At 54.8% G+C, this 783,192-nt stretch carries 670 protein-coding genes, 10 tRNA genes, 2 rRNA genes, 1 other RNA gene, 4 pseudogenes, 6 riboswitches and 1 other annotated feature; of the genes and pseudogenes, 495 read left to right on the forward strand and 192 right to left on the reverse strand.

Features of this window, described 5'->3' with window-relative positions; genetic code table 11:
• The 27 genes from KI379_RS20880 to trxB form a co-directional block, all read left to right on the forward strand.
• Positions 1-127, forward strand: a 23S ribosomal RNA gene (locus KI379_RS20880); the annotation flags it as partial.
• Positions 128-236: 109 nt separating this feature from the next.
• Positions 237-328: transfer RNA gene (locus KI379_RS20885), tRNA-Ser, on the forward strand.
• 30 nt (positions 329-358) lie between these two features.
• Positions 359-435 (forward strand) — tRNA-Met (locus KI379_RS20890).
• 9 nt (positions 436-444) lie between these two features.
• Positions 445-520, forward strand: a tRNA-Val gene (locus tag KI379_RS20895).
• Between the two features lie 6 nt (positions 521-526).
• Positions 527-602: transfer RNA gene (locus tag KI379_RS20900), tRNA-Thr, on the forward strand.
• A gap of 11 nt (positions 603-613) precedes the next feature.
• A tRNA-Asp gene (locus KI379_RS20905) sits at positions 614-690 on the forward strand.
• Positions 691-805: 115 nt separating this feature from the next.
• Positions 806-878: transfer RNA gene (locus KI379_RS20910), tRNA-Phe, on the forward strand.
• Between the two features lie 8 nt (positions 879-886).
• Positions 887-972, forward strand: a tRNA-Tyr gene (locus tag KI379_RS20915).
• A gap of 7 nt (positions 973-979) precedes the next feature.
• A tRNA-Lys gene (locus tag KI379_RS20920) sits at positions 980-1,052 on the forward strand.
• 156 nt (positions 1,053-1,208) lie between these two features.
• Positions 1,209-2,351 (forward strand): PucR family transcriptional regulator, encoded by a 1,143-nt coding sequence (locus tag KI379_RS20925; protein ID WP_244879392.1) that lies wholly within the window; start codon positions 1,209-1,211, stop codon positions 2,349-2,351.
• A gap of 105 nt (positions 2,352-2,456) precedes the next feature.
• The gene (locus KI379_RS20930) at positions 2,457-3,581 is read left to right on the forward strand and encodes an ABC transporter ATP-binding protein (RefSeq protein WP_076173198.1); all 1,125 of its coding nucleotides are present in this window, start codon (positions 2,457-2,459) and stop codon (positions 3,579-3,581) included.
• 187 nt (positions 3,582-3,768) lie between these two features.
• A complete protein-coding gene (hprK, locus tag KI379_RS20935) occupies positions 3,769-4,710 on the forward strand; it encodes an HPr(Ser) kinase/phosphatase (protein ID WP_212984812.1) in 942 nt (313 codons plus the stop codon).
• 12 nt (positions 4,711-4,722) lie between these two features.
• The gene (gene lgt / locus KI379_RS20940) at positions 4,723-5,754 is read left to right on the forward strand and encodes a prolipoprotein diacylglyceryl transferase (RefSeq protein WP_089549417.1); all 1,032 of its coding nucleotides are present in this window, start codon (positions 4,723-4,725) and stop codon (positions 5,752-5,754) included.
• Positions 5,755-5,761: 7 nt separating this feature from the next.
• On the forward strand, positions 5,762-6,403 hold the full coding sequence (gene ppaX, locus KI379_RS20945) for a pyrophosphatase PpaX (protein WP_212984813.1): 642 nt from the start codon (positions 5,762-5,764) through the stop codon (positions 6,401-6,403).
• 7 nt (positions 6,404-6,410) lie between these two features.
• Positions 6,411-6,950, forward strand: coding sequence for an acyltransferase (locus tag KI379_RS20950; RefSeq protein WP_212984814.1), 540 nt, complete (start codon positions 6,411-6,413; stop codon positions 6,948-6,950).
• A 205-nt stretch (positions 6,951-7,155) separates the two neighbouring features.
• Positions 7,156-8,349 carry an ATP phosphoribosyltransferase regulatory subunit gene (locus KI379_RS20955; protein WP_212984815.1) on the forward strand — a complete coding sequence of 398 codons (1,194 nt, stop codon included), beginning with the start codon at positions 7,156-7,158 and terminating at the stop codon, positions 8,347-8,349.
• A 77-nt stretch (positions 8,350-8,426) separates the two neighbouring features.
• Complete coding sequence (gene hisG, locus KI379_RS20960; RefSeq protein ID WP_076173192.1) at positions 8,427-9,059, forward strand: ATP phosphoribosyltransferase; 633 nt, start codon at positions 8,427-8,429, stop codon at positions 9,057-9,059.
• Between the two features lie 40 nt (positions 9,060-9,099).
• The gene (hisD, locus tag KI379_RS20965; RefSeq protein WP_212984816.1) at positions 9,100-10,395 is read left to right on the forward strand and encodes a histidinol dehydrogenase; all 1,296 of its coding nucleotides are present in this window, start codon (positions 9,100-9,102) and stop codon (positions 10,393-10,395) included.
• A 3-nt stretch (positions 10,396-10,398) separates the two neighbouring features.
• On the forward strand, positions 10,399-11,001 hold the full coding sequence (gene hisB, locus KI379_RS20970; RefSeq protein ID WP_076173190.1) for an imidazoleglycerol-phosphate dehydratase HisB: 603 nt from the start codon (positions 10,399-10,401) through the stop codon (positions 10,999-11,001).
• 2 nt (positions 11,002-11,003) lie between these two features.
• Entirely contained in the window at positions 11,004-11,624 is a 621-nt protein-coding gene (gene hisH / locus KI379_RS20975) for an imidazole glycerol phosphate synthase subunit HisH (protein WP_145139247.1), read from the forward strand.
• A 44-nt stretch (positions 11,625-11,668) separates the two neighbouring features.
• Positions 11,669-12,409 (forward strand): 1-(5-phosphoribosyl)-5-[(5-phosphoribosylamino)methylideneamino]imidazole-4-carboxamide isomerase, encoded by a 741-nt coding sequence (gene hisA / locus KI379_RS20980; RefSeq protein WP_076173188.1) that lies wholly within the window; start codon positions 11,669-11,671, stop codon positions 12,407-12,409.
• 100 nt (positions 12,410-12,509) lie between these two features.
• A complete protein-coding gene (hisF, locus tag KI379_RS20985; protein ID WP_116233108.1) occupies positions 12,510-13,268 on the forward strand; it encodes an imidazole glycerol phosphate synthase subunit HisF in 759 nt (252 codons plus the stop codon).
• A complete protein-coding gene (hisIE, locus tag KI379_RS20990; RefSeq protein ID WP_212984817.1) occupies positions 13,265-13,966 on the forward strand; it encodes a bifunctional phosphoribosyl-AMP cyclohydrolase/phosphoribosyl-ATP diphosphatase HisIE in 702 nt (233 codons plus the stop codon). Before hisF ends, hisIE begins: the two co-directional genes overlap by 4 nt.
• Before the next feature lie 12 nt (positions 13,967-13,978).
• Positions 13,979-14,803, forward strand: coding sequence for a histidinol-phosphatase HisJ (hisJ, locus tag KI379_RS20995; protein ID WP_212984818.1), 825 nt, complete (start codon positions 13,979-13,981; stop codon positions 14,801-14,803).
• Between the two features lie 165 nt (positions 14,804-14,968).
• The gene (locus KI379_RS21000) at positions 14,969-15,916 is read left to right on the forward strand and encodes a ribose-phosphate diphosphokinase (RefSeq protein WP_076173184.1); all 948 of its coding nucleotides are present in this window, start codon (positions 14,969-14,971) and stop codon (positions 15,914-15,916) included.
• A 465-nt stretch (positions 15,917-16,381) separates the two neighbouring features.
• Positions 16,382-18,109 (forward strand): tetratricopeptide repeat protein, encoded by a 1,728-nt coding sequence (locus tag KI379_RS21005; protein ID WP_212984819.1) that lies wholly within the window; start codon positions 16,382-16,384, stop codon positions 18,107-18,109.
• Between the two features lie 40 nt (positions 18,110-18,149).
• Complete coding sequence (trxB, locus tag KI379_RS21010; RefSeq protein WP_076173182.1) at positions 18,150-19,097, forward strand: thioredoxin-disulfide reductase; 948 nt, start codon at positions 18,150-18,152, stop codon at positions 19,095-19,097.
• Positions 19,098-19,258: 161 nt separating this feature from the next.
• Here trxB and KI379_RS21015 read toward each other — a convergent pair whose 3' ends face one another.
• The gene (locus tag KI379_RS21015) at positions 19,259-19,843 is read right to left on the reverse strand and encodes a LysE family transporter (protein ID WP_212984820.1); all 585 of its coding nucleotides are present in this window, start codon (positions 19,841-19,843) and stop codon (positions 19,259-19,261) included.
• Between the two features lie 119 nt (positions 19,844-19,962).
• On the opposite strand from KI379_RS21015, the gene KI379_RS21020 reads away from it, so the two are divergent.
• Positions 19,963-20,517, forward strand: coding sequence for a helix-turn-helix domain-containing protein (locus KI379_RS21020; protein WP_076173180.1), 555 nt, complete (start codon positions 19,963-19,965; stop codon positions 20,515-20,517).
• A gap of 139 nt (positions 20,518-20,656) precedes the next feature.
• Here the strand turns inward: KI379_RS21020 and KI379_RS21025 are convergent, their stop codons facing one another.
• From KI379_RS21025 to KI379_RS21040, 4 genes are read right to left on the reverse strand one after another with little or no spacing between them, the layout of a single operon-like run.
• Positions 20,657-21,259, reverse strand: a complete 603-nt coding sequence (locus KI379_RS21025) for a response regulator transcription factor (protein WP_076173179.1) — start codon at positions 21,257-21,259, stop codon at positions 20,657-20,659.
• Complete coding sequence (locus KI379_RS21030) at positions 21,256-22,392, reverse strand: sensor histidine kinase (protein ID WP_212984821.1); 1,137 nt, start codon at positions 22,390-22,392, stop codon at positions 21,256-21,258. The genes KI379_RS21025 and KI379_RS21030 overlap by 4 nt, the downstream gene beginning before the upstream one ends.
• On the reverse strand, positions 22,392-23,129 hold the full coding sequence (locus tag KI379_RS21035; RefSeq protein ID WP_212984822.1) for an ABC transporter permease: 738 nt from the start codon (positions 23,127-23,129) through the stop codon (positions 22,392-22,394). The genes KI379_RS21030 and KI379_RS21035 overlap by 1 nt, the downstream gene beginning before the upstream one ends.
• On the reverse strand, positions 23,129-24,082 hold the full coding sequence (locus KI379_RS21040; RefSeq protein ID WP_212984823.1) for an ABC transporter ATP-binding protein: 954 nt from the start codon (positions 24,080-24,082) through the stop codon (positions 23,129-23,131). Before KI379_RS21040 ends, KI379_RS21035 begins: the two co-directional genes overlap by 1 nt.
• Positions 24,083-24,370: 288 nt before the next feature.
• On the opposite strand from KI379_RS21040, the gene KI379_RS21045 reads away from it, so the two are divergent.
• The 12 genes from KI379_RS21045 (at position 24,371) to KI379_RS21100 (ending at position 36,883) form a co-directional block, all read left to right on the forward strand.
• A complete protein-coding gene (locus KI379_RS21045; protein WP_212969506.1) occupies positions 24,371-25,321 on the forward strand; it encodes an ROK family glucokinase in 951 nt (316 codons plus the stop codon).
• Positions 25,322-25,416: 95 nt separating this feature from the next.
• Positions 25,417-26,316, forward strand: coding sequence for an RNase adapter RapZ (gene rapZ, locus KI379_RS21050; RefSeq protein WP_076173174.1), 900 nt, complete (start codon positions 25,417-25,419; stop codon positions 26,314-26,316).
• A 14-nt stretch (positions 26,317-26,330) separates the two neighbouring features.
• On the forward strand, positions 26,331-27,317 hold the full coding sequence (locus KI379_RS21055; RefSeq protein WP_076173173.1) for a gluconeogenesis factor YvcK family protein: 987 nt from the start codon (positions 26,331-26,333) through the stop codon (positions 27,315-27,317).
• Between the two features lie 5 nt (positions 27,318-27,322).
• Positions 27,323-28,252 (forward strand): DNA-binding protein WhiA, encoded by a 930-nt coding sequence (whiA, locus tag KI379_RS21060; protein ID WP_076173172.1) that lies wholly within the window; start codon positions 27,323-27,325, stop codon positions 28,250-28,252.
• Between the two features lie 100 nt (positions 28,253-28,352).
• A complete protein-coding gene (locus KI379_RS21065) occupies positions 28,353-28,622 on the forward strand; it encodes an HPr family phosphocarrier protein (protein ID WP_076173171.1) in 270 nt (89 codons plus the stop codon).
• A 242-nt stretch (positions 28,623-28,864) separates the two neighbouring features.
• Entirely contained in the window at positions 28,865-30,403 is a 1,539-nt protein-coding gene (locus KI379_RS21070) for a methyl-accepting chemotaxis protein (protein ID WP_212984824.1), read from the forward strand.
• A gap of 186 nt (positions 30,404-30,589) precedes the next feature.
• On the forward strand, positions 30,590-31,345 hold the full coding sequence (locus tag KI379_RS21075) for an SIMPL domain-containing protein (protein WP_212984825.1): 756 nt from the start codon (positions 30,590-30,592) through the stop codon (positions 31,343-31,345).
• Between the two features lie 284 nt (positions 31,346-31,629).
• On the forward strand, positions 31,630-32,604 hold the full coding sequence (locus tag KI379_RS21080; RefSeq protein WP_279628491.1) for an ABC transporter ATP-binding protein: 975 nt from the start codon (positions 31,630-31,632) through the stop codon (positions 32,602-32,604).
• Positions 32,601-33,452 (forward strand): ABC transporter permease, encoded by an 852-nt coding sequence (locus tag KI379_RS21085; RefSeq protein WP_212984826.1) that lies wholly within the window; start codon positions 32,601-32,603, stop codon positions 33,450-33,452. The genes KI379_RS21080 and KI379_RS21085 overlap by 4 nt, the downstream gene beginning before the upstream one ends.
• Entirely contained in the window at positions 33,449-34,255 is an 807-nt protein-coding gene (locus tag KI379_RS21090) for an ABC transporter permease (protein WP_076173166.1), read from the forward strand. The genes KI379_RS21085 and KI379_RS21090 overlap by 4 nt, the downstream gene beginning before the upstream one ends.
• A 98-nt stretch (positions 34,256-34,353) precedes the next feature.
• Entirely contained in the window at positions 34,354-35,406 is a 1,053-nt protein-coding gene (locus tag KI379_RS21095; protein ID WP_116233094.1) for an ABC transporter substrate-binding protein, read from the forward strand.
• Between the two features lie 373 nt (positions 35,407-35,779).
• Positions 35,780-36,883, forward strand: coding sequence for a PdaC/SigV domain-containing protein (locus tag KI379_RS21100; protein WP_212984827.1), 1,104 nt, complete (start codon positions 35,780-35,782; stop codon positions 36,881-36,883).
• A gap of 160 nt (positions 36,884-37,043) precedes the next feature.
• Here KI379_RS21100 and KI379_RS21105 read toward each other — a convergent pair whose 3' ends face one another.
• The 6 genes from KI379_RS21105 to KI379_RS21130 all read right to left on the reverse strand — a co-directional run bounded on the left by KI379_RS21105 (position 37,044) and on the right by KI379_RS21130 (position 43,528).
• A complete protein-coding gene (locus KI379_RS21105; RefSeq protein ID WP_212984828.1) occupies positions 37,044-38,486 on the reverse strand; it encodes an MFS transporter in 1,443 nt (480 codons plus the stop codon).
• 269 nt (positions 38,487-38,755) lie between these two features.
• Entirely contained in the window at positions 38,756-39,712 is a 957-nt protein-coding gene (gene nrdF / locus KI379_RS21110; RefSeq protein ID WP_089549396.1) for a class 1b ribonucleoside-diphosphate reductase subunit beta, read from the reverse strand.
• Between the two features lie 78 nt (positions 39,713-39,790).
• Positions 39,791-41,875, reverse strand: a complete 2,085-nt coding sequence (nrdE, locus tag KI379_RS21115; RefSeq protein ID WP_244879393.1) for a class 1b ribonucleoside-diphosphate reductase subunit alpha — start codon at positions 41,873-41,875, stop codon at positions 39,791-39,793.
• Positions 41,862-42,221 carry a class Ib ribonucleoside-diphosphate reductase assembly flavoprotein NrdI gene (gene nrdI / locus KI379_RS21120; protein WP_212984830.1) on the reverse strand — a complete coding sequence of 120 codons (360 nt, stop codon included), beginning with the start codon at positions 42,219-42,221 and terminating at the stop codon, positions 41,862-41,864. The genes nrdE and nrdI overlap by 14 nt, the downstream gene beginning before the upstream one ends.
• Positions 42,222-42,648: 427 nt before the next feature.
• Positions 42,649-43,245, reverse strand: a complete 597-nt coding sequence (gene clpP / locus KI379_RS21125) for an ATP-dependent Clp endopeptidase proteolytic subunit ClpP (RefSeq protein ID WP_076173158.1) — start codon at positions 43,243-43,245, stop codon at positions 42,649-42,651.
• 208 nt (positions 43,246-43,453) lie between these two features.
• Positions 43,454-43,528 (reverse strand) — tRNA-Arg (locus KI379_RS21130).
• Positions 43,529-43,768: 240 nt separating this feature from the next.
• Between KI379_RS21130 and KI379_RS21135 the strand changes: the two genes are divergently transcribed.
• The 10 genes from KI379_RS21135 to ssrA all read left to right on the forward strand — a co-directional run bounded on the left by KI379_RS21135 (position 43,769) and on the right by ssrA (position 55,851).
• Positions 43,769-44,806, forward strand: coding sequence for a sugar-binding transcriptional regulator (locus KI379_RS21135; RefSeq protein ID WP_116233090.1), 1,038 nt, complete (start codon positions 43,769-43,771; stop codon positions 44,804-44,806).
• Between the two features lie 79 nt (positions 44,807-44,885).
• Positions 44,886-45,896: a type I glyceraldehyde-3-phosphate dehydrogenase gene (gene gap, locus KI379_RS21140; protein ID WP_076173156.1), complete on the forward strand. Its 1,011-nt coding sequence runs from the start codon at positions 44,886-44,888 to the stop codon at positions 45,894-45,896.
• Between the two features lie 197 nt (positions 45,897-46,093).
• Positions 46,094-47,275 (forward strand): phosphoglycerate kinase, encoded by a 1,182-nt coding sequence (locus tag KI379_RS21145; protein ID WP_212969512.1) that lies wholly within the window; start codon positions 46,094-46,096, stop codon positions 47,273-47,275.
• A gap of 63 nt (positions 47,276-47,338) precedes the next feature.
• On the forward strand, positions 47,339-48,091 hold the full coding sequence (tpiA, locus tag KI379_RS21150; protein WP_212984831.1) for a triose-phosphate isomerase: 753 nt from the start codon (positions 47,339-47,341) through the stop codon (positions 48,089-48,091).
• A 1-nt stretch (position 48,092) separates the two neighbouring features.
• Positions 48,093-49,637 (forward strand): 2,3-bisphosphoglycerate-independent phosphoglycerate mutase, encoded by a 1,545-nt coding sequence (gene gpmI, locus KI379_RS21155; protein WP_076173154.1) that lies wholly within the window; start codon positions 48,093-48,095, stop codon positions 49,635-49,637.
• Positions 49,638-49,839: 202 nt separating this feature from the next.
• A complete protein-coding gene (gene eno / locus KI379_RS21160; protein WP_076173153.1) occupies positions 49,840-51,126 on the forward strand; it encodes a phosphopyruvate hydratase in 1,287 nt (428 codons plus the stop codon).
• A gap of 348 nt (positions 51,127-51,474) precedes the next feature.
• A complete protein-coding gene (secG, locus tag KI379_RS21165) occupies positions 51,475-51,708 on the forward strand; it encodes a preprotein translocase subunit SecG (protein WP_076173152.1) in 234 nt (77 codons plus the stop codon).
• A 210-nt stretch (positions 51,709-51,918) separates the two neighbouring features.
• A complete protein-coding gene (rnr, locus tag KI379_RS21170; RefSeq protein ID WP_212984832.1) occupies positions 51,919-54,534 on the forward strand; it encodes a ribonuclease R in 2,616 nt (871 codons plus the stop codon).
• 234 nt (positions 54,535-54,768) lie between these two features.
• Positions 54,769-55,251, forward strand: a complete 483-nt coding sequence (smpB, locus tag KI379_RS21175; protein WP_076173150.1) for an SsrA-binding protein SmpB — start codon at positions 54,769-54,771, stop codon at positions 55,249-55,251.
• 233 nt (positions 55,252-55,484) lie between these two features.
• Positions 55,485-55,851, forward strand: a transfer-messenger RNA (tmRNA) gene (gene ssrA, locus KI379_RS21180).
• A gap of 155 nt (positions 55,852-56,006) precedes the next feature.
• On the opposite strand, the gene KI379_RS21185 is transcribed toward ssrA, so the two are convergent.
• Positions 56,007-56,924 (reverse strand): restriction endonuclease, encoded by a 918-nt coding sequence (locus KI379_RS21185; protein ID WP_212984833.1) that lies wholly within the window; start codon positions 56,922-56,924, stop codon positions 56,007-56,009.
• A 233-nt stretch (positions 56,925-57,157) separates the two neighbouring features.
• Between KI379_RS21185 and KI379_RS21190 the strand changes: the two genes are divergently transcribed.
• The 7 genes from KI379_RS21190 (at position 57,158) to KI379_RS21220 (ending at position 63,920) form a co-directional block, all read left to right on the forward strand.
• A complete protein-coding gene (locus tag KI379_RS21190; protein WP_212984834.1) occupies positions 57,158-59,116 on the forward strand; it encodes a KAP family P-loop NTPase fold protein in 1,959 nt (652 codons plus the stop codon).
• A 6-nt stretch (positions 59,117-59,122) separates the two neighbouring features.
• Positions 59,123-59,848 carry a hypothetical protein gene (locus KI379_RS21195; RefSeq protein WP_212984835.1) on the forward strand — a complete coding sequence of 242 codons (726 nt, stop codon included), beginning with the start codon at positions 59,123-59,125 and terminating at the stop codon, positions 59,846-59,848.
• 2 nt (positions 59,849-59,850) lie between these two features.
• Complete coding sequence (qatC, locus tag KI379_RS21200; protein ID WP_212984836.1) at positions 59,851-61,194, forward strand: Qat anti-phage system QueC-like protein QatC; 1,344 nt, start codon at positions 59,851-59,853, stop codon at positions 61,192-61,194.
• 14 nt (positions 61,195-61,208) lie between these two features.
• Complete coding sequence (qatD, locus tag KI379_RS21205) at positions 61,209-61,958, forward strand: Qat anti-phage system TatD family nuclease QatD (RefSeq protein ID WP_212984837.1); 750 nt, start codon at positions 61,209-61,211, stop codon at positions 61,956-61,958.
• Positions 61,959-61,994: 36 nt separating this feature from the next.
• Positions 61,995-62,636, forward strand: coding sequence for a hypothetical protein (locus KI379_RS21210; protein WP_212984838.1), 642 nt, complete (start codon positions 61,995-61,997; stop codon positions 62,634-62,636).
• 791 nt (positions 62,637-63,427) lie between these two features.
• Positions 63,428-63,628 (forward strand): cold-shock protein, encoded by a 201-nt coding sequence (locus KI379_RS21215; protein ID WP_076173149.1) that lies wholly within the window; start codon positions 63,428-63,430, stop codon positions 63,626-63,628.
• 28 nt (positions 63,629-63,656) lie between these two features.
• A complete protein-coding gene (locus KI379_RS21220) occupies positions 63,657-63,920 on the forward strand; it encodes a cold-shock protein (RefSeq protein WP_373309600.1) in 264 nt (87 codons plus the stop codon).
• A gap of 154 nt (positions 63,921-64,074) precedes the next feature.
• On the opposite strand, the gene KI379_RS21225 is transcribed toward KI379_RS21220, so the two are convergent.
• Positions 64,075-64,818 carry an NADPH-dependent oxidoreductase gene (locus KI379_RS21225; protein WP_212984839.1) on the reverse strand — a complete coding sequence of 248 codons (744 nt, stop codon included), beginning with the start codon at positions 64,816-64,818 and terminating at the stop codon, positions 64,075-64,077.
• Positions 64,819-64,987: 169 nt separating this feature from the next.
• On the opposite strand from KI379_RS21225, the gene KI379_RS21230 reads away from it, so the two are divergent.
• Complete coding sequence (locus tag KI379_RS21230; protein ID WP_212984840.1) at positions 64,988-65,476, forward strand: MarR family transcriptional regulator; 489 nt, start codon at positions 64,988-64,990, stop codon at positions 65,474-65,476.
• 178 nt (positions 65,477-65,654) lie between these two features.
• Here KI379_RS21230 and KI379_RS21235 read toward each other — a convergent pair whose 3' ends face one another.
• Positions 65,655-66,422: an AraC family transcriptional regulator gene (locus KI379_RS21235; RefSeq protein WP_244879418.1), complete on the reverse strand. Its 768-nt coding sequence runs from the start codon at positions 66,420-66,422 to the stop codon at positions 65,655-65,657.
• Between the two features lie 423 nt (positions 66,423-66,845).
• Between KI379_RS21235 and KI379_RS21240 the strand changes: the two genes are divergently transcribed.
• Positions 66,846-69,029, forward strand: a complete 2,184-nt coding sequence (locus KI379_RS21240) for an alpha-galactosidase (RefSeq protein WP_212984841.1) — start codon at positions 66,846-66,848, stop codon at positions 69,027-69,029.
• A 253-nt stretch (positions 69,030-69,282) separates the two neighbouring features.
• On the opposite strand, the gene KI379_RS34125 is transcribed toward KI379_RS21240, so the two are convergent.
• Entirely contained in the window at positions 69,283-69,519 is a 237-nt protein-coding gene (locus KI379_RS34125; protein WP_244879394.1) for a hypothetical protein, read from the reverse strand.
• 364 nt (positions 69,520-69,883) lie between these two features.
• Positions 69,884-70,003: a YjcZ family sporulation protein gene (locus KI379_RS21245; protein WP_208629353.1), complete on the reverse strand. Its 120-nt coding sequence runs from the start codon at positions 70,001-70,003 to the stop codon at positions 69,884-69,886.
• Positions 70,004-70,453: 450 nt separating this feature from the next.
• On the opposite strand from KI379_RS21245, the gene KI379_RS21250 reads away from it, so the two are divergent.
• Positions 70,454-71,344 (forward strand): cation diffusion facilitator family transporter, encoded by an 891-nt coding sequence (locus KI379_RS21250; RefSeq protein WP_212984842.1) that lies wholly within the window; start codon positions 70,454-70,456, stop codon positions 71,342-71,344.
• A 22-nt stretch (positions 71,345-71,366) separates the two neighbouring features.
• Here KI379_RS21250 and KI379_RS21255 read toward each other — a convergent pair whose 3' ends face one another.
• Positions 71,367-72,212 carry a WYL domain-containing protein gene (locus KI379_RS21255; RefSeq protein ID WP_212984843.1) on the reverse strand — a complete coding sequence of 282 codons (846 nt, stop codon included), beginning with the start codon at positions 72,210-72,212 and terminating at the stop codon, positions 71,367-71,369.
• Complete coding sequence (locus KI379_RS21260) at positions 72,199-73,506, reverse strand: helix-turn-helix transcriptional regulator (RefSeq protein WP_212984844.1); 1,308 nt, start codon at positions 73,504-73,506, stop codon at positions 72,199-72,201. The genes KI379_RS21255 and KI379_RS21260 overlap by 14 nt, the downstream gene beginning before the upstream one ends.
• 232 nt (positions 73,507-73,738) lie before the next feature.
• On the opposite strand from KI379_RS21260, the gene KI379_RS21265 reads away from it, so the two are divergent.
• Together KI379_RS21265 and KI379_RS21270 are read left to right on the forward strand one after the other, a co-directional pair.
• Positions 73,739-75,004 (forward strand): class I SAM-dependent methyltransferase, encoded by a 1,266-nt coding sequence (locus tag KI379_RS21265; RefSeq protein ID WP_212984845.1) that lies wholly within the window; start codon positions 73,739-73,741, stop codon positions 75,002-75,004.
• Between the two features lie 5 nt (positions 75,005-75,009).
• Entirely contained in the window at positions 75,010-77,595 is a 2,586-nt protein-coding gene (locus KI379_RS21270; protein ID WP_212984846.1) for a metallophosphoesterase, read from the forward strand.
• A gap of 66 nt (positions 77,596-77,661) precedes the next feature.
• Here the strand turns inward: KI379_RS21270 and KI379_RS21275 are convergent, their stop codons facing one another.
• Positions 77,662-77,991 carry an ArsR/SmtB family transcription factor gene (locus KI379_RS21275; protein ID WP_105445150.1) on the reverse strand — a complete coding sequence of 110 codons (330 nt, stop codon included), beginning with the start codon at positions 77,989-77,991 and terminating at the stop codon, positions 77,662-77,664.
• A 254-nt stretch (positions 77,992-78,245) separates the two neighbouring features.
• Between KI379_RS21275 and KI379_RS21280 the strand changes: the two genes are divergently transcribed.
• The 3 genes from KI379_RS21280 (at position 78,246) to KI379_RS21290 (ending at position 81,289) form a co-directional block, all read left to right on the forward strand.
• Positions 78,246-78,875, forward strand: coding sequence for an HD domain-containing protein (locus KI379_RS21280; protein ID WP_212984847.1), 630 nt, complete (start codon positions 78,246-78,248; stop codon positions 78,873-78,875).
• A gap of 289 nt (positions 78,876-79,164) precedes the next feature.
• Positions 79,165-80,181, forward strand: coding sequence for a phosphodiester glycosidase family protein (locus KI379_RS21285; protein WP_212984848.1), 1,017 nt, complete (start codon positions 79,165-79,167; stop codon positions 80,179-80,181).
• Positions 80,182-80,212: 31 nt separating this feature from the next.
• Positions 80,213-81,289 carry a bifunctional glycosyltransferase family 2/GtrA family protein gene (locus KI379_RS21290; protein WP_212984849.1) on the forward strand — a complete coding sequence of 359 codons (1,077 nt, stop codon included), beginning with the start codon at positions 80,213-80,215 and terminating at the stop codon, positions 81,287-81,289.
• 129 nt (positions 81,290-81,418) lie between these two features.
• Here KI379_RS21290 and KI379_RS21295 read toward each other — a convergent pair whose 3' ends face one another.
• Entirely contained in the window at positions 81,419-82,111 is a 693-nt protein-coding gene (locus KI379_RS21295) for a hypothetical protein (RefSeq protein ID WP_212984850.1), read from the reverse strand.
• Between the two features lie 291 nt (positions 82,112-82,402).
• Between KI379_RS21295 and KI379_RS21300 the strand changes: the two genes are divergently transcribed.
• Positions 82,403-83,188 carry a hypothetical protein gene (locus KI379_RS21300; protein WP_212984851.1) on the forward strand — a complete coding sequence of 262 codons (786 nt, stop codon included), beginning with the start codon at positions 82,403-82,405 and terminating at the stop codon, positions 83,186-83,188.
• A 79-nt stretch (positions 83,189-83,267) separates the two neighbouring features.
• On the opposite strand, the gene KI379_RS21305 is transcribed toward KI379_RS21300, so the two are convergent.
• On the reverse strand, positions 83,268-87,296 hold the full coding sequence (locus KI379_RS21305; protein ID WP_212984852.1) for an endo-1,4-beta-xylanase: 4,029 nt from the start codon (positions 87,294-87,296) through the stop codon (positions 83,268-83,270).
• Between the two features lie 386 nt (positions 87,297-87,682).
• On the opposite strand from KI379_RS21305, the gene KI379_RS21310 reads away from it, so the two are divergent.
• Positions 87,683-88,570: an ADP-ribosylglycohydrolase family protein gene (locus KI379_RS21310; protein ID WP_212984853.1), complete on the forward strand. Its 888-nt coding sequence runs from the start codon at positions 87,683-87,685 to the stop codon at positions 88,568-88,570.
• A 72-nt stretch (positions 88,571-88,642) separates the two neighbouring features.
• On the opposite strand, the gene KI379_RS21315 is transcribed toward KI379_RS21310, so the two are convergent.
• Positions 88,643-89,821, reverse strand: coding sequence for an epoxide hydrolase family protein (locus tag KI379_RS21315; protein WP_212984854.1), 1,179 nt, complete (start codon positions 89,819-89,821; stop codon positions 88,643-88,645).
• A gap of 148 nt (positions 89,822-89,969) precedes the next feature.
• Here KI379_RS21315 and KI379_RS21320 point away from each other — a divergent pair, with 148 nt between their 5' ends.
• From KI379_RS21320 to KI379_RS21340, 5 genes are all read left to right on the forward strand, one after another.
• A complete protein-coding gene (locus tag KI379_RS21320) occupies positions 89,970-90,914 on the forward strand; it encodes a helix-turn-helix transcriptional regulator (protein ID WP_212984855.1) in 945 nt (314 codons plus the stop codon).
• A 362-nt stretch (positions 90,915-91,276) separates the two neighbouring features.
• Positions 91,277-92,530, forward strand: a complete 1,254-nt coding sequence (locus KI379_RS21325) for an MFS transporter (protein WP_212984856.1) — start codon at positions 91,277-91,279, stop codon at positions 92,528-92,530.
• A 189-nt stretch (positions 92,531-92,719) separates the two neighbouring features.
• Positions 92,720-93,166, forward strand: a complete 447-nt coding sequence (locus tag KI379_RS21330; protein ID WP_089549362.1) for an Hsp20/alpha crystallin family protein — start codon at positions 92,720-92,722, stop codon at positions 93,164-93,166.
• Positions 93,167-93,471: 305 nt separating this feature from the next.
• Positions 93,472-94,860 (forward strand): FAD-dependent oxidoreductase, encoded by a 1,389-nt coding sequence (locus tag KI379_RS21335; RefSeq protein WP_212984857.1) that lies wholly within the window; start codon positions 93,472-93,474, stop codon positions 94,858-94,860.
• Positions 94,861-95,221: 361 nt separating this feature from the next.
• Positions 95,222-95,692, forward strand: a complete 471-nt coding sequence (locus tag KI379_RS21340) for an SgcJ/EcaC family oxidoreductase (protein ID WP_306433691.1) — start codon at positions 95,222-95,224, stop codon at positions 95,690-95,692.
• A gap of 200 nt (positions 95,693-95,892) precedes the next feature.
• On the opposite strand, the gene KI379_RS21345 is transcribed toward KI379_RS21340, so the two are convergent.
• The 3 genes from KI379_RS21345 to KI379_RS21355 are packed head-to-tail and all read right to left on the reverse strand — an operon-like array spanning position 95,893 to position 99,033.
• The gene (locus KI379_RS21345) at positions 95,893-97,197 is read right to left on the reverse strand and encodes an MFS transporter (protein ID WP_212984858.1); all 1,305 of its coding nucleotides are present in this window, start codon (positions 97,195-97,197) and stop codon (positions 95,893-95,895) included.
• A gap of 55 nt (positions 97,198-97,252) precedes the next feature.
• A complete protein-coding gene (locus KI379_RS21350; RefSeq protein ID WP_076173117.1) occupies positions 97,253-98,398 on the reverse strand; it encodes a cysteine desulfurase family protein in 1,146 nt (381 codons plus the stop codon).
• The gene (locus tag KI379_RS21355; RefSeq protein WP_212969553.1) at positions 98,371-99,033 is read right to left on the reverse strand and encodes an ArsR/SmtB family transcription factor; all 663 of its coding nucleotides are present in this window, start codon (positions 99,031-99,033) and stop codon (positions 98,371-98,373) included. The genes KI379_RS21350 and KI379_RS21355 overlap by 28 nt, the downstream gene beginning before the upstream one ends.
• Before the next feature lie 375 nt (positions 99,034-99,408).
• Here KI379_RS21355 and KI379_RS21360 point away from each other — a divergent pair, with 375 nt between their 5' ends.
• The 11 genes from KI379_RS21360 to KI379_RS21410 all read left to right on the forward strand — a co-directional run bounded on the left by KI379_RS21360 (position 99,409) and on the right by KI379_RS21410 (position 110,162).
• Positions 99,409-100,860 (forward strand): amino acid ABC transporter substrate-binding protein/permease, encoded by a 1,452-nt coding sequence (locus KI379_RS21360; RefSeq protein ID WP_212969554.1) that lies wholly within the window; start codon positions 99,409-99,411, stop codon positions 100,858-100,860.
• Entirely contained in the window at positions 100,853-101,581 is a 729-nt protein-coding gene (locus KI379_RS21365; RefSeq protein WP_076173114.1) for an amino acid ABC transporter ATP-binding protein, read from the forward strand. The genes KI379_RS21360 and KI379_RS21365 overlap by 8 nt, the downstream gene beginning before the upstream one ends.
• 245 nt (positions 101,582-101,826) lie before the next feature.
• A complete protein-coding gene (locus tag KI379_RS21370) occupies positions 101,827-102,936 on the forward strand; it encodes a hypothetical protein (protein WP_212984859.1) in 1,110 nt (369 codons plus the stop codon).
• A gap of 282 nt (positions 102,937-103,218) precedes the next feature.
• Entirely contained in the window at positions 103,219-103,548 is a 330-nt protein-coding gene (locus tag KI379_RS21375) for a PadR family transcriptional regulator (protein WP_076173111.1), read from the forward strand.
• Positions 103,548-104,843 carry an FtsW/RodA/SpoVE family cell cycle protein gene (locus KI379_RS21380; RefSeq protein ID WP_212984860.1) on the forward strand — a complete coding sequence of 432 codons (1,296 nt, stop codon included), beginning with the start codon at positions 103,548-103,550 and terminating at the stop codon, positions 104,841-104,843. Before KI379_RS21375 ends, KI379_RS21380 begins: the two co-directional genes overlap by 1 nt.
• Positions 104,844-104,974: 131 nt before the next feature.
• Positions 104,975-105,313, forward strand: coding sequence for a PadR family transcriptional regulator (locus KI379_RS21385; RefSeq protein WP_076173109.1), 339 nt, complete (start codon positions 104,975-104,977; stop codon positions 105,311-105,313).
• Positions 105,300-105,914: a DUF2812 domain-containing protein gene (locus tag KI379_RS21390; protein WP_212984861.1), complete on the forward strand. Its 615-nt coding sequence runs from the start codon at positions 105,300-105,302 to the stop codon at positions 105,912-105,914. Before KI379_RS21385 ends, KI379_RS21390 begins: the two co-directional genes overlap by 14 nt.
• Positions 105,915-106,197: 283 nt before the next feature.
• Positions 106,198-107,259 carry a D-alanine--D-serine ligase VanG gene (gene vanG, locus KI379_RS21395; RefSeq protein WP_076173106.1) on the forward strand — a complete coding sequence of 354 codons (1,062 nt, stop codon included), beginning with the start codon at positions 106,198-106,200 and terminating at the stop codon, positions 107,257-107,259.
• Complete coding sequence (locus KI379_RS21400) at positions 107,256-108,080, forward strand: D-alanyl-D-alanine carboxypeptidase family protein (protein WP_244867434.1); 825 nt, start codon at positions 107,256-107,258, stop codon at positions 108,078-108,080. The genes vanG and KI379_RS21400 overlap by 4 nt, the downstream gene beginning before the upstream one ends.
• On the forward strand, positions 108,077-109,288 hold the full coding sequence (gene vanT, locus KI379_RS21405) for a serine racemase VanT catalytic subunit (protein ID WP_244879395.1): 1,212 nt from the start codon (positions 108,077-108,079) through the stop codon (positions 109,286-109,288). The genes KI379_RS21400 and vanT overlap by 4 nt, the downstream gene beginning before the upstream one ends.
• A gap of 139 nt (positions 109,289-109,427) precedes the next feature.
• On the forward strand, positions 109,428-110,162 hold the full coding sequence (locus tag KI379_RS21410) for a WD40/YVTN/BNR-like repeat-containing protein (protein WP_212984862.1): 735 nt from the start codon (positions 109,428-109,430) through the stop codon (positions 110,160-110,162).
• 95 nt (positions 110,163-110,257) lie between these two features.
• Here KI379_RS21410 and KI379_RS21415 read toward each other — a convergent pair whose 3' ends face one another.
• A complete protein-coding gene (locus KI379_RS21415) occupies positions 110,258-110,632 on the reverse strand; it encodes a hypothetical protein (RefSeq protein ID WP_212984863.1) in 375 nt (124 codons plus the stop codon).
• 467 nt (positions 110,633-111,099) lie between these two features.
• On the opposite strand from KI379_RS21415, the gene KI379_RS21420 reads away from it, so the two are divergent.
• Positions 111,100-112,491: an MATE family efflux transporter gene (locus tag KI379_RS21420; RefSeq protein WP_089549346.1), complete on the forward strand. Its 1,392-nt coding sequence runs from the start codon at positions 111,100-111,102 to the stop codon at positions 112,489-112,491.
• Between the two features lie 105 nt (positions 112,492-112,596).
• On the opposite strand, the gene KI379_RS21425 is transcribed toward KI379_RS21420, so the two are convergent.
• From KI379_RS21425 to KI379_RS21435, 3 genes are all read right to left on the reverse strand, one after another.
• The gene (locus tag KI379_RS21425; RefSeq protein ID WP_212984864.1) at positions 112,597-113,361 is read right to left on the reverse strand and encodes a DeoR/GlpR family DNA-binding transcription regulator; all 765 of its coding nucleotides are present in this window, start codon (positions 113,359-113,361) and stop codon (positions 112,597-112,599) included.
• Between the two features lie 186 nt (positions 113,362-113,547).
• The gene (locus tag KI379_RS21430) at positions 113,548-114,486 is read right to left on the reverse strand and encodes an NADP-dependent oxidoreductase (protein WP_089549344.1); all 939 of its coding nucleotides are present in this window, start codon (positions 114,484-114,486) and stop codon (positions 113,548-113,550) included.
• A 19-nt stretch (positions 114,487-114,505) separates the two neighbouring features.
• A complete protein-coding gene (locus KI379_RS21435) occupies positions 114,506-115,888 on the reverse strand; it encodes an MFS transporter (protein ID WP_089549343.1) in 1,383 nt (460 codons plus the stop codon).
• A 159-nt stretch (positions 115,889-116,047) separates the two neighbouring features.
• Between KI379_RS21435 and KI379_RS21440 the strand changes: the two genes are divergently transcribed.
• The 11 genes from KI379_RS21440 to KI379_RS21490 all read left to right on the forward strand — a co-directional run bounded on the left by KI379_RS21440 (position 116,048) and on the right by KI379_RS21490 (position 126,050).
• A complete protein-coding gene (locus KI379_RS21440; protein WP_212984865.1) occupies positions 116,048-116,941 on the forward strand; it encodes a LysR family transcriptional regulator in 894 nt (297 codons plus the stop codon).
• A 215-nt stretch (positions 116,942-117,156) separates the two neighbouring features.
• Positions 117,157-117,906 carry an ABC transporter ATP-binding protein gene (locus KI379_RS21445; protein WP_212985133.1) on the forward strand — a complete coding sequence of 250 codons (750 nt, stop codon included), beginning with the start codon at positions 117,157-117,159 and terminating at the stop codon, positions 117,904-117,906.
• Entirely contained in the window at positions 117,899-119,518 is a 1,620-nt protein-coding gene (locus tag KI379_RS21450) for an ABC transporter permease subunit (protein WP_212984866.1), read from the forward strand. Before KI379_RS21445 ends, KI379_RS21450 begins: the two co-directional genes overlap by 8 nt.
• A gap of 297 nt (positions 119,519-119,815) precedes the next feature.
• Positions 119,816-120,814: an extracellular solute-binding protein gene (locus KI379_RS21455; protein ID WP_089549340.1), complete on the forward strand. Its 999-nt coding sequence runs from the start codon at positions 119,816-119,818 to the stop codon at positions 120,812-120,814.
• 54 nt (positions 120,815-120,868) lie between these two features.
• Complete coding sequence (gene phnW / locus KI379_RS21460) at positions 120,869-121,966, forward strand: 2-aminoethylphosphonate--pyruvate transaminase (RefSeq protein WP_212984867.1); 1,098 nt, start codon at positions 120,869-120,871, stop codon at positions 121,964-121,966.
• Positions 121,963-122,802 carry a phosphonoacetaldehyde hydrolase gene (gene phnX, locus KI379_RS21465; protein WP_212969567.1) on the forward strand — a complete coding sequence of 280 codons (840 nt, stop codon included), beginning with the start codon at positions 121,963-121,965 and terminating at the stop codon, positions 122,800-122,802. The genes phnW and phnX overlap by 4 nt, the downstream gene beginning before the upstream one ends.
• 131 nt (positions 122,803-122,933) lie before the next feature.
• Positions 122,934-123,212, forward strand: coding sequence for an ArsR/SmtB family transcription factor (locus tag KI379_RS21470; RefSeq protein ID WP_076173094.1), 279 nt, complete (start codon positions 122,934-122,936; stop codon positions 123,210-123,212).
• Positions 123,213-123,270: 58 nt separating this feature from the next.
• On the forward strand, positions 123,271-123,654 hold the full coding sequence (locus KI379_RS21475) for a VOC family protein (RefSeq protein ID WP_212984868.1): 384 nt from the start codon (positions 123,271-123,273) through the stop codon (positions 123,652-123,654).
• A 101-nt stretch (positions 123,655-123,755) separates the two neighbouring features.
• Complete coding sequence (locus KI379_RS21480) at positions 123,756-124,352, forward strand: LysE family translocator (RefSeq protein WP_076173092.1); 597 nt, start codon at positions 123,756-123,758, stop codon at positions 124,350-124,352.
• Positions 124,353-124,359: 7 nt separating this feature from the next.
• Positions 124,360-125,145 (forward strand): AraC family transcriptional regulator, encoded by a 786-nt coding sequence (locus tag KI379_RS21485; protein WP_076173091.1) that lies wholly within the window; start codon positions 124,360-124,362, stop codon positions 125,143-125,145.
• Positions 125,146-125,456: 311 nt separating this feature from the next.
• Positions 125,457-126,050, forward strand: coding sequence for a YdhK family protein (locus KI379_RS21490; protein WP_163880037.1), 594 nt, complete (start codon positions 125,457-125,459; stop codon positions 126,048-126,050).
• Between the two features lie 210 nt (positions 126,051-126,260).
• Here KI379_RS21490 and KI379_RS21495 read toward each other — a convergent pair whose 3' ends face one another.
• Entirely contained in the window at positions 126,261-127,337 is a 1,077-nt protein-coding gene (locus tag KI379_RS21495) for an LCP family protein (protein WP_244879396.1), read from the reverse strand.
• A 263-nt stretch (positions 127,338-127,600) separates the two neighbouring features.
• Between KI379_RS21495 and KI379_RS21500 the strand changes: the two genes are divergently transcribed.
• The 4 genes from KI379_RS21500 to KI379_RS21515 all read left to right on the forward strand — a co-directional run bounded on the left by KI379_RS21500 (position 127,601) and on the right by KI379_RS21515 (position 130,358).
• Positions 127,601-127,939 (forward strand): antibiotic biosynthesis monooxygenase family protein, encoded by a 339-nt coding sequence (locus KI379_RS21500; protein WP_212984869.1) that lies wholly within the window; start codon positions 127,601-127,603, stop codon positions 127,937-127,939.
• 165 nt (positions 127,940-128,104) lie between these two features.
• Positions 128,105-128,680, forward strand: coding sequence for an NADPH-dependent FMN reductase (locus KI379_RS21505; RefSeq protein ID WP_076173088.1), 576 nt, complete (start codon positions 128,105-128,107; stop codon positions 128,678-128,680).
• A 205-nt stretch (positions 128,681-128,885) separates the two neighbouring features.
• On the forward strand, positions 128,886-129,464 hold the full coding sequence (locus KI379_RS21510; protein ID WP_076173087.1) for a TetR/AcrR family transcriptional regulator: 579 nt from the start codon (positions 128,886-128,888) through the stop codon (positions 129,462-129,464).
• Positions 129,465-129,539: 75 nt separating this feature from the next.
• A complete protein-coding gene (locus KI379_RS21515; protein ID WP_212984870.1) occupies positions 129,540-130,358 on the forward strand; it encodes an SDR family oxidoreductase in 819 nt (272 codons plus the stop codon).
• Positions 130,359-130,548: 190 nt separating this feature from the next.
• On the opposite strand, the gene KI379_RS21520 is transcribed toward KI379_RS21515, so the two are convergent.
• Positions 130,549-130,866 carry a winged helix-turn-helix transcriptional regulator gene (locus tag KI379_RS21520; protein WP_076173085.1) on the reverse strand — a complete coding sequence of 106 codons (318 nt, stop codon included), beginning with the start codon at positions 130,864-130,866 and terminating at the stop codon, positions 130,549-130,551.
• Positions 130,867-131,166: 300 nt separating this feature from the next.
• On the opposite strand from KI379_RS21520, the gene zwf reads away from it, so the two are divergent.
• The 6 genes from zwf to KI379_RS21550 all read left to right on the forward strand — a co-directional run bounded on the left by zwf (position 131,167) and on the right by KI379_RS21550 (position 139,968).
• Entirely contained in the window at positions 131,167-132,669 is a 1,503-nt protein-coding gene (gene zwf, locus KI379_RS21525; protein WP_212984871.1) for a glucose-6-phosphate dehydrogenase, read from the forward strand.
• A 76-nt stretch (positions 132,670-132,745) separates the two neighbouring features.
• Positions 132,746-133,639, forward strand: a complete 894-nt coding sequence (gene gnd, locus KI379_RS21530; RefSeq protein WP_076173084.1) for a phosphogluconate dehydrogenase (NAD(+)-dependent, decarboxylating) — start codon at positions 132,746-132,748, stop codon at positions 133,637-133,639.
• Positions 133,640-133,871: 232 nt separating this feature from the next.
• A complete protein-coding gene (gene fsa / locus KI379_RS21535) occupies positions 133,872-134,537 on the forward strand; it encodes a fructose-6-phosphate aldolase (RefSeq protein WP_076173083.1) in 666 nt (221 codons plus the stop codon).
• Positions 134,538-134,864: 327 nt separating this feature from the next.
• Positions 134,865-137,159 (forward strand): ABC transporter ATP-binding protein, encoded by a 2,295-nt coding sequence (locus tag KI379_RS21540; protein ID WP_212984872.1) that lies wholly within the window; start codon positions 134,865-134,867, stop codon positions 137,157-137,159.
• The gene (locus KI379_RS21545; protein ID WP_212984873.1) at positions 137,156-137,719 is read left to right on the forward strand and encodes a DUF1854 domain-containing protein; all 564 of its coding nucleotides are present in this window, start codon (positions 137,156-137,158) and stop codon (positions 137,717-137,719) included. The genes KI379_RS21540 and KI379_RS21545 overlap by 4 nt, the downstream gene beginning before the upstream one ends.
• 41 nt (positions 137,720-137,760) lie before the next feature.
• A complete protein-coding gene (locus tag KI379_RS21550) occupies positions 137,761-139,968 on the forward strand; it encodes an ABC transporter ATP-binding protein (protein ID WP_212984874.1) in 2,208 nt (735 codons plus the stop codon).
• Between the two features lie 62 nt (positions 139,969-140,030).
• On the opposite strand, the gene KI379_RS21555 is transcribed toward KI379_RS21550, so the two are convergent.
• Positions 140,031-140,285, reverse strand: coding sequence for a hypothetical protein (locus KI379_RS21555; protein ID WP_212984875.1), 255 nt, complete (start codon positions 140,283-140,285; stop codon positions 140,031-140,033).
• Between the two features lie 245 nt (positions 140,286-140,530).
• Between KI379_RS21555 and KI379_RS21560 the strand changes: the two genes are divergently transcribed.
• Together KI379_RS21560 and KI379_RS21565 are read left to right on the forward strand one after the other, a co-directional pair.
• Positions 140,531-141,853 (forward strand): MFS transporter, encoded by a 1,323-nt coding sequence (locus KI379_RS21560; protein WP_076173079.1) that lies wholly within the window; start codon positions 140,531-140,533, stop codon positions 141,851-141,853.
• Positions 141,825-142,739, forward strand: a complete 915-nt coding sequence (locus KI379_RS21565) for a polysaccharide deacetylase family protein (RefSeq protein ID WP_076173078.1) — start codon at positions 141,825-141,827, stop codon at positions 142,737-142,739. The genes KI379_RS21560 and KI379_RS21565 overlap by 29 nt, the downstream gene beginning before the upstream one ends.
• A 193-nt stretch (positions 142,740-142,932) precedes the next feature.
• Here the strand turns inward: KI379_RS21565 and udk are convergent, their stop codons facing one another.
• The gene (gene udk / locus KI379_RS21570; protein ID WP_076173077.1) at positions 142,933-143,568 is read right to left on the reverse strand and encodes a uridine kinase; all 636 of its coding nucleotides are present in this window, start codon (positions 143,566-143,568) and stop codon (positions 142,933-142,935) included.
• A 290-nt stretch (positions 143,569-143,858) separates the two neighbouring features.
• On the opposite strand from udk, the gene KI379_RS21575 reads away from it, so the two are divergent.
• Both KI379_RS21575 and KI379_RS21580 read left to right on the forward strand, forming a co-directional pair.
• Positions 143,859-144,830, forward strand: coding sequence for an acetylxylan esterase (locus tag KI379_RS21575; RefSeq protein WP_212984876.1), 972 nt, complete (start codon positions 143,859-143,861; stop codon positions 144,828-144,830).
• A gap of 466 nt (positions 144,831-145,296) precedes the next feature.
• Positions 145,297-148,560, forward strand: coding sequence for an S-layer homology domain-containing protein (locus tag KI379_RS21580; RefSeq protein ID WP_212984877.1), 3,264 nt, complete (start codon positions 145,297-145,299; stop codon positions 148,558-148,560).
• 77 nt (positions 148,561-148,637) lie between these two features.
• Here KI379_RS21580 and KI379_RS21585 read toward each other — a convergent pair whose 3' ends face one another.
• A complete protein-coding gene (locus KI379_RS21585) occupies positions 148,638-149,381 on the reverse strand; it encodes an MBL fold metallo-hydrolase (RefSeq protein ID WP_212984878.1) in 744 nt (247 codons plus the stop codon).
• Between the two features lie 208 nt (positions 149,382-149,589).
• Complete coding sequence (locus KI379_RS21590; RefSeq protein ID WP_212984879.1) at positions 149,590-150,558, reverse strand: hypothetical protein; 969 nt, start codon at positions 150,556-150,558, stop codon at positions 149,590-149,592.
• Positions 150,559-150,795: 237 nt separating this feature from the next.
• Here KI379_RS21590 and KI379_RS21595 point away from each other — a divergent pair, with 237 nt between their 5' ends.
• The 3 genes from KI379_RS21595 to KI379_RS21605 all read left to right on the forward strand — a co-directional run bounded on the left by KI379_RS21595 (position 150,796) and on the right by KI379_RS21605 (position 153,662).
• Positions 150,796-151,854, forward strand: coding sequence for a fatty acid desaturase (locus KI379_RS21595; RefSeq protein WP_212984880.1), 1,059 nt, complete (start codon positions 150,796-150,798; stop codon positions 151,852-151,854).
• Positions 151,855-151,923: 69 nt separating this feature from the next.
• Positions 151,924-153,066: a sensor histidine kinase gene (locus tag KI379_RS21600; RefSeq protein ID WP_244879397.1), complete on the forward strand. Its 1,143-nt coding sequence runs from the start codon at positions 151,924-151,926 to the stop codon at positions 153,064-153,066.
• On the forward strand, positions 153,063-153,662 hold the full coding sequence (locus KI379_RS21605) for a response regulator transcription factor (RefSeq protein WP_212984882.1): 600 nt from the start codon (positions 153,063-153,065) through the stop codon (positions 153,660-153,662). Before KI379_RS21600 ends, KI379_RS21605 begins: the two co-directional genes overlap by 4 nt.
• Positions 153,663-153,703: 41 nt before the next feature.
• Here the strand turns inward: KI379_RS21605 and KI379_RS21610 are convergent, their stop codons facing one another.
• On the reverse strand, positions 153,704-155,113 hold the full coding sequence (locus KI379_RS21610) for a sensor histidine kinase (RefSeq protein WP_212984883.1): 1,410 nt from the start codon (positions 155,111-155,113) through the stop codon (positions 153,704-153,706).
• Positions 155,091-155,828, reverse strand: coding sequence for a response regulator transcription factor (locus KI379_RS21615; RefSeq protein WP_212984884.1), 738 nt, complete (start codon positions 155,826-155,828; stop codon positions 155,091-155,093). The genes KI379_RS21610 and KI379_RS21615 overlap by 23 nt, the downstream gene beginning before the upstream one ends.
• A 164-nt stretch (positions 155,829-155,992) precedes the next feature.
• Between KI379_RS21615 and KI379_RS21620 the strand changes: the two genes are divergently transcribed.
• The 5 genes from KI379_RS21620 to KI379_RS21640 all read left to right on the forward strand — a co-directional run bounded on the left by KI379_RS21620 (position 155,993) and on the right by KI379_RS21640 (position 161,077).
• Positions 155,993-156,895, forward strand: coding sequence for a hypothetical protein (locus tag KI379_RS21620; protein WP_212984885.1), 903 nt, complete (start codon positions 155,993-155,995; stop codon positions 156,893-156,895).
• Positions 156,896-157,133: 238 nt separating this feature from the next.
• Positions 157,134-158,234 (forward strand): threonine aldolase family protein, encoded by a 1,101-nt coding sequence (locus KI379_RS21625; protein WP_212984886.1) that lies wholly within the window; start codon positions 157,134-157,136, stop codon positions 158,232-158,234.
• Between the two features lie 139 nt (positions 158,235-158,373).
• Positions 158,374-158,880, forward strand: a complete 507-nt coding sequence (locus KI379_RS21630; RefSeq protein WP_076173067.1) for a DedA family protein — start codon at positions 158,374-158,376, stop codon at positions 158,878-158,880.
• Between the two features lie 21 nt (positions 158,881-158,901).
• The gene (locus tag KI379_RS21635) at positions 158,902-159,573 is read left to right on the forward strand and encodes a peptide-methionine (S)-S-oxide reductase MsrA (RefSeq protein ID WP_244879398.1); all 672 of its coding nucleotides are present in this window, start codon (positions 158,902-158,904) and stop codon (positions 159,571-159,573) included.
• A 325-nt stretch (positions 159,574-159,898) separates the two neighbouring features.
• Positions 159,899-161,077, forward strand: a complete 1,179-nt coding sequence (locus tag KI379_RS21640; protein ID WP_306433692.1) for an MFS transporter — start codon at positions 159,899-159,901, stop codon at positions 161,075-161,077.
• A gap of 157 nt (positions 161,078-161,234) precedes the next feature.
• Here KI379_RS21640 and KI379_RS21645 read toward each other — a convergent pair whose 3' ends face one another.
• Positions 161,235-161,525 carry a transporter gene (locus KI379_RS21645; RefSeq protein ID WP_076173066.1) on the reverse strand — a complete coding sequence of 97 codons (291 nt, stop codon included), beginning with the start codon at positions 161,523-161,525 and terminating at the stop codon, positions 161,235-161,237.
• Between the two features lie 46 nt (positions 161,526-161,571).
• Complete coding sequence (locus KI379_RS21650) at positions 161,572-161,889, reverse strand: hypothetical protein (protein WP_076173065.1); 318 nt, start codon at positions 161,887-161,889, stop codon at positions 161,572-161,574.
• A 352-nt stretch (positions 161,890-162,241) separates the two neighbouring features.
• Here KI379_RS21650 and KI379_RS21655 point away from each other — a divergent pair, with 352 nt between their 5' ends.
• The 4 genes from KI379_RS21655 to KI379_RS21670 all read left to right on the forward strand — a co-directional run bounded on the left by KI379_RS21655 (position 162,242) and on the right by KI379_RS21670 (position 166,399).
• The gene (locus tag KI379_RS21655; protein WP_212984888.1) at positions 162,242-163,360 is read left to right on the forward strand and encodes a serine hydrolase domain-containing protein; all 1,119 of its coding nucleotides are present in this window, start codon (positions 162,242-162,244) and stop codon (positions 163,358-163,360) included.
• A gap of 70 nt (positions 163,361-163,430) precedes the next feature.
• Entirely contained in the window at positions 163,431-164,279 is an 849-nt protein-coding gene (locus KI379_RS21660; RefSeq protein ID WP_076173063.1) for a MurR/RpiR family transcriptional regulator, read from the forward strand.
• A 196-nt stretch (positions 164,280-164,475) separates the two neighbouring features.
• Complete coding sequence (locus tag KI379_RS21665; protein WP_212984889.1) at positions 164,476-166,074, forward strand: ATP-binding protein; 1,599 nt, start codon at positions 164,476-164,478, stop codon at positions 166,072-166,074.
• 49 nt (positions 166,075-166,123) lie between these two features.
• On the forward strand, positions 166,124-166,399 hold the full coding sequence (locus tag KI379_RS21670) for a hypothetical protein (protein ID WP_212984890.1): 276 nt from the start codon (positions 166,124-166,126) through the stop codon (positions 166,397-166,399).
• A 14-nt stretch (positions 166,400-166,413) separates the two neighbouring features.
• Here the strand turns inward: KI379_RS21670 and KI379_RS21675 are convergent, their stop codons facing one another.
• Positions 166,414-166,965 (reverse strand): GNAT family N-acetyltransferase, encoded by a 552-nt coding sequence (locus KI379_RS21675; protein ID WP_212984891.1) that lies wholly within the window; start codon positions 166,963-166,965, stop codon positions 166,414-166,416.
• Between the two features lie 153 nt (positions 166,966-167,118).
• Entirely contained in the window at positions 167,119-167,553 is a 435-nt protein-coding gene (locus tag KI379_RS21680) for an Lrp/AsnC family transcriptional regulator (protein WP_212984892.1), read from the reverse strand.
• Positions 167,554-167,718: 165 nt separating this feature from the next.
• On the opposite strand from KI379_RS21680, the gene KI379_RS21685 reads away from it, so the two are divergent.
• The 8 genes from KI379_RS21685 to KI379_RS21720 all read left to right on the forward strand — a co-directional run bounded on the left by KI379_RS21685 (position 167,719) and on the right by KI379_RS21720 (position 176,974).
• Positions 167,719-168,171 carry a VOC family protein gene (locus tag KI379_RS21685; protein WP_076173058.1) on the forward strand — a complete coding sequence of 151 codons (453 nt, stop codon included), beginning with the start codon at positions 167,719-167,721 and terminating at the stop codon, positions 168,169-168,171.
• 175 nt (positions 168,172-168,346) lie between these two features.
• Entirely contained in the window at positions 168,347-170,677 is a 2,331-nt protein-coding gene (locus tag KI379_RS21690) for a helix-turn-helix domain-containing protein (RefSeq protein ID WP_212984893.1), read from the forward strand.
• A 222-nt stretch (positions 170,678-170,899) separates the two neighbouring features.
• Positions 170,900-171,862, forward strand: a complete 963-nt coding sequence (locus tag KI379_RS21695; protein ID WP_084204012.1) for an ABC transporter permease — start codon at positions 170,900-170,902, stop codon at positions 171,860-171,862.
• Between the two features lie 12 nt (positions 171,863-171,874).
• A complete protein-coding gene (locus KI379_RS21700) occupies positions 171,875-172,774 on the forward strand; it encodes a carbohydrate ABC transporter permease (RefSeq protein WP_089549307.1) in 900 nt (299 codons plus the stop codon).
• 13 nt (positions 172,775-172,787) lie between these two features.
• Positions 172,788-174,461 (forward strand): ABC transporter substrate-binding protein, encoded by a 1,674-nt coding sequence (locus KI379_RS21705; RefSeq protein ID WP_212984894.1) that lies wholly within the window; start codon positions 172,788-172,790, stop codon positions 174,459-174,461.
• Between the two features lie 16 nt (positions 174,462-174,477).
• Positions 174,478-175,851: an alpha-L-fucosidase gene (locus KI379_RS21710; RefSeq protein WP_212984895.1), complete on the forward strand. Its 1,374-nt coding sequence runs from the start codon at positions 174,478-174,480 to the stop codon at positions 175,849-175,851.
• Positions 175,852-176,061: 210 nt separating this feature from the next.
• Positions 176,062-176,376 (forward strand): ArsR/SmtB family transcription factor, encoded by a 315-nt coding sequence (locus KI379_RS21715; protein ID WP_089549304.1) that lies wholly within the window; start codon positions 176,062-176,064, stop codon positions 176,374-176,376.
• 103 nt (positions 176,377-176,479) lie between these two features.
• Positions 176,480-176,974, forward strand: coding sequence for an SRPBCC family protein (locus tag KI379_RS21720; protein WP_240913324.1), 495 nt, complete (start codon positions 176,480-176,482; stop codon positions 176,972-176,974).
• Positions 176,975-177,068: 94 nt separating this feature from the next.
• On the opposite strand, the gene KI379_RS21725 is transcribed toward KI379_RS21720, so the two are convergent.
• Positions 177,069-177,914 (reverse strand): AraC family transcriptional regulator, encoded by an 846-nt coding sequence (locus tag KI379_RS21725; protein WP_084204011.1) that lies wholly within the window; start codon positions 177,912-177,914, stop codon positions 177,069-177,071.
• A 375-nt stretch (positions 177,915-178,289) separates the two neighbouring features.
• On the opposite strand from KI379_RS21725, the gene KI379_RS21730 reads away from it, so the two are divergent.
• Positions 178,290-179,588 carry an alpha-glucosidase/alpha-galactosidase gene (locus KI379_RS21730; protein WP_212984896.1) on the forward strand — a complete coding sequence of 433 codons (1,299 nt, stop codon included), beginning with the start codon at positions 178,290-178,292 and terminating at the stop codon, positions 179,586-179,588.
• Between the two features lie 144 nt (positions 179,589-179,732).
• Here the strand turns inward: KI379_RS21730 and KI379_RS21735 are convergent, their stop codons facing one another.
• Entirely contained in the window at positions 179,733-179,900 is a 168-nt protein-coding gene (locus tag KI379_RS21735) for a hypothetical protein (RefSeq protein WP_163880096.1), read from the reverse strand.
• Positions 179,901-180,208: 308 nt separating this feature from the next.
• Here KI379_RS21735 and KI379_RS21740 point away from each other — a divergent pair, with 308 nt between their 5' ends.
• The 5 genes from KI379_RS21740 (at position 180,209) to KI379_RS21760 (ending at position 188,527) form a co-directional block, all read left to right on the forward strand.
• Positions 180,209-180,571 (forward strand): RsiV family protein, encoded by a 363-nt coding sequence (locus tag KI379_RS21740; RefSeq protein ID WP_212984897.1) that lies wholly within the window; start codon positions 180,209-180,211, stop codon positions 180,569-180,571.
• Positions 180,572-180,746: 175 nt separating this feature from the next.
• Positions 180,747-182,705 carry an acyltransferase family protein gene (locus KI379_RS21745; RefSeq protein ID WP_373309602.1) on the forward strand — a complete coding sequence of 653 codons (1,959 nt, stop codon included), beginning with the start codon at positions 180,747-180,749 and terminating at the stop codon, positions 182,703-182,705.
• A 119-nt stretch (positions 182,706-182,824) separates the two neighbouring features.
• The gene (locus KI379_RS21750) at positions 182,825-183,331 is read left to right on the forward strand and encodes an RNA polymerase sigma factor (protein ID WP_373309603.1); all 507 of its coding nucleotides are present in this window, start codon (positions 182,825-182,827) and stop codon (positions 183,329-183,331) included.
• Between the two features lies 1 nt (position 183,332).
• Complete coding sequence (locus KI379_RS21755) at positions 183,333-184,223, forward strand: DUF3298 domain-containing protein (protein WP_212984898.1); 891 nt, start codon at positions 183,333-183,335, stop codon at positions 184,221-184,223.
• A 458-nt stretch (positions 184,224-184,681) separates the two neighbouring features.
• Positions 184,682-188,527, forward strand: coding sequence for a discoidin domain-containing protein (locus KI379_RS21760; RefSeq protein WP_244879399.1), 3,846 nt, complete (start codon positions 184,682-184,684; stop codon positions 188,525-188,527).
• Between the two features lie 318 nt (positions 188,528-188,845).
• Here KI379_RS21760 and KI379_RS21765 read toward each other — a convergent pair.
• Positions 188,846-190,086 (reverse strand): annotated as a pseudogene (locus KI379_RS21765) (MFS transporter).
• Between the two features lie 116 nt (positions 190,087-190,202).
• Between KI379_RS21765 and KI379_RS21770 the strand changes: the two are divergent.
• The 5 genes from KI379_RS21770 (at position 190,203) to KI379_RS21790 (ending at position 195,289) form a co-directional block, all read left to right on the forward strand.
• On the forward strand, positions 190,203-191,012 hold the full coding sequence (locus KI379_RS21770) for an AraC family transcriptional regulator (protein ID WP_212984899.1): 810 nt from the start codon (positions 190,203-190,205) through the stop codon (positions 191,010-191,012).
• Positions 191,013-191,180: 168 nt separating this feature from the next.
• On the forward strand, positions 191,181-191,963 hold the full coding sequence (locus KI379_RS21775) for a TrmB family transcriptional regulator (RefSeq protein ID WP_089549297.1): 783 nt from the start codon (positions 191,181-191,183) through the stop codon (positions 191,961-191,963).
• A gap of 91 nt (positions 191,964-192,054) precedes the next feature.
• Positions 192,055-192,855 (forward strand): inositol monophosphatase family protein, encoded by an 801-nt coding sequence (locus KI379_RS21780; protein ID WP_212984900.1) that lies wholly within the window; start codon positions 192,055-192,057, stop codon positions 192,853-192,855.
• Positions 192,856-192,948: 93 nt separating this feature from the next.
• Positions 192,949-193,857 (forward strand): phosphotransferase family protein, encoded by a 909-nt coding sequence (locus KI379_RS21785; protein WP_212984901.1) that lies wholly within the window; start codon positions 192,949-192,951, stop codon positions 193,855-193,857.
• A gap of 202 nt (positions 193,858-194,059) precedes the next feature.
• Positions 194,060-195,289, forward strand: a complete 1,230-nt coding sequence (locus KI379_RS21790; protein WP_076173043.1) for a glycosyl hydrolase family 8 — start codon at positions 194,060-194,062, stop codon at positions 195,287-195,289.
• 93 nt (positions 195,290-195,382) lie between these two features.
• Here KI379_RS21790 and KI379_RS21795 read toward each other — a convergent pair whose 3' ends face one another.
• On the reverse strand, positions 195,383-197,188 hold the full coding sequence (locus tag KI379_RS21795) for an ABC transporter ATP-binding protein (RefSeq protein ID WP_212984902.1): 1,806 nt from the start codon (positions 197,186-197,188) through the stop codon (positions 195,383-195,385).
• Entirely contained in the window at positions 197,185-198,930 is a 1,746-nt protein-coding gene (locus KI379_RS21800) for an ABC transporter ATP-binding protein (RefSeq protein ID WP_212969606.1), read from the reverse strand. Before KI379_RS21800 ends, KI379_RS21795 begins: the two co-directional genes overlap by 4 nt.
• Positions 198,931-199,375: 445 nt before the next feature.
• Between KI379_RS21800 and KI379_RS21805 the strand changes: the two genes are divergently transcribed.
• The 4 genes from KI379_RS21805 to KI379_RS21820 all read left to right on the forward strand — a co-directional run bounded on the left by KI379_RS21805 (position 199,376) and on the right by KI379_RS21820 (position 203,274).
• On the forward strand, positions 199,376-200,344 hold the full coding sequence (locus KI379_RS21805; RefSeq protein ID WP_145161773.1) for an ABC transporter ATP-binding protein: 969 nt from the start codon (positions 199,376-199,378) through the stop codon (positions 200,342-200,344).
• Positions 200,345-201,142 carry an ABC transporter permease gene (locus tag KI379_RS21810; RefSeq protein ID WP_089549290.1) on the forward strand — a complete coding sequence of 266 codons (798 nt, stop codon included), beginning with the start codon at positions 200,345-200,347 and terminating at the stop codon, positions 201,140-201,142.
• 111 nt (positions 201,143-201,253) lie between these two features.
• Positions 201,254-201,928: a response regulator transcription factor gene (locus tag KI379_RS21815; protein WP_076173037.1), complete on the forward strand. Its 675-nt coding sequence runs from the start codon at positions 201,254-201,256 to the stop codon at positions 201,926-201,928.
• The gene (locus KI379_RS21820) at positions 201,925-203,274 is read left to right on the forward strand and encodes a sensor histidine kinase (RefSeq protein WP_306433695.1); all 1,350 of its coding nucleotides are present in this window, start codon (positions 201,925-201,927) and stop codon (positions 203,272-203,274) included. Before KI379_RS21815 ends, KI379_RS21820 begins: the two co-directional genes overlap by 4 nt.
• Here the strand turns inward: KI379_RS21820 and KI379_RS21825 are convergent.
• From KI379_RS21825 to KI379_RS34130, 4 genes are all read right to left on the reverse strand, one after another.
• The gene (locus KI379_RS21825; RefSeq protein WP_212984903.1) at positions 203,243-205,882 is read right to left on the reverse strand and encodes a LuxR C-terminal-related transcriptional regulator; all 2,640 of its coding nucleotides are present in this window, start codon (positions 205,880-205,882) and stop codon (positions 203,243-203,245) included. The genes KI379_RS21820 and KI379_RS21825 overlap by 32 nt on opposite strands.
• Positions 205,883-206,219: 337 nt before the next feature.
• Positions 206,220-206,882 carry a DUF2642 domain-containing protein gene (locus KI379_RS21830; protein ID WP_105445215.1) on the reverse strand — a complete coding sequence of 221 codons (663 nt, stop codon included), beginning with the start codon at positions 206,880-206,882 and terminating at the stop codon, positions 206,220-206,222.
• A gap of 13 nt (positions 206,883-206,895) precedes the next feature.
• Positions 206,896-208,239, reverse strand: coding sequence for an arsenic transporter (locus tag KI379_RS21835; protein WP_212984904.1), 1,344 nt, complete (start codon positions 208,237-208,239; stop codon positions 206,896-206,898).
• A gap of 205 nt (positions 208,240-208,444) precedes the next feature.
• Complete coding sequence (locus KI379_RS34130) at positions 208,445-209,281, reverse strand: hypothetical protein (RefSeq protein WP_244879400.1); 837 nt, start codon at positions 209,279-209,281, stop codon at positions 208,445-208,447.
• A gap of 324 nt (positions 209,282-209,605) precedes the next feature.
• Between KI379_RS34130 and KI379_RS21845 the strand changes: the two genes are divergently transcribed.
• Positions 209,606-210,655 (forward strand): CotH kinase family protein, encoded by a 1,050-nt coding sequence (locus KI379_RS21845; RefSeq protein ID WP_212984906.1) that lies wholly within the window; start codon positions 209,606-209,608, stop codon positions 210,653-210,655.
• Between the two features lie 87 nt (positions 210,656-210,742).
• Here the strand turns inward: KI379_RS21845 and KI379_RS21850 are convergent, their stop codons facing one another.
• From KI379_RS21850 to KI379_RS21865, 4 genes are all read right to left on the reverse strand, one after another.
• Positions 210,743-212,677 carry an ABC transporter permease gene (locus KI379_RS21850; RefSeq protein ID WP_212984907.1) on the reverse strand — a complete coding sequence of 645 codons (1,935 nt, stop codon included), beginning with the start codon at positions 212,675-212,677 and terminating at the stop codon, positions 210,743-210,745.
• Positions 212,652-213,425 (reverse strand): ABC transporter ATP-binding protein, encoded by a 774-nt coding sequence (locus tag KI379_RS21855; protein WP_076173030.1) that lies wholly within the window; start codon positions 213,423-213,425, stop codon positions 212,652-212,654. Before KI379_RS21855 ends, KI379_RS21850 begins: the two co-directional genes overlap by 26 nt.
• 268 nt (positions 213,426-213,693) lie before the next feature.
• Entirely contained in the window at positions 213,694-214,698 is a 1,005-nt protein-coding gene (locus KI379_RS21860; protein WP_212985140.1) for a sensor histidine kinase, read from the reverse strand.
• Between the two features lie 2 nt (positions 214,699-214,700).
• Positions 214,701-215,396: a response regulator transcription factor gene (locus KI379_RS21865; protein WP_076173028.1), complete on the reverse strand. Its 696-nt coding sequence runs from the start codon at positions 215,394-215,396 to the stop codon at positions 214,701-214,703.
• A gap of 251 nt (positions 215,397-215,647) precedes the next feature.
• Between KI379_RS21865 and KI379_RS21870 the strand changes: the two genes are divergently transcribed.
• From KI379_RS21870 to KI379_RS21920, 11 genes are all read left to right on the forward strand, one after another.
• Positions 215,648-219,253, forward strand: coding sequence for a copper amine oxidase N-terminal domain-containing protein (locus KI379_RS21870; protein ID WP_212984908.1), 3,606 nt, complete (start codon positions 215,648-215,650; stop codon positions 219,251-219,253).
• A 284-nt stretch (positions 219,254-219,537) separates the two neighbouring features.
• A complete protein-coding gene (locus tag KI379_RS21875; protein ID WP_212985141.1) occupies positions 219,538-222,144 on the forward strand; it encodes a glycoside hydrolase in 2,607 nt (868 codons plus the stop codon).
• 303 nt (positions 222,145-222,447) lie between these two features.
• The gene (locus KI379_RS21880; protein ID WP_212984909.1) at positions 222,448-223,413 is read left to right on the forward strand and encodes a LacI family DNA-binding transcriptional regulator; all 966 of its coding nucleotides are present in this window, start codon (positions 222,448-222,450) and stop codon (positions 223,411-223,413) included.
• A 91-nt stretch (positions 223,414-223,504) separates the two neighbouring features.
• Positions 223,505-223,918 (forward strand): YugN-like family protein, encoded by a 414-nt coding sequence (locus KI379_RS21885; protein WP_076173024.1) that lies wholly within the window; start codon positions 223,505-223,507, stop codon positions 223,916-223,918.
• 197 nt (positions 223,919-224,115) lie between these two features.
• Positions 224,116-224,577, forward strand: a complete 462-nt coding sequence (locus KI379_RS21890; protein WP_089550429.1) for a pyridoxamine 5'-phosphate oxidase family protein — start codon at positions 224,116-224,118, stop codon at positions 224,575-224,577.
• Between the two features lie 343 nt (positions 224,578-224,920).
• Positions 224,921-226,606, forward strand: a complete 1,686-nt coding sequence (locus KI379_RS21895) for a sensor histidine kinase (RefSeq protein ID WP_306433696.1) — start codon at positions 224,921-224,923, stop codon at positions 226,604-226,606.
• Entirely contained in the window at positions 226,584-227,402 is an 819-nt protein-coding gene (locus KI379_RS21900; protein ID WP_076173022.1) for a response regulator transcription factor, read from the forward strand. The genes KI379_RS21895 and KI379_RS21900 overlap by 23 nt, the downstream gene beginning before the upstream one ends.
• A 148-nt stretch (positions 227,403-227,550) precedes the next feature.
• Positions 227,551-228,885, forward strand: coding sequence for an ABC transporter substrate-binding protein (locus KI379_RS21905; protein WP_212984910.1), 1,335 nt, complete (start codon positions 227,551-227,553; stop codon positions 228,883-228,885).
• A gap of 194 nt (positions 228,886-229,079) precedes the next feature.
• Complete coding sequence (locus KI379_RS21910) at positions 229,080-229,958, forward strand: carbohydrate ABC transporter permease (RefSeq protein ID WP_076173203.1); 879 nt, start codon at positions 229,080-229,082, stop codon at positions 229,956-229,958.
• A 26-nt stretch (positions 229,959-229,984) separates the two neighbouring features.
• Positions 229,985-230,818 (forward strand): carbohydrate ABC transporter permease, encoded by an 834-nt coding sequence (locus tag KI379_RS21915; protein WP_076173020.1) that lies wholly within the window; start codon positions 229,985-229,987, stop codon positions 230,816-230,818.
• A gap of 499 nt (positions 230,819-231,317) precedes the next feature.
• Positions 231,318-232,517, forward strand: coding sequence for a multidrug effflux MFS transporter (locus tag KI379_RS21920; protein ID WP_244879419.1), 1,200 nt, complete (start codon positions 231,318-231,320; stop codon positions 232,515-232,517).
• A gap of 238 nt (positions 232,518-232,755) precedes the next feature.
• Here the strand turns inward: KI379_RS21920 and KI379_RS21925 are convergent, their stop codons facing one another.
• The 6 genes from KI379_RS21925 to KI379_RS21950 all read right to left on the reverse strand — a co-directional run bounded on the left by KI379_RS21925 (position 232,756) and on the right by KI379_RS21950 (position 239,762).
• On the reverse strand, positions 232,756-234,081 hold the full coding sequence (locus KI379_RS21925; RefSeq protein WP_076173018.1) for a 6-phospho-beta-glucosidase: 1,326 nt from the start codon (positions 234,079-234,081) through the stop codon (positions 232,756-232,758).
• Positions 234,082-234,093: 12 nt separating this feature from the next.
• Complete coding sequence (locus tag KI379_RS21930; RefSeq protein WP_212984912.1) at positions 234,094-235,083, reverse strand: N-acetylglucosamine kinase; 990 nt, start codon at positions 235,081-235,083, stop codon at positions 234,094-234,096.
• 70 nt (positions 235,084-235,153) lie between these two features.
• A complete protein-coding gene (locus tag KI379_RS21935; protein WP_212984913.1) occupies positions 235,154-236,152 on the reverse strand; it encodes a LacI family DNA-binding transcriptional regulator in 999 nt (332 codons plus the stop codon).
• 269 nt (positions 236,153-236,421) lie between these two features.
• Complete coding sequence (locus tag KI379_RS21940; protein ID WP_076173015.1) at positions 236,422-237,807, reverse strand: ABC transporter substrate-binding protein; 1,386 nt, start codon at positions 237,805-237,807, stop codon at positions 236,422-236,424.
• Between the two features lie 179 nt (positions 237,808-237,986).
• Entirely contained in the window at positions 237,987-238,871 is an 885-nt protein-coding gene (locus KI379_RS21945; protein ID WP_089549270.1) for a carbohydrate ABC transporter permease, read from the reverse strand.
• Positions 238,872-239,762 carry a carbohydrate ABC transporter permease gene (locus KI379_RS21950; RefSeq protein WP_240913327.1) on the reverse strand — a complete coding sequence of 297 codons (891 nt, stop codon included), beginning with the start codon at positions 239,760-239,762 and terminating at the stop codon, positions 238,872-238,874.
• Positions 239,763-240,319: 557 nt separating this feature from the next.
• Between KI379_RS21950 and KI379_RS21955 the strand changes: the two genes are divergently transcribed.
• The 3 genes from KI379_RS21955 (at position 240,320) to KI379_RS21965 (ending at position 243,741) form a co-directional block, all read left to right on the forward strand.
• Positions 240,320-241,267, forward strand: a complete 948-nt coding sequence (locus tag KI379_RS21955; RefSeq protein WP_076173012.1) for a helix-turn-helix transcriptional regulator — start codon at positions 240,320-240,322, stop codon at positions 241,265-241,267.
• A gap of 149 nt (positions 241,268-241,416) precedes the next feature.
• Positions 241,417-242,826: an MATE family efflux transporter gene (locus tag KI379_RS21960; protein WP_089549268.1), complete on the forward strand. Its 1,410-nt coding sequence runs from the start codon at positions 241,417-241,419 to the stop codon at positions 242,824-242,826.
• Positions 242,827-243,015: 189 nt separating this feature from the next.
• Positions 243,016-243,741, forward strand: coding sequence for a DsbA family oxidoreductase (locus KI379_RS21965; protein WP_089549267.1), 726 nt, complete (start codon positions 243,016-243,018; stop codon positions 243,739-243,741).
• 153 nt (positions 243,742-243,894) lie between these two features.
• On the opposite strand, the gene KI379_RS21970 is transcribed toward KI379_RS21965, so the two are convergent.
• Complete coding sequence (locus tag KI379_RS21970; RefSeq protein WP_212984914.1) at positions 243,895-244,950, reverse strand: serine hydrolase domain-containing protein; 1,056 nt, start codon at positions 244,948-244,950, stop codon at positions 243,895-243,897.
• Between the two features lie 251 nt (positions 244,951-245,201).
• Here KI379_RS21970 and KI379_RS21975 point away from each other — a divergent pair, with 251 nt between their 5' ends.
• Positions 245,202-247,586 (forward strand): Ig-like domain-containing protein, encoded by a 2,385-nt coding sequence (locus KI379_RS21975; RefSeq protein WP_244879401.1) that lies wholly within the window; start codon positions 245,202-245,204, stop codon positions 247,584-247,586.
• Between the two features lie 115 nt (positions 247,587-247,701).
• On the opposite strand, the gene uvrA is transcribed toward KI379_RS21975, so the two are convergent.
• The 4 genes from uvrA to KI379_RS21995 all read right to left on the reverse strand — a co-directional run bounded on the left by uvrA (position 247,702) and on the right by KI379_RS21995 (position 253,348).
• Positions 247,702-250,245 (reverse strand): excinuclease ABC subunit UvrA, encoded by a 2,544-nt coding sequence (gene uvrA, locus KI379_RS21980; protein ID WP_212984915.1) that lies wholly within the window; start codon positions 250,243-250,245, stop codon positions 247,702-247,704.
• A 219-nt stretch (positions 250,246-250,464) separates the two neighbouring features.
• Complete coding sequence (locus KI379_RS21985; protein ID WP_212984916.1) at positions 250,465-252,255, reverse strand: hypothetical protein; 1,791 nt, start codon at positions 252,253-252,255, stop codon at positions 250,465-250,467.
• A gap of 15 nt (positions 252,256-252,270) precedes the next feature.
• On the reverse strand, positions 252,271-253,206 hold the full coding sequence (locus KI379_RS21990; RefSeq protein ID WP_212984917.1) for a hypothetical protein: 936 nt from the start codon (positions 253,204-253,206) through the stop codon (positions 252,271-252,273).
• A complete protein-coding gene (locus KI379_RS21995) occupies positions 253,199-253,348 on the reverse strand; it encodes a hypothetical protein (RefSeq protein ID WP_163880163.1) in 150 nt (49 codons plus the stop codon). Before KI379_RS21995 ends, KI379_RS21990 begins: the two co-directional genes overlap by 8 nt.
• A gap of 342 nt (positions 253,349-253,690) precedes the next feature.
• On the opposite strand from KI379_RS21995, the gene KI379_RS22000 reads away from it, so the two are divergent.
• The 7 genes from KI379_RS22000 (at position 253,691) to KI379_RS22030 (ending at position 269,115) form a co-directional block, all read left to right on the forward strand.
• Positions 253,691-255,475 (forward strand): vWA domain-containing protein, encoded by a 1,785-nt coding sequence (locus tag KI379_RS22000; RefSeq protein WP_212984918.1) that lies wholly within the window; start codon positions 253,691-253,693, stop codon positions 255,473-255,475.
• A gap of 42 nt (positions 255,476-255,517) precedes the next feature.
• The gene (locus tag KI379_RS22005; protein WP_212984919.1) at positions 255,518-258,907 is read left to right on the forward strand and encodes a tubulin-like doman-containing protein; all 3,390 of its coding nucleotides are present in this window, start codon (positions 255,518-255,520) and stop codon (positions 258,905-258,907) included.
• A gap of 3 nt (positions 258,908-258,910) precedes the next feature.
• Positions 258,911-261,397, forward strand: coding sequence for a transcription initiation factor TFIID (locus KI379_RS22010; protein ID WP_212984920.1), 2,487 nt, complete (start codon positions 258,911-258,913; stop codon positions 261,395-261,397).
• A 37-nt stretch (positions 261,398-261,434) separates the two neighbouring features.
• Positions 261,435-262,715, forward strand: a complete 1,281-nt coding sequence (locus KI379_RS22015; RefSeq protein ID WP_076173001.1) for a vWA domain-containing protein — start codon at positions 261,435-261,437, stop codon at positions 262,713-262,715.
• Between the two features lie 19 nt (positions 262,716-262,734).
• A complete protein-coding gene (locus KI379_RS22020; RefSeq protein WP_212984921.1) occupies positions 262,735-263,397 on the forward strand; it encodes a beta-mannanase in 663 nt (220 codons plus the stop codon).
• Positions 263,398-264,592: 1,195 nt separating this feature from the next.
• Positions 264,593-265,852, forward strand: a complete 1,260-nt coding sequence (locus tag KI379_RS22025; RefSeq protein ID WP_076172999.1) for a hypothetical protein — start codon at positions 264,593-264,595, stop codon at positions 265,850-265,852.
• On the forward strand, positions 265,852-269,115 hold the full coding sequence (locus KI379_RS22030; protein ID WP_212984922.1) for a GAP1-N2 domain-containing protein: 3,264 nt from the start codon (positions 265,852-265,854) through the stop codon (positions 269,113-269,115). The genes KI379_RS22025 and KI379_RS22030 overlap by 1 nt, the downstream gene beginning before the upstream one ends.
• A gap of 103 nt (positions 269,116-269,218) precedes the next feature.
• Here the strand turns inward: KI379_RS22030 and KI379_RS22035 are convergent, their stop codons facing one another.
• Positions 269,219-269,626, reverse strand: coding sequence for a VOC family protein (locus KI379_RS22035; protein ID WP_076172997.1), 408 nt, complete (start codon positions 269,624-269,626; stop codon positions 269,219-269,221).
• Between the two features lie 255 nt (positions 269,627-269,881).
• A riboswitch (purine riboswitch) is annotated at positions 269,882-269,981 on the forward strand.
• A 55-nt stretch (positions 269,982-270,036) separates the two neighbouring features.
• On the opposite strand from KI379_RS22035, the gene KI379_RS22040 reads away from it, so the two are divergent.
• The 21 genes from KI379_RS22040 to KI379_RS22140 all read left to right on the forward strand — a co-directional run bounded on the left by KI379_RS22040 (position 270,037) and on the right by KI379_RS22140 (position 299,656).
• Positions 270,037-271,473, forward strand: a complete 1,437-nt coding sequence (locus KI379_RS22040) for an NAD(P)/FAD-dependent oxidoreductase (protein ID WP_212985143.1) — start codon at positions 270,037-270,039, stop codon at positions 271,471-271,473.
• Positions 271,474-271,679: 206 nt separating this feature from the next.
• The gene (locus KI379_RS22045; RefSeq protein ID WP_212984923.1) at positions 271,680-273,203 is read left to right on the forward strand and encodes a copper amine oxidase; all 1,524 of its coding nucleotides are present in this window, start codon (positions 271,680-271,682) and stop codon (positions 273,201-273,203) included.
• Between the two features lie 21 nt (positions 273,204-273,224).
• Positions 273,225-275,594 (forward strand): FecR domain-containing protein, encoded by a 2,370-nt coding sequence (locus KI379_RS22050; RefSeq protein WP_212984924.1) that lies wholly within the window; start codon positions 273,225-273,227, stop codon positions 275,592-275,594.
• A 263-nt stretch (positions 275,595-275,857) separates the two neighbouring features.
• Positions 275,858-277,543: a response regulator gene (locus KI379_RS22055; RefSeq protein WP_244879420.1), complete on the forward strand. Its 1,686-nt coding sequence runs from the start codon at positions 275,858-275,860 to the stop codon at positions 277,541-277,543.
• The gene (locus KI379_RS22060) at positions 277,540-279,336 is read left to right on the forward strand and encodes a sensor histidine kinase (protein ID WP_212984926.1); all 1,797 of its coding nucleotides are present in this window, start codon (positions 277,540-277,542) and stop codon (positions 279,334-279,336) included. Before KI379_RS22055 ends, KI379_RS22060 begins: the two co-directional genes overlap by 4 nt.
• Positions 279,337-279,430: 94 nt before the next feature.
• The gene (locus KI379_RS22065) at positions 279,431-280,846 is read left to right on the forward strand and encodes an ABC transporter substrate-binding protein (protein ID WP_076172991.1); all 1,416 of its coding nucleotides are present in this window, start codon (positions 279,431-279,433) and stop codon (positions 280,844-280,846) included.
• A gap of 16 nt (positions 280,847-280,862) precedes the next feature.
• Positions 280,863-281,810 (forward strand): carbohydrate ABC transporter permease, encoded by a 948-nt coding sequence (locus KI379_RS22070; protein ID WP_373309604.1) that lies wholly within the window; start codon positions 280,863-280,865, stop codon positions 281,808-281,810.
• Positions 281,807-282,637, forward strand: coding sequence for a carbohydrate ABC transporter permease (locus KI379_RS22075; protein ID WP_212984927.1), 831 nt, complete (start codon positions 281,807-281,809; stop codon positions 282,635-282,637). The genes KI379_RS22070 and KI379_RS22075 overlap by 4 nt, the downstream gene beginning before the upstream one ends.
• 37 nt (positions 282,638-282,674) lie before the next feature.
• A complete protein-coding gene (locus tag KI379_RS22080; RefSeq protein ID WP_212984928.1) occupies positions 282,675-284,507 on the forward strand; it encodes a glycoside hydrolase family 127 protein in 1,833 nt (610 codons plus the stop codon).
• Positions 284,508-284,861: 354 nt separating this feature from the next.
• The gene (locus KI379_RS22085) at positions 284,862-285,485 is read left to right on the forward strand and encodes a flavin reductase family protein (RefSeq protein WP_076172988.1); all 624 of its coding nucleotides are present in this window, start codon (positions 284,862-284,864) and stop codon (positions 285,483-285,485) included.
• Positions 285,486-285,921: 436 nt separating this feature from the next.
• Complete coding sequence (locus tag KI379_RS22090; RefSeq protein ID WP_234489547.1) at positions 285,922-287,280, forward strand: FAD-dependent oxidoreductase; 1,359 nt, start codon at positions 285,922-285,924, stop codon at positions 287,278-287,280.
• A gap of 66 nt (positions 287,281-287,346) precedes the next feature.
• On the forward strand, positions 287,347-288,639 hold the full coding sequence (locus tag KI379_RS22095; RefSeq protein WP_244879402.1) for a citrate transporter: 1,293 nt from the start codon (positions 287,347-287,349) through the stop codon (positions 288,637-288,639).
• Between the two features lie 90 nt (positions 288,640-288,729).
• The gene (locus KI379_RS22100) at positions 288,730-290,877 is read left to right on the forward strand and encodes a hydantoinase/oxoprolinase family protein (RefSeq protein WP_212984929.1); all 2,148 of its coding nucleotides are present in this window, start codon (positions 288,730-288,732) and stop codon (positions 290,875-290,877) included.
• A 60-nt stretch (positions 290,878-290,937) separates the two neighbouring features.
• On the forward strand, positions 290,938-291,729 hold the full coding sequence (locus KI379_RS22105; protein ID WP_212984930.1) for a hypothetical protein: 792 nt from the start codon (positions 290,938-290,940) through the stop codon (positions 291,727-291,729).
• A gap of 101 nt (positions 291,730-291,830) precedes the next feature.
• Positions 291,831-292,691: a MurR/RpiR family transcriptional regulator gene (locus tag KI379_RS22110; RefSeq protein ID WP_145138815.1), complete on the forward strand. Its 861-nt coding sequence runs from the start codon at positions 291,831-291,833 to the stop codon at positions 292,689-292,691.
• Positions 292,692-292,913: 222 nt separating this feature from the next.
• Positions 292,914-293,939 (forward strand): Gfo/Idh/MocA family protein, encoded by a 1,026-nt coding sequence (locus KI379_RS22115; protein ID WP_076172984.1) that lies wholly within the window; start codon positions 292,914-292,916, stop codon positions 293,937-293,939.
• 19 nt (positions 293,940-293,958) lie between these two features.
• Positions 293,959-294,897, forward strand: a complete 939-nt coding sequence (locus KI379_RS22120) for a Gfo/Idh/MocA family protein (RefSeq protein WP_212984931.1) — start codon at positions 293,959-293,961, stop codon at positions 294,895-294,897.
• 212 nt (positions 294,898-295,109) lie between these two features.
• Positions 295,110-296,000, forward strand: a complete 891-nt coding sequence (locus KI379_RS22125; RefSeq protein WP_212984932.1) for a sugar phosphate isomerase/epimerase family protein — start codon at positions 295,110-295,112, stop codon at positions 295,998-296,000.
• A gap of 38 nt (positions 296,001-296,038) precedes the next feature.
• Positions 296,039-296,812, forward strand: coding sequence for a glucosamine-6-phosphate deaminase (locus KI379_RS22130; protein ID WP_089549246.1), 774 nt, complete (start codon positions 296,039-296,041; stop codon positions 296,810-296,812).
• 10 nt (positions 296,813-296,822) lie between these two features.
• Positions 296,823-298,070 carry an N-acetylglucosamine-6-phosphate deacetylase gene (locus tag KI379_RS22135; RefSeq protein ID WP_244879403.1) on the forward strand — a complete coding sequence of 416 codons (1,248 nt, stop codon included), beginning with the start codon at positions 296,823-296,825 and terminating at the stop codon, positions 298,068-298,070.
• A gap of 1,397 nt (positions 298,071-299,467) precedes the next feature.
• Positions 299,468-299,656, forward strand: coding sequence for a hypothetical protein (locus tag KI379_RS22140; RefSeq protein ID WP_212984933.1), 189 nt, complete (start codon positions 299,468-299,470; stop codon positions 299,654-299,656).
• Positions 299,657-299,738: 82 nt separating this feature from the next.
• Here KI379_RS22140 and KI379_RS22145 read toward each other — a convergent pair whose 3' ends face one another.
• Positions 299,739-302,003 carry a helix-turn-helix transcriptional regulator gene (locus KI379_RS22145; protein ID WP_212984934.1) on the reverse strand — a complete coding sequence of 755 codons (2,265 nt, stop codon included), beginning with the start codon at positions 302,001-302,003 and terminating at the stop codon, positions 299,739-299,741.
• A 403-nt stretch (positions 302,004-302,406) separates the two neighbouring features.
• Between KI379_RS22145 and KI379_RS22150 the strand changes: the two genes are divergently transcribed.
• From KI379_RS22150 to KI379_RS22205, 12 genes are all read left to right on the forward strand, one after another.
• Positions 302,407-303,321, forward strand: a complete 915-nt coding sequence (locus KI379_RS22150; RefSeq protein ID WP_089550423.1) for an ABC transporter permease — start codon at positions 302,407-302,409, stop codon at positions 303,319-303,321.
• Positions 303,315-304,205 carry a carbohydrate ABC transporter permease gene (locus tag KI379_RS22155; protein ID WP_076172615.1) on the forward strand — a complete coding sequence of 297 codons (891 nt, stop codon included), beginning with the start codon at positions 303,315-303,317 and terminating at the stop codon, positions 304,203-304,205. The genes KI379_RS22150 and KI379_RS22155 overlap by 7 nt, the downstream gene beginning before the upstream one ends.
• Before the next feature lie 37 nt (positions 304,206-304,242).
• Positions 304,243-305,793 carry an extracellular solute-binding protein gene (locus KI379_RS22160; RefSeq protein WP_076172618.1) on the forward strand — a complete coding sequence of 517 codons (1,551 nt, stop codon included), beginning with the start codon at positions 304,243-304,245 and terminating at the stop codon, positions 305,791-305,793.
• A gap of 240 nt (positions 305,794-306,033) precedes the next feature.
• Positions 306,034-306,378 (forward strand): GIY-YIG nuclease family protein, encoded by a 345-nt coding sequence (locus KI379_RS22165; RefSeq protein WP_076172621.1) that lies wholly within the window; start codon positions 306,034-306,036, stop codon positions 306,376-306,378.
• 2 nt (positions 306,379-306,380) lie between these two features.
• A complete protein-coding gene (locus KI379_RS22170; protein WP_076172624.1) occupies positions 306,381-306,860 on the forward strand; it encodes a DUF6530 family protein in 480 nt (159 codons plus the stop codon).
• Between the two features lie 155 nt (positions 306,861-307,015).
• On the forward strand, positions 307,016-308,344 hold the full coding sequence (locus KI379_RS22175; RefSeq protein ID WP_244867494.1) for an MATE family efflux transporter: 1,329 nt from the start codon (positions 307,016-307,018) through the stop codon (positions 308,342-308,344).
• Positions 308,345-308,395: 51 nt separating this feature from the next.
• Entirely contained in the window at positions 308,396-308,779 is a 384-nt protein-coding gene (locus tag KI379_RS22180) for a hypothetical protein (protein WP_212984935.1), read from the forward strand.
• Between the two features lie 187 nt (positions 308,780-308,966).
• On the forward strand, positions 308,967-309,362 hold the full coding sequence (locus tag KI379_RS22185) for a VOC family protein (protein WP_212985146.1): 396 nt from the start codon (positions 308,967-308,969) through the stop codon (positions 309,360-309,362).
• A 346-nt stretch (positions 309,363-309,708) separates the two neighbouring features.
• Complete coding sequence (locus KI379_RS22190) at positions 309,709-311,085, forward strand: FAD-dependent oxidoreductase (RefSeq protein ID WP_089550422.1); 1,377 nt, start codon at positions 309,709-309,711, stop codon at positions 311,083-311,085.
• Between the two features lie 91 nt (positions 311,086-311,176).
• Positions 311,177-312,214: a zinc-binding alcohol dehydrogenase family protein gene (locus KI379_RS22195; protein WP_244879404.1), complete on the forward strand. Its 1,038-nt coding sequence runs from the start codon at positions 311,177-311,179 to the stop codon at positions 312,212-312,214.
• 105 nt (positions 312,215-312,319) lie between these two features.
• Positions 312,320-312,763 carry a winged helix-turn-helix transcriptional regulator gene (locus tag KI379_RS22200; protein ID WP_076172945.1) on the forward strand — a complete coding sequence of 148 codons (444 nt, stop codon included), beginning with the start codon at positions 312,320-312,322 and terminating at the stop codon, positions 312,761-312,763.
• An 81-nt stretch (positions 312,764-312,844) separates the two neighbouring features.
• Complete coding sequence (locus KI379_RS22205; protein WP_212984936.1) at positions 312,845-313,291, forward strand: Dps family protein; 447 nt, start codon at positions 312,845-312,847, stop codon at positions 313,289-313,291.
• 18 nt (positions 313,292-313,309) lie between these two features.
• On the opposite strand, the gene KI379_RS22210 is transcribed toward KI379_RS22205, so the two are convergent.
• Both KI379_RS22210 and KI379_RS22215 read right to left on the reverse strand, forming a co-directional pair.
• Complete coding sequence (locus tag KI379_RS22210) at positions 313,310-315,379, reverse strand: HelD family protein (RefSeq protein ID WP_212984937.1); 2,070 nt, start codon at positions 315,377-315,379, stop codon at positions 313,310-313,312.
• 170 nt (positions 315,380-315,549) lie between these two features.
• Complete coding sequence (locus KI379_RS22215) at positions 315,550-316,557, reverse strand: helix-turn-helix transcriptional regulator (protein ID WP_212984938.1); 1,008 nt, start codon at positions 316,555-316,557, stop codon at positions 315,550-315,552.
• A 130-nt stretch (positions 316,558-316,687) separates the two neighbouring features.
• On the opposite strand from KI379_RS22215, the gene KI379_RS22220 reads away from it, so the two are divergent.
• On the forward strand, positions 316,688-317,095 hold the full coding sequence (locus tag KI379_RS22220) for a nuclear transport factor 2 family protein (RefSeq protein WP_244169320.1): 408 nt from the start codon (positions 316,688-316,690) through the stop codon (positions 317,093-317,095).
• An 82-nt stretch (positions 317,096-317,177) separates the two neighbouring features.
• On the opposite strand, the gene KI379_RS22225 is transcribed toward KI379_RS22220, so the two are convergent.
• The gene (locus KI379_RS22225; protein WP_212984939.1) at positions 317,178-317,777 is read right to left on the reverse strand and encodes a TetR/AcrR family transcriptional regulator; all 600 of its coding nucleotides are present in this window, start codon (positions 317,775-317,777) and stop codon (positions 317,178-317,180) included.
• 164 nt (positions 317,778-317,941) lie between these two features.
• On the opposite strand from KI379_RS22225, the gene KI379_RS22230 reads away from it, so the two are divergent.
• Positions 317,942-319,606 (forward strand): MFS transporter, encoded by a 1,665-nt coding sequence (locus tag KI379_RS22230; RefSeq protein WP_212984940.1) that lies wholly within the window; start codon positions 317,942-317,944, stop codon positions 319,604-319,606.
• 189 nt (positions 319,607-319,795) lie between these two features.
• On the opposite strand, the gene KI379_RS22235 is transcribed toward KI379_RS22230, so the two are convergent.
• Positions 319,796-321,049, reverse strand: a complete 1,254-nt coding sequence (locus KI379_RS22235; RefSeq protein ID WP_212984941.1) for a peptidase — start codon at positions 321,047-321,049, stop codon at positions 319,796-319,798.
• Between the two features lie 223 nt (positions 321,050-321,272).
• On the opposite strand from KI379_RS22235, the gene KI379_RS22240 reads away from it, so the two are divergent.
• Positions 321,273-321,737: a GlcG/HbpS family heme-binding protein gene (locus KI379_RS22240; RefSeq protein ID WP_089549234.1), complete on the forward strand. Its 465-nt coding sequence runs from the start codon at positions 321,273-321,275 to the stop codon at positions 321,735-321,737.
• Between the two features lie 100 nt (positions 321,738-321,837).
• Here KI379_RS22240 and KI379_RS22245 read toward each other — a convergent pair whose 3' ends face one another.
• Entirely contained in the window at positions 321,838-323,067 is a 1,230-nt protein-coding gene (locus KI379_RS22245) for an aminopeptidase (RefSeq protein WP_212984942.1), read from the reverse strand.
• A 206-nt stretch (positions 323,068-323,273) separates the two neighbouring features.
• Here KI379_RS22245 and KI379_RS22250 point away from each other — a divergent pair, with 206 nt between their 5' ends.
• The 5 genes from KI379_RS22250 (at position 323,274) to KI379_RS22270 (ending at position 331,111) form a co-directional block, all read left to right on the forward strand.
• On the forward strand, positions 323,274-324,194 hold the full coding sequence (locus KI379_RS22250) for a DoxX-like family protein (RefSeq protein ID WP_076172654.1): 921 nt from the start codon (positions 323,274-323,276) through the stop codon (positions 324,192-324,194).
• On the forward strand, positions 324,191-324,835 hold the full coding sequence (locus KI379_RS22255) for a DUF4166 domain-containing protein (RefSeq protein ID WP_212984943.1): 645 nt from the start codon (positions 324,191-324,193) through the stop codon (positions 324,833-324,835). The genes KI379_RS22250 and KI379_RS22255 overlap by 4 nt, the downstream gene beginning before the upstream one ends.
• Positions 324,825-326,453 (forward strand): YndJ family protein, encoded by a 1,629-nt coding sequence (locus KI379_RS22260; RefSeq protein WP_212984944.1) that lies wholly within the window; start codon positions 324,825-324,827, stop codon positions 326,451-326,453. Before KI379_RS22255 ends, KI379_RS22260 begins: the two co-directional genes overlap by 11 nt.
• A gap of 96 nt (positions 326,454-326,549) precedes the next feature.
• Positions 326,550-327,674 (forward strand): GntR family transcriptional regulator, encoded by a 1,125-nt coding sequence (locus tag KI379_RS22265; protein WP_116232931.1) that lies wholly within the window; start codon positions 326,550-326,552, stop codon positions 327,672-327,674.
• Between the two features lie 212 nt (positions 327,675-327,886).
• On the forward strand, positions 327,887-331,111 hold the full coding sequence (locus KI379_RS22270; protein ID WP_212984945.1) for an alpha-mannosidase: 3,225 nt from the start codon (positions 327,887-327,889) through the stop codon (positions 331,109-331,111).
• Between the two features lie 109 nt (positions 331,112-331,220).
• Here KI379_RS22270 and KI379_RS22275 read toward each other — a convergent pair whose 3' ends face one another.
• From KI379_RS22275 to KI379_RS22290, 4 genes are all read right to left on the reverse strand, one after another.
• Positions 331,221-331,871 (reverse strand): amino acid ABC transporter permease, encoded by a 651-nt coding sequence (locus tag KI379_RS22275; RefSeq protein WP_076172665.1) that lies wholly within the window; start codon positions 331,869-331,871, stop codon positions 331,221-331,223.
• Positions 331,872-331,907: 36 nt separating this feature from the next.
• Complete coding sequence (locus tag KI379_RS22280; protein WP_212984946.1) at positions 331,908-332,573, reverse strand: amino acid ABC transporter permease; 666 nt, start codon at positions 332,571-332,573, stop codon at positions 331,908-331,910.
• Between the two features lie 72 nt (positions 332,574-332,645).
• Entirely contained in the window at positions 332,646-333,527 is an 882-nt protein-coding gene (locus tag KI379_RS22285; protein ID WP_089549228.1) for an ABC transporter substrate-binding protein, read from the reverse strand.
• A gap of 38 nt (positions 333,528-333,565) precedes the next feature.
• Positions 333,566-334,294 (reverse strand): amino acid ABC transporter ATP-binding protein, encoded by a 729-nt coding sequence (locus KI379_RS22290; RefSeq protein ID WP_076172673.1) that lies wholly within the window; start codon positions 334,292-334,294, stop codon positions 333,566-333,568.
• 558 nt (positions 334,295-334,852) lie between these two features.
• Between KI379_RS22290 and KI379_RS22295 the strand changes: the two genes are divergently transcribed.
• On the forward strand, positions 334,853-335,053 hold the full coding sequence (locus KI379_RS22295) for a cold-shock protein (protein ID WP_076172675.1): 201 nt from the start codon (positions 334,853-334,855) through the stop codon (positions 335,051-335,053).
• A gap of 156 nt (positions 335,054-335,209) precedes the next feature.
• Positions 335,210-335,443 carry a cold-shock protein gene (locus KI379_RS22300; protein WP_076172678.1) on the forward strand — a complete coding sequence of 78 codons (234 nt, stop codon included), beginning with the start codon at positions 335,210-335,212 and terminating at the stop codon, positions 335,441-335,443.
• A 191-nt stretch (positions 335,444-335,634) separates the two neighbouring features.
• On the opposite strand, the gene KI379_RS22305 is transcribed toward KI379_RS22300, so the two are convergent.
• From KI379_RS22305 to KI379_RS22315, 3 genes are all read right to left on the reverse strand, one after another.
• Entirely contained in the window at positions 335,635-336,678 is a 1,044-nt protein-coding gene (locus tag KI379_RS22305; RefSeq protein ID WP_076172681.1) for an NAD(P)/FAD-dependent oxidoreductase, read from the reverse strand.
• 76 nt (positions 336,679-336,754) lie between these two features.
• Positions 336,755-337,792, reverse strand: coding sequence for a FecCD family ABC transporter permease (locus KI379_RS22310; protein ID WP_076172683.1), 1,038 nt, complete (start codon positions 337,790-337,792; stop codon positions 336,755-336,757).
• The gene (locus KI379_RS22315) at positions 337,792-338,841 is read right to left on the reverse strand and encodes a FecCD family ABC transporter permease (protein WP_076172685.1); all 1,050 of its coding nucleotides are present in this window, start codon (positions 338,839-338,841) and stop codon (positions 337,792-337,794) included. Before KI379_RS22315 ends, KI379_RS22310 begins: the two co-directional genes overlap by 1 nt.
• Positions 338,842-339,170: 329 nt before the next feature.
• On the opposite strand from KI379_RS22315, the gene KI379_RS22320 reads away from it, so the two are divergent.
• Positions 339,171-340,187: an ABC transporter substrate-binding protein gene (locus tag KI379_RS22320; RefSeq protein ID WP_212984947.1), complete on the forward strand. Its 1,017-nt coding sequence runs from the start codon at positions 339,171-339,173 to the stop codon at positions 340,185-340,187.
• A gap of 159 nt (positions 340,188-340,346) precedes the next feature.
• On the opposite strand, the gene KI379_RS22325 is transcribed toward KI379_RS22320, so the two are convergent.
• Positions 340,347-341,048 carry a YcnI family copper-binding membrane protein gene (locus KI379_RS22325; RefSeq protein WP_089549226.1) on the reverse strand — a complete coding sequence of 234 codons (702 nt, stop codon included), beginning with the start codon at positions 341,046-341,048 and terminating at the stop codon, positions 340,347-340,349.
• Positions 341,049-341,107: 59 nt separating this feature from the next.
• The gene (locus KI379_RS22330) at positions 341,108-342,775 is read right to left on the reverse strand and encodes a copper resistance CopC/CopD family protein (RefSeq protein WP_212969662.1); all 1,668 of its coding nucleotides are present in this window, start codon (positions 342,773-342,775) and stop codon (positions 341,108-341,110) included.
• Positions 342,776-343,190: 415 nt separating this feature from the next.
• Between KI379_RS22330 and KI379_RS22335 the strand changes: the two genes are divergently transcribed.
• Positions 343,191-343,361, forward strand: a complete 171-nt coding sequence (locus tag KI379_RS22335) for a hypothetical protein (RefSeq protein ID WP_163880247.1) — start codon at positions 343,191-343,193, stop codon at positions 343,359-343,361.
• Between the two features lie 153 nt (positions 343,362-343,514).
• Here KI379_RS22335 and KI379_RS22340 read toward each other — a convergent pair whose 3' ends face one another.
• Positions 343,515-345,398 (reverse strand): bifunctional diguanylate cyclase/phosphohydrolase, encoded by a 1,884-nt coding sequence (locus KI379_RS22340; protein ID WP_212984948.1) that lies wholly within the window; start codon positions 345,396-345,398, stop codon positions 343,515-343,517.
• Positions 345,399-345,616: 218 nt separating this feature from the next.
• Here KI379_RS22340 and KI379_RS22345 point away from each other — a divergent pair, with 218 nt between their 5' ends.
• The 3 genes from KI379_RS22345 to KI379_RS22355 all read left to right on the forward strand — a co-directional run bounded on the left by KI379_RS22345 (position 345,617) and on the right by KI379_RS22355 (position 348,832).
• On the forward strand, positions 345,617-345,958 hold the full coding sequence (locus KI379_RS22345; protein WP_116233140.1) for a metal-sensitive transcriptional regulator: 342 nt from the start codon (positions 345,617-345,619) through the stop codon (positions 345,956-345,958).
• Between the two features lie 47 nt (positions 345,959-346,005).
• Positions 346,006-346,206, forward strand: coding sequence for a copper ion binding protein (locus tag KI379_RS22350; RefSeq protein ID WP_076172696.1), 201 nt, complete (start codon positions 346,006-346,008; stop codon positions 346,204-346,206).
• A 187-nt stretch (positions 346,207-346,393) separates the two neighbouring features.
• Entirely contained in the window at positions 346,394-348,832 is a 2,439-nt protein-coding gene (locus tag KI379_RS22355) for a heavy metal translocating P-type ATPase (protein ID WP_212984949.1), read from the forward strand.
• Between the two features lie 188 nt (positions 348,833-349,020).
• Here KI379_RS22355 and KI379_RS22360 read toward each other — a convergent pair whose 3' ends face one another.
• Complete coding sequence (locus tag KI379_RS22360) at positions 349,021-349,404, reverse strand: MerR family transcriptional regulator (protein ID WP_212984950.1); 384 nt, start codon at positions 349,402-349,404, stop codon at positions 349,021-349,023.
• Between the two features lie 325 nt (positions 349,405-349,729).
• On the opposite strand from KI379_RS22360, the gene KI379_RS22365 reads away from it, so the two are divergent.
• Complete coding sequence (locus tag KI379_RS22365) at positions 349,730-350,770, forward strand: NAD(P)-dependent alcohol dehydrogenase (protein ID WP_212984951.1); 1,041 nt, start codon at positions 349,730-349,732, stop codon at positions 350,768-350,770.
• A gap of 127 nt (positions 350,771-350,897) precedes the next feature.
• Here the strand turns inward: KI379_RS22365 and KI379_RS22370 are convergent, their stop codons facing one another.
• On the reverse strand, positions 350,898-351,560 hold the full coding sequence (locus KI379_RS22370) for a histidine phosphatase family protein (protein WP_244879405.1): 663 nt from the start codon (positions 351,558-351,560) through the stop codon (positions 350,898-350,900).
• A 249-nt stretch (positions 351,561-351,809) separates the two neighbouring features.
• Here KI379_RS22370 and nfsA point away from each other — a divergent pair, with 249 nt between their 5' ends.
• Both nfsA and KI379_RS22380 read left to right on the forward strand, forming a co-directional pair.
• Positions 351,810-352,553, forward strand: coding sequence for an oxygen-insensitive NADPH nitroreductase (gene nfsA / locus KI379_RS22375; protein ID WP_089549219.1), 744 nt, complete (start codon positions 351,810-351,812; stop codon positions 352,551-352,553).
• Between the two features lie 257 nt (positions 352,554-352,810).
• A complete protein-coding gene (locus tag KI379_RS22380) occupies positions 352,811-353,626 on the forward strand; it encodes a hypothetical protein (protein ID WP_212984952.1) in 816 nt (271 codons plus the stop codon).
• A 133-nt stretch (positions 353,627-353,759) separates the two neighbouring features.
• Here KI379_RS22380 and KI379_RS22385 read toward each other — a convergent pair whose 3' ends face one another.
• On the reverse strand, positions 353,760-354,209 hold the full coding sequence (locus tag KI379_RS22385) for a nuclear transport factor 2 family protein (protein ID WP_212984953.1): 450 nt from the start codon (positions 354,207-354,209) through the stop codon (positions 353,760-353,762).
• 55 nt (positions 354,210-354,264) lie between these two features.
• On the reverse strand, positions 354,265-354,891 hold the full coding sequence (locus KI379_RS22390) for a VOC family protein (protein ID WP_212984954.1): 627 nt from the start codon (positions 354,889-354,891) through the stop codon (positions 354,265-354,267).
• Between the two features lie 172 nt (positions 354,892-355,063).
• On the opposite strand from KI379_RS22390, the gene KI379_RS22395 reads away from it, so the two are divergent.
• The gene (locus tag KI379_RS22395; protein ID WP_244879406.1) at positions 355,064-355,519 is read left to right on the forward strand and encodes an SRPBCC domain-containing protein; all 456 of its coding nucleotides are present in this window, start codon (positions 355,064-355,066) and stop codon (positions 355,517-355,519) included.
• Positions 355,520-355,597: 78 nt separating this feature from the next.
• On the opposite strand, the gene KI379_RS22400 is transcribed toward KI379_RS22395, so the two are convergent.
• From KI379_RS22400 to KI379_RS22440, 9 genes are all read right to left on the reverse strand, one after another.
• Positions 355,598-356,497: a TatD family hydrolase gene (locus KI379_RS22400; RefSeq protein WP_212984956.1), complete on the reverse strand. Its 900-nt coding sequence runs from the start codon at positions 356,495-356,497 to the stop codon at positions 355,598-355,600.
• Complete coding sequence (locus tag KI379_RS22405) at positions 356,494-357,306, reverse strand: ABC transporter ATP-binding protein (RefSeq protein WP_076172704.1); 813 nt, start codon at positions 357,304-357,306, stop codon at positions 356,494-356,496. The genes KI379_RS22400 and KI379_RS22405 overlap by 4 nt, the downstream gene beginning before the upstream one ends.
• 30 nt (positions 357,307-357,336) lie before the next feature.
• Complete coding sequence (locus tag KI379_RS22410; protein WP_076172705.1) at positions 357,337-358,095, reverse strand: ABC transporter permease; 759 nt, start codon at positions 358,093-358,095, stop codon at positions 357,337-357,339.
• Positions 358,092-358,385 carry a thiamine-binding protein gene (locus KI379_RS22415; RefSeq protein ID WP_076172706.1) on the reverse strand — a complete coding sequence of 98 codons (294 nt, stop codon included), beginning with the start codon at positions 358,383-358,385 and terminating at the stop codon, positions 358,092-358,094. The genes KI379_RS22410 and KI379_RS22415 overlap by 4 nt, the downstream gene beginning before the upstream one ends.
• A gap of 54 nt (positions 358,386-358,439) precedes the next feature.
• Positions 358,440-359,489, reverse strand: coding sequence for an ABC transporter substrate-binding protein (locus KI379_RS22420; RefSeq protein WP_076172707.1), 1,050 nt, complete (start codon positions 359,487-359,489; stop codon positions 358,440-358,442).
• 217 nt (positions 359,490-359,706) lie between these two features.
• A riboswitch (TPP riboswitch) is annotated at positions 359,707-359,819 on the reverse strand.
• 74 nt (positions 359,820-359,893) lie between these two features.
• A complete protein-coding gene (locus tag KI379_RS22425) occupies positions 359,894-360,280 on the reverse strand; it encodes a VOC family protein (RefSeq protein WP_089549216.1) in 387 nt (128 codons plus the stop codon).
• A 526-nt stretch (positions 360,281-360,806) separates the two neighbouring features.
• Positions 360,807-361,406 (reverse strand): CGNR zinc finger domain-containing protein, encoded by a 600-nt coding sequence (locus KI379_RS22430; RefSeq protein ID WP_212984957.1) that lies wholly within the window; start codon positions 361,404-361,406, stop codon positions 360,807-360,809.
• Between the two features lie 13 nt (positions 361,407-361,419).
• Entirely contained in the window at positions 361,420-362,160 is a 741-nt protein-coding gene (locus KI379_RS22435; RefSeq protein ID WP_212984958.1) for an MBL fold metallo-hydrolase, read from the reverse strand.
• 150 nt (positions 362,161-362,310) lie between these two features.
• Positions 362,311-363,540, reverse strand: a complete 1,230-nt coding sequence (locus tag KI379_RS22440) for an MFS transporter (RefSeq protein ID WP_076172712.1) — start codon at positions 363,538-363,540, stop codon at positions 362,311-362,313.
• A 173-nt stretch (positions 363,541-363,713) separates the two neighbouring features.
• Between KI379_RS22440 and KI379_RS22445 the strand changes: the two genes are divergently transcribed.
• Together KI379_RS22445 and KI379_RS22450 are read left to right on the forward strand one after the other, a co-directional pair.
• A complete protein-coding gene (locus tag KI379_RS22445) occupies positions 363,714-364,172 on the forward strand; it encodes a pyridoxamine 5'-phosphate oxidase family protein (RefSeq protein ID WP_244169323.1) in 459 nt (152 codons plus the stop codon).
• A 241-nt stretch (positions 364,173-364,413) separates the two neighbouring features.
• The gene (locus KI379_RS22450; RefSeq protein WP_212984959.1) at positions 364,414-366,678 is read left to right on the forward strand and encodes a bifunctional 2',3'-cyclic-nucleotide 2'-phosphodiesterase/3'-nucleotidase; all 2,265 of its coding nucleotides are present in this window, start codon (positions 364,414-364,416) and stop codon (positions 366,676-366,678) included.
• Positions 366,679-366,855: 177 nt separating this feature from the next.
• Here the strand turns inward: KI379_RS22450 and KI379_RS22455 are convergent, their stop codons facing one another.
• From KI379_RS22455 to KI379_RS22475, 5 genes are all read right to left on the reverse strand, one after another.
• Positions 366,856-368,247, reverse strand: a complete 1,392-nt coding sequence (locus tag KI379_RS22455; RefSeq protein WP_212984960.1) for an MFS transporter — start codon at positions 368,245-368,247, stop codon at positions 366,856-366,858.
• A gap of 261 nt (positions 368,248-368,508) precedes the next feature.
• On the reverse strand, positions 368,509-369,099 hold the full coding sequence (locus KI379_RS22460) for a TetR/AcrR family transcriptional regulator (RefSeq protein ID WP_076172716.1): 591 nt from the start codon (positions 369,097-369,099) through the stop codon (positions 368,509-368,511).
• 252 nt (positions 369,100-369,351) lie between these two features.
• Positions 369,352-371,685, reverse strand: coding sequence for a glycoside hydrolase family 65 protein (locus tag KI379_RS22465; protein ID WP_212984961.1), 2,334 nt, complete (start codon positions 371,683-371,685; stop codon positions 369,352-369,354).
• Between the two features lie 144 nt (positions 371,686-371,829).
• A complete protein-coding gene (gene pgmB / locus KI379_RS22470) occupies positions 371,830-372,501 on the reverse strand; it encodes a beta-phosphoglucomutase (protein WP_212984962.1) in 672 nt (223 codons plus the stop codon).
• Between the two features lie 92 nt (positions 372,502-372,593).
• The gene (locus KI379_RS22475; protein ID WP_089549206.1) at positions 372,594-373,631 is read right to left on the reverse strand and encodes a LacI family DNA-binding transcriptional regulator; all 1,038 of its coding nucleotides are present in this window, start codon (positions 373,629-373,631) and stop codon (positions 372,594-372,596) included.
• Positions 373,632-374,090: 459 nt separating this feature from the next.
• Here KI379_RS22475 and KI379_RS22480 point away from each other — a divergent pair, with 459 nt between their 5' ends.
• The 26 genes from KI379_RS22480 (at position 374,091) to KI379_RS22605 (ending at position 399,182) form a co-directional block, all read left to right on the forward strand.
• Entirely contained in the window at positions 374,091-375,848 is a 1,758-nt protein-coding gene (locus tag KI379_RS22480; protein ID WP_244879407.1) for an alpha-amylase family glycosyl hydrolase, read from the forward strand.
• Between the two features lie 522 nt (positions 375,849-376,370).
• Positions 376,371-377,693: a sugar ABC transporter substrate-binding protein gene (locus KI379_RS22485; RefSeq protein WP_212984963.1), complete on the forward strand. Its 1,323-nt coding sequence runs from the start codon at positions 376,371-376,373 to the stop codon at positions 377,691-377,693.
• Positions 377,694-377,923: 230 nt separating this feature from the next.
• Positions 377,924-379,225 (forward strand): sugar ABC transporter permease, encoded by a 1,302-nt coding sequence (locus KI379_RS22490; protein ID WP_212984964.1) that lies wholly within the window; start codon positions 377,924-377,926, stop codon positions 379,223-379,225.
• Complete coding sequence (locus KI379_RS22495; protein ID WP_076172723.1) at positions 379,222-380,067, forward strand: sugar ABC transporter permease; 846 nt, start codon at positions 379,222-379,224, stop codon at positions 380,065-380,067. Before KI379_RS22490 ends, KI379_RS22495 begins: the two co-directional genes overlap by 4 nt.
• Positions 380,068-380,347: 280 nt before the next feature.
• Complete coding sequence (locus tag KI379_RS22500; protein ID WP_076172724.1) at positions 380,348-380,554, forward strand: hypothetical protein; 207 nt, start codon at positions 380,348-380,350, stop codon at positions 380,552-380,554.
• Positions 380,555-380,825: 271 nt separating this feature from the next.
• The gene (locus tag KI379_RS22505) at positions 380,826-381,455 is read left to right on the forward strand and encodes a hypothetical protein (protein ID WP_084203976.1); all 630 of its coding nucleotides are present in this window, start codon (positions 380,826-380,828) and stop codon (positions 381,453-381,455) included.
• Entirely contained in the window at positions 381,445-381,993 is a 549-nt protein-coding gene (locus tag KI379_RS22510; protein ID WP_244879408.1) for an accessory gene regulator ArgB-like protein, read from the forward strand. The genes KI379_RS22505 and KI379_RS22510 overlap by 11 nt, the downstream gene beginning before the upstream one ends.
• Positions 381,971-382,111, forward strand: a complete 141-nt coding sequence (locus KI379_RS22515) for an AgrD family cyclic lactone autoinducer peptide (RefSeq protein WP_076172725.1) — start codon at positions 381,971-381,973, stop codon at positions 382,109-382,111. Before KI379_RS22510 ends, KI379_RS22515 begins: the two co-directional genes overlap by 23 nt.
• Positions 382,112-382,130: 19 nt before the next feature.
• On the forward strand, positions 382,131-382,508 hold the full coding sequence (locus KI379_RS22520) for a LytTR family transcriptional regulator (RefSeq protein ID WP_163880297.1): 378 nt from the start codon (positions 382,131-382,133) through the stop codon (positions 382,506-382,508).
• A gap of 156 nt (positions 382,509-382,664) precedes the next feature.
• Positions 382,665-383,309 carry a TetR/AcrR family transcriptional regulator gene (locus tag KI379_RS22525; protein WP_089549201.1) on the forward strand — a complete coding sequence of 215 codons (645 nt, stop codon included), beginning with the start codon at positions 382,665-382,667 and terminating at the stop codon, positions 383,307-383,309.
• Positions 383,310-383,342: 33 nt separating this feature from the next.
• Positions 383,343-384,206 (forward strand): transporter substrate-binding domain-containing protein, encoded by an 864-nt coding sequence (locus KI379_RS22530; protein ID WP_089549200.1) that lies wholly within the window; start codon positions 383,343-383,345, stop codon positions 384,204-384,206.
• Positions 384,207-384,241: 35 nt separating this feature from the next.
• Positions 384,242-384,886 carry an amino acid ABC transporter permease gene (locus KI379_RS22535; RefSeq protein WP_076172728.1) on the forward strand — a complete coding sequence of 215 codons (645 nt, stop codon included), beginning with the start codon at positions 384,242-384,244 and terminating at the stop codon, positions 384,884-384,886.
• A 13-nt stretch (positions 384,887-384,899) separates the two neighbouring features.
• The gene (locus KI379_RS22540) at positions 384,900-385,652 is read left to right on the forward strand and encodes an amino acid ABC transporter ATP-binding protein (RefSeq protein ID WP_163880299.1); all 753 of its coding nucleotides are present in this window, start codon (positions 384,900-384,902) and stop codon (positions 385,650-385,652) included.
• A gap of 86 nt (positions 385,653-385,738) precedes the next feature.
• Entirely contained in the window at positions 385,739-386,953 is a 1,215-nt protein-coding gene (locus KI379_RS22545; protein WP_212984965.1) for a M24 family metallopeptidase, read from the forward strand.
• Positions 386,954-387,184: 231 nt separating this feature from the next.
• Positions 387,185-387,391 (forward strand): sporulation histidine kinase inhibitor Sda, encoded by a 207-nt coding sequence (sda, locus tag KI379_RS22550; protein ID WP_089549197.1) that lies wholly within the window; start codon positions 387,185-387,187, stop codon positions 387,389-387,391.
• 321 nt (positions 387,392-387,712) lie between these two features.
• On the forward strand, positions 387,713-388,414 hold the full coding sequence (locus KI379_RS22555) for a response regulator transcription factor (protein ID WP_076172731.1): 702 nt from the start codon (positions 387,713-387,715) through the stop codon (positions 388,412-388,414).
• Complete coding sequence (locus KI379_RS22560) at positions 388,411-389,400, forward strand: sensor histidine kinase (RefSeq protein ID WP_212969693.1); 990 nt, start codon at positions 388,411-388,413, stop codon at positions 389,398-389,400. The genes KI379_RS22555 and KI379_RS22560 overlap by 4 nt, the downstream gene beginning before the upstream one ends.
• 90 nt (positions 389,401-389,490) lie before the next feature.
• Positions 389,491-390,261 (forward strand): ABC transporter ATP-binding protein, encoded by a 771-nt coding sequence (locus tag KI379_RS22565; RefSeq protein WP_212984966.1) that lies wholly within the window; start codon positions 389,491-389,493, stop codon positions 390,259-390,261.
• Positions 390,236-392,185 carry an ABC transporter permease gene (locus tag KI379_RS22570; RefSeq protein ID WP_212984967.1) on the forward strand — a complete coding sequence of 650 codons (1,950 nt, stop codon included), beginning with the start codon at positions 390,236-390,238 and terminating at the stop codon, positions 392,183-392,185. The genes KI379_RS22565 and KI379_RS22570 overlap by 26 nt, the downstream gene beginning before the upstream one ends.
• Positions 392,186-392,223: 38 nt before the next feature.
• Positions 392,224-392,844 carry a DedA family protein gene (locus KI379_RS22575; protein WP_212984968.1) on the forward strand — a complete coding sequence of 207 codons (621 nt, stop codon included), beginning with the start codon at positions 392,224-392,226 and terminating at the stop codon, positions 392,842-392,844.
• Positions 392,845-392,875: 31 nt separating this feature from the next.
• On the forward strand, positions 392,876-393,703 hold the full coding sequence (locus tag KI379_RS22580; protein ID WP_212985151.1) for an undecaprenyl-diphosphate phosphatase: 828 nt from the start codon (positions 392,876-392,878) through the stop codon (positions 393,701-393,703).
• Positions 393,704-393,808: 105 nt separating this feature from the next.
• On the forward strand, positions 393,809-394,630 hold the full coding sequence (locus KI379_RS22585) for a response regulator transcription factor (RefSeq protein ID WP_212984969.1): 822 nt from the start codon (positions 393,809-393,811) through the stop codon (positions 394,628-394,630).
• 12 nt (positions 394,631-394,642) lie between these two features.
• Complete coding sequence (locus KI379_RS22590) at positions 394,643-395,749, forward strand: sensor histidine kinase (RefSeq protein WP_212984970.1); 1,107 nt, start codon at positions 394,643-394,645, stop codon at positions 395,747-395,749.
• Between the two features lie 188 nt (positions 395,750-395,937).
• Entirely contained in the window at positions 395,938-396,873 is a 936-nt protein-coding gene (locus tag KI379_RS22595) for an ABC transporter ATP-binding protein (RefSeq protein ID WP_089549190.1), read from the forward strand.
• 28 nt (positions 396,874-396,901) lie between these two features.
• On the forward strand, positions 396,902-398,029 hold the full coding sequence (locus KI379_RS22600; RefSeq protein ID WP_212984971.1) for an ABC transporter permease: 1,128 nt from the start codon (positions 396,902-396,904) through the stop codon (positions 398,027-398,029).
• Position 398,030: 1 nt separating this feature from the next.
• Positions 398,031-399,182, forward strand: coding sequence for an ABC transporter permease (locus KI379_RS22605; RefSeq protein WP_212984972.1), 1,152 nt, complete (start codon positions 398,031-398,033; stop codon positions 399,180-399,182).
• A 60-nt stretch (positions 399,183-399,242) separates the two neighbouring features.
• Here the strand turns inward: KI379_RS22605 and KI379_RS22610 are convergent, their stop codons facing one another.
• Positions 399,243-400,988: an alpha-glycosidase gene (locus tag KI379_RS22610; protein WP_212984973.1), complete on the reverse strand. Its 1,746-nt coding sequence runs from the start codon at positions 400,986-400,988 to the stop codon at positions 399,243-399,245.
• A 291-nt stretch (positions 400,989-401,279) separates the two neighbouring features.
• Here KI379_RS22610 and KI379_RS22615 point away from each other — a divergent pair, with 291 nt between their 5' ends.
• On the forward strand, positions 401,280-401,954 hold the full coding sequence (locus tag KI379_RS22615) for a response regulator transcription factor (RefSeq protein ID WP_076172743.1): 675 nt from the start codon (positions 401,280-401,282) through the stop codon (positions 401,952-401,954).
• The gene (locus tag KI379_RS22620; RefSeq protein WP_212984974.1) at positions 401,951-403,381 is read left to right on the forward strand and encodes a HAMP domain-containing sensor histidine kinase; all 1,431 of its coding nucleotides are present in this window, start codon (positions 401,951-401,953) and stop codon (positions 403,379-403,381) included. The genes KI379_RS22615 and KI379_RS22620 overlap by 4 nt, the downstream gene beginning before the upstream one ends.
• A 110-nt stretch (positions 403,382-403,491) precedes the next feature.
• Here KI379_RS22620 and KI379_RS22625 read toward each other — a convergent pair whose 3' ends face one another.
• A complete protein-coding gene (locus tag KI379_RS22625) occupies positions 403,492-403,941 on the reverse strand; it encodes a GNAT family N-acetyltransferase (RefSeq protein ID WP_179232077.1) in 450 nt (149 codons plus the stop codon).
• Between the two features lie 148 nt (positions 403,942-404,089).
• On the opposite strand from KI379_RS22625, the gene KI379_RS22630 reads away from it, so the two are divergent.
• The 28 genes and pseudogenes from KI379_RS22630 (at position 404,090) to KI379_RS22765 (ending at position 438,952) form a co-directional block, all read left to right on the forward strand.
• Entirely contained in the window at positions 404,090-405,010 is a 921-nt protein-coding gene (locus tag KI379_RS22630) for an ABC transporter ATP-binding protein (RefSeq protein WP_285855349.1), read from the forward strand.
• Complete coding sequence (locus KI379_RS22635) at positions 405,010-405,729, forward strand: ABC transporter permease (RefSeq protein ID WP_212985152.1); 720 nt, start codon at positions 405,010-405,012, stop codon at positions 405,727-405,729. The genes KI379_RS22630 and KI379_RS22635 overlap by 1 nt, the downstream gene beginning before the upstream one ends.
• 2 nt (positions 405,730-405,731) lie before the next feature.
• A pseudogene (locus KI379_RS22640) lies at positions 405,732-406,456 on the forward strand (ABC transporter permease).
• A gap of 218 nt (positions 406,457-406,674) precedes the next feature.
• Positions 406,675-407,856 (forward strand): GntR family transcriptional regulator, encoded by a 1,182-nt coding sequence (locus tag KI379_RS22645; RefSeq protein WP_244879409.1) that lies wholly within the window; start codon positions 406,675-406,677, stop codon positions 407,854-407,856.
• Between the two features lie 253 nt (positions 407,857-408,109).
• Complete coding sequence (locus tag KI379_RS22650; RefSeq protein WP_244879421.1) at positions 408,110-409,351, forward strand: glycoside hydrolase family 125 protein; 1,242 nt, start codon at positions 408,110-408,112, stop codon at positions 409,349-409,351.
• 274 nt (positions 409,352-409,625) lie between these two features.
• Positions 409,626-411,335: a response regulator transcription factor gene (locus tag KI379_RS22655; RefSeq protein WP_076172748.1), complete on the forward strand. Its 1,710-nt coding sequence runs from the start codon at positions 409,626-409,628 to the stop codon at positions 411,333-411,335.
• Positions 411,336-411,350: 15 nt separating this feature from the next.
• Positions 411,351-413,156 carry a cache domain-containing sensor histidine kinase gene (locus KI379_RS22660; RefSeq protein WP_212984976.1) on the forward strand — a complete coding sequence of 602 codons (1,806 nt, stop codon included), beginning with the start codon at positions 411,351-411,353 and terminating at the stop codon, positions 413,154-413,156.
• A 63-nt stretch (positions 413,157-413,219) separates the two neighbouring features.
• Positions 413,220-414,632, forward strand: a complete 1,413-nt coding sequence (locus KI379_RS22665; RefSeq protein WP_212984977.1) for an ABC transporter substrate-binding protein — start codon at positions 413,220-413,222, stop codon at positions 414,630-414,632.
• A gap of 397 nt (positions 414,633-415,029) precedes the next feature.
• Positions 415,030-416,448: an ABC transporter substrate-binding protein gene (locus tag KI379_RS22670; protein WP_212984978.1), complete on the forward strand. Its 1,419-nt coding sequence runs from the start codon at positions 415,030-415,032 to the stop codon at positions 416,446-416,448.
• A gap of 122 nt (positions 416,449-416,570) precedes the next feature.
• Complete coding sequence (locus KI379_RS22675) at positions 416,571-419,543, forward strand: extracellular solute-binding protein (protein ID WP_212984979.1); 2,973 nt, start codon at positions 416,571-416,573, stop codon at positions 419,541-419,543.
• 21 nt (positions 419,544-419,564) lie between these two features.
• Complete coding sequence (locus tag KI379_RS22680; protein ID WP_212984980.1) at positions 419,565-420,515, forward strand: carbohydrate ABC transporter permease; 951 nt, start codon at positions 419,565-419,567, stop codon at positions 420,513-420,515.
• Between the two features lie 20 nt (positions 420,516-420,535).
• Positions 420,536-421,393 carry a carbohydrate ABC transporter permease gene (locus KI379_RS22685; RefSeq protein ID WP_089550416.1) on the forward strand — a complete coding sequence of 286 codons (858 nt, stop codon included), beginning with the start codon at positions 420,536-420,538 and terminating at the stop codon, positions 421,391-421,393.
• Positions 421,394-421,402: 9 nt separating this feature from the next.
• Positions 421,403-422,827 carry an NHL repeat-containing protein gene (locus tag KI379_RS22690; RefSeq protein ID WP_212984981.1) on the forward strand — a complete coding sequence of 475 codons (1,425 nt, stop codon included), beginning with the start codon at positions 421,403-421,405 and terminating at the stop codon, positions 422,825-422,827.
• On the forward strand, positions 422,824-423,471 hold the full coding sequence (locus tag KI379_RS22695; RefSeq protein WP_076172755.1) for a Yip1 family protein: 648 nt from the start codon (positions 422,824-422,826) through the stop codon (positions 423,469-423,471). Before KI379_RS22690 ends, KI379_RS22695 begins: the two co-directional genes overlap by 4 nt.
• A 10-nt stretch (positions 423,472-423,481) precedes the next feature.
• On the forward strand, positions 423,482-425,731 hold the full coding sequence (locus KI379_RS22700) for a DUF5696 domain-containing protein (protein ID WP_212984982.1): 2,250 nt from the start codon (positions 423,482-423,484) through the stop codon (positions 425,729-425,731).
• On the forward strand, positions 425,728-426,597 hold the full coding sequence (locus KI379_RS22705) for a carbohydrate ABC transporter permease (RefSeq protein ID WP_076172757.1): 870 nt from the start codon (positions 425,728-425,730) through the stop codon (positions 426,595-426,597). Before KI379_RS22700 ends, KI379_RS22705 begins: the two co-directional genes overlap by 4 nt.
• Before the next feature lie 27 nt (positions 426,598-426,624).
• The gene (locus tag KI379_RS22710) at positions 426,625-427,611 is read left to right on the forward strand and encodes a carbohydrate ABC transporter permease (protein WP_089549174.1); all 987 of its coding nucleotides are present in this window, start codon (positions 426,625-426,627) and stop codon (positions 427,609-427,611) included.
• Between the two features lie 53 nt (positions 427,612-427,664).
• Positions 427,665-428,720: a glycoside hydrolase family 76 protein gene (locus tag KI379_RS22715; protein WP_212984983.1), complete on the forward strand. Its 1,056-nt coding sequence runs from the start codon at positions 427,665-427,667 to the stop codon at positions 428,718-428,720.
• Positions 428,721-428,912: 192 nt separating this feature from the next.
• Positions 428,913-429,932 carry a LacI family DNA-binding transcriptional regulator gene (locus KI379_RS22720; protein WP_076172759.1) on the forward strand — a complete coding sequence of 340 codons (1,020 nt, stop codon included), beginning with the start codon at positions 428,913-428,915 and terminating at the stop codon, positions 429,930-429,932.
• Between the two features lie 127 nt (positions 429,933-430,059).
• Entirely contained in the window at positions 430,060-431,049 is a 990-nt protein-coding gene (locus KI379_RS22725) for an ABC transporter permease (RefSeq protein ID WP_212984984.1), read from the forward strand.
• Positions 431,050-431,072: 23 nt separating this feature from the next.
• On the forward strand, positions 431,073-431,957 hold the full coding sequence (locus tag KI379_RS22730) for a carbohydrate ABC transporter permease (protein WP_089549172.1): 885 nt from the start codon (positions 431,073-431,075) through the stop codon (positions 431,955-431,957).
• A 72-nt stretch (positions 431,958-432,029) separates the two neighbouring features.
• The gene (locus tag KI379_RS22735; RefSeq protein ID WP_076172761.1) at positions 432,030-433,676 is read left to right on the forward strand and encodes a sugar ABC transporter substrate-binding protein; all 1,647 of its coding nucleotides are present in this window, start codon (positions 432,030-432,032) and stop codon (positions 433,674-433,676) included.
• A gap of 46 nt (positions 433,677-433,722) precedes the next feature.
• Complete coding sequence (locus KI379_RS22740) at positions 433,723-435,066, forward strand: glycoside hydrolase family 30 protein (protein ID WP_089549170.1); 1,344 nt, start codon at positions 433,723-433,725, stop codon at positions 435,064-435,066.
• 284 nt (positions 435,067-435,350) lie between these two features.
• The gene (locus KI379_RS22745; protein ID WP_076172763.1) at positions 435,351-436,328 is read left to right on the forward strand and encodes an ABC transporter ATP-binding protein; all 978 of its coding nucleotides are present in this window, start codon (positions 435,351-435,353) and stop codon (positions 436,326-436,328) included.
• Positions 436,321-437,076, forward strand: a complete 756-nt coding sequence (locus tag KI379_RS22750) for an ABC transporter permease (protein WP_076172764.1) — start codon at positions 436,321-436,323, stop codon at positions 437,074-437,076. Before KI379_RS22745 ends, KI379_RS22750 begins: the two co-directional genes overlap by 8 nt.
• 43 nt (positions 437,077-437,119) lie before the next feature.
• Positions 437,120-437,536 carry a GntR family transcriptional regulator gene (locus KI379_RS22755; protein WP_076172765.1) on the forward strand — a complete coding sequence of 139 codons (417 nt, stop codon included), beginning with the start codon at positions 437,120-437,122 and terminating at the stop codon, positions 437,534-437,536.
• A complete protein-coding gene (locus KI379_RS22760; RefSeq protein ID WP_152399435.1) occupies positions 437,514-438,212 on the forward strand; it encodes an ABC transporter ATP-binding protein in 699 nt (232 codons plus the stop codon). The genes KI379_RS22755 and KI379_RS22760 overlap by 23 nt, the downstream gene beginning before the upstream one ends.
• Positions 438,209-438,952: a hypothetical protein gene (locus KI379_RS22765; protein ID WP_212984985.1), complete on the forward strand. Its 744-nt coding sequence runs from the start codon at positions 438,209-438,211 to the stop codon at positions 438,950-438,952. The genes KI379_RS22760 and KI379_RS22765 overlap by 4 nt, the downstream gene beginning before the upstream one ends.
• 532 nt (positions 438,953-439,484) lie before the next feature.
• Here the strand turns inward: KI379_RS22765 and KI379_RS22770 are convergent.
• The gene (locus KI379_RS22770; RefSeq protein WP_212984986.1) at positions 439,485-440,009 is read right to left on the reverse strand and encodes a YbhB/YbcL family Raf kinase inhibitor-like protein; all 525 of its coding nucleotides are present in this window, start codon (positions 440,007-440,009) and stop codon (positions 439,485-439,487) included.
• A gap of 171 nt (positions 440,010-440,180) precedes the next feature.
• Here KI379_RS22770 and KI379_RS22775 point away from each other — a divergent pair, with 171 nt between their 5' ends.
• The 9 genes and pseudogenes from KI379_RS22775 to KI379_RS22815 form a co-directional block, all read left to right on the forward strand.
• Entirely contained in the window at positions 440,181-440,846 is a 666-nt protein-coding gene (locus KI379_RS22775; protein ID WP_212984987.1) for a GntR family transcriptional regulator, read from the forward strand.
• 380 nt (positions 440,847-441,226) lie between these two features.
• Complete coding sequence (locus KI379_RS22780) at positions 441,227-442,084, forward strand: MurR/RpiR family transcriptional regulator (protein ID WP_116232856.1); 858 nt, start codon at positions 441,227-441,229, stop codon at positions 442,082-442,084.
• 473 nt (positions 442,085-442,557) lie between these two features.
• Positions 442,558-442,773 (forward strand): hypothetical protein, encoded by a 216-nt coding sequence (locus KI379_RS22785; RefSeq protein WP_076172771.1) that lies wholly within the window; start codon positions 442,558-442,560, stop codon positions 442,771-442,773.
• 29 nt (positions 442,774-442,802) lie between these two features.
• On the forward strand, positions 442,803-443,498 hold the full coding sequence (locus tag KI379_RS22790; RefSeq protein ID WP_076172772.1) for a hypothetical protein: 696 nt from the start codon (positions 442,803-442,805) through the stop codon (positions 443,496-443,498).
• The gene (locus tag KI379_RS22795; protein ID WP_212984988.1) at positions 443,495-444,688 is read left to right on the forward strand and encodes a glutathionylspermidine synthase family protein; all 1,194 of its coding nucleotides are present in this window, start codon (positions 443,495-443,497) and stop codon (positions 444,686-444,688) included. The genes KI379_RS22790 and KI379_RS22795 overlap by 4 nt, the downstream gene beginning before the upstream one ends.
• The gene (locus tag KI379_RS22800) at positions 444,689-445,318 is read left to right on the forward strand and encodes a hypothetical protein (RefSeq protein ID WP_089549164.1); all 630 of its coding nucleotides are present in this window, start codon (positions 444,689-444,691) and stop codon (positions 445,316-445,318) included.
• Positions 445,318-445,707 carry a DUF350 domain-containing protein gene (locus KI379_RS22805; protein WP_076172775.1) on the forward strand — a complete coding sequence of 130 codons (390 nt, stop codon included), beginning with the start codon at positions 445,318-445,320 and terminating at the stop codon, positions 445,705-445,707. Before KI379_RS22800 ends, KI379_RS22805 begins: the two co-directional genes overlap by 1 nt.
• 81 nt (positions 445,708-445,788) lie before the next feature.
• Positions 445,789-446,766, forward strand: coding sequence for a potassium channel family protein (locus KI379_RS22810; protein WP_373309608.1), 978 nt, complete (start codon positions 445,789-445,791; stop codon positions 446,764-446,766).
• 104 nt (positions 446,767-446,870) lie between these two features.
• Positions 446,871-447,098, forward strand: a pseudogene (locus KI379_RS22815) (GNAT family N-acetyltransferase); the annotation flags it as partial.
• On the opposite strand, the gene KI379_RS22820 reads toward KI379_RS22815, so the two are convergent.
• Positions 447,095-447,589: a hypothetical protein gene (locus KI379_RS22820; protein WP_212984989.1), complete on the reverse strand. Its 495-nt coding sequence runs from the start codon at positions 447,587-447,589 to the stop codon at positions 447,095-447,097. The pseudogene KI379_RS22815 and the gene KI379_RS22820 sit on opposite strands and share 4 nt — an antisense overlap.
• Positions 447,590-447,735: 146 nt before the next feature.
• On the opposite strand from KI379_RS22820, the gene KI379_RS22825 reads away from it, so the two are divergent.
• The gene (locus KI379_RS22825) at positions 447,736-448,248 is read left to right on the forward strand and encodes an NUDIX domain-containing protein (protein ID WP_244879410.1); all 513 of its coding nucleotides are present in this window, start codon (positions 447,736-447,738) and stop codon (positions 448,246-448,248) included.
• An 88-nt stretch (positions 448,249-448,336) separates the two neighbouring features.
• Here the strand turns inward: KI379_RS22825 and KI379_RS22830 are convergent, their stop codons facing one another.
• Positions 448,337-448,753, reverse strand: coding sequence for a GNAT family N-acetyltransferase (locus tag KI379_RS22830; protein WP_306433699.1), 417 nt, complete (start codon positions 448,751-448,753; stop codon positions 448,337-448,339).
• 65 nt (positions 448,754-448,818) lie between these two features.
• On the opposite strand from KI379_RS22830, the gene KI379_RS22835 reads away from it, so the two are divergent.
• Both KI379_RS22835 and KI379_RS22840 read left to right on the forward strand, forming a co-directional pair.
• Positions 448,819-449,238, forward strand: a complete 420-nt coding sequence (locus KI379_RS22835) for a VOC family protein (protein WP_212984990.1) — start codon at positions 448,819-448,821, stop codon at positions 449,236-449,238.
• Positions 449,239-449,335: 97 nt separating this feature from the next.
• The gene (locus tag KI379_RS22840; RefSeq protein WP_212984991.1) at positions 449,336-450,823 is read left to right on the forward strand and encodes an amidase family protein; all 1,488 of its coding nucleotides are present in this window, start codon (positions 449,336-449,338) and stop codon (positions 450,821-450,823) included.
• A 20-nt stretch (positions 450,824-450,843) separates the two neighbouring features.
• Here KI379_RS22840 and KI379_RS22845 read toward each other — a convergent pair whose 3' ends face one another.
• Positions 450,844-451,119, reverse strand: a complete 276-nt coding sequence (locus tag KI379_RS22845; protein ID WP_152399426.1) for a hypothetical protein — start codon at positions 451,117-451,119, stop codon at positions 450,844-450,846.
• 92 nt (positions 451,120-451,211) lie between these two features.
• On the opposite strand from KI379_RS22845, the gene KI379_RS22850 reads away from it, so the two are divergent.
• Positions 451,212-451,664, forward strand: a complete 453-nt coding sequence (locus KI379_RS22850; RefSeq protein ID WP_212984992.1) for a hypothetical protein — start codon at positions 451,212-451,214, stop codon at positions 451,662-451,664.
• Between the two features lie 4 nt (positions 451,665-451,668).
• Here the strand turns inward: KI379_RS22850 and KI379_RS22855 are convergent, their stop codons facing one another.
• Together KI379_RS22855 and KI379_RS22860 are read right to left on the reverse strand one after the other, a co-directional pair.
• Positions 451,669-452,505: an L-lactate dehydrogenase gene (locus tag KI379_RS22855; RefSeq protein ID WP_212984993.1), complete on the reverse strand. Its 837-nt coding sequence runs from the start codon at positions 452,503-452,505 to the stop codon at positions 451,669-451,671.
• Positions 452,506-452,549: 44 nt separating this feature from the next.
• On the reverse strand, positions 452,550-452,822 hold the full coding sequence (locus tag KI379_RS22860; protein WP_076172785.1) for a hypothetical protein: 273 nt from the start codon (positions 452,820-452,822) through the stop codon (positions 452,550-452,552).
• Positions 452,823-453,087: 265 nt separating this feature from the next.
• On the opposite strand from KI379_RS22860, the gene KI379_RS22865 reads away from it, so the two are divergent.
• Entirely contained in the window at positions 453,088-455,049 is a 1,962-nt protein-coding gene (locus KI379_RS22865; protein WP_212984994.1) for an FUSC family protein, read from the forward strand.
• Between the two features lie 96 nt (positions 455,050-455,145).
• On the opposite strand, the gene KI379_RS22870 is transcribed toward KI379_RS22865, so the two are convergent.
• The 5 genes from KI379_RS22870 to KI379_RS22890 form a co-directional block, all read right to left on the reverse strand.
• Positions 455,146-456,324: an NAD(P)/FAD-dependent oxidoreductase gene (locus KI379_RS22870; protein ID WP_076172787.1), complete on the reverse strand. Its 1,179-nt coding sequence runs from the start codon at positions 456,322-456,324 to the stop codon at positions 455,146-455,148.
• 39 nt (positions 456,325-456,363) lie between these two features.
• On the reverse strand, positions 456,364-456,795 hold the full coding sequence (locus KI379_RS22875; protein ID WP_076172788.1) for a DUF1641 domain-containing protein: 432 nt from the start codon (positions 456,793-456,795) through the stop codon (positions 456,364-456,366).
• Between the two features lie 449 nt (positions 456,796-457,244).
• Positions 457,245-457,763 (reverse strand): CcdC family protein, encoded by a 519-nt coding sequence (locus KI379_RS22880; RefSeq protein ID WP_089549154.1) that lies wholly within the window; start codon positions 457,761-457,763, stop codon positions 457,245-457,247.
• 124 nt (positions 457,764-457,887) lie between these two features.
• The gene (locus tag KI379_RS22885) at positions 457,888-458,454 is read right to left on the reverse strand and encodes a TetR/AcrR family transcriptional regulator (protein WP_212984995.1); all 567 of its coding nucleotides are present in this window, start codon (positions 458,452-458,454) and stop codon (positions 457,888-457,890) included.
• The gene (locus KI379_RS22890) at positions 458,454-459,179 is read right to left on the reverse strand and encodes an MBL fold metallo-hydrolase (RefSeq protein ID WP_212984996.1); all 726 of its coding nucleotides are present in this window, start codon (positions 459,177-459,179) and stop codon (positions 458,454-458,456) included. The genes KI379_RS22885 and KI379_RS22890 overlap by 1 nt, the downstream gene beginning before the upstream one ends.
• A gap of 590 nt (positions 459,180-459,769) precedes the next feature.
• Here KI379_RS22890 and KI379_RS22895 point away from each other — a divergent pair.
• Together KI379_RS22895 and KI379_RS22900 are read left to right on the forward strand one after the other, a co-directional pair.
• Positions 459,770-460,366, forward strand: coding sequence for an RNA polymerase sigma factor (locus KI379_RS22895; protein WP_212984997.1), 597 nt, complete (start codon positions 459,770-459,772; stop codon positions 460,364-460,366).
• Positions 460,323-461,954 carry a DUF4179 domain-containing protein gene (locus KI379_RS22900; RefSeq protein WP_212984998.1) on the forward strand — a complete coding sequence of 544 codons (1,632 nt, stop codon included), beginning with the start codon at positions 460,323-460,325 and terminating at the stop codon, positions 461,952-461,954. Before KI379_RS22895 ends, KI379_RS22900 begins: the two co-directional genes overlap by 44 nt.
• Before the next feature lie 101 nt (positions 461,955-462,055).
• On the opposite strand, the gene KI379_RS22905 is transcribed toward KI379_RS22900, so the two are convergent.
• Positions 462,056-463,024, reverse strand: coding sequence for a putative RNA methyltransferase (locus tag KI379_RS22905; protein ID WP_212984999.1), 969 nt, complete (start codon positions 463,022-463,024; stop codon positions 462,056-462,058).
• Positions 463,025-463,470: 446 nt separating this feature from the next.
• Between KI379_RS22905 and KI379_RS22910 the strand changes: the two genes are divergently transcribed.
• The 3 genes from KI379_RS22910 to KI379_RS22920 all read left to right on the forward strand — a co-directional run bounded on the left by KI379_RS22910 (position 463,471) and on the right by KI379_RS22920 (position 465,266).
• Positions 463,471-463,908 (forward strand): RrF2 family transcriptional regulator, encoded by a 438-nt coding sequence (locus tag KI379_RS22910; protein ID WP_076172795.1) that lies wholly within the window; start codon positions 463,471-463,473, stop codon positions 463,906-463,908.
• A 165-nt stretch (positions 463,909-464,073) separates the two neighbouring features.
• Complete coding sequence (locus KI379_RS22915; protein WP_212985000.1) at positions 464,074-464,871, forward strand: N-acyl homoserine lactonase family protein; 798 nt, start codon at positions 464,074-464,076, stop codon at positions 464,869-464,871.
• Positions 464,872-464,987: 116 nt separating this feature from the next.
• Positions 464,988-465,266, forward strand: a complete 279-nt coding sequence (locus KI379_RS22920) for a DUF2277 domain-containing protein (protein ID WP_076172796.1) — start codon at positions 464,988-464,990, stop codon at positions 465,264-465,266.
• Positions 465,267-465,541: 275 nt separating this feature from the next.
• On the opposite strand, the gene KI379_RS22925 is transcribed toward KI379_RS22920, so the two are convergent.
• The gene (locus KI379_RS22925; RefSeq protein WP_076172797.1) at positions 465,542-466,576 is read right to left on the reverse strand and encodes an anthranilate phosphoribosyltransferase; all 1,035 of its coding nucleotides are present in this window, start codon (positions 466,574-466,576) and stop codon (positions 465,542-465,544) included.
• Positions 466,573-467,196, reverse strand: coding sequence for an ANTAR domain-containing response regulator (locus tag KI379_RS22930; protein ID WP_212985001.1), 624 nt, complete (start codon positions 467,194-467,196; stop codon positions 466,573-466,575). The genes KI379_RS22925 and KI379_RS22930 overlap by 4 nt, the downstream gene beginning before the upstream one ends.
• A 344-nt stretch (positions 467,197-467,540) precedes the next feature.
• Between KI379_RS22930 and nirB the strand changes: the two genes are divergently transcribed.
• The 11 genes from nirB to KI379_RS22985 all read left to right on the forward strand — a co-directional run bounded on the left by nirB (position 467,541) and on the right by KI379_RS22985 (position 477,821).
• Positions 467,541-469,976, forward strand: coding sequence for a nitrite reductase large subunit NirB (gene nirB / locus KI379_RS22935; RefSeq protein WP_212985002.1), 2,436 nt, complete (start codon positions 467,541-467,543; stop codon positions 469,974-469,976).
• A gap of 12 nt (positions 469,977-469,988) precedes the next feature.
• A complete protein-coding gene (gene nirD, locus KI379_RS22940) occupies positions 469,989-470,306 on the forward strand; it encodes a nitrite reductase small subunit NirD (RefSeq protein WP_076172800.1) in 318 nt (105 codons plus the stop codon).
• Positions 470,307-470,329: 23 nt separating this feature from the next.
• On the forward strand, positions 470,330-471,199 hold the full coding sequence (locus KI379_RS22945; protein WP_076172801.1) for a formate/nitrite transporter family protein: 870 nt from the start codon (positions 470,330-470,332) through the stop codon (positions 471,197-471,199).
• Entirely contained in the window at positions 471,196-471,963 is a 768-nt protein-coding gene (gene cobA / locus KI379_RS22950) for a uroporphyrinogen-III C-methyltransferase (RefSeq protein WP_152399412.1), read from the forward strand. Before KI379_RS22945 ends, cobA begins: the two co-directional genes overlap by 4 nt.
• 299 nt (positions 471,964-472,262) lie before the next feature.
• Positions 472,263-472,673, forward strand: a complete 411-nt coding sequence (locus tag KI379_RS22955) for a DUF4395 domain-containing protein (protein WP_076172803.1) — start codon at positions 472,263-472,265, stop codon at positions 472,671-472,673.
• Between the two features lie 215 nt (positions 472,674-472,888).
• Positions 472,889-473,947, forward strand: a complete 1,059-nt coding sequence (locus tag KI379_RS22960; protein ID WP_306433700.1) for a lactonase family protein — start codon at positions 472,889-472,891, stop codon at positions 473,945-473,947.
• 128 nt (positions 473,948-474,075) lie between these two features.
• Positions 474,076-474,264, forward strand: coding sequence for a hypothetical protein (locus KI379_RS22965; protein ID WP_076172805.1), 189 nt, complete (start codon positions 474,076-474,078; stop codon positions 474,262-474,264).
• 278 nt (positions 474,265-474,542) lie between these two features.
• Positions 474,543-475,667 carry a sulfate ABC transporter substrate-binding protein gene (locus KI379_RS22970; RefSeq protein ID WP_089549137.1) on the forward strand — a complete coding sequence of 375 codons (1,125 nt, stop codon included), beginning with the start codon at positions 474,543-474,545 and terminating at the stop codon, positions 475,665-475,667.
• Between the two features lie 41 nt (positions 475,668-475,708).
• On the forward strand, positions 475,709-476,542 hold the full coding sequence (cysT, locus tag KI379_RS22975; RefSeq protein ID WP_076172807.1) for a sulfate ABC transporter permease subunit CysT: 834 nt from the start codon (positions 475,709-475,711) through the stop codon (positions 476,540-476,542).
• Between the two features lie 74 nt (positions 476,543-476,616).
• Entirely contained in the window at positions 476,617-477,477 is an 861-nt protein-coding gene (gene cysW, locus KI379_RS22980; protein WP_212985003.1) for a sulfate ABC transporter permease subunit CysW, read from the forward strand.
• Between the two features lie 125 nt (positions 477,478-477,602).
• Positions 477,603-477,821, forward strand: coding sequence for a YezD family protein (locus KI379_RS22985; protein WP_076172809.1), 219 nt, complete (start codon positions 477,603-477,605; stop codon positions 477,819-477,821).
• Positions 477,822-478,057: 236 nt separating this feature from the next.
• Here KI379_RS22985 and KI379_RS22990 read toward each other — a convergent pair whose 3' ends face one another.
• Complete coding sequence (locus tag KI379_RS22990; protein WP_076172810.1) at positions 478,058-478,921, reverse strand: hypothetical protein; 864 nt, start codon at positions 478,919-478,921, stop codon at positions 478,058-478,060.
• Between the two features lie 302 nt (positions 478,922-479,223).
• Positions 479,224-479,874 (reverse strand): MgtC/SapB family protein, encoded by a 651-nt coding sequence (locus KI379_RS22995; protein ID WP_076172811.1) that lies wholly within the window; start codon positions 479,872-479,874, stop codon positions 479,224-479,226.
• A 173-nt stretch (positions 479,875-480,047) separates the two neighbouring features.
• On the opposite strand from KI379_RS22995, the gene KI379_RS23000 reads away from it, so the two are divergent.
• The 3 genes from KI379_RS23000 to KI379_RS23010 all read left to right on the forward strand — a co-directional run bounded on the left by KI379_RS23000 (position 480,048) and on the right by KI379_RS23010 (position 483,271).
• On the forward strand, positions 480,048-480,770 hold the full coding sequence (locus tag KI379_RS23000; RefSeq protein ID WP_089549134.1) for a DUF421 domain-containing protein: 723 nt from the start codon (positions 480,048-480,050) through the stop codon (positions 480,768-480,770).
• A gap of 79 nt (positions 480,771-480,849) precedes the next feature.
• The gene (locus tag KI379_RS23005) at positions 480,850-481,482 is read left to right on the forward strand and encodes an NAD(P)-dependent oxidoreductase (RefSeq protein ID WP_145139295.1); all 633 of its coding nucleotides are present in this window, start codon (positions 480,850-480,852) and stop codon (positions 481,480-481,482) included.
• 160 nt (positions 481,483-481,642) lie between these two features.
• Positions 481,643-483,271 carry an NAD(P)H-hydrate dehydratase gene (locus tag KI379_RS23010; protein WP_212985004.1) on the forward strand — a complete coding sequence of 543 codons (1,629 nt, stop codon included), beginning with the start codon at positions 481,643-481,645 and terminating at the stop codon, positions 483,269-483,271.
• A 25-nt stretch (positions 483,272-483,296) separates the two neighbouring features.
• Here the strand turns inward: KI379_RS23010 and KI379_RS23015 are convergent, their stop codons facing one another.
• Positions 483,297-483,767, reverse strand: coding sequence for a hypothetical protein (locus tag KI379_RS23015; RefSeq protein ID WP_212985005.1), 471 nt, complete (start codon positions 483,765-483,767; stop codon positions 483,297-483,299).
• A 362-nt stretch (positions 483,768-484,129) separates the two neighbouring features.
• On the opposite strand from KI379_RS23015, the gene KI379_RS23020 reads away from it, so the two are divergent.
• The 8 genes from KI379_RS23020 (at position 484,130) to KI379_RS23055 (ending at position 497,120) form a co-directional block, all read left to right on the forward strand.
• Positions 484,130-485,065 carry a carbohydrate ABC transporter permease gene (locus KI379_RS23020; RefSeq protein WP_212985158.1) on the forward strand — a complete coding sequence of 312 codons (936 nt, stop codon included), beginning with the start codon at positions 484,130-484,132 and terminating at the stop codon, positions 485,063-485,065.
• A 21-nt stretch (positions 485,066-485,086) separates the two neighbouring features.
• Positions 485,087-485,926, forward strand: a complete 840-nt coding sequence (locus tag KI379_RS23025; protein ID WP_089549131.1) for a carbohydrate ABC transporter permease — start codon at positions 485,087-485,089, stop codon at positions 485,924-485,926.
• 273 nt (positions 485,927-486,199) lie between these two features.
• Entirely contained in the window at positions 486,200-487,591 is a 1,392-nt protein-coding gene (locus KI379_RS23030; RefSeq protein ID WP_076172816.1) for an ABC transporter substrate-binding protein, read from the forward strand.
• Positions 487,592-487,662: 71 nt separating this feature from the next.
• Complete coding sequence (locus tag KI379_RS23035) at positions 487,663-489,468, forward strand: sensor histidine kinase (protein ID WP_212985006.1); 1,806 nt, start codon at positions 487,663-487,665, stop codon at positions 489,466-489,468.
• Positions 489,461-491,104: a response regulator transcription factor gene (locus KI379_RS23040; RefSeq protein WP_212985007.1), complete on the forward strand. Its 1,644-nt coding sequence runs from the start codon at positions 489,461-489,463 to the stop codon at positions 491,102-491,104. The genes KI379_RS23035 and KI379_RS23040 overlap by 8 nt, the downstream gene beginning before the upstream one ends.
• A 33-nt stretch (positions 491,105-491,137) precedes the next feature.
• Positions 491,138-492,997, forward strand: coding sequence for a heparinase II/III family protein (locus tag KI379_RS23045; protein ID WP_244879411.1), 1,860 nt, complete (start codon positions 491,138-491,140; stop codon positions 492,995-492,997).
• Between the two features lie 2 nt (positions 492,998-492,999).
• Positions 493,000-494,139: a glycoside hydrolase family 88 protein gene (locus tag KI379_RS23050; RefSeq protein WP_089549127.1), complete on the forward strand. Its 1,140-nt coding sequence runs from the start codon at positions 493,000-493,002 to the stop codon at positions 494,137-494,139.
• Between the two features lie 440 nt (positions 494,140-494,579).
• On the forward strand, positions 494,580-497,120 hold the full coding sequence (locus tag KI379_RS23055) for a LamG-like jellyroll fold domain-containing protein (RefSeq protein WP_212985008.1): 2,541 nt from the start codon (positions 494,580-494,582) through the stop codon (positions 497,118-497,120).
• A gap of 206 nt (positions 497,121-497,326) precedes the next feature.
• Here KI379_RS23055 and KI379_RS23060 read toward each other — a convergent pair whose 3' ends face one another.
• Together KI379_RS23060 and serS are read right to left on the reverse strand one after the other, a co-directional pair.
• On the reverse strand, positions 497,327-497,833 hold the full coding sequence (locus KI379_RS23060) for a DUF1572 family protein (protein ID WP_089549125.1): 507 nt from the start codon (positions 497,831-497,833) through the stop codon (positions 497,327-497,329).
• Between the two features lie 166 nt (positions 497,834-497,999).
• Positions 498,000-499,295: a serine--tRNA ligase gene (serS, locus tag KI379_RS23065; protein ID WP_212985009.1), complete on the reverse strand. Its 1,296-nt coding sequence runs from the start codon at positions 499,293-499,295 to the stop codon at positions 498,000-498,002.
• Between serS and KI379_RS23070 the strand changes: the two genes are divergently transcribed.
• Complete coding sequence (locus KI379_RS23070; RefSeq protein WP_212985010.1) at positions 499,285-499,461, forward strand: hypothetical protein; 177 nt, start codon at positions 499,285-499,287, stop codon at positions 499,459-499,461. The two genes, serS and KI379_RS23070, sit on opposite strands and share 11 nt — an antisense overlap.
• A 174-nt stretch (positions 499,462-499,635) precedes the next feature.
• Here KI379_RS23070 and KI379_RS23075 read toward each other — a convergent pair whose 3' ends face one another.
• Positions 499,636-500,106, reverse strand: coding sequence for a MarR family winged helix-turn-helix transcriptional regulator (locus KI379_RS23075; RefSeq protein ID WP_212985011.1), 471 nt, complete (start codon positions 500,104-500,106; stop codon positions 499,636-499,638).
• Positions 500,107-500,260: 154 nt separating this feature from the next.
• Here KI379_RS23075 and KI379_RS23080 point away from each other — a divergent pair, with 154 nt between their 5' ends.
• Positions 500,261-500,425, forward strand: a complete 165-nt coding sequence (locus KI379_RS23080) for a DUF1328 domain-containing protein (RefSeq protein WP_076172824.1) — start codon at positions 500,261-500,263, stop codon at positions 500,423-500,425.
• A gap of 123 nt (positions 500,426-500,548) precedes the next feature.
• On the opposite strand, the gene KI379_RS23085 is transcribed toward KI379_RS23080, so the two are convergent.
• From KI379_RS23085 to KI379_RS23095, 3 genes are all read right to left on the reverse strand, one after another.
• On the reverse strand, positions 500,549-501,247 hold the full coding sequence (locus KI379_RS23085; RefSeq protein WP_076172968.1) for a M50 family metallopeptidase: 699 nt from the start codon (positions 501,245-501,247) through the stop codon (positions 500,549-500,551).
• Between the two features lie 143 nt (positions 501,248-501,390).
• The gene (locus tag KI379_RS23090) at positions 501,391-502,422 is read right to left on the reverse strand and encodes a ribonucleotide-diphosphate reductase subunit beta (RefSeq protein ID WP_212985012.1); all 1,032 of its coding nucleotides are present in this window, start codon (positions 502,420-502,422) and stop codon (positions 501,391-501,393) included.
• A gap of 511 nt (positions 502,423-502,933) precedes the next feature.
• Positions 502,934-505,267 carry a ribonucleoside-diphosphate reductase subunit alpha gene (locus KI379_RS23095; protein WP_212985013.1) on the reverse strand — a complete coding sequence of 778 codons (2,334 nt, stop codon included), beginning with the start codon at positions 505,265-505,267 and terminating at the stop codon, positions 502,934-502,936.
• Between the two features lie 234 nt (positions 505,268-505,501).
• Positions 505,502-505,724: riboswitch (cobalamin riboswitch) on the reverse strand.
• A 287-nt stretch (positions 505,725-506,011) separates the two neighbouring features.
• Between KI379_RS23095 and KI379_RS23100 the strand changes: the two genes are divergently transcribed.
• From KI379_RS23100 to KI379_RS23145, 11 genes and pseudogenes are all read left to right on the forward strand, one after another.
• Entirely contained in the window at positions 506,012-506,314 is a 303-nt protein-coding gene (locus tag KI379_RS23100; protein WP_212985014.1) for an MTH1187 family thiamine-binding protein, read from the forward strand.
• An 81-nt stretch (positions 506,315-506,395) separates the two neighbouring features.
• A tRNA-Thr gene (locus KI379_RS23105) sits at positions 506,396-506,467 on the forward strand.
• 438 nt (positions 506,468-506,905) lie between these two features.
• A complete protein-coding gene (locus tag KI379_RS23110; RefSeq protein ID WP_208837126.1) occupies positions 506,906-507,022 on the forward strand; it encodes a YjcZ family sporulation protein in 117 nt (38 codons plus the stop codon).
• A 262-nt stretch (positions 507,023-507,284) separates the two neighbouring features.
• Positions 507,285-507,395 (forward strand): sporulation protein YjcZ, encoded by a 111-nt coding sequence (locus tag KI379_RS23115; RefSeq protein ID WP_105445680.1) that lies wholly within the window; start codon positions 507,285-507,287, stop codon positions 507,393-507,395.
• A 100-nt stretch (positions 507,396-507,495) separates the two neighbouring features.
• Positions 507,496-507,645 (forward strand): annotated as a pseudogene (locus KI379_RS34135) (manganese catalase family protein); the annotation flags it as partial.
• Between the two features lie 107 nt (positions 507,646-507,752).
• Entirely contained in the window at positions 507,753-508,175 is a 423-nt protein-coding gene (locus KI379_RS23120; RefSeq protein WP_076172830.1) for a CBS domain-containing protein, read from the forward strand.
• 137 nt (positions 508,176-508,312) lie between these two features.
• Positions 508,313-508,373, forward strand: a riboswitch (Fluoride riboswitch).
• 134 nt (positions 508,374-508,507) lie between these two features.
• Positions 508,508-509,839, forward strand: a complete 1,332-nt coding sequence (locus KI379_RS23125; protein WP_212985160.1) for a voltage-gated chloride channel family protein — start codon at positions 508,508-508,510, stop codon at positions 509,837-509,839.
• 131 nt (positions 509,840-509,970) lie between these two features.
• Positions 509,971-510,417: a spore coat protein gene (locus tag KI379_RS23130; protein WP_076172970.1), complete on the forward strand. Its 447-nt coding sequence runs from the start codon at positions 509,971-509,973 to the stop codon at positions 510,415-510,417.
• 199 nt (positions 510,418-510,616) lie between these two features.
• Positions 510,617-511,087 carry a DUF523 domain-containing protein gene (locus KI379_RS23135; RefSeq protein ID WP_076172831.1) on the forward strand — a complete coding sequence of 157 codons (471 nt, stop codon included), beginning with the start codon at positions 510,617-510,619 and terminating at the stop codon, positions 511,085-511,087.
• Between the two features lie 87 nt (positions 511,088-511,174).
• Positions 511,175-511,402 carry a phage holin gene (locus KI379_RS23140; protein WP_094599702.1) on the forward strand — a complete coding sequence of 76 codons (228 nt, stop codon included), beginning with the start codon at positions 511,175-511,177 and terminating at the stop codon, positions 511,400-511,402.
• A gap of 210 nt (positions 511,403-511,612) precedes the next feature.
• On the forward strand, positions 511,613-512,260 hold the full coding sequence (locus KI379_RS23145; protein ID WP_212985015.1) for a pyroglutamyl-peptidase I: 648 nt from the start codon (positions 511,613-511,615) through the stop codon (positions 512,258-512,260).
• 71 nt (positions 512,261-512,331) lie between these two features.
• Here KI379_RS23145 and KI379_RS23150 read toward each other — a convergent pair whose 3' ends face one another.
• Positions 512,332-513,003 (reverse strand): DUF6022 family protein, encoded by a 672-nt coding sequence (locus tag KI379_RS23150; RefSeq protein WP_212985016.1) that lies wholly within the window; start codon positions 513,001-513,003, stop codon positions 512,332-512,334.
• Positions 513,004-513,157: 154 nt separating this feature from the next.
• Here KI379_RS23150 and KI379_RS23155 point away from each other — a divergent pair, with 154 nt between their 5' ends.
• On the forward strand, positions 513,158-513,868 hold the full coding sequence (locus KI379_RS23155; RefSeq protein WP_089549118.1) for a TetR/AcrR family transcriptional regulator: 711 nt from the start codon (positions 513,158-513,160) through the stop codon (positions 513,866-513,868).
• A gap of 28 nt (positions 513,869-513,896) precedes the next feature.
• Here the strand turns inward: KI379_RS23155 and KI379_RS23160 are convergent, their stop codons facing one another.
• A complete protein-coding gene (locus KI379_RS23160) occupies positions 513,897-514,586 on the reverse strand; it encodes a class I SAM-dependent methyltransferase (protein ID WP_212985017.1) in 690 nt (229 codons plus the stop codon).
• Positions 514,587-514,870: 284 nt separating this feature from the next.
• Between KI379_RS23160 and KI379_RS23165 the strand changes: the two genes are divergently transcribed.
• Together KI379_RS23165 and KI379_RS23170 are read left to right on the forward strand one after the other, a co-directional pair.
• Positions 514,871-514,963, forward strand: coding sequence for a sporulation protein YjcZ (locus KI379_RS23165; protein ID WP_084203986.1), 93 nt, complete (start codon positions 514,871-514,873; stop codon positions 514,961-514,963).
• Positions 514,964-515,307: 344 nt separating this feature from the next.
• Positions 515,308-516,762, forward strand: coding sequence for a SulP family inorganic anion transporter (locus KI379_RS23170; RefSeq protein WP_212985018.1), 1,455 nt, complete (start codon positions 515,308-515,310; stop codon positions 516,760-516,762).
• A 96-nt stretch (positions 516,763-516,858) separates the two neighbouring features.
• On the opposite strand, the gene KI379_RS23175 is transcribed toward KI379_RS23170, so the two are convergent.
• Positions 516,859-517,410, reverse strand: a complete 552-nt coding sequence (locus tag KI379_RS23175; protein ID WP_145026811.1) for a GNAT family N-acetyltransferase — start codon at positions 517,408-517,410, stop codon at positions 516,859-516,861.
• Positions 517,411-517,602: 192 nt separating this feature from the next.
• Between KI379_RS23175 and KI379_RS23180 the strand changes: the two genes are divergently transcribed.
• Positions 517,603-518,319 (forward strand): glycoside hydrolase family 73 protein, encoded by a 717-nt coding sequence (locus tag KI379_RS23180; protein ID WP_212985019.1) that lies wholly within the window; start codon positions 517,603-517,605, stop codon positions 518,317-518,319.
• Positions 518,320-518,334: 15 nt separating this feature from the next.
• Here the strand turns inward: KI379_RS23180 and KI379_RS23185 are convergent, their stop codons facing one another.
• Positions 518,335-518,673, reverse strand: coding sequence for a L,D-transpeptidase (locus KI379_RS23185; protein WP_076172839.1), 339 nt, complete (start codon positions 518,671-518,673; stop codon positions 518,335-518,337).
• Between the two features lie 92 nt (positions 518,674-518,765).
• Here KI379_RS23185 and KI379_RS23190 point away from each other — a divergent pair, with 92 nt between their 5' ends.
• The gene (locus tag KI379_RS23190; RefSeq protein WP_076172840.1) at positions 518,766-519,758 is read left to right on the forward strand and encodes a polysaccharide deacetylase family protein; all 993 of its coding nucleotides are present in this window, start codon (positions 518,766-518,768) and stop codon (positions 519,756-519,758) included.
• A 594-nt stretch (positions 519,759-520,352) separates the two neighbouring features.
• Positions 520,353-521,897, forward strand: a complete 1,545-nt coding sequence (locus KI379_RS23195; RefSeq protein WP_212985020.1) for an HD-GYP domain-containing protein — start codon at positions 520,353-520,355, stop codon at positions 521,895-521,897.
• Positions 521,898-521,994: 97 nt separating this feature from the next.
• Here KI379_RS23195 and KI379_RS23200 read toward each other — a convergent pair whose 3' ends face one another.
• The 5 genes from KI379_RS23200 to KI379_RS23220 form a co-directional block, all read right to left on the reverse strand.
• Positions 521,995-523,140 (reverse strand): ABC transporter permease, encoded by a 1,146-nt coding sequence (locus KI379_RS23200; RefSeq protein WP_089549111.1) that lies wholly within the window; start codon positions 523,138-523,140, stop codon positions 521,995-521,997.
• 95 nt (positions 523,141-523,235) lie between these two features.
• A complete protein-coding gene (locus tag KI379_RS23205) occupies positions 523,236-524,210 on the reverse strand; it encodes an ABC transporter ATP-binding protein (protein ID WP_244879412.1) in 975 nt (324 codons plus the stop codon).
• Between the two features lie 216 nt (positions 524,211-524,426).
• On the reverse strand, positions 524,427-525,197 hold the full coding sequence (locus KI379_RS23210) for an ABC transporter permease subunit (protein ID WP_089549110.1): 771 nt from the start codon (positions 525,195-525,197) through the stop codon (positions 524,427-524,429).
• Positions 525,197-525,910 carry an ABC transporter ATP-binding protein gene (locus KI379_RS23215; RefSeq protein ID WP_089549109.1) on the reverse strand — a complete coding sequence of 238 codons (714 nt, stop codon included), beginning with the start codon at positions 525,908-525,910 and terminating at the stop codon, positions 525,197-525,199. The genes KI379_RS23210 and KI379_RS23215 overlap by 1 nt, the downstream gene beginning before the upstream one ends.
• The gene (locus KI379_RS23220; RefSeq protein WP_076172845.1) at positions 525,907-526,314 is read right to left on the reverse strand and encodes a GntR family transcriptional regulator; all 408 of its coding nucleotides are present in this window, start codon (positions 526,312-526,314) and stop codon (positions 525,907-525,909) included. The genes KI379_RS23215 and KI379_RS23220 overlap by 4 nt, the downstream gene beginning before the upstream one ends.
• Positions 526,315-526,614: 300 nt before the next feature.
• Between KI379_RS23220 and KI379_RS23225 the strand changes: the two genes are divergently transcribed.
• The 3 genes from KI379_RS23225 (at position 526,615) to KI379_RS23235 (ending at position 529,251) form a co-directional block, all read left to right on the forward strand.
• Positions 526,615-526,818: a CsbD family protein gene (locus KI379_RS23225; RefSeq protein ID WP_076172846.1), complete on the forward strand. Its 204-nt coding sequence runs from the start codon at positions 526,615-526,617 to the stop codon at positions 526,816-526,818.
• A 366-nt stretch (positions 526,819-527,184) separates the two neighbouring features.
• Positions 527,185-528,690, forward strand: a complete 1,506-nt coding sequence (locus tag KI379_RS23230) for a sensor histidine kinase (RefSeq protein ID WP_212985021.1) — start codon at positions 527,185-527,187, stop codon at positions 528,688-528,690.
• A gap of 180 nt (positions 528,691-528,870) precedes the next feature.
• Entirely contained in the window at positions 528,871-529,251 is a 381-nt protein-coding gene (locus tag KI379_RS23235) for a RidA family protein (RefSeq protein WP_076172848.1), read from the forward strand.
• A 218-nt stretch (positions 529,252-529,469) separates the two neighbouring features.
• Here KI379_RS23235 and KI379_RS23240 read toward each other — a convergent pair whose 3' ends face one another.
• Positions 529,470-530,231, reverse strand: coding sequence for a tryptophan-rich sensory protein (locus KI379_RS23240; RefSeq protein WP_076172849.1), 762 nt, complete (start codon positions 530,229-530,231; stop codon positions 529,470-529,472).
• A gap of 161 nt (positions 530,232-530,392) precedes the next feature.
• On the opposite strand from KI379_RS23240, the gene KI379_RS23245 reads away from it, so the two are divergent.
• From KI379_RS23245 to KI379_RS23255, 3 genes are all read left to right on the forward strand, one after another.
• Positions 530,393-531,274 carry a carbohydrate ABC transporter permease gene (locus KI379_RS23245; protein WP_163880472.1) on the forward strand — a complete coding sequence of 294 codons (882 nt, stop codon included), beginning with the start codon at positions 530,393-530,395 and terminating at the stop codon, positions 531,272-531,274.
• Between the two features lie 92 nt (positions 531,275-531,366).
• Positions 531,367-532,170, forward strand: a complete 804-nt coding sequence (locus tag KI379_RS23250) for a carbohydrate ABC transporter permease (protein WP_212985161.1) — start codon at positions 531,367-531,369, stop codon at positions 532,168-532,170.
• Between the two features lie 57 nt (positions 532,171-532,227).
• Positions 532,228-533,499 (forward strand): ABC transporter substrate-binding protein, encoded by a 1,272-nt coding sequence (locus tag KI379_RS23255; RefSeq protein ID WP_212985022.1) that lies wholly within the window; start codon positions 532,228-532,230, stop codon positions 533,497-533,499.
• Positions 533,500-533,511: 12 nt separating this feature from the next.
• Here KI379_RS23255 and KI379_RS23260 read toward each other — a convergent pair whose 3' ends face one another.
• Positions 533,512-535,140: a response regulator gene (locus tag KI379_RS23260; RefSeq protein WP_212985023.1), complete on the reverse strand. Its 1,629-nt coding sequence runs from the start codon at positions 535,138-535,140 to the stop codon at positions 533,512-533,514.
• A gap of 5 nt (positions 535,141-535,145) precedes the next feature.
• The gene (locus tag KI379_RS23265; protein ID WP_212985024.1) at positions 535,146-537,026 is read right to left on the reverse strand and encodes a cache domain-containing sensor histidine kinase; all 1,881 of its coding nucleotides are present in this window, start codon (positions 537,024-537,026) and stop codon (positions 535,146-535,148) included.
• A gap of 140 nt (positions 537,027-537,166) precedes the next feature.
• On the opposite strand from KI379_RS23265, the gene KI379_RS23270 reads away from it, so the two are divergent.
• The 7 genes from KI379_RS23270 (at position 537,167) to KI379_RS23300 (ending at position 548,071) form a co-directional block, all read left to right on the forward strand.
• The gene (locus tag KI379_RS23270; RefSeq protein ID WP_076172854.1) at positions 537,167-538,048 is read left to right on the forward strand and encodes a carbohydrate ABC transporter permease; all 882 of its coding nucleotides are present in this window, start codon (positions 537,167-537,169) and stop codon (positions 538,046-538,048) included.
• Positions 538,048-538,884 (forward strand): carbohydrate ABC transporter permease, encoded by an 837-nt coding sequence (locus KI379_RS23275; RefSeq protein ID WP_076172855.1) that lies wholly within the window; start codon positions 538,048-538,050, stop codon positions 538,882-538,884. The genes KI379_RS23270 and KI379_RS23275 overlap by 1 nt, the downstream gene beginning before the upstream one ends.
• 171 nt (positions 538,885-539,055) lie before the next feature.
• Positions 539,056-540,342: an ABC transporter substrate-binding protein gene (locus KI379_RS23280; protein WP_076172856.1), complete on the forward strand. Its 1,287-nt coding sequence runs from the start codon at positions 539,056-539,058 to the stop codon at positions 540,340-540,342.
• An 87-nt stretch (positions 540,343-540,429) separates the two neighbouring features.
• The gene (locus KI379_RS23285; RefSeq protein WP_212985025.1) at positions 540,430-542,880 is read left to right on the forward strand and encodes a glycoside hydrolase family 31 protein; all 2,451 of its coding nucleotides are present in this window, start codon (positions 540,430-540,432) and stop codon (positions 542,878-542,880) included.
• A 375-nt stretch (positions 542,881-543,255) separates the two neighbouring features.
• Entirely contained in the window at positions 543,256-546,348 is a 3,093-nt protein-coding gene (locus KI379_RS23290; RefSeq protein WP_212985026.1) for a DEAD/DEAH box helicase, read from the forward strand.
• Between the two features lie 101 nt (positions 546,349-546,449).
• Entirely contained in the window at positions 546,450-547,232 is a 783-nt protein-coding gene (locus tag KI379_RS23295) for a hypothetical protein (protein ID WP_212985027.1), read from the forward strand.
• Positions 547,229-548,071 carry a M15 family metallopeptidase gene (locus KI379_RS23300; protein ID WP_212985028.1) on the forward strand — a complete coding sequence of 281 codons (843 nt, stop codon included), beginning with the start codon at positions 547,229-547,231 and terminating at the stop codon, positions 548,069-548,071. Before KI379_RS23295 ends, KI379_RS23300 begins: the two co-directional genes overlap by 4 nt.
• 146 nt (positions 548,072-548,217) lie before the next feature.
• On the opposite strand, the gene KI379_RS23305 is transcribed toward KI379_RS23300, so the two are convergent.
• The 3 genes from KI379_RS23305 to KI379_RS23315 form a co-directional block, all read right to left on the reverse strand.
• Complete coding sequence (locus tag KI379_RS23305; RefSeq protein WP_076172861.1) at positions 548,218-548,958, reverse strand: GTP pyrophosphokinase; 741 nt, start codon at positions 548,956-548,958, stop codon at positions 548,218-548,220.
• A 245-nt stretch (positions 548,959-549,203) separates the two neighbouring features.
• Positions 549,204-549,572, reverse strand: a complete 369-nt coding sequence (locus KI379_RS23310; RefSeq protein WP_212985029.1) for a hypothetical protein — start codon at positions 549,570-549,572, stop codon at positions 549,204-549,206.
• A gap of 134 nt (positions 549,573-549,706) precedes the next feature.
• Entirely contained in the window at positions 549,707-551,833 is a 2,127-nt protein-coding gene (locus KI379_RS23315; protein WP_212985030.1) for an ATP-dependent helicase, read from the reverse strand.
• 303 nt (positions 551,834-552,136) lie between these two features.
• Here KI379_RS23315 and KI379_RS23320 point away from each other — a divergent pair, with 303 nt between their 5' ends.
• Both KI379_RS23320 and KI379_RS23325 read left to right on the forward strand, forming a co-directional pair.
• The gene (locus tag KI379_RS23320) at positions 552,137-552,937 is read left to right on the forward strand and encodes a zinc ribbon domain-containing protein (RefSeq protein WP_076172864.1); all 801 of its coding nucleotides are present in this window, start codon (positions 552,137-552,139) and stop codon (positions 552,935-552,937) included.
• Between the two features lie 86 nt (positions 552,938-553,023).
• A complete protein-coding gene (locus KI379_RS23325; protein ID WP_212985031.1) occupies positions 553,024-553,884 on the forward strand; it encodes a TrmB family transcriptional regulator in 861 nt (286 codons plus the stop codon).
• 138 nt (positions 553,885-554,022) lie between these two features.
• Here the strand turns inward: KI379_RS23325 and KI379_RS23330 are convergent, their stop codons facing one another.
• Entirely contained in the window at positions 554,023-554,658 is a 636-nt protein-coding gene (locus KI379_RS23330; protein WP_212985032.1) for an NUDIX hydrolase, read from the reverse strand.
• 133 nt (positions 554,659-554,791) lie between these two features.
• On the opposite strand from KI379_RS23330, the gene KI379_RS23335 reads away from it, so the two are divergent.
• Positions 554,792-555,097: a hypothetical protein gene (locus tag KI379_RS23335; RefSeq protein WP_076172867.1), complete on the forward strand. Its 306-nt coding sequence runs from the start codon at positions 554,792-554,794 to the stop codon at positions 555,095-555,097.
• A 129-nt stretch (positions 555,098-555,226) separates the two neighbouring features.
• Here KI379_RS23335 and mscL read toward each other — a convergent pair whose 3' ends face one another.
• Entirely contained in the window at positions 555,227-555,718 is a 492-nt protein-coding gene (gene mscL / locus KI379_RS23340; RefSeq protein ID WP_212985033.1) for a large conductance mechanosensitive channel protein MscL, read from the reverse strand.
• 170 nt (positions 555,719-555,888) lie between these two features.
• Positions 555,889-555,988: riboswitch (purine riboswitch) on the forward strand.
• Between the two features lie 127 nt (positions 555,989-556,115).
• Here mscL and KI379_RS23345 point away from each other — a divergent pair.
• Positions 556,116-556,694, forward strand: coding sequence for a xanthine phosphoribosyltransferase (locus tag KI379_RS23345; protein ID WP_076172869.1), 579 nt, complete (start codon positions 556,116-556,118; stop codon positions 556,692-556,694).
• A 38-nt stretch (positions 556,695-556,732) separates the two neighbouring features.
• Positions 556,733-558,091 carry a nucleobase:cation symporter-2 family protein gene (locus tag KI379_RS23350; protein ID WP_212985034.1) on the forward strand — a complete coding sequence of 453 codons (1,359 nt, stop codon included), beginning with the start codon at positions 556,733-556,735 and terminating at the stop codon, positions 558,089-558,091.
• Positions 558,092-558,181: 90 nt separating this feature from the next.
• Here the strand turns inward: KI379_RS23350 and KI379_RS23355 are convergent, their stop codons facing one another.
• The 4 genes from KI379_RS23355 to KI379_RS23370 all read right to left on the reverse strand — a co-directional run bounded on the left by KI379_RS23355 (position 558,182) and on the right by KI379_RS23370 (position 561,149).
• Positions 558,182-559,090 carry a diacylglycerol/lipid kinase family protein gene (locus tag KI379_RS23355; RefSeq protein WP_089549093.1) on the reverse strand — a complete coding sequence of 303 codons (909 nt, stop codon included), beginning with the start codon at positions 559,088-559,090 and terminating at the stop codon, positions 558,182-558,184.
• Between the two features lie 141 nt (positions 559,091-559,231).
• Positions 559,232-559,570, reverse strand: a complete 339-nt coding sequence (locus KI379_RS23360; RefSeq protein WP_076172872.1) for a DUF4870 domain-containing protein — start codon at positions 559,568-559,570, stop codon at positions 559,232-559,234.
• A gap of 171 nt (positions 559,571-559,741) precedes the next feature.
• Positions 559,742-560,035: a transposase gene (locus KI379_RS23365; RefSeq protein WP_076172873.1), complete on the reverse strand. Its 294-nt coding sequence runs from the start codon at positions 560,033-560,035 to the stop codon at positions 559,742-559,744.
• A gap of 94 nt (positions 560,036-560,129) precedes the next feature.
• Entirely contained in the window at positions 560,130-561,149 is a 1,020-nt protein-coding gene (locus tag KI379_RS23370; protein WP_089549092.1) for a serine hydrolase domain-containing protein, read from the reverse strand.
• 381 nt (positions 561,150-561,530) lie between these two features.
• Between KI379_RS23370 and KI379_RS23375 the strand changes: the two genes are divergently transcribed.
• From KI379_RS23375 to KI379_RS23450, 16 genes are all read left to right on the forward strand, one after another.
• Complete coding sequence (locus KI379_RS23375; RefSeq protein WP_036651115.1) at positions 561,531-561,719, forward strand: hypothetical protein; 189 nt, start codon at positions 561,531-561,533, stop codon at positions 561,717-561,719.
• A gap of 222 nt (positions 561,720-561,941) precedes the next feature.
• Complete coding sequence (gene map / locus KI379_RS23380; RefSeq protein WP_089550406.1) at positions 561,942-562,694, forward strand: type I methionyl aminopeptidase; 753 nt, start codon at positions 561,942-561,944, stop codon at positions 562,692-562,694.
• A gap of 414 nt (positions 562,695-563,108) precedes the next feature.
• On the forward strand, positions 563,109-564,152 hold the full coding sequence (coxB, locus tag KI379_RS23385; protein ID WP_076172876.1) for a cytochrome c oxidase subunit II: 1,044 nt from the start codon (positions 563,109-563,111) through the stop codon (positions 564,150-564,152).
• 73 nt (positions 564,153-564,225) lie between these two features.
• Complete coding sequence (gene ctaD / locus KI379_RS23390) at positions 564,226-566,076, forward strand: cytochrome c oxidase subunit I (protein ID WP_076172975.1); 1,851 nt, start codon at positions 564,226-564,228, stop codon at positions 566,074-566,076.
• The gene (locus KI379_RS23395) at positions 566,073-566,699 is read left to right on the forward strand and encodes a cytochrome (ubi)quinol oxidase subunit III (RefSeq protein ID WP_116232721.1); all 627 of its coding nucleotides are present in this window, start codon (positions 566,073-566,075) and stop codon (positions 566,697-566,699) included. The genes ctaD and KI379_RS23395 overlap by 4 nt, the downstream gene beginning before the upstream one ends.
• A 4-nt stretch (positions 566,700-566,703) precedes the next feature.
• Positions 566,704-567,024 (forward strand): cytochrome C oxidase subunit IV family protein, encoded by a 321-nt coding sequence (locus tag KI379_RS23400; RefSeq protein WP_076172878.1) that lies wholly within the window; start codon positions 566,704-566,706, stop codon positions 567,022-567,024.
• A 98-nt stretch (positions 567,025-567,122) separates the two neighbouring features.
• Positions 567,123-568,037, forward strand: coding sequence for a cytochrome c oxidase assembly factor CtaG (gene ctaG / locus KI379_RS23405; RefSeq protein ID WP_212985035.1), 915 nt, complete (start codon positions 567,123-567,125; stop codon positions 568,035-568,037).
• A 28-nt stretch (positions 568,038-568,065) separates the two neighbouring features.
• Positions 568,066-568,530 (forward strand): DUF420 domain-containing protein, encoded by a 465-nt coding sequence (locus KI379_RS23410; protein ID WP_116232719.1) that lies wholly within the window; start codon positions 568,066-568,068, stop codon positions 568,528-568,530.
• Between the two features lie 403 nt (positions 568,531-568,933).
• A complete protein-coding gene (locus KI379_RS23415) occupies positions 568,934-569,878 on the forward strand; it encodes a DUF4850 domain-containing protein (protein WP_167372892.1) in 945 nt (314 codons plus the stop codon).
• Between the two features lie 207 nt (positions 569,879-570,085).
• Positions 570,086-570,802, forward strand: a complete 717-nt coding sequence (locus KI379_RS23420; RefSeq protein ID WP_179232069.1) for a hypothetical protein — start codon at positions 570,086-570,088, stop codon at positions 570,800-570,802.
• Positions 570,803-570,854: 52 nt separating this feature from the next.
• Positions 570,855-571,265, forward strand: coding sequence for a GntR family transcriptional regulator (locus tag KI379_RS23425; protein WP_116232716.1), 411 nt, complete (start codon positions 570,855-570,857; stop codon positions 571,263-571,265).
• On the forward strand, positions 571,266-572,204 hold the full coding sequence (locus KI379_RS23430) for an ABC transporter ATP-binding protein (protein WP_212985036.1): 939 nt from the start codon (positions 571,266-571,268) through the stop codon (positions 572,202-572,204).
• Entirely contained in the window at positions 572,182-573,084 is a 903-nt protein-coding gene (locus tag KI379_RS23435; RefSeq protein WP_212985037.1) for an ABC transporter ATP-binding protein, read from the forward strand. The genes KI379_RS23430 and KI379_RS23435 overlap by 23 nt, the downstream gene beginning before the upstream one ends.
• The gene (locus KI379_RS23440) at positions 573,077-574,366 is read left to right on the forward strand and encodes an ABC transporter permease (RefSeq protein ID WP_212985038.1); all 1,290 of its coding nucleotides are present in this window, start codon (positions 573,077-573,079) and stop codon (positions 574,364-574,366) included. The genes KI379_RS23435 and KI379_RS23440 overlap by 8 nt, the downstream gene beginning before the upstream one ends.
• Positions 574,367-574,400: 34 nt before the next feature.
• Positions 574,401-574,583: a hypothetical protein gene (locus KI379_RS23445; protein WP_076172887.1), complete on the forward strand. Its 183-nt coding sequence runs from the start codon at positions 574,401-574,403 to the stop codon at positions 574,581-574,583.
• A 38-nt stretch (positions 574,584-574,621) separates the two neighbouring features.
• A complete protein-coding gene (locus KI379_RS23450) occupies positions 574,622-575,827 on the forward strand; it encodes a TraB/GumN family protein (RefSeq protein WP_212985039.1) in 1,206 nt (401 codons plus the stop codon).
• A 127-nt stretch (positions 575,828-575,954) separates the two neighbouring features.
• Here the strand turns inward: KI379_RS23450 and KI379_RS23455 are convergent, their stop codons facing one another.
• The 4 genes from KI379_RS23455 to KI379_RS23470 form a co-directional block, all read right to left on the reverse strand.
• Positions 575,955-577,049 carry a sensor histidine kinase gene (locus tag KI379_RS23455; RefSeq protein WP_212985040.1) on the reverse strand — a complete coding sequence of 365 codons (1,095 nt, stop codon included), beginning with the start codon at positions 577,047-577,049 and terminating at the stop codon, positions 575,955-575,957.
• Positions 577,042-577,722: a response regulator transcription factor gene (locus KI379_RS23460; RefSeq protein WP_212985041.1), complete on the reverse strand. Its 681-nt coding sequence runs from the start codon at positions 577,720-577,722 to the stop codon at positions 577,042-577,044. The genes KI379_RS23455 and KI379_RS23460 overlap by 8 nt, the downstream gene beginning before the upstream one ends.
• Before the next feature lie 124 nt (positions 577,723-577,846).
• Positions 577,847-578,413, reverse strand: coding sequence for a class I SAM-dependent methyltransferase (locus tag KI379_RS23465; RefSeq protein ID WP_212985042.1), 567 nt, complete (start codon positions 578,411-578,413; stop codon positions 577,847-577,849).
• A gap of 852 nt (positions 578,414-579,265) precedes the next feature.
• The gene (locus KI379_RS23470) at positions 579,266-580,189 is read right to left on the reverse strand and encodes a WD40/YVTN/BNR-like repeat-containing protein (protein ID WP_212985043.1); all 924 of its coding nucleotides are present in this window, start codon (positions 580,187-580,189) and stop codon (positions 579,266-579,268) included.
• Between the two features lie 173 nt (positions 580,190-580,362).
• On the opposite strand from KI379_RS23470, the gene KI379_RS23475 reads away from it, so the two are divergent.
• The gene (locus KI379_RS23475) at positions 580,363-581,853 is read left to right on the forward strand and encodes a glycoside hydrolase family 43 protein (RefSeq protein WP_212985044.1); all 1,491 of its coding nucleotides are present in this window, start codon (positions 580,363-580,365) and stop codon (positions 581,851-581,853) included.
• An 89-nt stretch (positions 581,854-581,942) separates the two neighbouring features.
• On the opposite strand, the gene KI379_RS23480 is transcribed toward KI379_RS23475, so the two are convergent.
• Complete coding sequence (locus KI379_RS23480) at positions 581,943-583,082, reverse strand: GntR family transcriptional regulator (protein ID WP_212985045.1); 1,140 nt, start codon at positions 583,080-583,082, stop codon at positions 581,943-581,945.
• 434 nt (positions 583,083-583,516) lie between these two features.
• Between KI379_RS23480 and KI379_RS23485 the strand changes: the two genes are divergently transcribed.
• The 21 genes from KI379_RS23485 to KI379_RS23585 all read left to right on the forward strand — a co-directional run bounded on the left by KI379_RS23485 (position 583,517) and on the right by KI379_RS23585 (position 620,011).
• A complete protein-coding gene (locus KI379_RS23485; RefSeq protein ID WP_212985046.1) occupies positions 583,517-584,902 on the forward strand; it encodes an ABC transporter substrate-binding protein in 1,386 nt (461 codons plus the stop codon).
• A gap of 88 nt (positions 584,903-584,990) precedes the next feature.
• Positions 584,991-585,884 carry a carbohydrate ABC transporter permease gene (locus tag KI379_RS23490; RefSeq protein WP_076172897.1) on the forward strand — a complete coding sequence of 298 codons (894 nt, stop codon included), beginning with the start codon at positions 584,991-584,993 and terminating at the stop codon, positions 585,882-585,884.
• Between the two features lie 13 nt (positions 585,885-585,897).
• Positions 585,898-586,716 carry a carbohydrate ABC transporter permease gene (locus tag KI379_RS23495; protein WP_076172898.1) on the forward strand — a complete coding sequence of 273 codons (819 nt, stop codon included), beginning with the start codon at positions 585,898-585,900 and terminating at the stop codon, positions 586,714-586,716.
• A gap of 65 nt (positions 586,717-586,781) precedes the next feature.
• The gene (locus KI379_RS23500; protein WP_212985047.1) at positions 586,782-589,538 is read left to right on the forward strand and encodes an alpha-mannosidase; all 2,757 of its coding nucleotides are present in this window, start codon (positions 586,782-586,784) and stop codon (positions 589,536-589,538) included.
• Between the two features lie 30 nt (positions 589,539-589,568).
• The gene (locus tag KI379_RS23505; protein ID WP_212985048.1) at positions 589,569-590,780 is read left to right on the forward strand and encodes an enolase C-terminal domain-like protein; all 1,212 of its coding nucleotides are present in this window, start codon (positions 589,569-589,571) and stop codon (positions 590,778-590,780) included.
• Positions 590,781-590,806: 26 nt separating this feature from the next.
• Entirely contained in the window at positions 590,807-591,667 is an 861-nt protein-coding gene (locus KI379_RS23510) for an NAD-dependent epimerase/dehydratase family protein (RefSeq protein WP_076172901.1), read from the forward strand.
• Positions 591,668-591,877: 210 nt separating this feature from the next.
• Positions 591,878-597,466 carry a glycosyl hydrolase family 28-related protein gene (locus tag KI379_RS23515; RefSeq protein WP_144025462.1) on the forward strand — a complete coding sequence of 1,863 codons (5,589 nt, stop codon included), beginning with the start codon at positions 591,878-591,880 and terminating at the stop codon, positions 597,464-597,466.
• 373 nt (positions 597,467-597,839) lie between these two features.
• The gene (locus tag KI379_RS23520; protein ID WP_084203994.1) at positions 597,840-599,522 is read left to right on the forward strand and encodes a carbohydrate-binding protein; all 1,683 of its coding nucleotides are present in this window, start codon (positions 597,840-597,842) and stop codon (positions 599,520-599,522) included.
• Between the two features lie 254 nt (positions 599,523-599,776).
• Entirely contained in the window at positions 599,777-600,895 is a 1,119-nt protein-coding gene (locus tag KI379_RS23525; RefSeq protein WP_212985049.1) for an ABC transporter ATP-binding protein, read from the forward strand.
• Positions 600,892-603,846 carry an extracellular solute-binding protein gene (locus KI379_RS23530; protein WP_212985050.1) on the forward strand — a complete coding sequence of 985 codons (2,955 nt, stop codon included), beginning with the start codon at positions 600,892-600,894 and terminating at the stop codon, positions 603,844-603,846. The genes KI379_RS23525 and KI379_RS23530 overlap by 4 nt, the downstream gene beginning before the upstream one ends.
• Entirely contained in the window at positions 603,843-604,814 is a 972-nt protein-coding gene (locus KI379_RS23535) for a carbohydrate ABC transporter permease (protein ID WP_244879413.1), read from the forward strand. Before KI379_RS23530 ends, KI379_RS23535 begins: the two co-directional genes overlap by 4 nt.
• A gap of 4 nt (positions 604,815-604,818) precedes the next feature.
• A complete protein-coding gene (locus tag KI379_RS23540) occupies positions 604,819-605,685 on the forward strand; it encodes a carbohydrate ABC transporter permease (protein ID WP_212969787.1) in 867 nt (288 codons plus the stop codon).
• A 26-nt stretch (positions 605,686-605,711) separates the two neighbouring features.
• Complete coding sequence (locus KI379_RS23545) at positions 605,712-607,727, forward strand: YIP1 family protein (protein ID WP_212985051.1); 2,016 nt, start codon at positions 605,712-605,714, stop codon at positions 607,725-607,727.
• A gap of 64 nt (positions 607,728-607,791) precedes the next feature.
• The gene (locus tag KI379_RS23550) at positions 607,792-609,945 is read left to right on the forward strand and encodes a DUF5696 domain-containing protein (RefSeq protein ID WP_212985052.1); all 2,154 of its coding nucleotides are present in this window, start codon (positions 607,792-607,794) and stop codon (positions 609,943-609,945) included.
• The gene (locus KI379_RS23555) at positions 609,942-610,838 is read left to right on the forward strand and encodes a carbohydrate ABC transporter permease (protein WP_143811899.1); all 897 of its coding nucleotides are present in this window, start codon (positions 609,942-609,944) and stop codon (positions 610,836-610,838) included. Before KI379_RS23550 ends, KI379_RS23555 begins: the two co-directional genes overlap by 4 nt.
• Positions 610,835-611,812, forward strand: a complete 978-nt coding sequence (locus tag KI379_RS23560) for a carbohydrate ABC transporter permease (protein WP_212985053.1) — start codon at positions 610,835-610,837, stop codon at positions 611,810-611,812. The genes KI379_RS23555 and KI379_RS23560 overlap by 4 nt, the downstream gene beginning before the upstream one ends.
• 120 nt (positions 611,813-611,932) lie before the next feature.
• Complete coding sequence (locus KI379_RS23565; protein WP_076172910.1) at positions 611,933-613,300, forward strand: ABC transporter substrate-binding protein; 1,368 nt, start codon at positions 611,933-611,935, stop codon at positions 613,298-613,300.
• 264 nt (positions 613,301-613,564) lie between these two features.
• Complete coding sequence (locus KI379_RS23570; protein WP_212985054.1) at positions 613,565-615,118, forward strand: extracellular solute-binding protein; 1,554 nt, start codon at positions 613,565-613,567, stop codon at positions 615,116-615,118.
• Positions 615,119-615,136: 18 nt separating this feature from the next.
• On the forward strand, positions 615,137-616,774 hold the full coding sequence (locus tag KI379_RS23575) for a response regulator transcription factor (protein ID WP_212985055.1): 1,638 nt from the start codon (positions 615,137-615,139) through the stop codon (positions 616,772-616,774).
• The gene (locus KI379_RS23580) at positions 616,767-618,584 is read left to right on the forward strand and encodes a cache domain-containing sensor histidine kinase (protein WP_076172913.1); all 1,818 of its coding nucleotides are present in this window, start codon (positions 616,767-616,769) and stop codon (positions 618,582-618,584) included. The genes KI379_RS23575 and KI379_RS23580 overlap by 8 nt, the downstream gene beginning before the upstream one ends.
• Before the next feature lie 107 nt (positions 618,585-618,691).
• On the forward strand, positions 618,692-620,011 hold the full coding sequence (locus KI379_RS23585) for a family 43 glycosylhydrolase (RefSeq protein WP_212985056.1): 1,320 nt from the start codon (positions 618,692-618,694) through the stop codon (positions 620,009-620,011).
• A gap of 131 nt (positions 620,012-620,142) precedes the next feature.
• On the opposite strand, the gene KI379_RS23590 is transcribed toward KI379_RS23585, so the two are convergent.
• Positions 620,143-621,258: a substrate-binding domain-containing protein gene (locus KI379_RS23590; RefSeq protein ID WP_212985057.1), complete on the reverse strand. Its 1,116-nt coding sequence runs from the start codon at positions 621,256-621,258 to the stop codon at positions 620,143-620,145.
• Between the two features lie 90 nt (positions 621,259-621,348).
• The gene (locus KI379_RS23595; RefSeq protein ID WP_212985058.1) at positions 621,349-622,227 is read right to left on the reverse strand and encodes an AraC family transcriptional regulator; all 879 of its coding nucleotides are present in this window, start codon (positions 622,225-622,227) and stop codon (positions 621,349-621,351) included.
• Between the two features lie 141 nt (positions 622,228-622,368).
• On the opposite strand from KI379_RS23595, the gene KI379_RS23600 reads away from it, so the two are divergent.
• Positions 622,369-623,340, forward strand: a complete 972-nt coding sequence (locus KI379_RS23600; RefSeq protein WP_212985059.1) for an alpha-L-fucosidase — start codon at positions 622,369-622,371, stop codon at positions 623,338-623,340.
• A 24-nt stretch (positions 623,341-623,364) separates the two neighbouring features.
• Here KI379_RS23600 and KI379_RS23605 read toward each other — a convergent pair whose 3' ends face one another.
• Positions 623,365-624,195, reverse strand: a complete 831-nt coding sequence (locus KI379_RS23605) for a helix-turn-helix transcriptional regulator (RefSeq protein WP_212985060.1) — start codon at positions 624,193-624,195, stop codon at positions 623,365-623,367.
• A gap of 155 nt (positions 624,196-624,350) precedes the next feature.
• Between KI379_RS23605 and KI379_RS23610 the strand changes: the two genes are divergently transcribed.
• Together KI379_RS23610 and KI379_RS23615 are read left to right on the forward strand one after the other, a co-directional pair.
• Positions 624,351-625,106 (forward strand): sugar phosphate isomerase/epimerase family protein, encoded by a 756-nt coding sequence (locus tag KI379_RS23610; RefSeq protein ID WP_212985061.1) that lies wholly within the window; start codon positions 624,351-624,353, stop codon positions 625,104-625,106.
• Between the two features lie 18 nt (positions 625,107-625,124).
• Positions 625,125-626,255 carry a Gfo/Idh/MocA family protein gene (locus tag KI379_RS23615; RefSeq protein WP_212985062.1) on the forward strand — a complete coding sequence of 377 codons (1,131 nt, stop codon included), beginning with the start codon at positions 625,125-625,127 and terminating at the stop codon, positions 626,253-626,255.
• Between the two features lie 195 nt (positions 626,256-626,450).
• On the opposite strand, the gene KI379_RS23620 is transcribed toward KI379_RS23615, so the two are convergent.
• Positions 626,451-627,977, reverse strand: coding sequence for an FAD-dependent monooxygenase (locus KI379_RS23620; protein WP_212985063.1), 1,527 nt, complete (start codon positions 627,975-627,977; stop codon positions 626,451-626,453).
• A 325-nt stretch (positions 627,978-628,302) separates the two neighbouring features.
• On the opposite strand from KI379_RS23620, the gene KI379_RS34250 reads away from it, so the two are divergent.
• Positions 628,303-628,434 (forward strand): hypothetical protein, encoded by a 132-nt coding sequence (locus tag KI379_RS34250; RefSeq protein ID WP_256993005.1) that lies wholly within the window; start codon positions 628,303-628,305, stop codon positions 628,432-628,434.
• Between the two features lie 708 nt (positions 628,435-629,142).
• Here KI379_RS34250 and KI379_RS23625 read toward each other — a convergent pair.
• The 11 genes from KI379_RS23625 to KI379_RS23675 form a co-directional block, all read right to left on the reverse strand.
• Positions 629,143-630,216 carry a phage baseplate protein gene (locus KI379_RS23625; RefSeq protein WP_212985064.1) on the reverse strand — a complete coding sequence of 358 codons (1,074 nt, stop codon included), beginning with the start codon at positions 630,214-630,216 and terminating at the stop codon, positions 629,143-629,145.
• A gap of 43 nt (positions 630,217-630,259) precedes the next feature.
• Complete coding sequence (locus KI379_RS23630) at positions 630,260-631,048, reverse strand: glycerophosphodiester phosphodiesterase family protein (RefSeq protein WP_212985065.1); 789 nt, start codon at positions 631,046-631,048, stop codon at positions 630,260-630,262.
• Between the two features lie 42 nt (positions 631,049-631,090).
• The gene (locus KI379_RS23635) at positions 631,091-632,425 is read right to left on the reverse strand and encodes an ABC transporter substrate-binding protein (RefSeq protein WP_244879414.1); all 1,335 of its coding nucleotides are present in this window, start codon (positions 632,423-632,425) and stop codon (positions 631,091-631,093) included.
• A gap of 46 nt (positions 632,426-632,471) precedes the next feature.
• Positions 632,472-633,212: a carbohydrate ABC transporter permease gene (locus KI379_RS23640; protein WP_084204006.1), complete on the reverse strand. Its 741-nt coding sequence runs from the start codon at positions 633,210-633,212 to the stop codon at positions 632,472-632,474.
• Positions 633,213-633,399: 187 nt separating this feature from the next.
• Positions 633,400-634,278 carry a carbohydrate ABC transporter permease gene (locus tag KI379_RS23645; protein ID WP_212985066.1) on the reverse strand — a complete coding sequence of 293 codons (879 nt, stop codon included), beginning with the start codon at positions 634,276-634,278 and terminating at the stop codon, positions 633,400-633,402.
• Positions 634,275-635,324 carry an ABC transporter ATP-binding protein gene (locus KI379_RS23650; protein ID WP_089549056.1) on the reverse strand — a complete coding sequence of 350 codons (1,050 nt, stop codon included), beginning with the start codon at positions 635,322-635,324 and terminating at the stop codon, positions 634,275-634,277. The genes KI379_RS23645 and KI379_RS23650 overlap by 4 nt, the downstream gene beginning before the upstream one ends.
• 166 nt (positions 635,325-635,490) lie before the next feature.
• Entirely contained in the window at positions 635,491-636,579 is a 1,089-nt protein-coding gene (locus KI379_RS23655) for an alcohol dehydrogenase catalytic domain-containing protein (RefSeq protein ID WP_244879415.1), read from the reverse strand.
• Between the two features lie 111 nt (positions 636,580-636,690).
• The gene (locus KI379_RS23660) at positions 636,691-637,452 is read right to left on the reverse strand and encodes a DeoR/GlpR family DNA-binding transcription regulator (RefSeq protein WP_076172929.1); all 762 of its coding nucleotides are present in this window, start codon (positions 637,450-637,452) and stop codon (positions 636,691-636,693) included.
• Positions 637,453-637,538: 86 nt separating this feature from the next.
• On the reverse strand, positions 637,539-638,267 hold the full coding sequence (locus KI379_RS23665; protein ID WP_076172979.1) for an MgtC/SapB family protein: 729 nt from the start codon (positions 638,265-638,267) through the stop codon (positions 637,539-637,541).
• Between the two features lie 356 nt (positions 638,268-638,623).
• The gene (locus KI379_RS23670; RefSeq protein WP_212985068.1) at positions 638,624-639,124 is read right to left on the reverse strand and encodes a hypothetical protein; all 501 of its coding nucleotides are present in this window, start codon (positions 639,122-639,124) and stop codon (positions 638,624-638,626) included.
• Between the two features lie 5 nt (positions 639,125-639,129).
• The gene (locus KI379_RS23675; protein WP_212985069.1) at positions 639,130-639,816 is read right to left on the reverse strand and encodes a TetR/AcrR family transcriptional regulator; all 687 of its coding nucleotides are present in this window, start codon (positions 639,814-639,816) and stop codon (positions 639,130-639,132) included.
• Between the two features lie 106 nt (positions 639,817-639,922).
• Here KI379_RS23675 and KI379_RS23680 point away from each other — a divergent pair, with 106 nt between their 5' ends.
• From KI379_RS23680 to KI379_RS23775, 20 genes are all read left to right on the forward strand, one after another.
• Positions 639,923-640,219, forward strand: coding sequence for a hypothetical protein (locus tag KI379_RS23680; RefSeq protein ID WP_076172932.1), 297 nt, complete (start codon positions 639,923-639,925; stop codon positions 640,217-640,219).
• Between the two features lie 319 nt (positions 640,220-640,538).
• Complete coding sequence (locus tag KI379_RS23685; protein WP_076172933.1) at positions 640,539-641,150, forward strand: VC0807 family protein; 612 nt, start codon at positions 640,539-640,541, stop codon at positions 641,148-641,150.
• 68 nt (positions 641,151-641,218) lie between these two features.
• Complete coding sequence (locus KI379_RS23690) at positions 641,219-641,815, forward strand: TetR/AcrR family transcriptional regulator (protein ID WP_244169329.1); 597 nt, start codon at positions 641,219-641,221, stop codon at positions 641,813-641,815.
• 159 nt (positions 641,816-641,974) lie between these two features.
• Positions 641,975-643,450: a spore germination protein gene (locus tag KI379_RS23695; protein ID WP_212985070.1), complete on the forward strand. Its 1,476-nt coding sequence runs from the start codon at positions 641,975-641,977 to the stop codon at positions 643,448-643,450.
• A complete protein-coding gene (locus KI379_RS23700; RefSeq protein WP_212985071.1) occupies positions 643,443-644,525 on the forward strand; it encodes a Ger(x)C family spore germination protein in 1,083 nt (360 codons plus the stop codon). The genes KI379_RS23695 and KI379_RS23700 overlap by 8 nt, the downstream gene beginning before the upstream one ends.
• Before the next feature lie 19 nt (positions 644,526-644,544).
• The gene (locus KI379_RS23705) at positions 644,545-645,657 is read left to right on the forward strand and encodes a GerAB/ArcD/ProY family transporter (protein ID WP_179232065.1); all 1,113 of its coding nucleotides are present in this window, start codon (positions 644,545-644,547) and stop codon (positions 645,655-645,657) included.
• A gap of 155 nt (positions 645,658-645,812) precedes the next feature.
• Positions 645,813-646,262 (forward strand): Dps family protein, encoded by a 450-nt coding sequence (locus tag KI379_RS23710; RefSeq protein WP_212985164.1) that lies wholly within the window; start codon positions 645,813-645,815, stop codon positions 646,260-646,262.
• Positions 646,263-646,338: 76 nt separating this feature from the next.
• The gene (locus tag KI379_RS23715) at positions 646,339-646,758 is read left to right on the forward strand and encodes a pyridoxamine 5'-phosphate oxidase family protein (protein ID WP_076172938.1); all 420 of its coding nucleotides are present in this window, start codon (positions 646,339-646,341) and stop codon (positions 646,756-646,758) included.
• A gap of 193 nt (positions 646,759-646,951) precedes the next feature.
• On the forward strand, positions 646,952-647,989 hold the full coding sequence (locus KI379_RS23720; RefSeq protein WP_212985072.1) for a helix-turn-helix domain-containing protein: 1,038 nt from the start codon (positions 646,952-646,954) through the stop codon (positions 647,987-647,989).
• 1,217 nt (positions 647,990-649,206) lie between these two features.
• The gene (locus KI379_RS23725) at positions 649,207-650,130 is read left to right on the forward strand and encodes an ABC transporter permease (protein ID WP_244879424.1); all 924 of its coding nucleotides are present in this window, start codon (positions 649,207-649,209) and stop codon (positions 650,128-650,130) included.
• A gap of 15 nt (positions 650,131-650,145) precedes the next feature.
• Positions 650,146-651,054, forward strand: coding sequence for a carbohydrate ABC transporter permease (locus KI379_RS23730; RefSeq protein WP_076173532.1), 909 nt, complete (start codon positions 650,146-650,148; stop codon positions 651,052-651,054).
• A 41-nt stretch (positions 651,055-651,095) separates the two neighbouring features.
• Positions 651,096-652,715 (forward strand): extracellular solute-binding protein, encoded by a 1,620-nt coding sequence (locus KI379_RS23735; protein WP_076175986.1) that lies wholly within the window; start codon positions 651,096-651,098, stop codon positions 652,713-652,715.
• Positions 652,716-652,996: 281 nt separating this feature from the next.
• Positions 652,997-655,297, forward strand: coding sequence for a glycoside hydrolase family 3 N-terminal domain-containing protein (locus KI379_RS23740; RefSeq protein ID WP_373309609.1), 2,301 nt, complete (start codon positions 652,997-652,999; stop codon positions 655,295-655,297).
• Positions 655,298-655,320: 23 nt separating this feature from the next.
• Positions 655,321-655,488: a hypothetical protein gene (locus tag KI379_RS23745; RefSeq protein ID WP_212985073.1), complete on the forward strand. Its 168-nt coding sequence runs from the start codon at positions 655,321-655,323 to the stop codon at positions 655,486-655,488.
• Between the two features lie 210 nt (positions 655,489-655,698).
• Positions 655,699-656,331, forward strand: coding sequence for a TetR/AcrR family transcriptional regulator (locus KI379_RS34255; protein WP_181152982.1), 633 nt, complete (start codon positions 655,699-655,701; stop codon positions 656,329-656,331).
• Between the two features lie 47 nt (positions 656,332-656,378).
• Positions 656,379-657,860, forward strand: coding sequence for a DHA2 family efflux MFS transporter permease subunit (locus KI379_RS23755; RefSeq protein ID WP_212985074.1), 1,482 nt, complete (start codon positions 656,379-656,381; stop codon positions 657,858-657,860).
• A gap of 199 nt (positions 657,861-658,059) precedes the next feature.
• Positions 658,060-658,623: an NADPH-dependent FMN reductase gene (locus KI379_RS23760; RefSeq protein ID WP_076175978.1), complete on the forward strand. Its 564-nt coding sequence runs from the start codon at positions 658,060-658,062 to the stop codon at positions 658,621-658,623.
• Between the two features lie 476 nt (positions 658,624-659,099).
• Positions 659,100-660,410: a hemolysin family protein gene (locus KI379_RS23765; protein ID WP_212985075.1), complete on the forward strand. Its 1,311-nt coding sequence runs from the start codon at positions 659,100-659,102 to the stop codon at positions 660,408-660,410.
• 2 nt (positions 660,411-660,412) lie between these two features.
• Positions 660,413-661,588: an AI-2E family transporter gene (locus KI379_RS23770; RefSeq protein WP_212985076.1), complete on the forward strand. Its 1,176-nt coding sequence runs from the start codon at positions 660,413-660,415 to the stop codon at positions 661,586-661,588.
• 259 nt (positions 661,589-661,847) lie between these two features.
• Entirely contained in the window at positions 661,848-663,803 is a 1,956-nt protein-coding gene (locus KI379_RS23775) for an ATP-dependent DNA helicase (RefSeq protein WP_212985077.1), read from the forward strand.
• Positions 663,804-663,959: 156 nt separating this feature from the next.
• On the opposite strand, the gene KI379_RS23780 is transcribed toward KI379_RS23775, so the two are convergent.
• Complete coding sequence (locus KI379_RS23780; RefSeq protein ID WP_212985078.1) at positions 663,960-665,231, reverse strand: serpin family protein; 1,272 nt, start codon at positions 665,229-665,231, stop codon at positions 663,960-663,962.
• Between the two features lie 243 nt (positions 665,232-665,474).
• On the opposite strand from KI379_RS23780, the gene KI379_RS23785 reads away from it, so the two are divergent.
• Entirely contained in the window at positions 665,475-665,948 is a 474-nt protein-coding gene (locus tag KI379_RS23785; RefSeq protein WP_212985079.1) for a MarR family winged helix-turn-helix transcriptional regulator, read from the forward strand.
• Positions 665,949-666,094: 146 nt separating this feature from the next.
• On the opposite strand, the gene KI379_RS23790 is transcribed toward KI379_RS23785, so the two are convergent.
• Together KI379_RS23790 and KI379_RS23795 are read right to left on the reverse strand one after the other, a co-directional pair.
• Positions 666,095-666,829: a ZIP family metal transporter gene (locus tag KI379_RS23790; protein ID WP_212985080.1), complete on the reverse strand. Its 735-nt coding sequence runs from the start codon at positions 666,827-666,829 to the stop codon at positions 666,095-666,097.
• 240 nt (positions 666,830-667,069) lie between these two features.
• On the reverse strand, positions 667,070-667,825 hold the full coding sequence (locus KI379_RS23795) for a peptidylprolyl isomerase (protein ID WP_076175953.1): 756 nt from the start codon (positions 667,823-667,825) through the stop codon (positions 667,070-667,072).
• Positions 667,826-668,015: 190 nt separating this feature from the next.
• Here KI379_RS23795 and KI379_RS23800 point away from each other — a divergent pair, with 190 nt between their 5' ends.
• Entirely contained in the window at positions 668,016-668,945 is a 930-nt protein-coding gene (locus tag KI379_RS23800) for a hypothetical protein (protein ID WP_212985081.1), read from the forward strand.
• 238 nt (positions 668,946-669,183) lie between these two features.
• On the opposite strand, the gene KI379_RS23805 is transcribed toward KI379_RS23800, so the two are convergent.
• The gene (locus tag KI379_RS23805; protein ID WP_076175948.1) at positions 669,184-669,471 is read right to left on the reverse strand and encodes a hypothetical protein; all 288 of its coding nucleotides are present in this window, start codon (positions 669,469-669,471) and stop codon (positions 669,184-669,186) included.
• A 130-nt stretch (positions 669,472-669,601) separates the two neighbouring features.
• Positions 669,602-670,924, reverse strand: coding sequence for an ArsB/NhaD family transporter (locus KI379_RS23810; protein ID WP_076175945.1), 1,323 nt, complete (start codon positions 670,922-670,924; stop codon positions 669,602-669,604).
• A gap of 346 nt (positions 670,925-671,270) precedes the next feature.
• Between KI379_RS23810 and KI379_RS23815 the strand changes: the two genes are divergently transcribed.
• From KI379_RS23815 to KI379_RS23825, 3 genes are all read left to right on the forward strand, one after another.
• On the forward strand, positions 671,271-672,968 hold the full coding sequence (locus KI379_RS23815; protein WP_212985082.1) for a glycoside hydrolase family 13 protein: 1,698 nt from the start codon (positions 671,271-671,273) through the stop codon (positions 672,966-672,968).
• Between the two features lie 488 nt (positions 672,969-673,456).
• Positions 673,457-675,451, forward strand: a complete 1,995-nt coding sequence (locus tag KI379_RS23820) for an endonuclease MutS2 (protein ID WP_076175939.1) — start codon at positions 673,457-673,459, stop codon at positions 675,449-675,451.
• Between the two features lie 173 nt (positions 675,452-675,624).
• Positions 675,625-676,044 (forward strand): TipAS antibiotic-recognition domain-containing protein, encoded by a 420-nt coding sequence (locus KI379_RS23825; protein ID WP_076175937.1) that lies wholly within the window; start codon positions 675,625-675,627, stop codon positions 676,042-676,044.
• Positions 676,045-676,175: 131 nt separating this feature from the next.
• Here KI379_RS23825 and KI379_RS23830 read toward each other — a convergent pair whose 3' ends face one another.
• The 3 genes from KI379_RS23830 to KI379_RS23840 form a co-directional block, all read right to left on the reverse strand.
• Positions 676,176-677,843 carry a DUF4179 domain-containing protein gene (locus KI379_RS23830; protein ID WP_212985083.1) on the reverse strand — a complete coding sequence of 556 codons (1,668 nt, stop codon included), beginning with the start codon at positions 677,841-677,843 and terminating at the stop codon, positions 676,176-676,178.
• Positions 677,791-678,357, reverse strand: a complete 567-nt coding sequence (locus KI379_RS23835) for an RNA polymerase sigma factor (protein ID WP_089549039.1) — start codon at positions 678,355-678,357, stop codon at positions 677,791-677,793. Before KI379_RS23835 ends, KI379_RS23830 begins: the two co-directional genes overlap by 53 nt.
• Before the next feature lie 179 nt (positions 678,358-678,536).
• Positions 678,537-679,016 carry a GAF domain-containing protein gene (locus tag KI379_RS23840; RefSeq protein WP_212985084.1) on the reverse strand — a complete coding sequence of 160 codons (480 nt, stop codon included), beginning with the start codon at positions 679,014-679,016 and terminating at the stop codon, positions 678,537-678,539.
• Positions 679,017-679,263: 247 nt separating this feature from the next.
• Between KI379_RS23840 and KI379_RS23845 the strand changes: the two genes are divergently transcribed.
• Both KI379_RS23845 and KI379_RS23850 read left to right on the forward strand, forming a co-directional pair.
• Complete coding sequence (locus tag KI379_RS23845) at positions 679,264-679,572, forward strand: hypothetical protein (protein ID WP_076175925.1); 309 nt, start codon at positions 679,264-679,266, stop codon at positions 679,570-679,572.
• Between the two features lie 71 nt (positions 679,573-679,643).
• Positions 679,644-680,126, forward strand: coding sequence for a hypothetical protein (locus KI379_RS23850; RefSeq protein ID WP_212985085.1), 483 nt, complete (start codon positions 679,644-679,646; stop codon positions 680,124-680,126).
• Positions 680,127-680,242: 116 nt separating this feature from the next.
• Here KI379_RS23850 and KI379_RS23855 read toward each other — a convergent pair whose 3' ends face one another.
• Positions 680,243-681,247 carry an alpha/beta hydrolase gene (locus KI379_RS23855; protein WP_212985086.1) on the reverse strand — a complete coding sequence of 335 codons (1,005 nt, stop codon included), beginning with the start codon at positions 681,245-681,247 and terminating at the stop codon, positions 680,243-680,245.
• A gap of 303 nt (positions 681,248-681,550) precedes the next feature.
• Between KI379_RS23855 and KI379_RS23860 the strand changes: the two genes are divergently transcribed.
• From KI379_RS23860 to KI379_RS23905, 10 genes are all read left to right on the forward strand, one after another.
• On the forward strand, positions 681,551-682,273 hold the full coding sequence (locus tag KI379_RS23860) for a thioredoxin domain-containing protein (RefSeq protein ID WP_240913486.1): 723 nt from the start codon (positions 681,551-681,553) through the stop codon (positions 682,271-682,273).
• Positions 682,274-682,285: 12 nt separating this feature from the next.
• Positions 682,286-682,723 carry a disulfide oxidoreductase gene (locus tag KI379_RS23865; protein WP_076175915.1) on the forward strand — a complete coding sequence of 146 codons (438 nt, stop codon included), beginning with the start codon at positions 682,286-682,288 and terminating at the stop codon, positions 682,721-682,723.
• 181 nt (positions 682,724-682,904) lie between these two features.
• Entirely contained in the window at positions 682,905-683,483 is a 579-nt protein-coding gene (locus KI379_RS23870) for a GNAT family N-acetyltransferase (protein WP_212985087.1), read from the forward strand.
• A 22-nt stretch (positions 683,484-683,505) separates the two neighbouring features.
• A complete protein-coding gene (locus KI379_RS23875) occupies positions 683,506-684,279 on the forward strand; it encodes an energy-coupling factor transporter transmembrane component T family protein (RefSeq protein WP_212985088.1) in 774 nt (257 codons plus the stop codon).
• 134 nt (positions 684,280-684,413) lie between these two features.
• Entirely contained in the window at positions 684,414-685,031 is a 618-nt protein-coding gene (locus KI379_RS23880) for an ECF transporter S component (RefSeq protein ID WP_212969818.1), read from the forward strand.
• Positions 685,012-686,607, forward strand: a complete 1,596-nt coding sequence (locus KI379_RS23885) for an ABC transporter ATP-binding protein (protein ID WP_212985089.1) — start codon at positions 685,012-685,014, stop codon at positions 686,605-686,607. Before KI379_RS23880 ends, KI379_RS23885 begins: the two co-directional genes overlap by 20 nt.
• 194 nt (positions 686,608-686,801) lie before the next feature.
• Positions 686,802-688,343, forward strand: a complete 1,542-nt coding sequence (locus KI379_RS23890; protein ID WP_244879416.1) for an MDR family MFS transporter — start codon at positions 686,802-686,804, stop codon at positions 688,341-688,343.
• Positions 688,344-688,500: 157 nt separating this feature from the next.
• A complete protein-coding gene (locus tag KI379_RS23895; RefSeq protein ID WP_212985091.1) occupies positions 688,501-689,514 on the forward strand; it encodes a S66 family peptidase in 1,014 nt (337 codons plus the stop codon).
• Positions 689,515-689,694: 180 nt separating this feature from the next.
• The gene (locus KI379_RS23900; RefSeq protein ID WP_212985092.1) at positions 689,695-690,405 is read left to right on the forward strand and encodes an ABC transporter ATP-binding protein; all 711 of its coding nucleotides are present in this window, start codon (positions 689,695-689,697) and stop codon (positions 690,403-690,405) included.
• A gap of 94 nt (positions 690,406-690,499) precedes the next feature.
• Positions 690,500-691,765 (forward strand): ABC transporter permease, encoded by a 1,266-nt coding sequence (locus tag KI379_RS23905; protein WP_212985093.1) that lies wholly within the window; start codon positions 690,500-690,502, stop codon positions 691,763-691,765.
• A gap of 128 nt (positions 691,766-691,893) precedes the next feature.
• Here the strand turns inward: KI379_RS23905 and KI379_RS23910 are convergent, their stop codons facing one another.
• Together KI379_RS23910 and KI379_RS23915 are read right to left on the reverse strand one after the other, a co-directional pair.
• The gene (locus KI379_RS23910; protein ID WP_212985167.1) at positions 691,894-692,973 is read right to left on the reverse strand and encodes an NAD(P)H-dependent flavin oxidoreductase; all 1,080 of its coding nucleotides are present in this window, start codon (positions 692,971-692,973) and stop codon (positions 691,894-691,896) included.
• Between the two features lie 24 nt (positions 692,974-692,997).
• Positions 692,998-694,260, reverse strand: coding sequence for an NAD(P)/FAD-dependent oxidoreductase (locus tag KI379_RS23915; protein WP_212985094.1), 1,263 nt, complete (start codon positions 694,258-694,260; stop codon positions 692,998-693,000).
• 393 nt (positions 694,261-694,653) lie between these two features.
• Here KI379_RS23915 and KI379_RS23920 point away from each other — a divergent pair, with 393 nt between their 5' ends.
• The 12 genes from KI379_RS23920 to KI379_RS23975 all read left to right on the forward strand — a co-directional run bounded on the left by KI379_RS23920 (position 694,654) and on the right by KI379_RS23975 (position 707,635).
• On the forward strand, positions 694,654-696,249 hold the full coding sequence (locus tag KI379_RS23920; protein WP_244169441.1) for an ATP-binding protein: 1,596 nt from the start codon (positions 694,654-694,656) through the stop codon (positions 696,247-696,249).
• 121 nt (positions 696,250-696,370) lie between these two features.
• Positions 696,371-696,805, forward strand: coding sequence for a BrxA/BrxB family bacilliredoxin (locus tag KI379_RS23925; RefSeq protein WP_076175886.1), 435 nt, complete (start codon positions 696,371-696,373; stop codon positions 696,803-696,805).
• Positions 696,806-696,921: 116 nt separating this feature from the next.
• Complete coding sequence (gene nadE, locus KI379_RS23930) at positions 696,922-697,731, forward strand: ammonia-dependent NAD(+) synthetase (protein WP_212985095.1); 810 nt, start codon at positions 696,922-696,924, stop codon at positions 697,729-697,731.
• Between the two features lie 373 nt (positions 697,732-698,104).
• On the forward strand, positions 698,105-699,856 hold the full coding sequence (locus KI379_RS23935; RefSeq protein ID WP_212985096.1) for a sensor histidine kinase: 1,752 nt from the start codon (positions 698,105-698,107) through the stop codon (positions 699,854-699,856).
• Between the two features lie 13 nt (positions 699,857-699,869).
• Complete coding sequence (locus KI379_RS23940) at positions 699,870-701,510, forward strand: response regulator (RefSeq protein ID WP_212985097.1); 1,641 nt, start codon at positions 699,870-699,872, stop codon at positions 701,508-701,510.
• Positions 701,511-701,616: 106 nt separating this feature from the next.
• Positions 701,617-703,308 (forward strand): extracellular solute-binding protein, encoded by a 1,692-nt coding sequence (locus KI379_RS23945; protein WP_212985098.1) that lies wholly within the window; start codon positions 701,617-701,619, stop codon positions 703,306-703,308.
• Positions 703,309-703,537: 229 nt separating this feature from the next.
• Positions 703,538-703,609, forward strand: a complete 72-nt coding sequence (gene pqqA, locus KI379_RS34360) for a pyrroloquinoline quinone precursor peptide PqqA (RefSeq protein WP_354499730.1) — start codon at positions 703,538-703,540, stop codon at positions 703,607-703,609.
• Between the two features lie 51 nt (positions 703,610-703,660).
• Positions 703,661-704,584, forward strand: a complete 924-nt coding sequence (gene pqqB, locus KI379_RS23955; protein ID WP_212985099.1) for a pyrroloquinoline quinone biosynthesis protein PqqB — start codon at positions 703,661-703,663, stop codon at positions 704,582-704,584.
• Position 704,585: 1 nt separating this feature from the next.
• Positions 704,586-705,296, forward strand: a complete 711-nt coding sequence (gene pqqC / locus KI379_RS23960; protein WP_076175870.1) for a pyrroloquinoline-quinone synthase PqqC — start codon at positions 704,586-704,588, stop codon at positions 705,294-705,296.
• Positions 705,293-705,571: a pyrroloquinoline quinone biosynthesis peptide chaperone PqqD gene (gene pqqD, locus KI379_RS23965; RefSeq protein WP_076175868.1), complete on the forward strand. Its 279-nt coding sequence runs from the start codon at positions 705,293-705,295 to the stop codon at positions 705,569-705,571. The genes pqqC and pqqD overlap by 4 nt, the downstream gene beginning before the upstream one ends.
• On the forward strand, positions 705,562-706,707 hold the full coding sequence (gene pqqE, locus KI379_RS23970; RefSeq protein ID WP_212985100.1) for a pyrroloquinoline quinone biosynthesis protein PqqE: 1,146 nt from the start codon (positions 705,562-705,564) through the stop codon (positions 706,705-706,707). The genes pqqD and pqqE overlap by 10 nt, the downstream gene beginning before the upstream one ends.
• On the forward strand, positions 706,694-707,635 hold the full coding sequence (locus KI379_RS23975) for a dipeptidase (RefSeq protein ID WP_212985101.1): 942 nt from the start codon (positions 706,694-706,696) through the stop codon (positions 707,633-707,635). The genes pqqE and KI379_RS23975 overlap by 14 nt, the downstream gene beginning before the upstream one ends.
• Before the next feature lie 85 nt (positions 707,636-707,720).
• Here the strand turns inward: KI379_RS23975 and KI379_RS23980 are convergent, their stop codons facing one another.
• Positions 707,721-708,119: a cupredoxin domain-containing protein gene (locus tag KI379_RS23980; protein ID WP_076175861.1), complete on the reverse strand. Its 399-nt coding sequence runs from the start codon at positions 708,117-708,119 to the stop codon at positions 707,721-707,723.
• 223 nt (positions 708,120-708,342) lie between these two features.
• Between KI379_RS23980 and KI379_RS23985 the strand changes: the two genes are divergently transcribed.
• Together KI379_RS23985 and KI379_RS23990 are read left to right on the forward strand one after the other, a co-directional pair.
• Entirely contained in the window at positions 708,343-710,079 is a 1,737-nt protein-coding gene (locus KI379_RS23985) for a pyrroloquinoline quinone-dependent dehydrogenase (RefSeq protein ID WP_212985102.1), read from the forward strand.
• A 76-nt stretch (positions 710,080-710,155) separates the two neighbouring features.
• Entirely contained in the window at positions 710,156-711,310 is a 1,155-nt protein-coding gene (locus KI379_RS23990) for a carboxypeptidase-like regulatory domain-containing protein (protein WP_212985103.1), read from the forward strand.
• A gap of 139 nt (positions 711,311-711,449) precedes the next feature.
• Here the strand turns inward: KI379_RS23990 and KI379_RS23995 are convergent, their stop codons facing one another.
• Positions 711,450-711,908, reverse strand: a complete 459-nt coding sequence (locus KI379_RS23995; RefSeq protein ID WP_084204206.1) for a WGxxGxxG family protein — start codon at positions 711,906-711,908, stop codon at positions 711,450-711,452.
• A gap of 226 nt (positions 711,909-712,134) precedes the next feature.
• On the opposite strand from KI379_RS23995, the gene KI379_RS24000 reads away from it, so the two are divergent.
• From KI379_RS24000 to mutY, 7 genes are all read left to right on the forward strand, one after another.
• Positions 712,135-712,389 carry a hypothetical protein gene (locus KI379_RS24000; RefSeq protein ID WP_212985104.1) on the forward strand — a complete coding sequence of 85 codons (255 nt, stop codon included), beginning with the start codon at positions 712,135-712,137 and terminating at the stop codon, positions 712,387-712,389.
• Between the two features lie 332 nt (positions 712,390-712,721).
• The gene (locus tag KI379_RS24005; RefSeq protein WP_212985105.1) at positions 712,722-713,618 is read left to right on the forward strand and encodes an ABC transporter permease; all 897 of its coding nucleotides are present in this window, start codon (positions 712,722-712,724) and stop codon (positions 713,616-713,618) included.
• 18 nt (positions 713,619-713,636) lie between these two features.
• The gene (locus tag KI379_RS24010; RefSeq protein WP_076175851.1) at positions 713,637-714,515 is read left to right on the forward strand and encodes a carbohydrate ABC transporter permease; all 879 of its coding nucleotides are present in this window, start codon (positions 713,637-713,639) and stop codon (positions 714,513-714,515) included.
• A gap of 10 nt (positions 714,516-714,525) precedes the next feature.
• Positions 714,526-715,572, forward strand: coding sequence for a glycoside hydrolase family 53 protein (locus tag KI379_RS24015; protein ID WP_212985106.1), 1,047 nt, complete (start codon positions 714,526-714,528; stop codon positions 715,570-715,572).
• A 22-nt stretch (positions 715,573-715,594) separates the two neighbouring features.
• On the forward strand, positions 715,595-717,661 hold the full coding sequence (locus KI379_RS24020) for a beta-galactosidase (RefSeq protein WP_212985107.1): 2,067 nt from the start codon (positions 715,595-715,597) through the stop codon (positions 717,659-717,661).
• Positions 717,662-717,858: 197 nt separating this feature from the next.
• Positions 717,859-718,254 (forward strand): holo-ACP synthase, encoded by a 396-nt coding sequence (acpS, locus tag KI379_RS24025; RefSeq protein WP_076175844.1) that lies wholly within the window; start codon positions 717,859-717,861, stop codon positions 718,252-718,254.
• Between the two features lie 43 nt (positions 718,255-718,297).
• Positions 718,298-719,467 carry an A/G-specific adenine glycosylase gene (mutY, locus tag KI379_RS24030; protein WP_179232062.1) on the forward strand — a complete coding sequence of 390 codons (1,170 nt, stop codon included), beginning with the start codon at positions 718,298-718,300 and terminating at the stop codon, positions 719,465-719,467.
• Positions 719,468-719,604: 137 nt separating this feature from the next.
• Here mutY and KI379_RS24035 read toward each other — a convergent pair whose 3' ends face one another.
• Positions 719,605-720,222: a superoxide dismutase gene (locus KI379_RS24035; RefSeq protein ID WP_076175842.1), complete on the reverse strand. Its 618-nt coding sequence runs from the start codon at positions 720,220-720,222 to the stop codon at positions 719,605-719,607.
• Between the two features lie 612 nt (positions 720,223-720,834).
• On the opposite strand from KI379_RS24035, the gene KI379_RS24040 reads away from it, so the two are divergent.
• From KI379_RS24040 to folE, 6 genes are all read left to right on the forward strand, one after another.
• A complete protein-coding gene (locus KI379_RS24040; protein WP_076175840.1) occupies positions 720,835-721,260 on the forward strand; it encodes a GNAT family N-acetyltransferase in 426 nt (141 codons plus the stop codon).
• Positions 721,261-721,415: 155 nt separating this feature from the next.
• Positions 721,416-722,021, forward strand: a complete 606-nt coding sequence (lepB, locus tag KI379_RS24045; protein WP_076175838.1) for a signal peptidase I — start codon at positions 721,416-721,418, stop codon at positions 722,019-722,021.
• Between the two features lie 45 nt (positions 722,022-722,066).
• Positions 722,067-723,842: a tRNA epoxyqueuosine(34) reductase QueG gene (gene queG / locus KI379_RS34260; protein ID WP_212985108.1), complete on the forward strand. Its 1,776-nt coding sequence runs from the start codon at positions 722,067-722,069 to the stop codon at positions 723,840-723,842.
• A gap of 22 nt (positions 723,843-723,864) precedes the next feature.
• Complete coding sequence (locus KI379_RS24055) at positions 723,865-724,899, forward strand: HD-GYP domain-containing protein (protein WP_212985109.1); 1,035 nt, start codon at positions 723,865-723,867, stop codon at positions 724,897-724,899.
• Positions 724,900-724,995: 96 nt separating this feature from the next.
• Positions 724,996-725,244: a YneF family protein gene (locus KI379_RS24060; RefSeq protein ID WP_076175831.1), complete on the forward strand. Its 249-nt coding sequence runs from the start codon at positions 724,996-724,998 to the stop codon at positions 725,242-725,244.
• 57 nt (positions 725,245-725,301) lie between these two features.
• Positions 725,302-725,895: a GTP cyclohydrolase I FolE gene (gene folE, locus KI379_RS24065; protein WP_076175829.1), complete on the forward strand. Its 594-nt coding sequence runs from the start codon at positions 725,302-725,304 to the stop codon at positions 725,893-725,895.
• A 367-nt stretch (positions 725,896-726,262) separates the two neighbouring features.
• Here the strand turns inward: folE and KI379_RS24070 are convergent, their stop codons facing one another.
• Positions 726,263-727,327, reverse strand: a complete 1,065-nt coding sequence (locus KI379_RS24070; protein ID WP_076175826.1) for an alpha/beta hydrolase — start codon at positions 727,325-727,327, stop codon at positions 726,263-726,265.
• A gap of 411 nt (positions 727,328-727,738) precedes the next feature.
• Between KI379_RS24070 and KI379_RS24075 the strand changes: the two genes are divergently transcribed.
• Entirely contained in the window at positions 727,739-728,482 is a 744-nt protein-coding gene (locus KI379_RS24075; RefSeq protein ID WP_089549014.1) for an IclR family transcriptional regulator, read from the forward strand.
• A 171-nt stretch (positions 728,483-728,653) separates the two neighbouring features.
• Here KI379_RS24075 and KI379_RS24080 read toward each other — a convergent pair whose 3' ends face one another.
• The 4 genes from KI379_RS24080 to KI379_RS24095 form a co-directional block, all read right to left on the reverse strand.
• A complete protein-coding gene (locus tag KI379_RS24080; protein WP_212985110.1) occupies positions 728,654-730,669 on the reverse strand; it encodes an alpha/beta hydrolase family protein in 2,016 nt (671 codons plus the stop codon).
• A 322-nt stretch (positions 730,670-730,991) separates the two neighbouring features.
• Positions 730,992-732,617 carry an alpha/beta hydrolase family protein gene (locus tag KI379_RS24085; RefSeq protein WP_212985111.1) on the reverse strand — a complete coding sequence of 542 codons (1,626 nt, stop codon included), beginning with the start codon at positions 732,615-732,617 and terminating at the stop codon, positions 730,992-730,994.
• A gap of 61 nt (positions 732,618-732,678) precedes the next feature.
• Positions 732,679-733,782, reverse strand: a complete 1,104-nt coding sequence (locus KI379_RS24090) for a DUF1648 domain-containing protein (RefSeq protein WP_212985112.1) — start codon at positions 733,780-733,782, stop codon at positions 732,679-732,681.
• Positions 733,782-734,180, reverse strand: coding sequence for a GntR family transcriptional regulator (locus KI379_RS24095; RefSeq protein ID WP_076175816.1), 399 nt, complete (start codon positions 734,178-734,180; stop codon positions 733,782-733,784). Before KI379_RS24095 ends, KI379_RS24090 begins: the two co-directional genes overlap by 1 nt.
• A gap of 359 nt (positions 734,181-734,539) precedes the next feature.
• Here KI379_RS24095 and KI379_RS24100 point away from each other — a divergent pair, with 359 nt between their 5' ends.
• Positions 734,540-734,884, forward strand: a complete 345-nt coding sequence (locus KI379_RS24100; RefSeq protein WP_076175814.1) for a PadR family transcriptional regulator — start codon at positions 734,540-734,542, stop codon at positions 734,882-734,884.
• Positions 734,881-735,444 (forward strand): DUF1700 domain-containing protein, encoded by a 564-nt coding sequence (locus tag KI379_RS24105; protein WP_084204204.1) that lies wholly within the window; start codon positions 734,881-734,883, stop codon positions 735,442-735,444. Before KI379_RS24100 ends, KI379_RS24105 begins: the two co-directional genes overlap by 4 nt.
• A 132-nt stretch (positions 735,445-735,576) precedes the next feature.
• On the opposite strand, the gene KI379_RS24110 is transcribed toward KI379_RS24105, so the two are convergent.
• Positions 735,577-735,717 carry a hypothetical protein gene (locus tag KI379_RS24110; protein ID WP_167372933.1) on the reverse strand — a complete coding sequence of 47 codons (141 nt, stop codon included), beginning with the start codon at positions 735,715-735,717 and terminating at the stop codon, positions 735,577-735,579.
• Between the two features lie 226 nt (positions 735,718-735,943).
• On the opposite strand from KI379_RS24110, the gene KI379_RS24115 reads away from it, so the two are divergent.
• Complete coding sequence (locus tag KI379_RS24115; RefSeq protein ID WP_212985113.1) at positions 735,944-736,501, forward strand: hypothetical protein; 558 nt, start codon at positions 735,944-735,946, stop codon at positions 736,499-736,501.
• Positions 736,502-736,569: 68 nt separating this feature from the next.
• On the opposite strand, the gene acnA is transcribed toward KI379_RS24115, so the two are convergent.
• Complete coding sequence (gene acnA, locus KI379_RS24120) at positions 736,570-739,284, reverse strand: aconitate hydratase AcnA (protein WP_076175809.1); 2,715 nt, start codon at positions 739,282-739,284, stop codon at positions 736,570-736,572.
• 452 nt (positions 739,285-739,736) lie between these two features.
• Between acnA and KI379_RS24125 the strand changes: the two genes are divergently transcribed.
• From KI379_RS24125 to KI379_RS24190, 14 genes are all read left to right on the forward strand, one after another.
• Positions 739,737-740,747 (forward strand): amidase domain-containing protein, encoded by a 1,011-nt coding sequence (locus tag KI379_RS24125; protein WP_373309610.1) that lies wholly within the window; start codon positions 739,737-739,739, stop codon positions 740,745-740,747.
• A gap of 69 nt (positions 740,748-740,816) precedes the next feature.
• Positions 740,817-741,911 (forward strand): D-alanine--D-alanine ligase, encoded by a 1,095-nt coding sequence (locus tag KI379_RS24130; RefSeq protein WP_076175805.1) that lies wholly within the window; start codon positions 740,817-740,819, stop codon positions 741,909-741,911.
• A 140-nt stretch (positions 741,912-742,051) separates the two neighbouring features.
• A complete protein-coding gene (locus tag KI379_RS24135) occupies positions 742,052-742,372 on the forward strand; it encodes a hypothetical protein (RefSeq protein ID WP_076175803.1) in 321 nt (106 codons plus the stop codon).
• Between the two features lie 36 nt (positions 742,373-742,408).
• Positions 742,409-743,410, forward strand: a complete 1,002-nt coding sequence (gene uvsE / locus KI379_RS24140; RefSeq protein WP_212985168.1) for a UV DNA damage repair endonuclease UvsE — start codon at positions 742,409-742,411, stop codon at positions 743,408-743,410.
• 241 nt (positions 743,411-743,651) lie between these two features.
• Positions 743,652-744,512 carry an inositol monophosphatase family protein gene (locus KI379_RS24145; RefSeq protein ID WP_076175801.1) on the forward strand — a complete coding sequence of 287 codons (861 nt, stop codon included), beginning with the start codon at positions 743,652-743,654 and terminating at the stop codon, positions 744,510-744,512.
• A gap of 135 nt (positions 744,513-744,647) precedes the next feature.
• On the forward strand, positions 744,648-744,920 hold the full coding sequence (locus KI379_RS24150; RefSeq protein ID WP_212985114.1) for a hypothetical protein: 273 nt from the start codon (positions 744,648-744,650) through the stop codon (positions 744,918-744,920).
• A 277-nt stretch (positions 744,921-745,197) separates the two neighbouring features.
• Positions 745,198-746,544 (forward strand): ABC transporter substrate-binding protein, encoded by a 1,347-nt coding sequence (locus KI379_RS24155; protein WP_076175796.1) that lies wholly within the window; start codon positions 745,198-745,200, stop codon positions 746,542-746,544.
• Between the two features lie 117 nt (positions 746,545-746,661).
• Positions 746,662-747,615, forward strand: a complete 954-nt coding sequence (locus KI379_RS24160) for a carbohydrate ABC transporter permease (protein ID WP_089549008.1) — start codon at positions 746,662-746,664, stop codon at positions 747,613-747,615.
• Positions 747,612-748,478, forward strand: a complete 867-nt coding sequence (locus KI379_RS24165) for a carbohydrate ABC transporter permease (RefSeq protein WP_212985115.1) — start codon at positions 747,612-747,614, stop codon at positions 748,476-748,478. The genes KI379_RS24160 and KI379_RS24165 overlap by 4 nt, the downstream gene beginning before the upstream one ends.
• A gap of 99 nt (positions 748,479-748,577) precedes the next feature.
• Complete coding sequence (locus tag KI379_RS24170; RefSeq protein ID WP_089549006.1) at positions 748,578-750,302, forward strand: sensor histidine kinase; 1,725 nt, start codon at positions 748,578-748,580, stop codon at positions 750,300-750,302.
• Between the two features lie 30 nt (positions 750,303-750,332).
• Positions 750,333-751,685, forward strand: coding sequence for an ABC transporter substrate-binding protein (locus KI379_RS24175; protein WP_212985116.1), 1,353 nt, complete (start codon positions 750,333-750,335; stop codon positions 751,683-751,685).
• A 15-nt stretch (positions 751,686-751,700) separates the two neighbouring features.
• Positions 751,701-753,308, forward strand: coding sequence for a response regulator (locus KI379_RS24180; RefSeq protein WP_212985117.1), 1,608 nt, complete (start codon positions 751,701-751,703; stop codon positions 753,306-753,308).
• Positions 753,309-753,402: 94 nt separating this feature from the next.
• Positions 753,403-754,665 carry a stalk domain-containing protein gene (locus tag KI379_RS24185; protein WP_212985118.1) on the forward strand — a complete coding sequence of 421 codons (1,263 nt, stop codon included), beginning with the start codon at positions 753,403-753,405 and terminating at the stop codon, positions 754,663-754,665.
• Positions 754,666-755,014: 349 nt separating this feature from the next.
• A complete protein-coding gene (locus KI379_RS24190; protein WP_212985119.1) occupies positions 755,015-755,188 on the forward strand; it encodes a hypothetical protein in 174 nt (57 codons plus the stop codon).
• 251 nt (positions 755,189-755,439) lie between these two features.
• On the opposite strand, the gene KI379_RS24195 is transcribed toward KI379_RS24190, so the two are convergent.
• Positions 755,440-756,354, reverse strand: coding sequence for an NADP-dependent oxidoreductase (locus KI379_RS24195; RefSeq protein ID WP_212985169.1), 915 nt, complete (start codon positions 756,352-756,354; stop codon positions 755,440-755,442).
• Positions 756,355-756,559: 205 nt separating this feature from the next.
• Here KI379_RS24195 and KI379_RS24200 point away from each other — a divergent pair, with 205 nt between their 5' ends.
• Complete coding sequence (locus KI379_RS24200; protein WP_089549002.1) at positions 756,560-757,426, forward strand: LysR family transcriptional regulator; 867 nt, start codon at positions 756,560-756,562, stop codon at positions 757,424-757,426.
• 127 nt (positions 757,427-757,553) lie between these two features.
• Here KI379_RS24200 and trpS read toward each other — a convergent pair whose 3' ends face one another.
• Positions 757,554-758,567, reverse strand: a complete 1,014-nt coding sequence (trpS, locus tag KI379_RS24205; RefSeq protein ID WP_212985120.1) for a tryptophan--tRNA ligase — start codon at positions 758,565-758,567, stop codon at positions 757,554-757,556.
• 241 nt (positions 758,568-758,808) lie between these two features.
• Positions 758,809-759,119 (reverse strand) — a binding site (T-box leader).
• A gap of 335 nt (positions 759,120-759,454) precedes the next feature.
• On the opposite strand from trpS, the gene KI379_RS24210 reads away from it, so the two are divergent.
• From KI379_RS24210 to KI379_RS24230, 5 genes are all read left to right on the forward strand, one after another.
• A complete protein-coding gene (locus tag KI379_RS24210; protein ID WP_212985121.1) occupies positions 759,455-761,263 on the forward strand; it encodes a sensor histidine kinase in 1,809 nt (602 codons plus the stop codon).
• Between the two features lie 51 nt (positions 761,264-761,314).
• Positions 761,315-762,640, forward strand: a complete 1,326-nt coding sequence (locus KI379_RS24215) for a response regulator transcription factor (RefSeq protein WP_212985122.1) — start codon at positions 761,315-761,317, stop codon at positions 762,638-762,640.
• A 116-nt stretch (positions 762,641-762,756) separates the two neighbouring features.
• A complete protein-coding gene (locus KI379_RS24220) occupies positions 762,757-763,659 on the forward strand; it encodes a carbohydrate ABC transporter permease (protein WP_240913475.1) in 903 nt (300 codons plus the stop codon).
• The gene (locus tag KI379_RS24225; protein ID WP_076175770.1) at positions 763,660-764,532 is read left to right on the forward strand and encodes a carbohydrate ABC transporter permease; all 873 of its coding nucleotides are present in this window, start codon (positions 763,660-763,662) and stop codon (positions 764,530-764,532) included.
• Positions 764,533-764,648: 116 nt separating this feature from the next.
• Positions 764,649-766,109, forward strand: coding sequence for an ABC transporter substrate-binding protein (locus KI379_RS24230; RefSeq protein ID WP_212985123.1), 1,461 nt, complete (start codon positions 764,649-764,651; stop codon positions 766,107-766,109).
• Between the two features lie 147 nt (positions 766,110-766,256).
• On the opposite strand, the gene KI379_RS24235 is transcribed toward KI379_RS24230, so the two are convergent.
• Positions 766,257-767,567, reverse strand: a complete 1,311-nt coding sequence (locus KI379_RS24235) for a glutamate-1-semialdehyde 2,1-aminomutase (RefSeq protein WP_145161065.1) — start codon at positions 767,565-767,567, stop codon at positions 766,257-766,259.
• 42 nt (positions 767,568-767,609) lie between these two features.
• Positions 767,610-768,668 carry an LCP family protein gene (locus KI379_RS24240; protein WP_212985124.1) on the reverse strand — a complete coding sequence of 353 codons (1,059 nt, stop codon included), beginning with the start codon at positions 768,666-768,668 and terminating at the stop codon, positions 767,610-767,612.
• A 211-nt stretch (positions 768,669-768,879) separates the two neighbouring features.
• Here KI379_RS24240 and bcp point away from each other — a divergent pair, with 211 nt between their 5' ends.
• The 3 genes from bcp to KI379_RS24255 all read left to right on the forward strand — a co-directional run bounded on the left by bcp (position 768,880) and on the right by KI379_RS24255 (position 771,602).
• Positions 768,880-769,338: a thioredoxin-dependent thiol peroxidase gene (bcp, locus tag KI379_RS24245; RefSeq protein WP_212985125.1), complete on the forward strand. Its 459-nt coding sequence runs from the start codon at positions 768,880-768,882 to the stop codon at positions 769,336-769,338.
• A 304-nt stretch (positions 769,339-769,642) separates the two neighbouring features.
• Positions 769,643-770,098, forward strand: a complete 456-nt coding sequence (locus KI379_RS24250; RefSeq protein WP_212985126.1) for a MarR family winged helix-turn-helix transcriptional regulator — start codon at positions 769,643-769,645, stop codon at positions 770,096-770,098.
• Positions 770,091-771,602 carry a DHA2 family efflux MFS transporter permease subunit gene (locus tag KI379_RS24255; protein ID WP_076175756.1) on the forward strand — a complete coding sequence of 504 codons (1,512 nt, stop codon included), beginning with the start codon at positions 770,091-770,093 and terminating at the stop codon, positions 771,600-771,602. The genes KI379_RS24250 and KI379_RS24255 overlap by 8 nt, the downstream gene beginning before the upstream one ends.
• A gap of 148 nt (positions 771,603-771,750) precedes the next feature.
• Here KI379_RS24255 and KI379_RS24260 read toward each other — a convergent pair whose 3' ends face one another.
• Positions 771,751-772,377 carry a DedA family protein gene (locus tag KI379_RS24260; protein ID WP_076175754.1) on the reverse strand — a complete coding sequence of 209 codons (627 nt, stop codon included), beginning with the start codon at positions 772,375-772,377 and terminating at the stop codon, positions 771,751-771,753.
• 207 nt (positions 772,378-772,584) lie between these two features.
• On the opposite strand from KI379_RS24260, the gene KI379_RS24265 reads away from it, so the two are divergent.
• The 7 genes from KI379_RS24265 to KI379_RS24295 form a co-directional block, all read left to right on the forward strand.
• Positions 772,585-773,922, forward strand: coding sequence for a polysaccharide deacetylase (locus tag KI379_RS24265; protein ID WP_244879417.1), 1,338 nt, complete (start codon positions 772,585-772,587; stop codon positions 773,920-773,922).
• Between the two features lie 168 nt (positions 773,923-774,090).
• Complete coding sequence (locus tag KI379_RS24270) at positions 774,091-775,074, forward strand: AAA family ATPase (protein ID WP_212985127.1); 984 nt, start codon at positions 774,091-774,093, stop codon at positions 775,072-775,074.
• Entirely contained in the window at positions 775,071-776,384 is a 1,314-nt protein-coding gene (locus tag KI379_RS24275; protein WP_212985128.1) for a DUF58 domain-containing protein, read from the forward strand. The genes KI379_RS24270 and KI379_RS24275 overlap by 4 nt, the downstream gene beginning before the upstream one ends.
• Positions 776,385-778,601 carry a transglutaminase-like domain-containing protein gene (locus KI379_RS24280; RefSeq protein ID WP_212985129.1) on the forward strand — a complete coding sequence of 739 codons (2,217 nt, stop codon included), beginning with the start codon at positions 776,385-776,387 and terminating at the stop codon, positions 778,599-778,601.
• A 78-nt stretch (positions 778,602-778,679) separates the two neighbouring features.
• Entirely contained in the window at positions 778,680-780,218 is a 1,539-nt protein-coding gene (gene guaA, locus KI379_RS24285) for a glutamine-hydrolyzing GMP synthase (RefSeq protein WP_076175744.1), read from the forward strand.
• A 341-nt stretch (positions 780,219-780,559) separates the two neighbouring features.
• Positions 780,560-780,659, forward strand: a riboswitch (purine riboswitch).
• Between the two features lie 156 nt (positions 780,660-780,815).
• Complete coding sequence (locus tag KI379_RS24290) at positions 780,816-782,186, forward strand: NCS2 family permease (protein ID WP_076175742.1); 1,371 nt, start codon at positions 780,816-780,818, stop codon at positions 782,184-782,186.
• A 675-nt stretch (positions 782,187-782,861) separates the two neighbouring features.
• Positions 782,862-783,192: ribosomal RNA gene (locus KI379_RS24295) — 16S ribosomal RNA — on the forward strand; the annotation flags it as partial.

Raw genomic sequence — 783,192 nt, forward strand, 5'->3', positions numbered from 1 at the left:
AGCCCCCCTCAAGATGAGATTTCCCAGTATGTAAGACCCCTTGTAGACGACGAGGTAGATAGGTTGGAGGTGGAAGTGCAGCAATGCATGGAGCTGACCAATACTAATCGGTCGAGGGCTTATCCAATAAATATAAAGCGCAGATTCGTTTCGTATCTAGTTTTCAGGGAGTCAAATTCCTGAATGTGTTTTGAAATTACTCTTGGCTATACGTTTTGTATACCGAGGTTATGCTTGGAGAGATACCCAAGTGGCTATAAGGGGACCCTCTGCTAAGGGGTTAGACTGCGTAAGCGGTGCGAGGGTTCGAATCCCTCTCTCTCCGCCATTTGAATCACATCTTAGCAAGTTTTAGTATGGCGGCGTAGCTCAGCTGGCTAGAGCGTACGGTTCATACCCGTGAGGTCGGGGGTTCGATCCCCTCCGCCGCTACCATACATACCTGGAGGCTTAGCTCAGCTGGGAGAGCATCTGCCTTACAAGCAGAGGGTCGGGGGTTCGATCCCCTCAGCCTCCACCATCATATGCCGGTGTAGCTCAATTGGTAGAGCAACTGACTTGTAATCAGTAGGTTGGGGGTTCAAGTCCTCTCGCCGGCACCATCTAATAATGCGGGACCGTGGTGTAGAGGCCTAACATGCCTGCCTGTCACGCAGGAGACCGCGGGTTCGAATCCCGTCGGTCCCGCCATTATTATTTACTTCATCTATATGCTTGATATAGATTGAAGATGATGTATTGCATAGTGAATTTCCACAGCGTAAAGTGGGAAGATTAAGATCACCCGCTTTATTTTTGCATGTATGGCTCGGTAGCTCAGTCGGTAGAGCAGAGGACTGAAAATCCTCGTGTCGGCGGTTCGATTCCGTCCCGAGCCACCTTATATGGAGGCTTAGCGAAGTGGCCAAACGCAGCAGACTGTAAATCTGTTCTCGTACGAGTTCGGTGGTTCGAATCCATCAGCCTCCACCAGTTGTAAGAGCCATTAGCTCAGTTGGTAGAGCACCTGACTTTTAATCAGGGTGTCGAAGGTTCGAGTCCTTCATGGCTCATCACAAAGACCATTAACCTTTCGGTTGATGGTCTTTTTGTTTTCTTTTTGGCTGACGATCTGATGTGCATAAGAAGTGTGGTTTTCGATTTTATATAGGAATATGGTAAGATGATTAATAAAAATGGCAAAGTGGTGGATGACATCAATGGTGGAGATGGAAACATTACGAAGCAAGCTGGAGCAGGTCGTAGGCGGAACGTTACATATCAAGGAGCTGAGCAAACAGCAGTCGGAGGCGGTTTATTTACCCGTTTCGGTATCCAGCAAGGCTTCTTCGAAGAAAGGGAAGCAGACCGAGCATAGAAGTCTCCAGGATGTGGTGATGGTGGAGGACAAGGTTTGGTTCCCGCTGTTTATCAAGAACGGGCGGGTACACGTAATTGAAGCCGGTTCTGAGCTGGTCAATGATGAAGTATCCCGCTTGATCGGTGTACTGCTGTCTGCGGTAAGAGAGCAAACGGGTGATGCTGTGGAAGCCCAGGGCGATGAGGAACGGGATCTCCTGAGACTCAGTCAATGGATTCAAGAGCAGCTCGACCTGGGACACGACGATGCCGAATTGCCTGACGATTTGGAACTAAAACGTCTGCTTTCCGCAGAGATGACTCCCTTTTTGCTGACTTGTGAGAGTATCCATGCCTCCGATGTAAAGGGGAGCCAGCTTAAAAAGCTGCTGCGCAGCTACTTCGATGGAGAGGTGGTGCTTGCTGCTCTCCGCGACAACGAATGGCTCATCTTGGCCAGAAAAGAACTGGTGGCCGGCAGTAATGACGAGAAAGAAGAGGATAACGGCGAATCGGAAACAGACATGCTCTCCGCGTTCTGTATGGGGCTCTATGAGCTGATTGCAAGCGAATGGGTTGGTGCTTTTCATCTATCCGCCGCGCCTTCGTTCATCCCCTTGAAGTCACTGCCAGGCACGGTAGGCATGCTTCGGGAAACCATTTTCTTGGGACGGACGTTTCATGTGTCGGAGCATGTTCACTTCCCATGGGAGCTGCTGCTGGAGCGTTTAATCTACAGCATCCCGATGGAGCAGCGCCGCCGCTTTCTCGAACAAGCAGGGGACCACGGCGTATTGTTCAGCGACAACGAGACCTTGTCGACGTTGGAGACTTTCTTTCAGCTCGACTGTAATGTCAGCGAGACGGCGAAGCGACTATATATTCACCGAAACACCCTTTTATACCGGCTCGATAAGATCAAACAAGAGACCAATCTGGACGTTAGAAGCTTTGGGGACGCGGTTTTGGTGAAGCTGACGATGCTATTGTATAAAGTGACGAAAAGAAAATAGGTTTTTTGTGCAGATTGTGTATAGCCAGTCTGCGAGATGTTGGGTAATATATAACTATCATAATGTATTCGATTTCATAACTATACACTAAGGGGGCAAATTCACATGGCAGGTGTACGTTTAGAGCATATTTTCAAAAAGTATCCGGGTTCTGACAAAGCAACAGTTATGGATATCAACCTTGATATCAAGGATAAGGAGTTTCTGGTGTTGGTAGGTCCTTCCGGTTGCGGTAAATCTACGACGCTTCGTATGATCGCCGGTCTGGAAGAAATCTCTGACGGTAAACTTTACATTGGCGACCGCGTCGTGAACGATGTAGCTCCTAAAGACCGCGATATCGCGATGGTGTTCCAGTCTTACGCTTTGTATCCACACATGAACGTATACCAAAACATGGCCTTTGGTCTGAAGCTGCGTAAAGTGAAAAAGGATGAAATTGATAAACGTGTACGTGAAGCTGCGAAAATCCTCGATATCGAGCATTTGCTGGATCGTAAGCCAAAAGCTCTTTCCGGTGGTCAACGTCAGCGTGTTGCCTTGGGTCGTGCGATCGTGCGTGATCCTCAAGTCTTCCTGATGGACGAACCGCTTTCCAACTTGGACGCTAAACTTCGTGGTCAGATGCGTGCGGAAATCACGAAACTGGTGAAACGCCTTGAAACCACTTGTATCTACGTAACACATGACCAGACGGAAGCCATGACGATGGGTGACCGTATCGTGGTTATGCAGGACGGCATTATTCAACAAGCCGCTTCTCCGGAAGAGCTGTACAACAATCCAAACAACCTTTTTGTTGCCGGCTTTATCGGATCGCCTACCATGAACTTTATTAACGGAACACTCAGCGAGTCCAACGGTTCTGTACGCTTCAAATCCCAAGGACTTGACGTAGAAGTTCCAGGCGGTAAAGCGCAAATCCTCAAGAGCAAAGGCTACATCGGCAAAGAAGTGATCATGGGCGTTCGTCCGGAAGATATTCATGAAGAGCCTGTATTCCTGGAAGCATCTCCGAATACGATCTTCACGGCCCATGTAGACGTAACAGAAAACCTTGGTCACGAAATGCTCCTCTACCTGAGCGGATTGGGTAACGACACCGTTATCGCCCGTGTAGACGGACGTTCTACGACTCGTGAAGGCAACAGCGCTCGTTTGGCTGTCGACATGAACAAAATTCATATCTTCGACAAAGAGTCTGAGCTGAACGTATTGTTGGCTGACTAATTCCAGGCGGAATGCCTGAAGATGAAGAGCCGCCCTTTCGGGCGGCTCTTTTGTATTTGGAGCGAATAGGCGGCTGACATTGCATTCATGGGAAATATCATTTACGATGGGTACATTAGAAAATTCATGGTTTGACCGGCGGCAGTCGGCTGACAGAAGAGCCAGCTGATAGAAAGGGAGACGTGAAATGGCTAAGAAAGTAAGAGTATCTGAATTGGTCCAGCAATTTCAGCTGGAGGTCATTTCAGGGGAACACGGCCTAAGACGGGCCATCACGACAGACGATTTAAACAGACCGGGTCTGGAAATGGCAGGTTATTTTGAATATCATCCTGAGGAACGGGTGCAGCTGCTGGGACGAACGGAGCTGGCCTTTTTTGCCATGCTTACGGCAGAAGAACGGAAAGAACGGATGGAGCGCCTGTGCAGCAGCGAGGAGACGCCTTGTATTGTTGTCACGAGAGGGCTGGATGTGCCCGAGGAATTGATCCATTTTAGCCAGGAAAAGAACCTGCCCATCCTGCGGAGCAATATGGCGACGACCATCCTGTCCAGCCGGATTACCGGCTTTCTGGAGAGAAAGCTGGCGCCGACCACTACCATTCATGGCGTATTGTGCGACGTCTATGGGGTAGGCATGCTGATTACCGGCAGCAGCGGCATCGGCAAGAGTGAAACCGCACTGGAATTGGTCAAACGGGGCCACCGGCTGATCGCTGATGATGCGGTGGAAATCCGGCAGACCTCGGACTTTCAGCTGCACGGATCGGCTCCTGAGCTGATTCGCCATCTGCTGGAGATCCGTGGCGTCGGGATCATCAACGTCATGACCTTGTTCGGAGCCGGAGCAATCCGGAACAACAAACGAATTACGCTTGTCGTCAAGCTTGAGGCCTGGCAGCAGGATAAACAGTACGACCGGCTCGGACTGGATGAAGAAACGACCAAAATCATCGATACCGACATTCCTCTCGTGACTATTCCGGTACGTCCGGGACGTAACCTTGCGGTCATCATCGAAGTGGCGGCCATGAATTACCGGCTGAAGCAAATGGGTCTGAATGCGGCCCTGCAGTTTACGAATAAGCTCACAGCCACCATTGCAGAAGATATGGACGATATGGACTAGGAGAGTGGATACATGGCTACATTGCTAATTAATCCGATCGCTTTCTCGATTGGATCCCTGTCGGTTCACTGGTACGGTCTGATCCTGGGCTTGGGGGCGCTGGTTGGCCTCCTCCTGGCCATCCGGGAAGGCAGAAGATTCGGCATTATGCCTGAATTTTTCATGGACTTGCTGCTGCTGGGAGTACCGTCGGCTATTATCGGGGCACGGATCTATTTCGTGGCCTTCATGTGGGACGATTACAAGAACAACCTGCTGGACATTTTTAAAATATGGAACGGCGGGATTGCCATTTACGGTGCGCTGATCGGAGCGATCATTTGCGCCATCATCTATTTCCGTTACAGAGGGTACAACTTCTGGCGCATTGCCGACATTTGTGCACCCAGCCTGCTTACGGGGCAAATGATCGGTCGCTGGGGCAACTATGTGAACCAGGAAGCGTACGGCGGTCCGGTGAATGAGTTTTTCCTGCGGAACAATCTGCATTTGCCTGCTTTTATCGTAGACCAAATGAACGTCGAGGGCGTATACCACCATCCGACCTTCCTGTACGAATCGTTATGGAGCTTGGTGGGCATCATCATTTTGTTTATTCTCCGTCGTCAAAAGTTTTTGCGCGCGGCTGAATTGTTCCTTTCTTATTTTATTTGGTACTCGATCGGGCGGTTCTTTATCGAAGGACTGCGGACGGACAGCCTTGCTTTTAAGGGTCCGGAATGGCTGGCATCGATGGTTAACGGTTTGTGGAAACCGATGGAGTGGATGGGATTCGAGCACGGTGCGCTTGACCCGAACTACGGAAATGTCCGCATTTCCCAGCTCCTGGCCATCCTGATTATCGTCGTCGCCATTGTATTGATCATTGTGCGCCGTACAACCGGTCAGGCGAAGGAGCATTATCTGGATCCGATCGTCTCGACGAAAGCGCCGAAAGATACGGTGCCGGAAGCAACCGCGCTGGATCATGATGCTAAAGTAGAACCCGTTGCTACCCCTGAGCACCGCGAGGAGAACGCCGTAGTGGAGGACAAAAAGGAGTAACGACAGCATGATAGATACCGTACTGTTTGATTTGGACGGAACGATTATTGATACGAATGAATTGATTATCAGCTCGTTTATGCATGTACTGGAGAAGCATGTGCCGACTCCCCTGACCCGGGAAGTGATCATTCCAAAAATGGGGATGACGCTGGAGCAGCAGCTCCAGTTTTTCTCGGGGAGCGAGGATGTGACCCATTTTCACCAGGCTTACAGAACGTATAACGACGCTCATCACGACGAGATGGTACAGCCTTTTCCGCATGTGCTGGAGGTAATCAAGGAACTGGACCGGCGCGGCATTACGATGGGGGTTGTGACCACCAAAAACAAGCCAGGGACGTTCCGGGTGCTGGAGATGTTTGGGCTGGACAAGTATATGAAGGCGATTGTAACGGTGATGGACGTCGAGCATCCCAAACCGCATCCGGAGCCTGTGCTGATGGCCATCAGCCAGCTTGGAGCGGATCCGGCAGCAACGTTGATGGTCGGGGACAGCCCGGTGGATATTCAATCCGCCAAGGCGGCAGGCGCCCTGTCTGCAGGGGTCGCTTGGTCGCTGAAAGGCGAGAAGGTGCTCCGCGAGTATAATCCGGATTACATACTGCATGATATGACCGATTTATATTCCTTGGTGGAACAGGAGTAAGGCGATTGTGAGCAGAAACGTGACCCGTTACCCGGTCGAAGGCCCGAACGCGCTGTGGCAAATCTATAGAACGGTCAGCCCTTGGAAAGGGGTTAAAAATTTCATATGTATACAGGCGGCCCGGTACTGCCCGATTCTTCCGCTAAAGAATTGGATCTACCGTCACCTGCTGGGGATGAAGGTGGGAGAGCATGCCGCCTTCGGTCTGATGGTCATGGTGGACGTGTTTTTTCCGGAGAACATTACGATCGGGGACAATTCGGTGATCGGGTACAACACGACGATTCTCGCCCACGAATATCTGATTAAGGAATACCGGCTGGGACAAGTCCTGATCGGCAGCAATGTGCTGATCGGAGCAAATACGACCATTTTGCCGGGAGTCACGATTGGGGACGGCGCTGTCATTGCCGCCGGGTCCGTCGTGCACAAGAGCGTGCCGGCGGGTGCCTTTGTCGGCGGAAACCCGCTGCGCGAGCTGAGACGTTCGGATTCGAAAACGGAGGAGGAGGCGCATTCCTCGCCCGTGCCGGCATCGGATGAATAAAGGCAGCGCCGCACATACGAAAACATTCAAAAGCTTGGATTTTGAATGTTTTTTTTGTATCAAGCCGAGGCAAGTGCACGGAAGTGAAACGTATGGCAATTGACGAATCTGCCTTTTCATGTTAATATAGCCATTATTCTTTACTTTGGTAGTATGGTAGCACTTTAACGCGATGAAGAAATATAACTGTTCGAGGTGATGGAACGTGACCAAGCCGAAAGGTTTTGAAAAGCCTTCAGGCGTCCGCGATTATGTGCCTTATGCGGTCTCCAAGCTGCGCCGGATCGAGCGCGACGTGCTTGACTGCATGAGCCGCTGGGGTTACCGGCAAATCATGACGCCGACGATGGAATATTACGATACGGTAGGCGTGGCAAGCTCCACGTCGGACCGCAAGCTGTTTAAATTGTTGAATAACCGGGGCACCACACTGGTGCTTCGTTCGGATATGACGGCTCCGATCGCCCGGGTGGTCTCGTCGCTGCTGAAGGAAGAGCCTCTGCCCATTCGGCTGTCTTACCACGCGAACGTGTTCCGGGCCATTGAGGAAGAAGCCGGACGGGAAGCGGAATTTTTTCAGACCGGCGTCGAGCTCGTCGGTGACGATTCACCCGAAGCGGATGCCGAGGTCGTGGCGCTGGCCATCGAATCTTTGAAGGCGGCAGGAGTGTCCTCTTTTAAAATTGCCATGGGCCACGTCGGGTTTCTCAACGGGTTGTTTGATGAAATCCTCCCGGGATCAACCGAAGCTCAGCAATCACTTAAAGAGGGCCTGCTCAGCCGCGACTTCGTCGGTTTCCGTAAAACGATCAGCGAGCTGGGTGTAACGGATGAACAGCGGAATTGGCTAGAAGGGCTTCTCCGTCTGCGCGGAGGCCAGGAAATTTGCGATCAGGCGCTGGAGCTGAGCGGTCATCCGCTCGCAAGAGCATCCATCAGCCATTTGTGCAAAGTATGGGAGGTGCTGGAGGCGTACGGCGTGTCGGAGCACGTGCTTATCGATCTGACGATGATCGGAGACTTTTCCTACTATACAGGAATGACGTTTGAAGGCTATGCCTCCGAGCTTGGCTTCCCGGTCTGCAGCGGCGGACGGTACAACAATCTGCTGAAGCAGTTTGGACGGGATGTTCCGGCGACGGGATTCGCGCTGAAAACGAACCGTATTCTGGATGGCGTCAACGGCGAGCAGGAAGCGGCTGTGCTGCCTGTTCTCGTTCGTTATGACGCAGCTCATCGCAAGGAAGGCCTGGCGGAGGCGGCGAGGCTTCGTGCGCAGGGACAATCGGTTGTTACGCTGTTGATCGACGGGGATCATACCGGCCCGGATGCGGCGCAACCAGGGGCGACCAGCCAAGCTTATGGAGAGGTTATCACTTTTGGCGGGAGTTTGGGGTAAAGGGAACCTGGGGCAGGTTTAGAGAAACATAAACAGCGAATTGAGATAGATGAACATGAGAAGCAGGAGGGAGAACGTTGGCAGAAACTTTAAAAGTGGCGATGCCGAAAGGGCGGATCTATAAAAAAGCGTCGGCATTGTTCCGTGAAGCCGGTCTTCCGATCCCGGAAGAGGTCGATGAGTCGCGCAAACTGGTCATTCCGCTGCCGGAGCTGGACATGGAATTCATTCTGGCCAAACCGGTGGATGTGCCGACCTTCGTGGAATACGGCGCCGCGGACATCGGCATCGTCGGCAAGGATGTACTGATGGAAGAAAACCGCGATGTCTACGAGCTGCTGGACTTAGGTATCGCCAGATGCCGGATGTCCGTGATCGGTCTGCCCGACTGGAAGCCGGGCATTCAGCAGCGCGTAGCAACGAAGTACCCGAACGTGGCGTCGCAGTATTTCCGCGAGCAGGGGCAGCAGGTCGAGGTGATCAAGCTGAACGGTTCCATCGAGCTTGCGCCGTTGATCGGGCTTTCCGACCGGATCGTCGATATGGTGGAAACCGGTCAGACTCTCCGGGAAAACGGTTTGGTGGAAATGAACAGCATCTTTGAAATAACGAGCCGTCTGGTGGCCAACCGGGTGAGCTACCGGATGAAGAACGGGCAAATCCAGTCGCTCTGCGACCGGCTTCAGAAAGTGATTTCCGCTTCGGAATAGTTCGGGAGATGGCGAAGAGATAGCAGAGGGGGAGAATGGGATGAAAATCGTACCGGTTGAGGATTTTGATCTGCGGCGGGAGGTCGAGTACGGCACGCCGGAGCAAAATGCAGCCGCCAAACGGATCGTGCAGGACGTAAAGCAGGAGGGCGATGCAGCGCTGCTCCGGTACACGGAAGAGCTCGACCGCACGAAGCTGACGGCATCGGGCCTGCGCGTGACCGAAGAGGAGCTGAAGGCGGCCTACACAAAGGTTGAGCCATCGTTCGTCGAAGCGATTTCGGCTGCGGCGCGCAACATTCGCGCGTTCCACGAGAGAGAGAAAAGAAACTCCTGGATGGATCTGCAGCCTGACGGCAGCATCTTGGGGCAAATCATCCGTCCGCTGAAGCGGGTCGGCGTCTATGTGCCGGGCGGGAAAGCGGCCTATCCGTCGTCCGTGCTGATGAATGTCATTCCGGCCCAGGTGGCGGGCGTTCCGGAGATCGTCATGGTGACACCGCCGGCGACGGGCGGAAAAGAGGGCATCAACCCGTACATTCTGGTGGCGGCCGCGGAAGCCGGCGTCCATGAAATTTACCGGGTTGGCGGCGCCCAGGCCATCGCGGCACTGGCGTACGGCACGGAGACGATCGCGCCGGTGGATAAGATCTGCGGGCCGGGCAATATTTATGTCGCGCTGGCCAAGCGGGAAGTGTACGGTGCGGTCGACATCGACAGCATCGCCGGGCCGAGCGAAATCGTCGTGCTGGCCGACGAGCAGGCCGACCCCGAATTCGTGGCGGCCGACCTGTTGTCCCAGGCCGAGCATGACGAGATGGCGTCCGCGATTCTGGTGACGCCTTCGCGGCAGCTGGCGGACGCGGTCGCTGCCGAGGTGAAGCGGCAGCTGGAGAGCCTGCCCCGCCGGGATATCGCCGCGGCTTCGGTGGAGGGCTACGGAGCCATCATCGTGGTGGAGACGCTGAAGGAGGGCATATCGGTCGTCAACCGGCTGGCGCCGGAGCACCTGGAGCTGATGGTCCAGGATCCGATGGCGATTGTCGGGCTGATCGAGAATGCCGGGGCAATTTTTCTCGGAGCATACAGCTCCGAGCCGGTAGGGGACTATTTTGCCGGGCCCAACCACATCATTCCGACAAACGGCACGGCCCGGTTTTCTTCGCCGGTCGATGTCGATGATTTTATTAAAAAGTCCAGCATGATCTACTACAGCAAGGAAGCGCTCCTGAAAAACGGCGAAGCGATTATGGAGCTGGCGCGCGGCGAGGGGCTGGAAGCGCATGCCCGGGCCATTGAGGTCCGGCTGAAACGCGAAATCGAAAGGAGAGACTAGAACATGACTAATCAAAGCAGCGAACGCCGTGCAAGCATCAGCCGCAAAACGAACGAGACCGACATTCAGCTGACGTTTGGCGTAGATGGCACCGGGGTATCCGAACTGGAAACGGATGTGCCTTTTCTGAACCATATGCTGGACCTGTTTACGAAGCACGGCCAGTTTGATTTGAAAGTGAAGGCCAAAGGCGATATCGAAATTGACGACCACCATACGGTGGAGGACATCGGCATCTGCCTCGGCCATACATTAAGGGAAGCGCTCGGCGATAAAAAGGGCATCAAGCGCTACGCGAACGTGTTTATTCCAATGGATGAGGCGCTAGCTCAGGTCGTGATCGACGTGAGCAATCGTCCCCATTTTGAATACCGGGCGGAGTATCCTTCCAGCCAAGTCGGAAGCTTCTCCACCGAAATGGTGCATGAGTTTCTGTGGAAGCTGGCGCTGGAGGCACGCATCACGCTGCATGTCATCGTTCATTACGGCCAGAACACGCACCATATGATCGAAGCGGTGTTCAAGGCGCTGGGGCGTGCGCTGGATGAGGCGACCAGTATCGATCCACGGGTTACGGGGGTTCCATCAACGAAGGGAGTGCTGTAACCGTGACGATCGCCATTGTGGATTACGGCATGGGCAACCTGCACAGCGTCAGCAAGGCCGTCGAACGTCTTGGCACCGAGGCGCTTGTGACGGGCGACCGCGAAGCCATTCTTGGGGCTGACGGCGTCATCCTGCCCGGCGTTGGCGCGTTTGGCGACGCGATGGAGCACCTGCGCGAAACCGGGCTTGACCGGGTAGTTCGGGAGGCCGCTGAGGGCGGCAAGCCGCTGCTCGGCATCTGCCTCGGCATGCAGCTGCTGTTTGGCAGCAGCGAGGAGCATGGCCATCACGAAGGGCTCAACATCTTGCCGGGTCGGGTGGTCCGCTTCCCGGACGGGGAGCTGAAGGTGCCGCACATGGGCTGGAACCGGCTGGAGTTTGTGCAAAAGGAAAGCCCGCTCTTCAGCGGCCTTACGGAGGGCCATGTGTACTTCGTCCACTCGTACCATGTGCTGCCGGACGAACCCGCCGATTTGCTGGCGGTAACGGATTACGGCCGTCCGGTGACCGCGATCGTGGGCCGGGGGTCGGTGTATGGCATGCAGTTTCATCCGGAGAAAAGCGGTGAGCTGGGCGTGCAGCTGCTGCGCAGCTTTTTGCGGCTGACGGGAGCGAAGGTCTAACGCCTTCTTGACCGGCGTTGAATAACAGGAAAGCGGGGAAAACGATGTCTTCATTTATCATTTATCCGGCCATCGATATTCGCGGAGGCAAGTGCGTACGGCTGGTTCAAGGGGATTACAATCAGGAAACGGTATATAACGACAGCCCGCTCGAGGCCGCCAAGGCTTGGGAAGCACAGGGCGGTGCCTATATTCATTTGGTGGATCTGGACGGCGCCAAGGCAGGACGCCCGGTGAACGACGAGGTCATTGGAGCCATTGCCAAAGGCGTTCAGGTCCCCGTTCAAGTGGGGGGCGGACTGCGCACCCTGGATGACGTGAAGCGCCTGCTGGGCCTTGGCGTGAGCCGTGTCATTATCGGCACGGCGGCGATCGAGGACCGCGCCTTTACTGAGGCGGTGCTCGGCACTTATGGAGACCGCGTGGCAATCGGAATCGATGCGCGGAACGGCTATGTGGCGACCCGCGGCTGGCTGGAGACATCGGAGGTTAAGGCAGAGGAACTGGCTAAAGAGCTGGCGGCCAAAGGAGCGGAAACGTTCATCTTCACCGATATCTCCCGCGACGGCATGATGCAGGGGCCGAACATCGAGGCTATCGTGTCGCTGGCCAAAGCCAGCGGACGCACCGTGATCGCTTCGGGCGGCGTGACGGTCACCGAGGACCTGCTGAACCTCAGCGGACACCGCGGCGACGGCGTGGGCGGAGCTATCGTCGGAAAGGCGTTGTACACGGGCAGCATTCAGCTTGCGGATGCGCTGCGGCGAATCGCTGAACAAGCATAAGTGTGAGGATAGAGAGAGCGGAAGCTCTCTTTTGCAGATATAAAGGGGTAAACGGTAGTCAGACTACCATGTGAGCACGAAATGAGAGGGAGCGAGGCCCATGCTGGCAAAACGAATCATTCCCTGCCTGGACGTTAAGGACGGCCGTGTGGTGAAGGGTGTTAATTTTGAAAATTTGCGGGACGCGGGCGATCCGGTGGAACTCGCGGCGCTGTACGACAAGGAAGGCGCGGATGAGCTGGTATTCCTGGACATTTCGGCGTCGGTGGAAGGACGCGCCACCATGGTGGAGGTCGTGCGGCAAACCGCAGGGGAAATCGCGATTCCGTTCACGGTAGGCGGCGGTATTTCCCATGTCGATGACATGAAGCGGATTCTGCGCGCAGGCGCGGACAAAATCGGCATCAACACGGCGGCCGTCCTGAATCCCCAGCTCGTATCTGAAGGGGCGCGCCGGTTCGGCTCACAGTGTATCGTCGTGGCTGTAGACGCCAAGTATAACGAGGCTTGGGGCGAGTGGGAGGTCTACACGCACGGCGGACGGAAAGCCACGGGCATCCGGGCGCTGAACTGGGTGAAGGAAGCGGAAGCCCTCGGAGCGGGAGAGATTTTGCTGACGAGCATGGACGCTGACGGCACGAAGGACGGCTTTGACCTTCCTCTCACCGCGGCGGTCGCGGACGCTGTCCGGATTCCGGTGATCGCTTCAGGCGGAGCGGGGACGAAGGAGCATTTTGCCGAAGTCTTCACGCAGGGGAAGGCGGATGCGGGCTTGGCAGCTACCATTTTTCACTATAAGGAAATATCGATACCGGAATTAAAGCAGGACTTAAAGCAAAAAGGGGTTGAAATCCGATGAGCAGCAACATACAGCAATTCTCCCTGGAGCAGGTGCAGGGGCAAATCCGTTATGACGAGGCCGGCCTCGTACCCGCTATTATTCAGGACGCCACGACGCGTAATGTGCTGATGATGGCTTATATGAACGAAGAATCGCTCAAGCGGTCGATCGAAACCGGGGAGACCTGGTTCTGGAGCCGCTCGCGGCAGGAGCTGTGGAACAAGGGAGCGACATCGGGCAACACTCAGCGCATTGTGTCCGCCAGCTATGACTGCGACGGGGATACGCTGCTGTTCCTGGTCCATCCGAAGGGTCCGGCATGCCATACCGGCGAGGAAACGTGCTTTTATCGCGGCATTGCCGTTCCGGGACAGGAGCAATCGGCCGAAGGGGTCGGTGCGGCGGGCGAAGGAAGACACCGCTTTGCGGTGCTGGAGGAGCTCGAGCAGGTGATCGCGGAACGCGAGAAGGAGCGTCCGGAAGGCGCGTATACGACCTATCTTTTTGACAAAGGCGTCGATAAAATTCTGAAAAAGGTCGGCGAGGAGACCGCCGAGACGATCATCGCGGCCAAAAACAAGGACAACGACGAGCTGCGCCTTGAGGTCAGCGACCTGATCTATCACCTTCTGGTGCTGCTGCAGGAACGCAAGCTGCCCCTGGATGATATCATGGCCGAGCTGGACCGCCGCCACGAGCGTCCCCGCCGGGATTAGGGGGAAACCGCTATGTACATCGATTACCATACCCACCATGTCCGGTGCGGCCACGCCGTAGGCGAGCTTGAGGAATATGTGCGCCGCGCGGTTGACATCGGGCTGGGACAGATCGGTTTGTCCGACCATATGCCGCTGCTTCATGTGGACCCGGCTTCGTATTACCCGGAGATGGCGATGCCGATGGAGGAGCTTCCGCGATATGTGGAGGAGTGCCTGTCGTTGAAGGAGCGCTACCGCGGCCAAATCGACATTCGGGTCGGCCTGGAGGGCGACTACATCGAGGGCTATGAGGCGGAAATTGAGAAGATCGTAAACGCATACCCTTGGGATTACATTATTGGCTCGGTACACTTTTTGGGCGAATGGGACATTACGGACCACCGTCAGGTGCAAGGCTGGGAAGGCAAGGATGTCCTGAAGGTATACGAAACGTATTATGATGCGGTGAAAAAGGCGGCTGCCACCGGCTTTTACGACATTATGGGCCATCTGGACGTGATCAAGCGGTTCGGGTACCAGCCAGGCCCCGAGGCTGCGAGCGAAGTAGAAGCGCTGGAAAACGCCGCCCTTGCCGCTGTCGCGGCCAGCGGGGTAGCAATGGAGCTGAATGCGTCGGGATTGTCCAAGCCCTGCGCGGAAATGTTCCCGTCTCGGCGCATGCTGGAGGAGGCATACCGGCTGGGCATTCCGCTCACGGTGGGCTCAGACGCTCATGATCCGCTCAAGCTGGGCGAGAATTTGGAAGCCGCCCGGAACATGCTCTGGGAGGTTGGCTTCCGCGAACTCGTTGTTTTCGAAGGGCGGAAGAGCAGCCGGATTCCGCTGGAGGTATAAGCAGGCTTGTAAGTGTACGGTTTGCTGCAGGCTCAGGGCCGTCTGAAGTGGCGCCGATGACAAGGACGGAAACATTTTTTCCGCCGGACTCATCGGCGCGATTTCATTCCGGGAGCGAACCGATGTATAATCTAAGTATAGAAGACGGGTTATCAGGAGGGTCGTATGCAACATAAGCTGCGTATTTTTTCCGGATCATCGAATCCTGTTCTAACTGAAAAAATTTGCGACATGCTGGGTGCGGAGCTGGGCAGCGTTAAGCTTTCCCGTTTCAAAAGCGGGGAAATCTATGTGAACTATGAGGAAAGCATCCGCAACTGCGACGTCTTCCTCGTTCAGTCCCTGTCTCACCCCATTAATGAACTGTTCGTCGAGCTGCTGGTCATGATTGACGCGGCCAAGCGGGCTTCGGCCCGTACGGTGAACATTATCGTTCCTTATTACGGGTATGCCCGCCAGGAACGCAAGTCCGCACCGCGTGAACCGATTACGGCCAAAATGGTGGCGGACGTGCTGACGACGGCCGGGGCGAACCGGGTCATTACTGTTGATTTGCATGCACCTGCTATTCAGGGTTTTTTTAATATTCCCGTCGACCATCTCACGGCGCTGGACCTCATCAGCGCTCATTTGAAATCGCTTCAAATCGACCGGCCGGTCATCGTGTCGCCGGACGCCGGAAGGGCGTCCACCGCGGAGAAGCTGGCGAATCACCTCGATTCTCCGTTTGCGATCATGATCAAGAAGAGACCTGCGCATAACGAGTCTGTCATTACGCATGTCATCGGCGATGTGAAGGGACGGACGCCGATCATCATCGAGGACTTGATCGATACGGGATCGACGATCGTCAATGTGGTCGAGGGCCTGAAGGAGCGCGGGGCGTCCGAGGCGATTGTATGCGCCACGCACGGCCTGTTCTCGGGCGACGCGCTGCAGCGGCTCGATCATCCCCATATCCGGGAGATCGTGGTGACGGATTCGATCGCCATCCCGGAAGCGCGGCCGGAGAAGCTGCACATCTTGACGATTGCGCCGATGCTGGCGCGGGCTACACGGATTATTATCGAGGGCGGGTCGATCGCCACTTTATTCAAGGACGCCGGGGTATAGCTGCCCCGGGGTCTTTTTGCGCTTACGCGGGAGATGGACGCGGTCTGTCTTCAATGAATTTACGTCGATGTACATTTTTCTTTAGATATAAGAAAGGATTAGCTACGAAGAAACGGGCTCCCTTATATCGCAAGAGAAATTTCCGCTAAACGCGGTCTGGCTTCCTTGAATAAAGCTCGATTGTAGATTTCTCTTTAGATATAAGAAAGTTTAAGCTTCAAAGATGCTGGCCCCCTTATATCGCAAGAAAAACTACCGCTAAACGTGGTCTGGCTCCTGAGAATTACGTCGATGGGTGTTTTTAGTTATAGTAGATTATGGCTTAGATGCCCCTTGCATCTTATGGTATACTGTTCTGGATAGATTGAACTTAAAGTTCGGCGTATGTACTCTCTGATTCCAGAGGGGCGAAGCGGTGGCTTCAGTTCGTTCTATCCAGCAATCAAGGAGGTGCCTTGCTTAGGAATGAACGATTATCATCTGCGGGCGGAGGACCTACACCAAAAAGTAATACCCATTCAAATGGATGCCAATTTCTTTTTTGAACGAGCGGTTCGGTCTCTGGACCGGCACCGATACGATAAGGCATTAAAATATTTTCGCAAAGCTGTTGAATATGAACCGGAAAATCCGGTGAATCATTGCAATATGGCGGGTATATTATCAGAGATGGGCGATTATGAAGGATCAAACGCCGTTCTTGCGCACATTTTGGAGCATGTGGATGCGACCATGACAGAGTGTTACTTCTATATGGCCAACAATTACGCCAACATGGAGAACTTTGAGGAAGCGGAACGCGCACTGGTCACGTATTTGGAGGAGGACCCGGCCGGGCAATTTTTGGACGAAGCGGAAGAAATGATGGAGCTGCTTCAGTATGAGCTGAAGCGGCCGACCAAGCTGAGCCGGATCAAGAGCCGCGGGGGCATCGTGGAGCACGAGCGCGCGCGGTCCCTGATGGAAGAAGGGAAGTTTGGGCAGGCGGCCGAGCTGCTGGAAGGCATCGTGAAGGAAGACCCCGACTTTCTTGCGGCGCGCAACAACCTGTCCCTTGCTTATTATTACATGGGCTTGTTCCGCAAAGCCAAGGAGACCATCGGCGAAGTACTGTCCCTGGAGCCGGGTAATTTGCACGGACTGTGCAACCTGGCGGTTTTTTACCAGCATGAAGGGGATACTGAAGCTTTAGATGGCATGATGAAGATGCTGGAGGTTACGGTTCCCTTTCATCAGGAACATGTATTCAAGCTTGCGACGACGATGGGGATTCTGGGCCGGCATGAAGCGGCCTACGGTCATTTCCGCCGACTGTTGAAGGATGACGAGCTCAACGATGATCCGAGCCTCTACCATTACACAGCGGTCGCCGCTTATAACAGCGGCAGAAGCAAGGAGGCGGCCCGTTACTGGAGCACGGCCATGAAGCTGGATCCGGAATCGGGAATTCCCCGGTTTTATTTGGACCAGCTGAAGGAAGGCTTCGGCGGTAGCGTCAAGCTCAGCTATCAATATCATCTGCCCTTTGAAGAGCAGCTGAAGCGGTGGGAGAAGGACGGGGAAGGCATGTCCGAGGAGATCAAGAACAACCCGCTGATTCGGTCTTCCTTCTCCTGGGCGCTCCGGTACGGAGATTCCGGTACCAAGCTCCAGGTCATCCGGGCTTTGGCCTGGATTGCCGATGACGAAGTCAAGGAGACGCTGATGACCTTCCTCGAAGACCCGGACGTGCTGAGCGAGCTCAAAGCTGAAGCGCGCCGGGTGCTTCGGGATCTCGGGGTTGAGAGCTCCGAACTTCCTGGCACGGCCGTCGGGGCAGCGGCATACCGTGAAGTGGCTGCGGGTCTGCCCAAGTGGACCGGGACGCTGCAGTCCGTCGTCGACAAGGCTCTGAAGAGCATGGAGACGGTGGCCGACCGCGCACAGAAAAACCATGTGCAGCAATTATGGCACCAGTTTATCAATAAGCTGTATCCCGAGACACCTCTCATCAGGCAGGCGGAGGGCTGGTCGGCGGCTCTGGAATACTTGACGGCCAAGAAGCACGGACGCGCCCTGACTTACCAGGAGGTGGCCCAGCGCTATGGCGTTTCGGTCTCCACGGTGAGCCGCAACGTCAAGCGGATCGACAGCGTATGTTCACTGGATGAAGAAAGCGATGATATTTTCCGGCCATTTACGGAGAATATCTAAATAGACCCATTCATTTCCGTTCGAAAAGGAGGCAATTCTCATGTACAAATCCATCGTTATCGGAACAGGACCTGCCGGCCTGACGGCCGCAATTTATCTGGCACGTGCCAACATGAAGCCGCTGGTTATCGAAGGTATGCAGCCCGGCGGACAGCTGACCACCACGACTGAGGTGGAGAACTTTCCGGGGTTCCCTGAGGGCATTATGGGCCCTGAGCTCATGGACAACATGCGCAAGCAGGCGGAACGCTTCGGCGCTGAGTTTAAAACCGGCTGGGTCAACAAAGTCGATTTCTCCAAACGCCCGTTCAAGCTATCCGTGGAAGGCATGGGAGAGATTGAGGCGGAATCCGTAATTATTTCCACAGGCGCCTCGGCCAAATACCTGGGCATACCGGGCGAGCAGGAAAACGTCGGACGCGGAGTCAGCACATGTGCGACCTGCGACGGATTTTTCTTCCGCGGCAAAAAGATCGTCGTGATCGGCGGCGGGGACTCCGCGATGGAGGAAGCCAGCTTCCTGACCCGTTTCGGTTCCAGCGTTACACTGGTTCACCGGAGAGAAGAGTTGAGAGCGTCCAAAATTATGCAGGACCGCGCCCGCGAGAACGAAAAGATCATTTGGTCGCTTAACCGTACGCCGCTTGAAATCGTGGCCGGTGAGCACGGCGTGAAGGGACTGAAGGTCCGCAACAATGAAACGAACGAAGAAGAGCTGATCGAAGCAGACGGCGTCTTCGTGGCGATCGGCCATACGCCGAACACCAAGTTCCTCGACGGTCAGATTACGACCGACGAAATCGGCTACATTCAGGTGAAGCCGGGAACGACCGAAACGAACATTCCAGGCGTATTCGCCTGCGGCGATGTGCAGGACGTGCGTTACCGCCAAGCGATTTCCGCTGCCGGTACCGGATGCATGGCCGCCATGGACTGCGAGAAGTTCCTGGAAGGCAGCATGGTGCATGACTGGAGCGAAACGCTGTAAAGCGGATCCATACGAACATAGAAAAGGAGCCGGGGACGGCTCCTTTTTACATAAGAATGGGGGAACGGGCCGCTACCTGATCCTGCAAGAGAAAAGGTGCCCGCTGTATGCGTGCTAATTTCTGTGAATGATCTGCAGGCAGGCGCTCGCCGGCTCCACATTTATTCGACCAGGATGGAAACGGCGCTGTATGCGAGAAGCAGGCCCATCGCGACGTTAAACGGGGTCTGGTATGCTGACAGCCATCGCTGAAATATGGAGCCGAACATGCTCCAACAGAAGGTGCTTATCACGCTCAAGAGTGCCAGAAACAAAGAGAAGCCGATCAAGGCCAGATGGGAAGAATGGTACGGGAGAATAAAGGTGGATACGGCCGTTATGGCGTACAAAATGCCTTTGGGATTGATAAACTGCAGCAGCGCCGCCGTCAGAAAGCGGTTGTTTTTGTCCTCCCTGCTGCTCGCTGCCTTTTTGCGGTGGAACATGATTTTAACGGCGAGATACAGCATGTAGGCCGCTCCAAGAATCGTCATCCACCACCGGATGCCGGGAATGAGATTTTTGAGCAGCAGATTGCAGTAACTGCACAGCAGTGCAACGATAAAAAAGCCGGCGCCAACGCCCAGACAAAATCGGATCGTTCGTCGAAAACCGTACCGGTGAGCAAACAGCATCGCCATAAAGTTGTTGGGGCCTGGGGTAAAGGTGCTTACTACAATATAGACAAGAAACGAAAATACAGGCATCTTGGGTCTCCTTCATTTGTATGTTATAATGTCCGAAAATTACGCTATAACGTATTTATACTTCATATTGTACATTGTGATCGTTATATTGTACATAATCGATTGAAAGAGGTGTGCCCATGGAAGAAATCAATCTGATTATCGCGCGGAATTTGAAGAGCATCCGTGACAATAAAAAGCTCAGTCTGGAAAAAGTAGCCGAGCTCACCGGGGTCAGCAAGACGATGATCGGCCAAATCGAGAGGGGCGAATCGAGCCCGACAATCACAACCATTTGGAAAATCGCCAACGGTCTCAAAATTTCGTTCACGTCGCTGATTAACCAGCCCCAGCCTGACACCAAAGTGATTCAGAAAAGTGAGGTCCAGCAGCTATCTGAAGACAACGGCAAATACCGGGTCTATCCTTATTTCCCGTTTGATGAAGAGCGGCGTTTCGAGATGTATGCGGTCGAGATCGATAAAGGGGGATTTCTCGCTTCGGAATCGCATGGTGAGGGAACGGAGGAGTACATTACGGTGTACGAGGGGGAATTGACCATCCGCGTGAACAACAGTGAGCATACCATCGGGAGCGGTGACTCGATTCGGTTCAAGGCCGACCGGCCGCATACGTACCATAATTCCGGCGGCTCGCTGACGAGATTAAGCATGGTCATCTATTATCCGGCTTGAAGCTGGAGGAAGGTGACGCGGGCGCAAATCACTCGGTTCCGAAAAGAAGAACTCAAGCTTACACCTACGGCAAAAAGACCGGCTGCATGAGCCGGTCCCCGTTCGTCTTTTTATAAATAATGAGGCCTTTCAGTCCTTCCTAGAGCCAACCCTTCTGTTCGGCGATCCCGATCGCTTCGATCCGGTTCTTGGCCGACAATTTGTTCAGCGTTTCGGAAATGTAGTTCCGAACGGTGCCGTGCGACAGGTGCAGGGTTGCCGCAATTTCGTTCGCTGTCCTGCCTTCCGCAATCAGCCGTAAAATGTCGCGCTCCCGCGCGGTGAGCGGGTTTTCCTGGCGGAACGAGCCAAAGACGAGCTCGGGTGAGACCTCGCGGTGGCCGGCCATGACCCGCCGGATGGCTTCGGCCAGCTTCTCGCTCGGCTCATCCTTCAGCAAATATCCGCAGGCGCCTGCTTTCACGGCCCGTTCAAAATATCCCGGCCGGGCAAACGTCGTTAATATGATGATTTTGCAAGCCGCCATCTGCGCCTTGAGCCTCTCGGCGACCTCAAGCCCGGTAATAACGGGCATTTCAATGTCCAATAGGCAGACGTCCGGCTGTAATGACAGGATCTGGTCCAAGGCTTCCTGGCCGTCGCCGGCTTGGCCCACCACTTCCATATCCTCCTCCATATCGAGCAGCGAAGCGAGAGCGCCTCGCAGCAGACGCTGGTCTTCAGCGATCAGAATACGGATCATGCCGTAACACTCTCCTTCCCTTTAATAATAATCGGTACGGTAATGATGAGCTCGGTCCCGCCGGAAGAGGCCAGCTTCAGCGTTCCGTCGATCAGCGCCAGCCGCTCGGACATGCCTTTCAGCCCATTGCCCTGGCTTGTAGACAGCCCGCTGTCCTCCAGACCGACGCCGTTGTCCCGAATGACCATCCGGACGTCGGAAGTTCCCTTCCGAATAGTAATGGCGCATGCCGTGGCCCGGCTGTGCTTGATGATATTGGTCACTGCTTCTTTCAGGCACATGCTGAGGATGTTTTGCGTCAGATCGGGAATTCCGGTCAGTCGCGTATCCCCCTCGGATTCCAAGGTGATGTCAGCGCTGTGCAAAATCGAGCGCACTTCTTCGATCTCTTCCGCCACCGTCAAGGTCCTCATATCGGAAACCAGCTCACGCACCTGTCTTAAGGCCGCCCGGGAGGTCTCTTCCATTTCACGAGCTTCCAGCCGTGCCTTCTCCGGATCCTTGTCCGTCAGCCGCTGGACCAGCTGACTTTTTAAGGTGAGCAAGGACAGCGTATGTCCCAGCGTATCATGAAGGTCACGGGCAATACGCAGCCGCTCCTCCTTTTTGACCAAAATTTCAATCTGCTCCCGGGCTTCGTTCAGCTGCAGCTCCAGCTGCTTTCGCAGATTCATGGAACGCATGCCGAAGGGGGTCATCAACATAATCATAATAAAGGGAATGATCGTTAAGTAATCCGATACGGTCAGATGACGAATGTTTCCCAGGATCGGGAGCAGGATGGACGCCACGAAGGCGGCGAAGGCGATCCTGAATTTCCGGTCATCCTGATAATTGCCGATAAAGTTGGCGGTAAAAAAGCCCATAAACGAATAAAAAGGGAGGTAGAGCAAAGACAGCGTCACAATAATAATCATCTGAACGGCAAGCCAGAAGGCTGTTAACCTTTCGGAGAAAAAGAGCTGACGATACGACACGATAAAGATCGCAATCATGGCGTAGCCAAGCACCATTTTGATGCCGCGCTCATAGGCCATATTAAACAGCGGAATGACCATATACACGAGCCATACATAGGGGGAAAACCCGAGTGCTCTTGGGAAAATTTCTGTTTTTCGACGTGCCAATGGCATTACACCGCTTCCTGTTTCTTTCGTATATAGGTGGATAATACCATAAACAAGATGAGATATCCCAGCAAAATCAATACCGGCTGCCAGCTGGGGGAATGACCCGCGGCTATATCCCAGGCTCCGCTTCCGAAGTTATAGGAAGGCAGCCACTTGCCGATGCTCTGCAGGAAGGCCGGGAAGCTGTCGATCGGAAACCACATGCCGCCCACGATCGCCAGAATCATATACACCATGTTGCTGACACCACTGGCAGTGTCGACCCTTTTCATCGTCCCGACCAGTGTGCCGAGGGCCAGGAAGGGAATGGAGGCGAGCCATATCCACAGTCCGCTGCCGACCCACTGGCCAGCTGACAAATGGACGCCGTTCATAAGAAAGCCTGCAGCAAAAATAACAATGATGGAGAACATCTGCATGACCATCTGGCCAAACATTTTTCCAAAGAAATAAATGCTGGAGGGCAGCGGGGTAATCCGCATAAAGACCGACCACCCGTGCGTGCGCTCCTGGACCATGCGGATGCCCAGCGTCATGATCGCCGAACCCATCACGCTGAAGGAAGTCATCGACATCAGGTAACGTGCCTGCCATTCGGAGGCGCCTTCAATGCCGGCATTCACGAGGCGGGTAAAAATGAAATAGAACACGATCGGCATCAGCAAGGACCAGAAGACGTAGTACGGATTCCGGATAATCCGCAGCATTTCGGCCCGGCACTGCATGAATAACATGTGCATTAGGAAACAGCCCCCTGTGTGTCGTCATTATGAATCATGATTTCAAAAGCGTCGTCAAGCCGGCCCTGCTGGGTCCGGATATCGTGAACCGGAAGTTGGTATCGGAAAATTGCGGCCAGCACCGTATCGGTATTGTCCGCCGTGACAGTCCAGCGTCCTTCCTGGCAGGTGCAGTCGTGGACGCCGGGAACCGGGAGCAGGCGCTCGCGGATGTGCTGTTCGGTATCGGCACTCATCAGAGCGTGGCCCTCGAGCGACCTTGTATCGGTCGTGAAGGTCACGGAGCGGCTTGTCAGCTGGGCCGTGATCGCCTGCGGCGTGCCGTCGGCGGCAATTTTGCCGCGATTGAACAGGATCACGCGGTCCGCGGCGTCCTCGGCCTCCTGCAGGTAGTGCGTGGAGAAGAGGATGGTCTTGCCCCGGTCTGAGAGCGCTCGGACCTGTTCCCAAAAGGAGCGGCGCGCGGGTGTATCCAGACCGACGGTCGGCTCGTCGAAGAACAGCAGATCGGGATTCCCCGCCAGCGCGAGCGCGAACCCGAGCCTCCGTTTCTGGCCGCCGGACAGCTTCTCCGCCCGTTTGCCCAGGTCTTCCTCGGTGAACCCGGCCAGGGCAGCCAGCTCCTCCAGCCTCATCGGCCGGGGGTAATAGCTGCGGATCAAGGCCAGCACCTCGCGCACCTTCAGGCCGTCGATCACGCTGACATCCTGGAGCATCGCCCCGATGCGCTGCTTGACCTGCGGCTGCTTCGGGGTTTGCCCGAACAGCCGGACAGAGCCGCTCGTCGGCTCGAGAAGCCCCAGCATCATCGAGATCGTCGTCGTTTTCCCGGCTCCGTTGGGCCCCAGGACGGCCACGATGGATCCTTTATCAATCGTGAATGAAACGTCATCGACCGCGGCTTTGCTTCCAAAACGTTTCGTGACATGCTGCAGTTCGGCAATATGTTCCATTTTGTCATTTCCTCCTATTGATCAGGTGAATCCGTATTTGATTGATCTATCGTTATCATAGACGAGGGGGCATCTCTTCGTTAGTGGACTCTGTCATGGAATGGAGGTGACAATTGTCATGCTTTTTGGCAGGGTTTTCATATACGGGGTAGGTCCGTCAAGCCTTCTGACAGAAGCGCTGGACCCACTTTCAGGTAAGGCCCGCTTCTCTTGACCGGAGAGAGGGCTTCAATTATAGTTGGTACAGTAGGAGCAAACTATTATTGAGGAAAAAAGGTGGCTTGTAACATGTCTGAGCAAATCTACGTCGGTGTCGACTTGGGCGGAACGACCATTAAAGTGGGCATCTGCAATCAAGCGGGACAGCTGATTCAAACGTATGAAGGTCCCACGGAAACAGATAAAGGCGTCGATACGGTTATCAACAATATTGAGAAATATGTGCGCCATATCGTGGAGCAGTCCCCTTACAGCTGGGATCAGCTGGCGGGCGTCGGGGCCGGGGTTGCCGGATTTACGAACGTCCGTGAAGGGATCATCATCCTCGCGCCGAACGTAGGTTTCCGGGATGTACCGATTCGTTCCATTCTGGAGCAGAAGATTGGCAAGCCGATCAAAATAGATAATGATGCGAACGTGGCGGCCCTGGGCGAGGCTTGGAGCGGCGCCGGACGCGGCATCGACAACTGCGTATGCTATACGCTCGGAACCGGCGTTGGCGGCGGTATCATCATTAACGGCCGAATCTATCAAGGCTTCTCCGGACTTGCCGGCGAGCTGGGACATATCTCCGTCGTGCCGGATCTGGAAGCCATTCAATGCGGATGCGGCAAAATGGGCTGTGTGGAGACCGTATCTTCCGCAACGGGCATTATCCGTATGGCCGAAGATGCCGTGGAGCGCGGGGACCGCACTTCCCTGTCGATGGTTGAGAACATCGCGGCGAAGGAAGTCTTTGATGCAGCCAAAGCCGGCGACGAAGTGGCGCTGCGGATCGTGAACCGCGCAGCCTTCTACCTGGGCAAGTCCATGGCTGCGGTTGCGGCGATTCTGAATCCGGAAGTATTCATTATTGGCGGCGGCGTATCGAAGGCTGGAGACATCCTGTTTAACGAAGTCCGGGAAGTTTATGCGAAGCTGACGCCGGAACCGCTGCAGCGCGGGGTATCGATCCTTCCTGCCGAGCTCGGCAACGATGCGGGTATCGTCGGTGCGGCCGGTTTGCTGCTCCGTTCGTAAGGAATCCTGCGAGGTCACCCATGGGTTAAAATGAGGGGTGACCTGGGTATACCAAGTATTAACGGGCCCATATTCCATAAGGGAGGGGAAAGCTGATGCTGGAGGAGAATAATACTGCGTCGGCCATGGCCACCCTGATTATTATTACAGGCATGTCGGGGGCGGGTAAATCCTTGGCCGTACGAAGCTTGGAGGATTTGGGATTTTTCTGTGTGGATAATTTACCGCCGGTGCTCATTCCCAAATTTGCGGAACTGATTGAACAATCGAAGGGGAAAATCGCCAAGGTGGCGCTGGTCATTGACCTGCGCGGCCGGGAGTTCTTTACGGCCTTATCCGAATCATTGAATTATATTAAGGACCATTTCACGATTCATTGCGAAATTCTGTTCCTGGAGGCGACCGATTCGGTCCTCGTGCAGCGTTACAAGGAGACCCGCCGGCGGCATCCGCTTGCGCCGGAGGGCATGCCGCTGGACGGCATCCGGCTGGAGCGCAAAATGCTGGAGGAGCTTAAGAGCTCAGCCACGGTGGTGCTCGACACGAGCAATATGAAGCCGGGACAATTGAAGGACAAAATTATCTCGAGATTTTCCCACTTGGAAAGCAATACCCTTTCGGTCAACGTAACCTCATTCGGATTTAAGTACGGTATTCCGATCGATGCCGATCTGATCTTTGACGTCCGCTTTCTTCCGAATCCCCACTATGTGGATAGCCTGCGTCCACACACCGGTCAGGACAGCGATGTGTATGACTATGTCATGAAGTGGCCCGAAACCCAGGCTTTTCTGACGAAGCTGCTGGATATGCTGCATTTCTTGATTCCCCAGTACCGTAAGGAAGGCAAGAGCCAGGTGATCATCGGTATCGGCTGTACCGGCGGGAAGCACCGCTCGGTGGCGATTGCCGAGTACCTGGGCAAAATGCTGGGAGCCAGCGAGACCGAGACGGTCTCCGTCAGCCATCGGGATTCCGAACGTGATCGGCATTAAAGAGAGTGGAAGTGATGACAGTGGCAGAACAAAGAAGTGACCGTCCGCGGATCGTCGTGATGGGCGGGGGCACCGGACTGTCGGTCATGCTCCGGGGACTGAAGGAAATGCCGCTAGACATCACGGCTGTCGTCACCGTAGCAGACGATGGAGGGAGTTCGGGCATCCTTCGCAGCGAGCTGCAGATGCCCCCTCCCGGGGACATCCGGAACGTCCTGACGGCACTGGCCGACGTGGAGCCGCTGCTGTCGGAAATGCTGAGATACCGGTTCTCCAGCGGCTCGGGCCTGGCCGGGCACAGCCTGGGGAACCTGATTTTGGCGGCCATGACCGACATCAGCGGCGATTTTGTAACGGCTGTGCGCGAGCTCAGCCGCGTTTTTGCCGTGCGGGGGCGGGTGCTTCCGGCGGCGGGCGAAGCCGTGATCCTGAACGCGGAGATGGAGGACGGCACCATTGTGACCGGTGAGTCGAAGATTCCGGAGGCCGGCGGTCGGATCAAGCGGGTGTTTCTGGAGCCGGCCCATGTCGAGCCGCTTCCGGAAGCAACCGAGGCCATCCGGGAGGCGGACGCCATCCTGATCGGCCCGGGAAGCCTATATACGAGCATTCTGCCGAATCTGCTCGTTCCGAAGCTGGCCGAAGCGGTCATGTCGTCGGACGCGATCAAGATTTTCGTGTGCAACGTCATGACACAGCCCGGGGAGACGGACGGCTACACCGTAAGCGACCATCTTCAGGCGGTATATGACCATGTCGGCAAGCATTTGTTCGATTATGTCATCGTGAACAGCGGCGAAATTCCGCCCCAGGTGCAGGACAAATATGCCGAGAAGGGCGCGAAGCCGGTGGAGCTCGATTACGACGAGGTCACCAGTCTTGGCTATAAGGTCATCGCCGATACGCTGGTCCTGTTCCGGACCTATCTGCGCCATGACGCCGACAAGCTGAGCCGGCATATTTACCAGCTGGTTCAAAATTGGATTAAACGAAAGAGGTGAGTCCCGTGTCGTTTGCGGCGCTGACTAAAAAAGAACTGACCATGATCGAAGCAGAGCCCTGCTGCGAAAAGGCTGAATTGTCGGCACTGATCCGGATGAACGGGGCCGTCCAGCTTTCCAATAAAAAGGTGATTCTGGATATATCGACAGAGAACGCAGCTATCGCCAGACGCATTTACACATTGATCAAAAAGCATTTCCAAGCGCATACCGAGCTTCTTGTGCGTAAAAAAATGCGTTTGAAGAAAAATAATGTGTACATCGTACGTATTCCTGCACAGGTTCAGGAAATACTGAAGGAGCTGAAGATTGTCTCCGAGGGATTCCTGTTCACCTCGGATATCCATCCGGATCTGGTCCGCAAACCATGCTGCAAAGGGGCGTATTTACGCGGTGCCTTTATGGCAGGGGGCTCCGTGAACAATCCGGAAGGGTCGTCATACCATCTTGAAATCGCCTCGATGTATGAGGAGCACTGCCAGGCCCTTGTAGACCTCGCCAATGAATTTCATCTGAACGCCCGTTGTATAGAGCGCAAGAAGGGGTTCATACTGTATATTAAGGAAGGCGAGAAAATCATTGAATTTTTAAGCCTGATTGGGGCCCATCAGGCCTTGTTCAAATTCGAGGACGTGCGGATCATGCGGGATATGCGGAATTCGGTCAACCGGATCGTGAACTGTGAAACCGCGAATTTGAACAAGACAATCGGGGCCGCCGTCCGGCAAATCGATAACATCAAGCTGCTCCAGAAGGAAGTGGGCCTTGATAATCTGCCGGACAAACTTCGGGAAGTGGCCGAAGTGAGATTGGCCCATCCCGATATGAACCTGAAGGAAGTCGGTGAACTGCTGAAGGGCACCGTCAGCAAATCCGGTGTGAACCACCGGCTGCGCAAGATCGACGAAATGGCCGAGAAGATTCGTGGCGGCTGAGCCTTTTTTCTTCTAGTTTCCTTCATGGTATAATGGTATAATGTTATAAAATGTGTTGTGTGTGAGCTATACAGATTGATCTAATAGGGGGTAAGTTTCCATGACAAAGCACCCGGTAGTTGTCCGTTTGAAAACGGGTCTCCATGCCAGACCGGCAGCATTGTTCGTCCAAGAAGCGAATAAGTACTCGTCTGAAATTTTCGTGGAAAAAGATGATAAAAAGGTGAATGCCAAGAGTATCATGGGAATTATGAGCCTTGCCATTAGCTCGGGTACGGAAGTAAACATCAGTGCTGAAGGTGCGGACGCAGAACAGGCTGTAACCGCTTTAGTCAACTTGGTGGGCAAAGAAGAGCTTGAAAACCAATAATAAACAATTATAGAATGGGCCCTGCGGCTGCGAATGATGCGGCGCTGAGGCCATTTTCTGCACAAAACAGTCCGTTTCTCCTTGGGGAGGGCGGGCTGTTTTTTGCTGTCTGGCGGGGTCTGGGACGATTTGGCTCTTATAAAAATAAATCTGCGATCCGATATCATAGCTATAGCCGTTCATGTAAGCGGCGGCAGCGGGGAAGCCCGGATGCATTTATTTTGATAAAGAGGGGTCAACGTATGGGGAAATGGAACAGTACCACAACCAACACAGATGATGCTGAAGGATCGGGGAAACGACGGAGACTGACGATCGTAGAGCGGGACGTGATGGGCAGAAACCGGATTCTGCTGATCGCGATTCTGATCTCCACGCTGATGGCCGTGTCCACGGTCAAGCTGGGAAGCTTCGATAATCTGACGAGTCTCAACAACTTAAGCTTCTTGATTGATTTAGTGGTCCTGCTGGTGATGGTGTACAGCCAAGTCCGGCGTAAGCTGATTCATCAAGCGGCCGTTATTGCCATTACAGGGGTGGCGCTGACAGTCCTCATTCAGGCGTTGGATTCCACCAGCCCGAGCAGCTTGTTTTCCATATACTATTTGCTCGTGTTGGCGCTGATCACCTTGCGTATTATATTAACCTCGATCACGATGCTGTACGGCTTGGGGTTGATGCTCTACCTGTGCCTGCAAAAGGCTGATGAGGTTCAGCTCGGAACCGGTTCGAAGGACGGACCTTTAACGGTCATCATTATGTATGCGCTTGTATGCGTCATGGTGTTCCTGCTGCTGCGGGTGACCCGGTCCTTGATGAACAATATGAAAGCGGCAAGCGATCAGACCGAGCGGCTGCTGGCCGAGCAGAAGGAACAAAAGGAACACGTGCTGGGGAGCGTGGCTGCGGTGACCGGCAGCATCGACGACCTGACGCAGGCGGTCGAGGATAACACCGCCTCTTTCCAGCAGATGAACGTCGCCTTTCAGGAAATATCGGGCGGGGCATCATCCCAGGTGGATTCCACCTATGCCATTAACGAGTCCATTAAGCGGATGAACGAGATGATCAAGCAGATGTCCAGCTCGACGGAAACGCTGCTGAGCCAGACAGGTACGGCGAACCGGCTGTCGGAATCCGGCAAGGACAAAGTGGAGCAGCTGAACGAAGCGATTATCGAATTCAAGGAAGAAATCGGCGCCATGTCGCAGGATATCCAGAGCTTGACCGGAAAGGTTCATGAAACGACGCAGTTCAGCCAGACCATTCAGGAGATTGCGAACCAGACCAACCTGCTGTCGCTGAACGCCAGCATTGAGGCGGCACGGGCAGGTGAGCATGGCCAAGGTTTTGCCGTGGTCGCCAGGGAAATCCGCAAGCTGGCGGAGAATGCCTCGGACTCGACGGAGAAAATTTCGCTCCAGCTTCACAGCTTCTCCGAGCTGATGAGCGACACCCTGATGCGAATGGATCAGGTTGCGGAGCGGATGCAGAAGAGCAGCGAGATGACGCATGAGACGTACGAAGCCTTTGAATCCATTAAACAATCGGTGGCCGGACTGCTGCAGATTTCCGACGGGTACCGTGGATTGCTTCACGAAGTGGAGACGTTCTCGGGTTCCATTGATGAGTCGACTTCGCATCTCGCGTCGGTGAACGAGCAAACGTCGGCTACGCTGCAGGAGCTGTCGGCCACATTGCAGTCCCTCCTCGGCAACAATGAGCAGAGCCTGGCCGGCATTAAGGAAGCGCAGAGCCACTTGAAATCGATCGTCAGCTGACCGTTTCATAGGCAGAAGATTATTTTTCTAACATGTGCAACATTTAACAGTCCCCTACGTCTAGTAGACAAATACAGTTGGAAGGTGAGGGCGGCAGCGCAGGCGGTTTGACCTACAGGCTGCGTCCGTGCTTGCGCTTTCGGCTATATGGATACACTGGAAGTATATAAAGGGAGGCTAAAGGTAATGAAAACATGGCTGAAACCGGTAGGTTCCGTGCTGATCGCAGGAGCGCTCTTGGCTGGAGGCGCGGGCGTCACCGGACTGGGTGGCTCGACCACCGTCTATGCGGACCAGGATGTACAGCGCAATGTCATCAATGTTGTGGGCAAAGGTGAGATTTCGGTCAAGCCGGATATCGCATACTTGTCGATCGGTGTGGACTCGCAGGCGGCAACGGCACAAAGCGCGCAAAAGGCAACGGCAGACAAAATCCAAAAGATCACCGCGCTGCTGAAGACGACGTGGAAAATCGAAGACAAAGATATCAAGAGCACCACGTTCTATGTGCAGCCGAACTACACCTACAACGAGAAGGACGGACAAAAAGTGACGGGCTATACAGCCCACCATACGCTGCAGGTATCGTACCGCGACCTGTCCAAGGTGGGACAGCTGCTTGACGCCGCTTCCGGTGCGGGCGCCAACAACATCGAGAGCGTCCAGTTTTCCGTCGAGAACCGTGACCAATATGAGGCACAAGTGATTGAGAAGGCGATGGCTAACGCTGATCTGAAAGCAGGCGCGATTGCCAAGGCCGCCAAGCGCCAGCTGGGAGTGGTTCTGGCCGTGAGCCAGGGCGATGCGCAGAACCCGATCATCTATGCCGAATCTTCCATGGCCAAAATGGCTGCGGACAGCAACGCCGGCAACGCAACGTCGGTGGAGCCTGGCGAAGTGAAAGTATCGACGCAGCTGAGTGTGCAGTACGAAATGAAATAAACACGGGCTGATTTGGTCCGAGCCAAGCCGCCGTTTCGGGGACAGACGTCCCTTGAAGCGGCGGCTTTTTGCGCAGATGTGAGTCCCGATCCCCCCTTTTCCAGCGGGAAAACACAGAAAGGTATTGTACCAAGGGTCAAAAAACGTTATAGTGAATATGCGAAAATTTGTACATGCAGCAACAGTTTAAACAACTTCCGTTGAATCGTAACGGGGAAAAATAATTTACCGAAAAAGCCATACCCATGGATATGGCTTTTTTCTTAGTAATGGATAAGGGGTTGATGCATATGATTGAACTTGTCCAGATTGAGAAGCAATTTGAAGGACAAGTTGTCGTGCATCCGCTGTCACTGAACATTGAAGAAGGGGAATTCCTGACTCTGCTCGGGCCTAGCGGCTGCGGTAAGACGACCATACTACGCATGATTGCCGGATTCGAACAGCCGACTCACGGTGAGATTATTCTGGAAGGGCAGAACGTCACGAAGCTTCCGCCTAACCAGCGGGATCTGAACCTGGTGTTCCAGCACTACGCGCTGTTCCCGCATATGACCGTCGGAGACAATATCGCCTTCGGTTTGAAAATGAAAAAGCTGCCCCAGGCAGAGCAAAAAGCACGGGTTGCTGAAGCCGTCCAGATGACGCAGCTAACCGCGCTTACTTCGCGTTATCCGCATCAGCTGTCCGGCGGACAGCAGCAGCGGGTGGCCATCGCGAGAGCGATCGCGAACAAGCCCAAAGTGCTCCTCCTCGACGAGCCGCTGGGCGCGCTCGACCTGCAGCTGCGCAAGAGCCTGCAGTCTGAGCTGAAGCATCTGCAGCGCTCGCTGGGCATTACCTTTGTGTATGTCACGCACGACCAGGAGGAAGCAATGATGCTGTCCGACCGGATCGTGATCATGAACAGCGGCAAAGTCGAGCAGATCGGCACGCCGAAGGACATCTATGCCGCGCCGAAGACGCTTTTCGCCGCGACTTTCGTCGGGGAGAACAACATTTTCAGTTCCGGTTCGGAGCTGTTTGCCGTACGGCCGGAGAAGCTGCGTCCAAAACGGGAAACCGAAGGGGTCCGCAAGACGGGAGTCATTCAGGATGTGCTGTATCTTGGCAACGTTCATAAGCTAACCGTCCAGCTCGATGGCGAACCGATGATGGTAACGATCGCTCTGGACTTCGAAGATGAGATCGTTTGGAAGGTTGGGCAGCGGATCGGGGTGGACTGGAATCAGCGGGATGAGGTGGTCATCGGGGCATGAGACGATCCAAGCTGCTGATTACGCCGGTTCTGCTGTGGCTGGCACTGTTTCTGCTCGTCCCGATGGTGATCGTCGTGGTCATGTCATTGATGAGCCGCGACACACTGGGCAATGTTGTCTTTCATTTCTCGCTGAACGGGTATAAAACCTTTTTCGACTCTTTGTATCTCGGCATCTATTGGGATACGTTAGTGCTGTCGGTGGTGACGACCGTCGTATGCTTGTTGGTCAGCTACCCGCTCGCTTATTTTATCGCCAATGCCTCTCCCAAGGTGCAGACCTGGGGACTGGTGCTGATCACGATTCCGTTCTGGATCAACTTCCTGATCCGGACGTACGCCTGGGTGCTGCTGCTGCGCACGCAGGGCGTGGTGAATACGCTGCTGATCCATTTTGGATGGATTCAGGAGCCGCTGCAGATGCTGTATACCAAAGGCGCGGTGCTGCTTGGCATGGTCTACAACTTCATTCCGTTCATGGTGCTGCCGATTTACGTCGCGCTGGAACAGATGGACAAGCGGCTGCTGGATGCGGCCAGCGACCTGGGGGCTACCCGCTGGAAAGCGTTCCGGCACATCACGCTGCCGCAGAGCAAGTCCGGGATCATGACCGGCTGCGTCTTGGTCTATGTCTCCACGACGGGGATGTTTGTCGTCACGGATATTCTTGGCGGTGCCAAGTCGACGATGATCAGCAACATTATCCAGCAGCAGTATCTGGGGGCGCGCAACTGGCCGTTCGGCTCGGCGCTGTCCGTGATTTTCGTCATCACATCCCTTATTCTGATCCTGCTGTTTAACCGGGCGATGCAGTCCCGGGCGGACCGAGCGAAGGAGGGGAGAGCATGAAGAGAAAAAGTCATCCCCTGCTGGGGATTCACTCCGTGCTGATGATGATCTTTATTTATGTGCCGATTCTGCTGATTATTATTTATTCATTTAATAACACGAGGCTCAGCGGGGACTGGGAAGGATTTACGTTCGACTGGTACGCCTCGCTGATGACCGATGACCATGTGCTTGAAGCGCTCATGAACAGCTTGACCGTCGGGATCGTATCCACGATCGTAGCGACGCTGCTTGGAACCGTGGGCGCCTTGTCCCTGCGGGGGCTTGGCCGGCGATGGAAGGGCAGCATGAACGGGCTCATGTACCTGCCCGTCATTATTCCCGACATCATCATGGGGCTGTCGCTGCTGGTGCTGTTCAACCAGATGCATGTCCCGCTGGGTAAAGCGACGGTCATCATCGCCCATATCACGTTCAGCATGTCGTACGTCTATGTCGTCGTGACGGCCCGCCTTGCGGGAATGGGCAAGCAGCTGGAGGAGGCGGCCGCCGACCTTGGCGCCACCCCTTGGCAGACGTTCCGCCATGTAACGTGGCCGCAAATTTTCCCGGGCGTCATCTCGGGGGCGCTGATCGCGTTTACGATGTCGCTGGACGACTTTATGGTCAGCTTCTTCGTAGCCGGGCCTAGCTCGACTACGCTGCCGATTTATATTTACGGCCAGGTGAAGCGGGGAATCTCGCCGGAAATTAACGCACTCTGTACGCTGCTGATCGTGGTGAGCGTCGTGCTGATTTTGCTGGCGCAGTTTTTCCTCAACCGCGGCAAGGGCCAGAAGAAACATAAAATGCTGCCGATTTAACGCAGCTGCAAGATATTGAACTATTTGATGGAACTATTGATTGAGCTACAAGGATATGGACTACACGCTATAAGGAGAAAGAGAGGAGATATGTTACTGTGAAAAGAAAGGGTATCGCCGGTCTCGTACTGGCTGGGGCACTCGCCCTCGTGTCGGTTGCATCCCTGGGAGGATGCTCATCTTCCAAGGAGACGCTTCATATTTACAGCTGGGCTGACAATTTTGACGAGCAGGTGCTCAAGGACTTCGAGAGTAAATTCAACGTCAAGGTTACGTATGACAACTATGCGAACAACGAGGATTTGCTGGCCAAAATCAAGGCGGGCGGCGGCGGATACGATCTGATCCAGCCTTCGGACTACATGGTGCGGACGATGATCGAGAACAATCTGCTGGAACCACTGGACAAGAACAACATTCCGAACTTCGCGAACATTCAGGAATCGCTGAAGAACCCTGATTTTGACCCGGGCAATAAATACTCGATCGTATACACTTCCGGCGTAACGGGTATTGCGTATAACAAAAAGTACGTGAAGGACACCATCGACAGCTGGGAGGATCTGTGGGACCCGAAATACAAGGGCAAGGTCCTTCTGCTGGACGATAACCGCGAAGTGATTGGCATGGCCTTGAAGAAGCAGGGGCACTCGAACAGCTCCCAGGATGAAGGCGAGATCAAGTCGGCCGTGGACGACCTGAAGAAGCTGCTGCCGAGCGTTCTTGCTTTCGACACGGATACCATCAAGCAGAAAATGATTCAGGAGGAAGGCTGGATCGGAACGGTATGGTCCGGCGACGCGGCTTTTATCGCGAAGGACAATCCGGATGTGGAATATGTCGTGCCAAAAGAGGGCGGGACGATCTTCTCTGATAACTATGCGATCCCGAAAGGGGCCGAGCATAAAGAGCTTGCCGAGAAGTTTATCAACTACATGCTCGATCCGCAGGTCAGCGCAAAGAACTATGAGTCGATCGGATACAGCGATCCGAACGCCAAAGCGATGGAGTTCCACAGCGAGGAATACCGGAACAACCATATGATCAACCTCTCCGAAGAAGAGCTGGGCCGGACGGAATGGCTCGGTGACGTAAAGGATACCCTGCAGCTCTATGACCGTTACTGGACGGAGCTGAAGAGCGGACGGTAGTAAGCAGAGGCCTTACAACGACCGTTAATATCGTTTAAGAATAATTGCCCTGTTTCGGGATCCATGCTTAAGCTGGCTTCCGGAACGGGGCATTATTTTTATTTCGTGAGCTTTTTAAGTCCTGGCGCGGTGCTGGTGTCCTATGAAGGGGGACTTCATGATCGCAAGGCCCGTGACCGATCGGATGAAGAAACACAAAGTTAACGTAAAGGTTAAGAGAGTTATACTTTTGGCTGGCGTAAACGACAATACTGTAACCCCGGTTGTAAACAAATCGGCGGAGCTCTTTTTTATAATAGGGAAGTGGTGAATTTGGGTAATAAATCATATGACTAGCACAAGCAGCAATGTTTGGAGAGGAGATTTGATAGGGATGAACAAGGGAATGAAATGGGGAGCCGCGGTGCTGGCCGCAGGCGTATTGATCGGAAATGCCGGCGTGTTTGGGGGATCGCAGGTGTCGGCTGCAGCCTCAAAGCCGGTCGTGAAGCCGGCTGCGCAGCCGGGAGTGGCGTTAAAATATAACGGCAAGGTGCTATCGCTGCAGGGGAAATTGGTTGACGGGGTCACCATGATTCCGGTGTCCATTTTGCGTGATGCCGCCGGTATGCCGCTGTCTTATAATCCGGGTATCAAGACGTGCACTGTCGGATCCGGGGTAACGAAGCTGAACCTGGAGGTTTCCGACTACGGGGTCAGCGCTTACATCAACGGAAGCTATGTCGGGGACAATTCGAACAGCTACGATGGAAAATTGATCGACGGCAAGCTGTACGTTCCTTTCAAGCTGCTGAACGACTATATGGGCTTCCAGGGCGTGTATACTGCGTCTTCCAAGACGTTGAGCCTGTCCAAGCGTCAGATGAACCAGGTGACAATCTCCACCGAACTCATCAAGGCGAGCGACGCCAATGCAACGATTCTGATCCGTTATCCTCAGTTAAGCGGGCTGGCTAACGCGGACGCCCAGGAGGCGATCAACAAAGTATTTAAAGACAAGGCGGAAGCGTTCGCCACAGAAGCCAAGGCCAAGGCGAAAAAGCGCGACGCGAAGGTGGAGCACCCGTATGAGTTCGACGGAACGTTCCTGGTTACTTATAACCGCCAAGGCGTCCTGAGCATCGTGACGGATTCTTATGAATACACAGGCGGAGCTCACGGGATGACGGCCCGCGAAGGGTTTACGTTCTCGTTGAAGGACGGCAAACAGCTGACGCTGGACAGCCTGCTCCACAATTCGGCCGACGCCAAGACCAAGCTGGACAAACTGCTGAAGCAAAAAGCGACCAAAGACGGCTTCACAGACGGCTTCAACGGGCTGAAAAAGGACGCGGACTTCTATGTGAAGGAAAGCGGATTGACGATCTTCTTCCAACAGTATGAAATCGGGCCGTATGCCGCCGGCTTCCCGACGTATACGTTCAACTTCAGCGACCTGCTGCCGAAGGGAACGGACCCGTTCGAAGCAGCGAAATAATGGAGCCGATGCAGCCGAGATGATGTAAGCGAGTCTGATGATAGAACATTTATCCCAACGAGCGTCGGTCAACGATCCTCAAGCGGATACTTTAAGCAGCCAAACCCCCGTTAAACCTATAACGGGGGTTTGGCTGTTTTTGCTGCGTGGCGACAGCCGGTCATACTTTTCGTTTGCGGGGCAAAAACAAGGCGACAAGCGCGCCGAGGAGAATGCCGAGCGCCGCCAGATAAATGGCTGTCCGATTACCCCCAGCCAATGCTTGGCGAAAAGCTTCACCCGTCAGTTGATGCGTACCCGAGTTCGCGATGGCGATCAAGATGGCAAGCCCGATGGCATTGCCGATGTTTAAGGTGGTCGAGGCCATCCCGGACGCGACGCCTTGATCCTCCGGGGCTACGCCGTCTGAAGCTGTGATCCACATGGCGGTCCAGGTGATGCCCTGGCCGATCCCAGAGATAACGAGGCCCGGAACGATCATCAGATAGCTGCTATCCGTGTATGCACCTAATGGAATCAGTATGGTCCCAACAATTCCGATGATCATGCCGATAAGCAGCGTGCTTCGCGCCTCCAAACGGGTCGCCAGCCGTTCGCCGAGCTGGGTGCCTGCAGCGATCGCCAAGGAAGGGATAATGAAGGCAAGCCCGGTTTGCAGAGCACTGTATCCGTGCACATTTTGAAATAAGGTTGTCAGGAAGTAAGGTAAGGCACCAAACGTCCCCATGTAGATGAATGTAATGACCATGCTGGCAGCCAAGCTGCGGTTACGGAAAAGATGGATCGACATTAAAGGAGCGGTACTGCGTATTTCGATCAGGGCAAAGATCGACAAGAGGATCAGGGAAAGGGCAGCACAGATGATCATTTCCGTGGAGGCCCAGCCCAATTCGGGTCCCTGGACAAGAACATATACCAGGAGAGTAGCACCTGCGGTTACCGTGGCGGCGCCAGGAATATCGAAATAGCGCTTTTGCTTCCGCCGTTTATCGCGTGGAATGACGAACAGCGCGGCTAGTGCAACGATTCCTGCTAATGGAACATTCACCAAAAAGACCGCTTCCCAACCGAATGCATTGGTCAATACCCCACCCAGGATCGAGCCAATCGTCAGGCCGCTGGCTCCGGCCCCGCCCCATACGGCAAGAGCGCGGTTTCGGCGCGGACCTTCCTCAAACAATCGGTTGATCAGCGATAACGTGGCCGGAAACAGGAACGCCGCTCCGATACCCTGGATGGCACGGGCTATAATGATGACGAGCGGGTCCCAAGCCAAGCCTCCCAATAGCGAAGAAAGGGCGTAAAGGACCAACGCAAAAATAAACATTCGCTTTTGTCCCAGCATATCGGCAGCACGTCCTCCAAGAAGCAGGAAGCCCCCGCAGAAAACCGTGTAAGCACTGACCACCCATTGCAGGGACTGTTCCGAGAAGCCAAGGCCATGTCCGATCTCAGGCAAAGCGACGAAAACGATATTGATGTCGAGCCCGTAAATCAGCTGTGCTAGAGCAAGCAGTGCCAAACTCCATCCCATGCCCCGCTGCTTGACGGAAGCCATTTCGGATTTAGAGCCGCTTAGCCGAGTTTGTTGATCGGTAGACATTCGTAGTTCACCCCTATAATTCAAATTATTTTGAAATGATTGGATCGGGAACATTATATTTCAAAATAATTTGAAATGTCAACAAGGATTTACGCCGCGAAGGTAATCGAGTATTCTGAAACGAATAGAAGGGGAGACCAATACGTACGGCAGTACGACAATCCCAGAAAAAATCCCCTCTGAGCAAACGGCAGTGCGCTTTCCTGCACTTGTCTGCTCAAAGGGGATTTTGTTATGGAGCGGAGCTCCTTCTGTTTACTTGCCTGAACTTATACGTCAAACACGAAGTCGTCGTCGGACAGCGGCTCGATGTTGATCGCGCGGACGTAACCGTTGCCTTTTTTCGAGAAGAAATCATGCTGCTTGGTGTGGGTGCTGATGCCATTGAAGACGATCGGGTTGATCGGCTCTTCCGGGAAATGCGGCTCGAAGCCGAGATTCATCAGCGCTTTGTTGGCGTTATAGCGGACATAGGTTTTGACTTCCTCCTGCAGTCCGATCGGGCTGTACAGGTCATCCGTATATTTCACCTCGTTCTGATACAGCGTCTCAAGCAGCTCGTACAGCTCCCGGCGCAGCTCCTCCTGCTCTTCGAAGGAGAACTCCTGGAACAGCTCCTGGGCCAGCGTGCCGACGTACAGGCCGTGGATGCTCTCGTCGCGGATGATCAGGTCGATGATTTCGCCGCTGCTGGTCATTTTGCCCTGGCCGGCCAGGTAAAGCGGATAGAAGAAGCCGCTGTAGAACAGATAGCTTTCCAGGAAGACGGAAGCGGCCATCGCCTTGTAGAGATCGCGCTTAGTTTGAATGTTTGCGTACCAGGATTCGATGCTCTTCGCTTTGAACTGCAGCTGCTCGTTGTCCTCCACCCAGCGGAAAATGGCGTCGATCTCTTCCGTCGAGGCGAGCGTGGTGAAAATGCTGCTGTACGATTTGGCGTGAATTTGCTCCATCATCGACATGAAGCCGAGCACGGCTTTGCGCTGCAGGCCTTCCACATGCTCCAAAATTTTCGGCATGCCGACGCCGCCCTGCAGCGTATCCAGCAGCGTCAGTCCGCCAAGCACATGCTTGTAGGCGGTGCGCTCCTCGTCAGTCATTTTGATCCAGTCCATTTTATCGTCGGACAAAGGGATTTCGTCGTCGGTCCAAAACTGCATGATGTTCTGCTGCCAGAACATGAGCGTAAAATCGTCATCGGGCCGGTTCCAGTTTACTGCTTTCATCAGACCATTGCTCCTTTTATAGAAGAAGGCGACAGGGGCTGTTCAAGCCCCCGCCGTCGCCTTGCGTAATATTCGAATTTAGACGGCGCAGCTGGTGCACTCTTCGATGGACAATTTTTTCGTCCGGGTGTAGTACAGCGATTTCAGCCCTTTCTGGGCGGCGTAAATATAGAAACGGGACAATTCCCGGGTCGATACGGTGCTGTTGACGTGCAGCACGGTGGAAATGCCTTGGTCCACATGCTGCTGGATTTCCGCGATCATGTCGATCAGGCGGAACTGGTCGATATTGTAAGCCGATTTATAATACCACTGCGTTTCCGCGCTGAGGAACGGCATCGGGTAATATGTCGTCGAGTTCGCGTAGGTACGCGTTTCGATATGCTCGACGATTGGCATGACGCTGGACGTCGCGTTCTGGATGTACGAGATGCTCTGCGTCGGCGCGATCGCCAGACGGTAGGCATGGTACAGTCCGTGCTTCTGAACAAGCGCCTTGAGCTGCGCCCAGTCCTCAGGGGACGGGATCTCGATGCCTTCAAACAGCTGCTTCACGCGTTCCGATTGCGGCCGGAAGTCCTTTTCGAGGTAGCGGTCAAAATAGGTACCCTTCGCGTACTCGGACTTGTCGAAGTCCCGGAACGTTTCGCCGCGATCGCGCGCGATTTCCATGCTTTGCTCCAGCGAGTAGTAGTTCATCATCATGAAAAAGGTGCTCGCAAACTCGCGCGCTTCCGCGCTCTCGTATGCGATTTTGTTTTTGGCCAGGTAACCGTTCAGGTTCATGGCTCCGAGGCCGACGGAGTGCAGCTCCTTGTTGGCGAGGCTCACGCCCGGCGCGTTCTCTACGCGGGAGTGATCGCTGACGACGGTAAGAGCCTCGATGCCTACACGGACCGATTCTTTGATTTTTCCCTGCTCCATTACGTTCACGATGTTCAGCGAGGCCAGGTTGCAGCTGATGTCCCGGCGGATTACGTCGTCGATACCGTAGTCGTTAATTTCCGAGGTCTCCTGCAGCTGGAAAATTTCTGTGCACAGGTTGGACATTTTGATCTGGCCGACATCCTTCAGAGCATGCACCTTGTTGGCGTTCGATTTGTTCACGATGTACGGATAACCGGACTCGAGCTGGATCGAAGCGATTTTCGTCAGCATGTCACGGGCGCTCATGACGGTTTTTTTCGTTACCTGGTCATTGGCGAGCAGCTCGTCGTACATTTCGTCCATGTCCAGGTCGTCCAGATGCTTGCCGTAGGCTTTGTACACCGAGTAAGGGCCAAAGACCACAAGCGGCTTGTTTTGGGCGGCGAGCTCGTAAAATTTATTCGGCACAATCAGCCCGATCGACAGCGTCTTGATGCGCAGCTTCTCGTCGGCGTTGATTTTCTTCGAATCAAGGAACTCGATGACATCCCAGCCGAAAATGTTATAGTATCCGGCACCCGAGCCTTTACGCTGGCCCATTTGGTCGGCATAGGAGAACGCGTCCTCCATCAGCTTCAGCACCGGCATGATGCCTTTGGCCGCTCCGGCCACGCCTTTGATCGGTTCGCCGCGCCCACGCAGCTTGGACAAATTGACGGCAACGCCGCCGCCGATTTTGGACAGCTGCATGCAGGTGCCGAGCACGTAGTTGATCGAATTGAGTGAATCGTCCATTTCCAGCAGGAAGCAGGAGACCAGCTCACCGCGGCGGCTTTTGCCGGCGTTGAGGAAGGTCGGGGTAGCTGGCTGCAGCCGCTGCTCGATCATTGCTTCGGCGATACGGAGCGCTTTACCGATATTCCCTTCGCCCAAGTACAACGCCACGATGGCGACGCGGTCCGGATACTGCTCCAGGTACTGCTTCTTGTCGTTGGTTCTCATCGCATAGTCCTTGTAGAACTTCGAGATCGCCATGTAGGACTGGAATTGGAAGTCGCTGCTCCCCGTCAGGTTGAACACGGACTCGACTTCGTCGTAGGTATAATGCTCAAACACGTTCTCGTAGTAGTCGTTGCTGATCAGGTAATCCAGCTTCTCGCGCAGGGAGCCGAACTTCATCGTATCGCGCTCCACTTCCTCCATAAAGGCGGCAACCGCCTCCCGGTCCTTTTCCAATTGAAAGTAACCGTCCGATCCGCGCTGCATAATTTCGTTGTTGAGTTCAATATGCTTCAATGCTCCGCACCCTCTCTTTGAAAATCTCCGTATCCCGCATCGTTCCCGAAAGCTCAAACTTGGTGATGATCGGCACATGGTACATCTCCGATATCGTATCCGCGCTTTTGGCGAAACGAGGCCCCCAGTTCCGGTTGCCGCTGGCCGACACGCCGCGAAGCATGCGGTTGTTCTTCGACAGGAAGTTGGACACTTTCTCGGGCACCTGCCCAAAACCTGTTGTATACGTTACGAGCACGTAAGGCTCATTCACCTGCTCCTGCTCTTCGATCGGAATGGCTCTCATGTTCAGCTTGTTGACAAAGCGTCTGACATTGCCGGTCTTGGAATCATAGACGATTAGCATGATCCTTCACTCCTGAATAATGTTCTCTGCCGTGGTCACGGGCGCAAAAAAAACGTCTATTGACGTCATTGTAGATAACCACACCACATATCGTGGTCGTTATTCTTGTGATCACAGAATGGTTCAGCTTCGCTGAACATGAAATCCCTTAATCCTAGAACTACACTGAATAGACTGGGATAGAGGGAAAATATGTTATATATACTATGCCGATGGAAATCAATATGTAGATGATATTTGGCATGTAGTAAGAATAATACATCAATATATTGATGTGGTCAAGCCTATGAGAATCATGTTCATGGGTGCGCTTGCAGCCTGCTTGACGCCTTGAAAAACAAAAAAAACAGGGAGCCTCCCGGCGATCCGTAAGCGGATCGATTCGGAGAGATTCCCTGTTTTTCTTCGGTTCCAAAGCCGCGAATATTTACACGCCTTGGATTGGAGTGCTTTCCAGAACTTTATCGATCAGTCCGTATTCCTGCGCTTCAGCTGCGCTCATGAAGTAGTCACGGTCGGTGTCTTTCTCGATGCGCTCCAGCGGCTGTCCGGTACGTTCGGACAGGATGCGGTTCAAGGTGTCGCGCATTTTCAGAATGCGGCGGGCGCGGATTTCGATATCCGTAGCCTGGCCTTGCGCACCCCCGAGTGGCTGGTGGATCATGATCTCACTGTTCGGCAGGCCGAAGCGTTTGCCCTTGGCGCCGGCGTTCAGCAGGAACGCGCCCATGGAAGCGGCCAAGCCTACGCAGATGGTAGATACGTCCGGTTTGATGAACTGCATGGTATCGAATATCGCCATACCGGCCGTAATGGATCCGCCGGGGCTGTTAATGTACAAATGGATGTCTTTCTCCGGATCTTCGGCTGCGAGGAACAGCAGCTGGGCGATGATAGAATTGGCGACCACGTCATTGACTTCGGTGCCCAGGAAAATGATGCGGTCTTTCAGCAAACGGGAATAGATGTCGTAAGCCCGTTCACCGCGGTTGCTTTGTTCGACGACCATAGGAATATAACTCACGTGGAAAACCTCCCTTAATTGGCTCAAAATAGGTCATTCTATACATACTGTTACCGTATTAACCACATGATAAACAATTTCAAACAAAAAGTCAAAGAAAGTCAAACTCGAGGTAAAAAAAATAGCCATCTGATTGGCTGTGGTACGTTTGGTTAAAAACATAACGTAGAACGGTTGCCGTTCTGCGTTCTCTTCTATTGAAGAAAAATGGCGCGCCCGCGAGGAATTGAACCTCGATCTCAGGCTTCGGAGGCCTACGTCATATCCATTGGACCACGGGCGCAAAATTCAATAGCAAGAGTTATTATATGATAGCTTGCCTCAAAATGCAAGGGTTAAGTTATTAATTTTTTTGGATCAGGAAAATGCTGTATAGGAGGAAAGGCTGATGTGAATTATAGTCAGTGGACTACTTGCAACCAGCGCCATTATTGAGTAGAATAGTGGTGGGACTTAAAACGTTGACCCGGGACATTTTAGGGCCAGGGGAGAGAGGGAAGCGGAGTTGCAGGAGTGGAAAGAAATGCGGGATATATTAGAGATACAAAAGCAGCTTCTGCCTGATCTCGTGGACGTTCTCAAGACCAGATATACCATTCTTCATCAGATCATGCTGTCGGAGCTGATCGGCCGGAGAACGCTCGCTGCATCCCTGCATATGACCGAGCGGGTGCTGCGGGCCGAGACGGATCTTCTCAAGTCCCAGGGCCTGATTGAGATCGAGAGCTCTGGGATGAGGGTCAGTGAGGCGGGAAGCAAGCTGCTCGAACAGATGGAGCCGATGGTGAAAGTGCTGTTCGGCCTCAATGATCTTGGCGAGAAGATCCGCCAGACGTACGGCTTGCGCAAAGTCGTGGTCGTGCCCGGGGATTGCGAATCGTCGCCGCTCACGAAGCGTGACTTGGGACGCGCGGGTGCCAAAGCGCTGCTTGGCGTCATGAACCAAGGGGACACCGTAGCGGTGACTGGAGGCTCAACGCTCGCCGAAGTGGCGGAGCAGCTAACGCCGCAGGCGGCCGTACCGATGAAGAACAGCTGGTTCGTGCCAGCTAGGGGCGGACTTGGCGAAAGCGTGGAGTTTCAGGCGAACACGATCGCATCCACCATGGCCAAGCGCGTCGGCGCGCAGTACCGGCTGCTGCATGTGCCGGACCTCCTGAGCGATGAAGCGTATCAGTCGCTGGTGCAGGACCGCAACATCCAGGAGATCGTGCAGGCGATCAGGCACTGCCGCATCATCATGCACGGCATCGGGGACGCGATGGAGATGACCCGCCGCAGAAGGCTGGATCCCGCCGCCGTGGAGGAGATCCGGTCGGAAGGAGCCGTAGCCGAATCCTTTGGCTACTATTTCAATGAACAAGGCGTTGTCGTTCATAAAATGATGACTTTGGGGCTGCGGCTGGAGGACATTATGCGGACCGAGACCGTCATCGGTATTGCAGGCGGCCGAAGCAAGGCCAAAGCGATCCATGCGGTGCTTAAGTTCGGCCATGAGGACATTCTGGTGGTTGACGAAGCGGCCGCAATCGAGATCTGCCGGGAAATTGGCAGCGAGTAAACAACATTCCTTTTGATGTCATGACAGGTATTTACCTGTTTTGAATAAATAAAATACGAACTTTTGGGAGGACTATTCAATGAGTGTAAAAGTAGGCATTAACGGTTTTGGACGTATCGGACGACTCGCTTTCCGCCGTATTCAAAATGTGGAAGGCATCGAAGTTGTAGCCATCAACGACCTTACTGACGCTAAGATGTTGGCCCATCTGCTCAAATATGATACAACGCAAGGCACTTTCAATGGAGACATCGAAGTTCACGACGGCTTCTTCAAAGTGAACGGCAAAGAAGTTAAGGTTCTGGCGAACCGTAACCCTGAAGAACTTCCTTGGGGCGATCTTGGCGTAGACATCGTTCTCGAGTGCACAGGCTTCTTCACAACGAAAGAAGCTGCTGAGAAACACCTGAAAGGCGGCGCTAAGAAAGTTGTAATCTCCGCTCCGGCTACAGGCGACATGAAGACGATCGTATACAACGTTAACCATGAGACACTGGACGGAACTGAGACAGTAATCTCCGGCGCATCTTGCACAACGAACTGCCTGGCTCCTATGGCCAAAACGCTGAACGACAAGTTCGGTATCGTTCAAGGCTTGATGACAACGATCCACGCTTACACTGGCGACCAAAACACCTTGGACGCTCCGCATCCAAAAGGTGATTTCCGTCGTGCGCGTGCAGCTGCAGAAAACATCATTCCTAACTCCACTGGCGCTGCAAAAGCGATTGGTCTGGTTCTTCCAGAACTGCAAGGCAAACTGGACGGTGCCGCTCAACGCGTACCTGTACCAACAGGTTCCCTGACTGAGCTCGTTACAGTTCTGAACACCAAAGTAACGGCTGACGAAGTGAACGCAGCAATGAAAGAAGCTTCCGATCCAGAAACTTACGGCTACACTGAAGACGAAATCGTATCTTCCGACATCAAAGGCATCACGTTCGGTTCGCTCTTCGACGCTACTCAAACGAAAGTGTTGACTGTTGGCGACCAACAGCTGGTTAAAACCGTTGCTTGGTACGACAACGAAATGTCTTACACTTCCCAATTGGTTCGCACATTGGCATACTTCGCTAAGATCGCTAAGTAATAGCGGCCATCCCATAGCGAAAACATCCCGAGCGGAAACAGGCATCCTATGTTTCCGCTCTTTAAAATATAGAATGCATAAATTTTCAGCGGGGCTGAGCCATTCTATAATTGCAAGATAAATGTCCTAACATGCTGAACCACGGGGCTGAGGAAGACTGTCCTGTTAAAAATATGGGTGCGGAGGGAAACAATACGATGAACAAGAAGTCTGTACGTGATGTAGAAGTAAACGGCAAGCGCGTATTCGTGCGCGTTGATTTTAACGTGCCATTGGAAGACGGCAAAATTACTGACGATACACGGATCCGTGAAACGTTGCCAACGATCAACTACCTGATCGAGCATGGCGCGAAAGTGATTCTGGCCAGCCACATGGGACGCCCGAAAGGCGAAGTGGTAGAATCCATGCGTCTGACACCTGCGGCAGAGCGCCTGTCCGAGCTGCTCGGCAAATCGGTTGCCAAGGCTGACGAAGCAGTTGGCGACGCGGTCAAAGCGCAAGTGGAGAAGCTGAACAACGGCGACGTGCTGCTGCTTGAAAATGTCCGCTTTTACCCTGGCGAAGAGAAAAACGATCCGGAACTTGCGAAGCAGTTTGCTGAGCTGGCTGACCTGTTCGTAAACGACGCGTTTGGCGCCGCTCACCGTGCGCATGCTTCGACCGAAGGTATCGCTCATTACCTGCCGGCTGTTTCCGGCCTGCTGATGGAGAAGGAGCTTTCCGTACTCGGTAAAGCACTGTCCAATCCGGAGCGTCCTTTCACAGCGATCATCGGCGGTTCCAAGGTTAAGGATAAAATCGACGTTATCGACAACCTGCTGAACATCGCGGATAACGTACTGATCGGCGGCGGCCTGTCCTATACGTTCATGAAGGCACAGGGCTATGAGATCGGTCTGTCTTTGTGCGATAATGAAAAACTGGATGTCGCGCTCGGATTTATCCAAAAAGCGAAGGATCTCGGCAAAAACTTCCTGCTTCCGGTTGACATCGTCATCGCGGACGATTTCAGCGCCAATGCGAACGTGGACATCGTAGAAGTCGGCAACATCCCAGAGAAATGGGAAGGCGTGGACATCGGGCCGAAAACCCGTGCCAAATATGCGGAGATCATCAAGAACTCCAAACTCGTGGTATGGAACGGACCGATGGGCGTATTTGAAATCGATCCCTTCTCCAACGGTACACGTGAAGTGGCAGAAGCCTGCGCCCAAACCGAAGGCTACACCATCATCGGCGGCGGCGATTCGGCGGCAGCGGCAGAGAAATTCCATCTGGCTGACAAAATGGATCACATCTCCACTGGCGGCGGCGCATCCCTCGAATTCATGGAAGGCAAGGCTCTCCCTGGCGTCGTGGCACTGAACGACAAGTAAGCAAGAAGCGCCGAAAGAGCGCGGAACGTACGGACCCGTAAGGACAAAAAAGGAGTGAAAAGTGTGAGAACACCTATCATCGCCGGCAACTGGAAAATGTTCAAAACCGTTCCGGAAGCCAAAACGTTTATCGAAGAAGTCAAAGGCAAAGCTGAAGTTGAAGGCGTGGAGAGCGTCATCTGCGCTCCGTTCACGAACCTTCCCGCTTTGGTGGAAGCCGTGAAAGGCACATCGATCAAAATCGGTGCGCAAAACCTGCATTTTGAAGATAACGGTGCGTTCACCGGGGAAATCAGCGGCATGATGCTGAAAGACCTCGGCGTAGACTACGTCATTATCGGGCACTCTGAGCGCCGGCAATATTTTGCCGAAACCGACGAGACCGTGAACAAAAAGGTTCAAGCGGCATTCCGTCATGACCTGACTCCAATCGTGTGCGTCGGCGAGAAGCTGGAAGAGCGCGAAGCCGGCCAAACGAAAGACGTCTGCAAAGTGCAGACGGAAGCAGCGTTCCAAGGCTTGTCCGCAGAACAGGCGGCTCAAGTCGTTATCGCTTACGAGCCAATCTGGGCCATCGGAACCGGCAAGTCCTCGACAGCACAGGACGCTAACGAAGTGATCTCTTATATCCGCAGCCTGGTTGAAGGCCTGTATGGCAAAGAGGTAGCGGATCAGGTCCGTATCCAATACGGCGGCAGCGTGAAGCCGGAAAACGTTAAAGAATACATGGGCCAAAGCGACATCGACGGCGCGCTTGTTGGCGGTGCCAGCCTGCAGCCGGCTTCGTTCATCCAGCTCGTTGAGGGGGCGAAGTAAGATGACCGCACCTAGACCCGTAGCACTGATCATCATGGACGGATTCGGGCTGCGCAGCACGGACGAAGGTAACGCAGTAGCGCAGGCCAAGAAACCGAACTACGACCGATTGATGGCGAAGTATCCGAACACGACGCTGACCGCTTCCGGCGAAGCGGTAGGTCTGCCGGAAGGGCAAATGGGCAACTCCGAAGTCGGCCATTTGAACATCGGCGCAGGCCGCATCGTGTACCAGGATTTGACCCGGATTTCGAAATCGATTCGCGAAGGGGAGTTTTTCAACAATCCGACGCTGGTCGAAGCGGTGCAAGCTGCAAAGAATAACAACAAGAAGCTCCATCTGTACGGCCTCTTGTCCGACGGCGGGGTACATAGCCATATCGAGCATATGTTTGCTATGCTGGACCTTGCGAAAAAAGAAGGACTGGATGAGGTTTACATCCATGCCTTCCTGGACGGACGCGACGTGGCTCCGGATTCCGGCAAGAAGTTCATCCAGGATCTGCAAGCCAAGATCAAGGAAGTTGGCATCGGCAAAATCGCCACGGTACAAGGCCGTTACTATGCGATGGACCGCGATAAGCGCTGGGAACGCGTAGAGAAGTCCTACCGTGCTATCGTATACGGGGATGGACCGAAATACACTGATCCGCTGGTTGCCGTAACGGAATCCTACAACAAGTCGGTATTCGACGAGTTTGTGGAGCCGACCGTCATTGTTGACGAGCAGGGCAATCCGGTATCGCTGGTGGAAAGCGGAGACTCCGTTGTCTTCCTGAACTTCCGCCCGGACCGTGCGATCCAGCTGTCCCAGGTGTTCACGAACAAGGACTTCCGCGGATTCGACCGCGGGCCGAAGTTCCCGGAAAACCTCCATTTCGTCTGCCTGACGCTGTTCAGCGAAACGGTGGAAGGCTACGTAGCCTACGAGCCGAAGAACCTGGACAACACGCTGGGCGAAGTGCTGGTGCAGAATAACAAGAAGCAGCTGCGCATTGCCGAAACGGAAAAATATCCGCACGTTACCTTCTTCTTCAGCGGCGGACGCGACGTCGAGCTGCCTGGAGAAACGCGCATTCTGATCAATTCGCCGAAGGTCGCCACTTATGACCTGAAGCCGGAAATGAGCGCTTATGAAGTGGCGGACGCCTGCGTGAAGGAAATCGAAGCCGAGAAGCATGATGCGATCATTCTGAACTTTGCCAACCCGGATATGGTCGGACACTCCGGTATGCTGGAACCGACGATCAAAGCGGTTGAAGTCACCGACGAGTGCATGGGCAAAGTAGTGGACGCCGTTATTGCAAAAGGCGGGGTAGCGATTATTATCGCTGACCACGGAAACGCCGACATGGTATTTGACGAAGCAGGACGCCCATTCACTGCTCATACGACGAACCCGGTGCCGTTTATTTTGACCGATGAGAACGTAACGCTGCGCGAAGGCGGCATTCTGGCCGACGTGGCGCCGACGATTCTTGATCTGATGCAGCTTCCGAAGCCTGCCGAAATGACCGGCGAATCGATGATCGCAACCCGTAAATAAGCGGAAAATTCGATTCCGGTGATCCGATACGTTATAATGGCTGTAGAAGCTGACAAGCAATATAGAATGAACTCAAGAAGTTCGTGTTGCAGGGCTTGGATAAGGCCGTTACAACAGGGTTCTCCATTCGAGACTTGAGTTCAATCTATATCATGTGGTCTGAATAACCAATTACGAATGTGGAAAAGGAGATTAGCACAAAATGACTATTATTTCTGACGTGTACGCACGCGAAGTCCTCGACTCCCGCGGTAACCCTACGGTTGAAGTTGAAGTATATCTGGAATCCGGCGGCCATGGCCGCGCCATCGTACCATCCGGCGCATCCACAGGCGCTCACGAAGCTGTAGAGCTTCGCGACGGCGACAAAGACCGTTACCTCGGTAAAGGCGTTCTGAACGCGGTGAAGAACGTGAACGAAATCATCGCTCCTGAAGTCATCGGCATGGACGCGCTCGACCAGCTCGGCATCGACAAGCTGATGATCAAACTGGACGGAACACCTAACAAAGGCAAGCTGGGCGCTAACGCCATCCTGGCTGTATCCATGGCCGTAGCCCGCGCGGCTGCTGACGCTCTGGACCTTCCGCTGTACGTATACCTCGGCGGATTCAATGCTAAACAACTGCCTGTACCAATGATGAACATCGTCAACGGCGGCGCTCATGCCGACAACAACGTCGACGTTCAAGAATTTATGGTACTGCCGGTTGGCGCTCCTACGTTCAAGGAAGCTCTCCGTACAGGTGCAGAAATCTTCCACAGCCTGAAATCCGTTCTGAAGGGCAAAGGCCTGAACACAGCGGTAGGTGACGAAGGCGGCTTTGCTCCGAACTTCACGTCCAACGAAGACGCATTGTCCTCCATTATGGAAGCTATCGAAAAAGCCGGCTACAAGCCAGGCGTTGACGTATTCCTCGGTATGGACGTCGCTTCCACTGAATTCTACAAAGATGGCAAGTACCATCTTGAAGGCGAAGGCAAATCCTACACATCCAGTGAATTCGTTGAGCTGCTCGCTTCCTGGGTCGACAAATACCCGATCATCACGATCGAAGACGGCTGCTCCGAAGACGACTGGGAAGGTTGGAAACTCCTTACTGCGAAACTCGGCGACAAGATCCAGCTCGTTGGCGACGACTTGTTCGTAACGAACACCGAGCGTCTTGAGAAAGGTATCGAAGAAGGCATCGGCAATTCCATCCTGATCAAAGTAAACCAAATCGGTACGCTGACAGAAACGTTTGATGCGATCGAAATGGCGAAACGTGCAGGATACACAGCGGTTGTCTCCCACCGTTCCGGTGAGTCCGAAGACAGCACGATCGCTGACATCGCCGTGGCAACGAATGCCGGCCAAATCAAAACCGGTGCTCCGTCGCGTACGGACCGTATCGCGAAGTACAACCAATTGCTCCGCATCGAGGACGAATTGGGCGAACTGGCGCAGTACAACGGCCTGAAGTCGTTCTACAACCTGAAAAAATAAGGCTGTACAGCCTTAAGCAAAGAGCGTTCCGGGTAACTCCGGGGCGCTCTTTTTTTTAAAACAGAAAGTATAAGTTTAATCGGAGTTAGTTTCCTTGTTATGGGGTCCCCGTAAAGTATTTGGAATAGGCATCGAAGCATAAGCCTTACTTTGTGGGGCATTTTTAGCTTGCGGATTGATGCCATAAACGGCGGTGCAGTGCGGGTTTAGCTTGTGTTCGCAAATAGGCTATGGTACAATAAGAATGCTGTTTGTGCACGCTGGGCTGCAGTCTAAGTCCGGCCATAACGGAATTGAAATTTTGACATTCATATAATTGAGATGTTAAGCCATTGGGAGGTGGAACAAATGGAAATCTTGTTGAAGGTGCTGCTCGTGATTTTCTCCATCGCGTTGATCGCGATTGTTCTTTTGCAAAAAGGGAAAAGCGCGGGTCTTTCCGGGGCCATCTCCGGTGGCGCGGAACATCTATTCGGTAAAACGAAAGCACGCGGCATGGATCTCGTGCTGCAGCGCGTGACGGTTGTCGTCGCGGCATGCTTTTTTATCCTGGCCATTGTGGTGGCCGTCGTCGTCAAGTAAAGAATAGCAGCACACCAAAACCTCCGCTCTTTTTCGATTGGAAGATGAGCGGAGGTTTTTTAGGTTGATTAAGGCTTACGGGCAGGGATGCAACCGATTAAATTCGTGTATACTAGGGTATGTGTATATTACTGGACAAATACAACAAACGAACGATTACATAGTCACTTGCGGAAGGCATTCCTGCAAGTCACCTGAGGTGATGAAACGATGATTACGGAACAGATGATACTTGATTTGATGCAGGATCCCGAATATAAACCGATGACGTATCAGGAACTGGAACAGCATTTCGCGATTGACGATGCGCTGGATTTCAAGGATTTTCTGAAAACGCTGAACGCGATGGAGGAGGCAGGGACCATCGTGCGGACCCGGTCGGAACGGTACGGCGTGCCGGAACGGCTGGACCTCCTGAAGGGCCGTCTGCAGGCCCATGCGAAAGGCTTTGCATTCCTGATCCCGGAAGACCGGGAGCATCCGGATGTATATATTGGAGCCAATGATATGAAGAGCGCCATGAACGGGGATACCGTTCTGGTGCGAGTTACGGCTAAGAGCCCTGCAGGCGGCAAGCTGGAGGGGGAAGTGGTGCGGATCGTCAACCGGGCCATTACCCAGATCGTCGGGGTCTTCCAAGGACATGAAGCGTACGGCTTTGTGCTGCCTGACGATAAACGGATCAACCGGGATATTTTTATTCCGAAGGATGCCTTTAACGGGGCGGTCGACGGCGAGAAGGTCGTCGTCAAAATCGTCAATTATCCGGAGGGCCGATCCGCCGCGGAAGGCGAAGTGGTCGAGATTCTCGGGCATAAGGATGATCCGGGGGTCGATATCCTGTCCATTATCCGCAAGCATCAGCTGCCGGAAGCTTTTCCGGAAGAGGTGATGGCAGAGGCGGAGCAGGCACCGGATTCGATCACCGAAGAGGAAATCGTCCAGCAGGGACGGCGCGACCTTCGCGGCAAAACGATCGTCACGATTGACGGAGAGGACGCGAAAGACCTCGATGACGCAGTAAACGTGGAGCGTCTGCCGAACGGCAACTTCCTTCTGGGCGTTCATATCGCCGACGTCAGCTACTATGTCCGCGAGAACTCGGAGCTCGATAAAGAGGCATACAACCGCGGATGCAGCGTCTATTTGGTGGACCGGGTCATCCCGATGCTGCCGCACCGCCTGTCCAACGGCATCTGCTCGCTGAATCCACAGGTGGACCGCCTCACGATGTCCTGCGAAATGGAATTCGACGAGCATATGAAGCTCGTGAGACATGACATTTTTACAAGCGTGATCAAGACGAAGGAACGGATGACGTACAACAACGTCCGGAAGATCCTGAACGACGAGGATCCGGAAGTGACGGAGCGGTACAGCTATCTGGTCGACACCTTCAAGCTGATGAAGGAGCTGGCGCTGCGCCTGCGGGCGAGACGGATGAACCGCGGTGCGGTGGACTTCGACTTCGTGGAGTCCAAGGTGATCGTCGATGAGAACGGCAAGCCGGTCGATATCGTGAAGCGCGAGCGCTCGATCGCCGAGCAGATCATCGAGGAGTTCATGCTGGCAGCCAACGAAACGGTGGCCGAGCATTTCTACTGGATGAAGGTGCCTTTTCTGTACCGGATTCACGAAAATCCGGATCCGGAGAAGCTCCAGACGTTCATGGCGTTTGCGGCCAACTTCGGCCACCATGTGAAGGGCCGGGGCAACTCCGTGCATCCACGGGCGCTCCAGAGCCTGCTGGAGGACATCCAGGGCACGAAGGAGCAGAAGGTCATCAGCACGGTCATGCTGCGCTCGATGAAGCAGGCGAAATACGACGCGGAAATGTCCGGACACTTTGGACTGGCCGCCGAATATTATTCGCACTTTACGTCTCCGATCCGCCGCTATCCGGACCTGGTCATTCACCGGGTGATCCGGGAAGTGCTGGAGAACAAGGGCGTCCTGCCGGAGAACCGGCTGGAGTACCTGGCTTCCCGGATGGCGGACATCGCCCAGCAGTCCTCCGAGCGTGAGCGTGTGGCGGTGGATGCGGAGCGTGACACAGACCAGCTGAAGAAGGCCGAATACATGCTCGACAAGGTCGGCGAGGAATTCGAAGGCATCATCAGCAGCGTGACGAGCTTCGGCATGTTCATCGAGCTCGAGAACACGGTCGAGGGCCTCATCCGGCTGAGCGCGCTGACGGACGATTACTATCATTTCGATGAGGCCTCCATGGCCCTCATCGGGGAGCGCACGTCACGCGTGTTCCGGATCGGCGACGAAGTGAAGATTCGCGTCGAGCGCGTGAACATGGACGATCACACCATCGACTTCGAGATGGTGGATATGAAGCCGCGCAGCGAAGGCCGGCGCGGCGGAAGCTTTGGCGGCCGTGGTGGCGGCCGCGTGGGCAGAGGCGCCGCCATCCGTGAAGGCGGCGAGAATGGCCGCGGCGGGCGCGGTGCGGCCCGTGGCGGCGGCAAGGGCGCGCGGCCGGGCAAGAGCGCCCGCGATGCCGGCGCCGGCGCAGCGCAGCAGGGCGCCGCGCGGGAAGGCGGCCGCAGCGGCGAAGCCAAGCGGCCGGTGAGCTTCGGCTTCGGCTCCGGCAAGGGCGGCTACGGCGCCCCGGCGCCTGGCGGAAGCCAAAGCGGCAGTAAGCCGTCCAGCGGCCGCAAGAAGAAAACGTCGCGCAGCGGCATTTTTGTCGGGGATGGGGCGGCAGCCGCCCGCGAGGACAATGCCGGCAGCGGCGAGGGCGTCGTCCGCAAGCGCAAGAAGAAGGGTGCGGCCAAGAATGGCACAGCCGCCTTCGTGCGCAAGAAGAAAAAGTAGAAGGGTTCCTGGGCAGTATCTTTTAAATCAGGCTTCGCCTGAAATGGGCGCCACACCGTGCGCCTTTTCGCCGAAATCTTGATTTTGCCCAGCCCAGTTGATACAATGGATTTCTGGTATACCGGCCGGGTTTGCGGCCTCTAGACGCTCTCGTTAGGGCGCTTGAGCTGCTTCCCCTTGTGCTGTATACTGGAAGTCCATTGCTGTTATAGCAAGTGTGGGAGGAGTGATAGCATGGGTGGTAAGAAGAGTGACGGGAAGGTCCTGGCCCAGAACAAAAAAGCTTCCCATGATTACTTCATCGAGGATACGTACGAAGCCGGCATGGTGCTGACCGGGACCGAGATCAAGTCGATCCGGAACGGACGGGCCAATATCGGGGATGCGTTTGCAACGATCCGCAATGGGGAAATTCATATTCATAACATGCATATCAGCCCGTTTGAACAGGGCAACCGCTATAATCCGACCGATCCGACGCGGACCCGCAAGCTGCTGATGCACAAGGAACAGATCCACAAGCTGCTGGGACAGACCAAGCAGGAAGGTTATACGATCGTTCCGCTTAAGGTGTATATCCGCAACGGCTATGCGAAGCTGCTGCTCGGCCTTGGCCGCGGTAAGAAGCAGTACGACAAGCGTGAATCGGCCGCCAAACGCGACGCGCAGCGTGACATTCAGCGGGCACTCCGCGAGAAGCAGAAGATCGCGCGTTAATTTGGGGTTATGTGAAGAGACAGGCAAGTTTCACCTGCGTTTCCTTCAACCTCTGTGTCATTTTGGTCGGAATGTGTGATATACTATGTATGTAAGAGGTTATGGATTGACCGGCCTTTTACGTGACAAATGCTTCTGATCATCCTTTCTTCATGGAGGGGAAGGATGCTGGATAGATTGCTTCTTATGCTTCAACGGTTCTAATCTAATCCAATAGAAGCCCTTTTTAATAAGGGGGCGTTCTTGGATTCGACGGGGATAGTTCGAGCATGAGTAGCGGGTAGTGGGGACGCGTCCACTTCATCAACGCTAAAGCCAATAATAACTGGCAAACAACAAACTTCTTACGCTGTAGCAGCTTAATAACCTGCACACGTGCTCTCGCTCTGCATCGCCCATGTGCCGGGATGAGGGCTCAACTTTAGTGGGATACGCTGTCTAGTCTCCGCCTGGGGCTAGCTGAAGAAGACAAACAGGCTGACCCTATCGGAATCCGGTGACGGGGAGCCTGATAGGGTGACATCAAAACTGTCACTACACCCGTAGAAGCTTATGTGGCGTTATCTTCGGACAGGGGTTCGACTCCCCTCGCCTCCATACGAAATATCAGCGACGGACACCGTTTTGGTGTCCGTTTTTGCTTGCACTCTGGGCGAAATGGTGTCTCAGCGTAAAAATAGAGCAAATATCTGTAATATATTAGGAGGATTCCATGCCTCGTCCCACTGTAAGGCCATGGCATCGTCTTTAGTTTTCTATTCAATCTTGCTCCTTAAACTCAGTGGATCAACATAAATTAATCCTTTTGTTTGAGCAGCTCTAATTTTTGAATCCAGCATTTCAAAAAAGGATATGTTTCCGGAGAATACTACAGAGAGGTCCCCACCATCAATCAGGATTGTTTTAATTGATTTCCCAGCAATTAAGGCCTTTACAGCATCCCGAGAATAGCCGTTTACTGAAATGAATAATCCTCGACCATACATTTTTCCTTCGACCTTATATGCAAAATGATATAGAGCATCGCTCGCAGTTAAACTATCATGCCACTTTGCTTCAACTAAGTAATTCTCCCCATCAAATTTCAATGACCCATCTAACTGTTCCCCGTTTATCTTAAAAGGCTCTGAAAAAGGCAAATTTGAGAAATCAGATAGCTTCTTTATAAGAGTTTCTAGCTGGTAACCCCTACTTTGATTTGAAGAACACCCTCGGTATAAATTAATAAATTCTACCTCCAAATCGACTAATGAGATTTTAGGAGCTACCGCGGCTCTCCTTTCATCAGCTAGCTTCTTTAATTCTTTAGTTTTTGCATCACGTATCTCTTGAACTTGTTTCAAGTGATTTATGCAACGTTTCGCCTCTGCCTCATCTAAACGGTTTAGCTGTTTAAAATAATATGGATCAAAATGACCCCAGTTAATAATGGAAGCTAGCATTGCTCTAAATTGCCCAATTCCTTTATCGTCACGTGCATTTAATTGGCCGAAAACTTCATCAATAATGGCAGCTCGATTCTTATTTTCTAGTCCCTGGCTTAAGACAGTTTTTAAGTCACGATTCGTACAACCATTATTTTTAAAAAAATCGATGATCTGCTCTTTTGGCCAAAAAATAGCCAATATACAGGTCCGCATCGCATCAGTAATATCTTTAGGAAAGGTCTGCATTGTTATCACTCTTTTTCAGCAAATTCATTACATTCTCTTCCAATATTATCACAGAGACATGCCTGGTTGAAGTAGGATTATTGTGATGAAATGCACCTGTGAAGTATAGGTCCTTAGAACCGATTTAAATGGATGTACTAGTTGGAATTGGCAGGAAAAAAGAGGGAATATGTCGAATTATTGAGATGTCCTGGAGTACGTTTAATATTAATTAATAAAAGAGGTGTACTGCAATGTGGGCGGATAATGAAACTTCGCAAGACTTGCTGGGTTTTAAAGTACATGCTGACTTAATAAGATCAGTTGTTACCAATCCCAAGCTACTACCTGTTACATTAGGGGTTTTTGGGGATTGGGGTAGTGGAAAAACAAGTATTATGAAAATGTTAGAGCACGATTTAGATTCAGAAAATTATCCTCCGAATTCACCCGAAAAAGAGAAATATGAAAAAATCGCAGTTTTATATTTCAATGGTTGGCTTTTTGAAGGATATGACGATGCGAAATCTGCGCTGCTAAGCTCAATATTATTACAGCTTGGGGAACACAAGAGGTTCGGACCTAAAGTTAAAGAAAAAGTCGCTGGGCTATTAAAGTCTGTTAATTGGATGCGTGTAGCAAAATTCGGTGTAAAAGAGATCGGTATACCTACTCTGGCAGCATATATAACGGGCGGTGCAAGTATTGTACCGAGCTTAGTGGGCTCTGGCAAAAAAATATTGGGTTCAATACTGCCTAAAAAAGATGAAGAAGAGGAAGGGGGTGAAGGTGAATCAAAATCTGAAATCAATTGGGAGGAAATGATTAAGGAAGATAAGAGCGAAGCAAGTGCCATGGATGTGCGAACATTTCGTCAGGACTTTGAAAAGCTGCTTAAAGATACAAATATTGAATCCTTAGTCGTACTAATCGATGATTTAGACAGGTGTTCAAACGAACGCATAATAGAAAATTTAGAAGCGATTAAGCTGTTTTTAAATGTTGAGAGAACTGCATTTATAATAGGAGCTGATCCTCGGATAGTGCGTCATGCAATTGAGGTTAGGTATGCTCAAATGAAATTCAAGGATGAGCGAGACCCTGCTGAGGCATCAGAGAGGCTTGTAACCGATTACTTAGAGAAGTTGATACAAATTCCATATAGATTGCCTAAGCTGTCACCGGCAGAGGTGGAAAGCTATATGGCACTGTTGTTCTGTGCTAGGGACATTGAAGATGATATCTTACTTGGAAAGGTTCACAAGGCTTGCGAAGATCAAAGGTGTGCAAATCGTTATTCCGTATTCGGTTACGCTGCTGTGAAAGAAGCATTTGGAGAGGCTGAACTTCCAACAGCGCTAAGTGAGAGTTTAATTTTCAGTTCAAGCATTGCCCCACTTATTACTGAAGGACTTAAGGGAAATCCAAGGCAAGTTAAGCGATTTTTAAATGCCTATTTTCTGAGAAAGGAATTGGCAAAAGTTGCAGGATTGCAAAATATCCGGGATGACGTTCTGGTAAAATTGATGGTTCTTGAATATGGACACTCTAAGCAATTTATGGATTTATTCGAATGGCAGGCTAAACAAGAAGGAAGGTCTAGCGAATTAAAGCAGCTTGAAGCGGTTTTGGCACCACCTGATGGTAATGTCGATAACGAAGAAGAGGCCAAAAAAATTGATTCACAATGGTCTTCTTCTTTTATGCGCCGCTGGATCGCAATGGAACCGCTATTGAGTGAAATAGATTTAAGGGATTATTTCTGGGTAGCTAGAGATAAGTTGAGTTCAACTTTATCCGGGGTATCTATGATTCCGCCACTTGTAAGGACGATACTTGACGATATTCTTTCTTCTAACGCAGGAAAGATGAGGCCTGCGGTTGAGTCCGCATTAAAGTTAAACGCAGATGACCGTATTTTATTGTTAAATCTGATTGAAAAGCATATTCAGCGTAATCCAGATCAAAAAGTTGGTTATGACGCATTGAGGGGGCTTATTGAAAAGGATGTTGTAGAAAGTATTGAAAGTCTTACTCGCACATTATTTAATGTTCCTGCTGGTGCTATTCCACCGGCGGTTGGTAATGATTTGACCGCCTTAAATAGAAGTAAACCTATGCTGAAAGAGTATTTTGAACCTGTTATGAATCACTTGAGATCGACCGAAACACGAATTGGTCGAGCTTTAAGACCTATTGAAGGAAAGAGGTAATCTTAAATGGGTACATCTAAAGGTTATGATGCCCCTTCAACCCCTCAGTGGGGAGATTTGAAGGGGAAAGTCTCGAGGTTGGCTAAAGAAGGCCGTCCAGGTTTAGATAACTCCAAGCAATTAGTAGGACAGTTTATTCGTGCTCATGGCGGCTCGCAAGGTGTGACAAGAAACGGTGGCATGGGTGCTAAAAGCGCACAGGCCGTCGCGAGAAATTTGGGTTCTTTTCTTTCATTAGTTAACCGTGTTGGTCTCGACGAAGCACTGAAACAAACAGGACTAGAGCATTTAAAAGGTAAGACCACATCTGATATTATACTTTCACTTATTGACTATTTCGGAGAAGATGCAAGTACGATTGATCAAGTGGATGCTAGAAATGCCCTTTCCCAACTTATGGATGAGTTGTTCAGTGAGTCTGAGGGGATTGATGGTATTGGTCAGATATTAGAGGCATCTGCTCAACCTGACAACCTTACCGAGATGTTGGAAAGATTTTTTGGGTACTATGTGTATCAACAATTTTGTCGATCCTTTTACGAAAGATTGGCTTCTAAAGTTGGTAATGCTCAAGCTGATGCCTTTCTCAATGATATATTGGATTATATTAATTCCGAAATAACAGTCTTAGCCCTTGATAGAGATATTACACAGGTCGACTGGAATGGGCATGAAGGCGAGGCAATTTGTGTTCAAGTGTTAGAAAAAACACTAGATGTATTCGGAGGTTAGCTATGATAAATGTAATGGTAAGCGCGGCGGAGAAAACTAGACTCGAACTGGCGAAAGTATGCATTCATAATACCGATACTGAAGAAACCTGTAATCTCGATTTTGATTTGAAGACAGTATACCAAAGATGTGGAATCCCAAATTCCACCGTTTTGGACTTCTTGTTTATGGCCTCTGTGTTTTATGCTACAGACAAATTTGTTAGAAGAAAAACAACAGAGGATAAATGGACCCGTGATATTAAGCTTAGAATTCCTGTATATGAGCTGACGAAGTGGAAAATGACAAAGGAGAATCTGGAGAAGTGCATGTCATTTTTGACCGGAGACGTTTGGGATATTGAGTTTTATCTTAATACCTCTCCTTTACATAGACCAACTGAAAGAAGACGTCCGCCAAGGCGAGTCTTGCCACACGTGCAAGCAGACATGGTTTGCTTATTCTCAGGTGGATTAGATTCATTAGTTGGTGCTATTGATTGGTTGGAGAGCAACCCAGAGAAAAATATTTTGTTAGTAGGGCATTATGATGGTCAAGTAAGTGGACCAAAGACGGATCAGAGCAATCTTTTAAATCATTTAGTGCCACAGTACTCTAATAGGATAGATTCATTACAAATTAGGGCCGGCCAGCATCCGTCAGGTAAGGAGACAACTTTCAGAAGTCGTTCCATATTGTTTCTTGCAATCGGTATCTATGCAGCCGCGAGTATTGGTGAGGATATTCCATTGATGATACCGGAGAATGGAACAATCGCTTTAAACATACCACTTACACCATCTCGAAGAGGAACTTGCAGCACCAGAACTGCTCATCCGAATTATTTACGAATGCTGGGTAATGTTCTTCAAAGCGTCGGGATATCTAATCCAATATTAAATCCATTAGGTGAGAAAACAAAAGGAGAGGCAATTAGCCAATGCAAAAACCAACAAATACTACGAAATGCGATTCCTGATTCAGTCTCATGTGGAAAAAGCGGTCACAAGTCCAGCTGGATTAGAAGAGATGCAAAAGGTTGTGGGAGATGCGTTCCATGTATTTTTAGAAGAGCATCATTGCATGTAATCAATGCTGATTCTGAAAATTATGGGGTAGATATTTGTAGTGATGAAATCGATTTGACTGGCAACAAAACTTCTACTTATGATTTTAGGGCTGTGTTGGCGTTTCTTGGGCATAACTATAATGTTGAGGAAATAAAAAGGTTATTGCTTTCAAGTGGCGTGGCTTTCGAAGAAATTGATAAATATTCGAGCCTTGTAGTTCGAGCGATGGCAGAGGTAAAGGAACTTATTAATGACAAAGGAACAAGGGATATCAAACGATTAATCGGTCTTGCTTAAGGATGTGAAATAAAATGATTGATGCTCATTGCCACATAGATTTGTACAAAAATCCCTATGTGGTAGCGATTGAAAATGAAAAAAAAGGTATCTCAACAATCGCGGTTACAAATTTACCGAGTCACTATGAATTGGGGTATTCCCATTTAAAGGATTTTAAATATATTCGATTGGCTCTAGGCTTACACCCACTCTATGCAAATATACATACGCCTACTGAAATGAAACGATTCATTGATCTTGCGAAACAGACATCATACATCGGCGAGATAGGACTAGACTTTTCACGAGAAGGCATTGCTACTAAAACAAAGCAAATCCAAAGTTTCCGTCACGTGTTGGCTCATATCAGTGATCGCCCTCGATTTATTACGCTGCATTCAAGAAGGGCAGAACCTACTGTTCTGGAAATGTTAGAAGAGTTTTCAGTAAAGGGAGCCGTTTTTCATTGGTATAGCGGTTCATTGTCCTTTCTTAAAGAAATTGTTGCAGCAGGTCATTACTTCTCAGTTAATCCCGCAATGCTCCAATCGTCAAACGGATGTAAAATCATCGCAAAGATTCCTCGAAACCGAGTATTAACGGAAACAGATGGGCCTTTTGTCAAAATTGAAAACAAGATTGTTACGTCCCAAGATATATCGCTTGTTCAGAAATACTTGAGCTCGCTTTGGAGTTGCTCATATGAAGATGTTGAACGACAAATAAAAGAGAACTTTAACCAGACTTTGCTTCCGATCAAACAGTGCAGTAATGGGGGTTGATGCACTGTAAATAATGGAAGGGAAACAAAAAATGAGGTGTTTGAGGTGCTTCCGTGCAGATCACCAGAGGTTAGAGAGAAGTTGGTTCAGGAATATGATATAAAACCCATTGCTCATGTTCGTTTGTTAAACGGGCAAGAACGTAGAAGTTGTACTAAAGACTTACTTACTGACAGCTATTATTGCTTTTCTTATCGAGCGAAAAATGGTAATGTTACCGGAACTTTTTTATGCGGTACTTATGCAGCAAATCATTTTCTTGAATTGATTCATCATCCTAAATTAACACTTTTTGACCCATTAGCATCTGAAACCCCTGGAACGGGAACAAGCAGCGCAAATGGAAATACAGTTCTCGATGAAACATGGCATCCGGCTGCAAAGCAACTGTTTAATGCAATTAACTTGCTAATCATATGTTGGGGAATTGCTCCTGGAAGTGCATTGCAAGAAATCAAGAACGACCTTGAGAAATATAAAAGTCGCGAACCACTCCCCAGACAAATTAAAGCGATCAATACGATTATTTCAAGGGATAGGGGAGGCCGAACGCTTCAACAAATGCTTGATGAGTTGCGGAATAAAAATAACAAGATTCGAAAGTTTCGCTTTGATTTATTAAATGAGGCTTTAATCAAGAATAAAATTGAAAAATCTTTTTTTGGGGAAGCACTGTGAACAAATTGGTCGTGGTGTTTGATTGATTGTACTGGTTACGCTGGCTCAACGACTAAAAAGTCAGGTTCATTGAAATAGGTATAGACTGGCATAAATATAAAACCAGAGGCAGCCTTGACCAGTAAATAAAGGTCTAGACTGCCGTTTTTTTTCTAATCGATATACTTACATTCCGGTAGGAAAATTCTTAGTGAGTGCTATTTCATTAAACGAGCCGTTTATCTTTTGAACGCCTCTTCAAGACGTCCTTCAAGCCAACGGATCAGTACCGACAATATCAATTAGAAAAACTCTTGGGAAATTCTCATGTAGCCTTTAAACAAGAATTAATGAATCCATTATCATGAGCAGAATAAAAATTTGTGGAAAAGAAGGTGTGAGGCACTTTCGGCAATCGATTGGTTTAATAAAAAACTTCCGGCAAGAATCTGCTTTAATATAGTTTATTATAACTACGAAAACACTGTCCGATCAGCAGTCTTTTAAGCAAATATTTGGTTTAAACTCCGGCAAACTTTTGGTTTAAACGATACATTCCTCTATTTATTACGATGGCTACGCAATGTCTCTTGATCGATTATCTTTCTCCACTAGGGGCAATGATTTGGAAGTAAAAGCAAAAAATACTTGTTATTCAACTCCAGTTGTGTTATAGTTAATTTATTGGAATTTCGACCTGAGATCACATATTGTAGAGGGTTAGATTTTGATGATGTAACCTTGTACAATATGTGATTTTTTTTGGAAACTCGAAGATCATGTAAAAAATAGAATTATGGAGGTAATGAACTATGCAACAAGGAACAGTAAAATGGTTTAATGCAGACAAAGGTTTTGGTTTTATCGAGGTTGAAGGCGGAGACGACGTATTTGTACACTTCAGTGCAATCGTGAGCGACGGCTTCAAATCGTTGGATGAAGGTCAAAAAGTTGAATTTAATGTAGTACAAGGCAACCGTGGCCCACAGGCCGAGAATGTTGTAAAACTGTAAGTTTGTAATTAGAAAGGTCCCGCACATCGTGTCGGGGCCTTTTTTACTTAGGACTCCAGGGGAGAAAGAGGGATGCTGCTTGTACTATTCACGGAAAAGACTGATGATCGATCTTCCTGAGGAAATGACAACGATATGGTCGTGCACCAATGAAAAGTGCAACGGATGGATGAGGGATAACTTTGTTTTTCTGATCCAACCGATTTGTGGCCAATGCAATTCCTTCATGGAGAAAAGTGAGAAGATGCTGCCTATTTTAGCCAATACAAGCCCAAATCAGACAAAGCATTAAATAAAGCGGGACCCGCAATTCATCACGTTGGTCACCATCTATACGCGGAAAAAAGATGGCGCTATGTTCCGACAGGGGCTCGGCTCCCCCTCGTCGATCACGTAAATGAAATCCACAACCTCATGGGGTTGTGGATTTTGCATTTCAGACGAGCCTATTTCAAATCAAACCCTTTGCTCTTCACATACTCCGTATACCCGCCCAGCGGCAAATCCCGATCCAGCTTTGAGATGAATTTCCCCGACCAGCTGGCCTTCTGCTTGTTGTTGGTTCGAGCGCCATAATATTCTCCTATTTCCCGGTCATACGCTTCGACCTGTGCTTTAAGAGCACGATCATACTGGTTTTCAAAAAATACGGCGGACCGTGGCAAGCGCGGCTTTTGTTCTGGGAATTCATCGGGGACGCCTACCGCAAGACCGACCAAAGGAATGACAAAGTCCGGAAGGTCCAGCCATTCGTCCAGCTCAGGCAGAGCACTGTTAATCCCGCCGATAATAACGGCCCCGAGACCCATTGATTGAGCGGCCAAGTTGGCGTTTTGCAGAGCAAGCGCGGCACTTAGCACACTGGTTTGGTAAAAATAGGAGTAGTTCAGATTGCGGCTCATTTTGTCCTGGTAGTCCGGGCCGGCAGCCAGCATCATGCGGTGAAAATCGGCGCAAAAGATAAAAAAGTACCCGCATTCATCAATCCATGGATTTTCCGAATGCAACGCGATTTTCTTGCGCAATTCCCGATCCGTGACGCCGATGATCGAGAACGGCTGCATGTGCGCCGAGGATGGCGCCATTTGTGCCGCGTCGACGATAGCTTCGATTTGCTCGCCGGTTAACGGCGTTTTTGTAAACTTGCGGATGGAGCGATGCTGGTGGATCAATTGAATGACCTCATTCATAAAAATTCCCTCCGAATCAATGTAATGTGATTTCTGCAGAAGCTGCATGAAGACCACGTTCCAATTAAATGGTTTCCATGGAAACCACAATAACAAGGAAATGATACTTTGTCAAATGGTTTCTGTGGAAACCATGATATAATGAAAAGAAAAAAGGTAGGCTTGCCTTATGCCTGATATGAATGATGATTTGCTTCAGCTCAAAAACCGCATCGAAAAATCCATATACCAGATCCTCGTCAGCGAAGCCGAAGATGACAGCGACCGGCTCTGGCTCATGGAGCGCATTTCCGACGACCGGCTGAAAAAGCTGCTGCCCCGTCTATCCGTCTCAAGCCTGCACGTTCTGGACGTCATCTATGCGCATGACAGCATTAAAGGGATCGATATCGCCCGCGAGATGGGTTTAACAAAAGGCGCCGTCTCCAAAATCACCCGCAAATTGCTGGAGCAGGACCTGATACGAAAAAACCAGCTGCCGGACAACCTGAAAGAAATTTATTACTCTGTGACACCGCTTGGCGCCGAACTGGCTGAGCTGCACCGGGTTTTTCACAAGGAGAAGGATCATAAAGCGATGGAACTGTTGGCTAGTTTCGACGAGGCATCGCTGGAAATCGTGGCAGACTTTCTGGAGAAGCTGGCCCGTCTGCGGTAGATTGAGCCCTACAGATCTATCGGTAAGAAATTGGTAAGAAATCGGTAAGAAAATTGGAAATCGCCGTCAGTGACGGCGATTTTGGACATATTTTTTGAAATGGGTTGGGACTCCCCTCAAACGTACGCCTTGAGAACGAACACCTTTTTTCAATCCACGTTCTCCTATGGGATCCACCTTAGTTTGGACCAAAAGCCTCGCTCCGATAATGTTTCGGCGAGGCCCCCTTCACCTTTTTGAACATTTTGGAGAAGAGCAGCGGGTCGGTATAGCCGACCGAGCGGGCGATATCGCCGATTGAAAGTTCTGTGTTTCCCAGCATTTTAGCCGCCATATCCATTCTGTAGCGGATCAGGTAATCCTGAATGCTTATGTTCATTTGCTGTTTGAATAACGAGCATAAATAGCTTCGATTAAGCCCAATCAAATGCGCGATGTCCTCGATAGTTATTTTTTGAGAAAAGTTCATTTCGATAAAATCGATCACTTGCTCCACGTAAACCTCAGCCCGGCTGTCCCTTTGAACGGTAGGCTCTTCCGGACCGGATTCCACTAGCAGAGATAACATCAAATACAGCAGCCCCGTTAGTCTGGTTTCCCGGGCTTTATGGCTTTGTCTTGACTGGGCCATCAACTGCAAATACTGATGGATCCTATCATCTCGATCATAATGCAGAATTGGAGATGAAGGGGTTAGCCCTGCTTGCATAAGGAGGGGTTCAGCCAGCGTGCCGTTAAAACCAACCCAGCCGTATGACCAAGGGTTAACTTCGTCGGCTTGATAATAGGTGACGACATGGGGACAAATTAGAAACCCCTGTCCTTTGCGAAGGTGGTGCCTCACTCCCCCTACCTCAAAAATCCCCTCCCCTTTGAATATATAATGGAGCAAATAGTGAGTTCTTACGGCGGGCCCAAAATAATGACCGGATATACAATCCTCCATGCCAAACTGCGTCAGATGCAGCTCCGTGTGCTGTTTACTTCGCGGCAGATACTCTAACACAAGCAAACCCCATCCCCTTAAAAATAGAATAGCTATATAGAATGAACTAAAGAAATAATTGTTATTGGCCTCTATTAAACTTGTTCAATATACCTAGCATAATAACATAACTAGTGAGCACCATGCCATGTACGACCTATCGTATGATCATATATGATTTTTGTATATAAGCCTGTATTTCTGGGATCGTAGATCAATCCTAAACCCATGTTTCAAAGATAGGTTAAATACAAAGATGCCGGAGCATTGCCCCGGATGGCGGAGATGTAATGGTTCATAGATACGGATGTGGCACAAGCCATTTTCTAGACCATGCTACGATGCATGAAGTACCGATGGGCAGGAAAGAGGGGATGTTTACCAATGAGCGTAATCGTTCAAGAGCAAGCAGGGTTGTTTCATCTGCAGTCGACCGGCATGAGCTATTTGATTCAGATCGTGGACGGTTATCCTGTACATGGATATTGGGGAGAGAGACTGAAGCATCGGGAAACGATGGGCGATCTCCTGATACACACTCCCGCGAGGGCCGGGCTTGACCGGCTGCCGCAGGAATACCCGCAGTACGGCAGCGGAGACTTCCGGAATCCGGCGTACCAGGCCGAACTGGAGGATGGGACGAGGATTACGGAGCTCAAGTACGACGGTTACCGGATCCTAAAGGGAAAGCCGCCATTAAGCGGACTTCCGGCCGTTTATACGGAGGACGAGTCCGAAGCAGAGACGCTCGAGCTGGTATTAAAAGATGCCTACTCGGGACTTAAGGTTGTCCTGCTTTATTCCATCTTCACGGCTCGCAATGTGATCATTCGGTCAGCTCGTTTGATCAACGAAGGGGACAAGAAGCTTCGGCTTCGCCGTGCCCTTAGTGCCAGCGTCGATTTCTCCGGTCATAGCGATTTGGAGATGGTGTACCTTTCCGGGGCGTGGGCCCGGGAAGGAAATATGAAGCGAAGACCGCTTGAACAAGGCGAAACCCGGATCGACAGCAAAAGGGGCATGAGCAGCCACCAGTTTAACCCTTTTGCCGCTCTGGTCACACCGGAAACGACGGAACGACATGGGGAAGCTTTTGGCTTTAGCCTGGTATACAGCGGCGGTTTTGAAGCAGGGGCGGAGGTAGATTCCTTCGGCTCCACAAGGTTTAGCATTGGCGTGAACTCTTTTGATTTCGCGTGGCAGATGAATCCGGGGGAGAGCTTTCAAACGCCGGAAGCGGTCATGGTGTACTCCGCGCAAGGATTGGGAGAGATGTCGCGGACGTATCACCGCCTGTACCGGACCCGGCTGTGCCGGGGGAAATACCGGGACGAAGAACGGCCGATTCTGGTCAATAACTGGGAGGCCACGTATTTCGATTTCAATGCGGACAAGCTGGTTTCGATTGCGGAAGAGGGGGCCAAGCTGGGCATTGAGCTGTTTGTCTTGGATGACGGCTGGTTTGGCAAACGGGATGCGGACAATTCGTCGCTTGGGGATTGGTACGAGGACCGCCGGAAGCTGCCGGACGGACTGGCGGATGTCGCAGAGCGCATCAACCGGCTGGGCCTGAAATTCGGGCTGTGGTTCGAACCCGAGATGATTTCGCCGGACAGTGAGCTGTACCGGAAGCATCCGGACTGGTGCCTTCACGTCGCGGGGCGTAGACGCAGCGAAGCAAGGTGGCAGCTGGTGCTGGACTACACGCGTCAGGAAGTGCGAGATTACATCTATGACTCGCTCTCTGCGATTTTTTCCACCGTGCCGGTTGCTTACGTGAAATGGGACATGAACCGCGCTTTGACGGAAATCGGATCAGCCGCCCTGCCGCCGGAGCGCCAAGCTGAGACTGCTCACCGCTATGTTCTTGGGTTGTACGAGCTGCTTGAGCGCATCACCACCGATTTTCCGCATATTTTGTTCGAGAGCTGCTCCAGCGGCGGTGGACGCTTTGATCCCGGCATGCTGTATTACATGCCCCAAACCTGGACCAGCGATAATACCGATGCGGTGGAACGGCTGAAGATTCAGTATGGGACCAGCCTCGTCTACCCCGTAAGTGCCATCGGAGCGCATGTGTCGGCGGTTCCGAACCATCAGGTCGGGCGGATCACACCGCTTGATTTTCGCGGCAATGTCGCCATGTCGGGAAATTTCGGGTATGAGCTGGATCTCACCAAATTTACCGATGACGAAAAGGAGACGGTCAAACGCCAAGTCGCCGCCTACAAGCAGATCCGCGGTTTGGTGCAGCAAGGCGACTTGTACCGTCTGAAAAGTCCGTTCGAGGGGAACGAGTCGGCGTGGATGTTCGTTTCGGAGGATCAAAGGGCTGCCTTGGTCTACGCTTTTCAAGTGATGGCCGTGCCGAACGCACCTCAGCGGACCTTGCGCTTGGACGGACTTGACCCAGAACTGGAATACGAAGTGGAGCCCGGAACCGGCGGGGAGATTTCGATCTTTGGGGGAGACCGGCTGATGCAGCTCGGTTTGCCCCTTGCCTACGAGCATAAAGATTATCAAAGCCGATGGTTTAGACTGCGGGCCCTCAAGCCCGGCAAGGTGTAACGATTGATCTGAGCCCGAAAGAGCATCCATGGATGGAGTTTAAGCACCTTTTTTAAGCGAAAAGGGGGCTTTTTGAGCGCAGTTTTGGATTCTTCTTAGCAATGTATCAACAAGAAATGTACTCACAGTTAATTAAAGATCTTCTTCCCGAAGAAATGAAATAGTTGAACGAAAAATAGACTGCGAAGTAAGCAGTCTATTTTTTTTGTTTATTCTCGTGAATATGGTGAGAGATTTTTTATCGCTTAGGGATTTAGATTAAAGTAATCGCGAGCAGCGTGAACAGGCTTAACGTCAAAATGGAGTTACGAGCCCTGAATCCGAAGGGTTGGAAAGCGGAGGTCGTTACAGGTCCATCTCTTCGGTCTGTCTCCAAGTACACATGATCACGATCCACTTTTACGATTCTTCCTTCGTGCACATAACCGTCTCTTGTTATAATGCGGACTCTCTGGCTCATGAATCGCGTGCAGCTATAATAGGCATCCATCTCATCATTCCTTTCTTTGACAAAGCATCATATGAACGCGTTGGACAAGGGGTCACGGCAGTTATACCAATGAATGAGGCCGATTCCGCTAGTTTACGATATTTTGAGAAACGAACGTTAAAGTGCACCTTTAAACCTTTAAAAAAGATTCAGAAATAAATGAAACCCTGCAGCACAAAGCTGTCAGGGTTTAAAAATGTTATTTGTTCAGAAAAAGAAAGATCTAATGCTTTCAGATCACAACGGCGCGTCCATCTATGTTGTAATTATATTACAAAAATTAATTTGCACCTGTAATACAAAAAAACAAAAAAACCCTGCCAGCAGGTAGCCAGCAGGGTTTTCGTCAATCCTGATATTTGGTTTACCAACAAAATGCTGCCAAAATAATTACCAACAGAATGAACAACACAAGGATAGCACCAACATTGTTGTGCAAGCCGTAACCGTACCCTGCGCCAACTCCTCCTACAACTCCACTCATCCCTTACTACCTCCTTGAGTTTAAAGTACAATGTATCTTATGATTTAATCTGGATTGGGTATGGGCAAAGCGGTAAATAGATAATCATATCTTATGGATAATGAACATTTGGGGAAGGGCAAACCTCTCAAGGGCAAACACTCATTTTTAAGTTTCGGACTATAAATTTAGAATGAATCAAAAAAACGACCCTGCCAGCTAATAGCCAACAGGGAAGAGGCGAGCTTACCGATGCCCGAGGTCGTCAACCAAATTTCAGATAAGTCTCCTTGATAGGAGGCTTTTTTTGTTCTGTAAAAATATTTTTCACCCGTACAACTCTTTATGCCAAGTCATACTTTTTAGGGACACACAAAAACTGTTTCTCTGGACCCACACGGTATTTGTACGCTACTATTAAAACCTATCGTTTCACCACTGATGCTACTGAATGTGTAAGGAGTTAAAAACGTGAACCATGAAGACAGACAATCGACATTTGCCATTTGGCTCAGCTTCATAAGTAATATCGTGTTAACCGCTATTAAACTCGGTGTTGGATTCTTATCCAATAGTCCGGTACTCATTGCAGATGGCGTCCACAATGCAGGAGACGTCGTCGCCACAGGCGCAGCCCTCAGCTCCATGCGGATTTCTAAGCAGCCTCCGGACGAGGACCATCCCTATGGTCACGGGAAAGCAGAGGTGCTGGGGGCAGGGGTCGTGGCCATCATTTTAGCGCTGGCCGCTCTATATATGGCCTATCACTCCGTCATGGTGCTGTTCGAACCCCCGCACAAAACGACCGTCGTCGCGCTGGCAGCAGCGGCTTTTTCTTTGATTTTGAAGCAAATTCTCTATGTTTATACCATGGCTATCGGAAAACGTCATCGCAGCAGCGGGCTCATTGCCACAGCTTATGATCATCTTGCAGATGTCTATGCTTCCATTGCCGCGGTCATCGGCATCGCATTGGGCATGCTCGGCGATCATTACGATATCGCGATTCTCTCCTATGGCGATCCTATTGCCGGAATCGTCGTCGCTTATTTGGTGTTAAAGCTGGCGATTCATATGGGAAAATCCTCGGTTGATGTTTTGATGGAAAAAAACGTGGACTTGGAGAAAATGAACGAGCTTATGGAGTTAGTCAAAACGGTTCCGGAAGTAAAGCGTCTGGATCGCCTGCGTGCGAGGGACCACGGCCATTATATTATTGTTGATATTCGAGTCGGGGTGGCGGCTGAGCTCAGTGTTCAGGAAGGGCATGATATTTCCCGAAATATTAAACAAACGATTATGAAGCATTGCTCCGATGTCGGAGAGGTTATGGTTCATTTAAATCCATGGTATGAAGAGTAGTCCGCAAATAGCTAAACCCCGCTCATTGAGCGGGGTTTAGCGCATCCTCATCCCTATCCGTAACTTCCTCCACCACACCGTACCGTTCCAGCGCCTTCACCGAAGCCTCCAGCATGCGTCTCTTCACATACTCTCCTTCAAGCACCCGCACCCGTTTGCCCAGGAAGCGCAGCTTGGACAGCAGAAATTCCCTCTCATCGCCCATAACGCATACCTTGACCGTATAGGTATCGGTTTGCACGTCATACTGCACTTCTTTGTCAAAGCAGCACAGCGCATACAGAATGCGCGACATCTCCTGGTTATACTGCGGGATGATCTGGACGAGCACCTCGGCTTTGCGGTTCTCCAGCGTCTCGCTAATCCGCGTCAAAATATCGCTCACCCGCTCAAGCGGCAGCTCCTGCTCGGTGACAGAGAGAATGTTATCCAGCTTCGTGCTCATGAAGGCGCGATTGCGGATATGGTGCCACAGCAGATACCATTCCCGCTTCACCATGGAATACTCCAGCCGGTAGGGCACGCCCAGTTGGTTGGAGTAGACCTGCCCGCTTTTCAGGGCGTGGGTGACGCGGATCCCGCTCCGGTTCATGATCAGGCGGCGCAGCGGGCGCAGGAGGGAGTGGTATACCTGCTTTTCCCGGCTCCGCGCTTTCTCGATCAGGTGAGCGCCGGTGTCCATCGCTTCATCTTCGGCCAGCAGAGCCGCCAGCTTCGCCAGCGTTTCCGGCGTAAATGCTTCGGAAGCGGCGGGGTGCTCCAGCACGGTTTTCAGCCAAGCGCGTTCGTGGGCGGTGACCATGAAGGTGCCGGAATCGTCGAGGCGCGAGATGATCTGGTAGTTAAATATCTTTTCAAACAGATTCATAATAGGCGCGTATCTCCTTCCATTCCGCGATCATTTCGCGGCGCAGCCGGATCGGCTCAAGCACCTCGCAGCTGGAACCAAAGCTCCGCAGCCACGGCTTGATTTCCGTCGTGCCGTTTACAGTGATCTCGTAGATGAAGGCTTCGTCGTCTTCATCTACGATTTGCCCCCACTGACCCTGCAGCAGCACCCGCTCTTTGATGAAATTCGGTCCGTCGCCGGGATTGTAAAATTTAGCCCGGACCGTAACCGGTGCGCCGGTGTCGATCAGCCAACTGTAGCGCAGCTTCTCCAGCAGTTCCTGCTGCCTCTCCGCAAACCAGACGGGATCCGCCTCTTCTGCCTCCTCAAACTGCGTGATGCCTTCCATCCGGTATTTCCGGATGCCTTCCCGGCCATAGGATAACAGATACCAGCGGCCGTACTGATGGTCGTACACGACCTTTAGCGGCAGCGTCTGTTCCAGCTTGCCCTGCGTTTTCCGTTCAAACAGCGGGTTGGTGTTCTGGGAGGCGTAGCTTTTTTCCGCTTTGGGCGAGAAGTACAGGAACCGGACCTTCCGGTGCTTGCGGATCGCATCCAGAATGGAGAACAAATGGGCTTCGTCCAAAATCCGCGAGTGGTAGTGATATTTATATAAAAAGGGCTCGACCGCATGCTTCTCCGCATGGCTTCGCATCAGCTGCTTCTTCAGTCCGTCCCGCAACAGGTAGCCCTGAACGGAAGGAATTTGGGTGCCCGCCATGACGTCCACAAAATCGTACAAATCCAGCAGCTCATCTTCGGTCAGCTCCTGAACGAGCTCTCCGCGAATGGCGTACCGGTAAGGGCGCGCTCCGCCTATTTTGCGGATCACTCCTACCTCTTCCAGGTACTTCAGGTCCTTGCGGATCGTCTTCTCATCCGGGAGCGGGAGATGGGCGGCCATCGCGTTCGTGCAGCAGTCCAGCAGCTCCAGCGCCGTAAGGGACTGCGTGCCAAGCGCCCCAAGCAGCAGGGACAGCCGCTCACTTTCTGACTCTTTCAGCGACTTGGCACGGAACAGGAGCAGCAGCATCGGGTCGGCCGAATCGTAGTAGTTGTAACGCAGCCCTTCGCTGAACTCCTTGCCCTGTTCCTCCGGCAGCTGCTGGTACGTGGCCTGGACAATTTCCTTGAGGCGGCGGATCGTCTTATCGAAGGTGTTCACGGAAATCCCCAGCCGCTTGGCAAACTGCTGCCGGTTATACGCCCCGCTCGTCAGCACCAGCAAGCGCAAAAACTGGATTTCTTTATCAAAGCTCTCTTTGGCCATCTGGCGGTTCTCCTTTTCCGTATCGATCTCATTCTATTGTAGCAGGCGAACCGGGTGGTTAACACGTGAACCTTACCATGAGCGTGCCGTGATCGTGTGAGCGGAAATACGAATGACGCCTGTTTCAGCAGATTTCTATGCCGGGTCGTAATACTTGCGCCATGTTCGTGCGTACGAAAATAAGCGATGATGACAGCAAGGAATTGAAACCCGCAAGCAAGGAGAGTGCAGTATGGCGATCGTGCAAATCAAGTCCACGAACCCGCAATTTTCATTTTTGATCAAAAAGAACCCGCATTCCGGCATGATTCTCCGCAGCATCCGCAAAGGCATGGCCTACGGCTGGTATTCGGATGAGCAGACGTTCAACGTCTATTTCAAAGACGCCGATAATGAAATTTCCTATAAGCAGCATGCCGACGAGCAGTTCGAATATTTGAACGTGTCGCGTTACAACACGCCGTTATTTCCGCTCAACGCGATCAGCGAGTTTTTCGCTCACCCGCTCAAGCACCATGACGAACGTGATACGGAGGGGCATGAGCATACGTTGATGATCGGCATGATTCATATCGAGCTCACGCGCTACATCGATTTTTTTGAAAAGCATCTCAAAGACTTCACGTTTCAGATTACGCATCAGGCGCATAAGAGCTACTCACTCACGGTGACGACGCAGCGCAGCCTTTATGAGCTCCTTCACGCCGTGAGCGTGCTGTGCCTGTTCCTGTCCATGTTCGGCAACGAATACATCGACATTTCCGAGCATGTGCTGGACAAATACATCCGAAGCATCAACGTGATCGACGCGCCGTTTTACATCCGCAGCCTGTTCGTCCGCAATTTCCTGGCTTCCCGGGAGCGGTATAACAAGTACAAGGCAGAGCTTGAAGCGTCGACCCGTTATCGAATCCAATTTGCTTACGGGGGTACGGCGCTGCAGCGCCGAAATTACATCGGTAGCGTGCTGCCTTTCGATAAGTCCATTCTTGACGTCGGGTGCGGTGAAGGCTTTTATGCGCTGCCGTTTGCCGGCAAAATCGAAGGAAGCTACTACGCGGTCGATATCGACGAAGAGAGCCTGGCGGCCCTGACCCGCAAAGCGGAGTCCCGGCAAATCGATAACATTGCGCCCTTCCACTCGATGGACCATTTTCTCGAGGATTACAACGGCGAACGGGTCGACGTGATCCTGACGGAAGTGATCGAGCATATGAGCAGGGAGGATGCGGCGCAGCTGATCCGGCAGATCGTGGCCGGGGTCGATTTTGATCATTTGGTGATCACGACGCCGAATGCGGACTTTAACCGTTATTACGAGCTGTCCGGCTTCCGCCATGACGACCATAAGTGGGAGATGGGGCAGAAGGAGTTCCAGACGTGGATGCTGGATGTGATTCAGGGGCTCGGGCTGTCGCATGAATTCGCGGCGATCGGGGATGAGGTCGACCAGATCCGGACGACGCAGGGCGTTATTTTGAAGAAAGAGGGGGCTTAAAGCTCATGGAAATCCGCACAAAAATGCATACCATCTTCATGCTCGTCGGTTCCACGGAATGCGGCAAAACGACGTTTGCCCAAGACGTGCTGATTCCGGGACTGCGGTTTGAGGATGAGACATCGAAATTAAAAGCAAACATACAATATCTGTCCTCCGACCGGATCCGCCAGGAGGTGCTCGGATATGATTACGATAAATACGATCAGGTGATGCTGGAGGCGAGCGAGCAGGCTTTTCACCTGCTGTTCGAGCGGCTGAAGATGGTTACGTCGTTTCCGGTCAATGCCGATTTCGTGGTGGTGGATACGACGGGGCTGGCGGAGGATTTTCGCGAAAAGGTGCGGGAGATCGCCCGCAGCAATCATTACAATCTTGAGGTCATCGTCTTCGATTACCGGAAAAGGGAGGACTACTACGCATCGGAGCGCTCCAAACGGCTCATCACGAATCATATCAACCGCCTGAAAAAAGACGTGCTCGGCGCGCTGCCGCGCGAAGGCTATGACAAGATCCATAAGGTGCGGACCAAGGACTTTTACCGGCCTGAAGAAAGCACGGCCAATCCCGACTACCGCGTGATGATCGAGGATTTGGAGGCTTACCGGGAAACGGTTCTCCCGCATGGCCCGCAGTACATCATCGTGGGGGATGTCCATGAGTGCGTGGAAGAGCTGAAGGGTCTGCTGCTGAGCTACGGCTTCCGGATGGAGGCAGGCAAGCTGCTCGCAGGGGAGAAGCTAAGGTCTACGAAGGTCATCCTGGCTGGCGACTGGATCGATAAAGGCAAGCAGACGCGTGAAATCATCGAATTTCTGTACGAGAATCAGGAGCATTTCTTGTTCGTGTTGGGGAATCACGAAAATTTCGTCTACAAGTACCTGCGGGGCGAGATCCAGGGCGTGGATCAGAAGCTGCTGCAGACATATTTTGATTCCACCGAGACACTGGCAAACGATGCTGAGCTGCTCCGGAAATTTAATGAACTGGTGGAAAAGGCAAAACCCTTTTACCGCTATGTAGGAACGGATGGCCCTTCCTACTATGTAACGCATGCACCCTGCATGAAAAAGTATATCGGCAAGCTGGACGCCCAATCGGCCCGCCATCAGCGCAATTTCCGCATCGACCGGGAGGCGCCGCTGGAAGAGCAGCTGTCCTTCCTGAAGGATGAGGCGGTCGGAAACCACCCGTATCATATCTTCGGTCATGTGGCCGCCAAGCAGGCTTTCCGGATCCGCAACAAAATCCATCTCGACACCGGCGCCGTGCATGGAAACGGGCTGACGTCCGTGACGGTTTCGTTCAAACCGTTCATGAAGTCGCATAAGTCGCGCACATCCGTGCTGACCGAGGAACTTCCGGTGCTGTTCCAGGAAAAGCGAAAGGTATCCGTACAGGATTTGGGGGAGGACGATATCCGCAGGCTGCATTACTGTTCCCGGCATAAAATCAACTTCATTTCCGGCACGATGTCCCCGGCGGATAAAAATATGGAGAGAAATGAGCTGGAGTCGCTGAAACGGGGCTTGGACTATTTCAAGGAGAACGGTGTCCTGAAGGTGGCGCTGCAGCCCAAATATATGGGATCGCGCTGCAATATTTATTTGCATCTCGACATAGAGCAGTCCTTCGCGGTAAGCCGCAACGGTTACAAGGTGAAGCAGGTGGATCTGACGGAAGTCTACCATCGGCTGCTGGCCAAGTTCGGCCCTTATATGCAGGAGCTGGGAATCCGCATGCTCATCCTGGACGGCGAGCTGATGCCGTGGAACGCCCTCGGTGAAGGGCTGATCCAGCGGCAGTTCAAGCCGATCGAGAAGGCGCTGGAGGGCGAGCTTTCCTTTTTGCAGGACCATGGTTTCGAAACCGCTCTGCAGTCATTGACCGAACAGTATCAGGCCAGCGGCTTCGAGCAGGATCAATATCGCATGCCTAAAAAAGACCTAAGCGACAAATACGGCGCCAACGTGTACCAGAACTACAAGCATATGCACGAAATTGTGGAGAAGTCCGTATCGTTGGCACAGCATATCGAAGCTTACGAAACGTACAAAAGACAGCTGGAGCTGTATGCGGAAGCTGGGGAGATGGAGTATAAACCGTTCGCCATCTTGAAAATCGTCTTTGAAAACGGCGGGGAAGAATTGCCGCAGTGGACGACATCGGAGATGTACGGCTTCTTGTCGGACGATGAATCGGTTTCGCTTGATTTGTCCGAACCGGAGAGTTATGAAGAGGCGGAGCGGTTCTTTGCCAAGCTGACGACGGAGAAGCACATGGAGGGCGTCGTTATCAAGCCCGAGGCTTGGAACGGCCGGACGGTACCGTACATGAAGGTGCGCAACCCGGACTACCTGTCCATTATTTACGGCTACGACTACCGGTTCCCGCATAAGTACCGGAAGCTGCTGAAGCAGAAGAGCATCGCCCGCAAGCTGCGGATTTCGCAGAATGAATACCGGCTTGGCCTCCGGATGCTCGGCGTGAAATATGACGAGATCGAACCGATGCATGCGGCGTACCAGGAAGCGGCGGCCAATCTGCTGTTTGAGGTGGCCCAGGAGCAGGAGATCGATCCACGGCTGTAGCGTTCGATTCTCCCCCCAAGTAGATCCATGAGAAAGACCACCTCTATGGGTGGTCTTTTTAAGGACTCATTCTTCTTCCTCCTCTAAAAGTTGCTTCAAGCGCAGCATATTTGTACTCCAGAACTGGGTATAATAAGCCACCCAATCTTGAATTTCCTGGAGCGGGGAAGCGTTCAGCCTGAATCGCGTTTCTCTGCCGACTTTCCGGTCAACGACCAGTCCGGCCTCTTTCAGGATGGTCAAATGCTTGGATACCGCTGTCCGGCCCATCTGGAAATGTGGCGTCAGTTCATGAAGCGGGAGCTCCTCCGCCTCGGATAACAGACGAATCAGTCGGCGTCTGGTTGGATCAGCAACGGCGTCAAATACATCCCGGTTCTCATTGTTCTCGCTCACAGCACTCTCTCCTAAGCTATATTGTCGTCTCATGATGTGACACCTTTTGGTGACAGTTTAATTGTATGACACCATTTGGTGTCGTGTCAATGTTTTTGCCATGTGAAATGGGACCGCCGCCGGGGTATCCCGTGTATAACCATTCGCTGGTTCCCAATAACTTCTTGCGTCACTTTACGGTCCTTTTACAAACCGAATGTATACTAGAAATACAGCAGTATATCAACCATTTTACACAAAGAAAGGGTGCAGCTATGGGAATTCATACGTACTTTCAATCGCTGAACGACCTCGAACGCATTATTCGTTGTCCCGGCAAGTTCAAATTTGAAGAGCACAGCGTTTCCGCCCATTCCTGGAAGGTTGTCCAGTACGCCAAAACGCTGGCTGACATTGAGGAAACCAACGGAGTCACGGTGGACTGGAAGAAGCTGTACGAAATTACCAGTAGCCATGATTACGGCGAGATTTTTATCGGGGATATCAAAACGCCCGTGAAGCACCACTCCCTCGAACTGCGTGCAATGCTTCAGCAAGTGGAGGAAGGCATGGTCGCTCATTTCATTGATGAGCATATTCCGTCTGAGTTTCAGCCGATTTTTCGCAGACAACTGCGCGAAGGCAAGGACGATTCCGTCGAAGGCAGAATCCTGGAAGTGGCCGATAAACTGGATCAAATCTACGAGGCCTTTACAGAACTGCAGCGCGGTAACACGGAAAAAGAGTTCGTTGTCATGTATAGAGATGCCCTCATCAAAATTAAAGGAATCAAGCTTCATTGCGTCGACTACTTTTTGCAGCATATTCTCCCCGATTTAGTCAGAGAAGGATCCAGATCCCCGATCGATATCGAGAAAATCACGAAAGAAGCCTTAGCCACATAAGTCATGATTTGCATCATTGGTTGTATCCTCCTGCCTTTCAATCTTTTTGAACCTCAGTTCATCCTCTCAAGCTTTACAGCTGCAATAGATTTCTCCTCTCTTTTTAAAAAAACATTTCCCTACATATACGCTTCTCAACCAAGATAAGGCCATGCCGCTCTATGGCCACCTTCGTCAGATCCCCGCTTTTTGCACCATTCCATCAGCTTCATATCCCATTTAAGTTCCATTTAAATATTCGGGTTTACTCTAGGGCTATCCCATTACAGCCACAAGGAGTAAATCATCCATGAACAATAAGAAAAAAAAGTCCAAGCGCATTCTGCTCATCAGCCTCACGCTGTCTGTTGCCACGGTCGGCGGCATCCTGTACGGGCTGGCCGACCGGTATTTGATCCCGCATGTGGAGGAGGTCGTTGCCCAGCCCAGCACGGCAGCAGCCATATCGTCGTCCGCTTCCGGTAGGCAGTCGGCGGGTACAACGAAAACAGCTGCTACGAATACATCGACGAATACAGAATCTGCGGCATCCACGGCCTCAGCGGCAAACGCAACCTCTGACGACTGGAACTACAAGAGCGATAACGTCGATATTTCGATCAAGCAAGTGGAGACCGGTACGGGTGCGGATAAAATTACGTATTACGTCGCCGATGTTCAGCTGAAGGACGCGTCCAATCTTCGGACAGCCTTCGCGGACAATTCCTTCGGCCGCAACATTACCGAGCATACCTCGGAGATCGCATCCGCCAACAATGCCATTCTTGCCATCAACGGGGACTATTACGGGTTCCGGAATGACGGCGTCGTCATCCGTAACGGCACCTTGTACCGTGATGAGCCTGCGCGTGACGGGCTGGCGCTGTTCGGTGACGGCACGATGAAATCGTATAACGAGGAGGAGGTTTCCGCCGAGGATTTGCTTGCCCAAGGGGTAACGAATACCTTTTCGTTTGGACCGGTTCTGGTGAAAGACGGCACAGCGGTGCAGGATTTCGATAACGTCAAAATCGATACCAACTTCGGCAACCGCACGATCGACGAGGCCAATCCGCGGACGGGGATCGGCATCATTTCGCCGAATCACTACGTGTTTGTCGTGGTAGACGGGCGGCAGCAAAATTACAGCCGGGGCATGACGCTGAACGAGTTTGCGAATCTGTTTGAGGACCTGGGAGCGACCGAGGCCTATAACCTCGACGGCGGCGGTTCATCGACCATGTACTTTATGGGCCGGGTCGTCAACAGTCCTGGGGGCAAAGGCCAGGAGCGCGGCGTCAGCGACATTATTTATGTTGGCGAATAACGGACCGACGAAGCTGAAGGAGGCTACGGACATGACAACCGTATTGATTCCGGCCTATGAGCCTGACGAGAGACTGCTGCAGCTGATTGCTGACCTGAAAGCGGCTTGCCGCTGCAGGATCGTCGTGGTCGATGACGGCAGCGGGGAGGCCTATGGGGAGCTGTTTCATTCGGCTCGCGAGGCCGGCTGCATCGTGCTGACCCACGACCACAACCTTGGCAAAGGGCGGGCCTTGAAGACCGGCTTCGCCTTCCTGAAGAAGGCGGGTGAAGTGGGAGGGATTGTCTGCGCGGACAGCGACGGACAGCACCTTCCGTCCGATATCGTCCGGATTGCCGCGGCGGTCGACGAGCATCCGGACCATATCGTGCTCGGCTGCCGGCATTTTACCGGCAGGGTACCGCTGCGAAGCCGGTTCGGCAACCAAGCGACCCGTCTGGTGTACACCTTGACGACCGGCCGCTCCGTCACGGATACGCAGACGGGCCTTCGCGGCTTCTCGCCGGCGATGCTGGACTGGCTGTGCGGCATTCCGGGCGACCGTTTTGAGTATGAAATGAACATGCTGCTGCAGGCACGCGGAGACGGTTACCCGATCCATGAGGTGCCCATTGATACCGTCTATCTGGAAAAGAACAAGTCGTCCCATTTCCGCCCGGTGGCGGACTCCATCCGAATCTATGCCCCTATCCTAAAGTTTTGCTCTTCATCCGTACTCTCGGCAGGGCTGGATTTCCTAATGCTCTTCGTGCTTCAGTTCGTTACCGGCAGCCTGCTGGCCGCCGTAGTTGGTTCACGGTTGTGCAGTGCCATATTCAACTATGCTATGAACCGCCGCTATGTATTTGTGAAAAAGGACGCCCTCCGGCTGATCGAATCGGCTCCGAAATATTTTGCATTGGTCGCGCTGATCATGGGATTGAATTACGGGCTGTTGGTATTGTTCCACGAAATGGTGGGGATTCCGCTTTTCATCGCCAAGCTGCTCACCGAGGGCTCCTTGTTCGTGTTCAGCTACTGGTGCCAGCGCAAATTCGTGTTCCGTTCCCGGTCGCAAGCCGGAGGCAGGCCGCCCAAAGCTTATTTTAAGAGATATAAGAAAGTGTGAGCCTCGTATATTTCGGGTTCCTTATATCGCAAGAGGTAGTTCCGCTAAATACGGGCCACCGGATTTCTATAAAAAGAGCGATCCAATACGGACCGCTCTTTTTCGTCGATTTATGCTGTTCGAACAAGTTTAGCTTCTATTAAATTCCTCGTTTAAACGGCTCACGTAATGTTCCAGCACGTAGTCCCTCACAAATTTTTCCTTAGCCTCGCTGTCCTCTTTCCTTTGAAACAGCACGTTTCTTTTCGTTCGTTCCGGCGCAGGCTTGCTAAGCCAGAGCTCCAAGGCCTCGCTCTCCAGCTGACGCTTCACCCTTCGTTCCGTTAGGTGATCCGCCTGTTTCCGGCTCTGGGCTTGAACCGCTGGGGACAAGGACGCCGCCGCTTCGGTCTGCTTCATAAGGAGCTCGGTAAGACGTTCGACTTTTTCCTGCTCACGCTGCAGCAGTTCGAGCAGATGCTGATTAAATTGCTCCTGGTTGTTAAAGCGATCGATCACGGATTTCTCCAGTTCTGACAAGGCTTCGGCAAGATTATCGCTCACGCGCTCATCCTTATGGACGCTGGTATCGCTCACGGTCGTGATCGTGGATGACTGGCCCAGCAGCACCTCCTCGACCTGCTCCCCGTTCAGCCCCTTGGAGTATTCGTCACGGATCCGGGCCAGCGTGGGAATAGACGCGGAAGATATCAGATAACTTTTATGCTGCTTTTTCGTATGCAAGTGATGTCCGTGCCGGTCCATGTATCGCCTGATTGTTGGCTGAGGGATTTCAAGCTGTCCCGCCAAATCGGAAACTTTCAGCCATTGCTCATCGCTCATGTGCGCTCACTCTCCCATCATCATACGCTCATAGCTGATATATTCTGGACGCGGGGGGCTTTTTCCTTCGAGAGTGGAGCAATTAGCTCACTCAATCGTTCATGGCTGGGGTGGCTGGACTTCAAGAGCCGGATTATTCTGTCCTCGGCATTCCCGGGGCGTTACTTCTTACGACTAGCAGCGTTTATAGATAAGAGGTTACGATATTTTCAAATCATAACAACCATTTCTTAAATTATATGGAAAATAGAACATATATAATGATGTGCATCAACTCGCGAAAGTGAGAGGATGGTCATTAACAAGCTCGCATTATTTTCGGCTTCGATTTTATTGTTCGGTTTTCTTGTGGGTTGCAGCAAAGATCAGACGATAAGCAGTCCCTCAACAGGTACGGAAGCAACAACAAAATCTCGGGTAACAACGAATTCACAACTAGAGAACCATATGAATACGGCGGGCCCGTCACTGGATGCGAAATCTTGGTCTTCGGAGAACAAGGAGGTAAAGCTGACGCCGGTTAAGGAAGGGCAATATTCGTATGAATCTGTAGCCGTTGATGTGAATGGTGTGAACAAGGCATTCGACTGGAGCTTTTCGACGATTGAGGACCCGCGGATTTACTACACGGATGTTACCGGCGACGGGAGGGAAGAAGCGGTGATCATCCTTAATAAGGGAAAAGGGACAGGACTGAATATTGATGAATTACATGTGCTGGATGGGAGGGCTCTCTCCGAAATCCAAGTGCAAAGCTACCAGGAGATTGTCGCCGGCCAGATCGAAACGGGGGTTACCCGGAAAAATGATCAGACTTTGGCCATTAAGGTAAAGTCACAGGGAAAAGAACATCAATTTGATTATCAGGTTGCCGGTATAAACTTTAAACAGGACAAGCTTAGTTTTGGTGGCGTCGTCTATTATTGGATGAAGAATCAACAAATCGTCACCACGTTAGGTGCGAGCGTTGGCATTTCTCCGCAATACGTAGGCGATTTTCAGATCACCTATAAATTCGATCCTGCAGAAAATAAATTGATTGCTGATCAAATCAGATTTGAACCTGTTCACAGATAAGATGATCTGGGGGTTAAAAAGGAGACACCGGTCAACTAACCGGTGTCTCCTTTCCATTTCGAAGCATGACTCCCCAATGCTACAACTTCCAAATCCGATACAAAATGACCGCCGCCTCAGCCCCGGTAAGAGGACCTTGCGGCGAGATCTTACCGTTGCTGCCGGTAACGATGCCGGCTTTCACGAGCACAGCCGCACTATCCTTGGCGTAGCCGGCAATGCTTGCGGCGTCGGCGTATGCGCTCAGGCTTCCGCTGCCCTCAACTGTTTTTCCGGCCGCTGTTAACGCGCGTGCAGTGAGCACCATCATCTCCTGGCGGGTGATCGGGCTGTCTGGCTTGAAGGTACGGTCTGGCAAACCAACCGCAATGCCCAGCTCATTGGCAGTGTTCAACTCGCTACGATTATAAGCGATTGGATCGACATCGCTGAATGCGGTTTTCGGGATGCCTGTACCTTGGAGCTCCAGCGCCCGAACCAGAAGGGCTACGAAGTCGGCCCTTTTGATTAACGCTTCAGGAGAGAAGCGGCTCTCGGACATTCCATGGATGACTCCGCGGGCGGCCATGGCGTCAATGGCTGGCTTGGCCCAAGGGACATTTTGCAGGTCTGTGAAGGCCGTGGATGCATAGGCGACCGCATAAGTACTGAAATGGGTGGTGTGGAAAACCACCGTTCCGGTGGCGGCATCATAGCGGCCGTTAGGAATAGGGGTCGCCTGGCCTTGGCCGTCGACATACCAAACTACAATCTGATCCGGATGGCTTAACTCCTCAGCAGTCGGCTTGTATGGGATTTCCACCGTCACAGGTGCTGCAGGATTGCTCCATTCCAAGGTTCTGCCGCCTGCTGCAAGGCTCAGCTCGATCACCGGACGGCTGCCGATCCGTTCACGATTGGCTGCGCTTAGGTTCAAATGGTCCGTCGAGGCGGTTCCGATGCGGACGGATACCTGCCCGGATAGATCTGTCTGATTGGATAGCATGCCGCTTGGAATTCGAATGATTGTGGAATCCGTCTTCAGCAACAGCTCGAAGGATTCTTTTCCACTAAGGCTTTGAGCCGGGAGCTGGACTTCAACAGAACTGGCGCCGGGCGGCTTTGCCGCTTCGATCACGATTTGCTTCTTCCCATTGCCGGGAACAGCCGCTTGCTCCAGCGCTTTTTTCAGGTTGTCGGCAGAAATGGTACTCACGGCACGTCCGTCTTGGATTTTCGCTTCCGGCTTGATTGTAACGACACCATCGGTGCTCACGGTAATCCCGGTTTGCGGGCTGCCGCCGCCGTTGCTGTTATTGCCGCTGCTGTTGCTGCCATTACCGCTTCCGCTATTGCCGCCGTTACCACCGTTGTTTCCGCCACCGCTCTCATTGCCTGAGCCATTGTCGCCCGGATTGGCGGGTTTGCCGGTGAGGGTCAGTACGCCGAACACGGATGGATCCTGGTAGCCGTTGCCGGTCGTGTCGTTCCATGCGGCGACGCTTTGACGGGCGCCGTCTTTCGCGTCATTGACCTGGGCGTCGAAACCAAGCTTTAGCTGATTGGCTGGCGTTACCGTCTTGAGCGGAATTTTCATTTCTACGGTGTAGTTTGTGCCGGCTGCTTTGGTCGCCGACTCGAAGCCATCTGCGATCTTGGGCGGACTAAAGGAAGTTTCGTTATCAAAGTTGATACGGAACTGCCCGTCGTCATCCTGGTAGAACGTAGTTTTTGCGTTGTTCTCGTCCAGGAAAACTTCGACGGAGTCCTGCTCCCATGCGTTCGCGCTGGATTTGTCCAGCTGTGTGTCGCTGACCTGGATCAGCACGTACAGGTTGTGGTCGTCCCAGAGCGCTTTGGCTGTGCCCGTCGCGCCCTGCCACGCCATCTGATAGCGGTTGACCGGCATGGCGGCCGCTTGGTTCCATACCGCGTCGACCGTCCCGTCAATCACCGGCGTGCCGTACGCCGCGGTGGATTGGTTGGCATTACCCGACTCGGGCGGATGCTCCGTGATAAATTTGTCCGGATCAATGACGCCGTAGTATGCCGGCTTGGCTTGAAGATTTTTATCAAACAACAGCGGATTTGATGAAGCTCTCCAGCTTGTACCGTCGTCCATTCCCCAGAAGGTGACCCGGCTGATGTCGGCGGCATGGTCCTTGAATATCTTCATTAATTGCGCGTACAAGTAGCCCTGGGCGTTGGCCAGCTTCTCGGGGAGTTCGTAGTTGCTGCCGGCCTGGATGTCCAGCTCGCTGATGCTGACCTCGACCCCTAAGGAGATGAACTTCTCCAGGGAAAGCTTCACATTTTCCGGATTTGTGTTCACATTGTAGTGCCCCTGCATGCCGACACCGTCGACCAGCTTCTTGCCGGGATGTGCTTCGGCATATCTGTCGTTCATGGCTTTGACCATGTTATAAATGGCCTGGGCCTTATTCTGGTTGTCTTCGTTATAATCGTTGTAATACAGCTTGATATCCCAATCCGGATGATCGTCCAGCACTTCCCTGGCCGCAAGGAACGCCTGCTCGACATAGTCCGGCCCGATCGCGTTATACCAAGGGGATTTGCGTAAAGACTCCTCCCAATTCGCAGGATTCGGCGGGTTGTCGTTCATCGCTTCGTTGACAACGTCCCAGGAAATCACCTTGTCGCCGAAATGTTCCATGACAGTTCGAATATGGGTCCGCAGGTTGTCCAGCGCTTCCTCGCGGCTCAGAGGGACCGTGTTACCCTGCGCGTCCTGAGCCGTATTCATCCACGCCGGCGACTGCTGATGCCATACCAGCACATGCCCGTGCATCTGCATGCCTGCAGCCCGAACTTTATCGACCATGGCATCGGCTGCAGTGAACGTGAAGCTGCCCTTCGTCGGCTGCAGCGCATCCGGCTTCATGGCGTTCCCCGCCGTGGCGACGTTGTGATGCATGGTTAACAGCTCCAGCCGTACGCCTTCCAGATCCTCCGCCGAGATGGCGTTTCCGATCAGAAAATCGTTTTGGTACGCGTTCTTGAGAGGGACCAGATCCTTCTGGATTTCAACCGGCTTCGAGCCGGTTTTCTCGAAGCTGATATCGTCGATATAAAAGGAGGCTTCCGCGTTGCTCGAACTTTCCACGTAGAGGGTCAAGTATTCGCCGCCCACGCTGTTGTAACGGTACGTTCCTTCAAATTGGACCCAGCCGTCATCGGTGCTGATCGTTTTGGGGGCCAGGGTCACATAATTCGCGCTGCCACCGCTGCCGATCTGGGTGGATAGCTGAATCTGTGAGCTGGCGGGGCTGATTAGCTTGACCCAGGCCGATATTTTATACTCGGCGCCTTTATCCACGTATTTCTCCACGCGCAGTGATGGTCCATGCCAGGTAGCGGTCCGTCCTTCCACTTTGAGGGCGTACGTACCGTCCGGTGTGTGGTTGGCTTCATCGGTGACGGTTAGCTTCTCCGTGCCGGATCGGCCTTCAAAGCCACCGGGGGTCTGATCCTCAAAAGTGATCGTGCTAAAAGGCAAGGCCGGATCTCTAGGCGGTTCTTCGTTTCCTCCCCCGTCGGAGTCAGCCTTTTCGGTGATGAGGATGTCGCCTAGGTAGAAGGGGACTGTGGCACCGGTTTCATTAGAGTTGATGCGAAGAGCCTTATCATTGCTCGTATCTACGGTGAACTCTTTGGTCAAAGTGACCACTTTTCCGGCCTCATAGTTCGCTTCCGCATAATTTCCGTAACTGTCAACCGTTTGAAGCGCCGCTTTGGCATCGGCAGGCACGGCTGCACTGGAATCCACATATACGGCTGCCGTCACGGTGTACGTTTTGCCATTTTCGAGCCCCAGATCGGCAAATTTGAAATCAGCCGCGTCCCAGTTGTTGACCCGGTTATTTACATAAAGAGCGCCTCCATCCTCATTCCCGTCAAAAACTTTGTCTGATACCTGCTCGAGGCTGGCGCCTCCCGATTGAACGGCTTTGCCAATCCCGTCCGCAAAGGTTTCATGGTACACTACCGTTACCGTATCGGCATCCGGCTGCTCTGCATCCGCGTTTACATCCGAGGCCAGCCAGCCCGACGGCATCATCAGAGCCGCGGCGATTATGGCCGAAAAGGCTTGTTTCATCCATTTACTCATTCATTGCACTCCCCCTGCGTCAAATGTTATTTATTAAGCGCTTTCATTTTTGCTCGGCGAATCCTCCTTTCCCGCCAAGATGATACCATTCGCCTGAAACGCGCGTCTTACAGCAAATGAAAGGAGATACCGTGCTTTTTTTATATATTTCTGAGAGCAGAAGAAAGGGGGAATCACGCGAAGTTCGGTCGGCCGGGCCGCCGGAAGTTCGCTGCATCTATGGAATGGATGATGTAGAATATGCATAGGCAATGAAGATTCGGGCAGAGGTGGGGAATTATTGAGGATTTTCTATTCGCTTATCCCACTAGCCTGCACTTGCTATAATCATAGCTAATAGAACGACTGGACTTCTTTTCCAGATGATCAGAACAGGGGGTGTTCGCATGCAGGACCAAATGCTCGACCGCTTGAAGGGCGGCCTCTTCGGCGTGGCTGTGGGTGACGCGCTTGGCGGAACGACGGAGTTTATGAGTGTCCGGGAGGTAAAAGCTCAATACGGCTATTTGACGGAGATCATCGGCGGCGGGGTATGGCAGCTCGAACCGGGGGAAGTAACCGACGATACGATGATGACGCTCTGCGTGGCAGAAGGGATTCTGGAAAATCCCGCGGAGCCGCTGGAGGCGATCGGGCGTCATTTTCTCGAATGGTATCAATCGCGGCCCAAGGACATCGGGAACATCATCCGGCATGTGTTTGAAAAATATGAGGGCGATTGGCTCGAAGCCGCTTTTATTGCTCACGCAGACATGGGTCAGAGCGGCGGGAACGGCTCCTTGATGCGATGCCTCCCGGCTGCGCTGGCTTACAACGACCCGGCTGAGGTTGAGCGGGTAACGATCATGCAATCACGAATGACGCATTACGATCCAAGGTGCGCGGAAGCCTGCGTTATTTATAATCGCATTGCCGATCGTCTATTGCGGGGAGAGGACCCAAGCGAAGCCATCTTGGCTGAGATCAAAGGCAGCGAGTATGAAGGAATGATCGAAGACGAACCAGACTGTCCTCCCAGCGGGTTCGTGGTCCATACGTTCCGATGGGTGCTGCATATTCTGCTTCACGCGACCGACTTCAGCGATGCGGTGCAGCGGGCCGCTAACCTGGGCGGCGATTCCGATACGATTGGAGCGATCGCCGGCGGGTTGGCGGGCATCTATTACGGCTATGAGGGGATCCCGGCGAAGTACACGGATACCATTCTGATCAAGGATCGGCTAGACCGGGTGGTCTCGCAGCTGTATGCGTTGAGGAATTCATCGTCATCGTAAAAAGAAGCCGCAGCAATAAAAGGATAAAAGGGCACCGCTCAGGTGCCACCCTACATCTATCCACTTTAACGGTTACAGCACATTCCGAAAAAACGTACGGATGTCCTTGATCATCAGTTCCGGCGCGTCGATCGCGGCAAAATGCGTACCCCGCTCGAACTCGCTCCAATGCACGATGCGGTTGCCCTGCTCGGCAAAGCGGCGGATCGCCACATCGGATAACTGGAATACCGCGACACCTACAGGAGTTGGCGACAAGTCTTTCGGAGCCCAGGCACCCGGGTCGTGTGCGCCTTCGTAATACATGCGCGTAGAGGAGTTTGCCGTTCCCGTCAGCCAGTACAGCATAAGGTTGGTAAGGAACGTATCGCGGTCCACAGCATCGACCGTATCGCCAAAACCGTTAAACAATTCGCAGGTCCAGGCCAGAAGTCCGGCCGGAGAGTCGTGAAGCCCGTAAGCGAGCGTCTGCGGTCTGGTGGACTGGATTATGTTAAACCCGAATCTTTCCTTCATAAAATGCCCCAATCGACCGACCCGCACCTTCTCAGCATCGGTCAGCGATGCAAATACAACGTCTTCGATAGCCCCGAACGGCACAAAGCCCATGGTCGCCGCGTTGACATGCACCCCGATGACGCGGCCGGCGGCGATGCGGCCGATTTCCGGTGCGATCATGGCGCCCATATCCCCGCCCTGCACGCCGTACTGCTCATAGCCGAGGAGCGTCATGAGCGCATCCAGCGCTTGGGCTGCCCGGGATGGGCTCCAGCCCGTATCGGTTGTCGGGCCTGACAGGCCAAAGCCCGGCAGCGAAGGGATGACCAGGTGAAAGGCATCTGCGGCATCGCCGCCATACGATGTCGGATCGGTCAGCGGACCGATCAGCTCCAGGAATTCCACAGGGGAGCTGGGCCATCCGTGAATGAGCATGAGCGGCACTGCACCCGGCTCGGAGGAACGAATATGGAAGAAGTGGATGTTCGCACCGTCAATCGTCGTCGTGAATTGAGGATAGCTGTTGAGGCGCTGTTCCTGCTTGGTCCAATCAAAGGAATGCTCCCAGTAAGCCGCCATGTCTTTCACAAAAGAGAGCGGTGCTCCGTAATTCCAGCCTGCCCCCGGAAGCTCATCCGGCCAGCGGGTCATGCTTAGGCGCTGCTTGAGGTCCTGGAGCTCTGCCTGCGTCGTTTCCAAGCGGAAGGGGCGGATCGTACCTGGATTGGTTTGACTACTAGCGAACATTTTCATCTTTAACATCCTCCTTGGGGGTTCTTATGTCTTTACTGTAGGCGCCCCACCTTGACAACAGTATGTCAGCGAGAAATGCATGGATAATGGATATAAAAAGTGATTTTTTTGTGAATCGTCATTTCTTTGACAAAGGAGAGGGGTAGCTTTGAAAGTAGAACGGCTGCTTGGCATTACGATGATCCTGCTGAGCCGGCGCAGGGTGAACGCCCAGACCCTTGCCGATAAGTACGAGGTATCGCTGCGCACGATCTACCGCGATCTCGAGACGATTAACGCTGCGGGCATTCCGATTGTGTCCTATGCGGGAACGGACGGCGGATATGAAATTATGGAGAAGTACCGGATTGAGCGGCAGATTGTCACCCTGGAAGACCTGAAATCGATCCTCGTCGCCTTAAAAGGCGTACAGGCTTCCCTGGATGACCGGGAAATGGACGATCTGCTGACCAAAATCAAGGCGCTTGTCGCCAAATCCGAGCAGGACCAAATGGAGGAAGAGGGCGAAACGCTCGTGTTTGACACCAACCTGTGGCATGGAGGAGGAATCAAGGACAAGTCGGTCCTCGTTTCGCTGAGGCAGGCGTCCAAGCACCGGTCGGTGGTATCCTTCCTATACACCAATACGGAAGGGACGGCCGAGCAGCGCGAAGTCGAGCCCATTGGCCTGGCTTGGAAGGGGTACGCCTGGTACTTATACGCCTACTGCCGGACCCGTCAGGATTATCGGACGTTTCGGGTTTCCCGATTGAACGGCTTAAAAGTTCATCTGGAAAAATTTCCGTCCCGCGGCATGCGCATGGAAGAACTGGATGCAAGGTGGGGCAACCAGGAGACCGGACCTGCCGTTTCACTCCTTCTGCGTTTTAAGCCGCGGCTGAGAGTACGGGTGGAGGAGGCTTTTGGCGCTGAGAACGTCGAGATAGAAGCGGACGGATCGCTGCTGGTCCGGGCGAGTTACCCGGATAATCATTGGATGTACGGCATGCTGCTGAGCTACGGGCCGGATTTGCGGGTGCTTGAGCCGGCTTATGTAGCCGAGAGGATCCGGCAGATGGCGGTGCAAACGGCGGGGAATTACGAACACGACTGATCTGCGATTTTGGCCCTATTATCATTTATCTCGCATTGACTTTGGACAATTCGCTATGTTAGCATAATATGCAATTCTGGATGTTTTGAAGGAGGTTAGTTGATCCATGCATTCCATTCGCTGGAGATAAGTTGGCAATAAAAAAGCAAGCTTTTCCATATGTTATGGGGCTTTTTTGTTGTGCTTATTTTTCGAGTGGGCTTATGGATCGCTAAGGAATATCAGGCGTTGATTTGTTATGCCTTATTTCTCCATGCCTTTTCGTTGGTATGCAGACCCAAGCCCGTCATATGGACTTCGGCCTGCATTTTTTATTGCCTAAAAACAATAAACGCCAATAAAAAATGCGGGGAGAGAAGGATATGAACAAGCAACAGAACTGGAAACACAACTTTTTTACGATATGGGCGGGGCAAGCCGTATCTCTGATTACGAGTGCCATTCTGCAAATGGCGATCATTTGGTACCTCACAGAGAAAACCGGGTCGGCTATGGTGCTGTCGATGGCGACACTGGTTGGATTTTTACCGCAGGCGCTTGGCGGACCGGTCATTGGAGTATTAGTCGACCGTTGGAACCGTAAAACCGTCATGGTTTTGGCCGATGTGGTCGTTGCGGCCGCCGCCGCCGTTTTGACGCTGATCGCTTTTTATACGGAACTACCGGTTTGGGTGATTATGATTGTATTGTTTATCCGCAGCATCGGATCGGCTTTTCATTCCACTGCGCTGAATGCCGCAACGCCGTTGATCGTACCGGCCGAACAGTTAGCCAAATGCGCTGGATACACCCAAACTGTGCAGTCGGTCAGCTACATCATAAGTCCGGCGGCGGCGGCCTTTTTGTATTCGGTATGGGACTTGAATGCAGTGGTCGCCATCGATATCATAGGGGCGGCTATCGCGATAATGGCGGTGCTCCTGGTTAAGATCCCTGGACCAGTGGCAAGGGAATCCGCTGCGGGAAGTGGATTTGTTAAAGAACTGAGAGAGGGGTACGACGCCCTCAAACAGCACAAAGGCTTGATTGCGCTTCTATGGATTGGCGGGTTATTCATTTTTGCTTTCATGCCGATCAATGCTTTATTTCCTCTGATGACGATGGACTATTTCGGAGGAACGATGAAAGAAGCATCCGCTGCGGAAATTGTTTTTGCCGTCGGCATGCTGGCAGGCGGTATACTGCTTGGAAGATGGGGAGGATTCAAGAATCGTTCCTTAACCATCATGGCGGCCATTTTTGTCATGGGTATTGCCCTGTTCACGGCGGGCGTATTACCGGCAGACGGTTTTATCGCCTTTTTGGCATGCTGCACCATAATGGGATTCTCCGGGCCGTTCTATAATGGAGTGCAGGTCGCATTATTTCAGGAACGGATAGAGCCGGCATATTTAGGACGGGTGTTCGGTTTGTTTGGCAGTGTCATGGCTTTGGCCATGCCGCTTGGACTCATCATTGGGGGCATGGTAGCGGATCAAATTGGTGTGAATGGGTGGTTTATGCTCTCTGGCGTGATGATGTTCGCAACGGCTGCACTTTGTCAGTTCATACCGTCCATTCGAAAATTGGATCAGCTGCGGCAGCCAGACCATGGGGAGGATGGTCATTCCGGGTAAATGAACTCTTTTATTTAAAGGTCAAACAAGGTCAAAATAATAATTTTTACGATAAATCCACCATAAAACGAGTCAAATCAGGCTATAATCGCGTGTAATCAGCTGTCATCGTTTTTGTCTTTTCACACCCACAGGCATATAATAAAGTCGTAAGGTCAAACAAGGTCAAATCGAAAGGGGAAATGAAGCATGTTTGACTTGATTCCTTTTGGAAAACGCAGAGAAGATGCCTTTGGACCATTGGTGAAATCCTTTAACGACGTGTTCAGCGACGATTGGTTTACATCTTTCAAAGGATCGTTGACGTCCTTCAAGACCGATATCCGGGAAACGGAGCAATCGTATCTGTTGGAGGCGGAGCTGCCCGGTTTTCAAAAAGAAGATATCGAGATCAGCTACGCTGAGCCTTACCTGACGATCAAAGCCGTTCGCAAGGAAGACCATAGCGTGGACAACCAAGACGAACAAGTCGTCCGCAGAGAACGCCGCTATGGGGAATACACGCGCAGCTTCTACGTTCCCGATATTCATGCAGACGGAATTAACGCGTCCCTGAAAGACGGCGTACTGAACATGGAAATTCCAAAACAACCTAACCAACGCACCAAACGTATTCAAATTCGCGAAGACATCTAATCATATAGTAAATTGATATGAAGCATCCCGTAGCATCCCGGACGGGGTGCTTTTTGTTAATAATTTTGAGATTTTTTTCACAAACCCCTTGCAAAGGTGAAAGGTAAGGTGTATGATTAAGCCATAAAGAGGTTGTGATATAAATCACAAATAGATCTAGGCAGCTAAATCAGCGGAAATATTTTTTTAAAGTATATTGTGCATTATTTCACAAATGAGCAGTGTCCTCCATTCCGCTGCTTATCCATTAAGTTATCCATTCCGTTTCACATTATCCATTTCATTCCCTATAAGGAGGAATTACCATGAAAGTCGCAGTCATTGGATGTACCCATGCCGGAACCGCTGCTGTAAAAAGCATTGCCATGCAGCACCCGGAAGCCCAAATTACGGTGTACGAACGCAACGATAACATTTCGTTCCTGTCGTGCGGCATCGCCCTTCACGTCGGAGGCGTCGTTAAGGACGCTGGCGGATTGTTCTACAGCAATCCGGAAGAGCTGGCCGGACTCGGCGCTGTGACCCGGATGCGGCACGAAGTGCTGGCCGTCGACACCAACGCCAAGACGCTGAATGTCCGCAACCTGGTGACCGGCGAAGAATTTACGGACAGCTATGATAAGCTGGTGGTCACCACAGGCTCGTGGCCGGTTATTCCGAAAATGGAAGGAATCGATCTGGACAATGTCCAGCTGTGCAAAAACTACGCTCACGCGCAGGAAATCGTTGCCCGCGCTGCGGATGCAGAGCGCATCACCGTCATCGGCGCCGGGTATATCGGTATCGAGCTGGTCGAAGCGTTCCGCGAGCTTGGCAAGCAGGTCACTCTGATCGATAACATGGACCGTGTCATGGCCAAGTACCTTGACCGCGATCTGACCGACCTGGCCGAGCAGACGCTAAAGGACCGCGGCGTGCAGCTGGCGCTGGGCCGGATGGTGGAAGGCTTCCGCGGCAGCGAAGGCAAAGTGCGCGAGGTCGTCACCACAGAAGGCACGTTTGAAGCCGATATGGTTGTGCTGTGCATCGGCTTCCGTCCCGGCACGGATCTGCTGAAGGGTCAAGTCGACATGCTGCCGAACGGCGCGATTATCGTCGACGACTATATGCGCACCAGCAACCCTGATGTGCTGGCCGCTGGCGACAGCTGTGCCGTACGCTACAATCCGACGGGAACGGCGATGTACATTCCACTGGCCACCAATGCGGTGCGGATGGGTACGCTGGCCGGTATGAATTTAGTGCAGCCGACCGTGCGCTACCAGGGTACCCAGGGAACGTCGGCCATCCGGCTGTTTGACTGGAACATCGCTTCGACGGGCATGACCGAGGCCGCCGCACTTGCTGCAGGCTTGAATGTGAAAACTGTAACAATCCATGAAAACAACCGTCCGGAGTTCATGCCGACCTACGATGATGTCATGCTGAAGCTGGTCTTCGAAGCGGCCGGCGGCCGGATCGTCGGGGCCCAGGTGATGTCGAAGGCGGATATGACCCAAGCGGCCAATACGCTGTCGGTATGCATCCAGAACCGGATGACGGTGCAGGAGCTGGCTTTTGTGGACTTCTTCTTCCAGCCGCATTACAACAAGCCATGGAATGTGCTGAATACGGCCGGACTGGCCGCCATGGAGGAAATGAAGAAGGAGCAGACGGCTCCGGAAGCTGCGGTCCAAACGAAATTAGCCGTGTAATGTAATCACGGGTCATTTAATGAGTCATTCCAACCACTAGGAATTCCATTCCGGCGGGAAGCGGGAATGCCAGCCTGTTTCTTGCCAACACCATAACCATGCTTGATTCCGGTCCGAAGGGGCCGGGATTTTTTTTGATTTTTCGCTGACGGGGTGGGATGTTCTTCATTTCTTTTTAAAAAAACTTAAGGGATCTATTGACAAATCACCTCCGGCCGCATATTATCTTAATTAATCAAGATATTATATAAATCAAGATAATTAGTTGGTCCAGTTAATGTCAGCGAAACGTTTCTTGAATAGCAAAGAAATCCGCGTAATCAGGCGGCCATTCAATCAAAGGAGATGAAGGATGATGAACATGAATACACATCAGGCGCAAGACCGGAAGGAAATTGAGCAGCTGTTTGAAAAGCTGAAATGGGCTTGGGGAAAAGGGGATGGCGAGGCTTACGGGGCATGCTTTACCGACCAGGCCGACTACGTTACTTTTCAAGGCGAGCACCTGAAAGGAAGAAAGGCGATTGCCGATGTGCATCAGGAGCTGTGGAACGGCGTATTGAGAGGGTCTACGCTGGACGGGGAGATTGCGAAAATCGACTTTATTACGCCGGAGCTGGCGATCTTTCACGGACTGGGCGCCGTCAAAATGAGATGGCAGAAGCAGGCGCCAAAGAAACGTGACTCCATTAACACCAATGTGGTTGTAAAGCAAAACGGCGAATGGCGCATCGCCGCGTTTCAGAACAGCCGGATTTCCGGACCGGGTCTGATGCAAAAAATATTCACGAAAATGAGCTCGCGGCGGGCTGTTCAGCAGCAGCTCCGTTGAGACAAGAACAGGAGGATGGCCTGATCGGCGCATCAGCCTGGGAACGATTGAAGCATAGAAAAAACCCCTTTCGTCCTGCCCGGCTGCCGTTGCAGCAAACCGAAACAAACGAAAGGGGGATCTATTGTAATGATCACCTTAATACCCAAACCCGGCGCTTCCTAATTAAAGCCACGAGGGAGTATCGGTTGAAGATCGCATCAAGCTTTCTTTTTCCGCGACCAGACAATAACCGGAATTAGAAGCAGGGACAGGAATCCTCCGGCTAAAGAAAGTACGGAGTAGCTGGATTGGGCCACAACCATGCCGGATAACGCTCCTCCCGAAGCCCCGGCTAAGGCAATGAGCACATCCACCGTGCCTTGGGTCTTCGCCCGAGTATGGGGAGGCGTCGCGTCGACAATGGCTGCCGTTCCGCTAATCAGGCCAAAGTTCCAGCCCAGCCCAAGGAGGGCAAGCGCAAGAACAAGAAATACCATCGATTCTCCGGGCGCGAGCCCAGCCAACAAGCCTGCCGCAAGCAGGGTGATTCCGGAAGCATAGGACATCAGAGTGTGTCCGTACTTATCGACTAGAACGCCGGTAATCAGCGAAGGCAGAAACATCGCAGCCACATGGATGCCGATGACGAGGCCAACCTCGCCCAGCCCGTGTCCGTGATGCTTCATGTGGACCGGTGTCATGGTCATAATGGCCACCATCACGATTTGGGTCAGCACCATCACCGTCGCACCGATCATGATTCCCGTTTTATTCATGGCCGCGTCTTTTACTCCGGTGCTCTGCGTGCCATTCAGGCTTTCATCTGCCCGCTGTGCCTCCGCCATGGCCTTGGCCACGATCAGCGGGTCTGGCCGAAGGAAGATGAGGAGGACGACGCCGGCTATAATAAATGCTGCAGCAGCCAGCATGAATGGACCCGAAAGCGCTGGGAAACCTATGGAAGTGGCAAACCGTCCCGTGATATTGACCAGATTCGGTCCGGCCACTGCACCGAATGTGGTGAAGACCATAGCGGCGCTGATCGCTTTAGCCCGCTGCGTTGGCAAGGCCAAATCCGTCCCGGCATACCGAGCCTGTAAGTTTGTTGCCGTTCCGGTGCCGTACACCAGCAAAGAAATAAAGAGAAGTGCCAGATTGCTTATGAGGGCTGCCAAAACGACGCCTAGCGCACCAAGCCCGCCTGCCAGGAAGCCCGCTGCCAGCCCTGTCCGGCGCCCTAACCGCTGGGACAGACGGCCGACGATCAGGGCGGACGCTGCTGATCCTAACGTAATTAAGGCGGAAGGAACCCCGGCATAGCTGTCGGATCCAAGCATGTCTTGGGCAAGCAGCGCTCCTACCGTAACCCCTGCAGCAAAACCGGCCCCGCCGAAAATTTGCGAAATGATGACGATCAACATCGTCCTTTTATGGAGCTGCCGCTGCCTCTCAGGCGATTCAACGTACTGCCTTAGAGGTGCAGGGAGGGGATTCACCCTTTCTACAACCGTGGTCTCTGACATCTATTGTTCCTCCCTATATTAGACGAACCGATTCGTAAAAGATTTGCTGTTACCCTCACTGCAGACGGTCCTGGAATAAAGAAATAACGGTCTCCACTTCTTCTTTGGTGGTGTACCGGCCCAAGCTGAACCGGATCGCTCCCAGCCCTTCGTAATCGCTAAGGCCCATCGCCCGCAGCACCGGTGAAAGGGTTGTGCTTCCGGAGTGGCAGGCGGATCCGGTGGAAGCGGCGATTTCCGGAAAACGACCCAAAATCTCCTGCCCGCTCAGCCCAAGGAAGCTTACGTTGAGCGTGTTGGGCAGATGGTTGCCGGGATCGCCATTAAACCGGACCTGGTCTCCAAAGGCTTCCTTGAGCCCTTCCTTCAATGCCTCCCGGAGGTTTCGGATTTCACGGGAACCGACCTTCTGCGCTGCCAGTGCTGCGGCTTTGCCCAATCCGACGATATAAGGCACATTTTCCGTTCCTGCCCTCCGGCCGGATTCATGGCCTGCCCCATGCACAAACGGGGCGAGTGTCGTGCCTTCACGCACATACAGTGCGCCGATACCCTTGGGCGCGTACAGCTTATGACCGGCGATAGATAACAAATCGACGCCCAAGGCATCGACGTTCACCGGGATTTTGCCAAAAGACTGTGCAGCATCCGTATGCACCAGGATACCGTAGCGTTTGGCGATACTGGCCACCTCTTCAATGGGCTGAATCGTTCCGACCTCGCTGTTGGCGTGCATGACCGAAATGAGAATGGTATCCTCGCGGATGGCACGCTCGATATCTGCCGGTGACACCCGGCCCCAGTGATCAACGGGAACGTAGGTCACTTCCGCGCCCAGCGTTTCGAGGAAGGCACAGGGATTGAGAATCGCCGGATGCTCAATGGTTGTCGTGATGATATGTCTGCGGGGCTGGTTGGATGCAAAGTAAACCCCTTTTAAAGCGTGATTGTTGGCTTCGGTTCCTCCGCTGGTAAAAATCACCTCACTGGATTTCGCCCCAATCGCTGCGGCGATCCGGCTTCTGGCGTGCTCGATCGTTTCTTTGAGTGAAGCTGCCGCCCAATGCGAGGAAGAAGGATTGCCATAGTGATGCTCGAAAAACGGCAGCATCTCCTGGAGCACTTCCGGATCTAACGGAGTGCTGGCGTTATAGTCCAGATAAATGCGTTTCGTTACCTCTGTGCTTGAAATTCCCGCCATTCGTAAACTCCTTCCTCCACCCGGAATGCTGTAAAGCCCTCACGCTGCAATTTCTCAACCGCCTCGGCCGCTGCAACGCAGTAAGGTCCGCGGCAATATGCAGCAATTGGAGTTTCCTTGGGCAGACTTTGCATATATTGATAAAGCTCCTCCATCGGAACAGAGATCGCCCCGGGAATGTGTCCTGCTTCAAATTCATCGGCCGGGCGTACGTCCAGTAAAATCATGCCTTCGTCCATTTTGCGCAATACTTCATTTAAAGACAGGGTCTGAACATCCTCGCACTGACTCAGAAAGTCGTTTTTTACCCGGGTGATGTCGGCCAGCTGCGTTTCGCTCATTCGCCATAGAGCATTCAAAAAGCCCTCAATATGGGGACCAGCCAAGCAGTAGATGACATACGTCCCCCGCTTGCTATACTTCACCAGGTTGGCATCCAGTAAAATTTGGAGATGCCGCGATACGTTGGCTACGCTCATTTCTGTGGCCTCGGCCAATTTTTCAACAGACTTGGGTCCTTGGGATAACAAATGCATGAGCTCGAGCCGTTTATCGCTGGACAAGCATTTCCCGATTCGGGCAAACTGCCGGTACAAGTCGTCTTTGAAAGCACGAACGGGAAAATCGTGGTCCATATCTATTCCCACCTTGCTATAATATTCAATGAATTGATTGAATTATAGTCGTGGTTAACTTTGACCGTCAAGATCATACTGATCTTATAGCTTGACTATATTTTGCGAAAGTTCTAATGATGGTTAGGCAAACTTGTCTCGAATGGGTAATGAATGATAGCTAACTTGCTTCCTTTATCTGCAGACTGTGTTAGTCTTAGTAGTAAATTTCTTGGTTAATGGTTAGATTGAACTAAAGAAAATGGTTGAAAATGTATTTTTAGGAATGATTGGTTTTTTGGTAAAATAGGATATTAGGTGGGAGAATACCTGCCACCAAAAAAGAAAAAGTATGAAGGGGACAACATTCGGCGTTGACCGAGAAGGGGAGGACACATGAAATCATCTTTTAAGGTATCATTATTTTCATTAGCGCTGCTGCTCCTCGTGGTGACCGGATGGTCTGGTTGGACGGGAAGCGCCGCAGCTGCGCCGGATTCCGGCAAAACCTATGTCATCGGTACCGACATTACGTTTGCTCCGTTTGAGTTTCAGGACGTCAGCGGCAAGTTTGTCGGGATCGATATGGATCTGATGGAGGCCATCGCCAAGGATCAGAATTTTAAGTATGAGATCAAGCCACTGGGCTTTAACGCAGCCGTTCAAGCGCTGGAGTCGAACCAGGTGGACGGCGTCATCGCAGGGATGAGCATTACCGACGAACGGAAGCAGAAATTCGACTTTTCCGAGTCCTATTTCGAATCCGGCGTGGTGATGGCCATCAGCAAGAACAATGACACCATCAAGAGCTATGAGGATTTGAAAGGGAAAAAGGTAGCCGTAAAGACAGGTACAGAAGGCTACAGCTTCGCCGAATCCATCGCCTCGAAATACGGATTTACCATCGTCCCGTTCGACGATTCCTCGCAAATGTACGACGATGTCAAAACTGGAAACTCCGTGGCCTGCTTTGACGATTATCCTGTGCTAGCTTATGGCGTAAACCAGAACAATGGACTCAAGATCGTAACCGAGAAGGAAGCAGGCGGCTCCTACGGCTTTGCGGTCAGCAAAGGCAAGAACCAGGAGCTGATGCAAAAGTTCAACACCGGCCTGACCAATCTCAAAGCCAGCGGGGAGTATGACCAGATTCTCGAGAAATATCTGGGTGAAAATGCGTCCGGACCGGCAAATCAAAGCCGCTGGGGACTGATTCAGGATTCGCTGCCGCCGCTGCTGACGGGTCTGGGCAAGACGCTGCTGTACACGATCGTATCGCTGTTCTTCGCCTTTATCCTGGGGTTGATTTTCGGCTTTATGAAGGTGAGTCGCAATAAGTTTCTTCGCGGTTTGGCAACGGTATTCGTCGACGTCTTCCGCGGCATTCCGCTGATCGTCCTAGCTTTCTTTATTTACTTTGGTATTCCGCAGGCCTTCGGCTTTACGATGCCACTGTTCCTGGCGGCCATTCTGACGCTGACTCTGAATGCTGGCGCTTATGTAACGGAAATCATTCGGGGCGGCATTCAGTCGATCGACCGCGGCCAAATGGAAGCGGCCCGTTCGCTCGGTTTGCCATACCGCAAGGCGATGATGAAGATCATCATCCCGCAGGCGATCCGCGTCATGATTCCGGCGTTTATCAACCAGTTGGTCATTACGCTGAAAGATACGTCGATTCTGTCGGCGATCGGTCTGGTCGAGCTGACGCAGTCCGGCAAAATTATTATCGCCAGAACGTTCTCGTCATTTGATATTTGGCTGGTTGTAGCCATCATGTATTTGATTGTGATCACGATCTTAACGAAACTTTCAGGCTTCTTGGAAGGGAGATTGCGCCGTGGGTAAAATCAGGGTTGAAGGATTAAAGAAGAGCTTCGGCGCCAATCAGGTGCTGAAAGGAATCGATATGCAGGTCAAGGAAGGCGAAGTCGTATGCGTAATCGGTCCTTCCGGATCGGGGAAAAGTACGTTTCTGCGCTGCATCAATCGGCTTGAGGACATCACTGCAGGCCGTGTCATCGTTGATGACCAGGATCTGAACGATTCAAAGACGGATATCAACAAGGCCCGCGAAAATATTGGTATGGTGTTCCAGCATTTTAACCTGTTTCCGCATTTCAGCGTCCTCAAGAACATTATGTTCGCTCCGATGGAGCTGGGCAAAATGAACGCGAAGCAGGCGCGCGAAACGGCGATGCGCCTCCTGGAGCGGGTCGGACTCGCTGACAAGGCGGACGCGTTCCCGAGCCAGCTGTCGGGCGGGCAGAAGCAGCGGGTGGCGATCGCCCGCGCGCTCGCGATGAATCCCGACGTCATGCTGTTCGACGAGCCGACGTCGGCGCTCGACCCCGAGATGGTCGGCGAGGTGCTCGGCGTCATGAAGGATCTGGCCCGTGAAGGCATGACGATGATGATCGTCACGCACGAGATGGGCTTCGCCCGCGAGGTGGCGGACCGGGTCATCTTCATGGACGGCGGCTACATCGTGGAGGAAGGACCGCCGGAGGAAGTGTTCGGCCGGCCGAAAAACGAGCGTACGATCAGCTTCCTGGAGAAGGTACTGTAAGCACGCTATAAGCTTGAGTGAAGCCGCGTACGTGATGAACCGTTATTCGGTGATCACAGCGGTTTGGATGAAAGCCCGGACGGGCAGCGTTAGCTGCTTGGCCGGGCTTTTTGCATTCGTCCCTGCACATATGTTGGCTGTAACCGCTGAAAACGAAACCGAAAGGTACAGCGTTGCGATGAAACATTTTCTCCAGTTAGAGCGTAGAAATATTCCAGGAAAATCCACTTACGTACAGGAGGACGATGATGGTAGAGCTTCGTGAGGAAGGCCAACTGAAATATTCCAACCAGCCGTCCCGGACGGCTAAAGCGTTGAACTGGGGACTCGTTGGATTGATGGGAGCCCTCGTTCTTGGATTTATGGGGTACGGTGTTTTTTGGCTGATCAAGGGAGATTGGGTGGTAGGCAGCTTTATCACAGTGATTGGACTGTTCTTGACGGGTATGCTGTGGCTGATCTTCAGAATCGTCCGGATGCCGCAAAAGGTGCTGCTCCGGTACGAACTCCGGGAGGAAGGCTATTATACATACGTTAAGCAAATCAAGACCGGCGAAGAGTCCGAGCATCTGGTACCGTTCACTCAAATGCAGGAGGTGCTGATCGGGAGGACGACAAGGTACCAGCCCAAGGGAGAAGGCAGCATCGGGTTTTATGTGATCGGTGCCAACATCGTCATGAAATGGGTTGATGGAGAGGGCCATATCCAATATTCCGTTTTCGGATTAGAGAATCCCAATGAATTGGAGGCCTGGGTAACGGAGTTCCGAAAGCACGGGATTCCGGTGTACAGGACAGAGGCGAACGTGAAGATTGTTAGGGCGGAGAACTACCAAACCGCATATGCCGAGCTGCCGAAGGCCGAGTATGAGCCGGGTGCCAACCCGCTGCAGATCGGAAGCCGTGAGCGGAGAGATATCCCCGCGTGGATCAGCCCGGACATGAAGGCCAGAATAGAAGCAGAAGAAAAACGAAGGGATAAGCGGTTGTTCCGGCCTGTTTTTCTAGGCGTCGCCGCAATTAACTTGATTTTGGCCGCAGCGTGGATGCCTTCCTGGCCCATTTTAGACGGCGCATTCGCGGACAATTCCGCGTCGACGGCCGTTACGCTGGTAAATGTCCTGCTGTTGGTGCTGACCGGCGCATACTGGCGCCAACGTGTCCGGTGGTACCGTTCACTGCTGGATTCGGTATTGGTGATTGCAGCGCAGTTCGCCGGTGCGGGCATCGCTGCGCTTATTGGAAATGCACCCTCCGGGCTGCTTGACTCCATCGTGGTGGAGGGACTGCTTTTAGTGGGCATCAGTGCTGTTTTGTTTGTGATTTTTAGAGTGGTGAGGTGGATAGTAAAATAACGAAGTCTCGCCTTCGTTTGGTTTGGAGCGACAGGAAGGCTTGGGTTTGGGGTTAGAAATGGGGCACCGTTATACGAAACACGAGGTCTCAGCGGCGGCTGAGCTATGCCTCAATATGGCTCCCTTCTTCAGTATCCACTGGAGGAGGGGGCTTCTTTTGATATGCGGTTTATTGCCTTCCTCGTCATTTTGTTCCCATCTATTGCCAATCCAAATGGTGTCCGATATACTCATATACATAGTATTACGATGTATTGTAAATCTAGGTATTAGGAGAAGATCATGGCGATTAATAAAGAGCTGCTCAAGGGCAGCACGGTCATTTTGCTGCTGACGGTGCTGAACAAGAAGGAAATGTACGGTTACGAATTAATCAAGGAAATCGAGAAGAGCTCTGAGGGCGTTTTTTCCATGAAAGAGGGAACTTTATATCCCATCCTGCACACACTGGAGTCGGAAGGCTGGCTGGAAGCTTACTGGAGCACACATGACGGCCGCAAACGGAAGTACTACCGGATAACCGACCAGGGCCGGAGTCAGCTGAAAGAAAAGCAGCAGGAATGGGTTCGTTTCCGCACGGCGGTTGATACGGTGATCGGGGAGGGGATTTGATGCGGGCTGTGGAAAAGGATGCGGCGGTTCAGGAGTTTCTTGACCGGGTATGCCGGCATATCCGCGTTAAATCCATGCATGCTGAAATCCGTGAGGAGCTGGGAAGTCATATTGCGGAACGGATGGACATGCTGGCATCCGAAGGAGTTGCTGAAGAGCATTGTGCGCAGGAAGCGATTAAGCTGATGGGCGATCCCGACGACATCGGACGAAGCCTTCACCGGGCGCATAAACCTGTGTTCGACTGGAAGCTTGTTGTTCTATTGGGGCTGCTGACGATTGTGGGGTTGTTTGGATTACTGAATGTGCAGATGTCTGGCCGAAGGATTTGGATGCTCGCTCAGTTTTTTGAGAAGAAGCTGTTTTATGTTGCGCTAGGTTTTGCCGGTCTGTTTATTTGTTATTTCCTGGACTACCGAAAGCTGAGGAAGTTTTCCGGAGTAATATTCTGCGGGACCATCGCCTTAATGGCTTTAACGTTGAAGGTAGGCATCACGACGAATGGGCAGACGACCAGTCTGGCGATCGGTTCCTTTGCCATTAATGTGATGGCTGCATCCATATTACCATTACTCATTGCGGCTTCAGGATTGAACTATAGGTTCCGACACAGCGATATTGTCGGCTGGATCAAGTTCGCGGCCCAAATGGTCGTTCCGGTCGTACTGTATTGGCAGAGCGGCTCCTTGCTGTACGGCTGCATTTATTTAGCGGGATTTGGAATTATTGCACTGAGGCACAACCGGTTTCCTCTGATGGCCGTTGGACTGCCGATCCTTTCTTTGTACATATATAAACTAACGCAAACCCCTTACCTTGTGGAGCGGCTGCACTCCTTTTTGAGCGAAAAGGATAAGGATTACCAGACCTTGCAGACGATCGGAGCGATCCGTTCGGCGGGGTGGACGGGCCACGGATTTGCGGCGGCGAACGAAACCCTCCCTTTTATCTATGACGAATCGATGTATCCGTATCTTATTTACTGTTTTGGATGGGGTGCCGGGATCGTCATCGGGCTGCTGGTCACTGGATTCATGATACGAATTTGGAAGATGAGCGTGTCCATTAGGGATGAATATGCCACCTGTATATTTTCCGCGTTCATCGTCGTATTTGGCATTCGGCTGTTGTGGCCGCTGCTTATGGCGTACGGTGTGGTGCCCATCGTGGGGCAGAGCCTGCCCTTTGTCGGCTATGGCGGGTTCACGCAGGTGATTGATTTTTGCGCCATGGGGCTGCTGTTATCGATCTATCGGCGCAAGCAGATGCTTCCCGCAAGGATGGAGACCGTTTGAAAAAAGAAGGCCAAGCCCGATTCTTCCGGGTTTTGGCCTTTTCGCTATTGCAATATACAGTTACACTGTATATAGTGTAAGTATACAGTTGAACGATATAAAGTGTGACTGAGCAAAAGGGAGGCACTTCATTGAGCAGAGATAAACATTTACCGCTGACCGAAACGGTATATTATATTTTGTTGGCGCTGCTGGAGCCGGCGCATGGTTACCTGATTATGCAGAAGGTGGAGGAGCTCAGCGCGGGGCAGGTCCGGATGGCGGCCGGCACGCTGTACGGGGCGGTGGACAATCTGCTGAAGCAGAAATTCATCCAGCCGGCCGCGAGCGAGGACAGCCGCCGAAAGGTGTATGTCATCACGGATCTAGGACGGGAAATGCTGAGACAGGATTACGAGCGGATGCGCCATATGATCGAAGTAACCAATATGCAGTGGGGCAAGGAGGAGTTGCTGCATGAAAAAATATAAATTTTTTACGAATTTGGACCAGGAAGAAAAGTGGCTGAACGACATGGCCCGGCAGGGCTATACGCTTGTCCGGAAGTCCTTCGGCTATCGATTCGAGCGAAGCGTACCGGAGGAAGCCAACTACCGGATCGACTTCCGCACGTTTAAGAATCAGCGGGACTTTGAGGATTATGTTGCCCTGTTCGAGGACAGCGGCTGGACGCATATCGCCGGCACGAAGGGGTCGGGTGCTCAATATTTTAAACAGAACGGTGACCAGGGGAACGAGGATATTTTCTCCGATGCCGACTCCAAGGCAGCCCGGTATAAGCGGATTTCCGACATGTGGATGACGCTGTGCTGCTGCTTTATCCCGATTTTCGCGGCGCTGATTTCGACCGATGCCATTGATGCATCCGTCATCCTGAAGCCCCAATCGCTGTATTACACGCCGGGATTGTGGGAAATGAGCGGCCCAAGATTTTGGCAGGCGTTCCTGTTCGAGACGCCGTTTGCGCTGTTCCGCGGGATCGTCTGGATGGTCATTCCGGTTATGATTATCGTCTACTCGGTTTTCGCCTACAAAGCCAAAAAGGAATACGACAAGTCCCAGCAGCAGTAATGCCGAATGGGAGCCAATAGGGAGGATGCTGCACTTGCAGCCATCGTCCCTTTTTTTTCAGGCAGACGGCGGCCGGCGAGCAGTTTGGCAACATCGGGCTCTGCATTGGTTGAGCATGGATGCCCGTTCATGCCAGCGGGAACGGCTCTTAATCTTTCTTTAGATTTCCTTTAATATTAATTTCTGTTTGCTTAACATCCTCTTCCTATAATCAAAAGCATCTTAGGTTCACGCTCAGGCGCTCACGCGGAGTGGGCACCGGACCGGAAATGGGGAGAAAGAGATGCAGAAAAAAACGATCGCCGTGCTGTTTGGCGGCTGCTCAACGGAATATGAAGTCTCGCTGCAATCGGCGGCTTCCGTCATAGATCATTTGGACAAGGCTAAATATGAGCTGGTGCTCATCGGCATTACCCGGGAGGGAGCCTGGCTGAGGTACCACGGAGATCCGGAGGAGATCCGCAGGGACCGCTGGCATCAGCATCCGGGTTGCATCCCCGCGTTTCTGCCACCAAGCAGGGAAACGGGCGGAATCGTGGAGCTGGTCGGGACGGAATACCGATTGACGCCGGTGGACGTCGTATTCCCGGTTCTTCACGGCAAAAATGGGGAAGACGGCACACTGCAGGGGCTGCTGGAGCTGTCGGGCATTCCTTTTGTCGGCTGCGGCACACTGTCTTCTGCCCTTTGTATGGACAAGGAGGTTGCCAGCAAGCTGGTCAAAGCAGCCGGAGTGGAAGTGGCGGGTTCGGTCACGGTCCTCGCAGGAGACGACTTGTATGCGGCCGCCAAATCGGCTGAGACGCTGGGCTATCCCGTCTACGTCAAACCGGCCAAGTCCGGTTCCTCTTTCGGTATTACGAAGGCGTACGACAGGCTGGCGCTGATGGACGGCATCCGTGAGGCGCTGCAGCATGACGACAAAGTGGTGGTCGAACAGAACATTGCCGGATTTGAAGTGGGCTGCGCGGTCCTGGGTCATCGGGAGCCGTTCATCGGAGAAATCGACGAGATCGAGCTGCAGGGCGAGTTTTTTGACTATACGGAAAAATACCAGCTGATTTCGTCTAAGATCCATCTGCCTGCCCGGATTTCGGAAGAAACGGCGAACCGGGTCAAAGAGACCGCGCGCCGCATCTACCGGACGCTTGGCTGCCGCGGCCTGGCCCGGGTGGACATGTTCATTACCGAAGGGGAGCGGATCGTATTCAATGAGGTGAATACGATGCCCGGTTTCACGGCCGCCAGCCGCTATCCGAACATGATGCGGGCCAGCCACCTGCCGTACCCGGACCTGATGGACCGGCTGATCCAGCTGGCCGAAGCGATGGAGGTGGTCCGATGATCGGGGTTGTAGGCACGGAAGGCCGCGTGATTCACATCCAGCCGAGCATGGTTCACCGGGGCCACCTGGTTCTCATTAACAGCGAGCATCCGCTCCGCCAGGCGCCTTATTCCAAGAGCCTCGCTCCCGTGGAATCACTCGCTCATGCCAGCACTCATGAGCGGGTGATGCGTCTGGAACGCAGCTGCCTGCAGCAGCTGGAGGCGCTGCTGGACGCCTGCGGGGGCCGGGGAGGCATCGGAGTGGTCAGCGGCTACCGCACCGCGATGGAGCAGCAGCGCATCTACGACCGGTCGCTGGTGGAGAACGGGGAGATTTTTACTGCGAGTTACGTGGCTCGTCCCGGAGAAAGCGAACACCAGACCGGACTGGCGGCCGATGTGGGCGATAAGCATACGGGGGTCGACTATTTATGCCCTTCGTTTCCGGAGGGTGGCGTTTATGCCTCTTTCCGGAAGCTGGCAGCGGAGCATGGCTTCATCCAGCGTTACAAGCAGGGCAAAGAGCATCTGACGCACATTGCCTGTGAGCCTTGGCATTTTCGCTATGTGGGGGTGCCGCATGCCATCATCATGGAGCAGTATGGGATGTGCCTGGAGGAATACACGGACTACTTGAAGCAGTTCACCCTAGATGGTCCGCATCTGTTCAAAAAGGTGAAGGAACATCTTGTGGAGATGTACTATGTTCCTGTTCATGAAGAAGAGCAGGTGCTGACGATTAAGGTCCGCCCCGAAACGAGAGTGGAGTGCTCAGGGAACAATGTGGACGGCTGCATCATCACCGTCTTCCATGATTTGCGGAAGGGGCTGGTGGGTTGAGGGCGCATCGTCTTCGTGCAGAGACGTTCCCTGTGAGATGGGGATACTCGCTTACTTCTCCAGGCGAAAAGAGAGAAGCCCGGCCTTCCTTATCCCACCGGGCGTGGGCGGAAATCAGCCTGGATCACTTGCGGCATAATTCCGCAGAGCTTCAGCGGCTTCTCCCTTCCGGGTGCCGCCTGATGGCGGTGGTTAAAGCTAATGCATACGGACACGGTATTACGGAGATCGCGGGGCATTTGAACCGTTCGGGGATGGATAGCTTCGCTGTGGCGGAAATCGGGGAAGGGATCCTTTTGCGGGAACAAGGCATCCAGGGGGAGATTCTAATCCTTGGCTACACCGATCCAGAGAGGGCCGCCGATTTAGCCAGGTACCATCTGACGCAGACGATGGTAAGTTTGGAATACGGACAGGCCTTGGAGGCGCTCGGTATCGACCTGGAGGTACATGTCAAAATCGATACCGGCATGAACCGGCTCGGCGTGCCCCACCAGGATAAGGAGTCGATTCTGCGGTGCTATGATTTTGTCAATCTTCGGGTGACGGGCATATTCAGTCATTTGTCCATGTCGGACGGACTTGGACCGGAGGAGACCGAATTTACGCGCCGGCAGATCGCTCACTTTGATGGTGTGGTGACGCAAATCAAGGAAGCCGGCATCGATCCAGGCCTTGTGCATCTTCAGAGCAGCTACGGCATGCTGAATTACCCTGAGCTGTGCTATGACCGGGCCCGGCCGGGGATCGCGCTGTACGGCCTGCTCAGCCAGGAGGGCGACGCCGTGCGGTGCCAGGCCGAATTGCGGCCTGTGCTGGCGCTCAAGGCGACCGTGACGCAGGTGAAGGAGGTGCAGGCCGGCCAGCCGGTCGGCTACGGACGCCGCTTCGTTCCGGAACGCGATATCCGGATCGCCACGGTGTCCATCGGCTATGCCGACGGCGTTCCAAGGATGCTGTCGGACGGGGGTGGACAAGTCCTGATCCGCGGGCAGCGGGCCTCCATCATCGGCAACATCTGCATGGATCAGCTGACCGTCGACGTCACTGGTGTCGACGACGTAATGCTAGGGGACACCGTCACGCTGATCGGCCAAGATGGCGATGAGCAGATCACCGCCGGCGAGATCGCCGCGCGCTGCCATACGGTCACCAACGAAATCGTGAGCCGGATCGGCAGCCGGGTGCAGCGCATATATGTTGAATAGCCGCTGGGGGCGGCGGCTCAGGCTGCCGAGATCGTTCTCGACAGCCTGAATAAGTAATAGCGGCACTTGTTTATTGTTGAGAGAAACAATCCGGGTATACTTGGCATCTATATAGTAAAACCGGATTGGGGTGTTCTTAATGAGGCGATCTGTTTATTTTATCTCAATCGTCATGCTATCTCTAATTTTTACAGGGTGTTCGGGTAACTCCAACGTTAAAGAGAATGCGAATACTCCCTCCACATTGATTCATTCGGAAAAAACGAATTCTCAGGGCCAAGATCCCCAGTCAACAAAAGAAGAAACTGCCATTACGGGAAACATAACTTGGAAGGCGCAGTATGAACCCATCGGAATGTTTGCAGTAAACATGGTTTTATCTCAATCCACAGATCAAGGTAAAACGTGGACTATCGTGACAAGCAGTGACCAGGAAGGCAGCACAATACCTGGCGGGGCAGAGTCCTTCACATTTACCGATGCAAATACCGGCTGGATTGTAACGAATACACCAGCTGAAGGGAAGGTTGGGGCTTATAAGTCAATCGATGGAGGTAAGTCGTGGTTCGATCTTAACCTGCCTGTTCCAGGCGAGTTAAAAAGCTCAAACATAAAGGCCGTTCTCCCTTACTTTTTGAATAAAGACATATGTGTTATGATGACAACTCAAACGGACGAATCAGCAGAATCATCGAAAGGCCTATTCTACGTTTCTATGGATGGTGGAGTTGAGTGGAGCCCTATTTTTAATCAAAGAGAAGGAACGGTCAAAAGCCTACACTGGAGTAGAGATGAAAACAACAACTACAGTTTTTTCATGGGTAAAGGAAAGTGGGAGTTTACAGGATCTCAATGGTTAAGAAACAGCAAATAGCCGGTTAGTCGTTCTATTTAGCGTACATAAGTGCTGTAGTGCCGCTGGAGACAGCGGCTTTTTTGCGTTTATAGCTGTGGTCGGGGTTACCGCCGTTACTTCGTTGTATTTCGGCGTTTGAACTCTTTTATGATGAAGTTTTTTGCGGAGACGATCAGCATTTCAGGGATGAGAACGCACCCGATATATAGCAGGATGATGAACGGAAGGGAGGCCGTGAAAATAGCAAAGGTTTGTTCTTCCATTGGTGCTCTGATGACCAACCATAGAGGAATTGCGATCACCCAGGTGAATAGGTTGGATATCAGCAGATAGGTCAGGTTTTCCCACAGTAAGCTAAATAGAATCAAAACGGCAATAGGGATCGCCCACGAATCCAACTGCTGATCCAGATTTAAAAAGCAGAAGAAGGCCATGGGATAGACCAGAGTGATCACGATTTGACTGACTTTAAGTCGACTCCGTTTCATTTGGCTCTCCTTTCTTTTCCGTGACTAAAAAACCACCGCCTTGTGAATGAGCCTCCAACGGTTAGTTGATGCCTAACAACGAGGAGATAGTTCCATCGATGAATCCTCCATCCCTATTCGTTTCAAAACTCCATTGTATTCGCTGAAGACCAACGAAATCCCTTTTAAACGGACCGGAATAAACCATATTTTCATACCGTTGAAAAAACACAGAAATTAACCGTTGACAGGGACCACCCCCGGTGATAACCTCAACCAGAGGAAAAAAGCCAACCTGCTATACGATATGTATGATTGATTAACGCGGCAGACCTTTGAGGAGCCGTTTTTTCAAGACGTTATGTCCTTTGTGGACCCCTAGATCCGCATACCTGGCAAGCCGACTCTTCTTTCCGAAGGGTTTTTTCATTTTATAAAAACGTGGGCATACTGCCAGATGCCTAATCCGACAAAAAGAAAGTGATCCCTTGTATCAGCTAAAGTTTAGGGCGAACACCGAGCGCCTGCTAGACAAACATCTTACCGGTGAATCGATCGATTACCGGCAGATTATTTCCCTGTTCATTCCGATTCTGATCGACCAGGCGTTTATTATTTCGCTGAACATGGTCAACGCTGCCATGATCAGTTCGGCCGGAGTCGCCGCCATTAGTGCCGTCAATATGGTCGACTCGCTTAATATTTTTCTGGTCAGCGTCTTTATCGCCATGTCGACGGGCGGAACGGTCGTCGTCGCGCAGTATAAGGGCAGCGGCAACGACCTGATGGTTTCCAAAGCGGCGTCCAGCACCGTCTCCGCCTGTGCGATCCTGGCGCTGGCACTCAGTCTGATCCTGGTCTTGTTCCACCAACCGCTGCTCAGCGTGCTGTTCGGAGCGGCTTCGCCGGAAGTCATGGACAATGCCAAAGTATATCTGCTCGGAGGCGGCGTGTCTTTTGTGGGGATCGCCATTACTGAAGCGGTGTGCGGGGCGCTGCGCGGGATCGGCAAATCGAGGGCTTCGCTCATGCTGTCCCTGTTCATGAACCTGACCTACGTCGCGCTGAATTTGGTGTTTATTAACCTGCTGCATATGGGCGTGCTGGGCATGACGATCGCGATCAACATTGCCCGGTACCTGGCGGCCGCCTGCGCGCTGTACTTTCTGGTGAAAAGGGACACCGATCTGCATTTCCAGCTCCGGTCCATCGTTCAGGTGAACCTGAAGATGCTCCGCAAAATCTTTTCCATCGGCATCCCGTTTGCAGCGGAGCAGATGTTCTTTAACGGCGGTAAAATGCTGACCCAGATCTTCATCGTCGGCCTTGGCACTTACGCCATCGCCACCAATGCGATCAGCGGGTCGCTGGCAGGCGTGTCTCAAATTCCGGCGAACGCGCTCTCGCTCACGCTGGTGACGGTAGTGGGGCAGTGCATTGGACGGAGAAACGTGGAGGACGCGCGCAAGTTCACCAAGACGTTCCTGTGGCTGGCGTCCTTCTCCTTCGTGCTGACGGGTGTGATCATGATGGCCTTGTTCCATCCGCTGGTCAGCCTGTTCCACCCGCCGAAAGAGATCGTCGGGGACATCTTCACGGTCCTGCTCATCAACCTGATCGCGCAAGTACCGCTTTGGGCTATCAGCTTTATTATGCCGTCGGCGCTGCGGGCCGCGGGGGACTCCAAGTTCACTTCGCTGGTCTCCATGCTGTCGATGTGGCTGTTCCGGGTCATCCTGGGCTATGTGCTCGGCATTGTGCTGCATTGGGGAATCGTCGGCGTCTGGCTGGCGATGAACTGTGAGTGGGGCGTGCGCGGCACCGTCTTCCTGCTGCGTTTCATGGGCAAGAAGTGGTATCAGCACCGCTTGATCGATTGAATATATACGATATCCATATTTAAGGTAAAAAAAGGACTTTCCCCGGCTTGCCAGCCGATCAGGGAAAGTCCTTTTGCGTTAGGCGGTTGCTCTGTTATTCGGCCGCTATTCGTCCGCAATAATAAGCTTCGTCTGCGTCTTTTTAAATTTGGCGGCATAGCTGCGGTCCACCAGGTTGTCTGTCACGATCGCATCGATTTTGTCCAGCGGCGCGATCGCAATGGTGACGTCCCGGCCGAATTTGCTGCTGTCGGCGGCGACGAAAACCTCTTTGGACAGCTCGATCATCTTTTTGCGCGTGGTCGCTTCCTCCAGGTTGTAGTCGGAAATTCCCCGTTCGGTTGTGATGCCGCTGCAGCAAATAAACGCCTTGAGGACGTTCAGTTCATGAAAGTTGAAAATATACTCAAACGTTACGACCGACTGCTCGTCCTTACGGATTTTTCCCCCGATGATCATCAGCTCGATGTCGGTGTTCATCAGCTCGGTAATGACCGGGATGGAGTTGGTAATGACCGTCAGCTTCTTCTTGTCCTTGATGTATTTGGCAATATGGTATGTCGTCGAGCCGCTGTCGATGTAAATACAATCCCCGTCCTGAATGTATTCGCTGCATTTCCGGGCGATGGTTTCCTTCTCCTCCAGCCGGTCGATCATGCGCTCATCCATGGAAGGCTCGCCATACTTGGGCTCGGCCAGCTTGATGCCGCCATAGATTTTGACGATTTTCCCCTGATTGGCCAGCACATTGATGTCCCTGCGCAGCGTGTCCACGGAGATGCCCAGTTCTTCGGTCAGCTCGTTCATCTTCAGCACCTTGCGGACGTTCAGCAGATCGATGATTTTCTTTTGTCGCTCTAATGGCAGCATGTTTTTCACCTGTATTTATGACGTGGAAGCCTAGATATTCAAGTTAAGTCAATACCAGTGTACTGATTACACCTTGCAACTTCAATACCGTTTATACCTTGGAGCCACAGGTTTCTGTTGAGCATCCTGCCCGAAACTGCATGCTCTTGCTCCAGCTAAAAAGGGCCGTTGCCGGCCCTTCTGAATTCAATCCGCGACCCGAAGCACGATTCGTCCCCGTCCATGGCCGGTTTGGCATAGCTCGTGAGCTTGCCTGATCTCATGCAGTGGAAATTCCCTTCCGACCGGTGCCTTTATTTGTCCGTCTGCGATCAGCTGTCCTATTTGCTGGAAAACGGTATCGGGTGCGAGCTCATTGCTGAACCGCGCAGTAATGCCCAATTGCTGAGCCCGCTCCGTGGAGGGGACGTCTACAAGCGAGAGCAAGGTTCCCCCGCGTTTCACGATGGACCAGGAGCGCTCCAGCGTGTCACTGCCAACCCCGTCCAGAACCAAGTCCACATCGTGCACTCTGTCCTCAAATCGGGTTGTTCGATAATCGATGACGGTGTCGGCACCCAGCGATTTGACGTAATCAATGTGGTCCCCCGAACATGTGCCGATGACTTCGGCGCCTTTCCATTTGGCCAATTGAACGGCATACGACCCGACCCCTCCGGCCGCCGCATGAACCAGAACACGCTGGCCTGGCTGCAAATGGCCATGAGCGAACAGCGCCATCCATGCCGTGGTAGCACCTCCTGAGATGGTGGCTGCTTCGCGGAAGGAGAGATTTGGCGGCAAGCTTGCGAGGGTATCCACCGTTGTTGTGACGAACTCCGCGCATGCGCCTTGACTGGCTCTGCCGAATACCGCCTGACCTTTCCGAAATTTCGATACACGGGAACCGACATCGGCGACGACTCCCGCTACAGCTGAGCCCGAGATGAAAGGAAGCTGCAGCGGGACATGCTCCTTCATCAGTCCTTGACGATACGCCCAATCCACAGGCAGTACGCCGACGGCATGCACGCGAATTAAAACTTCCTCCGGTTTAGGAACCGGTACAGGCAGTTGTTCCAATTTCAGCTCCTCTGGTCCTCCATATTGGTGAATGCGGACAGCTTGCATCAGGTTTGAAGTCATCTTTCCATCTCCTTCGAAATCATTTTTGTGTGCTGGATATTGAGGATCCAACGGTTTTACGGGCTCGCACCAGCATAGAATAAAGCGCGACAACCACGAGCAGGACGGTGAACAGCAGGGAAAACGCGTTGCTGTAGCTCATCGCTTGCTCGTGAAAGAGCAGTGGATTCAGCTGAGCGGGAGCTCCCCAATCAAGTACTTTACCAATCAAAGAAGTAGAGACGGCTCCGATGATGAATGTCATCATGGTAAGAAAGCCCATCCCGATACCCATATGCTCCTGTGACAAAGTGAGGGAAACGCTGTTTGACGTAGCTACCTGGATAAAGGTCTGCCCCGTGCTGGCTAGAATCAGGAAGATCCATATATAGGCGGGCGGCATCCCGGGGAATACGGACAAGATACCAAAGGAAACCAAGAGCGGAGCTGCAGCCAGATAGAAGAGAAAGCCATTTCCCCTTTCATCGGCGAGTTTCCCGCCTGTTCTTCCCAGCAAAGCGGATGCCATGGCTCCCGGAAACATAACAAAACCAATGAATGCGGGAGATATATGGCTTATGTTCGTGAGCAGCTGCGGCATAATGAAAGGCATTCCGGAACTCAGGCTTGCCGCTAACAAAGCAATCCCTACGCCCAGGACATAACGCCGATTATGAAACAAGGCGGGCTGAACAAACGGCTCCTCTGCGGACCGGATGCGAAGGATGAATAGAGCAAAGAAGACGAAGCCGGTACCAAAGAACAGCCATGAACTATAAGTGATAGCAAGAAGTATTAACGCAATGGTACCTGCGAGCAGAAATCCGCCGATCCAATCCAGCTTGCTCCCTGTCCGCTCCGGTTCTTCCTGCAAATATTTGCGGAATACAGGCAGAACCAGCAGGATGAACAAAGAAAAACAAAAAAGCATACGCCAATGAAGCATACCTGTCACCAGACTAGCCGCTATAGGGCTAATGGCCGTCCCAAGAGCCAGCCCGCTTACCATCGTGCCAATGGCCCGGCCTCTGTTTTCCGGAGGGAAATATTTGGCCGGTATAATCATGGATACGGCGGGGATCACCGCTCCTCCGGCAGCCTGCAGCATCCGTCCAGCCACCATCATCCCGTAATGCTGTGCCGACAGCCCTAAGAGCGAGCCCGTGACCATAAGGATGAAGCCGAAAGTCAGCAAATCCTTCAGCCGGAAACGGTCTGCCAATTTACCGTAGGTCACTGAACCGATCGCATACATGATTCCATAGCCCGTGGTCATCCAGCTCACCTGTGAAGCCGTCAGCATAAATTCCTCGCGAATGGATGTGAGCACCACGTTAAAAATCGTTGCGTTCATGACCGATATGATCAAGGTGAAATACATGATATGAAGCAGCTTATTGGCCGCATCCTTTTGACCCTCCATCTCCGTAAGTCCCCTTTCCTTTGCGTTCCATCGTGAAGATGGAGATTCATCCACATTATAAAGTTGATAAATGACCGTTAAAAATATAAATTGGTCATAAGTTCATAACTCTAAAGATATAAACTTGATTCGGTCCATCAGAATGGAAGGGTGGAATCCATGGAATTATTGCAATTGAAGTATTTTCAAACCGTCGCCCGGCTGGAACACATGACGAAGGCAGCCGAGGAATTGCATATCGCCCAGCCAGCCCTCAGCAAAACGATCGCCCGGCTGGAGCAGGATATAGGAGTTCCGCTATTTGACCGCCACAAACAAAAAATCCGCCTCAATTCGTATGGCAGACTGTTTTTGCAGCAGGTTGAGCCGGCCCTGACGATGCTGGAAGAGGGGAGACGCCAGGTTGCCGATCAGGCTGGCCTCGAGCAGGGACGTATTGTGTTGGCCACAACGAACCACAAGTGTGACGCGGAGTTTATCAGTTCATTTTTATCGGCGCACCCGAAGGTCAATCTTCGCCTTACCCAAACGACCTCGCACGAGGAGAAGATCGAGCTCCTTCTTGACGGCGAACTGGACTTTTGCATTACTTCACTGCCGATTGAACATGAGGAGATCGAAAGTATTGAATTTTTGCGGGAGGAGATTTTTCTGGCAGTACCCTCCAGGCATCCTTTATCGAATCGCACCCGTATCTGCTTAAGCGAGTTGGCCGGGGAACCCTTTATCGGTTTGGACAGGAAACACAGCTACCGGGTGTTAACCGATCAATTGTGTAAATCGGCGGGTTTTGAACCAAAGATTTCTTGCGAGGTGGATGATACGACCGTCATGAGTGCTTTTGTCAAAGCGGGTATGGGGGTTGCCTTATTAACCGAGGCTGCGAAATTAAAAGAACTCTCACTTATTCTGCTTCCGATTGAGCAGCCTGTGTGTCAGCGCACTTTTCTGTTGGCCTGGTCGAGACATCATTACCTATCCAAAGCGGCTCATACGTTTCGTGATTTCCTGATCCGCTATTATGCGGACTTCACAACAGAATTAGCACAGTAAGCCTTGGTCAAACGCCAAAGCGCCGAATCGGTACTCCAAAGTACTGGTTTGGCGCTTTTTTTACGTAATATGAGAAGCAATGAAGTCGATTTAGGATAAAGTTAGTCAAAATATATGAACAACATATGCATAATTTACTTCAGTTTTACACAATGGACGATTTGGATTGACATTCGCTTTTTATACTGGGGTTGTGTTTATGGGAGGTGAGCCGTCTGCTCAAGCTGCAGCATATTCGTAAACAATTCGACGAAAAGGTAGTTTTGGAAGACATCAGTCTCGAGATCGGCACGGGCGAAATTGTATCGCTCCTCGGTCCGAGCGGAAGCGGGAAGACGACCCTTCTCGGCATTATTCTCGGGTTAACCGATATGGATCAAGGCGAGATCCTGTTTAATGGCAACGACATCAGCCGGGTGCCTATGAACAAGCGCGGATTCAATATCGTGTTTCAGGATTATGCCCTGTTCCCGAATTTGAACGCTTACGACAATATCGTATACGGGCTTCGCAACAAGAAGGGCATCGGCAAGGAGGAGGTTCAGGAAACGATCGATTTTCTGGAGCTCGGGCCCCATCTGAAAAAAAGAATCAGCGAGCTGTCCGGGGGCCAGAAGCAGCGGGTGGCGTTGGCCCGAACGCTGGTCACCAAACCGAAAATCCTGCTGCTGGACGAGCCGCTCAGCGCCCTCGACGGGGTGATCAAGGAATCGATCAAGCAGCGGATTCAGTCGATCGCGCGGGAGTTCAAGCTTACGACGATCATTGTGACTCACGATCCGGAAGAGGCGCTGACCTTGTCGGACAAAATTCTGATCATCAACCAGGGCCGAATCGCCCAATACGGCACGCCGCAGGACATCATCCAGCAGCCGGCGGATGCTTTCGTGGAACAGTTTATTATCCGGCAGCTGCAGATCAAACGGCAGAACATTTACCAGCTTTTTGGTGCGGCCCATGCATAAAGTCAAGCCTGAAATGCGGGTGATCTTCATCCTGATCGTGCTGCTGTTCGCCGTGTTTCTGTTCATCCCGCTGGTGGTGCTGCTCATTCGCTCTTTGGAAAATGACCAGGGCTTTACGCTCGCAAACTATACCGATGTGTGGAGAAAACGGGACCTGACCCGTTCCATTCTGAACAGCGTCAAGGTATCGGCGCTGACCGCACTCATCACGACGGTGCTCGGCTTTATTCTTGCTTATGGTATTCACTGTACCAACGTGTACCGGCCCATCAAGGGCGCAGTAAGAATGTTGGTCGCGCTCCCGATGCTCCTGCCCACAATTACCTACGGATTCGCCATCATGTACTCCTTCGGGAACCAGGGGCTGATCACCCGGATTACGGGACGGAACTGGTTTGAAATTTATGGATTCAACGGACTGCTGCTCGGCTATGTCATTTACACGCTGCCGCCGGCCTTTCTGCTGATCCACAATGCGTTCCGCTACGTGGACCGGAAGTTCATCATCGTCTCCAGGTTGATGGGGGACGGCACGCTGCGCAGCTTCAAAAATACGGTGCTGCGGCCGCTGGCGGGAGCGCTGGGCGGTGCGTTGATCCTGTCTTTTATCCTGAGCTTTACCGATTTCGGGATTCCGGCGTCGGTCGGCGGCACCTACGAGGTCGTTGCAGGGCAATTGTACCAGGTGATGCTCGGCTCCATTCCGGATTTCAACCAGGGGGCGGTCGTTGCGATCGTCATGCTGATCCCGGCGGTGTTTGGCATCTGGCTGCTGCAGGCGCTGGAGAAGCTCAATTTCCACGTCGATAAAATGGCCGATACGCCGCTGCCCAAGCACCGCATACGGGATACAGGCTTCGGGATCCTCTCCCTGTTGGTCGTGCTCGGCATGCTCTCTATCTTTGCGGTTATGTTTATCGCACCGTGGATGAATGGATATCCGTACGATCTCACGTTTACCTTCAAGCATGTGGCGAGTGTGCTGGAATCCGGAGATCTCACAGGGGTGTACAAGCATTCGCTGTGGGTTGCGCTGCTGACGTCCGTCTTCGGCACCCTGGCTGCTTATGCCGCAGCGCTGCTCAATGTGCGTACGAACCTGCGGTGGCGGGGAATCACGGATACCATTTCGATGATCACCAACACGGTGCCGGGCATGGTGCTGGGGATTTCATACCTGCTGTTTCTGAACGGGAGCAGTCTGAAGGGGACGTTTACGATTCTCGTGCTGTGCAACATCGTCCATCTGTTCACGACGCCATACCTGATGGCCAAAAACGCCCTTTCCCGGATGAACCCTTCCTGGGAAACGACCGGGGAACTGCTTGGAGACAGCTGGCTGCGGACCGTCCGGCGGGTGGTACTGCCGAATTCGGCCGCCACGGTGATCGAAATGTTCGGGTACTTCTTCGTCAACGCGATGGTGACGATCAGCGGAATCATCTTTCTGGTATCGGCGCAGACGTCGGTGGTGGCGAGCAAAATCAAGGAACTGCAGCATTTTGCCAAGTTTAATGAAATTTTCGTGCTGTCCATGCTGATCTTCGCAACCAACCTGATGATCAAGGTGCTGTGCGAAGTACTGCAGAGAAGGAGGGCGGTGCGGCGGTGAGCCTGGGGGTTGACCTTCGCCTAGCGGGATTAACTGCTGGTATTTCACGATTTCTTAGTATCGCTCTAGAAGGTTACATGGCTAGCTATGAGCACAATCTACACTCGCATTGACATGGCTTTGAATTTGTTTTCACTATCATTCACTCTTTTCGCCAAGCCCAGCGGAGGGGCTGAAAACAGGGTTTGGAGAAGCGCAGCGATCGGAATCCCGATTCGGACCCGGAGCGGCCTCAGAAGGCACGCAAGCAGCAAGCCAGCATTACCATCATTTTATTTGAAGCGAGGGAATTTACCCATGTCCAAGTCCAAAACGTTCAAAGGCCTTCTGCTCACCCTGCTCGCCATCAGCCTCGTATTCGCTCTGGTCGGATGCAGCAGCAGTAAAGCGGAGGAATCCAAGAAGGTCGTCATCTACACCAACGGTGATGAAGAAGCGGTAGCCGCCATGGAGACCGCGCTGAAAAATGCCGGCTACGACGGCAAATACGTGCTGCAGTCACTCGGCACTTCCGAGCTCGGCGGAAAGCTGATGGCGGAGGGAAGCGATATCGAGGCCGATCTCATCACAATGAGCTCGTATTTTATCGACAGCTCGCAGAGCAAGTACCACATGTACAAGGACCTGTCTTTTACCACGAACGCCATGGATTCCTATCCGTCTTACTATACGCCGATTCTGGCCAATACCGGATCGATCTTCGTGAATACCGAGGTACTGAAGCAAAAAGGATTGGAGAAGCCGGCATCGATCAAGGATTTGACAAAGCCGGAATACAAAGGCCTGGTATCGATTCCGAACATTATGGACTCCTCCACCGGCTGGCTGCTCGTACAGGCCGTCATCACGCAGTATGGAGAAGAGGAAGGCAAGCAGGTGCTGCACGATCTGATCGCGAACGTCGGCCCGCATCTGGAGAGCTCGGGCTCCGGCCCGATCAAGAAGGTTGAAGCCGGCGAAGTTGCCGCAGGCTTCGGACTGCGCCACCAGGCGGTCAAAGCCAAGGCTTCGGGCGCGCCGATCGACTATGTCGACCCGTCGGAAGGCAACTTCTCGCTGACCGAATCGATCGCGGTCGTCGATAAGAAGAACGCCACGACCGACCTCGCCATGAAAATGGCCGAGACGATCATCAAGGATGCGCGCAAGGACCTGATCACGAACTATCCGGTCGCCCTCTACCAAGGGGAGACGGTCGAAGACATCAACAAGCCGGCCAAATCGATGAAGTTCGCCAAACCGCTGACGGTGGAGCTCCTTGAGGAGCACCAGAAGTTTTTTAACGATGCCAAATAACAAGTGGCGACGACCCAAGAATGAACCCAATATACCGCAGGGAGTGACTTACCCATGAACCAATACAAGCTGTTAACCCCGGGGCCGCTGACCACGACCCGTACGGTGAAAGAGGAAATGCTCCTGGACCGCTGCACCTGGGACGATGACTATAAATCGATCACGCAGCGGATCCGGTCCGAATTGCTCGGCATCGCCGGCGCCGATCCCGCGGAATACACCGCCGTACTGATGCAAGGCAGCGGCACATTTGCGGTCGAATCGGTCATGACCTCGGCCATTTCCGACCAGGATAAGGTGCTGATCATCACGAACGGCGCCTACGGCGAGCGGATCGTCCAGATGGCGCGGTATATCGGCTTGAACTATGCGGAATATCGCATCGATTATGACCGGCATCCCGACGAAACGGAGCTTCGCGGCTTGCTTGAAGCCGATCCTTCCATTACCCATATCGCGATGGTTCACTGCGAGACGACGACGGGCATATTAAATCCGCTCGAAACCGTATCTGCGCTGTCCCAAGCCTACGGCAAAACGCTGATCATCGACGCCATGAGCAGCTTCGGCGGCATCGCGATCGATGTGCCGGGCCTCGGAATCGACTATTTGATCAGCAGCGCCAATAAATGCATTCAAGGCGTACCCGGCTTCGGGTTTGTCATTGCCAGATTGGAGAAGCTGAAGGAACTCCAAGGCACGGCGCGCAGCCTATCGCTGGATCTCTATGACCAATGGAAGGGCATGGACAAGGACGGCAAATGGCGGTTTACCTCGCCTACCCATGTCGTGGCAGCCTTTGCGAAGGCCCTTGACGAGCTGGCGGAGGAGGGGGGCGTCCCGGCCAGGTTTGAACGCTACCGCCAGAACAACCGGCTGCTTCGCGACCGGCTGGCCGGCATCGGGCTGTACGCCTATATCGAGGAAGCGAAGCAGTCGCCGATCATTACGACGTTTTTGTTCCCTGAGGGGCAGCATTTCAGTTTTGCCGACTTTTACGCCTATGTGAAAGAAAGGGGCTTCGTCATCTACCCCGGCAAGCTGACGGACGTCGATACATTCCGCATCGGCAACATCGGGGAGATCTATGAGGAAGACATCGAGCAGTTGTGCGGTATAATCGAGGAATATATGGGAGGGATGAAGCGATGAACCGGATTGAGGGCGTGATTTTGGATTGGGCCGGAACGGCCGTGGACTTCGGCTGCTTTGCGCCGGTGAACGTATTTGTCGATATTTTTAACCAAGCTGGCATTGAGGTTACGATGGAGGAAGCCAGAGCACCGATGGGCATGCTCAAAATCGACCACATCCGCGCCATGCTGTCTATGCCGAGGATTTCTACTCTCTGGAAGGACAAGTACGGACGGGATTTCAGCGAAGAGGATGTGCACGGGCTGTACGCCGCGTTTGAGCCTGCGCTGATGGCCTCCCTGACCGAATATACGGATCCGATACCCGGCGTGATCGAGGCGGTGGAAGCGCTGCGGGCGGACGGACTGAAGATCGGCTCCACTACAGGATATACACGTTCCATGATGGACGTCGTCACTCAGGGCGCACGGGAAAAGGGGTATTCTCCCGACCATCTCGTCACCCCCGACGAAACGGGATCTTACGGGAGACCGTATCCGTACATGATTTACCGCAACATGGAGCATCTAAAGCTGTCCGCATCCTGGAAGGTGGTCAAGGCCGGCGATACGGCCTCCGATATCCAGGAAGGCATACAGGCCGGTGTATGGTCGATCGGCGTCGTCATCGGCAGCTCGGAGATGGGCTTAAGCCAGGAGGAATACGACCGCTTGTCCGCGGCCGAGCGGGCCGAGGCGATTGAGCGCACGAGACGGGCGTTCCTGACGAACGGGGCCGATTTTACGATCGATACGCTGGCCGATCTGCCGGCCCTCATCGGAACGATCAACCAGATGTTGGCCAAAGGCGAACGTCCCGGCCAAGCACAGCGGCTGCAGACCGCAGAGCTGTAATAGCATACAGTGCAGCTGTTATCTAACCGCGCTTCGGCGCGGTTTTTATATTGGCTTGCCCTGTTGAGTTCATGCAACCTCACAGTTGCTTATTGTTGACATGCAACCTCGGGGTTGCTTATAATGGGTTTATGAATTGGGACAAAGACGCTATATTCAAAGCTCTTGCCGACCCGACTCGACGGCTTATGTTAGACGAGCTATCCGAGCGTAACGAGCTGACGTTGTATGAACTTACGGTACGTCTCATTATGAAGCATGAGCTCTCCATTTCGCGGCAGGCGATTGCCAAACATCTTGCTGCATTGGAAGAGGCAGGGCTCGTCATGACAGAAAAGAAGGGAAAATATCGAGTCATTATTTTCAACAACGAGCCGCTTAAACATTTGCTGGAGGGATGGGTAGAGTAATGTAAAGGTGCCGATTGTAACGAGAGCACCCACACCAATTTCAAAGGAGGCACAAAGGATGAAAATCGTTGTGACCAGTATATTTGTATCAGACCAGGACCGGGCACTTCAGTTTTATTCAGAAAAGCTGGGGTTTGTTAAAAAGGAGGACGTTCCCGTCGGTGAATACAGGTGGATCACGCTTGTCTCTCCGGACGAGCAGAACGGCACCGAGCTCTTGCTCGAACCGAATAACCATCCTGCTGCCAAGGAGTATCAAACGAAGATATTTGCTGATGGCATCCCGGCAGCGATGTTTGGTGTGGAGGATATTCATACCGAGTATAAGCGGCTGTTGGAAAACGGAGTGAAGTTTACGATGGAGCCGACCCAAATGGGCGATCTTACGATAGCCGTCTTCGACGATACATGCGGCAACCTGATTCAGATTGTGCAGAAGTAAAACAGGAGAGCGGCTGAAGAAGCCCCTGCAATAATGTACTATCCGCCTGCCGGCCCCGCACCCTATAATGCTAAAAAACGACGGTGTGAGGAGTATCCAACATGAACATTGCTTCTTTTCTGCTGTACTGTGTCATTGTTACCTTTACGCCGGGGCCATCGAATATCGTCATTTTGGCGGCGGTCCGGCAGAAGGGCTTCAGGCAGGCGGCCAAATATATTGCCGGGGCTTCTATCGCTTACTCTTTGCTGGTGGCCGCTTCGGTCGTGGTGAACCGGGAGCTGGCTACGGGGATGCCCGTCGTTCTTACGGTACTAAGGATCGCCGGCAGCTTGTTTATTCTGTACCTGGCATACCAGATTTACCGCATGGACGTGTCCAAGGCGGCGGCCAAGCAGACGGCGTCATTTATGTCGGGATTTTGGATGCAGTTTCTGAACCCGAAGGTGGTGCTGTTCACCATTACCGTCATTCCCATTTACGTCATGCCCTATTATTCTTCAGGTTGGGTCTTGGCCCTTTTTGTGGGATTGGTCTCGCTGATTGGCGTTGCCGCCTATTTTTCCTGGGGGCTGTTCGGCACGCTGCTCAAGGGTATTCTGCAAAAATACCAAAAAATCTCGAATATCGTTTTCGCCCTGCTTCTGGTATACTCGGCCGTAATGGTATCCGGGATCACAGACATCGCGAGGGGGTGAGCGGAGGATGGAACGGTTCGAGTATAAGCAGGCGGCGGGCATTACCGCGCTGTCGGCGAGCATTGCCGATTTTACGTATAAAAAGCACTGCCACGAGGAGTACGCGCTCGGCGTCACCCTCCGCGGCGTTCAGCAGTACGACCTGGAAGGGAGCCTGCAGTCCTCCCACCGCAGCGGTGTGATGCTGTTTCATCCTGAGCAGACGCATGACGGCTGGTCGCAGGAACGCTCCGGCATCGATTATGTCATGCTCTACATTCACCCGGATCAATTCCTGGAGGCTTTGGGGAAAAAGGAAGTGCTCCGCTTTTCCGACCCTATCGTGTACGACGCGGGGCTGCGGCGCAGCATTCTCGATCTGTCCACCGCCATTGCCGGCGGCCAATCCGAGGATGTATGCAGCGAGCTACTGTTTCGGGTTGCGGGCCACTTTTCGCAGGACATATTGCGGCCGATGGACATCAAGGCCCCTTCGTTCACCCGTAAAGCCAAAGAACGGATCCACGAGAACCTGGAGCATGTGCTCCGCCTGGACGAAATCAGTGGAGAGTTCGGGATGTCCAAATACCAGTTCATCCGGGCATTTAAGGCCAATACCGGGCTCTCACCCTACCAGTACTTCCTGAACTGCCGCTTGGAGCGGGCCCGGCAGCTGATTGAAAAGCACCGGGACATTTACCTGGCGGTGAGCAGCTGCGGTTTTGTGGATCTGGCCCATTTGAACCGCCATTACAAGCATGTGTACGGCACGACGGCATTCGAGTTTTTGTCTTACTTGGAGGGGAAGCTCTGACCTCGTTAGATTCGTTCTAATAAGTTCGTTATACGGCATGTCATCCGAAAGGATGGCATGCTTTTTTGCGTTTTGCGTTTTGCGTTGGAGACACCGGACTGGCTCCCGGATAGTGGCCCTGTCTGAAAGGGAGGTTCTTTCGTCATTTCCCATGGATCTTCGGATTGAACGGCTGCTTATTGGAGCGGAGTTTTAAAAGAAAACGTTATGGGCACAATGGATGTCATGCAATGTTCATGATTATAGTATAGGGTACTAGGGTATATTAAAAGAGAACAGTCATTCTGAAGACGAAAAGGAGTGCTGACATGATGAAAAAACAATGGCTTATGCTCATCGCCGCAGCCATGCTGGTGCTGGGAGGGTGCCAAAATAATGACTCCGCGTCGGAGCCGGCATCCGTGACCCCGTCGCAGCACGAGCAGGCAGCGGATGATTCGGACAAGAACATGGACCAGATGGACGAGATGCATCATTCCGGTTCCGGGGAAGTTCCCGCAGGGCTGAAAGAAGCGGCGAATCCGGCTTTCAAAGTAGGAAGCCAGGCGATCATCGAGGCCGGCCACATGAAAGGGATGAAGGGCGCCAAGGCTACCATTGTCGGTGCCTATGACACAACGGCCTATGCTGTCTCCTACACGCCGACAACCGGCGGGCCCAAGGTGACGAACCACAAGTGGGTAATCCACGAGGAGATCGAGAACGCCGGGGCCGAGCCGTTCAAGCCAGGGGACGAGGTCGTTCTGGAGGCGGACCATATGCCGGGAATGAAGGGCGCCAAAGCGACGATCGATTCCGCCGAGAAAACGACGGTGTATATGGTGGATTATGAGCCAACGACGGGCGGCGATCCGGTCAAAAACCATATGTGGGTTACGGGAAGCGAGCTGTCGGCTGCCAAATAACCGTCCCGAATACCTCCTATACCATCCAGGGCCACAAACAAGTGGCCCTTTGTTATTTTCCAGGCCGATGCTCGTAGAAGAATTTCTATTACGGATTCATCGCCCTTTTGCAATATTGGATAAGCATCGAAAATAAAAAAGCACCCTCTAAGGGTGCTCACGTAAATTTGGGGCGGATCCCCATCCCTACTTTCCGGAAAGGCTAATGAGTTACTCTCCGGAATATAAGCCGATACGGTTCCCGAGGGTCGACAGCCTCTTCGGCTTTTGGTCCAGCTCACCGGCCAAGACGGTCAGTGCTTCTTTGAGCTGCTGCTCATTCCAATACACATAGGGGCTTTTCCACTGGCCCTCGACGGTCTGCATCTGGATTTGGTCCGGTTTCATTTTTTTGTAATTGAGGAGCCAACGTTCCATGTTCTTCGCGGGAATGTCCGTCTGGACCTGTTCCCCGATAATGTCCAGCACCTGCCCCCATTGGCTGATGCCTTTAAATGAAGTGAGCTTGTCCAGGACCTGGTTCAGCACCTGCTGCTGACGCCGGTTCCGGTCAAAATCCGAAGACGGCGACGATCCGTCGTTGGACTTCCGGTAGCGGACGAAGTCGAGCGCCTGCTTGCCGTCCAGATGCTGCATACCCTTGCGCAGATTGATATCCGTGCCGTCCGCCGTATCTTTGTAGCGCATGTCCATGTCGACGTCAACATCGACGCCGCCGACGGCATCGATGATCTGCCGGAATCCTTCAAAGTTGATCATAACCATGTAATCGACCGGAATGTGGAACAAGTCGCCAAAGAACTCCTTCGTGTCGGCCATGGCCGCCTTTTTGTCCTTGATATAGTAATGGGCGTAATAGTAGTTGGCTTTGTGCGTCCCCAGCTGGGATTGGCTGATTTTTAAATCCCGGGGGATGGATATTAAGCTGGCCGATTTCTTTTCAGGATTCAGCGCCCCCAAAATCATCACGTCGGTATTGATCGTTCCCCCGCTGCCTTCGCGGTTGTCGATTCCGGCGAGCAGAAAAGTCATCGGCTTCATGTCGGCCTCGGTTACGCTTTCAACCGGCGGCTCGCTGACGGCCTCCCCTTGTTCCTGCAGCTGGGACTGGGGTGCGTAATATTCGGCGGCAGCCGATATTTTATGTAAGGTTGATATCGCTTTATGATGCAAAAATCCAAGGAATCCGCCTACTCCGATCAGCAGGAGCGCGATTACAGCCGTGATGCTGAGCATCCACTTGCGGAGCCGGCTCATTTTCTTCTTTTTTTTGGAACGTGGTTGCATAACATCCTCCAATCCTATTCTATCAAAAAAAGCACTATACATATGTATACTATAATTATTACAAGCGAGCAACTTTACATAGGTTTCATTATACAATGTACAAAACTTAGCGTTGAATACAGCCGGCAATGAACCTTCAACAGAAAGATGATTCCATCTCTTGACAATCGGCATATTCTGGAATAAGATGAATTCCATAAATGACAGTAAGTACTGACAGTCATAATTGGCTTGGCATTGTTTAAAATAAAGGAGGAAAGGAAATGGGAGATGATAAAATGGGCCGAAAACCGGTCGTGTGGGTCAATGCCTTTCAAGTGAAGCCGGGCAAGCTGGACGAATTCATGCGGATTCAATCTGAGGAGCTGCGTTCTTTTGCAGAACAGGACACCGTAAACGGAGCGCTTGGGAGCCGCCTTCTGCGCGCATCCCATCGGGACCGGGCCATAGCCATTGCATTGTTCGAGAGTGTAGAGGCCCACCAATCCTGGCTTAAACAGGCGGATTTCTCAGCGCATTACGACAAGATCAAGGATCTGATCGAAGGGGCGGAAGGCGATTATTATACGGTTGAGGCCGCCTACGGGGCAACCATTGAGTAAACAAGGCGGGCGGCGAGAGCCGGGTGACGGGATGGCTGTGAGTGAGTACCTGTGAATGAAATGTACCCTGAATGACAGTAAGTACTTACTGTAACCTATGAATAAACTATTAATCTATTTATGAGCTACTAATCTATTTTGAATCATGGAAGGGGTTATGAAGTCATGATGAATATTGGAATTATTATTGGGAGTACCAGACCGGGACGCAACGGGGAGGCGATCGGCCGCTGGGTGCATGAAATCGCAAGCAGTCGGAGCGACGCCAGATTTGAACTGGTCGATATCGCGGATTACCGGCTGCCGCTGTTTGATGAGCCGATGTCCCCGATTATGGGGCAGTACTCCAAGGAACATACGGTGGCATGGTCGAAGAAAATCGCCGAGTTTGACGGCTTCGTGTTCGTGACTCCCGAATACAACAAATCCATACCCGGAGCACTGAAGAACGCCATCGATTTCCTGTACTATGAATGGAACAACAAGGCGGCAGGCATTGTGGCTTATGGCGGCGGCGGAGGCTCGCGTGCAGCGGAGGCGCTTCGATTGATCCTTGGCGAGCTGATGGTAGCTGATGTTCGCGCACAGGTGGGGCTGTCCCTGCATACCGATTTTGAAAATTACACGGTTCTGAAGCCGGGCGCCCATCAGGAAGCGGCGGTTCATGCTATGCTGGATCAGCTTGTGTCCTGGAGCGAGGCGCTTCACACCGTTCGGCAGAAGGAGAAAGCCCACGCCTAAAAGGGCTCTCCATGTTATACTCTTTATAGCCAATCCGGAGGATGATGCCGGGTTGGCTTTTTTTCTACTATATAATGCGGTTTGGAGCAGGGTGTCTATCCTCCGTTCGAGTGTCCCTTGACAAGACGACCAGGGATCGTTAAGATTAGAATGAACGTTCTATCGTGATTCAAATTTCGAAAGCAGGCTGGAGGCTAAACCGATCATGTTTGAGAAATATAACAAAGTTCAGCAGGCAGTGCTGGAAACGACGCTGCGTATTATTATCGAAAAAGAGCTGCAGGCGACGTCGATGGCGCTGATCGCCAAGGAATCGGGCGTGTCTACCGGAAGTATTTATCATTATTTTTCAAGTAAGGAAGAAATTATAAACGAATTGTATCGAGCGATCGTTCTATACAACGGAGAGTATGTAACACGGGGGATGGACGCCAAGGAACCGATCCGGACCCGTTTTAACCGCGCCTGGGAGAAAGTGTTTCAAGTCAGCCTTACACATCCGGAAGGTTTTCAGTTTATCGAACAGTATTCGTTCTCTCCGTATATTAACGATGCCGTCAAAAGGGAATCGTATGATGGCGGCTGGTGTAAGCCGATGGCGGCTCTGTACGCGAAAGCGATCGAATACCAGCTGTTCATTGAGCAGGAGCCGGCCATGATGGTGCAGATGCATTACGGCACGATGGCTTACCTGGTCAAAGGGCATTTACAAAAGCATTTTACGCTGACGGATGAAGTGATTGAAACGGTCATTAACTCCTGTTGGAAGTCGGTCGCCAAATAACGCCGCACCATAGGTGTGGTTTTTTCAGCCTGCTAGAATGAACGTTCAATATAGTAATCGAAAGGAGCTTATACAATGAGCAAAACGATATTAATTACCGGAACCAGCTCGGGTCTGGGTAAATTAACGGCCATCCATTTTGCGAAAATGGGCTGGAATGTAGCGGCAACGATGCGCACGCCGAAAAAAGAAACGGAACTGACGGCATACAGCAACATTCAACTGTTCAAAATGGATGTGACGGATGTAGACCAGGTTCAAACCGCCGCGAAGCAGGCGATCGATGCCTTCGGCACCATCGACGTTGTCGTTAACAACGCCGGGATGGGCACTTACGGGGCGCTTGAGCTGGCCGAAGAAGAGGCGATTGACTGGCAGTTTGCCGTAAACACACGGGGACCGATTAATGTGATCCGGGCGTTGCTGCCGCATTTTCGGGCGAACGGAGGAGGGATGTTCATCAATATCAGCTCCTTCATGGGCGTGACAAGCGCGGTTCCGCTGGGGTCCTTATATAACATGTCCAAGTTTGCCCTTGAGGGACTGACGGAGGGCCTCTATTACGAACTGAAACCGCTGAATATCGAACTGAGGCTTGTGGAGCAGGGAGGATCGTCGGGGAACAACTTTATGAACAATATGGTCTGGAGCACGAATCCCGACATTCATGACTACGATGAGCTCACGGCCCGGCTGAAGAAGCGGTTGGAACAGCCGGAGGGAACCGACGCGGATGATCCTCAAACGATCGTGGATGTCATTTCGGATCTGGCCACCGGCAAGAACAGGCAGTTCCGTACGCTCGTGGGGAATGCGGCCCATGAATTGATGCGTCTCAGACAGTCCGTGACGATTGAGGAATACTTGGAGACGATGCGAAAGACATTTTTGTAAAAATCGATCCCCCTGTTCAACGCATGCGGCATGTCATGTATAAACAAAACTGTACGGCTTTATTCCAACCAGATTAGAATGAACATTCTATCGGTAACAGCGGCCATTTCATATCTAAAAAAGATCAACTCCGGTGGGGTTGATCTTTTTCCTTTTCGCAAATGATAAGACATGATGATACCGGCTCGGGTTAGAACCATTTCTCGGCCCATTCTTCCACGGCTTGAAGCGCTCTGCCGAGTTCGGTTCCCTTGCGTGTCAGAGAATACTCCGTACGGATCGGCCGCTCGGTAATGACATTGCGGATAATGATCCCGTTATCCTCCAGCTCTTTAATGCGTTCGTTGAGCATGCGTTTGCTGAGATCAGGGATGTATGCATGAATTTCGCTAAAACGCTTTGGTTCCTCCATTAGGGTATGAACAATCAGGCTGACCCACTTCTTTCCCGTAATCTGGTGTGCGAGCTCGACCTTTTCGCATAAAAGCCTGGCGCGTTTCTCATCCATAGTGCTGACCCCCCTGTGTGCACTGGTTACTTAATATTAACAAGTTATGATCTCTGTCAGGATTCCCAAATCCAGCCGCCAATGGTCATACATTGCCATTATAATATCATAGAAAGCGCTGTCATCAAAGGGATTTTATTTCCGTTCATAATTTGGACAAGAATCTGTTGACTAATCGCTTAAATGGGTTTATGATTGCCAATGTGAATTCAACAGGTTATTAAAAGTAACCTTGTTGCAACGGATTTATCTGCCAGCATGCGCATGGTTTTTGGTGGGAATGGAATGGAGGAGTCATACGTGGACAACATGACATTTGTCTTGTTTGGAGGAACAGGGGACCTGGCAAAGAGAAAAATATACCCTGCACTCTACAATCTGTTTATAGATAAAAAGATGCCTGAAGCGTTCTCGATTATCGCCTTGGGCCGCAGAGAACAATCTAGTGCAGATTTTCAGCAAAACGTAGCGAAATCGCTGCAAACTTTTTCAAGAAGAACCGTAAACGATCCGGCCGCTTTGGAAGCTTTTCTCCAAACGATCCGGTATACCGTCCTTGATGCCAATCAAGTGGAGGATTACCATAAGCTGCGGAGCCTAGTAGAGTCGCGTGAACAGGAATTGAACATTCCTCAGAATCGCATGTTTTATCTCTCGGTGGCGCCGGAGTTTTTTGACGTGATCGCCTTAAATATTAAAGACAGCGGACTTGGTTCGACAAGCGGATGGAAACGTCTGATTATCGAAAAGCCTTTCGGACACGACCTGCAGTCTGCGCGCCATTTGAACGAGCAGCTCAGCAAAGCGTTTGATGAAAGCGAAGTGTACCGCATCGACCACTACCTCGGTAAGCCGATGGTGCAAAACCTGGAAATCCTCGAGTCTTCTAACCCGATTCTCAAAGCGCTGTGGTCCAACCATCATATTGCCAACGTCCAAATTACGGCAAGTGAGACCGTCGGCGTGGAAGAGAGAGCTGGATACTACGACAACTCGGGCGCAATCCGCGATATGGTGCAGAACCATTTGCTGCAAGTGCTGATGATGGTTAGTATGCGTCTTCCAGGCAGAGGCGATGCGAACGAAGTCCGCATGAAGAAGAAGAACGTTATGCAGTCCCTTCGTCCGCTGCAGAAGGAAGATATCGCGAAGAACGTGATTCGCGGCCAATATGCCGCCGGTCAAATGCAAGGAAAGCCGGTTCCCGGTTATCTTGATGAGCCTGGCGTTCCTGCGGGCTCGAAGAACGATACGTTTATCGCTACACGCCTCTGGATCGATAACTACTTCTGGAGCAACGTTCCGTTCTACATTCGCACAGGCAAGAGAATGAAGGAAAAATCTACGCGGATCGTCATTGAATTTAAGGAGCCGTTGAAGGGACAAAATACCACCAACGATCCGAATCTTCTCGTGATTGAAATCAATCCGAACGAAGGCATCTTTATGCAATTGAACAAAAAGAATCCGCGGAACGATTCCAAGCTGGAGCCGATGCGTATCCACTTCCATGAAAATGGAAAGGACGTACCGGAAGCGTACGAAAACCTGATTTTCGATGCGGTTCGCGGGGATTCCACGTTCTTTGCCCATTGGGATGAAGTCGAATTGTCCTGGCAGTACGTGCAGCCGATTCTGGATGCTTTCGAGGAGGACAGCGTTCCGCTTCATCAGTATCCTGCAGGTTCGAACGGACCTGAAGCGTCTGACCAGCTGCTGGCCGAGGATGGCTTCAAATGGTGGCTGGATACAGAGCCTGAAGTTGTGAAAGAAGAAGAGAAGGTACTTGTGGGTCAATCTTGATCCAGGTTGTAAACCATACTGGTAAAGGTTTCAATAAACAAAAATAGAGAAAATGCATGGTGTGGAGGGAATTATAATGAAAGTCGGATTGATTGGATTAGGCAAAATGGGTTTGAATTTGGGACAAAATTTGATGGATCATAATCACAGCGTCGTTGCGTTCGATTTAAACACAGCCGCTGTTGAAGACATGAAGAGCAAAGGCGCCGAAGGCGCTGCAAGCATCAAAGAGCTTGTGTCCAAGCTGGAAACGCCAAGAATCGTGTGGATCATGGTGCCTCACTCCGTTGTAGACTCGGTTCTTGACGAGCTGAAACCACTGTTGTCCAAAGGCGACATCGTGATCGAAGCCGGCAACTCGCACTACAAAGAGTCGATTGAAAGATACAATCAAATGAAGGAATTCGGCGTAAGCTACCTCGACGTAGGTACTTCCGGCGGTATGGAAGGCGCTCGTAACGGCGCTTGCTACATGGTCGGCGGAGATCAGGAAGCATGGGACATCGTTGAACCGATCTTCAAGGACACCGCTGTAGAGAACGGCTATCTGTATGCTGGCAAATCCGGCAGCGGCCACTTCCTGAAAATGGTGCATAACGGCGTCGAATACGGCTTTATGGCTGCTATCGGCGAAGGCTTTGAAGTATTGGAGAAGAGCGATTTCGATTTTGACTACGAAAAAGTGGCCCGCGTATGGAACAACGGCTCCGTTATCCGTTCCTGGCTGATGGAATTGACGGAAAAAGCTTTTGCCAAAGACGCGAACTTGGACGAAATTAAAGGAATTATGCAATCTTCCGGCGAAGGTAAATGGACTGTGGAAACAGCTCTTGACCTGCAGACCGCTACACCGGTTATCGCTTTGTCCCTGCTGATGCGTTACCGTTCCCTGGAGAACGATACGTTCACAGGTAAAGTAGTTGCCGCGCTCCGTAACGAATTTGGCGGCCATGCTGTAGTCAAGAACTAATCTAAATAAATAAGTTGAACTAATGAATAGGATGCAGGCAAGGGAGTAAAAGGATTCCGAAGAAGCGAAGCGTTCGTATTTGGCTTTCGGATTTCTACCTTAAATGGGCTCTGTTACAATCAAGAAATCCGAAAACAAGAGCGATCGTAGGAACATTTTGCGTACTTGCCCCAATATCCATTTTAATGGTTAAACTTATATAAAAGAAAAAATAAGTGGAGGTAGTGAAATCATGAAATTTTTCATCGACACTGCAAACCTGGACGACATTAAAAAAGCATATAAAATCGGCGTTCTTTCCGGCGTGACGACAAACCCTTCTCTGGTTGCCAAAGAAGGCGTGAAGTTCGAAGACCGCATCGAAGAAATTTTGAAGGCTGTTCCTGAAGTGGAATCCGTATCGGCAGAAGTTACTCCGGATGCGGAAACTGCGGAAGATATGATCGCACAAGCCGATGAACTGATCAAAATCAACGGCGGAGACAAGAACATCACGATCAAGCTGCCAATGACGCTGGCTGGTCTTGAAGCTTGCCGTTACCTGACGAAAAAAGGCGTAAAAACGAACGTAACCCTGATCTTCACCGTGAACCAGGCTCTGCTGGCTGCACGCGCAGGCGCAACGTATGTATCCCCATTCCTGGGCCGCCTGGACGACATCTCGGAAGACGGCGTGCTGCTCGTAGCCAAAATCGCTGAGCTGTTCCGCGTTCATAACCTGGACACTCAAATCATCGCTGCTTCGGTTCGCCATCCAGACCACGTAACCCGCGTAGCGATGGCCGGTGCGCATATTGCTACCGTTCCATTCAGCGTTATCGCTCAACTGGTAAAACACCCGCTGACAGATCAAGGCATCGAGAAATTTGCTGCCGACTGGAAAAACGCAACGAAGTAATATTCAGCAGAGCAGCTGAATAAGTAGATATTAGGATAAAAAGGCTTCCTTCCTGCCGGGCCGCGGCGGAGGGGGGCCTTTTTAGCTTATTGAAATGGATGTGCTCAATAGGCCTGCGCTAAAGGATCTGAATCAAAACCGGTGCAAACTCCCGCTAGTATGGGGAATTTAGCAATCGTGTAAACCGAAGGGAGCTGGTGTTGCCCAAAATTCAGTGTGTAAAATTTTTGTGATAAGTAAATTTTCCCTTTCTTGGGAGGGGTAAAGGGTGTATGATATTTCGTACCTAATAAGACGACTGAAAAGACAACAGAATTTGGAGGACTCATGGATACACTTCCAAAGGCAATCATGAACGCATTGGCGCAGCACGGCGTGGCAAGTGAAAGCGTGCTCTGCTGGCTGCTGTGCGACCGGGCCCTGGAGAACGGGTTCAGGGATACGTATGTACTTTTGACCCGTGAGGAGCTGTTGATCTTATCCCATGACCAGGCGCCAGCGCGGGAGAAGACATACAGCGGGTATGCGGCAAACAATCCATTGAAAGGGCTTTCCCCGGAAAAAGAGGCCGACTGGGAGCTGGAGGCGCTGAAGATTCGGGACATCGAATCGCTGAGCATCGTCAATCTGGTAGCCTCCGGCATGGTCGTCATCAAGGCACCGGAGGAGAGGGCCGTTGCCGCGTTCACGAACGGCGGCATGCGGAGCGCAGCCAGGCTGGCCAAAATTTTCGAGAAGCTGAAGAAAAGCGAAGAGCTCGGTCCGGAAGAGCTGCGGGACGACCAGGAGCGGGCCGCATGCCCGAAATGCGGTATGATCTACCCCGAAGAGGGGCGCCAAGTTTGCCCCAAATGCATGAAGAAGCACGCCGTCTTCGGCAGGCTGCTGTCCTTTGCGGGCAAGTATAAAGTTTCGATGTTCTGGATCGTGCTGTTTATGCTGCTGAACTCGGCGGCGGGATTGGTCATTCCTTATTTTCAAGGTACGCTGCTGTTCGACCAGGCCTTGGGCGGCAAAGGCACGTTCGCAGGCCAAATCGGGCTGGTCATCGCACTTATTATCGTTTTCCGGACGCTCTCGCTGCTGTTTGGGGTCATCTTCGGCGTCATCAACGCCAAGATGGCGGCGAATATTGCCTTTGACCTGAAGTCGAGCGTGTTCCATGCCATGCAGCGGCTTTCCTTAAGCTTCTTTGAGAAGAAGCAGACGGGGCAGCTGATGACCCGCATCAACAATGATGCGACCGAACTGCAGTATTTTTTCGTTGACGGCATTTCGTATTTCGTGGTCAATGCCATGAATATCATCGGAATCGTCACCGTTCTGCTGATCATGGATTGGAAGCTGACCCTGCTGTGCCTGCTTCCTCTCCCCTTCGTGTTCCTGCTCGTCCGCAAAGTATTTCCCAAGCTGTGGAGGCTGTCCATCAGGCGGCATAAGCGTGTCAGCGCGATGAATGCCATCATCAGCGACACGATCCGCGGCACGCGGGTGGTGAAGGCATTCGGGAAGGAGCAGATGGAGAATGCCCGTTTTCAGCGGGCCAGCGGGGCTTTTTCCGATGCGGAGCAGTCTTTTAACAAAATGGGCGTAACCTTGTTTCCCGTATTGAACATTCTGACGCAGATTGGCGGCATTCTCATTTGGGCCTTTGGCGGCTGGAAGGTCATGCAGGGGGATTTTACGTTCGGTAAAGTGATGACCTTCATGAACTACATGCTCCTGTTGTACGGTCCGATCCAGTTTATGAACAATATTATGAACTGGTGGTCCTACTGTATGTCCGCGGCACAGCGGATTTTTGAAATCCATGACGCGGTGCCCGACGTGGTGGAAAAGCCGAACGCGATGCAGCTTACGGAAATGCAGGGCGAAATCCGCATATCGAACGTCACCTTCGGCTACGAGCCGAACAAGGCGATCCTGAAAGGGGTGTCGCTGCATGCAAGGCCCGGTCAAATGATCGGCGTCGTCGGGCACTCGGGGGCCGGGAAGTCGACGCTGGTCAACCTGATTCCGAGGCTGTATGACGTCAATGAAGGAGAGATCCGGATCGACGGCATCCCGATCAAGGATGTGTCCATGGCGTCCCTCCGGACGCATATCGGCATCGTATCCCAGGACGTCTATGTCATGTCCGGAAGCATCGCGGAAAATATCGCCTATGCCGATCCGGACTGCACCTTGGCCGACTTGATTCACGCTGCCAAAGTGGCCGGCGCACACGACTTCATCGAGAAGCTGCCGGACGGCTACGATACCATTGTCGGGACCGGAGGGCACAACCTGTCCGGGGGCGAGAAGCAGCGGCTCAGCATTGCCCGGGCCATTTTACACAATCCGAAAATACTGATTCTGGATGAGGCCACCGCCTCGCTCGATACGAAGACCGAGCTGCAAATCCAGGAGGCGCTCGATACGCTGATCAAGGGAAGAACGACGATAGCGATTGCGCACCGCTTGTCCACGTTAAGAAACGCCGACTATCTGGTCGTGCTGGAGCAAGGCAAAATCGTGGAGGAAGGAACGCATGAACAGCTGCTGGTGAAGGAAGGGGCTTATTACGACCTGGTCAAAAAGCATGACGAGGCGCTGAAGATGAATGAGGTGATTACGGCATGACGCTTAAGGATGTAAGTGTTAGCGAGAATCTCCGGCCCGAGGACGGCGGGAGCAGCCCCGGCCTCGCGGAGGCAGCGCAAATCCGTTATTTGTCCCCGGACGATACGGTGTTTACCCTGACGGAAGGCCATATGCTGAACGTGAAGGCGGGGGGCAAGGAGCACGCCGGAGTGTACGTGCACTGCTCTTTTCCACATACGAATAAGCGGATCTACTTATCGATTCGAACCGTCGAGAATGAGGAGATCGGGATGATCCGCTCCCTGGACGAGTTCCCGGAGAAAACGCAGCGGATGCTGGAGGAGCAGGTGGAGCTGCGGTATTTTGCCCCTGAAATCTCGAAGGTTCTCTCCGTCAAAGAGGAGTTCGGATATTCGTATTGGGATGCGGAAACCACATCGGGGCGCTGCCGCTTTACAGTTCGCGGCGGCGGCGGAAGCGTCAAGCTGATGACCGCAAACCGGCTGCTGATCGTGGATGTGGACGGCAACCGGTTTATCATCCCGCATCTGGACCGACTGAGCGACAAGGAATACAAGATGGTTGAGGTATGCATGTAGGTTGAACTTCGACGCCTGTCGATACAAGGACGGAGGTATTCATGAACCTTAATTTTACACTGCCGGAGCGCGAGCTGGAGGCCGCCTCGCAGGCTGTGGGGGAGCATATCCGTTACTGCGTGCCTGTCGATTTGACGCTGGGCGGGCAGCGAACGGAAGGTTATTTCGTAATTGGAGTGCAGAGATGGGCCCTGCTGCTGGAGGGCCGTGTGGTCGACAGCCGTCTGATTACCGACGCGAAGGAATACAAGGTGGTGCCGCTGATCGGCAGCGCCGTGCTGGAGGGGGACGAGGCCGGCACCAAATTTATTCTTACCAGGCTGTCCATGAAGCACGCGGCGAGGTACGGTTATATCGCCCAAATTCTGAACGATCTGTCGAGGCAGCGGACAATCCGCATATACAACGATGAAGAGGAGCCGGTCTGCGCCAGCTGCGGCGGTTCGCTCATTCCGGGAACGAGGGTGTGCCCGAAGTGCATGAACAAGGCAGCAGCCTTCAAGCGGCTGGTCTCGGTGGCGATGAATCACAAAAAAACGTTCGCGATCGGGCTTGCAGTGACATTGGCGGCTTCCGCCATATCGATGGCCGGCCCTTACTTTCAAAAGCTGCTGGTGAATTCCTCGCTGCAGCCGCCTCCCGGCCAATCACCGAGCGTTCCCGTGTTCATCTGGGCCATTCTCGGCCTATTCTTTGTCCTCGTCGGCGGAGAGGGGCTCGGCATCATCAAAGGGCGGATCATGGCGGGGGTCAGCTCGCAAATTGCGGCCGACCTGCGCAAGCTGGTCTATGAGCGGATTCAGAGCTTGTCCCTTGGATTTCTGACCACGCAGCGGGCCGGGGACATCATGAACCGGGTCACCTCGGATACGGACCGGATCCGTAATCTGGTTCAGGAGCTGTTTACGACGGCCGTCTTTCAGCTCATTATTCTCGTGTCCGCGAGCGTATTGCTCTTCTCAGCCGATTGGCGCCTGGCTTGCGTTGTGCTGCTGCCGGCGCCGCTCGTCGCCTACATCCAGCGGTACATTTGGAAAGGCGTGCTGTGGAAGCTGTTCCGCAAGCAGTGGAGGGTGTACGACAAGGCGAACTCCTTCCTGCATGACGTGCTAAGCGGGATCCGCGTCGTCAAGGCGTTCGGCAAAGAAGAGCGCGAGGTGAAGCGGTTCAAACAGTACAATGCCGAGTTTGCTGCGGCGACTATCCAGACCGAGAAAGTATTCAGTATCCTGTCGCCGATCTCGAACTATTTGATCCAGATGGGGCAGTATCTCGTGCTCCTCATCGGATGCAATATGATTCTCGGCAAGCAGATGTCCCTTGGGGAGCTGGTGCAGTTCAGCGGCTACGCAGGGATGATATACGGTCCGATCGCGTGGCTGATGTTTATGCCGCGATGGCTGTCTAATGCCATTATTTCGGTGGACCGCATCTTCTCGGTGATCGATGAGCAGCCGGAGGTAATGGACTCCGAGGCGTCCGTCAAGCATTCGATTCAGGGAACGATTACGTTCCGGAATGTGATATTCGGCTACAAATCGTATGAGCCGGTACTGAAGGAAATTAATGTGGAGATCAAGCCGGGGGAAATGATCGGCCTGGTTGGGCATTCCGGGTCAGGGAAGTCGACGCTGATCAACCTCGTTTCCCGGTTCTATGACGTCAATGAAGGCGAGATCCTTATCGACGGAGTGGACATCCGCCGGATCGAGCAGGCGCATCTGCGCTCGCAGATTGGCGTCGTGCTGCAGGAGACATTTCTGTTCAGCGGCACGATTCTGGACAATATCCGGTACTCGAAGCCGGAAGCGACGTACGAGGAAGTGCTCGAGGCGGCGAAGATCGCCAATGCGCATGATTTTATCCTGCGCCTGCCGGACGGCTATGATACACGCCTGGAGGAGAACGGCGGCAACCTGTCCGGCGGAGAGCGGCAGCGGCTGGCGATTGCCCGGGCGGTTCTGAACGACCCGCGGATCCTGATCCTCGACGAGGCGACGGCCTCGCTTGATATCGATACGGAGAGCGCCATCCAGGAGGCGCTGCAGCGGGTCACCCGCAACCGGACGACCCTGGCGATTGCGCATCGCCTCTCGACGCTGCGGCATGCCGACCGGCTAATCGTTCTCGACAAGGGCGAAATCGCCGAAGTCGGCACGCACGCCGAGCTTGTGGCTAAAAGAGGGATCTACTACAACCTCATCACCGCGCAGCGCAACATGTCCAAGAAGGCCGAGGCGGTGGGGTAGACCGGCGGGGGATGGCTGCGCCGGGGGGCCGAGATTGATGTTTGTGGAAAATGTATAGTTGTTCATCGCACTCCGACTCTACTACGTAGAGCCGGAGTGTTTTTGTTTTTAGTACGGGAAGCCTTGGCAATTGTGCTTATTGCGAATGTATCCGAATGAGGAAGGAGTGCAACGAGCCACGAAAATACAAATGCGATCGGCAGCATCGTCGTGATTCCCCACACCATGTATTTTCTTTTCGCCGATTTCCCCCTGCTGAGCTCAAAGGCTAAGCTTAACGCAGCGAGTACAATGATCGCTCCGACGACTAATGCCATTGGTATCCCTCCTGGTAGTTCATTGTCTTCTTTTTTTGCTTGTCATAGGTGAACTGCATGGCGACAAAGCTTAGGACGACCTGCTGGTCCAAATTATAGCTTATGAATAGAACGCTCTAACATCCGAAGGGTTGGTTAAAAAATGGTTTTTCACTGAATCACAAAGGTAAAATCATCCATTTGTTGAATAGTATTTCAGTAAGGCCTTAGGCCAGGAAGCCTATTCTCGTAGGGGAGGAATACACATGGCGCGCCGATGGGTAAATTCGCCGTACGCCTTTGCGCTGGGGATGTTTGCGATGATGGTTCCGAGTCAGGCATTCAGTTCGTTTTACAGCTATTTTTACGTGGAAAAGCTGGGACTCGGCGTCGGGCTCGCCACGCTCGCCAGAACCATTTTCCTGATCTGGGATGCGGTGAACAATCCGCTGTTCGGCTATTGGTCGGACCGGACCGAAACGCGCTACGGTCGGCGCAGGCCGTGGGTATTTGCCTCCATTCCGCTGTTTATGCTTACCTTCGTGTTGGTCTTCTCCCCGCCGGGAGGATTATCGCAAAACGGGCTGTTCACCTGGTTTCTGGTGACGCTGGTGCTGTATGAGGCGGTGGCGACCGTTCTGTGGGTCAACTACGGGGCGCTGTTTCCCGAGCTGTTCCGCGGCGACCGAATCCGGGCCAAAGCCTCCGCCATCCAGCAGGGCTATCAGGTGCTGGCTCTTCTCATCGCCACTGCCCTGACGCCTATCATTTACGCGGCGATCAACTTCTCCAATATGGCGATCGTGTATGCTTTCGTGTTCGGCATCTGCATGCTCATCTGCATGCTTAGCGTGCGGGAGCAGCGGGACCCTGGCAACGCGGAACCGATGAAGCTTGGAGCCGCCTTTAAGGAAACGCTCAGCAACAAGAAGTTTTGGATCTTCAACGTATCGAACTCGTTCGCCCAAACCGTAAACGGGCTGGTTAGCTCCATGATCCCGTTCTACGCCAAATACGTGCTGCGGATTTCGGAGGGCCAGGTGTCGATTCTGCTGGCGGCCGTGTTTGTATCGGTCATTCCGCTCGTGGGCGTATGGTACTGGATCGTCCGCCGGATGGACGGCGTGAAAGCCTGGCGGCTGTCGCTCATCCTGTACGGTCTGTCGGTCATTCCGCTCTGGTTCGGCTACAACCTGGTGAGCGGCGTGGCGGCCGGCATCGCGGTAGGTTTTGGTTTGGCCGGTTTCCTCGTTACGCCGGCGATGGTCAGCGGACGTATTATCGACGAGGATGCGGAGCGGACCGGACGGCGGCGCGAGGGCATTTATACGGCAGTCAGCGGGTTCATTACCCGGTCAAGCGGGCTGATTTCGGCGCTGGCTTTTTACGTGGTCGGCCTGATCTTTGGTTATGAAAGCGGTGACAATCCGGGATCGAATCCGGAAGCGACGTTTCGTTACCTGATCAGTGTCGTGCCGTTATGCTTATTGGTCATATCGGTTGTGATATCTTTTATGGCCCGGTTTGATTTTCATATGACGGGGAAAGGAGAGGTGAAGCATGGCCAAGAGGCTCATCATCAACTGTGACGATTTCGGGCAGAGCCCGGCGATGAACCGGGCCATCATGCATCTGCTCGAGGAGGGCAAGGTCTCCTCGGCGACGATCATGGCGGTGGCGCCCGGTTTTGAAGAGGCGGCCGACTGGGCTGCGCGCCGGCAGCAGCCTAATGTGGGGCTGCACCTGACCCTGACGAGCGAGTTCGACGCCCTGCGCTGGAGCAGTCTGACCGGGCACCCGTCGCTGCATGACGCCGAAGGCAAGCAGTACCGGACGGTCAGGGAATTTGAGCTGGGCGCAGAGACGGGCGCCGTCGTGAAGGAGATCGACGCCCAGTACGAACGGGTCAAGCAGGCCGGCATCCGAATCAGCCATGTCGACAATCACATGGGCAGCCTGTACGGCATGGAGACGGGGCGCAGCCTGCTGCCCCAGACCTTTTGGAAAATTTCACGCTGGGGCCTGCCTTCCCGCTTTTTCCGCTACATCCACCCCGATGACCCGCTCCTTCGTTCGCTGAGCGGCATTGAACGCCCGGTAGCCAAAGCGGCGGCGCTGGCGGACACCTTCGGGGTGCCGATCCCCGACTATCTGCTGTCCCATCCCTTCGGATTGGTGGAAGGGGAAACGTATGACAGCTTCAAACGGTCGATCATCGCCAAGCTGTACGCCCTGCCGGAAGGGGTATCAGAGACCTACATTCATCCCGGTGCGGAGGATGCGTGGATGTTGGCTAACATTCCTCAGTGGGAGAAGCGGGTGTGGGAGTTCCGGCTGCCCTTTGATGACGACTTTGCGTACGGCTTGAAGGACGCCGGCGTGGAGCTGACCCATTACGGCTATGTCCATGAGCATCTGAGACGGCCGCGCTTCAGGTCGGCTTTCCGGCTGATCCGGGAGCTGACCCGGAAATAGGGCGGCGGATTAGAGGGCACGGCTGCCGGTTGTACGGAGAGGCTAAGGCCTCAATTTTTTGGCATAAATATGATCCTTTCGTGCATAGAAAACAGCCCTTCGCACATGATTGCGAAGGGCTGTATTGGCTTGTCCGGTTTATTGTTCGCTGCCCGCTGGGAATCAACGGTTCTATAAACCGCTCAAGCCGAGTTTAGATGTCCGACCAGTTCCGGTCGCCCGTCAGGAACTTCTCCGTCAGGATCGACAGCAGCTGAATGCCGACTTCGTTTTCCCCGCCTTCGGGAATGATGAGGTCGGCGTATTTTTTGGATGGCTCGATAAAGGCCTCGTGCATCGGCTTTACAGTCGCCAGGTACTGCTGGTGAATCGACTGGATGCTGCGTCCGCGTTCCTCAATGTCGCGCAGGACGCGGCGCAGAATGCGGACGTCCGGATCGGTGTCGACGAACACCTTGATGTCGAGCATCTCGCGCAGCTTCTCGTCCGAGAGGACGTGAAGGCCTTCGATGATGACGATATTGTTCGGCGTCAGCTCCACCTTGTCGACCGAGGAGCGGGCGTGAACCGTAAAGTCGTACACCGGCGCGTAAGCGGTTTGGCCTTCTTTTAACTGGCACAAATGCTCGATAAGTAGTTCATTATCAAAGGCGAACGGATGATCATAGTTGATCAGCTCCCGTTCCGCCAGGCTAAGATGAGGGTTGTCCTTGTAATAATTGTCCTGGGAAATGAAGGTGACCTTTCCCGAACCGAGACGATCGATGACCGAACGGGCCACCGTCGTTTTGCCGGAGCCAGTGCCGCCGGCGATACCAATAATAAGCATGACGAGTCGTGTACCCCCTAAATGAAATACCACCTGCAACTACAACCCAAGTATTGTAGCACAGCTGCCGCTTTTTTTCACCTTATCGGGGTTATGAGAAAAATGGTAAGGTTGTTTGTGAGCAAGGCAATCGCCATGGGAAAACTTGTCATGAGCAGTTCGGCAAACCTTGTCGAAAATAGCTTCGTATTGATTGCAGGCACGGGCAGGAAATAAAACGGTAACGGGCGAATGTAAGTAAGATTAAAAATGACTAAATTGACTTTGTAAACAAAGAAAGGTTGATGATTGTGCCACTCGTAGATATGCCGATGTCCCAGTTGAAGCAGTATGAAGGAAGAAATCCGAAGCCGGATGATTTTGATACATACTGGTCGCAGGCACTGGAAGAAATGCGGGCTGTCGATCCGCAGGTGGAACTCGTTCCAGCGGATTTTGAAGTGCCGTTTGCCGAATGCTTTTCGCTCTATTTCACCGGGGTGAACGGCGCGAGAATTCATGCCAAGTATGCCAGGCCAAAAGGGGCTGCCCAGCCTCACCCGGCCGTGCTGCAATTTCACGGTTATACGGGAGACAGCGGGGATTGGATGGATAAAATGGTCTACCCGGCGATGGGCTTCTCCATCGCGTCGCTGGACGTCCGCGGTCAAGGCGGCTTGTCCGAGGATAAGGGCGGTGTGGTCGGCAACACGCACCATGGACATATTATCCGCGGCCTAAGCGACAAGGACCCGCACAAGCTGCTTTTCCGTGACGTGTTCCTGGACACCGCACAGCTGGCGGCGATCGTGATGGGCTTCCCGGAGGTCGACGCAGACCGCGTGGGGGCGACGGGCTGGTCGCAGGGCGGAGCACTGACGATTGCGTGCGCCGCGCTGGAGCCAAGAATCAAGAAGGCGGCCCCGGTATATCCGTTCCTGAGCGATTATAAGCGGGTATGGGAAATGGATCTCAGCGTTCATGCGTACGAGGAACTCCGTACCTATTTCCGCAAGTTCGACCCGCAGCATCAGCGCGAAGACGAAATTTTCACCAAGCTTGGCTATATTGACATTCAGAACCTGGCTTCGCGCATTGAGGCCGATGTCATGGTTGGCGTAGGACTGATGGACACGATCTGCCCGCCATCGACCCAGTTCGCCGCCATTAACAAAATGAAGTCGCCTGTGAAGCTTGAAATCTATCCGGATTTCGGCCACGAAGGTCTCCCTGGCCTGAACGACAAGATCGTGCAGTTTATGAAGGGGCTCCAGCAGGAATAGTCGCGTATCATAGCCGCAGATGATAGCGGTGGATTGATTGGCTAGCTCTTAGGCTGTAAAAGAGGCTGCGTTTCATTCCGGCGTTGCTGTGATCGGATACATGGCATCGTTCGGCAACCGGCTGTCATTGAGCGGATTTTTTGCACTCCTTTGTTTTTCTAACCTACATGCTCCTTAATCAAAGGCATTCCTTGAGGCTAAATATCGGCCAGGGAATGCCTTTTGGCGTCTGTTTAATGGTACGGGTTACGGAAATGGATAGTTTTTAGAATGAGGGTACGACCGGATAGAAAAAAATATCGAATTTTGGCGGCCCAGTTAACTTTCGTTAATTGTTGGTGCCTGTTTGCCTTGCTACGATAGGGATGCCTTTTTGATCCCGATTCAAAAGACCTAGACGGAAAGACTCATGCCGGCTTGGGGCTGGGACAATTTTCATATCTGAAAGAGCAAGGAGAGATAGGAAATGCACCGATTAAGAAAGCTAAGTCTGGGCGCCGTGCTTATGTTCAGCCTGCAGCAGCTGTACCCGGTGGCGGCATTTGCCGAAATTGCAGTGGAGCCGCAGGAGGACCCGTTTGTTTTTTATGTTAGCGACAACGATTATGGCGAGGGATACAAGCTGAGGGTTAGCTCCTATAGCGATCAGGAAGACCTTTTGCACGAGGAGACCAGCGAGAACCCGCCGAATGAGCCTTTCGTCATTTCCATTAATCCGTACGAAAATCCATGGATTCCGCACGTTGATCTGGATGACCCGCGTCCAATTACGTTCCGGGTGGAGACGATTAAAATGAACGGCAGCGGTTCGGAAGGGGATGGAGCATCCCCTGAGACCTCTGGCGGCACTGGCGGAAGTGAAAGCGGCGAAAGTGAAACCGGAGATGCGGGGCAAGGCGATCCGATTCCCGGGAACTCCGGGGAGCCTGGGGGTTTGCCTGGAATCGGTATCGAATCGATTAGCTCCGATGTACCTCAAGAGGATAGCACAAATGTGGCGGCGGCTCTCGGCAATGAAAACAGCGAAGAAATTGTGGACCGCGTCGATTATACGTGGAGCCCAATGGCGACCGTCGAAGGGGATATCCCTGCTGCACCCGGATCGGTGGACGACCTGAGAGTGCTGGTGGCGAGCGGAGACAGCCTCGGGACTTCCGTAGGCGAAGGCGATGAAGGATTTAAATACGATGAAGAAGCACACATGGTCCATTATAAGGTAAACCTGCCGAAGGGCGGACCTTACCTCGTCGAGGCCTCAGTTGACGGTGACCCTTATGGATCGGCTCTCGTGAAGCCGGTTACCGGGGTGAACCGTTTCCCAAGTAAAACGCTGATCGAGGGCAACCAGATCCATACTTACTTTGAAGTAGACGCTGATCCTCTTGTCCCGTACACGGTAGAACAACTGAATGGGATGGACGACAGCTTGAATGCGGATGATGGACAGGCGGTCGATTTCGGCGGGCAAACCTACAATATGTCCAAGGAGGTTGAACTTCCGTTCGAATTCCCGTTTTATGGGGAGAAGCATGGCCAGATCTGGATCGATATCAACGGAGGAATTTATTTTGACAATTATTCCACTCCGGGTCCAGAGAATTATCCAGATGTAGATGCACCGCCTGCTCTGCAGGCCTATGTATCCGGTCTGAGGCTGAATACTACCGACCCAAACTCCAAAATCCTAACGAAAACGATCGGGGAGGAAGGGGACCGGAAGTTTATCGTCCAATGGAACAATATGTATTTTTATAACGCCGATGCCCCGATTACGTTCCAGGCGATTCTATTCGAAAATGGGGATGTGCAATATCAGTATCCGAACATCACGATAGAAAACGGCGAATACGATGACGGCGAGGCTTCAACGATCGGCATTCAAGCCGCTCGGGGCTTGTCCCTAAATTACCTCCTCTATTCGCATCGCATGTCCATGATCGAAAGCAACCAGGCGATTCGCTTCAGTCCGGTAACGGTCTCGGATGAGAATCCCACCGATCCCGGTCATGGCCAGTACACAGTGACCTACAACGGTAATGGCAGCACAGAAGGCGTAGTCCCTGTGGACGGGCAAGCTTATGGTACTGAGGATAGCGTAACCGTTCAGGGGAACGCCGGCGGCCTTAAGAAGGATGGGTACGATTTTGCCGGATGGAGCCGGCATTCGGACGGAAGCGGCACGCTGTATAAGGAAGGCGACACCATTTCGGTCGGCTCGGAAAATATAACGCTCTATGCGGTATGGGCGCCGGTAACTCCTCCGGGCGGCGGTGGCGATAACGGAAACGGCGGAGGAGGAGATAACGGCTCCGGTGGAGATGGCGGCTCCGGCGGAGGGAATCATGGCTCCGGCAATAACGGCGGATCTAACGGCGGTGGAAGTAACGGTGGCAACAATAGCTCGGGCGGCAGCGGCGGATCGAATAACGGCGGCAGCACGAGCGGCCCAACCACGCCAGCGTCTTCGGGAAATTCGGCTGCCAGCGTTCCTTCGCCGATCGTGGTGAACGGTAAGTCTTACGATGGTGTGCTTCAAACGACGACTTCTACCAATAACGGGCAGACGTCCGTAACGGCGGTCCTTGATTCGTCGAAGCTGCAGGCCATGCTGAGCCAGGCCAGGCCGGGGCAATCCGTCACCATTCCGGTCATGCAGGCAGCAAATACAATGACGGTGGGGCTGACAGCAGAATCGCTGAGGGCTCTGGAAAACGGCGCCAGTCAGCTGGTCATCCAAACCGCAAACGGAAGTTATCAGATTCCGGTTTCTGAGATCAGCACGTCAAGACTAACCCGGCTCTTCCAGGCTTCAGGTGATGTTACGGGCATGAACGTCCAGATCACCATCGCCGGGTATGAAGCGGCAAAGGCAGCACAGCTGCAGGCAGCCGCCCAAAAGATGGGGCTGCAGCTGGTGATCGGACCGGTCGATTTCCGGATTGCCGCTTCGTTCCAGGGTCAAACCTTGAACGTTAGCCCGTACAGCACTTATGTGCAGCACGTCCTGCCGATTCCGGCAGCAGGTGAAGGTATGGTGTCCACGGGAGTCATGCTGGACGAGAACGGAACCGTGCATCCGGTGCCTACCCGGTTGACCGGAGAGAACGGCAGCCGCAGTGCGGTCATGAGCAGCGTAACAGGCGGTACGTTCGCCTTGGTTGGCTACAGCACAAGCTTCAGCGATGTAAGCGGGCATATCCAAGAAGTCGTACAAAACCTCGCGTCCCGCTTGATTTTGCAGGGAACGGGGGATGGCCGATTCAATCCTGACCATACGATTACCCGCGCAGAATTTGCGGCCATTCTGGTCCGCGCGTTAGGGCTTGCCGGCGGAGGCCAATCAAGCAGCTATGCCGATGTGAGGCCGGGCGACTGGTATACGGAGGCCGTCACGCTCGCCCAAAGATACGGTATCGTGAACGGTTACAGCGACGGCACGTTCCGTCCCGGTCATACGATCACCCGTGAGGAGGCGCTGGTCATGTTCAACCGGGCCGGTAAGCTGGCCCGCTTGAAATCCGGTGCCGATCAGGAAGGCTTAAGCCAAGCATTGTCCGCATTTACAGACAGCCAGGCTGTGTCGGGCTGGGCGGCTCAGGCCGTGGCCGAAGCGGCTCAGAACGAGCTCTTGAACGGCTTTGGCGCTCAGCTGCAGCCGAAAAAAGAGATCACCCGAGCGGAAACGGCCGAGATCCTTCAGCGTTTGCTGGAGAAGTCAGGCCTCATCTGATCGTATAAACACTATAGAACATGCAGAAGCAGCTGCCGGGAATATTCCGGCAGCTTTTTTGTTCCAGCCGATGAGGCTCAGTCTATACCCACCAGCGCTTCAAATTGAGCCCGAATGGCGCCGCGGGCGAATCCGCCATGATAGCAAATGACGTTCTCGATCTCGTAATTCAGATACCTCTGCAGCGAACGTACCGCCGCGTCCATATCCGGCGTGGAAGGGCGGTGGGGTCCCATCAGCTTGCCGTTAACGCTGAACATCGCATCCCCGGCAACCAGCGTTTGGCTCCGGTGCAGATACAGACTGAGGTGTCCCGGCGTATGTCCCGGTGTATAGATTACCTCGATTCCTCCGCAATAGGGCAGCACCTGTCCGTCTTCCAGCGTGTGATCGACCCTGCCCTTAGGCAGGTTGGCGATCAGGAAGGAGACGATCTGCGTGCGCTCACCTTCCGGCAAGCCTTCCAGCTGCCAGGCCATGTGCTCCATTGTGGCCTTCATTAGTGGGAGCTCGCCTTCGATATACGGCTTCTCCAACGGGTGGGCGTATACGTTGATGCGGAATCCGGCTTCCTCCAGAATCTCCGGCAAGCTGCCGATATGATCGATATCCTGATGGGTCAGCAATATGGCCCGCAGTCGCTCTGCCGGAACGCCGTGCCGCTCCATTTCGTTCCGGATCTGCCCCCACTGGCCGGGCGTACCGGTATCGATCAGCACCGCGTCTTGTCCGTCCCAAACAAGCGTAGGGTGTAACGTCTGGGGGCCGCCAAATCCGTCAATCTGCAGTTCCAGCATGATTACGCCATCTTCAATGATCAAGGGAACACCTCCTTTATAGTCAGTTCATAGCGAATGGGCTGCGAAGAAGATACATCTCCCTACCAGAATAACGATCCAAGCGGGCGTAAGGATACGTGAACAGCGTGCTGCTCGAAAAAAAACATCCCTGAACCAGGCAGAGAAGGGACTGGACCCCACATAAAAAAAGCGGCAAGGCCCATGGGCCTCCCGCTATACTCGCAAAACGTTAGGATTTTTTCTTGTCGGAGCCTCCAAAGTTCAGGCCGAGCTCGCCGTCATGGCTGCCGACATTGCCGCCGACCTTAAAGCTGACGCCTTTACCGCCGCCAACTTGCGCCCCGGCATGAGCCCCGAGACCGTGATCGCCGCCCACATGCGCACCTGCGCTGACGCCGGCCCCCTGCCCGCCGCCAACCTGGCTGTTCACATAGGCGCCGATGCCGTGGTCTCCGCCAAGCTGGGCTTCCGTATTCAAGCCGATTCCCTGCTTGATGCCGACATGACCGTCGGCATGGACGCCTAAGCCATATTTGCCGCCCAATTGGGCGCCGGTATCGAAGCTGAGGCCGTGGCTGCCGCTTACCCCGGCTTCACCTTGCATGCCAAGTCCGTAGGCTTCGCCGCCGACATGCGTGCCTGCCTGGGTGCTGACGCCGGTGCTGTCCATCTGGCCGCTGGCGCTAACTCCAACGCCGTGTTTGCCGCCGATTTCCATGGAGGTGTTCATCTGAATCCCTTTGGTGGATTCGGCTTTTTGCTCACCCTTTACGGCTTCGCTTTTCACTGGCTCCTCTTTCTTGGCCTTTTCCTTGACGGGTTCGCTTTTGGCCGCTTCACTTTTCACGGGAGCTTCCTTTACGGCCTCAGGTTTGACTGCCGTATTCTCGGGCTTTGCCAGCTCCGTTTTCTCGGTAGCAGGATTAATCTTGAATTTGTAGCCTTGTGGCGTAGGTTCAACCCGGTTCCAATCATAGGGGAACGGCTGTGGAGTGATAGGAGCAAACGGATAAGGATAGGAGTTGAGCTGCCCGTTTGTGTCGTATGCGTAGTACGTGCGATAAGGAACCGGATAAACGTACTGGGGCCACGTATAGGGAAGGGCGTATGGATAAGAGGATCGCTGGTTGTAAGCATAAGCATACGGGTCCACGCATGGCTGCCAGCACGGCCCGTACGGATGTCCATTCGTAATCATGGGGAACCTCCATATTTGAATTTAATACTATAACCTATTCACATGGAGCCCGAGGTGACACCCGCCTACAGGTCGTTTCTTCGCAAGAGGAGATGTACTATTTCATATGACGTTTGTCATACTCCCTACCTGATGTTCATGACTACTCGGTGACGGTCTGGTTTTCTATACTTAGGCTAGAAGACGTCCTCGGAAGCCCCGAGTATGACGGCATGCTTCATTCAGGGAGGAAGACAGATGAAAACACAAACCAAGGTCACCAATCTAAAAAAAGAAATGGCCCCCTATGAGAAAAGCAATACGAAATCGAGCATCATACAGGTCGTGACAACCCTAGGACCTCTGTTATTACTCTGGTACGCCGCATATTTAAGCTTATCCGTATCATATTGGATAACGATTCCTATAACCCTGATTGCTTCCGGATTCGCCATTCGGACCTTTATTATTTTTCACGACTGCTGTCACTATTCTTTCTTTCAGAATCGGCGGGCCAATGAAATCATCGGTATGATTACGGGGATTCTGACGCTTGTTCCGTACCAGCAGTGGAAGAACGAGCACTCCATTCATCATGCTACGAGCAGTAACCTGGATAAACGGGGGATCGGCGATATGTGGGTGATGACCGTGGATGAATATGCCGCGGCGTCATGGACGAGGAGACTCGCTTACCGTTTCTATCGCCACCCGGTTGTTATGCTCGGACTTGGGCCGATCTTCGTGTTTGTCATATCGTACCGTTTTAACCGTAAAGGAGCGAAGCGGAAGGAACGCATCAACACCCATGTGACGAATGCAGCGATTGTCGGTTTGTATGCAGTGATGTGCTGGGCGGTAGGCTGGGAGGCGTTCCTGATGGTACAGCTCCCGATTTTATTCGTATCCGGGATGCTGGGCATTTGGCTGTTTTACGTGCAGCATCAGTTTGAAGACTCCTACTTTGAAAATGAGGACGAATGGAGCTACGTAAAAGCTGCGGTGGAAGGAAGCTCGTACTACAAGCTGCCCAAGGTGCTGCAGTGGATCACAGGCAATATCGGTTTCCATCATGTCCACCATTTGAGCCCGAAGGTGCCCAATTACAATTTGGAGAAAGCGCATAATTCGACGCCGCCGCTTCAGAAGGCTACGACAATTACGCTCGCGACGAGCTTGGCCTCTCTTAAATTCCGGCTGTGGGATGAGGAGAACAAAACATTTGTCAGCTTTAAGCAGATCAAACTTGGTCGGCGGCAAACCGAGCGTGGAGCTAAACCGATCAAAGCCAGCAGAGCAAGCATACAAGGGGAATAGCGCTGTTATCCGGCGTTTATGATAAACTACAAGGAAAAACTATCGTTCGCACGTCGGGGGGCATCGGCCTTGCAGAAATGGTACCAAATTTTTCACAGGAGCACAGGACTGAGTCCTTATGTATGGGTCATCTTTTATATTTTCCCTTTTTACTTCATATTTCGTTCTTCGTCCACGGTTCATGTAGTGTTTGGCACCCTGATGATTCTGGCGTTTTTCGGCTGCTATGTGTTGTCGTTTGTATCCAAGGGCTGGTGGTTGTATTTTTGGACGTCCATTCAGATTCTGATATCCTTGGCCATGACCCTGATCTTTGGATATGTCTATTTCGCGCTCTTCGTTGCGTTCTTTATCGGAAATATTCATCACCGGGTTGGATTCGTTACGCTGTATACGATTCACCTCGTTACGACAATGGTTACGGTGAATTATGAATATGTGACGCAGGATCCCGTCATGATTACCCAAATCCCGTTCGTTCTGATCAGTCTGATCGCGGTGATTCTGCTGCCTGTCACCACATACTATCGGAACAAACGAGGGAAGCTTGAGGTACAGCTGGAGGATGCGAATAAGCGGATTTCCGAACTGGTGAAGCTGGAGGAACGTCAAAGGATTGCCCGCGACCTTCATGATACGCTCGGTCAGAAGCTGTCCCTTATCGGGCTGAAGAGTGATTTGGCCGGCAGATTAATCAGCACAGACCCGGCTCAGGCGCAGTCCGAGATCAACGATGTGCGTCAAACGGCAAGAAATGCTTTGAAAGAAGTGCGGGACATGGTCACGCAGATGCGCGGCACGCGCCTCGAAGATGAGATGTTCCGCATCAAGCAGATCCTTAAGGCGGCCGAGATTGAATTTGTTATAGCAGGAGACCCGATACTCAGCAATACCTCGCTTCTGGTTGAAAATGTGCTGAGCATGTGCCTGAAAGAAGCGGTGACGAATGTAGTCAAACACAGCGGCGCCACCGTCTGCTCGATTGTCATCGAGTCGTCTGCAACCGAGCTGACGATGAAGATCATCGACAACGGGATTGGAATCCAGACGGACTCGGCCCTGGTCAGAGGAAGCGGTCTGCGCGGAATGAAAGAACGGCTGGAGTTCGTAAACGGCAGCATGGAAATCGCCTCGGGCATCGATCCGGGCACGAAGGTGATCATTAAAGTGCCGAACGCCGTTAAACACCCGGATAAGGAGGTCATCATATGATCCGAATCGTTATAGCCGAGGACCAACGAATGGTGCGGGGCGCGCTTGCCTCGCTGGTCAATCTGGAACACGATATGCAGGTTGTGGGCCAAGCGAGCAACGGCGAGGATGCCGTGAAGCTGGTTCAGCAGCTGAAGCCGGATGTTTGTATCATGGATATTGAAATGCCGGGAAAAAGCGGTCTGGAAGCGGCCGAGGAACTGAAAGGCAGCGGCTGCAAGGTGATGATTCTGACGACCTTTGCACGCTTTGGCTATTTCGAGCGGGCCATCAAGGCCGGGGCATATGGATACTTGTTAAAAGACAGCCCCAGCGAAGAATTGGCAAGTTCCATTCGGAGTATCATGGCGGGCAGACGGATTTATGCGACAGAGCTCGTGGATGATGCGTCCGGTGAGGAGAACCCGCTTACCCCACGGGAAAAGGACGTGCTCGGCCTCATTGCCGATGGCAAGAACACAAAGGAAATCTCCAATCAATTGGATATCACGCAAGGAACGGTCCGGAACTACATTTCCGTCATTCTGGATAAGCTTCAAGTCACGAATCGAGTGGAAGCCATCACGCGCTTTAAAGAGAAGGGCTGGTTCAAATGATTCGATCCCGATGGCCCCTTGGCATGGATTTTGGATGAACCTTAAGGTTTACCGGGTCCGTTTCCAGGGGGCATTTTTGTATTGGACCCTGCAGCCGTTGGAGCTGCCGGAAAGCTCATCGAGATCACAGCCCCGCCTTCCTGCCGGTTGCCTGCGGCAATGATCCCGCCGCAACGCTCCACAATCGCCCGCGAGATCGCCAGCCCCAGGCCGGACTCCCCGTCCTTGCCCTTTACGAACCGATGGAAAAGAAAAGGGAGAAGCTTATCCGGAATGCCGGGCCCGTCGTCGCTGATGGTCATTTCAATCCGACCCTCCACGACCTTGGCGTGTACATTCATTTGCTCAACGGCATAGCGGGCAGCGTTGGACATGACATTCAGCAGCGCCTGAAGCAGTTTGTCCCGGTCGGCCACGACCTCGAACGGCCCGGACGGCGGGGCGTAATCGATCTGCAGCCGGATCCCTTTCTTGACCAGCAGCGGATTCATGCGTTCCGAAGCTTCGGTGATCAGTTCCTGCAGGCACACGACGTTTTTCCGGAATACGTCCTCTTCGCTGTCCAGTTTTGCGAGCAGGGTCATCTCCGTCACCAGCTTCTTGAGCCTGCCGCTTTCGCTGATGATGATATCGAGGCCTTTGCGGATGCGCTCACCTTCAAATACCCCGTCACGAATGCCTTCCGCATAACCCGCGATGGACATCAGCGGGGTTTTCAGCTCATGCGACGCGTTTTGGAAAAACTGCTTCTGCACATGGTTAAACCGGTCCAACTCCCCGGCCATGTCATACACGGACTCCGCTACGGAGCCGATCTCGCCTCCGGCTCTGACGAAGCGGACCTCGGAAAACCGGCGCTCCTTGACCTTGATCAGCTCCTCCTGAAGGCTCATGAGCGGTCGGATCAGCTTCTTTGTAATAAACAAGCTGAACGCGACCATGAACGCGCCTCCGACGCCAAAAATGATCAGCAGCCGTTTCAGCAGCGCTTGTTCAATCGACTTGACCCGGCTCACCGGCGTGAGCAGGGTAAGCGTCCCCTGGGGCACGATGCTTACGGATGTGATAAACCTTTTGTCCGTCCCCTCTACAATGTCCTTGAAAGCCTGCTCGCCGGAGACGCCCTTCACGGCCTCGGCGATCTTCATGGCGGGATTCGGGGCGGTCACGGGCATGCTTTTTCCCTGGATATCCGTAAAAATGGCCGCAACTCCGCTGGTTTCCGCCATTTTAACCGGCAGGGCAGGGGCTGTGGACAGCTCCGCCGCAACGGTTTGAATGCTGTCGACCCGCAGCTTGGCGGATATGACGGCGCCCATGGCCTTCAGGTCCTCCTTCTGGGAGCCGATCAGGTGGTCCAGCAGGACGAAATGGATCACCACGGCCGTAACGGACAGGACCAGCAGCAGCGCGATCCCGAAGGCCAAATTAATCTGATGCACGAGCTTCATCGTGAGCGTCTCCTCCTTCGTGTCTTAACCGGTAGCCATGTCCCCAGATAGCTTCGATCGGCACATGTTCCAGCTTTTTACGCATCCGTTTGATCAAGTGGTCGACCGCCCGGTCGCTGCCGAAATAGTCGTCGCCCCAGACCCGGGTCAGCAGCTCATCCCGCGTGAAGGCTCGGTTCGGATGCTCGGCCAGCACCTGCAGCATCGCGAACTCCTTGCTGGTCATGTCCACTTCTTCCCCGTGCCAGAATACGCGCCGTTCGTCGGGGATCAGCTGCAGCCCGCCCGTTTCGATCCGGGCCGGATGGGACAGGCCCGCTGCGGTATCGCCGGATCCGCTCAGCTTGTACCAGCGCTGGAGCTGCCGTCTGATACGCGCGACGAGCTCGCGGGGGCTGAATGGCTTGACGAGGTAATCGTCGCTGCCCAGCTCCAGGCCCAATATTTTATCGACCTCGTTGTCTTTGGCCGAGATCATGATGATCGGCACTTCCGCCTCCTGCCGGATCCGCCGGCAAAATTCGTAGCCGTCCATGCCCGGAAGCATGATATCCAGGACCCACATGTCCGGCGGTGACGTCCGCCATAGATTCCAGGCTTCCTCGGCGCTGCCGAGGCCAACCGTGCGGTAGTTTTCTTTTTGTAAATACGCCTCGACCAGATCCCTTATATGTACATCATCATCGACCACGGCGATGACGTAACTGTTGTTCATCCCATGTACCTCCCGGATTGGAAATTCATCTCCAGTATATCAAGCGGGCGCCTGCGTATGGAGCTCTGCCATTGTTTTTCCATAATTTCTCCCGCGGGCTGCCACAATCGTTCCGTAGACTGGGACATGTAACACCATATCCGAATTAAAGGAGTGCTGAATCAATGATTCGAAACGCATGGTTTAAAAAGACGGTCGCCTCTGCGCTGCTCATGTCCGCCGTAGCGGCCCCGGCCGTAACAAATGCAGACGCGAGTGAACAGCCCCAGGTTCCTTCCGATGTTCCAGCCAAGGTAGCTGCGATACCGGCAATCAAGGGAGCGGTTATGAAATCCGCCATAGCAGATCCGGTCGAGCTGGCCCAAAAATATGCGCCGGACACCGTAGAGAACTGGAAGCAGACATTGGAGCAGTTCAAAAAGGTGGCAGGAGAAGGCCAACGCTTCTTCAGCGTAATCAAAGCGGTTCCGGTGGAAGATGCAGCGAAAGTAAAAGCGGGCGAAGCTTCTCCGGTTACGGAGACGCTTCAGCCGGCAGCGGCAATTCCGGGGGAGAAGATCCGGATCGAAATCCTGGATAAGCTGAAGGACAAGGCGGCCGAGGTGCTGGGTCAGGCCAAGGATCTGGAGCTGGCCGATGTGCCGGGTCAGATCAAGGTGTTCGATAAAGCCGAGGTGCCAGGCCAGATCCTGGAATTGGACAAAGCTGAGGTATTGGGCCAGATCAAGGAGCTGGTGAAATCCGAAGCGGCGGAACAAGCCAAACCTGTGGATGAGGCCAAGGCGCTCGGACCTGCCAAGGTCATCATCTCCAAGCTGGGGGACCTGAAGGTAGAGGCGGCTAAGACTGAGCCGGCGGCGGCAGGCGACTCAGAGCATTCCAAAACTGTGAGCATAGCCGTCAGCAAGGAAGCAAGCGAGTCCGCCATTGCGTTTATGAAGGCCCACATCGCTTTGCATGACGCCGTGGAGTCCAAGGACGAGGCGGCCATCAAGGACGCGCTCGCCAAGCTGCTCGTTCAATACAAGGCGCAGATCAAGGAGCTTGAAACGGCGGCTCAATCTTAATCGTTCCATTGAGCAGTCCGTACAGACACATAGAGGAGATATGAATGCAGTCCCTGTTTCCAGCCCCGGCTGGAGCTGGGACTGTTTGCGCGTGCAAAAAATTTTGCATCTCCCTTTCAAGATTTAGTATGCTAAAGACAGCAAACAACGATCGTTGTTGAACATGTCACGTGAACGGCCGGACGTAAGTAATGGTCCGGTTGCAATGCGCGAGTTGAAAGGGAGTCGGTCCGGACGAATGAATACGGGTAAAATATCATTGGCAGAAGCAGGCAAGCAGGCAGAATATGTACTGGGAGGGCACGGTCTCCGAAATCTGGAGGTGCTGAAGGAGGCCTTCCGGGAGGTGGACGGGTCCCTTGGTGGCGATGCTTACGGCAAAGGCAAGGTGATAGAGGATTTTCAGAACAAGATGGCGGCGTACCTGGGCAAGGAATCGGCTGTCTTTTTCCCGAGCGGGACGATGGCCCAGCAGATTGCGCTGCGGATCTGGTGCGATGAGAAGCAGGTGAAGAAGGTGGCATACCACCCGCTGTGCCACCTGGAAATCCACGAAGAGGACGGTTTGAAAGAGCTGCATCATATTGAACCGGTGCTTCTGGCGGACAAGGATCGCCTGATCCGGCTGGAGGACGTTGAGCGGATGCCGGAGGACGTCTCCTGTCTCCTGCTGGAGCTGCCCCAGCGCGAAATCGGCGGTCAGCTGCCGGACTACGGCGAGCTCGAAGCGATTTCCGCCTATTGCCGTGAAAAGGGCATCCGCCTGCATCTCGATGGAGCGAGACTGTTCGAGGTTACGCCTTACTATAGAAAAACCGCCGCGGAAATCTGCTCGCTATTCGACAGTGTCTACGTTTCTTTTTATAAAGGCATCGGAGGCATTTCCGGTGCGGTCTTGGCGGGAAGCCCGGATTTTACAGAGCGGTCCAAGGTATGGAAGAGACGGCACGGCGGGGATCTGTTCAGCCTGTATCCGTATGTAGTCAGCGCCGATTACTATTTTGACCGGCGGATTGGACGAATGGAGCAGTATTATGAGGATGCCAAAGAGCTTGCCGCGCTCTATAACGAATGCCACGGCGTCAGCACAAGGCCGGCCGTTCCCGTTTCGAATATGTTTCACGTCCATATTCAGCTTGGCAAAGAGCGGCTCGAGGCGCTGCTGGTGGATATCATCAGCGAAACAGGCATTCAATTGAATCATTATGTGAAAGATAACGGGGATACGGAGTCCTCCTATGAAGTCAGCATCGGGGACATGTATGCCAAGGTGCCCAAAGAACGGATCCGGGACGCGTTCCGGGCGCTTGACCGGAAGCTGAAGGAAGAGCTGGGCTAAGAAAGGGTCAAACTGTTGAGGATGGGATTCTCAACGGACCGGAAGGCGGCATAAGTTAAAAGGGGGGCCTGTCTGGCAGCGTGCCTTCAGGGCTTCAGCATGGACTATTTTTGCTGGGTATGGGAGGAACCGAAAGAGTATGGATACGTTGATGGGACTCATTGAGCAGGTGGGTTATTTTGCGTTCTTTTTCGTATTGTGCTTAGGCGTTATTGGCCTCCCGCTTCCGAATGAGGTGGTGGTCATGATCGGCGGGGTGCTTGCCGGGACGGGGCATCTGGCACCGGTCTCTTCGTTTATCACGATTTACCTGGGGATCTGTTCAGGCTTGACCGTCGGCTTTGTCGTCAGCCGTCTGGCGGCAAGCCGCCTGCTCGACCGTCTGACCAGGTCCAAGCGGATGGCCAGGTATATCGATAAAGCGGAGCTGCTGAACCGGAAATACGGCAATATGGCCATGTGCATCAGCGTATTCCTGCCTGTCCTGCGAAACGTGACGCCGTATGCCGTCGGCATGAAAGGGATGGCTTACCGCCGTTTTGCCCTGGTCTCTTACACGACGGCGTTCGTGTGGACGCTGCTGTATTTTCTGATCGGCAGCACGCTCGGCCTCCAGGTCGACGATATCAGTACGATGTTCGCCTAAATGTTGAAGGGGGTGAAACCATTGCGCATACAGGATTCCGTATCCCATCATTCTCAAGAGTCAGGTGTTGCTCCGGAGATAGTGACGCTGGGGATGGGCTGTTTCTGGAGCCCGGAGGCATTGTTCGGCCATATGCCGGGGGTGATTCGGACGCGGGTTGGCTACGGTGGAGGAACGACATCAGACCCAACGTACCGGAACATGGGTGATCATACAGAGATGGTCGAGGTCGTGTATGACCCTGGCGTCATTTCCTTTTCCGACATGCTGAACGCGTTCTGGGACAATCATAACCCTTTTAATATTAACGATTACAAAGGCAGGCAGTATTTGTCGCTGCTCCTCTATCGCGGTGATGGACAGCTGAAGGCGATTCACCAGGTTCTGGCCCGGCGCGGGGAGCAGGGCAAAGGACGGCCGGATACGGAAATCGCTCCCCTTACGGCCTGGTACCCGGCAGAAGACCGCCACCAGAAATACTACTTGAAAAGGCATCCGGATGCGATCGAGCAGTTGAGCCGGCTCTATCCGACGCATGAGGAGCTGGTGAGTTCCACGCTGGCCGCCAGGCTGAACGGACTAGCCAAAGGATACACGAGCCTGGAGCGAATACAAAAAGAGATCCATACCTGGCCACTCGCGGAAGAGGAGCGAAGCCTGCAACTGGAAACGGCCAAGCGGATTAAATGGTGATATATAACGGACAGAAAACAACCGAAGGAGGACAGGCTCCTTTGGTTGTTTTTGTGTAAATGTTTGATCCACTTACAAATTATTAGTTAGTCAAAATGGTAGGATTATCTCCAAATCATTTGCGTTCTTACGATTTGTTTGTACCTTTCATATAATTCAATCAAGCGAAAAGAACGGTGCACGTTGATGTGCCAGACGTGGCCCGGCGCTGTACCGGTCTTGCGCTCATTGATTCTATAAGTATCGGCTTCAGGGTGCACCAAGGCATGTGCCGGCCATGCCTTGGATCCACCGGCTGCCGGTCGTATATACGGAGGGTATGAACATGATCCAACGAATGAATCGGTTCTATATTTATTTACTGACGCTGGGCGTTTTCCTGACGGCCACCTCGGAGCTGATCGTCAGCGGCGTGCTCAGTGAGATCGCCGGTGATATGAACGTTTCCGTCGGTGCGGCGGGGCAGCTGATTACGGCGTATTCTTTAGCTTTTGCGATCGGCACGCCGGTCTTGATTTCGCTGACCTCCCGTCTCGGGAGAAAAAAGGTGATGCTGGGTTCGCTGCTGGTTTTCGCAGCCGGCTGTGGACTGTCCTTCGCCAGCACCCATTTTGTCCTGCTGATCGCGTCGCGCATCATTCTGGGCATCGGATCGGGCGTGTACCTGGTGGTCGTGTTCAGCGCCGCCGCCAAGCTCGTCCCGGCGGAGAAGGTGGGCAGCGCCATCGGCACGATTATTCTGGGCTTCAGCTTGGCCATGGTGCTGGGGGTCCCGCTCGGCATCGCCATTACCGGCTGGATCGGCTGGCGAATGATCTTCGTCCTGCTGGGAGCGCTGAGCCTGCTGATCATGGCGGCGATTTACCGGCTTCTCCCGGCCGTGGAAGGTGATGAGCTCGTCTCCTTGGGACGCCAGCTGCGCCTGCTGGGCAGCGGAGTTATCGTGAGTGCCCTGTTCATTACGCTGTTCCGGGAGACCGGGAATTCGGTGATGTATACCTATATGACCCCGTTTTTGCAAAGCGTACTTCACATGAACGCCGCAGGCGTGGCGGTGACCATGCTGGGCTTCGGCATCCTCGGGGTGATCGGCTCCCGTCTGGGAGGCTACGCCGTGGACCGGTGGGGGGCCGTACGTATTCTGCTGGCCGGTCTGCTCGTCCATGCCGCGGCCCTGGCGCTGCTGCCGGCGTTTTCCTCCTGGCTCGTTCCGGACCTCATTCTGATCGGCGTTATGATGTTTGCCATGTTTGTAACGGCACCGGCCATTCAAACTTACTTTATCCAGCAGGCGCCGGAATCCTCCGATCTCGTACTCAGCTTGAATACGTCGGTGACGCATTTAGGCCTGGCGGCAGGGGCAGGCATGGGAGGAGCCGTGATTAGCGCCACCTCCACCGTGCTGTACAATCCTTGGGTCGCGGGTCCGGTGGTAGCGCTGGGCCTGGGAGCCGCTATCGTCTGCTTCTTTCTTGGCAGGAAGGCATACCGGAGGCTGGCGTGACGGTTGCGGCTGCGGCTGCCATCCTGAGCGTGTATGATCCATTCGGAGCATGTATGATCCATGCTTGAACGTGTATGACCCATGAAAAAGCGGCGGTACGCCGGGAGCGTCAGGGACGCTTTCCGGATACCGCCGCTTTGTCGTGCAGCAGGCGTTTCTAGAAGCAGGTGAACGATTGGATGGTTCTGAGGTCGAGCCCCGAGTACATCCAGAAAAATCCGTTCCAGCGGAATCCGGCAACGGAGGTCCGGCCGACGAAGATGGGATAGAACCAGAAGCCCGGACCGCGTACGGGCCAAATGAACGTATTGCGGAAAAGGCAGCCGGAGATCGCGCCGGGATCAACGGCGAGCGCCGATGCGCCGGTTTGTGCAGGCGTAAATTGCGGCGGCGGGGATGAAGGCGGCTGCACCTGGCCTTGAGGGCCGAAGGGAGGCATGAATGCCATGGGAATGACTCCTTTCTTTGCTCATTTGAGCATAGTTATGGCGAGCTTACGCTAATAAGCTGATGACTAGCAGTTCGTACAGGACCAGAGGCAGGATGGTTTGGTTAAAGAAAGGGGGGCGTCCGGGGATGAAAGCCCGGTGTCCGGATGACTGCGGAATTTGGATATACACGATACCCTTGTCGCAGTGCAAGAGGGTTCCTTCAAATACATCGCCGTCCAGCGTTTCGATCCGGACATGCTTATTGACATGTTGGCGGCACAGCTGCTTGAAGCGTTCCCGAGCTGAATGAAGCGTTTGGCTCATATGAGGCTCTGCCTGGTACAGCGTTTGGTGCTGATAGCTTGAATATTGCACACTCATGACGTTGACCTCCGTTTGGAATTGACCTGCTGCATCCTATGCAGATGCCTAGACGGAAGTGTCTTAAAATGAACGAAATGTCATAAACATCAGTAGGGACGGTCCTTAATGGCTGTGGATCAATGGATGTCGCTGAGTTTTTAAATAAAAATTTCTAAATATACCACCTGTGTTGAAATAAAATTTCGCAAGCGATATAATAGGCACCAGAAATGTTAACATCTCAAGGCAGCATACAGGGCTTTTCGGCTCATTCGCGTGGCGGTTGCGGATTGCACCGTCTGTTCGGAGCATTTGCGCCTTTGAGTCTGCCGACGACCCTGGAGGGAGCCGAAAATCGGGAGGGAAGATCATGTACGCTGGTATAGCGGAAGGCGCCAAGGCGCTGGGCCTGGACCCCAAAGGGCTCGAGGCCGCCGGGCGTGCCATTGAGCGGGAGATGGCCGCTGGGGTAATACCCGGGGCGGTGCTGGCCGTCACCCGGCACGGGAAGGAATGGGTTTATGCAGCGGGGAGCGCAAACCCGGGTCCGGATCATCCGCTCCCGGCCGGGCCGGATGTCCTGTATGATTGTGCTTCGCTGACCAAGGTGAGCGTCACGCTGCCGCTTGTGCTCGGACTGATCGATGACGGCGTCCTGACGCTTGGTACAAAGGCTGCCGCCTGGATCCCTGAGTTTACCGGTGAGGGGCGGGAAGAGGTGACGATCGGGCAGCTGCTCACCCATACCTCCGGTCTGCCAGCGGATCGAAATATCCACGCGCACGGCTGGACGCAGCCCCAAATGTGGGAGGCGGTCACCGGCGTGGCGCTGCAGCATCCGCCGGGTACGGCCGCCGTCTACAGTGATCTCGGCTTCCTCCTTCTCGGCCGGATCGTCGAGAAGGCGGCGGGCATGCCTCTGGACCAGGCAGCCAAGGAGCGCATTTGGGAGCCGCTCGGCATGGCCGGCGCCGTCTTCGCCCCGCCAGCCGGGCTGCGGGCGCGGACCGCCCCGACGGAATATGACCGCGCTGCCGGCGGTCATCTCCAGGGGGTGGTCCACGACGAGAAAGCCCGCGCCCTCGGCGGCGTCTGCGGGCACGCCGGCCTGTTCGCCACCGCCGGCGACCTGGCGCGCTATGCGCGGATGTGGCTGGCCGGCGGCGCCGCGCCGGGCGGCCAGCCACAGCGCGTCTTGTCGGCGGCGGCCGTCAGGGCCGCGACCCGGACCCATACCGCCGGCATCGCCGGGGCAAACCGGGGGCTCGGCTGGGTCCTCAAAGGGGACCGCTGGGACGCCTCCGGCGACTGGATGGGCCCGCGCAGCTACGGGCACACCGGCTTTACCGGGACCAGCCTGTGGATGGAGCCCGATCTGGACCTGGCGGTGGTGCTGCTCACCAACCGGGTCTATTACGGACGAAGCGGCAGCATCGGCGTGCTGCGGGCGGCGGTGCACAACGCGATTACCGCCGCCGTCAGAGATTGATAACGATGCGAACGAGAACGAGCAGGGATGAGATCTGCTACGATACGATACGGGCAAAGGAGAGAGCATCATGAACGGGGGACTAGTCAGACTGCGAGAGATTTTGGACGACCTAACGCCCTCAGAGCGCAAAGTGGCTGAATACATTATCAGCTATCCGCACAGCATACTCGACATGTCCGTAGCGCAGCTGTCTGCGGAAAGCGGCGGCAGCCAGGCGGCGATCATCCGCTTGTGCAAATCCATGGGGGTGAAGGGATATCCGGAGCTGAAGCTGAAGGTGGCCGGGGACCTGAACCAGAACGAGGAGCGCTATGAGTACCGGGAGATTCGTCCGGGCGATTCCATGGAGCAAATTATCCAAACCGTGTCCGCCAACAACATTCAGTCGATCCGGGACACGGTAACGATTCTTGATCCGAAAACCGTGGACCTTGCGGTGGAGGCGTTAAGCCAAGCCTCCCGAATTTTTTTCTATGGCCTCGGGGCTTCTCATCTGATCGCGCAGGATGCGCATCACAAATTTTTACGGATTAACAAAACAAGCCATTCCTTTACCGATCCGCATCTGGAGCTGACCTCGGCGGTCATGCTGAATCCGGGCGACGTGGCGGTCGGCATTTCGTATTCAGGCGAGACGGCCCACGTCATCGAATGCCTGAAGGAGGCGCGCGCCTGCGGAGCCAAGACGATTTCCATCACCAAGTACGGCAACAATGCTGTGTCGGCGCAGGCCGATTATCCGCTCTACACGTCATCGACGGAGAACGAAATCCGCAGCGGCGCGATGTCGTCGCGGATGACCCAACTGAACGTCATCGATATTTTATATTTGGGCGTGGCCAGCCGGGAATACGATCAATCGGTCCGGTATTTGAAAAAGAGCCGGGAGATTATCAAGCGCCTGACGGGCCGCTGATCGAAACAGGTTATGGCTTATCCTTATCCTAATACATCCTCTTTCCTGGGGCATTGACGGCTCTGCGGGAAGGGGATGATTTATTTTCAGGTAAAATCTTCATATTATGCGGACGCTTTCGTCCCAAAGGATGATAGAATAGAGGGAATTGAACGTCATCTTGGGATGGAATATCGGCATAAATGGGGTATAGGCAATGGATAAAGAGATAGACCAAATGGATGATCAGCAGATCATTGCAGCTTTTAACGCGCATTACAGGCAGAGGGGCCTCGATCCCGCCAAGTTTCCCGTTCTCAGCAAGCGCTACACCACAGAGGAACTGGAGGAACGGTTGTCCTTTTATAAGGAATATATTGATATCATTCTTTTTTTCGTCAACAAGTTTCTGTCGACCATTCAAGGGACCCCGATCCTGGTCACGGTGACCGACCAATGGGGATATCTGCTGGAATGCTACGGCGAGCCGATGTTTCTCGAGGCCATCGCGGAGCTGGGCATTACCAAGGGGGTCCGCTACAACGAGGAAACCGGCACGGGCTCGGTCCCGCTGTGCCTGCGGTTTAAGCGTCCGTTCCAGACTTTGGGCGAAGAGCATTTCTTCGAGGCGCTCCACGGCATGGCCTGCTACTCGGCCCCTTTCCACCGGGAGGACGGGGCGGTGCTTGGAACACTCTCTCTGATGACCGGGGTCGATTCGGCCCATCCGCACCTGCTGACCCTGCTGTGTACCATGGTTGATTCCGTTGAGCGGGAAATGCTGCTTCGCCGGAACAACGCCCACCTTCACACGTTGAACCAAGTGCTGCTGGAGGCGAATTATCAGGGAGTTGTCGTGACGGACGCCGCCGGCCGGATTATCGACATGAACGATCAATACTTGAGAATGCTCCGCTTAGACGGCGGGGACAAACATCTATACCTGGGCACGCCGGTGTTGGAGCATCGCCTGGTTTCCCCCTATTTCGAGCGGGTGCTGGCCAGACAGGAGGAATGCATCGGCGTGGAGCTGCAGGACACCCGGATGAACTCCGACAGCTATTATATGCTGGACGTTCTGCCGGTTTTTGATATGGGCGGCTGCCTCTGCCGCATTATCGGCACCCTGCGGGATATTACGGAAATGAAGAGGACCGAGGAGGTGCTGCGGAATACGGAGAAGCTGGTATTCGCCGGCCAGCTTGCGGTCGGCATTGCGCACGAAATCCGCAATCCCCTGACTACCGTCAAGGGCCTTATTCAGCTGGCGGGACCGACCTCGGGACTGCGGCATTATGACCTGATTATGTCGGAGCTGGACCGGATGAACCTGATCGTCGGCGAGTTCCTCATTTTAGGCAAACCGCAGGAAATCCGCTTCCGGGAAGATTGGTGCATGACGATTCTGCAGGAGGTGCTGAGCCTGATCGAAATCGAGGCGGCGAAGAACAATGTCCGCATCCGGTGCACCTGCATCCGGGAGGAGAAAATTTCCTGCGACCGCAATCAGATCAAGCAGGTGTTTCTGAACATCCTGAAAAATGCCATTCAAGCGCTGCCCGGCGGGGGCCGGATCGACATCGTGCTCGAGGCAGACGGCGGTTACCAGCGGATCCGGTTCATAGATAACGGAATCGGCATGCCCGAAGAGGTGCTGGAGCGGATCGGGGAGCCATTCCATACGACGAAGCTGGAAGGTTACGGTCTGGGCATGATGATCGTGAAGAAAATTATCGCTTCCCACCGCGGCATCCTGAACATTACAAGCGAGCCCGGCAAGGGGACGACGGTCGAAATGGGACTGCCGATCGGCTGATCGAACAGTCCCTGATGGATAGAAATGGAGTTAAGCGAGGTGTCGCGAGATGAAGGTCATCTGGAGTTTTGTGGAAATCGTCAGAAATGTCGTGTATTTATTCCTTGGTTTATGCGTGTGCGGTTTTGCAGAAAAAAACCTGACGGCGAGAATCGACGGCAGAATGGATCTGATCCTGCTGGTGCTGCTTGCAGATCTGATGCTGCTGTTCGTCTTCCACCGTCAGGTCATCGGCCCGAAATCCAATAAACTTCCCGTAAGAACGAGGAATTATTTATTAACCGCTGCGGTACTGATCCTCATCGTGGTTTATATGCTAAGTTGACATCCCGTTGACCGCTAAAACAACAGGTACCAGAAAACAGCCGTTTCCTGCGAATGCTCTTTAAAGCCCCGGTATAGATAAGAATCAAAGCCTCCAATAACAAATCCGCAGCTTTCATAAAATTGGCACGCCCGCACGTTGTTGCTCTGCGTCTCCAGCATGAGGCCGGGCGTGTGGCCGGCTTTGGCCCAAAGCACCGCCTGCTCGATCAATTTCCGGCCGATGCCGTGTCCCCGGGCGTTCCGATCCACCCGAAGATCCTCGATATAAGCGTATCCGTTCCAATTTTTCGCCAGCATGATCCGGCCGACGGCCCGATTTCCCGCTAAAGCCAGGTAGACCGCACGGTCCGGACGGCCGATGTACTCCGACAAATTTCCGCTGTCGCCCTGGCCCGCCTCGTCGGGGTAGCTTTTTTGATAACTGGGCACGACGGGTTTAACCGTATAACCGATCCCTTGGTCCGTAACGGACAGGACGAGCTCGGAATCTACCGTAAAGCTGCCGTCGATCTGAATGTGCTCCGGGCGGTCCCGGTCTGTCATTTCCCTGATCTGAATATCCATTTTTCGTATCCTCCTGATTCGCGGTTGGATTTTGAACATAGGCCAAAATGTTACCGTGCAATCCGGAGGCGGGGCTCTGACTTAACGAAATACAAGCTGTGCCGTCATTACGGTTCTCCTCCTATTGGGCAGAATAAGGACACACCGGCTCGATCACAGCAAAATCCGGTGATCCAATATATTTTTCAGGCTGATATGCGATTTCGACGGGCCGAACCTTGCCAGGGCATCCTGGAAGTCGGCTACCTCGTCGACGGACCCCGTCTGGACGTGAATGAGATAGTTGTACTCCCCGCTGATACGGAACAAGCCCGTCACTTGCCTGGACTGCGTGCAAAATTCCACCAGCTCGCTGCAGTGCTCGGTCTTCATCAGGATAAAAGAGGTCGTTCCCCGCTGCAGCTCCCGCAAATTCAGATCCGTGCTGTACCCTATGATCACACCCCGTTCCTCGAGCTTAACGATCCGCTCCTTCACGGAAGGCTGGGACATGGCAATCTGCTTGCTGATCTGGGCGATCGGCATTCGCGCTTCATGCTGCAGAAGTTTTAAAATTTTCAGGTCGATCTCGTCAACTGCCGTGCTCAAATTCGCCATCTCTCCTGTAACTTGATCTAAAGATAAGGTAAGCATACGAAAATAACTTATTTTATGCAAATCGGGAAGGCCAAATTCCTTATTCCATGCATGTCGATCGCGGAAATGGATCTATAAAATAAAAACGGTACGAAAAACACAAAGGGAGAGATGGTTATGAGCGTGAAAGGACTGGCCCATGCGGCGATTCAGGCAGAGGATTATGAAGGAACGCTTGATTTTTATATCCGGGTTCTCGGGTTTACGGTCGGTCACTCATGGAGCCTGCCTGCGTTTAAAATTAAGACGGCCTCGATGCTGGTTTCACCTGACGGGCGGACCTGCATTGAGGTGTTCGACAGCGGCGCCGAAGTTCCGGCCGAGGGGGATAAGGCGCCTTCGCGCGAGGAAGTGAAGCACGGCGCCCTGCTGCATCTGGCATTCTACGTGGATAACGTGGACGAGATGGTGGACAAGGCGCTCGCTCACGGGGCGCGAATTTATGTGGAGCCGGGGAATCTGGAGTTGGGTGAGCCGCCGCTTAGGGTCCGCAATGCGGTCCTGCACAGCCCGAACGGCGAAATTATCGAATTGATCGAGGAAGTGGATTTTAACGTGGGAACCCGCTGAGGTTCTGTGTAAAATGGAGGCAGCCGAAGGTTTCGGCTGCTTTTTTGTATGTCATATAACCTTACAAACTCGTTGATAAAAAATATGAAAGCACTTACAATATGGTTATTTAGACATGTTTCGCGTTGCGTTTTGTCGAATCGGCATCCCAGAATAAAGAGAGGAGAAGTGATCCATGCGATGGGCCAATGGATGGAAAATCCAGTACATTTTCGTTCGCTTCATGATCCCCTATTTCTTGTTCATGCTGTTTACCCTGCTTGCAGGGGCCTTGTTTTACAGGCAAACCTATGACGTGGTGAAAAAGGAAGTCACGCACAGCAACCTGCAGATGCTGGATCAGGTGAAAGAAACGGTCGACAGCCGCTTCAACGAGATTAACCGGATTTCCCTGCAGCTGCAAAGCGATCCGGCCGTTCAAAGCTTCCAGCAGGTAAAGGAACCGTTCCGGGACACGACGGCGTACAAAGTGTACCGGACGCAAAAAAGCCTCTACAGCTACAATGCAGCCAATGGATTTATTCTTAACTACTATCTGATCTTCAAAAATAGCGATTTGGCGCTATCCCCGGACTCCACTTATGAACTTCCCTCGTTCTATCGTTACATGTTCTCTGAACCCAGCAAGGATTACACGACCTGGAGGAACGATCTCCTTGGCCATTTCCGCAACCGGGAAATTATGTCGTCCGGATCCACGGTGTATCAAGGCAAGACGACGGATCTGCTGACCTATGTCCAGTCTCTCGGGTACCCCGGCCATATTCAGGGGGCGCTGATGATTCTGGTGGACAACCAGCGCCTGCAGTCGCTTCTTCGTGGAATCGACATATCCGACGGGGGCTGGGTATCCATCGTGGATGAGAAAGGACGCCTGGTTACATCCCAGTCAAGCGGCGGGATGGTGTCCCGGCAAAGCCTGCCGCCGGGAGCGAAATCCGGAGTGATCGAAGCTTCAGCGGCTACCGGTGGCATGATGATGACCTATACCACCTCGTCCTATAACGGATGGTCCTATGTCGTCGCCCAGCCGCCCCATGTCGTCCTGAGCAAAGTGCTGGCCATCAAGCATACCACCGTAACCATTCTTCTTGCGTTCCTGATTTTTGGGCTCATCCTTGCCTATCTGTTCGCTACCCGAAGCGGCAGGCCGATCGTGAACATCACGTCTGCCCTGACGTCCCGGCTGAACGGCGGGGAATTGAAGCGGCCGAAGGATATGTACGGCTATATCCAGCACTCACTCGCGCGCCTGATCGACAACAACGACGAACTGCAGCAGGAAATCGAGCGGCAGGCTCCGCTGCTGCGGGAGTCGTTCTTCGGGCGCCTTCTTCAGGGTGAATACCTGATGGCCGAACACGTCAAATCCCTGCTGAAGCATCAAAACGCCGATATTCAGGGCAGCGGCTGCGCCGTCGGAATCGTTCAGTTTCACCGCGGCGGGCACCGGTTTCAGGAGGAGGAGCTGCGCGAGCTCGATATCGAACGCGTGCTCATCCAGGATATGCTGGGCCGGACACTGAAGGGCTGTCCCTTCACCTACCCGGTCGCCGAGGATAAAATCGCCGTCCTGTTTGTCAACGGACAAGGCGATCCCGGCGCCTTCCGGAAGACGGTGGAACGGGAGCTGCAGCAGCTGACGCTGGAAATCAGCCGCCACGGGCTCCAGGCAGGCTTCGCGATGGGAGGCTACCGCACCTCGCTCCTTGAAGTGCCGGAATCCTTTGAAGAAGCGAGGCAGGCGCTCACCCGGGTGCAGGAAGCCGGGCCCAGCCAGTCTGTCTGGTTCGAGGATCTGGCCCATGATCACCGTGGTTTTTATTTTCCGGCGGAATCGGAAAACCGCCTGATGAATTACATCAAAGCAGGCGAGACGGAGGAGGTCCGGAAGCTGCTCGCCTCCCTGTACCGGGAAAATTTCGAGGAGCGGCACCTTCCCTTGGCGATGCAGCAGCTGTTCGTTCTTGACCTGGTCGGCTGCCTGGTCAAAGTGCAGGATCAGCTGATGGTGAAGGAGCAGGCGGACATGAGGCAGCTGCTGCAGCAGCTCGGCACGGCCAATCACCCGAAGCAGGCGTTTGATAACGCTACGGAGAGATTCGCGGAAATTTCGGACGGCATCGATCAGCGCAAGAAGAGCCGCAACGTCCAATTGATCCGCGATACGGTGGACTACATTCATCACCAGTACGGACAGGCTGATCTCAGCCTGGATGCCGCGGCGGATCATCTGAATATATCCAAGGGGTATCTGTCGCAATTTTTCAAAGAGCAGACAGGGGTCAATTTTTCCGAATACGTTGAGAATCTCCGGATGGACAAAGCCAAGCAGCTGCTGTCCGAGACCAGGCTGCCAATCCGGGATATTGCGCAGCAGGTCGGGTACCACGCGTCCAGCACCTTCTGCCGGGCCTTCAAGCGCGGCAGCGGCATCAGCGCAACGGCGTACCGCGATATCGCACATAAGAAACCGGCTTCCCCTCTTCACCGTCAGGATGCATAAGCGTTTTTGGGCCAGGGATTTCCTGGCCTTTTCGCTTTCACGAGAATACCTCGCCAGCGGCCGGCTGCCTAAGGCAAATACGCCCGAATCTAACCAAATGTATACAAGCCGGGCAAAGGTCAACGGCCTTTCTGAACGAGGGTAAACCCGCCGGGGAACAGGCAATTTACACCTTGGGCGGTCCCGGTCTATGCTGGGTCCATTCAAGGGGGTGAAAGTGAAATGAGCTTGTCGGTGACCGAGCGAAAGACCAGGGCAGCGCGCAGGACGGGAAGGAGACCCGCCGTAAAGAAGCTGATCCACAGCTGGCAGTTATACGTGCTGATGGCGCTGCCGCTCCTGTATTTGATCATTTTCAAGTACGTACCCATGTATGGCGCACAAATCGCTTTCAAGAACTTTATTGTGACCAAAGGCATTTGGGGAAGCGAGTGGGTCGGGCTGAAGCACTTTGAGCGCTTTGTCCACTCGTACGACTTCTGGAGGATTTTGAAAAACACCCTGATCCTCAGCTTTTACAACCTGGCTGCGAGCTTTCCGTTTCCCATTCTGCTGGCGCTCGGCCTCAACTATTTGCGGGGGCGGGTGTTCAAGCGGGCGGTGCAGATGGTCACGTATGCCCCGCATTTCATCTCGATCGTCGTCATCGTCGGGATTATCCGGGAGCTGCTCGACCCGAGAACGGGCATCGTCAACAAGCTGCTCGGCTTTATCGGTGTGGGGCCGGTCAATTTTATGGGCGAGATTTCGATGTTCTCTTCCATTTATGTCTGGTCGGATGTCTGGCAGCATGCGGGCTTTAACTGCATCATTTTCATTGCGGCACTTGCGGCAATCGACCCTGCCCTGCATGAAGCGGCCGTGGTCGACGGGGCCAGCAAGCTGCGCCGGATGTGGCATATCGACCTGCCCGGTATCATGCCCATGGCGATCATCCTTCTGATCCTGAGCACCGGGCATGTGCTCGACGTCGGCTTTGAGAAGGTGCTCCTTCTCCAGAACCCCATTAACCTGAAGGCATCCGAAATTATCGACACGTACGTGTACAAGGTCGGTCTGACCTCGCAGGTGGCGAATTACTCGTACTCAACCGCCATCGGTTTGTTCAAGTCGGTCATTAACCTGGTGCTGCTCATCGTGGTCAACAAGATCGCTCAGCAGTCGAAGCAGGCAAGTCTGTGGTAAGGAGGGAAGCCCATGAACGGCACTTTGCGCAATGATTCCCGGGGGGACAAGGTGTTCTCGCTCGTGAACGGCGCCATCGTCACCCTGTTTTTTATCAGCGTGCTCTATCCGATCGTGTACATCGTCAGCGCGTCTTTCAGCGACTCCAATGCCGTCGTGTCCGGTAAGGTATGGCTGTGGCCGGTTCGTCCGACGCTGGAAGGCTATGCCGCCGTGTTCGACTACAAGATGGTATGGACCGGATTTAAAAACTCCGTCGTCTACACCGTGACAGGCACCGCCCTCAACGTCTTCCTGACGGTGCTGGCCGCTTATCCGCTGTCCCGTAAAGACCTGTACGGCAAAAACGTATTCATGATTCTGTTCATGTTCACAACGATGTTTACGGGGGGACTGATCCCCAGTTATCTGCTGGTGCGGGAGCTCGGTATGCTCGATACGATCTGGTCCATGATCATTCCGGGAGCGCTGACCGTATGGAATGTCATCATCGCCCGGACGTATTTTCAAATGTCCATACCGGATGAGCTGCTGGAGGCGGCACGGCTGGACGGATGCAATGACTTCCAGTTTTTGTGGAAGGTGGTCATCCGGCTGTCGGGACCCATTCTCGCCGTGATTACGCTGTATTATGCGTCGGCCAACTGGAACCAGTATTTTAACGCGATGATTTATTTGAAATCCCAGGATCACTACCCGCTGCAGCTCGTGCTTCGCGATATTCTGATCCAGAACGATGTCGACACGGCGATGCTGGCGGCTGATCCGCAGGATGCGGCCCGCAGGGAGGCACTCAAAATTTTACTGAAGTATTCCTTGATTGTGATTTCCATCTTTCCGCTTCTGGTCGTGTATCCTTTCGTTCAGAAATTTCTGGTAAAAGGCGTCATGATCGGCTCATTAAAGGGATAAGGAGATGATCGGTGTGAAAAGAAAGTTCCTGTCTTTGCTACTCCTATCCGCTGTCATGATCGGCCTGCTCGGCGCATGCGGCAGCGGAGATTCAGGGGGTGCGCCGGCGGCGGAGCCGGGTGCCGGTGAAGCAGTGAGCGATGCGGGCGTGTTCCCGATCGTGAACGACAAATTGACGCTCAAGGTCATGATCGGCGCCAATCCGGCCGTCGAAGATTTCAACACGAACGAATTCACCAAATACTTCGAGGAGAAAACGAATATTCATGTGGAGTGGGAAATCGCCACTGCCGAGAAGCTCAACCTGGCGCTGGCGAGCGGCGACCTGCCGGACGTCATCATGAGCATGAACGTCACGCCGGAGCAGCAGGCGCTGTACGGAGAACAGGGAGTCATTCTTCCTCTGAACGATTACATTGAGAAATACGGCCTGAATACGAAAAAAATGTTTGAGGAAAGTCCGCTGGTCAAACCGACGATCACTTCGGCCGACGGGAACATTTACGCCCTGCCGGCTCCGAACGAATGCTACCACTGCTCCATGCGACAGAAGCTGTGGATCTACGAGCCGTGGCTGAAGGCGCTCAATCTGGAGATGCCGACCACGATCGATGAATTTTATAAAGTGCTGAAGGCGTTCAAGACCCAGGACCCGAATAAAAACGGGAAGGCCGACGAAATCCCGTTCTCGGGAGCGCCGCAAACGACGCAAAATTCGACCCTGACGACGAGTGTAGAAAACTTTCTGATGAACTCTTTCACGTATGCACCGTATACGCGGATGTATGTGAATGATGAAGGTAAAGTCGATGTTCCGTTCGTCAAGGACGGCTGGAAGGAAGGGCTGGCCTTCCTGCACAAGCTGTACGCCGAAGGCTTGATGGATCCGCAATCGCTGACCCGGGATCCCGCGCAGCTCGTTCAGCTGGGGGAAAATCCGGACGTGCCGATTCTGGGCGCCGCCTCCGGCCCCAATATGAGCGTGCTCACCCAACTAAGCGGTGCTAGTGGCCGGTGGAAGGATTATGTCGCCGTACCTCCGCTGAAAGGCCCGGAAGGGCTTCAGGTGACGCAGTACGATCCTTACCAGGTGGCTCCGGGGCAGTTCGTGATCACGAACAAGGCGAAAAATCCGGCGGCGGCCTTCCGCTTCGCGGACGCCCTGTACGACCGGGAAACGACGCTGCGCTCAACGATCGGGGAGCCGGATAAGGACTGGAGATGGGCCAAAGACGGCGAAATCGGCTTAAACGGCAAGCAGGCGGTCTATAAAGACATGTCCCAATTCGGGGTGACGCAGAACAAGCACTGGGCGCAGACCGGCATCGCCTACCGTCCGAATTCGCTGCGCCTCGGCGCCGTGGAGGACAAGGAGAACCCGCTGGAATCGATCCTGTACAACGAGACGAAGACCAAATACGAGACTTATCGCGTCAAGGTGGAGACGGTGCTGCCGCCGCTCAATTTTACGGTGGACCAATCGCAGGAGCTGGCTGACCTGTCCAAGACGATCTTCGATTACACGAACGAAATGATGGCGCGGTTCATTATCGGCGACGCCGACCTCAACGCCCAGTGGAACGAGTACCAGTCGACGCTGAAGAGCATGGGGCTGGACCGGTACCTGGAGATCTATCAGGAAGCGTATGATGCACGCAAATCCGTGACATCCGAGACCCAATCGTAAGGAGGAAACTTCGATCATGACCGCTATTCAATCGCACGCCTTTACCGTTCCGGACAAGTGGAAGTGGTTTACCGAGAGCCGTTACGGGATGTTTATCCATTGGGGGCCTTACGCGCAGTACGGGCGCGGGGAACAGGTGCTGTTCCGTGAGCATTTGGACCACAAGGAGTATGCGGAGCAGGCCTGCGCATGGAACCCGGAGCATTACGATCCCGAATTGTGGGCCTATACGGCGAGAAAAGCGGGGTTTAAATATGCCTGCTTTACGACCCGGCACCACGACGGCTATTGCATGTGGGACAGCGCTTATACGGACTACTCCAGCGCCAAGCAGGCTCCGCAAAGAGATTTTGTCCGTGAATACACCGAGGCCTTCCGCAAGGAGGGGCTGCGGATCGGACTGTACTATTCGTGGATCGATTGGCGGCTGCCGGCGTATTTCGACGGCCCGGCCAAGGATCCGGAGGGGTGGGAGAAGGTCCGTGGTTATCTTCACGCCCAAGTCAAAGAGCTGCTGACGAACTACGGAAAGATCGACCACTTCTTCTTCGATGGGGTATGGCCGCGGAATGCAGACGATCTGCAAAGTGTGAGGCTGGTGGAGGAAATGCGGGCGCTGCAGCCGGATATTCTTATCAACAACCGGCTCGGTTATTCCGCCGCTCATGACGGGTATCGGGCCGACGGGGGCGTGGGTGCCGGCGATTCCGATACGCTCGGCGACTTCGGCACCCCGGAGCATGTGATCCATGCCGAGCAAAAGCGGCTGTGGGAGTCATGCCAGGTGACGACGTGGCGGCTCTGGAGCCATGTAATCGGCGAGCGGTGGCGTCCGGCGGACGTGCTGCTTGATATGCTCTGCGAAAGCGCCGAGAAAGGCGGCGGCCACGGGGGCAACCTGCTGCTCAACGTCGGCCCGACGGCGGACGGTCAGCTCCCGCCCGAATTCGTGGAGCGGGGGCTGGAGATCGGGCGATGGCTGGAGGTACACGGCGAGGCGGTGTACGGCACGGACGGAGGCTCTGTCAACGAGTTTATCACCCGCGGACGGCAGACGACCCGCGGCAATAACTTGTATTTGATCATCCGGTTCTGGGATGGCCGCCCGGACATGAGGCTGGCCGACTTGACCACCCGGGTGAAGGGCGTCACGCTCCTGACCACAGGGCAGGAGCTCGCGTTCCAACAGAACGGCGATGAGCTGTGGATTTTCGGGCTGCCGCGGGAGGCGCCGACGCGGCTCTTCCCGGTGATCCGCGTGGAATGCGAAGGCAAGCCCGAGGCGAATCAGTGGGGCAGGGAGCGGCTGTGGGAAGGCGATCCCGCCCGGGTAGCTGACTGGGCGCGCTTGCGGGGCACTTCGGTATTCGCCGATGGTGCCGAGCGTTAGCTCAATCGGATTTAACTAAAATGCAAACCCTGACCCTGTAACCTTTGGGCCATCTCATACTAGGCAGCCGCGTGCTTTCCCTGGGAGCTTATCTTCCTGGACAGCATGTGCTGAGCCTTGGAGGGATGGCCCTTTTGTTGTGGAAGAACGATACAGCATTATTCCTTATATTCCTTTACATTTATATAACCAAATAGTAATATAATAAGCATGAACACGGACAAACTGTTTGAAGCGTTATCCGAACCGAACCGGCGGAGCATTCTGGAATACTTGCGAGTGCGGGACCGTTCTGTGGGCGAGCTTGTGGAGCTGTCGTCCTTAAGCCAGCCGGGGGTGTCCAAGCATTTGCGGATCCTGCGGGAAGCGGGGCTTGTGACCGTCCGCAGCGATGCCCAGAAGCGGATGTACAGCCTGAACGCGAAGCCGCTGGAGCAGCTTGACGATTGGCTTGGGCCCTACCGCAGGTTCTGGTCCGGCAAGCTGGATGACCTGGAGCGCTTCCTCGATGAAGAAGAACCCTGAGCAGGAAATACCTGCTTGCAGGAATATGGCAGAATTTGAATTCTGTTGGGTATCCTGACGGAATGACAAACTTTAAAGAGCATGTGAAAAAGGAGGATCATCCGTGAATTCCAATGAATTGGCCGTGGTTGAGCAGGACGAGCAGGGAACCCGTGTGCGGTTCGTGCGGCATTTGAAGCACCCGGTGGAAAAGGTATGGGCGGCGCTGACCGAGAATGACCAGCTGAAGCAGTGGTTTGCGGAACTTCGCGTCGAAGATTTGCGTGAAGGCGGAGTCATCTCATTCGATATGCAGGACGGTACTTATGAAAAGTTCGAAATTTTGGAGCTGAAGCCCCTGTCGGTACTTGAGTATACCTGGGCGGAGGACCGCGTCCGGTTTGAGCTGTATCCCGAGCCGCAGGGCTGCCGCCTCGTTCTGATCGAGACGATCGTCCGAGTCACCGATCATACGCCTAAGGACGTTGCCGGATGGGATGTCTGCCTGGACGTTATCGAGGCGCTGCTCGACGGCCGAACCATTGCTTCCCGAAAGGACATCTGGGAAGGGAAATACGAGCAATACCGCAATCGGTTTGCGGAGCTGCGTCAGGGATAAGCCATGAGTGGCAGGCAGCCGAGATGTAGAGCCAAGGAGCCCCCAGTCTAATAGGACTGGAGGGCTTTTTTTGGCGTGGCGTTGGGAACGATCTTCAGCTGCCAGAAGGAATCTGCTGCTCCCGGTAGGATCGGGGCGAGCAGCCAATCGTTTTTTTGAACATTTTGGAGAACAGAAACGGGTCCGTATAGCCGACCGAGCGGGACACGTCGCTTACCGACAGCTCCAGGTTGTGCAGCAGCACGGCGGCGCGCTTCATCCGGTACTCCAGCAGGAACGCCTGCAGCGACACGCCGAACTGGTCCTTGAACAGGCCGGACAGGTATGTCCGGTCCAGCCCGACGGAACGGGCGATGTCCTGGATGCTGATCTTCTGGCTGTAGCTGCTCTCGATATAGCCGACGGCCTTGCGGACGTAGGCTTCCTTCGAGGTGGTAGGCCGCGGGGCTTCGCCGTTGTCACGGCAGTCCCGAATCAGTTCGCCCAGCAGCCCGTACAGGATGCCCTGGCTGAGCACGTCGCCGCCGGGCCCTTCCATCGCGGCGCGCAGCTGTCCGTAAAACCGTGGAAAGCCGCCATCCGGACCTGCCTCGTAGACTGGATGAGACGCATTCAGGTGGGCGCGCTGCAGGAGCGTCTTGGCCAGCACACCTTGAAAGCCGAACCATGTATACGTCCACGGATCCGACTCGTCGGCCGTGTATTGCACCAGCATATCCGGCACGATCAGGAAGCCCTGCCCCGCGCCGAGCCGATAGGTTGTCCCGCCGGTGGTGAAAGTCCCCGTGCCGCTGTGCACATAGTGCAGGATGTAGGCATCCCGCAGTCCGGGTCCCCACGAATGGTTCGGCAGGCATTCCTCCATGCCGAAAAAGTGCAGGCGGAGATCGGTTTGGCCCTGCAAGGCGGGCATATAGTAGTCGACATTGATCCGGGTCATTTGCGCTCTGAGTCCCTCCCGTCTGTCTCGCAAGAAAAATTACCTTTAAACGTGGTCTGTCTTCTGTGGAGGTACGTCGATAGACGTTTTTTTATAATATCAGAAAGAATAAACTCCAGAGCCGTGGCTTCCTGATATTGCAAGAAAAATTACCTTTAAATGCGGTCTGTCTTCTGTGAAGGTACGTCGATAGACGTTTTTTTTACATTATAACAGGTAAAATGGCTGTAAAACGAGATGAAAGCGAATTCTAAAATGGGATTATGACAGGTAATGCAGGGGTTTCTCCATGTTATTTCCAGGGCCGGGCCTATATATTTAGGTCATGCGACGGGCTTGAAGAAAGCCAACATTTACGGGAGGGATTGAATCAATATGGCCAAAATTACGTTTATCGGTGCAGGCAGTACGGTATTTGTAAAAAACGTGCTTGGAGACGTCATGTCAACTCCGGCGCTGCAGGGGTTTGAGCTGGCCCTTTTCGATATCGACATGGAGCGGCTGAACGATTCGGAACGGCTTCTGAACAGCATCAAGGAGACGCTGGGCAGCACATGCCAGATCAAGGCGTACACGGACCGTAAAGAGGCGCTGCGCGGCGCCAAATATGTCATTAACGCGATCCAGGTAGGCGGGTACGACCCTTGTACGATCACCGATTTTGAGGTGCCGAAGAAATACGGCCTGCGCCAAACGATTGCCGATTCTCTGGGCATCGGCGGGATTTTCCGCAACCTGCGCACGATTCCGGTCATGCTGGACTTTGCGAAGGATATTCAGGAAGTCTGTCCGGACGCCTGGTTCCTCAATTACACGAATCCGATGGCGGTGCTGACCAACGTCATGAACACCGTGGGCGGTGTGAAAACGGTCGGTCTGTGCCACAGCGTGCAGCACTGCGTATCCGACCTGTTCAGAACACTCGAAATGGATCCGACCGGCGTAGAATCCAAAATCGCGGGCATCAACCATATGGCCTGGCTGCTCGAGGTCAAGAAGGACGGGGTGGACCTGTACCCCGAAATCAAGCGCCGTGCCGCCGAGAAGCAGAAGGAAAAGCATCATGACATGGTGCGCTTCGAACTGATGCTGCGTTTTGGCTACTATGTTACGGAATCATCCGAGCATAATGCCGAATACCATCCTTATTTCATCAAACGAAATTATCCCGAACTCATCGAAAGATACAACATTCCGCTCGACGAATACCTGCGCCGCTGCGTTAACCAGATCAACGGATGGAAGGAAATGCGCGAGAAGCTGTTTGCGAGCGAAAGCATCGGGCACAGCCGTTCCAAGGAGTATGCATCCTACATCATGGAAGCGATGGAGACGAACCAGCCGTTCAAAATTGGCGGCAACGTCATGAACACCGACCTGATCACGAACCTGCCGAAGGAAGCCTGCGTCGAAGTGCCATGCCTGGTGGATGCCTCCGGCGTGACTCCGACGTACGTGGGCGATCTGCCGCCGCAGCTGGCCGCGCTGAACCGGACGAACATCAATACGCAGCTGCTCACCGTGGAAGCGGCCGTCACCGGGAAAAAAGAGCACATTTACCATGCGGCCATGCTCGATCCGCACACATCCGCGGAGCTGTCCATCGACGATATCGTGGCGCTGTGCGACGATCTCATCGAGGCGCACGGCAGCTGGCTGCCTGAATTCAAATAAGGGCATCGCTGTGAAGTAAAAAATGAACGGGCTTACCTCTCTCTGCTGCTTCGAGGCAGAGACGGGGTAAGCCCGTTTTTGCATTCCTTCCGGTAGTCCGGGTGTCCGTCAGGCCCGGCGTTTCCGACCAATTCGTTCCGTACATCAAAACAGCCATACCAGCAGGATGATCACGGCCACAATGGCTAGACCTATCAGCAGATTGACCAGGTTCCAGAGAAATCCGCGGCCGGCACCTTGATTTACCTTTTCATCGTGGCGCTTCTTGTGAACGTCGGGGTCATACTGTCCGGGAGGGTTACGAAAATCCATAGCCATTCTCCTTTCGGTTGGAGATGATCCGGCCCTTGTTAGTGCCTGGCTCAGGCGACGGGAAGGGATATCCGGCATTTTTTCAATCGGTTGTTATTTATTATAACGTTTCCGGATACCGTTTTGTTGGAAGATTTTCTAACTCCTGGGTTATTTGGCTGTGCGCGGTGTCCTATATTTTATGCTGCACAAACTTTTTGCCTCCCTTTCTGCGTCTAGCTGGTGTCTCGGCAAAAACACTTTAAGAGAGAAGAGGTTGAAAGATATGAAAAAGAAGAACATTTGGCACCGGATGGCGTTTCCTCTATTTGAAGTCGGATGGAACCGGCAGCCCGGCTGTGATGATCTCGCTTGAGGTCATTACTGAGGGCAGTACGGGCGGGACGAACATGCCCCGAATCGATACGTACAACGTGTCTAATTCGGCTGCAGCCTCACGCGTAACGCTGTCCGGCCTCCTAGGGGAAGGTTACAAGGACCGGCTTGACGCGGACATTCTCGCCCATATGAAGAAAGAACCGGAGAATTACTTTCTGAAGGATTACAAAGGGACTCTTCAAGAGCAAACATTCTATATCGAGAATGGTGAGCTGGTGATTGTGTTTCCGAAATACAGCATCGCACCGGGTTACGTCGGTTCGCCGGAATTCCGTTTCAACCTGAAAGGGTAATCCGTTCATGAAGCAATAAAATAATGTATAACCAGAGTTTAAAAGGCATCCCGGGAGCATCCGGAGGTGCCTTTTTTGGCTTATTTATATCTCCAATAAGTGAAAACAACTTTATCCGCCCGTTACAACGTCTTGCCTATACATCAAAGAAAACGAGGTTAGGGTGAATTTTCAAATGAACGACAACATCAGGCTGCGCAGAAGTATAAATTCACGGGGAACGGCTGGTGAAATGCCGGAAGCGGAGAAACGGTATATACCCGGACTCGACGGGCTCAGGGCCGTATCCGTCCTTGCTGTGTTGGCGTATCACCTGAATGCGAAATGGGTGCAGGGAGGGCTGATCGGCGTTGGCATCTTTTTCGTCATCTCCGGTTATCTCATTACGGACCAGATCATTCAGGAGTGGAAAAGGGAGGGAAGGCTGAATCTGCTCCGCTTCTGGACACGCAGAGCCCGCAGATTGCTGCCTGCCATGCTGGCCATGCTATTGTTCGTTGCCCTATGGCTGTTACGGATTGAGCCCGGCAGACTGCAGGCTCTGCGGGGAGCTTTTCTATCATCACTATTTTATGTGAATAATTGGTGGCTCATCTATCATAAAGTATCCTACTTCGAAAGTTTTGGGCCGCCTTCGCCAATCGGGCATTTGTGGTCGCTGTCCATTGAAGAACAATTCTACTTGATTTGGCCGCTGCTGCTGGTTATCGGTTTGAAAGTTTTTCCCCGACGCGGCAAATTGGCGCTTATCATTTTCGGGCTGGCTGCCATCTCTGCGCTCAGCATGGCGATCATCTATGTGCCGGGCACGGACCCAAGCCGGGTCTATTATGGCACGGATACCCGGGCTTTCGCGCTCTTGGTCGGAGCTGCTTTGGCTGTCGTATGGCCAAGCGGGAAGCTGAAGGGTCAGGTATCGTCACGATCTCGCGGCCTGCTGGATTTGATTGGAGTTGTGGGGCTTACCGTTCTTCTCATTCTCATCTGCCGGACAAATGAATATGATGACTTCCTTTACCGGGGAGGGTTCCTGGTCATATCGCTCCTGTCCGCGGTTGTCATCGCCGTGCTTGCCCATCCTGCCGGCCGGATTGGCCAGTGGATGGGCTGCAAGGGTCTGCGCTGGATCGGGGTCCGGTCTTACAGTCTGTATATTTGGCATTATCCAGTTATTATCCTGACAAACCCGAGTGTCCAGACGGAAGGGACAAGCCTGCCGCGCATCCTGCTCCAGCTGTCCGCCAGCTTTCTATTAGCGGCATGCTCCTATCAATATATCGAAGAGCCATTACGTAGAGGAGGATTCAGCGTGAAAAGAAATCGATCGTTTTTCGCCGGAAAGGGAGCTATTCGCCCCATCTTGCTAAGTGCCCTTATTCCCGTGATTCTGATAACGGCCGCCTGCAGTCACTACATATGGAACAAGCCTGAGCCGGCTGTGAAGGTCGTCGAAGCCGGGGGAACAATGGCCCAGCCGGTGGAGCATACATATGAGTCCGATGAAGAAGAGACGGATGAGAACAAGAATCAAAAGGCCGACAACGAGCCGATCTCGCCGAATAACTCGGCGGATAAGCCGATTCCGGCCCCTGGGGCCAAAGAACAAAACGGGCAGCTGGCTGCAGCCGCAACCAAGAGCACTGATCCGCTGGTGCCTTCCGGCAAAGGCGTTAGCGCCATCGGCGATTCCGTCATGCTGGACGCTGCGCCTTTCCTGGAAAAGATGCTTCCCGGTATCGTCGTGGACGGCAAGGTCGGCCGGCAAATGCGCCAGGCAGGGGATACGATCGACCGGTTGAAAGCCCAGGGGCGGCTCGGCGACCGGATTATCATCGAGCTCGGCACCAACGGTCCTTTTAACAAAAAGCAATTAAGATCCCTGCTGAAGTCACTGGGCGCGGACAAGCGGATCCTGTTGGTGAATACACGTGTTCCGCGCCAGTGGCAGGATACCGTAAACAGGGACATAGCAGAAGTTGCCAATGAATTCGGCAATGCCGCAGTAGTAGACTGGTATTCGGCCAGCGAAGGCAAAGAGGGCTTCTTTTCCCGGGATGGCGTGCATTTGAACCGCAGCGGAGCGGAATTCTACGCTTTCCTGCTTGTAAAGGCCCTTACGGCATACAACGAATAATTTATGAATGCTGCCGCCAAAACTTTTTGCTTCCCTTCGCTCGTCTTGTTTCTGTGAAGCGATCAGAAGCAAAGCTGTCCGGGTCAGCCGGTGATTAAACATAAGAAGGGTAATACGACATGCTGAAAAGGAAAAAGGAAAAAGTGCTGACGCAGTGCATTAAAGAGCATCAGGCGAATGTGTACAGGCTCGCGTTCAGTTACGTGAAAAATAAGGAGGATGCGCTGGATATCGTGCAGGACTCCATTTATAAAGCGATGACGCACATCGAAGGGTTAAAGGATCCCGACGCCGTCAAAAGCTGGTTCTACCGCATTGTGGTCCACACCGCACTGGACTTTCTACGCAGGAACAAAAGGGTTCAGGCGATGGACCATGAAATGATCGAGGTACATGCCCCAGGTGTGGAGGATGAGTATACGAATTTCGATTTGATGAGAGTGCTCGAGGAGCTGCCCGAGAAATACCGGACCGTGGTCGTGCTGAGATATTTGGAGGATATGAAAATCGATGAAGTAGCCGCGGTTCTGGGGGAAAATGTGAATACGATCAAAACGAGGCTGTACCAAGCGCTTCGGATCATGCGAATGAAGACAGGTGTTGAACCTTTAAAGGAGATTAAATGAGATGAACAACCATATGGAACGGCTGCGAACAGAGTATCAGAATACACCGGTTCCGGAAGAGCTGGATCGGATCGTGGATCAGGCGATAGCCAAATCTTTGCACAGCAGCAGACGCAAACGCGTTAAATATACATGGGCTGCCGGAGCTTGCGCGGTGGTGCTCCTTTTTCTGGCGACCATCAACGCCAGTCCGGCGGTGGCCAATGCGTTATCAGCCATCCCTGGCGTAGACCGGATCATCAAAGTGCTGACATGGAAGGAATATGCCGTCGATGAACCCGGGGGCTATCATGCCAACATCAAGGTACCGGCCGTCACCAATCTGGACAATCAGCCGCTGGAACAGGGGTTGAATGAAAAGTATTTGAAAGAAAACAAAGCGCTCTACGACAAGTTCATGGCGGAGATAGAAGCGTTGAAGCAGCAAGGCGGCGGCCACCTGGGCTTAGATGCCGGCTACAAGATCAAGACGGACAATAATGATATCCTGTCTATCGAACGTTATGTCGACGAAAGCAGAGGCTCGACGTCCGAGAAATTGGAGCTGGACACGATTGATAAAAAGAACGAAATTCTCATTACGCTGCCAATGCTGTTTAAAGACGATCGATACATTCAGTTGATCAGCGACAACATCAAGGAGCAAATGAAACAGCAGATGAAGACGGATGCGGACAAATTCTATTGGGTATCGGGGTCTGCGGAGGTTTTGCCGACCGACGAATTCCGGGCAATCCAAAAGGACCACAGCTTCTATATCAACAACGACGGCAAGCTCGTCATCGTGTTCAACAAATATGAAGTAGCGCCGGGATATATGGGCTCTCCCGAGTTCATCATTCCGACCGAGGTGATTTCAGACGCTTTGGTAAGCCGCAAGTATATCAAGTAATGCGAAGACCGGTAAAGGGACGCCTTTTACCGGTCTTTATGTTTCCCGTACGGTTGAATTCACCAAAATCATAGGAACAGACACAAAAAGCTTACAAACACGCATCGTCATACGTAAGATTTTTCCAGTATAGTGAATGCGTAACTTGACATCTCCTTCCCAGAAACACAAATCCGGCACCAAGGCCCGGCCACAGACCCAACCATTTGTAGCGGTGGACTCTGCAAGCAAATCAAAACCCCTTCGCATTTCCAACAATTCGTCCCAGCCTGTCTGCCCATACCATCCCATCCCGAGAAGGGCGTCTGAACAAACGCCAATATCCGTTCACGCTGCTAAGGAGGTGAGCTCCAGAAATTACCGGGTTCCCAGAAAATTGAAAGCGGTTTATTTTTAAAGACGGGGCAGTTCCTGTCGCAGGTAGTCCAGGTCCAAGTACCCCATTCAGGAGGATGATTATGACGGCTCACCATTTTCAGGCTTTACGGAAAACGGCGGCTCTGTATGCGCTGATCTTCGTGTTTCTCATTTCGCAGTTTTTTTATGCCCCGTCTTGGAGTTTTGCAGAACCCGCGGGGGTTGTACCTGCCTCCGGGAGCCAGCAGCCGGGCGGTAATGACACTTCGGATCCGGCCGGCGGTAAAGGCCAGGCTGATTCTTCGGGTGAGGCTGCAGGCTCCGCACACGCGGGCAATCCGGCCGATGGAGCTGCGGATACGGCGGATGGAAGCTCCGCCGGCGGGCTGAAGTCCCCAGAGCCTGCAGCCGAGGCAGAGGGCGCCGCTGCGGCCGCCGAGCCGGGCAATTTGGCGGCGGGCAAGAGCATGAGCGCGAGCTCTTCTAACCAGACCTACGCGCCGGCGAATGCGGGCGACTCCAATCAGGCTACATACTGGGAGAGCAATAATAACGCTTTTCCGCAGTGGCTTCAGGTTGACCTTGGCGGGTCCTACAATGTTAACAAAGTGGTCCTGAAGCTTCCGGTCAGCGGCTGGGAGAAGAGAACCCAAACGTTGTCGGTCCAGGGCAGCGCGGACGGGGCAAACTTTACGAATTTGGCCGCCTCGCAGAGCTACACCTTCGATCCGGCCGGCAACAATACGTTGACGGTCAGCTTTACCGCAGCTCCAGCCAGATACGTCAGGCTGGTCTTTACGGCAAACACGGGCTGGCCTGCTGGGCAGATTTCCGAGTTTGAGGTGTACGGCTCCGCCGCTGGTGGCGACACGCAGGCCCCGTCTGCCCCGGGAAACCTGGCCTTTACCGAGCCGGCTTCCGGACAGATCAAGCTGACGTGGACCGCTTCCACGGACAATGTGGGCGTAAGCGGATATGATATCTACGCGAATAACGCCTTGCGTGCGAGCGTTGCCGGCAGTGCTCTGACGTATACCGACAACCAGCCGGCATCGGCCACCGTCTCCTATTACGTCAAAGCCAAGGATGCGGCGGGCAACGTATCCGCCGCCAGCAACACCGTGACCCGAACCGGCACGGGCGGGGGCACGGGCACGAATCTGGCGCTGAACAAGCCGATCACCGCTTCCTCGAACGAATACATTTACGTGCCGGCCAATGCCAATGACGGCAGCCTGACCACCTATTGGGAAGGAGCTGCCAATGCGTACCCGAATACGCTGTCGCTCAGCCTGGGCGCGAATGCGAATATTTCGTCCATCGTGCTGAAGCTGAATCCGGACAGCGCTTGGGGACCACGCACCCAAACGCTTCAGGTGCTGGGCCATGACCAGAATTCGACCAGCTTCACGAATTTGGTCTCCTCTGCGCAGTACAGCTTCAGCCCGGCGTCCGGCAACACCGTGACGATTCCGGTGACGGCTACCGCCAGCGATATCCAGCTGAAATTCACCGCCAACTCGGGTTCGACCGGCGGCCAAGTGGCGGAGCTGCAGGTCATCGGAACGCCCGCTCCGAATCCGGACCTGACGATCACGGGCATGTCCTGGACGCCGGCATCTCCGGTAGAGACCGATGCGGTCACGCTGACGTCCACGGTCAAAAACGTGGGGACGGTTTCCTCCGGAGCAACGACGGTGAACTTTTACCTCGGCACGACCAAAGTTGGTTCCGCACCGGTGGGCGCTTTGGCGGCAGGAGCTTCCACGAACGTAACCCTGTCCATTGGCGCCAAAGACGCCGGGAGCTACCAACTGACCTCCAAGGTGGATGAAGATAAGTCGGTCATCGAGCAAAACGAAGACAATAACGCCTTCACCAACCCGTCGCCGCTGGTGATTGCACCGGTATCGAGCTCCGATCTGGTAGCTTCTTCGGTGACCTGGACGCCGGGCAACCCTTCGGCCGGCAACACGGTGAACTTTACGGTGACGGTTAAAAATCAAGGAACGGCCGCCTCGGCGGGAGGCGCTCATCATATCAAGCTGACATTAACCGATGCGACGACCGGCGCGGTGATCAAATCCTTGACGGGCTCGGTTAGCGGCGTCATCGCCAGCGGGGCTTCAGCTGCACCGGTCAGCTTAGGCAGCTGGACAGCGGCGAACGGAAAGTATAACGTCAAGACGGAAATCGCCGTTGACGGCAACGAACTGCCGGTGAAGCAGGGCAACAACGTCACAACGCAGTCCTTCTTTGTCGGCCGCGGCGCGAACATGCCGTACGACATGTATGAGGCCGAAGACGGCGTTATTGGAGGTGGTGCGGCGATCGTCGGTCCGAACCGGAACATCGGCGACCTCGCCGGCGAGGCTTCGGGACGTAAAGCCGTGACGTTAAACAGCACGGGCAGCTACGTTGAGTTCACGACCAAAGCCAATACGAACACGCTGGTGACCCGGTTCTCCATTCCGGATGCACCCGGGGGCGGTGGTATCGATGCGACGCTGAACGTGTACGTCAACGGCACTTTCGCCAAGACGATCAATCTGACGTCGCGCTACGCCTGGCTTTACGGAGACGAAGCGAACCCGAGCAACAGCCCGGGAGCCGGTGCGCCAAGGCATATTTATGACGAGGCCAATATTATGTTCGACAGCACCATCCCGAAAGGCAGCACGATCCGGCTCCAGAAGGATGCGGCCAATACAACGAACTATGCGATCGATTTCGTCAGCCTGGAGCAGGTTGCGCCGATTCCGAATCCAGATCCGGCCAAATACGCGGTGCCGGCCGGCTTCACGCATCAGGACGTGCAGAATGCGCTGGATAAAGTGCGAATGGATACGACAGGCAATCTGGTTGGAGTATACCTGCCGCCGGGAACGTATCAGACCTCGAACAAATTCCAGGTCTACGGCAAGCCAATTAAAATCGTCGGCGCCGGCCCATGGTACACACGCTTCGTGGCCCCGGCGAACCAATCCAACACAGATGTCGGATTTACGGCCAACTCCACGGCGAACGGCTCCACGTTCGCGAACTTTGCCTACTTCGGCAACTATACCTCACGTATCGACGGTCCAGGCAAGGTGTTCGACTTCTCGAACGTGGCGAACATGACGATCGACAACATCTGGACGGAGCATCAGGTGTGCATGTATTGGGGAGCCAACACCGATTATATGACGATTACCAATTCGCGCATCCGCAACACGTTTGCCGACGGCATCAACATGACCAACGGCAGCACGAACAATCTGGTGCGCAACGTCGAAGCGCGGGCTACCGGCGACGACAGCTTCGCGCTGTTCTCGGCGATCGACGCGGGCGGGGCGGACGAAAAGGACAACGTCTATGAAAACCTGACTTCGCTCTTGACCTGGCGTGCCGCCGGCCTCGCCGTCTACGGCGGATACGGCAACACTTTCCGCAACATTTACATTGCCGATACGCTGTGCTACTCGGGCGTGACGATCAGCTCGCTGGACTTCGGCTACCCGATGAACGGCTTCGGCGCATCACCGACAACCAATTTCGAGAATATATCGATCGTCCGGGCCGGCGGGCACTTCTGGGGCCAGCAGACCTTCCCGGCGATGTGGCTGTTCTCGGCATCGAAAGTGTTCCAGGGCATTCGGGTAAGCGACTTGGACATTGTGGACCCGACTTATCACGGCATTATGTTCCAGACCAACTATTTTAACGGACAGCCGCAAAATCCAATCAAGGACACCATTTTCACGAACGTTACGATTTCCGGCGCACAGAAGAGCGGCGATGCATTTGACGCCAAGTCGGGCTTTGGGATCTGGGCCAACGAAATGCCTGAGCCCAACCAGGGGCCGGCGGTCGGATCGGTGACCTTCAACAATCTGAAAATTGTGAACACGGCCACGCCGATCAAAAACAATACGTCGACCTTTACCATTAACGTGAATCCTTGATATCAAACGTTATATAAGTTGAAAAATTGAATTGGATGATGGGGCAGGTACGTAATGCCCTACGATCAATTTGTTTTCGGATTTCCTGATTTTGATTTGATTGAACCCGTGCAAGGTAGAAATCCGAAAGCCAAATACTCCCTTGCTTAGTTCAATCCTATATAGCCAGTAAAAAGGACGTACAGCCCCATCCCGTTTCTTTGGGAATGGGGCCGTACGTCCTTTGCTGATTTTGTTAAGTAATAAAGAGCATGTCAGTATCAGTGACTTTGCTTCCTTATATCGCAAGAAAAATCTCCGTTAAGTGCGTATATCACCTCATGCCGAAGCTGAGCTGCTGCTGGCTTTACCGGCTGCGCCCATGATCACCGAGTCTTTAGGCAGAAGCAGCGCGAACAGGCCGAGCAGCGGGAGAAAAGCGCATACCTGTGTCATCAGCGCTACCCCGTGTGAGTCCATCAGCCAGCCCATGATGACCGAACCCAAGCCGCCCATGCCGAAGGCCAGTCCGAAGAACAGCCCGGAAACGGTTCCCACGTGTCCCGGCAGCATCTCCTGTGCATACACGATAATGACCGAGAAGCCGGACATCAGGATCAGGCCGATAGCCGCGCAGAGGATCACCGACCCGATCGGCCCGGCATAGGGCAGCAGGAGGGAGAACGGGGACGTGCCGAGGATGGAGAACCAGATAATTTTTTGACGCCCGAACCGGTCCGCCAGCGGACCGCCCAGGAACGTACCGGCCATGCCGGCGAACTGCAGGGCAAAAATACTCAGCTGCGCGCTGGTTAGCGGAAGGTGGTATTGATCCATGTAATAGAAGGCGTAATAACCGGTCATGCTGGCGAGATATACGAACTTGGAAAACAGCATGAGGATCAAGATCGCGAGCACATACACAATAAACCGCTTGCTGAACCGGCTAGGCTCCTGGTGATGGGTACGGTTTGCGGTCCGGGCGGGACGGGTCTGCCGGCTGTACCAGCGGCTGACGCCGAGCTGCAGCGCGATGCCGAGTCCGGCCAGCACGATAAACCATAGAAAACCGAGCTGTCCCTGCGGGCTGATGATGAACGCGGCCATCAGCGGAGCAAACGCCTGGCCGGTGTTGCCCCCGACCTGGAATACGGACTGCGCCAGTCCTTTCCGCCGGTTCATGGCCAGGTGGGCGACCCGGGACGACTCGGGATGGAGCACCGAGGAACCGATCCCGATCAGGGCCGCCGACAGCAGCAGGTACCAAAACGATGGTGCCAGGGCTAAACCTGCCATACCGAGCAGGGTGAACAACATGCCAAGCGGAAGGAGCAGCGGCAGCGGGCGGCGGTCGGTATAATACCCAATGGCCGGCTGCAGAATGGATGCCGTAATATTGAGCGTGAACGCAACCCAGCCGATCTCGGTATAGCTCAAGTGCATCTGCTGCTGAAAGAGCGGAAACACTGCGGGAACGACGACTGCATCGCATCATTCAGCAGGTGGGCGCAGCTGACGCCGAGCAGAACGGCCAAAGCCGTATTTTTCGCCGTATCCACGGTCATTTCAGATTGTGACATTTCTCCACATCCTCTTTTTTTCTACCCATCATAGCGGATCGAACACGCAGCTGTCGCAGCGAAAATTGCCTTTTGGACAGAGCACGATATGCTATACTGAAGCGGGGTGAGGGTACATGAGAATGCAGATCGTAATGCCGCAGCTGGAGGTTCACCGCTTCTCCAGCCCGTTCGAAAATACACCGCATAAGCACGACGATCAATACCAGATTACGATTCCGCTTCAAGGGACCTGCCATTTTACGCATGAGCATAAACAGCTGGCGCTCCCTCCCGGCGAAGGAATCTTGCTGCAGCCTAGTGACCGGCATTCGTTCTACATCGGCGACGGCACGGGCGTGGTGGTGATCCGGATCCGGCCGGAGAGCTTGTACCCGGGTGATTCCTCGGTTTACAGTGAGCCCCGGCACAGAAAGCAGTTCGACGTGAGCCGGGTATCGAGGGTGTTTCGGCAATGGACAGCGGACATGATGGCTCTCGACATGGCTGATCCGCTCGTGGAGGAGGAGCTGGAAGCCCGGATGATCTGCGATCTGCGGGAGCTGATTTGGGAGAGGACCATTCCGGCCGGCCCCAAGATGGTCCATGCTGCCGCCGACCGGCATCTGGCACAGGTGCTCGAATATGTGCATGCGCATTTCACGGAACAGTTGAGCGTCAGCAGCCTCGCAGCGATGGCGATGCAGAGCCGGTACCATTTTATCCGGTCGTTCAAGTCCCTGACGGGCGTGCCTCCGTATCAGTATGTGCTGCAGCTCCGGGTGAGGGAAGCGATGGAACAGCTGAAGACGTCCGCGGACACTGTCACCGTTATCAGTTTCAACCTTGGGTTCTCGAGCACGAGCCAATTTTTCCGGGCCTTTGCCAAGATGACCGGCATGACGCCGGAGCAGTACCGGAAATCGGAAGGACGCCGCTTGATCTAAAAAACTTAAATTGGAGCTGTGAAATCGAACCGTATCCGAGAGGGATGCGGTTTTTTGAGCTTATCATCGAGACGGATTCTCCGTAATATATCGATACACGCTTGACAAGATATCTAAGTAGTATTATAAAATAACACTACAGTATTTTAGCGAAAGGAGGAGCTAAAAATGATCGAACAACTGCGAAGCCTCGGTCTTTCGGATCTGGAAGCGCGCATCTACCTCGTGCTGCACGAAGAGCCCCATTTGTCCGGTTATGAAGTGGCGAAAAGGGTATCGGTATCACGGACGAACGTCTATGCGGCGCTGCGGGTGCTGACCGACAAGGGCTTCTGCCGCTCCATCGAAGCGGATCCGGTGCTGTACGATGCCGTCCCGATCGGGCAGCTCATCCGCATGCTCAAGTCGCAGTTTGAGCAGACGGCGAAGGCGCTTGTGGAAGAGCTGGATGCGCCGCCGAAGGCGGCACCTGCCTTTTACACCTGGAAAGGGGAACAAGCGCTGCAGACCGCCATCCGCCGGCTGATTGCCAATGCGGACAGAAGCGTCGTCGTCGACATCTGGTCGGAGGATGTCCACTGGGTGGAGGAAGCACTGATGGAAGCCCAGCAGCGCGGGATTAACGTCATTCTGATCACGATCGGCGAGGCGGGCACCGGGCTTTCGAACGTCATCGTGCATCAGCGGAGCGAGGAGTGGGCGCAGGTGATCTCGCGCAAATTTTCCGTTCTGTGCGACGGCAGGGCAGCCCTGATCGGCAGCTTCGGCAAATCACTGAAGCTGTCCGCGCTGGAGACAGACCACCCGTCGGTGATCGAGCTGCTGAACAATGCGTTCTTCCACGATGTCATCGCCGACCGGATTGAGCAGGACTTCGGCCGGGAGCTGGAAGAGAAATACGGACGTCACTACGAGCGGATAATCGATCCATATCGCGGGATGCTGGAATAGGAGGCGTCCCCCTTTTTTCGGAGACTCATTAGTAGTATTCGATAATACTATTAGAAAAGCAATTCTCATATCAAAAGGAGATGGATGAAAGATGAAAACAAGTCTGAATGTTGAAGAAATTCGCACTGTTCTTGAAGGGACCGGCGGACAGCTGCTGGTCAAATACGGCCAGGGGCCCGCTCCGGCGGACCGGGAGGCGATGATCGCCCGGTTTGTGGAGGCGAACTCGTGGGCCGAGAAGAACATCCGAAGCATACTCGAATCCCGTTACCCGGATATTCCATGGTCGGAGGCCGAATTGGATGCAGATCAGCAGCGTGAGCCGGAGTTTGGCGGGACTTATTGGGTGCTTGATCCGGTGGATGGCGCGGTGCATCTGCATCAGGGTTTTGCCTTCTGGTCGACCTCGCTGTGCCTGATCGAGGAGGGGCAGCCGGTTTTTGCGGCAGTGTATGATGCGAATCGGCGTGAATTTTTTCATGCGATGCGGGGAAAGGGCGCCTTTCTGAACGGGGAACGGATGGCCGTGGCGCAGAAAACCAAACTTGCCGACGCCCTGCTGGTCACCGCCCCGCCAAACAAGGTGGAGAAGGAGCCCGAGAACGTGCGGCTGACCGCCTGGAGTACCGGGAAGCTCCTCCCGGAGACGACTGCAATCCGTATGCTCGGTTCGGTTGCGCTCCAGATGGCTTATGTGGCCTGCGGGCGGATGGATGCTTATTGGGAGCACGGGCAGGAAGTTTACGACTGGATGGCCGGGGCTCTTCTGATTGAGGAGGCAGGCGGAATCGCAACTGATATGGACGGCAAGCCGTTTGGATGGGGTGCCTCCGGCGTTATTGCGGGGAGCCGGGAACTATGCAGGGGCATTACCGTGGTGCTGGGCTATTAATGCGCTGAGGCTATGCATACCTTTTTAGTACTTGAAGCGGGGGAACATGGCTGGTAGACTGCTTGTAATCTGGTAATTAAAGGAGGAAGCCTCATGACTATTGATCTTCTTGGTGCAGTCCGGTTTATAAACAGCCGTTTTGGCAGCCGGGCCAAGGATATTGCTCCGGTGGGTGCCGGAGACTGGTCAACGGCTTACGGATTCACGCTGGACGGCCAGGAAATGGTGATCCGTTTCGGCGCTCATGTGGAAGATTTTCAAAAAGATCAGGTCATGGGTTCACTCGCCCCGCCAATGGTACCCGTTCCTGAGGTTACCTTGATCGGAGAGACATCCGAAGGTTTTTATGCCGTATCGAGGCGGGTCCGTGGCGGACATCTGGATGAGCTTGATGCTGGGGAAATGCGGCTGATCCTTCCGGGGCTGATTGATGCGCTCTTGGGACTTCAGCAGGTAGATACAGGAAGTATAAGCCATGGTGGAGAGTGGCGTCTCGGGGGCCGTCGCGCAAGCTGGAGTGAGGAGCTGCTGTCCGTGGCCGGACCGAGGGACCGGCTTCCCGGCTGGCGGGAGCGGCTGGATTTATTCCCCGCGGAGTCCAAAATTTTTGATAGCGGTGTCTCGGCTTTACGGCGGCTCGCCCCCCGTCTTCCCGAGTATAGAGGTATCGCTCACTGCGACCTTTTGAACCGGAATGTATTGGTGGACCGCGGCGGGTTGACCGGCATCATCGATTGGGGAAATGCCATTTACGGCGATCCCTTGTATGACATGGCCTGGCTTTTATACTGGTGGCCTTGGTATCCGCAGTGGCAGGAGATCGATCTGCAGCAGGTTCTGAATGATGTTTGGGAGCGGCAGGGAGGCTTTCCTTCGCAGATGGAGGAGCGGCTCCGCTGCTGTTTGCTCCACATTGGCTTAGACCATATCGCCTACTGCGCTTTTAGGCAGCGGACGGAGGATATGCGGCGTAATGCCGTGCAGCTGTTGGATTACATATAAAAATATATTTTACAAATAATTGGAAATCAGGTAGACTAATAGAGAAACTAATATTAAAGCGCTTTAACTTTCGGAGGGGGTGGGACTGCGTTAATCCTGTGATCTGCTGCCCGCGCCGATGGCGTCCCGGGCGGTTACAGCTGAGATGAACCGAGGCATAACCTGTTTCCTAATCTATGAAATTAAAGGAGCGTAATGGGTGATGAAAAGAAATAAGAGATTTTCATTAAGCGGCAAAGCCGTTCTGATTTGTTGTCTCGCTTTTCTGATGGTTCCCGCCGGATTTGCGCTGGCGGCGCCGAACAAGCCTTTCCCTCAGCATACGACTTACACCAGCGGCTCGATCAAGCCGAGTCATGTAACCCAGACCACGATGGACGATGCAGTCAAATCCAAATGGGACAGCTGGAAATCAGCTTACCTGAAGCCGGCCGGGACCGGCAAATATTATGTGAAGTACGATTCAAGCGGCGCGACGGTGTCAGAAGCGCATGGCTACGGCATGCTGCTGACCGTGCTGATGGCCGGATACGACAGCAGCGCGCAGACCTATTTTAACGGACTGTATAAGTACTACACCGAGCATCCCAGCGACAATAATCCGTACTTGATGGCATGGAAACAGAACAGCAGCTTTCAGAATGTTGAAGGAGCCGATTCCGCCACTGACGGCGATATGGACATCGCTTATTCGCTCCTGTTGGCGGACAAGCAGTGGGGCAGCAGCGGCACAGTGAACTACTTGCAGGCAGCCAAAAATATCATCAATGCCATTATGCAAAACGACGTGAACCAGACGCAATGGACCCTCCGGCTTGGCGATTGGGCTACCGACGGTTCCTACGCTACGGCGACCCGTCCTTCAGACTTCATGCTGAACCATCTGAAGGCGTTCCAGCAGGCGACCGGTGATACCCGGTGGACTAAGGTCATTGATAAAACCTACTCCATTATCAATTCGATTTATACAAATTACAGTGCATCGACGGGATTGCTGCCCGACTTTGTCGTCTACTCGGGAGGCGCGTACAAGCCAGCGCCGGCCGACTTCCTGGAAGATACGACCGACGGCTCCTACGCCTATAATTCCTGCCGTACGCCTTGGCGGATTACGACCGATTACCTGATGACCGGCGACAACCGGGCGCTGAATCAGCTGAACCAGATGAACAGCTGGATCAAAGGCAAGGTGAACAGTAACCCGGGCGCCGTCAAGGACGGATACAAGTTGAACGGAAGCGTCATCGGTTCGTATAACAGCGGCGCCTTTTTCGCCCCGTTCGGCGTCAGCGCCATGACTTCCTCGTCGAACCAAACCTGGCTGAACTCCGTGTGGACGTATACGGCCGGAAGCTCAAGCGAAGGATACTATGAAGACAGCATCAAGCTGTTCTCGCTCCTTGTGATGTCCGGCAACTGGTGGGCGTATTGATTTCTGGGGAAGCCTGTCTATGGGAAAATAAATTAACAGCCCCGGCCGCAATTGGGCCGGGGCTGTTTGGCTATCCCCAAGTGATGAAGTGGTTCAGACCTTCACCGTCTCGTTTTTGCTGTCAGTTTGCTCACCCGACTCCGATGAATCCGTCGGTTCGCCCTGCCACAGCAGCTGCATTTCCGTGCTGGACTCCAGCAGTTCGGCAAGGCTGCCTTCCGCTTCGATGCGGCCGTCCTTCATCACGATGATGTGGTCGGCCTGCGCCAGCGCTGCCCGGCGGTGGGACACGGCGATGCAGGTGACGTCGCGCTCCTCAAAGAGACCCTCCCACAGCTTCTTCTCCGTTTCGACGTCGAGCGCGCTCGACAGATCGTCGAAGATAAACAGGTCCGACTCGGTCATCATCATGCGTGCTGTGGCAGCGCGCTGGATCTGGCCGCCGGACAGCATAACGCCTCTCGGGCCGACGAAGGTATCGAGACCTTTCTCCAGGTCCTCGATATCTTTCTCCATGACGGCCAGCCGGATCGCCCGGGCGAGCGCATCCGCCTCGGGCGGGCTGCCCTGGACGATGTTCTCCTGCAGCGTGTCGCTGAACAGCCGCGGAACCTGCGGCGTATAAGCGGACCGCGGCGGAACCAAGAACGCCGCCGGATCGATGTCGCGGCCGTTCCAGCGCACATCACCGCCCGATTTGGGCAGCAGGCCGAGCAGCGTGCGGACGAGGGTAGATTTGCCGGAACCGATCCGTCCGGTGATCACGACGAACTGGCCTCTTGTCACCGCAAAGTTCACATCAGTAATTCCGTTCTCCGAGCCCGGATAGGTGTAGGAAAGGTTCCGAATTTCCAGCGTTTGCAGCCGGTCGTCGGAGCTGCGCTCGACCAACGGCAGTTCTGGCGGCTCGCCGTAAAGGTACGTTTCGCTGAAATCCATGATCCGCTCCTGCTCCCCTGGCCGGAAGAGAACACTCATACGGTCGAGGGACACCTTAAGTCTTTTATGTTGAAAAACCATATATCCAAACAGAGAAATACTGAACGCAATATTGGTCATGTATGAGGTAAACAGGGCGAAATCGCCGACGGTAAACTGTCCGGCCTTCATCGCCGAGGCACACATGAGCAAAATAATACCGGTACAAATGCTGAGCACATGCTGATTGAGCGAGCGCATCCACTGCTTGAACAGGTTATCCTTCAGCGCCGCCTGCCGCCGCGATTCATTCAGTTCCACAAAGCGGCGGTGGACATGCTCCTCGGCCTGCCCCAGCTTCAGCGCCTGCACCGCGCCGAAAGACTCGGCAATGAAGCTGGTGATGCGCCCGGTGGCTTCGCGGTTCTGCTGGCCGTAGCGTCTCGCCCGGTTGCCGGACAGATTGTTCAGCAGCGTTACCGCAACCAGCGGCAGAATCGCGACCAGGGTGATCTGCCAGTTGATGCGGGCCATGATGACCAGGGAGATGATCGCAAACGCAAACCGTCCCCAGAAGTCGACCCAGGACTCCACATATTCGACCACTTCATCCACGTCTTCGCGGAACCGGCTCACGGCTTCGCCCGGTGAAGCGGGGAGGTTGCGTCCGGGCCAGCGCATGATGCCTTTCAGCATATTCGTGCGGAGAATCGCCTGGATGTCGTAAATATAGGTGACCCATTTAAAAAAGGCCCAGAAGAAGATGCCGGTCCGGGATATGCGGACGATAGCGATAAAGATGAGCGGGGCGACGAGCCACAAATAGTTATGCGACTCGCCGGTCGCTCGGTCGAAAAACCACTGCATACCAAGGCCCAGCAGCAGCGGCATGGAATGGAACAGCCCCCACAAGAGGCCGTTCACAATAAACAGCGAGATGTTATACGTAAACAGGCGCTGGATAAACCGGGTTACGGTCATGCCAAGTCCTCCTCTCGTCCGGTAATCAGCAGCTGGGCGTAGTGTGAGGTTGGGTCTTTCGCCAATACCTCCCGTTCCCCGAATTCAAGAATCCGGCCGTCGCCCAGCACCATAATGTGGTCGACCTGCTCCAGCGTGGAGAGCCGGTGTGCGATCACGATGCCCGTACAGTTCTGCATGAGCTGATCCACGGCAGACTGCAGCATCGCTTCGGTAGCGGCATCCAGCCGGGACGACGGCTCATCCAGAATCACCAGGCTCGGCTGGGTCAGAAAGACCCGTGTCAGGGCGAAAAGCTGCGCTTCCCCGGCGGACAGCGAGGCGCCGCCGGCCTTCAGGTGCGTATCCAGACCTTCCGGCTGCGAGTCGATCCATTGCTTGAGTCCGAGCCTTTCGGTCGTGCCCAGAATATAGTCGTCCGATATGCTGCCGTCAAACAGCGTCAAATTGTCCCGGAGCGTCCCGTCAAACAGCTGCACGTCCTGCGTGACCATGCCGACCCGGCGGTACAGCGCTTCGAGCTTCAGGTCGCGGATGTCTACGCCCCCTACCCGGACGGTGCCGCTGTTGATATTGTACAGGCGCAGCAGGACCCGGCTGAGGCTCGACTTACCGCTTCCGGTACGTCCGATGATGCCCAGACGCTCGCCGGGCCGGACGGTGAACGTAATATCGTGGAGTACCGGCTTATCCGGGTTATAGCTGAAATGGACATGGTCGAATTCCAGACCAAGCGCTCCGTCAGGCAGCGCCGTTTGCGTTCCTTCCATGATCTCGGTGCGGCTCGCCAGCAGCTCCTGGGAGCGCAGCATGCCGGATTTGGCCTTTTGGAATTCCTGAACCTGATCCCCGAGCTGCTCGATCGGATCGTTCAGCATTTGGGTGTATTGATAGATCAGGAATAGCGTTCCGAGCGATATTTGGTCAGTCAGAAAATAATGAACACCGAGCATCAGCACCGCCGTCACGGCGATGGCGAACAGCACGACCGTCGTATTCCAGGGAATGACGCGCAGCATCCAGGCTTTGCGACCTTTGAGGAACACATTTCGCATAGAGCGGTAGAAGCGGTTCATGACGTACGGCACGTTGCCGTTCGCCTGAACGTCCTCAATGCCGGCGATCCGTTCCTCGATCAGGCCGAACAGTGCCGCGCTGGCACCGCGTTCATCTTTGGAGGAAGTGACGCCCAGATTGCGGATGAACACCATGGCCCCAATAGATGCCAAAGTGAACAGGGTCATGACCGAGGCAATCGGCCAATTGATCGTAAACATATAGCCGAGAATGCCGGCAAGGAGCACGAAGCTGCCGATGACTTTAATGATAAACATGGCGAAAAAGTTCGACATGTTGGTAACGTCCCCGTCGATCCGCTCGATCATTTCGCCCGGCGTTTTCAAGTTGTGAAACCGCATGTCGAGCCGCAGGCAGTGCTTCAGCAGGTCGCCGCGCAGCTGGTTGGTGGCGCGCCAGGACACGTCGTTGCCGAGATAGCTGATCGCCACGGTCAGGATCTGGTTCAGTACGGCAAAAACCAGGTAAATCCCTGCCAGCACGAGCAGGCTCGAGACGATGCCGTTCGCGGCGGCCGTGTCGATAAAGCGCTGCACGATCTGCGGATTGACCAGCTGCGCCCCGGTCGAGGCGAGCAGCAGAATAAGCAGCAGGAGCAGCCGCCCCCGAACCGGCTTCAAATATTTCAGCAGCCAGGACATCGACGGCTTTGCGGATTGTTGCATGGTAAAACCCCCCAATTCCAAACGAAACCTTATGTATGGTGACTAGCTTTCGCCCGGCTTTCATAATTGACCGGATGCAAATAATATCCATCATACAATAATTTGGAAGTGTTTCAAGATAAAGTTTGACTAAATCCAAACTTTATCGGCGTTTTGTCTCAGGGTGGCTGCAAGGCTTGCAGTGCGTGCCATCCCCCTTGCCTTCAGGCGTAGCAGGCGGATTCATGCTGAAGAAACGAAGTGGTCCCCTTTATTCCCGGATTTCAACCTTCTACCCGTTCCATGGAAATCTGGGAATAACAGGGATCGGAAGCATGATCCGCATGCGGAGCCCCTCCAGTTCATATTGAGTTCACATTACAGGTTTAATCTTAGTACCGTTCACAAGCTCGGCACTGCTTGTTGCAGGCCTGGCCGGTGACCCAGAATCAAGGGAGGTATGAAGATGGAGCCCATCATTCGCGTAGAACAATTGCGAAAACAATATAAAAGCAGCAAACGTCCGGCCGTGGACGGGATCAGTTTCGAGGTGGGGCGGGGCGAATTTTTCGCCTTCCTGGGCCCGAACGGAGCGGGGAAAACGACGACGATTTCGATCCTGACCACCACGCTGTCCAAAACCGAAGGCACGGTTATGATCGCCGGCTATGACGTGGAGAAGGAAGCGGCGAAGGTACGCCGGAATGTCGGCATTATTTTTCAGAACCCGAGCCTGGACCTCGATTTGACGGCGGAAGAGAACATCCGCCTCCATGTCAGCATCTATGGCGTTTATGCCTACCGGCCGTTCTACAGCATGATGCCGAAGGAATACAAGCAGCGGATCGAGGAGCTGGCCGCCATCGTCGGCATTCACGACAATTTGTTCAAGAAGGTCAAAGGCTTCTCCGGCGGGATGAAGCGCAAGCTGGAAATCATGCGCAGCTTGATGCACAAGCCGCAAATTTTATTTTTGGATGAGCCGACGCAGGGGCTGGACGCCTCTGCCCGCCAATCGCTGTGGGCCTATCTGCAGAAGATCCGCAAGGAGGAAAACATTACGATTTTCCTGACGACACACTATTTGGAAGAAGCGGAGGAAGCCGACCGGGTATGCATGATCACGCACGGCAAAGTGGCGGTGCTCGGAACGCCGGAAGAGATCAAACACAAGCTGCTGGGTGACAAAAGCATGCTGATCGATGCCGGCGACCGGAAGGCGCTGCGGGCGGAGCTGGAGGAGCTTCAGGTTTCTTTTACCGAAGAGGAGCAGTGCTTCCGGGTCCGTTTTCAGGATAAAACGCCGCAGTCCCTCGTAGCCCGTCTGCAAACACCATTAAGCCGGATGGAAGTGCACCAGCAGACGCTGGAGGAAGCCTATCTGAGCCTGGTGCAGCAGAGTCAGAACGACGAATCGAGAAAGGGGGCGGTCTAAATGCTCATGACCAAAGCGCAAAAGGAAAGCAACGCGGTCGTGGCGATCGCCGCACGGGAAATTACGAAGGGAATCAAAAATCCGGTACTGATGATCGTGAGCATCGTCTTTCCGATCATTTTCATCGGCATCTTCGGTGGAAGCCTGTCGCAGAACATGGCCGGCAATCTCGGCTACAATTATTTGCAGTTCATGATGATCGGCATGATCGTGAACAGCGTGTTCACGGGCCTTATCACGGGGATGAGCTCCCTGATCGAGGAAAGGAACCAGAATTTGACGCAGGAGCTGTATGTGTCCCCGATCTCCAGGTATTCCATTATCCTCGGTAAAATGATCGGTTCCAGCTTCACCAGCATCGTGGGGCTGATCGGCATTCTAATCGTTGCGCTCCTGATGCAAATTCCATTAGGCGGCATGCATATTGTATGGCTGTTTCTCATTACGCCGCTGTTCTGCCTGATCGGCGGATCGCTGGGTATTTTCTTCATCGGGTTTGTCCAAGACAGTAAGACGGCGGATATCGGTTCGATGCTGCTCGTTATGCCGCAGATGTTCCTGTCGGGAGCGATGATTCCGATCCAGCATTCCACCGGCATTCTCGGCTTTCTCGCCCATATTATGCCGATGACGTACTGCATCGATTTGGCCCGGGCGGTGTTTTATTCCGGGACGCCGGTCTACTCGCAGATCGTGCTGTACCATCCGGTGACAGATCTGCTCGTGATGGCCGGATTCTTCCTGGTCTTCACGATCGTCGGCACATTGATGTTTACGAGATCGGAACGGAATCGGTAAAATGCAGGTAGGACGAAAATGGCCCCTCCGGTTGGGGCATGGACGCACGGAACGCATGAGCGCGAACTTTCGCGTTCATTTCATATCTATTATAGAAAGGAGTGGGGCGACTTGGCTCATATACTGGTTGTCGACGACGATCCTCATATCCGGGAGCTCGTCAGCCATCTGCTGAAAAATGAGGGCTATACGATAGCGGAGGCGGCGAACGGAAATGAAGCCTTGGAGGCAATGGAGTCGTTCAAGGCCGATCTGGTCATCCTCGATATTATGATGCCGGGCATGGACGGCTGGGAGCTGTGCCGTGAGCTGGATGCGGCCTATGACATTCCGCTGCTGATGCTGACGGCCAAGGGCGAGACCTCACAGAAAGTCAAAGGGTTTGAGCTCGGGACCGACGACTATCTCGTCAAACCGTTTGACCCGCTCGAGCTGACCGTCCGGGTGAAGGCGCTCCTCAAACGTTATAAAATATCGGCCTCGCAGGAAATTCAGTTTGGCGACGTGCGTCTGAACCGCAAAACGTACGAATGCTACGCAGGATCGGCTGCGCTGACGCTCCCGCTGAAGGAATTTGAGCTGCTGTTTTTGCTTGGCAGCTACCCGGGCAAGACGTTTTCCAGGGATCAAATCATTGAACATATTTGGGGCTATGACTATGAAGGTGACGAACGGACCGTCGATGTGCATATCAAGCGGCTGCGGGAACGGTTTGCCGACCAGCAGGACCGCTTTCAGATCCGCACGATCCGCGGCCTCGGCTACCGGCTCGAGGTGCTGTCATGAAGGAGCGGGAGCAGGGGCCGGTTGATGCGTTCCAGGCTGACGGTACCGAAGCCCGTTCCGGGAACCTGGAGCGAAGCGGGCCGGATCGATCCAGCACACAGCGGGAACGGATTCAGCGCCGCCGTCTGGATCGGGAGCAGAACGAAACGTGGCAGCATCTGAATCACGCGAGGGGGACGAAGCCGGAGGACCGGCAGGAGGCCCGCCGGCTCAAGAAGGAAGAGCGAAGAAGGAAGCGGAAGGAAGTCGCAAAGCGCAGAGAGAATGAGATTCGGGGCATGGACGGTGAGCTGCCGAACTTTTGGCTGCGCGTCCGGATCATCTTTTTCATGATCCTTGTGCTGTCAGCGCTCGTCGTCTGCTGGACTGCGGCGTTCTATATAACTCACGGCCTTCGCTGGCACATATCCCCGCTCTTGCGGCAGCTGCTGAATTCCGTGCTGGGATTTGTCATTTTCGGCGTTTCCATCTCGATTATTTCGCGATTTGCGAAGCGGAGACAGTCGGAGTTTTACCAATTGGTCATCGATGCGCTGAAGCGGATCTCCAAAGGCGACTTCAAGGTGGAAATTCCGGTGTTCGGTGAAAACGGCCACTGGGGCGGGATTGTGAAGGGGATCAACAACATGGCCGCCGACCTGAACAACCTGGAGCATATGCGCCAGGAGTTTATATCGAACGTGTCCCACGAGATTCAATCCCCGCTGACTTCGATCAGCGGCTTTGCCCGCGTCCTGCGCGAGGAGAACCTGAGCCCCGGCCAGCGGGATCATTATTTAAATATCATTGAGGAAGAGAGCGTGCGGCTCTCCCGGCTGTCGGAGAACATACTGCGCCTGGCGTCGCTGGATTCCGACAAGCATCCGTTTCACGCTGAACCAGTCCGGCTGGACAAACAGCTGCAGATGCTCGTTCTCGCCTGTGAGCCCCAGTGGCAGGGCAAGGACCTCGATATGTCTGTAGAGTTTGAACCCGTGACGATCGAGGCGGATCGGGATTTGCTCAGCCAGGTCTGGGTGAATCTGCTCCACAATGCGATTAAGTTTACGCCGGAGGGCGGAACGGTCCAGGTTTTTCTCGAGGAAAGCGGGCAGGAAGCCGTCGTGCGCGTCAGGGACTCGGGCATTGGCATTTCGGCCGAGGACCTCGAGCATATTTTTGAAAGATTCTATAAAGCGGATAAATCAAGAACCCGCTCCGGCGGGGGAAGCGGGCTGGGACTATCGATTATTCAGAAAATCGTGCAGATGCACGGCGGCAGCGTCTCGGTCCAAAGCGCTCCGGGAGAAGGCACGGAGATGACGGTCCGGCTGCCTAAGACAGCAGACCGAGCTGCCGGGCCGTAACGAGCGCCTGGGTTCGCGAGGATACGCCAAGCTTTTCGTACAGGCGGGATAAGTAGACCTTAATGGTCCCTTCCGACAGAGCCAGCTCGGCGGCCATCTCCTTATTGCTCGCCCCTTGGCCGATCAGCCGGAGCAGCTCGGATTCGCTGCGGCTCAGCGGCTCGGCCGAGGCCGCCGGAGCTGCAGCCGCAGCCGCCGTCTCCTGCATGGCCACGGGGAATAGCCTCAGAAGCGTACGGACATAATCCCCGGATACTTCCCCCGGGAGCCCGGCCCCAATGTCCTCATGGCTTCCACCGGACTCTCCGCGAATGACGGCCGCCTCATACCGGCCAAGCAGCGACATCATCGGCTTGCCCTCATCCACAAAACTCCGGATATACCCGTTCTTTTCTCCCAGGAACAGGGCGGTATGGAGGTGGCGGAGGGCGGCCGTTTTTTGCCCCAGCTGTTCCTTCAGCAGCGCCTGCAGGGTATGGTTCTCCACGATGCCGGAAACGAGCTGCTCGCGCTCCGATTGGGGCAGCAGGTGCTCCAGAATCCGCAGCGCCTCGTTCTCCTTCCGCTGCTTGCCAAGCAGGCGCACAAGCGTCATCATTTCATACTCCCGCTGAAAAGTCGGCTTGTCTTTGGCGGTCAGCCCCAGCCGGGCCATCAGCTTCCTGGCGGCCGGCATTTGTCCGTCTGCAAGATGCATGCGGACTTTGAATGCCGTCAGCAGATGGACCCAGGGCGTGCCCCAGCCGGCAGAAGATGAGAGCGGGGCATCCAGCACTTCGTCGATGACGTCATGCGCCAGAGCGGTCCGGTCGTCCGCAATGAGCAGACGGGCCTTCATGAGCAGCATGGGAACGAGCAGTCCCGGTACGTTTAATTTTTCGGTCAAAGCTGTCATCTCCTGGAGCATCTGGCGGCACTCGCCGAGACGGTTCCATTCATAATATCCTTCAACGAGCGACTGCTTTACATAGAGATGAATGAGCGACCCCTGCCAGCCATGGGCGGCGAGCACACCCATAAACAGCGTGCCGATTTTTTCCGTGTCCGCCGACAGAACTCCTTTTAGCCCCAGAGCGGTCCGTCTCACAAGAGGCTCTGTTTTGTTGTAGTTAAACATATAATAAGTCGGGTCAGCCGGGAGGATATCGTCCAGCATGGTCCCGATGAAGGCAAACCAATTCGTGAAGTCTCCGCTGGCGAACATCAGATTGGAACGGACGAACAGGATGCCGCTCTGCAGCTGCTTCAGCCGCTCCGATTCCTTCAGCGTTCGGGTCGACGCCTCCAGTGATCCGAGTCTGGCTTCAGCCTGGCCGAAGTGCCCGGTGAGCACCAATACGAACGCGTACAGGAGCGACAGCTCCATAGACAGCTCATAGGCTGGCGGGAATCCCTCGAACCAGCGCAGCAGGACGGAAACTTCCCCGCGCTCCAGCACGGCTGGAATATGCTGCTCGAGCAGGCGGCCCGCCTCGGCGTAATCTCCGGCAGCCATGGCGTGGTCTACGGCTTCGTCCAGCAATCCGCGGGACGCAAAGCCCCGGCTTGCCAGCCGGTTCAGCCGCAACCACTCATCGGGCTGATGCCGCTTGAGGTGTTCCCGGACAAATCCGGCGAATAAATGATGGTAGCGGAACCATTCATGCTTCAGGTCCAGCGGGATGAGAAATAAATTGAACCGGCGGGCCGCGTCAAGCTTGTCCCCGCTGGCAGGGTCGCCCGTGAGCAGGCTGCATATGCCTGCATCCATCCGGTCGAGAACGGCCGTCGTCAGCACGAACGATCTCAAGTCGGCAGGAAGCTGCGCAAGTACCTCCTGAAAAAGGTAATCGGCCACATCCCGGTGGTCTCCATAGAACCCTTCGATCCATCGGTCTACGTCTTCCGCCGCTCTTAAAGAGAGCGAGGCCAGCTGCAGACCGGCTGCCCATCCCTCGGTCCGTTCCGCAATCCGGTCGATCTGCCGCGGGGTCAGCCGCATGATGCCGGACTTGTGGTAGAACTGCTCGGACTCGTCCCGGGTAAACTGGAGCCTGTCGGCGTCAACGACGATGCATTCCCGCTTGGAGAGCCATTTGGATGCAGGAAAAGGTACTTCCTTGCGGCTCGCGACCGTCACATGAAGGGTGGGGGGCATATAGTCGATCAGGTAAGACAAGCCGTTATGGATGCGGTCATCCTCTATCCAATGATAATCATCCAATATGAGCTTTACAGGCTCGGCCAGTCCATAAAGTTCATTCATTAACGCATCCAGGAAGGCGTCTGCCGACAGGGAAGGCAGGGCATCGGCCAGTTCCAGCATTCGCAGGGCTGCCGGGGCCGGCAGGATTTCCGCCAATGCAAACGCCGCATAGCGCCAGAACCGGACCGGATCGTTGTCACGGCCGTCCAGCGCCAGCCAGGCGCAGTTGACGCCTTCGCTTTGGGCCCACTGCGTCAACAGGGTGGTTTTGCCTGAACCGGCAGGGGCGTAAATCAAAGTGAGTCTGCCATGAACTCCACCCGACAGAGATTGAAGCAGGCGTTCCCTCTCGACCAAGCCATCCTTCGGAAAGGGCAGGGTGATTTTTGTTTTTAAGATGATTGCATCGGTCCGCGTGATCATTGTATCCTCCAAATTTCCGACAAAATGGATGCCTTTTCCGTACTTTTTCTCTCATTATATAAAAAAACGGCCGATCCGTTAACTTTCGTTAATCGCCAAAGGCCTGTTCTTCGGTTAAAATATGCGCAGATCGGAACGTGAGACGATGAGCCGGTCACCCCAATTAACCAAACAACGCCATTCTCCCCACACAGGGTCCCTGCTTCTGGGTCCTAGATCCCCCTCCCCCACAACTCTGCCGCGAAGCTCCCCGGAAACCGGAAACGGTCCCCCTGCCGGATTCCGGCGTTATGCAAAAACAGCCAATCAGAGCATGCTCTGCATTGGCTGTTTTTGGTTAGGGAAGATGAATGGATTTGATATGATCCGTGTGAAGAAGGATGGTTTGGCCTCCCGCCTCGATCAGCTCTATAATATGACTGTCTACTTTTTTGAGGAGCCCGGCTTTGAGGGGAGATTCACCCAAATCGAACACGACCAGACCATTCTGGAATTTTTCAAGCTGCTGTTCCAAGTTCCGCGATAGGGCCGGTGTTCCCGGCTGCACGGGAAAATGCGAATCGCTCAAATCATAGGGGGTCATATTCGGAGGGTACGGAGACAAATATTTTACATGGTGCAGCGGGATATAGATGGTATGGTGAACAGGGGAGTAGAAAAGGAAATAATCATTCATAATGCTGGTTACATACCCATGAATCGAGCTGGCACCGCCAAGATGGATTTCCGTAAATATGCCTCTTGCATTCATCAGCATCTTGCGAAAAGAAATATGGGCATGGTCAAGAACGGGCTCTTTGTTGGCTTGAGACGAATCCTCGGCCTCCTCCATGACCTTCATGTGCTGAAGATGGTGTACCGGCGTGTAAATATATTTGTTTTCCGAGTAGAGGACCAAAATATCGCTGCCGACATCAATGAGTTCACCGATGATCGGGATTTTATAGCCCGAGATCTTTAATTCTATTGTTTTTCCAAGTAGAGAACGGATGGACTCCATAGCTTGCCTCCTTTCATATGACATATTGAGTCCAGAGATAAAGGCTGGCGAGGCTGACGATTAGACCGACAGGTATCACAATGAACGTAACGCGCATATACTGCTTCCATGTGATATGAATTTTGCTGCTTCTTAACATGAACATCCATATCAAGGTAGCGAGGGTTCCGACGGGCGTCAACAGCGAACCGATGTCGCTTCCGATAATCGTTGCCATGTAAGCGAGATGGACATGCTGCGGATCAAGTCCCATGCCGAGCACCGCTAAGGTTCCGATCATGACGGACGGCAGGTTATTCACGATATTGGACAACAGGGTCAGCAAAAGTCCGAATGCGGCGATCAGACTGGCTTCACCCATGCCGGCAAAAGGTTGTAATCCGTTGATTAAAGCAGCGGTTAACCCGGCGTTATCCAGGCTTTTGACGATAATATAGATGCTGAAGGCGAACAGCAGGATATGCCAAGGCGTCTTCGTGACGATGTCTTTGATCCCTGTTCTTGTCCGATACCAGCGGACGAAGACGATGAGGGCAGCCCCGGTAATCGCGACATACTCGAGCGGTATACCCAAGCTTGCTGCTAGAAAGAAACCTGCCCGGAAGAGGACTACGATGCAGATGCTGACACGAAACAGCCACCAGTCGATTTGGGTTCTGGATTCGGTTGGCTGTTGAAGCGGGTGTATGTTAACTAATGAATAATCACGGGCGGGGTTACGGGAGATGGTAACGGGTATCTGTTTGCGGAAATAAAGGTAGAGCAGCATGGCGATCGTAGCGATCCCGATCATGGAGGGGACGAACATAATTAGGGTATAGCTGTTCAGGTCCAGGCCTACGATATTAAGCGCAATGAGATTCGCGAGGTTGCTCACGCCGATCGGTGCGCTGGATGCCGTTGCGATGAGTGCGCCGGAAAGGAGATACGGTATTTTTTGATGCGGCTTTAATTTCAGCATCGAGCAGATTTGAATAATGATGGGCGTTGTGATCAGGATACTGCCATCGTTATTAAAGAAAATCGTCATTAGAAAGCAGAGCAGGATCACGTACCAGAACAGTTTCCGGCCGGAACCGTTTACCCGTTCAATCAGGTTAAGAGCAACCCAGCGAAAAACACCGACGCTGTCCAGCACCAGGGACATCACGATTGTAGACAGAATCGTCACAGCGGCTCCGGAAACGATGTTGAAGATGGTGATCAGGTCCGTTAAAGGGACGACCCCGGCGGCGAGCAGAATAAATGCTCCGGCAGTGGTTGAAATGGATTCGTTGATTCCGCGGGGACGCCACATCAAGAAAATGACGGTGATGGCAAATACGCCGACTGTTAGCCACATTTGGTAGTCAGACATTTACTTTGACTCACCTCCCAGGGGGAGAACACTGGATACTGGCTGAATGACTGGATCTGCGGTCCGTGTAGCTTTTCCTGGACGAATCATCCAGTACAACGGGATTCCGGCAAGTAAAACTGCAATAAATACATACATGGTTTATTCCCCCCTTTGTGGATTGGATTCAACGCGAAGGGTCTATTTGGTTGATTGCAGTCATGGCTTATTTACCGATTTTGCGCTTGCGTACCGTACGTTTAATCGTTTTGGTCTTTCTCCAGGATCTGTTAGCCCATTCCATGGCCCCTCTTGTCAGATTGCCTTTGGTATGGTTGCCGCGGGTTTTGTTGCCACGAGTTTGATTGCCACGAGTTTGGTTGCCACGAGTTTGGTTGCCGCGGGTTTGATTACCACGAGTTTGGTTGCCGCGAGTTTTGTTACCTCTAGTTTGATTGCCCCGGGTTTGGTTGCCTTTGGTTTGGTTACCGCGGGTTTGGTTGCCTTTGGTTTGGTTGCCTTTGGTTTGGTTACCTTTGGTTTGGTTACCTTTGGTTTGGTTACCTTTGCTTTGGTTGCCTCCAGACTGATTGCCTTTAGATTGGTTTTTGTTACCGCCGCTCTTGTTCTTGTTTCCTCCACTGGTGTTCGAGCCGATGACCATAACGGATTTTACATGGAATATCGGAATACTGATGACTTCATCTTTTTTGGCTACCACCGTCAATGTGGATTGGTTCACATCCGCAACCACACCTTCGACTTTTTCAGGGCCGCCGCGGTTAATCTGTACGCGTTGGTAGCGGAGCGCGTGCAGCAATCCAGCGAAGTTTCCTGCCATAATCGGGTTCACCGTCATGGCTTTTGCCCCTCCGGATTTGCCTGTGCTGCTGATGCTTTTGATATGGGTGCTGTTGACATAGACGATGCCTTCTTTCGTCGCAACGGCCAGGTAACCGTTTTGTATCCCCACCAGAACACCTACGATCGAGTCCGGCCCGCCGCGATTGATTTTCACCTCGCTCCCAATGGAGTTCATTGTGTTAAGACCTGCTAACGACATACCAATTACCCCTTCCAAGATAGTTTGGATAGTCTCATGAAGGGCTTTATTTGTCCTTCGAGTCTATCTGTAATCTATTTATATGTGTCTTGCAAAAAAGGGGACTAGCCGAAAATACTAGATTATCCAAAATCAAACCGGAGTCTATCTTTCTATGTCTGCCGAATAGTTTTTACACTAGAAAGGCGTCAGCCCTTACGTGAACTGCCGGCGCCGCATAGGTTGAACAAAGCCTAAATAGGGCAAATGATCACGCCGTGTTCAGCCCCAGTGGGCCGGGCAGGCCGTAGATCAGGCGATTCAATCTAGAAGGGCGGTTACGGCATGGGTCTGCCTGTATACCGGATCGAGTTAAAGGATTCGGCGATGAAAAAGCTGGAGAGCAACATATGGTCCGATTCGTTTGTCAGTGGAACGATGAGTATGGATGGCCGGAGGACTCCGATTCGCATTCGTTACCGCGGGGGCCATACCCGTGAATATCCGAAAAAATCCTATGAGATTCGGACGGCCAAGGCGACGTACCACTTTAACGCGGAGCACGATGATCCGTCCCTGATGAGAAACGCCCTTTCATTTCATTATTTTAATGTGCTTGGCGTTCCCAGCCCCTCGACGAAACACTGCGTGCTTTATATGAATGGAAAGAAAGAAGGGGTGTATTTAAGAATCGAGGCGGTGAAGTCCGCTTTTTTCCGCAAAAGGGGGCTCCATGCACGAAGCATCATCTATGCGGTCAATGATAATGCTGACTTTGCCATGCCGGAAAAAAATGCGAAGTCGAGCAGATTGCTGTCAGGATACGCTTTCATTAAAGGCGGCGAAACGGACAGGAACCGCCTCAGCGACTTCATCCGCAGCATTAACCGAAAAAAAGGGACCGATCTAAGCGATTATCTTCGGCAGCGACTGGATATAGACAATTACTTGCGCTGGTTATGCGGGGCTGTGCTGACCGGAAATTACGACGGGTTCCTCCAGAACTATACGATATTCGAATACGGCAAACGCAATAAGTATGGAATGATCCCTTGGGATTATGAGGGCACATGGGGCAGAAACTGCTATGGTAAAGCTGTAAACTCCGACCTGGTCAGGATTAAGGGATACAACGTGCTGACTGGAAAAGTGCTGGCTTACAAGGCGAACAGACAGAAGTATAAGCGAATCCTTGAGCGGGCACTGGAATCCACCTTTACCGTATCCCGCCTGATGCCTGTGGTCAGGAAAATGCACAGCGCCATTGCTCAGGATATCTATGATGACCCTAAATATAAGTGGGATGTCGGTATCTTTGATACGGAACCGGATGTCATCAGGGAATATATTGAAGACCGGCGCCGGGATATCAAGAATGAAATGGAGCAGCTTTGAGCGAGCCGTGGCTCCCCCGGCTACATAACACAAGCCCTGGCACGCTTACACGTACCAGGGCTTGCTTCCCAGGGATTTGCCCCCGCTTCAGATCATTTTCTGATGTAAATGATTTAAATAGCGCCAGCGCGTGATCCAATAATAAACGACCTGGATCGCCAGGAACGTGGCGAAGATGGCCAGCGTATGCGAAGCGACGGAGAAGTCGACCAGCTGCTGCAGGGCCAGAAAGGCGACGCTGCTGTGGATAACCGCCACCAGCATTGGCAGGAAGAACATCAGCAGCAGCTGCCTCGAGACGGTTCGCCCCAATTCCCTCCGGCTTAATCCCACCTTAGAGATCATCCGGTACTGCTCTTCGTCCCGGGCCAGGTCGGCATAGAGCCGGAAGTAGATGAAGCTCGCAGCAAAGGTGAAGAACACGATCCCGACGAGCCCGCTGACGATCAGCAGCAGGCCGTTTAACTGCCGGGACTCGACCCAGTCAATGACGAGCGCCTGGAAGTTGTAATTCATATTTCCCGACTCATCGACGTCATTATTAATGGTGTCGCGGAGCTCCTGCGCCATGCGCAGCGTGTGGTGCCAGTCCGGAACGACAAACTGCACAGAGACGATCTTGAGCAGATTGCCGGCGTTTACCTTCGCATAGTCTGCATCGGACACGACATACACGTTGGTGGTATTGGGTACGACGATATGCGGCAGCGCTTTGAGCAGATGCAGGGTCATTTCCGAGCCTTCCTTTGTCAGGGTCAGACTGTCCTGGGTTAATCCGTCCAGCTTGAACTCGCCTGTTTGCGTGACCGTCGAGGGCGTTGCGAGTGCTTCCCCTTCACGAAGCGTCTCCTGCTCGTAACCGAGGGCCGCAGCCAGACGGTTATAATCGTCCAGCTTGATCAGCATGAACCCGTTATCCGAATAAGTCGGGATATAAGATACTTTGCGGTAGTCAAAACCCTCTCTCCGCAGCGTGTCTTCAATGAGGCGGACATGCTTCTGCTCCAACGAATTTTTATGGTCCGAATCATTGTATGAATCGTACGTGAACGCATACGGATTCTTCATCGCGGCGAGCCCGGGGTCGCCAATGGCCAGCGCGGTGCCGATCCCGGTAAAAGCGGTAGCGGAAATGACCGCAACCATGAAGAACATGACCGCATTGTCCCGCAACCGGTAGATCAGCTCGGAAATCGTCAGCAGGTTCGTCCGCTTGAGGAAGATACGGGGCCGCTTCTTCATCGCTCTCATTACGTACACGCTGAGCTGGGTGAACAGAAAGTACGTGCCGACGATGACCAGGTCCACGCCGCCAAGCAGCAGAGGGAATGAGAACATCCGGCGCAGCACGAACAGGAACACGCAGGCGTAGCCGAGTATGATCAGCAGCGCCGACAGAACGGACAGCAGGACCGATGCTTTCGGCTCAGGCTTGGGCTTATCCTCCGCTTTGATCAGCTCGATGAGCGTGCCCTTCCGGGTCATCACCGACGTGAAGGAAGCGACCAGCAGGAAAAGAAGCAGGTACGCCCCGGCCGTCAGCAGGACCGCTTTTCCCGGCAGGTAAAAGGGCAGCCCGTCGACGATCGCCAGCATCGAGGCGGAGATGAGCAGGATCAGCTTCGAGAACACGGCCCCGACGATGATCCCGGCGATAATAGCTGCAACACCGATTGCGATATTTTCAATAAAAAGCATCCGGTTCAGCTGTTTGCGTGACATGCCTAGCAGGAGCAGAATGCCGAATTCCTTTTTACGCAGCTTGATAAACGAAGATGCTGAATACAGCAGGAAAAAGAACGAGAAAATGAACACGATACATTGGGACACCCGCAGCCCCATCGTGCCGAGCATGCTCAGCGTTCCGCTGGAGGACACGATATTTCCCTTCAGATCGGGATGAAAGAGCAGCAGGGCATAGATGAAGAAAATCATGACCGAAAAGGCGCTGCTCAGAAAATGGGCGACGTACGCGCGCTTGTTCCGGAAGACGTTATTAAAGGCGAACTGGCGAAAATTCATGTCCGTTCCCTCCCAGCAGCGACAGCACGTTGATGATCTTTTGGTAGAACGCCGCGCGGTTATCCCCGTCATGGATTTCGTTGTACAGCTGGCCGTCTTTGATAAAAATGACGCGGTGACAGTAGCTTGCCGCCACCGGATCGTGGGTGACGAGCAGCATCGTGGCCCCGTCCTCCTGATTGCGCTTCTCGAGAATTTCCATCACGTCGCGCGCTGCCTTGGAGTCCAAGTTGCCTGTCGGCTCGTCGGCCAGCAGCAGCTTGGGCCGGTGGATTAGCGCCCGCGCGATCGCGGTTCGCTGCGCCTGCCCTCCGGATATCTCGTAGGTTCGCTTATCCAGGATCGGGGTAATGCCAAGTTTCTCAGCTAGAGCGGCGACCCGTTCGTTCATTTCCTGCACGCCGACGCCATCGAGCGTTAACGGCAGTATAATGTTCTCCTTCACCGTCAGCGTATGAAGCAGATTGAACGACTGAAAGACGAAGCCCAGCTCCCGGCGGCGGAACAGTGCCAGCTGATCCTGGGACAGGCGGTACGGATCCTCTCCGCCGATGCGGATTTCGCCCGAGGTCGGGCGGTCGATGGTCGACACGATGTTCAGCAGGGTCGTTTTTCCGCTGCCGGACGGCCCCATAATGCCGACAAACTCGCCTTCCTGAATCGTTAAATCGATATTGGACAGAGCCTCGTAGGAAACCATGCCTTTATAAATTTTGCCTATATTTTTGGCGGATAAAATGTCCGTCATCCGAAGCACTCCTTCTCTTCAACCCGGACACCTGCCCGCGCGCGGGAGAGCGGCGGAGCCGGCGGTCTGTTCAATTTTAGGGCCCCACAAGATCAGTGATGGCGCATCGATGTAAAGGGATGCTTTGCGGGGTTCATCTAGGTCCAGTGTAAGCGATGGAGCCCCAATCTCCTATGGATGGACCTTTCAGCAATCTTACACGGATGTAAGCTTGCGTCACCGCCTGCAGGCTTGTCTTGTCCGGACGCGCAGCAAAAAGGCGCCGAAATCAACGATTCCGCACCTGTACCTGTGAGCGCTCAAAATGGAGACGGACCGCCGTCCCTTCCCCGGGCGCCGATTCGATGCGAATGCCGTGGCCCAGCTTGTCCGCGACCTCTTTTACGAGATACAGCCCCATACCCGTCGATTCCTTGAACCTGCGGCCGTTCTCGCCCGTGTAGAAGGGACGGAAGACCCGCCCGAGGTCCGCCTTCGGAATGCCGACGCCCCGGTCCCGGATTTCCAGGGTCAACGAACGGTTGTCTTCAGTCCTGGCGGAAACCGTAATTTTGCTGCCGGTGCCGGCGGCATATTTGATGGCGTTGGACAGCAGCTGCTCGAGCATGAACCGCATCCATTTGGCATCGGTTTGCACCATAACCCCGTCGTCCACCTGAACTTCCGGATACACATGATTGCGGATAAAATACCGCTTGAGCTCATGCACCGTTTCGTTTACGGCCTGCCTGAGCCCTACGGGCTCCACGCTGAAGTCCTGCTCGAAGGTTTCGAGACGGGACACGTACAGCACCATCTCCAGGCCGCGCCGGATGCGGTCGGTTTCCTCCGATATGCTGAGCAGACGCTCATCGTCTTCACCCTGCGTAATCATTTCGATGACGGATACCGGCGTCTTCATCTGATGCACCCACTGGTTCATGAAGGTCAGGTGCTCCTGCTGCTTGCGTTCCCAGGTCTGAAGCAGGTTCTGGTAATGCCGGTACTGCGTCTCCAGCAGATGGTTGAATGCTTGGGACACCGGTGCGGTACCGCCTGCGGCGATCGACTCGTTTAAGGCTTCGAATGGACGGGATAAGCGCATGTACAGCAGCCGCTGGCTGAAGAAACGAAAGATGAGATATCCGGCAAAAATAAACAGGCCGAGAAAAATGCCATAGAGCGCCGTGAGCGGATGGTCGTATCCGTCAAACCAGAACACAGCCACAACGGCCAGCAGTTCCAGCATCGTGAAGATCAGCAGCGGAATATGATCGCGAATGAAGAGCTTCAACGTCATGCCTCATCCTTCCATGCCATATTGAGACGGTAGCCCGAGCCGCGCACCGTTTCCAGCGCCTCCCCGATGCCCAGCTCCGCCAGCCTTTTGCGGACACGGGTAATATTCACGCTCAAGGTGTTGTCGTCCACGAACGTGTCGTCCCACAGCTTCTCGAGGATCGTTTCCCGGGAGACCAGCCGCGGACTACGTTCCAGCAGGGTTTCAATCAGAATCGTTTCCTTCCGGGTCAGGGAGATCCGCTTGTCCCCCAGCTTCAGCTCCATCCGTTCGGGATACAGGACAAGCCCGGCTTGTTCGACCGTCCGCTCACCGCCGGCGGCATAATCCCCATAGACGCGCCGGAGCTGGCTGCGAATTTTGGCCATCACGATTTCGTAGTGAAACGGCTTGGTGATATAATCGTCGCCGCCGTTCTCCAGGGCCATGACCTGATCCATCTTTTCGTTGCGGGCCGAAATAAAAACGATCGGGCAGGTCGACACCTGTCGGATCTGCCGGCACCAGTAGTAGCCGTCGAAGCTCGGCAGGTTGACATCCAGCAGCACGATATGGGGGGCGGCCGCCGTAAACTCATCCAGCACACGGTCGAAATCGTGAATGACGATGGCCTCGTCCCCGTATTTTTGGATATGGGACTGAAGCAGACCGGCGATCTTGGGATCGTCCTCGACGATCAATATTTTATACATATCCGAATTCTCCTTATGAAAGCAGTACTCGTGTTCCTATAATCGTTAACTCAGTATCATTATACACGTAAACCGCTGCGGGATTCAGGCAGCCAGGGTTCTGGACGGGAAGCGGGGGACATCGAATAAGGGTCCGGAGATCCCATTGAAAAAATATTTTTTCGGAGCAGATAACTTTTTGCTGTCTTCCTCCGTCAGATATTACACAGTCAATAATTTCTATATCAGGAAAAGTAAAAGGAGGCGCGTTTGTGAAAAAAATTTGGTTAACGCTTATGGCCGCCGTGATGATCTTCTCGGTCGCCCTCGGCGCCAATCAGGGGCAGGCAGCAGCCGCAGCCAGTCAAATCTCGATTTATATTGACGGCCAGAAGCTGTACTCCCCTCAGGCTCCCATTATGGTGAAAGGCAGGGCCATGCTCCCGATGCGAGCCATTTTTGAGGCGCTCGACGCCACGATCGACTGGAACGCGAAGACGAAAACCGTCACCGCGAAACGGGATCAAACGACGATCGTGCTGAAGATCGGCTCTAAGTCTGCGATCGTCAACAACCGGACATTGTCCCTGGATGTACCCGGCCAGATCTACAAGGGCAGCACGATGGTGCCTGTCCGGTTCGTCAGCGAGGCGCTGGGTGAAAAGGTAGACTGGAATGCTTCTAACAAGACGGTAACGATCACGACATCCGGCGGACCGGTTAATGCCGTGGCCTATGTTTCGGCCCGGACCATTTCCAAAAACGGCGACGGACGCGATGTGGAAGTCAGCTTCCCGAAAGTTTCGCCGGAGTCCGGCGTAAGCGAATACCGGGTGCTGATGGTCAAATCGGGCAATGCGTACAATTTCAATCTTGCTCAGGCGCTTTCGACCAGCAGCTACACCTCGATCCGCCCGGACGGGGATGACGTGTCGATTACCTTGTCGTCCCAGACCCGCGACGTGAACGGCGATTTGCTCCGGTCGGGGCAGTCCTACGCGGCGTTTGTTCTGACCGTGGGCAAACGCGGAAACAGCGCTCTGTCCGGCGTATCCCAGACAATCACGCTGTCTCAGGCTCCGACCCTTCCATCCGTTGGAGCGGTTTCGAACCTCAAAGTATCCGATGCGAGTGACTACGGGGACGGCCGGGACCTGTCTGTCAGCTTTACCAAGGCCCAAACCGAAAACAATATTACGAATTACCGCATCTATGTGGTCAAAACCAAGGATAAGAACAGCTTTGACCTGGCGGCTGCGAACAAGGTATCGTCCTCAAACTTCACGGTGGTGAACAAGGCTGGGACGACCTTGTCCGGCAATCTTTCTTCTTCGGCAAGGGATACCTCCGGCGAGCTGATCCGGAACGGGGTTCCTTACACGGTGTTTGTGATGTCTGTCAGCAATACCGGCAGCTACACGTCGCAGCTGTCCGCTGCTTCATCGTCCATTACGCTGGCGGCCAATGCGGTATCTGCACCGGTCATTACCCGCGTGGATGACATCAGCAATTATGGCGACGGCCGGGATCTGCGCGTGAACTTCAACAGGGTATCCGACGAGTCCCGTATCGGTTCTTACCGGATTTTTGTCGTGAAGGACAGCAAGGCAGGCAGCTTTAGCCTCTCGGCAGCGAACAATGTTCCGAGCGCTTATTACACGCAGGTGGGCAAAACCGGTTATAACATCAGCCAGGTGCTGTCTTCCGGAGCGCGTGACGTCGACGGATCGCTGATCGCGAACGGCGTTGTATACCGTGTGTTCGTCATGGCCGTGGGAACGGGAAGCTATTCCGGCAGCAATGCGCTGTCTTCGGCGTCTTCTTCCATCGTGCTCTACGGCAACGGTAATGTCGATGCGGCAAGCAATGTGAATGTCAGCGACATTAGCGATTACGGCGATGGCCGCGATCTGCGGGTTACCTTTAACCGGGCATCCGACGAGAGCCGTATTTCCGGCTACCGGATCATGGTCGTGAAGTCGAACCAGGCAGGAAGCTTCAATCTGTCCTGGGCGAACTCGGTGTCCAGCTCGAATTACACGACGGTAGACAAAACCGGATATAACATTACGAAGGTGCTGTCTTCCGGAGCAAGGGACGTGGACGGCGACTATATCCGCAATGGCACCAGCTACCGGGTGTTCGTTCTGTCGATCGGTTCCGGCGGCTACTCCGGCAGCAACGCGCTGTCTTCCTATTCCCCGGCGATTACGCTGGGCACCAACGGCTACGTAGGACCGGCAAGCAACGTGAGCGTATCTGACGTTTCGGACTACGGCGACGGCCGGGATCTGCTTGTGAACTTCAAGCGTGCCGACGACGAAAGATATATCGGCCAATACCGGATTCTCGTCGTGAAAAACGGGGATGCTGGACGTTTTGACCTGAATGACGCCAGCGCGGTGCGCAGCTCGAACTATACGGCAGTCACGCCGAATGGTGCCAACGTCAGCAAGGCTCTCGCTTCGGGAGCGCGAGATGTGGATGGGGACGCCATCCGGAACGGCATCTCCTATCGGGTATTTATTCTATCGGTAGGAACGGGCAGCTACGCCGGAACGAATGCTCTCTCCTCGTATTCGCCATCCATCACACTGTCGGGCAACGTGAAGGTCGACCCTGCAACGAATGTGAAGGCGGCGGATATCGGCGATAACGGCGATGGACGCGATCTGCAAGTGACTTTCAATCGTGCCAAGGACGAAAGCAACATTAAAGGCTACCGGATTCTCGTCGTACAGGAATCTCAGGCACAATTTTTCGATCTATCCGATGCTGAAAAAGTGCCAAGTTCGCTCTACACGCCCGTTAGCACGACTGGCTCTAATTTGAGTGTTAAGCTGAACACTGGAGACCGGTCCGTCGATAATAATGCCATCAAAAATGGCCTCAGCTATAAGGTGTTCGTTTTGTCCGTAGGGGCGAACGGTACCAATGCGCTGTCTGAACCATCTGCGCCGATCACACTGTCCACGAAGTCTGCAAGTCCCGTAACGGATGTCAGCGTGTCGGATGTAGGGGACAACAACAATGGCAGTGACCTGGAGGTTGCCTTTACCAAAGCGGCGGATGAGAGCGATGTTTACGGATACCGCGTCTTGGTCGTGCCTGCCGATAAAGCAGACGGACTTAAGGCGGAAGCAGCAGCAGAGATCCGGAATTATACGGAGGCACGGAAGGGAGAGAACTTTAAACAAACGCTCAGTCCGGATGCCAGAGACATCGACGATAAACTGATTGAGAACGGAAAATCTTATAAGGTGCTGGTCTTGTCTATGATGACCACGTCCGGTAAAGGAAGCGTCCTGTCGAAACCTTCCAATGAAATCACACTGCAGTCCAACCCGACCCTGGTGACCCGAGTCACAGCCTCGGAACTAAAAGATGAAGAGGTGAAAGTTACCTTTGCGAAGGCAGCGGATGAAAGCACCATCGATTATTACAAGGTGTTCGCCGTGCCGGTTGGATCGACTACGTTCATGACGGCGAAATCCGCCAAGGAGGTACCGGACAGCTTCAAGAAAGTCGATAAGGCCAACAAGGGTTCTTACGAGACGGCTTTCCAGGCGGGCGACAAAGATATTTATGGCCAAGAGCTGGATACGGATGCCAGCTACCTGGTATACGTCCTGTCCGTGTTGAAAGGGGACCAGGCTTCCAAAAGCGTGCTTTCCTCCGAAACAGGTTTTATGTTCGTGACGCCATTCGACAAGGATAAGGCGGATAAGTACGTCAAAAATCAGCTGGTGAGCGATCAAGGCAGCATTTATCAGGTTGTGAAGGACTCACCGCAAGGAACGCCGGACAAATCCGGCGACTATAAACTGCTGAAGAAGGCGGAAGCCAAAACAGCCGTCTCCAGCAAAACAAAGGGCTAAGAAGGGTTTCACGTAAACCTGCCGATCATCGGCCCACAAATCACAGCTCCTGGATGATTGATTCTAGGGGCTGTTTTTTTGCGTATGTCTAATTTGCACATGAAAAATCATCCAATTACTAGGGTATTCTTACGGGATTCTTTGCCCTTACAATAAATTTACTCATCCTTGGTAACCGCTTACATGAAGTGCTGCAGCTGCAGCAATCCGCATGTCAGTCATCATCGATTTAGCCGAAAACGCTTTCGAAAAACCAGACCATTTTATGATTGAGGAGGGCAATGATGTTCAAGAAGACGTTAAGCTTGGTTCTCGCCGCTTCCATCGCGCTGCCGCTGGCCGGTGCGGTGGGCCCGGTGTCCGCTGACAAGGCGAACCATGGTAAAGGACCCAAGGCACCTGACCAAACGTACAGCTGGGACCGGGTCAAGGTTGTCGGCGGAGGTTTTGTTCCGGGGATTGTCTACAACCCGAGTGAGAAGGATCTGATCTACGCACGGACGGATATCGGAGGGGCCTACCGCTGGGACCCGGCCACGAAGACCTGGAAGCAGCTGCTGGATTTTGTCAGTGCAAAAGAATGGAACATGCTTGGCGTGGACACCATGGCGACGGATCCGGTGGAAACGAACCGTTTGTACGTAGCGGCCGGAACCTACACCAACGACTGGACCGACATGAACGGCGTGCTGCTGCGCTCTACGGATAAAGGGGAGACGTGGCAGCGCACGGAGCTTCCTTTTAAACTCGGGGGCAATATGCCGGGAAGGTCGATGGGCGAGCGGTTGGCGATCGATCCGAACAATAACCGCATTCTTTACATGGGTACCCGCAGCGGTAACGGGCTGTGGCGCAGCACCGATTATGGAGTCACCTGGAGCAAAGTCGACAGCTTCAGCGCCGCCGGCAACGTGAAGGACTCAACCAATGATCTCGTCGGCGTCGTGTGGGTAACGTTTGATCCGTCGACGGGGAGCCAAGGGAAAACCACCCAGACCATTTACGTGGGAGTCGCCGATACCGAGCACAGCATCTATCGGAGCACCGACGGCGGTCAAACCTGGGAGCCGGTGCCGGGACAGCCTGACCAAGGATTCCTCCCGCACCATGGCGTGCTTTCGAAGAACGGGAGCCTCTACGTGACCTACACCAAGGAAGTGGGTCCGTATAACGGCGGTGAAGGCTCGGTGTGGAAATACGATACGTTAACCGGACAGTGGACCGATATCAGCCCGACCGGTGCGGGTTCTACGGATAGTCCGTACGGCGGCCTTGCCGTCGATGCGCAGCACCCGGATACGATCATGGTCGCCACGATGAACAAATGGTGGCCGGATGAATTCATCTACCGGAGTACGGACGGCGGCAAGACGTGGAAGCCGTTCTGGACGCTGGATTATGCCAAAGACCCGGTAAGGACGAACAATTATACTATTGACTACTCCCTGTCTCCGTGGCTGGATTGGGGCGAAAAAAAGAATCTGCCTGAACAGAATCCGAAGCTCGGCTGGATGATCGGCGACCTGGAGATCGATCCGTTTAATCCGGATCGGATCATGTACGGTACAGGTGCGACGCTGTACGGGTCGGAGAACGTGACTGCCCTGGACAAAGGAGAAAACATCAATATCTCCGTCATGGCTGACGGGATCGAAGAGACGGCGATTCTCGGCTTGATCAGCCCGCCGAGCGGGGCCCATCTGCTGAGCGCCATGGGGGATATCGGCGGCTTCCGCCACGACGATTTGACCAAGGCGCCGTCCATGATTACGAATCCGTATATCGGGACAAGCACGGACATCGACTATGCCGAACTGAACCCGGACATCGTCGTCCGTGTCGGCAACAGCGACGGGGCCAACCCGAGAATGGGCGTGTCGACGGATAACGGCAAGACGTGGAAGCCGGCGGCCAACGCCTGGACATCGGCATCCGACGATGCTACGCAGGGCGGCTATGTCGCAGTCGGTGCAGACGGCTCTTCCATCGTCTGGAGCCCATCCAACTCGGCCGCTCCGAAGCCGGTGAGCTATTCGCGCGACCTGGGCGCCACATGGACGGCCTCGTCCGGGGTTCCAAGCGGCGCGAGAGTAGCCTCGGACCGGGTGAATCCGAATAAGTTTTACGCGATTGCAGACGGCACGTTCTATGTCAGCCAGGACGGAGGCGCCTCCTTCACCAAGGCAGCCTCGGGCCTGCCGACCAACCTGACAAGTAACTTCAAAGCCATACCTGGCGTAGAAGGAGACATCTGGGTGGCCGCTGCCGCGGATAACAAGAACCAGGACAGCCTTTTTGGATTATGGCATTCCACGGATTCGGGACGGACGTTTACGAAGCTGGGACAGATCCAGGAAGCGGCGGCCATCGGTTTCGGCAAAGCCGCTCCCGGCCAGAAATACATGGCGCTGTATGCCCATGCCACTATCAACAATGTGGACGGCATTTACCGCTCCGATGACGCAGGCAAGACGTGGACACGCATCAATGACGACCAGCACCAGTTCGGTTCGGCCAACGCGGCGATCACCGGGGATCCAAGGGTTTACGGCCGCGTATATTTGGCGACCAACGGCCTCGGCATTGTTCTTGGTGATATCGCCGGCAGCCAGGATACGGCGGCACCGGTCATCACGGTGGACGACAAAGGCAAACCGCAAAACAACCGGAACTATGTGCTCTCCGGCCGCGTGAACGAGGCTCTACAGGATTCCGCGATCAGCGTTTCCTTAAATGGCGAAAAGCCTTTTACCATAAAAGTTGTGAACGGCAAGTTCAATCATAAGCTGACCTTGGCCAACGGGAAAAACCGGATTGTGCTGGAAGCAGCCGACCTGGCAGGGAACAAGGCAAGCCTTGAGGTTACGGTCGAGTACAACGCCAAGAAGTAATTTGAAAAGGGCGCTCGGGGATCCATCTTAAAGGGACCTGCTGCTGTCCATGCGGTGAGGACTGCCCACGATCGGCATCCTGCCCCTTTCCAAAGCGGTATAAATGAGGGACCGACCAGGGACAGCAAATCCGCTGCCCGGGCGGTCCTTTTCTTTTTCAAGAACAGATCAGCGCCTTTGGTAGAAATGAATTTCAGCCTGCATGAAAGCGCTGTTGTGCAGGGGAACGGGGCACCGGTGTCGAAACGATTCAAACAGAATGATAAAATAAAATGATAAGCCAAACGATTGGAGTGAGAAGCCGTGGCCAGCATTAAAGATATCGCCAAAAAAGCCGGCGTATCCATATCAACGGTATCCTACGCGCTGAACGGAAGCCCGAAGGTGACGGATGAGACCTGCGCCCGGATTTTGGCCATCGCCAAAGAACTGAATTATGTACCCAATGCGGCGGCACGAAGCCTGAAGAAAAAGGAGTCGAAAATTATCGGGGCCTTTCTGCCGGACTTTAGCGGCGGTTTCTACGGAGATCTGCTTCAGGGAATGAAGGGCACGCTGATTCAAAAAGGATACGATCTGGTCGTATGCAGCGGCCCCCAGTCGCACCGGTTGCTGGCCGAGAAGCTGTTTGACGGGGCGCTGATCCTCGACCACACGTTCTCGGACGAGCAGCTGCTGAACTTTGCCGAGCTCGGGCACCGGCTGGTGGTGCTGGACCGGGAGCTGAAGCATCCGAATATTAATCACGTTCTTCTCGATAACAAAGCCGGGGCCAGCCTGGCGATGGAGTATTTGATCGACCTGGGACACCGGAAAATTTACGTGGTTACCGGTCCCGAGGGCTCTTATGACTCGAAGCAGCGTATGGCTGCGGTCAGACAAACGGTTGAACGAAACAGCGACGTGGAATGCATTGAAATTTCCGGTGACTTTAACCGCACGGGCGGCGAGCGGGCCGGCAAACAGATTGCCGCGGAATTCGCGGGTCCGGTGGCGGTCTTTTGCCTGAATGACGAAATGGCGATCGGCATGTATGATTATATATCCGAAACGGATTTGGAGATGGGCAAGGACATCCACATCATCGGTTTCGATAATATCGAGCTGTCCGAGTACATCCGCCCAAGGCTTGCGACGATCGATTATTCCAAGAAAAAATGGGGTTCGCTCGCATCCGAGCAGCTGATCAAAATCATTGAAGGCAAGCCGGTCGAAAATGAGCGGATTTATGTGACTTTGGTCAAGGCGGAATCGGTTAAGCCGGTCTAATCAGTCCAATCCCGCCGGGCGGCGGCCGCTGAAGTATAAAGAAAGATATTCCTGCTCATCCTGAAGGTAAACCGACAGGGAGGATGCAGGAATGATCAATTTGGAGTCCAGACTCGAAAACGTGGAAGACGAATTCGTCAATATTGACAGTTACCTATGCAAGCATGATTTTTCGCTGGCCGGCAACTGGGATTACAAGCACGGCTATCTGGATAAGCGCCTTGACCAGGAAAGAATGGTGTGGCTGCGGATCCCTTTTCATGTAACCAAAGGCAACCTGGACGGCGAATGCGGCGGCTGCCGGGCGACCGTTAAGCTGGGACGACCTTTCGTATTCAAGTACGTATACAACACGGGAACTGACAAGCATGCCATGCCCCATCTGCTCGGCGCCTTATTCGACCAGTTTCAGGCACCGCTCGATCCTGACGCACATCTGGAGGACGAGTGGGTGCAGCGCGCAAGAAGCGTTCTGCAGGAAGTGGAGCTGGGGTATTTACCCTAAGGATTTCGCCGTAAATTAGAGCAGCTTGGTCAAATTCGTTTGGCCGGGCTGCTTTTTGTTTTGTACAGGAAAGCGGGGCGATAACGGTGGGGGATCGCCTGAGCTTACGTTGTTTCTTTTTATACAGCCATCGTTTGTTTCATAGAGTACAATAGGAGAACTATAGGGAAGAAAGGAGGTGTCAGTCAATGAAATACATGGAGACGGCGGAACTTCCGGACGAGCTGTACGAGCTGCTGGACGGCAGGGAGCTGATCACGAAGCAGCATGAGGCGATGATGCTGATGACCGTAACGGAGGAGGGCTGGCCGCATACGGCCATGATCAGTGTAGGCGAGATCGTCGCCCTGGACCGGGGGCAGGTCCGGCTGGCCATGTGGAACGGAACCGCGACGACCCGAAACATGATTCGTACGGGAAAAGCGACGCTCGTTCTGGTCTACTCCGGTAAGGCCTATTACGTAAAGCTTGTGCTGAGACTTCTGCCGGTGCTTCCCGCAGCCAAGCATCCACGGGAGCGTTTTGAGGCGGACATCCTATCCGTACGAGCGGACGTGGCCGCGTATGCGGACATTAGGTCCGGCATCCAGGTCGACTTTAAGGAGCCCGAAGCCGTGCTCACCCGCTGGTATGAAACGTTAGCCGAGCTAAGGTTGTAGAAAGGCAGCCGAATGCGGATAAAGGCGCTTCCGCGCATCCCCGGACTGGGCAGCTGCCTGGTCTGAGGATGCCGTATAACGCGGTTCAGCTATCATGAGTTTACGCCGGTAGGGCTTTTCTTCTGATCTTTCGTGCTTTGTTCGGAATTTATGCAACATGTCTTTGAAAGCGCAATCATTCGTATATACAATAACATTACGAAATTCACACTTGGAAAAAGAGGGTGATTCGCATATGAGATCCTGGCTCCTCACGCGCTTTCCCCCGCTACACTCGATTGTCGTGCAGCTCTTCCTCTTCTTTTTCTTCGGGATGACTCTTCCTGTCCTTATAGGAGGTTTTTTGTCCTACCACAAATCGTCCTTGATCGTTGAACAGCAGGTCAGCAAGGTGGCCGCGCTAACGATCGTGCAGGTCAGCGACAAGCTGAACATGTTTTTTAAGAAACTGGATGACTCCTCGATGATGGTATTAAACAGCAAAATCGTCCACAACATTTTGGAGCAAAGGCAGGGCGACAACGCCTATGAAACGACGCTCAAGGTGAAGGACGGTAAAGATATGCTGACCTCGATTATGATCAATTCACCGGAAATTCTCGATATTTATATTTTTGATGTCAAAGGCAAAAACTCGGTGCTCAGCGCAGACTCGCTCATGTCGATTCCGAATCAGTGGGATTCCGACTGGTACAAAGCCATTTTGAAGGCGAACGGCAATACCGTATGGTTTGGGCTCTCCGAAACCTCATACCTGAAAAAGACCGGGATGGGCTTCCCGGTGTTTGGTCTCGGCAGGGCTATCCGCAGCTGGGAGACCGGCGAAATTATCGGCGTCATGTTTGTCGAGGTGATGGGGAACGTGCTGATCGATGAGCTGAACCGCGTTCAATTCGGCGATACGGGATACGTCTACATCGTCAACGACCGGAATCAGTATTTCTACCATCCCGACCCGGACGAGTACGGCCAAACGTCGAAGCTGCCGCTGCCGGCCCGGAAGACGCAGCTTCGCGAAGGGCGGCGGAACACACTGATGATTCCCGAGCTGCTCGACAACGACTGGCGTGTCGTCGGCGTCGTGCCGCTGGAGGAGATGACAGCCGATTCAGCCAGCATCCGCAACCTGACGGTGTTAATTACCCTCTGCTCGATCGTGCTGGCGATCGGCATGGGCTACTACGTTACACGCAGAATCGGAAATCCGCTCGTCAACTTGAGCCGCTTGATGCGCAAAGGGGAAGCCGGCGACCTGACCATCCGCAGCCGCAGCGTCGGACGCAACGAAATCGGCCAGCTTGGGCGCAGCTTTAACAAGATGATCGAACAGATCGAGCTGCTCATCGAGCGGATTGCCAAGGAGGAATCCGAGAAGAAGAAGGCCGAAATCCGGGCGCTTCGGTACCAGATCAATCCGCATTTTCTGTACAACACGCTGAATTCGATCCGCTGGCTGGCCAAGCTGAACCGTACGAACGATGTCGACCAGGCCGTCACCTCGCTCGTCCAGCTGCTCGAGGTCAGTATGGGGCGCAGCGGCGTCTTTATCCAGTTAGGCGAGGAGCTGGACCTGCTGCAGAAATACATGGTCATTCAAGGGTACCGGTATGACAATGCCATCACCCTGCTTATCGATTGTCCCGATGAGCTGAAGCAAATTCCGATTCCGCGCATGCTGCTGCAGCCGATCGTGGAGAACGCGGTCTTCCACGGCATCGCGCCCAAAGACGAACCAGGCACGATTGAGATCCGTGCTCGGCAAGAGGGGGAGGAGATCATCGTCAGCATCGCCGACGACGGTGTAGGTATGAGCGAAGAGCGGCTGGCCCACATCTTCGCCGACGAGCGTGCCCATCATCACCGGGGGATGACCAACATCGGGCTGCGCCATGTGCACCAAACGATTCGGCTGTATTACGGCAGCGGATACGGGGTCAGCGTGACCAGCGAGCTCATGCAGGGGACGGAGGTCACGATTACTTTTTCAAATTTAAAGGGGGATCAGGATGTACAAAGTGCTGTTGGTTGATGATGAAGCCATCGCAAGAATGGGGATTCGGTCTACTTTTGAATGGGAAGTCAACGGATTCGAGCTGGTGGGAGAAGCCTCCAACGGCCAGCGGGCGATGAAATGGGTCGAAAGCAAGGAGATCGACATTCTGATTACCGATATTGCCATGCCGGTCATGGATGGGCTTGAGCTGGCGCGCAGGACGAGGGAAATCTGTCCTTGGGTCAAGGTGCTCCTGCTCAGCTGCCACAGCGACTTCGAGTACGTCCGCGAGGGGATCCGGCTGGGTGCCTTTGACTATATTTTAAAGCCGATGCTGAGTGCGGAATCGCTGAAAACGGTGCTGTACGAAATGCGCCACAGCCTGCAGAAGGAGAAGGAGGATCACCGCATTCTGGAGCAGTACAAAGAAAAAAACAGCGCAGATCCGGCGGTTGCGGTGATGCCGCTGCCCCTCCCTGCGGATTGTCCGCCTCCGGATAAATCGCTGCACCAACGGATCGTCCAGCAGGCGGTCGAGTATATTTCGGAGCATTTTACAGAGTCGATTTCTCTGCAGCAGGTTGCCGACAAGGTGTGCGTCAGCCGCAACTACTTCAGTGAAATGTTCAAGCGGGTCACCGGACATAATTTCATCGATTACTTGATTACGCTGCGGGTGAACCGGGCCAAGGAGCTTCTGCAAAATCCAACGCTGAAGGTATATGAGGTCGCGGAGATGTCCGGCTTCAATGACACCAAGCATTTCAGCAAGCAGTTCAAAAAGGTCGTCGGACTGACGCCGGCTGAATTCCAGGGCATGCCGCGCAGGTGAGGTGTCCAAAACACAGGAAAACATGACACGATTTCGGAAATATGTGCCGTTCAAAAGGCGAAGGGCGCCGTTTTATAATAATCACGTAAGCGTTTTCACACCAAGGTGCTAATCCGATGACTACTCTTTTGAATGGGGGAGTAAAGAAATGAAGAAGCTCAGAAAGTCCTTGCTAGCGGTAGTATTGTTGGCGTCGGTTGTGCTGCAGGCATGCGGATCGGGTGGCGGCAGCAGCGATAACCAGGGAGCGGTGGCGGAAGACGGCAAAGGCAGCGGGGAGAAGGTCAAGATTAAATGGGCGACCTGGGGGAACCCCGGAGAGCTGACCCGCTTCCAAGAGTTTACGAAAGATTTCAACTCGAGGCACCCGGACATTGAGGCGGAGCTGATTCCGATTCCGGGGGAATACGACCAGAAAATTTTGACACAGCTGACGGGGGGAACCGCCCCTGACGTGTTTTATGCCGGCGATGGCTTCGTCGTGAAGCTGATTGAGAACAAAAGCATCGAGGAAGTAACGCCGAGAATGACGGCGGCAGACAGCAAAATCAAACCGGACGACTACTTCGAAGGGCTGTGGGGCGCGGCCAAGCGTGACGGCAAAATCTACGGCGTGCCGGTCGACTGCAATCCGATGGTGCTGTGGTACAACAAGAAAGTGCTGAACGACGCGGGAATTACGGAGATGCCGGCCGATCTTCAGGCGAAGGGTCAATGGACCTGGGACGCGTTCAAAGGCATGGTGGAGAAAATCCGCGACTCGAAAAAGTATGGATACGTGCTGGATAACTCCTGGAACAGCTATTACAGCTGGGTAACATCCAACGGCGGCAAAGTTTACGACGACAACGGCAAGTTCATCGGCTATGACGATCCAAAGTCGAAGGAAGCTTTTCAGTTCCTGTACGATAACGTGAAGGAGAAAAATATTACGTTTGCCGGTACGCTGCCGAAGGGGCAGGGCGGTGACGCCATGTTTATGTCCAACCAAGTCGGGTTCGTCGGTGCTGGACGCTGGTATCTGCCGCTGTTCAAGAAAAACTCCAGCCTGGAGTACGATGTCGTGACCTGGCCGACGAACACCGGGAACAAGATTGAACCGGCCGGAATTCCGACGGCATTCCTGGTCATGAACAGCGCATCGAAGCATAAAGACGCCGCCTATACCTTCTACTCCGAATTCCTGAGCTCGGATGGCCAGAAGTTCCGTCTGCAAGGCGGGGGTAATGCCGTACCGTCCGTTCAAGGCGTGGATGACGTCGTTCTGGAAGGCAATCTGCCGGAGCATGCCCAGCTGTTCCTCGATGCCCGTGAGGTAGGTTATTCGCTGACGCCGTTCGAGGCCGGCATCCCAGGATTGAGCACGGATATTACTTCCAAGTTCGAGGCATTGTGGCTCAAGAACGGCGAGTTGGACGCATCGCTTAAAGACATCCAGGAAATGGCCAACAAAAAAATCGACGATTATAAAAACGGCAAATAACGAAATTCCGGAGGGAAGGAGCGCAGGGCACAGCGCAGCGTTCCTTCCCTCTTTCCATGCCGGCCGGCGGCTGGCGGCCAGCGCTTCATAAGGCGTAATTCGCAAGAGGAAGGTGGATGTTTATGCAGAATCAGACGGCCGATCGAACGGCTTCTGCGCCGGCCTTGCAGCCGGACAACAAACGGAAGACCGCTATGACGAGCAAGACATCGGATGGCATATGGGGCTACGTCTTTATTTTCCCCCAATTGGTCGGACTGCTGCTGTTCTCCTTAATTCCCCTGATTTCGGCTTTCGTGCTCAGCATGATGAAATGGGACGGGATGGGGGAGAAGCAGTTTGTCGGACTGGATAACTTCATCAACACGTTCAAGGATGAGGATTTCCGGATCGCCGTGGTCAACACGCTGTATTATACGGTGCTAACCGTGCCTACGGGCATTATTCTGGCGATGCTCATCGCGGTGGGCCTGAACCGGGTACAAGGCAAGCTGATCTACAGACTCATTTATTTTATGCCGAACATTACGATGTCCGTGGCGGTCGCCGTCGTCTTTATGTGGCTGTTTAACGCCGATTTCGGGTTGATCAACCTGTATTTGAAGGAATGGTTCGGGATCGACGGTCCCCGCTGGCTGACCGACACGCGGTTTGTCATGCCGTCGATCGCCATGCTCAGCGTGTGGATGGGGCTTGGCGGGAATATGGTCTTGTTCCTGGCCGGGCTGCAGGGCATATCCGCCAGCTATTACGAAGCGGCACAGATTGACGGCGCCAGCAAATGGCAGCAGTTTGTCAATATAACCGTTCCGCTGCTGTCTCCGACGACCTTTTTCGTGACGATTATGACGATCATCGGTTCGTTTCAGGTGTTCGACCAGTCGTTCGTCATGACCTCCGGCGGGCCCGCGAAAGCGAGCTATACGATCGTGTTTCATATTTACGATTCGGCGTTCGTGGACTTTACGTTCGGGAAAAGCACGGCGACCGCAGTCATTTTGTTCATCATGATCTTGGCGCTGACGCTGTTCCAAATGAAAATGTCCAAACGCTGGGTCCATTACGAGGACTAGAATCGACCGGATAAGGAGGAGAACGCATGCAGACCAGAGGACTTCGTTTGTCCACCGTCCTGCTTCACATTATATTGCTGATCGGCGCGTGCATTATGGCACTGCCGTTTGTTTGGATGCTGCTCAGCTCGCTCAAGGATCTGTCCCAAGTGTTTATCGTGCCGCCCAAATGGATTCCCGATCCGTTCGTGTGGTCCAATTTCAAAACCTCGTTGACGGCTTTGCCCTTCGGAAGGGCGTATTTCAACAGCTTCTATATCAACATCATCGTCGTTGCTTCACAGCTGTTCACCTGCTCGATGGCGGCTTACGCGTTTGCCAAGATCCGCTTTCCTTTCCGGGAGCCCCTCTTCGTCCTGTTTCTGGCGACGATGATGGTGCCGGGGCAAGTCACGATCATTCCCCTGTACTTGATGATGAAAAGCATCGGCTGGCTCGACTCGCACTTGTCGATCATTGTGCCCGCCGCGCTGTTTAACGCCTTTGGCGTGTTCCTGCTGCGTCAGTTTTTCAGAGGCATTCCGAAGGAGATGGAGGAGGCCGCCATCGTGGACGGTGCCAACCGCTGGACGATTTATGCGCGGATCATGCTGCCCCTGGTGAAGCCGGCTTTGTCGGCGCTCGGCATTTTCACGTTCCTCGGCATGTGGAACAGCTTCTTCTATCCACTCATTTTCCTGAACACTCCTGAAAAATTCACCGTCCCGATGATGCTGAACCTGTACCGCGGCATGTATTCCACGGACTGGACGCTCATGATGGCCGGCGCCTCGATTGCGCTGATTCCGGTGCTGATTGTGTATATTATCGGTCAGCGGTATATCATTGAGGGCGTAACGCTGTCCGGGATCAAGGGTTAACGGGTTGTGTTTATATTTGGAGATAAGAAAGTATTAAACTTTCCAGGCAAACATCTTTATCTCGCAGGAAAAACTTCCGCTAAACGCGGTCTGTCTTCTTAGAAAAGATGTCGTTAAACGTGTTTGTTAGCAAGTCGCCGCAGCGTGGCCAAATTTCTTTGGCCAGGCTGTTTTTCTTTGTAGACGTAAGCTGCCAAAAAGGCGGGGTGAACGAGCGCCAAGGAAATGGGGATAGCGGTATGGGGAGGACGGTTGAAGGGGAGGACGATGCTTCTGGAAATATAGGCAAGCCGCTCATTTTGCGGGGGAAATATGATACTCTATACTTTAGTTCAATCTTTCTAGTGAAGAGAATTTACTTTATAAGGGCCATGCATCGGAGCAGGGAACACAGAGGGGGAACAAGATAGAACTTATGAATAAACGTTCACATACGGATGCGAAGGCAGGCGGCTCTGCGGCCGCAGCTGGTTCCGGACCGGGCGCGAACCGGGTCTGGATGATTATTGTGCTGGGGGCGCTGTCGGCCTTCGGTCCGTTTTCGCTTGATATGTATTTGCCGTCTTTGCCGGAAATGGCCAAGTCAATGCACACCACGGCCTCGTTGACCCAGCTCAGCTTGACGTCCTGCCTCATCGGGCTTGCGGCAGGCCAGCTGCTGGCGGGGCCAATCAGCGATGTGAGAGGACGCCGCACACCGCTGATGATCGGGATGGTGGTGTACGGGGTTTCGTCGCTGCTGTGCGCCTTCAGCCCGTCGATTGAGCTGCTGATTCTGCTGCGATTTATCCAGGGCATTGCCGGCTCGGCGGGCATTGTCATTTCGAGAGCGATCGTCAGGGATATGTATTCCGGGAGCGAGCTGACCAAGTTTTTCTCCATGCTGATGCTGGTGAACGGGGCGGCGCCGATTCTGTCGCCGATCCTGGGCGGGCAGCTGCTTCAGGTGACTTCGTGGCGCGGCGTATTTATCGTGCTGACCGCCATCGGGGTCGCCATGCTGCTGGCCGTCATGCTCGGGCTGCCGGAAACGCTGGCGCCCGGCAACCGCTCCGGCGGCGGAACGCTGGGCACGGTGAAGACGTTCGGCAAGCTGCTGCGCGACGGCAAGTTCATGGGCCTGGCGCTCAGCTCAGGCTTCATATCGGCCGCGATGTTTGCCTACATTTCCGGCTCGCCGTTCGTGCTGCAGGAAATCTACGGGGTATCCCCGCAAATGTTCAGTGTGATCTTCGCCACGAACGGGCTCGGGATCATTATCGCGGGGCAGATCACCGGCCGGTTGGCCGGACGCGTCAGCGAGAAAAAGCTGCTCGTGACCGGCATTACCCTGGCGACGATCGGCGGCGTGCTGCTGCTGATCCTGCTCGCTGCCGGGGCAGGCCTTGCGGCGATCCTGCCGCCGCTGTTCGTGGTCGTATCCTGCGTCGGCATCGTCGGAACCGCAGGTTCCTCGCTGGCTCTGCAGGATTACGGCCGCTCGGCAGGCAGCGCCTCGGCGCTGCTCGGGCTGCTCTCCTACATCTTCGGCGGGATCGTCAGCCCGCTCGTAGGCATCGGAGGCAGCACTTCGGCCCTGCCGATGGGCATCGTCATCGCCTGCGCGGACGTCGGCGCCGTGCTGTGCTACGTGCTGCTGGTGCGCCGGCACACGCGTGCCAGCCAAGCCGGCTCGGCGGACGCCTCGGCAGGGCTGTGACGCCGGGATCGCTGCGGGGCATGGCTGGGAGGCGGCCACCGGGCCGCCTTCACTGCGTGCCGCTGCGCGGCGCGGACTGAAAAAAACCTTGAACGGGAACGTGCCGTTCAAGGTTTTTTTGTGTGCTTTGCAGCAGCAGTATTGCCAATCTGCATTTATTTTCACGGAAAAGGAGAAGGGGCTTTCCGCAGACAGGCGTCACGGTCATCCCCTCATCCCTTGAGACCATCCCTCTGCCTTAGGGATGAGCCGGTGTTTTCCCGAAAAACTGCGGCAAGTATTCTTTGTTGGCCTCCAGCATCTCATCCAGCATCTTGATGGCTACTTCGACCGACGGCACAAGCGGGTGATGGGCCAGCGCTTGGATCGCCAGCCCGCGGTCACCGGTTACCGCGGCGTCGATGGCGAGCTGCTCATAGGTTTTGACGGCCTGGATCAGGCCGACGGCCATCCGCGGGATGCGCGTCACAGGCAGCGGGAGCGGCCCGTTGTTCGTTACGACGCAGTTGACCTCAATGCTGGCGTCCTCGGGCAGGAACGGCAGTGTCCCGCGGTTGGCCACATTCAGCGTCTGGATGTCATTGGTGCCGTTATAGAGCGACCGCATCAGGTTGACGGCGGCTTCGGAGTAAAAGGCGCCGCCGCGCTGTTCCAGCTGCTTCGGCTTCTCCTTCAGATCCGGGTCGCTGTACAGCTCGAACAGCTCCTCTTCGACCCGCTTCACGACCTCGGCGCGGTTGATGCCCTGATGGAAGGACTCGAGCTGCTCCTCCAGCATCGCGTCCGTCATGTAAAAATATTTTAAATAATAGGAAGGCAGGGCGCGGAGCGACTGCAGGAACTCGGGATTCCATTCGCGGGCCGGCACATTCGAAGCGCTGTAGCCGGCGGTATCGGCGAGCAGTTCATCGAGTTTGTCTTCGCCTTCGACATCGACGCGGGTGACCCAGTGAAGATGATTCAGACCCACAAACTCAGCGTAGACCCGGTCAGGAGCGACCTGGTATTTGGCGGAAGTTTGCTTGATCAGGCCGATGGGCGCGTTGCATAACCCAATGCTGCGAACGTTGGAATACTTCAGGATGGCTTCGGTGACCATGCCGGCCGGGTTGGTAAAGTTAAGCAGCCAGGCATTTGGCGCCAGCTCCTCCATATCCCGGCAAATATCGAGCAGGACCGGGATCGTGCGCAGCGCCTTCATCATGCCGCCGGGACCGGTCGTTTCCTGACCGATGACCCCGTACTTGAGCGGAATCGATTCGTCGCGTCCCCGGGCATCCAGCATGCCTACGCGCATTTGGGTGCTGACGAAGTCGGCGCCCTCGATCGCTTTGCGGCGGTCGGTGGTCAGATGCACCTCAATCGGCAGCCCGGATTTCTCGACCATCCGCTTCGCCAGGCTGCCGACGATGTTCAGCTTCCGGAGACCTGGCTCGATATCGACGAGCCACAGCTCGCGGACCGGAAGCTCGCGGTGATGCAGGATAAACCCTTCCACCAGCTCCGGCGTATACGAGGAGCCCCCGCCGATTACAGCTATTTTCAACCCCTGCTTTGAAGTCATGATCCTTCACTCCTATCGGGTAGTTTGGTGAATATGTTCAAAATCGCGGAACAGCCGCATCTGCTCATAGACCTGTTCCGGAATCGTTAGACCGTCCGCCTCCATAGCCGCCCACACGGCGCCGACGACCGGCTCCGTCGCGAGCGTCACGACCGAGGCCGCTGGTGCAACGGCTCGGACGGCCTGCTCAATCGGGCCGCGGATCCATCCGCGGTCACCCCGCGTCAGGAGGCTGCCGGCAAGCACCACATCAAAGGCCTCGTTCTCCATACCGAGCCTGCGGATGACGGCAGCGGCCGATTTGCCGAGCTCCACACCTTGGCGGTTCAAAATTTCCAGCGCCACCGCATCCTGGCCGGCAGCAGCTGCAAACAGCAGACGTGCGGCGTCTACGGGCACGCTGCGCTGGTTGTCGTAGAAATCGTCGAACATCTCGCCGACGGTATCGTAGCCCAGCAGGGACAACAGCAGCTCCGTCAGCTGCGTCGGCTGCTCGCGTCCGTCCCAAGCGCGGATGACGGAGCGGAACACCTCGATGTTCAGGGCTCCGCCTCCGCCAAAATCGCCGTACATGTAATCGAAGCCGCCGCACTGCACATGCTCGCCTTGCGGATTCCGGCCGGCGGCATTGGTGCCTGTGCCGCAGATGAGGGCGACCCCGTACGGCCGCTTCGTCCCGGCCCGGAGGCCGATGACGGTATCACAGTCGACCGAATAATCCGTGAAGCCCATATTTCGGATCATGGGATGCAGGATCCGGTAGTCCGGCTCACGGTCGGCTCCCGCCAGGCCGAAGAAGGTGTGGCGGATGTCCGCAAGCTGCAGCCCGGCGTCGGCGATGGCACCGAAAGCGGCGCTCCGGATGCTCTCGGCGGCCACGGCGGCGTCAATCTGGTGATTCCCGTTGCCGCTCTGGCCTTTGCCGAGCACTTGCCCCTGCTCGTCGGTGAGCAGGGCATAAGTTTTGGTGCCTCCCCCGTCGATTCCCAAATAGTAAGCCAATAGTCGTCACTCCTATATGATCAATTCATGCTTTTGCTGTACATGATGATCCGGAGCCGGGTAACTAAAGTCAGGCTCGACGCCCAGGAACGGACGACTCCCGGACGATGAGCTCCGGATCGATTTTTAAGTTGGCTCCGCGCTTCATCGTACCGTCGATCCGCTTCAGCAGCATGTCGGCTGCGGCGATGCCGATCCGGTCTGCCGGCTGGCGTACCGTCGTCAGATACGGATGAAGCTGGGAGGATATGGTCTGGTCGTCATAGCCAACGACGGCTACCTGGCTGGGCACCTGAACGCCCGCTTCCATCAGCGCGTTCACCACGCCGAGGGCGATATTGTCGTCGCCGGCGAAGACCGCTTGCGGAAGCTGCCCTTCCTTCAGCCACCGTACGGCCGTTTCGTAGCCGAACCGGATTTCAAAGTCTCCGTTTACGATTTCAAAGGGGGCAAGCCCCCGTTCTGACAGCGCCTGCATAAATCCGTCGCGTCTCTCCCGGGTGCTTCGGAACATCTCCTGTCCGCACAAATGGGCGATGGACGTATATCCGTTATCGAGCAGATGGCTTGCTGCCGCATAGCCGCCCTTGAAGTTGTCGATCGTCACCGAGAAATTGTCGTTTTCAGGCTTCTGATTGTCGATCAGTACGTATGGAATGCCGCGTTTTTTCAATTCCACGATATAGTTGTCTTCTTCCATGGGGGAGAGCAGAATGAGCCCGTCCACCCGGTCCTCCTGAATCAGGTAATGGCTCTCGTCCGAACCGATGCCCGTCGATACCGAAATGGCCAGGTAGTAGCCGTGAAGCGCTAACACTTCGTTCAACTCTTTGACGACGGCATCGAAGAAGGAATCCTGCAGGGTCGTTACAATAAGGCCGATGATGCCGGTTTTCCCGCGGGCAAGGCTCCGGGCGGCGGCGTTCGGGTGGTATCCCAGTTCTTTGATCGCATCGAGCACTTTCTGTCGATTTTTTTCCCGGACGGTTTCGGCCCCGTTCAACACACGGGATACCGTTACAACGGACAGTCCTGATTTTTTGGCAACGTCAAAAATACTTACTTTCATCTCTCATTTCTCCTTGGGCAGATTTTTCCGAACCTATAAACTTATCCCTAGTATACATGGACGGAAGTCTGTCCGCGAAGCATGGGATGGCATAAACCGGATACCGCCCCGCAGAGGACGGCATCCGATCGCCGATATGCCGTAAAAAGGTATACCGAATTGAATTGAATCGAATATCTACATTATAAAATGATGGCCCGCTCCACCGAGGAGGACATTTTTACGATGGAAGGGGAAATTTCTCTATTTATGTTCCACAAACTTTCCGTTTACCGCTTGATGATCTCCTGCAGCTTCTTCTGAATCGTCGGCATAACCTCTTCCACCGTCTTATGCCCACTTTCGATCGGCTGCATCTCGTTAATGAACATGTCGTTGATTTGCGAGTAGTTTGTGATCAGGTGGTTATAGGACTCGAAACCGTATTTAATGGCGCCTTCGTATACGTTCTTAATATCCTGCGGGTCGACGCCCTCAAAATGTTGGTAATAAGCTTCTGCTGCCTGCGTGTTCACTGGCGGGTTGCCTCCGCTGAGCTCGATGGATTTCTCCTGCACGTCGGCGGTGACCAGATACTTGATCCATTCAAAAGCTTCCTTCGGATGCTTGGAACCTTTCAGGATCATGAGCGGATCGACGTACAGCGTGCTGCGCACCTTGTCGTTGCCGCCCCAAGGCACAGCCGCTACGCCCACTTTGAACGGAAAATCGTTGGCCCCGGCCAGGTTCCACGAACCGCCGACGGACATGCCGATTTTGCCGGCGACGAAGGGATCACCGTTCTGACCGGCGACGCTCTTGCTCCACTCGGTCGTCGGGGAGACCTTCTCTTTGAAAATCAAACCGAACAGCTTGTTATACGCCGCCATCACTTCCGGCGAATCGAAATGGGTAGCGGAAGGAACGCCGCCGTTGGTCCAGGTGTCTTCCGAATAAGGCTCGGCCCCGAAGTAGAGAGGGCGGTTATCGCGCTCAGCCCAGGTAAAGTCCACGCCGTACTGGGTTTTGGCGATGTCGTCCGAAATAACGGTCAGCTTCTTGGCGTCTTCGACCATTTTGTCGAACGTCCAGCTCTTGTCCTCATAATCGCTTGGCGGATAAGGCACCTTCGCCGCGTCGAACATATCCTTGTTGTAGAGCATCAGCGTGACATACATATTGACCGGAATGCCGTAAGTGCGGTCCTTTACCTTGTAGATACTCATCAGGTTGTCCGGAATGCCGTAATCTCCGGCCTTGAAGCCGTCCTCCTGGATGATGTCCGTCAGATCCAGCAGCATATCCTTGTTGTAGTATTCCGCAAATCCACCGTAGCCGTAATGGCTTGTGACGTCCGGGGACTTGCCGCCGGCGATCAGCGTCTGCAGCTTGCTGTCAAACTGCTCGTAAGGCGCTTTTTCGACCTTGACCTTAATATTCGGGTGCTTGGCTTCAAAGTCGGGAATCAGCTTCTCGACGAACGTGCGGTCCTCCGAGTCGATCGTGTAGTGGGTAATCGTCACTGTGCCGCCTTTATCGCCCCCTGCGGAGCTCTCGCCTCCGGAAACCACATCGCCCGCCGATTTGCCGCCGCTGCAGCCGGACAGCGCGGCGGCAACCAGCATTAGCGTCGTCAGAAGAAGGGCAAAACCTGATCTTTTCCTGTTCTTGTTCATGAAACGATACCTCCATTGCCTTCATGTAATGGGTGCTGCTGCTGTCTGAACTTGTTGAAGTAAAAGCCGGCTTGCTAGTCCTGTGGGGAAGGTGCTTGCTGCATGCCGGCTTCGACGGCGCCCCGGTGGGGCTTGAGGATGACTGCCGGGACGACGGGGCTTCCGATAGATCCGTGCCATTACTTGATCCCGGTGAGCACGATGCCCTCGACGAACCGCTTCTGGGCTATGGCGAACAGCGTCACGATCGGCAGCATGGCCAGCACGGAGGCGACCATCAGCAGGTGCCACGGCGGAATCCGGAAGCGGGATGACGTCAGGGATGCCATACCGACCGGCAGCGTGAATTTCTCGGTGGAGCTCAGGTACAGCACCGGCGTCAGCAGATCGTTCCAGCTGTAGATGAAAGCGAAGATCGCTACGGTGGCGAGCGCCGGTCCCGAAAGCGGGAGGGCGATTTGGCGCCACATGCGAAACTCGCTGCAGCCATCGATGCGCCCGGCGTCGAACAGCTCTTCAGGTAGCGTCGAGAAGAATTGGCGCAGCAGGAAGATGTTGTACGCTGAGCCGAAGAACGCCGGGACGATCAGCGGCAGGAACGTGTCGATCCAGTTCAGCTTTGAGAAGAGGATGAACTGGGGAATCATGATGGCCGGGTAGGGCAGCATCATCGTGCTCAGCATGAGCAGGAACCACGTGTTGCTCCCCTTGCCGCGGTATCTGGCAAAGCCGTAGGCCGCGAGCGCTGAGGAGAGCAGCGTTCCGATCACGGTAAGAACTCCGATAATCAGGCTGTTCATGTACATCGTGCCGAAGGAGAGTGTATCGAAAATCTCCTTGTAATTGCTCCACTGCCAGCTTTCCGGCAGAAAGGTCGGCGGAAACTTCAGCATTTCCTTCTTCGACTTCAGCGACGTCGATACCATAAAGAACAGGGGCAGCAGCATCAGAAAGGTGGTAACGACCAGCGCGATAAAGCTGACAATGCCTACGGGGTCAGTGCTGCGCCGCCGCTTGGGGGCGGCGTTGTCCGCGTGCGGGCCGGCGGCCGGAAGGGTACTCATCTAGCGTTTGCCTCCTTCGTAGTGAACGTATCGGTTCGACAGCTTCATCACGAGCGCGGTAAAAAGCATGACGACGACGAGCAGCACCCAGGCCAAGGCGGAGGAATAGCCGGCGCGGTACTCTTTAAAGGCGCTGGTGTACAGGTTGTAGACGTAGAACCAGGTAGAGTAGTTCGGGCCGCCCTGGGTCATGACAAAAGCCTGGGTAAACACCTGGAAGGAATCGATCATGCCCATAATCAGCTGGAACAGCAGTACAGGCGAGATCATCGGCAGGGTGACATGGAGAAAAACTTTGAAGCGTCCCGCCCCGTCCAGCTTGGCGGCTTCCACGAGGCTCGCCGGAACGCCCTGCAGTCCCGCCAGAAAGAGGATCATGCCCGAGCCCGCCGTCCAGAAGGACATAATCATCAAGGCGTATAGAGCCGTGTCCGGGTTCATAAGCCAGGCCGGACCTTTGATGCCGAACCAGGAGAGCATGTAGTTGAACAGCCCGATCTGCGGGTTGAAAATCCAGTACCAGAGCAGCGACATCGCCACGCCGGATACCATGCTCGGGAAATACATCGCGGTCCGGAAAAATCCGCGCAGCGGGATCTTCTGGTTCAGCAGCAGGGCGAATCCAAGGGCCAGCAGCAGCTGGATCGGCACGCTGATGAGCGTATACCTCAGCGTCACGGTGACGGATTTCCAGAACAGATCATTGCCGAACATCTCCGCATAATTGGCCAGGCCGATAAATTGGGGCGGGTGAATGATGTCGTAGTCCGTGAAGCTGTAATAAAGCGAGGACAAGATGGGATACAGGGCAAAAACCAGAAAGCCGATGAGCCAGGGGGAAATAAACAGATACATGTACAGCGTCTGCCGCCTGCTTTCGCGATGGGTCACGGGTGCATCAACCTTTCTCACAAAGTTTATAAAAGTTTAAACGCTTTAACTTATGAGACAAATTAACCCCAAATATTTATCTATAGTAGCGGGGTATAATTTTAAAAGTTAAAGTGCTTTAACTTTTATCTCCTGCCTGTTGCCATTATCATAGTGGATGGTCTGCAAATAATCAATACTAAATTTCAGTATTGTAAGCGTTACCTGTTATAAAAGGTTACATTCGACATGGAAATCTTCATGATTTCAAGTGAAAAATCGGGTTTATGCCGGTTAGCGATGTGATTTTCGGATTGAGAAAAGACATGTTTCACTTTATTAGCCCTGCCCAAGACCACAGTCTCCACTGTTGCGCAGTAAAGTGTTATGAAATATAACATTAATATAACGGGAACATGGACAGCCTTTACATGATCCTGGCGGGGTACGAGGAATCGGGGATGTGCCGATGTTTTGGGCAGATTCCTATAGTCGTTTATAATAATGACAAGGTCTGTCACCGACCCTATTTGTTTCCGATGGTGTGTACCGCCAAATCCAGTAACGGGAGTGCCGACATGTCCAAATCGAAAAGACTGCTCGACCTGATGATGACGATTAACCGGATGCGCCGTTTTAAAGTCAAGGAGCTGGCCGACGAATTCGGGGTGTCCACCCGGACGATCCTAAGGGACCTGCAGGAGCTGAGCGAGCTCGGCGTCCCTTTATATTCGGAAGTGGGGCCGCATGGCGGCTACCAAGTACTGAAGGAACGAATCCTGCCCCCGATCGCCTTTACGGAGGAAGAGGCGGTGGCGATTTTTTTCGCGGTGCACGGTCTCCGGCATTATGTGCATATCCCGTTTGAGACGGAGAGCTCGTCCGCGCTCCAGAAATTCTACCACTACATGCCCGGGGATGTGCGCGACCGGATCGACCGGATGAAGAACCGGGTCGACTTTATTACCCCGTCCAGGCGGGCGGGTGCACCCCATTTGTCCGTGCTGCTGGACGGGGCCGTGAACCAGAAGGTGCTGCGCATCGTTTACGAATCCCGCGGCAGCAGCTCGGTTCGGCAGATCCAGCCGATCGGCATCTATGCCAGCCAGGGACTGTGGTACTGCCCGGCGTACTGCTTCCAGCGGAAGGACTTCCGCCTGTTCCGCTGCGACCGGATTACGGATGCCGCCGAGGATACAACCGGCCTTGAAGCGGCCGACCTCAGCCATGTGCATCTTGGGAATCGGAAGTCATTTCACGGGGAGGACTCGGCGGAGCTTCGCTGCTATGTGGAGCTGACCCCGGAAGGCGTGGAACGGTGCGAGGGAGAATTGTGGCTGGAGTCCAAGCTGCATATCCGTGAGGATGGGACCGGCTGGGTGGACGGGATGATTCCGGAGCATGACCTTTCGTTTTACGCCCAATTTTTTATCGGCTTGGGAACGAATGCGACTGTGAAAGAGCCTCAGGCACTGGTCGGTCTGATCCGCGAAAAACTCGCTGAGCTGCTGTCCCGGTACGAATAATGGTCATTTTTGGGGAAGTAAGGGCTTACCAAAAAAAGAATATTAAATTTTCAGTATTTTTCTGTTAAATGTCATGTATTTTCATGAAAACTGTGCTAACATACCTTTGTTTCAAAGAATACGTTTGAAAGAAAGGTGAATTCTGACTCATGACCGCAACTGTTCAAGAGCCTTCTGCACGGTCAGAAAAACGGCTCAGTCTTGTCCGCCTCACCTGGCCTATATTTCTCGAATTGTTCCTGTTCATGCTGATGGGCAGTGTCGATACATTGATGCTCAGTTCGGTTTCCGACAATGCCGTCTCCGGCGTCGGCGCCGCCAACCAAATTATATCCATCGCCATCCTCGTGCTGGAGGTGATCGGCAGCGGGGCGGCGATCGTGGTGGCCCAGTACCTGGGCTCCAAAAAGCTCAGCGACGCGGCGCAGGTGACCGGAAATGCAATCACGCTGAACCTGGCCGTAGGGGTGCTCCTAAGCGTTATTTTTCTCGCCTTCGGCGGAATGATGCTGCGCCTGCTTAACGTCACCGGGGAAATTTACGGGTATGCCCAGTCCTATATCCAGATCGTTGGAGGCGGCATTTTCCTGCAGGCACTCATTAACGCCCTTGCCGCAACGATCCGGACCCACGGGTTCACCAAAGAAACGATGGTCGTGTCGCTTCTGATGAACATCATTCACGTGGCAGGGAACTACGCGCTGATCTTCGGGCATTTCGGCCTTCCGGCGCTGGGCGTACAGGGGGCGGCCATCTCGACGGTATTCAGCCGCCTGGTCTGCCTGCTGATCTTCTTCTGGCTGCTGTACCGGGTCATGGAAGTGCACGTGGAATGGCGTTATTACATCCGTCTGTCGAAGAAATTTGTGCTTAAAATTTTGAATGTCGGCATTCCGTCGGCTCTGGAAAGCATCGTATACCAAATGTGCCAGCTGACCTTCACGCTGTACGTCACCTACCTCGGGGCAGAAGCGATGGCCACCCGGCAGTATGCCGTGAACATCTCGATGTACATCTATTTGTTCAGCATGGCGATCGGCATGGGCACGGCCATTATGGTCGGCCATTACGTCGGTGAAAGACGCAACCAGGACGCCTACACCCGGGTGTTCCAGAGCGTGAAGTGGGCGCTGGCCGCGACAATCGTCATCGACTTGATCATTATTCTGTTCCGCGTTCCGCTGATGGGCTTATTTACGGACGATGCACTCATCATCAAAATGGGGGCGCAGGTCATCCTGCTCAGCATCGTGCTGGAGACCGGCCGCACCGTCAACATCGTCATCATCAACTCGCTGCGCGCTTCGGGGGACGCCAAGTTCCCGGTCTACATGGGGCTATTGTCTATGGTATGCATGTCTCTGCCGCTGGGATACTTCCTCATATTCAAGCTTCACATGGGTCTTGCCGGCGTGTGGCTCGCCATTGCCGCGGACGAATGGGCCCGTGCCGTCATCATGTATTTCCGCTGGCGGAGCCGGGCGTGGGAGAAGCATGCGCTGATCGAACCGCAGGACGGACCGGAGGCCGTGCCGGCAACAGTGCCGACAACCGGTTAACCGGGAGGTTAAGGAAACTGGATATAACGGGAGATCGGCGCAGGCAGGTTGCGCGCTCCCGGTAATCACGATATAATGTACCTGATGCAGTTACAGCTGAGTGACTGCTTTTCTTTTGACTCTTACTGTGATGGAAAAAGTATCAGTTTACCAACCAAAGAACATCACCCGAAAAGGAGAGGTTTGCATATGAAAATCGAAGTATGGTCGGACTTTGCCTGTCCGTTCTGCTATATCGGCAAGCGCCGTTTTGAGGCTGCCCTCGAGCCGTTCGCACACAAGGATGAAGTCGAGGTTGTGTTCCGCAGCTTCGAGCTGGACCCGGGCGCACCGAAAGACAACGATAAAGACATTCACAGCATCCTGGCCTCCAAGTACGGCATGAGCTGGGAGCAGGCCAAGGCGGCCAACGACAATATGACTGAGCAGGCCAAGACGGTGGGGCTCACGTACAATTTCGATACGCTGGTCCCGACCAATACGTTTGACGCGCATCGTCTGACGCAGTGGGCCGGAGAGTTCGGCAAGAAGTATGAGATGACGGAACGGCTGTTCAAGGCGTACTTCACCGATTCGGAACATTTGGGAGACCGTGCAGTATTGGCGCGCTTGGCCGGCGAAATCGGGCTGGACGCCTCTGCGGCAGCCTCCATGCTGGAGAGCGATGCTTACACGAACGATGTCCGCAAGGACGAGGGAGATGCGGGACGACTCGGCATCAACGGCGTGCCATTCTTCGTCATCAACCAGAAATACGGCATTTCCGGCGCCCAGCCGACACAGGTGTTTGCCGAAGCGCTGGACAATATCTGGAAAGAAGAGCATCCGCTGACGCTGCTGGGGAACAGTGCTGACGGGGATGACCTCTCTTGCACGGACGGCTCCTGCCAGGTGCCGACGGATAAAAAGGCGTAAACACTGCGTTTGCCGCAAGTCGCCCGAAATTGAATAAAGGCTGCTAGCTGAAGAAAGGCTGCTTACAACCGGGCTTGCGAGCAATCCGGGAGGCAGCCTTTTTGGCTGTATATTTTATTAAGGATTTTTTACATGAGGATACGGTTAGACCGGTTAATAGACCGTTTTGGTCAGCTGCTTGAACAGCTGGAAGCCGATCTCGTCCACATGCCGTTTCTGCGGCCTCATCATGGACAGCATTTTCATCGCAAAGCTGCCGTTGTTGGACAGCACGACGACCGCCGTGTTTTTTTCCATGTGAAAGCCCAGGAAGCTGCTTGAGCCGTACGTACCGCCGTTATGCCAGTGAATCCGGTCGTGGTAGATGCCGGTTTTGACCATCCATCCGAGGCTGACGTCCTCGCCGCGTCGTACCCGGTGGCGGGGTTTCTGCCCGTCGCGAAGCGCGGCCGTGATTGGGGCGGAGCCCATGCCGACGTTCGCTTTGGCAAATTGGAGCAGATCATGCGCCGTGGAACGCAAGCCTCCCGCGCCGGCGAGAACGCCCAGATCCCAATGGGGAACCGGCTTGCCGTTGGCCGTATACACCGGGAGGAGACGGGACTGCTGCTCATCGTTCAGTTCAAAGAGCGTGTCCTCCATAAATAACGGTCCGCAGATCTCTTCCCGCATAAGCTGTTCCAGACTCCGGCCGGTGCAGCGGCTCAAGATAAGCCCAAGCAGGCCTACGCCCAAATTGGAATACTCGAAGCTTCCGCTCGACGAAGGTCTGGTTTTCAGCAGGTCCTGCAGCAGATGCTGCTCGGTGTAGTTTTGGTACGGGTTCATTTTGTCGGTGACGGTCTGCTTGAGACCGGCCGGCAGCCGTGGAAGTCCGGAGGTATGCGTGGCGAGCTGTTCCAGCGTGATGGCGCCGACTTTGGCGTTAGAGGCGATTTCAGGTATGTATTGGCCTACGGTATCCTTGAGCTGCAGTTTGCCCTGACGCTGCAGGATACACAGAAGTGAGGTCGTGAAAACTTTCGTTACGGATGCGATTTCATAGATGGCTGATGCGTAATCGAAGCCCGGAGGTTGTCCCCAGCCGGTGTAAAAATGGTCCCCGTTCTCCAAAATGCCGATGGTGACGCTCAGCGGGTTTCTTTCCCCGTAATGCTCCTGCACCAGGTAGTTGGCTTCTTCAATGATTTCATGGTCAGGAATGATCATGCGCTTATGGCACCTCCTATCTTAATTAGACGCCATGACCCCCTTACAGGTTTCGCTAGAAGGTTTACCAATTAGAGGATTACCCCTTTTTAGCGTGCGTGACGCGCAAATTCTAGAATCAAACGGCGGTTTTTATCGAAAAAATGCAGAAAATCTCCAAAAAACTAACATTTTTGGCTGGACTGACCGATATGGGAGGTAGGGTCTTTTTTTGTTTCTACTCAAAATAAGGGAATTGGAGGGAATTTACATTGCGAATCAGATTAAAAAGGGTACTGGTCATGTCCCTGGTTATGGTGCTGTGCATGGCCTATGCCGGAACGACCTGGGCCGCCACGGCGGATTTGACCAAGCTGGTTTTGTCCAAAAATGAGCTTACCCTTGAAATCGGCGATACGGCGAAAGTAACCGCGACGGGTGTATATTCGGATAATTCAACGGCAGATTTGACGGTAAAGGCGAGCTGGAGCAGCTCGAACAACGTAGTTGCCACCATATATAACGGTACCGTAACCGCTAAGAGCGAAGGTACGACAACGGTAACAGCCGTATTCGGGGACGTATCCGAATCGGTGTCGGTGACTGTAACGAAGAAGGTCAAGGCGCTTACGAAAGATGTGCAGAGCCTGGATTTGAAGCTGGGGGACAAGCCCCAGATCAAGCTGACCGCAACCTATACAGACAACAATACGGAGGAAGTTTCCGGCAAAGCGGACTGGTCGACGGATAACGCCAGCGTGGCGACGGTCGTGAACGGAACGGTGACGCCGGTGGGTCCGGGTACGGCTACGCTGACGGCGGTGTACGGCAAGCAGACCGTAACGATTCCGGTGAGCGTAGAAGTGGTGAAGCGGCTCGATGCGGACCCTGCGCAGGTGTCCATGCTGCTGAGCGAGAAGACACCGGTGCAAGTGACGCTGAAAGCGACTTATCCGGACGGCACAACCAAGGATAATGTTGCGGCCGACGCTGAATGGACGTCGAGCAACGAAGGCGTGGCGGACGTCATCAAGGGGCAGATTACTCCTTACGGTCCGGGAACCGCGACGATTACGGCGAAGTACGGTACGAAAACGGCAACGATTCAGGTCGATGTCGACAAGACGATCCGCCTGAAAGCGGACAAGCAGGATATTTTCCTTCATGCAGGGGACTCCACCACACAGCCGATCAAGGTTGAAGCGGTGTATCCGGACAAGGATCCGGTGGATATTACAGGAGACGCTGTATGGTCTTCCAGCGACGAGAAGGTCGCTTATGTAAACAAAGGCGTTATCACGGCCATCGCGCCGGGTGCAGTGATCATTACCGCCAAATACGGGGACAAGAGCGTGGCCATTAATGTCGACGTTGACGTGCCGCGCCACCTCGATCTGGTCGAGAAGGTTGCACTGAGCCTGACAGGTGAGAAGACGAAGCAGCTGGACCTGATCGCTACCTATGCGAATGGGGAAACCGAGAAGGTTCAGAGCAAAGCCGTGTGGAAATCCAGCAATGAGGACGTCGTTTTTGTCAGCGGCGGGAATTTGACGGCTTTTAAAAAAGGGGAATCCAAAGTCAGCGCCACCTATGGCGGAGTGACGGTAACGACATCGGTAGCAGTCGACATGCCGCTCAGCATCTCGCTGCCGGTGAAGAAGCTGTCCCTGAAGGTGGACGCCACCTACCAGGCGAGCATCGTGCTGGATTACGGTGCGGACCGTCCGGCCGAGACGATCTCGTCCAAGGACAAGGTGGAATGGAGCACAAACAAAAAGGAAATTGCCGACATCGATGAAAATGGACTCATCACGGGCGTGGCGACAGGCACCGCGACGATTACGGCCAAATACGAAGGCAAATCGTACACGATGACTGTGGAAGTCGGATTGGTCAGCGACCTGAAAGCGTCGGATACGATCGTGATTATGTCCGCCGGTGACAAGAAGCAGTTGACCTTGACCGCGAAGGATGCGACGGGTACGGTGGTGGACGTGACCAAGGAAGCGTCCTGGAAGTCGAGCAGCTCCACGGTTGCCGGGGTAGACAATAATGGCCTGGTATCCGGTCTGAAGAGCGGGAAAGCCAACATTACCGCTGAGTACGGCGGACAGAAAGTAACGATCCCGGTGGAAGTCGACGTCATCTCCGCCATTGAGGCGAGCGAGACCGCAGTATCGCTGAAGACGGTAGGCAAAGCCAAGGATAAAACGGCCACCGTCAAGCTGGAAGTGACGTTCAGCGACGGCAGCACCAAGGATGTGACATCCAAGGCGGAATGGAAAACCGGAAACTATAAAGTAGCGTCGGTTAACGACGGTGTCATTACCGCTGCTGCTTACGGCAAAACGACCGTGACGGCCAAGTACGGCAACAAGACGGTCCGGATTCCGGTCGAAGTGGATACGCTGAAATATTTGCAGACTGACAAGGTGAGCGTGACGCTGAACGTCGGCGACAAGCTGACGCTGGCGGCCACGGCGACGTACATGGACGGAACCGATGTGGACGTCTCCAAGCCGGCCCTTTGGAAGTCTTCCAAAATTTTGACGGCCACGGTGAAGGACGGCCAGATCACGGCTAACGGCAAAGGCAAAGCGACGATCACGGTCAGCTTCGGCGGCAAATCGACCAAGGTGGTCGTGACGGTGCAATAGACATAATCGGATCAAAGCGATCCGAATATGAAGAATCACCCATAGTCCATGTGACTGTGGGTGATTCTTTTTTGCTTGCGCAAGCTGCAGGAGCAATGGCGAGTGGGAAGCACGATCAGCGTGACAGATGCTCGGCCAGATAGCGGCCTGTATATGAGGCCTGAACGGCCGCCACATCTTCCGGCGTACCCTGCGCGACCAACTGCCCTCCGGCATCCCCGCCTTCGGGTCCGAAATCGGCGATCCAGTCGGATGCGGCGATCAGATCGAGATGGTGCTCGATCACCATGACCGTGTTGCCGGCGTCCACGAGCCGGTTCAACAGACGGCACAGATGCCGGACATCACTGGGATGAAGCCCGGTCGTGGGCTCATCCAGCAAGTACAAGGTATGCCCTCTGGCTTTTTTGCCAAGCTCCTTCGCCAGCTTGATCCGCTGGGCTTCTCCGCCCGACAGCGTCGTCGTGGGCTGCCCCAGCTGCAGGTAGCCGAGCCCCACTTCACCCAGCAGGTTCAGCATGTCGGTTATTACAGGCTCCTCAAAGAGGGCGGCATTCTCCAGGACGGTCAGGTTCAGAATGTCCGAAATGCTAAAGCCCTTGTACTGAACAGCAAGCACATTCTCTTTGAACCGTTTTCCCAGGCAAACGGGGCAGCGCACCTCCACATCCGGCAGAAAGTGCATATCCAGCTGCAGGGTGCCCATGCCGCGGCATTTCTCGCACCGGCCGCCCGGCGTGTTAAAGGAGAAGTGCTTGGGACACAGCCGTTGTTTCCGGGCCTCGGGCAGCTCCGCGAATAAGCTGCGGATCGGGGTAAACAGGTCGGTGTAGGTCGCGATATTGGATCGCGAAATTTTCCCGACCGGGGCTTGGTCGACGGCGATGACCTTGTCGATAAGCTCCAGGCCGGTGATGCGTTCATATTGGCCTGGCATATCGCCGGACAAACGAAGATGGGATTTTGCCGCAGGCTCGAGGATATCGAACAGAAGGGTGGATTTGCCCGAACCTGAAACCCCCGTCACTGTAATCAGGCATCCGAGCGGAAAGCTGACGGTCAGCTGCTTCAGGTTATGGGCGGAAGCCTGCTCGATCGTAAGCTTGCTGCCGCTGCCCGCTCTCCGCGTAACCGGAGGGTGGGCGATGTCCACCTCCCGCAAATACCGCCCGGTAGCGGATCCGGGGATTGCTTTCAACTGTTCGAGCGTTCCGGTGCCGACGACGGTCCCGCCTTCTTTTCCGGAGCCGGGGCCAATCTCGATCAGATGGTCCGCAGCCTTCATTACCTCGGTGTCATGTTCGATGACCAGCACGGTATTTCCCAAATCGCGGAGCCGCTTCAGCACCCGGATCAGCTTGTGGGTATCCCGCGGATGGAGACCGGCCGTTGGCTCGTCCAGTACGTACAATACGCCAGTGAGGCCCGATCCGAGCAGCGAAGCGAGCCTGAGCCGCTGGGCTTCCCCGCCGGACAACGTGCTCGCCTTCCGGTCCAGAGACAAATATTCGAGCCCGACATCGATCAGCCGCTGGATACGGTCCGCCAACCCGTTGAAAATAGGCTCCCATATAGCCAGGCTTTCGCCTGGAAGCTCCTGTTTCAACTGCTTGAGCCAAGCATAGAGCGGGAGAAGGGTATAAGAAGCCGCCTCGATGATAGTCGTACCCCTAATGGTAACAAGCCGGCCCTCTCTCCCCAATCTCGATCCCTGGCAATCGGGGCAGATCTGCTTCATAAAATACGGATCCCATTTTTTAGAGCCCGATTCTTCCGGGTCTCCGTCATGTTCCCTGTACTTGCGCAGCAAATGGGTGATCAAGCCTTCAAAATTGCCCTTCCCCACAGTTTTGGGGGGCTTAACGCCGGGGAAGTGGCGCTGGAACTGCTCACTGGCTGCGCCGTAGAGCAGCATGTCGCGTGCGATCGCGCCATAATCGCGGATGGGCAGGTGCGGCTCGTACGGGAAGCCGTAATGTTTAGATGCCGCTAACAGAACGTCGGCATAGTATTCGCGAACCCAGCCGTCCCAGAGCGTTACGCCTCCTTCCAAGATACTGCGGTCTTCCTGCAAAAGCCGGTCCACGGCTATATCGGTTACGATACCGATCCCCGTGCAGGTCGCGCAGGCTCCTTCAGGCTTGTTGAAGGAGAAGTGGGCCATCGTCAGCTTTGGAATCGAGGCATGGCAGTGCGGGCAGGGCATATGCTTAGGCTCTTCAATCGCATCTTCCGATGGTTCAAGAACTTCTTCGGACACCGCTGGACTGTCTTCGAAGACGGGGTGAATGCTTTGACCGCAAGCTGGACATACCCGCACGCCAAGCTTGGCGTACAGCACGCGCAGGTACGTATAGATCTCCGTAACGGTCCCGACGGTGGACCGGGGGTTTCTGTTGGTCACATGCTGGCTGACGCTGATGGAAGGGGACAGGCCGCGGATGGAATCCACCCGTGGTTTGCTGATGAAATCCGTCACCATACCCATGGACTCCATGTACTGCCGTTGGCATTCCTTTTGCAGCGTATCCATCGCGAGCGACGATTTGCCCGACCCGGACAAGCCCGTCAGTACGACCAGCCTGCGTTTGGGAATGCGGAGCGAAATATTCTTCAGATTATGCTCTCGGGCCCCTTCGATTTCGATATATTCATCCACGAATCCATCCCTCTCTTTCATTTTGTGATAAGGTACCTTGGATGGTTTTAGAATAATTCATATATACGACAAAAGATGACGTAATTGAAGGGATGGCATAGTAAAAAAGGCCTCACGCCGAAGCGGAAGCCTTTTTAATGTTCACGGACGTTCCTAATAACTATGCTGGAACGATTCATGCACGATATTCTTTTTGAAATTGGTCTTTGGCCGTAGAATCTACTCCAGCCGTTCCACGTCTACGACCGGTACGTTCACAGGCTCGACGGTTTGATCGCCGTCCGGGTACATTTCCTCGGACTCGTTATAGGTTCCGATGACGGTCACGCTGCCCTCGGTGAATTGGAAATTGCCCCTCAGTTTGATATACGACCCTTCCATTTCCGCGAGCGCTTCGCCCTGGCCGCCTTGGACGATATAGATGGTAAAGCGAACCTTCTCTCCCGGATGCGACGGCAGATCGGTCGCTACGATATCCGTAAAGTCCTGCTGGAAGCCCGTAAACTCATAGGCGTCGCCGCGCCGCTCATATATCGCCTCCGGTGCCGTGCCTCCGGCAGCGTCCATCCCGCCGGTCATGCTGTCTCCGCCAATCTCCGGATTCGTCACCAGGAGCGACTTGTCCGATTGAACGCTATAGCCGTCCGCGCTGAATTGGAACAGCTGGACCATGCCGTTCTCTCGGACTTCATAAGCGGCATACAGCGCCTTCCGGGTCGTTGAGTCCGCTTCGACGAGAATGACCGGCGTGCTGCCCGTGCTGAGCGACGGTTCGATGGAGACTTTCCGGATGGCAGCTCCTTGCGGGAAATCGTGGCTGCTGTAACCCTGCACCGTCTCATCGCTGTTCATCTGGGTGAAATAGACGGTGTTGCTGCCGTCCGCCCCGATGGCATAGGCTTTGCCGCCGAAGCGATCCGCTCCTCCGCTGACGAAGTCGTAGGAGGGGGAGGGATCGGCGCTCTGCAGCAGGCGGACCGGATCGTGAACCGTCCAGGCCAGCTGGGCCGCCTTGATCTTGTCTTCCGTATCCTCGTAGCCGGATAAGGCCTGGTAAATCGCGATCGCCTCTTCATACTTATGGTTCTTCACTTTGCGGTCTGCGCCCTTCAGCCAGGTGCCGATTTGCCGGGTGATGTAATCCTGGACGGCGGACTGCTTCATGCCGGCGCCGGCCATGTAGGCGGTGTACATCTTGGCGTGGGCGGCAAAGTTTGCCGCCTGCTCTCCCTGCACGTCCTTTGTGAGCAGGGTGCGGGTGAGGGAGTCGGCCTTTTCCTTTACCCAATTCGCCTTAAAGCTGCGGCTCTTGTATTCGGCCATCATGGACAGCGACCAGTCCAGCATGTTCTGATACTGCCCGGCACCCGCCATGCGGGCCATCAGAGCCTCGTCATACGATTGAAATTTTCCGCTTAACTGCTTGCTTTTGGCTTCCGCACCGCCGTAAAATTCCGCCGGAATGGCCAGCAGATTCCATTTAAAGGCGTTGTCGTTAACGTTCCCCTGGGCCAGCTGATCCTTCGCCTGTTGGTAAAAGAGGGATTGGAACTGCTTGAAATCCTTGGTCAGATCCTCCGAAATGCCGTACATCGCGGAGATCTTCGGATAGTAGGCGGCAAGCGGCTGGCTCGCAGCCATATACTCCTTCTTGGCGGCAACCAAGTCGGCGTATACATTCATAAGCCCGTCAAAATCCCGGTTTCTGGCAGCAGTTTCCGCGCGTTGATCCAAACGGGACAGCGACTGCCTCATGGAGGTGATCGGCTCAAGCTTTTTCAGCCGGGAGGCGATCAGATCTTCCTTATAGCGTATGGACCGGTTTGCAGCGGCTTTTTGGTACCATTCCTCTGCATTGATCAGATCTTTACGGTCGTAGTATTGGCCCGCTGTGGCGACCCAATCGATCTTCCGGTTCATGTCATAACCCTTGACTCCGATCAGGACCAAAGCTGCGGCGCAGAGCAAAATATACAAATTACGCAGGGTTAGCGCGTTTTTCATCGTCATATCTTTATGGCCTCTTTATTCCCATTTTTGAAAATCCGGGTCCCAGCGGTACTTTTCATTATAAATGGCGGATACCTCGTCGCGTAAGCCGTCCCAGGACTGGTCCGGATTGCGCCGCACGATCTGGTACAGCCGCAAAAACCGCTCACGCGGCAGGCCGCGAGCGTAGCGCCGGATGAAATCAGGATACATATCCACGTACTTCTTCATCCGTACCGCGGCACCGGCCGCAGCCGTCATAATGCTGGCACCCTGCTTCATTTGCAGGATGTAACGCTCATGAATGAGCAGATAACGAATGGCGCTGGCCTTGATCAGCTCGCGTTTAACCTTGGCGATTTCGCCGATATAAGCGGCCAGATCGGAATCGAAGTCCTCGATCAACAGCGGCTCCAGCTCGAGATCCATGTCTTTGCGCAGCACGAACGACTGGAGCAGCACGATTTGCTGCAGCCGGATCCGGTCGTTATGCACGATGGTGGCAATCTCCCGCAGAATCTCGTACCCGATCTGCTCGTCATCCTTAATGGCGGCCGAGGCGGTCGACAGATTCAAATAGATGCCTTCCAGGATCAGGCGCTGGCTGCCGTGGAGCAGCTTGTCCAGCTGGCGGCGCGTCTCGGACGGCAGCATGCGCCGCTGGAGCAGCCACAGCAGCACCGTCAGCAGGAGGCCCCCGCCCAGGCAGACGGCAATCTGCAGGAATGTCTGGCTTAGCAGCAGGGCCACCAGCGTCAGCAGAAGGGCGGCAAGCCTTTCCGTCTGCATCGACCGCTTGGCGTTAATCGCCGCCTGGTCCATGACTGGGATCAGCGCGTGACGGCCGCAGTTGGCGCAAGTGTCTTCCCACAGGACGGTAAAATGATGGCAATGTTTGCAAACTCTTAACTTTTGATAGGCATATCTCGTTCTATAATAAGGGCGCAGACGTACCGGCTTCTTCTTAACCATGGCGGTCTCCCGGGTTGGCAATGGTGAGCAGCGTTTCGTCCAGCTCTTCCGGAAGCGGCGCGGTCTTCTGACGTCTGAAATAATTGACGGATTTGATCAAAACAAAAAGAAACAAAACGGCGAGACATCCGTAAGCAATCATATCAATATTCCTTTCTATCGGATGGATAATTATGCAAGTTGTTAGTTAGGTCCTAATGCCTACAATCCGCGGAGCTCCTGTAAACATTGAACTTTGGCAGGTATAATTATATCATAATGTTATAGATTGGGATATTTTAGCGCTCGGCATGGAAGTTTCTACTGAATATGGAATGAAACTAGAAACGTCGCTTCATGTTTTTTTATCGTTTCTTAAGGAATATTTAAGACTTTTTGCCTAGAGTTAATAATGGCACTCTTACGGCTTGGAAAGGTCGAATTTTGCGGAATACTGGCCTCGAATATTGGAAACCGAAGACTAATGTTGTGAAGGAGAAACGCTATGCATTTAAAAAATAAATGGACGCTGTGCCTGCTGGCCGGGGTGCTGCTGCTTGTGTCATGGTGCGGCTTCCTGCCGGCGGTATCGGCTGCCGGGCAGCCGTCATCTCAGATTGACGCTGTACTGGTGATGGATGCCAGTAATTCGATGAAGGCTAGCGATCCCAACCGGATCAGCGGCGAGGCGATGAAGATGTTCATCGACATGCTGTCCGCCCAGGGGGACAAGGTCGGAATCGTCTCCTATACGGACAAGATCCAGCGGGAGAAGGCGCTGCTTGAAATCCAGTCTGCGGCGGACAAGGAAGATCTGAAGCAGTTCATCGACCAGCTTGACCGCGGCGCCTATACCGACATTTCGGTCGGCGTGGATGAAGCGGTGAAGGTGCTGAAACAGGGCAGGGACAAGAGCCACGAGCCGATGATCGTCGTCCTGGCGGACGGCAACAATGAGCTTGATCCGAAATCGGGCAAGACGGAGCAGCAGGCCGACCAGCAGCTGAGCGCCGCCGTACAGGAGGCGAAGCAGGCAGGCATCCCGATCTATACGATCGGGCTGAATGCCGACGGCAAGCTGAACAAGGCTGCCCTGGCGGATCTGGCCAGCCAGACCGGGGCCAAATCGTTCTCCACCAGCTCGGCGGATGATTTGCCGCAAATTTTGAGCGAAATTTTCGCCAGCCACCAGAAGCTGAAGATCGTTCCGGTGCAGTCGATCACCGCGAACGGCAGCTATCAGGAAGTGACCATCAGCGTTCCGAATGCGAACGTGCTGGAAGCGAACATTTCGATGATGTCCGGAAGCCCGGTTGACGTGAAATTAACCGATCCTGCCGGGACGGCTCAGACCATTCCTTCGGCGAACGTGCTGAGCTCCAAGTCGAAGACGTACTCCCTGATCAAGCTTCTGAAGCCTAAGCAGGGCGACTGGAAGCTTCAGGTGAAGGGCGTTCCGAAGGACAAAATCGACATCAATCTCGTCTTTAACTATGATTTGGACCTGACGATGGATCCGCTGCCGTCCAAATCGGTGAAGCCGGGTGACACGATAGAGATCAAGTCGTATCTGGTCAGCAGCGGCCAGAAGCTTCAGGATCAGGCGCTGTATGGCAGCATGGCCGCCAAGCTTCTGGTGAAGGACCTCGATACGGGCAAGACCGAGGAAGTTAAGCTGACGAACCAAGGAGACCATTTCGAGGGTTCTTATAAAATTATCGACAAGCACCAGTACGAACTGAAGGTGCGTGCGGAAGACCAAAGCTTCTACCGCGAAACCCAGCCGGTTACCGTCAGCGCCAAGCCGGCGGCTGCGGGCACGGGGGCCGGGACGGCAGCTTCAGGAGCGTCCAAGGATAAACCGTTCCCTACGATGCTCGTCGTGATCGGGGTTATTGCCCTTCTGATCATCGCGGCCGCGGCGTATTTCATTTTAAATGCCGTGAAGAAGGCGAATCGGGGCTTTGTCGGGCAGATGGTCATCGAGATCCGCGACGAGAATACCGGGGAGAAGACGTACCCGCAATATAAGAAGCTGACCTCATTCCGGGGCAAGTTCAACCTGCACCAGCTGCTGCAGCTGGCGCCGGAATTGAAGGAAACCGACAAAATCATGTTTACGCCGGGCAAGAACGACCGCCTGGTGCTGAAAAATGCCTCACCTTGCACGATTGAGCGGTCCGGCCGCGTGCTGGATGCTTCTGCCGGCGTGGAGCTGAAGAGCGGTGACCGCCTGAGCGTGTCACTGCAGCAGATTGACAAAACGATACAATTTGAATATTTGGTGTAACGGGTTATTCATATCCGTGCACCTTTTCCAGGAGGGGAATCTATGAAACCGGTCGTTAGAGAACATATACAGCAGCTGGACGTGTCGCTGGGAGGCGGTATCGTCAGCGAAAAAATCCGGGTGGACACGATTGACAACCCGATTCTGATCATTGGCCTCGGAGGCACCGGCATCGATGCGCTGCTGCGTCTGAAATACCAGATCAACCGGCGCTTTAAGCTGCCGGAGGATCCGCTCTCCAAGAAGAAAATGGACAAGCCGGACAACGTCGAGTTCCTGGCTTTTGAAACGAACGAGCAGGACCGGAACAAGCGCTACAAAGGCGTGGGCCTGGATCCGATCAACGAATTCGTGCTGCTGTCGAACGCCGAGATCGGCGGACTGCTGCAGAACCGCAGCATTTTGGAGCCGTACATTACGGACTGGCTGTCGCCCGAGCTCAGCATCACCGACGGCATGAACGGCGCGGCGGGCGTCCGCCAGGCGGGACGCTTGCTGCTCTTCACGAAGATCAACCAGGTCGTGCAGGCCATCGACAAGAAGATCAAGACGCTGTCCGTAGGCACCAACAAGAAGCTGATGGTGTTCCTGCTGACCGGCCTCTCCGGCGGTACCGGAAGCGGCTGCTTCCTGGACATCGCCTATATCGTCCGCGGCATTATCGAGCGCGACCATGGCTCCGCCGGGATCGACCGGGTCAACACGCTCGGTTATCTGTTCACGCCGGATATCAACCTGGCGAACAAGAGCCTTAGCGAACATACGCGTGAGTACATCAAGAAGAACGGCTATGCAGCCCTCAAAGAGCTCGACTACTGGATGAACGTTGATGCGCGCGGGGAGCGGTTCAAACAGCAGTACGGCAACATTCTGACGGTCAACTCGCCGCTGCCGCCGTTTAACCTGTGCCATCTGATTTCGGCGACCAACACGGAAGGCAAGCTGCTGGAAAATGCCTATGATTACTGCATGAACGTCACCGCCGAGAACATTACGAACTTCATGGCGAGCGAGGAAAAGCAATCGGGCGAAGAATTCGCCATTCACGACTATATCAGCAACATCCGCACGAATATCGCCCAAATGAACAAGGCGTATCCGGCCAACTACGATTACAACATCATCGGCGCCTCGTCGGCCGTGCTTCCGATTGAGGAAATGACGACGTTCCTGGCGTACCGCCTGTTCGGCAAAATGGAGACGATGTTCGAAAAAGCGCCGAATCAGGAAGACGTGGAGAAGTTCGCCCGCAAGCTCGGCGTCGATCTCGACACGATGGTGAAGACGTTTGAATCGCGCGTGCCGGAGCCGCTGCCCGGCTACCAGAACAGCGAGCGCTTGAGCTACACAAACGTTGTTAAAAATCAGGTCATCAACATGGACACCGAGCTGGAGCAAAATTTCCTGGCGCGGGCCCGTGAGGAATATATCAAGGCGAAGAAGCAGCTGCCAGGCGAAATCGTGGCGCAGTTCAGCGACCAGATCCGCCGCATGTTCCTGCACCCGCAGCAAGGGCCGTTCTACGTATCCCGCCTGATCTACACAGAGAAGGGGTTCAGCCTGCTCAAAATGCTGCTCTCCTATATTGAGACGCTGCGCGAGAACCTGACCCGCATTCCGCGGGACATCGAGGTGGCCCGGGAGCAGGCGGATGAGCGTCTGGGCGATGCAAAGAGCGCCTTTGTATCCAAAGAAAAGAAGAAAAACGTCTACATCGAGGCCAAGATCAACGAATACTGGCTGATGGCGGATGTAGAGCGTACCGAGCAGATGATCGAGTTCTACGAGGATCTGTATGATCTGCTGAACAAGGAAAACAACCGCATTTATAACGTATATACCGAAATTTTGAACGCGCTGAACTCCATTTTCGCCAAAAACGGAGACATTCTCCTGAACGGGGAGGAGCAGCAGGATCACAAGGGCAACAAAACCTACTACTGGAATCTGGTCAGCGTGCCCGACATCTCGAAGGTCATTAACCGCATGATGGAGCAGAAGGATGTTGACGATCTGATCCGCGACTTTGCGCAGGAGCTCCTGGATCATTCCAATCGCTGGATTCGCGAGCAGGAGATCGACGTGGTCAGCTCCATTTCGGAGTTTCTGACCGACAAGTTCGGCGACCTCATTACCCGCTCGATGGAAGACTTCCTGATCATGAAGTTCGGCCAGGAGGAGTCGATCGAGAAGTTTGTGGAGCGGAACATCGCCAGCAAGCTGGACGAAGAGGCCGTGCCGGTCTTCCACTTGAGCAACAGCGCAGGCAATCTGTACTTCCCGTCCTGGGGCTTTGTCTCCGTGCCGGTGCAGGCGCCGAGCATCCTGAAGGGGATCCGCAATTATCAGAACAATTCGGTGGGCAAATCGCATTTTACCGTCAAAGAGAGCGAAGTGAAGAACCGGATCTTCTGGCTGAATACGAAAAATGGCGTGCCGCTGTTTGTGTATACGCCGCTTAAGGTGTACGAAGAAAGCTACGAACGCACGATTCTGGACAAAGAAGGCATCGGCCGCCATCTGGTGCAGACCGATCGTGTGAACTGGACGTACCTGCCTTCGCCGATTCCGGAAAAATCGTGGGGCGAGACCTACGTAAACCCGCGGGTGCAGAGCTATAACGCCCGTGTCCGCACCGAATTCGACCAGGCGCTGCAGCTGAAGGTGGTTCAGCTGAAGGATGCCGACCAGAACACCAGCAACCGCTACGAGGTGGTGTTTACGAAGCCGTTTGACGTGGAGTCTGCGCTGCGCGCGTACGACATGCAGCTGAATGCCGCCAAGCCGAATCTTGGCGAAGTGAAGCGGGCACTGACCGAGCTGAAGCGTTACTTGAGCGAGGGATTGGAGCGGGAAGGATCGAAGGATATCTTCGGCTCGATCAATGAGGATCTGGCCAAGGAGAACCTGATCCGTTCGCCGGAGCTCATCGCCCGGGTACGGGCCGAATTGGCCAAATATACAGCCATTGCCGCCAAGGCTGCCGAGCTGGAAGACATCATCAGTCAGCATCAGGATGAGGAGAAATGGCTGGACCAGTTTATCGAAGCGATGTACACCGGCACGATCTGCAAGAAGGGCGCCTTGTACGTCTACGACCGCGACCCGGAAGAAGAAGCATGGCAGCCGTTTGCCAATCTGCTGAAAAGCGTTAATTACGTCGAATACGAAGTGTTTAAGCATTTCCGCGGACTGGATGAGAAGAGCCGCAGCACCCTGCTGCGCAAATCGTCCCGCCGGGATGCCGAGCTGACCGCTTCGGAGGATATCACCCCGCTGCTCACCAAGCTGGAGGAGCTGTCGGCGACCTTCCTGGAAGCCCGCGACCGTCTCGAATACGAGAAGGTGGAGCTGGCGGACGGGGAAGACCGCTATCAGTTCTACAGACAGATTTCTTCCAAGCTGAACGATATCCGCAGAAGGCTGAAGTAAGCGATGAACGGCATTTTAGAGCGGTTTGCATCCAGCTATGCCGCGGCCCAGGAGAGCCTGACGGGTAAGGGAGACGACCAGAGCAGCATCCATTACCCGGCGGTGCTTCTGTTTATCGGCGACAAGACGGCGGACGCCATCGGACCGATCATGAAGATCCACCGGCAAAAGTGGGATAACAGCGCCGGAGTGACGTATTTCCATGTCGGCACGGCATCCGGCAGCGACCGGGGGGCCGCCGCTTCAGACGAGACCCACGGCACTTTGGCGTCCACGGCCTCCCAGGAAAGTCATGCGAATGGACGGTTTGAAGCCAAAGGGTACGGGTTCGGCGAAGTGCGCTCCGAAGACGGCGGTTCCTTGCTGAGCCGCTTTCTGTTGGACGACTCCGCTGTGCCGGGTGATCCCAAAACGATACGCAAAGAGCTGTACCGGGCGTTCTACTGGAACGAAAAGCAGTTGTTCGAGCTGAATAAGGCGATCCGCCGGCTAGAGTCTCATATTGCGGGCTACGGCCGGATGTATTCCTCATTCGACCGGATCCATCTCTCTGTCATTACGCGGGTCGACGACCCGCTTAATGTGTTCATACCGGAAATTTCGCTGCTGGCCCAGTCGATCTTCAGCCAGTCCTTCAAGTCGGTTCAGATGGACCTGTACGCGCTGATCAGCGAACGGGAGCAGCTGGAGTCGTTCGGATATGCCAGCTCGGCAGGGATGGCTTTTCTGCGGGAGCTCGACATGATGCAGCGCCCCGAGTACACGTTCTCTGCGCCGCTGCACGTCACGGAGGATGGACTGTCCATCCCGGTGACGCATCCGGCTTCGCCGCTCTTCGATCTGGTGTACGTGCTGTCGGACAAAAACGAGCGCGGCATCGCCGATCCTGGCGGCATGCAGGACAACTATGAGATCATCTGCCACCTCGGCCTGCTGAAGAACCGCAAGCAGAAGGAGCATCAGGTCGACGGTCAGGCAGGAAGCTATAACAATACCTCCTTCAAAAATAACATCATGACGGAGTCCGGCCGGCAGGGCTATGTCTCCGCCGGTTTCTCCCGGGTCAAGCGGCCGAACCAGCCGATTGCCCTGACGGTGCTGTACCATTTCTACAGCCAGCTGCTGCTGCGGATGAAGACCGGAAGGGAGCTCGGCATCAAGGAACGCCTGGCGTTCTTCGGGCTGGATCCGGCGGCGGTTTCGTCGCGAGCGGACCATGTGGTGCCGGACGGCAGCCGGATCGAGGAAATGAACGGCATGATGACCCGGCCGGTCGGCTTCGCTTCGCTGAAAGGCATGTCCGTACGGGAAGCGGAGGAGGCGCTGTTCGGTGACGGATGCCGGCGGTATTTTCAAGCCAACTATGAGCAGGAGGCAAGCGAAGCGCTGGGCCGCCTGGACGGGGCGGAAGAGCTGGATTCCGTCATCCGGCAGCAGATGGCGGAGCATCCGGAGATCAGCGTGTTCCACATTGCGGCATGGACCGGCGAGAAAGACGGGGCAGGCGGTGTGCTGGAGGCGCTGCGGGCCCGGATCCGCGATATGGCCGGCCAGCTGGAGGCTGACCGGGCCGAGCTCGACCGGTATTACGGCGAGCAGGTGGGGAACCTGCCTTTTCCAAAACGGCTGCTGATGGACAAGCATAATGTGCGGAGCTTTATCCGCTATTTTCTGGAGACCATCTATCAGCGCAAGCTGGAATTGCTGCTTCTGGAGACCGAGCTGAAGCTGTACCGCCGCTATGAGGCGGAGCTGGAGCGTCTGCACGGCCACTACAAACGGCAGGCGCAGCGGCTGGAACAGCTGGAGGGTGAGTTGCATGCCTCCGCGCAGCAGAGCATTCGGGCTGCCGACGATTATATCGGGCAGAACATTATGGAGTATTACGGACTCGTGACCGAAGACATCATGCGCGACCTGGAGGCGAAGAGGGGGCCGTTTATCTTTTTCGAGGACCGTTATGTCGGGAACCTGTCCGCATTGGCAGCTGCAGGGACCGACAGACTGCTGGAGAGGCTCATTGCTGTCGTGGCGCGTGATTTGCTGACGGCGGAGCCTTTTGATCAGACCTTTGAGGATGAATTGCTGCGCCGGGCCAATGTAACGATCGATTACAGCAACAAGCAGGTGCTGTCGAAGGAAGACCTGTTCAAGATGCTGTACCGAACCCTTGAGGAGCATGCGGTCATTAACGTGCGGCTGTTCGACTACACGCAGGAGCACCGCTATGAGGAAAAGTATTTCTTTGGCGATGCCAGCAGCGAATTCGTCCGGTATGCCCTAGGGGCAGACGAGACCTCGCGCATCTACAAGCTCGGGGTCGTGCACGAGAAGCGCAGCAGCGGCGTCGAGAAGCTGAACCTGATGGGCGGATTCCATCTGGAGGACTTAATGTATTACCGCAACGGCAAAGCCTATTATGAGACGTACGTCCAGAACGGCTACGAATTTCACGGTGTGGACCCCGGGCAGCTGCCGGAGCTGCGGTAAGAGCCCGGGCGCCACTTAAGAAAGGAAGCATGGTATCATGCAGCGTAAAATCAATCTGCTTCTGCTGCTCCTCAGCCTGATTGGCGGCGCGGCCGGCTACGTCATCGGAGAGGTCGTGCTGCACGTGTGGGGCAGCGATCTTCCGCGAATCGTGGCCATTGGATTATATTTGGGAATACTGGCTCTCTGCATCGGCACCGGGTGCCTGATCGCGGAGATGATGTCACCCCGCCTGAATGGGCCGTCCTGGAGACAGCGGTATATGGGGACTTCCTGGAAACTGCTCGTGCCGGCTACACTGGTGCTGGTCTTCGTGCTGGGTTTGGTTTTGGAGTTCGTCTATGAAATCAATCCCGGCCATGCGAAGCCGGTCAAGGACATTGCTTTGGTCATCGACAACTCCGGAAGCATGGGGGAGACTGACCCGGACAACGACCGCTACACGGCAGCCAAAAACCTGATCAACCGGATGGACAGTGACAACCGGGTAGCGGTGATGGTCTTTAACGACCAGACGACCCTGCTGCAGCCGTTCATGAAGGTCAAAAATAAGGATGCCAAACATAAGGTCATCTCCGAAATTGACGGGCTTGAGGCAACCGACGGGGGAACGAACATCAGCCTGGCGCTGGCGGATACGATGAAGCATATCGAGGAAACGAATGACGCCAGCCGGAACACGATGGTTATCCTGCTGTCGGACGGCATCAGCGATGTCGACCTGAACAGCGCCCTCGCAGCTTACAAGCAGCGCCAAATCGCCGTCAACACGATCGGGCTCAGCCTGGTTCAGGCGGATGGGGCGCAGCTGCTGCAGGACATTGCCCGGGAGACGGGCGGGCAGTATTACGACGTGTCCAATGCAGGCGACCTGTCGCCGGTCTTCCAGCAAATCTATGAAGACGTAGGCGACCGGACGCTTCTGACCGAGCGGACCGGCCCGACGCAGGACAGCATCTATTACCGGATGCTGCACATCGCTTTCATCGCCATCATCGGCGGGGCGATCGGCTTGTCCCTCGGCCTGATCTTCGACAACCGGTATTTGGCCCGCAGCTTTGGTATTGGCGGCGTGGTGTCCGGCCTGATTGCCGGAGCCGTGCTCGAATTCGGCTTGTCGGGCCACACCGTTGGCGACGAGATGGTCCGCCTGCTGTCGTGCCTGATCCTGGCCGGCGTGCTCGCCTTGTTCACCGGCGTCATTCCGGTGAAGGAGAACGGCAAGCTGGCGGCCGGTCTTCAGCGTCCGGGCCAGGCCGGACGGACGCAGTCCGGCTTCGACCGGCGCCAGAAAGACAACACGAGCAGAGGATTCTAAGCAGGGAGGCGCATGACTTATGCGGTTTATCGATGCACAGCCGGGCGACCCGGTCATCCGCGGCTTGTCCCACCAGCTGGACGAGGATCGCTGCACCCTCCGTTGGCAGTGGCCGGAGGGGATTCAGGCCGTGTACATCGGCAGAGCTTTTGACATTCTTGCGGAGGACGCGGGAGAGGGCGGAGCTTCGGCTCCGTCCGATTCGCCTTCCGACAAGCTGAGGCTGTATACCCGAAACGAATACAAAGCGAACAACGGTTATCACGACCGGATCGAGGGCGTCGGACGCGTCATCTACACCGTCTATGCTTCGGTAACGGAACAAGGCGATGCCGTCCTGTTCCGCCAGCCTGACGGGGCCAATCGTGCCGTCTTCAGCACAGGCAAAGCCCGCGTGACCGTCTCCATCCGCGAGAAGGGCGGATGGCTGCAGAAGTTCAAGACCGTGGAAATCCGGGTGACGACCGAGGTCCCGATCCCGAAGGAAGCGCTCTGCTATGTCAAGAAGCAGGGAAGCTACCCCGCCCACAAGGAAGACGGAACGGTGTATCCGTTCGTCATGGATTTCGCGGCGGGGAAAAACGTGCTGCCCGCCATCGAGGTGGGCAAAAACGACTACGTGCGCCTGTTTTTTACGGACGGGAAGAAGTACGGGCAGCTGTATGAGTTACACTCCATATAAGCACCTCCGGCTTCTGTTGGGTCGCTCCATATAAGCACCTCCGGCTTCTGTTGAAATCGTGTTATTTTGATGAGATAGGAAGGGAATAACACGATTTCAAAGGAAGCACGTAAACTCTCCGGTCCATATATTCCGCTTGGCAGGGGGCAATTTGTGGGTAGACTCAGGATGTTCCATATCGACATGGCAGGGAGCGTTTGTTGGCGAACTCAGGGTGCCAATATTCGCTTGGCTGGGAGCATTGTGGGCTGACCCAGAGGAGAAGGCAGAAGCTGGATAGCTCGAAGATGGCAGGTGCAAGCCGATTCAGGGATCCGGGGCATGCCGTACGGTGCTACCTTGTGGGCAGGAATGTGCGATAAAATATAGAGATTAAACATATGAACTATTAAACTAGTGAAATTAAGGGTTAGAGTGAACGGAATTGGATTCAAGGGCGGATTACTAGCTTTGAGGGGCGAATTACAGGACCAAAAGTGCGAAAGCTTGCGGAATCGACCTGTAAAGTTGCAGAATGGAGTTTGAAGGTTCGAGGTAGAGTTAAACGTTAGATTTGCAGAACAAATAGATTAGCAGAAATAATAGATGACCAGAACGAATAGATGAGCAGGACGTATACATTAAGGGAGCAGTGCTTCGAGAGAAGTGTTAGAAATGCTTAGAGAGAAAGAGTTTAGAGCCTAAGAGTGAGTTTAAAGATTAGGGCTTGGAACTTAATGAGCAGAGATTAGAATTTGCAACCTGGACCATCATAGCGCTAAGGGCAGGCTGGCCTGAACGGCTGAATACCAAAGTAACAGAACTCCATAGGGCATAAACAGAGCGAGGCCCAGGGATAAAATGCTGCCGGAGATGACCCAGCGGAGAGGACGGAATCATTTTGGAGAAGCGGCAGCGGTCGCCTTTGCCTCGGAATTTCCACCTTTAATAGGGTTAATCAAATCAGGAAATTTGGAGGCAACAGCGATCGGAAGAATGATCCGGTATCGGAGCGGGCTTTAGCTTCTCTGCCACGGTTGGAGGAAGCTATTCTCGATGTTTTGCTTCCGCAAAACGTGAGGCATCAGCGCCTCTTCGAGCCAGCTCACGAAAGGTCATCAGCGGCTCTTACGAGCCAGCTCACAATGAGATTACTAGCTGCTCTACGAGCCAGCTATTGAACATAGAAGTACGGGAAAGGGGGAACGACAGCATCATGGGCATTTTTGACAGGTTCAAGAGGAAGCCGGAGCCGGAGCCCCGGCCATTGTTTTACGATATCGTATGTCCGTACTGCTTCAGCAAATTTTCGCCGGAGGAGGTCGTGTTCCGCGCTGCCCACCATCGGGAAGACGACGAGGATTACGCGCTCCGCGAGGATGAGGAGCTGAACCGCTACCGGGAACGCTTCGGCCTGGATTCGGTGTACGACATGGAGGCGATCCTCTATCCGCGGGACATTCCCGAGGAGCATCAGATCTACTCCGATCACGTGCTGATCGGGCTGAACGACCGCTACGGGGTGGTCACGCGCAGACGGCTGTGCCCGAAGTGCCATAACGAACTTCCGGTAACGGCGGGCAAAGTGCCGAGCAACATCATCTCGATCATCGGCGCCTCGCAGGTCGGCAAGTCGGTGTATATGACCTCGCTGATCCATACACTTCAGCATATGACGGCGGACCATTTCAATGCGGCCTGTATGCCGCTGAATGCGGAGATCAGCCGCAAGTTCCGCACGATGTACGAGGAGCCGCTGTTTGAACGAGGGGACCTGCTTGCTTCCACGCAGAAGGAGAAGATGCAGGAGCCGTTTATTTTCCAATTCGTGTTCAAGGACGAGACGAAGCCGCCACTCACGCTGGTGTTCTTCGATGTGGCCGGTGAGGGCATGGTCGACGAAGATTACCTCGGCCTGCACGGGCAGCACATCAAAAACTCCGCGGGCATCCTGTTCATGATCGATCCGCTGCAGATCCGCTCGATCCGCGAGAAGATCCGCCTGAATTTAGGCGACCAGCCGGGCGAATGGGTGTCGCAGTACGATGAGCCGCGGGACGTGGTGCTGACCCTGTTCGGCGACTTTATCGCCTACGAGGACAAGGGCAAAACCGACATACCGACAGCGGTGGTGCTGACCAAGAGCGATATGCTCCACTCGCTGAAGGATGAGGACGGCGAGTACGTGAAGCCGAACAGCAACATTTTTAACAACATGGTGCACCGCAAATATTTGAATCTGACCGAGTTCGAAAATATTGACGGAGAAATCCGCCGCTTCATCGAAAAGGTCGATCGGCCGTTTAAGGGGACGATGGACGTGTACTTTTCCAATACGGCTTATTTCGCGGTGTCTGCGCTGGGCAGCAATCCGGTGGGGCAGAAGCTGCAGAGCGTGGTCAGCCCAATCCGGGTGGATGAGCCCTTTATCTGGCTGCTGTACAAGCTGAAATACATTGAGGGGAGAGAAGACTAGTGCCTGATTTCACTCCCAAAAAGGTTCAGCAGCAAATGTATACCCGCGAACGGCGCGGGATTTTCCGCTCTACCGAAGGGTTTGATACGATCGCCAGATCGCTGGGGCTGGAGCATGGTTTTATTAAAAAGGTGCTGCATCCGTTCTGCCAATACGACGCACCGGCGGAGCTGACCGCACGGAGCGAGAAGGAAGCAGACGCTTATCCGGATGCCCTGCATCTGTTTCGGGCCGAGACCGGGGAAACGGTTCTAGGGCGAAGCGTGTACCAGCCGGCGGATTTTACCGGGCTGCGCAGCGCCTTTTTTACCCATAACTATGTACTCCCACCGGGTTGGATGGAGCAGACGGGTACAGATTACCGCAGGCTGCTGAACGCCCAGTTTGCCGATCATTACGACATTGAGCTGGGCCCGGACCTCCCCGAACTGGGGGATTTGCCGGTGGCGAAAGACGGGCAGAATCTAGCGGCGGCCGAGGTCATGGCGCTCCTGGAAGAGCTGCATATTGACGAGAAGGTGTTCAAACAGCTGCTGTTTGCAGCCATGTCGTCGGTATCGGGCAAAAAGAAGGTATACATCGTCTTGGACGTTCCGGTGGAGCAGTTGTCCGTCAAGGCGCGCGAACTGCTGCATGTGCTGTATGGCAGCCTGCCTTACGCGCTGCGCAGCGAGCTTGGTTTTCTGACGTATGCCAAAGAGCCGCAGAGCAAAAAGGGCATCCACCTGAACTTCGTGGAAAAAGGGGGCCTGCGCCTCGGCGACCGCAGCGTAGAGAAGGATTATTTGTTTGAGCTGGCGGCGGGCCGTGTCATCAACGTGGACTTGGACTGGTCCAAGCAGCCGTATCTGGATTTTGCCTGGGCGAATCTTCGGAATCCTGAACGGTTGGAGGATTTTTATGCTTTTGCCGACCAAATGATGGAGGGCATGGAGCCGATCCGGCGGATTTCGGTTGCGGGCTACCATGAGCTTTGCGTGCTGTACCAGATCGATCAGGGACGGGAAGAGCTGTATACTGCGCAACCCGGCACGGTGCTTCGCTGCATCCTTGATTATCTGTCCACACCTGGGGCAATTCATGCCAAAGCCCGGCTGAATCAGCTGTTCTTGACGCGTTTTGACAAGGAGCTGGATCGGGTGAAGCTGGGCGAGGTGCCAGGAACGGACATCATCGAAAGCATCAAGGATTACTATGCCGTCGACGGCAAAAATTTTGGCCTACGCATCGTGGAGTATTTCATCCGTACGATCAACAATGCGCTGTCGCAGCAGCGTGAGGATATTGCGCAAGCCGCGTACGGCATGCTGGAGAGCACACCGGCTTTGAGCCGCACTTTCTTCGCCCGTGTGCTGAGCAGCCCAGGGCTGCCCGCCCTGCTGTTCGAGCCTTACATAGAAAACAGGCTGAAACAGGCAGCGACAGCCAGCGATCTGGTCGAGCTCGCCGGCGTCTGGGTGCAGAATCACCCGATCGTGCTGGAGAACGCGGTGTTCACCAAGCTTGCGGAAACGCAGCTGATGGACAAGCTGGGCCGGGAGTCCGATCCGGTCCGCGCCGTGAATGCGGTGATGGACCAGTTGGACGATCTCGAGCGGGATCCGGGCCGCGGACTGGGCCAAATCGAAGGCGGGTCACGGTTTGTCGACCGGCTGGTGTATGCGGCCAATCTCTTTTTGCTGAAGGATCTGGATTTGGAGCGTCTTTCGAGAGAGCAGCTGCTGGATATTGGATTTCTGCGGGAGCCGAAGGAATTAAGATCGTGGGTATCCCGATTCGATGCCCGCATCCGCTCCAAAGCGAACGTCATGCTGGCGCTCTATCAATGGTTCGGTACGGACCATCCGAAAAGGGAGGACGTGCTGGACGGATTGTCCTTTGCCGAGCGGGACCAGGTGCAGTATATCGGCCGCGGCTGGCTGCAGCGGGAAGTGAAGCCGGAGGTGTTCGAGTGGATTACTCTGGCCTTCTGCCAGGACGTGGAGACCGGCGCGGTGGATTACGGATCCTTGCTGGATTTCGTGTATAAATACGGAGACAGCCCGGAGACGGTGTATGAGTACATCCAATGGTCGGCAGACCAGCCGCTGTTTGTGCGTCCACGCGGCCTGGTTCCTGCGTATGCCGCGGCGATCGTGTCGTTTATGAAAAGAAATGACCCGGGCGCGTTCCGAAACAAAGACAAGGTGAAAAGATACTTTGACTCCGCTCCGCCGGCGCTTCAGCCGGCTTACGCCCGGGCGCGGGCAGAGCTTGCGCCATCGTGGATGAAGTTTTTCAGAAACAACCGCAAATCGATCATGCTCAGCTCGGTGCTGCTGGTCATCGTGATTGCGGCAGGCGTCACGATGCTGACTCTGCAGGCGAACGGCGCCTTCGACCGGAAGGCGGACCCGGTAGACGTCACGAAACCGCCGGTCGCTTCCCAGCCTCCGGCGACGGAGACGGCAACGGAAATTCCGCTGCTTACGGCGGAGCAGGTTAAGAATGGGGAGCAAGGGGAACTGACGGAGCTTACTTTCCACTTCAAGCAGCCGGAGGCCTGCCGGAATTTCAAAGCGGGTGAAGTGACCGTCCTGGACAAGGACGGTAACATCCTGTTTGAGGCGATTGATCCGCAGACGGTCAGCCAGTGCGCGGCGGATTCGGCCGGGGGAACGGATTCCACGTCCGGAGATACGGCAGGCAGCAAGGCAACCGACGGGCAGACCACCGATTCGGCAGGAACGTCAGGCACGGATGCGACGGAAGGCGGCCAGACCGGCGAAACGCCTGGCGGGTCCGATACGGATGCGACGAAGGACGGACAGGCGGATACCGGCGGGTCTTCCGGGAAGACGAACGCCGCGGATGGAACGGCGGGAACGGACTCGAACGGTGGGGGGGCGGACGCCGGTCAGTCGTCTGACAAGGCTGCCGATCCATCGGATGCATCGGCTGGCACTGCCGGCGGAAAAGACGGTACGGTTTCAGGCAGCGGAGACACCAGTAACGGCGGCACCGGGGGAGCGGCGGACAGTTCAGGAACTACGGGAACTACAGGTGCACCAGGTTCCGGTAATACGTTGACGGACGAATACACCAGCACCGTAACCGTGAAGCTGGGCAAGAAGCTGGACATTAGCCAGATTGATAAAGTTAATGCGGCCGGCGGATCGTTTGTCTTGACCGCAAATCCTGGGCAAGGAATCACGGATCAGGAAACCGGCGATACGACCGACGAAAAGGCATCCGGCGATCAGCCGTCGACAGATGGGAAATAAGGATAAATTTCAGTGGCAGGACAGATTGGCCCCATTGATAGAAATTCATAAATGGATAAAAGGAAACCCCTTAATCGCACGAATGGTGCGATTAAGGGGTTTTTTAAGCCTTCATTTGCGGGGAATTCGGGTTGAGCTGCATAAATTCAATGCGGTTTCCATCCGGATCCTTCACCCAACACTGCCAATTGGAGTCTTTGCCCTGCTGGGGCTCCACGTCCAGCGGGACACCATGCCGTTTCAGATGGGCGGCGATTTCTTCGATGCTGTCCACTTCCAGGCACAAATGCGAGAATCCGATGGGGCGTTTCACCGCTTCGGGTTTATTTTCAGCCCCATAAAACAGCTCGATAAACTGGCCCTCACGGACCTTAATATACTCGATCCAGGGGTTGCCATGATCATCCTCAATCGAAAAGGCCTTTTTAAATCCGAGAATGCCGCAGTAAAAATCGATCGATTTGTTCATATCGGCTACATCAAAGGCCAAGTGCCCAATCCCTCTAATCATCCGGTCTACCTCCCGTAGATTGATTTAGAATTCCGATTACGGTATGATTCGTCGTCTGACGGTAACGCTTTCATCTTATCCAATCAAAGCGCTATTGGCAATTTGTATTTTTGAGTATCCATAATGTTCGTTTTTATTGGTGTATTTGTAATATTGAAATGCCTTCAACCTAAATAATTATACTAAAATACGAACGATATTGAACACCGATGTTGACACATTCGTGTTTATCCATTACACTAACTCCTGTAAACGATAAATAACAGATACATTGTTCGTATAACCTCAATGATATGGTTTGAGGGTTTCTACTAGGGGCCGTAAATCCCTGGCTACGAATAGGCTGCTTTGCATACCTATTCTATGCCGGGGATTTTTTTGTTGACCTAACCCATTTCAGGAGGAACATGATGAGTAAATATGATGTCATTGTCGTTGGAGCCGGTCCGGCCGGTATTTTTGCCTGTTATGAATTTGCGTTAAAGGCGCCTCATCTGAAAGTGCTTTTGGTGGATAAAGGACATGATATTTACCGCCGCAGCTGTCCGATTCTGGAGGACAAAATCAAGTTATGTCCGCCCGCCGGCGGCCGTAAGGAGTTTGCCGGCTGCGTACCCGCCTGCTCGATCACAGCGGGCTTTGGCGGAGCCGGAGCTTACAGCGACGGAAAATTTAACATTACAACCGAATTTGGCGGCTGGATGACGGACTATCTGCCACCATCCAAAGTGCTTGAGCTCATCCGTTATGTTGACGAGCTGAACCTGCAGCATGGCGCTACGACGAATATTACCGATCCGACGACGGATGTCATCCGGGGCATCGAGCAGCGCGGTTATGCGGCGGGTCTGAAGCTGCTGCGGGCACAGGTACGGCATCTTGGGACCGAACAGAACCTGGAAATTTTAAAATCGATCTACGAGTTTCTGAACACGCGCATCGACATGATGTTCAAGGCCGAGGTGGAGGACATCCTCACCGTCAAGGAAGACGGCGTCCACACGGTGCAGGGCATCGTCCTGAAGAACGGGGACAGTTACGAGGCGGACCGCATCATCATTGCTCCCGGCCGGGACGGATCAGCCTGGCTGACAAGCATCCTGAAGAAGCGCCGGCTCAAAATGTACAACAACCAGGTCGACGTCGGCGTTCGCGTCGAAACCTCCGATGTGGTGATGTCGGAAATCAATCAGCATCTGTACGAGGGGAAATTCGTCTTTAACACCTCCGTAGGCACTCGGGTCCGCACGTTCTGCAGCAACCCTTCCGGCCACGTCGTGGTCGAGAATCACAGCGGAGCCATGGCGGCCAACGGCCATTCTTTCAAGGATCCGGCGCTGGGCTCGTCCAATACGAACTTTGCGCTGCTCGTTTCACATAAATTTACGGAACCGTTTGATAAGCCGAACGAGTATGCGCGTGAAATATGCAAACGGGCCAACGATTTGTCTAATGGCGGAATCATTGTCCAGAAGTACGGCGATATTTTGCGCGGACGGCGCTCGACCGAAGGGCGGATCCGGGAAGGATTTCTGGAGCCTACCCTGAAGGAGGCTGTACCGGGGGACCTGGGTCTTGTTCTGCCCTACAACACGATGAAAAGCCTGATCGAAATGGTCGAGGCGCTGAACCATGTCACGCCGGGCATCGCTTCGGAGCATACGCTTTTCTATGGCGTCGAAGCCAAGTTCTACTCCGCCCGTCCCAAGCTGTCGGAGACACTGGAGACGGAAATCCGCGGGCTGTACTGCGGCGGTGACGGAGCGGGGATCACACGCGGTCTGGCCCAAGCCGGGGCGGCCGGTGTGTGGATCGCCCGCGGGATTGTGGAGTCGCTGTCCCGGTAAATAACAGCATATAGAAATCGGTGAGATTCCTGCCTGAAGTTTAGGCGGGAATCTTTTTTTCACTCAAAAGGAAGATACCCTGCCTGTCCGCGCCCTAAAATAGAAAAATTTTACTAGTCGGATGTCTTTAATCAGGATAAGATCGATGCAGAACAATTCAGCGTTGAGGCTTGCATCCATTCATAAATATGTAGGAGGAATGAAATTTGCAGGGGTACGGTAAAAGGTGGGTTACCGCCGCGTTGACGCTGTGCATGGCACTTGGTGTGCCTTCGCTGGCTTGGGGTGCAGGGGTCAGAGAGGACTCGGCATGGCTCAGCGTCAGCACTTGGCAGCCGGATGCTGCCGCCAGCACGAAGGGGGATTTGCTCACCGCGGGATGGGTTGGAAACGGCAGGGTGCTGGCCGCAAAGGACGGCAGCGTGCTGGTGTCCGACACGGTGAACCACGTGATATGGAAGGTCAGCGGCACGCAGCGGACTGTTTTTGCGGGAATGCGGTTTGCGGGTTATAAGGGGAACGACAAGCCGCTGGGCGGATTGCTGGATGGGGCTGCGAATACCGCGCTGTTTAATCAGCCGATGGGCATGGATACGGATGCCGCCGGCAATTTGTACGTCGCCGACTCGGGGAACCATGCGATCCGCAAAGTTACCCCTACAGGGCAGGTCAGCACGCTGGCAGGAAACGGAGTGCAGGGGTTCAAGGATGGTACCGGTTCGGCAGCCGCGTTGAATACGCCAGAGGATGTGGCGGTGGCGATGGACGGATCCGTGTACGTTGCCGACACGCTGAATCATGTGATTCGGAAAATCGCCGCAGACGGTACGGTCAACACGCTAACCGGCTCTTCCGACCGTGTAGTAGAGGTCTATTCGGGAGTGGCGGCATTCGCTGGCGACTACAAGGACGGGACGCTGAAGGATGCGCGGTTTAACGAGCCTTCAGGGCTGGCGCTGGACGATGAGGGGAACCTCTACGTCAGTGACTCCGGCAACCAGGTCATTCGCTATATTAATCTGAAAACCGGTATGGTCACGACAGTCGCCAGATCGGTAGCGGGCGATGGCCAAGGGGCGGCATCAGGGAAACTCTACCGGGACGGGGGATACCAAGATGGCGCGGCAGCTTCGGCGAAATTTAATCATCCCGTTGATGTGGCTTGGTCCTCCTCTCAGCATGAGCTGGTCATTGCCGATTCGCTCAACCAGGTTGTGCGAACGTTGAAAGACGGCCAGGTCCATACGCTCGTGGGCTCTTTGCAGGGAGAAGAAGGGAAGGCAGACGGTGTCGAGAGCACCTCTTTGCTTTCTTATCCGCAGGGCGTTGCTGTAAGCCAGGATGGGAGTGTCGGCTGGATTGCCGGAAACGGCTTGCGCCAGTGGAGCTTGTATCGGCAGCCGGATCATAAACCGATGAAACCGGCTGGTGCCGTTTACGTGGCCTATAACGCCAAATGGCTGCAGATCGATACCCGGGTAACCAAAGACGGACAGATGCTGATTCCGCTGCGATCTATCGCTTCCGAGCTTGGACTGAAGCTGGTATCGGCTTCGGCCAAGTCTGCTGTGGTTCAATCGGGAGACCGTATGATTCAGCTGGAGGCCGGCAGCACCGCTCAATCCATCGACGGAAAGCTGTATGTGCCGATCCGGACGCTGACGGACCTGCTGGACAAGGACGTGAAATGGCTGGCTTCGGAGAAAACCGTGGTTATCCGTGATAAATAAAGGAGAGGAGTTGAAGACAACGTGAGACGAGGAAAATTATGTTGGAAAATGGTCAGCTCGACGCTGATTCTGCTTCTTGCAGGCTCGGCGGCTTGGACGACGCAGGCTTCCGCCGACAGCGCACGCAGCATGACCATCAGCCGCATTGACGGACCGGCTTATATCCAGCAGAGCGGGGGAGCACTGCGCATTCAGGCGTATCCGGGAATGCTTTTGCATGAGGGCGACACCCTTGTTACCGAATCCGGCGGCGCGGTGCTGTCCATTCAGGACGAAGGGGACGAAATCACGCTGGCACCGAACAGCGAAATTCGGATCAAGGTGCTGACGGGTGGAGCAGTACAGTCGACGACCAAGCTGGAGCTGATGTCGGGCCAGGCGTATACGAGCGTCCATGATCTGCGTGAGTCCCGGGACGTGTTCGAGATGGATGTGCCCGGGCAGAAGCTGGAGGTCAAAGGAACGCAGTTTTTTGTCATTATCAATCCATTGACAGGTACCCCTGATGTTGTCGCGGGAGCAGGTGTGGTCAAGGTTTCGGGTACGAACCCTCAAAGCTTTGCCGGAAAGGCCGAGTCACCCGTCACTTTATATCCAGCCCAGCAAATCAGCTTAACGCCCGGCGTGGATCCATCCCTTCAAACGCCGACCGGCGTCGATATTTCGGATCTTGTTCATCAGGCTTCACCGGACATCATTAAAGCCATCATCCAAAACAAGGCGCAGATTGACCGGGAGAACCAGGAGCTGATTGAGCAGCAGAAGAAGCAATTGGAACAAGGTCAGTCCAAACCCTTCGGTTCTTCGGCATCAAACGGGTCAAACGACCTCTTTTTGGTAAGCCAACTGGATGACCTTCAAAAAATCCAGCAAAATTTGAATGTCTTGGTCGGCAATGTAGCCAAGGAGGCGAGTAGTCAGGGCAAGATCGAAAAAAGTAAATTGGATCCGTTGATAGAACAGGTGAACCGCGGGATTGACGACCCGAACGGAAAAATTGACCTTGGAAATGTGCGTCCGTTTGATCCGACCGTAGGATTGGACCCGCAACAGGAGGCTAAACGCAAAGAGCAGGAGAAGGTTCAGCAGGAACTGCAAAAAAAGATCCAGGAGCAAATTCAGCAACAGCAGCAGCAGATACAGGAAGTATTGCAGCAGCAACAGATGCAGGATATATTGCTGCAACAGCAGATGCAGCAGCAATTTCAGGCTATGATCGACAATATCCTGAAAACGATCGCCGAATTGCAGCAGGCCAACCAAAAGGCAGCAGAGCAAAGAGCTACGCAGGCCGTGATCCAGTATCAGCAGCAGCTGAGCACTGAAGAGATGAAGCGTTTTGAAGAAGAAGTGCGGCGGCGCAATCAGGAGCGGATTCAAATGGGGGGCCAGCAGCCTGCTGCTCCTACGCAGCCGATTGTCCCTACGCAGCCAAATTCGCCGGGTGGGTCGATGACACCTCCGGTGAAACCGCCAGTGGATCCTCCGGTCGATCCGAAGCCTGTCGAAATTAAAGCTGTTTTCAGCCCGGATTTTCCGGAACAAGTGCCGCTCCATTCTTCACACAAGTTCACGTTTGGATTTAGCAGCGGTCAATCGAATCAAGAAACGAAAGTAAAGGTACGAGTGACGTACTGGTCTAAAACGGACATCAACTTGTCCGAGACGGATTACACCTATTGGTATGGGGAAGATGCTATCAAAGAGGGTCAGCTCAGCCCTGATGGCATTGTCATAACAAAGGAGGCCGGACCAGACGAGGAAGAAGGGGAAGACTTTACCCTGGGCGAACTGAACGGCACGCCGATTACTTTTGAAACCAGGTTGCCGGAGGTCGGCGACTACCAGGTAAAGGTTGAGCTGCTGAAGGATGAAGAGGCTGCCGGCGATCCGCTCGTGACCGTGACCAAAGAGGTCCATGTTTTTGATGGTCTATCAACGGAGGTTAACCCGATAGAGGGCACCGACCTGGATAGAACACTAAGAGTAAAAGCCGGCGCAATCACACCCGAGGCCGTCCTAGGTCTGCAGATCGACCTTAGAAGAGGAAGTGGCGAAGCCTCCGAGGCAGCACCCGGTGCACAATTCATACTGGTGCATAATGGTAAGGAAGTTGCTGAAGGGGAAACGAATAGCGACGGGATTGCTGATGTTTTGCTTCCGCCGCAATTGGCTGCGATAAATTTAGGACTTGTGAATGAAAATGGCCCGACGCCGGATGGAGCGGAATTTACCTTACGGATGGTTGCCCCGGCGGATGAAGGGGATGTGCCTATACCTGGAGAATACACTGCAGAACTGCAGTGGGTAAGACAAACAGGTGACATTGAAAAGTTCATCCCGCTTGGGCAGGCTTTCAAGGTTCACTACACCGTTCCTCCAACTCTCTGATCATTTCAAACAGAGACCATAAACTCCAACCAACCCGGACAGGATCCCTCCTGCCGGGTTGTTTTTTTAAGAGATCAGAAGGTATAAGATTCGGAGCCTCTGCTTCCGAATCTCGCAAGAAAAACTTCCTTTAAACGCGGTCTGTCTTCTTTGAAGGTACGTCGATAGACGTTTTTTTTTATATACCTACCTCTTCTCCCATCTGATACGATGTTGTTGAATTTAATGCTATGAATATTCTGGGGGTGAACCGCTTGAAATTTATGATTGTAGACGATGAGCCGCGGCACCGCCGGGGCATGGCCGGGATGCTGCTGGCGAGCCGTCCCGGCTGCGAAGTGTTTACGGCCGGGGACGGAGCCAAGGCGCTGGAAATGGCCGGCATCGACCGGCCCGAGGTCATATTTACGGATATCCGGATGCCGCAAATGGACGGGCTTACGTTCCTGCGGCGGGCGAATGAAGCCTTGCCTTACAAGCCGCGAATCGTGATGCTGTCCGCGTACAACCTTTTCGAATATGCCCAGGAGGCATTGCGGCAGGGGGCTTTTGATTATTTATTAAAGCCGGTTGATGTCGACAAGCTGGAGGAGGTGCTGGAGCGGCTGGAACACATCTATCGTGAAGAACGTGAGGCACGGGCTCGAACCATAGCACTGGAGCAGCAAATGACGGCAGCTACCTTGGCGCATCAAGGGCGTTTGATGCAGCAGTGGCTGTCCGGCAGCCTGAGCTTGGAGGAGGAACAGAGCTGGCTTTCGGCCGGAGTCATGGATGGTCATGGAGTGGTCATCGTTTCGGAGCTGGAGCCGGCCAGCGGGGCTGGGAGCGGATCTACCACGGAACATTCGGACCGCGGGATGTCATCAGGGTTCCACGCCCCATCACCTGACACTTACACCGAACCCCGCTCCGCCTCTCTGACAACCGATAGGCTGCACCAAGCGCTGAAGCGCGCCTGCTCTGCCTTCGGCAAGGCCTTGACGATCGCCTGGGATGCGGCGGATTGGACTCGGCCGAGATGGGTCACGATCCTTCACACGGGTACAAGCTTTGGTGAAAAGCGGGAAGACATCCGCAGGGGGCTGATGAGCCTACAGGCCGAACTCACCGCTGTGGGGTATTCCGGCAGATGGGTACATGCGATCGGAGAAGAATGCGTTGATCTAGCCGAGGGGGGCCCTCAATCTTACCGGACGGCTCTGGCTGCGCTGCCGTATCTGTTTTACGACCAGCATGGGGCGATCTTGTTTCATGGCGAGCTTCTGCCGGTGCATCCGGTTTTAATGTGCTCTGCCGCAGAACTGCTGGATCTCCTGAATGCCGGCGATACGGAAGGTGCAAAGGAATTGTGCCGTACAGCCGTGACCGCCATGTCGGCTGACGGCATGGCCGAGCCGCAGTCCGTCAAGGACCAAACCTGCCTGCTCCTGCTGAAGCTGGCGGACAGCAAATCAGGGTGGGGGATGAACCCGCTGACGGAAGAAGCCGTACAGCAGATCCGCACCTGTCGGCGGTTTGCGGAGCTGCTGGAGATTTTGGATTCGGTGCTCGAGCAAATGGGCGTCACGCTGAAGGAGCAGAAAAAAAGCAAACGCGAGCTCGTGATCGACAGCTGCCTGGAACTGATGCGTGAGCGGTACATGGAGGATTTATCGCTGGAATCGGTGGCGGAGTCGTTCCGCTTCAACCCGTCTTATTTCAGCACCTTGTTCAAAGAGGCGACAGGCCGTTCTTTCTCGGATGTTCTCATTGAGATCCGGATGCGCAAAGCCGAAGAGCTGCTGCGGGACGGCAGCGGACTAAAGGTGTACGAGATCGCCGAAAGGTGCGGCTTCCGCGATACGAAATACTTTTCCCGTAGCTTCAAAAAGCATGTCGGCGTTACGCCGGAGGCGTACCGTCATTGGGCCGGACAGCAAAAATCAGGGGAGGGAAGGTCCAGATGAAATTCCGCTCCAGGCTTCTGGCCAGCTATGTCGTTCTCATTGCGCTGCCCCTGCTGCTCCTGAGCTTCATCTACTACCGGAACAGCTTGAGCTCGATGCGGGATCAGGCGCAAAACAACGTGCTCGAAATCGTCAAGAAGAGCAATGAAGTCATGGATACGAAGCTGAGGAAGGTAGACCAGGGCAGCTTGGCCTTGTTCGTCGACCGGGACCTTTTTCGGATCTTCAACCAGCTGGATCCTTCCGTCCCGTCGGAGCTGCTGAATGCGGACAGGCAGGTGTCCGCCATTCTGAGCAAGTATTTTACGCAAAATGAGGATGTGTACACGTACCAGCTGTGGACTTCCTATTACAGTTTCGGTTCACAGCGGAATCTTCCGCAGGGGGATCCGACCCGTACGGCGCTGTATCAGGAGGCGGAGAGGGCACATGGCAAAATGGTTTGGTATCCGACCTACGATTTCGTCCAAATGTTCGATCAGCCCTGGCTGCAAAACAGCGATATCGAATACCGGTATATGTTCTCTGCCACCCGCCTGATGGAATTTTCCTATGTCGATAATTCCACGATTGCCAGGCTGCGGCCGAACGTGGAGCGGCCGGTACTGACGATTGGCTTTAAAGCGGACTTTTTCAACTCCCAATTCGAGCAGAGCATTCCGACAGGATCGAGCTATTTGGTGATTGATCCGGATAACAAGGTCGTGGCCAGCTCGAACGCCTCCCAGGTAACCCGAGTGTTCAATGAACAATGGGTGAACGCCATTCGAAAGGCTGGAAGCGGAACGCAGCGATTGGTCCTGGACGGCCAAAAGACGATCCTGTGCTTCGACCGCTCTGCCGTAACCGGCTGGCTCTCGGTGGTCTTGATTCCGGAATCCACGCTCGTCCGCGGCTTTATTCCGACCATCCGCACGTCGACGATCCTGCTGGCTGCGCTCCTGGCATTGATTGCATACTTGTTCGCTTATTTTATCGTCCGCAAAATGACTGGCCCGATCCGGCAGCTCTTCACCGCCATGCGCTCGGTCGGCGAAGGGGACTTTCAGACCCGGGTAGAGGTCAAAACCCATGACGAGTTCGGGGTGCTGCTGCAGCGGTTCAACCGGATGAATTCGCGCATCGAAACGCTGGTGAAGGAAAACTATGAAATCCGGATCAAGGAGAAAGAGGCGGAAATCATGGCGCTCAATATGCAGATGAACCCGCATTTTCTCTACAATACGCTGAACATCATGAACTGGATGGCCATCGAATCGGGACAGAGGGAGCTGAACCGGATGCTCGTCCGCCTGTCCAATATGCTGCATTACACCTCGCGCAAGGACTGGGGAGCCGTAACGGTTGCCGAGGAGCTCGAGTGGATGAAGGACTATTTTTACATTATGGAGGCCCGCTTTGAATCGAAGTTCACGGTTCATTTTGGCATCGCTCCCGAGCTGCTGGACACCCCGGTGCCGAGGCTGCTGTTCCAGCCGTTCGTCGAAAATGCCATTCTCCACGGCTTCGAGCAAATGGAAGAAGGGGGACGCATTGAAGTTACCGGAGAGATCAAGGACGGGACTCGTGTGCTGGTTGTTTCAGATAACGGCCGCGGCATGAGCCGGGAAACGGTTCAGCGGATTTTGTATGCAGAGTCCGCCTCGATCGGCATCAAAAACACGATTTCCCGCATTCGTCTTGCGTATGGGGACGAGTACGGCATCGATATCGAATCCGCTGTAGGCCAGGGAACACGCGTGATCATCACACTGCCCCACTTTTCTAATCAAAGTCCACCATTCCAAAAATAATCCGGTTTTGAAAGCGCTGCCTAAAATCTATAATCAAAGGCAACATAGGCTGCAGCTATGAAATCATCGTAAAGCAGGAGAGGGGTCAAAGTTCATGATGAAAAAACACCGAAAGCCGCTGACGGCAGCGATTGCATTTTTGCTCACGGCAGGATTGCTGCTGAGCGCCTGCACCCGGTCAGAGGAAAGCGGCGGGCCTGCAGCCGGAAGCGCGGACAAGGGGGGAACCCAGGCGGCGGCCGGCGAGCAGATCAAGCTCCGGCTCACCTTATGGGGAGCGCCTAATGAAATTGCCGTAAACAAAAAGGTCATCGCCCGGTTCGAAGCAGAGCATCCCAACGTAAAGGTCGAATTGCAGCAGATTCCTACCGATTACGACACCAAGCTGACGACCATGGTTGCCGGCAACGATGAACCGGACGTGGCGATGATGGAATCGGCGACGATCGCCTTTCCGCTTGCGGAACAGGGGAAATTCCTGAATCTTCAGGATTTCCTGGACAAGGACCCCGAAATTAAGACCGATACGCTGGTTCCAAATATCACCTATTCCTCGGAGCCCGGCAATATTATCGGTATAGCCCCCGGCCCGGAATCGTTTACGCTTTTTTATAACGAAGATGCTTTCAAGGAGGCTGGGTTGACGCCGCCGCCTTCCAAAGTATCGGAAGCGTGGACCTGGGAACAGTTCGTGGATACCGCCAAGAAGCTGACCTTGGACAACAAAGGACGGAATGCGGACGATCCGAATTTTGATCCGAAAAACATTAAGCAATACGGAGTGAACCCCGGCAACTGGTGGGGAGCGTACAGCAGCTTTATTTTTTCAAACGGCGGCGACTTTGTCTCTCCGGACGGCAAAACGTTTGCTTTGAACCAGCCGGAAGCCGTCGAGGCGCTGCAGAATATCGCCGATCTGATTAATAAGTACCACGTTGCTCCGTCACCGCTGCAGGCCAAGAACATCCCGGCAACCAATGTGGCTCTGCAGACAAGAAAAGTGGCGATGGTAATTGACGGACAATGGAATACCAGCACGCTTGCGGAATCGAAGGTTCACTTTAACGTCGGGGTGCTTCCTGTCATGAAAAAGCCGGCGACTACGGTAGTTTGCGCGATGTTTTCCATTTTTAAATCGACCAAGCATCCCCAAGAGTCCTGGGAGCTGCTCAAGGCGCTTATAGACCCAGATGCGTCAATCGAGATGCTGACTTACGGCACCTGGATGCCTTCGCTGAAGGACTGGTATACGGATGATGCCCTGCTGTCGAAATGGGCGGTGAATCAACCTTCCCGGCCATCAGGCTACAAAGATGCGGTTATTGACGTCGTGCTCAATCATAGCCATGCTACGCCTACCGGTTACGTTAAGAACTTCAACAAGATCATGGATATCGTCAATCCTGCCATGGATAACGTATGGCTGGGCAAAACAACGGCCAAGGAGGCGATGGACAGCATCGCGGCCAAAGCTCAGGCACAGGTGCAGGGACGGCGAGACGTAAAATAGGGGGCTTAAAGTACACATGCAGACGAACATTCCGATGAACGCTCCGGTTCCTGTGCGCCGCAAGGCGGGCGTACGGGAACGCAAAGCTCTGTTCTACGGGCTGCTGTTTACGGCTCCGGCGGTACTCGGGTTTATTCTGTTTACCGCCGGTCCCATGATCGCGAGCTTTGTGCTGAGCTTGACCGATTACAACGTATTCAAGGAGTCGGTGTCCTTTATCGGCTTCGGCAATTATGCCCGGCTCTTCTCCGGCCAGGACGAGAGCTTCTACCGCTCGCTTGGCGTCACGTTTTATTTCGTCGTGCTGCGGGTGCCGGCCTGCATCATCATTTCCTTCATTATCGCCCTGCTGCTGAACATGAACATTAAGGCACGCGCCTTGTTCCGGACGATCATTTATCTGCCGAGCATCGTGCCGGCGGTAGCCTCGGCGATGATTTGGATGTGGCTGCTCAACCCGGACCTGGGGCTGATCAACATGATGCTGAAATGGCTTCATCTGCCGACGAGCGACTGGATTTTTTCCGAAAAGAGCGTTATCCCCTCCATCGTGCTGACGACGCTGTGGGGCATCGGAGGGACCGTCATCATTTTTCTGGCGGGCTTGTCCGGCATTCCCAAGCAGTACTACGAGGCGGTTGATGTGGACGGAGGCGGGTGGTACCACAAGCTGCGTCATATAACGATTCCGATGGTGACGCCGACGATCTTTTTCAATGCGGTGATGACCATTATCAGCTCATTCCAGGTGTTTAACGAGGCGTATATTTTGACCCAGGGGGGACCGAACGACAAGAGTTTGTTCTTCGTGTTCTACCTGTGGCGGACCGCGTTCCGGGATACGGAAATGGGTTATGCTTCGGCGCTGGCCTGGGTGCTGTTCGTGATCATTTTGGCATTTACGTTCCTCGTGTTCCGATCGTCGAAATCCTGGGTTCATTACGAAGGAGGCGGGCCGTCATGAGGGAATCCAGACTGAAGCTGGGCGCGGGCTATGTGGCGCTTGGACTGATCTCGCTGCTGTTTATCATCCCGTTTATTTGGCTGATCCGAAGCTCGCTGATGGATTTATCGCAAATCTTCGTGATGCCGCCGGAATGGATTCCGCATCCCTTCCACTGGGACAATTATAAAAGGGCGCTTACGTCCCTCCCGTTTGGCACGTACTTCGTCAATACGCTGGTCATTGTGGCAAGCGTGCTGATCGGAACGGTACTGACGAGCACGATCTCGGCGTTCGGGTTTTCACGGATCCGCTGGAAAGGGCGGGATGCCGTGTTCGCCGTCCTTCTGTCGAGTATGATGCTGCCGGGAGCGGTGACGCTCATCCCGAGCTTTCTCGGCTGGAAGGAGCTTGGGTTCTACGATACGTATTATCCGCTCATCGTGCCTTCCTTTTTCGGAGGCGGGATCTTCAACATCTTTTTGCTGCGGCAATTCTATATGTCGATTCCGAAGGACTTTGACGAAGCGGCATTTGTCGACGGGGCGGGTTACTTTCAAATCTATTGGCGCATCATTCTGCCGCTCAGCCGCTCCGCGGTCATCGTCGTCGCTTTGTTCACCTTCCTGGGCACATGGAACGACTTTATGGGACCGCTCATTTACTTGAAGAGCGACAGCCGCTTCACGCTGGCGCTTGGCCTGCAGATGTTCCAGGGCAGCTACTCGGCCCAGTGGGATTTGCTCATGGCAGCCTCTGCGGTGGTCATCCTCCCGTGCGTGGTCATTTTTTTGCTGGGACAGCGTTATTTTCTGGAAGGAATTACCCTGACGGGGTTGAAAGGATAAGCATCGCAAGAAATTGCATGAAGGGAGAGGGTGCAGGATGACAACGGCTCAATCACAGCAGGGCTGGCAGGGCGTGCCTTTTACTCAAGTGAAGATCCAGGATGAACTGTGGAAGCAGAGGCTGGAGGTATGCAAGCAGGTGACGCTCCGGACCTGTCTGGACAAATGCGAATCGACCGGGCGGATCAGCAATTTCGCCAAAGCGGCCGGACTCATGGAAGGGGAATTTGAGGGGATTTATTTTAACGATTCCGATGTGTACAAGGTGCTTGAAGGCGCGGCATATCTGCTGATGGCGGACCGGGACCCCGAGCTGGAGGCGGAGATCGACCGGATCATCGGCTTGATCGCAGCGGCGCAGGAGCCGGATGGATACCTGACGACGTATTACACGCTCGAAGCCCCGGACCAGAAGTGGACGGATATGGAGAAGCACGAAATGTATAACGGCGGCCACCTGATCGAAGCGGCGGTTGCGTACCACGCGGCTACGGGCAAGCGCACGCTGCTGGACGTGGCCTGCAAGCTGGCTGACCATTACGACAGCCTGTTCGGGCCGGGCAAGCGGCATTGGGTGGAAGGCCATGAGGAGATCGAGCTGGCGCTGATCAAGCTGTATCACGCGACCGGTGAGGAGCGTTATTGGAAGCTCGCCCTGTGGCTGCTCGAGGAGCGGGGGCACGGGCATGGCCATGGTGCGATATGGGACCGCGAGGAGTGGGGACCGGCGTACTGCCAGGACGATGTGCCTGTCCGGGACATCGAGAAGGTGACCGGACACGCCGTCCGTGCGATGTATCTGTACACCGCCATGGCAGATGTGGTGCTGGCCTCCGGAGACCGGACCTACGAAGACGCCCTGCGCAAGGTGTGGGCGCACACGGTCGAACGGAACATGTACATTACCGGAGGCATCGGGCCGTCCCGGCATAATGAAGGGTTCACGAACGACTATGACCTCCCGAACGAGAGCGCTTACTGCGAAACCTGCGCCTCGATCGCGATGGTGTTCTGGAACCACCGGATGAGCCTGCTGTTTGGCGAGGCGAAGTACGCCGACGTCGTGGAACGCGCCATGTACAACGGGGCGTTGGCGGGGATTTCGCTGTCCGGCGACCGTTTCTTCTACGTCAACCCGCTGGCGTCACAGGGCGATCATCACCGGACCGAATGGTTCGACACGTCCTGCTGCCCGACGAATTTGGTGCGGTTTCTGCCTTCGATCGGCGGATACAATTACGCCGTGAACGAGGAAGGCCCCGTCATGCTGCAGTTCGTCGCCGGCACGGCCGATCTGGAACTGAAGGATGGCAGCCGGGTCTTGATGAATACCGTAACCCGCTATCCTTGGGACGGGCATGTGCATGTCGAGGTGGAGCCGGCCCGGGAGGCCGAATTCGCGGTTCGGCTGCGCCTTCCGGGATGGTGCCGCGGGGCGAAGCTGTCCATTAACGGGGAGAGCGTGGCTCCTGCGGATTGGACCATAGACCGGGGATTCCTCGTGCTCAGCCGCCGCTGGCAGCCGGGCGACACGATTGACTACGTGATGGAGATGCCGGTTCAGCAGGTGCACGCGCGGCCGGAGGTCGAGGCCGACCGGGGACGTGTCGCGGTTCAGCGCGGACCGCTGGTGTACTGCCTGGAGCAGGCGGATAACCCGAAACTTGTTTATGACGAGTTTGCGGTCCGGCCGGGCATTTCCTTCGGCATGGAGCAGCGGGAAGAGCTGGGCGGCATCGTTGCGCTCACCGGGTTCGACGGGCAGCAGCAGTACCGCTTCATTCCGTACCATTTGTGGGACAACCGGGAGCCGGGATTTATGCAGGTCTGGCTGAAGGAAGAGGAGGACAGGCGGCTGTATTCGGTGTAGGGTAAAGCGTGTGTATAAGGGCAGTCCGGTGAGCGCAGGTTCACTATGGCGGCGCATGTCAAAGGTTCACCACATGTGCCGGGGGCCGGATAGGATCCGCTTTGCTGTAGCTTTATATGATAGATTGAGGCACCGGGAGAGATCCCGGTGCTTTTTGGCTTGGGGCCCCGAATGGCCCCAAGCATCTGCGCCTGTTTGTGCGGTTTTGTTATCTTGCGCTTATACTTGGGAAGCCTTCCAAGCTCTCACCGGCAGCAGTATACTTAAGCCGAGATATTTCTTGAGGTGGCTGCAGCCCTGCAGGATATCCCTTGGTCAACGATTTTTTACAAATGGATAGGGGGAAGTAAGAGGATGCTTACAACGATTGAACCTAATATTCTCTACTTTGGTACGCCTGTAGTTCTGATCAGCACTTTGAATGAGGACGGTTCGGCCAATTTAGCCCCGATGTCTTCGGCCTGGTGGCTGAATCAGTCCTGCATGCTCGGCATGAGCGGCAAATCGAAGACGGTCCAAAACATCAAACGTGAGCGCGAGTGCGTGCTGAATCTGCCGTCGGCCGATCTGGTCAGTCAAGTGGATCGCCTGGCGCTGACGACAGGGGTGAACCCCGTCCCTGATCACAAGGCGGAGATGGGCTACCGGTACGAACCGGATAAATTCGGTCTTTCCGGGTTTACGCAAGTCCCGTCGGACCTGGTAAAAGCGCCGCGGGCCGGGGAGTGCCCGGTTCAATTGGAGGCGGAGCTGGTGCAGATCCACTCCTTTGAGGAGCCGAGCTCCATCGCGGCGATGGAGATGAAGATCAAGCGGATCCACATCGACGAGGAGCTGCTGATGGGGGAGAAAAACTACATCAACCCCGAGCGGTGGAACCCGCTGATCATGAGCTTTTGCGAGTTTTTCGGCCTCGGTCGCAAGCTGCACCCGTCGAGACTGGCGGAGCCGTTTATGGCGAAAAACTATGAGAAGTAATCTATACAACAAACAGCGTTAGCAGGTCTGTTGAAGGGAGCATCGGATGGATTCCGGTGCTTTTTTGTTTCGAGTGTGCCTTTGAAGGGTGGCAATTCGTGGGCAGGCGAGACTGACTTCCCCAAGCTACCTAATTTCTTCCCCACTACTATCCACTACCACTGTGCTGTAATCTTCCTTATTACTCTATCTCCTATCACTTTCCCCTGACCACTTTCCGTTCCAACAATGTCCGCAAACTCCTCCACCCATTCCAACTCCAAACTCATTGTTATATGCCGTGTAACCGCACAATAGAACCGTCGGAAAATAATTTACTAAAAATCCGGATAAATAGAAAAATATTTTCTTAAAAGCGTTTACATAAACCTGTGGTTTTGATAGTCTATGAATCAAGAAGCAATCATACATCATTTACCGGAGGAGTGAGGACGAATTGGAGAACAAGCTGAAGTATGATGTGGTGGTTATGGGCGGCGGTATTTCCGGCTCGATGGCTGCGGTGGCGGCCGCAAGCTCGGGGGCCAAGACGCTGATCGTGGAGTCGCACGGGTTTCTCGGTGGTACGCTGACGGCGAACGGCGTCGGACCGATGATGACCTTCCATGCGGGGGATAAGCTGGCGATCCGGGGCTTTACCGACCAGCTGATCGAACGGCTGAAGCGGCAGGGGAAGTCGCCGGGGCATATTTTTGACACGGTCGGCTTTACGTATTCGGTAACCCCCTTCGACGCCGAGGCGATGAAGCATGAACTGGAGCTGATGGTGACCGAGAGCGGCGGAGAGATTTTGTACCACACGATGCTCGCCGGCGTGAAGGCGGAAGACGGACGCATCGTCAGCATCAAGGTGTGCAACAAGTCGGGCCTGACCGACATTGAGGCATCCGTGTTTATTGACGGAACTGGGGACGGGGACCTTTCCGTAGGCGCCGGAGCGGAGTTCACGAAAGGCCGGGAGTCCGACGGGGCAATGCAGCCAATGACGTTGAAAATGAAAATGTACAACGTGAACATCCCCAAAGTGAAGGAGTACATCCATGCGCATCCGGAGGATTTTCCGCTATACAACGGCGACACCTCCATCATCGAGAAGGCGCCGCGTCTGTCGGTCGGCGGCTTTGACAGCTTGTTCCGGAAGGCGAAGGAGCGCGGCGAAATTTCGATCCAGCGCGAAAACGTGCTGTTCTTCGAAACGAACAATCCGGGCGAGGTCATTCTGAACACAACCCGGATATTGGGCCACGATCCGACCGATGCGTTCAGCCTCAGCCTGGCCGAGATGGAAGGACGGAAGCAGTGCCGCGAGCTGGAGCTGTTTGTCCGCAAATACATTCCGGGCTTCGAGAACGCAGTTGTGGAGTCCACCGGTCCGAACATCGGGGTGCGCAGCTCCCGCCAGATCAAAGGGGTGTACACGCTGACCGCCGAGGACCTGCTGGAACAGAAGCTTTTTGACGATACCATTGCCCATTCCGGCTATCCGATCGACATTCACAGCCCGGACGGGGAAGGGACGAAGCATCAGAAGCTGGAGTGGGGCGGCATGTACAGCATTCCGTACTCCTGCATGATCACGAATTCTGTGAAAAATCTGATCGTCATCGGCCGCTGCATTTCGGCGACGTTTGAAGCGCAGGCGGCCATGCGAACGACCCCGACGACAGGGGCGATCGGCCATGCGGGGGGCGTGGCTGCGGCATACGCGGCCAAACATGGCGTTAACGTGCAGGATGTGGACATCAAAGCAGTGCAGGCTCAGCTCAAAGCGCAAGGGGCCCATTTGGAAATATAGCCCATGAATTATTAAGCATATGAAGGAACCACGTGAAGGAATCTCATGACGAGAGGGGTAACCAAAGTGACTGGTGTAATGTGGGTGCAAGCGATCGGTATTTTGATTGTGTTTTTGGTGTTCGTCGGGCTGATGATGACGCGCAAAATCCCGGCAATTCTGGCGCTTCCGCTGATGGCGATCCTGTTTGCGATCATCGCCGGGGTACCATGGAACTCGAATAATCCCGATACGACAAGCATTGCCAAAACGATCCTGGCGTCCGGCTCGATGCGGCTGTCCGGGGCGATTGCCGGCCTCGTGTTCGGCGCCTGGTTCGGACAAATCTTGAACAAGGTCGGCATTACCAAATCGATTATCCGCAAGGCCGCCGAGCTGGCAGGGGATAAGCCGATGCTGATCGCGATTCTGTTTTTCGTGACCGCGTCCATTATTTTCTCCGCCGCAGGCGGGCTGGGCATGGTGATCCTGGTCGGTACGATCGTTATTCCGATCATGCTGACCGCCGGCATTTCGCAGTTCGTTGCGTCGATCGTTGTGCTGTCCGCGGTCGGGGTGGGCGCACTTTTCAACGTATCCAACTGGGCTGTGTATGTTGATGTGCTCGGACTCTCGGTTGAGCAGATCGCGGACTACACGATGGTGGCCGCGCTGCCGCTGATCGTGCTGTCCCTGGCCATGATCGTGTTCTATATCCGCAAGGACGGCAAAGGCCGCAGAGCGTGGGCGATGCCCGCAGCTACCGGCGGTGACGGCAAGAAAGTGCCGACCTATGCGCTGATCAGCCCGCTGGTGCCGGTTATTCTGGTGTTCGCTTTTAAAATCGATATCGTTCCCGCCGTCATCATCGGCGCGCTCGTCACGATCCTGCTGGCCTGGCCGAAGCGCCCGATCCACGTGCTCTCCAGCGCGCTGATCGAAGGCATCCAGGACGTCGCCGGCGCCATGGCACTGATGATCGGCATCGGCATTCTGCTTAATTCGGTTATGGCGCCGCAGGTTTCGGCGCTGATTTCCCCGCTCATTGAGGCGGTGCTTCCGGGCAATCCGATCATGTACATTCTCTTCTTCACTATCCTGTCGCCGCTGGCGATTTACCGTGGTCCGCTCAACGTATGGGGTCTAGGCAGCGGCATCGCCGCCCTGTTCGTGACGGCAGGTATGACGCCGGTCGCTGCCATGCTGGCGCTGCGCGTGGTCAGCAACGTGCAGGCCGTGTCCGACCCGACGAACTCGCATAACGTATGGGTTTCGGATTTTACGAAGACCGACATCAACGAAATCTTGAAGAAGACGCTGCCTTGGATGATGGTCGCCGTCCTGATCTCGATGATCATCGGTGCATTCATGGTATTTTGATAAAGACGGCTTTTACGGATGATTCCGGGCGGGGAACGGACTGCGCGGCTTGATGCGGGCCTTCCCCTGTCCTGACTTCAGGAGGGTAACATGGAGAGAAAAAAAGTAAGGGTAGGCATCGACGTCGGCGGAACGTTTACGGACGCGGCCGTCATCGATAACGAAACGTTTGAAGTCATCGGCAAAATGAAAATCCCGACGACGCACCATGATGAGGACGGTGTGGCGAAAGGGATCGTGCAGATATTGAACCGGATTCTGGAGAGCCAGGGCATTCTCCCGGAGGATGTCACATTTATCGCCCATGGGACAACCCAGGCGACCAACGCCCTGCTCGAAGGGGACGTGGCCAGAGTAGGCATCATCGGTATGGGCACGGGACTCGACGGCATGAGCGCAAGGTCCGAGTCCAATCCGGGGGATATTGAGCTGGCGCCAGGCAAGTTTTTGAAAACATATCATACGTTCCTCGACTCCAAAAATCTCACTGACGCAGACATTGAAACCGCCATCGACGCCCTGGTTCAGCAGGGGGCCGAAGTCATCGTCGCCTCCGAGGCGTACAGCGTCGACGATCCGACCAATGAGCTGCGGGTCATTGAACTGGCGAACCGCAAGGGCATCTATGCCACCGGCGGCCACGAAATTTCCCAGCTGTACGGGCTGAAGACGCGGACGCGGACGGCGGTCGTTAACGCATCCCTGATTCCGAAAATGATGGAAACGGCCAACATGACCGAGAAGTCCGTCAAAAACGCCAATATCCAGTCCCAGTTGATGATCATGCGCTGCGACGGCGGCGTGATGAGCATCGATGAGGTACGGAAGCGCCCGATTCTGACGATGCTGTCAGGCCTCGCGGCCGGGGTGGCGGGCGCTTTGATGTATGAGAAAATTTCGGACGGCATTTTCTTCGAGGTCGGCGGAACGAGCGTGGACATTTCCGTCATTAAAAACGGCAAGGTCATGATCCAGAACGCCCAGGTCGGCGGCCACCGCACGTACCTGCAGTCGCTGGACGTCCGCACGCTCGGCATTGCCGGCGGCAGCATGATCAAGGTGTCCGGCGGCAAAATTACTGACGTCGGCCCGCGGAGCGCGCACATCGCCGGCAAGGAGTACGAGGCGTTTGCACCGGCGGACGAAATCGTCAGTCCGAAAGTGAAATTCGTCAGCCCCCGGGAAGGCGATCCGGCCGAATACGCCATCTGCGAGTGCGGAAATGGACGGGAGTTCTCGTATACGCTGGCGGGTGCAGCCAACATCCTCGGCTACGTGCCGGAGGGCGACTATGCATATGGTAACAAGGAAGCGGCAGTAAAAGCATGGGAAGCCCTTGCCGCACACGTCGGTCTGAGCGTGGAGGAAGCCGCGCGCAAGGTGATGGACATTGCGATCGATAAAACGATGAAAACCGTAAATGAAATGATCCAGGATTATGAGCTGGACCGGGCCTTTGTTACGCTCGTTGGCGGTGGTGGCAGCGGGGCGGTGCTGGTGCCGGCGATGGCCGAACGGGAAGGCTTTAAGAGTCAGATCGCCAGCAACGCGCCTTACGTCTCCACGATCGGGGTGGCGCTGGCCATGGTCAAGGAACAGCTGGAGCGGACCGTCGTCAATCCGACGGAAGAGGATATCAAGCGGATCCGGGCCGACATCGTGGAGCGGATCGTCCAATCGGGAGCCAGCGAGGAGACGGTTGAGGTTACGATAGAAATCGACAGCCAGAAGAACATTCTGCGGGCTATCGCAACCGGCTCGACCGAGCTGCGCTCCAAAGACCTCGGACAGCAGGCGATGCCGCTGGAAGAAATGACGGCGGTCGCGGCCAGCTCGGTCGACCAATCGCCGGAGAACACCCGGCTGGCGGCACAGAGCGGACGGTGGAGTCTGTTCGAAGCGGAGCAGACGAAGAAGTCCCTGTTCGGCCTGATGAAGAAGAAGGTCAACTACGTCGCCGTGCTGGACCGCGAAGGGGTTGTCCGCTTCAAGAAGAGCGGCGTCCAATTTACGAAAGTGACGAAAGCTGCGGCTGATGACCGGCTTAACGAATTTCTGGACGACAATACGATCTACTCTGACGCCAACGCGACGATCCCGAAGGTGTTTGCCTTTTATAAGGAGAAAATGCTGGATCTGACCGGCATGCAGACGAAGGAGCAGCTGCTGTCGATTCTCACGCTTGAAACGGAGATGCTGAAGTCCGAGGACGAAATGATCGTCATTGCGTACCAATAGAACAGCTAAAGAGATGAAGAGATAGATCAAGGTTAGAACACGAGGAGGGGGATGAAAGGCATGCCGGAGTTCCAGGGATACGGTTTGAATGTTCAACAACTTGGACTGACCGATGAGCTGCTCGCCCATGCGGAGCTCACCAAGGACCCGCTGTACCGCAAAATTCCCCAGGACCGCCTGGCCTATTATGTGGACAGGTCGCTTCAAAGGGGCAGGGAAGCGGCACAGGCCTGCCGGGGCATGTCCATCCGCGAGCTGTACCGCAGGGAAGGCCTCCGCTACGAAATCACCGACCGCTCCGGTACGTTTCATCAGCTCTCTCTGCGGGCGCAGATCGATTTTAACAAAACACCGCCGGAGGTGGTCGTTTACGCCGCATCTCTTCGCGGTATGGCGGATGCATACCGGGCGGTCATGAGCCCAGGAGAACAGGCAAATCATTCGGCGGACGCGAAATCAGGCCCAGGCAATGCGCTGCAGCCGTCAGAGCGCACGCCAGATCCACATTCGGAGCGCCCACCCGCCCCTCAGGACGATGAGCTGGAGCGGCTGGTCGATATCCACCTGGCGCATGAATTTTTTCACTATGTGGAGTACCGGGCCGGGCAGTTTACGAACGACATGCTGGAGCCGGTCGAGGTGTTCCGGCTGGGCAGGAGGCTGGTGAAGCGCTCGAGCGTTGTTCAGTGCAGCGAAATCGCTGCCCACGCCTTTTGCAAGGAGATGATGGGCTTGCCTTTCCTGCCGAACGTACTGGATTACGCCTTCCTGATCCAAACCGGTTCTTTAAGCGAAGAAGCCTTTTACCGGGAAGTCGAGGCTTGGAAGAGCGGCCATGCGGCGGCGTTGTGACATCGTTTTCTAAATACCTTCCCTTGTATGATATAATGGGGTGTGCTAGCGGGGGTTACCGGAGTAGCTATTTTCCCACAGGTAGGTCAGGAGGAGGTCACATGTCTTCACAGGTTCCGGCCGTCATCGCCAAAATCGTATCGCAAACCCAAAAGTTAACCTACGGCGAAAATCAAATCGCCAACTTTGTCATTCATAATCCGGAGTTTATTACCCGCAATACCATCACGGCGATTGCGAATGAGATCGGCGTATCCGAGACGAGCATTAACCGCTTCTGCAAAAAGGTCGGCTACAAAGGCTTCAACGACTTCAAGATTGCCTTTGCCCAGGACGCGTTCTACCGGGATATGCAGGCGAAGAAGAAGGAAAGACGCGAGATCAATCCCATTGATGCGCTCGCTTTGGATTATAATGAGCTGATCGTGAATACATCCGCGCTCGTGACGGAGGAGCAGCTGAACCAGGTCGTGGATCTGCTGAAGAATGCCCGCCGGATCGTGGTCATCGGATTGTTCGATTCGTTTTTGGCGGCGATGGCGCTACGTAACCGGCTGGCGATTATCGGCGAGATGGCGGAAGCCATCAATGACAGCAGGGAAATGAAGATCGCCGCCTCCCAGTGCGGTCCGGACGATGTGGTCATCGCTTTCTCCCGTTCGGGTTCAACGAGGGAAATTATCGATGCGGTATCCATCGCGCGGGTCAATCAGGCGAAGGTGATCGCGATCACCTGCTACGACGCTTCGCCAATTACGGAGAACGCGGCCGTCGATATTATTGTCCCGGATAAAATATCCGTCAATAACAGCGCCTTTATGTCCAATCATATTACGTTCCTGTTCGTGGTCGATCTGATCATGAGCGTGTTTATTTCCTCGGATAAAAAGTATTTGAAAAAGAAGCTGGACAGCGAAGGCCTTCTGGCCAGCGACCAGTCGATCACGAATTATTTTTTGTAAGAAGAGCGTTTCCTGCCGGAGGGCAGGGGGCGCTTTTTTTGTTGGCTTACGGTCAAGTCCCGGAGAGCGCTGTCATATACATCTTTACGGATTCATCTTCGATCCTGCGGATGACGCCAAAGTTGTGCGCAAAGCCGCAGAATGGGCGATTGGCCGTGGAGACGGGTCCCACTAGAATGGGGTTGTAAACTTACAGGTGGTTCCCACCGGGAGGAGATTGGTATGAGCAAAAAAATGCGTTTTGCCATTATTGGAGCCGGCGTGATCGCCCCTCTGCACGCGAGAGCCATCGTGAGCCATCCGGAAGCGGAGCTGGCGGCGGTCGTAGACGCCGTTCCGGAAAAAGCGGCAAAAATAGCAGAGGAATTCGGAGCGGCCCACGTATATACGGATACCCGGCAAATGCTTCAGGAGTGTGACGTGGACGTCGTCTGCATCTGCGTGCCCAGCGGAGGCCACCGGGATGCAACCGTCGCCGCGGCGGAGGCAGGCAAGCATGTGCTGTGCGAAAAGCCTCTCGGCATTACCAAGGCGGACATGGACGAGATGATCGAAGCCTGCCGGAGCCATGGCGTCAAGCTGGCCACCGTATTCCAGAAACGCACCACACCGCATGCACTGCTGACCAAGAAGGCCATTAACGAAGGCAAACTTGGTAAATTAGTGCTGGGTGACGCCTACTTGAAGTACTACCGCAGCCCGGAATATTACAAAAGCGCCGGATGGCGCGGAACTTGGGCCATTGATGGAGGCGGCGCCCTCATGAATCAGGGGGTGCACGGCATCGACATCATCCGCTGGATGATGGGGGAAGTAGACAGCGTCTTTGCCTATACGGCTCCGTTAATTCATGACATTGAGGTGGAGGATACAGCGGTTGCGGTTTTGAAATATAAGAATGGGGCGTTTGGGGTCATCCAAGGAACGACGTCGGTTAATCCCGGCCAGGAGCCGCGTTTTGAAATTCACGGTGAGCACGGGACGATCATTTACGGAGACAGCGGTTTTAAAGTATGGAAAACGGTTGACGGTGATGCAGCCCCGCTCGTGTCGGAAGGCTCCGCCGAAGGCGCGGATGACCCGAATGCCATTTCTTCCGACGGGCACTACATTCTGATCGACGACCTGATTCAGGCGGTGCGGGAGGATCGTGAGCCGCTCATCTCGGGAGAGGAAGCGAGGAAATCGGTAGACCTGATCCTGGCCATTTACGAGTCCTCGCGTACGGGCAAGGAAATCAAACTGTAGGAAGAGGCGATGAACGGAAATGAGTACAGAAGAGCTGAAGATCGCAATCATTGGGCTGGACACGTCGCATGCGCCGCTCTTTGCCGAGCTGCTGAACAATCCGGATCACCCGCACCATGTGCGCGGCGGGACAGTGACGGCCGCCTATCCGGGCGGATCGCCGGATTTTGAACTGAGTATCGGGCGGGTGGACAAATTCACGGCTGAAGTCAGGGACAACAGCGGCGTCCCTATTGCCCAGAGCATCCAGGAGGCAGCCGAAAACGCCGATGCCATCCTGCTGCTCTCCGTGGACGGGCGCGTGCACCTGGAGCAGTTCCGGCAGATCGTTCCTTATGGAAAGCCGGTTTTTATCGACAAGCCGTTTGCCGTCACGACCCGTGACGCCAAGGCGATTTACCGGCTGGCACAGGAGCACGGAATTCCGCTTATGAGCTGCTCCTCCGTCCGCTGGTCGGAAGGCCTGGGCCGGGCGCTGGACTCAGCCGGTCAGGGGAACATCATCGGGGTGGATACCTACGGCCCCATGGAGCTGCAGTCCACGCAGCCGGGCTTTTACTGGTACGGCATTCATGCCGCCGATATGCTGTACCGCAGCATGGGCAAAGGGTGTAAAGAGGTCACGGTCACCACGAATGCCGACCATGATCTGGCCGTAGGTGTATGGGAGGACGGCCGGGTCGGAACGCTGCGCGGCAACCGGAAGGGCAACCGCCGTTTCGGAGCGTTGATTCACCGTGAGCAGGGGACTGAACATGTCGACGTGTATGCGGACGGCAAGCCGTATTATGCCAGCATGCTGGAGGAAGTGATCCGCATGTTCCAAACGGGCGCGGCTCCGATCGACATGACGGAGACGCTGGAAGTCATCGCGTTTCTGGAGGCGGCCAACGAAAGCCGGGAGACCGGCAGAACCGTGAAGCTGGATACGGGCATCAGCTCGGTTGCCAGCTCCTGATTTTGCCGCTTGCTTCTTGCGGCGTGGTAAAAGCCGTCCAGGTTCTCCCGGCTCGGTGTCATAGATACTGCTGCCGCATCCCGACTATGACGGTTGGACGAAACGCACCCTGGGAGTCTATAACGGGTTATCTGAAACATGCAAGAAGATGTGCAATGATCTGATTTTGCACAGACGATGAATCATGGTGATGAAAGGAGGGGAAGGGCGACATGAATGCGGCTTTTCAACTGGGCGTCATTACCGACGAAATCTCCCAGGACATCGCCGATGCGATCCGCATAGCCCGCAGGTACGGGCTGGCCGCGCTGGAGCTGCGCTCCGTGGACGGAGAGCAGCTGTACCGGCTGAGCGATTCACGCATAGAGGAGATCGGTGCGGCGATCCGGGCGGCTGGCCTGAAGGTCAGCGGCTTATCCGCCCCGGTGTTTAAATGCAACCTCCGGAATACGGAAGAGGTAGCCGAACACCGGGGAATTTTGACCCGTTATGCGGAATTGGCGCAGCGGCTCGGCACCCGGCATGTCCGCGGCTTCAGCTTCTGGGCCGAGGGCCCGCTGGAGGAGGCATTCGACGATATTGTCCGGGAATTAAAGGGCGTGGTGCCGATCCTGGAGCAGCATGGCGTCATTTACGCGCTGGAAGCGGATCCGGCGGTCTACGCCTCCAATGCGGCTAAAGCCGCAGCTCTGATCCGGGCGGTGGATTCGCCTTATGTTCAAGGATTGTATGACCCGGGCAACGACCTGTGGGATCCGGACCAGGAGGTCCCTTATCCTGACGGCTATGATGCTTTGGAGGGGCGGATTTGCCACATCCATCTGAAGGATGCGGTGAAGCAGGGAGATCATACCGAAGCGGTGGCGATCGGAAAAGGTCAGGTGGATTACGCCGGCCTGCTGCGCCGCCTGGTGGAAGAGGGGTATGACGGCTATTTGGTGGTCGAAACCCACTACAGGCTTCAGTCGAGCCTGACGGAAGAGCAGCTCAAGCGCCCGGCCGGATATGCTTTTTCCGAGGGAGGGGAAGAGGCGACGATCGACTGCCTGAATTCCTTGTTTGAGCTGCTGGAGCGGAGCTCCATTTCAATTAGCAAGCAATAAGCAAGAGCGGTTCGTAAATTAATGGAGGAGGAATGATCATGCCCAGTCCCCGTTTGGCGGAGAAAAAGTGGTGGAAGGACCGTCTTCAGGTCCGGCAGTACGCGTCGAGAGACGAGATGGGAAGAGCGGCGGCAGCCGATGTCTCCCAAGCAATGAAGGCGATCCTGGCGGACCGGGGCAGCCTGCGGATCGTGTTTGCCGCGGCTCCGTCGCAGAACGAGCTGCTGGACTACCTCGCAGCGGATAAAGATATCGAGTGGAGCCGGGTGACCGCGTTTCACATGGACGAATATATCGGACTGGACGACGATGCTCCCCAGCGGTTCAGCACTTTTCTGGATAACCGGCTGTTCTCCCGGGTCCGCCCGGGAACCGTCCACCTGATCGACGGCTCCGCCGATCCCGCTGCGGAGTGCGAACGGTATGCGGCACTGCTGCAGGAGGCCCCAATCGATATCGTCTGCCTCGGCATCGGGGAGAACGGCCATTTAGCTTTTAACGATCCGCCGGTGGCCGATTTCAACGACCCGAAGACAGTAAAAATCGTCGAGCTCGACGACATGTGCCGGGAACAGCAGGTTCGGGACGGCTGCTTTGACCGGTTCCGGGAGGTGCCCGAAACGGCGATGACGCTGACAATTCCTACGCTTCTCTCCGGCAGCCGCCTGTTCTGCATCGTGCCGGGCCCGACGAAGCGCAGCGCGGTGACGCAGACGCTGGAGGGACCGATCACGACCGCCTGCCCGGCCTCCATTTTGCGGGAGCACCCGAACTGTACGTTATACCTGGACCGGGATTCGTATGGAGGCTGACCGCCGCGGCATGGAACCTACGGCAGCAGGCGGCCGTGACGCCCTGACCCGGCTGGAGGGCATTCATGCCCTGACCGGGGAGCATATCCGGCTCACCCTGGCAGGCGGGGTGATTGCCGGGTACGAGGTGCTCGGGACACCGGAGGAGGCGGAGATCCGGCGGGTTGCCAGGGCACAGACGGGCGGGCAGGAGCTGCCCCTCATCGGACCCGGACTGGTGGACCTGCAGATTAACGGCTACGCAGGGCTGGATCTCAACACCCATCCGCTGCAGGCGGACACCGTCCGGCAGTTAAACGAGAGGCTGTGGGCGGAGGGCGTTACCTCGTATTTGCCCACGCTGATTACGAACAGCGATGAAGCGCTGCGCAGCGGACTCGGCACGATTGCCGAAGTGTGCGAAACGGACCCCAATCACAATATGGCGGGAATTCACCTGGAGGGGCCGTTTATCTCCCCGGAAGACGGGCCGAGAGGGGCCCATGACGCCCAGTATGTCAGGGCGCCGGATTGGGGATTGTTCCAGTCCTGGCAGGAGGCTGCCGGAGGGCGGATTCGGATCGTCACGGTATCGCCGGAGTGGCCGGAGGCCGTGGATTTTATCGAGCGGTGCACGGGAAGCGGCGTGCTGGTCTCGATCGGCCACACTGCGGCCAACTCGGCCCAGATCCAGGCGGCCGTTCAAGCCGGGGCGCGCATGTCCACGCATCTGGGCAACGGCGCCCACCCGGTGCTGCCCCGCCACCCGAATTACATATGGGATCAGCTGGCGGAGGAGCCCTTGTGGGCGAGCGTGATTGCGGACGGCTTTCACCTGCCGGACGCTTTTCTCCGCGTTGCCGCCAAGGTGAAGGGCGAGCGGCTGATCCTGGTCAGCGATGCCGTCAGCTTCGGCGGGATGCCGCCCGGCACGTACGACACGCATATCGGCGGCCGCGTCACGCTGACGCCGGCAGGGCGGCTGCACCTGGCCGGGCAGCCCGCGCTGCTTGCGGGCTCGGCGCTGCCCATGACCGCCGGCATCGCGCACCTCGCGGGGCGGGGCATCGCCAGCCTCGGCGAGGCATGGGCGATGGCCTCGGTGCGCCCCGCGGGTCTGCTGGGCCTGCCCGCGGCCCAGGGCCTTGCGCCCGGCGCGCCCGCGGACGTGGCGCTCTTCACCAAGGATGCGGCGGGCATCCGCATCCTTCGCACCTATAAGCGCGGGCAGCTGAAGTACGACGCCCGCGATGCGCAAGACGCCGGCACCATGGGATGACGCCCGCGCGGTGCAAGCTCTCCATCGCCACACGATAGCTCCAGCACCACGCGCCGTAGCCTCTACACGATAACGCCCGCAGGATGCACGCTGCTGCTCTCTCTACCTGATGACACCCGCGCGATACGCGATGCACTGCTCCACACGATATGCCCACACCACACATCGCGGCCATCTCCACCCGATGACGTTCGCACCATGAGTCATGGCCATATCTTCCCGACGATGTACTCACCTCGCACCATACCCCTAGTCCACGCACCACGCACGCATCGCTGGCCAATACTCAGTCCCAAGCTTAGCGCGGGCTGAACCAAAACATAACCCCCACCCGGATACGCAGACCGGGTGGGGGTTTTTACTTACCCACATGTGATGGCGGCAGGCCCTGCTGAGGTTCGGCTACCGTTCATGCCATTAATCTTTATGCACCGTAACTCCAACCTCGACCCAGCGGAGTGGGCGGAATCGATCTGGAGAAGCGAAGCGGTCGCCTTTGTCTTATCCAGCCCCAAGCTTAGCGCGGGCTGACTAAAACAAAACCCCCACCCGGATACGCAGCCCGGGTGGGGGTTTTTACTTTACCCACATGTGATGGCGGCAGGCCCTGCCGAGGTTCGGCGGCCGTTCATGCCATTAATCTTTAGCACCGTAACTCCAACCTCGACCCAGCGGAGTGGGCGGAATCGATCTGGAGAAGCGAAGCGGTCGCCTTTGTCTTATCCAGCCCCAAGATTAGCGCGGGCCGAACCAAAACATGAACCTCCACCCGGATACGCAGCCCGGGTGGGGGTTATTTACTTACCCACATGTGATGACGGCAGGCCCTGCCGAGGTTCGGCGGCCGTTCATGCCATTAATCATTATGCAACGTAACCCCAACCTCGACCCAGCGGAGTGGGCGGAATCGATCTGGAGAAGCGAAGCGGTCACCTTTGTCTTATCCAGCCCCAAGCTTAGCGCGGGTTGCCCAAAACATGAACCCCCACCCGGATACGCAGACCGGGTGGAGGTTTTTACTTACCCACATGTGATGGCGGCAGGCCCTGCTGAGGTTCGGCTGCCGTTCATGCCATTAATCTTTATGCACCGTAACTCCGACCTCGACCCAGCAGAGTGGGCGGAATCGATCTGGAGAAGCGAAGCGGCCGCCTTTGTCTTGTCCAGCCCCAAGCTTAGCGCGGGTTGCCCAAAACATGAACCCCCACTCGGATACGCAGACCGGGTGGGGGTTTTTACTTACCCACATGTGATGGCGGCAGGCCCTGCTGAGGTTCGGCGGCCTATCATGCCATTAATCTTTATGCACCGTAACTCCAACCTCGACCCAGCGGAGTGGGCGGAATCGATCTGGAGAAGCGAAGCGGTCGCCTTTGTCTTTGGATTTCACCCTTGTTATGTTTCCGGTCAAGAAATCCAAAGACAACAGCGATCGGAAGAACGATCCGTACACGGAGCGTCCAATCGAGCATCGAAGTACCAACGAAGAACGATCCGTACACGGAGCGTCACTCGAGCACCCGAAGTACCACGAAGCATCAGCAAGCATCAATGCCAACGAAGCGTCGACCCGAGCGCCGAGGTAACAGCTTTATTATGAGCTGTCATTTACCGGACGCCTGCCTGCACCACGCTGCTCACACCCAGCCTGCCCGCCATCACTCCCCTCTACGATGCATATTTGCGCCGATACTCCCCAGGCGTAATGCCCGCATGGCGCTTGAACATGCGGATGAACGAGTTCACGTTGCGGTAGCCGACCCGGGCCGCCACGTCCTGGATGCGCAGATCCAGGTTCTGCAGCAGCTCCTTGGCAGTACGGATGCGGAGGTCGTTCAGATAATCGCTGAAATTGACACCCGTCTTCTCCTTGAAGTACGTCGACAGATAGCCGGACGTAATGTTCAGCTTGTCGGCCATCATGTCGAGGTTGATGTCCTCGTCCAGATGCGTGCACATATACTCCGTCACGAACGATGTGATCGGATCATGCTCCTCCGTCTTGCGCCGGATTCCCTGCAGCACAGGGTGCAGCAGGTCCGCGAACCAGCGCTCGTACTGCGCCCGGCAGTAGAAGCGCCGGGTCTCCTCGAGCGCCAGGCGGCCGCCGGCATCGGCCGATGCGGCCGCGGGAATCTGGCGCAGCGCTTTATCCAGCTCGCCCGCCACATCTTTGGCGAACTGCCGGTAGTCGCTGGCCACCGCCTGCTTCTTCTCGAGCTGGTCCAGGCTGCGCCGGACCCACTCCTGCATGCCTTCCTCGCTGCCGCTCATCAGGCGGGTCTGGAACTCCTGCTCCCACATCGCTTTGAGATAGCGCTCGCCTCGCGCTCCGCCGTCAGGGGCGTCCGGCCGAATCCACTGCGTTTCATCCACCAGGCGGCGCAGCTTCAGCCGCTCCTGGACCTGCTCATACGCAGCCGTGAAGTCCGCCCCCGCCGGCTGAACGGCTCCATGGGCCATCGTGACGAGATAGCTGTCGCGGTCCACGGAGAACACCTGCAGCAGCCGCTGCATGTATGGGGTGAGATCCGCTTCCGGATCGGGCAGGAACAGCAGCGTCAGGATCTGATGGGGCTCAGTCTGGATCGTGACGGCATCGGGAAAAGCCTGACGCCATACATTGTCGACGTACACGCGGAGGTAATAAGAGCCTTTACCCGTTTTCTGCTGATAATGCTCGAAGGCATCCTTAAACAGCACCTGGTAGACCACCACCACGTAAGGCAGGCTCGTATCGGTCAGCTCCTGGATCTCCTTCAGGTTCATATGGATGTTCTTCAGCTTGTTGGTGTAGGCGTAATGCCGGAGCATGGAGTTTTTGCGTGCCAGATCGCGCGAAATGCTTTGGTGGGAGATGCGCATGTGGTGCATCTTTCGCGTGATCAGCTCGATTTCGCGAACGGGCTCGTTATCCGTGCCGCTGCCTGCGTCGGTCTCGTAGCCCTTCAGTTCGTCGACGATGAGCCGAATCGGCTGGTGCATGCGCCGGCTGAACAGGAAGGTGAGCACGATCAGGACGCCGACGATGGCGAGCAGCGACAGCAGGATCAGGTTCAGATTGAGGAGCTGGCCGGAAATGCTCTGGACCGGAACCCGGCTGACATAGGTGAAGCCCGTGCCGGCCCCCTTTTTATAAAAATAATAGTAATCCTTCGTTTGCATATAGGAATGGCCCGGGTCAAACGAAGTGACGAGACCCGAATTGATGTCGGCCGACGTCTGGTAGAGCGGCTGCCCGTCAGCATTCAAAATATAAAACTGGTCGCTGATCGACACATGCAGGTCCTGCGTCAGCTTTTGGGCATCGATCATGACGATGAAGTACATGTCGCGGTAAGGCATCATTTTAATGATCATGGGCATCAGCACGCCTTTGGACACGGTGTGGCCCGCCGTGTTCTCGGTAAAGGCGGCAGCCGGAAACACGCGGTAGGCGTACGATTCGTCAAACTGTCGGTCCCAAAACTCCGGCGGGTAGGAAGGGCTAATGTAATACGTGCTAAACATCGCATTTGCGCTGCTTGTCCCGTCCTTCTCGATGACGTAGGCGTCGCTGCGGAAGTCAATGATGAGGTTGTCAATATAAAGGAAGGGATTCGTGTACAGCTGCTTCATCTCGGCAATGACGTCGTTGACGTAGCCGTAAGCCTTGTTGACTCTGGCATGCCGGAGCAAATTGATGTGGGTCGCCCAGAGGCTGTTCTGGTTCAGACCGAGCACCATTTCCCGGGTCAGCCGAAAATGATCCTCATAGCCCTCCACCGCGTGATTAATGCTCAGCTCGTTGTACTTGACGATCTCCTGGTGGATCTGGCGTTTTAAATAGAAGAAGGAAACCAGGTTGAAGGCGGCAAGAAGCAAGATGACGGCCAGAAATCCAAGCAGCAATTTTGTGAAAAGCGTCGTATACCCCAGTTTTTTCGTCAGCATGAGTGACATCTCTTGAACACCTCCGGCAGTGTGCGCTCTGTTACCTATATAGATTGAACTAAAGTTTTGCATTGAACTTCCTGTTATAACGGCCCAATAGATGCCTAGAACATTCCTTTCTTTAGTTCAATCTATGTATATCATAAGATTTATTTTCGCATTCAAACAATATTCACCTTTTCGGGTATCTCTACAATCTTCCGGCTGACCCCGGAAAAAGGGGATATCCTCACAAACGTGCAGATTTATTTATGGAGAAGCGTTCAAGTATGATTCGGGTACAGGGTTTCACGGCCCATGACCAAAGAGGGAGGTGCGCATGTGGGTGAAACAAGCACAATCGGAAGTGTCGGGAATCGTTGAAGCAGGCCTGCCGGGCCTGAACGTAAAGCGCCGCAGCGGCATGACCATGCAGAGCAGGCTGAAGCGGGCCTGGAGACGAAGCAAATACTTATGGCTGCTGTTTCTCCCGTGCCTGCTGTATTACGCAATTTTTAAGTATGCACCGATGTTCGGCCTCGTGATTACATTCAAAAACTACAACGTGTTCAAGGGCATTTGGGCGAGCGAGTGGGTGGGCTTCAAGTATTACCGGATGTTTTTCGAGAACCCGGATTTCTGGGTGCTGATGAAAAACACGGTGCTGCTCGGCGTTTACAAGCTGGTCTTCGGCTTCCCGGCGCCCATCATTCTGGCCCTGCTGCTGAACGAAGTCCGGAATGCCGTGTTCAAAAAATGGGTGCAGACCGTCAGCTATCTTCCGCATTTCATTTCCAACGTCATCGTGGCCAGCATGGTGATCATGTTCCTGTCCCCGAATGGGGGGATCATCAATGAGCTGATTACCGCGCTCGGCGGCAAGCCGGTCAACTTCATGATGGAGCCGGGATGGTTCCGGCCGGTCTATGTCCTGTCGGAAATCTGGCAGCACATCGGATGGGAGACGATCATTTTCCTGGCGGCGCTGACCGCGGTCGATCCTCAGCTGTATGAAGCGGCCAGCATCGACGGGGCGAACCGGTGGCGGAAGCTGTGGCATGTGACGCTGCCCGGCATTGCCCCGACCATCATGATCATCCTGATCCTCGATATCGGGAAGGTGCTTGAGATCGGCTTCGAGAAAGTATTTCTGATGTATAACCCGGCCATTTACGACACGGCGGACATCATCAGCACTTATGTGTACCGGGTCGGGATGGAGCAGGGGAACTTCAGCTATGCCTCTTCCATTGATCTGTTCATGGGGGTCATCAGCTTCATCTTTATTTTTTCGGCCAACTTTATCAGCCGCAGACTGGGGGGAACCAGCCTATGGTAAGTGCAGGGGAGGTGCGCGGCCGCCGCAGGATCAGCCTGTTTACCATCGTCAATACGCTGATTCTGCTCGGTGTCGCCGCCGTGACGCTGTATCCGTTCGTTTACATGCTTGCGGTTTCGCTCAGCGGGGACGTGTACGTCATGAAGGGAGAGGTCACGCTGTGGCCGAAAGGCTTTAATCTCCGGATGTACGATCTGGTGCTGGGAGACCCAAAAATTTGGTCGGCCTACCGGAACACGATCATCTACACCGTGCTGGGCACGGCGATTGCGATGATCATTACGTCCATGGGCGCTTATGCGCTGTCCCGGAGCGACATGACGTTTCATAAAGGCTTTACGCTATTGATCGTGTTTACGATGTTCTTCAGCGGGGGCATGATCCCGACGTTTCTGGTGGTCCGCTCGCTCGGGCTGGTCGATACGATCTGGGGCATGGTACTGCCGGGAGCGGTCAGCACGTGGAATCTCATTTTGATGCGGACGTTCTTCAGCGGTATTCCGAAGGAGCTGGAGGAATCGGGACGGATCGACGGGCTGAACGACATCGGCATCTTCTTCCGCATCATCGTGCCGTTATCCAAGCCGGTGTTCGCTACGATCTCGCTGTTCTATGCGGTAGGCATCTGGAACAACTTCATGAATCCGCTGCTGTATTTACGCAATCCCGACCTGTTCCCGCTTCAGGTCATCCTCCGCAATCTGGTGCTTGCCGGAAGCGTCAGCTCCGGGCAGGTAACGCAGATCGGCGGGGACAACATGGTGGTCGAGGATTCGCTGAAGTTTGCGACGATCATGGTATCCACCATTCCGATCCTGATCATATATCCGTTCGTCCAGAAATATTTTGTGAAAGGATCGATGATCGGCGCGGTGAAGGGATAACTGTGATGTTCCAATTTTGATCAAAGGGGCGAAACGAATGAAGAAAAGAAAGATCGCTTCAGCGCTGCTGGCCGCACTGCTGATCGTCATTGCCGCAGCCGGATGCACCAGCGGGAAGAAGGAAGAGACGAGTACGACACCAAATGCCGGAACCGGGGGACAGAAGGAGACGGTCACCTTAACGGCTCTCCTCGACAACAATGCGACCTTCCCGTACAGCAAGGATTGGCCGATCTGGAAGTGGATTCAGGAGAAAACCGGGGTCACGCTGAACGTGCAGACGCCTTCGGGCAAGCTGAGCGACACGCTGAACCTCGTCATGGCCTCGGCCAATCTCCCGGACCTCATGTATATGTCGAGCCGAAGGGACTCCAACAAATACGGGGACCAGGGCGCGCTGGAAAACATTTTGGACCATGTCGACCAAATGCCGAACCTGAAAAAGTGGATGGAGCAGTATCCGGAGGAAGCCAAGGCCGCGCTGTCTGCGGACGGCAAAATGTATATGTTCCCGAACCAGGGCTTTGGGGAGACGAACCGGATGATCTGGCTGTACCGCGAGGATGTGTTCAAGAAAAACGGACTGCAGCCGCCTAAGACTTATGAGGAGCTGCACCAGGTACTGAAAAAGCTGAAGCAGCTGTACCCGGACAGCTATCCGCTGTCGATGCGCTTCGGGCAAATTCCGGATGAGATGTACGCCAACCTGACGACCAACTTCGATACGGGCACGGACGTGTATTACGATTTTGACGACAACAAGTGGAAGTTCGGACCGACCGAGGACAACTACAAGAAAATGGTGGAGATGTGGCATACCTTCTACGAGGAAGGGCTGATTCCGCCGGATTTCCTGTCGATCCAGACGAAGCAGTGGCAGGACGTCATGTCCACGGGCCAATCCTTTGTGACAATCGATTACATCAGCCGCGTCGACTTCTTCAACAACGCGATGCGCAAGGATAATCCGGAGTACAGCCTGCAGTTCATGGCGCCGCCGGCCGGACTGCCGGGCATGAAACAGCTGAATCCGTATTTCCACTATCTTGAGGGCGGTCTGACCGTTGCCTCGAGCTCCAAGCATAAAGACGAAATTATGAAGTACATGGACTTTTTCTACAGTGAAGATGGGCGAAACTTAAGCAGCTGGGGCAAGGAAGGCGAGACTTATACGGTGGAAAACGGGGAAAAGAAATTTAAGCCGGAGTATACCGACGTGACGGAAATGCGGAAGCAGACCGGTCTGCAGACGAGCGGCACGTACACGTGGATCGACTTTAACGCGCACCTGTCGCTGTTCTCGGACGATTTGAAGAAGGCCTATGAGGAAGCGGCCAAATACGATCCGCCGGCGATGCAGCCGAAACCGGCCTTTACCGACGCGGAGAACGAGGTGCTGTCGGTGACCGGGCAGGCTGTGAAGAAATACCGCGAAGAGAATTTCTCCAAGTTCGTCCTGGGCACGCGGAAATTAAGCGAGTGGGATAAATATGTGGAGGAAATCAACGGCCTCGGCGTCCAAAAGCTGATCGACACCTATACGGCGGCGCAGCAGCGGGTGGAGCAGGCGAAGCTGGAAAATAAATAGGAAGGCGCGAGGCTGCGCCGATTCTCTGAGGCACCTGGCTAACGGCCGGGTGCTTTTTTTCTGCATTTGAATGCAAGGCAATTTCCCTATCGCAAAAGGGCGGATGCCGATATTCCATCCCTAAGGTTTTCCAAATTCCTTGACAGGATACAATATCTGTAATATAAATGATCTAGTTATTTAGTAAATTACTGATTTAGTAAATTACTAAATATTAATCGGGAAAGTGAGATGAATCGGATGGATAAAAGCCGCAGGGCAGAGCTGATCGCCCAATACAAAGAAATGAAACCCCAAATGGGCGTATATATGCTCAAGTGTGTCCCTTCCGGACGCATCTATCTGGGTTTTACGCAAGATATGAAGAGCATGCTGAACCGGCATCAGTTTATGTTGAAATCTGGCCTGCACAAATGCAAGGAGCTGCAGCGGGAATGGAACGAATACGGGGAGAGCCAGTTTGAAGTGAAGGTTGTGGACACGCTCGCCTACGACAAGGATGAGTCCAAAACCGACTATACGGAGGACCTGGAGCTCCTGCGCGACATCTGGAAAGATAAATTAGAAAATGTGGAGATGATCTAACCATGAGGATCCCAACAACGTTAAAACATAAACCGGTCATCGTTTCCGAGAATTACGAAAACATCGACGGCAGAAAGGCGTACAGCACGGATGCCAAGGGATTGTCCCTGGGCCTTGCCCAGTGGAACGAGCGCGGAAAGGTGGACATTTCCGCCAAGGTATGGCGTTATACCGGCGAGAAGTGGTCGCGCCAATCCGAAGAGCTTCCGATGCATCGGGTGCTGGATCTGGCCATTCTGATCCTGCGCAGCAGCGCTTACTTCAGCGAGGCGTACCGCTATCCCAAGCTGTATGACCCGGAAGAGGCGACCATCGACCGGGTAGGGGTGCAGGGGGACGCCATGGAAGTGGCGGTATGCACGGACAATCCGATGATCGACGAGGATATCAAGCTGTTTGCCCAAGCGCTGAACGAAGACGGCGAGCTGCTGGGTGAGCGGTTCCGCATTTTGTCCCGCCTGCTCAAGGACATGGGATATTGAATGAGCATGCGGAAACCTTTCAAATGGATGATCATTAAAGGAGATGGTTTTACATGAGTTCTACCGAGCAAGGTTTAAAAGGCGCCTCCGGTGCCGTGCCATCCGAGAGGCCGGGGCCGGGTGCTCCCGAGAAGAAGGATACGGTACTGCGGGCCATGATCGCCTTCCTTATCCCCCTTATTCTGAGCAACGCCCTGCAGTCCGTCGGCCAGCTGGTCGGCAGCATCGTCGTGGGGCGCTGGATCGGGGTTGAGGCACTGGCAGCGATATCCGCGTTTTTCCCGTTATTTTTTCTGGTCATATCCTTTGTGATCGGGATCGGCTCGGGCAGTGCCATTCTGATCGGCCAGGCTTACGGTGCCCGCAACGAGGAGAAGCTTAAGGCGGTCGTCGGCACGACGCTGACCTTCACGGTCATCCTCGGCATCGTCCTGGCGGTGCTGGGGGGCATCTTTACCGAGGACATTTTGCTTCTGATCGGAACCCCGTCCAACATCATCGACATTTCCGTACATTATGCCCGCATCATGTTCTGGAGCCTGCCGTTTTTGTTCCTGTATGCAGTCTATACGACATTTATGCGCGGAACGGGCGATTCGAAAACGCCGTTTTATTTTCTGATCGTCAGTACGGCGCTGAACCTGATTCTGCTGCCCGTGCTGATCTTCGGCTGGATCGGGCTGCCCAAGCTCGGCCTGTACGGCGCGGCTTACGCGAATCTCGTCTCCACGATCGTGACCTTTATCGCGATGCTCTGGTATCTTCGCTGGAAGAAGCACCCGCTGCAGTTCGACGCTTCGGTGCGGAGGCACCTGGGGATGGACCGGGAAATGCTGAAGCTGCTGCTTCGTCTCGGCATTCCGTCCAGTATCAGCATGATTCTGGTGTCGCTGTCCGAGATAGCGGTCATTATTTTCGTCAACCGGTTCGGCTCGGACGCAACCGCCGCCTACGGCGCGGGGAACCAGGTGGCGAGCTACGTCCAGATGCCGGCGATCAGCTTGGGCATGACCGTATCGGTGCTGGGAGCGCAGTCGATCGGGGCCGGTCAGCTGGACCGGCTGAAACAGGTCATCCGCGTGGGCATTATGCTCAACTATATCATTGGGGCCATCATCATTATCCCGGTGTACCTGTTTTCGGAGCATATTTTGTCCTGGTTCATTACGAGCGGCGATACGCTGGACATCGCCCACCGGCTGCTCATGATCACGCTGTGGAGCTACCTTATCTTCGGCCATACGCAGATTTACGGGGCGACGATGCGGTCCAGCGGCACGGTGCTGTGGCCGACGGTCTTCAACATCGTGTCGATCTGGTGCGTAGAGGTCCCTGTGGCCTATGTGCTCTCGTACCACACAAGCCTTGACATCGAAGGCATTTGGATCGGATATCCGGCGGCGTTCATTGCCAGCTTCATTCTGGTGTACAGCTACTACCGCTTCTCATGGAAAAAGAAGCAGATTACGCGGCTCGTTCACTAGCAGGGAGTACTTCAGAACTGCGGAACCTGGAATAACCAAGGGGGGACCGACATGAAGGGGAAAAGGCTAGCGTTATCGCTGATCATCGCTTTTGTGGCTGCGTACATCGGATTTGGGGCTTGGATCGCCCATGATACGAAACGGATATTGGTGGCAGCCATGAGCGGGGATCCGGGCTATACCGAATACATGGATGAGGCTGTCTATCATGACATCCATCCGGTCCAGCGAGGCATGACGGACAAGGATTATGCGTATGACCCCGCCGTTCACTACATCGGCTTCGTCTTTCCGCTGCATTTCTTCGGCGTATCTCTGGCTTATGTGACCCAGCAGTATACCGGTGAGCATTTCGGGTTCAGGGAGCCGGTCCGGCTGACACTCCAACTCAAATCCGGCAAATGGTATGCGACCGGTGCATCCATTCAACCTTAAAAATAAATCAGATGGTTAACTATAATTGAAGGGCTGCTCGAACGGGGCGAAGATGACCGTGGAAGCAGCTCTTTTTTTGTATTAAAAAATTTTTTTGAATATTTTTTTGCTTCCGTGTCGATTTCGCCGACATGCATTCGTCGAATTAATGTAAAGACAAAAAACAGGTGAAAGGTTGTTGAACAATATGGGAGCACAAATGAACGCTTATCTGATGTCGGTGGATGCAAGAAGCCAGGCGAATTACTATATCGAGGCCCTCGGCGGGGAAATCCAGTTTGTCAGTACATACGGAGACGCGCCCGGAGCGCCTGAGGCGATGAAGGATAAAGTGATGCACTTGGCGGTAACGGTGGCGGGAACGAATCCGTTGATGCTGTCCGACGCGTTTGAACCGGTTTCGTATAATCGCAGCGTCAGTCTTTCTTTAACATATACCGATGAGGAGGAAGCCAGAGCGGCCTATGCCAAGCTGAGTGAGGGCGGAGAAAGCAAATATCCTTTTGCCCTTCAGCCATGGGGCGCTTATTATGGTGAGGTCATTGACCGGTTCGGTGTAACGTGGATGATCACGAAATTGTAATGGCGGGAACGAAACCCGGCAAATATAACGATGGGAAGCAGCAGATAAAGCAGTTCAAGGAAGGCAGCCGCCATGAGGATCGGCTGTCTTTTTTTGCTGCAGTGAACAGCCGGGAACCGTTGATCAATCGGCGTCAAACTTACCTTTTTTCCCCTTCGTTAAGGGAACGAAGGGGTTCCAAAAAGCCAAAAAGTAAGTTTTTTTAAATTAGTGGGTTGTAAAAACTAACTAAGTATTGTATTATGACTTACATAGAAACGAGCACAACTGGTGAGCGCTCAGCAAAGCAGATCATGACGAGAAAAAAACAAGTAAGAGCTTCATTTGAGAAGGGATGGATCATCCGATGATCAAGGAAACGTTCGATGCGTTAATTATCGGCTTTGGCAAAGGCGGAAAAACGTTGGCCCCCTTTCTGGCCGAGCAGGGATTGAAAGTCGCCGTCGTGGAAAAGTCACCTCTGATGTATGGCGGAACCTGCATCAATATCGGCTGCATTCCCACAAAGGCGCTGGCCTATCAGTCGCATATCGTTTCGCAGGAGGAAGGGAACGGTCCGGAGTCCCGGCAGGCGAAGTATGCGCGCGCCCTTCAGGAGAAAGATGAGCTGGTTACCCTGCTGCGCGGCAAGAACTTCAATAACCTGAACAGCCATCCGGGGATCACGGTATTGACAGGGACGGCTTCGTTCCAATCCCCGCACGAAGTTCGGGTGGAAACGGAAGCTGGGAGCATCCTCGCCGAGGCCGAGCGGATTTTCATCAACACGGGGGCAAAACCGGTCCTTCCCGACATTCCCGGGATTGACGGAGCTCATGTCTATACGAGCACGGAAATGCTGGACTTGGCGAAGCTGCCTTCCCGGTTGGCCATCATCGGCGGCGGCTATATCGGCCTGGAATTCGCCTCCATCTATGCAGGCTTCGGCTCAGAGGTGACTGTTCTTGAGAATGGCGGCGTATTTATGCCGAGAGAGGACCGGGAGATTGCCGAAGAGGTCAAAAAGGTGCTGGAGGCCAAGGGCATCCGCTTTCGGCTGCAGACCAAGGTGTCCCGGATTGCGGAACAAGGGGAATCCGTTCAGCTGCTGCTGTCCACACCTGACGGTGAGGACACACTCCAAGCGGATGCCGTACTGGTCGCCACCGGAAGACAGGCCAATACGGACGGGCTGAATCTTGAAGCCGCAGGCGTTGAAGTGACGGAGCGAGGTTTCGTCCGGGTCGACGAGACGCTTCAGACCACTGTGCCGCATATCTGGGCGATCGGCGACGTGAACGGCGGCCCGCAGTTTACGTACATTTCGCTGGACGACTACCGGATTCTCAAGAATCAATTGTTCGGTGACCGGACGCGTACGACCGGCGACCGGCGATTCGTTCCTTACTCCGTGTTTATCGATCCTCCGCTGGCCCAAGTCGGGTATACGGAACAGGAGGCGCTGAAGCGGGGGCACACCGTGAAAACGGCAAAATTACCTGTTACCGCATCGACGAGGGCACGCCAGCTGAAACAGACCGAAGGTCTGCTGAAGGCGGTCGTCGACGCCGAAACGGACCGTCTGCTCGGGTTTACTATGTTCGGTGCGGAGTCCAGCGAGGTTGTGAACATCGTGTCCGTGTTCATGCAGTCCGGGCAGCCGTACTCCGTACTCCGCGATACCATTTTTACGCATCCGTCGATGGCGGAGACGATCAACGACTTGCTCGGCGCGATCCAGTGAGCTCTTCTACGAGCTCATCGCTTACATATTGACGGACACAACGTCACTCAGCTTAACACGATAAATCACATGTATAAGGGAGAGAACAACCATGACGAAAGTAAAAGAGACGATGAAAGCTGTAGGCCTGTATAAGTATTTACCGATTGATCATCAAGAAAGCCTGATTGACGTCGAGCTGGAAAAGCCGGTGCCGACAGGCAAGGATTTGCTGGTGAAAGTCCAAGCCATCTCAGTGAATCCTGTCGATTATAAAGTCCGTTCGCCTAAAGACCGCGTGGAGAGCGTGCCAAAAGTGCTGGGATGGGACGTCGCGGGCGTCGTCGAGCAGGTAGGTCCGGATGTGACGTTGTTTAAGCCGGGCGATGAAGTGTACTATGCCGGCAGCATTACGCGTCCTGGCGGCAACAGCGAATTTCATCTGGTGGACGAACGCATTGTGGGCAAGAAGCCATCGACGCTGGATTTTGCACAGGCGGCGGCGCTGCCGCTAACGACCATTACAGCCTGGGAAAGCTTGTACGACCGGCTTGGAGTCTCCAAGAACCAGGCGGACAACACCGGCAAAACCATCCTGATTATCGGAGCAGCCGGCGGGGTCGGATCGATTGCGACACAGCTCTCCAAATATTCCGGCCTGACGGTCATCGGCACGGCTTCCCGCCCGGAATCGGCCGATTGGGTGAAAGGGCTGGGGGCGGACTACGTCATCAACCATTTTGAAGCATTCCTGCCGCAGCTTAAGGCGGCCGGCATCGAGCAGGTCGACTACATCCTCTGCTTGAACAGCACGGAGAAGCACTGGGCGAACATGGCGGAAGCGATCGCGCCGCAAGGCAAGATTTGCTCGATCGTAGAGACGGATGAACTGCTCAACCTGACCCTGCTCAAGAATAAAAGCGTCACGTTCGTATGGGAGCTCATGTTTACCCGTTCCACGTACCAAACGCCGGATATGATCGAGCAGCACAAGCTGCTGGACGAAGTCGCACGCCTCGTGGACGAGGGCGTCATCCGGACCACCACAAGCGAGACGCTGACACCGATCAATGCCGCCAATCTTCGCAAGGCCCATGCTCTGCTGGAGACAGGCCGTACGGTGGGCAAGGTCGTACTGGAAGGATTCTGACTGGAGCCGCGCGGGGGCCGATTTGCGTGAAGCGGTCATTTGTGGCACTGTAGGATTAGAAGGCAGTACCACATTTGAGGCAAAGATACACGGGGGGTCATGGATATGCCGAAGAATATTTACAACCTGGATTGCAACATTGCGCAGACATTGAACATCGTTGGCGATCGATGGTCTTTGATGATCATACATGAAATCTTGGTCGGTAAAAAAACGTTCAACGAGATCAAACAGGGGCTGGCGACGATCTCTGCGAATGTGTTATCCGAGCGGCTCAGACAGCTGGAGGAGGACGGGCTGATCGTATCCAACCTGTACTCCGCGCATCCTCCGCGGTATGAGTATGAATTGACGGAAAGCGGACGGGATATGGAAATGATCTTTCATGCTTTTATCCTGTGGGGAGAGAAGCACCTGGATAAATGCTATAAAAGCCTGAAGCATACCGCCTGCGGCCACGAAGTCGAGCTCCGCCATTATTGCCCGCACTGCGAATCGAACGTGGATGACATTACCGTTGTCCCCGTAGAAGACGCCAAGCAGCCGTAACCAACGGCCGCCGCAAAAGCTTCTTAGTCAGCCGGATCGCCTAAGGCGGTCCATTACATATAAAGAAGGGATGGATGACAAATGGCAAACACGACAATCACGCTGGAACAGGTATTGAATCAGCAGGTGGCGAACTTCAGCATTCTTTACGTAAAAATCCATAACTACCATTGGTACGTAAAAGGGGAACAGTTCTTCACGCTCCACGCGAAGTTCGAAGAGCTGTACAACGACATTACGCAAAAAGCGGACGATATCGCCGAACGCCTCCTGACGATCAAGGGAAGACCGGCCGCGACGATCAAAGAATATCTTGAAATCGGCACGGTAACGGAAGCCACGGGAAAAGAGGACGCGCGCGGTATGGTGCAGTCGCTTATCCATGACTTCTCTGTAGTCAGCAAGGAACTGCAGGACGGGATCCGTTTGGCGGAAGACGCCGGCGACCATCCGACGGCAGATATGCTGATCGGGATGCAGGCGGACCTCGACAAGCACGTCTGGATGCTGGAATCTTATCTTGGATAAAAAGGAAGAGCCCGGGGGCTAAAGCTCCCCGGGCTCTTTTAATAACGTCGTCCGTTCCCCGCTGTGCGTCAGCGTCAGCTTATGCATCGCCCGGGTGCAGGCGATATAGAGCAACGATCGGTCCATCTCGTTCCGGTAGACTTCGCTATTCACGAAAGGAACGATCACCTCATCGAACTCCAGGCCTTTCGCCAGATGGGCGGACGTGATGATGATGCCCTCGTGGAACTCCTCGCTGTCGAAATCCAGCAGATACAGGTTGTCAAACGCGTCCCTTAGGCCGTGATAGACCTCGTCTGCCTGGGCCTTTGTTTTGCAGACGATCCCCATGGAACGCGACTCGGAATGCACAAATTCTCGGAGGACAGACCGGATGCGCTCCATTTCCTCCTCCCCGTCTGCGCAGGCAACCATCCGCGGCAGCTCGCCGTGCCGTTCAATGGGTACGACGCAGCTGTTGTCTTTGAGCTGCTGGGTAAAGGTCGTTATTTCATAGGTGGACCGGTAGCTCTTTAACAGCTCTACCGTATCCGCGTTCGGGAACACCTTTTTGATCTCTGTAAGCGAAGAAGAGGAGTAGGGATTGACGGATTGGCCGGCATCGCCGAGGATCGTCTTGCGGCAGTTGAACAGTTTGGAAAGGACGGCGTACTGGATGGGCGTGTAGTCCTGCATTTCGTCGACGATCAGATGCTTGACGAAATCAAATGGCGCCGTTCCTTCCCAGTACATTTTAAGGTAGACGAGGGGAAAGACATCCGAATATTCCAGCTTCTTCGGCCCTGCCATGCGAAGCAGATCCGGTCTGCCCAGCCAGTCGTAAAAATCCTTGTACAGCGCCAGCAGGGTGGAGGCACGGAACATTTTTTTAACGGCCGCCTTGATTTTGCGAATCCGGGGTGCGGACAACCTCTGTCCATCCTCGTCCCTGAGGTTTGCCGCCGCCTGGTTTGCGGCCCGCTCGAGCCTGGACTGTACGGGCATCCGGCGGGTGCCGTCATAGATGGCTCGCAGCTCTGCGGCAGAAATCTGCAGTCCGTCGACCTGCACATCCTCCGGCGCAAAATAATGCTGATCTGCATAAGCGACAAACTCATCCAGCTTCCGGATGAAGTCGGCAGTCGCCTTAAACCGGATGCGTTCGACCATGCCCGGGTCTTCTTGGTCCATCAACACGGTGACCTGCTCGTAGAACGTCTGGAAGCCGACAATCCCTTTGAGCTCCGCTTCCGCCAGCTCCTCGAGGCGCATTTCCATCATATTTTCTTCACCAAGCTCTGGCAGAACGCTCGAAATATAATCGGAGAACACGTTGTTCGGCGAGATGATCAGCACGTTTCTTGACGTCAGCGTTTCCTTGTAGCGGTACAGCAGGAAGGCGATACGGTGCAGGGCGACCGACGTTTTTCCGGAACCGGCCACGCCCTGAATGATGAGAACATCGGAGGTTTCATTGCGGATGATGACGTTCTGCTCCTTTTGAATCGTGGCGACGATGTTTTTCATCTTTTCGTCCGATGTGCTGCTGAGCTCCTTCTGAAGGACGTCGTCGTCGATGTTGATCGAGCTTTCGATCATATATTCCATGCGGCCGTCCCTGATTTTGTACTGCCGCTTCACCGTCAGCTCACCCTCGATCCGCCCAAGCGGAGCTAGGAAATAGGCAGGCCCGACGCCGAAATCGTAAAACATGCTGGCGACCGGCGAGCGCCAGTCGTAAATCAGATTCGTATGCCCGTCCGTCCCGGCAAAAGAATGAATCCCGATATAATAGGCATCGGCTTCTTTTAGGCCATTTTCCCGAAAGTCTACCCTGCCGAAATAAGGAGACTGGTACAGCTTATGCAGCTTCCGCTCCTTGTCGATCGCTTTCTCCCCCGAGTCGATCTGAAGCGAGATGTCGACCTTGTTCGCGGCCCGCTCCGCGGGATCCAGCTGGGAAATGTTTTCCCACATATATTTTTTCGCCTCGATGACGTCGCGGTAGGAAGCGGATATTTTCCCGCGGATGTCTTCCAGCGCCCGTCCTAGCTTGTCTGTCATCGATTCGGCATAACGCCTTTCATCGGCTTCGCTTTGGTTCAACATCTTAGACCCTCCCTGTGAAAGAATAAGTCTAAGTATAGAAAAAATCCGCCAAAAATATAGACTTATACTTCCGGCCGTAGTATTATAACTTGCACGTGGGTCCAGAAATACTTATACGGCACCACTTTACAGTACCAAAGTAATTAATGGGATAAACTACAGCCAGGTCCTTAAGGGGCCTGGCTTTTTGGTATGTCCGTTACCTGCCTGGATTCAGATTCCGGAATGCTCTCCGCGTACTGCCGCTGCATGGCGGCCAGCCGGCCGTTAACCCATGCCCGGGCTTCGGGAGGCTCTATAATTACCGCTTCGGGCCCCAACATCCAGACCATATCGGCAAAGAACGCCACGTCCTTCCGGGGAATGGATATGTCGATCCTGCCGCTGCCATCGGGCTCGCATTCGATATGAGGCTGAAGCCGGCCGTTCCCCTCCAGCATTCGGACGCCTTCCGGAGTCAATCGGACGATGAAGTCGGTCTTCGGCGCCTTCTTCAGCTCATCCTCATTCCAGTTAAACACCGTTTTCTCATCAACCTCGTCAAGGCAGCAGACCTCTTCATTCAGCACGGCCGAGCGGATGCGGTCCGCCCGGAACAGGCGATAAGCTTTACGGGTAAAGCAGTAGGCAGGGCAGTACCAGTATCCTTGGTCCGAGTAGAGGCCGATCGGCTGAATGACTCTTTCGTCCGCGGATGTGCCGGATTGATAGACAATGGTTACGGCGCTGCGACTCATAACCGCCTGCAGCAGCACTTCCAGACACTCGGCAGACATGCTGCGCCGGGGGCTCCAAATCGCCATTTTACCGGTTAAGCGGCTGATTCTCTCTTTCAGGTCCGGCGGGAGATAGTGATAGAACTTGTCGAGGGCGGAAGCGGCCGCTTTACCGAACGGGACGGAGCCAAAATAAGCCAGCGATTGGGAGGCGAAGAACAAGGCGGTTGCTTCGCTTTCGGTAAAAGCGATCGCGGGCAGCAGCCGCTCGTTTAACAGGCGGAAACCGCCGCCCCGTCCTTGGACGGAGTACACGGGGATGCCCAGCTCGCCAAGCTCGATGAGGTCCCTGGATATGGTCCGCTGGGACACGCCCAGCTCATCCGCAAGCTCGCGGAGGGTAAAGTTTTTCTTAGCATTGACGAGCATGATAAGCCGGATCAACCGCTGGGATTTATACATCGGCGTCCCGTCCTTTCATTTTTTTCTCAAGTGTATCACAAAAACAAGACAGCACCTGTCGTGTTTAAACGATATGATGAGTTCATAAGATTTGGAAAGGCATAATCAACCCTATAGAGGAGGATGCTGTATGGAACCAATGGAAAAGGGAAACGAGCGCAGTCTGCAGGCGTTTCATGCATTTCGCCGGGCGATTGAGGAAGGGGATACGGGGGCGTTTGAAGCGCTGGTGACCTCTGATTTTGGTTTTATCGTCCCGATCCCTTTTGAGGAATGGCAGGGAGAGCAGAGGGGAACCGGGAGGTTCCGGGAATTGGTCGAGCTTGAACGGGCAAGCATGAGTGCCAAACTTACGCCGGTCATCTGCGTAGAGCAGGAGGATACCGGGATCGTTATCTTTCAAGCGGAGGGGATCTTTAACGAAATGCCGTACACGAATGAGCTGGTAATCGTGTTCCGTTTCGAGCAGGAACGGATCCGCTCCTTCCGGGAGTATGTGGGCGTCACTTCCCACCTGCTTGCGATAGCGAAGTCGTAAGGCATGAAAACGGGCAAGGCCGGGAATAAGCACGAAGAGTGCCCTCGGTCTTGCCCGCATGTTTGCTGCCCGCGGCGCCATGTTATTCGGTTATCCGGCGGGACGGAGTGGGCTCATCAAACTGCCGGTCGATCAGCACTTGGCAGGCGTTCAGAAAATACTCGGCATGGTAATACCCCTTATCCATGTAGGCACTCATCATGGCGCCTTCCTTCAGCAGCTGAAGCTGGTAAGTGAGCTGAACCGGGTCGCGGGCGCCGGCCTGGCGGGCAATATCCTCAACATTTTTCCAAAGGGAGGAGCGGTGTGTCATGGCTGCCTGGTGTCCGGGATGGTCCTCATCCGGAAACTCGACGATGGCGTTCATAAAAGGACAGCCACGGAACTTGGAACTCTTCATTCGTTCAACCAATTCCTCCAGGAGGGCGTAGAGCTGTTCCTTTGGCGAATCGGGGAACTGCCGCTTTATTTCTTCATATGCTTCCATCCTGGTCTTGGAATGCAGCTCCAAATAGGCCACGACCAGATGGTCCTTGGTCGGAAAGTTGCGGTAAAAGCTGGCCTTTGCGACCCCCGATTCCTCAATGATTCGGTCGATCCCCACGGCACGCACGCCTTCGCTATAAAATAAATCGGACGCCACCTTCAGTATCCGTTCTTTGGCGGATTCCTTCTTGGTCATTCTAATCACCTGTTCCTAAAATAAGGTAAATTCGCTGTTGACATGAGACAGATCTGTCTGTATCATACGATTATCAAACGAGACAGATCTGTCGCATTTATTTTAATGGCTGATTCCGGCTGCTGTCAAATATCCGGATCCGCCAGAGGAGGATGAAGCAAGCGATGAACCAACCGGTCAATTCCATTCCCGCGCCTCTTGCGCAGGCGGCGGCTGAGCCGCGCCAGAGGCCGCGTTTAATGCTGGCGGTGATGCTGCTGTCCGTATTTATGGCCGTAGCGAACATTTTTATCATCAATGTGGCAACCCCTTCGATTCAGCGGGGGCTTCACGCCGATTTCTACGGCGTACAGTTCGTCGTTTCGGCCTACACCTTGTCCTATGCCGTGGCCTTGATTATCGGCGGGCGGCTGGGCGACCGGTACGGACGGCGGAAGATGCTCCTGATCGGCGTGGCCGGCTTTACATTAACATCCTTGTTATGCGGCATTTCGGGCAGTGTCGGTGTGCTTACGGCCATCCGCGTGCTTCAAGGCTTTAGTGCGGCGCTGATATCCCCGCAGGTGCTGTCCCTCATTCAGGCGCAGTACCCGCCGGAGAAGAGGGGAATGATCTTTGGGCTGTATGGCGCAGCCCAGGGATTGGCCGCTTCGACCGGCCAGCTGATCGGCGGTTTGCTGCTCGGCTGGAATCCGTGGCATCTCGACTGGCGGCTGGTCTTTTTCTTCAGCGTCCCGATCGGATTGATCATCCTGGCGATGGCTCCGTTCGTCCCGGAATCGAGGGATTCGGACCGCTCGCGGATGGACTGGTTCGGTGCGGCCGTGGCGGCGGCAGGACTGCTCTTCCTAGTGTATCCGCTGGTCCAGGGGCAGAAGGAGGGGTGGCCGGCGCTGCTCGTCATCAGCCTGATTCTGTCCGTCCCTGTCCTCGCCGTATTCGTATGGACGCAGCGTAGGCTGCTTGCCAAAGGACGCCGGCCGTTTATGAACGTAAGGCTGTTCGGCCAGAAAGCATTCAGCTTGGGCCTGGCCGTGATCTTTCTCATGATGACCGCTCAAGCCGCCTTCTTTCTGATCACGGCCTATTTGCTGCAGATGGGGCATGGATTCAGCGCCCTGAAATCCGGATTGATCATCCTGCCCATGGGCATCGGGTATTTTCTGGCCTCGCTGCTGTCACCGAAGCTGGCGGGCAAAATCGGTGCCCACGTCCTTACGGTCGGTTCGGTGATGACCTCCGTCGGCTATTTTGCGGTCGCGCTGACGATCTGGGCCACCGGGTGGTCGCCGAACGTATGGTTCTGGCTGCCGGCTCTGGTCCTGCTGGGCATAGGCCAAGGCTTTATCGCCGCACCGCTGACCAATGTGGTGCTGTCCAAGGTAGAGAAGCAGGATATCGGGTCGGGCTCCGGCATTTTGACGACGGGGATGCAGCTCGCCTCTGCCATCGGTATCGGCCTCATCGGCATTGTCTGGATGAGCTCATTAAGCCATTATGCCAATCAGGCGGAGGCGCGGACCGAGCTTGAGCTGCGGCAGCATCTGACATCCTACGCCTTGTCGGAGGAGCAGGGGCAGACGGCGCTGGCCAGGCTGCGCGATTGCTTCCCGGCAGCGGCCGGTCAGGCACAGGCGGCTCCCGGCGCATGCAAGGTTACCGCTTCCGCTGCCGGGGGTGCCGAGAGGCTGGTGGCGGACGGCGTATCGCAGTCGAATGCGCGCAGCTACACGAGCGCTTTTATCCTCAGCCTGACGGTGCTCGGATTCTACACGATGCTGATCATTCCGATGACGGTCGCGCTAGCCGGGAGAAAGCGAAAGAGATGAAGGCGCAGTGGACGATCCGGCAAGGGCTTCAAGATCGTCCGAGGCTCGCCAATTATCGGATGAACGGGTCCCGCCCGTGAATCCGGCAGCCCTAAGGTATACATTCTTATCTCCCAAAAAACCCTGCCGATTCTTCAGGAGAATCGGCAGGGTTTGGGCGCTTTTATGGAAGCTGCGTATACGTTGATATTACTTAGGCTGTACCGTATCGGCGTCCGACGTCACAATGATCGCTTCGGCACTCGTGATGCCGGGAATCGATTTGGTCATGATCGGAGAATGATAGGCGATAATTTTGGTGCCAGGGCGAAGCTTGGTATCTCCACCCATCGTAGGGATGACCGGCGTATCTTTTGAGATGTTCAGAATGACGTCGTTGTCGGTGGAATCATCGGAACCTACGTTTACATAGACCTGATCGGCCGAAGCCCGGTCCGATGCTTTAACAGTACCTTCAATTTTGACCGTTTCCGCCTTCTTCACCACGATTTTGCCGGCATGCGTTTGGGCCGGATAAATCATCGTCATGATATCGCTGTAGTATGCGTCCACGCGGATATCCGCCTTCAGGGCATCCTTGGTCAGCGCCTTGCCGTCTTCGTCGACGATTTGGGTTTTGTCATCGACGGAGAGGATGACGTAGTTGACGCCGCCCTTGTCATGCGCCTTGCCGACGACCGTCACTTTGCCGTCCGCCGTATTGGTGACGATGCCGTCTGTGCCAGCTTTGAGTTCCTGATCCGTATTGCCGGATTCACCGCTTCCGGTGTCTTCCGTGTTCACGATCACATAATTCGTTCCGGCTTGAGGCGGCAGGCTCATGGCCACTTCAGGACCATAGAAAGCTCGGATGCTCGTGCCCTCTTTAATGTCGCCGCTGGTCAGCGCCTTGCCGTCCTGGCTGAGGATGGTGGCTTTATCGGCCAGGTGCAGAAGAATCGTGTCCTCATTAGAGGTGTAAATATCGGTTCCTTTGACCAGGATGCCGTTCTCTCTCACTTCGGATACGGTACCGTCAATGGCGGTAAAGCTCTTGTCCTGAACGACAAGCGTCAGCGCCGTGCCGCGGGCCGGAAGGCTTTTCGTAATATTCGGTCCATAGAACGCCTTCACGACTTTTTTCTCATCGATCACGGTTTTCAGGGGAACGCTTTTCCCGCGGGCATCGACGATCTTGGTCTCCGGCGTGATGGCCAGGATGATCTGGCTTTGATCGCTAGGAGCCAGCCCCCGTCCCGTAACCGTAACGGATTTGCCGGTCTTGTCGTTCACGAAGTTCGTAATTTGTCCCCATGTGGCAGGAACCACTTTGGCCTCATTTTGAACCTGGCCTTGTCCGCTTTGAGCGGCTGCGGGCGGAACTTCCTGGGCGCTGGCCGCAACAGGAACGGCTGCCAGAGCGAAAATTGATGCGGTTGCCAATACTTTGTAAATTTTGTTCATCTGTCATTTTCCTCCTCTATATGGCGTTCTTGCGAGTGCGGATCGGAATGTTTCACCGTGCATGCAATTGGTAAATGATGCTTGCTCTTCATAGTTCCTGACGAGGCGGTCATTCCAAATGTTGCACATTGCAGGCAAATTCACAGCGTTCTCCGTCCAATAACACGCTTATGGGCTGGCGGCCATACAATGGGGAAAGAACATTGAAGCTGGAGGTAGCCTGATCATGAAAATGACGCTGGATCTTGCCAAAATGCTGCTCGAAGCAGCCGAGAAAAAAGCTAAGGAAATGGGGCTTGCAGAGGACATCGCCATCGTGGACGACGGCGCGAACCTGGTCGCCTTTCACCGGATGGACCACGCCCGGATCGGGGGCATCGATATCGCCCAGAACAAAGCCTGGACCAGTGTGGCCCTGCAGATGCCGACCTCGAATCTGACCAGAACGGCTCAGCCCGGGCAGCCATCCTTCGGGATCAATACGACGAATCAGGGCAGGGTGGTCATCCTGGGGGGAGGAATCCCGTTAAAAGCAGGCGATGTCATCATTGGGGGCATCGGGGTCAGCGGAGGGACGAGCGAGCAGGATATCCAGGTGGCGGAGGCCGCCGTGCAGGCATTTGAGCGCTGGATGCAGCGGTCGGACCTTCGGAGCATCTCGTTTCGGATTGGATCGAATCAGTCGTAAAGGCTGCTCTAGCGGCACGGCCGAATCGATGCAAGAGAAAACCCTCCATCCGGCCTGCATATGAGGCGGTTGGAGGGCTTTGCTTAGCTAGTATGGTGGATCAGAACGCCCAGTTCCCCTTACGGAATACAGGTTCTCTTTGGCCGTCCGCCGTGATACCGTCGATGTCCATGTCCGCAGAGCCGATCATGAAATCCACGTGGATCATGCTGTGATTCAGCCCGGCGCGGTCGAGCTCTTCCCGAGTGAGCGAGGTTCCGTTCTCGATGCAGGTCGGGAAGGCTTCGCCCAGGGCCAGATGGTTCGATGCATTTTCGTCAAATAGCGTATTGAAGAAAATGAGCCCGGTCTCCGAAATGGGCGAGTGGTGCGGAACAAGCGCGGCTTCGCCCAAATAGCGGGCTGACGCGTCCATGTCGAGCATGCCTTTTAAAAATTCGTAACCTTTCTCTGCCGTAAAATCGACGACTTTTCCGTCCTCAAACGTCAGGCTGAAGTTCTCGATCAAGTTTCCCTGGTAGCTGAGCGGCTTGGTGCTGCGGACGGTTCCCCGGGTCCCTTCCCTGCGGGGCGAAGTGAACACTTCTTCCGTCGGAACGTTCGGGTTGAACTCATTGCCCGCTTCATTTCGGGCGGTACCGCCGTTCCAGACATGATGCTCCGGAAGCTCGATCAGCAGGTCGGTGCCCGGAGCTTTATAATGAAGCTGCTTGTACTGCTTGCGGTTCAAATATTCGCGCTTGCTGCGCAAATTCGCATTATGCTCGTTCCAAGCCTGGATCGGATCGCCGCCGCTCACACGGGCGGTTTGGAAGATCGCCTCCCACAACGCCTCGACCGCGGCTTCCGGTGCCAGGTCCGGGAAGACCAGCTTCGCCCAGGCTTCGGTCGGGACGCCGATAATGGACCAGGTCATTTTGCTTGCGGACATATACTCCCGCCATTTGGAGAGAGCGGCGCTTGCCGCTTTGGAATGGGCTGAGATCCGCTTGGGGTCTACGCCCTTCAGCAGCTCGGGATTGGCCGATTCGATAAAAAGAAATGCTCCGTCGTTCTCGGCGAATTCCTGAACCCACTTTGCTCTCCACACCGGGTACTCCTCAAAAGCCTCGTCAGGAGCGAGATGATACTTCAGCTGTGTGCTGATCTCGTCCTGCCACTCAATATGAACCAGCTTTGCCCCGGCTTGATACGCTTGCTTGGCGATCATGCGCACGAATTCCGGAACATGGATCGGAGCGCTGATCCACAAGGACTGCCCCGGCTGAATATGAACCGCAACATGGACGGCGAGCTCGGCGTATTTTTCCAAACGGTCTAAAAAACTCATGGACTTTTTCCTCCCTAACATCGGCAGATTATAACAATCTATTAAGGATTCGCCCTTTCTTCGCCAGTTCCTTCCAGCTTTCGCGCCGCCGGAGGCCTCCGAACAAATGCCATCGGTGTATGATCTTGTCTAAACAGGAAGGAATTTAGAAGGACATCGGGCTTTTTCCGCGAATTAGGAAGGGAGCAAAGCAAGGGGGAGACGCCATGAAAAAGCAACGGCCCATCTATGTGCAAATCGATATCGACACAACGATGGATAAGCTATGGGAATATACCCAGAACCCGGATTTGCATACCGCATGGGATGCCCGGTTTACGGAAATTTCGTATTTGCCGCGGGCACAGGATGAGCCTCAACGTTTTCGGTACCGAACCCGGATCGGCATGGGCATCGATATTGCAGGCGAGGGAGAATCGGCGGGACAAGTGGAGAAGGAATCCGGGGACCGGGTCTCCTCGCTGAAGTTTTGGACGCATGACCGGCTGTCGCTCATCCGAAAGGGCAGCGGGTATTGGAAGTATACGAAGAAAGACGGCGGTATCGGCTTCGAGACGCTGTACCAATATGAGTCGGCTTTCGGCGCGGCGGGGCGTCTTGCCGATGCCTACCTGTTCAGGCCGCTGCTCGGATGGGCGACGGCTTGGAGCTTTGACGCGTTAAAAATGTGGCTGGAGCAGGGATTTCATCCGAAGCTGCTGCTCCAGCGCTTTCTCACGTACTGGACCGTGTGCGGGGTGATCGCCTTTGTATGGCTGTACCACGGCCTCGTTCCCAAGCTAATCATGGCCCACCCGGACGAAATTCGCATGATGGAAGCCGTAACCGGGAGCATGGGCAGCGGCGTGGCGATGATCCGGATGGTCGGCATACTGGAAATGCTCTTTGGACTCGTGTGGCTGCTGCCGCTGTATAAGCTGAAGCGCCCGCTGTTTATTCTCCAGATCGTTGCCATCTGCGGTCTGACCGCCTCTGCGGGGATCGGGGACATCGGCAGTTTCGTCGCCCCGTTTAATCCCGTGACGCTAAACGGTATGCTGATCGTCCTGTCGCTGATCGGCTATGGGAACAGCCGGCATCTGCCCAGCGCCGCCCGCTGCCGCCGAAAGAAGGCAGGTGACCTATGAAATCGATCTATGAACAGGCGCTCGGCGATACCTATCAGCTGCTGCATCCCAAGCTGCAGGAGCGTTACCGGCTGACGGGAGATGCGGTGTTTACCGGGGCCGGCCGGATGGAGGAAATCAGCGGCGGTTCGTTCGCCGTACGGGCCATGATGGTGCTGGGCATTCGGGCCCGTCTGTTCTTTCCCGAGCGGGGCCGGAACATCCCTTTTGTTATCCACAACAAAGTATCCCGGGATGCAAAGGGCCAGGAGACGGTACATTGGGATCGGACGTTTGATTTCCGGGGCAAAAAGCGCCATTTCGATGCCGTGATGAAATGGGACAGTGAGGAGGAGCAGATCCTGGACTTGTTCGGCAAGCCGGCGCTGCTCGGCTCCTCCCTGTCCCTCCACGTGGACGACAAAGGAGCCATGCACATCTCCTCCAGAAGCCAGTGGCTGCCCCTGTTCGGCATGCGGATCCCGCTTCCCCGGGTTTTTCACGGGGCGGCCCAGATCGTGGAGTCCTACGACGAGGAGCGGCAGTGCTTCCGGATTCGGGTGCATGTGCGCAATCCGCTGTTCGGCACCCTTTTCGCCTATAAGGGGAGTTTTACGGGAACAAGGAAAGACGGGAGCGGAGGAAGCCGGGATGAAACGTAACGCATGGTTCGGATTGCTGCTGTATGTGATGTTTCTCGGCGTCAGCGGGCGGCAGCTTCAAGTGCTTGAAGCGGTGCTGATGCTGGCGGTGCTGGTGCTGGTACCGGGTTTCTTAATGCTCGTGGATGCTCGCCTGCGTAACGGGAAAACGATGGCTTTGTACAAAATCATGACGATCCTTTACCCCCCGGCTGCCGTCTGTGCGGCACTCTCCTTCATGGGAGATATCCCGCTGTTATGCCTTCCTTGGGTGGCTTTTACGGTGATTACGGCGCTGTATGGGCTGAGACGGCTGCTGGAGAGGGGGCTGCATCCGCTTGCTGAAACCGCGGTGGATTTCGGACTGATGTACTTGGCCGGGGGCGGTTTCTGGTTCCTGGCTGCGTCGCTGCATTGGCGTATAATGGATTTTTCGGACGTGCTCATCATGCTGACAGCCGTTCATTTTCATTACTCTTCATTTATAATCCCGATCCTGGCCGGACTGCTGGGGCGAAAAATAACGGTTGGACGGAAGCTGTACTTAACCTCGACCGTCATCATCATGCTGGCCCCGGCCGGCATAGCGCTGGGCATTGCTTTTTCCACCGCCCTTGAGTTCATTCTGGTGGCGGCGTACCTGGCTGCCCTGTACAGCTACGGACTGCTTGTTTTCAAAGCTTCCTTTACCCGGCGGGAGGCCAAATATCTCATATCTTTTTCGGCGCTCGTATTGATGGTGACGATTCTGTTCTCCCTGATTTACGCAGCCGGAAGGGCGATGGGGTTCGGGAGTCTCTCGATCAACCGGATGATCTGGATTCACGGCTTGATGAACGCGGTAGGCGTAGCTCTTCCGTCGCTTGCGGGCTGGCTGCTGGAGGGAAACTTCCCGAAGGAGAGCTATTATGGCAAACCGGTAAGCTCCATCACCGGCGGAAGGCATATCGGGCGCCACTTCTTAAGCAGGGAAGGACTCCTTGACGAAACGGCATCCTACTCAGGGCTGGTCGACCGGATCGACGGGTTTGACTCCGCCTCGTTCCGCGCACGGAGGCTGTCGCCCGTCATTCGGGATTTCTACGAGCATACCGATCAGTACGCGATGCGGGCCGACATCCGCTGGGCCGGGTGGTTTAGGCCGCTGGCTATGGTCTATCAAGTCATCAGCCGCCGGATCGGGCAGATCCATCTTGGCACACTTAAAGGGTGGCAGGGGATGTACGGCCGGGTTCTTCCGGTGGCGTCGGGCAGGGACGGCAGGCAGCGGGTTCGTGCCTGGCAGCGTTTGAACGGGCAGGGGGAGGCGATTTTCATTGCCCTCTATTCCCTGCATTGGTTCGGAGACGAGCCCTACATGAATATCGCCCTGCCGCTGCCGGGCACCAATATGACCGGGATGCTGCGCCTGTATAATGAAGGCTCCGGGCTCGTCTTGACCAGCGCCCACAGCCCGGCTCACCGGGGCGATGAGGGCATTTACCTGCATGCCTCATGGTTCACGATGCGTCTGCCCCTGAAGGAAACCTTCTGGATCCGGGAGGGGGAGTCCGGACAGCGGCTGACGGCCCGCCACCGGATGTGGATTTTCGGACTCCGTTTCCTGGATATCCGGTACGATATTCAGCGGTCCGGATGAGCCTGCGGCTGGGCAGCGGCGTTGACATGTATGTCCCATGGGATATAATGCTAAAAGGAAGATGACCGAAAGATCAGGTATTGGAGGATTATTGTCATGAGCCAGGACAGGGAGCCGCTGTACATTCAAATACAAAACCATTTCAAGCAGTTGATTGCTTCCAGGCAGCTGAAGGAAGACGACCGGATTCCGACTGAGAAGGAGCTGATCGACCAGTTTCAGGTGAGCCGGATCACCGTGGCCAATGCGCTGGCCGAGCTGGCGGGCGAAGGCTGGATCTACCGGATTCCGGGCCGGGGAAGTTACGTCAAGGGCGTGCCTGAGAAGTACATATCGGGTAATCCGGTCTCCCTCGTCTCTGAGGCCAAATCGTCGTCGGCTCCCAAGATCGGGCTCGTGTTTCCTTCCATTGAAGATTATTTTGCCATCCAAATGGTACGGGGGATCCGCAGCGCGCTGTCGGGGAGCAAATACTCGCTGGTCGTCATGTTCACTTACAATTCCAAGGAACTGGAGAAGGAAGCGATCCGCGAGCTCCGCAGCACGACGGACGGGCTGATTATTTTTCCGGTGGATGCCGAGGTGTACAGTGAAGAAATTATCGCGCTGAAGATGCAGAATTACCCGTTCGTGCTCCTGGATCGGCATCTGCCCGGCGTAGAAACGAACGTGGTCCTGTCCGATCCGGCTCTGGGTTCCATCCTGGCGGTGGATCATCTGTGGGAGCTGGGACACCGGAACATTGCGATATGCTCGGATTCTCCAATACCGACGGTAACGGTCGATGAACGGATTCAAGGATATAACGAAGCGCTGAAGAACAAGGGCGCGATGATCAATCCTGCTTTGATTCTTACCGACTTCAGCATCCCAACGGGGCGTTCCCGTACGGATCACCCGCTGTACCGCTTCCTCAAGAGCCGGATGGCGACGGCGTTTATCGCGCTGAACTGCAAGCTCGGGGTCAACCTGTGGTCCATGGCCAAGGAATTGGGGCTGGATGTCCCGGGTGACCTGTCCATCGTCACCTTCGATAACCCGAGCCCCATGCTTGAGGAACTCAGCGTATTTACGTATATCGATCAAAGCGAGGAAGAAATGGGTCGCGAGGCGGCAAGCCTGCTGCTGGATATTTTGGAAGGGAACATCAAGGACGTCAAGTACACGAAGCGGATTTTTAAACCCCGTCTCGTCATTCACCATACGACAGGCCCGGTATAACCGGGGGAATCGAGAAACGGCATTTCTTGAAACAGGAGATGCTGTTTTTTTTGTTTTATATTATACATAAATGCTATATTATATATATTAATACGAGCAAATTTATTGCCGATGTGCTGTAACCGACGAAGCAGCAATTTATTACTCCGGAAATTCCGGGAGCATGCATGGCCGGAGACGGAAGGATGCAGAAGGGGAAAAGGTGATCATCCATGAGATTTATGATTGAAAAGCTGGAGCGGCGCATTCAGGAGCTGGCCGGGCTGAGATACTGGGACCGCAAGCCGCTGGAGAACATGCATATCGTACCGGATGTGGAGAGTTTGGCGGAAGCGAAGGCCGCCGCAGGCAGCCAGCCGGTCGTGAAGGTAGGGGACCGCTGGGGAGGAAGGGACCGCTACGCCTGGTTCATCGCCGACGTGACGTTTTCCGCATCGTGGCGGACGCAGGACGTCGTAGGACTGATCAAGCTTGGGGAAACCGGCGGGGGCAACTGCAGCGGGTATGAAGGCCAGGTGTATCTGAACGGGGAACCGGCGCAGGCCGTGGACCGCAACCATGCCGAGCTGTTCTTCCCGGCGCAGGCTGTGGACGAAGGCCGCGTGGAGCTGGCCATCCGCGCATGGAGCGGGCTGACGCCCCCGAATGGCAGCCATATGCCGTTTGATCATCGGGTTGATGTGCTGGAGCTAGCAGTACTGGACGCGGCAACCGACGATCTGTACTATACGGCACTGCACATGCTGCAGACGGTGAAGCTGCTGGACGAACGCGCCTTGGAGAAGCAGGCGATGACCTCTGCACTGGAGGAGGCGTTCCGGCTGCTGGACTGGAGCGCGCCGGGATCGGACCGCTTCTACGCCTCCACCGAGCAGGCGCTGTACGTGCTGAAGGAGCGGCTTGAGGCGATTCCGCGCGGCCCGCGGCCGCAGATCACTGCGGTCGGTCACTGCCATATCGACGTCGCCTGGCTGTGGCGGCTGAAGCATACCCGGGAGAAGTCCGGGCGCTCGTTCTCGACGGTGCTGACGCTTATGGACCGCTTTCCGGAGTATGTTTTCCTTCAGTCCCAGCCGCAGCTGTACGCTTATTTGAAGAAGGATTTTCCGACGCTGTACGAGAAAATCAAGGATCGCGTGAAGGAAGGCAGCTGGGAAGCGACCGGGGCGATGTGGCTGGAGTCGGACTGCAACATTCCTTCCGGGGAGTCGCTGGTCCGGCAGCTGCTGACGGGCAAGCGCTTCTTCAAGAGGGAGTTCGGCGTTGACAACCGCGTCTTATGGCTGCCGGACGTGTTCGGATACAGCTGGGCGCTGCCGCAGATTTTGAAGAAGAGCGGCATCGACTACTTCATGACGACCAAAATCAGCTGGAGCCAGTACAACCGCTTCCCGTACGACACGTTCATGTGGCGCGGCATCGACGGCACCGAAATGCTGACGCATTACATCACGACCCCGGACAACGACGGCAGCTGGTTTTATACGTACAACGGCAACATCACCGGCTCCTCGATTCAGGGGCTGTGGGATAACTACCGGCAGAAGGACATCAACGAGAATCTGCTGCTCGCCTACGGCTGGGGCGACGGCGGCGGCGGACCGACCCGGGATATGCTCGAAGCGGCCCGCCGTTATGAAGATATGCCGGCGGCGCCGCAGGTGAAGCAGGGCGGAGCGGAAGCATTCTTCGAACAGCTGGAGGAACGGGTCAAGGATGATCCGCAGCTTCACTTGTGGGACGGGGAACTGTATCTGGAATACCATCGAGGCACCTATACGTCCCAGGCTTATAACAAGCGGATGAACCGCCGGATGGAGCAGCTGCTTCACAACGCGGAATTCGTGAACGCGCTGGCGCTGATGCTGAATCCGGGCTATGCTTATCCGGCCGCAGGCCTCGCGGACAGCTGGGAGATCGTGCTGCGCAACCAGTTCCACGACATCATCCCGGGCTCGTCCATTCACGAAGTGTATGAGGATAGCCGGGTCGAGTACGCTGAGGCCGAGCAGCTGGCCGTGCAGGTGCTGGAACAGGGGCTGTCGCAGTTTACCGCCGAGGGCCGCGGGGAAGCGGGCGCACAGCCGGACTCCGCCAAGGCGGAGGGCAAAGGCTTACCTGTCCGGATTTTCAATCCGCTCGGCTGGGAACGCTCTTTCGTCAGCGAAGTTTCCGTGGAAGGGGCCGCACAGTTGGTGTGGTATTCTGCAGCCGGAGAAGACCTGCCGACCCAGATCATTCCTGCGCAGGAGGATGGATCATCCCGCGTGCTGGTTACCGTGAAGGATGTGCCGGCCTACGGCTACACGACCATTTACGGCCGCAGCGGGGGATCGGGCACCCCAGGTTCGGCTTCCGCTGTAGCGGGTGAGACGGATTGGCAGATCACGGGAGACGTCGTGGAAACGCCGTTCTACAGCATCCGTCTGAACGAAGCCGGTCAGCTGGTATCGCTGTACGACAAGCAGGCGGACCGCGAAGTGCTGAAACCGGGTGAGCCGGCGAACGTGCTGCAGGTATTCGAGGATAAGCCGATGGCGCACGACGCCTGGGACATCGATATTTTCTACCAGGAAAAAATGCGGACGGTCGAGGACCTGAAGGAACTGACGGTCCTGGAGGAAGGGCCGCTGCGCGGCGTGATCAAGATGGTGTATGCGTATCACAACTCCACCATCGAGCAGCGGTTCACGGTGTACCGGGACGATCCGCGGATCGATTTTGTGACCAAAGTGGATTGGCACGAGCACCAGCAGCTGCTCAAGGCCGCTTTTCCGGTCGACATCCGCTCCACCAAAGCCACTTACGAGATCCAGTTCGGCAACGTGGAGCGTCCGACCCACTGGAACACGAGCTGGGATTACGCCCGGTTCGAATCCGTGGCGCAGCGCTGGGTGGACCTCTCCGAGGGCGGTTACGGCGTCAGCCTGTTGAACGACTGTAAATACGGGCATGACATCCGCAACCACGTCATCCGCCTCAGCCTGATCAAGTCCGCCGTCTATCCGGACGGAACCGCCGATCAGGGTGAGCATGAATTTACGTATTCGCTGTATCCGCACCGCGGCGGCTGGTATGAAGGCGGAACCCATCAGGCGGCCTGCGGCCTGAACACGCCGCTGCTGGCCGTACCGGTACAGGAAGGCATTCTGCCGGAGGCGCTTGGCCTGGTCAAGGTGAATCAGCCGAATATTATGATCGACACGGTCAAAAAGGCCGAAGACAGCGACGATATCGTCATCCGCATGTACGAATACGGGGGCATCCGCACCCGTGCCCGGGTCGAGCTGGACCCGCAGGCCGGTGCGGTCAGCGCGGCGGCCGAGACGAATTTAATGGAAGAAGGCGGCGAGCCGTTGAGCGTATCGGGCAACGGTACGGAGCTGCGCTTCAAGCCGTACGAAATCAAAACGCTGGTGGTATCGCTGGCGCGTTAACCACCCGCACCATATTTGATGCGAAATGCACCAAACCCAAGCAAGCCCAGCCTCACCCATGAAGAGGGAGAGCTGGGCTTGTTTTCTTTGTCCGGGCCGAGCAGCCGTGTCAGAGCGTCTTGGCCTCCAGCCGCCGGGCGATGATCGAGAGAATGTAGTTCACGATGAAGTACAGGGCGGCGGCGAAGATGAGGGCCGGGATGACGTAGTTCGGGCTGTGTCCCTGCAGGATCTGCACGTTGTGCATGAGCTCGGGAAGCGAAATGATAACCGCGAGCGACGTATCCTTGAGCAGCGAGATGAACTGGCTGACCAAGGGCGGAACCATGCGGCGCAGCGCCTGCGGCAGAATGATATGCCGGAGCGTCTGCATATAGCTCAGCCCCGAAGAGCGGGCCGCCTCGATTTGTCCCCGGTCCACGGAATTGAGTCCGCCGCGGACGATCTCCGAAATCATGGCCCCCTCGAACAAGGTCAGGCCGACGACCGTCGCCCAGAAGGGGGACATCTTGATGCCGAGCTGGGGAAGCACGATGTACATGAAGAAGATGATCAGCAGCAGCGGCAGGTTCCGGATAATATCGACGATGGCTGCGACAATCCGGGACAATACGGGGATTTTGGCGTAACGCAGCGTCCCGAGAACGGTTCCCAGCACGAAGCTGAACACAATGGACAACACCGCGACCTCGATCGTAACGAGAAACCCCTCAAGTAGAAACTTGACGTTGGGTAGGGAATAGGCACCTATAAAATCCATGGCGGCATCTTCTCCTCTTGCCAGAATAAAGCCCCTTTATCGGTCAGCCGAGCGGAATCGGCGTTCCATGTAATGGACCGCAAAGCTGAGCGGAAGCGTAAGCACCAGGTAAAAGACGGCGACGATCGTATACACGGTCAGGGGCAGGAAGGTGTCGGAGTTGATCAGGTCGGCATAATACATCAGGTCCATCCCGGTCACGACGGCCAGAATGGACGAATTTTTAACGAGATTAATAAACTGGTTGCCGATAGCCGGCAGCACAATCTTGATCGCCTGGGGCAGCACGATGTGAAGCATCGTCTGGATATACGACAGTCCCGTCGCGCGGGCGGCCTCGGTCTGGCCGGCCGGTACGGACTGGATGCCGGCACGGATGGCTTCCGCGATGAAAGAGGCGGTGTAGACCATCAGCCCAATCGTCCCCGAGGTAAAGCCGTCCAGCGGCAGTCCGAGCGACGGGATTCCCAGGAAAAAGAAAAACACGACGAGCAGGAGCGGGATGTTGCGGATAAACTCAACATACACCGTTCCGATCACATTCAGGGCCCGGATCGGGGAGATCCGCATCACGGCGATGATAACGCCGAGCACGAAGCTCCCGATCAAGGCGAGGACGCTGGCTTCGATCGTGTGGATAAAGCCTTCGGCAAAACGGTCCCAGTGGTTAAACAAGATGTGAATGTCAAATTTGCCCGGCATGGCCTTCGTCCTTTCTTAAAGGTTTTCAGGGCTCCCCGCAGCGTACCGGGAAAGGCAGCGAAAGCCAAGGCCCTACTCGGGTTTGACACCCATCCACTGCTCATACAGCTTGTCGTATTCGCCGCTGTCCTTCATTTCCTTGAGCAGATCGTTGACGGTCTTCACAAACTCGGCGTCGCCTTTTTTGATGGCGATTCCGTAGGGCTCGTCGGTGAAGGTGCCGCCGACCAGCACGTAGTTCGGATCCTGTTTTTGCATGCCGAGCAGGATGGCGTTGTCGGTCGTCAGGGCTTCCCCTTGGCCGGCTTTCAGCGCGGTAAATGCGTCCTGATAGTTTTCAAACTCCAGCACGGTGGCGTCCGGCGCCTTTTCGCGGATGTTTTTAGCCGAGGTGGAGCCTTTGACGGTCAGCACCTTCACGCCTTTTTTCAAGTCCTCCAGGCCTTGGATGGCGCTGCCTTTCTTCACGAGCAGGGATTGACCCGCTTTAAAATAGACGTCGCTGAAATCGACCTGCTGCTTGCGCTCCTCAGTGATGGTCATCGTGGCGACGATGAGGTCGATGTCCCCGTTCTGCAGCAGCGGAATGCGGGTTTTGGACGTCACTTCCTTCAGCTCGATCTTGGTTTCATCGCCGAGTATTTTTTTGGCCAACGCCTTGGCGATGTCGATGTCAAAGCCCTCTACCTGTCCGGAAGTCGGGTCCTTCAGCCCGAACAGCTTGGTGTCGTATTTCACGCCGGCGATAAGCTTGCCGCGGGCCTTGATCGCTTCCAGTGTGCCGCCCTTGGCAGCCGTGTCTCCGCCGTCGTCCTTGTTCCCGCTTGCAGTCGTGTCGGTCGACCCGCCGCCGGTCGCGGCCGTGGGCTCGCTCTTCGAGCCTCCGCAGGCCGTGAACACCAGGCACATCGCCAACAGGACAAACGCAACACTCCACCTCAAAGGTTTTTTCATGAATTCAATAACCCCTTTCCATATGCTTTCCGCTGAATTTAATGATGAATCAGCCGGCTGAGAAACGTCCGCGCGCGCTCTTCCCGCGGATGGTCAAAGAAGCTTGCCGCCGGGCCTTCCTCGATGATCTGACCGTTGTCCATAAAAACGACACGGTCGGCAACCTCGCGGGCGAATCCCATCTCATGCGTAACGATGACCATCGTCATCCCGTCGTAGGCGAGAGAGCGCATCACGTCTAGCACTTCGCCGATCATTTCGGGATCGAGAGCCGATGTGGGCTCGTCGAACAGCATGATCTTCGGATGCATGGCCAGGCCCCGGGCGATTGCGACCCGCTGCTGCTGTCCCCCCGAGAGCTGGGAAGGGTAGCTGGATGCCTTATCCGCAATGCCGACGCGGGACAGATAAGAGGTCGCACGCTCGGCCGCTTCTTCTTTGGAGAGGCCAAGCACCTTGACCGGAGCAAGCACAATGTTGTCGATCACCGTTTTATGGGGATACAGATTAAAATGCTGAAAGACGATGCCGATCTCGCGGCGGAACCGGTTAATGTCGATCTTTTTGTCATGCAGCGCCGTTCCGTTTACGTAGAGCTCGCCCGACGAGATTTTTTCCAGCCGATTGATGCAGCGGAGCAGGGTGCTCTTGCCGGAACCGGACGGCCCGATGATCACGACCACTTCGCCCTCTTCGATCCGAAGGTCGATATTCTGGAGGACATGAAAGCTGCCGTAAAATTTACTGACGTTCTTGAATTCGATCAGAAATATACCTCCCTTCCTATGTAACCTTTAAGTGCGTGCGTGTTCAAAAAGTTCAGTTTTCAGCACCGAGAAGATTGAATGAAGCAAGGGACTGAGGAGCAGAGCGTACGTAGTGGGTACGTAAGCACCGGAAATGTTTCCGAAGGAAACATACTACGCAAGCATCCACTTAGGCCCGGCTGAATTCAAGATTCGATGCCGAATCAGCTTCCCGATTTACTTCGTGATCAAAAGCGGACTTTTTGAACAACCTCTCTAAGGAGCATGTCGGCCCGACGTGCTCGTAACACTATATTGCTGTAGGCCCGATAAAATGATTAACCTGCCCAAATGCCGTCAGCTCGAAGTCATATCTTGGCATGGCATATCAACATTTCCCAAATCCTTGCATTTTGGTGATTTCCGTGGTACACTGTATTCAGTTCTAAAATTTGAAACCAATTCACATATTGAAAAGGGTATCATGTTTACGATGGAACTTTTTTCAATGTGTGAATTTTTTTTAGCTTTATTTAAAAGAAGGATCATATTAAATTTCAATTTTGGAGGTACAGCCCCATGCAAACAGGTACAGTTAAATGGTTTAATGCCGATAAAGGCTTCGGATTCATCGAAGTTGAAGGCGGAAACGATGTTTTCGTACACTACAGTGCAATCACTGGTGATGGTTTCAAAACGTTGGACGAAGGACAACGCGTCCAATTCAACGTGGTTGAAGGCAACCGTGGACCACAAGCTGAGAACGTAGTGAAACTGTAACATCAACAAGCGGCTGCCCTTAACAGATTCGTTAAGGGCAGTTTTTTCATATAGACCAAGCAGGCTTGTCCAAGATCCGTTCTTGGCGGAGGTTGACTGCTGCAGGGCGTCCGTTTATACAGTTTGGTTTTATACTTCATAAAAGGGGGACTGAGCATGAACTACCGCAAAAAGTCGATGGAGGAAATACCTGAGGAAAATACAGCGATCTGGTCCTGTACGAAGGAAGGGTGCAAAGGGTGGATGCGCGATAATTTCGCCTTTGAGCATGAGCCGACCTGCAGGTTGTGTAATTCCCCGATGGTGCGGGATACGAAAATGCTTCCTGTTCTGAACAATTCGAGTGCCGATCAGAAATCGGCCAAGAAGGGCGTCAAGATCGACTCCTAAGCAATGAACCCGTGTGAAATCATAGAATAATCCGATATAAACGGCAAAAAGGTCTGCACGATCATGCAGGCCTTTTTTCTATGGGATGCGGGTCGAAGTTATCCCCATTGAAGGTTCTGGTTCGGTTAATTTATCTTGTTAATGGTTCATGTCCTGAACCCAAGACAGTCTTTCCTGGCCGGTACCCGGTGTTAGTGGTCTTCGTCGATGACGCCAAGGGCCCTGTTTTTCTCTTTGAACCGCTCATTGTGCGAAGAAACATAAGCAACCTTGGGCGCTTCGGGATCCATGTAGAGCTTGGCGCTGTTCGTGGCAAGCACAGCATCGGTGAATGTGCCTGCGATCAGTCTCACTTTGCTGCTGTAGTCCACAAAGTCTCCTGCGGCAAAAATTCCCGGCACATTCGTTTCCAGCTTGTCGCTGACGTTCGCCGTCCATTCGCCCATATCGATGCCCCAGTCGCGGATCGCCCCAAAGTTATACCGCATGCCGTGGTTGACGATGACCGCATCAACGTCCACGCGAAGGGTATCGCCGCTCTCTTCATGGCAGATCGAAACCTGGTTGATCGCGCACCCGTCGCTGCTGTGCAGCTGGCGGACGGTATAGGGAACATGGATCTGGACGGAAGACTGCTTCATGCGAACCACGTTGCGCTCGTGGCCGCCAAACTGCTCGCGTCGATGTACCACACAGACGCTGGCTGCGATCGGCTCGAGCTCATTGGCCCAGTCCACGGCGGAATCGCCGCCGCCGGAGATGAGCACGCGCTTGCCGCGGAAGGGCTCGAGCTCCTGCACCGTATAGTGAAGGTTGCTCACTTCGAACCTGTCGGCACCTTCGATGTCGAGCTTCGCCATCTCCAGGATGCCGTAACCGATCGCCATGATGACCGTGCGGGTCCAGTGCTTTTCTCCGGTTGAGGAAGTAAGCAGAATAGTGCCGTCTTCCAGGCGTTCCTGGCCGACGATCTGCTGGCCCAGTACGACGGTCGGATCAAAAGTCAGCGCCTGCTGCTTCAACTGCTCGATCAGGTTGCGGCATAGGATCGGTCCCGTACCGCCGACGTCCCAGATCATCTTCTCCGGATAAATCAGCATCCGCCCGCCCAATTCGTCCTTCGCTTCGATCAGCTTGGTCTTCAGGTCGCGCATCCCGCTGTAAAAAGCCGCATACATGCCGGCAGGGCCACCCCCGATGATGGTTACGTCGTACAGCTCCAATGATTCACTCATGGTTTTCCCTCCAAGTCCATTCAGGTATGATCCGATCCAAAAGTCGGAAAATAAGATCTATATCAAGCACTGGCGTTTAACTTTTCGCTCTGGCGAGCAGATACAGAAAATAAGGTGCGCCGATGACGGCGACTACAATTCCTGTCGGTACGCCGGAAGGCTGCAGAATCCAGCGGCCGATCGTGTCGGCCGCGATAACGAGCAGCGCCCCGATGAGCGCCGAGACCGGAAGCAGCATCTGATGCTTCGGACCGACGAGGCGTCTGGCCAAATGCGGACCGACGAGCCCGACGAAGGCGATGCCGCCGCTGACGGCTACACTTGCCGCAGCAAGGGCGACGGCAGCGGCGAGCAGGCGGAACTGCTCTTTGCGTACATTTTCGCCAAGGCTGGTCGCCATCTGCTCTCCCATCTGCAGCACGTTCATCACCCGTGCCCGATAAATAATGTACGGCACCAGGACGACGATCCAGGGGAGAAGGGAGAGGACAAACTTCCAGTTCGTTCCCCAGATGCTCCCCGCGAGCCATGTCGCGACGAATTGATACTGCTCCGGCTTCAGCCGGAGCGTCAGCACGATCATGGCCGCCTGAATGCCGGCGGCGACGGCGATGCCTGTCAGCATCAGCCGGATCGGGCGGATTCCCTTGTTCCGTGTGTAGGACAGGGAGTAAATCAGTGCCGCCGTCAATCCTGCGCCCACAAAGGCTAAGAGAGGGAGCAGGAATACCGGCATCGCCTGCGTCGTCGGATAGAACGAGACGAGCAGCATGACCATCAGCCCCGCCCCCGAGTTGATGCCGAGGATGCCGGGGTCGGCCAGCGGATTGCGGAATATCCCCTGCATGACCGCTCCGGACACCGCCAGTCCCGCGCCGATCAGCACCGAAATGACGATCCGCGGGAGCCGGAATTCGAAGAGAATCAGGTTCTCCTGATCCGATCCTTGCCCGAACAGCGTCCGAATCAGGTCGAGCGGGCTTAACCGTATGTAGCCGGTGTTCATGCTGATAATAAAGACCGCAACAATGAGCAGCGCGAGAATCAGCATGACGGTCATGCCGCGAAGCTTTCTCCGCTGTTCGTAAGTAGAAACCGCTTGTCGTTCGGACATTACAGATCCCCTACCTCTCTTCGTGCAAGATAGAGGAAGAACGGAACGCCGATCAGCGAGATGATCGCCCCGATCGGGGTTTCATGCGGCGGATTGATCATTCTTGCCGCCAAGTCGGCGAGGACCGCCAGCAGGCTGCCCAGCACCGCCGAGCAAGGGACGATCCAGCGGTAATCGACGCCGACGAGATAACGGGTGACATGCGGGATAATGAGCCCGATGAAGCCCACCGATCCGACCACGGCTACCGAGGAACCCGCCAGGACGAGCACGATGAGCACGGCGGCCAGCTTGATTAGGGCGGTGCGCTGTCCGAGCCCCTTGGCGACTTCATCGCCGAGACTCAGCATCGTGATCGACCGCGAAATGAGCAGCGAGCCGATCAGGGCGCCGGCGATCCATGGGAACATGATCTTGAGCTGTACCCACTTCGTGCCGGCTACGCCGCCGGCATACCAGAAGGCCAGATCCTGGCCGATGTGAAAGTACAGCGCCACGCCTTCGCTGAGCGCGGTCAGCAGCAAGCTGAGCGCTGCACCGGCCAGAACGAGGCGTACCGGGGTAAGCCCTCCCGGAGCGAGCGATCCGACGCCGTAGACGAGCCCGGCACCAACCCCCGCGCCGAGAAAGGCGTACAGGATCAGGTACATAAAGGACAGACCGGGGAAGAAGGCAAAGCATAGCGCAAGGGCGAAGCCTGCACCCGCATTAATGCCAAGGAGTCCCGAGTCAGCGAGCGGATTGCGGGTCATCCCTTGCATCAGGGCTCCGGCTACCGCAAAGCTTGCGCCAATCATCGCGCTGGCAAGGACCCGCGGCAGGCGCAAATCCCGAATAATTTGGTGATTGACCACATCCGCATGGAAATTGAACACGGCCGACCATACTTCAGACAGCCGGATATTGGCCGCTCCGAAGGAGATCGATAATCCCATGCTCAGAACGAGCGCGGCAAGGCCGCCGATAAGGATCAGGCTGGCGGTCTTCGGACGGGAACGGAGGCGTTCCTTGGAGTCCGGGGTCATATTCGCTGCTGCCTGCTGATTCATATATTGTCACCTATTTCCATGAAATTGATTCTCATTCTCACTTCATTCTCAATTACTCATTTTATATGAACAGCAGGCCTCTTGGCAATGAGAAATATGAAATCGGCATAAATCTGGCACAATTGAGCGTTGGTTCTGCAATGCACTGGAATAAGGCCATTCTCAATAAGGAAGTGCCTGGGTGAACCCTACAGGTATCGGATAAATCTGTGGACGGTGCCGAATTCCCGGCAAGAAAATAAAGATTGACAAGGGAACGGCGAGCTGTTAAGTTTTCAATTGATAATGATTATCATTACTGATGAATTACATACCTATGGGGGGTTATTATGTTTACAAGGTCCAAATCATTGTTTACGGTCATGATTCTGGTGGTCATGCTATCCATGCTGGTGACGGCCTGCGGCGGCAATAGCGGCGGCAGCGGGTCAGCGGCATCCGGCGGGACGGCAGCCGAAACTTCAGGCAAGGAGACAGCCGCACCGGATTCAAAGGAAACGGCGTCGGACGGAGGAGCGCGTACGTACAAGACAGAAAAAGGCGACGTGGAGATTCCCGTAAAGCCGCAGCGCATCGTAACCGATTATTATGGCGGCGAGCTGCTGTCCGTCGGCGCCCCTGTAGTGGGCGCGGAACCGAGCATTTTCCAAAACCCGTTCCTGAAGGATAAGCTGAACGGAGTAGAGGATGTAGGCTATCCAATCAATACCGAGAAGGCGCTCTCGCTCAAACCCGACCTGATCGTCGTCATGTATGACGACAATTATGAGGCACTGTCCAAAATCGCACCGACCATCTACATTCCTTACGGCACAGCAACTAACGTTGACGATACGGTGCGCCTGTTCGGCGACATTGCCGGCGAAAAGGAAAAGGCGGAGGAATTCATCAAAGCGTTCGACGAAAAAGCAGCGGCTGCCCGTGAGAAGCTCAAAGGCGTCGTCGACGAGAACGACACCTTCGGTATCTACGAGTTGACGGACAAGGGCGAGCTGTGGACGTTCGGCGACAATGCCGGCCGCGGCGGCCAGGTGCTGTACAATGCGCTCCAGCTGAAACGCCCCGCGAAGAACAGCAAGGAAAACCAGACGCTGCAGCTGTCCATGGAACTCCTGCCGGAGTATGCGGCGGATTACATGTTCCTGACGACCTACGATCCGGAGAAGAAAGGCGACAAGCTGAAGGAACTGAAGGCTTCCCCGGTATGGAACAGCCTGGCGGCCGCGAAGAACGACCGCATTTACTATAACGACTTTGACACGTTCTACCGCTATGATCCGATTGCTATTATGGGCCAAATCGATTTGTTCGTGGATATGATCCTCGAACACAGTGGTAAGAAATAGGAATTAGCATATAGAGTGTCCAGGCGGCAACGATTGATACTGCCGGTAACGAAAAAGAAGCTGCTCCGCTTTGATGCGGGGCAGCTTCTTTTTGTCTTTAACATCGCTTTGTCGAGCTGTCATGGACAGTTTCTCTGAGCAGCCGTTTTTACCGGTCGTTTATTGCCGTCTTTTCGTAAACGAAGTGATCAAGGACACGATGGACAGCAGCAGGGCGGCAATCGAGGCGACCAGCGTCGCGGTCTGAACGCCGCTGCTTCCGGAATCCGCCGTGGCCGGGGTTTGAGTCGGTACGGCAGCCTGGTCCTGAGCGGACGTGTCGGCCCCGGCTCCGTTATCCGTGGAGGCCGTGTCGTCATGGCCGTGATCGGCCGGCTCCGTGGATTCCGCGACGGTGATTTTGGTGATGGAGTGAGGCGAATCCGCGCCTTCGTCACCCGTCCATTCCACGATACTGCCGTCTTTGTAATATTGGTAGGCGTCCCAGGCGACATCGGCATCCTGGTCCGGGTTCTGCGCAACGAAGTTGAACTGCTGGAATTCACCGGCATTGATGCCGGCCCCGGTAGCGCTCCACGTAATGGTTTTGATTTTACCCGAGGCATCCTTTTCGGTCGTGACTTTCCACTCCGGCACCGGCTGGTACTGTTTAAGGTCCACGTTCTCCGGCACTTTTAACGTTACCTTGGTAGTGGCCACTTCTTTCTCAGACGGAATCTTGATCGTGTACGTTTCCCAGGCTCCCGGAGCCGATGTGGCCGGCTTGACCGTCACATGGGCGCTGGCGATGCCGGAAAACAGAAGCAGGCCGGCGGCTGCCGTGATCAAGAACGGGATGCGTTTGCTCAACAATGTTTTCATGCTCAATACCCCTTTATATTGTATTTGTGATGAGGCCGATATCACTTGCCCCGCATGCTTCAACTGCTTCCGACGGTAATCTGGAAATCGGTATCCCAGGCGTCGAGGGACTCGGTCAAAATGTGGACATGGACGTTCCAGCGGCCTGCCATGCTGATCAGGTCCTGGGCTTTATACGTCTTGTCGGCGCCGGGAATCTCGATTTCGTATTTGCCCATATCCATGTCCAGCGAGGTCAGCGTCAGCTTGATCTGCTGAATGCCCTGCACCGGCTTGCCGCTGGCATCCTTCACGCCTACCTCGAAGGTATTCTCGCCCGCGATATTCGGGCTGATCTGCAGCGTGACGACGGTGCGGTTATCCAGCGTCTGCTGCACACTCACCGGCCCTGGATTGGAAGATGCCGGGGGCAGGTTCGAGAGGGCGGCGGCGAGCACCAGGGCCGCAATGCCGGCCGCGAATTCGATCCATACGCCGGCGCCAAGCGGCTTGCTGCGGCGCTGCCCGCGGATGAGGTGCACGGCGGCGAAGCCGAGCATCACCAGCAGCAGCACGCATTTCAGCAGCAGGATGCGTCCGTAGGCGGTGTGAAGGAGCGAATACCAGGTCGGTACATACGTCAGCGAGGCGTACACGCCGCTGATCAGCACAGCCGCCACCAAGGTGGTGCCCCATAGAGAGAAGCGCTCGATGACCGCGAAGTAACTCTTTTTACGAAGATCCGGTTCGTCTGGCAGCGATGCCTCCCTAGGCAGAATCAAGCCGAGGGCGAGCAGGCAGCCGAGCCAGATGGAAACCGACACGAGATGAAGGAAATCCATAAATACCGGCATCCATATCGACTCGGCCGAAGCGGCGTGCCCAATGAATGCCTTGGACAGCAGCAGCCCCACGCCGGTGAGCAGCGTGCCCACATACAACGCACGGAGCCCTTTTTGCTCGGTGCTCTGGGTTGCGGCATAGAGCAGTGCGCCCAGGAACAGTACAAGGATCACCTGCACCAGCCAAATATGGCCGAAGCTCGTAATGCGCAGCATTTTGCCGAGGAGCTCTGCGTTCCACACCTCGCTCCAGCCGACTCCGGCTTCGATCGCCGTTTGCATCGGCAGGCTCAGGAGCACACCGAGGATCAGAGCGGCATAGGATATGCCCAGAAGCTTACGGCTTCGTGGTGATAACACCGGATGCCGGGATCCTCCGCCCGCAGGCAGCAAATATAGATAAAAGCATAAAACGCCAAGCAGAAAAGCCAAGCTTACATAAAAGACCCAGCGGATCAGGATCAGATCGGCGCCCGGCGTATAACCCGCGTACACAATGTGGCTGGCCGTATTCTGACTGCCTGTGCCGATTTGGAACGGAAACGTTCCGTTCACCGGATGGCCGTCGCCGGAAACGGCTTTCCACTGAACTGTATAAATGCCGTCGGGAAGACCGGTCTTCAGGTCCACTTCCAGGACGGCCGGCTGTCCAGCCGGAACTCTGCTGCTGCCCTGGTTAACCTCTGTTCCGGACGAATCCATCACGATGATGGAGTGAAAGGCCGGCTGCAGCGCCTCGTTGAACTGAAGCGTCACTTTGGCTGGTGCCTGCGTCATCACCTCATTATCGGACGGGCTGGACTTTGTCAGATAGGCATGGGCCGAACTGGAGGCAGGATGAATGAGCACTCCGATGAAGATCACCAGCATCCACACCCATAGCGGTTTCATATTACGTTTGAACATATCAAGGATTCACCTACTTTGAATTCGGTGCCGTTACCGCCGCTTGCGGCCGGCACATTGGTAATTGTATAGCCATCGTTCCGAGATGAAAATGACCCTAATGGGCTATAGCGGACCACAGGATTCATCGATTTCGTGAACTTTCGCCATGAAGCTGGATGGATCTAGGCGATTCTTCTTTTTCGGAAGCTAAATTTTTCCATAAAATGGGATGTTTGGCGGCTGACTTGCCGGATACCGGAGGATACGGCAGGATTTCTCCGGCTGGGGGCTCTGAGCCCCGGTCATCGCGGTTCAGCCCGCGAGGGCCGGGATCAGCCATTTTCAGCACATTTTCAATAAGTTTCAGGTCTCGATATAATAAAAAGGGAGTTCCCAATGAACGAAAAAATCGAAATCAGGAGTGATGTTATTCATGAGTTTGGCTGTATTGGAACGTCGGAGTGAGCTGCTGAAGAAACGGATTCAACAATTGATCATCAAAGATAACCAGTACGGAATCAGCCGTCAACAGAACATGTTCCTGCAGCACATGATTAAGGAATTACACCAAACATCATACGAGTTAAACACGGAGCGCGGGTAAGCCGGCTGTGCTTATCCGGACGGAGAGAAAAAGGGTACCCGCAAGGGTATCTTTTTAGATTAAGAAAGCAATTTAATCAAGTTGAAGAAACCCGGATCATGCTCGTAGACATGCGCCGGGTTTTTCGTTCATATAAATAGAATACGTGTGAAATCAAGACGTTGTAGGCGAACCCGCATAGAGAAGGTTCACATCCGCAGCAGGGAGGGCTTTGCCCTTCTGTCTGGCTTCGATATACCGGATGAACAGCTCGGTCAGGTCCGGGTCAAACTGGGTTCCGGCACAGGCGCGCAGCTCGCGGATTGCATCTTCGACCGATTTGGTGTTCTGGTATGGGCGCTCCGAGGTCATGGCGTCAAAGGAATCGATCACGGTGAGCATCCGGCACAGCAGGGGGATTTCCTCCCTCTGATACCCGTGCGGATATCCCTTGCCGTCGTACCGTTCATGATGCAGCTCGATATAGGGCACCAGCGCTTTGAACTGCTCCTGAATGAGCGCGATTTCCTTGCCCCAAACGACATGCTTTTTCACCGTTTCCCATTCCGAAGGGCTCAGCTTGCCCTGCTTCCGGATAATGTCGCGCGGTATTTCGAGCTTGCCGATATCGTGGATGAGTGCCCCGAGCACGAACTGCTTCCGGCTGACCGGGTCCAGCCCGAGTACTTTGCTCATATCCATGGCGTAGCGAAACACCCGCTTGGAATGCTTGAACGTATCGATATCCTTGTACAGAAACAGGCTGAGCAGCTGCTCGATGTTTTTGACGTCCTGGGCGATGTCCTGCTCATCCTGAACAGGCTGGGATTCCCCGAAGATTTGTACGGTGTTTTTACCCTGTTTTTTGGCACCGTAGAGGGCCTGGTCCGCCTGATCCACCAATAGCGATTTGTCGTGAATGTCGGGCTTGTATCCGGAAATGCCGGCTGAGAAGGACAAGCATCCATGCGGAAAAATTTCTACGCCTTCGTAAGGGGTATCGTTGATCCGTTTGCGCAGACGGTTGATAAACTCAAGGGCTTGCTGCGTATCGTAACCGGGCATCAGCAGGGAAAACTCCTCACCGCCGTACCGGGAGGCGGAAATGCCGGCCGTTTCCGATTCTTCTTTTAAAATTTGACCCATGAGACCCAGCAGCCGGTCGCCCTTCAGATGACCAAAGTGGTCGTTGTACTTTTTGAAATCGTCGATATCGACCATGGCCAGGGACAGCGGCTTGCCGGTATTTCTCGCCTGCTGCAGCTGCACGTCGAGAATTTGCTCGAAGTAGGTGTGATTGTACAATCCTGTCCGCTGATCCGTATTGGCGCGCTCCTGCACCTGCTGATACATGCCGAACTGCATCCGGAACAGGTGGGACAGCAGTAGGCTGATGCCGAGAAACAGCCCTAGTCCCGTCACGCCGTTATGAACGACCATGATCGTGAGCACGAGAGAGAGGATCAGGATGCATAAGTAGACAAGCATGGATTCCCGCAGCAACCCCTTCAGCAGGGCGTACAGGTTGTCCCGGTTGCGGTACATCAAGCAGTAGTACAAGCTGATACATATCAAGTTCAGTATAAAATAAGCAACGAGGGCGCCGACGTATGCCGGTAAATGAACGTTCTGAAGGTAGCCCAGACGGCCGCCCATCAGATGAAACATGCCGCCTGCACCGGAAATCATGATGGAATAGATGGAGAAGTTGAGAAGGTGCTTCCACCATGCCAATTTCCGTTCGATGAAGGCGAAGATGACCGCGCTGACCAGCAGCATGACCAGAGAAGCCGCGCTCCCATAAGTAAAGATGCACGCCAGATATACGACCGAGTCCATCGACTGCTTGCTCCCGTCCGGGGGAACCTGGAAGGTATACATATACAGGACCAGCGACGCGGCAAGCATGGAGCCGAGAAGAAGCCAGTCCGCTGAAGTATATTCGAGGGACAGGCTGCGCATATGGAGCAGGAACAGAAGGGTGCCAAGCAGGCAGAACACCGTCGTGCCGACCAACCCGGGAATTTGCTGCTGCGTAATAAGACGTTTTTTGAACATAAGATTTATCTCCCTGCAGCAAAAAAATGGATATTCGAATCAGATGTTTATTTCGCCTTGTTAAATCTTAATTCCTTTAATTTTCAAGGCGGAATGGAAAACGAATCATCATCTGACGGTTCTGATCTTGCATACTATTGGGGGGTATCGTATAATGATAGTATCAAAACGGCATAGGAGGTGTCCTTATGGCGAAGGTCGAAATGAAGGTCGAAGGAATGACGGGCGATGCCCTGCTCTCCGCTGCCGGTCCTGACAGCTCCTGCGAAGGGGGATGCAGCGAGCGGCACAGCCATCATTCGGAACAAACCAAGAACAATTTGATTACCCGTTTGAACCGGATTGAAGGACAGATCCGCGGCGTGAAAGGCCTGATCGAGAAGGATACCTATTGCGATGATGTGCTGAACCAGATCGCGGCGATCCAATCGGCCCTGAACGGCGTAGGCAAGCTGCTCCTGGAGGGTCATATGAAGAGCTGCGTGGTCGAGCGGATCGAAGCCGGGGACCATGAAGTGATTGACGAACTGCTGGTTACGGTGAAGAAATTAATGAAATAATACCTGCATGAGAAGCAGGGATTATCCAACTTAAGGAGGAATATATGATGAAACAAGTTACGCTTAACGTTCAAGGCATGTCGTGCAACCACTGCGTCAATGCGGTAGAAGGTGCGGTGAAGAATGCCGGCGCCGCAGGCAAGGTTGACTTGCCGTCCAATACGGTGACTGTGGACTACGACGAGAACAAAGTAAGCCTGGACACCATTAAGGCAGCGATTGAGGATCAAGGCTACGATGTTGTCTAAACATTAGATCAGGCGGATGTTACGCCTCGAATACGAGTTTCAGAAGATGGCGGAGGCGAGGATGTCCTCCGCTTTATACCAGGCAGCGATGCGAATTTACGTGATTTGCGGGCGCTGCCTTTTTTGACTCTAGTTTATACCCCGCTGGGGTATGCCATAGACTTGGGGGAAAGGAGAGGACGCGGCTATGAAACAGCATACGCCGGATCAATCGGAGAAGCATACGACCCTGCCCATTACGGGAATGACCTGTGCGGCCTGCGCAGCCCGGATCGAGAAGGGGTTAGGCCGGATGGAGGGCGTCAGCCGGGCGAACGTGAACCTGGCATTGGAGAAGGCCTCCGTCACCTATGATCCGAAGCAGACCAATCTGAAGCAGCTGGAAGACAAAATCGTATCGCTCGGTTACGGTACGATGAAGGAAACGATGGACTTTGACATTACGGGAATGACCTGTGCAGCCTGCGCGACCCGGATCGAGAAGGGGCTCGGCCGGCTGTCCGGCGTGACGGAGGCGAATGTCAATCTGGCGCTGGAAACGGCCCGTGTGGAATACATGCCGGGGACCGTGACCGTGCAGGACATGATGCATAAGGTGGAGCAGCTCGGGTACAAGGCGATTCCGAAGCAGGAAGCCAAGGATACCGCCGAGCTCCGCCGTCAGGAGATCCAGCACAAGCGGTGGAAGTGGATGATGTCGGCCATTCTCTCCCTGCCGCTTCTATGGGCGATGGTTGGCCACTTTTCCTTTACGGCATGGATCCCTGTGCCCTCGCTGTTCATGAACCCTTGGTTCCAGCTGATTGTGGCTACGCCGGTACAGTTCATCATCGGCGGGCAGTTCTATGTCGGAGCCTATAAAGCGCTGCGCAATTGGAGCGCCAACATGGACGTGCTGGTCGCTCTGGGTACATCGGCTGCTTATTTTTACAGTCTGTATCTGACGATTGCCTCCGCGGCGATGGGAATGAACCATTCGGTGGAAATGTATTATGAGACGAGCAGCATTCTGATCACGCTGATTCTGGTGGGCAAGTGGTTTGAGGCGCTGGCCAAAGGCCGGTCCTCGGAGGCCATCAAAAGCTTGATGGGGCTGCAGGCCAAAACGGCGCTCGTTCTGAGGGACGGGAAAGAGGTCAGCATCCCGGTCGCGGACGTGGCCGCCGGCGATACCGTGATCGTCCGTCCCGGGGAGAAGATCCCGGTGGACGGGCGGGTACTCGAAGGATCGTCCTCTGTGGATGAGTCGATGCTGACCGGCGAAAGCCTCCCGGTCGAGAAACGGGCCGGGGACAACGTAGTGGGCGCCACGCTGAACAAGAACGGCGTACTGCGCATCCGGGCGACGAAGGTCGGCAGCGAGACGGCGCTGGCCCAGATCATCAAGGTGGTGGAGGAGGCGCAGGGCTCCAAGGCACCGATCCAGAGGATCGCCGACGTCATTTCCGGCATCTTCGTACCGATCGTGGTCGGCATAGCGATTGTAACCGGGCTGGCCTGGTATTTCCTTGTGGACCCGGGCCACTTTGCCCCTGCCTTGGAGAAGGCCATCGCGGTGCTCGTCATTGCCTGCCCGTGCGCGCTCGGGCTGGCGACGCCGACCTCCATCATGGCCGGCTCCGGCCGGGCCGCGGAGTTCGGCATCCTGTTTAAGGGCGGGGAGCATCTGGAGTCGGCGCAGGACGTCCAAGTGGTGGTGCTGGACAAAACCGGCACCGTGACGAGCGGCAAGCCGCAGCTGACGGACGTGGTGCCCGCGCCGCTCATGACCGAGCAGTCGCTGCTGCGGATGACTGCCGCGGTCGAGAAGCATTCCGAGCATCCGCTGGCGGAAGCCATCGTGGCGGGCGCACAGGAGCGGAGCAAAGGGCTGCCGCTGCCGGAAGCGAAGGATTTTGCCAATCTGCCGGGCTACGGCGTCTCCGCCCGGGTCGACGGCCGCTTCGTGCTGATCGGCACCCGGAAGCTGATGGCCGAACGAGGAGTAGCGCTGGACAGCGCCATTCCGGTAATGAATCGGCTGGAGGAGGCCGGGAAGACGGCGATGCTGGTGGCGGTGGACGGCCGATATGCCGGGCTCGTAGCCGTCGCCGATACGATCAAGGAGACGTCGCGCGAGGCGGTGTCCCGCCTGCAGGAGATGGGCATCGAGGTCGTCATGATCACCGGCGACAACGAGCGGACGGCGCAGGCGATCGCGGCCCAGGCCGGCATCCGCCGCGTGCTGGCGGAGGTGCTGCCGGAAGGCAAAGCCGAGGAAGTGAAGAAGCTGCAGCAGGCCGGCCGCAAGGTCGCGATGGTCGGGGACGGCATTAACGACGCCCCGGCCCTGGCTACGGCCGATATCGGCATGGCGATCGGCACAGGGACGGACGTGGCGATGGAAGCTGCCGACGTCACCTTGATGCGGGGCGATCTGAACGCAATCGCCGACGCGATTCTTATGAGCCGCCGGACGATGGGCAACATCAAGCAGAACCTGTTCTGGGCGCTCGCCTATAACACGGTCGGCATCCCGATCGCCGCAGCGGGCTTCCTGGCGCCATGGCTGGCCGGCGCGGCGATGGCGTTCAGCTCCGTGTCCGTCGTGCTGAACGCGCTGCGCCTGCAGCGGGTGAAGCTGTGACTCTGCCGCCGATTAGACTTAAACGGCGGTGGCAAGGGTTATGCCGGTCGCTAGTGTAACTGCATATACTGCACATCAAATACGCCCAAGGGAACCGGATGAACGCCGGCCCCTTGGGCTTTTTGCGTGTAAATCATTTCCCATGGCTCCTGATCAGGACTGATGCCTGGCAATATGGCCCGGGTCGGTTAAATTTTAATGTCCGCATGATTCCTTTGAGCTTCGAGCACGTCGTACAGCGCCAATTTATAATTGATTTTATCCAGATTGCGGTAGAGATCGGCTATTTTATTTTCAATATCTTTTTTATGCTGGAGCATCATCCCTTTACGTTCCGAAATGGTGAAATCGCCCGCTTGATACAACTGGACGTATCTCTGTATCTGCACGATGGGCATGCCCGTTGCCCGAAGTGCGGTAATGAAATGGACCCATTCCAGGTCCTCAACATCGTATTGGCGTTTTCCGTTCTCATCGCGTTTGACATGAGGGAGCAGGCCTTCATTTTCATAGTACCGGAGCGTGGAAGCCGAAATTCCAGTCATCTGCGTGACCTCTTTTATACTGTTCATGGATACACCTCTCTTTATTTGTTGTTAAAGTTAACTTTAGCATAAATGATGTTCAGAGGTAACTGAAATGAGCGGTTGGATGGATCGAAGGCCGATGGGAAAGGCAGCAGGTTGTTGGGGAAAACGGAACACAGTATGAAAAGCAGAGGATGCCTGAGTAAAATCTGCGTAAAGAACTCAGGAATAGGAAGTGTTTATGCCAAAGGATCGTGGTTTCTGATGTGATGGAAAAATACCCTTGACTTAAAGTGAACTTTAAGATTTATGCTAAAAATGCAATCCATAAGGCAATCCAATTCCATGAGTAAAGGAGTAGTGAGAAAACATGTGTAAAACACGCGTGCTCAGCGCCCCAGGCGCAAAAAAGCCTTTTGAAAAAACAACGATTGAGCGGAGAGAGCTGCGGCCGGACGACATTTTAATCGATATTCATTACAGCGGTATTTGCCATTCGGATATACATAGTGCCTACGATGAGTGGGGCGGGGGGATATTCCCGATGGTTCCCGGTCATGAAATTGCCGGCATCGTAGCGGCCGTAGGTTCGGAAGTAACCCAATTTGCGGTGGGTGACCGCGTTGGCGTGGGCTGCTTTGTAGACTCGTGCGGAGCGTGCGAATACTGCCTTATGGGGGAAGAACAGTATTGCACGAAGGGCGTCGTTCAGACCTATAATTCGCTGGACTATGACGGCAATCTGACCTATGGCGGGTACAGCCAAAAGATCGTCGTTACGGAAAGATTTGTAGTCCGGATCCCGGAAGGTCTGGAGTTGAGCGAGGCAAGCCCGCTGCTCTGCGCCGGCATCACCACGTATTCCCCATTGAAGCATTGGAACGCGGGTCCCGGCAAAAAAGTAGCCATTTTGGGGATGGGCGGACTCGGCCACCTGGCGATCCAATATGCGCATGCCCTGGGTGCGGAAGTCACGGTTTTGAGCCGCTCCATGGGTAAAAAAGACGAAGCCGGGAGCTTCGGCGCAGACGATTACTTTTCCACCAGCGATCCGGATACGTTCAAAACGCTGGCAGGCCGTTTCGATCTCATCCTGAACACCGTATCCGCGAATCTTGACGTTGATGCGTATCTATCACTCCTTCGCGTCGACGGTACGCTTGTGAATGTCGGTGCACCGGGCAAGCCGGATCAGTACAATGTGTTCTCCTTAATTATGGGCCGCCGCAGCATTGCCGGATCGCTCGTAGGCGGCATTCGGGAAACGCAGGAGATGCTTGAATTCTCAGCGGAGCACGGCATTGCTCCTAAAATTGAGGTGATCCGCGCCGACCAGGTCGACGAGGCTTTTGAACGCGTCCTTCGCAGCGACGTGAGGTACCGGTTCGTCATTGATATAGCTACACTGTAATGAAGCCATGTTTCGATGTGGAACTCGCTCAACAGATAACGGATCGCCATGCGCTTCATGGACGGATCCATCTGAGCCCTGGCAGGGACTGTGCCACAATCCCCCTGCCGGGGCTTTGTGCTGCCGGTTACTTCTGAAGATGCTGGATGGAGGCGAACCCGGCCAGAACGAATCCACCGTGCCCGCCGGACAGGACGGTCGTGATCGAGCACTCCGGCACCAACTCGCTCTGCCTGGAGACAAAGGAGGGGTGCCAGCGGTTCAGCTCGCTCTCGGGAAAGGCATTGAGCAGAAAATCCGTGATCAGTCCGCCGTGGGTGACCAAGGCGAGATGTTTGCCCGGAAGCTGCAAAGCCTGCTCCGACAGCAGCGATGACAGCCGGTCACCGGCCTGCCGCGCGGAGTCGCCGACGGGAGGGACGTAATCCCGGTCGTTCGTGCATCGTTCCCACATGCGCACAAACGCTTCGAAGGTTTGGCCGGGAAGGTCGCCCCAGTTGGCGCGCTCCCTCAGGCGCACATCGGTGTGCACGGGAAGGCCGGACGCTTCAGCGATATATCCGGCCGTGTCCGCCGCCCGCCGGAGCGGGCTGGACACAATCGCGGCCAGGGGCAGCCGGCCTAAATGCCGGGCGGTCTGACGGGCTTCCAGTACTCCCTCGGGGGAAAGCGGGACATCGCCTATGGCGCGGACCTTGGTGCCGTGCCGGACGAGATAAAAGGTGGTGCTGGTGGCAATCGGATTCATAAAGGGGCCTCCTTGGCATAGACCGTTAGTGTTGCGGTTCAAATCGTTAACGTGATTAACAAACAATAATTGATTTAGCGTAAGTGAAATTAGACGTTTATCTAAATACACTCTAATGGATTTCTATGAAAAATAGAACAGGGGAAGCCACAAGGCATCCATTTTTTGAAAGGAAGAGGATTGGTTTATAATAAAAGGGTGCATGTCTGCCTGTATTCACGCGATTGCAGGTGCGGTACAAGTCATGAGGCGGCTAGACAATAACCACTCGCGTTAGGAGATGTATGACTGATGAACGAGGTTATATCCTTAATAAAAAACCACCGCTCCATCCGCAAGTTCAAGAATGAACCGGTCACGGAGCAGCAGCTGAACGAGATCATTTCTGCGGCACAGTGCGCTTCCACTTCCAGCAATGTTCAGGCCTACAGCGTTATCGCGGCCACGGACCCGGCCCTGAAGAAGCAGCTGGCCGAATTAGCCGGCAATCAGGCCTATATCGAGGAATGCCCGGTGTTTCTGATCTGGTGCGCGGATTTGCACCGTTTGGATCAGGTCACCGCCGGGCACATGGCCGGCCGGGAGTCGTACGTGGATTCGACGGAGAATTTTATCGTGGCCACGGTCGATGCGGCCTTAGCGGCACAGACGGCGGCGGTCGCCGCGGAATCGCTCGGGCTTGGCATCGTCTATATCGGCGGCGTCCGTAACCGTATCGCCGAATTGTCAGAGCTGCTGAACCTGCCGGAGCTTGTCTACCCGGTATTCGGCATGTGCCTGGGTGTGCCGGATCAGGAGCCGGGTATTCGTCCGCGGCTGCCGGTGGAGGCGGTTCTGCACCGCAACGGTTACAACGAGGAGCGGATTCAGGAGCCGGTGCAGGCATATGATCAAACGATGCAGCGCTACCTGTCCGAGCGTACCGGCGGCAAGCGGGATACGCCTTGGTCGCAGATTATGGCCGATCGTTTGGCCGAGCCAATCCGGCTGCATATGCGGGAGTTTTTGAGCGGTAAAGGCTTTATGAAAAAATAAACCGGCAGCCGCCGTAACTCGATTATGATAAAAAAGAGGCTTGCGTTTAAAATAGCGCAGGTCTCTTTTTTATTGTGTCTGTTGTGCCAATTTTCCTTTTCCTGGGTAAATAACTTAGGAATGGTGACAAAACCTTCATCCAAAAGTAACGGAGCCGCCCTTTTATAGACAAGCAGGGGTCTCTATAATGCTTATAATCGCTATCCCAGATTGAAAGATATAGAAATGATTATTTTATGGAAAAGGAGCAGCCATACATGCGGACAAGATTCAAAATGGTACTGCCGGGATGCTGTATGCTTCTGGCTTTGGCGGGTTGCACGGAACCGGGCGGCTTGAATGACGGCCTTGGAAGGACTCCTGCTCCCATCAGCGCCGGCGAGGAGGCAGGAAAGCCTGGCAATGCGGAGAACGGGCATTCATCAGGTGGGGCAGCTGGAACAGCGGAGCAGGGGGTTCAGGGGAGTAACGCCTCTTTTGCCGATCAGATGAAGGCCCTGACGAACGCAGGGACCGTGAAAAGCTTGAGCTACTCCCGGCTCACCCAAAAATACGTATACATCAAATCGACGGCCAGCAGCAGCTTTGAGGTCTATTTCGGGGACTTTCAGGCGAAAACGGAAAAGCTCGTCATCAAGCATACATACAGCGCCAAGGAGTCAAGCGTATCCCTAAGCCCTACCGGGCCATACTTTATCGTCACCCGGGTAACGAGCCGCAATCCCGACCGCTATAAATCGGAGCTTTACTATACCGGAGATTTGAAGCCCTACGCGGTGCTGAACACCTTCGGCGAGCCCAGATGGGATGAGGATGGCAGGCTGATCCGGTCTACGGAGTATTTCGATAAGCATCCGAATACGTACCGAAGCCAGATCAGTGTAGATTCCTTGAAAGCCGTGCCGGATCCGGACGAGGTGTTCGCTGAGACCGTCACCGTGGTGAAGGGTCCCGAAACGTCCCGGAAGACCGGCGTTATCTTCAACGTGACCAAGGTGGACAAGAACATGATCTACTATCAGGAACTGAATCTGGATACCAAGCGGATTGAAAACAAGCAGAAGCTGTATTAAGACGAGGCATCGTCTATATGTAAACAATCATTCTTAAAAAAGGGAGCTTCAACCCCTGATGGCCAATCCGCCCCGAGTGGATACTTGCACTTAAAAGCCGGCGCCCCTCAGCGGGGCGCGGGAACTTCGATTTCTACTCATGTGATTCGATTTGCGCCGATCCCGAAAGCGGTGTGGTGTCGAGGTATCTGACCTCGTAGACGCGCTCGGCGAACTTCCAGCCGTCCTTCGTGCGCTGGTAGCGGTCATGGTACACGGCGTAGTTCAGTCCGCTCCTGCCGTCTTGCAGGCGGGCGAGCTCAGAGATGTAGGCACGGCCGGCCGCGGCATCGCCATCGATCTGGATCGTGCCCGGGTGTGTGGTCTGCACGAAAAAGTCCCACTGGCTTTGCAGCCGCTTGCTTCCGTCTCGAATCTGCTCCCGGCCGGTGAGTTCAACGCCCGCACCCGGAATCCGCCACACGCCATCATCTGTGAACAAGGACGCTAGACGGTCGGGGTCGCGCATCATCACCGAGTCGGTGAACTCGCCGCGCAGCGCTTCGATCTCGAAGCGATCAACAATACTCTGAATGCTGCTCATTGCTTTTATCCTCCTCTGTGTTTACAGTGCGCTTTTTTCTCCGACAACTCTGCCTTTATATTGGGATCGAAGGTGTACCTTCGGCAAATTCTCCCGCGTAGGAACGTTCGTGTAACTCCGTGAGTGTTGCTCCCTCCTGCCAGGCTTTCAAAAAGGTTTCCGGATTCACCATGACTCCGAGTGCTTCGACGGGATTGGAACATTGCTGAAGCGCGCGCATGGCTTCCAGACCCTTGAGCAAGTCAGGTCCGTAATTGTCGACTTGGAGTTCCAGGGCATTGTTGTCAGGATCGCGGTAATAGAATGACGTATTTGGACCATGGTTCATCGCCATATACGGCAGCAGCCCCTTGTGTTTCAGACGTTGGTACGTCCGCATGAGATCGTCAATGCTGTAGATGAATGCTACATGATGCATGCCCGCGCTTGCGGGTACCTGTTCGATACATGCGGGATCATGAAAGAGAACCAGGCGATGGTGAGCCAGATCGAAGGTGTAAAAACCACCGATACCTTCCACTTCCAGGGACGGTGTGACCCCGAGGAAGGTGCGATAGAACGCCCGCATCTCCAGAAACCTTGCCGTTTTAAACCCAATGTGGTGCAGCTGCATAGGCGGAATCCCTGCCTCATCAAGGCGGTCTGCCTCATGTTGTGGAGTGTTCATCATCTGTTCAGTCATATAGAAGATCAGCTCCCATTCATTTTTTATGCGATTTGCATGCCGCCGGCTGACAAACAAATCCATTTGCGCTATCATGTGACTATAAAGTCACTTATGATACCCTCATCATATGTTACCAAAAAGTAACGTGTCAAGCGAAACAAAACATTTTTTTGAACTGGAGCGTGAAATGAAAATGGAAAGCAACCCCCGTCATGTAAGTCGGATCGCGATTAAGGCAACCCCTGAGCAGGTTTGGCAAGCGATTACGGATCCGGCCAAGACGTCAACATTTTGGCACCATTGCGCCTTCCGTTCCGATTGGCAAATCGAGTCCCCATTCGAACTATGGAACGGGGAAGAGAAGAGGGCGGAAGGAATCATTCTCGACATCGATCCTCCGAGTAAACTCGTGATGAGTTGGCGGTATGTTGCGTTTCCGGGGGTGAAAAACGAGCCCCCGATACGCATTACGTGGGAGATCGGTTCACATGAAAACCTTAAGGGCGTAACCCTCGTCACCGTTGTGCATGATGAAATGGAACAAGCCGCTGAAACCGCAAAAATTGTTGAAAGGGGATTTCCGATCGTGCTCTCAGGCTTAAAGACGCTGCTTGAAACCGGAGAGGCACTCGTTGGCGGATAACACCCGAAGATAGGTGAAATTGAATTTGGAGAGGGAAAAGAAAAAGGCCTGTCCGTAGCGGGCAGACCCTTTTTTCATTTAGCGCAGAAGGCCGTAAAAACGGCAGGCATTGGCATGCAGCAGCGCCCTGGCTTCCGGCAGGGGGACGTCACGAAGACTGCTCCATACCGAGGCCACCTCTGCGGTCATGCGGGGATGGGTCATCTGACCGGCAAACGGCCCTTCGAACGGCCAAGGCCCGTCGGTCTCGGTCATCACCTGGGAGGCGGGATACCGGCGCGCGAGCTCCTGGATTTCCGCCTCATAGGCGATATCCGGCGTAAACGAAACGTAATATCCGCGATCCGCCATGCGCCGCACGGTGTCCGCCGATCCTTTGAACCAGTGGAAATGGGCGCGGGAGACGCCGTGCTTCTCCAGCAGATCGCAGGCGGTATCCGCATCCTCATAAACGGCGTGCAGCACGATCGGCTTGTCATGGTCCCGGGCAAAACGTACGAAGCGCTCAAGCAGCGCCTCGTACGGTCCGTTATCCCAAGGAAGCCCGGCTTCGGCAGCCTCCAGACGCGAGTAGTACGGCAGGCCGACTTCGCCGACGGCGACCATGTCGTCCGCATGCTCCGCCATCCAGCCGAAGAGTGCGTCGATCTCCCGGTCGGCAGGGAGCGGCTGCTCGGGATGGAAGCCGAAGGCGGGATAGACCTGCCCGGGCCAAGCCTGGGCAAGCCTCAGATTGGCTTGGCTCGATACCAAATCCATGGACACGCCGATGACGGCTGCGACGCCTGCATCTTTCAGGCTCCCGAGCAGCGCCTGCGTCTCGTGCTCCTTATAAGTATCGAGATGAACATGGGCATCGATCAAGGGCGCGAGCGGCGGCAGGTTCGCCTCCGCCGGCGATGCGGATGCCGCTGCTGCCCGGTCGAGGACCAACTCATGGCCGTTTGAAGGGTTTACTTCGCTGTGGTTGCCGCTCATTGGCGTGAACCTCCTTGCTGTGCAGCCTGCATTTTTCGCTGCTCCTCGCGCATCCATTCGCTCAGCTGACGCTTCAGCTGGAGAAACTCGGGAGCCTCCGTCACTTCCTCGCGCCGCGGGCGCGGAAACGGCACGTCGATGGCGTGCAGCACCGCGGCCGGCCGGCTCGAGAAGACGTAAATGCGGCTCGAGAGCAGCAGCGCCTCCTCGATGTTGTGCGTAATGAAGAGAACCGAGCGGCGGTTCTCTTCCCAAATGTCGAGCAGCCAGCGCTGCATGTCGCTGCGGGTCAGCGCATCGAGCGCGCTGAACGGCTCGTCCAGGCACATCAGCTCCTGCGGGCTGAGCAGCGCGCGGAGAAAGGCCGCCCGCTGCTGCATGCCGCCCGACAGCGTATGCGGATGCGCCTTCTCAAAGCCGGCCAGGCCGACTTTGGCGAGCCAGCGCCGCGCGTCCTCACGGGCCTCCCGGCTGACAGGGCCGTGCACCTCCTGGGCCAGCAGCACATTGTCCTCGATCGTCCGCCAAGGGAACAGGGCGGGCTGCTGCGGCATGTAGCTGATATGCCCCTGCTGCCCGGTTACCTCGGCGCCGTTCATCCGGACGGTGCCGGCATCCGGGCGGGTCAGCCCGCCGATCACGTGCAGCAGCGTGCTCTTGCCGCTTCCCGACGGCCCGATGATGGACACGAATTCGCCTTGGCCCACGGTCAGCGAGATGTCGCTGAGTACCGGCAGTGTTCGGCGCTTCTCTTTGAAGCTTTTGCTGACGGAGACGATCTCCAGCGCGGGCGCGGTTTTTTTATTCATCACGGTATTTCTCCTTTCCGGCCTGGCCCGCTAGCCCTGCTTCGGCTTCCAGCGGACGAACCATTTTTCGAGCAGCGCAATCAGCCCGAACATCAGCAGGCTCAGCACGACGATGATCATGATCGCCACGAACATGCGGTCGGTGCGGTAGCCCGATTTTTGCAGCATCATATAATAGCCGATGCCCTTGTCGGCCCCCAGCCACTCGGCGATAATCGCACCCATGACACTGTAGGTGGCGGCAATTTTAATGCCGGAGAAGATGGAAGGGAGCGCGTGGGGCAGCTCCAGCTTGGCGAAAATTTGGCCCTTGCCCGCCCCGATCATGCGCATGTAGTTCATCATGACGGGATCGGTCTGCTTCAAGCCGCCCAGGGCGGCGACCGCCACCGGGAAAAAGCAGACGAGCGTGATGACGATCAGCTTGGGCAGGAGGCCGAAGCCGAACCAGATCATCAGCAGGGGGGCGAGGGCGATGGTCGGGATATTTTGGCTTAGAATGAGCAGCGGATACAGCGCCTGTTTTAAAAACGGAATCAAATGCAGAATCAGTGCGATGACCAGCCCGATGGCGGTTCCGATGGCGAAGCCGAATACGGTCAGCTTCAGCGTGGCCCACACATGCTCCCACAAGCCGCCGGAAGCGGCCGCGGCTTCCCGGGCGATGTCGCTCGGCGCAGGCAAAATCCATTGTTCAATATGGAACAGGGAGGTCAGCAGCTGCCATACGAGCAAAAAGAAGATGACCGCCACGAGGGGCGGCCATACGTTTTTCCACCAGCTTCTCATGGACGGTACTTCTCCGTCAGCTTGTCCATGCTGATTCCGCCGGGATTATGGGCGATTTTGACCTGGGAGATGATACTCGGGCTGCCTGCAGCCACCAGAGCTTCGTGCATTTTGCGCACGACGTCCAGCAGCTCCTCCAGCTCGCCCTCCATCGTCGTTTCCAGCGGGTGCACCTCATGCTTCACGCCGGACTGCTGAATGACCTCAATGGCACGATCGACGTAGGCGTATGAGTCTTCGTTGCCCGGCGTCTTCGGGATCACCTGAATGCTTAACAGCGTATTGGCCATGCGAATCTACTTCCTCTCTTCATAGGTTACGGTAACTCTTAGGTTATGTGCGGCTTATTGTTCCGGCAAAAAGTCGTTCGTGTACGCACTCTTCACGTCCAGCGGCTTGTCCAGCAGCTTGTGATCGTACATCCAGTCGGAATAGCCCTTCCAGATCTGTTCCTTCTGCTCGCCCCAGCGGGCTGCGTCGTCTTGATATTTAGGACTTAACCATTTCTGGCTTTCGATCACCAGCTGCTTATCGAGGTCCGGCACGTCCTTCAGCAGCAGGTTGGCAGCTTCTTCCGGCTTGTCGATCGCGTACTGATAACCTTTGGCGGTCGCGCGCATAAACGCTTTAACCAGCTCGGGGTCATCCTTGATCTGCTTCTCGTTTGTTACGAGAACCGGTGTGTAGTAGTCCAGCTTCTCGGAATAATCTTTGACATACAGCATGTCCAGCGGCTCGCCGCGCAGCTTCGCCTCGATACCGGTCCAGCCGTAGAAGATCCAGGCGAAGTCGATGTCCCGCTTCACGGCGGTAAAATAATCGGCGTCGCCCATGTTGACGATTTTTACCTTCTTCACGTCCGCCTTGTCGATCTCCATGATGGAGCCCATGACAGCTTCTTCGACAGGGGAACCCCAGCCGCCGTAGGTTTTGCCTTCAAAATCCTTCGGCGTCTTGATCCCCCGGTCCACCGGTGCGGCAAAGCCCGACGTATTGTGCTGGATGACCGCGGCGATCGAGACGAGCGGCACGCCCTGCGTGCGGGCCTGGGTCACGCTCTCCTGATAGCTTACGCCGAAGGGCGCCTTGCCGGAAGCGACCATGGCGTCGGCGCCGGTGGAGCCCGGCTGCACGATCTCGACGTTCAAGCCTTCTTCTTTATAATAGCCCAAGTCTTTGGCAGCATAGAGCCCAGTATGGTTCGTGTTGGGCGTCCAGTCGAGGACGACTTTGACGTCCTTCAGCGGCTTCGCTGCGGTGTTGTCCTGGCCTGCCGTGGTGTCGGAAGCGGATGTTCCTTCTCCGCCGCCCGTGTTGTTCTGGCTGCCGCCGCATCCGGCAAGCGCCAGTACGAGCATGCAGACCAGCAGCAGGCCGATGGATTTGTTCTTCATGGCTTTCTCTCTCCTTTGATGTCCGGCCGTTCTTATTCTCTCTGTGGAAGCATCGACCGGTGATCCCCTCTCCCCGTTATATTTAGAATCGTAAGCCGATCTGAGTGACTGAATCATAGAAGCATTCGCAAGGCGTAATCCCGTTTTTCACTAGTATGAATGAAAAAAGCGCCCCGTAAACGGGACGCTTCATATGCGCAAGATCAGCACGGCTTGTAAGCCGTGACAAACGGTTTCCTACGCTGGCATTACCCAGATCAGGTTAAAAGGGTCAGTATCTTGAAGGGATACAATCTCAGCCGGCCAATTCCAGCACCCCGGATTCTATAAGGTTTTCGGGTTGTTTTCCTCCCATATTATAGTCCATCCCCATGGGGGTGTCCAGACATCCGCCCGATTCCAGATTATCTCTGGAAAAATTCGATCCATTCTTTTTCCGGACCATAGATAAAGAAATATTGGTATCCGTTCGGCAGGGTCACGATTTCCTGATCGATCAGCTCCACGCCGTCGAGCGCCTGGATCCGCTCAAATTCCTTCTGAATATCGTCGACATGGATCGCAAAATGGTGCACCGTGCCCTCAGCTGGCAGGTCGTAGCTGTAGCCTTGAATGAGCTCGATTTCCGTCTCGTTACTGCCCCCGAAGCCGAGAAACGCCAGCTGGAACACGCCGTTGGTGTGTGTCAGCCTGCCTTTCAGCTCCAGGCCCACGATCTCGGTATAAAATCGGATAGTTGACTCTAAATCCCGTACGACGATGCCGACATGATCCAAACGTTTATTAGCCATATGTATAAGCTCCTTTTCATAGTACTTATAAGTAATGGGTTTGCCCTAAATTAAGGCCATTATAGCATTTAAATCCGAGGTGTAAGGCAACTTTATGTAAACATCATTGTTTATAAATTATAGGCTGCTTGGTGGTATTGAACTAGTCAGGAACGGGGGAGAGGGTCCTGAAAAAAATAATTGCAGCATGGCTTTTCATGTGTATGTTGACAGCATGTACCGGGCCAACGTATGGCGGAGGGGACATAACGATACTCGATAAGCAGCTCATTGGCTCGACATATTGGATTGTCGTCGAGAACACCCATAGTAAAGAAGAAGGGCCAGTTAAAATTAAAGTCGATAATGAAAACACTTGGAACTTGTTAGAGGTCGGAAGAACGTACCTATCGACATACTCCTACAAGTCGTTGGACAAAGGAGCTAAGCTGGAGAGTGTCCGCCATATAAATCAAGGGCAGTGAACAAGGCAACAGGCTTATTTGACTAAAGCCCGGGATGTCCATCAGACGATCCCAGGCTTATTTTAGTGCCCGCGCTGCTTCTTCTTCGCATAAAATTCGGCCGCCTTATGGCGGTTGCCGCAAGTTTCCATGCTGCACCAGCGCCGCTTGCCGCTCTTAGAGGTGTCCACAAAGTGCAGGATGCAGTCGTCATGCTCGCAAATCCGGATGCGGTCCGAAGATACGTTTGCCAGCGTCTCGAACAGGGAGCGGACGATGGGGTACAGCACGCCTTGGACGGCGGTTTGTCCGTAGGTGATGAGAAGGGGGGTGCCCTGCGCATCCCGCTCAGCCCGGAGCGCCACGTCTAACCGCGAAGCTTCGGCCTCCATGGCGGCGAATGCGTCATCCGACAAGGTGCCGCCATGGTCCAGGTCTTCTAGAACGAGCCGGCACACGCCGCGCAGACGGAGCAGTTCGGGCAGCAGGTCTTCCCGCGTCACAGCTGAAGCTGCCCCTGCGGTATTGTTCAAGCCGTGCAATTCATTATCGTGGAGCCATTCGTCTAAATAACCTGGCTCCTCCAGCATATCCGTGACCCGGTGCTCCCGCATGCGCACCGTATTGGCGAGATTGATCCACAGGGCGCCCCCCAGCACGTTGCGGGAAGGGGATTTATCCATGATGCGTCATCCTTTATAGAGTAATCGTTTCCTTTGTGTTCAGGAATGCTATGTCCATTGTATCACCAACTGCAGCCCGCAGGCGATTTTGCCAATCGGGAGTCTGCAGGTATACAGGCGGATGGTGGATGGCGGTATGGTGGATCGGCACCAGCCGTTTGGCCCCGAGAACGCGTGCGGCCGCGGCCGCTTGTTCTGGAAGCAGCGTAATCGGCATGCCGCTGGGCGGCTGACGATCAGGACGTTCCAGAACGGCACCGTTCACCGGCAGGCATACCGCATCGAATGGGCCGTGAGCCGCGGCAATCTTCCACCAGTAACCGTGCCACAGCGTATCTCCGCAGTGGAGCAGGCGGTGCTCGCCGTCGCTCAGCGCCCAGGCGATCTGCACGTCTCCGACCCCGTCGACGGAGTACGTGGCGGCTGCGCTCAGCGCACCGATTTGGAAGGCATCGCCGACGGAAGCACCGATTACGCGGTTGAGGCCGCTATTTTCAGCAAGGAGGACGCTCTCCTGCGGGAGGTACACGGGAATGTCAGCCCCGTAGGCATCGATGATGGCCTGGGGATCAAAGTGATCCGCATGCTCATGGGTAATCAGCACCGCATCTGCCGGGCCGTATTCGTTAAGCGGGAAGAGCGGTTCGTGAGACTTGGCGTATCTTTCCGGAAAATGATAAAGCGGGTCAATGACCACCGATGTGGCTCCTGCCGTCACTCGAATGCCTGCCCAGGGAAGCTTTTGAAGTTCCATGTCATCCATCTCCTTTGTATAACCTCTAAAATTTGTATTACAAGTTATAATTGGAGTATAGCTGTATTTTTATAACCTGTAAATATAATTTTAGAGGTTATACGAAAATAAAAAAAACGGACCTGCTGGCCCGCCTTTAATTTGAATAGCTTATTTTCCTGCACCTGATGGCCCCTGCAGTCCGCTCTGGTGAACCAGCTTCCGCCGCTGCAGCTGGAAAGCCGCAAAGCTGAGCACGACCATGCCGGCAGTGAACACCGCGAGCATCCATGCCGACTGGTTCACTTCCAGATGGTCCAGGCTCCAGCCCATGATAAGCGGCAGGATGGCTCCGCCGACGCCGCCGGAGGCGATCAAAATGCTGGGTGTCGATTCTTCGCTGCCCTGCAGCAGCTTGCTCGCAAATACGAGCGCAATCGAAAAGATCCCCGACATGAACAGCCCGAGCAGCAGGATGATCGCGAAAGCCGACCATACCTGGCCCATCAGCGGGAACACGATCAGCAGCACCAGGGTGATGAGGCAGCTGAACAGCACGTAGACCCGGTAATGAATCTTTTCGGCGACGACGCCGGCAAAGATCCGGCCGACGGACATCGCGATCCAGAAGCAGGTGACGCTGAGCGCCGCGGCGGCTTCCTTCATGCCCATTTTCTCAATCAGGATGGCGGGCATAAAGTTGGCCAGGCTCATCTCGGTGCCGACGTACAGAAAGAAGAATACGATAAAGAGGACGAGAATGCCGAAAGCTCCGCCTTGATAAGGGAAGCGTTTGGGCGAGGCATGCTCTTGACCGGATACGGAAGCGGCAGGCCCTTTGGCGCTCAGCACGGCATCGATTTCACCGAAGGAGGCCTTCGACCAGAACAGCAGCGTGACGAGGGCGATCAGCGAAATGACGAGGAACGAAAACCTCCACCATCCTTCCGTAATGAATCCGCTTGCGATTAGCGGCATGACCATGGCCCCGACCCCGAAAAAGACCTCCAGGCGGCTCATCGCCACAGCGGTTTTATCGGTAATTGCTGCAATAATAATGGTGCCGATCACCGCTTCAATCATGCCGAAACCAAAGCCTGCGCACACGGCAATGGCGTACAGCCATTCCCAAGGCGGCAGCAGGGTATAGACCAGCTCGGCGGCCGTAAGCAGGCCGATGGCGATCAGCAGCCCGCCCCTTTTACCAAAACGGCGGTTCAGCCACGGGGATACGAGCACACCGGCCAGAAAACCGGCGAACTGGGTAAAGATCAGCGTCCCGCCTTCGCTGTATTCGCGGTGATAATGCTCCAGCAGCACGGGAAGGACCGATCCCAGCACGACATGCGCCAGGCCGATCAGAAAATAGGATAGACATCCTATCCAAATGAGTCGTTTCATGAGGAACTCCTTTACAGTATTAAATTCTTGGTGCGGACAAGCCGGATGACGGCCGGTATCTCCATCATAACAAGGTATTCAGGGCACGTCATGCCTATTCTCGGATAAAAGCTGACGTGTTCCAAGGTTCATCCTATACCGGACAGGGTACACTATGGGTACGGGCTGCGCCCATGGACAACACGAAGCAGAAAGGAGCGGATCATCTAGAGATGGAAGCGAAAATCATCCTGGAACAAAATCTTGCCAAAATACTGGATCACAACCAGTTTTGCTCATTTGCCACAGTGGAAGGCAACCGGCCGAAGCAGCGGTATATGGCTTTATATAATCAGGGCCTCAGCATCCATCTGGTCACCGACCGCAAGACGCATAAAGTTGAGGAACTGGAGGAAAACCCTCACGTTTCCCTGCTGCTGGGCTATGAAATCGGGGGATCGCGGGAGGTTGTAGAGATTGAAGGAACCTGCAAAGTAACGGCTGAGGACTCCCTGCGTAAGCAGATCTGGAAGGAAGAATTCAAGAAGCGGTTTACCGGTCCCGATGATCCGGATTACGTCTTGCTTGAAATTACGCCCGTCCGTGTAGAATATACGGGGAAAGATGGGGAAAAGCACGAATGGATCGAGTAGATTTACTGTGTCCATAAGCAATTGGAACCATTTTCATAGATCCGTGATACGCCCTGATGCTCGAGACCTTGTTCTCGGGCATTATTTTTTGGGAATTGGATGTATTTGTCTTTATTTCATAGGTTACATCGATATAAACTACTCTTGTAGACAGAACTTAATTTAACAATGGTTAGTTAAATAAAGGGGTTAAATTTGTTCTGCCCACCGTACTCGATGTACATCTATTAGGAGGGGTAACATGTCGAAGTCCCGTAAAAAAGTCCTCAAAGGCATCACCGCCGCAGCCGTTGCGATCAACGTGCTCGCCGTTCCAATGGTGCCGGTATTTGCGGACAGCAGCAGCAACGGATCCAAGGTGAAGCTGCGGATCATGGAAACATCCGATTTGCACGTGAACATGGTCAACTATGACTACTATGCGGACAAGCCCACTGACGAATACGGGTTTGCCAAGACGGCCAGCCTGATCAAGGCAGCCAGAAACGAAGCGAAGAACAGCCTGCTGTTCGATAACGGGGACTTGATCCAAGGGAATCCGCTTGGCGACTACGTGGCCAAAGTGAAACCGCTTAAAAAGGGCGAAGTGCACCCGGTTTACAAAGCGATGGACCTGATGGATTACGATGCCGGCGGTGTCGGCAACCATGAATTCAACTATGGCCTGGACTTCCTGAAACTGTCGGAAGAAGGCGCCAACTTCCCGATTGTCAACGCCAACGTCTACAAGGACGACGGGGACAAGGATGACAGCAACGACGTGAACTATTTTACCCCTTATACGATTTTGGACAAAAAGGTTACGGACGAGAACGGTAAGGAGCAGACGATCAAGGTCGGTGTGATCGCATTCGTTCCTCCGCAAATTTCCCAATGGGATAAAGCCAACCTGGAAGGCAAAGTCATCGTGAAGGACATGGTGGAGACCGCCAAAAGGTTCATTCCGCAGATGAAGAAGGAAGGAGCCGACGTCATCGTCGCCATTCCTCATTCCGGCTTTGAGGATATTCCGGAGACGCCTCTGATGGAGAATACCGTTCTGTATCTGAGCAAGGTGGAAGGTATTGATGCCATCCTGTTCGGACATGCCCATAAAACGTTCCCGAGCGCCGAATTTAAGGGGAAAACCGGAGTCGACCTGGAGAAAGGCACGATTAACGGCGTTCCTGCGGTTGAACCTGGATTCTGGGGCGATCACCTCGGCATCATCGACCTGAACCTGGAGAACGTAGACGGCAAGTGGAAAGTCGTTGACTCGAAAACCGAAGCGCGCCCGATCTACGATACGGCAAACAAAAAGGCGCTCGTTGACGCCGATCAAGAAATCGTGAACGCAGTTAAAACGGAGCATGATGCAACAATCGATTATGTACGCGGACCGGTAGGCAAAACCAGTGCGCCGATCAACAGCTATTTTGCACTCGTACAGGACGATCCGTCCATTCAAATCGTCACCAACGCCCAGAAGTGGTACGTTGAGAAAAACCTGAAGGGGACCGAATACGAAAACCTTCCGGTGCTGTCAGCAGGGGCTCCTTTCAAGGCGGGCGGACGTAACGGCGCTTCGTATTATACGAACATTCCGGCCGGAACGATCGCGATCAAGAACGTCTCCGACCTCTATGTGTACCCGAACACCGTGCATGCCGTTGTCGTTACAGGAGCCGAGGTGAAGGAATGGCTGGAGTGGTCCGGAGGCCAGTTCAACCAGATCGATCCTTCCAAGACGACCGAGCAGCCGCTCGTGAACATGGACTTCCCGACATACAATTACGATGTCATCGACGGCGTAACGTATCAAATCGATGTGACCCAGCCAAACAAATACGATGCAAAGGGCACGGTAGTGAATCCTTCAGCAAACCGTATCAAGAATTTGCAGTTCGACGGCAAGCCGATCGATCTGAAGCAGAAGTTTGTCGTAGCGACCAACAACTACCGCGCTTCGTCCTCGAAGCTCGCCAACCCGGACGGCAAGCGGATCATCATGGCCGCTCCGGACGAAAACCGCCAGGTCATCATCGACTACATCCGCGACAACGGAACCATCAACCCGTCCGCTGACGGCAACTGGACCTTTGCGCCGGTGGATGCCAAGCTGAACGTGACCTTTACCTCTTCTCCCGATGCGAAGGACCTTGCGGCCAGCAGCAAAAACATGAAATACATCGGCGCGGCCGAGGACGGATTCGCCAAATACGGACTCGATTTGTCGGTCAGCACGGCTGGTACGGCCCCAGTGACGCCTCCGGCTACCACACCGGAGACGCCTTCGAAGCCGTCTGAGCCATCGACGCCGGCGCAGCCTTCGAAACCGTCCACGCCGTCCAAACCGGCTCCGGCACCGGAAACGAAGCCTTCCGGCAAAGTATATGTCATCAAGAAGGGTGACAACCTGTACCGCATCGGCATCAAGTTCGGTGTGGACTGGAAGACCATCGCCCATGTCAACGGCATTACGAACGTGCATGGATTGAAGGTCGGACAGCAAATTATGATTCCGTAAGCTTTCAATTTATAGGCACGATTCGGGATTTACCGCGAAAGGACGAAAGAGCAGAGAAAGTTCTGCTTTCGTCCTTTTTTTGTTCAATAGAAAATTTATGAATGTCCAGGGAATCCCGCAAGGTTCCGGAATCGGCAAGGTGGTTTGCGGCGGAGCCAAGTGCATGAGCGGGACGAATTATGAGCCGACACCGGCGCGTGTGTTCTGCTGCGGTGCGGCGCTGCGTCCAAAGCGGAGCAGGTAGACGACGGCGACGATGACCATCATGACGGCCAGCACCAGGAAAATGCTGCTGTACAAATAGCTGCCCGGATACGTGTTCAGCGGGTTCCAATGGGCAGAGGAGCCGGTGTCGAGAATGCTGCTGTACACGGACGTGGCAACCGCTGCGCCGATGAAGTTCAGCATGCTGAGCAGTCCCATCCCGACGCCGGTCTCTTCTTTGGCCAGCGTGCGGGAGACGGTGTTCGAGAGCGCGACCTGCATGAAGGTCTGGCCGACATTGCTGAAAATCAGCACGATGGCGATGATCCAAGCATTGATGCCGGCAAAGGCGGAGAGGAGAAAGAAGCCGATCATTTGAAGAAGGGCTGCGATGCAGACGACGAAGAGGTTGCCCCTCAGGTCGGCGAACTTTCCTCCCGCGAAGCCGAGCAGCGCGGAAGCTGCGGCACCCGGAATCATGATCAAGCCGATGACACTGGCGTCCAGATGATTGGACCCTGCCAGCAGCTGCGGGATCAGGAACGGGATCGAGAACGCGATACAGGAAATGACGAAGGCAATGCCGATGCCAAAAGTATAGTTTAGATTCCGGAACAGCCGGGGCTGCACGAACGGATCGGCTGCTTTGCGGATGCGGATGACGAACAGGATAAGCAGCAGCACTCCGGCGGCTGCCGGAATCCAGCCTCCACCGGTCAAGGCGAACAGGATCAGGCCGGTTGCGGCGGCGAGCAGTCCGCCGCCCAGAACGTCCATACGCCCACTGCTTTCCTTGGCATCGTCAAGGTATTTCCGGTAAAAGGGCAGGGTGAGCAGGACGAGGACCGAGAAGCAGAAGAGCCAGCGCCACCCGGCGTAGCCCATAATAAGCCCGGAGACCACGGGGGCGAGCGTATTGCCGACGGCGAGGCCGATCGCCGACTTGCCGAGGGCGCGGCCCCGGGTCTCCGGCGGGAAATAGCGGACGGGGATGATCATGGCGGCCGCCGGGATCACCGACGATCCGGCCGCCTGAAATACCCGGCCGATGACGATCATCCAGTAGGCGCCGGCGGCGAGCCCGAAGACGGAGCCGAGCACGAACACGATCAGCCCGATGGTGATCAGTTTTTTCAGGGCGTATTTGTCCGCCAACTTCCCGTAGGTCACTGAGCCGACTGCATAGACGAGCATATAGGCGGAGGACACCCAGCTGACCTGGGCGGCGCTCAGGTGAAATTCCGCCCGGATGCCGGGCAGCGCGATATTGAACATGGAAACGTTCATGACCGAAATAACCAGCGTGAACATGAGAATCTGGATCAGTTTGTTGCCTTGATGGACGGACTCGGCTGTAGATTTCATCGTTATTCCCTTCTTTCGGATAAGTGATTAGCTGAGAAGCCATTCGGCGGCGAACAAAATGTCTGTCAGCACTTACTGACATATAGTGCAGAAAAGCGCTGCAATATGCGCTTTTTTAAGCTCAAAGCTTTTTTGACTGCAAAAGGGCACTAATATTTCCAAGGTATCCGCCCGATTTGAAGAAATAGATGCACTTATTGGCGGTCGAGCAGCGGATTCAACGCCACGCCGGGATAAATAGATGCACTCTTGCGATCAAAGCTAAGGCGTTAACGCCCGGGTGAACAGCCGGACGCTTTCCTCAATAAAGGCATCTATCTCGATATCCGTAAACGTTTGGACAACATGGGTCGTATTGAGGAATGCTCCGAGATTCATCCACATAAAGGAAACCGCCGTCAGTGACGGATCCTTCGTGAACAGCTTGCCCTGATCGGACATGTGCTTGAAGTAATTCGTCAAAATTTCATGAAGCTGTCGGGGGTGGTTCTGGGTGTTATTCCTAAAGCCTGGCAAATGATCTCCGACCTGCATGCTGATCATCACCAGCTTCCGGTTACGGTTCATAATTTTATGATAGGTCCGGCTAATCATAAGCAGGTCTTCGTGTAAATTTCCCGTGAGATTTTCCTTGAATATTTTCTGCATCTCGGCTGCGTACAAATAACGGTCATACGCCTTCTCCAGCAGGTTCTGTTTGCTGCCGAAATGACGGAAGAGCGTCTTCTCGCTCAGCCCGGCTTCAGCGGCGATTTCACGTGTGGACACCCCGTCATAGCCTTTGGCGGAGATGAGGTCGATCGCGGCCTGCATCAGCTTATCCTGGGTGCATAACTGGTTGTTTTCGTTCATGTGACTCTGCCCACTTTCCATGATCTGACTGTCAGTACTTACTGTCATCTTAATCTTCGGGTTTACTCTTGTCAAGGGCAAACGCCCGCTCTTTACATAGGAAAAAGCAGCCCGGCTTCATAAAGCCAGGCCGCTTTTCGGCGGTGGAGTTGATGTTAGTCCAAGACAGTATTCTCATTTTAGCTTACATTTGCACTTTTCCATGTCAGTTACGCTGTATTGCTCAATGTCACCTACGCTGCGCTGCCCATGTCAGCCTACAATCGCGCTGCTGCTCGGATTACCGATGCCTACCTGGACATGACCCAGCCCGCCGAGCTGATAGCCGCGCCCGTAAACGCTGATGCTGACCGGAGTTTCGGTCTCATTGGTCACGGTCACATCCTGTTCGCCTACCGTCACTTGGAGACGCGCCCCACGGAACATCACTTTGAAGGAGAAGGCGCTCCAATGTCCCGGATTGAACGGATTCAGGTGCAGCACTCCATCCTTGACACGCAGTCCGCCGAACCCGTGCACGACGGACATCCAGGTGCCGGCCATGCTGGTAATGTGGCAGCCGTCCTCGGTGTCGTTGTTGTAATTGTCCAGATCGAGGCGCGATGTGCGCAGGTACATTTCGTACGCCTTCTCCCGGTAGCCCAGCTCACAGGCGATGATCGAGTGAACGCAGGGGGAGAGGGAGGACTCGTGCACGGTCAGCGGTTCGTAAAAGTCGAAGTTCCGCTTTTTCGTATCGAGGTCATATCGGTCCCCCAGGAAAAACAGCCCCTGCAGCACGTCGGCCTGCTTGATGTACGCCGAGCGCAGGATCCGGTCCCAGGACCAGTTCTGGTTCAACGGCAGGTTCGACGGGGCCAGGTCCTTGACCGGCGTCAGATCCTTGTCGAGGAAGCCGTCCTGCTGAAGGAAAATGCCGCGCTCCGCATCGACCGGATAATACATTTTCGCAAGGATGTCGCCCCATTTGGCCGTTTCTTCGGGCGCCAGCGCCAGCTTGGCCACCAGCTCCTCGTAGTGTGCCGGGTCGCTTGCCTGAAGGTCGGACAGCACCTGCAGCGCGTATTCCATCGTCCAGCAGGCGATCCGGTTGGTGTACCAGTTGTTGTTGACATTGTTTTCGTATTCGTTCGGCCCGGTCACCCCCAGAATCATGTACTGGTCCTTGGCTGGGACGTAGTTTACCCGTTCCTCCCAGAAGCGGGAAATTTCAACGAGCACCTCCACGCCGTATTGGGCGAGGTAGCTGTCATCGCCGGTGTAGTTGACGTAGTTGTAAATGGCGTAGGCGATCGCTCCGTTACGGTGGATTTCCTCAAACGTAATCTCCCACTCGTTATGGCACTCTTCGCCGTTCATCGTCACCATCGGGTAGAGTGCGCCTTTGACAAAGCCGAGTTTACGGGCGTTCTCGCGCGCCTTCTCGAGGTGCTTATAGCGGTAGATCAGCAGGTTGCGGGCGATCGTGGCATCCGCCGTGCTCAGATAGAAGGGCAGGCAGTAGGCTTCGGTGTCCCAGTATGTGCTGCCGCCGTATTTTTCCCCGGTAAAGCCTTTGGGCCCGATGTTCAGCCGGTCGTCCTCGCCGGTGTACGTCTGGTTCAGCTGAAAAATGCTAAATCGGATCGCCTGCTGCGCCGCCACGTCCCCTTCGATCACGATGTCGCTCTCGCGCCACTTGGCCGCCCAAGCCTGCACCTGCTCCTCATAGAGCTGCCCGAAACCGGCAGCAGCAGCTTCCTGAAGCGCCGATCGTCCGGCGTCCAGCAGCTGGGCGTACCCGTAGTCGCGCGACGTCACGTTCGCTACGTATTTGTAGATGACGGTCTCCTCATCCTGCTTGGCTTCCACCTGTACGCGGTAGCCGGCGTACTTCTCCTGCTCGATCTGCTCCAGTTCCAGCGCCAGCTTAGCGCCGTTCTGATGGATTTCAAACGTCATGACCGAGGTGACGTGAAAATCGAGCTTTTTGGTCCGGACCGTTAATGCGGCGTTGTCCGCGGTCACTTCCTTGTGCACTTCGACCCAGAACTTCTCGTCATAGTTCGAATCTTTGTTCTGCACATCGCCGTCCAAGTACGGCGTGACGGTCAGCGTTCCGCTAAAGTTCAGCGGCGTTACCGCATAGCGGATCGCTCCGATCTCATGCCGGGCCAGGCTGACGAAACGGACCGCCTCGACGCGAATCTCCTTCCCGTCCGGCAGGGCGGCGGTAAAGCTGCGCGACAGCGTACCTTCCTTCATATTCAGCACGCGTCTGAAAGACTTGACCTGACAGGCTGCGAGATCAAGCTCGGTGCCATTAACCGAGATGCAGATGCCGATCCAGTTGGTGCTGTTCAGCACCTTGGCAAAATACTCGGGGTATCCATTTTTCCACCAGCCCACCCGTGTTTTGTCGGGATAGTAGACACCGGCCATGTAGCTTCCCTGCAGAGACGGACCGCTGTAAGCCTCCTCAAAGTTGGCGCGCTGGCCCATATATCCGTTGCCGATGCTGAAGACACTCTCGGATATTTCCTGCTGCTGGGGATCGTACTGCTCCTCGATAATATTCCATGGGTCCAACGTTAGATATTGTTTCATAGTTAACTGGCTCCTTCGGGAAAAAAGTGTTATTAACTCTTTGTTATGCGACGTATAATCATTGTGCTGCGCAGGACAGGGGAGTCCTGGTTTTCATCTCTGCCAGGACTCCCTGCTGCACGAACGCCGCCTGGTTCGTGGAACCTAGCGGTGAGAAACGAGCTCAAGCAGGCGGACTGTCGTCATGTCCTGCAGCGAAGGTACCACGGCATCCGCCGCGCCCAGTACTTCCGGCGAGCCAATGCCGATGCTGCGCATCCCGGCCCGCTTGGCGGCTTCGATGCCGGCCTCGGCATCCTCGAACACGACGCATTCCTGCGGCTGTGCGCCAAGCTCCCGGGCACCCAGCAGGAAAACCTCCGGATCGGGTTTGGCGCTGGCCGTTTTGGTTCCGTCGATGATTGCGTCAAAATACGGAACAAGGCCGGTGTTGTTCAGGATGGTCATCGCATTTTTGCTGGCCGATCCCAGGGCAATGCGGATTCCGTTCTCCCGCAGCTCACGCAGGAAGGCGAGCGCCCCCGGAAGGATCTCCTGTTCATCCATATGCGAAATATACTCGACATACCAGCGGTTCTTCTTGTCGGCCAGCGCGGATTTGGCCGCATCGTCCAGCTCAAGCCCGCCAACTTCAAGCAAAATGTCCAGCGACGCCATTCGGCTGACACCCTTGAGGCGCTCGTTATCCTCCGGCGTAAATACAAAGCCGAGCTCTTCGGCCAGGCGTTTCCATGCAAGATAGTGGTATTTGGCTGTGTCGACCAGAACCCCGTCCAGATCGAACAGGCAAGCTTTAATGGGAGCTGCAGCTGTCATTTGTCATTCCTCCTTATGTAGTTGTGCAAACGTTTGAACAAATAGGTGAAAAGAAATGAAGCACCGGGATGCTCCACATGGTTTTGATACGTTTACGATGGTTTAGGCGGCGTAAAAATGGACGACTCCCGAATCACCAGCCGGTGGGGAATAATGTGGCGCTTCTGGAACTGCCGGTCCCCGTCGTGCTGAATGGACTGAATCAGCGCCTGGGCTGCGGTGTAGCCCAAGTTATAGATGCCGATATCCATGCTGCTGATGGGCGGCGTGGACAGTTCGGCGATGGAAATGTTGTTGAAGCTGACGATGCACAGGTCGTCCGGAACACGGTAACCGAGCTCGTGAAGTCCACGCAGGACGCCAAGCGAGACGAGATCGTCCATGACCACGAGGGCAGTAGGACGCTCCGGCAAATTCATGAAAAACGACATCGCCCGGTAGCCGCTCTCCTGGAGAAACTCACCTTCGACGATCCAGTCCTTTCGCATCTCCAGACCGGCCTCTTTCAGAGCGTTCGTGTAACCTTTCAGCCGGTCGCGCGAGACGATGTGATTCGGAGGCCCGCTGACAAAACCAATCCGCTGGTGGCCGAGGGATATCAGATGTTTGGTCGCATCGTAAGCGGCCTGAATGTTGTCATTGTCCACGGACAGAATGTCCGGGTACTTCTCGCTGCGTCCGATCAGCACGAACGGATGGCCGTTCTGCTGCAGAAAATCGACCACCGGATCCTCTTTGCGCGAATAGAGCAGGATCGCCCCGTCAACGCGCTTGCCGTTCAGCAGCCGGGAGACGGCCTCGACCTCCTCCTTCTCACTGCCTCCGGAACTGATCAGCACATCGTATCCCGAGCGGTTGGCCTGGGTGACGATACCGCGGATCAATTCCATGAAGAACAGATTCAGGAACAACTCTTCGGCAGGCTTGGGCAAAATGACGCAAATACTGCTCGTCGTCTTGGAAACCAGACTTTTGGCCGTCATGTTGGGGTGGTATCCGAGCTCCTCCATGACATCCCGTACCTTCTGCGACGTTTCACGGCTGATTCTGGAGTTATTCGACAGCACTCGGGAGACGGTGGAGGGGGAAACGCCCGCTCGTTTGGCGACATCTTTAATCGTTACAGACATTTGTTACCTCCTGTGGAACCGTTTGCACTATATCGTAAATGAGAAACGGCCGTCTCATAGACGCTGGCTATTTTACAATTGCTATCTTAGCCGAAAGCCCCAAGCTTGTAAATATCCAACCTGTGGCGGCGAAAGAAGCCGGTGGGATCTGGCTTGAGGCACTTTTTACAAGCAGGAATAGGCGGCGATATTATAAAAAACCATGATATAAATAGAATCGTCAAGAAAATGAAAGATAATACAGTATGTATCGCTATATATTGCGGAAAATCGGGTATAAATCCAGCTTTTCATAGAAATTAAGCCGTCGTATTCTCCATACAGACCGGTGTCGTCCGAAAGCTGCCCAGGGTCAGTCCAGTTCGCCAGCAAATGTATCCGCTTTCTTTTCGGGTGATTGACGGGGCTGATCGGCAGTATTCTGCTCAAAGGATGCCGGATCAAGCAAAGGAGGATGTCATGAAAACAAACAAATGGGGCATGCGGGCAGGGCAACAACTGCGGAGGCTGGCAGCAAGCGTAACGGCGGTATTCATGGCGGTTGCCCTGCTGTCGGGATGCAGCAGCGCGGGAAACCATGCTGCGAATGACAACGGGGCTCAAGGCCGACCCGATGCAGGAGCTGGCAGCCAGACGGCAGTACAACAGGGGCAGCCGGGAACGGGAACCACAGCAGGGGAACAGCGTGGCGGAACTGCCGCCACGGCCGTTGATGAGCAGCCATCGACCGTGTTCTATGAGGTGTTTGTCCGCTCATTCTATGATTCGAACGGGGACGGCATCGGCGATTTAAAGGGGCTGACACAGAAGCTGGATTACCTGAACGACGGCAATCCGGATACGACGGATGATCTCGGTGTCGGCGGCATCTGGCTGATGCCGATCCAACCGTCGCCCAGCTACCATGGGTATGACCTTACCGACTACGAGGGCATTAATCCCGATTACGGGACGCTGGAAGATCTGAAGGAGCTGATCGCCGAGGCGCACAAGCGCGGGATCAAGGTTATCATGGATTTGGTGTTGAACCACACCAGCACGCAGCACCCCTGGTTTGTCAGCGCTGCGAAGGATCCGGGCAGCAAATATAGGGACTGGTACGTGTGGGCGGAAGACCAGAAGCTCAGTCCCACCGGGGTCAGTGCGGCCGGCAGCGGCAGTCCGTGGCATGTCTTGAACGGAAGCCACTATCTGGCCACGTTCTGGGAAGGAATGCCGGATCTGAATTACGACAATCCCGAGGTGCGGGCGGAAGCCGTCCGGATCGGGCAGTATTGGCTGAAGCTCGGCATGGATGGATTCCGGGTGGACGGCGCCAAACACATTTACGAGAACCTGCAGAGTGACCGGGGCCAGGCGGCCACAGCCAAAAACACGGCGTGGTGGCAGGAATTCCGGACCGGCATGAATCCGGTGAACAAGGATGCTTATATCGTGGGTGAGGTATGGGAGAATTCGGCCGCCGCCATCGCGCCGTATTTGGATCAGGCCTTTGATTCGGGGTTTAATTTCAGCCTGGCGGAGAGTATCCTGAGCGCGGTGAAGGACGAGAGGGACAACAACCTTGCCTATACGCTGCAGCGGACACAGCAGTTCTACGGCAAACAATCGCAGGGGCGGTTCACCGACGCCATTTTTCTGTCGAATCACGACCAGGACCGCGTAATGAGCCAGCTGGACGGAAATCCGGATCATGCGCGGATGGCCGGGGCGCTGCTGCTGACGCTGCCGGGCAACCCGTTTATTTATTACGGCGAGGAAATCGGTATGCGCGGCGTGAAGCCCGACGAGCGGATCCGGGAACCGATGGTGTGGAGCGATCTGTCCCCACAGCCCGGCCAGACGTCGTGGGAACAGCCGCTTCTCACCGGAGAAGCAGCGAAAGGAATCAGCGTCCAGTCGGAAACGGCCGACCCGAACTCGCTGCTGTCGACCTATCGGGACCTGATCCGCTGGAGAGAGGACGTTCCCGCATTGCGGGATGGCGACATCCAGAGCTATGACTCCGGCAATCCGGCCGTGGTGTCCTTTTTGCGCCGTAGTGCACAACAAACTGTGCTAGTGTTGCACAACTTGTCAGGCAAGGAGCAGCAAGTCCAGCTCGAAGCAGGGCAGGGAGGAGGACTCGCAAAAGTGCTCAAAAACAACAGTAAATCCACGGTTTTAGAGCAAAAATTGCTTCGCCTCCCTCCATATTCCAGTGTGGTTCTCGAATAAAATTGACGAAATTTAAAGAAATAATGCGATATAGAAAGAATTATAAAGAGAACTGCTGTTTATGTTCTATAAATGGGATAAAACACATTGTGCAAACGTTTTTACAAAAATATAGACGTTGTGTATGATAAACGCATGTTTAAAGCGCTTACTTGGTAACTTCCGCAAAAGGAAATACCGACGATTCTTGAAAAAAACTGCGGATTTATGCTGATCATGCCATGTGATTGCGTAGTCGATCATTGTCCGGGAAGGGCTTCATAACATGCATCCAATCATGCCGTGCCGAGAAAGGCGCTTGCAAATGGGAAGTTAGGCATGTTTATGAAATCGTTTGCGCAAGTGCGCAAGTGTGAAGGTCCTCAAGGAGAGTCGGCAGGGCATCAAGCGGCAGGCATCAGGTATTCATTGGAATCGGCGAGGTATCAGGCATGAATGGGAGTCAGCAAGAGCAGGTATTACAGGGAGTCAGCAAGGCAGTCGTGTTACGAAGTAAATGATCAGAGAGGGGTTCGTTTTGGAATGAAGATGAAAAAGGTTATGGCGCTGGTCGCAACGTTGACCATGGCATTCTCGATTACGGCGTGCGGCAGCTCCGGCAGCAAGGCGGAGGAGCAAACTCCATCGACTACAACAACTGAAACGGCGGCTACAGACGGCCAGTCGGATAACACAGCGGCTTCGGGCGACAGCCTCCAGCCGGAAGAAGGGGCTTCCCTCGTCGTATGGGAGTCCAAAGAGGAGCGCTCTTTTACGGATGAAATCGCCAAGCAGTTTACCGAAAAGTACAACGTACCGGTCAAGATTGAAGAGGTAGCGGCAACAGATCAGGTAACGAAGCTGTCCCAGGACGGTCCGTCGGGGCTTGCAGCCGACATCGTGATGTTCCCTCACGATAATCTGGGCAGAGCCGCGGCAGCGGGACTGCTGCTCGCCAACGATGCGTTCAAGGACGAAACGGTGAAAAACAACACGGAAGCTTCGATTCAAGGCGTTACCTATGACGGCGTGCTGTACGGGTACCCGAGAGCGGCCGAAACGTACGCCCTGTACTACAATAAGAGCCTTGTGAAGGAAGCGCCAAAGACGTTCGATGACGTCATTGCGTTCGGCAAAACCTTCACCGACAAAGCCAAGAAGAAATACGGCATCATGTGGGAAACAGGCAACATGTACTTCAACTATCCGTTTATCGCAACGACCGGCGGATACATTTTCGGTAAAGACGGTACGGATAAAGACGATATCGGCCTCAACAGCGAAGGCGCGGTCGAAGGCTTGAAAACCTATGTACAGCTGAAGGAAATCCTTCCGGTGAAGAGCGGCGACATTTCGCCGGATATCAAGCGCAGCTTGTTTAATGCGGGTGACGTGGCGATGGACATGAACGGTCCGTGGGAGCTTGCCGGCTACAAGCAGGCGCTGGGCGATAACCTTGGCGTAGCTCCGATCCCTACGATCGGCGGCAAAGCGGCAATCTCGTTCTCCGGCATCAAAGCCTGGTACGTCAACTCCTTTACGCAGTATCCGAATGCAGCCCAACTGTTCGCGAACTTCGCCTCCAGCAAAGACGCTCAGCTACTGCTGAACACGAAGGTTGGTTCCATCCCGACGAACAAAGAAGCATTGGAATCCGATCAAATCAAAAACGATCCGTACATTTCGGCTTTTGCGGAGCAGACGAAAAACTCCCAGCCGATGCCTTCCATCCCGGAAATGGGCAACGTATGGAGTCCGGTGAACGCGGCGCTGCCTGAAATTTGGGACAACAACGCGGATCCGAAGACGGCGATGGATAAAGCGGCACAGCAAATCAAAGATCTGAACAACGGCGCAACCAAGTAAGGCATCGACGCACCGCTGTCAGGTAAGGCAAACGTTATGAATGGAAGTATGACCCGCCGCCATCAACCGCGGCGGGTCATTCCCTGACATACCGGTACCGCTGGAAAGCGCGCACGCTTCGGCTGCCGGTATCGCCAAGGAACAGGGCCGGGAAAGCGCGGCCTGTCTTCTTGGAAGCAGTACCCTCCGGGGATGCTTCCGTTGACCCGGGGAGAGGAGAAGAGGATACGATGAACAGGCTCCGCGGCAAAGCCGCTTTACTGTCAATTATCAGCATGGGATTGGGACAAATCTATAACCGCCAATGGATCAAAGGCATCTTGTTCCTGCTGATCGAGGCTTTTGGTATTTACTACTTCATCAACAATTTGGGAAGAGCGCTTTGGGGGATTACGTCACTCGGGGATACGCCGCGTCTGCTCGTGAAGGGCAAGTGGATCGATGGCGATCATTCCATCTTTATCATGATTCAAAGCTTGATTACGCTGCTGTTTCTGCTGATCTTTATCGTCGTATATGTCATGAACGTTAGAGACGCGTTCCATACGGCGATCAAACGGGAAAACGGGCAAGTCCCGAACAGTTTCGCCAAATCCATTAAATTTGTGATGGATTATAAATTCGCCCAAGCCTTTTTGACACTGCCGGCGCTCGGCATCTTGTTCTTTACGATCATGCCGATCCTGTTTATGATCATGCTGGCTTTTACGAACTATTCCGCACCGAACCATATCCCTCCGGCGAAGCTGGTGGACTGGGTCGGATTCCAGACCTTCAAAGATCTGGTGTCGCTGAAAACCTGGAGCCATACGTTTTTCGGCGTATTAACTTGGACCATTATCTGGGCGGTTCTGTCCACGGCGACCACGTATTTGGGCGGCCTGCTCGTTGCGCTTTTGATCAACCAGCAGGGCATCAAATTCAAGGGCATGTGGCGGACGATCCTGGTTATCCCTTATGCCATTCCGCAGCTGATTTCGCTGCTCGTCATGAGGAATATGTTTAACGGCCAGTTCGGGCCGATCAACCAGTACCTCGGCTACTTCGGGCTCGGCGGTCTTCCTTGGCTGACCGATCCGTTCTGGGCCAAGGTGACGGTTATTCTCGTCAACATGTGGGTGGGCATTCCGGTCTCCATGATTCTGATCATGGGCGTGCTTACGACCATTCCGAAGGACATGTACGAAGCGGCTGAAGTCGACGGGGCAAGCGCGTATCAGAAGTTTCGCATCGTTACGCTGCCGATGATCCTCTTCTCGACGGCACCGACACTGATCATGCAGTTTGCCGGAAACATCAACAACTTCAACATGATTTTCCTGCTGACAAACGGGAACCCGGTGGTCGGAGACTACCAGTATGCGGGAGCGACGGACCTTCTCGTGACCTGGCTGTACAAACTGACGCTGGATCAGAACAAATACAATATGGCGTCGGCCGTCGGCATCATTATCTTCCTGATTATCGCCATATTCTCCATCTACAATTACCGGCGGACCAAATCATTTAAAGAGGAGGATATGATCCAATGAGCGGACGTCAAGGCAGAAAAGCAGTTCGGCTGACGGTCAGCTACATCATTCTCATCATCATGGCCATCGGCTCGATCTATCCGGCCCTCTGGGTCATTCTCGGCTCCTTCCGCCCGGGAAAATCGCTCTACAGCAAGACGCTTCTTCCGGAAGCGTTCACGCTGGACCATTATCGGGAGCTGTTTACGTCCAGCAGCATTTTGTTCGGACAGTGGTACATGAACACGCTGAAAATAGCCGTGTGCTCGATGATCATCGGCGTCTTCCTGACCCTGCTCACGAGCTATGCGGTGTCTCGTTTCCGCTTCAAGTGGCGCAAGACGGCTTTGTCGACCGTGCTCATCCTCGGCATGTTCCCGGGATTCATGAGCATGATCGCGATTTACCTGCTGCTGAAGGAGTGGCATTTGCTGGATACGCATCTTGCGCTAATTATCGTGTATGCGGCGGGAGCCCCGCTAGGCGGCACCTTTATCGCCAAGGGCTTTCTCGACACGATCCCGCGGACGCTGGACGAGGCGGCAAAGATCGACGGAGCGAGCAACTGGACGATTTTCAGCCGCATCATTCTGCCGCTGTCCCGGCCGATGCTGACCTATATGGCGCTGACGCAGTTCGTCGGCCCATGGGTGGACTACATCTTTGCCCGCCTCGTGCTGCGGACGAAAGAAAATTGGACGCTGGCGGTCGGATTGTTCGACATGGTCAGCACAAATCAGAATACGAATTTCACCACCTTCGCCGCAGGGGCGGTTCTGATCGCGGTGCCGATCACGATCCTGTTTATTTTCCTGCAGCGCCTGCTGGTAGACGGTTTAACATCGGGAGCGAGCAAAGGGTAAGCAGGGTGTGGAGGCTTCTCCCCCGCGGGCGATCTGTCCTGACGGGTTGGTTTTTTTGGAACAAAAGAAAAACAGAAAGGCACAGCTTTCGCATCATGCATGCAGGCTGTGCCTTTTTATTTGGAGGCTGGCTGTAGCTCCAGAGTGCACCGGGTCCAATTCACGTACAATCAGGAAAGGTTTCCCATGGATAAAAAGTACCGGATGGGCAGGGATTCGCATTCACATGAAGTATATGTTATAGAGGTGAAAAGAAATAGATCGAAGGGAGTTTACCTATATGAATCAATCATGTTTCGAAGACCGGATTTACTGTATGGGATGCGGCAAGCTCGTGAAGGAGCACCGGGCCAGACAGGTGCTGAAGACCGGATACTATATGCACACCCACCGGCTGGCGGCGGGATGCGATGAGTGCGGAGCGCATTACGTGGATTTGCTGCCGGATGAGACGGGCTCCAGAGCGGCAAGCTACCACCCTTTTTGAAAGCGTATTCAAATAAAAAGGGTGTGTGTCGATTTAACCGGGAATATGTCGTAAAAAAATTCGCTAAAACATAAAATTCCATCTTTCGTTTTTATCGACAACGTCGTATGTTTATAGTAAGTAGAAAATTCCAATTTATAAAATATATTAGGGAAGCGAAATGCACCGGGGAAGTCCCTCGGCGTATGGATGCTGGCCGCCGCCTGTGAACCGTGAGAATAACGGAAGAAAAGTCAAACATAGGAATGGTACGGTAGTAGGAGGAAGTTAGGTGGAAGCTCTCGGCTTCATGTTTTTTTCAACGCTGGAGACATTTGCGATCTATTCGCTGACGATGTCGCTGTTTAGGTTCAAAACCTCGGATTACTTGTGGCAGGCTCTGTGTATCACGCTGCTGGCGAATGTGCAGAGCTATGTGATGAGGGACGAGCTGTCGCTGGCATTTGCAGCACCGTTAATCACGATTCTGATTTACATTCTGCTGTACACGACCGTGATGAAGATTCCGTTGGCCTGGTCGGCGATCTGCACGATTCTGGGTTATGCGTTGTATGCGCTCATCCAGACCGTCTATGTGCTCTGGCTGTTTGGCTCGGTTCAGGAGGTCAACGCCACGGACGCCAACTCTTACAGCTTGCAGGTCGTCTCGGCGTTAACGGGACTTGGGGTATCGTGGCTCATGTACAAGTTTGGCATCGGGTTCGCCTTTGACTTTGAAAGGCTGCGCTTCAAGAAAGAGCACATCGTGCTGGTGCTGCTGATTATGGTCACGCTCGTCTCGGTGGAATTTATTTTCTATTACAACAAGGTATGGATCAACGTTCTGTTTTTCGCCTGCACGTTCGGCCTCTTTTTGTATTACACCATCCGCAAGGAGGAGGAGGATATCCATGCTGATTGAAACGGCCGCCGTACGAATCGCTGAAGGGATCAAGCGGCAGGTTCCGGATCATAAATCCTCGGTGAACATCCTCAAACATGCGATTGCCGTCATTCTGAACGTGGTGTTGATCGTCGCTCTGACCCTGCTGATTGCGTTCTTCACAGGGCATGTGGGCCGCGCGGCGGCGGCGTTGATCGGATTTGCGCTGCTGCGCCAATTCACGGGCGGTATTCATCTGAAAACCGGGGAATGGTGCGTGCTTGTCACCACCGCCTTGTTCACCCTGGTGTCGTTCATCGAGCTGTCCGCCTTCTATGTTCAAGTACTGAACGTTCTCAGTATGGTGCTTGTGGCTGTATTTGCTCCGAGCAAAATCGAAAAGCAATCCAGAATACCGCGCAGGCATTACCCCAAGCTGCGGGTGATCGGAGTCCTCATTGTACTGGCCAACGTCCTGATCCAGTCGCAGACGCTTGCCGTCGTCTTCTTCGTCCAAGCCCTGAGCCTGATCCACCGAAAGGAGGTGAAACGCCATGTCACTGATCAGCAAAGTTAAGCACAGCACATTCACAGCCATTGCCTCGGCATTAACGCTGGTAGCTGTGTATCTCGTAAGTGTTGCCAGTCCTGTGTATGTTTACAGCGGTGAGACGCCAGAGGAACTGCTGAAGTGAAATGGAGGAGCTGATTCAGATGCAATATCTTACGGTTTCACGAGATATTGAAGGGGAATCAGGCATCGTCAATCTTCGGGTACACGATATTTTGTTCATGGAATTCAGCATTCCGGCAGACCGGGTTGTCGTTCATACGATGGAAGAGCAGTTTTATATGAACGGCACGCTCAAATACTGGTCCGGCATGCTGAGCGCGAGCGGGTATACGTTTCGCAACGTGGACCGGAACCTCGTCAACGTGGACAGAATTATGCTGATCGACAGCGTGTACAAGAAGGCGTATTTTGAGCCGGAAATCCATAAAGGCTCCAAATGCTGCACCATGGCGTTTAAAAGGTACAACAAGATTAAAGAGGAGCTATTAGCCTATAACCCGGGAATATTGATCGTATGAAAGGAGCTGCGCTAAGCAGCTCTTTTTTTTTGCTTCTTCAACGCTTCTCAATAGGCGCAGAGCTGCTGGCGAGGAAGAAATTACGCTTGACCCCAAAGGCTTCATATACTATAGTAAACCCATCGGAATTAAATTAACTGACTCGTCAGTCAAGTGATGAAAGGGGTCCTGATTCTGCCATCGCAAACTAATGAAGAACCGCAGCGCGAGCAGGAGCTGAGGCAGGCCGCCCTCGAGCTGTTTGCACGCAAAGGTTACCATAATACAAAGATATCGGAAGTGGTGAAGGCGGCCGGCGTCTCGCAGGGGACGTTCTACTGGTATTTTGACGGGAAAGAGCAGATGGCCATCCGTTTGGTGGAGAACGGTCGGGACAGGCTGGTCGAGGTCATTGAACAGGGATACCGCAAGCATGCGGGATCTGTAGACGACATGGTGAATTCCTCAGCCAACCTGCTGACCAACCTGTTCGAGTTTGCCAATGAAAACCGGAATTTGATGGCCTTTCTGCTGATCAAGGGGCAGGGCGCCGATCCCAAGGTCCGTTCGGCGGTATCGGAAGTGTGGATCGCCTTTGAAGAGGCCTTTAAGAAAAATGTGCTTCGCGCTATTGAGTTGGGTATGCTGCCGCAGTTTACGGACGTTTCGCTGCGCGTGAACATTCTCGTGTCGCTCATCACAGGCGTTTTGACCAAATGGTTGTTCGGTCCGCTGCATGACGTGGACTACGAGCCGGTGTACACCGCCGCGCAGATTGCCGAAGAAACGGCCCGGTTCGAGTTCCGCGGGCTGCTCGGTTAAATATTAGAACCTATTCTAAGGGGGATTATAGAAATGAAGTTTAGAGTCAAATCACTATTTATGTCGCTGTCGCTGATCGCCGTTATCGCTTTGGTACTGGCCGGCTGCGGCAAAGATTCGGCGTCATCGGGCAGCAATGCTTCCGGTGGAAGCGGCAATCAGGCGTCTTCGTCGGCTGGCAATCTGCTTGAGCAGGTCAAGAAGAACGGAAAAATCAAGGTAGGTTTGATGGGTACGTATGCCCCGTATAACTTCTTGAACGACAAGAAGGAAGTAGACGGATACGACGCCGACATCGCCAAAGCGATCGCCAAGAAGCTCGGGGTTGAGGCTGAGTTCATTACCGGCGAATTTTCGGGCCTGATCGAGGGTCTGCAGCAGGGTAAATACGACGTGCTGATCAGCCAGGTGACGATCACGGATGACCGGAAGAAAACGATGGACTTCTCGGAGCCTTACATCAAGAACTCTGTGAATGTGGTCGTGAAGAGTGACAACGATACGATCAAGTCGATCGACGATTTTAAAGGCAAGAAGATCGGTGTCGGACTTGGCACCAATGACGAAAAATACCTGCGCGACGAAGCGATGCCGAAAGTCGGCAAGTTCGAAATCGCGACATACAACGACGTCATTTCGTCTCTGATGGATTTGAACACAGGCCGGATTGACGCAACGATCAACAACATGTTCGCCCTGAAGCCTCTTATCGACCAGAACCATCTGAAGATCAAAGCGGTCGGCGATTCCATCAAGGACGATTATGCCGGTGTTGCGATGCGCAAGAACAATCCGGAGCTGCTGGATGCAATCAACAAAGCGCTGGACGAAATGAAGACCGACGGAACGCTGAAGGAAATCCACCAAAAATGGTTTGGTGTCGATCCAAGCTTCTAAGTTATGAGTCTTACAGCTGTGGGAGGCCGTTTTAAATGAAATTGGTAATGGATAATTTGGGTTTTCTGTTTACGGGAGCCTACTACACCCTGCTCATCACGATCGTCTCCATGTTTTTTGGGTTGTTTATCGGACTGTTCACAGCCATCGCCCGGTTAAAAGGAAACCGGCTGATCGCCGGCATCGCCAGGGTATATGTGTCCATCATCCGCGGAACCCCGATTATCGTGCAAATCTTTATCATTTATTTCGGCTTGCCCGATTATGGGATTACCCTGGGGCCGCTGACGGCAGCATATATTGCGCTTAGCATCAATATCGGCGCTTATTTGTCTGAAACTTTCCGCGGTGCGATTCTGTCCGTGGATAAAGGGCAGACCGAAGCGGCGCTGACTCTGGGGCTGACGCCATGGCAGACGATGCGCAAGGTCGTTCTGCCCCAGGCGGCCCGGGCGGCGATTCCGCCAATGGGCAACACGTTTATCGGGATCTTAAAGGAAACGTCGCTCGTTTCCATCGTCACGGTGACAGAGCTGCTGCGTTCGGCACAGCTGCTGATCGCGCAGTATTACGTGGCGATGCCGTTCTACCTTGCTATCGCCGTCATGTACTGGGTGATGAGCACAGGCTTTTCGGCGATTTTGAACGTCATCGAGCGGAAGCTGTCCAAGGCTTATTAAGGAGGGAGAAGGCATGATCGAAGTCAGCCATTTAAGCAAAAGCTTCGGATCGTTATCGGTTCTGAAGGATGTGAGCCTGAACATTCGGCAGGGCGAAATCGTGGTGCTCCTGGGACCCAGCGGCTCGGGCAAAAGTACCTTGCTCCGGTGCCTGAACGGCCTGGAGCAGGCTGATGCCGGCTCGGTCCGCATCGACAGCGTCCACATCGAAGCTGCGATGCGCGCCAAAGAGCGAAAAAAGGCAATCCACGAGCTGCGCAGCCTGACGGGCATGGTGTTTCAGTCGTTCAATCTGTTCCCTCACCTCACCGTCCTGGACAATGTGATCATGGCCCCGATGACGGTGAAAAATATGCCAAAGGAGCAGGCGGTTGACATTGCCGAAAAGCTGCTTGGCAAAGTCGGTCTGGCAGAGAAGAGGGACGAGTATCCTTCGCGGCTGTCCGGCGGGCAGCAGCAGCGGGTGGCGATCGCCCGCGCTTTGGCGATGGAGCCGAAGATCATGCTGTTCGACGAGCCGACATCGGCGCTGGATCCGGAGCTGACCGGCGAGGTGCTGCAGGTGATGCGGCAGCTGGCGGAAGAAGGAATGACGATGGTCGTCGTTACGCATGAGATGAAATTCGCGCAGGAAGTGGCGAATCGGATCGTCTTTATGAGCGAAGGCATCATTCAGGAAGAAGGGGCGCCGGAGCATTTCTTTGCCGGACCGAAGACGGAACGGGCGCGTAAGTTCCTTCGCCAGATGGCGCAGGAGCCGGTCTAAAGCTGGAATATAAACGAATGATACACGGACTTAGGAACGGAAATACGGAGACAGGACTGCCTGATCCGAAGGAGTTGAAGCGCAGCATGAATGATCATCAGCAGCATCTGGACATGATTTCGGAGCGGGTACGGCGGATCATGGACAGTGAAAATATCGACGCGCTGGTCGCGACCAGCAGCGAAAATTTTTATTATCTCTCAGGGCATCAGAGTGCCTTTATGTATACCCTGCGCATGAGTGAGGTTGGGCTGGCGGTTCATTTCCGCGATCCCGGGCGGAAGGCAGTCGTTATCATGAACGATTTCGAAGCCGCCGGGTTTGCCGGGGATTCCGAGCGGTATGAGGTTCGCACCTACCCTACTTGGGTAGATGTGGATGATCCGCTTCATTTGAAAGGCGGCAGCTATCAAGGGAAGCGGCCGGTGTCCCCGCAGTCGGAGGAGATGTTCGGCGTCCTTCAGCAGGTGCTGGAGGAGTACGGCATCTCCCGGGGGCGAATTGCGGCCGAGCTGGATTTGATGCGGCATTCTTCCGTGATGGCGCTGCGCAAGGCGTGCCCGGACATTTCCGAGCTGGCCGAGGCGGGGCCGATCTTCACGCGGCTGCGGGCGATCAAGACGCCGTGGGAAATTCAACAGCTGCGTAGGGCATGCGCTTATGCGGAAGCAGGCGTCGAGTACGCGGTCCGCGAAATCGAGCCGGGCGTTTCTGCCGCAGGGATCGTGGATGCGTTCCGGAGATCGCTGATGCGGAATCCGGACGGGTCGACGCCGCGGTTCCATATGATTTCGGTCGGGGACCACTTTGCCCCTGTACAAGTGTTTGATACCCGGCCAAGCCAGCCGGGGGACGTGATCAAGTTTGACGTAGGCGTCGAGGTGGCCGGCTACGGCTCGGACATCGCCCGCACCTTCGTGCTGGGCGAGCCTGCGGATGTCACGAAGCGGATCTATGAGGCGCTCCGGCGCGGGCATGACCGCCTGCTGCAGACGATCGAGCCCGGGATGCCAATGAAGGCGGCATTCCAAGAGGGGATGAGCGTCATCCGTGCGGCGGGGCTGAGCCAGTACAACCGGGGCCATCTGGGGCACAGCGCAGGGCTGAGCCTTGCCGCGGAGGAAGGGCCATTCATCAGCCCGTCCGAGACGGCGGTTTTTGAGCCGAACATGGTCGTCTGCATCGAGACGCCTTACTACGGCTACGGGATTGGAGCCATCATGATTGAGGATATGCTTCTGATTACGGAGAACGGCGTGGAGCGGCTGAACCGTTTAAGCACGGATTTGGTATCTTTGTAATTAAGCGTAATGGAAGTAAAGTTTTGTCTGATTAGGGATTAATTTGACGAATTGATATTTTTGTGGAAAACATTCATCCCGATGAAAGTGCGTTTACAAACCGGCTGACTTGGTTTTAAATAGGGTAAGCCCATTTTCCTCGCAAAATCGGTTACTCATCATTAAGGGTTCCTTTCCTCCTGGAAGATCTCCAGGATTCTTAGGGAACCTTGGAAGATCGGGGGGATTGAAATGCAAATCTTGTCTGATGAACAGCTGCTGGAATGCGTGATGCTGGCCAAGCAGTTGGAACTGGACCCTGAATTTCTGGCCCTGCTGATGTCGGAGCTGCAGCGCCGGGGAATCGAGTTGCAGGATGAGGACGGTGTTCTCCTCCAGGAGGATTATCAGGTATCCGGAAACCGCGAGCTCGATGCAGCCGAAATGTACTTTGCATGATCGGGAGAGTCGTCATGAGACCCGTGAGAGCGCCGATGCAGCACTTGCTTCGGGCTCACCGGTTGAGCACCTGACTGAAGAGAATAAAGGCCTCAGCGATGCTGGACCATTCCATATTCGGTAACAAGATTTTCGCTGCAAGCGGTCTGCTTTCAGTGAATGTATGCAATTGGATCGTTTGAGACAAGGAGCTGCGCCCTTTGGGGCTGCAGCTCCTTTTTTATGGCATTCCAGTCTGGAATTCGGCCCGGCAGGCCGGACATGGTACAATACCAAAGGAGTGAGAAGATACCTTTACTTTTCCAAAGGAGATTTTTCGTCATGTTTAAAATTTTCATTGTCGAAGATGACAAGAAGCTTGTCAGCCTGCTGGAGGAGCATTTGCATAAATTCGAATATGATACACGTTCCGTGACAGATTTCGCTGCGGTTCTGAGCGACTTCCGGAGCTACGATCCTCACCTGGTGCTGCTCGACATCAATTTGCCGAAATACGACGGATACTATTGGTGCCGGCAAATTCGCGGCCTGTCGACATGCCCGATTATTTTCATATCGGCCCGGGAGGGCAAGATGGACCAGGTGATGGCGCTGGAAAACGGGGCGGACGATTATTTGACCAAGCCGTTCGATTATGAAATCGCCGTGGCCAAAATCAGCAGCCAGCTTCGCCGGGCGTACGGTTCGTATGCCGCATCCCAGCAGACGCGGTCTGTCACGGTCTCAGGGCTTACGCTGGACGTGGACCGGCTCTCTCTGACCTTAAACGGGCAAAAGGTGGAGCTCAGCCATACCGAAGCCAAAATATTAGAGGAACTGCTCACCCGCCAGGAGCAGGTCGTCAGCCGCGACCGGCTGCTGGACCGGATCTGGGACGACCAGTCGTTCGTGGATGACAACACCCTGAACGTCTACGTCACCCGCGTCCGCAAAAAACTGTCGGGGCTCGGCGTGCAGGATGCCGTCCAGACCGTCAGGGGCCAAGGTTACCGGCTGCTTCCAAACTGGGAGGACGAAGCATGAAGCTGTATCTGAGAGACCAAGCCCCGCTTATCGCCCTTTATATTCTGCAATTATTTCTCATCACGCTGGTGTACCGGCTGGACGGGTACCGGAACGCCGAGGTCAGCCTGTATGCGGCGCTGCTCAGCAGCTTCCTGTTCGCCGGGTACCTCCTGATCCGGTACTGGCGCAACCGGACCTTCTATGCGCGGCTGTCCGCGCCGTCCCCGACGACGGAGGAGCTGCTGAACAACAAGCAGCAGACTCCCTTGTCCCTGAGCCTGCACCGTCTGATCAAGGGGCAGTACCGCCGCTATCAAACCGAGCTGCAGCAGTATAAGCACAAGCTCGATTCCCATATTCAATTCATCAACCAGTGGGTGCATCAGATGAAGACGCCTGTGTCGGTCATCCATCTGATCATTCAGCATCAGGACAAGCCGGAGTTCACCGCGATCGGCGATGAGCTCGACCGGCTCCGGAAGGGGCTGGACATGGTGCTGTACACCGCCCGGCTCGACACGTTCGAGAAGGATTTTTATGTGGAGGAGCTGGATCTGGAGCAGGTGGTGCGTTCGGTGACGTCCTCACAGCGCCGGCTGTTTATACGGAGCCGTATCTTTCCTGTCATTGAGTTCGAACGGACGCTTCTGATTACTTCGGACGAAAAGTGGCTGTCCTTTGTCATGACCCAGCTGGTCACGAACGCGGTCCGGTATTCCGCAGGGGAGGAGCACCGGCAAATCCGGTTCCGCGGATACCAGAGCGGCAGCGAGGCGGTTCTGGACATCCAGGACGAGGGCATCGGCATTCCTCAGGGGGATCTGCCGCGCGTGTTCGACCCGTATTTTACCGGCGAGAACGGCCGGTTGTATCAGGAATCGACCGGGATGGGACTGTACCTGGTCAAGCAGATTTGCAGCCGAATGGGACACGGCGTCGAGATCGAATCGGAGGAAGGACGCGGAACGACCGTCCGGATCAGATTCAAGCTTACAAATGTGTAAGCTAGTGTAATATTGCGCGATGGCAGGCTGAAGCAGGCACTGCCTATAATAAGCCTATGACAGAAATCAAAGCGGAGGAGCCTGGAGCACGTGACGATTCTGGAAGTGAAGCATTTGTCGAAAATCTATGAAGGCCGCGTACCGCTGCAGGCGCTCGACCATATCCAGTTCGCGGTGGCCGAAGGCGAATTCGTGGGTGTGATGGGCCCCTCGGGGAGCGGCAAGACCACGCTGCTCAACGTGATTGCGACCATCGACGAGCCGACGGCCGGCGAAGTCTGGATTAACGGGACCAACCCGCATCAGTTGAGCCGCAAACAGACCGCGCTGTTCCGCAGGCGCGAGCTGGGCTTCGTGTTCCAGCACTTCAACCTGCTCGATACGTTGAGCGTCGGGGAGAACATCGTGCTGTCCCTGTCGCTGGACGGGGTGCCCGTACGGGAGATGGAGCGCAGGCTGGAGGAAGTGGCGGAGAAGCTCGGCATTCGCGGGATTCTGGACAAGCGCACCTACGAGATTTCGGGGGGACAGATGCAGCGGACGGCCATCGCACGTGCGCTGATCCATCGGCCTTCGCTGATTTTGGCGGATGAGCCGACGGGCAATCTCGACTCCAAGGCGTCCAAGGACGTCATGGAGACGCTGGATCAGATGAACCGGCAGGAGCAGGCGACGGTGCTGATGGTGACCCATGATCCGGTCGCGGCGAGCTTCTGCCACCGGGTCATTTTTATCAAGGACGGCAAATTCTATAACGAAATCTATCAGGGCAGCAACCGGCAGGCGTTTTTCCAGAAAATCATCGACATGCTGTCGCTGCTGGGGGGAGACAGCCGTGTCCTTTCTACAGTTCGTTTATAGAAACGTCGCCCGCAGCAAGCGGACCTATGCGGCTTATTTTCTCAGCAGCGCCTTCTCGGTCATGATCTTCTTCATCTGCGCCCTGTTCCTGTTCAGCCCCTATATCCGCGGGCAGCTGATCTATCCGATCGTAATGCAGACGATGATTACCGCCGAATGCATCATGTATCTGTTCTCTTTTTTCTTCGTGCTGTATTCGGTAGGCTCCTTTCTGACCTCGCGGAAGCGGGAGATCGGAATCCTGCTGATGCACGGGATGACCAAGGGACAGTTGAACCGGATGGTCCTGATGGAGAACATGCTGATCGGCCTCGGGGCTATCCTGACCGGTATGGCCGCCGGCCTAATTACCGGCAAGCTCTTTTTGATGATCGGTTCCCGTGCCTTTGGCATGGCCCCGATTCCGTTTTACTTGCCTTGGCAGGCGCTGGCGATGACAGCGGGCGCATTCGTACTGCTGTTCCTGCTGATTTCGGTCTGCACCTCCGTCATGCTCCGGAACCGGACGCTCATCGAGCTGTTTCAGTCCGGACAAAGGCCGAAGACGCCGCCGCGGACGTCCGGCATCCAGTCGCTGCTGGCGGCCGTGCTGCTGCTCGCATCCTATGCATTGGCCGCGACGACCACGGTGAATACGATCTACATCCGCATGCTACCGGTCGTCATCATGACCATCGCCGGCACGTATTTCCTGTACACCCAGCTTGGCGTTTGGGTCGTCCGGCTGCTGCAGAAGCGGAGGCTCTTTTTCTGGAAAAAGACGAATATCGTGACGGTCTCCAATCTGGCGTACCGGCTCAAAGACAACGCGAACATGCTGTTCATGGTGACGATCATTTCGACGGTCTCGTTCTGTGCTGTCGGCGTGTTTGCTTCCATTAATACGCTCTCCGGCCAGTTCCGGGAGGACTACCCGGCGGCGGTCAGCTATCTGTCCAAGGGAGGAAATTCTCTCGAAGCGCAGCATGTGCAGCAGCTTGAGGACGAACTTCGCGCGAAGGGGCTCAGTCCAGCGATCGTCAGCTTTCCGGTCAAAAACATCCAGGTCGGCCTGCCAGCCGGCGAAGGGGACAGCGCGCTGCTTCCGGTCATCTCTTATTCCAGCTACAAGCAGGCGGTGGAAGCCGCCGGGGACAGCGACCTGGAGAAGCCGCTGGAGGGCATTGACGCCTTGGTGATGATCAGTTCCGAGCGCGACCGTACCTACACCCGGATCCGGGGGATGGAGGTCTATACGCTGGCGGAAGAGAGGCTGCAAATCCGGGAGATCGGGTACACGTCGCGGGTACCCGTGCCTGAGCATGTCCTGCGGGAGATGAAATGGAAGCGGGAGGGCGATTTCAGCGGCCTCGTCGTCAGCGACCGCCTGTTTGACCGTCTGACATCTCCCGTGTCAGTGGACCGGTATACCGGATTCTACGTGGATGATTTCGAGCGGACGCTGGGCCTTGGAGAGAGGCTCGCGCCGCGCGGCGAAGTCCGGTATGACGCCGGACAGCCGTACGCGATGACGGTGAGCGGCACGCTGTATGTGACGCAAATGACGTCTTACCGGGCGATGCTGTTTGCAGCGCTGCTGGTGGGGACGGTGTTTTTTATCGCAGCGGGCAGTTTCTTGTATTTCCGCCTCTATGCGGACCTGGACTATGACCGGCGCCAATACGACACGATCGCCAAGATGGGACTGACGGACCGGGAACTGAACCGGATCGTGACCGGACAGCTCGCGATGCTCTTTTTCGTGCCGATATTACTAGCCGCTCTGCACAGTATTTTCGCTTTCATGGCGCTGCAAAGCTTCTTTTATCTCTCCATCGCTTGGGAAATGGGGGCGGTGCTGGCGTGCTTCGTTACGGCCCAGGTGGCGTATTTTTTCTTCATCCGTTACAACTATTTGCGGAACGTAAGAAAGACCCTGATTTAACGCAGGGCTTCACTATAAACCGTATGGGAGGGAATTCCATGGAGCAGTGGATTACCAGCGTCGTGGAACAGTTCGGTTATGTCGGTATTGCGCTCATTATTGCCCTTGAAAATATATTTCCCCCGATTCCGTCGGAGCTGATCCTTACGTTCGGGGGCTTTATGACAACGAAATCGCATCTGGCCATCCCGGGCGTCATCGCGGCGGCTACAGTCGGCTCCGTGATCGGAGCGGTCATTCTGTACGGCATCGGCCTGCTGCTGGATGTGAAACGCCTGGAGCGGATCGTGGCCAAATGGGGCCGCATCCTGCGGGTCAAATCCTCCGATATCGCCAAGTCGGAGAAGTGGTTCAGCCGTTACGGCTACTTTACGGTGTTCTTCTGCCGGATGATTCCGCTCGTGCGGTCCCTGATCTCGATTCCGGCCGGGATGGCCCGGATGAAGTTTGGTCTGTTTCTGCTCTTTACCACCGTCGGAACGCTGATCTGGAACACGGTACTCGTGTATTTGGGGGCGGCCCTGGGGGATTCCTGGGAGAGCATTCTGCACTATATGGACGTGTATTCGCATGCCGCATACGCCTTGATCGGCCTGGTTATTGTATGCGTGCTGTTCCTGTACCTCCGCCGCGCGCGGGGAATGCGGGTTGAAAAGTAAACTGAAGGAGTTGTGAAACGTTTTGGATTTGATGGAAATCATTAAAGCGGTGATCCTCGGGATCGTCGAAGGATTGACGGAGTTCGCCCCGGTATCATCGACCGGGCATATGATTATCGTGGACGATATGTGGCTGAAGACCGGGGAGTTTCTGGCTTCGCCCGTAGCTAATACCTTTAAAGTCGTTATTCAGCTGGGCTCAATCCTGGCGGTGGTCGTCGTGTTCTGGAGCCGGTTTCTCGACCTGCTTGGCCTGCGGAGAAGAAAGCCGGAGGCAGGGGGCAGCCGGACGCAGGGACGCCTGAAGCTGACCCAGGTCATCGTCGGCCTGATTCCGGCCGGCGTGCTCGGCCTGCTGTTCGATGACTATATTGACGAGCATCTGTTTTCGACGCGGACGGTGCTGATCGGTCTGGTCATCGGGGCGCTCCTGATGATCGCGGCCGACGTATGGCGGCCGAAGCGTCCGAAAGCCGAGACGGTGGACCAGATTACATACGGGCAGGCCTTTGGCATCGGACTGGTTCAGTGTCTGTCCCTGTGGCCGGGCTTCTCCCGCTCCGGTTCCACCATCTCCGGCGGGGTTCTGATGGGCATGAGCTACCGGGCGGCTTCCGACTTTACGTTTATTATGGCCGTGCCGATTATGCTCGGTGCCAGCGGGTTGTCGCTGCTGAAGAACTGGGAGTATTTTACGATGGATATGATGCCGTTTTTCTTGGCAGGCTTTATCAGCTCGTTTATCGTGGCGCTGATCGCCATCCGCTTCTTCCTGAAGCTCATCAACCGCATCAAGCTGGTACCGTTCGCCGTGTACCGGATCGTGCTGGCCGCTATTATTTTTCTCGTCATATGGTAACCGTTCGTTAAAAGCCCCTCGCAGAGGGGCTTTTTTTGCCGTTTAGAAACTCCTTCCAATCCAGGCCGGCCATCAGGTACAATAGGTTCGACAAGGAGGCCTGGCATGAAAATTAGAGTGCTGATTGCGGATGATAATTCGTTTATCCGGGAAGGAATGAAGATCATCCTGAATACGTTCGGGGAGTTTGAGGTGCTGGCTACGGTGAACGATGGGCAGGAAGCGGTGGACTACTGCAGGACCCACGAGGTGGATGTGGCGCTCCTGGACGTGCGGATGCCGAATATGAACGGGGTGGAAGCGACCAAAATATTGACCGAAGAGACCGGAACCAAGCCGCTGATCCTGACGACCTTTGATGACGACGAATACATTCTTGATGCGATCCGTTACGGCGCCAAAGGGTATCTGCTGAAGAACAATGACCCTGAGCGCATCCGGGATGCGATCAAGAGCGTGCACAGCGGCAATAATGTGCTGCAGGACGTAGTGCTGGATAAGCTGAAGTCGGTGATGGACGGACTGCCTGCGGGCCAGGGGAGAAGGACGGAATCGGGTGCCCGTCAGGAACATGGCGGAGCTCCGCAAGCGGGTGTGCAGGAGGCTGGCGGTAGAGGAGCGTCTGCGACCACGGGGATTACATCCGGCCGGGGAACAGCGGGAGCATCGGGCGCACCGGCGGCATCGGCGGCGCAGGCTAAGGGAGCCTCGTCTACCGATTGCCCGTTTGACCGCAGCGTATTCACCGAGCGCGAGCTGGAAGTGATGTCCCTGATCGCCCAGGGGCTGTCCAATAAGGAAATATCCAAAGAGCTGTTTATTTCGGAAGGGACCACGGCCAACTATATTACTTCGATCCTGAACAAAACGGCGCTGTCGCACCGCACCCAGATCGCCATCTATTATTTGACCGGCAAGGTCCGGTAGGCGGCGGATTGTATGGAACTGTGGACCGTCGGCAACAAAACGATACTGCTGCTCTTTGTCGTGATCGCCACCTATTTCTCAGCAGCCCAACCGGACCCGTGGATCGTGCTGCTGTTTCTCATTTACTCGGCGCTGAATCTGGTGCTGCATATCGTGAAGGGCAGCCGGCTGAAGCAGGGCGCCATCGTGCTGATCGAGCTGTTTTTGATCGGCTGTGCGATGTATCATCCCTTTTTCACGCTGCTGCTGCCCTTCGGATGTTATGAGCTGGCCACGTTTTATCCCCGGAAGAACGGGGTCGTGCTCCTCGTCATCCTGATACCGCTGATCTTCCTGCGGGATTCGATGATGGTTCTATATATGTTCGCGGCCGCGCTGAGCTATTTCAATTATGTGCTGGTCCGGCAGTATATGGGCAGGATCGTCCGCCAGGAAGACGAAAATGAGCTGATACGCAAGGATATGCACCGGCTGGCCCGGAGCTTGAACGAAAACAGGGACTTCGCCAGGGCCTCGGAATATATGGTCAAGCTGGAGGAACGCAGCCGGTTAACCCAGCAGATTCATGACGGGATCGGGCATGCCATGACCGGGGCCTTGATCCAGATGGAGGCCGCCAAGCGGCTGCTGCACAGCGACCCCCATACCGCGGAGAATCTCCTCCAGAACGCCATCGGCATCTCGAAGGAAGCCATCGAGGAAATCCGCCTCACGCTGAAGAACAATAAACCCCCGGTGGAACAGCTCGGACTGAGCCGCCTGAAAACGACTGTTGAAGCTTTTAGCGGCAAAACGGGGATGATGACCTCTGTCGTTCATGACGGGAACATGGAAATCATCACCCCTCTCCAATGGAAGATCATCTATGAAAATGTGACCGAGGCGCTGACCAACAGCGCCAAGTATTCCGGAGCTACGTCGGTGCATGTGGAAATCCGCGTGCTGAACCGCTTCATCAAAGCGGTCGTCTCCGATAACGGCCAGGGCTCGTCCAAGATCGTTAAAGGCCTGGGCTTGATCGGCATGGAAGAGCGGACGGCATCCGTGAACGGTACGGTCATCGCCGACGGCTCCCAGGGCTTCACGGTCACCACGCTGATTCCGTACGGCAAGGAATGATAAATTTCATATGACAGGTCATGCCCCCACGGCAAAGACATGAACTTTCTCATGGATCAAGGATGAACTTATGCACTGACATAAGGTCATCCTTTTTTATTAAGATAAGAGCATCAAGAGATGGAGCGGGCGAGATGCATGCCGCCCTGTCGATCTGTTAAAAGGACAACGAAACGGAGTGGGATGAAATGAACGTGCTCGATATTCGGGGGCTGACCAAAAAATTCGGCGAATTCGTCGCCGTGGACAATATGTCGCTGACGGTAAGGGAAGGGGAAATCTTCGGCTTTCTCGGGGCCAACGGCGCCGGCAAAAGCACAACCATCAATATGGTATCCTCACTGCTGCGTCCGAGCAGCGGGGAAATCCGGATTTTGGACCGGGACATCACGAAGCAGAGCCGGTTCGCCAAGCTGAACCTGGGCATCGTGCCGCAGGATCTGGCGATCTATGAAGATATGACGGCGTATGAGAACGTGAGCTTCTTTGCCGGATTGTACGGTCTGCGCGGCACCCAGCTCAAAGAACGGACGGAAGAAGCGCTCGAATTTGTCGGCCTCAGCGACAAGGCGAAGAGCCTGCCGAAGAACTTCTCAGGCGGAATGAAGCGGCGCTTGAACATCGCCTGCGCGATCGCTCATAAGCCGAAGCTTATTATCATGGATGAGCCGACCGTCGGCATCGATCCCCAGTCGCGGAACTATATCCTGACCTCGGTGCGGAATTTGAATGAATCGGGCTGTACGATTATTTATACGAGTCACTATATGGAAGAAGTCGAGGAAATCTGCTCGCGGATCGCCATTGTGGATCATGGCAAAATCATCGCCGAGGGCACGAAGGAGCAGCTGAAGTCAACGATTACCGACGTGAAAGACATCCGCATCGAAGTGAAATCGGCGCAGCCTGCGGCGGCAGGGGCGCTCAAAGCGATTCCGGGCGTGCGGACGGTGCTGCAGGAAGAGAACATGATCCGGATTCACAGCGACGCGGCGGTCGACAACTTGAACCGGATTCTGAAGCAGCTTATGGATGACGGGATGGAAATCCGCTCGGTGGAAGAGCAGGAGCCCAATCTGGAGACGGTGTTTCTGACCTTGACGGGAAGAAATTTACGGGATTAATCGCTTAAGCGGGGAGGAGGTTCATGAGGTGAATATTTTATCGATTGCATTTAAAGAAATCAAACAGGATTTCCGGGATCGGCGCACACTGATATTTATGCTTGGCTTTCCGATCATTCTGATGCTGATTCTGGGCCTGGCCCTGACGAACGCATTCAGCGGCGATTTGAGCGTCGGTGACCTGAAGGTGGTCGTGAAGGACACCACCGGAGGAGGACCACTGTCCGAAGCGTTTACTGCCTTTACCAAGGAGGCCGGAAAATCGGGGATCACGTTCGATTCGCTCCCGGCGGGAAAGAACGGCCGGACCGAAGTGGAGAACAACCGCTACGTGGATTATGTGGAGCTGAGCGGGCAGGGGATTTCCCTCTACGGCAGCAGCCGCAGTACGATTGAGAGCAATATCGTGCAGGGGATGCTGACGTCCTTTGCCGATAAGTACAATGCGGCAGCGGCGGTTGCGCAGACCGAGCCTGCCCAGGTTCAGGCGGTGTTTGCCGGCGGAGCCGGGTCGGACTACATCAAGGAACTGTCGATCAACGCGGACCGGACGCCGGGGTCGATCGATTACTACGCGCTGGCCCTGACGGTAATGGTCGGTATGTGGGCGGCCATGCCGGCCGGAGGGCTGATCCAAAGGGAAATCTTGCGCGGAACGGCGGTGCGGCTGGTGACGGCGCCTGTACGCAAAAGCGAGATATTTGCCGGCAAGGTGCTGGGCGGCATCGTGACCAACTTTCTGTTCGTGATCGTCATTATCGTCTTCAGCAAGTACGTCTTCAAGGCGTATTGGGGGGAACATATGGGCATCGTCCTGATCGTGCTGCTGTCGGAAGTCATCATGGCGCTGAGCCTGGGCCTTGCCTTCAGTTATCTGCTCAAAGGCAGCGCATCGCGGGGCATTGTTTCTCTGATCGTTCAGCTGATGTCCTTCTTTGGGGGAGCGTACTTTCCGATCGGGGATGACGCCGGGGGAGGCATCATGGGATTTCTCGTGAATTTGTCTCCGATCCGCTGGGGAAATCATGGATTGACCCAGGTGATTTACGGAAACGACGTATCCGCTGCCTGGCCGGCGGTCGGCCTGTATATCGGCTTTGCCATACTGTTTCTGGGCGCATCCATCGCCGTCATGACACGCAGGGAGGGATTGTAACATGTGGAAGGATATCTGGTTTTTGGTGATCCGGACACTCCGGGCCACATTTCGCAAACGCAGCACGATGATTTTGTACTTCGGGCTGCCGATCGCCGGCATCTTGGCTTCCCTGCTGCTCTATGGATCGCAGGGAACAACGGAGCTGCGGGTGGGCGTAGTCAACGGGGATGACGGGCAAACCATCGCAGCCGATACGGTTCAGTTTGTTCAAGGTCTCGACCATGTCAAGGTCGTGAACGTGACCCAGCAGGAGCTGCAGGATCAGCTTGCCGCAAGCGACCTCGACAGCGGGCTGATCATCGAGTCCGGCTACTCGGAGAGCGTTCGGAGCGGCAGCCCGGACCATATCGCGATTCAGTCGGTGAAGGGCGCCCAGGTAACGGCGTATATGAAATCTATGCTGTACGGATATATCGACAACGTGGCGGCCATGGGCAGAATTTCGGCCGGAAACGACGCGAAGTTCCAGCAGCTGTATGACCGATACCGTTCGGCGGACTTCAAGGTCACCTCCGAGTCTGTCAATGACACGTCGACCACGAAGGAGATGTCCTACCAGTCCATCGGCTTTCTGCTGATGTTTATGATGACCTCGGCAGTGAGCTTGTCGGAGCTCATTCTGAAAAACCGGGAGAACCGCACGTACTTCCGGGTGCTGTCTTCGCCGATTAACGCCAGGACGTACGTCATGGCCAACATCTTGATGAATCTGATCGTCATGCTGGCGCAGATCGTGATCGTCCTGTTCTTCATGCGCGTCGTGTTCCGGATCGATCCGGGCATGCCGGTGGCGCAGATGTTCGGCATTCTGCTGCTGTTCTCCTTGGTATCGGTGAGCATCTCCCTGGTGATCGTGGCCTTCTCGAAGAGCTCCGCCATGGCCGGCGCGCTTTCGAACCTGATCGTCACGCCGACCTGCCTGCTCTCCGGCTGCTTCTTCCCGATCAGCATCATGCCGGATGCGATCCGCAGGGTGTCCGACTTCCTGCCCCAGAACTGGGTGCTGCAGTCAATCGAGAAACTGCAGTCCGGCGAAGGCTTCGCCGGCGTATGGTTCAACCTGTCGATTCTGTTTGCCTTCGCGGTGGTATTTTTCCTCATCGCGACCTACAAGTTCGGCAGAAACAACGATACGCGGAACTTTGTGTAAAACTAGGCATATGGCGAAAAATAAGGGACCCCAGGTACGAAACCTGGGGTCCCTTGCTTCTTATTTGTCCGCTTTAAGCATGGCGCAGCCGTATGCCGGCAGCTTTACTTGAAGCTTGCCCTGGCGGGCAGACGCGGTTTGGCCTGTGCGGATATCCGTCCAGCTTGATTCCTCCACGTCGACCGAGAGGGTATCCTCCTGGGCCGAATTGTTCATGAGGATGACGATCTTGTCGTTCTCGTCCTCGCGGGAGTAAGCCAGCTGCGTGCTTCCTTCCTCCGCGGACAGGAACGTCAGTCTTCCGGTACGGAGCGCGCCGTACTGGTGGCGCAGAGCGATCAGGTCCTTATAGAACGTCAGCAGATCCTGGTCCTGTTTGGCGGCATCCCACTGCATGCACTGGCGGCATTCCGGGTCCTGACCACCGCTGAGGCCGACCTCATCCCCGTAGAAAATGCAAGGGGTTCCGGGGAACGTGAACTGGAACTGGGCGGCCAGCTTCATTTTATCCTTGTTCCCTTTGCATTTGGTCAGCAGGCGCGGCGTATCATGGCTGTCCAGCAGGTTGAACGCCACTTCGTTCGCCTGGCGCGGATAGCGGGAGAGCTGCTTGCCGATCGCATTGGCGAATCCTTCGGCATCCGTAATTCCGTCGACGAAGAAGTCGAGCGCCGCGTTGGTGAACGGATAGTTCATGACGGCGTCGAACTGGTCTCCCTGCAGCCAAGGCGAGGACTCGTGCCAGATTTCGCCGAGAATATAGGCGTCCGGTTTAGCCTGTTTTACGACCTGGCGGAACTCGCGCCAGAACTGATGGTCGACCTCGTTGGCCACGTCCAGGCGCCAGCCGTCGATGTCGGTTTCCTTGATCCAGTATTCCGCGACCTTCAGGAGGTACTCCTTGACTTCAGGGTTTTCGGTATTCAATTTCGGCATGAGCGGCTCAAAAGCAAACGTGTCGTAGCTCGGTACGCCGTCCTCCACGCCGATCGGGAACTTGCGGATGTGGAACCAGTCCTTGTAGCGCGACTGCTCTCCTTTTTCCCGAAGGTCCAGGAAAGGGGCAAACGTACGGCCGGAGTGGTTGAACACCGCATCCAGCAGCACGCGGATGCCCCGCTCGTGGCAGGCGGCCACGACCTTCTTCAGCAGCTCCATATCCCCGAATTGGGGGTCGATCGTTAAGTAATCTTCGGTATCGTATTTATGGTTGGTCGTCGCCTTGAAAAGCGGCGTAAAATAAATCGCATTGATGCCCAGCTCACTTAAATGATCCAGGTGGTCAAGCACCCCCTGCAGATCCCCGCCGAAGAAGTTGTCCCGCTCAGGCTCGCCGCCCCAGGGCAGCGTTCCTTTCGGATCCAGTGACGGATCGCCGTTTGCGAAGCGCTCAGGGAAAATTTGATAAAAGACCGCGTCCTTCACCCATGCCGGCACGGTGAAAATATCGACCGGATTGATGAAAGGATACTCGAACAAACGGTCCGGCGTCTCTGGCGGCTCCGGAAGGAAATCGTATTCGGTCATCCAGTACTTTTCCTTGCCGTCCTCGAGCAGAAATCCGTATTTCAGCCGGCGGTAGGGAGGCGTCACTTCGCATTCCCAGTAATCAAACAGTTCGTCGGAAACCAGCTTGATCATCGGGATATACTCCATCGACTCCTCCCAAATGTACTTGTCTCCGGCCATGGCCGATACCGAAGTCACGTCGTCTCGTTTGGTGCGGATTCTCAGGTGGATGGTACGTCCGTCATAGGCATAACACCAGTTTAGTTTGGGGCGGTGGTACACAGCTTCCAGCAGCATCTCATTTTCCTCCTCACGCAAAAAAGGCACAACCAGGGTCCATTACTTCAGCCCGAGGTTGTACCTTCATTTAGGGTAACATAGCCTTTAAATTGAAATACTGAGAACATCGGTTAAGGAAACGTCCGTGCTCAGGTAGCTAAAATATAGCATGATTCCTTCTGGGCTTCAACCTGTAAAATTGTGCGGCCGATCAGTGAACGCTCCTCCTCTTCCAGCGAAATAGGGTATAATCACAATGAAATTACCTTGGGAGCTTAGGCCTGAAACAGACAGAAAGGAACGATATCATTGAACGTATCACTGTTATATATCGAAGACGACGCCGAGATCGGCGAATGGGTCTGCCGGGACCTGACCGAACGCGGATATCAGGTGGAATGGCAGCGCAGCGGCGAAAGGGCTGCGGAGCTTGCGGCCAACAGCAAGCTGGTTATTCTCGATGTCATGCTGCCGGGCCTGGACGGATTTACGGTGGGACAAAGGCTGAAGAAGGCGTACCCGGAGCTGCCGATTCTGATGCTGTCCGCGCGGACGTCCATCGACGACAAGCTGGAAGGGCTGCAGTTTGCCGACGATTACCTCACGAAGCCTTTTCACCCCGACGAGCTGGCGGCCCGCATCGAAGTGCTGCTCCGCCGGTCGGGATCGGTCGCGTCCGATGTGCTGGAACTGAAGCACTTGTCGGTACACGAGCGGGAGAACCGGATTGTGAACCGCGAGACCGGGGAAGAGATCATCCTGACCGGCAAGCAGTATCAAATTTTCAAGTTTATGCTCCGGCATTTGGGCCAGATCCTGACCAAAGAGCAGATCTATGAGGGCGTGTGGGGCGAGCCTTATTTCGACGGAGACAAGACGCTGATGGTGCACATCCGCTATCTCCGCGAGAAGCTGGAACGTGACCCGGCCGCGCCCGAAATCATTGAAACGATCCGCGGTGTCGGCTACCGCATCAAGGCATGAAGACGGGCAGAAGCGGAAAGTTCCGCGGTTCGCTGCTGTCGAGATACCTTTTAATTATGGTCATCGCGCTGCTTTTTATTCCGGTGGTGTTTCCTGCGGCGCTGATCGGATATCAGCTCGTCAACTTGAATATCATCGATCCGCTGTTTCCCTCGGAGCCGGAGCGGGAAAATCCATACACCGGCTTGCGCCTTGAGAGAACGTGGCATCAGGAAGCTAAGCAGCTGAAGGACAAAACCCCGGAGCAGATCGATGCCAGGCTAAAAAAGCTTAGCCAGAAGTACGACAAGGCGGCCGTGTTCTGGGTTGACGGGCAGGGGAACCTCAGGGAGCCGGGGGGCAGCAAGCTGGACCTTCCGAAGCGGTGGAGCGCGTCGGATGCGATGGCCTATATGAAGAAGTACCGGGAATCCTACGGGAAGTTTACGGTGGTTGCTTTTATCGGGGATGCAGAGTCTCTGGGCAAGGGATTTATGGTCATCGAGGTGCCGAAGGAAGTGCAGAGTACCCGCAGCGACTCGGTGTCAGACCGGACATTTTATTTCGTATATGTACTTATTCTGCTGATGTTTTTGGCCTTTGTCGCCGTCTCATGGATGTTCTTCGTGAACATGAGAAGACGGCTGCTGAGCCTGCAGCATGCCATGACGGTGCAGGGTCAGAACGGACTGCCGGAGCCGATCCAGGTCAAAAGGGAGGATGAAATCGGACAGCTGGAGAACGCGTTTAACGGGATGGTGGCCAAGCTGGGCCGAAGTTTAAAGCGCGAACGGGAAGAGGAGGAGCTGCGCAAGCGGCTGATCGCCAACCTGTCGCATGACCTGCGTACGCCGCTGACCGTCATCCGGGGCCATGTCCATACGCTGCAAAAGGAGCCCCTGTCCGATCGGGGACAGGAGCTGCTGAAGCTGACCGAATCCAAGCTCGGCGATCTGGGCGGGCTGATCGATAACCTGCTGTCGTATAATCTTCTGACGAGCGGAAGATACACCCTTCAGCCGGTGCAGGCGGATGTGCTCCGGATCGTGAGGGAAAGCGCGGCCGCCTGGTATCCCTTGTGGGAAAAAGAAGGCTTCGAGGTGGATGTCTCGCTGCAGGAAGAGCCCCTGTGGTGGCTTGTCGATATCCAGTGGTTCCGGCGGATTCTGGATAACCTGTTTCAGAACGTGCTGAGGCATGCCCATTCCGGTTTGTATATCGGCATCGCAACTGAGACGGCCGGGGGCAGGACGGCCATCGTCATTTCCGATCATGGCCAAGGCATGCAGTCGTCTTCCGGCGGCAAAGGCGCCGGGATTGGCCTCGCGATCATCGGCTTCCTGACGCGCGAGATGGGGCTGTCCATGCTGATCGAGAGCAGTTCGCAGGGGACAAGGGTCCTGCTGTACCCTGCGGGCTCGGAGAAACCGGGACTGATGATCAAGTGAAGCCTTGGTTTTGACCATAGAAAACTTACACCCCCTTGTTAGCCGAAGCCTAACAAGGGGGTGTAGTTTAATCAGAGCGGTTTTCTGTATACTTTCACGTGATGAATATTTCAGCTGTTAAAGGATTTGATGAAGTTTTTCTGATCCTTGGTGAACACGTATCCACGTCGTTCGTAGAATCGGTGGGCCTGGACGCGGCTCGGATGCGACAGCAGCTTGACTCCGGAAAACCCGTGTCTTCTCCCCCACTGTTCCAGATGGCTGATCAGCATACTGCCGACCCCTTGATTCCGGTGTGATTTTTTTACGACAAACCCCAGAACGTTGATCAGCGAGTCGGAAAAGAGCAGCTCATAAGGACTGCCGTGAATGTATCCGACGACTTCTTCATTTTGCTCGCACACAAAAATGACATCCTTCGTCTGAGCCGTGATGGCTTCAATCCTCTTCTTCACCCGGTCCTCGGTAAACAACCGCAGATCCGGGTTGAAATCCTGATTCAATACGTAAATATCGCGGTAATCCGCTGCTTCAATCTGCCTAACCGTGCAATCCGTCAATGTTACGCCTCCAATCGTCAAGAGATGACAGGTTTCTCTCATTTATGGTAGAGGCTGGCGCGGATTTTGGCAATGGAGTTTTAAACGAAATTTAAACTTGGAGCAGCCTGTCTTTTAACCTTGGCCCGGTAAGATGGGTATCGAGGTGATGATCGTGAGTGAACTCGTGATACAGACGAGAAATTTGAACAAAAAATACCGCGGCCGCTATGCCGTACGCAATTTGGATTTGGAAATCGCCAAGGGGGAAATTTACGGCTTTCTCGGACCGAACGGGGCCGGGAAGACGACGACGATCCGGATGCTGCTCGGCCTGATTCGCCCGACCGTGGGCTCGATCCAGATTTTCGGCAAGGATCTGAGGAAGGATAAAATGAATATCCTGCGCAAGGTCGGGTCGCTGGTCGAATATCCTTCGAACTACGGCCATCTGACCGCCGTGCAAAATCTGGAGGCGATCCGCCGCATCCTCGATGTGCCGAAGGCGCGCATCCACGAAGTGCTGGACATCGTGTCCCTCACGAAGGACGCGAAGCGCCCCGTCAAAGGGTATTCGCTCGGGATGAAGCAGCGGCTGGGCATTGCCGCCGCTCTGCTCGGAAGTCCGGAGCTGCTGATCCTGGACGAGCCGACCAACGGGCTGGATCCGGCCGGGATCCACGAAATTCGCGAACTGATCCGCAGCATGCCGAAGCAGCACGGGATTACCGTGCTCGTCTCGAGCCACCTTCTTTCCGAGGTCGAACAAATGGCCGGGACCGTCGGTATTATCCGCGAAGGGGAAATGGTGTTCCAGGATACGATCGACAATCTGAAGCAGCAGGCCTCAGGCGGATTCCGCCTGGTCGTATCGGAGCCGCAGGAGGCGCTGGTTCACCTGATCGGCCAAGGCTATACCGGCCGGATGGAAGACGGGGCGATCAAGCTGGACCAGCTGAGCGATCCGGAAGTGGCGCTGCTCGTCAAGCGCCTCGTAGACAACAACCATGCCATTTACCGGGTGGAAGAGAAGCGACGCTCGCTGGAGGATATTTTCATGCAGGTGATCGAGCAGGGGGGATTCTCATGATGGTGGCGCGCGCGCTGTCGGCCGACTTTCTGAAAATGCGCCGCAAAGGGATCTGGCTCCTCGTTATTCTGGGCTCGGTCGGACTGCTGGCGATGCAGGGGCTGAATTTCGGCCTCCGGTACGACTACCTGCTGCAGCGCTATCAAGATGATCCGTGGGCCGGGTTGATCGGGGAGATCTTCTCGTTCGTGCCGATCGCCCTGTTCCTGGGCACGACGCTGATCGCTTCGCAAATTGCCAACGTCGAGCATGGAAGCAACTCATGGAAGCAGCTGCTGGCACTGCCGATTTCGCGGGGCGCGGTGTTTACGGCCAAATATCTGCTGGGGATCATTGCCCTGGCGGCATCCTGCCTGATTTTGTCCTGCGGAACCGTCGTCCTGGGACTGGCCCTCAAATTCAGTCCGGACCATATTCCGTATTTGACGATTCTGAAGCTCAGCTTTGTGCCTTTCCTGGCGGCGCTGCCGCTGTTTGCCCTGGAGCTGTGGCTGTCCCTGACGTTTAAAAATCAGGCGCTGCCGATCACGCTCGGCATTACCGCCTCCATCGCTTCGCTGTTCGCGGGGAATTACCCGGAATGGTTCCCGCTGGCCTGGCCCCTGCTGTCGTTCTATGGAAAGGCGTCCCCGGCCCTGCCGGTAGGCGGAGGCATCATTTTGGCATTTATCATTTATTTGGCTGGCATGGGGCAATTCCGCGGAAAGGATGTGGACTAGAGATGCTGAGTTACTTTCGGGTGTTATCCGCCGAACGGCTGAAGATGTCCCGCTCTCTGATCGTGCTGCTTATCCTGGTCAGTCCGCTCGTCTCCGTCCTGGTCGGACTGCTGTCGGACGTCGACAGCCGGCAGCAGCCATGGCTGGTGCTGCTCGGCGCCTTGAGCATGCTGCATGCGCTGCTGTTCATGCCGATCATGTCGGGAATCTTCGCCGCATTCATCTGCCGCTACGAGCATCAAGGGGGCGGGTGGAAGCAGCTGCTGGTCCTGCCGGTGACCCGGTCCGGGGTGTTCCTGGCAAAGTATACGGTCATTATCGCTCTGCTGCTGATCATGCAGGTGCTCTTTCTCGGCGCACTGCTGCTGGTCGGCGCCGTGAAGGGCCTGCCCGGTCCGATTCCGTGGACGGAGATCGGCCGCAGCCTGCTGGGCGGCTGGGTCGCCTGCCTGCCGCTCGCGGCGCTGCAGCTGGCCGCCTCGCTTATGTGGAGCAGCTTCGCGGCTCCGCTGGCGCTGAACGTGATGTTCACCATTCCGAATATGCTGGTGGTCCTTACTATCCCTGGGCGCAGCCGTTTCTGGCAACCCTGCCGGCAGGCACGATGGAGGGAGGCGGATTCGGGGCGCTGAACCTGCCGTTTGAAAGTCTGATGATTACGGTCGTCGGCAGCTTTGTAGTCTTTTTCCTGATCGGGTGGATCTACTTCCGGATGAAGGAAGTATAGAAGGTTTGGATTGCTGAAAATAAGGGTAAAGCAACATAAGGGCGTCCCCGCTGGGGGCGCTCTTTTTTTGTGCTGGGGCAGGGTGAAGATGCCGTTCAACGGGGGTTCCAGTCCGGCGGCTATTCACAAAGCGAATATAACATGATATATTATTTAGAGATTGTAGAATGGTTCAGCGGAGCTGAACTTGTGGACCCAGAGACAGAGGAGGTTGCAACGTGTCGCATGAATCGTCGTCGAAGCCGATGTACGAACAAATCTTTGAAGAACTGCGCGATCAGATCGTAGCCGGAAAATATATGCCGGGGGAGCGGATCCCATCGGAAAAGGAGCTGGGCGAAGCCTACAGCGTCAGCCGGATCACCAGCAAGAAGGCGCTGGAGATGCTTACGCAGGAGGGATACATTGTCCGCCAGCCGGGGAGAGGCTCCTTTGTGGCCGAGGATTATGAAAGCGGGGGAGGAACACCGCCGTCCCGCGCGGGGGCAGCGTCCAAGCGGCGCCGGGAGAGCGGCAAGCTGCTGATCGGACTGGTCATGACCGACTTTGGGGACAGCTATGGAACGGACCTCGTCTTTGGCATGGAGGAAGCATCCCGCGAGCATGACAGCTATTTGATTCTCCGCAGGTCGCTGGGAGAGACCGCCAAAGAGCAGGAAGCGATTCAGGGCCTTCTGGAGATCGGGGTGGACGGGCTCATTATTTTCCCGGCGCAGGGTGAATACTTCAATGCCGAAATTTTGAAGCTGGTCATCAGCGAGTATCCATTCGTGCTGCTGGACCGGCACCTGAAAGGCGTTTCCGCCAGCTCCATCAGCACAGACAACGTATCGGCGTCCAAGCAGCTGATCCATTACCTGTTCGGACTTGGGCATACCCATATCGGCCTTATGACCACCCCGCCCCGGGATACGACCGCCATCGAGGAGCGGATCGAAGGATTTATCCAAGCCCATGCGGAAAGCGGCATTGCCGCCGACCGGAGCCTGTGGATGGAGAACATTACGGCGACGCTGCCGGCTGCCTTTGTACCGGAGAACAAGAAGAAGGAGAAGGAACATATCAAGCGCCATCTCGCGGCCCATCCAGAGATTACCGCTCTGTTCGCCATGGAATACAACATCGCCAGACTTGCTTATGAGGCGGCGCTGGAGTCGGGGATCCGCGTGCCGGAAGACCTGTCGATCGTATGCTTTGACAGTCCGGATGACGCTGCCGGCTCCTTGTTCACCCATATGCGGCAAAAGCAGAATGAGATGGGGAGGCTCGCCTTTGAAAACGTGCTTAAATTGCGAAACGGCGAGAGCGTTCCCGGTAAAATCCTGCTGGATGCCGAGCTCGTCGAAGGCTTGTCGGCGGGACCTGTCCGAAACGGCGGGCTTGCCATGAAACACAAATAGAGCTGGAACCAAAGCGGCAGGCCTCAGCGGGAATGCCGTTTTTCTCTTAAATAATATAATATTTAACGATAAAATGTTATAAAAAGTATATTGACATGTTAACTTACCAACAAATATAATTTTTGTGTATTCATACGGTAGCATAGCTGATATATTCATTAACTTTCGATGCTTATGATGCCATAACCAAGGAGGAGAGCGCATGAAATCACTGGGTACGGAGCCTGTTACTTTGGAACGGTTGGCCGGGAGAATGTCCGAACAGCTGGCCGGAGAGACGCGTTTGCTGGACATTTTTCAAAATGCGATACGGAATACTTGGGGGACGACGCTGAAACGGATGGAGGACGGAACGACTTTCGTCATCACCGGCGATATTCCGGCCATGTGGCTGCGCGACTCGGCCGCGCAGGTGCGGCCGTTTCTGGTGCTGGCGAAGGAGGATCCGGAAGCTGCCGACATGATCGAAGGCTTGGTGCGGCGGCAGCTGGATTCGATTTTGCTGGACACTTATGCAAACGCCTTCAACGAGGAAGCCAACGGGCGCGGCCACCAGGCGGACGAGACGGAGATGACCCCCTGGATATGGGAACGCAAATACGAAATCGATTCGCTCTGCTATCCGCTTCAGCTCAGCTACCTGCTCTGGAAGAACACGGGCAGAATCTCGCAATTCCAGGGCAGCTTCCGTCAAGCTGCGGAGGCCATATTGGATTTGTGGACGGTGGAGCAGCGCCATGAAGAGCGGTCGCCTTACCGGTTCCAGCGGAAGGACTGCGTGCCGAGCGATACGCTGGTGCGGGACGGCAAAGGCGCGGTGACTGCCTATACGGGCATGACCTGGTCCGGATTCCGGCCGAGCGACGATGCGTGCGAATACGGCTATCTGGTTCCTTCCAATATGTTCGCCGTCGTGGTGCTCGGCTATTTGCAGGAAATCGCCGGAGAGGTGCTGCAGGATGAAGAACTGCAGGGCAGGGCCGCCAAGCTTGCGCAGGAGATCGAGCAGGGCATCCGGGAGCACGGCATCGTGCAGCATCCGGAGTTCGGGCCGATTTACGCCTATGAAACTGATGGCTTGGGCCATCACAATCTGATGGACGACGCCAACGTGCCGAGCCTGCTGTCGATTCCGTATCTCGGTTACCGGGACGCTTCGGATGAGGTATACCAGAATACACGGCGGTTTATTTTGAGCCGAAACAATCCTTACTATTTTGAAGGAACTGCGGCCGAGGGGATCGGCAGCCCGCATACACCGCAGGGCTACATTTGGCATATCGCCCTGGCGATGCAAGGGCTGACCGTGGACAGCCGTGAGGAGAAGCTGCGCCTGCTGCAGGTGATGAGCCGAACGGACGCGGGAACCGGGCTGATGCACGAAAGCTTTAAGGCCGACGATCCGGCGGAGTATACGAGACCTTGGTTCTCGTGGGCAAACATGATGTTCTGCGAACTGCTGATGGATTACTGCGGCATCCGCGTGATGCGCTAAGAGAGATAATCCCAGATATCTAATAAAGTGCGGAGTTGGACGAAGGCTTTCCTGCACCTCGATATTACTTTCCTCCTACTTCCGTAGGGGGAATTTTTGTTTCATCGCCTTGGCGGCGGCCAAGAGCTTGTTGCATATGTGAGGAGACAGAGCGAAGTAAAAATATTACACTTAATCCAAAGATAAAAACATTATATTACTTTTGCTGCTTCTGTAATATTGGTGTAACACAGCCTGGTTTGTGTTGGGCTGATCGAAAAGGAGGGCATACACAGTGATAAAACTCATGGTAGTCGATGACGAGCACTGGATTCGGGAAGGCTTGAAAAGGACCATTGATTGGAGCTCACACGGAATCCAATTTATCGGTGACGCCGAGGATGGTTGCAAGGCGTTGGAATTAATCGAAGCCCATGTTCCGGAAATTATCATTTCGGATATCAAGATGCCCACGATGGACGGTATGGATTTAATGGAAGAAATCAAAAAGCGCGGAATCGATACAAAGGTTATTTTTATTAGCGGCTTCAGCGACTTTGCGTACGCGCAGAAGGCGGTCAAGCTAGGAGCGTTTGACTATATTCTCAAACCGGTTGAAGAACCGATTTTGCTTGAAATTATTGAACGCTGCATCAGCGAAATCAGACAGAAGCAGGAGCTGAACTCCCGCCTGCAGGAATTGTCGGGCCGCATTCGGGAAAGCTTGCCGCTCGCCAGACAGAAGCACCTGGAGATGTGTTTAACCCGATCTTTGACAGAGCGAGAGATGCAATCCGCATGGGAAGCCCTTCATATCAACCTCGATCCGAAACGGCTGATCGTTATGGCGATGGTCGTCCACGAGTGGGGAGACCGGGAGATGGACGAAAGCGGATGCTCGCTCATGAGGTACGCGCTCGGAAATTTGGTGGAAGAAATCCTGTCCCAAAAGGGCATCCGGTGCTTGGCTTGTCCTTTACAAGGGAATGATTTTGCGGACATTGCGCTAATTGCTTCGCTAAGTGAGCCCGATACCTCTTTCGGCGTCGAGGACTTGTACCGCTATATGGATGGCGTAATTGAAGATGCGCTTCAAGTGTTAGGCGTTCGAATCAGCATAGGGATCAGCGGCTTAAGAGAGCGGACGCAGCTTGCATCCTCTTTTAGGGAAGCGCTTACTATAAGCATGAACTATTTGGTTCACGGACCCGGGCAGGTCCACACTGCCCCGATGGACGGCAGTTCAGCAGGTCATGGATCCAAGCCCCGCCCGGCTGAGCAGCTGGACTACCGCATGGCTGCATGCATGGGGCAATTGGCGGCGGACGTTCTGCTCACGGATCACAAAGCGGACTCCCTTGACTCGGCATTGTCGAATCGGATTCTGCATGCCATGAAGCTGAAGGATGCGGGCAGATTGTCCGAACTGCTCGATGTACAAACCGGGCTGCTTCAAGAGCTCATCAAGCAGACGCCGGCCATTGCCGTGCGGTATGAAATGAATATGCACATCAGCATCCTTTTGTCCAAGTGGCAGGAGCTGCTCCAGGCAAAGGATCATTCCAAGGCTTCCACCATTACGCATCAACACAAGCTTCAGCTCTACAGGTGTTCCATTGGCGATTGGAAGGCCATGATCATGGACACCTTCCTCATAAAGGATACTCATGCACCCTCAATTGCGCATAAGCGAACGATAGAAACGGCGCTGCGTTATATCCATGATAACTACCACCTTGGCATCAGCCTTCATAACGTGGCCGAAAAGATTTACATGAATCCCTCTTACTTCAGCAGAGTGTTTCACGAAGAGGTTGGCGAAACGCTCAGCCGCTATCTCATTCGAATCCGAATCGCGAAGGCGAAAGAATTGCTTGAACAGACTCCTCTAAAGGTATATGAAGTCGCAGACCGGGTCGGATATCGGGATTTTCGGCATTTCGTCAAAACCTTTAAGGAATGGGAAGGCATGACGCCCGCTCAATACCGTAATTACGGGGCATAAGAAGAGAGGGACCTCATGAGACTGCAGTTCATCGATAGAATCAAGTTCAATTCGGTCGGAATGAAGGTGTTCGGATTCTACGTAGCCAGCATGATCGTCATTATTACCGTTATGGGATATCTATCCTATGATAAATCCGCTCAGATGATGGAGAACAAAATCGGAGGCATGGCACTTCAGAATGTTCAGCAGATGAGCAAGCGGGTCGATATCCTTCTGGAGGGATACGAGGACCGTTCCCTTCTTGTCGTCGGCAATAAGGATATTCAGAAGCAGCTCATGGGAGATTTTATGGACGAGAAGGAAAGGATTCAGACGAATAACGCAAATACCGCCTTTCTATCGAACCTGGTAAACTCCAGGAATGATATGAATAATATCTATCTGCTCAGCGAGAGGGGCTACTCCTACCGCTATTCACCCAAAGAATCCTTTCCAGTCTACAATTCTTACCCCTATGAATATTTCACGGAGGCCTGGTATCAACAAATCCGTCAGGCTGACGGCAGGCTCGTCTATTTTGGCATCATGCCTTCATTAATAAAAGGTCCGAGCTCCGAGCCTGTTTTTACCTTTGGCCGCGCTCAGAAAAATATGAAAGGCCGCGGAGAGATTATCGGCGTCGTGCTGTACGAAGTCGATCCGGCGGAGGTCCGGGAAATTTTGGCGGAAATCGATTATGACGGGTCGGGAATCAACGTCATGATTGACGATACCGGCCAGATCAAAGGGGATAAGGGTGGAATCCTATTGTCCAGCAAACTGGACATTCCGTTCAAGGAAGAGCGTCAGGGAACGCTAAGCTACTCCATAGACGGGCAAGAGATGCTGGTCGTCTACAGTCAACTGGAGACGAACCATTGGAGGCTCGTCGGCATGCTGCGCAGCGATGATTTGATGAAGGAAGCGATGGATATTCGCTGGTATATGCTGTCGCTGGGCATTGTTTTTTCCTGCATCGGTATCCTGCTCGCGATCATTATCGCTTCTGCCGTCCACCGGCCGCTTCAGAAGATGACGCATGCGATGCGCCGAGCCAGGGACGGCGATTTCAACATCCGGATTGTCGATAAACGAGAGGACGAATTCGGCTATTTGTTTACCCATTTTAACCAGATGGTGGCCCATATCAAAGAATTAATCAACGAACTGTATGTGCAGAAGCTGCTGGAACGGGATCTTCAGCTGAAAATGCTGGGATCTCAAATTAACGCTCATTTTCTGTACAACACGCTCGATTCCGTCCACTGGATTGCCCGCATACATAAAGTTGACGACATTAGCACGATGATCTTCGGACTGTCGAAGTATTTGCGGATCAGTCTGAGCGAGGGAAGGGATGAAGTGCCGGTCAGCCAGGTCGTCCATTTGATCGAGAGCTATATCATGATCCAGAAAGTCCGGTATAAGGATAAGTTTACGCTCTATGTGCAAGCGGACGAATCGCTGATGGATTATAGAGTGCTCAAGTTTATTTTTCAGCCGATCGTAGAGAATGCGATTTATCACGGGCTGGAGCGAAAATCAGGCAAGGGCCGCCTGGATATCGCCTTTACCCGGGAAGGCAGCTGCCTGAAATTCGTCGTTAGTGACGACGGCGCCGGAATTGCGCCGGATAAGCTGGCTGAATTGCAGCACATTCTGGGCGGAGAACAGCCTGCGGAGGAAAGCAGCTTTGCGCTAAGAAATATTAACTCACAAATAAAAATCGCATATGGCGCCCAGTACGGGATCGAGATGGAAAGCAGCCTGGGGGAAGGAACGAAAGTAACCATGACGATCCCGCTGACGAAGCGAAGCCCTGCCCAGCAAGTCAGTTGAAGCGAGTTTCGTATGACAGCGTGCGTAGATGATTACAAGAGAAAGTTAAAAGTGGAGGTAACGATGAAAGTGTTCTTGACTCGTCGAAAGATGCCTGTTCTTTTCATACTTGTACTCCTGGCCACCGTAATCATGGTATGGAACGCTTATGTCAGCAAGGGAGCGACATTCAATGTTAATTCGGAATTATTAGGAAAAAATGCTGCGAGCAGCTCGATTAAGCATAACGGCCCTGTAACGATAAGCTTCTGGTATTCGTGGGTCGGAGGATTTCAGGACGAATTCTACGATACGGTCGTGAAGCCGTTCGAAGAGGCAAACCCGGATATCAAGGTTGAAATGACCTTCATCGAGAACTCGGACAATTCACAAGGCTCGGATAAGCTGTTGACGGCGATTGCCGGAGGGAAGGCGCCGGATGTCGCGATGATCGACCGGTTTATTGTAGGCGAATGGGCGGCGATGGGCTCCATTGAAGACATTTCGGCTTATGCGAATCGTGAAGATATGGCGAGTATTTATTACAAAAGCGTGTGGGCGGAATCCCAATACGACGGCAAAACGTACGCCCTCCCTTGGAATATGGACAGCCGCGCCATGTATTATAACAAAACGATGATGAAGCAGGCGGGTTTTAATCCCGACAATCCCCCGAGAACCATTGCCGGCCTGGATGCCATGGCAGAGAGGATGTTTAAAACGAACGGGGACGGCGCATATGAGCAAGTCGGATTCGTCCCGTGGATGGGTCAGGGCTTCTTGTATACGCATGGATGGAACTTCGGCGGCGAATGGGAGCGAGGCGGGAAGCTGACGCCGAACGATCCGCGGAACGTTAAAGCGCTGGAGTGGGTGCAGGGCTACGCCGAGAAGTACGATGTAAAGAAGCTGTTGAAATTTTCGGAGATGATGAGACAAACCGGAAGAAACTCCTTTTTGTCCGGCAAAGTCGGATTTGTCTATGAAGGCAACTGGCTTCTTAATGAGATGGAAGATTTGGATTTCGAGTGGGGTGTGGCGCCGATGCCTACAATTGATGGCAGCCGGCCGGTCACATGGTCAGGGGGGTGGTCGTTCGTCATGCCCAAAGGGGCGAAAAATAAAGAGGAAGCTTGGAGGTTTATGAAGTACGTAGCGGGCAAGGAAGGCTCGCTCCTATGGGCCGGCCGCGAGGGCGGCAGGAATGATCTGATGTGCATTCCGGAAGTGAATGCCAAGCTCGGCCTGGATCAGAAGGAACCGATGAAGGTGTTTACGGAGCTGCTCGGGAATGCTTACATCAGGCCCGTCACACCTGTGGGCGGATATATGTGGGATGAAATGCTCCGTGTGCAAACGCTGGCGATGAATCTACAGGGGGAACCGGGAGAGCTCTTGAATGAAATGAAGAAGAACGTCGATGCTGAATTGGCTAAGGTCATGGGGTACGGAAGCCGCAAAATGGAGCATCCCCAAGGCCGCGATGAGCAGCCGTAAGAGTGTCTGTCATGTATGACAGGCACTCTTTTTTTCTTGCCTCGAATAGAAACGCAAAGCCGATGGCTCCCCTTCCAAGATAGTAAAGATAGTACACGAAATACAAAAGCAGTCTCATTATCCCCTCTCATAAAAGCGTTTACACTAAAAAGGAATTAACTTCATTAGTACCATTTAAAACCTATATAAGATGAACTAAAGAATAGGATGCAGGCAAGGGAGTAAAATGATTCCGAAGAAGCGAAGCGGTCACATTTGGCTTTCGGATTTCTACCTCACATGGGTTCAAACAAATCAAGAAATCCGAAAACAAGAGGGATCGTAGGGACATTTTACGTACTTGCCCCCATTCCTAGTTCAATATTTCAACTTATATATGCAAAAAGGAGGCATGTAAGTGAGGAAAAAGAAGGGCGCCACTCATTTGAGAAGAGCGATGCTCAAGTATCTGGTTACCGCATTATCGGTATGTTTCGTATTAACAGGCTGCGGGGGCTCGGGCGGGTCCAGCGGAGAGAATGGAGCCAAGGATACAAAGGGAACGGACAGTACGAATCAACAGACCGATACCGCCAAGAAAAATACCGATACGGGTAAAGGCGGCGGTGAAAAGGTAACACTTGAGCTCTGGGGTTGGGGAGGCAAATTCCAGACGGACTACACGAAAATTGTCATCAGCGAATTTGAGAAAGAGCACCCGAATATCAAGGTGAAATACATCATCGATCAAGGGGGCACGGATAAGCTGACGACGCTGATTGCCGGCGGTACGCCTCCGGACGTAGCGGTGCTCGACCGCTTCATGGTAGGGCAATGGGCGGCAAAGGGATCGCTGGAGAGCCTGCAGCCGTTCGTCGATGCCGGAGACGAAGTACGCGCCGACGATTATTATCCGGGCGTCTGGGCGGAAGCGAATTACAAGGACCAGCTCTATGCGATGCCGTTCACCACAGATAACCGGGCGCTTTATTATAATAAAACGCTTATGAAGGAAGCGGGTCTCGACCCGGAGAAGCCGCCGGTCACGATTGCGGAATTGGACGCGATGGCGGAGAAAATGTTCAAGAAAACAAGCAACGGCAGCGGCTATGAGCAGGTCGGCTTTATTCCATGGGCAAACCAAACCTACTTATACACGCAAAGCTGGAACTTCGGCGGAGAATGGACCAATGGCGAGGAATTGACGCCAAACCACCCGCAAATTGTGAAAGCGCTTGAATGGATGGTCAGCTACGCCAAAAAATACGATATGTCCAAAATCAACAAGTTCAACGATGTCATGGGCAAAACCGGCATCAATTCGTTCTGGACCGGCAAAGTCGGATTCGTTGTGGACGGCAACTGGGTGCTGAACGATTTGACCAGCAATGCGAAGGTGAAGCCTACCTTCGAGTGGGGCGTCGCGCCGATGCCTTCCGCGGAAGGTTATCCTCAAACGACATGGGCAGGCGGCCATTCCTGGGTCATGCCGAAGGGAGCCAAGCATCCGCAGGAAGCATGGGAGCTCCTCAAGTTTATCGGCGGCTATAAGGGCACGCTGCTTTGGGCCAAGCGGGCGGATGCAGGCAACGATATTACGACGATGCCGAAGGTGAACGAAGAAATTAAGATTACCGAGAATCCGAAGCTGAAGGTGTTCGTCGATTTAATGCCTGTGGCGCATTACCGCCCTGTTACGCCTGTTGGCCAGAAGCTGTGGGATGAAACCTTCCGTGTTCAGGATTTGGCCTTGAACGGAAAGGGCGAGCCGAAGAAGCTGCTGGACGAAGTCAAGAAGAACGTCGATAACGAGCTCAAAAAACTGGAATCGAAATAATCAAGGTGGACCGGTTTCATAAGGAGGGGGCGGCTGAATCGCCTGTCCCCTTTCTTCATCAGAAGGAAAAGAACCGCTTAAGGGACATCCTGATGAATTGAACGACAAAGAGGTGACAGTGCTTGAAATGGCGTTGGAATGATGCACTAAAGTGGAAGAGAGTCATGCTTATATCGATCACTTTTCTTGTCTTTTCGCTGACCTTCGGTGAGAGCTTTCATTCTTATGCCAACAACGAACGTTTACGGGACCGGAATCAGAATCAGGGCGTTCCGCTGACGAATGACCAATTAGCCGTGAACAGTATTTTGGAGCCGACTTACGCGACGACGCTGGCCGGATATAAGAAAGAGGGCTATCCGCCTGCCGATCAACCGGACATCGTGATGAAAGCCGATCAGCATTCGGCGTTTGGAGGCACGAAGCCGGTCTTGGAAACGGTAGACGGCCTTTCCGCTCTTGTGTGGGACAGCAAGACAACGTGGATCGAATGGTCGGTAGATATCCCGCAGGACGGTCTTTACAACCTGGCCCTAAGTTATTATCCGATGCCGGGAAAAAGAATGCCGATTCAGCGGGAGCTGCTTATTGACGGAGAAAGCCCGTTTCGCGAGGCGCAGCGTATCTATTTCTACCGCAGCTGGGTCGACCGGGGCGATCCGGCCCAAAACAACCAGGGAGACGACGTCAGACCCAAGCAAATCGAGAAGCCGCAGTGGATGGACCTTCCGGTTTCGGACGGGAATGGTCTGTACCCGGAACCCTTCCAATTTTATATGACCGCAGGCAAGCATGTCATTCGGATGAATTATTTGCTCGAACCGATGGCCATCGACGAGATCCGGATTACGTCACCGGAGCAGCTGCCCAGTTATGCCGAAGTGGAGCAGGCCTACACCGCGCAAGGCTATGAACCCGCCCAGCAGATCAATGTGAAAGTGCAGGCGGAGAACAATCCGACGAAATCCGATCCGACGATCCGCAGAGAATCGAATGGCGATCCGTTAATGGAGCCGGCAGGCGATGGGCGAATCCGGCTGAACGCATTTGGCGACTGGCGCTGGAGGAAGGGCGGTCAGAAGGCATCGTGGGCGTTCTCGGTTCCGCAGGACGGGTTGTATAAGATTGGGCTGAAATTTGGACAATGGTGGGGCGATGGGCTGCCGTCCTATCGTCAAATTCTTATAGATGGGAAAGTTCCGTTCAAAGAATTGGAGCTGTACCCTTTTACCTACTCGCGCAACTGGCGGATCGAAACGCTGCATAAGGACAATGAACAAACAGGAAAAGATGAACCCCTGCTTGTGTACTTAACGAAAGGCGATCATACGCTGACGATGACCGCCCAGGTCGGGCCGTATCAACCGATCATGGAAGCTTTGACGGCCGATACCCAGAAGCTCTCTGATCTGTACAGACGCATTATTATGATCACGGGACCGACGCCGGATCCGAACTTCGAATACGAGCTGAACAAGAAGGTGCCGAAGCTGATTGAGGACTTGAAGGTCATCGCGGACGATCTGCTCGTTCAGATGGATGCGCTCAAGGCTCTGTCGGATGTAGAGCCGAGCACGGTGAACAGTCTGCGGATGATGAACCACACGTTCGAGAAAATGATCCGTAACCCCGATTCGATTCCAAGACAATTATCAGAGCTCAGCAACAGCCAAACGAACCTCAGCACGCTGCTGATGGATCTCCAGAATGTGCCGCTTGTTCTGGATTACATTCTGATCAGCGCCCCGGATACGAAATATCCGAAGGTAAAATCCAACGTTCTGCAAAAATCGGTCAGCACGTTTAAAAACTTCATGGCTTCCTTTACGAAGGACTATACGGGCGTAGGCAGTGTCTACGACAACGAAACGGGGGAGGAAGAGGGTCCGGTTATCGAGGTTTGGGTATCCCGGGGCAAAGAGTGGGCGGAAATTATGAAGGAAATGGCGGAGGAAGACTTTACGCCCAAAACCGGCATACGCATCAACATCAATACGCTCCCGGCCGGCCAATTGAACTCGGGCTCCGTCAACACGCTGCTGCTTGCGGCAAGCTCCGGCAGAGCGCCGGATGTCGCAACAGGCGTCGATGCGCATCTGCCTGTCGAATTTGCGATCCGGGATGCTTCCGTCGATTTAACGCAGTTTCCTGATTATGAACAAGTCAGCAAACGGTTCCTTGCGGGATCGCTCATTCCTTTCAAATACAACGGGGGGAACTATGCGCTTCCGGAAACGCAGGATTTCAACTTGTTGGTCTTCCGGAAAGATATCTTGAACGAGCTGGGCGTCAGCATCCCGAAGACATGGGATGAGGTCTATGCTCTGCTTCCGATTCTGCAGCAGAACGGGATGCAGATGTACTACCCGATCACGCAGCTTGGCTTCATGCCGTTTCTTTACCAGAATGGCGGCGACTATTACAAGGAGAACGGAACAAAGTCGGCGCTGGATTCACCGGAAGCCTTCCAGGCCTTCACGGAATGGACGGAGCTGTATACCAATTACAAATTCCCGGTCATGGCCAACTTTTTCAACAGGTTCCGTACTGGGGAAATGCCGATCGGGATCGCGGATTATCTCACGTATGTACAGCTCTCTACTGCAGCGCCGGAGCTGATCGGACGCTGGGGCGTCGCTCCGTCTCCCGGCCATCAGAAGGCCGATGGATCGATTGACCGCACGACCGGTGGAGCGGTACAGTCCGTTGCGATCTTCAAGCAATCGGAGCATCAGCAGGAATCCTGGGAGTTTCTGAAATGGTGGACGAGTACAGAGGTTCAGCTGCAGTTCGGCCAAGAGCTGGAGGCGCTGCTCGGCGTCGAGGCCCGCTGGAATACGGCGAATATAGACGCTTTATCGCAGCTGCCATGGCCGGAGGACGACCTCAAGGCATTGAAGGACCAATGGAAGTACTACAAAGAGCAGCCGTACGTGCTCGGCGGATACTTCACGGGGCGGAACATCGATAACGCCTGGAACCGCGTCGTTCTTGGCGGCATGAATATCAGGGAGTCGCTGGAGAAGGGCATCAAGGATATTAACAAAGAGCTTAACGCCAAGCAGAAGGAATTCGGGTTCACGCCGAAAGACTAAGGCGGCGGAAGGAGGAGCAGTATGCAAAGCAGCGTGGAGGTTAAAGGGCCGCTCCAGCTGGCACCGCAGAAGGCACGTCGATTCAAATTGACTCACGCGAGAAAGAGGGCTGCGCTCGGTTATTTGTTTCTCAGCCCGTTCCTGATTCTCTTCATCGTGTTTACCGTCATTCCCGTCGTGCAGTCGGTCTATCTCAGCTTCACCTACTACAACATGCTCCAACCGGCGAAGTGGGTAGGCTTATCCAACTACAGCGTCTTGTTTCTGGAAGACGACATCTTTCTCACATCGCTAAAAAATACGTTTATCTTCGCTGTGATCGCCGGGCCGCTAAGCTATTGCTTATCCTTTTTGCTCGCGTGGGTGATCAATACGCTGAAGGCCAAAATGATCTTCTCGTTGGCCTTTTACGTCCCTTCGATTACGAGCGGAATCGCTTTATCGATCGTCTGGCTGTACATATTCTCCGGAGACCGCTACGGGTTATTGAACAATGCGCTGCTCAACTGGGGCATGATCAGCGAACCGATTCTCTGGAATACGGATCCGAATACGATCATGCCGGTCATCATCATCGTTTCTTTGTGGATGAGCATGGGTACAGGATTCCTGGTATTCCTGGCGGGGCTGCAGAATGTATCGCCAGAGCTGTATGAAGCCGGTGCCATTGACGGGATTTCCAGCCGGTTTCAGGAATTGTGGTTCATTACGCTGCCGCTGATGAAGCCGCAGCTGCTGTTCGGCGCGGTCAACGCCATTGTCGGCGCTTTCGGGGTGTTCGACATTGCCGTGGCCATCTCCGGGATGCCGAGCCCGAACTATGCGGGCCATACGATTATTGCGCATCTGTTCGACTATGCCTTCATCCGGTTCGAGCTGGGATACGCATCGGCAATCGCCGTCTTCCTGTTTGTAGTCACGTTCGGCTTAGGCCGCATCGTGATGCGGTTACTATCGTCCAAAGATCAATAAGGGGGCTAAAGGACGTGACGATGAGCTTTACGAAATTTATCGCCCGTTTCAACAGGGGTTTGTTATACGCGTTTATGATCGCATTGGTCGGATTTACGTCCTTGCCGATCGTATATATGATTTCCACGGCTTTCAAACCGCTCGATGAGCTGTTTCTTTATCCGCCGAGATTTTTCGTACAGAAGCCGACCCTGCGCAGCTTCTTTGATCTGCTTACCGCGACGGACAGCTCTGTCGTTCCTTTCTCGCGGTACATCTTCAACAGCTTGTTCGTCTCCGTTGCGGTCGTGCTCTCCAGCTTGGTTGTGTGCTGCCTGGGAGCGTACGTGTTATCCAAGTTCAAACCACCGGGTGCGGGCTTCATCTTCTCCGTTATCCTGTCCGCTCTGATGTTCTCGCCGCAGGTGACCCAGATCCCGACTTATATGATCGTATCGAGCTTAGGCTTGGTCAATACGTATTGGGCGTTAATTCTGCCGAAGATCGCCGTGGCCTTCAACATCTTCCTCATGAAACAGTTCTTCGACCAAATTCCCGATGCCCTGATTGAGGCTGCGCATATCGACGGCGCATCGGATTGGAAAATCTTCTGGAGGGTGATTATGGCGGTGAGCAAGCCGGCCTGGGCAACGTTGATTATTTTCTCTTTCATCGGGAACTGGAACGATTTCTTTTCGGCGCTCGTGTTTACGACAAGTGAATCGATGAAGACGCTGCCGCTGGCGATTCAGACACTGGCAGGAGGGCCTGGCGTCGTTGCGCGGACGGGTGCGCTGGCTGCCGGCACGTTCCTGATGACGCTTCCTCCGATTCTCATCTTCCTGCTGTTTCAGAAGCTGATTATGAATACGATGGTTCATTCCGGGATCAAATCATAGGGGGCGGATATGGTGTACAAACGAATAACGGCGGGTATACTCGGCGGTCTGCTGTTTCTGATCAGCAGCTTGCCTGCCCATGCGCTCCCGCAAATGTCTTATACGCTCGATCCGATGTATGGCCATCGGATGCCGATCCCCCTGACCTATACGGTAGACACGATCATTATGGATGTTGGCCAGCCCGGCTTGAATAAACCGAACGACTTGTTTATCGACGAGAAGGGGCTCTTATACGTAGCCGACACGGATAACAACCGGATTGTGAAATTGGACGGCCAAGGGAAAGTGCTGGGCATCTTCGGGAAAGAACAAGGCGTCGAGCTCAGCAGTCCGAGCGGTATCTATGTCGATAGCCTCGGTCATATGTTCGTAGCGGACACGGGCAGCGGCAGGATCATTCATCTGTCTCCGAAAGGGGAATTGATCGAAGAATTCGTCAAGCCGGAGTCTTCCCTGCTGAGCGAAGATTTGGACTTTTCCCCGGATAAAGTCATCATGGACCGGCGCGGTTATCTCTATGCGCTCAATAAAAATGACTACAGCGGCTTCATGATGATCGACGCGATGAACCAGTTCCGCGGCTACATCGGCGCCAACCGCGTTCCGTTCGACTGGAAGAAGCTGCTCATCCGGTTACTGGCAACACCGGAGCAGCGGGAGCAGCTGAACAATGCGGTTCCTCCGCAAAATTCAAATATCACGATCGACGGTAAAGGATTTATTTATACGCCGACGGTTCTGATCGAAGCGGACCAGCTCAAGAAGTTTAATGCCATGGGTGAAAACATCTACAAGAAGGCATTTTTCGGCGAAGCCTCGATCGAAAGCGGGGCGCTGGAAAACCCCTATTTCATCGATATGGCTGTCGATCAATACGGGGTCGTGAACGCGCTCGACGCGATGTCGCGGAAGATCTATCAATACGATCAGGAAGGCAATCTGCTTGCTGTATTCGGCGGACAAGGCGATGAGAAGGGGCGCTTTGAATACCCGACGAGCATCGTCGTCGATAAGGCGGGCAAAATCTACGTGCTGGACCGGGACCGCAATAACATTCAAATTTTTCAGCCGACACGCTTCGCGGAATTGGTCCACCAAGCGAGCCAGCTGCACTTCAACGGGCGTTACCAGGAAGCGATGGTGCCATGGAAGGAAGTGCTGAAGATCGACGAGAACTATCCGCTTGCCCACCGCGGCGTGGCGAAAGCGCTGATGAAGGAAGAGAGATGGAAGGAAGCGATGCGGGAATTTAAGCTGGGCAATGACCAGGAAGGGTATTCACTCGCTTTTGCCGAGTACCGGCATGGCTTGTTGCGTGAGTATTTGGGCTGGATTATCTTGGCCGTCGTTCTCATCGTGGTCGCCATCTACTTTATCGTCAAATTCATGATCCGCGTCACGAATACCGTCATAAGGAGGTATGGCTATTGATCAGAACGGCGGATATCAAACAGTCGGGTCTCCGGTCACTGCGGCTGGGCATAGCAATACTGTTCCATCCGGTGGACGGTTTTGAGGAGCTGCAGAAAAACAAGCATCTGATCTCGGCATTCGTCTTAATCCTGCTGACCATCAGCGTCAGAATTATCTCGATCTATATGACCAGCTTTCATATGACGTCGCTTCAGCCGAAGGATGCCAATTTAAATTTGGAAATCATCCGCTTCGTCGTCCCGCTGATCTCGGGCGTGATTGCCTGTTATTTAATTACAGCGATTATGGACGGCGAGGCCTACTTCAGCCAAGTGCTGACCGCAATGTCCTATGCCTTGATTCCCTATATCGTATTTACCATCCCGCTGGCTGCCGTCTCCTTGGTGATGTCAAGGGGCGAACTGGGGCTGTACAACAGCATCAATTCGATCATATGGCTGTGGGTGGCCCTGCTCATCTTCATTCAACTGAAGGTGCTGAACGATTATACCTTTAAGAAGGCGGTCGGCGTCCTCCTTTTATCCATCTTTGCCTTTATTATTTTCTGGGGAACGGTAGGGCTTGTCTTCGCCTTGACGAACCACGTTCTTCAATTTGTGCGTGAAGTGGCCGTAGAAGTCAGATACTTACTGGAAAATTGAGGGGGGTACAATGAAAACGAGACTCGCCAAACGATGGATCTACTATTTAACCGTCAGCGTCATCATTGCTGCGCTCGTGCTTCTGGCGTTACCCTCCGTGCAAAGGGCCATGGAACGGGCCAAGGAGGAAATGCGGCCGAATAAGAACCAGGTCGTTGAGAGTGAGCAGATGCCGGCTCCGGAGGAGAGCGGACAGCCGCAGAAGCCAACCCATTATGAGAAGATCGCCGAGAACGACCGGCTTGAGCTGCAGTTCCGCTCATCCGATTCCGCCATCGCGGTGATCGACAAGAGCAACGGGTACCGGTGGGAATCGGCAGTTCCGCTGCAGGATGTCGAAACGGACGGGAATGAGCTGTGGACCGCCAGCAGTCAGTCGATTTTTCATCTGACCTACACGGATCCCCATCTGCCTGCGCTGGAAACGCAGGAGACGAACTTTGCACTTGAGCAGCCGAAGATGACGACGACCTCACTGGAAAACGGGATATCGGTCCGTTACGAGCTGCCCAGGCTGAAAATCAGCTTCGATATGAGATTCCAATTGAAGGGGAACGCCCTCGAAGTCACCGTACCCGGCCAATCGATCCAGGAAGGGGAAGACAACTGGCTCATGTCGGTTGCTCCGCTTCCCTTCTTCGGAGCGGCATCGGATCATGATCAAGGCTATGCGGTCTATCCCGACGGGCCGGGTGCGCTGTCTTATTTTAAGACGAACCACCCGAATTATTTGAATCCTTATCGTGCGAGCGTTTACGGCGCGGATACGATAACCTTCAATTTTTTCGGACGGGAACAAAACGCGATGCTGCCGATCTTCGGCTTGAAAGTGGGCGATAACTCCTTTATGGGGATCATCACCCAGGGAGAATACGACGCGAATATCCTCTATTCGCCGAGCGGCTATCTCATTAATTTGAACCGTGTATCTTCCGAGCTCGTTTACAGGCGCGAGTATGAAGCGGTTAAGAAAGACGGCAATCTGACGAAGAAGCCCGAAAAGGACCTGATCCGCGAGGATCATACCATCCGCTACATGTTCTTTAGCGGCAAAGAAGCCGATTACAGCCATATGGCGACCGCCTACAGGGAGTATTTGCTCGACGAGCAAGGCGTGATTCCGAAGGTGAAGAAAGGGGAAGCGGTTCCTTTCGGACTTGACCTGCTTATGGGCATTAAGAAGGACCAGATTCTGATCGATCATTTTATTCAGAATACGACCTTCTCAGAGGCGCAGGACATGATGGAGGACCTCAGCCAGCGCGGCGTGCAGTCGATTTCGGCGAACCTGCTCGGTTGGACGGGCGAAGGCTACATGAGTTATCCGTCGGGATATAAGCCTTCCCGTAAGCTGGGCGGCACAAGCGGGCTGGCGAAGCTGAGCGAGTATGCGAAGGCGAAGAACTACCAGCTTTTTCTGCAGGACAACTATGTCGAGGCATGGAAGGGCAACGACGGGTTCTCGTCGCGTAAAGACGTCGTTGTCGGAGCCAATCATTTTGTCGTGACCGACCGTTACAGCGAGCTCTTCTACTTGAATGCAGGCAAGCAGAATGCGCATTTCCAGAAGAAAGTGCTGAATCCGCTGCGCAAGCTGGGGATTACCGGCATCAACTTCGACGGCATCGGCAGTCAGCTCTACTACGATTATAATGACGATTACCCGCTGAAGCGCGGGGGGACAGCCAAGCAGTGGACGGAAATGATGGAGAAATCGGTCCTGCAGTTCGGCGGTGCGGCCTCGGTTGGGGGGAATGGATACAGCCTGAAGCATTCCTCCCGCCTGTTCGGTATCCCGATGGAGGACAGCGGCTTTTTCTTTACCGACGAAACGATCCCGTTCTACCAGATGGCGCTGCACGGCATTATTCCTTACTCGGGCGATCCGCAAAATTTATTCTACGATCCACAGCTGCAGTACCTCAAAATGGTGGAATACGGCTATATGCCGTACTACCAATTAACGATGAACCACTCTGAAGATTTGAAGGACACCATCTACAGCGATTTGTTCAGTTCGGCTTACAGCAATTGGGTGGATCAAGCGGTCCAATACTATAAAGAGATGAACGACAAGCTGAGATCGGTATGGTCGCAAACGATGAAGGAGCACCGCAAGCTGCAGGATGATGTCTATGAGGTCGTATATGAGGACGGGACTCGCGTCATTGTCAATTATACGCCGGGTGAGGTGACGGTCGATCATCATGTCGTTCCGGGCAAAAACTTCATCGTGGTGCCGAAGGGAGGATCAGCATGACAGGGAAAAAGTTGAGTCTGGAACGAAAAAAGATGCTGGCAGGCTATGTTTATATCGCTCCATGGGCGATCGGGTTCGCATTGTTCATGCTGTATCCTTTGATTTACTCCCTTTGGCTGGCCTTTCATGAAGTGGTCGGCGTCGGCAATTTCGACTTGGAGCCTGTCGGCTGGGGAAATTTCAACAAAGCGTTCGTGCTGGATACGCAGTTTATTCCGTTGTTCATTTCGGTGGTGCAGGATGCCGTCATCAATACGCCGCTGATTCTGGTCTTCTCTTTGTTTATCGCGATCCTGCTGAATCATAAGATTCGCGGGCGCGCCTTCTTCCGGGCTGCATTTTTCCTGCCTGTTTTGATCGGCTCCGGCCTTGCGATGCAGCAGCTGCTCTACGCAGGGGTCGGCAAAGACACGCTGGTGAACGGCATCGGCGTTCCGGAGGAAGTATTTCTGTATATGGGCCCGACGTTCTCGCAGATCGTCTTCGATATGCTGAGCAGGCTTACCGTGATCTTTTGGAAAACGGGCGTGCAGATCCTGCTCTTTTTAGCCGGACTTCAGGGGATTTCTCTGTCGCTCTATGAGTCGGCCAGATGCGACGGTGCAACCGAATGGGAGATGTTCTGGAAAATCACGCTGCCGCTGATCTCACCGATCATCCTGCTTAATCTCGTCTATACATGCGTGGATTCCTTTACGGATATCAACAACAGGATGATGGTCTATATCAAAGATACGGCCTTTACGAAGATCGAAATGGGCTACGCGTCCGGTATGGGCTGGATCTACTTCTTGTTTATCTTCCTGCTGCTCATTATCGTATTTGCTTCAACCAGGCGCTTAGTCGTATACACAGGTGAAAAATGAGAATGAGGAGCAAGGAGGTGGTGCAGCGTGAAACCGATTCCGATGTCGAAGACCAAGCAGCGTGTGGCTGTGCAGCCCGAAAGTATCGCTAACCGGGCGAAAGCGTTAAGAAATAACAGCGTCATCAGCCGGATCAGCAGCAAAAGCCGCTGGTTCGCGCTCATTTACCGCATCTTCGTGTACGTCATTCTGATTGACTTGGCCTTTGTTTTTCTCTATCCGTTTATCTATATGATCACGACCTCGCTCAAGCATCCGGTGGATCTGATCGACTTCGCGATCAAGTGGATTCCGACAAGTCTGGCGTGGGAAAACTTCTACTACGGGATGAAGGGGCTGCAGTTTTGGACGCATTTCAATAACTCGGCCCTCATTTCCGTAGTGAGTGTGATCGGCCAGGTATTATCCTGCTCTTTCGTCGCCTATGGTTTCTCCCGCATTAGGTTTCCCGGACGGGAAGTCCTGTTCGTGCTGTGCATGTTCACGATGATCATTCCGCCGCAAACGATCATCGTCCCTTTGTATATGCAGTACAAGACGATCGGCTGGCTGGACAGCGTGATGCCGCTGATCGTGCCTTCCTTTTTTGCGAATGGGCTTAGGGGTGCCTTGTTCATCTTTATCTTCCGCCAGCTGTTCCGCGGGCTTCCGTGGGAGCTGGAGGATGCGGCGAGGGTGGATGGCTGCGGAAGCTTCCGCGTATACTGGAGAATTATTCTCCCGCTTACACCGCCCGCGATCGTCGTAACGACCCTGCTGTCCTTGGTATGGCACTGGAATGACTTCTTCGAGCCGTCGATCTTCCTGACGTCGGAGGAGAAGTTTACCTTGCCGATGATGCTTCCGCGGCTCTATCAATCCCTGGATACATTGACAGGCAGCAGCTTTGAAGTGTTCAGCCTGCCTGTCGTCATGGCCGCTACATTCCTTGCACTGATTCCGATGCTTGTCGTCTATCTCTTTCTGCAGCGGTATTTCATTCAAGGCGTGGAGCGTTCCGGGCTGGTTGAGTAAGCGGAATGAAAGGCACTCCATTCGGGTGCCGTTGAAAGGGGAGAGAGGAGGCCATGCTGTGGTCAGAACGCGCGGATGCGGCGCAGGAAGCGCTGCGCCGACATTATTGGAACCCGGGTATCGCCATGTTTAATATTGAAACGCCGTGCCCGAACGGCGATTGCAACACGATTTTTCATTACTGGTGGATGGCGCATGCCGCCGACGTGCTGGTGGACGGACTGCTGCGCACCGGCGAGGCGGTGTACGGGGAGATGCTCGCGGAGCTGCATGACGGCATCCGGCGCCGGAACGGCGGCGTGTACCCGAATGAGCTGTACGACGATATGGAATGGATGGCGCTTGCCTGGCTGCGCGCGTACGAGGCGACCGGCGAGGAGACGTACAAGGAAACCGTCCACATCCTGTGGGAGGACATCCAGAGCGGATGGAACGACCATATGGGAGGCGGCATCGCGTGGCATAAATCCCAGCTGGCTTACAAAAACACCCCGGCCAATGCGCCCGCCGCCATTCTCGCGGCAAGGCTGTACCGGTGCTTTGGCAGCACGGAGGATTTGAAGTGGGCCCGCAAAATATACGATTGGCAGCAGCGCTCCCTGGTCGATCCCGCCACCGGCTTCGTCTGGGACGGCATGAACCGGACCGGGGACGGAAGCATTGATAAGGACTGGAAGTTTACCTACTGCCAGGGTGTCTTTATCGGTGCGGGCGTGGAGCTGTGGCGGGTGAGCGGGGAGCCGGGCTTCCTCGTGGATGCTCTGCGCACGGCCGAGGCCGCCAAGGCGGAGCTTGCCGCGGATGACGGCGTGTTCCCGGACGAAGGAAGCGGGGACGGCGGCCTGTTCAAAGGCATCCTGGTCCGCTACCTGGCTGAGCTGAGCCTGGCCTCGGAGGAGGCGGCCCGGCTTGCCGTCCCGATGCTCGCCGCAAATGCCGGCGTGCTGTGGGACGCCGGGCGAAGCGCCGCATGCCTGTTCGGAACGGACTGGAGCCAGGCGCCGGCAGATCCGGTAACCCTGAGCACCCAGCTGAGCGGCGTGAAGCTGCTGGAGCGCATGGCGGTGCTGGAGAAACTGGGGTTTGCCGATCATGAGAATAAACCATAAGCATGTTTAACGATATCTTAAGCAGTAGAACTTCATCGTTGGTATGGAAGGCAGGCTCAGTGGACCGCTCACGTAAAGTGGGCGGTCTTTTGGTTTGTTTTCCCGCTTATTAAAAAAAGGATTGTGTTGAAAGCGCTTGTATGGTATTTTATGTACATAAAAACGTTTTTATAGCAAAGGAAGAATGGTTATATGGGTAAGGTAACGATCAAGGATGTAGCTAAAGCAGCCGGAGTCTCCATTTCTACGGTTTCGAATGCATTGAATGACGTGGATGTATTGACCCCGGAGACCAAATCACATGTTCTGAAGGTGGCAGAACAATTAAATTATGTACCGAACCTGAACGGGAAGCTGCTGAAGTCGGGGAAGACCAAGATGCTTGGCTTTTTTACAACAAGCGTGGCAGGGCCCTACTTCTACACACTGGTTGAGTCGATGTCACATGAATGCGACCGTTTGGGTTACGGATTGAATGTGTTTATTACGAAGGATAAGCAGGTTATCATGAGCAATATTATGGGCGGCCGGGTGGATGGCGTCATCATATTCGAAGAGCTGAGGATCGACGACAAAGACATCGCCGCTATGGAGAAGGACAAGATCAATGCCGTGTTCCTGGATCGCGAGATTCAGAAAGAGACGATGGGCAGCATCATTTTCGACTCCTATGAGGCCGGTTATGAAGCGACTAAATATTTGATCAGCCTGGGGCATAAGAAGATTGCCTATATTTCCGGCGTGGATACGATGTTTGACAGCGTTCAGCGGAAAGAAGGATATCTGGCTGCTCTGCGCGAGTGTCAGTTTCCCATCGATGGAGACTATATCCTGCAAGGTTATTTTGAGGAAGAAGGCTCCTATAACGCAGTGAAATCCTTTCTTCACCTACACCCCGACAAAGTGCCCGATGCTTTTCTTGCCGGTAACGACGTGAGTGCCATCGGTTGTATTCGGGCCCTGAAATCCCTGGGATACGAGGTTCCCCAAGATATAAGCGTCGTGGGCTTCGATGATATTGATATTGCGCAGTATTTTACACCGCCTCTCTCGACCGTACGCAATCAGATTGCCAGACAAGGCATTCTGGCCGTGGATCACCTGGTTCGCATGATTCAGAAGAAAGAGCAAGGCAAGACTCAGAAATTGCCTGGGGAGCTTGTCGTTCGCGGCACCAGTCATGTGAAGATCAATCGGAATAAACCGGTTTAAGTGAAAGATCCAATGATTATTCCGATTCTTTTTTTAAAATGATACAAAATAAGAGGATATTTTTTGCCAAAAAATAAAAACGTTTTTATTTGAGTCTGTCATTTTGTGATCAAAGGAGGCTTACCAGGTGGGCAAAACCGTTTTAGTTCAGCCAACCGGCACAGGCCCGGTTCAACCAACCGGAAAGAAGCCGCGAGGGCAGAGAATCAAGGAGTTTTTCATTGATTTCAAGCGGCAATGGGAGCTTCAATCGATGATTCTTCCCGGTGTTATCTTTATGTTTATTTTTTGCTACATACCGATTTATGGTTTATCCATTGCTTTTAAAAATTACACCGTCATTGATACGCTGGATTCCGCTCCGTGGGTTGGCCTGGACAATTTCAAAATTATTATATCGGACAAGTATTTTTGGGATTCCGTAGTCAACACGCTGGGCATCAGCTTTTTGAAATTGGCGGTGGGCTTTGTCATTCCGATCATTTTGGCCATTATGATTTACGAGGTTAGCATGGGCCGGTTCAAAAAGTTCGTACAGACCATTTCGTATCTGCCTCACTTCTTGTCATGGATCGTGCTGGGCGGAATGCTCATTACCTGGTTCTCCACCTCCGGTTTACTTAACGAAGTGCTGCTTGGCTTAGGGCTGATCTCGCAGCCGCAAAATATTCTGCTCGACCCGAGCAAGTATTGGTGGATTGCGACCTTATCGGATATCTGGAAGGAAGCTGGATGGGGGACGATTCTGTACTTGGCGGTCATGTCCAAGATTGATCCTACCTACTATGAGGCCGCAAAAATCGATGGTGCGAGTCGCCTCAGACAAATCTGGAACATCACACTGCCTAACATGAAGATGATTATCAGCTTAAATCTGATCCTGACTGTAAGCGGTTTATTGGGGTCGAATTTGGATCAAACCTTGGTGCTGATGAATTCACAGAACCGGGAAAAGGCAGAAGTCATTAACTCGTACGTGTACCGGATGGGGATGACGCAAGGGGATTTCTCTTATGCCACCGCGGTTGGTTTGGGTGTATCCATCATATCGGTCATTCTGCTCGTTACGGCTAATAAGGTGACCAGCAAATTAAATGATAATCAATCCGTTCTATAGGCCATGCAGGGGGAGGCATTACGGTGAATTTGAAAGCAGCAAAAGGGGATCTCGATAGCAAGATCTTTGATACGATCAACATCATCCTATTGGTTGTATTTACGATTATTATTGTCGTTCCGTTATGGAACGTCGTCGTTTCATCCTTCAGTTCGGGCAGGGCCCTTGCCGAGGGCGGGTTTATCTTCTGGCCTAAGGAATTATCGCTTGAGAATTATCAGGCTGTGTTCAGGGATACAGGCATATGGCAGGCCTTTTTCATCTCTGTTGCCAAAACCGTGATCGGGGTTATCACCCATGTATTCTTCTGTGCCATGGTGGGTTACGGCCTGAGCAAAAAATACGTCCGCGGCCGCAAGTTCTACGTTGCGATGGGTGTCATCACCATGTTTTTCTCGGGCGGTATGATTCCGACCTACTTATTGATTAAAAGCTTGGGCCTGCTGAACACCTTCTGGGTTTATATTATTCCGGCTCTCTTAAGCTTCTATGATGTCATCATTCTGATGAATTTCTTCCGCAATGTGCCGGATTCGCTGGAAGAGTCGGCAAAGATCGATGGCGGTGGCGACTGGAGAGTTTTTCTGAGCATATTCATTCCTCTTTCTATGCCGGCCATGGCCACAATCGCTCTTTTTAACGGGGTAGGGCAATGGAATGATTTTATGACCACGAAACTGTATATCACCGACCAATCGCTATATCCCTTGCAGATGATGCTGTATGAAATTATTGTGCAGTCTCAGACGCAATCGATGCAAAATATCGGTTCGGTAGCGATTCAAACCACCACGAAAGGGGTCCAACTAGCAACAATCGTCGTAACAACGCTGCCGATTGTTGTGATGTATCCGATATTGCAAAGATATTTTATCTCGGGAATGATGCTTGGAGCAGTCAAAGAATAAGTGGACAAGAAGCTGGCTGTAAAAACACAGGCTCTATCAGGAAAGCGCTTTAATTAAAAGGGAGGGTATAGGATGTTTACGAACAAAGCTTTTGGAAAGAAAGGACTCACACTGATTACTGCATTGATGAGTGTTGTATTGGTTGTGAGCGGCTGCAGCGGATCGGGCGGCAAGTCCGGCTCAAAGAAGGAGAATTGGGTTTCGATCGAAGACCGTTATACACCGGATGCTGAGACTCCGGCCTGGAAGCTGGATAAAAAAGAAGAGGTAACCAACCTGACTTGGTATGTAAATGCGGATTGGTGGAATACGGATTTCGGCAAGGACGTTGTCACCAAGAAAATCAAGGAAGATCTGAATATCAATATCAAGTTCATCACGGGTGACGATACCAAATTGAACACGTTTTTTGCCGGCGGGGAAATGCCGGATTTGATCACAACGTTTGATTCCAACTCCCCGGTGGTACAAAAAGCGGCCACATGGGCGCTGCCGTTAAATGATCTGGCTGAGAAATATGATCCCTACTTCAATAAAGTCGCTGCACAAGACACGCTCAACTGGTTCAAGCTCAAGGACGGCAAAACCTACGGATATCCGAACTATTCCAATACACAAAAGGACTATGACAGCGGCAATATTCCTGCGAAAACGGCATTTATCATCCGTAAGGATGTTTACGAAGCCTTGGGTAAGCCGGTCATGGGCACACCAGAACAATTTCAGGCTGTCCTCCAGGATATCAAGAATAAATTCCCTGACCTGATTCCATTCGGGTTCAATTCCATTGGTGAAGGAACAGGATCGCTTGGCGATACGCTTCAGGACTTCATCGGCGTGCCGCTGGAAGACAAGAATGGCGGATTCTATAACCGTAACCTCGATGAAGACTATTTAACTTGGGTAAAGACGCTTAATTCCGTATACAGAGCCGGGGCGATCAGCGATGACAGCTTTGCCGATGACGGAACAGCTTTTGAAGAAAAGGTCAAGGCCGGCAAATATGCAACCATTTTACTGGATGGAACACCGCAGCAGGGCGGCAACCTGCAAAGCTTCTACAGTAATAATAAAGGCAAAGAGTATATCGCGATTGACGGACCCCAAAGCACGGCCTTGCATTCACCGACACTGAACCAATCCGGGATCACAGGCTGGATGATCAGCTTTATTACGAAAAATAATGTGGATCCCGCTAAATCGATTCAGCTCTTCACCTACTTGTTAAGCGAAGAAGGACAAATGCTGATGAACTATGGTATTGAAGGCGAGACCTATAAAGTGAACGCGGATGGTAAAGTCGAGTTCCTGCCTGCTGTGAAGGAGCTTCAGTTGAACAACCCGGATTCTTTTAAAAAGGATTACCGCATGGGAGAATTCATGTTCTTTGGCCATGACCGCCACAAAGCGCTCAGTGGTGACGCATTCCCGGATGCCATCAAGCAAATGCAGGAATGGGGTAAAGGAAAGCTGGTGCCACACTTTATTCTGGAGAATATCAACCCTGACCAAGGCACACCGGAAGCGCGTTCTTTGGCCGCAATCAATACCAAATGGAACTCGACACTCATCAGTATGATTCGTTCGAAGGATGATGCTGCGTTTGATAGCCTCTTGAATGAATACAAAAAGTTCCTGGACAGTAACAATTGGGACAAAATCGTGGAGGTTCGCAATGAGAAGATGAAAGCGAACAAAGAAAAGCTTGGGCTGAAATAAGCGTTCACGGATAGGAAACGTTATATAGAAATCTGGAGGGAACAACATGCTGAACATGACAATCTACCAGTCGAACGGGGAAGAGGAATTATTCATTAAGAAAACGAAGGAGGAGCTTACGCCTGTATCTCCCTCTGCACTGCTGAATACGGTTGTTATCGATGAGGAGCAGACGTATCAGGAGATGGATGGCTTTGGCGCGTCCTTCACGGATTCCGCGGCTTATCTGATTCATCAAGTACTGGGGGCCGAGCAGCGTTCGGAGCTTATGACACAATTGTTCGATCCGAACGAAGGGATTGGTTTGTCGGTACTGCGCCAGCCCATGGGCGCATCTGATTATGCACGTGACTTCTACAGTTATAATGATCTGCCGGAAGGCCAGGCCGATATGGAGCTGAAGCAGTTTTCCATTGCACACGATGAGGACGATATTATTCCACTCCTGCAGGAAGCGCTGCGATTGAATCCGGATATGAAGCTGATGGGTTCGCCCTGGAGCCCGCCTGGCTGGATGAAGACAAGCGGGTCGATGATCGGCGGAGAGCTGAAGCAAGAGTGCTATCCGGTTTATGCCCATTATTTCGTCCGTTATATTCAGGAGTATGCATCAAAAGGTCTGCCTATCTATGCGGTGACGCCGCAAAATGAGGCCTTGTATTCACCAGGTCATTATCCCGGCATGATCATGCTGCCTGAGGCACAAAGTGATTTCATTAAGAATCACCTGAAGCCGCAATTCGTGAAGAATCATATCGATACGAAAATCCTCTGTTATGATCACAATTGGGATAAACCCGACTACCCGCTGACGGTGTTAGAGCAGGCCGGCGATGCGGTGGATGGTGTCGCTTGGCACTGGTACGGCGGCAAGCCGTCAGCCCAATCGGACGTATTCGAAGTTTTCCCTGATAAAGAGGTCCATTTCACGGAAGGGTCGGGCGGGGAGTGGATTCCGCCGTTTGAGCAAGCCTTCTCGAATGTCATGCGGACAGGTATCGAGATTCTCCGCAATCATAGCAAGTCTTACGTCTTATGGAATATGGCACTGGATGAGAAAAATGGCCCTACCGTACCCGGCTTTGGTACAAGCACCTGTCGCGGTATTGTGACCGTGAATCAGCAGACGAAGGAACTAACCTATACGCTGGACTACTATGCGCTGGCGCATTTCAGCAAGGGGATCCGTCCGAAAGCGCGGCGTATTGCTTCGACCAGCAATGATCTGATCCGCTCCGTTGCCTTTAAAAATACGGATGGCTCTATTGCAGCCGTTCTGTTTAACGACAGTGAAGCATCGGAGAGTGTAGCTGTTCAGCTGCACGGAAAAGAGGCATTGCAGCTTGAGATGCCGCCCAAGAGCGCTTTAACGTTAATGTTTGAAGCGTAACTAGTAGAGGGGCCGTTTTATAATAAAAACCGGCTTGTTACATGAGAAAACGGCCTGCGCCGATTGAAAAGTATAAAAGAGGATTACGCTGCACGGCGATCGCTTCCCGGTATTTTACCGGAGAGTGGTCGCCGAATTTTTTTTCTCAAATTTTCCTACAAACTGCGCGGCTTGGTCGGAGTGACACAAAGAAAATTTACTCCGAAACAACATGATTGGGCTTTACAATCTCAATGTTCTAGTGTACTATCCAACTATAACACTAATACAAGGGAGTTGTGAGCATGAACCATCGAACAAATATGCAGGCGGACGCCGATGCGCCGGTTCTTTCACTCCAAGGGGTATCGAAACGGATCGGAAGCAAGTGGATCGTCAGCCAGCTTTCTTTTGATGTGCATAAAGGCGAAGTGGTAGGCCTGCTGGGGCCCAACGGTGCGGGCAAGACGACAACCATCCGCATGATCGCCGGATTGATCGGGATGACGGAGGGAGATGTGCTGGTCCGCGGGAGCAGCATCCGCAACGACTGGAAGCAGGCGATCCGCCATATCGGGGCGATTATCGAGAACCCGGAGTTCTACCCGTATATGACCGGATACGATAATTTGAAGCAGTATCAGCGGATGAATCCCTGGATCAGCCGGGAGCGGATCGACGAGGTCGTCCGGCTCGTAGGGCTGGAGCAGGCCATGAAGAAGAAGGTCAAAGCCTACTCGCTCGGCATGCGCCAGCGGCTCGGCATCGCCCAGGCGCTGCTGCATGAGCCGTCGGTCCTGATTCTGGATGAGCCGACGAACGGCCTGGATCCGGCGGGCATCCGGGAGATGCGCGACTATCTCAAAAATATCGCCCGCGAAGAAGGCATCTCCATCCTGGTGTCGAGTCACCTCCTGCTTGAAATGGAGCAGCTGTGCAGCCGGGTCGTCGTCATTCAAGACGGCAAGCTGGTGACGGTCCGCTCCATTGGCGGAGGCAGCGGGGAAGCGGTGCAGCCGGGGCAGCAGGAAGCGATGCGCGTCATGTTCCGCGTCGGCCGCCTGGAAGAGGCGAAGAGGCTGCTCGAAGGGCTGGATCTGGCCGAGGTACTGGCGGTGAACCCGGAACAAAGCGAGATGATTCTTTCCTTGCAGTACAAGGACATTCCGGGGGTAGTGGAGCGGCTGGGCAGCGGCAGGATCCCGATTTACCTCATTACCGAGCTCAAGCAGTCTCTAGAAGACGAATTCCTGAAATGGACGGGAGGAAACCAAATTGCGTAGTTTTTCTTTGCTGGTGGTCAACGAATGGCTCAAGATGGCCAAGAAGCGCAGCTTCTTCATTCCTTATGCCATCGCTGCAGTGGCCGCAATCGCCCTGGGCTGGATTCTGAAGCGTTGGGGTGGCGAGATGCTGACAGGGGCGAGCGCCCTGGATTATACGGTGTTGATGGCGGGTATGAGCGGCTTTGGCCAAATGACGGCCATGCTGGCGATCATCTTCACGGCCGGCATCGTATCCGGGGAGCACGGCCAAGGAACGATCAAGTTCCTGCTGATCCGCGGGCAGAGCCGGTCCGCAGTTTTGGCATCCAAGTACACGGCGGCCGTCCTGTTTACGCTGTCGTTGGCCGTATGGCTGACGGTGCTGAGCTTCGCAGCGGGTGCGTTCTTCTTCGGCACGGATGCAGGGGAAGCCGGCTGGCGGGATGTGCTGGTGGCCGGAGGCAGCACGCTGGTGTACAGCATCATTTTCATGACACTGGCCTTTATGATGGGGGTGCTGACCCGGTCGACGGGAGCCGCGATGGGTGTAGGCATGGCCTCGGTGATGTTCAGCGGAATCGTTATTCCGAAAAGCTTCTATAAATACGTGCTGTTCCCGAACGCAGACCTGTCGGTGTACAGTCAGGGCGGTCACGCACCGATTCAGGGGATGAGCCTGGGCTTTTCCATCGCCGTTCTGGCGGCATATCTCGTCTTGTTTCTTGTCGCCAGCTTTGTTACGTTTAAGAAACGTGATATAGCCTGATGCGCGGGAACGTAAGCTGACGGCGAAAGGAGTCTGTCCTGAAGTGAGTATTGAATTCGACAACAATTTGCCGATCTATCTGCAAATCATGAACCATATCAAGAGACAAATTGTCTCAGGCATCCTGCAGCCGGGCGATAAAATCCCTTCCGTAAGGGAACTGGCGGCCGACCTGCAGATCAACCCGAACACGATCCAGCGCACGTTTCAGGAGCTGGAACGCGAGGAAGTCGTAGAGACCCGGCGCGGGCTGGGAAGATATGTGACAAGCGAGGAATCGAAGATTATGGCGATTAAAAAGGAAATGGCGGGCGAATTGCTTCACCAGTTTATCCATGGCATGCAGGAGCTGGGGTTCAAAAATCAAGACATCGTCTCCATCGTAAGCGAGGCGGTCGCGGAGGACCGAAAGCAAGGCGTAAAGGAGGGGGCTAAGGGTGGAAACACTGCTCAAAGTTGACGGCGTATCCAAGAAATACGGAGGCAAGCTGGCGCTGAACAGCGTGTCACTGCGCATCGGACCGGGCCGGATCGTCGGCCTGCTCGGGTCGAACGGCAGCGGGAAGAGCACGCTGATGCGGATCGCCGCCGGGCTGACGCCGCCTACCGCGGGAAGCATTTCCGTGCTGGGCAAGCCGGTGGGCAAGGAAACGCGCAGCCTGATCTCTTATATGCCGGACCTTCCGCTGACGGAGAGCTGGATGCGGGTGAAGGATGCGGTTGCTTTTTACCGGGATTTCTATGATGATTTCGACTTGGAAAAGGCGCGCGAGATGCTCGACTTTATGAATTTGAAGGAGAACGACCGGGTCAGCTCCCTTTCCAAGGGCATGGGCGAACGGCTGCAGCTGACGCTGGCCCTCTCCCGCCAAGTGAACCTGTATCTGCTTGACGAGCCGATCGGCGGCGTGGATCCGGTGGCCCGGGGTAAAATTCTGGACGCGATCGTCCGCTTCTACAGCGAAGACAGCAGCCTGATCGTCAGCACGCATCTGGTGCGCGATATGGAGCGGATTTTTGATGAAGTCATGTTCATCCAAGACGGCGTCATCGTCCTGCACGAGGAAGTCGAGAGCATCCGCATCAACCGTGGAAAAGGCATTGACGATCTGTTTAAAGAGGTGTTTGGCGAATGATCAAGCTGTTAAAATACGATTTAAAGCGCAACGCGACGCTGCTGCTCGGCGGGATGGCGATTCTCCTCCTGTGCGAGTTCGTCCTCCTCTGGTCCAGGGCCACGGATGAAGTCAAAATTGTCCTCTCGGTCCTGTTCTTCGGCGCAGTCTCGGTGATTTACTTCATTTCCAGCCTCCGTGTGTTTGACTACAACATCTCTACGGTCAGCCGCCGGCTCGTACCGGTAGGTGCCTTGTCTTACGTGGGAGCTTCCCTGCTGTACGGATTGCTTAACTCGCTGGTGATGACCGTAATTGGAGCGGCATTCACTGCCTATATGGTGGTCAACTTAGGGGGCGGATTCAGCTGGGCCGGCCAGATTCCGGTCTGGGCCATCGTGCTGATCGTTGTAGAATATCTGTTTCTGCTCGTATACGGCTTTTTGACGTTTTATATGACGATCGCCTTGGCGCGCAGCCTGGTAACCAAGGGCGTGTTTTGGGTCGGACTGCTGATTTTTATCGTCCTGACCATCGTCCTGTCTTATGTTGAAGAATTTCTGTTCGGCCAGGATTCGTCCGCGTTGTTCGGAAGCGTGGATCTGCAGTGGAGCTCTCAGTCCGGCGTGCTGGCCCGGGAGCTGCCGGGTCTCCTGTCTGCCTGGCAAACCTGGGGCTCCATCGTGTTTGAGGGGCTGCTGTGTGTCGCTTTTTTGTACGTGATCAAATGGTGTATAGAGAAAAAGATTGAAGCGAGATAAGGAAAAGGGTGGGCCTTGAGCGGCGTTAGGTTGAAGACCGGACGCAGGGGTAAACCGTGCCGCCGTTTGCTACAGAAAGAAAGGTTAGGGAACTGAAAAGGTACCCGTACACTGACACTTCAAAAAGTGTTTCGTGTACGGATACCTTTTTTGCTTACTGGGTTATTTGAATTTGATGGTGTTTTTAAAGATTATAGAATTTATAAATTTCAGCGAAGCTGAACCATTCTATAATCGCAAGAAAAACTTCAGCTAAACGCGGTCTGTCTTCTTTGAAGGTACGTCGATAGACGGTTTTCTTATTTTGCTCCCGCAGCCGCATATGATCGTGTGCTTCAAATCTTTAATTGGCTGATGGCACAGGGGGCATATGCTTTGATAAATTGGATCGTTCAATCTCACAGCCACCTCCGTACTTAACTCGGCTTCGCTCGGTGCATTTGTCGTGCCGTTCCTGCCTCGATGCTCTATACCGGCGGCAACAACACAAACAAACAAACTCTCTTTTCATTCCATCGACAAACGGTTTGGGTTACTTGCTTTCCCCTGTAGCCACGAGCACGGCTCTCCCCAGCGTATGACCCAGCATGGTGAATCCTAAGACGGCCAGCGTGGCGCTGCGGTCAACGCCGATATCCTCAACATCCAGCGCATGAACGACAAAATAATACCGATGCGGACCATGTCCCGCTGGAGGCGCCGCACCGATAAACCGTTCGAGCCGGGCATCGTTCGGCAGCTGCAGGGCGCCTTGCGGCAAGCCGGTGCCATGCTCGTCGCCTGCACCAGTCGGCAGCTCGGTGACATTGGCAGGGATGTTGATGACGGCCCAGTGCCAGAAGCCCGATCCGGTCGGGGCATCCGGGTCATATGCGGTTACGGCGTAGCTCTTCGTCCCTTCGGGCGCATCGGACCATTTCAAATGGGGCGAAAGATCTTTACCGCCTTCCACTCCAGAAGCGTATTGCTGGGGAGGCAGGGGAAGACCCTCCGCAATATCATGACTCGTTAACCGAAAGGCTTCAACTTCCGGCAATTTCGCAAATGGGTTGTTCATTGTAAACTCCTCCTTTTTTGTATGAGTCGATTATATATTCAAGAATCGATTCTGTAAATAAAAATCTTTTTGTATGTGGATTATCGACTTATTATTGTATTTTTGTAGGTTTCGGTGTAAATTATTTAAACGTGTACAATCCCGATATGCATAAAGGATGGTGTCGGCTTCATGGCCAAAAGAAACGGTTCGTCCACTTTAAGTGAAAATGTCACAAAAAAACTGAGGTATGATATTTTGGACGGACAATATGAACCGGGCGCTCCATTAACCGTTTCGGACCTAGCCAAAGGTTTCGAAGTCTCGGTTGCCGTCGTTCGGGAAGCGCTAACCCGTTTAGCGACCCAAGGCCTCGTCATACAGAACCCGAATCACGGATTTTCCGTGAAGACGGCGTCGGAAGAAGAACTGAAAAGCATCATCGAAGCGCGGTTGATCAATGAATCGGCAGCCTTACGCCTGTCCATCGCTCACGGCGATCTCACATGGGAATCCAATGTCATCGCTGTTCACCATAAACTATCGCAAACACCCGAGTACGAGGATGGTCATCCAAAGCTCGTCGTTCGCGAAGAATGGTCCGACATTCACCGTCAATTTCATTACGAACTTATCGCTGCATGTCCCAATCCGGTGCTTCTGGATATTTGCAGACGCCTGTGGGATTTAAGCGAATTTTATCGGCATTATTCACCCCCGCAGCAGTCCGTTCGTGATGGCCGCGCCGAACATAAGGCATTAGCGGATGCCGTAGTAAGCCGTGATGGCGATCGTGCCGTCGAGATTTTTAAGACCCACATCCAACTCACTGCGGATATCCTGTTTGACCATCGATAAGCGGATCCCCTTCAAACCGCCACGTATCCTTTCTGAAATCAAAAAAAGGAGCTGTCTGCGCTATGGCAGACGGCTCCTTTTATAATGATGTCTACACTCATCTCAGCTCATCTCACCTTTCTCCTGGCTCAGCTCGTTCCAAAACCATACTGGTAAAATCAGGTGTATTCTACCATCAGACCCATCGGGCGACAACCAGGCCGGATCTCGGAGATGGAGGAACCTCGGATGCGTGCGGATATCTTTAAAAAATCACTTTATCTCGGGAGTATGATTCCTTTAAAATAGAGGGATAAGGTCTGTGAACATTTTCCAGTTTTGTGAAGGTCAGCGGATCCTAACGGATCCATATTTTCGAGCCAGCGAAAGTGAGGAATGACATGAACGGAGGAATAGTCCGACTGCGGGAAATTCTGGATGACATTACACCATCGGAGCGCAAGGTGGCCGATTTTATTCTGCAGCACCCGGGCGAGATGATCGGGCTTTCGATCGCCGAGTTGTCCCGCCGGAGCGGGGGGAGTCAGGCCGCCGTCGTCAGATTGTGCAAATCGGCCGGATTTAAGAGCTACCAGGAGCTGATGCTCAAGGTGGCGGGTGACCTGCAGGAAGGCCAGGAGGAGCCCGGAGGGTATCAGGAGATCCGCCCGCATGACTCGGTGGATGCCATTATTCATAATGTGACGAATAACAATATTCAGTCGATCCGCAACACGGTTAAGGTGCTGGACAAGCACATGGTTGAACGGGCGATCGAGGCGCTCGGCCGGGCGGAGCGGATTTTTTTCTTCGGGATCGGCGCTTCGAACCTCATCGCCCAGGATGCGCAGCACAAGTTTCTGCGGATCAACAAGCCAAGCTTTTCGTTTGCCGACCCGCATCTGCAGCTGACCTCTTCAGTGCTGCTCACAGAGCGGGATGCCGCCGTCGGCATTTCGTATTCCGGCAAAACGGACTATGTCATCTCCGGCATGAAAGCCGCCAAGGAGGCGGGGGCGGTGACGATCTGCATTACGAAATACGGAAATTCGCCGCTGAGCGAGATTGCCGACATCCAGCTGTACACTTCATCGACTGAAAACGATATCCGCAGCGGGGCCACCGCCTCCCGGATTACCCAGCTGAACATCATCGACATGCTGTACCTGGGTGTCGCCAGCCGCAGCTATGACCAGTCGGTGGACTACCTGGAGAAGAGCCGGGCGATGATCAACAAGACGAAACAAAAGGGAGGCTGACCTCAAGGGGGCTTTGGCCCCGGTTGGAGCGTGCCATTCCGCGCTTGACCGCGTCCGCACCTGCGAGGACAGGCCCAATACGTATAAGAGTAACGCTGCAGCAAGAGGCTGCTCCGTTTAATCCGGGGCAGCCTTTTATCACGGGCAAAAAGACTCGCTAACGACTTTTTATTCCATCACGAGAGTTGTGTTCGTTGCCTTGAATCATATCACCGTTCTGCGATCTCTCCAATCGCTTCGGCAGGTAAGATTCGGAAAACAGCAAAAACCCCAAACTTTTGGTTTCCCTCCAGCAGCAGACAATTTATACTTAAATTTGACAAAATGCCATCAAGGCTTGAATGGAGAGCGTTTTGGGAGGATATGTACATCCTTTCATAGTCGGAAGTGAAAATCATTTGGAACCCGCTGGAAGATCCGACGTAAAAAAATGCTGTAAAGTACAAAGCAATGAAATAAGGGGTGTAACGAAAATGGGAAATGAGATGGATGTCATTTTGGTCGAGAAGATGTCAAACGGCAGCCTGCGGACGATGGAAGAGCGCAGATGGGGCATGAATATGGTGGCTGCGCTGGAGCATGTCAACTATATCGTCGTCGGCGGCAAGGAATACGAAACGATTGAGGGAAGGCTGAATGTCGATACCGGCAAGCTTGAGCTTTTGCTGGTGCAGATACGAAACGAGTAACAGGGAACTCGGCGAAAGGAGATGCGATCATGGCAAACGAAGAAAAGGCGAAGCGGAGCGACGAATCCGGATCAAGACGTTTTCCGGTTGAAGGGAAGGCTGCCCGGGTATTGTCCACGTCCCTGGGCGTAGCGCTGCTGGCCAATGCCTTTCTGATCCCGGGAGCGACAGCGGCCGGAGCGTCGGCCAATACATCAGGTGACCAGACCGCGGCGGATGAACCGATCCTGGTCTCCTGGTCGACAGAGGAAGTTAAACAGTATTTTGATAAAAACGCGGACTGGAACATTCCGCTTAAGGAGAAGCCGGAGGAAGACCAGGAGGGGCAATCGGCGTCGACAGGCTCCGGATCGTCAGGCGGCGGAACGACCGTCATTAACAATTACGGCTCGGCTCATTCCGGATTCGGCTGGGATGACCTGCTGCTGTACCACATGCTGTTCAACAGCGGATCCAGCTATTCTACCACCAACTATTACAACGGCCGGCCGACGTACTACACCGGCACCAGCCAAACGTATAAGCCGCGGTCCTATACCAGCGGCACGTTCCAGAACAAGCCGGTCGTCGGCTCGACGGTGCGCCCGAAGACGTCGACTTCGACCGGATCGATCACCCGGAGAGGAACGTCGTCTTCGTCCGGCAGCATCGGCGGCAAGTCAAGCGGATTCAGCTCCTCTTCGAGCTCCCACTCCAGCTCCAGAAGCGGCGGTTTTGGCGGATGAGCAGTGTATTTGAGGTGCTTGCCCCGGGAACCGGTGAGCGCGCGGAGCGGGTGGAGCAGCTGCGGAAGCTGGGCTTTGCCTGGGCCGATCTGGAGGACGAGGAGTACTGGCTGGACCAGATCGTCGTCATGAACGGGGAGACGTACCGCGAACTCGAGGAGGCCTCCTCGAGGCTGTGGGGCGTGCTCGACAAGACGGTCCGCTATGTGCACAAGCGCCGCGACCTGTATGAACTGATCGGCATTCCGCAGATTTTGTGGGATATGCTGGACGACTGTCCGCTTCCAGGGCAAGGTCTGATCAGCCGTTATGCCCGGTTCGATTACGCGGTCGGCCATGACGGAAGCATCAAGCTGTATGAGCTGAACGCCGATACGCCGACCGGCTATGTGGAAGCGTCGATCGCGACCCCCTGGCTGTGCGGCGAAGCGGGAATTCCGACGCCGAACGGGCGCATGAAGGAGCTCGTGAAGGCTGCCTGGGCCGTGGAGCGCCCGGATACCGCCGCCTGCGTCGCCTACGGCAGCCACCTCGAGGACTCGGGAACGATCGAGGCGCTGGTGAAGCACAGCGGCCTTCCCGTGACCTGCGTCGACTGCCTCGATCTGTGGATCGACGAGGGGATCGTCAAGGACGCGACGGGCCGGGAAATCAAGCGGATGTTCGCGCTGTACCCGAAGGAGTGGATGGCCGTCGACGACGGCGGGGACGCGCTTGCCTATGCGATCGAGACCGGCAAGCTTGCGCTTTTTAACGGACCACACAGCATCCTGCTGCAGTCCAAAGGACTGCTGGCGGCGGCCTGGGGATTGTATGAACTGGGCCTCCTATTTGACGAACAGGAGCAGGAGACGGTGGAGAAATATATTTTGCCAACCTACAATAAGCCCGTGTTCTCGGGAAGCTATGTGTCCAAATCGATGTTCGGCCGCGAGGGCGGATCGGTGCGGATGTATAACGAACAAGGAGAGATGGATATCCAGGACGAGGCCGGATTCGACACGAGCGTCCTGTTCCCGTCCGTCTATCAGCTGCGGGCGGAGCTCCCGCGGATTGAGACCGCCGCAGGGCCGCGGCACCTGCTGACCGGTATGTTCGTGATCAACGGACAGCCGTTCGGGCTGCTCGGAAGAGCGGGCGGATTGATTACGGGGAATACGAGCCATTTTATCGCGATGGGAGTGAAATAAATGAAGACCTACCACAAGTTCTTCCGGACGGGTCTGGGACTGTTCCTGCTGGCGGCGCTCCTGCTGAGCGCATGCTCCTCGAATGAACCCTCCGTATTCGATACAACCACGTCGGAGGATACGAACGTATCCCGGGTTCCTTGGGATTACCGGATTGTCGAAGGAACGGTCGGCGATCTCATCGGCAGTGACATGACGGTCCTTCCGGACAACGAGCTGATGCCTAATGATGGCAACTATGCTACGGGGGACAAAATTTGGTCTTTGCAGTACATGGACGCCGAGATGACGACCGGTGCCAACCAGAAGACCGACGTCCGCCTGTCCTCCTGGGACACGATCAAGACGTTCAAGACGCAGGAGGAGGCCAAGAAGGACTTGGCCAATCTGAAAGTTAACGTGACGACCGAAGTCGACCTGGTCGGCGTATACCAAACAAAATACAAGGATCAGACGCGGGACTTTGCGGTCGTGGAGCTGCCTTCCGGCAACCGGATCAAGCAGCCGATCGACGATGCGCGTTACAAGGAACTGGAGAAGAAGAAGAAAGTTTCCGTCAAACTCGAGGAAGTTCATGATTTCGCCGATTACGATTCGGCATACGCCAAATTCAGGGGGTGGGCCAGTTAATGGTCGTCGTTAATATTGTTGTCAGTGTCATCGTCATCATCATCCTGCAGCTGCTCGGAATGGTGATCTTCAGCTGGATGACACCGTTTAAGGACATGGAAGAGCTGAAGAAAGGCAATACGGCCGTCGGCATCGCGCTTGGGGGCAAATTTTTGGGGACGGCCATCATTCTCGGCGTGGCGGCTTATACGAATACGTCCATCTGGTTTTTGGCCATGTGGTTTGCCGTCGGGTACGTGTGCCTGATCGCCGTGTACTGGATTTTTGAGCTGGTGACCCCGGGCTTTAAAATTTCCGAGCAGCTGAAAAAGGGAAATACGGCTGTTGCCGTCCTCTTGTCCATGGTGTTCGTCGGCATGGCTTTTGCCATCAGCAGCCTGATTGTATAAAGCTGTAGATCAAGCTGCCATGCTGAAGAGAGGGTGAGACCGCTGCATTTTTTCCTCCGGCTATCCGCCCGGATGATGCGGATGCGCAAAACGACGATTGGCCTGATTATTGTTATTTTTGTAACGGTGAGTGCAACGATCGCCTATCTGCTCGAGCCGTCTACCTTTCACAGCTGGTTTAATGCCCTGTACTGGGTCATGACGACGATGGCCACGGTCGGGTACGGCGACTTCTTTGCTGCTACGGTAGCCGGTAAACTATTTACGCTGTTTTTATACATCTTCGGTATCGGGCTGCTCAGCTTGGTCATCGGTAAAATCATCGATTCGATCGCGGGCATTCAGCGCCAAAGGGAGGCGGGAACGTTGAATTTTCACGGAGGCAATCATGTCATCTTAATCAATTGGAACCGAAAGGCGAAGTCCGCTATCGACGAGATCCTCACGTACGACCCGAAGGCGCAGATCGTCATCGTCGATGAGACGGAACGTCATCCGGCGCTGCAGATGCACCAGGTGCATTTTGTCAGCGGGGATCCTTCGTCCGCGGAGACGCTGATCAAGGCCGGGATTGAGCGGGCGCGGGCGGCTATTATTTTCGCCGACACCCGGATCGAGGAAACATCGCTGACCGACGGCAAGTCGCTGCTGATCGCCTCGAGCATCGAACGGATCGCGCCCGAGGTGCACACGACGGTGGAAATCATGCACGAGAAGCACATTCAGAACTTCCGGTTTGTCCAGGTCAACGAATTCGTGCTGTCCCACGATGCGATCTCCAGCCTGGCGGTGCGGGCTGCGCTGCAGGAGGGGAATTCGGCGGTGATCAGCCAGCTCATTAGCCGCGAGCACGGGGACGATATCTACGAAGTTCCGTGCAATCCGGCCTGGAAAACCTATGGCGAGGCGTTTCAGGCGCTGCTAGAGCAGGGCGCTACCCTGCTGGCCGACCGGAACGACATGTCGATCAACCGGCGGTTAAGCGAGCCGATCCCGGCCGATGCGAGGCTGTATGTGGTAGCCGATGAGGCGACGTACCGGCGGATTGCCGGGAAATAAAGCCAAAGCACTGGTCAATAGAAATCATTTCCCGAAAGAACCGATGGCCTGCAAGAGCGGGCTTTCGGTTTTTTTAGATATAAGGGTATTCTGGATCGGGCGAAAATGGTAATGGCTACATGACCGAAGCCGTGCGGCTAATGGTCGACTATGCGTTTACCGAGCTGAAGCTCCACCGGATCGTAGCCTGCGTTATGCCACGCAACCTGGGATCCACCCGCGTGCTCGAAAAAGCGGGCTTTCACCATGAAGGCATCGCCCGCAGCAATGTGCTGATCAACGGCAAGTGGGAGGATCATCAGGTGCTGGCCATCATCAATCCGGAAGACTAGCGGGAAGGGTCCGGCTCGCTTGGATCGGCGGTTTCGGCCGGCTTCAGCGAATCGGGGGGATCCTTCAGCGTAGACTCGATCAGCACATCGATCCCATTCCCGGTCTGGACGGCAATAGCCTGATCGGGAGCCGTTCCCTGGATGGAAAATATGCCGGTTCCCACCTTGTATTTATTGGAATAGGTTCCGTGGTATTCGTGGCCTTCGACATCGGCGTAGGTTTCTACGGTGCCGAGGCGGGTGCCGAGTTTGACGGAGTGCAGCTCGGTCAGCCGATACAGACGGCTATCCCAGCGGATAAACGGAAAGGCCCAGGAATGCGAGATGCCGGTTTGTACCGTCTTGTGTGCACCAGTTTTCCCTGATTCTCGGCTGCCGCATCCCGGCAGTGTCGTGAGCAGCAGAACACTGGCCAGGAGTGCGGAGGGCAGGATCAGAGCGCGGCGGCAGAGAAATAATATGAATAGTGGTTTACGAGGAATAGTAGTCACCTCCCAAGTATTCATTCCCATATTAAGGTACTTTGGGCAGTGTGGAAAGAGAATCAAATGCCCGCTGCCCTCATCATTTTGTATTGAGGAAATGAGCGGAGGCTGACGGCAAGCATCGTGCACTGCAATGAAGGAGGATTATATCTGTGAGTCAAACGATACGCGTAGAATGGGGCGGCCAGCCGGTCAAGCTGACCTGGATCCCAACGAAGGACATGCCGGATCCGGCCAAAGTGACCAGCGTTCACGGCATCTGTATGCTGCGGGGCAACGTGCTGGCCGTCCATGTGGACGGGCGCGGTTTTGATATCCCCGGCGGGCATGTCGAGCCGGGCGAGACGCCGGAGGAGGCGTTTCACCGCGAGGTGCTGGAGGAAGGCAGCGTCCGCGGCCGTGCCGAGTACATCGGGATGATGGAAGTGAGCCACGAGGAGAACGAGCATTTTGACCCGAACGGCAAGTATCCGCTGGTCGGCTACCAGCTGTTTTACCGGATGGACATTGAGGAATGCTTGCCGTTTAACCGGGAAAACGAGTGCCTGGCCCGAATTTGGGTGGAGCCTGAAGAGTTTCGTTATGTCATTGATCATGCCTTATTGGGACTGGTGCTGGAGGAGGCGCTGAAGCAGCCAGCCGGCGAATCGGGAGGGGAACGATGAAGGCGTGTAAACGCGCCTGTATCAGGAAGAAGTCGTCCATTGGGAACGCCTCCCCCTAGAGTTCGGAAGACCCGGAAACCGCCTATTCCTATTGCTCGGCCCCTGATTGATGCTCGTAGTTCCTCATCAGCATGCCCGTCGCTTTTTTCATACCCAAACGGGCGTAAAACTCCTGCACATCCGGATCGCACAGCAGATCCACCATATACAGCCCCTTCAGCCTCTCCAGCATCCGTGCCGTCAGCTCCTTGCCGATCCCCCGGCCCTGATAATCCGGAATCACTTCAAGCAAAGGTATATAGGCCGTTAATACTTTGTCTGATAAACAATTAATAAAGCCAATCATTCGCTTGGTATCGGCATCCATAGCCAGTATGATAAAGGTAGAGTTCGCAAGCAGCCGGATCAGCACAGCGGGCGAGGGCGGGTTGGGCCAGCCGTCGAAAAAGCCGGGGGCAACCGAAGACTCCGTGATTCCCTGCAGATGGTCCTGGTAAATAATCATTGAGTGTACCTTCTTTCCTGAAAATGTAATGAGTTGGTATGACTTTACTATATAGGAGGTCTATCATGGACAACAACCCTGTCTGGTCGGAGCAGATGCCGGCTGTTCAGTTCCGTGTGGCGCGCCCGACGCACCAAATTGAGAAAATCAAACAGTTCTACCATGAAGGGCTCGGACTGCCGGTCATCGGCTCATTTCAGCAGCATCAAGGCTATGACGGTGTGATGTTCGGCTTGCCGGATTCCGCCTATCATCTTGAATTTACGCAGCATGAACACGGGATTCCCTTGCCGCCGCCCTCAGAGGACAATCTGCTGGTGTTTTACATACCGGATGCTGACAAGCGAAATGCCATCGCGCAGCGTCTTCAGGCGATGGGTTACCCGGCTGTCAAAGCCGAGAACCCGTACTGGGACGTTAACGGCATCACCATCTGCGACCCGGACGGCTGGCGCATCGTGCTGCAAAATACTAGCGGCCTATAGAATACAAAAGGAAAAAGCGGTTATACAGATCAAGTGTTACGAAAAATGGTAAGCAGATACATGCTGACGAAGGCAGCTTACCCAGGGGGCGATTATAATGAGCAGCAGTCCAATAAACCCGGCTGAGTGGATCGTGGAGGCCGATATTGCCGGCATGCAGGAAGCGATGAATACCGGCACCATCACTTCGGAAGAGCTGGTCCAGCTGTATTTGGAACGAATCCGGCAGTTTGACGGAAAACTGAAATCGATTATCGAAGTGAACCCCGAGGCGCTGGATATCGCGCGGGGGCTCGACGAAGAGCGGTACGAAATCGGCACCCGCGGGCCGCTGCACGGCATCCCGATTTTGTTGAAGGACAACATTGCTACGCGGGATGCGATGCATACCAGCGCAGGGGCGCTGGCGCTGGCGGATTCGGTAGCCGTGAAGGACTCCTTCGTGGCGGAAAAATTGCGGGCCGCCGGGGCGGTATTGCTCGGAAAAGCCAATATGACCGAGTGGGCCAACTTTATGTCCAGCACGATGTGGTCGGGATACAGCAGCCGTGCCGGGTTATGTCTAAACCCTTATGGACCAGGCGAACTGTTCGTCGGCGGCTCGAGCTCCGGCTCGGCCAGCGCGGTGGCGGCGAATCTGGCCGCGGCCGCCATCGGTACGGAGACCTCCGGGTCGATCATCAGCCCGGCCAGCCAGAACAATATCGTCGGGATCAAACCGACGATCGGGTTAGTAAGCCGAGCCGGCATTATTCCGATATCGCATACGCAGGATACGGCGGGCCCCATGGCCCGAACGGTGGCCGACGTGGCGGTGCTGCTGGGCGCTCTGACCGGCGTAGACCCGGAGGATGAGGTGACACATGGCAGCAGCGGTCAATTTTATACGGACTATACGCCGTTTCTGGATGCCGAATGTCTCCCGCAGGCGAGAATCGGGATTCCGAGGTTTTACTATCAGGATCTGGATGAGGACCGGCTGAATATTATCGAAGCCGCGATCAGGGTGCTGAAGGAGAAGGGAGCCGAGATCATCGATCCCGTCGAATTATCCTGCGAGCAGGCGGAGTGGGATGGCCATGTGCTGACCTATGAATTTAAAAAAGGGGTCAATGACTACTTGTCCCGCTTGCCGGAAACCGTGCCGGTGCATTCACTCGAAGAGGTGATCCGGTTCAATGAAGAGCATGCGGATACCTGCCTCCGCTACGGGCAGGACGTTCTGATCCATTCGGAGGCTACCAGCGGCACGCTGTCCGAAAAGGAGTATACCGACAGCCTGAAGCGCAGCGTCAGTCAGGCAAGGCAGGGGCTGAACGGGGCTTTCGATGAGCATAAGCTGGATGCCCTCTTGTTTCTGGGGAGTGAAGGGGGAGATGACCTGGCGGCACGGGCCGGTTTCCCCGTCATTACGGTGCCGGGCGGATTCGCCGAGCGCGGAGTCATTGCACCCGGCGGTTATACCACCAAAGGGCCTCAGGGGATCACTTTTATCGGCCGGGCTTTCAGCGAGCCGACGCTGATCAAGATCGCTTACGGCTATGAACAGGCCACCAGGCACCGGGTGCCTCCTGTCCTGGAGTAGGCAAGGGGGATGGTGAAAACTTAAAGCTGGTTTTTCAAGTAACGCCGCCGCGATGACCCGACCAGAAGGATGGAAACGAAAAGCATGATGAGACTTGCGGGCATAGGTTGGCCGTAAATCCAGCATTGGACGATCCGGGCGACGGCAGCCAGTCCAAGAATGAGTGACAACAGGATAAACGGGTCCAGCCTGCGTTTTAATCCCTTGCTGAACAGGAGCTTGATACCCCCGATCACTAGAGCGGACCAAAACAACACCATCAAGACAGCCGCCAAACCGATCAAGGCGAAATTCACGCGGGCTTCCCCCTTTCCAGAAAAGTGATGTATGATAGCAGTATAGCTTGCGTCCCATAATATGTAAAATACACACGGAAAGGGGGCAGCCCATGCGTTCCCAGCTTGCTATTAAATATCCGCTGCGGGCAAAATTTTTGATCAGCATGGTTGTGATTCTAGCCATTACGATTCAAATGTTAATTGTTAATTCGTTGGATGACAATTTTAAAATAAGTATTTACGTCATGAATATATTGCTGCTTCTATTTATTGCCGGGGCCATTACGGTTGCACTCTTCCGCTCGGCAGGCAAACCCAAGTCACTGCTGCTCGAGCCGGGAAAGCTTGTTCTGGAAGGCAAGGAAGTATCCGCTGCGGGCATTCAGGGCGTGTGGATCAACGAGCGCTGGTATGGAATCAAGCTGAAGCAGCGGCGGATCGTGCCGATGAAGCTGTGCTTTGTCCTGCAGCCCCGTCAGCCCGCTGGCGAGCCAGAGCTTCTCCAATGGGCGGAGGAGCATGCAATCCCCGTGGAACAGAGATTTTTTATCCGGTGGATGTAGCCGGCTAGACCAGATTCAGCTTATCCAAATTGCTGCGGATCACGCCGCAGGAGGAGGCGAATCGCCCGCGCTCTTCTTCATTCAGATTCAGCTCGATAATTTCTTGGATCCCGTCGCTGTGAATAATCGCCGGGACGCCGGTACACACGCCGTGTTCGCCGTATTCTCCCTCGAGGATGGCCGACACGGCGATTATTTTATGCTCATCGTTCAGCACCGAGCGGGTGATGTGGGCAATGGCACTACCGATGCCAAAATGCGTAGATCCTTTGCGGGTGTAGATCTCCCAGCCGGCGTCCTTCGTTTTTCGGGCGATGTCCGTCAGGTCCACGTGCTTAAATCGCTCCTTGTGTTGTGAGAGAATGTCCAGAACCGGTTTGCGCGAAGTGTCGATGGACGTTCCGGTGCCGATGACCCGGTTCCGTGGAAAGCCTGACAACTGCCGGATCAGATAGGTGACAATATCGACCGGATTGGCCGCGGTGATGAATATGCCCTCAAAGCCGCTCTTCAAAATCGGCGTAACGATCTGTCGGGTGATAAGTACCGCCTCTTCAAGCACGTCCAGCCGGGTCTGGCCCGGCTTCGGATTAGCTCCTGCCGTCAATATTACGACGTCCATATCCGAACAGTCCGCGTATGTTCCAGCGTAAACCGAAGTGCGCGTATGCGTAAAATCAATGCAGTGCGACAAGTCGAGCGCCTGCGCCAGCGCGCGGTCATAAGTGCGGTCGACCATCATGATCTCATCGCAGATCGATTGGTTGATCATGGAATAAGCTGCAGTTGCACCGACCATGCCCGAGCCGACGATGGCGACCCTGCGCTTCCTTCTTTTCATTTCCGCCACCTCCGTCTCCGTGAGCTAGAATTCCTCAAATTACCTTAAGGGCGATTCGGCCAGGGAACAATATGGAGCTCCCGCCCGCGCCTCCACCAGGCCAGCGCATCCAGACGTACCCACCTTTTGCACATGGTCGTGCTGACCGAACTTCCCAGTATGGCGATCAGCTCATGCCCGTTGGCCCGCTTGAGGCCGGCATACACCGCAGAGCTGAGAATAATTTCGTAGACCACAAACGTAAACACATCGGATCGGGACACGACCCAAACCGTAAACTCGGAACGCCGCCTGGGGCGCCCTAGGTCCTTCTTCATTCCTTTCCTCCTGCCCTGTGCCCTGGGGTAATTTTGAAGCGGCACTTTGAATCGTGGAATCATATTATTTTATGGAGAATCGGGCTTGGGCTATTCGCTCCTCACGCGGAGTGGAAGGTTTCGGCCGCAGGGCGCAATGCGAGAGGACATCAAAAATGGGCGGAGGAGCAAGCGGGCGTCAGCATATTGCGGATTACGGTTGGCAATAAATATAGTACATGGTAAACCGGGAGCGGCCTTACAGGTGTGGGGCTGCTCTTTTGGCATGATCAGGTGCGGAAGGGGGATCCAAGTTGGGGTAACGAAAAAGCATCACCGGTTTTTATCGCAAACCATCAAACAAGCCTTTGAGATGAAGAAGGTTGCGCTCCCGTGGAACCGGGCTTTATGCGCCGGCTTGTGCATTGGCCTGCCATCCCTGATCGGGTTTTGGCTTGGCCAATTTTCGTACGGGATGCTGGCAGGAACAGGCGGTTTCTCCTATCTGTACGTGGCGAGCGAGCCGTATGGGTTTAGGGCCAAAAAAATTCTGTTTGCCGCTCTGGGACTGACATTCTCTGTGGCAGCGGGCACGCTGCTGGCTCCCTACCCGCTTCTTGCCGCCTTTGTTCTGGGCTGCATCGGGGCAGCGACGTCTTACCTGTTTGGCGTGCTGAAGTTTAAAGGTCCCGGAGCGTTATTCTTCGTGCTCAGCTTCACGCTGGCCACGGGGATGCCGCCCGATCCTTCCCAGGCGTTCCTCCGCGGCGGCTTGGTGTTTCTAGGCGGAATGCTGGCCTGGTGCTTTGCTATGGCCGGCTGGCTGCTTCGGCCGCACGGTCCCGAAGTCGGCGCCGTCCGCCAGCTGTATCTCGACTTGGGATCCCTATTGGATGGTGCGGGCACCCGGGAATACAGCCGGGCCCGGCATCAGACGCTGCTGTCCATGTACAGCGCGGAAACCACGCTCGCGACAGGCGGGTTTGATCGGCGAAGCGACGCAACACCGCGCCGGTTGTCGCGGATGTACTCGCTTGCGCACCACATTTATCTGATTACGGACAAAATTCCGTTGGCCGTGGGGGAGAAGCTGCCGCCCGGGCTCAGCGCCGCGGTCAGAAGGGCAGGGGAAGCGTGCGGGCAGCCGGATGTATGGGTTCAAACGCCGCTGCCGGACGGCCCGGATCCCCGCATCCGGGATCTGAGGGACCTTGTTGGGCAGCTGGATGCTATTTTTAGCGATGCGGAACCCGAGGTGGAGCAGGACCGCCGCAAGCTGACCCGCACTCCGGTGCGGAGCATCCTGGAGGGCAATTTGGATAAGGACTCGATCGTATTTCTGCAGGCGATCCGGTTCGGTGTCATTTTGATGGTGGCTGCCGCTGCTGCGTATGCGTTTCAGCTGAACCGATCCTACTGGGTGCCGCTCTCCTGTGCTTCGGTGATGCTCGGCGCCACCGTCATCGCCACCTTTCACCGGGCGATTCAGCGATCCCTCGGAACGATACTTGGCATCCTCATCGCCAGCGCGATATTGTGGACCCACCCGGAGGGATTTGTCGTATCCATTGCGATCATGCTGTTCACTTTTTTTACGGAGCTGCTCATCGTGCGAAACTACGCCCTGGCTATGCTGTTCATTACACCCAACGCGCTGCTGATGGCGGAGACCAATACCCGGATACATAACTTTGGCTATTTTGCCGGCGCCAGGCTGACCGACGTGCTCGTCGGCAGCGTTATCGGCCTGATCGGCGTGCTGCTGGTCGGCAGCCGCTCGGCTTCCAGCCGGATTCCGTACCTTCTCGGCCGGACGATCCGCAGCCAGGCGCAGTTTCTGGCGCTGCTGTTCATTCGGCAGCCTGCGAGTGCCACAGCGAGGTTGAGCCTCATCCTCCAGCAGCGCTCCATGCGGCGGCACCTGTCCAATCTGAGGACGGTGTACCAGACCGCACTCGGCGAGATTCCGCGCAGCGAGGAGGAGCTGGAGAAACTGCTGCCCGTCATCTGGTCGCTGGATCAGTTCGGGTACGTGCTGAACTCCTACGCGCTGAGCGCCCTCCGGCCCGTCCTGCCCGACCCGGAGCTGGGAGCGGTGCTGCTCCATCTCGAGAAAATGGCCCAGTCCGCAGAGCAGCGGCGGGAGACGGAAGAGGAGCCAGAGGGAACCGACGGGCTGGAGCTGCCGCTGGTGCCGGATATCAGGCAGGAGCTCGCCGATCTCCGGCATGCGCTGAACGGCAGGTGAGCGGGCACCAATCCCAACAAAAAACAGCCCTCTTCCATGGCAAATGCCTTGGAAAGAGGGCTGTTTGGTTTAATGCGTCAAACGATGGTTTACAGATTAGTAAGCCAACGTGTAAAGAGCTTTGATGTGGGACAGGTAACGGATGTTACTTGCTTCCTTCATCAGGGACGCAGGCAGACCTTTGAGGGACGTGTTGCTTTCGCCGATGGTAGCAACGGCATCTTTACGGCCCAGGCTTGCAAGCGTACCGGAGTTCACCGGAGCAAATGTTTCGAACGCATGGTTTTCGAGCAGGGCGTACAGGTTGTAGCCGATCAGCTCGCCCATTTGCCAAGCGATTTGCGCGGTTGGCGGTTGTGGACGTCCGCTTGGATCAAATACAACGGCGCTGTCCCCAGCCACAAACACGTCCGGATGGGAAGTGGATTGCAGGAATTCATTAACGGTAGCGCGTCCGCGGTTTACTTCGAGGCCGGATTCGCCTACGAGCGGGTTGCCTTGCACGCCGCCTGTCCATACGAAGGTGTTGGTTACGATCTTTTGACCGTCTTTTAGGTCAACCACGTTGCCTTCCACGTTCGTTACAGGCAATCCTGTCAGGAAGGTTACGCCGCGTTTTTCCAGACTGCTTTGCGCGCGCTCGATGAGGTGATCAGGCAGTACAGGCAGGATTTTAGGGCCAGCTTCAACCAGAAGCAGCTTCACTTCGGCTGGATTTACGCCGTATTTTTTAGCCAGACCCGGCATGATATCAGCGATTTCGCCGACAAGCTCAACGCCGGTCAAGCCGCCGCCGCCGATGAGGATCGTTGCGTCAGCTTCGTTTTTGGTTTTGGAGTATTCGCGAATGCGGTCTTCGATGTGCTTATGAATGTTCAGCGCGTCTTCAGCAGACTTCAGCACGAAGCTGTACTGCTCGAGCCCTGGAATGCCGAAGTAAGCCGTTTTACTTCCGAGTGCGACAACCAAAGCGTCGTAAGACAGGCTGGAACCGTCGGAAAGCTTGATTTCTTTGCTGTCTACGGAGAAAGAGTTGACCGTTGCGATCTTCAGGTCGACTTCTTTGCCCTTGAACAGTTTTTCGAGCGGCATAGCGATGGCTTTCTCAGCAATGCTGCCTGCAGCCAGACGGTGCAGCTCGGTAATGATTTGGTGTGTAGGGTATTGGTTCACGACCGTAACCCGTGCTTGATCTTTGTTCATATATTTGCGTACGGTCAGAGCGGCAAGCAAGCCGCCGTAACCGGCACCCAAAATGACAATATGTTTTGACATGGTTTTTCCTCCGTCCTTACTGGTTAGATGTATAAAAGATTATTGTTGTTTTGCTTTTTCCGCAGAAATTTGAAGGTAAGCGTTCAGGAACCGGAAGATTTTTTGAGCTTGCGGATCCTTCAGCATTTTAAGCAGACCAAAAAGACCGATCACTTCGTTGCTGTCTTCAGCGCGGTCTTTCGCTTCGATGACAGTAGCGGCGATGTTCTTCACCGAATGCTTCACAGGCTCCACAATTTCGGTGATCGCGCCGACAGTGTCGCTCTTCAGCACTTTGTCGGTAGCGACGGTTTGAGCGAAGTCATAAGACTTTGTCAATAGATTCACAAGCTCAGTCAGCTTTGGAAGCTGGTCGACCAGAATCGTAAGGGATTCCTGCACCTCAGGTTTGAGCAGCTGGTCCAGCACGTCGTTTTGTTCCTTGCCGACAGACACGTTTTGTGTCTCTTGTTCAGAAATTGCTTCTGACATGTCCATTTCTCCTTTGCGTAAGCAGTTGTGCTTAAGTATTTTTATAATGAAAAGGAGCTCATAGACTCCCTTCGAAGGAGTATCTACAAGCCACAAGACCTTTTCCGTCCGAAAAGGCCTAGTCACTATCGTCCTCCTAATGTTAACATAAATGATCGTAAAAAGGACCACTTTACGAAAGAAATGTGAAAAAATATACATGGTATCGCCGCCATCGATTGGAAAAGAGCTTTCAGGCCGGGCGTCCGGCGCGGCGGACCCGCTTATTTCATTCGTTTTAAGCATTTTCCAAACGGCCTGGCGCTATGCATTGGCGGGTTTATTTTTTGAGGAAATCTTCTGATATCAAAAAAGCCAATCTCCTTATCTTAAGGAAATTGGCTTATCGTTTGCCCCGGGCAGGAAACCCTGCGTGGAAGACGTTATTTGGCTTAGTATCGATCATGGGATCATTCCGCCGGATTTAAGGGATCGGATACCGAATCTACGGCAGCGGGCGCAAACTTCCGGTACTGTCTCAGCATGAAAATCCGCCAGCGGAGGATCATGCCAAAGGCCAGAATGAAGAACAGGGCGCCGGTCTGCGGAATCGATACATATTCCTCAATCACCTGGTGCAGCAGCATGCGGACGGCCAGCAGGGCGAAGAGGATAATGATAAAGCTCTTGGAGCGCTGTGCAAAGACCTGTCCTCCGCTTACTTCAAATTTGGTGCTGCGTATCAGCGGATAGGAGAACAGGAACCAGCCGACTAAAAAGGCGATGAGCGCCCACCACAGCGGGATTCTCACAGCCGGGGCGACGAACATCAGGAAACCGGTCGCCATGCCCATCGGCGGAATTAGTATTTTCTTTATCGTAACGGGTCTGTGGCTCGCCTTGAGACGGATGAATATGGTCATCAGGGCCAAAACCAACGTCCCCACGGTCGTTCCAATTTGCAAATACAAGGGACTGATATGAGGCACGTCAAGGACTCCCCTCTTGTCAATATAATTTATCACATCTAATAGTATATCACACAAATAGAGAAGTAAACTTGAACGTCATATGACATCTTTAACGGGCCTAGAGGGCAAGCCTGCCGGGCGGTTATGCGCCGGATTCCAGCCCTTTCAGAAAGGCTCTCATAACAAAATGCAGGCTCTCGTCAAAATCCAGCTTCATCTGGAAGCCGTTATTCTGTTCCAGGGAGGCAAAGCCGTGCAGGAGGCTCCGCAGACCGCGGATCGTATGCAATGTGTTCTCCTCCCCGAGACCGTAGGGTTCAAGAACCCGGATAAAGAGGCTCAACAGCTGCTCACCCAGCTTTGCGGTTTCCGGGGAATCCGACGCTTCGATTTTGTAAAAGGCCTCATAGAGGCCGGGGCGCTGGCGGGCAAATGTCAAATAGCTTGTGCTCAAGCTCAGAATCGCTTCCTCGCCCGATTTGCCGATGACCGCATCGCGCATCAAATCGACGAGACGCTGCATGCAGTAGGCGGCAAGCGCGCTGCGCAGGTCCGGCAGTCCGTTCACGTGGTTATACAGGGAAGGGGAGCGGACCCCAAGCTTCTGGGCCAGTGCAGACAGCGTCAGGTTATCCAATCCGGCCTCATCGGCTAGCTCTGCCGCGGCAATCAGCAGGGTTTCGCGGTCAAGCCCCATGCGGCGCACCATTAGACCGCCCCCTTCTTCAGGGCCTCCTCGGCCCGGGAAATGGCGACAGCCATCTTATCGGTCGGCTGCGGAATCATTTTGCCGTGGCCGACCGCCAGCCAGGTCGGATTCAGACCGGCGAGTCGTTTGGCGCTGGCGATGGAGGTCGCCTTGCTCCAGGTGGCCATTGCCGGGAAAGGGAACAGCGGCTGCATATGGCCCGATACGGCCAGGGCCGCGCGGGTCTGGAAGGCGTCGCCCGCGATGAGGACGCCGCTGCGCGTGTCGTAGAACGCCATATGTCCCGGCGTGTGCCCGGGGGAGGCGACGGCCAGCAGCGACCCGATGCGGTCTCCGTCTTCCAGCAGCACGTCTGGCTTCGTGGTGACCTTGCCCGGGGCAGGGATGTCTCCGCGGACCTGCTCCTGCGGCTCGCCGGGCTCGAGTTCCTTGCTGCCTGCAAGGAGGCGGCTGTCGCGGCGGGAAATATAAGTCGTCACTTGAGGAAGAGCCGCCTTCAGCAGGTCGAATGCCCCGATATGATCACCATGTGCATGAGTAAGAACGATTCTTACGATCGGTTTGCCTAGGCGGGCGGCGGCTTGCTGGATGCCTTTTATGCTAAAAGGCATGCCGGCATCGATTAGGGTCAACCCGTCTTCTTCTTCAATCAAATACACATTAACGGGGAACAAGCGGGGCATAAAAGTAACCTGGGTTACTTGCTGAACGGTCGTCATTTTCATGGATAACTCCTCCTCGAGACTAATAATATTAGTATAATAACTAATGCCATTAGTTTTGGCAATACCCAATTTAAAAATAATTGGCGGACATGTGAAAAAACTTGGTAAATGTGTGGCGAAAAACATGTACTGAGAAACATGTACTGAGAAACATGTGAAATCTAGGACATGAGGATACGAGGACATGAAGGTAAGACGAGACATGAGGTATAGTGATATATGATACACAGTACGCATGAGATAAAATGAAATTAAAGGATAAAAAAGCGTTTTCAATCAGGGAGATTTATACTATAATACCTATTGTAAACCCTTTCATATGTCTAATCTGATTTGGAGCTCCTTCGCTGAAGGGCTCATTTTTTTGTGTTTTTGGGGATTTTGACTCCGAAAATCCCTCTCGAGTCCGCCGCTGTGATGTTCAGTGTGGCGGACTTTTTTGCGCCTGATCGGGTAGTCGGGGAGAGTTGGGACAATCCGCTTTGGCATCTGTTCGACCGATTAACAGATGTTTTTTCCAGAAAGTGAGAGACTTTGTCCTCATATGCCGTTTATAGATTCAGATGGCTATTAAAGCAGGGAGGATCGTCATGATAGACCCGAAACGGGAAAGCATGCTGATCGAGCAGGTGTTGGCGGGGCGTAAGGAGGTCTTTGCCGAGCTGGTCGATGCGCATAAAAACAAAATATACGGTCTGCTCCGCAGTATGGGGGCGGGTCATCAGGATGCCCAGGATTATACGCAGGAGGCTTTTGTCAAAGCGTACCGCAAGCTGGCCAGTTACCGCCTGGAATCGAGCTTTGCGTCCTGGCTGTATACGATCGCGGTGAATGTGCTGCGGGATGCGGGACGGCGGAAGTCGTTTCCGCAGGCCCCGGAGGAAGAAGCGTACCAGGCGGTACGGGATGAGAACACGCCCGAGAGGGCCCTCCTTCGCAAGGAAACTCGGCAGGAGGCTTTGCAGTTAGTTCGGGAGCTGCCTGAACAATACCGTCTGGTGTTTTTGCTGCGGTACACAAACGAGCTGAGCTACGACGAAATCGGCAGCGTCACGGGCATGACGGTGGATCAGGTTCGCAACCGGCTGCACCGGGCCAGAAAGCAGCTGCAAAAAAAGCTGAAGGGAAAGGAGGGGATCAGCCGTGAAATGCTTGAATCGTGCTCAGATGGAAGAATTCATTCTTGAAGAAGCGTATGCTGGGGCTGGCTTAAATATCCATGTGCAGAACTGCTCTCGCTGTCAGGCATTGATGGCAGAAGTCCGACAGGAGCAGGAAGCCTGGAGCCAAGCGCTGTACCCTGAGCGGTTGACGGATGATTTCACCCGGCAGGTGATGGCTTCCCTGGCTGATGTCCCAATTGAGCCTGCAGCTGAGGAGAACGAGCCGGACACGATTTTGTTGAGAGAAAAGAGACGTTCTCCGTTCATTCGCCGGGCCGCTCTGGCCGCAGTCTGCATACTGATCGTCGCTGCCGCACTCACGGTTTACGCTCAGCCTTCGATAGCGGATTGGGTGAGGTCGATTTTTGCGAGGGATAATGCTGCCTCCGACACTGGATTGTTGGATGCCAGGCAGCTTGGGCTTGTCCAGAATCCGCATATCAAAGTAAAGGATAAAGGATATACATTAGAAATTAATGAAGTTGTTGTGGATGCGGCCCGGATTATGATGGGAGTTAAAATTACCGACCCGAATGGGAAGCCGGTGGTAAACAAGGTGGATTGGAGCCAAGTTACAGTTAAGGATACCGAAGGCAAGGTATTGACTGAACTTCTATCTTTAGGAGGATCCGACGCGGTTGAGAATGTTACGTCGCTTCTTCCAAGTGGAGTTAAATCGGATAAACTCATCGTGGAGGGAAATGTTAACCAGATTGGTCAGGAAATATTTTCACACAAGATCGTTAAGGGGAATTGGAGCTTCAAATTTTCCCTGGATATGAAAAAAGCAAATGAACTGACCAAAGTAACGCAATTAGATCAGCAGTATACTACACCAGATGGATTACACGTTAAGATGGAACGGCTGGTACGAACGCCAAGTGCTGTACGGCTGGAGCTATCTACTTCATTAGATGGGAAGTTGGCTAAGCAGGTCCCGGAGTCAGGTTTGGAGAATATGCTTCTCATGTACCATTTTGAGGACGAGGATGGAACTGACTTTTCAAGCGTCAATAACATTAGGAGACCTCAAATAGAAACGTTGATTGCCCAACAACATAATCTGGTTGGAGATGAGCATCACTGGTTCTACACATTTAAGTACCTTCCCTATGACCGCGAGAAGGTAAGGTTTGTTTTGGACGGGTATTCCATTCCAGTGATGAGCGACGATTCCGTGCAATTTCATCCTCTTGAATTGTCTTCGAAGCCAGCCGAATTTAAAGGCCAAGGGGATTCATTAATCATCAGCAGCATGAAAATTGGCCAGGATCCAAGCTCGCTACAGGAAGAAACTGCTGGTTTGCTACGGGTAAACGGGAAGTACAGAAACATGCTTTCCCATGACGAATGGGTGATGAGAGACGAAGAGTCAGGCAAAGAATTTCCCGCAACTTTTAGGGGCTCATATGGAGGATTTGCCGATATCCAGGATGTCAACGGCGACCTCACCGTCGAAGGCTTAACAACCCTTCCCGAAAAAGCGACCCTCATCCGCAAGGTCACCGACAAGTGGTACACCAACGTCAACTGGTCCTTCGACCTGCCGAAAGGCGAGCCCATCAAGGGGCTGGAAAACGTGAATCCGGAGGATTATTGGGAAGCTCCATGACGATCTCCCAGCCCTCCTCCATAACCGAAGCTTTGTATGAAAAAAGCCCCTACCGGCCGCTGATGGCCGATAGGGGCTTTGATGTCGATAAGACCGATCACTTATTCGTTCAAACGGCCACATAAAATTTCATAATCAAAGGTGACGCGCAGGGGGCCTTGCCCGGCAGCCTGCTGAATCGCTTCTTCCGGCACGCCCCAGGAGAGCGGGGTCATACGGAGAAGATGCTCCAAGGCTTCCCCGGCAACGAGCATGTTGTATTCCACATGCTGAACATCCACGCTGGCAAAATTCCTGCCGAACAACTCGGCGGTACGTCCAGTGGCAGGAACGGGCCGTGGGGTAGTGCTGTCGCCAGCAGGAGATGGGCGGTCGATAGTGCGTCCGTCGGCAAGTCCCTTGGCAGGAGATGGCTGGTTTGCAGCCTCACCTTGGAACAAGGCTCGGATTTCCTGCAGATATCGGCTCCCTGGGATGACTTTGATCACCAGGCCATCATGCCGGAGTAGGCGCTGGAACTCCTGGTAGTTTGCCGGAGACAAGATGTTCAGAATGACGTCGAACTGCCGGTCGGCAAACGGGCTGCCGGCCAGGTCGGCCGCACACCAGATCGCCGGTACGCCCGATTTGGCGGCCAGGCGAATCCCTTCTTTGGCGATATCCACACCCACGCCCAGGATATCTGGAGCATCCGGCTTCTGCAGGGCAGACAGAATCGCCGCCAAATGGGAGCCCTCGCCGCATCCCGCATCCAAAATGCGTAATTCCCTCGATCGAGAAGGCGCCGTATCCTCAATTTTGTTGCGAATCGCATCGATCAGCGGGTCAAACAAGCCGTGGCGGCTGGTTTCCCGCCGTGAAGTAAACAGGTCTTTGTTATATTTGGACCGCACGGCGTGCGGAATCAAGTTGATGTAACCGTCCTTGGACAAGTCAAAACAATGCCGACTGCCGCAAATCATGCTGCGAGATCCGTCCATTTTCAATGGGCGGGAGCAGATTGGGCAGCGAAACAGGTGCTCATGCCGGGATATCAGTCCGGCGAGCACGGTTAATTTAGCGTTGTGCACCAAAAACACCCCATTCATTCGTATTCCGTTTGAATGAAAAAGGCACAGACAAATAAACCCTCGTCAGTATTTTTTTAAAAAACGGGGCTTTTGTTATCTGTACCTTACATTAACGGTAACGAATAAACTGAATGATCATGGTTTACACAACCTCTTTCACGCAGGATTTAGGGAGCCTGGAGCCTTAGAGCTAAAGGACAGGATCCCGCTCTAGTATAACAAACTTTTCAGAGCCGGGAAAACGATCGCTGGATCTATCAGGAGAGGAGGTTTAATCCAAGGGGAATTAAGTCAAACTAAGCATACTGGTCCCGAGGAAAAGCAGCCCCGGGAGTCTCGTTAACGTCCTTTATTTATTTTTCAGCGGAAAACGTTCCAAACCCTGGCAATCCGGTTGACACAAGCAACTGTAAACTATATAATTACAGTAATAAGGGGGAGCGAAAATGAATAGTGAGTTCAACATTGCCGTCCATTGTTTAACCCTTCTTAGCTTGAAAGAAGAACGAATGGCTAACAGTGAAGAGATTGCCAAGAGTGTCTGCACGCATCCGGCACGGATTCGGAAAGTGCTTGGACTGCTGCGCAAACAGGGGTATGTAACGACCAAGGAAGGTGTCGGCGGGGGCTATTTGCTGAATCCGGGCACCGAGAAGGTCACATTGGGTGATTTGTACCGTCTGCTTGCAAGAGGATCCTTGAAGCCGAGCTGGTGTTCAGGCGGAGAGGAGCTGCCTTGCGAAGTGGCTTCCAATATCGAGGGAATTATGGATCAGATATACAGCGGCGGAGAAGCTGCGCTGGAGCGGTATCTGGATGGCATTACGCTGACGGATGTCATTAAGCAGATCGAGGAAGCGGGCAGCGCGGCAAACCCCACGTGATGAACAGAATGGAACGACATGAAGTCCGGCGTAAGCCGGGCTTTTTTGTGCTGTTACGGAGTACAGCACGAACCTTCGGGTTCGTATATCACTAAAAAGTGCCGTCTTCACGAAATGAAGGGAACGCTGCATAATGCTGTTAACCGATCTAGGAGGCGAATGATGATGAACGATTTTGTTAAGGTAGAGGTGCTGCATACAGGCCGATTGAAATATGACCGCTCGCTCGCATTTAAGGAATTGGACAGCATACCTCCGGTGAATCAGCGGGGCGAATCCTTCCAGTCCGAAGTTCCGCTGTCCAGCTATTTGATTGAGCATCCCAGTGGACGGCGCGTTGTCGTCGATGCCGGATGGCATGAGGATATACGAACCCGGCCGGAACAGCACCTGGGCAGCGATTTATGGCAGTTCATCGAATACGATTTGCCTGCCGGCAGCTCTGTCAGGGAACAGCTGCAGGCGCGCGGGCTTACCCCGAAAGATATTGACCTTGTTGTCATCAGCCATCTGGATGTTGATCATATCAGCGGCCTTGAGCTGCTGAAGGGGGCGGGTCGTTTTCTTGTCAGCCAGCCGGAGTGGGAGTTTGCGGCCGTGAGCCAGGAGGCATGGCACCGGGAAGTGTTTGTAACGCCGTTTGCTCTCGAGCCGATTCCCTACGGCCCGTATCAAGCGGGTCTGGATGTATTCGGCGACGGCTCGCTGTATCTGGTTCATACCCCGGGACATACGCCAGGACATTTGTCTATTTTGGCCAAAGTAGAGAAAGGATGGCTGCTCCTGGCTTCCGATGCCGGGTATGCGGAAAGATCCTGGCAGGAGATGATTCTGCCGGGGATTACGTCGGATCCGGATCAGGCGATGAAATCGCTTCAGTGGGTGCGGGAATTCGCCGGGAGAGAGGACTGCGTTGCGGCGCTGGCCCATCATGAGGCGAAGCCGATTCCTATGCGGTTTTAAATGTCCGGGAAACAGGCTTGATGCAGGAGAGCGTATCCCTTTTCTTGGAAAACGGCAGCGGGTGCGTTATATTGGACATAAAACGCATTCGAAAAACATTCCAAAGGAGAAGGGCTATGTGCAGAAATATCAAAACGCTGTTTAATTTTGATCCGCCGGCTACCGATGAAGAGATTCAGGCTGCATCCCTGCAGTATGTGCGCAAGCTGTCAGGCTTCCAGAGCCCGTCGAAGGCGAATGAGGAAGCTTTTAATCTGGCGATAGCGGAGGTCGCCGCGGCATCCAGGAAGCTGCTGGACTCCCTGGTTACAAACTCCAGTCCCCGTGACCGCGAGATCGAGGCTCAGAAGGCGAAAGAGCGGTCAGCCAAGCGGTTCGGAACGGCAGAGGCGTAAGCGGCGGGGTTCGGCAGTGCGAGTCTTAGGCGGCGGTAGTCAGCTAATGGGCGCGCATGCTTGGACCAGGCTGGATTGAAGAAGCCATAGGTTACGCCAAAGCTCATGGTCTGAGCAACCGGCCTTGGCTAAAGCAAAGTGAGCCCGCCATGTAGACCGACGCCGCACCGAAGACTAGACAAACCAAAGACAAACTGTAGACAAACCGAAGAACGCCCCGGAATTTTCCGGGACGTTCTTTGTTCTTCCTCTACCGACAGCAGGAAGACAGGGATTCAGACCGTTAACGGCTGGTTTTTGAGCACCGCCTGCCACTTTTCGTACAGCTCCCGCGGCTTGCCGGATTCCAGCAGCGCCTTGCCCGTATACAGGCCTTCCTCAACAGACTGCACCCGATCCGCCAGATGCAGGCGCACTGCCGCGTTCAGCAGCACCTGATACATAAAAGCCATATTGCCCTTGCCCTGCAGCACCTGGCCGGTGACCGCCGCCTGCTCGGCCGGCGTCCAGTCGACCTCCGGCAGCGGCGTATCCAGGCCAAAGCTCTCCGGATCGATGATCTGAAGCGAAGCCTCCCCGTGTTCGATCCGGTAGGTCCGGGTCGGGCGGTGGATATACAGCTCATCCGAGCCTTCGCTTCCCTGGATAATCATGGCCCGCTCATAGCCAAGGTTCATGATGAGCCGGCCGAGCCGGTCAAAGACCGTGTTATGGTACACCCCGAATGTTAAGAAAGGGGAGTGCCCGTAATCCGCAAACTTCTCGGCCGTGTTAAGCACGGTCCGCATGCCAAGCTCCTCGCGAATGGGGCGAAGCTTCGCCAGCGGCGGACACCAAGTCTCGGCATGGGCGTACAGTACGCCCGTCTGGCGCGCTGCTTCCAGGCACAGCTCCCTGGACAGCGACGGATCGGAAATACCCATTGCGGCAAAAACATCGGCCAGCGTCATCCCCCACTTCGGCGGAAGGGACGCCGACCCGTGCAGGGTGACAGGCAGCCCGGCGGCAGCCAGCACAAACGATGTGGCAATCGTGGACATAAAGGACGATTTTCGCCCATCATACGGGCCGGCGCAGTCGATGCCCTGCGGAAGGTCCGAACGGGCGGCGTGTTTGCGCAGGACCGACACGAAGGCTTCCAGCTCTTCTACGCTTTCCATTTTGATGCGTTCGGCGATAAAAAACGCCCCGATCTGGGCGGGCGAGGCCGTTAAACCGAGGATCGCTTCAGCCGCCTGGAGGGCTTCCTCATAGGTCAGGTCACGGGCGCCCCGCTTGCCCCGGCCGACTTCTTTTAATAAATGGATCATGATTTCTTGGCACCTCCCGTACCGGATTCCTGAAGCAGCTGATACAGCTTGACGATGGAGGTCGCGACGTCCACCATCCGTTTTCGTTCATTCATCGCCTGCTTGCGCAGGACGTCATAGGCTTCGGATTCCGATATATTTTTGAGTTCGCACAGAATCCCCTTGGCCATATCGATCCACTTTCGTTCCTCAATGCGGGCGAGAAGCTGCTTGCGCTCGTTCTTCCACTGCTGCCGCTCATAAAAGTGGGCGGAGCTGAAATGCAGCGACCAATGCAGCTCGTGCGCTTTCATGGTCGGAAATAAAAGCCCGTCAATAATAACATCATCCTCACATGCCTCGAGGGACATGGAAGCGGCCGTATCGCTGCACCACCAAAGAACTGGCGTTTGTTTGTGTTTCTCGAGCTTGCCGCACCAAGCCTTGATCTCGGAAACCGGAAGGTGAAGCACCGCACCGTCCGCATCTCCGATTCCGGCGATCGCCTGCTCCTCATTGCGCGCTAGATGGACTTGGTACCCGTAGGAACGAAGGATGTACTCCGGCAGAAGCGTCCTGCTATCTGAATCACTTCGCTCTGAAGGAGGGGTCTGGCGGTGGATAACCAGCAATGAACGCATGCATAGACGCTCCCTTCTTAATTCAGTCCAGTCAGAGTTTAAGATGAGTGCAACAGATTTGTATGTTAATTTATATAACATAAAACAAGGTGACATGTCGATAACCAAATCGAAATGGTTTTCTCATGTTAAATATGTTGACAAACATTCGCGAGGTAGTGTATATTTCCATCAAGAACTTGATAACAGCCGGATACAACGGTGTATCCTTTATAGCGGCAATGAAGCCTGCTTTCGACTCCTGAACCAGAGTGTGTCCACTCTGTCCGGGGCCTGAAGGCGGGCTTTTCTGGTTTTTGGTACAAGATTCAGAAGATTGGACTATTGAGGGGAGCGGAAGAGACATGGCGACGAAAAAGCTGGTCATGGTCGGTAACGGGATGGCGGGGGTAAGGGCGCTGGAGCATCTGCTGAAGCTGGCGCCGGATGCGTACGAAATCACGATTTTCGGGGCGGAGCCTTATCCCAACTACAATCGGATCATGCTGTCATCGGTCCTTGCGGGCGGTGCGGATATTCAGGAAATTGTGATCAACGACTGGGACTGGTACAAAGAGAACCGGATTCAACTATATGCCGGGCACATGGTGACCCGAATCGATACGAAAAACCGCGTCGTTTACTCCGATCAAGGTGCAGAGGCGAAATATGACGTGCTGATTATGGCGACGGGCTCCAATCCGTTCATGCTCCCGCTTCCGGGCGCAGATAAGGAAGGGGTCATCGCCTTCCGGGATATCAAGGACTGCGAAATGATGATGGAGACGTCCAAGAAGCACAAAAAAGCTGTGGTCATCGGCGGCGGACTGCTGGGACTCGAAGCGGCGAGAGGGCTGCTGCACCTCGGCATGGACGTCTCGGTCGTCCATATCCATCCTTATTTAATGGAGCGTCAGCTGGACGAAACCGCATCGCGGATGCTGCAGCGGGAGTTGGAAGCCCAAGGGATGACGTTTCTGCTGAGCAAACATTCCGAGTCCATTATGGGGCGCAAGCGGGTCAAGGAGCTTCGCTTCACCGACGGCACCCGGGTCGACGCCGATTTGATCGTCATGGCGGTCGGCATCCGGCCGAATGTGGCCTTGGCGAAGTCCGCCGGAATTGAGGTCAACCGGGGCATCGTCGTCAACGATTATATGGAAACGAACATTCCCGGCATCTATGCCGTCGGCGAGTGCGCGGAGCACCGGGGCATCGCCTACGGACTGGTCGCCCCCCTGTATGAACAAGGGGCGGTGCTCGCCAAACGGCTTGCGGGCGTCGATACCGCTGGTTATGCCGGCTCCGTGACTTCCACCAAATTGAAGGTGTCGGGCGTAGATGTATTCTCCGCGGGGCATTTTGCCGAGCCGGAGGGCACCAGGGCGTTGCGCTACCAAGATGAAGTGGAGGGTGTGTATAAAAAGATCGTCATCCACGACGACCGGCTCGTCGGCGCCGTTTTGTTCGGGGACACGGGCGACGGCTCCAAGCTGTTCTCGCTGATGAAGAGCCGGGAATCGGTCAAGGGCCGGGAAAAGGAGCTGCTGCTCGGCTTCGCTGTCGGCGCGGGAGCTTCCGTATCGCCGGAAGAACGGCTGGCCAGTCTGCCGGATGACGAGATCATCTGCGGCTGCAACGGCGTCACCAAAGAGACGATCAAGGACGCGATCCTGAACAAAAACTGCACGACCGTGTCGTCGGTCAAGGCTTGCACCAAAGCGTCCGGATCCTGCGGCGGCTGCAAGCCGCTCGTAGAGGGACTGGTTCAGCTCTATGCGGGTGATGTGGCAGGAGAGCCGGTCAAAGAAGGCATATGCGGCTGCACGACGCTGAACCGGGACGAAATCGTCGCGGAAATCTCCCGGATGGGACTGAAGTCCATCAAAGAAGTGATGAATGTGCTGGGCTGGAACAATCCCGAAGGCTGCTCCAAATGCCGTCCGTCGCTGAACTACTATTTGGGCATGTTGTTCCCCGAGTCTTATAAGGATGAAAAAGAATCCCGGTTCACCAACGAGAGATACCACGGGAACATTCAGAAGGACGGAACCTATTCCGTAGTGCCGCGGATTTACGGCGGCGTCACTTCTCCGTCCGAGCTGAAGAAAATCGCCGAGGTTGCCGAGAAATTCGACGTGCCGATGGTCAAGATCACCGGCGGGCAGCGGATCGATCTGCTTGGCGTTAAAAAGGAGGATCTCCCGAAAATGTGGGAGGAGCTCGACATGCCTTCCGGTTATGCGTACGGCAAAGCGCTCCGCACGGTCAAAACCTGCGTCGGTTCCACCTTTTGCCGGTTCGGTACCCAGGACTCCATCGGCATGGGCATCCGGCTTGAAAAAGAGCTGGAACGTCTGAGTACACCGGCCAAGGTGAAGCTGGCCGTATCGGGATGTCCGCGGAACTGCGCGGAAGCGACGATTAAGGATTTCGGCGTGGTCGCCATCGATGGCGGCTGGGAGCTTCATGTCGGCGGCAACGGCGGCGTGCATGTGCGGGCAACCGAACTGCTCTGCGTCGTGAAGACGGAGGATGAAGTGGTCGAATGGGCGAGTGCCTTTATTCAGTATTACCGCGAGCATGCGCAGTGGAATGAACGGACTTCGGTCTGGATTGAGCGGGTCGGGCTGGACAGCGTGAAGAAGGCGCTGGAGAAGAAGAAAGACCGCGAGGCTCTCCATGCGCGGCTGAAGCTGGCGCTCAGCACGCAGAAGGATCCGTGGAAGGAGATTTTGTCCGACAAGGAACTCCGCAAAAACTTTGAACCTCTGCCGAATGCAGAGCCTGTGAAGAACTAAGGGGGAAACGGGATGGTTAAACATCTGATCGGAAATATAGCGGAAATCGATCCGAAAGGATCGCGAACGGTAGTGCTGGAGGGAACGGAGATTGCCTTGTTCCGCTTAAGCGACGGGGATATTTTGGCGGTGGAGAACAAGTGCCCGCACAAAGGAGGAAAGCTCTCCGAGGGCATGGTGTGCGGCAAGGATGTGCATTGTCCGCTGCACGACTGGAAAATCGACCTGCGCAGCGGTTGCGTGCAGGAGCCGGATACCGGCAAGGTCAGCACCTATGAGGTTGAGGTGGATCCGGTAAGCGGGGCAATTTATTGCCTGACGGAATCTTAAGCGAGAGGGAGGAGGAGCAGCCGATGGATTACGTAAAACCAGGCGAGGTTCTAAATGACATGATTGAGGGAGGCGCGAACAAAGCAAAGCTGAGTCCGGGGCAAATGCTGGTGCGCAGCATGCTCGCGGGGGCGATTCTGGCCTGTGCCACGACGCTGGCCTTTACCGCTTCATCCCAAACGAATATTCCGATGGCCGGTGCGCTTATTTTTCCCGTAGGCTTTGTGATTATCGTGCTGCTCGGGCTGGAGCTGGTGACGGGGAGCTTTGCGCTCATTCCGCTGGCGGTGCTGCAGAAAAAGGCCTCGGTCCGCTCTATGCTCGGCAATTATGGCTGGGTCATCCTCGGCCATGTGATCGGCTGCCTGGTCTATGCGGTGCTGTACGGCCTGACCATTACCAAAATGGGGCACGACATGAGCAGCCCGCTTGTCCAGACGATCATCAAGACGAGCGAAGCAAAGACGCTGGCCTATAAGGAGCTCGGCGGCGAAGGCCTGCTGCTGGTCGTGATCAAGGCGATGCTGTGCAACTGGATGGTGACGCTGGGCGTGGTCATGGCGTTCACGTCCAAGTCCACCGCTGGCAAAATCGCTGCGATGTGGCTGCCGATCCTCATCTTCTTCGGCCAAGGATTCGAGCACGCCGTCGTCAATATGTTCGTCATTCCGGCCGGGATGATGCTGGGCGCCAACGTCAGCTTTGCCGATTGGTGGCTGTGGAACCAGATCCCTGTGCTGATCGGCAACTTCATTGGCGGCGCTTTGTTTACGGGCGTAGCGTATTACGTGTCCATCCGCGGGTTTGGCAGAAGTAAATCCGGAGCGATCGGATCGGCCGGAGCCCGCGGCTCCATGGAGGCGGCGGCTGTGTCTGCCGAACGCGGCCGATGAAGCCTGGCATGGTGTCTATCGTCGGCGCCGGTCCCGGTGATCCGGAGCTCATTACGGTAAAGGCGCTCCGGCGGATCCAGGAGGCGGATGTCATCTTGTATGACCGCCTGGTGAACAAGGAACTGCTTGGGTATGCGAAGAAAGGCGCGGCGCTCGTCTATGTCGGCAAGGCGCCGGGACAGCATGCGGTGCCGCAGGCGGAAATCCATGAGCAGCTCGCCGCGTTCGCCATGAAGGGCAAACAGGTCGTGCGGCTGAAAGGCGGCGATCCGCTGATCTTCGGCCGCGGCGGCGAAGAGGCGCAGGAGATGGCGCTGCGCGGCATCCCGTTCGAGTTCGTGCCGGGCGTGACCTCGGCGATCGGCGCCGCCTCGTCGGCGGGTATCCCGCTGACCCACCGCGGGCGGAGCGCCTCGGTCGCCTTCGTCAGCGGCTCGAGCAGTGCCGGCCGAGAGCAGGGTCCCCGCTGGGACCTGCTCGCCCAGGGCGTCGACACCCTGGTCGTGTACATGGGTGTCGCCGGCATGGCCGATATCTGCCGCGAGCTGATCGCTCACGGCCGGCCGCATTCGGCCCCGGCTGCGATCGTCGAGCAGGGGACGAGCGAGCAGGAGCGGGTCATTACCGGCACGGTGGGCAGCATCCACAAGCTGGCTTCCCTCATGCACGTCAAAAACCCGGCCTTGCTCATTTTCGGCGAGGTGGTGCATGTGCGGGAGCAGCTGCTCCGCCTGGCCGAGGAGGCAGAGGAGCGGATCGGGTAACTTTAGGAAAGCATTGAGAAGGGACAACCGAAAGGGGGCCGGTCTAAACCAGCGGCTGACTGATTATCCCGGCGAATTAATCCTGCAGGATTTTAAAATCGAGATCAAGTAAGCTTCACGATGAGAGGGGTTCTGCCGCGACGCAGGGCCTTTTTTCATTGGAGTCGGTAAACGTTTTAGATTATAAAAGATTAATTACGTGAACCACATCGCATTTTATTCCTATTGTACTCATCGGATTAATATTCTATAGTAAGGTCAAAGACCCCAATCTCTTCTTTAAAGGACGGTGAACCCCGATGAAGGAAATTCCGGAACCCTATGTCAAAGCGAATCAGACCGGCATCGTGCTGTTTGTGATCCTGACCGCCGTGTTCAACCAGCCGTACATTTTGCTGGCACTATGGATCATTCAGGTGCTTGGGCTGCTAACAGGAAAAAATGCGTTCGTGCTCCTGGCCAAACCGTTTCTGCGTGTCCAAGGCAAACCGACTCAGGCACTGGAATTGCAGCGGTTCAACAATGTGCTGGCCGTGCTGTTCCTGACACTGTCGCTGCTCTTTTTTGCGCTACAGCTGCCGGTGTTCGGGTATATTTTTGCGGCGATGCTGTTTCTGGCGGCATTTGTAGCGCTGTGCGGTTACTGCATCGGCTGTACGGTGTACTTTCAATACAAGCAGTTTAAGGCGAGAAGACGGATTCATTCATAAACGGGTTTAATATACAGGGAAAGTGGCCGCCCGCCGGTCCGTTCATTTCCATACCATCAGGCGCTCGCAGGAGCGCCTTTTTGCTGCGCCTCTTCTTCATCAGCCGCAGGCAGTCGCCGAGAATAAAATAGGGTAATATATAGAATGAACAACAGAAATGAATCTATAATTAATTCAGATGAGGATCCTATTTTTGAATGGACAAGGAGTGGTGAATGGTGAACCCGGAAAATAAAAGCTTCTTCTATACAGGTACATACGCCCCTGAGGCGGAAAAGGGGATTTTCCTCTGTTCCCTCGACACGGAAACCGGAGAGATGGCCGTCGTGAACGGCCTGCCCGGCATTGCCAATCCCTCGTATCTGACGCTGAACGCGGCGGGGGACCGGCTGTATGCGGTGAGCGAAACGGGAAGCGGCGAAATCTTCGCCTATTCGATCGACAACGAAACCGGCGAGCTGCATCTGCTGGACCGGATGCCGACGGAAGGGGCGGACCCCTGCTATGTCTCCTTGACCCGGGACGGGCAGTTTGCGATGGTGTCCAATTATTCCAGCGGGCATATCAATGTGTTCCGGATCGGCGAAACCGGCGGGCTGGCGGAGATGAGCTCCATCGTCAAGCACAGCGGGCGCAGCATCCGGGACGACCGGCAGGAGGGGCCGCATCCGCACTCGATTTTTCAGGATCCGGAAGGCCGGCTTGTGCTGGTCTGCGACCTGGGGCTGGATGAAATCGTGCTCTACCGCCTGGAAGACGGCAAGCTGGTGACCCATGGGGAAGTAAAAACGACGCCTGGAGCGGGACCGCGGCACTTTGATTTTCATCCGTCCGGCAAGTGGGCGTACGGTATTAACGAGCTCGACAATACGGTAACGGTGTTTGCCTATAACGGGCAGGCCGGGGAATTGAAAGTGCTGCAGAACGTATCTACGCTGCCAGCGGATTTTACCGGGGAGAGCTTCTGCGCCGACATCCATATTTCCCCTTGCGGGCGTTTCCTGTACGGGTCCAACCGGGGAGATGACAGCATCGTCCTGTTCCATATCAACGAGTCGACCGGTGAGCTGACCCCGGTGGATTGGGTGTCGACGGGCGGCGAGTTTCCGCGCAATTTCGCGATCATTTCGGGATACCTTGTAGCGGCAAACCAGAACAAAGGCAATATGCTGTCGTACAAAATCGATTCGGATTCCGGGCGATTGACCCCGACCGGCTTTGCGCTGGAGCTGCCGAAGCCGGTATGCATTCAGCAGTGGGTGAAGGGCGAATAGCAGGCTAATTTCTTAACAACCAAAACCAGGGTTCCATTTTATGGTTCCCCTGGTTTTTTTGTTGTGATACATTGGGGTTAGGCTCCATTGCACATTTCCGATATGACGGAGCGATGAGAGGGGATAGGATGAGGAAGTTCCGATGGCTCGATTACGCGATTGTGTTTGTCCTCGTTTTTGGTCTGGGGATCATCAATATCGTCCCGCCGGCCCATTATGCTGCCGTTGTGGCCAGTCTCGCGGTATCCGCAATGCTGGTCAGTCTGGTGGTCGGCACCGTCACGAACCTGGCGTTCAGGTCCAGAAAGAGAAATTGATTTTTGTGAAAAAAAGGTTTGACAGGTACGTTTCGGCTCACTACAATATACCCATATAACATACTAATCAGGTAGGAATAATTACAAATTGCAGTTCTCACCGTACGGACGGAGGAACCTCTGGAACAGGAGCAGACAGGTCAATTCATGACCGTTTTGTCTGCAGGCTGTGCCGGATTTTCCTCTGTCCTTTTTTGCTTGGCGAACACCGGCCAAACCGAGAATTTCACGATGAATCATGGTCAGGCCGTACATTTTATCACTGGGGAGTGGGTCATATGGTACACGTATGGAGAAGAAAACAAATCGTAAGGCGGGGAGTGAGCGCAGGGCTGGCCCTGCTGCTGGCTGCTGCGCTGGCAGCCTGCGGAAATGGAAGCGGCAGCGGCAGCGGAAGTACGGACAAAGAGGCGGGGGGCACCACCGAAGGGAAAAGCACGGAGGCGCAGGCGGACAGCTCGGCCAAACCGGTTGAACTGCTGAACGTCTCCTACGACCCGACACGGGAGCTGTACGAGAACTACAACAAGGCGTTTGCGGCCTATTGGGAAAAAGAAAAGGGCCAGAAGGTCACAATTAAGCAGTCGCATGGGGGCTCGGGGGCGCAAAGCCGTTCCGTTATCGACGGACTCGAAGCGGATGTAGTCACGTTGGCACTCGGCTATGACATCGATGCGATTCAGAAGAAAGGTCTGATCAACGAAGGCTGGGAAAGCAAATTTGAGCACAACAGCACGCCGTACAGCTCGACGATCGTGTTTCTGGTAAAAAAGGGAAACCCGAAGAACATCAAGGATTGGGGCGATCTGATCAAAGGCGACGTGGAGGTCATCACGCCGAATCCGAAGACATCGGGCGGCGCCCGCTGGAATTACCTGGCGGCGTGGGGCTACGCCTTGAAGCAAAACAATAACGACGAGGCCAAAGCGCAGGAGTTCGTCAAGGAACTGTTCAAGCACGTACCCGTGCTCGACACCGGCGCCCGCGGAGCGACGACAACCTTCGTAGAGCGCGGCATCGGCGACGTGCTGCTTGCCTGGGAGAACGAGGCCATGCTGTCGGTCAAGGAGCTGGGTCCGGACAAATTCGACATCGTCTATCCGTCGGTCAGCATCCTTGCCGAACCGCCGGTCGCCGTCGTTGACAAAGTCGTGGATAAGCGCGGAACCCGCGAGGTAGCCGAAGCTTACCTGAAGTACCTGTACTCGGAGGAAGGCCAAACGATCGCCGCGGAAAACTTCTACCGGCCGACACTGGATAGCGTCAAGGAGAAGTTCAAGGACAAATTCCACGACATCAATCTGTTTACGCTGCAGGATGTGTTCGGAACATGGGATGAGACGCAGCAGAAGCATTTTAGCGACGGAGGCATTTTCGATCAAATTTATACGCCTGGCAGCTGATCGGCGCACACAAGGCCGAAGGCAGGAAAGGATGAACGGTCATGAGTCAAGTGAATGCAGCCCGGCGGAGGGTGCTGCCGGGTTTTGGGCTGACGCTGGGATACAGCGTGCTGTATTTGAGCTTGGTGGTGCTGATCCCGCTGTCGGCGCTCCTCCTAAATTCCACAGGGCTGAGCTGGGACAAATTTTGGCATGTGGCTACCGACCCGCGGGTGCTGGCCTCTTACAAGATCAGCTTTTTGACCTCGGCGGCGGCCGCCCTGATCGACTCGATCCTGGGGCTGCTGATCGCTTGGGTGCTGGTGCGTTACGAGTTTCCCGGTAAAAGGCTGTTTGACGCGCTGATCGACCTGCCCTTTGCGCTTCCGACCGCGGTAGCGGGGGTCGCCCTGACTGCGCTCTACTCGCAAAACGGCTGGATCGGCTCGCTGCTGGAGCCGCTGGGCATCAAGGTGGCCTTTACGCAGCTGGGCATTACGATCGCGCTGATGTTCATCGGCATTCCGTTCGTTGTGCGGACCGTGCAGCCCGTGCTGCAGGACGCGGAGCGGGACGCTGAAGAAGCGGCCGCCACGCTCGGGGCGAAGCGATTCCGGACGTTTCGGACCATCATTTTGCCGGAGCTGATTCCGCCGCTCCTGACGGGCTTTGCCCTGGCGTTTGCACGCGGCATCGGGGAATACGGCTCGGTCGTATTCATTTCCGGCAATATGCCGATGAAAACGGAGATCGCCCCGCTGCTCATCATGTCAAAGCTGGAGCAGTACGATTATGCCGGCGCCGCCGCCGTAGCGATCCTGCTGCTGCTGATCTCGTTTCTGCTGCTGCTCGTCATCAATTCGCTGCAGCGGTGGACACGGCGCTCGGTGCGTTAATACCCCGCCCGGTTTTAACCCGGCCTGAACTATACCCTATGCTCAAGTGTCACTAAGAAAAGGAGGGCTTCCCTATGGCAGGTACCGTGCCCATGACTTCCGTCCAAACGAATGCCCAGGCTTCGCCGGCCACGGCGGAAGCGGCCTGGGTGAAATGGCTGCTAATCGCGGCGGCCGGGCTGGCGATGCTCTGGCTGATCGTGCTGCCGCTGCTCATCGTCCTCACCGAGGCGCTCAAGAAGGGATGGGATGTGTACGTCGCAGCTCTCGCCGATCCAGATGCGCTGTCCGCCCTGAAACTGACGCTCATCGTTGCGCTGGTGACCGTTCCGCTGAACACGGTGTTCGGCATCGCCGCGGCCTGGGCCATTACTAAATTCAAGTTTCGCGGCAAAGGGGCACTGATCACGCTGATCGACCTGCCCTTTGCGGTGTCGCCCGTCATCGGAGGGCTGATCTTCGTGCTCGTGTTCGGGGCGAACGGCTGGTTCGGCCCCTGGCTGAGCGACCACGATATCAAAATCATCTATGCCGTGCCGGGCATCATCCTGGCAACGCTGTTCGTGACCTTTCCCTTCGTGGCGAGGGAATTAATCCCGCTGATGGAGGACCAGGGCACCCAAGAGGAGGAGGCGGCCGTAACGCTGGGCGCACGCGGTTGGCATGTATTTACCCGGGTGACCCTGCCGAATATCAAATGGGGCCTCCTGTACGGGATGATCCTGTGCAACGCCCGCGCTATGGGGGAATTCGGGGCGGTGTCGGTCGTCTCCGGGCATATCCGCGGACAGACGAATACGCTGCCGCTGCATGTTGAAATTTTGTATAACGAATACCAATTCTCGGCGTCGTTTGCGGTGGCGTCGCTGCTCCTGCTGCTGGCGCTGGTCACTCTTCTTTTTAAAAGTTGGCTGTCGTGGAAAAATGCTCATTGACAGCGATTTTACCCGCGTGATAATGTTAAACCATACTAATTTGGTTGGAAAAGAAGGATTATTATTACATTCATCCCCAATGGCTCATATTCCTTAAAATCCAGGAACTAAAGGAGGCGTCAATTGTGGCAAAACCTCTTATCGTTGATGAAGTATGGAAGGAACGTATTGCGAGTCAGCTGAACGATATGGAATTCGGTTCGCTTCACATCGTTGTGCATGAGGGACAGATCGTGCAGATGGAGCGGACGGAACGCAAACGGTTCGAGAACACGCCGGGCAGCTCCGTGAAGGCGGCAGCAAGAGCCGAGCGGAGGACCGGAAGAGAGTCCGGGCTGCGCTAGCCGCGGACGCCCCCGTCAGCATGACGAACGGACAATAAATAACCCCGCTGAATGCCTTGCTTTCCATCGTGGAAGGGGGCAGGACAGCGGGGTTATTTTTTAAGAGATCAAAAAAGTATAAGTTTCGGAGCTTCTGCTTCCTGATCTCGCAAGAAAAACTTCCAACGGAAGAAGCGCCAACTCTATTCCACAAGTGGAACGAGGGGGAAGGGCCGCAGGACGCAGGCTGTGGAGACTCAGCGATCCTTCGGATTCTCCTCGTTGTCTTGGGTTACTTCGCGGTGGCCGGCATAGGGCCGGTTCCGGCGGCTGGGCTTGGGGTTCAGGTTAAAGCCGAACAGGAACAGCACCACCTGGACGGCCAGTATGTAAGGTGCCGCGGTCAAACCGAGCAGATGCAGAAGCGCCACCGCGGCGATGATCAAGGCGAGCAGCCGGTACAGAATGCCCGGCGTATCCCTTCGGGTATCCATGATGACCCAGTACAGGAAGAGCGTGGCCGCGAGGCATGAAATGAGCCGCGTCCACAGCTCAAGGCTTGTCCACGACAAGGCGGCGGCGCCGCTGTCCTGAAAGCCGTTATACAGCTGGATGAACCAATACAGGGTGAGGACCAGAGCGGCGAAAGGAACCGCCGGACGGATCATTCTCCAGAAGCTGGTGCCCCAGCCGGGATTGTCTATTTTGCGGATCAGCACCGATTGTTCATGAATCCGCCGGTGGATTTCCCGGTCCAGCATTTTCTGCAGCATCAGGAGCCGGGAGAAATCCCGTTCGCGTATGTAAGCATCGATCATGTCCAGCAGCTCCGGAGTCATCAGCGGGGCCGCCTTGCATTCCTGGAGCAGCTGGACAAGCTGGTCCGGCTCCTGGGCGCCGACATGGGCGGCTTCCACTTCTTCGCCAAGGACGCCCTGCGCCCGGCTGTACAGGGCAAGGGTGCGCTGCAGCAGCTCCAGCCGCGCGGCGGCCTCGGCCCTCAAGGAACGGGATGTGCGGATGTACAGCCAGAGGAAGACGATGACCGCGAGCCCAGCTACGATCAAATTCGACTCCGTTCCGGTCAGCCGGTCAAGGCCGGCCTGTAGAGCAAGGGACAACAGCGCCACCTCCCTTCATTCATTATTATTTTATCAAGATCAGGAATTTCAAAGGTGAAGCTGAATGATTCAATGATCGCAAGAAAAACTTCCGCTAAATGTGGTCTGTCTCCTGTGAATTTGCATCAACAGCTGTTTTTCTTTAGATCATGGAATTTCAAACTTTAGGCGAAGCAAGAAAAATTCAATGATCGCAAGAAAAACCTCCGCTAAACGTGGTCTGTCTCCTTTGAAAATACATCAACAGCCGTTTTTCTTAACTATTGCATAACCTTTCCGGGATTTCAACAGGTTAACCTGCGCTACTCGAGGTTTGCGGATAATATATGGGGCAGCTCATCGAGCTCCCGCAGCAGGTCCTGCAGCGTCCCGTTATGCTTGGCCCTGGCCTTGATGTTCAGGTGATACAGGCTGCTGTCGCCCGGGTCTTGTTCTAGCTGGTAGGAGGTCACTGCGATTTTACGCGCCGACAGGCGCTCTAGAATCGGCTTCACGGACTCCTTGTCGTCCAGCTCAAATGAAATGCTGAGCGCTTTGCCGGTTTTGAATATGCTCAGCAGCTCCAGGCCGATCATGACGAGAATCGTGGCGCTGATCCCGGCGGCATACATGCCCGAGCCGATGGTCAGGCCGATGCCGGATGTAGCCCACACGCCGGCCGCGGTCGTCAGGCCGCGCACGCTTTTCCGCTCGATAATGATCATGCCAGCACCTAAAAAGCCGATGCCGCTGACGGCTTGGGCGGCGACCCGGCTCGGGTCGAGCGCCACGTGGTCGTGGTCCATAATGTCGAAGAAACCGTACTTGGATACCAGCATAATTAATGCGCTACCAACCGCAACGAGAAAGTGGGTGCGCAGCCCCGCCTCCTTGGCCCTCAGCTCCCGCTCAAGGCCGATTACGGCTCCAAGCAGGCCGGCCACGGCCAGCCGGACGATAAATTCACCAATCATGTGACAACAGCTCCTCTCCATGCTACAAATGTTTTTGCAACCATCCACCGTCCCTAAAGTACTGCTCCCAGGTAACATTACCCATTCCGCCCGCCGATGCCAATCGGGATTTTCAGCCCCGCCCTGAATTGGGTAAGTATTGAGCAAACGATGAGACACGGGAGGCGGAGGTTATGGATTATGGCATGATCACCATAAAATTAATTACGGGATTCATCGGCTTGTGGCTGATGACCCGGATTCTCGGGAAAAAGGAAATTTCCCAGCTGACCCCCTTCGACTTCGTCTCCTCGCTTATGCTGAGCGAGCTGGTGGGGAATACGGTATACCAGAAGGACGTCCACTATGGCCAGCTCCTGTTCGGACTGGCGGTTTGGTTCATCCTATCGTATTTATTTGAAAAAGTCACCCAGTATGCACGCCGAACCAGGGGGCCTTTGGAGGGTACGCCTTCCATATTAATACACAACGGGAAAGTGGATATGCGGGAAATGAAAAAGAACCGGCTGGATTTTGAGCAGCTGCGCATGATGCTGCGTCAAAAGGATATTTTTTCCCTGCGCGAGGTTGCTTATGCCATCTTTGAAACGAACGGCTCGCTCAGCGTTCTGAAGAACGCGGATTTTGAGGCGGTCCAAAAACAGGATCTGGATCTGGATACGGATCCATCCGGCCTGACCTATAATCTGCTGGAGGATGGGGATTATAACGACGACAAATTGCAGCAGATCGGCAGAGACCGGAATTGGCTGGCGGCCATGCTGAAGGAAAAAGGCTTCAGCGATCCCGGCAAGCTGGCCTATGTCGAATGGGAGGAAGGGAAAGGATTATACATTTTGCAGCATAACCGGGAAGGGCAGACGGAGAGCGGACGGCTGCAAAAAGCGGAAGGATAGCATGCGGAAGACAGGTCATGTAGAATAATAACAGGCATAACAGTGAAGGAGACAATAACCTATGGAAACGATCAATGCAATGCATATTACGATATTTGGAGCCAGTGGACAGGTCGGAAAAGCCATCGTTCGTGAGGCGCTGAAGCGCGGGCACGGAGTCACGGCCGTCGTGCGGGATCCCGCCAAGCTGACCGAGGAGCATGAACGGCTGAACGTGGTGACCGGAAACATTCTTGACCCTGCATCGGTGGCCAGCGTATGCGAGGGGCAGGACGCGGTCATCAGCGCGTACGGTCCGACATTTGGCGAAGAGCAGGAGCTGCTGGAAGCCGCGCGTTCGCTCGTCGAGGGCGTACAGCGTGCCGGCGTGAAGCGGCTGCTCATCGTCGGCGGGGCGGGCAGCCTGAAGACCGGACCGGACACGCTGCTGATGGATACGCCGGAATTTCCGCAGGAGCTGGTGCCGCTGGCCAGGGCGCATGCGGATGCGTACGATATTTACAGACTGTCTGACCTGGATTACAGCTACCTCAGCCCGGCGGCGGTGCTGGAAACCGGACGTCGCACCGGGAACTTCCGGATCGGCATGGACATGCTCATCACCGATGAGATGGGCAGCAGCCGGATCTCGGTCGAAGATCTGGCCGCGGCCCTGATCGACGAAATGGAAGACCCGTATTTCGTCCGCACCCGGTTTACGGTAGCTTACTAGGTTAGCGACGGTTCTCCGCGGACGGGCTGCTTCTATATTAAGCATCCGGGCGGAGGCTGCCTTAGAATTGAACAATACGAGGGTCCCTTTAAAACAGCTGGATGACATCGAAGACAACCCCACATCTGTGGGGTTGTTTCATATAAGGAGGAGACGGCAGATGTATATCGTGACATTCGACGAAATGAGAGAGCTGGATCGCCGAACGATCGAGGAGGTCGGCATCCCGGCGGTTGCGCTGATGGAAAACGCCGGCAGAGCCATCGCGGAGGAGGTGATCCGGTGGTGCCGGGAGCGCCGTGATGCAAGCGGCGGCAGCCGGAAAGGCGCCGAGTCCAATAATGGAAGCCCGGGCGATCTTGTGCCGGCGGTGCAAGGAGATGCCGCGCTCCGGCTGGAGGAACCGGAGCGGGAGCATTGGCTCGTCCTTGCCGGCAAGGGCAACAACGGCGGGGACGGCCTGGTCGCGGCGCGGTACTTGCGTGAAGCGGGCATGCGCGTCACGATCGTTTACGCCGCAGAGCCCGGCAGTCTCACCGGCGAGGCGGCGCTGCAGCGGGACGCGGCCCGCGCATTGGGCATCCCGTTGCTCGTCCACGGCCGGGACGACGTGGACTTCACCGCCTGCACGGGCATCGTGGATGCCCTGCTCGGCACCGGCAGCCGCGGTGCGCCGCGCGGCGCCTACGCCGAGCTGATTGCCGCGGCGAACGGCAGCGGCAGGGACATCGTGTCGGCGGACATCCCGAGCGGGCTGGACGCCGACACGGGGGCCGTGCACGATCCCTGCATCCGTGCACGGCGGACCGTATGCCTCGCGTTCCTGAAGCGAGGCCTGGCGCAGTTCCCCGGCGCGGAAGCCGCCGGGGAGATCGTGGTGCGCGCCATCGGCATCCCCGCGCTGCTGTGCGCGCAGCAGAACGTCAGCACGTTCCTGCTGACGGAGGAGGTGCTGCGCACGCAGCTTGGGGTCGATACGGCGCGCCGCCGCTCGCCGGACGGCCATAAAGGCACGTACGGCCACGTGCTTGTAGCGGCGGGCAGCCTGCCGATGAGCGGCGCGGGCCTGCTCTGCTCGCGGGCGGCCCTGCGCGCCGGCAGCGGCCTCGTCACCTGGGCGCTGCCCGGTCCGCTGCTGCCGCATATGGCGGGCGCCGCGCCGGAGGTCATGCTCGCCTCGGCGACCGCCGCCGACTGGCACGAGGCCTCCGCCGCCCGCGTGCTCGAGCTGCTGGCTGGGCGCGATGTGCTCGCCGTCGGCCCCGGGCTGGGGCGCTTCGAGGGCGACGGACGCTGGCTGCGCACGCTCTGGGAGGAGGCGGCATGCCCGATGGTCGTCGACGCCGACGCGCTCAACATGCTGGCCGCCAGCGACGACCCGGACGCGTGGAAGCCGCGCCAGGCGGACACGGTGCTGACACCCCATCCCGGCGAAATGGCGCGGCTGGCCGGCTTGTCCACCGCCGAGGTGCAGCGTGACCGGATTCGCCTGGCGTCCGAATACGCCAAGGCGCACCGGGTGACGCTGGTGCTCAAGGGCGCACGGACGGTCATCGCCACGCCGGACGGCGATGCGTTCGTGAACGCGACCGGCAGCCCGGGCATGGCGACCGGGGGCGCCGGCGACGTGCTGACCGGCATCATCGCCGGGCTGCTGGCCCAGGGCGCAAGCGGTCCGCAGGCGGCCGCGTTCGGCGTGTACCTGCACGGACTGGCCGGCGAAGCGGCGGCTCGGCGCCGCGCCCATCCGGCATCCCTCGTGGCGGGCGATATCATCGAAGCGCTGTAGCCGGCCGGAGCCGCAAAAGCAGCCGCTACAGAAAGCCCCAGCAGAGCAGGGGAACCAGCAGGGCGAAAATCAGCGTGATGAGCGAATCGCGCACAAACAGCTTTTTCCCGATGTAAAACAGCAGCACCGTACACATGCCCGCCACTGTGGAGGCGATATGGTCCGTTCCTGCGGCGTCATGTACATACAGCGCATAGAAGCACAAAAAACCGGCCGCCGCGTAGATCGAGATTTGTTTGTCCCTGGACAGGGGAGGCAGCACGTACAGCACAAAATCCGCCAGAATGGAGGCGGTCATCGCATAACCGTAGACCCAGTAGGACAAGGGAATGGGCAGATCGGTGTCCGATGCCAGAGGAAGCTGATCCTGAAGGGGCAGCATGCCGGAGAGTATCACCAGCAGGAGCAGGGTTAAGCCGGCCGATGCGAGCTTGTTCAGGGCGTACAGCCCCGATTTGAGCCTGGATGAGATAAAGGGGGAGCGGTCTGAATTCATCAAGTTTCTCTCCTTGTGATTCCATAGTACGTAGTACAGCATAATCGGATGCCGGAGCAAAGGTGACTGGGAATGTCACCTGCAGGCGGCAGAGGTTTTTAGCAGTGCAGGTTTGGAGTTCCGCTGCTGAAAAAAGTAAAAATTAGCGTGAATATGATCAAAATACCGTCAAAGCTGCTGACGGTATTTTTTTTATAATATCAAGTATAAAATCCAGAGCCATTGCTTCCTGAGATTGCAAGAAAAACTTCCGCTAAACGCGGTCTGTCTTCTTTGAAGGCACGTCGATAGACGTTTTTCTTTTAATCAAATCAGGTTTTAAGGAATGCAGAAGAAACGGGGTGTGGAGCTTGGAACAACGAATGGAAACGGCCGCGGCAGCGCCGCCGGGCATAGGGAAACGCACCCGGAAGAGCGGCTCCCTCCAGCGGGGCGAAACGCTGTGGGGAATGCTGTTCGTCAGCCCGATGCTGCTCGGGGTATTCATCCTTGTGCTGTTGCCGATCGTCGCAACAATGGTGCTCGGATTCGCCGACTGGAACTTTGTGCAGGGGTGGAACGGCATCCGCTGGGTCGGGTTTGATAATTTTCGAAATTTGCTTCATGATGACATGTTTATTAAATCGGTCCGCAATAATGTCATCTTTCTGCTGACCGTGCCGGTGTACATGCTCATTTCGATGGTGCTCGCCATCCTGATCGACCGGTTCGTATACATGAAGAGCTACTTCAAAGTCGCTTACTTCATGCCCTATATCTCGAGCGTCGTCGCGGTCGCCGTCGTCTGGCAGGTGCTGTTTCAGCCCTCCTACGGCCCGATCAACGAATTGCTCAAATCGATTGGGGTGGAGCATCCGCCAAAATGGATTGCCGATCCGCATTTTGCGCTGCTGTCGATCATGATGATTTCGGTCTGGATCTCCATCGGCTTCAACATGATCATTTATATCGCCGGGCTGCAGTCAATCCCGCGCGACCTGTACGAGGCGGCTGACATCGACGGCGCGAACGGTTGGACAAAATTCACCCGGATTACGGTGCCGCTGCTGTCGCCGACGTCCTTTTTCCTGATGGTAACGGGCATCATTTCGACGTTCAAAGTGTTCGATATCATTGCGGTGATGACACAGGGAGGCCCGGTGGGCTCTACGACGATGATGGTTTGGTACCTGTACGACACGGCATTCGTCAATTTGAAGGTGGGCTATGCTTCGGCGATCGCCGCCGTTCTGTTCGCCTTTGTTATGCTGATTACCCTTGGACAGTGGTCCGCCCAGAAGAAATGGGTCAATTACTAAGCGAAAGGAGCTGAGCGGAAAATGACGACACGTACCGGGCCCGACTGGCGCAGGCTGGTCATCACCGCGGTCATGCTGGCGGTCAGCATCCTGTTTCTGATGCCGTTCATCTGGATGCTGGTCACTTCCTTCAAGATCGAAAAGGACGTCTTCGTCTACCCGATCCAGTGGATCCCAAGGAAATGGAACGCGGTGGCGAATTATAAAGAAGTATGGTTCGGCGATTACCCTTTTTATCTCTATTACTGGAACTCGATCAAAGTAAGCGTGCTGACGACGCTGATCTCCTGCACGGCGTCGGCCCTGGCCGCCTACGGCTTCTCCAAAATCCAGTTTGCCGCAGGGCGCTGGCTGTTCATGATCGTGCTGGTCACCTACATGATTCCGGGGCAGGCGATCCTGATTCCGCAGTTTATTTTATACCGCAACATCGGCTTGTTCGACAGCCATTTCGGTCTGATCATTCTGGGCAGCTTCAGCGTGCTGGGCACGTTCATGCTTCGTCAATTCTTTATGGGCATTCATCAGGAATTCATCGAGTCGGCGAAAATCGATGGCGCGGGCCATCCCCGCATCTTCTCCTCGATCGCGCTGCCGCTCGTAAAGCCGGCGGTGGCGACCTACGCCATTCTGCGTTTTATCTGGACATGGAACGATTATCAGAATCCGCTGATCTTTCTGCGGAGCGACCGGCTGTTTACGATTCCGCTGGCGATGCAGAAGTTTACGTCTTTAAGCGGGGAGTTCTACTCGCTGATTATGGCCGCGGCGGTATCCGCCATTTTCCCGCTATTGCTGATTTTTATCATTGGGCAAAAAAACGTCATCGCAGGTATCGCCCTCGGTGGAGTCAAGGGCTAGCATCCGTCAAAATAGCAGGATCAACGGTCAATTTAACGTCATGAGCCGGGGGAACGGCCCCGGTATAATCAAAGCGTCAGATACGGGAAAACGCAGCGGGCAAGCGGTGGGCATACGGAGGAGGTATACGGAGCACACCGAGGCATGCGGAGGCACACGGACGCAGGCGGATAAGCGGGCAAATGGCCCGATGCCGGTGTCCTGTTAGCTGTATGGCAGTTGGCGGTAGAAGCATTTTCACGGCAAGCATAATCCAAGGGAGGTTATTGAGGGATGAAGAGAAAAAGATGGCTTACCGGCGCGGCAGCCGGCATGCTGCTGATCAGTTTGCTGTCAGGCTGCGGGGGAAGCAGCGGCGGCGGGGATAGCGAAGGGGCGGCGTCCGGCTCCGGCGGATCAAGCGGCGGCCAGGACAAGGTCAACCTGAGATTATACACCTATGGAACCGAGGAAGCTTACAATTGGAGCAAGACGCTCAAGGCCTACGAAGACGCCAACCCCGGCGTCACGATCGAGCTGGTGCAGCTCAGTGAAAAAGGCGATACGCAGGAGGCTTCCAAGAAGCTGGACCTGGAGGCGGCGTCCTCCGCACAGATGGACATCTTGATGTTCAGCGATCCGGCCGGATACGCTCAGCGCGTAGCTTTGGGCATGGCGGAACCGCTGGACGACTACATTGCCAAGGACGGTTATAAGGAAGAGACGGATTATAAAGTCGATACCCGCCTGAACGGCAAGGTGTATGCGCTTCCGGGCAAGTTCAACCCGTGGTATGTGCTGTTGAACAAGGACCATTTGGATGAAGCGGGCTTGAGCGTGCCGACAGATTGGACGTGGGACCAGTTTGCCGATTATGCGAAAAAGCTCACCAAGGGCGAAGGCGCAAGCAAGCGCTACGGCACGTACTTCCATGGCCCGCAGGGCGGGGGCTGGCTGGAATTCCTGAAGCTGAAAATGGAGAATCAGCCGGAAAACTCCGACTTTCTCAAGGCCGACGGCTCCTCGAATCTGGATGATCCCAATTTCCGGGCGACGCTGGAACTGCGGCTGAAAATGGAAAAAGAGGACCAGTCCTCCGTTCCGTATACCGATATGATTTCGCAGAAGCTCAATTACCGGACGCAGTTTTTTAACCAATCGGCGAGCATGATCGTGATCGGCAGCTGGATGAATACCGAAATCGGCGGGACGGATAAGGTACCGCTGGAGTTTAACGTCGCCGTGGCGCCGTTCCCGAAAAACAAAGAGGGCGATCCCACGGGCATCACCCCGGTCACGACCGATTATGTCGCTGTCGCCGCAAAGTCCAAGCATAAGGAAGAAGCCTACAAGTTTGTGCGCTGGTACACGACCGAAGGGCAGACGGTCCAAGGTAAAAATATTCCGGCCTGGAGTCAGGTGAAGAGCGACCAGGTGGAGCAGATCATCGATACGATCCTCGCCGGCACGAAAACCCCGGAGAAGGTCGACAAGAAGTCATTGGTCGACACGCTGGTCGCCTCGAAGGCATCGGCGATCGTACCGCCGGCGTCCTACCAGGCCGAAGTGTTCAAAGCGGTCAACGAGGAATACGAGAAGCTGATCCTCGGCAACCAGGATATCGATGCAACGGTGAAAAACTCGCAGGAGCGCGTGAACAAAATCATCGAATCCAACCAAAAATAATTTTGGTATAATATGATCCAAAAACGGGGGACGGCGATTTCGTCCCTTTTTTGTACCCTGGGGGGACCATCATGATCAACCGGCTGCGGCACTTGGCGCTGCGCTCGATCCGCCACAAGCTCATCTTTGCATCGATTGTCTGTATCGTCGTTCCCGCGGTCATCAGCCTGATCGTATACAACGGCTTATCGCGGGAGGCGGTGAAGCGGCAGGCCGTATCGAACGCGAGGGATTCGCTGCAGCTGGTGGCCGGATCCGTCACGAACCTGCTGTCCAGCAAGCTGAACATTGCCAATTACATTCAAGTCAATTCCGGTTTGAACACCTATTTCAAGCAGGTCGCCTCAGGCAATGAGGAGAAGGATCCGTACCGCCGGTTTACCGATGCGAACCGGGTGCTGGAGCAGCTCGACAGCCTGACGGTGGTCGGCGAGCAGACGTATGTGACCGTGCTGCTGACAAACGGGGCGTATTACATGAATTATTCCGTAAGCGATTACAATCCGCCGGACCTGACCCGGCAGCCCTGGTTCAGACAGATGAAGGAGCTGAGAGGGCTGGAGTCTTATTGGACCGGGCCTGAGCGAACCGTCTACGTGCAGGATCAAGCCGATCACCCCTATCAGCTGTCCATAGCCCGGTCGCTGCGGCTGGCCAATTCGGAAATCTACGGCTATGTGGTGGTGTCTTGGGTGGAGGATCAGGTTAGCGGCATCTTTGACCGGCTCTCCAAGGGAAACCGGGTGCTGATGGTAGACAGCGCGGGCACGATCGTATCGGGACCGGCCGGCCAAATCGGCAAGAAGTTTGCTTATGTTGATCTGAACGAGGGAACCAAGCCGTATTCGATTGAACGGATCGACGGGGAGAAGTTCCTGGTAGTGGAGCAGGAGATTCCGATGAACGGCTGGCATCTCGTGCTGATGCAGCCGTATCAGGACGCAATCGTGGACCTGAATGCCATCTTCAGCAAAGTATTTCTGTTCGAAATGATCTCGTTCTTCGTGTTCCTTCTGCTGCTGATCGTGCTGGTGCGCAGGTTCACGACGCCGCTCGTCCGGCTTGGCAAGGTAACGAACGCGGTGCAGCGCGGCAACCTGGACGTGCGTTCAGGCGTTGCCGGCAACGATGAGATCGGGCGGCTCGGACTGCTGTTCGACCAGATGCTGGACCGGGTCAAAGAGATGATCGCCGAGGTGTCGGACCACCAGGCCCGCAAGCGAAGGGCCGAGCTTAAAATGCTGCAGGCGCAGATTCATCCCCATTTTTTGTTCAACGTGTTAAATTCCATCCGGATGAAGGTGATGAAGCGCGGCGATCCGGAGAGCGCCAAGATGATCGGCTCGCTGTCGGTCCTGCTCCGCATGACGATCAGCCGCGAGGACGACGAAATTTTGCTGCATGAGGAGATCGACCTGATTTCCCATTACGTCGCCCTGATGAACCTGCGGCAGAAGGAGGAGGCCGTGCTGCAGCTGGATATTGACCCGGAGGCGTTTCTGATCAAAGTGCCGCGCTTCTTCCTGCAGCCCCTGGTCGAAAATGCGATGATTCATGGGCTGAGCCGCCAGGCAGGCACGATATCGATCCGGGCGGTGACGGAGGCGGAGCGGATCATTCTGACGGTCGCTGACGACGGCGCGGGAATGGAAGAGGAGCGGAGGCAGGAGCTGATGCGGATCCTGAACGGAGCCGCCTATGAAGCGGAGCCTTCGCCGTCAAGCGGCTCCTTTTCAGGCATTGGCCTGCCCAATGTGGCGGAGCGGATGAACATGATGTTCGGCGATGGATTCCAGGCTTGCGTGAACAGCGAGCCGGGGGCCGGAACCGTGATTGAGATGCATATTCCACGGAAGGAGGGGCTGCGGGATGTATAATGTCATGCTGGCTGACGATGATTACCCCGTGATTGAGCTGCTGTCGGAGACGATCCGCTGGGAGGAGCTCGGGCTGAGGCTGATGTCCACCCACGAGAACGGATGGAGCGCCTGGGAACAGGCCCAGCGCCAGACTCCGGATATTCTCATTACGGATATCGGGATGCCCAAGATGGACGGCTTGGAGCTGTCGGGACGCATCCGGGAGCTGAATCCCGCCGTGCGCATCGCCATTTTGTCCTGTCACAGCGAGTTTCAGTATGCGCAGCAGGCCGTCCGTCTGAACGTACAGGACTATCTGCTGAAGGACACCCTTGACCCGGAGGATTTGGTACAGCGGCTCACCCGGTTCAAGCAGGCGATGGATGAGGAGAAGCAGGCCGGATGGGAGCACAGCCGGATGAAGCGCATGTATGATGAGGCGAAGGAGCTGCGGAAGGAACAAAGCCTGAAAAACCTCATCGATCTGCCCCTGCTGTCCCCGGAGAACTGGAGGAAGGAAGCAGCGGAGTACGGCCTGCTCCGGGAAGGCGAGCACACCCTGCCGGTCGCTGGATTTCTGGAGAACTACCGGCAGGTGAAATACCGCTTCTTTTCGGATCAAACGCTGCGCTTTGCCGTCGGCAACGTCATGAAGGAAGTGCTGGAGAACTTTGCACCATGCGGGGTACACGCGGGTTACGATGCCAGAACCTGGCTGCTGTTTTTCTCCGGCAAGCCGGGGCTCCATCGGAATTTTTATGAGGAAACGGCGCAGATGCTGAAGGAAATCCAGTCCGCGCTGCGAAAAGTACTTAAGGTTGACATGTCGCTGTGCATCGGCGAGCCCTGCGCTTCGCCGGAGAGCTTGAAGCAGGCGCTCAGCGGTCTGCTGGCCTCGGGCGGGCTGCGTTTCTATCTGGAACCCGGAGAGACGGTGAAGCTGCGCGCATCAAGGCCGAGGCTGGAGCCGGAGCCGGAAGGGGATGACCTGCCGCCGCGGGATCTGTTCAGCTTCTACGATGAGGCACTTGGCGAGCTGCGCGGGGCCTTACTGGACCGGGAGCCGCAGGCGATCCGGTCGGCGACGGCGGCTTGGACCGCGAGGATCCGCAAAGAGCGGTATCCGCCGGAGTCAGTGAAGGATTGGATCCTCAAGCTGCTGCTCGATTTGAAGCTGAAGCTTCAAGCCATCCCTTCCGTTTCGACGGCATCGTCCGCGGATACGCTCCACAAGGAAATCGCGGACATCGATTCGCTTGCAGATCTTCATGCCTGGCTGAACGGGCATTTGGAGTCGTGGGCGGCGACCGATTTTGGCGGACATAAGTCCGGCAGACGGCCCGAGATTACCGAAGCCTGCGTGTACGTCACGCGGCGGCTGCACAGCCGGATTTCGCTGGACGAGGTGGCGGAGCACCTCCACATGAACACCAGCTACTTCTGCCGGCTGTTCAAGAAGGAGACGGGCAGCACCTTTATCGAATACGTGACCCGGCTCAAAATGATGCGGGCCCAGGAGCTGCTGGACCGGACGGGAGCGACCGTCGGGGAGATTTGCGAGCAGCTGGGCTATGACAATCAAAGCTATTTCATTAAGACATTCAAATCTTATGCCGGCGTGACCCCGGTCGAATACCGGAGCCGGCTGCGGTGAGACTTGGACCGCATAAGAGAGGAGGATTCGCAATTGCTGGAATCATCATCCCGTCACGAGCAAGGAAGTCCGTCCCTGAAGGAAGTGACTCATGACATGGTTCCCGCCGGGTTGGACCTGTATTATCCGGACGGCGACGCGGCCCGTTTCTGGCAGAAGGTCCGGACCTCGGACCTGTATGAAGCGGACCGGCGTGAAATTCAGGCGGAAGGTCAGCGGCTGCTTGGACTGCCGCTGCCGGTATTAACGTACTCGCTGTATGCCGACTTTGCCCGTACCGGGCGCCGGCTTGGGTATGAGCGGGTGTATTTTGAGCGGCGCCGCCGGCTGAACACCTTTGCGATTCTGACGATGCTTGAGCCGGAGCGGGATGAATACCGCGAGGCACTGTGCGATACGCTGTGGCTTATTTTGGAGGAGTATACCTGGTGCCTCCCCGCCCACCTGGGGGAAGGGGACGCCGGGGGAGAGATCGATTTGTTCAGTGCCGAAACCGGCTTTGCGCTCTGCGAGCTGCTGTACCTGGCGGGCGACGATCTGCCGCCCCTGATCCGGAGCCGAATTCGGGATGAAGTGCATCGCCGCCTGTTCGAGCCGTATTTGGCCCGGGAGTATCACTGGGAGTCGGCCGTACATAACTGGTCCGCCGTGTGCGCCGGTTCGATCGGCGCTGCGGCGCTGCTGCTAATGGAGGATGCGGACCGTTTGGCGGCCGTTCTGGCGAAGGCGGAGAGAAGCATGCACTGCTACCTGACGGGGTTCGGTGAAGACGGCGCCTGTCAGGAGGGGCTCGGGTACTGGAATTACGGATTCGGTTATTTTACGTATTACGCCGATCTGCTCCGGAAGCGGTCCCGTGGACGGCTGGACTGGTTCGCCAGCGACAAGGTCCGCCGCATCGCGCTGTTTCTGCAAACATGCTTTCTTGGCGGAAGCGCGGTGGCGAACTTCTCCGACTCCAGGCCAAGCGGCAGCATTCAGCCGGGGCTGTCGGATTATTTGGCCGGCCTGTATCCCGAGTTCCAGCGGCCGCCGGCCCGCCTCCGGGCTGCGTTTACGCAGGATCACTGCAGCCGCTGGGCGCCGGCCATCCGGAATCTGCTGTGGCGGAGCGGGGAGCCGGCCCAGAGCGAGTGGGGGCCGTTCTTCGGCTACCTGCCCGACGCACAGTGGCTCATCTGGCGGCATGCCGGCCCCGGCTGCGCGTTCGGCTTTGCAGCCAAAGGCGGGCATAACGCCGAGCCCCACAACCATAACGACCTCGGGCAGTTCATGCTGTACGGGGACGGCGAGTTTTTCCTCGCCGACCTCGGCAGCGGGGAATACACGAAGTCGTATTTCGGACCGGAGCGCTACACCTACGACTGCAACGGCTCGCAGGGGCACAGCGTGCCGATCGTCGGCGGCCAGTATCAGGCCGAAGGAGAGGACAGCCGGGCGGTGGTCGAAGAGGCTTATGCCGATGAGGCTGGAGCTGTGTTTGGCGTGGACCTCACGCAAGCTTACCGGTACGCGGGGCTGGAAAGCCTGCGCCGTGCGCTCCGCTGGGAGATGCAGGGCGGGCTGCCGAGTCTGGCCCTTACGGACGAGTATCGGTTTGCAGGAGCGCCAAGCTCGGTGGTGGAGCGTTTTGTCACCCGCGTCCGGCCGCGGCTTGCGGGGGACCGGATCGAGCTCCAAGGATCAGGAGAGCAGGGCTTGAAGCTGATTATGCGTTATGACGGCGGGATGCTCTCGCCGGAGATCACCCGGCGGATGTTTATGGACCATGACGGATGCGAAGCCGAATGGTACACGATCGATTTGACGGTCCGGAAGCCGGAGCCCTCCATCCGGGTCGCCGTCACCTTTGAGTTTGAGCCAAATGACAGGGAAAGCGGGGATCGGGAGTGAATATGACGGAACAGGCCGCGCAAGCGGTATGGGTAAATGAAGCTTGGGGCAAGGCGCTGGATAAAGTCCGGCGCACGAGCCAGCGCATCGGGGCGGGATTTCCCCATGCCAGCCCAAACGGCGAGTATGTGCTGGAACCCCCGCACTGGTGGACGGCGGGCTTCTGGCCGGGGCTGCTCTGGCTGCTGTATAACGGCAGCGGGGACGAGCGTCTGCGGGGGATCGCCGAGGAATGCGAGGCCCGGCTCGATGAAGTATTGGACGGCTACACCCGTCTCGACCATGACCTCGGATTTATGTGGACGCTGACGAGCCTGGCTTCCTACAAGCTGACGGGAAGCGAGGAGTCGAAGCGGAGGGCGCTCAAGGCGGCGAATTACCTGGCCGCCCGCTTTAATTTGAAAGGCCGGTTCATCCGCGCCTGGAATCCGTGGTCCGCAGGCGAGGACAATGCCGGCGTCACCATCATCGACTGCGCCATGAACGTGCCGCTGCTGTTCCAGGCGTCCGCCATGACCGGCGATCCGCGGTACCGCCACGTCGCTGAGGCGCATATGGACACGGTGGCCGCCGACTTTGTCCGTCCGGACGGCTCCGTGTATCACATTATGCGCTACGACCCGGACACGGGCGAGCGTATCGGCGGCATCGGCGGCCAGGGCTATGCGCCGGAGTCGGCCTGGTCCCGCGGCACGGCCTGGGCCATCTACGGCCTGACGCTGGCCTATCATCATACCGGCAAGCAAGCCTATCTGGACACGGCCAAGCGTGTCGCCCACTTCTTCCTTGCCAATCTGCCGCAGGACCACGTGCCGCACTGGGACTTCCGGGCGCCGCTGGAAGAAAGGCAATACCGCGACTCCTCGGCCGGCGCGTGCGCGGCCAGCGGGCTGCTCCTGCTGTCGGAGCAGGTGGGTGAGCTGGAAGCAGCCGTCTACCGTGAGCCGGCCGTGCGCATATTGGAGTCGCTATACGCGAACTACGGCGCTTTTGACGATCATGCGCAGGAAGGCCTCATTTTGCATGGGACGAGCCATTATCCGAACCAAACGAATGTGGACGTGCCGCTGATTTACGGCGACTTTTTCTTCGTGGAAGGCCTCGCCCGGCTGCAGGGGAAAGGACCGTTTTATTGGGAATAAGCGGGCGTTGTATTGCGGCGTATGGGCGATTTGAACGTGCAAGGTTGAGCGGTCAAAGCCTGTTTTTTACAGCTGAATACTTGAACGGACGAAAGGAATGGGACTTTAGGGTCTCATTCTTTTTTTTGTTTTAAACTTTCCTAAACTTAATGAAGGATGATAACTGTTATTTGAGCAGCGATAAGTTAAATATTTTCCGAAGACGATTGAAATTTAATGATTATCATTATATGATTACTTAAAACATTTTAGTTTTATCTAAACAAAATACGTGTTGAAAGCGGTTTACAGGTCGACGAAACGGTAACAAGGGAGGGATCGGTCGCCGGGCCGCGGCAGGGGTCACGATGAAGCAGCGCTGTGCGGATCAATGAATGCGTTTTCGCCAAAGGTTGAATGATCTTATTTTCTGAAAATTTTATTTGTTGGAGGGAGCAAACATGAACAGAAGGTGGGTTTCGGCATTTTTGATGATGATGCTGTTCGTCACGGTTCCGGGGCAGGTATTTGGTACCGGGCCGGACAGTACGGCGCAGAAAGGCGGCAAGACACAGGAGCAGCAGGGACAGGCGCCGGTGTATCAAAACGTATCCGTACACGATCCATCCATCGTGAAGGACGGGGATACGTATTACGTATTCGGTTCGCATATTGAAGCGGCCCGATCAAAGGACCTGCAGAGCTGGACCCGGTTTACGAACGGGTATACGACGCCGGGCAACGTGCTGTATGGCGATCCGGCGCAAAATTTGGCCGGGTCGTTCGCCTGGGCCGGACAAAATGATTCGGACAGCAAGGGCGGTTTTTCCGTGTGGGCTCCCGACGTGTTCTGGAATCCCGAATATGTGAATACGGACGACACCAAAGGCGCCTATATGCTGTACTACTGCACGTCCTCGACGTATATCCGGTCGACCATCGGGTTTGCCGTGTCGCCAAAGATCGAGGGGCCTTATCAGTATGTCGATACCCTGGTGTACTCCGGCTTTACGGAGGGCGATGCCAAGGATAAGGACAGCGTGATCAATAAAAAGTGGACGAACACGAACATTCCGAAGCTGATCGACGGCGGACAGCTCAGCGGGGCAAGCGGTGCCTGGTTCAACGCTGACGGGTCGTTTGCCAACGGCACGTATCCGAATGCGATCGATCCGAACCTGTACTATGACAAAAACGGGCAGCTCTGGATGTCTTACGGCTCCTGGTCCGGTGGTATCTTCGTCCTTCCCGTGGACCCGAAGACCGGCAAGGTGAAATATCCCGGCAAAGACGGCAAGACCGCCGACGGACGCCTGGTGGACCGGTATTTCGGCACGAAGGTGGCCGGAGGTTACGGCAAATCGGGCGAAGGTCCGTATGTGGTGTTTGATAAAGCTACCGGCTACTACTACCTGTACATGACCTACGGCTGGCTTGGAGCCGACGGAGGTTACAACATGCGGGTGTTCCGCGCGAAGAACCCGGACGGACCGTATGTGGATGCCCAGGGCCAGAACGCCGTTCTGCCCGGAGACACGGACAACGCGCCGTACGGCAACAAGCTGATGGGGAACTACCTGTTTGCCAGAGACGTGGGCGATCCGGGCACCGGCATCGGCGTAGGCTATGTGTCTCCAGGGCATAACTCCGTGCTGCTGGATGATGCGACCGGCAAGCGGTTCCTCGTCTTCCATACCCGTTTCCCGCAGATGGGCGAAGCGCATGAGGTGCGGGTGCATCAAATGTACATGAATGCGGACGGCTGGCCGGTGGTTGCCCCATACCGGTATGCAGGAGAAACGTTAAGCAAGGTGGACCGTCAGGACCTGATCGGGGAATATAAATTCATCAACCACGGAAAAGGGACGACCGCGGATATCCAGTCCTCCGTGTATATCCGGCTGAACAAGGACAACACGATTTCAGGCGATGTGACCGGCATTTGGAAAAAGACCGGGCACAACGAGGCGGAGCTTGTCATTGCCGGTTCCGTGTACAAGGGCGTCTTCGCCAGCGGCTGGGATCCGGTGTCCGAGCGTTATGTCATGACCTTCACGGCTTCTTCGCGGGAGGGCGTGGCGGTCTGGGGCAGCCGGCTTGAAGACAAAACTGATCAGGCGCTGGTTCAGGACGTATACAACGATCTGAATCTGGGGGATACGGCGAAGGTCGTGTCGGACCTCGCCCTTCCGGCGGAAGGAACCCGGCACACCGCGATTTCCTGGAAGAGCTCGGACGAAGCGGTCGTATCGACCAAAGGTGAGGTGCACCGTCCGGCGGGCGGCGCCCCGGTTCAAGCGGTGCTCACTGCGACAATCACCAAAGGCGGCGCTTCGCTGACGAAGTCCTTTACGGTGACCGTTCTGCCGTACCAGGACGCCAAGCTGTCTGCTTATTACGGCCTTGATGGCAGCTTTGCGGACAGTCAGGGGCGGTTTGCCGCAGGTACGGTGACCGGCGACCGGATTGACAAGTCCGGCGGCAGCATCACCTTCGCCGAGGGCAGACAAGGCCAGGCCGCCAAGTTCGATGGAGCCTCCGGGATCCGGCTGCCGGACGGACTGATTTCAAGCAATGCCTATTCGGTTGCGCTGTGGATCAAACCGGAGGAGCTGACGACGTACACGACGGCCTTCTTTGGCGCGAAGGACGGCGACCATTGGGTGAGCCTCGTGCCACGGGGAGCCGTCGCCAACAATACGATGGTCTGGTCGGGCAGCACGATCTGGTATGACGGGGCGACCGGACTGACCATTCCGACCGGCGAGTGGTCGCATCTGGCCTTTTCCGCGGAGAATGGCACGCTGACCGTGTACGTAAATGGGGTGCAGAAGTTCAAGGGAGCGAACTTCCCGGACTGGTTTACCGGCACGAAGGCAAGCTTTAGCCTGGGCGTCAACTGGTGGGATCCGCCGTTTAAAGGGCTGATCGACGAGCTGCGCGTGTACGATGGCGCACTGACGCCAGCGCAGGCAGCGGATTTGGCCAAGAATCCGTCTTAAACATGAGCATACCCCAAGGCAGGCGGTAATAAAAAGGGACAAAGTGAAAAGAGGAAACTCTTTTCACTTTGTCCCTTTTTGACGACTCACTGATATCGGCCGGGGCGGCGAACCAGCAGGTTCCCATTCTCGGCATTATTGCGCTGCCTTTGCTTAGGCTAATGTTCTGTGGGCAAAATCACCCGATAGAGGAGGCCTTTCATCCGCTAGCTCTTGCGGCGCGGAATCGTCAGCGTCTCCCAAGCGTCCGATTGAATCTGCTTGGCGATGTAAATGATCTGCCCGATATGGCTGGAATAGTGCGACATCTGCCGTTCGATCGCTTCCAGCACCGAATGCGGCTTTTCCCGGATGTAGACGGTCCGCAGCAGGTCATCGCTGCTGAGGGAGCCTAGCGCCTTCAGAAAGACGCCCCAGCCGCGGTTCCAGATGTCCAGCAGTTCTTCTCTTGAGGCCACGGTGCCCTCGAACTCGCTGTCCCGGTCGCGGCCTTCTTTTTCCCCGTCGGAATCAAGGAAGTTCGTCCAGCGGGAGATCATGTTCCCGCTCATATGATGAACGATAACCGCAATGCTGTTGGAGTCTTCGTTTAACGACCAATTCAGCTTATCGTCCGGAACCTGCGCGATCGCCTTCTCGGCGGAACGTTTCAGTTCGGCGAATTTCTCGTTGACCACCCGGAAATATTCGGTCCCGATATCGTGGGCGCTCATTCCAACCACCTCCGCTATAAAATAACTTTTTTAAACCAGTATAGGGGCCGTTCTTCTTTCCCGGCAAGCAGGGAGGTGACTCTACAATATCTTTTCATTTTCGGGTCTTCCGGTTTTATCGCCGCTCCTGCCATTCCTGATCTCCCATATCCCCAATAGTCCGCGGTTACTCCTCTTTGGGGACGGGGGGGACCAGCTCGGCGATGCCGCCCATATAAGGCCGAAGGGCGTTCGGAATGTAAATCGATCCGTCTTCCCGCTGATGGTTTTCGAGCAGCGGAATCAGAATGCGGGGCGAGGCCACGGCCGTATTGTTCAGCGTATGGCAGTGCTGCAGCCTGCCTTCCGCATCGCGGTAGCGGATGTTCGAGCGCCGGGCCTGGAAGTCGAGCAGATTCGACGACGAATGGGTTTCGCCGTAGGCTCCGCGGCTCGGCATCCAGGTTTCGATGTCGTACTGCTTATACGTCTTCTGCGACATGTCTCCGGTGCAGACGGCCATCACCCGGTAAGGAAGCTCCAGCAGCCGCAGGATCTCCTCGGCATGGCCGGTAATTTCCTGAAGCATCGCCTCCGACGCCGCGGGATCGTTCTCGCAGAGAACGACCTGCTCGACCTTGGCGAACTGGTGGACGCGGTATAAGCCGCGTACGTCGCGGCCCGCCGAGCCGATTTCCCGGCGGAAGCAGCTCGACACGCCCGCGAGCCGGATAGGGAGGGCGGCGTCGATCACTTCGTCGCTGTAGTACGACACCAGCGACACCTCCGAAGTGCCGACGAGCCACTTGTCCTCACCGGCCAGCTCATAGGTCTGATCCTTCCCGGTAGGGAAAAATCCCGATCGGGCCAGCGCTTCGGGACGGACCATGACCGGTACGTCCATCGGCGTAAATCCGCGCGAGGCCAGGAGGTCAATCGCCAGCCGCTGTACGGCCAGATGAAGGAACAGGCCAGCTCCCTTCAAATAATAGCTGCGGCTGCCCGCCGTCTTGACCCCGCGCGGAATATCGAACAGATCGTGCAGCTCGCCGAGCGTGACATGATCCTTCATCTCAAAATCGAATTGCCGCGGCGTCCCGATCCGGCGGACTTCCACATTGTCGCTGTCGTCCTTGCCAATCGGCGTGTCCTCCGAGACAACGTTGGGGGCGAGCAGCATCAGTTCCTCAAATTTGCTGGTTGCCTCGCGCAGACCGGCTTCGCAGCCGTCCAGGCTGCGGTTAATCTCCTTCACTTGGCCCTTAAGCTGCTCCGCGGCTTCGTCCTTGCCCTGCTTCAGCAGTCCCGCGATGCTCTTGGTCAGCTCATTGCGCTGAGCCCTTAGCGATTCCGTCTCCTGCAGCAGCCTTCTCCGCTTCTCGTCCCATTCCAGCAGATCGTCCACCTGAAAGGGAATGTTTTTTTGCTCCGCGACTTGCTGTACCTGTTCCTGATGGTCACGGATGAATTGAATGTTTAACATCGATACCGTCTCCTTTGTCCTTTTGTCCTGTAAAAATACAAAAAGCGCCCTCATCCCTTGGGACGAGGAGCGCTTGCTCGCGGTGCCACCCAATTTGACCAGCCTGCCCGAAGGCAGTGCCGATCCGCTTGGTTCCGCGATAACGGACGGAGGCCGGTTAACTTAGAGAGAGAATGGAGGAGCCGCTGCACTGTCATGCTGCGTACACGCGGGAATCGCCATCCGCTCCGGTCGAAAACGCCTCACAGTTGGATGCTGTTCATCGGCGTAATGTCACTGTTCAGTTCTTTGCGGTTTAGTATAGCGTAAACCGATCAAAAGCACAATATACATACATCCCTTACCTGGATGTGTACTCCTCCAAAAGCTTTTGTATGTTTTGGTGAATGCGGAGCAGGCTCTCCACATCGGAAGCGGGGAGCTGCTCGAGGGCATACGCCATGGCTTGGTAGGAGCGGGGCTTAGCCGCCGACTGAAGGGATCGCTCCCGTCCAACAGCGGTAAGGCTCAATTTGACCTCCCTGCGGTCTGTTTCGGAGATAACACGGTCCACCAATCCCGATTGGACGAGGCCTTCCACTTGAACGCTAAGGGTGCTTTTAGGAGAAGAGAGACGCTCGGTTAATTCTCTTAGTGTCATGCCGGGCGCGGTATACAGCGTGTTCAGGATGGCGAGCTGCAGCACGGTTAATCCTAGTCCCTCCGCGTTGCTGCGGGTAAACTCCAGAAGGCGTTTTTGAATGCCAGAAAAGGATTGAACGACTTCAGCGGCCAGCTTGATTTGAGGATCTTGGCGTTCTTGGTGATCCATGGCTCAGGCAACCTTTCGCTTATTAATTTGTTCATTGATGAACAGTTCAAATATGGACAAATTATATGCGGATTTGGGGCATTTTTCAAGGTTCAAATCTCCGATTCAGGGTTAAAAACAAGTACCACATTCTAACGAAAGAAAGGTGATCACGATGATCGGACTCGCGATTTTGTTTTTGATCATTGCCATCGTAGCTGCGATTTTCGGCTTCTTCGGCATCGTTTCTGCGCTCGTTGGCGTCGCAAAGGTGCTGTTCTTCGTCTTCCTGATCCTGTTTATTCTGTCGCTGATTTTTGGCAGAAGACGTAGCAGTTGACGCATGCTGCGCCGCTGATCCCAGTTCATACGAACACTCGATAAGAGCAGAAAAGGCTTGCGCCCACATACGTGTGGGACAAGCCTTTTTTTTGGGTTGAGAGAATTCGAAACGGTGTAAGTTTTATCCGGTCCGCATGCTGGTGTTTGCTGCAGGCTTTCGCGCGGGCTTCCGCCAAAACAAGGTAAGGCTTTGGGTGGTGCACCAAAGCGCAAACAGGAGAAACAGCACCGACCAGGCGATGGCAGGGAGCACCGTCATGTGAGCCAGGTTGGCCGCGTCACCGGCCTGCCGCGGATTGGTCAAGGAAGTAATGGCCAGGGTAAGCGGCCCAACAACCGATTCTTCCAGGCAAAGGAAGGCGAGCAGAAGGTAATAGAAATTGCGCACGGTGCTGCCCAGCAAATAAAACACGATGTTCAGCGCCATAAAGATGACGAGCCACCAAACGCCGTAGCTGTTCCGGACAAAAAAGAGCAGGTTGACGGCAGCCAGCAGCGTGATCAGGATCAGCCCGGCGGCCTGCTTACGTTTGGCGTACCCGTAGAACAGAAGCACAGCGAAGATGGAAGCGATCGTATACCCCGACAGCGAGACGAGCACGGAGCTCCAGCCGGAGGATAAATAGGAGTAGGTGGTCCCGCTGTGATCGGCATTGAGTTCAATGCGCAGAACCCTACCGGAGAGCAGCAGGGTGACGACCGCATGGCCGAACTCATGAATCATCGTATCCAGGGTGCGGAACCAGGAGGAGAACGGGATCAGCCGGGTCAGAATCGCGGATGCGACAAGAAACAAGACAGCCTTCAAGGATTTATTCACGGGCAACGGGCAGCTCCTTTCCAAACGGTAACATGCGGATCTAATATCTTTTGTTCCATCATACACGATCCAATAAAAAAGGGAAGCGCAGCGGAGCAGCACTTCCCGGTTGTTGCGGAACTAGCATATTGCAGGCGAGCGGCTTACAGATCGTCGAATCCGTTGTCGTCGCCGACCTTGCCGTAGTTGCGGGATTTGGCTTCGAAGAAGTCCGTTTTGGTGGCGTTGAGCGCCTCGTCGGAGAAAGGACGAATCCATGGCATGCAGTTGGAATCCACGCCTTCGTAGCCTTTTTCCATCCCCATCATTTTCAGGCGTTTGTTGGCGATGTACTTGATGTAGTCGGACAGCTCATTCAGATCGATGCCTTTGACCTCGCTGAGCGTGTAGTGCGCCCAGTTCGTTTCCAGCTCAACCGCGCGGTCGATCGTGCGGTAGACGTAGTCCGTGTTCTCCTTCGTGTTCAGCTCAGGGAAATCCTTGAGCAGCTGCTTGAACACTTCGCCGAAGAAGTAGCAGTGCTGGTTCTCGTCGCGCTGGATGTAGGAGATCATTTGGCTGGTCGCCATCATCTTCTGGTCACGGGCCAGGTTGTAGAAGAAGGCGAATGTGCTGTAGAAGAAAATGCCTTCCAGGATCAGGTCGGCAACAAGTGCTCTAAAGAACGTTTGCGGATTCTGCTCGTCGCGGAACTCCTGGTAGATTTCCGAGATGAAACGGTTGCGGTCGAGCAGCACCGGATCATGCTTCCAGTATTCGAAAATCTCTTTCTGCTCCTGCTCCGAAACGATCGAAGACAGCACGTAGGAGTAGGATTGGTTGTGTACGACTTCCTGCTGCCCGATGATAGCCGAGATGGCCTCCAGCGAGGAATCGGTAAAATAACGCTTTACGTCGCCGATGAACATCGTCTGCATCGAGTCCAGCACGGCGAGCAAGGAAATGTTGATCTTGAAGGTGCGCTGCTCTTCCGGATCGAGGTTGACGAACTGCTGCGCGTCTTTGGCCATCGGAATTTCGTCGGCGATCCAGTGGTTCAGCAGCAGAACCTTATACAATTTGTACATATGGGGCATGCGGATATCGTTCCAGTTCAGGATGCCCGAGCATTCTCCTTCGATGATGCGGGTCGAGCGGTTCGGCGCTTCGGTGTTAAAAATCTTTTGCATTTGCATACTCGATTCCTCCTCGTAGTTCTGTTTTTACTTGCTCATATATATCAACATCCATCGCAGAATGCTGTAATCCATATCAGTTGATCTAAATCATTCATCTCTTTCCCAAACAATCTGTCTAAATGGTTTTGTACTTATCATGCAGTAGTGTATTTATAAGGTTTGATACAGTAGCCCTTTCCCGTTTTTAGTTGGCAGTTTTACCGGACGCGTGGCGAGCCTCCCGTATTTTGGCGAAGCCAAAACAGGGAGCAAAGCCGCGCGACGCAAGGGGTCTCCGAGAATCGAGGAGACCACCACTCGCACCGCTCAAACGTAAAAGCGTGTCCCCCATAACCTGCAAAGCAGGAGGGGGACGAAAGCGACTCACAGCACATATTCACATCAGAAAATCCGCCACCCGCCGGTCATCCGCAACATTCCGGGTGTCCAGAGGGCAGCGCCCTCGGGGCCCTCCCTTGAAAGGGAGGGTTTGGGAGGGATCGAAAAAGGTTTTAGGCTTTAATATCTTTTACGACGCACACGACTCGCACTCTTCAATCGTCAGCGCACGGCTGCGGACGTAGTACGTCGTTTTGATGCCGGCTTTCCAGGCGTGAAGGTGAAGCTCCAGGAATTCCGTCGCCCGAATATCCGGACGAACGTACAGATTGAAGCTTTGAGCCTGGTCGATGTGGCGCTGACGCGCCGCGGCCATCTTGATGGACCAATGCTGGTCAATCAGGAATGCCGTTTTGTAATACCAGATCGTCTTCTCGGACAGGTCCGGAGCCGGGTTGGCGATCTTGTAGGTCGTTTTTTCCTCGTAAGACAGAAGGTCGTACAGCGGATCAATGCTGGCGGTGGAGCCGGCAATGATCGAAGTCGAGCCGTTCGGTGCGATGGCGAACAGCCAGGCGTTGCGGACGCCGTTCTGCTGCACTTCCTGCTGGAGCTCTTTCCACTGCTCGGTGGTGACGAACTTGCCTTCATGCTCGCCGTCGACATAACCGCGGCTTGTGAAGTAAGCGCCGTTCTCCCAGTCGGAGCCTTTGAACTTCGGATAGTGGCCTTTCTCCTTGGCCAGCTCCATGCTGGATTTGACGAGCAGGTAGTTGATTTTTTCGTACAAATTGTCGTTATATTCAACCGCTTCGTCGGACTCCCAACGGATGCCTTTAAGGGCGAGCAGGTGATGCAGGCCGAAGGTGCCGAGTCCAACCGCGCGGTATTGGCTGTTCGTATATTGGGCTTGCAGGACTTCAATGTTGTTAATGTCGATGACGTTATCCAGCATGCGTACCTGGATCGGCACCAGACGGTCCAGCACATTGTCCGGAACGGCACGGGCCAGGTGAATCGAGTTCAGGTTGCAGACGACGAAGTCGCCGGGAACCTTGGAAATGACGATCCGGGTTTGGCCGTCCTTGGTCACGAGTTCTTCTTTTTCCACCACGGTGGCGGATTGGTTCTGCATAATTTCGGTGCACAGGTTGGACGAGTAGATCATGCCATGTGCACGGTTCGGGTTCGCACGGTTGACGGTATCCCGGTAGAACATGTACGGCGTGCCGGTTTCCAGCTGCGATTTCATGATGCGCTTCATGATGTCGATCGCAGGCACCGTAATTCTTGGAAGCAGCGGGTGGGCAACCGCTTCGGCGTACTTCTCGCGGAACGAGCCTTGACCTACCGTTTCGTCATAATAATCCTCAAGACCCGCAGGACGGCCGTTGGCATCCTTCCAGCCCATGATTTTCTTCACTTCATGCGGGCAGAACAGGCTCCACTCGCTGCGGGCCTCAACGGCCTCCATGAACAGATCCGGCAGGCACACGCCATGGAACACGTCATGCGCTCTCATGCGCTCGTCGCCATTGTTCAGCTTCAGATCCAGGAAGGCCAGGATGTCTTTGTGGAAGACGTCCAGGTAGACCGCAACCGCACCTTTACGGGTACCGAGCTGGTCAACGCTGACCGCCGTGTTGTTCAACTGGCGGATCCAAGGAATGACGCCGGAGCTGGTGTTCTTGTGACCGCGGATGTCGGAGCCGCGCGCCCGGACTTTACCGAGGTAAACGCCGATGCCGCCGCCCATTTTGCTGAGACGGGCCACGTCGGTATTGGAGTCGAAAATCCCTTCCAACGAGTCGTCCACCGTGTCGATAAAGCAGCTGGACAGTTGTCCAGCAACCTTCTTGCCGGCGTTGGACATCGTTGGCGTAGCGGCGGTCATGTACAGGTTGCTCATGGCCCAATACGCTTCCTTCACGAGCTCAAGGCGCTTGTCCTCTGGCTCAGTATGCATCAGGTACATGGCGATGACCATGTAGCGCTCCTGCGGGAGCTCCATAACGCGTCCGTCGAAATCATGCGCCAGGTAGCGGTCGGACAGGGTCAGCAGACCGATATAGTCGAACAGCAGGTCGCATTTGTAATCGATGCAGCGGCCCAATTCTTCAATTTGCTCTTTTGTATAGCAGGTGAGGAGCTCCTCGCGGTAGATTCCTTTTTGCACCAGCTCGGTAATGAGAGGGTAGAACGCACCATATGGCTCGTCAGGATAGGCTTTGTAGCGGCGGTTGTAAGCGGCCTTCTTGTACAGGGAGGTCAGCAGTGAGCGCGCTGCGGCGAACTTCCAGTTCGGCTCCTCCTTGGTGACCAGCTCAAGCGCCGACATCGTGAACGCGCTGCTGATTTCGTCGCCGGTGACTTCCTCGCGGCGCAGTTTGCTCTGCACGCCCCGGAGGAGGCGCTCCTTGTCCAGGGTCTCCAGCCCCTCCAGGATTCGGTCGGCATAAACGGAGAGACGGATTTCATCAAAAGCCAGCTGGCGGTTGTTCGGTTTGGTAACGAGCTGCGGCATGGTGCAGATCTCCTTTCAAAGTTTGTATATTTGGTATAACGGAAAGTAGGACGATGCTGTTAAGAGGGAGCTCTTGCTGTGCTTGCCCATACAAAAGGCATTTCCGAAGAACCTGAAGCACAGGTACGAAAATGCCGCTAGATCCCGTATGCCCTATTTACGAGCATGGGAAAAAATATCTATCACCCTATGTATAGATATCGACTGGCATCACGCACCTATTCCTCGTAGGCCTTTCGTGAGACAAAACAGGCAGGTCTCCTGACTCCCGAAAATGCGATATTCGGCGCCTTCCCGTCCGCGTGACGGACAGTGGCCTCAGCCGATATCGTGCCGAAAGCTCGGAGCTCTCGGCCTTCCGGTTACAGTGGCGGGACCGTGACGGATTCACACCGTGCTTCCCTATTATGAACGCCTGGCAAATCGAGCCGTGTTCACCTGTTTCCACTATATTTGGTTGCTTTCATACTAATTTAACCCAATATATTGTGTTTGTAAACCTAGTTCCTCTTAAAAGACGAGCAATGAGAATTATACCAGATGGACCCCCGGGGCGCTACTGTGAACCATTGGAGATTAGGCTCTAGAGGGGGGGAAAAGGTAGAAATCGGGCGGAATTTGCAGGAAAAACGCGAATAAAAAATTTTGCGGGCTATCCTTTTGCGATTCCATAGGCGGTCGGGTACAATAAAATTAGGAATAAAGTTCGATCCGCTTGTAAAAGGATAAAGGAGGCGCACGACCATGGCAATTGCAGAGGTAACGGTCATTCCGATCGGAACGGCCACGACCAGCCTGAGCTCCTATGTGGCACAAATGCAGCAGGTGCTGGCGGAGCAGAAGGGGATCAGCTACGAGCTGACGTCGATGAGCACGATCATTGAGGGAGCTCTTCCGGATGTATGGCAGGCGATAGCAGCCCTTCACGAAGCCCCGTTCCTGGCCGGCGCGCAGCGCGTATCCACTTCGGTCAAAATCGACGACAGACGGGACAAAGCCTCAACCAGCGCCCAGAAGCTGCAATCGGTCCGCAACAAATTGAAGTAAATTCCAATCGCAATGAAGTATTGCATTTTGGAGAAGAAGTTGTATAATAGTTTTTGTTTGACGGAAAATTTCATTTTCCACGCTGGTGTAGCTCAGGGGTAGAGCAACGCACTCGTAATGCGTAGGTCGGGGGTTCAATTCCCTTCACCAGCATCTTTCATAAGCCTTACAGGACGCGGTTTTCCGGATTTCGGAGACCGCGTCTTTTTTGTTGATTTGGGCGATCTTCTACCATTTTTCTGCCCTTTAGTCGAGTAAAGCGTGTTTTTTCCATCAATTAAAAGAAAATGAATTTCCCCTGACAACTGTCGCAGGTCCTAGCAGTGCAGCATGAGCAATCCAGAGGCGTGCAAGGTATTCCAAATTAGGACAAGATTCAGGAATGATAAAGACCTATATGTAAGAACCAATTACCTATACAGGGCATATAGTATGGTGGCTCATAAAAACTTCCTTGATGTAAGGCAAAGCCCGCTTTCGAAGCGGGCGTTTTCAATCAGGAAAAAAATCAAATCTTAAGTGCGTTTACCCATACCAAATGGTGGAATGTACATATTGTAATATTAACTTTCTTACAAAGGAGGTACATGTATGAGCGACGGTGTTGTTGGTGGCGTAGGATACGGTTACGGTTTGCACAGCAACGTAGGTGCTATCCTGGTGCTCTTTATTTTGTTGGTAATTATTGTTAAGGCATTCTGTTGGTAATAAAAAGTCATGAATGAGGAAGCCCCTGCTGGCTAAGTGCTGGCAGGGGCTTTTTTTATTATAAATAAAGTAGTTTCTCACTATCTAGGCACGTACAAGTTGGATTACTAGGGTAGCACGCGTTGTACTAATCCCGCCAGCTAGCCGTGGGCTCACTCGGGACCGAGGAAAAATAGTCTTTTAAACCGCTGACTCTGTCCACAACGCTGAAAGGTTTCTTTCATAGAATAAAACTGATCCTATGAAGAAAGGGGAATATCACATGAGCGAAGTTGGTGGAGTTGGTTATGGTGGCGGCTGGTCGACGAGCGTCGGTATCATTCTTGTCCTCTTTATTCTGCTTGTCATCATCGCTAAAACTTGGGGATACTAATTGCTGAAAGGTCCTTAGCCCGCCTGATCGATCCGGGGGCATGAGACCAGCACAAGCGCAGTGATCCGTTACGGGTCCTGCGCTTTTTTTATATATTATCATCGGTGAAATTTTCAGCGGACAAACGCCTAGCCGTAACGGCGGAGAGCTGAGAGTGATCTAGCCGCCGGAGGGCTTCCCGATACCGATGATGCCTGAGCTGGCCGATGAGCACAGCCCTGGGATCACTTATATGAATCGAGAAGGCTGACAGCTGCACCATATTTCTGTAGTTCTTAGCACAGCGCGCCAATCCTGAATAATCCCGGGACCCCTGGGTAAAATACGGGGGATCATTCCTAGAGGAGGTAAACAGCAATGACGATGGTTCGCGACGTAATGACCAAAGACGTAAAGGTATGCGCACCCCATGATTCGATCACGGCTGCGGCGCAAATCATGCGCGATGTCAACTGTGGATCGGTTCCGGTCTGCGAAGGCAAAAAAGTGGTAGGTATGATTACCGACCGCGATATCGTGCTGAACTGCGTAGCTGCGGGGAAAGACCCGGGCAGCGTACACTGCCATGACTGCATGACAAGCGATGTCATTTCGTGCTCGCCGGACACCGATGCCCACGAGTGCGCGAAATTGATGGCCGACCATCAAATCCGCCGCATCCCGGTTGTAGAGAACGGAGAAATGGTAGGGATCTGCGCCATTGGCGACCTGGCGACGATGAACATCCACATCAACGAAGCCGGCGATGCCCTCAGCCAAATTTCTGAACCTCTCCATTAAGAGGACGGTGCGCCAGGGAAACTAATTCGCTGCAGAAGCACCCGTAAAGCGAAAGCGCGATACGGGTGCTTTTTCGTCTATTGTGGCGTTCAGATTTTCTGTTGACTTCAGGCCAGTCGCTCATTACAATAGTTTGTAACAACATAGGCGATGGAGTTCGCCTTTAACCGCCCGTGAGCTAATGACTCCTACCAGTGCAGACACTGGTAGGAGTCTATTTTTTTGCAGACATTCGGCACCGGGACAAGCAGGGGAGCGGTAATTTGCCCCTGAATGAGGAACAATAGGAAATACATCATAGCTGGGGGGAAACCGCTGTAATGGGAAAACGGATGACGAGGGGAAAACGCAGGTTATATGTATACGCAGGCAAATTCATGCATCTCGCGCTGCTTGGCTATATCGTGAAGTGGTCGGTCATCGGGAGTCTGGTGGGGGTGCTTACTGGCTCCGGATCGGCCTTGTTTCTGGCAGCGCTGGATGCCGTTACGCAGCAGCGTCTGCAGCACCCATGGCTCCTGTGGCTGCTTCCATTTGGGGGTGCCTTGGTAAGCTACCTGTATTGGAAATACGGCAAGGACGCGTCCAAGGGCAATAACTTGATACTGGAGCAGATTCATGACGGCGGCGGAGCTATTCCGCTGCGCATGGCTCCGCTCGTCCTGTTCGGAACGATTCTGACCCATTGGTTCGGCGGCTCGGCCGGACGGGAAGGAACGGCGGTGCAGATGGGTGGGAGCTTATCGGAATGGATCGGCAAGAGACTTCGGCTTAGCCCAGCCGACCGTCGCATCATTCTGATGTGCGGCATCAGCAGCGGTTTTGGCTCGGTCTTTGGGACGCCGCTCGCCGGAACAGTCTTCGGGCTGGAGGTGCTTGCGTTGGGGATGATCCGTTACGAAGCGCTGTTTGCCTGTTTTGTGGCGAGCTTTATCGGGGATTTGACCACGAAGGCCTGGGGAATTCATCATATTCATTATTCCGTAAACACAATTCCGTCGATCACGCTGATCACGGTGCTGAAGGTCGTGCTCGCGTCGATGGTGTTCGGCCTGGCCAGCATTTTGTTCAGCGAGCTGACGCATTGGCTGAAGGCGCGGTTCACCGGCTGGTTCCGGAATCCGGCGGTCAAGAGCTTTGCCGGGGGCTGCATCCTGATTGCCATTGTCTACGCGTTCGGCACAAGGGAGTACCTCGGGCTTGGCCTTCCGCTGATCAGCGATGCTTTTGAAGGGACGGCGCCAAAGCTGGCGTTTCTCTGGAAAACCGTGTTCACTTCGATTACGCTGGGGGCCGGATTTCAAGGCGGAGAGGTGACTCCGCTCTTCGTCATCGGCGCAACGCTGGGCAGCACGCTGGCGGACTTGCTCCATCTAGCGGTGCCGTTTATGGCAGCCCTCGGTTTTATCGCAGTGTTCAGCGGTGCGACCAATACCCCGATTGCCTGCTTTATTATGGGGATCGAGCTGTTCGGTTCGGGGAATTTGGTATACATGTTCATCGCCTGCGTCGTCAGTTATTATTTTTCCGGGCATACCGGCATCTATGTGTCGCAGCGGATCGGGGTGTCCAAGTCCAGGCTGCTGCGCCTGCCGGAACAGGCGACGCTGGCTTCGGTCCGAGGGAAGAAGGGAAGAAAGAAGGAGAAAAGGGAGCGCGCCTAATTTTTTTAGCAAGACATCTTCCCCTCTGGGCGCCCTGGGCATATGCTATCCCATCATCGATTGGAGGGATTGCATTGTCTTCTGGAAAGAAAGCCCAAGTGAAACACTTAGCATGGCATGAAACATTGGAAATGCATGAGCTGGTAGCAGCACAGTCCAACGACCTGATTTGCCTGAAAATGGACATCGGCAAGGTCACCGATCCGCAGCTGCACGCCCTGTATAAAGAGGCTATTATGAGCCTGGAGCAAAACATAAAGGACCTGCTGCAGTTTTATCCGCAAGCACCGGTCCCGGGAGCGAGAGGCGGCAAAGCCGAAGCGGCAGACATGACGGGCTTTTATGCCGGCCATTTGCTGGGCAAGGCCAAAGGTTGGGTTCGCAATTACGCGCTTGCGATTACGGAAACGGCAACACCGGCCTTAAGGGAGGTTTTCGTTAAGCATCTGAACAATGCGATTAAACTCCATGCCAAGGTTTTTGAATTCATGGAGGAGCGTTCGATGTACCCTGCTTACGATCTGGAGCGGCTCCTGGCCAATGATATGGAAAATGCGAAAAAGGCGTTAAGCATGTAACATCTGCACCCCTGGGGCAAGGGGAAAAAGAGATATCGAGGAAAGTCCGGGAGCCTGGTCCCGGACTTTCCTCGTTTTTTCGCCGAAATCCTGCACCATGAAGCCGGGCCTCCCCAGCAGTTGGCTTATGCAGTATACTTTCGTTAAAGTCATAAATAGTTTACGTGAAACGGATTAACAGTTCAGGAGGTGAACAGGTATGATTATGGTCAGTTCTTGTCTGGCCGGACTGAAGGTTCGCTATAATGGAACCGACAGTCTGAATGAAGTCATTCAGCAAATGGTGGCGCAGAACAGGGCAGTGACGGTCTGCCCCGAACTGCTGGGGGGATTCGTCACCCCGAGAGAGCCTGCGGAGATCGTAGGCGGGGATGGGAGGGACGTGCTGGAGGGCCGGGCAAGGGTTGTTGAGAAATCGGGCCGGGACGTCAGCGGCATGTATATTCAGGGGGCTCACCGGACGCTGGAAAAAGCCCGTGAAGTCGGTGCGTCCATGGTGGTGCTCAAAGAATACAGCCCCTCCTGCGGAAGCGCCATGATTTATAACGGTTCCTTCGCCAATGAGAAGGTGGCCGGCAGCGGGGTGACGACCGCTCTGCTGGAACGGGAGGGCATTCGGGTGATGTCCGAAGAGACGTTTCTGGAGGCTCTGGACTCAGGTCTCCTCTAAAATCGCTGGCATCGCTCGTCCATCCCGTGAAAGTTTCGGACAAGTTTGCCGGGGCGGATGAATATATATGACCTTAAAGGAGGTCATATGATGCTCAAGAAGAAACGGTTTCGCAACTATGCGCTTTGGATCAGTATGGTCTCGCAGGTGCTTCTGCTGGTGCAGCTGATCGGTCATCTCACCGGAGCGTTTGAACTGTCGGATATGAAGCGGCAAGAGCTTGTGGCGGCCGCGGACCTGGTGCTCGGAATTTTGGCGACGCTGGGGATTATCTCCAATCCGACCAAGCCGAACAGTGGCGGATATAATTTGTAGACGGGAACCCTGCCGTGCAGCCGTCAGCTGCCGGGCAGGGTGTTTTTTTGAGATGCAGGCTCCGGAGACTTTGGATTCCTTACGTATCGCAGGTCAAAAAGGAACGGAATCCGCGGGGAAGCAGCCCTTCTTGGCGGCGCGATTTCGGGTAGGAACGATCTGTCCCGTTTGATATGATGGAAAGAAAGACTTGCCGGGAGGAGAAGCTTCATGAAAATACTGGTATCAGGATTTGAGCCCTTTGGCGGAAATGCGGTCAATCCGACGGAGCAGCTCGTGCGGGATATCCGGGAGGAGACGTTTGCGGAGGCCGAGATCCGGACGGTTCTGCTTCCGGTCCATTATGACGAATGTGCCGAAAGGCTGCTTGAGGTGGTGCGTGACTATCAGCCGGACGCCGTAATCTGCTGCGGCCTGGCCGCAGGCCGGACGGCGGTAACGCCGGAGCGGATCGCGGTGAACGTCAAGGACGTGGCGCCGGAAGCGGCATACGCCGACAACAAAGGGGAGAGGCCGCAGGATCTGCCCATTAATCCGGCAGGACCGGACGGATTGTTCTCGCGGCTGCCGATCCGAGAGGCCGTGAACCGGCTGAAGGCGGAGGGGATTCCGGCTGCCGTGTCCGAGTCGGCCGGCACGTTTATTTGCAACAACACGATGTACGCTGTGCTGGATTATATCCGTGAGCAGAAGCTGTCAACGCTGGCGGGTTTTGTCCATTTCCCGGCCTCTACGGAAATGGCGCTGCAGAAGCCGGGCCTGCCTTCGCTGCCGCAGGAAATGATGCTGCAGGCGCTGCGCGTGATCATCCATGCGACGATTGATGCGGCAAAGCAGCAGCGGCAGCCCGCGGTGTAACGGGTATCGCTCACCGCCTGACACCTCCAGGTGCTTGTTCAAAACAAGCTCCGGGGGTGTTTTTTTTGCTGTTATTGCCTTTCGCCGGCTTGCTGAACCGGACGCTTGAAAAAACCGATCAGGCGGTCCTGATGCGGCACGATCTGTACAAGCTCCCAGCCATGGCGCCCCCACGAGGACAGCGCATAATTAAAGTCCACCGCCGTGTGGCCGCGGTATGATTGCACGTATTCGAGCAGCCCCGCGTCCGTCCCGTATTCCCATTCCAGCGGCTCGTCGCCGGCGGAATGACGGTAACGCTGGGGCAGTCCGCTTAGGCGCACGCCTGAGGTACAGAGTGCTTGGAGAATGGCTTCTTGCTCCGTTTCTTCCAGGGCTAAAAAGCGAGGCGGCTGCGGGAGATGAAACCGGGCGTGAGAATGGAAAATTTGCAGCACTGCCGTGCCGCACGGATTACCGGTTTCGTCTCTGACCACATACCATACGCATCGCTCACGCTCCTCGGGCGGGCCCCAGTTCTCGACTGACTCCGACAAGCGGAATCCGGCGGGGACCTCGTATCCCGACTTCCGCACCTCCTCGCAGATCGGACCCATCAGCTGTTGAATATAGACGCCGTACGCGCGGTCGCCGAATTCCGCAAACATGCTGCTGAGTTCCTCTGCATGCTCTTGAAGAATCGCCTCCCAAATTTCGCCCAGGTACCGGTTCATGGACCGGACTACCGAATAAATTGGATTCATATAAAACTCCCTTCACATCGTAAAATTTTGCCTAGGCTGTTCTGATTCCGTTGCGGAATACCACTGCCCATTAATCTAATGTGTTTAGATTAATCTAATGGGATTAGAATAATGGCGTATGCTATAATTGTCAAGTGAAAAGGAGGGCTCATCGATGGCCAGAAAACGAACGGTGCCCCAGCATCCCTTCTCCGGCACGGGGGAACAGGAGGAGCTGCACATTCCACTAGACCGTGACCGGATTGTCCGGACGGCGCTCCGCGTGTTGAATGAATTTGGCTTGAAGGAGCTGAGCATGCGTAAGATTGCCGATGAGCTCCAGGTAAAGACCGCTTCCCTGTATTATCATGTGAAGGATAAAGAACAGCTGCTCCAGCTTATCGGGGATAAAATAAGCGAAGAAATGGACAGGCCCGACCCGGACCTGCCTTGGCAGGAACAGCTGATCCAGTGGGGGCATGCATTCCGGCGCGTACTGCACCGCTACCGTGATGCGGTGGACCTGTTCAATGGCGGCATCGCCATGGGATACCACCGTCTGCTGCAGATTGAAAGACTGTACCAAATCTTTGCGTCGGCCGGATTTGCGGACGGTCACATCCCGTGGATGGCATCCATGGTGAAGAACCATGTGCTCGGCTTTGTGGCCGAGGAGGTGCGGCTGAAGGGGATGGCCGGTTCCGGCGAGGAAGCACAGGCTCAGCTCAGCGAGGAGTACGCCCGGTTCTTCCGCAGTTTGCCAAGCGAGCAGTTTCCGAATATGATCCGGCTGGCTTCCCATACGACCGATACCGGATGGCAGGAGGAATTCGAATTCGGGCTGGACGTCCTGATGGACGGCTTCCGGCAGAGGCTGACCGACTGATCCGGCGCTAAACAGAAAATCAGGGGGACTAGGAAGTCCGCCCTGATTTTTTTCCGTAAAACACTGCGAAGTCCAAATACTTGTACATACAGTCCACGTCTTCCAAGCCGGCCTCTTCCATCCACTGCATCTGGTCGGCGGCGGTAGCGTTGATATCCAGGCTTCTGCGTTCAATCGACGCCTGAATGGCTTCTTCCGGCAGACCGCTTGCCCTGATTTCTTCCAGCCAGCGTCTCCGGTAATATACGTCCGCCTGATCGGTATGGCCCTTCACCTGATCGGCATTGACGAAGATGCCACCTTCATTCAGCAGCCGATGGATCGTGGCGAACAGCTGCCTTTTTTCCGGATGGGACAGATGATGAATGGAGAGGGAAGAGACGACGGCATCGTAAGTTTGCGTAAACGGATAACTGCTGTAATCCCCGGTAACATAATCTACATTCGGTGCCCCGTGAAACCGCCGGCGGGCCTCCTGCAGCATGCTGTCGCTTAAATCCATCAGCGTAAGCCGTGCCTCAGGGTATTTGAGCAGTACCATGCTGGAGAACAGGCCTGTTCCGGCCCCCAGATCCAAAATACATGGAGTAGAATTGCCGCACTCCACCAGGGACAGGGCCATCCCGTAAAAGTCGTCGAAGCAGGGAATCAGTCCCCTCCGCTGCCGGTCATAGTCCTTTGCATTGGCGTCAAAAAGCTTGATCACAGATCTGTCCATCACCATTCTCCTTTACCCGTGGATTGTTGGAATTGACTTCATTGTACCGGCAGCCCGCTCATTATGGAAATATATAAACCGTATTATACTTATAGGTATTTCCTATATCGTTCCTTCCACGGAACAGCATTGATAAGCTCGATAGAGTTGTGGCGGCAAGGTCCTTTACCCCCGGGAACATCGCGCATTTTCATAGGGCAAATGGACTTGAATGATATTTGTCCAAACCGATTCTCCTTACGCGGCATACGATAGAGTATAAACAGGAGAGAGGGGGAGAAACCATGAGTGGTGTAGGAAACCCATTTACCTCAACGGGAGCCATCCTGGTTCTGTTTATTCTGCTCGTCATCATTACCAAATCCTTTATTTATTAATCCATGGGCCCAAGCGGTCCTTGGGCAACGAAGCTCCCGCCCTCCGGCGGGGCTTTCGCCATTTCATAAGAAAGGCAGATACCGCAGTATATACATATGGATTGAAAAAGGAAATATAGACGAGTAAATGGGAGAATGGATTAGTATACAGAGGGAAATAGCGCATACATGCAGTTTTGGGTTCAGACGATTATAACGCTATAATGAAAAACAGTGAACCATCGGACCCGGCGAACCTGAGAGTGGGGAGCCCGCTTGAAACACCCCGTAACATTTCATGAACGGATAGCAGCACGATCAGCCCTACAGATACAACTTTATATATCCACAGGAGGGATTATTTCTTGTTTTTGAACTGGATCAAACAAGGCTTCTTTAGCAATGTCAGAAAAGATATTTTGTCCGGTCTAACCGTTGCCTTTGCGCTTATTCCCGAAGCCATCGCGTTCTCCATTATGGCCGGTGTGGATCCGATGGTCGGTCTCTACGCATCCTTTGTGATTGCCGTCAGCATTTCGTTTTTCGGCGGACGCCCGGGGATGATTTCAGCGGCCACCGGTGCCATGGCATCCTTGATGGGACCGATCGTTGCCAAGTACGGGATCGAGTATTTGTTTGCGACGACAGTGCTGACCGGCATTCTGCAGTGGATCATGGGGGCGCTGAAATTCGGGCGCTTCATCACATTTATCCCGCAATCGGTCATCGTGGGCTTTGTTAACGCGCTGGCGATCGTTATTTTTATGGCGCAGCTGCCGAATTTTGAAGGGGCTACCTGGATCATGTACTTGATGGTGGCCGCAACGCTGCTGATTATTTATCTGTTCCCGCTGCTCACCAAAGCGGTGCCTTCAGCGCTTGTCGCCATTATCGTCATGACGATCATTTCGGTGCTGACCCATGCCGATGTCCGTACGGTAGGCGATATGGGTACCATTACGCAGTCGCTTCCCGCATTTCATGTTCCGTCGGTTCCCTTGTCGTTTCATATGTTCCTGACGATTTTGCCTTATGCGCTGGCGCTCGCCGTCGTCGGCATGACCGAGACGCTCTTGACCGCCAACCTAGTGGATGAGCTGACCGATACCGGCAGCAACAAAAACCGCGAGATCAAGGGGCAGGGCATCGCCAACATCCTCACCGGCTTTTTCGGCGGGATGGCAGGCTGCGCCATGATCGGCCAGACGGTCATCAATGTGAAGTCGGGGGGCCGCTCCCGGCTGTCGACCTTCATTTCCGGCGCCTTTCTGTTGTTCCTGATCCTCGTGCTCGGCGATGTCGTCAAGCAGGTGCCAATGGCGGCGCTGGTGGGCGTTATGATCATGGTATCGGTGGGCACGTTCGACTGGCATTCTTTACGAACGATGAACAAGGTGCCGCTGGGTGACACGATCGTCATGGTCGTGACCGTCGTAATCGTGGTGGCCACGTCCAACCTGGCGATCGGCGTTGTGACCGGAGTCATTCTGAGCGCCCTGAATTTTGGCTGGAAAATGGCGCGTATTCACGCGCAGACCCATATCGATGAACATGGGGTAAAGGTGTACGAAATCAAAGGACAGATGTTTTTCGGAACGATGAACCATTTTGTGCATCTCTTCCATTACCAGGAGGATCCCGAGCAGATTGCGATTGACTTTTCCCACTCCCACGTTTGGGATCAGTCGGGCGTGAACGCCGTGTCCAAGGTGCTGGCCAAGTATGAGGCGCTGAACAAAAAGGTGGCCGTCCGGGGATTGAATCCGGAGAGCCAGCGTATCATCGACAAGATTGGCGTAGCCTCGGTATCGTCCCATTAACCAACTCGTAAAACCTGCATTTTATATACGATATGAGAAAAGCCTTCCGACATGCTGGAAGGCTTTTTGCGTAGTTATCCGCTTGAGGAGCGAACGCTACCTCACCATTTTCTCATAAATATTAAACCCGCTCTCATGCTGGCCCTTCAGCGTAAAGCCGGCCCCGCTGTACAACCGGTTCAAGCCGGGGTTGTCGGCGATGCAGTCGAGACGGATTCGGTCTTTGCCCTGGAACCTTATTCCGGTCAAGGCCCAGTGCAGAATGGCGCTGCCAAGACCCGTCCCCCCGAATTCGCGTTCAATGGCAAGCCGGTGCAGATAGACAGAGGTATCGTGCCCCTCCTCTCCCCACAGGTTGCGGTCCCATTCGCTTGCATGCTGCTGGAGGATGACGATGGCGGCAAGGCGCTCCTCCTTTTTGAACAGGAAGACGTCCCCTCGCAGGACCGCCTCGTCGATATGATGCCGATCCTCGCCGGTCAGCAGCTGATTCCACTGCTTGGAGCCTATGCTCTGAAGCCACTGCGCCGTTCGAAACAGCAGTCCCTGCGCGGCTGCGACATCTTCCGGACCGGCCTGAACGGCACGGATTTCCGGGGTAACCCACTCCTGATTGATGATAAAATGATCTGCTTTTGCCTGCTTCATACATCCACCCTCCAAGCGTTACATATGTTCTTATTGTAAGAAGCCATGAAGAATTAGGCAAATGCTTCATACCGGAGCGGTTTGGAAATTTTTACAAGGCCCAGGTGCTCTGAAAACGTGAGGCGGCAGCCGCGTCCAGGCCGTTAGCAAGCGGTCAGCATTGTATGTACCCGAGGGTTGGGAGGGAGGATTATGAAGAAACAAAACTTTATCGCCATCATGGCACCGTTGGCTGAATTCGACCAGCTGCAGTCGGGCGTGCCGGCATCGCTCACGATCGCCCAGGCGGCCCTCGAATCCGCCTGGGGTACGAGCGAGCTGGCGGTGAAGGCCAACAATCTGTTCGGCATCAAGGGACAGGGCACCGCGGGGAGCATGCGCCTGCAGACCACCGAGTACGTTCGCGGCGTGGCCGGCCGGGTGATAGCCGACTTCCGCGCGTACAACAGCTGGGCCGAATCGGTGGCCGATCACTCAAGCCTGTTGGTGAACGGCGTGTCCTGGGACCGTGACAAGTATGCCGGCGCGCTCCGCACAGACGGGCGATCGGCCGCCGCCGCGATCGGCGCCGCCGGTTATGCCACGGACCCGGAGTATGCAGATAAGCTAATCCGGATTATTGATCAATATAACCTGGACCAATACGATGCCTGGAAGGAGGGGGCGCATATGACTCCTGAGGAAAAGGCGGCATTTAGCGAGCTGCAGAACACGGTTGCGAAGCAGGCGGAATGGATCAAGCAGCAGCAGGCGCTGTTAAGCATGCCCTGCCCGGACTGGGCAAAGGAGGCTTACCGCTATTACAAGCCTTATATTGCTGATGAAACGGGAAGTTATGATTTCTGGCGGCAGCTGGTGATCCAGTACCGCAAAGAGAAGGGAATCAAGGTCGTTTCAGATCAAGACTGACGGCACTTACGGCCATTACGGCCGGATGGTCACCCTTGTATTCACAGGAACGTAGGAAGACAAATCCAGCACATCCTCATTGTGCATCCGGATGCAGCCGTGGGAGACTTCCCGTCCGATAGAGGCGGGATCATTGGTTCCGTGAATGCCGTAATGGGGCTTGGAGAGGCCCATCCACAGCACCCCGAACGGTCCGCCGGGATTTTCCTGTTTATTGACAATCGTGAACTCCCCGGTCGGGGTTTTCGTCACCATTTTTCCGATGCCTACGGGATAGGATTTGACGGTCTGGTCGCCGTCCAGCAAATATAACGTGCGTTCCGACAGGTCGACGATGATCCGGTATTTTGGCATTTGCATCACTCCTTGCTTCCAGAGTATGTTTATAGAGCGGGGGATGCATCCCTCTGCAAGTGAATTTATGGAACGAAGGGGATTGGAACGTGATGCTGAGAAAAAAAATTATCCTCTACTGCACCTTTTCCGTGCTTGTGCTGTTCGCGGCATTTTTCGTCTGGAGGCAGGGCCCTTATGTGTATCATCTGGTTCGTTATCCCGGAAGGCCTCACATCAAAAAGGAAGAGGGCGGTGTTCCGGCTTACAGCTTTATTTCCACGAGACCGACGCCAGGTGCGGTGTATTATAAAAACAAAGTCATCACGCTGATGTACCACGATGTCTCCCCGCGTCCGATCAATGACAAGAGTCTGGATACCGCTGTATTCGAGGAGCAGCTCCAGGCCATGAAGGCAAACGGATTCCATTGGATTACGATGGAGCAGTACGCCGACTTCGTCACCCGGCATCAGCCGGTGCCGGACAACGCCGTGCTGATGACGTTTGACGACGGCTATGAGACGTTCTATACCAATGTGTTCCCGATTCTGAAGAAGTACCACGTGCCGGCAACGAATTTTCTGATCGTGTCGACGGTGGGGAATCCGAAGCATCCCGGACTGCCGAAGCTGACCTGGGCCCAGGTCAAGCTCATGCACCGGAGCGGTATCGACTTTTACAGCCATACGTTTGATTCGCACGCTTATGCTTATGTTCGCCCCGAAGGGAAAACCCATGACAGGCTGGAGCCGATGCTGATGGGACCGGAGCATAACAAAACCACCGGGCATGTGGAGACGGAGCAGGAGTATATTCGGCGGGTGAAGGGTGATTTAACCCGGGCGGATCAAATTCTCCGGAATGAAATCGGCAACCGCCGCGATATTCTCGCTTTTCCCTACGGCGGCTATACGCAGCAGGTGCTGGGTCTCTGCCGCAATCTCGGCATTCAAGTAGTCTTTACCGTCAAACCGGGAATCGACGGCCCCGGGCAGTACATGGGATACCGGGTCAACGCGGGCGGCATGGACAATAACCCGATCGCGCTCATTGAATCGATGAAGCATGCGGAGTCGCTCCGCGGATACAGCAAAGCCGGCTAAGCCTCCTGACGAGAGAAGGAAGTGGCAGTAGGCCGTAAATACATTGGACAATATGGATAACCCCCCGGACATTTCTCCGGGGGGTTTGGCTTTGGCGGCACTGCGGCCGCCTCATATATTTAACCCCTGACAGCCGTTCAAGGCTGCAGTCTGGTTCCTTGTTCTAGTTCGTTAACAGAATAATGACTTCCAAAACAACAAAAGCCCTGCCTCTCTTTTGTCCTTGCGGCTCCGATGACCGCGCCAGCGTGAATCAGAAATAGCATCTTAAATCTCATACTTCGCATTGGGTTATTTCAAAATAGGAAATTAAGTCTTCGAGGTTGAAGATTTATTCTTTCTTGCGGGGAACGAAAAGGGTTAAATGAAGTTATATTTTTATAATATATCACATATTGTTTATAAATGCAATAGGAAATTATATCGCCCACCAGACTTGTATAAATGTGCAAAAGCACCATTTCATACGGAGGGATTTTATGATAAAAGTTGGTTTTTGTCGCTGGTTCATGTCACATTTTGGGATGAAATAACCGATATTCTTAATAGTGCTGCGCCGAACGGCCTATATTGATGAAAAAGGAAGGCTGGCTTATGGATACCGATTCTACCCGTTTGCAGGGGGTTGCCCTGTATTATGCTTTTCGGAACAAATTGGTACGGAATTATATTTTCGGATCGCTATTCGCGGTATGGATCGTGGGCAGCGCTCTCGTTCTGACCACGATCAGCATTTCTCCGCAGGAGATCAAACGGCTGGCGATCATCTTTGCTTGCTCCATGGCGGTCATGGTCGCGGTGGAATCCTGGGTATTCACGCGGCACGTTCGGCCGATCCGGCAGGGCTTGTTCTGCCGGACCTGTATGGTTCAGACCATTGAAACAGCCTACCGTCAGGCACATAAGCTGCCGCAGCTGGCGGTGTTCCGGATTTTGGTACCGCATTTCCTCGGGCTTGCCGTACCTGCGGCCGGCTTGACACTGTGGCAGATGAGCCGTGGCCTTCTTCATTTCCCGCCGATTTATGTTGCGGCTGCGGCAGCCGGCGCCTTCCTCGTAGCCAGCATGCATGCGATGATCGAATTTTTTCTGACGACGGCGACGGTCCGGCCGCTGATGGAGGAATTTCATCGGCTCGCCCAGGAAACGCACCGCATTGAGCTGAATCCGGAGGGGCATGTCGTCTTGTCCATCCGTCCGAAGTTTCTGCTCAGCGCCATGCTGATCGGTACCTCGCCGCTCCTGCTGTTCACCCTGGCTGCCCAGATTCGGCTGGGCAATTTAAACGAGGAAATGATGACCGGGTACTGGGGCTGGGCGGGGCTGATCCTGCTGGTCGACATCATTTTTACGTATACGGGTGCCAGGCTGTTGACCCATGAGGTGGAGCGGCCGATCTCCCATCTGTACGACGCCATGAATCATGTCAAGGACGGCCGGCTGCGGACGGTCCAAAACGTGTATTCGGACGAGTTCTCCCGGCTGGCCACCGGCTTCAACATGATGGTCCGGGCGCTTCAGTCGCGTGAAGCCCAGACCCGGGCGATGCTGGACAGCTACTTTGTGACCCTCGCCGTTGCGCTCGATGCCAGAGACGCCTACACGGCAGGGCATTCCTTGCGGGTGGCCGAATATTCGGAGCTGATCGGGCGGCTCAGCAGGATGACTGAGGAGGATATCAACGTGATCCGCCAGTCGGCGCTGCTGCATGACATCGGGAAAATCGGCATCCGGGACACCGTTCTGTTGAAGGAAGGGCGTCTGACGGAAGAGGAGTTCGACCAAATCAAGGCCCATCCGGTGCTTGGTGAGACAATTCTGAAGCAGATCGAGCCGAAGGATGCCATGGCGCCGCTCCTTCCCGGCGTAAGGTCCCATCATGAGCGATACGACGGGAAAGGGTATCCGGACGGACTGGCCGGGGACGATATCCCGCTGCTCGGGAGAATTATCGCCGTAGCCGACGCCTTTGATGCGATGACTTCGGATCGGCCATACCGTAAAGGCATGGATGTCGCCAAGGCGCTGTCCATACTCGAAGAGGGCGGAGGGACGCAGTGGGATCCGGAATACGCCCGCATTTTTGTCGACTATATGAGAAATCAAAGGTTGGGAAAAGCGGCAGGCGACGATACATAAGCGATGACCAAGGATCGGAAACCAAGAAAACCTCCCGGCCGTGAAGGATGACTTCCGGACGGGAGGTTTTTTCGTCGTTTTGAACGTTGATAAGGAATCAGTTGGCAGCCGAGCGCAGGAACCCTGGCAGACGGAAGAATGCAACCAGGAGGCCGGCGGCCCCGAACGTCAGGAGAATAAGGGCAGGTCCCGCAACGTCGCCGAGATGGGCGCCATGAGCGATAATGTTCTGCAGCGAGTGCAGCGCCCAGTACTGCGGCAGAAAGTGCCCGACGGTCTGTACGGATTGCGGAAGCAGATAGGACGGTACCCACAGGCCCCCCAGCATGGCACCGCCCATGGCAATGACCTGGGTGATGACCATGGCAGCTCCCTCGCCGGGCACCAGGAAGGATAAGCCGAGCCCGATGCCGGTTCCGCAGATGCTGAGGCTGAGCACAATCAAGGTAAGGGCGGCGACGTCGCCAAGCTTGACATCATAGACGAAGTGGCCGAAGGCGAACAGGACGACACACTGGGCGATAACCGTCAGGATGAAGGGCACCCACATCCCGACCAGATACTGCAGCGGCTTTACGCGCGTGCTGCGAATGCGGGACAGAAGGCCGGTTTTCTTTTCGTCAAAGAAGCGGCGGGCCATCGTGATCATAATGTAGAAGACGAACATGACGGTCATGCTGGGGACCATGGAGTCCATATAGCTGATATGGTCGGACGTCGTCGCCACATCCTTAATCTGGATCGGGGAGGCAAGCGCCTGCTCTGCCTGCTCCTTGGAATCTCCCTTGGCCAGCAGGACATCCGTCAGCTTCTGCTCGCGGTATTGGCTGGAAATGCTGCTGAGGATCGCCTGAATCGGCGCAAGCTCGGTCTGTGCGGTGGGATCCTGGTACAGCTGGATATCCGCGGGACTGCCTTCCTTCATGGCTTTCTCGAATCCGGCGGGAATGACGAGCATGGCCGAGAACTGGCCCTGTTTCATTCTGTCGACCTGGTCGTCCAGGGTGGATGACGATTCCAGCTTCACGTCCATAATCCCCTGCATTTGCTTCACAAAGGCTTGGGACGCGGCGGATTGATCCTGGTCGATCGTGCGGATGGATACGGAGGAACTGTCGCCTCCGGCACTGTTGAAAATCGTACCGAACATGGCGATGAACAGGATTGGCATCAGCAGCAGGAAGAAGAAGCTTTTGCGGTCTTTGCGGATCAGCCGCAATTCTTTGATAATCATGGCTCTCATGGGTTTTGCTCCTTTGCTTGTTCATTTCTTTGCTTGTTTCATACGATGAACGATTTATCACCTTAATGAGTGAGAGGGATGCTTGTGAAAAAGAATTAATCCCGGAGTGCGGTACCGGTTACCCGCAGGAATACGTTCTCCAGCGAGGGACGGACGATTTCCAGCTGCTTCACGTCCCAGCTGTGCTGGGAAGCGAGGCGAAGCAGTCGCTGCATCACGCCATGCAGATTTTCCGTTTCCAGCACGTATCCGGAGCCTTCCTTGCGGACCGCGGTTACATCCGGGTCTTCCGGTAGGTGATGGGCTCCTGCAATTTCCACGTAAATGGCCTTCTGTCCGTAATTCTCCAGCAGTTCCCCGAGCGGGCCCATCGCCTTGATCGTGCCCTGATCCATAATGGCCACTTCATCGCACAGCGCTTCGACTTCCTCCATGTAGTGGGTGGAGTAGATGATCGTCACGCCTTCGCGGTTCAGGTCGCGGATCATTTCGAAGATGTGGTTCCGCGACTGCGGATCGATCCCAACCGTCGGCTCGTCGAGAATCAGCAGCTTGGGACGGTGGAGGAGCGCGGCGGCGATGTTAATCCGGCGCTTCATGCCTCCCGAGAACGTGCCGACTTCCTCTTTGGCCCGGTCCAGCAGACCGGTCTGGGTCAGTACCTCGTGGATGCGCTGCTTCAGCATTTTGCCCCGGACACCGTAAGCCTCACCGAAAAACTCCAGATTGTCATAAGCGGACAGCTTATCGTACAGCGTAATTTCCTGCGGGACGTAGCCGATATATTTCGATACGGCGTCCGGATTTTTGGTCGCCTCCTTGCCGAGCAGCCGGACGGAGCCGCTGTCGGCCTGGACAATGCCGGTCAAAATTTTCATCGTGGTGGACTTTCCCGCGCCGTTCGGTCCGAGGAAGCCAAACGAAGTGCCGGCTTTCAGAGAGAAGCTCACGTCCTGGAGCGCCTGTTTCTTCGGATAGGATTTGCGGAGCCGGGAAACCTCTAGCATATAATCGTTGTTATAAGAAGTCTGATTAGATTCGGCGGTGTTGCGAGCCGTCGTTTGGATCATAGGGACAACCTCCTAAAAGTTTTGTGAAGCATAACCTCAAAGTAAAATCGTCGCAGCAAAACTAGCACCGGAAGCATCGGCTAAAGTTTTGTGAAGCAGCATGTTTGCAAAATGACGGGCCGCCGGCAGTACCGGCTCGTGCGGATGAACGAAAGGCTTCCGGCGGCCACGTTGAATATCCCGTTAAGTTTATAGAAGAAAAGCGTTTTGAACTTGCTACAGATCCAGCTTTTTATCCATGACGTATGTCACCGCCCGGATCAGGCCATAGGCTACCGCCCAGCTGCCGATGATGATTGCCGGAAGCTCCCATGGAAAGGGGAAGAACGTCGCCGGTCCTGCGGTTTCCAGCCGGCCTTCAGGCAGCAAATACTCGTTCATGTTGGAGTATACGATGCTGAAGCCTCCCATAAATAGAATCCAGAGGAGCGGTGTCAGCGGCTTGGCGGTGCTGTACATGACGCTAATGGTCAGCATGCCTGCGGCTATGATGAAAGGGGTCAGGCCGGCGACGACGGTCAGCCAGTTAATGCCCGTAATCATAAAAGAGACGGCCATGTCGTAGGTGTAATGATCGATGGTTGAGGTCAGAATAAGCACGTACGCCGATAAGGCGATGTAAATGGCGATCATTGCGATCCATACCTTCAAGCAGTTACCGAGCCATTTGGCGGCAATAAGGCGAAATCTCGGGATCGGGAGCGTCAGCCACCAGCCGTACGTATCGTTGGACCATTCTCTTTTTACAGCGCCGTATCCCAGGAAGAAGATCCAGTAAGGGAAAGCCAGCGTCATATACCAGAAGCTGCTCAGTTCTAGGTCGTTACGTGCCGCCAGATAAGTGGTGACGATGACCACCGCTGCAGCAACAATCAGGATATAAGCGGCACACCAGCTTCTGGATAAGCGGACGCGGTTCAGTTTTCTCCAGCTGCCCCGCACCATAAACTCATGCTGGACAAGGTCCATAAACGTGCCTGATGACATCAACGCTGCCACTCCTTTGCGTACATTTTACGGAATACATCGCGCAGTGAACCGTATTCCGCCCTCAAGCTTTCGGTGTCGCCGGACCAGATCGCCTGACCCTGCTTCATCATGACCGTGTAATCGAACAACCCTTCAACCTCCTGAATATCATGGGTGCTGATCAGGACGGACTGCCCGCTGTCCTCGAGGTAGTCGATGATGCCGGCCACAATCGCCTCCCGTGACATGACGTCGATGCCGGTAAAAGGCTCGTCGAGAATAATGAGGGACACTTCCCGGGCAAGGCACTGAATCAGCATAACGCGGGCTTCCTGGCCCTTGCTCATTCCGCCGATTCTCGCATCCAGTTCAACATCCATATAATCCGCCAGGCGGATTGCCTGTTCCATCGAGAAGCGAGGCAGGAAGGACTCTCCCCATTCGAACGCCTGCCGCACCGTATGGTTCGGATACCAGCGGGCCCGATCGGGGAGGTAGGCGATGTGGCGGTTGGTTTCCCAGCCGGGCTTCGAGCCGAGCACTTCCACGGTGCCCCGGTCTGGCCGGACGAGGCCGGTAAGCATCCGGAATAACGTGGATTTGCCGCAGCCATTCGGGCCCAGAATACCGGTGATCCGCCCTTCGGGAACGGTGATGTTCAGCCCGTTTAGCGCCTGCTTCTTCCCATAGGCCTTGCTTACTTGTTCACATCGCAGTATCGGTGCCGTCATCGCATGGATCCTCCTTCCTCCGCGTCGTATTTTTGTTCAATATAGGACTGGATATCGTTCCAGGTTAGTCCGAGGCTTTCCATTTGATCCATAAAGCTGTCGATATATTTGGCCGCGAGCGCCGTTCGGAACGACCGGACATGCTCCGGGGAAGAGGTGACGAAGGTTCCTTGACCCCGCCGTTTCTCGGTAAGTCCGTCCCGTTCAAGCTCCTGATAAGCCCGCATGACGGTGTTCGGGTTCACCCGAAGCTCTTGAGCCAGCTCGCGCACAGAAGGCATCTTGTCTCCCAATCCAATCTCTCCTTTGGCAATGGCGCTTCGCACCTGATCCAGAATTTGTTCATATAAAGGTTGGCTGAAGTCGATGTGGAACCGCAGCGGGCCAACCTGTTGGTCTTCCATGGCCTTCCCTCCTAAAAGCTCTGCTGGTCTGGAAGCACAGCTTTCCTTCTCGGCATAAGCGCAAACGTTCAGGTCACTTATGTGATTTAAGTGTATTATATCACTTAATACACTTAATGCAATAGGCGATCAATATGTTGGTTAAAATCTTTTTTTCGCACCGGTTTATGGCTATGAAGATTGTGGCAGCATTGCTGGTGCTCGTTGGATTCAGCCCGCGTTCCTGCGGGTAATAAAGAACTACAGGCGGAGCGGATAGTTCCGCCGACCAACAACTTATACCGAGAGGAGCTGATCCTCATGGATCATAACGTATTCAAGGGAAAATGGAATCAACTGAAAGGCGAAGCCAAAAAGCAGTGGGGCGAGCTGACGGATGACGATTTGGATAAAATCGGCGGCGAAAAGGACAAGCTGATCGGCAAGCTTCAGGAGCGCTATGGCCATTCCAAGGACGCCGCGGAAAAAGAGTACCATGACTGGACGCGTTCGCGTCAGCTGTAGGCCTCTTCGTCCTGCGGTCGGCATGTGGAAATAACAAAAGGCGCAGCGAATCTCCGGCAACCGGGGAGCGCTGCGCTTCTTTCGGGTGTTCATCTACATTACCCAAGTACGACCTGACCTCACCTGGATGACTTCAAGCACGCCATCCGCCATAGACTTACCTCAAAGGTCTGACCGGTTTACCCACAAGAAGGTTCCCCATTTACCCGGTATGGGCCGCAACATCAGCGAGAATCCCCCAGCTTCGGCGGGCTGCCGCGGTAATCACGGCTTAGCCCGGCATCGGTTTATATAAATTCTGGATATATGGATCTGCCATGATATGATAAGAGAGCACGGCTAATATCCATCTTCAGGAGTGAGTACATGGATTTTTGCAAAATATTTCTTGGTAACACGGCCCTGCTCATAGCGGCTGCCTACTTGGCCAACCTGGTCTACAAATATGGACTTGCCCGTGCCCCTAAACATGTGAAATACACCTGCTCGGTGCTGTTGATCATCTTTTGCGGATGGCTGAGCATGGTTTTCGGATACAAGCTTAGCGAAAATGTGATTTTCGATCTCCGGATCATCCCCCTCATCATTGCGACGGTTACTTACGCTGAGCCGGTGACGCTGGTCATTATCGGCATCGGCATCGGATTCGCGCGCCTTACGTTCGGCGTGAACGAGGCCTCGGTCGCCGGTTTGTTCAATCTGTGCATTTTGGGCGCTGCGGCGGCACTGCTCAATATTTGGATGAGACGCAAGGGGTTCAGTCTTGTGACCCGCGGCTTCCTGGCCATTCTGGTCTTGAACGTACTGAATTGTATCGATATTGCCTTTTTAGGGGTTATTCCTGCCGCTCATTATTTTGAAACGATCATGCCGGCCACGCTTCCGCTCACCCTCTTGCTGAGTTTGATCTTTTCTTTGATCCTCCGCGATTTTCAGCTTGAAGCAGCCCGCACCATCCAGCTCAAACAAAGCAACGTGCTGCTGTCGGCCCAGGCCGAAGAGCTGCATCAGGCCAAGCGTGTGCTGGAGGAACGGGCCAAAGAGCTGGCGAGGTCCTCGCGCTACAAAACGGAGTTTCTGGCAAACATGTCTCATGAGCTGCGCACTCCTTTGAACAGCATCATCAATTTTGCCGAGCTGATCAGCGACAACGACGACAGCCGCACCAAGGAGGAAATGGCCGAGTACGGTGAAATTATCCACCAGTCGGGCTATGAGCTTCTGCGCATCATCAACGACATTCTGGACTTGTCGAAGGTGGAGGCCGGTCGGCTGGAAATCATGCGTGAAGAGATGAATATCAGTGAAATTCCGCAGCTGCTGCAAATGCATTTTGAACTGGTCGCCCAAAAAGAAAACGTCGGCTTCTCCATCAAGCTGGATCCCTCGCTGCCGGAAACGTTCCGGACCGATCCGAGCCGGGTGCAGCAGATTTTGAGGAATTTGCTGTCCAATGCGTTCAAGTTTACCCATCAGGGAAAGGTGAGCCTCGTCATCCGTGCGGAGCATAACCCGGAGGGAAAGCTTGCGGGCTCATGGATCGTGTTCGACGTTCAAGATACCGGTATCGGTATTTCGCCGCCGCAGCAGCGGCGGATCTTTGAAGCGTTCGCCCAGGCGGACGGCTCCATCAGCCGGAAATACGGCGGGACGGGCCTCGGGCTCTCGATCAGCCGGGACCTGGCGCATCTGCTGGGAGGGTTTATCCGGCTGGAGAGCAAAGTGGGGAGGGGCAGCTGTTTTTCGCTCTATTTGCCGCTGGTAAGCGAAGCGGAGGAATGTGCCACCCTGGAAATCACCCCATCCGCCGGCGGAGTGGAGCAGAAGGCGCTGCTTCCGGGACGCACCGGAACGGTTCCGGGCCTGGAATAACCGTCTTTTCGCTGCTCATATACGCAGAGCGGTCCTTGGAGCCAGAGCTGGAGAAGGTGGGTGACGGGCAGCTTGCAATCGAGGCAGCCGCACGCCTGGAGCAGCGCGGTGCCGTATTGCAACTTGGCCAACCTCTGTTTACAATGAGAAGGATAGTACGAAGACGAAAGGGTGACTTCCATGAGTAAAAAGGTGATTTCGACCGAGTCCGCGCCAGGAGCGATCGGACCTTACAGCCAGGCCGTTCAGGTCGGCGACTTTATTTTCACATCGGGACAATTGGGGCTCGACCCGGCGACCGGTGAGTTCGGCAGCGGCGTTCAGGAGCAGGCCCGCCTGGCTCTGAACAACGTGAAGGCGATTCTTGAAGCAGCAGGGAGCAGCCTGGATCAAGTGGTCAAGACGACCGTGTTCCTGAAAGACATGAACGATTTTGCCGCGGTCAACGAGATTTACAGCTCCTTCTTCACCGAGCCTTACCCTGCGCGCAGTGCCGTTGAGGTCGCACGCTTGCCGAAAGACGGCTTGGTGGAAATCGAGACGATTGCCGCCGTTAAATAGATCGGAAGCTACATATCCTATAGAAAGCCGGACTTTGCCCGGGGCGCAGCCCCGTTCGCAAAGCCCGGCTTTTTTGTGTTGTTTATATCTCGGGGCTCCCCGCAAAGTATCTGATATACGCCTGAGTAGAGGTCTCCACTTTGTGGGGTGATTTTCGGGTCTCCCCGCAAAATACCGGATATACGCCGAAGCTGAGGCCGCGCTTTGCGGGGTTACATTCAGTCCCGATCCCGGCTCCGGGCGAAGAAAAGATAGATCGCATAGACGAACAGAATGATCGCCAGGATGAGTGCGGCTATAAACGCCCGCTCCACCTGATCCTGCTGCTCCAAGGCTATGGCGACATAGCCCCATACGAAGACCAGCGGATAGATGCTGTCCCGATAAGGGTAGCTGACCAGAATGGCGATCAGTGCACCGGCGAGCAGGAAAACCACGGCCCACACCAGCTCGCTCAATCCGAAGCCGTTCCAACCGTTCTTTTTCAGCACGATCGCAATATTAAGAATGACGGCTACGCTAAGCCAGCCGAAATACAGGCTGAAGGGAAGCTTGATCAGCCACATCTCTCCGGATGTCGGATAATAAATGCTGCGCGTCCGCCGATAGATGACAAACAGCGAGAGCAGCAGCAGTACCATGGCGACGAGCGACAGCTCGATATATTCATACTGCCACAAGAGCAGCCACGCGATGTTCAGCACGCAGGAGATGATAAACCACGGACCGATGGACCGGACCGAATCCCGGGTTTCGGTGACCCGTCCGCTCTGATAGAGAAGAAAGCCAAGCAGCAGTACATAAATTAAGGACCAAATGGTAAAAGCATACCCTTCGGGCGTGATCATGGTTGGGTATTGGTCCGATATTTCCCCTGTCGTTTTTCCCCCGAGCACAGCAGTATTGGCCAGCGCGTTGACCACCATCGCGGCGACGAACGCGAGCCAGTTCCACCATTTATACGGATTGCTTCTAAGCATCGTACCAGCCTCCTGAAGTGATGTCTACGGCTTGCCGCAAAGCGGCCTTTCCCCTACAAATATACCCGAATTTGTCCCAAAAAGAACAAAATGATGCAGATTCAATCCTTGTCGATATAGGTAATTAAATGAAAAACCATGAAAGTGTAAGGAGTGAGGGCATGAACTCGAAAAAATCGTCTCAGCTGCTGCAGCAGCTCATTTTTGTCGGACCGTCGGCCCTGTGCTTCCTCGTCATTGTTGTCGTTCCCTTTCTTTTAGGACTGTATTATTCGTTTACCGACTGGAACGGGGTGTCGAGGCATGCGGGCTGGGTCGGATTCCGCAATTATATCCACATCTTCACGGAAGACCCGGCGTTTCTGAATTCGTTCTGGTTTACCGTCAAATTTACCGTACTTGGAGTCATCCTAACCAATGTGCTCGGTTTTATTCTCGCCTATGTGCTGACGCGGTCGCTGCGGACGCGAAATGCGCTGCGGACCGTATTTTTTGTACCTCATGTTATCGGGGGTCTGCTGCTCGGATTTATCTGGCAGTTCATCTTCGTGAAAGGGTTTTCTTCCGTCGGTGCGGCCACCGGGCTCTCCTTCTTCAAGCTGCCCTGGCTCGGCACCGAGGCGACGGCCTTCTGGGCGGTCGTCATCGTCTTTGTCTGGCAGAACGCCGGCTATTTGATGGTCATCTACATTTCCTCGCTGAACAATGTGCCGAAAAGCCTCATTGAGGCCGCTCAAATCGATGGTGCATCCAGGGGACAGGTTCTCCGGAAAATCACCGTTCCGCTGGTCATGCCGGCCGTGACGGTCTGTCTGTTCCTCGCCATTTCCTGGTCGTTCAAGCTCTTTGATTTGAATCTGTCGCTCACCAAGGGCGGTCCGTTCAAGTCAACCGAATCCGTCGCGCTGAACATTTACAATGAGGCGTTTAACATCAGCCGCTTCGGTATGGGTTCGGCGAAGGCGATTATCTTCTTTATCGTCGTGGCCTTGATTTCGATCCTTCAAGTGCGCGCCACGAAGCGCAAGGAGGTGGAAGTATGATGCACACAAGCACGAACACAGGCACAAACCGAGGCCCAAGCCCAAGAGCCGGCGCAAGCACAAGCACAAGCCGCGGGTATCGCGCCAAACGGATGATCCTTGAGCTGCTGATGATTCTGCTGGCCCTGGTGTTCCTGGTGCCGTTCTATTTTCTGCTCGTCAACTCGGTCAAGTCCTTCGGCGATATTCTGACCAACTCCGCGGGCTGGCCGCATGCCTTTCTATGGAACAACTATGCACAGGCGTGGAAAATTACCGCCTTCCCGAAAGTGTTCGGCAATTCCCTGCTGATCGCGGTTATCAGCAACGTGGTGCTGGCTTTGATCAGCTCGATGGCGGCGTACCGGATGGTGCGCAGGGACACGGTGTTCAACCGGCTGCTGTTCGCTGCGTTTGTAGCCGCGATGGTCATTCCGTTCCAATCGATCATGATCCCGCTCGTTAAGGTGGTCAGTACGCTCGGTTTGATGGACACGAGAACCGGGCTGATCATCTGCTACCTCGGATTTGGCGCGCCGCTGTCCGTATTTCTGTTCCACGGATTTGTCAAATCGGTGCCGCGGGAGATCGAGGAGGCGGGCCGCGTTGATGGCTGCTCCACGTACGGTATCTTCTTCCGCGTCGTTCTGCCCTTGATGCAGCCGATCATCGTCACCGTCATCATCCTGAACGCGCTGTGGATCTGGAACGATTACCTGATGCCGTCGCTCATTCTGCAGAGCCCGTCGCGGCAGACGATCCCGATCGCGACCTATGCGTTTTTCGGCCAGTTTACGAAGCAGTGGGATCTGGCCCTGCCGGCGCTGGTGCTCGGCATAACGCCGATCGTGATCTTCTTCCTGGCCATGCAGAAGTACATTATCGAAGGCATCGCCCAGGGATCGGTGAAGGGTTGAACCCAGCCCAGTCCGTCCCGGCAGCTCAAGTAAATTCCATAAAGGAGGTTATGCGGCATGAAGAAAAAGGCCTATGCCGTTGGAGCCCGCCTTGGCGTGCTGCTGGCCTCGTTCGCCCTGCTGGTCGGATGCGGCAGCGGAAGTGGCAGCGGCGGGGTCAAGACCATTCATATTTTTCAGTTCAAGGTGGAAATTGCGGATGCATTAAATAAACTAAAAGCGGAGTATGAACAGTCCCATCCGGGAATCAAGCTGGATATACAGACCGTCGGCGGGGGCAGCGACTACGGCGCCTCGCTCCGGTCCAAATTTGCAGCTTCGAAAGAGCCGGACATTTTCAATATCGGCGGTTATGCCGAAATGGACATGTGGCAGGAATATTTGGAGGACTTGTCCGATCAGCCTTGGGTCAAGGACGTGAAGGACATCGCCAAAGAGCCGATGACCAAGGACGGCAAGCTGTACGGGCAGCCGATGAACCTGGAAGGGTACGGCTTCATTTATAACAAGGATTTGTTCAAGAAGGCGGGCATCACACAGCGTCCGACCACGCTCAGCGAGCTTGAAGAGGCGTGCAAGAAGCTGAAGGCCGCTGGAATTACTCCGTTTGCCAACGGGTATCAGGAAAACTTCGTGCTCGGCAACCATAACATCAACGTGGCTTTTGCCGATCAGAAGGACCCTGGCGCTTTTATCCAGCATCTGAATGACAAGACGGAAACGTTCGCGGACAACGAAGTCGTGAAGCAGTGGTCGAACCTGTTCGACCTGACGCTGAAATATGGCAATCCAAGCCCGCTTACGACGGACTACAACACCCAGGTCACGATGTTTGCCAGCGGGGAAGCCGCCATGATGCAGCAGGGGAACTGGACCCAGGTGCAGATTGACGGCATTAATCCGAAGCTGAACCTGGGCATCCTGCCGATGCCGATCAATGACGATCCGCAGCTGGGGGACAAGCTGTACGTCGGCGTGCCGAACAACTGGGTCATCTATAAGGATTCACCGGTCAAGGAGGAGGCCAAGGAGTTTCTGAACTGGCTGGTGACCTCTGATACCGGGAAGAAGTACATTACGAAGGAGTTCAAATTCATTCCGGCCTTCAAGTCCATTAAAGGTACGGACGAAGACCTGGGACAGCTGGGCATGGAAGTGCAGAAATACACCGACGAGGGCAAGACGCTGACCTGGAACTGGTTCCGGTTCCCGTTCGGCATGCAGCCCGAATTCGCCGCGGCCATGCAGGGATACATCGGCGGCAAAATCACGAAGCAGGAAATGTTTGAGCAGTTTCAGCAGAACTGGGACAACTTGAGCGTCCGCTAACGACCGCCGGGCTCAGTGCGTCTGAGCCGCGAGGTCCTTCCGGAACTCGTTGGGCGTCCGGCCTTCCTGCTTCTTGAACACCTTGCTGAAATATTTCTCGTCCTGATAACCGACCATTTCGGCAATCTGGGAGATGCGCAGCTGCGGATTGTGCAGAAGCAGCTTGGCCTTCTCAATCCGGATCCGGGCGAGAAAGTCGGAGAGGTTCACATGGAATTCCTGCTTGAAGCGTCTGGAGATGTATTCCCGGCTGAGAAAAAAGCGCGCAGCCATTTCCTGCAGGGAAATATCCTCGGCATAATGGCTTTCCAGGTATGCGGCAATGTCGTGGATGATATGATTCTCCCGCGAGTGCTTCTGTGTCAAAATGCGGCTGGCTGCGGTCAGCCGCCCTTCGTATTGGGAAGTCCACAGGTCATAGGACAGCCGCCCATGCTTGTCGAGCGGAAGGGAGCGGGGCAGCTCCAGCAGGGCGTCCTTGTCGGGACTTGGCGCCGCTGCTTCGGCGCCCTGATCCATCCACTGCTTCAGCATCCAGTCCCACTCCGCGTTCCACTGCACCAGCTGCTCGGGCGTCACCCGATCGAGCTGGCGGACGGCCTGCATCCAGCCGTCCACGGCGGCGCTGATTTGCTCGCGGCTGCCGCTGAGCGCTGCCAGGCGGAACTGCTCCTCATGCGCGCTCAGGCGCAAGGGCCGGGGAGCTGACGGGCCGGCGACGCTCAGCGTATGGAGCCAGGCGGCGGGGTCCTGCAGGCTGCGCTGCCAGAGCGCCCGGTGCGCCTCCTGATAGGAGCGGGCGAGGCCCTCCGGGAACGGCTGGAAGGACCCGGCGCCGATATGCACGCTGCGGTGCAGGGTGGCGTCGATGCCGCGGTGAATGTCCTCCAGCAGGGAAGACAGCGGCATGGAGTCATCCCATAGGAGCAGCACGATTTCTTCGGGGTTCGCCAGATGATGGAAGGCGAACCCTTTTCGTTTGGCCGACAGCAGCTCGTTGCCGATATTCGTCAGCGTAAAATAGAGCAGCTGCTTCATACGGGCAAACTTCTCCAGCAGCTCGTCGTCCAGCTGCGCCGTGCTGATGACCGCCGCGGCGCAGCGGTCGATTTGCTCTGGCAGGCCGTATTCCTCCCGCAGCTGCTGAAGGATCTCCTCCCGGCGCCCGTGCCCGCCGATCAGGTCGGACAGCAGCTTGTCGGCATAGTGCGGCCGCATCCGGTTCATCTCGATGCTCTGGCGGCTGCTCTGCCGCCGCTTCAGCTCCTCCTCCCGGCAGGCCGCCGCGGCTTTGGCGAGCGCCTCGTTCAAGGCGGCGGGGTCCACCGGCTTCAGGATGTAGTCCATCCCGCCGTGGCGAATGGCATGGCGGACCAGATCGAAATCGTCATAACCGCTGATGACGATCGTCTTTATCCCGGAATGGCTTCCGCTCAGCCATTCCATCAGCTGCGTGCCGTCCATGCGCGGCATGCGCATATCCGTCATCACGATCTGGGGAGCATGCTCCTCGATCATCTCTGTCGCTGACTTCCCGTCGGCCGCTTCCAGAATGTCCGTAATGCCATGGCGCTCCCATTCCCCGAGCAGCTTGATAGCCTCCCGGACATGCTTCTCATCGTCTACAATTAACACTTTCATGGCTGTCAATTCTCCTCTGTATGAACTTCCCCCGGCCCGGCCCCTGTGCGGGCTTCGGCCGTTTTATTTTCTCCTGCGTGCATATCTTGCATATCTTGCATATCTTCAGTATCGATTTCCAAGGAAATACGGACTCCATACGGCTCAATGTTTTCGATCCGCATGCCGACGTCATGCGGCGTATACAGCTGCAGACGAAGCAGGACGTTGCGCACGCCGATTTCTCCGTTATCGCCTGCCCATTCGTCCTCCAGTTCGCCATTTCTCCGGCCAGCCAGCTGTTCCTTCAGCATGGCAAGCTTCTCCGGTTCGATCCGGCTGCCGTTATTTTCAATGACGATCTGCAGCACGCCGTCTTCCCGCATATGGCTTTCGATGCGAACCATGCCCTGACGGCCCTCGTGATCCATACCGTGCTTGAAGTAATTTTCGATCAGCGGCTGAAGAATCATTTTCGGCATGGGCTTATCCAGCGTATCCGGCGCCAGGTCCAGCGTGTAGACGAGCTGGTCTCCGAAGCGTTCCTTCTGCAGCTCCAGATAGAGCCGGACGTGATCGGCCTCGTCCTTCAGCGTCACCAGCACATCGTTATTGCGCATGCTGTAGCGCATAATTTTGGCCAGGGAAGAGAGCAGGGCATAAATCCGCGGAACGTTATTTTGCAGCGCCAGCGTTCCGATCGACTGCAGGGTGTTGTACAGAAAATGGGGATTGATCTGGGCCTGCAGCGCTTTGAGCTGATTGGTCTTGTTCGCCAGCTCCAGCCGGTATTCCCGCAGGATCAGGTTGTTGATCGTATCCATCATTTGCCTGAAGCGGGTGAACATGATGCCCGTCTCGTCCTGCCGGTTCCAGGATATGTCGACGTCGAGCTGACCGGATTGAATCCGGTTCATGTAGCTGGTCAGCTTCTTGATCGGCTCGGTGATCCGGATCGAAATGAACAGCGTGCCAAAGATGATGATTCCCAGGGCGATGACCGCAATGGCGGCGTTGATCTGGGTCAGCTGTCGCGCGCGCTCATACAGCGTGCTGTTCGGAATTCTTTTAATCATCGTCCATTCGGTATAAGGCGTCTGCATCTTCTCGAAGACGTTCATAGCCCCGCCGCTTTCGAAAAAGCCCTCGGTCTGCGTTCCCTTGATCCGCGCCAGCAGTTCTTTGTCCGTGATCTGGGTGCCGAGCTGGCTGTCCCGCCCGGAATAGACGACGGTACCGCCCTGGTCGACGACCAGCAGCTGCTCCTTGTCCTTGTTGAACAGCTGCTCGGTAATATCCGCCACCGAATCCAGGCTGACGTCGATCGCCAGCAGGGCCAGCACCTTCTCCGACGGCACATTGGTGATGGACCGGTGGAAGGTGAAGACCATTTTGTCCGAGTAGGAGGTTGGCGACGGGGGAAAACCATAGTCATGGCTTTTATGGGTCGGCTCGATGGCCGTCGTATATTTTTCATACCCTTGGGTCGAAATGTAGGGCTCGGTCCGGTACTCCCGCTTCGGGTAAATCGCTGGGGTGACCAAGGTGGACTGTCCGGACTGGGTGGCATGCAGGTAAATCCGCTCGATGCCGTGCACCGTATTCAAAATATTTTGCAAGGACGTGTACACCTCGGCCACCGCCCGGTAATCGTCCGGGATTTTCCGCAGGTTGCGCAGGAAGTTGGCGTCCGTGTACAGGGTGAGCGAAGCCTGGTTGATGCTGTTCAGATAGTTGGTCAAATTGACCTTGCCCTGGTAGATCAGGTTCCGGTTTTCTTCGAGCGCCTGCTCTTTGATCGTCTCCTTGGTATGGATGTATGTGATCGTGATGGAGAGCAGCAGCGGGACGGTCGTTGCCAGCAGCATAAACAGAATCAGCCGCGAACGGATGCTGCGGAATTTCATGGAAACACCACTCTTTCGGGGTGCGTGAGGTATGTCATATCAATATTTTCCCCCTAACGGTTCACGATCCTCCGTGTTATTGAAGAACCGCTTCCCTCATACTGAAATAGTCATATACGAATCGTAAAGGGGAGATCAGGATGAATCGCCAAAAGTCATCCGGGCTGCTCCAGCAGCTGATATTCGTGGGGCCATCCACGATTTTTTTTCTCATCATCATTGTCGTTCCGTTCCTGCTGGGCTTATATTATTCCTTTACCGACTGGAACGGGGTATCCGGCGACGTCACCTGGGTCGGATTCGACAATTTCAAACAAATCATAACCAATGATCCCGATTTTGGGAAGGCTTTCTGGTTTACGGTAAGGTTCACGGTCATCGGCATTATTGTAACCAATGTGCTCGGATTTTTCCTTGCCTATTTCCTGACCAAGCCATTGAAGTCGCGCAATGTGCTGCGGACGATTTTCTTTATGCCGAACGTCATCGGCGGACTGCTGCTTGGTTTTATTTGGCAGTTTATCTTTGTAAAGGGTTTCTCGGCGCTCGGCAGCGCTACCGGCTGGCACTTCTTCAACCTGCCTTGGCTGGGGGACGAAACGACCGCCTTCTGGGGTATCGTTATCGTGTTCGTCTGGCAAACTGCGGGCTACCTGATGGTCATTTACATTTCTTCGATCAATAATATCCCTAAAGATATTCTAGAAGCGGCCGAGATCGACGGGGCCAGCAAGCTGCAAATTCTGAAATCGGTCATCGTGCCGCTGGTGATGCCTGCCGTTACGGTCTGTCTGTTCCTGGCCATTTCCTGGTCGTTCAAGATGTTTGACCTGAACCTGTCGCTGACGAAGGGCGGGCCGTTCCGCTCGACGGAATCGGTGGCGCTGAACATTTATAATGAAGCATTCCAGAACAACCGTTACGGGCTTGGAACCGCCAAAGCGATCATCTTCTTCGTCGTGGTTGCCATCATTACCAGCCTTCAGGTTAAAATCACGAAAAGCAAGGAGGTCGAATCGTAATGGAAGCATCCAAACAATACCGCTGGGGGACGCTCGTCACCGAAATCATTATGGTGCTGGTTGCGCTGCTCTTCCTGGTTCCGTTCTACTTTCTGTTCGTTAACTCGGTGAAAACGTTCGGAGATCTGCTGACGAACTCCGCCAGCTGGCCGAAAACCTTTGAGTGGCACAATTACAGCCGGGCCTGGGACATTACCAACTTCCCGTCGGCGCTGTGGAACTCGCTGGTCATTACCGTGGTCAGCAACGTGCTGCTGGCGCTGTTCAGCGCCATGGCCTCGTACCGGATGGTGCGTCACAATACGCGGTTCAACCGCTTCCTGTTTATGATTTTCGTGGCTGCCATGGTCATCCCGTTCCAATCCATCATGATTCCGCTTGTCAAAGTCACAAGTACGCTGGGCCTGATGAACAGCATTCCCGGACTGATCGCCTGTTACCTCGGCTTCGGGGTGCCGATGACGGTATTCCTGTTCCACGGTTTCGTCAAATCGATTCCGCTGGAAATCGAGGAAGCCGCCACGGTGGACGGAACGAATATTTACGGTACGTTCTTCCGGATCGTCGTTCCGCTGATGAAGCCGATGTTCGTTACCGTTATCATTCTGAACACGCTCTGGATCTGGAACGATTACCTGCTGCCGTCGCTGGTGCTGCAAAGCCCGGACCTGCGGACGATTCCGATCGCGACCTTCGCCTTCTTCGGACAGTTCACAAAGCAGTGGGATCTGGCCCTGCCGGCGCTCGTCTTGGGTATTCTGCCGGTCATCGTCTTTTTCCTGGCTATGCAAAAATATATCGTCGAAGGCATTACGCAGGGAGCGGTCAAAGGCTGAAGCCTTCAGCTGCGAACAACAGGTCAATCCCGTCCCCCTGTTTGATCAATATCGTAAGTGCCGGGGGGGCAGGCTGTTCCCTATAATGAGGGAGTAAGCGATTTCAACAAGAGGTCTTTTTAATGAAGCATTCCGCTTGATATGCAAGAACAAAAGGGAGGATTCTTGATCATGAAAAAACGGACCAAAATGGCGCTGGCTTCCGTGCTGGCCCTTTCCGTAGTACTGGCCGGCTGCGGCTCCAAAACAGATAAAAGCGCCGAAGGCGCGAGCGGCGGCAGCGGCGGCACCAAGACGATTCACATTTTCCAATTCAAGGTGGAGATCGCCGAGGCGCTCAACAAGCTGAAAGCCGACTATGAAGCCAGCCATCCGGGTGTGAAGCTTGACATTCAGACGGTAGGCGGCGGTTCGGATTACGGTGCGGCGCTGAAGGCGAAATTCGCATCGGGCGAGGAACCGGATATTTTCAACGTAGGCGGTTATACCGATCTGGATACGTGGCAGGCCAAGCTGGAAGACCTGTCGGGTGAAAAATGGGTCAGCGATATGGTGGATGTCGCCAAGGACCAAATCTCCAAGGACGGCAAAGTGTACGGCATGCCGATGAACCTGGAAGGCTACGGCTTTGTCTACAATAAAGACTTATTCAAAAAGGCGGGCATTACCGATATTCCGAAGACGTTAACCGAGCTTGAGGCAGCCGCCAAAAAGCTTCAAGACGCGGGCATCACCCCGTTCGTCAACGGATACCAAGAAGGCTGGATTCTCGGCCAGCACTCGCTGAACGTGGCCTTTGCCCATCAGAAGGATCCGGGCGCTTACATTGAGGGCCTCAACAACGGAACGGCCAAGTTTGCCGGCAACGAGCAAATGGACCAGTTCATGAATCTGTTTGACCTGACGCTGAAATACAGCAACAAAAATCCGCTGACGACCGACTACAACACGGAAATGACGATGTTTGCGAACGGACAGGCGGCTATGACGCAGCAGGGCAACTGGACGCAGGTGCAGATCGACGGCATCACGCCGAACATGAATATCGGGATTCTGCCGATGCCGATCAACGACAACGCGGAGGAGAATGACAAGCTGCTTGTCGGCGTGCCGAACAACTGGGTCATCAACAAAAACTCCAAGGTGAAGGATGACGCGAAGGAATTCCTGAACTGGCTCGTTACCTCCGACGAGGGCAAAAACTACATCACCAAGGAATTCAAATTCATTCCGGCCTTCAAGAGCATTAACGCCACTGAGGAGGATCTGGGCGCGCTCGGCGCGGAAGTGCTGAAATACAGCAAAGAGAACAAGCTGCTGAGCTGGCAGTTCGCGAGATTCCCGGAAGGCGCCTGGAACGAATTTGGCGCAAGCATGCAGGGGTATATCGCCGGCAAGACCGACAAGGCCAAGCTGTTCGAGGACTTCCAAAAAACGTGGGATAATTTGAAAAAATAATAGCTTAAGCAGCATACGAATGACCTGGAGGCTTCCTTTTGAACCAATGAAAGGGAGCCTCTTCATCTTAGAGGAGGGAAGCAGGATATGGAGGGCAGCGAAGCAATCCGGCCGGATAAAGAAGGACCTGTCATTGTGCAGGAGGCTTGGGAGAACCTGGGTATCTATACCGGCGTGGAAAAAAGAGAAGGAACCTACTGGGTACGAACGGAACGCGGGGGAGCGGCCGTGGAATTCGTCACGGACGACATGCTGCGCATTAAATATTTCCTCGGAAATGATCCGGAAATGTCGACTACGGTCGCCATCGATCCGGACGCTGCGGCAGGGGGCGAGGTCCAGGCACAGCTGGAGGAGACGGAAGGGGGCGTCCGGTTCCGCACGGCGTCACTGGAACTGACGCTGGACAAGCTGGGATTGTCCATGACCGTAAGAGACCGGGAAGGAAACGTGCTGGCCGAGCAGAAGAGCATCACCTTCAGCCCGGACGGATCGGCCTTCGGTGTGTACGACATGCCGCAGGATTCCCATTTCTACGGACTCGGGGAAAAATCGAGCTTCCTTGATAAACGCGGCGAGCGGTACACGAACTGGAACACCGACGTCTACGCTCCGCATATGCCGGAAATCGAAGCGCTGTACGAATCGATTCCGCTGCTGATTCATATGCACGGCGGCATCAGCTGCGGACTGTTCCTCGATAATCCGGGACGCTCGGATTTCGACATGCGCAGCCATGGCGTCGCCTTTACGGTCAGCTGCACGACCGGCAGCTACGATCTCTATTTCATCAACGGGCCGGAGCTTAAGGACGTCGTCAAGCGTTACACAACACTGACCGGGCGGATCAACCTGCCGCCGAAATGGGCGATCGGGTATCATCAGTCCCGTTACAGCTACATGAACCAGCAGGAGGTGCTGGAGCTCGGCCGGACGTTCCGGGCGAAGCAGATTCCGTGCGACGTCATTTATTTGGATATTCATTATATGGACGAATACCGGGTGTTTACGTTCGATCCGGTGCGGTTTCCGGATCCGGCAGGCATGATCCGCGAGCTGCGGGAGATGGGGATCCGGATTGTGCCGATTGTGGATCCCGGCGTCAAGAAGGATGCGAAATACCCGATTTATCAGGAAGGGATCCGGGAGGACCATTTCTGCAGGAAGCTGGAGGGGGATCTGTTCTTCGGCGAGGTATGGCCGGGGGCAAGCGCCTTCCCGGATTTCACCGACGACCGCACGGCGAAATGGTGGGCGGATCAGCATGCCTTCTATACCGAACTCGGCATCGAGGGCATCTGGAACGACATGAACGAGCCGGCGGTGTTCAACGAATCGAAGACGATGGATCTGGACGTGATGCACCGCAACAACGGCAAGCCGCTGACGCATGAGGAGCTGCACAACATCTACGGATTGCTCATGTCCAAATCGACCTTTGAAGGGTTGAAAGAGCAGCTGGACCGCCGCCGTCCGTTTGTGCTGACCCGCGCCGGGTATGCGGGCATCCAGCGGTATGCGGCCGTCTGGACGGGAGACAACCGGAGCTTCTGGGAGCATATGGCCATGGCCATGCCGATGGTGCTGAACATGGGGCTCTCCGGCCTGGCGTTCGCGGGTCCGGACATCGGCGGCTTCGCCCACCATACCTCCGCGGAGCTTCTGATCCGCTGGACGCAGATGGGCGTCTTCTTCCCGTACTGCCGGAACCACTCGGCGCTCGAAACGGTGCGGCAGGAGCCGTGGTCGTTCGGGGAAGAGGCCGAAGCTATCCTGCGGGAGTACATCGGCCTGCGATACCGCTGGATGCCGCAATTGTACAACCTGTTCCATGAGGCGTCCGTGACCGGGCTGCCGGTCATTCGCCCGCTCATTCTGGAGTATCCGCACGATCCGAACGTGACGAATCTGTGCGATCAATTCCTGCTCGGCGACAACGTGCTGATCGCGCCGGTCTATCGCCCGGATACCGACCATCGTGCCGTATACCTGCCTGAAGGGACTTGGCTGGACTACTGGACCGGCGAAGCGCATGAAGGCGGGCGGTATATCCTGGCCCACAGTCCGCTCTCCGTTTTGCCGGTCTACGTGAAAGCCGGTAGTATTATCGCGGAAGGTCCGCTGAAGCAGCATGCGGAAGACGGAGCGGATGATGCGGTGACATTCCATGTGTACGGCGCGGAAGCGGAAGGTGACTTTGCGGCTTCTTACCGCCTGTATGAAGATGACGGGGTGAGCTACGGGTACGAAGTCGGAGCTTACAGTGAGCTGGAGCTGAAGGTGCGGGCCGAGCAAGGCCGGCTTGTCCTGTCGTATGCTTACCCGCATCGGCAGTATGAAGCGAATCGCGAACGCCTCCGCTTCGTGCTGCGCCGGCCGAAGTTCCGCCCGGCTGAAGTCGAAGGGCTCGGGCAGGTGACGCTTGAGCAGATGGAGCAGGGAGCGCTCGGCTGGGCCGTCGATGGCCAGAGCGGCAATCTGATCATTCAGGTCCAGGATCGGCCCGAAGGCGGACAGTGGGCTGTCATCTCCGCCTGATCAGCCTATATACAGATCCATGGTGGATTCAAGCCGGAACCGGTTCAGGGAGATTCATGCTCCCGGGACGGTTTCCGGCTTTTTTAGTTTTTTTAGATCTAAGAAAATTTTATTTTCCGAGTGTCGTCTTTCTGGTATTTCCAGAAAAACGGCGTTAAATGCGGTCTGGCTTTGTTGAATGCTCGTCAATGAGACGCTTTTATTCTGATACTGCATGATCGGGTCAGGCAGAGGGCAGGCGGCCCCATGGTGGGCAAAAAGCTTAAAAAAATAGTGAAAAATGCCTAAAAAAGACCCGGATCTCGTTTTTAAATTCATGCGTTTTCGTATAAGATGGAAGTATATGTGTAATTACGGATACGACAGGAGACTACCATGAATCAACCGCTTTATGGCGTATGGCTTGGCGATGTGTTTTTTTGTTTTTCAGGAGAGATGTCCGAACCGAGAGTGGATGCATGGAGCAAAGTGGTCAAGCAGCTGACGCTGACGGACGGGACGCGCCCTTTTGCCCAGGCTGCGCTCAGACTTGCCGAGCTCAAGTACCCGTCCGCGCATGCGGCTCAGCGTACGAGCCGCCGGGGGGAACGGCGCCAGCTCATGGGCAGAACGCTGGAGGGACTTGCCCTGAGCGCCGCAGACGCCTTCAGCCTGCTTCTCGCATGGGATGAGCCTTATATTCGGCAGGCGGGAATGGAGCCCGGGGCGGAGATGGGGTACTGGGCCCAGGCGGCCCGGTTCGCCCTGGAGCTGATGCTGCGCGGCTGTATCGCACCGGGGACGGCCCCTGTGCCGACAAACGGCACCCGCCGCAAATCGGGTGAGCAGGCGCTGACGGCGGAATGGAAGCCGAGCCTGAACCAGCCGCAGGACGCGGAGCGGTTCCTGCAGCTGGCGGCGGCGATGCCGCCTGTGGCGCTTGGAGTACCGGTGCTATCCGGCAGGGATGCGATGACCAAGGAGGAAGCGGGGGCATTTTTGCTGCATTCGTTTATGGGCGCCATGATCCATGCACAGGTACGGGAAGTGATCCGTGAGAACGAGAGCAAATTTTCCCGTTACCATGCCGAATACCGGAGAGGATATTCCCCGGTGGCGGAGCTGTGGTGGAACAGTACCCTGACCGCCAGCCGGATGATCCCGGTTCAAGGGAGCACGGAAGAGATGGAGGAGCTGGCGTCCGCGGTTGGTGAGACGGGGGGGACCTTGATCCCGGCCGTGGAAAAGGGGGATGCTGCGGCACAGGGCCGGATGCAGCTGGGACTGCGGCTCGAGCCCTGCCATACCGAGGAAGAGGAACGCTGGTGCGTCTCGTTCTGGGCTGAATTTCAGGATGAGTTCGGGGCATGGATTCCCATCCGGGCCATCTGGTCGTATCGGGAACGGGATATCAGCCGCCGCGGCCGCGTCTTTCCGAATGTGCAGGAGCAAATGCTCCGTGCGCTCGGCGATGCGTCGAGGCTGTCCCCGGAACTGGCCGAAGCGCTGAGGGGCCCGGCTCCGGAGAGCCTTGAACTCACTACGGAGGAAATGATCGCCTTTGTCCGCCTCTCGGTTCCGAAGCTGACGAAAGCCGGAATCACGGTCCAGATGCCCTCCCGGTGGAGCCGGAAGGGTCGCCGCCGTGTGGGATTGTCGCTGAAGATGCTGGCGGAAAATGCAGGCGGAGGCGCGCCCGGCCATCCGGTCATCGGCCTGGAGCAGCTTGTCTCCTTCCGGGTGGAAGCCGCCCTTGAGGGCCACACCCTCACCCGGGAGGAATTGGCCGAGCTGGCCGAGTCGACCCTGCCGTACGTGAAATTCCGCGGGGAATGGATCGAGCTGGATTTGAAGGAAATCCGCCAGGTGCTGCGCTATATCAAGAAGCATGACGAAGGCGAAATGAACATGTCCGACTGGATGCATCTCAGTGCAGGAGAAGACGGTGAACGCACCTGGAAGGGCATTCCGGTGCTGGAGCTGGAGACGATGGGCTACCTGCAGTCCCTTCTTGGCGAGGAGGGGCCGAAGAAGGTGCCTGTCCGCCCGGTTCCCGCTTCGCTGCACGGCGTACTCCGCCCTTATCAGGAGCGGGGCTACCAATGGCTGGCCGCGATGCGGGACATGGGCTTCGGCGTCTGCCTGGCCGATGACATGGGCCTCGGAAAGACGGTGCAGGTGATCACCTGTCTGCTGGAGCAGCACAAGGAGGGCAATCCTCCCGTGCTGATCGTGTGCCCGACCTCGCTGCTCGGCAACTGGCAGCGCGAAATGCAGCGCTTTGCCCCCGGGCTCGAGCTGTACATTCACCACGGCAACCGCCGCCTTCACGGGGACGAATTTCTGGAACAGGCGCTTCGGCATGACGTCGTGCTGACCACCTACCATTTGGCCGGAAGGGACGGCTCCGACCTGGCCTCAGTGCTGTGGTCCACGGTCGTGCTGGACGAAGCCCAGTACATTAAGAACTACCGGACCAAGCAGGCGCAGAGCGTCATGAAGCTGTCGGCGCCTCACCGCATCGCGATGACCGGGACGCCGGTGGAGAACCGCCTCGGCGAGCTGTGGTCGATTTTCCAATTCCTCAATCCGGGTTATCTCGGTTCTTCCACATCGTTCCGGCAGCGGTACACGACAGGGGAGGTCGCGCCAGGGAAGCTGCTGGAGCTGCATAAGCTTGTATCGCCCTTCATGATGAGACGCCTGAAGAGCGATCCCGACATCCGCAAGGATCTGCCGGAAAAGCTGGAAATCAAATCTTACTGCACGCTGACCGAAGTGCAGGGAGCGATGTACCAATCGGTCGTGGACCAGATGATGGGCCAGATCGGACAGCAGACGGGAATCGCCCGGAAAGGGCTTGTGCTGTCCTCGCTGACGAAGCTGAAGCAGATTTGCGACTCGCCGCTTCTGCTCGGCAGGGAAGACGTGCGGGGCGCCAAAGCCGAGTCTTCCGGGAAAATGGAGCGGCTCCTCGATCTGCTTGACAACATCCGGGAAAATCAGGAGTCAGCGCTCATCTTCACGCAATACGTGGCGATGGGACATCTTCTGGTGTCCAGGCTGAAGGAGCGTTACGGCAGGGCGCCTTTCTTCCTTCACGGCGGCGTGTCCAAACAGGAGCGCGACGACATGGTCATGGCCTTTCAGGAGGGTGAAGGCCCGTCCTTCTTCGTACTGTCGCTGAAGGCGGGGGGCGTCGGTCTGAATCTGACCCGGGCCAATCATGTGCTGCATTACGACCGGTGGTGGAATCCGGCGGTGGAGAATCAGGCGACGGACCGGGTATTCCGGATCGGACAGCAGAAAAACGTGCAGGTTCACAAGCTGATCTGTCAAGGAACGCTCGAGGAGCGGATCGACGAGCTGATCGAGCATAAAAAGTCGCTCTCCGAGCAGGTCGTCGGTTCGGGAGAAACGTGGCTGACCGAGATGTCGGATCACGAGCTGAAGGAATTGATCATGCTGCAAGGGGAAGACTGGATGTAAATGTAAACCGGCGGCTTAGGGTTTCCTTAAGCAGGCTGCGGCTATCATGTTGATATTCGACGCTTCTGATTTTTGGGGGCACTCCAAGGAGGGAACAAGGGATGAAGGCACAAGGTAACGACCGAACGGAGCTGATCGTGGAAGCGGAACCCGGATTGATCCGGGCCCAAGGGACAACCGCAGAAGGCCGTGAGGAATGGACCCTCGGCATTCCGGTGACGGTAGACGGGGCTGTGCCCGCAGGCACCATCGTGGAGAGGCTGGCCGATTGCCCCGCCGACCTTTATTTACTGCTGCAGGATAGCCGGCTGCCTTGGCTGGATGAGCTGCTGGGGCAAACCGCCCTGACCTGGGGCGAGGCGGTCTGCAGCTGCGGCGCAGACGGATGCCCCCATGCTTCGGAGTCGATGCCGGCCATCCGTCAGCGCTTGGCGAATGAGCCGCTTCTCATGCTGGCACTGCTGGGGCTTCCCCGCGAGGAGCTGCTCGGCCGGGTCTTCGGCGACTGGGCCGGTTCTCTGCCCGCGGGGGACGCCAAGCTGGCCGACGGCGACCTGTCCTCCCTGGAGGAGAAGGGCAAAGGCGGCCCGTCTCCCGGCGAATGGCTGGCAGAAGCGGCCCAGCAGGGCATGCTGCATGAACCGGGAGCGCCGTACCGGGAGGTGGCCGTCCATCTGAAGGCGGTGCCCGCCAAGGATATGCCGGAGGAGGATTGGTCGGGCCTTCTGCCCAAGGTGACGGCAGCCCGGCAGGTGATCCGCTCGATCAAGTCGCAGACTGCGGCGAGGGCCAAGGAGCAGCTGAAGCGGGTACCACCGGCTGCCGCTGGGCTGGCCCCAGCCCAGGCCTCGGCTCCGGCGCCGGCTTCGGAGAAGAGAACATGACCGGGCCATCCCGGGCCGGAAGCCGGGGCGCCTGCCTTCTGGCGGCGCTGATCCTCTCGGCGTCCGCCGTGCTCAGCGGCTGCGAGCGGTCGGAAGGGGCAGGACGGGAGAGCGGACAAGCCCTGCACGCCCCCGGAGATTCGGGTGCTGGAGGGCAGGCGGGCCTGGAGCGGGTCGCCGATCCCGTACTGGCCAAGCGCAGCGAAAATTCGCTGCAGGCTACGGCCCGGACCATGAACGGGAAGCAGGTGGTGACCAATCCGGATGCGGTTACCGTGGTAGTCAACAAGCAGCGCAGCCTTCCGGAAGGGTATGCCCCTCCCGACCTCGTGGAACCGGACGTGCCTTTTACGTTCGACGGGCACCATGAGAAACGGCAGCTGCGGAAGGAGGCCGCCGCCGCGCTCGAAAGGCTGTTCGCCGGGGCGTCGCAGGCTGGCCTGGAGCTTCGGGCCGTCTCCGGTTACCGCTCGTATGAGCGCCAGCAGGCCGTTTACGGGCAGCATGTCCGCACCAAGGGGGCGGAGGAAGCCGCTCGTGTCAGCGCCGTCCCTGGGACGAGCGAGCATCAGACAGGCCTGACGATGGACGTTTCGAGCCCCAGCGTCGGCAACGTGCTGGGGGCTGTATTCGGCTCGTCTGAGGAAGGGCGCTGGCTTGCGGCGCATGCCGCGGAATACGGCTTTATCGTCCGGTATCCCAACGGAATGGAGAGCGTGACCGGCTACGTGTACGAGCCGTGGCACATCCGCTATATCGGAACGGACCTGGCACCGGACATCGCCCGGAGCGGGCTTGCGCTCGAGGACTATTTTGACGAAGCGAACATGAAGCTGTAATGGCGTTCCATCTAGCTATATCTAGCTATACTACGCCAAAAAAGCCGTCTCCCTAGTTAGGGGACGGCTTATTTTCATTATTCAATCGTTATATAACTCGATCCATGGCCGCTGGTCTTATTCGTAACCTCAAATTTCACCCGGCATTAGCTTTCTCCCTCGTGCATTTCATGCAGGGCTCCCTCGATCAAATCGCCGTTCTCCGCAAGAATCTCCTGGCGGAGCCGGAGCATCTGGTGATCCAGCTTGTCGGCGGCCAGGGAAGCTTCTTTCAGCTCGGCCACCACATGAGGCGGAACCTGCTTGTCATATTTGTAGAAAATAATATGCTCCATGCTCGCCCAGAAATCCATGGCCAAGGTCCGCATCTGGATTTCAACCTTCATCCAGCGGGTGCCTTCGATCAGAATCAGCGGCACGGCCACGATGACGTGCAGGCTCTGGTAGCCGTTCGGCTTCGGATGGGCGATATAATCCTTGACCTCGATCAGCCGGATGTCGTCGCGGTGGGTTAAATGGTCAAGCAGCCGGTAAATGTCCTGGACAAACGCGCAGACGATCCGCATGCCGGCAATATCGTGGATATGATTCAGGATATTATCCATCGTCAGCTCATATCCTTTGCGCTCCATTTTGTTCATGATGCTCTTAGGTTCCTTGATCCGGACCTTGATATGTTCGATGGGGCTGTAACCGTCCTGCAGCTTCAGTTCGGTCTTGATCAGCTTGATTTTGCTCTGAAGCTCCTCCAGGGCCAGTTTGTACAGCATCGGAAGCTTCTTCCACTCTTCAAATTGACGGAGCAGGTTGTTATCTATATCGAGCTGATGGAGGTCTTTCAACGTTACGGGACTTACGACGAGCTGTTGGTTCTGCTGTTCGTTCATGCCAATCTCCTGCCTATCTGCAAATTGGGTTGCTGTATAGAATGAATGAAAGAAATGGCTGCTTTAGTTCATTCTATGTATGTATACATTTTACCTGAAAATAGGAGGGTGAAGCAAAGCAAGACGGCAATGCAGCAATTCTGTAAAGGCCGCAAAAGCCCCTGCCATCCGCCCGAATTCCATGTACCGGGGTACCGGAAAGTCAGGCGGGGCAAGGGCCGGGAAGGGATATAGGGATCATCCCTTTATTTGTTCAGAGGAGATCCTTCATACCCTTCATCGTGGTAATCGGTATGCTGCATTTTACCTAAAATATTCATATCCTCGATCGTGCTCCGCGTTTTTTCGTCCCCGATCTCATGCAGATAAGCATACACGGCGATCAGTCTATCGTTATACTCATCAGCCGCATCATCATGGTCGGCCGATTTATACGGAACAAAGGTGCGCTTGAACGCATACTCGTCTTCCTTGGTGAGATCCTCCAGCAGATCCCGCAGCTTTGACACTTCCGTCTCGGTCATCAGGACCTCATACTCGGCGGAGTCATTGGGCACATCTTGAATCAGCTGATGGCTCACAGAAATATAGTAACGCTTCTTATCGGTATCCATAAGGCAGATTCCTCCCTTATCCATGGCATCCGCGCATCCCGTGTATTGGCAAGTCCCGGTGGATGCTCCGGACAGGCATGAACGCTTTTACTGCTTTTTACACGGGACCGGCCGGTTTGAATCAGGAAAACACCTCAGCGTCTGGGTGAAACGGGCTTGGGCGAGTCCTGATGGGGCAGGATGCCGAAAGCTTCATGCAAAAAGCGGGAAGGCGCCGACGGCTTGCCGTGGTAGTACGCGGGCGAGCTGATATACAGCCTCTCCTTGGCCCGCGTGACCGCGACATAAGCGAGCCGCCGTTCCTCCTCCAGCGCCGCGGCCGCCAGCTGCTGCTCGTCCGTCAGCGCTTGCCCGGCTTTGATATCGGCCGGAGGCTGCTTCTTCAAGGCGGAGCTGTGCGGCAGAATCCCTTCGCTGGCGCCGATCCAATACACCTGACGGAACTCCAGCCCCTTGGCCCGGTGGATCGTCATGAGCTGAACGGCGTTGCCGCTGCGTTCCTCCCGGGCCGCCTCCATCTGCTCATGGCGGGCCGTCAGCTCGTCCGCATAAGCCACGAACTCCTCAATCGTATCAAAGCGTCCCGCCGCGCTCTCGAACTCCTCCAGCGTATCGCTCACCATCTCTTTATACTGGGTATAAATTAGAGGATCGCCTGCCTGAAGGTACTTGTCGTAGAACTGTCTGCGCATTTCCTGAATGGCATAGGCCGGTTTGAGGGATTTCAGCGACTTGATGAACCGGATCCGCTCCTTGACCGCCTCCTGCTGAAAAGGCTGAAGCCGTTCCCAACGGGCGAGATGGATGAGAGGGTACTTTTTGGCCTGGAGCTTCTCCTGCTGCCGGATATAAGCCATACCGTCCTCTTTCGGTACATACAAAGGACCCAGCACGCTCTGCAGCGATTCCTTCCGCCGGGGCGTCAGGCTCAGCCGCAGGTGATCCATCAGCGGTTTGATCAATGTCTGGTCGTAGAACACCGGTGCGCTGCCGAACTGGACAAAAGGAATCCCGCACAGCAGCAGCTGCTCCAGTACGGCACGGCTGCTGTCGGACGTCCGGTGCAAAATGGCGATATCGCCATAGTCCAGCCCGTCCCGGCCGACATGCTCCTGGATATGCTGAACGACCCAGCGGGCCTCTTCATCCGGGGTTGCAGGGGTCAAGTACGCGGGCTTGAAGCCGCGGGCTCCTGCTGCGAGCAGCTCCTTGGGCCGGCGCTGCCGGTTATGCCGTACGAGGGCGCTCCCCAAGCCGAGAATCCGGCTGTCGCTCCGGTAATTGATGTTGAGATTCACGATTTTGGTGCCCGGATAGACGCGGTCGAACTCAAGGATCGATTCCTGCCGGGCTCCGTTAAACGAATAAATGGTCTGGTCATCGTCCCCGACGACCGCCAAATTGTGCCGGGGCTCGGCCAGCCGCCGGACCAGGTCGTACTGGATCGCGTTGGTATCCTGAAATTCGTCGACCATCAAATAATGAAAGCGGTCCTGCAGCCGTTTCAGCGTAGCCGGGTTGTCGAGCAGCTTCCGGGCATGCAGGAGGATGTCGTCAAAATCCCACTGGTTCCGCTGGGCCTTCCAATCTTCATAACCGAGCAGAATGCGTTTGACGGCGGATCCTTCTTTGGTTGCCTCAGGCAGGTCAGCCGGCCACATGCCCTGCATTTTCCAGGCGGACAGTGCCGCGAGCAGCGTCTCGGGCTGATAGGATCCGGTGTGATCCAGGCGGCGCAAAATCATTTTCATGATGGTGTGCTGGGCCGTGAATTCGCCAAAAATTTGCTCGGTATATCCGTGCTGGCGTAGCAGCAGCAGTCCGAAGGAATGGAACGTCCTCGCTTCTACGGCACGCGCCGCGGCTGCGGAAATGCCGGGCATGCGTCCGATTCTTTCCTTGATCTCCTTGGCGGCCTTGCTCGTAAAAGTGACCAGCAAAATCCGGGAACCCGGAATGCCGCGGACCGCGATCAGGTAAGCCGTCCGGGCGGCCAGAACGGTCGTTTTGCCGCAGCCGGCACCCGCCAGGGCCAGCATTGGCCCGTCGCCGTGGCGTACGGCATCGATCTGCGGCGCGTTCAGCAGGATGCCCATCCGCTCTAGTTCGCGAAAGAAAAACGCGTCCGCGTCGCCTGCGCCCACCAGCTCCCGGCTGGTGGAGAGGGACGCGGGGCGTGCTTGGGGAACCGGTGAGGAAGAGGGCACCTTCGCAGGCACGCTATGTATCGAAACATTCAGATGTATGGGGGGCTGAGCCATCGATAGGACCTCCTTTTATGGCTGTAAGGGATTGCCTTTTTCACAAGTGCACTGTAAATTTGGTATGATATATGCACATCCGGAAAGGATGCGCCTCAGCCGCTCGATTCCAAGCTCCAAGATTCAAGGCCGTTTGACGGCAGGCCCGGATTTCACAGGAAAGCTCCGGCATGGTATCTTGGTAATAGGCAGCCCGGGCAGCGGCCTGGGCAGATGACATGGGCTCAAGGGCACAGATTACTATTGTAAATGATCATTTGGAATGAATAAATGGGATGACATGGAAACTGGAGGAGAGAACTCATGAACATTATTCAGCGCCTCAAAGAAGGGGCTAACCGCGCAACGGAAAAAGCTCAGGGAACGCTGGAGGTCAGCAAGCTGAACAGCCAGATTGCCGACATCGAACGGGAAATGGGCATTCACTACAGAGAGATGGGAAAAGTGTTCTACGAAGGCTACCGCATTGGCGATATGAGCAAGGCCGAGAAGGAAATGGTCGACCTATGCAAATCCTGCGACCTGCTTCAGGAAGAAATTGATGAGCTGCGTACCCGGATTGCCGAGCTGAAAAACGAGCGGCTGTGCAAATGCGGATACGTCGCCACGCTGGATGCCAACTTTTGTCCGTCCTGCGGAAGAAAGCTGGCGGATGATGGGGTGAAGCCGAGCGAGCCCGCCAAACCGGTCGGTTTTGCTTTTGATGAAGAAGCGATTTTCGGGAGCAAGGCCCAAGATGAGCCAACCTACCGGGAAGAACCGGAGGAGCGGGAATATTCCGGCCAGCAGGAAGCCGCAGCCGCGGTGGAACAGGATTATGACTATGAGTTTCCGATGAGGGAAGCGTGGGATGATCTTGACCTTACCGACGAAAATGATCCGGAAGCGGAGCGGGAGCGGCGCCAGGCCGAGGAGCTCGAACGCGAGCGGGAACGCCAGCTGGAGCTGGACCGCCGCATCCGCTATTGGAAGGAAAACAGCGGAGATGACGATACGGGGGCGCGTGAAGAAGGTCCGCGCGATACGGTCAAATGCCAGATTTGCCGTGCAGACCTGCCTAAGGGCTCGAAGTGGTGCCCGAGATGCGGTGCGGAACAGATTTAGGTGTACGAGAAACAAACACGATTACGCTTAATAGAAGCTTTTTTGGCGGGCAGCGGTTTTAGGCAGCTTTGGGAGGACAAAACGTAATGGAACAACTGCTACATCATCTGCGGAATCTGGGATTCACGGAGATGGAAGCGAAAATAATGGTGGAGCTGGCGGGCAAGGGCCCGTCCTCCGGATATGAGGTGGCCAAGGGGCTGGGCGTGTCCCGTTCCAATGTGTACTCTACGCTGCAGCGGTTATGCCAGCAGGGATACCTGCACCGCAGCGAAGGGGATCCGGTCCGCTACAGCATGCTGAAGACGGAGGAGCTCACCCGGATGATCGCCGGGCAGATGAAGGAATCGCTTTCGTTCATCGAGAACCGGATGCCGCGGGTGGAGCCGGATCAGCAGCCCTTCTACAACGTGGAAGGGGACCGGAACGTTATGGAGGCGCTGGCCCGAGAGCTCGAGCGGGCGGAGCACGAAATCGTCGTCGACGTTTGGCGCGAGGAAGCGGCTTTGATGCGCAGCGAGCTGGAGCAGGCCGAGCAGCGGGGGGTGAAGCTGCTCTGGTCCTGTATCGGCAGCGATACGGGCATGGAGCGGCTGCTTCCCTGGCCGGCGTGGAATCAGGACGCAGGGGACCGGCATGCCTTAAAAGGCCGCAAGTTCTCCTTCGTCATTGACCGCCGCTGGTGCATGCTGGGCATGCGCGGGGAGGATTGCGCGACGCAGGCGCTGGTCACCGAGCATCCTGTGATGGTGGAACTGCTGCTTCACCATTTTACACAGGAAATGGTGCTCTACGAGGTGGAGCAGGACTTGGGCGGTGAGCTGGCGGAGCGGTACGGTCCGGCTTACGAGCGGATTTACCGCAAGTATGTGGAAGTCGATCCGCGCGAGGCTGACTCGGAAGTCATTGGGGATTTTGACGGTCCTGAGGATTCGGAGGAAGTATAAAGCGCGAAAACGGGTACCGTTGAGACGGGACCCGTTTTGTCTAGTGAAGTCCGGCGTTAGATGGTTCATGGCGTGAACGATTCTCTGCAACGGAGCTGCCGCACCGGGATTTCGGGGTTTGGGGATGTGCTAATCCCGTTACAGTTCGCGCAGCTTCATAAAAACGGTGTGATAATAATCACTGTTATGCGGTACAAATTGCTGTAAGCTCACTGTACACGCAAAGCTTTCGGCGTCGGAAGCAGGCCGCGGTTCCGAAAGGATGCCGGTTGCCTCCATCTCCCCGATCTCGCCATTCGCCAGTTTCAGGGCATCGTCCAGGCCGGCTTCGTAGAGACCAGTCAGTTCCTCGGCCTGAAGCCGGTAGGCGGCTAACGGCAGATCCAGCTTGGCGCCGAAGATGAAGCATCTCTCCCTGTCGATAAAAGCCTTTCCCCCGGCTGTCCCCCGATTCTCGTAATCGGCGGTTCCGAGCGGGATCAGCTGGTCCAGGCTGACGGTCACGCCGAGTTCTTCCTCGAGCTCCCGGACTGCATCGGCGACGGTTTCTCCAGCCGCCAGATGTCCGGCTGCGGTAATATCGTAATAACCCGGGAAGGTGTCTTTGGAAATCTGGCGCTTCTGGAATAGAATCTTACGTCCATCCGGCGTATCGCGCACGATCCAGCAGTGGAACGTATGGTGGAGATAACCCTTGGCATGAACCTCTTCGCGCGGAGCGGTGCCGATCCACTCGTGGTCGTCGTTATAAATGTCGAAGAACTCTTTCTTCATGTGGCGAAAACCTCCATTCATATTTTTGAATTATGGAGGATTACCGGAAAAGTAGCAAGACTGGAGAAGGCTGCTGAAAATAAGCTTTTAAGTATAGCGTTTTGATCATGAACAGAGAAAGGAGGGAGCATTGATGGAATGCATCGTACGGTTTGAGGTCAAATATCCGGAAGGGAACAAGCAGCTGCGAGGCTTGATCTGGACGGGAGAGGACGGACACCCCACCGAAGACCAGCTTATTCAGATGTTTAAGGACATGAAATATAACGTGAGGGCATCCGAACGGGAGCAGCTGCAATTTGTTCCGCTCGATCCGGGCGCGGGGTATACGTCGATTCGGATCACGGAGCTGGACACCGGAAAAGAGAAGTACACGGAAGACCGTGATTTGAAAAACGTCATCAGCACGCTGATGCCAAAAGGACCGCTCGGCCTCTGATTCCGGAAGTGAATTCCGAAAGGGGCTGGCGGTCTTTTTTATAGAAAAGGATAACACCTGCAAACCATCAGGAGAGCAAGCTCTCCATCAAGTCGGCTCGGTTCAGTCTCTCTGCTTGAATGAGCTCCCTCAAGCCTGCTGCGGCTCGGGATCGGTATCCAGTACAGAGGTGCAGTGCGCACAGCGTGTAGCTGCTGCAGGAATTTCCGACAGGCAGTACGGGCACTCTTTGGTCGTTTTCTCCGGCTCGGGCTTTTCATGCTCCCGGTTTTTGATCCAGTTGATGCCCTTAACGAGCAGAAAAATACAGAACGAGATAATCAGAAAATCGATCACCGTGTTCAGAAACTGCCCGTAAGCAATGACGGGTGCTCCGACCTCTTTCGCCTCCGCGAGCGTGTTCACCTTGCTGCCGTCCGGCATGGTTTTTCCGTTCAGGCGGATAATGAGATCGGAGAAGTTCACACCGCCAAGAAGCACCCCGATCGGCGGCATAATAATGTCGCTCACAATCGAGGAGACGATTTTCCCGAATGCTCCCCCTATGATGACCCCGACAGCCAGATCGATCACGTTGCCGCGTACTGCAAATTCTTTAAACTCATGAATAAATCCTTTCATTTCACCAAACCTCCTGAGTGTCATGCATCTATTCTAGCAGATTTTCTATAGGGCATTGTAACATTGAAACTGGTATTTGTTTCTGAAATGTTTTCAAATTGTCCATCAAATACCTCTTTATTTTTCAGCCCATTATGCGTTATACTTCATGCATTGTCATTTCATCAGTCTATAAATGAATATAGGTTTCTCGTATATGTGCAGGAATCGGCCTGCATGTCTCTACCCGATCACCGGAATGATCGGACTACGGGATGAACGATATGTTTCGGGCGCTTGTCCGGAATGTTTGAGTTTGTCCTGAGTCCGTCTGTTTCCGCCGATCAAGGCAGGGGAAGAGACGGGCTTTTTTTGTATTTTTACAGAGAAATGGAACGTCATCAAAGGGGGAAGCAAGTTGCAATTACTTAAGCAGAAAGTACTGGATGAAGGGATCGTGCTCAGCAATCAGGTGCTGAAGGTGGATTCGTTCCTGAACCATCAGATGGATCCTGTTCTGATGAAGGAAGTCGGCCGCGAGTTTACGCGCCGGTTTGCCGGGGAGGCCGTGAACCGGGTGCTTACGATCGAATCGTCCGGGATTGCCCCCGGAATTATGACCGCCTTGGAGCTGGAAGTGCCGATGATCTTTGCAAGAAAGCAGAAGTCATTGACGCTTCGTGACGATATTTTCGTGGAAAAAGTATACTCCTTCACCAAGCAGGAAACGAACGAAATTACGGTGGCCAAAAAGTTCATCCAGCCGGGGGACCGGGTGCTGATCATCGACGACTTTCTGGCGAACGGCGAAGCGGCCTTTGGACTGGCCCGGATCGTGGAGCAGGCGGGCGCGACCGTTGCCGGAATCGGCATCGTGATCGAGAAGGCGTTCCAGCCTGGCGGGCGGCTCCTGAAGGAAGCCGGCTACCGCGTCGAGTCGCTGGTCCGCGTGGCAGCGCTGGATGACGGCAAAGTGACTTTTGCAGATCAAGACTAGCTCATTTATAAACAATACACGGGAGGAATGAAACCGGCATGGAACAGAATCATCAGGCTGACACGACTCAATTTTCAGGCAAACGCCATCCGCTTAAAACCTTTTCGCTCGGGATTCAGCATGTGCTTGCGATGTACGCCGGTGCAGTCCTCGTACCCCTAATTGTAGGAGGAGCCCTGGACTTTACGACCGAACAGTTAACCTACCTGATCTCGATCGACCTGCTGGCCTGCGGCGTGGCTACACTGCTTCAGGTATGGGGCAACCGTTTCTTCGGCATCGGGCTGCCGGTCATGCTGGGCTGTGCGTTCCAGGCGGTATCGCCGATGATCGCTATCGGTCTCAAGGACGGGGTCTCGGCCATTTACGGCGCGATCATCGCGTCGGGGATTTTCGTTGTTCTGTTCTCAGGGATATTCGGCAAGCTGATCAAGCTGTTCCCGCCGGTGGTCACCGGTTCGGTCGTCACGATTATCGGGGTGACGCTCATCCCGGTCGCGCTGAACGATTTGGGCGGCGGCCAGGGTGCCGAGGATTTCGGCAGTCCGCTGAATTTGTGCCTCGGCTTCGGCGTATTGATCTTTATCATTTTAATGAACCGTTTTGCTACCGGATTTCTGCGTTCCATCTCGGTGCTGATCGGCCTGATCGCCGGAACGGTCGCCGCGGCGATTTTCGGCCATGTGGATTTGGGGCCGCTGAAGGAAGCCGGCTGGTTCCATGCGGTCAAGCCGTTTAACTTTGGAAAGCCGACGTTCCATGCCTCCTCGATCCTGACCATGATTCTGGTGGCGATCGTCAGTGTGGCGGAGTCCACGGGCGTCTTTATGGCGCTTTGCAAAATTGTAGATAAAGACATTTCCTCCAAAGACCTGGCCCGCGGGTACCGTGCCGAAGGCTTGGCGATCGTGCTCGGCGGGATTTTCAATTCCTTCCCCTACACCACGTACTCGCAAAACGTCGGTCTGGTTCAAATGAGCCGCGTCAAGACGCGCGATGTCATCGTCGTGGCCGGCGGCCTGCTGATCGTGATCGGATTTGTGCCGAAAATTGCGGCGCTGACCCAACTGGTGCCGACATCCGTGCTCGGCGGGGCGATGGTCGCCCTGTTCGGGATGGTCGTCTCCTCCGGCATCCGTATGCTGGGCGGACAGGTTGACCTGAACCGCTTTGAAAATCTGTTCGTTATCGCCTGCTCCGTCGGTATGGGGCTGGGTGTCAGTGTGGTGCCGGACCTGTTCAAGGCCATCCCGGAAGATCTCCGCATCCTTGTGGATAACGGCATCGTGGCCGGCAGCGTGACGGCGATTGTTCTGAATTTGATGTTCAACGGTTTTAAAGGCGGGGTCTCCTCAGCGGAAAAGGGAGAAGCCGCCCCGAATGAGCATGCGGCCTAAATTCCTCTAAATAAAATAGAAGTTCAAAAGGCCCGCCCCGTAAGAACACGGGGCGGGCCTTTTGATTGTGCGTCGATAGACGGTTTTCTTTTAGATATCAGAAAGCGCCGAGAATACCCGGATGGCGCCAGGATCCGCCCGGAAATCCATCGGGAGGGCGGACACGTCTTCGCCGTCGCCCTGCGCCAGGCGCGGGCGGTCAAACCTGATGCCGACCGTGTCTCCGCGAAAGAGGGTCACGATCGGCAGCTTCACATGCGCTCCCTTCAGGACCGTCGGGAACAGGAACAGCAGCTGCAGCCGGGAGCAATCGTGCACTACGCAGACGTCCAGCATGCCGTCATCCACCTTCGCCTGCGGATTGATGAGCAGTCCGCCGCCGTAGCTGGGCACATTGCTGACCGCGGTCAGCCAGGCTGACGGATAGCTGACCGTCTGGCCGCCGCAGGTCACGCTTACGGGACCCGGCTTGAACGTGACCAGCGTATGCAGAACGCCGATGACGTAAGCGAGGCGCCCGGCACCGACGGCGTTGCAAATCTTTTTGTATCGGCTGCCGTTCACGTTCTCGCTCACCTGCGCATCGAAGCCGGCGGCCACCGCCGTCATGACGGGCACGCCCGCGACCGAGATGAGATCGGCCGCTCGGGCGCTGCCGGTAAGAATGAGCTCCAGCGCGGCGAGCGGATCGCGGGGAATGCCAAACCCCCGGGCGGTGTCGTTGCCTGAACCGGCAGGAATTACCCCGAGCGGGATGCCGGTCCGCTTCAATAACGGCAGGAGGCTGTGGATCGTGCCGTCGCCGCCGATGACGACGATAGCGTTCCAGCTGTCGTGCTGATCCAGCGTTTCCGTCACCATCGCATCAACTTCCTCCGCACTAGCAGTCAACAGCGTTGCGTATGCAGTCTTTTTCAAATCGAGAGCCTCGCGCACCCGTTTCCAGGTACGGAGGCTCCTGCCGTTGCCGGACTTTGGATTAATGATAAATAAGTACATTACTTTTTCCCCCAACGCCAACGTAAACCCTTCATTCTTATTGTAAGAAGTCCGGACCGAAAAGGGAACGGTTTAGTCGGGCAGTATCTATGCTGCATTAGATGGGGCATATTGATAGGGCTAGCTTAGTGATGGGGCATATTACAGGTGCCGCAGCTGCTTTTCCGCGATGTCGCCGATCCAGGGGAGCTTCAGCCATTTTCCCTGCAGGGACGTAAACAGCATGACCACCCACACGACAAGCGTCAGGATGGACAGCAGGGCGGCAATAACCGGGCCGATCAGCGGGATCAGGCCGGACAGAATGTGGGCGATCATAATCGCGCCAAAAGTCAGAACGGACTGTAAGGCATGAAAGAGGACGAAGCGGCTGCGCTTCTCAACGGCAAGGAAGACGATGCCTCCGACAAAAGCGAACAGGTAGCAGAGCGTGGCGGCCATATTTTCCGGCAGACCGGTGGATGATTTGAAAGGGGACAAGATAGACCACTCCTTCTATACGGCAGGATTGTCTTCTATCATATGAACCCCGGAGACAAGTTATGAGCAGTGAAAAAGGCACCCGGCCGCCTGGGGTTCAGGTAGCAGGATGCCCTTAGTAATCCACTCTGTCCATTTATAAAAGAGAGCATTAAGCGAGTGGAGCTGCTCTCATGCCTGGCCTCCGTGGCCGCCTTGGCCGAACTGGCGCCGCGGGCCGACGATTTTCTCGCGTTTGTTGGTGTCGTTTTCTTTGGGAACCAGGCGCGGGTCCGTACGGCCCTCATGATGGTTATCGAATGTAAATTCGCTCAGCTTCCACTCCGTCGAGCCTAAAATCAGGTCAGCCGGGAACTCGTCGCCCCGGTGAAGCACTTCCTCTCTGCCCGCTTCGTTGGTATATACGCCGTCGACCTCAACTTTATCGTGGGAAATCGGCAGCATGCGTTTATCTTCATTAGTCATGACAAGTCCTCCTTCGTTCCATAGGAAATCCTTCAACGAACTGATTCTCATTTAAGTTACCCGGACCGGGAGCGGATTATCCCGCCGGGCCTAATCATTCCATGCTGCCGAGAATATGCTGCTGAAGGAGGGACCGCGGGTTTCTCCAGCGGCTGACCTTGCTGTCCGCAGTGAACACCACTACCGCATCCAGCTCTGGAAAAAGGTAAATTTGCTGCCCGCCGTGACCATGGGCACAGCTGAACGGCTGACCGCACATCCGGCCTGTCCACCACTGATATCCGTAGTCGCCAAAGGCGGGGTAACCGTCGAGCTGCCGGGTCAGCGCCTGTTCGAGCCATGCTTCGGGAATGACCGGGCGGTTCTGCCACAGGCCTTTATTCAGGCAGCACAGACCGAACTTGGCCATGTCACGGGCGGTCAGATACAAGCCGATATGACCCATCGTATGGCCTTCGGGGCTGGAAGACCAGGCGGCATACTCGATCCCGAGCGGTCCGAACAGATGCTGGCGGGCGTAGCTGTATGCATCCGTGCCGCAGCATTCCGAGATCAGCACCGAGATCAGGTGCGAATCGATGCTTCTGTATTGGAAGACGCTGGCCATGTGCGCATCTACCGGCAGCGAGAGGGCGAACGATGTCCAGGCACGGCTACGGTGAAATCGGTGGATCAACGGTTCGCCGAGCGTTTTGCCCGTCTGCCAGCGGAACCCCGTCGACATTGTAAGCAGGCGCCGAAGCGTCAGCACCTCCTCTAAGAGCGGGTCGGTCGTTTTCCGCGCATAGTCCCGCAGATAAGGCATCAGCGGTTCGTCCAGGCCGGGAAGCTCTCGTCTGCTCACTGCAATCCCTGCGAGGGTGGACGTGATGCTCTTTGTCGCCGAGCGGAGATCATGCAGGGTGCCGGGTCCTGCTTCATTATAGTACCGTTCATAAATAAGCCTGCCGTGTCTGACGACGAGAAAGCTGCGCATTTTCGGATAACGCCTCAAGATCTGGGCGTGTGCCTCTTCAAGCGGTTCAGGCCTGACGACTTCCTGCTCCGGCGAGGAGGTGGGGAAGGCAGGCGTGTGAAGCGGCGGGGAGGATAACAGCAGAACGGGACGATTCATTGGGACCGGCTCCTCTCTTCTGGATCGTTCTCCGGTACGGGCGATGGTTGACCGGTATCATTAACTTAACCCGAAATGCCGATATCCAAATAAACGGGCAGTCTGGAAAGTACTTTGATCCGGCAGGACTGCACTCGAAAAAAAGTAATTCCTTACATTTTTTTGGAAAGCTGTTTTCGGCATTAGAATATGATACAATGAAGGGAGTGATTCAATAACATCCTCTTAGGGTATTCTTAGTGTCAGATACCTTTAGCGGCAGCCGGGAGCGTTCAGCCCAAACCTATAACTGCAAATGACGACTTCACAGATGTCAGGTAAGGTCTTTTCGGCATTCTCAAACTGGAGCAATCCATTCAAGTGTTTTGGGAGGGAACTATCATGGCAACGAAAGGTCACAATGAAGTTAAAGAAAGTCTGCGCGAGATGACACGAATTTTCCGGCCCAAGGATCCGAAGAAGTTTGTTAAGGAGTACGTCCGGAAATATCATATTATGGGGGGATACGAAGAGGAATTAACCTCGGTTGTGGAACATGAGTTAGGGCGGATGAATTCGTCTGTTTCCTGACAAAGCTGGCCGTAACGAGCGTATCGCTTATTGAATTGCAGTTGAAGATTTGGACACGATTACGATGAAGCTGAAGAACAGCCTGATAACATGACCGTATTCCGCGGAACCTGCGCGGGATACGGTTTTTTGTATTTCCTGTACCTGCCTGCATGGCTCCGGGCATATACTAAACCACGGTCTGATTCATCATTCTTTAGCATCGGAAAGGACGTGCGGCGCTTGGAGATTACGCTGAAGAGCAGGGAAGAGATCGGATACATGCAGGAAGCAGGACGCATCCTTTCGTCCTGTCATCGGGGAGTTGCGGACAAAATCACGCCGGGCATAACGACAATGCAGATCAACGACTGGGTTGAGGAATATTTGGCCAGGCAGGGAGCCGTTCCTGAACAGAAGGGGTTTAAAGGATATCCTTACGCCACATGTGCTTCGGTGAACGATACCGTATGCCACGGCTTTCCCGACGAGGTTCCCTTGGCGGAAGGGGACGTGGTCACCATCGACATCGTCGTCAACAAAGACGGCTGGCTGGCCGACTCCGGATGGAGTTATCCCGTCGGCAGGGTCAGCAAACCGCTGGAGCGTTTGTTGAAGCGCACCGAAAAGGCGCTGTATAAAGGCATCGCGCAGGCCGTCGCGGGCAACACGATCGGAGATATCGGCTATGCGTTGGAGAAGGTGGCCAGACGGAGCCGATACGGCATCGTCAAGCCATTGGTAGGCCACGGCATCGGCCGGTCGCTGCATGAGCCGCCGGACGTGCCGGCGTTTGGGAATCGTCACGAGGGGCTGAAGCTTGTTGAAGGACTGGTCATCACCATCGAGCCGATTTTTACCCTCGGGCCTTCGGGGGCGGTGCTCTGGAATGATGACGGCTGGAGCGTGCAAACGGCGGACGGAAGCAGGGGTGTGCAGTTTGAGCATACGGTTGCCGTCACCCGGGAAGGCCCGTTGATATTAACGCAGCAGTGACCCGGAAGGATTCGCCACAATTTGTCATATTTCGATCGACAAAAAGAACCTGTCCGCAGGTTCTTTTTTGTTTGAATTTGACGATTCAAAAATTCCAGAACAGGTAAAAATGAATGTAATCGTTGAAACTTGGGTATACGAAGGAGGATGGACCGGGTTGCACGTAAAGGGGCTGGCAAGCGGGATGTAAACCCGCTGAAAACGATTGCAAAAGCTTTTGTGGCGCGACTTTCGGCACTTTTCGAACAATTTGTGAACTAGGTTGGAAACATTGACAAAATAGTACTGGAAACTTATATTTAATAGGTGATTGTTTTAATTGACAGTAGCAAATCATTCGTGATAGTGCAGGTGGATGGCCGTTGAATGTGCTTTCAGCGGAGCCTGCGAAAATGGAAAAAGTGGGGTAGATCAATGATGAAACGGTGGCAGGCTGTAAAGCGACTTCTTCCCTTGCTCGCAGTATTTTCTCTGCTTTTAGCCGGGTGCGGCCGCGAGGACTTGTCGGTTCTGAGACCACAGGGACCGGTGGCTCAAGAACAGCTGGGATTGATGAAGCTCGCAATCTCAATTATGATTGTGGTACTCGTAATCGTTTTCGCGATTGCGGCATACGTGCTTGTGAAGTTCCGCAGAAGAAAAGGGCAGAACGGTGTGCCTGAACAAGTTGAAGGCAACTTCAAGCTGGAAATCATCTGGACAGTGATTCCGCTCGTTCTGGTTATTATTTTGGCTGTTCCTACCGTACAGCAGATCTTTGCTTTCGGTGACGATCATTACAATGATAAGGACGCCGTACAGGTTAAGGTTACGTCGCACCAATACTGGTGGGAGTTCGAGTATCCGCAGTACGGTGTGAAAACGGCCCAAACCCTGGTCATTCCGACTGGGAAGAAGATTGCGTTTGAGCTGAAAACGGCGGATGTACTCCACTCGTTCTGGGTTCCTTCGCTCTCGGGTAAGATGGATACCAACCCGGATGGTACCATTAACAGATTCAGCTTCAGCGCCGATAAAGAAGGCGTTTACCGTGGTAAATGTGCGGAGCTCTGCGGACCTTCCCACGGTTTCATGGAATTCAAGGTTAAAGCGGTTAACGGCGATTCCTTCAATAACTGGGTAACTGCCATGAAGGCACCGGCTGTGCTTCCTGAAGATCCGGCTTTGGCAGAAACCTTCAAGAAACAATGCTTGTCCTGCCATGCTGTTGGCGACCAAGGTGGACCTGTAGGCCCTAACCTTACCGGCATCGGTTCCCGTGAATCGGTTGCAGGTATCTTGCTGAACGAAGGCCAAGATGGCGGGAAACCAGTCAAAGAGAACCTGAAAGAATGGCTCATGGATCCACAAGCCGTTAAACCAGGCAACAAGATGCCTAATCCGAAGGATCTCGGTCTGACTGACGAACAAATCGATGGTATTGCCGATTACTTGGCCAACTATAAATTGAATTACTAGTAACAGCAAGATTGAATAAGAGGGGGTACCAACCTTGGCTCATGCTCACAGTGTCAAGCGTCATACGGGCTTGATGGACTGGCTCACCACCGTGGACCACAAGAAGATAGCCATCCTGTATTTGCTTGCAGGCGGCTTGTTCTTCGGATTTGGCGGCGTGGAAGCCTTGCTGATCCGTCTGCAATTGATTAAGCCTATGAATGATTTAGTATCAGCGCAAACCTTTAACGAATTGATCACGATGCACGGAACGACCATGATCTTCCTTGGTGTCATGCCAGTGATCTTTGCATTGATGAATGCGGTAATTCCGCTGCAAATCGGCGCCCGTGACGTCGCTTTCCCATTCGTCAACGCACTTGGCTTCTGGACGTTCCTGTTCGGCGGAATCCTGCTGAACCTGAGCTGGATTATGGGCGGCGCGCCTGACGCCGGCTGGACGGCCTATACGCCGTTGTCGACTTCAACGTACAGTACAACGCACGGTGTCGACTTCTATACGGTCGGTCTCCAGATCGCCGGTCTCGGTACACTGATCGGCGGCATCAACTTCCTGGCGACGATCATTACGATGCGCGCACCGGGAATGTCTTTTATGCGGATGCCGATGTTCACCTGGACATCTTTCATTACTTCCGCGATGATCCTGTTTGCTTTCCCTGCCATTACGGTAGGTCTGGTACTGCTCTCATTTGACCGTATTTTGGGAGCGAATTTCTTTGAAGTATCCAATGGCGGTAACCCCGTTCTTTGGCAGCATATTTTCTGGATCTTTGGTCACCCTGAAGTATATATTCTCATTTTGCCTGCTTTCGGGGTTATTTCTGAAGTTATTCCGACTTTTGCACGCAAACGTCTTTTCGGTTACAGCTCGATGGTGTTCGCGACCATCCTGATCGCCTTCCTGGGCTTCATGGTTTGGGCTCACCACATGTTCACAACCGGTCTCGGACCGATTGCGAACGCGCTGTTCTCGATCGCGACAATGCTGATTGCCGTTCCTACGGGGATCAAGATTTTCAACTGGCTCTTTACCATGTGGGGCGGACAGATCCGCTTTACGAGCGCAAACCTGTTTGCGATTGGTTTCGTTCCTACATTCGTCATGGGTGGTGTTACCGGGGTCATGCTGGCATCCGCGCCTGCGGACTACCAGTTCCATGATACTTACTTCGTCGTTGCCCACTTCCACTACGTCATCGTAGGTGGTCTGGTATTCGGTCTCTTTGCTGGTCTGCACTACTGGTGGCCTAAAATGTTCGGCCGCGTACTCAACGAAACGATTGGTAAATGGACGTTCTGGTTCTTTGCAATCGGCTTCCATTTGACATTCTTCGTACAGCATTTCCTCGGACTCATGGGGATGCAGCGCCGTATCTTTACGTATCTGCCTAACCAGGACTTCGATACACTGAACTTGGTAAGTACGGTCGGGGCGTTCCTGATGGCTGTCGGCGTTCTGCTGTTCTTGTTCAACTGCTTTATAACAGCCGCCAAGCCAAAAGGCGTGGCCAACGATCCTTGGGAAGACGGACGTACGCTCGAATGGGCGATTCCATCGCCGCCTCCTGAGTACAACTTTAAACAAATCCCGCTGGTACGCGGACTTGATGCTTACTGGAAAGAAAAAATGGCAGGCAACAAAGAGATGACTCCTGCAGAACCGCTGGGATCCATCCATATGCCTTCGCCAACGATTTTGCCTTTTGTAATGTCCGTCGGTATTTTCATCGCCGGTCTCGGACTGATGTTCAGCAGTGAGAAATTCAACAATTCCTTTATGAGCATGATCTTCAACAACTGGATCGTCGTCATCATCGGACTTGTCATTACGTTCGGATCGATGCTGCTTCGTTCGCTGTTTGACGATCATGGCTGGCATATCGAACCGGAAGAACTGGAAGAAGAGGGGGTTAAAGCATGACATCGGCACACGCAGAATCGGTAAACGGCTCATTGCCGCATGAACCGGAGAAAGCAACCCTGGAAGGCCGCAACAAAGTGCTTGGCTTCTGGCTCTTCCTTGGCGGAGAGTCCGTGCTCTTCGGTACCCTGTTCGCCACGTTCCTGGCGCTTCGCAACCAGACCAATGACGGCCCGACAGCCCATGAGCTCTTCTCGCTGCCAACGACGGCTGCAGCCACGTTGATCCTGCTTGTCAGCAGTTTGACGAGTGTATTCGCCGTACAGGCGTTGCACCGTCACAAAGCAGCTGCACTCAGATTGTGGTTGATCATTACGGTTATTCTGGGCCTTGGCTTCCTTGGCCTCGAGATTTACGAGTTCCACGAGTATGTCACCGCCGAGAAATTCGGCATGACGACAAGTGCCTTCAGTTCGGCGTTCTACACGCTGGTCGGTTTCCACGGAGCTCACGTTGCATTCGGTGTATGCTGGATCGGTATTCTGATCGGCCAGCTGTACAAAAAGGGGTTAACGGTCGTAACGGCTCCGAAGGTTTACGTGTCGGCCATGTACTGGCACTTTATCGACGTCGTATGGGTCTTCATCTTCTCGGTCGTTTACCTGCTTGGAAAGGTGGGCTAAGATTATGACTACGGTTGAACAGCATCAAGATGATACGGTAAAACACGGTCATCGTCATGAAGGACCGCAAAAGCATGTCATCGTATTTATTTTCTCCATTATCCTGACCGCCATCGCTTTTGCTTCGGTTATGGCTGGCGGGGTGAACGTCGCCTTCACGGTTATACTTCTCGTCGTGATGGCGGTGCTGCAGGCACTGGTTCAGTTGGGATACTGGATGCACTTGAAGGATAAAGGACATTTGATGCCGATTATCTTCATGTGCGGTGGCGCCTTTGTCGCATTTACTGCGATCGTCACAGCATTGTATTGGGTTTGGTGGTAAAATAAAAAGAGGCGGGCCGGATGCCCCCTCTTTTTTTAAATGGCATCAAGGTGTCACAATATCGACAGAAATTCCGCCCGGCGGGAGGAGGTTTTCATATGCTGGGGTTAGAATATTTTAGCTTTGCCGCCTTGTTCAGTCCGATGTTTCTGGCGTTTATGCTGCTGGTAACGGCCGCGTATTTTGTTGTCATCGGCCCGCTCAGTGAGAAGTTCGCGGATGCCGAGCCCGTATCGATCGGCAAAAAGATCATGTTCGTCAGCGGTATGTTCTTCCTGTATCTCGCTCAGGGCGGACCGGTGAGTCTGCTGGGCCACATTATGTTTACGTTCCACATGACATCGATGGCGTTGTCTTACCTGGTGGCTACGCCGCTTATTATGCTGGGGATTCCAACCTGGCTGTGGCGTGCTTTTGACCGGATCAACCCGTTCAAAAAGCTAGGTTTTCTGGCCAAGCCGGTGGTCGCAGCTGTCGTATTTAACGGATTGTTTTCGTTCTACCATATCCCTGCGATCCACGACTATGTCATGCTGCATTTTGCGGTGCACCGGCTGTACTATATTGTTTTGTTCATCGCTGCCGCGCTTATGTGGTGGACGCTCATTAATCCGCTGCCGGAGAAAGACCAGGCATCGGGCCTTGCGAAGATCGGGTTTATTTTTCTGAACATGGTGCTGCTGACGCCTGCTTGCGGCCTGATCATTTTCTCAACGCAACCGATGTATGCGACCTACAGCGATCCCAATACGTGGGCCAAAGCGATGGGATACTGCGTATCGGGCGATACGTCGGCTCTGCTGCAGACTTTCGGCGGACCAAGCTTTTTCTATGGGCTGAGCACCAAGGTCGACCAACAACTGGGCGGCATCGTCATGAAGTTCATTCAGGAATTTATATTCGCTTCGATGCTGGCGAGGGTATTCTTCCGCTGGTACAAGAGCGAAAATAAAGAGGATGACGACGATATCATTCCAACCGATCTTTCTGACGGTTCTTTGAACCGGGCATGAGTTGGTCTAAGCGTTAAGGAGGATTTTCATGGATTTGTATACGCTGTTCCCTACGATCAGCACTTCATTCATCGTCATCAGTGCGATTCTGGTGGCCATCGGATGGGCCTTGATCGTTCAAGGCAAACGGGACGCCCATAAAAAAGTGATGATCTGGGGCGCGATCGCAGCGCTGCTGTTTTTCATTATTTACGTGTCCAGAACAGCCTTTGTCGGCAACACCTCATGGGGCGGCTCGGACGAAATGAAGATCTACTATCAGATCTTCCTGATCTTCCATATCGTTCTGGCGACGGTTGCCGCGGTATTCGGGATTACAACGCTGGTTCTGGCATTCCGGGAAAGGTTTGCGAAGCATCGGAAATGGGGCCGGGTTACGGCAAGTATTTGGTTTGTCACAGCCATCACCGGTGTTGTGGTTTACGTGCTGCTGTACGTCCTGTATCCTGGCGGGCATACGAAGCCGGTATGGGATGTTATTTTGGGAGCATAACCCGAGTGGATCGGGTAATAAGAAAGTCCGGCGGATTAATCCGCTGGGCTTTTTTTATGAAAAGCGGCTGATTCTGCTGGAAAGCCAAGGTTTTTCGTGTTTGTTTAATAGGGTGAAATAACGCCAAGTTTTCTTTGCCGGATGCCAGTTCCGAAGTGCTGTATTGCATTGTTTAGGATACTGGCGTCAGGTACTGTTAAAATGGTTAAAAAGTTTTAGAAAGACGAGATATATAGATTGAACCAGAGTTATGCATTGAACTTCTTGTCATAACGGTCCCATACGGCCCTATAACAATTATTTCTTTAGTTTCATTCAATCTAGCGGAAACTTTTGTGCTTCTTCAAACGTTATTCATATATAAGGTTCAATGAACGAAGCTAAGAGAAGGTATGGGGATGACATGAGGCGAAGAAGGAATTTTATACATAGTAAAAAAATGGTGTGGGTCTTCATCATGCTGCTCTTTTGCGGCTTCATTGTCATGTTTACCACTTCGCTCATCCCGAAATACATACCGGCTGTGACCGACGGTGACCATACAGCCCAGGCCGGCGGAACAGACAGGGATCCGGCAGGGGGTCAAGGGACCGGCAGTCCCGGCGGAGGAACCACCGGCCAGCAGCAGGAAGCTGGCTTCAAACCAAGCCGCGTTCAATGCGGCGTGATGAAGCTGAGACATGGCGCTCGAAAGCCGCAGGATGATCAAATCCCGCTGTACTGCATCGAAGGGAAATATCATGTCGGAGACACACCCATGATGCAGCCGGCAAGCCCGCTGCAGGTGAAGATCGATACCGTCATCCCGGAGAAGATTCTGTCGGATCTGGGAGCGTTCTGGTTAAGCGATTCTTCCGGAACCTGGGGGCATCTGCTCCTCGCCCCGAAACACTGGGAAGTCGTCCGGGCCGATACCGGAGCCAACGGATCGGTGGGCCTTGAGCTTGCTGATCCGCAGCACCCGGACCGCAGGGCCGTTTACTTGGACGGCGGCCCCTGTCAGGGCTGCAACATTGCGTTAATCGGTTCCTATTTCACGGCATTAAAGAATTGGGCCGAAGAAAAGGGCTTTCCCGGGAAGACGATGAAGTTCCTGCATCATGCTTACGTTCGGAACCATGTCGTTACGTATGTTTTACCACCGGGCAGCACGGCTTATAAGACGGTCGGCGCTGCGTTTGAGCGCCATGAACCCCAGGATGCGATGTTTACCCGTTACGAAATCAGCGTTCCGCCGGAGGATTTGGATATGGCGAACGTCATGCTGGATTTCTTTGCACGCTTTCCGAGTTCCGTTGCCGCCGATCTTTCGGTTCAGCCATACTTGGGAATTCCAAGCGTTTCCTAACTCAATATGCACGGCTTCAAGCGGCACCCGACAATGGGTGCTGTTTTTTTGTTAATATTTTCATTTCGCCGTTGCATCTCCGGTAAGCACACTGTATACTGTGTATAAACATATACACAGTATACACACTGAGTGGTGAATAAGCACAGTGAACCTGTGCTGTATATACACCCTTATGGATTACGGAAAAAGCGAGGGCGATTGTTGTTGAACACCATAAAAGACGCTTGGATGATGGTACGAAAGGATCTGCGCAGCGAGAAAAGGTACCTCCTGTGGTCGATCATATTTGCTGCCTACATGGGAGGAACTACAGGGGTCATGATGCTGGGGCGCGAAGAGGCACGATCTCTTGGTCCGGTAGCTGATTTCATCCTGCTGATGTTAGTTCCGATGCTGGGGTTTTACTTTTCCCGAAGATCCTTCAAGTATTTAACGGAAGATTCCTATACGCGAATGCTGGCATTCTTCCGGGTGCTACCGATCTCTAACGGCGTGGTCCTGGTATACCGGGTGATGCAATCGGTGTTAGCCTTTGCCGCGAACGGCATCATTTTCTTCGTGATTATGTATATCGTGCAGGGGACCTTGCTGGATCATATGCGGTTTGACCATTACCTGGCTTTTGCGCTGACATGGATCGGTTACGGGCTTATGATGACTGGACCCTATATCTATTTTGAGTTTTCCAATCATGGCAAAGCTTATCTGCTATCGACCCTCATTTTCCTCGTTGGCTCCGTAGTGGCAGCGGCAGTCGTTTATGCGGCGGGAGGGAACCTGCTGGTGTACACGGTGGAGGTATCCAAACAATGGAGCCTGCTATCGCCGGCGATGTGGGGGATGCTGCTGGCCGGAGTCATCAGCCTCGTGCTGTGCTCAATCGGAACGCTCCGCAAGCTGGAATCTAGAGATCTGGTGTAAGCTTTGAAACCAATAAGAGGATTGACGAGTATAGCAAGGTGAGGTGCGAAAGGTGTGGATACCTATACAAGTGAATGAGAACAGCGCTGAACCGCTCTATCATCAAATCGAATCCCAATTAAGATCGCTGATCATCAGCGGACAGATCGAGGAGGGAACCCTTTTGCCGTCAATTAGAGAGTTTGCCAACGGGCTGAACTGCAGCGTAATTACGGTTCGAAGAGTGTATCAGGATCTGGAGAGCGAAGGACTTCTGCGCACAAAGCAGGGAACCGGCACATTTGTCGCCAAGGTTGGTACTTCACAGCGTGAAGTATTCCGGCGGGAGGCGGTAGAAGAGGCGCTCAGCCATGCGGTGGATGTCGGGATGTCCGTCAAATGCGAGGAAGATGAGCTGAGGGAGCTGTTTTTATCGATACTGAAAAGAAAGTACCATCCGGAGAAGGGAGAAGGTGAGGCGTAGATGGAACAGCCCATCATACGAATGGAAGGCGTGACCAAGCAGAGACGGCATAAAACGATCGGACCGATCGACCTGGTCCTGCCGAGAGGCTATGTGTACGGGTTGATTGGCGAGAACGGCTCCGGCAAGAGCACGCTGATCCACATGCTGCTGCAGACGGTGTTTCCGGATTCGGGGCGCATTTCCTGGTTCGGCCACGCTTACAGTAAAGGCATTCCTATGGAAGTGCGCAGACAGATCGGGTATGTGGCGGAAAAATCCAACCTGGAGGAGGATAACCTGACCGCCGAGGAAGCCGCCGCCTTTCGGGCGTACTGGTATCCGGAATGGGATCAGCCTTATTTTGAAAAGCTGTGCGATCTGTTCCAGGTACCGAAAGCGACGAGGCTGCGCAAAATGTCCAAGGGGGAGCGCCGCAAATACGAAATCGCCGCCGCTCTTGCGCCGCATCCGAAACTGCTGCTGCTGGATGAACCATCGTCGGGTCTGGACCCTTTTGCCTGGAAAATGATGATCGAGGTGCTAAGGGAATGCCTGCAGAACGAAGATACGACGATTGTACTGTCCACGCACATCATTGATGAGGTGAAAAGGCTGGCGGACTACGTCATGCTGATTCACCACGGCAAGTGGATGGGGATGGCGGAGAAGGACAGTCTGCTGGATAACTGGAAGGAAGTGTGGGCAGGATGCCCCGAGGCCGATCTGGAAGAACTGCCGAACATGGTGCAGACGCAGCAGGAATCCCATGGCGTTACGCGTGTGGTGACGACGTCCTGCCGTGAGCTGGAACAGATCCTGTACGATTCAGGTATCAACGTGCTGAAGACACGGGCTTTGGAGCTGGACGAGATTTTAACGTTGTGGGTGCAAGGTTATAAGCCTGCCGGCGTGCAGGAGGGGGAGGAGCAGACACATGGAACCTTTAAAACTAGTTAACGTGGTCAAACAATACGGAGACAAAACCGCAGTCAACCAAATCTCGCTGGAGGTCGGGAGAGGAGAAATTTACGGGCTGCTTGGGGCGAACGGTGCCGGCAAAACGACGACGATGCGTATGGTGCTTGGCCTGATTTATCCGGATGGGGGAGAGATTCTGTACAACGGCAAGCCCTATCATGCGGGGCTTCAGCAAATCATGGGATACCTGCCGGAAGAAAGAGGGCTGTATCCGAAAATCAAGGTCAGCGAGCAGATCGTCTATCTGGCCCGTCTTCGGGGCATGTCACAGCAAGACGCGGATAAGAGCCTGCGCTACTGGCTGGAACGCTTTGACGTTCCGGAGTATTACGATAAGCGGATCGAGGAGCTGTCTAAGGGCAATCAGCAGAAAATGGGCTTTATCGCCGCCATCGTGCACAAGCCGCAAATCGTCATTTTGGATGAGGCGTTCAGCGGACTGGACCCGGTCAACGTTGAACTGCTGAAGGCAACCGTCAAGGAACTGCGGGACGAGGGAACCAGCATTCTATTTTCCACGCACCGGATGGAGCATGTCGAAGAGCTGTGCCAGCGCATTACGATTTTGCACAAATCCAATACGGTCGTTCAGGGAAATATCCGGGATATCAAGAGCCGTTATCCGCGTGAGGAAGTGCTGCTTCATACGATAGGCGATGTCAGCGGCCTGGATGCGATCCCGGGAGTGACGGCAGTGGAACGCATCGATCGGGGATACCACATCCGGATCGCTGCGCCGGAAACGGCACAGGCCATTCTGCAGAAAGCGATGCAGGAAACCACGGTGGAGCGCTTTGAAATCAAGGAGCCGACGCTGAACCAAATCTTTATTCAAGAGGTGGGTGATTCGCATGAATAAGCTTGGGACGATTATCGGCTTTACGTTTAAAAATAAAGCCAGAACGAAATCTTTTCTGATTACTACTCTGATTCTTGCACTACTCATTACGATCGGCATGAACGTGCCTTATATCATTAAGCTGATCAAGGGTGACGACGCATCCAAGGCCGAGCAGATCGGAATTCTCTACGGCTCGCAGCCGGTCATTGCCGCGGAACTGGAGAAGTATGCCGCGCAGTCCGGCAATAAGGACTATACGTTCGTCAAATACGAAGGGACCGCTCCGGATCAGGCGAAAAAGGACCTGGAGGACGGGAAGATCGAGGGGTACCTCTCTTTTGACGGCGGGGAAGGGGCATTTCCTGCTGTCACCTTCACCGGCGGTGAAGACGGCATGGGGCAGGGAATCAACAGCTTTCTGATGCCCGCGCTGCAGACGGTCAAAACGACTGTAATCGCCAAGGACGCGCTGACCGCGGAGCAGATCGCCGCTCTGAACGAACCGGTGAAGCTCGATACGGTGCGGATTAACGCGGAGGGTAAGACGGAGGCGGGGGGAGACACCCACCGCGAAGACATGCAGAAAGCCATGAACTATGTGGTCGTTTATGTGCTGCTGATTCTGTTCTTTACCTCCAATATGATGACAGGCAATATGATCGCAGCCGAAGTAACGTCGGAGAAAAGCTCGCGGATCATGGAAATCCTCATCACCAGCGTTTCGCCGCTGGCCCAGATGTTCGGGAAAGTGATCGGTATTTTCCTGGTCGGGATCGTGCAAATTGCAGTGTTTGGCGTCGTGGTCGGGGCGAATCTGATGCTGCCGCATAACCAGGACATTCTGCAAGGATACAGCCTGAGCATCTCGGATATTAACCTGCCGGTGCTGCTCTACGGACTGGTGTTCTATATCTTGGGTTACTTCCTGTATGCGGTGCTGTACGCGGCCATCGGATCGATTGTCAGCCGTACCGAGGATCTCGGCCAAGCCGTAATGCCGATTACGATGCTGGGTCTGGCCTCGTTCTACATCGGACTGTTCAGCATTACTGCATCGGGCAGCATGCTGATCAAGGTGACGAGCTTCATTCCGTTCACCGCTCCTACCGCGATGCTCGTGCGGATCGGGATGGGGACGGTGCCGACCTGGCAGATCCTCATATCGCTCGTTTTGCTGCTGGTGTCCATTCTGTTTTTTGGATGGCTGTCCGCGAAAATCTACCGCACCGGCGTCCTGATGTACGGCAAGCGCCCATCCATCAAAGAGCTGCGCAAGGCCATGAAAGCTTACAAGATTTAGGCACGGATTCTAACTTGATAAGGAGAGAATCGGCATGAGTAAAAAAGCTTTTCCATACGTCATCTCGGCAGGCATGCTGCTGATCGTCGGTCCGCTGACCCTGAAGCATACGGGTGTGGCATTAAACGACTTTGCGGACGGCCTGCTGACTGGGGCGGGAATGGGCTGTACGCTGCTGGCGCTGATCAAGATGCCGCGGAAGACGGCAGAGCAGTAACAGCCCAGTCTATAAACTACAATAAGGGGAATTTCTGAATGAAAAGTTGGAAACGAACGCTCTTATCTCTTATGATTTCTGCAGGAATGCTCGCTACGGCGGCTCCGGCCATGGCTGCTCCGCTTGCGCCGGAACTCAAAGTCAATAACAAGACCATCGATTTTGCCACGAGTGCGCCTATTGTCGATCAGGGCACTACGCTGGTTCCGCTGCGTACGACGCTCGAAGCGCTAAACGTAAAGCTGACCGATGTAGAGAACGGAACCATTCATGCCGCTCAGGGTGATCAGAAGATCACGCTGAGCAGCAAGACGAAACAGGTTGACGGCGTGACTTACGTGCCGGTCCGGACCATTGGTGAAGCCGCCGGTTACACGGTCTATTGGGATCCGGCAACCCGCACGGTATTCCTGCTCTCGAAAGCAACGAAGGAAGCCGGCCGCGGCTTCATGTGGGAAGTGCAAAATAACGGGAACACGGTGTACCTGGTAGGGTCCATGCATATTGCGGACGACAGCTTCTACCCGCTTCGCCCGGAATTCGAGCAGGCCTTTGCCGAAGCCGATTATTTGGGCGTTGAGATTGACCTCAGCAAGGCAGCCGACGAAGAGCAGCAGAACATGATCATGAAGCTGGGCATGTACCAGGACGGCACGACGCTGAAGGACCATGTGTCCAAGGATACCTATGCAAAAGTGGGGGACATTCTGGAGCAAAACGGAATGAAACGGGATGCACTGGATGCCTTCAAACCATGGGTCGTGGAGACGACCATCAGCAGCCTGAAATCGGTCATGGCCGGATACGAGGCAACGGAAGGCATTGACCTGTACTTCATTCAAAAGGCGCTGGAGCGCAAAATTCCGATTGTGAAGCTGGAATCCTACGAGTCCCAGCTGAGCATGTTCGATCAGTTCTCCAAAGAACTGCAGGAGAAGAACCTCAATGCAGCACTGGACAATTTCGACGTCCTGGACGACGGCGTTGACCAAATGGCGGACATGTGGAAAAAAGGGGACGAAAAGGCGCTGCTGGAACTGACGAACAGCATGGCAGGAGACGCGGAGTATAACAAAGCGATGCTGATCGACCGCAACATCGGCATGGCCGATAAAATCGACGGATACCTGAAAAGCGACAAGAAAGCGGAGTACTTCATCGTCGTCGGCGCAGCCCACTATCTGGGTGAACATGGCGTGATTAAACTGCTGGAGGATAAAGGTTATACGGTTGTACGTAAATAATCATCCTGTAATGCGTGTTTCATTGCGGCGGCATTGCCGGTTAGCCGGTTAGTCTGGAAAAGAAAAAACTTAAGCCGGGGACTCCTGCGTCCCTACAGGCTTAAGTTTTTTTATATACCTAATGGACCTATTCATCTGTGTTATCCCTTAAAGGCAGTGTCAGATGAAAGGTAAACAATCGATTCCTATGCTGGAGCGTCAAGGCTCCTCCGTGCAGCTCCACAATGTTCCGGGCAATGGAAAGGCCAAGACCGGCGCCGGATTGAATGCCTTCACTGCTTCGGGAATGGTCTACTTTATAAAAACGTTCGAAGAGTTTATGTTCCTGCTCTTCCGTAAGGGGGGTTCCTTTATTTTCGATTTCAATGATGATATGCCGATGATCCGACTTCATCATGACGCGCACGGTCCCCGGTTTTTCCGAGTATTTCAAGGCGTTCATCAGCAGATTATCGATGGCTCTGGCTATCTTTTCACTGTCAATGAGGGTAATAGCAGGAGAACTGTCAATCTCTTTCACGATGGTGATTTCATTCTCCTGGGCAATCGGCTCAAATTCAAAAAGCAGCTGATCGAGAAGCTGAAGCACGTCGATCGGCTTTAAGTCGAGGCGAGGCTCAGTTGAGGTCAGCCGGGTATATTCAAACAGATCATCGAGCAGTTTTTTTAAATGTACAGCCTTGTTATAAGTGTTTTGCACAAACCGCGTGTACTCGTCTTGATCCTGGAAGGAATTTGTTCTTAAAAGCTCGATATAGCCGATAATGCTCGTAAGCGGCGTACGCAAGTCGTGGGAAATTCCCGTGATCATCTCCATTTTGGAGTTCTCCAGTTCCCGTTCCTTTTCAATCTGCTGCTGTAAACGCTGCGCCATCAAATTGATGTTGTGCGCAACCCTTCCGAGCTCGTCTTTTCGCTTCACATCTACTCGATAATTTAAATCGCCCTCAGAGATCATTTGCAGTCCGTGTTCCAGATGAACGAGGTCTTTTACGATCCGCCGTGTCAACATAAAAAAGGTAAGGATAAAGATGATAAAAAAGAGGGGAGTAAGAAAGTAAGGAAAGATATCTCGGAGAATGTTCCATTTCAATATCTTTAAGAATAATACAATGCACAGATCGTTTATGGCCGTAGCGATGATCAAACTGAGCACCATTTGGATTAAAATATGGATCTGGATCTTTTTCTTTCTTTTTGGCTCTTTTACGTGTTCATTCAATTTTATAGCCAACTCCCCAAACGGTTTTAATATATTTTGGCTCTCTTGGGCGATCCTCTATCTTCTCCCGTAGATTGCGAATATGAACCATCACGGTATTGTCCGAATAGCCGTAGGGCTCTTTCCAGACGCTTTCGTAAATCTTCTCGGAGCTGAATACCTGCCCAGGATGAGTCGCGAGCAGCTCCAGAATGGAAAACTCCAGAGGAGTCAGCGAAATGGGGTTCCCTTTTAAGGTGACGGCATGCTTAGCCTTATCGATGACAAGGTCTTTAAGGATGATCAGAGAATGAAACTCCTCTTTTCCGATTAAGGACTGCCGCCGCAGTTGAGCTTTGACCCGTGCAAGCAATTCCAGCGGATTAAAGGGCTTGACCATGTAATCATCCGCTCCGGTCGTCAGCCCCGTAATTTTATCGATATCTTCTTCTTTGGCCGACAGCATGATAATGGGGGTGCTGGATATTTCCCTGATTTTCATGCAAGCTTTAATCCCATCCATTCGCGGCATCATCACATCCAGGATGACCAGATGAACCGGGGTTGTTTGGATGATACTCAGCGCTTCCAGACCATCTGCCGCCTCTAGAACATGGTATCCTTCATTGCGTAAATACACGTGGATGACGTCTCGAATTTCCGGATCGTCGTCTACGATAAGCACAGTGTTCATGGGATGCTGCTCCTTTATTTTCGGATTACGGGTGGTACAGCCGTTCAACATTTGCGGCCCATATTTATTCTACATAACGGGTTGGCCGAAACCAATTTCCAAGCTGATCCGGCGCCAAGATGTTTTACAGCATCTCCTTTTTGCGGCAGGTGTAAACAAAAGCCGGAGGGAAGTTGAGGGGGACAAACTCGATGTTTTCAATGGTGAATGCCTTGGCAAACTGCTTTTTCATTTGCAGGGAGTACTGGAAAGCGACAAAGACGCCTCCTGGTTTTAGCGCTTCAACCATTTGATGAAGTAAGGTTTCGCGCATTTCACTCGTGAAATTAAAAAAGGGTAATCCGCTGATAATACAGTCAAGCTGGCCGATGCCTTCTTGATGGATGATTTTAACGAGCTGGCAGGCATTCGAATAACACGGGAAATCCGGGTACTTGATCCTTAAATGATTTCTCATCTTTTTATCTCTTTCGAACAATAACACTTTTGCCGATTCATGTAACTGCGGCTTTATGAAACGTGTGATCGCGCCTGTACCTGATCCGAGTTCCGCAACAGCCTTTACCTCGTTCCAGGGCACGGACTGAACCATTTTAGCGGCAAGGAAGCGGGAACTCGGGATGACGCTCCCTACCCGTTTGGACTCTTTAAAGAATCCCTGTAAAAATAGCAGATGTTCATTGATGTTCAAGCGGTGTTCCCCCCAATAAAGTGATCGGACAGTTATGAGAAGTCATGATTCATCAAGCTGTATCGCTTGTTGTTGGCATGAAACATCATAACGAAAAAATCTGAGGACTTTATGGGGGGAAATCTAAAGAAAATCTGAAGATTGCATAGAGGGCGAAGGCAGGAAAACAAATAACCCTTGATCCGGAAGGGTACCGAACTAAGGGTGTAAGCGTTGTTCTTTCTATGGAAACATGAACTGACAAACATAAACCTGGGAAATACTTGAATTCCATTTTAAAAACATGTATTAATTCATGGGTGTATTCTTCCTCTTTTTTAAATAATGAGAAATCCAAGTTAAAATCCATTCTATAATATGATAAAAAACGGATATTGATAGGGCAGCTAAATAGCTTTTTATATAAATACCATTAAATATAAGTGCAATGAAATAAATTATAATACTATCTGCAGTAATAGTAATGGCATTCTTCGTGTAAGCAGACACTTGTTTGCCGGAAGTGAACCTTACAAAAGTGATTAACAAAGGATTTATTAGAGTTTCGAAAATTAGGAATCCTGAAATGATAAAGATAGAAAATACGAATAGGTCATCGTATTGCTTGAAGTCCAATAAATTAGTTATTTCAGCAAAAGAGTAAAAAAACAAACTGTATAACACTCCAAAAGCCATAAGTGGGGCTAGAATTAACACAGCTAATAAAGGTACAAGCCATATTTTTACTTTTCGCGGTGCTGGCTCATCATGATCTCGCCTATCTAGATACTTTATGATCTCGTTTAGGATACAACAAACTGCCAGAAATAATATCCCTACAATCACTAGATTAGTGATTTGTAATACACCTCCTTATTTTGAATGGAACATATTATCCCAATGTTCTCCGGCATCCTTTGTTGTATAGGTGTATGTCCGGTTCTCCGTATCACTTACGAATTCTATGGCCAGGCTGCCGGTCTTGCTGTCTGAAGCATCGAATTGAGGCGGGGACACGTTTCCGTATTTAAAGCCTTCGGGGATATCGATGCGTTGCAGAGCCCAGCTTTTGCCCCCATTTGTGGTTCTGTATAGAGGGACGGATACGCTGTCGTGGTAGCTTGCGGCAATCCAGCCATGTTGGGCATCAGCAAAAGTAACGCCGGATACATAACCTTCAACCTTATCGGACACGTCGGATACCAGGGAAAAGGAATGCCATTCGTTGTCTGAAAGGTACAATTTCTTCGTCATTAACCCTGCGCCAGGATCGGAAGTAAGCAAGATCCAGATCTGATTCTTCCCGCCTGTTTTAGCCATCGCAACAAAGATATTACTGTCGGTCATTCTTTGATTCAGGTCAGGGTCCAGCTTCCATGCGGACGATTTCCAGTTTGCTCCCCGATCCGGACTGTAAAAGGTCAATAAGCTGGCTTGGCCGCCTTGAAGGGCTGAATAGATAAACCAACCTTCAGAGCCTGTGGCATGGCCGTAAATCCGTTCGGCATTCTCCGGCACTTGGGCTGGTTCGGGGAAATCCTCAGTTGCTCGAGCTGTTGGTTCACTGCTGCGATTGTCTTTTGTCGTACTTGTTTCTGTTGTGAGATCATCTAGAGTGCCCGAATTGGCATTCTCTAACGCATTTGAATCAGGTGGGCCTTGTTCACTTAGCTTGCCTTCGGTTTCGTGTGCAGCAGCCTCTTGGGGATGAGATCCGGGATCATCCGCCCCCTGGGAGCAGCCAACCATTCCGGAAAGGAGAGTCATGGTCAGAGCAAGAATGGATAAACGCAGCATCTACATACCTCCTTTTTTAGCGATTATATCCAATGGATGCTCTGAACAAGTGACAGGATAATCATAAAGTTTTAATTTGACATGATTTTTCTGCTGATTTTTCGGGTATTTTTGTTCTTCGCGGTAAGGTAAAATTCAAACCATCTATGCAGATCTCATACAGAGGTGAACCCATGAAATATGATAACCCGGTCATCAAAGGGTTTTATCCCGATCCCAGCGTTTGCAAGGTGAACGATACTTATTATCTCGTTTGCAGTTCGATGCAGTATTTTCCCGGCGTCCCTCTATTTGAAAGCAAGGATTTGATCAACTGGACCCAGATCGGCCATTGTCTGACGCGCAAGAGCCAAATTCAGCTGGACAAGGTCAACAGCTCGGGCGGTGTATTTGCTCCTACCCTGCGGTATAACGGCGGACGGTTCTACATGACCACGACCAACGATACGACGCGCCAAAACTTCTATGTATGGACGGACGACATCTACGGAGAATGGTCGGACCCGATCGGTGTGGATCAGGGCGGGATCGATCCGGATTTATATTTTGAAGACGGCAAAGCTTATTTTATGAGCAACGGTGTGGACGATGATGGTATCGGCGGCATCGTGCAGTGTGTAATCGACATCGAAACCGGACGGAAGCTGACGCCAAGCCGCTCCATCTGGCAGGGGACAGGAGGACGCTATCTCGAAGCCCCGCATGTATACAAAATCGACGGACGCTATTATTTAGTAGCCGCAGAAGGGGGCACCGAGTTTGGCCATATGGTGACCTACGCGCGGGGAGAATCTCCTTCCGGACCGTTTGAACCGTATTCCCATAACCCTGTGTTAACCAACCGGAATATGGGCGGCTATGAAGTGCAGGCGGTAGGCCACGGCGATCTCGTTCAAGACGAGAAAGGAAGCTGGTGGCTGCTTCACCTGGGATTCCGGCAGATGGGACAGTGGATTCCTTATCATCATCTGGGGCGCGAGGTATTTTTGACACCGGTTACGTTCGGGGAGGACGGCTGGTTCACGGCAGGACATCATGGCACGACGCTGTCGTCCTTTGAAACCGACCGCATTCCGGATGAAGTCATGCAGCAGGAGAAGAAGCGCTATACTTTTGAAAATATGGAATGGGACAAGGACTGGTGTTATCTGCGCCATCCGGATCTTGGCAACTACTTGTATGAGCAAGGCGTGCTGGAGCTGAGAGGCACCGAGATAACGCTCGATCAAGCGGATTCTCCCACTTTCATCGGAATTCGCCAAAAGGATTTTGAAGCGGTGATTTCCTGCGACGTAAGCCTCACTCAAGGCGAAGCCGGCATTACGCTCTATATGGACGAGAACCATCATTACGATTTGGCGATACGTCAAGGCGGAAGCGGGTATGAGGTCATTGAGCGCCTGAATGTTGGGGATATCAAGTCCATCGAGAAGGCTGTCGATTTGAAAAATAGCAGCCGCGCCTCCCTGGTAATCCAGGCCAGCCCTACGCACTACCGGTTCCTTCTGCGAGCGGACGGCCAGGAAATACAGCTTGGCACCGCACAGACAAAATACCTTTCTTCCGAAGTAGCGGGAGGATTTACGGGTGTGATCATCGGTTTGTACGCATGCGGCAAAGACGCTTCTGCCCAATTTTCGAATTTCACATGCGAATATCTATAATTTTTCAATCGAAAGGGAGGGCCGTAAGGTTCTCTATCTATTAAAAAACCGACGTGAAAACGTCGGTTTTTTGCTTTTTAAATGCGTCGTCACAGCCCTCTTGGGGAAACGGAAACGCCAGCATGCACCGACGTCGAACGGCGCGGAATGAGGCGGGTCGGCAGCTTGATCTGCCTGTACTCGGGTTCGTCGTTTTCGATCTGCTCGATAATGAGCTTTCCGGCCTCCCGGCCCAACTCCCGTTCCTGCTGCACCACGGCTGTTGGGGGAACGATGCTGAAATCGGGGTATACGACGTCATCAAAGAAGACCACGGAGAGATCCTCAGGTACCCGCAGTCCCATAGCCAAGGCAGCCTGGATGACATGCGGACTGAAATTCGAAGAAAGGGCCGCGGTCATATGCGGGTTGGCCTGCAAAAACTGCTGGATCATCTCGATGACCTCTTCGTCGCTATTGTCCATCCCCAAACGGGTCATCTGCAGGCTGCGGTCGATGAGAATGTGGCGGTCTTCCAGTGCCTGCTCGTATCCGGCGAGCCGATCCTCAATACTCGAGGTTCCTTCCGATTTGGTGGAGATAAATCCGATATGCCGATGCCCCAGATCGTACAAATGCTGAACGGCCTGTTGGCCTGCTTCGTAGTTGTTGGAGCTGACCGAATTGGTCTCCACTCCTTTCAGCAGCCGGTCCAACAGCACCAGCGGAAATCGGTTCAGTGTCAGCGACAGAATTTCGTTATTGTAATTTTCGCCTTCTACGGGATAGATGATCAGTCCGGCGACGCCGGCCTGCTTCATCTCACGTATTTTCTGGATTTCACACTCCTGGGAGTCATTCGTTTTGGAAAAGAGCAGATGATAGCCTTTCTCAGCTAAAGAATCCTCAATACCGCTGAGCAAATTGGCGGTAAAACGGTTGTCCAAGCGGGGCAGCAAAAAGCCGACGGTCTTGCTTGCCGGCAGTGCCGCTTCGGTCGACTGCGGGGAAAACAGAGCTTCCGCTCTTTGTTCCGACACGAAGGTTCCTTTTCCCTGCATGCGGTATACGATGCCTCTGTCCACGAGGTCGGACAGCGCATTCTTGACCGTAATCCGGCTTACTCCGAATTGATCCGAGAGCTCATTCTCCGAGGGGATCCGGTTCATCGGCTTCCAGTTCCCGCTGCGGATCTGCTCCAGGATATAATTTTCGATTTTTTTATACATGGGAGTAAACTTTTTCGTCATGTTTGGCGCTCCATTCGAGAATAGGTCTGTTTAAAATATATTACAATTATCCAACCCGAACAAGTATAAAATACAAGTTATTATATCGAATGGTATGTTTTTATAGTTCCTTTCCCTAAATAACCTAGTGAAAAATACGAGTTATTTCAATGGTTATTCGTGATACTATTCTTATCACTAACCAAGTTGTAATAAAAAAATAAACATTTACATTAAAAAATAAGATGTTTATATTGTTATCATAAGTTGAGTCGAACATCGTGAAGGCATCGTGGAAAAGAAGGCTGGAAGCGATGCGGGGCAAGGGTGGTACTTGTCATATTTTAACAAGGGGGTGGTATCCAAATCCGCCATATTGAAAGGGATTGCAATCCGTATGGTCCTTCAGAAATAAAAATCCATATTAACCGATTAAGCGAAAAGGTGGTTATCCCATGAAAAGAAAAGCAACCTTGATGGTAACGATGCTGTCCGTTCTTTGCTTGTTTGTAAGCGCTTGCTCAGGCGGACAGAAGCAGGAGGGCGGCAGCAGCGCGGAAGGCAGCAAGCATTTGACCATGTGGACCTGGAAGGTCGCTTACACGCCGGGAATCGAAGCGGCAGCCAAGCTGTACGAGGAGAAGACCGGAGTGAAAGTGGATGTCGAGACCTTTACGCCTGACGATACTTACAGACAGAAGTTTCAGGCGGCGGCCAACTCGAAAAATCTCCCCGACGTCGTCAACTGGTGGGCGACAGCGGGCGACTCCATCGAAGGCTCCGTGCTTGAGCTGTCGGGCGAAGTCGGCGACGACGTGCTGAGCAAGTATTACGGTACGGCCATGGATCCGATCAAGGTGACCCAGAGCCAAGTCGATTCCTGGCAGAAGGACAAAAACGCCACGACAGTACAAAAGTCGTTGAAGGCGGGGCAGTTCTACGGACTGCCGCTCGATATCGGCGGATTCTTTACCTTTTACGGCAACAAGCAGCTGATCGAGAAGGCGGGGCTTACCGCCGAAGCTCCGAAAACGTGGGAAGAGTTCGTCACGATGATGGAAACGATCAAGAGCAAGACGGGAACACCGGGACTTGTCTTTGGCGCCAAAACGTCCGACCTGTGGGAGAACTGGGCCGGATCCGCGCTGGCGATCATGTATGGCGGGCCTCAATCGTATATTGACCTGCTCGAACGAAAAGCGAAAATGAGCGACCCGGAACATCTGCCGGTTGTTCAGGCGGTACAGACGCTCGCTGACAAAGACTTGCTGATGCCGGGCATTTTGTCAACGGATATCGACGGTGCGGACCAGGCGTTCGCCGCGGGCAAAGCAGCATTTGACCTTGGCGGTTCGTTCACGATGTCCACGCTGCTCGCGATGGGCATGAAACCCGAGGATATCGTCACGTTCCCTGTGCCGCCGATTGACGGCTCGAAAATCACTTCCTGGACGACAGATCCGTTCACGCTGACGATGCTGTCCGTGAATAAAGATTCGAAGAACAAGGATGCCGCGCTTGATTTTATCAAGTATATGACCACGGATCCGGATGCGGCCGTTGCGTTCGCGAATGCGGCCTATACGGTTCCGGCCCTGAATTTGGGCGACCGTGCCAAAGATCTTGATCCGAACCTGAAGGCGATCGTCGACTCGTTCGCCACCGAGCCCGGACCGTATTCGGAAGCACAGCCGGCGATCAGCGCTTTCCGGGGCAAGAACAAGGAGTGGGAAGTGTATGCCCAGTCCATCCAATCCATGATCGAAAAGAAAATGACGGCCGAACAGGCTGCGAAAAAATTCGACGATACGATGAAGAGCCTGCAGGCCAGCGGCAACTGATAACCGGCTCTGGCTGTATGATGCAAACGGCGGCAGGGACATGCGCCTTTCCGCCGCTTGCTTAATCCAAATCCAAAGGTGATGGAAGATGATAACAACTAGAAATAAATGGGTACCGTATCTGTTTTTGCTGCCGGGTGTTCTCCTGTTTCTCGCCGTTGGCGTCTATTCGGTCGGCTTCTCGATTCTGCTCAGTTTTTACAACTGGTCGGGGATCGACTTTTCGACGGCCCGCTTCGAAGGCCTTGCTAACTTCAGGCAGTTTCTGCTCGGGGATGACCCCATCGTCACTCAGAACTTTTACAACTCACTGCTGCATAACGTCCTGATCGGTGCAGCCCAGGTCGTTATCGTCATCCCCATCGCGATCGTGCTGGCGTTCGTCCTGCAGAATACGAAGATGGCGTCGCTGTACCGCACGGTGTACTTCCTGCCGATGATCGCATCGGGCGTGGCGATTTTTTATGTATGGAAAGGACTGTTTGAGCCTACCGGCGCTTTTAACTCCCTGTTTCATGCGATCGGACTCGACTTTCTGACCGTACCCGGGGGAATGCTGGGGAGCTCGTCCACGTCGCTGATCGGCATCATTATTACTTCGATATGGGGCGGCCTTCCGGGCACGCTGATTCTGTATTATGCCGGATTAACCTCGATCGATCCCACCTTGTATGAGGCCGCGAACGTTGACGGAGCCAGCAAGCTGACGATGATCACGAAAATCACATGGCCGCTTCTGAAGCCGATTACGCTGATCGCGGTCATCCAGATGGTCAACGGCGCGTTCCAGGCGTTCGAGAACGTGTTCATCATGACCGGCGGCGGACCCTCGGGCAGCTCGGAGGTCATCGGGACGCTCGTGTACCGGACGGCGTTCCTGAATAACGATTACGGACTGGCCAGCGCGATCGGATGGATATCCTTCCTGATTACCGGAGCCATTGCCATGTTCAGTATCCGGTCGTTCAAAGTCGACATTTAGAGGAGGACCCGAGATGGTCAAGACTATCAAACACATCATTCTGGTTTTATACGGGCTGACCTGCGTGTATCCTTTCTTGTGGATGATCGGCACCTCTTTGAAAACATCCCAGGATGCGCTGGCCAATCCGCAGTCACCCCTCCCCAAAGGGGCGCCTGAGTGGTCTACGTTTGCAGAAGTGTGGAACAAGCTGAACTTTTACCGCTTTTTCGTCAACAGTGTGGTCGTCAGCATCATCGTCATTATTGGAGTCGTTCTGATTTATACGATGATGGCGTATTCGTTCGCCAAGTTCAGATTTAGAGGCAAAAAATTCGTGTATTACACGTTCATCGCGCTGCTGCTCGTTCCTGGCGTGACGACGCTCATTCCGCTGTATATCAACATGACGAATCTCGGCCTGCAGAACACGTACGTCGGGATGATCCTGCCGATGATTAACGGGGCCGCGCCGTTTGCCATTTTCCTGTTTACGAGCTATTTCCGGACCATATCGCATGAGCTGTACGAGTGCGCCGTTCTGGACGGCTGCGGCAACTTCAAGATTTACTGGCGTGTCTATCTGCCGCTGGCCCTGCCGGCGATCGGAACGATCGCCATTCTGAACTTTATCGGAAGCTGGAACAACATTCTGTGGCCGATGATTATCGTCGACAAGCAGGAGATGTTCACGCTGCCGATGGGGCTGATGTACCTGGATTCCTCCTCATTTAAAAAATGGAACGAGCTGATGGCCGGAGCGCTGATCACCGTCATTCCGATCCTGATCGCGTTTCCGTTTATGCAAAAGATGTACGTTAAAGGCATGACCGTCGGTTCGGTCAAAATGTAAAACGCATCATTCATGCCGTACCATCGATAGCGCACTAGAAAACATACAAGAATGGGATGGAAGAGATGACCATAAAAACAGCGCATATTATTGCGCATTCGCATTGGGATAGAGAGTGGTATTTGCCATACGAAAAACACCGGCTGAAGCTGGTCCGCCTGATGGAGGATTTGATCGAGGCCTTCGAGCGGGACCCGGAGTTTGCCAGCTTTCATTTGGACGGCCAATATATCGTCCTGGAGGATTATTTGCAAATGATGCCGCACCGGGCGGAGCAAGTGCGTTCGCTGGTCGAACAAGGGAAGCTGATCGTCGGTCCCTGGTACATTCTTCAAGATGAATTTCTGGTCAGCAGCGAAGCGAATGCGCGCAACCTGCTGATCGGGATCCTCGCCTCGAAAAAGATGGGGGGATACGCGAAAATCGGTTATTTTCCCGACTCCTTCGGCAATATGGGGCAGGCCCCCCAGCTTATTCGCCAGGCGGGCATCGATGTCGCCGTATACGGGCGCGGCGTCAAGCCAGTGGGCTTCAACAACGAGGTCCAGTCCGGTAACGAACATACGTCAAAATACTCCGAGATGTACTGGGAGTCTCCCGACGGGTCCCGGGTTTTGGCGATCCTGTTCGCCAACTGGTACAACAACGGGATGGAGATTCCGACGGACCCTGAAGCCGCAAAGGCGTATTGGGCGGAAAAGCTGGCAGCCGCCGAAGCATTCGCTTCGGGACCGGAGCTGCTCTTCATGAACGGCTGCGACCACCAGCCGCTGCAGAAGGATCTGTCCAGGGCGCTGCGCACCGCCGGCGAGATGCTGCCGGACGTGGAGTTCCGCCATTCCAGCTTCCCCGAGTATATTGAAGCGCTTCGTCAGGCGAACCCGGATGCCCTCGATGTCGTGCGCGGCGAGCTCCGAAGCCAGTGGACGGACGGGTGGATCACGCTCGTCAATACCGCGTCGGCCCGGGTGTACATCAAACAGCAAAACGTGCGGAGCCAGACCTTGCTGGAGAAGGTGGCCGAGCCGCTCGCCGTCATGGCCCATTTGACCGGCGCGGCCTATCCGCGGCACGAACTGCTGTATGCGTGGAAGACGCTGCTGCAAAACCATCCGCATGACAGCATTTGCGGCTGCAGCGTTGACGAGGTGCACCGCGAGATGATGACGCGCTTTGCCAAGTCGCAGCAGGTGGCAGAGTCGATCGCTGCGGACAGCGCCGCGGCGGTAGCTGCTGCCGTGGACACCTCCGGCTTTGACCCGGAATCGGCGCGGCCTTTCGTCGTCTTTAACACGTCGGGCCACCCCCGTTCCGGCGCGGTTCGCATGACGGTGGACATAGAGCGCCGCTATTTCGATCATCAGGCTCCGCACGAGAAATACGAAGCGTTCAAAGAAGAGTACCGGGCTTTTGATCCGGAGGAATGGATCGTAACGGACGAAGGAGGCAAGCCGGTTGAGGCTAACATCGAGCCGCTCGGCCCGGTATTCGGCTATGACCTCCCGGATGACCGGTTCCGTCAGCCTTATTGGGCTTTTCAGGTGGATGTGGAGCTCTACGTCAAGGACGTCCCGGGAATCGGTTACCGGACCTACGCCCTTGTCCGCAAGGATTCCCTGACCAAAGCCGAGTCCATTTCGCCTGCTGCAGGCGGCGTGAACGCAGGTGGCAACGCGATGGAGAACCGGTATCTTCGGGTGGAGATCACGGAAGACGGCTCCTTTACGCTGTTGGATAAAGTGAATGGCCGGAAGTATGAAGGGCTTGGCATTTACGAGGACACGGGCGACATCGGGAACGAATACATGTACCGGCAGCCGGATGGAGAGGTGCCGCTGACGACGGAGGGCCTTTCGGCGGATATCCGGCTGGTGAAGCATACGCCGCTGGCCGCCGTATACCGGATCGAGCGCGTCTGGAACCTGCCGCTTGGAGCGGATGCGCTGCTGGACGAAGAGATTCGCTCCATGGTCCCTTTCCGGTACCGCAAATCCCGCCGCGTTAGCGAGACGGCCGGGGTGAAGATCGTCACGGAGCTCACCCTGGGCAAGGACAGCCGCTCTGTCGGCATCCGGAGCATGATCGACAACACGGTGAAGGACCACCGCATCCGCATGCTGTTCAAGACCGGACTGGCAACGGGCCATGTGATGGCGGACTCCATTTATGAAGTGGCTCGGCGCCCGATTCAGCCTGAAGCCGCGTGGAGCAATCCGAGCAACGCCCAGCATCAGAACGCGTTCATCAGCTTGAGCGACGGCATCGCGGGACTTACCGTCGCGAATCAGGGACTGAACGAATACGAAGTGCTTCCGGCGCATAACACGATGGCGGTGACGCTCGTGCGCGGCGTCAGAGAGCTTGGGGATTGGGGCGTATTTGCGACGCCTGAAGCGCAGTGCCTGGGAACGCATGTCCTGGAAATGGAGCTGATTTCCCATGATGCCAATGTGGTTGAATCCGGCGCATTTATCGAGGCTTATCAATTCCCGGTTCCATGGACGGTTCGTCAGACGGGAGTTCACGGCGGCAAGCTGCCGGCAAATCATGCGTTCCTCGAATGGGAAGGCGATCGCCTTGCCTTCAGCGCACTCAAGCTTGGCGAGGAGAATGAGGATCTAATGTTCCGGGTATTTAACGTTTCATCGGCAGCGCCGACGACTCTGTCATTCGCGCCTTCATTCCAGGTGGACGGCGTCTATGAGAGCACCATCATTGAACAGCGCGGGGAAGAGATGGGGAGAAACGAGCAAAGCCGGTATACGGTAGAACTGGGGCCGGCAAAAATTCAGACAGTCGGCATTCGTCCGGCTCTGCGTTAATATAGTCCATTTTGGGGAGGGGAAAGCGGTATGGCCAACATAACGGCAGTACGCTGCATTCGAACGAGACATGATGGAAGCTGGGTCATCGTTAAAGTCATGACGGACCAGGACGGATTGTACGGCATCGGCTCGGCCAGTGATATTTACCAGCCGGGAGCCGTGGTCAGTGTCATTGAGGAACTGCTGGCACCGGTGCTTATCGGACGGGATGCCGGCCAGATCGAAGATCTGTGGCAGACGATGTATACGAGCGGTTACTGGCGCAACGGCTCTACGCTCCATACCGCCATGGGCGGTATCGACATGGCGCTGTGGGACATCAAGGGGAAGGAAGCGGGGATGCCCGTGTACCAGCTTCTGGGCGGCGCGGTCCGTTCGGCCGTTCCTTGTTATGCGCATGCTAACGGTGCCACATACGAGCAGCTGGAGGAAGAGGTGCATGCCTTTCAGGAGCAGGGCTTCGGCGTGATCCGCTGCCAGCTTGGGGGCTACGGCGGAGGCGGATTCGTCACTCCACAGGGCGTATCGAAATTCCCTCCTGCCAATGTATTCGATGAAGCCAGCTACATCACGGCGATCCCGGACATGTTCGAGAAGCTGCGTGTACGGTTCGGCATGAGCCTGGGCTTTACGCATGACGTTCACGAGCATTTGACGCCTTCCGGCGCCGTCAGCTTATCGAGAGCGCTGGATCCATACCGCCTGTTCTTCGTGGAAGACTTGCTGCAATCGGAGCATACGGGATGGTACCGGCGGGTCAAAGAAACGAGCACCACGCCGCAGGCCGTCGGCGAATTGTTTGTTCACCCGCAGGAGTGGCTCCCGCTGGTGCAGGAGCGCTTGATCGACTTTGTCCGGATGCGCGTCTCCAAGGCCGGCGGCATTACCCCATGCCGCAAAATTGCCGCCGTCTGCGAAGCTTTCGGCGTTCGCACCGCGTGGCAGGAAGGCGGGGAGAACGACCCGGTCAACCAAATCGCGGCCGCACATCTGGACATGGCGATCATGAGCTTTGGCGTACAGGAGGTCAACCATTTCCGCAGCGAGGAGAAGGAGGCCTTCCCGGGCCACGCGGTTTTGGAGCACGGGCATTTGAAGCTGAACGATAAACCGGGGCTTGGCATCGATATCGACGAGCAAAAGGCGGCAGCCCTGGTAAAGGATCAAGGTTCCCTGGCAGCATACCATCACCCATACAAGCTGGACCGCAAGCCGGATGGAACGCTGATTCGTCCGTAAGGTCCGGCTGGAAGGAGGAAAAGATCATGAAACAAATCGTCGTGACCGGCTCGGAAGGAAAACTGGGCCACTACGTCGTTCAAGAGCTTAACCATGCAGGATACCGGGTCATCGGAACGGATGCCCGCCCGGCAAGCGGGAGAAACCGTTATGCCCGCTATGTCCAGGGGGATTTGACCCAGCTTGGCGAGGTGTACGGTATTTTGGCGGAGTCGGATGCGGTGGTTCACCTGGCTGCCGTGCCGAATCCTATCAACTTTTCGCCGGAGCGGATCTTCGCCAACAATGTCATGGCGACATACAACATCCTGGAGGCATCTTCGAAGCTCGGCATCCAGCGCGTCGTATTCGGATCGAGCGAATCGGCCTATGGATTCTGCTGGGCGAAGCATCCCTTTCCGCCGCATACGCTCCCCGTTGACGAGGAGCATGTGCTGCTGCCGCAGGAAAGCTACGGGCTGTCCAAGCAGGTGAACGAACAGACGGGCGATATGTTCGCCCGCCGTACCGGCATGGAGATCTATGCCCTCCGCTTCTCTTTGATTCTGGCGCCGAATGAATACGATCGGGAGATTGCTGCCTTCAGCGATACCGCCAGACATCACCGCATTCTATGGAGCTATGTCGACGCGCGCGACGCCGCTTCCGCCTGCAGGCTTGCGCTGGAAGCACCCGTGCAAGGCCAGGCAGAGGCATGCCGTTTGAACGTCACATCCAGCGACTTGCTGAGCGATGCAAGCGTCAGCGAGCTGGCTGCCAAGTATTATCCGCAGGTGCCTTTTCCAGGCAAGGACCCAGGTAAGTTGACGGCGCTCGTGTCCAACGCCCGGGCGAAGTCGGTCCTGAACTGGGAGCCTGCTCATTCCTGGAGGAACGCCGGCCGTTAAGGCCGGTATTCCTTAAGGTTCATAGATGAAGCAAGCCGCCTGCTGAAAGGGGGAGGTGCCGCAAGCTAAATTGGATACGGGACAAGCTCGGGTGTATTGCCGATGGTTTTTTTGCTGCAAAATTGAAAGCGAATACAATCATGATCCCGCAGCGAAGCAGCGTTGCTTTCGTGCAGCTTGATAAGCAAATCAAGCATGGGAGGAATAATCGTGAACAATCGATGGAGCTTTAGGCGCTTTATCGCGCAAATAACCGTCATCGTGATGGTCGTCTCCTTATTCTGGATGGCCCCGGATCCACTTAGAGCCGCCGCCGATGGTGAGGATGCGGATGGCGGAAGCCAGCTTCCGCCATCCGCCCCGGTAACGGTCACCGATTCCGTATACATTACGCTCGGGGAAACGCCGGAAGGGCAAGGCATGACCGCCCGTCCGGGGGACGGTCCGGAGGAAGGCCTGCAGGTGGGCGAAATGGACGGTAAAACGTACTGGAAAACCAATCAAGCGGTAAATCCGAATGATCCGGCACAGAACATCCTCTACTTTTATTTCAATGTGGATGACGACTTCGCGGGAGATCTTAGCGATCAGGACGTTTTGGTAACGGCCGAATATTATGACCAAGGCAATGGGGACATGGTGCTTCAGTATGATTCCAAGCAGTCCGCTTTTAAGGACGCCCCGCTGTTTTCGTACGTAAATTCGGGGACCTGGAAGACGCATACCTTCAAGCTGAGCGACGCGCGCTTTGAGAACCGTACAAACGGTGCGGATTTCCGGATCGGCGTCACCGGCGCCGGAGCGAAGGCACAGAATCCCGAGCTGTATTTGGCGAAGGTGACCGTGACGAAGCAGCCCCGTGAATCGTCGGGGACCCACGAAACCAAGGTCTATGACACGGTATATCCGACGGACGATATCGTCATTGCCGACCGCAGTGTGACGGATTATGGCGCCAAAGGGGATGGGAGCACGGATGACACCCGCGCCTTCCAGGAAGCGCTGGCCGATGCGGGAAGCCAAGGTGGGGGCGTCGTGTACGTGCCTTCAGGCATGTACAGGCTGACAAGCGAGCTTGTCGTCCCGACAGGAGTCACGCTCCGCGGCGATTGGGCGAATCCGGAAGCGCAGGGCGGCAAGGTTCTGGGCACCGTTCTTGCCGTCTACGCCGGTAAGGGACAGGAGACAGGCACGAGCTTCATCAAGCTGCAGCCCTCCAGCGGCGTGACGAACCTGTCCATCTGGTATCCGGAACAAAACGCATCCGATCCGTCACCATATCCGTGGACGATCGAACAGCTTCCCGGCGACAGTGCGACCGTCAAGAATGTCACGCTGGTCAATGCTTACCAGGGGATCAAGATCGGACCGGACTGGAACGAACTGCATTACGTCAAAAATCTCTATGGTACCACGCTGAAGACAGGCATTTTCCTCGATTATACGACGGATATCGGACGGCTGGAGGGGATTCATTTGTCCCCGGATCTCTGGTCCGGCTCGGGCCTCGCGGGATCGCCCGAACGCGGCGAACTGCATGATTACATGACGGGCCACGCCGAGGGTATCGTAATGGGCCGCTCCGATTGGGAATACATGTCGGACATCCATATTTCCGGATATGAGACGGGCATGCGGATGACGACAAGAACCGGCAGCCTTGAATCGGCCAATGCGCAGCTGTACAAGATCCAGGTCGAGGATTGCCATGTCGCGCTCAAGATTGAGGGCGTCAACAATTACGGCCTGCTGATTTCGGACAGCCGGTTCGAAGCTGGCGCCGGGCAGCATCCGATTGCCATTTACGCGACGCAGGGCTTCAATTCTATTGTTCAGTTTAACGGCGTTACAGTTGGCGGGCACCCCGATCAGGCGGTTCTGAACGAGGGCAGCGGCACCTTATCCTTCGAAAACAGCACGTTCGCAAACTGGGGGGACGGCAGCGAAGACTATGCGATCGTCGCCCGCGGCGGATCGCTGATACTGGGGGCTTCCAGCTTCGCCAAACCCGATCGGCATCTCCTGCTTGAAGGGAATGTCGGAACGGTAAATTCCATCAACTCGGGATATGACGGCAAGCTGTCCGTAACCAATCACAGCCAATCGACGGACCTGAATATCCGCCAAGACGACAAGTATGTCCTGGACCGCCTTCCTGAGGTGCCATCCGTGGATATCGCCGCACGTCCCAAGCCGGCGACGAGCCGATTGTTTAATGTGGTGAATGCTCCGTACTCCGCCGATCCGACCGGGAATGAGGATGCCTCTCAGGTGATCCAGCAGGCTCTAAGCGATGCCGGTGATGCTGGCGGCGGCACGGTGTATATGCCGGCCGGGATCTACCGGGTCGAGCAGCCGCTCGTTGTACCGGCCGGCGTAGAATTGCGCGGCAACTTTGATGTTCCGCATCATACGATTGGCGGCGGTACGGTCATTTTTACGAACTACGGGGAAAATGAACCGGATGCCCCGGCGTTGATCCAGTTAAAAGCGTCGGCGGGCCTCCGTGGGATATCCGTTTATTACGACCATCAAACCTGGACCGAGGCGAATCCGGTCAAGCCTTACCCGTGGACCGTTCAAGGCCAAGGGAAGGACGTTTACCTGATTGATACGACGCTGGTCAATCCATACCAGGCCGTCGATTTTGGAACATACGATACGAGCGGGCATTACATCGATTACGTGGCAGGTTCCCCGCTGAAGGAAGGGATTTACCTGGGCGGAGGTGCGCAGGGCGGATACTTGCGGAACGTCCAGTTCAATCCGCATTATTACGGGCGCAGCAATTACCCGAACCATCCATCCACCGGCGCGGACTCCGACATGGTCTGGAGTTACCAGAAGGACCATCTGGATGCTTTCCGCATCGGCAACGTGAAACAGGAGACCATTTTTAACACCTTCGTCTTCGGTTCGAAGTTCGGCATCCATTTCGAAGGACAGGACGGGCAGGGCCCTGAAGCCGTCGTGATCGGCCACGGCACGGACGGAAGCAAAAAAGGAGCCGTGCTGGAAGGCGCGGACAAGGCGGGACTCCAGTTCATCAACACGGAGCTGGTCTCGATCAGCACGACCGACAAAGTCTACGTTGAGGTCGGCAAAGACTTCGGCTCCAAAGCGGTGTTTTTCAATTCTTCGATGTGGGGCGATACGAACCGTTCCTTCGATATCTTCGGGGGCACCGTGCGGATTCAGCAGGCCAACTTCACCAAAGTCGGCGACATCGGCATTAACGCCGTCGGCGGTGACATCGGACTGTACGATTCCTATTTCCAGCAGTCCCAAACGACCCATGTGTATGCAGGGCCGGGCATCGACAAGATGGTCGTATCCAACAACCTGGCCAGCGGGGGACTTCAAATTCAGAACGATGCGCCGGGCAAAGTGTCGGGAAGCAATCTCTATCCTGTGACGCTGAAGTTAGAGAAGGCGCCCTTCGATCCTTCACACCCGGAAAATACAGGAACGGTGCTGTCGATAACCAATGCGGCCGGAGATGGAACGCTGAAGGGACAAATCGAATGGGTCAGCCCCGGCATGTATGAAGAAGCGCTGAAGCCGATCCGTTTTGACAATCTAAAAAAGGGCGAAACCCGCAGTGTGGCCATCCCTTACTTATCAGCCGATTCCCTGAAGTTCAGGGTTGCGCTGGATAACGGGGAACGTTATGAAACGTCGGTCAAGCTGTCCCAGTCCTTCGCATCGCGAAGCGAGACCGCGGACCACACGCCAACCATTGAAGTGTCCGGTCCGGAGCATTACTACAGCGTTGGCGGAAGCTGGGGAGGCGCCGATGATCTCGGGCTCACCTCCAAGGTCACCTGGGATGAAGCCCACTTGTACGTTAACGTAGATGTCAAGGACAACGTCCACAGCCAGACGTTTACAGGCGGCGATATATGGCAGGGCGACAGCCTGCAGGTCGGTATCGACCTGGCGAAGGAAGACGGCGCGGCCAGCCGCCAGGTGAACGAGCTCGGGTTTGCGCTGAACGAGGACGGCAGCGTGCAGAAATGGAGATGGCGTGCTCCGGATGGGATAACGCCGGGTCCGCTGGAATCCGTTCAGGCAGTCGTTACCCGCGACGAAACAGCCAAGGTAACGCATTATGAGCTGACCCTTCCATTTGAGGCGCTTCACGGTGCGGGCTACGATTTCCGCGCAGATAAACCGATTGGGCTTGCGCTGCTCGTCAACGAAAATGACGGGGACGGCCGGTCCGGGTTCATGGAGTTTAACGGAGGTATCGGCACAAGCAAGGATGCCGGATTGTTCGGCAATCTGTACCTCCTGCAGGACGATTATGTGAAACTGCTGGAGAAATCGGCTCAGGCCAGCGTGAAGTCGGCGGAGCAAAAGAAAGACGTCAGCACCGTCGATGCCGCTGCCAATTTCGTGCTTCTTCTGCCGGATGGCGGACTGAAGAAATCCTTGCAGGCCCGGCTCGCTGCCATTGGCACGAAGCCCGGAACGGATCCGGGCGGAGAAGAGCATCCCGGAGGACCGGGATCGAATGGAGGAGGGAACTCCGGTTCCGGCTCCAGCTCTGGTTCCGGGTCGGCAGGGAGCGGTACACCAACCGGCGGAGGCTCCAATCCAGATCCATCCGGAAAGAATAGCTTGACGTTATCGCCGGTATTGGATCAAGCGTCCAAGCTGGCGAGCGTCCGCCTGGACAGCAAGGAGGCTGAGCAGGCATTCGGCGGAATTCAGGCAGGCCAAGGCGGGACGAAGACGCTGGTCGTGCAGCTGAAGGCTGCTGCCGGGGCCGAAGGGTATGCCCTGGAGCTCCCAGCAGAGCTGGTTGCGGATAAACAGGCAGCACGCTCGCTGGACATTCATACGGAATTGGGGAATCTGTGGATTCCGGGCGATCTGCTGGCCGCGTCCAAGGAACAGCTTGGCGAATCCGTCGTCGTGAGCATCAGCAAGGTGAATCGCGCAGGAACGGGCAAGGATGCGGCATCCATCTTCGGCGAAAGACCGGCGGTCTCGGTGCAGCTCGCTACTGCCAAGGGAGTATCGCTCCAATGGACGGATGCGCCCGCGCCGATCAAGGTCATGCTGCCTTATCAGCCGGGCTCCGGCGAAGCGAAGAATCCGGAGAAGCTCGTCGTACGGCTGCCCGGAGAACAAGGGCAATATACACCGGTTCCAAGCGGCAAATACGTCCCGTCTTTGGGACACATCGTATTCAAGGCTTGGCAGCCTGGAGTGTACGCCGTTGGTTACGATGAGCATACGTTTCAGGATATCGGGAACCTCGCTTGGGCCCGTCAGGCCATCGAAGCTCTTGCGGCCAAAGGGATCGTTCACGGCGTATCCGAGTCGGCCTATCAACCGCAAGCGATGATCCGAAGAGCGGACTTTGCGGCTCTTCTGGTTCAAGCTTTTGAACTCAACCGGAATCACACCGAAAGCGCCGAGCGGTTTACGGATGTGCCGCAAGATGCTTATTATAACGAGGCCGTCGGCATCGCGAGAGCGCTCGGAATCGTTCAGGGGGGCGGGACCCTTTTCCTGCCGGACGCCCCGATCAAGCGGGAAGACGCGGCCGTCATGATCTACCGCGCCATGGATGCGGCAGGCATCCTGCCGGCAGCGGCTGGTAGCCAAGCCTCCGCGGGCGGATTCGCCGACTCGGATGCGATTGCAGCCTATGCCCGCGATGCCGTCCAAGCTTTGGCGGATGCGAAGCTGCTGCAGGGTGACGGCGGCAAGTTCCATCCGAAAGAACCGATCACGCGGGCGGAAACGGCGGTTCTGGTGTACCGCTTGTATAATCTGCTGCCTTAGGGCAAGTTGGCAATGACATGCCTGTGCACAGCATCGCTTGCGAGCGATCGTGCACAGGCTTTTTTTGCGTCCTTTCATCGGATGGGATTCAGGGGGGTGGTGAAGAGGCGGGAGTCGCGTTTTCTTTTCATAAGGCCTGAATAGTTTAAAATCGCCTCATGGAAGGCGGGTGGCGCCTAATCGTATGCTAGGGGAGTGGAGAGGAAAGAGAGACGGATCCACGGAAAGGAGGGACGCTCAACTTAAGTGTTCCGGCAGCGCAGCTCCGGGGTTTAAGACAGAATGATCCAGGCTGCCGAAAGGTCGGCATCAGGTTGAGTCCGCGCAAGGGGCGCGTATACAGCAGCTCAAATGAATCAAGGAGGGAAATTAGATGTACATTCCGCCAGTCCGAAAATATGTTTTCAGAAGTTTGTCTGCCATTATGCTGGTTGTCATGGTGCTGTCATTATTCCCCGGGGCGGTCTTGGCCGCATCGGCCTTCAGCCAAACGCCCGCTTCCAGCTTCAGCTCGCAATCCGGCATTCAATTGGAAAACTCCACCGAAGGCGGACAGAACGTGGCGTTTATCGATAACGGCGATTACATCGCCTTTTCGAACGTGGACTTCGGAAGCGGCGCTTCCTCCATCGATGTGAGGGTAGCCAGCAATAATAACGGGGGGCAGATTGAGGTACGGCTGGACAATCCGAACGGAACGCTGATCGGCACGGTGACGGTTCCGGGTACGGGAGGGTGGCAGTCCTGGGTGACCCGCTCGGCACCGGTCAGCTCCGTCACCGGGGTGCATACACTGTATTTAAAATTTACCGGTGGGACAGGCAATCTGTTTAATGTGCTGTGGTTTAAGTTTAACAGCGGCTCTTCCGGTGACGGAGACGTCGTGGGCCACCTCTTTGCCGGCTACCAAGGCTGGTTCAATGCAGCGGGGGACGGGTCGCCTAACAGCGGCTGGGTGCATTGGTCCAAAAACAGCAGCGCCCCGTCTGCGGGCGGAAACGTGAATTTCGAGCTGTATCCGGATACTCGCGAATATTCGAAGCTGTATCAGACCGACCTGGCCAATCTGGGCAACGGCAGCCCGGCCAAGCTGTTCTCTTCGTACGATCAGGACACGGTAAACAAGCATTTCGAATGGATGAAGACGTACAACATTGACGGTGCAGCGCTCCAGCGGTTCGGGGCCGACGAGAGCGATACTCCAAACGGCTGGAAGACCAACCGGGACAGCGTTGCCGTCAAGGTCAAAAATGCGGCCGAAACGTACAACCGCAAGTTTTATGTCATGTACGACATTACGGGGATGAATGCAGGCAACTGGGTCAACGCCGTTAAGCATGATTGGTCAACGAACGTGGTCAATACGATGCACCTGACCTCTTCCCCGGCCTATGCCAAACAGAATGGAAAAATCGTCGTCTGCATTTGGGGGATTGGCTTTACAGATCGTCCAGGAACGGCCGCAGAATCCGCCGAGCTGATCCAATGGTTCAAAAATCAGGGCGTGTACGTGATCGGGGGCGTTCCTACCTACTGGAGAACCGGAAATAGGGATTCTAAGCCGGATTTCATGAATGTCTACAAATCGTTCGATATGATCTCCCCTTGGTCGGTCGCGCGGTTCGGCACGCTGCAGGGTGCGGATGATTTCAAAAACGATACGTTGGGCCCGGATTTTACCTTCACCCAGCAAAACGGCATCGCGTATCAGCCGGTCATCTGGCCCGGATCCGCTTGGTCGAACATGACCGGCGGACCGCGGAACGAAAACCCCCGCTTGCACGGCGATTTCATGTGGAAGCAGGCGTATAACGTCAAGAGCACCGGGATTCAAACGGGGTACATCGCGATGTTCGACGAGTACGATGAAGGCACCGCCATCGCCAAAATGGCCGAGAACAGCTCCATGATTCCGACAAATCAGTATTTCCTGACGCTGGACGCCGACGGGGTATCGGTCTCATCGGACTTTTACCTGCGGCTGGCCGGCGACATCAACCGGTTGTTTAAAGGCCAGATTCCATTGACGGCCGAGCATCCGACAAGCCACCGGTAACCGCTCATTCATATTCAATACAGTACTTGTATGCCTGTGCAAAGGATCGCTTTAGAGCGATCTTGCGCAGGCTTTTTTGGCATCCTGGTCGGCGCAGCGGTTCCGGCATTCGGCAAATTTGTGGGCCAGCTACAGCCTAAATGCAGACACGTTAAAAATGGACTGCAAACATTAATTCCGCCTCATTTTGGCCCTGTGATGAATGCGCTACCATTAAAGAAGAAACGGCAGTTAGATAGCGTGAGGTGAGAACGGTGGGAAGCATTACATTTAATCATGTATTCAAACGGTACAAGGGCGAATCCCGCCCCGCCGTGAACGACTTCCATTTGTCCATTGAAGAAGGGGAGTTTCTTGTTCTGGTCGGACCTTCCGGCTGCGGCAAATCGACGACGCTTCGCATGCTTGCGGGGCTTGAGGAGATCAGCAGCGGCGAGCTGTATTTGGACGGCAGATTCATCAATTATGTCTCCCCCAAGGATCGCGACATCGCGATGGTTTTTCAGAATTATGCCCTGTATCCCAATCTGTCCGTTTATGAAAATATCGCCCTCGGCCTAAAGCTCCGCAAGACGGCGAAGCATGAAATCGATGTGCGCGTGAAGCGGGTGGCGTCCATCCTGGAAATCGCCCATCTGCTGGACCGCAAGCCGAGTCAGCTGTCCGGCGGCCAGAAGCAGCGGGTCGCGCTCGGCAGGGCGATCGCCCGCGAGCCTCAGGTGTTTCTGATGGACGAACCGCTGTCCAATCTCGATGCCAAGCTGCGCGCCCAAACCCGGGCTGAGCTGATCAAGCTGCAGAGCGACCTGAAGCGGACGACAGTGTATGTCACTCACGACCAGGTCGAAGCGATGACGATGGGCACCCGCATCGTGGTGATGAAGGACGGGGTCATTCAGCAGGTGGCCGCCCCGCGCGCATTGTACGACGAACCGGCCAATGTGTTTGTCGCCGGATTCATCGGTTCGCCTCAGATGAACTTTCTAAACGGCACCATCGAGAAAAACGACGGAGATTACTATTTTTCCAACAAACGGATGAGGCTGCTCCTGCCTGAGGCCACTGGCAGAAATTTTGAGCGGGCCCCGAAAACCGTCCGGAACGTCATCTTGGGCGTGCGGCCGGAACACGTCATTCTGAAGCGCGGCATCACGGAGGAAGCCGGCTTCATTACCGGGCTTGTGCAAATGACGGAAGCCACCGGCGCGGATTCCTATGTTTACGTGCAAATCGGCTCCTATCCATTGATCGCCCGTACCGATCCTGAACAGACGTACGCCGCCGGGGACGTCGTCTCTGTAGGCTTGCAGATGCACAAAATCCACTTTTTCGATGAGAGTACGGAGGAATTGGTGGGGAGAGGTGAGGTATGAAAAAACGCACCTTGCCCCGCTTCGCGCGCATTTCCCTGAGACTGCTGATCGTTGCTGCGCTTCTGTTCGGACTCGTCCGCTGGCTGTCAGCCGATGAGCCTGTGGTTTACTCTACCAGCGTCACCGCCGCCGACCTGCTCGATCTGGCAAGCAAGGAAGGCGAGCTCCCTTACGCCCAGCTCATGAAGGGGCAGGAAGGCGAAAATGCCGCTGCGGAAGAGAAGTCTATTCGGCTCGATCCGGTCAATTACGAGGCGGCATCCACCGATGCGGACCTGGCCAAGGAGACCGAGAGCGGTCGAAACATGCTGAGCTGGAGCAACGAATCCGGCTGGGTAGAATGGACCTTTACGGTCCGCGAGGCTGGCTGGTATGAGCTCCATTTGGACTATAAGGCGCTGCTGGGCAGCGGAAGCTCCGTGATCCGCGGGGCCATGATCGACGGGCAATACCCTTTCCCGGAATCGGAGCGCATCGAGCTGGAACGGATGTGGAAGGACGCGAAATATCCGTACGAAGTCAACGAAATCGGGATGCAGGTCCGTCCCCAGCAGATTGAACTCCCCGAATGGACGGACAAGGCGGCAAGCGATTATTCGGCTTCTTCCCGGCCGCTTCTGTACCGGCTTGAGCCCGGGCAGCACACGCTCAGGTTGACCGGAGAGAGGGGGGCTGTCGCGATCCGGAACATTTATTTCCGGACCCAGCAGCCGATCCCGGACTATGCGGAATATGTCAAGCAGCAGCCTGCGATGAAGGTCCAAGAGAGCTGGTTCAAGCAGACGGAAGCCGAGCAGTTCCAGCGCAAGTCGAGCCTGTCCATTCAGACGGACCGCTGGTCGGAGCCGTACATTTCACCGGATCCCAAGGGCCGCATCACCTATAACGTGCTCGGAGGGAACCGTTGGAAGCAGCCGGGCGAGTGGGTGGAGTGGAGCTTTGAGGTTCCGGCCGACGGCTGGTACGTCATCGATCTGAAAAACTTCCAAAACTACAGATCGGGATTCAAAGCATATCGGACGATCGAAATCGACGGAAAAGTCCCGTTCGAAGAGCTGCTTCATTACGGTCTGGCGTATCACAAGGAATTTGAAATCTCGGCGATATCGGATGCGGAAGGCAGGCCCTATCAGTTTTACCTGAACAAAGGGACCCACACGATGCGAATGACGGCCGATTCAAGCACGATGCAGCCGATTCTGATCGCGTTGAAGGATACCCTGAAGCAAATATCGGATTTCGACCGCCATATCCGGCTCATCACCGGCAATTACAGCAAAAGCGCCTCGGATGCCAATCTGGATGCCAGCCGCACTTGGGATATGAATAAATACGACCCCAATGCGGGCAAAACGCTTCAATCCTTGATCGACCGCCTGAAGCTGATCCGGGACTACATTAACCGCGTCAATGAAGGCAGCTCCGACCTGTCGCAAGCGATTGCTTCAGCGGTGAGCATGCTGGAAGAGATGACGGCCGACGTCAACAACGTTCCGAACAAAGTGAACGATTTCTCCACGATCCAGGCCAACATCGGCACATGGATATCCACACTGACCCAGCAGCCGTTGATGCTCGATTATTTCGTGGTACGGACGCCGGATGCCAAAACCGGCCTCAAAGAGCCTACGGCGCTCTCCCGGATTCCGTATTCCATCGCCGACTTCGCCCGCTCCTTTACGATGGATTACGACCTGGACGGGGAGAAGAAGGACGGGGCACTGGAGATCTGGGTCGGCCGCGGCCGCGATTACGTTGACGAGCTGCGGGAGCTGGTGAGCCAGGATTTCACGCCGAAAACGGGGATTCAGGTCAACATCAATCTTATGCCGAATCCCAACATGCTGATTCTGGGCAATGCTGCCGGCGACGTGCCCGACGTGGCGCTCGGGCTGGCAGAGGCCACACCGGCTGATTATGCGATGCGGGACGCCGTTCAGGACCTGTCCTCTTATCCGGGATTTGCCGATGTCATGAAACGGTTCATCCCGGGAGCGTCGAGAGCCCTGACCTACAACGGCGGCACTTACGGCCTGCCGGAGGTGCAGAACTTCCAGCTGCTGTTTTACCGCTCGGATATTTTCGAGAGCCTGGGCTTGAAAGCACCGGACACTTGGGACGACGTGTTTGACATCCTGCCGACGCTGCAGGAGAACGGCATGACGATGAATGTTCCGAAGGCGGATTTCGCCACCCTTTTTCTCGAAAACGGCGCATCGCCGTATACGCCCGACGGGCTGAAGTCCAGCCTGTTCAGCGATTCGGGGCAAAAAGCGTTCAAGCAGTGGACGCAGCTGTACACCAAATTCAACCTGCCGATCGACATACCGGCTTTTTTCCAGCATTTCCGCGACGGAGATATCCCGATCGGCATATCCGATTTCAACACGTACGTGCAGCTGCAGGTGGCTGCGCCTGAGATTACGGGGCACTGGAAAGTCGCGCCCCTGCCGGGGATCAAGCAGCCGGACGGTCAAGTGGCCCGCTGGTCGCCGCAAGGACTGTCCACGGCCATGATCATGAAGAAGAGCGACAAGAAGGATGCGGCCTGGCAGTTTCTGAAATGGTGGACTTCGGCGGATGTCCAGTCGAGGTATGCCGGGGACATGGAGTCGTACTACGGCATCGAGTACCGCTGGAATACAGCCAATGTTGAGGCGATGAAATCGCTGAGCTGGCCGTCCGAAGACCTGAAAGCGATCCGGGAACAGGCCCGCTGGGCGGCGAACCTGCCCAATGTTCCAGGATACTACTTCCTGGCCCGTGAAATGGACTTCGCCTGGAACAAGACGGTATTTGACGGCGTGCCGGCGAGCGAATCGCTGGAAGAGGCCAGCCTGTCGCTGCAGCGGGAGATGGACCGCAGGCAGCGGAACTTCGGCATTGCGGGAGGAAACTTGCACGTGCCGCAGATTACCGAACCTTTTAACTGGGAGGAGGCTAAGCCGTGAAACCAGAAGTTACGCCCGCTTTGCCCGCCGTGAAGCGGCCATCCCCGGCAGCGGTCAAGCTGAAACGGTTTGTGCTGGATTTGAAGAAGGATGCCTTCTGCTACGCGTTCCTGGCTCCTTTTCTCATCTGCTTTCTCGTCTTTATCGTCATTCCGGTCGTGATGGCTGCGACGCTCAGCTTCACGTCCTACGACGGATTCAGCAAGCTGCATTTTATCGGCTTTGACAACTTTATCGCGCTGTTTACGCAGGACATTATTTTTCTGACCAAGGCGCTTCCGAACACGTTCGTATTCGCGCTGATCGTCGGGCCGGGCGGGTATCTGCTGTCTTTCCTGTTTGCCTGGCTCATTCATCAGCTGCCGATGAAGGTGCGCGATTACTACACGCTGGTGTTCTATGCGCCGTCGATGGCGGGCGGCGTGGCGCTGACGGTCGTCTGGATTGCCGCTTTCAGCGGCGACCGCGTCGGTTATTTGAACAACTTCCTGCTGAATATGGGCTGGATCGATTCCCCGGTAACTTGGCTGCAGGATCCGAAGTACCTGCTGAACATCATGATTCTGGTATCCCTCTGGATGAGCTTCAGCGTAGGATTCCTGGCGATGCTGGCGGGTCTGCAGACGGTCAACCGGGAGCTGTATGAAGCCGGACGGATTGACGGGATATCGAACCGGCTGCAGGAAGTGTTCTACATTACCGTGCCGTCCATGAAACCGCAAATGCTGTTCAGCGCCGTCATGACGATCGTTTCGACCCTGAAGGCCGGCAGCATTTCAACCCAGCTGACCGGGATGGCGATTACGCCGCAGTACGCGGGGCACCTCATCATCAACCATGTCGACGATTACGCGTTCATCCGGTTCGAACTGGGCTATGCTTCAGCGGTTTCGGTCATTCTGCTGCTCCTCAGTTACTTCGTGATGAGGTTTGCCTACCGGATGTTTAACTCGAAGGAGGAACTGTAAGCCCATGATGCCCAAATTGCGCCGGCTCCGCACGGCGTCGCCCTTTCAGGTCATGTTGATCACGCTTTTTACCGCCTTGGCCTTGTTCATGTCGCTGCCGATCGTCTTCATCTTCAATCATGCGTTTAAGCCGCAAAACGAGCTGTTCCTGTTTCCGCCGCGGTTTTTCGTCCGGCATCCGACCCTGCACAATTTCGAAACGCTCTTTCTGCATGCGTCCAATGCGACGGTGCCGTTCACACGGTATTTGTTCAACAGCCTAATTGTCGTTTCGCTGACACTGGTCAGCGTCGTGGTGGTCAGTACGATGGCGGCTTATGTTCTGGCCAAATACCAATTCCATTTCAAACAGCTCATCATGTCGCTGATTACCCTGTCCTTGATGTTCGCGCCCGAAACGGTATCCATTCCGAGATATCTCGTCATCAACGGCATCGGGCTGAACAATACGTATCTCGGGCATATCCTGCCGTCGCTTGCATCGCCCGTCGCAGTGTTTATGCTCGTCGGCTTCATCTCACAAATTCCGAGCGATCTGATGGAGGCGGCCCGGATTGACGGCGCGGGGCATGTCGGCATCTTCGTGCGCATGATTCTGCCCTTGTCCGTCCCGGCGATCGCGACCATCTCGATTTTGACGTTCCAGGGCGTATGGGGAGACGTGGAGACTTCAACCCTGTTCATGCAAAAGGAGACGATGCGGACGCTCGCTTTCTACGTCAACAGCCTGCTGAGCGGTTTGCAGAACAACGTGGCGGGGCAGAACATGGCGGCGGCGGCCGGGCTGCTTATTTTCATCCCGAATCTGATCATTTTCCTGCTCTTTCAGCGCAGAGTGCTTGAGACGATGGTCCATTCCGGTATCAAGTAATGTCATCAGCAAAGGAAGTCGGAACGATGAAAAAATGGTTTCCATTACTGCTAGTCTTTATGGCCGTCTTGACGTCCCTGCCGGGTACCGCCATGGCCAAACCTCCATATATGACATCCTATTATGACTCGAACCAGTCGTCATGGTTCCGCATCCAGCCGATATACCGTCCGGCCGGGGCCATCTCCGCCGATTTCGGTGAACCGGCTGATCTCGATATCGCCGCCGACGACCGGGTCTATATCGCCGACAAGAAGAAAGACCGCATTGCGGTGCTGAATCCGGACGGCACGCTGCTCCGGACGATCGGCGACGCCGAGGGCCAAGGTCAGCTCTCGGGACCGGAAGGTGTATACGTTACTCCGGACAACGAGGTGTACGTGGCGGACTCCGGAAATCAGCGGATTGCCGTGTTTGACGGGAGCGGACGGTTTCAGAGGGAGTACAAGAAGCCGGAGACCCCGCTGCTCGGCTCGGAGCATTTTGTCCCTGTCAAGCTTGTCGTAGACCGGCGCGGCGTGATGTACATCCAGCTGAACTCCTCGTACCAGGGACTGGTCAGGCTGAATCCGAAAGGCGAATTCATGGGCTATTTCGGTGCGAACAAGGCGGATCAGTCGATGCTGAACTGGCTGAAGAAGCTGGTGCTGAACAAGGAGCAGCTGTCCAAGGAAAAGGGCGCGCTTCCCAAGCCGATTACGAATGTGGCGATTGATCCGGACGGATTTGTGTACACGGCCACCGCCGGCGGGGAAGGGAAGGGAGCGATCCGCAAGCTGAATGCAGGCGGGGTGGACGCTTTTAAAAACAAGACGCTGGTGAACGGACACGGCATCGTCGACGTTGCCGTTGATCCGGAAGGCTTTCTGTACAATATCGACCTCGACTCCATGAGCATCAATCTTTATGACCGCAGCGGCGAGGCCATGTTCGAGTTCGGCGACATCGATAAGGAGACGCAGCAGTACGGCGTGCTCGGTTATCCGACCGGGATCGGCATCGACTCGGATCATGCGATCTGGATATCCGACAGCGGTACCAATACGGTCCACAAATACGTCCGTACCGCTTTCGGCAGCAGCGCGCTTCAGGCGCTCGTACTGTATGCCGACGGGAAATACGAAGAGAGCAAGCCGTACTGGGAGGCGGTCTATGCCCGCAACGATATGTACAACGGGACCTTTCAAGGCTTGGGCAAAGTGTTTTTGCATGAGGACCGCAATGACGAAGCCTTGAGCTACATGAAAGCCGCTTTCGATACCGACGGCTATTCGAAGGCTTTTTGGCAGATCCGGATGGAATGGCTTCAGCGCCATTTTGTCGCCCTGGTGGCCGGACTGGCCGCGGTGATGCTTGCCCTTTACTTCGGCTATCGTCTTATCCGCTGGTTCCTGCGCAGGCGTCCGCTGCCGACATCCTGGAAGGAGCCGCTGGCGTACATCCGTAATTTGGGCTACGTTCTGATCCATCCTTACGAGGGGTTCTACAAAATCAAGGAGGCGAGGATTCCCGCCTGGATCACGATTTCCCTGCTGCTCCTGGTCATCGGCATCAAGCTGTGCAGAGTTTATCTCACCGGGTTTTTGTTCCATCCTGTCGACCTCTCGGAAGTCAATCTGATGAAGGAACTCGGCCTGTTTGCCCTGCCATGGGTCACCTGGATCATCGCCAACTACCTGGTCTGCAGCATCAAGGACGGGGAGGGCCGGTTCCGGGAAGTCATTCAGGGCAGCGTCTATGCGCTGTCGCCCTATGTGTTCTTTTCGGTCCCGACGATCCTGCTGTCCAACATCGCATCGCTGGATGAGGCGGTCATCATTCATGCATTGAACACGATCATGACCGTATGGCTGCTCGTCATGTTCATCGTGATGACGCAGGTGATCCACAACTTCGATTTCCTGGAGACGCTGAAAAACTCGGCTATCTCGGTGTTTGCAATTCTGACGATCTGGATGTTCGGCTTCATCATTTTCGGATTGTCCTATAACCTGTATGACTTTTTCTATGAGCTTTACAAAGAGGTGAACATCTATCATTAACGCTGCCAAACGACGATTCCGCCAAGCAAAATGGCCTGCCGCCATCGCACTGGCTCTTCTGATCGTGCTTCTGCTGCTGGTGTTCAAGCCTTGGGAGCAAACGACAGCCGAACGATTCTCCCAAACGGGCATCGCCGCGAACCTTCCGACTCCGGACGCCCTGTATGAGGGCGATCCCTGGAAACCGGCCGCAGGGGCTGACGGTTATGCGCTGGCGCTGGAGAACGAACATTATGCGCTGTACGTCCGCCCGGATAACACCCAGATCGCCGTGCTGGATAAGGTATCCGGCTACCGCTGGACCAGCAATCCGATCAAGGAGGAGCTGGCCGGTGAGACGGTCAAAGGACAGCTGCTGGCCAACCTGCAATCCCCTTTTCTGCTGACCCATGTCCGGACGCAAGGAGCCGATCAGACGGTCAGGGAGACGCTGAGCAACCAGACGGCCGGCATGCAAATTGCCATGATCCGCAAGCCTGAGGGGCTGCAAATCGAATACTCGTTTCCCGCCAAACAGCTGGGGTTTGTCATGCAGTATGAGCTGACGGACAGCGGCCTCAAGGTCAAGGTGCCTGCGGCCGGCATTCGGGAGGAAGGAGCGTCTGCGCTGTTCTCGCTCGACGTGCTGCCTTATTTTGGAGCCGCACCCGCCAAAGAGAATGGTTATGTGTTCGTTCCCGACGGCCCTGGAGGACTCATCCGCTTCGATCAGGAGCATGCGAGCCTTACCCGGGGTTACTCGCATCAGGTTTACGGCAGCGAGGTGACCAATGAGGAGAATGGGACGCGCACCGGAGAACGGAGGGAAGACATCGCTTACCCTGTGTTCGGGTTGAAGAAGGGCGACCATGCCTTTCTGGCCGTCATGACCAAGGGGGAAGATTCCGCCAACGTATCCGCCGTGGCGCCCGGACTCAAGTCGTCATTCTACCAGGTATTTTCCAGTCAAATCTATCGCGAAGAATATCTCTACCGGATGAGCCGGCTGGCCGCGCCGAGCAAGGCCGTTCAGAAGGAACGGCTGAACCGGGACCGGGAGGTCGAATACCGGTTCCTGAACGGCGCGGACGCGGATTATGTCGGTATGGCGGGAGCTTACCGGAGCTACCTGCAGGAGACCGGCCGTCTTACTGAGGCGCTGAAGCCGGTGGAGCATGTGCCGCTGTACCTGAAAATCATGGGCGGCAATTACGAAAAGGCCTTTGGCCGAATCCGGTATGTGGCCGCCACGACCTTCGAGCAGGCGGGGGAAATCGTCAGCACCTTGCAGAGCAAGGGCGTCGCTTCATTACGCACTATATTCTACGGCTGGCAGAATGAAGGCGACTATAACATGGAGAAGCGGTTTCCGATCGATCCGGCGCTTGGCGGCGAAGCGGCCGCGAAGACGTTCATTTCCGGGATGAAGGAGCGGGGCGTCCCTGTCAGCTTCAGCGAGGACTTCCTTTGGGTCGACGGCCATTCCTCCTTCTCCGGCAAGACGGACGCCATCCGGGGGATCGACGGGACCGCCTATGTCGACGACGGCTGGTATATCGCCAAGCCCGCCTATACGGCGGTAACGGCGGCAGATACGGTAAACAGGCTGAAGAAGCTTGGCGTGGGCGGCATCCATTTCAGCGGAATCGGCGAGATGCTGCTGAACGATTACGAGCCTTCCGGCATCCAAACCCGGGAATATGCAAAAACCGTCTACGACGGGCTGCTGAAATATACCCGGGAGGCACTGGGAAGCGCGTCGGTCAACCAGGGGGATGCTTATGCGCTCGGCCAAACGGATTACATTGACGGGCTGCCGTCCGAATCGAGCTACGATTTCATGATCGACGAGACGGTTCCCTTTTACCCGATCGTGCTGCATGGCTTCGTTCCTTATACGTTCGGGGACGGCAACCTTCGCGACGATGAGGATGCCGAATTTTTGCGGGCGATCGAATATGGGGCGCTGCCCTCGTTCTTTGTGACCCATGACGATTCCCGCAAGTTAAAGGACACTCCCTCGAACTTTTTGTACAGCAGCCGTTTCGATAAATGGGAACGACGGATCGAGGAGGAATACGCGAAGTTTGATTCACTGAGCCGGCTGTATGCCATGAAGATCATCGGCCATGAAAAGCTGTCCGGCCAGAAATATGCCACCACTTATGAGGACGGCACGAGGGTTATCGTGGATTACGGAGTCATGGACTTTACCGTGGAGAAAGGAGCAGGAAAATGAGCAGCGTTCCGGATTTCAAACGAAAAGCGGCCCAATATCATCTGAAGCGATACGGCGTCGGACTGCTGTTTATGCTCCCCTGGATCATCGGGTTCTGCGTGTTTGTGGCGATTCCGATCGGCTGGTCCATGTTCATGTCCCTGCACAAGGTCGCGGTGGTGCCGGGGGGATTCAAATATACGTGGCTTGGTCTGCAAAATTACCGCGATGCCTTTCTCAAGGACAACGTGTTTCCGATCGAGCTGATCACCTACTTTCAGGAAATGATCCTGATGGTGCCGATTATCGTCATCTTTGCCCTGCTGATTTCCCTGCTGCTGAACCAGCAGTTCCCCGGCCGGTTCGTGTACAGGGCGCTGTTCTTCCTCCCGGTCATCTTTGCGACGGGGCAGGTGCTGTCCGAGCTGTTTACGCAGGGCGCCGGCGATATACCGTTTCTGGACCAGTACAATCTGGAGCCTGTCGTCCGGCAGTATGTCGGGGGAGAATTGGCCAAGACGGTCATGGAAGTGCTGGGGCGTGTTGTTCTTATTCTCTGGTACTCGGGCGTGCAGATTCTGATCTTCATCGCTGGCTTCCAGACGATCTCTCCGTCAATTTACGAAGCAGTACGCATCGACGGCGCTTCTCCATGGGAGAGCTTCTGGAAGATTACGCTTCCGGCCAGCGTTCCGTTTATCAGCCTGAACGTGCTCTATACCATCATCGACCTGTTCACCTTCCCGCTGAATCCGGTCCTGAAGCACATTAAGGACAACATGTTCAAAGTCGACACCGGATATGGCTACGCCAGTGCGCTCGCTTGGATTTATTTCGGCTTTATTTTCGTCCTGCTCGCGCTCGTGACGGGACTATTCAGCCGCAGCATGCGGCTCAAGGGAGGAAGACCATGAATACGGAACCATGGGTTCAAAGGGCCAGAAATTACGCCACGAGCTTCTTGTGGAGCCGTAAGGCGCAGAAGTACAAGATGGTCATGCTGGGCAGAAATCTGTCGGACGGTCTCCTGGCGAAAATGGTCATTTATGTGCTGCTGTCCATCGTGGCCTATCTGTACTTGCAGCCGCTGCTCTATATGATCAGCACGATGCTGAAGACGGTCAGCGATTTGCTGGATCCCAGCGTCAAATGGATTCCCCGGATCGTCACCTGGGAGAATCTGACCAAAGCCTACAAAGGGCTGCAGTATCCGGAAGCCCTCCGGAACACCGCTCTTATCGCCCTGAGCTGCTCGATTGTCCAGGTATTGATATGCTCGATGACCGGCTATGCGCTCGCCCGGCTGGCTGTTCCGTTTAAAGGGCTGATCACGGCGCTGGTGCTGCTGACGTTTCTGATTCCGCCGCAGGTGATCATTATTCCGCTGTATGTGATTTTCAGCAAGCTGGGCCTGCTTAATACGCTGTTTGTCTTCCTCGTGCCGGCGATTTTCGGGCAGGGGCTGAAGGGAGCGCTGTTTATCCTTATTTTCCGCCAGTTCTTCAGGGCGCAGCCGCCCAGCCTGGAGGAGGCCGCCAAACTGGACGGCGCTTCCGCTGCAAGGCTGTATTTCCGGATCATGCTGCCGCTTGCCCAATCGGCCTGTCTGGTCGTCTTTCTGTTCTCGTTCATCTGGTACTGGAACATGTACTATGAGCCTTCGATGTTCCTGGCCAAGGGCTTCACGCCGCTCTCCATCCGGCTGGACCAGCTGGAGGATGTGCTGAACCCGTCGCTGCTCGGCAGCAAAGACCTGGTCAGCAATCCGGTGACCGAAGGCACCAAAATGGGTGCCGCCTTCTTGATCATCCTTCCGCCGCTCGTGATCTTCATGTTTCTGCAGCGCTGGTTCATTACCGGCATTGAACGGACGGGGATCGTGGAATAAGCCTTGGCATGCCGTTCTGCCGGAAGCATTGAAAGGGGGAATGCCGACCTAGCAGGTATAGCTTGGGAACGAAGGGGTATCGTCAGCATCCGATGAAATCAAATTGGGGAGGAATAAGGATTGAAAAGAAAACGCATCGCGTCATCCATTTTATCGATGGTCATGCTCATGACCTTCACCCTTGCCGGGTGCAGCAGCAATAATGACAGCGCTTCACCGTCTGGAACAGGCAATGAACCTGCACCTACGCCTGCGCCAAACCAGCCGGCAGCAGAGGAAAAGCACGATCCGGTTACGCTCAAATTCATTTCCTGGAAAAACGGAACCTATGACGAGCTGTACGACTTGTTTCATCAGAAATACCCCTGGATCACCATTGAGCAGGTACCGGTGACCAATTCGCAGCCGATCATGGAAATCATCGCATCGCTGGAAGCCGCAGGCACGCCTGCCGACGTGACCGAGATTGACAGCGATCTGATCACCTTCGAGCAGAACAATCTCATCGAAGATTTGACGCCTTACATCGAGAAGAGCGATATTTTCAAGAACGCCAAATTCCCTGACGGCTTCTTTGAAACGATGATGTTTAACAACAAGAAGCTTGCCGTACCGATGGTTGACGTCCCGATGTGGGTGCTGGTGAACAAGGATCTGCTGGCCAAACACGGCGTGGATATGCCGGCAAACGACTGGAGTTACGACGACTTCCGTAACATCGCCAAGCAGGTGACCGACCCGAGCGCCGGCGAATACGGCATTACGACACAGCCCGAAATCCAAATGCGCCTGCTGTCCTCCAAAGCGATTGCCGACGGCCACGCGGCGAACCATCAATACATGAACGAAGACCTGACCCAGAGCATGCTCAGCACACCGGACGTCATGAACGACGTGAAATGGTTCCAGGAGCTGGTCACGAAGGACGGGTCGATGCAGAGCAACGCAGCCGCGGAAGAAGGCGGCAACGTGACGAAGGATTTCATCAACGGGAAAACGGCCTTCGCCATCGGCGGCGACTGGGTTCTGCCGACCCTGAAGGAGAAAGCGACATTCGACTGGGACGTTCTTCCGTTCCCGAAAGGCAAGGTCAGCCAGCCGGGGTATTCGATTTACGGACCGCTGGCACTTCTGTCCGGTTCGAAGCATAAGGAGGAGGCCTTCCTGTGGCTCAGCTTCCAATTCACGCCGGAAGCCCAGAAGTGGAAAATTGACCAGGGAGCCAATGCTTCCGTCATCGATCCCGAGCTGACGAGCTACTACGATCAGGCTCCGATCTGGCAGGGTAAAAATATTGAAGCCGTCAAGATTGCCCAAAAGAACGCCAAAATCCAATCCGGCCTGACCGTGCCGGGATGGAACGACTACAACTATAACAACATCTTGAACGACATTATCTTCGGCGACCGGGATATCAATGACATCATTCCGGAAACGGAGACATGGAACAAGAAAACGCAGGAAGTGAGAGCCACCTTGAAGCAATAAGAGAGGGGAGGCTGCCGGGCAGACATCAGTCCGGCAGCTTTCTTTTTGAAGATATAAGAGAGCGATCGCTCCACTTTGTTGGGGCTATTTGCCGTGGGCGGACACATCGGCCAATATATGACGGGATTGTTTAATATCGTCCCATTGTCCATTGACAGCACTTCGTTTATATTAATCTTTGTAGATCGAAGAGAGAGCCGTGCAATATATTTGGACTCTTTTGTGAAAACGTTTACAAAACAGATGCGGAAAGGAAGAGTAGCCATGTCCTTTTGCCGAATTCCGGGATGGTTCGTCGCCTGTCTGCTGTGCTTCACACTGGCATCCGGACTGGCGGGCTGCGCGGCCGGCGGCGATGTCCGCATGGACGGCCCCTCTCTTTTCGGCGATGCGGCCGCCACGTCCGGCGAGCCGGAAGCGACGCTAAAGTTTTATTTCGGCGGCGAGAAAAAGGCGGCGACGGATGAAGTTTGGGCGGCCGTGAGCGATTACGTCAAAACCAAAGGATTGAACGTCAAATTTTCCGTCAATTTCATTCCCTGGCCGGAATATTCGGGGAAATTGCTGGTCATGGCAGCGGCAGGGGACCGGTGGGACCTGAATTTCGATTCGGAAGGCTCGTTTAAGCAAATGGCGTCCCGGGGTTCCTATTTGAGATTAAATGATCTTCTTCCGGTGTACGCGCCCCACTTATATGACCGCTACCGGCAGCAGCATAACCTGCCCTCTGCCACGATTGGCGGGGATATCGTCGGTTTGCCCTGGTCGATCAAGATGAATCAGCGGCCCTATGCCGGATGGCGGGTGGACCTGGCGGAGAAGGCGGGGATTTACCGCGATCCTGAATCGGTAAGAACTGCCGAGGATGTCGATTCGCTTCTCCATGACCTGAAGAAAGCCTATCCCAATCAGAAGCTGAGCCGGATTCCGGCGCTCCCCCTGTATGTGGTCCGGGACGAATGGGTGGACTTGGGCTTTCACGGCCTCGGTTTTTATCTGAAGGACCCTCATTACAAGGTGCAGGCGATCGAAGATCAGCCTTTTTACGCGGATGCCGCCTTCATGAGCAAGGCATGGTACGAGGACGGGATTCTAAATCCCGATTCAAAGATCGATACCGAAGACGCTGCGGATCAATGGCGCAACGGAAAAATGCTGTTCACGCTCACTTCCCACGAGTGGGCCTATGCAGCCGATCCGGGTTTTGCCGATGCAAGCTACCGGCAGCAGATGTCGCTGTTGTACCCCGACAAAAAAACGGTCAACCGCAGCCCGATCGCAAACGTCGTGGCCATCAACCGGAATGCCGAGCATCCGGAGCTGGTGCTGCGGTTTCTTGATATGCTGGAGACCGACGAGAGGTTGTTTGATCTTGTCGTGTATGGGATTCAGGGGAAAACCTATGAGCTGGACGGAGGGAAGGTCAAGTACCCGGATAACCTGAACTTTTCCACCAGCAACTACATGGACTGGGGAGGACAGTGGGCGCTGTGGAAACCGCAATTTTTGCGCCCCACCGAAACGTACCCGGGGGACTTCTGGAAGGAGGAAGCCCGCTTTGCGGAGCTGCCCGTGAATGTGGATTCCCCCGTGGAGGGACTGCTCCTGAACGATCAGTCGATCAGTCCGCTGCTTGAAGAGCGCGACCAGATCTATGAGGACTACGGCAAATCGATCGAGTACGGCATGGTGCCGGATGTCGCCAAGGCGCTGTCGGATTACCGTATGCTGCAACAAGATAATGGGCTGGATACGATTATCCGGGAAGTGCAGCGTCAGGTCGACCAATTCCTGGCGGCACAGCATCAACATTCATGACAAGGGGAGGATGCCTATATGATCAGCGTATTAATCGTGGACGATGAATTTGAAATTCGCGAGGGGCTCCGCAAGCGGGTCCCCTGGAATGAATACGGCGTTAGCGCCGTCATGGCCGCTTCGGATGGGGATGAGGCTCTGCAAATGGCCCGTCAACATCAGCCGAATCTGATCGTGACGGACATCAAGATGAACCGGATGTCGGGACTTGAGTTTCTGGCGGAGCTGCATACTTTACCGGATTACCTGTGGAAAGCGGTGCTGATCAGCGGTTACGACGATTTCAGCCTGGTCAAGCAGGCGATCCAGCTTGGAGCGATGGACTATATCCTGAAGCCGATCAAACTGGATGAACTGGAGCGGATCGTCCGTAAAGCGGTGGATGCGATCGAACGGGAACGGCTGCAGCAGCAAACGCAAGACCGCCTCACGTACCAGGTGCAGTTTGCGGAGCCGAAGCTTCAGGAGGAGCTGCTGCGTGAAATGGCGGAGAACGAATACGATCCGTACCGCGAGACCCGCATCTCCCACCGCCTGCAGTCGTTGAGACTGGACTGGATGAGCCGGATGCCGCTGCTGCTGATGGCCATTGAAGGGGACGACCTAAGAGCGCTTCCCGCCCGGCCGGGCATGCCGGATGAGAAGGAGCTTGTCCTGTTCGGCATCGGCAATGTCGTCAGCCATACGCTTGCCGAGCAATTGAACATGCCGTCGGCCCTGTTTAAGGATACGCACGAGCGGTGGTTGGCCGTCATCGGCTGCCCCGATCCCGAGATGCTTGATTCATGCCGCACCATCGCTGAGACCTGCCTGCTTCGCATCAACCAATTCGTGAAGGTCAAGGCCAGCATCGGGATCAGCCCCGCACCCAAAGAGCTGAACAAACTGCATCAGCTCTACGTGGATTGCACCGAGTCCCTGGAGCAAAAGGTGGTCTGCGGGGGCAACCGGGTCTTCACCGGCAGCGTGGAGGACGGAGCCGCAGAGGTCGGCAGGCTGACGATCCGGGAGCCGGGGGCGGTGCTTGACCTGGTGAAGTACGGAACGGACGCCGACATTTCGGAATCCATGAGCGACTTTGAGGATATGGTCAAATCGTGGGAGCTGCCCAATCTAAAAGATATCCAGCAGCAGTTGTTCAAATGGCTGATGGGAATTTATCGTACGGCCGCGTCGGCCGGGTGGCCCGACCGTTCCTGGGAGCAGGACCCGATCGGTCTGTGGGAGCAATTGGAGCAGTACGACACGCTGCAGTCGCTTCAGGATCAGGTGGAGAGCCGGCTGCTGTCCCTGGCCGGAGACTTCCGCAAAATGGCCACCTCCTCCAGCCAGATCGTCCAGGAGGCCGAAAAGATGATCCGTACCCGCTACGCCGAAAATCTGTCGCTGCAGTCGGTGGCCGCGGCCGTTCACGTGACGCCGATCTGGCTCAGCAAGCTGTACAAAAAAGAAAAGGGCCGCACCTTCATCGAGGAACTGACGAGCGTCCGGATTGCCAGGGCCAAAGAGATGCTGGGCGATACGAAATATAAAATTTATCAGGTTTCCCATCAGGTGGGGTACAAGGATCCGGTCCATTTTACGAAGCTGTTCAAAAAGCTGGTCGGCGTTACGCCCAAAGAATTCCGCCGTCTGCAGGGGATTCTGGATGATTAGGTCTTTTCTCCGGCTGGCCTCCTCGCTGCGGAACCGGATGATACTGATCTTTCTCGCGATTACGATCGTTCCGTTCATTTTATTCTCGGCTTACGCGCATACCAAGTCGGTGGAAGGAATCCAGCAGGCCAATGCTACCTTCTCCATGAGCTATCTGGAGCAGTCCAAGATCAATCTGGAGGCCTACTTGGCCAAATTGAACGACCAGATGAACGAGCTGATCGGAGACAAGAAGCTGCAAGATTTGCTCGAGCAGCCGCCGGCCAGCAGCCAGGATGAAGTGTCGGCCTCGGTGGACCTCCTGAACATCGTGTACCAGAAGAAAAAGCAGATGGATGCCCTGCAGCTGCGCGTCTATCCACTGAATTCCGAAGCTTATCCCACTTACTTGAGGGCGCTCGAAGTGACGACATCGACCCGTAATGAAGACTGGTTTCAGAACGCGGCGAACAGTACGCTCCCGATCTGGCATCTGTCGGTGGATGGAGGGCCGAACCGCGGTCCGCTGCTCTCCTATGTCAAAACGTTCACCAGCCTGCATAATCGAACGCCGAGGGGGCTGGTGGTTGCCGATCTGGCGGATAACCATTTCAGCCGCTTCTTCTCGCCGACCAAACGGCTGCAGGGGCAGAAATTCCTGATCGTCGACGAAACGGGGAAAATTGTATACGATTCGGCGGGAAGCGAGTGGACCGGAGAGCAGCTGCCGTCCCCCAAATTACTGGCGATGCGGAATGTCCGCAAGGAAGGCGTCGAGACGCTGTCCATTTATGACGAGAAAAATTTGATCGCCTTCGTCCGCATGGACAGCCTGCCCTGGACGATCGTCAGTTTGACACCGATGCACGCTTTGACGGAGCCTATTACGGCGATGCAGAGACTGCTGATCTTTTTTCTGATCGCTTATATGCTCTGTGCCGTTGGGGTGGTTATCTATCTCACACGGAATTTTACCCAGCCGGTCTTCCAGTTGGTCCGGCTGATGCGCAAGCTGGAGGAAGGGGATTTCAGCATGCTCATTCCGCATCAGAACCGCAAGGACGAGATCGGCTGGCTGTACCGCGGCTTTGGCAGCATCGTCCGGAAAATTGAAGATCTCATCCTGCAGTCCACGCGCGCCGAGCGAACGAAAAGGGAGCTGGAATTTCAGGTGCTCAGCCACCAGATCAACCCGCATTTTCTCTACAACACGCTGGAATCGATCCGCTGGAAAGCGGAAAACCACGGGCGCAACGATATTGGGGAGATGGTATCGGCACTCGGTAATTTGCTGCGGCTCAGCTTGAACCAGGGCAAAGACATTACGACCGTCGGACGCGAGGTCGAGCAGGTGAAGGCCTACGTTCAGATCGAGCAGGCCCGCATCGGCATGCCGCTGCGCGTGCTGTATTTTTTTGACGAAGAGATGCTGGATATGACATTCATGCGCCTGCTGCTGCAGCCTTTGGTCGAGAATGCCATCCAGCACAGCATCCGCGGCAATTTCGAGAAGGGCAAGGTCATCCTCTCCGGCCGTGTGGAAGAGGGGGATCTGGTCATCGATATTAGCGATAACGGCAAGGGAATTCCGGAAGAGGTGCTGAAGGAGTTGAACGATACGGCCGGCAATCGAAAAATGGCGGGCAGATCCGGCGTCGGACTGCGCAATGTGAACGAACGGCTAAAAATTTATTTTGGCCCTGATTACCAGCTTCGGATCGAGACCCAGGAAGGCAAGGGAACCAAAATTACGATCCGTCATCCGATTCTCCCGCCCGGCGGGGAAGAGAGGACGACGCCTGAACGGGGTGCGGATCAGGAAGTCAGCTGAGCGATAAATCCGGTATTGCGGCAAGGAAAGGCACCGTGTACAATGTGGTTAGTCATATATCAAATAGTGAAGTATGATATATCATACAGATGAGGGGAGAACATACCATGACCACTCAGGGAATTCCAAAAGCCTTTATCAAACCGGCCGGCCATAATCCGGTCATCACCAGCATTTATACGGCGGACCCTTCTGCCCATGTGTGGGAGGACGGAAGAATATACATATACGCCTCCCATGATATCGATCCGCCGCGGGGATGCGATCTGATGGACGCATACCACGTATTTTCCTCAGATGACCTGGTGAATTGGGTCGACGAAGGCGAGATTCTCCATTCGCGGGACGTGGCCTGGGGGCGCCCGGAAGGCGGATTTATGTGGGCTCCTGACTGCGCTTACAAGGACGGCACGTATTATTTCTATTATCCGCATCCGAGCGGATCGGACTGGAACGATACCTGGAAAATCGGCGTGGCAACCAGCGATAAGCCGTCCAGCGGATTTGTCGATCAAGGCTATATCGAAGGGCTCGGCGGCTTCGCCATGATCGACCCTTGCGTCTTCGTCGATGACGACAGCAGGGCGTATATGTATTACGGCGGCGGCAGCAAATGCCAGGGCGGAGAACTGGGCGAGGACATGATGTCCATCAAAGGTTCGATGCAGGACATGACGGGGCTGGAGGATTTTCATGAAGCCGCCTGGGTGTTCAAGCGGGGCGGGCTGTACTACCTCACCTATGCCGACAATCTGGAGGACAACAACCGGATGAGATACGCGACAAGCCGGCATCCACTCGGTCCGTGGACCTATCAGGGCATTTTTCTGGAACCGACCGGCTGCTCGACGACACATGGCTCGGTGGTGGAGTACAAAGGACAGTGGTACCTGTTCTATCATAACCAGGACATTTCAGGACACGGGAACCTGCGCAGCGTGTGCATCGACAGCCTGCATTTTAACGAAGACGGGACCATTCAAACGGTGGTTCAGACCAAGAACAGCGTCAAGCCTGTCGGTGAAGCGCCGGAAGCCGAAATTTCGGCCTACTATGCGGCGTCAGTAAGCACTACGGGAGGCGGTGCTGAAGTTACGGGTGGATCTGGAGCAGAAGCAGTCGTCCGCGGACTGGACGCCGGGGGGGCTTACTGCGAATTCGGCGGCGTCGACGGCGGCAGTGGCGGACGGGCCGCACTGTACATTCATTACAGCACGGACGAAGCCCTGGCCAAGCTGAACTTAACGGTCAACGGCCATGATTACACGCTGATCAACGCTCCCGGAACAGGAAGCGGCGAGGAAGCGGTGGGCGTCGCGTCGTTCACGGTCCGGCTGCAGCCTGGAACGCAGAATACGATCCGGTTGACGGGCGGGCACGGCCGCATTGCTGTAGGCGGACTGTCGGTCAGTCGGTTCGAAGAATAAGAGATTTGGGCTTGGCTTAACCAAGCGGCCCCTGTACACCGGTCAGCTGTTAAGCTTACCGGCGGCAGGGGCCGTTTATGGTTGTGCCAGGGATTAGGAAACCGCGTCTCCTGGGCGCTGCCTTCCTTCCGTTAATCCGCCGTTGCAGGCCCGGTCGAGGCCCTGGGAACGAGGCTTACGGGGACGGTCGTGATAACGGGGCGACGGTCTCCGTTCAGAATGAGGTCGGCGATCGTTTCGCCGATGACGCTGAAATTCTGATCGATGGTGGTGATTTGCGCGCTGCCGGTCACCGCCCACTCGATATTGTCGAAGCCGGTAATGCTCATCTGCTCAGGTACCCGGATCGACAAACCGAGACAGCACATGTACACGTTAAAGGCGACCTCGTCGTTCTCGCATTCGATGGCGGTGACGCCCGACCGGTAAAACCCGTTAATGATATGCTTCAGCATATGGTAATCGGGCGTGACATTAAATTTGACGTACTCGGAGACCACTTCGTGCCCGTGGTCGTTCATGCATTTCGTAAACCCGCTGAAGCGTGCGGACAAGCTGGACATGTCACGGGGCGAGAAGCGGGAGACATAGGCGATCCGGCGGTGCCCGTAATCGATCAGATGCCGGGTCAGCTGGTAGCTGCCCCCGAAATTGTCGCAGACTACGCTGCTTAAATAAGGAATATCATGCGGCTTATCCAGAATGATGACCTGCTTGCCCTGCTCGGTAAACTTCCTGAGCACGTCCAAATGCAGCTCGTTGCCCGCCGGATACAGTATGAGGGTGTCCACGTCTTGAGCAAAGAGCCGGAGCAGCAGGCTTCTCATCTTATCCGGATCCGGCTCGCAAATATGGATTGCCAAATGAACATTGGCGCCGTCCAGCCGCGCGGTAGCGGCCTCAACGATCCGGAAGAAACCGCCCTGGTTGACGGCGAAAGGCAGGATGACCGGTATGGTCCTCCCCGGTGGCAGCCCGTCCGGAAGGGAAGTGACAGAGCTGGCCGGCTGAGCGGATAGAGGAATACGCCGCACGAAGCTCCCCACCCCGCGTTTGCGGTACAGGATGCCGGCCTGCTCCAAATCCTCGATAGCCCGTTTGGAGGTAATGCGGCTGACGCCGTACTGCTCGGACAGGCTTTTCTCCGTACAAATCGGCTTATCGTATTCGAACTGATGATTTTCAATTCTGGCGAGGATGTCGTCCTTAATCATTTGATATAACAATTTTGCTGGGTCTTTCGGCATTATTATTCTCCGATTCTCGTTAACGTTCTTTGAAATGTGCACGCAAGCCTTGTGCAATTTGTATTTAGTATATCAAACCAAGCCAATATTTCAATCCACCCGAAACACCTGATACCGTTTCCTGTACTCCCCGGGAGTGAACGAGGTTTGGCGTTTAAACAGACGCGTAAAATAGTTGTTGTCCCGAAATCCGCATTGTTCGGCGACTTTGCCCAGGGGCATCTCTGAATGCGCCAGCAGACGCTTGGCCCGCTCCATCTGCAGATGATGCCGGTATTGAAGCGGACTCATTCCCGAATATTGTTTCAGGCAGCGCGCCAAGTAATCGAAATGGTAATGCAGATCACGCTCCATGCCGGCGGAGTCGAAGGGAGCTTCAAGGTTGTCCGCCAAATAGGCTGCGACCTGCTCTCCAAGGAAAAACGAGCGGGCATGCGGGCTGCCTTTTCTCATGCTTCCCTGCAGCTCGATCAGGAACCTGCCGAATAACATGTGCAGTTCGTAGACTCCGTAGGGGGTAAGCATACCGTGCACTTTCAGCATGTCCTGCAGGATCGGCACCATCGTGCGTAAATCCACCTCGGCAAATTTGGGGATGTCCACCAGGCCCGGCTGGGCCTGGGTATCCTGATCCGACCGGTTCAGCAGCGGCTGATGCCAGTGGCTTTTCTCGGTCAGAACCGGCTGCTCCTCCGCCGGATATTCAAAATGGATCCAATACACCTCGGTCTCGCGATCGGTCGGACGGCAGCCGCGGTGCGTTTTGCCGGGCTCCAGGACGAGCATCGTTCCTTCCCGGATATCATATGCGGTCCCGTTCTCCTCCATATATAGCGTGCCCTTGGCGCAAACGATCAGGTCAAAGGCTTCGAATTGGCGCTCGGCGTGCATCACGCCCGCCTGCCACACCGTATGGCCGACCGCGGCCAGCAGCGGAAACGGCGGCACCTTGAGTTCAAGTACGAGCATATTGCTAAAGCTCCTTTATGAAAAAAACGAATGTAGAGATTGTACTATAAGAAGTCGCCATTGTCAGCTGTGTCAAGGGAGATGATCCTGTAGAGTGGTAGATATTATATGATTTAAGTGAAGTCAGGGAGGCAGTGAGTTATGGATCAACAGGCACTCATCCAGAGGCAGCAGTGGTTTGTGAATCAGCGGTTCGGGATGTTTATCCACTTCAACAGCGCAACGTTTCAGTTTGCCGATTCGGACATTATCGATTGGGAATACGATCACGAGAACGGGGATGAGCCCCGCCGGTTTCCTTTTGACCCGAAGGACTGGAATCCGGAACAGCTGGACTGCTCGCAGTGGGCAAAGGCCGCCAAATCGGCGGGGATGAGCTTTGCGGCATTGACCGCGAAGCATCATGAAGGCTTCAGCTTGTGGCCGACGAAGTACACAGAGCATTGCGTTCGCAACGCAGCGAGTCAGCGGGATGTCGTCAAGGAATACCTGGACGCGTTCCGGGCGGAAGGGATCGAGGCGGGGCTGTATTTTTCCATGCTGGACCTGCATCACCAAATCGGCCGGAGAAAATGCACGCCTGCGGATAAGCAGTTCATTAAAAACCAGCTTGAGGAGCTGCTGACGAACTACGGCGAGCTTCCGTTCCTCATTATCGACGGCTGGAACGCCCATTGGGGCGGCCCTTCGTACGAAAACCTTCCGTTCGAGGAAATCGACGCATGGGTCAAGTCGCTGCAGCCCCAGTGCTTGCTGATGAACATCAGCTGCGAGACCAACCTGAATCATACGGACGTCGTATTTTATGAAAATGCCGCAGGGCAGGAAGTGGAAGACGGCTTTGTGGGACCGGGCGCGAGCTGCAACGTGTTAACGAAAACCTGGTTCTGGAGAACGACGGATACGGCCAGAGAGCTGAAATCAGTGGATTGGGCACTGGACATGGTTCGGGACTGCAACCGCCAGAACGTGACCTTTCTGTTGAACGGGGCTCCCAACCGGCAGGGACTGCTTGACGCGAACGTGCTGGAACGCTTCCGGGAGATCGGACAGCGGTACCGGAAACCGGGCGATCTGACCGTCATTCCCGAAGGATGGCTGACCCGGGGGTAAGCTGCTGCAAGCCCTTGAAGCGACTTAATGGAGCAGCATGGGATGACGTTTGGCGGACGGAGCGCAGCCCAGAACCTTTTTATACGCGCGGAAAAAGGAAGAATAATCATGGAAGCCGACGGCGGCGGCCGCCGAACTCGCGGTATGCCCCTGAAGCATCAAATTCTGCGCCATCACGACCCGTTTATGGATGATATAATTGCCGATGGTCGTGCCCGTCGCTCTGCGGAACATTTTGTTCAAATGATGCTTGCTGATGTAAAAGGCGGCGGATAGATCGTCGAGCGAGACCGATTCGGTGATATGGTCGTTGACGTAAGCAATAATCCGCGGGACTGAGGGTCCGGAGGAAGAGGCATCCGAGGTGCCTTTCAGCGCATAGCTGTGGATTAGAATCTGCGACAGCAGCGCCTCAAGACGCACCCGGAGCACAAGATCGCGAATGGCGGCATCGGCGTGCCGGGCATCCATCAGCTGCTTGAAAAAAGTAAACATGACGCGGTTACCGTCATCCTTGTAATAGATCCCTGCCGGACCATCATCGGGATGGAAGGGAGATAATAAGGCGGACTGGTTTTCGGGCGGAAGAAATCCGGGCACAAAATGGAGCGATATCCTTTCATAAGGGATGTCGCTTTCGATTTTTACGCCGTGGAACACGTGTGGGGCGATGAGCAGCAGGCTGTGCGGTTCCGGTACGTAGCGCTTGCCTTCGACCAGATAGCTGACTTCTCCGGCGATAAAATAGTACACCTCGTAAAAATTGTGGCAGTGCAGCGCATATTGGTCCGTCTTGCGCCGGTCGGCAGCATGGTGGAAATTCAATGAGTCGGTATGGATATTGGCGTACAGCATCCGTTCGCCTCCTCAACGATGTTGGGTTTAGTCTAACGAATGACCGCTATATTTGCAATGTTAAGGCTTCGATTTACAATGGCGATTCCGGGTGCCGGGACTATAATTAAGGGGAGAATGCACTTTTGGAAATCTTGAAGGAGGGGCCATATTTCATGATTTTAGGCGCACAATTGTACACCGTCCGATCCTTTCTCCAGACGGAAAAAGATATTCGGCGAACATTGCAAAAAATTGCGGCTATGGGCTATACGTCGGTCCAGATTTCGGCCATCGGTTCCATCCGTCCCGAGACGCTTCGCGCCATTTGCGACGAGCTATCGCTTCAAATTGTGCTGACGCATACGAGCCCGGACCGGATCCTGAACGAAACGGATCAAGTCATCGAGGAGCATCATATTCTGGGCTGCGATTACATCGGCATTGGATCGATGCCTGATAAATACCGCGGTCTCGACTGGTACGGGTATTTCGCGGAGGACTTCCGGGAAGCGGCAGGGCGGATCGCCAAGGCAGGCAAGCTGTTCATGTACCACAACCATCATTTTGAGTTCGAAAAAATCGGCGGCAAGCGCCTTATTGAGCGGCTGGTGGAGGACTTCGCGCCGGAGGAGATGGGCATTACGCTCGATACATATTGGGTACAGGCGGCCGGCGCCGACGTATGCGAATGGATCGACAAGTTGAAGGACCGCCTTCACTGCGTGCATTTGAAGGACATGGCCGTCCAGGGAACGCAGCAGCTGATGGCCCCCGTCATGGAAGGGAACATGAATTTTCCGGCAATTTTGAAAGCGCTTGAACAAGCGAATACCAAATATCTGCTGGTCGAGCAGGACGTATGCCAGACAAGTCCGTTCGACTGTCTGCAGACGAGTTACAACAATTTGGCTTCCCTTGGCTACCGCTAAGGAGAATGGAGGGTCTTGATGTCTAAATTACGGATCGGCGTCATCGGGATGGGCAATATGGGGTCGGATCATGCCAAAAAATTAAACAAGGGTATCGTGCCGGAGGCCGAGCTGACCGCAGTGTCGGAAATGGACGGCAACCGGCTGGAGGACGCCAAAACGTATTTGCAAGGCGACATCGGCTACTTTGCGACGCCGGACGAGTTGATGGACAGCGGCCTATGTGATGCCGTGATTATTGCGACGCCGCACTACGACCATCCAAGGCTCGCCATTATGGCTTTCACCAAAGGGCTGCATGTTTTATGCGAAAAGCCGGCCGGCGTCTACACGAAGCAGGTGCGGGAAATGAACGAGAAGGCGCGGGAAAGCGGCCGCATCTTCGGCATGATGTTTAACCAGCGGACCAATCCGATGTACCGCAAAATGCATGAGCTCGTGCACAGCGGCGAGCTTGGCGCGATTAAGCGAGTGAACTGGATCATTACCGACTGGTACCGGTCGCAGGCCTATTATGACTCGGGAAGCTGGCGCGCCACCTGGGCCGGGGAAGGCGGAGGCGTGCTCATCAACCAATGCCCGCACAACATCGACCTCCTCCAATGGATTTGCGGCATGCCGGCCCAAGTTCGCGCTTTCTGCCATGAAGGCAAGTGGCATAACATCGAGGTGGAGGATGACGTCACGGCATATATGGAATTCCCGAACGGAGCCACGGGCGTATTCGTCACGACGACGGCCGACCTGCCGGGAACGAATCGGTTGGAAATTACGCTGGAAATGGGCAAGCTGGTGTGCGAAAACAATACGCTGACGCTGCACAAGCTGGGCCAGAACGAGCGTGAATACTGTTTTACAACGAAGGACGGCTTTGCCACGCCTCCCGTGGAAGTGTTCGTCATCGAGACGCAAGGTGACAACAGCCAGCATACCGGCGTCATCGCTTCGTTTGCCAAGGCCGTCCTGGACGGTGCGCCGCTGATCGCTGACGGTGAGGAGGGCATCAACAGTTTAATGCTGTCCAATGCGATGCATCTGTCGAGCTGGATCGGCGACACCGTAGCGCTCCCCATCGACGAGGATCTGTTTTTGGAGGAGCTGAATAAGCGGATAGCGGCGTCGAAACATAAGGTGACCGCTGGGATCTAACGATAGATAAGGGATGGCGAGTTGAAACCCGCGGAAGGATTGGACAATGTTTTGAGATCCGGACTGAATTCCAGCCGCCGTACCTCGCTAAGAGTTCAAGCAATATCCAAGCGATAAGCGAATCCGCCATAGCTGCTTCAGCATGTCTCGGATACAACCGCATCCAGCAACAAGCGAAAAGAGCCGACGCCAGCGTCAGCTCTTTTCGTGTGTAAACGGAGCGATATGAAATCGATCGAGGTACGCCTGAATCGCACCAGTATCCTGGTGAGGTTCCGCCAGCGCGACGTATCCGTCCGGCCGGACCAGAAAAGCTGCATCGGGATGCATGCCGGCTGCTTTCATGGACGGCGTCCACCCCATTTCATGCAAGGGGATGCCTGTCGTTTCGCTGAGCCGGCGCAGACTTTGCGATGCCTGGCCGTACACATGCAGCTGCCAATCGACGGATTGCAGCGGTTCGAAGTTGTCCCCATGGGCGGTCTGAATCCAGGGCAGACGGTCGCCGCCGTGAACGGAGCCGGAAGCACCGCTGCTCAGCATGCTGTCCCGGTAACGGATTTGCGTTTGCGACAGCCGTTGGAAGGCCATTTTTCGTATAGGCGGGACATCCAGAAGCAGGGGAACGATATGGGGAATGACCATGTCCTGAACCAGGGAGGTCATGATGCCGCCTCCTACGATCGATTGGAACAGCCGGTCTGTGGTGGCCACGAGCGTCCGGGCAAAAGCAATCCGCTCCGTCTCGTAGGAATCGAGAATGCCGGCGTCCGCTTTGTCCAGAAGAACCGCGGCAAGCTTCCAGCCCAGATTCACGGCGTCCCCAATACCGGTATTCATGCCTTGCCCTCCGACCGGGCTGTGCACATGGGCCGCATCCCCGGCGATAAAGATTCGTCCCTTGCGGAAATGCCCGCATACCCGGTGATGGCTTTTATAAGTCGAATACCAGTTTACCTGGCCGATGTGCACTCCCGTATTTCTCTCCACATAAGGAATCAGAGGTTCCAATTCCGCAGGAACTCCCTGATTCAGGATCTTAGGCGGAATGAGTCCGATAAGCCGGACCTGTCCGCTCGTGCGGATCGGGAAGACCAGACAGAACCCTTCTTCAAAAAAGTTCATTGTCACGTTTGTCACGGGCTCTTTACTCCCCACATCAGCCACGAAAAACATCTGCTCATACGTTCCTCCGGGAAACTCCAGTCCCATCTCCTTGCGGACCGTACTATGCGCCCCATCGCATCCGCACACATAGGCATACGCTTGTTTCTCTTCGCTCCCTTGCCGGGCCGTGACGGCATGCACCGCTTCATTCCCTTCCTGAAGGGAAACGAGCCCGGTATTCCACTCCACATGGATTCCTTTGGAGTCGAGATGCTCGATGAGAAGGACTTCATGCTCGTCCTGAGGCAGGCTGAGTACATAGGGATAGGGGCTGATTTCTTCTCCAAAATCACCAAAGTTGATGGTTCCCTTAAGCTTTCCGTTCTTCATAATTTGGCCGGTATGCATGGGGATGCCGCGCTGCACAAATGAATCCGCTATGCCGAACTGCTGGTAGAACTCCAGGGTTCTGGCATGAACGACCATGGCTCTGGAGGCTTCTCCCGGTCCGGAGCGTTGATCGATGATCCGAAAAGGAATTCCCTGCTTCTCCAGGGCCAAGGCTAAAACGAGACCAGTCGGACCGGCGCCGACAATCAATACCTGAGGTTGCATGATCGCTGCCTCCTTTTTTTGGAGCTTATGTGTACATTATAGTTTTTACCCTTCGAAATGCCATCAACAAAAGGGCTGGTTGTGATCAGTAAGCGGCACAAACCGGTGGAGTGTTCAGGGAGCCGGGGAATATGGTTTGGAAGCTGGGGCTGTTAAATCAGATTATATCGAAAGAGAGAGGCATTTTTCATATGAAATGAGAGGATCCGGTGTCCGGATAAGTGAGAGAATTAGCAATTAGCAAATGGTAGATTGTGGTATAATCGAAAGGACAAAGTAACCGGTGGGAGGACGCGGCGAAGCAAACCCGAAAGGGGGTGACGCCGTGTCCATTCTTGAAGTGGCCTTAAAGCTTTTGGACGGACTGCTGAAGCTGGTCGGTATCATTACTGGCCTGAAAACTTTGGTCAGTGCCTGGAAGCAAGCGCGGCATAACAAGAAAAACCACCGGGATTAGGTTGGGAGCCTAGCAATCCGGTGGTTCTTCATAGCCTTATGAAATTCTCGCCGTGGTCGCCCGCCGGCCTTTGTCAAAAGTCACGATGTTACCAGCATCGTGGCTTTTTTAGTTTACGCTTGATCTATTTCAAGTATACCACAAAAAGCGGACCGCTACACGGTAAGCCATAAGGTAACGGAGGGCATAGATAATAGCAGACAAACAACGGCTGGGAGAAACCCCTGGCTATTCTACTGAATTTCAAGACGCTCTCGATATAGGAGCAGGTACATATAAAATGGTAAATCCGAAAGAATGAAACTATTTCTAGTAACAGGGGTTTTAAATATGAACGAAAAAGTGAGTCGAGGTCTGCTGTCCTTCGTGACTATGGTTAATGATCCTAATTAGAAATGGGGTATAAAAATGACCTTAAAACGAGTGGTTGTGGCGATTAGTGTTATTGTGATCCTCTTGCTCGTTGCGTTCCTTACTTTGAAAAATTTCGGGAATCATCTAGGGGATGTTATGGAGCAAATGGGGTAAAGTGCTAGGGGCAACTGTCAAATGCATCCGCCAAGGATGGCGCGACGTATACTGATATTTCCTTCAAGCCGTAAAATATCAAACACATGAATATTTCCTATACATTTGCTACCTCCCCAGAATACGGCTTCATATAAAAAAGGAAGGCGGCCATACACGGCCGCCTTCCTCATTTGAACTTTAATCCTGCAGCGCCTGCTCGGGCAGGAGCCGATCAAAGGCGTAGATGCTGGCGAGCCGGTTAGGCGTAAAGGCGGACGCAAAGCCGAAGCACAGCTCGGCTTTCTGCGGGTGCCTGATGTCCGGAATCCGGATCGACATGCCCTCAGGCTCCCGGTAAGTCAGCTCCGGCGCGGTAAGGATCAGCTGCCGGTCCACGACCTCCCCGGTGCTCAGCTTCACGACAGTGATGTACGTATTGCCGGTGCCTTCGACCGAGCCGGCCGAACCGTAGGCGCTGCCCTCCAGGAGATACAGGTAACCGCCGTAGGAGGCGAAGCCCTGGAACGTGCCGAGGGAAGGCTGGAGGACGTCCGCCACTGGCTCGTAGATGTGCTGCTTAACTTTCTCCAGCTCATATACGCCAAAATGGAAGGCTCCGTTCAGACGGTAACGCATCGTCAGCAGCCCGTTCGCCTGGTCGATATGGACCGTCGTCCGGTCGGCACCGGGGATCAGCCGGTACTTCTCAAGCTCCGGCGACTCCGGCGTCAGGATGGCGCCGTCCTGGAAGGCGAACCGGGTCAGCTGGGTTCCCCAGCCGCTGCCCGACTCCGTCACCGAGTCGGTCTCCGTCCATAAGTAGGCCTGCGACCCGTCTGCCTCCACACCGATCTGCACGCCGTGGCCAAATCCCTTCAGGAACATGTGCCCCAGCTCGTTTCCGTTCATATCCAGCTGGGTCAGGGCCAGATCGCCGCTGCTGGAGCGGGCGGATCCGCTGACCGGCGCGGATTCGCCGGGTAGCTGCTGTCCGCCGGCCATGAGCTGAACGGTATAAATACGCCCGTTCGCATTATCGATGGCAAAGGACTGAAGCACGGTCCCGTTGTGCAGCGGCTTCTCGCGGATCACTTCCTTCGCCTCCTGCGACAGGTCGAACATTTTGGACTTCAGCGGCGACGGCTGCGCATGAGCGCCGGAAGCGGAGAGAGGCAGGAGGGCGGCGATCAGGAAGCCTGCCGTTAATTTCATGAGTGTGCGGCGGGCCAATCCCTTCACGGCCCAACGGCTGTTCAATTTCGAATGATCCATGGACATCAATCCTCCAATATAGGGTTGGGATGAAACCGGACATTCACGGCTGCGGCATGAAACTTGTAGGGGAGAGATCCATCTGCTCCCGAATCCGCATGGCGGGGAGCGGGTTGTTCACCGTCATCAGCAGGGAACCGCAGCCAATCGCGTAGTAGACCTGCTGATCGTCATCCGGGCAGTAGCACCACGGCAGGATGCCCAGATCCTCGTATTCCTTCACCCGGGCAGGCGTCAGCAGCTTCATGCTGAGTCCCACCGCCCACATTTTCGAAATCGTCCCCTCGGGTCCCGGCACATAGTTATACATCTGCTCACCGGGAAAGCCCTGCGTCTTAAGGCCATGCTTGTCGTGGATATACGCCAGAACCGTGGCGTCAAAGCTGGTAAATACGCACCGGTGAAGCTCCCCGCGGGATGCCAGCTGGACAATGGCGGCGTCCGCGGTTTCCAGAGCACGTTCGTCCGGTTTGATCTCCACGTTCAGCAGGACGTCCGGATAAGGGGCGATCAACTCGCAGAATTCCTCGAAGGTCGGAACTTTAAGTCCCTCGAACACTTTGCCGAACCAGCCGCCGGCATCCAGCCGCTTCAGCTCCTCCAGCGTATAATCGCCGACCGGGCCTGATCCGTCCGTCGTCCGGTCGACGGTGGCGTCATGGATGACCACCACGACGTCGTCGCGGGTCATGCGCAGGTCCAGCTCCAGCATATCGACGCCGAGATCCAGCGCCTGTTGAAACGACAAGAGCGTATTTTCCGGATAAGCGGACTTCCAGCCGCGGTGTCCGGACACCACGATGGACTGCAGCTGCTGCAATTGCTCTAGCATAAGACAGTGTACCTCCTTGTTATTGGCGGAAATGGGGTCACGTTAATTTTTCAAGATCCGGTCCACTTCTTCCTTGTAGCTGTTCAGCGTGGCATCGACGTCCTTGTTATCGTACATGATCGCTTGGATCGCCTTGTTAAACTCCTGCTCGACCTGCGGCCACTGGACGCTCTTGTTGGTATCAACGGCATATTGGAGCTGCTCAAAAGCCACCTTCCGGTTCGGCTCCTTTTCCCACAACTGCTTGATGGCGTCCGAATCGACCATCTGCTTCGTGAAAGGAAGGTAGCCCGTATCGATAACGAACTGCTGCGCGCCTTCCGGACTGGTCATCAGCCAGTGCATGAACTCCCAGGCCGCATCCTTATGCTTGGAGGCCGCCATCATGGCCACGTTGCCGCCCCCGGTCGGAGTAGCGTACTGCTTATCCTGCGGAAGAAATGCCGTCACGTAATCGAACTTCGCGCCTTGAGTCAGGCCGGAGATCGAACCGGTCGATTGGAAAAGAATCCCCACCTTGCCGCTCGTAAACATCTGATTCGTAATGTTGCCGGAGTCCTGGCTTGGCGGATAGTAGAGGGCGCCGGCATTTTGCAGCTCCTTCAGATACTTAAAGGTCTTGGAAGCTTCGGTCGTATAACCGACGGACGTGCCCTCATCGTTGAAGAACTTGCCTCCGGCCTGCGTGATCATGGCGATTGGATACCAGGTATCGTACGGCATCGTCAGCCCGTAGCGTTTCACCTCGCCGTTTTCCTTGACGACCAGCGCTTCGGCTGTTTTTTTCAATTCGTCCCAGGTTGTCGGGATGGACAAGCCTTTTTCGTCCAGCATCGACTTGTTGATGTGCATCACTGGCGTGGAGCGGTTAAACGGAAGGGAGATCAGCTTATCGTTAAAATAGGAATGCCCCATCAGCCCCTCCTCAAAATCGTCCTTGCTGAGGCCGGACTTTTCCATGTAGGGGGCCAGGTCTTCCAGTACTTCAGCGTCTGCAAACAGCTGGACGTTGGAACGCTCAAGCATCGTCACGTCCGGCGCGGTCTTGGCCGCAACGGCCTGCTGCAGCTTGGTTACCGTTTCCTGGTAGCTGCCCTGGAACGTTCCGACGACCTCGATTTTGTCCTGGGAGCTGTTGAACCGCTTGATCATGGCGTCCAGGAACTCGCCGTTCTTGCCGCCGATCGAGTGCCAGAACTGGATGGTCTCCTTGCCGGAGCCGGAATTACCGGCATTGCTGGATGCCTCTCCCGAAGCGGCCTTGCTGTCCGTGCCTGCCGTTTCGCCTTCGGACCCGCTTCCTCCTCCGCTGCATCCTGCCAATAATGTCATGATCAGCGCCAGTGTCAGCGCGATGAATGGAAACTTGTTCTTCACAGAAACTCCTCCATTTTCAGGTGATTTAAATAGTAATAGCGACAGTTTATTTAATACCGGAGTATACAAAAGCCTTGACGATCTGCTTGGAAGCAAACAAATACACGATCAGGATCGGCAGGACGAGCACAACGTTGCCCGCCATGATGATATGCCAGTTGGATACGCCCTCGGATTCCCGGAGCATGGCGATCCCGATCGTCAGCGGCCGGACAGCGGTCGAGTCGGTGACGACGAGCGGCCAGAAGTAGTCGTTCCAATGGCTCACAAAGCTGAACAAGGCGACGGTGGCCAAGGCGGGAACGGCCATGGGGATCATGATCTTCTGCATGATTTTGAACTCGCTGGCATTGTCCAGCCGGGCGGACTCAATAATCTCCTGCGGGATTTGCATAAAATACTGGCGGAGCAGGAAAATCCCGAAGGCATTGGCCATGAACGGAATGATCTGGGGCAGAAGGGTGTTGTTGATGCCCCAATCCGCCATCATCAGGTAGACGGGAATGAACGTCACCTGCCCGGGAATCATGAAAGCGAGCAGCACGATGCCGAACAGCAGGTTCCGGCCCCAGAAGCGGTATTTGGCAAATGCATACGCCGCCGGGATCATCACGATCATTTGCAGCACGATGACGGAGACGGTGATGATGACCGAGTTTTTCGCATAGGTCACGAAGGGAGCCGACCTCATGGCCTCGGCAAAGTTATGCCATTGCGGCGCGGCGGGAATCCACGTCGGCGGAAAGGCCAGCGTCTCCTCAAAGGTTTGCAGCGAAGTGGATATCATCCACAGGAACGGAAAAATAAACACGATCAGCACGGCGAGCTTGGCCACGAAGCCCAGAAGCCGTTTCAGAAGCCGGAGGGACGAATGGTCCCGGATCCGGTAACGCAGCTTCCCGCCGACTTGTTTCTTTTCCTGGATCAGCACGGGAAAAGCACCCCCTCAGGTTGTTGTCTGCCCATGGTGCGGCTCATTGGTAGTGAATCCGCTGGGCAAGGACTTTGAAGTAAACAAAGGTCAGCACCGCGATGATCGCCATCAACACGACGCCGGTGGCCGAAGCGAAGCCGATGCTGGTCGTTCTGAACTCGTAGATGTAGTACACGAGCGTCGTCGTTGAGCCGTTGGGGCCGCCCCCGGTCATGATTTTGACCGTATCGAACACCTTGAAGGAGCCGATCGTCATGATGACGAGGATGAAAAACAACTGCGGCGAGATCAGCGGTAGCGTAATTTTCCAGAACACCTTGAACCTGCTGGCATTGTCCAGCGCAGCGGCTTCGTAGATGGTCGGGGGAATGCTCTGCAGCGCCGCCACCATAATGAGGGCGTAATAGCCGATGCTGTGCCACACCGAGACCAGGATCACGGAGATCATGGAAGTGCCGGAGCTCTGCAGCCAGGGTGATCCCGGAAGTCCGAAGGCCTTCAGCACATAATTGAGCAGACCATGCCCCGGCTCCATCAGCCACATCCAGACGAGCGCGATGGAGACGATCGAAATGATATGCGGCGTGAACAGGCCGGCCTGCAGAATGGCGTTGAACCGCGACCGCTTCCGCAGCCATACGGCCACGCCGAGCGAGAGCAGCATGGTGCAGAGCACGACGCCCACCGTGTAGACGGCTGTGTTGGCCAGGGCGTGATAGAAATCGTCCCGGGTGAAGATTTCCCGGTAGTTGTCAAGTCCGATGAACTTGCTTTTGTCCTTATTGAGCAGGTTGTATTTATACAGGCTTAATTTAATGAGGTAAAAGACCGGGTAGACCACGAACAGGAACAAGGCGATCATCGCCGGCAAAATGAGCGCGTACGGCCTGGTCGTCTCCCATACTCTGCGCCGGTTCATTGGAAACGTCCCTTTAGCGCATGAAGGTAGGTGTTATGCCGTCGGTCATCGCGGTAAATCCGCTTGTCATCTGCTCCGAAGAGAAAGAGCTTGGATTCGTCCACCGAGAGATAGATGTCCTGGTCCACGCTGAACAGGTCTTCGGTGCATTTGATCATAAAGGAATGGTCCCGGGTACGGACCTGGTAGATGGTCTCTGAGCCGAGCATTTCCCGGGTGGAGATGACGCCCTTGGCCGTAAAATGGGCATCCGCCGGCTCGGTGGACAGCAGCCCGTGCTCCGGACGAAAGCCAAAACGGACTCCGTCCTGCCCCATGTCGCCGACGTTCATCGGAGGGACCCCGATAAACTGCGCGGCAAACAGATTATCCGGTTCGCGGTAAATTTCAGCCGGCGAAGCCTCCTGTTGAATCTCTCCCTGATTCATCAGCACGATGGTGTCGGCCATGGACATCGCTTCGACCTGATCGTGCGTGACGTAGACGAAGGTGGAGCCCAGCTTCTTGTGCAGCTCGATAAGCTCTACGCGCATCTGCACCCGGAGCTTGGCGTCCAGGTTGGACAGGGGCTCGTCCATCAGGAACACTGAAGGTTTCTTGACCATCGCCCGCGCGAGCGCCACCCGCTGCCGCTGGCCGCCCGAAAGGGTGGAGGGCTTGCGGTCAAGGTAAGGGCGGAGTCCGACCGTCTCGCTGATGCTTTCCACGAGCCGTGTCCGTTCCTCCTTGGGTACTTTGTTGTTTTTCAGGCCGAATTCGATATTCTCGCGTACGGACATCGTCGGATAAATGGCGTAGTTCTGAAACACCATGGCTACGCCCCTTTGGCCCGGGGCAATGGCGGATACGTCGCTGCCGCCGATCAGAACCGACCCCGAAGTCTGGCGGTCGAGCCCGGCGATCATGCGGAGCAGGGTGGTCTTGCCGCAGCCCGAAGGACCGACCAGGACGGTGAATTTGCCGTCTTCGATCTTCAGGTTCAGACGGGGGATGATGGTGTTTTTGTCAAACGATTGGGATACATCGACCAACTCAATGGATGCCACACGGATTCCTCCTTCACCAGCGGTTGCTATGTGTTGTTTGGGTTCATCGTCCACGGCAAGCGCTTTCATATGATGAAGAACGGAGGGAGGAATGCCTGGGCATCCTCCAGCCGTTTTTACTTCAACCCGCTTGTGTGGTACACTATTGAACAAGATTTTCGCTCTCTCACCAGCGAAAATCGAGGTACATCTTTTTCCAGTCTCTGTGAGCCAGGGCAGATTCCATTGCGCCCGCAAAGTCTTCTGCCTTGCTCACCGGGATATAGTCATCCGGCACCAACTGCCGGAGCGTCTCCTGACATTCCTCCTGCTGCATCACTTCAAGCACCTTCCGAAAATCGCTATGCGAGCTGCGGCTGCTGCCGTGGATCGTAATGCCTTTCTCCAGCACATCCCGCGTATTGATAGGAACCAGATCCTCGCTGACGCCCATGGCGATCAGATGGCCCCCAGGGAGAAGTAAGTCGATCCCTTGATTGATGGCGCTTTCACTAAATCTTCCGCCTGTGCATTCCAGCACGACATCAACCTTCCAGCCGCCTTGAAAATCGTATTCCTGCACCATTTCGGTCCGCGCAAACGTGAAATGCTCCAGCTTCTCCTGGATGGCGCCGAATACCGTCAGGCGCTCCGTGCTGACACCAAAGGCATAATGGAGCATGGCGGCGGTCAGGAAGCCGACCGGGCCGTCTCCGAATACGGCGACCTGTGCGCTGACCAGCAGATCGGCCACGGGGCGGATCGCCCGGTAGGATACGCTGCACAGCTCTGCCAGCACAGCAATGTCATCCGGAATCGAATCGGGGACCGGAATGGCACATGCCTCCGGAATGACGAGCCGGCTCTGCGCGATACCGTCGATCGTACTCCCGAGAAACTTGCCGTTGTAGCAGTAATTCTCCGGAATGTCTCCCCGGCAGGCCGGACAGCACTCGTCGTGCTTGATGCCGTTCAGCAGATAGCCCGGCAGGTTCGGCACGATGGCGACCCGCTGTCCCGCTTGAAGCTTGGAGGAGCCGCCGACGACTTTCCCGATGCCTTCATGAAGCAGGGCCATCGGCAGCTTGCGGGCAAGGACTTCGGGTTTCCGAAGGCCTCCGAAATACCGAAGGTCGGCATGACAGATGCTGGCTAAAGTGGGTTCAATGACGACGAATCCTTCCGCGACGGTCCGATCCATCGTCATTTCTTCGACATGGTGGGGGTGGGTGAGCCGGAGCGACCGGGAGTCCACCGTTTGCGTAATCGTACTCAAATCAGGGAACACCTCCATGTGACGTTATTTGGTTTTTTTAATACTGGATTTCCTTATCATTTGTTCGGGCCTGACGTCATCGTCAGCTCCCCTGAAAGGAGCTGTGTTCCGTCAGACGGTTAAAATTTGAATGCCGGCGTCCTGAAACTGCTTAATGTCGTATTCCGCAACCTCGTTGCCCGTGATCAGGGTATGGATCGAGCTATTGGGAGCGACGTTGTACAGCGAAATTTTGCCGATTTTCGTTTCGTCGGCGACGACGATGACTTCCTGGGCGGCCGCGATCATGCCCTGCTTGGCGACAACCAGTTGGGCTTCCGGAAGCGTAAGGCCGTATTTGGGATGGATCGCGGTGGTCGCGATAAAAGCTTTGGATACGTGTACCGACCTCAGCACGTAATCCGTAAACATGCCGTTCAGCATGAAGCTGGACGGATACAGTTCCCCGCCGGTGACCGTCACTTTGACGCCGGGAGCGTCCCGAAGCTCGGCCGCCACGTTCATGTCGTTGGTAATGACGGTGATGTTGGAGCGGTGGACCAGGTTGCGGGCGATGTGCAGCGTGGTCGTGCCGGAATCCAAAATGATGTGATCCCCGTCTTCCACCAAGCTTGCCGCCTTCTGGCCGATACGTTCCTTCTGATCGAGCTGGATGCCTGATCTTTCGTTGAACGAAGGCTCGTGATGCGTGAGCTGTTCCACAATAACGCCGCCGTGCGTCCGTTTCAGAAGCCCTTCCTGTTCGACCTCAGCGAGATCGCGCCGGATCGTCGCTTCATGAACGCCGAATTCCTTGGCTAACGTGCCGACAGAAGCCGACCGATGCTGTCTGACAAATTCGACGATTCTCATTTTTCGTTCAGCTGCCAGCAATATAACCATCCTTTCCGCCAAATCGCATATACGATTGCTTACTTTTGTTCATTTTTGCTCATTTGCCAGGCTTGCCGTCAATTCGATTACATCTTGAAGTTGGAATACTTGTTGTTTGCGGAGAACTTTTGTGCGAATTCTGAGGAGATTCCCGACGATTCAATGCCGAGCACGTCGGGCAGGGAAGATATTTTGTCCATGGCGGCGACCACCTGCATCGGATTTGGGGAGCGGATATGGAATTTCAGTTCGACCATGGCATCCGCCAGCCCGTCGGGCGTGCGGATTTCGATATTGTTGATCTTGATGCCAAGCACATCCAGCTCGCTGGCGACCGTCACAAGCATGCCCGGCTTGTCGGGCACCCGGATGAGGAAGTCGAAGTTCCTCTTGCGGTGCATGATGAGCTTTTCCCATTTGTTCAGGGCAAACAGGCTGATAAAAGCAAGACCGGTCGTCAGAAGGGCCGAGTAGAGAAAACCGGCGCCGATCGACAGTCCGATCGCGGCCACGACCCATACCGAAGCGGCGGTCGTCAGTCCGGATACCGTCTGTCCCGAGCGGAGAATGGCTCCTGCGCCGAGAAAGCCGATCCCGCTGATCACCTGCGCAGCGAGCCGCGCCGGATCCAGGCGGACGTTCGTTTCGTCCACGAAGGCCTCAAAGCCGTACATGGACAGGATCATGATGGACGCCGAGCCGAGACAGACCAGGATATGGGTCCGAAAGCCGGCGGCGTGATTGTTCCATTCGCGTTCCATGCCGATCAATCCGCCCATGGCGACCGATAACAGCAGCCGGAGCGTCAAATCCATATTGCTGATATGCCACACACTGTCGATTCATCATTCCCCCCTTAACTCAAGCGAAAATGAACATTCAATGCCCAAACCAAACATAAATGAGTATTATTTGCGTAATATATGCTCGTTTATGTTCACAATTTGTTCATTTGTCGCTATATTAACACGCGGATTTGCGGAAGACAATATATCTGGAGGAAATTTTTGAAATATTTTTTTAGAGCAGGGGCGTGGGCGACGGTGGGGCAGCTGAGGCTAGGAGCAGCAGTTTCGATTTGCCCGAGTTCATTTGGAGAACTGACAACAAAAAACAGCGGAACGCTGTAGTAGATAGCGTACCGCTGGATCGTTAAAGGCCTCCCGGATAACTAATGAATCTTCGTCCATCTTTGTTTGTTTTGAAGCCGTAACAGTACCAAGCCGATCCCGTTGACTAACAGCAGTCCGAAAAGGGTGTTGCCAATGGGGGCCCATCCGTTATCTCCGGTCAACATCAGCGACAATACGACCTTTCCAATCAGGGTCACATTCAGAATAACCAGGCCGATTTTAAAAGAATGCTTCCAGAATGCAACGCCCATGGATATGACAAAAGCCATCATAAGTGCCAGCGTGAATACGGCCGTACCTGGATCACTCAAAAGCATTTTTTCATAATCCAATACGGCTTCCATCTGGGGATTGATCGTTTTCGGCGCAGGAAACCAAACCATGCTGCTCATCATAAGTAAGAAAGTGATCATCATACCTTTCCAGTTTCGTTTGTAAGCGAAAAAAGCCAATACGATTAAAAAAATGGGGCGGATATACCAACTTAACGGATTCAAGTGTCTTTGGAAAGCCCAATCTAAGAGTTGATGGAATTCCAATTGGATCACTCCTTTGTGGATACTGGCGATATCGTTAAAGCACTGGCAACCGCATGGAACATTATTTCTTCAATTTCGGCGTAAAGCTTCTCGTCAAATTCCTGTTTATGGACTTCGATCAGCATGGCTGCCCGCATCATACCTACAATGACTCCCGAGTCTTTGTTGATGATTTCTCCTTTGATTTGCTGCTGCTCGATATAATTCATTAAAGGGATAACGTTGCGCTGCAGTTTTCTTTCGATGAATTCAGGGGGCACCCTTCGACGCAATAGCTCCATTTCTTGGGGATGCATAATGAGCTTTTTGGTCAGCGGGTTGGTTTTTAACTCAAGAACCATTTGACGCAGATATGCGATAATTCCGTTATAAGCATCGGACTGTTTCTCTACAGCAGCCCATACTCTTTCCTCCATCCCGGCCGATTCCAACTCCAGCAGATCCAAGTACATAGCTTCCTTGCTGTCGTAAAAAGCGTAAAAGGTGCTTTTAGCGATCCCGGTTGCGGCGGTTAACTGTTCCAGTGAAGTTTTTTTAAGGCCCTGTGCCGCAAACAACTTTTTACCGGCATCGATTAAATCCTGACGAAGTTTTTCTTTTTCAGCTGGAGAGAATTGAGGCAATTTAAAACCTCCCATAAAAACAAATTGTATTTTTGTTTTTATGATAATTCGCTTAGCATCATTTGTCAACGATTTCCACCAGAATACTTTGCTCTATTCCATCCATAATAAGGAGAATGATCGGGTCCAAGTATGCCACGCAGCACGGAGCCGAAAACGCAGGGAGGAATCGCCCATGAGTCAAGAAATGAAGGATGAGAAGCGGGCCCTTTCGACAGACCTGTCGACCGTGGAGTCGCAGCGAAACGATCTGGCCTTCGAGGAGTTTCCGGACGGGCCTTACGGGTCGCCGGTCAACGCCGAGCAGTTAGGAAAAAGCACGCCGTGGCGGGTGGACCAGCGGAGCTCAGGCCGATTCGACTACGAGAATCATGAGCTGCACGAAGGCCATGTCCGGGATTTCCCGGGCCAGGACGTTTTCGATGAGCGGATTCCGGATGACGTGAATAAGCCGAGGGTTCCGGAGGAATGAGCTTTGGGATGAAATGAAATATCATAACGAAAGCCTTAAAAATGACCGGTGCATCATGTACCGGTTTTTTCGTATGCATCTTGCGGACTGCGGGCTGCGGATTAGGTTCAAGAAAATCAACCGGATGGAGGGGGATTGCAAGTTTGATTTTGATGTTGACATACCTACCGAAGGTAGGTACTATTAGAGACATAGAAAATACCTACCGAAGGTATGACTGACGAAGCAGCGGCCATATTATTGCAGTTCTAATATTCCGGATTGGATTTCACAACCTGACACGAAGCGAATTATTTATTGGAGAGGATGGTTTCAACCGATGACCAAATCGAAAAATGCTATTATCGTGACGCTCATTGTCAACATTGTACTGCCGTACGTCGTGTATACCTTGCTGCTGCCGCACACGAGCAGCCTGGTAGCCTTATCGGCCGCCGCCATTGTACCGCTGATCGATACCGTGTACAGCCTAATACATACCCGCAAGGTCGATATGTTTTCCGGCTTCATTTTCCTCGGGCTTGTTCTCGGCATTGCCGCGGTTCTGCTGGGCGGCGACGAACGGTTCATTTTGCTGAGGGAGTCTTATGTTACAGGGATCATGGGCCTGGTATTCCTTGGATCCCTGCTTGCCGCACGCCCGCTGATCTTTTATTTTGCCGAACGGTTCGCCGGCCGCGATCCGGAAATGCATGACAAGTGGAACCGCCTGCCAGCCTATCGTCAGACCTTTCGCCGCATGACGGCGGTGTGGGGCGTCGCGCTTTTGCTCGAAGCTTGTGTTAAAGTAGGGTTGGTGTACACTTTGTCGATTCCTGCCTTTCTGGCGGTTTCCCCGTTTGCCACCTACGGCATCCTGGCGCTTACGATCTGGTGGAACGTTACCTACGTGAAACGCGTCAAGCGGGAAGCTGCTTTAAACCGTAAATAATTCAGCAATACAACATAAATCATTCAGCTTATGAATCAAATAATAACCCAAGCGATATGGAGGAATAGATGATGGACGACAAGTCGATGAATCCCAGCCTGAAGCTGCTGCTGGACACGGCCGAAGAGATGATCCTGGAGAGGGGATGCCGGGCGACGACGCTTCAGGATATCGCTGACCGCAGCGGTCTGACCAAAGGAGCCATTTATCATTATGTCAAAAGCAAAGACGAGCTGTTCGCCCTGATCCTGCAGTCAGGGATGCAGAATACGAACCGACTCTTCTACGAGTCGGTATCCCGGGCGGTCGGAGAGGATGCGGGTCTTCAAGGGCCGCTGTCCGCCCTATCGGGAAGGATGCAGCATATGTCCAGCACGGAGACTGCTTCGAGCCTCATTTTTATTTACCTGCTGAGTCAAAAGGATAAGCCCGCCGTGGCCGACATCCTGAAGCGATACCAGGAGACGGCCATTCAAAATTCGGCTGAGTGGATCAAGGTTGGGCAGGAGCACGGCGTGATCCCGGCCCATGTGGACGCCGAGAAGGCAGCGCGGCTGCTGTCCATCTTCAAGAACGGCCTGCAGGTACAGCAGATTGTGTCCCCGGATGCCGCGGAAATGAGCGAAGAAGATATTTTTAGGTTTATGAAAAATGCGCTGAGCTAATCAAAGGACCCCCAAATGAGCCGATACGGACTGCCGGCTTTCCCTGGGGGTTCTTTTCGTTCTATTCCGTGAGCTGCAGCCGGGAAATGAGGTATGTTTTGACCGGGCGCCGAACATAATGGGATCTATGCTCATTTTCTCACAGGAAAGGAAATCGTCATGAAGCCTGATGCACCCAAGACCCTCCGTGAAATATTGGAGCAAGCCGCCAAGTCCAGCGATTTTCGGCAGTTTTCCCCCTTTGCGGAGAACGACCGGATCCGGATCAGCTACTATTCTTCTCTTGTGGATGCGGAGAAGGTCAACCGTTATCTTATCGCTGAAATCCAGCAGCATGATGATGATATTCGTCGGCTGGCGGACATTCAGAACCGCATCCCGTTCGATGAAGCGCAAATCACCGAGGATACGTCGGAAGTCGAGTCCAAGCTGGTCAAAGGGTATGTGATCCTCCAGATCGTGTCGGAAGAGCCGGCTTTTTTGATCGTTAATATCAACCAGACCGAACAGGGGCACCGCCAAAGCAACGAGACCGAAAATGAATTCAGCGTCGTGGGACCCAAAATCGGCTTTGTGGAAAACATTCATGTCAACGTCCATTTGCTGAGACAGCAAATCGCCGTCACGAGGCTGGTGATCGAGGAGGTTTCGGTCGGCAGCCTGTCCAATACGAAGGTCATGATTGCTTATCTTGACGGAGTGACGAATCCGCAGCATATCGAAACGATGAAACAGCGGCTCGGCAGGATCGACTTCGAGGTCGTATTCGACACATCGATTCTCGATCAGATTATATCCGATCATACCAACTCCCCGTTCCCGCTTTTTCTGTCGACGGAAAGGGTAGACCGGGTGGCTTACGCCATTACTTCCGGACAGGTCGCAGTGTTCGCGGACGGATCACCCTATGTCTTTACGGGCCCTTCCACGTTTTTGGACTTTTTCGTATCGCCGGAGGACTATTATTTGCCCTGGATTATCGGGTCTTTCTTTCGCATCGTCCGCATTCTGAGCGTCATCTTCTCCATTTTTGTCACGCCTGTCTATGTCGCCGTATTAACGTATCATTTCGAGGTTATTCCGGAAAATATACTGGAGCCGTTGATCATGTCCCGAACCCATGTCCCGCTTCCTCCCGTGCTGGAGGCGCTCTTCCTGGAAGTGACGATCGAGCTGCTGCGGGAAGCCGGAGCCCGGCTCCCGACCAAAATCGGCCAGACGCTCGGCATCGTAGGCGGGATCGTCATCGGCCAGGCCACGGTGGAAGCCGCCCTGGCGAGCAGCATCCTGCTGATCATTGTGGCGTTGTCGGCGCTGGCCTCGTTTACGACTCCCATTTTTAAAATGGCCAATACGATCCGCCTCCTGCGTTTCCCGCTGATCCTGCTGGCCGGCCTATGGGGCGGGCTGGGGATTGTGGCCGGGCTCTTTTTGCTGCTTGGGCACCTGCTGCGGCTCAAATCTCTCGGCACCCCGTACTTGCTGCCGCTGTTCCCGCTCCGGACCGGCAATTTCGGTGACAGCTTCGTACGGCGATCGTACCGGTATATCACCAACCGGAACATTTACCTGAGGCCTCTGGATTCCAAGCGGTACACCCCGAGTGAAGACCAGGAGGATATTGAGCATGAGTAGCCTCGCAAGATGGCTGGGGATATTCGGTATCGTCTTTGCGCTTGGGGGATGCGGCAACGACCGAATGGTCGATAAGATCCGTATCGTCACGGTGCTCGGATTTGACGACGGCCGCCCAGGTTATATCGGGACCGCTCTCTACAGCGATTTTACACAGAGGGGGAAGGTCGGCACGCTGCAGGGGCGGGCGGGGCAGACCCAGCTCGTCCTGAACGAAATGAACGGCCAGTCAGCCCAGCCGGTCAAAATCGAGAAGCTGCGGCTGCTCCTGTTCAGCCGGGAGCTCGCGGAGAGCGGCCTTTCGTATTTCATCAATTCGATCTGCCGCAACCCGCTGATCAGCAATTATTTGACGGTGGCCGTATCGGAGGAGCCGGTCACGTCCCTGGCCAAGGTCATAGCCGAGCAGGGCAGCCGTGAGCTGCCGTACCATCTCATTGAGCAGAATATGAAATCGGGGAATATTCCGAGATCCAACCTCTCGACGATGTTGTTTGATTACCATGGCCTGGGGAGGGACGTTTCGCTCCCGGTCATCCGGTTAAACGCTGCGGGCAGATTGCAGGTATCGGGCTATGGCATTTTCAAAGGGGACCGTTTAAAACTTACCTTGAATCCGGAGGAAATGTTCTATTATAAGCTTCTTCAGGGATATTCCATGCGCGGGGAAATTCCGTTTACCCTGAAAAAGCACGGGCAGGAAGGAACAGCCCTTTTTTCGGTGAGCTATGGAAGGGAATCCAAGCATGCGGTCATGAGGGCAGATGGCTTGCATATTCAAGTCCGGCTCGCGATCAGCGGAATGGTGAAGGAGTATCCGAGATGGATGGACTTAAGAAAGGACTCCAATGACCGCGAGGTAGACCGCCAGCTGGAAAAGCAGATACGGGAACGCCTGATGTCGCTGCTCGCCAAACTGAGGGACAGCGGTGTGGATCCGCTGGGCGTAGGGGATTTGGTCAGGGCATATTCCCGGGACTGGGACGAGAAGGAATTTTACGAAAGGCTGTATCCGAAAACGGCGTTCGATATCGCTATCAACCTTCAACTGACCAAATCGGGAATCGGAGAATAATAAGGACAGGTGAATGAAGATGTCCAGACAGATCAAGGAAAGCTTAACCGTATCCCCTTATTTGCTGTGGTTCATGATTCACGGAACGCAGTCCGGCATCGCTATGCTGAGCTTTCAGAGCCGGAACATTAAGGGGGCGCAGCAGGACTCCTGGTTATCCTTACTGCTCGTCGGCCTCAGCCTGCACGCGGTCGTGTGGATCATTTATGCGATCATGAAGCACGCGGATGGAGGCGATATCCTCCACCTGCATCGGCAGTTGTTCGGCAAATGGATGGGAGGAGCGATGAATCTCCTGTTCTACGGTTATATGCTGCTGTTTATCGTCTATCAAATCCGGTCTTACATGGAGGTCATCCATATTTGGGCGTTTCCCACGACGCCGCTCTGGTTCGTATGCCTGCTCATTTTGCTGACTGCCGTATATATCGTGACCGGGGGGTTGCGGGTGATCACGGGAATCTGCTTTTTCTGCGTCGTCATTCCCACCCTGCTCCTGGTATCGATTTATTTTCCGCTGCAGTATGCCCATTGGACGAATTTCCTGCCGCTGCTGAACCATTCGCCGCGTGAATATGCCCAGTCGGCGTTCCATTCGCTCAATTTATTTTACGGGGTGGAGTTTCTGCTTCTGCTGCACCCCTTTATCAAGCATCCAGAAAAGTCCCGGAAATGGGCTCATATCGCCGTGGCCCATTCCACAGTACTTTACTTGATCGTCGCTATAGTCACATTGGCGTTCTTTAACGTTCAGCAGCTGGAGCATACGATCTGGCCGACGCTGATTCTGTCGAAGGTGGCCCGGCTCCCGTTCATCGACCGGTTCGATTACGTGTATGTGTTCAATTGGTTTATCGTGATTCTGCCGCCGGTATGTATGGCAATGTGGGCGGGAACCAGAATTTTGAGACAGGTCACCCCATTGAGATCCAAGCCGCTGGTATGGTTCACATGCGGGATGTCATTTGTCATTATCGCCGTATTACAAGGACCCAAGACGATCGACAAGCTGGATTCTGTGGTAACCTGGGCCGGACTGGTCCTGCTGTACGTCTATCTTCCGCTGCTGTGCCTCTGGGTGCATATTGTCCAACGGTATCAAAATCGAAGGGCGGCAGTGGAAGGGGGGTGAAATCGTACCCATGCCTGGTTGGGATTAAAATGATAGAAATGGCATATTGATTTACTGTAACTAAATTGTGTACAATTCAGTTACAGAAGAAAGCTTACGAACCGAAAGGCTTGCCGAAGGCCTTCACTGAATGATAATAAAGGATGGGATAAATGATGACAAACACAACGACATTAACATTGGAACAGGCATTGAACCAGCAGGTGGCAAACTTCAGCATCCTTTACGTGAAAATTCATAACTATCACTGGTATGTAAAAGGAGAACAGTTCTTTACGCTGCATGCGAAATTCGAGGAACTGTACAACGACGTTACGCAAAAAACGGACGAAATCGCCGAACGCCTTCTGGCGATCAAGGGCAGACCGTTTGCTACATTGAAAGAGTATATGGAAATCGCCACGATTGCGGAAGCTACAGGAAAAGAGGACGCGCGCGGCATGGTGCAGTCGCTCATCCATGACTTCTCGGCGGTAAGCAAGGAACTGCATGACACCATCAACTTGGCGGAAAGCGCCGGTGACCACCCAACCGCGGATATGCTGATCGCGATGCAGGCGGACTTGGATAAGCATGTATGGATGCTTGAATCCTACCTTGGCTGATTTCAACGATTTCCAATGAACGAGGGGCTCTGGCCCCTTCGTCGATGATGTCAGAAGAGAAGGGGTGTGATTATTAATGGAAGCTAAATTCGCCATGGAGCATGAGGTTGCCAAAATTCTGGATCACCACGAATACGCCGCCGTTGCGACGGTGGAGAATCAGAAGCCGCGGCTGCGCCGGATGCCGAAGTACAACAAAGGACTGAGCATCTATCTTGTCGCAAATCGGAAAAGCCAAACCTGGGACCTGGAAAGCAAGACGCCGGTGTCGCTGCTGGTAGGGCATGGGGAGAACGACTCCCGGGAAACGGTGGAAATCGACGGAAAATTAACCGTGAACACGGAGGAAGCTCTCCGTCAGCAGATTTGGCGGGAAGAGTTCAGCGCGGATTTCTCCGGCCCGGATGATCCGGATTATGTGATCCTTCAGGTTAAGGCCATTCGTGTAGAGTTAACCGACAAGGACGGACAGAAGCACGAGTGGTTCGATTATTGATTGAATCCCGCGGCAGCGGTGAGAGCCGCCTTATCAGGTTGAAACCTAATAAGGCGGCTTTTTCGTGTGCTGACAACAATCCGTTGTTCTTACGGAGCTGCAGTGAATTGGCGGACTCAAGCAGCGCTTGATATACAAATGCCCGGCGAACCGATACACTTAAGCGCAAATAACCTTTGAAGGAGTGTTGAGGATGTTTGATATGGTCAAGATCGGGAGAACCATTGCCCAGCTTCGCAAGGAAACGGGTTTTACGCAAATGGAGCTGGCGGATCGGATGGGAATCAGTTATCAGGCGATCAGCAACTGGGAACGCGGGGAAACGATGCCTGATATATCGAAACTGCCGCAGCTCGCAGACATTTTCGGCGTCAGCATCGACCGTATTTTGGAGAGTTCGAAAGGGACGCAGATCATCCAGACGATTGTCGAGGACAAGACATCCGAATTTTTGCAGGCGAACGAGGTATCCGTCGAGGAGTTCGCGAGTATCGCCCCGATTCTCAAGTCAGCCCAGGTAGACGAGGTCTTTGGGCACATTAAAAACAAGTTCAAACCGAAGGACATCCAGTCCATCGCTCCGTTTGTCAGTGAGGAAGTGATCGATGAGGTCGCGCTGCAAGCCTTCGAGAGCGAAGGAATCGGGGCACTGTCACCGATCGCACCGTTTATGAGCGATGAAGCGATCGATGAGTGTGCGCGGAAAGCTTACGAGCGCGAAGGGATTGGTGCGCTGTCACCGATCGCACCGTTTATGAGCGATGAAGCGATTGATGAGTGTGCGAGGAAAGCTAACGAGAGCGAAGGAATCGGTGCGCTGGCATCGATCGCACCGTTTATGAGTGACGAAGCGATCGATGAGTGTGCGAGGAAAGCTTGCGAGAGCGAAGGGATCGGTGCGCTGGCGCCGATCGTACCGTTTATGAGCGATGAAGCGATCGATGAGTGTGCGAGGAAAGCTTACGAGCGCGAAGGAATCGGTGCGCTGGCGCCGATCGCACCATTTATGAGCGATGAAGCGATCGATGAGTGTGCGAGGAAAGCTTACGAGAACGAAGGGATTGGTGCGCTGGCACCAATCGCACCGTTTATGAGCATTGATGCAATCGATGAGTGTGCGAGGAAAGCTTGCGAAAGGGAGGGGCTCGGGGCCTTGGCGCCGATTCTCCCGTTCATGGATCGGGAGCGGATTGACGCCTGGGTGAGGGAAGGAATCCGCCATATGTCCTGACCGAAGTACACAAGGCAATTATGAAATCCAGAAAGATGAAGACGTTCAAGGGAAGCCGAGAAGGACCGGCTGAGCTTGGACGTTTTTTTAGATATCAGAAAGTATAAGCGAGAAAAAGAGAAAGCAGGGCTGCAGCATCCAAAAGGCGGAAGTGAAATGACCAAACGCCATTGTCAGCCGGTTGTGACGGCAAAATTGATGTAAACGCATACATGTTATTTTTGACCTGCCGCAAAACCGCGCCCCATAAGGGCTCGTGCGGGAATTGTCATTTTTGATATATATACCTTAAAGGCTATCCAAATCATCAAAAATGACATATTCGGCTCCTGAATCACAAGTGAATGTAACCACCGGAGCCAGATTTCAAGCCGATTTGATGAGGGGGCGAAAACGACATATTTACGCATGGCGGGGGCTCCGATATGTTTAGTGTAAGCGTTATCACACGCCGCTGAAGCGAGATGCGGGGGAACGGGCAGGCTTAACTAACGATCAAAAACCGTGGCCGAGAAACAGGGACATTTGGTGGAGGATCGGCCCGCCGATAGATGCGTTGAAGATGGAAGCTTCACCGAAGAAGGATGTTTCATTTAAGGAGAAGGTTTCATTGAAGAGGGATGTTTTTTCATTGTACGGAACCATCAAAACCGATCGAAAGAACTCTCAGGATCCTGCTCGAAACGAGGGGCGCTAAGCTGCTTGACTGGTTGAACGGCCCTCACCTTTCGAGGAAGGGCATCGCTTAGATGCTGGTCAGCTGAAATTTTTGTTCCCTTAGTAAAAGGGAGAAACAACGTGAGACAGCTGGCAGGGCACATCGTCATAGGGCTCACAAGAGGAAGTTCAACCAAAACTCTTCCTTGGCCAGGTAATATACTGCACATAATTGTGTAACTTAATCTATCATGATTGTGTGAGGTGTTGCCAAATTTACCCGAATTCAATGCAAAAACAACATATTCCTCTGATCAAAACCGGTCGATTTTCTTCTTGTTCGTACGGGTTTTGCCCTGAATTTCAGGTTCATGTGGAAAATGACATATTTACGAAGGTTTTACCGATCGAATACGTTTAGATCACAAACCTTATTCACCCGCCTTTTTCGGGCTTTAACATCCGTCATCACGGAGAGATAAAGGCAACAAAGAATCTACCAGAGAAGGAGTGATACGATGCATGAGACAAAAGCTGCCATCGCAGGCACGCCGGCTGTGATGCCGAGAAAGAAAACCCACAAAAGCTTGTGGAAGCGCATCATTCTGAACTGGGAGCTGTACCTGTTTATTGCGCCGGCCTTTTTCTACTTTCTTATTTTCTGTTACGGGCCGATGTACGGCATCCAGATCGCGTTCAAAAACTTCATTCCGACAAAAGGAATCACGGGAAGCCCGTGGGTCGGCTTCGACCACTTCATCCGCTTCTTTCATTCCTATTACTTCTGGGATCTGCTCTGGAACACGCTGAGCATCAGCTTGTACTCGCTGGTCGTCGGGTTTCCGATCCCGATCATTCTGGCGCTGGCCTTCAACGAAGTCCGGAACGGCTTCTTCAAGAAGCTGTCCCAGACGGTGACGTACGCACCGCACTTCATTTCCATGGTCGTTATGGCGGGGATGATTATCACGTTCCTTTCGCCGTCGACGGGGATTGTCACCCACATGATCGAGGGTCTGGGCCTAAAATCACCGGACTTCCTCACCGACCCGCGCTGGTTCAAGACGATGTACGTCTTCTCGGACGTGTGGCAGAGTGCCGGCTGGGGCACGATCATCTATCTCGCCGCGCTCTCGGGCGTTGATCCGGGGCTGCATGAGGCGGCGATTATCGACGGGGCCTCGCGCTTCCAGCGCTTGCGGCACATCAACATCCCGGTGCTGGTCCCGACGATGACCATCCTGCTCATCCTGAATATGGGCAGCCTGCTCGGGGTCGGCTTTGAGAAAATCCTGCTGCTGCAAAACCCGCTCAACATGAGCTCGTCGGACGTCATTTCCACCTTCGTCTACCGCTCGGGTCTGGTGGATGCGCAGTACAGCTTCTCGACCGCCATCGGCCTGTTCAACTCGGTCATCAATGCGGTGTTGCTCATCGTCGTCAATCAGATCGTCCGCCGTACGAGCGAGAACAGTTTGTGGTAGAGAGGAGGGGCTTCGATGTTATCCGGAGTCAGAGAAACCCGGCGGGATAAAGTTTTTCTCGCCTTCAATTACCTGTATGTGTTTCTGGCGTTTCTAATCGTGTTCTACCCGCTGGTGTACATGGTCAGCGCCTCCATCAGCGACCCGAAAGCGGTCGGGTCGGGGGAGATGTGGCTGTGGCCGAAAGGCATTACGTTTGACGGCTACAAGCGGGTGTTCGAGAACACAAGCATCTGGACGGGGTATGGCAACACGATTCTGTACACCGTGGTTGGGACCGCGATCAACCTGCTCGTGACGCTGCCGGCGGCGTATGCGCTGAGCCGCAAGGACTTTGTCGGCCGCAACTTCTTTATGGGCATGTTCATGGTCACGATGTTTTTCGGGGGCGGCCTGGTGCCGACGTACCTCCTGGTGAAGCAGCTGGGCATGGTCAACACGATGTGGGCGATCGTCATTCCGTCGGCCGCGTCGATCTGGAACATCATCGTCTCGCGGACGTTCTTCCAGAGCTCGATTCCGAAGGAGCTGCAGGAAGCGGCGCAGATCGACGGGTGTACGAACATGCGGCTGTTCGTGAAGATTATCCTGCCGCTGTCGATGCCGATCATCGCGGTCATGGCCCTGTTCTACGGGGTGGGCAACTGGAACAGCTACTTCTCGGCGCTCATTTACCTGAACGACTCGGCGAAATACCCGCTGCAGCTGGTGCTGCGCCAGATTCTGGTGCTGCAGGAAATGGCCGCGCAGGGCGGAGGAGCGATCGACGCCTCCACGGCGGCCGCGATGAACAACAAGGCGGAAATCGCCGCTCTGGTGAAGTATTCCGTGATTATCGTCGCCACGATTCCGGTGATTGTCATTTACCCGTTCCTTCAGCGTTATTTTGTGCAAGGTGTCATGATCGGTTCGGTTAAGGGCTGATCTTGCCATAGATCAATAACTTTAAAAGGGGAGTTGTTGTCATGAAAAATCTTCGCAAAGCATCATCCATTCTGCTCTGCCTGACGATTTCCGCCAGCCTGCTTGCAGCCTGCGGATCTTCTAAGGGAGACGGAGGAAGCGGATCCGCATCATCCGATAGTTCGGCGACCGTGGAGGGAGTCAAGAAGGAAGGCTTTCCGATCGTGGATAAGCCGCTCACGCTGAAAGTGATGTCCCAGGACGCGGGCGTGGCCGACTGGAACAAAATGCCCGTGCTGCAAGAGATGGAGAAATTGTCGGGCATCCATCTGGAATACCAGCTTTCGCCGATCGACAGCTTTGAAACGAAGAAGAATCTGATGTTCGCCAGCGGCGATCTGCCGGATATGCTGTATGCGGCTGACCTGAAGCCGTCGGAGCAGGTGACGTACGGAACCCAGGGCGTCCTGATTCCGCTCGAAAAGTACATCGACGAAGGCTATGCGCCGAACATCAAGAAAATTCTCGACGAGCATCCGGATGTACGCAAGTCGTTTACGACGCCTGACGGTCATATGTATGCCCTGCCGTTTATCGACACGGCCGCCGTCTGGTACCGCAGCCCGATGTGGTATAACGGCAAGTTCCTGAAGGCGCTGAACGTAACCGAGCTGCCGAAGACGACCGACGAGCTGTACACGCTGCTCAAACGCTTTAAGGATGAAGACCCGAACGGCAACGGCAAGAAGGATGAAATTCCGCTGACTTCGGTTAAGCTGGACGATTTGCGGATGTATTTCTTCGGATTCTGGGGCATGTATGACGAGAAGATTTACGCAGACAAGGACGGCAAAGTACACTACTCCCCTCAAGAAGAAGGCTACAAGGGTTACTTGACCTTCATGAACAAGCTGTGGAAGGAAGACTTACTGGATCACGAGACGTTCTCGCAGACGGCCGACCAGAAAAAGGCCAAAGGACAAAACAACCAGATCGGCCTGTTTAATGACTACTTCCCTTACTTCACGCTGGGCGGCGAGCCAAGCTCGGACAACCCGCTCATGACACCGGTTGCCAGCGAAATTGCGGGAACGCCGGTTTACGGCAAACATCCGGGCATGTCGGCTAACGGCACGTTTGCGATCACAAGCAAGGACCCGGCGCCGGAAGCGACGATGCGCTGGATCGACTATCTGTACAGCTATGAGGGTTCGACGCTGTTTAACCAAGGACCGGAAGGCGTGCTGTGGAAGTACAAAGACAAGGAAAACCACGTCAAGGAATGGCTGCCTGTACCGGGCGGCGGCGACCGCGAAGAATACCGCGGCAAAATTACGCCGAACTTCGGCATCCTGACGCCGGGCGTCAACGATCCGGAAGTGACCAAAGGCCTCAGATCTGAGTTCGACGACTGGATTGACAAGGAGAATGCGGAGAAGCTGACGCCAATCGGCAAATCGCCGTTCCCGAACGTCTATCTGACGAACGAACAGCAGAGCGAAGCGTCCGCCTTGATGTCCGACCTCGATACCTACGTGCAGCAAATGGAAGCGAAGTTCATTACCGGACAGGAGCCGCTTTCCAACTGGGATAAATACTTGGCACAAGTGAAAAAGATGGGGTCTGACCGCATCGTGGAACTGTACCAAGCCGCATACGACCAGTGGAACACCGGCAAATAAGCCGATTCATACCAAGTGCAAGGAGCCAACATATCCCGGCCGAGAGGCCGGGGGTTGGCTAATTGTCATTTAAGGTGGGGATGAGGCAACTTGCCCCATCATCCATTTCAATTTTTAACCTAATATAAATACATAAAAAACCGTAGCATTTCTGGAAGAAGGCGAATGAGGCGCTGCAGCTGCGGCCCAACGATTCCGTTTACGGGTTCGGCTCAGCCCTTGGTAAACCGTACGGAACCCAAGAGGGTGCAGCGGGAACAAGGGATACGGAGGGAAATCCATTGAGTTATCAAGATTCTGCTTTGAGCAGCGAGGAGAGGGCGGAGCATCTGCTCAGCCTCATGACGCTGGAGGAAAAGGTCGGACAGCTTGTGCAGCTGTTCGGCTGGAAAACGTACCGGCGGGAGGAAAACGGCGTCGCGCTGGACGAGGCGTTCAAAGATGCCGCCGAACGCGGCGGCATCGGTTCGCTGTACGGCGTGCTGCGCGCCGACCCGTGGACGGAAGTGACGCTGGCGACAGGACTGTCGCCTAAGGAAGGCGCGGAGACGATCAACGCGATCCAGCGGTACGCGATCGAGCACTCGCGCCTCGGCATCCCGATCCTGTTCGGGGAGGAATGCTCGCACGGTCATATGGCGATCGGGGCGACCGTGTTTCCGGTGCCGCTGGCGCTGGCCAGTATGTGGAACCCGGCGCTGTATGAAGAGATCTGCCGGGCGATCGCTCTGGAGACGCGCAGCCAGGGCGGAGCGGCCACGTATTCCCCGGTGCTCGACGTCGTCCGGGACCCCCGGTGGGGGCGGGCGGAGGAGACATACGGGGAAGACCCGTGGATCGCTTCCGTGATGGCGGAAGCGGCGGTGCGGGGGCTGCAGGGCAAGCGGTTGGACGCCGACGACAGTGTCATTGCGACGCTGAAGCATTTTGCCGGCTACGGCAGCTCGGAAGGCGGACGCAACAGCGCGCCGGTTCATATGGGACTGCGCGAGCTGCACGAGGTGGACCTTCGGCCGTTCAAGGCGGCGGTCCGGGCCGGTGCGAAATCGGTTATGACCGCGTATAACGAAATCGACGGGGTGCCGTGCACCTCCGATAAATATCTGCTTACAGACCTGCTGCGCAAGGAGTGGGGTTTCGACGGATTCGTCATTACCGATTGCGGAGCCATCAACATGCTGGTGTGGGGGCATGACACAGCGGCCGACCCGCAGGAGGCGTCCGCCATGGCGGTGAACGCCGGCGTGGATATGGAAATGTCCGGCGACATGTTCCGTGCGCACTTGGCAGCGGCTGTGCAGAGCGGGCGCACCCGGATGCAGACGCTGGACCAAGCGGTACTTCGCGTGCTGAAGGCGAAGTTCGAACTGGGGCTGTTCGAGCAGCCTTACGTCGACCCGGAACGGGCAGCCCGCGTCATCGGCAGTGAGGAGCACATCCGGCTCGCCCGCCAGGCGGCCGTAGAAGGCATCGTCCTGCTGAAGAATCAGGGGGACACGCTGCCGCTGTCCAAGGAGTCGGGGACGGTCGCGGTCATCGGACCGAATGCCGACAACGTGTACAATCAGCTCGGAGACTATACCTCCCCGCAGCCGCGGGAGCAGGTGTCGACCGTGCTGGACGGCATCCGGGCCAAGCTGGCGCATGCGCCGGAGCGGGTGCTGTACGCGCCGGGCTGCCGGGTCAAGGATGACAGCCGGGAAGGCTTCGACCTGGCGCTGAAGACGGCCGCCGCCGCGGACACGATCGTGCTCGTGCTCGGCGGGTCGAGCGCGCGCGATTTCGGCGAAGGCACGATCGACCTGCGCACGGGTGCGTCGGTCGTGACGGACCGCCCGCACAGCGACATGGACTGCGGCGAAGGCATCGACCGCTCAACGCTGGGCCTGTCCGGCGTGCAGCGGGAGCTGGCGGAGGAGCTGGCCAAGCTCGGGAAGCCGCTGGTCGTGGTGTACATCAACGGCCGGCCGGTTGCGGAGCCGTGGATCGACGAGCATGCCGACGCCATCCTGGAGGCATGGTACCCGGGACAGGAGGGCGGCCACGCGATTGCCGATATCGTATTCGGCGACGAGAACCCTTCCGGCCGGCTGACGGTCTCCGTTCCGAAGCATGTCGGCCAGCTGCCGGTCCGCTATAACAGCAAGCGTACGACCGGACGGCGCTACCTGGAGACGGATTTGGAGCCGGCCTATCCTTTCGGGTTCGGGCTCAGCTACACCGAGTTCGAGTATGGCCCGGTGACCGTCTCGCCGGCGGAAATTACGCCGGAAGGACGGGCGGAGGCTGCGGTAAAGGTGACCAACACCGGCAGCCGGGCCGGAGCGGAAACGGTCCAGCTGTACATCTCCGACAAGGTCAGCACGGTGACCCGGCCGAAGAAGGAGCTGAAAGGCTTCGCCAAGATTTGGCTGCAGCCGGGTGAGACGAAGACGGTCACGTTCGGGATCGGGCACGAAGAACTGTCTTTCATTGACCGTGATCTGAATCCGGTCGTCGAAGCCGGCGAATTTGAAATTCAGATCGGCCGGCATGCCCAAGACGTGCAGTCCGCTGTACTGACGGTCCGGGAACAAAATTAAAGCCGCGGAATACAAGCCCTTGTTTGCTGGATGACCCGGCCAAGCTCTCAGAAGTGCCGAGCCGGATCGCGTCGCGGCTGAACGGAAGCCGCCAGTTCCGGCTGGAGATTCAGGCCGATGAAGGCGGGATCGCGCTGTATGGCTGGAATGCCGGCCGTTATCCGCTGGATATCGTGATCCACTGCCAATAACGCAGTCACTTAATAAAGCAATCGCACGATGAAATAGTTGGGAGGCCTGGCGGCATGATGCTGCCGGGCCTTTTTTTGCGCCCGAGATCCCCGGTGCATCCTTATGTATTTTTTTACAGATAAATATTGACAAAGGGGGGCGGCGAGAGTAAATTAAACAACGTATTAAACACTGTTTAAATTTGCTGCATGACAGGAGAGGGGGGGCAGGTGAAAGAACCGATGAAGGAAGACACCACAGGGCATACCTCAGGAACCGACACCAAACACGATATATTAAAAGCCACCGTCGAGCTGATTCGGGATGAAGGCATTGAGTGTGCCACCTTGCGCCGGATCGCGACCAAGGCCGACACCAACCTCGCGCTGGTCAATTATCACTTCGGCTCGAAGGAAAAGCTGATCACCCAGGCCATCCGTTCCCTTGTGCTGACGTTCGAGGACGTGTTTAACGCGCTGGAGGACGACACGATGCCGGCGAGGGAAAGACTGAAGCAGTTCTTTTACCGCTATGTCCGCCATCTGCAGGAGTACCCGGGGCTGGTGAGACAGATGATCGATCAGACCCGCGTTATTTTCGAGTCGCAGCATGAGTACTCGCATTACTGCAAGGTGATGAAGACCCGGCGTCTGATCGGGACGGTCCGGGAAATTACCGGGGAGGAAGACGACGATAACATCCGGAAGATGCTGATGCAGCTGTACGGGGCGATCTTTTTCCCGGTCATCATGAAGTCCTTTCTGGCCGAAGGCGACGAGGATATGGCCTCAACCATCCATATCGCGCCGCTTGAAGAGCAGATTGACACGTTGTTTGAGCACTATTTTCACCAATACAGCTAGAGTGGAACGGGAAACCAAACTATATATAGAAATGAGTGGAGAGATTTATGTCTAAAACCTTGGCGGGCAATCCCGCCGCAGAAGTTCCATTCTCGCTGAAAAAGATCATTCCGCCTATGCTGGCCATTATCGTCGGTATGATCATGGTCATTCTGGACAGCACCGTGGTCAACGTGGCGGTGCCGAACCTGGTGAGCTATTTTCACACCGATCTGAAGACCATTCAATGGGCGATTACCGGCTATACGTTGGCTCTATCGGCTGTTATTCCGCTGGCGGGCTGGATGACCGATAAATTTGGCTCCAAGCAGGTCTTCCTGGCCACCATCATTATGTTTGTCATCGGATCGGCGCTCTGCTCCATGGCGCAGACGTCGACCCAGCTGATTATTTACCGCGTTATCCAGGGGCTTGGCGGGGGCATGGTCGCGCCGATCGGCATGGCGCTGGTCTTTAAGCTCGCTCCTCCGGAGCGCCGCGGCTCGATCATGGGGCTGCTCGGCATTCCGATGCTTCTCGCGCCGGCGCTTGGCCCGATTCTGTCGGGCTGGCTGGTGGAGTATGTGAACTGGCACTGGATCTTCCTGATTAACGTTCCGATCGGGATCGTCGGCGTCATCCTGGGCGTGAAGTTCCTGCCGACAGCGGATCGGCAGCAAACTCCGCACCTCGATTTGATCGGCATGATTCTGGCTCCGATCGCCTTCGCCATGCTGGCTTACGGCGTCAATGAGGGAGGCAGCGTAAGCTGGTCCTCGACCGGCGCATTGACCGGGCTCATCGTCGGCGGGGCAGCCCTGCTGATTTTTATCGCTGTGGAGCTTCGGCAGAAGAACCCGCTGCTGGAATTGCGCGTCTTCGGCTCCTCGGATTTTACCCGGGGCATCATTCTCTCCTGGATCATGCAGGCGGCCTTGTTCGGCTCGATGCTGTTCGTTCCGCTGTACCTGCAGCAGATACGCCAGTTTACGCCGCTGGAGACCGGCTTCATCCTGCTGCCGCAGGCGCTGGCTTCCGGGATCGGCATGCCGATCGGTGGGAAGTTCTTCGATAAATACGGCGCCCGTCCGGTGGCGATTATCGGCCTTCTCCTCATTTCGGCAGCGCTGTTCAGCCTGTCGCATATTACGGCCGACACGTCGCTGTGGAATATCATGCCGCTGCTCTTCATGCTCGGATTCGGCATGGGCTTGTCGATGATGCCGCTCAATACCCACGTGCTGAACGCCGCACCGCGCAAGCTGGTGAACCGGGTGACGCCGCTGACCGCCGCTGCCCAGCAGGTCGTCGTGTCCTTTGCGGTCGCCGGCATGTCAGGCTACCTGATCAGCCGCACCACCGCTCACGCGAGCCATGGGGGCAATCCGCTGAACGCGGCAGTGCAGGGTTTTGACGATGTGTTCTTCCTGGCCTCCTGCTTTGCGATTGTCGGTGTGGTGCTGTGCCTCATTCTGCGCAGACCGAAGCCGGCCGCCGCGGATGCCACAGACGGAAGCCAGCCGGATCCGTCGCTGATGATCAGCCACTGATCGGCAAATCTTCGAATACATGTCTATACGGGAACCCGGAATCCTTCTTGATGAGAGAGGCCGGGTTCCCTCTTTTTTGGAAAATTTTGATGTTCACCCGTCGAATTCTGTCGTATCATGAAGCTAGGGCCTTTACGGGCACGGAGCGTGCTGCCATATCCCTTACTTCTATACTTACGATAAAAAGGAGAAATCGATCATGTCTGAACGTTTTCATATCGTGGGGATTTCCGGAAGTCTCCGCAAGCATTCCCACAATACACAGCTGCTTCATAACGCGGCAGCGCTTCTGCCGGAGGATTTTCGCTTCACGCTTGCCGACATTTCCGTACTTCCTTTATACAATCAGGATTTGGAAAGTGAACTGCCGGAAGCGGTGAAGCAGTTCGCTGAGCTGCTGCATTCGGGGAATGGCTTTTTGATCAGCTCGCCGGAATATAACGGGCAGCTGTCAGGCGCGTTGAAGAATGCGCTGGATTGGGCTTCAAGACCGGCCCTTCAAACGCCGCTGGCCCAGAAACCGGTAGCACTTATGGGCGCCACGCCGGGCATGGGGGGTACGGGCAGAGCCCAGGTTGGCATACGCTCACTTTTGTTTGCGCTCAATATGGATTCGGTGAACCGGCCGGAATTTCTGCTCCCGCAATCGCATACCAAATTTGACGAATCCGGTGCGCTGACAGACCCGATGGCCCAACAGATTATGCAGCAGCTCGTGGACAATTTGGTCACCAAAATCAAGAAGCATGCCAGCGAGCAGTAAGTAAAGCCAGCCGGCCTTGCACGTTGATTGCAAGCAAGCTTGATAACGGCCTATTCCCGGTAAGTCCTTCCCGTTCAACGGGGCTTCGGGTTTCTACGCTGCGGTAAGCATTGGGAACGAAATACTTAACAACTTGCCGCTGACAAAGGCCTGTCCAACAAGGGATATGGATGAATCGCTTCGTGCACGCCGTAGGGGCGTCCGCTTACTGGGCGGGAAAGGCTTCGGTACACGGGAAGCGCCGTGATGGCTGGAGCCTTTTTTTAGGAGTCGGTTGAAACCTGAACCCGGGCTTCTGCGTATTACCTAGTTATCCAGCAATATGCGATGGACCTGTTTCGGCGGGCCGCCACATGGTAAATGAATGGGGAAGGCTTAGTTCTGCCCCGTCTACTGCCTTAGCGGCAGAACGCGGAGCTTCCTGCAAAATGCCGGATGGAATCATCAAGACTACTTTATAAGGAGAAGATGTTGAAGTGGAAAGTGACAGGTATGTGTTAAATTTGGTTTTGGTTGCATTACTGATCGGTTTGTCGGCCTTTTTCGTTGCGGTAGAGTTTGCCGTGATCCGTGTACGGGGAAGCCGGGTCGATCAGCTGATCGCCGAAGGGCGCAAGGGCGCAAAGGCTGTGAAGAAGGTTATCGACAATCTGGACGGATATTTGTCCGCGTGCCAGCTCGGGATTACGATTACATCACTCTGTCTTGGTTTCCTCGGGGAGCCGACCGTGGAGAAGATCCTTACCCCGGTGTTTGAGAAATGGCATATGCCTGAAGCGTTAGGCCATTTTCTGTCTCTGCTGATTGCCTTTACGGTCATTACGTACCTGCACGTCGTTATTGGCGAATTGGCGCCGAAAACAGTGGCCATCCGCAAAGCGGAGACCATTGCCCTGCTGACGGCGACACCCATTATCTGGTTTAACAAAATCATGTACCCGTTCATTTGGCTGCTGAATGGATCGGCGAACCAGCTGGTCCGATTGTTTGGCGTAAAGCCCGCTTCCGAGCATGAGGAGGCCCACTCCGAGGAGGAGCTTCAGATTATTCTGAGCGAGAGCCATGAGAGTGGAAAAATCAACGATAACGAATTCGGTTATGTCAGCCGGATTTTCGCGTTCGACAACATGCTGGCTAAGGAAATTATGGTACCGCGTACGGACATGATCTGTTTGGACAAAGACAAGTCGCGGTCTGAAAATATGAAAATTATTAAAGAACAGCAGTACTCCAGGTTTCCGCTTATCGACGGAAGCAAGGATAATGTCATCGGCATCATTAATACGAAGCAATTTTTCCTGGCTTATGAAGAAAACGAAGAGTTGGATGTGGCGAGCCTGATCCATCCGGTGATGGCGGTATCCGAAGTGACACCGGTCAATGTGCTGCTGCAGCGGATGCAGAAGGAAGCGACGCATATGGCGATTCTGATCGATGAATACGGCGGAACTTCCGGTCTTGTCACGATCGAGGACATTATTGAAGAGATCGTCGGCGAAATTCGCGACGAGTTCGACAAGGACGAAGTCGAGGACGTCCAGGAGATCGGCGAGCAGCATCTGATCGTGGACGGCAAAGTATCGATTTCAATGATTAATGATTATTTCTTTATGGATCTGGATACAAAGGAATGGGATACGATCGGCGGCTGGCTCTACAGCCAGATCAGCGAAATGGCCGAAGACGAGACGTTCGTGTACGAAGGAACGGCCTTCACCCTGCTGGAGCGGGATCATAACCGCTACTGCCGCATCGAAATCAAGAAGATCAAGATGAGTGAGGAATAAATATGGACAATCCGGTGAATTGGGCAAGCCGTTTTAAGCGGTTTTTACTAAATAACAGATTTGTATTGTTTATGCTGGTGCTGCTGCTCCTGGGACTGAATATTCTGGTTCTCACCAAGATTTCATTCGTATTCGAGCCGGTGATCGTCCTGGTCAAAACCGTCGTGCTGCCGCTCATTCTCGCCGGAATCGCGTATTATTTGCTCAATCCGATTGTGGATTTTATGGAAAAGCGGAAGGTGAAGCGCCTGCACACCATTCTGCTGCTGTACGTCTTCATTATCGGCATGCTTGCCGCGCTCGTGACGCTGGTCATCCCGGTCATCCGGGAGCAGATTATGGATTTGGTGAACAATTTCCCGGGCTACGCCGAGATTGCCCGCATCAAGGTCGAAGAACTGATGGGAAGCAATCTGATCAGCAATCTGCAGGAGACCGTGTCGTTCGATCCGCAGGAGCTGATGAAAACCGTCTCGGAGAAAGGCTCGGAATTTCTGAACCGCACCTGGACGGGGCTTGGCGGATTCGTGGGCGGGCTGATTGAAGTGGTTCTGGCCATCGTGACGCTGCCCTTCATTCTGTTCTACCTGCTGAAGGACGGCAAACGGCTGCCGGGTTACATTTTACACTTTGTGCCGACGCGGCTGCGCGGGGAAACCTCGCGGGTCATGAAAGAAATGAACCATCAGATCAGCTCTTATATCCGCGGGCAGATCATCGTCAGCTGCTGCATCGGGTTGCTGCTGTTTGCCGGGTATATCATTATCGGCTTGAAGTATTCGCTGATTCTGGCGATCATCGCTGCATGCACCAGCGTCGTCCCGTATCTGGGACCGGCGATCGCCATTACGCCGGCACTCATCGTTGCGGTCGTCACCTCGCCGATCATGCTGCTCAAGATGGTGATCGTCTGGACCGTCGTCCAGCTCATCGAAGGGAAGTTCATTTCCCCGCAAATTATGGGCAAGACGCTGAAAATTCATCCGATCACGATTATCTTCGTCATTTTGACGAGCGGCAACTTGTTTGGCGTCGTCGGCATTCTGCTTGCGGTGCCGGGATATGCCGTGCTGAAGGTCGTCGTATCCCATTTGTACCGCTGGTTTCGGGTGCGCTCGGGGCTTTACGAGCCCGAACCCCCGCCGGCGGTTGCAGCGGGCGACTCCCGGGAGCCGTGATGGCAAGAGCCGCTTTAGAGTCGCTATAGAGAAAATCAGGTTTTGCTGCAGATGTCGTACGTCATAAGGCGTGGAACGACTTTGCTTGCCTAAATCAAAGAAATTGGCCGTCCCCCGGATGAATGGGTCCGAAGGGGGCGGCTTTAATTTTTGACCGTCCCCATTGTAATTCGTGAGGGAGCATGTGATAATGGGTTGTTCGCCTTCCCGAAAGTGGGGGCGGCTGCATTTATGAGTAGCTTGGAGGGAACCAAAAGACGTGGAGCGGTATCCTTTTACGTATGATCCAAAGCGGCCTTTCGTTCAGCAAGCAGGCGAATGGGTCGCCGATGTGTTTTATGATGTGCTGCCGGAAGCGGGATTTGAAATCCGTGACGAGCAGATTTATATGGCTTTTCAGCTGGAGAAGGCTTTTGCCGAGAAGAAAACGATATTTGCCGAGGCGGGGGTCGGGACGGGCAAGACGCTGGTGTACTTGCTCTACTCCGTATGCTACGCGCGGTATACCCGCAGACCCGCGGTGATCGCCTGCGCCGACGAATCGCTCATCGAGCAGCTGGTGAAGCCGGAGGGGGATATTGCGAAATTAGCCCGCCACCTTGGGCTTCACATTGATGCCCGGCTGGGCAAGTCGCCCGACCAGTACCTGTGCCTGCGCAAACTGGACGACGTCCGGCTGCGGGACGAAGAAGGGGTGCGCTGGGACGACTTGGCCGCCGGCCTGCCGGATTTCGTGTATTCTACCGCGCCGATGCAGTCCTTTCATGCTTACGGGGACCGGAAGGGATACCCGGAGTTAACCGATGAGGAATGGAGCCGGATTAACTGGGATCCGTTCCAGGACTGCTTCACCTGCGACCGCCGCCACCGCTGCGGCCAGACGCTGTCGCGGGATCACTACCGCCAGGCGGCGGACCTGATCATCTGCTCGCATGATTATTACATGGAGCATGTATGGACTTACGAGGGCCGGAAGCGGGAGGGGCAGCTGCCCCTGCTGCCGGAGCACTGCGCCGTCGTCTTCGACGAAGGGCATCTGCTCGAATCGGCCGCCATGAAGGCCCTCAGCTACAAAATGAAGCATGTCGTGTTTGAGGAACTCATCACGAGGCTGCTTCAGGGCGAGATCCGCGAATCGCTGGCGGTGCTGATCGACGAGGCGATCGTGCAGAGCGAAGCGATGTTCGCGGCATTCGGTCGGCAGAGCCGCAGCGTAGCCGGCTCCGACCGGAAGGAAATCGTGCTGGACGGCGCGCTGCTCGCCGAGGTGCACCGGTTCCGCTCGCTCCTCACCTCGATCGAAGAGGAGCTCGTCTTTGAGAGCGAGCTGTACACGCTGAACGAGTACGAGCTCCGGATCGTAGAGGAGCACCTGGAAATGATGCAGAAGGCGCTCCATCTGTTCGAGCGCTCCGAGGCGCTGATCTGCTGGGCCGTCGACGGACCGGACGGGCTGACGCTGTCGATCATGCCGAGAACGGTCAAGGAAGTACTGCAGGAGCAGGTATTCGGCGCGAAGATGCCGATCGTGTTCTCCTCAGCTACCTTGTCGGTTCAGGGCGCGTTCGATTACGTGGCGGACAGCCTTGGCATCGAGAGCTTTCTCTCCTTCTCCGTACCGTCCCCGTACGATTACGCGGATCAGATGAAGGTGCTGACCCCGGCGGACTCCAGGTCGACGGCCGATTTTAACGGCAAGCTGGAAGCCGCTGCCCGCCTTCTTCGCGAATCCGGGGGCCGGGCACTGATCCTGTTTAACGGCAGGGAGGAGCTGCGGCGGTTTAAGCAGGAGCTGGCCGCAGGCACCGTTCAGGTGCCCGGCGTTCCGTTTTACTTCGAAGGGGACCAGGAGATCAGCCATCTGATCTCCGCCTTCCAGCGCGAGGAGACCAGCGTGTTGTGCGCGGTCAGCCTGTGGGAGGGACTGGACGTGCCCGGCCCGGCGCTCTCGAACGTGATCGTCTGGTCGCTGCCGTTCCCGCCGCATGATCCGGTGTTTACGGCCAAGCGCAAAGAATCGGCAGCGCCATTCGAAGAAGTGGACATGCCGTATATGCTGCTTCGGCTCCGCCAGGGCATTGGCCGGCTGATCCGCTCCCGCGATGACCGGGGCATCGTCGCCATCCTGGGCGAAGAGCTTGCCGGCAGCACGCCCGTTCGAGAGCAAGTGCTGGCGGTTCTGCCCGAAGGCGTGACGCTGCAGGCGTTGTCTTAGCCTGCGGAGTCTTAGCCGGGTTAAAGTCGCTCAGGAAACGCCAGTTGCTTCATGTTGTTGATCCCGTTAATTTTTCATGAGGTGAACCAACTGCCCATGTTTAAAAGCCAACCCTAGCCTATGAAGGGGTTGGCTTTTTTGTTGTGCGCGAGCCGGTCATTCGGGATCGTTCACCGAGCCGATAAACAGCCAGGCATGGGTCTGTGTGTCCTCAATCGCCAGGAAGAATGGCCGGTTCACCGTCATTTCGTGGACTTTTACCGGCATAGAGCCGGATTCCTCGCTGATGACCGTTGCCGCAGCAGCCTCGGTTCCCTTTTCGTTTACGTCGAGCACCATCCGGTGCAGAACCTTGGACAGGAAGAGGGGGCGAATGTCGGCCATATGGGAAAAATCGGCAGCATCCGGCTGGAAGGCCTGCTTCATGCCGAGCCGGATGAGCGGATCATTCAAGTCGCTGCCGTACTCGGCCTTGAAGCGGGGCAGCCCAAGCTGCACGGATGCCTCGTCAAAGGGCTGCTGCCACGGAGCTGGATCCGCCCAGAGCTGCTGCTCCAATTGGTCCAGCGAAGAGCCGGCGGCGGGGAGGATGATCAGCATATCCATGCGGCCGTCTCCGTAAGGAAGGCGGATGGCCTGCCAATCGGGGGTCTCCTTGTACGGCAGCATGTTGGCGGTATGCATCATCGGCAGCGTCCGGACGCTGCCGTCAGCCAGCGTAAACGTTTCGTCTTTTGTGTATTCCGGATTGAACGGATCGCTCCATGATCCGTTGAAATAAATCGCGTTGGCCAGCACTGCAATGGTCGTTGGCGACAGCGGCTGCTCCAGCATTTTCTCGATTTTGCCCCCGGTTTCCTTGCTGATCCAGCGGTTGATCGTCTTCACGGATTTGTCGGAAGCGAAATCAACCTCCTGAACCTCGGCCCCGTAGCTCTCCTTGCCTGCCTGGATAAAAGAGTCCTTGAACGGAACGCCCTGCTGATGCCAGACCGCATTGGCAATGTTCAGCCGGACGCCGGAGTCTTCCCCTTCCAGCAGCCTGGACAAAACGGCGTTCCCCTCGTTCATTTCGTTAAGCGGCATGTCCTTCACCCCCAATACGGAGGCCATTTCGCGTGCCGTCGTGCCGGCACTGCCGTTGTATGCGATGGACAGGGCCGTCCAGATGCTGTAGGGGGAGAGAAGGACATTGTCTCCGGCTTCGGCCCGCCCGGTTAGTTCGCGGTGGAGCTGCAGCCCCAGGCGGTTGTGGGCGGAGATGAGGGCAGGATCAATTTTGCCTGCCTCCTGCTTCCGGGCCGTTAGCGAGATCGGAGGAGTCGGATTGCTGCGTTGGTTCCGGCTGCCGTCTTCCTGCTTCGAGCATGCCGGTAATACCAGCAGGAGCAGGGCGAGCAGCAGCGGCAGCGTTTTGGTCTTTGGCATGGATGGTTAGTCTCCTTATCGATGGAATCAGCAACGCTTTGCGCTAAAAAGTGGAAAAATCGGCGTTACCTACCAGACGTTTCCGGGCCGGCGGAAGTTGCGCCCAAAGCCCATTTCATGATGGAAGCGGTGCCACTTTCCGGAATTTGATTCACGCATCTCGGGAACGGTATAATGAGAATGCTTTGAAGTCAATCTAACTGACCAATTTATTCCTTTAAGACAGCAAGGAGTTGTACAACCATGTCCAAAACGTTCCCATATAATCAAGATTTGGCTTCCCTGTTATCGCTCTCCTTCAGCGCGATGAACCAGGAACTTCATAACCGCCTGAAGGAGGCGGGGTTCGGCGATGTGCGGCCGGCGCACAGCTTTTTGTTCCATGGCTTGATGCCGGATGGGGCGACGGCCAAGACGCTCGTAGCGCACCTGGGCATATCGAAGCAGGCGGTCAGCCAAATGCTCGACTACCTGGAAGAGTGCGGCTATGTCGCGCGCAAGCCCCATCCTTCCGACGGCCGGGGCAAGATGGTTGTCCTGACCGAACGCGGCTGGTCGCTGGTACGGACGAAAGAGAATATCTACAAAGAGATTGAGCAGCGCTGGGCCCGGATGATCGGAAGCGACCATATGAAGACGCTGCAGCAGGATTTGAAGCACATTATCGAAAACGTCAACGAAGAGGATCTACAGCACCCACTGCGCCCCGTGTGGTAGGCGATGGCGAAGAGGGGAGCGGTGCTGCTGCTGATCAGGGGATAAAACCACGAAACAAAACGAGAGACTGCTTCCACTAGGTGGCTTAGCAGTCTCTTATGGTTGTTTGTATTGTTCTATTTTCCACGAGGGTACATTCCGGTCCCTCACCCCAGCAAATGCGTCACGGCAATCATGGAGAGCAGGCCGAAAATAAAAGAAAAGGTCGAAGCCCGCTCGTTGCCGTCCCCGTGGCTCTCCGGGATGAGCTCTTTATATACGACGAACAGCATGGCGCCGGCGGCAAAAGCCAATCCGTACGGGACGATACCGGCAAAGGAAGCGGTAAATTTCAGCCCGGCCCAGCAGGAGAGGAACTCCAGCCCGCCCGTAAGCGCGGCGAGAAGGAAGGCGTACCGCCTTCGCATGCCGTGCGTAACGAGGTAGAGCGCGGTCAGAAAGCCTTCGGGGATGTTTTGCAGGCCGATGCTCAGCGCCACGATCGTTCCCAGCTCCTGGTTGGGACTGCCATAGCTGACGCCGACCGACAGCCCTTCGGGTAAATTGTGCAGCGCCATGGCCGACAGAAACATCCAGGATCCCGTCTGCGTGCTGTCGCTCCGCTTGATATCATGGGCCGGGTCCGTGTGTGGGATGAGCAGCTCCATCAGGGTCAAGGTCACCGTACCAAGGAGGATGCCGATCGTCAGCACCCATAGGTTCGACAGCTTGAGGGAGGACGGGATCAGCCCGTACGTCGAGGCGGCGACCATGATACCTGCCGTGAAAGCGAGCAGGCTGTCTCTGCCCCGGTGGCTGATATTCGAAAACAGCAGGGCGGGAAGGGCTCCCGCCGCCGTACATAGGGAAGTCGCGAGGCTTCCCAGAATCATTGCGTTCACACAGGCCTCCTGCTGCCAGCGGCTGAGATGCTTTGGTTTCTCCCGAGTTTAATCCGGTGAACCTCCGCAGCCGTCGGGCTTGTTCTTGTTTAATTTACAATATGAACAAGCCTGCTGAAGCATGACCTGGACAGGAGATTTAGCACGCTGAAACCAAAGAACCGTCCACCCTCAGGGGCGAACGGTTCTTTGTTGTATCATGATGTGCTGCGCCGTACAAGCGTGCGGTTTCGCACTGGTTTATTTTTCAGTAATCGTGACGCCGTCGATCGTAACTTTCTCGGTCGGGGTGCTTTCCTCGCCGCTAGGTCCGACGGTGACCGGTGTTTTGGCGATCTTCATCACGACATCCATACCCTTTGTGACTTTACCGAAAATGGTGTAGTTCGGCTGTTGGTTCAGATAATCGCTGTCCGCACCGGTACAGATAAAGAACTGGCTGCCGTTCGTATCCGGTCCGGCGTTTGCCATGGCGACGATGCCCGGCTCGTATTTATAATTCGTTTTCTCATCCTCGAAAGAGTATCCTGGTCCGCCGGAGCCTGTTCCGGTCGGGTCCCCGGTCTGTACCATGAACGTTTCGATGATCCGGTGGAAAATGACCCCGTTGTAAAAGCCTTCCTTGGACAGGAATACGAAGTTGTTGACCGTCTTCGGCGCGTCCTTGGCGAACAGCTCAATCGTAAACGTGCCTTTAGATGTTTTGACTTCTGCCTCGTACTTTTTGTTCTGGTCAATCTGCATGGCAGGCGGGCTTGTCCAGCTCTTCTGCTGCTGACCGGAAGCCGAGGTTGAGCTGTCCGTGGAGGAATCCGATCCTGTCGTGCCGGACGATGACGAATTGCCGGAAGTCTGGTCCGTCGTCTGCTCTGTAGCTTGTCCTCCGGATGTGTCCTTTGATGCGTCCTCATCGCTGTTTTTCTTGCCGCATCCGCCAAGCGCAAGCGCCGCTGTCAGCACGAGCACGAGCGGAAGCGTGAATGTCTTCAGTTTCATGAAATTGAGGTTCACTCCTTTGTGCAATCTGGTTTAATCATAGCGATTTTTGCGGATAAAATCCACTTTGGCAGCAGCTGCATCACGTAAGGCTTTTGCTGCATGCTGAACTTTCCATGAAACTTCGCGGCATGCTATGACGTTTATTACATATAACATCAGATCGCAGACTGGAAACGGAGGGAACGTTATGTTTGAAGAAGCCAACCGTCAGTTGACCAAGCTGAAAGAGGACATCCGGAACAAAACGAAGTATGAAAACCGGATGCAGGAACTGTCGCGGGAGCTGAGAGAGCAGCAGGACGAAGCCGAGCGCTGGAAGCTCAGGCTTGCCGATGAGGAGAAGGACGTGGAGCGCCTGACGGGGACTTCGCTCTCCGGTTTGTTTTACAGCATGATCGGCCGGAAAGAGGAGAAGCTGGAGCGGGAGCAGCTGGAAGTGCTGGAGGTCAAGGCAAAATACGATATGGCTGCGCGCAGCGTGGCTGATATCCAAAACGAACTGCAGGAGCTGGAGCGGAAGTTCCAGGAGGTCCGTTACGCGGAGTTTGAATATGAGAAGATTCTCGACGAGAAGGAAAAGGTGATTTTGCAAAATAACGCCGAGCTGGCGGGACTTGCCGAAGAACAGGCCGACCTGTCGGTCCAGCTCAAGGAATTGAAAGAAGCGGTGCGTGCGGGCGAGGCCGTACTGGAGGATCTGGAGCGGGCAGATGACAGTTTGGGCTCGGCCGGAAATTGGGGCACCTACGACATGCTCGGCGGCGGCATGATCTCCACGCATATGAAGCACAGCCGTATTGACGAGGCGATGGAGCACATTGAATCAGCGCAGTTCAGCCTGCGCCGGTTCGGCAAAGAGCTGAAGGATGTGCAAATGGCGCTGGATATCGAAATCGGGATCGGGAGCTTTCTGAAATTTTCTGATTATTTCTTCGACGGCTTTATATCCGACTGGCTCGTGCAGGGGAGAATCCGGGATACCCAGGACGACGTGCAGGAGAAAATATCCGAGGTGGAGCGGATTGTCCGCCGCTTGGAGGGGGAGTATTCACATCTCGATACCCGGCTGGCGGATACGAAGCGGAAATACGAGTCGATCATTGAGTTGGCGGAGTAGCATTACGCGCTGTAAAAGAGCGCGATGTTGAACGAAACCTCATAAGCGCGTGAAAAGAAGCCGCCGGTCTCTGCTCGAAAGGAGCAAGCCGGGCGGCTTCTTATTTGACTAACGTATTCCCTGGCATAAATGGCGCTGCCACATTTCCAACGTAGAAGTAAATGTGAAGTGCATCTATTTTGCTGCAGCCAATGGCCTGAATAGATCAACAGCGAACGCACCGCCAGCGCTAAAAGCTCTAAGGTGAAGGCTTCCACTCCACACTCTGCAGCAGCTGATGCTTCATCAGTGCCAGCACGAAGTCCACGTAGTATTCCTTCCGTACGATCGCACCGTACTCGTGATTTTTATAGACATAAAACAAGGCGTCCGTGTAGATATCATTGTCCTCGAAAAAGCGCCTGATCTGCTTGAGCCTAGCCAGATAAGGCTCTTCCTGCAGCAGCCGGATGCGGAACTCCGCGTCCTGCTCGTTGACGCTTTCCGTAATCTGAATGATGCTCGGGTCGTAACGATACTCCAGCATAAGTTGATCCTCCTTCGCACGTGTCATTTTGCGCTGCTTTCAGGGGCTGTCATGTCCTTGCCTGGAAGCATCAGTGCCACCAGCTGCCCCCAATCTGCAGCAACACCATCGCCCCCATTGCCTTCGGCCGCTACATCAAATACCGAAGATACACGTATGCGCTGGCCAGAACGATGGACAGCAGCATCATCGGAAAACCGAGCTTCAGAAACTGGGCGAACTTGATCGGATATCCTTCCTTGGCAGCCATGCCGGCCACGATCAGGTTGGCGCTCGCACCGATCAGGGAGCCGTTGCCTCCCAGGCAGGCACCCAGGGCCAAGCTCCACCACAGCGGCTCCAAATTGCTGATGCCGAGGCTGCCCATGTCCTGGATCATCGGGATCATGGTCGCGACAAACGGAATGTTGTCGATAAAAGCGGACGCGATCGCGCTCATCCACAGGATGAGCATCGACGTTGCCGCGACGTCGCCGCCGGTGAGATCGGTAGCTTTTTCCGCCAGGGTGGCGATGACCCCTGTTTCGATCAGGCCGGCCACCAGCACGAACAATCCCACGAAGAAAAAGATCGTCGGCCATTCGACCTTGGCAAAAGCCTCCTCCAGCATATGCTCGCCCGTCAGCAGAAGCAGCAGGAAAGCACCGGCGAGGGCGACGGTGGCCGACTCAAGGTGAACCAGCTGGTGAAGGAAGAAGCCGATGATCGTCAGACCCATCACCGTCAGGCATTTGATCAGGAGCTTGCGGTCGGTGAGCAGCTCTTTTTCATCCAGATCCATAATGCTCTGCATCAGCTCCGGCGTCGTCTTGATCTGTTTGCGGAACATGAGAATGAATAGCGGAATAAATACGGCGAGAATGATCACCGCAATGGGCGTCAAGTTATTGATAAAGGCGACAAAGGTCAGCTCCTTCACCGCGCTGCCGATCATTATGTTAGGCGGGTCACCGATCAGGGTGGCGGTGCCGCCGACGTTGGACGCCATGATCTGGGTGATCAGAAACGGCGTCGGGTTAACCCGCAGCTGCCGGGTAATGCTGAGCGTGACGGGCACCATAAGCAGAACGGTGGTCACGTTGTCGAGAAACGCCGATCCGATCGCGGTAATCAGAATCAGCGCCACCATGATGGCGACGGGCCGGCCCTTGGCCTTTTTCGCGGCCCATACGGCAATGAATTTGAATAATCCCGTCTCAGCTGTGATATTGACGATGATCATCATGCCGACGAGCAGGCCGAGCGTGTTGAAATCGATATGATGAATCGCGGTTTCCTGGCTCACGATGCCGAATATGACCATGAGCGCACCGCCGATCATCGCCACGATCGTCCGGTGAATTTTTTCCGCGATAATAAATGCGTAAACAATGAGAAAAATACCAATAGCCAGTATTGCTTGCTGTTCCATAGCGTGCCTCCCCATCCTGTATATGTGCGAATCCTGAATCATGCAGCCCGGGTTTGGTTTCTTTGAGTAGAGATCGCCATGCCGTATAGCGTATCCAGATCTCTACATTTTTTACCGGGACTTTAAAATCAACGCGTCTATCCTCCTTTACATCAGGATGGAGGAGTGCATGGCGGACCCGCACAACGAATGAGAGGGAAAAAAGACAAAAGGAGCCCGCACATGGCAGGCTCCTCCAATTGAATTCTATTTGATTGAAATGTAAAAACTTGCTCTCATTCTGAAAGGTAAACCGGAAATCGGTTTACAATAATTATAAAGTGTTCGCGCGATCTTGTAAACAACCGTCGGATATCCGGCAAAAAATGGAGCACGTAAGGAGCAGGTTATGAACAAAAAATGGTGGAAAGAAGCCGTAGTGTATCAAATCTATCCGATCAGCTTCCTCGACACGAACGGTGATGGCAAGGGGGATCTGCTCGGCATTATATCGAGACTGGATTACTTGAAGGATCTGGGGGTCGACGTGATCTGGATTTGCCCGATCTACAAGTCCCCCAATCACGATAACGGATACGATATCAGCGACTACTGCGACATTATGGACGAGTTCGGCACGATGGAGGAGTTTGACCGTCTGCTGCGGGAGGCGCATGCGCGCGGTCTCAAAATCATGATGGATCTGGTCCTGAACCATACCTCGGACGAGCATCCATGGTTTATCGAGTCGCGGTCGAGCAAGGATAATCCGAAACGGGATTTTTATATATGGCGCAAAGGCAAAGACGGACATCCGCCGAACAACTGGGAGTCCTATTTCAGCGGCTCGGTCTGGGAATACGACGAGAAGACAGGCGAGTATTATCTCCATCTGTACTCCAAGCACCAGCCGGACCTGAACTGGGAAAATCAGAAAGTGATCGACAGCATGCATGAAATGGTGGAATGGTGGCTCAAAAAAGGCGTGGACGGCTTCCGTTTCGACGCAATCGCACATATTGTCAAGGCGGTCGGCCTGCCGGACGGGGACAACCCGGACCAGCTGCCGACGGTGCGCGCGTATGAGCTGTTTTCCAACCTGGAAAATGTGCACACCCTGCTGAGCAACCTGTATGAACGGGTACTGTTCCACTACGACATCATGACCGTCGGCGAGACGTCGGGTCTGGGTCCGGAGCAGGCGCTCAGCTATGTCGGGGATACGCGCAACGAGCTGAACATGGTGTTCCAGTTCGAGCATATGCAGCTCGATGCGGGTTCTTCCGGTTCCGGCAAGTGGGATATTCGTCCCTGGAACCTGCTGGAGCTGAAAAAGGTCATCAGCGGGTGGCAGACAGTGCTGCACGACAAGGGCTGGAACGCGAATTATTGGTGCAATCATGACCAGCCGAGATCGGTGTCCCGGTTCGGGGACGACCAGAAATACCGGGTGGAGTCGGCGAAGATGCTGGCGACCTTCCTGCACACGCTCGAAGGCACGCCGTATATTTACCAAGGCGAGGAGATCGGCATGACGAACATCGCCTTCGCCTCAATCGATGACTACCGTGACGTGGAAACACTGAATTACTATGAGGAGCAGCTGGATCAGGGTGTGCCCGAAGAGCAGGTCATGCAGGCGATTTGGAAAAAAAGCCGGGACAACGCCCGTACGCCGATGCAGTGGACCAATGGGGAGCATGCAGGCTTTACGCGGGGCACGCCGTGGATCGAGGTGAACTCGAACTATCCCCTGATCAATGTGGAGGATGCGATTAAGGATCCGAATTCGATCTACCATTACTATAAAAAGCTTATCGCCCTCCGCAAACAGCATGAAGTGATCGTGTACGGCGAATACAAGCTGCTGCTTCCGCTCGACAAGGAGCTGTATGTGTATACCCGGACGCTGGAGGACCAGTGTCTCCTGGTCATCCTGAACTTTTTCGGAGGCGAGCCGGTGCTGAAGCTGCCGGCGGAGCTCGTGCCGGAGGCCAAGCAGCTGCTGATCTCCAACTACCCCATCAAGGGGGAGGAGGATCTCGGGAATTTGAAGCTGCGGCCGTATGAAGCGAGAGTGTACCTCATGAAGACACCAGCCCCTTGACTTCGTGGCGCAAACTTGGTAAATTTACCTCATCCTATAACAAGGGAGAGATTTTGATGACGGTGGTTGTTCTTAACTAATCAAACTCCATATCGACTGTATGACACGAAGACAGGCGAGGAATGCCCGGGAGGGCACTCTTTCTTTCAATGCGCCTCTTTGCAGAATGCGGTCTTGGAAATAGTTAAGAACACGCGAAGCATCAAACGACAATCCCTTGCGGACTGTTTGAAACCTTTGTGATCCGAATCGGTGGAGCGTTGGCCGCTCGACCGTTGTCATGCCGGATAAGGGCCGCCGCCTAATGGGCGGCTGGCTCTCCGGCGTACAGGACCGTGCTCTTTGCAGCACGGTTTTTTTGCGTACAGCAAAGGCAGCAGACAAAGGCAGTCCGGCAGACCAGGGGCAGGAATCGCATGCGCGTATTCTCTGCCCCTTTTTGCGCTGCCATAGGAAGACATAACAAGAAACAGGAGGATGAACTACCAATGGATCAAACGACGATGATCATGCTGGAATACGACAAAATGAAGGAAGCGTTGAGAGATTACGCGGTTTCTTATGAAGGACGCAGGCATATCGATGAATTGGAGCCGCTGACCACGGCCAGTGCAGTCCGCAGGGCGCTGGATGAGACGGCTGAAGCCAAGGCGCTGCTGGATAAAGGGGCCAGCGTCCCGCTGCCATCCCTGGAAGGGATTGACCGGATCGTCTCCCTGCTGCATACAGGGTACCTGTTCGACGAGCAGGATTTTACCGCGGTCCATACGTTTCTGCACAGCTGCGGGCAGCTGCGTAAGTACATGGCCGGGAAGCGCGACATCGCGCCGGGCATCAGCTCGTATGCTTCCTCGATGCAGGAGCTGGCGAAGCTGAAGAGCGAAATTGAGCGCTGCATCCGGTTTGGCCGGGTGGACGATCAAGCCAGCAAAAACCTGGAGCGCGTCCGCAAGAAGATCGCTATCGTTAAGGAACGCATTCAGAAAAAGATCGCTGCGATTCTGTCCAGGCACGGCTCGATTTTGCAGGAAAATCTGGTCAGCGTCCGGGGCGGCCGGTACGTCATTCCGGTCAAGCGGGAGTATCACAAAACGATCAAGGGCTCGGTGCTCGACCAGTCGACGAGCGGGCAGACCGTCTTTGTGGAGCCGGAGGAGGTCGCCCATCTTCAAAGCGAGCTTGGCATGCACGAAGCGGATGAGGCCCGGGAAGAAGGCATCGTGCTGAGCGCGTTGACCGGACTGCTTGAGGCGGCTTCGGCCGATCTGCTGCTGAATATCGATATCACGGGAACGTACGATTTTATTTTTGCCAAAGCAAAATACAGCCGCACCTTGGGCGGGAACAATGTTCTTCTTAGCGACAGCGGGCGCATCAAGGTAAGCGGAGCGCGGCATCCGTTCATGCTGAAGACGATGGTGCCGCTGCGGCTGGAGCTGGGCGGCGGTTACCGCTCGCTGATCATTACCGGGCCGAATACCGGCGGCAAGACGGTGGCGCTCAAGACGCTCGGGCTGCTCACCCTGATGGTGCAGTCGGGTCTGCTCGTGCCGGTGGAGGAAGGCAGCACGTTCACCGTATTCACTAAAGTGCTGTCGGCCATCGGGGACGGGCAGAGCATCGAGCAGTCGCTCAGCACCTTTTCCGCCCAAATTAAGCGCCTGATCGGGATGGTGGATGCGGCGGACCGCCATACCCTGCTGCTGATCGACGAGCTGGCGGCCGGAACGGATCCGGGCGAAGGGATGTCCCTGTCGATCGCCATTCTGGAAGAGCTCAGCAACAGAGGCGCCATGATCATGGTCACGACGCATTTTAACGAGCTGAAGACGTTTGCGGCACGGACGCCGGGGTTCCAGAACGCCCGAATGGAGTTTGATGTCGAGACGCTGGAGCCGCTTTACCGGCTGACGATCGGGGAGGCGGGGCAGAGCTACGCGATTCAAATCGCCACAAAGCTGGGGATGACAGCAGGCATTATCGAGCGGTCGCAGGAAATTTTGCACAGGCAGAAGCCGCTGCCTGCCCTGCAGCCCGATGCAGCCGAGGAACATCCCATTGTTCAAACAGCGTCTGAGCAGATGGAGGAGACAGCTCAGTCCTCCGGCCCCCTTGAAGCCAATGAGGGCGATGGAGCAGGGAGCCGGGATCAGGCGGATGAGGATCAGGAGCAAGCATCGGCCGCACCCGTGCGCAAGCTTGAGGTAGGAGACGCTGTCTATGTCAGCTCCTATGGGCGAACGGGCATCGTCTATGAGCCGGAGGACGCCATGGGCATGGTAGGGGTCATGATCCAGAAGGAGAAGATCCGGATCAACCAGAAGCGGCTCAAGCTGTTCATTGAGAAGAGCGAACTGTACCCTGAGGACTACGATTTCGACATCATTTTTGAGTCCAAGGAGAACCGGAAGAAGAGCAAGCTGATGAACCGCAAGCATGTCGAGGGGCTGTCCATCATTCGCGATTCCGACTCGAAGCCCTAAATTGTGAATCGGGTTACGGAAGAAAAAAATGTTAAAAAAAGTGGATAAATGCTCTTCCGGCAGCGGTTAAATTCCTGCGAAACGGGTAATTGGAAGATGACAAGACCTGACATCAATCGTGCAGACCATGAGGCAAAAGATATAGATCAGAAAGTCAAGTGGAGGGAGAAACGATGGAACCAGACAAAAGAGGCCGGGACTCAGGCCCGGCCGGATCCAATGTGACCGAGCAGGACGTGCTGACCCAGCTGGGAGGCGAGTCCGAAACGCAGGAGAGCCAGCATAAAATGCAGCTGTGGACCAAGGAAGACTACCTGCGCTCCCAGCGGGAAATCGATCAGATTAACCGGGATTTAAAGGCGGCCATCGAGGAAGGCCATCACCCGGGTGCTCCGCAGGTTCAGCGGATCATCCGCAGGCATTATGAATGGATGAGCCGTTATTACACGCCGTCGGCAATGGTATATATCGGATTGGGAAACTTATATGTGGAACAGACCGAACACAAGCAGCTGTTTACGGCATACCATCCGCAGCTCCCCGTTTTTTTACGGGACGGGATGATCATATTCGCCGAGCGCGAGCTGATGTAAGAAAGATGAACAAGGGTGAGCACAACAAGCCCGCCTGGCCGATGAATGGCCGGGCGGGCTTCTGCCGTATCCGGGGGAGCATTTGTTTCTTTCATGGGGGCGGATCCGAGAATTGACTTTACCAAAAGGCGTTAATTAATGGCCGCTTCAACCGTCTCGTCCGGTTCGAGCAGCACGTACACGCCCGGGTTCAGCTGCAGCGCCGTTCCTTCCGGAAGGTTTGAATACGTCTCCACTTTGGTAAACGGCCCGCTCGAAGGCGGCGCAGGGACGTAGTCCGGGAGGATCTCTTTTCCGCCGGCACGGATCACCGATTGCGATACCCCTTTAAAGGTCGGGTCCTCAGAGGAAGACTTCACGATCAACTGGCTGCCCTTCAGATAGTAGGTGAACGTGACCTTCCGTCCGTCCAGATCCATCTGCACCTGCTGTTCAGTGGCAGTCGGCGCGGCCAGATCGTACCAATGCTTCGAAAGGTCCCTTTTTGTAATTTCCAAACCTGAGAAGATAAGCTTCATCGGTTCCCCCGACCAGTCTTTAAACCATGTCGGCGACTCAAAGCGCAGGTAGCCTTCATCCAAATATTCCCGGTGCCGGACCTTCTCGTACATGCCGGTATGATAGTCACTGCCTTCGATGCGCTGGTCCCCCAGCTGCAGGGATACGTTCGTAAAGCGTCTCACGCCCTCAGTCCAGTCATTGGAATCCTGCCTGTATGGGATTCGGATCTGAAGCGGCGTGATGACCAGCTGTTTCAGGTTCAAATTGACGTTTGCGGCCTGTTCCTCATTTGCCGGAAGCGGTTTGCTGTAAATGGCTTCGCTGGCCTTGCTGCCGTCTGCGTTGAAGTCAAAAGCCCAGGTTCCCGCTACTCTCTTGACCTCCTGCAAATAGGTCAGGTGAAGCTTGGCTCCCTTCCAGTCCCGTTCCGGAATGGTGAAGGTCGACTGGCACAGCAAATCGTTACCGTCCGGGGGCAGGACCGCCCGGGACACGCTTTGATACGTGTGCGAACCGGAGGTGATCACCAGGTGGGGGTCCAGATTGCCTGGATCCTCAAGCGGTGACGTCAAGGCATACCGGATGGTCAATTGGTCGTTTTTCCGGACGATCGATTGGATCTCCACAGCCGCGAAGCCGCCTGAAGACGACGATGGAGCCAGCCTGGAGCCTTCGGCAATATCTCCCTCAAGAGGCAGATCGTCATATTGGTAAAAAACCAGGTTGCTGGCGTCCAAGTGCATGCTCCGTTTAGACTTCTTCAGCTCATCCTGCAGCTCGAACATCCCTTTCAGTGTATCTTTTTCCTCATCGCGTTTGAGCAGAACGTTTGGCTTGGCATCTTTCCCCTTAGAATCGGACAGGGAGACGGATTCGAAATCGACGGCGTCATAATCCGGAAGGCCCGGAACCTGCATCGTAAAAAGCACATCCATCTGCTCGCCGTCCGTCACGACGCCGTGCAGCTTCATCGTTGTGCCCGACTGCCGGGCACTCAAATCCAGCGGCTCGCCAAAGCCGTGCTGAATGGCATTGTTCACACCCGGCCGTCCCCACAAGTCCCAGCCCGGGTTTATGGCTGCAAACACGGGAACGGCTACCGCCAGGAAGACCACAGCGGAAGCGGCCGCCGGAACCCACTTGCGGGTCACCGATGACCTTCTTACAGTTGAAGACTGGCCTGAACGCCGTCGTCCAACCTCTTCCTCGATCGTGCTCCACATCGCTTCAAAATCGGGAGCGGGCTCAGGCTTTCGTGAAATGGCCCGTTCCATCTGTTCCAAGCTGAATCGGTTCATCGTCGTTCTCTCCTTTCATGAGGGGGCAGGAGGGCTTAGCGATATATTTTCTCATGAGCGAAAGCCCCTTATTGATTCTGGATTTGACGGTCCCCAAAGGAACGCGGATCATGTCGGCGATCTCCTGCTGGGACAGCCCGTTAATGTAACGGAGAATCATCACCATCCGAATGTTCGCGGGAAGCCGCCCGTACAGCCGGGACAGCTCCAGGGCCAGTTCCCGCCCTTCGACCGTTTCCTCGACCGAATGCGGGGCAGCCGCCAGATGCCGATAGGAAAAGAGCTTTTCCTTGATGACGCCCGCTTTCGAGCGGCGAAGCGAGTTTTTGCACAGATTGGCGGCGATTTGAATAAGCCAGCGCCGGATATCCTGAATAGAGCTCCGGTCCGCGAGCAGTGCCCGGATAAACGTCTCCTGGCAGAGGTCTTCGGCATCTTCCCTGCGCTGCATCATATAGTAGCAAAAGCTGTAGACATCCCGGTTAAAGGTCTCGAACAGCTCTTTGTCCGTCATTGCTTCACCTTCCTTGACATGCAAAGATCCATGGAACTGATGCCGGCCGGCGGTTGTTCCATCTGACCATAAGACAAACAACGCCGTGTTTTCGTTCATTATCTTATCATGCAGGAATGGAAAAAAGCGGTCTTCCGCATCATAAGCAGAAGACCGCTTTATTTTCCCAGGATCCTATATTACAGCTGTGCCGTCAAAATACCGGCAAACTGTTCGAGAAACTGCCGCTCATCTTGGTCAAACCGCCCCTTCAGCGGGCTGTCGATATCGAGTACGCCGATCAGGCGCTCTCCCTGGACCAGCGGAACGACAATTTCGCTGTTCGAGGCGGCATCGCAGGCGATATGCCCGGGAAACTCATGCACGTCATCGACCACAATCGTTCTCCGCTCGGCTGCCGCTGTACCGCATACCCCTTTACCCAAAGGAATGCGGATGCAGGCCGGGAGCCCTTGAAACGGTCCGAGAACCAGCTCAATTCCATCGAATAGATAGAAACCAACCCAATTTATGTCAGGAAGGAAGCTGTTCAGCAGGGCCGAGGCGTTGGCTAGATTGGCAATGGAGCTGGGCTCATCATGGATGAGCGACTTAAGCTGTTCGAGGACGGCTGCAAATTGGTCATTCCGGTTTCCTTCGTAGGGAAGGGCTTGAAACATGACGATCCACCTCATTTCTGTCTTTTAACCGTTGGTTAATTATAAAAGATAGTATACAGGAATTCCTTCCACGTCAAGTGAAATTCCTCCCTCTAAAAATCATGGTCATATCCTGTGAAGCCTGCTGATTCCGGCGTCCGGCATGGCTTAAACAGGGATTCGTATTGTTTCCCGGCAGCGGAAGAAGGGTAAACAATGGTAATGACAGGCTCATTTTTACAGGCGTTCGCCGGAAGGAGAGGAATCTATGCGTGCAGACGTACAAAATTTATTCATGAGTATCCACATGCTTTACCATGCCCATCACCATGACTTGACCATCCGTGATATGCAGCCCGTGCTGGAGGCGCACGGCTACAAGGTGGGGGAACGGGAAGTGAAGCAGCAGCTGGAGCGCCTGACCGAATTGAACTTTCTGACGGCTCACGGCGATGAATACAGCTTGACCGGAACGGGAATCGGGGAGTTCAAGGAAATTCAGGTCATGCTTCAGAAGCTGTGCGGGGAAGTACTGGCACCCCTTGAAGAAACGGAGAGCGCGAATGCCGGTGCTTAACGCCCAGGCTTCCAAGATCAACTTCCTGCCACCTAGAATCGTTACCGCATCTTAGAATGGAGGGAATGGATATGCACAAATGGTTGACTACGGTTTTAACGACAAGCCCGGTGCGGGTGCTCGCGGTGGAGCTGCCCGATGCAGGGACTGAGCACAGCGCACATGGAGCATGGTATTGGTTGTCCTATGCGCTGGCGATTCTTGTGTTCGGATTTGCCATATATGTCATGATTGGAGCGCGTTTGAAGCGCCGGCTCAGTCGTTTGAAGCATACGCTGTCGGATGAATTGGTAAAGGTCAACGGCACCCTGGTAGCCGAAAAATCCTCGGAATTAACAGAGGAAAGAGCAGGCCAATATGCGCAGTCCCATATCCGCAGGCTGACGGATTTGAGGGACCGGCTGAGATCGGATGTGGATGAACTGAGCGAGCTGGATGTTTCCGTATTCGACCTGAAGGGATTAAACCAAGCGATCAGTCATTACAATGCGGAGAAAATGAGCATCCGGGAAGACATTGCGGCAGAGGAGAGCAAGCAGTACAGGATGCGATAAGGCTGTCTGGCTTCATGTTCGGAAAATGGAAAAGCCCCTTGGTCCGAAGGAGAGGAGTCCGGAGTCCAAGGGGCTTTTTTGAGTTGTAATTAATGTTGTGAGTTGGTGCAGAAGTCTTACATATTAAATTCCGGCTGGGGAAGCCCCGCCTGCACAGGTTCTTCCACAAGCTCCTCGGCCTGTTCCGGCTGCATGGCAGGAACGGCCCCTTCCATCACATCGCGGACAAATTCCTGCACGGCTTTTTTATACAGCTCCGGGTTGACCCCCAGCGCATTGCCGTGGGAGGCTCCTTCAACGAGAAGAAGCCGTTTCATTCCTTCTTTGGCGGCAAACAGTTCCTCGCTCATCTCCGTCGGGATATAGCGGTCCCGTGTGCCATGGATAAACATGACGGGAACGGGGCTGTACCGGGCGGAGCGGACGGGGCTGACCTGATTCAGCGTAAAGCCTGCTTTCCGGAACAGTCTGCGGTCGACAAGCGGAAGGAACACAGCCGCGGGAATACGGTTCAGCGCCTGCATTTGATGATGCATCAGGCGCGTCAGATCGGAATAAGGGCAGTCGGCGATGACAAAGGCGGCGTCCGTGTGAGGCAGCGACAGGTATTCCAGCACGGTGCCTCCTCCAAGGGACATGCCGTGCAGGCCGACGACCGAGTCGCTGCCGTACGTCGCGCGAATCCATCGGATCCAGGAGTCGATGTCGTGCTTTTCGTGGAACCCGTAGGTCGTATATTTGCCTTCGCTTTTTCCGTGCCGGCGCAGGTCGATCAGAAGCGTGTTGAACCCATCCTCCCGGAAAATGTCCATAAAGGGAATCGATGCCGGAAGCGAGGCGGTATATCCATGGACGAGAATGACGAAACGGTTGGAGCCCGAAGGGTGCGGTATGAGCATGCCGTTCAGCTTCAGCCCGTCATAGCTCGTAATTTGAACCTCTTCCTTGGGCAGCGACTCAAAGTAATCCTGCTTGAACAGCCCGACCTGCTCCATGGCTTGAAAGGTCTGCTCGTATGTGAGGGCCTTCATCTGCGTCATTTGATAAAAGGCGTAACGCGTAATTCCTATCGCGGCCAGGAAAGCGGCAAAAACGACAATAACGGCAGTCTGCCACTCCATAATCTTCCCCCCCTTCTTTTCAAACAGTTAAGGTAAAAGTAGTATCACCGGAACGTTTCAAGTCAACTCATATTTTCATGAAAAAACTCACTACGGGCTGTCATGTAATTGATTTTGTTACAATTTATTTAACAATTCCCGATTTGACCGGTTTTGGAAGCGGTTCTTTCTGGTCATCGGCGGGGGGAGATGCTAGAATAACCTAGAGAAGAAGTGTTAAGTAACTTACATTAAGGAAGAACTAAAGACCCAAATGCCAAGGCGCCTCAGCTTTAGTTCACAGGAAAGGAGACGTCAGGCTTCGTGAAACCGAAGAAGAAGCAAGTCAACACCGTGGCCCAACGTAAAGCCCAGCGGGCAGCGCAGGAGAAACGCATGAAACGGATCATGTGGATTACAGGTGCATGTATCGTCGTGCTGGTCCTGCTGCTGGTGTTTATTCGGCCGCAATCCAAGGAAGCATCGTTTGATTACAGCTCGCTCCCGGTGCTGGGAAATCCGGAAGCCCCGATCAAGATCGTGGAGATGGGCGACTACAAGTGCCCGGCCTGCCAGTATTTCAGTCAGGACATCGAGCCGAGCCTGCAGAAGGATTTTATCGATTCCGGTAAAGCTGCGCTCTATTTCATGAATTACCTTATCATCAGTCCGAATGCGGACTCCAACACGGCTGCTCTGGCCGCGCAATCGGTGTTCCATCAGAACAAGGATGAATTTTGGAAGTACTACCACGTACTCTTCGACAACCAGCAGGATGAAAAAACCGAGTGGGCAACGCCAGAGTTCCTGGTGAAGCTGGCCCGCGACAATAACATCAAGGTGGATTACGATCAGCTCAGCAAGGACATCGAGGAGAAGACGTACCAGGATGAAGTGGACAGCCATATGGCTACCGGCAACAAGCTTCGCGTGAACAGCACGCCGACGCTGTACGTAAACGGCGAGAAGGTAGCGGAGAATGTCACGCTCGATTACAACGCACTCAAGAGCTATTTGGATAAAAAGTCGGCTGACACCGACAAGTAAGGGGAGTTTCGGATGGAAGGCAACCGTTTCATTGCGTTCATCAAGCCCTACAGCCTGTATTTTGCCTGGATCGTGTCCCTTATCGCCACGGGAGGCAGCTTGTATTTAAGCGAAGTGATGCACTATGAACCGTGCAGGCTGTGCTGGTTCCAGCGGATATTCATGTATCCGGAAGTGATTCTGCTCGGAATCGCCAGCTATAAAAATGACCGTAAAATCATTCCTTATGCGGTGACCCTCAGCGCGATCGGCGGCTGCATCTCGATCTATCATTATGCGGAGCAGAAAATTCCGGCGCTTGCCAATGCACTGCCGTGCAAGGTAGGCATTCCCTGCAATTTCGATTATTTGAACTGGTTTGGCTTCATTACGATCCCGCTTCTGGCATTGATCGCTTTTATTTTTATCATTGCGTTTCTGCTGATGGGAAGAACGGAAGCACAGCAATAATGGTGTAAAATACAGCGATGGACAAGCACTCCGGCTGCAGCCCTCCTCAAGGACACAGGGTAAGCGCCGGGGTGTTTTTTGCGTTCATATGGCAGAAACCGGGAGGGGAGGCGCTCTTGTGCTGCAGGGGGCAGGCGTTGTACATTGATAATATTGCAAAGTACATGAAGGGGGCGTTGGGATGAGCTATCAATGCAGCGGGAACATTCCCGAGCTTGAAGGGCCGCGGATCCGGCTCCGTCCGCTCGAGGAAGGCGACGCCCCGGCGCTGTATGCGTGCTGGACCGACGAGGAGGTGCGGAAGTACTCGGATCTTCCGGACCTGCCGGACGAAGCGGCGGCAGCGGAACTCATCCGGCTGCTAAATCGTTTGGCGGCCACCGAGGATGGGCTCCGCTGGGGAATTCTCCTGCCGGAGGCCGGGATCATCGGCAGCTGCGGTTTGAATTGGTGGCAGCTGGAGGGTGCTTACCGGGGAGAAATCGGCTGCGAGCTTGCGAAGCCCCATTGGGGAAAGGGCTACATGCGCGAAGCGATCGGCCTGATGCTCGGATTTGGCTATCGGACGATGGGCCTTAACCGGATCGAAGCGCTGACCGATCCGCGGAATGAACGAGCCGTCCGTCTGTTCGGGTCCCTCGGATTCACGGCCGAAGGTCGGCTGAGACAGTACCGCCATACGGCTTCAGGCTTTCAAGATGCACTGCTCCATTCGCTGCTGCGTGAAGAATGGGAGCAGGCGGAGTATAACAAGTTTTAGATCAAGAAGGAGCGATCAGACGATGATCCTATCGTATCAAGGGGGAGGCTCGCCGCTGCACCGTATCGACCCGCTCAGCAAGCTCGTGGTCCTGCTATGCATCGCCGTGCTGACGATGCGTTTGCACACATCGGCAGGGCAGGCACTGCTGCTTCTGGCGGCCTCGTTCATGGCCCGAACGGCAGGCGGAGTCAGCTGGAGAAGGCAGTGGAAAGCGATGGCTTTCCTGATCGGTTTTGCGGTTCCGTACTTTATACTGACCCTGCTGACCGTACCCGGCAGCCACACCATTTGGCAGTTCGGCGTGCTGCACGTCACGACGGAGGGAGCCGATGCGGCCGGTTCGGTGACGCTGCGCATGTTTACGGTGTTTCTCTCATCTTTTGTCTACATGGTCACGACCGATCCCGGCGATCTTGTCACCGCGTTAACCCGGCGGATGAGGGTTCCTTACCGGTTCGCCTTCGGCATTTCGATGGCGCTCACGTTTTTGCCTTTGCTTCAAGAAGAAGGGAGAAGCATTTCGGCAGCCCATCAGGTCAGGGGAGCAGCCCGCCCTAAGGGAGTCAAGCAGCGGTTAGGCTGGTGGAAGGTGTTTGTGTCCGCCATGTTGCATAATGCCGTGCGCCGGATTCAGCAGACTGCTGGAGCGATGGAAGCCAAAGGCTTTGGCGCATATCCCGAGCGTACGTTTTTAAGGGAGCAGCAACCGTCTGCTGCCGGGCATATCACGGCGGTTGGGGCCGTGCTGATTACCGCGGCATTGTGGTGGTATATCCACATTGTTAACCTGTAATTTATTTTTAGGTTGACGTTTCGAATCCGATCATGCACAATAGCAGGGAGGCTAGGCCAATCGCAGGGAAATTGCGATGCGAGTCTTCAAGGGTGAGAAATCCCACCATTTTCCTGATTAGGAGTTGACATGAGATGGAAACTTTATCACAATCAAAGAGACGTGTTGTCCCGTTTACGACGCTGGACATCGTGCTGATGGCGATGCTGGCCACAGCGAACGCGGTATTGACCTTTTATTTATCTTACATTAATAAAATGCTGAACAGCCTGGGCGGGCCCGTGGCGACCTCTACCATCGTCGGCGTGTACATGGTGTACGGCCTGCTGGCCTATTACATTATCCGCAAGCCGGGAACCGCGGCGATTACATACGGAATCGGCGGTGCGATCCAGTGCTTCGTAGGCAATACGTACGGGATTGCGGCGAGCATCGTGGCGGCGCTGTGTTATCTGGTTGTGGCGGAGGGCGTATTTTTTCTGCTTCGTTACAAACGCTGGAATGCCGGTGCGATGATGCTGGTCGGCGGCGCGATGGTGCCGATCTGGTTCATTTGCGCGGCGAACATGTTTGGGTATACGTCCTGGAGCTTTCAGGTGCTGGCAATAACGATGGTGGTGCGGATCATCAGCGGCATTGTGCTGTGCGGCCTGCTCACCAAGGTGCTCGGGGATATGCTTCAGCGGAGCGGACTGCTTAAACGTTTTGCCATTGGCAGAAAGGCTTCTGCGGATGCAGGGAACTTCCATTGAGCTGACGGAGCTTTCTTATTGGTACGAAGATGTGGAGGAGCCTGCGCTCCGCGGCGTGTCGCTCACGATTCCGGCCGGACAGTTTACGGCGGTAATCGGACCGGGCGGCAGCGGCAAGTCTACCCTGTGTCAGCTGCTTAGCGGCTATCTTCCGCGGAGCGGAGGCGGCCGCCGGGAAGGGAAGGTACGGCTGGACACGATTGACCCGGCGGAAGCTCCGATCGCTGAGATCGCCAAGGTGGCCGGCATCGTGTTCCAGGATCCCGACGCCCAGCTGGTGAGGGGCGTCGTCGAGGATGAGGCCGCGTTCGGGCCCGAGAATCTCCGCGTGCCGCCGGCGGAGATCGATTCCCGCGTGGCCGAAGCGCTGGCGGCGGTGAACCTGACCGCCCGCCGCCGCTCCCCGGTGCGCGAGCTGTCCGGCGGACAGCGCCAGCGCACCGCCATTGCCGCGGTGCTGTCGCTGTCTCCGCGGATGATCGTCTTCGACGATGCATCCGCCAGCCTCGACCCCGCGGCGCAGGCGCAGTTCGTGCAGCTCTGCCGCAGGCTGCACGCCGAGGGCCGGACCGTAGTCACGGTGTCCGGCCGCTTCGACGATGCCGCGCGCGCTGCGGAGCGCGTCATCGTCCTGGACGGCGGCGCAGTCCTGCTGGACGGAGCGCCGCAGGAGCTGCTGCGCACCAGCCGGGACCGGCTGGCGCAGCTCGGTGTGCTGCCCCCGTGGGAGGGGGCAGCGGAAGCCGGCGCGCATACAGCGGAGCCGGCCGCCGGGACCCTGCAGAGCGCCGGCGTGGTGACGGCGCCGGCGCAGATGCCGCCGGGTGCGGATGGCCCCGGCGGTGACTCGGCTTCCGGACCGCTGCTGGAGGTCCGGAACCTGAGCTACACTTATCCCGGAGGGCAGGAAGCGCTCCGGGACGTCTCGTTTGCGATGCATCCGGGAGCGTGGGGCATGCTGACCGGTGAGAACGGTTCGGGCAAAACGACGCTCACCCGCCTCCTGATGGGCCTGCTGCCGGTTCCTTCCCGTTCGGTATATTGGAAGGGGCGGGACGTATCCGGGATGCCGGTTCATCAGCTGGCCGGGGACATCGGATACGTGTTCCAGCAGCCGGAGCATCAATTCGTGGAGCATACGGTGTGGGATGAGCTCGTGTACGGCTTGCGGATTCGAAGCGGCTGGCGCCGGCGGCAAGCTGAACTGACGCCTGAGCAGACCGAAGCGGCCGAGGCGCTGCTTGCGGCTGCCGGGCTGAGCGGACGTCGTCAAGACTCTCCATACCTGCTCAGCCAGGGTGAGAAGAAGCTGCTCAGCGTCATCGGCCAGCTGATCCAGCCGAAAGCCCTCTACATTCTCGATGAGCCCACCTCAGGCATCGATTACCGCGCCGCGCAGCGGCTGCTGAAGTTGTGCCGGGGTGCCGCCGCCCGGGGCGCTGCCTTGCTCATGATTACCCACGACCCCCGCCTGGTGGAGGAGGATGCTTCTTTCGTGCTCCGGCTCGATCAAGGCAAGGTCGAAGATTACCGGCAGTTGGGCCGGAATCACGGACTTATTCATGTACGGTCATAGACAGGAAGATTTCGTTTGACGACGGTCGAAGGATCGTCTACGCCTGAAACTTCATGCCATTCTATTTTAATAAACCCTATGCATCCGCCCAGTCTGAAAAGCGGTCTCTTACCGGAGGCCATTTTTCGTGCACTGGGTGGATACGTTTCGTTATAAGGAAACTTTGTCAAAACGGGAGAAAGGATACAAATAACGTGAATCGATCTGACCATTTGCCTGGAAAGCAGAGCCGGAACTGGATTCTGGCCGGAATCCTCGTATCCACGTTCTTGTCGGCCATCGAAGGAACCGTAACGGGACCGGCCGGTCCGGCCATCATCAGCAGCTTTGGCGGCATGAAGCTCCTCAGCTGGATTTTTACCGCGTACCTGCTGACCATGGCTGTATCCACTCCGATTTTCGGAAAAATCAGCGACCTGTATGGCCGCAAACCGGTATTTCAAATCGGGTCGCTGCTGTTTGTCCTGGGATCGCTGCTGTGCGGCTTCTCGCAAAGTATGGGCCAGCTGATCGCGTTTCGGGCCATTCAGGGCATCGGAGCGGGGGCGGTCATTCCGGTCACTTTTACGATTATCGGGGACGTCTACCGGATTGAAGAACGCGCCAAAATCCAGGGACTCATCAGTTCGGTCTGGGGCATTGCCTCCCTGATCGGACCGCTCATCGGGGGATACTTTGTCGACTATTTGAATTGGCGCTGGATTTTCGGCTTTAACGTGCCGTTTGGGCTGCTGTCCATGTGGATGATCGCCCGCCATTTCCACGAACAGCGGCAGGAGCGTGCTGAAACGCATGTCGATTTCGCGGGTGCCGGAACGTTTACGGTGGGGATGACGGCGCTGCTGTTTGCGCTGGCGACCGGCGGGCAGTTTTTTGCCTGGTCTTCGGTGTGGATCGTGCTCTGCATCGTGCTTGCCCTGGTTTTCCTGGCAGCCTTTATCGTGGTGGAGGCCCGGGCGAAGGAGCCGATGCTGCCGCTGAAGCTGTTCAGGATCCGCGACATTTCCGTATCAACCGTCGCCGCCATGCTGACCAGCGCGCTGCTGATCGGCCTCACGACGTATACGCCGCTCTGGATTCAAGGGGTCATGGGCAAAAATGCCACGATGTCCGGGCTGACGATGGCGCCGATGTCGATCGGCTGGCTGTTCGGCTCCGTAGCGGGGAGCCGGCTCATTCTTACCGCCGGTTCGCGGAAAACGACGCTGATCGGCCTGGCCGGCATCGTGATCGGGGCTCTCGGGTTAGCCTGGATCGGCGAGGGGACGCCGCATTACGTGATTTTGATTTTCACCTTTATCTACGGCCTCGGCTTCGGATATTCCAACACGGTGTTCACGATTATTGCACAGTCCTCGGTCGGTTACTCGCTTCGCGGCGCGTCGACGGCGCTGAATACCTTTATCCGCTCGCTGGGCCAGACGGTCGGCGTCGCTGTCTTTGGATCGTTAATCAACTTGACGCTGGCCGGGCGGCTCGCCGATACTCCCGGGCTGGAGCGGGTCGGCCAAGAAGAGGTCAACCAGCTGCTGACTCCGGAAGGAAGCGCATCGCTTCCCAAGGAGCTGTGGAGCGAGCTGAGGCATATTCTTGAGGGGAGCCTCCATTCCCTGTATGTCGTGATGGCTGTCATTGCCGTCGTAAGCCTTCTGATCGTGCTCGGACTGCGAAATACGGTTCCTTCGGCCGGTCCGGAGGAAGAGGAGGAAGGAGCGCGGGAGGGCGAGAAGGTTTAAAACATCATAGCGTTGCTGTCGCAGCAAGGATTCTTCGATGTCCGGAGAATCCTTGTTTTTTTGGAATCCCTGGGCTCGCCAATACCGTAACATCGTCATTGTTCCAGCCGTCCTTTTCTAGTAAGATAGGGGGAAATCTTACGGGAGGGATGCGGCAGTGATTCAATATCCGCGAATGGAAAAAGGGGCTGTCGTCGGTGTGACGGCTCCCTCCTCGGGCATAGAGCCCGGTCTGCACGACATGTTCCGCACGGCCGTCAGCCGTATGGAGGAGAGGGGCTATCACATACGCGTCGGGGAGACGGTCTGGACGCAGCACAAGGCCAAGTCGGCCCCGGCCAAGGTCCGTGCCGAGGAGCTGAACGAGATGCTCGGGGATCGCCAAATTGGTGCGATCATTCCTCCGTGGGGCGGGGAACTCCTCATCGAAATGTTGGACCGGGTGGACTTTGACCGCATGCCGCCGAAATGGATTCTCGGCTATTCGGACCTCAGCGTCCTTCTTCTGGCCATTACCTTGAAGACGGGAATCGCCACTGCTCACGGGCTCAATTTCGTCGACCTGCGGGGGACGTATTCGGATCATACCTCGGCCATGTGGGAGGCCGTGCTGACGGCCAAGCCGGGCGATCGGATTGCTCAGCAGGCATCGGCCAAATACCAGAAGGAGTGGCGTCATGACGATCCGAGCCCGTGCGTCTTCCATCTGACGGAGCCGACGGTGTGGAAGACGGTTTCGGGCGGACCGGAGTCGCTGCAGGGCCGGCTGCTCGGGGGATGCGTTGACGTTATCCGCCATTTGATCGGCACGCCTTACGGGGATGTGGCAGCATTCCGGGAGCGCCATATTCCGGGCGAACCTCTCCTCTGGTATTTGGAGAACTGCGAGCTGAACACAGCCGATCTGCGCAGGTCTCTTGTTCAGATGAAGTATGCCGGCTGGTTCGAAGGCTGCGCCGGGCTGATGTTCGGCCGGAGCGCGGCCAACCGTCCCATGGAAGGATACACGGTGGAGGATGTATACCAGGAGCTGTCGGAAGAACTGGGCGTACCGGTCATTTACGATATCGACTGCGGTCACGTGCCGCCGCAAATGACGCTGGTGAATGGCGCTTATGCCGAAGTGAAGGCGGTTGGCGGCGGCGGAACGCTGGTCCAGTATTTTAAATAAGCCCGCCGGCTGTAGATCGATTTCAGTCCCGGGACGTATGGATTATCGGGTGAACTTTTCATATAGTTAAATTATGCAGGGTCGGGACGCAGCCGTTCCGATCCATTTGGTTTTGGTGGCCTTTGTTGATATACATAAGCTCTATGGCTCGAAACGGATTATTTTTTCTGGAGGTGGATCATGGAGCCTTTGCTGCCTGTGCTCGATGTGCATATCGAGGAAGCGGGATATGAAGAAGGACAGCCGCGCATTTGGGACGTTTCTTTTCAAGTGGCGCCTGGCGAGCTGCTGGGCGTCATCGGTCCGAACGGTGCTGGAAAAAGCACGACGCTGAAGACGCTGCTCGGTCTGCTAAAATACTCCAAGGCGTCCGTAACGATCGGAGGGGAGAGCGGGCGGTACGCCTACATCCCCGAGCAGCCGGTATTTTATGACGATTTGACGCTCTGGGAGCATCTCGATTTGGCTGCGGCCGCTTACGAATTGGAATACGAGGCTTTTGTCCGCCATGCGGAGGAGCTGCTGGCCCAGTTCGGCATGGGCGGGGTGAAGCATCAGCTCCCGGCCGGTTTTTCCAAAGGGATGAAGCAGAAAATGATGCTCATGCTCGGATTTCTGGCGGAACCCGATATTTATATCGTGGACGAGCCCTTCATCGGCCTGGATCCGCGGGCGACCAAGGATTTTCTGCGCCTTCTGGAAGAGGAGCGGGGCAGGGGCGCCGGCGTGCTGATGTCTACCCATGTGCTGGATACGGCCGAGCGGATCTGCGATGCGTTTGTGATGATCTCCGGCGGGCGAATGGTGGCCAAAGGGGATTTGACGGATATCCGCAGGACGGCCGGGCTGCCGGACGCCTCGCTGTTCGACTGCTTTGATGCCCTGACCTGAGACCGGATGCTTCGACGAGCCCAGTCTTCGGTAGGAACGAAGGGACCGGATGTTTCTTCGCAGATTGGCTGACATCCATGGAAAGGAGATGAACATGGCGGACTCAAGCAATACCGGTTATGCCTACCCAACCCCCGGGCGATTGTTCTGGACCCGGCTCCGGACCCACTGGAAGGAAACCATCGCCGTCATCCGGTCGGTGGCGGACTGGACGGTGCTCCTGTATATGCTGATTCCGGGCGCGCTGCTGGGGGGAAGGCTGTATTACGGTTTATGGAAGGAGCCGCTCCCGCAGTGGAGCAGCCATATGATATTCGGCGTTATTCCTGTATTTCTGTTATTGTGGCTGTCAGCGGGAAAAATGTTCCTTATGGTTCGGGAGGCCGACGTTCTCTTCATTCATCAGCGCGTGCGGTGGCTGCGCGGGCTGATGCTGAGGGGAGGCATTTACAGCATGATCGCCACAGCCCTGAAGGCGGGAGCGGGCTTTCTGCTGGTGCTTCCCTTTATGGTCCGCAGATATGGGATCAGCCTTGATGCTGCCTGGTGTTGGCTGCTCTTCACGGTGATGGCCGGCGGCCTGATGGTCTGGCTGAAGCATTTCGCACGGATCCGGGCTCACGGCTGGCGGAGATGGCTGCTGTATCTGCCCATGGTCGTGCTTCCGGCCGCGGCATACGTCATATTGTCAGTATGGTGGATAGACAGCCCGTCCCGGCTGGCTGCCGCTTCCGCCCTGCTGGCGGTGATCAACGTGCTGCTGCTCCTGGTGCGGATGAGAACTCGCGGCACATTTATGAACGATATCCAGGAAGAGCTGGTTCAGCGGACCAAACTGACCGGACTCGTGCTGAGCAGCGCCATGGACAAACCGCGGAAAATTCGCAGCAGACCATGGATTTTCCGGCGGTCCCAGCGTCTGCTCCGATCGACAACGCCGGTCCATCGCCTGGCCGGGGCATGCGTGAAGGCATATGTACGCCAGACGAAGCAGCTTACAGGATATGCGCAGGTCATGTCGCTCAGCGCGGCCATCCTGTTGACGCTGCCCCCCGGGGTGAAGATTCTGGTCTACGCCGCGCTTCATTTGCTGCTGGCTTACTGGCTGTATTTGAATGCAGCGGCCTTTATGAAGGAAGGCTTTGTTACGATGCTGCCCTGGGCGGACGAGGTGAAGCTGGGCGCCATGAAGAAGGCTGTGCGGATGCTGCTTGCGCCGTATGCGCTCGTGACGTCAGGGCTGCTGCTGTTCTCGATGCTGCCGGTCTGGATAGCTGCGGTTATGCTGATTCCGCTGGCGCTCGCAGCTGTTTGGATCACGGTAACCCTTCTTCAGTTGCTGATGCTGCGAAAGATATGATCAACAGCTCTGCTCCAAATATATACGTTCTTAATCTAAAAAAACGCCGGATCTTAGATCCAGGCGTTTTTTGGTAGGAAGACATAACGTCACATCATTGCATCACAATCGTACGAATCGCGCAGGAGCTAAGATTCCAATATTTCGAGCGCCTGCCGGACGGTTTCCTCCACGATGTCTGCGGCGCTCTGGCCCGCTTTCAGCATTCTTGTCGCCTGACCGGCCCACAGCGACATGTAACCGGCTTGATTCTGCCGGGCGGCCGCGTTACGAATATCCCGGGTCGCCGTGTTCTGCGTCGGGAACGGAAGCGGCTCTACGCCGCTCTGGTTCCACTCCCGGACGAAGGCGTTGGCGATGCCCCGGGCGGGCCGGCCCGAGAAGGCCTTGGTCAGCACCGTGCTCTCTTCGGTGCTGGCAAGCAGCGCCGCCTGATAGGCGGGATGCGCACCGGATTCGGCCGCCGTCAGGAAGCGGGTGCCCATTTGGACCGCCTGCGCTCCCAGAACCATGGCGGCGACCATGCCGCGCCCGTCCATGATGCCGCCGGCGGCGATGACCGGGATGGACACCCGGTCGGTAATCTGCGGCACGAGGGCAAAGGTGCCGATGTTCGCCCCCATTGGGTGAGCATCGACGTTGAACGTGCCGCGGTGGCCGCCGGCCTCGCTTCCCTGGGCGACAACCGCATCGCAGCCGGCGTGCTCGGCTTCCAGCGCCTCCTCCACGGTGGTCGCCATGGCGACCACCTTCATGCCGGCCGTCTTGGCCAGCTCCATATGCCGCGGGGACAGCACGCCAAAAGCGGTGCTGATCACGGGAACGCCGGCTTCAAGCACTTCGGCGAACTGCCGCTCCAAGTGATCCGGCGTTTGGACCGCCTGGGGCGGGGCGGGCGGCAATCCCAGATCGTCCCGGATGGAGTCGAGAACACGCTGGACCTCGGCGGTCCGGCGATTGTCGTCTTCCATCGGGACGGTGAACAGATTGACCGCAAACGGGGCGCTTGTCCGCCCGCGGATGTCCGCGATCGCTGCGCGGATCGCCGCAGGCTCCATGTAGGCCGCTCCCAGAGTACCGAGACCGCCGGCATTCGATACGGCGGCCACGAGTTCAGGCGTCGTGGGACCGCCGGCCATGCCCGCCTGAAAAATAGGGTAACGAATGCCGAATTGCCGGCAAAAATCATTGTTCAGCTCCATCCTCATACCGATCACCTCGAAATTGGATTATTAATGGTAACCCGCTGCGTGCATGCCGGCGGTATAGCCGGTCGAGAAGGCGGCCGTAATGTTGTAGCCGCCGGTGTATCCGTGAATGTCGAGTACTTCGCCACAGAAAAACAGCCCCGGCATCAGCTTCGATTCCATCGTCTTCGGATTGATCTCCTTCAGGTTGACGCCTCCGCCGGTGACAAACGCCTCCTCGATCGATTTGGTGCCGACCGCGCGGAAACGGAACTGCTTCAGGCAGGCGACAAAATCCCCCCACTGCTGCTTGGGCAGATGGGCGTAGGTCGCGTCCCCGTCCAGCTGGGATTTATCGAACAGCAGCGGAAGCAGCCGATCGGGGACCTGGCCCTTGAGCACGTTACGGATCGCCTTTTTCGGCTCGGACGCGAGTTTGTCCCTAAGCAGCTTGTCGAGTGACGAAACGTCCAGATCCGGGAACAAGTCGATGGCCATTTCGACGTCGGGCGTATGAAATTTATTTTTGACCTGCCGCAGAAATTGGCTGCATCGCAGGGCGATCGGACCGGATACGCCGAAATGGGTAAAGATCATATCCCCGCGGTGCCCGATCACTTTTTTACCTTTGGGATTCCACACGGAGAGCTCCACGTCCCGCAGGGAGAGTCCCTGAAGCTCCTTGGACTGGATCCACTTTTCATGGGAAACGATAGGGACTTCGGTAGGGTACAGCTCGGTAATCGTGTGGCCGGCGGCCTCTGCCCAAGGGTAACCGTCACCGGTGGATCCAGTATGGGGCACGGATTTGCCGCCGGTGGCGACAATGACGCTGGGGGCTCTGTAAATATGGCCGGACTTCAGACGAACGCCTGCCGTTCTTCCATCCTCATAGAGCACCTCCTCAATCGGGCTGTCCGTTTTGATCTCCACGCCGAGCCTCTTCACCTCCTGAATGAGAGCGCCCACGACGCTGGCGGCCTTGTCGGATACCGGAAACATCCGCCCGTTGTCCTCTTCCTTCAGGGCAATGCCGAGCCCTTCAAAAAAGCTCATAATATCCCGGTTGTTAAAATGCTGGAACGCGCTGTACAAAAAGCGGCCGTTGCCCGGGATATGGGCGATCAGGTCATCGGTTTCTTTAGCATTGGTTACGTTGCAGCGGCCTCCTCCGGAAATGCCGAGCTTGCGGCCAAGTTTATTTCCTTTGTCCAAAAGCAGGACAGATGCCCCATGCCGGGCGGCCGAGACACATGCCATTAGACCCGCGGATCCGCCTCCGGCAACAATTACGTCATATCGGTTCACTTGTTAAACTCCTTTATTTTTACGTCAGTCTATTTTCCTGTTTCGTGTGTCCTTTTTTAGGATATATCAGGATATATTGTAATATCGTGTTGGCTGTGATTTAATCAAAAGGAAATCGTCTTTCATCATAAAACAGCGGTACATCTTCCTATTCCTTGTAGTCCGTTAAACCTGTAATGAATCGCTTTCACTCGAACGGCAAGAAGAACCAGCTGCAATCACTAAAGATTCGTATTGGGAACTACACATACCTGCCCTGGCGGGGAGGAGGGATTGGCGATTATTTACGCACTGAAAAACATTATAACACAGGTACTTATGGCCGGTTCCTTCGCTTTTCTCTTCCCAATGGGACTGGACAAATATGTCCGGGTTTTTAGGCGTAGAAAGCGAATGGAAGCCATGGATTTTGATCTTGTCATTATTTTGTCCAGCGCTCTGACGATTTTGCTCTGCTCGATGTTTTCCACCTCCATTTTTAACTACATTCCATTAAACCTGGGCATTCTGCCGCTGTTTATCGGGATGCTGTATGGAGGATATAAGACAGGCCTGCCTCTGGCGGGGCTGTGCCTTCTGTGCGACTTCATATTTAATCCCAATTGGACGGTACTCGGTTTGTTTCTGCATACCGGATTACCGCTCTACCCTCTTCTAATCTGGATGTCCCCAAAGTTCCGGAAAGGGCCGCTCACGGAGAAGATCAACAAGCTGTGGCTGTGCCTTATGCCTGCGATGCTATTGATCACGGCCGCCCCGATTATCGAATCTCCCAACCTGAATTTAACCGATGCAGGGCTGGTGCTGATCGTTCTCTTCTATATATTAACCAGTATGTTCACCGGGGGTACTCTGGTGTATATGATTGAATTTGCTCTGGAGAAGCTGCGGCTGAAGGAGCAGGTTATGGGCATCTCCGAGAAATATCTCAGGGAAGAGGAGAAGCTGCAGCAGGTCATCGATGCTACGCCCATTTCAATGGTTTCGGTCGATCATGCCGGCAATATTACAAGCATCAACGACACGATGATGAACCTGGTCAAGACGAAGGACCCCGACCTTACTAAGCAGGACGTGCTCGGCTACCCTGTCACGATGTTTGTGGATATCATGGGTCAAGACTACATCAACTACCGGATCGTTCAGGCGCTTCAGGGCAAGAAACTGGGCAATGAACTGATCCGCATCGGAACGCATAACTACTACATAAGCACATCACCATTAACGAATACACATACAGGTGCCATTATCGGAGCGGTCCTCGCTTTTCAGGACGTGACCGAGCTGGCGAGGCTGCGAAGCGAGCTGGAGAATGTGGAAAGACTCAGCCTTGTCGGTCAGATGGCGGCCAGCATCACCCATGAAATACGCAATCCCATGGCCGTCGTCCGGGGCTTCCTGCAGCTGATGAAGGAGAAGAGCCCGGAAGCGCTCGACCATTACTACCGGATCGTCATGGAGGAACTGGACCGGGCGAACGGTATTATCAACGACTTTTTATCCCTTGCCCAGAACCGTATCGCCGAGAAAGAACAATGGCATCTGCATACGATCATCAGCGATTTAAGCCCGCTGTTGTGGGCGGATGCGAATCTGCGCGGACAGACGATCGAGCTGATCCTGGACGAGAAGGTCCCGGAGCTGAGCCTGAACGCCAAGGAAATCAAGCAGCTGGTGCTGAACCTGTCGCGCAACGGCATGGAAGCCATGGAGGAAAAAGGGCAGCTGACGATCGAGACGAGGCTGAACGACTCCTTTGTGGAGCTGATCATCAAAGATACGGGAATGGGGATCGCCAAGAGCAGGCAGGAGCGGCTGTTTGAGCCGTTTTTTACGACCAAAGCCAAAGGTACCGGGCTCGGTCTTGCCCTCTGTCTCAGCATCGTGGAGCGCCATCACGGCAAAATATCGGTAGAATCGGAGGAGGGAAAGGGGACGGCTTTCACCATTCAGTTCCCCGTTACGGATTCGTGGGCGGGAATGATCTGACAGCCCGCAAGGCCGCTGCTTCTCTTGATTTCGACCCTTATGGATGTATAATAGGAGTATTAACAGCGGATGTTGTTATGAGCTTGTCCATTGATATTTTGTATCCAAGGAGTGATAGGGAATGGCCATGTCTTTTGACAGATATATGAAGGATATGATTCAACCGATGCGTGACGAACTGACGCGCCTCGGCATTAAGGAACTTAGAACCGCGGAAGAAGTGGAGACTCACCTTCCGGACGCGCCAGGCACCACGCTGGTTGTCGTTAATTCGGTGTGCGGCTGTGCCGCCGGCCAATGCCGTCCCGGCGTAGCTCAGGCTTTGCAGCATGACATCGTGCCTGACAATCTGTTTACGGTATTTGCCGGACAGGATAAAGAAGCGACCGCGAAAGCACGCGAGTATTTCGCTCCGTATCCGCCGTCTTCTCCATCCATCGCCCTGATGAAGGACGGGGAGCTTGTTCATTTCATTGAGCGTCACCAAATTGAAGACCGTTCGGCCCAAGAAATTGCCGACGATCTGATCGAAGCTTTTGACCGGGTGTGCCGTTAATCGGCGCACCTCGTACATAATGCCCCGGGTAATCGGACATCCGATACGTACGGGGCTTTTGTGTTTGAAATCACACCGTATTTAATCGACTATTCTGTTCAAGAGAGGTGCTTATCGTGAGTTTGCAGGAAGAAATTATTGCGGCCCTTGGCGTGAAGCCGGCAATCGATGTGGAGAGCGAAGTCCGGAAAAGGGTGGATTTCCTGAAATCCTATGTGAAGAGCGCGGGGGCGAAGGGACTGCTCATCGCCATCAGCGGGGGGATCGACAGCGCCGTGGCGACCGGCCTGTGCAAACGGGCGACCGACGAGCTCAGCGAGGAGGAAGGTAAGGAATATATGACGCTGGGCGTGTTCCAGCCCTATGCGGTTCAGGAGGATATCGATCACAGCTACGCGGTGGCGGAAGCTTTTAACCTGAAATATAAGGCCGAGACCAATATCGAGGATGCCGTCGGCGAAATTGCCTTGGAAGCGGAGCATGGGCTCAAGCAAATTGGCATCCACCGCCACCTGACCCCGCAGGGCAAAGGGAACATCAAGGCGAGAACACGCATGGTGATGCAGTATGCGCTGGCATTTGACCTGAACCTGCTCGTCGTGGGAACGGACCATGCTTCCGAAGCCATTACCGGCTTTTACACGAAGTGGGGCGACGGCGCGGTGGACATTACGCCGCTCAGCACGCTCAACAAGCGTCAGGTCCGCCAGCTGGCCGGCTACCTTGGTGTGCCGCAGGCGATTCTGGATAAGGCGCCTACCGCCGGTTTGTGGGAAGGCCAGACGGACGAAGGCGAGCTCGGCATTACTTATGACGAGAACAGCGACTATCTGGAAGGCAAGGAAGTGAGCCCGCAGGCGAAGGAGCGCCTGGAGAGCTACTATAAGCGTACCGCACATAAGCGCAATTCGATTCCGGGCATCTAAGCTGACTCCGGGGAATCAAGGGCAGGCCGCAAACAGCGGCCTGCTTTTTTTTGACCTCATATCGGGCGTAGCTATGCCGTTCTCCATCCGTTTGGTTGCGAAAAGTGCTGAATTGTTGAAGAATGAACCATTTTCGGGGCGGAACAGGCTCCCTACAATAATAAGAGAACGGCTCTCCGATTCATCCGGTCATTTGATCACGCGTTCCATGGCGGGTTCACTTAAGGCAGGTGGGGCTTCTTCTTTGGTGAAAAGAACGCTACTCGCATGCATCCGTTTCCAGTATAATGATGATGCTTTTAGACATGTTCTGACAAAGATGCACGTCTTGCTGATCCATGACTTTAAAAATATGCGTAAGGTGTGAACTGCCGTGCCCAGAAATACATTATTCCGTAAAATGGTGCTATTGCTCGTCATGATGCTTGTTCCGATCGTGGGCCTTTACTTCTATTCCAACCGTACGAGCACGGAAGTGCTGGGGACGGAGCTCAGCCAATCGAGCGCCAACCAGCTGAACTTTTTCCAGACGCAGGTCAACACGAACATCGAGCGCTTTTCCTTGTGGCCGACCCTGCTGATCCAGGATCCCGATATTTTCGGATTTAAGGACGTTTTTTTGAACAGTGAGTATTTCAATCTCGACATGATTAACCTGGTGAAACGGATCCAGACGAAGCTGAACATTCAGGAAAGCTCGTCAGACTGGAAAACGAAGCTCTACATTTTTTCCCCGTCGCTGGGGCGGATGGTGTCGGACAACGACGTGGAATCGTACGATAACGACGATTTGAAGAAGCGGATGAGGCCCGGCTGGCAGGTGAAAAAGATGGGGGTAGGAGACGGGGCGTACTATTCGTTCTCCTTGTTCACGGCGTATCCGTATTCTTCCTTCAGCCATCCCGAAGACGCCAATCTGATCATCGAGCTGCAGTTTGACAGCAGCAATATCCAGAACATGCTGGACAAGTTCAAAAGCGACGGGCGGCGCGACCCGATCTACTACAGGCCGGACATGGGCGTAATCTATAACCGGTCGGCGGACCGGCCGCTGACAGACTCCATCCTGCGGCAGCTTCGGCAGGAGCCGCTGAAGAAGGCGGAGAACCGGAGGCTCGAGCTGGACGGCGAGACCTATCTGGTCAACATCGCCGCTTCGGACACCACCGGCTGGTACCTGATCGACTACGTGCCGCTGAAGGAAATCGTTGCGCCGATCGAGCAGTCGAACCGGCTGTTTTATGTTTCCGTCGGCTTGACGCTGCTGCTCAGCTGTCTGGCGGCTTATATGCTGTATGCCCAGGTCCAGGTTCCGGTGAAGCGGCTCGTTTTGGCGTTCAAGAAGCTGCAGCACGAGGACTATTCCGTCCGGCTGGAGGCCAAGGGCAACAATGAGTTCGGCTTCGTGTTCCAGCGCTTCAACTCGATGGTCGGGCAGATTCAGGAGCTGTTCGAGAACGTGTATATGGAGCGGATCCACGTCAGGGAAGCGCGGCTGAAGCAGCTGCAATCGCAGATCAATCCGCATTTTTTCTACAACTGCTTTTCCTTCATTTCCAGCATGGCGAAGCTCGGGAACATGAAGGCCGTGGTGGCGATGGCCCATAACCTATCGAACTATTACCGTTACACGACACGGCAGGAGAGGGATGTCGTCCCGCTGCAGGAAGAGCTGGACTTTGTCCGCAGCTATTTGGAGATTCAGAAGATGCGCAAGCCTCAGCTCGAATTTGCTGTTGATATCCCTGAGGTGATGCGCAAATGGGAAGTACCGCTGCTGGTCGTCCAGCCGCTGGTTGAGAATGCGGTGCTGCATGGAATCGAGCCGAAGTCCGGCGCAGGCAGCGTGCGGATCGCCGGTGAAGTCGGACCCGGTGAAATGCGGATCATCGTCGAAGACGGCGGCCGCGGCATGACGGAAGAGCAGATGGAGGGGCTGCGCCGTTCCCTGACCCTGCCGATGAGCCAGGATATGGGCTGCGGGCTGTGGAACGTGCGGCAGCGCATGCTGATCCATTACGGCGACACCGCCGGGCTCCGCTTCGCAAAGTCCGGTCTGGGCGGCGTCCGGGTAGAGCTCCACTGGCCCATTGAGCATACCAATATACGAACGGGCAGCAGGTAAGGGGGAACATAGAATGATTGAAATTTTACTGGTGGATGACGAATCCTATGTCACCGAAAGCATTAAAGCCACGATCCCGTGGGACGACCTGGGCATTGCCAAGGTTTATCAAGCCGACTCGGCCGAGGCGGCTCTGGCCGTTCTGTCCGAGCAGTCCATCGATATCGTCGTATCGGATATTCGAATGCCGGAAACCGACGGCCTGCAGCTGATTGAGCGGATTCAGCAGGACTGGCCGCATATCCGCTGCATGGTGCTGACCGGATATTCGGACTTTCAATATGCGAAGAAGGCACTGCAGCTGCAGGCTTTTGATTATATTTTAAAGCCCGTGAACGACGAGGAGTTCATTCTCAGCTTGTCGAATGCGATCGAATCTTTGAAGGACGAGTGGGAGGCGGCGGAAAAGGTGCATCAGTTAATGTACGCCATCAAATCGGATTCCGGCGTGCTGAAAGCGAGCCTGATGCACGATCTGGTGCTGGGCCGGACCTGGTCGCACCGGACCGTGGCGGACAAGCTGGCCCAGTACGAAATTCCGCTGCAGGTCGGCGAACCCGCTGTGCTGCTGCTCGTCCAGCTCGGACGGCAGTTTGCCCATTACGACCACCATTCGATGGCGCTGATAGAGTACGCGGTGGGCAACATCGCAGAGGAGACGCTTGCGGAGGCATTTCATGTGTGGGGCTGCAAGGCGCCCCATGACTGTCTGGTGCTGGCGGCCGCGTTGAAAACCTCTTACCGGGAGGGCATTGAGCTGCTGCCGGATTTTGAGAAGCGCCGCAAAGCGAAGCTTCACGGGCTTGCGGAAAACTTCCGCACGCAGGTGAGCAGTTACTTGAAGGGAGATATCACGCTGGTCATCACGGACTGGTTTCCGTTCCCGGACGGCATCGCCCAGGCTTACCGGGCCGGTCTCGGCTCCTTTATGATGTCCGGCGGCGGCGATTCCGGGGGCATCCTGTACCTCGATGACGTACGGTCGCAGCCTGTCAGCCCGGTCCAATCGATGGAATCGCTGTATAAGCCACCGACGCTGATTCACCTGCTGGAATCCAAGCAGTGGGATGCCGCGCGGAACAAGCTTGACGAAGTTTTTGCCGATTTGGAAGGGACGAGCTACTCCCGTGAGCATCTGTACGAGGTATATTTGCTGATGACGAATGCGTTCATGTATATGGTGCACAAGCAGGGCCAGTTTGCCTATCAAATCGACCAGTCGGGCTTTGACCTGGTCCATGACCAGGGAATGATTCTGTCGCTGGACAAGCTGCGAAGCTGGGCCTTGCGGATGCTGGACAAGCTCCGGACGGAGCTGTCAGCCAGCGATCAATATACGCGCAGCTACATTATCCACCAAGTGCAGGAGCTCGTCTCCCGCGATTTGGGGCAGGACACGTCAGTGAAGACGATTGCCGACAAAGTCTTTTTGCATCCGGTCTATTTGTCCAAAATCTATAAAGCCGAAACCGGCGAGAGCCTGGGCGATTATATTATCCGGATGCGGATGGAACGTGCGCTCTATCTGCTGAAGAAGACGAACAAAAAAATATACGAGATTACCGCCGAGCTCGGATACCAAAACCCGCAGTACTTCAGCAAAATGTTCAAGAAGCATTACGGGCTGAATCCAAACGAATTCCGGGACCAGTAACAGGTTGCAAAAGGTGCAGAAATGTTCGGAGAATGACATAGGACGCCGATTGGGGCACCTCTATAATGAAACATGTAGAAGGAATATAGATTTAAGGGGGAGCGACATGAAGGCATATACGAAAAAGGCATTGACGCTTGCATGCAGCCTGGTGCTGGTCAGCGCGCTGTTCACCGGATGCTCGGGGTCCAAAGGAGGAACTTCTGCGGATTCGGCCCAGAACCCGCCGGCTGCAGCCGAAAATGAAAACGCTTATAAAGACAAATACGACCCGCCGGTGACGATCAGCACGGTGTGGGGCGTCGATCCGGAGCTGAAGTTCAAGAACGGAGAGTCGATCGAAAATAACGTGGCTACCAAGTGGGCCAAGGACACGCTGGGCATCGAGATCAAATCGCTGTGGTCGGTGACCGACACGAACGGGGCATTTGCAACCAAGCTCCGGCTGGCGATGTCTTCCGGCCAGGAAATGCCGGATGTGGTCACCGTCGGCGATGCGCAGCTGGCGCAGGACCTGATCGATTCGGGCATGTTCCAGGATGCGGGCGCGCTGTTTGACAAGTATGCCAACGACACGTGGAAGCAGGCGATCGATCAGGACAAGAACGTATGGAACCCCTATATCCGCGATGGCAAAAGAATGGGCATCCCGGTGCTCGATTACGCCTACAACCACGATTATTTGCTGTGGATTCGCCAAGATTGGCTCGACAAGCTGGGACTTGCCGCGCCGAAAACGATCGATGAGCTGGAGAAGGTCATGGACGCCTTCAAAAACAACAATCCGGACGGTCTGAAGCCGGACGAGGTCATCCCGCTGAGCATCGGATTCAAGACCACGATGAATACCTGGATGGGTGATCCGTCCTGGATCTTCGGCGCCTACGGCACCATCCCGCAGCAGTGGAACAAAGGCGCGGACGGGAAACTGGAGTACGGCTCGATCAACTCGGGTATGAAGCCGGGGCTGCAAAAGCTGAACGAATGGTTCACCAAAGGCTATATTCCGAAGGAAGCGGCGCTCTGGGATGAGAACAAGACGTCCGAACCGGCCGTCGCCGGCAAAGCCGGAATCATCCCTGGACCTTACTGGATGAGCGGATGGCCGCTGAGTGACACAGTGAAGAACGTGAAGACGGCGGTCTGGAAGCCGATTGCCCTGCCGGCTGGGCCGGACGGGAAAGCCGGGCGCCACGGCACCCTGTTCACGAACGGCGTGACGCTGATCAACAAGGACATGAAGCATCCCGAAGCGTTCTTTACCTACCAGAACTACATGTTCGACAATTTGGCCAATTCCCAGCCGGGAGGCGTGTTCGACAACGGCCTCTTCAAGGGATACGATTACGATCTGGACGCCAGCGGCAAACCGCTCCGGTATGAGGACATCCCCGGCGGATTCGTGAACAGCCTGCGCTACCTGCTGGTGCGCGACGGGGCCCGGATTCCGGACGCGCAGATGAAGGCGCTGCTGAACCTGGCGGACGGCAAGGAAGCGACAACCCGCCTGGAAAAAGAAGTGAAGCTCAACTACGGTCTGGATACGCCGGCAGCGGCCAAGGTATTGATGTCCCAGAAGGACATCGCTTATCCGAACCTGTACACCGGCCCAACCACGGCAACTATGAAATCCAAGCTGGACTATTTGAATAAAATCGAAAATCAGACCTTTAACGAAATTATCTACGGCAAGCAAGGCGTGGATGCGTTTGATAAATTCGTAGAGACCTGGAAGTCTTCGGGCGGCGACCAAATGACAAACGAAGTGAATGATTGGTATTCCAAGCTGGGGCAATAACCGGCGCACAGAAGGGAAGCGGCATGCTGAGGCATGCCGCTTTTTTTGCTTCCGTCTGCGAAGCCTATTGGCGAACCTCGCGAATTTTGACTTTGGGAGAGAACGCTTAAGAGAACACCCATTCGCATGGTTACGTGTTATAGAATGCCAAAATACAACATATGATTAAACAGACTTGTGCTCTCTACTGGCAGGCATGGTGGGATATTTCATCAAAGGGGGTGGCGGCATGTGGGTTAAACCCGATTTTGAAGTCATAGAGGTTTGTGCAGAGGTTACCGCATACGCTTATCAGAAGTGACGAACCATGCCGGAGCAATCCGGCATCTATTTTTTTGAGGGGGGCAGAAACATGCTGTTGAAGGTGCTGGGATCAGCGGCGGGAGGAGGCTTCCCGCAGTGGAACTGCGGCTGTCCGAACTGCCGCCGCGTGCGGATGCAGGATCCCTCATTACGTGCCCGGCTGCATAATTCGCTGGCCGTCAGCGATGATGGCAGCGATTGGGTTCTCATAAATGCCACGCCGGATATTGGTGCACAGATCGAGGCCCATGCCGAGCTTGCTCCGGGTTCCACGATCCGGCATACGCCCATTTCAACCGTGCTGCTGACGGACGGGGAGCTGGATCATACGATGGGCCTTCTCCACTTAAGGGAGTCTTCGGCAATCGACGTTTACGCCGCAGCTCCCATATTGGACGCCCTGATGGAAGCCTTCCCGGTCAGGCAAATCCTGAAGCCCTATGCTTCATACCGGTGGCACGAAGTCCGGCCGCAGGAATCTTTTCCACTATTTGGGGGCAGAGTAATGGTATATCCGTTCTTCCTGGGCTCTAAGCCGCCGAGGTATGCGTCGTTCCTTCGGGATCCCGATACGGATGGGGCGCCCACATCCCCTTGGGTCGTCGGCTACCGCATGGTAGACCAGCGGACCGGAGGGACTGCTGTATACGCGCCCGGTGTCGAGTCCTGGTCGAACGAGCTTCATACCCAATTGGAAGCAGCCGACTGCGTCCTTGTGGACGGCACCTTTTGGCATTCGGATGAGCTTCGGCGGCTGGATATTTCCCGATTAGTGGCATCCGATATGGGGCATGTCCCCATTGCCGGACCGGGTGGAAGCCTGGAGCACCTTTCCCGTATATCGGTTGGGCGAAAAATTTACATCCATATCAACAATACCAATCCGATCCTTGACGAGGCTTCTCCGGAGAATCGCAGCCTTCGGGAGCTGGGGATCGAGGTCGGTTACGACGGTTTGGAATTGGAGGTCTAACATGAACCAGCATTTGCTCTCGAACGAAGAATTAACGATGAGGCTGCGCCAGGTCGGGGAACAGCGCTATCACGACAAGCATCCTTATCACGTACGCATGCATGAAGGAAAGCTGAGTCCCGAGCAGCTTCGGGCTTGGGTGGCGAACCGGTTTTATTATCAGAAAAATATCCCCGTCAAGGATGCCATCATCCTTTCGAAGCTGCCTTCCAGAGAGGAGCGCCGCCACTGGATACAGCGCATTGTGGACCATGACGGAACGGAAGGGAGCGAGGGAGGGATCGAAGCCTGGATCCGCCTTGGCGAAGCCGTCGGCATTCCGAGAGAGGAGATGCTGGATGAGCGCCATGTCCTTCCCGCCGTCCGGTTTGCGGTCGATGCCTACGTGAATTTCTGCCGCCTGCAGCCGTGGCTCATTGCCGTAGCTTCCTCTTTGACGGAATTGTTCGCTCCTGTCCTCATCTCCCAGCGAATCGCCGTGTTTGAACAGCTGTATCCATGGATCCGTCCGGAAGGACTGGAGTATTTCCAGGCGAGGCTGCATCAGGCACCGCGTGACGCGGACCACGGTCTGGAACTCGTTTTGCGTGAATGCAAAGACCGCGGCGAGCAGGAGCAGGTCATATCCGCCCTGCACTTTAAATGCGATGTCCTCTGGGCCATTCTGGATGCGTTAAGTCTGGCGTATCCCGATGCGGAGGCACAGCGATGATCGCTTGGGGGCAGTCGGAGCAGCTCAGGCTGCGAAGTCCCGCACGGCTGAAGTTCGATAAAGCCAGGCAAACCGATATGCTCCTGCTCCCCGAACGCGTCGTCAACCTGAATCCGACGGCCGGGGCCATTCTTTGGCTGTGTGACGGGACACGGTCGGCTCACCAAATTATCGGGGAGCTTGAGGCGAAATACAATCAATCCAATCTGCAGGAGGATGTTCTCGAGTTTCTCACGCAAGCCATTGAGCGGGGGTGGATCGAAAAGTGTCCGTAAGCATACCGTATGCCCTGTCGGCGGAAATTACCCACCGGTGCCCCCTTCACTGCGCCTACTGTTCGAATCCGGTAGAGCTCGCCAAAAGGGAGCATGAGCTGAGCACGCAGGAATGGATCAGAGTATTCACGGAAGCCAGTGAGCTTGGGGTCGTGCAGCTTCACCTGACCGGCGGCGAGCCGCTCATGAGACCGGACGTGGACCAGCTGATCCGGCAGGCCCGTGAACTGGGCTTTTTTGTAAATGTCATTACCAGTGGGGTTGGCGTGACAGAGAAACGCATGCAGCAGCTGGTGGACGCGGGGGTCGACAGTATGCAGCTCAGCGTACAGGCGTCCGAGCCGGGCCTGGCGGATGCGATTGCCGGCTCCCGGGCACACGAATTCAAACAGAAAACGGCTGCCTTGATCCGGGAGGCGGGGATCCCCTTACATATGAACGTGGTCCTGCACAGGCAAAATATCCACCTCGTAGAGGAAATCATCGAGATGTGTGTGTCATGGGGAGCCGTTCGGCTGGAGCTGGCGAATACCCAGTATTACGGCTGGGCGCTGCTTAACCGCCAGCATCTGCTGCCGACCAGAGCGCAGCTCGCGGCGGCTGAGGAAGCTTTTTTTCGGGCCAAAGCGCGCTTTGACCGCCAGATTGAACTGATCTGGGTTCTCCCGGATTACTATGAGGATTTCCCAAAACCCTGCATGGGCGGGTGGGGCGAAATTTCGATGACGGTGACGCCCGACGGAACCGTGCTGCCCTGCACCGCGGCATCCAGCATTCATACCTTGACCTTCGAATCCGTTAAAGAGAGGAGCCTCGAATGGATATGGCGGGAATCCGCAGCATTCAACAGCTTCCGCGGCTTCGACTGGATGGCGGAGCCCTGCCGGAGCTGTGAACACCGCTTCCGCGATTTCGGCGGATGCCGCTGCCAAGCTTACCTGTTGGCCGGCGACGCGCGGCAGGCGGATCCTGTCTGCCAGTGGTCGCCTCATCACGAACTGATATCCGATATTTTATCTTCCCTCAATCAAGACCACGATGAACCATCTGTTACTGTGCCTCATCGCCCTGTGCCTTCTTATTCCTATCGCGGCAGGTTCAAGAAGAACGGAGGAATGACCGGTGACCATATTTGACGCCCACTGCGATGTGCTGAGCAAACTGCTTGAGCATCCGCAGCTGGATTTTGTAAACGAACAGGATTTGCTGGATGTCACGCTGGAACGCATGCAAAAAGCCGGCATCGGGTTCCAGAATTTTGCCGTCTACTTGCCTGAGAAGTATGCCGGAGAGTTTCGTTATGTGCTGGAGAGCATTGACCTGTTTCATGAGAAGGTGCTCGCAAGCGGCCCCATCCATTTTATCCGGTCCAAGGAGGACCTCGAATACGCAGAGAAGAATGGGCTGACCGGGGCGCTGCTATCGCTTGAAGGAGTCGATGCGCTGCAGGGAAACCTGGCCTATGTGCGGATCCTGCATCATCTGGGCGTCCGGAGTATCGGCATCACCTGGAATTACGCCAATTGGGCGGCGGACGGCGTCATGGAGTCCAGGAGAGCGGGATTGACCGAGAAAGGCCGGCAGCTGATTCAGGAATGCAACCGTCTGGGCTTGATCCTGGACGTGTCCCATCTCTCGGAAAAAGCGTTCTGGGAGCTGGCGTCGCTGTCCGCGAAGCCGCTCATCGCCTCCCATTCCAATGCCGGCAAAATATGCCCGCGCCGCAGAAACTTGAGCGATGAGCAGATTGGCTCCATCATCCGGGCGGATGGCGTCATCGGGGTCACCTTTGTGCCGCCTTTTGTCCATGCGGAGGAACCGGTAACGATGGACCGGCTGCTCGCGCACATCGACCATATCTGCTCCCTTGGGGGCCGCCGGCATATCGGGCTGGGATCGGATTTTGACGGTATCCGTGAAAAGATCATCGGTCTGGAGCATGCGGGTAAATATCATGATCTGGTCAATTTACTGCAGAAGCATTACAGCGAGGAGGACGTGGAAGGCTTTATCTGCGGCAACTGGTATCGTTTTTATTTGAAGCACCTGCCCGCGGCGACCTAATGTCTGCTTCCTGCAGCTTTCCACAAGCCATAAATCGAAAAAAAGGAGTTCCATCTTGGGATGGGCTCCTTTTTTGTTTTTGTCTTCAGGATACCGTAATCGTACCCGTCATATTGTCGTGGCCTGAGCCGCATTGGATCGAGCAGTTGAAGTCGTAAGTCCCGGCCTTGTCTACGGTAAAGGTGGCCGTTTGTCCGTCCTGCAGATTGACGTTCAGGTCAGGAATCTCGAAGCCGTGTACGCCATCCGCGTTTTTAAAGGTCAGCTTGACCGTATCGCCGGCTTTCAGATCGATATTGGGCGGGTCGAAAGCGAAGTTTTTCGCCGTTACGGTAATTTCTTTGGTTTGTCCGCCGCCGGTGGACGGGGCTGTATTGTTGGCAGGCGGAGCCGCCGTACCGTTATTGCTTTTGCCGCATGCGCTTAATACCAATACGATCGAGAGCAGCGCTATCGTAAAGATCAAACGGAATTTCGGTTTCATCGTCGTCCTCCTTGAATGCAAATCTGGGTGGTGTGATTCTTCTCCTTCAAGATGACCGATTTGAGCCGCTTTTATACCTGCATGACATCAGCCGGAAATGCTGCTTGGGTGCAAACCAGGTGCATGTACGAAGGGCTGTATATTTTTTCTGCATGATTTTTGGTCTTGCTGGAAATATTACGTTACAACGCTTCTAATGAAAAAATGAGGAGATCGTTCCAACATGAGAAAAACTCACGTGATGATTGGCGCAGCCCTTTTAAGCACAAGCCTGGCTCTAAGCGGCTGTAATACGAATAAGAACAATAACGCAGCGACACCGGCTCCGGCGCAAAATACAAACGAAAACAAACCTTCCACGACGCCGGGAAAAGTGACGGGCACCTCTTTTAAAAACTTCGGCACCTATGGATTCGATCTGAAAAATACCCGCCATGTCCCTTATAAAGAGGTGACCGCGGCCAACGTCAAGGACCTGGGCGTGATCTGGAGCGCGGACCTGAAGGAGCTTGACAAAGACGTCAAGAACGGGAATCAGTGCTATCCGGTGTTCGTCGACGGCATCGTGTACATTACGACCGCCGGGAATCAGGTATTCGCCTTCGATGGCGCAACCGGTAGTCAAATCTGGCACTGGAAGCCGTCCGCAGAGCAAGCTGCGACATTCAGCAAGTCGGGGATCATTGCCAACCGCGGCGTCGCTGTTGGGGAAGGCAAAGTGTTCATGCTGACGGTCGACAATCAGATTGTGTCCCTGGACCAGAAGACCGGCAAGCTGATCAAAATGGTGCCGATCTCCGAGTCCATCAAAGGTGTGACGCTGGAGAACGGTTATTACGAAACGACCGCGCCTGTGTATTACAAAGGCAACATTTATATCGGCAGCAGCGGCGGGGACAACGGCATCCGCGGGTTTGTCAACGCGTATAAAGCGAGCGACCTGTCGCCGGCCTGGGCTTCTCCTTTCTACACGGTCCCGCCTAAAGGCCAGGACTGGCTCGCCAACAGCAAGTTCCAGGGCGGAGGCGCGGTATGGAACCCGCCGGCCATCGATGAGGAGACAGGGATCATGTACTTTGCCGTGGGCAACCCGGCACCTGACTTTTACGGTGAATCCCGGCCGGGAGACAATCCGCACACGGACTCGGTGGTTGCCGTCGACGCTGCTACGGGCAAGCTGATTTGGGCGAAGCAGGAAATCAGCCATGACCTCTGGGATTATGACGCCGCGGCTTCGCCGATGATCCTGAATGCCACCGTCAAAGGCAAGCAGCAAAAAATCGTCGTGCAGGGCGGGAAGTCGGGACAATGGTATGCATGGGACGCCAAGACCGGAGCTGTCGTTTGGGACGGGGTTCCTTTTGCCAAGATCGATCATCCGAAGCCGACACCGGAGGGGGTTACCGTGTACCCGGGCGTGCTCGGAGGCGAGAACTATGCTCCCGAAACGTATGATCCCGCAACAAATTATGTGCTGATTCCGGGCGTGGAACAGGGGGCCGTCATCAAGTCTGCGAAAAGCCAGACGGAAGCCTCGACACCGGACATGCCCGGAGCGGCCGCGTTCGGTACGACGACCTCGGCGCCAGCGAAGGATGTACCGTACGGCACCATCACGGCGATGGACGTGAATACCGGCAAAAAAGCCTACCAAATCAAGACGAAGGATCCGATGCGCGGAGGCTTTACAAGCACGACGACGGGACTGGCTTTCTACGGCGAGCTCGACGGGAAGATCAACGCCCTGGATATTAAAAGCGGCAAGGTCATCTGGACCTTCCAGACGACGGGCAGCAGCATTCAAGCAGCGCCGGCGATTTTCGTCGTCGACGACAAACAATATATGGCCTTTACATCCGGCGGTCCCAAACCGAAAGTGTTCGTGTTCGGTCTTGGCGGCGATAAAACCCAAGGCAAAGCGGGTACAGCGGAAGACACGAACGCTCACCAGAAAAAATAAGGTTCATGAAGCGGGGCAGAGCCTATGGCTTTGCCCCTGTTTATTTGCGCAAAAGTAAAGGGGAGGAATCGAATCCATGTGGTATTTGCAGCGACTGTCCATTTTGATCATGACGGTATGTCTTGCCGGATGTGCCGGGTTGCCCTCGAAGCCGGTATCCTCGGAGGCTCCGGCATCGGCGCAAGCGGCGGACCAAGGCGTACAGCTGACGGTTGATTCGCCGTCCTTGCGGCTTAAGCAGTGGAAGTCGGACGGGTCCCATATGACCTCCGTTCACGGCAGGCTGCTCCTCGACAATCAGCCTGTGGCCGGCGCCACGGTGCATACGAGCCAGAGCCAAATTGACGCTCCCACAGGGAAGGACGGATCGTTCACCCTGACCGTTGACCAGAGCCTCCTGGCTGAGACTAAAATCAGTATCGCTTCCCTTAAGGACGCCACCGTATCCGGGAAACATCTAACGCCGGAAATGTCGAAGCGGCTTCTTACTGCTTCGGCCATGCTCAGCGTAAATTATCCGATTGAGGTGCTGAAGGTGGAAGACGATCCTGAAGATGCATCCAAGGTCCAGGTTCACGGACGGGTCATAGCCGGCAGCGGTGACGTCGTATCTTATTTTCAAGTGGATAAATACCGGATGGGCGGGGTTGTCAAAGACGCGAACGGCAGACCGGTCGAGAACGCGGTGGTCTGGTTTGACCGGGATCAAGGCGAAGGCTTCGGGAAATCGACGCCGACCGATCAGGACGGCAGATATTCCATTTTCTATTGGCCAGAGGATGAAGAAACAAATCTGTCGGTCACGATCGGCACCAAGAGGTACACGCTTCCGGAAGGCAGGGTATTCAAGATGCCCGAGAACACAAGCGTGGAGATCGACATCACACTGCCGGAAGAGGGCACGGTCATCACGGATCGTCCACCGTATCTGGTGAGCCTGACATCGTCTGGCGCGATGTACACCGGAGTGCTGGTCGGACTGAGTTTGCCCAAGGATGTCCCTTATTCCGTCACCATTCCGAACAAGCGAGGGGAATTTACCGTGACCGTTGCCAAAAAGGTGTGGAAGCAGCGGCCGGCCTTTTTCGAGACCCGGATGTCCAAATTCGTCGAGGGGCGCTTAACTTGGGGCGATACCCTTCCGGCCGGTTTTGTTCAGCCTGCCGCTGAAGATCCGAAACATATCCCTTTTAAATATGATGAACGTCCGGCTCACTCTACAGCCATTTAGGATAGGACATTTTAGATAGCGATAGACAACAGAATGTGCTGTTGATTGATCGACCGGGAGTCGAAGCACTAAAAATCCCTGACCTACATTTGAAGTAAGTCAGGGATTTTTATGATGGCTGACCATGCACTTGGGCAAACTAACCGCGGTCTCGTTCCGGGTTTCCTTTGCGCATGCCGGCTAATCCGATTAGACCCAGCAGTCCGAGCCAGCCCCAGCCTCCGCCGCGGTTCGTGTCCGTCGCTGCGTTCGTCCGGATTCGGTTATTGTCAGTCAGCATATTCGTATTGGATCCGGTGTAGTTGTTTGTTCCCATCCGGCCGGTGTTGTTCGTTCCGTAATTCGTATTCAAGTATTGGCTTCCTGTTCCAGTGCCATATACGCTGACATGGTAATGGGATGTCGTTCCGACATTGTTCACCCGGTAATGCGAACCACCGGTGGATTCGGTTCCGAGGGTCCCCGTGCCCATACCTGTGCCCATGCCGCCATTTCCGCCGTCTTGCGCCGTTCCAGCCGCCCCATAAGCAAAGGCCGGAGCAGCCAGCATCAAAGACATGCCTGCAATCAATACACCGATTCTTAACTGTTGTCTCATTGAGGCTACCTTCCTTCGGAGTATGTTTTTAAACTTACGTTATTGTGTCACGGAAGAAGTGAGCTTATACAGATGGGGAGCCAGGGGCTTTTTAACGGTTATTCGGGAATATTCGATTTTGTCCACGACATATATATCACAAAAGGCAGGAAACAAAGAACTTTGGCGTGCAGGCCTATTGCTTGTCGATTCAGATTATAAGGAATCAGGCGGGGGAGTGTGTCGAATGGGAAAAATGAGTTTAAGGTCATCCGTAAAGGGCGCAGTGATGGGGGCGGCCATGACCGGAGGGTGGCTGCTTGCCGATCTGCTGCTGCCGGAGCCCTGGGGTGATGTGGTTTTATTTGGAGCGATGGCGGTTTTGAATATAGGCATCGGCTGGAAAATCGGCAGAATGTTCGATCAGCGCGAAGCGCAGGAAGCCGGCACCCATGGCGAGGCGGCGCATGCCAGCAGCCCGGCCAGCCTGGAGTCCCGATAATAGAATGGATGAGCGGGAAACACCGTCTCACAATACGCTGTAACTCCGTTGTATCGGCGTTTCAATGGAAGAGACGGTCGCCTGGAAACCGGTGAAAATCAATCATTTGATTTTCGCCGGTTTTTTTGTATTCGGCAGGCCTGGCTTCATGAACTCTCCATTGGCGGAGGCAAGGCTCAGCAGAGGGACAAGCCCTTCGCGGATTCATGCCTGCAATTGGTTGCAATAGTGCCATTTATGTTGGTTTTATGAGCTACGACGACATTTGGGCGGTTGCTATAATGACGGTACCAAAAGAGAAATTGGCATTCCAAGAGGGGGAACGACCTTTTATGAACCGTCTAAAAAGAACCTGGCCGCTGCACATTATGCTGCTGCCGGCGCTGGTGTTTCTGGTCATTTTCAGCTATGTGCCGATGGCGGGGATCGTCATGGCCTTTCAAAATTTTAAGCCCTGGCTGGGCTTTGCCCACTCCGAGTGGGTTGGACTGGAAAACTTCCGCATGCTGTTTGAACGGCAGGACAGTATGGAGGTGATCTGGAATACGCTGATCATTTCCGCACTCAAGATCGTGCTGAACCTGCTGGCGCCGTTTACGTTTGCGCTGCTGCTCAACGAGGTGCGCAGGGCGTTCTTCAAGCGTTTCGTGCAGACGCTGGTCTATTTGCCCCACTTTTTGTCATGGGTCATTCTGGGCGGCATTCTGCTGGATTTTCTGTCCACGGACGGCGGATTTCTGAACCGCATCCTGAGCTCCTGGTTCGGCATCCCGCCGATCTTTTTCCTTGGCGATAACAATTGGTTCCGGTTTACCGTCATCGCCTCGGACGTATGGAAGGAGTTCGGCTTCGGCACGATCGTATTCCTGGCTGCGCTCGCGAACGTGAATCCGTCCCTTTACGAAGCGGCGGAGGTAGACGGGGCAACCCGCTGGAAGCAGACGCTCCATATTACGATTCCGTCCATGCTGCCGATCGCTGTGGTCGTCGGAACGCTGGCGCTGGGCAACATTTTGAACGCGGGCTTTGACCAAATTTTCAACCTGTACAATCCGCTTGTGTACCAGAAAGGGGATATCATCGACACGTTCGTGTACCGTACCGCGATTCTGAACGGAGAGATGGGGCTTGGCACAGCGATCGGTCTGTTCAAGTCGGTCATATCGATGATCCTGATCCTCATTTCGTACCGGCTGGCCTACAAGCTGGCGAACTACCGGATTTTTTAAGAGGGGGATATCAGAAGGATGTATCATAAAACCGCTTCATACCGCATATTTTCGGTCGCCAATACCCTGGTGCTGCTGTGCCTGTCGCTGATGTGCATCATTCCGCTGCTGCATGTGCTGGCGGTGTCGTTCAGCGCCAAGTCGGCGGCGGACGCGAATCTGGTCGGCCTCTGGCCGGTGCAGTTCTCGACGGAGGCCTACAAAAAAACGATCGACAACCCCGTGTTCCTGCACTCCATTTGGGTTTCGGTAAAGCGAACGGTGCTGGGCACCGCGCTCACGCTGCTGCTGGCCTTTCTGGCGGCCTATCCGCTGTCGAAGGAAGCTTCGGTCTTCCGGGCGAGAAACGTGTACTCCTGGGTGTTCGTGTTCACGATGATCTTCAGCGGCGGGCTGGTGCCGTTCTATATCGTCATCCAGAAGCTGCATCTCATCAACTCCTTCTGGGTGCTCGTTCTGCCGGGAGCGGTCAACGTGTATCTCACGATATTGCTGCTGAACTTTTTCCGGGGAATCCCGAAAGAGCTGGAGGAAGCGGCGTTTATCGACGGTGCCGGGCATTTCCGCACCCTCTTCTCGATTTTTCTGCCGGTATCGCTTCCTTCGATCGCAACGCTGGCGCTGTTCAGCATGGTGTTCCACTGGAACTCGTGGTTCGACGGGCTGCTGTACCTGAACAATGCCAAGCAGTTTCCGCTGGCGACCTTCCTGCAGACGGTCATTGTGCAGAAGGATATGAGCACCATGAGCATTGATCCGAAAGAGGTGGCGCTGCTCTCACAGAAAACGGTCAACGCCGCCCAGATCTTCATCGGCGCGGTGCCGGTGCTGCTCGTTTATCCGTTTTTGCAAAAATATTTCGTCAAGGGCCTTGTGATGGGCTCGGTTAAGGAATAGGAGGCAGGGCATGGAAATCGAAAAGATGTGGATCAAGGGCATGGACGTGTCCTTCCTGGATGAGATCGAACAGGGGGGAGGCACGTTTCATGAGGGCCCGGACAAGGTGGGCGTTCTTGAGCTTTTACAGCGCAGCGGCACCACCTCCATCCGGCTGCGGATCTGGAATGATCCGCCGGGAGGCTACTGCAATCTGGAGCGGACTCTGATAATGGCCAAAAGGGTCAAGGAGCTCGGCATGCATCTGCTGCTGGATTTTCATTACTCGGACAAGTGGGCCGACCCGGCGAACCAGTGGAAGCCGGCCGCTTGGGAAGAACTGCGCGGGGCGGCGCTGGAACAGGCCGTTTACGATTATACGTACGAAGTGATGGCGGTGCTGCGCGCCGGCGGTGCCCTGCCGGATATGGTCCAGATCGGAAATGAGATTACTAACGGCATGCTCTGGCCGGATGCGAAGGTGGATCCGAGAGCGGAGGCCGGTGCGGATGAGGAGCCATGGGCCCGCTTGTGCGGGCTTCTCAAATCTGGTGCAAGCGCTGTGCAGGCGGTGGACCGATCAGTCCGGGTGATGCTGCACATCGACCGCGGCGGGGATCCGGAAGGCAGCCTGACCTTTTTTGAGCGGATGGAGGAGCAGGGGGTTCCTCATGACGTGATCGGATTGTCGTATTATCCATGGTGGCACGGTCCGCTGGAGCAGCTCGAACGGAATTTGCAGGATTTGTCTCTGCGGTTTGGGCGGGACATCGTCGTCGTGGAAACGGCTTACCCCTGGACCTTTCGGACTAGGGAAGGATTTCCCCTCATCGTGGAGAATGATGAAGCATTGCCGTCCGCGTTCCCCGTTTCGGCTGAAGGCCAGCAGGCTTATTTGAAAGCGCTAACCGACATCATCCGCCACACGCCGGACGGCCGGGGCTTGGGCTTCTATTATTGGGAGCCGTGCTGGATCCCGTCGCAGCAGGTGTGGTCCGTCGGCCATGCCAACAATTGGAGCAATCTGACGCTGTTTGATCATGACGGTTATCCGCTCCCGGCGCTTTATATCCCATAACAGAAAAGAGGCTTGTATTCATATGAAGAAATCCTATCCACCGATCAGCCCGCAAATTTCAGGTTTCATGCATGGGGCCGACTATAACCCGGACCAATGGCAGCACGATCCGAAAGTGCTTGAAGAGGACATCCGGCTGATGAAGCTGGCCCATTGCAACGTGATGGCCATCGGCATTTTTGCCTGGGCTGCGCTGGAGCCGGAGGAAGGCGTATTTACGTTCGATTGGCTTGACCAGGTGCTGGACCGGTTTGCAGCAAACGGAATTTATGCATGGCTGGCAACCCCCAGCGGCGCAAGGCCTGCATGGATGTCGCAGAAGTATCCCGAAGTGCTGCGCGTAGGGGAGAACCGGGTGCGCAATCTGCATGGCGGGCGCCATAACCACTGCTATTCTTCGCCCGTATACCGGGAGAAGACCCGGATCATCAATACGAAGCTGGCGGAGCGGTATGCGAACCACCCGGCTGTGATCGGCTGGCATATTTCCAATGAATACGGCGGAGAGTGCCACTGCAATTACTGCCAGGAAGCGTTCCGCGAGTGGCTGAAGGCGCGTTACGGATCGCTGGAGGCTTTGAATCAGGCTTGGTGGACGTCGTTCTGGAGCCATACGTATACGGACTGGTCCCAGATCGAATCTCCCGCCCGGCACGGGGAAAAGATGGTCCACGGCCACAATCTGGACTGGAGAAGATTCGTCACGGACCAAACCGTGGACTTCTGCAAACAGGAAATTGCTCCGCTCAAGGCGATCCGGCCGGACCTTCCTGCGACCACGAATATGATGGACTGGTTCGAAGGGCTGGATTACCGCAAATTCGCGGATATCCTGGACGTCATCTCCTGGGACGCCTATCCGACGTGGCATGACAAGCAGGACCCGGGCAAGCTCGCATCCTGGTTCTCCTTTAACCACGATCTGTTTCGTTCACTGAAAGGCGGGCAGCCGTTCATGCTGATGGAGAGCACGCCGAGCCTGACGAACTGGCAGCCGGTCAGCAAGCTGAAGCGCCCGGGCATGCATCTGCTCTCCTCGCTGCAGGCCGTAGCGCATGGCTCGGACACCGTGCAGTATTTTCAGTGGCGCAAGAGCCGCGGCTCCAGCGAGAAGTTTCACGGCGCCGTCGTCGACCACGCCGGGCACGAGCACACGCGGGTGTTCCAGGATGTAGCCCGGCTGGGCGGCCTGCTGGAGCAAATCGCCGCGGTGACCGGTTCCGGCGTGCCTGCGGAGACGGCCATTATCGCGGATTGGGACAACCGCTGGGCCGTGAAAGATTCTCAGGGGCCGCTGAACCGGGGAATTGACTACGAAGGAACGGTGATGCAGCATTACCGCGCCTTCTGGAACATGGGCGTGCCCGTGGACGTCATCGGCTCGGGCGACGACTTCTCCCGGTATAAGCTGATTGTCGCCCCGATGATGTATTTATGCACGGCGGAAGCCGGTGCCGCGCTCGAGGCGTTTGTGGCCGGCGGAGGCATCTTGGTGGCGACCTACTGGTCCGGCATCGTCAATGAGAGCGACCTCTGCCATCTGGGCGGATTCCCTGGACCGCTTCGCAAGACGCTCGGCATCTGGTCCGAAGAGATCGACGGCCTGCATGGGGGCGAGCTCAACCGGATGATCCCCGTCCAGAACAACGGCCTGGGCCTCGAAGGCGATTATGAGCTGTACGACCTGTGCGACCTGATTCATCCTGAAGGCGCCCAGGTGCTGGCGGAGTACGGCGACGATTTTTACGCGGGGCGTCCGGTGCTGACGGTACATTCGTTCGGACAAGGCAAGGCCTATTACCTCGCCTCACGCGCGAAGGAGCCGTTCTACGGCGATTTCTATGCCCGCCTTATTCGGGAAGCGGGGGTCAGCCCGGTGCTGGATACCGAGCTTCCGCAAGGGGTTACGGTCCAGCTTAGGTCGGACGGCAGCACGGACTATGTGTTTGTCCTGAACTTCACGGGTGAGGACAAGCAAGTGGATCTGGATGAGCGGGGATACCGCGATCTGCTTGGCGGCGATCCCGTCGCCGGAAGCATCAAGCTGGAGGGATACGGTGCGCGGCTGCTGGCGCGGAGTACCGTATAATCGTAGACGGTAACAAGAATGCGGAGCCCGGCGAAGGGCTCCGCATTTTTCGTGTGCGCTACAGCTTTTGAGGTATTGCCGGGGATCGTTCCAGGAATAACAGCTGGTAAAAGCCGCCTATTCACAAGCGGCTCGTTTTTGGGACGTGCACCTGTTACAATAGGATTTGTATGTCATGGAAGGGAAGGTGCGGGGCATTGATTTACGGAATCGGGCACGATGTGCTGGAAATCAAGCGGGTTGGGCTGCTTCTCGGCAGCCGTCAGGGCTTCCGTTTTATGGAGCGGGTGCTGACAGCCCGTGAAAGGGAGGAAGCCAAGAAACGCGGCGGAAACCTGACCGAGTTTGTCGCCGGGCGCTTCGCCGCAAAGGAGGCTATCTCCAAAGCCTTTGGCTGCGGTATCGGCGGGGTAATCGGCTTTGTGGACATGGAAGTGCTTCCCGATGAGAGCGGCAAACCCGTCGTGGTGCTGAACGAGCAGGCTTGGGAGCGCCTCGAGCTGCCGGGCGAGCCGGAATATGTAATCCATCTATCGATCTCCCACCAGACCGAGCTGGCTTCCGCCTTCGCTGTTGTAGAGAAGCGGGAATAGGCCGGCTCATGATCAAGCCAGCCAGAAAGGTATGAAGGACCTCATGAGCAGTTCGATAAGTTCAATGGAGCAGAAACGGCATTTCAGCATCAACCTGCTGGAATGGTACGACAAGCATAAACGGGATTTGCCGTGGCGGCGCCACCGCAATCCCTACTATATTTGGGTGTCGGAAATCATGCTGCAGCAAACGCGGGTGGACACGGTCATTCCGTTCTTCAACCGGTTCATCGAGCGGTTTCCGACCGTGGAGGACCTGGCCGACGCCCCTGAGCAGGATGTGCTCAAATGCTGGGAAGGCCTCGGATATTACTCCCGGGCGCGCAATTTGCAGGCTGCGGCCAAGCAGGTGAAGGAGCTGCACGGCGGTATAGTGCCGGACGACAAGGCGTCCGTGTTCGCCTTGAAGGGGGTCGGCCCGTATACGGCCGGCGCGATTCTGAGCATTGCCTTCAACAAGCCGGAACCGGCCGTTGACGGCAATGTGATGCGGGTGCTGTCGCGATACTTCCTGATTGAGGAAGATATCATGAAGGGAAGCACCCGCGCCTTTATGGAAAGCCTGGTCGTGGAGCTGATCCCGGACGGCCGGGCATCGGACTTCAACCAGGCGCTCATGGAGCTGGGCGCCTTGGTGTGCACGCCCAAGTCGCCGCACTGCCTGACCTGCCCGGTGATGGAGCACTGCTCCGCCAGGCAGGAAGGCAAGGAGGAGCAGCTGCCGATCAAGACCAAGGCGAAGCCGCCGCGGCCCGAGTACCGGGTGGTGGCCCTCGTGGAGGGCCGCGGCGAACATAGCGGCCGCGTCCTGATCCGCCAGCGTCCGCAGGAAGGGCTGCTCGCCCGCATGTGGGAGCTGCCGCATTTGCAGACGCCGGCGGCGCGCAGCGGGCGTCTGCCGGACGAGCCGGCGATGGATATCCTCGCCGGGGCGCTGCTCGAGGAAGGCATCGCTGCGCGGCCGATCGCGCATTTAACGGACGCGGAGCATACCTTCAGCCATATTCACTGGAACCTGCAGGTCTACCGCTGCCGCGAAGAGGACCTGCCGCAGGCAGCCGAGCTGAAGGCGATGTACGCGGCCGGGGACAGTGGCGAGCCGTCCGTCCAGACGGAGTACCGATGGATCGATGAGCAGGATATGCAGCATTATGCTTTTCCTAATGTATTCTTGAAAATTTTACAGAACTATTTTAAACATTCATCCTATTAATCGTTTAAAACGTGAACCAGAGCTTGTTCCCAGCCGCCGGTAATTACCCGGTTTAGAGACAAGCAAAAGGGGCTGCCCCTCAAGAAACTGCAATGCAGTTCTTGGGGGCAGCCCCTTTATTTCCGGGAAGGTACAGTTTACGGCTGTACGATTTCCTGGTAACGTTTGCTGACAACATCCCAGTTCAGAACGTTCCAGAACGCTGCGATGTAGTCAGGGCGTTTGTTTTGGTATTTCAGGTAGTAAGCATGCTCCCAAACGTCCAGACCGAGGACCGGTGTTTGACCTTCCATCAGCGGGTTGTCTTGGTTAGGCGTGCTAGTTACAGCCAGTTTGCCGTTCTTGTCCACGACGAGCCATGCCCAGCCGCTGCCGAAACGGGTTGTAGCCGCTTTGGTGAATTCTTCCTTGAATTTGTCCAAGCCGCCAAGCTCGCTGTCGATCGCTTGAGCCAGAAGGCCGTTTGGCTTGTCTCCGCCTTTAGGGGCGATGATTTCCCAGAAGAGGGAGTGGTTAGCGTGTCCGCCGCCGTTGTTGCGAACGGCTGTACGGATGTTCTCAGGTACGCTGTCCAGGTTGGAGATCAGCTCTTCAAGGCTTTTGTTTTGCAGTTCAGGAGCATTTTCCAGAGCCGCGTTCAGGTTCGTTACATAAGTGTTATGGTGACGGTCGTGATGGATTTCCATCGTTTGAGCGTCGATGTGCGGCTCGAGCGCATCATTCGGGTATGGAAGTGGTGGTAATTGAAATGCCATAATAAATACCTCCTGTTAATGTTTTTTTGGGTAGAATCAACGCAGGCGGTTGATTCATATGAATAAAGGAACGCTTTTGTTGTCCAAAAGAGCCCTTTATCGGCATAGGTATGTAGCATGGAACGTGATTCCATTTCTATTAAACCGTATTTTTTCGATTAAATCAACATTTATGTTTACAAAGTCGAATTAATCCTGAGGCGGGCTTGCCAGCTGTATTGGAACGGACTTAACCGCAGCCTTTTCCAGTGAGAACCTCAAATGATCCAGGCGGGAAGTGCCATTCTTTGATCGCGAGAAAAAAAACTTTTTTGGATTCCATGAAGGCACGTCGAAAGACGCATTTGTTATCCTTTACCCAAATCCCGAAGGATTATGCCGCAAAACTAGTCCATTATATGGGAAATTTACAGATGATAGAATGAAAACGCTTGCCATAAAGCGCTTTCAAAAGAAAACGCGTGTTTTTTAAAGTAAACTATGGTTTAATGGATGATAAAGAAGGATTTTCACGGTTTTTGTCGTAATACTATACCTTGGATTAGAGGGTTTTTTTGTTTTCCCTGAAAATCCCCTTAATCCTATAAAGCTAACGAAAAGGGAGATTTAAACATGCATGTTCGTTCCTTTCAGTTAAGTGATGCGACTCGTGTCAACGAGCTGCTGCAAATCGCGTTATCCGAAGAATGCTACGAGAATACGATCGAACCTTTCTCCAGGCAGCTCTACTGGGATTCTGACCTGATTATGGTTGCAGAAGAGGATGAACAGATCGTCGGTGCCCTGATCGGCACGATCGAGCATAACCACGGCTTCTACTATCGTATTGCCATCCATCCGGATTACCGCCGCAAGGGAATTGGCAAGGCACTGGTCACCATGATGGAAGGCCGGTTCCAGCAGCGTAAGGTCAGCGGAATTATGATTGCAGGAGACGAGCATAACAAGGCCGCGATGCCTCTGTATGAGGCGATGGGCTACGGGGCCAACAAGGTGCTGCAGGCATTCCAGAAACTCAGCATTGTCGCGCCGCAATAGAGATAACGACCCTTTGGTATTATGGAGAAAACCTACATCCATATCGTTAATAAGCAATATTTACTATACTTGAGCATATCTTTGCGGCGTTGCAAAAGGCCCGAAGATATGCTTTTCTGTATATATGGGAATTTGTCATAAAAATGAGGTGTAGCATGAATCAAGTCGATCAGCGGGAGCAAGGCCGCCCCGAGCCGGTTCCGGTTACAACGCCGGGAGAGCAGGCAGGCAAGCGCGGCTGGCTGTCCGAATTTTGGGACTGGGCCAAAACACTGGTTATCGCATTTGTCATTATGATGCTGCTGAATTTATTCGTTTTTAATCTGTCCATGGTCCGCGGGCAGTCGATGCAGCCGACGCTGGTAGAGCAGGAACGGCTGTTTGTCGATAAGATCGTATATGATTTTACCGCACCGAAGCATGGCGAGGTCGTCGTGCTTCGCGATCCGAGCAACGGTCCGGAGAAAAAGGAATTTCTGGTAAAGCGGATCATCGGCGTGCCGGGTGACACCGTGGAAGTGAAGAGCCACAAGCTGTACGTGAACGGTAAGGAGCAGAGCGAGCCTTACACCGAGGTGGAAATTCAGGATGCGGATTTCGGCCCGGTCAAGCTGGACAAGGATCACTATTTTGTGATGGGGGACAACCGGCATGCCGGCGCAAGCCGGGACAGCCGTTCCTTCGGCAGCGTGGAAGCGAGCGCCATCGTGGGGCGGGCTGAATTTATTTTCTGGCCGTTATCCAAAGCGAGATCGCTGTAAGACATTATGGAACGACTCTTAACGGAAAGGAGGCCGCAAGGAGAAATGACATCAGGTAAACCACAGGCTGCGTACGCTCCTTCGGCTTCGCCGTGGGAGCAGCTGAAACAAGACATTAAAGAGGCTGCGGCCGGGTTCGGCATTGACGATATCGGTTTTGCTTCGGCTGACCCGTTTGTCTCTCTGAAATCGATTCTCGAGAACCACCGCAAGCTTGGTTACGAATCCGGCTTTGAAGAGCCGGATCTGGACAAACGCGTCACCCCGGCACTCCCCGATGCACAGCCCGCCTCCCTCATTGCTATTGCCGTAGCCTATCCATCCAAAATGGAACACAAGCCCAAACAGGTGCCTGGACAATACCGGGGGATCCTTGCCCGTTCCGCGTGGGGGCGGGATTACCATCAGGTGCTGCGGGACGCTATGGGCAAGCTTGAGGCGTTCATCCGGGAGCGGGTACCGGATGCGGTGATGGAGAGCATGGTGGATACCGGGGCATTGGTGGACCGGGCGGTTTCGGAGCGGGCCGGCATCGGCTTCAGCGCGAAGAACTGCTGCATCATTTCGCCCAAATGGGGCTCATGGATCTACCTCGGGGAGATGGTCACCAACATTCCGTTTCCGCCGGATACGCCCGTCACGGAGGACTGCGGCGACTGCACGATGTGCATCGACGCATGCCCTACGGGAGCGCTGGTCGGCCCCGGCCAGCTCAATGCGCAGCGGTGCATCTCCTTTTTGACCCAGACCAAGGGCTTTCTGGAGGACGAGGTGATGCGCAAGATCGGCAACCGGCTGTATGGATGCGATACCTGCCAGGTCATCTGTCCAAAGAACAAAGGGAAGAACTGGACGCATCATGAGTATCTGCTGCCGGATCCCGAGAAGGACAAGCCGCTGCTGCTGCCTATTCTGGATCTGAGCAATAAGGAGTTCAAGGAGAAGTTTGGGGAAAGCGCAGCCGCCTGGCGCGGCCGCAAGCCGATTCAGCGCAACGCCGTGATTGCGCTCGGCAACTTCAAGGATACATCGGCGGTGCCCCGCCTCGGCCGGGTGCTGCTGGAAGACCCAAGACCGGAACTGCGGGGTGCCGCAGCGTGGTCTTTGGGCCGGATAGGAGGGGAAGAAGCTTTGAATTGGCTGAATAAAGGTCTGGCTTCAGAACAAGACGAGAAGGTGATAGACATGATGAGCGAAGCGCAGGAAAAGCTTCAGCCCGCTGGAAGCGGACAACCCGCAGATGCCGAAATGGCTGCGGATGATTTTTCTCCCGGTTTGGGAGGCGAGAAGGAAACGGTCTATTATTCGGAGATGATTTCTCCGATCGGCCCGCTGACGCTGTGCGCAACGGAGAAAGGGCTGTGCCTGATCGAGTTCGGACCGTTTAACGTCAAGGAGGCGGTTCTCCAGAAATGGTCCCGCACCTGGTGCGGCGGCGGTGATTTCGTTCAGGACGACGAGCGTTTGGCAGAGGCGAAGCGCCAGCTGGGTGAGTACTTTGCCGGGGAACGCAAGACGTTCGACGTGCAGCTGGATATGCGGGGAACGCCGTTCCAGCTTCAGGTTTGGAGCTCGCTTGCCGATATTCCTTATGGAGAGATCCGATCCTATGCAGATATCGCAAATGCGATTGGCAGACCGAAGGCCGTCCGTGCCGTCGGCGGAGCCAACAACAAAAATCCCGTACCGCTGATCGTCCCGTGTCACCGGGTGATCGGCGCCGACGGCAGTCTCGTAGGATATGGCGGAGGGATGGAGATCAAGCGCCATCTCTTGACCTTGGAGAACTCCCTGCCCGAAAGAAAGGGATGGGCCGATTAAGTAACCAATCGGGGGAACGTTCATGAGGTATGTAGGCATTGAAAGTGTGGAGCCCGGGCAATTTTTGGGGAAAACCATCTATTCCGGGAATGGGACGGTACTGCTGTCGGCGGGAGTCCAGCTTACCGTGTATATGATCAGTACGCTGAACCGAATCGGGGTCACGATGCTCTACATCCAGGATCCGCTGTACGCGGACGTGGAGACGGAGGACATTCTCAGCGAGGCAACCAAACAGGGCTTGATTCAGGAGATGAGTGACGCTTTTGAAGCGGTGCGGTCCGGGAAGGAATGGAACACCCAGCTGATCGGCGCGAGTGTGGACCATCTCCTCGAGGACGTGATGGATAACAAAGAGCTGCTCGTGCAGCTTACGGATGTCCGGACCGCAGACAACGCCCAGTATGTTCACGCGATGAATGTATGCTTGCTGTCCACGGTGATGGGCGTCAATATGGGCCTGAATTATCAGCAGGTCAAAGAGCTAGCTACGGGCGCCCTGCTTCATGATATCGGCAAGAACGGCATGCGGGAGGGAGACGAGCTGTTCCCGGATTCCAAGAGCCATCACACCTGGCGCGGTTTCGAGAAGCTCAAGAACAAAAGGGAGTTCGGCCTGATGATCGCCCACGTCGCCCTTCAACATCATGAGCGGGTTGACGGCTTGGGCATTCCCCGGGGACTGACCGGAGACGAGATTCATTTATATGCCAAAATCGTCGCCGCTGCGGACGCTTACGACCGGATGATTCATCCGCTGAAGCCTTCGGGCCGGAGGCTGATGCCGCATGAAGCCTGCGAGCAAATGATGGCCATGTCGGAAAAGCAGCTCGACCACGGCGTGCTGGTCCAGTTTACGAGGATGGTGTCGATCTATCCCAACGGGACGGCCGTCAGGCTGTCGAACAAGGAGACGGGGCTTGTCGTCCGTCAGCACCGGGGGCTGCCAGGACGTCCGGTCGTCCGGATCGTGCGCGGCGAAGCGGGTCATTTGGATATTAAAGAGCTGGATTTGGCGCAGGAAACGACCGTATTTATCGAGGCTGTACTGGCCTAGAATTCATTTGCGAGCCGCATTTGGACATGCTATGATAGGTTCGTGCTGCTCAGGCACGCGCAAGGAATCGATTTATACTTATAGGGGTGGCGGAATATGCAATATGTAATTCCAATTATTACGCTGATCGTCGGCTTGGTCGGCGGGTTTTTTATCGGCGTGTATTATCTGCGCAAGCAAATGGAAAAAATGCAAAATGACCCGCAAATGCTTCAAAAGATGGCCAAGCAAATGGGTTACAACCTGAACGGGCGCCAGATGCAGAAAGCGCAGCAGATGATGAAAAATCAGCAGTTTTCCGGCAAGAAGGGCCCGGCACAAGGTCAAGGCCGCAAGAAGAAATAATCCCCTCAGCATAGAACGTCTACAGAGAAGCAGGGGGTAGCGATAGGAGGAAGTGCTGTGGCTGGCGTTAAAGATTACGTGAACACGCGGGTTGGTGAAAACCGCGAGAAGATCGAGTACCATATCGAGCAAATTTTGAAGCTGATCGGTGAAAATCCCGAGCGGGAAGGGCTTCTAGAGACACCCGCCCGCGTTACCCGGATGTATGAGGAAATTTTTGCCGGATATGAGGTAGACCCGCGTGATGTGCTGGGCGTGACCTTTGACGAAAATCATGAGGAACTGGTGATCGTCAAGGATATCGTGTATTACAGCCAATGCGAGCATCATATGGCGCCGTTTTTCGGCAAGGTCCATATCGGCTACATTCCGAGCGGGAAAATTGCCGGACTCAGCAAGTTGGCCCGGTTGGTCGAGGCGGTCACCCGCCGTCTGCAGGTACAGGAGCGGATTACGTCCCAGATAGCCGACATTATGGTCGATGTGCTGCAGCCGCATGGTGTGATGGTCGTCGTGGAAGGCGAGCATCTGTGCATGTGTTCGCGGGGGGTGAAGAAGCCGGGCAGCAAGACGGTGACCTCCGGCGTACGCGGCATTTTCCGTGAAGACCCGGCGTCGAGAGCGGAGTTTCTGTCTTTGATCAAAGAATAATGACGGCAACATAGAAAGAGGGCACGCCCGGAAGGGGGCGTGCCCTCTTTTGTTTGTACCAGCTATTTTTTGAAGATTATAGAATTTATAAATTTCAGCGAAGCTGAACCATTCTATAATCGCAAGAAAAACTCCAGCTAATCGCGGTCTGTCTTCTTTGAAGGTACGTCGATAGACGTTTTTCTTAAGATTATAGAATTTATAAATTTCAGCGAAAGCTGAACCATTCTATAATCGCAAGAAAAACTTCAGCTAATCGCGGTCTGTCTTCTTTGAAGGTACGTCGATAGACGTTTTTCTTAAGATTATAGAATTTATAAATTTCAGCGAAAGCTGAACCATTCTATAATCGCAAGAAAAACTTCAGCTAATCGCGGTCTGTCTTCTTTGAAGGTACGTCGATAGACGTTTTTCTTATCATAGGGTCATTGTCGATATCCTTCTGCTCAGCCAGCTTGATATTGCCAAGGAAGGTGGACACCCGGCGCAGGTACTCACGCGAGTGTTCGCGGAAGATCAGCTCGTGGTGGCTGCCTTTCACGATCCAGACGTCCGAATACGGATTGGTCTGGTTGGAGGCAAGCTTCTCCGCGATTGGATAAGGCGCCTTCTCGTCCTCCGTCCCGTGGATAAAGAAGATCGGGAACGGATAATCCTCCTTTTTGACCTGCTGGTATGGAATCTGGTTCAGGCTCGTGCCGTTCAGTACCGGGAACAGCAGCTGCAGAATTTCCAGCGACGGATGCCGCGGCAGATCGATCTGATTTTTGATGTTATGGTACAGCGTATCCGGCTCGAGCAGGAAGGTGCTGTCGAGAATCATGGCGTCGACATCCTTGGTCTGCAGTCCGGCCTGAAGGGCCGTGCCGGCGCCCATCGAGAAGCCCCATACCACGATCTGCTTGGCCCCGCGCTGCTTGGCCAGATCGATGGCCCCCAGCAGCTGCTGGGCTTCCACCTTGCCGCCCGTCGCGACGGCTTTGCTGTTCTGGGAAGCGAAACCGTAATCGAACATAATGACGTTAAAATTTAAGCGGTGGGCGAAATGCGCCAAATCGTACATCGGGATCCAGGTTTCCTCCCGGTTGGCGCCGTACCCGTGACTGAACACGATCGTCTTGGTTGATCCTGCGGCCGGAATGTACCAGCCCTGCATCATCCGGCTGCCGTCATGGGCCGGGAAAGTGACGTCCTCGTATTTCATGGACTTGGCCTGCATCGGATTGGAGTACAAGGGGGCGACTGTCGGATTGGACAACACCCAGGCGATGTAGGCATGCAACGCAATGAAACAGAAGAGCAGGAAAAATACAACGGACAAGAGCAGTGCCACCAAAATATGCTTAAAGCGAATCATTCGCGTAGATAACGGTAATGGTGTATCGGGCAGGGGGCGGGGAAGATGTACGTCGTTACGGGATGTCATGTTCATGCGTGCCCCTCCTTATAAATACTTTACTATATTAAGTTTAACTTCCGGGCTTCGTTTACGAAACATATAAAATTTTACTCTATATCCTATGCAAGCCTGAGGTCAAAGTCAATCCGGGGCGGACAATTGTTAGACAATTGTAATAGTGAACCGCTCCATAGTTCACCTGCCGGCTACCCTTGTCCTCCTGATGCGGACATGAGCATAGAGTGCCCGGCGGCATGAACTTGCACATGCAGATGGGCACCCGGTGGTGCGCGAGTGCAGCGAAGCCGGACATTGGCCCTAGCTACGTATTGGCGTCTTCTTGCGAAAGGGTCAAAGAAGAAAATATAGACTTTATCCGGCGAATTTCTTATAATTTATGTAACCATGTTTCATGTGGTGAAACATTTGAGGGGCGGGATCGGAATGGAAGACCGCAAATTAACGGTTCGTGCCGTTGAACGGGCACTGGATATATTGATGTGTTTTACACAGAACAGCGAGCTGGGACTGACCGAAATCGCCGGAATGATCGGACTGCACAAGAGCACCGTCCATCGGCTGATGACGACTCTTGAAGAGAAGGCTTTCGTCGTCCGCGATGCGGCGACGGAGAAATACCGGCTTGGCATTAAAGTGTGGGAGCTGTCCACGCATTTATCGCAAAGCGACGATCCGGCGGTGCTGCTGCTGCCGGCGATGGAGCGGCTGCGCGACCGGCTGGGTGAGACGGTCAGCCTGTACCTGCGGGACGGGAAGGACCGTCTGCGGATCCAGGCGGTGCAGAGCAACCAGGCCATCCGGAGGGTGGCGCAGGTCGGAGCGCGCCTGCCGCTTACGGTGGGAGCGTCGAGCAAGGTGCTGGTGGCGTTTGCCGCGCCTGCCGATCAGGAGGAGCTCCTGAGCGATCCGGATTGGGCGGAGCTGGTGAAGGGCGGCAGCTATGTGCGGCAGCTGCAGGACATCCGCGAGCGGGGCTATGCGACGAGCATCGAGGAGCGCGAGCCCGGCGCCGCCGCGGTGGCGGTGCCGATCGTGAACCGGAACGGCCGCGTCGCCGCCGCCCTGTCCGTATCCGGTCCGGTGAGCCGGCTGTCCAGCGAAACGCTGAATGAGTTCGCTCCCGTGCTGATCGAAGCGGCGCGGGAAATGGGGCTGATGATTCCGTAAACGGACGTAAGCCCACTGAGGTTGTGAACGGATGAAGAGAATAAGAAAACAAACGGTCTGCGTCATCGTTATAGAGAAAGCCCGCCATACCGGATTTCCCCGGTAGGGCGGGCTTGTTTTAGATTATAGAATATGAATTAGAAATCAGTGGCATCAGTGAAGTCAGTGAAATCAGTGCTCGATATGCTCTTCAAACCAGCGTACGATATGGGTCAGCCGGCGGGTGCGCAGATGCGGATTGCCGCTGCGGGACAGGTTGTGGTCGGCTCCCGGAAAACGGATGAACTGCGCTTCCTTGCCAAGGCGCTTAAGCGCCACGAACAGCTGCTCTCCCTGCTCGATCGGGCAGCGGAGATCCTGCTCCCCGTGCAGGATCAGGAGCGGCGTGTTCACCTGCTTCACGTAAGCGATCGGGGAATGCTTCCACAGTTTCTCCAGATCGTCCCACGGATTGCCCCAAATCTGATCCTCGGTAAAATAGTACCCGATATCGCTGACGCCGTAGAACGACACCCAGTTGCAGATCGAACGCTGGGTGACGGCGGCTTGGAACCGGTTGGTATGCCCGACGATCCAGTTCGTCATGAAGCCGCCGTAGCTGCCGCCGGTGACGCCGAGCCGGGCGTCGTCGATGTAGTCATAGGCGGACAGGACATAGTCCACCGCATCCATCAGGTCCTGGTAGTCGCGTCCGCCGTAATCGCCGCGGACCGTATTGACATGGACCTGGCCATACCCGTGGCCGCCGCGCGGGTTCGTGTAGAACACGGCAAATCCGGCCGCGGCGAGCAGCTGGAACTCGTGCATGAACGTGCAGCCGTACATCGCCTGCGGTCCGCCGTGGATTTCCAGGATGGCCGGCACCTTGGAGCCTTCCTTGAAGCCGACCGGCTTCATGATCCAGCCCTGAATCGGCCACCCGTCCGAGGCTTCGAAGCGGAAGGCTTCCGGCTCGCTCAGCACAAGTTCGCTGAACAGCTCCTTGTTGCAGTCGGTCAGCCGGGTCTCTTCACCGTTTGCCATGTCAAAGGCAAACAGATCTCCCGGATGAAGCGTATCTGCGGAAGCAAGAATCAGCCTGCCTTCCGGTGCCAGGGCGAACTGGTAAATTTCCCGGTCGCCGCCGGCGATGATTTCGTAATCGGAGCCGTCCAGCGCAAAGCGGGCGACCTTGACGCCGCCGTCCTCGCTCAGCTGCAGGAAGACGTACTTGCCGTCTTCGCTGAAGACGGGCGGACTGCCGGCTCCCGCGCGCATATCGCCAACGCAGGCGTGTCCGAGCTGTACGTCCAGGTCCTCATAGTAGGCGCGTGCTTCGCCGCCCTCAGCGGGAATCAGGTAGATGCGTGTCAGCGTGGCAAAGCCGCAGTTCAAGTCGTCGGCCAGCATCAGGATATGGCTGCCGTCCGGCGTGTAGGCGATGGGCCCGATGCTCAGGCGCCCGTCCGTCAATTGGCGGACATTTCCGCCGTCTCGCTCCGCCACGAATAAATCGTTGGTCAGGCGGAGGTCCGGATCCGGGAAGGAAGCGGAGGCATGTGTGGCGGTATAGATGATGCGGCTGCCGTCCGGCGACCAATGGAACGAAGACACATCGAAGTCGCCCGAAGTGACCGGCGTACATGCGGAAGTGGCAAGATCGTGAACGAACAGATGCGTTCTTCGATCATTCCACAGCCCGGCGCCGTCAGCCTTGTATTTTATACGATGAATGATTTTTTCGTCCGGCTGTTTGTCCTTGCCGGCTTTCTCCGCCTGGGCTCCGGGGTCCTCCGCAACGACGGCCTCATCGGCCGAAGGAGCCTCGGCGCGGAGCAGAAGGGCGCTGCCGACGGGCGCCCATTTGAAGGCGCTGACGCCGTGCTTCAGCTCCGTTACGGCCTGGGCTTCGCCGCCGTGCGCGGGCATGACCCAGACTTGGCGGGCATCGCCCTTCTTGCGCAGAAAGGCAAGCTTGGAGCCGTCGGGAGACCATGCTGGCGAGGCGTCCTGCTCGCCGGCGGTAAAGGCGGTATCCTCCCGGCCGTCCGGCGAGATCAGGCGAATATGGGAGGTGTAGCCCCCATGCTGGTCGTTAACGGTTTTCGATATGTACGCGACAGCGCCGGTCTTGGGGGATACGGCAGGGTCGCTGACCCAATGCATCCGGTACAAGTCATCGGCGGTAATGGGACGTTTTTCACTCATGGACAGGGCCTCCTAAGCATGAAATTGGAATAGGGTATGAAGCAATCAGATTCTAAACCACATTATCCCAGAGTTCCGGCGGGAAATCCATCCGCGAATCCGCGCAGGGGAGGGGGGGCGTGACCACAAATCCAGAAATCCACACACCCCAAACATCCCAAACATCGATGGGTTTAGCAACCTCAATAGGAAGACAAAAAAAACAAGCCCCTTGATCCAGTTCAAGGGGCTTGCCGTGTATTTTAGTGACGTTATCAGCTGGCAGGCGTCTCAGCTATTTAGTGTCGGGGTTCCCGCTGCCGGCCGACGGATTACGTCCGGTCTATTTCTGTTTGCCGATCCAGCTTGCGATCGTATCGATGATTGCCGGTGTCACGTTGGAAGGCTGCGCGTATTCCGCGCCGGTGGAGAGGCCGTCATATTCGGCAAGCAGATGGTTTACTTTCGGGAATGACTTATACTCCACATCGGCGCGGCCTTTTAATGCTTCCTTCCACTGCTTAAATTCATGCATCGGCACCTGCCAGTCGTTTTCGCCCTGCAGGACGAGCATCGGGCCGCTCTGCGTTTTAGCTAATTCGGCTGGCTTATAATCCTTCTTATCGTACCACCAGTAAGCCGGTGGAATCGGAAAGCTCTCCGGCAGGTGTGAGACCGAATACTGCGGGTCGTCCAGCAGCTTGGCGGCCTGGGTCCACACAGCAGCCTGCCGCTCGTAAGGCGCAGGATCCTGACCCAGCTGTTTTACGCGGGAAACCAATTCCGCCTGCTGCTCCACGACAACGTCGATAAATGAAGAGCTCGGGCCGGACAGCAGGATAGTGCCGGCGATGTTCCGGCCGGCATTGGCGTCGGCATCCACGATGAGCGGCATCGCATAACCGCCTTGACTATGCCCTGCCACGTAAATCCGGGCGGGATCAACTCCCGGTGTTTGGGTCAGCAGCTTCACCGCCGACAGCGCATCGTCAACCGTCTCTTCTTTGACGGTTAATTTCGGGTTGGCGGCGATTTTAAAGGTATGCTCAAACGTGACCTTGTCGTAGCGCAGGACGGCGATGCCATTGGCGGCTAATCCCGCCGCCAGGTCGCGGAACGGCTTGGCTCCGCCGATGGAGGTGTCCCGGTCGTTCGGGCCGGAGCCGTGAACGAGCACGACGGCAGGGAACGGTCCTTGGCCCACAGGCAGGGTCAGCGTTCCGGGAAGAGCCCATTCCCCTTCGCCAATTTGGACCTCCCGCTCGGTATAGGCCTCCGGGCGATCATAAGCCGGAGGCCGGTATCCTCCAGCCGAGACCGGGCCGATGTTCAGATCGTCCACCAGGCCGTCTGCATTCAGGCGAAGGGTGATCTGAAGCGGTACGGCCGCCGTCTGCAGCGTATACGCCACATTATGGTGGACGGCGTTGTCGCTTTCCTGCTTGCCGCCTACTGACGATACTTGGCCGTAGACGCTCTCGTAGTTCTTCCACAGGCCGCTCAGCGTTTGAGCGGGCAGGGCCTGCTGCAGGGCGGGGCTCATGACCTTGGCCGCCTCAGCTCCGTTCCCGGCCCTTAAGGCCTGGAGGAACAAGTCGGCATTGTCGGCGGCTTCAGAAGGGCCTTCGGCGCTCTCTGTGCCGCCCAATGCTGCCGACAGGAGGGCGGCCGGAGCCATCGCTTGTTGGCCGGTAATCCGGACAGTTCCTCCGGTCGGCACGGTTTTGCCGTTCAGTACGGCGGTGGAGCGCCCGATGGTCAGTACCAGCTTCGTACCTTCTTTTGTGACGGTCACCGAGCGTTGATTCGGGTCCCAGCTGACTTGGGCGCCCAATCGGACTGCGGTTTCGCGAATGGAGACGTAGGATGCAGCGTCCGGAGTTTCGGCAGCAGCCGCCGCAGGGACAGACAGACTGATGGCCGTCAGGGAAGCAGCAGCCACCGCGCTTAGGGTTCGTTTCTTTTTCATAAACCTTCCTCCTAAAGGGGATATCCCCGAATGTAAATATGACATATCGCATTCCGGCGGGTTAACTTACAACTCGGGCAGCGATAATGATCACAGCTAAGATACCGACCAGGAAAATCCAGGCGCCGGGTCTGCCGAAGTTGACCGTCCAGCCGATGCCCATCCGTTTTTCCACGAACAGGGCGGGGTCCTGCGGATTGAAATAAATATTGCCGAGCTTCCAGTATTTATCATCATTAACGACATGCGTCGCCCCGGAACCGGAAGATGGACCGCCGATCCGCCGTCCGCCCTGGCCGGTGGAAAAGGCCAGCACGATGGCCAGCACGACGATCAGAAGGGGCATCATCAGGCTGACAAGCATCATAACCTCCCGGCTCAGCGGATAGATCATGTTGTACTGAACGAACGAGAACAGCAGCACCATCATGAGGCCGGCCGCGACGTTGAACATGGACCATCTGCGGCGGAAGGCGGCGTTACGGCGTACCGACTGCTGCGGATTGGCCGGGTCAAGCTGCTGCTTGCTGCGGAGGATCGACCAGTTCGTGGTCATAAAGATCCCGATCATTACCAGCTGCATCAAGTTCAGGCCGAGAACCGTCCGGTACGATTTGGCCGCCGTTCGGGTCACTTCGCCCTGCCAGTTGAACTTCATGTTCAGCGTGTCGGGAATTTTATCGTAGTAAGCCAGGGCAAGGGCGGCGCTGATCAATGCAACGGCTCCGTGGATCAGAAACCATTTATTCGACCAGACCAGCTTGTTCCCGCTGCGGAATGACGTATCCACGGCCACGACGGAAGGGTTCAGCGTCTCCGGGGGAAGCGTGGCTTTGAACCGTTTCATTTTTGTATAAAAAATCAGATTGATAACTGCCGAAGCAGCTACCAGCAGCACTACGAATCCCGAGATGATGGAAGGCTGCTGCTTTTCCGGCACAGTCAGCATGGCGAGGAGGCAGGCGATCAGCAGCCCGCCGTATGCGACTGAGCTGGTCCATACATACTGCCTGCGCATGCGGCGCAGCGGAGCGCTGTGATACACGGCTTCACTGACCGATACGCCGAAGCTGACGGTTTCACGCGTCAAATAAGGCATGCAGATCAGAGACAGCGACAGGGGAACGAACATGGCAATCAGAAACAAAACGGATATCCAGTACATTAGGCATTCTCCTTTGGTTCTTGGGTGATTTCGTCGTAAAAGCTTTCCACGATCCGCAGCAGCTCCGCTTTATCCATGCCCCGGCAGATGGCTTCGGCGATGACGGGTCTAAGCTGGGCTTCCTGTTTGTGCTGATAGTCCGGGGTGATTCCCGGCATGCCGTCCGGGTTCACGACGACCCCTTTTTGCCGGTGAATTTGAATAAATCCTTCCTGCTTGAGCAGCGTGTAAGCCTTATTGACGGTGTGCAGGTTCACGCCGATATCCGAGGCAAGGCTGCGGACGGAGGGAAGATACTCGCCCGGGGCCAGCTGTTTGCTGGCGATTCCTTCGATGATCTGATTCATGAGCTGTGTGTAAATGGGCACGTCGGACTGCATATCCAACCGGATAATCAATGATGAGCCCTCCTTTCATCAACATGCTGCTTAGGTCATATTTATTGTTAGAGTATGAACAACTGTTATACAACAAATATAACAGATGCGCGTGTGATTGTAAATAGTTCACCAACCCAGAACACGTATGGTTGTATATAGTTCGCCAACCCAGTGCACGTATAGTTGTAAATAGTTCACCAAATTAATGGACGTATGACTGAAATCAGTTCGCCAAACTAATGGACATATCGTTGTAAATAGTTCGCAGAACCATTGCACGCATGACTGTAATTAGTTTTCGGAACTATTTTGACATAGTACCTTGCAATGCAAAGTACCTGGTGTTATTATAGTGACGAAGGGAGCGGACGAACGAAATGGAAATGTCGGAATGGACTTCACAGGTCCGCAGAGGTATCCTGGAATACTGCATTTTGCAGCTTATCGCCAAGCAGCCGAGATACGGATACGAGCTTGTGACGCTGCTGGATCAATGGGAGCCGCTTGCCGTGACGGAGGGAACGCTCTATCCGCTGCTTCGGCGGCTGCTAAAGGATCAATACATTGAATCGTTCTGGAAGGAATCGGAGTCAGGTCCGCCGCGCAAATATTACAGCCTGACCCCTTCGGGGCACCAGCTTGTGGAGATGATGTCTGCGGAGTGGAACAAGATCAGCCGGAGCGTCGATCAAATTCAAATCTATGGAGGAGAGATCTTATGATCAGCACATATGGAAGGTCTTATTTGGAGAAATTGAACAAGTACTTGGAGAAGCTTCCCGATGAAGAGCGGATGGATGCTGTTATGGAAATCGAGAGCCATATTGCAGAGGGCATCGCGAACGGGCAGCCGGAGGCGGCGATCCTGTCGCGTTTGGGCGATCCCCGCAAGCTCGCCAAGGCGTACCGGAGCCAGCACTTCGTCGAGGGGCATCGGAGCGGATCTTTCCGCGATATTTTGGCTATGGCGTTGTTCTACTGCACGACAGGGCTGCTGAGCATCATGGTCATCCCGGTCTTAGCCGTGATTGCCTACGGCTTTGGCTTTTGCACATTGTTGATACTGATCGCAGGCGCCATACGTACTTTCGGCGCAACCTGGATCAATATGGGCGTGCCCGGCATGGAGGTCCCGACAGAATACAGCATGGTGGTCGCGGCGATCATTGGTGCCATCATTGGAGGGATCGCATACTTCAGCTGGGTAGGTCTTAAAAAGTATATGGCTTTTTTGTCCACCCAGTATCGAAGATCACTGCCGGGCGGACGGGTGTCAGCATAGGTATTTGCAAATAACTGTTAACCGGAACGGAGAAAGACCGTACGCATCATGCGCACGGTCTTTTTCATTTATACAGCGGATCGGCGTGATTGTGATTCCGCCTGGCGCCCGACTAACACCGACCTTGGTGCATCAGCGGTTCTGGCTGATTTTCTCCTGCAAAATCTCTTGAAAGCTCCTATTCTTGTCCGCATCTTCCTTCACCGGCCGGTTAACGGGCTGCGGCTTAGGGTAAGACGGGTGATAGGGTATGATGCCGTGCATATGGATCATTCTGCAGGCCTCCTTATGCCAGGGATTTTGAAACGGATTTTCGTGAAGCAAGTTTAATTAAGAGCTAATCTGAAGACGCAAAAGTCCGTCACAGTGATTTTGTATCTTTTTTACCCTGTTGCTAGGTGAATGAAACATCAGATGACGTAGTGTCATCATCCCGGAATCGTGATTGGCGAACCGCCCCAGCTGTTGTAAAATTTAGTAAATCCAAACGAGGGGGGAAATGATGAGAACCGCTTGCGCTCTAATGATCTTGTTTATCCTGGCATTGGGAGGCTGCAGCAGCAGCGAAAAGAAGGATGAAAAAAAGTTCACCGTGGAGGATTTGGGCATACTCAGCAAGGCGGATGGACGAAAGGTGTATTATGGAATGAAGCAGGCGGACGCTGAGGCCGTATTGGGACAGGGCAAAGAAAGGAGAAAGGGAGAGTTTGAATATGCCTTCGGTGTCTACGCATTTTATCGGGACGGCAAGGTTGCCGCTATCCGGCTCGAGGAAGAAGCGAAGAATCATTATAAAACTGCATTAGATGCCGAGATCGGCATGCACAAAGACCAGTTTGAAAGTATTTACGGGGATGTTCATATGCCGACCATACCGGATTCCCAATTAACGTATGTTTTTGATATGAAAAGGCAGGTGCTTCTGAAGGAAAATAAGCCCAAGAACGATAAAGAAGCCAAAGATCTGCTGATCTTCAGTGCGCTGGAGTACGACGGAATCGTGGATACGATCGTCATCATCGACAGTTATTCAACGTCCCATGGTATCAAAGAATAAGCTGTATTATAAAAAAGCCCCGCAGGCCATGTCCATGGCACTGCGGGGCTTTCCTATTTAAACCTAAATTATTGGTTGGCGATCATTTGACGCAGCACGGTTTGCAGAATGCCGCCGTTGTGGTAGTAATCCACGTCGACCATGCTGTCCAGACGGGCCGTTACCGGGAATTCGAACTTGGTGCCGTCTTCGCGTGTAGCGGTGACGGTCAGGCTCTCGCCCGGCTTGATGTCGTTGCTGAGTCCGACAATGTCGAACGTTTCGCGGCCGGTGAGGCCCAGGCTGCTCCAGCCATGGCCTTCCTGGAACTGCAGCGGAAGCACGCCCATGCCGACGAGATTGCTGCGGTGAATCCGCTCAAAGCTTTCGGCGATGACGGCTTTGACGCCGAGCAGGAACGTACCTTTGGCCGCCCAGTCGCGGGAGCTTCCCGTACCGTATTCTTTACCGGCAATAACGACCAGGTTCTGTCCGTTATCCTGATACTTCATGGAAGCATCATAGATGGATACGACTTCGTCCGTAGGCAGGTAAGTCGTAACGCCGCCCTCGGTGCCCGGTGCCACTTGGTTGCGGATGCGGATGTTCGCGAACGTACCGCGCATCATGACCTCGTGGTTACCGCGGCGGGAACCGTAAGAGTTGAAGTCCTTGCGTTCAACGCCATGCTCCTTCAGGTACAGACCTGCAGGGCTGGTCGGCGAAATGTTGCCGGCAGGGGAGATGTGGTCCGTCGTGACGGAGTCACCCAGCAGGGCAAGCACGCGTGCGGACTTGATATCCTCGATGTCGGCCAAGCCGTTTGCGAGATTCTCGAAGAACGGAGGGTTCTGAATGTACGTGGACTTGTCGTCCCACTCGTACAGCTCGCCTTCCGGAACCGGAATCGCATTCCAGCGCTCGTTGGCAGTAAACACGTTTTCGTATTTGCGGCGGAACGCTTCAGGGCTGACGGACAAGCCGATCGCTTCTCTGATTTCCGCGGAAGTCGGCCAGATATCTTTCAGATAAACCGGCTGGTTGTTCGGATCGTAACCGATCGGATCGTTCTGCAGGTCAATGTTGACCGTACCTGCCAGCGCGTAAGCGACAACGAGCGGCGGCGAAGCCAGGTAGTTGGCTTTAACCTGCGCGTGGACGCGTCCTTCGAAGTTACGGTTACCGGACAGCACGGCAGCGACAGTCATGTCGTTGTCGGTGATAGCCTGGCTTACTTCGTCCGGAAGCGGACCGGAGTTACCGATACATGTTGCGCAGCCGTAGCCCGCTACGTAGAAGCCAAGGGCTTCCAGCGGCTCAAGCAGACCGGCTTTCTCCAGGTAATCCGTAACGACGAGGGAGCCCGGCGTCAAGCTGCTTTTCACGTATCCCGGTTTCTTCAGGCCGCGTTCCACGGCTTTCTTCGCCAGGAGACCCGCGCCCAGCATAACGCTTGGGTTCGACGTATTCGTACAGCTGGTGATCGCCGCGATAACGACTGCGCCGGTTCCCATTTCGCTGACGGATCCGTCTTTATGCTTCACGGACACTTTTTCTTCAATCTTGGCATCGCTGAGGCCGTATCCGCCTTTTTCGATCGGCGTGCGGACGATGTCGTTGAAGGCGTCCTTCATATGAGTCAGCTCGATGCGGTCCTGCGGGCGTTTCGGTCCGGCAAGGCTCGGTACGACCGAGGCCAGGTCGAGTTCGATGATGTCCGTAAATTCAGGATCTTCGGTTTCCGCGGTGCGGAACATGTTCTGTGCTTTGTAGTAGGCTTCTACCAGAGCAACCTGCTCATCGGTACGGCCGGTGTTGCGCAGGTAAGCCAGCGTCTCGTCATCGACAGGGAAGAAGCCGATGGTTGCGCCGTATTCCGGTGCCATGTTGGCTACCGTTGCGCGGTCCGCGAGGCTGATGTTGGCCAGACCCGGTCCGAAGAACTCGACGAATTTGCCGACAACGCCTTTTTTGCGGAGCATTTGGGTAACGGTCAGCGCAAGGTCGGTCGCCGTAGCACCTTCCGTCAGGCTGCCTGTCAGTTTAAAGCCGATAACGTCAGGCGTTACGAAGTAAAGCGGCTGTCCGAGCATGCCCGCTTCGGCTTCGATCCCGCCGACACCCCAGCCGACAACGCCGAGGCCGTTGATCATCGTAGTATGGGAGTCCGTACCAACGAGGGAGTCCGGATATACGACCGTTTCTCCGTCGGTTGTCTTGGTCGCCGCCACGGATGCGAGATATTCCAGGTTGACCTGGTGAACGATCCCGGTTCCCGGAGGAACGGCGCGGAAATTGTTAAATGCCGTTTGGGCCCAGCGCAGGAAGCGGTAGCGTTCCTCGTTGCGCTCAAACTCCACTTGCATGTTGTAGTTGAGGGCGTCGCTGGTACCGAACGCATCAACCATAACGGAGTGGTCGATAACGAGATCGACCGGTACGAGCGGGTTGATCTTCTTCGGATCCCCGCCGGCTTTTTTCACGGTGTCGCGCATAGCCGCAAGGTCGACGACGACCGGTACGCCGGTGAAGTCCTGCAATACGATACGGGCCGGAATGAACGGGATTTCCTTGTTATCGTCACGTCCTTCATTCCATTTGGCCAGCTGCGATACATGCTCCTGGGTAATGGCACGTCCGTCGAATTGGCGGACAGCGGCTTCCAGAAGCACCTTGATGGAGAACGGAAGCTTGGAAATGCTGCCGAGTCCCTGCTCCTCAAGAGCCTGCAGGCTGTAGTAACGGTAGGTTTTGCCTCCGACTTCCAGACTGCGGGCCGTGGAGAATTGATCCTTTGCTGTCATTACATGTACCTCCTTGATCGTAATTCGGTTCCTCTGCTTACTGTGGTTCATCAAATCAGTCATCATTCAGGTGGCTTGGGTGAGAGCGATAAGGGCGATCACTTTGCCGTTCCTTGTTTCACTAGATGAAACATAATTTCAAAATAGTGAGGTTCGCTTTTAGTATACCGTTTACAAGCCGGGGAGTAAAGTACTTTTTGCGTCTATTTATATGAAGAGACCGAGGCGGCAAAAGAACGGGAAAACGTTCCCCCGATCTGCGCCTGGACTGGTTCCGCGCACTGGCGGGACGGAGTGCGCAGCTTGTCCGCTTCCGGCCTTCCGGCGGACCTCTTCCGCGCGAAAATGGACCAGGGTTCATAGGTGCTCCCTTTTTTTCATATAGTGGAATATACGCAGCCGAAACAACATATTTCGGGTTAACGAAACGGGTGAAAGGGGAATGCATGGGAATGGAGAAGGAATGGAAGCAGACGCTGTACGCCTATGTAAATCAATACAACCAGCATCAGATCGATTACCGGTCACAACATACAGATCAGGTCGTGACGGATCCGGCTTATTTATTGGCAAGGAGTGAGCGGGCTTCCCGGCTGTCACAATGGTATGCCGCAAGGGGGGCAAGGCCGCTTCGCAGCGAGACGAGGGCCAAGCTGCTGCGGACGATCCGCGATACCCCGGAGGAGGCGGTCATCGACGTGCAGCTGTATGTGCAGCTGTTCTACGAAAAGGGCGGCGTCAATCATGTGGAGGAAATGATCCAGCGGGAGAGGCTGACCCTGATCCGGGATGGGGACGCCTGGGTGATCGTGTCGGTGGAGCAGCTGACGCCGGAGAAGCATCCGGCCGCCGGCATCCCTGCCGTGCACACCGGGCAGCCGGCCTACGCCTATTCCAGCGGCGGGTCGAAGCCTTACCTGAACGCCGAGGTGCTGCAAGGTGGCCCCGGCCGCAAAACATCGCGCTACAACCGCGCGGCAGCGGCGGCTTATGCCGACGAGTGGTGGGAAACCAGCAATCCGGAGTTTGCCGCATTCGAGGTGGACTGCACCAATTACATCTCGCAATGCCTCTTTGCAGGGGGCGCTCCGATCCACTATACTGGTAAAAGAGAATCGGGCTGGTGGTACAAAGGATATGTCGGGAGCAAAGAGTGGTGGAGCTACAGCTGGGCGGTTTCGAACGCGCTGCAGTCCTTTTTGTCGTCAAGCAGCTGGGGACTCCGCGGAGAGCTGGTGGAGCGGCCCGAGCAGCTGATGCTGGGCGATGTCATTTTTTATGACTGGGACGGCGACGGCTCCTTTCAGCACAGCACGATCGTCACGGCGTTTGATGCCGGCGGCAGCCCGCTGGTCAACGCCCATACGGTCAGCAGCAAGCACCGTTTCTGGGACTACAAGGACTCCTACGCCTGGTCGGAGAACACCGTATACCGTTTTTTACATATCCCGGACTACTTCTAAGCCATTATAATGGTATATGAACAGCGGCAGGAGGACACCTGCAATCATGAGGAAAAAGAGAGGTTTGGCATGGGGAACAACAAAACAACCGTAGGCCTTGTGTACGGCGGTAAATCAGGAGAACACGAGGTATCGCTGCAGACGGCCTTTGCGGTGATGAACGCCTTTGATTACGATAAATACGAACTTATTCCATTCTATATTACGAAGCAGGGCGAGTGGAGAAAAGGAACGACGCTGCAGGCCCCCCTCGGCAAGCTGGACCAGTTGAAGCTGGAACAGAGCCAGGAAGGTACAGAAGCGGCGTTGGGAGCAATTTTCAGCAGATTGTACGGCGGCGAGGCCGGCATCGACCTGATGTTCCCGCTACTTCACGGAACCTTTGGGGAAGACGGAACCATCCAGGGTCTGTTCGAAATGGCGAACATTCCTTACGTAGGCGCCGGAGTTCTGGCTTCCGCAGCCGGAATGGATAAGGCCGTAATGAAAAAGCTGTTTGCGCAGGCGGGCCTGCCTCAATGCGGTTACCGCTTTTTCACGAAATCGCAGTGGGAGCGCAGCAGCTTCAATCTGATCATGGGCGTCGAAGACGACCTTGGATACCCATGCTTTGTAAAACCGGCGAATTTGGGATCGAGCGTAGGCATCTCCAAGGCGAGAAACCGCGAGGAGCTGGAGCAGGCGATTGAGCTCGCTTTCCGCTATGACCTCAAAGTCATCGTCGAAGAGTTTGTGGACGCGCGCGAAGTGGAGGTGGCTGTGCTCGGCAATGACGAGCCGATGGCATCTGTGCCGGGAGAAATTATTTCCTCCAGCGATTATTACGACTATGCGGCGAAGTATACGGATGGGCAATCCGAAATGGTCATTCCGGCTTTGCTGGATGCCGAGACGGCGGACCGGCTGCGGGAGCTCGCCCTAATTGCTTTTCAGGCGATCGAAGGCAGCGGCATTACCCGGGCTGATTTCTTCATCCGCAAATCGGACGGCGCCATCTTCATCAATGAGGTCAACACGATGCCGGGCTTCACTCCGTACAGCATGTATCCGCTGCTCTGGCGTGAAACGGGCCTCGGCTATCAGGCGCTGCTGGACCGGATGATCGAGCTGGCGCTGGAGCGCTACAACAGCAAGCAGTCGCTGGTGTTTGCCAACGACATTTAACTTGGCGCGGCAGATGCTTTCGTGAGATATCCGCCACGTGAGCGATTTAGACGTATAGCAGCACATATAAGGTATCCGGCCGGCTCTGCAGTATAGGCCGGGTACCTTTTCCATTTTAATCAGGAGAAGGAGATGAAATGATGGGTTTCCAGACCGAATTTAATTCCGTGTGCAAGTTCAAAAGCGACCAGGAGCTGTACGAGCTGCTCGAATACGGACGCGGCAAAATGGTCAAGCAGGGCTTCCGCGTCTTCCCGACAGGCCAGAAAGTGATTGCCTATACCCCAAACAACGTGGCGGTGGCGATCGTTAAGATCGTCGGCTGCATCGCCGAGATCAATTTTCAGGGGCAGGAGGTCACGGAGGTCGAAATGGAGCTCATCCGCAAGCTGACCGACGAGGAGTCGCGGATTCAGACCGATTTGGCTTACGAAATGTTTTTTGGGGAACATACTTCTTAAGGATGATTTTATAACCAAGAGGAGTAGAAGCCGATGATGAGGGTCCGTTTCGGATACGTGGCGATGTCAACCGTAATAAAAGATGCGTCTCCCTCCAAAACGATGACGATGGCCAGTTTCACCAAACTGAACGACCGGGAGGCGGCCATTCGCAAACTGGAGCGGATCGCGGCCGAAAATTTGCATAACACGCTGCGGCTGCTGAAGCATAACCATGGCAGCGGCATTCATGTGTATCGGTTTTCTTCCAAACTGATTCCGCTGGCGACCCATTCGGACCTAAGCGATTGGAGCCCATATGAAGCCCTTCGTGAGCCGTTTGCCGAGGTAGGCCATTACGTCAAGCAGCATGACATGCGGGTGTCTTTTCACCCGGATCATTTCACGGTGCTCAGCACGCCCCGGGCCGAGGTGCTGGAGAGCTCCATTCGCGACCTCCGCCACCATGTCACGATGCTGAAGGCGATGGGGCTGAACGCGACAGCGAAGAACAACATACATATCGGCGGAGCTTATGGTGACAAAACCGCTGCGGCGCAGCGGTTTGAGGAGCATTTTGCCGCGCTGGACGAAGACATCAAGCAGCGGCTGACGCTGGAAAACGACGACAAGACGTTTACGGCCGCCGAGACGCTTGAGGTCTGTCAGCATGTCGGACTGCCGATGGTACTGGATATTCACCACCAATGGGTCAATAATGATGGGGAGAAGCCCTGGGAGCTGTGGCCGGACATCCTGCAGACCTGGTCGACGCCGCTGGCGCAGGCCGATGCGGCGGCGGACAAGCCCCTTCCTCCGAAAATCCACGTGTCCAGCCCCAAGAGCGAGTCGGACCCGCGCGGCCATGCCGATCACGTCGAGATGGAGCCGCTCTTGACCTTTTTACGGAAGATTGCGGGAGATACACCTGCCGTGGATGTCATGATTGAAGCCAAAGCCAAAGACGGGGCGCTGTTCAAGCTGATGGAGGATTTGCAGGCATATCAGGGTGACGGGGTGCGTATTCTGGATGGTGCGAGTATTGAGATTACACCCTAGATAAGGCTAATTTCTTTACGGGCATCACCTTTGGGGCCAATGTGGAAATCGGTTTCCCGGTCCGAATCGGGCGAAACTTTGCCGGAGTCTATACGTATAGTTTTAGGAGATAGAATCAGCGGTGTGACGTTATAAGCTGATCCACACGGGGACGGGAGCTGTGTTTTATGAGTGTCTTGGCTCCGCCCGCGGACGGGGCCGTCCCAAAGTACAGATCTAATCAGAAAGTAGAGTGAATGCTTTGAACCAAGAGGGTAAGGTACCATATGTCGTAACCAGCAAGAGTTTTACGGCTGTAGCGATTAACGCCGCCTCGAAAGCAGGCGAATGGATTAAGAGTAAACTGGGCACGGTAAAACAGCTGGATACCAAGTCCGGAGCGCCGGATTTGGTCACTGAAGTGGACAAGGGCGCCGAGCAAATGATCCGCAAGCTGATTTTCACTCATTTTCCGGATCATGCGCTTCTTGGCGAGGAAGGGGTCGAGCCCGGGCCGGAGGCTTCCAAGAAAGCGCTTGAGCAGGCGCTGGATGAAGAATACTTGTGGATTGTGGATCCGGTGGACGGAACGACGAACTATGTTCACGGGTATCCGTTCTTTTCCGTATCCATTGCCTTGGCGCATAAAGGTGAAGTGATCGTCGGTGTCATTTACGATCCTTCACGCGATGAAATGTTTGTGGCTGAGAAGGGCAAGGGCGCCTATGTGCATGGCAAGCGCATGTCCGTTTCCCAGCAGGAAACGCTGAATGAGAGCCTTCTAGCAACCGGCTTTCCGGTGGGCAGAGATACGACGCTTCCGCAAAATATGGCCGGACTCAATTACCTTGCGCCGCGGGTGCGCAACATCCGCTCCGGGGGCTCCGCAGCCCTGCATCTGGCTTATGTTGCCAGCGGGCGGCTTACCGGTTACTGGGAAGTCGGCTTGAACGCCTGGGACCTGGCGGCGGGATCGCTGATGATCACCGAGTCCGGCGGCAGCATCACCGATACGCTCGGCAATCCTTATCATCTGGGCGTACGCCATGTGGTCGCCACAAACGGGCTGATCCAGCAGGAGCTGGTCGGCGCATTGAAGGAAGCGAAGGGGACCGGCGAATAGTTCGGAGATTCAGAGGCTGAGCATGACCGTCAGGCTGTTTCATTAGGCTTGAATCGGGGTAACCAAACAAAGGACGTACTCGATCTTATTCACGCGGTGGCAGGCCACCGGTACAGCGCAAAGGAGTGTCAACCCATGAGTGAGAAGGACAATTTGGAGCGGCAGCTCAGTGACATGCTGACCGAAGGCGAGCTGCAGCAGCAGCAAGACCGTGAGGAGAAGGAGCGCGAGCTCATTTCTCCGAGATATGAAATCCGGATCCAGACGAAGATGGACCCGATCGTGGAAGAGACGAAGATTTACCGGGGCATGGCGAAGGAGCTTGATGACCGGTATGATAAATATATGAAGAGAGCTGAAGGGGACGGAACTTCCGAAAGCAAGTCCCTGGAGGACGAGAAGTCGTAGAGAACATGATTGCTTGATCATCCCAAATTAGACCTGTGTGGCAGCTGCCGGTTCCGGCAGAGAGGCCGTACAGGTCTTTTGTCGTTTGTTAAGGACTCCGAGATTTACCTCCAAGCTGAGACTCCTCTCCAACATACTTTCCCATCACTTTGTACAGCACATCCCCACCGTAATAATTTCAACCCTAAATCGCAATATTGCCTCCTCAAAATTTGGAAAGCGATCCGGTAGACTGATCCTTGTAAATCAACCTATTTTCGAGAGGGGCATTAAACAAATGAGAAAAGGCAAGAAATGGCCGGTCATGCTGCTTGCGCTCATCCTGATGGTATCCTTGTCCGCCTGCGGCGGGGGCAGTAAAAGCGGCAGCGGTACCTCGGAAGGAACAGCGGAGCCAGCGGCCACGACGGACGATTCCTCAAAGACAAGTTCGGACGAGAAGATCGAGCTGTCCTTCTGGTCGCTCGGCACGACCAACTATGAGGAGCTTGGCAAAGAATACACCAAAGAGCATCCCAACATTACGATCAAATTCCAGAACACATCGGACCAGACTGCGCACCATAACAACCTGACAACGGCTTTGTCCGCCGGATCCGGAGCTCCGGACATCTTCATGCTGGAGATCGGCTTCATGGAGCGGTTCATTACGGCGGAGGACAAATTTTACAACCTGAATGATTTAGGGGCTAAAGATATCGCAGCCAACTACCTGGACTGGAAATGGAAGCAGGGCTCGTCCAAGGACGGCAGCTTCCAGATCGGGCTTCCGACCGACATCGGCCCGACCGTCGTGTATTACCGCACCGATTTGATGGAGAAGGCGGGGCTGCCGACCGATCCGGAAGAATTCGGCAAGGCGATCGATACGTGGGATAAATTCGCTGCCGTGGCCAAGCAGTTCAAAGAGAAAACCGGCAAGCCGTTTGCGGATTTGACGGATCTGGTCTACAACGGCGTTCGTGACCAATCCGACGGCGAGATTTATTTCAGCAAGGCGGACGGCTCCTTCATCGGCGACAAAAACCCGATGGTGAAGAAAGCCTATGACTTTACGGTCAAAGGCATTCAGGAAGGCTGGATCGGTAATACGCTGCTGTGGTCTCCGGAATGGGGTCAAGCGACCAACGACGGCGGATTCGGCGTCATGCTCGGACCGGCTTGGATGGCCGGCAACATCAAGACCAACGGACCGGACTCCTCCGGCAAGTGGAGAATTACGCAGCTGCCTGAAGGCGCGGGCAACTGGGGCGGTTCCTTCCTGACGCTGCCGAAGCAGGGCAAGCATTCGAAGGAAGCTTACGAATTCATCGCCTGGCTAGACAGCAAGGAGAATCAGCTGGAATCGTTTAAATCCAAAGGCTTGATGCCTTCGATTCCTGCGTTGTATACGGATGCGGCCTTCACCGGCTTCAAGGACGACTTCTTCGGCGGACAGGCGACGGCCGTGGAATACGGTAAAGCCGCACAGCGGGTCAAACCGGTCTACTACGGTCCGCTGCATGACCAGACGGATACGTTCTTCAAGGATGCGCTGAAAAACGTCCTTGAGAAAAAAGCCGACCCTGCTAAAGAATGGGACGCTGCCGTCGAGAAAGCCAAAACGCTGGCGGAACGCAGCTAACCATTTTTCGCAAATTTAAATGTTAAAGCATTGATACTGCATCCAAATTCGTCAGGACGGCCGCAGCGCCGCGCCTGGCGGGTTTGGATGATCCTATGAGAACCGCGGAGGTGCAGCATGGCAGAAACCGTAATCGCTTCGCAGGCCCGGAGCAGCAAGAAGCCTTTTCTGACGGAGCAAAGGCGGAGCCGGATGACAGCCTATACGTTTATTTCGCCTTTTTTTATTTTGTTCGCCATTTTCGGGTTGTACCCGATATTCTTTACGATCTATCTTTCCTTCTACAAGTGGGATGCGCTCGGCCCGATGAAATACGTCGGGATGAAAAACTACGACCTGATCACGAGCGATCCGACCTTCTGGATCTCGTTCGGCAATACGCTCATCATGGGCGTGATGGGCACCGTCCCGCAGCTGATTATTGCGCTTCTGCTGGCGGTCATGCTCAACTCGGCGATGACCCGGTTCAAGAAGACGTTCCGGGTTCTCTTTTTCATGCCCAACATTACGTCGATCGTTGCTGTGACACTCGTATTTAGCACCCTGTTCGGCAACAACGGCATGATCAACTGGATGCTGAACGGCCTGGGGCTGGAGAGCGTGGCCTTTAACTCCGGCTGGTGGGGCGTCAAAATCGCCATCTCCACCATGGTCATGTGGCGCTGGACGGGCTACAACGCGATCATTTTCTTGTCCGGCCTGCAGAGCATTCCGATGGACCTGTACGAAGCCGCGCGGATCGACGGGGCGAACCGCCGCCAGCAGCTGGCTTATATTACGCTGCCGCTGCTCAAGCCGTTTATCGTTTTCGTGACGCTGATATCGACCATCGGCGCGCTCCAGCTGTTTACCGAGCCGTACGTCTATTTGGGGCAGTCCGGAACGGGATCGACCCGCCAGGAAGGGATCACGATGGTAACTTATTTGTACAGCGAGGCTTTCCGGAACGGATTTTTCGGAACAGCGGCAGCCACGGCGGTCATGCTGTTTATCATTACGATTATCTTCTCCATGATTAACATGTGGGTGTCGGGACGGATGAACGGAGATACGGAAGGTGGTAAGGCATGAGTTCACTTCATACGGCTTCTTCCCGGACGCCGGGGGATACGGGAATCATCGGCAAAACCCTCTTTTACATTTTGCTCGTGCTCGGGGCGCTGGTCTCGATCTTTCCTTTTTACTGGATGTTTGTCATTGCGACGAATGACCGCGGGGCGGTATTTCATATCCCTCCGATGCTGTCCATCGGCGGCGAGTTTCTGAACAATTTCGAGCGCGTGCTGGAGCGGACGGACTTCTTTCGCGCGCTGCTCAATTCGCTTTTTGTCTCTTCCATGGTGACCGTGTCGGTGGTGTTCTTCTGCACCTTGGCCGGATACGCCTTTGCCAAGTACGATTTTCCGCTGAAAAATGCGCTCTTTTACTTCGTCATCGCGACCCTGTTCGTACCGACCCAGCTGAGCGTGCTGCCGACGTACATCATCATGGCGAAGCTGCACTGGATTGATACGTACAAGGCGCTGATCGTCCCGGCGATGGTGAACGCCTTCGGGATTTTCTGGATGCGGCAGTATATTTCCACGGCGGTCCACTCTGAGCTGATCGAGTCCGGACGGATCGACGGCGGCGGGCATTTCCGGATTTTCTGGAGCATAGCGGTCCCTGTCATTACGCCGGCCATGGCGACGCTGGGCATTCTCAATTTCATGAACGTCTGGAACGACTTCTTCTGGCCGCTCGTTGTGCTGAAGAACAGTGAGCACTTTACGATCCAAATCGCACTGCAGCAGCTGTTCTCCAACCGCGACGGGCTCGATTACGGCATGATCATGTCCGCGACGTTTACGGCGACGCTGCCCCTTCTGATCGTGTTCCTGCTCTTCAGCCGCTGGGTCATTGCAGGCTTGACCTCCGGGGCCATCAAAAGCTGATCCCCCTAAAATCTGCCAGACACGAAGGAATTATTTCATGCCATGAAGAATGAATAGATCTAAAGACATAGAAGCAGGAGGCAGGAGGACCCAAGTGCCATGAAGCTCCGCCGCAAAATATTACTGGCTATTATTCTTCTGGTGTTCATACCGGTCATCATCATGGGCGTGGTCACCTATTACAACTTTTCCAGTGCCATGGAGAAGAAGTCGAACAATTTCTACTGGATTTCGCTGCTGGAGACGGACCGCAAGCTCAAGTTCGCCTTGAATGAGATCAACTCCGTCTCCAATGCGGCGATTACCCAGCCGGTCATTCAGCAGTTTCTGAAAAATCCGGACGTAAGTGTGACGTACGACCGCAAGCAGGAGATCAACAATTTGCTGATCAACCACCCGATGATTACTTCGTTCAGCCTGTACTCCACCAGCCAATTGATTTATCAGTACAATGCGCCGATGTCATTCGGCGATTTGAAGCGACAAACCTGGTATGCGTCCATGCTGGGCGCCGAAGGGCGTCCGGTATGGTCCGGGCCGGGGGAGAACGGTTCGGCGGCAGCGGGCCGTCCCGTCATGATTCATGCCCGCGTCATCAAAGACTACTACTCGCTGGAGACGATCGGCTATCTGGTCATCTATGTGAAGCCGGATATTTTGGATCAGGTATTCTGGGAAGCCGCGACGCTGAAGAACGGGGACATTCTGCTGGTGAACAAAGAGGGCAGCGTCGTATTTAACAAATCCGGAGACCGGATCGGGGAGAACATTTCTTTTCCTTTTCTGTCAGACACGTTCACCAAGACGAAGGACTATTACGTAGATTCTTTTCATCATGAAAAATCGCTCATTACCTTTTTGCCGTCCCACAACGAACAGTGGTATCTGGTTGCGGTGACGCCGCTGAAGCTGATTCGTTCTGAATCCGTTTCCATTCGGAATATTGCCATTATTTTAGGACTGTTTTCTTTGCTGTCGGCACTTTGGTTCGACCAATTTTTTATCCGCAGGCTGGTCCGCAGCCTGATCAGTGCCGTAAACGGCATGAAGCGGGTTAAGCAGGGCATCTTCGTGCCGATCACATCCCATACGCAAAGCGATGATGAAACCGATCTGCTGATTGACGGCTTCAACCGGATGAGCTCGCAGATCCAGGAGCTGATCCAGCAGGTGGAGACGGAGCAGACCCGTAAGAAGGAAGCCGAGCTGCAGGCGCTGGTGGCCCAGATCAACCCCCATTTTATTTACAATTCGCTGGAGTCGATCAACTCGATGGCGGTGCTGGCCGGGAACCGGGATATCAGCAAAATGGTCATTTCCCTCGGCAAGCTGCTGCGGATCAGCATCAGCGAGAACCAGGAGCTTATTCCGCTGTATATGGAATTCGAGCATGTGCGCCATTACTTGAACATTCAGAAATACCGGTTCGAAGACCGGTTCGACTATGAAATCGACATTCCCGAGACGCTGCGATCGTATATGACCCAGAAGCTGATCGTACAGCCGATTGTTGAAAACGCTTTGTACCACGCCATTGAGCCGATGGAGGACAAAGGATATATCCGCATCCAGGCCGTTGAAGCCGGCCGGGACATCGTCATCGACGTGACGGACAACGGGCCGGGCTTTGACCCGGAGTCGCTGCTTCGTATTTGGAACAAGGAGTCCGCCGGATCGAAAAAGTATCATGACAGCGGTGTGGGCCTGAAAAACGTCCATGAACGGCTGCGGATCCGGTTCGGAGGCTATTACGGCATTCTCATATGCTCCTCTCCCGGCGGCGGATCGGTCGTCCGGATCCGGGTGCCGAAGATTATGCCATAGGACCGGTGCGTCAGGGGAGGAGTAAAACGGATGTTAAGAAGAAAACTGCGAAGCTGGGGCTGGGTGCTCCTCTATGCGGTCGTACTGACCGGCACGGTCGTCGTTGTGGCGCATGCCAACCATGAGCCGATCGAGGAGGACGCCACCGATAAGGTCACGCTGACCTTCCGGCATTTCTGGATCAGCGAGCATGACCGGCCGATGCTGAACATTTTTGAAGATGTCGTGCGTGAGTTTGAGGAGGCCCATCCCAACGTCAAGGTCAACTTTGACGGGATGGATCAAACGATCCACCGGGAGCAGAAGCTCAAGAGCGAGATGGTGACCGGAACACCTCCGGACATGTTCGTCCTGTTCGGCGGCGCCGAAATCGAACCGTACGTCAGGTCGAACCGGCTGCTCGATTTGACAGAGATCGTGAACGGCAACCACCTGGAGAACGAATTTAAAGATTTGAAGCTGTGGACCTTCGACCGCCATGTCTACGGCCTGCCGATTGAAGGCAACGCCGAGCCGCTGTATGTGAACGCCGCGCTGTTCCGCAAGCTCGGGATCGCCATTCCGGAAACGTTAAGCGAGTTAAACGAAGCGGTGGACGTGCTGCAGCAGCACGGCTATATCCCGTTTGCCCTCGGCAACGAGGAGCGCTGGCCGGCGGCTATTTTTGCCCATTATTTAATGGACCGCTACGGCAATCCTCAAATGATCGAAAACCTCGTTGAGGGGAACAGCGGCAGCGCGTTTCAAAATGCGGCTTATCTGAAGGCATTTAACCAGATCGAGGCATGGGCGGAAAAGGGGGCATTCGGCCCCCATCCCAACGATATCTCGACCGAAGAAGCGATCGATCTGTTCAGCCATGGCAAAGCGGGCATGTATTTAAACGGCAACTGGGACATTACGCTGTTTCACAATGAGCGGGCGCCGGCTGATTTTCAGAACGATATCAAGGCGATTCCGTTCCCGTCCCTTGAGCCCGGCGGTTCCAAGTCGCTTGCGGGAGGCTATACGATCGGAATCGGCTTGTCTTCCAATTTAAGCGATGCGCAAAAAAAGGCGGCCTTGGAGCTGATGAAGAGCTTGTACACGACCGAAGTGCAGGAACGGATTGTGTACGAGGGCCTGCGGATTCCGTCCATGCGTATTCCTTTTGATGCCGAGCGGACCGGGCCGGTTTTTCCGCAGGTGACCGCCTTAATGGAGCAGGATCCGCAAACCTTCGTTCCTTATGACAATATGCTGTCTCCGGAAGTGAACAAATCGTTTCTGGCGGTCATCGCAGAGATGATTCACGGGGGCATTTCGGCAGGAGACGCATTGCAGGAGCTGGACGTCTCCTCACAGCAGTATTGGAATCTGAGGCGCAGCACGGCAGTGAAATGAAAGGAGGGATCGGAAGTGGAAGGTTCTGGCCGGCATTACACAGCCATATTGGTGGATGACGAACCGATCATTCTGCGGAGTCTGAAGGCTGCCATCCCCTGGGAGGAGCTGGGCATCGAGGTGGCCGGCGTGGCGAAGAACGGGGAAGGGGCGCTCGATTTGATCCGGGAGCATGCGCCGGACATCATCATCAGCGATATCCGCATGCCCGGCATGGATGGCATTACGCTGATGAAGGAAGTGCTTACGGAGAACCCTGGGCGCATTTTCATCGTGATCAGCGGTTATGGCGAATTTGAATATGCCAGGGAGGCGCTTCGGCAGGGGGCTTTCGACTATCTGCTGAAGCCCATCGATCATGACGAATTGACAGAGATGCTGAAGCGGGCCGCTGCCCGGCTGGACGCGCGGCGGGCCGACGACAGACTGCTGCACTCGGTTCAGGTGCTGTCCGTGATGGCCCGCGAGCGGATGTACGCGGAATGGATCGAGGGCAACGACCGTCCGCGCGGACCGCTGGCGTGGCTGGAGAGCCATGAACTGGATGAGGACTACTTTATGGCCGTTGTGCAGCTGGATCATTACCACCAGCTGAGCGAACGGTGGTCGATGGCCGAAAAGCGGCTGTGGCTGTTTGCGGTCCGCAACATTTTGGAGGAGTGGTCGCAGCAGTACGGATGCCTGGCGGTATTTCCTTTTCACAGCGGAGAATGGATCGTGCTGTTCCCCGATGCGCTGCAGCCGCGGAAAATCACGCTTGGCCACGACCTGATCGACCGGATCCGTACGTATTCCAAGCTGAAGTGCTCGGTGGGCCTCAGCCGGACGACCCGGGGAATCCATCAGCTGAGCCGAGCCTATGACGGGGCAGCCCGGGCGCTGTACCAGCGCTTTTACTCCGAGCAGGAGGGTGTGTTTGCCGATACGGAACATAAGGATATGGCCGGGCATCCGGATTTAAAATATCCGAAGCATCTGGAATCACAGCTGCTGGACGCCATCCGGACGCTCGATACGGGGCTCCTGAACGCATGCTGGGATGAGCTGAAGGGATATCTGGAAGAACAGGCCTATCCGAAGGAGGGAGCCGAGCGGCTGCTCATCGAGCTGACGATCGTCCTGTGCCGCCAGCTGGAGCAGGGAAATCCGCCGATGGATTGGCGCCTGGACGGCCTGATTCATGAGCTGCATGACCAGGGAAGCCTGCATGACGCGATCGCTCTGCTTAAAGAAGCGTTTGCGGTGCAGCTGACGGATCACCTGAAAAGCCAGCAGCGTGAAGACGGGCCAACCGTGGTTGAAAAGGCGAAGCAGTATATCTCGAACCATTATCATCAAGATCTCAGCATCGAGGAGGTTGCGGAAGTCGCAGACCTGAGCATCAGCCATTTCTGCACCTTGTTCAAGCAGGTATCGGGCTATACGTTCCTTGAGTATTTAACGGAGTGCCGGATGGACAAAGCCAAGTACATGCTGAGCCATACGAGCGTAAAAGTGTATCAAATCGCGCCGCTGGTGGGGTATCAGGATCCGAAATATTTTACTCAGGTTTTTAAAAAGGCCACGGGCCAAACCCCGACGGAATACCGGGAATCGCATGCCGCCATTTCGGGGAAAAACTAATCCCCCAAACCGGTAAATGGTGGTAAACTGAAGTTAGCAAGCAAGCCTTTGGCGTCCTGCCGGAGGCTTGTTCCATTGAATAAGGAGTGATCACATGCTTCGAACTGTTCACAAGTACATAGGCTCGCTGTCCGCTGCGCTGCTGTCTTCGGCCCTGGTGCTGAGCGCGGCGGGAGCGGCACCCGCTTCTTCACCGCAAGCGGCGGCGAAAGAGCCCTACCGGATCGTCGCCTTCGGCGATTCGTTAACCGTCGGCTATGAGCCCGGCAAGGGAGAGAAGGACGTTCCTTACGGTTTTGTGGACCGCCTGCAGGAGCAGGGGCTGCTTCACGGCCGGACGGAAACGCTGAACGTGGGGATTGCCGGGCTGAAGAGCCAAGGGCTCCAAAACTTTGTGGAAGCCGTCGCAGCCGGACAGCCGATCGGTGCCGAGGCGATTCAGCCGAACCTGCCGGATCCCCGGACCGCCCAGATCGGCGCAGCGGCTCCACAGACCCAAGCGGCCGTGAAGGGCGCAGACGCCATTACGATCACGATCGGCGGCAACGACATGTCCCAGCTGCTTGAGACCGGGAGCCAAATGACGGACCAGCAGCTGTCCGACCGCGTACAGGAGCTGTTCAAGCTGTACTCGGACAGCATGAAGGTCGTGCTGGACGACCTGCACGGCTTGAATCCGGACGCGCTGATCGTGGTCGCCGACCAGTACCAGCCGATGCCGGAAATCGCCGACAAGGCGCTGTATCCGAAGCTGGGGCAGGCAGCCCAGGCTTTTACGGACGTCATTGACAAGATGGCGGCCTCCTATCAGTCGCAGGGCGTCAATGTCAAGGTGGCCCATGTGGCCAAGGAGTTCGTCGGCGGCGAGGGCACGATGACGCATATCATCGCGGATCGGGACATCCACCCGAACCAGATGGGGTATGAGGCGATGGCCAAAGTCTTCTCCGAAGTGATCTGGGGCGGCTACACCAAGCTGGTTGTTCACGAGGCGGGCGCACCGATGGGCATCATCGTCGGCGGCAAGGAGCTGAACACGCCTTACAAGCCGGTCATCAAGAACGGCGCGAATTTCGTGGCCATCCAGGACATCGTGAACGCGGTCGGCGCCACCTCCAAGTGGGACGGCAAGACGTCCAGCGCGACGATCAGTTACGCGGGCAACACAGTCGTGATCACGATCGGTGCCAGCTCCGTGAAGGTGAACGGCCAACCGGTCGCCGTCGGCGCACCGGCGTTCCTGAACAAGGTTGGCAAGGAATCGAAGACGTACGTACCGCTGGCAGCGCTGGCGCAAGGCCTCGGCTTCGACGTCCAGTACGTGGCGAAGCTGAGAACGGCATTTATCAATCCATAATAAGCACGAGAAGGGCTTCCCCGGTGATGGGGGAGCCCTTGTTTATTGCGCTTCGAGGCTTAGCCTCTGGTTGTGTCGCTCCGAAGTCTTCTTGTAAGCCCGCTGCGCGTCCGGCTCATGCTTCCGACCGCTGTTGCTCGCGAATTTCTGGGAATGGACGATGAGGAAGAAATTCGCTCACAAAGGCGGCCGCTGCCGCTTCTCCAGCATGAATCCGGCCGCTCCGCTGGATTCGGGGAAGGGGAGAGCCATGCCTGCTGCGCATAGGCAGTAAATTGTACAGTGCGCATCTGCTTCGAAGCTGTGAAGGCACGAGCTTTGAAGCCCATACCTCTGTTGAAGACCCTCCATGGCAATCTTTCAAGCCCGCTACGCGTCCGGCTCATGCTTCCGGCCGCTGTTGCTCGCGAATTTCTGGGAATGGACGATGAGGAAGAAATTCGCTCACAAAGGCGGCCGCTGCCGCTTCTCCAGCATGAATCCGGCCAGCCCCGCTGGAATCGGGGAAGGGGGGCACCTGTGAAGGCGAGCCGACTGGAGCCCCTACACATCAGCTAACACATCTGCTGCCACTCCGTATTCTCAAAACCCGCTTCTACTTTTCTCCATTCGAAGGCACGAGGACTACCCGTTCCCACTGCACTGCGGCCAACCGATTCACCGGCCAACCAGCTTCTGGCCACACCCATGCGACGGATACCACAATTGGCCGGACAGCCGGGCAACGCCGGCCGAGTCTGCTGCGGATGGCGGGGACTCCAGCAGTAGCTTCCCTTACCCGATCACCAGCACGATCTTGCCCTGGCCATGCCCGCTGGCCAGCTCGTGATGCGCCGCGGCGGCCTCTTCCAGCGGGAAGGTCCTGCGGACGCGGACCTTCAGCTTGCCCGCGGCGCAGAGCTCCGCCAGCTCGGCCAGCCGCGCGGCCGAGCGCTGGCTGCGGATCATGCGGACGCCGAGCTCCGCTGCAAGCTCGCCGTCCACGATCGTGCCGATGCGCTCCCTGTCCGGGACGAGGTCCACGGATACGCGGAGCGCATCCCTCCCGGCAGCGTCGAGGGCCGCATCGACGCCGCCGGGAGCCAAGGCACGCACCCGATCGCCAAGGCCGGGGCCGTAGGCGACGGGGATGGCCCCCAGTGTGCGCAGGTAGTCGTGGTTCCGCTCGCTGGCGGTACCGATAACCGTGGCGCCCAAGGCGCGGGCAAGCTGGACGGCCATGGTGCCGACCCCGCCGGCGGCGCCATGGATCAGGACGGTATCGCCCTCCCCGACGCGAAGCTCCTGCAGGGCGGTGTGGGCGGTTTGCCCCGAAGCTGCGAGCGCCCCAGCTTCTGTCCAAGGGATGCCCGGCGGCTTACGTACGATTTGGCTGGCGGGAACGACGACGTATTCGGCGTAGCTGGCCAGCAGAGCCCAGCCGATTACGTCATCGCCAGCCGCGAAGTCCGTTACGTGGTCTCCAGCCTGCTCGATAGTTCCGGCGAAGTCATTGCCGAGAATTTGCGGAAACCGGATGCTTAGACCAGTCGGGACCCATCCCCTTTCCCGGACGGCCAGGTCGAACGGTTGAACGCCGGCCGCTTTTACGCGAACCCTGACTTCATCAGGGCCGGGTAAGGGGAGCGGCACATCCGCCGTATGCAGTACGTCCGGCGGACCGAACGCGCGGATCACCGCCGCTTTCATTGTCTGTTGTTCTGTCATGCTATCGATCATCCTTTCGGTCATTGAATATAGTAATATCCAGAGCTTTGATTTCATGCCTCCTGCGGTGAGTTTGAGCAGCCTCTCTCGCCTTCGGCCTGTATTTATTCTATAATCGATCATAAATAATAAAAAATATATATAATGCTATTTATTAATAACCTTTGGTATATAAGGAGGGATTTCGATGGAACTGCTGCAGCTTCAATATTTTCGCAAAGTTGCCGAACTTGAGCACATGACCCGGGCGGCGGAAGAGCTGCGCATTGCCCAGCCTGCCCTCAGTAAGACGATTTCACGGCTGGAAGAGGACCTGGGCGTGCCGCTGTTTGACCGGAAGGGGCGGCAGATCCAGCTGAACGCCTTCGGCCGGGCATATTTGCGCAGGGTGGAGACCGCGCTGAACGCCCTGGAAGACGGAAAAAGGGAACTCGAAGATCTGGCGGGAGCGGAGAAGGGCAGGGTGAATCTGGCGACGACCACGCATAAATGCTTCTCCGACCGGATCGGAGATTTTCTGGGGATGCATCCGGGAATCCGGCTGCAAATTTCCCAGGCGGGAGAGCAGGAGAAGCGGGATAAGCTGTTAAGCGGGGAGCTGGACCTGTGCATCACGTTCCCACCGATCGAGCAGCCGGGCATCGAGGGAATTTCCTTTTTGACGGAAGAAATTTTGCTGGCGGTACCTTCGTCACATCGGTTTGCGGGCCGCAGCAGCATCCGGTTAAGCGAGGCGGCGGGGGAGGCTTTTATTTGCATCCAGAGCAGCAATCCATTTCGGAAAATGACGGATCAGTTTTGCAGGCAGGCCGGGTTTGAGCCGGATATTGTGTGCGAGGTGGATGAGCATTCGGCCGTTGGCCATTTTATCCGGGCGGGAGTAGGCATCGCCTTTATCCCTGAAACGCTGGTAGACCGGATCGGATTTTCGTTTCATGTGCTGCGGATCGAGGAACCGGTCTGCCGGCGCACTTACCAAATCGCATGGCAAAAGGAGCGCTATTTATCCCAAGCTGCGCGCGAATTTCGGGACTTCCTGGTCCAGAGCTTTTAAAGCGTGCCGCTTCGTTATTACCAATCAAAAAAACCGCCCAAGGAACGGTTTCTACCGTATCACCTTGGACGGATATTCTCCTATGGGCTAACCGGAGGGTTCCGGGCAGCCCATTTTTATTGCGATTTTATCTCCGGTCAAAATAGTTGATCCCCATAGCCTCCCGCACTTCGCCCATCGTTTGGCGCGCGGTCTCGCGGGCTTTGGTGGTACCTGCCATCAGGATGTCGTCGATGTCACCGGGACGCTGTTCATACCGGGCGCGGCGTTCGCGGATCGGCTCCAGCACCTCTTCGATCGCTCCCGTGATTTTAGCTTTGCAGGCGGCACAGCCGAGCGTGCCTCGGGTGCACATGTCATGAATATTGCCGCTGTCCTCCGGGCGAAAAATCCGGTGATACCCGTAAATCGTGCAGACCTCCGGATGGCCGGGATCGGTTTTGTGCACGCGCGCCGGATCGGTTGGGGCCTTGCGAATCCGGCTGCGGACCTCATCCGTGGTGGAATCGAGGGAGATGGCGTTGCCGAGGCTTTTGCTCATTTTACTCGAACCGTCGAGCCCATCCAGCCGCTCACCCACGATAATTTGCGGTTCCACCAGGACGGGGGCGTACAGCTCGTTAAAGCGCCGGACGATTTTGCGCGCCTGCTCGATATGGGGAATCTGGTCATCGCCCGCGGGAACCAGGGTGGCTTTGCAGAAGGTGATGTCCGCCGCCTGGCTGACCGGGTAGCCGAGGAAACCGTAATACAGATCCTCGTATCCGCGCTCGGCCGCTTCGCTCTTGATCGTCGGGTTGTGGCGCAGCGAGCTGACTGACACGAACATCGAATAAAACACCGTCAGCTCGGCAATCTCGGGGATCATCGACTGCACGAACAACGTCGCCTGGTCGGGATCAATGCCTACCGACAAATAGTCCAGCGCCACCTGCCGCACGCTTCCGGCCAGCGTTTCCGGCGTATGAAAATGGGTGGTCAGCGCCTGCACATCCGCCAGCATGATATAGGTTTCGTACTGCTGTTGAAGCTGCACCCGGTTCTTCAGGCTGCCGACGTAATGGCCGAGATGCAGCTTGCCGGTCGTCCGGTCTCCGGTGAGGACAATGTCCTTGGGTTGTGAGTTTGTTGAAATTGTCATGGTTATTCCTCCTGAATTGAAATTGTTTTGTATACGGAACTTCATTTGCGATCATGTCTAGTAACCCGGTCTTCCCGGGACGCCACCACCAGCCGTCATCCATGGCCATCACCTCCTTCAATCATGCAGTTTTCAGTTTTGCTTTCGTTGATCGGGCAGAAGGGCGTACGTTCTTATATCAACGCCAAAAAAGCCCCGCCCTTGGGATCTCCATGCTGAAAAATTTCCAGACGGAGATCTATCCAAGGACGGGGCTCTAGCCCGCGGTGCCACCTTGATTGGCCGCCATCCTCTAGGGATGCAGCCCTGCTCAAAAGGTACGGATTTCGGCGCTAAACGAAAAGAAATTGCGTATGCCTTCCTCGATACCCTGCCCCGGTTAACGGTGGGGACCTGCCGCCCATCCTACTGTCCGCTTCTTTGGGGAAGCGTTCCTGTTCAGACGGGGCACTCCGAAGCCCACTTCCGCGCGCGCCGCCACCGGCTTGCACCACCCGCCGGTTCTCTGTGAGGCCGCAATTCGCGCGTACTCTTCTTCATCATCGTGAAAATGGATTTGAATTATTGTAGCTCATTTTTTCGAGGAAGGAAAGAGGGCATCTGCCGTTATTCCGTTGCAATCCCGGTGCTATTCGGTCACGATCCCGTGGTAAACCTTTTGCTATTCCGTTGTTATCCCGTCGCTATTCCACCGCCGCGGCCCGCCAATAACACTGCCGTAAAATTTTACTGGCAAGCCGTCGAAAATAAATTACACTAGGACTAATCGCCCATGGGCCTGTCTGCTGGGGCATATCTTACAATCGCGAATGATTGTCGTAGAAACGCACATACTTCCCCATTTTTATTGTTGGTATATTGAAGGAAAGCTGGAGGTGTTATGACTGATGAAGCGGGGGATCCGCAATCCGCTGGCGAGAATGAACGTCAGGCAGCAGATGATCCTGCTGTTTCTGGTTCTCGTCATTCCCGTGTTTATTCTGAACGGGTACGGCAACAACAGGGCGGGCCAGATTTTAAAACGCCATGTAACCAATGCTTATATAGAGCTGAACAAGCAAAATTTCAAACTGATCAGCCGCGATATTGAAACCGTTAACAAGGTGACGGCGACGGTATTTCAGAATTCGGTGGTCCAGCAGCTGGATACGACGGGGAAGGACACGGTGCTGCAGCGGGTGAAAACCTACGAGAAGCTGGAGCGCATGCTGAGCTCGTACTCGCAGGAGAGCGATGAGCGCGAGCCGCTGTACTATTCGCTGTACGTGTACGATCCCGGCAACCATTACTTTTTTGCCCCTTATTATCCGGAGTCCAAAAAGTCCGGGGTTTATTTCTTTTCGAACGAGGCCGAGAAGCCGGAATGGTTTGACGAGGCGGTAGCCCGTAAAGGGAACGGCTATTTGCGGCTCACCGATCATTTATCCCCGCCAGCGAAGGGGCAGTATGACCAGAAGACGCTCGGCTATGTCCGCGCGATCAACAACATTGATCAGGGCGGTACGATCGGCGTGCTGATGGTAACGAACGTCGACGCGCGGATTGGCGAATCGCTGAAGACCGTGTCGCTGCCGGAAGGCGAGCTGTATTTTACCGGTTGGAACAATCACATTCTGTCCTCCACCCAGCCGGATGCCGAGGGCGTGCTCAGCCTTCCTCCGGAAGTGGAGCCAGGGAATTCACCCATGGGCGTCAAGGACGTCATTACAAAGGATTTTATCTATGTTGTGGATTATAACTACGTGCTCCAGCAGAAGCTGGTGTACAAAGTGCCCGTCAAAGCGCTTTTGCAGCAGCAGGACGAAATGAAGCATGTCATCCAGATCATCTCGGTCGCGTATTTCGCCGCCGGTTTGATCATCATTTTATATTTCTGGCGGTCCTTGATGACCCCGCTGCAGAAGCTGGTTACCTTCGTCCGGCGTTATGAGCCGGGGAATGCCGTGCCCGAAACGCCGCACCGGAAGCGCAACGACGAGGTCAGCGTGCTGATCTCCACGATTTACGAAATGGCCCGGCGCCTGAACGATCTGATTCATTACAAATACGACATGGACTTAAAGCAAAAGGAAGCGCAGCTGTCGCTGTTGTACCAGCAGATCAACCCGCATTTGCTGTACAACACGTTGGAGAGCATCTACTGGAAAAGCAAAATGGAAGGCAACCACGTGTCGGCCGAGATGATCAAGGACCTGTCCAAGCTGATGAAAATCAGCCTGAGCCGCGGGAGGGAGCTGATTACGCTCGGGGAGGAGCTGGAGCATGCGACCGCTTATATCAAGCTGCAGCAGAACCGATACGATTATGTGTTCCAGGTGGACATCAACGTCGCGGAATCGCTGCACCCGTTCAGCATTCCGAAAATTACGCTGCAGCCTTTGATCGAAAACGGAATCATTCATGGCATTAAAAATATGGGTGAGGACGGCGAAATCCGCATCGAAGCGGAGGCGTCCGGGGGCATCCTGCGCATCCGCATCTCCGATAACGGCTACAAACCGGTGGACATCGAAGCCATCAACAGGAACTTGAGCAGTGAAACAGACGATCCTGCGGCCGGTTACGGGGTCCGGAACATCCATCAGCGGATACAGCTTCACTACGGCAAGGAGTACGGCCTTGTCTACAGTGTTCGCCCGGGTGGGGGCACGCTGGTCACGATCACGCTTCCCGCCGAAACGGCAGGCGGTTCATGACAAACAAGGGATAAACAAGTATTTACAAAGTACATACAAGGGGGAGCATCCATGTTCAATATTTTGGTCGTCGACGACGAGCCGCTCATCTGCAAGGGATTAGCCGGGCTGTTGAGCGCATCGGGCCTCGACATCGGTCAAGTCTACACGGCGGGCAGCGGCCATGAGGCGCTCGATATCGTCCGGATGGAGGAGGTCGACCTGCTCGTCACCGACATTCAGATGGGCGAGATGAACGGAATCGAGCTGATGCACCAAGCTAAAATCATCAAGCCGTGGGTGCAGACGATTATTATTTCAGCGCATGAAACGTTCCAGTACGCGCAAAGCGCGATTCGGCTCGGAGCCAAGGACTATTTGCTGAAGCCGCTGAACAGCGAGCAGTTTCTAGACTCCGTCGGGAGCGTGCTGCTCAAGATGGATAAACGAATACCGCAGGTGGATGAGCTTTTGACCGCGACGCAAGAAGATTTTCGCATGGAGGAGCCCGAGCCCCGCAAGAACGAGCTTCTGAACCGGCTGCTGTCCGAAGAAGCGGGCCATGAATCGGGAGATCTTGAGACAGGCGGTGATTATGGGGAGCTTGGGCTGAAGGGTCCGTATTTTGCTGTCATGAAAATGAGGCTGGACCTTTCCACAGGCAGTCCTTCCTATACCGACAGGGATCGGCGGCTTCTCCGGTATGCCTCGCTCAATATTGTGAAGGAGCTGCTCGATCAGGAAGGGGATGCGCTTCTGTTTTACTCGCCGGATGACGACATCCATGCGATTATTCAGTGGAGCGAGGCGGCGAATGCCGAAACCGGCGAGAACAAGCTCAGCCAGCTCGAAATGGCCGGCCGCAGCGTGTACCATCATATCCGCAAATATTTGAAGCTGGAATGTACAGTCGCCATCAGCCAGATCCTGAAGGGCATTCCTTTTCTTTCCGTACTCGGCCGCCAGGCCGATAAAGCGATGCTGTGGAGCCGGCACTACCCGGACTACCACGTTTTTTATTACGGGGACTTCAATTGGCATAACTACGCTGAAGATCCGTCTGCAGAAGAGCTGTCGACGCAGAGCAACCGGATTGTGGAGAGCACGAGGCGCTATATCGAAGAGAACTACAACCAGAAGGGGCTGACCATTCATGAGGTGGCGAAGAAGAACCATGTCAGTCCGAACTATTTGAGCTACCTGTTTAAGAAAATTACCGGGCATAACCTGTGGGAGTACGTCATCAAGCTGCGGATGGAGGAGAGCCGCCACCTGCTTCAGAACACGGACCTGCGCCGCTATGAAATCGCCGAGCGGGTGGGATACGAGTCGCCGGAGCATTTCAGCAAAATATTCAAAAAGTATTTCGGCGTGAGCCCGAGCGAGATGAAGAAGTAAGAACAGCTATCATTTCCATAGAACTAGACATGTGCGCGGGCAGCCCAATTTTCTACAATGATCCTTAAGAAACATTAGAGGAAAGAGGGAGACAGATGGGGGAACCCGCTACAGCTATGTTAAAGCCGGAAGCGAAGAGCGAGCCGGCGGGCAGACGAACGAGCAGGTGGAAAAAGCATCTTTGGGGATACCTGTTCATCCTGCCGGCCATTGTCATTTTCATTTTGTTTTTGTGGGTGCCGATTATCAAAGGAGCGGTGTACAGCTTCTTTACGATTGATTTCGTTAAAGGCAACACCTTTGTCGGTTTCGATAATTACGCCAGGGTGCTGCACGATCCCGATGTATGGACAGCCGTTAAAAATACGCTGTATTACATGTTTTTAACGGTCATCATCGGCTTCTGGGTGCCGATCGTGGCATCGATTGCGATTTCGGAGCTGCGGTTCTTTCAGGGCTTTGCCCGGATTGCCGCTTACCTGCCATTTGTTGTACCGGGTGTGGTGTTGTACGGCATGTGGCGGTGGATGTATGACCCGGTCGGTCCGATCAATGGGCTGCTCAGCAGCTTCGGTGTGGAACCGGTGTCCTTTATCTCCGACGGGCGCTGGTCCATGATCTCGATCGTGTTCATGGAGACGTGGCAGCAGTTCGGATCGGCGATGCTGATCTATTTGGCCGGCGTGCTCAGCATTCCGAGAGACTGGTATGAAGCCGCCGAGATCGATGGGGCCGGCGTGTGGAACCGGATCCGCTACATTACGATCCCTTCCATACGGAATCTGATCGTGCTGATGTTTATCCTGCAAATCATCGGGACGTCCCAAGCCTACCAATCCCAGCTCGCCCTGCTGGACGGGGGACCGAACAACACGACGCTGACTTATGCGCTGCTTATCGTGAAGTACGCGTTCAACCAGCTGGATTACGGCTCGGCGACGGCGCTGGGCATGCTGATGTTTATCGTACTCAGCCTGCTCGGACTGCTTCAATTCAAGATGAACAAGGAGGATTACTAGATGAGCCAGCATGACAGAGGAATCCTTTCTTCTTCCGATTTGAGGAAGCCGTTGAACAAAGTGGTGTACGGCATCATGGTGCTTGGCATCGCGGTGATGATCGTCACGATGCTGTACCCGATTCTGATGACGATGTTTAACGGTCTGAAGACGAACCAGGAAGTGAACTCGTTCCCGCCGCATTTCTTTCCGCAAACGTGGAATTGGGGCAATTTCTCGGAAGGCTGGGACTACATCAACCTGCCGATGTTTTTGAAGAATACGATCTTGATCTTCGTCGGCAATCTGCTGATGACCGTGCTGGTGCTGGGCTTGGCCTCGTTCAGCATCTCGAAGCTGAATGTGCCGTTCCGCAGGGGAATCTACTTTTTCATCCTGATGACCTTGTTTATCCCGGCGTCGAGCTATATCATTCCGAACTTCGTGAATTTGAAGGAGCTGGGCCTGCTCAATACGTACTGGGCGTTCTGGCTGCCGGCCGGAGCCAGCGCCTACTATTTTCTGCTGATGAAAAATTTCTTCGACGGCATTCATCCGGAGATCTTCGAAGCGGCCCGTATCGACGGAGCATCCGAGCTCACAAGCTACGTCAGGATCGCCGTTCCTTTGTCCGTGCCGATCTTCGCCACGCTGGCCATCTTTATCTTTTCCACGGCATGGAACGACTGGTTCTGGCCGTCGCTCGTGATGCACAGTGAGGAGAAGTATACGCTGGCCACGGCGATCTACAAATACGTTATCAACGCGCGGAGCATGGACAACAATATCAAATTCACGATTTTGTTCATGGTCATGATCCCGCCGATCTTCGTGTTCCTCGTGTTCCAGAGGTTCATTATGCGGAGCGTCAGTTTGTCGGCGGTCAAAGGCTGACCGGCCAACATCGTAGGCATGCACATGAAGGGCATACGATTACACATCGATTGATGAACCATCCTCTCTTATGATGAGAGGGTAAACCATACCATTTGACGAAAAGGGGAGTTTCAATGCGTAAGTTTTCCATGGTGCTGATGTGCCTCCTGCTGTCGGCCTCGGTGCTTGCGGCTTGCAGCGGCGGCGGCAAAACGGCCGGCGGCGACAATCAGGGCGGCGGGTCCGAGGGATCCGGATCTGGGGGAACGACGGCGATGACGGATGCGGGGAAATCGGAGGACGATATTACCCAGAAGAAAATCACGATCAAGATCCACTACCCGCTCCCGGACCAAAAAGATCTGCGGGCGCAGGAAGACGACAAGATCAAACGGTTCACCGAAAAATACCCGAACGTGACGATCGTGAAGGACGACTGGCAGTACAGCGTCAACGAAATCGGCATCAAAATGGCTTCGAACGAAGCCCCGACGTTCTACAACACGTTTGCGACCGAAGCGCAGATGCTGGTGGAACGCGGCTGGGTCGCGGACATTTCGGACCTGTACAACAAGTGGGAATACAAGGACGAAATGAATCCGCTGCTGCAAAACCAGTTCATGGTGGACGGCAAGGTCTACGGCGTTACCCAGAACGGGTATATCACGTCGACCATGATCAACAAAGCGCTGCTTGACGCCAAGCAGGTTCCGGTGCCGCCCTTGGACTGGACGTGGGACGATATGTACAACACGGCCAAAGGCGCGGCTGATGTGAAGAAGGGAATCTCCGGCATTGCCCCGATGGGGAAAGGCAATGAAGCCGGATGGAACTGGACGAACTTCCTGTTCGAAGCGGGCGGGGAAATTCAGAAGGTGGAGAACGGGAAATATACGGCGGTGTTCAATTCGGATGCCGGCGTGAAGGCGCTCGATTTCTATAAAAAGCTGAGATGGGAAGCCAACGCCATTCCGAAGGATTGGGCTCTTGGCTGGAGCGATGCCCTGAACGCGTTCCAGCAGGGACGGACGGCGATGGTCATCGCAGGCGCGTATGACGTCATTGACGCTGCGCTCAACCAGGGCGGGCTGAAGCCGGAGAACGTGCTGGCTTATCCGATGCCGGCGGCCGAGAAAGGCGGCAAGCATTACGGTATTCTCGGCGGCAACTATCTCGTCATTAATCCGAACGCCACCAAGGATGAGCAGGAAATGGCGTTCCGTTACATCACGTTCGACTACTTTACGGATAAAGGGCTGGAAGCGCTCGAAGGTAACATCCAGGAGCGTAAGGCCAACAATAAATATTTCGTGCCGGCACCACTGAACTACTTCAAGGACGATTCGGAGTACGGCAAAAAGGTGGCCGCGATTTACGACAAGTACGACAACGTGTACAAGTACGATCCAAACCTGTTCGGACTGTTGGACGGCAAGCCTGAAGCCCAGTACGGCACCCAGGATTACTATGGCGCGATGTCCAACGTCGTACAGGAGCTGTTCTCGAAGAAAGACACGGATTCCAAGAAGCAGCTGGACGACGCGGCCAAACTGGTGCAAACCAAATTTTTCGATGAGATCAAGCCTCAGCAGTAAGGAAGCGGACGGCCGGAATGGTGGCCAGATGTTAGCTTAGAGGTACTTATCATAAATACAAAAAAAGACCCTGTCCACGGCATAACAGCCGCAGGCAGGGTCTTTCGTTATGATCGGGGTGGATTCCAGCCATCCCCGGATCCTCTCTTACTTACTGATCTCCTTGAAGGAGGCATCTGCCGCTTCCAGCGTCGCATCGATGTCCGCTTCAGTATGGGCCGTGGTCAGGAACCAGGCCTCGTATTTGGACGGCGCGAGATTGATATTACGGTTTAGCATGGCGCGGAAGAAGGCGGCGAAGGCTTCGCCGTCCGTATCCTGCGCTTCGTCGTAGTTGGTCACCGGATGGTCGCAGAAATGCGTGGACAGCGAGCCGCGGATACGGTTGATCGTCAGCGGCACGCCGTAGCGGCCGGCCGATGCCTGCAGTCCGTCCGCGAGCTTCGCAGCGAGACGGTCCATCTCTTCATAGACGCCCTCGCCTTGAAGCACTTCAAGGCAGGCGATGCCCGCCGAGATGGAGGCCGGGTTGCCCGCCATCGTGCCGGCCTGGTAGGCCGGGCCGAGCGGCGCGACCTGCTCCATCACTTCCTTGGAGCCGCCGTAGGCTCCGATCGGCAGCCCGCCGCCGATGATTTTGCCGAGGGCGGTCAGATCCGGCCGGATCGCGTCATGGTTCTGCAGGCCCGCAAAGGTCTGCGTGCTGCCGTAGTGGAAGCGGAAGGCGGTGATCACCTCGTCATAGATGACGAGGGAGCCGTTGTCACGAGCCATGCGGCAGAGGCCCTCGAGGAAGCCCTCCTTCGGCATAACCATGCCGAAGTTGCCGACGATCGGCTCGACCATGACGGCCGCCACGTCGTCACCCCATTTGGCCAGCGCCGCCTGAAGGGCGTCGAGGTCATTATAAGGCACGGTAATGACCTCGTGCGCAATGCTCGTCGGGATGCCGGCGCTGTCCGGAATGCCGAGCGTGGAAGGGCCCGAGCCGGCAGCCACGAGCACGAGATCCGAATGGCCGTGATAGCATCCGGCGAACTTGATGATCTTGTTGCGCTTCGTGTAGGCACGCGCGACGCGGATCGTCGTCATGACGGCCTCGGTGCCGGAGTTGACGAAGCGGACCTTGTCCATCGACGGGATCGCTTCCTTCAGCATCCGGGCGAGCTGAATTTCGAGCTGCGTCGGCGTTCCGTACAAGGTGCCGTTCTGAGCGGCACGCGTAATGGCTTCCGTGATATGCGGGTGGGCGTGCCCGGTAATGATCGGGCCGTAAGCGGCGAGGTAGTCGATATAACGGTTGTCGTCCTCATCCCAGAAGTAGGCTCCGTTCGCCCGCTTCATAAAGACGGGCGCCCCGCCGCCAACCGCCTTAAACGAGCGGGAGGGGCTGTTGACGCCGCCGACGATATGCTGCAGTGCTTCTTGATATAATTGTTCGGAACGTGTTCGATTCATGACGGATAACTTCCTTTCTCAAATAAAAAGCAGGCGGGCAGCCTAGTTGCTGCTGCCCGTACTGCTGTTCTCCCCGGTCTCCCCGGAGGTTGTTGAATTGGTATTGGTTGGGTTGCCTGTTTTGCCTTCGCTGGATACCGGCACCGTCTCCGGCTTGTTCATAATATCCTGGATATACTGCTTCAGCTTGCTTTCGCTGGAAACGGTCAGGACGGAAGCACTGCCGATCTTTTCCTCTTTCAGCAGCTTCATCGGCGGAATTTGCTCGCTGCCGGCCATTTGACTCTGGTAACCGACTGACGCCAGTTTCCACATGTCATTGACGGACAGGTTCGTATCTATATATGGGCTGACCTGCTCCAAAATGTTCGGCAGCTTCATGATGGACGTCGTGGACTGCATTTTCTGGGCGACCGCCTTCAGGAAGTCCCGCTGCCGCTCCGTCCGCGTGAAGTCCGATGTTGCGTCGTGACGGAAACGGACGTACTGCAGAGCCGTTGTGCCGTCGAGATGCTGCTGGCCCTTTTTCAGGTCGATATCGTATTCATGGTTGTCTGCGTTGCTCGGATAATACATATCCTTCTCCACGTAAAAATCTACGCCGCCGACGGCGTCCACCAGCTTGATGAATCCTTGAAAGTCCGTATAGACATAATACTGGATAGGAATGCCAAGCAGATCGCCGACCGCCTTCATTGCCGTATTCGGTCCATGGGTAATCGCTGTATTGATGCGGTCTTGGCCGTGTTCGGGAATGTCGGTGTACGTGTCGCGGAGGATCGAAAAAACATTGATGCGCTTCTTGACGGGATCCAGGGAGGCGACCATCATGCTGTCAGACCTGGGAACTTCACCTTCCTTGATGCCGCGGGCGTCCACACCCATCAGCAGGATGTTGACCGGTTCGGTGCCTTCCCATTTGGGAGGATCGGGAACTTTGACTTCGACGGGGGTAACCGATTTAAAAGGAGAGTTTTCGGCGGACTTCTGCAATCCCTGCAGGCCATTATAAATCGATGCGAAATAATAGACCGCATAACCGATGATGGCTAATACGATAATGGCTATAATCCATAATATTGTTTTTTTCCTTGGAGTCATTCCTTTTCTTCCTTTCGCTATCCTGTTGAAGGAGAGTGCTTGTCTTCGACATGTTCAGACATTTGTAGAGTAAGGATTCATTTATTATAATTTTTTTTGACAATACAATCAATTTTACATTCTGGAAAGCATTTCACCAAGATAAAATGAACGAAAGTGTTCAATTTATATAGATGCAGTGCTTGGCCTCTGAAAGGAGAAAGTGATACATATGACACAATTTGCAGTTGGAGACATGGTTCCCGATTTTACCCTTCCGGCCTCGACCGGGGAGGAGATCACCCTCAGCAGCTTTAGGGGACGCAAGGTGGTGCTGTATTTTTACCCGAAGGACAATACACCCGCGTGCACGCAGGAAGCCTGCGATTTCCGCGACGCACTTCCTCAGATTGAAGCGAAAGGCGCGGTCGTGCTCGGGATCAGCCCGGACGAGCTTAAATCCCATGGCAAATTTGCCGAAAAATACAGCCTGCCGTTTCCTTTGCTGTCTGACAAGGACCACCATGTGAGCGAAATGTACGGCGTATGGCAGCTGAAGAAAATGTACGGGCGCGAGTTCTGGGGTGTCGTCCGTTCGACGTTCCTGATCGATGAAGAGGGAAGGCTCATCAAGGAATGGCGGAAGCTCCGGGTGGCAGGCCATGCCGGCGACGTCGTGTCAGTCCTTTAATTTTATGTAGCTCGCCGTACAAATATTAAAACGCATGATCATAACTATAGGAAGTAAAGCATTGAATAGGAGCTGGGCTGCCCGGAATGGTTCGGGGGCCCAGTTTTGGTCTGCAGCCGCTCCGGGTACCGCTCTTCTAATGAAAGCGATTCCGGTAAATTTCATGGATATTTTTGAAAATGAAATGCAAAAATATATGTAAATTTATTCTTATGTTTTTATTGACACGTAAACACGTTGGTTTTAAAATAATTCGTATGCGAAATATTAAGAGATGGAAATAGAAACAGGGTGAAGAATGATTTTGGGTCCTCAAGAAGAAATTCTCGAACTGTTGTACTCTTTTCGCCAGGTCAATCTCACGTTTTACCAAATTTTCTGGAGGCATGCCGATGCTCTTGAGACCACCTGGATTCAATATCTTGTCCTGCACACGCTCCGCGAGCATCCGGACATCGGACTCTCCGAGCTGGCAGATTTAATTCTTATGGGGAACAGCGCCACCAGCGGGGTTGTCCATCGGCTCGTCAAGGCCGGGCTCGTTGAACGCAGACGGCTCCAGTCGGACCGGCGGTCGATCGCGCTGCGGATAACTGAGAAGGGAGATGAACTTAGACAGCAGACCGAGCAAGTCAGCATGGGCTGCCTGCTGCCTCTTTTACAGATCAAACAGGAGGACAGAAGCCATTTACTAGCGACACACCAGCAAATTATTCAGATTTTCAGCCAAAAGGGAGAGAGAGAAAGAAATTATGAATAGCAGTCAAGCTCAATCAATGGAGCATATCCGGAAAGGGCCGATCATTGCCGCACTGCTCCTCGGCGCATTCGTGGCATTTTTGAATCAGACCTTGATGAATATTGCCCTGCCCAAAATTATGGATGATTTGGGCATTCAGCCGACGACAGGCCAATGGCTTACGACCGGCTTCATGCTGGTTAACGGCGTATTGATTCCAGTATCGGCATTTTTGATCGCGCGGTTTACAACCCGCCAGCTGTTTATTTCGGCGATGACGATGTTTTCGCTGGGAACGCTGATATGCGCGATATCACCCAATTTTGGGATACTTATGGCCGGACGCGTCATTCAGGCGGCTGGCGCAGGCATTCTGATGCCGCTGATGACCGTCGTGTTCCTGAACATTTTCCCGATCGAAAAACGGGGCTCTGCGATGGGCATGATGGGGATCGCCATGATCCTGGCTCCGGCTATCGGACCGACGTTGTCGGGGTACATCGTTGAACATCACTCCTGGCGGGTTCTGTTCTACATCATCCTGCCGGTAGCGATCATCGCCACGTTAATCGGCGTATTTTTCTTGAAGAACGTAACGAGCGTGACCAAACCGAAATTCGACTTCCTGTCGGTGGTTCTGTCGACCATCGGCTTCGGCGGCCTGCTCTATGGCTTCAGTGACGCGGGTACCGACGGATGGGGAAGCGCGACCGTTATTTCCACGCTGATTGTTGGTGCGGTAGGTCTGATCCTCTTTGTATGGCGCCAGCTCGTATCCAAGATTCCGATGCTCGAGTTCCGGATTTTTAAATACAACATGTTTACGCTGACGACGATCATTAACGTCATTATCACGATGGCGATGTACGCGGGCATGATCCTGATGCCGATCTTCCTGCAGAACATCCGCGGCTTCACGCCGCTCGAGTCGGGCCTCATGATGCTGCCCGGCGCGATTCTGATGGGGATCATGTCGCCGATTACCGGCGCGGTCTTTGATAAAATCGGCGCAAGATGGCTGGCCGTCGTCGGCTTGATCATCACGGTGATCATGACTTATGAATTCAGCCGTTTGACGGTTGAAACATCGTACACCCATCTGATCGTCATTTACACGATTCGGATGTTCGGTATGTCGATGCTGATGATGCCGATTCAGACCGCCGGTCTCAACCAGCTGCCGCGGAACATGAACGCCCACGGTACGGCGATGTCCAACACGCTGCGTACGATTTCGGGCTCGATCGGTACGGCGATCCTGGTGACAGTCATGACCAATGAAACGAAGAGTCATGTCAAGGACGTTCTTGCCGGGGGTACAGTCAATCCGGCCGACAAAGCCGCTATGGCGAAGCTGACCGCCGATTCGATGGTTCACGGCATTAACTATGCGTTCATCGTGGCCACTTGGCTGAGTGTTGCCGCGCTGGCTCTCGCTTTCTTTATTAAGAGAACGAAGCCGCACACCGAGCTCAAGAACGAGCTTCAAGGACAAAGCGTCAGCACCGCAAACGCGGAGGGTTAATGAACTTATATTTTTAGGATGTAAAAGAAAAGACGCGCACTGCATTTCATGCAGCGTGCATCTTTTTTTATTTGTGGGAACGGGAGAGGAAGACGTCACTGGACGGAGCTGATCGCTTCCTTGCCGTGGCCGTTCACTGCCCGGCATGTCAGCTGACATGCAGTTTGGACAGCAGCGAGCGCATTTTTTTGCGGTAACGGTAGACAAGAAACCCGACAGCAGCGATAATGACAGCGCCGACGATCCAGAAGGAGTACTTTTCCACCAGGTGAAAAGCGAACTTCCACTGCGGCCCGAATATTTTGCCGATGCTGATAAACAACAAGACCCAAACCAGCGCTCCGCTGTAGGCGAACAGCGCAAACTTGCGGAAGGGCAGGGCAATCATGCCGGCGAAGTAGCCGGTAAAATGGCGGACGCCGGGGATGAAGTATCCGATAAAGACCAGGCTTTGCCCGTATTTGTTAAACCAGCGGCTGGCCCGTTCAAGTTTATGCTCGGAGAGCAGGAACCATTTGCCGTAGCGCTGGAGAAAAGGGAGGCCTGCCTTGAGGCCGATAAAGTATGTAATGGTCATCCCCAGGGTCGTTCCGGCAAATGCAATAATCAGCAGCCACCCGTAATGAAGCATGCCGTCGTAGGACAGGAAGCCTGCATAGGCCATCGTCGTTTCTCCGGGAAAGGGGAGGGCGATAAATTCCAAAGCCAGTCCGAGAAAAAGCACGAGGTAGCCGTACTGCTCGAACATCAAATGTATCCATTTTAACAATTCCAAAAGGTTTTCACTCCAATTCAGGTCGGGCCCCAAAGATCACACAACCGGACTCCAACGAGTTACAACGGACTCCGATGGAATGCCATCCGGAAGCAAGAATGATTAAGCTCTTGAAAGATTCGGCTTTCCTTAAGTCTATTTCCACTTCTCTCACCATATAATCTACCAGAAAGCAGAACTCATAGAAATAGTGGAGGTAGAAGGTACATGGTGAAGAAGACATTCAGCGTTGTTCTGGGATCGATCGGGGTCGTATTGGCGGTGATGGCTCTCATATTCTGCGCAAGCGTCTGGGAAGGGCGAACCTTGCTTCAGCCTATGACGCCCCTGGTTCAGAATGCGGTCAAGACGGCTCCGGACAATGAATCTGCAAGCGAAAAGAGTTCTGCTGTCATCGGACGGCAAACCGATCCGGTCCATGTGGGCCAAGCGGGGCTGCTTGTCTCCAATACGACGAAGAAACCCGCTCCGGTCAGTCCCAAAACGGTGTATCTGACCTTTGACGACGGCCCCAGCGATTTAACGGGCCAGGTGCTGGATATTTTAAAGAAAAACAAGATTGGCGCAACCTTCTTTGTTCTCGGTGAGCAGGTAAAGAAATATCCGCAGCTCATTTCGCGGATCTACGAGGAAGGCCATGCCATTGGCAATCATACATATGACCATAATTATACCGAACTCTATCAATCTTTTCCTGCGTTCTGGGACCAAATCAAAGAGACCGAAGAGGAGATACGCCTGATCACGGGAGAAAGGCCGCAGCTGGTCAGGGCCCCCGGGGGGACGGCCGGGCATTTTGACGACACGTATTTTAAACTGCTGCAGCAGGCAGGGTACGTCGTGACGGATTGGAACGTGGACAGCGGCGATTCCAAGCGGCGTGATGTCCCGGCTGCGGAGATCGTGAAGGGTGCCACGACGGATGTCCCGGGAGGCAAGGTAGTTCTTCTTATGCATGACGGTCCCGGCCATTCGGAAAGCGTGAAGGCCCTCCCGCAAATAATTAGCTGGTACAAGGCCCGCGGATATCAGTTCGGTGTGTTGTCACCGCAAGACCCGCCGGTTCAATTTAAAGTGAATGCCACAGCCCGCGGACTGAAGCGAAGCGCGCCAAGCGCCGCCTGGATTCAGTCGCATATTGCGCAGAATGCCGCATTGTTCGAGCCTGGCAAACCGCTCCGCCTGGATGTCGGCGGGCTCGAGACCACGCTGGATACCGGCGAGTACAGCATTGTTGACGGACATTACATGGTGCCTTTGCGCGCGCTGACCGAGCGGATTGGGGGCAGTACGGTCTGGGATTCGGGCGGGGCGGCCTGGGTCGCGTCCTTGTCGGCGGACGCTGCGGTTTCGCTGCGGATCCATGCGGACACGGGCAGGCTGGAGGCGGTGGAGGGCAATCAGGTGGTCTCTAGGGAGACGCTGCAGGTGCTGACGGTCAATGGATCGCTGTGGGTGCCCCTGCGCAGCTTGTTTGAAGCTTCCGGATATGCCGGGATCACGGCATCGGTTAATGAAGAGGAGCGGCGGGTCACAGTATTTTAACGGTCTTGGTGCCTAATGGAGCGAATCTACGATTTTTGCAGAGAGTTTCGTCATTCTTAAAAAATGAGCCGGTGCGGCAGGTCTACTTCCTTTTCTACATGGAGAGAATATTGATAGATTCCCTGTTTTGACGGGAACAAGCCATGATTGGAAACGGAGGTTGTTACTATGTCGACTCCATCGGTGTTTCATGATGATGTTGCCCCGGAATTATTGAACCGCGTCTTATCGCGCGTCGGATCCGTTATCGTCGGTAAAGAAAAGGAAATACGCCTGGCCCTAATATCCATGCTTAGCGGCGGCCACATTCTGCTGGAGGATGTTCCAGGGGTAGGTAAAACAATGCTGGTTCGGGCCATCGCCGCTTGCCTTGGCTGCACGTTCGGCCGGATCCAGTTCACATACGATCTGATGCCCGGCGACGTAACGGGCACTTCGATATACCATCCGCACAGCGGCAGCTTCGAGTTCCGGCCCGGGCCGGTTCTCTCCAATATCGTGCTGGCTGACGAAATCAACCGGGCTTCGCCCCGGACCCAATCCGCCCTGCTGGAGGCGATGGAAGAGAAGAAGGTGACCGTGGACGGCACCACCTATCCGCTTCCGCGCCCGTTCCTGCTGCTGGCGACGCAAAACCCGCTGCATTTCGAAGGGACTTACCGCCTGCCTGAGGCGCAGATGGACCGGTTCATGATGCGGCTGAGCCTTGGGTATCCGGAGCCGGCTCAAGAGGTGGAGCTGCTGACGCGAATGCAACTGGAGCATCCGCTGGACACCATAAAGCCGATCATGCTGGCGGAAGAAATGGCGAACATGCAGCGCGCCGTCCGCGGCGTCTTCGTAGACGAGTCCATCAAGCTGGCCCTCGTCCAGGTGGCGGACGCCTCGCGCCGGCATCCGAACGTCCAGCTCGGCATCAGCCCGCGGGGGACGCTGGCCTGGATGAACGCATCTCAGGCTTCGGCCTACATGGCCGGCCGCTCTTATGTCATCCCGGATGACATCAAGGATACCGCCGTGCCGGTCCTCGTCCATCGGCTGATGCTGAACCATGCCGCGCTTCTTGCGGGGGCCGGCGGCGAGGAGCTGGTCCGGGAGCTGCTGCAGCAGCTGGTGCTGCCCGTTCACTCCCGCAAAGGAGGCCGCTTATGATGCGGCGGGTCCTCGAATGGGGGATCGGGCTGGCCGTGCTGGGCGGTCTGGTGGCCATGTACCGGCTGCACGGAGGCGAGGCCTTATGGTTCATGATGTTTGTGACCTGCCTGGTGCTGGCTGGCGGCATGCTGGTTCAGCTGCTCGGCCCCCGGCAAATCCGGGTGGAACGCAGCTTGCCCCAAAGCCTGATTCCGTCAGGGGAGGCCGTGCCCGTGACCCTGCGGATTCATTTCCGCTCACCGCTGCCCCTCCCCTGGATGGCTGTGGAGGATTATTATACCGGCGGGAGCTTCCGCCGCGTGCTTTTTCCGGGATTTCGGCGTTCCTTAACGTATCGCTATGAGATTCCCGCTCTTCCGCGGGGGCATTACGGGTTTGAAGCCTGTGCGCTGGAATGGGGCGGCTTGTTCGGCTGGTTCCAGGGAAGGAAGGTCGTTAAGGGAGAAGGCCGGTTTATCGTGCTGCCGGAGCCGCTGCCCGTCGGACAGGAATGCCGGCCGGCGGCTTCGCTGTCATCCAGCGAAGAGGCCAGTCTCCGGCCTCCCCGGTTTGCGGACGGCATGAAGGGGATGGAGGTGCGGGAATACGTTCCGGGGGACCCGCCGAACCGTATCCATTGGAAGCACCTTGCCCGGTGGGGCCGCTTGCATACGAGCCTGCCGGAGGAGGCGCAGCAGTCCTCTTACGCGGTCATGATCGACCGCTCCTTCAGCGGCTATATGCCGGGCGGCGCCCGGGCAGGCGACGTCAGCGGCGAGGCCGCGCAGCGGGGGTTCGAGACCGCCGTATCGACGGCTGCAGGGCTGCTCGTTGAAGCCGGACGTGCCGGCGAGAAGGCGGTGCTGCTCGGCTCGGGGCTTCGTGCCGATATGCCGGGAGAAGCCGGAGGAACCGGCCCTGCGTCAAGGCAGGAGACCGGGCCGGAGATCACCGGCATGCTCGCAGCCTTGTCGGGACTGACGTTGGCCGGTGGCATGCCGCTGCCAGCACAGCTTCAGGAAGACGCCGGGAACTTGAAAGGCAAAAGAACGGCCGTCGTCACCGGCTATCTGACCGACGAGCTGCTCCGCGCCGTATCCGGAATCATCTCCTCCGGGGGATATGTGGATATCTATTGCGCAGGCGCTTCGGAAAGAAACGGCAGCAGCGATTCGGCATCGTACGCTGCGGCGGTTCACGATCCCGGCCTGTTCCGCCGGGCGGCGCTGCTTTCACGTTTGGGGGCCGGCGTATTTATCGTGCACGGCGGCCGCGTATCCCGCGTCGGTCACATGGAGTCGAACTTCCCCGGAGAGGGGGCGGTATAGATGGAGGAACGTACGGATCCGCTTCTGTACAGACTCATCATCTCTCTGCCCTTTATGGGGCTGTTCGCCGAATGGCTCATTCCGCTCCGGCCGCTGACGGGTTCCACGGACGACGGATTTATGACGACACTGTTGTGGCTGACAGCGCTTCTGCTGCTGTGGGGAACCCTGCTGGCGAGGTGGACGTTGACCCTCCCGGTGTACTTCCTGCTGGTCGGCGCCGCTTGGTATAGCGTTTCCGGAGAGGGCCAGCCTTTTAGCTGGCTGATTTCCTGGATATCGCAATGCCGCGATGATATTCTGCTGCTGCTGTCCACCGGGCACTTTGCCGAGACCAGCTCGGAGACCCGGACGCTGGTTTTGATCGTCGGCTGGTCCTTATTGGTTTATTCCGTGCAATCGCTCGCCCTGTCGCGGCGCAGCATTTTTCTGTTCGCCGCGGCCACCCTGCTCTACCTGATATGCCTTGAGACGCTGCTCGGCATCCATATTTACGCCGATATGATCCGCACCTGCGGTTTGCTGCTGCTGCTTCAAGGGATGCTGCATCTGTCCGGACTGCGCGAGAGCGATACGTCGGGGAGGTTTGGCGGCAAGGTGTACGGCACCTGGATCGTGTCGCTCAGCCTGCTGTCCCTCCTGGTCCTCGGCGGCAGCTGGGGACTGGGATATGCGGCCGAGGCCAAGCCTCCGGGGAGGTTATCCTTGGAGCAGGCGGCCGGCCGGCTGGAATCCTGGATCCGGGACAATTACGGCGACGCCTCAGCCACAGCCGTGACGGGCTACAACCTGAGCGGGGACGATCAGGACATGGGAATGCCCCTGAGCCAAGGGGGCAGGCTCTATTTTGAAGCGGAAAGCCCCGTCCCTACATATTGGCGCGGGGAAACGCTCAGCCTCTATGACGGCCGTAAATGGGCCGGCCAGGAGGCCGATTCCCGCACCCTGTTCATTCCGGGCGCGGTCCGGCCTGAAGGCTCAGACCCGGAAGCAGAGGAGCCGGCCGCTCCGATGGCCGAGTACCGGACCGTTACCCAGCAAATCATGTTCAGCCGGCCCATGACCGAGAGCTTCCCTCTCTTTGCCGGCGGTCCCATCGCCGAGGTGCTCGACCTGGAGTCGAGCCGGAAATCGGTGTCCCTGACCGTGATCGCCGACGAAGATGCGGGAACGGTCAAGGTGCCGCTGATTTCGGGCGTGCCGGAGGTGAACGGCTACCGGATCAAGGCGGACATTCCCGCCGTGGATCCTCAGGTGCTGCGGGAAGAGAAGGGCGCGGATCCGGCGCGGGTGAAGGACGAATACCTTCAGCTGCCGGACAAGCTGCCCGAACGCGTGAAGCAGCTGGCCGACCGGATTACGTCGGCGTCGCTAACACGATATGACGCGGTCGTCGCGGTGGAGGACTATTTGAAAACCTACTACGCCTACACGATGGATACCCGCGTTCCGCCCCAAGGCGAGGACTTTGTGGATGACTTCCTGTTTACGACAAGGAAAGGATACTGCAACCACTTTTCGACCGCTATGGCGGTACTGCTGCGAAGCGAGGGAATTCCAACAAGGTATGTCAGAGGATTTGCCCCGGGAAAAGAGGACAGCAGCCACCCGGGACGCTATCAAATCAGCGAAGGCGACGCTCACGCCTGGGTCGAGGTGTATTTCCCCGGCTCCGGCTGGATTCCGTTCGACCCGACGCCTGGATTCGCGCTGCCTGCTGACAGCGGAACGGTCCAGGCACAGGATGTTCATTCAGGGGGGACCTGGGATTGGGTTCGCGCCGCCCTCCAGTTGAAGAACATCACGCTCGGGATCGCGTCTTTTATAGCCAAGCATGCGTGGATCGCGGTTGGAGCAGCTGCCACCGCTCTGCTGCTGGCCGCCGCCGTCCGCTGCGTCTGGATGTATCGCGGCCTGATTTGGCTGTGGTGCCTGGTGTATTTATCGCGGCGGACCTTTCCGGGCAAGGAGCAGCTGCTCCGGGCGGCGCTTCCGGCCTGGAAGGGCATTACCCACCGCTATGGCGCGGCTCCGCCGGGGGCCACCGTTCGGGAATACGTGCAGTCCCTACAGGTCGATGATGAAATGATGCGCAAAGAAATGTACGATTTTGCCGCGGAATGGGAAAAGATAGCTTATGGTCAGGTTCCCGTAAGCCGCAGCCAAGGGAGCGCTTTCCTGCGAAGATGCCTTTTGATCGCCGGCAGGCTGGCATAACTTAGGTGCTGCGGCTTCCTTGACGGTATGAATTATCGTTGCGTATAATTGATTTCATTAATTGAGGGAGGCACGGTAATGAATAAGCCAAATGAAATCATCGTTGTCCTCGATTTCGGGGGACAATATAACCAATTAATCGCAAGACGCATCCGCGATCTGGGAGTATATAGCGAGCTCTTGCCTTTTAACACGCCAATCGAGAAGATCCGGGAGCTGAACCCGAAGGGTATCGTGTTCTCCGGCGGACCGCTTAGCGTGTATGCGGAAGACGCACCCCATGTGGACCCGGCTGTGTACGATTTGGGGCTGCCGATCTTCGGCATTTGCTACGGCATGCAGATGATGGCGCAGCAGCTCGGCGGCAAAGTGGAGCGCGCGCACAAACGCGAGTACGGAAAAGCAGAGCTTGAGTTCAAACCGAACACGACGCTTACCCAAGGATTGGACAACCGTCAGGTCGTATGGATGAGCCACGGGGACCATGTCGTTGAGCTTCCGTCCGGCTTCCAGCTCGACGCGGGTACGGAGTCGGCTCCGATCGCGGCGATGAGCCATGGCGAGAAGAAGCTGTATGCGGTGCAGTTCCACCCGGAAGTACGCCACTCCGTGAACGGCAACGAAATGATCCGCAACTTCCTTTATGAAGTTTGTGGCTGTGAGGGTAACTGGACGATGGAATCCTTTATCGAGGATCAGGTTCGTGAAATCCGCGAAACCGTCGGTGACCAGAAAGTGCTGTGCGCGCTGAGCGGCGGCGTGGATTCCTCTGTCGTTGCGATGCTGATCCACAAGGCGATCGGCGATCAGCTGACCTGTATGTTTATCGACCACGGCCTGCTGCGCAAGGGCGAAGCCGAGAGCGTAATGGATACCTTTGTAGGCAAATTCGATATGAAGGTTGTCAAAATCGACGCCCGCGAGCGTTTCTTGTCCAAGCTGGCCGGCGTGGACGATCCCGAGCAAAAACGGAAAATCATCGGCAACGAATTCATTTACGTGTTTGAGGAAGAGTCTGCGCGTTTTGACGACTTTGCCTTCCTGGCACAAGGAACGCTGTACACGGATATCGTCGAGAGCGGAACGGCAACGGCTCAGACGATCAAGTCGCACCATAACGTGGGCGGCCTTCCGGAGGATATGAAATTTAAACTGATCGAGCCACTCAAAACGCTCTTCAAGGACGAAGTCCGCAAAGTCGGCGAGGAATGCGGTCTGCCTGATGAAATCGTTTATCGCCAGCCTTTCCCGGGTCCGGGCCTTGCGATCCGCGTGCTGGGCGAAGTGACGGAAGAGAAGCTGACGATCGTTCGGGATTCCGACTACATTTTGCGCGAAGAAATCGCCAAAGCCGGGCTTGACCGGGAAATTTGGCAGTACTTCACGGCTCTGCCGAACATGAAGAGTGTGGGCGTCATGGGTGACGCACGTACGTATTCGTATACCGTCGGCATCCGCGCGGTAACTTCGATCGACGGCATGACCGCCGACTGGGCCCGCATTCCGTGGGACGTATTGGAGAAAATTTCGGTGCGTATCGTCAACGAGGTGGAGAACGTTAACCGCATCGTGTACGATATCACCTCCAAGCCGCCGGCCACGATCGAGTGGGAGTAAGGTTAATCGTTATCCTTTTCAAGGTTCAAGATCCGTATCTGCTTAGGCAGGTGCGGGTCTTTTTTGTTTTTTACATAATTTCCGGGTCGATTCCAAAAGCTAAGCCCTATATAGAATGAACTAAAGAAATGAACGTTACAGGGCCGCAGTGGGCCGTTATAACAGAAAGTTCAGTGCAAAACTTTAGTTCAATCTATCTAGTTAGAGAAAATGTTCTGTATAAGGCTCCATCGTTCCATGGGAGAAATATGTAAATTTCCGAACATTGAATCATGTCATACTCTCGATTATTCGTTTTTTCTGTTGACAAGTGAAGCTTGTCTCCATACAATGAATGATGTGAGAAACGACATATGTTCTTTCGTATAATCCCGGGAATTGGCCCGGGAGTCTCTACGAGATCACCGTAATGATCTGGCTACGAATTTAGAAGAGATGATGTCCAACTCGCAGCACAGCTTGCCTTGACCATGGTAAGTCCAAGCTGATGCTGGCGGGATATCTCTTTCTTTCATTCATAATGTCCGGTGGTCGCTTTGCGGTCTGCCGGGCTTTTTTGTCGTTCTGACTCAAATTTCTAAGGGGGATTATTTGAAAATGGAACGGTTCTTTAAATTAAAGGAACGCGGCACAAATGTAAAAACAGAAATGATCGCCGGTCTCACGACGTTTATGGCGATGGCGTACATCCTGTTCGTCAACAATCTGTTTCTCGGGCCGGACGGTGCGGGTATCCCTCATGAAGGCGTGTTTTTCGCCACCGCAGTCGGCGCGGGCCTCGTTACCATCCTGATGGGATTGTTTGTCAATATCCCGATCGCCTTGGCGCCGGGTATGGGTCTGAACGCTTATTTTATGACCGTCGTGCTTGGATCCAATGGTCAAATTACCTGGCAGGCTGCTTTGGGCGCCGTATTTATTTCGGGTATTATTTTTATCATTCTGACGGTAACGCGCGTCCGGCAAATGCTGATGGTCGCCGTTCCGAAAAACATTAAGACCGCCATTACGGTGGGGATCGGCCTGTTCGTCGCCATCATCGGCTTCAAGCTCGCCAACCTGATCTCGATCACCGTGAACGCTGGTACCGATATCAGCAAGCCGATCGGCGGCGGAAGCTTCAACCTGGCACTAAGCGATTTCTTTACACATAAAGATGCGCTGCTTGCTTTGATCGGACTTTTGATTATCGCCATTCTGATGGTGCTGAAAGTAAGAGGGGCACTCCTGATCGGCATTATCGTAACGACGCTGATCGGCATTCCAATGGGCGTGACGGACCTCAGCGGCTTGTCCCATGCCAACTGGCTGCCTTCGTTCTCCAACCTGGCTGTCGGAGATCTGGATCTGAAGGGCGCGCTGCACATCGGATTGTTCGATATCGTCTTTATTTTCACGTTCGTGGAGCTGTTTGACACCTTTGGCACGCTCGTGGGTACGACGACCCGGATGGGCATCATGAAGGATAAAGAGAAAGGCGAGAAAATCGTCGGTAAAGCGATGCTCGTCGATGCGGTCGGCGTCAGCGCCGGTGCCGTTCTGGGTACGAGCACGATCACTTCCTTTGTAGAAAGCACGGCAGGCGTTGAGGAAGGCGGACGCACAGGCTTGACGGCTATTACCACAGGCGTTCTGTTCCTGCTGTCCCTGTTCATCGCTCCGCTCGCACTGGTGGTTCCTTCGGCAGCTACCGCGCCGGCACTGATCATCGTCGGGGTGCTGATGATGAGCCAGGTTCGCCACATCGAGTGGGACGACTTTTTTGAAGCTTTCCCGGCTTTCCTGACGATCGTCCTGATGCCGTTCTCCGGCGGGATCGCCAACGGGATTTCGGCAGGGATCCTGTCCTATGTGATCCTTGCGGTTTTCTCCAACATCTTCGGTAAGCGCAAAGAGAAAGTTCACTGGCTGATGTGGGTGCTGGCCATCATCGTGGTGTGCCGGTTCGCATTCCTCGGTGCCGAGTAAGTTAAAGAATGGATGAGTTGAATGGTTTGCCCTTGTCTGCTTTAGAGCGGATGAGGGCTTTTTTATTTATGGCAAAATTGAAAAGTATCTATATATAACGCAAAGAAATGTGTGGATGGGGGGAATATATAATGTTGTAGAAAATAATTGGGGAATGCTGTGTGGATCACTGTTGCTCGAGCGAGCAGGCGCACCATGATAAGGAGGGAAGTTAATCTAACCATTAAGACGTGCTTGGAGACCGGGTAGAAGTTTGATAGTATATATGAAGGTTGTGCATGGTTTGCAGCGTGCCACGAATAGAACCAGAGCAAATGGAATAATTGGGAATATAAATTTTTTGTCGAAAAAGCTTGCAATAGAATTATAAACATGGTATATTCTAATTCCGGCCAAGAAAACATCGCTTTAAGCGCTGGACAGCAAGCTTGAAAAAAAGATTTAAAAAAAGCTTGCAAAACTGAGTCGGACTTGATATAATATAAGAGTTGCTGCTGAAACACTGGACGGTAACGAAACGAAGTTTGATCTTTGAAAACTGAACAACGAGTGAGTATAAACGCGACGGTCTTATGACCGGAGCGATTGAGATTAAATCAATCTCGTCAGATTCAAAATGAGTCACAAACTTTCGTTGGAAAGCTACTCCCTTCGGGTGAGCAGATTCTTCCAACTTTCTTGGAGAGTTTGATCCTGGCTCAGGACGAACGCTGGCGGCGTGCCTAATACATGCAAGTCGAGCGGACTTGATGGAGAGCTTGCTCTCCTGATGGTTAGCGGCGGACGGGTGAGTAACACGTAGGCAACCTGCCTGCAAGACCGGGATAACCCACGGAAACGTGAGCTAATACCGGATATCTCATTTCCTCTCCTGAGGGAATGATGAAAGACGGAGCAATCTGTCACTTGCGGATGGGCCTGCGGCGCATTAGCTAGTTGGTGAGGTAACGGCTCACCAAGGCGACGATGCGTAGCCGACCTGAGAGGGTGAACGGCCACACTGGGA

Source organism: Paenibacillus cineris (assembly GCF_018333335.1).
In the GTDB taxonomy this organism is placed as follows: domain Bacteria; phylum Bacillota; class Bacilli; order Paenibacillales; family Paenibacillaceae; genus Paenibacillus_AQ; species Paenibacillus_AQ favisporus.

Coding starts and splice junctions, on each gene's coding strand:
- KI379_RS21280 (WP_212984847.1), top strand. CDS start 78,246: ATGGGAATTCATACGTACTTTCAATCGCTGAACGACCTCGAACGCATT.
- KI379_RS21215 (WP_076173149.1), top strand. CDS start 63,428: ATGCAACAAGGAACAGTAAAATGGTTTAATGCAGACAAAGGTTTTGGT.
- KI379_RS21660 (WP_076173063.1), top strand. CDS start 163,431: ATGAACGGGGGACTAGTCAGACTGCGAGAGATTTTGGACGACCTAACG.
- KI379_RS22250 (WP_076172654.1), top strand. CDS start 323,274: ATGAAAAAGCAACGGCCCATCTATGTGCAAATCGATATCGACACAACG.
- KI379_RS21560 (WP_076173079.1), top strand. CDS start 140,531: ATGGCGCGCCGATGGGTAAATTCGCCGTACGCCTTTGCGCTGGGGATG.
- KI379_RS21260 (WP_212984844.1), bottom strand. CDS start 73,506: ATGGCCAAAGAGAGCTTTGATAAAGAAATCCAGTTTTTGCGCTTGCTG.
- KI379_RS23755 (WP_212985074.1), top strand. CDS start 656,379: ATGTCTAAAACCTTGGCGGGCAATCCCGCCGCAGAAGTTCCATTCTCG.
- KI379_RS21580 (WP_212984877.1), top strand. CDS start 145,297: ATGCACCGATTAAGAAAGCTAAGTCTGGGCGCCGTGCTTATGTTCAGC.
- KI379_RS21595 (WP_212984880.1), top strand. CDS start 150,796: ATGAAAACACAAACCAAGGTCACCAATCTAAAAAAAGAAATGGCCCCC.
- KI379_RS22485 (WP_212984963.1), top strand. CDS start 376,371: ATGAAGATGAAAAAGGTTATGGCGCTGGTCGCAACGTTGACCATGGCA.
- KI379_RS22055 (WP_244879420.1), top strand. CDS start 275,858: ATGATTGTAGACGATGAGCCGCGGCACCGCCGGGGCATGGCCGGGATG.
- hisF (WP_116233108.1), top strand. CDS start 12,510: ATGCTGGCAAAACGAATCATTCCCTGCCTGGACGTTAAGGACGGCCGT.
- KI379_RS23595 (WP_212985058.1), bottom strand. CDS start 622,227: ATGCTCGTACTTGAACTCAAGGTGCCGCCGTTTCCGCTGCTGGCCGCG.
- KI379_RS21305 (WP_212984852.1), bottom strand. CDS start 87,296: ATGAGTAAATGGATGAAACAAGCCTTTTCGGCCATAATCGCCGCGGCT.
- KI379_RS21400 (WP_244867434.1), top strand. CDS start 107,256: ATGATCGGGGTTGTAGGCACGGAAGGCCGCGTGATTCACATCCAGCCG.
- KI379_RS23400 (WP_076172878.1), top strand. CDS start 566,704: ATGACTACGGTTGAACAGCATCAAGATGATACGGTAAAACACGGTCAT.
- KI379_RS21890 (WP_089550429.1), top strand. CDS start 224,116: ATGGAGACGGCGGAACTTCCGGACGAGCTGTACGAGCTGCTGGACGGC.
- serS (WP_212985009.1), bottom strand. CDS start 499,295: ATGTTAAACATTCAATTCATCCGTGACCATCAGGAACAGGTACAGCAA.
- KI379_RS22260 (WP_212984944.1), top strand. CDS start 324,825: ATGAAACGTAACGCATGGTTCGGATTGCTGCTGTATGTGATGTTTCTC.
- KI379_RS21515 (WP_212984870.1), top strand. CDS start 129,540: ATGAGCAAAACGATATTAATTACCGGAACCAGCTCGGGTCTGGGTAAA.
- KI379_RS23905 (WP_212985093.1), top strand. CDS start 690,500: ATGGCGGACTCAAGCAATACCGGTTATGCCTACCCAACCCCCGGGCGA.
- nrdI (WP_212984830.1), bottom strand. CDS start 42,221: ATGCTAATCGTCTATGATTCCAAGACCGGCAATGTCAGACGCTTTGTC.
- KI379_RS22345 (WP_116233140.1), top strand. CDS start 345,617: ATGACGGGCGATGCCCTGCTCTCCGCTGCCGGTCCTGACAGCTCCTGC.
- KI379_RS22205 (WP_212984936.1), top strand. CDS start 312,845: ATGGCAAACACGACAATCACGCTGGAACAGGTATTGAATCAGCAGGTG.
- KI379_RS21945 (WP_089549270.1), bottom strand. CDS start 238,871: ATGAGTACCCTTCCGGCCGCCGGCCCGCACGCGGACAACGCCGCCCCC.
- KI379_RS24210 (WP_212985121.1), top strand. CDS start 759,455: ATGAAGCGGGGGATCCGCAATCCGCTGGCGAGAATGAACGTCAGGCAG.
- KI379_RS23885 (WP_212985089.1), top strand. CDS start 685,012: ATGCAGGGAACTTCCATTGAGCTGACGGAGCTTTCTTATTGGTACGAA.
- KI379_RS22160 (WP_076172618.1), top strand. CDS start 304,243: ATGAAGAAAAGAAAGATCGCTTCAGCGCTGCTGGCCGCACTGCTGATC.
- KI379_RS24190 (WP_212985119.1), top strand. CDS start 755,015: ATGGCAATCTTTCAAGCCCGCTACGCGTCCGGCTCATGCTTCCGGCCG.
- KI379_RS21055 (WP_076173173.1), top strand. CDS start 26,331: ATGACAGTGGCAGAACAAAGAAGTGACCGTCCGCGGATCGTCGTGATG.
- KI379_RS21330 (WP_089549362.1), top strand. CDS start 92,720: ATGTTTGACTTGATTCCTTTTGGAAAACGCAGAGAAGATGCCTTTGGA.
- KI379_RS24220 (WP_240913475.1), top strand. CDS start 762,757: ATGTTAAAGCCGGAAGCGAAGAGCGAGCCGGCGGGCAGACGAACGAGC.
- KI379_RS23295 (WP_212985027.1), top strand. CDS start 546,450: ATGAAGGCACAAGGTAACGACCGAACGGAGCTGATCGTGGAAGCGGAA.
- KI379_RS22745 (WP_076172763.1), top strand. CDS start 435,351: ATGAACCATCGAACAAATATGCAGGCGGACGCCGATGCGCCGGTTCTT.
- KI379_RS21485 (WP_076173091.1), top strand. CDS start 124,360: ATGGAACGGTTCGAGTATAAGCAGGCGGCGGGCATTACCGCGCTGTCG.
- KI379_RS22870 (WP_076172787.1), bottom strand. CDS start 456,324: ATGTCAAAACATATTGTCATTTTGGGTGCCGGTTACGGCGGCTTGCTT.
- KI379_RS23115 (WP_105445680.1), top strand. CDS start 507,285: ATGAGCGAAGTTGGTGGAGTTGGTTATGGTGGCGGCTGGTCGACGAGC.
- KI379_RS22800 (WP_089549164.1), top strand. CDS start 444,689: ATGAAGACCTACCACAAGTTCTTCCGGACGGGTCTGGGACTGTTCCTG.
- KI379_RS23665 (WP_076172979.1), bottom strand. CDS start 638,267: ATGGATTTGACGCTCCGGCTGCTGTTATCGGTCGCCATGGGCGGATTG.
- KI379_RS21415 (WP_212984863.1), bottom strand. CDS start 110,632: ATGAAACGGAGTCGACTTAAAGTCAGTCAAATCGTGATCACTCTGGTC.
- KI379_RS22360 (WP_212984950.1), bottom strand. CDS start 349,404: ATGAACAGTATAAAAGAGGTCACGCAGATGACTGGAATTTCGGCTTCC.
- KI379_RS23470 (WP_212985043.1), bottom strand. CDS start 580,189: ATGCTGCGTTTATCCATTCTTGCTCTGACCATGACTCTCCTTTCCGGA.
- KI379_RS21745 (WP_373309602.1), top strand. CDS start 180,747: ATGAACGACAACATCAGGCTGCGCAGAAGTATAAATTCACGGGGAACG.
- KI379_RS21855 (WP_076173030.1), bottom strand. CDS start 213,425: ATGACGGACATTTTATCCGCCAAAAATATAGGCAAAATTTATAAAGGC.
- KI379_RS23640 (WP_084204006.1), bottom strand. CDS start 633,212: ATGATATCCACTTCGCTGCAAACCTTTGAGGAGACGCTGGCCTTTCCG.
- KI379_RS24270 (WP_212985127.1), top strand. CDS start 774,091: ATGTCGACTCCATCGGTGTTTCATGATGATGTTGCCCCGGAATTATTG.
- KI379_RS22135 (WP_244879403.1), top strand. CDS start 296,823: ATGGAACCTACGGCAGCAGGCGGCCGTGACGCCCTGACCCGGCTGGAG.
- KI379_RS24015 (WP_212985106.1), top strand. CDS start 714,526: ATGGAAATCGAAAAGATGTGGATCAAGGGCATGGACGTGTCCTTCCTG.
- KI379_RS22315 (WP_076172685.1), bottom strand. CDS start 338,841: ATGAATCAGCAGGCAGCAGCGAATATGACCCCGGACTCCAAGGAACGC.
- KI379_RS23625 (WP_212985064.1), bottom strand. CDS start 630,216: ATGGATCATTCGAAATTGAACAGCCGTTGGGCCGTGAAGGGATTGGCC.
- KI379_RS22680 (WP_212984980.1), top strand. CDS start 419,565: ATGCAAAGCAGCGTGGAGGTTAAAGGGCCGCTCCAGCTGGCACCGCAG.
- KI379_RS21040 (WP_212984823.1), bottom strand. CDS start 24,082: ATGGAACATATTGCCGAACTGCAGCATGTCACGAAACGTTTTGGAAGC.
- KI379_RS23735 (WP_076175986.1), top strand. CDS start 651,096: ATGAAAAATCTTCGCAAAGCATCATCCATTCTGCTCTGCCTGACGATT.
- KI379_RS23490 (WP_076172897.1), top strand. CDS start 584,991: ATGATAACAACTAGAAATAAATGGGTACCGTATCTGTTTTTGCTGCCG.
- hisJ (WP_212984818.1), top strand. CDS start 13,979: ATGTACATCGATTACCATACCCACCATGTCCGGTGCGGCCACGCCGTA.
- KI379_RS23880 (WP_212969818.1), top strand. CDS start 684,414: ATGGAAACTTTATCACAATCAAAGAGACGTGTTGTCCCGTTTACGACG.
- KI379_RS23710 (WP_212985164.1), top strand. CDS start 645,813: ATGACAAACACAACGACATTAACATTGGAACAGGCATTGAACCAGCAG.
- queG (WP_212985108.1), top strand. CDS start 722,067: ATGACATCAGGTAAACCACAGGCTGCGTACGCTCCTTCGGCTTCGCCG.
- KI379_RS21995 (WP_163880163.1), bottom strand. CDS start 253,348: ATGATTGCTTACGGATGTCTCGCCGTTTTGTTTCTTTTTGTTTTGATC.
- KI379_RS23080 (WP_076172824.1), top strand. CDS start 500,261: ATGATCGGACTCGCGATTTTGTTTTTGATCATTGCCATCGTAGCTGCG.
- KI379_RS22925 (WP_076172797.1), bottom strand. CDS start 466,576: ATGATCCATTTATTAAAAGAAGTCGGCCGGGGCAAGCGGGGCGCCCGT.
- gpmI (WP_076173154.1), top strand. CDS start 48,093: ATGACCGCACCTAGACCCGTAGCACTGATCATCATGGACGGATTCGGG.
- KI379_RS21490 (WP_163880037.1), top strand. CDS start 125,457: ATGAAAAAACAATGGCTTATGCTCATCGCCGCAGCCATGCTGGTGCTG.
- KI379_RS24225 (WP_076175770.1), top strand. CDS start 763,660: ATGAGCCAGCATGACAGAGGAATCCTTTCTTCTTCCGATTTGAGGAAG.
- hisD (WP_212984816.1), top strand. CDS start 9,100: ATGAAAATCGTACCGGTTGAGGATTTTGATCTGCGGCGGGAGGTCGAG.
- KI379_RS21775 (WP_089549297.1), top strand. CDS start 191,181: ATGATCGAACAACTGCGAAGCCTCGGTCTTTCGGATCTGGAAGCGCGC.
- KI379_RS22270 (WP_212984945.1), top strand. CDS start 327,887: ATGAGATTTATGATTGAAAAGCTGGAGCGGCGCATTCAGGAGCTGGCC.
- KI379_RS22020 (WP_212984921.1), top strand. CDS start 262,735: ATGCGGTTTATCGATGCACAGCCGGGCGACCCGGTCATCCGCGGCTTG.
- KI379_RS22145 (WP_212984934.1), bottom strand. CDS start 302,003: ATGCTGACGAAAAAACTGGGGTATACGACGCTTTTCACAAAATTGCTG.
- KI379_RS22000 (WP_212984918.1), top strand. CDS start 253,691: ATGCATTTAAAAAATAAATGGACGCTGTGCCTGCTGGCCGGGGTGCTG.
- KI379_RS22390 (WP_212984954.1), bottom strand. CDS start 354,891: ATGACTGAACAGATGATGAACACTCCACAACATGAGGCAGACCGCCTT.
- KI379_RS23140 (WP_094599702.1), top strand. CDS start 511,175: ATGATGCTCAAGAAGAAACGGTTTCGCAACTATGCGCTTTGGATCAGT.
- lgt (WP_089549417.1), top strand. CDS start 4,723: ATGGCTACATTGCTAATTAATCCGATCGCTTTCTCGATTGGATCCCTG.
- KI379_RS23030 (WP_076172816.1), top strand. CDS start 486,200: ATGAAGAGAAAAAGATGGCTTACCGGCGCGGCAGCCGGCATGCTGCTG.
- acnA (WP_076175809.1), bottom strand. CDS start 739,284: ATGACAGCAAAGGATCAATTCTCCACGGCCCGCAGTCTGGAAGTCGGA.
- KI379_RS21915 (WP_076173020.1), top strand. CDS start 229,985: ATGCAGACCAGAGGACTTCGTTTGTCCACCGTCCTGCTTCACATTATA.
- KI379_RS23475 (WP_212985044.1), top strand. CDS start 580,363: ATGAAATATGATAACCCGGTCATCAAAGGGTTTTATCCCGATCCCAGC.
- KI379_RS23195 (WP_212985020.1), top strand. CDS start 520,353: ATGGATACCGATTCTACCCGTTTGCAGGGGGTTGCCCTGTATTATGCT.
- KI379_RS23570 (WP_212985054.1), top strand. CDS start 613,565: ATGTCCTTTTGCCGAATTCCGGGATGGTTCGTCGCCTGTCTGCTGTGC.
- KI379_RS22525 (WP_089549201.1), top strand. CDS start 382,665: ATGAAAGGGGTCCTGATTCTGCCATCGCAAACTAATGAAGAACCGCAG.
- KI379_RS21225 (WP_212984839.1), bottom strand. CDS start 64,818: ATGAATGAGGTCATTCAATTGATCCACCAGCATCGCTCCATCCGCAAG.
- KI379_RS24035 (WP_076175842.1), bottom strand. CDS start 720,222: ATGGCATTTCAATTACCACCACTTCCATACCCGAATGATGCGCTCGAG.
- KI379_RS23685 (WP_076172933.1), top strand. CDS start 640,539: ATGACCAAATCGAAAAATGCTATTATCGTGACGCTCATTGTCAACATT.
- KI379_RS21455 (WP_089549340.1), top strand. CDS start 119,816: ATGTCCAAGTCCAAAACGTTCAAAGGCCTTCTGCTCACCCTGCTCGCC.
- KI379_RS21655 (WP_212984888.1), top strand. CDS start 162,242: ATGTACGCTGGTATAGCGGAAGGCGCCAAGGCGCTGGGCCTGGACCCC.
- KI379_RS22630 (WP_285855349.1), top strand. CDS start 404,090: ATGATCGTGAGTGAACTCGTGATACAGACGAGAAATTTGAACAAAAAA.
- KI379_RS23945 (WP_212985098.1), top strand. CDS start 701,617: ATGAAGGCATATACGAAAAAGGCATTGACGCTTGCATGCAGCCTGGTG.
- KI379_RS21235 (WP_244879418.1), bottom strand. CDS start 66,422: ATGGAGGATTGTATATCCGGTCATTATTTTGGGCCCGCCGTAAGAACT.
- nfsA (WP_089549219.1), top strand. CDS start 351,810: ATGAACGAGGTTATATCCTTAATAAAAAACCACCGCTCCATCCGCAAG.
- fsa (WP_076173083.1), top strand. CDS start 133,872: ATGAAATTTTTCATCGACACTGCAAACCTGGACGACATTAAAAAAGCA.
- KI379_RS22340 (WP_212984948.1), bottom strand. CDS start 345,398: ATGTTCAAAAAACGTCTTATTACGCAGCAGCAAATTCCCGGGTTGGTC.
- KI379_RS23075 (WP_212985011.1), bottom strand. CDS start 500,106: ATGGATCACCAAGAACGCCAAGATCCTCAAATCAAGCTGGCCGCTGAA.
- KI379_RS21315 (WP_212984854.1), bottom strand. CDS start 89,821: ATGAAAATGTTCGCTAGTAGTCAAACCAATCCAGGTACGATCCGCCCC.
- KI379_RS23210 (WP_089549110.1), bottom strand. CDS start 525,197: ATGTCATCAGGCACGTTTATGGACCTTGTCCAGCATGAGTTTATGGTG.
- KI379_RS22840 (WP_212984991.1), top strand. CDS start 449,336: ATGAGCAGCAGTCCAATAAACCCGGCTGAGTGGATCGTGGAGGCCGAT.
- KI379_RS22085 (WP_076172988.1), top strand. CDS start 284,862: ATGCTTACAACGATTGAACCTAATATTCTCTACTTTGGTACGCCTGTA.
- KI379_RS23840 (WP_212985084.1), bottom strand. CDS start 679,016: ATGTTTCAAGCCCTTCCCTACGAAGGAAACCGGAATGACCAATTTGCA.
- KI379_RS21985 (WP_212984916.1), bottom strand. CDS start 252,255: ATGACGATGAAAAACGCGCTAACCCTGCGTAATTTGTATATTTTGCTC.
- KI379_RS22515 (WP_076172725.1), top strand. CDS start 381,971: ATGTCACTGATCAGCAAAGTTAAGCACAGCACATTCACAGCCATTGCC.
- KI379_RS21700 (WP_089549307.1), top strand. CDS start 171,875: ATGAACGGCACTTTGCGCAATGATTCCCGGGGGGACAAGGTGTTCTCG.
- KI379_RS23435 (WP_212985037.1), top strand. CDS start 572,182: ATGGAACCTTTAAAACTAGTTAACGTGGTCAAACAATACGGAGACAAA.
- KI379_RS21380 (WP_212984860.1), top strand. CDS start 103,548: ATGCGGGCTGTGGAAAAGGATGCGGCGGTTCAGGAGTTTCTTGACCGG.
- KI379_RS23175 (WP_145026811.1), bottom strand. CDS start 517,410: ATGAAGCAGGCAAAAGCAGATCATTTTATCATCAATCAGGAGTGGGTT.
- qatD (WP_212984837.1), top strand. CDS start 61,209: ATGATTGATGCTCATTGCCACATAGATTTGTACAAAAATCCCTATGTG.
- KI379_RS22885 (WP_212984995.1), bottom strand. CDS start 458,454: ATGGTGCGCCGCATGGGGCTTGACCGCGAAACCCTGCTGATTGCCGCG.
- KI379_RS22170 (WP_076172624.1), top strand. CDS start 306,381: ATGAGGATCCCAACAACGTTAAAACATAAACCGGTCATCGTTTCCGAG.
- KI379_RS22015 (WP_076173001.1), top strand. CDS start 261,435: ATGCAGCGTAAAATCAATCTGCTTCTGCTGCTCCTCAGCCTGATTGGC.
- KI379_RS22510 (WP_244879408.1), top strand. CDS start 381,445: ATGCTGATTGAAACGGCCGCCGTACGAATCGCTGAAGGGATCAAGCGG.
- sda (WP_089549197.1), top strand. CDS start 387,185: ATGCAAATCTTGTCTGATGAACAGCTGCTGGAATGCGTGATGCTGGCC.
- KI379_RS24105 (WP_084204204.1), top strand. CDS start 734,881: ATGATCAGCACATATGGAAGGTCTTATTTGGAGAAATTGAACAAGTAC.
- KI379_RS23825 (WP_076175937.1), top strand. CDS start 675,625: ATGGAACCAGACAAAAGAGGCCGGGACTCAGGCCCGGCCGGATCCAAT.
- KI379_RS23910 (WP_212985167.1), bottom strand. CDS start 692,973: ATGAGGATGGAGCTGAACAATGATTTTTGCCGGCAATTCGGCATTCGT.
- uvsE (WP_212985168.1), top strand. CDS start 742,409: ATGAGGGTCCGTTTCGGATACGTGGCGATGTCAACCGTAATAAAAGAT.
- KI379_RS22295 (WP_076172675.1), top strand. CDS start 334,853: ATGCAAACAGGTACAGTTAAATGGTTTAATGCCGATAAAGGCTTCGGA.
- KI379_RS21045 (WP_212969506.1), top strand. CDS start 24,371: ATGTCTGAGCAAATCTACGTCGGTGTCGACTTGGGCGGAACGACCATT.
- KI379_RS23865 (WP_076175915.1), top strand. CDS start 682,286: ATGGAAGGCAACCGTTTCATTGCGTTCATCAAGCCCTACAGCCTGTAT.
- KI379_RS22300 (WP_076172678.1), top strand. CDS start 335,210: ATGAACTACCGCAAAAAGTCGATGGAGGAAATACCTGAGGAAAATACA.
- KI379_RS21760 (WP_244879399.1), top strand. CDS start 184,682: ATGACGGCTCACCATTTTCAGGCTTTACGGAAAACGGCGGCTCTGTAT.
- KI379_RS23120 (WP_076172830.1), top strand. CDS start 507,753: ATGACGATGGTTCGCGACGTAATGACCAAAGACGTAAAGGTATGCGCA.
- vanG (WP_076173106.1), top strand. CDS start 106,198: ATGCAGAAAAAAACGATCGCCGTGCTGTTTGGCGGCTGCTCAACGGAA.
- KI379_RS21670 (WP_212984890.1), top strand. CDS start 166,124: ATGAAGGTCATCTGGAGTTTTGTGGAAATCGTCAGAAATGTCGTGTAT.
- KI379_RS21830 (WP_105445215.1), bottom strand. CDS start 206,882: ATGGAGTCCATCCGTTCTCTACTTGGAAAAACAATAGAATTAAAGATC.
- KI379_RS21640 (WP_306433692.1), top strand. CDS start 159,899: ATGATCCAACGAATGAATCGGTTCTATATTTATTTACTGACGCTGGGC.
- KI379_RS23870 (WP_212985087.1), top strand. CDS start 682,905: ATGAGCTATCAATGCAGCGGGAACATTCCCGAGCTTGAAGGGCCGCGG.
- KI379_RS22190 (WP_089550422.1), top strand. CDS start 309,709: ATGATCAAGGAAACGTTCGATGCGTTAATTATCGGCTTTGGCAAAGGC.
- KI379_RS23780 (WP_212985078.1), bottom strand. CDS start 665,231: ATGCCAAAGACCAAAACGCTGCCGCTGCTGCTCGCCCTGCTCCTGCTG.
- KI379_RS23180 (WP_212985019.1), top strand. CDS start 517,603: ATGAAGAAACAAAACTTTATCGCCATCATGGCACCGTTGGCTGAATTC.
- KI379_RS22080 (WP_212984928.1), top strand. CDS start 282,675: ATGACAACGGCTCAATCACAGCAGGGCTGGCAGGGCGTGCCTTTTACT.
- KI379_RS23155 (WP_089549118.1), top strand. CDS start 513,158: ATGGCCAGAAAACGAACGGTGCCCCAGCATCCCTTCTCCGGCACGGGG.
- KI379_RS21430 (WP_089549344.1), bottom strand. CDS start 114,486: ATGACTTCAAACCTGATGCAAGCTGTCCGCATTCACCAATATGGAGGA.
- KI379_RS21900 (WP_076173022.1), top strand. CDS start 226,584: ATGTACAAAGTGCTGTTGGTTGATGATGAAGCCATCGCAAGAATGGGG.
- KI379_RS21940 (WP_076173015.1), bottom strand. CDS start 237,807: ATGAACAAGAACAGGAAAAGATCAGGTTTTGCCCTTCTTCTGACGACG.
- KI379_RS23160 (WP_212985017.1), bottom strand. CDS start 514,586: ATGGACAGATCTGTGATCAAGCTTTTTGACGCCAATGCAAAGGACTAT.
- KI379_RS21965 (WP_089549267.1), top strand. CDS start 243,016: ATGAAAATCGAAGTATGGTCGGACTTTGCCTGTCCGTTCTGCTATATC.
- KI379_RS21630 (WP_076173067.1), top strand. CDS start 158,374: ATGGATACGTTGATGGGACTCATTGAGCAGGTGGGTTATTTTGCGTTC.
- KI379_RS23225 (WP_076172846.1), top strand. CDS start 526,615: ATGGATCATAACGTATTCAAGGGAAAATGGAATCAACTGAAAGGCGAA.
- KI379_RS22810 (WP_373309608.1), top strand. CDS start 445,789: ATGCGCAAAACGACGATTGGCCTGATTATTGTTATTTTTGTAACGGTG.
- KI379_RS21755 (WP_212984898.1), top strand. CDS start 183,333: ATGAACAACCATATGGAACGGCTGCGAACAGAGTATCAGAATACACCG.
- KI379_RS23810 (WP_076175945.1), bottom strand. CDS start 670,924: ATGATTCAGGATTCGCACATATACAGGATGGGGAGGCACGCTATGGAA.
- KI379_RS21495 (WP_244879396.1), bottom strand. CDS start 127,337: ATGCAACCACGTTCCAAAAAAAAGAAGAAAATGAGCCGGCTCCGCAAG.
- KI379_RS21245 (WP_208629353.1), bottom strand. CDS start 70,003: ATGAGTGGAGTTGTAGGAGGAGTTGGCGCAGGGTACGGTTACGGCTTG.
- KI379_RS22230 (WP_212984940.1), top strand. CDS start 317,942: ATGAACCAACCGGTCAATTCCATTCCCGCGCCTCTTGCGCAGGCGGCG.
- KI379_RS22355 (WP_212984949.1), top strand. CDS start 346,394: ATGAAACAGCATACGCCGGATCAATCGGAGAAGCATACGACCCTGCCC.
- KI379_RS24175 (WP_212985116.1), top strand. CDS start 750,333: ATGTTAAGAAGAAAACTGCGAAGCTGGGGCTGGGTGCTCCTCTATGCG.
- KI379_RS22850 (WP_212984992.1), top strand. CDS start 451,212: ATGCGTTCCCAGCTTGCTATTAAATATCCGCTGCGGGCAAAATTTTTG.
- KI379_RS21425 (WP_212984864.1), bottom strand. CDS start 113,361: ATGCTGCCATTAGAGCGACAAAAGAAAATCATCGATCTGCTGAACGTC.
- KI379_RS21300 (WP_212984851.1), top strand. CDS start 82,403: ATGGTCATTAACAAGCTCGCATTATTTTCGGCTTCGATTTTATTGTTC.
- KI379_RS23370 (WP_089549092.1), bottom strand. CDS start 561,149: ATGAATCGTCCCGTTCTGCTGTTATCCTCCCCGCCGCTTCACACGCCT.
- hisA (WP_076173188.1), top strand. CDS start 11,669: ATGTCTTCATTTATCATTTATCCGGCCATCGATATTCGCGGAGGCAAG.
- KI379_RS21135 (WP_116233090.1), top strand. CDS start 43,769: ATGCGGGATATATTAGAGATACAAAAGCAGCTTCTGCCTGATCTCGTG.
- KI379_RS22065 (WP_076172991.1), top strand. CDS start 279,431: ATGATGAAAAAACACCGAAAGCCGCTGACGGCAGCGATTGCATTTTTG.
- KI379_RS22225 (WP_212984939.1), bottom strand. CDS start 317,777: ATGACCAAGAAGGAATCCGCCAAAGAACGGATACTGAAGGTGGCGTCC.
- KI379_RS22430 (WP_212984957.1), bottom strand. CDS start 361,406: ATGGATAAATCCCCTTCCCGCAACGTGCTGGGGGGCGCCCTGTGGATC.
- KI379_RS21845 (WP_212984906.1), top strand. CDS start 209,606: ATGGGTCTGCCTGTATACCGGATCGAGTTAAAGGATTCGGCGATGAAA.
- KI379_RS21955 (WP_076173012.1), top strand. CDS start 240,320: ATGTCCAAATCGAAAAGACTGCTCGACCTGATGATGACGATTAACCGG.
- KI379_RS22165 (WP_076172621.1), top strand. CDS start 306,034: ATGGATAAAAGCCGCAGGGCAGAGCTGATCGCCCAATACAAAGAAATG.
- KI379_RS21285 (WP_212984848.1), top strand. CDS start 79,165: ATGAACAATAAGAAAAAAAAGTCCAAGCGCATTCTGCTCATCAGCCTC.
- KI379_RS23440 (WP_212985038.1), top strand. CDS start 573,077: ATGAATAAGCTTGGGACGATTATCGGCTTTACGTTTAAAAATAAAGCC.
- KI379_RS23450 (WP_212985039.1), top strand. CDS start 574,622: ATGAAAAGTTGGAAACGAACGCTCTTATCTCTTATGATTTCTGCAGGA.
- KI379_RS20930 (WP_076173198.1), top strand. CDS start 2,457: ATGGCAGGTGTACGTTTAGAGCATATTTTCAAAAAGTATCCGGGTTCT.
- KI379_RS22650 (WP_244879421.1), top strand. CDS start 408,110: ATGTCCGAACAGCTGGCCGGAGAGACGCGTTTGCTGGACATTTTTCAA.
- KI379_RS22425 (WP_089549216.1), bottom strand. CDS start 360,280: ATGGCTAATAAACGTTTGGATCATGTCGGCATCGTCGTACGGGATTTA.
- KI379_RS23015 (WP_212985005.1), bottom strand. CDS start 483,767: ATGAATTCAGACCGCTCCCCCTTTATCTCATCCAGGCTCAAATCGGGG.
- KI379_RS23815 (WP_212985082.1), top strand. CDS start 671,271: ATGAACAAAAAATGGTGGAAAGAAGCCGTAGTGTATCAAATCTATCCG.
- KI379_RS22915 (WP_212985000.1), top strand. CDS start 464,074: ATGAACGATTTTGTTAAGGTAGAGGTGCTGCATACAGGCCGATTGAAA.
- KI379_RS22775 (WP_212984987.1), top strand. CDS start 440,181: ATGGCCAAAAGAAACGGTTCGTCCACTTTAAGTGAAAATGTCACAAAA.
- KI379_RS23355 (WP_089549093.1), bottom strand. CDS start 559,090: ATGTACTTATTTATCATTAATCCAAAGTCCGGCAACGGCAGGAGCCTC.
- KI379_RS21375 (WP_076173111.1), top strand. CDS start 103,219: ATGGCGATTAATAAAGAGCTGCTCAAGGGCAGCACGGTCATTTTGCTG.
- KI379_RS21825 (WP_212984903.1), bottom strand. CDS start 205,882: ATGATCACGCGGACCGATGCAATCATCTTAAAAACAAAAATCACCCTG.
- KI379_RS23315 (WP_212985030.1), bottom strand. CDS start 551,833: ATGGCTCAGCCCCCCATACATCTGAATGTTTCGATACATAGCGTGCCT.
- nirB (WP_212985002.1), top strand. CDS start 467,541: ATGGCGACGAAAAAGCTGGTCATGGTCGGTAACGGGATGGCGGGGGTA.
- KI379_RS22155 (WP_076172615.1), top strand. CDS start 303,315: ATGGTAAGTGCAGGGGAGGTGCGCGGCCGCCGCAGGATCAGCCTGTTT.
- KI379_RS23510 (WP_076172901.1), top strand. CDS start 590,807: ATGAAACAAATCGTCGTGACCGGCTCGGAAGGAAAACTGGGCCACTAC.
- KI379_RS23350 (WP_212985034.1), top strand. CDS start 556,733: ATGGAACAGAATCATCAGGCTGACACGACTCAATTTTCAGGCAAACGC.
- KI379_RS22460 (WP_076172716.1), bottom strand. CDS start 369,099: ATGAACGAAAACAACCAGTTATGCACCCAGGATAAGCTGATGCAGGCC.
- KI379_RS24155 (WP_076175796.1), top strand. CDS start 745,198: ATGAGAAAAGGCAAGAAATGGCCGGTCATGCTGCTTGCGCTCATCCTG.
- KI379_RS24240 (WP_212985124.1), bottom strand. CDS start 768,668: ATGACTCCAAGGAAAAAAACAATATTATGGATTATAGCCATTATCGTA.
- KI379_RS21240 (WP_212984841.1), top strand. CDS start 66,846: ATGAGCGTAATCGTTCAAGAGCAAGCAGGGTTGTTTCATCTGCAGTCG.
- KI379_RS24075 (WP_089549014.1), top strand. CDS start 727,739: ATGGAAGACCGCAAATTAACGGTTCGTGCCGTTGAACGGGCACTGGAT.
- KI379_RS22410 (WP_076172705.1), bottom strand. CDS start 358,095: ATGAGAAGCTGGTGGAAAAACGTATGGCCGCCCCTCGTGGCGGTCATC.
- KI379_RS21750 (WP_373309603.1), top strand. CDS start 182,825: ATGCTGAAAAGGAAAAAGGAAAAAGTGCTGACGCAGTGCATTAAAGAG.
- pgmB (WP_212984962.1), bottom strand. CDS start 372,501: ATGACAGCTGCAGCTCCCATTAAAGCTTGCCTGTTCGATCTGGACGGG.
- KI379_RS22060 (WP_212984926.1), top strand. CDS start 277,540: ATGAAATTCCGCTCCAGGCTTCTGGCCAGCTATGTCGTTCTCATTGCG.
- mutY (WP_179232062.1), top strand. CDS start 718,298: ATGAGCAGTTCGATAAGTTCAATGGAGCAGAAACGGCATTTCAGCATC.
- KI379_RS21105 (WP_212984828.1), bottom strand. CDS start 38,486: ATGTCTACCGATCAACAAACTCGGCTAAGCGGCTCTAAATCCGAAATG.
- KI379_RS21625 (WP_212984886.1), top strand. CDS start 157,134: ATGAATACGGGTAAAATATCATTGGCAGAAGCAGGCAAGCAGGCAGAA.
- gap (WP_076173156.1), top strand. CDS start 44,886: ATGAGTGTAAAAGTAGGCATTAACGGTTTTGGACGTATCGGACGACTC.
- lepB (WP_076175838.1), top strand. CDS start 721,416: ATGAATCAAGTCGATCAGCGGGAGCAAGGCCGCCCCGAGCCGGTTCCG.
- KI379_RS23695 (WP_212985070.1), top strand. CDS start 641,975: ATGAAGCCTGATGCACCCAAGACCCTCCGTGAAATATTGGAGCAAGCC.
- KI379_RS21620 (WP_212984885.1), top strand. CDS start 155,993: ATGATTCGAAACGCATGGTTTAAAAAGACGGTCGCCTCTGCGCTGCTC.
- KI379_RS21145 (WP_212969512.1), top strand. CDS start 46,094: ATGAACAAGAAGTCTGTACGTGATGTAGAAGTAAACGGCAAGCGCGTA.
- KI379_RS23010 (WP_212985004.1), top strand. CDS start 481,643: ATGTATATCGTGACATTCGACGAAATGAGAGAGCTGGATCGCCGAACG.
- KI379_RS24100 (WP_076175814.1), top strand. CDS start 734,540: ATGGAAATGTCGGAATGGACTTCACAGGTCCGCAGAGGTATCCTGGAA.
- KI379_RS23305 (WP_076172861.1), bottom strand. CDS start 548,958: ATGAACGAACAGCAGAACCAACAGCTCGTCGTAAGTCCCGTAACGTTG.
- KI379_RS23480 (WP_212985045.1), bottom strand. CDS start 583,082: ATGACGAAAAAGTTTACTCCCATGTATAAAAAAATCGAAAATTATATC.
- smpB (WP_076173150.1), top strand. CDS start 54,769: ATGGGTGGTAAGAAGAGTGACGGGAAGGTCCTGGCCCAGAACAAAAAA.
- KI379_RS23145 (WP_212985015.1), top strand. CDS start 511,613: ATGAAAATACTGGTATCAGGATTTGAGCCCTTTGGCGGAAATGCGGTC.
- KI379_RS24230 (WP_212985123.1), top strand. CDS start 764,649: ATGCGTAAGTTTTCCATGGTGCTGATGTGCCTCCTGCTGTCGGCCTCG.
- cobA (WP_152399412.1), top strand. CDS start 471,196: ATGAAGCCTGGCATGGTGTCTATCGTCGGCGCCGGTCCCGGTGATCCG.
- KI379_RS22010 (WP_212984920.1), top strand. CDS start 258,911: ATGAACGGCATTTTAGAGCGGTTTGCATCCAGCTATGCCGCGGCCCAG.
- KI379_RS23715 (WP_076172938.1), top strand. CDS start 646,339: ATGGAAGCTAAATTCGCCATGGAGCATGAGGTTGCCAAAATTCTGGAT.
- KI379_RS21665 (WP_212984889.1), top strand. CDS start 164,476: ATGGATAAAGAGATAGACCAAATGGATGATCAGCAGATCATTGCAGCT.
- KI379_RS24000 (WP_212985104.1), top strand. CDS start 712,135: ATGGGAAAAATGAGTTTAAGGTCATCCGTAAAGGGCGCAGTGATGGGG.
- udk (WP_076173077.1), bottom strand. CDS start 143,568: ATGCTTATTATTGGTATCGCCGGCGGCACTGGCTCCGGCAAAACGACG.
- KI379_RS21035 (WP_212984822.1), bottom strand. CDS start 23,129: ATGCACATGTTATTCATGCAGTGCCGGGCCGAAATGCTGCGGATTATC.
- KI379_RS23900 (WP_212985092.1), top strand. CDS start 689,695: ATGGAGCCTTTGCTGCCTGTGCTCGATGTGCATATCGAGGAAGCGGGA.
- KI379_RS23415 (WP_167372892.1), top strand. CDS start 568,934: ATGAGGCGAAGAAGGAATTTTATACATAGTAAAAAAATGGTGTGGGTC.
- KI379_RS21610 (WP_212984883.1), bottom strand. CDS start 155,113: ATGAAGCTCGTGCATCAGATTAATTTGGCCTTCGGGATCGCGCTGCTG.
- KI379_RS23215 (WP_089549109.1), bottom strand. CDS start 525,910: ATGACGGCACCGATACTGCGATGTGAACAAGTAAGCAAGGCCTATGGG.
- KI379_RS21800 (WP_212969606.1), bottom strand. CDS start 198,930: ATGCAACAATCCGCAAAGCCGTCGATGTCCTGGCTGCTGAAATATTTG.
- KI379_RS23430 (WP_212985036.1), top strand. CDS start 571,266: ATGGAACAGCCCATCATACGAATGGAAGGCGTGACCAAGCAGAGACGG.
- KI379_RS22740 (WP_089549170.1), top strand. CDS start 433,723: ATGCTGAACATGACAATCTACCAGTCGAACGGGGAAGAGGAATTATTC.
- KI379_RS23040 (WP_212985007.1), top strand. CDS start 489,461: ATGTATAATGTCATGCTGGCTGACGATGATTACCCCGTGATTGAGCTG.
- KI379_RS21540 (WP_212984872.1), top strand. CDS start 134,865: ATGGATACACTTCCAAAGGCAATCATGAACGCATTGGCGCAGCACGGC.
- KI379_RS23520 (WP_084203994.1), top strand. CDS start 597,840: ATGTACATTCCGCCAGTCCGAAAATATGTTTTCAGAAGTTTGTCTGCC.
- KI379_RS21545 (WP_212984873.1), top strand. CDS start 137,156: ATGACGCTTAAGGATGTAAGTGTTAGCGAGAATCTCCGGCCCGAGGAC.
- KI379_RS21450 (WP_212984866.1), top strand. CDS start 117,899: ATGCATAAAGTCAAGCCTGAAATGCGGGTGATCTTCATCCTGATCGTG.
- KI379_RS22110 (WP_145138815.1), top strand. CDS start 291,831: ATGTCTTCACAGGTTCCGGCCGTCATCGCCAAAATCGTATCGCAAACC.
- KI379_RS24200 (WP_089549002.1), top strand. CDS start 756,560: ATGGAACTGCTGCAGCTTCAATATTTTCGCAAAGTTGCCGAACTTGAG.
- KI379_RS23460 (WP_212985041.1), bottom strand. CDS start 577,722: ATGAACACTGTGCTTATCGTAGACGACGATCCGGAAATTCGAGACGTC.
- KI379_RS21770 (WP_212984899.1), top strand. CDS start 190,203: ATGAGAATGCAGATCGTAATGCCGCAGCTGGAGGTTCACCGCTTCTCC.
- KI379_RS23290 (WP_212985026.1), top strand. CDS start 543,256: ATGAATCAACCGCTTTATGGCGTATGGCTTGGCGATGTGTTTTTTTGT.
- KI379_RS23095 (WP_212985013.1), bottom strand. CDS start 505,267: ATGCCGCAGCTCGTTACCAAACCGAACAACCGCCAGCTGGCTTTTGAT.
- KI379_RS23925 (WP_076175886.1), top strand. CDS start 696,371: ATGGCCATGTCTTTTGACAGATATATGAAGGATATGATTCAACCGATG.
- KI379_RS21685 (WP_076173058.1), top strand. CDS start 167,719: ATGAGCGTGAAAGGACTGGCCCATGCGGCGATTCAGGCAGAGGATTAT.
- KI379_RS21565 (WP_076173078.1), top strand. CDS start 141,825: ATGGCCAAGAGGCTCATCATCAACTGTGACGATTTCGGGCAGAGCCCG.
- KI379_RS23285 (WP_212985025.1), top strand. CDS start 540,430: ATGGAGGGCAGCGAAGCAATCCGGCCGGATAAAGAAGGACCTGTCATT.
- pqqD (WP_076175868.1), top strand. CDS start 705,293: ATGATCGCTTGGGGGCAGTCGGAGCAGCTCAGGCTGCGAAGTCCCGCA.
- KI379_RS22305 (WP_076172681.1), bottom strand. CDS start 336,678: ATGAGTGAATCATTGGAGCTGTACGACGTAACCATCATCGGGGGTGGC.
- hisB (WP_076173190.1), top strand. CDS start 10,399: ATGACTAATCAAAGCAGCGAACGCCGTGCAAGCATCAGCCGCAAAACG.
- KI379_RS21370 (WP_212984859.1), top strand. CDS start 101,827: ATGATGGTAGAGCTTCGTGAGGAAGGCCAACTGAAATATTCCAACCAG.
- KI379_RS21835 (WP_212984904.1), bottom strand. CDS start 208,239: ATGTCTGACTACCAAATGTGGCTAACAGTCGGCGTATTTGCCATCACC.
- KI379_RS23245 (WP_163880472.1), top strand. CDS start 530,393: ATGAACTCGAAAAAATCGTCTCAGCTGCTGCAGCAGCTCATTTTTGTC.
- KI379_RS23725 (WP_244879424.1), top strand. CDS start 649,207: ATGCCGAGAAAGAAAACCCACAAAAGCTTGTGGAAGCGCATCATTCTG.
- KI379_RS22125 (WP_212984932.1), top strand. CDS start 295,110: ATGAATGCGGCTTTTCAACTGGGCGTCATTACCGACGAAATCTCCCAG.
- ctaG (WP_212985035.1), top strand. CDS start 567,123: ATGCTGGGGTTAGAATATTTTAGCTTTGCCGCCTTGTTCAGTCCGATG.
- KI379_RS22220 (WP_244169320.1), top strand. CDS start 316,688: ATGGAACCAATGGAAAAGGGAAACGAGCGCAGTCTGCAGGCGTTTCAT.
- KI379_RS24085 (WP_212985111.1), bottom strand. CDS start 732,617: ATGAAAAAGAAACGAACCCTAAGCGCGGTGGCTGCTGCTTCCCTGACG.
- KI379_RS23805 (WP_076175948.1), bottom strand. CDS start 669,471: ATGCTGGAGTATCGTTACGACCCGAGCATCATTCAGATTACGGAAAGC.
- KI379_RS21875 (WP_212985141.1), top strand. CDS start 219,538: ATGTTCAAGAAGACGTTAAGCTTGGTTCTCGCCGCTTCCATCGCGCTG.
- KI379_RS22555 (WP_076172731.1), top strand. CDS start 387,713: ATGTTTAAAATTTTCATTGTCGAAGATGACAAGAAGCTTGTCAGCCTG.
- KI379_RS21960 (WP_089549268.1), top strand. CDS start 241,417: ATGACCGCAACTGTTCAAGAGCCTTCTGCACGGTCAGAAAAACGGCTC.
- KI379_RS24215 (WP_212985122.1), top strand. CDS start 761,315: ATGTTCAATATTTTGGTCGTCGACGACGAGCCGCTCATCTGCAAGGGA.
- KI379_RS22795 (WP_212984988.1), top strand. CDS start 443,495: ATGAGCAGTGTATTTGAGGTGCTTGCCCCGGGAACCGGTGAGCGCGCG.
- KI379_RS21885 (WP_076173024.1), top strand. CDS start 223,505: ATGATCAATTTGGAGTCCAGACTCGAAAACGTGGAAGACGAATTCGTC.
- gnd (WP_076173084.1), top strand. CDS start 132,746: ATGAAAGTCGGATTGATTGGATTAGGCAAAATGGGTTTGAATTTGGGA.
- KI379_RS23830 (WP_212985083.1), bottom strand. CDS start 677,843: ATGAACCGATTCAGCTTGGAACAGATGGAACGGGCCATTTCACGAAAG.
- KI379_RS21615 (WP_212984884.1), bottom strand. CDS start 155,828: ATGAACAACAGTTACGTCATCGCCGTGGTCGATGATGATGTACATATA.
- KI379_RS21780 (WP_212984900.1), top strand. CDS start 192,055: ATGAAAACAAGTCTGAATGTTGAAGAAATTCGCACTGTTCTTGAAGGG.
- KI379_RS21730 (WP_212984896.1), top strand. CDS start 178,290: ATGGCCAAAATTACGTTTATCGGTGCAGGCAGTACGGTATTTGTAAAA.
- KI379_RS23495 (WP_076172898.1), top strand. CDS start 585,898: ATGGTCAAGACTATCAAACACATCATTCTGGTTTTATACGGGCTGACC.
- KI379_RS23705 (WP_179232065.1), top strand. CDS start 644,545: ATGTCCAGACAGATCAAGGAAAGCTTAACCGTATCCCCTTATTTGCTG.
- KI379_RS24115 (WP_212985113.1), top strand. CDS start 735,944: ATGATGAGAACCGCTTGCGCTCTAATGATCTTGTTTATCCTGGCATTG.
- KI379_RS22500 (WP_076172724.1), top strand. CDS start 380,348: ATGAATCAATCATGTTTCGAAGACCGGATTTACTGTATGGGATGCGGC.
- KI379_RS22720 (WP_076172759.1), top strand. CDS start 428,913: ATGGGTAAGGTAACGATCAAGGATGTAGCTAAAGCAGCCGGAGTCTCC.
- KI379_RS22310 (WP_076172683.1), bottom strand. CDS start 337,792: ATGTCCGAACGACAAGCGGTTTCTACTTACGAACAGCGGAGAAAGCTT.
- KI379_RS22350 (WP_076172696.1), top strand. CDS start 346,006: ATGAAACAAGTTACGCTTAACGTTCAAGGCATGTCGTGCAACCACTGC.
- KI379_RS21470 (WP_076173094.1), top strand. CDS start 122,934: ATGAATTGGGACAAAGACGCTATATTCAAAGCTCTTGCCGACCCGACT.
- KI379_RS21695 (WP_084204012.1), top strand. CDS start 170,900: ATGAGCTTGTCGGTGACCGAGCGAAAGACCAGGGCAGCGCGCAGGACG.
- KI379_RS23600 (WP_212985059.1), top strand. CDS start 622,369: ATGGATCAACAGGCACTCATCCAGAGGCAGCAGTGGTTTGTGAATCAG.
- KI379_RS22475 (WP_089549206.1), bottom strand. CDS start 373,631: ATGTCTGTAACGATTAAAGATGTCGCCAAACGAGCGGGCGTTTCCCCC.
- KI379_RS22715 (WP_212984983.1), top strand. CDS start 427,665: ATGCTGTGGTCAGAACGCGCGGATGCGGCGCAGGAAGCGCTGCGCCGA.
- KI379_RS21190 (WP_212984834.1), top strand. CDS start 57,158: ATGTGGGCGGATAATGAAACTTCGCAAGACTTGCTGGGTTTTAAAGTA.
- KI379_RS23835 (WP_089549039.1), bottom strand. CDS start 678,357: ATGACGGACAAAGAGCTGTTCGAGACCTTTAACCGGGATGTCTACAGC.
- KI379_RS22575 (WP_212984968.1), top strand. CDS start 392,224: ATGGAGCAGTGGATTACCAGCGTCGTGGAACAGTTCGGTTATGTCGGT.
- KI379_RS24020 (WP_212985107.1), top strand. CDS start 715,595: ATGAAGAAATCCTATCCACCGATCAGCCCGCAAATTTCAGGTTTCATG.
- KI379_RS22860 (WP_076172785.1), bottom strand. CDS start 452,822: ATGAAGAAGGACCTAGGGCGCCCCAGGCGGCGTTCCGAGTTTACGGTT.
- mscL (WP_212985033.1), bottom strand. CDS start 555,718: ATGAAAGGATTTATTCATGAGTTTAAAGAATTTGCAGTACGCGGCAAC.
- KI379_RS22195 (WP_244879404.1), top strand. CDS start 311,177: ATGACGAAAGTAAAAGAGACGATGAAAGCTGTAGGCCTGTATAAGTAT.
- KI379_RS22180 (WP_212984935.1), top strand. CDS start 308,396: ATGAAGGGGAAAAGGCTAGCGTTATCGCTGATCATCGCTTTTGTGGCT.
- KI379_RS22025 (WP_076172999.1), top strand. CDS start 264,593: ATGGGCATTTTTGACAGGTTCAAGAGGAAGCCGGAGCCGGAGCCCCGG.
- nirD (WP_076172800.1), top strand. CDS start 469,989: ATGGTTAAACATCTGATCGGAAATATAGCGGAAATCGATCCGAAAGGA.
- KI379_RS23545 (WP_212985051.1), top strand. CDS start 605,712: ATGAAAAAATGGTTTCCATTACTGCTAGTCTTTATGGCCGTCTTGACG.
- KI379_RS23680 (WP_076172932.1), top strand. CDS start 639,923: ATGAGTCAAGAAATGAAGGATGAGAAGCGGGCCCTTTCGACAGACCTG.
- guaA (WP_076175744.1), top strand. CDS start 778,680: ATGAATAAGCCAAATGAAATCATCGTTGTCCTCGATTTCGGGGGACAA.
- KI379_RS21390 (WP_212984861.1), top strand. CDS start 105,300: ATGAAAAAATATAAATTTTTTACGAATTTGGACCAGGAAGAAAAGTGG.
- KI379_RS23395 (WP_116232721.1), top strand. CDS start 566,073: ATGACATCGGCACACGCAGAATCGGTAAACGGCTCATTGCCGCATGAA.
- KI379_RS21605 (WP_212984882.1), top strand. CDS start 153,063: ATGATCCGAATCGTTATAGCCGAGGACCAACGAATGGTGCGGGGCGCG.
- KI379_RS21030 (WP_212984821.1), bottom strand. CDS start 22,392: ATGCCATTGGCACGTCGAAAAACAGAAATTTTCCCAAGAGCACTCGGG.
- KI379_RS21355 (WP_212969553.1), bottom strand. CDS start 99,033: ATGGACCACGATTTTCCCGTTCGTGCTTTCAAAGACGACTTGTACCGG.
- cysT (WP_076172807.1), top strand. CDS start 475,709: ATGAGTCAAGTGAATGCAGCCCGGCGGAGGGTGCTGCCGGGTTTTGGG.
- KI379_RS22535 (WP_076172728.1), top strand. CDS start 384,242: ATGAAATTGGTAATGGATAATTTGGGTTTTCTGTTTACGGGAGCCTAC.
- KI379_RS22995 (WP_076172811.1), bottom strand. CDS start 479,874: ATGATTGGTGAATTTATCGTCCGGCTGGCCGTGGCCGGCCTGCTTGGA.
- KI379_RS22805 (WP_076172775.1), top strand. CDS start 445,318: ATGGTCGTCGTTAATATTGTTGTCAGTGTCATCGTCATCATCATCCTG.
- KI379_RS22490 (WP_212984964.1), top strand. CDS start 377,924: ATGAACAGGCTCCGCGGCAAAGCCGCTTTACTGTCAATTATCAGCATG.
- KI379_RS22690 (WP_212984981.1), top strand. CDS start 421,403: ATGGTGTACAAACGAATAACGGCGGGTATACTCGGCGGTCTGCTGTTT.
- KI379_RS22865 (WP_212984994.1), top strand. CDS start 453,088: ATGATCAGGTGCGGAAGGGGGATCCAAGTTGGGGTAACGAAAAAGCAT.
- KI379_RS22930 (WP_212985001.1), bottom strand. CDS start 467,196: ATGCGTTCATTGCTGGTTATCCACCGCCAGACCCCTCCTTCAGAGCGA.
- KI379_RS22325 (WP_089549226.1), bottom strand. CDS start 341,048: ATGAAAACATTGTTGAGCAAACGCATCCCGTTCTTGATCACGGCAGCC.
- KI379_RS22075 (WP_212984927.1), top strand. CDS start 281,807: ATGAGGGAATCCAGACTGAAGCTGGGCGCGGGCTATGTGGCGCTTGGA.
- KI379_RS23940 (WP_212985097.1), top strand. CDS start 699,870: ATGATTGAAATTTTACTGGTGGATGACGAATCCTATGTCACCGAAAGC.
- KI379_RS24255 (WP_076175756.1), top strand. CDS start 770,091: ATGAATAGCAGTCAAGCTCAATCAATGGAGCATATCCGGAAAGGGCCG.
- KI379_RS23185 (WP_076172839.1), bottom strand. CDS start 518,673: ATGCCAAAATACCGGATCATCGTCGACCTGTCGGAACGCACGTTATAT.
- KI379_RS21725 (WP_084204011.1), bottom strand. CDS start 177,914: ATGACCCGGATCAATGTCGACTACTATATGCCCGCCTTGCAGGGCCAA.
- KI379_RS21230 (WP_212984840.1), top strand. CDS start 64,988: ATGCCTGATATGAATGATGATTTGCTTCAGCTCAAAAACCGCATCGAA.
- KI379_RS21505 (WP_076173088.1), top strand. CDS start 128,105: ATGATGAATATTGGAATTATTATTGGGAGTACCAGACCGGGACGCAAC.
- KI379_RS23125 (WP_212985160.1), top strand. CDS start 508,508: ATGACGAGGGGAAAACGCAGGTTATATGTATACGCAGGCAAATTCATG.
- KI379_RS21410 (WP_212984862.1), top strand. CDS start 109,428: ATGAGGCGATCTGTTTATTTTATCTCAATCGTCATGCTATCTCTAATT.
- KI379_RS21360 (WP_212969554.1), top strand. CDS start 99,409: ATGAAATCATCTTTTAAGGTATCATTATTTTCATTAGCGCTGCTGCTC.
- KI379_RS23320 (WP_076172864.1), top strand. CDS start 552,137: ATGAACATTATTCAGCGCCTCAAAGAAGGGGCTAACCGCGCAACGGAA.
- KI379_RS22970 (WP_089549137.1), top strand. CDS start 474,543: ATGGTACACGTATGGAGAAGAAAACAAATCGTAAGGCGGGGAGTGAGC.
- KI379_RS21345 (WP_212984858.1), bottom strand. CDS start 97,197: ATGTCAGAGACCACGGTTGTAGAAAGGGTGAATCCCCTCCCTGCACCT.
- KI379_RS22400 (WP_212984956.1), bottom strand. CDS start 356,497: ATGAGCGGCAACCACAGCGAAGTAAACCCTTCAAACGGCCATGAGTTG.
- KI379_RS22070 (WP_373309604.1), top strand. CDS start 280,863: ATGCAGACGAACATTCCGATGAACGCTCCGGTTCCTGTGCGCCGCAAG.
- KI379_RS22330 (WP_212969662.1), bottom strand. CDS start 342,775: ATGTTCAAACGTAATATGAAACCGCTATGGGTGTGGATGCTGGTGATC.
- KI379_RS22245 (WP_212984942.1), bottom strand. CDS start 323,067: ATGAGTTTTTTAGACCGTTTGGAAAAATACGCCGAGCTCGCCGTCCAT.
- KI379_RS22910 (WP_076172795.1), top strand. CDS start 463,471: ATGAATAGTGAGTTCAACATTGCCGTCCATTGTTTAACCCTTCTTAGC.
- KI379_RS22280 (WP_212984946.1), bottom strand. CDS start 332,573: ATGCCGGGCAAATTTGACATTCACATCTTGTTTAACCACTGGGACCGT.
- KI379_RS23020 (WP_212985158.1), top strand. CDS start 484,130: ATGGAAACGGCCGCGGCAGCGCCGCCGGGCATAGGGAAACGCACCCGG.
- KI379_RS21675 (WP_212984891.1), bottom strand. CDS start 166,965: ATGGATATTCAGATCAGGGAAATGACAGACCGGGACCGCCCGGAGCAC.
- KI379_RS22620 (WP_212984974.1), top strand. CDS start 401,951: ATGAAGACGGGCAGAAGCGGAAAGTTCCGCGGTTCGCTGCTGTCGAGA.
- KI379_RS21085 (WP_212984826.1), top strand. CDS start 32,601: ATGAGACGATCCAAGCTGCTGATTACGCCGGTTCTGCTGTGGCTGGCA.
- KI379_RS23645 (WP_212985066.1), bottom strand. CDS start 634,278: ATGAACCGGCGCAGAGTATGGGAGACGACCAGGCCGTACGCGCTCATT.
- KI379_RS22455 (WP_212984960.1), bottom strand. CDS start 368,247: ATGAAATCTACAGCCGAGTCCGTCCATCAAGGCAACAAACTGATCCAG.
- KI379_RS21270 (WP_212984846.1), top strand. CDS start 75,010: ATGGAAATCCGCACAAAAATGCATACCATCTTCATGCTCGTCGGTTCC.
- KI379_RS23200 (WP_089549111.1), bottom strand. CDS start 523,140: ATGAGAGCCATGATTATCAAAGAATTGCGGCTGATCCGCAAAGACCGC.
- KI379_RS24165 (WP_212985115.1), top strand. CDS start 747,612: ATGAGTTCACTTCATACGGCTTCTTCCCGGACGCCGGGGGATACGGGA.
- KI379_RS23255 (WP_212985022.1), top strand. CDS start 532,228: ATGAAGAAAAAGGCCTATGCCGTTGGAGCCCGCCTTGGCGTGCTGCTG.
- KI379_RS22580 (WP_212985151.1), top strand. CDS start 392,876: ATGGAAATCATTAAAGCGGTGATCCTCGGGATCGTCGAAGGATTGACG.
- KI379_RS23800 (WP_212985081.1), top strand. CDS start 668,016: ATGTTTGAAGAAGCCAACCGTCAGTTGACCAAGCTGAAAGAGGACATC.
- KI379_RS22365 (WP_212984951.1), top strand. CDS start 349,730: ATGTGTAAAACACGCGTGCTCAGCGCCCCAGGCGCAAAAAAGCCTTTT.
- KI379_RS22780 (WP_116232856.1), top strand. CDS start 441,227: ATGAACGGAGGAATAGTCCGACTGCGGGAAATTCTGGATGACATTACA.
- KI379_RS23260 (WP_212985023.1), bottom strand. CDS start 535,140: ATGAAAGTGTTAATTGTAGACGATGAGAAGCATGTCCGGGAGGCTATC.
- KI379_RS23335 (WP_076172867.1), top strand. CDS start 554,792: ATGGAATGCATCGTACGGTTTGAGGTCAAATATCCGGAAGGGAACAAG.
- KI379_RS24135 (WP_076175803.1), top strand. CDS start 742,052: ATGGGTTTCCAGACCGAATTTAATTCCGTGTGCAAGTTCAAAAGCGAC.
- KI379_RS21590 (WP_212984879.1), bottom strand. CDS start 150,558: ATGATTACGAATGGACATCCGTACGGGCCGTGCTGGCAGCCATGCGTG.
- KI379_RS23555 (WP_143811899.1), top strand. CDS start 609,942: ATGAGCAGCGTTCCGGATTTCAAACGAAAAGCGGCCCAATATCATCTG.
- KI379_RS22130 (WP_089549246.1), top strand. CDS start 296,039: ATGCCCAGTCCCCGTTTGGCGGAGAAAAAGTGGTGGAAGGACCGTCTT.
- KI379_RS22420 (WP_076172707.1), bottom strand. CDS start 359,489: ATGAAGAACAAATCCATCGGCCTGCTGCTGGTCTGCATGCTCGTACTG.
- rapZ (WP_076173174.1), top strand. CDS start 25,417: ATGCTGGAGGAGAATAATACTGCGTCGGCCATGGCCACCCTGATTATT.
- KI379_RS23630 (WP_212985065.1), bottom strand. CDS start 631,048: ATGCTAGAGCAATTGCAGCAGCTGCAGTCCATCGTGGTGTCCGGACAC.
- KI379_RS23025 (WP_089549131.1), top strand. CDS start 485,087: ATGACGACACGTACCGGGCCCGACTGGCGCAGGCTGGTCATCACCGCG.
- KI379_RS23240 (WP_076172849.1), bottom strand. CDS start 530,231: ATGCTTAGAAGCAATCCGTATAAATGGTGGAACTGGCTCGCGTTCGTC.
- KI379_RS21850 (WP_212984907.1), bottom strand. CDS start 212,677: ATGAATTTTCGCCAGTTCGCCTTTAATAACGTCTTCCGGAACAAGCGC.
- KI379_RS24110 (WP_167372933.1), bottom strand. CDS start 735,717: ATGATCCATATGCACGGCATCATACCCTATCACCCGTCTTACCCTAAG.
- KI379_RS24130 (WP_076175805.1), top strand. CDS start 740,817: ATGGGGAACAACAAAACAACCGTAGGCCTTGTGTACGGCGGTAAATCA.
- KI379_RS22765 (WP_212984985.1), top strand. CDS start 438,209: ATGATCAAGCTGTTAAAATACGATTTAAAGCGCAACGCGACGCTGCTG.
- KI379_RS21195 (WP_212984835.1), top strand. CDS start 59,123: ATGGGTACATCTAAAGGTTATGATGCCCCTTCAACCCCTCAGTGGGGA.
- cysW (WP_212985003.1), top strand. CDS start 476,617: ATGGCAGGTACCGTGCCCATGACTTCCGTCCAAACGAATGCCCAGGCT.
- rnr (WP_212984832.1), top strand. CDS start 51,919: ATGATTACGGAACAGATGATACTTGATTTGATGCAGGATCCCGAATAT.
- KI379_RS22945 (WP_076172801.1), top strand. CDS start 470,330: ATGGATTACGTAAAACCAGGCGAGGTTCTAAATGACATGATTGAGGGA.
- KI379_RS22140 (WP_212984933.1), top strand. CDS start 299,468: ATGTTTCCGGTCAAGAAATCCAAAGACAACAGCGATCGGAAGAACGAT.
- KI379_RS22380 (WP_212984952.1), top strand. CDS start 352,811: ATGCGGACAAGATTCAAAATGGTACTGCCGGGATGCTGTATGCTTCTG.
- KI379_RS22635 (WP_212985152.1), top strand. CDS start 405,010: ATGGTGGCGCGCGCGCTGTCGGCCGACTTTCTGAAAATGCGCCGCAAA.
- KI379_RS23090 (WP_212985012.1), bottom strand. CDS start 502,422: ATGCAAATGCAAAAGATTTTTAACACCGAAGCGCCGAACCGCTCGACC.
- KI379_RS21290 (WP_212984849.1), top strand. CDS start 80,213: ATGACAACCGTATTGATTCCGGCCTATGAGCCTGACGAGAGACTGCTG.
- KI379_RS23235 (WP_076172848.1), top strand. CDS start 528,871: ATGAGTAAAAAGGTGATTTCGACCGAGTCCGCGCCAGGAGCGATCGGA.
- KI379_RS22445 (WP_244169323.1), top strand. CDS start 363,714: ATGGACAACACGAAGCAGAAAGGAGCGGATCATCTAGAGATGGAAGCG.
- KI379_RS22735 (WP_076172761.1), top strand. CDS start 432,030: ATGTTTACGAACAAAGCTTTTGGAAAGAAAGGACTCACACTGATTACT.
- KI379_RS23875 (WP_212985088.1), top strand. CDS start 683,506: ATGATCCTATCGTATCAAGGGGGAGGCTCGCCGCTGCACCGTATCGAC.
- KI379_RS23855 (WP_212985086.1), bottom strand. CDS start 681,247: ATGGAGTGGCAGACTGCCGTTATTGTCGTTTTTGCCGCTTTCCTGGCC.
- hprK (WP_212984812.1), top strand. CDS start 3,769: ATGGCTAAGAAAGTAAGAGTATCTGAATTGGTCCAGCAATTTCAGCTG.
- bcp (WP_212985125.1), top strand. CDS start 768,880: ATGACACAATTTGCAGTTGGAGACATGGTTCCCGATTTTACCCTTCCG.
- KI379_RS22100 (WP_212984929.1), top strand. CDS start 288,730: ATGGAGAGAAAAAAAGTAAGGGTAGGCATCGACGTCGGCGGAACGTTT.
- KI379_RS23920 (WP_244169441.1), top strand. CDS start 694,654: ATGGAAGCCATGGATTTTGATCTTGTCATTATTTTGTCCAGCGCTCTG.
- KI379_RS23795 (WP_076175953.1), bottom strand. CDS start 667,825: ATGAAACTGAAGACATTCACGCTTCCGCTCGTGCTCGTGCTGACAGCG.
- KI379_RS21025 (WP_076173179.1), bottom strand. CDS start 21,259: ATGATCCGTATTCTGATCGCTGAAGACCAGCGTCTGCTGCGAGGCGCT.
- KI379_RS22955 (WP_076172803.1), top strand. CDS start 472,263: ATGAAGGAAATTCCGGAACCCTATGTCAAAGCGAATCAGACCGGCATC.
- KI379_RS23540 (WP_212969787.1), top strand. CDS start 604,819: ATGATGCCCAAATTGCGCCGGCTCCGCACGGCGTCGCCCTTTCAGGTC.
- KI379_RS22875 (WP_076172788.1), bottom strand. CDS start 456,795: ATGTCAGAAGCAATTTCTGAACAAGAGACACAAAACGTGTCTGTCGGC.
- KI379_RS24195 (WP_212985169.1), bottom strand. CDS start 756,354: ATGAAAGCGGCGGTGATCCGCGCGTTCGGTCCGCCGGACGTACTGCAT.
- KI379_RS23250 (WP_212985161.1), top strand. CDS start 531,367: ATGATCCTTGAGCTGCTGATGATTCTGCTGGCCCTGGTGTTCCTGGTG.
- KI379_RS23135 (WP_076172831.1), top strand. CDS start 510,617: ATGATTATGGTCAGTTCTTGTCTGGCCGGACTGAAGGTTCGCTATAAT.
- KI379_RS24235 (WP_145161065.1), bottom strand. CDS start 767,567: ATGAATCGAACACGTTCCGAACAATTATATCAAGAAGCACTGCAGCAT.
- KI379_RS22415 (WP_076172706.1), bottom strand. CDS start 358,385: ATGGCCAATACGCTGTTAAGCATTCAGGTGATCCCGAAGACGCCGGGC.
- KI379_RS21935 (WP_212984913.1), bottom strand. CDS start 236,152: ATGAAAGTAAGTATTTTTGACGTTGCCAAAAAATCAGGACTGTCCGTT.
- KI379_RS23000 (WP_089549134.1), top strand. CDS start 480,048: ATGGATTATGGCATGATCACCATAAAATTAATTACGGGATTCATCGGC.
- KI379_RS23410 (WP_116232719.1), top strand. CDS start 568,066: ATGGATTTGTATACGCTGTTCCCTACGATCAGCACTTCATTCATCGTC.
- KI379_RS23275 (WP_076172855.1), top strand. CDS start 538,048: ATGGAAGCATCCAAACAATACCGCTGGGGGACGCTCGTCACCGAAATC.
- KI379_RS23690 (WP_244169329.1), top strand. CDS start 641,219: ATGATGGACGACAAGTCGATGAATCCCAGCCTGAAGCTGCTGCTGGAC.
- KI379_RS22255 (WP_212984943.1), top strand. CDS start 324,191: ATGAAATCGATCTATGAACAGGCGCTCGGCGATACCTATCAGCTGCTG.
- KI379_RS22480 (WP_244879407.1), top strand. CDS start 374,091: ATGAAAACAAACAAATGGGGCATGCGGGCAGGGCAACAACTGCGGAGG.
- KI379_RS21710 (WP_212984895.1), top strand. CDS start 174,478: ATGACCGCTATTCAATCGCACGCCTTTACCGTTCCGGACAAGTGGAAG.
- KI379_RS22320 (WP_212984947.1), top strand. CDS start 339,171: ATGTTTACAAGGTCCAAATCATTGTTTACGGTCATGATTCTGGTGGTC.
- secG (WP_076173152.1), top strand. CDS start 51,475: ATGGAAATCTTGTTGAAGGTGCTGCTCGTGATTTTCTCCATCGCGTTG.
- ctaD (WP_076172975.1), top strand. CDS start 564,226: ATGGACTGGCTCACCACCGTGGACCACAAGAAGATAGCCATCCTGTAT.
- KI379_RS23070 (WP_212985010.1), top strand. CDS start 499,285: ATGTTTAACATCGATACCGTCTCCTTTGTCCTTTTGTCCTGTAAAAAT.
- KI379_RS24185 (WP_212985118.1), top strand. CDS start 753,403: ATGCTTCGAACTGTTCACAAGTACATAGGCTCGCTGTCCGCTGCGCTG.
- KI379_RS21555 (WP_212984875.1), bottom strand. CDS start 140,285: ATGGCATTAGTCGTCGGAGCGATCATTGTACTCGCTGCGTTAAGCTTA.
- KI379_RS22200 (WP_076172945.1), top strand. CDS start 312,320: ATGCCGAAGAATATTTACAACCTGGATTGCAACATTGCGCAGACATTG.
- KI379_RS21255 (WP_212984843.1), bottom strand. CDS start 72,212: ATGAATCTGTTTGAAAAGATATTTAACTACCAGATCATCTCGCGCCTC.
- KI379_RS22185 (WP_212985146.1), top strand. CDS start 308,967: ATGGGAGCACAAATGAACGCTTATCTGATGTCGGTGGATGCAAGAAGC.
- KI379_RS22385 (WP_212984953.1), bottom strand. CDS start 354,209: ATGAGCAGCATTCAGAGTATTGTTGATCGCTTCGAGATCGAAGCGCTG.
- KI379_RS23530 (WP_212985050.1), top strand. CDS start 600,892: ATGAAAAAACGCACCTTGCCCCGCTTCGCGCGCATTTCCCTGAGACTG.
- KI379_RS21295 (WP_212984850.1), bottom strand. CDS start 82,111: ATGAGCGATGAGCAATGGCTGAAAGTTTCCGATTTGGCGGGACAGCTT.
- KI379_RS21070 (WP_212984824.1), top strand. CDS start 28,865: ATGGGGAAATGGAACAGTACCACAACCAACACAGATGATGCTGAAGGA.
- ppaX (WP_212984813.1), top strand. CDS start 5,762: ATGATAGATACCGTACTGTTTGATTTGGACGGAACGATTATTGATACG.
- KI379_RS22660 (WP_212984976.1), top strand. CDS start 411,351: ATGAGACTGCAGTTCATCGATAGAATCAAGTTCAATTCGGTCGGAATG.
- KI379_RS22965 (WP_076172805.1), top strand. CDS start 474,076: ATGAGGAAGTTCCGATGGCTCGATTACGCGATTGTGTTTGTCCTCGTT.
- KI379_RS21325 (WP_212984856.1), top strand. CDS start 91,277: ATGAACAAGCAACAGAACTGGAAACACAACTTTTTTACGATATGGGCG.
- KI379_RS22595 (WP_089549190.1), top strand. CDS start 395,938: ATGAACGTGCTCGATATTCGGGGGCTGACCAAAAAATTCGGCGAATTC.
- KI379_RS22235 (WP_212984941.1), bottom strand. CDS start 321,049: ATGAACAAAATTTACAAAGTATTGGCAACCGCATCAATTTTCGCTCTG.
- KI379_RS22120 (WP_212984931.1), top strand. CDS start 293,959: ATGAGTACAGAAGAGCTGAAGATCGCAATCATTGGGCTGGACACGTCG.
- KI379_RS21520 (WP_076173085.1), bottom strand. CDS start 130,866: ATGGATGAGAAACGCGCCAGGCTTTTATGCGAAAAGGTCGAGCTCGCA.
- KI379_RS21925 (WP_076173018.1), bottom strand. CDS start 234,081: ATGACTTCAAAGCAGGGGTTGAAAATAGCTGTAATCGGCGGGGGCTCC.
- KI379_RS23325 (WP_212985031.1), top strand. CDS start 553,024: ATGGAACAACTGCTACATCATCTGCGGAATCTGGGATTCACGGAGATG.
- KI379_RS21990 (WP_212984917.1), bottom strand. CDS start 253,206: ATGGTTAAGAAGAAGCCGGTACGTCTGCGCCCTTATTATAGAACGAGA.
- KI379_RS24055 (WP_212985109.1), top strand. CDS start 723,865: ATGAGGTATGTAGGCATTGAAAGTGTGGAGCCCGGGCAATTTTTGGGG.
- KI379_RS21310 (WP_212984853.1), top strand. CDS start 87,683: ATGCAGGACCAAATGCTCGACCGCTTGAAGGGCGGCCTCTTCGGCGTG.
- KI379_RS21440 (WP_212984865.1), top strand. CDS start 116,048: ATGGAATTATTGCAATTGAAGTATTTTCAAACCGTCGCCCGGCTGGAA.
- KI379_RS22395 (WP_244879406.1), top strand. CDS start 355,064: ATGAAAATGGAAAGCAACCCCCGTCATGTAAGTCGGATCGCGATTAAG.
- nrdF (WP_089549396.1), bottom strand. CDS start 39,712: ATGAAAGCAGTAAACTGGAACCGGCCCGATGACGATTTTACGCTCATG.
- pqqB (WP_212985099.1), top strand. CDS start 703,661: ATGCTGTTGAAGGTGCTGGGATCAGCGGCGGGAGGAGGCTTCCCGCAG.
- KI379_RS21795 (WP_212984902.1), bottom strand. CDS start 197,188: ATGACCGTAACCCGGTTTATCCAGCGCCTGTTTACGTATAACATCTCG.
- KI379_RS23590 (WP_212985057.1), bottom strand. CDS start 621,258: ATGCCGAAAGACCCAGCAAAATTGTTATATCAAATGATTAAGGACGAC.
- KI379_RS22150 (WP_089550423.1), top strand. CDS start 302,407: ATGACCATGCAGAGCAGGCTGAAGCGGGCCTGGAGACGAAGCAAATAC.
- KI379_RS21865 (WP_076173028.1), bottom strand. CDS start 215,396: ATGTATAAAATATTGATCGTCGAGGACGATCCCAAGATCGCCGGTCTG.
- KI379_RS22435 (WP_212984958.1), bottom strand. CDS start 362,160: ATGGAACTTCAAAAGCTTCCCTGGGCAGGCATTCGAGTGACGGCAGGA.
- phnW (WP_212984867.1), top strand. CDS start 120,869: ATGAACCAATACAAGCTGTTAACCCCGGGGCCGCTGACCACGACCCGT.
- KI379_RS21080 (WP_279628491.1), top strand. CDS start 31,630: ATGCATATGATTGAACTTGTCCAGATTGAGAAGCAATTTGAAGGACAA.
- KI379_RS23270 (WP_076172854.1), top strand. CDS start 537,167: ATGAATCGCCAAAAGTCATCCGGGCTGCTCCAGCAGCTGATATTCGTG.
- KI379_RS24040 (WP_076175840.1), top strand. CDS start 720,835: ATGCATGTTCGTTCCTTTCAGTTAAGTGATGCGACTCGTGTCAACGAG.
- KI379_RS23720 (WP_212985072.1), top strand. CDS start 646,952: ATGTTTGATATGGTCAAGATCGGGAGAACCATTGCCCAGCTTCGCAAG.
- KI379_RS23165 (WP_084203986.1), top strand. CDS start 514,871: ATGAGTGGTGTAGGAAACCCATTTACCTCAACGGGAGCCATCCTGGTT.
- KI379_RS21005 (WP_212984819.1), top strand. CDS start 16,382: ATGAACGATTATCATCTGCGGGCGGAGGACCTACACCAAAAAGTAATA.
- KI379_RS23265 (WP_212985024.1), bottom strand. CDS start 537,026: ATGAAATTCCGCAGCATCCGTTCGCGGCTGATTCTGTTTATGCTGCTG.
- KI379_RS21265 (WP_212984845.1), top strand. CDS start 73,739: ATGGCGATCGTGCAAATCAAGTCCACGAACCCGCAATTTTCATTTTTG.
- KI379_RS24090 (WP_212985112.1), bottom strand. CDS start 733,782: ATGTACTGGATATCCGTTTTGTTTCTGATTGCCATGTTCGTTCCCCTG.
- KI379_RS21920 (WP_244879419.1), top strand. CDS start 231,318: ATGATTATTGTGCTGGGGGCGCTGTCGGCCTTCGGTCCGTTTTCGCTT.
- KI379_RS21785 (WP_212984901.1), top strand. CDS start 192,949: ATGACTATTGATCTTCTTGGTGCAGTCCGGTTTATAAACAGCCGTTTT.
- KI379_RS21335 (WP_212984857.1), top strand. CDS start 93,472: ATGAAAGTCGCAGTCATTGGATGTACCCATGCCGGAACCGCTGCTGTA.
- KI379_RS23205 (WP_244879412.1), bottom strand. CDS start 524,210: ATGATCCAAACGACGGCTCGCAACACCGCCGAATCTAATCAGACTTCT.
- KI379_RS22275 (WP_076172665.1), bottom strand. CDS start 331,871: ATGGATTTTATAGGTGCCTATTCCCTACCCAACGTCAAGTTTCTACTT.
- KI379_RS22285 (WP_089549228.1), bottom strand. CDS start 333,527: ATGAAAAAACCTTTGAGGTGGAGTGTTGCGTTTGTCCTGTTGGCGATG.
- KI379_RS22040 (WP_212985143.1), top strand. CDS start 270,037: ATGAGTAAATATGATGTCATTGTCGTTGGAGCCGGTCCGGCCGGTATT.
- KI379_RS23785 (WP_212985079.1), top strand. CDS start 665,475: ATGTCCAAAACGTTCCCATATAATCAAGATTTGGCTTCCCTGTTATCG.
- KI379_RS21805 (WP_145161773.1), top strand. CDS start 199,376: ATGGAGCCCATCATTCGCGTAGAACAATTGCGAAAACAATATAAAAGC.
- KI379_RS22210 (WP_212984937.1), bottom strand. CDS start 315,379: ATGTTGAACCAAAGCGAAGCCGATGAAAGGCGTTATGCCGAATCGATG.
- KI379_RS21820 (WP_306433695.1), top strand. CDS start 201,925: ATGAAGGAGCGGGAGCAGGGGCCGGTTGATGCGTTCCAGGCTGACGGT.
- KI379_RS22785 (WP_076172771.1), top strand. CDS start 442,558: ATGGGAAATGAGATGGATGTCATTTTGGTCGAGAAGATGTCAAACGGC.
- KI379_RS21910 (WP_076173203.1), top strand. CDS start 229,080: ATGACGAGCAAGACATCGGATGGCATATGGGGCTACGTCTTTATTTTC.
- KI379_RS23310 (WP_212985029.1), bottom strand. CDS start 549,572: ATGGATACCGATAAGAAGCGTTACTATATTTCTGTGAGCCATCAGCTG.
- KI379_RS23230 (WP_212985021.1), top strand. CDS start 527,185: ATGGATTTTTGCAAAATATTTCTTGGTAACACGGCCCTGCTCATAGCG.
- KI379_RS24170 (WP_089549006.1), top strand. CDS start 748,578: ATGAAGCTCCGCCGCAAAATATTACTGGCTATTATTCTTCTGGTGTTC.
- KI379_RS21510 (WP_076173087.1), top strand. CDS start 128,886: ATGTTTGAGAAATATAACAAAGTTCAGCAGGCAGTGCTGGAAACGACG.
- KI379_RS22855 (WP_212984993.1), bottom strand. CDS start 452,505: ATGAAAAGAAGGAAGCGCAGGGTCGCCATCGTCGGCTCGGGCATGGTC.
- KI379_RS23760 (WP_076175978.1), top strand. CDS start 658,060: ATGTCTGAACGTTTTCATATCGTGGGGATTTCCGGAAGTCTCCGCAAG.
- KI379_RS23220 (WP_076172845.1), bottom strand. CDS start 526,314: ATGGAAGACCAACAGGTTGGCCCGCTGCGGTTCCACATCGACTTCAGC.
- KI379_RS21350 (WP_076173117.1), bottom strand. CDS start 98,398: ATGGCGGGAATTTCAAGCACAGAGGTAACGAAACGCATTTATCTGGAC.
- KI379_RS22005 (WP_212984919.1), top strand. CDS start 255,518: ATGAAACCGGTCGTTAGAGAACATATACAGCAGCTGGACGTGTCGCTG.
- KI379_RS22115 (WP_076172984.1), top strand. CDS start 292,914: ATGAGCAAAAAAATGCGTTTTGCCATTATTGGAGCCGGCGTGATCGCC.
- KI379_RS23365 (WP_076172873.1), bottom strand. CDS start 560,035: ATGACTAATGAAGATAAACGCATGCTGCCGATTTCCCACGATAAAGTT.
- KI379_RS22585 (WP_212984969.1), top strand. CDS start 393,809: ATGAAAATTAGAGTGCTGATTGCGGATGATAATTCGTTTATCCGGGAA.
- KI379_RS24010 (WP_076175851.1), top strand. CDS start 713,637: ATGTATCATAAAACCGCTTCATACCGCATATTTTCGGTCGCCAATACC.
- KI379_RS22540 (WP_163880299.1), top strand. CDS start 384,900: ATGATCGAAGTCAGCCATTTAAGCAAAAGCTTCGGATCGTTATCGGTT.
- KI379_RS22035 (WP_076172997.1), bottom strand. CDS start 269,626: ATGATTAGAGGGATTGGGCACTTGGCCTTTGATGTAGCCGATATGAAC.
- KI379_RS23730 (WP_076173532.1), top strand. CDS start 650,146: ATGTTATCCGGAGTCAGAGAAACCCGGCGGGATAAAGTTTTTCTCGCC.
- KI379_RS23375 (WP_036651115.1), top strand. CDS start 561,531: ATGGCAACGAAAGGTCACAATGAAGTTAAAGAAAGTCTGCGCGAGATG.
- KI379_RS22590 (WP_212984970.1), top strand. CDS start 394,643: ATGGAACTGTGGACCGTCGGCAACAAAACGATACTGCTGCTCTTTGTC.
- KI379_RS22215 (WP_212984938.1), bottom strand. CDS start 316,557: ATGTATAAATCCCAGCGGTTGATCCGGCTTATCATGCTCGTCAATGCT.
- KI379_RS23820 (WP_076175939.1), top strand. CDS start 673,457: ATGGATCAAACGACGATGATCATGCTGGAATACGACAAAATGAAGGAA.
- KI379_RS23985 (WP_212985102.1), top strand. CDS start 708,343: ATGAGAAAAACTCACGTGATGATTGGCGCAGCCCTTTTAAGCACAAGC.
- KI379_RS24125 (WP_373309610.1), top strand. CDS start 739,737: ATGGAGAAGGAATGGAAGCAGACGCTGTACGCCTATGTAAATCAATAC.
- KI379_RS23850 (WP_212985085.1), top strand. CDS start 679,644: ATGCACAAATGGTTGACTACGGTTTTAACGACAAGCCCGGTGCGGGTG.
- KI379_RS21000 (WP_076173184.1), top strand. CDS start 14,969: ATGCAACATAAGCTGCGTATTTTTTCCGGATCATCGAATCCTGTTCTA.
- qatC (WP_212984836.1), top strand. CDS start 59,851: ATGATAAATGTAATGGTAAGCGCGGCGGAGAAAACTAGACTCGAACTG.
- KI379_RS24290 (WP_076175742.1), top strand. CDS start 780,816: ATGGAACGGTTCTTTAAATTAAAGGAACGCGGCACAAATGTAAAAACA.
- KI379_RS22890 (WP_212984996.1), bottom strand. CDS start 459,179: ATGAAAATGACGACCGTTCAGCAAGTAACCCAGGTTACTTTTATGCCC.
- KI379_RS21075 (WP_212984825.1), top strand. CDS start 30,590: ATGAAAACATGGCTGAAACCGGTAGGTTCCGTGCTGATCGCAGGAGCG.
- eno (WP_076173153.1), top strand. CDS start 49,840: ATGACTATTATTTCTGACGTGTACGCACGCGAAGTCCTCGACTCCCGC.
- KI379_RS22835 (WP_212984990.1), top strand. CDS start 448,819: ATGGACAACAACCCTGTCTGGTCGGAGCAGATGCCGGCTGTTCAGTTC.
- KI379_RS22520 (WP_163880297.1), top strand. CDS start 382,131: ATGCAATATCTTACGGTTTCACGAGATATTGAAGGGGAATCAGGCATC.
- KI379_RS23280 (WP_076172856.1), top strand. CDS start 539,056: ATGAAAAAACGGACCAAAATGGCGCTGGCTTCCGTGCTGGCCCTTTCC.
- KI379_RS20925 (WP_244879392.1), top strand. CDS start 1,209: ATGGAAACATTACGAAGCAAGCTGGAGCAGGTCGTAGGCGGAACGTTA.
- KI379_RS23130 (WP_076172970.1), top strand. CDS start 509,971: ATGCATGAGCTGGTAGCAGCACAGTCCAACGACCTGATTTGCCTGAAA.
- KI379_RS23560 (WP_212985053.1), top strand. CDS start 610,835: ATGAATACGGAACCATGGGTTCAAAGGGCCAGAAATTACGCCACGAGC.
- KI379_RS21500 (WP_212984869.1), top strand. CDS start 127,601: ATGGGAGATGATAAAATGGGCCGAAAACCGGTCGTGTGGGTCAATGCC.
- KI379_RS22685 (WP_089550416.1), top strand. CDS start 420,536: ATGAGCTTTACGAAATTTATCGCCCGTTTCAACAGGGGTTTGTTATAC.
- KI379_RS23110 (WP_208837126.1), top strand. CDS start 506,906: ATGAGCGACGGTGTTGTTGGTGGCGTAGGATACGGTTACGGTTTGCAC.
- KI379_RS22175 (WP_244867494.1), top strand. CDS start 307,016: ATGATCGCCTTCCTTATCCCCCTTATTCTGAGCAACGCCCTGCAGTCC.
- KI379_RS22450 (WP_212984959.1), top strand. CDS start 364,414: ATGTCGAAGTCCCGTAAAAAAGTCCTCAAAGGCATCACCGCCGCAGCC.
- KI379_RS23050 (WP_089549127.1), top strand. CDS start 493,000: ATGACGGAACAGGCCGCGCAAGCGGTATGGGTAAATGAAGCTTGGGGC.
- KI379_RS24275 (WP_212985128.1), top strand. CDS start 775,071: ATGATGCGGCGGGTCCTCGAATGGGGGATCGGGCTGGCCGTGCTGGGC.
- KI379_RS21735 (WP_163880096.1), bottom strand. CDS start 179,900: ATGGATTTTCGTAACCCTCCCGGACAGTATGACCCCGACGTTCACAAG.
- KI379_RS23585 (WP_212985056.1), top strand. CDS start 618,692: ATGACCACTCAGGGAATTCCAAAAGCCTTTATCAAACCGGCCGGCCAT.
- KI379_RS23150 (WP_212985016.1), bottom strand. CDS start 513,003: ATGAATCCAATTTATTCGGTAGTCCGGTCCATGAACCGGTACCTGGGC.
- KI379_RS23845 (WP_076175925.1), top strand. CDS start 679,264: ATGCGTGCAGACGTACAAAATTTATTCATGAGTATCCACATGCTTTAC.
- KI379_RS23980 (WP_076175861.1), bottom strand. CDS start 708,119: ATGAAACCGAAATTCCGTTTGATCTTTACGATAGCGCTGCTCTCGATC.
- KI379_RS23100 (WP_212985014.1), top strand. CDS start 506,012: ATGGCAATTGCAGAGGTAACGGTCATTCCGATCGGAACGGCCACGACC.
- KI379_RS22610 (WP_212984973.1), bottom strand. CDS start 400,988: ATGCTGCTGGAAGCTGTGTACCACCGCCCCAAACTAAACTGGTGTTAT.
- KI379_RS34125 (WP_244879394.1), bottom strand. CDS start 69,519: ATGGATGCCTATTATAGCTGCACGCGATTCATGAGCCAGAGAGTCCGC.
- KI379_RS21340 (WP_306433691.1), top strand. CDS start 95,222: ATGAATACACATCAGGCGCAAGACCGGAAGGAAATTGAGCAGCTGTTT.
- hisIE (WP_212984817.1), top strand. CDS start 13,265: ATGAGCAGCAACATACAGCAATTCTCCCTGGAGCAGGTGCAGGGGCAA.
- KI379_RS23620 (WP_212985063.1), bottom strand. CDS start 627,977: ATGCAACCTCAGGTATTGATTGTCGGCGCCGGTCCGACTGGTCTCGTT.
- KI379_RS21475 (WP_212984868.1), top strand. CDS start 123,271: ATGAAAATCGTTGTGACCAGTATATTTGTATCAGACCAGGACCGGGCA.
- KI379_RS23770 (WP_212985076.1), top strand. CDS start 660,413: ATGGACAATCCGGTGAATTGGGCAAGCCGTTTTAAGCGGTTTTTACTA.
- KI379_RS22495 (WP_076172723.1), top strand. CDS start 379,222: ATGAGCGGACGTCAAGGCAGAAAAGCAGTTCGGCTGACGGTCAGCTAC.
- KI379_RS21645 (WP_076173066.1), bottom strand. CDS start 161,525: ATGGCATTCATGCCTCCCTTCGGCCCTCAAGGCCAGGTGCAGCCGCCT.
- KI379_RS21970 (WP_212984914.1), bottom strand. CDS start 244,950: ATGATCATTCCTGACCATGAAATCATTGAAGAAGCCAACTACCTGGTG.
- pqqC (WP_076175870.1), top strand. CDS start 704,586: ATGAACCAGCATTTGCTCTCGAACGAAGAATTAACGATGAGGCTGCGC.
- KI379_RS24150 (WP_212985114.1), top strand. CDS start 744,648: ATGAGTGAGAAGGACAATTTGGAGCGGCAGCTCAGTGACATGCTGACC.
- KI379_RS23615 (WP_212985062.1), top strand. CDS start 625,125: ATGTCTAAATTACGGATCGGCGTCATCGGGATGGGCAATATGGGGTCG.
- KI379_RS23995 (WP_084204206.1), bottom strand. CDS start 711,908: ATGAGACAACAGTTAAGAATCGGTGTATTGATTGCAGGCATGTCTTTG.
- KI379_RS22665 (WP_212984977.1), top strand. CDS start 413,220: ATGAAAGTGTTCTTGACTCGTCGAAAGATGCCTGTTCTTTTCATACTT.
- KI379_RS22960 (WP_306433700.1), top strand. CDS start 472,889: ATGGTGAACCCGGAAAATAAAAGCTTCTTCTATACAGGTACATACGCC.
- KI379_RS24070 (WP_076175826.1), bottom strand. CDS start 727,327: ATGAACATGACATCCCGTAACGACGTACATCTTCCCCGCCCCCTGCCC.
- KI379_RS22790 (WP_076172772.1), top strand. CDS start 442,803: ATGGCAAACGAAGAAAAGGCGAAGCGGAGCGACGAATCCGGATCAAGA.
- KI379_RS21480 (WP_076173092.1), top strand. CDS start 123,756: ATGAACATTGCTTCTTTTCTGCTGTACTGTGTCATTGTTACCTTTACG.
- KI379_RS22405 (WP_076172704.1), bottom strand. CDS start 357,306: ATGAATAAAAAAACCGCGCCCGCGCTGGAGATCGTCTCCGTCAGCAAA.
- KI379_RS23005 (WP_145139295.1), top strand. CDS start 480,850: ATGCATATTACGATATTTGGAGCCAGTGGACAGGTCGGAAAAGCCATC.
- KI379_RS22545 (WP_212984965.1), top strand. CDS start 385,739: ATGAATGATCATCAGCAGCATCTGGACATGATTTCGGAGCGGGTACGG.
- trxB (WP_076173182.1), top strand. CDS start 18,150: ATGTACAAATCCATCGTTATCGGAACAGGACCTGCCGGCCTGACGGCC.
- KI379_RS23610 (WP_212985061.1), top strand. CDS start 624,351: ATGATTTTAGGCGCACAATTGTACACCGTCCGATCCTTTCTCCAGACG.
- KI379_RS23055 (WP_212985008.1), top strand. CDS start 494,580: ATGAACAGAAGGTGGGTTTCGGCATTTTTGATGATGATGCTGTTCGTC.
- KI379_RS23330 (WP_212985032.1), bottom strand. CDS start 554,658: ATGAAGAAAGAGTTCTTCGACATTTATAACGACGACCACGAGTGGATC.
- KI379_RS23505 (WP_212985048.1), top strand. CDS start 589,569: ATGGCCAACATAACGGCAGTACGCTGCATTCGAACGAGACATGATGGA.
- KI379_RS22705 (WP_076172757.1), top strand. CDS start 425,728: ATGACAGGGAAAAAGTTGAGTCTGGAACGAAAAAAGATGCTGGCAGGC.
- KI379_RS23485 (WP_212985046.1), top strand. CDS start 583,517: ATGAAAAGAAAAGCAACCTTGATGGTAACGATGCTGTCCGTTCTTTGC.
- KI379_RS22265 (WP_116232931.1), top strand. CDS start 326,550: ATGAGCCAGGACAGGGAGCCGCTGTACATTCAAATACAAAACCATTTC.
- KI379_RS22605 (WP_212984972.1), top strand. CDS start 398,031: ATGTGGAAGGATATCTGGTTTTTGGTGATCCGGACACTCCGGGCCACA.
- KI379_RS23035 (WP_212985006.1), top strand. CDS start 487,663: ATGATCAACCGGCTGCGGCACTTGGCGCTGCGCTCGATCCGCCACAAG.
- KI379_RS21020 (WP_076173180.1), top strand. CDS start 19,963: ATGGAAGAAATCAATCTGATTATCGCGCGGAATTTGAAGAGCATCCGT.
- KI379_RS22530 (WP_089549200.1), top strand. CDS start 383,343: ATGAAGTTTAGAGTCAAATCACTATTTATGTCGCTGTCGCTGATCGCC.
- KI379_RS23190 (WP_076172840.1), top strand. CDS start 518,766: ATGCTGAGAAAAAAAATTATCCTCTACTGCACCTTTTCCGTGCTTGTG.
- KI379_RS21015 (WP_212984820.1), bottom strand. CDS start 19,843: ATGCCTGTATTTTCGTTTCTTGTCTATATTGTAGTAAGCACCTTTACC.
- KI379_RS24160 (WP_089549008.1), top strand. CDS start 746,662: ATGGCAGAAACCGTAATCGCTTCGCAGGCCCGGAGCAGCAAGAAGCCT.
- coxB (WP_076172876.1), top strand. CDS start 563,109: ATGATGAAACGGTGGCAGGCTGTAAAGCGACTTCTTCCCTTGCTCGCA.
- KI379_RS22105 (WP_212984930.1), top strand. CDS start 290,938: ATGCCGGAGTTCCAGGGATACGGTTTGAATGTTCAACAACTTGGACTG.
- KI379_RS21650 (WP_076173065.1), bottom strand. CDS start 161,889: ATGAGTGTGCAATATTCAAGCTATCAGCACCAAACGCTGTACCAGGCA.
- KI379_RS21715 (WP_089549304.1), top strand. CDS start 176,062: ATGAACACGGACAAACTGTTTGAAGCGTTATCCGAACCGAACCGGCGG.
- KI379_RS21550 (WP_212984874.1), top strand. CDS start 137,761: ATGAACCTTAATTTTACACTGCCGGAGCGCGAGCTGGAGGCCGCCTCG.
- KI379_RS24005 (WP_212985105.1), top strand. CDS start 712,722: ATGAACCGTCTAAAAAGAACCTGGCCGCTGCACATTATGCTGCTGCCG.
- KI379_RS22560 (WP_212969693.1), top strand. CDS start 388,411: ATGAAGCTGTATCTGAGAGACCAAGCCCCGCTTATCGCCCTTTATATT.
- KI379_RS24265 (WP_244879417.1), top strand. CDS start 772,585: ATGGTGAAGAAGACATTCAGCGTTGTTCTGGGATCGATCGGGGTCGTA.
- KI379_RS23990 (WP_212985103.1), top strand. CDS start 710,156: ATGTGGTATTTGCAGCGACTGTCCATTTTGATCATGACGGTATGTCTT.
- KI379_RS22830 (WP_306433699.1), bottom strand. CDS start 448,753: ATGATTATTTACCAGGACCATCTGCAGGGAATCACGGAGTCTTCGGTT.
- KI379_RS21790 (WP_076173043.1), top strand. CDS start 194,060: ATGAAAAGAAATAAGAGATTTTCATTAAGCGGCAAAGCCGTTCTGATT.
- KI379_RS22920 (WP_076172796.1), top strand. CDS start 464,988: ATGTGCAGAAATATCAAAACGCTGTTTAATTTTGATCCGCCGGCTACC.
- KI379_RS23605 (WP_212985060.1), bottom strand. CDS start 624,195: ATGCTGTACGCCAATATCCATACCGACTCATTGAATTTCCACCATGCT.
- KI379_RS24280 (WP_212985129.1), top strand. CDS start 776,385: ATGGAGGAACGTACGGATCCGCTTCTGTACAGACTCATCATCTCTCTG.
- KI379_RS21185 (WP_212984833.1), bottom strand. CDS start 56,924: ATGCAGACCTTTCCTAAAGATATTACTGATGCGATGCGGACCTGTATA.
- KI379_RS21810 (WP_089549290.1), top strand. CDS start 200,345: ATGCTCATGACCAAAGCGCAAAAGGAAAGCAACGCGGTCGTGGCGATC.
- KI379_RS23575 (WP_212985055.1), top strand. CDS start 615,137: ATGATCAGCGTATTAATCGTGGACGATGAATTTGAAATTCGCGAGGGG.
- KI379_RS23500 (WP_212985047.1), top strand. CDS start 586,782: ATGACCATAAAAACAGCGCATATTATTGCGCATTCGCATTGGGATAGA.
- KI379_RS21090 (WP_076173166.1), top strand. CDS start 33,449: ATGAAGAGAAAAAGTCATCCCCTGCTGGGGATTCACTCCGTGCTGATG.
- phnX (WP_212969567.1), top strand. CDS start 121,963: ATGAACCGGATTGAGGGCGTGATTTTGGATTGGGCCGGAACGGCCGTG.
- KI379_RS21905 (WP_212984910.1), top strand. CDS start 227,551: ATGAAGAAGCTCAGAAAGTCCTTGCTAGCGGTAGTATTGTTGGCGTCG.
- KI379_RS23300 (WP_212985028.1), top strand. CDS start 547,229: ATGACCGGGCCATCCCGGGCCGGAAGCCGGGGCGCCTGCCTTCTGGCG.
- KI379_RS22895 (WP_212984997.1), top strand. CDS start 459,770: ATGATAGACCCGAAACGGGAAAGCATGCTGATCGAGCAGGTGTTGGCG.
- KI379_RS22465 (WP_212984961.1), bottom strand. CDS start 371,685: ATGAAACAATATCTAACGTTGGACCCATGGAATATTATCGAGGAGCAG.
- KI379_RS22440 (WP_076172712.1), bottom strand. CDS start 363,540: ATGAAACGACTCATTTGGATAGGATGTCTATCCTATTTTCTGATCGGC.
- KI379_RS22700 (WP_212984982.1), top strand. CDS start 423,482: ATGAAAACGAGACTCGCCAAACGATGGATCTACTATTTAACCGTCAGC.
- KI379_RS22335 (WP_163880247.1), top strand. CDS start 343,191: ATGAGTTTGGCTGTATTGGAACGTCGGAGTGAGCTGCTGAAGAAACGG.
- KI379_RS23060 (WP_089549125.1), bottom strand. CDS start 497,833: ATGAGCGCCCACGATATCGGGACCGAATATTTCCGGGTGGTCAACGAG.
- KI379_RS21065 (WP_076173171.1), top strand. CDS start 28,353: ATGACAAAGCACCCGGTAGTTGTCCGTTTGAAAACGGGTCTCCATGCC.
- KI379_RS22770 (WP_212984986.1), bottom strand. CDS start 440,009: ATGAACAACCCATTTGCGAAATTGCCGGAAGTTGAAGCCTTTCGGTTA.
- KI379_RS21690 (WP_212984893.1), top strand. CDS start 168,347: ATGCGATGGGCCAATGGATGGAAAATCCAGTACATTTTCGTTCGCTTC.
- KI379_RS23445 (WP_076172887.1), top strand. CDS start 574,401: ATGAGTAAAAAAGCTTTTCCATACGTCATCTCGGCAGGCATGCTGCTG.
- KI379_RS21100 (WP_212984827.1), top strand. CDS start 35,780: ATGAACAAGGGAATGAAATGGGGAGCCGCGGTGCTGGCCGCAGGCGTA.
- KI379_RS21435 (WP_089549343.1), bottom strand. CDS start 115,888: ATGGAGGGTCAAAAGGATGCGGCCAATAAGCTGCTTCATATCATGTAT.
- KI379_RS24060 (WP_076175831.1), top strand. CDS start 724,996: ATGCAATATGTAATTCCAATTATTACGCTGATCGTCGGCTTGGTCGGC.
- KI379_RS34130 (WP_244879400.1), bottom strand. CDS start 209,281: ATGTCGTTAGCAGGTCTTAACACAATGAACTCCATTGGGAGCGAGGTG.
- trpS (WP_212985120.1), bottom strand. CDS start 758,567: ATGACAATTTCAACAAACTCACAACCCAAGGACATTGTCCTCACCGGA.
- KI379_RS23700 (WP_212985071.1), top strand. CDS start 643,443: ATGAGTAGCCTCGCAAGATGGCTGGGGATATTCGGTATCGTCTTTGCG.
- KI379_RS23580 (WP_076172913.1), top strand. CDS start 616,767: ATGATTAGGTCTTTTCTCCGGCTGGCCTCCTCGCTGCGGAACCGGATG.
- KI379_RS24080 (WP_212985110.1), bottom strand. CDS start 730,669: ATGAGTGAAAAACGTCCCATTACCGCCGATGACTTGTACCGGATGCAT.